The organism is Zoogloea sp. JDB1 (genome assembly GCF_056724025.1).
The window spans coordinates 1,657,884-2,555,775 of sequence record NZ_CM161496.1; the positions used below are offsets into that span (position 1 = coordinate 1,657,884).

The following is an 897,892-nucleotide window of genomic DNA, read 5'->3' on the forward strand; positions in this document are numbered from 1 at the left end:
GATGCGAAAGCGTCCGGATACGACTTCCAGCTGGCGGGACAGTTCGGCCAGTTCGCTTGCCGCGCGGGTCAGTGTGGCGGCGCTGGCGGCGTTGGATTCGGAGGTGCCGGCAATGCGTTCGACCCGCTGCGCGATGTCCCGGGCGGCGGTCGATTGTTCCTCGAGACCCAGCGTGATGCCGGCCACCGAGGCAAGCACGCGCTGGGTACTGTCCTGGATGCTGCCGACCGTGGCGCCGGCCTCGGCGGCCAGCGAGACGCCGCGGGCCACCCGCGTGACGCCGGCCTCCATGTCGTCGGCCGCGCCGCGGGTCGCGCTCTGGATGCGCTCGATCATCGTGGTGATCTCGGCGGTGGAGTTGGTGGTGCGCTCGGCCAGTTTGCGTACTTCATCGGCGACGACGGCAAAGCCACGTCCCGATTCGCCGGCGCGGGCTGCCTCGATGGCGGCGTTGAGGGCGAGCAGGTTGGTCTGGTCGGCGATGTCGCGGATCACGCCGACGATCATCGAGATGTCACCGGACAGGCTTTCGAGATCGCGTACGGAGTTGGCCGACTCGTTCACCGATTCGGCGATGGCGCGCATCTCGCCGGCCGCCGCGGTAATGACTCTGGCACCGCTGCTGGCCTGGCTGCCCGAGCCTTCCGAGAGTTCCCGTGATTCACGGGCGTGGTCGCCGATGTGGTCGATGGAGACCGACAGTTGCTCCACGGCCGCGGCCATTGCCGACGCCGATTCGGACTGATCTTCGGCGAGCCGGTGAGTGTCGCTGGCGGTCTGGCTGAGCTGGCGGGCGTTGGTGAGTAGCGCGGTGACCTGGTTGCGGATCGATGCGATCAGCTCGTGCAGGTTGTTGCGCATGACCGCCAGGTGGATGATTAGGGCACCCAGTTCATCGTATCCGGCCTGGGGGAGAGGTTGCAGCAGGTTGCCGCTGGCAATGGCCTCGGCAACACCCTTGCCAGCGTCAACGGACTGACGCAGGCGGTGAGCCAGTGCCGCGGACCCCAGTGCAGCGGCGAGCAGGCCGATTGCGCCGAGTCCGATGAACAACTGCAGGAGGTCCTGGTAGTGGGCTTCGGCACGGGCGTATTCGGCCTGGGCCACGTCTCCCTGGTGGCGCAGCGTTTCACCGAGCTGGTCCAGCCCGCCTGCGTCGAGGCTGCCGTTGGCCCGCAATTGGGCGCTCAGGGAGGCGACCTGTTGCACGAGTCCGGCTTGTGCGCTCTGGTGTTGTTTCAGTGCATCGCGGGCCTGTGCCGCGTCGTTGAGCCCGACGATACCGAAACCGGCACCGATGGCTGCCACGAAGGCTGTGAGCAGATAGATGCGGGTGCCGATGCTGAGGGCTGGAACGATCCGTTGTGCCAGCGCGGCGATGCCGCGGGGGGCGAGACGTCCTTCCTGCAACAGGATGCTCGGATCGCGCCGCATCTGCGCATAGAGGGCTTCGGCGCCGCTGATCTCGCTGCGCGTGGCCTTGATGCGCACGGACATGTAACCGGAACCGTCGGGAAGGGGCGTGGCGGTGGCGTTGACCCAGTAGAAGTCGCCGTTCTTGCGGCGGTTCTTGACGACGCCGCTCCAAGGGCGGCCGCGTAACAGGGTGTCCCACATGTCCCGATAGGCTTCCGACGGCATGTCGGGGTGGCGGACGATATTGTGGGGCTGACCGATGAGTTCATTGTAGGTGAAGCCGCTGGCGGCGAGGAATTCGCCGTTGCAGTCGGTGATCTTCCCGTCCCGGTCGGTGCGGCTGATGATTGCCGCGCCATCCGGGATGACATATTCGTTCTGGCTGACAGGCTGGTTGTTGCGCACGGGGGGCTCCGGGGCAGGGTCGGTGCGCGTTTATAACGGATTAAACCCTCAATGCTGAAGGGCTATTCGCAACATGCGGACGGACTTTCTCCACAAAACTATTGTTTTTGTGTGGTTTTGTCGTTATCCGCGTGTTTCGGTGCTGCGGCTGGTGCCCGTGACGACGCCGTTCTGGTCGAAATGGATATTGAAAAAAATGGCGGCGTTGAATTCTGGTGGCAGGCGCCAGTCCCACACCTCCTCTTTTTTCAGCGCGAATTGCTGGATGCTGCGCGGTTTGCCGAGCAGGCGGCGGACCTGATCGCGGGTCCAGCCGGGTTGCACGCGGGCGAAGTTCTCCGGGGTCAGCACGTTTTCCAGGCTGCGCAGGATGTTGTCGGGGCCGATGGTGGCCATGAAGCACTCGGTGCCTTCGGGCTGACGTGTGTATTCCCAGGTCACGCTGCCGTCCTCGTTGCGCCATTCGATACCGGGCTGGCCGAGTTTGGTGCGCACGTCGTAGCCGGTGGACACGCCGGGCTTGAGGTCTTGCATGTTTGCGGCGTCGCAGCCGGCCAGGCCGAGGGCGGCCAGGGCGCCGAGCAGGAGGGCGATCAGTTGGCGCATCGGGGGCTCCATATCTACCCGTTTCCGGTCAAAGCGGCCGGGCTTGGTTACAATCCACCCCCGGCAGGACCGGGGCTTTCACGGTCGATTCTGGCACGAACCCACTTGGCGGAGGACGGGCAGGTGAAACACGACATGAAGGTGCTGGCCCTGGCGGGCGTGATGATGTTCGGCGGTACCGCGGCATGGGCCGACGTGATCGTGAAGATCGGTTTTGCAGGACCTCTGACCGGGCCGATCGCCCACGTGGGCAAGGACGAGCAGTACGGTGCCCAGCTGGCCCTCGACGACACCAACGCGAAGGGCGTGGTGCTTGGCGGGCAGAAGCTGCGTTTCGAGCTGCTGTCCGAGGATGATCAGGGCGATCCGCGCACCGCCACCACAGTGGCCCAGCGCCTCGCCGACGCGGGCGTTAAGGGGGTGGTCGGGCACGTCACCTCCGGTGCGTCGATTCCCGCTTCGCGCATCTATGAGCAGGCCGGAATCCCGGCGGTCACCCCGTCGTCCACCAGTCCCAAGCTGACCCAGCAGCGCTACCGCACGACCTACCGGGTCATCGCCAACGACACCCAGCAGGGAGCGGCGATGGTCGGCTTTGCTGCCGACGTGCTGAAGGCGAAGCGCATCGCCGTCATCGACGATCGCACGGCCTACGGCCAGGGGCTGGCCGACGCGGTGGTGGACAGCCTCAAGCGTCGTGGCCTGGCGCCGGTCGGGCGGGAGTTCACGTCCGACAAGGCCACCGATTTTGCGTCCATCCTGACAAAGCTGAAGGCGGCCCAGCCGGATGCGATCTTCTACGGTGGCATGGACGCCCAGGGCGCACCGCTGCTCAAGCAGATGAAGCAGCTCGGCATTGGCGCCAAGTACCTGGGCGGCGACGGGGCGTGCACCACCGAGATGATCAAGATCGCCGGCGCGGCGATGAGCGAGGACGTGTATTGCACCAAGGCCGGTATCGCGATGGAGAAGATGCCCGGCGGCAAGCAGTTCAACGAGCGCTTCAAGGCGCGTTTCAAGGTGCCGGTGCAGCTCTATGCGCCCTACAGCTACGATGCCACGATGGCACTCATCGAAGCGATGAAACTGGCTAATTCGACCGAACCCGCCCGTTATCTACCTTTCTTGCAGAAAGTGGCGTTCAAGGGCATCACCGGCAACATCGCCTTCGATGCCAACGGCGATAGTCGCGAAGGCGGCGTGTCCCTGTACCAGTTCAAGGCCGGCCAGTGGGAGCCCCGCAACTGAACGGCCCCGAAGTTGCTTGCCTGCTTCACACCTTACAAATCCGAGGAGAAAACCGCATGAAACACACCCTTGTCGCCCTCGCCGTGCTCGGTCTTGGTGCATCCGGCGCTTACGCCCAGGAAGTCGTCAAGCTCGGCACCGCGGCGCCGCTGACCGGTACCCAGGCCCACCTGGGCAAGGACATCGAGAACGGCGTGCGCCTGGCCATCGAGGAGTACAACGCCAAGGGCGTGACCCTCGGCGGCAAGAAGGTGAAGTTCGAGGTACAGGCCGAGGATGACCAGGCCGATCCGAAGACGGCCACCACGGTGGCTCAGCGCCTGGCCGACAGCGGTGTGAAGGGCGTCATCGGCCACCTCAATTCCGGCGCTTCCATCCCCGCCTCGCGGATCTACAACGAAGCCGGCCTGCCGCAGGTGTCGCCGGCCTCCACCAACCCCAAGCTGACCCAGCAGGGCTTCAAGGGTGCCTTCCGCACCATCGCCAACGACGTGCAGCAAGGTCAGGCGATCGGCCGCTACGCCGCCACCAAGCTGGGCAAACGGGTCGCCCTGATCGACGACCGCACGGCCTACGGCCAGGGCCTCGCCGACGAGGTGGACAAGGCCGTCAAGGCCGCCGGGGGTACGCTGACCGGGCGTGAATTCACCAGCGACAAGGCCACCGACTTCCTGGCCATCCTGACCCGCATCAAGGCCCAGAACCCGGACGTGATCGTCTATAGCGGCATGGACACCCAGGGTGGTCCGATGCTCAAGCAGATCAAGCAGCTCGGCATCACCGCCAAGTTCATCACCGGCGACGGCGGCTGCACCGGCGAAATCGCCAAGCTGGCCGGCGACGCGATCGGTGCCAACGCCTTCTGCACCCAGCCGGGCCTGCCGCTGGACAAGATGCCTGGCGGCAAGGATTTCAACGCCCGCTTCAAGAAGCGCTTCAACACCGACGTGCAGATCTATGCCCCGTATTCCTACGACGCCGCCGCGGCGATCATCGAGGCGATGAAGGCTGCCAACAGTTCCGACCCGGCCAAGTACGGTCCCTTCATCTCGAAGGTGCATTTCCCTGGCGTGATCGGCACCGTGGCCTTCGACGCCAAGGGTGACATCAAGGACGGTGCAGTCACCGTCTACCAGTTCAAGGCCGGCAAGTGGGAGGCCGTGCAGTAATCCGATAGCCGGCCCTCAGGGGCTCGAATGGGCGCGGAGTCGACTTTCAGGCGACCGGCGCCCATTGTTGTATCTCCGGGGGCGATCGAGTTTGCCCCAACCGGGGTTTTTCCCTCTCTTCACTCTGCGGTGTATCGCAATCAATGGAAACCCTCCTCCAACAAACCGTGAATGGCCTCGTAGTGGGCAGCGTGTATGCGCTGGTCGCCCTCGGCTATACGATGGTTTACGGCATTCTCGGGCTGATCAATTTTGCCCACGGTGATGTGTTGATGGTCGGCGCGCTGGTTGCCCTCGAGGCGATCCGCCTGATCCAGACCCATGCGCCCGAACTCGGCCTGGTGCCGACGCTGCTCGGCGGCCTGACCGCCTCCGTGCTGGTGTGTATGGCGCTCGGCTACACCATTGAGCGCACCGCCTACCGCCGCCTGCGCAATGCGCCGCGGCTGGCGCCGCTGATCACCGCCATCGGCGTGTCCTTCCTGCTGCAGACGATCGCGATGATCATTTGGGGCCGCAACTACCATACCTTCCCGCAATTGGTGTCCACCACGCCGCTGGAGCCGGTGGCCGGCGTCTTCATCACGCCGGTGCAGATCGCCATCCTGGTGGTGTCTGCAGCGCTGATGGTGGCCCTGATGCTGCTCGTCAATAAAACCCGCCTCGGCCGCGCGATGCGCGCCACCGCCGAGAACCACAAGGTGGCCAGCCTGATGGGGGTGGACACCAACAAGATCATCGCCGCCACCTTCATCATCGGTTCCGCGCTGGCGGCGGTTGCCGGCGTGATGTTCTCGTCCAACTACGGCATCGCCCACTACGCGATGGGCTTCATGCCGGGCCTCAAGGCCTTCACCGCGGCGGTGCTGGGCGGCATCGGCAATCTGGGCGGGGCGATGCTCGGCGGGCTGGTGCTGGGCCTGGTCGAATCCATCGGCGCCGGCTACATCGAGGACATGAGCTTCGGCTTTCTCAATTCCAGCTACCAGGACATTTTCGCCTTCATGATCCTCGGCATCGTGCTCATCTTCCGGCCCACCGGCCTGCTGGGCGAGCGCGTGGCCGATCGGGCGTAGCAGGGGAGTCAAAAAAATGCATGAACTCGCCCTCGCCATTCCCTGGCTCGGCAAACGCAACCCGGCGGCGGCCCGCGGGGTTGTGATCCTGCTGGCCTTCGCGGCACCGTTGATCGCCATGCTGTTCGGCAAGACCTGGGTGCGCATCCTCGACTTCGCGATGCTCTACGTGATGCTCGCCATCGGCCTCAATCTGGTGGTGGGTTTCGCCGGTCTGCTCGATCTGGGTTACATCGCGTTCTACGCGGTCGGTGCCTACACCTTCGCCTTCCTGGCTTCGCCGCAGTTCGAGCTGCATCTGCCGTTCTGGCTGGTGCTGCCGCTAGGGGCCGGCTGTGCGGCGTTGGCCGGCATCGTCCTCGGCTTGCCCACGCTGCGCCTGCGCGGCGACTACCTGGCCATCGTCACGCTGGGCTTCGGGGAGATCGTGCGGATCTTCCTGAACAACCTGAACCAGCCGATCAACATCACCAACGGGCCCCAGGGCATCAACATGATCGACCCACTGGTGCTGTTCGGCTGGGACGTCTCCAAGCCGCTGAAGATCGGCGAGGAGATCACGGTCAATTCCCTGTTCCAGTACTACTACATCTTCCTGGCCTTCGTCGCCCTGTCAGTGGTGCTCGTGCAGCGCCTGCAGGTGTCGCGGGTTGGCCGAGCGTGGGCGGCGATCCGCGACGATGAGCTGGCCGCCAAGGCGATCGGCATCAACACGCGGAATATGAAGCTGCTGGCCTTCTCCCTCGGCGCCACCTTCGGCGGTGTCTCCGGAGGGTTGTTCGCCGCCTTCCAGGGCTTCGTGTCGCCCGAGAGCTTCTCGCTGATGGAGTCCATCGCGGTGCTGACGATGATCGTCTTCGGCGGCATGGGCAACCTGGCCGGAGTCATCGTCGGCGCGCTGGCCCTCACCGCGCTGCCGGAGGTATTGCGTTATGTGGCGATCCCGGTGCAGCAGGCGCTGTTCGACAAGGTTATCCTCGACCCCGAAGTGCTGCGCATGCTGCTGCTGTCGCTGGCGATGATCTTCATGATGCTGCTGCGCCCGGCCGGGCTGATTCCCGCCTACAGCCGCTATTCCCGCCCCGAACTGGTAGTCGGCAAGGAGGGCAGCAAGTGATCACCCTGCTTGAAGCACGCGGCATCACCAAGCGCTTCGGCGGCCTGATGGCCCTGTCCGACGTGTCGCTGACCATCCGCAAGGGCGAGGTTTATGGCCTGATCGGCCCCAATGGCGCAGGCAAGACGACCTTCTTCAACGTGTTGACCGGCGCCTATGTGCCGGATGGCGGCGAGCTGGTCTTCAATGGTACCAAACTGCCCTCCGGCAAGCCGCATCAGGTGGTGGAGGCCGGCATCGCCCGCACTTTCCAGAACATCCGCCTGTTCCGCGACATGACGGCGCTGGAGAACGTCATGGCCGGCCACCACATCCGTTCCCGTGCCAACCCGTTCGCGATCCTGCTGCAAACCCGCCAGGCGAAGGAGGAAGAGCGCCTGATCACCGAGCGGGCTTACGAACTACTCATGTATGTGGGCATCGAACGTTTTGCCGACACCGTGTCGAAGAACCTTTCTTATGGTGACCAGCGCCGCCTGGAGATCGCGCGTGCGCTGGCCACCGAGCCGCAGCTCTTGGCCCTCGACGAGCCGGCGGCGGGCATGAACGCCACCGAGACTGCCAAGCTGCGCGAACTGGTGCAGACCATCCGCCATGATGGCGTCACGGTGCTGCTCATCGAGCACGACGTGAAGCTGGTGATGGGCTTGTGCGACCGCCTAGCGGTGCTCGACTTCGGCAGGAAGATCGCCGAGGACGTGCCGGCCGAGGTCCAGAAGAACGAAGCCGTGATTTCCGCCTACCTGGGCGGGCACGGCAAGCACAAGGCAGGAGCGGCGGCATGAGCGACGCGAACACGCCGATCCTCCAATTGCGCGACACCAAGGTGGCCTACGAGGCCATTGAGGCGGTGAAGGGCATCAGCCTGGAATTGGCGAAGGGCGAACTGGTGTCCCTGATCGGTGCCAACGGCGCCGGCAAGACCACCACGCTGAACGCCATCGCCGGCACCCTCGGCACCGCCGGCGGCGAGATCCGCTACGCCGGTGAGGCCATCGACAAGCTGCCGGCCCACAAGCGCCTGCGCAAAGGGCTGGCCCTGGTGCCGGAAGGGCGCGGCATCTTCACGCGCCTGACCGTCGAGGAGAACCTGCGCATGGGCGCCTACTGCCGGCGCGACATTGACGCCGTCGAGGCCGACATGGAGCGCATCTTCGGCATGTTGCCGCGGGTCAAGGAGCGCCTGGCCCAGGTGGCCGGCACCCTGTCCGGCGGCGAACAGCAGATGGTGGCCATCGGCCGCGCGTTGCTGTCGCGGCCCAAGCTGCTGCTGCTGGACGAGCCGTCGATGGGCCTGGCGCCGCTGGTGGTGGAGAAGATTTTCGAGGTGATCCGCTCGGTGGCCGCCGAGGGCGTCACCATCCTGCTGGTCGAACAGAACGCCAACCTGGCGCTGGAGTTCTCCCAGCGGGCCTACGTGATGGAGTCCGGACGCATCACCCTCAGTGGTTCGGGGGCCGACTTGCTCGCGGATGCCAAGGTACGCGCCGCCTATCTGGGGGAGTGAAGGATAGGGGCTGACGTGGAGGGCTTTGCCGTCTAGTCTTTGGAGACGGGGTTCCATTCGCGTCACCCATGTCCGTTCCGTCCATCGGTTCGTCCTCTTTGGCCATCCTCAGCCAGGCCCTGGCGGCCCAGGCCAAGGCGCGGGCCAGTGCGTCCTCCTCCAGAGCCTCGACGGGTGCCAACGGCAAGCTCAGTGAGTCGGACCAGCGCGTCGTGGCCAAGCTGCAGCAGCAGGACCGGGCCGTGCGCGCCCACGAGCTGGCCCATATTGCCGCCGGGGCCGGCGTCGTCACCAGCGGTGCCAGCTATACCTACGAGACCGGACCGGACGGCAAGCGCTACGCCAACGGCGGCGAGGTCAGCATCGACGTCTCGCCAGGGCGCACGCCGCAGGGCACCCTGCGCAAGGCCGAGCAGATCCGTGCATCGGCGCTGGCGCCTGCCGACCCATCGGCGCAGGACCGCAGCGTCGCCGCGCGGGCCGAGCAGATGGCGACGGAGGCGCGCATCGAGCTGGCCGATGCGTCCGCCCAGAAGAGCCGCGGCACGACGAGCAGTGGCAGCAACGACGACCCGGCCAGTGCCCTCTACCTGAGCGTCGCCGACGGGCAGGCGTCGTCGGGCAGCCGCGTCAATACCTGGGCCTGATCCTGCGCCCGATGGGCGACCCATTCGACGAGGTGCCAGCGGGCGCCGGCTATCGGCCACGGTGCATAGGCGAAGGGGCCCGTGCCGCCGAGGTGGAAGGTGGCATGGTCCGTCACCGTGAGGGCCTGGCCCGGCCAGAAGCGCGCCAGCGTCGTTTCCAGGCTTTCCGCTTCCATGATCGTCAGGGCATCCCGGCAGCCTGGCGTGGCGAGGGTCGAGATCACGTCGTGGTAGCTCGCCCATGTGCGTCCGGCCAGGTGGTGCCGGAGCAGTGTGGACCAGTCCCCTGCCGGCGCACTGATCTGGCCGAGTACGTTGGAGAACAGGAAGGCCGCGTGCGGGAAGCGTGCGGCCAGCCATGCCAGGCCGTCCGGTGTGCGCAGGCAGTCCAGTCGGTCGAAGCGCAGTGTCGTCGCGTCGCGGCGGCGGGCCAGCAGGCGGCGGGCGAGGGGGTCGGGTTCCAGCGCGAAGATGCCATCGAAGCGGCCCAGGAAGCCGTCCGGCAGTGCGTAGCCCGCATTGGGGCCGACGATGACCAGTTCCTGCTCCGCAACTTGCCAAGTGTCGAGCCAGCCAGCCACGGCAGCGTGGAAGGCCGCCCAGCGCCCGCGCTGCAGTCGTGCGCGCAAGTGATAGACCAGGCCGCCGCTGGGGTCGAGCAGATGGTCGCGCAGGCGGGGAAAGGAAGTGGGCACGGAGAGGGCATGATGGGGGACTGGTCCCGATTATGCCGGATGGGCTGGTCAGCCCCATGTCCGGGATGCGATGCTTCGGCCTTTATCGAATCTGCTTGAGCGAGAAGGAGAATGGGATGACGGATCCGCTGCACGAGGCGCAGTTGTCGTCGGAGGTGGTGTTCGAGGGACGCTTGCTGAAGGTTTACCGGGACCAGGTGCGTCTGCCTGACGGCAAGGACGGGGTGCGCGAGTACATCAAGCATCCGGGGGCTGTGGTGGTGATCCCGGTGCTGGCGGATGGCCGCCTGGTTTTCGAGCGCCAGTTCCGCTACCCGGTGGGGCGGGCCTTCCTTGAATTGCCGGCCGGCAAGCTCGATCCGGACGAGGACATCCTCGACTGCGCCCGGCGCGAACTGCAGGAGGAAACCGGCTACGTCACCGAGCAGTGGCGCTATCTGGGCGTGATGCACCCGTGCATTGGCTATTCCAACGAGCGCATCGAGATTTTCCTGGCCACTGGCCTGGAGCATGTCGGCCACGCCTGGGATGACGGGGAATTCCTGGAAATCCTGACTCTCAGCCTGGAGGAGGCCCGCGATGCGGTCTTCGATGGCCGCATCACCGACGCGAAGACAATCACCGCACTGTTCTGGGCCGAGCGGGCGCTGCAGAAGGGCTGATCGCGCCGCGTCGGTCAGGGCTCGTCGGAGGCCGGCGCTTCGATCCGCTGGTCTGCGGCCGGCCGGCTGCTGCGATGGTAGAAATGCCACCACAACAGGAAACAGACCATCCCGAGCAGTAGACAGCCCGTCGCGCCGCGTGCCAGCCCCGGCACCGTGTCCCATAGGGCGGGAGCCAGCGCGCCAGCGGCACCGGCGCTGACCAGCATCTGCAGGAAGCTTTGGCAACTCGACGCAACACCGCGCTGGGCGGGGAAGTGCTCCAGCGCCAGCAGTGTCAGGCTGGGCATGGCGATGGCCATGCCGAAGTTGTAGAGGGCGATCGGCAGCACCGAGTGGGGCAGGCCGGCGGGCATCAGGAAGGACATCCCCAGGTTGAACACGGCAGCGGTAATCATCACTCCATAGCCGAGGGCGATGGTGCGCGCCTGCGACAGCCTCCCGGCCAGCCGCGCCGACAGCGCCGAGCCGCCCATCATGCCCAGCACACAGGGGATGAAGAACCATCCGAACCCGGTTTCCGGCAAGTGCAGGTGGCGCATCAGGAACACCGGTGCCGACAGTACGTAGATGAAGAAACCGTTGAAGTTGAGGCCAACGGCGAAGGTCAGCAGCAGGAAGCCCGGCGTGCGGAAGACCTGCGCATAGCGCCGCGCCAGCGGGCCGGGATGGAGCGGATGGCGGGCTGCCGGCGGATGGGTTTCCGGCAGCTTCCACGCACACAGGCTGGCCAGAACGAGGCCCAGCAGGGCCAGGAAGACGAACACCGCGCGCCACCCGAAAGTGCTGTAGATCCAGCCGCCGAGAATGGGCGCAATGGCGGGGCCGAGGGCGAAGGCCATGCTGACATGGCTCATCATGCGCTGGGCGCGGGGGCCTTCCATCAGGTCGCGCACCACCGCACGGCCGACCACCATGCCGGCGCCGGCGCTGATGCCCTGCAGGCCGCGACCGAGCAGCAGGGTCTGGATGCCGCCGGCAAACACGCAGACCAGCGAGGCCAGCGTGAACAGCAGCATCGAGATGACGATCACGCGCTTGCGCCCGTAGGCGTCGGACAGGGCGCCGTGCCACAGCACCATCGCACCCATCGGCAGCATGTAGGCGGTGAGGGTCTGCTGGACTTCGACGGGGCTGACATGCAGGTCGGCGCCGATGGCTTGCAGGGCCGGGAGATAGGTGTCGATCGAGAACGGACCGACAGTGGCGAGCGCTGCGAGCAGCGCCGCCAACTGGGCATAGGGCATGGAATGAGGTGCTTTACTCGACGGCGTGGATCTTGGTGACGTAGTAACCGGTTTCACCGAAGCAGGTGGACGGGATGCCCACGTGCTGTTCGTAGGATAGCGCGACCCGCTTGCCCATCTCGGTGTTGATGGCGGTGGCGACGTTGTCGTCGCGCACGGTGAACTTGAAGATCTCCGGCAGGCTGCCGGGAATCGCGACGATGGCCAGTTCGCCTTCCCAGGTCTTGCACAGCCAGCCCTTCTGGGAGAACTTCTGCACGTAGCCGGCCCGTTCGCCCGAGGAATAGCTCCAGTTGAGGGTCAGCCAGGTGTAGCCCGCGGCCAGTGCTGCAATCAGGATGAAGAAGCCGGCGAGCCACAGGCGCCAGTTCTTGGCGCGGGGGAGGCCGGAAGAGAGGGTCGATGCCACGGGAGGCTCCTGTTCGTGTTCAGCTGAATTCCCCCGGGCCGCGACGGCTCTGTACGGCTTCGGCCACGTGGGGGGCGCCGATATTGTCGGTGCCGTTCATGTCGGCGATTGTACGCGCCACTTTCAGGATGCGATGGTAGGCGCGTGCCGACAGGCCCAGGCGTTCGATAGCTGTGCGCAGCAGCGCGTCGCCGGCGATATCCGGCCGGCACCAGCGGTCGACGCCGGCCGCGTCGAGGCGCGCATTGGGCATGCCCTGGCGGGCCTGCTGGATGGCCCAGGCCCGGGCGACCCGTTCCCGCACCACGGCAGAGCTTTCGCCGATGGCCGTAGTTTGCAGCTCGGAAACAGACAAGGCCGGCACTTCCAGCACCAGGTCGATGCGGTCAAGTAGCGGGCCGGACAGGCGCTGGCGATAGCGCCGGACCTGCTCCGGCGTACATCGGCAACGGCCGTCGGGATGGCCGTGGTAGCCACAGGGGCAGGGATTCATCGCGGCGACGAGCTGGAAGCGGGCCGGAAATTCCGCCCGGCGGGCGGCACGGGAGATCGTGATGTGGCCGCTTTCCAGCGGTTCGCGCAGGGCTTCGAGCACGCGCCGGTCGAACTCGGGCAGTTCGTCAAGGTAGAGCACGCCGTTGTGCGCGAGGCTGATCTCGCCTGGACGAGGCGTGCCACCGCCACCGACCAAGGCCGCCGTAGAAGAAGTGTGATGGGGCGTTCTGAGTGGGCGCTGGCCCCACCGCTCGGGGCGAAAGCTGCCTTCGATCGACTGTACGACTGCGCTTTCCAGTGCCTCCTGGTCATCCATCGGCGGCAGCAGGCCGGGCAGGCGCTGGGCCAGCATGGATTTGCCGGTGCCCGGCGGGCCGTATAGCAGCAGGGAATGCTGGCCGCTGGCGGCGACCTCCAGCGCCCGGCGGGCATGGGCCTGGCCTTTCACGTCGGCCAGATCGGGGTAGGCTGCCGGCGACGCCAGCGTCTCGCCGTCGTGGGGGGCGAGGAGCGTGTGCCCGCACAGGTGGGCGGCGACGGCCGACAGGCTGCGCGCCGGCAGCATTTGCACGTTTTGCACCAGTGCCGCTTCGGGGGCGTTGGCAATCGGCAGAATCAGCGTGCGTCCGCGGTGGGCGGCCTGCTGGGCCAGCGCCAGTGCGCCGCGTACCGGCCGCAATTCGCCGGTGAGGGAGAGCTCCCCGGCAAACTCATAGCGGTCCAGCTTGCTGGCGGGGATCTGGCCGGAGGCGGCGAGGATGCCCAGCGCGATCGGCAGGTCGAAACAGCCGCCTTCCTTCGGCAGGTCGGCCGGCGCCAGGTTGACGGTGATGCGCCGTTGCGGGAACTCGAATTGCCCGGTCTGCAGCGCGGCGCGCACGCGGTCGCGGGCTTCGCGGACCTCCGCATCGGGCAGCCCGACCAGCGTGAAGGCGGGCAGGCCGTTGGCCAGATGCACTTCGACGGTGACCTCCGGGGCGAGCAGGCCGACGAGAGCGCGGCTTGTCACAAGGGCTATACTCACGGCGTATCTTTTTGGAATAAACCGGCAGTCTAGCCCAGGTGTTGCCCCGGGTTCAGTTCATTGTCATTGTGAATCGCGGTAGGCTTCGACCGAGATCACGAGGCGCACCTCGTCGCTGACCGACGGGATGTTCTTGGTCATGCCGAAGTCCGAACGTTTCAGGCGGGCGGTGATGTCGGCGCCACAGGTCTCACGCTTGTTGAGCGGGTGCGGCGCACAGTGGAAGCGCGATAGCGTGAGCATCAGCGGTTTGGTGATGCCGAGCATGGTCAGGCTGCCTTCGGCCGTCACCGGCCTGTCGCCGTCGAAGTTGAAGCGCTCGGCCTTGAAGCTGATCGTCGGGTAGGTGTCGGTGTTGAAGAAGCCCTCGCCACGCATGTTCTCGTTCCATTTGGCGAAGCCCATGTCGATGGAGCTCGCGTCGATGCTGACCTCCACCGAACCGCGGTGGGCGGCGGTGTCGAGGACGATCTTGCCGTTGGTCTTGTTGAAGCGCCCGCGCTGGGTCGAGAAGCCGAGGTGGTCCGTTTCGAACAGCGGGTAGGTATGGTTGGAGTCGATCGTGTAACTGACCGGGGCGGCAAATGCCGGGGCGCTGGCGATGGCCAGCAGGGCGAGCAGCTTCTTCAAGGGATGTCTCCGGGAGTCCGAAATGGTGAGTTGTAATTGGCTTGAGGCCGGCATGAAAAAGGGCGCCGGGGCGCCCTTGCAGTGACCGTCGTGACGGCAGGAAGGTTCAACCCGCCTCTGCCGGCGGACGCGATGCCAGCTCCGACTCCAGCTGGGCAACCCGGTGTTCGAGTTCGATCAGCTTTTCGCGGTAGCGGGCGAGGGTTTCCTTCTGCAGGTCGAATTCCTCACGGGTCACCAGATCGAGCTTGGAAAAACCGCTGGCGAGCAGTGCGCGGGCATTCTTTTCGAGATCTTTGGCGGGGCTGTTGGCGAGGAGTTCGGAAACCTTCGAACCGATTTCATCGAGGATTTTGGGATTGGCCATGGCAGCGTTCCTCACGGGAAAAAGGGAAAAATCCAAGTTGTATTCAAGTTTAGCATCGGAGCCCGGCGGCCGTTGCCGCACCTCATGCACCAACACGGCGCCCTTGATTGGTGCGTGTTCCCAAAGTGGTGCGGAATGATTTTTTCCTGCGCTGCAGCAACAGCCGCTTTCTCATATCAACTTATTGAAATAATAGTGTTTTTAAAACTGGCATAGTGGTTGCTAAAGCACGTGAGCCAACTTTCAATACTAGGAGAACCCAATCATGCGCAAGACCGTTATCGCTTCCGCCCTGATCGCAGCCTGTGCCGCTCTGCCGTCCTTGGCGAGCGCTGAAGATGCCGCTCCCGCTCCGGAGCACACTTTCACCAGCAATGTCACGCTGGCGTCGGAGTACATCTACCGCGGTATCGGTCAGACCAATCGCAAGCCGGCCATCCAGGGTGGTTTCGACTATGCGCATTCCAGCGGCCTGTATGTCGGTACCTGGGCGTCCAACGTGTCCTGGCTGACCGATGGCAGCCCGACGGTCAGCAACAGCATCGAGATGGACTTCTACGGCGGCTTCAAGAACACCGTCGGCGACTTCGGCTATGACGTGGGTCTGCTGCAGTACTTCTACCCGGGTTCCGGCTACGGCAACAACCCGAACACCATTGAAGGCTACATCGCCGGTTCCTGGACCTTCCTGACCCTGAAGTACTCCCACTCCTTCAGCGACCTGTTTGGCTGGACCGACTCCAAGAACTCCGGCTATCTCGATCTCACCGCCACCTACGAGCTGGCCCCGGGCCTCAACCTGATCGGCCACGTCGGTCGCCAGAAGATCCACGGCGACAACAGCGGCGCCTCCTACACGGACTACAAGCTGGGCGTGACCAAGGACATCGCGGCGGGTGTCGTTGTCGGCCTGAACTACATCAACACCAACGCCAGCCAGGCCTTCTACACCAACGCCTTCGGCAAGGACCTGGGCAAGGACCGCGTGCAGCTGACCATCACCCGTACGTTCTAACTTCCCCCCGTAACCGCGCGGCGGCTCGTTCGGGTCGCCTTGCAAGAGGACCCAACCATGAAACTCGTAACTGCCATCATCAAGCCCTTCAAGCTCGACGAAGTGCGTGAGGCCCTGTCCGCTATTGGCGTGCAAGGCATCACGGTGACCGAGGTGAAGGGCTTTGGCCGTCAGAAGGGCCATACCGAGCTGTACCGCGGCGCGGAATACGTGGTCGATTTCCTGCCCAAAGTGAAGATCGAGGCTGCCGTCAAGACCGAGATCCTCGACCAGGTTATCGAAGCCATCGAAAAATCTGCCAGCACTGGCAAGATCGGTGACGGCAAGATCTTCGTGTTCGATCTCGAACAAGCCATCCGCATCCGTACCGGCGAGTCCGGTGCCGAAGCGCTGTAAGGGAGCTTCCCACCATGAAAAAAATCTTCGCTGCCCTGCTGACGACCCTGACGGTCGGATTTGCGGGCCATGCGCTGGCCCAGGACAAGGACGCTCCGGCCGCGCCGACCGCCGCTCCCGCGGTGACCGCCCCCGCAGAGGCGGCTGCTACCGCCAAGCCGGCCGAAGCACCTGTTGCCGCCGCACCGGCTGCCACTGCTGAAGCCAAACCGGCTGAAGCCGCCGCTGCCGCACCGGCTCCGGTGCCCAACAAGGGTGACAACGCCTGGCTGATCGTGGCTACCGCCCTTGTCATCATGATGTCTGTTCCCGGCCTGGCCCTGTTCTACGGTGGCCTGGTTCGTACCAAGAACATGCTGTCCGTGCTGCTGCAGGTGTTCACGGTGTTTTCGCTGATCAGCGTGCTGTGGGTGCTGTACGGCTACTCGATCGCCTTTACCGAGGGCAGCGCCTTCTTCGGCGGTCTCGACAAGGTCCTGCTGAAGGGCATCACGCCGGATTCGGTCGCCGCCACCTTCTCGAAGGGTGTCGTCATCTCCGAGTTCATCTACGTGGCCTTCCAGGGTGCCTTTGCCGCCATCACCGTGGCCCTGATCCTCGGAGCCTTCGCCGAGCGCATCAAGTTCTCCGCCGTGCTGCTGTTCTCCGTGCTGTGGTTTACCTTCAGCTACCTGCCGATGGCTCACATGGTCTGGTACTGGGCGGGCCCGGATGCCTACACCACCGCTGAAGCGGCCGATGCTGCCAACGCGACTGCTGGCTTCCTGTTCCAGAAGGGCGCCCTTGACTTCGCTGGTGGCACCGTGGTGCACATCAACGCCGCCGTGGCTGGCCTGGTGGGTGCTTTCCTGGTTGGCAAGCGCGTCGGTTTCGGTCGCGAATCCTTCGCTCCGCACAGCCTGACCCTGACCATCGTCGGCGCCTCCCTGCTGTGGGTGGGCTGGTTCGGCTTCAATGCCGGCTCTGCGCTGGAAGCCAACGGTTCTGCCGCGCTGGCCTTCGTGAATACCTGGGTTGCCACCGCTGCTGCCGCTGTTGCCTGGCTGCTGGCTGAATGGATCATCAAGGGCAAGCCGTCCGGTCTGGGCGCTGCGTCCGGCGCTGTGGCTGGCCTCGTTGCAATCACCCCGGCCTGCGGTTTCGTCGGCGTCGTCGGCGCGATCGTGATCGGCCTGCTGGCTGGCGTGGTCTGCCTGTGGGGCGTCAATGGCCTGAAGCGTATGCTGGGCGCTGACGACTCCCTGGATGTGTTCGGCGTGCATGGCGTCGGTGGCATCCTCGGTGCCATCCTGACCGGTGTGTTCGCCTCCCCGTCCCTAGGCGGCGTCGGCATCTGGGATTACGTGGCCAACAAGGCTGCCGATACCTACTCCATCAGCGACCAGGTCATCGTCCAGCTGACCGCTGTCGGCACCACCGTTGTATGGTCCGCCGTCGTGGCCTTCATTTCCTACAAGCTGGTCGACATGTTCATCGGCCTGCGCGTGCCGGAAGACGAAGAGCGCGAAGGTCTGGACATCACCTCCCACGGCGAAACCGCTTACCATCAGTAATTCTGGTAAGTCGGCTTCACCACGAAACGGGCGCTGCGGCGCCCGTTTTTGTTTGTATGCTTGCCGCTGGCGTCATCGAGGGTTGAAAGTATGGGTTTTTTTGACTGGTTGCTGGGCGGGCGTTCGGCATCCTGTGCCGGCGACGAGCGCCTCCAGGCAGCCGTAGCGCGGGTTATCGGCAGCGTCGATCCGCGTTTGCAGTTTCTGGATGACGCCTCCTCTCGGCTGTGCCCGGCAGTGACCCATGCGCTGAAGTATGCGGATCAGGTGGTGGCGTGCATTCCGCCATGCGTGGATATGAATTCCCTGGCCTGGTCACAGAATCCCGTGTTGCGCGCCGTCTTTGCCCGGCCGGCGGATGTGGCGGAGACGCTGTCGGCCAGCGTTGATCTGCAGGACTTCCTGGCTTCGCCGGCGGCGGTTGGGCTTGAGCGCATCTGCTGCATGGTGGCCGCGACGCGGGTCGAGCAGAACGTGCTGGGCATTGCGCTGGAGGGCGACCAGCTGCGTCAGGATGTGCCGCAGACCACGGTCAGCTTCCAGCATTTCCGGCTGTTCGCATTTGCCGCGGATGAGGCGGCGCTGTTCCGGCGCATTCACGAACTGGTGCTCGAAGGTCTGGTGATGGCCGCGCTGCAGGAGATTGCCGTGCGGCAGCGGCAGAGCGACCGGCTGCCCTTCGATCATCAGCTGCTGCAGACGCGCCTCAGCCTGCTGGAGCGGAGCCGGCCGGGCCTGGATGCGCTGGAATGCCATTCCTGGCGCGGCCGCGATCTGGATGGACTGCGGCGTCAACTGGCCGACAATGAGGCTGCTCTGGTCAAAAGGAGCGCCTCCGGCGCAGGTCTGGAGATGGTGTTGGCCGCGGTGATCGAGACCCTGCTGGCGGCGGAGCGGGTGATCCATGCCCGGCGCCTGGTGCTGTGCGTGAATCCTATGAACGTGCTGGTCGCCGCGGGCAAGGACGATGCGTTGAGCATCCCACTGATCGAGTTCTCGACCCCGACGGCCATCGGGACCCGGCGCAGCGCTTTCCTGGCCAGTTTCGCCAGGGATGCGGTGGTGGAGAGGAGGCTGGATTTCGCGGCGGGGATGCGCTTGCTGTAGCTACGCGGCAGGCGTGAAAAAAGCCGGCGATCCGCCGGCTTTCGTCGTTTTACAGGCTGGGCTGACGCTCAGCGGAAGACGACGGTCTTGTTGCCGTGCACCAGCACCCGGTCTTCCAGGTGGTAGCGCAGGCCGCGGGCCAGCACGGCCTTCTCGATGTCCTTGCCGTAGCGGACCATGTCGTCCACCGAGTCGGAGTGGTCGATGCGGATCACGTCCTGCTCGATGATCGGGCCCTGGTCGAGGTCCGCCGTCACGTAGTGGCAGGTTGCGCCGATCAGCTTGACGCCCTTGGCGTAGGCCTGGTGGTAGGGCTTGGCGCCGACGAAGCTGGGCAGGAAGCTGTGGTGGATGTTGATGATCTTGCCCGGATGGGCGGCGCACAGCTCTGGCGAAAGGATCTGCATGTAGCGGGCCAGCACCATCGTGTCGCCGTGGGATTCCTCGAACAGACGCTGTACCTCGGCGTAGGCCTGGGCCTTGTTGTCCGCGGTGACGGGAACGTGGTGGAAGGGGATGCCGTGCCACTCGACGAAGCCACGGAAGGTGTCGTGGTTGGAGATCACGCAGGGAATCTCGATGTCCAGTTCCTTCGACTGCCAGCGCGCCAGCAGGTCGTAGAGGCAGTGTTCCTGCTTGGAGACGAGGATCACCACGCGCTTCTTGACTGCCGAGTCGGTGATCTTCCAGTCCATGTTGAGCTCTTCGGCGATCGGGCGGAAGCGCTCGCGGAACTCGGTGAGCATGAAGGGCAGCGAATCGGCCTTGATCTCGATGCGCATGAAGTAGCGCCCGCGGTGCTCGCTGTCGACGGCAGGTTCGGCGTGGAGCGCGGTTTCGAGGATCCAGCCCTTGTGCTCGGCGATGAAGCCGGACACCTTGGCGACGATGCCGGTGCGGTCGGGGCAGGAGGCGGAGAGGGTGTAGAAGCGTTCGCGGTGCATGATGGGCTCAGGCATCGGCCGCCGGCCACGGGGCCGCGACCGGCGTATCGGATGGGGTCAGATGCGGGCGGAGGCGGCGCGGATCTGGGCGGCCAGGCCGCTGTACTCGCGTTCAACCGGGAATTGCGGGAACTCGGCGATGACGTTGTCCGGGGCACGGAACAGGATGCCGGCGTGGGCTTCCTTGAGCATCGCAGTGTCGTTGTAGGAGTCACCAGCGGCGATGACCTTGAAGTTGATTTCCTTGAAGCGCTGCACCGCTTCCTTCTTCTGGTTGGCCATGCGCAGGTGGTAGTTCACCAGGTAGCCCTCGGCGTCGGCTTCGAGCTTGTGGCAGAACAGGGTCGGCATGCCGAGCTGTTCCATCAGCGGCATCGCGAATTCGTAGAAGGTGTCGGACAGGATGATGACCTGGAAGTCCTTGCGCAGCGCGTCGAGGAAGTCCTTGGCGCCGGGCTCGGGGCCCATCTCGGAAATCACCTTTTGGATGTCGGGCAGGCCCAGCTTGTGCTGTTTGAGCAGGTCCAGGCGGTACTTCATGAGCTTGTCGTAGTCCGGCTCGTCGCGGGTGGTGCGACGCAGTTCGGGAATGCCGGTGCGCTCCGCGAATTCGATCCAGATTTCGGGGACGAGAACACCTTCGAGGTCGAGACAGACGAGTTGCACGGCAAAAGCTCCAGGTTACGGCGGTTGATTTGGCGAATCCGTGATTCTAGCAAAGAGACTGCGACGGCTTCAGCGGGATTGCGTGGTGAGTTTCGAGCCGGCCGGTCTAGTCAGCCGGAATAGCATCGAGGGCTTCATGCAGTTCGAGCCAGCGTAGTTCGGCTTCGTCGATCTTCTCGCTGAGTTCGGCCTGGCGCTTGAGCAGCTTGGGCACCTCGCCGGCGTCGGGGCCGGTGTACAGGTCCGGATCGGCGAGGCGTTCGTCGAGCTTGGCCTTTTCGGCGTTCCACGGGGTGAGCTTTTTGTCGAGTTGCTCGAGCTCCTTGACCAGCGGCCGGCGGGCGGCCAGGCGGGCCTGGCGGTCGGCGGCGGCGGCTTCCCGGTCGGCCTTGCGGCTGGCCTTGTCGGCGGCCTTGTCCGGGCATTGGCCGGCGGCGGCATCGGCGGCGCGCTGCTGGGCCAGCCAGCTCTTGTAGTCGTCGAGATCGCCGTCGAAGGGCGTCAGGCGGCCGCTATCGACGAGCAGAAAGCGGTCGCAGGTGGCGCGCAGCAGGGCCCGGTCGTGGGACACGATGACCATGCCGCCTTCGTAGTCCTGCAGGGCCAGCGTGAGGGCGTGGCGCATTTCCAGGTCGAGGTGGTTGGTTGGCTCGTCGAGCAGCAGCAGGTTGGGTTGGTTCCAGATCAGGATGGCCAGCGCCAGGCGGGATTTTTCGCCGCCGGAGAACGGGCCGCAGGGCGTGGTAGCCATGTCGCCGTTGAAGTCGAAGCCGCCCAGGTAGTTGCGCAGCTCCTGCTCGCGGGTCTGCGGGTCGAGGCGCAGCATGTGCTGCAGCGGCGATTCGTCGGGGCGCAGGCTTTCCAGCGCGTGCTGGGCAAAATAGCCGAGCTGCAGGCCCTTGCCTTCCCGACGCACGCCGGCGGTGGGCTGCAGGCTGCCGGACAGCAGCTTGATCAGCGTCGATTTGCCCGCGCCGTTGCGGCCGAGCAGGCCGATGCGCTCGCCGGGGCGGATGGTCAGCTTCATGTCCGCCAGGATCGGCTTGTCTATGTAGCCGGCAGCGGCGTCCTCGATCTGCAGCAGCGGATCGGGGGCGGCGGTGCAGTCGCGGAAGCTGAAGCTGAAGGGGTTGTCGATGTGGGCCGCGGCGATGACCTCCATCCGCTCCAGCGCCTTGATGCGGCTCTGGGCCTGGCGGGCCTTGGTGGCCTGGGCGCGGAAGCGGTCCACGTATTTCTGCAGGTGGGCACGCTCGCGCTGCTGCTTCTCGAACATCGCCTGCTGCTGGGACAGGCGCTCGGCGCGCTGGCGTTCGAAGTTGGAGTAGCCACCGGTGTACAGGGTGAGCTGCTGGTTCTCGATGTGGGCGATCTGGTTCACCACCGCGTCGAGGAAGTCGCGGTCGTGGGAAATGAGGACCAGCGTGCCGCGGTAGTCGGTGAGCCACTGTTCCAGCCAGATGACGGCGTCCAGGTCGAGGTGGTTGGTGGGTTCGTCGAGCAGCAGCAGGTCGGAGCGGCACATCAGCGCCTGGGCCAGGTTGAGGCGCATGCGCCAGCCGCCGGAGAAGTCGGCCACCGGACGCTCCATCTCGGCGACCTTGAAACCGAGGCCATCCATCAGCGCGGCGGCGCGGGCGCGCGCCGCGTAGCCTCCGATCTCCTGCAGGCGGCCGTGGAGGTGGCCGATCTCCTCGCCATCGTGGGCGGCTTCGGCTTTTTCCAGCGCGACTTCGATGCGGCGCAACTCTGCGTCGCCGTCGAGCACGTACTCGATGGCAGGGCGCGGCAGGGCCGGGGTTTCCTGGGCCACGTGGGCGATGGTCCACGACGCGGGCATCTCCAGATCGCCGGAGTCCTGGTGAAGTTCGCCGCGCAAGAGGCCGAACAGGCTGGACTTGCCGCAGCCGTTGGCACCGGTGAGGCCGACCTTCCAGCCAGGGTGGATCTGCAGGCTGGCGCCTTCGATGAGAGTCTTGACGCCCCGGGCGAGGCGGAGATTGCGGAACTGGATCACGGCAGCGGAAGCGGTAAGCGGGCAGGAAATCCGGTATTGTAAGCAGTTCCGTCGTGTCCAGCCCTGTCGTCCCATGCATCGAAGCCGTCCGTTCAGCCGATCGTCCCTTTCCGCCAGTCTGTCCGTGTTGCTGTTGGCGCTGTTGTGCCAGGGGACCGTGCAGGCCCAGGAGCCCCCTGTCGATGAAGGCGCGGAAAAGGCTCGTGCGGAGAAGATGCGCGACGAGGCGAAGGCCTTGCGCGAAGCTGCGGAGGTACGCTTCAAGGCGGACGAGATCGCCTGCTACGAACGTTTTCTGGTGAACCGCTGCATCGATCGGGTGCGTCAGCGCCACGTGGAGGACATCCGCCAGGCGCGGGCCCTCGACCTGGAGGCGGGGCGCATCGATCTGGCCGAAAAGAACCGTCGTTACGCTGAGCGTATGGCCGGGCAGGCCGAGCAGGCGCCGCAGAAGGCTGTCGAGAAGGCCGAGCAGGAGGCGCGCAATCGGGCCGACAGCGAAGCGCGCCTGCGCGCTCTGGCGGACAAGGACGCCGAGCGCATCGAGCGCGAGCAGGAAGGCAAGTCCCGTGCGCTGCACGAGGCCGAGGCCCGTCAGTCCAAGGAAGCCGCCGATGCACGGCGCCGGGCCGCCGAGGCCGCGGCGGCGGCACAGCGTGCCAGCCAGGCGGAGAGCGACCGCCGCGCCTACAAGGAGCGGGCTGCCAAGGCCGCGGAGAAGCGCGCCGAGAAGGCGGAAAAGCTGAAGCAGACCGAAGGGGCCAAGACTCCGGCGAAAGCCGCCGAGCCCTTAGTGCCCGGTCGCTGAGTCGGGGCGGAGTGGGGGAGATGCCGCCCAGGCCAGCGCGTCCTCCAGTCGGTCGTTGCCCCAGAACAGCTCCCCGTCCGGCGTGATGAAGCTCGGGGCGCCAAACAGGCCCCGTTCGGCCGCCTGTTCGGTCTGGCTGCGCAGGGCCAGCTTGTTTTCGGGGCTTTCCGCTTCAGTGAGGATCGCGTCGGCTGGCAGCGCCAGTCTTTTGAGAATGGCGCGGATCACCGCTGGATCGGCAATGTCCCGGTCCTCGGCAAAATTGGCCTGCATCGTCGCACGGGTAAAGTCGCCGATCCATGGCTGGTTGGCTCCGGCCAGCGCGACCCGGGCGGCCAGCAGGCCGTTGCGTGGAAAACGCGACGGCACTTGGAACGGCAGGCCGTAACGGGCCGACAACCGGGCCAGGTCGCGCCACATGTAGCGGCCTTTGGGGGGATAGATGTTGAACGGTGAGTCGTTCCAACCCAGGGACAGGAACACCGGCCCGAGCAGGAAGGGCCGCCACGTCAGCCTGATGCCAGCCTCCTTTGCCATCGCCTCAATGCGCATCACGCTCAGGTAGGAATATGAACTGGCGAATTCGAACCAGAATTCGAGGGGTTTGCTGTTCATCGGCGCCTCCATCGCGGTAGGAGGAAGGCAGTCTAGCACTCATCCTGTCCGCGGGCAGGGCGCCGAATGGACGCCGCCGGAGGCTTAGACCTTGTACAGCTGCAGCGTGGCGATCTGGCGCTGGGCCTGTTCGTCGAGGCGGCGGGCGGTGCTGGAAGACTGTTCCGCTGCGGCCGCCGCCTCTTCGGCCATCTGCGCGATGCGCTCGATCTGCACGGCGATGTTGGTGCTGGCTGCACCCTGTTCGCGGATTGCGTCGGAGATCTCGGACACCATGTGGGCGGTGCCGCTGGCGGCAGTGCCGATTTCCTTGATGGCCTTGTCCGTGTCGTCGGCCCGTTTGACGCTCTGGGTGACCAGGCTCTCGGCGGCCTCCATCTCGTGGGCGGCCTGATCGGAGTGACGGCGCATGGCCTCGATGGTGGAGGAGATCTCCTGCGTCGAACTGGCGGTGCGCTCGGCCAGCTTGCGCACCTCGTCGGCGACCACCGCGAAGCCACGGCCCTGCTCGCCGGCGCGGGCGGCCTCGATGGCTGCGTTGAGGGCCAGCAGATTGGTCTGGTCGGCCACCTCCTTGATGACCTGAACCACCGAGCCGACCCGCTCGCCCTGGGCGCCCAGCTCGCGCAGGGATTCGGCCGCGGCACTGACGGAGGAAGAGATGCTGCGGATATCGGCGATCGTCCGGTCGATGGTTGACGAGCCGGCGCGGGCCATCTCGCCCGAACGGTCGGCCAGTTCGTGGGCTTCGTGGGCACGGTCACCGACATGGGTGACGCTGACCGTCATCTCCTCGACCGTCGCGGCAATCGCCGAAGAGGCTTCGCTTTGCGTGCCGGCGGCGCCCGATACCTGCTTCGACGCGTGGGTCATCTCGCGGCTGGCGTCGGCGACCGAGCGCGCCCCTTCGGTGAGGCTGCGGAAGTTGTCCTGCAGCTTGGACAGCAACTGGTTGAAGGCCGTGGCGGTCTCGCCGATTTCATCCATGCGCTTGACCGGCGCACGGATGGTGAAGTCCTGCGATTCATTGACGTGCACCAGTGTGTTGCGAATGCTGGCAAGGCTGTCGCGCAAATTCTGGATCAAGAGATAGGCCATGATGCCGACGATGATGAAGGCTGCCGCGAGGATACCGCCGACAGTCCATAGCGCGGAATTGTAGTCTGAGACATTGTCCTTCTTGAGTTGCTCGGCGAAGCTGTAGTTGTAGTCCTCATGCTTGGCCAGCGCGTCGCGAGCCGTTGCTGCGGCGTCTTTCAGTGAGCCGCGCAAAAAGTTGCGGACGGCGCCCATGTCGCCGCTGTTGAGAACCTGAATATACTCTGCGCGCTTGGCCCGGTAGGCCGCCATTGCCGATCGGTCGGCCTCAAGAAGCTGGCGGTCGGTGGCGTCGGAGATCAATTCGTTCTCATAGCGCTTGAGCGTCGCATCGAATTTGTCGTCAGCTACGCGGATTGTCTGTTCTATCTCTTTCCGATGTGCTTCATCGACAGCCAGGGCGTGCTGATACGTTCCGACCCGGCTGGTTGTCAGAAAGCTCCGGGCTTCCAGTAGAGCCTTCAAGCTCGGAAAGGTATTGGCCTGCATGTAGTCGAAGCGGGCATTGGCCTGTTGCAGTTGCCAGACGCCCATGCCCCCGACGAGAAGGAGGGCGAGAAGTGCGGCGCTGAGCGCTACGATAAGGCGTTTTGTGAGATTCATGCTGACGGCTCCAACTGGCAGGCGGGTACTAATCGGGATAGGACGGAGAGCGGGGCCGTGGCGGCGCTCTCGTATGTGCCCGACTTGTGGACGAGAACGCTTCTTACGACGGAAAAACACCTAACTTTAGGTTGGTTCCGGTCTCACCAGCCATTTGATAACGCCGGTTCCCGCCGTGATCCCACTGGCAAAGCAGGCGGTGAGCAGGTAGCCGCCGGTCGGGGCTTCCCAGTCGAGCATCTCACCCGCACAGAACACGCCCGGGCGTTTGAGCAGCATCAGATGCTCATCCATCTCCTCGAACAGCACGCCGCCGGCGCTGCTGATCGCCTCGTCCAGTGGGCGGGGGGCGACCAGGCGCAGCGGCAGTGCTTTGATGGTCGCGGCCAGGCGGGCCGGGTCGTCCAGCACGTCCGCACTCACGCATTCCCTCAGCAGCGCCATCTTGATGCCGGCGATGCCCACGCGGCTCTGCAGGTGGCTGGCCAGGGAACGGGCGCCACGCGGATGGGCCACCTCGGCGGCGACCCGCTCGGCTGAACGGCCGGGGGCCAGGTCAATCGACAGCGTGGCGCCGCCGTCCTGTTCGATGTGCTCACGTATGGAAGCGGACAGGGCGTAGATCAGGCTGCCTTCGATGCCGTCGGCGGTGATCATCGCTTCACCTGGGCGCGTGGGGGCGTCGGCGCCTTCCACGCGGATGCTCACCGACTTGAGGGGCTGGCCGGCGAAGCGCTCGCGGAAATGGGCGCTCCAGCCGTCGGCCCCGCCGCAGCGGGGCGTTGCGGTGATGAAACCGCAGTTGGCCGGGCGCAGCGGCGCGACGCCCACGCCGAGCCCGGCCAGGGTCGGGACCCATGCGCCATCCGAGCCCAGGCGCGCCCAGCTGCCGCCGCCGAGGGCCAGTACACAGGCGTTTGCCCGGTGCTGGCGGGGGCCGTCGGGGGTCGTGAACAGCAGGCCGCCATCGGCGTTCCAGCCGGTCCACCGATGGCGGACATGGAAGCGCACCCCGGCTTCGCGCAGGCGCTGCAGCCATGCGCGCAGCAGCGGCGCTGCTTTCATCCCGGCCGGGAAGACGCGCCCGGAGCTGCCGACGAAGGTGGACACACCGAGCCCTTCGACCCACTCGCGCAGGGCCTGAGGCCCGAAAGCCGCGATCATTGGTTCGATCTGCGCCCGGCGCTGGCCATAGCGACCGGCGAAGGCCGCAAAGGGTTCCGAGTGGGTGATGTTGAGGCCGCCGCGGCCGGCCAGCAGGAACTTGCGCCCGACCGACGGCATGGCGTCGAAGATATCCACCTGCAGGCCGGCGGCCGCGGCAGTTTCGGCGGCCATCAGGCCGGCGGGGCCACCTCCGATGATGGCGACGGAGGCGGGAATGGAAATGGACGGCATGGGCGCGGGATCTGGCGATGGAACGGGAAGGCGCGATTGTAGTGGCGCGGGGCCAGATTGTTTTTATCGCGTTGCGGATGTCGCTCGGGCTTATGTCAAAGGATTACAATCGAAGGCGGTCGTCGAATACGACTTTTGAATAACAACAAAGGGAATAGCGCGATGTCGATCGAACGGAAGAGGCCTGTCGGGGCCGGTTTGCTGCGGGCGCTGCTGGGCCTGTCAATGTTGGCGGCGACGGTGCCGGTAGTGGCGCAGACGGAGGTGCCGAACGCGGCGCCAGGGGGGCGCGGACAACTGGAGCGGATCATCAAGAGCCCGCCGGCCGAGCAGAAGGCGACGCAGGAGGCTGGCCGCAAGGCGTCGTTCTTCTGCGCGAACTGCCACGGGGATACAGGCCTCAGCAAATACACCGAGGTGCCCAACCTGGCCGGCCAGCACCCAGCCTATGTGCTCAACCAGATCGATGCCTTCCTCACCGGCAAGCGCAAGGACCCCTTCATGCAGGGGCTGATGAAGGTACTCAAGGACGACGAAAAGGCGGCCATCGCGGTGTTCTACGCGTCCCAGCCGGTGGTGCCGGCTGTCTCCATGGGCGGGCCGCGGGCCGCCGAGGGCAAGACCCTGTTCGAGAAGAACTGCGCGCGCTGCCACGGTGCCGAGGCCAAGGGGGGCGAAACCTTCCCGCGCCTGGCTGGGCAGCAGTCCGAATACCTGCGCCGTAGCCTGACCCGCTATCTGACGATGAGCGGCGAGCGGATCTATCCGCCGATGACGGCCGCGGTGACCGGCATCGGCGCGCAGAACATCGAGGCTGTGGTCCAGTACCTGTCCGCGCTGCGCTGAGCCCGTCCGCAGTCCCCGCAGGGACGCGCGGTCTGGTGGTCAGCGGGTGATCGGCACGCCGCCGTCCGCGCCGCCGAAGACCGTGGCGCCTTCCTTGACGGTGCCGATCACACGGATGTCGCCGAGCTTGTCTGCGGGGGTCTTGAGCGGATTGGCCGACAGCACCGTGAGGTCGGCGAGCTTGCCGACGGTGATGCTGCCCTTGATCTTTTCCTCGCCGAGCTGACGCGCTGCGTTCAACGTGATGGCTTTCAGTGCTTCCATCGCCTGGATCTGCTGATCGGTGCCCACCGGCCGCTTTACGGCGGCAGAGAGCACTTCCATCGGTGCCGGTTCGATAAGGGCCGCGTCGTTGTGCAGCGTAAGCGGCAGGCCGTGCCCGAGGGCCGCAGCGGCGGGGCTGAAGCGGGCTGTCCGTTCGGCACCGAGGGCTTCGTGGGTCAGGGTGTCGAGGCTGAGGACCAGGCGCTGGGGGGCCAGGGACACGCCGACGCCGAGTGCCTTCAGGGCGTCGAGCTGGTCGTCGCGGATCGTCGTGGCGCCGACCAGCAGCGGGCGGCGCTCCTTGCCGGGGTACTTGTCGGCGGCGGCCTTCAGGCCGGCGATGAACTGGTCGATGGCCGCATCCCCGCTGGCCTGCACGGCTACCTGCCAGCCGTTGGTGTAGGCGCTGTCGAACAGTGTGCTGACGCTGTCCTCGCCGAGCAGCGGGTAGCCCGAGTAGCGGGTTTGCTTGCCGGGGGGCGGCAGCTGGTAGGGCTGGGTCAGCCAGGCGCTGCGGTCTTCAGCGGTGCCGTCGAGGGTGAAGGACACGCCGGCCAGGCGCAGATGGCTCTTGTAGTACTTGGCGCCTATCTGCTTGTGAGTCTTGAGAGTGGCGGCAGCGCTACCGGCTTCGGCATAGACCGACACGTCCAGCTTGAGGGCGCCGACATCGGCGGCCTGGGTGTATAGCGCCAGGTCGTCGGTGGTGGCGCGGGCTTCCACCGCGGTGGTGTAGCCGTTGCGCAGGTAGAGGGTCTGGCCTTGCTGGATCAGGGCCTGGCGTTCGTCCTTGCCGAGTTGAGGCAGAGCCCCGAGCAGCGCGGTGGCGGCGGCGCCTTCCAGGCTGCCGTCCGGCTCCTTCGAGCCCGGCCAGCGGCCGATGCGGCCGCCCGGTGGGTCGATGCTGTTGCGGTCGATGCCGGCCAGCGTCAGCGCGCGGCTGTTGGCGACCAGGCGGGTGCCAGTACGGTCGACGATGATCACCGGCCGGTCGGCCGAGATGCCGTCGAGCTCGTTGCGGCTGGGGGCGCGCAGCTCGCGCAGGTGGCTTTCGTCGTAGCCGAAGCCGACGACCCAGCCCAGACGTTTGGCCATGTCGCCCTTGCTCCAGTCGCGCAGTTCGCGCAGCAGCACGGTGCCGTCGATGACGCGGCCCTCGGGCGGGGACTGCAGCTGCGCCGCGACTGAATACAGGCCGAGGCGGGATAGTTCGCCCCAGGCATCGATGAAGCCCGGCACCAGGGTCTTGCCGGCCAGGTCGACCACTTCCGTGCCTTCGCTCTTCCAGCGCGCCAGGATGGCCTTGCTGGTGCCGACAGCGATGATCTTGCTGCCCTTGATCGCGATGGCCTGCACGGCGGGATGCTTGTCGTCGACGGTGACGATGTCGCCGTTGGTGAAGATGATGTCGGACAGCGGTGGTGGAGGTGGGGCAGGGGGCGGCGCCGTTGGGTCGGCCGGGGCGTTGCCGGCGGTGGCGGGTGTTGCTGGGGCTGTAGGTGCGGCACCTGGAGCAGATTTTGCGGCTGCGGCTGGACTTGCCGCGGCGACTGGCGCGGCAGGTGCCGCGGGCTTGGCGGTCGTGCTGGCCGGTGCGGTGGCGGCGGCTGTGGTTTTCGGTACCGCAACGGCGGTTGCCGGCTTGGCGGTGTTCGGGGTCTGGGCGAAGCCGGATGGGGCGGCGAGGGCCAGCAGGATGGCGGCGCTGCCGAGGCGCAGCGGGAAGACGCAGATCATGGATGGGCTCCGGGAAACGGTGCGACCGGCGGGCGGTGCCGGCGGCGAACCCGAAGAGCATAGCACCTCGGCGTGCCGCTTCCCGTGACGGGCTTGGGGGGCGTTGCCGCTCAGCCGATGACGGTGACCACCACGTGCCGGCTGTGGGCGCTGCTGCGGTGTTCCCACAGGAAAATGCCCTGCCAGGTGCCAAGCAGAAGGCGGCCCTGGCCGATGGGCACGCTCAGGCCGACATCCGACAGCACGCTGCGGGCATGGGCCGCCATGTCGTCGTCGCCCTCCAGATCGTGGCGGTAGGCCGGGTCGCCGTCAGGGGCGAGGCGGCCGAAGACCGTCTCGAGGTCGTGGCGCACGTCCGGGTCGGCGTTCTCGGTGATCATCAGCGAGCAACTGGTGTGCTGCACAAAGACATGGGCGAGGCCAGTGGCGATGCCGGATGCGGCCACCACGTCGGCGACCTGTGCGGTGATGTCGAGGCTGCCGCGGCCACGGGTGCGGAATTCGAGGATCTGCTGGAAGGCCATCGTCACAGCCCCCGCGCCCAGGCCGGTCGAAGCCCGGCTGCTGCCGGCGCGGCGATGGCGTTGCGTACTTCGGCCAGCAGGCGGGGCTTGTCGGCACCGAGGGTGCCTTTCAGCACCAGCCAGTTGCTGGCGTGGTCGGAGCGGAACACCGTGCGGCGCAGTTCGAGCTGATCCAGGAAGCGCTCCATCTCATGGAACAGGCCGGCCTGATCGAGAGGCTCCCATTCCGGGAAGGCGGCGCGGAAGCGGGCTTCGCCGGTCGGGAAACTCACCACCAGCGTGGACAGGAATTCCGGCTGGGTGGCGTTGGCGAGGCGGGCCGAGTTGTCGGCGTGCCGGTCACTGAGGATTTGTCCGCCGAGGCCATTGAGGATCATCACCGAGCGGGTGATGCTGGCTTCGCCGAGCTTGTCGAGGGCTTCCCGCGTCGAGTCAAAGGTTTCGCCCTTGCTTACCTTCGCCAGCACTTCGTCGTCGCCGGATTCGGCGCCCAGGTAGGCCATGCGCAGGCCAGCCTCGCGCAGGCTGGTGAGTTCGGCGACGGTCTTCTTCTTCAGGTTGCGCGCCAGGCAGTAGCTGGAGACCCGGTGCACGCCGGGCAAGTGCGTGCGGATCGCCTCCAGGATCGCCAGCAGGCGGCGGGTCGGTAGCACCAGCGCGTCGCCGTCGGCGAGGAAGACCCGGCGGACCTGGCCGCCGTAGCGTTTGCCGATGCGCTGGATGCTGGTCAGCACCTCGTCTTCGTCACGGGCTCGGAAAGCCTTTTGCGGCGCTGTGTACATCTCGCAGAAAGCGCACTTGTTCCATGAGCAACCATCGGTGACCGGCAGGATCAGGGATTCGGCCTCGCTGGGCGGGCGGAAGACCGGTTCGACGTAGCGGATCAGCGGAGCGTTCATGGGCAAGCAGAGGTGCGAAGTGGGAGGCCGACAGGCTACCATCGGGGCGGAATCACTTCGAGATGCTTGCAATGGCTGAAACGACCTCTTCCTGTTCCGGTGGCTGCAGTTGTGGGGCGGGAGGTCCGCAACTGGTCGGGCTGAATGAGCCGAGCCGGCCCGGCGGCGAGGCCACGCTGAGGTCAACCTTCCGCGTTGGCGACATGGACTGCCCTGCCGAGGAGGCGCTGGTGCGCATGGAACTGGATGGGCTGGCCCATGGGCTGGAGTTCGACCTCGGTGCGCGTACCGTCACCGTCTGGCATGGCATGCCGGTCGATGAGCTTGAAGCCCGCATCGCCCGCCTGGGCATGGGGGCGGAGCGTGTCGGCAGCGGTCCGGCGGCTGGTGCGCCAGCGGCGCGGGTGGACGATCCGGCCGCCGAGCGGCGAGCGCTGCGCTGGCTGCTCGCCATCAACGCGGCGATGTTCGTGATCGAGGGGCTGGCCGGCTGGTGGGCGGAGTCGTCCGGCCTGCTCGCCGACGGCCTCGACATGTTTGCCGATGCGGCGGTGTATGCGGTGGCGCTGTATGCCGTCGGGCGTGGGGCAGCGCTGCAGTTGAAAGCGGCGCGCTTCGCCGGCGTGTTGCAGTTGCTGCTCGGGCTTGGCCTGTTCGGGCAGGTGGCGGACCACGTGCTCTACGGTTCGGAGACCCTGGCCGGCGCGATGATGGGCGTCTCGCTGCTGGCGCTGGCCGCCAACGTGGCCTGCATGGTGCTGATCGCCGGCCACCGGGACGGCGGTGCGCACATGAAGGCGAGCTACATCTTCACCGCCAACGATGCGCTGGCCAACCTGGGTGTGATCGTCGCCGGCGGCCTTGTGGCCTGGCTCGGCAGCCCGTGGCCGGACTGGGTGGTGGGCTGCATCATCGGCGCGATGGTGCTGGCCGGCGCGTGGCGCATCCTGCGCCTGCGCCACTGAGGCTGGCGCGCTTCAGCGTGCTCGGCTGCCCATCGCCTCGCCGAGGCGGATCGGGCGGGCTGGTGCCCAGGCGCCGGTGAAGCTCAGGCGCTTCTTCGGGAACAGCATGACGACCGTCGAACCGAGCAGGAAGCGCCCCATCTCGTCGCCCTTCTTCAGCGTGACCTGGCCGGCCGGGTAGTCCCATTCGCGGATCTTGCCGGGGCGCGGCGGGTTGACCTGGCCGTGCCAGACGGTGGCCATGCTGCCGACGATGGTCGCGCCGACCAGTACCAGCACGAAGGGGCCGATCTCGTCATTCTCGAAGACGCATACCACCCGTTCGTTGCGGGCAAACAGGCCGGGCACGCCGCGGGCAGTGGTCGGATTGACCGAGAACAGCGCGCCGGGCACGTAGATCATGCGGGTCAGGCGGCCGTCGCAGGGCATGTGGATGCGGTGGTAGTCGCGCGGGCTGAGGTAAAGAGTGGCAAATTCGCCGTCGTGGAACTGGATCGCCAGGTCCCGGTCGCCGCCCACCAGCGCATGGGTGGAGTAGGCGTGGCCTTTGGCCTGGAAGATCTGGTCGCGGTCGATGCGGCCGAACTGGCTGATCGCACCGTCTACCGGGCAGATGAAGTCGGCATTGGCCTGGGGGCGGGCGCCGGCCTTCAGAGGGCGGGTGAAGAAATCGTTGAAGCTGGCATAGCTGGCGATGTCCGGATTGGCCGCCTCGTCCATGTTGACCCCGTAGCGGCCGACGAACCAGCGGATCACTCCGGTGGTGAGGCCGCCGGCCCGGGCGCTGGCCAGTTTGCCGGCCAGCACGGTAAGGGTCTGCTTGGGGATCAGGTATTGAGGAAGGACTTTGAAGCGGTCGGACACGGCAGGTTTCCGGCATGAGGCGAAGGTGCGGATTATAGCGGCCCGTCCGCGCTTCGTCGGCCGCCTGCAGCTGCGTTCAACGGCCGGCGTCGGCGACGATCGGAAAGGCCCGGTCGTAGGCCAGGTTGAAGCTGAAGGCATACACTACGTAGGCCAGAGCGATGCTGATGTCTGCGACGAGGGCTGTGAGCCAGTCCATGCCGGTCCACAGCATCACCACCGGTAGCGTGATCATGAACAGGCCGCCTTCGAAGCCGATGGCGTGGACGGCCCGCAGCTGCCACGGGCGGCGATCCGCGGTGCGGCCGGTGAGGCGGCCTTCCAGCCAGTCAAAGGCGGTGTTGAAGCTGCCGTTCCAGATGGCGGCGATGACCGCCAGGATGGCCATCAGCACGAAGGAGTCGCGGCCCGGCTGGCCGGACAGCCAGATGTAGGGCGGCGTAATCAGCAGCAGGCCGCCGATCTCGAAGAGGGCGATCTGGCGCAGGCGGTCGGTGAAGCTGCGCTGGACGGGGGAGTGGGGTGCGGACATGGGAATCGCTACAAGGGCACGAATGGAATGGACCGTGCCGGCCGGCGGGAGTTTAACCTGTCGCGGCAGAACCGCTAAACTGCACGCCCCCGAGCTTGCTGCCACGCCATGACCGCCTCCTCTTCCATCACACTGGTTTGCCATCCGGATACCCCGGCAACCGGCCTGTCGATCCGCGTGGAATTTGAACGTGGCGCCGAGGGGGGCCTGCATTTGATTTACCGGCTGGAAGGCGATCTCGACGTGCTGCGCATTCCGGAGGCCGCCACGCCCTTGCCGCCGGAGCGCCTGTGGGCCTATACCTGTTTCGAGGTGTTCGTTTGTGCGGATGCCTTGGACGCCTATCGAGAATTCAATTTTTCTCCGAACGGCCAGTGGGCGCGCTTCGATTTCGCCACCTACCGGGGGCGCGTGCCCTCGCCGGTCGGCCCGGCACCACGGCTGCTCATTACCCGTGATGAAGGCGTGCTGAGCCTGACTGCTGACCTCGAGGCGGCGTGCCTGCCGGCCGGAGAACTGCGCCTGGGCATCACCGCCGTCATCGAGCATGGTGACGGCCATCACAGTTACTGGGCGCTGGCCCATCCGCCGGGTAAGCCCGATTTCCATCATCGCGACGGCTTTGCCGTTGCTCTAAAGGCTCCGACACCATGATCCGCTTCGGTCTCGACCGCCTGCTTGCCGACCCCGAACTGCGCCGCCCACTGGCCGGCAAGCGGGTCGCCCTGCTGGCCCATCCGGCCTCCGTCACCCGTGACCTGACCCATTCCCTCGACGCGTTGGCGGCCCTGCCCGATATCGAACTGTCGGCGGCCTTCGGCCCGCAGCATGGGCTGCGTGGCGACAAGCAGGACAACATGGTGGAGTCGCCGGATTTCTTCGATCCGCGGCACGGCATTCCGGTGTTCAGCCTGTACGGCGAGGTACGCCGGCCGACGGCGCCGATGATGGACCGCTTCGACGTGCTGCTGGTTGACCTGCAGGACCTGGGGTGCCGTATTTACACCTTTATCACCACGCTGCGCTATGTGCTGGAGGCGGCCGCCCATCATGGCAAGAGCGTGTGGGTGCTGGACCGCCCGAACCCGGCCGGTCGCCCGGTCGAGGGCACGCTGCTGCAGCCGGGCTGGGAGAGCTTCGTCGGCGCCGGTCCCTTGCCGATGCGCCACGGTCTGACGATGGGCGAACTGGCCCGCTGGTTCATTGCCACGCTGAAGCTCGACGTGGATTGCCAGGTGATCACGATGGAGGGCTGGCAGCCCGAGGCGGCGCCCGGCTACGGCTGGCCGATGAGCGAGCGCAGCTGGATCAACCCGAGTCCTAACGCGCCCAATCTGTCGATGGCGCGGGCCTATGCCGGCACCGTGATGCTGGAGGGGACGACGCTGTCCGAGGGGCGCGGCACGACCCGTCCGCTGGAACTGTTCGGCGCACCAGACCTGGATGCCGGCAAGGTGCTAGCCGAGATGGAGGCCTTTGCGCCCAACTGGCTGGCTGGCTGCAAGCTGCGTGAATGCTGGTTCGAGCCGACCTTCCACAAGCATGCCGGCAAGCTGTGCCAGGGCCTGCAGATCCACGTGGAGGACCCGACCCATTACGACCACGCAGCCTTCCGCCCGTGGCGCCTGCAGGCGCTGGCCTTCAAGGCGATCCGCCGGGTACGCCGCGACTATCCGCTGTGGCGGGATTTCCCGTACGAGTACGAGCACGACCGTCTGGCCATCGATCTGATCAATGGTTCGGAGATCCTGCGCGAGTGGGTGGATGACGCGACGACGCGCCCTGGTGATCTGGATGCGCTGGCGCTGGGCGACGAAAAGGCGTGGGAAGAAGAACGGCGGGATTATTTGCTGTACTGAATGAAACGGCCTCCGGCCCTGAGCAGGGAGGGAGGCCGCCTGTTGTGATGCTGGGTGCGCTTAGACGGCGCGCAGGGTCACGCTGGCGTCGACGCGGCCGATGATCTTCTGGACCGCGCGACGGGCAGCGGTATTGATGACTAGTGGCGCCATCACGTTGGCTTGCGGGGCGACGGCCCCCGTGTCGTTGTTGCGGACGATCAGCAGTACGCTGACATCGTCCGGATTGCCGAGTTGGAGCGCCGCAACTTCGTCGTCGGTCAGCGTGAACTCATAGTTCAGTCCAAGCACATCCGGTGTGGTGACGGTGAAGGTCACTTCGGGGTTGTCCACGCCTTGTAACACGAAGATGTTCGGAGCGTCGTCGCCTTCAGGGTGCAGAAGCGTGAATTGGTGGGTGGCTTCGAAGCCGGGCAGGCCGTTCGGGAATTCGATGATGCGTTCGGGCGAGACTTCGATTTCGCCGATGACGGGACTGGTGATTTTCATGGTTTTTTCCCCCTTTGGAATGAGTGTCGGGCAGGCTGGAATAATGCGTGCCGAAAACTGTATTCCATCATAGATGGCCAGCGGTTGATCCACCTCAGGAATTGAGGGGTCTTTTGATGCTATTCCTGTTCCCGTTCAGCGCTCGGGGAAGGGCGCCCTGTCTTGCTTTCGTCGGGATATGGGGGATGCACGCATGACAAGGGGGCGCCCGTGGGCGCCCCCTTGTCATGTACCCCGAGCCGCGCCGTTAGCGGTCGCGGTTGAAGGTGCGGCCAGCGCGCGGCTTGCCGCCGGTGCCTTCGCTGCGTCCGCCGCCGAAGCCGCCGGCATTGTGGTGGCTGGAGCTGCGCTTGGCCACGTGGGGGAACTCGGTACGATGTTCCGGATGGCGCGGGGCGCTGGCGCCATCGGCGCGGCGGGGGGCGTCGCGGAAATCGCGGCGGCCTTCGCCGTTGCCGGCCCACGGGCTGGCGCTACGACCTTCACTGCGGCCTTCGCCACGGTTGTCGTCGCGACGCTCGCGGTCGAAGCGGTTGCCACCGAAGCCACCGGACGGGCGCTTGTCGCCGAAGCGGCCGCCGCCGTTGCCGTAGCCGCGGCCGTCACGGCGCGGTCCACCGGGGCGGCGCTCGTCGGCCGGCAGCGTGGTGCGCGGCTCGAGGCCGGGCAGGGTGTGCACGGCCAGCGGCTGGCGGGTGTAGCGTTCGATGGCGCGCAGCAGGCGCACGTCGCGGCGCTCGGCCAAGCTGATGGCGATACCGCTGGCGCCGCCGCGGCCGGTACGGCCGATGCGGTGCACGTAATCGGCGGCGACCTTCGGCAGGTCGTAGTTGATCACGTGGCTGATGGTGCGCACGTCGATGCCGCGGGCGGCAACGTCAGTGGCGATCAGCACGCGCAGGTGGCCACGACGCAGCTGGTCGAGGGTGCGGGTACGCATGCGCTGGTTCATGTCGCCGTGCAGGGCTGCAACCGAGTGACCCTGGGATTCCAGGTTCAGCGTCAGGGCATCGGCGTCGCGCTTGGTGGCGGTGAACACGATGGCCTGTTCGACGCCCACGTCACGCAGGATGCCGTCGAGCAGGCGATTCTTGTGGCTGATATCGTCGGCGACCAGCAGGCGTTGTTCGATGTTTTCGTGGCGGGTCTGCGCGGAGGCGATCTCGATGCGCTCCGGATCCTTCAGCAGGCGCTGCATCATGCGCGCGACCTGGCCGTCGAGGGTGGCCGAGAAGAACAGCGTCTGGCGATCGGCCGGCAGCTTGGCGACGATGGCCTCGATGTCGTCTACGAAGCCCATGTCGAGCATGCGGTCGGCTTCGTCGAGGATCAGGATTTCCAGGCGGCCGAAGTCGATGCGGCCGCTGTTCATCTGGTCCATCAGACGGCCAGGGGTGGCCACCAGGATCTCATAGGGGCTGGACAGCAGCTTGTTCTGCACCGGGTAGGGCATGCCGCCGACCACGCTGACGGCCTTCGCGTAGCGCAGGTTCTTGCCGTAGCCCTTGCAGGCGTCGGTGACCTGAACGGCCAGTTCGCGGGTCGGGGTGAGCACCAGCACGCGGGGGCCGCGGGCCTTGATGGTGGATTCGGTAGTCAGGCGCTGCAGGGACGGCAGCATGAAGGCTGCGGTCTTGCCGGAGCCGGTCTGGCTGGAAACCACGAGATCCTTGCCGGCGAGGGCGGCGGGAATGGCGGCTTGCTGGACCGGGGTGGGTTCGGTGTAGCCGGCGTCGGCAACGGCTTTGACGATCTGTTCGGAGAGCCCGAGAGCGGCGAAATCCATGTTCGCTTCCTTATCTTTTGTATTGCGGATGCGGTGCCCGCGAAGAAAAAACGGCAACGCGCCGCCACGCGAAAACGCGTGCGACTGAATGGCTGCCTGACTGGCATATCGGCACTAACCGATCAGGACAACCTCACGTCTAATACGGGAGATATAAGAAGGTCAGGGACGATGTGACTCGGTGCGAAACCGCTTTTTTGCACCGGATCGCGGACTATAGCCATAATGCGCCCACTGCACAAGGAAAATGTTGCAGCGCGACAAGGTATTGCAGGTCTTGAAGGAGGCTTTATGCGTTTGGACGACAGCCGGGAAAGCGACAATGTCGAGGATAGACGCGGTGGTGGGGGCGGTGGTCTGCCCGTGGGCGGCATCGGTGTCGGCACCGTGGTGCTGGCACTGGTGGCGATGTATTTCGGTATCGATCCGCGAGTCGTGCTGAACCAGGCGTCCCATGTGTCGGCCCCGCCGCCGTCAGCGGCGCAGCAGCACCGTCCGCCGGCCAACGATGCGGAGACGAAGTTCGTGCGCAAGGTGCTCGGCGAAACCGAGGACACCTGGCAGCAGATCTTCCGCCAGGCCGGCAAGCAGTATGAGGATCCGAAGCTGGTGCTGTTCACCGGCGCCACCCGTACCGCCTGCGGCACCGGGCAGGCGGCGATGGGGCCGTTCTACTGCCCGGCGGACCACAAGGTCTACATCGACCTGGGTTTCTACCAAGAGCTGAAGACGCGCTTCAAGGCGCCGGGGGATTTCGCCCAGGCCTATGTGATTGCCCACGAGGTAGGACACCACGTGCAGAACCTGCTCGGCGTGTCGGCCAAGGTGCAGGCGGCGCGGGAGCGGGCCGGCGAGCGGGAGGCGAATGCGCTGTCGGTGCGCCTGGAGCTGCAGGCGGACTGCCTGGCCGGCGTGTGGGCGAAGAACGCCGATACGGCCCGCCACATTCTCGACGCGGGCGATATAGACGAGGCGCTGCGTGCGGCCACCGCCATCGGCGACGACACCTTGCAGAAGCAGGCCAAGGGTTACGCGGTGCCGGACAGCTTCACCCACGGCTCGTCGGAGCAGCGGGTGCGCTGGTTCAAGCGCGGCATGGACAGCGGGCAGGTGAAGGACTGCAACACCTTCCAGGCCAAGTCGCTGTGAGCAGCACCGGATGCGCGAAGGGCCGGCCCCCGCGAGAGGGCCGGCCCTTCGTCGTTTGCTGCGGGTGATCAGCCGGCCAGCTTGGCGAAGGCGTCGATCACTTCCTGCGGGGCCTGGACCAGCTCGACCAGTACCCCTTCACCACCGATGGGGAATTCTTCATTGCCCTTGGGGTGGAGGAAGGTGATGTCGAAACCGGCGGCGCCCTTGCGGATGCCGCCCGGCGCGAAGCGCACGCCGTTGGCAGTGAGCCACTCGACGGCTTTCGGCAGGTCGTCGATCCACAGGCCCACGTGGTTCAGCGGGGTGGTGTGCACGGCCGGCTTCTTCTCGGGGTCGAGGGGCTGCATCAGGTCCACTTCGACCTTGAACGGGCCTTTGCCCATGGCGGTGATGTCCTCGTCCACGTTCTCCCGTTCCGACTTGAAGGTGCCGGTGACTTCGAGGCCGAACATGTCCACCCACAGGGTGCGCAGGCGGTCCTTGGACGGGCCGCCGATGGCGATCTGCTGGACGCCGAGTACTTTGAATGGTCTTGTCATGATTGGTTTTTCCCTCCTAAAGGAGCCGGCATTCTACGGGAGTCGGCTGCCGGGCGGGATCACTCCCAGTCCACGGCGGCGCACAGCAGGTAGCCGGCGCCGTACACCGTCTTGATGATCTTCGGATCCTGCGGGTCGTCCTCCAGCTTGCGGCGCAGGCGCGAGATGCGCACGTCGATGCTGCGGTCGAAGGGGTCGAGGTCGCGTTCGCCGATCAGCTGCTCGCGGGTCAGGATCTTGTTGGGGCGTTTCAGCAGGGTCTGCAGTAGTGCCGCCTCGGCGGCTGACAACGCGACCTCGCGGCCGTCGGCGGTGCTGAGGTGGAGGCGGCCGAGGTCAAAGTGCCAGCCGGCGAAGGACGCGCCGCTGTGGCCGCTGGATTCCTGCGCGGCGGCCTTCTGGTAGCGGCGCAGGATGGAACGCACGCGGGCCACCAGCTCGCGGGGCTCGAAGGGCTTGACCAGGTAGTCGTCGGCGCCCAGCTCCAGGCCCAGTACCCGGTCGGTGAGGCCGTCGCGGCCAGTCAGGATCAGGGCCGCGCAGGGGTGCTGCTCCTGCAGCTCACGCAGCACCTGCAGGCCGTCCATGTCGGGCAGGCCGAGGTCGAGGATGGCCAGCTCCGGCTGCACGCGGCGGGCGCGGGCCAGCAGCGCACGGCCGGTGCCGAAGCTCTCGCTGCGGAAACCGTATTCGGCGAGGCTGCTGGCGATCAGGCGGGCGATGTCGGCTTCGTCTTCGACGATGAAGATCAAGGGGCTGTCCTTGTCGGCGGCGGTCATGATGCCGGAGTCTCCGGATGGTCGAGGGCTGCGAGCGCCGCAGCGAGGGCGCTGCGCTCGAAGGGTTTGCGCAGGGTCGGGATGTCGGGCATGCCGGCCGGTGGTTCGCCGGTGGCATAGCCAGTGATCAGCAGGATCGGTAGCTCGGGACGCAACGCGCGGGCCTCGGCGGCCAGCTCCCGCCCGCCGAGGCCGGGCATGACGGTATCGGAGACCAGCAGCGCGATGTCCTCGACGGCCTCCAGTATTGCCTTCGCCTCAATGCCGTTGCCGGCTTCGAGGACCGGGTAGCCCAGCTCGGTGAGTTGCAGGCGGATCACCTTGCGTACCTCGGGCTCGTCCTCGACGAGCAGCACCAGGCGGTGGGCGTTCTCGGTGGCAGTGGCTGCCGGGACGGCGGGGCCGGGCGCCGGCGTCGGCGCATTGGTCATCGGCATGATGAAGCGCACGTTGGTGCCGGCGCCGGGCGTGCTGAGGACGCGGATGTTGCCGCCGGACTGGCGGATGAAGCCATACACCATGGCCAGGCCGAGGCCGCTGCCGGCGCCGAAGGCCTTGGTGGTGAAGAAGGGTTCAAAGAGGCGCGGCAGCAGCTCCGGCGGAATGCCCGAGCCGGTGTCGGAGACGTCGAACTGCACGTAGTCGCCGGGCGGGACCTCGGCCTGTTGGGCGATGTTCGGCGTAATCTGGCGCCGGCTGACGGCTATCCGCAGCTCACCGCCGTCGGGCATCGCGTCGCGGGCGTTGATGGCCAGGTTGAGCAGGGCGCTTTCCAGTTGGTGGGGGTCGACCAGCGCGTAGAGCTTGTCGGCCGGCAGGTCGAGCTGCATGTGAATGCGCTCGGTGAGGGAGCGGGACAGCAGCGAGGTCATGCCGTGAACCAGCGCGCTGACCTCTACCGGGCAGGGCTCCAGCGGTTGCTGGCGGGAGAAGGTGAGGAGGCGGCGGATCAGCTCAGTGCCGCGGCGCGCCGCCGACAGGGCCGGCTCCAGGTAGTCGTCGTAACCCTGGTGGGGCGGTAGCTTGTCGCGCAGGGTGGCCAGGTTGCCGGTGATGATGGTGAGCAGGTTGTTGAAGTCGTGGGCCAAGCCACCGGTCAGCTGGCCGACGGCCTCCATCTTCTGCGCCTGGATCAGTGCGGCCTGGCTGGCCTTCTGCTCGGTGATGTCGATGGACAGCACGAAATAGCCTTGCACGCTGCCGCTCGGCGAGACCTCGGGTACCAGTGCGCTGCGCGCATGCACCTGGCGGCCGGCCGGGTTGATGCGCGAGTACTCGTAGCTGACCTGTTCGCCAGTGGCGGCCTGCGCGATGTAGGGGCGGATCTGCGCATAGGCCTCGGCACCGAACACCTCGGCGATGCTGCGCCCGATGATTTTTGCCGGGTCGATGCCGAACCATTCGGTGTAGCCGCGGTTGGCGAAGATGTAGCGCTCGTCCGCATCCACGTAGGCGATCAGCGCCGGGATGGCGTCCATGATCAGGCGCAGGCGTTCCTCGCTGCGGGCCAACTGACCCGCCAGCGCGTCGAGGCGCGCGGTGGCCGCTTCCAGCTCCGCCGTGCGCGCGCTGACACGGGTTTCGAGGGCGGCGTTCTGGCTTTCGATGAGTTGCTCGTAACGGCGTTGCTCGGTGATGTCGGTCCACAGTGTCACGAAACCCAGGTTCGGGATCGGCACACCGCGGATCGACAGCACCTGGCCGTTGGGACGGATGCGTTCGGCCTGGTGGGGCTGGAATGAGCGTACCGAAGCCATGCGTTCGGCGACCAGGCGTTCCACGTCTGCGTCGTTGCCGCCGCGGCCGCCGAGCCCATACTCGCCACGCTGGGCGTTGAAGCGCACAAAGTCTTCGAAGGGGGTGCCGACCCGCACCATTTCTTCGGGAAAGTCGAGCAGGCGCAGCAGGGCCTTGTTCCAGGTCACCAGCTTGGGGCTGGCGTCGAATACTGCGATGGCCTGATCGAGCAAATCGAGGCCGGCCAGCAGCAGGTCGTAGCGTCGCAACTCTTCCGGTGTGGCGGGTTTGCCGGGATTGGTGGGCGGCAGGCGGGACGTCATCGACTGTGGCGGGCGATGTAGGCGAAGAAGGTGTCTTCCGGCAGGGGCGGGGAGAACAGGTAGCCCTGGCCGTAGTCGCAGCCGGCGGCGGCCAGGCGTTCTCGCTGGGCCTCGCTCTCGATGCCTTCGGCGACCACTTCGAGGTCGAGCTTGTGGGCCATCGCGATGATGGCCTCGGTGATCGCCAGGTCGCTGGGGTCGGTGGTCAGGTCGCGGACGAAGGAACGGTCGATCTTGAGGGTGTCGATGTCCATGCGCTTGAGATAGGCCATCGCCGAGTAGCCGGTGCCGAAGTCGTCGATGGAGATCTGGATGCCGGCAGCGCTGAGGCACGCCAGCTGGGCGGTGACCGACGGGTGCTCGTCGAGCAGCAGGCCCTCGGTGATTTCGATTGCGATGCTCGCGCCGGGCACGTTCCGTTCGGTGAGCTCGTCGAGCAGGACGGCGAGCGAGCGTCCCTTGGCGAACTGGCGCGGCGACGCATTGACGGTGACTTGCAGGCTGTCGGCCAGTTCGGGTGGCACCGTTGCGCGCCAGCGCGCCACCATGTCGATGGCCTCGCGGAAAACCCAGGTGCCGATGGTGTCGATCAGGCCCAGCTCCTCTGCCACCGGCACGAACTCGGCCGGCGAGACGGCGCCGCGCTGCGGATGGTGCCAGCGCAGCAAGGCTTCGGCCTTGTGAAAATGGCCGTCGGCGAGGCGCAGGATGGGCTGGTAGTGGAGGCTCAGCTGGCCCCGGTCGAGGGCGTGCCGCAGGTCCTTGCCCAGCTGCAGGCGCTGCAGCGCAGCCTCCTGCATGCGCGGCGAGAAGTAGCTGAAGCGGTTCCGGCCCTCGTCCTTGGCGTGGTACATGGCCTGATCGGCGTTTTTCAGGATGTCGGCCGGCGTCTCGGCGTCCTTCGGGAACAGGGTGATGCCGACGCTGGCCGACACGTAAGCGATGTCGTGGCCAAGCTGGAAGGGCTGAGCGAGGGTGTCGATGATGTCCTCGGCGATGCGCTCGATCGGCGCTTCGTCGGCGAGGCCGGGCAGCAGTACGGTGAATTCGTCACCGCCCTGGCGCGCCACCGTGTCGGACTCGCGCACGCAACTGACGATGCGACGGGCCGCTTCGACCAGCAGGCGGTCGCCGGCCTCATGGCCGAGGGTGTCGTTGACCTCCTTGAAGCGGTCCAGGTCGATGAACATCACCGCCACGCAGTCGTGGGTGCGGTGGGATTGTTTCATCAGCTCGGCCAGGCGGTCGTTGAGCAGGCGGCGGTTTGGCAGGCCGGTGAGCGGGTCGTAGTTGGCCTGCATCCAGATCAGGGCTTCGGTCTGCTTGCGGTCAGTGATGTCGGTGATTACGCCGACCAGGCCGCCGAGGCTGCCGTCCGACTTGAAATAGGTGGCCTTGTTGAAGATGACGTCCCGGTTACGGCCGTCCGCTGACGAGACCAGCGCCTCGTAGGTCTGCACGCCGGGGTGGTCGAACAAGGCCTGGTCGGCCTCGTGGTAGCGGGCGGCCAGTTCCGGCGGGGAGATCTCGAATACCGAGCGGCCAACGAGCTCATGCCGCTGCTTGCCGAGAAAGGCTTCGAAGGCCTTGTTGCAGCCCACGTAGCGGGCGTGTTCGTCCTTGAAGAACAGCGGGCTGGGGATCGCCTCGATGAGCTGGCCGATGAAGTGCAGTTGCTCGCGGGCGGTACGCTCCGCGGCACAGCGGGCGGTGATGTCCACCAACATGCCGATGATGGCCGGACGGCCGTCGAATTCGGTGCGGTTGCCGAACACCTCCAGCTCGATCTGGCTACCATCCTTGCGTCGGCCACGGAAGGTGTAGTGGGCGGTATCGGCGCCATGGTGGAGGCGCCGCGAGATGGCTTCGCTGACCTTGCAGCGGTCTTCCGGCATGATCAGCGCGATGGGCCCCAGGCGGCCGCAGATTTCTGCCTGCGTGTAGCCGAACATCTCGGCGAAGCGCGGATTGGCGTAGCGGAACAGATTGTCCTGGATGATGTAGATGCCGATCAGCGCATTGCGGATGAGGGTGGGCAGCAACTCGTCCGCTTCGCGCAGCAGCTCTTCGGTCAGGGGTTCGTAAACGCGAGGCATGAAAAGGGAATGTTCTGGGCCGACCTGCCATTCTAGGCTTTGTCGTCGCAGTTGACCGCTTCGTCGTGGGCCAGCTGGCGCCGGTAGCGTTCCGGCGACATGCCGGTCCATCCGGTGAAAGCCCGATAGAAAGCCGAGGTGTCGGCGTAGCCGAGGTCGGCGGCGACCTGGGCGATGGACTGGCGGGTCTTGGTCAAGCGCGACAGGGCCAGGTCCCGGCGCAGCGCTTCCTTGATACCTCGGAAGCTGGAGCCTTCTTCTTCCAGGCGACGGTGCAGCGTGCGCGGCGACATGTGCAGGCGACCGGCCACGTCGTCCTGGGACAGGCTGACCGGCAGCGCATGGCGGATCAGGTCGCGGACCCGCGTGACGGTGTTGCGGTCGCGCCGGTAGAGCATGCTGATGCGTCCCGGCGCACCATCCAGGAAGGCCGCCAGCGCGGCCTCGTCGCGGCGGATCGGCAGATCGAGGAGGGTGGCGTTGAAGCGCGCCACCAGCCGTGTGCCGGTCACGAAGGCGGAACGTTCCGTGTAAACCAGCGCGTAGTCGTCGGCATGGGCGGGGCGGGCGAAAGGGAAATCCACCGCGTCGAGGGCCAGCCCGCGTCCGACTAGCCAGCACGACAGGCTGTGCAGCAGGCGCAGCAGCCATTCGAAGGCGAAGACCCGGGCCGGGTCGTCCGGCGTGGCGGCCACCGGCATGACCTCGCTGATGTGCAGTTCTGCGCGGTTTTCCTGGCGCTGCACGCCGACCGTCAGGTCGGGCAGCACGATGGACAGGAAGCGGCGTGCCCGGTCGAGGGCGTCGGCCAGCGTCGGCGCGCCGAGCATGCCGCGGCACAGGAACTCGAAGCTGCCCGGCCGCATCGGCGTGGAGAACAGGCCAAAGGCTTCGTCCTGCAGTTCGCCGATCACCAGGTTGTACAGCGTGGCGTAGCGGTCTACCGGAACGCGACTGGCTGCGTCTGCAAGATTGATGTCGAGGCCGGCGAGCAGCAGCTCTGCGTCGATGTTGCGACGCAGCATACCGGACAGCATGCCACTCACGAAACCCATTGAAACAGTGGCACGTTTACGGGACTGGCTGGTGCTCAAGCGGGTTTCGACTCCCTGGCGTACGTTAGAAAAGGCTCAAATGCAGCTTGGCGGATTTTGCACGAATCCCGTCGACAACGGCAATGGCGGAGGGCGCCGCCCGCTTCTACCATGAACGCATCGATAAACATGATGTGGGGGAGATAACCATGACCGACCTGAGCGTTGCCAACAAGCTCGTCGCTTACAAGCCCAAGAACAAGGTGCGTTTCGTCACCGCGGCGGCACTGTTCGATGGCCACGATGCGTCGATCAACATCATGCGGCGGATTCTTCAATCCACCGGTTCCGAGGTGATCCACCTCGGTCACAATCGCTCGGTGGGCGAGATCGTCAATGCCGCGCTCCAGGAAGACGTGCAGGGCATTGCGATCACGTCCTACCAGGGCGGCCACGTGGAATTCTTCAAGTACATGATCGACCTGCTGCGCGAGAACGGCGGCGAGAATATCAAGGTCTTCGGCGGCGGTGGCGGCGTGATCGTGCCGGCCGAGATCAAGGAACTCCACGACTACGGCGTGACCCGTATCTACTCGCCGGAAGACGGCGCCATCCTCGGCCTGCAGGGCATGATCAACGACGTCGTCGAACGCTGCGACCAGGACTTGAGCCATGCCGGCCCGCAGGGTGCCGAGGCCGTCATCGCCGCGCTGCAGTCCGGCGACCGCCGCGCCCTCTCGAAGGTCATCACCGGCCTCGAGAATGGCGCCTATCCGGACGCCGTGAAGGCCGCGCTGATCGAGGCCGCCAAGGATCTCAAGGTGCCGGCCCTCGGCATCACCGGCACTGGCGGCGCCGGCAAGTCCAGCCTCACCGACGAGCTGGTGCGCCGCTTCCGCCTCGACCAGGACGACCAGGTCAAGCTGGCCATCGTCTCCATCGACCCGTCGCGCAAGCGCACCGGCGGCGCGCTGCTCGGCGACCGCATCCGCATGAACGCCATCGAGCACCCGAACATCTTCATGCGTTCGCTGGCCACCCGCGACACCGGCAAGGAAGTGTCCGCCGCGCTGCCCGAAGTGATCGCCGCCACCCGCCTGGCCGGCTTCGACCTGATCATCGTCGAGACCTCCGGCATCGGCCAGGGCGATGCGGCCATCGTTCCCTTCGTCGATGTGTCCCTGTACGTGATGACCCCCGAGTTCGGCGCCGCCAGCCAGCTCGAGAAGATCGACATGCTCGACTTCGCCGACTTCGTGGCGATCAACAAGTTCGACCGCAAGGGCGCCGAGGACGCGCTGCGCGACGTGCGCAAGCAGTACCAGCGCAACCGCGAGCTGTTCTCCACTCCGACCGATGAAATGCCGGTGTTCGGCACGATGGCGGCCCGCTTCAACGACGACGGCGTCACCGCGCTGTACCAGGCCATCGCCCCGCTGCTGACCACCAAGGGTCTCAAACTGGCCGCGCCCAAGCTGCCGCTGGTGAGCGTCAAGGCTTCCAGCCGCGGCCGTGCCATCGTGCCGGCCGAGCGCGCCCGCTACCTGGCCGAGATCGCTGACTCCGTGCGCGGCTACCACCAGCACACCGCTGAACAGGCCAGGGTGGCCCGCGAGCGCCAGGCCCTGCGCATCTCCAAGCAGCTCTTCGAAGGCTGCAAGAAGGACGCGGGGAGCTTCGATGAGCTCATCGAGTGGAAGGACGGCGAACTGAGCGGCACCTCCAAGAAGCTCCTCGACATGTGGCCGAAGACCGTCGAGCTGTACGCTGCCGACGAATACGTGGTGAAGATCCGCGACAAGGAGATCCGCACCGCGCTGACTTCCGAGTCTCTGTCCGGCACAAAGATCCGCAAGGTGTCCCTGCCGCGCTTCGAGGACGACGGCGAGACCCTCAAGTTCCTGATGAAGGAAAACGTCCCCGGCTCCTTCCCCTACACCGCTGGCGTGTTTGCCTTCAAGCGCGAGGGCGAGGACCCGACCCGGATGTTCGCAGGCGAAGGCGACGCCTTCCGTACCAACCGCCGCTTCAAGAAGGTCTCCGAAGGCATGCCGGCGCATCGCCTCTCCACCGCCTTCGACTCCGTGACGCTGTACGGTTGCGACCCGGATCCGCGTCCGGACATCTACGGCAAGATCGGCAACTCCGGCGTGTCCATCGCCACGCTGGACGACATGAAGGTGCTGTACGACGGTTTCGATCTGGTCAACCCGACCACCTCCGTGTCGATGACCATCAACGGCCCGGCACCGATCATCCTGGCGATGTTCTTCAACACCGCGCTGGCCCAGCAGCTCGACAAGTTCAAGGCGCAGAACGGCCGTGAGCCGACCGAAGACGAAGCCGAGAAGATCCGCGAATGGGTGCTGTCCTCCGTGCGCGGCACCGTGCAGGCCGACATCCTGAAGGAAGACCAGGGCCAGAACACCTGCATCTTCAGCACCGAGTTCGCGCTGAAGATGATGGGCGACATCCAGGAGTTTTTCGTCCATAACAAGGTGCAGAACTTCTACTCGGTGTCGATCTCCGGCTACCACATCGCCGAGGCGGGCGCGAACCCGATCAGCCAGCTGGCCTTCACGCTGTCCAACGGCTTCACCTACGTGGAAAGCTACCTGGCCCGCGGCATGCACATCGACGACTTTGCGCCGAATCTGTCCTTCTTCTTCAGCAACGGCATGGACCCGGAATACTCGGTGATCGGCCGCGTCGCCCGCCGCATCTGGGCCGTGGCGATGAAGAACAAGTACGGCGCCAACGAGCGCAGCCAGAAGCTGAAGTACCACGTCCAGACCTCCGGCCGCTCGCTGCACGCCCAGGAAATGGACTTCAATGACATCCGCACCACGCTGCAGGCGCTGATCGCCATCTACGACAACTGCAACTCGCTGCACACCAACGCCTACGACGAGGCGATCACCACGCCGACCGAGGAATCGGTGCGCCGCGCGATGGCAATCCAGCTGATCATCAACCGCGAATGGGGCCTCGCCAAGAACGAAAACCCCAACCAGGGCGCCTTCATCATCGACGAGCTGACCGACCTGGTCGAAGAGGCGGTGCTCAAGGAGTTCGAAGCCATCAGCTCCCGCGGCGGCGTGCTCGGCGCGATGGAAACCGGCTTCCAGCGCGGCAAGATCCAGGAAGAGTCGCTGTACTACGAGCACAAGAAGCACGACGGCACCTACCCGATCATCGGCGTGAATACCTTCCTCAACCCGAAGGGCATGGCCCAGCAGGAAATCGAGCTGGCCCGTTCCTCCGAGGACGAAAAGCAGAGCCAGCTCCAGCGCCTGGCCGACTTCCAGGCCCGCAACGCCGACGAATCGCCCAAGTGGCTGGCCAAGCTCAAGCAGACCGTCATTGAGAACGGCAACGTCTTTGCGGTACTGGTGGAAGCGGTGAAGTACTGCTCCCTCGGCCAGATCACCGGCGCCCTGTATCAGGTGGGCGGCCAGTACCGCCGCAGCATGTAAGGCTTACAAGAAGACCTCTCGGCAAGAGGGGAACAGCAGGAAAAAGCGGCGCCGATCGGCGCCGCTTTTTCTTTGGGAGAAGGGCCGGGGCAGGTGCGCCGGTGTGACCGATTGCAGGGGCGGCTCGCGGCGCCGCTTGCCTGATGTGTGGAATAGGCACGAAGATCAGGGCCGAGAACCATTATGGGCATTCGGGCACAAGGGCAGAATGACGAACGAAAAACTCATCGGCGACGGCCTTTGCCAGCAGCGGGACTTCCTGCGCCAGGTGATCGACAGCTGCCCGAACATGATTTTCGTGAAGGACCGCGACGGCATCTTTCTGCTCGCCAATGCCGCGCTGGCGGCGGCTTACGGCCTGGGGGCGGCGGATGTCGAAGGGCGCAGCAATGCCTATTTCCATCCCAATGCCGAGGAACTGGAGGCCTTCCTGCGCGACGACCGCGAAGTGATCGACCAGCGGCGGGGCAAGCTGATCGTCGCCGAGCCGGTGTCCTTCTTCGACGGTTCGGTGCATTGGTTCAGCACCACCAAGACGCCGTTGATCGAGGACGACGGGCGCTGCGACAAGGTCCTTGGCATCTGTACCGACATCAGCGATCTCAAGGAAGCGCAGGAGGCGCTGGCGTATAGCCAGGAGCTGTTGAACTCGATCATCGACAACACCACCGCGGTGATCTTCGTGAAGGACCGCGACGGCCGTTACCTGTTGGTCAATCAGCGTTATTGCGACCTGCACCACGTCACCAACGACAGCCTGCGCGGCCGTACCGATTTCGACCTGTTCCCGCCCGAAGTCGCCGAGGCGGTGCGCGCGGCCGACCTGACGGTGCTGGAGAACGGCGAGGCGCGCGAGTTCGAGGAGCTCGTGCCGATGGACGACGGCATCCACACGATGCTGTCGCTGAAAGTGCCACTGCGCGATGGCGCCGGCCGGATCTATGCCGTTTGCGGCATCGCCACCGACATCACCGAACGCAAGCTCGCCGAGGCGGCCCTCGGCGCCTTCAACCAGCGCCTCGAGCAGAGCGTCGAGGAGCGCACCCACAAGCTGCACGAGACCAAGGAACAACTGCGCGAGGCGCTGGCGCTCAACGAGAACATCCTCGCGACGTCGGCGGTCGGCGTGCTCGCCTATCGCCAGGACGGGCAGTGCGTGCTGGCCAACCCGGCCGTCGTGCAGTTGACCGGCGGTACGCGGGAGCAACTGCTGGGGCAGAACTTTCACTACATCCCATCATGGCACGAGGGCGGACTGTATGAGTTGGTTACCCGGGTGCAGGCCGAAGGGCGCCGGCTCGAAACGGAGTCGCGCTTCACCAGTACCTTCGGGAAGGAGGTATGGGTCCGCGCGCAGTGCTCGCCCTTCGTGAGTTGCGGCGAGGCCCATCTGCTGCTGATGCTGCAGGACATCACCGAGCCGCGCCATGCGGCGAAGGCGCTGGCCGAACGGGAGCGGGCCTTCCGCTCCCTGGCCGACAACGTGCCGGACAATATCGCGCGCTGGGACTGCGAGGGGCGGATCATTTACCTGAACCGTTCGCTGGAAAAGACCCTGGGTCTTGTTGCCGCCGACGTACTGGGCCGCTCCCCGCAGGTCTTGTGGCCGGATGGGCGTTTCGACGCGCTGCTCGCGGCCGTGCGCGAGGTGGCCCGCAGTGGCGAGAGCCGCGATTTCGATCTGGCTTTCCCGGGGCTGGATGGGCTGCCACGCTACCACATGATCAGCATGGTGCCGGAGCGGGCGCCGGACGAGCGCGTCGTCAGCGTGCTCGGCGTCGGTCGCGACATGACCGACCAGAAGCGGACTGAAGAGCAATTACGCCTCGCGGCGAGCGTCTTTCACAACTCCGCCGAGGGGGTGATGATCACCGATGCGCAAAGCATCATCCTGTCGGTCAATCCGGCCTTCGGCAAGATCACTGGCTACAGCGCCGCCGAGGTGCTCGGGCGGCAGCCCAGCCTGCTGCGCTCGGAGCACCACGACGCCGGCTTCTATCGCGAAATGTGGCGCCGGCTGCACGACGAGGCGCACTGGCAGGGCGAAGTCTGGAACCGCAACAAGGGCGGCGAAGCCTACCTGCAATGGACGACGATCAACCGTATCGACGACGACGACGGCCAGCCGGTGCGCTACGTGGCGGTCTTCCATGACGTCACCGACATGCACCGCAAGGATGAGCGGATCCAGCACCTGGCCTTCCACGACGCGCTGACCGGCCTGCCCAACCGGGCGCTGATCCTCGAGCGCCTGCAGCACGCGATCCACCGCAGCCAGCGTGAGGCGCGCCGTCTGTCGGTGACCTTCATCGATCTCGACCGCTTCAAGAGCGTCAACGACGGCCTCGGCCACGACGTCGGTGACCTGCTGCTGCAGGAAGTCGCGCGGCGCATCCAGGGCCGCCTGCGGGCGATGGACACCGTGGCCCGGCTCGGCGGTGATGAATTCGTGGTGCTGATGGAAGACCTCGACGAGACGCGCCACTGTGCCAGCCTGGCCGGGCAGCTGATTGCCGAGATCAGCCGTCCGATGCAGTTGCGCGGCCATAGCGTGGAAATCGGCGCGTCTATGGGCATGGCCTTCTTCCCAGAGGACGGCGACGATCCGCACGAGCTGATGAAGCGCGCTGATATGGCGATGTATGCCGCCAAGGCCGCCGGGCGCAATACCTATCGCTTCTTCCAGGAGGACATGCTCGTCCGCACCAGCCACCGCCTGAACATGGAAATGGACCTGCGTCGGGCGGTTGCCGGTGGCCAGCTGGTGCTGCATTACCAGCCCAAGGTATCGCTTGGCTCCGGGGAGGTGGTCGGCGTCGAGGCCCTGGTGCGCTGGCGCCATCCGGATCACGGCCTGCTGGCGCCGGCCGAGTTCATCCCGGTGGCCGAGGAAAGCGGTCTGATCGTTGCCCTCGGCGACTGGGTGCTCGACGAAGCCTGCCGCCAGGCCGCCTGCTGGCAGCACGAGGGCTGGCGTCTGCCGATCGCCGTCAATGTATCGGCCCGCCAGCTCGACAGCGGTGACCTGGCCGAGCGTATCGCGGCCTTGGTGCGGCGGCACGGCATCGCGCCGGCCGATCTCGAAATCGAACTGACCGAAAGCACGGTGATGGCCAACCCGGCCAGCACCGCCATTCTCCTCGGCCGCCTGCGGGGGCTCGGCGTGAGCGTTGCGGTGGATGATTTCGGTACCGGTTATTCCAGTCTCGTCCACCTGCGGCGCCTGCCGCTCGATGTGCTGAAGATCGACCGCTCTTTCGTGGCGGCCGCGGACCGGAACGCCGAGGATGCGGAGATCGTGCGCACCATCATCGCCCTCGGCCAGACCCTGGGCCTGGGCCTGATCGCCGAAGGCATCGAGAACGAACAGCAGGCCGCGTTGTTGAAAGCGCTGGGCTGCGGCGTTGCGCAGGGCTATTTCTACTCGCCGCCGCTGAGCGCGGCCGATCTCGCCACCTGGCTGCGCTGCCGCACCTGAGGTGTCGAGGCTGCGGGGTAGCCGGCGGAGGCACCAGTCAATGGCCGCCGCTCTTTCTGGGGCGCACCGCATGGGATGCGCGTCCGTTTACCTCTGTGGCTTCAGTTTTTTTCCACTGTCTGAGCGATCAGATAGCCGAAATCGATCTGGGCATTCTCGACCAATTCGGTGACGGCGCTCACCTGGCCCATCAGCAACGCGGAAAACTGGGCGTACAGGTTGTATTCCTGGGCGATCAACTTGGAGGCCGTATTCACCTGCCGGATCTCTCCGGCCTCCTGGGCGATGCTCTCCAGCCCTTCGAGCCATTGGGTCTGCAGGCCGGACAGGCGTTCAAGGAAGGCTCTCTGGAAGGCGAACAGGTCGTAATAGACCCCGACGTCCTGACTGAGCTTGACGGCTGCCGGCAGTACGCTCTGCAGGTTTCTCAGCTGGCGCAGGGCCACGCCGCCGAGGGCTTGCCGGATGTGTTCTGCATGGTTGCCCAGCACGAATGCCGGTACGGGGTGGCCGTCGGTGCCGACGGTGGGGACGATGAACTTGCGGATCATGTCGGCCTGGAGGTGATGCAGGGTCTGCAACTGGTCGACCGGTGCATGGGCGAACTGGGTCAGGGCTTGCAGCATGGTGGTGTCCTTTGCGGAGGTTCGTTCAAGGGGTGCCCAGGCGCTGCAGCATGCCGTGGATGGCCCGGATCTGGATGGCCTGCTGGGAGTAGTAGTCGGGCTCGCTGGCGCTGGTGCTGGTGTAACCCCACCAGTCCCAGCAACCTTCGGGGTTTTGTGTCGCACCGTTGTCGGTGCCCTGGGCCTGGGGGTAGAGGATGATCAGATCGTTGGCGTCGGCCAGCTCGTTGTAACCGGTGGTGGTGAAGTAGCGGTTGCCGTAGGGCAGGCCGTTTTCCAGGTCGGGACGGCCGTTGACGTAGTTCACGTAGGCGTAACCCTGCTTGCAGCCGTGCAGGGCGATATGCACGCGGGCCGGAGCGCCTTCCTCCACGGCCTTGGGCACATAGGCGTAGCCGTAGTCGCTCATGCTGGCCCGGGACTCTCCATTGAAGAACTCGCGTTGGTCGAAGCGGATGATGCGGCCGGACAGGCGCTCGCTGGGGGGATTGAGCGGGCCGTAGATGTGTTCGAGGATCCGCCAGCTTTGAACGAAGTCGCCCTGGTTGATGTAAGGCGGCCGGTTGGCGGCGAGAGGGTTGTCCTCGGGATTGGTGGTGATGATCGAGTGGCCGGCGGGTACGCCGCTTTCGTAGCGGATGTTGTCGGGAGCGACACCCAGGTGTTCGTAGAAGCGGCGGGTGGTGTCCACCACGGTGGAATTGACGACTGTGTCGCGGCTGCCGGTGAAGATATAGACCCTGTCGTTGGCCAGGTGGGACACCGGGTCGATCTCGCCCTTGTCGGCGCAGGCCTTGGCGTTGCGCGCCAGCCGGGCTGGATCGGGGGCGGTCTGGGGGATCAGCGGATTCATGCAGATCGAGACTGCATTGAGGATTGCCGAGTCTTCCGCGATGGCTGCCGCGCGGTAGGTTTCGGCGCAGCGGAAGGGGCCGCCGGCGATGACGCCGGCGCCGACGAAGGTGGACGAGTGGGCCAGATGGAGCTGGACCGTCATGAAGGCGCCGGACGACAAGCCAGAAACGGAGCTCTGGCTGAGGTCCACGTTCTTGAAACCGGGCAGGGGAGGTGCTTTTGGCGATGAAGCGATCGACATGGGAACTCCTCGGAAAGAAACTGGGGGGGACGATGCGGCGGCGACACTTCCTGTTTGCGGGCTAGGTCGTTTGCATACATTACACGATGCTTCGAACCGGCAGGATGTGTTTTGTGCAATGCCGCATTTCGTTTCTGCCTGAAATGGGTTGTGGAGGGAGGCCCGGATTACGGTCGGGTTCTGCGACACTCAGGCCAAGCCCGTGGCCCGAGTGGCGTGCTTGCCTATTATGGCGGTATCGTATTGCTTTTGCATTGAAGTCGCCCGGCATCAAGGAGATGTGATGAGACCGCTGTGCTTTGTGTTGATCCCCCTTGGCAGGAAGACCCTCCCGTCTGGACGGACGGTGGATTTCGAAGCCGTCTATAGCATGCTGATCCGGCCCGCGATCGAGGCGGCTGGCATGGAGCCCCTGCGGGCCGAAGAGGAGGCCGTCGGCGGAGTGATCCACAAGGCGGCGCACGAACGCCTGATCCTGTGCGACTTCGCGGTAGCCGACCTGACCTTGGCCGGCCCAAACGTCTTCTACGAGTTGGGCCTGCGTCACGGCATGCGGCCGGCGACGACGGTGACGCTGTTCGGCGACACGGGCGCCTTGCCCTTCGACGTGGCGCCGCTGCATACGCTCCGCTATGAGCTGGCGGCCGGCGGCGTGCCGGCCGATCCGACCGCTGCCGCTGCGGCGCTGACCCATGTCCTCGACGAGGCGCGGCGCGGCCGGGACGAGCCACGTCGCGACAGCCGGGTGTTCCAGCTGCTGGAGGACCATGTGGCGCCGGACATCGCCCGCCTCAAGACCGACGTCTTCCGCGACCAGGTGTGCTATGCCCTGGAGGCCCGCAACACGCTGGCGGCGGCGCGGAGTGCCGGCAAGGATGCCGTGCAGGCGGCGGCGCGGACCCTCGGCGATTTGTCCGATGCCGAGGCTGGCGTGGTGGTCGACCTGTTGCTCTCCTACCGGGCGGTCAGCGACTGGCAGGGCATGGTGGCGCTGGTGGGGGACATGGCCAAGCCGCTGGCCCGGAGCACGCTGGTACGCGAGCAGTACGGTTTTGCCCTCAATCGCCTGGGCCGCAGGGACGAAGCGGAGGCCATCTTCCTGGAACTGATCGCCCGCCGTGGTCCGAGCAGCGAAACCAATAGTTTGCTAGGGCGCGTTTACAAGGACCGCTGGGACGCCGAAACGAAGGCCGGCAACGCAAAGGCCGCCTGCGGCTGGCTGGGCAAGGCCATCGACGCGTATCTGCAGGGCTTCGAAGCCGATTGGCGCGACGCCTTTCCGGGCATCAACGCGGTGACGCTGATGGAGCTGGCCAACCCGCCGGACCCGCGGCGCGTCGAACTGTTGCCGGTGGTCACCTACGCGGTGAAGCGGCGCGTTGCCAGCGGCGTACCGGATTACTGGGATTTCGCCACGCTGGTCGAGCTGGCCGTGCTGGCCCGTGACGAGGCCGCAGCGCAGGCCGCAATCGGTAGCGCACTGGCTGCAGTGCGTGAGAACTGGGAGCCGGAAAGCACCGCCCGCAACCTGGCGCTGATCCGCGCGGCACGGGCAGTGAGGGGCGAGGCGCCGGCCTGGGGCGACAACATTGAGCAGGCCCTGCGCGCCCGCGCGACGCCGGCGACCTGAGGTTGGCGTTCAGTACTGGGTGCGCAGGCTGCCCAGCATCTCGTGCACGTCGTAGGTCATCACCGCCAGGTAGGCCAGCAGGCCCAGGTACAGCACGGCGTATTCGAAGCGCTTGCCCGGCGGCGTGTCGTAATAGCCGGGGGCCTCCTCTCCGTCGCCGCGGAAGGCCTTCAGCATGTGGGGCGCGGCGAGGATGGCGATGAGGATCAGCATTGGGCTCGGTCGCCACAGGAACAGGCCGACCAGCGCCGGCGCGCCGAGCATCCAGAACTTGCGCGACACCACGCCGGTCATGCGGCCGCCGTCCAGCGGCGGTACCGGGATCAGGTTGAACAGGTTCAGGAAGAAGCCGGAATAGCTGATTGCCAGCAGCAGCGTGCTGTCTTCCGAGCGGGCCAGGAAGTAGCAGGCGAGAGCCGCGACGGTGCCCGCCAGCGGGGGCCGGCCATCGCCACATAGGCCTCGGTCTCGGCGTTCATCGGCTGTTCCTTGAGGTTGATCCACGCGCCGACGAAGGGGATGAAGGTCGGCGCGCCCACATTGAGGCCGCGCTGGCGGGCGGCGATGTAGTGGCCCATCTCGTGGCAGAACAGCAGCACGATGAAGCCGGCGGCGTAGCGCCAGCCCCAGATCAGTGCATAGACGCCGAGGGACAGCAGCATGGTGCCGCCGGTGGTCAGCAGCTTGCCGAACTTGGCGCCGCTGAGGAGGAGCAGGAGCAGCTTCACGCGCCGTCCTTCTTGCCGAACAGCTTGCGCACGCCGGCGCCGAGGCCGACGACGGCCAGCGCGCCGGCCTTCCAGAACTTGGCCAGGAAGATGCCGAGGGATGCCAGCAGGCCCAGCTTCTTCGCCGCGATACCGCCGACCAGTGCGGCGAGGCCGTATTCGGCGACCTTGTCGGTGGATGAGTTGAAGTCGGCGTAGCGCTTGCCGTCGTTGAATTCGAGGGCCGCCAGCAGTTCGCGGGCGGTGGGCTTTTCCTGGTCGACGCGGGCCAGATCGGTGATGAGGTTCATCGAGAAATAGCCCTCCCGACCGAGCACGTAAGTGTTGTAGTTCACCCCGTCCTCGCCGGCCTGGGCGTCCTTGCGGCGGGTGATCGCCGACCACACCAGGCGGTGGGTGGCAGCGTCGTAGCTGGGGGCTTCCACCCAGCCGATCACGCTGAACTCGGGAACACCGAGCTTGCGGCGCTCCTCGTTCGCTGCCTCGGTGCCTTCCTTCAGGTTGTCGAGCAGCTTGGCGGCGTCCCAGTCCTTGGCGTCCTCGTCCTTCACGTAGCCGGCGGCTTCGTATTCTAGGGCCAGGAAGCCTTCCAGCTTGTCGCTGACGATCAGGCCGTAGAAGCCGGGGCCGGTGTGGCTGCCCTGGGCGGCCAGCAGCGCCGCCGCTTCGGCTTGGGGGATGAAGCCGTAGCCGGCCGGCAGGTGCAGCTTGCCCTGCTCGCCCAGCAGAATGTCCCGCGGGCCTGGCTGGACGGCGGCGAGGGCGCTCTGCGCCGCCGCTTCGAAGCGGGCGCGGCCATCGGTGACAGGGGCGTCGGCGGCCTGGGACAGGAGGCAGGGCAGACACAGGGCCAGCAATGTCAGCCAGCGGAGGAGTCGGTTCTTCATCGGATCGGGAGGAATGTTGTTTGCATCGGCGGCGCGGATGATAGCGCGGAACACCGGCTGTCGATCTATCCTGAAAAAGATGGGGCGCAGTCCTTGCTGACATGGAGTGGAAGGTCTCATGCACAAGAAGAAGCGGAGTCCGTTTCGTGCGGGCGTGCCGGAAGCCTGGTTGCGGCGCGGCATGCGCCTGCCCTTCATCATGGCTTCCATCCTGTGCTCGCTGGCACATGCTGGCAGCGACATGGAGACGCCGGCGGCCAAGAAGGCGGCCGGGCTGCGCAAGCCCGGTGTGGATATCCAGGTGCAGGGCGGTGGCTGGGGTAGTGCCCGTAAGGAAGCCATCGAAACGGTGCTCAACGAGGTGGCGGACGAGTTGCTGGCGAACCTGCCGGGCCGCCTCGCGGTGCCCATCGTCGTCACCCATACCGATGGGCCGCCAGTGGCGCTGTACGGCCGCGGGACGCAGGGCGAATACCGGATTCACCTGCATGCGCGCGGCGACAACTGGCACCTGTATGCCTACGAATTCGCCCACGAGCTGTGCCATGTGCTGTCCAACTACGACGAGAACGTGGCTCCGGGCACCGTGTCGAGCCGTTCCAACCAGTGGTTCGAGGAAACCCTGTGCGAGACGGCGTCGCTGTTCACCCTCAAGCGCCTCGCACTGCGCTGGGAGAGCGCGCCGCCAGGCCCCGAGTGGGTGGGTGAGGCCGCCACGTTGCGCCGCTTCTTCGACCTGCTGATCTCCGAAGGGCACCGCCAGCTGCCGCCGAACGCGCCATTGGCCGGCTGGTTGCATGACAACGAGGAGGCCCTGCGCAACAACCCCTATCTGCGTGACAAGAACGAGGTGCTGGCCAATCTGCTGCTGCCCCTGTTCGACGGCAATCCTGAGAACTGGCAGGCCCTGGCCTACCTCAACCTCGACCCGGCCGATGCGCGCAGCAGCCTGCGTGCCTACCTGACCCACTGGTACCGGAACGCCCCGCAGGAGCATCGCGCCCTGGTGGGGGATGTGCTGGCCATGCTGGAATTGGGGGATACCCTCGCCCCGGAAACTCCCCGCTGATTGAGGGCGAGCGGTTGTTCTTATCCGACTGTTTTCATCGACTAATATGGAGTTGTGCACACCACCGCCCACGGGCCACGCGCTCCCCAGCGGTGGCGCACTGTTCGCTTTCTTGCCTTTTTTCCGGGGAGGATCACCACAACGGAGGGCAAAATGAAATCCAATCACTGGATCAAGATCGGCGCCGGCCTTCTGGCCGGAAGTGTCCTCGTGCTGATTCCGCTGGCTACCGCCCAGGCGGCCGACCTCAATGACAGCCTCAGGGAACTAACCGACAGCAGCTCGATGGGAACCATGCACAGCCCGGACTCCAGCAAGGGAATGGAGTCGCGGTCCTACGGTGCTGATGAGTGGTACGGGGCCCAGGGCCCGGTGCGTACCGACATGGACAAGGAACGGATGGGGATGACCTCCGCGCCGCCGCCGTCCATCTGGGACGAACTCCGCAAGCAGCTCGGTCCCATCGGTAGCGAATAACCATCTGCATGTTTGCGATGCCACCCTTGTGCTGCGGGGTGGCGTTCGCCTGCGCCCGCCGGGCCATTGGGTCCTCTTCTTGCTTCAAGCTCCCGCAAGTCTTTCCAAACACCCGCATGATCCTGTCGTGATGGGTTTTTGGGCGTGCCCACGACACATTCGTCCGGCATCTGTCGCAAACCCGTCATTCCTCGCGAGACCGTCCATGAGCTTTCAACTGCCCCGTAGCCCCATCGCGCCCCTGCTGGTGAGTCCGGCCGTCAATCTGCTGCGCATCGCGGCGGCGGCGGCCAGCCAGGACGGCGAGGTGGACCGGGAGACGGTGGCCCTGATGCGCCGCCAGGTCGCCGAGGGCCTGCTTGCCGACCTCGATCCCGCGCTGGCCTGGGCTGAACTGGCGAGTGGACTGATGAGCGACGCGCCGTCGCGGATGCTGTGGGTGCTGAAGGAGTGCCGGGCGCTGCAGGTATTGCTGCCGGAGCTGGACGCCCTGTTCGGCATGCCTCAGAGCGCCGATGACCCGCCGACCGTGGATATCGGCGAGCACCAGTTCCGCGTGGTGGACGAGGCTGCGCGGCGCCAGGCGCCGCTGGCGGTGCGCTTTGCCGCGCTGCTTTACAACGTCGGCAAATCCGATTCGCCGCCGGAGCACCTGCCGGCCCATTACCGCCACATGGAGCGTGGCCGGCCGCGTATCGAAGCGATTGCCGGACGCTTCAGCGTGCCGGCCGAATTCCAGGATCTGGCCGTACTGGCGCTGCTGGAGGTGGAGCGCGTGCATCGCGCTGCGGAGATGCGGGCCGGCTCCATCGCGGCCATGCTCGAGCGCGTCGATGCCTTCGGGCAGCCGCAGCGCTTCGAATGGTTGATGCTGCTGTGCACCTGCGATTTCCGGGCCTATCCCGGACGGGCGACGCGTCCTTATCCGAAGGCCGCGATGCTGGCGGCGGCGCTGGATGCCTGCAAGGTTCTCGACGAGGCGGCTGTCCTGGCCGAGCATGAAGATGATCCCACCGGGGCCGCTGATGCCCTGCTGGAAGCCCGGGCGACGGCTGTGGCCCGGGCCTTGCGCTCCGAGCGCTGGGCCGAGCACGCCGACTAGCCCGGTGACTACGGTTTATCCGTGAAAGGATGACTTTCGTCAGGGGGATCTGTCATCGCCTTCGGCTACCATAGACCGATGGCTCTCAAGCGCATCTCCAACAGTCTCGTCACCCGCCTGGTGCTGTTCGGCATGCTGCTGGTCGTCGGTGGTGGCGTCGCACGCTACGTGATGCAGACCCGCTACCTGCGCGAAGACCTGACCCAGCTGGTCTCGGCCCAGCAGATGGCGCTGGCCGACGAGGTGGCGCGGGAGGTCGATTACAAGATCCGCGAGCGGCGCCGCTTCATCGAGCAGCTGGCGGCCACCTTTCCGCTGGATCTGCTCGGTCAGCCGTCCCGGCTGGAGGCCTGGCTGGCGGAGCGGCATCGATTGAATCCGTTGTTCAACCTGGGGCTGCTGGTGATTGCCACCGATGGCCATGTAATCGTCGATTTCCCGCGGGTATCCGGCCGGCGCGGCGCTTCGACGGCCGGCAATCCGGGTTTCCTGCGGGCCGTGCATGGCGAGGCCGGCGTCGGTGCTCCACTGTTCGGCACCTTCACCAAGCAACCGGTGCTGCCGGTTGGGGTGCCGCTGAAGGATGGGCGTGGCCGGGTCCAGGCGGTGCTGGTGGGTGTCACCGCGCTGACAGCGCCGGACTTCCTCGATCGCATCAACCAGGGGCGGATCGGAGAAACCGGCGGCTTCCTGCTGATCTCCCCGGCCGACAAGCTGTTCGTCGCCGCCAGCGATCCGGACCTGCTGCTCAAGCCGACGCCCTCGCCCGGCGTCAATCTGCTGCATGATCGGGCGATGGCCGGTTTTCGCGGCAGCGGTGTGACGATGAATGCCAAGGGGGTCGAGGAGCTGTCGGCGATGGCCAGCGTGCCGAGTACCGGCTGGTTCGTCGTGGCTCGCCTGCCGACGGCCGAGGCCTTTGCACCGATCCGCCGGATCAAGGACAACGTGGTTCGTTACAGCGTCGCTGCGATGGCTATCGTGCTGCTGGCCGCCGGCCTGTTTATGCGGGTCACGCTGCGTCCGCTGTATCGGGCCGCGCACTTGGCCGAGCGTATGACCCAGGATGAGATCCCGCTCAAGCCTTTGCCGGTAGTGCGGGACGACGAGGTAGGCCATCTCACCAAGGCCTTCAACCGCCTGCTCGACAAGCTGGCTGGCAGCCAGGCCGAACTACGTCGCATGGCCCACCATGATGGCCTGACCGGCCTGCCCAACCGCATGTTGCTCGACGACCGCATGCGCCAGGCTCTCGCCCGCGCCAGCCGCCACGGTACGCAGGTGGCGGCGCTGTTCCTTGATCTGGACGGCTTCAAGCCGATCAACGACAGGCTTGGGCATGAAGCCGGTGACCTTGCGCTGGTGGAGGTGGCCCAGCGCCTGTCGGCAGTGCTGCGTCAGAGCGATACGCTGGCCCGCGTTGGCGGAGATGAGTTCGTGATGCTCGCCGCTGACCTGGGAGAGGACGCCGAGGTCGGGGCCGCGGCGCTGGCTACACGTTGCATCGAGGCCCTGTCCTTGCCGCTGATCATCAAAGGCGGCCCGTGCCGGCTCGGCGTGTCCGTCGGCATCGCCATCAGCGGCGGGGCGAGCACACCTGAGGCCATGCTGCTGGCGGCCGACCAGGCCATGTACATGGCCAAGGAGCAGGGGCGCGGTCGTTATGTCATCGCGCCCGAGGCCGAAGGGCTCGCCATCCTGGCTTGACCCGGCGCGCCTCCCGCGGGCGCCGGCACAATTCCGTACATTTGAAAAACAGTTGGGCAAACTTGCTTTGCCAGACTGCCCCCGGGAATAAACGACCACTCGCTGCCACCGGCGGAGCCCTTGGGCGACGCGGTAGAAGCGGCGGGGGACGACATCGAGACAAACCGGAGGAGGGGGCATGGCCACGACCCGAGCGGTAGCTGTGGACGTCGCCAGCCTGGATACCTTTCCGCGCCTGCTGATGGAGCATGCCCGCCAGCGGCCGCAGCGGCCGGCGATGCGCGAGAAGGAATACGGGATCTGGCAGACCTACACGTGGGCGGAAGTTGCCGCTCGGGTACGTGCGCTGGCCAGCGGCCTGGCGGAGCTGGGCTTCAAGCGCGGCGACCGCCTGGCCGTGGTGGGGGACAACCGGCCGCGCCTGTACTGGTCGGTGGCGGCCTGCCAGTGCCTGGGCGGCATCCCGGTGATGATGTACCAGGATGCGGTGGCTCAGGAGATGGCCTATGTGATGCTGGACGCGGACATCCGCTTTGCCAGCGTCGAGGACCAGGAGCAGGTGGACAAGCTGCTCGAGATAGAAGCTGATCTGCCCAATCTCGAACGCGTCATCTATGACGATCCGCGCGGCCTGCGCCATTACAGCCAGCCCTTCCTGCACGGCATGGACGAGGTGCTGGAGATGGGGCGCATCCACGACGAGTACCACCCGGACTTCCTCGACAAGGAGCTCGACAAGGGTAGCCCTGAGGACATCGCGGTAATGCTCTATACCTCGGGCACCACCGGCCAGCCGAAGGGGGTGTGCCAGAGCCACGCAGCCTTCATCGCCGCGGCGCAGGGCGGTTGCGCCTTCGACAGTCTCGGCGAGACCGAAGACATCCTGTCCTACCTGCCGATGGCCTGGGTCGGCGACCACCTGTTCTCCTACGCCCAGGCACTGGTGGCCGGCTTCACGATCAACTGCCCCGAATCCGCCGAGACGGTGATGAACGACCTGCGCGAGATCGGGCCGACCTATTACTTCGCGCCGCCGCGGGTCTTCGAGAACCTGTTGACCCAGGTGATGATCCGCATGGAGGACGCCAGCCGCCCGAAGCGCGCGCTGTTCGGCTATTTCATGGACGTGGCGCGGCGCTGCGGCGCGGACATCCTCGACGGCAAGCCGGTGTCTGCGGCCGACCGGCTGCGCTATGCGCTGGGCAAGCTGCTGATCTACGGGCCGCTGAAGAACGTGCTGGGCCTCAGCCGCATCCGCGTCGCCTACACCGCCGGTGCGGCGATCGGGCCGGACCTGTTCCGCTTCTACCGCTCCATCGGCATCAACCTCAAGCAGCTCTACGGCCAGACCGAGACCTGCGCCTACGTGTGCCTGCAGCCGGACGGGAACATCAAGTTCGACTCGGTGGGTACGCCGGCGCCCCAGGTGGAGGTGAAGCTGGCCGACAACGGGGAGATCCTGGTGCGTGGGCCGATGCTGTTGAAAGCCTATTACAGGCGCCCGGAGGCTACCGCGGAGGCGATCAATGTCGAGGGCTATTTCATGACCGGCGATGCGGGCGTCTTCGATTCCGACGGCCACCTGAAGATCATCGACCGGGCCAAGGACGTGGGGCGCCTGAACGGCGGCGGCATGTTCGCCCCCAACTACATCGAGAACAAGCTGAAGTTCTTCCCCTACGTGAAGGAGGCGGTGTGCTTTGGCAATGGGCGCGAGCATGTCACCGCCTTCATCAACATCGACCTGGAGGCGGTCGGCAACTGGGCCGAGCGCCGCGGGCTGGCCTACGCCGGCTACACCGACCTGGCCGGCCAGGCGGCGGTGTATGAGTTGGTGAAGGACTGCGTCGAACAGGTCAATGTCGATCTGGCCGGCGATGCGGCGATGGGCGACGCTCAGGTCCGCCGCTTTCTGATCCTGCACAAGGAGCTCGATGCCGACGACGGCGAGTTGACGCGGACCCGCAAGGTGCGCCGCAACTTCATCGCCGAGAAGTACGCGGTGCTGGTCGATGCGCTGTACGCGGGCAAGACCAGCCAGTACATCGAGACCCGGGTGAGCTACGAGGACGGGCGCAGCAACATGGTGGCCGCCGAGCTGCGCATCGAGGACGCGCAGACCTTCCCGCCGCAGGCGCGGAAGGCCGCCTGAGCCGGAGGAGACGCCATGGCTCGGCAAAGCGGCGACGTGATCGTCGACCTGCGCAACATTTCCCTGCGTTTCGGTGGCGTGAAGGCGCTCACCGACATCAGCTTCGACGTGCGCGAACACGAGATCCGCTCGATCATCGGCCCCAACGGCGCCGGCAAGAGCTCCATGCTCAATGTGATCAACGGCGTGTACCACCCGCAGGAGGGGCAGATCCATTTCCGCGGCCAGCTGCGCCGCCGGATGGAGCCCCACCACGCAGCGGAGCAGGGTATTGCCCGCACCTTTCAGAACATCGCGCTGTTCAGGGGCATGACGGTGCTCGACAACATCATGACCGGGCGGGCCCTGAAGATGCGCTGCAACTTCCTGCAGCATGCCTTCTATTGGGGCGCTGCCCAGCGGGAAGAGGTTGCGCACCGCCTGAAGGTCGAGGAAATCATCGAGTTCCTGGAAATCCAGTCCATCCGCAAGACGCCGGTCGGTCGCCTGCCCTACGGCCTGCAGAAGCGCGTCGAGCTGGCCCGCGCGTTGGCCGCCGAGCCGCACATCCTGCTGCTGGACGAGCCGATGGCCGGCATGAACGTGGAGGAGAAACAGGACATGTGCCGCTTCATCCTCGACGTGAACGACCACTACGGCACCACCATCGTGCTGATCGAGCACGACATGGGCGTGGTGATGGACATCTCCGACCGGGTGGTGGTGCTCGACTACGGCCGCAAGATCGGCGATGGCCTGCCGGATGAGGTCAAGAACGATCCGGACGTGATCCGGGCCTATCTCGGCGGCGCCCATTGAGGCATCCAGGGTGCGTCCCGGCTGACGGAGGGAAGGAGGAGCGGACATGCAGTTCTTCATCGAGGTGCTGATCGGCGGCCTGCTGTCCGGCGTGATGTATGCGCTGGTGGCCCTTGGCTTCGTGCTGATCTACAAGGCCTCGGGGGTCTTCAACTTCGCACAGGGCGCGATGGTGTTCTTCGCCGCGCTGAGTTTCGTCGGCTTCCAGGAAGTGCTGCCGGCCCGCTTCGGCATGGAGGCCGGCAGTGGGGCGGTGTTCTGGCTGTCCTTTCTGCTGGCCTTCGCGACGATGGTGGTGCTTGGCATCGCCACCGAGCGCATCGTGCTGCGTCCGCTGGTCAATCAGCCGCCGATCACGCTTTTCATGGCCACCATCGGGCTCACCTACGTGGTGGAGGGGCTGGCCCAGATGACCTGGGGCGCCAACGTGCGCGGCCTCGAGCTGGGCATCATGGATGAGCCGATCACCTGGCTGATGGACGACTACGGGATCGGCGTGTCGAAGTTCGACCTCTTCGCCGCCGGCGTGGCGGCGTCGCTGGTGGCTCTGCTGGCGGCGCTGTTCCAGTACACCAAGGTCGGCCGCGCACTGCGGGCGGTGGCCGACGATCACCAGGCGGCGCTGTCCATAGGCATCCCGCTGCAGACGATCTGGCGCGTGGTGTGGGCCGTTGCCGGCTTCGTGGCGCTGGTCGCCGGGATGATCTGGGGGGCCCGCAACGGCGTGCAGTTCGCGCTCACCTTCACCGCGCTGAAGGCGCTGCCGGTGTTGATTCTTGGCGGCTTCACATCGGTGCCCGGCGCCATCGTCGGCGGGCTGATCATCGGGGCCTCGGAGAAGCTGGCCGAGGTCTATGTGGGGCCGCTGGTCGGCGGCGGCATCGAGGGCTGGTTTCCCTACATGCTGGCGCTGGCCTTCCTGCTGGTGAGGCCCGAGGGCCTGTTCGGCGAACGGCACATCGACCGGGTGTGAGCGAATGGCAAGTAACAGGGAGCGCATGCATGCTTTACCGTGAGGCCGGCCAGTTCAAGAGTAGTTACGCCGAGGATGGGAGGATCTTCCCGATCCGCCAGGACCGCGTCGGCTTCGCGCTGCTACTGCTGGTGTTCGGCGTGGTGGTGCCGCTGCTGGCCAACGAATACTGGCTGAAGGCGATCCTCACGCCGGTGCTGATCTTCTCGCTGGCGGCCATCGGCCTCAACCTCCTGACCGGCTACGCGGGCCAGCTGTCCCTCGGCTCGGCGGCCTTCATGGCGGTGGGGGCCTTTGCCGCCTACAACTTCATCCTGCGCGTGGACGGCATGCCCTTCCTGCTGGCGCTGGTGCTGGCCGGGCTGGCGGCGGCGCTGGTGGGCGTGCTGTTCGGCCTGCCGAGCCTGCGCATCAAGGGTTTCTACCTGGCGGTGGCGACGCTGGCGGCGCAGTTTTTCATCGTGTGGGTGCTGGTCAAGTTCCCGTGGTTCTCCAACCATTCCTCGTCGGGGGTGGTGACGGCCCAGGAGGTGAGCATCCTCGGCTATGCATTCGTGTCGCCGGAGGCCAAGTACGTGCTGACCTTCCTGGTTGTCGCGGTGCTGGCGCTGGCCGCCAAGAACCTGGTGCGCTCGGCCACCGGGCGGGCCTGGATGGCGGTGCGCGACATGGACGTGGCGGCCCAGGTGATCGGCTTCCGCCTGATGCGGACCAAGCTGCTGGCCTTCGCGGTGAGCTCCTTCTACTGCGGTGTGGCCGGCGCGCTGTACGCCTATACGTACATCGGCACGGTGGAGCCGGAGGGTTTCAACCTCGACCTGTCCTTCAAGATCCTGTTCATGATCATCATCGGAGGCGTCGGCTCCATCCTCGGCGCTTTTCTCGGCGCGGCCTTCATCGTGCTGCTACCGATCCTGCTCGACAACCTCGTGCCGGCGCTGTTCGGCGATGCGCTCGGGGCGGGTTTCGCGTCGAACCTGCAGCTCATCATCTTCGGTGGGCTGATCATCTTCTTCCTGATCGTCGAGCCCCACGGCCTGGCGCGCCTGTGGCAGATCGCCAAGGAAAAACTGCGCCTGTGGCCCTTCCCGCACTGAGCGGTCGCTGCACCCATACCCATAAGAGGAGACACACCATGAAACTGAAGCACTCCGCCCTGCTGGGCGCGGCCCTGGCTGGCCTGCTGGCCTCCTCCATCGCAGGGGCCGTCGAGGAGCAGTTCATCGGCCTGCCGAGCTACCGGGTCGGCCCGTATGCAGCCGGCGGTTCCGGGGTCTTCGGCGGCTGGATCGACTACATGCAGTTGATCAACGAGCGCGATGGCGGCATCAACGGCGTCAGGCTGACCTGGGAAGAGTGCGAGACCGAGTACAACAACGCCCGCGGCGTGGAGTGCTACGAGCGCCTGAAGAAGAGGGGCAGCACCGGCAATACGGTGTTCCAGCCGGTGTCCACCGGTATCACCTATTCGGTGCTCGACAAGGCCGCGCAGGACAAGATTCCGGTGGTGACGATCGGCTATGGGCGCACCGATGCCGCCGACGGGCGGGTCTTCCCGTGGGTCTTTCCGCTGATCACCACGTATTGGTCCCAGGCGTCCGCCATCGTGAACTTCATCGGCACGAAGGAAGGCGGCATGGACAAGCTCAAGGGCAAGAAGATCGGCCTGCTCTACCACGACTCTGCCTACGGCAAGGAATCCCACGCGATCCTCGATAAGCTGGCCGCCAAGCATGGCTTCGAGCTGAGCAAGATCGCGGTCGCCCACCCCGGCAACGAACAGCAGTCCCAGTGGTTGCAGCTGCGTCAGCTCAAACCCGACTACGTGATCCTGTGGGGTTGGGGGGTGATGAATCCGACGGCGCTCAAGGCCGCTGCCAAGGTCGGCTACCCGCGCGAAAAGATGGTTGGCGTGTGGTGGTCCGGCGCAGAGGAAGACACCGTGCCGGCCGGCCCGGCAGCCAAGGGTTTCACCGCCGCCGGCTTCAACGTCGCAGGTGCCAATTACCCGGTCGTCGCCGACATCAAGAAGTTCGTCTATGGCAAGGGCAAGGGCAACATGGAGGACAAGGCCCGCATCGGCTCGGTGTATTACAACCGCGGCGTAGTGCATGGGCTGATCACCGTCGAGGCGATCCGCAAGGCCCAGGAGAAGTACGGCAAGGGCAAGGCGCTGACCGGCGAGCAGGTGCGCTGGGGCTTCGAGAACCTCAATCTCGACGAAGCGCGTCTGAAGGCCCTCGGCGCCACCGGCTTTCTGCCGCCGTTGAAGATCAGCTGCGCCGACCATGAAGGGCCGGGCGTGGTGAAGTTCCAGCAGTGGGACGGCAGCCAGTGGAAGGTGATTTCCGGCTGGGTGGAGTCCGACCGTCCGCTGGTACGCGGCATGATCGAGGAGTCCGCCGCCGCCTACGCCAAGGAGAAGGGCATCAAGCCGCGGGACTGCAGCAAGGAAGGTTGAGGACCCGATGTCCTACCTCAGCCTCAACAACATCGAGGTCATCTACGACCACGTGATCCTGGTGCTCAAGGGCGTCTCGCTGGAGGTGCCCGAGGGCCGCATCGTTGCGTTGCTGGGGGCCAACGGTGCCGGCAAGAGCACGACGCTGAAGTCCATCTCCAACCTGCTGCACGCGGAGCGTGGTGACGTGACCAAGGGTTCGATCGAGTTCAAGGGCGACCGCATCGACCGCATGACGCCGGCCGAGCTGGTGCGGCGCGGGGTGATCCAGGTGATGGAGGGGCGCCACTGCTTCGGCCACCTGTCCATCGAGGAGAACCTGCTGACCGGTGCCTACACGCGCCGCCAGTCCCGTGCCGAACTGCGTGACAGCCTGGAGCGGGTCTATGCCTACTTCCCGCGCCTCAAGACCCGGCGTAGTTCCCAGGCCGGCTATACGTCCGGCGGCGAGCAGCAGATGTGTGCGATCGGACGCGCGCTGATGGCACGGCCGGAGATGATCCTTCTCGACGAACCATCGATGGGGCTGGCGCCGCAGATCGTCGAGGAGATCTTCGAGATCGTGAAGGACCTCAACGGGAAGGAGAAGGTGAGCTTCCTGCTCGCCGAGCAGAACACGATGGTGGCGCTGCGCTATGCGGACTTCGGCTACATCCTCGAGAACGGCCGGGTCGTGATGGAGGGCGCGGCGGACGAGCTGCGCAACAACGAGGACGTGAAGGAGTTCTATCTGGGCCTGTCGTCGGAAGGCCGCAAGAGCTTCCGCGACGTGAAGCACTACCGGCGGCGCAAGCGCTGGTTGTCGTGAGCGGTCGGGCGCCGGCTCGTGAATCCAGATATGACAAAATGCTGGCCAGGAGCAGCTGCCCGCTGACGGTGGCGTGAAACGGAATGGAGCGACGATGAAATACCACGATGCCCGTGAAATCCGCCCCCCCGCCGAGCGGGAGCAGGACCTGCTGGCCGCCTTGCCGGCACAGGTTTCCCATGCCCGCACCCATGCGCCGGCCTTTGGCGAGCTGTTGCGGGATGTGGATCCGGCGGCGGTGACGAGTCGCGCGGCGCTCGCCGCGTTGCCGGTGATCCGCAAGTCGGAGCTGGTTGCGTTGCAGCGGTGCGAGCGTCCGTTTGGCGGGCTGGCGACCGTGGGCTGGGGCAAGGCCTGCACACGGGTGTTCGCGTCTCCGGGGCCGATCTATGAACCGGAGGGCGCGCGCAAGGACTACTGGCGCCTGGCCCGGGCCTTCTATGCAGCGGGTTTCCGGGCTGGCGACCTGGTGCATAACACGTTTTCGTATCACTTCACGCCGGCCGGTTCGATGATGGAGACGGCGGCCCACGCGTTGGGCTGCACGGTGTTTCCGGCCGGTGTCGGACAGACCGAGATGCAGGTGGCGGCCATCGCCGATCTGCGGCCGGTCGCCTATGCGGGCACGCCGTCCTTCTTGCGCATCATTCTCGACAAGGCTGACGAGCTGGGGCTGGCTGTGACGAGCCTGACAAAGGCTTTTGTGTCGGGTGAGGCGTTTCCCCCCAGTCTGCGCGATGCGCTGATCGCGCGAGGCGTCCAGGCTTACCAAGCCTACGCGACCGCGGATCTGGGCCTGATCGCCTACGAGACGCCGGCGCGGGATGGGCTGGTGGTTGACGAGGACGTACTGGTGGAGATCGTGCGCCCGGGGACCGGCGATCCCGTGGCGCCCGGTGAGGTGGGCGAGGTGGTGGTGACGAGCTTCAGCCCGGAATACCCGCTGATCCGCTTCGGCACCGGCGACCTGTCGGCGCTGCTGCCGGGCATCTCGCCCTGTGGCCGCACCAATGTGCGCATCAAGGGCTGGCTGGGGCGGGCTGATCAGACAACCAAGGTGAAGGGCATGTTCGTGCATCCAGGTCAGGTGGCGGCGGTGCTCAAGCGCCATGCGGAGCTCGGCCGCGGTCGCCTGGTAGTCGATAACCCGGGCCAGACCGACTGCATGACCCTCCATTGCGAAGTAGCGGGCGAACCGGAGGGGCTTGCCGAGGCCATCGCGATCTCCCTGCGCGAACTCACCAAGCTGCGCGGCGAAGTCCATTTCTGCGCGCCGGGGAGCCTGCCCAATGACGGCAAGCTGATCGAGGATCTGCGCAGCTACGAGTAGTCCGGCCGTCCGGCAGACGGGCTTGTGGATAGAGCTGTGGGTAGCTTGTGGGGAAGCTGTGGGTGATGTGTGGGCGAATTCATTTGCCCCGACAGGGAAAGCTGCTTCTCCAAGACTTCTGGCACACTCCGCCGGATGTGCGCCTTCCCGTCTTCCCTTTTCTGAGCGGCGATGCAGAGCTTCCTGCTGCTGTTGCCCGATTTCGCGCTGATTGCGCTCGGCGCTTGCCTGCGGCGCTATGGGCGTTTCGGCGAGGGTTTCTGGCCGGGCGTCGAACGTCTGGTGTATTTCGTGCTGTTTCCGGCGCTGCTGTTCAATGCGCTGGCAAAGGCCTCCATCGAGCTGTCGGCCATGGGGCCGCTGTTCCTCGTCGGCCTGGCGACCCTCTGCAGCGGCTTTGTGCTGGCGCTGCTGGCCCGACCGCTGATGGGGCTCGCGTCGATGACCTTTGCGTCACGGGTGCAGTGCGCCTACCGCTTCAACACCTACATCGGCATCGCAGTGGCGGGGAAGGTGGCCGGTGCCACCGGCGTAGCCACGATGGGAGCCCTGTGCGGGGCGATGGTGCCTTTCGCCAACATGGCGGCGGTCGGCCTGCTCGCCCATCACGGCGAGGGCCGGCTGTGGCGGGAGCTGGCGCGCAACCCGCTGATCCTCGCCACCGTGGCCGGCATTCTGTTCAACCTGGCCGGCGGCGTGCTGCCGGCGCCGGTGCTGCCTTTCCTGCAGCGCCTAGCCGATGCCGCGGTGACGCTGGGGCTGCTGGCGGTGGGGGCGGCCCTGCGTGGTGGCCGCCATGAAGGCGGCTGGCCGGGGCTGCTCTACTTGTGCGGGCTCAAGCTGCTGGTGCTGCCGGCCATCGCCTGGGGGCTGGCCGTCCTGCTCGGGCTCGGGGGAGTGGGCTTTACGGTGGCGGTGTTGTTTGCCGCGCTGCCGACGGCATCGTCGGCCTACATCCTGGCAATGCGCATGGGTGGCGATGGGCCCGGCGTGGCGTGGCTGATTTCCGCAACGACGGTGGCGGCGGCGCTTACGCTGACCGGGTGGCTGGCGGCGCTGACGCACTGGGGGCCTTAGAGCGGTCCCGGTGTGGGGAGCTCGGGGCTCCCCGGTGTCGTGCTTACTTGCTGTCCTTCGGCTTGGCCTTGCTGGCCGGTGATGCCTGGGCAGGAGCTGCCGCTTCGGCGTGGGCCTTGGCCTGTTCGGCGGCGTTCTGCATCAGGTTCCACGGCCACATGGAGCTGGCGAAGGGGTTCGGCTGGGCGGTTTCGCCATCGGGCACCTTGCCGCCCTCGGCGGCCAGCTTGCTCATGGCCTGCATCGTGGCGATCGTCGCGCGCTGCATTTCGAGGCCCTGGATGGCCATCTGCAGGGAGCTGAGGTTCATCTTGAGCCAGTTCTCGACGGCCTTCATGTCGGCGATGCGCTTGTCCAGCTCATCCACGTCGAGCGTCGGGGTGACCATGCCGGGCAGGCTGAAGCCCATCTTGCTCCACATGCTGCGCATGAATTCCATCGGGTCCTGCGCCTTGTTCTCGGTGCTCATCGTTCTCCCCCTGATTTTGGATATGTCATCGACGCAGCGATAGTAACCGATGCGTCGTGGCGCTGCATCAGGCTTGGGTCTTGCGCTGCAGCAGAGCGCGCAGCTTGGCTGGGCGTACCGGTTTGTGAAGTAGCGGGATGCCGGCCTGCTGGGCTGCGCCAGCGACGTCCGGCGAGGTGTCGCCGCTGAGCAGGATGGCCGGGATGGGGCGGCCGAGGTGCTGGCGCAGGTGGGTGGCGATGTCCGGGCCGATCCGCTCGCCACCGCTGCGGTAGTCGCAGACGAGCACGTCCGGTGCGTGTTGCCGGTCCAGCGTGGCAAGCAGTGCATCGGGGCCGGTGGCTGCGCTGACCCGGCAGCCCCAGGATTCCAGCAGGCCGATGGTTCCGGCAAGGGCCAGTTCGTCATCGTCCACCAGCGCCACGTGGAGCCCCTGGAACGAATGGGTGGCGGGCGGTGCATGGCGATCGGATGCGGTCACCGGGGCCGCGAGCGGAAGCTCGATCGAGAACAGAGCACCTCTGCCAGGGACCGAGTGCAGCGCCAGCGGGTGCTGCAGCAGGCTGGTCAGGCGGCGGACGATTGCCAGGCCGAGGCCGAGGCCCTTGGCCCGGTTGCGCTCGGGGTTATCCAGCTGGACGAACTCCTGGAAGATGGCTTCCTGGGCTTCCGGCGCAATGCCGGGGCCGTTGTCGCGGACCTCGATGCGTACCCGCTGGCCGCGTCGGCGGGCCGCCAGCAGGATGGTGCCACGGGGGGCGTAGCGCAGTGCGTTGCTGATCAGGTTGTGCAGGATGCGCTCGAGCAACAGCGGATCGCTCTCGACCCATAGGGGCGTGGGGCGCAGGCGCAGGCGCTGCTTGCGCACTTCGGCCTCGCGCCGGTAATCCACATCGATGCGCTCGAACAGTGGCTGCAGCGGGAAGGGCTTGATCTGCCGGTCCAGCACGCCGGCGTCGAGGCGGGAGATGTCGAGCAGGCTGTCTAGCAGGTTCTCCATGGTCTCGGCGGAGACGGCGATCTGCTCGACGAGGCGACGGGTGTCGGGGGCGTGGGGCTTCTGGCCCAACTCGGCGACGAACAGGCCCAGCGCGTGCATCGGCTGGCGCAGATCGTGGCTGGCGGCGGCGAGAAAGCGTGTCTTGGCGCGGTTGCCCTGTTCGGCCTCTTCCTTCTTTTCCTTCAGTTCCGCAGTGGCGGCGTCGATCTGGCGTTGCAGGTCTTCCTGCGACGCGCCGAGCCGGTCGGCCATTTCGTTGACGCCGGCGGCCAGGGTGCTGAGGGTCTTGCCGCCTTCCACCGGTACCCGCGCCGAGAAATTGCCCTGGCCGAAGCTGGCGACCGCGCTGGCGACGCGCAGGATGGGGCCGGAGATGCCGCGGCTCATGCGCATGGCCAGTGCGACGCTGGCCAGCAGGACCGTCACCACCATCAGGAAGGCGTTGCGCAGCAGGCGGCTTTCTTCGGCACGCAGGGACTCGCGGCTCATTTCGACAAGGACTTCGCCGTGGCGGGTTTCCTGCATGGCGGCCGAGGCGGTGGTGCTGTCCAGGAAGGGGTCGTCGAGACTGACGCCCGGGCCGGCCACCGGCTCGCGGAAGCGCAGCGGCGCGTTGTTCTCGTGGGGGACCAGATTCACTGCAGCCGGCGTCTGGAGCGGTTTGTTGCTGTCAGCCAGCACTTCCTGCAAGGGGCTGAAAACCGCTACGCGGACTACGTCCTTCTCCTGCAGGATGGAGTTGGCGAGCTTGCGCAGGTTCTCCTGGTTACCCGAGAAGATGCCGTATTCGCTGGCGGCGGCGAGTTGTCGGGCGAGGGCCTTGCCGCGCTGGACGTGGGCTTCTTCGAGGTCGGACAGGCGGGTGGTGGTGAAATAGGCGATCAGCACGGACGCCATCACCACCGTCGGCAGCATCGCGATCAGGATCGCTCGCGGGCGGATGTCCCAGTCTTCCGGACGGATCACTGGGCGTTCTCCCAGCGCTCGAGGCGTTCGCGCAGGGTGTTGGCGTCCTCGAGGTTGATGCCGAGGGAGCGCGCCACGTAGGGGTTGGTGCCGACGTGGAAGTAGCGCGGGGCCGTGGCCGCCGGCAGGCTGCCACTGGCGAGGCCGTGGCGGGCCATCTCGCCGGCCTGCTGGCCGATCTGCGCCGGGGTGCTGTACAGGGCCAGCAGAGCGCCTGCCTTGACGTAGGCAGGCGAGAATCCGACGACCGGCGAGCGGTGGTGGTAGGCGGTGAGCAGGATGTTGGAGATCGTGCGGTTGTTGTACAGCGCGGCGTCGGGGATTGCGAGCAGGATCGTGGGTTCGGCCAGTACGCGCTGCAGTGTCGGGTAGAGATCGTTTTCGTCACCGACCTGCTCCAGTACCGGGCGCAGGCGCCGTTCGCGGGCATTGGCCTGCAGACGGGCGCCGAGCTCGCTGCTTTCGCGGCCGACGATCAGTGCCACCCGCGACCAGTCGGGCAGCGCGAGGCGCAGCAGTTCGATCTGTCGGTTGGCGGGCTGGTCGATGAAGACCGCCGACGTGCGCCGCCCGTCTTCGGCGCGCTGGGGCAGGCGTTCATAGGCGCTGCGGGGCAGCAGGGTGTGCAGCAGCAGGCTGCGTGGCGCGAGCCCGGCAATGATCTGGGCGGCCCGGGTGCCGAAGGTAACGATCAGCGCGCTGGCGTTGAGGACTGCGCCGTCCTCGGCACGCAGGGGCGTCGCGATGCTCTGGATGCGGTGGCCGGCGCTGCGCAGTTCGGAAGACACGGCTTCGGCAGCTTCGGCGAAGGCGCCGCCCTCCTCGGACAGGACCAGGGCCACCTGGGCCGCGCGCACAGGGGCGGCCCCAGCCAGCAGGGCCGCACACAGGGCGAGGAGGAAGAGTCGCAGGCGCCCCATTGGAGATCAGAACTCGGACCTGCGGGGGGAGGCGCGCCAGTTGTGGGCGGGGGGGGCGGAGCTCACGAAGATCATGCTGGATTTGTGCTCGGACGCCATCGGACTCCGGTATGAACGGTTGGCGGTCAGCCGCCGGGACTGCGCTTCCGTCATATGATAGTTGGCTGAATGGCGTGGCGCCAGCTGCTGCTGACATCCGCGCCGCGCCGAAGTCCGGACGCAAAGCGGAGCAGTTCATTGCTGTCGGGGGGGCTGGAGGCCATGATCCCCTGCCGGTTGGAGATCGTCACCGCGCCGGGTGTGTCAGCCCAGGCCAGGGGCAATGGGGCGACGGACGGCATGGTGGGGAGATCGTACGCGCTCGCGCTGCCTGCGGCCGGGGTTCTGCCCGAAACGGGTAGTATGGTTGAAGGTGACAAGAAGGCCGCGGCGTGGCGGGTAAAATGCTGGGGGATCGGCATGGTCATCGTGCCGTTTCGGCCCGGGGACCGGATTTTCTCCGTTTTACCGAGTGCTGGGTAGGCTAAACTGGTCTCGATTTTAGACAAGCGTTCAATTTAACGGTTTGTAATGATGCAGACGCGCATACTGATTATCGAGGACCATGTGCTGGTGCGGGAGGCAATGGCGCTGACCCTGGCCCAGGTTGGGGAAGGCGTGCACTGCGAGCAGGCCAGCAACGCCACCGATGCGTTGGCCCTGCTGGAGGGCGATCCGAACTGCGACCTGCTGGTAGTGGACCTGATGCTGCCGGAGATCAACGGCTTCTCGCTGCTGGGGGTGATCGCCAAGCGCTTTCCCGACGTGCCGGCGCTGGTGGTGTCGGCCCTTGACGACCGGGAGTCGGTGCAGCGGGCGATGAAGGCTGGTGCGTCGGGCTTCGTTTCCAAGGCCAGCCCCAGCAATACGCTGATCGAGGCGGTGCGGACCATCCTGGCCGGCGGTGTGTTCACGCCCGATTCGGCCATCGGCGGCAATGATGGCAACCGCAACCGGCGCGCCAGTCAGGCCTTCGCCGAACGCTTCCAGCTCACTGCGGCGCAGGGCCGGGTGCTGGAGCTGGTAGCCCAGGGCAAGTCCAATCGGGACATCGCCGAGTTCCTCGGTTTGTCGGAAGGCACCGTGAAGGTGCACGTGTCGGCGATCCTGCGCTCCCTCGGCGTGACCAGCCGGGCCCAGGCCCTGTTGATGATGACCCGCGCCGGCCTGCGCGTCTGAGCCCTGGCCTGACGCGAACCCCGTTGCCGGCACAACGGGGAATTCATTTGCGAACAATTCTTATTTGTACCTATAATCGTCGCAACTGATCTGCATTCGGCGGTTCCCGATGATTCGTATTCCTGGACAGCAGCGCAATCCGGCGGGGCCGGCCCGGTTCTCCGTTGTCGGCGGGAGCCGCGCATGAATGCCGCCGCCCCCGCTGTTGCCACCATTGCGCTGCCCACCACGCTGCTGCGCGGTGCGCGCCGGCCGCAGATCGCGCTGGTCGGGCTGGCCCACACCGGCAAGAGCACGATCTTCCAGGCCGCTTCCAGCACCGCCGTCGAATCCGGCAAGCTCGACGGCGGCACCCTCGGTTTCGACGCCTGCCAGGTCAATGTCGGCCTGGAGCAGGCCGCGCTGGTGGACCTGCCGTCGCTGCGTACCCTCCATGATCTCGACGACGCCGACCGCCTGCTGCTGATGGCCCTGTTGCGCGGCGAGCCCGGCCGCGGTGGCTTCAAGGCTCCCGACGTGCTGATCCAGGTGGTGGATGCCACCGCGCTGGAGCCCAATCTGGCCCTCGCCCAGGAGCTGTGTCAGCTCGGCAAGCCGCTGGTGATCGCCCTCAACCGCCTCGACGAGGCCCGCGAGCGCAGCATCTACGTCAATGTGGAAGCCCTCTCGGCAGAACTCGGCGTGCCCGTCGTGCCCACTGTCGCGCATATGGGTAAGGGCATTCCGGCGCTGTTCGAGACGGCACTCAATGCGGTGCGCAGCAAGACCTGCCCCTTGCCTCAATTGCCTGGCGCCCATCTGGTCAAGGCGCTGGCCGGCCTCAATGCGATCCTTGACCGGCCGGAAGTGGAAGCCGCCTTCCCTGTGCCGCGCTCGCTGCTGCTGACGCAACTCGCCAAGGACAACACCTATTTCACCGCCGAGATGGCGCGCCTGTTCCCGGCGCTGCTGCCGGCCATCCAGGATGCGCGCGCCGAAGCGGCGCGCCACCTGCCGCGTCCGCTGGCAGAGGAATTGTTCGCCGACCGCCACTACCGCGCCGCGGCCCTGCACGAGCAGGTCACCCGCCTCGGCCATGCCGCAGAGAAGGCCGGCTGGAAGCGCGCGCTGGACCGGGTCTTCCTGCACCCTCAGTGGGGTTTCATCGGCACGCTGACGGTGTTCGCGCTGGTGCTGTTCATGGTCTTCGAGGTCAGTACGACGCTCGATGCGCTGACTTCGGCGCCGCTTGCGGCGTGGGTTGGCGAGTGGGAGCCGGATACCACCCTCGGCGTGGTCGGCCGGGCCGTCGCCGATGGGCTGGTCGGCCTGGTCGGCATCGTCGTTCCTTACATGCTGCCGCTGGTGCTGCTGCTGGTGAGCCTGGAAGAGTCCGGCATCATGCACCGGGTTGCCTTCGTGGTGGACCGAGGCTTCCACCACATCGGGCTGCATGGAGGCGTAGCCGTACCCTTCCTGCTCGGCCTGGGCTGCAATGTGCCGGCGCTGTCGGCGGTGGCAGCCTCTTCGTCGGGGAGGGAGCGCATCGTCGCGTCGCTGTTGATCACCTTCGTACCATGTTCTGCACGCTCGGCCATCGTGCTTGCCATCGGCGGCAAGTACCTGGGCTGGGAAGGCGTGCTGGGCATCTTCCTGCTGACGATGCTGATCATCGCAGTCGCGGGCAAGCTGCTGACCCGCCGCTATGTGCAGGCCAGCCCCGGCCTGATTCAGGCCATTCCTCCCTATGCCTTGCCCCAATGGCGGCGCCTGCTGTCCATCACCTGGGAACGTACCAGTGACATCCTGACCATCGTCACGCCGCTGCTGGTGCTGGGCAGCGTGGTGCTGGCGCTGCTGGCCCACTTCGGCGCCGACGCGGTGATCAACACGCTGTTGCTGCCGGTCACCCACTGGTGGCTAGGTCTGCCGGTGGCCCTCGGCGTGCCCATCCTGTTCGGTGTGCTGCGCAAGGAGCTGTCGTTGCTGATGGTCTACCAGGCCCTCGGAACCCAGGACATTGCGCCGCTGCTCGACTGGGTGCAGATCGCCACCTTTCTGGTGTTCCTGACCTTCTACGTGCCCTGCGTGTCCACCTTCGCAGTGATGCTGAAGACCATCGGGCGGCGTGATGCGCTGTTCTCCATCGGCCTGTCGGTGGCTCTGGCGCTGGGGATCGCCTTCCTGTGCCGAGTCGGCCTGGAGGCCGTGAACTGGTTCATCTGAACCCGGAATAGGTTTCTTCATCGGCAGGTCATATTCCTTCGGCAAGGTTGCGGGCTGATCCCTGACCTTCCGAGGACGCTTGATGCAATTCCCTGTCAACAAGATTGCCGCCTGGCTGGCGGCATCTTCCGTGCTGGCCCTGACCGCCTGTGGCGGCAGCTCCGGCTCCAGCAATCCGCCCGATCCGGTTACCGTCAAGGTGATCGCTATGAACGACTTCCACGGCAACATCGAAGTGCCGGCCGCCAACAATGGCGGTTCCGTCGTGCTGAAGGACCCGGCCAACGCCGCCGGAACTACCGTGCGCACCGGCGGCGCCGCCTACTTGGCCACGTTGATCAAGCAGCTCAGGGCCAGCAACGCCAACAACATCGTCGTCGGCGCCGGTGACATGGTCGGCGCCTCGCCGGTCACGTCCACGCTGACCCACGACGAAGCCACCGTAGACATCCTCAACCAGATCGGCCTCGAAGTGACCTCGGTCGGCAACCACGAGTTCGACCATGGCAAGGGCGAGCTGCTGCGCCTGCAGAACGGCGGCTGCTACGTCGGCGGCACCGTCGGCAAGGACACCTGCATCAACGGCGGCGTATTCCCGGGCGCCAGCTACAAGTGGCTGTCGGCCAACGTGGTGGATACCGCCAGCGGCAAGACATTGTTCCCGGCTACCTACGTGAAGAAGTTCGGCAAGGCATCGGTGGGTTTCATCGGCCTGACCCTGAAGGGGACGCCGGCGGTGGTGACCTCCACCGGCGTAGCCGGCCTGAATTTCCTCGACGAGGCGACCACCATCAACAGCTACGCCGCGCAACTCAAGAAGGACGGCGTCGATGCGGTGGTGGTGCTGATCCACCAGGGCGGCCAGACGACGGCCTCGACCCTCAACGACCAGAGCTGCCCGAACCTGTCCGGCGACATCCTGCCCATCGTCGATGCCCTCGGCAAGGACGTGGACGTGGTGGTCAGCGGTCACACGCACCAGGAATACGTCTGCAAGCGCAACGGCAAGCTGCTGACTTCCACCGGCTTCTACGGCAGCGCGGTCACCGACATCAACATGACCATTGTGCCGGGTACGGGCGTCACCGGTCTGACGGCCAACACCGTGCCGGTCATCAACGATCTCAACACCACGGCGCCGACGGGTTACTCAATCCTTGCCAAGGACACCACCATCGATGCTGCGGTGCAGTCCTACGTGAATCTCGCCGCCACGCTGAAGAACCTGGTGGTTGGCTCGATCACCGCCGACATCAAGCGGGCCCTGCTTGCCAACAGCTCCACGCCGACTCGCGACGAAACCGCCGAAGGCCCGATGGGCGACGTGATGGCCGACGTGTACCTGTCTGGCGGGCCGCAGGCCGACATCGCCTTCATCAACCCGGGCGGCGTGCGCGCCGACCTGATCTACAAGAACGGCGGCGCGGTGACCTACGGCGACCTGCTCACCGTGGCGCCCTTCGGCAACACGCTGGCCACCGTGGATCTCACCGGCGCGCAGATCGTCCGCCTGCTCGAACAGCAGTGGGAAGCCCCCAACTGCTCCGCCAAGACCGGCGCCAACGGTTGCGGCCGGATGCTCCAGCCGAGCAGCACATTCAGCTACACCTGGGACGCCTCCCAGCCGGCCGGCGCCGCTGTCGGCAGCGGTAACCGGGTGGTGGCCGGTTCCCTCAAGCTCAACGGTGTGGCGATGGACATGAGCAAGACCTACCGGGTCACGCTCAACAGCTTCATGGCCCCCGGACCGGGCGACAACTTCTCGGTGGTCACCACCAGCGGCACCAACGTCACCAACAGTGGGGTCATCGACATCGACGCCTTCGTCGGCTACATGAAGAAGAACCTGAACCTGGCACCGCCGGCGCCGCGCATTACCCGTCTGAACTAATAACAAGGATCTTGCGGAGCCGGCCACGTGCCGGCCTTTTCGACCGGGGCGGCGCTGTCGCCCCGGCTTGTTTTGGGGGACTGATCCCATGTTGAGACATCTGCTTGCCTTCCTGCTGGTACTGAGCCTGCCGGCCGCCATCGCCGGTGCCCCCGATCCGGCATTGCCGGGCCGGATCGCCGAGGCTGCGCTGGATGCCCAAGGGCGCTGCTACCGGCTGATCCACCATGACACCTTCGCCTTCGAGTCGTGCTTGCAGGGCCTTCTCGCCGAGGAGAAGAAGGTTGGGCCGCGGCGCCTTGGCATCGAGTATTTCGGCTTCGTCGGCGCCCTCAATTCCGCGCGGCTCGGCATGCTGGGTGCGCAGGACTCCGCCTGGACCTTCCTGCAGCGTTTCCGTGTCACGCAGAAGAAGCTGCGCATCGACGACACCAGCTTGTGCGCGACGATACCCGGCGACTGCGAGGTGCGCATCGCCCGCATGAAACTGATGGAGAAGTCGCCGCCGCCGCAGCGTAGGCCCCGCGATCTGCCGGACGACGGGCATCGCCACTAGGCTCCGCGGGCGTATGCTTGGCATGGCTCGATGAACATAAGGGATGGGATATGAGCGACGTCGTTGAACAGATCCTGGGCTTCAACGCAGGCCGGGACCCGGACCGCCTGGTCCTGAAGTACCGCAACATGCGGGAGAGTGCCTTCGTTTTCCTGCGCGGCACCTGCCACCTGTTCTACCAGCGCCTGCCGGATGAGCCGCTGTTTGCCACCGCGCCGCCGGTCTGGAGCTGCGGCGACCTGCACCTGCAGAACTTCGGCAGCTACAAGGGCGACAACCGGCTGGTCTACTTCGACCTCAACGATTTTGACGAAGCCGCGCTGGCACCGGCCAGCTGGGACCTGGTGCGCTGTCTGGCCAGCGTGCAGATCGGCGCCGCGTCGATGGAGGTGAAGAAGAAACAGGCCGCCGAGCTGTGCGACGGATTCCTCGATGCCTACCGGGCCACGCTGGTCGCCGGCAAGGCCGGCTGGGTCGAGCGCGACACTTCCAGCGGCCTGATCCGCCATCTCCTCGACGGCCTGCGCGGGCGGCTGCGGCCGGCCTTCCTGGATGGGCGGACGGTGCTCGAGGGCAAGCATCGCCAGCTGCGCCTGGACAATGGCAAGGCCTTGCCGGTCACTGACAAGCAGCGCGCCAAGGTCACCAAGCTGATTGGCGAACTGGCCGAATCCCAGGCCGATCCGGGCTTCTACGAAGTACTCGATGTGGCCAGACGGATTGCCGGCAACGGCAGCCTGGGAGTGGATCGCTTCGTGATCCTGGTCCGTGGCAAGGGCTCACCGGACGGCAACTACCTGCTCGACCTGAAGGAGGCATTACCCTCGTCGTTGGTGCCCTATTTGCAGACGCCGCAGCCGGCCTGGAAGTCCGAGGCGGAGCGGGTCGTCACCGTGCAACGGCGCATGCAGGCGGTGTCGATGGCTTTCCTGCAGCCGGTCAGAATGGGCAAGCGCTCCTACATCCTGCGCGGCCTGCAGCCGACCGAGGACCGGGTGACGCTGGAGGCGTCCCACACCGGCTTCGAGGCGATCCGCGGTGTCATCGGGACGATGGGCGCCATCGTCGCCAGCGCCCAACTGCGCAGTAGCGGGCGTAGCGGTTCGGCGATCGCCGACGCGCTCATCGACTTCGGTGCCGGCAAGTGGCGCAAGGCTTTGCTGGGCGCCGCCGACGAATGCAGTGACCGGTTGCGCAAGGACTGGAAGGTCTATTGCGAGGCCTACGACGATGGCGTGTTCAAGGTGCAGGGCTGACCTGCCCGGCGATGTTCAGCGCATCCGCGCGATGTCCCGCAGGGGCGGGGCGCCGAACAGGCGGCGGTATTCGCGGCTGAACTGGGATGGGCTTTCGTAGCCGACCCGGCGCGCCACGGTGGCGGCGTCGATGGCTTCGGTGAGCATCATCTTGCGGGCTTCCTGCAGGCGGATCTGCTTCTGGTACTGCAGCGGGCTCATCGCCGTCAGCGCCTTGAAGTGGTGATGCAGGGAAGACTTGCTCATGTTGACCGCATCGGCCAGCGCGTCGATGGATAAAGGCTGGTCGAAGTTGCCCTTGATCCAGTCGATGGCGCGGGCGGTGCGGTGGCCCTGGCTGTCGGTGGCAGCGATGCTGCGCAGGCGCTGGCCCTGGGCGCCGGTGAGCAGGCGGTAGAGCAGTTCCTGTTCGCGCAGCGGGGCCAGCACCGGGATGTCGTCCGGTGTGTCGAGCAGGTGCACCAGACGCAGGAAGGCGTCCATCACCGGTGTCGTGAGCGGACTGACGCCGAGGCCGAGCGCGCCGGCCCCCGGCGGCAGTGGTGCCAACTGCATGGAGCCGGCCAGTTCGGCGATCTTGCGTGGGTCCATGTCGAACACCGCGCACAGGTAGGGGCGTTCCGGCGAGGCCTCGGTGATCTGGCCGATCACCGGCAGATCCACCGACGTGATCAGGTAGTGCTGGCTGTCGTACTGGAAAGCCTCGTCGGCAAGGCTCAGGCGCTTGGAGCCCTGGGCTGCGACGGCCAGCACCGAGCGATAGACGGCACAGATCGGTGTGCTGGTGCTCGATGCGCGGAACAGGCTGAGGCCGTCGATCGGCGTCGGATTGGGGCCGTCAGCGGTGCAATATCGTTCAATCAGTGCGGCCAGCTCAAGGCGCGACGCGTCGAGCGCAAATGGGGCCGGCTGAGTGGAAATACCTGATTCGGTCATGGTTTGATCCTCCTGCCCAGGATGCCGAGGGTGTCGTCTTCTCCTTCGGGACGCAGCGGATGAGACACTATTCTGGATGATTGGGCAAGAATCTCACAGGATCTTGCAATGCCTTGTGGATGGGCTTCGGCTACATTTCCGCTCATGGTGGAAGGGTTTCCGCCGACCGCCAGGCGAATTTATCCGCTCCCGGCATGTCCATCGAAGCCTGTAGGCGAATCCGTTCGCCCCCCGAACACAGAACAATCCGGCAACCCCACGGAGATAGACCATGATCCAGCTGAATGTGAACGGCAAGCCTCAGCGCGCCGACGTCGACCCCGATACCCCGCTGTTGTGGACCCTGCGCGACTCGCTCCTCCTCACCGGCACCAAGTTCGGCTGCGGGGCCGGCCTGTGCGGTGCCTGTACCGTGCATGTGGATGGCCAGCCGACCCGCTCCTGCATTACGCCGGTGTCCAGCGTGGCGGGCAAGAAGATCACCACCATCGAGGCCGTCGACAACTCCCGCGTCGGCAAGGCCGTGCAGGATGCTTGGCGCAAGCTCGACGTGGTGCAGTGCGGCTACTGCCAGTCCGGCCAGATCATGAGCGCCGTGGGCCTGCTGAAGACCAAGAAGAACCCCACCGACGCCGACATCGACGCAGCGATGGCCGGCAACCTGTGCCGCTGCGGCACCTATGTGCGCATCCGCGCGGCCATCCACGAAGCCGCCAAGGCGCTGGCCTGAGGAGAGACGACATGACCCAAGCCATTCACAACCTCTCCCGTCGCCACTTCCTGCAAGGTTCCGCTGGCCTGACCCTCGGCCTGGCGCTGCCGGCCTTCGCCGCCAAGGGCGCCAGGACGGCTGCCGCCGGTTCTGCCGCGGCGTTCGAACCCACGCCTTTCCTGAGCATCGGCGCTGACAACTCGGTGACGGTGATCTCCAAGCACCTGGAAATGGGGCAGGGCACCTACACCGGCCTGGCGACCATCGTCGCCGAGGAGCTCGACGCCGCCTGGTCGCAGGTGCGTGTCGATGGCGCCCCGGCCGACGCCAAGCGCTACAACAACCTGGCCTTCGGCCCGATGCAGGGCACCGGCGGCAGCACCGCGATGGCCAATTCCTGGGAGCAGTTGCGCCAGACCGGCGCCGTGGCGCGTGCGATGCTCGTCGCAGCCGCCGCCAAGCGCTGGAACGTGCCGGCCGCCGAGATCAGCGTGCGTGACGGTGTTGTGTCCCACGCGGCCAGCAAGCGCAAGGCGACCTTCGGCGAACTGGCCGAAGCCGCCGCCACCGAGGCCGTGCCGGCCACCGTGCCCCTCAAGGACCCCAAGGATTTCCGCCTCGTCGGCAAGCACGCGCCGCGCAAGGACAGCTTCGCCAAGACCAACGGCAGCGCCCAATTCACCCAGGATGTGCACCTGCCGGGCATGCTGGTGGCCGTGGTTGCCCACCCGCCGCGCTTCGGCGGCAAGGTCAAATCCTTCGACGCCAGCAAGAGCAAGGCGATCAAGGGCGTCGTCGATGTGGTGGCGATTCCCAACGGCGTCGCGGTGCTCGCCAAGGACACCTGGAGCGCCAAGAAGGGCCGCGATGCACTCGCCGTCGAATGGGACGACAGCGCCGCCTTCAAGCTCGGCAGCGAGGAGATCTTCGCCCGCTACCATGAACTGGCCCAGACCCCCGGCCTGATCGCCCGCAAGGACGGCGACGGAGACGCAGCTCTGGCCGGTGCCGCCAAGGTCGTCAAGGCCAGCTACGACTTCCCCTACCTCGCCCATGCCGCGATGGAGCCGATGAACTGCGTCGTGCAATTCACCGGCGACAGCCTCGAAGTGTGGAACGGCGAGCAGTTCCAGACCGTGGACCAGGGCAACCTTGCCGCCATGTTCGGCCTGCCGCCGGAGAAGGTGAACATCCACATGCTGTACGCCGGCGGCAGCTTCGGCCGGCGTGCCTGCAAGGACTCCGACTACGTCAAGGAGGCCGCTTCCATCGTCAAGGCGGCGGGTACCCGCGCGCCGGTCAAGATGGTGTGGCTGCGCGAGGACGACATGAAGGGCGGCTACTATCGGCCCCAGTTCCACCATGCGATGGAGGCCGCGCTGAATGCCGACGGCTCGATTCGCGCCTGGCGCCATCGCTTGGTCGGCCAGTCCATCGCCAAGGGCTCGCCCTTCGAAGGCTTCATGATCAAGGACGGGGTCGACGGCCTGTCGGTGGAAGGCGCGGCGTCGCTGCCCTACGGCATTCCCAACCTGCAGGTGGAACTGCACACGCCCAGCGACATCACGGTGCCCATCCTGTGGTGGCGTTCGGTCGGCTCGACGCACACTGCCTATTCCACTGAGACCTTCATCGACCGGTTGGCGGCCGAATCGAAGCAGGACCCGGTGGCCCTGCGCCTCAAGCTGCTCGACAAGCATCCCCGCCATGCCGGCGTGCTGCGCCTGGCCGCCGAGAAGGCCGGCTGGGGCACGCCGCTGGCCAAGGGAAAGCCAGGCGAGCGTCGTGGTCGTGGCGTCGCGGTGCATGAGTCCTTCCACTCCTACGTGGCCCAGGTGGCCGAGGTGACGGTGCAGGCCGACGGCAGCGTGCGCGTGGATCGCGTCGTCACCGCGGTGGATTGCGGTGTGGCGATCAACCCGGACGTGATCCGCGCCCAGGTCGAAGGCTCGGTGGGCTTCGCGCTGTCGGCGGCGCTGCACGGCGAGATCACGCTCAAGGATGGCGTCGTCGAGCAGGGCAACTTCGGCGAGTACGCGCCGATCCGCATCAACGAGATGCCCAAGACCGAGGTGTACATCGTGCCGTCCGCCGAGAAGCCGACCGGCATTGGTGAGCCCGCCGTGCCGCCGGTGGCGCCGTCGGTGGCCAACGCGATCGCTGCTGCCACTGGCAAGTGGCTGACCCGTCTGCCTTTCCGCTCTGATGAGCTGAAGGCTTGAGCGTGTGGCCGGCCTCCCGGCGGGAGGCCGCGCCCGGCACTTTCGGGCCTGTGGAGCGAAGGTGAATGACATCGCCGCGACGGGGATCCGTGGCGGATCATGAGGAGGTTTGCATCAATGGACAGCCAGGATCTGCAGGTCCTCGCAGCGTTGCGTCGTTGGCGCGAGGAAGGGCATCGGGCTGCCCTCGTCACCGTCGCCCAGACCTGGGGCTCGGCGCCCCGCCCCGCTGGGGCCTGGATGGCCCTGCGGGACGACGGCCGGGTGCAGGGCTCGGTGTCCGGCGGCTGCATCGAGGACGACATGATCGCCCGCATGCTGGACGGGCGCATTGCCGGCAGCCAGCCCTTCGTGCTGCGCTACGGTGTGACGCGGGAAGAGGCCAACCGCTTCGGTTTGCCCTGTGGCGGAACGCTGGAGCTGGTCGTCGAGCCGGCGCCGGATGCGGCCCAGCTTGCCGAATTGGCCGCGCGCATCGAGGCCGGCCAGTTGGTGCGCCGGGAGATCGAGCTGGACAGCGGCGCGGTGCGCATCCTGGATGCCTGCCGCGGCGAAGCCCTGCTGTGGGACGGCCGCCGGTTGGGTACGATCCACGGCCCCCACTGGCGCCTGCTGATCATCGGTGCCGGGCAGATCGCCCGCTACCTGGCGCCGATGGCCCAGGCGCTTGACTACGCGGTGAGCGTCTGCGATCCGCGCGAGGAATACTCTGTCGAATGGGACGTGCCCGGCGCGCCGCTGGTGGCCGGCATGCCCGACGACGCGGTGCTGGCGATGGGGCCTGATCCTCACACTGCCATCGTCGCGCTGACCCACGACCCCAAGCTGGACGACATGGCCCTGCTGGAGGCCCTCAAGTCACCGGCCTTCTACGTCGGCGCGCTGGGCTCGCGGGTGAACAACGCTGCGCGCAAGGAGCGTTTGCTCAAGTATTTCGATCTGTCGGAAGGCGAGGTGGGACGCCTGCATGGGCCGATCGGCGTCTACATCGGCAGCCGCACGCCGCCGGAGATCGCGGTGTCCATCCTGGCCGAGATGACTGCCGTGAAGAACGGGGTGGTGGTGCCGCGGGCCGAAACGAGCACTGTCGTCAGCGCCGGCTGCGGCGTGCGTTAGCGGTGGCCGGCGAGATCGTCGGGCTGCTGCTGGCGGCCGGGCAGGGGCGGCGTTTCGGTGGCGACAAGCTGCTGCATCCGCTGCCCGACGGTATGCCGATCGCCGTGGCGGCGGCGCGCCAGCTGCGCGAAGCCTGTCCGCGGGTGATCGCGGTGCTGCGCCCGGAGCAGCGCGAACTGGCCGGGCTGCTGCAGACGGCAGGGCTGGAGACGGTCTTTTGCGCGGCGGCCGTGGACGGCATGGGCCACAGCCTGGCGGCGGCCGTGGCGGCCAGCATGGACGCGGCGGGTTGGGTGGTCGCGCTGGCCGACATGCCTTTCGTGCAACCTGACACGCTGCGCCGGGTCGTCGCTGCCATCAGAGGAGGTGCGGCGCTGGTGGCGCCCGTTTGCGCTGGGCGGCGCGGCCACCCAGTCGGTTTCGCGGCGCGCTGGCGGGATGAGCTGCTGGGCCTGGTCGGCGACGAGGGCGCGCGAGCCATCCTTGTTGCCCATAAGGCGGAACTGCTCGCCATCGAAACCGACGACGCGGGCTGCCTGCGCGACGTGGATACCCGCGCCGACCTGCCCGCCTGAAAATCCGGCTCAGAAGCCCAGGGACTTGAGCAGGTCGTCGTGGTCGTCGCCTCCGCCGTTGGCAGGGGCCGGAGTTGCTGCCGTCGGCGCTCCGTCGGCGGCGTCGATCAGCGCGTCCGGATCGGGGGCGTCCTGGGGCTCGAAGTCGTAGAGCTTGATGAACTCCGTGCGGTCGATCGCCAGTTCCAGGTAGAAGATGTTGTTGCGACCGGTGTAGAAGGTCACCCGGCGGGTTTCGGGCTGGTCCAGGTGGGTATCCACGCTGAGGACCACCTGCTTGTTGAGGACCAGCATCTTCGGCTGGTTCTGCGTGATGTGGGTCTGCAGCTCACGCCCGATCTGGCCGGTGAAGTCGCCGACGATCTGGTTCATCAGCTCGCCCATCACGTTGCTGACGTCGTCGGAGGTATAGGTGCTGGCCAGGTCTTCCTTCGCCATGCCCATGTTGAGCATGTAGCTCTCGTACAACTCCATCGCCGACTGGGCCGAGAAGTTGATGACCACCAGGCCGGAGAAGCCGCCGTCGAACAGCACGAAACAGCCGATATCCGGCTTCAGGCAGGTTTTGGTGATGCGCTGGACCATGCCCGAATAGCGGATCTGGCTCTGGGTGGCCACGCTGAGAACCTTGGTGACCGAGTTGCAGAGGCTCAACAGCAGGTCTTCGGTACCGAAGACGACGGGATGTTTTTCTTGCGTGCTCATGCTTTGGCGATGACCCCTATGGAATGAGCTGACTATGTTAGCGGACTTGCCTATTTGCAGCCGAACAGGCTGTGTGGGTTGTCCCGGTCGTCGCCGGAGCTGGGCCGGCGTGCCGAGTTCCTGCCCGGCGGGCTTGTAGAAGCTGTCTTCCCGGTAGGGGTAATGCAGCGGGTCGAAAATGTGCGCGTAGCCGTCGATCCTGGCTTCGTCAAAAATGCTCATGGTCGGGTGTCGGGCAAAGCCCGGCGGATGCTTTGCCAATCTACCGGGATGGGCTGGCTCGTGCCGGCCGGGTGGCTGGCCAGCGCCTCGCGCAGGCGCTCGATGCGTTCGGCGGTGGCCGGGTGGGTGGAGAAGATGGTCGGCACCGCCGAGGCGGCGCTGTTTTCGGTGCGTGCCAGTGTCTCGAAGAAACGCAGCATGCCCTGCGGGTCGATGCGGGCTTCAGCCAGGCGTTGCAGGCCGCGGGCGTCGGCTTCCCGTTCCGCGTCCCGCGAGAACTTCAGTTCGCCGAGATGCGCCCCCCAGCCGCCGAGGGCCCCGTAGTCGCCGAAGAGGGCGGACACGATGACCCGCAGACCAGCCGAGCGGACGATCTGGCGCAGGCTGTGGCGCAGCTCCACGTGGGCGATCTCATGAGCCAGCACGCCGGCCACGTCCTCCGCCGAGCTGGCCTGCTTCATCAGTCCCGAATACACCACCACCACGCCACCGGGTGCGGCGAAGGCGTTGATGTCCGGGCGTTCGGCCAGGTAGAAGCGCAGGTTTTCGCCAGGGCGGGCCAGGCGCTTGCCGATGAGCTGCAGCGCATCGACTGCCGGCCCCTGTTCGATCAGTTTGCTGTCGAGGCGGGTGCGGGCCAGCACCGCTTCGCCGATCTGATTCTCGATGGACGGCGGGATGTGTTCGACGACCCGGTCAGCCAGCGGCTCGACAGCCAGGAAGATGCCGGCGATGAGCAGCAGCGGCAGCAGGATCAGCGCTGTCACGCCGAGGCCGAAGCGCCGGTGGGTCTTGCGCTGGGCGTGCGTGCCGCTGGCGAACAGGGTCGGCGCGGCGGCACGCAGCGGTGCGATGGCCGCGTCGGCGACGATCAGCAGGTGATCGCCGCCCTCGCCGGGCCAGGCGATCGCCCACTGGCTGTGGTTGAAGCCCCGTGCCTCGGCCCGTAGCGCAGCGGCGCGTATGCGCAGCGGCTCGGAATCCTCGGGGGCGACGAGTAGGTGCCCGCCCTCCCAGTACAGTAGCGCCGGGTGACCATGGGCATCGCCGCCGGCTGGGTAGTAGCGGGCAGAAATTGGCGCCTCACTCACGGGAACACTCTCCTGCCGCTACGCGACATCCTCCCCACGGGAGGGCAGAGGCTGCCTGCGGACGGCCGGGCGGCGTTCAATCGTCGTCGCCGAGCAGGGAGCCGAGGCCGATGCCGCCGAGCAGCGAGGTGCTTTCCTTGCCGCCGCCACCGGCTACGACGCGGGAGGCCATCACGATGCGGTCGGCCATGCGCGACAGGGGCAGGGACTGCAGCCATACTTTGCCGGGGCCGGTGAGGGTGGCGAAGAAGAGGCCTTCTCCTCCGAACAGGGCGGTCTTGATCTTGCCGGCGTACTGAATGTCGAAATCGACGCTGGGCTGAAAGGCCACCACGCAGCCGGTGTCCACGCGCAGGGTTTCGCCGGGGGCGAGGGTCTTTTCGAGCAGAGTGCCGCCGGCATGGATGAAGGCCATGCCGTCGCCGTCCAGCTTTTGCATGATGAAGCCTTCGCCGCCGAACAGGCCGACGCCGATCTTCTTCTGGAAGGCGATGCCGAGGGACACGCCTTTGGCGGCGGCAAGGAAGGAGTCCTTCTGGCAGATCAGCGTGCCACCGACCGTGGACAGGTCCACCGGCACGATCTTGCCCGGGTAGGGGGCGGCGAAGGCGACCCGGCGCTTGCCGCTGCCTTCGTTGTGATAAATGGTGGTGAACAGGCTCTCGCCGGTCAGCAGGCGCTTGCCGGCGCCGAGCAGCTTGCCGAACAGGCCACTCTGCTGGGCCGAGCCGTCACCGAAGATGGTGTCCATCTGGATGCCGTCCTGCATGTACATCATCACGCCGGCTTCGCCAACGGCGGCCTCGCCCGGGTCGAGCTCCACCTCGACGTACTGCATTTCGTTCCCGAAAATTTCGTAATCGACGACATCCATGGCCATGCTGGGGGTCTCCATCCTGTAGCGGTAAGGGGTACGCAAGGGCGCAAGCCGTGCTGTGCGTATTCGGCGCATACGGTACGGGTAAGGACGCTATCTTTCAATGCCCGTTTTGCATGGCAATGAAAATGCTGCTGGTGTGGCAGTGGGCCGATCGGCGGCGAGGGCAGATTTCTCCGTGCCGCGGGGGGCCTGTTGAGGGCTCAGGCGGCGGGCTGGCTGCCCGGCAGGCGTACCTGCAGGCGGGCGCCTCGTTCTCCGGTGGGATTGAGGGCGTGGACTTCGCCGCCAAAGCCGCGGGCTATCTCGCGCACGATGGCCAGGCCCAGGCCGCTGCCCTGACCGCCGGTGCCCGGCAGGCGGAAGAAGCGCTCGAAGATGCTCTCGCGGGCCGCCAGCGGGATGCCGGGGCCGTTGTCTTCGACCTCAATGAAGACATCGTGGTCCTGTTGCCGGCAGCGGATCGTCACTTCCCCGTCGGCGGGCGTGTAATGGACGGCGTTGATCACGAGGTTGGCGATGGCTTCGCCGAGCAGCAGGCTGTCCCCCCTGACGCAGGCCGGCTGCAGCTCGAAACCCAGGTCGATGCGGTGGGTCTCGGCGAGGCGGATCCACTCCGGGCTGCGTTCGCGGATCAGCTCCGGTACGTCGATGGGGGCTGCCAGGTCGGCGTGCCGGCCGCTGGGTTCCGCCGACAGCAGCACAAGCATCTGGTTGACGAGGTGGCCGAGGCGCTCGATGGCGCTGATGCACTGGCTGCAACGGGCGGCCCGCGCATCGGCATCGGTTTCCCGCTGCAGCAGTTCAAGCTGGGTGCGGACGCCGGCCAGCGGGGTGCGCAGTTGGTGGGCGGCGTTGGCAACGAAGCGCTGCTGGGCGGCAGCGGCCTGGTCCAGGCGGTCTAGCACGAGGTTGAATTCTTCGACGAGGGGGCGGATCTCGGTCGGCGCGGAGTCCGAGTCCAGCGGTTGCAGCGCGCGGTGCCCCATGCGCTTGAGCGCGGCACGGATGTCCTCCACCGGCAACAGGGCGTGGCGAATGCCAAACCAGATGGTGAGCCCGGTGGCGCCGGCGAAGAAGAGCAGCGGCAGGACCAGCGCGAAAGTCAGGTCCACGCGCAACTGGTCGCGCTTGTGGGTGGTTTCGGCAGTGACGAAGAGAAAGGACTCGCCGTCGATGGTCCGGCGCAGCGTGCTGACGCGGATCGGGTGGCCGCGGAAGTGGGAGTCGAAATTGATGCGCTCCTCGCCGTCGGATTCGCTGCTGTCATCATCGCCGGACGCGGCGTGGGGCAGGCCAATGTCGCCGGCGATGAAGCGCTGATTGGGGCCGAGCACCAGGAAGTAGACTTCGTCCACCCGGTCGGTACGCAGCACCTGCTCGGCGGCGGCCGGAAAGACGAAGTTGGGTTCGCCGCCGATGACCTCCAGGTGGGGTACAAGGGCCAGGCCGGCATCGGCCAGGGCCTGGTCGAAGGCTTCCACGGCCGGCTGGTGGATCAGGTGGTAGGCCAGCGGCAGAAAGGTAACGACGGCAAGCCCGGCCGGCAGCAGCAGCCAGAGCAGCAGTGCCTTACGCAGGCTTCGCGTCATGGGGCATGTCTTCGAGCATGTAGCCCAGCCCGCGCACGGTGCGGATACGGATGCCCGCCGGTTCGAGCTTGGTGCGCAGGCGGGAGACATACACCTCGACGGCGTTCTCGCTCATGTCCTCATCCCACGAGCACACGGCGGCGACGATGCGCTCCTTGCTGAGGACGCGTTCCAGATTGTCGAGCAGGAAGGTAAGGATCGCCCATTCCCGCTGAGGTAGTTCCAGCGGCTGGTTGTTCAGCCAGGCCCGGTGGGCTTCTTCGTCGAGAGCGAGGGGGCCGAATTCGCGCCGTGCGCTGCCCTGGCCACGGCTGCGCCGGGCCAGCGCATTGATGCGGGCAAGCAGTTCGACAGCCGCGAAGGGCTTGGTGAGGTAGTCGTCGGCGCCCAGGTTGAGGCCGCGCACGCGTTCGTTGAGGGCGTCGCGGGCGGTCAGCATCAGCACATGGATCGGATTGTGGCGGGCCCGCAGGCGGCTCAGCAACTCCAGCCCGTCCATGCCGGGCAAGCCGATGTCGAGCACCAGCAGGTCGAACTTCTCGGCGGCAAGCGCGGCTTCCGCCAGTTCGGCGGTGCCCACGTAATCGGTGGTGAAGCCCGCACCGCGCAGTAGTTGTGCAACGCCATCGGCCAGCAGGGGGTCGTCTTCGACAATGAGGATGCGCATGGTAGGTCTGTTTGTCGGTGAAGGTCGGGCTGTTTGAGTGGGGGCCTCAGCCTTCGTGGCCGTTCTGGTTGCCGTTCTGGCCGCCGTCCTTGGGGCCGCCGAAGGACAACAGCACGGGCAGCAGCAACAGCGTGAAAATCGTGGCGCTGACGATGCCGCCGACGATCACGACCGCGAAGGGGCGCTGGGTTTCCGAGCCGATGCCGTGGGACAGGGCTGCCGGCAGCAGACCGAGGCCGGCCATCAAGGCTGTCATCACGATCGGACGCAGGCGCAGCATCGCGCCGTCGAGGATGGCCTCGGTGCGGGTAGCGCCGCGGCGGGCGATCTCTATGACCTGTTCGACCATGATCACGCCGTTCTGTACCGAGATGCCGGCTACGGCGATGAAGCCCACTGCCGCCGACACCGACAGGTGCAGGCCGGCAATGCCCAGCCCGGCGAAGCCGCCGATCAGCGTGAAGGGCACCATCGCCAGCACCAGCAGGGCCGGGCGGATGTCTTTGAAGGCCCAGAACAGCAGCGAGAAGATCGCCCCGAGGGTGATCGGCACGATGACTTTCAGGCGCGCCATGGCGCGCTGCTGGTTCTCGAACTGACCGCCCCAGGTGACGGAGTAGCCGGCCGGGAGGGAGACTTCGGCGGCGACCTTCTGCTGGGCTTCGGCGACGAAGCTGCCCTGGTCGCGGCCGCGCAGGTTGGCCTTGACGATCACGTTACGGCTGCCGGCTTCGCGCTGGATGCGCGAGGCGCCCTGGCGCAGCTCGATGTCGGCAAGATCGCCGAGGGGGACGCTGCCCTTGCCGTCGGGCAGGGCCACGGGAAGATGGGCGATGTCGTCCACCTGGTCGCGGTATTGCGGGCCGAAGCGCAGCGTTACGTCGTAGCGCCGTTCGCCGTCGTAGTACACGTTGACCGCGGTGCCGCCGAGGGCGGTCTGGATCATCGCATTCACATCGTTCACCAGGATGCCGTAGCGGGCCAGGGCTTCGCGCTGCAGGCGGATGTCCACCTCGCTCTGGCCGCCGACCGGCAGGGCCGCCACGTCGGCGGAACCCTGGATGTGGTTGAGGACCGTGGCGATTTCCTGGCCCTTGGCTTCCAGCACCTGCAGGTTGGGGCCGAAGACCTTGACCGCCAGTTCGCCCTTGGCTCCGGATAGGGATTCCTCCACGTTGTCCTCGATGACCTGCGAGAAGTTGGACGGCAGGCCGGGAATGGTCGCCAACTTGGCGGCCATGCTGTCCACCATCGAGTCCTTGCTGGCGAAGCGCCATTCGCCGTGGGGCTTGAGGTCGGCGAGAATTTCCAGGTTGTTGGGGCCCTTCGGGTCGGTGCCGTCGTCGGGGCGGCCGACCTGGGTGATCACCGCCTTCACCTCCGGGTAGCTCAGCAGGATATTCCGGACCTTGCGCTCGATCTCCTTGGTGTTGGTCAGCGAGGAGGACTGGGGCAGGGTAACCGTCAGCCAGATGTTGCCTTCGTCGAGCTTGGGCAGGAATTCGGAGCCGAGCAGCGGCGCCAGCGCCAGTGCGACGACCAGCGAGATGCCGGACAGGCCGATGGTCACTGCCCGGTGGGATTGCAGGCGCACCAGCAGATCACGGTAGCTGTGCTGCAGCTTGTGCAGCCAGGCGCTTTCCTTCTCGGCCATGTCCTTGTTGAGGGCGAAGGACAGCAGCGTCGGCACTAGCGACAGGGTCAGGATCAGGCCACCGAGCAGCGCGAAGGACAGGGTCAGCGCCACCGGCGTGAAGATGCGCCCTTCGACGCGTTGGAAGGTGAAGATAGGCAGGAAGGCGACGATGATGATGGCCTTGGAGAACAAGATCGGCGAACCCAGCTCGATGCAGGTCTGCTTGAGGGCGTGGATGCGCCGGCCGACCGGCGAGGTGATGCCGTGGTGCTCGGTACGGGCATCGAAGGCCAGGCGCACCATCAGGGCTTCCACCATCACCACCGCGCTGTCGATGATGACGCCGAAGTCCACCGCACCGAGGGAAATGAGGTTGGCCGACACGCCCAGCGCGTGCATCAAAATAAAGGCGAACAGCAGGGACAGCGGGATGACCGCCGCGACGATGACGGCCGCCCGCAGGTTGCGCAGGAAGATCAGCAGGATCGCGGTGACCAGCACTGCGCCGACCAGCAGGTTCTCGCCGACGGTGGAGACGGTGTGGCCGATCAGCTCGGTGCGCTGGTAGATCGGGCGGACTTTGTAGCCTTCCGGCAGGCGCGCGTTGACTTCGTCCACCTTGGCGCGCAAGGCTTCGACGACCTTGGCGGCGTTGCCGCCCTTGGTCATCTGAACGATGCCTTCGATGACGTCGTCGTGGTCGTTGAAGGCGACGATGCCCGAGCGCGGACGCGCGCCGGCGACCACTTCGGCGACGTCGCTGATGCGTACCGGTTTGCCGTCGCGGGCCACCACGACCACATCGCGGACGTCGTCGAGGTTGTTGAAGAGGCCCAGCGAACGCACCACCAGTGCTTCGTCGCCGCGGCGCAGCAGGCCGCCGCTGCCGTTGCCGCTGGCGCCCGTCAGGGCTTTGCTGACGTCGTCGAGGCTGACGCCGTACTTGCGCAGCAGGTCGGGTTCGATGCGTACCTGCACCTCGCGGATCGAGCCGCCGAAACTCACCACGTCGGCGATGCCCGGTACGATGCGCAGGGCCGGGCGGATGGTCCAGTCCTGGATGGCGCGGACTTCTTCCTGGGAGGCGCCCGGCGGCGAGTCCAGCACATAGCGGTAGATCTCGCCGACGGCGGTGGTCAGCGGGGCCAGCGTGGGCTGCACGCCCGGCGGCAGATTGACGGTCTGCAGGCGCTCCAGCACCTGCTGGCGGGCGAAGTAGTCGGCGGTCTTCTCGTTGAAGGTGAGGGTGACCACCGACAGGCCGGTGATCGACACCGAGCGCAGCTGGGTCATGCCCGGCACGCCGCTCATCTCGCGCTCGATCGGCAGCGTGACGGTGCGCTCGACCTCTTCCGGTGCCTGGCCGATGGCCTGGGTGACGACCTGGACCTGCACGTCCTGTACGTCAGGGAAGGCCTCGATGGAGATCTGGCTAAAGGAATACAGGCCGTAGATGAGCAGGGCCAGCGCGGCGATGATGACGAAGGCGCGCTGGCGCAGGACTGCAGTGATGATGGAGTCGAACATGCCGGGGCGTCCTTAGCGGGAGCTGCTGGCCAGTTCGGCGTTGAGGAGCAGGGCGCCGACGCCGACCACCTTCTCGCCAGCCTTGATGCCCTGCCAGACATAGGCGTAGCTGCGGGTCTGCACCGCCAGCGTCACTTCCCGCTTCTCGAAGACGCCGGTCTCCCGTTCGACGAACACGTAGTTCTTGACGCCTTCCACCAGCAGCGAGCCGGTCGGAATCTTCGGCAGTTCGCCCTGGTTGTCGGCGAGGATGCCGACCTTGGCGTACATCTCGGGCTTCAGCAAGCCTTCCTTGTTGTCGACGGCGACCCGCGCCTGCACGCGGCGGGTCTGCGGGTCGAGGGTCGGCGCGACGCGCACGACCTTGCCTTCGAAGCTGCGGTGCGGGTACGCGGATACTTCGACCTGGGCGGACTTGCCAACGGTGACCAGCGGCAGATCACGCTCCGGAACATCGACGAGGACCGACAGGCGGCTCATGTCCGTGATCACGAACAGCGGCTCGTCGGCGTCGGGGCGGACTTCCATCGCCGGGTTGATGCGGCGGGTGGCGACGATGCCGGCAATCGGTGCGCGCAACACGTAGCGCTCGCCGCCCTGGGCGGCGCCGCTGCCCGGCGTCAGGTTGGCGAGGCGCAGGCGGGCCCGTTCGACCTCCGCCTGGGCCTGATGCCAGTCGGATTGGGCGGCCTCGAGATCGCGCTTGGGAACGACTTCGGCATCGAAAAGACTCTTGCTGCGTTCGAACGCGGCTTTCTTCTGGTGGGCATCGGCCTGGGCCTTGGCCAGATCGGCGGCGGCGGTGCCCAGCTCGGGCGCGTCAAGAACGGCCAGCACCTGACCGGCCTTGACCTGGTCGCCGATGTTGGCGTGGATCTCCAGGACACGGCCGGCGATCGGTGCGAACAGGCGGGCAGTGGCGTTCTCGTCGTAGGCGACGCGGGCGGCCAGGGGTTCGTCCAGCGGTACCGGCGCCACTTCGGCCCGTTCGACCTTGATCTGGGCCAACTGCGGGGCGGCGGTCGGGAAGCGCAGTACGCCGGGTTCGGCCGACGGTTTCATGACCACCGGTTCGGAGGTGGCTTCTTCGGTGCCGTTGTGGAAATACACATAGGCGCCGCCGGCGGCGGCAGCCACTGCCAGGGCGATGACGATCAGTCGGGTTTTCATTGCGGGGTGTCTCCGGCCAGGCGCAGCAGCATGGCGGCGCGGGCGAGGTCGGCGCGGGCCTGGATGGCCTCGATGCGGGTGGCGCGCAAGGTGCGCTGGGTGTCGAGATAGTCGGTGAGGCTCATGCCGCCTTTCTGGATGGCGATGTCGGCGCCGCGCGCGGCCCGTTCGGCGGCCGGCAGCACGACGTCGCGAATGCGGGTGAAGCGCGCTGCGCTGGCGGCCTGTTCGGCGCGCAGGCGGGTCTGCTCGCTGCTGACGCCGGCCTGGGTGGCGACGAGTTGCTGTTCGGCGGCAATGTAATCGGCTTCGCTCTTGGCGATGTCGCCGCGGTAGTCGTAGCCGAGGAACAGCGGGATGGACACGCTGAGACCGTAGGCGTTTTCGGGAACCGTACTGTTCGGATTGACCGGCGTGTGTTCGTACTGCACGCCGATCGACACGTCGCGGGTGCGCTGGGCGCGGGCCACGTCGCGCATTGCGTTGGCCTGTTCTACGCGCTGACGGGCGGCCACGACGTCGTAGCGCTCGCCTGCGTTCGATGCCCCCGGGGCCGGCAGGGCGTCGGCCCCGGGCCACTCGTCGGTGGTGTCCACGCGATCGGCGGGGACCCGGTTGCCGAGCAGCTGCGCCAGCGTGACGCGGGCGCGGGACAGGTCCAGCTCGGCCTGCACGGCGTCGTTGGCGACGCGGGCGGCATCGGCGGCGAAGCGGGCCACGTCCACCCCGGCCAGGTCGCCGGCCTTGCCCCGCAGGTCGGCGGCGTCGGCGGCGCGGCGGGCGAGGGCCGCGTTCTCGTCGGCGATGCGGCGGATCTCGCGGGCCGCGCGCAGATCGAGCCAGGCATTGGCCAGGTCGATGCGGGCCAGGCGGATGGTGTTGTCCAGGTCAGCCTGGGTGGCAGTCAGGTTGTTTTCAGCGGCGCGCAGGCGCAGCGCGCGCTTGTCGCCGCGCTCGAACACCTGGTCGATGCGCACGACGTTGTCGGTGGGGCGTTTCCAGTAACCGCCGCTACCCTTCGCGCCGGGATCGACGGAGGTGGCTCCGACGGTCAGTTGCGGGTTCGGTCGAGCCGCCGCGATGTCGATGCCGGCACGGGCGCCGGCGAGTGACGCGCGGGCCTGGACGATGGCCGGATTGGCCTCCAGCAGCAGGCGGTCAGCGTCGGCAAGGCCCAGGGGCTGGATGTCGGCGGCCTGCACCAGGCAGGGGAGAGGCAACGCAAGGGCGGCCAGGATGAAGCAGGAACGGGAACGCATGCCGGAATTCGGGATGGGACAGTGACCTCAGTCTAGAAAGACTTTCTGTCGATGAACTTACTTTTTTCTTGCACAAAGCTTGCAGTGCGTTTCCTGGCGAAGGCCGTGTTCCGCATATGAAGGAAGTGAAAAAGCTGCGCACGCGGACTTGAAAAGCGTTCTGGGCGACCCTATTATTAGCACTCGTTGGGGCTGAGTGCTAACAGGCATTGTCCCCGGTCCTCGCCAAGACCTGAATTGGCCAATGCATTTTTCCGTCGGGCAGCCTTGCCCGGTTTGAAACGAGTAGGAGATCTATAGATGAATATCCGTCCCTTGCATGATCGCGTGATCGTCAAGCGCGTTGAAGCCGAGCGCACCACTTCCAGCGGCATCGTGATCCCCGATTCCGCCGGTGAGAAGCCCGATCAGGGCGAGATCCTGGCTGTCGGCAACGGCAAGATCCTCGAGAGCGGCGAAGTGCGCAAGATGGATGTCAAGGTTGGTGACCGTGTCCTGTTTGGCAAGTACGCCGGCCAGACCGTCAAGGTCGATGGCCAGGAACTGCTGGTCATGCGCGAAGAAGACATCATGGGCGTGCTCGAGGCCTGAGCCTCGCTACCCGCGTCTTCCCTAGTCCCTAGATAAAGAATTCCGGAGAAACACTAAATGGCAGCTAAAGAAGTCAAGTTTGGCGATTCCGCTCGCGCCCGCATGGTTGAAGGCATCAACGTCCTGGCCGACGCGGTCAAGGTGACCCTGGGCCCCAAGGGCCGCAACGTGGTGCTAGAGCGCTCCTTCGGCGCTCCGACCGTGACCAAGGACGGTGTGTCCGTGGCCAAGGAAATCGAGCTGAAGGACAAGTTCGCCAACATGGGCGCCCAGATGGTCAAGGAAGTCGCTTCCAAGACCTCCGACATCGCCGGTGATGGCACCACCACCGCCACCGTGCTGGCCCAGTCCATCGTCCGCGAAGGCATGAAGTTCGTCGCCGCCGGCATGAACCCGATGGACCTCAAGCGCGGCATCGACAAGGCTGTCGTGGCCACCCTGGAAGAGCTGAAGAAGCTCTCCAAGCCCTGTTCCACCAACAAGGAAATCGCCCAGGTTGGCTCCATCTCCGCCAACTCCGATTCCTCCATCGGCGACATCATCGCCAACGCGATGGAAAAGGTCGGCAAGGAAGGCGTCATCACCGTTGAAGACGGCAAGAGCCTGAACAACGAACTCGACGTCGTCGAGGGCATGCAGTTCGACCGCGGCTACCTTTCCCCCTACTTCATCAACAACCCGGACAAGCAGGTTGCCATTCTGGACAACCCCTTCGTCCTGCTGTTCGACAAGAAGATCTCCAACATCCGCGACCTGCTGCCGGTTCTCGAGCAAGTCGCCAAGGCTGGCCGTCCGCTGCTGATCATCGCTGAAGACGTCGATGGCGAAGCCCTGGCAACTCTGGTCGTGAACAACATCCGCGGCATCCTGAAGACCTGTGCCGTCAAGGCTCCGGGCTTTGGCGACCGTCGCAAGGCCATGCTGGAAGACATCGCCGTGCTGACCGGCGGCCAGGTGATCGCCGAAGAAGTCGGCCTGACTCTCGAAAAGGCCACGCTGGACGACCTCGGCCAGGCCAAGCGTATCGAAGTGGGCAAGGAAAACACCACCCTTATCGACGGCGCCGGCGTTGCCGAGCGCATCGAAGCCCGCGTCAAGCAGATCCGCGTGCAGATCGAGGAAGCTACTTCCGACTATGACCGTGAAAAGCTGCAAGAGCGCGTGGCCAAGCTGGCCGGCGGTGTTGCCGTGATCAAGGTTGGCGCTGCCACCGAAGTCGAAATGAAGGAAAAGAAGGCCCGCGTGGAAGACGCGCTGCACGCCACCCGCGCTGCCGTTGAAGAAGGCATCGTCCCCGGCGGCGGCGTCGCGCTGCTGCGTGCCCGCGCAAACCTGGCTGACCTCAAGGGTGACAACCACGATCAGGACGCCGGCATCAAGATCGTGCTGCGCGCCATGGAACAGCCCCTGCGTGAAATCGTCGCCAACGCTGGCGCCGAAGCTTCCGTGGTGGTGAACAAGGTTACCGAAGGCACCGGCAACTTTGGCTACAACGCTGCTACCGATGTGTACGGCGACATGGTCGAAATGGGCGTTCTGGATCCCACCAAGGTGACCCGTACCGCGCTGCAGAACGCCGCCTCCGTGGCCGGCCTGATGCTGACCACCGACTGCATGGTTGCCGAACTGGCTGAAGACAAGCCGGCTGGCGGCATGCCCGACATGGGTGGTATGGGCGGCATGGGCGGCATGGGCATGGGCATGTAATTCCCGCCCGGCTCCCAAAGCCTCGGAAAACCCCGCTTCGGCGGGGTTTTCTGCTTTCCGGGACCGCATCCTTGCTCTTTATTAAGGACTTTTATCAGCCCATAGAATACGTAAGTTCTCAGTAAGGGAGGCCCGGTACCTTGACATCACCCTGAGAGGAATCCTGTGATTCCTCGGCAAAGGTTAATTGGAGAGGAGGAAAAAATGAGAGACGAACTCGGCGACCGCATCCGGGCAAATCCCAAATACCAGGAGCTGGTCTCGAAACGCAATGCCTACGGGTGGGTCATGACGGCCATGATGATGGTCGTGTATTACGGATACATCATGCTGGTGGCCTTCGACAAGGAATTCCTGGCCCAGAAGACCGGTGCAGGTGTGACCTCGCTCGGGATTCCCATTGGCCTGGGAGTCATCTTTTTCACCATCATCATTACCGGTATTTATATCCGTCGTGCCAACACCGAATTTGACGATCTGAAGGCTCAGGTTATCAAGGAGGCCACCAAGTGATGCGCGTTTCCAAACTTTTTCTCGGCCTTCTCGCCGTCGCGGCCTCCGGTGCAGCGCTGGCTGCCGGTGCCGATCTGGGCCAGGCTGAAAAGCAGGCTACCAACTGGACTGCGATCATCATGTTCGGCGTGTTCGTCGCCTTCACGATGTTCATCACCAAGTGGGCTGCCTCCAAGACCAAGTCGGCAGCTGACTTCTACACTGCAGGCGGTGGCATCACCGGCTTCCAGAACGGCCTGGCGATCGCCGGCGACTACATGTCCGCCGCGTCCTTCCTCGGGATTTCCGCTGCGGTGATGGCCAACGGCTACGATGGCCTGATCTATGCGATCGGCTTCCTGGTCGGCTGGCCGGTGATTACCTTCCTGATGGCCGAGCGCCTGCGCAACCTTGGCAAGTTTACCTTTGCCGACGTGGCCGGCTACCGCTTTCAGCAAGCTCCGATCCGCGCCTTTGCGGCTTCGGGGACGCTGGTCGTCGTGGCCTTCTACCTCATTGCCCAGATGGTTGGTGCCGGTCAGCTGATCAAGCTGCTGTTCGGTCTCGAGTACTGGATCGCGGTGGTCGTGGTTGGTGCCCTGATGATGGTCTATGTGCTGTTTGGCGGCATGACGGCCACCACCTGGGTCCAGATCATCAAGGCCTGCCTGCTGCTCGCCGGCGCCTCTTTCATGGCCTTCATGGTGCTGGTCAAGTTCGGTTTCAGCCCCGAGGCGATGTTCGCCAAGGCCGTCGAGATCAAGACTGCGCTGGCCGCCAAGGATGCCAAGCTGATCGAGGAAGCTGCTGCCAAGGGCGTGGATATCGCCGTGGCGGCCGCCAAGAAGGGTGACTCCATCATGGGGCCGGGTACCTTCGTGAAGGATCCGATCTCCGCCATCTCCTTCGGCATGGCCTTGATGTTCGGTACCGCGGGTCTGCCCCACATCCTGATGCGCTTCTTCACCGTGCCGGATGCGAAGGAAGCACGTAAGTCTGTGGGTTGGGCGACCGTCTGGATCGGCTACTTCTACATCCTGACCTTCATCATCGGCTTTGGTGCGATCACCTTCGTGCTGACCAATCCCGAATTCCTGGATGCCAAGGGCGCGCTGAAGGGCGGCGGCAACATGGCCGCTATCCACCTGGCCAACGCGGTTGGCGGCAACATCTTCCTCGGCTTCATCTCAGCGGTTGCCTTTGCCACCATCCTGGCCGTGGTTGCGGGCCTGACCCTGTCCGGCGCCTCTGCTGTGTCTCATGACCTGTACGCCACCGTGTTCAAGAATGGCAATGCGGATTCCGCTGCCGAGCTGCGCGTGTCCCGTATCACCACTGTGATTCTGGGCATCATCGCCGTCGTGCTCGGCATTGCCTTCGAGAAGCAGAACATCGCGTTCATGGTGTCCCTGGCTTTCGCAATCGCGGCCTCCGCCAACTTCCCGGTGCTGTTCATGAGCGTGCTGTGGAAGGATTGCACCACCAAGGGTGCAGTGATCGGTGGCTTCCTCGGCCTGATCAGCGCTGTGGTGATGACCGTGCTGTCCGACTCCGTGTGGGTCGCCGTGCTGGGGCATCCGAAGGGCTCCGCACCGTTCCCCTACACCTCGCCGGCCCTGTTCTCGATGAGCATCGGCTTCGTCGGCATCTGGATCTTCTCGCTGCTTGACCGCAGCCCGAATGCCCAGAAGGAGCGTGAGGACTTCGCTGCTCAGCTGATCCGTTCTGAAACTGGTATTGGTGCCTCGGTGGCGTCCAGCCACTAAGCTGTGTTCCCCGCCGGGTGAAAGCCCGGCGGTCGTTTGCCAACCCCGGTGGACCGCAAGGTCGCCGGGGTTTTAATTTGCATGGCTGGCACGGGCGTGCCGGAATGGGGCAGGGAGCCCTGTGCTAGACTCGGACGGATTCGTGTTGGGCGTGCGGCAGCGCTGTCGTCGGCCGGAAATGGCGGCTGAGAGTGGTGGCGTGGTGCAGCAGGGGTGGCCGGAAGCGGCCAGACGGGAAAAAAGACGGCGGGGGACAGAGCCGTCGGGCGGCCTGATCCCCCGAGGCGTGGTCCAGGCGAAAGCCGGGCCCGTGCCCCCAAGACCGAGTAAAAGGAGAACAGCGAGCCGAATATGCAACGGCCTGCTTACTTCAAACTTACACCTCAGTTTCATCGGGAGTGCCATGCGGATTCTGTTGGCTGAAGACGACCTGATCATTGCCGATGGCCTGTGCCGTGCGCTCAAAAAGGCCGGCTACGCGGTGGACCACGTTGCCAATGGCGCTGAAGCGGACACGGCCCTGCTCGGCCAGGCCTTCGATCTGCTGATTCTCGACCTGGGGCTGCCCAAGCTGTCGGGCATCGAGGTTCTGCGCCGCCTGCGTGCACGCAAATCGGTGCTGCCAGTGTTGATCCTGACTGCCCAGGATGGCGTCGAAGATCGTGTACGGGGGCTGGATGCTGGTGCAGACGATTACCTGACCAAGCCTTTCGCTTTGCCGGAGCTTGAGGCCCGCGTGCGGGCGCTGACCCGTCGCGGCACTGGCCAGGCTCGGTGCATCGAATACGCCCGTCTCGTCTACGACCAGGCGGACCGGGTCGTCAAGATCGACGGACAGGTGGTGGAGCTGTCGGCACGGGAGGTCGGCTTGCTTGAGGTGCTGCTGTTGCGTGCCGGTCGCCTGGTGAGCAAGGAGCAACTGGTCGACCACCTGTGCGGCTGGGGTGAGGAAGTGTCGAACAACGCCATCGAAGTTTATGTGCATCGCCTGCGCAAGAAACTCGAGCAGAGTGGTGTGCAGATCGTCACCGTGCGTGGCCTGGGGTACTGCCTGGAAAAGCCGGATGTGGTCGCCTAGATGGCGCAAGGTGGCGGAGGAAGCATCTTCCGCGGACGGCAAGGCCTTCAACTCGTTGTTTGGCGAGATCCTTGACTGGATGCTCGCGCCCCTGCTGTTCCTGTGGCCTATTTCCATTATCGTCACCCACAACGTCGCCAACAGCATTGCCAACCAGCCTTATGATCAGGCGCTGGCGGTCAACGTGCGGGCCATTGCCCGGCTCGTCAAGCTGGAGAACGGCCAGGCCAAGGTCAATTTTCCGGCACCGGCGCGCCTGATCCTGCGGGCCGACGAGGATGACACCGTCTATTACCAGGTGATCGGCTTCAAGGGCGAGCTGCTGGCGGGTGACAAGGAGATCCCCCACCTCAGTCCGCCGGACAATGTCGTGCCGGACCTGGTGATGTATCGGGATGAAACCATCGCCGGCGAGGAAGTCCGCGTTGCCTACCAGTTCCTGCGTCCGATCGACAGCATGCCCAATCGGCTGGTGCTGCTGCAGGTGGCGGAGACGCGCAACAAGCGGAGCACCCTTGCATCGCGGGTGGTGACAGGGGTGTTGCTGCCTCAATTCGCGATCATCCCGATTGCCGTGATCCTCGTCTGGCTAGGTCTGTCCCGCGGCATCGCGCCGCTCAACCAGCTGCAGCGCCTGATCCGCCGCCGCCGCCCGTCCGATCTGTCGCCGATCTCGGTGTCCGGCGTGCCGGAGGAGGTGAGGCCGCTGATCGTCGCCTTCAACGAGATGATGGCGCGCTTGGAGGAGAACCTGCAGGCTCAGCAGCGCTTCATTGCCGATGCGGCCCACCAGATGCGCACGCCGCTGACCGGCCTGCGTATGCAGACCGATCTGGCCCTGATGGAAACCGACCCGCAGCAGATCCACCGCTCGCTGCTGCATATTTCCCAGAGTGCGGAGCGCGCCAGCCACCTGATCAACCAGCTCCTGTCCCTGGCTCGCGCGGAGGCCAGCTACGAGAAGATCTATGCCGTCGAACGGGTGGATCTCGAGGCGCTGCTGCGCAACATGCTCAGCGACTTTGTGCCGCGGGCACGCCAGAAGAACATCGATTTCGGCCTCGAAACCACCGACGAGCCTCTGGTCATCGATGGCAACCCTGTGCTGCTTGGGGAACTGCTGAAAAACCTCATCGACAATGCCATCAAGTACACGCCGGATGGCGGTTGCGTCACGGTGCGCACTATCGCCACCGAGAGAGCCATCGTCGAGGTCGAGGATACTGGCATCGGTGTGCCCGAGGCCGACCGGGAGCGGGTCTTCGAGCGCTTCTACCGTGTACTTGGCAGTGCCGAGAGCGGCTCGGGTCTCGGTCTGCCCATCGTGCGCGAAATTGCCGAACTGCACCGTGCCAAGGTCAGCCTGATTCCCAACCCGTCTGGCAAGGGCACCATCGCTCAGGTGGTTTTTCCGCGCAGCCGCTCGGCTGCCGAAGAGGGGCTGGTAGAGCGCCCGGCCTTGCCGCGGATAGCGTCAGAACACTTTCCGCCGGGCTGATTCAAAATAAAAACAGAAAGTGCTTGACGAGTTTCGAACCTCTTCCTATAATGCGCTCTCTTTCGGGGCCAGTTAGCTCAGTTGGTAGAGCAGCGGATTGAAAATCCGCGTGTCCGTGGTTCGATTCCGCGACTGGCCACCACGAAATATCAAGCACTTAGCCCAGCCTCCGCGCTGGGCTAAGTGCTTTTTGGCATGCTGTTCTGACGTTTTTCTGACACTGCCACTGGTGACCGCCTGCGTTTGATTGCGCGTTCCTGCGCGCAAGAAAATGTCTGAGTCGACGGCATCAAATGCGTGCGCACGTGCTGCGTGCCTATACGCAACTCCTACCTATGGAGTTGCTCATGTATTCGTTGATATCTGTTCTTGTAGTCTTCTGCACGGTGTTTGCCCTGAAAGGGGGGCGCCATGGCTAAGCCCTACAGAGAAGGCGCGGGCTGGGCTTTCCGCTTGCGTGTCCGTGGCGAAGACCTGTACCGCTCGGGCTTCAAAACCAAGTTTGACGCGAGCCGCGCAATGGATGCCCTCAAGGCCGAATTGTCCAGCGCCCCCGTACAGTCAGGACTCGGACCTCATCGAACCTGCCTTGGTGTGGCGTTCTCGGATTACGCCCGCGAGCGACTGCCTTATCTGAAAGGTGCCGCGCAGGATGTGCGGCGCATCAATCGCTACCTGCGTGCGCTCAAGCTCCCCATCGTTGAACTCCTGCCCGCCCAACTCGAGAAGGAAGGCAAGCGCATCTACTGGCAGGTTGTGTTCGTTGAAGAGCATGAGCAGGCTGTTCCGGCATCGCTGACCGAACACCGTGCACGCCAGAGTAAGGAAAGCACAGAGAGCGACCGGGTGCGTAGACGCCTTGCAAGCATGATGGTGGCCGACGTGACGACACATCATATCCAGGCCCTCATTAACGCACTGCGGGCAGAGGGCAAGAAGTCGGCGACCGTCCATCTCGAACGGTCAGAGTTGCGTCGGCTTTTCAAGCATGCCAGTGCCGTCTGGAAATGGCAGCGTGCGAGCGGCAATCCGGCCGGCGCGGAGCTTGATATGCCCCCGGAAGATGCTGGGCGTGACCGGGTGGTCACCAACGCAGAATGGCAGAGGGTGTCGGCCGAGTTGGCTGCGTACCCCAACCCTTACGCCGCACCGCTTGCATGCCTGATGCTTGAGACCGCCATGCGCTCGTGTGAGCCGCTCGTGCATCTGCGTTGGAAGCATATCGACTGGCAGCAGCGGGTGCTCGAACTAACTGATGGTAAATCAGGGGCGCGGAAAGTGCCGCTGAGCCCCGGTGCGCTGCATATCCTGTCGCAAATGAAGCAATATGCCCCGATGCCTCCGTTGCCCGACGAGCAGGTGTTTCCGACCACCTACGAGGCGGTGAAAAAGGCCTGGAAGGTGGCGTGCGAAAAGGCGGGTGTAATGGGCGTCGGGCTACACGACTTGCGGCACACGTCGGCAACCCGATTTGCGCTTGAGTTTAAGGGCAATCTGCCCGTGCTGATGGTTATCACCGGTCATAAGACCCCGCAGATGGCGATGCGGTACGTCAACGTCAAGGCAACGGAGGTTGCGACGCTGATGCACGGGGAGGCGCTCGACGTGCCACATACGGCCGCCGGCTACGAGATGAGTGTCACGATGGCTCTGGATGCGGCATTCGAATCCAGGGCTCACGGCTCGCGAAGCGAGTCGCGACCGGCCGGCAGTGCGCCAGCTTATGCCCGTCCTGCTGAACCGGTGGTGCAGCAGGAGCGTCTCGCCGAGAAAGGCATCGGGCGGCAGATGGCGGAGGCAACTGTGCCGGCATCTCCAGTCGCTCGTAGCAATGTCGTGACCGTCGACTTTCGACGGCGCGCCGCATGATGTATATGACTGTTTCAAGGTGCCGCCCTTGAAATTCCGGCGGTGGACTTCTGTTCCGCCGCCTGTGGATTCGGCTCACGACGCTCGTAATCCCGCTCGCTGGCCACGTAGAATACGCGGTTTCAGTCAAGCTGCATGCCGCCGGTTTCATGAACCACCAAGCCCTCTCGTCCTTCATCTGGTCCGTCGCTGACCTGCTCCGTGGTGACTACAGACAATCCGAATACGGCAAGGTCATCCTGCCCTTCACGGTGCTTCGACGGCTCGACAGCGTGTTGGCCACTACCAAGGCCGGGGTGCTTGCCGAGTTTGAAGCCAAATCCCAGGCCAGCCTCAACCCCGACCCGTTTCTGCTCCGTAAGGCGGGACAAAGCTTTTACAACACCTCGCCGCTCGACCTTGGCAAGCTGCTCGGCGACCAAGACCACATCAGTCAGAACCTCTACGCGTACATTCAGGCCTTCTCGCCGGCAGCGCGGGACATTTTCGAACGCTTCGACTTCTTCACCCAGGTGGAGCGCCTCGCAAGGGCTGGGTTGCTCTACCTCGTTACCGAGAAGTTCGCGAACATCGACCTTCACCCGGATACCGTCGACAACGCCCAGATGGGCCTGGTCTTCGAGGAGCTCATCCGCAAGTTCGCCGAAATCTCGAACGAAACCGCCGGGGAGCACTTCACCCCGCGCGAGGTCATCCGCTTGATGGTGAATCTGCTGTTCATCGAGGACGACGACGTGCTCACGTCCGGCAATGCGGTGGTGCGCACCATCTATGACCCGACCGCCGGGACGGGCGGCATGCTGTCGGTGGCCGGTGAACACCTGCTGGAACACAACCCGGCCGCTCGCCTGACGATGTTCGGCCAGGAACTCAACGACGAGTCCTACGCCATCTGCAAGGCCGACATGCTCATCAAGGGGCAGGACGTGCGCAACATCGTCGTCGGCAATACCTTGTCCGACGACGGCCATGCCGGCACCAAGTTCGACTACATGCTCTCCAACCCGCCCTTCGGCGTGGAGTGGAAAAAGGTCGAGAAGGAAGTGCGCAAAGAGGCCGCCGACAAAGGTTTCGACGGCCGCTTCGGCCCCGGCCTGCCGCGGGTATCGGACGGCTCGATGCTGTTCCTGCTCCACCTCATCAGCAAGATGCGCCCAGCGGTCGACGGCGGAAGCCGCATCGGCATCGTCCTCAACGGCTCGCCGCTGTTCACCGGCGGCGCCGGCAGCGGTGAATCGGAAATTCGCCGCTACGTGCTGGAGAACGACCTGGTCGAAGCCATCATCGGTTTGCCGACCGACATGTTCTATAACACGGGCATCAGCACCTACATCTGGATTCTATCCAACAAGAAGCCCGACGAGCGCAAGGGCTGGGTGCAGCTCATCGATGCCAGCCGCTTCTGGCAGAAGATGCGGAAGAGCCTCGGCAGCAAGCGCAAGGAACTCTCCGAGCAGCACATCGCCGACATCACTCGTCTGTTTGGTGACTTCGTCGAAGCCGAGCAAGCCGTCGTGCTCGACGCTGCGGGTAAAGAGGTCGGTCGGCAGATACTGTTCTTCGGCGATGCAGAACCTACACCGCCCGAAGGTGGCAAGGTCAGACGCGCGCCCATCTCTCGCGTCTTCAAGAACGAGGAGTTCGGCTACACGACCATCACCGTCGAGCGCCCGCTCCGGGACGAAGCCGGGAAGGTCGTACTGGGCGAGCGCGGCAAGCAAAAGGGCAAGCCGCAGCCCGACAGCGCATTACGCGACACCGAGAACGTGCCGCTCGCCGACGATGTCGCTGCCTACTTCAAACGCGAAGTTCTACCCCACGCGTCGGATGCGTGGATTGACCACGAGAAATCCAAGGTCGGCTATGAGATTCCGTTCAACCGGCACTTCTATGTCTTCGAGCCGCCGCGCAGCCTGCACGAGATTGACGAAGAGCTGAAAGGCGTCACGGCCAACATCATGCGCATGCTGGAAGGGCTAGCGGAATGAGCTTGCCGAGGTATCCCGAGTATAAAACTAGTGCCATTGAGTGGCTGGGAGACGTGCCAAAGGAGTGGCAGGTTAAAGGACTAAAGCATGCGTTTCGGATTGTTGGAGGCTCGACGCCGAAATCCGACAAGTCGGAGTATTGGGATGGCGATGTTGTTTGGGTTAGTCCTGCCGACCTGAGCAAGCTTAAGTCTCTATACATCAATGACTCTGCCCGGAAGATTACTAGCGAAGGTTTGGCCTCTTGCGGGACAACGCTAGTACCAAAGGGAAGCATCGTGCTGTCCACTCGAGCTCCAATTGGCTCTCTTGCCATTGCCGCATTGAGTCTTTGCACTAACCAAGGGTGTAAGGCCTTGGTTCCTCTGTGCAACACGAATGAACGCTTCTTTGCCTATACCTTGCTCGCATCAACGGAGCAGCTTAATTTGCATGGCCGCGGAACGACATTTCTTGAGATATCAGGGGATGAGCTTGGCGCGTTCAAGATGCCCTTTCCTCCTCCCGAGGAGCAAGTCGCCATCGCCACCTTCCTCGACCGCGAAACCGCCAAGATTGACGCCCTGATTGCCGAGCAGGAAAAGCTCCTAACCCTGCTGGCCGAAAAGCGCCAGGCCACCATCTCCCACGCCGTAACCAAAGGCTTGAATCCGGATGTGCCGATGAGGGATTCCGAGGTGGAATGGCTGGGGGTCGTGCCGGCGCATTGGGTTGCAAAACGGTTAAAGCACATCTCTCCGTTCATAACAGTTGGTATTGTCGTGAATCCCAGCGAATATGTCTCAGACGAAGGATTGCCATTCATCTATGGGGGTGACATTACTGAAGGCATCATCTCGGTTCAGACTGCGAGACGAATCACGCCTGAAGATAGCCAAAGGCAGGCAAAGACAATGCTCAATGCAGGTGACCTCGTCACTGTTCGAGTTGGCGCACCAGGCATTACTGCCGTTGTTCCAGACAGTTGTGCCGGCGGAAATTGTGCTTCAGTAATGCTGATGCGCCGCGGGGCGTTCGACTCGACTTGGCTTTGCTATGCGATGAATAGCCGGATGGTCAGGAATCAGGTTGAGGTTGTTCAGTACGGTGCAGCTCAAGAGCAGTTCAATATCAGCCACGCTATCAATTTCTGGGTCGCTACACCTCCTGAAAACGAGCAAGAGGAAATTGCATCGTTTCTAAGCTCAGAAACCACCCGCCTCGACGCTCTCGCTGCCGAAGCCACCCGCGCCATTGACCTTCTCAAAGAGCGCCGCACAGCCTTAATCTCCGCCGCCGTCACCGGCAAAATCGACGTCCGCCACCTCGCCGACCAGGAGGCTGCCTGATGCCCGGCCTGCACCAGGAAGTCCACTTCGAATCTGCCATCTGCGAACACCTCAGCCAGCATGGCTGGCTGTATGCCGAGGGCGATGCGGCCCATTACGACCGCCAGAGCGCGCTGTTCCTGCCCGACCTGCTGGCCTGGGTCGAAGCCACCCAGCCGGATAGCTGGCAGCAACTCTCCAAGACCCACGGCGCCGGCCTGTCCAAGGTGCTGGCCGAGCGGGTGCGCAAGTGCCTCAACGAGCAAGGCGCGTTGGAGGTGCTGCGCCGCGGCGTCGAGATAGTCGGGCTGAAGAAGCCTCTTTCGCTGGTGCAGTTCAAGCCCGCGCTGGGCATGAACCCGGCCATCCAGCAGGCCTACGCCGCCAACCGGCTGCGGGTCGTGCGGCAGGTTCATCACTCACTCAACAACCCGAAGGACGCGGTGGACCTGGTGCTGTTCGTGAACGGCATCGCGGTGGCCACTGCGGAGCTGAAGTCGGACTTCACCCAGAGCGTCGGCGACGCGGTGGACCAGTACCGCTTCGACCGCGACCCGGCCCCGAAGGGCGGTCTGGTGGAGCCGCTGCTGGCCTTCCCAGGCGGCGCGCTGGTGCATTTTGCGGTGAGCCAGTCCGAGGTGAGGATGAGCACCCGGCTCGCCGGTACGGCGACCACCTTCCTGCCCTTCAACCGTGGTAACGGCGGCGGAGCTGGCAACCCGCCCAACCCCTTCGGCTTTGCCACCTGGTACCTGTGGCAGGAGGTGTGGCAGAGGGAGAGTTGGCTCGAAATCCTCGGCCGCTACCTCATCGGCAAGCGCAACGACAAGAAGCAGCTATCCAGCATCATCTTCCCCCGCTACCACCAGCTCGACGCCACCCGCAAACTCGTTGCCGATGTGCTGGAGCATGGCGCTGGCGAGCGTTACCTGATTCAGCATTCCGCCGGCTCCGGCAAGACCAACTCGATTGCCTGGACAGCCCACTTCCTCGCCGACCTGCACGATGCCCAGCACAACAAGCTGTTCGACAGCGTGCTGGTGGTGTCCGACCGTAATGTGCTCGATGCCCAGCTCCAGGAGGCCATTTTCGACTTCCAGCGCACCACGGGCGTGGTGGCGACCATCAGCGACGAGCACGGCAGCAAGAGTGCCCAGCTCTCCCAGGCGCTCAAGGACGGCAAGAAAGTCATCGTTTGCACCATCCAGACCTTCCCCTTCGCGCTGAAGGCAGTGCAGGAATTAGCGGCGACCGAGGGCAAGCGCTTCGCGGTCATCGCGGACGAGGCCCACAGTTCCCAGACCGGCGAGGCGGCGGCCAGGCTCAGACAGGTGCTGTCAGCCGAGGAACTGGCTGAACTCCAGGACGGCGGCGAAATCGACACAGAAACAGTACTTGCAGCCCAGATGTCCGCCAAGGCATCCCAGGACAAGGGACTGACCTACATCGCCTTCACCGCGACACCCAAGCAGAAGACGCTGGAACTCTTCGGTCGCAAGGATGCCGACGGCCTGCCGCAGCCTTTCCACGTGTATTCGATGCGCCAGGCCATCGAGGAGGGTTTCATCCTCGACGTACTGAAGAACTACACGACTTACAAGCTCGCCTTCAAGCTCGCCAACAACGGCAAGGAGTACGACGAGAAGGCCGTGGAGAAATCCGAGGCGCTGAAAGGCATCATGCAGTGGGTGCGCCTGCACCCCTACAACATCGCCCAGAAGGTTCAGGTGGTGGTGGAGCACTTCCGCGAGAACGTCCAACAGCTCCTGGATGGCAAGGCCAAGGCGATGATTGTGGTGAGCAGCCGCAAGGAAGCGGTGCGCTGGCAGAAAGCCATCACCGGCTACATCCAGAAGCGGAACTACCCCCTTGGCGTGCTGGTGGCGTTCTCCGGAGAAATCGATGACCCGGAGAGCTACCCGGAGCCCGTCAGCGAGCACAGCAAGGCGCTCAATCCCGGCCTGAAGGGCGACATCCGGGAAGCCTTCAAGGCACCCGACTATCACCTGCTGCTGGTGGCCAACAAGTTTCAGACCGGCTTTGACCAGCCCCTGCTGTGCGGGATGTACGTCGATAAGCTCCTCGCGGGTATCCAGGCGGTGCAGACCCTGTCGCGCCTGAACCGCGCCCATCCGGGCAAGGACACGACCTACATCCTCGACTTCGTGAATGACGCCGAAGAGGTGCTGGCCGCCTTCAAGACGTACTACGAGACCGCCCAGCTCGAAGCGAACACCGACCCGAATCTGGTCTTCGACCTCCGTGCCAAGCTTGATGCCGCAGGCTTTTACGACAGCTTTGAGGTGGACCGGGTGGCCGAGGTGGAGACGAACCCGAAGGGCACCCAAGCTCAGCTCAGCGCCGCGCTTGCCCCGGTGGCCGACCGGCTGCTGAAGCGCTACAAGGCACTCCAGGCCCAGAAGGCGGCCGCCGAGGCGGGCAAGGACACAGCAGCTGCTCAGACGGCGAAGGACGCGATGGACGTGCTCGTCCTCTTCAAGGGCGACATGGGCGCCTTCACACGTCTGTATGCCTTCCTGTCGCAGATTTTCGACTATGGCAACACGGACATTGAAAAGCGTTTCATCTTCTACAAGCGCTTGATTCCCCTGCTCGACTTCGGCCGTGAGCGGGACACGGTGGACCTCTCCAAGGTCGTGCTGACCCACCACACGCTGAAGAACAAGGGTCAGCAGTCGCTGAACCTCTCAGCAGGCGACACGCCGAAACTCCCGCCGATGGCGGAGACCGGCAGTGGCAGTGTCCAGGAGAAGGAAAAGGCTTACCTCGCCGAAATCATCGAAAAGGTAAATGGCCTCTTCGAGGGTGAGTTGTCGGACACCGACCAACTGGTCTACGTAAATGGCGTGCTGAAGGGCAAGCTGCTGGAGAACGAAATCCTGGTTCAGCAGGCGGCCACCAACAGCAAGGAGCAGTTCGCCAACTCGCCGGACCTGGCCGACGCGCTGATGAACGCCATCATGGAGGCTTTCGAGGCCCACACGACGATGAGCACCCAGGCGCTCGGGTCAGAGCGGGTGCGGGAAGGGCTGAAAGAGACATTGCTGGGGCCGGCGCAGTTGTATGAGGCGTTGCGGAGTCGGTCACAGCAACGCCCCGCGACATATTAAGGAACGCTGTAGGCGGCTTAGGTTGAGTAGAAATCCCATATCGCGGCGGGTAGCAGCCAGCGCAATAGCAGCCGGCGCCACCTTGGTAGCGTACCCAGTGAAGGACGCATGCCCGGCACCAATGCAACGGCGGCCGATTCGATTGTTTCTCCCGCTTTCAAGCGTGCCGCCATGTTTTTGACCAAGGGGTGAACTTCCTCCGGCAGGGATACGCTCAACTGCTTGACGCCCAGGGTGGCGGCCTTTTCCCGGGCGCGTTTGCTGCGATTTGCGCCGCCTTTTGCAGGTTTTTTCACTCCCCAGGCCTGAATGCGTTCCAGGCCAAGCTGGCGTGCCGCGCTATCCAAGTCGTCCGGCTCTTCCCCCATCATGGCAAGAGGACTGATATTAGTTTCGAGATTGTTCATGGTGTCTCCGTTTCATGTGACGTTTCATGAGACGTATAGGCACCCCGCCAAAATTCTTGGCGCAGCGAATGCAACTTTTTAGAACTCGCCGGGAAAGCCGCCGAGTCCGTCACCAATCCCGCCGCCAGACGGCTCGGTTAAATCGGTGCCCCACGGATTGCCCGCGATATCGACACTGCCTTGGTCATCGCCAACCATCGGCAATCCAGTCGCAGGATTGACGGCCGGGCCAGTCGGCATCGGCGTTGTCGGTTCATCAGCCTTGCCGCACCCGAACCAATAAGTCCAGAAACTCATGCTTCCTCCTATCTCTGAAGGGGCCCGCCATCTGGGCGGACCGGGTTGTTTAATCTTCGTCGGGCAGCATCAAGGTAATGACTGCCTCGCCCCGGTCGCCGGGGCCAATAGCCATCGCCAGTCGCGTTTGACGTGGAGCCTGACCGCGACCACCGCGCGGCACGCGATATAAGGCAAACAGTACGCGCTCGCCTTGACCGTTTTGAGCGGCACAGCGGGCCATCCATATCACGTCCCATAGCCTGCCCGACTCATCCTGGCAGACTTGCCGCTGGCTATCTGCATCCGACCACGCCACGCAATCCGCCCAAGCCGCAGCGGTGATTGCCACCGGGCAGCTAAAACCGGCCTCACGCGCCACGTTGGATACGTCAATCAAGGTGCCGTCAGCCAGGGCTTGCGCCCGGCTGTAGCCATAAACGATTTCTCCCCAAGTCGTTTCCATCATTTGCGCTTCCCGATGATTTGTACCGGCACAAGACAAGTACCCCGCACCGTCATCCGTAGCACACAGTGCTGGCCGTTGTAGATTCCCTTGAAATCGGGGTGGATTTTCTGCCATTCGGACAGGGGCATCGTGACCAGGTTGGCAGGCGGTGTGGTTTTGATTTTCAAGGGCTTGTCCTTTCTATCTGACCGGATTTCAAGATTCCGAGCCGGCTCTGGCTTCTGATTTGGGGCCTGGCGTTGATTCGGGGAACTCGTCTTGCCCGCCGTGTTTTCTGAGTTCGTCGCCGACGACCAAGGCGCCCATGGGGAATAGGCGAATGGCTAGGGGCATGACAAAGCCGCAGCCCGCTAGGGACCGGGTGCCGTCATGCTCGTTTTACCCCTGGCCATTCGCCGAACCATGGGCATGGTCGGCATAGGTCGGCGAACTCAGACCGGCGGCAATACAGTGGGCACGACAGGCCCGAGGCACGGTCAGGCAAGTGCCTGTCCGTGTGGGTCTGGCAAGCCGGTAACGGCGCGCAGTCACTGGCCGAGAGGCGTGTGACGGAGGGGAGCCACATCGAGCCGAAAGGCTGGAGGTGGGGCAAGGTCATCACTGACCGCAGCCCCTCGAATCGCAACGTGTCCCAGCACGTTCGATGAGAGGCGGGGGGAGCCGCAAGGCACGGCCCGGCAGGTCGCAGACCGTCGCCGAGTACGAAGCGCCCCCAAGGGTGCTGGTGACGCCGTGGGGGGCGTAGCCCCGGCGCCCAAGCCGGAGGCGCGGGAAACCCGGTCGAGTCAAACGCAGCACAGACCGTAGGCCCGGCCGGAGCCCGCGGCGCGTCCAGCGACGAGGGTTGAGCGGGTTTCCCGCGCCTTTCGTAGCGCGCGAAGCGGGCTGCGGAAGGTGTGGGGCGCCCCTTGCCTTTTGGGGGCATGGGAGGCGTCCAGCCGCACAAATAGACGGCTGACCGTTCAGGGAAGGAAAGGCTATGGTGCCCCTCGGCCGCAAGGCGGCCGTTCGTCTCTCCCGTTCATCCCGCGTCGTAGCGGCAAACGAATGGGGGAGTCGTCGCTATACGGGTTATCACGACACAGGAGAGATAACCCGTGAAGACCAAGGATGGACGGGCGTTAGCCCGTGAAAATGAGTTGAATGTCATGCGTGCCTTGCACCGCTTCGGCTGGCTGCGCACCCGCGACCTGGCTGCCCTGGTGTGGCAGCGGTGGGCACGGAGCCCCGCCGGGGTGCCAAGCCTGAAGCCTGCGGAGCCAACGGCGGCCGGCCTGCGTATGGCACAGCGCACCTTGCGCCGACTGCGCGAGAAGCGCCAGGTGTTGAGCTGCCGGGCGCCGGATGGGAGTGTGATTTATGCGCTAGCCGAAGCGGGTGCCCGAGCGCTCCAGCAAATCGGCGTAGCGGCAGCGACGGGCAAGGACCTAATGCGCACGTTCAGCACCGCCCATTACAGGCATCGTTGCATCGCGAACGAGATTGCCGTCGGCGCCATCATCGAGGGCTTTCGGGTAGCCACTGAGCGCGAGATTGCTCAAGGGCTCTGGCTGGGTGGCGAGCCAGGTATCGCGGGCAAGAGGCCCGATGTGCTCGTGCGCGGCAATAGTCAGGTCTGGTGGGTTGAGGTCGAGCGTAGCCGCAAAAACGCGAAGGACTACGCGCATCTGTTGCAATGGCTAGGCTCGGTCAGCCGCGACGCATTCCGTCCGTCGGGTCCAGAGCTACTGAGCGACGGATTCCGGTGGGGAAAGGTGCTGTTCGTCTGCACCAAGGCTTTTCGGGAAAAGCTGTGCCGGGACCTGGCAGCGGCAGGTTGGAAAAAAAATCACATCGATGCGCTCGTATCCTTTGAAACGTCGCTATACAGATTCGAGGACATATCGTTTTCATAGTCAAGGGCATGGGGAGCGGCTTGGGTCGGCACCGCTCTGCACGTTATTTTTTCATCACGGTAAAAATCAAACCGTGAGGCAAGGGGGACGCGTCGCCGGCCCCCTCTTGTTTTTTTATGGGGTCGAAGGCGCACCCCACCGCTCTGGGCGGGTGGGCGCTGTTATCTGATATGGCTTTTGTCTCACTGCTCCTTGCCTTCAGGCACAAGTAGTCCGCTCTGGCGACGATAGTACGTCGCGCGGCTGATACCTTGCTCCTCCCACGGGGCGCCGTTGAGGGTCGTGCTGGCAGGACGGCCGCCGAGCTTGCCGCGCGCAGACTGGACGGCAGAGAACGCCGCATCGCTGAAGTTCCGCCAGGTCCACCGAGCGATACTCTTGGCAATAGCCTTCACTTCGTTGAAGGCCAGCGGCACAGGGAAGGCGTTGAGCCGCTCAGCCTGGCCGACGACGGCCCGAAGCCACTGCTCTGCTTTAGCATCGTTCCGCTTGTACTGGCGCACCCACTGATAGGCCCAGGCGCGAAGTTCGTCGAACAACATGCAGTTGCGGCCGAGCCCCAGCGCCTCACGCTGTGGTCGGTGTTTGGGCAGATTGACGTAATCGGCCAGTTCCCCAAGGTCGTAGAGGTGCTGAACCCAAAGCGCCCGCCAGGCATCGTGAAACGGGTTCTTGGCGATGAGGCCAGCGTAGCCGGGGTCGGCGCAGAGCTTCACGAGGAAGGCCGCTTGGACTGCCGCCGCATAGCGGATGGGGGCGTCTCGCGCGGCATCGCTCATCCCAACCGGAGTCGTAAGACCGTAGAACAGATGTGCATGGCCGTTCTCCGGGTTGCTGACGGTCAGCGTGGGCGACGGCAAGTTACTTTTCTCCCAGGCGAAGGCAGCGCCGGGGTAGTCAAGGTCGAAGACCAGCCAGGCTGTTTCAAGCGGCGCGTTCGGCTGCAGGTGCCGGTGCCGCAGAGCAGTAGCAGCCGGACGGACAATCAGGCCGTGACTCAGGTCGTCGGAACAGTAGGGCCGGTGTGGAAGCCGGGCTTGGAAGATTGTGGATGTATCCATCGGGGCTTGCGCCCCGGCGGTGCGTTACTTCAAATGTGTCCTGATGCTGCAAAATCCCCGATGGTTGTCCTCATGCGCAGGCCGGGGCTCTCCTATTTAGGTGGAAAGTAGCCGTGCCCCGCCGACTGCCCGGCCCTTGGGCGCTGACATCGGCAGTTGCACGAGTGAGAACCGGCCAGCGGGGCCACGCTTGAGCCAGCAGCGGGGGCGAGGCGGCAGATAGTTCGTTTTGGCGAAATCGAGGGCGACGTAGTTCGGGCGCTCGGCTTCGGAAATCATGTGCTGGTCGGCGGTCTTTTCGTCCATCCTCGAGAGATTGAGCTGCCACCGGGCACCATCGACCAAGGCGCTGGAGCCACGCGCGGCGTTCTGGGATGAGGTATCCGCGGCGGACGCCCGGTTGGCGTGGTGCAGGCCGACCACGGCTGCGCCTGTCCCCTTGGCAAGTTGTTCCATGGCGACGACGAACCGAGTCATATCTGAGCTGTTGTTCTCATCGCCGCCGTGCATGCGGCGCAGCGGGTCGATGATGACGAGTCGCGCTCCTTGGGCCATGGTCCGGAGTTCGTCGTAAAGCGCGGTCGGTCGGCCGCCGTTGAGTAAGGTGCAGGACTCGCCGGCCATCGGCAGGAGCACGAGGTTGTCGTAAAGGCTGGGGTCACCCTGTTCGTCAAGTCGAAGCAGAGTACGGATGCGCTCAGCAAGCAGGCGGTCGGATTCTTCTCCAGCCAGGAAAACGACCTTACTCGGTTGAACCGCAGGGAAGAGCCCGCTGGCCACCGCCCGCCCGAGGGCCAGGGATGCAGCTATATCCAAAGCAAGCTGGGATTTACCCGTCGCGCCTGGGGCTACGATGAGACCAAAGCTTCCAGGCAACAGGCCGGGAAGAATGAAATCGAGAGGTGGCAAGGGCGCCGTGAGCGCCCAGGTCAGGTCGAGCGGATGAAGCGGCATGCGGTACTCCGAAAAGATAAGTGAGTACCGTATAGCGATTCATACTTTATTTTTTCGAAAATTTCTCAGTACATGCTCCAAGCTTCTTGAGCCGCAAACAGTCGGCGCTGCCAGGTGCAAACTGCAACTTCGCTCCAGTAGACGTACTTGCCCACGCGAACGGGAGGCGGGAAAGTGCCGGCTTTCACCATATTCTCGATGGTGCGGGGTGAAATGTTGAGACGTTTGCACAAGCTCGCCTTGTCGAGTAACTCCGCAACCTGGGGGGGCCGGGTTGGCACAGGAGTGATGGAGGCGCTGTCGTTGCGGGGGCGTGCTTTAGGCATGCTGCATTCCTTAGTGGGGTTTGAATGCAGGTGTATAGGCAACGTCCGTTCAAGGGGGATTTTTGGCCGGCGAGAGCCTTGTTGTACAGAAGGGTCATTGCCCCAGGTCGGGTGCATGCTATGCTTCAGCCACTGGCTGTTTCTGATATTTTTCTGTCGGGGCCGTCCGTGATTGGTTGCGCTTAACTGCGGTCGGGTGCGCCTAAGTGCTTGATTAATCGTTTTGTTGCGTTGGGTTGCGCTGAGGATAAAAGGCGTTTATGCCTTGAAAATCCGCGTGTCCGTGGTTCGATTCCGCGACTGGCCACCAAGTAATTCAAGTAAAAACGCCGATCCATGTGGTCGGCGTTTTTGCGTTCACGTAAGCAAAAGTCCGCGGCCCGAGAGATTGTCGGGTCTGCCGTGGCAGAGCGGAGAGGACGCGTTCGCAGGGCTAGGTGCCAGCTTGGCCGTGAAGGGCTTCGTTTCCGTCCAACTTGGCAAGTTCCTTCGCAAAAAAATCCCTCAAATCCTGGCTGGGCGGTAGCCTGCCTATCTCCTCCAGGTCTCGCAGAATCCGCGTGGACGCTGAGCAAGTAGTTGCGGCGAGCGTTGTTGCCTAGCGCGGGATTGTTGCCCAACTTGACGCACGAGACGACCATGTCAATCTGCTACTGGATGTTGGCAGGCTCGCGCTGGAGATGCGCGCCATCGTCGATCGCGGTGGGGATCCGCTGGAAGACCGTGACCGCGTGAAGGGCATGCCAACGTTCAGCGAGTTCGTGCGCCAGGAGTACCCGACCATTTCTCTGTCGGGCTTTATCCTTGCCTGCTTGGCACTCCGTTGGCCCTTGTGCTCTGCTCTGTCGGACTTTATTCTCGACTGATTAGCACTCTGTTGGCCCTTGTGCTCCGCAGATAATTGCAAGTCGGGTCGGCCGGAGTCAGGCCATTAGGGCTTTAAGGACGCTGCGGCTGTGCGATCGGGGTGATCACTTGGGATACATGATTCGATATGAAACGCTGGAGAAGCTGTCGGTCGGCCGACCGGTGGACCGGTTGGAATTCATTGAATCGCGATGTCGCGACAAAGTGGTGTTGGACGTCGGATGCTTCGATGAGACCGCGCTGCAGAAGCGAGACACCGACTATTGGCTGCACGGCCGACTCGCGAAGGTCGCGAGAAGAGTCGTTGGCGTCGATAATTCCAGCAAAATTCCAGACGCTGGCCTGCGCACAAGCGATCGTTCCATGATCTACAGGGGTGATGGGATAAATATTGACCCGCGCATCCTTCATGGCGAGCCGTTCGATGTTATCGTCGCAGGCGAATTTATCGAGCATATCGAATCGCCACTGACATTCTTCAGGAATGTTAAGTCAGTATTCGAAGGTAAGGAATTTCTGTTTTCGACGCCGAATGGAGCGTGCTTTGCCAACACGCTGATGGGGGCCGTGGGTCGCGAAGTCCAGCACCATGATCATATTCACAATTTCAGTTTCAAGATCTTGAACACCCTGTGCATGCGGGCGCAGTTCGCCGACTGGACCATCATTCCTTACCATTTCTTTGCGACCGAGATGATCCTTGGTTCTCAAGGGGCCAGAAAGTTGTTCGTGCAGGGCGTCGAGAAATCGATACGCGTCGTCGAGCGTGCATTCCCCTTGCTCAGTTTCGGATATGTTGTTCGAGCCAAATTGTAAAGTTCGGCGTTAATCGGCGTCTGGTAGGGCTGCCTTAGGATCGATCGACGACACCCAGCAGTACAGTTAGCACTTGATCATTGGTGACGTTGCCCAGGGCAAGTCGGATGAGCTTCGGTCTATGCCCGCGCGCAGCGACGAGTGCCTGGAAGTCATCATCCTTCGAAACCAGCACAAAGCCGTTCCCCGCTGCATATTCGCACAACTGTGAATCGGTCGAGCAGCCGCTTCACGCAACCGTCGCGGCGGTCGGCGTCGTAGGAAATCGGAGCGTCTTTCATGCTCATCGCAAAATCGTCGCACGATGTGCGCCTGTCAACAAGTTGCGATGCTCTCCAGGTAGGGGCGCATCACGTTGGCAACACGGCAGATTTTGGCGAAGCGCCAGATTTCATCCACCGATGCCTTGCTGCTGGCCCGCGCGTCCTTCAGGGCTTCCAGCGCTACGTCCGGACCGATCTTGTTGTGGTGCTTGAAGCAGTCGTCGGCCACCGTCTTGGCCACGCTCGTGGTGCACAGCGTCACGCCATCGTGAAGATGCTCCTCAATTCCGCTGGCGTAGACTTCTTCGGACATCTGCACCATCTTAAGGCGAGTCAGGACGATGCGTGGCACGTCGATCGCGCTCAGATCGTTGGCGCGCAGCAGCCCTTTCTGAGCTCGACGAATGGCGAGGAGGTGCGTTTCTGCCGGAAGATCGAGCCTTCAATCGACGTCTTGCCTGTCTCGTTAGTCACGGCCTGTGAGCAGAACCACAGTTTGTTTCCTTCGCTGTCGAGGAAGCTGCCGACATTGAAGCCATCGTCGTAGGTCTGGACCGGGTCGGAGATGCGGACGCCGCGGGCGGTCAGGGCGGCGGCGGTATCTGGCGCGTGGGCCGTGGCGATGGTGATGCGGGGGTTGGGCTGGTCAGTGGGGGCGCCGTACCAGCCGGATTTGAGCATCAGGATCGTCGTGCCGAGGAAATAGCCGACCTTCTGCGTGCCTTCGTAAGCCGGTTCGAGGCCCAAAGTCTCGCTGTAGAAGCGGTGAGCGCGGTGTTTGTCGGTGACGGCCAATGCGATGACCTTGATGCGCAGGAAGCCGAAGTCTGCAGCAGCCATGATGCACTCCTCCGGAAGCGGGCCTGGGGCCTTGTGGAAAGGCGCGGTGCGCCAATGCGCTGTGCAAGGCCTGTAAGCCCACTATAGACAGCCCCGGAGCGTCTTTCAGGTGTCCCCCTGCATGTGTGCACTCACAAGAGTGCTTCGATCTGCTTGTAGAGCGTGAACCGTTCCTGGACGCCGACGAAGCCGCCGTTGATGCGGCGGGTGATCTCCCGGAAGTCCTCCAGGTCGTCATCGTCCGTCTTGTCGTCGGCGAGGGCGTTGAGCCCGTGGCTCTGCCAGAACCAGGCGGCACTGAGCACGGCATACACGGGTTGTTGAAGGAATTCCGGATTACCGACCAGATCGGCACCGATGGCCTTGCCTGCCGCAGCGTAGTTGCTCCGGCCGGTGAGTTGGATGAGGCCCCGGCCACGGTAGTGGAAGCCGTCGCCGCTGTTCACGTCACCATTGCCGAGCCGGTTGGCATAGACGAAGTTGCCCAGTTTCTGCTCGTTTTGCGCATAAGGAGTCGCGGCGTCGAGGGTGGGGAAGCGCTTGGGCCAGACCTTCACCAGTCTTGCTGCACTGTAGTTCAGTGATTCGACGAGGTTCCGGAACTGCCCCGACTCGTGTCCGGTCTGGGCAAGGAAGCTGCAGATGCGGTCGCGGGTGTTGATCTCGTATTTGGACAGTGCTGGGGCGAGCGCTGCGGCCCAGGCATCGGGATTGGGGCAGAGGGGAAAGACCTTCTTCAGCGTGTCGGCGGTCAGCATGCTCATTCTCCGTGGGGCTGCCGTTGAAGCGTGGGACAAGTGGCAAAGGGGCCGGGCTATCGATGCAGGTGGCGTAGCGCCTCTCCGTTATAGCCCGCGGTCTCGTCTTTGCAAGCGCGCGGCTGGAATGGCGCTGGCCTCGTCCGCGCAAGTATCCCCATCGAGAGGACGTCCGGTGGCAGAGGATGTGGCGGTATGGCATGCGCTTGATAAGATGCCGCGACACGGGGCCTGGTCCTCATCCGGAGTTTTTCAACGATGCGCATGCTGTCCTTCCTGTTGGGTGTCGCAGCCGTGGCGTGGAGTGCTGGCGTCATCGCGGACGCAGGCAATCTGTGCCGTGGGGGCGAGAGAGCGGTCTGGTCTTGCCGCGCCGGCACGAAGTACTACTCCCTGTGTGCATCCACGAATCTGGGGGCGCAGGACAGCTATCTCCAGTACCGGGCCGGCCGGCCGTCGAGGCTGGAGTTCCGCTTTCCTGGCGGGCTGATCCACCCGCGCGGCCATTTCAGGTTTGGGCTGTTGGCCCATGGGGCGAACCTGGAGTTCGAGCGCGGAGCCTACCACTATGCGATCAGTGAGGATCTGAAGGGGCAGACGTCGATCCTCGTGCGTCTGCCGCAAGGCAGGATGGCATCCGTCGACTGTGCCGATGCAACGCAGACCCTGACCGAAAACGCGACCATCGATCTGTTCAAGTCTGCCGGCCTGACGGAATAGCTGAGCTGACCGCGGCGTGCAGCTGGTTCGCCGAGTCGATGAATCCCGCTGGCGCTGGTCAGTCCTCGAGAATTTCCGTGTCGTCGTGGGTATAGGCTGGCGAGCAGCAGCACAGGATGCGCAGCGCGTCGTCGCCGTTGGCTTCGATGCGGTGGGGCGTGCCGGGCGGGATGCAGATCGTGTCGCCTACTATTACCGGGAACTGATGGTCGCCGAGGGTCATCAGGCCGCTGCCGGCGGTGATGTGGTAGAGCTCTTCAGTCAGGTGATGGCGGTGCAGCAGCGTCCGTGTGCCGACCGGTACCGTGGCCTCGGCCAGACTCTGGGCCGCGTTGCCGTGGACCGCGGGGTGCATCAGTTCCCGGATCTCGGAGCCGTCCTTGGTTAGATAAGGCGGAACCTGTTCGTAGTGCTGGATCTGTGGTGCTGTAGGTTTGCGTGGAGGCATGATCAGGCCATGGAGGTGTCGCGATGGCCGCGCAGGCGGATCAGTCCTGCGCCGATGACCAGCCCGCTGGAGTCGGCGACCACATCCCACGGATCACCCACCCGGTTAAGCGTGAAGAAGTGCTGGGCCAGTTCGATGAGCACGCCATACAGCAGCAGGCCGATGGCAATGGACCACAGACGGCTGGGCCAGCCGCTCCAGCCGAGCAGCATCAGCACCAGGAAGGCGGAGCAGTGCTCCAGCTTGTCCTGGAAGGAGAAGGCGTTGAGTGCCTCGGGCAGCGGGATCATCGCCATGGTGAAGATGACGATCAGCGACAGAACGAAAGTCGCGCGCGACAATCTCGGCGGGAGGATTGGGGTAGTTCTCATGCGGAAAATGCTGTTGTGCTATCTGCCGGCATTCTAGCGTGTCTCCGCGGAATCCGGGCGACGTCGCCTGGCCAGCCATTCCCAGATCAGGCCGCCGGGGCTGTCCCGTCCGGTCAGCACGAAGCGTAGGCTGTGCTCGTTGAACAGTGTGAGGCCAAGTTCCTTGCGTGCACTTTCGCGGCCGGCGAACAGCAGATGATCACCGGGCTGCAAGGTCTGGTCGAGGTCCGGCAGCAACTGCGGGGGCTGGCCGTCCCGGGCCAGCAGCAGGGGGATGCAGCCCAGATCCGGACGGTCGGTAAGCGGCGCCTTGAGGACGTCGGCGAGGCTGGGGGCCGTGCCGCCATGCATCAGCAGGCGGTGCAGCGCGGGGGCTTGGGCGAGGTTCAGCTTCACGCTCCACACTGCGGGTACGGTCCAGCCGAGTTTGCCGGTGAGCTGTTCGAGTACGGAGCTTGCCCACGCATCGCCGGCCTGCCTGACGGCATCGAGGAACAGGGACAGCAAGGGGGTCGTCAGCGTGGCGAGGCATTCATGGGCGACGATCTCGCTGGGGACGACCGAGAAATCCGCGCCCACGGCATTGAACAAGGTCCGGTTGGCAACCTGGTTCTGGCGCAGCACCGTAAACAGGCCGGGGTTCAGCGTGCGGGCGGTGACGACGATGGACAGGTTGTCGATGTCGTTGCCGGTGGCCGCCACGATGCCGACAGCGTCGCCGATGCCGGCGTTGCCCAGCGCGTCGCCGCAGGCGCCGTCGCCCTTCACGCCGACGCGCGGCGGATCGACGAAGACCTTCTTGTCGATGATCGTCAGCGGTAGGTCGGCCTTCTCGAGGGTGGTCGCCATGACCTTGCCGAAACTGCCATAGCCGCACAACACCCATTTGCCCCGCGGCGGTTCCCGGTGGCGCGTCACCGTGGTGCCGGGCAGGCCGGTCAGCCACAGCAGCAGGTGGTAGGCGGACGGGGAGCGCAGGGCCAGGGCCATGTACTCGCCGAACTTCTCGAAGGGGTTGATGATGTGGCGAGTGCCGAAGGACGCCATGTTGGCCGCGGTGTCTGCGTGCTCGGCCCGGCACAGGGCGGGGACGGACGGGGCCAGCAGGCGCGCGGCGATGGCGATCGCCAGGTTGGTCGGGTCGTGATCGGTCAGCGCAATGACGCCGCGGCACTGGGGCTTGGTGAGGCCGGCGAAGATCAGGGTGTCCGGTACGCCGGCGTCGGCGCACAGGGCCGGCATGTCGGCGGAGTAGCTCTGTAGCTCCAGGTCGGCGATCTTGCCTTCATCGTTATCGATGACGACCGCCCGGTAGCCCATCTCGTCGAGGGCCTGGCAGATCAGGTGGCCGGTTTCGCCATAGCCGCAGACCAGGAAGAAGGCCTCTCGCAGGCGCCGCACCTGGCGTGCGAAGCGCTGCACCGCCAGGGCGTTGAGGAAGTTCTTGTCCTGCAGCATCGCGAACACGGTGCCGAGGGTGTAGGCCCAGCCGATGACCGACAGGTAGATGCAGACGGTCACCCACAGCCGTTGCTGTTCCGAGAAGGCGTAGGGGATCTCCCCGAAGCCGATCGTCGTGGCGGTGTAGCTGAGGAAATAGGTGGCGTGGAAGAAGCTCATCCGCTGCGGTACGCCCTGCGCGTCGGGTGGGCCAGGAACCAGCGTCAGCCCGAGGACCGACACCGCGAAGATCACGATCAGGGTCAGCAGCGGCGCCCGCAGGCGGCGCAGGACCAAGAAGATCGTGCTGGCGGGTGTGCGGTCCAGCACTTGGGTCAGCGCCGTTGCATGATCGTTTCGGCGATGAGGATGATCACCGATATCACGTTGGCGAACAGTGCTCCGCCGGACAGGGAGACGATGCTCGACATGCTGGCGGCGGTGACTCCCGTGCCGGCCACATGGGTCGCGTAGCCCCACACCATCGCAGCGGCCAGCAACTGCAGGTCTGCCACTAGGCTGGTCGCCAGGTGCACGGCGCCGATCTGCGTCCGGTCGCCGAACTTGAGCACCGTGGCGATCAGGTTGACGACGATCGCCGCGAATAGCTCGTAGATGTCGTGGTGAACCGGGTTGTCGAGTTCGCCGATGAAGAAACCGAAGTTCAGCGTGGCGGCAAAGACGATGAAGAAGCCGAAAATGACTTTTTCCAGGTTCATCGAAGGTGTCCGGAGAAAAGGTATGCGCGGATGCTACACCGCCGGGATGGAATGAGGGCCTGACCCTCGCTTGGCTGGCGCGGGTCAGGCCCTGCTCAGGCCGTTTCCGGATGGATCAGACCTTCTGGTAGATCTCCGCGCCGCTCTTCACGAACTCGACGGCCTTGGTCTCCATGCCCTTGCTGAGCGCTTCCTCTTCGCCGATACCCTGCTTCGCCGCGAAGTCGCGCACGTCCTGGGTGATCTTCATCGAGCAGAAGTGCGGGCCGCACATGGAGCAGAAGTGGGCCACCTTGGCGGACTCCTTCGGCAGGGTCTCGTCGTGGAAGCTCTTGGCCTTGTCCGGGTCCAGGCCCAGGTTGAACTGGTCGTCCCAGCGGAACTCGTAACGGGCCTTGGACAGTGCGTTGTCGCGGATCTGCGCGCCCGGGTGGCCCTTGGCGAGGTCGGCGGCGTGGGCGGCCAGCTTGTAGGTGATGATGCCTTCCTTCACATCGTTCTTGTCCGGCAGGCCCAGGTGCTCCTTGGGGGTCACGTAGCACAGCATGGCGGTGCCGTACCAGCCGATCATCGCGGCGCCGATGCCGCTGGTGATGTGGTCGTAGCCGGGGGCGATGTCGGTGGTCAGCGGGCCAAGGGTGTAGAACGGGGCTTCCTTGCAGTGCTTCAGCTGCAGGTCCATGTTCTCCTTGATCAGGTGCATCGGCACGTGGCCCGGGCCTTCGATGATGGTCTGCACGTCGTGCTTCCAGGCGATGTCGGTCAGCTCGCCGAGGGTTTCCAGCTCGCCCAGCTGTGCCGCGTCGTTGGCGTCGTAGATGGAACCGGGGCGCAGGCCGTCGCCGAGACTGAAGGCCACGTCGTAGGCCTTCATGATCTCGCAGATTTCCTCGAAGTTCGTGTAGAGGAAGCTCTCCTTGTGGTGGGCCAGACACCACTTGGCCATGATCGAGCCGCCGCGGCTGACGATGCCGGTCATGCGGTTGGCGGTCATCGGGATGTAGCGCAGCAGCACGCCGGCGTGGATCGTGAAGTAGTCGACGCCCTGCTCGGCCTGTTCGATCAGCGTGTCGCGGAAGATCTCCCAGGTCAGCTCCTCGGCCTTGCCGTCCACCTTCTCGAGGGCCTGGTAGATGGGCACGGTGCCGATCGGCACGGGCGAATTGCGGATGATCCACTCGCGGGTTTCGTGGATGTTCTTGCCGGTGGACAGGTCCATCACCGTGTCGCCGCCCCAGCGGGTAGCCCAGGTCATTTTGTCCACTTCCTCGTTGATGGAGGAGCCGAGCGCCGAGTTGCCGATGTTGGCGTTGATCTTCACCAGGAAGTTGCGGCCGATGATCATCGGCTCGGACTCGGGGTGGTTGATGTTGTTGGGGATGATGGCGCGGCCGCGGGCGACTTCGGAACGCACGAACTCGGGGGAGATCTCGCCGGGGATGCTGGCGCCGAAGTCCTGGCCCTTGTGCTGGCGGGTCAGCAGTGCGGCCATCTTCTCGCCCTGCGGGCCGGTGGCGCGCAGGCTGTCGATGTAGGCCTGACGGTTGACGTTCTCGCGGATGGCGACGAACTCCATCTCCGGCGTGATGATCCCCTGGCGGGCGTAGTGCATCTGGGAGACGTTCTTGCCGGGCAGTGCGCGGCGCGGCTTCCTGTGCAGGCCGGGGAAGCGCAGCTCATCGAGTTTGGAATCCAAGGCGCGGGCGCGGCCGAACTCGGAGGACAGGTCGGCGAGCACTTCGGTGTCGCCGCGTTCCTCGATCCAGCCCTGGCGCAGGGCCGGCAGGCCGGAGCGGATGTCGATGCGGGCGGTCGGGTCGGTGTAGGGGCCGGAACAGTCGTAGACGAAGATCGGCGGGTTCTTCTCCCCACCAAAACCCGTGGGCGTGTCGGCCTGGGAGACTTCGCGCATCGGCACCTGGATGTCCGGGCGGCTGCCTTCGACGTGGATCTTGCGGGAATTGGGCAGCGGCGCAACGGCCGCTTCGTCCACGTGGGCGGACGAGGCGAGGAATTTGTCGGTGGCGTTCATGGAGGCTCCTTTGGGGGAGGGCCGCCGGAAGAGGGAAAGGCGGCAGGAGCCACGTTTCCCTACGCCGGCACGACCCGGATCAGGTTCGGAGGGTAATTCTCAGCCGGGCGATCAAGCGCCACGGCACCCCTAACGTTTGTGACGGCAAAGTACTGGAAGCCATAGGTAAACGCAAGATTTGGCGGGATTTTCTGTCGATACCGCAGCGTTGGGGGCAGTGGGCTGCAGGGACGGAATTCGACGGGAATGGCGCCATGCCTAAAGGTTTGGGTTGTTACGGCCGAAATAGGTAGCAATTGGCCATCCAGTGGCCACGCATATTTCCCGGAGACGCAACCATGCGCCAACGCATGCGACCCCTTGCTGTAGCCCTGCTGGCTTTCGCCGGCATGACGTCCGCCCTGGCGGCCGACTGGCAGACTGTCGCGTCCGACAAGAAGCGGACCATTGAACTCGACCGCGCCAGCATCCTGCAATCCGACCCCGGCACCAAGGTGGCGTGGGGGCGGATTGTGCTGTCCGACGCGGAGGCTGTTGCGGCAGGCTATGCGTCGGTGAAGGCGCTGAATCGCTACGACTGCCGCAACCAGACCTTTGCCACCGTCAAGCGCGTCTATTTGGACGCCGACGCGATGGTCATCAAGGACGAGAAGGTCAAGGTCGAGAAGGACATGCCGGTCGCGCCGGGCAGCGTGGACGAGCGGCTGTGGCGCGATGTCTGCAAGCCCGCAGGCGGGGTGGCTGATATTTCCCGACTCGCCAAGACTGCGTCCAGGGCTGCCCAGACTGCCCAGGCCGGCAAGCCTGAACTACGGTCGGCAGACTATCGGCCAACCAAAGGGGCCGAGAAACCCGTGACGACTCAGGTCGCTGAGGGCAAGGGTGAGCATGCGGACGAGATCACGCTGCCGATCAAGAAGAATTTCATCGAGAAGCCTGCGGCCCCCAAGGGCGAGGCGGCCGAAAAACCAGTGCGTGCCGAGGCACCGCCACCGGAGGTGCAACGGGTGCCGGTCTACATTCCGGCGCCGCGCCCACGGCCGCGCGTCGCACGGGCTCCGGTGCAGTATGCCGAGTCTCCGCGCCCCGTCGCGCTGGCACACCACGAGATCCACTGGAGTTATGAGGGGGACAACGGCCCACCGAACTGGGGTTCCCTCAAGCCCGAGTGGCAGCTGTGCGGCAGTGGCGAGCGGCAGTCGCCGATCGATATCCGCGAAGGCATCAAGGTGGATCTGGAGCCCATCCAGTTTGATTACCATCCGTCCAACTTCCGCATCGTGGACAATGGCCACACCATCCAAGTTAACCTTGGCCAGGGCAACACAATGTCGGTGATGGGGCGTGTCTACGACCTCGTCCAGTTCCATTTTCATCGGCCGTCGGAAGAGCGGGTCAATGGGCGCGGTTTCGACATGGTGGTGCATCTGGTGCACAAGGACCTGGACGGCCGGCTGGCGGTGGTCGCAGTGCTGCTGGAGCGCGGCAAGGCGAATGCGTTGATTCAGACCTTGTGGAACAACCTGCCGCTTGAAAAGAATGCCGACTATTCGCCGGAAGGGGTCAGCATCGATCTGAACCAGTTCCTGCCGGAAAACCGTAGCTACTACACTTACATGGGGTCGTTGACCACGCCGCCGTGCAGCGAGGGCGTGCTGTGGATGGTCATGAAGCAGCCCCAGCCGATCGCGGCCGAACAGATCGCGATCTTCTCGCGTCTGTACCCGATGAACGCACGGCCGATCCAGTCCGTACGCAGTCGCCTGATCAAGGAGTCGCGCTGATCCATGTCTGCGGCGCCGCTGGCGCACGGGGCGTGTCTCCCGGTGGTGATGCGGATGTGCGGGCCAGCCCCTGTGGGGCTGGCCCGTGGCTTTTGTGGTGATTGCTGTTTGATTGGCTCTTGTGTGTGAGCAGCCAGCGTCGCTCAGTACCTGGCTGCGCCTGCGTGGACTCAGTGCTGGCCCTGCAGGCGGCTCCCGGTGGCCCTGTTCAGGGCATCCATGGTGGTGTTGCGTTGATCGGGGGGGCGCATGGCCAATGGATCATGCAATTTGAGCCCTGCCGGCCAGTTCTTTACTCTCGGCTTCCTTCCGGTGAGTCTTCAGCCAGCGCCATGAGGTGACGAGAATCACCATGATGTTGTACGGAAGGTCGAAGTAGGCCAGGCTCAAGAAGGCGCCGCCCACCGCATATCCAATGAGGGAGACCTGGCACATCCCGGCCAGATGGAATAGCCAGAGTAATTCAGGATCATGTCTGGTTTCCTTCCGGATGCGGCTTGCAATGCCCAGCGAGCTCATCCATACGCCGAGGAAAAGGAACAAGCCAATGTAGCCGTGTTCGGCCAGGACCGAAAAATAGATGCTATGGGCGACATGGATGTCGACGGGGTTGGGGGCGTACCAAGCGAAAGTCTCAGGCGTATACGCTTCAAAACCAGCACCGGTGAGACGATGGTTGGCGATATTGACGGCCAGATGCCACGCATTGATACGCCCCATGGCCGACCCATCGTTCTGATAGTCCTGGATGGTACTCATCCGGGACTCCCAGGTGGAGGGCATGAAGCTGATGAGCAGTGTGCCGACCAGGGCGATTGAAATGCCCGTGAGTGCCTTACGTTCAGAGCGTAGCCATAGCACGAATCCCATCGCTGCGATTGCCAGGAGGGCTCCACGGGATTGAGTGCCCAATGCAGCTGCCGCTGACAGTAGCGTCAGTGTGAGCAAGCCTCGCTTGACCCACTTCTGCGGCGAAACCAGGCGTAGGTAGTTCATCAGCGGGATAGTCATGATGAGCGCGGTGCCGAGCTCATTGTTATCTTCGATAAAGCTCCCTGGCGGGCCCCAGACACGCGCTCCGCCACCCGTGAGAACGGTAAAGAATCCCCCTTTCAGCCCAAAGAAACCGATCGAGAGCACGTTGATCCACAGGAATAGCTGGATGTGTCGGCGTTCGTGCAAGGCTGCCAGTGCAACAACAGTCATTATCTGGATCTTGAGGACCTTCTTGAGTTGAACGATTGAATCCTCAGGATAGATCGCTGTTGCTGTAGTGACGAACATCCAGGTGATGAACAGGGCCAGAAAGATGACCGGGCGTTCTTTGGGTATTGCGAGTGTATCTTTGGTGACGGCCAGCGAAATCAAGGCAGCCGCAGCGGCGATGGCTGCAAACGGCATATCGAAGGCGAAGCCGTACGATAGGCGATGCGGATTCATGAGGCTTATCCAGGACCACAGATTGACCGCCACGTAGGTATGTTTTACCGCTTTGGGGAGGGCCCAAAGCAGGATCAGGACCAGCAGCAGGTCACGCACGGGATGCCTCGCGGGATAGCGTAGTGCATTGAGTCAATGCAGAAATGAGTGTGTCGCGAAAGGGCCAGGGGCGCAGCCGGTGGGGCCTGCGCAGGTCCGGTCGAAGCGCCTTTGCAGGGCGAACTGTAGACGGTTCCTTTTTCCGGTGCGGGTATTCTTCTGCGCCCAGATCGCGGGCAGTACTGAGGAAGGCCGGTACCGCTACTGCCATCGAAAACAGGCCTGTTGCCTTTGGCGCCAGCAGACGCGTGACGATCATCGAAAAAGCCACACCTGCTGCGTGGTGATCGAAAAGCGGGAAGGCGATAGTTCTACGAGCGGACAAGGGAATTACCGGCGAATATACGATCAGTCGGGGCGCCAAGTTTAGCCGACTCGACGCTACCTATTTGCGAAAAAATGCCCTCTTGCCGATAGTTGCCAACGGCATCACGGGGCTGTCGGTGTCTCTAGGTTGCCAGATGTTGTGAGCAGGTCTCGAAGCGTAGCAAGGCTTCATCGAGCAATTGCCAGTGGCCAGCCAAGCCTGGGGCAGAAAGAGGGGGCGCAAGGACGCCTTCGAGCGCCAGGCAAGCGTCGGCAATTCCCGTCAGGCCGAGAGTTGCGGCTGTGCCCCGGAGGGCATGGGCGCGGCGGGAAAGTGCAATATTGTCCTGTTCGTCGAGGGCTTGGCGCAGGTGCATGCGTTCTTGGGGGAGGCTTCGCCGGAAACTCTGCAACAGGGTCCGGTAGGCCGCCGGCTTGCCACCCGTGTTGCGCAGGCCGGCAGGGATGTCCAGCTCCGGGATATCGGCCAGGGCGGTCAGCGGGGCCGCGGCAAGCTTTGGCGTCGTATTCGCCAAAGCTTGCACGCTGTCTGTCTCGATACGTGGTTTGGCAGGTAGCCAGGCCAGCAGCGTGGCGTACAGCGCTTCGGGATTGACCGGCTTGGCGATGTGGTCGTTCATGCCGGTATTCAGGCAGGTCTGGCGGTCTTCGGCAAAGGCGTTGGCAGTCATCGCCAGGATGGGGATCTGTGTGTAGCCAGGAAGGGCGCGGATTGCCCGGGTGGCCTCGACGCCGTCCAGTTCGGGCATCTGCATGTCCATCAGGATCAGGTCGTAGGGCTGTGCGGTGGCCATCGAGACAGCTTCGTTGCCGGTGCGGGCGAGGTCGGCGCTGAGGCCTGCCTGGGCGAGCAGGGCCAGGGCGACCTGCTGATTGGCTTCCATGTCTTCGGCCAGCAGGATGCGGCAGCCACCGCACTCGGTGGCCAGACGAGGGGCAATGCCCGGGTCAGCAGCATGGGGGGCGGCGTCGCCGGGGAGAAAGTCGTCAGTGCGTGCCAGGCGCAGCGTGACCCAGAAGGTAGAGCCGTGGCCGGGGCTGCCCTCAACGCCGACGTTACCATTCATCAGGCAGGCCAGGTGGCGGGTGATCGCAAGTCCCAGTCCGGTGCCACCGAACTTGCGCGTGGTGGCTGAGTCGGCCTGCTCGAAAGCCTCGAACAGGCGGGCCTGCTGAGTGGAGTCCAGGCCGATGCCGGTGTCGCTGACTTCGAAGCGTACCGTCCAGCCGTCTGGATGCTCTGCCGTGACGAAACCACGCAGCGCTATGTGCCCGCGCTCGGTAAACTTCACCGCGTTGCCCAGGTAGTTGACCAGGATCTGGCCGATGCGGGTGGCGTCGCCGAGCATGACGGGTGGTAGTGCGGCGATGTCCACGCCGATGCGCAAGCCTTTGGCCCGGGCTCGGGTGGCGATCATCTCGACGGCCTGCTGGACGACTGTCGCGGTCCGGAAACCGACCGTCTCCAGCTGGAGTTTGCCGGCCTCGATCTTGGACAGGTCGAGGATGTCGTTGATGAGGGCGAGCAGGTGGGCCGCGGCGGTGGAAATGTGTGTGATCCAGTCCTGCTGGTCCGGTCGTGGGTTCCCCGTCTTCAGAAGATGGCTGGCGCCGATGATGGCATTCATCGGGGTGCGGATCTCATGGCTCATGTTGGCCAGGAAGGCACTCTTGGCCTGGCTGGCCTGTTCGGCGGCATCCCGGGCGGCAAGCAGCTCGGTGGAGCGCTCGGCAAGGCGGCGATTGCTGTCCTCGAGCTGCCGTGTGCGTTCCGTGAGCAGCGCGTCGGCCTGGCTCTGGTGATGCATGGCCCGGGCCACCAGCAGGCCAAGGGTGACCAGTACCGCCCCTCCCAGCAGGCTCAGGAGCAGCCCCCGGTTCCATTCGGCAAAGGCTTCGTCGGTGGGAATGCCAACTACCACGTAGAGGGGGTAGCGGACCGCTTTGCGGTAAGCGTTCATGCGCTCGATGCCGTCGATCGGTGAGATGCCGATCTCCAGACCGTCAGTACTCCCGCTGCGAATCGCATTGACAACCACCGGGGTGGTGCGAGCTTGTCCGACGGCGTTTTCGACCGTCGGCTGGCGGACGATGATGCGGCCGATCCCATCCACTACGCTGATGCGTGTACGCGGTGACAGACCGAGGGTGGAGTAGTAATCGAGAAAGCCTTCCGCCAGCCCGAAGTTGGCCACCACCATGCCGCCGAAGCTGCCGTCCGGCAAGTCGAGGCGGCGGGCGATCTGGACACCCCATTTTTTCGATACGCGGCCCTTGATCGCTCCGGACACTACCGGTTGATGCCGGCCACTGTTCTTCAATTCAAGAAAATAGTCCCGGTCCTCGAGCGTGCTGCCGGGCGGGCTGCCGACCGAGTTGACGTAGACGTGGCCGGCCGCGTCAGTCAGGGAGATGGAGACCACGCCATTGGTGCGGTGCTGGTGGGCGACGAGCAGGGCGGTCAGCTCATCCCGGCGGCTGGCCGGGAGTTGCCGGGCATTGCCTAGATCGGTGGTTGTAACGCGCTCCGCGATGCTCTGCAGCATGTCGTCGACCCTATCGATGTTGCCGGAGGCGTGCTGTTCGATCATGCGGGCGAGGGTCGTTGCCCGATCTTCGGTTTGATGCCAGATGGTGTCCCGCGACGCGACCAGACTCCCCATCAGGAACAGGATGAAGCAGGTGACGATCAGCAGGATCATCGAGACATTCTTGTTCACTGTGGATGCTTCCGGGATAGGGCTTAGCCGGGGACGGGTGGCGCCATGGCCCAAGTTGAAAACTGTTCGGAATATACAGAAAGGGTGAAGGCTTGCGGAGGAAGGAAGTCACTGCATAAGGTGGGAAAATTGAAATGCTCAAAATGGGTGCCGTGGTGGCTTGGATGCCTGGGGAGCGTGGCGATGCTGCTGCTGTTTTCAGAGGTTCCCGTCTGGGGGGTATGGGGCTGGACGTCAGCACTTGGGATGAGGCAAGGTGCTGGCGGTCGGACTGGATAAAGGGTGTTCGCATGGAAGGCGGCGACAAGGCGGCGATGACATTCGGCGCCGTGGCGGGACGGATTCCGCGCGGCATCTGGGCGCTGGGGCTGGTGTCGATGCTGATGGACATCTCGTCCGAGATGATCCACGCGCTGTTGCCGGTCTATCTGGTGTCGGTGATGGGCGCCTCGATGCTCTCCGTTGGCATCATCGAAGGCATTGCCGAGGCGACCGCGGCAATCACCAAGGTGTTTTCGGGGGCGTTGTCCGACTGGCTCGGGCGGCGCAAGCTGCTGGTAACGCTTGGCTACGGCCTGGCGGCCTTCACCAAGCCGGTGTTCCCGCTGGCCGGGACGTTGGGCTGGGTGGTGGCGGCCCGTTTCGTAGACCGCATTGGCAAGGGCATCCGCGGTGCGCCGCGGGACGCGCTGATCGCCGATCTGGCGCCGCTGGAGCTGCGTGGGGCGGCTTTTGGCCTGCGCCAGTCCCTCGACACCGCCGGCGGCTTCATCGGCCCGTTGCTGGCGATCGGCCTGATGGGGCTGACCGCCGATAACATTCCGCGGGTGTTCTGGTTCGCGGTTGCCCCGGCTTTCGCGTCCTTTGCGGTGATCCTGCTGGCCGTGCACGATGCGCCGCGTCCGGCTCAGGTGCGCAATCCGCGGATGCCCCTGTCGGGGGTCGAGCTGGCGCGACTGCCAGCTTTCTATTGGGGCATCGTGGCGCTCTCTGCCGTGTTCACGCTGGCTCGTTTCAGCGAGGCTTTTCTCGTCCTGCGCGCGCAGGAGGTTGGTGTGGCGCTGGTTTACGTGCCAGCGGTGCTGGTGGTAATGAATGTGGTGTATTTCCTGTCCTGCTACCCGATCGGCGTGCTCGCCGACCGTTGTCACCGGGGTACGCTGCTGACGTTGGGCCTGGCCGTTCTGGTGCTCGCCGATCTGGCGCTGGGCGTGGTCGACGGCCTGCCCGGCTTCGCGCTGGGCCTGGTGCTATGGGGGCTGCACATGGGCATGACCCAGGGCTTGCTGGCGACGCTGGTGGCCGATGCGGCGCCGGCTGAGTTGCGGGGCACGGCCTTCGGTGTCTTCAACCTGGTGGGCGGTGTCGCGCTGCTGGCCGCCAGCGTGATTGCCGGCGGCCTTTGGGATGCCTTCGGCTCCCGCGCAACCTTCCTGGCTGGTGCCGTGTGCGCGGCGCTGGCCTTGCTGGGAGCCTTGCCGCTGCTGCGCCGCCGGCCGCAGGCCGGCTGATGGCGCACTGGCGTCAGAAGCACATGGCCAGGATTTCCCGGTACAGCCAGTCGTAGCCGGCCACGCCGCAGGCGGCGGTCAGTGCGCAGAGAGCGTAATCCACCAGGCGGCTGCGCCAGGGCGGGGCGGAAGCCGCTTCGGCCAGGGTGTTCATTTTGCAGCCAGCTTGTCGGCGTGCTTGCTGCGGATCTCGTCGAGCAGGGCCTGCACGTCCTTGTGGCGACCGGCATCCGCATCTTCGCGGCCGGGGCGTGGCGGGGCGGTGAGGGCTTGCTGCAGGTGCTCGACGGCGCCAGCGTAGTCGCCCTTGTCGGCCAGGTAGTCGGCGTAGAAGTAGTGGGCATCGATGCCCTTCGGATTCATCTTCAGTGCTGTTTCCAGGTATTGGCGGGCCCGGTTCTTGTCGCCGAAGCCGATCGGCCAGCCCGGCACCTTGGCGTACAGGCTGCCGAGGCTGGTGTAGACCGAGCCGTGGAGGGTCTGCGGGTCGATCTTCTCGGCGGCCAGCAGCAGGTCGCGGGCTTGCTTGGCGGCGGACAGCGCGCCGAGGCCGCCGTTGGCCTTGGCGTAGCTGGCCAGCACGATGGCCTCCCAGACCATCGGCTGGGGCTTGCCCGGTTCGGCGACGACCAGCTTGTCGGCTTGCTCGGCAAGTTCCTTGAAGGCCTTTTCATGTTCCTTGGCCGGCGCCTGGTAGTTGATGCGGGCCCAGCGGTGGGCGATGTCGGCCACGGAAGGTTCGAGCTTGCCGTCATCGGCCAGGGCGGTGGCGGACAGCAGGGCGAGCAGCAGGGCGGCGAGGGGTTTCTTCATGGGGGGCTCCTAGTTGGATTCGGCCAGATGGCGGCGGGCGAAGGGGCGCATCTGGCGCCCCTGGCGGATCAGCGCCCGGTCCACCAGGCGCGGCAGGATGGCGTTGAGGCGGACGAAGAGCTTCTCCGGCCAGCCCAGGTAGGTGTCAGCGGCCTTGTGCAGCACGGCGGCGAGGACCTGCTCGGCGACGGCCTCGGGGCTGTCCTGGTGCGTGCCCAGCGCATCGGCCATGCGGGCGACGGCTTCACTGTTGATCGCAGTGCGGGTATATCGGGGCGCCACGTAATGCACCTGTACCGGTCCGCCGGCCAGCTCCCGTCGCAGCGCCTCCGAGTAGCCGCGCAGCGCGAACTTGCTGGCCGAGTAGGTGGCGAAGCACGGGAAGGCGATGGAGCCGAAGATGGAGCCGACATTGACGACATGGGCTTCAGGCCGGCCCTGCAGGTGTGGTAGCAGGGCCTGAATCAGCTGGATCGGTGCCACCGTATTTACCGCGAAGGTTTCGGCGGTGGCGGCGGTCGACTGGTCGGCGCTCAACCCGAAGTGCTGTACGCCGGCGCAGTTGATGACCCCGTCGAGGCTGCCGAAGGCGTTGATGGCCTTGCGGGCGACGTCCGCTGGTGGCGTAGTGAGCAGGTCGGCGATGACGAGGCGCGCTTCATGGCCTTCGGCGCGCAGGGTGGCGACGAGCTCGATCAACGGCCTGGACTGGCGGCCGAGCAGCACGACACGGGCGCCGGCACTGGCGAAACTGCGGGCGAGGGCGCGGCCGATACCGCCGCTGGCGCCGGTGATCAGGATGGTCTTGTCTTTCATGCGGCGTCTCCGGTGGGCAGGCTGCGGATGAGGTCGCCGTACAGGCGGAAGAAGCGGCTGGCGGCGTGGATCAGGGCGGCCTTGTCGGCAGGATCGTCGAGGCGGTTCACCAGCGCGCGGAAGTGCTCCATGTGGCTGATGTCCAGGCTGCCGTGGCTGCTCAGGTAGCTGAAGGCGCGGGGTGGCAGGTCAAGGGTGGGGCCGAGGGTGCTGGCGAGCTGGCTGGCCAGCGTGACGCTGGTGCTCTCCAGTACATAGACCATGCCGAAGAAGCCGACTGGATTGCCGCGCTGCACGGTGTCGTAGGCGTAGGCGACCATCAGCTCGGTCTCGAAGGCAGGCTGGCCATGGCGGACCGCTTCCGCGTCGCCACCGGCAGCGGCGATGTCGTTGAGGATCCACTCCTGGTGGCCCAGCTCCTCTCCAATGTAGTGGGCTACGGCGTCGCGCAGCCATTCCAGGCGGGCCGGCAGGCGGCCGCCGCAGCTCATCAGAAGCGGCACGGTGTGGCGCACGTGGTGGTAGGCCTGGGTCAGGAAGGCCAGGTATTGGGCGCGGCCGACACGTCCGCCGAAGGCGTCGGCGATGATGGGGGCGGACAGCAGGCGGGCGCGTTCGTCGCGGGTCGCCTGTTCCAGTTCAGCAAAGCAGTCCATGGGGCTCTTTCGATGTATCGGACGGATGGGGTTCGGCGAGGGCGTCGGCATACGCGGCGGTGATCGCTTCGCGGCGCGGACGGCCGTTGGTGGTGAGCTGCCCGTTGTCGGGGCTGAAAGGCGCGGTGGCGCGGAGCCACGCGCCGATGCGGGCGTAATCGGGCAGATCCCGGTTGGCGGCGGCGATGGCCGCATCGATGTCGGCTTGGCTGGCCCTGCCGCGGGGCACGATTACCGCGACGTTGCTGCTGCGGCCCTCGCCGAATACGGCGGCCTGGGCGATCGGCGCCTGCAGCAGTAGTTCCCGCTCGACCCACTCCGGCGCTACGTTGCGGCCGAAGGCGGTGATGAACATGTTCTTGCGGCGGCCGGTGATGTGCAGCCGGCCGTCGGCGTCCAGATGGCCGACGTCCCCGGTGTCGACCCATTCGTCGTGGCGCGGCTCTTCGCCCAGATAGCCGAGGAAGCCGGTACCGCCGACATGGATGGCGCCGCCGGGGCCGATCGCCAGCGTCACATGGGCGAGGGGGCGCCCGACGCAACCCGGCCGGTTGTCGCCAGGGCGATTGACGGCGACCACCGACGCGCATTCCGACAGGCCGTAGCCCTCGAAGACCGGCAAACCCAGCGCGATGGCGGCTTCCAGCAGGCGCGGCGAGACCGGGGCACCGCCGACGGCGGCATAGCGCAGCGTGGGCGGGTGCGCCGCGCCGGTGCGGATCGCCGCGACGAGGGCCAGCAGCAGTTGTGGTACGAGGATGGTCGAGGTGGCGCGGGCGGCGTTGAGGGCCGCCAGCAGGCGGGCCGGATCGACGCCGGCGCTGCCGTTCAGGCCGACCTGTTCGCCGGGCAGCAAACGGGTCGTCGCGCCGGCCAGCAGCGGAACGTACAGTCCGCCGATGTTCTCCAGCAGCGTCGCCAGGGGCAGCAGGGCCACGTGGCGGTCGTCCGGTCGGGCCGCGCTGGCTTGCTGCAGGCTGGTGGCCACGCTTTCGATGGCCTCGCGCCCCAGGCAGACGCCCTTCGGCGTACCAGTGGTGCCGGACGTGAAAGTGATCTTGAGCGTACCGGGGGGCAGATTCGCCGGTGCCGAGTCGAGCCGGCGAATGTACAGGCTGCCGTACAGCAGGCGCGGCGCGCCCCGGCGGGCGAGCGTGCTCAGGGCCTCCGGGCGGTCGCTCAGCAGCAGGTCGATGCCCGCCTGGCTGGCCGCGTGGGCGTGCTGGGCCGGCGTGAAGAAGGTCGGTAGCGGGACGAGCGGAATACCGGCGGCGAGGCAGGCCAGATCCGCCACCGCCCAGTCGGGGCCATTGTCGGCGAGCAGTCCGACGACGCGCGGGCGCAGGGCTTGCAGGATCTCGGCCAATGTCGAGACCGCTTCGGCGAGTGAGGCGTAATCGAGTTTGTGCTGTGCGCCTTCCAGTGCAGGGGCCTCGGGCTTCGTTGCCGCGTGGCGGTTGAGGGCGGCGATGATGGAGCTGGGGCCGCTCATGCTTTGCCACCCTGGTGCTGGCCCGTGGCGATGGCCGCGAAGCCCTCGTGGATGTCGCCGAACATCACCCGCGGGCCGTGCTGATAGTAGCTGCCCCAATCGGCCTTTTCGGCGGCGGATAGGCAGGCCGGATTGGCCAGGGCCAGTTCCCGCGGCGCCAGGCCCAGGCGGGCGAAGGCGTTGCGCAGGGCCGTGGTGCCGGTGAACACCACCCAGCGGTGGCCTTCTTCATGCAGGCGTTCCGTGATGCGCAGGATCAGGGCGCGGAAAGTGCCCGCGCCGCGCCCGGCCAGTTGGCCGACCTCGACGATGCTGTGGCGCTCCACCGTCTGTCCGATGGCCGCGGCGATGGCCTGCTCGATCGGTTGCGCCAGATAGCGTTCGAGAAACAGCGGCTGCCCGGCGGCTTCCCGCAGGCCGCAGACGCCGACCGGCTGGCCGGACGGTGCCTGCAGGCTGAACAGACGCGGCATGAAATGGCCGATCCGTGCTTCATAGGCGGCGGCGAAACGGCTGCTGATCATGGTTTCGGCGGCCTGCCGGCCGTCGCCGCTGTGTTCGATCAGGCGCGGAGCATCGTTCCGGGTAAGGGCTGGATGGTCACTCGCGGCCTGATCGAAGGGTGGGAAGAGTTGGGGGCCGGCCGGCTGCGAGCCGGCAAGCGGGGTTCTGAACGGAATTTGCAGTGCCGACACGGCGACTCCCTTCGATGGCGATGGGGCCGACGTACTCGCCGGCTTTGCAGTCGCTATCGCAAGAGGGGTGCCACATGCCGTGAAGTGGACTTAAGTGATTGACGTAATATGGAAAAATTGGTCGCTAAGGTGGTGTAAGGACCGTGCGGCAGTACTGCAAGAACTTGCAGTACTGCAAAAACGGTAGACGGGGATTGCAGGCCTCAGCGTGGGCAGGGCAGGCCGTCGTCTATCGTCAGCACCACGTTCACCCGCTTGTCGGCGAGGCAGACCGGTACGTAGCCGATGGCGCCCGGCGTGGTGGCGACGAGGCGGATCACGGCCTCCTCGGAGCTGGCGACGAAGGGTGGCAGCTCGCCATGGAAGTACTGGTCCCGCCAGTAGTCGTCCATTTCCTCCGGCGTACGGCCCAGGATGGCGACGGAGAAGGCCTTCCGGATGTTCTGGCCGGCCGGCAGGTTGACCGGCGCGATCCGGCGGCCGTCTGGCCACAGGCGTTTCTTGCGCTTGTAGATCAGGGCCAGCTCGTGCTTGTCCAGGTCGCGGACCGTGTAGCCGGGTGCGACGATCACCGCGATGCCGGACAGCTCGGCGGCGTCGGCCAGGCCGGCGGCACCGAGCAGCAGTGGTACGAGGCACGCGGCGAAGCAGCGGCGCAGGATGGGAGCGAAGGGCATCAGCGGGTTCAGAACAGCACGCTGATGGAGGCCAGCAGGCCTTCCGGTGTGCCGTCGGGCAAGTGGCTGCCGCCAATGACCTCGGCCTTCAGGGACAGGGCCCGGTCGTAGCGGTAATTGAGGCCGGCGACCCAGTTGCGGGCCGGATGGTCGGTGCCGTCGAGGCGCATCTGCTCGACGCGGCCGACGGCGTAGAGGCGGCCTCGCAGCGGCGCCACCACCTGCACGAAGCCGCCTTTCTCGGTATGCGGCGCGCCGGCGCTGGAGCCGCGGTAGATGCCTTCGCCGGAGATCTCCCAGCGATTGTGGGTCCATAGGAAATCCATGCCGGCCAGGCGTTTGCGCTCGCCGCGGGTTTGATCCTGCTCGAAATCGACGAGGGACAGGCCGACCTGCAGCTTGTTGCTGACCGGCAGGTTGAAGTGCACGCCGCGGGCTTCGGTGAAGGGGTCTTCAGCGGGCTTGCGGCGCAGTTCGGTGCCGGACGAAACATAGACCGAGTAGTCCATCTCCCGCTCGCCGATTTCGGTCGTGCCCTGCAGCATCACACCGGTGGCGTAGCCGGGGAAGACCGCGTGGGTCACCATCGGGCGGGACGTGGTCCACACCAGCGGGTCGGCGTGGATCGGGTTCCAGCGCCCGATCGGGGTCAGGAACTTGCCGACGCGTACGGTGGCGGTGTCGTTAACGGTGTAGTCGAAGTAGAAACGCTCGAGGGCCAGGAAGCGCTCTTCATCCGGGCCGGTTCGCCTGGTGGCCAGGCTTTCCTCGAAGTCGGTCTCCGAGAAGAACTTGAGGCGCCCGCCGCCTTCCCACCACAGCATCAGGCTCAGGTGGTCTGCGGTGAGGCGCGGATCGCGGCCGCGCACGTCGTCGTAGCGTGCAGTGGCGTAGCCTCCGACGGTGAAGCCGCTGTCGCCGAGGGGCAGGCCTCGCCCCAGTTCGTAGTTGCCGAGGCGGATCGGCGTCGGTGCTTCATCGCCGTCGTCGGCCCGGGCCTGAGTGTTCAGCAGAAGCAGGGCCGGCAGCAGGACGCACAGGCAGGCCCGCGCTTTTTCGTATACTCGGCAGTCCATGTCCCGATGCGGTTCTCCGTTGATAACGTGCCCAGACCGGTAACGATCCGCAGCACCCTGCTCAAGGCCTTCGTCGTGGTGGCCCTGGCGCCCGCCATACTTCTGGCCGGCCTGGCGTTTGTCAAGGCGCGCCAGGCCTTGCAGGCCGAGATCGAGCAGAGCTTGGCCAGCCAGGCGGGGGCGATTGCCGCCGACCTGGACAAGGTGCTGTTCGAGCGCCTGCAGAACGCCGCGATCTGGAGTCGCCTGGAGGTCATGCAGGATCTGCAGGTGCAGGACGTGGATCGCCGCCTGTCCGCGTTCCTCGCCCGTCTGCAGGAAGGTTATGGCGGGGTGTATCGGGATCTGTCGGCGTTGGACACTGCAGGGCGGATCGTCGCCAGTAGTCGGCCAGCCGCTTTAGGCCAGGTGATCAAGCATGATCGATCTGACCGGAAAGTGAGCCTTTCCGGCACGCCGCTGGCGCTCAGCCTGCCGGCTCCAGGGGCAGTGGGGCCGGCGGCCAGCCTGTCGATCAGCGCGCCCGTCCTGTCCCGCTTCGACGATGCGCCCCTTGGCGAGTTGCGTCTGGAGTTCGACTGGCAACAGGTGGATGCGATGCTTGACCGGGCCGCCGGCGATGGCCGCACGCTGGCCATCATCGATGGTGGTGGTCGCCTGATTGCGGCATCCCGCCGTCTGCGCGATGGTCTGTCGGCCGACCCCGGGCCGACGAACGGGTGGTCCCGCATCTCGACTGCGGCCGGTGCCTACGTGCTCGATGCGACGCCGGCCTATGGGGCGACGGTGGCGGTCGGCGTCGGCCGGGCTGCGGCCTTTGGCGGTTTTGAAGGTCTGGGCTGGCGCACGCTGGTGATCCAGCCCCTCGACGAGGCGTTGGCGCCGATCCACCGCATGGTGGCGATCGCGCTGCTGTTGCTCGGGGCGCTGGTGGGGGCGACCTTGCTGCTGGCGGTGTGGGTCAGCGGGGCGATCGCCCGGCCCATCGTTGCGCTGACCGAGTTCACCCGCCGCTACCGGCGCGATGGCCGTCTGGCCGGCGCGCCGCCCGGTGGGGCCGGCGAGGTAGGCGAGTTGTCGGCGGCTTTTGTGGAAATGGTCGGCCACATCGACGAATCCCAGCGCAACCTGGTGCGGGCCTCCAAGCTGGCGATGGTCGGTGAGATGGCCTCGGTGATCGCCCACGAGGTGCGCACGCCGCTCGGCATCATCCGTTCGTCGGCGCAGATGCTGCGGCGGGAGCCGGGCCTGTCGCCGGAAGGGCGGGAGATGACCGGCTTCATCGACAGCGAGACCGAGAGGCTCAACCGGCTGGTGTCGACCATGCTCGACAGCGCCCGGCCGCGTGCGCCGGTGTTCGTGCCGACCGACGTGCATGGGCTGATCCGCCGCTGTTTCGCGCTGCTTGCCGGGCAGGCGGCCAAGAAACAGGTGCTGTTCGCCGAAGCCCTCGACGCGACGGATCCGCTTGCCGAGCTGGACGTGGAGCAGATGAGCCAGGTCTTCCTCAATCTGATCCTCAACGCGCTGCAGATCCTGCCGGAAGGTGGCACCGTCAAGGCCTTCAGTATGGATCTCGGTGACGCGCTTGAGATCGGCATCGGCGACGACGGGCCGGGTATCGTGCCGGAGGAGCGCGAGCGCATCTTCGAGGCCTTCTTCTTCCGCCGGGAAGGCGGGGTAGGTCTCGGCCTCGCCATCGTGCAGCAGATCGTCCAGGCCCATGGCGGCACCATCGTGGCGGGGCAGAGCCCCCTCGGCGGCGCCTTGTTCACCCTTCGTCTGCCCCGCCATGCGGGGCCGCATAGCTCATGAACCCGAGTTACATCCTCGTCGCCGACGACGAACCCCACATGCGCCGTGTGCTGGAGATCATGCTGCGCCAGATGGGGCACACGGTCTTTTCCGCCGGCGATGGTCTGGAAGCGCTGGAGCTGGCCCGCCAGAACCCCCTCGACCTGATCATCACCGACATGCGTATGCCGCACATGGACGGCATTACGCTGCTGTCGCGCCTGCGCGAGGAAGGGCTGGCGGTGCCGGTAATCGTCATCACCGCCCACGGCACGGTGGAGTCGGCGGTGGATGCGATGAAGCGCGGGGCCAGCGACTACCTGCTGCGGCCCTTCGACCTGGAGGCGCTGGAGCTGGCCATCGAGCGGGTTCTCGGCTCGGCCCGGATGAGCCGCCAGAACGCCTTCCTGCGCGAAGAGCTGAACCGTGGCTGGGAAGGCTTCGTCGGCACCAGCGCGCCGATGCAGGCCGTTTATCAGCAGATCCGCCAGGTGGCGCCGAGCAAGGCGACGGTGATGATCACCGGCGAAACCGGCACCGGCAAGGAGCTCGCCGCACGGGCGATCCATGCCGCGTCGCCGCGGGCCGAGCGGCTTTTCGTGCCGATCAATTGCGCGGCGATTCCCGCCGAGATGCTGGAGAGCGAGCTGTTCGGCCACGAGAAGGGGGCCTTCACCGGCGCGGTGAAGGAACGGGTCGGCAAGTTCGAGCTGGCCGATGGCGGCACGCTGTTCCTCGACGAACTTACCGAGATGCCGATGGCCCTGCAGGCCAAGCTGTTGAGGGTGCTGCAGGAGGGAACGCTGGAACGCCTCGGCTCCAACCGGACGATCAACCTCGACCTGCGCATGATCGCCGCCACCAACCGGGATCCGCGGCAGGCGATCGCCGACGGACGGCTGCGGGAGGACTTGTTCTATCGCCTCAACGTGTTCGCCATTGCCTTGCCGCCGCTGCGTGAGCGCAAGGAGGACATTCCCGGTCTGGTCGCCCATTTCGCCGCCAAGCACGGACGCAGCGGTGCCGCGCCGCTGGCCGAGCCCGGGCTTTATGAACATCTGGCTGCCTACGCCTGGCCCGGCAACGTGCGCGAGCTGGAGAACATGGTCGAGCGGGCACTGGTGCTGGCTGGCGGCGGCACCCTGCGGCAGGTGCATTTCGTCTTCGATACGCCGCCGCTCGTTCCGTCGGTCACCGGCCATGCCGACAGTGACGTGCCGGAAGGCCCGATGAACGAGGTGGTGGAGGCCCTCGAGAAGCGCATGATCGAGGCAACCCTCGGCCGTTGCGACGGCAACAAGACCCGCGCGGCGGCGCAGCTCGGGATCAGCGAGCGGACCCTCTGGTACAAGCTCAAAAAGTACCGCGGCGAGGCCGCGGAGTAAGGCGCGCGCGTGCCGTCGACCCGCGCACCTGAGTTGGCGTGCGCCGGTCACTTGCATTCGTACTTTACTCGGCAGGGCGTTTTGGCTAGATTACTGACTAGTCAGTCAGTAATTCAACGCCATGAGCTCCACTGAACCCGCCCGTCGCCAGCGCCGCAAGGAAGCCCGCCCATCCGAACTCGCCGCCGCGGCGCTGTCCCTGTTCATCGAAAAAGGTTTCGCGGCGACGCGCCTGGATGAGGTGGCGGCCCGCGCCGGCGTCTCCAAGGGCACGCTGTACCTGTATTTCGACAGCAAGGAAGCGCTCTTCAAGGCGGTCATCGAAGAGGGGGTGGTGCCCCTTTTCAATGAGCTGGAAGCCAAGCTGGAAACCCTCAAGGACGACCCGGAGCGTTTGTTGCGGGAGATCCTGCTCGATTGGTGGGAAAAGTTCGGCCAGACCGAGCTGGGGGGCATTTCCAAGCTGATCATCGCCGAGGCTGGCAATTTCCCCGAGATTGCCCGCTATCACCATGAGGCCGTGATCGTGCGCTGGATGGCCCTGCTCGGCAGCGCCATCGACATCGGCATCGCGCGTGGCGTGTTCCGCCCGCTGGATGTGCCGACCTTGCGCCAGCTGGTGTTCTTCCCACTGCTGATGCTGTCGATCTGGAAAAACTCGATGGCCAGTTGCGTGGTGGGCTGCGAGGCGCCGAGCCTGGTGCCCGACGGTTATTTCGACACCTATTTCGACATGATCTTCCGCGGCCTGCTGGTCGCGCCCCGCGAGGAGTCCGCACGATGACGCGCAATCTGGCCCTGAGTTTCCTTGCCGTGGCGGTGCTGGCCGCCTGTTCGAAGCCGGCGCCGGTGGCCGAGGCGCCGCGTCCGGTGATGGTCCACAAGCTGGCCCTGGCGCCAGTGGCCGCCGGTGCGCTGTATGCCGGCGAGGTGCGGGCGCGCTACGAGTCGGACCTGGCTTTCCGCATCACCGGCAAGATCGTCGAACGCCGCGTGGACGTGGGGTCGGCGGTGAAGCCCGGTCAGGTGCTGGCGCGGCTGGATCCGACCGATGCCGGCCTCAACGCCGAAGCGGCCCGCGCCCAGCTGGCGGCGGCGCAGAACGAATATGCCTTTGCGAAGGCCGAGGTCGAGCGCTACCGGGACCTGGTTGGCAAGAACTTCGTCAGCCGCAGCGTGCTGGATGCCAAGGAGTCCACCTTCAAGTCGGCCGAGGCGCGCGTCGCCCAGGCCAGCGCCCAGGCCAGCGTGGCCGGCAACCAGCGTGGCTACACGACCCTGGTGGCCGATCAGGCCGGGGTGATCACCGCGCTCAGCGCCGAAGTCGGGCAGGTGGTGAAGGATTCCGCGGTCGTCATGAAGCTGGCCCGCGACGGCGAGCGGGAGGTGCTGATCGCCGTGCCGGAAGGTCGTTTGTCCGCACTGCGCGCCGCGAAGGACGTGGAGATCCGCCTGTGGTCCCAGCCCGATGCAGCCCTGCGCGGCAAGGTCCGGGAGATTGCGCCGAGCGCCGACGCGGCAACCCGTACCTACGCGGTGCGGGTGAGCATCGTCGATCCGAGCCCGGCGGTGCAGCTGGGGATGACCGCCAACGTGGTGCTGCCGGACGTCCAGGCGGCGGCCGGGGCCTTGCTGGTGCCGGCGTCGGCGGTCTTTGAGCATGACGGACGCAGCGCGGTGTGGGTGATGCAGCCCGAAGGCGCGCTGGTCAAGCCGGTGCTGCGGCCGGTGACGGTGCGCCAGTACCGGGAGGACGGGGTGTTGATCGCCGACGGCGTGAAGCCCGGCGAGACCATCGCCGCTGCCGGTGTGCACAAGATCGTCCCCGGCCAGCTGCTGCAGCCGGTGGCGCCCGGTCAGTCCGCGCCTGCGCCGGCTCCGCTGAGCGTGAAGGCGGCGGGGGGCGGCGCGTGAAGCACTTCAACCTGTCGGAATGGGCGCTGCGCCACCAGCCCCTGGTCCGCTACCTGATCGTCGCGCTGGCGCTGGTTGGCATCCTGTCCTACCAGCGGCTCGGCCAGTCCGAGGACCCGCCCTTTACCTTCAAGGTGATGGTGGTGCGCACCGAATGGCCGGGGGCGTCGGCGAGGGAGACCGAGGAACAGCTGACGGACCGCATCGAGAAGAAGCTGCAGGAAGTCCCCAACGTGGACTACATGCGCAGCTATTCGCGGCCGGGCGAGTCGGTGGTGCTATTCGTCGCCAAGGACTCGACGCCAGCCAAGGAGGTACCGGACATTTTCTACCAGGTGCGCAAGAAGATCGGCGACATCAAGGGCACGCTGCCGGCGGGCATCCGCGGGCCCTACTTCAACGACGAGTTCGGCGACGTGTTCGGCAACATCTACGCGCTGACCGGAGACGGATTCGACTATGCGCGCCTGAAGGCCGAGAGCGACAAGATCCGCGCCGAGCTGCTGCGGGTGCCCAATGTGGCCAAGGTGGACCTGATCGGCGAGCAGGAGCAGCGCATTTACGTGGAGCTGTCCAACACCAAGCTCGCCACCCTCGGGCTGGACGTGCAGACGGTGACCGATGCGCTGGCGCGCCAGAACGCGGTGGCCCCCGGCGGCTACTTCGAGACCAAGGACGAGCGCATCTACCTGCGCCCGAGCGGCGCCTACGACACCGTCGAGGCGATCCGCGAGACGCGCATCCAGGCCGGCGGGCGGGAATTCCGCATCGGTGACATCGCTACCGTCGCGCGGGGCTTCGTCGAGCCGCCGGCGCCGCGCTTCCGCTTCCGCGGCCAGGACGGGCTGGGCTTGGGCGTGTCGATGGCCAAGGGCGGCGACATCATCGCGCTGGGCGACGACTTGAAAACCACCGTGGCGCGCATTCAGGCGCAATTGCCGGTCGGCCTGGAGCTGACGGAGGTGGCCAGCCAGCCGGAGGCGGTGCAGCGCTCGGTCAGCGAGTTCGTGCACTCCCTGGCCGAGGCGGTGATCATCGTGCTGGTGGTGTGCTTCTTCTCGCTGGGCCTGCGCACCGGCCTGGTGGTGGCGCTGTCGATCCCGCTGGTGCTCGGCGTGACCTTCTTCGGCATGCGCCTGTTCGACGTGGGCTTGCACAAGATCTCGCTGGGCGCGCTGATCCTCGCGCTGGGCCTGCTGGTGGATGACGCCATCATCGCCGTCGAGATGATGTTGGTGAAGATGGAGCAGGGCTGGGAGCGCTCCAAGGCTGCCGCCTTCGCCTATACCAGCACGGCGGGCCCGATGCTGTCCGGCACGCTGGTGACGGTGGCTGGCTTCCTGCCGATCGCCACTGCGCAGTCGTCCACCGGCGAATACACGCGCTCGATTTTCCAGGTCAATGCGATCGCACTGCTGGCCTCCTGGCTGGCTGCGGTGGTGGTGGTGCCCTACCTCGGCTACGTGCTGCTGCCCGATCCGCGGGCGCCGAAGAACACCAGCTGGTTTGCGCGCCGTTTCCCGCGCCTGGAGCGTCTCAAGGACCGCATCGGCCTCGGCGACCCACATGTGGAGGGCGATGAGGATGCGGTGTTCCGCACGCCCTTCTACAACCGTTTCCGTGCGGTGGTGGATTGGTGCGTGGCGAAGCGTTGGGTGGTCATCGCCACGACGCTGGGGATCTTCGCCGTGGCGATCGTCGGTTTCGGCCTGGTCCAGCAGCAGTTCTTTCCCAACTCCACGCGGCTGGAACTGCTCATCGACCTGCGTCTGCCGGAAGGCGCCAGCTTGCGGGCGACCCAGGCCGAGGTGGAGAAGCTGGAGCGTATCCTCGACAAGGAGGACGGCATCCAGAACTACGTGGCCTACGTGGGCACCGGCAGCCCGCGTTTCTACTTGCCGCTGGACCAGCAGCTTCCGGCCACCAATTTCGCCCAGTTCGTGATCCTGACCGACAGCATCCCGGCGCGGGAGGCGCTACGGGAACGGATGATCGAGCTCTTCAAGGGGGATTTCGCCAATCTGCGCGCCAACATCACGCGCCTCGAGAACGGTCCGCCGGTGGGCTTCCCGGTGCAGTTCCGCGTCAATGGGCCGGACATTGCGACGGTGCGCCATTACGCGGCCGAGGTCGCCGCGGTGATGCGCGGCAATGCCAGCCTGTCCGACGTGCAGCTCGACTGGGATGAGCAATCGAAGGTGCTGAAGGTCGAGGTGGATCAGCACAAGGCACGCCTGCTGGGGCTGTCCACGCAGGACGTGGCGAATTTCCTGAATACCTCCCTGCGCGGCCTCGCGGCGACCAGCTACCGGGAGGGGATCGAGTCGATCGACGTGGTATTGCGCGGTGATGCCTTCGAGCGCAACAAGCTGTCCCTCGTCGCCGAACTGGCGATCCCGACCCGCAGCGGCAAGTCGGTGCCGCTGGGCCAGGTGGCGACGGTCAGTTATGCCTTCGAGCAGGGCCTGGTGTGGCGCCGCAACCGGGAGCCGAGCATCACCGTGCGCGGCCAGATCTACGACAGCCGCGTCCAGGCGCCGACCGTCACCGCCCAGGTGGAGCCGCTGCTCGCGCCGCTCAAGGCGCGCCTGTCGGCCGGCTACCGCATCGAGACAGGCGGCGCGGTGGAGGAGAGCGCCAAGGGGCAGAGCTCGGTCAATGCCGGCTTCCCGCTGTTCTTCGGGGTGGTGTTTACGGTGCTGATGGTGCAGCTCAACAGCTTCTCGCGGACCGCGATGGTGGTGCTGACCGCGCCGCTGGGGCTGATCGGCGTGGTGTTGTTCCTGCTGCTGTTCAAGCAGCCTTTCGGCTTCGTCGCGATGCTCGGCACGATCGCGCTGTTCGGCATGATCATGCGCAACTCGGTAATCCTCGTCGATCAGATCGAGCAGGACATGCACAAGGGCCTGCCAGCCTGGAACGCCATCGTCGAATCGGCGGTACGGCGCCTGCGGCCGATTGCGCTGACCGCGGCGGCGGCGGTGCTGGCGATGATCCCGCTGACCCGCAGCGCCTTCTTCGGGCCGATGGCGGTGGCGATCATGGGCGGGCTGATCGTCGCCACGTTGTTGACCCTGTTGTTTGTGCCGGCGCTGTACGCCGCGTGGTACCGGGTGAAGCCGGTGCCGGCGGGCGGGAGTGCTACGGATGATCTGCGCAGTGCACAACTGAGCTAAAATCCGAAAGTTTTTTCGCAACCAATTCAGGCATGCAGATCATCAATATTAGCTTGTGCTAATATTTATCCGGGAGTCACACAATGAATTTCGAACAAGCACGATTCAACATGGTTGAGCAGCAGGTCCGCCCCTGGGAGGTTCTGGACTTCGGCGTCCTCGACCTGCTGATGAGCGTTCGCCGTGAAGAGTTCGTGCCGGAAGCGTACAAGTCTCTGGCCCTGTCGGAAGCCGAAATCCCCCTCGGCCACGGCGCCAGCATGCTGGTCCCGGTGATCGAAGGCAAGATCCTGCAGGCCATCCAGGTCAAGCGTTCCGACAAGGTGCTCGAAGTCGGCGCCGGCTCCGGCTACTTCGCCGCGCTGCTCGCCGCCAAGGCCGACTGGGTGCGCACCGTCGACATCGAGCCGGCGCTGGTCAACATGGCCCACGATAACCTCAAGCGCTACGGCGTCGAGAACGTCATCGTCGAGGAAGGCGATGCGGTGTGCGGCTGGGCCAGCAGCGCGCCCTACGACCTGATCGTGGTGTCCGGCGGCGTGCCGCAGATTGCCGATTCCCTGCTGGAGCAGGTGAAGGTCGGTGGTCGCCTGTTCGCCTTCGTCGGCGAAGCGCCGCTGATGACCGCGACCCTGGTGACCCGCGTGTCCGAAAGCCAGTTCCGCACCGAGTCCCTGTTCGAAAACCTGGTTCCGCTGATGCGCAACGCGCCGCAGAAGAGCCATTTCACTTTCTGAGCACAGCCCACATGAATCACATCACCCCTCCGCAACTGGCCGAATGGCTGCAGGACGAGAGCCGTCCGTCGCCCTTCCTGCTCGACGTCCGGGAGCCTTCCGAATTCCAGTACTGTGCTATTCCGGGCTCGGTGCTGATGCCGATGGCCAGCGTGCCGGCCCGCATGCAGGAATTGGAGCCGGATGCGGAGATTGTGGTGATCTGCCATCACGGCGGCCGCAGCATGCAGGTGGCGATGTTCCTGGAGCGCCAGGGCTTCACCAAGCTGATCAATCTGGCCGGTGGGGTTGCCCAGTGGGCGGCCCAGGTCGACCCGAGCATGCCCCAGTACTGAGAGACAGGGACGGAGCACGGCATGAAGCGTCTGGCGGTGGCGATGGTAGCGGGGCTGTTGACGGCGGGCGTGTCGGCGGCAGATCTGGAACAGGTCTATCGCGATGCGCTGGCCTACGATGCACCGCTGGCGGCAGCCCGGGCCTCCCTCGCCGCCGGGCAGGAAAAGCTGCCGCAGGGGCGTGCCGGTTTGCTGCCAACCATCGGCCTGTCCGGCAACACCAGCTGGAACGATATGGATCCGCGCCGTCCGGCGGGTTCCTCGGTCGGCTTCAACAGCCATGGCTGGCAGGTGCAGCTGACCCAGCCCCTGTTCCGCTGGCAGAACTGGGTGCAGTTCAAACAGGGCGAAATCCAGGTGGCACTGGCCGAGGTGCAGTACCGCCAGGCACGCCAGGATCTCGCCTTGCGCGTCTCCCAAGCGTATTTCGACGTGCTGACCGCTCAGGACGTGCTGGCGGCGGCCGCTGCCCTGCATGAGGCGAACAGCCAGCAGCTTGAGTTGGCGAAGAAGAGTTTCGAAGTGGGCACAGTCACCATCACCGACGTGCACGAGGCCCAGTCCCGGGCCGACTTGTCGACAGCGCAGATGATTGCCGCCGACAGCGACCTGGCGGTCAAGCGTCATGCGCTATCGGTGCTGACCGGCAAGGACACCGATGGTCTGAAGGGCCTGCGCAAGGGCGTTACGCTGAGCCGGCCCGAGCCGGGTGACATCCAGTCGTGGGTGACGGCCTCGGAAGGCGGCAACCTGTCCGTGCAGGCGGCCCTGCTGGGTGTGGAACTGGCCGGGCGTGAGGTGGAGCGCAACCGCGCCGGCCATCTGCCGACGGTGGACCTGGTGGCCAGTCACGGCAATACCGTGTCGTCGACAGCGGCCTTCATGCCGACCGCGCCGGTGCGCTACGACATCGATTCGACGGTGATCGGTGTGCAGGTGGCGGTGCCGCTGTTCCAGGGCGGGGCGACCACGTCCCGCGTCCGCGAGACGCTGGCGCTGCGCGACAAGGCCGGCGCCGATCTCGACAATGCGCGCCGCAATTCCGCGCAGGGCGCCCGCCAGGCCTATCTGGGCGTGACCAGCGGCCTGGCCCAGGTGAAGGCCTATGAGGCGGCGCTGCTGTCGTCCACCTCGGCCCTCGACGCCAACAAGCTCGGCTACGATGTCGGCGTGCGCATCAACATCGACGTGCTGAATGCGCAGAGCCAGCTTTACGATACCCAGCAGCGGCTGGCCAAGGCCCGTTACGATACATTGCTCGCCCAGCTGCGCCTGAAGGCGGCGGCGGGCACCCTCGGCGACGAGGACGTCAAGGCGGTGAACGCCTTGCTGGACTGAATCACTCCTGCCTCTTGGCAAGTAACGGCCGCAACAGCGGCCGTTCGCTTTTCAACCCTTCCAGTCATTCCTTCCATGCGATACACAGACCTGCGGGATTTCATCAGCCAACTGGAACGCCTCGGCGAACTCAAGCGGATCCGGACCGAAGTCGATCCGCATCTGGAAATGACCGAGATCTGCGACCGCGTGCTGCGTGCCGGTGGGCCGGCGATCCTCTTCGAAAATCCCAAGGGCCATCGCGTGCCGGTGCTGGCCAACCTGTTCGGTACACCGCAGCGGGTGGCGCTGGGCATGGGCGAGAGCGGGGAAGATTGGCAGGGTGCCCTGCGTGACGTTGGCAAGCTGCTGGCTTTCCTGAAGGAGCCGGAGCCGCCGAAGGGCCTGAAGGATGCCTGGGACAAGCTGCCGGTGTTCCGCCAGGTGCTCAACATGTCGCCGAAGACGGTGTCGTCGGCGCCCTGCCAAGAGGTGGTGAAGGAGGGCAAGGACGTGAACCTCGCCGAGTTGCCGATCCAGCACTGCTGGCCGGGTGACGTGGCGCCGCTGATCACCTGGGGCCTGGTGGTGACCCGCGGCCCCAACAAGACCCGCCAGAACCTGGGCATCTACCGCCAGCAGGTGCTCGGATCCAATAAAGTCATCATGCGCTGGCTGGCCCATCGCGGCGGTGCGCTGGATTTCCGCGATCACCAGCTGGCCAATCCGGGCCAGCCCTTCCCGGTGGCGGTGGTACTGGGCTGCGATCCGGCGACCATCCTCGGCGCGGTGACGCCGGTGCCGGACAGCTTGTCCGAATACCAGTTCGCCGGCCTGCTGCGCGGCGCCAAGACCGAGCTGGTGAAGTGTCTGGGTTCCGACCTGCAGGTGCCGGCCTCGGCGGAGATCGTGCTGGAAGGAGTGATTCATCCCGGCGAAACGGCCCTCGAAGGGCCTTACGGCGACCACACCGGCTACTACAACGAGCAGGCCGAGTTCCCGGTGTTCACCATCGAGCGTATCACCAGCCGGCGCGACCCAATCTACCACAGCACCTACACCGGTAAGCCGCCCGACGAGCCGGCGATGTTAGGCCTGGCCCTCAACGAGGTCTTCGTGCCGCTGCTGCAGAAGCAGTTCACCGAGATCGTCGATTTCTACCTGCCGCCGGAGGGCTGTTCATACCGGCTGGCGGTGGTCAGCATCAAGAAGCAGTATCCGGGGCACGCCAAGCGCGTGATGTTCGGTATCTGGAGCTTCCTGCGCCAGTTCATGTACACCAAGTTCATCATCGTGGTGGACGACGACGTGAACATCCGGGACTGGAAGGAGGTGATCTGGGCGCTGACCACCCGCATGGACGCGACGCGGGACACTACCTTGGTGGACAATACGCCGATCGATTACTTGGATTTCGCCAGCCCGGTTGCTGGGCTGGGTTCAAAGATGGGCCTCGATGCGACCAACAAGTGGCCGGGCGAGACCCAGCGGGAATGGGGTACGCCGATCGTCATGGACGCGGCCGTCAAGGCGCGCGTCGATACGATGTGGAGTGAGCTGGGGCTCTGACGGCGTGGATTCCGGCCGTGCAGTTCCGTGGCAGGCCTGCCGGCCGCCGTTCAGGCGGCCACGCTCGCCATCGCGTGACTGCCGGTATCTACCAGCAGGTCGTTGGCGGTCAGCGCGAAATCCTTCCACGCGGCGGCTAGCTCCCGGCGCATTTCCAGCTGATAGTCCACGCTGGGCAGGTGCTCTTCGGCAAAGTTGGAGATCGCGCAGGAGCTGCGATTGAAGCGTAGCGCATCGTCCAGCAGGGCTTCGCAGAAGCCCTGGAAGGGCTCCAGTATGCGCAGCGTAAGTTCCGACCAGCCGCGCTCCACGCGTACGCCCTGGCTGTCGAAGGGGAGCTCGTAGAGCATTTCCAGCGCTTCGCGGAAAAGGACTGCAGCCGTATCGAGAATGGCCTGCTGGGTCAGGTGCTGGCGCCGTTGGGCCGACAGGTTGCGATGCAGGGTGATCCGGTAGCGGTCGAAGCTTTGCTTACGCTGCTTGGCAACCCAGGCCGAAAAGCGGGCGACGCACAGGTCGTTGGTTCCGATGCTCATGGTGTTTCAGTTCATCAGGGCCCGGTCAAGGGCCAGTTCCTTGAGGATGCGACCGGCTGCCTCGAGGGCGCCTTCCATGTAGCCGCCGCCATAGCTGGCCGTTTCCGAGCCGCCGAAGTAGAGCTTGTCGTTCCAGTGGGACAGGCGCAGCGCCCGGTTCCCGTACTCCGGATGGCCGTCCGGCGGGGTGTGGTCGAGGAGGCTGCAGGTATAGGCTTCCGATGCCCAGTCCTGGATGACCGGCGTGCTGCGCTCGGCGGCGGCGCCGAACAGCTGCACGAGCTGGCTGCGCACCAGCATCGGCAGGCCGCTGCGGAAGGACTCCCGCAGGGCCGGCGGCATGGCGACGAAACCGCCGAGGGCGGCACGGCCGGCCGGCTCGTCGCTGGCATCGAAGACTTCGGCCAGCACCGCCTGCGGATGGGTGACGAAGGCGTTGCCCGTGTGGCCGGCGTCATGCCAGAAGGGGCGTTCGAAACCGCACAGGGCCTTTGCGCTGCCTGCCATCCAGGTTGGCGTGTCGCGCAGGATCTGGCGCAGCGGCGCGGCAAGGGCTGGCGAGAAATCCACCCTCTCCTCGAGCAGGCGTGGCGGAACGGCCAGCACCACGTGGCGTGCCTTGACGGTGATCGGTTCGTAGCCGCGGAGAAAGTGCAGTTCCACGTGATCGTCGCAGTTGCGGACGGCCATCAGCACGTGGCCGAAGTTCAGGCTATGCCGCGGCAGGCGTTTGGAGAGGGCTGTGATCAGCGCACCGAAGCCGCCGGAGATCCGCCGGGCGCCGCCATGGACCGGACCCGCTGACAGCGTGGCCGGGCCGGCGCTGGGATCCTTGAGGTGCAACACGGTCTCGCCGTCGGCCTGGGCAAACTGGTGCAGTCCCAGGTCAACAATCAGCCGGGCGATGCGGGGTTGGGTATCCGGCCAGAACCAGGTGGGACCCAGGTCGGCGGGCAAGCCGGGTGTGGCGTCGTCGCTGGACAGGATGCGACCACCGAGGCGCGTGCGGGCTTCGAACAGGGCGAATTCTTCGCCGCGCGACGCGAGGCCGTTGGCAATCGCCAGCCCGCACAAACCACCGCCAACTATGACCGTATCCAACATGCTGCTGCTCCGGATGATCGTTATGGCCAAAGGTGCAGCAAGCTTTGTTCCATGTCCTTGAAAAAACTACGATTCATTTTTAAGTATATGAATCTAATAATTATTGTTTCAAGGGCTGGTATTTTTAAAAACCATTTGATCGTGTCGGATTTGTGCCTTCAGGAGACATTTCCGCACCGTTGTAGGTTGACCTGCCTTTGCGATTGGTGCGCGAATGTCATGCCGCCGGGCGTACCAGGCGGAAGGTCAGGTTGAGGCGCGGGGGGATGACCAACGGATCCGCCAGGACGGCATGCTCCCAGACCTGCTGGAAAGGCGGGTCCATGACCAGGAGAGTGCCGGAGGGGAGGGGGACATGCAGGGCCTCACCCAGCGGGCGGGGCCGGACCGAGAAGTGGCGGGTGGCACCCAGGCTCAGGGAGGCGATGGCCGGAGCGGGGCCCAGATCGGGTTCGTCGTCGGCGTGCCAGCCCACGGCATCCTGGCCATTGCGGTAGAGGTTGAGCAGGACGGCATTGAAGCGTAGCCCGGAAACCCGTTCGATCTGCTCGCGGAGGGCCCGCAGCGCGGGCGTCCAGGAGTGGGAGTTGTGCAGGTTGTCCGCATAGCGATAGTCGATACCGGGATCGGCGTACCAGGCCTGTAGGCGGGGCAGCGCGAAGCGTCGGCCGGCGGCCAGGTAGTAACCGTCGTTCCAGGGGGTTTCGGCAAGCAGTTGGTGGAACAGCTGGTCTGCTTGCACCTCGTCGAACAGGCGGCCGATGCGCAGCAGCGGGAGCGTCCGCATCGCGGTGAGCGACATGCCGTCAGGCCAGGGCACGTTCAAGCAGGACCGCCACGTGCTGCGCCTGTCGCTCCGCGCCTTCAAGGATCTGGTGGCGACAGGAGAAGCCGTTGGCGAGCACCGTTGCGTCGGGGGCTTTGCGTAGTGCCGGCAGGAGGTCGAGTTCGGCCATCTGCAAGGAGATGTCCCGGTGTTCGGCATCGAGGCCGAAGCTGCCGGCCATGCCGCAACAGCTCGCTTCGATGAACTCGAATTCGAAGTCGGGAATCAGGCGCAGCACCTTGCGCAGGGACTTCATTGCGCCGACGGCCTTCTGGTGGCAGTGGCCATGTACCAGGGTCTTGCCGGCAGGCAGGGGCTTCAGCTTGAGCTGCAACTGCTTGCGATCATGTTCGCGGGCGATGAATTCCTCGAAGAGGTAAACCTGCTTGGCAAGCCTTTCCGCGTCGGCGCCGAGGCCCAGTTTGAGATGATCGTCACGCAGGGACAGGATGCATGATGGTTCCAGCCCGACGATCGGAATACCTGCCTTCAGGGCTGGCCGCAGGGCCGTGTGCATGCGCTGGGCTTCGGCGCGGGCTGCCTCGACCTGGCCCAGGGACAAGTAGGTGCGGCCGCAGCACAGGGGGCGCGCGGGTTCGGCGTCGTCGGCGGATGGCTCCAGGCTGATGACGCGATAGCCGGCGGCGCTGAGGACCGTGTGGGCGGCCCGGGCGATGGTCGGGTCGAAGTGGCGCGCGAAGGTGTCCACGAAGAGCATGACCTCGCGCCCGTCGGCATTGCCGGCGAGAGGTGGCTGGTAGGCTTCGGGGCTGGGTTCGGGCAGCATGCGCCGGGTTGATATGCCCAACCAGCGTTCACCGAGCCGGGCCAGCAGCGGCAGGCGATTGCGCAGCTTCACCAGTTGGCGGAGCAGGCTTCCATGCTGCGCCAGTAGCCGGGGCAGCGCGGCAAAGAGCCTGTCGCGGCGCGGCGTGCCCAGGGCCAGATTGCGTTGGGCCTGATATTCGATCTTGATTGCCGCCATGTCCACCTGGTTGGCGCATTCGCGTTTGCAGCCCTTGCAGCCGACGCACAGGTCCATTGCGGCGGCCAGGCGGGGATCGGCGAACGGCGCCTCGCCCAGCTCACCATTGAGGGCGGCTTTCAGCAGCAGGACGCGCCCGCCGGGAGACTGGCCGGGAGCATCAGTGGCGCGGAAGCTGGGGCACATGACGCCCTTCGGCTTGCGCTGGCACAGGCGGTCACTGATGCAGACCGCGACGGCCTTGGCAAAATTGCCGCCGCTGGCTGGAATCCCGGCATAGGCGTCGCCTTGCCCGGCGGTCTCATAGGATGACCAGTCCAGTTGATGTTTCATTGCTCTCTCCGTACCGGAGAGAGCAAGCAAGCTGAGTGCCAGGCTACTTTTCTTTATAGATCAACTGATTGTCTTGGCTGCTTGTGTCGCATCTGCGACAAATGGGGCGTGGTGAGGCCGGCACTCAGGCGGTGTGCCAGCGGTTGCCGCCCGCAGCCTTGGCCTTGTACATGGCCTGATCGGCCAGGGCCAACAGATGGTTCAGGTCGTAACCCTTGTCCGGGTAGCAGGACACGCCGATGCTGATACCGAGTCGGCAGCCGGGGAAGTCGCTGCCGGGCAGGGCTACCACGCTGGCGATGATCCGTTCGCAGAACAGCTCGATATCTCCGTCTCCGTGCAGTGCGGGGCAGAGCATCACGAATTCGTCGCCGCCGATCCGCGCCACGATGTCGGTGGCGCGGGCTGCGCTCTCGAAGCTGTCGGCCAGGCTGATCAGAATCTGGTCGCCGGCAAGATGGCCGAAGCTGTCGTTGATCGGCTTGAAGCCGTCCAGATCGAGCATCAGCAGCGTGCCGGCCTGGGTATCGACGTGGGCTCGCGACAGGACGCCTTCGGCGGCATCGACAAACGCCTTGCGGTTGGCGATGCCAGTGAGTGGATCGTGGCGGGCCATTTCCCGCCAGCGGCGGCTGTCGGCCTCCACACTGCGATACTTGCCCAGCATGCCGAAGACGATGATCAGGAAATTGGCAAGCGCCAGTACGAAAGCGCCGGTCTGGATCGCACGCAGTTCGCGGGTTCGGCGCACGGATTCCTGCTCGAGCGCCGAGGTCAGGGTGTTCATCAAATCCAGGATCTCACGGTTGTGGCGGACCATGTAGTCTGCCGCGAAGGCGAGTTCGCTCGCATCGGTGTGGGGCTGGGCGGCCTGGAAGGCGATGCCTTCGACTGGGGTGATGAGCTTGCGGGCCGTTTCCAGCGCTGGGGCTCCGGCGTCGCCAACTTTTTCCAGCAGCAGGGGTTTGCCATCGCCGCCGAGGGTGCTTCCGCCTTCCGCAAACGCGTTCAGCGTCCGCCGGAACAGTCCGAAGGCCTCGCTGAACTCCTGACGTGCGGTATCGGAACTGGCGTTGGGGACGGTGGCCAGCAGCAAGGCCTTGGTGGTCTGCTGGGACAGCATCCGTTGGCGCCCGGCCAGATTGATGGCCACTGCATCGCGGGCGACCTGCTCGGCAATCCACAGATTGATCAGCAGCACCGTCAGGTCGAGGGCCACGAACATCACGATGGCTGCCATCAGGCGGCGGGGCGATCCGAGAAGCGCGCTGACCGGAATGGGCATGGATCGTGTCTTTCTTTTACTCGGGAAGACGGGGCACCAATACAAGTGGATATCGTATGAGTTAACGTCAATGACGTGCTCATTCTGACGCGCGTCATCAGAGAAGGCGACTATTGGCGGCGAAAATGAAAATGCGGCCCGGTTGGGCCGCATTCCGGTACGCTGGGGCAGATCCGCTCAGTCGTTGAAGCGGGCTTCCAGCGCAGCGATGGCGGGCAGGGTCCGGCCTTCGAGGAACTCGAGGAAGGCGCCGCCGCCGGTGGAGATGTAGCCCACGTCATCGGCGATGTGGAACTTGGCGATGGCGGCCAGCGTGTCGCCGCCGCCGGCGATGGAGAAAGCTTCCGAATGGGCGATGGCCGACGCCATCATCTTGGTGCCGCCGGCGAACTGGGGTAGTTCGAAGACGCCGACCGGGCCGTTCCAGACGATGGTGCCGGCGTTGGCGATGATCTGGGACAGCTTGGCGGCAGCCTTCGGGCCGACGTCGAGGATGCGGTCGTGAGGGCCGACTTCATCGACGGAGACCTTGTTGGCGCGGGCCATGGCGGACACTTCGTCGGCGACGACGACGTCTTCGGGCAGCGGCACCTCGGCGCCGCGGGCCTTCATGATGTCCATGATGGCCTGGGCTTCCTTGACCAGCTCGGGCTCGGCCAGGGATTCGCCGATGCGCTTGCCGGAAGCCAGCAGGAAGGTGTTTGCGATACCGCCGCCGACGATCAGTTGGTCAACCTTGTCGGCCAGCGACTTCAGGATGGTCAGCTTGGAGGACACCTTGGAACCGCCGACGATGGCGACCAGCGGACGGGCCGGAGCGTGCAGGGCCTTGCCGAGGGCGTCGATCTCGGCGCCCATCAGGATGCCGGCGCAGGCGACCGGTGCGAACCTGGCGATGCCGTGGGTGGTGGCTTCGGCGCGGTGGGCGGTGCCGAAGGCGTCGTTCACGTAGACATCGCAGAGGGCGGCCATCTTTTTGGCGAGCTCTTCGTTGTCCTTCTTCTCGCCCTTGTTGCAGCGGCAGTTCTCGAGCAGCACGACCTCACCGGGGGCGACGTCGAAACCGCCGTCCACCCAGTTCTGGATCAGGCGAACCGGCTTGCCGAGCAACTGGCCGAGGCGTACGGCCACCGGTGCCAGCGTGTCATCGGCCTTCAGCTCACCCTCGGTCGGACGACCTAGGTGCGAGGTGACCAGCACCGCGGCTCCGCCCTTGAGGGCGTACTCGATGGAGGGGATCGAGGCGCGGATGCGGGTGTCTTCGGTGATGTTGCCGGCGTCGTCCTGGGGTACGTTGAGGTCGGCGCGGATGAAGACCTTCTTGCCCTTGACGTCGAGGTCGGTGAGTTTCTTGACTTGCATGATGATGTTCTACGTGTCGTCGGATGTGAAAACGCCCCGCACAGGGCGGGGCGTCGATACGGCGGAATTACTTGGCGTTCACGAAGGCGCGTGCCGCGTCGAGCATGCGGCAGGAGTAGCCCCACTCGTTGTCGTACCAGGCCAGCACCTTGACCAGCACGGAGCCGTCTTCGCCCTTGATGACGCGGGTCTGGGTGGCGTCGAAGGTGGAGGACACGGTGGTGTGGTTGAAGTCGGAGGACACCAGCGGCTCGGTGTTGACGGCCAGGATGCCCTTCAGCGGGCCGTTGGCCGCAGCGGTCATCAGCTCGTTGATCTCTTCCTTGGTGGTGGCGCGCTCGGCGGTGAAGGTCAGGTCCACCAGCGACACGTTGATGGTCGGGACGCGCAGCGCGAAGCCGTCGACCTTGCCGACCAGCTGGGGCAGCACCAGGCCGACGGCCTTGGCGGCGCCGGTCTTGGTGGGGATGATGTTGGCGGCAGCTGCACGGGCGCGGCGCAGGTCCTTGTGGCGGACGTCCACGGTCACCTGATCGTTGGTGTAGGCGTGGATGGTGGTCATCAGGCCCTGTTTGATGCCGACGCTGTCGGCCAGGATCTTGGCGACCGGAGCTAGGCAGTTGGTGGTGCAGGAGGCGTTGGAAACGACGGTCATGTCGCCCTTCAGGACCTCTTCGTTCACGCCCATGACGATGGTGGTGTCCACGTCGTCACCGCCAGGGGCGGAAATCAGCACGCGCTTGGCACCCTGTTCAAGCAGCGCGGCGGCCTTGGCCTTGGTGGTGTAGGCGCCGGTGCACTCCAGCAGCACGTCCACGCCGTGGGCGCCCCAGTTCACGCCCTTCGGATCCTTGGTGGAGTAGAACGGGATCTTCTTGCCGTCGATGATGATGACGTTGTCGCCTTCGGTTTCCACAGAGGTGGCGAAGCGGCCATGGGTGGTGTCGTACTTGAGCAGGTGGGCGTTGGTGGCCAGATCGCCGGAGGCGTTGATGGCGACCACGTCGAATTCATTTTGCAGACCCTGCTCGTAAATGGCGCGCAGCGTGCAGCGACCGATACGACCGAAACCATTGATGGCAACTTTGATGCTCATCGACTCTTCTCCCTAGTGTAAATGCACGAAACCGAAAATCACTGACATGCGGTGCCCTACGGCACCGCATGTATCGTTTGGGGCGCGCAGCCGGTCAGGCGAGGACCTTCCTGACCGCGGCAACCACGGCGTCGGCGGTGACGCCGAAATACTTGAACAGCTCGCCGGCTGGAGCGGATTCACCGAAGCGGTCCACGCCGATGACTTCGCCTTCCAGCCCAACGTACTTGCGCCAGCCGTCAGTGACACCGGCCTCTACGGCGACCCGTGGCAGGCCCTTGGGCAGCACGGAAGTACGGTAGGCCGCATCCTGGCGATCGAAGACGTTGGTGCTGGGCATGGAGACCACCCGTACGGCAATCCCTTCTTCGGCGAGCTGCTTTTGGGCGGCCAGTGCCAGCGCCACCTCTGAACCGGTCGCTATGATAACGGCTTGCGTGCCGCCAGCTTGTGAACCAGTGCCCGAATCGGACAGCACGTAGCCGCCGCGACGGATATTGGCGACCTGTTCGGCGTTGCGCGGCTGGAAGGGCAGGTTCTGGCGGGAGAAGGCGAGGGAACTCGGGCCCTCGGCGCGTTCGACTGCTGCCGCCCAGGCCACCGCCGACTCGGTGGTGTCACAGGGGCGCCACACGTCCATGTTGGGGATCAGGCGCAGGGAGGCCGTCTGTTCGACCGGCTGGTGGGTCGGGCCGTCTTCGCCAAGGCCGATGGAGTCGTGGGTGAACACGAAGATCTGGCGCACCTTCATCAGCGCCGCCATGCGCAGGGCGTTGCGGGCGTATTCGCTGAACATCAGGAAGGTGGCGGTGTAGGGCACCAGGCCGCCGTGCAGGGCAATGCCGTTGGCGATGGCGGCCATGCCGAACTCGCGCACGCCGTAATACACGTAGTTGCCGCCGCTGGTCTTGCTGACACCCTTGGCACCGGACCACAGGGTCAGGTTGGAACCAGCCAGGTCGGCGGAGCCGCCGAGCAGTTCCGGCAGCTTGGGTGCGAAGGCTTCGATGCTGTTCTGGCTGGCCTTGCGGGTGGCGATGGTCTCGCCCTTCTCGGCGACCTTGGCCAGTACCGCATCCACGTGGGCGTTCCAGTCGGCGGGCAGCTCACCGGCCATGCGGCGGGTGAATTCGGCGGCGAGTTCGGGGAAGGCCGTGGCGTAGGCGGCGAAGCGGGTGTTCCATTCGCCTTCCAGCGCGGCGCCCTTTTCCTTGGCATCCCAGGCGGCGTAGACGTCGGACGGCACTTCGAAGGGCGGGTGATTCCAGCCGATGTAGGCGCGGGCGGCCTCGATCTCGGCGTTGCCCAGCGGGGCTCCGTGTACGTCGTGGCTGTCCTGCTTGTTGGGGGCGCCGGCGCCGATGATGGTCTTGCAGCAGATCAGGCTGGGGCGGCCGGTTTCGGCCTGGGCGGCTTTGAGCGCGGCCTCGATCTCGACCGGGTCGTGGCCCTGTACGTCACGCACCACGTGCCAGCCGTAAGCTTCGAAGCGCTTCGGGGTGTCGTCGGTGAACCAGCCATCGACGTGGCCGTCGATGGAGATGTTGTTGTCGTCGTAGAAGGCGATCAGCTTGCCGAGGCCCCAGGTGCCGGCCAGCGAACAGGCTTCGTGGGAGATGCCTTCCATCAGACAGCCGTCGCCGAGGAAGACATAGGTGTAGTGAGCGACGATCTCGTGGCCGGGGCGGTTGAAGTCGGCGGCGAGGATCTTTTCGGCCAGCGCCATGCCGACCGCGTTGGTGATGCCCTGGCCCAGCGGGCCGGTGGTGGTTTCGACGCCGGGGGTGTAGCCGACTTCCGGGTGGCCCGGGGTGCGGCTGTGCAGCTGGCGGAAGTTCTTGAGGTCGTCGATGGACAGGTCGTAGCCGGTCAGGTGCAGCAGGGCGTAGATCAGCATCGAGCCGTGGCCGTTGGACTGCACGAAGCGGTCGCGGTCAGCCCACTTCGGGTTTGCCGGATTGTGGCGCAGGTGGTGGCGCCACAGTACCTCAGCGATTTCGGCCATGCCCATCGGGGCGCCCGGGTGGCCGGAGTTGGCCTTCTGGACGGCATCCATGGCCAGCGCGCGGATAGCGCCAGTCAGGGGGTTGAAGACGGGCAGCTTGACGTTACGCGTAGAAGACATCGAAGAACCTTCGGCCGGGGGAGCGGCGCGCAAAGACCGTAATTATCTTTGATTTCCGGGCACTTGGGTAGCCTCGTGGGGGGATAAGTGCGATCCGGGGCGGGGCGTACGGGGCCGTGAAAACTGCGGCATAATCGGGCGCCCACATTTACTTACATTCGTCCCGTCGATGTCCTTGCGCCTCCTTGCCGTGGCTGCCCTGTCGTGGGTGGCGCTGACCCTGAGCGGATGCAGTTCGGTCAAATACACCGTCGATGACGGCCGCAAGGTGAATGAAACCTTGCTCGCCAACCTGCGCCTGCTCGGCCATGGCGAACGCGCGCTGCGGCCGGCCATCGTGCGCACGGCGGCGCTGAAAGACCCGGATTGCAGCCATCAGTGGGAGCTGCCCTTCAGCGTGGCGACCAGCTATGAATGGGATGAGGACGATCGGGTGGCGTGGGTGCGGGCGCTGCAGGTAGACGAGCGCCTCACCGTCGTCGGTGCCGCGCCGGATTCCGGGCTGCAGGTCGGCGACAAGCTCGTCGAACTGAAGGGCTACAGTCGCAGGGACGCCAACAAGATGCTGGCCGAGCTGGCCGAATTACGCGACGACGGCAAGCCCTTCCCGGTCAAGACGGCGGAGGGCAAGACCGTGACGATCAAGCCGCTGCAGGTGTGCCGCGGCTATGCACGCCTGGCCCCGCCAGTCACGCCGACCTATCAGGATTACCACTGGCTGATGAGCATCTATCCGCTCAATGTGTTCGGCCCGCAGATCAGTCCGGATGAAGCCCTGTGGATCGTGCTCTGGACCCAGGGCTTGTCCGAGGAAGGCGGGGGGCGGATGAAGACCTATCACTACACCAAAGAGATTGTGTCTACGCTGTTTGAAATCGCCACGCTGGCAACCGGCCTCAATGCTGCGGCGCAGGCCGCCAAGGTGGCGGTCGATCAGGCCGCGCAGGCAGCGGCCGCGGCGGCGGCAAAGTCGGCGGGTGAGGCTATCGCGAAGCAGGCTCTGCAGGACGCAGCCCGCAGTATCGCCGAGCAGGCGGGCAAGGAATATGCACAGAAAGTGGGCGAGGAGATCGCCAAGTCGGCAGGGCGTCAGCTCGGTGGCGTGTTGCGGGACAGCTTCATGGCGCGGGTCGGCATGTCGGTGTCCAGCCTGTCGTGGGTGGCGACGACGGCCTTCGATGAGGCGGACCGCTGGGCCTATGACCGCATCGGCAAGCTCGGCGGCGATCCGCTCGCCGGCGCGACGCTGCATCAGAAGCTCTTCGATGCCAGCACGATTGCCAATCCCTTCGTTTTCGATGAGGACCGCCTGCAGCGCTACGCGGCACTGGCCCGCCAGACCCAGCGGGAGGAGATGCTGGCGGCGGTGCTGAAGGGCGAATCCCTGGATGTGTTTGCGCTGAAGATCGGTGATCTGCAGAGCGCCTCGGAAGAGAGCGGGCAGATGGCCCTGCAGATGGCCAGCGACGACGTGCCGCCCGCCGGTGCAGCGGGACAGGGCGGCTTGATCGATGCGATGCTGAGAATGCCTTTGGAATCGGGTGGAGACTGAGTTGATGAAAACGATGCATCGTCGCGGGTTGGCCGTGTGTCTGCTCCTTCTTGCTGGAGGGGCTGGCGCCCAGCAGGCCATGCCGGAAGCCTCCGGCGGCATGCCCGAGGCGCCGGGGGGGGCTATGGCGGACTGCCCGGTCTTGCTGCAGGAGGCCGAGGCGCATTTCGAGCAGGGTCACCAGGCGGCTTCAGCCAAGCGCTGGAAGGAGGCGGAGCCGTTGCTGCGCAGCGCCAGTGGCGAATTCCTGAAGGTGGCGGCAGCCTGTCCGACGGTGGCTGCCCAGGCCAACCGGCAAGGGGACCGGGCCGCCACCGAGCTGAAGCTGGTCGAAGCCGCCATCAGCCACCAGAGCGAATGCCTGCCGCGCTTCGACAAGGCACTGGACCTGGATCTCCGCGCCGCTGCGGCCAAGTCGGACAAGGGAGATCCGGCGGAAGTCGAGCGCTTGCTCGCCGAGGGCGAGGCGACGTGGCGGGAGGCGGTGGCGGTGTGCCAGTCGCCGCATCGGGAGAAGGCTGAGAAGAGTCTTGCCGCGACGGTCAAGGTCCGCACCGCCAACGCCGAACTGTTGAGCGCCGGCCCGGCCTGCGATGCGGCCTGGAAGAACGCGACGGCGCTCATCGATTACGCCAAGGGCGCGTGGCGGGACAAGCGCTGGGACGATGCGGCGATGCTCTACGGCAAGGCCGTGATGGCCTGGGAGGGTGCTGCCGACAAGTGTTCCGGCACACGGCAGCAGCAGGCCCAGCGCAAGGTGGAGCAAACCCAGATCGATGCGCACAACGCCGAGTTTTGTGGCCCGCTGTGGGACAGTGCGACGGATCTGAGCCAGCGCGTGAAGAGCGCCGGCAATGGCGTGTCGGCAAACGAGAAGGACCAGTTGTCGATGAAGGCCGAAGTGGCCTGGCGTGATGCGGCCGGCCAGTGTCATGGCAGTCCGCAGAATCTGGCGCGCAGCAACGCGGATGCGCTGGCCCGCGAACGGGGCACGCCGCTGCCGGCGAATGCGCAGGCTTTGTACGGGACGCGCAGGCCGGCACCGGTTGTCGAGCCGGTGGCGGTCAAGACGTCTATGGCGACTGCCGTAACGGCAACTGTGGCTGCAACGGTCCCGGTTGCCAAGGACGCGATCAAGGCGGGAGCCGCAACGACCGCTTTGGTGCCAGCCTCTCCGGCATCGGTTGCCAAAGTGGCCGAAGCGCCGGCAGTGGCCGTCCGCAAGGATGCGCCGACCGAAACCACGCTGGTCGCCGGCGATACCACCTACAAGGGCCATTTCACGATGGACCCGAAGAGCGGCGTGGTGAGCGGCACGGGCACCGTCGAGTGGGCCAATGGCGAGCGCTTCAGCGGCACGTTGGTCGAGGGGCGGCGCCAGGGCAAGGGGCGCTTCAACTGGGTGGGGGGGCAGTGGTACGACGGCGACTGGGCCGACGACCGGGCCGTCGGCTACGGCATCATCCAGTTTCCCGGCGGCAATCGCTATGAAGGTGCGGTGGTGGATGGGGAGCCGGTTGGTCGCGGTACGCTGGTTTTCGCGTCGGGGGATCGCTATACCGGTGACTTCGTGCGTGGCCTCTTTCACGGCCAGGGCAGCTATGCGTGGAAGAATGGCAATCGCTACGATGGTGCGTGGAACCTTGGCAAGAAGCACGGCCGTGGCCGTCTGACCTGGGCGTCCGGTGACGCCTGGGAAGGCGAATTCCGTGATGATCTGAAGACCGAGTCAGGCCAGAGCATCGCAGTAGCCGCGCATTGAGCGGGAAGGCCGGCGCGGTCCAGACTGATTGAGTGGCTCATCGCCCGCAGGGATGATCTTGCGGGAGGCTTGTTGCTCCAAGCCGTCAGTTCACACCCACTGGCGGCGACGTTCCATCAGCTTCCAGATCAGCGGCGTGAGGATCAGCTGCATCGCCAGATCCAGCTTGCCGCCCGGCACCACGATGGTGTTGGCGCGGGACATGAAGCTGTCGTGGATCATGCGCAGGAGGTAGGGGAAGTCCACGCCGCGCGGGTCGCGGAAGCGGATGATCACCATCGACTCATCGGCGGTCGGGATGTCACGGGCGATGAAGGGATTGGATGTATCCACCATCGGCACCCGCTGGAAGTTGATGTGAGTGTGGGAGAACTGCGGCACGATGTAATGCACGTAGTCGTGCATGCGGCGCAGGATGGTCTCCTGCACGGCCTCCAGTGAGTAGCCGCGGGTCTTGGTGTCCCGGTGGATCTTTTGTATCCACTCCAGGTTGGTGATTGGAACGACACCGATCAGCAGGTCCGCGTGCCTGCAGGTATTGACCTTGCCGGTGATCACCGCACCGTGCAGCCCTTCGTAGAACAGGCAGTCGGTGTCCGGCGGCAGCTCTTCCCAGGGCGTGAAGTCGCCCATTTTAAGGCCGCGACGAGCGGCTTCCTCGGCGCTGTGCAGGTAGAAACGACGTTTGCCGCCGCCCGATTCGCCGTAGGTGCGGAACAGCTGCTCCAGGTCCTCGAGCAGGTTGGCTTCCGGCCCGAAGTGGCTGATGCCGCGCTGGCCCTGGCTCTCCGCCTGGATGATGAGGTCGCGGATCTCCTCCCGTGTGTAGCGGTGGAAGCTGTCGCCCTCGATGACTGCGGCATTGACTTTTTCCCGCCAGAAGATGCCTTCGAATGTGTGCTTCACCGTGGTCGTGCCGGCACCTGACGAGCCGGTCACCACGATGATCGGGTGCTTCATGGACATGGGTTGCTCTCGAAAGTGAATGGTTTTGGCACAGGGCACGGGGGCATGGCCTGTGCCAAAAGCGCTCAGTTTCCGGAGTGAAGCTTAATCCTGCGGTGTTGCAGCAAAAACCGGGCCGTCCTTGTCGGATGGCCCGGGGCGCGGCTCAGGAGTGGGTATTGAGCCAGCCCCGCCACTGGTCGAACAGAGCCGGGCTGGCGGCGGCGATCACCGAGCGCTTGATGGCCGGGCCCGCGGTCAGCGGCGTGCCGCCGAGGGTGCTGTAGCAGCCGCCGGCCTCTTCGAGGATCAGCCGGCCGGCAGCGTAGTCCCACAGCATCTGGCCGCCGTGGAGATAGACGTCCAGGCGGCCGGCGGCCACGTAGCACCATTCGAGGGCGCTGGAGCCGAAGTTGCGCTGGGAGTAGTACGGTGGGCGGACGGCCAGCTCGTCGCCGAGGTGGTGGCTGATGCGCTTGAAGTCCACGCCGGCTACCGCATCCTTGAGGCGGGTGGTCGGGCTGCGCAGCGGCAGCGACACGTCGTTGAGCCACGCGCCGGCACCACGGCCCGCGTAGAAGGCTTCGTCGGTGACCGGGTTATACACCACGCCGAGCTGGGTCTTGTGATTGACCAGATAGGCCACTGCCACGCCGAAGAAGGGGATGCCGTTGGCGAAATTGGTGGTGCCGTCGATCGGGTCGATGACCCACAGGCCGTCCACGCCGGCCTGCCACACGCGCCCCTGCTCCTCGGCGGTCATCTCCTCGCCGAGCACTGGGGCCGGGATGAGCTGCGGCAGGCGCTCGACGAGGGCGGCTTGGGAGGCCAGGTCGGCTTCCGTGAGCACGCTGCCGTCGGCCTTGTGTTCACGCACGGCACGCAGGTAGCGGGGCAGGATCGTCTCGCTGGCCATCTGGCGGACCAAGGCGGCCAGGGAGCGGGCGAGTTCGAGGCGTTGGGCACTGGTGGTCATCGGGCGGCCCGTCGAGTGGTGAGGGTGCAACTACCTGGGAAAGCAGGTCGTGCAATGATCGGAAGCGTGGGGAGACGGATCGGCATTTTGTTTCAATCCCGTTTAAACACGCGGTTTTGCGGATAATAGCATGATGAATCCGCGCTTCTTCTGCCCCGACGGGCTCGCTCCCGACAGCGACATGTCTTTACCTGCCGACGTTGCCCATCACGCCGAGCGCGTGTTGCGGCTGAGTGTCGGTGATGAAATCGTGCTCTTCGACGGCCGCGGCGGCGAATGCGCTGCAACACTGCGAGCCCTTGGCAAGCAGGCCGTGGCCCGCCTCGGTCCACGCCTGGATGTGGAGCGGGAATCGTTGCTGGCGATCACGCTGGTGCAGGCGCTGGCGAGTGGTGACAAGATGGACTGGATCGTGCAGAAGGCGGTGGAACTGGGGGCGGTGGCGGTGCAGCCGGTGGCGGCCGAGCGTTCGGTGTTGAAACTGTCCGGCGACCGGGCCGCCAAGCGGGTGGCGCACTGGCAGCAGGTGGCTGTCTCGGCCTGCGAGCAGTCGGGGCGCAACCGGGTGCCGCAGATCGCCGAGATTCTGCCCCTCAACAAATACCTGGCGCAGCAAGTGGAAGGACGTCGGCTGATCCTGGCGCCGGGGGCGGCAGGGGCGCTGGCCCGCAAGTCCCGTCCTTCCGGGCCTTTGCATGTGCTGATCGGCCCGGAGGGGGGCTGGTCGCCAACCGAGCTGGCGCAGGCCGAACGAGCCGGCTGCGAGCCGCTGGCGCTGGGGCCGCGAGTCTTCCGTACCGAGACCGCTGGACTGGCGGCGTTGGCTGCCTTGCAGACCCTGTGGGGTGATTTTACGGGAGAGGGCGATGTTTGAATCCGCCGAGCTGGGCCACAAGCTGTCGAAAGCCGACTACGAGTCGATCGAACCGCAACTGCGCACCGATCTGCTGGACGTGCAGTTCGAGTTGCTGGAGAGCAAGGGCTTTGCCGCAGTGATCCTGATCAACGGCATTGATGGCGCCGGGCGTGGCGAAACCGTCAATCTCCTCAACGAGTGGATGGACCCGCGCCACATCGAGGTGCATGCCTTCGACAAGCCCACCGACGAGGAGCGCGAGCGCCCCTTCCTGTGGCGCTTCTGGCGTGCGTTACCGCCGCGCGGCAAGATCGGCGTGCTGTTCGGCAACTGGTATTCCGAGGCCATCGGCGACCGCGCATTCGGGCGTATCAAGAAGGCGCGCCTCGACCAGCAGCTGGCCGAGTTCAACCGCTTCGAGGCGATGTTGACCGCCGAGGGCGTGCTGTTGGTCAAGTTCTGGTTCCATCTGTCCAAACAGGCCCAGAAGAAGCGGTTGAAGGCGTTGGAGGCGAATCCGGAAACCCGCTGGCGGGTACGGGACAGCGACTGGCAGGTCTACGAGGAATACGACCGCTACAAGGACGTGGCGGAGCACGTGCTGCGCCAGACCAGCACTGGCATCGCGCCTTGGGTGATCGTGGACGGCTCGGATCCGCAATACCGTGCGGTACAGGTCGGACGGACGCTGGTGGACGGCCTGCGCCGTCGCTGTGAGCACGCCAAGCGGGGCTATCGGGCCCGCCAGACGGCGGCGCCGCTGGCTGCGCCGGTGGATGAACGGAACCTGCTGAATGCGCTGGTGCTCAACCAGCCGCTGGACAAGAAAGACTACGACAAGCAGCTGGAAAGGCTGCAGGGGCGGCTGGCCCTCGCTGTGCGCAGCGAGGCCTTCGCGAACCGAAGCCTGGTGTTGGTGTTCGAAGGCATGGATGCGGCGGGCAAGGGCGGGGCGATCCGCCGGGTCACCCAGGCCCTTGATACGCGCCAGTACCACATTACGCCGATTGCCGCGCCGAGCGAGGAGGAGCGGGCCCAGCCTTACCTGTGGCGCTTCTGGCGCCATCTGCCGCGGCAGGGCCGGGTCGCGATCTTTGATCGCTCCTGGTACGGCCGGGTGCTCGTGGAGCGCGTCGAGGGTTTCTGCTCGGAGGCGGACTGGATGCGCGCCTATGCGGAGATCAATGATTTCGAGGACCAGCTCGTGTCTGCGGGGGCCATCGTCGTGAAATTCTGGCTATCGGTCAGTGACGAGGAACAGCTGCGGCGCTTCAAGGCCCGTGAGGAGCAGGCCTTCAAGCGTTACAAGCTGACCGAGGAGGACTGGCGGAACCGGGAAAAATGGCCGCTCTACGAACCCGCCGTATGCGACATGATCGATCGCACGAGTACGGAAAATGCAGGCTGGACTCTGGTCGAAGCAGATAATAAATATTACGCTAGGGTAAAAGTGCTGCAGACCCTGGTGGACAAGCTGGAGGTTGCATTGCAGAAATGAAAGAAGTGCAAAATAAAACGTTGCGTTGCTCAACCCCGATGGGCTGGAGTGTCCGTGAATTCCCCTGATACCGTTTCCGCAGAGCGTGCCGAGCAGCTCTCCCAGCGTTTCGTCGCCTGGGTGCGCGCGGCGGCACCCTACATCCATGCCTTCCGCGGCAAGACTTTCGTGCTGGGCTTCGGTGGCGAGGTGGCGGGAGCCCACCTGGTCGAGAAGCTGGCTTACGACTGCAATCTGCTGGCGGCGCTGGGTATCCGGCTGGTGCTCGTGCATGGCGCGCGTCCGCAGATTGAGGCCGAGTTGCTCCGGCGTGGTCTGACTCCCCGTTATCACAAGGGCTTGCGCGTCACCGACGCGGAGGCTCTGGAGTGCGTCAAGGCGGCTGTGGCGGTGACGCGTCTGGAGGTCGAGGCGCAGCTCTCTCAAGGTTTGCCGAACACCCCGATGGCCGGCAGCTACATGCGTGTGACCGGCGGCAATTTTGTCACCGCCAAGCCGGTCGGCGTCGTCGATGGCGTGGATTACGGCTTCACTGGTGCGGTGCGCAAGGTGATCGCTGAGGAGATCGCCGCAGACCTCGATCAGCAGAACGTGGTGTTGATGTCGTCCCTCGGGGTGTCGCCAGCCGGCGAGATCTTCAACATGAGCATGGAAGCGGTAGCCGAAGCCGTGGCGATCGCCCTTAAGGCCGAAAAGTTGATCTACCTGTGCGATGCGCCCGGTCTGCTCGATGTGAAGGGCGGGCTCATTGAGGCCATCACTGCCGATGATGCGGAGGCCATGCTGAACGCCGGTGAAGGGCTGACCGAGGATCTCGACCTGTACCTGCCTTGCGCGATCCGTGCGGTGCGCCAGGGGGTTGGGCGGGCGCACCTGATCGACCGGGACAAGGACGGCGGCCTGTTGCTGGAGTTCTTCACGCCCCAGGGCGTGGGCACTGTGCTGACCCGCGACCCCCTGTTCCGTCTGCGCGAGGCGACCATCGAGGACGTGGGGGCGCTGGGCAGCGTGATCGCGCCGATGGAAGCCGACGGTACGCTGGTGCGGCGCAGCCGCGAGAGGCTGGAGCAGGAGATCGAACGCTTCACGGTTGTCGAGTACGACGGTGTGCTGGTGGGGTGTGCAGCGTTGTATCCCTTCACGGACGAACGCGCGGCCGAGATGGCTTGTGTTGCCGTGGTGCCGGAGCATCGGCGCGCGGGGCTGGGTGAAATGCTGTTGCGCCGGATCGAGATGCGCTCGCGCGCGCTTGGCGTTGAGCGCTTGTTCGTGCTGACGACGCGGACTGCGGACTGGTTCCGTGAGCGGGGCTTCCACGAGGCGCCTCCGGCCGAGTTGCCGCGACCGAAACTTGAAATGTACGACGTCAGCCGCCGCTCCAAGGTTTTCATGAAGGCCCTGTGACAATGCGGTCGATGCCGCGGATCGAGCTTCGAATCCGTCCTTTGCAGGGACTGCGGCCTGCCCCGCATTGGCTGGCACTCATGCTGGGCATGGCAGCATTGCCTGTGTATGCGGCGCTGCCGCCGGGCATGGAGTCGCCGGTGGTGACCTTGACCGCGGGGCTGGCGACGATGGCCGGTGTGGCGGGAGCGTATCTATTCTTGCGGCGTCAGCGTCCGACCCGGCCAGAGAGGACCGTATCGCCAGTGGAACAAGGTGACGTCAATGCCTGGTCCTGTGCCGGCACCGGGGGCGCGCTGCCGGCACCGCTCGATGGTGGAACACGCTATTTCCTGGAAGCGGCGAGTGCCGATCGTGGCATAGAAGGCTGGTTCAACGCGGAAGGTTCCCTTTTCTGGATCAACGGAGCGATCGAGAAGGCCACGGGCTACAGCATCCATGAGGTTCTCGCGGGGGGCTTCATCGACCGGCTCGTTTACGACCGGGATCAGCGTTACTGCCGGGATCAGTTTGCCCAGGCCCTGGAAGGGGAGGCATCCACCGAATTTGAATTGCGACTGGTGACGAAGGATGGGAGAACCGTCTGGATGCTCGGCCGCTGGCAGCAGATCCGCAACGATGAAGGGCGGTTGTTAGGGGTGCGGGCGACGTTGAACGACATCCAGGCACGCAAGGAAGCCGAGTACAAACTGCTGGAGTCGGTTGCCGCGCTACGCCGTGCCCAGGCTCTTTCAGAACACTATCTCCGGCGCAGCAATGAAGAACGCTCCCGTCTGTCTGCCCTGCTGGACGTGGTGCGCGTAGGCATTCTGTTCATGGATGCGGATCGGCGGGTGGTTTACTGCAATCGTGCGCTCCACGACATCTGGGGATTGGCGCCGGGTGAGACTTTTGTCGGGGTGCGCGATGTCGTATTGCAGCAACACGTGATGGAGCGGATTGCGGACCCGACGGGCTATCAGCGGCATCTTGCCGATGTGCTGAGCAACCGGGAGCCGAGCGAGCCCTTCGAGATCCGCTTCCTTGACGGCCGTATCGTGACCGATTTTTCGCGTGTGGTGCCTGGGCCGGACGGAACCCGGCCCATCGGTCGCATCTGGGTCTTCGAAGACGTCACCGAGCAGCGCAAGGTGGCGGGGCAATTGATGCGTCTGGCGGAGCGTGATCCGCTGACCAATATCTACAACCGGCGGCGCTTCCATGAGGAACTGGAGCGCATGCTGGCCGATGGTTGCCGTCATGCGGAGGATGTCGGTTTGCTGTCCATCGATCTGGATGGCTTCAAGCCGGTCAACGATAATTTCGGCCATCAGGCTGGCGACCGGGTGCTGATTGGCTTGGCTACTGCAGTGGTCGCGGTGGTGCGCCGCAACGAGATGTTCTTCCGGATGGGGGGCGACGAGTTCGCGATCCTGGTGCCATCGGGTACGAAGACGGAACTGACCGAACTGGCGCGCCGGGTGTGTGCCTGCATTGCAGCTCTGCGCTTCGACTGTGGAGCCGAAAGCGTTGGTGTGACGGCCAGTGTCGGCATTGCAATCAGCTCCGACTGCGGAAACCATGGAGAGTCCTTGATCGGTGCGGCTGATCGGGCAATGTACGTGGCCAAGTCCCGTGGGGGCAATGGATGGGCATTTGCCGAAAGTGATGAGGAGCGACTGGATCGCTCTGGCGCGGCGGGCTAGAATCTTGCTATCCCATGGGCGGCAGCGGTGCTGCTCCAGAATCCCAATCGAGAGGTGAAGAAACATGGCACGGATGGTCAACTGTGTGAAGCTCGGCCGAGAGGCTGAAGGTCTGGATCTGCCGCCGATTCCCGGCGAACTTGGCAAGAAGGTCTTCGAGAACGTTTCGAAGGAAGGCTGGCAGCAGTGGGTCAAGCATCAGACCATGCTGATCAACGAAAACCGTTTGAACCTGATGGATGCGCGTGCGCGAAAGTATTTGGCCGAACAGATGGAACGCTATTTCTTCGGTGGCGGTGCCGATCAGATCGGCGGCTATGTGCCGCCCAAGTCCTGAGTCGCGCTTCAGTTTTGTACGGCCCCGGATTTCGGGGCCGTAGTCTTTTGGGCGCCTTGTTCGAGGCTGTATAGCCAGGCCAGCAACTCGGCGACCGCCACGTAGAGTTCGGGCGGAATACGGGCGTCCAGGTCCACCTGCATCAAGAGTGCGACGAGTTCGGGGGATTCATGCACATAGACCCCTGCTTCCTTGGCGCGGGCGATGATCTCTGCCGCGATCAGGCCGCGCCCCTTGGCCACCACCGTGGGTGCTGCCGATGTGTTGGCGTTGTAGGCCAGTGCGACAGCTTCGGCCCGCACTTCCGAGGGCGCTTCGGGGCGGTTCATTGCCTGCCTCTGAGTTCGGCAACCAGCCCGGTGAGCGGTACGTTCGCGGCTGCGAGCGAGTCGGAGAGGCGCGACTCCCCGGACTGCAGCGCTTCGCGGGTGGTGTTGTCGTCGGCGAGCAGACGCACCGCCACGCCGGCTGGGGTCAAGTGCAGGCGGGCCTCGATCCCACCGAGGCTGGGGAGGGTCAACCGGAGGGTGGAGTTCCAGTAGGGCTCGGGCTGTTGATCATCGCTGTCGCGTGCATCGCGGGACGGGTCTTCGATTTCCCATTCCATCATCTGCCCGGGCCAGATCTGCCCCTGCCAGACGGCCTGGTGGGTGGCAAGGGCGTCCAGTTGTTGATGCACGATGGGCAGCAGCTTCTCGGCAATCGGTGCGGCATTGTCGGTTTTGCCACCGGAAAGGATTGCACTGGCCTGATTGCTGGATGCGTTCTCAGTGCTTCGCCTGTCTTGTGGCTCCAAGGCACCATCACGTCGAGTTGCATTGGCGGCCTGATTGCTCGTTGCGTCCTCAGTGCTTCGCCTTCCTTGTGGTTCCACAGCACCATCACGTCGAGTTCCGCTGGCCTCCTCACTGGCCTCCTGATTGATGGCTGCGTCCTGAGTGCCCTTCAAGAGCGCTTCCCAGGGGGAGGGTAGAACCATCCCTGGAGGCTGCAGGTCCGACGGGGAGGGACTGGAGGCTTGGGGGGGGCTGGCGGTGGGGGCCTGGACCTGGTGTGTTGCCGGCAGGCTGCCCTGAGGCTCCTTGCGCAAGGTCGCCGTGTCCAATTGCCCGGATAGCCAGCGCGCCTGATGGGCCTCGTAGAACAGACCGCTTTCCGTAACCGCCATGCCGAGTTTGCCAGCCAACTGGCTTGCGGCTGCCGGCGTTTGTGGTGCGGCCGGCACCAGGGGCTGGCCACCGTTGAGGCTGGCGCTGGGGACCGCCGGCTGGCCGGTCAGCAGGACGCTGATCAGTTTTCCGGTCTGGCTGAGGGCTGCCTGGCTTGATGTGGCTGTTTCGCCCGTCGGCTGGGCCAGGCTGGCCATGATCGCCTGAGGTGTGACCTTGTTGACGATGAGTTCGAGGGTGTCCCCCGCTTTGACCGATTGGGGGATGGACAGGATGACTTCACGTCCGTCGATGCGGGCGTGGTAGGTGTTGTCCTGGGCGGCAGCCTGGAGGCTTGCCGTGATGCGCTGCCCCGGCGTGAAGTCGGGCATGACCGAGGTGACGGCTCGTACTCGAGCCGTCGGGGCGACAGTTGGCTCGCCGGAGAAAAAACTCACCTCCGAGAGCATCCGTAGGCGGGAGGCGAGGTCGCCTGGAATCATGGTGAGATCACCTGCCAGCCCGTGCCCTTACGTCTGATCGGGGTCGCCGTAGGTCCTGCGCACGTTCCGTTCCCTTGTGCCTCCGGACAGCAACTGGCGTACGTTGTCCATCCAGGGTTCGGTGTGTACGCGTACTTCCTTGTCGTCATCAAGGATGCGGCGAATCAGCGCCACTTTTTTCTGGCGTTCTTCCTCGGGCATGCGTTTCTGACGGCCCGGAAATGCAAGGGCTTCCTCGACGCCAAGGCGGTCGCGCAGGGATGCCACCTGCCGTTCGAGGCGTGAGAGACGATCCCAGTCGTTGGCGCGGGCTGCATCGACCATCTCGGTCGAGTAGGTGCTCATTTGTTCCAGCAGGGCAAGGGAACTCATGCAAATATCTCCGGCAGTCTTAACGGTTGGCCTGGTCGGGGGTGCCGATTTCTTCCCAGGCGCCTTTCAGTTCGGAAAGCAGCTTCGCGACTTCATCGAGGGCCGGCTTGCTGTTGTGCAGGTTGGCGTAGAGGAGTCGCTGCATCATGTACTCATACAGGGCGCCCAGGCGTTCTGCAAGATCTCCCCCCGCTTCGTAATCGAGACTGACCTTGAGGCCGTTGCCGATGATTTCGATCGCATGAGAGATGGCCTTGCCTTTGGCGGGAACGTTTTGCGTCTCAAGGGCGGCCGTAGCTGTCCCGATCTGCAGAAGGGCGCCTTCGAACAGCATCAGGATCAGCTTGTGCGGATCGGCAGTGGAAACCCCTGTTTCGAAACCGACTTCGCTGTAGGCTGCGGCGGCACGACGGGCGGCGAGGCCGAACGACATCTTGTTCTCCGGTTGGGTGTTTTCTTAGAGTTTTGCTAGTTGTTGGGTCAGGTAGGTACTCGTTGTGTTCATGCTCGTCATGGTGGTGTCCAGGGCAGTGAACTGAGCACGGTAAGTTTGTTCGATGATGGTCAGCCGGTTGTTGAGCGCAGTGATTTGTTTGCCAATGCTGGTGACGCTCGCATTCAAGCCGTTCGTGCGGCTGGCAATGACGCCGGTGGTGCCTAGCAGGTTGGTCGTTGTGGTTTTCAACGCACTGCCATAGGCGCTGATGGCCGATGCGACTGCCGAAAAATTGGTGCTGGCTGCTTTGTCGAATTTGGTACTGTCAAGTTGAAGACTGCCATCCGACTGGAATGATATCCCCAGCGAGCTGAGCGTTTTGTACGCATTGCTCGACAAGCTGCTGGGCGTGCTGGTCAATGCGGCCCTGACTTGGGATTGAACGCTGCGCAGAGACGAGTCGCCATTGAGAACGGCGCCCGTCTTGGATGTGGCGTCGTAGGCTCCAAGGCTCTTGATCGATGAATTCAGGCTGTTGTAGGCATTGACGAAGGCCGTGAGCTTGCTCTTCAAGGCCGAGGTGTCCCGTGTCAGTGTCAGGCTGGTCGAGCCTTCTTTGGCTAGCGTCAAGGTGACGCCATCAATGGCGTCTGATACGGTATTGCCGTTGGCTTTTACGGTGATGCCCTGGATCTGGACGATGGCATCGGTAGCTTGGGTTTCCGTGAAATCGCTATTGCTGACGGAGGCCGCGGCGCCCTTGAACGCGACCGTTCCGCCCAATGTAATTGCATTCGCCGTTCCGGCCTGATCTGCCGTGAGCTGGAGATGCTGTACTCCATTGCTGTCCGTAACCGTGCTGGCGCTCACGCCAGCACCGGCGTTGTTGATCGCATCGCGCAGGGCGCTCAGAGTGTTCTGGCTCTTGTCCAGCGTGATGGTGACGGCTGCGTTGCTGCCTTGTTGGATCGTCAGCGTGCGCGTGTCATCACTGCCAAAGTCCAATGCCTGATCGCCGGATTGAAATGTCGCGTTGAGCGCCAAGGTCTGGCTGCTACCCAGTTTAGTGACGTTGACGGAGTAGGTGCCCGTGACCGCGGAACTGGTGGTGGTGGCCGAAGCTATCGTCGAATCGGCAACTGTTGCATTGAAAGAGGCAAAAGCTGCCGTCGGACTTTGCAAAGTTGCCGGTGTCAGGGCGCTGGCAGCTGATTGCAGAGAGGAAAGAGCACTCTTGAGGGTGCCGAGCGCCGAAATTTTCGACTGGTAGCTGCTTTGCTGGGTCTGGAGTTGGGTAAGGGGCTGTCGCTCAACATTCATCAACCCCGTGACGATGGATTCGACGTTTAGCCCCGACCCGATGCCGGCGGATGAAAGGGTTGCCATGGCACTCCTCCGTGTTACGGTGTTCCTGCTGGATTTGCTTACGGCCGATGCTTGAGAAACTTGAGTGCATCAGCGGACAGCCAATTCATCAGCATAAACCGTGCCTATCTTTGATGCTGCATAAAAAAACAAACCCACCGGGTGGTGGGTACTGGAGGCGGATCAAACTTTTTGCTTGACCAGCAGACCTTGTAGTTTGTCCAGCGCCTTGGCGATGGCCAGTACTTCTTCTGACGGTATCTGGCGCAACACCTTCTTGGATTCGGTATCGACAACCTTTACTACGGTTGTTCCGGTGTCTTTGTCGATAGAAAACTGCAGACTTTGAGCGGTTTGCTTGATGACGTCCTGAATCTGGTTGACCGCTTGGGCTAGTTGATCCGGGGTCAGTTGCGTGGCTTTGTCTGCCTCAGTGACGCTCTTTGCCGCAGAGGTTTCGCCGCTTGATGGGGTGGCATCTGCCTGACGGCTGCCGTCCACCGCGGTGAGCGGTTTGGCTGGCGTGGTGTATTGCATCGCGCCCGAACCGACGGGTTGAATGCTCATGATCATCTCCCATTTGTGCAGAAAGCGCCGCTCCCTTTACGGTGCGGCGCCTGCTGCGGCGAAATTTAAAAGCTTGAAGCGGCTTAGCGCAGGAGGGACAGCACGTTGTTGGGCATGCTGTTGGCCTGTGCCACCATGGCCGTACCAGCTTGTTGCAGGATCTGGCCGCGGGTCATGTTAGCGGTTTCCTGGGCGAAGTCGGCATCCATGATTCGGCCGCGCGAGGACTTCGAGTTTTCAGATGCAACCTGCAAAGTCTGAACGACGGAGCTGAAGCGGTTTTGGACGGCGCCCCATTGGCCGCGTGCATTGTTGACAGTGGTCAGCGCCTGGTCAATGGCGTCGATGGCCGCCGCCGCGCCAGCACTGGTCGAGCCGGAGATGTAGGCAGCGGTCATTGCACCGGCGGAAGTCGCCCCGGCGAACTGGCCCGTAGCCAACTCGATGTTGGCGCTGGAAACCGTGATCTGATCGGTGGTTGCAGTGCCTGCGCCAACTTGGAAACTGAAGTCCGAGGTGCCGCTCAGGATGCTCTGACCGTTGAAGGACGTGCCGCTCATGACACGCGAGATTTCCTGGTTCAGCTGCTGGAATTCTGCGTCGAGGTTGGCACGGTCGCCGCTCGTATAGGTGCCGTTGGCCGACTGCACGGCCAGCTCACGCATCCGCTGCAGGTTGTCCGTGATGGCTTGCATCGCGCTTTCAGCCGTCTGTGCCATGGACACGCCGTCGTTCGCATTGCGGATCGCGACGTCAAAGCCCTTGGCTTGCGAGTTCATGCGGTCCGCAATCGCCAAACCTGCCGCGTCATCGGCAGCGCTGTTGATGCGCAGACCCGACGACAGCCGTTGCACTGACTTGGCAAGGCCTGCCTGGGACATGGACAGGTTGCGCTGGGCATTCAGCGACATCGAGTTGGTGTTGATTGTGGCAGCCATGATGGTTCTCCTTAATTCCGTTCAAGATAAGCGTTTCGGCTTAACTTTGGTTCGCCTTGCCCGGTCTGTGTAAGGCAACCGCCGTTGAATTCATTAACGGAGTCGACCGCGAGGACTTTAGAGATTTGTTCATTTTTTTGTAGGGAATGATCTTACAAAACTTGATCCCAACTCTCCGTGTCTCTTGATAGCGGCGCGGTTTATCAAAGCTTTAGGGCGATTTTCAGGGCGCCAGCGAACCAGCCGTTTCTCCGGATTGTTTGCTGGCCGGGGTGGGCTGGTCCAGGACACCGTCAAGGCCCGTACGCTGCAAACCAGCTACCGACATGATTCTCCAGAATGAATCCGCTATGGACCCATTTCTGCAAGGCGAGCCCTGCTTCGCGTAGTGCCGCAGGCTCGGCGAGTTGTTCCCGGATTGTGGCGATCCACTTTTGCGCGTCGTTGGGCAGGCGAGTGACGGGGGCATTTTGGTAGGGATAGATGTCAGTGCAGATCACCGGCCAGCCCATGGCTCCATATTCAAGAAGGCGCAGGTTGCTCTTGGCTTCATTGAAAGGGTTGATGTCCAGTGGCGCGATGGCGAGGTCGAGATCGAGTCGGGCCAGTGCTTTCGGGTAGGCCTGAAAATCGCGTTCGAAGTCGTGATACTCATGGATGAAAGGCCTCAGCTGGGTGGGGCACATGCCCATGAAGATCCAGTCCACTTCATCGGCGAGGGCTTCCACTACGGCGTAGATCAGTTCGAGGTCCCCTTGATGCTGTTGGGCGCCGGCCCAGCCGACCCGGGGTTTCACGCGCGGCCGGCGCGGCGGCTCGACGCCCCCCCAATGTGACCACTCCAGGCAGTTGGGCATGATCCGGATGTCCTCGATCATGTCGGCCCACGAGTCGGCCAGTGGTTGCGTGCTGACGACCAGGCGATCGACCTGGGAGAGATTCTTGCGCAGGCGGAAACGTCCATCTTTGTAACCCGATTTGTAGGACGGATGCTTTCTGGGCAGGTCGGTGACGAGGTCGTCGATGGTGAGGATCTGTCGTAGTTTGGGCAGGTAACGGGAGTACCGCTCCAGCGCGTCGCTTTGGCCGGCATCCAGCGGTTGGTGGAGGATCAGGACGTCGGGAGCGGCCCGGGCCAGTTCGATAGGCGAGAGAATCCGGGTCGTGAAGGCCTGGGGAGATTCGCAGATCATCGTCTGGGCCAGTCCGGCATGACTGATTGCGCGTAGCGGGGCACGCAAGCGGTATTCGCCCGCGCCGCCGGAGACCGGGGCGGCCAGGATGCGCGGTCGGTCGTGAAATTGGATATCCCAGTCGATGGGGGCCACATGCTCCGGCTTGAAAGGGTCGAGCAGACTCAGGTGGCGGTTGTAAGCAGGGTCGTGTGAAAGTTGAGGCAGCCAGCGCTGGAGCAGGGTCTCGTTGGCCTGCTGGGTGACTAGCAGGTCAGCCAGTTTGTTCTCGAGCTTCTGCTGGCGGGCCTGGACGGAAACGCCACCGTAATGAACCAGGGCGGCATAGGGGGTCCAGACGACCTTGTAGGCCTTCTCTCCGGCCCGCAGGCACAGATCGAGTGCTCCATGGATGACGGGGAAGTCCGCGGCATTGATGCCGCCCAGTTGATCGAACACTTCTTTGCGAACCAGCAAGGCCGAGCCGCTGGCTGCGCTGACGTTCTGATCGCACAGGGCGCGGCCCATGTAGCCGGGGTCGGTCAGCTCCAACTGGTTGAACGGGTTGCCCACCGGAGCATTGAATCCCAGAATCCACGCCCCCTGTTGTACCTTGGCGGTTTCAGGGTAGGTAAGGCGTGGCGCTACGATGGCGACCTCGGGTCGCTGGGCGATGGCCATCAGCCGGTCCAGCCAGTCGTCCTGGACGATATGCAGGTCGTTATCAAGGAACAGCAGATAGTCCCCGCGGGCTGCCCCAGCACCGGTGTTGGCGCTGTGGGCCCAGTTGAAATCACCCGGAAGGGGGAGGATGCGGCAGTCTTGTTTATCGGCTAGGCTGGACAGGTAACGGCAGGTGTCCGGATCGGTGCTGCCATTGTCGATGACGATGATCTCGAAGTTCGGGTAGTGGGTCCGCTCCCGGAGGCTGTCGAGCAGGGGCCGTAGATATTCTTCCCGGTCGCGGGTCGGAATGATGATGCTGACCAGGGGCTGGGTATCCCAGAGGTAATGAACCCGGCGGGTGCCGAAGAGCGCTCCGTCCAGTACCTCTGCCTTGAGTTCGCGGCGCAGCAGATGCTCGGTGAGTGCTACCTTTTCGGTCTCAGGCTGCATGGCGCGCCGGGAGGTGCGCGGCAGATGGGCCAGTACGTGGTCGATATGGCCGATGCTTGCCTCACCGTTTTGGTCGAGGATACGCAGCGTCAGGTCGTAGTTTTCGGCGCCCCGATGCTCGCCGTAGCGCCCGGCCGAAAGAAATGCCTGTTTCTCGGTGAGCACGAAGCTGCCGAAATAAGCCTGGGCACGCAACAGATCCAGATTCAGATCGGGCTTGAAGAGCGGTTCCGTGTAGCTGCCATCCGTTTCGCGGGTGTCTTCGTCGCAGTAGATCAGACGCCATTCTGGCCTGGCGTTGATATCGTCGGCCACGATCTGCAGGGCTTGCGGCTCAAGGGTCAGGCCGGGCTCGATGCGGGCCAGCCAGGTTCCCGGGGAGGCTGCGGCCATTTCGTCGATCACGTAATCGATATGTGCGACGTCGCGTAGCGCCAGCCACTGGATGTTCGGGATCTCGGTGAGTCCTTCCGGTGTGTCGATGCCGGTGACCACGGTGAGCAGCCACTCCGGATACAACTGTGCGGCGAGGCTGTCGATCGTGTCGGCCAGTAAGGATTCCTCGCCAGGATGAAGCGCCATCAGCAGGTGAATGCCCGGCCGTTGATGCCATTTGAGCGTCATGCGCTCGGCGAGTAGCTCGGCATCGATCTCCCGCATCGAGGTGCGCGAACGCCATAGGGCATAACGCTTGTCATCGCTGGCTGTCTTGGGGAGCTTGTCGGAACCGGAGGTGGAGACGGATTGCCCCACGGTGGGGGTTCGCAGGTAGTTGGGGTCGGAGCAGAGGGCCAGCGCGTCGGTGAGCGACGCAGCCTTCACGCTGCCAGGCATGTACCGGGGGTAGAAACGGGTGGCCTCGAATTCGGGAAATTTCTCGCAGAAGCGCTTTTCGTAGCGTTGCCAATCGCCTCCGTCGGGGGCGGAGGTGCTTCCACTGACGAGCAGCAATTCCTTCATGACCCCGACGCGAAGCCCGGCTCGATGGCAGCGATAGGTGAAGTCGATATCGTATAGTTGGGCGCCGTCGAAGGCGTTGCTGTCGAACCTTACGCGTGCGAAGACTTCCTTTTTGGCGGCGATGAATACGCCGTCAAGGGCCTGGACCTCGATGTGAAGGACATCGCCGGTATCGTAGTAGGTGACCGAGAATGGCGCATCCGCCTTCCCTACCGGGCCTTGAATCAACAGACCGGCCAGATTGGCGGCGCCGCTGTCGAGCCAGTGCGTCGCCTTCAGGGCGGTGGGCCCGGCGACGCCGATCAGGTCGAATTCCTGCAAGCCCTTGTGCAGAACGTCGTCCAGTGCGTCCTGGCACAGGATGTCGATGTCGTCCTGGCAAAGTACGATGGTTTCGAAACGGGCTTGCGCGACGCCTCGGGTGTAACCCTCGGCAAGGCATTTCGCATCACTGATGCGCAGGATTTCGTTGTCCGAGGTGCAGATTTCGCCAATGCGGCGACTGATATACGCAAACTTTTCGTCATCGGTCGAGCAGATGACGAAGCTGACATTGCGATCTGTCGGCACCGGCAGGCGACCGGAGGTTCGGGAGGGAAGCGCGTTGTCCATGATGTGGGCGGGGAAACAATGTCTGCGGAAAGTGAGGCCGCGGGTACTTGCTGCGAATCCGGGGGCGTAGTTGTCAGGAGATCCGTTTCAGGTAGCCGTCCGGTGCCACGGTGAGTACGAGCTTCTGATGAATGCTTCGATCGACCTCGAATTCCGGGTGCGTTTTCAGGTATTCGTGGACGGCAGTCTTGGGGTTGTCGCCAGGGCCCCAGGGGCGATCCGGAAACATGGATTTGGGCATGTCCTCGATGATCGTGTCGAAGACCACGCAATAGCTGCCCTTGCTGGCAAGGGCAGCATAGGCATTCAGCTCGGCCAGAACGTGCTCATGGGTGTGATTGCTGTCGAGGCATACGAGGATACGCTCATGCGTCGCGGCAATCGCCCTGACCTGCTCGATGACCGCGGATGAGGTGCTTGAGCCTTCGATCATCCGGATACGGGAGTACATGGGGTGGGCTTCGATGGCGGCTCTGTTGTGAGCCCTGATGTCGATGTCCACACCGAGTACTTCGCGACGGGAATTGCGTGGATCGAGCGTCTGTCCGGATTCGATGGCATCGGACAGGTCGAGAAGTGCCAGCATGGAGGCACTGAAAACAAGCGATCCGCCATGGGCGATGCCGGTCTCGATGATCAGGTCGGGTTTGACCGACCAGATCAGCTCCTGCATGGCAACGATGTCTTGCGGATATTGGATGATGGGACGGCCGAGCCAGCGGAAATTGTAGGTGTATTTACTCGCCGCGCTACGATTGACCCACTGGCTGGTCATGTCGTGAAGGAGATCATCGCTGGATAAAGCCGCGATGTTCTCCACGACCTCTTCCTGAAACTGCTCGCTCAAATTCTTCAATTCATTTCTCCTTCATTGATTCTTATGATCTTGGCGGGGTTTCCAACGACGACTGCAAAATCCGGAACGTCTTTGGTCACGACCGAGCCTGCACCGATAGTTGCCCATCGGCCGATCTTGATGCGCGGCAGGATCGTTGCGTTGGTGCCGATGAAGGTGCCGTCCCCTATGGAGCAGCACCCGGAAACGCTGACGGCGTGGGCAATGAATACGGATTGTCCGATTTTCGATTCGTGCCCGATGACGGCGCCCATATGGATGCTGCTGTTGTCGCCGACCTCCACTTCCGCCTGAAGAATCACGGATTCCTGCAGGTATAGGCCGACCCCGATTTTGGTCATCGTCAAATCAATGTTCGGATGGATCAGGTTGGTCAATTTCCCGCCTGCGGCCAGAATCTCCAATGTGGTTTGATGGCGTACCTTGGTACTGCCGGTGATCAGATTCACGAAGCCGACATCGTCACCTTTCAGGGACTCGACCAGTTCCAGTCCGCCCAGAACGGGAATTCCAAAGAAGTCCGTCCCTTTCTTTGTCTGGTCATTGTCAAGCATCCCTGCAAAATGGACGTTTGGAGTAGCCCGTTGAACCGCTCTCACCATGCGGATGGTTTCTGGATTTGCAGCGCCCAGCATATATATCTTCATGGCGTCTTGACCTTTGCAGAGTGTTGAACAGAAGGGTGTCGCGTCGCAGTACTCGTGGTCTTTCCCGGATGGCAGGTGCAGGTTGGTGCGGACTTCAGGTGAACGGTATTTCTCCCATGATCCTGAGCCCCGTTGCCGGTGCCACCTATTTGTCCAGGCAACTCAGGATGACCGCCGTGACCCGCTCTTGATCGGAGACGGTCATGTCATGGTAGCTGGGCAGATTGATCGCTCGCGCCGGAATGTCGAAGGCGTTCGTGTTGCAGCGGCGTTCCTCAAAGGGTGGCAGGCTGGAGAGCGGATGGAAGAACACCCGGGCATCGATGTGGTCTGCCGCAAATGCACTTTGCAGCTGTTCGCGTGTGACCCCCGTTTCGGGGGCGAAGACGACCGTGGGCATCCAGGCGCCGTTGATGGTCCCTTCTGGCTCTGGATTCATGGCAAGCCCTGCGTGGGCAGACAGGGTGTTACGGTAATCCGCAAGAATCTGGCGTTTGCGCGTTGTCAGTTCATCGATGCGCTGCATCTGGCCGTAGCCGATGGCCGCCTGAAGGTTCGACATCTTGTATTTGAACCCGACCACCTCCGGCCAGAATTGCCGGCTTTGATTTCTCGCTCGCCCGTGATTGCTGAGGGTGAGGACGTGCTCGTAGAGTTCCGGGTCATTGGTGACGAACATGCCGCCTTCTCCGGTGGTGAGCGTCTTGGTGCCATGGAACGAGAAGGCACCGAAGCGGCCCATCGAACCGGCCCGTTGGTCACGATAGACCGAGCCGATGGCCTCGGCGGCATCCTCGATGACGGGAATCCCGTGTTTCTCGCCGATGGCGAGCAGCCGCGCCATGTCGCACAGATTGCCGTAGAGATGGACGGCGACGATGGCCTTGGTGCGTGGGGTGATGGCCTGTTCGACCTTTTCCGGGTCGAGGCACCAGGAGTCGGGCAGGATGTCGACGAAGACCGGATGTGCCCCCAGATGAACGATCGGGGCCGCGCTGGCGATCCAGTTCGTGTCGGCGAGGATGACCTCATCGCCCGGGCCGATGCCGAGTGCCGCCATGCCCATGTGGAGGGCCCCGGTGCAGCTCGAGGTAGCGATTGCATACTTGACGCCCAGGTGGGACTTGAAGGCGTCTTCGAAGCGCTGGATGTACTCATAGCACCGTTCGCCCCAGCCATTGGCCGCCGCATCGGTGGCATAGCCGATTTCCAGTTCGGTGATGGATGGCTTGGTGTAGTGAATGCGGGCGCTCATGTGATTTCCAGGTGCGGAACTGCCGTGACGAATTGCGTTCCCCGGGCGGCGAGAGGGCGGTTTTGGGCTTTGACTTCCGTCGCGATGTTCCACGGCAGGATGATGAGGAAGTCGAGTTCGCAGTCGCGCAGGCTGTCGGGGGACAGGATGGGGATATGGCTGCCCGGCAGGAATTTGCCCTGTTTGGCCTGGGCTGCGTCGCACACGAAGGGCAACAGGTCGGGCTTGATGCCGGCGTAATTGAGCAGGGTGTTGCCCTTGGCCGCTGCGCCGTAGGCGGCGAGTTTGCGGCCGGCGCGTTTCTGTTCGATCAGGAAGCCGAGGAAGTCGTCCTTGATGCGGTTGGCCCGTGTCTGGAAGTCACGATAGACCGTCAGGCTGCGCAGGCCACGTCGTTCTTCTTCGGCGAGCAGGGCGGAGACGGCTGGTGATGTCGGGAGCGGAGCGTCGGCGTGGCAGGCGAAGATCCGCAGGCTGCCGCCATGGGTAGAGAGCTCTTCGACGTCATAAATGCGCAGACCGGCTGCCTGCAGGATGCGCTGCGTGGTGTAGAGGGACAGGTAGGAGAAGTGCTCGTGATAGACGGTGTCGAACTGCACGTGCTCGATCAGGCGCATCAGGTGAGGGAATTCGAGAGTGATGGTGCCGTTCGGCCGGAGTGCCGTCTTGAGTCCACGGGCGAAATCGTTGATGTCCGGCACATGGGCGAACACGTTGTTGCCGGCGATCAGGTCCGCCTGTTGCCCCGAGGCGGCGAGTTGCCCGGCCAGGCGGGAGTCGAAGAAGTCGCGCAGGACCGGGATGCCGAGCGCCTCGGCGGCGGCGGCCGTGCTGGCGGTCGGTTCGATCCCCAGGCAGGGGATACCGGCGGCAACGAAGTTCCTGAGCAGGTAGCCGTCGTTGGAGGCGATCTCGATGACCAGGCTGTCGCGGTCGAGGCGCAACCGGCGGGTCATGGCCTCCGCGTAGCGTGCGGCGTGGGCCAGCCAGCCGCTGGACGTGCTGGAGAAGTACGCATACTGTTCATCGAACAGTTCGCTGCTGTCGGTGTAATCCTCGGTCTGGACCAGCCAGCACTCGTCGCAGACGCGGGTGCGGAGCGGATAGTATTTCTCCGGGCGCGTCAGATCGGCCGTCGTCAGGTAGGCATTGGACGGGGGCGCGAAGCCGAGGTCGAGAAAGATATGGGTCAGCGGTGAGGCGCAGTGACGGCATTTCATGGCTTGATCCCAGCAAATCCTTCGGTCAGTGGCAGATGGCCTTGGTCTCTCGCCGAAAGCTCGGTGATTGGCATTGGCCAGGAAATCGCCAGTCGCGGATCTTCCGCGTGGAGGCCATCTTCCGCGGCAGGGGCATAGGCGGCCGAGTGGCAATACAGCATTTCGACATCGTCGCTCAGGGTCTGGAAGCCGTGGGCAAAGCCCTCGGGCAGCAGCAGCGCCCGGCCGTTGTCAGCCGAGAGCTTTTCCGCATGCCAGTTCAGGAAGCTTGCCGAGCCGTGGCGCAGATCCACCGCCACGTCCCACACCTCGCCGCGGATGCAGCGGACGAGCTTCATCTCGGCGTGGGGCGGGTGCTGGAAATGGAGTCCGCGCACGGTGCCGCGCCGGGCCGTGTAGGTGTGGTTGATCTGTGCTATCGGTTTGCTCCAGCCGGCGTCCAGCAATTCCTCCGCGCAGAAGAGGCGCTCGAGGAAACCGCGCTTATCGCCGATGCGCTGCGCTTCGATGAGCGTCAGTCCGCCCAGCGGCAGGGGCGTTATCGTCAGCCGGTTCATGCAGCCGCCTCCCATGCGGCAATGTCGGCGGTACATAGCGCTCTCGTATCGGCGCCGTCGCGTTGGGCGCGGTACCAGGCCATCGTGTGCCGGACGGCGTCGTCGATGTGCCAGTGCGGCCGGAAGCCGAGAAGCCTTTGGGCCTTGGCCGAGTCCAGGCTCAGCAGGCCGGCTTCATGAGGGCCGGCTGGGCTTTCACCGTAGCGGACGTCCCCGTCGGCGTAGGCCTTCCGAGCGAGTTCGATCACGTCGCGCACACTCGCGATATCCGCGGTTGCGGGGCCGAAGTTGTAGGCGCCGGCCAGTTCGGGGCGATCCCAGAGATGCTGGGCCAGGGCCAGATAACCGGCGAGGGCGTCGAGGACATGCTGCCAGGGGCGGACGGCGTCGGGGTTGCGGATGTAGAGTGTCTGCCCGGTCTGCCAGGCGCGCACGGCATCGGGAAGCAGGCGATCTTCCGACCAGTCGCCGCCGCCGATCACGTTGCCGGCGCGCGCGCTTGCGACCGCCGTGCCGTGTGCCCGCAGGAACGCGTCGCGGTAACTGGCGATGACCAGTTCGCTGGCGGCCTTGCTGGCGCTGTAGGGGTCATGCCCGCCGAGGGCATCGATCTCCCGGTAGGGCCATGGCCATTCCTCGTTGCGATAGACCTTGTCCGTCGTGACCATCACCGCGACGAGCAGTCCGTCGACCTGGCGAAGGGCGTCCAGGAGGTGAGCCGTTCCGAGCACGTTGCTCGAGAAGGTCGCGATGGGATCCCGGTAGCTGGCGCGTACCAGTGGCTGGGCTGCCAGGTGGAAAACGATCTCGGGCCTGGCTTCGTGGACCAAAGCGGCAAGGGCCGCCGCATCGCGGATGTCGCAGAAGCGGCTGCGGCCGCGTCGCTCACCGCCATTGAGCGCGAACAGGCTGGGTTCCGTCGCGGGGGGCAGGCTGATGCCCGTGAGCTCCGCACCGAGTCGCTCCAGCCACAGGGCCAGCCAGCTGCCCTTGAAACCGCTGTGGCCGGTCAGCAGGACCCGCTTGCCGCGCCAGAAGTCTGGCCTGGGAATCACGACCAGACCTTCCAGGGCGCCTTGCCGGAAAGCCAGAGATCTTCCAGAAAATTTTTGTCGCGCAGGGTGTCCATCGGATGCCAGAAGCCGCGGTGTTCGAAGGCCATCATTTCACCGTCCTGGGCCAGTTGGGTCAGAGGGGCGCCTTCCCAACTGCACTGGTCGTTGTCGATGTAGTCGAGACACTTTGGCGAGAGCACGAAGAAGCCGCCATTGATGAGACCTCCGTCGCCGCGGGGCTTCTCGATGAAGCTCGTGACCTGATTGCCATTGCACTCCAGGGCGCCGTACCGGCCGGGCGGTAGCACCGCTGTCACGGTGGCGAGCTTGCCGTGCAGGCGATGGAAGTCGATGGAGGCCTGGATGTCGAGGTCGCTGACCCCATCGCCGTAGGTGAAGCAGAAGGCTTCGTCGTCCTTGACGTAGTCGGCCACGCGTTTCAGGCGACCGCCGGTGAGGGTGTCTTCCCCCGTATCGATCAGGGTCACCCGCCAGGGCTCCGCTTTCTTGTGATGCACTTCCATGCGGTTCTCTGCCATGTCGAAGGTGACGTCCGACATGTAAAGAAAATAGTTGGCGAAATACTCCTTGATCACATAGCCCTTGTAGCCGCAGCAGATGACGAATTCATTGACCCCGTGGGCGGCATAGATTTTCATGATATGCCAGAGAATCGGCTTGCCGCCGATGTCGATCATCGGCTTTGGTTTGAGGTGGGTTTCCTCGGAAATGCGTGTGCCCAAGCCGCCGGCAAGAATGACTGCCTTCATGGATGGTCCTTGATCAAAATCCTGCGCGAGGTGAATCAGGTGTTTGTAGTGCTGGCGGCGTAGGTGCGTCCGTCTTCAATGATGCAGGTCATGTGGCCGAAGACCTCCGGCGGTGTGCCCTTGGGGTAACGACGGTTCAATTCGCGCATCAGCAGGAAGGAGCCCAGCCGTTCGGATAGGAAGCCCACTGCACGGATTTGATAGATGTTGTAGCCGCGGATGCGGCTCCCGTAAGTCTCCAGGAATGTTTTTCCCAGTGTGCTCAGCGCACTCAATGTTTCGCCAAGCCACTGGCGGGGATAGATCCCCAGTTCGCAGCCGCCCGGGATGATGACCTGTTCCCTGACGAAGTCGGCAGCCGCTGCCTTGTCGAGGATCCCGTTATTGATCGCGAGTGAAGTGTAGTCGAGCAGATCGACCAGCTCGTGGACCAGCGCATATTGATGGAAGAGTCCGGTCGGAAAGTGCCGGGGCTGGGCGAGGAGGAATTCATGCTCGCCGGTGGGACTCATTTCCGATGCATCCAGGGGTTCGGCTTCATGGCGTTCCATTTCCCGCATCGTCGGGTAGCTCTCGGAAGGGCGGCCGAGCGGACGACGAAGGATGGCTTTGCGATAGGAACAGATCCCCACCAACTGGTATTCCGGAGGCAGTTGTTCCAGGGCGCGGGGCAGTGCATAGGAGCCCGCTGCGCCGAAGGAGAGGCTCCGGTTCTTGTGCCAGAAGTTGTGCAGCCGGCTGATGTGCAAGGGGCTTTCTTCTTCGTATTCGCCCAGGGCAATGGCATCGTCGAACCAGTAGGGGGGGAGCATTGGTTCTGCGTGCGAAATGCAGTAGCGGGTGATGGGCTTCATGTCCTGGCGGGCTGTCGGCGGGTGAGGGCTGTGGGTTTTGTTACGGCACAAGGGCTGCCTGCTTTAATCGGCGGCGTGGCCGGGGTTCAGGAGGTACCTGTCCGCTCAATCGAGCGTGAGCCCGACAAGCATCCTGGCGGGGGACGCCGCGCAACGCCAATGGGATTGTAGTGCTTCAGGTGACAGACTCCCGTAGCCCCAGGTGGCTGCGACGAAGGGCAAGCCGTTCGCATCCGCCGATTCGCCGTCCTCGCTGCGGTCGCCGATGTAGATGGCGTTCTCTTTTGGCAGCGCGTGGTCGGCCAGCAGGCGGGCGATCATCGCGGCCTTGGTGGGCAGGCGCGGTTCGAAGAGATCCAGCGCGTAGATGTGGTCGAAGTAGTCGAGCCAGCCCAGGTGGGCGAGGATCAGGCGGGTGGGATGGATGCGCTTGTTGGTGGCGATGGATAGGGACAGGCCGGCGTCCTTCAGGGCCTTGAGCATGTCGCCGACGCCGGCATAGGCGGCGGTCTGCTTGTAACCTTCGCTGTCGTAGCTGGCCTTGAAGCCGTCGGCGAGGCGGGCGATCAGCGCCGCGTCAGTGCTGCCGCTCAGCAACTGCAGGGTTTCCAGCAGCGGCGGTCCGATGATGCTCTCGTCGATGGCGACGACGGGTTTCACCCCGGCGTGGGAGAAGGCGTCGCGGAAGCTGGCCAGGATCGCCGGTGCGGAGTCGATGAGCGTGCCGTCGAGGTCGAACAGGATGTGGGTATAGCGGGGCATGGACGTGATTGCGTGATGAGCGGCAAGGACCCGGGATTATGGCCCCGTCAGGTATATTTGCGCGCCCGAACCGGATTTACGCACCATGGAAAAGACCGATCTCGATGCCCCCGACGATTCCCGCCGCTTCGGCGGCTTGGCCCGCCTTTACGGAGAGGCCGGGCGGACCCGGCTGGCAGAGGCGCGGGTCTGCGTGGTGGGCATCGGTGGTGTCGGCTCGTGGGCGGCGGAAGGGCTGGCCCGCAGCGGCATCGGTCGGCTGACCCTTATCGATCTGGACCACGTCGCCGAATCCAACATCAATCGGCAGATCCACGCCGCGGACGCGACCCTCGGCCAGGCCAAGGTGGAGGCCATGCGTGAGCGCATCGCCGGCTACAACCCGGCCTGCCGGGTGGACGTTGTCGATGATTTCGTGACCATCGATAACACCGCCGAGCTGCTCGGTGCGGGTTTCGACTACGTGGTGGATGCCATCGACGCCGTGCGCGTGAAGGTGGCGATGATCGCCTTCTGCCGGCGTACCGGCGTGCCGGTGATCACCTGTGGCGCCGCCGGCGGGCAGATCGATCCGACACAGATCCGCGTGGACGACTTGTCGCGGACGATCCAGGACCCGCTCCTGGCCAAGGTGCGGGGGCAACTGCGCAAGAGCCATGGCTTTGCCCGTGACCCGAAGAAGAAGTTCGGCGTGGAGGCGGTGTTCTCCACCGAGCCGCTGCGCTACCCGTCGTCCGACGTGGCCTGCGAGGTGTTGGTGGGTGGGCCGGCCGGTCTCAACTGCGCCGGCTTCGGCTCGGTGGTGACGGTGACCGCCAGCGTCGGCCTGTTCGCTGCCGCGCGGGTGCTCAACGGGCTGGCGGCGGCTCGATGAACAGGGCCGGGTCGACCGCTGCGCCGTTGAGATAGACGCTCCAGTGCAGATGGGGGCCGGTGGCGCGGCCGCTGCTGCCGGACTGGCCGAGCACGTCGCCGCGGCGCACCGCCTGGCCGAGCTGGACGCTGGCCTTGTCCAGGTGGCAGACCATGCTGACGAAGCCCTGGCCGTGGTCCACGAAGACGGTCTTGCCATTGAAGTAGAAGTCGTCCACCAACGTCACCACGCCGTCGGCGGGGGCGTGTACGGCGGTCCCGGTCGGTACTGCCACGTCCAGCCCGGTATGCGGGGCGCGCGGCTCGCCGTTAAAGATCCGGCGCAGGCCGAAGCGGCTGGACAGGCGGCCGGTAGCTGGCAGGGCGAGGTCCGTGCGCGGCACGGCCACGTCGCGGAACTGGCTGCGGACGCTGATCTGGCGGTCCCGCTCTGCGTTGATGCGGTCCAGATCTTCGTCGTCGGGGGTGACCATCTTCGGGTTCTTGATTGTCAGCCGTTGTACCGGGTAGGCCTTGGCGGCCACGTGGAAGGGCCGGGGGCGTCGGGCTGCGTCGGGGCCGACTTCCAGGTATTGGTCACCGACCGGCGTGTCGAGGGGCAGGCCGACCAGTGCGTACCAGCCTTCCTGGCGCTGCTGCAGGAATACCGGGTGGCCGGCATAGCGGACCTCCGGGCGGGGGGCGCCGGCCTCGGCGACGAGGATTGCGGCGACGCCGCCGGGGACAGATTCTGGGCGCAGCTCGGCGCGGGCGGAGAGGCTGCTGCAGGTCAGCAGGACGAGGGCGGCAACTGCGTGCCGGAGGCGGGGCGGAATGAACATGGCGGAGCAGGAACGCAGTGGGGTGGGGATTTGACCATGTTCCACCGGCTGCGTGGATTAACATCGAGTATGGTCACATCAGTTTTGATGCAGACAGGCAGGAGCAGAAGATGACGCAGGAAGCGATCGTGTTGTTCGCCCATGGGGCGCGGGATCCGCAATGGGCGGAGCCGGCACGCCGGGTGGCGGCGGAGGTGAAGCGCTTGAGGCCGGACGCGCAGGTGACGGTTGCCTTTCTCGAATTGATGGAGCCGACGCTGGCCGATGCGGTCGAGGCGGCGGTTGCCGCCGGTGCGCGTAGCCTGCGCATCGTGCCGCTGTTCCTGGCCCAGGGCGGCCACCTCAAGCGCGACGTGCCGGTGCTGGTGGAGGCTGCGCGGGCGCGTCATCCAGACTGTCGCATCGAGCTGGTGGAGGCGGTCGGCGAGGACGATGGCGTCGTGCGCGCGATGGCGGCGTATTCGGCCGGAGCCTGAAGCACTGGTGAGCGGAGCTGGTTTTGTCTGGGCGGGTTAATTTATTTACTCGCCCGCCCGCAGACTCTGGTCGGTCTACAGAGAAGAGAAGCCGTGAATTTGCCCCCATGGGAACCAGCGAGGGTCTTGACGCATTTAAATATTAGATTATTCTAATATTTATGTTCCGATACCTCCCAGCCCTGCGTGCCGGCCTGCTGGCCTGCCTCGTGTTCGCCCATGGGCCGCTGTTGGCGGCCGATGGCGCGGACGCCGTTCCCACCGTCCAGGTTCGCGCGCTGGCCCGCGCCGGTACCTACGTCAGCGAAGCCGTCATCGAGGCGGTCCGCCAAGCCACCGTTGCGTCCCAGGTGCAGGGCCGCGTGCTGGAGGCCAAGGTGGACGCCGGCGCACGGGTGCGCCAGGGCGAGGTGCTGATGCGCATCGACACCCGTGAGGCCGACCAGGCGGTGGCCGGCGCCGCGGCCAACGTCGCGGCGGCCCAGGCCCGGCTCGGCGATGCTCGCCTGGGCTTGGAGCGGGCCCGCAGCCTGAAGGCGCGAAATTTCGTCAGCGCTGCGGCCCTCGACCAGGCCCAGGCCGCGTATGACGCGGCGCTGGCCCAGCAGAAAGCGGCCGAAGCCGGGCGCGCGCAGGCCGACGCCTCCCGCGGCTTCGCCACCGTCACCTCGCCGCTGAATGGCGTCGTCGCCCAGCGCCTCACCGAGGCCGGCGAGATGGCCCAGCCGGGGCGCCCGCTACTGATCGTCTATGAGCCGGGCGGCCTGCGCGCGGTGGCCGACGTGCCCCAGGCCCGGCTGGCTGATTTGGCCAAGGCGGGCATGAAGGCACGGGTCGAGTTTCCCGAGTCCGGGCGCTGGCTGGAGACGGCGTCCGTCGTCGTGCTGCCGGCGGCCGACCCGCGGACCCACACGGCCCGCGTGCGGGTGAATCTGCCGCCGGATGTGGCCGGTGTGGTGCCGGGCATGGCGGCGCGCGTGCATTTTGCGGTTGGCGAGGCGCCGCGCCTGGCGGTGCCGGCGGCGGCGGTGCTGCGTCGCGGTGAATTGACCGGCATCTACGTGGCGGACGGCAAGGGTGGCTTCAGCCTGCGCCAACTGCGCCTCGGCAACGCGCTGGACGACGGCAGCGTCGAAGTACTGGCCGGCCTTGCCGGTGGCGAGAGCGTGGCCCTCGACCCGGTACGTGCCGGCCTGGCCCGGAAGGTACGCTAACCATGGGTATCGCCGGACGTCTCGCGGCGCTGTTCCAGCGCAACGCCCTCACGCCCCTGTTGGCCCTGGTGCTGATGCTGCTCGGCGTGTTCGCCGCGTTGATCACGCCGAAGGAGGAGGAGCCGCAGATCGACGTGACCATGGCCGACGTGATGGTGGCCTTCCCTGGCGCCTCAGCGAAGGACGTGGAAGCCCTCGTCGCCCGGCCGGCGGAGCAGGTGCTGTCGCGCATCGCCGGGATGGACCACGTGTTCTCGGTATCCCGCCCGGGTATGGCGGTGATCACCGTGCAGTTCAAGGTCGGTGTGAAGAACCAGGACGCCATCGTGCGCCTGTACGACACCATCCACAGCCACCGGGACTGGATCTCCCCGGAGCTCGGCGTGGCCGAGCCGATCATCAAGCCGAAGGGCATCGATGACGTGCCGATCGTAGCCCTTACGCTTTGGACGCGGGACGAGGCCCGCTCGGCCTTCGACCTGCAGCAGGTGGCGCAGGCGGTGGAGGTCGAGCTCAAGCGCGTCAAGGGCACCCGCGACGTGAGCACCATCGGTGGTCCCGGCCATGTGCTGCGCGTGCTGCTTGATGTAGGGCGGATGAACGCCTTCGGCATTACGCCACAGGACCTGAAGGGCGCGCTGCTGCTCGCCAATGCGTCCCAGCCGAGCGGCGTGCTGACCCGCGCTAACCAGGAGGTGCTGGTGCAGACCGGCACCTATGTGGAGAGCGCCGCCGACGTGCGGCGCCTGGTGGTTGGCGTGTCCGGTGGCAAGCCGGTGCATGTGGCCGACGTGGCGACGGTGCTCGATGGGCCGGACCAGCCGTCGCGCTATGTGTGGCATGGCCTCGGCAAGGGGGCGCCGGAGGCTGGCGCGGCGGCCGGCGAGCGCTTCCCGGCGGTGACCCTGTCGATCTCCAAGAAACCCGGTGAGAACGCGGCTGACGTGGCCGACGGAGTGATCCGCCGCATCGAGGCCTTGAAAGGCAGCATCGTGCCCGACGGCGTCGAGGTGACGATCACCCGCAACTACGGTGCGACGGCCACCGAGAAGGCCGACAAGCTGATCGGCAAGCTGGTCTTCGCGACCTCGGCGGTGGTGCTGCTGGTGTTCTTCGCGCTGGGCCGGCGCGAGGCGGTGATTGTCGGCGCGGCGGTGACCCTGACCCTGGCGGCGACGCTGTTCGCGTCCTGGGCCTGGGGCTTCACCCTGAACCGGGTCAGCCTGTTCGCGCTGATCTTCTCGATCGGCATCCTGGTGGACGACGCCATCGTGGTCGTCGAGAACATCCACCGCTGGCACACCCTGGAGCCGGGCAAGCCCCTGTGGCAGCTGATTCCGAAGGCGGTGGACGAGGTCGGCGGGCCGACCATCCTGGCTACCTTCACGGTCATTGCGGCGCTGCTGCCGATGGCTTTCGTGAGTGGCCTGATGGGGCCGTACATGAGCCCGATCCCGATCAATGCGTCGATGGGCATGTTCATCTCGCTGGCGGTGGCCTTCGTAGTGACGCCGTGGCTGGCCGGCAAGCTGATGAAGGGCGAACACGCTCCGGCGGACGCGGAAACTCCACCGGAACACGGCCCCGACCGCCTCACCCGCCGGCTCGAAGCCCTGTTTCGTCGCCTGATGACGCCACTGCTCGATCCGGTCCGCGGTGGTCGCGCCCGCGCCAGGCTGTGGTTCGGCGTGGTGCTGGCGATTGCCCTGTCGGTGTCGCTGGCGGTGGTGCAGCTGGTGGTGCTGAAGATGCTGCCCTTCGATAACAAGAGCGAGTTCCAGGTGGTTCTCGACATGCCGGTCGGCACGCCGGTCGAAGCCACCGCCGAGGTGTTGCGCGAGATCGGCGCTGAATTGGCCAAAGTGGACGAGGTCACCGATTTCCAGGCCTACGCCGGCACTGCGTCGCCGATCAACTTCAATGGCCTGGTCCGCCAGTATTACCTGCGTGCCCAGCCGGAGATGGGCGACATCCAGGTCAATCTGGTGGACAAGCACCACCGCAGCCGGCAGAGCCACGAGATCGCGGTGAGCGTGCGCGACGCGGTGGCCGCCATCGCCAGGAAGCACGGCGGCAACGCCAAGCTGGTGGAGGTGCCACCGGGGCCGCCGGTGCTGTCACCTATCGTCGCCGAGGTGTATGGCCCCGACTACGCCGGACAGGTGGCGGTGGCCGGCAAGGTCCGCCAGGCCTTCGAGGCCAGTGCGGACATCGTCGGCGTGGACGACACGGTGGACGAGGCGGCGCCCAAGCTGGTGCTGCGCGTGAACCAGGCCAAGGCGGCCCAGCTCGGCGTGGCCCAGGCCGACATCGTCGAAGTGGTGCGCCTGGGCCTCGGCGGCGAGAACGTCACGCCGGTGCATGGCGGCGACAACAAGTACGAGATCCCGGTACGCCTGACGCTGCCGGCGGAAGACCTGTCGGGCATCGAGCAGATCCTGCAGATGCGCGTCCGCGCCCGCGCCGCGGAGGCCGGCGGGGCGCTCGTGCCGGTGTCGGAGCTGGTCCAGGTAGAGCCGACGCGGCGGGAGCAGGTGATCTACCACAAGGACCTGCTGCCAGTGGTCTATGTGACCGGCGACATGGGGGGGCATCTGGATTCGCCGCTGTACGGCATGTTCGACATCCGCAGCCGCCTGAAGGACCTGCCGCTGGTCGGTGAGCGCCTGGCCGGCACGCTCGACGAGTGGTTCATCCACCAGCCCGACGACCCCTATGCGGCCTATGCCATCAAGTGGGACGGCGAATGGCAGATCACCTACGAAACCTTCCGCGACATGGGCGCCGCCTACGCGGTGGGCCTGGTGCTGATCTACGTGCTGGTGGTGGCCCAGTTCCGCAGCTATCTGGTGCCGCTGATCATCATGGCGCCGATCCCGCTGACCCTCATCGGGGTGATGCCGGGGCACGCGCTGCTGCACAGCCAGTTCACCGCCACCAGCATGATCGGGATGATCGCGCTGGCCGGCATCATCGTGCGCAACTCCATCCTGCTGGTGGATTTCATCGACCAGCAGGTGGTCGCTGGTGTGCCGATGGCCGAGGCCACCATCCACGCGGCGGCGGTGCGCGCCAAGCCGATCGGCCTGACCGGGCTGGCGGCGATGATCGGCGCGCTGTTCATCCTCGACGACCCGATCTTCAACGGGCTGGCGATCAGCCTGATCTTCGGCGTGCTGGTATCCACGCTGCTGACCCTGGTCGTCATCCCGGTCCTGTACTTTGCCGCCACCCACGGGCGCGGCGCGCATGGCGGAGAGCCATCATGAAGCTGAACATCAACCAGTGGGTGCGGGTTTTTGCCGGCACCTTCGTGCTCGTCTCCCTCGGCCTCGGTGTGGAGGGCAGCCCTTTCTTCGTCAGCCACAACTTCCTGTGGTTCACCGCCTTTGTAGGTGCCAACCTGCTGCAGAGCGGCTTCACACGCTTCTGTCCGCTGGAAAACATCCTGCGCAAGTTCGGCGTCAAGGACGAGGTCGGCTGCCGCTGATTGTGACGACGCGTGGCGGCGCCTCAAGCTTTGGGGCCGCAGGCCGTACACCTGCGGGTCATGAGTCCGATACCCGCTATCCCGTCGAGCCGCTTCCGGGCCGTCCTTCGCCACCTGCGCAGCTTGCCGCGGACGGAGCGGCGTTGGTTCGGCCTGGTTCTGGGGGTGGGGCTGCTGGCTACCGGGTGGGGATGGTCCTATCTGGCCGATCAGGACGCGGAGTTCGAGCAGGCCCGCCACGAGGCGGCGGCAGACCGGCTCGAGCATCAACTGAAGGAGCGTTTTGGCAAGGTCGATTTCATCCTGCGCGGGGTCACCGGGATGTTCTCCGCCCAATACCTCGTCGAGCGGCGTGAGTTCGAGACCTATGTGGCCGGCCTGAAGCCGACCGAGGCGCTGCCCGAGGTGCTGGGCATCGGCTTTGCACGGCGTGTCGAAGCGCAGCGCATCCCGGCCATCGAGGCCTTGCTGTCGGCCAGCTACGGCAAGCCGACCCGCGTGCTGCCGCGGCCCGATCCGCGGGGCCAGCGCCTGAGTTTTCCGCTGGTATATCTATGGCCGCTCAGCGATCGCGCAGATAGCGTGATCGGTCTGGATGGCTACGCCGACCCGATACGTCGGTGGGCGATGGACGCCGCGCTGAAGTCCGGCGAGATGGCGATGAGCGCTCTCGCCGAGCTGACGGGAAGGGATTCTGCCGAGAGGGTACCCGGCGTCGTGCTGTACCGGGCGGCGAGACCGGTCGACGAACTCGGTGCCAGCGACGGGGATGTTGCCGATGGACTTGTGGTGCTCGCCATTGCGGTGACGCCGATGTTCGACACGCTGCGTGTGGCGGCCATCGCTGGCTACGATCTGGTGGTGGATGACGTCACCGACGCGATACCTCGACGCGTCTACTCGGACGTGGCCACCATGCAGGTGTCGCCGGTGGTGGTGCGGGAAGTGCGCTTTGGCGAGCGCGACTGGCGCCTGTCGATTCTGGCTCCGCCAGCAACGAGCCAATGGGCGACATCCACGCTGGCCGCTTTGGGAGGCTGTGCGGCCAGTGTGTTGCTGGCCCTTGTGGTGGCGAGCCTGGCCGGGCAACAGAAGCGGGCCGAGAGCCTGGCTGCCGATATGACCCGGGAGCTGTGCGCCAGTGAGAAGCGCTTCGAGCTGGCCGTCTCGGCGACCGACGAAGGAATCTGGGAGTGGCAGGCCGACCGGCGCGAGATCTTCCTGTCAACGCGCTGCGACCGCCTGCTGGGTTACCCGGAGGGCGGATTGCCGCGCAGCGGACGCGGCATCCTGCGTTCCATGTCGGTGTCGGGGCGGCGCGATTTCATCGCCGCGTTCCGGAGCTTGATCCGTGATACGCGTGCCCTCGATTGCGTGGTGCCGATTGCCCGCGTCGACGGCAGCATTGGCTGGTTCCACCTGGCCGGCAAGGCCGAGTTCGATGCCGCTGGCAAGCCGTTGCGCACGGCTGGTGCCGCGTCCGATGTCACGGCCCTGCGGCGTGCCCGCCAGGCCGTGGTGGATTCCCATGCCCGTCTCGATGCGTTGTACCAGCACGCGTCCCTCGGTATGGCCCTGATCGACGCCGAGGGGCTTTACCAGCAGGCCAATCCGGCTTTTTGCCGCATTACCGGGTATTCGGAGGACGAACTGCGCGGCGGTTGCGAACTGGAGCCTGGAGCGAATGCCGATGGCGACCCGGCTGGAGCGCCGACGGTCATCGCCAGCGCCCGCGAGACCGAGTTCGTGCGCAAGGATGGGCGACGCGTACCGGTGCTGGTGACGACCACAGTGGTTGGCGGCAGCGATGGGCAGCGCTGGGTCATCGTCGAGGACGTGACGGCCCGCAAGGCCGAGCAGCAAGCCATTCAGGAGGCCCACGCCACCAACGAGTCCCTGATTGCCGCGATGCCCGACATGCTGTTCCAGCTCAATGGCGAGATGCGCATCGTGCGCTATCACGCGGACAGCCGGGAAACCCTGTCGATGCCGCCGGAGGCTTTTCTCGGCAAGCGCCTGGACGAGTCCCTGTCGCCGGACATGGCACGCCGCTTCGCCGAGGCGGCCCAGGCCGCGTCGCTCAGCGGGCTGTTGCAGCGTGTCGAGTACACGTCTGCCCGTGGGGGCCGCCAACGCCATTTCGAAGCGCGCTTCCGGGCCGTACGCACCGGCGGGGCACTGGCGGTGATCCGCGACGTTACCGACCTCAAGGAGACCGAACTGGCCCTGCGCGAAAGCGAGGCCCGCTGGCAGTTCGCACTGGACGGCGCCGGCGACGGGGTGTGGGACTGGAATATCGCGAGCGGCAAGGTCTTCCGCTCCCCGCGCTGGCTGAGCATGCTCGGCTATGGGGCGGAGGAGGCCGAGGATAGCGGCAAGGAGTGGGCGTGGCGGGTCCATCCCGACGACCTGTCGGGACTGCTGGCGGCCCGCGATGCGCATCTGCGCGGGGATACGCCCTATTTCACGCACCAGGCGCGGCTGCTCTGCAGGAACGGCAAGTACAAATGGGTGATGGCGCGGGGTCTGGTGGTGGAGCGCAACGACAACGGCCGGGCGCTGCGCATGATCGGCACGCAGACCGACATCGACGAAGTGAAGGCCCGCGAGGCGCGGATCCTCGACCACAACCTCGACCTGGCCACGCTGGTGGAGGCGCGTACGCGGGATCTGCAGGCCGCCAAGGAGGCTGCCGAGGCTGCCAACGAGGCCAAGTCGGTTTTCCTGGCCAACATGTCCCATGAGTTGCGCACGCCGATGCACGGCGTGCTCAGTTACGCCCGCCTCGGTGAAAGCCGCATCACCCAGGCTGGGCACGAGAAGCTGCGCGGCTATTTCCATCGCATCCGGGTCAGCGGCGAGCGTTTGTTGCTATTGCTCAATGATCTGCTCGACCTCTCCAAGCTGGAGGCCGGGCAGATGGTGCTGAACCTGCAAACGATGGACATGTCCAGGGTCGTGCAGGACGGACTGCGGGAGTTCGAGGCGCTGTTCCAGGCCCGCGCGCTGCAGGTGCGTGTCGAGCGGGACGCCAAACTGCCACGTATCAACGGGGACGCGGCGCGCTTGGGGCAGGTAGTGATGAATCTGCTGTCGAATGCCGCCAAGTTCACGCCGGAGGGCAAGGGTATCCTGCTGTCCCTGCATGTTGGTCGGCTGTCCGATGGCGCTGCCACGCCGGCTGCGCAAGACGGCCCTGCGCTGGTGTTCTGCGTGTCCGACGAAGGGGTGGGCATTCCGGTGGGGGAACTCGGCGCGGTCTTCGACAAGTTCGTGCAGAGCAGCCGGACCCGTACCGGCGCTGGTGGAACGGGGCTGGGGCTGGCGATCTGCCAGGAGATCGTCGCCGCTCATGGCGGCTTCATCCGCGCGCGCAATAATTCGGCCGGCGGTGCAGAATTCATCGTCGCATTGCCGTTGGCCGAACAGGACAGGCCGACGTTGGCAGAGGCCAAAGAAGGAGAAACATGAGCAAGGCAAGAATACTGGTCGTAGACGACGAACCTTTCAATCTGGATATCGTCGGTGAATACCTGGATGAAATGGGCTTCGAACTGGTGATGGTGGATTCCGGCGAAGCGGCCTGGCAAGCCTTGAGTCAGCAGGACTCCCGCTTCGACCTGGTCCTGCTCGACCGCATGATGCCGGGCATGGACGGCATCAGCGTGCTGCGCCGGATCAAGAGCGACGAACGTCTGCGTTCGATCCCGGTGATCATGCAGACCGCTGCGACCTCACCCGAACAGGTCCGCGAAGGGCTGGCGGCCGGGGCTTTCTACTACCTCACCAAACCTTTCGAGGGCGAGGCGCTGCAGACCATCATCCGTTCCGCCCTCGACGACATGCGCGTGCGCCGCGAGCTGACCGCCAGCCTGGCCGAGCAGGCGCAGGCCTTCCGCTGCATCAAGGAGGGCGAATTCCGCATCCGTACCCTCGAAGAGGCGCGGGTGCTGGCCTCCTTCATCGCCTTGCTGGGGCCACAACCGGACATGCTGGCGATGGGCTTGTCCGAACTGTTGGTGAATGGTGTCGAGCACGGCAACCTGGGGATCGAATTCTCCGAGAAGAGCCGCCTGCGTGAGAGTGACAGCTGGGAGGAGGAGATCACCCGGCGGCTTGCTTTGCCGGAAAACCGGGACAAGGTCGTGCGTCTGCGCGTGCGCAGCGACGACAGCCGCTGGGTGTTCGAGATCCGCGACGATGGCGAAGGCTTCGACTGGCGCCAGTTCCTCGATTTCGATCCGGAGCGTGCCTTTGCCCCCAACGGGCGTGGCATCGCCCTGTCCCGCCAGCTGGCCTTTGCGAGCCTGACCTACCTGCCGCCGGGCAACCAGGTTGTGGTCACGGTTCCCAAGGTCCAGGGCCTGGTCTGATACGTACTGGATGGATATGCGGGCGCGCCGCCTAAGGGCGCGCCCGCCAACTGCAGAGACTCTGTAATGGCAGAAAAACCGTTGCGCGTGCTGGTTGCGGATGACATTGCGTCGAACCGGAGCATCGTAGGCACTTTCCTGGCCCACCTGAATTGCGTTCCCATCTATGCGGAGGATGGCGTCGAAGCCGTCGAGCTGTTCCGGCGCGAATCGCCGGACGTGGTGTTGATGGACCTGATGATGCCGCGGATGGATGGCTTCGAGGCAATCCGCCAGATCCGAAGCATCGCCGGCGATCGCTGGGTACCGGTGATCATCCTGTCGGCCCTCAGTGGTGAGGGAGACATCGTTCATGGGTTGGACATCGGTGCCGACGATTACCTGGCCAAACCTCTGTCCTTCCCGGTTTTCGCCGCGCGTTTCAAGGCCCTGCGCCGCCTGCTCGACATGCAGCGGCGGCTGGCGAGTTCCCTGGAGCAGGTCCGGGCGGTGGCCAACGGGGTCATCGACGGCATCATCTCGGCCGACGAGAATGGCCGCATCCTGTCGGTGAACCGGGCGGCAAGCCAGATCTTCGGCTATTCGTCGTCGGAGATGATCGGGCAGCTCCTCGGCATGCTGATGTCGGATGGCGATTTCGGTACCGAGCTGTCCATCCCCAGGCTGTTGTCGTCCGGGCAGATGAAGGCCGGCGGTCAGATCCGCGAGATGCTGGGGCGCCGCAAGAGCGGTGCGACCTTCCCGATGGAGGTCGGAATGTCCGATCTCCAGTTGCCCAACCGGCGCATGTTCATTGGTGTCGTCCGCGACGTCTCCGAGGCGCGCCGCATCCAGCGCCAGCTGGTCGAAGACGCAGCCCGTCTGCAGCGCTACCACGACGAGTCGGAGCGCGAGCAGGAGCTGGCGATGAACATCATGGAGCGCCAGATCCGCAGCGACTGGCTGCACGACCGCGCGGTGCAGTATGCGGTGCTGCCGGCGCGCAATTTCTCCGGCGACGTGGTGGCCGTGGCGCGCGCGCCGGACGGCGCCCTGTACGCGATGCTGGCCGATGCCACCGGCCACGGGCTGGCCGCTGCGGTGAGCGTGCTGCCTGCGCTGGGAGCCTTTTATCGAGGGGCTGCGCGCAATGCACCGCTGACGAGCCTGGTGACCGAGCTCAACGATCTGTTGTGCGGCCTGCTGCCCGCCGGGCGCTTCGTTGCATCGGCGCTGGTACGCCTGGAGGCCGCTGCACCGCAGGGGCAGATCTGGGTCGGTGGCGTGCCCGACGTGCTGCTGATCGATGAGCGTGGTACGGTGCTGCAGCGCTTTGTTTCCCGGCAGCTGCCTCTCGGCATCCTGCCCTCTGCGGAGGCCGGGATTGCCTGCGAGGTCTTCGGCTGGAATGCTGCGTCGCAGATCGTGCTTTGCTCGGATGGCCTGACCGAGGCCGAGAACCGCCAAGGCCAGTCCTTCGGCAATGCCGGCCTGGAGCAGACCCTGCGTGCAACGCCGCCGGCGTCGCGGGTGGCCGGCCTGCGCGAGGCGCTGACCCGTCACCTGGGCCGCCAGTCGGCGGCTGACGATGTGTCGGTGCTGATCCTCGACTGTCTGGTCGATGGCGAAGGGGCCGCCCGGGCGTCGTGATGACGACCTATCCCTGCAGTGAGGGTGAATGAACTTGCCTCCACCTGTTACCCTCATAAGGGGAGCAGGTTGATGTATCTCTGGCGCACTTCATGCTTTAAAGTGCCATGTCTTTCCAGGGTGTTTTCTCATGCTTCGAGTGCTCGTTGTCGATTCCTCCCGAGAGCGTGCCGCGGACGTTTGCGCAGCGGTGGCGCTCGCCGGCCATCAGGTGGCGGCGGTGTTGTCGAATGCCTTCGATCTGTCCGAGCAGGTCCTGGCCACCAAGCCGGACGTGATCTTCATCCAGGCCGATTCCCCCAGCCGCGACACCCTCGAGCATCTGGCCATCATGAACCGGGACTGTCCGCGCCCGGTGCTGCTGTTCTCGCAGGATTCCGATTCGGCGGCGATCCGCCGGGCCGTGAAGGCCGGCGTTTCCTCGTATGTCGTTGATTCGGTGTCGTCCGAGAGGCTCGATTCGCTGGTCGAGGTGGCCATTGCCCAGTTCGAGGCCTTCCAGCATCTGCGTGCCGAACGGGATGACGCGACCCGCAAGTTGAGCGAGCGCATCATCGTGGACAAGGCCAAGGGTGTGCTGATGAAGGCCCGCGGCCTCGACGAGGATGCGGCCTATCACGCGCTGCGCAAGCTGGCGATGGAGCGCGGCCGCAAGGTGGCCGACGTGGCCCAGGATGTGATAGATATGGCCAACCTCCTACTCTGAATGGAGTAGTGCCCGGCAGGGCGTGGATATCGATGGGGCGGTGGCGCGAAGGCGCTACCGCCTTTTTTCTTGTGGATTTACCGGTCTTTCCTCGAAGTGGGCCGGAATGGTGCCGAAAAGCCGATTGCTGCACTGCGGAAGTGCATTCAAGGAGCGGAATGCTGCTACCTCTTAAGGGGTAGGTTTGTGTTCATTATGGGATTTTTTCTTTTAATCAATGACTTGTTGTTTTTGGCACGGTCCTCGCTAAGTCCTGGCAGAAGTCGGACCAACGGCGGCCCGGCTTGATCAGGCGATCAGACTTGGACAAAGGCGTCCATCCCCCCAGCGCGAATCGCGCGGGGAGATGTGACGCCTCTTTTTTTTGGGTAAGCGGATCAGGGGCATGTGATGAGCGCGCAATTCGACGACAAGATTCTTTCCCGCCGTGGCTTTCTGAAAGCTGGCGCGACTATTGGAGGTATGGCAGCGATGGGGACGATGCTCCCGGCGGGCGGCGCGTGGGCCGCGGGTTCCGACAAGCCGGAACTGGAAGAGGTGAAGATCGGGTTCATCCCGCTGACCGACTGTTCCTCGGTGGTGATGGCCTCGGTGATGGGCTTCGACAAGAAGTACGGCATCAAGATCACCCCGAGCAAGGAGGCCTCCTGGGCCGGCGTGCGCGACAAGCTGGCCAATGGCGAGCTGCATGCCGCCCACGTGTTGTACGGCCTGGTGTATGGCCTGCACCTGGGCATCGGCGGCCCGAAGAAGGACATGGCGGTGCTGATGACACTCAACAACAACGGCCAGGCGATCACCTTGTCCAACGGCCTGAAGGAAAAGGGCGCGGTGGATGGCGCCTCGCTGGCCAAGGTCGTCGCCAGGAAGGACAAGGAATACACCTTCGCCCAGACCTTCCCCACCGGTACCCATGCCATGTGGCTGTACTACTGGCTGGCTGCCCACGGCATCGACCCCTTCAAGGACGTCAAGAACATAGTCGTGCCGCCCCCGCAGATGGTCGCCAACATGCGCGTCGGCAACATGGACGGCTACTGCGTCGGCGAGCCGTGGAACCAGCGGGCGATCGTGGACAAGATCGGCTTCACTGCGGTGACGACCCAGGATATCTGGACCGACCACCCGGAAAAGGTGCTGGGATCGACGGCCGAGTTCGCTGCCAAGTACCCCAACACCGCCCGCGCGATGATCTGCGCGATCCTCGAAGCCTCCAAGTGGATCGATGCCAGCGCCGCCAACCGCGCCAAGACTGCCGAAACCGTGGCGGCCAAGAGCTACGTGAATACCGATGTGGACGTGATCCGCAGCCGCATGATCGGCCAGTACGAAAATGGCCTCGGCAAGAGCTGGTCCGAAAAGAACTACATGAAGTTCTACAACGACGGTCTGGTGAATTACCCCTATCTGTCCGACGGTATGTGGTTCCTCACCCAGCACCGTCGCTGGGGCTTGCTCAAGCAGGACGTGGATTATCTGGCGGTGGCCAAGGCGATCAACAAGACGGAGCTGTACAAGCAGGCCGCCGGCATCGTCGGCGTACCGGTGCCCAAGTCCGACTTCCGCACGTCCAAGCTGATCGACGGCGTGGTGTGGGACGGCAAGGATCCGAAGAAGTACGCCGCCAGCTTCAAGATCCACGCCTGACCTGTAGGGGCGAGTCCGCTCGCCCAGCACTGCCGATCCACATCCGCGGGCGAAGCGATTCGCCCCTACAGAATTCTGGAGACCCAGATGAGCACTGCGACCCTTACCTCTGGCCTCGTGACTGTCGGGCCCGACACCGAAGCCGTTTCCGATACGCGGAATGACATCATCGTTGCCAAGCAGGAGGCCTCAATGGTTGCCGCACCTGTCACCCCGGCGCCAGCAGCCGAACCGTCTGTTTCCATCGGCGAACGCTGTGGCTCTTTCCTGCGCGCGGTGCTGCCGCCGCTGCTCGGCTTTGCCTTCATCATCGGCCTGTGGGCGCTGGTGGCGATGAAGTCCGCCGATTTCCCCGGCCCGGCAAAGACCCTTGATGCGGCCATCACGCTTTTCTCCGATCCCTTCTACCAGAACGGGCCGAATGACCAGGGCATCGGCTGGAACATCCTGTCGTCCCTCAAGCGGGTTGCCATCGGCTTCGGCGTGGCGGCTCTGGTCGGCATCCCGATGGGCTTCATCATCGGTCGCTTCGCCTTCATGAACAGCATGCTCGAACCGATCATCAGCATCCTGCGCCCGGTCTCGCCACTGGCCTGGCTGCCGATCGGCCTGATGGTCTTCAAGGCTGCCGACCCGGCCTCCACCTGGACCATCTTCATCTGCTCCATCTGGCCGATGATCCTCAACACCGCCCAAGGCGTGCAGCGCGTGCCGCAGGACTACCTGAACGTGGCACGGGTGCTGAACCTGTCCGAGTTCAAGATCATCACCAAGATCCTCTTCCCGTCCGTGCTGCCCTACATGCTGACCGGTATCCGCCTGTCCATCGGCACCGCTTGGCTGGTCATCGTGGCCGCCGAGATGCTCACCGGCGGCGTCGGCATCGGCTTCTGGGTGTGGGACGAATGGAACAACCTGAAGGTCGAGCACATCATCATCGCGATCTTCGTGATCGGCATCGTTGGCCTCGTGCTCGAACAATGCCTGCTGCTGATCGCCCGCCGCTTCAGCTACGGCAACAACTAACCGGCCCGGATCGAGGAGTCCTCACATGAACGCAATCGTAAAGGTCGAAAACGTCGGCATGACTTTCGACACCAAGAAGGGCCGCTTTGTCGCGCTGCAGAGCGTCAATCTGCAGATCCGCCAGGGCGAGGTGGTGTCCCTTATCGGCCACTCGGGCTGCGGCAAATCCACGCTGCTCAACCTGATCGCCGGCCTTACGCTGCCCACCTCCGGCGCGATGATCTGCAACGGCCGCGAGATCGCTGGCCCCGGCCCGGAGCGGGCGGTGGTCTTCCAGAACCACTCCCTGCTGCCCTGGCTGACCTGTTTCGAGAACGTCCATCTGGCCGTCGAGCGCGTCTTCGGCGCCAAGGAAGGCAAGGAGAAACTCAAGGCCCGTACCAACGCTGCGCTGGAGATGGTGCACATGAGTCATGCGGCGCAGAAGATGCCCCACGAGATCTCCGGCGGCATGAAGCAGCGCATCGGCATCGCCCGCGCCTTTGCGATGGAGCCGAAGATCCTGCTGATGGACGAGCCCTTCGGCGCCCTCGATGCGCTGACCCGCGCGTCCCTGCAGGACGAGCTGATCGGCGTGATGGAAAAGACTGGCGCCACTGTGGTGATGGTCACCCACGACGTGGATGAGGCGGTGCTGCTGTCCGACCGGGTGGTGATGATGACCAACGGCCCGGCGGCGACCATCGGCGAGATCCTCGAAGTGAAGCTGGCCAAGCCGCGCGACCGCCTGCAACTGGCCCACGATCCGCACTTCGCGGAATGCCGTGGGGCGATCCTGGAGTTCCTGTATCAGAAGCAGATGAAGAAGGCGGCCTGAACGGGGGCCTGGCACTGAAGCAGAGTGGCCCGGGCATGTGCCCGGGCCTTTTCGTTTTCGTAGCCAGTCGGCGCAAACCGTGGCAGCGGATTCACTCACCTGCGGACGCCGCGCAAGCGGCTGGGGGGCGCATGACCCACCCTATGGGGCGTGCTCGCTGGCCGCTTGCGGGCTTACTTCAGTGCGAAGCCCAGCGCGTTGAGGGCTTCCACCAGGCGGTCGCGGCCGGACAGGGAGCCGGCGTCGCGGACGCGCTTGGTCGAATGGTTGGACCAGGTGCCGCGCACCTTCATGCCCTGGCTGGTGTAGAAGGCGCTCATCGCGCTGTCGTAGTACTCCAGGCCGGCCTGCTGGGCGGGCAGGGAATAGGTTTCCTGATGCAACACCACGGACTGCAGCGGACGCGGCTTGACCGAAGCAGGCTGCTGCGGGTCGGGCGTGCCGACGCACAAGCCGAACATCGCGACGACCTTCGACGGCAGTTGGAGTTCGGCTGCAACGTCTTCCGGCCGGTTGCGCATCGCACCGATATACACGGTGCCGAGGCCGAGGGATTCGGCGGCGGTGACTGCGTTCTGCGCCGCCAGCGCGGCGTCGATGACGCCTACTTCGAACATTTCCAGGTAGTCCAGTGCGGCCGGGGTTTCGCCGAGCTTCTGCGCGACCGCCTCCAGGCGGGCCAGGTCGGCCAGCCACACCAGCAGCAGCGGGGCCTGGCGGATGTGATCCTGATCGCCGGCCAGCTCGGCCAGACGGGCCTTGCGGGCCGGATCGCGGACGGCCACGACGCTCCATGCATGCAGGTTGGAGGAGCTGGCGGCGGACTGGGCGGCGGCGATGATCGCGGCGAGGGTGTCGTCGCTGACCGGGTCGGGCAGGTAGGCGCGCACCGAGCGGTGGGCCAGCAGGTGATCGATGATGGGGGAACCGGCGGACGGTACGGCGACGTCGGCGCTGCCGTAACGGGCCTGGTAGAGGGATGCGGTGCTCATGGGATTCCTGGCTGTGGTGAAGGCGGGCGGCAGGGGCGCCTGGCCCCGTCGCCGGGAATCCCGATTTTACCGCCAACGGGCCTGCCCGGTCCGCCGGCGGTGGCGGGCTTATTCCGCGCTGCTGCTGCGGTGACGGCTGCGCGGCGCAACGGCGGTTTCGCCGCTGGCTTCGCTGGCGTCCGTGTCGTCGCTGCTCAGGGCGTCCGACACTTGGCGGACCTGTTCTTCCACCAGGTCGGCGCCGCGGGCCGCGGCATCGGCCAGCTCGTTGAAGCCGGCTTCGGCCTGACGCAGGGCCTTCTTCACGTGGCCGATGGCAGCTTCGCCGTTGGCGTCGGCACTGCGAGCGGCATGTTCGAGCTGGCGGTTGAGGGCCTGGTCGAACACGGCGACCTGGTCGCGGGCTAGCTTCAGGATGGACTGATGCGCATCGCCGATGATCTCGAAGTATTCACGGACCAGATTGGCTGAGTCGGCGCGCCAGTCGGACAGGCGCTCGACGGGTAGCGCGTCGAGCTTGATCTCGCTGCGGGAGGCCAGCTCCTCCAGATGCTCGCGGCCTTCCTCGAAGAGCTGGCGGCCGTTGCGCAGGGCCAGGTCGGCAAGCTTCTCGGTGGCCTCAACCCATGCACGCGATGCCGCGTGCAGGTTGTCGAGGGTGGAGATACGGGTCTGTTGGATGTCGGACGGGGACAGGTACATGGCATTCTCCTGGGATGGTGGGCCGTTTCAGGCTACGGCCCGGGAATTGCAGGCACGTGACAGACCCGCCGTCGCCGTGGGAGTTCAATGCCGGGAGAATAGGTCGCGGATCTTGCAGAGTGTGGTGGTGATGTCGAAACGCGGGTCGGGCAGCGCTTCGCCTGCCAGGATACGGGCCAGGGCCGAGTCGGGTTGTTGTTCTCCTGTCAGCAGTACTTCGGCGCCGCGCTTGGCCATGTGGCGCACGAAGCCTTCGCCAGCGCTGGCGGCGATGACCACCTCGACGCCGTCGAGCGGATGCGGGCCGTCGTCCTCGAAGTGGTGCAGCACCTGCTCGCGGGCCAGCACGATGGTGTCCGGGGCGGGCAGCGGCGAGCCCGGGATGCAGTCGTAGACCAGCCAGTTGCGGGCCTGGCCGGCATGGCCGGCGACGTGGCGCTCACCGGTGACGGGAATGGCGATCTTCATCTGTGGCTCCGCTCAGTGGGCCGCGCGCAACTCAGCCGCCTCGGCCTCGTCCTGGGTCAGCTCCTCGGGCAGGCAACCGATCGGCAGGCCGAGGTCCTGGCCCTCGCCCTCGAAGCGCACCAGGTAGATCTCCTCGCTCGGCATGGCTTCCACGTGGCCGAACTGGACCACCACGCCGCGGGTGCCGGCCGCGGCGATCAGCGCGCCTTCCTCATAGCCGGGCAGGCCGCCGTCGTTGAACAGGTCTTCGCGGCAGAACACCACGTCTCCGAGCTGGTATTGGACGATGTCTTCCATGAGTCTTCTCCGGTTTCAGGTGGTGATGCGCCAGTGCAGCAAGTTCGGTGCCACGCCCGGCACGCTTTTCGCTGATTGACTGGATAGCGCCGGCTGGCGGCGTATCTTGATGTGGAGAGTGCGATGGAATGGTCCGACGAGCGCCACCTGCTTGGCCTGGCGGAAATGGATGACACCCACCGGGAGTTTGTGGCACTGGTGAATGCGGCCGGGGCGGCCACTGGAGCGGCCTTCGTGGAGGCCTTTGCGGCCCTGTGCGCGCACACCGAGACGCACTTCGCCAACGAGGAGACGTGGATGCGCGACAGCGCCTTTCCGGCGGAGGGCGAGCATGCCGGCGAGCACCGTCGGGTGCTTGGTGATCTGCGGCGTTTCCGCGAGCGGGTCGAGAAGGGCTCGACGATGATGGCCAAGGCCTACATCCGCGAGCAGGTGCCGGGCTGGTTCGACCTGCATGCGGCAACGATGGATGCGGCGCTGGCGGCGCACCTGAAGGCCCACTCCACGTGATGGGGCGCCGGCCCACCGCACGTGGGCCGGCAGGGCTCAGCCGCCGAGGACGGCCTCGTAGGCTTTGCGCAGCAGCTCCAGTTCGATCTGTGCGCAGCCACGGGCTTCGGTGATCGCCACGAAGCGGCCGCCGGCACCGGCAATCGCCTCGAAGGGCGGGTCCATGGCGGTGAACATGGCCAGGTGGACCTCGACGCAGGCTTCGCCGACATCCACGCATTGCCGGAATTCCGGTTCGATCTTGAGACCACCGGAGGGTAGGCCGAGGCGCCGCTCTGCTTCCGCCAGATGGACCGATGGCAGCGTGACGACCGGGGATTCGGGGACTTCGTCGTCCGGGCACAGGCTGGCTGCGGCCGGAAAGGGGGTGAAGCCGCACATGCCGTGCTCGAAGCGGACGAAGCGGAGGCGGGCACTGGTGGGATGTTTGTGGGCGAAGATCAGGCGGGCGTCGCCAAAGGTATCGGGGGCGTCACTCATGGACGCCCCCGACCTGTGGCATGCCTGACACCCCGCCCGCCGTTTGTCGTGTTTACGACAGGCGCGGGCGCAGCCATCAGCCGAGCAGTTCCGACTTGATCTGGTCGAGCCAGGTGTCGACGCGCTCTTCGGTCTGTTCCTTCTGGTTGTCGTTGTCGAGGGCCAGCCCGACGAATTCGCCGTCCACCACCGCCTTGGACTTGGAGAACTCGTAGTCGTCGGTGGGCCAGCCGCCAATGACGGTGGCGCCCTGGGCCTTGACGGCATCGAAAAGGATGGCCATCGCATCACAGAACTCGTGACCATAGGCATCCTGGTCGCCGAAGCCGAAGATGGCCACGGTTTTCCCAGACAGATCAACGCCCTTGAAGGTCGGGAAGAACTCTTTCCAGGAGTCCACCAGTTCGCCGTCGCCGAGGGTCGGGGTCGCCAGGATGAGGGAGCTGAACTTGGCAACATCGTCAGCCGTGGCCTTGGACACGTTGAACAGCTCGACCACATCTTCGCCGAGCTTTTTCACGATGGACTTGGCCACCTTGCGGGTGTTGCCCGTCTCGCTACCGTAAAAAAGACCGATCTTGCTCATGAGGGATTCTCCTAGGACAGTTTGGGTTTGGTTGGTGCTGACTCGTCCTTTGCAAGAGACGGGCCAGCTCCGGAACCCGATGCCGCTGGGAGGATCCCTGGAACGGGGGAGGGATCAGACCGGCCGGAAGGACGGATGGCCGGTGCTGTAGCCGGCTTCGATTTCCTCGGCGACGACACGCCAGATGGGTTTCACGAAGAAGCGCAGGCCCTTGATGATGCTGTCCACGTTCATCATCGACGGTACGCGGATGCCCCGGTGTTCGACTGGGCCACCAATCTGGGTGATCTTGACGCCCAGCTTGGCGAAATGGTCCGCCAGCCGAGGCTCGGTGAGGACGAACAGGGTCTCGATGCCCTCGTGCTTGGCGAGTGCGATTACGCCCAGATAGAGACCGATCGGAATGTAGGGGAAGCGCGGTTGTTCCTTGGTACCGAAATCGTCGTCGCTGAGCGCCACGGCGGCCTTGGTCTCGCCCTTGCGTCGGCGGTAGTAGGCGCGTACGGCGAGGCGCGAGACTTCGGCGATGGCGCCGCGGGGCTCCTTGGCGGGATCGATGATGGAGCGGTCCAGCGTGGCAGCGCAGGTGCGCTCGAAGGGCAGTGGATAGTCCGGTTCTTCGGGACGGGCCATCACCAGGCGGTTGCAGCCCACTAATACGTGAGGCTCGGTGGAGGTGCGCAGCAGGCAGTGCAGGCTGTGACGGTCGTATTCGTCCGTCTCGCGGCGGTCCGGGCGGACCGGCTCGAAGCCGAGTTCCTCGCAATACACCTCGTGCCGAATGCCGAACACGTCGTTGCGGCCGGCGTCGTCGAAGGCGGTGGCGATCTCGAAGTACTTCCTGAATCCTTCACCGAGGCTGAAGCGATCGAGTAGCGACATGGCGGTAGCCCTTGAAGTCTAAATTACTGGCGATATCCATTTACGGCTGGTAATACTGATTCCTTGAAGGGAAATGGGTATCTGCTTCAATTGTAGTACGTGTCTATGCCAATGGCGTGTTTTGTCGCCCGGCTTGGGGCGTGGATGTGCCGAATGGGTCGGCCGGGAAGTGTCGTATCATAAGATTCCACTGCCCGAAGGATACAGACAGCATGTCGCGCCGCATTTTTGACTACGACGAAGCCTTCTCCCGCAACATCGGCTGGGTGACTGAGGCAGAGCAGACCGCGTTGCGCGGCAAGCGGATCGCCATTGCAGGCGTCGGTGGGGTTGGGGGCGTGCATCTGCTGACCCTGACCCGCCTGGGCGTGGGGGCCTTCCACGTGGCGGACCTGGATACTTTCGACCTGGTGAATTTTAACCGCCAGGCCGGTGCGATGATGTCCACGCTCGACCGCCCGAAGGCCGAGGTGATGGCCGAGATGGCCCGTGACATCAACCCGGACGTGGACATTCGCGTGTTCGGCGGCGGCGTCAATGCAGGCAATCTGGACGAGTTCCTGGCCGGTGTCGATCTCTATGTGGATGGTCTGGACTTCTTTGCCTTTAGTGCCCGGCGCGACACCTTCAATGCCTGCGACCGGCACGGCATCCCCGCTGTGACGGCGGCGCCGCTGGGCATGGGGACGGCAGTGCTGAGCTTCCTGCCGGGACGCATGAGCTTCGAGGAATATTTCCGCCTGGATGGCTGCGATGACGACGAGATGGCGGTGCGCTTCCTGCTCGGCCTGTCGCCGGCCATGCTGCAGCGGGCCTACCTGGCGGACCCGTCGCGGGTCGATTTCGTTGCCCGCCGCGGCCCCAGTACCATTGCCGCCTGCCAGCTGTGTGCCGGCGTGACCGCTACTGAATCCCTGAAGATCCTGCTCGGTCGCGGCGAGGTCTTGTGCGCGCCGTGGGGCTTCCAGTTCGATGCCTACCGCAACCGCTATGTGAAGACCTGGCGGCCCGGCGGCAACAACAACCCGATCCAGCGCATCGGCCTTGCCATCGCCCGGCGTCAGCTACGGGCCATGCGCGAGGCGGCGCGCGCCTGAGGAGACCGGCCATGACCCGCCGCGAAACCCTGCTGAAGATCCTCGACCTGGCCCGCTGGGCGCCCAGCGGCGACAACACCCAGCCGTGGCGCTTCGAGATCCTCGGCGACGACCACATCGTCGTGCATGGCAACGACACCCGCGACTGGTGCCTCTACGACTTCGACGGCCATGCCAGCCACATGGCCCATGGAGCACTGCTGGAAACCCTGCGCATCGCCGCCAGCGGCGAAGGGCTGGCGGCGAGCTGGAGCCGGCGGCTGGCGTCCAGCGACGCGGCGCCGGTGTTCGACGTTCGCCTGGCGGAGCAGCCCGGGCTGGCGGCGGACGCCTTGCTGCCTTTCATCGAGACGCGCGTGGTGCAGCGCCGCCCGATGCGCACCACGCCGCTGACCGAGGCTCAGCGCCAGGCCCTGGCCGCAGCGCCGGGGGCCGGCTACGCGGTACAGTTCTTCGAGTCGTTCGCCGCGCGCCGTCAGGTGGCAGGCCTGCTGTGGCGCAATGCCTACCTGCGCCTGACCTGCCCGGAAGCTTTCCCGGTGCACAAGGAGATCATCGAGTGGCGCAGCCGTTACAGCAAGGATCGCATCCCGGAGCAGGCGGTCGGTGTGGACGGCCTCACTGCGCGCCTGATGGAGTGGGTGATGGCCAGCTGGGGCCGGGTCGAGTTCTTCAACAAATATCTGGGTGGAACCATCGCACCGCGGGTCCAGCTGGATTACATTCCGGCGCTGGCCTGCGCGTCCCACGTGCTGATCCGCCCCGAGCAGCCGCCGACGAGCGTCGAGGACTATGTAAGCGGCGGCATCGCGATGCAGCGCCTGTGGCTGACCGCAACATCAGTCGGTCTGCACTTGCAACCGGAGATGACGCCGCTTATCTTCCGCTGGTATGCCCGCGCCGGCCGCAGCTTTTCCGCCTTGCCTGAAATCGGCCGCGGTGCTGCGGCGCTGGCGGAGGAGTTCGAGCGCATCGGCGGTTTCGGCCGTGAGCAGGCGCTGACCTTCTTCTGCCGGGTCGGCGTGTCTCCCGTCCCCTGGTCCCGCTCGGTACGCAAGAGCGTGGATGAACTGATGCTGCAAGCCTGATGAGCAACGACCACCCTGCCCACGATCACGATCACCGTGACCATGCCGGCGACCATGATCACCATCATCACGATCATAGTCATGCTCATGGGCACCACGGACACGGCCATCATCACCATGGCCCGGTGTCCTATGACCGGGCCTTCGCGATCGGCATCTGCCTGAACATCGGCTTCGTCCTCATCGAGGCCTTCTACGGCTGGCGCGTGGACTCCCTGGCGCTGCTCGCCGACGCCGGCCACAACCTGTCCGACGTCGCCGGCCTGATCCTGGCGTGGGGAGCCGCGCTGGCCGGCCGCCTGCGTCCGACCCCCCAGCGCACTTACGGCTGGCAACGCGCGTCCATCCTCGCCGCGCTGGCCAATGCAATGCTGCTGCTGTTCGCGATGGGCGCGCTGGTCCTGGAGGCCGTGCAACGCCTGCAGGCGCCGGAGGCCGTGGGCGGGTGGACGATCATCGTGGTGGCCGCCATCGGCGTGGTGATCAACGGCATCACTGCGGCGCTGTTCATGTCCGGCAGCAAGGATGACCTCAACATCCGCGGCGCCTTCCTGCACATGGCCGCCGACGCGCTGGTGTCCTTGGGCGTGGTTGCCGCCGGCGCGCTGTACCTGTATTTCGGCTGGCAATGGCTCGATCCGATGGTCAGTCTGGCCATCGCAGTGGTCATCGTGCTTGGCACCTGGGGCCTGTTCCGCCAGTCCCTGCACCTGGTTTTCGACGGCGTGCCGGACGGCATCGACCTGCTTGAGGTGCATGCCTGGCTGCGTGGCCTGCCCGGCGTGAGCGGCGTCCATGACCTGCACGTGTGGGCCCTTGGCACTGCCGACGTGGCACTGACTGCCCACCTTGTGATGCCCGACGGTCACCCCGGTGACGCGTTCTTCACGAGCCTCGCCCAAGAACTGGACAAGCGCTTCCGCATCCAGCACCCGACCATCCAGATCGAGATCGAAGGCATTGACGATGGCTGCGCGACGCCGCTGAAGCTGGGCTGACCTCTGTTCAAGCGCGCACTGCGCGGGCCAGGAAACGGTCCAGCGCGGCGCCGAAGGCCTGCCGGTCGGCCTGGCTGAAGGCCGGCGGGCCGCCGGTCTGCACGCCGGCGCCGCGCAGTTCCTCCAGGAAGTTGCGCATCGACAGGCGTTCGGCAATGTTGGCGGCGGTGTACATTTCGCCGCGCGGATTCAGCGCATGGGCCTGGCGCTCGAGCACCGCCGAGGCCAGCGGGATGTCGGCGGTGATGACCAGGTCGCCGGCCTCCACCTGGCTGACGATGTGGGCGTCCGCCACATCGAAGCCGGACGGCACCTGGACGGCCCGGATGAAGCGCGACGGAGGCGTGCGCAACATCCGGTTGGCGACCAGGATGGTTGGTATTTCCAGGCGCTCGGCGGCGCGAAAAACGATGTCCTTGACGACCGCCGGGCAGGCGTCGGCGTCGATCCAGATCTGCATGGCGGGAAGCCCGGTGTACTGAGGCCCGCCAGTTTATCCCGCGCCGGGCCCGGTGGCAGGGATCACCAGATGCCTTCGGGGGCTTTCAGGCGTTCCACCGGTTGGTCGAGCAGGATGTGCTCCTCGACGATGGCGGTCACGTCGGCGGTGGTCACGCCGCTGTACATCACGTTGTCCGGATAGACCAGCACGCTGGGGCCGGCTTGGCAGGGGCCGAGACAGCCGGTATTGGTGAGCAGGAAGTCGTTCCACAGGTTGCGCTGCTGGAACTCCTGCTGGAAGGCCTGCCACACGGTGTTGCAGCCCTTTTCCTGACAGGAGCCGCGCGGATGGCCGGGCGGGCGGCCCTGGACGCAGACGAGGATGTGCTTCTTCGGTTTCGGCATGATGCGCTCCGCAAATAGGTGTGCCCCTTCAAGCAGGTTCTGCGCCAGTACGCTGTAGCAAAAGGAATCAAGGACTTGGCTCCGGCACGTGTGGTGCGTATGCGACATGGCCGCGCCATTTGTCGCTCGGTCCGGGGATCATGGTGGCGCTTGTGCGTTGGGCGTATGCTGCAGTGCAATAGTCTTGTGTTAAATTGAAATGCCGAGTCGATATCGGAGCGGGGCTCCGGCAGGCCGGGCTTGCCAGGACTTCGCCCCGCGGCGCCGTTTCGCCTGCGACCCGGTCGGTTTCCTCCCCCGTACTGGGAGTGGCATTTCGAGGTCCATCGCCATGAGCCGCCTGCTCGAACGTAGCGCCACGCTGCCACCTCCCATCGCACGTCAGGCGCCGGAGACACTGCTCGCGCTGACGCATGTCACCACGCATCCACGACTCCGCCGCAGCCGCTGGCCGGCGCGGCTCGATCTGCTGCAGAGCGCGTCAGGCTTGTTCCTGGCGCTGTTCCTGGTGGCCCACATGTTCTTCGTGTCGTCCATCCTGATCAGCCAGGATGCCTTCTACACGGTGGCGCGCTTCTTCGAAGGGGCGTATTTCCTCGTCACGCCGCAGCCGTGGATCGTCTCCTGCGTGGTTGGTGGCGTGCTGGCGGTGTTCGTGCTGCACGCCTGGCTGGCGCTACGCAAGTTCCCGGCCAGCTTCCGCCAGTATCAGGCCTTTGCCGAACACCGGGCGCGCCTGCGCCACGACGACACCGGCCTGTGGTGGCTCCAGCTATGGACCGGCTTCGCGCTGTTCTTCCTGGCCAGCATCCACCTGTACGGCATGCTGGTCCATCCGGAGTTGATCGGCCCCTACGAATCCGCCGACCGCGTGTGGACCGGCAGCATGTGGCCGCTGTACCTGCTCCTGCTGTTCGCGGCGGAGATCCACGGCGGCATTGGCCTGTACCGGCTGGCGCTGAAATGGGGCTGGCTGCCGGGTAGCAATCCGGACGCAGCCCGGCGCCGCCTGCGTCGGCTCAAAACCGCCTTCAGTCTGTTCTTCATCGTGCTTGGCCTGGTCAGCCTGCTGGCCTATGTGCGGCTGGGCATCGCCCACGCCGAGCGGGCCGGCGAGCGCTATGCGCCGTCGGGTGATGGAACGCCGGCCACCCTGGCCGAGGGCGCTGCCGTGACGCCGGTGGTCGTGCCCAGCCGGCGGGGAGGCTGAGATGCGCATCGTCTATACCGACGTGCTCGTCATCGGCGGTGGCTTGGCTGGCCTGCGGGCGGCGGTAGGCGCGCGGCGCCGCGGCCACGAGGTGATCATCCTCAGCCTGGTGCCGGCCAAGCGGTCCCATTCGGCGGCGGCTCAGGGGGGCATGCAAGCCAGCCTCGGCAACACCGCCAAAGGCGAGGGCGACAACGAGGACGTGCATTTCGAGGACACCGTGCGGGGCTCCGACTGGGGCTGCGACCAGGCCGTGGCGCGTCTCTTCGTGCATGCGGCGCCGCAGGCGGTGCGCGAACTGGCGGCCTGGGGGGTGCCGTGGAACCGGGTGCGCGCCGGCGAGCGGGAGGTGGTGATGGACGGCCGCCGGGTGATGCTCAGCGAGCGGCCCGAGGCCCATGGCCTGATCGCCGCCCGCGACTTCGGTGGCACCAAGAAATGGCGCACCTGCTACGTCAGCGACGGCACTGGTCACGCCATGCTCTACGCGGTCAGCGACAAGGCGGTGGCCGAGGGCATCCCGGTGCACGAGCGCATGGAAGCCATCGCTCTGATTCACGAAGGCGGGCGCTGCCACGGCGCCATCGTGCGCAACCTGGTAACGGGCGAACTCAGCGCCTACGTGGCGAAGGCGACCTGCATCGCCACCGGCGGCTTCGGGCGTATCTACCGGGTCACCTCCAACGCGGTGATCAACGAAGGCATCGGTGCGGCGATTGCCCTGGAAACCGGCGCCGCCTGCCTCGGCAACATGGAGGCAGTGCAGTTCCACCCGACGACGATCTTCCCGGCCGGCATCCTCGTCACCGAGGGGTGCCGTGGCGATGGCGGCCTGCTGAAGGACGCCGCCGGCCACCGCTTCATGCCCGACTACGAGCCGGAGAAGAAGGAGCTGGCCTCCCGCGACGTGGTGTCCCGCCGCATGGAGGAGCACATCCGCGCCGGCCATGGGGTGAAGAGCCGCTTCGGCGAGCACCTGTGGCTGGACATCACGTTGCTCGGCGCGGCACACATCGACGGCCGCTTGCGCGAGGTGAAGGAAATCTGCCGCCACTTCCTAGGCATCGATCCGGCCCGCGATTTCATCCCGGTGCGGCCGGCCCAGCACTATTCGATGGGTGGCATCCGCACCGACGCGCGCGGCGAGGCCTATGGCCTGGCCGGTCTGTTCGCCTGCGGCGAGGCGGCCTGCTGGGATCTGCACGGCTTCAACCGGCTCGGTGGCAACTCGGTGGCGGAGACGGTGGTGGCCGGCATGATCGTCGGCGAGAACATCGCTGATTTCGTGGAGTCGCCGGCGGGCGAGCTGCAGGTGTCCACCGCGCTGGTGCGGGGATTCCTCGCCGCCGAGCAGGGTAGGCTCGACGCACTGCTGCAGGGAAAGGGCACGGAGAGCGCCACCGACATCCGGCGGCGCATGCAGGACATCATGACCGACAAGGTCGGCATCTTCCGCCGCGGCGACCTGCTGGCCGAGGCCGTGGACGAACTCCAGACGCTGCTCCAGCGCAGCCGGCAGATCGGCGTGGCTACGCGCCGGCCAGGCAGCAACCCGGAGCTGGTGGCGGCCTATCGCGTGCAGAAGATGCTCAAGCTGGCCTTGTGCGTCGCCTACGGCGCCCTCCAGCGCACCGAGAGCCGCGGTGCCCATTACCGGGAGGACTTCCCGCGCCGGGACGACGCCAACTGGCTCATGCGTACCCTCGCCAGCTGGAACGACCCGTTCCAGACCCTGCCGACGCTGGCCTACGAGGCCCTCGACGTGCGTGGCATGGAGCTGCCACCGGGCTGGCGTGGCTACGGCGCGCGGGATGCCATCGAGCATCCGGCGACGGCGCCGCGGGCGGCCGAGGTCGCCGCCATCCGTGAGGCGTTCGGGCATGCAGACCGTGCCATCGTGCAGCAGGCCCTGATGCCTTACGAGCACTTGGTCCCGCTGCGTTTCCGGGGCCACAACGAAAGACTGGGAGATCCCCGGTGATGGCTTTCACGCCCGGCAGGCGGGTGCCGACGCTGCACCAGACCACCACTGACGCACCCCACGGAGGACGACACCGATGAGCACCGATACGCCCCGCCAGCTGACGCTGCGCATCCTGCGCAGCAGCCCAGGCGAAGGCATCGCGCCCCACTGGCAGGATTTCCGCGTCGACGAGGCGGAGGGCATGACGTTGTTCATCGCCCTCAACGAGATCCGCGACACCCTCGACCCGTCGCTGCAGTTCGACTTCGTGTGCCGGGCTGGCATCTGTGGCAGCTGCGGTATGCTCATCGATGGGCGGCCGGGGTTGGCATGCCGCAGCCTGACCCGCGACTTCGGGCCCTTGATCACGCTGGCGCCGCTGCCGGTGTTCGCTCTGATCGGCGACCTGTCGGTGGATACCGGCAGCTGGATGCGCGGTACCGCCGAGCGCCTGGAAACCTGGATCCACAGCCAGGCCGAGCCCGACCTGACGGCCATCGAAGCGCGGATGGAGCCGGAGCTGGCCGAGGCCATCTACGAACTCGACCGCTGCATTGAGTGTGGCTGCTGCGTGGCCGGTTGCGGCACGCTGCGCATGCGTGAGGATTTCGTCGGCGCGGTGGGGCTCAACAAGATCGCCCGTTTCCGCCTCGATCCCCGCGACGAGCGCAGCGACGAGGATTACTACGAACTGATCGGCGACGACAGTGGCGTGTTCGGCTGCATGTCCCTGCTCGGCTGCCACGACGTGTGCCCGAAGGGCCTGCCGCTGCAGACGCAGATCGCCTTCCTGCGCCGCCGGATGGTGGCGGTCGGGCTCAAGTAGCTCTCCGCCTTTTCGCTTCCCGAGGGTGCGTCATGCTTCCTTGGCGACCGCCCACAGGTGTGCCGCGGCCAGCGCGCGCCAGGGCGTGAAGTCGGCGAGCCAGGCTTTGGTTTCGGCCTCGCCGATCTTGTCCTCCCGGCTGAGCAGCTTCTGCAGGCCGCGGCGCACTGCCGCGTCGCCGTGCAGGGAGCCGTCCAGGTGCGCGAAGCCGCGCAGCAGCGCGTAATCCACCGTCCATGGCCCGATGCCGCGTACCGTCAGCAGGCGGTTGCGGATGTCGTCGGCGGGGGTGCCCGTCAGCCAGGCCTCCAGCGGCAGGACGCCGTCGGCGACCTGGTGGGCGAGGCTCAGCAGGGCGCGAGCCTTGCTTTGAGACAGGCCGGCGTCGCGCAGGCGCGCTTCGTCCTGCATGGCGAGGTGCGCCGCATCCGGATAGCAGGCCAGGCCGCCGCTGTGGCGGACGCCGATGCAGGCGATCAGCCGCCGGCGTATGGAGATCGCTGCGGCAGTGCTGATCTGCTGCCCGGTGACGGCCCAGCTGAGCGCCTCGAAAGGCGTCGCGGCCTGCGGTACGCGCAGTCCGCCGTGGCGGGCGAGCAGTGGGCCGAGCTGGGGATGGTGGCGGTGGGCCGATTCGAAGGCGTCCACTGGCTGGTCTAGGCCCAGCACATGGCGGGCCAGGCCGGCGACCGCCCCGGCGCTGGCCGGTGTGCCGTCCACGTCCAGTTCCACGTTCACGTGGCCGTGCTGGAAGACGACCCGCAGGCAGGCCGGCGCGCCGTGCCAGATCAGCCCTTTGGCAAAACCGTCGGCGTCGACCCGCTCCGCCAGCTGCTGCGGATCGCGGGCCTGGAAAGCCAGGATGTCGGCGGGGCGGAAGCTGGCGGGCAGGGCGAGGCGCATGGCGTAGTCCTTGGCAGGGCTGCGGTTGGAGTACCGAAAACGGTGGGGGAGAACTCAACCGCCTCCACCGGAACGTGTGGGTTTCCGAGCACCTTCATGCGGCCTTTCTGAACGTGAGGTTGATGCGGTACGCGCCGATGGCCGGATGCTGGCCGTCCATCAGCGGTAGCACGCCGTGGAAGCGCAGCCGCGCCGGGCCGCCCCACACCAGCACGTCGCCGTGGCTCAAGGTGAGACGCGCGGCCTTGTCGCTACGGGCCAGGCCACCGAACAGGAAGGTGACCGGCAGGCCGAGGGACACGGACACTATGGGCTGGGTGAGGTCCTGCTCGTCCCGGTCCTGATGCAGGGACATGCGGGTGCCCGGCGCGTAGCGGTTGATCAGGCAGGCGTCGGGCACAAAGCCGGGGAAGCCGGCCCGCGCCGCCGCGGTGCTGGCCAGGTGCAGCAGGCGTGGAGAGAGAGGCGGCCACGGCTGGCCGTTGTCCGGATCGGCGGCGACGTAGCGGTAGCCCTGGCGGTCGCTGATCCAGCCTAGGTTGCCGCAGTTGCTCATCGCCACCGACATGGCCTGGCCGCCCGGGGTGAACATGCGCCGAAAGGGGGCCCGGGCGGTGATGGCCCGTACGTCGGCGAGGATGGCTTCCGCCTCGGCCAGTGCAAAACCGTGCAGCAGCATCGCGCCGGGGGTGATGGGCTGGCACGGGTCCGCCGCCGCGAATAGGTCGAGGGTCATGGTCGGGCCTCGCGTTCGAGCAGGGCCTGCTTGCGCTCGACGCCCCAGCGGTAGCCGGCCAGGCCGCCGTCGTTGCGCACCACCCGATGGCAGGGTACGGCCACCGCCAGCGTGTTGGCCGCACAGGCGCCGGCCACCGCACGTACCGCCCGCGGCAGGCCGAGGCGGCGGGCCAGCTCGGTGTAGCTCAGCCGGCTGCCCACCGGGATCTCCCGCAGCGCGTGCCATACGCGTAACTGGAAGGCGGTGCCGCGCAGGTCCAGCGGCAGGTCGAGGCCCTGGGCGGGGCTTTCGACGAAGCCGGCGACCCGGGCCACCAGTGTAGCGAAGTCGGGATCATCACCGACCAGGCGGGCGTGGGGGAAGCGGTCCTGCAGTTCGCGGGCGAGGGCGTCCGCGTCGTCGCCGAGGCTGATCGCGCAGACGCCACGCGGGCTGGCTGCGACCAGGATGGCACCGAGAGTGCTCTGGCCGATCGCGAAGCGGATCTCGGTGTCGGCGCCGCCGGCCCGGTACTGGCTCGGCGTCATGCCCAGCGCGGCGTCGGTGTCGGCGTAGAAGCGTCCGCTGGAGGCGTAGCCGGCGTCGTACTGGGCGGCGCTGACCGATGGGCTGGCGGCGAGGCCGTCGCGAAGGCGGCGCGCCCGCAGGGCAGCTGCGTAGGCGCGTGGCGTGAGTCCCGTCCTTGCCTTGAACAGACGCTGCAGGTGGAAGGGACTGAGTTGGGCCCGGCGGGCGAGTTCATCCAGGGTCGGTACGTGATCGGCATTGTCGATGAAGTGGCACAGCTCGGCGACCAGCGCCCCCTGGCGTTCGGCGAGGGGCGGCAGATCCGGCCGGCAGCGCCGGCAGGGGCGGAAGCCGGCCGCTTCGGCCTCGGCCGCGCTGGTGTGGAAGGCCACGTTCTCCGGCCGTGGCCGGCGCGATCCGCAGGACGGACGGCAATACACGCCGGTGCTCTTCACCGAGTAAAAGAAGCGACCGTCGGCCGTCGGGTCGCGGGCCAGCACCGCAGCCCAGCGCGGATCGGCAAGGGTTTGGGCTGCATGGTTGTGGAGAGGGGCGTCCATGGTCGGGGTGTCGGATTCGCTACGCTGATACCCGCAATCTAGCCTTTGCCGGGCCGGCTTGCACTCCGCGGCTTGCTTTTGAATTGGGATGCGAATGAATTCACGCCCGCAAGCGCAAGCTGCGGGAAGGATGCCTGAGACGCGTGAGCGGACCTTGCCGGGATTGTTCCTGCTGTTCGCTTGTCCAATCGGCGTGATCACATCGCCGGGAGCCCGTCATGCTGCATCCGCTGCTGTCTTCCGAAGTTGCCGAACTGTTCGCCGGTTTCGGTCTGCCCGCGCCGGACGCCGGCAGTCTGGTGGCCCGCTCGCCGATCGACGGCAGCCGCATCGGTAGTTGCATCGAGTGCGACGATCTGGACGCCGTGGTGGCGCGGGCGCGGGCGGCCTTCCTGGCCTGGCGCGAGGTGCCGGCCCCGCGCCGTGGCGAGTTGCTGAGGTGTTTCGGTGACGTGTTGCGCTGGCACAAGGCGGCGCTCGGGCGATTGGTCTGCATCGAGAGCGGCAAGATCCTGTCCGAAGGACAGGGCGAGGTACAGGAGATGATCGACATGTGCGACTTTGCGGTCGGCCTGTCGCGCCAGCTCTACGGTTTGACGATGGCCAGCGAGCGTCCCGGCCATCGCCTGATGGAAAGCTGGCATCCCCTCGGTGTGTGTGGCGTCATCAGCGCCTTCAATTTCCCGGTCGCCGTGTGGGCGTGGAATGCCGCGCTGGCGCTGGTGTGCGGTGATGCGGTGGTGTGGAAACCGTCGTCGCGCACCCCCCTGTGTGCGCTGGCCTGCCAGGGCTTGCTGGCGCAGGCGATGGCCGAGGCGGGTGACCTGCCGCTGGATCTCAGCCAGGTCGTGATCGGCCCCGGCGCCCTCGGTACTGCGCTGGCCGACCATCCGGATGTGGCGCTGCTGTCGGCCACCGGCTCGACGACCATGGGGCGCAGCGTGGCGCCGCGAGTGGCGGCGCGTTTCGGGCGCTGCCTGCTGGAGCTGGGCGGCAACAACGGCATGATCGTCGCGCCCAGCGCCGACCTGGAGCTGGCGCTGCGGGCCATCGTCTTCGCCGCCGCCGGCACTGCCGGCCAGCGCTGCACGACGCTGCGCCGCCTGATCGTGCACGAATCCGTCGCGGCGCACCTGCTGTCGCGTCTCGAGGCGGCCTTCGCCAGCCTGCCGGTCGGGAATCCGCTGGAGCCCGCCACCCTGGTCGGCCCGCTGATCGACAGTGTGGCCGTCGATGCCCACCACGCAGCGCTGGTCCAGGCCTACGCCGAGGGCGGCTGCGTGCATGGCGGCGAGGTGGTGGCGGTGGCCGACTGCCCGGACGGCTGCTACGTGCGCCCGGCGCTGGTGGAGATGCCCGGCCAGAGTGCGCTGGTGCGCCGCGAGACCTTCAGCCCCATCCTCTACGTGCTGCGCTACCGCACGCTGGAGGAGGCGATCGCGCTGCACAACGGCGTGCCCCAGGGGCTGGCATCGGCGATCTTCACCACCGACCTGCGCGAGGCGGAGCGCTTCCTGTCGGCGGCCGGCAGCGACTGCGGCATCGCCAACGTGAATATCGGCCCGTCCGGTGCCGAGATCGGCGGCGCCTTTGGCGGCGAGAAGGAGACCGGCGGCGGCCGCGAGGCCGGCGCAGACGCCTGGCGGGCCTACATGCGGCGGGCTACCAACACCATCAATTACTCCAGCGTGCTGCCGCTGGCCCAGGGGGTGCGTTTCGATGCGCCGGGTGCTTGAGCACGGTGTGCGTAGGGCCCCGTAAGCGCCGTCAGCTGTTAGGCTGCGGTCCTCCTGAGTGAGATCCGTTGAGCCCGAATCCATGCGTTTCCTGCCCCTGCTGCTCGCCCTGTTCTGCTGCAACAGCTTCGCCGACGTCTGCGACGAGCTGCCGAAGCCGTCGGTGACGGTGAAGCTGCACGAGGAGCCGGTCGGGCTGGATACGGTGACCGGCCTGCGCACCCTCAGCCTGATGGGGCCGCGTTCCCTGCAGGAAGGGCAGCGGGTGCTGGGCCTGACGCGGGGAGCCGCCATCGTGCGTTTCGAGACCAAGGTGGTGTCCCGCGTCGATGCATCCCGCCAGTGGGAATGCGCCAGCCCGCAGATCAGCATGATCTACGGCTTCAGCCCCCTGACGGTGTATGTGGCGAAGGAATTCCCGAAGGACAGCTGTGCCTACCGGGAGATCTACCAGCATGAGCAGCGCCATGTGGACGCCTACCGCCAGCACCTGGCCGGCATCGAGAAGGAGCTTGCCGAGACCCTGTCCCGCCGCTTCACCACCGGCGGCCCATGGCGTGGTCCGGTTGGCCAGACACAGGCGCGCATCTCCAATGAGCTGGAGGAGCGCTGGGGCCCCTACGTGCGGCGCGAGATCAACAAGGTGGAACTCGTGCAGGTGCAGATCGACACGCCGGAGGAATACCGCCGGGTGGCCGAGCGCTGCGACGGCACGATCAAGAAGATCACCCTGCAGGCGCTGCAGCGCTGACGAGCACTTACGGCCTGTTATGAGCATTTCTTCCATCGGCAGCAGTCAGCAGTACGCGGCCTATTTTAGTGTCACGGTCACCAGCACGGGGACAAGCTCCACAATCTCGACCACGGGTGCTGCCGGCGTCGAGGGGCACCACCATCCGCAGAGTGGGAGTTCCGACAGCTCGACCACCACCTACAATGCCCAGGGTCTGTTGAGCCAGATGCAGGTCTCGACCCTGCTGTCGGATCCGCTGCTGCAAAGCGATTCGTCGGACGCGAGCGGTGCTTCCAGCAGCATGGATTCCATCCTGCAGGAGGCCTTGTCTTTGAGCAGCGCTTCGGTGTCGGCGGGGGCTGCCTCATCGAGCAGCACGCAGGCTACGGATACAAGCGCGTCGTCGAGCGAGAGTTCGACGACGGGCGGATCGACGGACCTGAACAGCAACTGGACGCAGGTACTGAAGCAGAATCCGGCGTTGGCCGGCCAGTTGGTGCAGAGTGAGGTGGACCAGAGTCTGCTCGGCTCGATCGGCTGAGCCGTCCGCATGATGACCCATGCTTGGGTCAGTTTCTTGGGGCTGCCCGGCTGAGCTGTGTGGTGGGTGCCAGGTAGCCGTCGTTCAGCGTCTTGAGAAAAGCCACCAAGTCTGCGACGTTCTTCTCGCTGAGTGCAGCCCCCGTTCCGGGCTGGCGGCCGAAGGGCGGATCGGAAACCACGTTTCCGCGGAACGCTGCGGGCAGATCGTCGAAGCGTTCCACACGGCCGTCGGCGCCCGCGGGGTAGAAGCGCTCCGGATTGCTGTCGCGTTGCGCATAGAAGCGCACTACATCTTCCAGACTGTGGAACACGCCATTGTGGAAAAAGCTCCGGCGGCGCGCGGCATTGCGCAGGGAGGGCGTCTTGAAGGCTCCACAGTATTCGGTGCGCGTTTTCAGGTCGGTGCGCATGGGGCCGCACAGCCCCATGTCGAACCAGGCCGGATCCTGGTTGGCGGGGATCTGCCGATTGCGTGGAACGCCAAGAGCCAGCAGGCTTTCGTCGGTAAACAGCGGAAAGGTTCCGCGCTTGATGGCGCTGGGATGGCATTGGGCGCAGTTGCCCTTGCGGGGATCGTTGAAGAGGGCGAGACCGCGCTCTTCCTGGGGGCTGAGCGTGGTTTGATGGCGCAGGAAGGCGTCGTACTTGCTCGAATAGGGGTAGAAGTCGGCGGGGCTCTGCTGGAACACTTCCAGAGCCCACAGCAGGCCGTTCCAGGCCTTGGGCACGTTGTCCAGCACGCGTTCGCCAAAGGCCGCCCGGAAATCCGCGGCGGAGGGTGAGGCGCGCAGACGGGCCACGACCGCCGCCGGGTCGGCATTGCCCATCTCCAGCGGTGATAGCAGGGGTAGCGCGGCCTGTTCGTGGACCGAGCTGACACGGCCGTCCCAGGTCCGTCCGCCGGTCGGCCCCTGGTCGGCGCCATCGTCGCCGTCCGTGTCGTTGAAATGCTCGGAGAAGGGCGGCGTGCCTTGCCGGTACATCAGGGACGGCGCAGCACGCTGGCCCAGGTCGGTCAGCTCGGCGCCGCCGGGCTGGACCGACAGCGCGTTGGGTGGGCCGTAGGCGTGGGCCGGGCTGTGGCAGGAGGCGCAGGATTGCCGGCCGGAGACCGACAGGCTCGGGTCGGAGAACAGCTTGCGTCCGAGGGCTTCAAGCCCGGCGGCGTCGGGTTTGCGCTCGAAGGCCGTTTCGTAGAATGCCTTGGCCGCCACGGGCTGGGCTGCGCGGACGGTTGTTGCGGCGACATCGCGCTCGCAGCCGGAGAGGGCGACGGCCAGGCAGCCGAGCAGAAGGCGAAGTGTCAGACGCATGAAACGGGCAAGGGGTGAGTATCGAACCCGTCTTTCTAGCGCATGAGGATGGCGGCACCATGACAGAACCCTGGCGGAACCCTGTCATTGAAGGTCAAACCGATGTCACATGGACGATCCAGACTGCCAGCGGCTTCTTCAACCTGGATCGGGCACCCCATGAAAACAAAATCCCTCCCCTTCGGCCGGCAGAGCTGGCCTCTCACCCTGATTGCGGCGCTGGTCCTCAGCGCCTGTGGCAGTGATCACCATTCCGACCAGACCGCCTCCCTGAAGGCAAACGTCAAGAACGTGGTCGTGATCTATGCCGAGAACCGTTCGTTCGACAACCTCTACGGCAATTTCCCCGGCGCCAACGGCCTGAGCAGCCTGTACGACGCAAGCGGCAAGCTGAATGCCAACTACATTCCGCAAAAGGATCGCAACGGCAACGTACTGAGCACCCTGCCGCAGACCTGGGGCGGCGTGACCGCTGGTGGCGTCACTCCAGTGGTGACCCAGGCCCAGAGCGCCGGCCTCGCCAATGCGCCGTTCTCCATCGAGACGGCCTTCCAGGCCAGCGCCAATGCGACCCTGACCACCGGTACGGTGACCCGCGATCTGTACCACCGCTTCTTCGAGAATCAGATGCAGATCAACGGCGGCAAGAACGACATGTTCGCTGCCTGGGCCGATGCCGGCGGTCTGACCATGGGGCACTTTGACTACAGCGGCTCCGCCATGTACAAGCTGGCCCAGCAATACGTGCTGGCTGACAACTTCTTCCAGGGCGCCTTCGGCGGTTCCTTCCTGAACCACCAGTATTTGATCTGCGCCTGTGCGCCGGAATACCCGAACGCCGACACCGCCGCCGCCAAGCCCACCATTGCGGCGCTCAACAAGGATGCCAGTGGGAACTACCTGCCCCAGCTGACCACCTCCGCAGCAAGTCCGGCTTCCGCGATGGACGGCCCCCCGTCCTATGTGCTGAGCGGCAACATCACGCCGGCCAACTACTTCGGCGACGGCAAGTTCTACGCGGTCAACACCATGCAGCCGCCCTACCAGCCGAGCGGCAACGCGCCTTCCAGCGTGAGCGGCAACAGCGCCCTGTATGCCAATACCGCCAAGGCCACCACGCTGCCGCCGCAGACCGGCGTCACCATCGGCGACCTGATGAACGCCAAGAACGTGAGCTGGAAGTGGTACGGCGGTGCGTGGAATGCCGCGCTCACCGACGGCATGCAGGACCCGGCCACCGCTCGCTCGGTGATCTACGCCGGCAACAGCTATGGTGTGGCGACAACCACCAACGTGGACTTCCAGCCTCACCACCAGCCGTTCAATTACTACGCGTCCTTCGATCCGGCGACCCAGGCCGCGAACCGCAGCGCGCACTTGAAGGATTACACCGATCTGGTTGCCGACGCCGCAGCCGGTACGCTGCCGGCAGTGACCTTCTACAAGCCGGAAGGGGTATACAACCAGCACGAAGGCTATGCCAACCTGGCGGATGGCGACGCCAAGATCGCTGATCTGGTGGCCAAGCTGCAGGCCAGCCCCCAGTGGAAGAACATGGTGATCGTCATCACCTACGACGAGTTCGGTGGCGTGTGGGACCACGTGGCTCCGCCGAAGGGCGACCTGATCGGTCCGGGTACCCGCATCCCGGCCATCGTCATCTCGCCGTTCGCCAAGAAGGGCACGGTTGACCACACCCAGTACGACACCGCGTCGATCCTGCGCTTCATCACCCGTGTGTTTGGTCTCGACACGCTGCCGGGCCTGACCGCCCGCGACAAGGCCCTGAAGGCCAGTGGCGCCCAGCCGATGGGTGACCTGAGCAATGCGCTGACCCTTTGAGACAGCCATCCGCCCCGGGCCTTTGTGGCGCCGGGACGGTGAAAGGGCCACGCCGACGGCGTGGCCCTTTTCGTTGGATGGTGTGCCCGTCGTGGTGGGATGGCGTCAGGGCACCTCGCGCCAGCGCAGCGGCACGGCGGCGGGTGCGTGACGGCTCGTCCTGACGTGCAGCCGGAGCAGGCGCAGGGCACCCGGGTGGGCGGCGAGGTCCGGGCCTTCGTGGACGATCTCCGCGTCGGCGGCCAGCCAGGCGAGGTCGCCACGGGCGAAGTCGATGAACAGCAGGCCGGCGCGCGGCGCCAGCAGCAGGTTGCCGAGGGTGTTGAAGTAGTTGTTGCCGGCCAGGTCGGGCACCGTCAGCGTGTCGCCGTCGATGCGCACGAAGCCCGCCGGGCCGCCCCGGTGGGAGACGTCCACGCCGTGGGCCGGCAGGCCGTCGTCGTCCGGGTGGGCGCTGGCGATGAAGAAGGTATCGGCCGCCGCGACGAGGGCGCGCACGGGCTCGCCCAGCCCGGTGAAGTCCGTGCTTGCCGCTTGGATGCCCTGGCCTGGCACGTACTCGGCCCGGCGCGGCTGGATGTATCTCGGGCAGTTGCCGAAGCTCTGCTCGACATGGACGTCGATGCCGGCGCCGTCCACCGCGACGATCCGCCCGTTGGCCCGGTTGCGTCGCCGTGTGTGGGCTTCGATGCCGAGCAGGCCGATGCGGGCGCCGTTTTCCAGCAGACCTTCCAGCGGATCGCCGGCCGGTGGCAGCGCCTTGATGCGCAGGCGGTCGTCGGTCGGGGCGTGGATGAAGCCCGGCGCGCCGGCAAGCAGCGACGCCCATGGCTGGCCGTCGCCATCCACTGTGCCGGCCACGACGAAGGGCACCTGGCCGAAGAAGGTCTGGTGCGTTTCCGGCATGGCCGGCCGGATCACCCGAGGGCCGACCTCGGCCAGCCGTTCGCGGCTACCGGCGCGGGCCTGCAGCGCTTCTTCGCCGGTGTGGAAGCTGGGGCCGGCCATGGTCGTCAGGCCGCCAGGCCGATGGCGGTAGCCGGCATCGGGATGAAGCCGGGCAGCGCTTCCACGCGGGCCAGCCAGGCTCGGATGTTCGGATAGTCGGCCAGCGACACATTGCCTTCCGGTGCGTGGGCGATGTAGGTGTGGTTGGCCACGTCGGCGATGGTGGCGTGGTCACCGACGAGGAAGGGGCGTTCGGCCAGCTCCTTCTCCATCACCGCGAACAGCGTGTGGGCGCGGGCGATGACCTCCTTCGGGTTGAAGTCCATGCCGAACACCGTGATCAGGCGGGCTGCGCAGGGGCCGTAGGCAACCTGCCCGGAGGCCACCGACAGCCAGCGCTGGACCTGGGCGGCGCCGGCCGGGTCGGCCGGCAGCCAGCTTGGGGCCCCGTAGCGGCGGGCCAGATAGACCAGGATGGCGGTGGAGTCGGCGATGGTCACGTCGCCGTCCTGGATCACCGGCACCTGGCCAAAGGCGTTCATCGCCAGGTAGGCGGGCGTTTTCTGCTCGCCGCCGGCCAGGTCCACGTCGATGGGTTCGACGGGCAGGCCGAGCAAGGACAGGAAGAGTTCGGCTCGGTGGCTGTGGCCGGAGAGCGGGAAGCGGTACAGCTTGATCGGCTGGGCGGGCGTGTTCATGGCGTTCCTTTCGGGGGAGGGGAAGTGACGGAGGAGAGTGTGCGTTGATCCGATTTGTGGATAAATGGCGCAATCCTGATTTCACTCATCCGATAGATGGAGTAATGACCATGGACAAGCTGAAGGCTATGGCGACCTTCGTGCGCATCGCCGACGACGGTAGCCTCAGTGCCGCCGCGCGTAGCCTGGGCAGCTCGCTGCCGGCGGTGGTGCGCACGCTGGCGGCGCTGGAGGCCGAGCTGGGCGTGCGCCTGTTCAACCGCACGACCCGCCGCATCGTGCTGACCGAGGAGGGGCGGCATTATCTGGCGAGCTGCCGCAACCTGCTGGCTTCCCTCGATGAGGCGGAGGCGGCCCTGAAGGAAGAGGCCGCTGAGCTGTCCGGCCAGCTCAGCGTGACGGCGCCGGTGCTGTTCGGCCAGATGTACGTGGCACCGGCGGTTAACTGCTTCATGCAGCGCCATGAGCAGCTGCGCTGCCGTCTGCTGCTCTTCGACCGGGTTGTGAACCTGCTCGAGGAAGGTATCGACGTGGGGATCCGCATCGGGGCGCTGGAGGATTCGACGCTGATCGCCCATCCGGTCGGCGCGGTGCGGCGCATGGTGGTGGCCAGCCCGGACTACCTGCGCGGCCGGCCGCTACCGGCTCATCCGAAGGATCTATTGCAGGCCGACTGCATCGGCTTCCTGTCGGGTTCGGGGGGCTGGTGGCGCTTCGAGGACAAGGGCCGCTCCTTCGGCGTGCCGGTGAAGGGGCGGCTGGAGTTTAACCACGTGGCGCCGGCGGTGGATGCCTGCGTGGCCGGGCTGGGCTTCGGCTGTTTCCTGTCGTACCAGATCGCCGGCCATCTGGCCGACGGCCGCCTGTGGGCCGCGTTGGAAAACTTCGAGCCGCCGCCGCGGCCGGTCAGCGTGGTCTACCCGCACGCGCGCCTGCTGCCGGCGCGCGTGCGGGTGTTCGTCGATTGGATGCGCGAGACGCTGGTGGTGTGAGGCGCTTCACCCTGGCTGGCCCACGGCGATGGTAATGTTGGCGGGATAAATTCGAATGCCATCGATGGGGGCCCTCCCGTCGCCAGGAGAGCTGCGGGAATGTCATTGTCCCTTCGTCTGTCGTATTACCTTGCCACCCGGGGCGGCATGCTTGGCATGTGTTGCCTGTGCGGAACCCTGCTCGGGCCGCAAGCAGCCCAGGCCCTCGGCCCCCAGCAGATCTTCACCCTTGCGTCGCCGGCGGTGGCCGTGCTCGAAGTGGCCGGCAGCAATGGCCAGGCAACCGGCAGCCTGACCGCTACCGAGATCGGCGCCGGGCGCTTCGTCACGGTGTGTGAAGGGCTGGATTCCGCTAGTGGTCTGACGCTGAAGATCGCGGCGCAGGCGCACACGGCACGACTCGCCGCGCGAGACCGGGAACGCAATCTGTGCCTGATCGTCGTCGACGGGCTGCCGTCATCCGGCGTAGCCCTGCGGCGGAGCCTGCCGGCCACCGGAAGCCGCGTCTTTGCGCTGTCGAACGCGCTGGGATTGGGCGTGGGGATCTCCGAGGGCGTGGTGGCTGGCATCCGGCGCAATCCGGTGGGAGAGCTGATCCAGTTCACCGCGCCGATTTCGCCGGGCTCCGAGGGCGGGGCGCTGGTGGATGAGTCCGGCGCCGTGGTGGGCATCATCGACTACCGCCGCCGCGATGGCCAGAACGTCAATTTCGCGGCGGCGATCAGTTGGAGCGACGAGATCGAGGCACGGGCCGCAGCGGCCACCGCCGCCCTCCAACGCTACGATGCGGCGACCCTTCTGAGGAAGCAGGGCAAGTGGCAGGAACTGGATGCCCAGGCGGCGGAATGGATTCGCCGCGAGCCTGACAGCATCGATGCCTGGGGCTTCCGGGTGGCCGCAGCCCGCGGCCTCAAGCAGGCCGACCGGGAGCTGGAGGCCTGGACCGCGCTGCGCCGGATTGCCCCGGGGCGGGCGGAGTGGGGGATCGGCCTGGTGTCGGCGCTGCTGGCCGGCGGACGGCGGGACGAGGCGCTGGCGCTGGCTACCACGCTGGCCGCCGAGCACCGGGAGCTGGCCGTTGTCCACCTGGTGCTCGGACAGGTGCGCACGGCCGCCCGCCTCAACAAGGACGCCGAGGCGGCCTACCGTACTGCCATCGAGCTCGATCCCTGGCTGATCGAGGCCTACCGGGGCCTGGCGGAGCTGGCCCAGCTCCGCGGGGATCACGCCACGTCGATCTCGATCTGGTCGCGAATCCGCGGCTTGTACCCGGAGGCGTCGGGGCCGCGCTTCGGTCTGGCGCGGGCCTACATCAACGCGGCCCAGCCAGCCCGTGCGCTGGCGGTCATCGAACGTTTGCCCGAAGCGGAGCGGGATGGCGCGACGGCCTGGTTCTGGCGCGGCATTGCATTGGGTGCCCTGGAGCGTCCGGAGGCCGCCATCGAGGCGTATCAGGCGTGCCTGGCGCGCAGATTCGAGGAGCCCGACCGGGCGTGGGCGGGGATCGGCTTTGCCCACTACCGGCTGAAGAACTACCCCGATGCGATCGCCGCCTTCAAGGCCGCGGTGGAGGCCCAGCCTGCGCAGGATGACTGGCGTTACCAACTGGGTGTCACGCTGAAGGACGGCGGGCGCCCGGCGGAGGCGCTGGCCGTGTTCGACGCACTGGCGACGAGGGTTCCGGGAGAGGCGCGCAACTGGCGCCAGAAGGGTTTCACGCTGAGCATCCTGGCGCGCCACAAGGAGGCGTTGCCGGCGCTGGAGCGTTCGCTGCAGCTCGACCCTGCCCAGCCCAAGGTCTGGGGTGCCTTGATGGCGGCCCATCAGGCCCTGGGCCAGCGGGATGCGGCACGCAGCACCTACGACAGGTTGCGGGCGATCGACGGCAAGGCGGCGGAAGAGGCCTACCTCAACTATCTATCCCCCTACGAGGAGGCAGCCCGATGAGAAAGGCGGCTGTATTGGTGCTGGTACTCGCCGGCCTGACTGGAAGGTGCGCGCTGGCACGCGAGGAAGGTGACGCCGAACGTGTCTTTGCGCGCGTGTCGCCCTCCGTGGTGACGATCAAGACCTTCGACGAGGAGGGGAAGATTGCGGCCCAGGGGAGCGGCGTGGTGGTCGGGGCCGGACTGGTGGCGACCAACTGCCACGTGATTGAGGATGCGAGCGCGATCAGCGTGCTGACCGGACCGCGCGAACTGGCCGGGCACTGGCTGCGCCGCAATGCGCCGGCGGACCTGTGCCTGCTGGCCGTCGGCGGCCTGACGGCTGCGCCGGTCCCCCTGCGCCAGGTTGATGGGAAGGCCGTCGGCGAAGCGGTGTTTGCGGTGGGAAATCCCCTCGGCTTCGGGCTGGCGGTGAGCGCCGGCCTGCTTGCCAGTGCCCAGCTCGAACTGCCGCAGCCCTTTCTCGTGGCGACGGCGCCCCAATCGCCCGGCTCCAGCGGTGGCGGGCTGTTCGACCGGGAAGGGCGGCTGCTCGGCATCACCCGGGCGGTGCTCGGCACTGGCCAGAACTTCAACATGATCCTGCCGGCCGAGCAGGTAGCGCGCATCCTGGTCGGTGGCGACGAGCCGCCGCCACCCCCCGCGCTGCCGGCGCCGGAGAGGGCCTGGGCGACGGAGGCCGAGGCCTTGATCGAGGCCCGGAAATGGGCCGAACTAGAGCCCCATGCGCGTGCCTGGATGGCTGCCCAGCCGCGCTCCGCGCACGCCGCCTTCATACACGCCAGTAGCCTCGTGGAGCTGCAACGCTACGGCGAAGCGGAGTCCAGCCTGCGGAGAACCCTCGAGCTGGACCGCGATCACGCCCAGGCGTGGGAGCTGCTGGCCTCCGTGCAGTATCGTAGCGGCGCGCGCGACGAAGCCGAGAGATCCATGCAGGAGGCGGCGCGCCGTCAGCCTTTCAGCGCCTGGGCCCCCTTGCTGCGTTCCAGCTGGCTGTTCGACCAAGGGCGCCTGGCCGAGGCCGGGATTTCCTCTCAGGAGGCCATCCGGCGCAACCCGGGCAGCGCGTCCGCCTGGCGCCAGCTGGGGCTGATCGAAGACCGGCTGGGCAAGCGGGACGACGCCGTGAAGGCGTTTGCGACGGCGCTGCGCCTCGGCGATTCGGACAGCACGGCGCGGCGCCGCCTGGCCGAGCTTTACGCGGAAACCGGCAGGCCCGACGAAGCCCGCCGGGTGGCCCGCGATGCCGCCATCAGCCACAACAGCGCCGAAAAGACGCAGTTGGCCCTCGGCTTCGCGGAACTCAACCGGGGGCGCCTGGGACCCGCCGAGGAGGCCATGCGCAAGGCCGTCGAACTGGCACCCGGGTCGGCTGATGCCTGGACCGGGCTCGGCGGGGTACTGCTGAAGCTGACACGGCTCTCGGAGGCGGAGAAGGCCTTCGATCAGGCGGTCCGGCTGGCGCCCGGCCAGGCCATCTATCTGGCCAACCGGAGCATGATCAGGCTGGAGCTCAAGCGCGTGCAGCCGGCTCTGGACGACGCCCTGAAGGCCATCGAGCTCGAGCCGAAGAGCGTGGGAGGCTGGCGCCAGGTGGCGCTGGCCTATCTGGCTGCCGGCAAGCCGCGGGAGGCCGGAATGGCCTTCCAGAAGCTCGATGCCCTGGGCAGCCTGACGCCGGACGAGCGGGTTTCGTGGGCGGAAAGCCTGCTCGGCACCGGCAATCCGGACCAGGCCCTGGCAATGGTCCGGCAGGCCGAAGCGGCTGATCCGAAGCTGCTGCGCATGTGTCTGACGACCGCCCGGATACTGGGGGCGAAGGGCGACATGGAAGGCTCCTTGCGTTATGAGCTCAAGGCCATCGAGATCGATCCTGTCAATGTACTGGCGTGGAGCGGCAAGGGTTTTGCGCTGATCAAGCTGGGCCGCCTGCCCGAAGCCGTGGAGGCGCTGGAAACCGCGGTGCGCCTCGACCCGGAGCAGGCCAATCCGTGGGTCAACCTGGGGGAGGCCCAGTTGCGCAGCCGCAACCTCGGGCGTGCCATCCAGGCACTGGAAAAGGCGATCAGCCTGAAACCCTTGTCGCTGGATGCGCGCATGTACCTGGCTCAGGCTTATCTGAGCGCCCGCCTTTTCCAGAAGGCGCGGGCGCAGGTCGAGGTGGTGCTGGCGAGGCAGCCGAACCTGATACCCGCCCTGAGCCTGCTGACCGTGAGCTACCTGGCCGAGGGTAATGGGCCAGCGGCGGCCGGAGCCTACGAGCGGATCAAGCTCCAGGCGCCGGATACCGCGAAGGCGCTGCGGACACAGCTTCTCGGCAGCGGCCTGTCGGCGGCCCAAAGCCTGCCCGAGTAGTTCAGGCCGGCTGGGTGTTCAGCGCTCCCGTTGCCACAGCATGCCGTGGGTGACGATGAACTGGTACTTGCGGGCGTGTTCGCGGATCACCAGCGGCACCTCTTCCTCCCGGCGCAGCACGAAGCCTTCGGTGGCCAGGAAGGCCTTGAGGGTGTCGGCGCTGCGTGCCGCCTTGCCGCCCTTCTCGTAGCCGCCGAGCCAGGATTCCCGCGGTGTGAATTGCTCCAGCCAGGAATAAGGCGAGAACAGGGCGATCAGGCCGCCGACCTTGACCAGCCCGCGCGGTCCGCCGAGGCGGCCGAGCAGGGCCATCGGGCTGGGCAGGCGGCACAGCAGGTTGGCCAGCAGTACCGCGTCGAAGTCGGCCAGCTCGGCGGGCAGCGAACAGGCGTCGGCCTGGCGGAAGCTCACCCGGCTGCGCTCGATGGCCGGGTCGATGCGGGCCATCACGGTTTCGCCCAGATCGCCCTCGTCGCAGCGGAAGTAGGGGCGGCTGCCATCTTTCTGCAGCGTGCTGGCGGCGTCGATGAAGGCGCGGGAAAGGTCCACACCAAGCACCTCGCCGAAGCCGCGGGCCAGTTCGAAGCTGCCGCCGCCCACTGCGCAGCCGACGTCCAGCGCGCGGGCGCTGCCGGTGCCAAACTGCCTGGCGCCGTCGAGCAGCCAGTCGGCGCAGCGTTGCGGGAAGGACGTGGCGCGCTGGGGGCCGCCGGCCCACGGCATCTGGGTCTGCGGTTCGCCGTGGTGGAGGAGCATGTAGTCGTCCACCATGCGGGCGTCTTCGTACACTTGGCTGGCGCTGTCCGCGCCGTCGAGCTTCACAACCTGGCCGTCGTGGGCGGCCTGTACGACGCGGAAGCCGGCGTGCTGGAAGAAGTGCGGGCGGAAGTGGAAGCGTGCCCACACGCTGGCCTCGTCGCCGCAGGAAATCCACGATCCGCCGAGGATCATCTGGTGCTGGCCGTCGTAGCAGGGCGTCGAGAAGTCGTCGTAATAGGGATGGACGCGGGCGCCGGGCAGCGGGTGGAAGTCATCCCCGTGCCACTGCCAGACGTTGCCGAACACGTCGTGGGCGCCGGCCAGGCTGGGCGTGCCGGCATCCACCGGCCACGGGGAGCCGTGGGCGAGCTGGCTGTTCCAGCCGTAGACAGTGGCGAGGGCGGTGCCGTCGTGGTGGGCGGGAGGATCGGTTTCGGCCCATGAGGCGTCGTGCAGCGCGTGGTGCTCGGCCTCGGTGGGCAGCCTACAGGGGATGCCGTCGCGGGCGCTGCGCCAGGCGCAGTAGGCGGCGGCTTCGTGGGCATTGACCTCGGCCGGCCAGTTCCATGGCATTTCGATGGTTTCGAACAGGGTGCGCAGTTTGTAGCGGTGCAGCCCGGCGGGGCCGTCCGGCACCCAGAAACAGGGCCACTTGCTGTTGCGGAAGCCGCGCCATTCCCAGCCGGCGTCGGTCCAGTACTGGCGCTCCAGGTAGCCGCCGCTCTGGATGAACTCGAGGAAGGCGCCATTGCTGACCAACTGGTTTTCCACCTGGAAGGCCTGCAGCGCGACACTGCGCTCGCCGTATTCGTTGTCCCAGCCGAAGCTCGGCCAGTTGCGCGGCTTGCCGAACTTCACGACGGAGGCCGGGATGGTCAGCAGGCGTGAGGTCGGGAAATCCTGTCCGGCGACCGGCGGGAAGTGGGCTGGCGTGCCGGCGCTGGCATGCAGGGCCGGCCATTCCTCCGGGCGGCGTACGTCGTCGAGGGGCAGTTCGCGGATCAGCACCGAGGAGGTCTCGATGTGGATGCGCTCGTGTTCGAAGCCCATGAACAGCGCCCACAGCGGATCGTCCATGGTGATAGTCGCATGGCCGCGGACCAGGCCGGGGTGGGTCTCTATGAGGCGGCGCACCGTGAGGTAGACCTGCTCACGGTAGGTGTGCACTTCCGCGAAGCTGGGCCACAGCATCTCGTTCTTCGACATGTCGTCCCAGCGCATTTCGTCCACGCCGGTCTCGAAGATGCGTTCGAAGTAGGGATTGACCGGCGTGTCGATGAGGCCGGCGACGCGCAGCTTGTTGATGTACAGCGCCGCCGGGTGGCCGTAGTAGAAGACCATCGGGTGGCGAAGGTGGTGGTAGGGCGGGCGGTAGAAGGCTTCCTCGCCCTGCAGGCTGGCGAACAGCACTTCGGTCAGCGTCCAGCCGTTGTCGAAAGCGGCCAGCACGGATTCGCGGGTACAGGTGGTGAGGTTGGGCTGGGGCAGCGCGGTGAGATGCCCGTCTGCTTGCATGCCGGGACAGTTCTCCGGTGCCAGCCCGGTCCACCACCAGGCCGGGCGCGGACCACGCAGCAGTGCGTCGTGCTCGCCGCGGAGGTTCTGGCGCCAGGGTTCGATGGCGCTGGGGATGGCCGGTTCGAGGTTCGGGTGCGGCATTGCGGATCTCCTGGAAGTCTTGTTGTGATGGTTTGAGCCGTGTTCTACACAAAGAGCTCAGCCTGGACCGGTAGCGGTGTTTCGTGTTCGGGGATCGCATCGCGCCGCGCCAGGTTGCCGACGCGCACGCCGAGCAGGCGGATGCGTCGCTCCAGCGGCACGCGCTTGAGGCATTCGCCGGCGGCCCGACGGATCGCTGCAGCCTCGCCGATGGGCGTGGGCAGCGTCAGGTCGCGGGTGACGGTGTGGAAGTTGTCGAAGCGCAGCTTGAGCCCGACGGTCTTGCCGACATAGCCCTTGCGGGCCAGGTCGGCGGCAAGCTGTTCGCACAGGCGGGTGAAGCGCTGGGACAGTTCGTTGCGGTCCTGGCGTGGGTGCAGGTCGCGCTCGAAGGTGGTTTCGCGGGAGAGGCTCTTCGGTTCGCTGTGGGTGACCACCGGGCGCTCGTCCTGTCCGTGGGCAGCCCGGTGCAGCCATTGGCCGTAACGTGCGCCGAACTGTTCCTGCAGCCACAGGGGATCGGCTGCGGCCAGCTCGCCGATGCTGTGGATGCCCAGCGCGTCCAGCCGTTCCGCGGCCTTGGGCCCGATGCCGTTGATGCGCTTGGCGGGCAGCGGCCAGATCCGGGCCGGAATGTCGTCGGCGGCCACTACGGTGATGCCGGCTGGTTTTTCCAGATCGGAGCACAGCTTGGCGAGCAGCTTGTTGGGGGCTACACCGAGGGAGCAGGACAGGCCGGTGGCGTCGCGCACGGTCTGCTGCAGGCGCAGCGCGATGGCGCGGGCACCTTCGCGGCTGCAGTCCGGGTTGAGAGCGCTGAGGTCCAGGTAGATCTCGTCGATGCCGCGGTCCTCGAGGTCCGGCGCGATGTCGTGCACTGCCGCCTTGAAGAGGCGCGAGTAGTGGCGGTAGGTGTCGAAGTCGGCGGGCAGCAGCAGTGCGTCCGGCGCCAGTTGGGCGGCCTTCATCAGGCCCATGCCGGAATGCACGCCGAGGGCCCGCGCCTCGTAGGTGGCGGTGGTGATCACGCCGCGGCCGACGTAGTCGCGCAGGCGCGGGAAATGGGCCGGATCCTCGGCCGCCGTCGCACGGCGTCCGCCCACCACGGCGGGCAGGCCACGCAGCTGCGGGTAGCGCAACAGCTCCACCGACGCGTAGAACGCGTCCATGTCCAGGTGGGCGATGCTGCGAGGAAGCGGGGGCATGGGTCCGGTTGAAGCCGCAAGGGGCTTCATTGTGCATCAAGGGCGGCCTTCGGTAGCGCGCCGACCGGCATGTCCCGCCATCCGCCACGGGAGCAGGCCCTGTGGGCGCTGCTTCCGTGGGGGCGCGGTGATTACTTCTTGCGCCGGAGCATCAGGCCGCCGAGGCCCAGTGCTGCCAGTGCCAGACTGGCCGGCTCGGGAATGCGCTGGGCTTCGTAGCCAGCAAGCAGGTCGCTGCTGATGCCGAACACGAAGAACTGGTTCGGGTTGGCGGTGGGTACGCCGTTCACGCCGACGGTATCGAGGAAGTCGTTGTCGTTGGTGACGATCAGGGTGTGCTGCAGCACGCCGTCCACCAGCACGTCGGGGCCGAAGGCGAGGCCTTCGATCTTGGCCGGGATCATACGGTCGGTGTAGCCGTTGGCCTTCAACAGGGCCGCCAGGTCCGCGAACACGCTCTTGCCGACGGCCTTGGCGGCCAGTGCGCTCTCGCCGGTGATGTTGCTGACGTCCTGGGCGGTGCTCAGGTCCACGTGGTAGAGCTTCTTGAATACGGCCTTGGAGTCATCGCCGAGGCCCTTGCCATCCCGTTCGTCGATGAGGAACTCGTGGTCGTTGATGGCCACGATCTCGCTGATGCCGGTGTACTTGGGCTTGGCGGCGGTGCCGATGTTCTCGAGCTGGTAGGCGTACTCGTGGGTGACCTTGCCGGTGGCGAGATCCACGGTGACGATGCGCACCACGCCGGCATTGGTGCCGCCGTCCTGGATCAGCGGGCTCTGCATGATGCCGACCAGGGTCTTGCCGTCCGGCGTGATGGCGAGGCCTTCCATGCCCTTGTTGGCGACGCGGCCGCTGGTGTTGTTGGCGATCTCGGTGTCGCCGACGGCGGACAGGTTGGACACCGCGAACTTGTCGGGCAGCGTGATCACGCCGGTGCGCTGGCCGGTGGCGCGGTCGAAGCGGTAGATGTAGGGGCCGTATTCGTCTGAGACGTAGACGCTCTTGCCGTCGCCGGCGACGCGGATGCCTTCCGGATCGAGGCGGGCATTGGCGCTGTTGGTGGACAGGCCGGCATCGAAGGCGTCGGAGCGGCCGGTGAAGTAGTTCTGGCCGTTGCTGCCGCTCAGCACCGGGACGCTGCCGTAGTTGAGGGCAGTGGTGCTGGACAGCAGCGTGGTGGCGCTGAGTGTCGGCGTGAGGGTGGCCACGCTGCTGCTGCTGAAACTGGTGCCGGACAGGCCCAGGCTGAGGGTCTGGAAGCGGGGAATCCAGCTGGTGGTGTTGTCCACCGCGGCGTTCCAGTTGACGGCGTTGGGGCCGCGGTCCGGCGCCAGCAGGAAGGTGTCGCCGCCGGCCCAGGCGATGGCTGAGCCGAGGCCGCCGAGGAGGTTGGCGGCCTGGCCGTTTTCGAGAGTGCCGGTGAGGCCGGACAGGTCGGTGCCGGACAGGCTGCCCTGGCCAATCAGGGCGATGCCGGCATGGGCAGAGGTGGCGACGAGGGCCGGGACGAGAAGCGCGAGCAGACGGGGGACGAACATCGGGAAAACTCCTTGCAGATCGGGTAGCGGAATTGATTGACGCTACGTGATGAGCATTTCGCCGAAGTTACACGTTTGCCTGTTTGCAAAGGTTTGCAATGCGCTCCGTGCGATTCCGTCAGGCCACCTCTTCTTCTGCAGCCCGCTCTTCCAGTTGCAGCGCCCACATCTGCGCGTAGGCGCCGGCGCGGGCGAGCAGTTCTGCGTGGCTGCCGCGCTCGACGATGCGGCCCTGGTCGAGGACCAGGATCTCGTCGGCGTTCATCACCGTGGACAGGCGGTGGGCGATGACCAGCGTGGTGCGGCCGCGGGCGGCGGCGTCGAGCTGGGCCTGGATGGCCTTTTCGGTCTTCGAGTCGAGGGCCGAGGTGGCCTCGTCGAAGATCAGGATGTCCGGGTTCTTCAGCAGCGTGCGGGCGATGGCCACGCGCTGCTTCTCGCCGCCGGACAGCTTCAGGCCGCGCTCACCGACGCGGCTCTGCCAGCCGTCCGGCAGGCGGGCGATGAAGTCCTCCAGCTGGGCGGCGCGGGCGGCGGCCTCCACTTCCTCGCGGCTGGCGTCGGGGCGGCCGTACTGGATGTTGTAGAGCAGCGTGTCGTTGAACAGCACGGTGTCCTGCGGAACGATGCCGATGGCGGCGCGCAGGCTGTCCTGGGTGAGGCTGCGGATGTCCTGGCCGTTGATGCGCACCGCGCCACCCTGCACGTCGTAGAAGCGGAACAGCAGGCGCGCCAGCGTGGATTTGCCGGAGCCGGAGTGGCCGACCACCGCCACCGTCTGGCCGGCGGGGATCGTGAAGTCGACGTCGTGGAGGATCGGCCGGTTCGGGTCGTAGGCGAAATTGACGCCGTCGAAGCCGACGCTGGCCGGGCCGCGGGCCAGCGCGTGGGCGTCGGGGCCGTCGGCCACTTCCCGGTGGGTGGCGAGCAGGTCGAACATGCGCTCGATGTCGGTGAGGGCCTGGCGGATCTCCCGGTACAGCACGCCGAGGAAGTTGAGCGGGATGTAGAGCTGGATCAGGAAGGCATTGACCAGCACCAGGTCGCCGAGGGTCATGCGCCCGGAGGCCACGCCGTCGGCGGCACGCCACATCATTGCAGTGACCCCGACGGCGATGATCGCCGCCTGGCCCATGTTGAGGAGGGACAGGGACTTCTGGTTCTTGATCTGGGCGGCCGTCCACTTTTTCAGCTCGGTGTCGTAGCGGCGGGTCTCGAAGGCTTCGTTGTTGAAGTACTTCACCGTCTCGAAGTTGATCAGGCTGTCGATGGCCCGAGCATTGGCGGCCGAGTCCAGTTCGTTGGCCTGGCGGCGCAGCGCGGTACGCCAGTTGGTGACCTTGAAGGTGAAGGTGATGTAGAGCGTCAGCGTGACGATGGTGATCAGCGCGAAGCTCGGTTCGTACTTCACCAGCAGGATGCCCAGTACCAAGCCGATTTCCACGAAGGTCGGCAGGATGGAGTACAGCGTGTAACTGATCAGCGAGCCGATGGAGCGGGTGCCGCGCTCGATGTCGCGGGTCAGGCCGCCGGTCTGGCGTTCCAGGTGGAAGCGCAGGGACAGCGCATGCAGGTGGCCGAAGACCTGCAGCGAGATCTCGCGCACCGCCTCCTGGGTGACCCGCGCGAAGACGATCTCGCGCAGTTCGGTGAACAGCGAGGTGGAGAAGCGCAGCGCGCCGTAGGCCACCAGCAGCGCCGCCGGCACCACGATAAAGGCCTGGGCGCGGGAGATGTCGAGGCCATCCACCAGTTGCTTGAAGATCAGCGGCACGGTGACGTTGGCGAACTTGGCGGAGATCAGGCAGCCGAGGGCGAACAACATGCGCCACTTGTAGGCCCACAGGTAGGGCAGCAGTTTCCTGATGGTCTGCCAGTCGTGGCGTTCGCCGGAGGCGGGTAAAGGGGCGGGGCCGGAGGGGGAGCGTCGCATTTTTTTGGATGTGGGGGCGGGTGGATTCGCCCCGAAAACGTGGTTGGACGAAGTCGATTGTAGGGGCGAGTTCATCCTTGGGGGGCGTTCATTCGCCCCGAGGGTGCTGGCCGGGCAGTGGGTGGATCAGGTGTCGCTGGCGATCAGGCGGGCGGCGAGGCCGATGAACAGCACGCCGCACAGGCGGTCGAGCCACGGGCCGAGCCGCGGGCGGCGGGCCAGCAGGCGGCCGATGGCGCCGGCGGCCAATGCCAGTGCGCTGAACACGATGGCGGTCTGGATCGTGAAGAGCAGGCCGAGGGCGAGCATCTGCAAGCTCGGGTTGCCGTGGGCCGGATCGGTGAACTGGGGCAGGAAGGCCAGGAAGAACAGGCCGACCTTGGGATTCAGCGCATTGGCGACGAAGCCGCGGCGCAGGTCGCGCTGCCACGGCTGGGCTGGCAGGCCGTTCGCCAGGGAAAGGCGTCCGCCGCCACGCAGGGCCTGGATACCGAGCCACAGCAGCCAGGCCGCGCCGGCCAGCTTGACGGCCAGGAGCAGGCTGGGGGAGGCGCGCACCACCGCCGCGATGCCGAGGGCCGCCCATGCGGTGTGCGTCATGCAGCCGGCCGCGCAGCCCAGGCCAAAGGCCAGGCCGGCGCGCCGGCCCCGCGCCAGGCTGTGGCCGATGACCATCAGGTTGTCGGGGCCCGGTGCGAGGGTGATCAGCACGGAAATGCCGAGAAAGGCGAGGAGGGTGTCGAGGCTGGGCATGGCGCCGGATTCTCGGCGGCGCGGGCGGGGGCGTCAATGCGCGCCGTCCTGCCCTTGTGGCAGGCGTCAGTGCCGGTGGTCGCCGTCTTCCTGGCACAGAATGGATGGATCGTTCAGTGCCGCTTCGCCCATTCTCTGCAGGTTGTCGAGAACGCGCATCGACGCTTGTTCCATCACATCGAGATGGCGGAGCGCCGCGCCCATGTTGCCGTTGGCGTAGGCGGTCAGTATCTCCACGCCGGCCCGGTGCACCTCGATGTGCGGCGGCTCGACTTCCCTGTAACCCGGCAACTGGCTGAAGCAGGCCTGGCCTTCGCCTTCGTAGTACCACTTGCCGAGTCGGCACGCCGTGTGGGTGGCGAGCTCGGACGCCTTGAGGTCGAGGAGGCCGAAAATGGCCAGATAAATGCGGAACTTGAAGACGATGTGGTCGATCTTGGCAACTTCGACGAAGCTCTTCATCGCACTGCCGGCAATCACGTTCTCCATGTTGGCGGACAGGCCCATCAGCAGGCGCATGTCCTCGGTGGCGCGCTGGCCGCGATCGCTGAACTGGCTGGAGGCCTCGGCCAGGCGCCGCATGCTGTCGCGTGCCTGGGTCGAATCGTCGTGGATGCGTTCCACCAGCGCCGAGATGTCGGCGGTAGCACTGGAGGTGCGTTCGGCCAGCTTGCGGACTTCGTCGGCAACGACGGCGAAACCGCGGCCGGCCTCACCGGCGCGAGCCGCCTCGATGGCGGCGTTGAGGGCCAGCAGGTTGGTCTGATCGGCAACGCCGCGGATGAGATTGACGATGGCGCCGATCTCGTCGGCCCGTTGGGCGAGGGTGGCCACTTCCGTCGCCGACTTCTCCGATTCGGCCGCCAGGCGCTGCAGGCTTTCGGCGATCTCCGTGGTTGCTTGCCCGCTGGCCTTGGACACATGGGCGGCTTCGACGGCCTTGTCCTTCTCGTTCCGGAGCAGGCCGGCCATTTCGGCCAGACTACCTTGGGCTCCGGTCAGCGAGGAGCCAAACTCGGCCATGCGCTGTACGACGCCGAGCAGGTTTTCACATTGGATGCGCTTTTCGTCTTCCGCACGGCGCAAGGTGTCGATTTCCCGCTGAAAGGCCTCGTTTTCCGCTTGTAATCCCGCTTCCCGCTCTCTGGCGTGGCGGAGTTGGGCCTGGAGCCGTTCGTATTCTGTTCTGCTGATCCACATGGTATGGCCTGACTATGCTGGTTGGGCGCGCAATTCCTGTATGGCGGCTTTTCGTGCCTCGATATGAGGTCTTGTCTTATAGCTGTTGGTGCCGGGGCACCGCGATTGTCCGGCAGCTAATTTCGTTACGTTTTGTGAAAAATCAATGCATTCAACAATATTGATATATTTGCTGTTCTTGTTGTGTGAAATGGCCTTGCCGGCACGTAGGATGAAGCGATGCACAGCAAGGGATGGGGTTTCATTGTCTGCTGCGAGGCTGTCACGAAACCGACAAAATGCAGGGGTTTGTCGGATGCGCTGGCCAGACCCGGAGTCATGAGAAGACTGCTGGGCCTCGTTTTGGCTCGAAATATGCGGTTGTTCGGGGTAGGCACCGATCTTGCTGAATCGGGGGCAACCCGTTCTGTGTCCGCATCATGTCCGAGACCCTCGCCGCCCCGCCCGATGTCGTGCCTATGCCCCTTTCCGCTGCGGCGGTGGTGCAGGCCTATCATCAGCGGAGCAAGCACCGCTTCGAGGCCTATGCCGCTGGCCCCGGTACACTGGACTGGGATGCCCAGCCGGCGGCCTTCCGCCATTACGAGGGCGTGCCGCCGATCGAGCTGCCGCTGGCCCGCGCCGAACATCTGACTGCGGCGCCGGTCACGCCGGCCATCCCCGACCTGGCCAGCATCGGTGCGCTGTTGCACCTGTCCTTCGGCCTGACTGCCTGGAAAACCCTCGGGCCGGATCGCTGGGCTGTGCGTGCCAATCCGTCGAGCGGCAACCTCCACCCGGTCGAGGCCTACGTGCTGGTGGCCGGCATTCCGGCGCTGGCCGACGGGCTCTACCATTACCGACCGGAGATCCACGCGCTGGAACTGCGGGCGGTGCATCTGCAGCCGCTGGCGGCTGGCCCGGTGCTGGCGGTCGGCCTGTCCTGCGTGATGTGGCGGGAAGCCTGGAAGTATGGCGAGCGGGCCTTCCGCTACTGCCAGCTGGACACCGGCCACGCCCAGGCCTGCCTCGATTACGCAGCGGCGCTGCTGGGCTGGCGGATGGTCGAACAGTCCCAGGTCGGTAGCCACACGCTGGCGACGTTGCTGGGGCTGGACCGCTCGGCCGAGTTCCCCGGCCGGCGTGCCGAGGTCAGCCAGGAGGAGGCAGAGCTGCTGCTGGCGGTGGACTTCGCCGGCGGCGCCACCTGGCTGGATCCCGTGGCCCTGCACGAGGCCGGCGGGGCTGCCCGCTGGCAGGGCGTGGCCAGCCTGATCGACCGTTTCCCGATGTTCCGCTGGCCGGTCATCGCCGAGGTGGCGGCGGCGACGCGGCGTGCCGACGACAGCGGCGCGGCGTCCAACCCGCAGCGCATCCCGCGCGTGCAGCCGGCGTCCCTGATCCTGCGGCGGCGCAGCGCCCAGCGCTTCGACCCGGCCCACGTGATGGGGCGCGCCGATTTCGAGCGCCTGCTGGAAGCCCTGCGCCCCGCGGCGGGGGCGCGTGTCGGTCTGCTGATGTTCGTCCATCGGGTCGAAGGCCTGGCGCCCGGCGTCTATTTCCTGCCCCGCGGCCCCGTCGAGGGCGGCCTGGCCGAACGCCTGCAGGCCCGCTACAAGCTGCTGCCGGTGGATGGCCTGCTCGCCGCCGACACCCTGTTCAGCCTGGCCCCGGCGGACCCGTTGGAACTGCGCCGGGTGGCCCGCAGCCTGCACTGCCATCAGGACATCGCGTCGAACGCCTGCATCGCCTTCGGCATGCTGGCGCCCTTCGCCGAGCTGGTCGATGCCGATCCGCCGGCCTACCGCGACCTGTACCGGGAGGCCGGCGCCCTCGGCCAGGTGCTCTACCTTGAAGCCGAGGCGCTGGGTCTGCGCGGTACCGGTATCGGCTGCTTCTTCGACGATCCGGTGCATGGCGTGGCCGGTCTCGACGACGGCGCCTTCCAGACCCTCTACCACTTCACCATCGGCCTGCCGGTCATCGACGGCCGCGTTGAAACCACGCCCCCTTACCCGGGGCGCAAGGATGCCCTGCGATGAGTTCCACGATCACTTCCAGTTCCTCCCAGACCACGGCTACCGGCTTCGTCCGCATCGACGCGGATACCGCCGCCGACCTGATCCAGCGACGCGGTAGCAGCACGCTGCCGGCTCTGGCCGTCTACGACGTGCGCGACCGGGCGACCTTCGAGCGGCGCCATATCGATGGAGCTGAGCACCTCACCGAAGCCCTGCTCGGTGGCACCATCCGCCGCCTGCCGAAGAGCACCCCGGTGCTGATCTACTGTTACCACGGCAATGCCAGCCAGGTGTACGCCGAGATGTTTTCCGACTTCCGCTTCGTTGAGGTGTACAGCGTGGATGGCGGTTTCGAGCCCCTCAACGCGGCGCTGGCGCAGCGCACTGGCGGCCTCGCCTCGGTGGCCCTGCCTGTGTCGGCCAGCGATGCGCTGCAGGCTTTCGTGGCTGAGTTCGGGTTCGATCCGAGTGACCTGGATGCGCCCCGCGCCCAGGGCCTCACGCCGCTGATGCGCGCGGCCTATGCCGGCTCCGCCGATCTGGTGGAAGAACTGCTGGCGGCCGGCGTGAGTCCGGCCCGCCGCAACGGCGACGGCAACACGGCCCTGTGGCTGGCCTGCGTGTCGCGGGACAAGCCGACGCTGGCGCGCCTCATCGCCGCCGGTGCCGACGTGGACAACATCAATGACACCGGCGCCACCTGCCTGATGTACGCGGCCTCCAGTGGCCGCGATGACGTGGTCGAGGTCTTGCTGGCCGCCGGTGCCGATCCCTACATCCGCAACTTCGACGACGCCCGCGCGGTGGACCTGGCGTCTACCCTCGCCTGCCTGAAGCTGTTGCGTCACACCGCCAACTGAACAAAGCCCAGGAGAACCGCGATGAACAAGTACCGCTCGATTGCCCACCTGATGGAACAGGTGGAAGGCCCGCTGTCCCGTGCCGGTGTGGTGCTCAGCGAGGCGTGGCGCAACAACGAGGAGGCGGTGGGCTTCTTCAGCCATGCTGATGTGGGGCTTGCCGCCTACGTGTACGCCTACGGCCAGCGGCCCGGCCGCTACGGTATCAACCTGGATTTCCCCGAGCCGGATGGCGCGCCCCTGCTGCCGGTGCCGACCAGCGCTGAGGATCTGCCGCTGGCAGCCATCGTGCAGATGTTGCTGGAGCACTTCGAAGTACCCGTGACGGCGCTGGCCTGAGCCGTGCCGTTTGCCGCGCGGCACCACGGGCGTCGCCTTCGGGCGGCGCCCGTGGCGTTTACAGGCTCATGGCGTGGACCACAGGTCTACGGTGCCCAGGCCGGTCATCGGTGCGCGCTGTAGCAGGAAGGTCTCGGCCTGGTCGGCTGGCAGCGGTTGGCTGATCAGGTAGCCCTGGATCTTCTCGCAGCCGATGCTGAGCAGGAACTTGAGCTGGGCCTCCGTCTCGACGCCCTCGGCGATCACTTCCAGTCCCATCTTGTGGGCCAGCAGCACCGTCACGTCGCAAATGTCAGCATCGCTGGGGTCGGTCTCGATGTCCTTCACGAAGGAACGGTCGATCTTCAGCGTGCGGATCGGGAACAGCTTGAGGTAGGCCAGCGACGAGTAGCCGGTGCCGAAGTCGTCGATGGACAGGGTCAGGCCGCTCTCGGTGAGCGCCTTCATGACCTCGATGGTCTCGTCGGGGGAGGCCATCGATACCGACTCGGTGACTTCTAGGTCGAGCAGTTCGGCCGGCAGGCTGTGGTGTTCCAGCAGGTCATGGATGCGTTGTGGCAGGGTCTTGTCGAGGAACTGGCCGGTGCTCAGGTTGATCGACATGCGGATCGTGCCGAGGCCCTTGTCGCGCCAGTCGCGCAGCTGGCGGCAGGCTTCCTGCAGTACCCAGTCGCCGAGGGCGTCGATGATGCCGGCCTCCTCGGCCACCGGGATGAACTCGGATGGCGGGACCAGGCCGCGGGTCGGGTGCTGCCAGCGCACCAGCGCTTCCACGCCGACGATGCGGCCGCTGCGCAGGTCCACCTGAGGCTGGTAGTACAGCACGAATTGCTCCCGTTCGAGGCCGACGCGCAGTTCCGATTCGAGGGCCAGGCGCTGGGCCGTGGCGGCGTTCATGCCTTCGGTGAAGAACTGGTAGTTGCCCCGGCCCTTGGCCTTGGCGTAATACATCGCCACGTCGGCGTCCTTCAGCAGGTCACCGATTTCCAGCGCGTCGTCCGGGTACATGCAGATGCCGATGCTCGGCGAGGTGCGCTGTTCCTGGCCGTTGATCAGGTAGGGCGCGGAGATCGCGGCGACGATCTTGTCGGCCACATAGGCGGCGTCGGCAGGGGTGTCCACGTCGGGCAGCACGACGACGAACTCGTCGCCGCCCAGGCGGGCCACGATGTCGCTCTTGCGCACCGTGTTGCTGAGGCGGTTGGCGACCTGGATCAGCAGTTCGTCGCCGACATGGTGGCCGAGGGTGTCGTTGATGGCCTTGAAGCGATCCAGATCAATCAGCATCAGTGCCATCTGCATGTCGTTGCGGTGGCAGAAGCCGATCGCCTGCTCCAGCTTCTCGTTGAGGCTGAAGCGGTTGGGCAGGTTGGTCAGCGTGTCGTGGTGGGCCAGGTGGCGGATGCGCTCTTCGGAGGCCTTCAGCTCCGAGATGTCGATGAAGTTGCCGATGTAGTTCTGTACCTGTCCGTTCTCGTCGCGGACCAGGGAGATTGACAGCCACTTGGGGTAGGGCTCGCCGTTCTTGCGGCGGTCCCACAGCTCTCCCTGCCAGGCACCGCTGTCGTTCAGGCTGTCCCACATCTCCTTGTAGATTTCCGGCGGCGTGTTGCCGGCGGACAGCACGCGCGGGTTCTGGCCGACGACTTCTTCCTGCGGGTAGCCGGTAAGTTTGGTGAAGGCCTGGTTGGTGGCGATGATGCGGTTCTGCGCATCGGTGACGATGATCGCTTCATTGCTGTTGGAGAATACCGTGGCCAGCAGGCGCAGGTGTTCCTCGGTGCTTTTGCGCTCGGTGATGTCCTGGACGGTGCCCTCGTAGCAGATGAACTCACCCTGGGGCCCGCGTACGGTGTGGGCGTTCTCGGAAATCCAGATGATCGAGCCGTCGCGCCGGCGCACCAGGGATTCGAAATTGATGACTTCGCCGTGGCTCTCCATCTGCTGGCGGAAGGCGTCGCGGCGGCTGGGGTCCACATAGAGCCGGCTCTCGATGTCGGACAGGTCGGCCATCAGCTGCTGGGGCGTCTCGTAGCCGTACAGCCGGGCCAGCGCCGGGTTGGCGGCCAGGTAACAGCCGTCGCGGGTGGTCTGGAAGATGCCCTCCGACGCGTATTCGAAGATGTGGCGGTAGCGCAGCTCAGTGCGCTCCAGCGCCTCCAGCGTGGCGCGTCGCGGGGTCACGTCTTCGATGTAGCCCTCGATGACGCTCTTGCCCTGCTCGTCGGGCACCGTGATGCCCCGCTCCAGCACCCACTTGGTGTGACCGCTGGCGGTGGTGATGCGGTACTGCACCGCGAAGCGCTGGCCATTGCGGGCAGCGCTGCGGATCTGCGCGCGGACGCGGGCCCGGTCGTCGGTATGGGTGACCTCTTCCCAGGAGATGCAGGCATTGTCGACGATCTCCGCCGGGGCGTAGCCGCACAGCTCGGCGCTGCCCTGGCTGATGAAGACCATCGTCCGGTAGGCGTCGTCCATGCTGCGATAGACCATACCCTCGAGGTTGTTCACCAGCGTGTCGAGGATGCGGGTCCTGTCCACTGCCCGGGGCGTGATGAGGCTGGTTCGGCGGGAGCGTCCGAGTTGTGCTTGCACGGTGATTGCCTGCGAAGAGCTGCAATGGAGGATGGCTACACTTCAGCAAGCACCATGCCCGCCCGCAGGCCGCGTCCTGCGTTGTGATTCTCCGAAAAATGCACTGTGATGGTGCGGAAAGAAGGTTTGGTGCGCTGCAATAAAGCCTGAATAGTGTCGAAAAAGTCAGTTTGTCGACAAAGTCACTGGGCATTTTTTAATTTTTCCATTTTTGACGGTGAGTTTGTTCATATGCCCATGCAAAACCGGGGATGCCGCGGACAGGCTTGACGGGGCTTGTTCTGCGTATTCCGGGCGCGCCTGCATGGTATCGGCCGCTTGCTCCAGCGGATGCTTGGCACAGGAACTGCATTTGGTCTCCCAGGACCAGTTCCCGTGCTGTTTCTTCCGCGCCAGATATGGTGCAGGCCGGGCAAACCCACGAAATACGGTGATCCAAAATGCGCACGAACCTTCCCGTCACGAACGTTGAAACACTGCTTCCCGAGGGCGAGTTCATCTATTCCCGTACCGACCTTCATGGCAGCCTCGTCGAGGCCAACGAGGCCTTCGCCAACATCAGTGGTTACCGCCGCGAGGCCATGCTCGGCCAGCCCCACAACATGGTGCGCCACCCGGACATGCCGAAGGAGGCCTTCGCCGACATGTGGCGCGACCTCAAGGCCGGCCTGCCGTGGCGCGGGCTGGTGAAGAACCGGCGCAGTGACGGTGGCTATTACTGGGTGGTGGCGAATGCCTCGCCGGTGCGAGAGAACGGCCGGGTGGTCGGTTTCCAGTCTGTGCGCTCGCGCCCATCCCGCGAGGACGTGCGGGCTGCGGAAGACGCCTACCGGCGCGTCCGCGAGGGTGATCGTTCTATCCGCATCGAGCATGGCCGGGTGGTGCCGGCGCACCGCTCACCGTGGGCGGCGTTCGCCTCGGCGCCGGTCCAACTGGTGGGGGCGGGCAGCCTGCTGTTGGTGCTGGCGGCCGGCGCGGTGGCGCAGAGCTTTGTCAGCCTGCCGTTCATGCGTGAGTTCATGCTCGGTGCGGGTGGCCTGGGCCTGCTGTGGGGGCTGTGCTTCCTGCTCGGCTTCGTGCCTGGCCTGGCTCGGGATGCGGAGGCGCTGCACGCCTACCTGGGCCGCCTGCTGAGCACCGGCGACCTGCGTCAGCGCTTCGAGCTGTCCCGCTGCGATGTGCTCGGCGAGATTGCCCGCGATGCGGACCGCTTCGTGTCGTCGGTGCAGGCCACCGTGCAGGGCATGGGCGACACGGCCCGGCAGGTGGCGGTGGTGTCGGGTGAGGTGGCGTCCGGCGTCAGCAATGTGAACGAGGCGGCACGGGTGCAGAGCGATGCGACCTCATCGGCGGCGGCCGGCATCCAGCAGATCACCGTGGCGATCGGCGAGGTGGCCGAGCACGCGGGCGCTACCCGCGGCGCGGCGCAGACCGCCAGCGAGGTGTCGGAGCGCGGCGGCCAGGTGTCGGCCAAGGCCTGCGACATGATCATGATCCTTGCCGATACGGTGCGCGATGCCGCCGGGCAGGTGGAGCTGCTTGGCCAGCAGTCGGTGGAGATCTCACGCATCACCGGTGTGATCCGCGAGATCGCCGAGCAGACCAACCTGCTGGCCCTAAACGCCGCCATTGAGGCAGCGCGTGCCGGCGAGCAGGGCCGAGGCTTCGCGGTGGTGGCCGACGAGGTGCGCAAGCTGGCCGAGCGCACCGGCAAGGCGACCCAGGAGATCAGCACGATGGTGGCCGGCATCCAGAGCGAGACCCAGAAGGCGGTGGACGGTATGCGGGATGGCGCCGGCCAGGTGCGCGACGGGGTGCTGCTGGTGCAGGGGGCGCAGAGCGCACTGCAGGAGATCAACACCCAGATGGAGCGCACCCTCGGCATGGTGAACGACATCACCCATTCGTCGGCCGAGCAGCGCAGCGCGATGACGCTGATGGCCCAGAGCATCGAGCGGGTGGCGTCGATGACCGACCAGAACGTGGAGGTGGTGAGCCAGACCCAGAGCGCCGTGGCGAGCCTGGATCAGTCGGTGGACCGCATGAGCAAGGCGATCGGCCAGTTCGTCGTGTGAGTGCCGGCCGGCCGCGTGGCCCTCAGTGCAGGGTGCGCGGCATGGCCAGCGTGAATTCGGGGATGTCTGCGTCGAAGGGCGTACCGTCTTCGGCGACCATCTGGTAGCTGCCCTTCATCGTGCCTACCGGCGTGGCGATGGTGCAGCCGCTGGTGTATTCGAAGGACTGGCCGGGCTGCAGCACCGGCTGCTGGCCGATCACGCCAGCGCCCTGGACTTCCTGCACCGTGCCTTCGGCGTCGGCGATGATCCAGTGGCGGCTGACCAGTTGGGCGGTGATGCGGCCGACGTTGCGGATGGTAATGTGGTAAGCGAACACGTAGCGGTTCGCTTCCAGGTCTGACTGCTCCTCGATGAAGCGGGATACGGCAGTGACCTCGATGGTTTCCTGGTCGATGGCGCTTGTCATTTTTGTGGACGCTCGGGTTGGGGAGTCCTTATTGAAACTGAATTGCCCCTCAGCTGCAACCGCAGCGCTCGGGCGCTGGCCTTCCTCCGGCCCGCGTTGGCGGACCTGAGCGGGGCGGGTAAACTGGCGCCCCTCCGCGTCTCCCCTGCCAGGATCTACCCATGACCTACCGCATCGCTCCCAGCATCCTGTCCGCCGATTTCGCCAAGCTCGGCGAAGAGGTGAGCAACGTGATCGCCTCCGGCGCCGACTGGATCCACTTCGACGTGATGGACAACCATTACGTGCCCAACCTGACCATCGGCCCCCTGGTCTGCGAGGCGATCCGCCCCTACACCACGGCGCCGATCGATGTGCACTTGATGGTCAAGCCGGTGGACCGCATCGTGCCGGACTTCGCCAAGGCTGGCGCCAACGTGATCACCTTTCACCCGGACGCCTCCGACCACGTCGATCGTACCCTCGGCCTGATCCGCGACAGCGGCTGCCAGGCCGGCCTGGTGTTCAACCCGGCGACGCCCCTCAACTGGATGGACTACGTGATGGACAAGCTCGACGTGGTGCTGCTGATGAGCGTGAACCCGGGCTTCGGCGGCCAGTCCTTCATTCCCGGCACCCTCGACAAGCTGCGTGAGGCTCGCGCCAAGATCGACGCCTATGCCGAGCGTAGCGGCCGCAAGATCCTGCTGGAGATCGACGGTGGGGTGAAGGTCGGCAACATCGCCGAGATCGCCCGCGCCGGCGCCGACACCTTCGTGGCCGGCTCGGCCGTCTTCGGGGCCAGCAAGGACAGCGACCCGCAGCGCTACAACTCGGTGATCGGCGAACTGCGCGGCGCGCTGGCCGGCGTCTGATCTTTTTCTACACGGCCGCGCCGCCGGGACGACGGCGGCACGCCGTGAATCCGCAGGAAAGCGCGGCGCAGGCGCTCCGCGTCCCCGAAGCCGCAACTGCGCGCCACCGCCTGCACCGATGCGCTGGCGCTCTCCAGCGCCGCAGCGGCGGCTTCCACCCTTAGCCGCTCGACCGCCCGGGCCGGCGTCACCCCCATCTCCGCCTTGAAGCGCCGCGCGAAGTGGCGCGGGCTCATGCACGCCCGTGCGGCGAGTTCGTCCACGTCCAGGCGCGCCTGCAGGTTGTGCCGGACATAGTCCAGCAAGTCCGTGAAGGTGCCGCCGGCCACCTGCATGCCGGCGATCTCCGAGAACTGGGATTGCCCGCCGGGGCGCCGGTAATACACCACCAGTTGCCGCGCCACCTGGCGGGCGACGCTGTCGCCCAGGTCGTCGGCGATCAGCGCGAGGCTCAGGTCAATGCCGGCGGTGATGCCCGCCGAGGTCCAGAACTTGCCGTCGCGGATGTAGATCCGGTCCGCGTCCAGCTGAACCTGGGGAAAGCGCTTGGCGAAAGCCGGCGAGCGCCGCCAATGGGTGGTGGCGCGGCGGCCGTCCAGCAGGCCGGCGGAAGCCAGCAGCCAGGCCCCCGAGCACACGCTGGCGGCCCGCCGGGCGGCCGTGCAGGCGGCGCTAACGAAGGCGAGGGTGTCGGTGTCGGCCGAGGCCGCATCCACGCCGTCGCCTCCGGCCACCAGCAGGGTATCGATGACGTCCAAGGTTTCCGCCGCACGGGTCAGGATCTGGATGCCGCCGGAGCTCGCCACCGGGCCGCCCGTGAGGGACAGCGCTTCCAGCCGGTAGCTGCCCGGCACTACGCCGTTGGCGGCTTCGAAGGCGCTCAGCGGGCCGGCGGCGTCGAGCAGCTGGAAGCCGGGATAGACGAGGAGGGCGATGCTGCGTGTCATGGCAGAAAAGGTGGCTTATTGGTCATTTCTGCCATTACTCTAGCCTGCGAGGATGGGGCTGTCCAAATTTCCGGAGTCCCGCCCCATGAACCGCAATGTCCTCCTGCTGGCCTTGTGCCAGGCCCTGACGATGACCGTCATTGGCTTCGCGCTGGCCGCCTCGGTGTCGATCAGTCACAACCTGTCGGTGGCGGCCGGCCTGGCGACCGTGCCGCTGGCTGCTCAATACGTGGCGACACTGCTCGCCCTGCAGGTCGCTGCCCGCCTGCTGGCGCGCTTCGGCCGGCAGCGCATCTTCGTAGCCGGCGCCCTGTGCGGTGCGGCCGGCCTGGGCCTGGCCGCGCTGGCCTTGGTGCTGAATCACTTCCCGCTGTTCGTGCTGGCCGGCATCGGCATCGGCGTGCAGGGGGCGACCGGCCAGTACTACCGTTTCGCTGCGCTGGAGGCGGTGCCCGCCGCGGAGCGCGGACTGGCGGTATCGCTGACCCTCAGCGGCGGCGTGCTGGCGGCCTTCCTCGGCCCCTTCCTGGCCCGCGGGACGCGCCATCTGCTCGACACGCCCTTCCTGGCCAGCTTCCTGATCCTCGCCGGGCTGTCGTTGGTGGCGGCGGTGCTGGCTGGTCAGCTGCGCCTGCCGGCACCGGCGGCGCGTGTTGCCGCCCCGTCCCGCCCCATCGCGGCGATCCTGCGCGACGGGCGGGTGCGTCTGGCGCTGGCGGCGGGGGCCGTGGGCTATGGCGTGATGAACCTGCTGATGACCGCCACGCCGCTGGCCATGCTGTGCGCCCGGCTGGATTTCGACGCCACGGCGGAGGTGATCCAGTGGCACCTGCTGGCGATGTTCGCGCCGTCCTTCGTCACCGGTCACCTTATCCACCGCTGGGGCAGCCTGCCGGTGATGCTGGCCGGCTGCGTCGCGCTGCTGCTGGCGGTCGGGGTTGCGCTGGGCGGCGATGCGCTGGTCCATTTCCAGCTGGCCCTGGTCGGTGTCGGGCTGGGCTGGAACTTCCTCTACGTGGGCGCCACGACGCGGCTCGCCGAGTGCTGGCACGAAGCCGACCGGGCGCGCCTGCAGGCCCTCAACGACAGCCTGGTATTCCTCGCCGTGTGCCTGGCCACCTTTGCCGCCGGTCCGCTGGTGGATGGGCTCGGATGGGAGCGGGTCAATATCCTGGCGGCGCTGCCCGTGCTGATGGTCGCGGTGGCCGTGCTGCGTGCCTGGCGCCGCCCGGTGCTGGCGCCGTTGGCCTGATCTCCCGTATCCTGCGCGTCCGAAGGCGGCAGGCGCCGCCTCCGTCCCCGTACCGCTTCACGAGTTCCGCCATGTCCGCTGCCCTTGCCTCCGCTTCCCGCGCCGTCCGTGCCGTGCTGTTCGACCTGGACGGTACCCTGCTCGATTCCATCCCCGACCTGTCGGAAGCCTGTCGGCGCATGATGCTGGAGCTCGGCCGTCCGCCCCACGACATCGAGGTGATCCGCACTTTCGTCGGCAAGGGCATGCTCAACCTGGTGCGGCGCTGCCTGGAGGAGAGCGGTTCGGCGGCGGATGCCGAGATCGACGCGGCGGTGGCGTCCTTCCGCCGCCACTACGCCGACGTGAACGGCGAATGCACGCTGATCTACGACGGCGTCGTGCCGGCGCTGGAAGCCCTGCGCGAGCGTGGCGTGGCGATGGCCTGCGTGACCAACAAGCCGGCCGCCTTCACCGGGCCGCTGCTCGAACGGATGGGCATCGCCGGTTTCTTCGGCGCCACCGTCAGCGGCGACACGCTGGCCGAGAAGAAGCCCCATCCGGCCCCGCTGCTGCATGCCTGCCAGCTGCTCGGCGCGGCGACGGACGAAGCGCTGATGATCGGCGACTCGGCCAACGACGCCGAAGCTGCCCGCGCCGCCGGCATGCCGGTACTGCTCGTCACCTATGGCTATAGCGAAGGCGTGGCGGTGGACAGCATCGAATGCGACGGGCTACTATCGAGCCTCACCGATGCGCTGCCGCGCATCCTGGGCTGACATCAACGGATCCCATCCATCATCGTGACCCGCAAGCGCGTGTTCTTCGTAGAGGAGTTCCCTGCCGTTCGTATCCCCCGCTCTGGCGGATGCGGCGGCCGGTCATGGCTGCTCGCCTGAGCTGCCCAGAACTGTCGCGGGCCTGCCCCGTGATACCCTCGCGAAAAAAGCACCACGCCCTTCCGGAGTCTCCATGACCGAAGCCGAATTCCACGCCCTGGCCGCCCAGGGTTTCAACCGCATCCCGGTTACCGTCGAAACCTTCGCGGATCTCGACACCCCCCTTTCCGTCTATCTCAAGCTGGCCAACGCGCCCAATACCTACCTGCTCGAATCGGTGCAGGGCGGCGAGCGTTTCGGCCGCTATTCCATCATCGGCCTGTCCGCCCCGACGCGCATCGAGGTGCATGGCCGCTCGGTGCTGCTGCTGACCAACGACCGAGTCGTCGAACGCCGCGACGGCGGCGACCCGCTCGAATACATCGCTGAGTTCATGGAGCGCATCAAGGTGCCGCCGCGCGCACGCCTGCCGCGCTTCGCCGGCGGCCTGGTGGGCTGCTTCGGCTACGACACGGTGCGCTACATCGAGCCGCGCCTGGCCAAGACCGAAAAGAAGGACGTGCTCGGTACGCCGGACATCCTGCTGTTGCTGTCCGAGGAAATCGCCATCGTCGACAACCTGTCCGGCAAGCTGACCCTGGTGGTGTATGCCGAGCCGGGCGTGCCGAACGCCTACGGCCGCGCGCAGAAGCGCCTGAAGGAGCTGATCGGCAAGCTGCGCGAGCCGGTGTCGGTGCCGACTGAGGTTCGCGCCGAGCCCTCCGAGCCGGTGTCGAGCTTCGGCGAGGAGGCCTTTAAGGCCGCCGTGCAGAAGGGCAAGGACTACATCGTCGAGGGCGACATCATGCAGGTGGTGCTCAGCCAGCGCATGAGCAAGCCCTTCGGCGCCAGCCCGCTGGCCCTGTACCGGGCGATCCGCAGTCTCAACCCGTCGCCCTACATGTTCTATTTCAACTTCGAGGACTTCCAGGTGGTCGGCGCGTCGCCGGAGATCCTGGTGCGCCTCGAGGACAAGGACGTCACCGTCCGTCCCATCGCCGGCACACGCAAGCGCGGCGCGACCCACGACGAGGACCAGGCGCTGGAGAAGGAATTGCTGGGCGACGAGAAGGAGCGCGCCGAGCACCTGCAGCTCCTCGACCTCGGCCGCAACGACTGCGGCCGCGTTGCAAAGACCGGCTCGGTGCGCGTCACCGAGCAGTTCACGGTGGAGCGCTACTCCCACGTGATGCACATCGTCTCCAATGTGGAAGGCAAGCTGAAGGACGGCCTCGATCCGCTGGCCGTGCTGCGCGCCACCTTCCCGGCCGGCACCGTGTCCGGCGCGCCCAAGCTGCGCGCGATGGAGATCATCGACGAGCTGGAACCCACCAAGCGCGGCATCTATGCCGGCTCGGTCGGTTACATCGGCTTCCACGGCGACATGGACCTGGCCATCGCGATCCGCACCGCGGTGCTGAAGGACGGACAGATCCACGTGCAGGCGGGTGCCGGCATCGTCGCCGACTCCGATCCCCAGTCCGAATGGATCGAGACCCAGACCAAGGCGCGCGCCATGCTGCGCGCCGCCGAGATCGCCGAAGCCGGACTCGATACGGCCCTGTAAGCACAGAGAACGCCGTGGCCCGGCTGGCCCTGCGCGTCGCCCCGCGATGCCCGGCCGCCCGGCCCGACACCCATCAACGGCCCCCGCCCAGCCGGCGGGGCGCCGCTCCGGAAAGGATGCGCAGCCATGCTGCTGATGATCGACAACTACGACAGTTTCACCTACAACCTCGTGCAGTACTTTGGCGAACTGGGCGCCGACGTGCAGGTGTATCGCAATGACGAGATCACCCTTGAGCAGATCGCCGAGCTCAAGCCCGCCCAGCTCGTCGTCTCCCCGGGCCCGTGTTCGCCGGCGGAGGCGGGCATCTCGGTGGCGGCGATCAAGGAATTCGCCGGCAAGATCCCGCTGCTCGGCGTGTGCCTGGGCCACCAGAGCATCGGCGCAGCCTTCGGCGGCAAGATCATTCACGCCAAGAGGCTCATGCACGGCAAGGTCTCGCCGGTCCATCACCTGGACAAGGGCGTCTTCAAGGGCCTGCCCAATCCGCTGACCTGCACCCGCTACCACTCCCTGGCCATCGAGCGCGAAAGCCTGCCCGATTGCCTGGAGGTCACCGCGTGGACCGACGACGGCGAGATCATGGGCGTGCGCCACAAGACGCTGTTCGTCGAGGGTGTGCAGTTCCACCCGGAGTCCATCCTCACCGAGCGCGGCCACGACCTGCTGCGTAACTTCCTCGAACAATCCCAAGCCTGACCGGAGCTGGCCATGACGTTTTCCGCCCAGGAAGCCCTGCAACGCACCATCGACCATCGCGAGATCTTCTACGACGAGATGCTGTCGCTGATGCGCCAGATCATGGCCGGCGAGATCTCGCCGGTGATGACCGCCGCGATCCTCACCGGCCTGCGGGTCAAGAAAGAGACCATCGGCGAAATCTCCGCCGCGGCGACGGTGATGCGCGAGCTGGCGACCAAGGTCACGGTGTCCTACGACCGCCACTTCCTCGACGTGGTCGGCACCGGCGGCGACGGTTCCCACACCTTCAACATCTCCACCGCCACCATCTTCGTGGCAGCCGCCGGCGGCGCCAAGATCGCCAAGCACGGCGGGCGCAGCGTCTCCAGCAAGTCGGGCAGCGCCGACGTGCTGGAAGCCCTGGGCGTCAATCTCAACCTCAACGCCCAGCAGGTGGCGGAGTGCGTGCAGGAGACCGGCATCGGTTTCATGTTCGCCCCCAACCACCACAGCGCGATGAAGAACGTGGCGCCGGTGCGCCGCGAGATGGGCGTGCGCACCTTGTTCAACATCCTCGGCCCGTTGACCAACCCGGCCGGTGCGCCGAACACCCTGCTCGGCGTGTTCCACCCCGACCTGGTCGGCATCTGCGTGCGCGTGATGCAGCGCCTCGGCGCCGAGCACGTGCTGGTGGTGTATGGCCGCGACGGCATGGACGAGGTCTCCCTGGGCGCTGCGACGATGGTCGGCGAGCTGAAGAACGGAGAGATCCGCGAGTACGAGATCCACCCGGAAGACTACGGCCTGCTGATGAAGTCCAGCCGCAGCCTCAAGGTCAGCACCGCCGACGAATCGAAGGAGATGCTGCTCGGCGTGCTCGACAACCACTCCGGCCCGGCCCGCGAGATCGTCGTGCTGAATGCCGGCACCGCGCTGTACACGGCCAACGTCGTCGACTCCATCGGCGCGGGCATCGCCCGCGCCCGTGAGGTGCTGGTGTCCGGCGAGGCCCGCGCCAAGCTGGAAGCCTTCGTCGCCTGTACCCAGAAATTCGCCTGACCCTCAGGAAGCCAGAATGTCCGACATCCTCAACAAGATCCTCGCCGTCAAGCGCGAGGAAGTGGCCGCCGCCCGCGCCGCCGTCTCCGACGCCGCGGTGCGCGAACAGGCCGCCGCCCAGCCCGCCGCCCGCGACTTCGTCGGTGCGATCCGCGCCAAGATCGCCGCCGGCCGGGCCGCGGTGATTTCCGAGATCAAGAAGGCCAGCCCCTCCAAGGGCGTGATCCGCGCCGACTTCCGCCCGGCCGAGATCGCCGCCAGCTACGAGAAGGCCGGCGCCGCCTGCCTGTCGGTGCTGACCGACCGCCAGTTCTTCCAGGGCGCCCCCGAATACCTGCAGGCCGCCCGCGCCGCCTGCAGCCTGCCGGCCCTGCGCAAGGATTTCCTGGTCGATCCCTATCAAGTGTATGAAGCCCGCGCGATGGGCGCCGACGCGATCCTGCTGATCGCCTCCGCCCTCAGCCTGACCGAGATGCAGGAGATGGAAGCCATCGCCGAAAGCCTCGGCCTCGGCGTGCTGGTCGAGGTGCACAACGGTGCCGAGCTGGAGCTCGCGCTGCAGCTGCGCACGCCGCTGATGGGCATCAACAACCGCAACCTGCGCACCTTCGAGGTCAGCCTGCAGACCACCCTCGACCTGCTGCCGCGCATCCCGGCGGAGCGCATCGTCGTCACCGAGTCGGGCATTCTGCAGCCGGCCGACGTGGCGCTGATGCGTGCCAACAAGGTCAATGCCTTCCTGGTCGGCGAAGCCTTCATGCGTGTCGACGATCCGGGCGCCGGCCTGGCCAGCCTGTTCGGTTGATCCATGAGTGACGCGCCGGAGCAGCCCGCTGCCGATCCGGCGCCGTCTACCGCTCCGTCGTCCTCCCCGCGCCGGGAGGCCGTCTCCGCCCGCCTGCTGCGCGCGGCCCTGGCGGCGACGCTTGGCCTGCTCATTGTCGTCGTGCTGCTGTTCGGCTGGCTCGGTGCCACCGAGTCGGGCCTGCGGACGCTGGTCGGGCTGGCCGACAGTTTCGGCGGCGGCCAGCTGACCCTCGACAAGCCGCAGGGCTATCTGTTCGGCCAGTTCAAGCTCGCCAGCCTGCAACTGCGCACACCGACGCTGCAGCTGGAAATCCGCAACCTGGCGGTGGACTGGCGGCCCGGCGAGCTGAGCAACGGTCGTGTCGACGTGGCGTCCCTGGCCGCGTCCGAAGTGCGCGTGGCGAGTGCGCCCGACGATACGCCGCTGAGCCTGCCGGCCAGCCTCGAAATCCCCGTCGCCGTCCGCTTCGCGGCGGTCCGCGTTGATCGCCTGCTGAGCGGCAAGCTGATCGATGGCCAGGCCGCGCTGCCGGACCTGGAACTCACCGCACTCGATGGCAGCCTCGAATCGGATGGGCGCCATCACGATTTTTCCAACCTCAAGGCGGCCGCGCCTTTCGGCCAGCTGGCCGCCAGCGGCCGCCTCGACGGTCGGCGCCCTTTCGCCTTGCAGGCCAGGGCCCGGTTGACCACCCGCCAGGGCGGTGACGCCTACACGGTGGACGCCGAGGCGGATGGCACGCTGGAGAAGGAACTGGCCATTCTGGCCAAGGCCAGCGGGGCTGGCATGGAAGGCGAAGCCCGCGTGCAGGCCACGCCCTTCGCCGCGCTGCCGCTGCGCTCCGCCAAGCTTCGCGTGCACGGCGTGGACCCCAGCCATTTTCATGCCGCCGCGCCGACGGCCCAGCTCGACGTGGAGGCCGACCTCGAACCCACAGCGGCCAAGCCGGTCGACGGGCGGACGGTTGCGGTGGAGGACTGGGTGGTCAGCGGGCCGCTGACAGTCCGCAATCGCCAGCCGGGCCCTTACGACCAGGGCAAGCTGCCGCTGGAGTCCGTCAGCACGCGGCTGCGCTGGGCCGGTGGTGAGCTGGCGGCGTCGGAGCTGGCGCTGCTGCTGCCCGGCCAGGGGCGGATCAACGGCCGCGTGGTCTGGCGGGCGCCCGGGAAAGACAAGGAGAAGGCTCAGGCGCAGGGCATGGCCGAAGCCAGCTTCGGCCACCTGGATGCCGACCTGCAGGTGAGCGGCGTCGATGCCCGCCGCCTCGACCGGCGTGCGGTGGCGACCCGCATCGACGGTCATATCCGCGCCGATGCCGAGGCCGCCGGGCAGAACTTCAGCGCTGAGTTGCGCGACCCGCAGCTGGCGCTACGCCTCAAGGCCCGTCATGCGGCAGGGGCGTTCAGCGTCGAGGAGCTCGTCGCCACCGCGCGTCAGGCCCGGCTGGATGCGTCCGGCAAGCTGGCCTTGGTCGGCGACGGGCGCTTCGAGCTGCGCGGCCGCGTGAGCCACTTCGATCCCCACGCCTTCACGACCCGTGCGCCAGCCGCCGATCTGAACGCCCGCTTTGACGCCAGCGGCCGCCGTCTGCCGACGCTTGCCGGGAGGTTGGGCTTCGAGCTGCTGCCGAGCCGTCTCGAAGGCAAGCCGCTGCTCGGCAAGGGCGAGCTGGCCGTCGATGGCCAGCGCATCGCCAATGCGGATGTGAACCTCGATCTGGCCGGCAACCGTCTGTCGGCCCAGGGGCGCTACGGCAAGCCCGGCGACGCGCTGGCGCTGCATGTGGATGCGCCGGCGTTGGGCATCCTCGGCCATGGGGTGGCCGGGCGCCTGAAGGCGGACGGGGTGCTGCGCGGCACGCCGGCCCAGCCGGCCGGCGAGTTTGAACTGCTCGGCGAGAAGCTGGTGCTGGCCGGCATGCGCATCGAGCGGCTGGACGGCCGCGGCCGGCTGGCCGAGGGGCGCGACGGGGCCATCTCCGTTTCCGTCGGGCTGGCCGGCCTGCAGGGCGCGACCGCGACCGAGATGCTGGTCAGCCGCGGCAGTTTGACTTTCGAAGGCAGCCGCGCCGCCAACCGGGTGCGCGTGGACGCCAACGGGCCGAAAGGCCACGCAGTCAGCCTGGCCTTGTCCGGCGCCCTGTCCGACGGGCCGCGCTGGGAGGGCCGTCTGGAAAGCCTGGTGGCGCGCGGGGACTATCCGCTCAACCTGCAGGCCGCGGCGCCGCTCATGCTGTCGTCCGATCTGATCCGGCTGGGCCCGGCGGAGCTGCGCGGTGGGGCCGGCGGGCGCATCCGCCTCGACGAGACCCGCTGGCAGGCCCGCCGCCTGACTGCCCGCGGCAGCGTCAGCGGCGTGCAGGTCGGCTTCATGCTCGATCCGGCGACGCGGGCGGTCAAGTCCACCGGCGACTCCCTGCAGATCGGCGGCCAGTGGGATGTGGACATCGGCGAGCAGGTCAACGGCCTGGTGCGCTTCTACCGGGAGAAGGGCGATCTGGTGCTGCAGGGGGATTCGCCAGTCCGCCTCGGGCTGGATGAGTTGCAACTGTCCGTGTCGGCCGCCGCCAACCGCCTCGCCTTCGGTTTCAGCGCCCACGGCAGCCAGCTCGGCAGCGCCGCCGGAGCCGGTACTGCGCTGGCCGAGCGCACGCCGTCCGGCGAACTGCGTCTGGTGCCGGACGCGCCGCTGCTCGGCTCCGCCAAGATCGACATCCCGAACATCGCCTGGGCCGGCCCGCTGGCCGACCAGAACCTGAAGACCGAGGGCAGCCTGAAGGGCGAGTTCGTGCTGGCGGGTACGCCGGCACGGCCGGAGACCTCCGGGCGCATCCGCGGTGAGCGGCTCGGTTTCGTGATGGCGGACCAGGGGCTGCACCTGGCCGGTGGCACGTTGGCGGCGGATTTCGACAAGGATCGCTTGCGCCTGGAGGACTTCAGCTTTGTGTCGCCGAACCGCGTCCGGCCGCGGGAGAGCCGCATCAACGTGGCCCGCCTGACCCGCGAGCCGGGAACGCTGAATGCCCGTGGCGAGGTGCTGCTGGCTACCGGCGAAGGCCGCTTCAGTTACCGTGCCGAGCGCCTGCCGCTGCTGCAGCGGGTGGACCAGTGGCTGGTGCTAAGCGGCGAAGGCGAGGTGCTGACCGGCTGGAACTACGCCACCCTCAAGGGCCGCCTGGTTGCCGATGCGGGCTTCATCGAGCTGTCGCGCACGCCGGCGCCCAGCCTCGGCGATGACGTCGAGATCATCGACCCGCACCACAACGGCAAGTCGGCCAGCCCCTTCCACATGGGCAGCGACCTGGTCGTCAACCTCGGCAACGCCTTGTACGTGAAGGCCCTCGGTGTGGACACCCAACTGGCCGGTGAGCTGCGCCTGCAGGGCGGCGAGGGCAAGCCCCTCCACGCCAGCGGGGTGATCATGACCCAGGGCGGCGTCTTCGAAGGCTACGGGCAGAAGCTGTCCATCGAGCGGGGCATCGTCACCTTCGCGGGGCCGATCGCCAATCCCAGTCTCAACGTGGTGGCGCTGCGCAAGGGCCTGAGCGTCGAGGCCGGCGTCGGCATCGGCGGCACGGCGCGCCGGCCGGTGGTACGGCTGGTCTCCGAGCCGAACGTGCCAGACCCGGAGAAGCTCGGCTGGATCGTCCTCGGGCGTCCGCCCGATCAGGGTTCCGGCGGCGAAATGGCGCTGCTGCTGCCGGCCGCCCAGGCCCTGCTCGGCGGTACCGGCGGCGGCCTGCCGGCGACGCTGGCCCGCAACCTGGGCTTCGACGAGTTCTCCTTCGGCGCCAGCAACGACTCGCGCAGCCGCGTGCAGACCAGCAGCGTTGCCACCGGCAGCGTCACGGGCACAACCTCCAGCGCATCGGCCCAGGCGGCGGGGACGACGGTGCCCGGCCAGGTGATCTCCATCGGCAAGCGGCTGTCCACGCGGGCGTTGCTGTCCTTCGAGCAGGGCATCGCCGGCACCACCAGCATCGTCAAGCTGACCTACCAGCTGACCCGCGGCATCTCGGTGATCGGCCGGGCGGGCAGTGAGAACGCAGTGGACATGCAGTTTTCCGTGTCTTTCCGCTGAGGTCGCCGGCGGGCTTGATCCCGGTCATGGACGGCGATCGCCGGCTGCGGCGAGATGGGAACCCTGTCTATTGGAGTCGTGCCGTGTCCGCCAATCTCGACCCTCGCCGGATTCCCGTTGCCGTCGTGTTTGCCGCCATTGGCGAGGGCTGGCGCTGCCTGCGCCATTGCCTGCAGCCGGCCGTCGCCTTGGCGGGGGTGTTCGCCGCGCTGGGGCTGCTGATCCATGGACTGCTATGGCGCTTCGGCCTGTCATCGATGATGCTGCCCTTCGCTGGCGGCTTCCTGCTCGTCGGGCCGGCCGTGCTGGCGGGCTTCTTCGGCCTGCGGCGGGCCTGCGGGGCAGGGCGCCGCGCCGCGCTGGCCGACGCGCTGGCCGGTTTCCGCCAGGCGCCCCGCGGCCTGTGGGTTATGGCGGCAGTGTGCACGCTGCTGCTGATGATCTGGCTGACCGATGCGGCAACGGTCTACAGCTTCATGATCGGCGGCGATGTTCCGACGCCGGCCCAGGTGCTGCGCTTCCACGCCTTCACCAGCGTGATGGGGGCGGTACTGGCCTTCATCGTGTTCTGCGTGTCGGCCTTTTCGATCCCGCTGCTGTTCGACCGCCGCGCGACGCTGGTACCCGCGGTGAGCGCCAGCGTGCGCGCGGTGTTCAGCAACTTTTCCGCGGTGCTGGTGTGGGCCCTGACCCTTGCCGGCGCGCTGATCGCTACCGCGCTGTGTCCGCCCCTGCTGCTGCTGTCCCTGCCGTGCCTCGCGTTTGCCAGCGATCTGCTTTATCTGGAAATCTTCCCGCCGGACTGAGCCGTGGCGGCGCTCGCCGCTCCGCCGCGGCCCGTCGCTCGGTCAGCTTGCGAACCCTCTATCCTTCAGTACGGGTATCCAGCGTTCGGCGATGATGCGCCGAAAGCCGCTGGGGCTCGGATGCAGCTCATTGTCCCAGTCGTCCCGGTAGTCGGGGCTCCGGAGGCAGCCGCGGGAGTCGATCAGGTAAATACCGTCGGTGGAGGTGGCGATCTGCGCGAATTCGTCGTGCAGGCTGTTGATCAGGTGGCGGCAGATGTCCCTGCGGATTTCGGGGTCGGGGGGAACGAAGCAGTCGTCCATCGCAGAAGCAAGCCAGGGGCCGGTGATCTTGAGTGCGGCGAGGTTGAAACCGCGTCCGTCCGGGATCGGATAGTCGTAGCTGTGCAGGAAAATGGGCGGCTGGCTGCCGTCAGAGGCATAGGCGCGTCGAACCTGCTCGATGAGCGCGCCCAGGGCTGTGGCCAGCTTGCCGAGCAGTGCCGCCATGGCTTCGTTGTTGATGCACTGGTCGCTGCTGCTGGCGCCCGAGCAGTTCTTGAACATACCGAGCCGGTAGTCGACGGCATCGTTGCCGGCGCCGCTGATGAGGATCGCCGAGTAGTAGTGGCGATTGCGGGGCTGCAGTTCGTGGGCGAGATCGTCGGCGTACTGCCCGAAGACGAATTCCTCCAGCTTGGCGCCGTTGTAACCGAGCATCTGGATGTTGGCATAATCCGGTTTCAGTTGCGGGTTTTCGATCAGGGCCTGTAGAACGTTGTTCTTGGGATACCAGAACCACGAGTCGCCGATGGCGAGAAACGCTGCGAATTCGCCCGGTTGCCATACGTCATGGGGCAGGTAGATGCGCATGATGGATCCTCCTTGCAGGGACGGGATGCTTCAACATAGCCACGCTCCGGATGTATGCAAATGAAGAATTCGAGACGGCTGCGGGGTGTCGGTTCGATGGTGGTGGCCGGCTTCCGGTCGTTTGGTGCGGAGAACGCGCCGGCTTGCTGCCTGTCCTAATCGGGAACCGTGGGGCAGTGTCCTACCCGATCAGGAGTCAAGAGGAATGAGGAGTGAAAAGTGACTGAAATTGCTTATCTCGCAGGAGGCTGTTTCTGGTGCCTCGAAGCGGTGTTCGTGGACGCGGAGGGCGTGCTGTCGGTCAAGTCCGGCTATATCGGCGGACACGTCGATTCGCCCACGTACCATCAGGTCTGCGACGGTGATACCGGCCATGCGGAAGTGGTGCGCGTCGAATTCGATCCGGCGCGGATCGGTTTTGCCGACCTGCTCGACGTGTTCTTCGCGATCCACGATCCGACGACCCTCAACCGCCAGGGCAACGACGTGGGCACCCAGTACCGTTCGGCGATCTTCACCACCAGCGCCGAACAGGATGCTATCGCCCACGCCAAGCTCGCCGAGCTGACCCGCGAGAGCGCGTTCCGCGACCCCATTGTCACCGAGGTGCTGGCGGCGCCGACCTTCTGGCCGGCGGAGGCCTACCACGACGACTATTTCGCGCGGAATCCCTTCCAGCCTTATTGCCAGTACGTGGTAGCACCCAAGGTGGCCAAGTTCCGCAGCAAGTTCGCCAAGCGGGTGAAGGCCAGTTGAAATAGAATCCCGCCGGTCTATTACAAGGAGTGTTCCATGACCCAAGTCACCACGGCGAGCGGCCTCGTCATCGAAGATCTGGAAGTCGGCACCGGTGCCGAAGCCACCGCCGGCCAGCACGTGCAGGTGCATTACACCGGCTGGCTCACTGACGGCAAGAAGTTCGACTCCAGCAAGGACCGCAACGACCCCTTCGTCTTCCCCCTCGGCGCCCGCCACGTGATCGCCGGCTGGGATGAAGGCGTGCAGGGCATGAAGGTCGGCGGCAAGCGCAAGCTGACCATTCCGCCGAACCTCGGCTACGGCGCCCGCGGCGCCGGCGGCGTGATCCCGCCGAACGCCACGCTGGTGTTCGAGGTGGAGCTGCTGGCGGTGAAGTGATCCGCGCGGCCGTGCCGAATGCAAAACGGACGCCGTTGCAGATTGTGTAAAAACCTTCTGCTGGCCCGTTTAAACCAGAACGCCTCGCGAAGTTTGCGAGGCGTTCTGGTTTTTGGTGGTGTTCTGGCGCGCAATAGCCGTCAGGCGCGAACCGGTTTGCGCATCAGGGGGGGATTCCCAGAATATTGCTCACGGGCTTGAAGTTATGGGCGAGCACCGCCAAGGCCATCTCGCCACTTACGCCGTGCAAACCCCGGACCAGGAACCGTCCGTTACCGAAAATGCGCTCCTTCAAACGCCGCCTCATCGAAATGCCGTCTGACGAAGCGCTGTTTGACTTGCGTACATTCCGCCTTGCGCACGCAGGTCGATGACGCGGACCAGGTGAGCCTCCGGGATCAGCTCATCCAGTGAAACAGGGAAAGCGCTCCCTGCGATCTCTGTTCGCCCTGTACAAAGCCCATAAACAACAATGCCCGCCATCTTTCGATGGCGGGCATTGTCTCAACTGGCTTGGCCGATAGACGGGTTTTTACACAGTCTGGCCGGGCCCCATTTCATGATTGCCTGTGCGACAGGGAGCGGGCTCCCCGTGCCTTGTTCAGCGGACGATCTGGTTCAGCTCTCCGCTCTTGTAACGGGCGGCGATCTTGTCCAGGGACACCGGCTTGATCTTGCTGGCGTTGCCGGCGGTGCCGAAGGCTTCGAAGCGGGCCTTGCAGACCAGCTTGGCGGCTTCGCGGGCCGGCTTGAGGAACTCGCGCGGGTCGAACTTGGAGGGGTTCTCGACGAAGAACTTGCGCACCGCGCCGGTCATGGCCAGGCGGATGTCGGTATCGATGTTGATCTTGCGCACGCCGTACTTGATGCCGCGGACGATTTCCTCGACCGGCACGCCATAGGTTTCCTTCATGTCACCGCCGTACTCGCGGATGATCTCCAGCAGCTCCTGCGGCACCGAGGAGGAGCCGTGCATCACCAGGTGGGTGTTGGGGATGCGGGCGTTGATTTCCTTGATGCGCTCAATGGCCAGGATGTCGCCGGTGGGCTTGCGGGTGAACTTGTAGGCGCCGTGGCTGGTGCCGATGGCGATGGCCAGCGCGTCCACGTTGGTCTGGCGGACGAAGTCGGCGGCCTGATCGGGGTCGGTCAGCATCTGGGAGTGGTCCAGCGTGCCTTCGGCGCCAATGCCGTCTTCTTCACCGGCCTGGCCGGTTTCGAGGGAGCCCAGGCAGCCCAGCTCGCCTTCGACGCTGACGCCGATGGCGTGGGACATCTCGACCACGCGGCGGGTGACGTCCACGTTGTATTCGTAGGAGGACGGGGTCTTGCCGTCTTCGAGCAGGGAGCCGTCCATCATCACCGACGAGAAGCCGGAGCGGATGGCGCCCTGGCAGACGGCGGCGGACTGGCCGTGGTCCTGGTGCATGACCACCGGGATGTGCGGATAGGCCTCGACGGCGGCGTCGATGAGGTGGCGCAGGAAGGCTTCGCCGGCGTATTTGCGGGCGCCGGCGGAGGCCTGCATGATCACCGGGCTGTCGGTTTCCGCAGCGGCTTCCATGATGGCCTGGACTTGTTCGAGGTTGTTGACGTTGAACGCGGGCAGGCCATAGCTGTTTTCGGCAGCGTGGTCGAGAAGCTGGCGCATGGAAACGAGAGGCATGGTTTTTCTCCGAGGGCCGAAAGATCGGCCGGGTATAGACGTAAAAGTGGAATTCTAGCGTGGCGGCATGCCGCTTGCGCGTCTGGCGGGGCCGGAGTTTACACCGGACCTCATGCCGTTGTGCTGAATGCTTGTAGGGGGCCGGGCTTGGGGGTGTCGCCGACGCGCACGATCTTCATCGTATTGGTGCCGCCGGCGGCGCCGATGGGCTCACCGATGGTCAGCACGATGAGGTCGCCGTATTGCACGACGCCCTGTTCGAGGAGGATCTGCTCGGCTTCCCACAGCAGCACGTCCCGGTCGGCATGGACTTGCGATATCAGCAGCGGGTAGACCTCCCGGTAGAGGGTCATCTGGTTGCGCGCCGAAATTTCCGGCGTCAGCGCGTAGATCGGCACGCCGCTGTTGAGGCGGCTCATCCACAGGGCAGTGGAGCCGGTCTGGGTGAGGGAGGCGATGGCCTTCACCTTGAGGTGGTAGGCGGTCCACATCGCGGCCATGGCGATGGACTGGTCGATGCGCGTGAACACCCGGTCGAGGAAGTCCCGGTCCATCGTCACTTCGGTGGATTTCTCGGCCTCCAGACAGATGCGCGACATGGATTCGACGACTTCCACCGGGAACTTGCCGGAGGCAGTCTCGGCGGACAGCATCACTGCGTCGGTGCCGTCGAGCACTGCGTTGGCGACGTCGGACACTTCGGCGCGGGTGGGCACTGGGCTGTGGATCATCGACTCCATCATCTGGGTGGCGGTGATGGCGAGTTTGTTCTTCTCGCGGGCCAGCCGGATCATGCGTTTCTGCAGCGCCGGCACTGCGGCATCGCCGACTTCGACGGCCAGGTCGCCGCGGGCCACCATGATGCCGTCGCTGGCGTCGAGGATCTCTTCGAGGTTGGCAACGGCTTCGGTGCGCTCGATCTTGGCGATCAGCACGGCGCTGCTGCCGGCAGCGCGCAGAAGCTGGCGGGCCATGTACATGTCGGCGGCGCCTTTGGGGAAGGAGATCGCGACAAAGTCCACGCCGATCAGCGCGGCGGTCTTGATGTCTTCCATGTCCTTGGCGGTCAGCGCCGGGGCGGTGAGGCCGCCGCCCTGGCGGTTGATCCCCTTGTTGTTGGACAACTCGCCGCCAACCTTGACCCGGGTGTGGATCTCGTGGCCGAGCACGCGATCCACGCCCAGCTTGAGGCGGCCGTCGTCGAGCAGGAGCACGTCGCCGGGTTTCACGTCACGGGGCAAGTCCTTGTAGTCGAGGCCGACCCGGTGGGTGTTGCCGAGCTCGCAGCGGGCGTCCAGGATGAAGGCGGCGTCCTTCAGCAGCGTGATCTTGCCTTCCTCGAACTTGCCGACACGGATCTTGGGGCCCTGCATGTCGGCCAGGATGCCCACCGGGCGGCCGACCAGCTGGGACACTTCGCGGACCTGGCGGGCACGGGCGATGTGGTCGTCCGCCGTGCCGTGGGAGAAGTTCAGGCGCACCACGTCCACGCCCGATTGCACGAGGCGTTCGAGCACGGTGGCGTCGGAAGAGGCGGGGCCGAGGGTGGCAACGATCTTGGTGTGGCGGGACATGGGGTCTCCAGATGTGGGCGCAACGGACGGCAAGGATTCTAGAAGCAGGTCCAGCCACAAGTAAATCGTGGTGCGATCAGGGTGCGTCGGCTGATGCCGTGGTCCCGTTACGGCCGCTCAGCTTGCTGCGGTACATGGCGGCGTCGGCGTTGCGGGTCAGGGTTTCCAGGTCGTGGCCGTGGTTGGGATACAGCGCGATGCCGATGCTCACCGACACGAAGCAGGCCTGGCCGTCCAGCTCGAAGGGGGCGCCGATCGAGCGGCGGATCTTGTCGGCAACAGCAAAGGCTTCGTCCATGTCGTGAATGTCATGTAGCAGGGCCAGAAACTCGTCGCCGCCCTGGCGGGCGAGCAGGTCGCTGGCGCGCAGGCAGTGGCGCATGCGGCGTGCCGTTTCCTGCAGCAGTGCGTCGCCGGCGGCGTGGCCGAGACTGTCATTGACCTCCTTGAAGCGGTCCAGGTCGAGGAACAGTAGCGCGAAGCACGTCCGGTAGCGCTGGGCGATCAACAGGCTGTTGTTCATCTGTTCCATGAACATCGCCCGGTTGGCCAGGCCGGTCAGCGGATCGTGGGTGGCCAGATAGTGAATGCGTTCCTCGGCGGCCTTGCGTTCGGAAATGTCGGTGATGGTCAGGATGCCGCCCTGCAGCGAACCGATTTCGTCCATGTGCGGAGCAAGGGTGACGATGACGGTGATCGGCCGTCCGCCGGCGCTGCGCAGTTGTTCTTCCCAGGTGGCCGCCTGGCCATGCCGCAAGCGCTCGGTCAGAGCCAGGCTGTGAGTGGTGTCCGTGGCGGGCCACAAGCTGTCGAAGCGGCGGCCCAACAGCTCGGTTTCCTGAAAACCGAGAAGCTTGATGAGGCGGGGGTTCAGGTAGGTGAAGCACAGGTTTGTGTCTAGGGCGGCAATGCCGTCCGCGGACAGATTGACCAGGGTGCTGTAGCGGGCTTCGCTGCTGCGCAGAGATGCACTGATGCGGATCAGTTCCCCGGCCCGTTGGCGTGTGGCACAGAAGGACGCCGTCAGGAGCACGAAAAGGGCGCAGATCAGCATGATCGTCGCCTGCTCGGGCCGTAGCGCAGGGGGCGCGGGATCTTCCCCCGAGGTGCTGTCGAATACCAGCGTCCACACGCGACTGTCCAGTTCCAGCACGCTGCGGCGGCTGACCGGACCGTGTTCGGGGCGTGAGGGATGGTTGTCGAACAGCAGGTTGGCGGGGGTAGTGTCGTGGCCGTCATAGATGCGCAGGCGCACACGCGGGGCGGCGTCCCCGATGGCGCTGCCGATCAGGTCGTTCATGCGGAAGGGACTGTAAACCCAGCCCCTGAAGGCGGCCTCCCGTTGCGTGGGGTTGGCCAGCGCCGCGTCCTGCCTGAACACCGGCAGATACAGCAGGACGCCGGCCTGGGGGGCGGTGGCGGTCTCCTGTACCAGCCTTACCTTGCCGGAGAGCGCCGGTATGCCCAGTTCGCGCGAGCGGGCCATCGCCTCGCGACGCACCGGTTCGGAGTACATGTCGAAGCCGAGGGCCCGCTGATTGCGCCAGTCGAAGGGTTCCAGATAAATGATTGCGGTGTATTCGGTACGACTGCCCGACGGGGTCAAGCGGTAGTCGGCAAAGCCCTGGGCACGCATCGCCTGCTCGTGGCGTGCCATATCGGCCGCCCGCAGTGGCACTGCCAGACCGACCCCCTGGATGCCCGGATAGTCTTCCGACAGGCGCAAGGCGTCCACGTACTGCCCCCATTCCTGGCGGGTGACGTCCCGGGAAGCGGCGAACAGAGCCCGTGCGCCCCTCAGGACCTGTCGGTAGGCCTTGAAGCGTTCGTCGATCTTGAGCGTGATCTCGCCGGTTTCGGCGTCGAAGGCTCGCTGCTGTGCTTCCTGATAGGCGGCTTCGATGCGCTGCCATGCGATGCCGCCAGCAACCGTGCCCAGGATGAGCGCGATCAGCGTGGGGATGATTATCGCAGGCTGCATGTAGCGCAGCATCCTGTCCTCTTCAAAGACGTGCGGGCATTTGCCATCATGCCGGAAATTCCCGATCCCGACGGCATTTGCCGGGCCGGATCAGGGACTTTCTTCCGAGCTTGCACACGTGTGCTTTTTTTTGGGTGAGATAATTGAAACAACTCGTCAAGCATTCACCACTCTGCGGTTGCGGCAGGTGTCGCAAAAGCTTGAGTTTGTCATAATCCAGGCTGAATAGTTTATCCAAGGACATCCATGATTCTCGTAACCGGCGGCGCCGGCTTCATCGGCGCCAACTTCGTACTGGACTGGCTCACAACGCGTGACGAGCCGGTAGTCAATCTGGACGCCCTGACCTATGCGGGCAACCGGGAGAATCTGGCCTCCCTGGAAGGCGACGCCCGCCACGTGTTCGTGCATGGCGACATCTGCGACCGCGCCCTGATCGACCGCCTGCTGGCCGAACACCAGCCCCGCGCGATCGTCCACTTCGCCGCCGAAAGCCACGTGGACCGCAGCATCCACGGCCCCGGCGAATTCATGCGCACCAACGTACAGGGCACCTTCACGCTGCTCGAAGCCGCCCGCGCCCACTGGCAGGGCCTCGAAGGGGAGGCCAAGGCCACCTTCCGCTTCCACCACGTGAGCACCGACGAAGTCTACGGCTCCCTCGGGCCCTCGGACCCGGCCTTCACCGAAACCAAGACCTACGAGCCCAACAGCCCGTACTCCGCCAGCAAGGCCGCCTCCGACCACCTCGTGCGCGCCTGGCACCACACCTACGGCCTGCCGGTCACCACCAGCAACTGCTCCAACAACTACGGCCCGTATCACTTCCCCGAGAAGCTCATCCCGCTGATCATCGCCAACGCGCTGGCCGGCAAGCCGCTGCCCGTGTACGGCGACGGCCAGCAGATCCGCGACTGGCTCTACGTCACCGACCACTGCAGCGCCATCCGCGCCATCCTCGACAAGGGCACCCCCGGCGAGGTCTACAACGTCGGCGGCTGGAACGAAAAACCCAACATCGACATCGTCAAGACCCTCTGCGCGCTCCTTGACGAACTCCAGCCCGACCCCGCCGGCAGCTACAGCCGCCTCATCACCTACGTCGCCGATCGCCCCGGCCACGACCGCCGCTACGCCATCGACGCCCGCAAGATCGAACGCGAACTCGGCTGGCGCCCCGCGGAAACCTTCGACACCGGCATCCGCAAGACCGTCGCCTGGTACCTCGAGCACCAGGACTGGGTCGCCCACGTGCAAAGCGGCGCCTACCGCGAGTGGGTCGAGAAGAACTACACCGCCCGCTGAAGGACGCATTGATGAAGATCCTCCTCTTCGGCAAGAACGGCCAAGTCGGCTGGGAACTGCAGCGCAGCCTCGCCCCCTTGGGTGACGTGATCGCCCTCGACCACGACGGCGCACCGGGCCTCTCCGGCAACTTCGCCGACCCCGACAGCCTCGCCGCCACCGTGGACGCCGTCGCCCCCGACCTCATCGTCAACGCCGCCGCCCACACCGCCGTCGACAAAGCCGAAAGCGAACCCGACTTCGCCCGCGCCTTGAACGCCCTCGCGCCGGGCGTCCTCGCCCGCGAAGCCGCCCGGCGCGGCGCGCTGCTCGTCCATTACTCCACCGACTACGTCTTCGACGGCAGCGGCGACGCCCCGCGCACGGAAGACGCCCCCACCGGCCCCCTGTCCGTCTACGGCCGCACCAAGCTCGAAGGCGAAGAGCTCATCCGCCAGAGCGGCTGCCGCCACCTGATCTTCCGCACCAGCTGGGTGTACGCCGCCCGCGGCGGCAACTTCGCCAAGACCATGCTCCGGCTTGCCGCCGACCGTGAGCAGCTCACCGTCATCGACGACCAGCACGGCGCCCCCACCGGTGCCGAGCTCCTCGCCGACGTCACCGCCCACGCCGCCCGCGCCACCTTGGCCAATGCCGAACTCGGCGGGCTCTACCACCTCGTCGCTGGCGGCGAGACCACCTGGCACGCCTACGCCTGCCACGTCATCGAGTTCGCCCGTGCCCGCGGCGTGCCGATCCAGGTCGCCCTGGAGGCCATCCGCCCGGTGCCCACCAGCGCCTTCCCGACGCCCGCGGCCCGCCCGGCCAACTCCCGCCTCGACACCCGCAAGCTGCAGGCCGCCTTCGGCCTCCGCCTCCCGGCGTGGGAGCAGGGCGTCGAACGCATGCTCACCGAAATCCTGAATTGACCTTGAACTGGATGCACCCATGACCACCCTGCAACGCAAAGGCCTCATCCTCGCCGGCGGCTCCGGCACCCGGCTCCACCCCGCCACCCTGGCGGTGTCCAAGCAGCTCATCCCGGTCTACGACAAACCGATGATCTACTACCCCCTCAGCACCCTCATGCTGGCGGGCATCCGCGACATCCTGATCATCTCCACCCCCCAGGACACCCCGCGCTTCACCCAACTGCTCGGTGACGGCAGCCAGTGGGGCCTCAACCTGCAATACGCCGTGCAGCCCAGCCCGGATGGCCTCGCCCAGGCCTTCCTGATCGGCGAAGACTTCGTCGGCAACAATCCCAGCGCCCTCGTGCTCGGCGACAACCTCTTCTACGGCCACGACTTCGCCAGCGACCTGCGCCAGGCCACCCAGAACACCGACGGCGCCACCGTCTTCGCCTACCCGGTCACCGACCCCGAGCGCTACGGCGTCGTCGAGTTCGACGCCGACGGCCACGCCATCAGCCTCGAAGAGAAGCCCAAGGTCCCCAAGAGCCGCTACGCCGTCACCGGCCTCTACTTCTACGACAACCGGGTGGTCGAGGTCGCCAAGTCCATCCAGCCCAGCCCGCGCGGCGAGCTGGAGATCACCGACGTCAACCGCCGCTACCTCGAGTGGGGCGCCCTCGACGTGCAGGTCATGGGCCGCGGCCATGCCTGGCTCGACACCGGCACCCACGAGAGCCTGCTCGACGCCAGCCTGTTCATCCAGACCATCGAAAAGCGCCAGGGCCTCAAGATCGCCTGTCCCGAAGAGATCGCCTGGCGCGCCGGCTGGATCGACGCCGCCCACCTGCAAAAGCTCGCCGCCCCGCTCGCCAAGAACGGCTACGGCCAGTACCTGCTGCGCCTGCTCGAAGAGAAGGTGTTCTGATGAACGTCATCGAAACCCGTATCCCGGGCCTGTTGATCCTCGAACCGAAGGTCTTCGGCGACGCCCGTGGCTTCTTCATGGAGAGCTTCAACGCCCAGGGCTTCCGCGAGGCCACCGGCCTCGAGGTGGACTTCGTGCAGGACAACCATTCCCGCTCCGGCAAGGGCGTGCTGCGCGGCCTGCACTACCAGATCCAGCAACCGCAAGGAAAGCTCGTGCGGGTCGTCCAGGGCCGCGTCTTCGACGTGGCGGTGGACCTGCGCAGGGGATCGCCGACCTTCGGGCAGTGGGACGGGGTCGAACTGAGCGAGGACAATCACCGGCAACTGTGGGTCCCGCCGGGTTTCGCGCACGGCTTCGTGGTGCTCAGCGAGACGGCGGACTTCCTGTACAAGACGACGGACTACTACGCGCCGCAGTTCGAGCGCAGCCTGGCCTGGAACGACCCGACGGTGGGCGTCGAATGGCCCCTGCATGAGCTGGACGGCCCGCCACTGTTGTCGGCCAAGGATCAGGCGGGGAAGGTGCTGGCTGAGTGCGAGACCTTCGACTGAGTTTGGACGGTCGCGCCGGCGAATCGGGTGATGCCCGTCCTCGCCCGACAACTATTTCTTTGTTTGCACCGTGGGGGGCGCGCGATAATGTGCCTCTGTCATCTTTTGCCCGTGGAGTCCCCGTATGTCCCGTTCGCTGATCTACCTCGTCGCCGGCGCGCGCCCCAACTTCATGAAGATAGCGCCGATCGTGCGGGCTCTGCAGGCTCGTGCGGACCGCTTCGAGTTCAAGATCGTCCACACCGGTCAGCACTACGACCGGGAAATGAGCGACGTGTTCTTCGACGAGCTGGGGATTCCCAAGCCCGACTATCACCTGGAGGCCGGCGGTGGCAGCCACGCCACGCAGACCGCCAAGATCATGGTGGCCTTCGAGGAGATCTGCCAGAAAGTGCGCCCCGACTGCGTGCTGGTGGTGGGGGATGTCAATTCCACGTTGGCCTGTTCCATTGACGCGAAGAAGCTCGACATCCGGGTGGCCCACGTAGAGGCCGGCCTGCGTAGTGGCGACATGCGCATGCCGGAAGAAATCAACCGCCTCGTCACCGACAGCATCTCCGACTGGTTCTTCTGCACCGAGCCGGCCGGTGTCGACAACCTGCTGAAGGAAGGCAAGGACCCGGCCGCGGTATTCCACGTAGGGCACGTGATGGTGGACAACCTGCTGTTCCAGCGCGACAAGCTCGAAGCCTCCGACAAGAGCGGCCTCGAAACCCAGGCGCTGAAGGCTCAGTACCCCCGCTATGGCGTGGTGACCCTGCACCGCCCGTCCAATGTGGATGACGAGGCCAACCTGCGCGGCATTGCCGGTGCGCTCAAGCAGATCGCCGCCGACCTGCCCCTGATCTTCCCGGTGCATCCGCGCACCCGCGGCAACCTGGAAAAGTTCGGTCTGGACCTTGGGCCCAATGTCGTGCTCACCAAGCCCCAGTCCTACATGGAGTTCCTCAACCTGTGGAAGGACGCGGCGCTGATCATGACCGACAGCGGCGGCCTGCAGGAGGAAACCACCGCACTGGGCGTACCTTGCCTGACCCTGCGGGAGAACACCGAGCGCCCGGTGACCATCGATGAAGGCAGTAACGTTCTTGTCGGTACCGATCCGGCGCGCATTCTTGAAGAAGCCGCCAAGGTGCTGGCGGGCCAGGGCAAGCAGGGGCGGCGTCCGTTGCTGTGGGACGGCAAGGCCGCCGAGCGCACCGTCGCCGAACTCGACCGCCTGCTGGCGTCCTGAGCGGCCCCCAAGGCGGCAGCTCCGGCGCGGGCTGCCGCTTTTTCCTGCCAGCCCGTCCTCAGCCCGCTTTCGATGGGCTGTGCAGCTGGATCGCTACATCGGCGATCCGTCCTTCCTCTTCCGGCGCACCCAGCGTCAGGGCCAGTTCCAGCTCTCCGTGCAGCCGGCAACGGGCCACCCCCAGCAGCCAGGCCGGTGCGGCCGCATCGAAGTGGCGGGTGATGTCCGTCAGCTCGAGGCGCAGGCGGGTCATCCGCAGCCCGAAGCCCGGTACGGCACCTGTCAGGTCGATGACGTTGAGGGATTCGAAGGCGGCCAGCACGGATTGCAGGCTGCGTGCCAGGAGTGTGTCGACGCTGTCCCGGTCCTTCGCCCAGACCCGCAGTTCCAGATCAATGCGCCCTTCGCTGCGCTCCCGGTAGCCGGCGCTCCGTATGCCACGCGTGCGTGCCATGACCTGGCCCGGCGGGGCACGGAAGAAGCGCAGCGTGCGTCCATCCAGTAGGTAGATGTCGCCAGCGGACAGGATCCGCCCTGGCGGGCTCTGAACTTCCGCCAGATCGCCGACTGCTTCCGTCGGCAGCGGAAAATCCAGCGGGTGTGCCGCATCGCTTGCCAGCGTGCCTTGCCAGCCCAGACTGGCAGGGTCCCGTATCGGCGTCGCGTCGTTGTCTGGGGTCGCGCGTGGCCGGTGAAGCCGGGTGGCGTGGAGGGCGACGCGGTTGTTCCCTTGGGAAGGGGCGGTTGCCGGGCCACCCTGTAGATCCTGGGCGGCACCGAGGGTTTCCCGCAGGGCGGGCAACAGGAGGTTTTCCAGGGCTCCGAGCATTGAATCGTCCTCAAGCGGTGGCCAGGATGGCGTCCAGTATCCCGACACGCAGTTGCAGCCAGGGCGTTTCGCCCGGTCCGTCGAGGGGTAGCCACGGGCCATCGACACTCTGGTAACGACTGTCCGTCACCCGTGGCGGTCGATCCGGGTCGGCATACCACAGCACTGCGCCTTCATTCATCCGGCACACCAGCCACCACGATTGGCCGGTGAGGAGTTGTGGCTCGGGCAAGCATGCGGTCAGCCAGATGGGGACTGAGGCAGCGGGTTCATCGACGATCAGTTCGAAGTCCATTGTCAGCAGGGCGGGCTCCTGGGGCACGGTACCGTTTGCCAGGTGAATGAGTAGTCGTCCGTGGTTGGTCCGTCCAAGAGGGCGCAGACGAAGGGCGACGCTCGACAAGACGCCACCCTCCACGGGCGGCAGCACGATGGCGGCGGCATGGCGCCCATCGCACAGGCGGGCCAGATTCGTGCTGCCCTGGCCATCGGGCAACCAGGCCTGTTCTCCGGGGCGCGGTGTATTGGAAGGCGTGCTCGGTTCATCGGGCGTCGTCGGTGGTGGCAAGGCTTCCGGATGGGCCTCGAAGTCGGATACGACGAAGGCCTGCTGGCCGGCACAACGGATCTGCAGCGGCACGCTGGTGGCGTGCGGGTGGTCGTTGCGGTAGCGGTTCAGGGCCCGGACCAATCCGCCCACTTCGATGGGGGTGAGCGGCAGTGGCCCGTCGGCTGTGAAGAAGGGGGCCTCGTCGTCGATGGCCACCGTCAGGCCGCAGGGCTGCTGGCTGAGGTGAATACTGAACTGTTTGATCGACAGGGGGCCGGGGACGAGGACGCCGGTGGCCGTGTCGCCAACCTTGCCTTCGATGAGCATTTCGGCGTTCAGGCGGCTGGCGCTTTGAGGGGGGAAACTCTGGCGGCTGCCGGTGGGCAGGGTGTCGAGGGGCATCACAGGTAGCCAGTTACCGTGGTTGAAGAGTCGCGCGCGCAGTCCGTTCCGAGGCGGCGGGCTGTCGGCCACCACGGTGAGGCCGACGACCGCGCGTTCCTCACCCCAATCCGCGGTGGCCCAGCGCAAGGAGACGGTGCCGTTGCCGTCCAGCGTCCTGTCGCCGGCGTCGCTCTGCAGTGCCGGCTGGATGGTCTGGACGCTGCCGTCGGCGGCGGCCAGCCGCAGGCGAGCAGAGGCCAGGCGGCGGCCAGCAGGAAGGCCGACGTTGAGCCTGAGTCCGTTGCCGGCCGTGAACTGCCGCTTCGTGGCCGGCCGGGCATCGAGATCTAGGAGCGTTACCGATTCGTCCATCGATGGTCTGCGTTCAGTTGGCGACCAGGCGTGGGCCGTTGCCGTCGCTGCCTGCGTCGGCGGCACCTTCGGTGGCGAGAACTTCTTCCAGCACCTGAATGGCGCCGCTGATGCGCAGCAGGGTGCTACGCAGTTCGTCCTGTTTCTTCTCCAGGTCGGCAAGTACCTTGGTGCCGGCGTCGTATTCGCCGCGGAGTTCGTTCAGGCGGGCTTCGAGTTGGTTCTTCATGATGGTCGATGGGAGCGGGGCAGGATGGGTCAGCGGAGGAATACGAAGATGTCGATGAGGCCCTGCCCGCCGTCGAAGGCGTCGAGGGCCTTGCCGATGGTGGTTCCGACTAGGGCATCGTCGGCGCGCATGGCGTGGCCGGGCAGGCTGGCGCTGGTCAGCAGGTCGCCGCGGCGGATCGGGCCGTTCTCGCCACTGACCTTGCAGGGCACCCGGCCCGACAGGGCGACCGGGTATTCGCCGGGGCGAGGAATGCGGCGGGCCGGGTCGGCACCCAGTAGCAGGCCGGGTTGGGACGACACGACGCCGAGGACCAGCGGATCCTCGCTGCGGCGGCAGCGCAGCATGCCGCTGCCGTCCGGGTCGAGGCTGACCACGTCGCCGGCTTCCAGCTCTTCGACGGTATCGAAGTTCTCGGCGAGGTCGCGGTTGCCTGTCTGCACGTTGTTGCGCGCCCAGATGGTGGCCTCGGCCTCGATGTCGTAGGTGTGGATGCCACCCTGCCAGCCCGGCGTCTTGGGGACCGGCGAGAAGCCGTGGGTGCCCAGGTTGCCGGCGATGAACACGTTGTCCCAGATCTTCACGACCCGTCCCAGCGGCCCGCCGGTGGACCGGCCGAGGATCATCAGTGCGTTGTAGTCGCCGCCGTCGTTCTCGAGGGCGGCGTAGCCGGCATGGTTGCCGAAGCCGGTGTGGCGGTGGCCGGTTTCGGTGAAGTAAAGGTCGGAGCCGCCGGCGTGGATGGCGCCGCGTACGTCCAGGCGGCCGGCCGGTGCACCGGTGCCGATCCCCACGCTGGCCTCGGTGATGGCGCACACCTTGCTGCCGAGGGTGGCGATGTTGCGCAGGTTGCCACCGTCGGCCTCGACGCGCAGGAAGCGGAATTCCTGTCCGTCGGCGTCCGGGTTCATGTGTACGTTGACGCCGGCCTTGCTGTTGTCGATGCGTTTCCAGGCGCCGTCGTAGTAGGCGTTGGAGCCCAGGTTGGTCCACGCCTCGTTGCGTCCGCCGGCGTCGATGGCGGTGAGGTTGCCCAGTTGCAGGCGGCTGCTCGGCGCTCGCTCGCTGCCCAGGGTCAGGCGCTCGCTGATCGATAGGCTTCCCTTGATAGCGCCGCCGTTGCGGCCGAGTGTGTTGCCGAGGCTGGTGAGGATGTCGTTGATCTGGGTGGTCAGGTCGTGGGTGCTCAGCTTGAGGCCGCCGCGCACTTCGAGGTTCTGGACCGTGACGCTGGCGGCCGGATCGATGCGGCTGCCGTCGATGGCTTTCTCGCGTATCCCTTCCCGTGGGATGGGGGCGCCATTGCCGGTGCCGTGATCGTGGCCGGCCAGGGCCTCGCGGGCCAGTACCTGGGCTTCGTTCCAGTCGTCGGCGCGGATGATGTCGCCGGCGCTGCGCTTCACGTAGGGATCGGGGCGTTCGGCCATGGGGCGCTCCGTCAGTTGCGCAGCGGAAGGGCGCTGCGCAGGTCATCGATCATCGCCTGTTGCTCCTTCATGGCCTGAACCAGCAGGGCCACCACCGCCGAGGTATCGATACCCTTCCAGCCGTCGGGGCCTTCACTGACGGCCTGTGGCAGGACCGCCTCAACGTCCTGGGCGAGTAGCCCGAGTACCTCCCGCGAGGAATCACTCTTCCAGTTGAAGCTGACGCCGCGCAGTTGGCTCAGCCGGGGCAGAGCCCGGTCGATCTCCTGGATATTGCATTTCAGGCGCTGGTCCGATTGTTGGTACTGGCCTTGCATGGTCCACATTTTCGACGCGGCGAAGCCGCCCCAGTAGGCGTTGTTGGCCACGTTCTTGAGCCGCAGCCAGTCGTCGTTGGCCTCGTGGTCGCCGGTGCCCGACAGCCGCCACTTGTCGCCCAGGCGCAGCACGTCGGTCTTGAATACGCCGTTGATGGTGTCGAAGTGCATGCGGATGCCGCGGCTGCTGTCGCGGATGTACAGGTTGTCGTCCACGTTGATGTAGACCTGCCCCTGCCAGCGGTAGAAGGTGCCGTCGGCAGTCATGTGCTGGCCGATCTCGGTGCTGACGTCGATGCCGTGGGTGTAGATGCTGCCGTTGACGTCCAGCCGGTCCCACACGGAGACGCGGCGCCCGAGGCCGGCACTGTTGTTGCCGACGAGCATCAGGGTCTTGTAGATCTGGGTGTCGTTGCTGATTTCAGCCGTGTTTCCACCAGCTGCCCGGCTGGTCCAGGCGGAGGAGAAGCGTAGCGGATTGTTGCCGGGAAAGAGTTCGACGATCGGTGTCTCGGTACCGTCTTCCGCTTTGGCCGAGTGCACTTTGAGCCGCAATGCGCCGGCGGTCACGAAGGAGAGGGGGTGAGGGCTCTTGGTGCCGATGATCATGCCGGCTTCCGCGCCGAAAAAGCCGCCGACGTGGCTCATCAACCGGCCGTCGATGTCACCGGCGCGTACCGACAGCTTGGCGTGCTCGGCGCCGACCAGGTCGGCGACCCGGTTCCAACCTTCGGCGTTCTCGGGACTGTCGGTGCCGATGCCGAGGTTGCCGGCGGTGGTCAGGCTGGGGCCCGAAAAGCTGGCGAGGGCTGCACGGATGTCGGCGAGCTGGCTGGTGCCCGTTACCTTCAACGGGCCGCTGACCGTGAGCTCCTTCAGGCTGAGCTTGATGTCCGGATCGATCTTGCTGGCGTCGATGGCCTTGTCCTGGATGCCGTCACGGGGAATCTGGCGGGCGGTGTCGCCGGTATGGTCGTGAGCACGCAGCTCGCTGCGGGCCCGCACCTGCATCTCGTTCCAGTCGGCGGCGAGCATGATGTCGCCCGGGTCCTTGCGGAGATAGGGATCGGGTGTGTCGGCCATCAGAAAATCACCTCCCAGGTCAGCGTCATTTCCAGGTTGCCCGCCCGGTTGATGAGCGGAAAGGTCACGCGGTTGTAGAGCACCGCTTCGGCACTCGGCAGGCTGATCAGGATGCCGGCCTCCTGCAGGGCCTGCGGGTCGGCGCTCCCGGAGGCCGGTAGCGTGGCCGTGACGCGGGCGGTGATGCGTGGCTGCCCATCATGGTCGGCCAGCGCGATGCTTGGGATACTGGCCGGGACCGAGTCCAATGGATCGCCGAGGGCGGTGTCGTCGAGGCTTACCGTGCCGCCCTGGCCGCCGACGGCGATGCGCAGCTCGGGCCCCTGGGCGGCGCCGGCGAACAGGCGGGCCAGCAGATTGCGGCCGGCATTGGTGATCAGGTTGTCAACGCGGCGCTTCTCCACCACGCGGCCGCTGGCATCGCGCAGTTCGATCGAGAGGCGGCCGGCGAGGCCGTGGCATTCCTTCATGGGCATCTTCTTCAACTCCTCGGGGCGATTCACCCCGCATGGCTCCAGTCCAGGCGGGTGGTATCGAACACCACCTGCATCGAAAAGCGTCCTTCGCCGGGCGCGTGCCTCTCCTGGGAGGTCAGGCCGAGGCCGGTCTGCAGTGCTCCGTCAGTCGGGGCAGCGTCTTCCGTCCAGCGCTGGGCGAGGGCGACCGCGGACAGTCCGTCGGCGGGCATGACATCCTCGCGGCGTGGGGGCTCCGGGAAGTCCACCATTGCCCGCACGCCGGCGGCGGTGGCCCGGGTGACGTCGCTGCGCAGCAGTTTGAGGGCGCCGCGGGCGGCGGCGGCGGAGACCCAGCCGCTCTTGGGAACCCGCAGCCGATAGCTGGCTGGCGGGCGCGCCATCCAGTCGAGGCGCAGGGACAGACGCGGTGCATTGATAGTGGTCTCCTCGCTAGCCGTACCGGTGTCCGTCTTGCTGAAGGACTCGAACAGGATGGAGGCGTAGCGGGAGTCGCTGCGGCTGATGGAGCCATCGAGCAGCGCGAAGCTGGTGCCGCCCGCGTCGTCGTGCCCGGCGAAGCGGGAGGTATGGACGGTGGTCGTGGCGTCGGCGAATTCGGCGTCGGGTTGGGCGAAAGTCAGCAGCATCCATTGATTGCTGCCACATTGCAGGCGCGGCGTGAGGACTCGCTGGTCGAGCACGCCGCAGCGCATCGCGCCGAGGCTCGACTGGGGATCGTCGAAGCGGTTGCCCCACAGGTAGAAGATCGAATGGCTGACGTCTCGCTCCATGCCGTCGGGCCCGATCAGCAGCGCCTGCCCCGTCGGGTGGGCGCTGAGCCAGGCGTGGTGGCCGGGGGCGTCGAAGCCGTCGAAGGGGGCGGCTTCGGCGGGGGTGACAGCGGGGTAGAGCATCAGGGTTTCACCAGGCTTCACGGTGCCCGCGTAGAGGGTGATCTCGCCGGTGTCGATGCTGCGGATGGCCGGGTAGGCCGCGGGTTGTTCGGTGATCTTGAGGCTCAGCACCGGGCGGTCGGGGTGCAGGCTCGGATTGCTGATGGCAAACGGACGGCGCAGGCGCGGCGCGCTTTCGGCATGATTGGCCGGCAGGCTCGGGTTTTCGGTGAGCCAGGCTTCGACGACGGCTGTGCTGCGGTTGGGGCAGGCCATGTCGCCCTTGCCGCCGCAGGCGCTGCAGCGCTTGCGGGTGCCCGGCGGCATGCCGAAGGCAAGGGTGCTGTCCTGCCGGCGCAGCAGGCGCGGGCAGGGTTCGGCGCCGAGGTCGGCAATGGCCAGGGACAGCAGCGCCCGCGGGGTGGCCAGGCCGCCGGTGCGTACGCGGGCGGTGACTAGCAGGCGCTGGCGGTAGGTTTCACCGGGCTCCGGGTTGAGCACCGCCAGGAAGGGCGCCAGTCTGTCGGCGCCGGCCGCGCTATCTGTGGTGACGCTCAGGTTGAATTCATCGTTGCCGAGCGCGAAGGTGAGGCCGGGGAACAGAGCGCCGAGGGCTTCTGCCGGATCGAGGGGCGGGCGGCCGTTGCGCGGGCGCCGCCAGCCTTCGCCGATCAGTTCGGTCAGGGCTTCGTCCCGCGGTGCGCTGTGGTCGAAGCGGATCTCCAGCCGGTCGGGGGACGGCCTGTCGTAGCCGGCGTGGTTGAGGCGCGGCGGGAGGCGGGCGACCTGCAGCAGTTGGCCGAGTTGTTCCACCGCGCTGGCGTTGTCCGCACCCTGCCGCTGGGTACTGGCCAGGCCGACCCAGCGGTCGTACTGCACGCGGGTGAGCGCGTCGTCGAGGCGGGCCAGGCTGGCGGCCAGGCCGCCGATGACGGCGGCCACCGCGCTTCGCTCGGGCTGCGCCGTATAGATGCGCGGCAGCAGCTGCAGTAGGCGTTCCCGCCGCCGCCGCGGGTCAGACATCGCCGTTCTCCATGCGCAGCGTGATGGTCCGCGGCATGGGCTGTTCGCGCACGCTCACATGGGCCTGCCCGCTGGCGTCGTCGAGTTCTTCCGCGAGCCCGTCCCGCTCATGGATGACGGTGACGCGCAGGCGCGCCAGGGCGCTGTCGCCGGTGACAGCGGCGACGGTGTCGTGCAGCGTGGCGTAGGCGACCTCGGCAGGTGCATCCTCCGCCGCCTGGCGGGTGGCCCTGTCGAAGGCGTCCTTGAGGGCGTTGGTCACGCGGGCCAGCAGTCCGTTGGTCGGCGTGCCGGCGGCGAGAGTCAGGTTCGCATCCACCCACACATTGAGCTTGGGCGGTTCGATGCTCAGGCGCAGCGGCAGGGCTTCCGGGTAGAGACTGATGCGTTCGCCGGGGCTGGCCAGCACGTCGCCGTTGCCGATCAGGGCGCGGAAAGCCACCGACTGGAGGCCATTGCCGTCCTGCCACACGAAGGGCTCCAGCAGCTGGCGCTGGCCGGTTCGGCCGCAGCCGACGATCGCATCGTGACCGAGCAGTAGGGAGCGGACCTTGGCCTCGCGCACAGCCTCGCCGACCTTCAGCTTGCCGAAGTAATCGATGAGGGTAGCGCCAAGGCGCTTCTCAATGTCCTTCTGTTCCCGTTCGGAGAGCTCGGCATTGAGGGTCAGTGTTGCCGTGACCTGCACGAACACCGGGGTCGCCGGCCCGCAGCGCAGCACGATGCCGGCCGGGCGCACGTCCTCCAGGCGGTTACGTACCTCTTCGAGCAGGTCGGCGGGGATGTCCTTGTCGCCGAGGATCACGTCTACCTCGCCGGGACGGCCGCCAGGGTTCTCCATCACCTGCACTTCCTGGATGCCCAGGCTGCGGGCAGCCTGTTCCAGTGCCGACACCGTGCCAGTGTTGGAGGACTGCACCAGCCGGCGGGCGCGGGCGCGCAGCTCGTCGTCGGTTTCTTCGCGCTGGCGGAGGACCAGGTCGCCGGGATTGCCGACCGTGTCGATGCCGGCGATCGGCCGTGGCAGCGTGGCGAGGGCGTTGGCCTTGACGGTATTGCCGCCCGGCTCCACCGCGCGGACGCCGACCATCAGCTGGCGTTCGCCCTTGCCGAGCACCGCGTTGGCGGTGGTCGCGAAGAGGGGCACGTCGCGCCCGGCGACCAGCGTGCCGAGGGGGATGTGGATGTCTTCCGGGGCCGGCTGGCCGCGGCCGAACAGGGCTGTGCCTTCCAGGTGGCCGCCGCGCTGGCGCTCGATGCCGAGCAGGGCGACGACGTTGTCGAGGGCGGGTCCGCTGGCGCTCTCCAGGTAGGCGTTGCGGTAGACCGTGTCGAGTTGTTCGTAGCAGACCGCCAGTTCGCGGGCGAAGGCTTCGGCGAGGGTGCGCACCACGCTGCCTTCGTTGGCGTCAGTCAGCGCCACGCGGCCGCCCATGCCCGAGCCGATGTCGGTCAGCAGGGCATCCACCACCTCGGCGAAATCCTTCTTGATGAAGACCCGGTCAAGCGGCATCGATGCGCACCTCCACGCCGGCTTCCTGGCCACCGATGGCGCGAACCCGGGCGACCACGTCGACGCCGTCGCAGCGTGGGGCGTGGGGCGTGACGGTGACTTGCAGCACCTCCTCGACGCGGGGGTCGCGCAGCAGCTCCTGGCGCACGTAGCGGCGCAGCAGTTCGAGGTTCGGGCGGTCGAGGGGCTCACCGATCAGGTCGCGGATGCGGCTGCCGTAGCGGGGGTGGGCGAGGCCGGCCAGTTCGCCGCGGTCCACCAGCAGGCGCAGGGTCAGAGCCTGGACAAGGTTTTCGAGGCCGTTGATGGTTTCCAGGTCCTGCAGGCCGAGGGCCAGGTCTACGCCGGTTTCCCCGCGGGGAAAGACCAGGCGCAGGTCGCTGCCGAACGGATCGGGGGTGGTCGTCATCGGGGTGGCCTCTTTCACATCAGTCGTCCAGGGCCGGCGCTGGCGCCGGGCGGGCAGGGGATTCCGGGCGACACCAGGACCTGGGACGCGAACAGGGTGAGGGCCAGGTCCACGCTCTGGGCGAGGGCCTGGGCCAGCTTGGGGGCGTCTTCGCCGCGCAGGCCGTTCTGGCTGAGCAGGCCGTTGGCGAAGCCTTCCAGCGGGGACTGCAGCGGTACCGGCTGGAGCATGCCCGGTGCGGCGCTGACAAAACCGGCCACGGCGACGCCGGGCATTACCATGCTCTGGGCGCAGAACAGGTTGATGGCCTGGGCGATGGTGCCAGCGATGGTCTTGGCCAGTCCGTCCGCATCCTCGCCGCGCAGGCCCTGCCCCTGGCACTGGGCGCTGGCCAGACCTTCCAGCTGCGACGCGCCGGGGCCACCGGCCGGCGGCGGCATCAGTTTGCCGGGGCCGGCGGTGGATCCGCTGCCGGTGATCGGATCGGCAGCTACCGGGATGCCGGGCATTACCATGGCCTGGGACAGGAACATCGTCAGCGCCTGGCCGGCGGTGTTGGCAATGGCGGTGGCGAGGCCGGGAATATCCTCCCCCTGCAGGCCGGTGGCCATGAGGAAGCCGCTGGCGGGGGATTCGATCTGGCTGGAGGTCGGGGCGGGCATGTCTGGCTCTCCTCCCGTCAGCCCTTGGCCTTGACGGTGCCGGACGGCACCAGGGCCTTGCCGGTGTAGTAGCACTTGTGAGATTGCTCGGTGATCACGCCGGCGCCGTTCTTGCCCAGGTCCACGTTGCCGGAGGCATCCAGCGTGAAGTCGGTGCATTTGATCGTGAGCGTCCCCTTCACCTCGATGGCGAGGTCGGCCTCGCCCTTCACTTCCACGTTGCCGTCCTTCTTCACCGTCACGATGGTCTTGCCGGCGGTGACGATGCACGATTCGTCGGCGTCGATGGCGAAGCTGCTGACGCCGTCGGCCGTGGCAAAGGCATGCCATTCCTTTTCTTTGTGGACCGGCGGATTGATCTTCTCGGAGTACAGGCGGCCGACGACGACGGCCCGGTTCGGGTCGCCGCCGACGTAGCTGAGCAGCACCAAGTCCCCGACCTGCGGTGGGCTCACCATCCCCACATGGGGCGTGGCGATGGGGACCTTGCGCAGTTCGAGGCCGCCCTCGCGCAGCTGGACCGTGCATTCGTGGTTGTTGCCGTCGTCCTCCCCCGTGTGGGGGAAGACGCTGGTCACCACTGCCAGGTCGCCGAGGCGCAGGCTGCGCAGCTCGTCGCGGACCACCGCGCGGATGATGTCGATCGGATCGCTCATGGCTGGATCTGTTGTACTCGCCGGATCAGGCCGGGGCCTTCAGCGGATCGAAGCCCTTCGGCAGGGCGTCGGCCTTGAAGCGCTTGGCCCGCTTGAGGTTCTTGGCGTCATAGTCCAGGTGCAGCAGCCGGTTGAGGGTGGCGTTATCGAGCTTGCCGCTGACCGGCAGTTCGTTGATCTGCTGGAAGGTGCGCAGGCGGCCGGCGAACTCCGGGCTGAAAACCTTGCGGTCGGCCACGTTGGGGGTGACGTAGCCGAGGGCCTCGAGGATCGCGTTGGCGTCCTGCACGTCGCTGCCGGCCTTGTCGGTGGAGAAGTCGAGCTCCCACACGGTTTCCACGTCGGGGGCCTCGCCGAACTTGCCGATTGACTTGAGCGGCAGCTTGTCGCTGCCGGCTTCCCACAGGCGGCGGGCGCCGAGGCGGTTGATGTCGAGGGAGGAGACGCTGGCGCCCTTGCCGAAATTCTGCAGTTTGAAGTTCTGGTCGAAGCCGAACTGCAGCAGGCGCAGGGTGCCGGTGTGGGCGAGGACCACGTGGCTCTCGGTGGTTGTGCCCAGCTTGGCTTCATCGAGCGGTGCCTGCTCGATGCCGAGCAGCTTGTAGAGGGATGCGCCGATGACCTTCAGGTCGTCGGGTTCGGGAACCTTGTCGGCGATCTGGACGATCTTGTCGATGATGTTGGCGACGTCGGGAATCGGCGAATCGGGGCTCGGCTCCTGGCCGACGGCCAGTTCGAGGGAGTTGATGAACTCCTTGCTGGTGGCGGTCTTGATGAATTCGGCGGAGACCTCGACGAGGGCTTTGGCGGCGTCGCCCTGGATCAGCAGGTCGTTGGCGTCGAGGGTGAAACGCTGAAGATAGGCTATCGCCAGCGTGAGCACGTCGAGGGCCTTCATGACGCCCTTGGCGATGGCATCGTCGCGGAACTCGCGCACGCGCACGACGCGCACCCAGCGCGGGGCCTGGTCCTGGCGCTTGCTGTTCTCGAGGGCGACGCGCACCCCGTCGAGCAGGATGGCGACGGCACGGAAGGGATTGTCGGCGCGGCCATCGGAGGTGGGCGCGGGAACGGGCGTGTTGTCGGGCATGGTGCTTATCCTCCAGAAAGAGCGGCGCCGGATGTGGCGCTGGCGGGGGTGGTCGGGGCAGGCGTCTTGAGGGCCTTGAGGGATTCGGAAAGATGGTCGAGAGCGCTGATGAGGCCTCGCCACTCGGCGGGGGCGAGCAGGGAGACGGCACCTTCGGCGACCTCCACGCCCATGTCGAGTACGCCGGACACCTGGCGGACCGGCCCCGACACCTGCCGGGCGGCGCCAGCGGCGTCGCCCAGGCCGATGCCTAGGCGGGCCAGCCAGTCGCCGGAGGCGTCGGTTGCCGCGCCGATACCGTTGACGAAGCCCGGGATGCAGCCGAGCAGGGCAACCAGCGCGTCGGCATCGAGGGCGGTGCGGCGCAGTGGCACGGCGCCGGCACGGATTTCGCCGAGCACCCGGCCGAGCGCGTCGACGCCCTGGGCCAGCTGCGGCTGGGCGCCGAGGTCGCGGGCGATGTTGGGAATCTCCCGGGCGGTCTTGGTTTCCAGCAGGGTGGCCAGTGCCTGCACTAGGGCGGCGAGGTCGCGCACGATGTCGGCAGCGCTGCTCATTTCAGCCCTCCCTTGACGATGTGGTCGAGCTCCGGCGGCAGCTTGAGATCCTTGATGTCGCCGGCCAGGCGGCCCGCCGCGTCGAGCACCTTCTTGAGCTGGTTGAGGAATTCGAGACCACCGGAGAAGGCCTTCATCAGCGAACTGAACTTGGACGGATCGAGCTGCTTCAGGAAGGCAGCACCTTCCTGGACGTACTTGGACAGCATCGGGCCGAGGGCGCCGGCCTTGCCCAGCGCGTCGAAGAAGCCGCTGGCCTTGCTCGGGTCGGCCGCGGCGAGGGTGTCGAGCACGCCGTTGAGCTGGCCCGTGTCCAGGCTGTCGAGATTGTTGGCAACGGCGTCGCCGAGGGCATCCATGTCGAGGCTGTCGAGCAGGGCCGGCTGGGCGGCGAGGGCCGCCGACAGGGAGGCCGGATCCTGCAGCACGCCGGCCGCCGCCAGGCTGCCCTCGCTCCATGCGGCGGCATCGCTGGCGATGCCGCTGTTGACGTCGGCGAGAGCGGCGTCGCTGGCCTGGGGCGGCTCGATGTACTCGCGCAGGCGCAGGCTGAAGCGGAAGCGGTCCCGATAGCCGGCCACCTGGCGGACCTTGAAGTCCTCGATGATGACTTCGGTGAGGTCCGTGCCGACCACCAGGTCGGCCGCGAAGGACTGCGGTTCTGCCTTGGTGTGGGCTTGGCGCAGGGTCTCGAGGGACGACAGGGCTTCTTCGCCGAGCAGCAGGCCGTCGATGAGGATGGTGACCGGCTCGCGCCCCAGATCCTGGAACACGCTGCCCTGCTGTTCGGGCACCCGCTGTTCGACGAGGGTGCGCGCTTCCTCGGTGTGCAGATCCTGCACGCCGGTGAGCTCGATCTTGCCGATGCGCACGCTCATCTTCAGAAGCCCAGCCGGGTGGTGGTGCCGCGCTGGCGATCCAGCAGGTGGCGGACGTGGCGGACGCGCAGCGTGCCGCCCTGGCCGAGCAGGCTGGCGGCGGCATGGTCGGTGGGTAGGGCGTCAATGGAGACGAGGTCGCCGGGTTGGACCTTGGGGGCGGCGAACACTTCCAGGCTGCCGCCGAGCAGGCGGGTGGCCAGGCTGGTGGCCCAGGCCTTGGCGACGGCTTCGACGGCCTCGCCGGAGCGCAGTGCGCCTTCCCGGAGCCGGAACGGGCGCGTGCCGAGCTTGCCGGCCTGGACCTGGCCGTCGCTGCCGACGGCGGCCTTTGCGCTGACGCCAGCCAGGTCGGTGCTGAGCCAGTGGACCTTGTCGGCCCCCTTGGCACTGGCTGAGCCTTCACCCCACACCTCGATGCTGTCGAAGGCCGGGCTACATTTCTGGATGGCCAGCCGGATCACTGTTTCGCCGAACTTGAACCGGTGATCGGAGGCGCCGGTCTTCGGGGCGGCGCAGTGGATCTTGCCGTCGCCGTCGGCAAACAGGTCGGCGCCGCACAGCAGGGCCAGGCGGCGCAGGTGGCCGAGGGCCGTGGGGCCGCGGTGCAGCGCCCAGCCTGACAGGTCCGGTCCCTTGCTGATGGTGCCTGCCGACGCGCCGACCTGGCCGATCAGGTCCTTGATGATGAAATCGGCGGAGACGCTGTCGTAGGCGCCTTCCACTTCGTGGCGGCCGAGCTCGGCAATCGCGCCGTGGGCAATGAGGGTCTGGCCAGTAGCCCGGGCCGTGCTGTCGGCGAGCGCGCCGGTGAAGACGGTCTGTGCGCCATCGCCGACATCCAGCTTGACGGTGACGGCATCGCCGGCGTTCGGCGGCGCCACGTTGCTGTCCGCCAGCTCGATGGTGCAGGCCGCGCCTGGGCCGTCCATGTTCAGGTCGACGCACAGCTGCAGCAACTGGCGGTGGGATTCGCTGGCCTTGCTGCTGACCAGCACGCTGCCGATCTGTACCTGGTAGGCATTCTGGCGGACGGGCTTCATACGTCCAGCCCCTGGCGGCGGGCCGCATCGCGAAGCAGGGCGATGAGGGCCGTCTCGAGTTCCTGCGCGTCGCGGGGGGCCGAGCTCTCGCCGGCCAGCGCCACGCTGACGTGGAAATGGTTGTTGACGCGGGGGCCGGCCGCCATTGCGGGGGCCGGATTGTCGTCGCTGTCGCGCAGGCTGCTGTCGGTGAGTTGCCAGGCCTTGTCGAGCACGGGGGCCATCGCGTCGGCGACGCGTCCGACGGGCGCGTTGCGGGAAGACGATGCTACGGGCAGTGGGGCGGGCGCCGCGGTTTGTGACGGGCCCACTGCTTCCGGCGTGTCGCCGATCTGAGCTGACGGCGTGGTGGCTGCATCAGTGAGCGGTTTTTTCAGGCGCCAATGCCTCGGGCGTCGGCTGGAAGATTCGGGCGCGGTCGGCACGGCTTTTCCGGTCGTGGCGGCGGGTACCTCGCGGGCTTCCTGTTGTGAAGGCGTGCCAGGGGCCGGCTTGGCAACGGGGGGGGGGAAAGGTGTCGGACTTGGCTCCGCGTCCGCTGACGAAGGCGCGTCCGCTGCGAAGCGGGATGCTGGCGGAATGGCGCGCAGCAGCGCGGGAGCTCTGGTCGATCGTTCTGTGCTGACTTCGATGGAGGTCGGCGCCGCGATGGGGCTGCTTTCTTCCGGTGACGACACGCGTGCTTCCTGTCCCTCACGTTGGACTACCGGCTGCTCCGTCACGCCTGCCACCGGGCGCAGGAAGGGAGGGTGATGAAAGGCGGGGGCGGTGACCGGCTCTATCCGTGTTGTTGGCTGCGGGGCTTGGTGTGGCGAGACGGGGTTGTCGGCGGATTGCCGGGGATGAGGAGCAGGCGGACGGGCTCCGTCACGCGTCGATTGGAAGTGCGCGTGGTTCGCCGGTTCGTTTGTCCTCGCGGGAGGATGCGATGCTGCGTCAATCACCGCGGGGATGGAGATGGGCCGGTCGATGCTTGGCGACGTTTCCTGCTTTGCCTGCTTCTGGGGGCGAATGCCGTGGGCGGGCTCCTGCTGGGCTGTCACGCTTGGGGGAGCAGCAGCGGGCGTGCCGGAGGACAGGGGCGCGGGGTACTCCTCTTCATCGTCCGGAGCAGCGTCCACCTCCAGCGTGAGATTCCGCCGCGCTTCCTCCAGGCTGCGGGCCAGGGGCTGGAGAATGCGGGCGACGAGGAGCTCGGTGCCGGTCGTCACCGGGACATCCTTTCCACGGCCTCATCGTCACCGTCATCGTCGATGCGGATCACCGTGGCGTCCGGATGATCGGCCAGGCGCCGGGGCGTCGGCGGGGCGGGTTGCAGCAGGTCGAGCATGCGCAGCAGGCGGTCCACCTCGGCGGCGGGCGTCGCCCACACCTTGGTGGGCGTCCAGCCCAGCACCTGGCACAACCGCAGGGTGCGGGCGGCGCATTGGCGGGCGGCTTCGCCACCTTGCAGCAGGTGGTCGGCTTCCTCGTCAATAACATTGAGGGCCACGGTGGCGTGGAGCAGCAGGGCGGTGGCGCGGGCGTCGAGATCGTCCAGGCCGGCCGGTGCATCGAGGGTGACCACCGACGCGTCGACCATGCCCTCCAGGTAGCGCACCGGGTCGAACCAGCTGTCGTCGTGCTCTCCGGACAGGCTCGCGTCGAGGGCGGCGAGGCGCTGGTGCTCAGTCCAGGGGCGCAGGCGCACGCGGGCCGGATTGTCGTAGGTGCCGAGATCGAGCCATTCCCCTTCGACCGGCGGCTGAGCGAGGGGCGCATCGCCGCCTGCGGCCCACCACAGGGCGATGGGGGCGAGTTCGCGACGGGCCGCATCATCCGCGGCCACGTCGGTGAGCACCGCATCGCAGAGGACTCGGCTGTCGAGGCGCAAGCCCACCGCGGAGGGCGCGGTGCACAGGCGAAGGGTGTCCATGTGACGGCGATAAGTCCAGGGTTGAAGGGTGACGGCCAGCGTGTCGGTGGCGACGCCGAGGGGCCGGTGGAAGCCCGCGAAGTCGAGCCTGTAGGCGGTGCCGGCGAGGTTCAGCTCCAGCGGACCCAAGGGCTCATTCCTCGCGGATCCGCGTCGCGCTAAAGGTGTAGGCGGTGACGACCGTGCCGCCGGCGCCGAGGCTGAAGGCTTTGTCCTCGATGTAGCAGTCGTCGAAGGAAACGGTGCGCTTCGGCGAGTCGGCGGCGTCGTCCTTCTTGAGGTTGGCGACGAGTTGGAAGCGGGCCTGCTTGTCCAGGTGACCGTCTAGCTTGAAGCTGGCCGAACGGACGGTGATCTCGCCCTGCACGGTGCGCAGGCCGAAACTCACTGCAACGCGTTCGTCACTGCCCACGGCGCGGATGTCTTCGCGTTCGGTGACGACGCGGTAGGCCAGGGACTGCAGGCCTTCGATGGCTTCGCCGTCGACCAGCACGCTGGAGCGATTGGCGGAAAAAACGGTCGGCATGGCAGGCTTCTCCGGAGAGGCTGGGGGCTACTGGGAAAACGGCGGCTTGGGCTGAGTACGGTTCAGACCTGGACCAGGACCGTGGCGTAGATGTAATCGATGGCCCGGACCGGGCGGACGGCCAGATCCACGCGGACGATGCCTTGGGCGAAGTCCTGCTGGCTCGAATAGACGTTGAGCTTGAAGGCTGGGTCGGTGCCGTCGGTAGAGGGCACGATGGCGCCTTCCTTTTGCATCTGGACGAGGAATTCGACCAGCTTCTGCTTCAGGGCACCGCGGCCTTCCTCGTTGTTGAGGCGGCCGATGAAGAGCTCGCCGATGGTCTTGACGCCACGTACCGCGTGGTCGGCGACCCGGCGCACGCTGATCTGGTCGCCGTCGGTGGTGAGGCCGCGGATCACGATAATGCCGCGGCCGCGTTGGGCGACGATGGGCACCACATTCTTGCGCAGGAGCTCCTGCTGGGCTTCCACGCCCAGCGCGGGGGCGGGCTCGCCGAGGCCGGACAGGCGCTTGAAAGTGGGGGACTGGAAGTAGTCGAGGCTGCCGGTGGTGCCGGCCACTGCGCCGACGACGCCGGCCGGGGCAACCAGCACGAAGCGGTCGGAGACCAGTGTGCCAGTGAGCTTGTCGGCGGCGGTTGCAATCTCTGCGGAGCTGGCGCCGGGGACTTCGCCGAAGCCGATGCGGCCCTGGCTGCGGGCGCTCATGCGGTCGCAGTGGCTGATCACGTCGGCATAGATGCGGCCGACCCGGGTGGCATCCTTGGTGTCCTGTACAGAGACCAGCACCATGTCCACGTCGGCCTCGTTCTCGAGCTGGGCGAGGGCCTGGCGGTAGGCGTCGGGATCTGCATCGCTGGCACCGGCCAGCGCGTAGGCGGCGGCGTTGCTGTCCTTGATGTCGGGGCTGTCCTTGGGAGCCTTGAGCTTGTCGCGCTCCTCGCTGATACGCAGCAGCTGGGACTGGGTGGCGAGTACGTCGCGGGCGTTGCGGATCTGGTCGGCCGGGTCGGCGGACAGGTTGCGGTGCACTTCCTTGTAATCGCTGCCGGCGTAGCGGGCGGTGAGGTCGAACACCGTGCGGGTTTCGTCCTCTCCGCTGTCGAGCTTCTTGCCGGTGGGCACCTGGCGGGACAGGATGCTGACCGAGATGGCGTTACCCCACGGCCCCGGGGCGCGGGCGACGAGGGTGAAGGCCGTGGCGTTGCCGGCGGTGGCCGGGAGCTTGACGCTCGCCGTGCTGCTGCAGGCAACCGGACAGACGACCAGTTCGAAGACGCCGTTGCCGAGGGCCTGGGCTGCTTCGGGCAGGCTGAAGGCGCTGGCCGCGCCGAAGCCGTCGATGAAGCTGCGCCAGCTGGCTGCCCGACCGACGCCGGCGGCCGGGTTCTCGACGATGCCGACCAGCCCCAGGACGCCCGATGGGGCGAGCTGAGGGGCGAGGACTTCCTTGACGACCTTGACTTCGACGCCGGGGATGATCAGTGCCATGGGATGTCTCCTCCCGATCCTGTCTGTTGGAAAGCGGCGCCGATTGTACAGGTGTTTATGCTTTTGTCATCAACTTTCGGGGCGCTGCGATTCGCGATCTGATTACTCAGATTAGATGCAGTCTTGCCTATGTCAAGGGTGGAGCGATGGCGTGGATGAACAGGCGGAAAGCGGGCGCCCGGTAGCGAGGGGCGGGATCCGGCCGATCAGCGAGCATGCCAGGCGGACCCATTCGGAGGGCGTGCCGCTGGAGAGGGTGATGCCACCCTGCCAGTCTGCCGAGGCGAGACCCAGGCCGTTCGGTAGCCAGGCCAGGGCCAGGATGGGGCTGCCGTGGTGGAGGAGGGGGGCGTGCAGGGCCTGGTCGGTGGCCGTGTCCCACAGGCGTAGCCGGCCCTGCCGATCGAAGCCGGCCAGGGTCTGGCCGTCCGGAGAAAGGGCCAGGCCGAGCAGCGTGCCGCCTGCGCTGCCGAGCGGTGTGGAGGGAGTGGCGTCGGCATTCCAGCGCAGTAGCCCCTGTTGCTGGCTGGCGATGAGGAGTTGTTTGCCGCCAGGTAGCCAGGCCGTGCCATACAGGGCGCCGCTGCCGACCGCGGCCTGGCTGGCGAGTTGCCGTCCGTCGCGACTGTCCCATACGCGGGCCTGGCCGTCGTAGCCCACGCTGACGAGACGCCGCGAGTCTGAAGAGAAGCTCAGGCTGGCTATTGGGCCGCCGTGTTCCGGCTGCACGTCGAGGCGCGTGGCGGCAGGCATCTTCCACAGGTGGATGTACCCATCCCGCCCGCCGGCTGCGAGGAGCTGCCCATCGGGGCTGAAGATCGCCCGCTGCAGTGCTGCTCCGTCCGCCAGCAGGGTGCGCGGCGGCTTGTCGCCATCCGCATCCCATAACAGCAGGCGCCCGTCCTGGCCGGCGCTGGCGAGGTGCTGGCCGTCGGAGCTGAAGTCCAGGCTGCTTACCAGCGCGGTGTGGCCGTCATGGGGGGCGCCGACCGGAGTGCCGCTGTTCCCGTCGCGCCATTGCAGGTGGGCCCGGGCATCGGCGCTGACCAGGCGTCGTCCGTCGGGACTGAAGGCCAGCGCCCACACGGTGTCCTTCGTGGGCGCCAGCGGTTTGCTCAGCGGGCCATGGCCGCTCGTGTCGTGGCGGATCAGCAGGTCGTCGCTGCCGCCGGTGAGAAAACTGCCGTCGGGCAGGAACAGTACGGCCAGCGCATCGCCCGTGTGGCCGGGGCGCTCCAGGGCGGCGCGGCCGGGCTGGGTGAGGTCATGGACACGCACCTGGCGCTGCTCGCCCACCGCCACGATGTGGCGTCCGTCGGGGCTGAAGGACAGTTTGCGCACCCCGGCTTCGTAGCCACCGAGCGGGTCGCCGAGCTGGATCAGACGGGGTGCTTGCCACAGCAGTACATGCCGGTCCGCGCTGGCGGTGGCGATGGTCTTGCCGTCCGGTGCAAAGGCCACGTCATGCAGCACGGCGGGGTGGCTGGCGCGGGCGAGCGGGGTGTTGCTGCCGTCGAGGCGCCACAGGAACAGGTTGCCGTCGTAGCCCACCGAGGCCAGGGATTCGCCATCGGGGCTGAAGGCCAGGCCGGTGACGGTGTCCGCGTGGGCCAGCAGTGGGCTGCCCAGCGGCGTGCCGCTGAGTCCGTCGCGCAGCACGATGCGCCGGTCGGCGCCGGCAGTGGCGAGGTAGCGGCCGTCCGGGCTGAATACCAGGGCATGAACCGGGCCCTCGTGGTCGTCGAGGATCACACGGGCGCGACGCTCGGCCACCTGCCACAGCACGATGCGGTGATCGGCGTCGGCGCTGGCGAGGGTCCGGCCGTCGGGGCTGAAGTCGAGGGCCAGCACGGCATTGGCGTGGGCCTGCAGGGTGGCGACGACATTGCCGCCACGCCACAGCCGGATGCTGCCGTCCTTGCCACCGCTGGCGACGAGCTGTCCGTCGGGGCTGACGGCCAGGGCCTGTACGCCTTTCTGGCCGGCCTGCCACCAGTCGAGGGGCGATTGGGAGAGGGCGGCCAGCAGGCTGTCACGGGCTTCGAAGGTCGGTTCGCGCTCGTAGCTGGCGGCGGCCAGCTGCAGTGCGCCGGCCAGGTTTCCGATGGCCAGCTCGCTGGAGGATTCGGCCGCCAGCTGGCGCGACAGAGCGATTTCGCCAGCCTTCTCGGCCCGCTGCCACAGGAAGCCGGTGACGCCCGCGACCAGCATGGTGGCGATGATGGCGACGACCGTGACGCGCCACACCCGCTGGTTGCGGCGTCGCTCGGCCTCCACGCGCCTTTCGGCTGTTGCCCGCGCCTGCTCGGCGGCTGTGGCCTCGTCGCGGGCCTGGCGGCTGGCGTCGAGGAAGGCCAGCGCGGGTTCGAGGGCGTGGCCGTACTGCCGGGCCCAGGCAGGGGTCGGCTGCGTGCGGGTCTGCCAGTCGAGGGCGAACTGCAGTTCCGGGTCGCGCCACAGGCTGGCTTCGCCGACGGTATGGAGGTCGGTGGCATCGGCCAGGCGGCGCAGCATGCGTGCCGATTCGGCCTCCCGCGCGCCCCAGTCGCGCAGGCGATCCCAGATGCGCATCAGGCTTTCGTGAGCCAGGTCCACAACGCTGCCGGGCTGCAGCGGGACGTCGGCGGGGGGCATCAGGAAGGCTATGCCGGGCGCCCGGAATGGTGCCAGCGTGGCGTTCAGTTCGGCGGCGTCGGCTCCGGCGATGGCGGCCAGATCGCCGAAGCGGGTCGGCCGGCGGATGCCGCGGCTGTCGGTGCTGGTGTCGGTCAGCGCGCGGAAGGCACGGGCGCAGGTGGCCTGTTGCACCGCCGGCAGGCCGGTGTAAATCTCCTCTGCATGCAGGTTGAGGGCCTGAGCGAGGGTGCCGATGGCGTCGTAGTGGCGGCCGTCGATGGGGCTCGCGTCGCCGCTGGCCAGCCAGTGGGCCCAAGTGCGAGCGAGGGCGTGCTGGAGCAGGGAGAGCTGGTCCGGGTCGTCACCCACGTCATTCACCAGGCGGGTTAGCAGCGTCGGTGCGATGTCGGCGCCGAAGACCCGGGCCGGCCCGACGATGGCGGAACGGCGTTCGGCGCGGTTCATCCGCGGCACCAGGTACTGGCCGCCGTTGATGGTCTCCGGCAGGCCGGAGAAGCGCGCGCAGTCGCCGAGGAAGTCGGAGCGCATCGTCATTACTATGTGGATCGGCACGTATTCCTGGCGGGCTTCGAGCAGCAGATTGACGAAGGTGGTGGCCTGGTCTTCCTGCTGCTCGCCCAGGTTGCGGTAGCGGAAGAGCTCCTCGAATTGGTCTACCACCACCAGCAGCTGCGTACCCGCGGGCAACGCGGCTTGCCGGAAGGCGTCGATGAGGCCGCGGCGGCTCATCGCCAGCGTGGCCTCGATGAGCTCTGCGGCGCTGAACGGCCCCGGTGGTGCCGCCAGGTGCAGCGCGCCGGGCTGAGCGAGAGCTTCGGCTAGCGCACGCAGGGGCTGGCCGCCGGGTCGGCAGCTGGCCACCCGCCAGGCGCTGCCGGCGCTGGCCAGCAGGCCCCGGTGCAGGGCTGGGCGCAGGCCGCAATTGACGAGGGAGGATTTGCCGCAGCCGGAGCTGCCGATGACGGCCAGGAAGCGCTGGCGGGCGAGGGTGTCCACCATCGCGTCCACCTGCGCCTCGCGGCCGAAGAACAGGTATTCCTCTTCCTCCCGGAAGGGACGGATGCCTGGATAGGGGCAGGTCGGTACGCCAGTCTGGCTCATGACGTCACCTCCAGGCCGAGAGCGGTCACGAGGGGCGTCAGCGCCTGCAGGGCGATGCCGTTCAGGCCGTCGAGGGTGTCCGCATCGGCGAGGGCCTGCAGCACTTCCTTGTCGTCGCTGAGCGGCGGTGCGAGCAGCGTGAAGCGGGCGCGCAACGGACGCTGGCGGTCCTGCCCCTGCAGTTTGCGCAGTTCGTTTTCCTGGTGGTACTTCCAGGTCTCGTCGCCTGCCCCGTAGTAGAGGATCAGAGCGTCGCAGTCGAGCACATGCTGTCGGTTGGCCTCGCGGACCTCCGCGGCGTCGCCGGTGAACAGTGGCAGCGTGACATCGAGGCCCAGCCCGCGCAGTTGCTTGATGAGCGGGACGCTGTCCTTGCGGTCGCGGGCGTCGCACACCAAATGGACCCGCGGCGCGCTGGCGGCGCCAGTTTCGGTGGGTGGATCGGGGGCCGCTTCGGGTTTCTTCAACGCGGCATGGATGGCGGCCTTGAGGGTTTCCAGATCGCCGTTCACCAGATCGGCGCCCAGTTGCAGCGCGGCATCCTGCTGAAGGGCGTCGATGAAGGTCTGCTGGGCCGCTTGTGTGCCGGTCGTGCCGGAAGGGAGCCAGATCACGCGGCGCAGGCCGGCCTTGCTGCGTTCGGCTGCCAGCCGGTTTTGCAGCACGACGACGGACTCGGCGCTGTCGCCGTCCGGTACGCGCCCGTAGCCTTCGCCGATCAGGTGGATCGACAGCGTGCAGCGTTCCAGTAACCCGGCGACCGCGGCCCGGTGCTCGTCCTCGTCGTCCGGCAGGCGCCGGTCGGGTAGCACGGTGTAGCCACAGCACGACAGCTCTGCCTCGATGCATTCGCGGGCGTCGCGGCGGTCGCGGCTGCATTCGGCGAGGAAGACGGCGGGTTTGGCCGCCTGGGTGGCGTCGTTGGCGGCGGTCTGCTGCTGGAGTTGTGCGAGCTGGGCGGCCAGATCCCAGGCGAGCTTGTTGGCCTTGCGCAGGAAGGCCTGGCGGGGTTGGTCGCCGTAGGCGGGGTCCAGCTCGCGGGGCGTGCGGTCTTCGTCGAATTCGAAGAACTCATAACCGAGCAGCTGGCCGACGGCTTCGGGCAGCGCGCCGCTGCCGTCGATCGGCAGCTTGAGCACCTTGATGACGCGGGCCTTGTTGCCGACCACCAGGCGGTGTTCGTCTTCGGCCTGCTGGCAGAACCTGGTGATCTCGCGGGTGCACCATTCGGACTTCAGGTAGCGCGGCGTCAGCACCGATACGAACAGGGCAGTGCGCGATAGCTGGTCGAGGATCTCGTCGGAGAACACGTCGTTGCCGCGTAGCTTGTCGTCGCGCCAGATGTCGGCCGGGGTGCCCAGGCGCTGGCTGAGGAGGGTCTGCAGGGTGCTGTGGAACAGGCTCACCCACCCCAGCTGATCGGCCGTCAGCGGCTGGTTGTCCAGGTGGGCATAGCTGATGAAGACCTGCCGTTCGAAGCTCATCGGGTGATCGCCGGCGCGAGGGGGATGGACTGGCCCGGGGGGACGAAGCGCTGCAGCCAGTCGGCGTAGGTGACGGGACACCACAGCTGCAGGCCGAGGCTTTCCAGGTGGGCGAACTCGTCGGTGCTGGGCATCGAGCGGTAGCGCCGTTGCCGGCGGTCCTGCGGCTGGCCGACGGGGCGGTGTCCGGCGGCGCATTCGTCGATGACCGCGCGCAGCGTCGGGATGGCCAGCGGATAGAGCTCGCGCACCTGGCTGAGCAGGCAGCGCCGCGTTTCGATGGGGTGGCGGTGGATGCCCAGCAGCGGGCCGTCGTCGATGCCCGGGGTGATCCAGTGGACGCTGCAGGCGAAGGCGTCGGTGCCATCCAGCACGGCGCGCAGCGGCGCGTGCAGTCCGGCATAGACGGGCAACTCGCCGGGGTGGACGTTGAGCATGCCGAAGCGCGGGATGGCAATAGTGTCGGCGTCGAAGAGCAGGCTGAAGCGGGCGACGATGACCAGGTCCGGTTCCAGCGCCGCCATCCGCTGGCGGGCGGCATTACCGTTCACGTCGCTGACCACCTGGATGGGCAGTTTGTAGCGCTCGGCGAGGCCGGTGAAGGTGGCTTCGGCCGCGCCCGAGCCCGGCGGCAGCGCGTCGACCAGCGGGAAGACCAGTTCCTCCGGCAGTGTCCGTTCCAGGAAGCGTAGCGCGACCAGGCCCGGCACCGCATTTTCCGAGTCGCGGGCCTTGTCGGACAGCCAGACCTCCAGCACCTGGTGGCCCGTCAGGGCCGGCAGCAGGCGGTTGAGGAAATGCAGGCCGTGGAGATCCCGCTTCGAGCAGACCAGGATGCGCATGTCAGTGTTCTCCGCTGTCGATGCCGACGATCTCGGCGACGTCGAGCAGCTTGAGGGGCGGGTAGCGGCCGAGCTGGAGGGCGACCGGAAGGTTGATCAGGTAGGAGAAGTTGCGTGGCAGCGTCACCGGGATGTCTGCCGGCGCAGTCTTGTCGCGCAGGATGCGGACCGCCTGGGCGGCGGTGAAGCGGCCGACGTCCTCGTACTTGTTGACCACGCCGAACAGTGCGCGGGATTGCTGTACCGGTGCTTCGGCGGCGGCGAAGACGGGCAGGCCGCGGGCCAGTGCGCCGTCGGTGAGGGCGTCCCGGCGACTGTTGAGGAAACTGTCGGGGCCTTGGTAGAGAAGGTCCACCTTCTCGCGCGCGAGCTCGTCCACTAGCCCCGGCAGCGCATTGCCGTCCGGCGTGCCGGACGGGGATACCGGCAGCCGCCGTTCGACCAGCGTGAAGCCGTGGCTGGCGGCGATACCGCGGAGTTCGTCGCGGGTGCTGACCGAGTTGGACTCGGTCTCGTTGAGGATGTAGCCGATCCGCTTGAAGTCCAGGTAGCTGCGGGCGGCCTTGATCTGGGTCTCGACCGGCAGAAGGTAGAGGGTGCCGCTGACGTTGCGGCGCGGGCGGGCGAGGGTGGGCACGATGCCGGCGGCGACAGGGTCGGAGACGATCATGAAGAGTACCGGCCGATAGGTAATGTGGCGCCGGGGATCGACATGCCGCCAGTCGCCGACCGCCTCCTGAGTGACTGTCGTGCCCCAGGTGACGACCAGGTCGGGTTTGCTGCGGCGGACCTCGTCCACGAAGCCGGCGACGCGGCGCTTGTCCTGGGCTGCGTCGCGTAGCGTGAATTCGGCGGCGATGCCGTGCTGGCGGAAATAGGCCTGGAAACCGCGGCAGGCTTCCTCGCAACCGCGAAACAACAGCATCGTGATGCGGTAGGGGGCGGCCTCGGTCGCTGGCTTTGCACTGGCCGGCAGCGGGGCCAACAGCGCGGTGGCTGATGCGGCGACGGCGAGCAGCAGGCGGAGCGGGACGTTCACGCGGCTTTCCTTTTCTGAGGCTGGAGGAGCGCAAATCCGAGGGTGGCGCCGATGACCAGCGCGCCTATCGTTGCCATCACGCCGCCGTAGGCAAGCAGCGCCAGCAGGCTGCCGGCCAGCAGCGGGCCGATCACTGCGCCGAGGCGCTCGACGGTGCGTAGCAGCACCACGGCGGCCGGGCCGCTGCGCCCCAGCATGGCCTGTAGCGCGGCGGCGGACAGGCCGGTACCGATGCCGAGGGCCGCGATGCCGGCGAACAGCGCCGGGGCGCCGCCGAGCAGGCCGGTCAGCCCGCCGAGTCCGATCACCAGCCCGCCGAGGGCGACCAGGCCTCTTTCCCAGCCGTAGTGGTCGGCCAGCCAGGATGCCAATGGATTGCAGGCGGCAGCCAGCAGAAAATACATCATCATGGCTCTGCCGGTCAACCCGCTGCCGAAGCCTTCCTGTTGCAGCGCGAGCGGAACCAGATAGAACAGGAAGCCGGCGAGGGCCAGTTTGGCCGGCAGGGCGGCGGTGAGCAGCGGGGCCAGTATCCGGCGCTGGAACAGCAGCCCGAGCAGGGGCGGGGAGGCGCTGGCCGTGGCCGGCGCTGGAGGACTGTGGTCCAGGCGCTGCACGAGCAGCGCCAGCAGGCTCATGCCGGCGGCGCCGGCAAAGACGGCGGCGGCACCGAACTGCTCGGCCAGCAGGCCGCCGATCGGGGCGCCGCAGATTGCCGCCGTCTGCACCGCGCCGACGAACAGTGCGAGAGCACGGGCCCGCTCGCCGTCGGCCGCGGCGCGCAGGAAATGCTGCTGCATGGCCATAGTGCCGATAGCGTAGCCCGCCGCACACAGGCAGCGGGCGGCGACGAAGGCCATATAGCCGCCACCGGCCAGCGCCCAGCCGAAGCCGGTGGCGGACAGCGCGGCGCCGATGGCGAAGGTGCGGGCGGTGCCGAAGCGCTCGGCCCAACGGCCGGCGAAGGGGGTCAGAAGGGCGAAGCTCGCCATGTAAGCGGAGATCGGCAGGCCGACCGCTGTGGCCCCGTGTTCGCCGGCTGCCTGGGCCAGGCCGACGATATGCAGCGGCAGGAAGGCGCGGGTCAGCTCTTCCGACAGGATTAGCAGGAACACCGCCAGCCGCGCCAGGCCGAGGCGGCCGCGGCCGGCGGAGGCTGGGTCGATATGATCGCCGGCAAGGATCGCGCCGAGGGTTTCGTTGAACAGCACGACGGCGACGAGGAACACGATGGCCAGGTCGAGGGCCTGGCTGAGCATCTCCCGATGAACCACGTGGCTGTCGGTGCTGGCTGTCAGCAGCGCCAGGGCTTGGCCATCCGGGCCGCTGACGGCGGCCTCGACGCTGTGGCCGGGTTCGCCCGGGTGTTCGCGCAGATATGTGTGCGTGGAGCCTTGCAGGCGTAGGGAAAGGATCTCCGGGTGGCGGGCGAGGGCATCGTCGAAGTAGGCCTCGACACCGTTCAGGTGTTCGAAGGGGATGCCGAGGGCGAGCGCGTTGGAGATCCGTCCGGCCAGCGTGCTGGCCAGGATGTGCGCCTTGGCATCCAGGGCCGGGTGCAGGCGTTCGGAGAAGCTCGGCAGTGTCTGAATGCTGAGGGCCAGACTGCTGGTGACGGCAAGTAGCAGGGCGGCGGCGAGGATGCGCAGGCGCAGTCTTGCCCTCTGGCGGCCCCAGCGGGCCGCCGCCGCCAGCAGCAGGGGCAGCGCGACGGCGACTCCCGCCAGCGTGGCGAGCAGACGGGGCCAGGCGGCGTGGCGGGCAACCTGCAGGGTGTCCGACAGCGCGCCGGCATCGACGTCGAACAGCACACCGCCGACGACTTCTCCGTCGTTGTCGGCCAGGCGCAGTCCGACCCGCAGCGGCCCCTGTGCCGGCAGCTGCGACCACGCCCCCTTGCTCTTGAGGAGGGCATCGAGTTCGCTCCGCTCCGGGGGGCGTGTCGGCGTTCCGCTGCTGAACAGGGAAACGCCGTCCGCGGCGACGACATGGATGGCCATGATGTCCGGGTCTTCCGTCTGCAGGCGGGGCAGCAGGCGGCGGATGCCGGCTGACTCGGGGAGGAGCAGGCCGTTGGCGGAGCTGCGCTGGAAGGTGGCCTGGATCTGGTCCGCGGCGATGGCGATGCGGGAGACGGTGATGCCGACCAGCAGGTCGTGCTCTTTATGGAGCAGCAGCAGGGCCTGCAAGCTGAGCGCGAGGGCCTGGGCGGTGAACAGCAGCAGGCCGATGCGCAGCCAGTTGGCCAGCGGAAAGGGGGAGGCCGGTGCGTCGGCAAGGTGCGCCGTCCGGTTGATCGGGCGGGCGTCGGGGGTGGGCTGCATCCACGTCTCTCCGCGGCTGGGAGGGGCGTGGTTTGTTGTCCATCAGGTCCGCCCCGTCATTCCGGAAGAATAGGCGAGAACGCGGGGCGGTGCACGTCGCATATGACGTACGGCAGTTTGGGTCAGTCGGCCTGCTCGGTGGTGCCACCGACCGGCGTGAAAAGGGCGTCCACGAATTCCTTGGCCCGGAAGGTCTGCAGGTCGTCGATCTGCTCGCCGACGCCGATGAAGCGCAGCGGCTTCGGGCTCTGGCGGGCGATGGCGGCGACCACGCCGCCCTTGGCTGTGCCGTCGAGTTTGGTGAGGACCAGGCCGGTGACGCCGATGGCGGCGTCGAAGGCCTTGACCTGCTGCAGCGCGTTCTGCCCGATGTTGGCATCGAGCACCAGCAGCACCTCGTGGGGGCCGGAGGGCTCGGCCTTCTGGACGACCCGGCGGACCTTGGCGATTTCTTCCATCAGGTGCAGCTGGGTGGGCAGGCGGCCGGCAGTGTCGGCCAGCACGATGTCGATGTTGCGGGCGCGGGCGGCGTTGATGGCATCGAAGACCACGGCGGCGGGGTCGCCGGATTCCTGGGCGATGACGGCCACGCCGTTGCGTTCGCCCCAGGTCATCAGCTGTTCGCGTGCGGCGGCGCGGAAGGTGTCGCCGGCAGCCAGCAGCACGCTCTTGCCCTGGTTCTGGAAGTGCTTGGCCAGCTTGCCGATGGAGGTCGTCTTGCCGGACCCGTTTACGCCCGCAATCATGATGATGTAAGGCTTGTGGCCGCTGATCTCGAGGGGTTGCTCGAGGGGGGCGAGGATGGACAGCAGACCTTCGGCGAGGGCGCCCTGCAGCTGGTCGGCGGTTTCCAGCTTGTCGCGCTTCCAGCGCAGGCGCAGTTCCTTCAGCAGGTGCTGAGTAGCCTCGACGCCGCAGTCGGCCATCAGCAGCGTGGTTTCGAGTTCTTCGAGGAGGTCCTCATCGATCTTGCGGCGGGAGAGCAGGCTGGTCAGGTTGCCGAGGCCGCCGCCGATCTGCTCGCGGGTGCGGGACAGACCGGCGCGCAGGCGGTCCATCCACGAGCGCTTCTTTTCGGGCTCGGGCGCCTGGGCTGCCGCAACGGGGGCCGGGGTCAGCACCGGCGCTTGCGGCGTGGGCGTGGCGGGGATGTCCGCCTGTGGCGCAGCGGCCGGCGTTTCGGGGGCCGCTGCCGGGCTGTCGCCGGGCTTGAGGGCTTTCTTGAGGAAACCAAACATGGGGTGCTGAGTCTGAAGGTGGGTCGATCGGACCGGCGCATGGGGTGAAAAGGCCCGTCATGTCCGGTTGGCCGGGTCGTCGGAATGCCGCTATGATGCCGCGCCACACGCCGGCCAGCGGCCATTGTTCTTCAATTTTACCAGATGCTTCAACAGCCTATGATGAAACGCAGTTTGCGGATCGCCTCGTCCGCCGTCGCCCTTGCCGCGGCGATGGCCGCTCCGGCCTGGGCCAATCCCTACGAGACCGTGCTTCCGAATGGAATGAAGTTGATCGTCAAGGAAGACAAGCGGGCGCCGTCGGTGGTGCATATGGTGTGGTACAAGGTCGGGGCGATGGACGAGGTGGATGGTACCTCCGGCGTGGCCCATCTTCTCGAACACATGATGTTCAAGGGTACAAAGAAGGTCGGGCCCGGTGAATTCAACAGGCTCGTCGCCGCGGCCGGAGGCCGCGACAATGCCTTCACCAGCCAGGATTACACGGCGTATTTCCAGCAGGTGCCCAAGGAGGCGCTGGGCCGCATGATGACGCTGGAGGCCGACCGCATGGCCAATCTGCAGGTGACTGAGGCTGGGTTCAGCAAGGAGATCGAGGTCGTGAAGGAAGAGCGCCGCCTGCGCACCGACGACAAGCCGCGTGCGCTGGTCATCGAGCAGCTGATGGCCACCGCCTTCCAGGCTCATCCCTACCGCCGGCCGATCATCGGCTGGATGAGCGACCTGGACAACATGACCGCCCGCGACGCCCGTGAGTGGTACCAGCGCTGGTACGTACCCAACAACGCGACGCTGGTGGTGGTGGGCGACGTGGATCACCAGGCGGTCTTCAAGGAGGCGGAGCGCACCTACGGCCAGGTGAAGAGCCGTCCGCTGCCGGTGCGCAAGCCCCTCGTCGAGCCGGAGCAGACCGGGCCGCGGCGGACCGTGGTGAAGGCGCCGGCCGAACTGCCCTACGTGGCCCTGGCCTGGCGCGCGCCGACGCTGCGCGACGTGAAGGGGGACGACGATTACTACGCACTGCAGGTGTTGGCCGCTGTGCTGGACGGTTACGAAGGTGCCCGCCTGGCGAAGGACATCGTGCGCGGCAGCCGCGTGGCGGTGACTGCTGGTGCCGGTTACGACGGCTCGGCCCGCGGCGAATCCCTGTTCATCCTCGACGGGGCGCCGGCCGCCGGGAAGACGGTCGCCGATGTGGAGGCCGCGCTGCGTGCAGAGATCACCCGCATCCAGAACGAAGGCGTGTCGGAGGAGGAACTGCGCCGCGTGAAGGTCCAGGCGGTGGCAGGTCAGGTCTTCAAGCGCGATTCGTTGATGGGCCAGGCGATGGAGATTGGCATGGACGAGATGGTCGGCCTGTCGTGGAAGGATGACGACCTGATGCTGCAGCGCATCCGCGGCGTTACCGCGGAGCAGGTGCAGGCGGTGGCCAGGAAGTATTTCCACGACGATACCCTGACCGTCGCCCAGCTCGACCCGCTGCCGGTCGATCTCCAGGCCCGTGCCAAGGCTACGGCGCCGCATCAACACTGAGCACCCCTGTTTTCGAGGTGATTTCCTGATGATTTCCCGTTATCAACGTCTCGGGGCCGCGCTGGTGCTGGCCCTGGCGACCCTGTCGGCCCATGCCGGGCTGAACATCCAGACCTGGACCTCCGCCGGCGGCGCCAAGGTGTTCTTCGTCGAAACCCATGCCTTGCCCATCCTCGATGTGCAGGTTGATTTCCGTGCCGGTGGCGCCGAGGTGCCGGCCGGCAAGGCTGGCGTCGCGGGGCTGACCCGTTCCCTGCTCGATGCCGGAGCCGGCAGCCTGGATGAAGAGGCCATCGCCAACCGTGTCGCCGACCTGGGCGTGCAGATTGGTGGCGATGCCGACATGGATCGCGCGTCCCTGTCCCTGCGCACCCTCAGCAACCCTGAGGAACGTAACGGTGCTGTCGACCTGTTGGCCACGCTGATCCAGCAGCCGACCTTTCCGGCGGCCGTCGTCGAGCGGGAGAAGGCCCGCAGCATCGCCGGCCTGAAGGAGGCCGACACCCAGCCCGACGAGATCCTGTCCCGCCGCTTCGCCGCCGCGGTGTTTCCTGACCATCCCTATGGCCGCCTGCCGAGCGTGGACACGGTGTCGTCGATCACGCGCGACGATCTGGTGGATTTCTACAAGCGCAACTACACCGCCGCACGGGCCGTGGTGAGCATCGTCGGCGACGTGTCGCGAGCCGAGGCGGAAGCCATCACTACCCGCCTCATGAGCGGCCTGCCGGCCGGCGAGGCTCCGACCGCGACGATCAACACCACGCAGCCGCAGGCCCAGACCATCCGTGTGCCGAATCCCTCGGCGCAGGCCCACATCTCCATCGGCCTGCCTGGCATCCGTCGCGGCGACCCGGACTTCTTCCCGCTGGTGGTCGGCAACTACATCCTCGGCGGTGGCGGCTTCGTCTCGCGGCTGACCAATGAAGTGCGCGAGAAGCGCGGCTATGCCTATAGTGTCTACAGCTACTTCATGCCCCAACGTGACGTGGGTCCCTTCGAGATCGGCCTGCAGACCAAGGGCAGCCAGACCGACGATGCCCTGAAGGTGGTATCGGCGACCCTTGAGGAGTTTCTCGCCAAGGGGCCGACGGAGGCGGAACTGAAGGCGGCCAAGGACAACCTGATCAACGGTTTTGCGCTACGTCTCGATTCCAACCGCAAGATGCTGGAACAGGTGGCCGTCATCGGTGGTTTCGGCCTGCCGCTGGATTACCTGGATACCTACCGGGACAAGATCAAAGCGGTGACCGTTGCGCAGATCCGTGATGCCTTCAAACGACACGTGTCGCCAGCCCATCTGGTAACGGTAGTGGTCGGGGGCGAAGGCGACAAGACCGCGACGCTCAAGACGGGGGCCAAGCCTTGAGCCGTGTCCGTATCATTGGTGGTGAATGGCGCTCGCGCCTGGTAGACGTCAGCACCGTCAAGGGCTTGCGCCCCACGCCGGACCGGGTGCGTGAAACCCTGTTCAACTGGCTGGGGCAGGAGCTCGACGGTCGGCGCTGCCTGGATTTGTTTGCCGGAAGCGGAGCGCTGGGTTTCGAGGCGGCATCCCGCGGGGCGGAAAGCGTGACAATGGTCGAGCAGGACCCGGTGGCTTTCGCAGCCCTGCGTGACAACGCAAAAACCCTTGGGGCAACGTGTGTACAGCTTGTGCGGGGCGATGCGCTAAAATTCGCGCGCTCCGTGCCCCAGCCCTTCGATGTGGTGTTTCTCGATCCTCCGTACCGGATGGGCTGGATTGAGCGGATCGCTCCACTGCTACCCGACCTGCTGAGCAAGGAAGGAGTGGCCTATGTGGAAGCGGAGCATGGGATCGAGAACATCGACGGATTGACGCGAATCAAGCACGGAACGGCCGGGCAGGTGTATTACCACCTCTTTGCTGCCTGCGCCTGACGGCTGCGTGGTTTCAGGAAAGGGCTGCAGGATGAGGGACGGTATCGCGGTATATCCGGGGACTTTCGACCCCTTCACGCGGGGACACGAGGATCTGGTGCGGCGTGCGTCGCGCCTGTTTGAGCGGGTCATCGTCGGCGTAGCCACCAGTGGTGGCAAGGGGCCGATCTTTACCGTCGAGGAGCGGGTCGATATCGCCAGGGAAGTGCTGGCGGCTTACCCGAACGTGGAGGTGAAGGGTTTCTCGTGCCTGTTGATGGAGTTTCTCCATCAGAACGGCGCGCGCGTCATCCTCCGCGGCCTGCGTGCGGTGTCGGATTTCGAGTACGAGTTTCAGATGGCCGGCATGAACCGCAAGCTCTACCCGGACGTGGAAACGGTCTTTTTGACCCCCTCCGACGAGTTCATGTTCGTGTCGGCCACGATGGTGCGCGAGATCGCGCGGCTCGGCGGTGATGTAAGCAAGTTTGTGCAGCCTGGCGTACTCGAGCGGCTGCGTTTGAAGATCAACAGTTAGTAACGAAGGAAGTAAAGCAAAATGGCTTTGATGATTACCGACGAGTGCATCAACTGCGACGTCTGCGAGCCGGAATGCCCGAATGGTGCCATTTCCCAGGGTGAAGAGATCTACGTGATCGACCCGAACAAGTGTACCGAGTGCGTCGGCCACTTCGACGAACCCCAGTGCCAGCAAGTCTGTCCGGTGGATTGCATTCCTTTCAATCCGGAACACCCGGAGAGCAAGGAGGACCTGATGGAGAAGTTCCACAAGCTGACCGCCGAAAAGTAAGACGCGGCTTCAGCCCTGACGCAAAAAGGCCGGACGCTCCGACGGGAGCACCCGGCCTTTTTGCTTGGGTGCCGGACCGTGGCCCGGCACTGGGATCAGGCTGCCAGGGCTGCCGCGCCGCTGTCGGCCGGCATGTCGAGGGCGTGTTCGATGCGTACGGACAGCGTGTCGAGTTGACGGAGCTGCTGGACTAGCAGATCTTCGGCCTGTTGCAGTTCGCCAACCCGGTCTTCCAGCGTGTCGGTGGCCTGGTGGATGCGTTTGACGCTTTCCAGGCGGCGCTTGAGCTGCAGTTGGTATTCGCGGACCTGCGTTTCCAGCGGTGCCATGACGGCCCGCAGCCACTGTTCGGCATCCCGGTTGGCGATTTCGAAGGTGCGTCTTGCCTGAACGGCGACGGTTTCGAAGAACTTCTGCGTGAGGGTGTGCTTCTCGGTGGTGACGATGGTCAGCACTGTGTTGAACTGGTTGTTGAAGGCTTCTTCCAGACGCTCGATCTCCTTCTCGTAGCGCAGCGTCGAGAAGGAGGACGGTGCAGCCAGCTTGAGGCCGTGCTCGACGGTGAAGCGCTTGTACATGGCGTCGAGCATCTTGGAGATCTCTCCGACTTCGTCGGTGGATTTCCGGAGGTTGCCGCGCAGGTGTTCGAAGAAGCCCTTCATCGCTTCGCGCAAGCCGCGGGAGAAGGCCGCGTCGAGCATCGCCTCGCGGGTGCGCCGAGTTTCGTCGCGCAGTGCGTCGAGGCCCAGGTGGCCGAAGAGGTTGTTGGACAGGTTGGAGAAGACGCTACGCACCGCGTAGTACTTCTGCAGACCCTGTTCGAACTCGTCCTTCTCGGAGCGCACCTTGCGCATCATGTACTCGATGACGTTCTGGTTCTTGCCGCGCAGGTCGGTGAGTTCCTGCAACTGCTCGCGCAGGCCGGTGAGGCGGGCGTTGAGGAGTTCGCGGCTGCGGCTGACGATGTCGTTCACATCGCCATAGGTGTTGTCGCGAACGATGTCGCGCTTGGTTGGTAACAGCTCGGTGGACAGGGCTTCCTCGAGCTCGACGATGCGGCTGCGGGCGAGCAGGTCCTCATCGTTGTTAACCTTGGCGACCAAGCCCTTCTGCGCGGAGACCGGATAGACCTGGCTCGGGTCGATGTCCAGTGTGTCGGCGACGCTCGCGACCTGGCCACTGATTTCCCGCTCGATGTCGGCCTCGCTGCGCAGGCCGTCCCACAGGCCATCGATCTTGTTCAGGGCGACCAGACGGCCACGCTGGCGGCGGCCGGCGTTCACGTGCTCGCGCCAGACGGCCAGGTCACTCTGGGTGACGCCGGTGTCGGCGGCCAGGATGAACAGCACCGCGTGGGCATTGGGCAGCAGGTTGAGGGTCAGCTCCGGTTCGGCACCGATCGCGTTGAGGCCCGGCGTGTCGAGGATGACCAGCCCCTGTTCGAGCAGCGGGTGGGGGAACTGGATGATGGCATGGCGCCAGCGCGGGATCTCGATCTCGCCATCGGCGTCGGGGCGCAGGCCGGTGTCGCCGTTCTCATCGACCGGGAAACCCAGCTGGTCAGCCTCGGAGCGGCTGACCAGGCGTGTTTCACCGACCTGGGCGAGGGCCTGTTGGAGGCTTTCGGCGGAGCTGGTGTCGAGGGGGCGGACCTGCCATTCCTCAGGGTAGCGCTTGAGTTCGGTGATGCTGGCGTTGGTCTTGCGGCTCTCGATGGGTAGCAGCCGGATCTCCGGCTTGTCACCGGCCTTCCATTGCAGTTCGGTCGGGCACATGGTGGTGCGCCCGGCGCTGGACGGCAGGATGCGATTGCCATAGCCGGCGAAGAACACCGCGTTGATCAGTTCGGACTTGCCACGGGAGAACTCGGCCACGAAGGCGACGATCAGCTTGTCCTCGCGCAGTCGGTCGAGCAGGTATTGCAGGCGCAGGTCGGACTGGGCATCCCCGATTTCATTGAGGTGCAACCATTTGCGCAACTCCTCGATCCCGGTCGCGACGTCGCCGCGCCATTGGGTGTAGGCGGAGAAGTGTTCAGCAAGCATGTGGGCGTCTTTCACGGGCTTCATTCCTGGCTGGGCGCCGCTTCGTCGGCACGAATGTCGAATATCCCAAGCATAAACGTGAACGCTGCCGGCAGGAACAGCTTTCAATGCTGACAGCGTGGGCAATAAAAGGTGGCGCGCTGCCCCATGATGCGTTTGCGGATCGGCGTATCGCAACTGCGGCACGCTTCACCGTCGCGTCCATAGACGAAATACTGCTGCTGGAAGTAGCCCGGCGCGCCGTTGCTGCCGACGAAATCCCGCAGCGTGCTGCCGCCGGCGGCCAGTGCATCCTGCAGGGTCTCGCGGATGCAGGTGGCGAGGCGGGCGCAGCGGCGGGGGCCGAGTTCGCCCACTGGCTTGGCCGGATCGATGCCGGCGCGAAACAGGCTCTCGGAGGCGTAGATGTTGCCGATGCCGACCACGTGGGCGGCGTCCATCAGGAACAGCTTGACCGGTGTCCTGCGGCCGCGGCTTGCTGCATGCAGCCAGGCGCCGTCGAAGGTCTCGCCAAGGGGTTCGATACCCAGGCCGGTGAGCAGTGGATGTTCGGCGTCGCCGGCCTGCCACAGAACCAGGCCGAAGCGGCGCGGGTCGCGCAGGCGCAGCGCCCGTGCCCCGAAGACGATGTCCAAGTGGTCGTGCTTTTCGGGTGGATGGTCCGCCGCCACGATGCGCAGGCTCCCCGACATGCCGAGGTGGACGAGCAGGCTGCCGGTCGCGAAGCGGAACAGCAGGTATTTGGCGCGGCGCTCCACCGCCAGCAGGGTCTGGCCGGCGAGGACATTCCCGAGATCGGCGGGGATCGGGTGGCGCAGGCGGCCGTTGCGGATGAGGACTGTGCTGACGGTCGATCCGGCAAGTTCGGGGGCGATGCCCCGGCGGGTGGTCTCGACTTCGGGTAGCTCTGGCATGGGCGTGGGGATTGGATTTGCTTGGGGGTTTGCTTGCTTGGGGGCGGGGAAAGCGCCTAACATCCGGCGGGCCCCGAACCCTATTGTAATAGTGCGATCCAACCGGTGTCCGGGGGCCGTCGGTGCCATCACCTTCCGCCCCGCATGGCGGCTGCGGCCTTCTCCATCACCTTGTCAGAGCCCTTTAATGACGTCTTTCATTCGCATCGTGCGCCCGGCCCGCCTGCTGGCCGTTCTGTTGATAGCGGGGGGGCTGGCGACGGTGGCGCGGGCCCAGGAGTCCGCTGTGGAAGACGTGGTGGATGCTGTCGCGACGTATCCCGAGCAGCAACTGACGCCACAGATCCTGTACCAGCTGATGCTGGCGGAAATCGCCGGTGCACGCGGGCAACTAGTCGTGTCGGCGCGTTCCTACCTGGATCTTGCCAAGCGCACACGGGATCCCCGGATCGCCCGGCGCGCCGCGGAAATTGCTGTGGTCTCGCGCCAGGCCGATCTGGCCAGCGAGGCTTCACGCCTGTGGCTGGAGCTTGACCCGGGCTCGTTGCAGGCTCAGCAGCTGGCCAGCGGTGCGTTTGCCAACGAGGAGCGCATCGAGGAGTTTACCGCGCAGCTGGCCAAGGCGCTGGCCCAGCAAGGGCCAAACGTCGGTGTGACACTTATGGGGCTCAACCGCGGGTTGGCACGGATTCCCGACAAGGTGCTGATCCGGCGCCTCGTGAATGAACTGACCGAACCCTACCTGGACCGCCCCGAGGCGTATTTCGCGCGCGCCAACGCGGCCTTTGTCGCGGGTGATGTGGCGGGCGCTTCCGAGGCCCTCGATGGCGCTCTGGCGATCCGGCCGGATTGGGAGCAAGCGGTCATCCTGAAGGCCCAGTTCCAGCAGGAGGCCTCGCCGGGCGTCGGTGTGCAGACCCTGCGCAGCTACCTCGGCACCAACCCCGAATCCCGCGAGGCCCGTATCGTGCTCGCCCGCATGTTGGTGGCCAGCCGGGAGTTCGCTGCTGCGCGAGAACAGTTCGAGATCCTGCTCAAGCTGGCCCCCGAAGACCGGGATGTGGTCCACGCGGCTGGGCTGCTGGCCATGCAGCAAGGCGATCGCCAGGCCGCCGAGGTCCATTTCCGTCATCTGTTGAATCTAGGTTTCGGCGATCCGGATATCATCCGCATGTACCTTGGCCAGATTGCCGAGGATGCCAAGCGCTACGACGATGCCCTCAACTGGTATCGGGCGGTGGCGCCGGGCCCGCAGTTCATCGGCGCCCAAGTGCGCTTCGCCCAGGTGCTGGTCAGCCGTGGCAAGCTGGCCGAAGGCCGCCAGCATCTGCAGGCTGCCGCCAGCGCAGCGCCCCAGGACAAGCTCCAGTATGTGCTGGCAGAGGCGCAGTTGCTGCGGGACGCCAACCGGATGGAGGATGCCTTCGAGGTGCTCGACGAGGCCTTGCGCCACGATCCGGAGAATACCGATCTGTTGTACGAGTCCGCGCTGGCCGCCGAGCGACTCGGCCGCGTGGAGGCGATGGAGGGGCGTCTGCGCAAGGTCATCGCCCTCAAGCCCGACCAGGCCCATGCCTACAATGCGCTCGGCTACTCCCTCGTCGACCGCAACATGCGCCTCGACGAAGCGGAGAGGCTGATTCGCAAGGCGCTCAGCCTCTTGCCCGGCGATCCCTTCATCATCGACAGCCTGGGCTGGGCTCTGTATCGCAAGGGCAGGCTCACGGAGGCCCTGGAACAATTGAAGACGGCTTTCGAACTGCGCGCCGATCCGGAGATCGCGGCTCATCTGGGCGAAGTCCTGTGGATGCTCGGACGGCGGGACGAGGCGGCCAAGACATGGCGCGAGGCAGCTCAAGCCAACCCTGACAATACCGTGCTGGCCGACGTGATAAAGAAATTCAAGCCGTGAGACGAATCCTTGCCGCGAGCCTGCTGCCGCTGATCCTTGGTGCCTGCGCAATACAGCCGGTGGCGCCGCCGGCTGCCGCAAAAGCACCGGAAGCGCCGTCCATGGCTGCGCTGCCTCGTTTCGAGATCGACGGCCGCCTGCAGGTGCGGGACGGCGACAAGACCGCCGCCGTCGGTGTCGAATGGATGCACGCCGAGGAAGGGGATGAATGGCTGTTCTCCGGTCCGTTGGGGCAGGGGGTGGCGCGTATCCAGTCCGATCCGGGTGGCGCCCGCATGACCCTCGCCGATGGCAGGCGCGTAGAGGCCGCTTCGGCGGCAGAGCTGGCTGAGCGCCTGTTCGACGTGCAGGCGCCCTTTGCCCAGTTACCACGTTGGGTGACCGCCCGCTTGCCGGGCGGTGCGGATGTCCGTCAGCTCGATACTGTGGGGCGCCCGCTGCGCGTCATCGACCAGGGATGGACCGTTGAGTACCTGGAATACACCGACGACGACCGGGCGGCACTGCCCCGCAAGATCGACATCCACCGTGGCGACACCCGGCTGCGCCTGATCATCGATACCTGGAATCCCTGACGTGATCCTTGCCCAATTCGATCCGGCAGCCACCATCCGCGTGGCTGCCCCGGCCAAGATCAACCTCTTTCTGCACATCGTCGGGCGCCGCCCGGATGGCTACCATTTGCTGCAGACCGCCTTCCGCATGCTCGATTGGGGCGACGAGATCACGCTCCGTCGTCGCGACGACGGTGTGATCCTGCGTACTACCGAAGTGCCGGGTGTGCCCCCTGAGTCCGACCTGGTGGTGCGGGCCGCAAAGGCGCTGCAGGCGGCGACGGGCTCTACCTTGGGAGCGGAGATCGGCGTCAGCAAGCAGATCCCGATGGGCGGCGGCCTGGGAGGCGGAAGTTCGGATGCGGCTTCGGTGCTGCTCGTGCTCAACAGGATCTGGGGCTGCGGGCTGTCTCGCCAGCGCCTGCAGGAAATCGGTCTCAAGCTGGGAGCCGACGTGCCCTTCTTCATCTTCGGGGAGACCGCTTTTGCCGAGGGCGTGGGGGAGGATCTGACCCCCCTGAGCGTGCCGCCCGCCTGGTACGTAATGGTGGCTCCGAGCGTTTTTGTGCCAACTTCAGAAATATTTTCTGATCCCCTGTTGACACGCGATAGTGAAATCCTAATAATGCAGGCCTTCGCAACGCACACAACGCGAAACGACATGCAAGCAACAGCGTGCAGGAAGTTTCCGAAAGTGGCTGAAGCGCTTGATTGGTTGTCGCAATACGGGGCAGCAAGGATGAGCGGTTCGGGAGCTTGTATCTTCGCTCCCTTCGATACGAAGGAAGCGGCAGAGCAGGTTCTAGCCAAAGCGCCGCAGGGTTTGAAGGTCTGGGTAGCCGAAGGGCTCGACAGGCACCCTCTGCAGAGCTGGGTTGTGTAAGTAGCGAAAACGATTTCTTGGGGAGTCGCCAAGTTGGTCAAGGCACCGGATTTTGATTCCGGCATTCGAAGGTTCGAATCCTTCTTCCCCAGCCAAATTATGCGGGCAGGTCAAAAACCTGCCCGTTTTGTTTTAAGCTGTTCTAAATCGCAGTAACGAGAGGTGATCATGGCTTCGGGCAGCCTGATGGTTTTCACCGGCAACGCCAACCCCAAACTGGCCGCAGATGTGGTGCGCCGCTTGGGCAAGTCTCTGGGTTCCGCCACTGTAGGGCGTTTCTCCGACGGCGAAGTCAATGTCGAACTGCTGGAGAACGTGCGGGGCAAGGACATCTTCGTCCTCCAGCCGACCTGCGTTCCCACCAACGACAACATCATGGAACTGCTGATCATGGTCAACGCGCTGAAGCGCGCGTCTGCCGGCCGGATCACCGCAGCCATCCCCTACTTTGGTTACGCCCGCCAGGATCGCCGTCCGCGTTCCGCCCGCGTGCCCATCACCGCCAAGGTGGTGGCCAACATGCTGCAGGCGGCCGGTGTCCAGCGCGTTCTGACCGTCGATCTTCACGCCGACCAGATCCAGGGCTTCTTCGACATTCCGGTGGATAACATCTACGCAACCCCGGTGTTGCTCGATTACCTGGAAAAGCAGAAGTACGACGACCTGATGGTCGTGTCGCCGGACGTTGGTGGTGTGGTTCGCGCCCGAGCCTTTGCCAAGCGCCTTGAGTGCGATCTGGCGATCATCGACAAGCGTCGTCCGAAGGCCAACGTCTCCGAAGTGATGAACATCATTGGTGAGGTCGAAGGCCGTACCTGTGTGATCATGGACGACATCGTCGATACCGCCGGTACCCTTTGCAAGGCTGCTCAAGCGCTGAAGGAAAACGGTGCCAAGCGCGTGCTGGCCTACTGTACGCACGCAGTGCTGTCCGGCCCGGCGATCAGCCGTATCAACGAGTCCGACCTCGACGAACTGATCGTCACCGACACCATCCCGCTGTCCGACGAGGCCAAGGCCTGTAGCAAGATCGGCTCGGTGTCCATCGCCGACCTGCTTGCCGATACCATCCTGCGGATCAGCAACGAAGAGTCAGTGAGTTCGCTCTTCACGGAGTAAATCATCAAGTTTTGAGCCGGCGGGTGAAAGCCCGCCGGCTTTTTTCAGCCTGTCTGGTCGCGGACAGGCTTTTTACTGGAGTAGTACTGATGACCATTCAATTCAATGCCAAGTCGCGCGTTCAGCAGGGTTCGAGTGCGAGCCGCCGCCTGCGTCGTGCCGGCAGCGTGCCCGCCATCGTTTTCGGTGGTTCTGCCGCTCCCCAGCAGGTCGAAGTTGATCACAACGAGATCTACCACGCCCTGCGCAACGAAGCCTTCCATTCTTCCGTGCTGAGCATGGTCCTGGATGGCGCCGTTCAGTCCGTGATCCTGAAGGACACCCAGTGGCACCCGTACAAGCAGCAAGTGCTGCACCTGGACTTCCAGCGTGTTGACGCTACCCACAAGATCCACGTCAAGGTGCCCCTGCACTTCGTGAACGCCGAGATCGCTCCGGGCGTCAAGCTCGACGGCGGCATCGTGTCCCACGTCATGACCGAAGTCGAACTCGAGTGTCTGCCGGGCGATTTGCCTGAGTTCATCCAGGTCGACCTGAAGGATCTGGCTTCCGGCCACTCCATCCACGTGTCCAACCTGGTTCTGCCGGCCGGCGTCAAGGCGCTGACTCACGGTGAAGACCCCGTCGTGGCGACGATCCTGGCCGTCCGTGGTGGCGCCGACGAAGCTGCCGAAACCCCGGCCGCCTGATTCTCCCCGGGATTGCGAGGTCGATAACGCATGAGCCAGTTTGCACCCAAGCTCGTCGTCGGCCTCGGCAACCCCGGTGCGGAATACGCTGAAACCCGGCATAACGCCGGGTTTTGGTTTTGTGAGCGCCTGGCCCGCGATCTGGGCACCAGCTTCAGCAAGGAAGCCCGTTTTCACGGCCTCGCCGCCAATGCCCGCAATGAAGGCGTTTGGCTGTTGATGCCGCAGACCTTCATGAACCGCTCCGGCCAGTCGGTGGCCGCGCTGGCGCGTTTCTATCGCATCGCACCCGCCGAGATTCTTGTGGTGCATGACGAACTCGATATTCCTCCCGGCCAGTTGCGCGTCAAGTTCGGCGGTGGCCTGGGTGGCCACAACGGCCTGAAGGACATCACCGCCCACTTGGGAACCCAGGACTTCTGGCGCCTGCGTATTGGCATCGGCCACCCTGGTGACCGCAACGAGGTGGTGAACTTCGTCCTCAAGCCGCCCCGGCGAGAGGAAGCAACACTCATCGATGAGTCCATCGATCGTGCTTTGTCGGCCTGGCCGCTGATTGCGCGGGCCGACTGGAACGGGGCAACCCAGCGCCTCAATACCCGCGCCGTCGAGCCGAAAACTCCCCGTTGATTTCGCCGCGAGGCTTAAAGCCCGCGGAGCCTTTGCCGTATACCTCCCATAGACAACAACTAACCGGAAATCAAAAACCGGCACCAATCTGGGGTGGTAAGCATGCGCAAGCTATCGGATACGCCTATCTGGCTACGTCTGACGGGGGCGATCTGGCTGATGCTGGTGATCGCTTGGGGGGGCATGATCGTGTGGGAGACCCGCGTCAATCGGGACATTGCGATTGCGCAGGCGGAAGACTTCGCGCACAGCATCCACGAAATGACCATGGCCGGCCTGACCGGCATGATGATTACCGGCACTGTGGGGCAGCGGGAGGTTTTCCTCGACCAGATCAAGCAGCTGTCGGTGATCCGCGATCTCGAAGTGATACGCGCCGACGCGGTCAGCAAGCAGTTCGGCCCCGGCAACCGCAAGATGCCGACCCTCGACGAGGATGAAAAGCAGGCCTTGAGCAGCGGGAAGGCCATGGTTCGGGTCGAACATGGCAACGGCACCGGCGAGTACCTGCGGGTCGTAAAGCCGGCGCTGGCGTCCACCAATTACCTTGGCAAGAACTGTACGGCCTGCCATCAGGTAACGCCGGGCACGCCATTGGGTCTGGTGAGCATGAAGATTTCCCTCGACCGGGTGAACGAGGCGGTGGACACTTTTCTGTGGAAGAGCATCGTCAGCGCACTGGTGGTGTCGATACCGCTGATCGTCTTCGTGATGTTCTTCATCCGGCGCTTCGTCGTGAAGCCGCTCACCGAGATGAATAACAGTCTGGCCGAGATCGCCAAGGGCGAGGGTGACCTGACCCGGCGCCTGACGGTGGCTGGGCAGGACGAGATCGGCAAGACCGCATCCACCTTCAACGAAATGCTCGGCACGATTGCGCAACTGGTGCGGCATGTGTCCGAATCGGCCGCGCGGGTGACCAGTTCGGCGCACCAGCTGTCGTCCAGTGCCGGCCGGGTGGCCGACGGGTCCCGCCGCCAGAGCGATCAGTCGGTGAGTGCGGCCGCATCGGTGGAGCACATGGCGGCCAACATCGCGAACGTGGCGGCCAGCGCCGAGCGGGTACACCAGCGTTCCCAGGAGAGCTTGAAACAGGCCGGAGAAGGCAGCCGGACCCTCGATTCCCTGGTGGCGGAAGTGAGCTACGCCGAGAGCGCGGTGCGTGAAATGGCGTCGTCGGTGGAGCAGTTCGTCGAATCCACTACGGCGATCACGACGATGACTCAGGAGGTGCGTGATATTGCCGAGCAGACCAACCTGCTGGCCCTCAACGCCGCCATCGAGGCAGCCCGGGCCGGCGAGCAGGGGCGCGGTTTCGCCGTGGTGGCGGACGAGGTGCGCAAGCTGGCCGAGAAGTCGGCCCGCTCCGCCGGTGAGATCGACGCGGTCACGTCGCGTCTCAGCAAGCAGTCGGTGGCAGTGCGGGAATCCATCCAGCAGGGCCTGGAGCATCTGGCGTCCAGCCGTGAAGCGGTATCCACGGTATCCAGCGCGATCTTGGCCGGTAACGAGTCGGTGGTGGCCGTCGGACATGGCCTCGACGAGATCGCCGAGGCGACCGAGCAGCAGCGTTCGGCCAGCGCAGCGGTGGCCGAGAGCATCGAGTCGATCGCCGCGATGGCGCGGGACAATAATGAAGCTGTCGAGTCCACGGCCCGCGCCGCCCAGGACATGGAGAACCTCGCGAGCCAGTTGCAGCAGACGGTGTCGCGTTTCCGGGTTTGAGTGGGGTATGCGCTGAACAAAGCGGACGGCTACGGTCGTCCGTTTTGCTTTTGGGGCTGCTGCGTTCAGCCCACCGGATGGAACGCTACCTGCTTGCCAGGCTGCCCGAGTACAGCCGGCCGTTCCTTGTGCCCGCAAACGGTGGGCCCGGCCGCTTGTCCGTGACATTCCGGAAGCCATCCTGTCATGAACCCGACACCCAGCCTGCCCACCCGCGACGACAAGGTCTTCGTGGCCGGCCATCGCGGCATGATCGGTGCCGCCCTCGTGCGTGCCCTCGAAACCCGCGGCTACACCGACATCCTGGTCCGCAACGACATTCAGCTCGACATCCTCGATCAGCGTTCGGTCTTCGAGCTGATCGAGTTCCAGCGCCCCTCGTACGTCTTCTGTGCCGCCGAGCGCCTGCCGTCCGGCGACGCGGAGGAGCCGGGCCGGGTGCTGTTCGAGAACCTGACGATCCAGAACAACCTCATCCACGGCGCCCACGAGGCGGCGGTGCGCTGGCTGGCTCTCATCGCGGCAGATGGCATCTACCCGGCCGGTGCGGTGGAGCCCGTCGCAGAGTCTGCGGCGATGAGCGGACCACCGGCGACCGGTGCCCATGGCCAGGCCAGGCTGGCCGGCGTGCAACTGTGCGATGCCTACGGCGCGCAGTATGGCCAGCCCTTCGTCAGCATCGTGCCGTCCTGCGTCTATGGTCCGGCGGACAGCTTCGATCTGCATGGTGGCCGGCCGGTCCCTGTGTTGTTGCGTCAGCTGCATTTGGCCAAGCTGGTGCGTGGTTTGGCGCTCGATGCGATTTCAGCTGACGAGAAGCGCCATGGGCGCATTCCGGACGATGTACTCGCACGCCTCGGGCTGGCGCGGGGGGAGGGCAAGCGCGTAGTGGCGACCGGCGCCGAGCCGGCCATCGTGTTGCCCTGGGCTGCCGACACGCGTTGGGATCTGGTCTTTGCTGACGATCTGGCGGCAGTCTGCGTGGACCTGATGGAGCGGTGCTACGACGGGCCGATGCTCAATGTGGGAAGTGCGACCCCGGTGACGCTGGCCGAGCTGGCCAGCGCGCTGGCGGCAGTGGTCGGTTTCGAGGGCAATATCGAGTTTTCAGCGACGGCGGCAGCCGGCTCGCCGCTGCTCGATACCGGCCGCCTGTCGGCTCTCGGGCTGGTGGCGAAAACCTCCCTCGAAACCGGGCTGATGGCGACCTACGCGGACTACACCGCGGAGCGCAAGAAGAAGGCTGCCGCCGTCGCGGCCTGATGGTGCGGCCGTCCGTGTCAGCGGATACCGGCCCGCTGGATCAGCGCCTGGATCTCGCCGACGATGCCGCGCCGGAAGGCCAGTACGCACGCGACGAAGATCGCCCCCATGATCACCGTTACCCACGAGCCGACCTTGTCGGCCAGTTCGTTTTGCAGGCTGACGATGGTCGCCGAGCCGACCGCCGGGCCGAGAATGGTGCCGAGGCCGCCAAGCAGGGTCATCAGGACCACCTCGCCGGAGGTGTGCCAATGCACGTCAGAGAGCGACGCCAGCTGGAACACCAGGGTCTTGGTCGCGCCGGCGAGGCCGGCAAGAGAGGCCGAGATCACGAAGGCCAGCAGCTTGAATTTGGCCACGTCGTAGCCGAGGGACACGGCCCGCGGCTCGTTCTCACGGATGGCCTTGAGGATCTGTCCGAAGGGCGAGTGGATCGTCCGGTAGATGATGAAGAAGCCGAGGCTGAACACCGCGTACACCAGGTAGTACATGGCGATGTTGTCCGACAGGTCGATGACGCCGAACAGGTTGCCGCGGGGGACGCCCTGCAGGCCGTCCTCGCCGCCGGTGGCGGGTACCTGCAGGACCAGGAAATACACCATCTGGGCGAGGGCCAGCGTGATCATCGCGAAATAGATGCCGGTGCGGCGGATCGCCAGGATGCCGAACAACCAGCCGAGCAGGCCGGCGCTGGCGGTGCCGGCCAGGATGCCGACCTCGGGCGAGACGCCGGAATCACGCACCAGCAGGCCGCACACATAGCCTGCCGTGCCGAGAAAGGCCGCGTGGCCGAAGGACAGCAGGCCGGCGAAGCCGAGCAGCAGGTTGAAGGCGCTGGCGAACAGCGCGAAGCAGAACAGCTTCATCAGGAAGGTCGGGTACACCGCGAACGGCGCAAGCAGGCCGACGACGAACAGGCCGGTGTACAAGACCTCGGTCTTGATCAGGGCGCTGGGCTGGGCGGGAGAATTCACGCTGACTCCTGGTTTCCGTGGTTCAGGCCTTGCCGAACAGGCCCGCAGGCCGCAGCAGCAGGACGACGACCATGATGACGAAGACGACGACGGCGGAGGCTTCCGGGTAGAAGACTTTGGTCAGGCCCTCGATGAGGCCCAGCCCGATACCGGTCACGATGGAGCCGAGGATGGAACCCATGCCACCGATTACCACGACGGCGAAGACCACGATGATCAGGTTGGAGCCCATCAGCGGATTGACCTGGAACACCGGTGCGGCGAGCACGCCGGCAAAGGCCGCCAGCGCCACGCCGTAGCCGTAGGTGAAGGTGATCAGCAGCGGCACGTTGATGCCCAGCGCCTGGACGATCTGCGGGTTCTCGGTGCCGGCACGCAGGTAGGCGCCGAGACGGGTCTTCTCGATCATGAACCAGGTGCCGAAGCACACCGTCAGCGACGCGACGACGACCCACGCGCGGTACAGCGGCAGGAACATGAAGCCCAGATGGATGCCGCCGGACAGGGCTTCCGGCACCTCGTAGGATTCACCGGAGATACCGAACTGGTCGCGGAAGATGCCCTCGATGATCAGCGCCAGCCCGAAGGTGAGCAGCAGGCCGTAGAGGTGGTCGAGCTTGTAGAGCTTGCGCAGCATGGTGCGCTCGAGGAGCACGCCGAGCAGGCCGACCAGCAGCGGCGCGGCGATCAGGGCAACCCAGTAGTTGACCTCGAACTTTGTCAGGGCCAGCCAGGCGATGAAGGCGCCCATCATGTACTGCGCGCCATGGGCGAAGTTGATGATGTTGAGCAGGCCGAAGATGATCGCCAGCCCTAGGCTGAGGATCGCGTAAAAGGAGCCATTGATCAGCCCGACCAACAACTGGCTGCCGAGCAGGGCGGTCGGGACGCCGAAGATTTCCATGGGGCACTCCAGTCCTGGTATTGCGTCGGGCTACCAGACAGTGTTGGGGAGGCTGCTCCCTGTGGCGGCGACTGACGCCACCGCCACAGGAGAGGGGCTGCCGCGATTACTTCTTGACCAGCGGGCATCGCGACTGGGACAGGGGCTGAAAGGCCTCGGCCGCCGGGATGGTCTGGCGCACCGTGTAGTAGTCCCACGGGTACTTGGATTCGGACGGCTTCTTCACTTGCATCAGGTACATGTCGTGCACCATGCGGCCGTCGTCGCGGATCTGTCCGTTCTTGGCGAAGAAGTCGTTGATCGGTGTCTTCTTCATCTGGGCCATGACCTTCTTGGTGTCGTCGGTGCCGGCCGCCTTGACCGCCTTCAGGTAGTGGTAGATCGACGAGTACTGGCCAGCCTGGACCATCGTCGGCATCTTTTTCTGCACGCTGAAGAAACGCTTCGACCAGGCACGGGTTTCGTCGTTGAGATCCCAGTAGAAACCTTCGGTCAGGTACATGCCCTGGGTGGACTTGAGGCCCAGCGCGTGCACGTCGGTGATGAACATCAGCAGCCCCGCCAGGGTCTGGGTCGGCGTGATGCCGAACTCGGCTGCCTGCTTGATCGAGTTGGTGGTGTCGGCGCCGGCGTTGGCGAGCCCAATGACCTGGGCGCCGGAGGCCTGGGCCTTGAGCAGATAGGAAGAGAAGTCCGAGCCCGGGAAGGGGTGACGCACAGAGCCAAGCACCTTGCCGCCATTGGCGGTGACCACCGCCGAGGCGTCCTTTTCGAGGGCCTGGCCGAAGGCGTAGTCGGCGGTGATGAAGAACCAGTTCTTGCCGCCTTGTTTGGTGACTGCCTTGGCTGTGCCGTTGGCAAGGGCATAGGTGTCATAGGTGTAATGCACCGACACGTCGTTGCACTGCTCGTTGGTGATGGCCGTGGAGCCGGGGCCGTTCATGATCGCAATGCGATCCTTCTCCTTGGCCACCTTCATCACTGCCAGTGCGGTGGAGGTGGTGACCAGTTCGGTGGCGGTATCCACGCCCTCGCGTTCGAACCACTCGCGGGCCTTGTTGGAGGCGATGTCGGCCTTGTTCTGGTGGTCGGCGGTGACCACCTCGATCTTGAAGTTTGGCTTCTCCTTGGCGATGAAGTCCTCGACGGCCATCTTGGTGGCCAGTACTGCACCGGAGCCGGCCAGGTCGGAATAGGTGCCGGACAGGTCGGTGAGCACGCCGATCTTCACCACGCCGCCGGAGATCTGCGCGTGGGCGCCGGCGGACAGGGTGGCGAGGGCTGCGGCACAGGCCAGGCTCATTGTCTTTTTCATGCTCATGTCTCTCACTCCTTCTGTTTGTTGTGTGGGGATGTTCAGACGCCCAATGTGTGGTGCAGCCAATCCATGCGGCCGGGCAGCTCTTCCTTGCTGATCGTGGCCAGGATCTCGCCGTGCTCCAGCACGTAGTGGCGGTCGGCCAGCGGCGCGGCGAAGCGGAAGTTCTGCTCCACCAGAATGATCGTGAAGCCGCGCGCCTTGAGCGCGTTGATGACTTCGCCGAGCTTCTTGACGATGACCGGCGCCAGGCCTTCGGTGATCTCGTCGAGCAGCAGCAGCTTGGCGCCGGTGCGCAGCACGCGGGCCATCGCGAGCATCTGCTGCTCGCCGCCGGACAGCTTGGTGCCCGGGCTGTTGCGGCGCTCCAGCAGATTGGGGAACATCGCGTAGAGCTCGTCCACCGACATGCCGCCACTGGCCACCTGCGGTGGCAGCAGCAGGTTCTCCTCGGTGGACAGGGAGGCGAAGATCGCGCGTTCCTCGGGTACGTAGCCGATGCCGTAGCGGGCCATGCGGTGGGTCGGCTCAGCGATGACTTCCTTGCCATTCAGCATGATCGAACCGCTGCGGCGGCCCACCAGTCCGAGGATGGATTTGAGGGTCGTCGAGCGGCCGGAGCCGTTGCGCCCCAGCAGCGTGACGCACTCGCCGCGCCCGATGTGCAGGTCGATGCCGTGCAGGATGTGGGATTCGCCGTAGAACGCGTGCAGGTCGCGGATGCGCAGCATCTCGGGCTTGGGGTCGAAGGCGCTGGTCATGGGGCGGGCTTCCGGTCAGTGGTGGGCGTCGTGCATGTCGGCTGAGCCCACGTAGGCTTCGAGCACCTGCGGGTTTTTGGAGACCTCCGCGTAGGGGCCTTCGGCGAGGATGCTGCCCCGCTGCAGCACGGTGATGCGGTCGCACAGGTCGGCCACCACCGACAGGTTGTGCTCCACCATCAGGATGGTGCGATCGACGGAAACCTTGCGGATCAGCGCGACGACGCGAGCGATGTCCTCGTGGCCCATGCCCTGGGTCGGTTCGTCGAGGAGCATCATCGTCGGCTCCAGCGCCAGCGTCGTCGCGATCTCCAGTGCGCGTTTGCGGCCGTAGGGCATTTCCGCGGTGACGGTGTCGGCGAAGCCGGCCAGATCCACCGATTCCAGCAGTTCCATCGCGCGGCCGTTGAGCACATCGAGGCTCTTCTTCGAGCGCCAGAAGTGGAACTCGGTGCCGAGCTTCCGCTGCAGGCCGATGCGTACGTTCTCCATCACCGTCAGGTGCGGAAAGGTCGCCGAGATCTGAAAGGAGCGCACCAGCCCGCGCCGGGCGGTGGCCGCGGGCGCCTCGCGGGTGATGTCCTGCCCGTCGAAACTGATTGTGCCGCGGGTTGGCGGCAGGAACTTGGTGAGCAGGTTGAAGACGGTGGTCTTGCCGGCGCCGTTGGGCCCGATCAGCGCGTGGATGTGGCCGCGCCGGACTTTCAGATCCACATTGGAAACTGCCGTGAAGCCCTTGAACTCCTTGGTTAGGCCGGCGGTTTCGAGGATGTATTCGCTCATGAGCCCTCCCGCTGCGTCTCGATGAAGCGGCGGACGAGCCGCACTGCGAGGACGAGCGTGATGATCGTCGCCAGGATGGGCAAGGGGCTCATGGCGGTGTCTCCGTATCGTTATGGCTGCTAGCCTAGGGCCGGACCTTGTCCACAGCGTTGCTCAAATGTAACGAATGTTGCGATATGCCAGTCGGGCGGCCCTGCCGCGGAGCGCCTTTGCTGGCGCCACAAGGGCCTGGTGGCCAGCACGCGGCGATGGTGAGGGAATACCCGAACGGCGTGGGCTGAGCGCGGGGCTTCCCACATCCGCTGCAGCATGGGCCGCCGCAAGCGCTAGAATGCAAGATTGCAACAAACCATTCGTTTGAAGACGGAGTCCCTCGAGATGCCCCAGTACCGTTCCCGCACCTCCACCGCCGGTCGCAACATGGCCGGCGCCCGCGCCCTGTGGCGCGCCACCGGCATGAAGGACGGCGATTTCGAAAAGCCGATCATCGCCGTGGTCAACAGCTTCACCCAGTTCGTGCCGGGTCACGTGCATCTGAAGGATCTGGGCCAGTTGGTTGCGCGCGAGATCGAGGCTGCCGGCGGCGTCGCCAAGGAGTTCAACACCATCGCCATCGACGACGGCATCGCCATGGGCCACGGCGGCATGCTCTACAGCCTGCCGTCCCGTGACCTGATCGCCGACAGCGTGGAGTACATGGTCAACGCCCACACCGCCGACGCGATGGTGTGCATCTCCAACTGTGACAAGATCACCCCGGGCATGCTGATGGCCGCGCTGCGCCTCAACATTCCGGCGATCTTCGTGTCCGGTGGCCCGATGGAGGCCGGCAAGGTCAAGTGGGAAGCCAAGGTGATCTCCCTCGACCTGGTGGATGCGATGGTCAAGGCCGCTGACAGCAGCTGCTCCGACGAGGAAGTGGACGCCGTCGAGCGTTCCGCCTGTCCGACCTGCGGTTCCTGTTCCGGCATGTTCACCGCCAACTCCATGAACTGCCTGACCGAGGCTCTGGGCCTGTCCTTGCCGGGCAATGGCACCGTGGTGGCTACCCACGCCGACCGCGAGCAGCTGTTCCTGCGCGCTGGCCGCACCATCGTCGGCATGGCCCGCCGTTATTATGAGCAGGACGACGAGTCCGTGCTGCCGCGCTCCATCGCCAGCTTCAAGGCCTTCGAGAACGCCATCAGCCTCGACGTGGCGATGGGCGGCTCCACCAACACCGTGCTACACCTCTTGGCCGCGGCCAAGGAGGCCGGTGTGGACTTCACGATGAAGGACATCGACCGGATTTCCCGCCACGTGCCCTGCCTGTGCAAGGTGGCGCCGGCCGTGGCCGACGTGCACATCGAGGACGTGCACCGCGCCGGCGGCATCATGGGTATCCTCGGTGAGCTGAACCGCGCCGGCCTGCTGCACACCGACCTGCCCACCGTCCATGCCAAGACCCTCGGCGAGGCGCTGGCGACCTGGGACGTGATGAAGGCCCACGATGGTGGCGTGTTCAACTTCTACAAGGCTGCACCGGGCGGCGTGCCGACCCAGGTCGCGTTCAGCCAGGATCGCCGCTGGAACGAGCTGGACCTGGATCGCAGCCACGGCGTGATCCGTGACAAGGCGCATGCCTTCAGCCAGGACGGTGGCCTCGCCGTGCTGTACGGCAACATCGCCGAGAAGGGCTGCATCGTGAAGACCGCTGGCGTCGACGAGTCGATCTGGCAATTCACCGGCCGTGCCCGAGTGTTCGAGAGCCAGGAAGATGCGGTGGCCGGTATCCTCGCCGACCAGATCGTCGCTGGCGACGTGGTGGTGATCCGCTACGAAGGCCCGAAGGGCGGCCCCGGCATGCAGGAAATGCTCTACCCGACCAGCTACCTGAAGTCCAAGGGCCTGGGCAAGAGCTGCGCGCTGCTCACCGATGGGCGCTTCTCCGGCGGCACCTCCGGCCTGTCCATTGGCCACGCCTCGCCGGAAGCGGCCTGCGGCGGTGCGATCGGCCTGGTGGAAGAGGGTGACACCATCGAGATCGACATCCCCAACCGCCGCATCCACCTGGCGGTGTCCGGCGAGGTGCTGGCCGCCCGCCGTGCCGCCCAGGACGCCCGTGGCTGGAAGCCGGCCAATCGTGTCCGCCACGTGTCCGCCGCACTGCAGGCCTACGCGGCGCTCACCACCAGTGCCGATACCGGCGCGGTGCGCGACGTGACGCAGATCCAGCGCTGAGTCAGGTTTCCGCGTGATCTAAAGACAAAGCCCGGCGAAAGCCGGGCTTTGTCTTTTTGGCGTGAGTTCAATCGCCCGCAACTTTGCTCTGGCTGCGGATGACGAATGAGTTCGCTCCCGCAGTCTGTCGTGTCGCCCCGTGTCGCCGAAACCTAGCGCGCCAGCTCTTCCAGCGACGCTTGCAGCTTTGGCACGAACAGCGCGTCCTGCTCGCTGATCTGGGCAAGGGCGTAGCGGATCAGCTGGGGGCCTGCGGCGATGGCATCCGGCGTGTTGTCCAGCTCGGCGGCGAAGCGGCCGATGCTGCTGGCCACCAGCCGCGTGATGCGCGGGTTTTCGCCAAAAACGCGGGCCGTGCCGATGGCGTTGCTGATCAGCGCGGCGGTGGCCTCGAAGTGATCGGGTTTCGGCTTGGTCATGGCGTGTCCTTCAGGAACGATTTTCAGTCCGCGTGAACGTCGTCGGCCGCCCGGTTCGCGCCGTAGTTGCGCAGCCGGTTTTCCGCAGCGACGCCGAGGATCTTCAGCAGCCAGGGCGGCGGCGAGTTCTCCATGGCGTGCTGGAACTTGGCGATCACCTCGTCTGCAGTGCCGCCTTCCGCCAGCTTGATCGGGTAGATGTCGGCACGGATGATCTTGGCCGCCGCCGGGCCGCCGACGGACACCACATACACCACGTGGCAGTCGCCGATGAGCTGAGCGCGGAACAGGTTCTTGTCCGGCGCGAAATCCGCCTCGGCGGTGTGGCGGACGTCGATCAGGCGGCTCTCGGTGGGCGACACCTGGTAGACCAGGAAGCGCAGGCAGGAGCCGAAGTGGCCGTTGAGCGCCAGGCCGAAGTCGGAGGCGATGGCGACGCGTACCGAGCCCGGCATGTCGCCTTCGTTGTAGGGCTCGAGCGGCGGCAGGCCTTCATCGTCGTCGGCGTCGCCCCACAGGATGCGCACGGCCAGCTTCATGGCTTCCAGGCCGATGCCGATGTCCTCGCCGTCCTCTTCGCCGTCGAGGCTACCGAAGCCGGTTTTCAGATGGGTGACGGTGATGTTGCGCAGGGTCTCGGTGTCGATGCTGTCGCCGAGGCATTCCTGCAGCACTTCGATGAGGCGGGTCAGGCCGATGTTGGGCATGGCCCGCGCGGCAAGGGCCACCCGGAGGGCAGCCTCGCGGGTGATCTTTTCGGGTTTTTCCATGGGGGACTCCGCTCGCTTGTGATGTTTCCCCGGCTATCAGCAGATACAGTGCCAGCTCCCGGGGTGTCGTCAGGCATGTCGTTCAAGTGCTTGTCGGCAAAGCGGAAGTTGGCGGATGCCGGAGCCCGTCCGACGGCTGGCGATGTGTCGTTTCAACGACAAAGCCCGCATCCGGCGTGGCGGGAAAGCAGCGGCTGGATGTCGCCTTCCCGACAAGCCGGGGGCGTCAACGGGGCCGGAATGCCGCACCGGAGGCGCTATCCGAGCCTGGGAGGGCGTGGATCGAAGATTGCTATGCCTTGTTCGACACCGCCGGATTGCGGCGGTCTTCGACAATGCGACAGCGGGAGACCCACATGGATGCAAGAGTTAGCGTGAAGGACAGGAACGGCCGGGCGGTCACCGTGGGCGAACATGTGCGGATCCTGTCCGTTTCGCCGGATCCGGACATGGACGAGGACGAACTGGACATGATCATGTTCATGGTCGGGGCCATCTCCGAGGTGGAGAAGATCGACGAGGAGGGCCGCGCCTGGGTGACCATGTGGTGGAACTGCGTGGAGACGACGGCGGTGAGCAGCGTCGGTCTGTTCCCCCATGAAATGGAATGGGTGCCGCCGGAGCTGGGTTGAATTATCTGTGTGACGTGGTGTGTTGAACCGTCAAGATTAAATGGGAATATGTCGATAAAGTCATATTCCTCATTTTTCTGGCGGTTCCGCTGAATCGCCTCACAGATCATGTTCGCCCGACTGTCCATCAAAACCCGTCTTTTTCTGCTTCTTCTCCTGAATGGGCTCCTGTTTATTGCCGCCGTTGGCGCGCTGCTTCTGCAGATGGACTGGAATCAGGAGCGAATCACCCGTTTTCTTGACTCCGATCTCGCCCTCGAACGTAACCTCGGTGACGCCTATTCTCAGGGGCTCCAGATCGGTCAGGCGCTACGCAACATCCTTCTCGATCCAGCCAATGAAAAGGGCTATGCGAATTACAACAAAGCTCGGGCGCAATTCGACGAAGCCATGCAAGCCATCGCCAGAGCGGATGGAATGGCGAGTCGCCGGGAAATCGTGGCTGCGGCCGAGGCCTGGCGCCCGCTCCGGGATGAGGTGCTGGGGCGTGTCAAGCGCGGTGAACTGGAGGCAGCCAAGGCTTATCTGGTTGGTGACGAAACGCCGCGCTGGCGGGGCCTGCGGGAGGGCTTGCTGAAGGCCCGCGAGGATGCTCGCCAGCGTGCCCAGGAAACCCGCCAGATTCTCGATGATGGGTACAAGAATGCGCGGGCAAAGGCTTTTGCGCTGGGAACGGTCTTGCTGTTGCTGAGCTTGGCGGTCACGACCTGGATCAGCCAGGGGCTTTTACGGCAGCTCGGTGGTGAGCCGGCCGTGGCTGTGACGGTGGTGCGGCGCATTGCCCATGGCGACCTGTCCGAAAGAGTACCGCTTTCGCCGGGCGAGGATGGCTCCAGCCTGCTTGCGGCCATGCAGAACATGCAGGTTGACCTGTCAGCGGAAATTGGAAAGGTGAGGGATACCGCCGGGCGCTTGAGCAACACCGTCGATGTGGTGCGGGGGAATTCGGATGCCGTGACCCGCGTGTCCCGCGCCCAGAATGACGCGTCGGTAGTCATGGCCAACGCCATCGGTACCCTGGCGCACAGTATCGGTGACGTGGACCAGGGCGCAGCCGAGGCCGGTCGCCTGGCCAGTGCAAGTACCGAGGGGGCCCAGCGTACGATTGCCCGCATCGCGGATGTTGAAGCGGTAATCGGAGATATGGCCGGCCGGATGCAGGCGTCCGCTGAGATCATCGAGCAACTGGGGGGACAGTCCCATGAAATCTCCCAGATTGTCACTGCCATCAAGGAGATTGCGGATCAGACCAACCTGCTGGCCTTGAATGCTGCGATCGAGGCTGCCCGGGCGGGAGAGCAGGGACGAGGGTTTGCGGTCGTTGCCGACGAGGTACGTAAGCTCTCGGAGCGGACCGGGACGGCCACGCAGGAAATCGCTTCCATGATTTCCCGTCTCCAGCAGAGCAGCCGCGGCGCTGTCGAGAGTGTCTCGGAGACGGTGGCGATGGCGGGTAGTAGCGTCGATAAGGTGAGCAATGCGAAGGACGCGATTGCCGAGCTCGAGACGATCGTGAGACAGGTACACGATCTGGTGGCATCGATCAGCACCGCGATGCATGAGCAGCATCGTGCTTGCGACGCGCTGTCAGAACAGATCAACGGCATCAGCAGCATGGGCAACGAGAACCATCAGGCCAGCGTCGAGACCCTGCGTGAAGTCGAAGTGCTGGCCCGCGTCGCCGTCGATCTCGAAGAAAGCGTGCGCCGCTTTCGTCTTGGCTAGAGCTTCTTTTCCATGAACAGGGCCTGGCCCATGGCCGGGTCGAGCTGGTAGCCCGCGAAGCCGCTATTAAGGTAGGCCTGGCGGGCACCGGTATTGCCTTCGAGCACTTCGAGGGTCAGCTTGCAGCAGCCCCGTTCCCGTGCCACCTGTTCGGCGTGGGCAAGCAAGGCCGTGGCGATGCCGCGGCGGCGGAAGTCCTCATGCACGATGATGTCGTGCACATTCAATAGCGGCCGGCCGGCGAAGGTGGAGAAGCCCTCCACGCAGTTGATCAGCCCGGCAGCCTGCCGCTCCCCTTTCTTGTTCCAGTAGGCGATGAAGCTCAGCACGGTCGGGCGGCGGCGCAACTCGTCCGGCAGGCGTGCGCGCAGCGCGCCGCTCATGGCCTTGCCGCTGCCGGTGGGGCCGCGCATGTAGTGGTCGAGCAAGTCGAGAAAGTCGTTGCGCTGGGCTTCGTCGTCGAAGTCGACGGGCTGGATGGAAAGGTCGCTCATCGTGGGTATCGGAAAACTCGGGTTTATGTCGTTGGATTTGTGTTGGGGTGGATGCCTGGTTTCCGTTTGGCCGGTCAGTCGATTACCAGTTTCCCGGCTCGCTCGGTGGGGCGGCTCGTCGTAAATCAATAAGGCCTTGTCGGATAAGGGTTTTTACGGCCAGCCAAAATTGGGCACGTTTTTTGTTAAATCCCCTCTCGCCATGTGCGACCGTGCCGGCCCGCTTGCGTCGCGATAGATCAGAACATATCCGGGCCCGATGTTCCACCAGGGGGTTGGTATCCATGACTGAAACGTTCTACGAAGTGCTGCGGCGGCAGGGCATCACGCGCCGCAGCTTCATGAAATTCTGCAGCCTGACGGCGACTTCGCTGGGCCTCGGCAGCGCCTTCGTGCCGAAGATTGCCCACGCGCTGGAAACCAAGCCGCGCACGCCGGTGATCTGGCTGCATGGTCTGGAGTGCACCTGCTGCTCGGAGTCCTTCATCCGCTCGGCCCACCCGCTGACCAAGGACGTGGTGCTGTCGATGCTGTCCCTCGATTACGACGACACGCTGATGGCCGCAGCCGGCCACCAGGCCGAGGCGATCATCGAAGAGGTCAAGAAGAAGTACAAGGGCAACTACATCGTCGCAGTCGAGGGCAACCCGCCGCTCAACGAGGATGGCATGTTCTGCATCCACGGCGGCCGTCCCTTCGTGGAAGTGCTGAAGGAGACCTGTGCCGACGCCAAGGCCATCATCAGCTGGGGCGCCTGCGCGTCCTACGGCTGTGTGCAGGCCGCCAAGCCGAACCCGACCCGCGCAACGCCGGTGCACAAGGTGATCACCGACAAGCCCATCGTGCGCGTGCCCGGCTGCCCGCCGATCGCCGAGGTGATGACCGGTGTGGTCACTTACATGCTGACCTTCGACAAGATCCCCGAACTGGATCGCCAGGGCCGCCCGAAGATGTTCTACGGCCAGCGCATCCACGACAAGTGTTACCGCCGTCCGCACTTCGACGCCGGCCAGTTCGTCGAGAACTGGGACGACGACGCGGCGCGCAAGGGCTACTGCCTCTACAAGATGGGCTGCAAGGGCCCGACCACCTACAACGCCTGCTCGTCGATGCGCTGGAACGGCGGTGTCAGCTGGCCGGTGCAGTCCGGCCACGGCTGTATCGGCTGCTCGGAAGACGGCTTCTGGGACAAGGGCAGCTTCTACGACCGCGTCACCGACATCAAGCAGTTCGCCATCGAAGGCAATGCCGACAAGGTCGGCGGTACGGCGGCCGGCGTGGTCGGTGCAGCGGTCGCCGCCCATGCCGCGGTGACGGCGCTGGCGCGGGCCCGTAGCGACAAGCAGGGCGACAATCAGAATTCGGGAGATAAATAATGACTGTGCTTGAAACCCAGGGCTTCAAGCTCGATAACTCCGGCAAGCGCGTGGTGGTCGATCCGGTATGCCGGATCGAGGGCCACATGCGCGTCGAAGTGAACATCGACGACAAGAACGTGATCCGCAACGCGGTGTCCACCGGCACCATGTGGCGCGGGCTGGAGGTGATCCTGAAGGGCCGCGACCCCCGTGATGCATGGGCCTTCACCGAGCGGATCTGCGGCGTGTGCACCGGCACCCACGCGCTGACGTCCGTGCGCGCGGTGGAAGATGCCTTGGCGATCCAGATCCCGGAGAACGCCAACATCATCCGCAACCTGATGCAGCTCAACCTGTACATCCACGACCACCTGGTGCATTTCTACCATCTGCACGCGCTGGACTGGGTGGACGTGGTGTCGGCGCTGAAGGCCGATCCGAAGAAAACCTCCGAGCTGGCCCAGAGCATTTCCAGCTGGCCGCTGTCCTCGCCGGGCTATTTCCGCGATGTGCAGAACCGCCTGAAGAAGTTCGTCGAATCCGGTCAGCTCGGCCCCTTCATGAACGGCTACTGGGGCAACCCGGCCTACAAGCTGCCGCCGGAAGCCAACCTGATGGCGGTGACCCACTACCTGGAAGCGCTGGATTTCCAGAAGGACATCGTCAAGGTTCACACCATCTTCGGTGGCAAGAATCCGCACCCCAACTGGCTGGTCGGCGGCGTGCCCTGCGCGATCAACCTGGAAGGCGCCGGCGCGGTCGGGGCGATCAACATGGAGCGCCTGAACATGGTCAGCTCCATCATCGACCGCTGCATCGACTTCATCGACAACGTCTACATCCCTGACCTGAAGGCCATTGCCAGCTTCTACAAGGACTGGACCTACGGTGGCGGCATCTCGTCCCAGGCCCTGCTGTCCTACGGCGACATCCCCGACAAGGCCAACGATTACTCCGCCTCCAGCCTGCTGCTGCCGCGCGGCGCGATCATCGGTGGCGATCTGACCAAGATCCACGAGGTGGACCTGAAGGACCCGGAGCAGATCCAGGAATTCGTCGCTCACAGCTGGTACAAGTACGCCGACGAGTCCAAGGGACTGCACCCCTTCGATGGCGTCACCGAGCCGCATTTCGAGCTCGGCAAGAACACCAAGGGCACCAAGACCAAGATCGAGAGCCTCGACGAAGCCGGCAAGTACTCGTGGATCAAGGCGCCGCGCTGGCGCGGCAACGCGATGGAGGTGGGTCCGCTGGCCCGCTACGTGATCGGCTACGTGCAGAAGAACCCGGAGTTCAAGGAGCCCGTGGACAAGCTGCTGTCCGACCTCGGCCTGCCGCTGCCGGCGATCTTCTCGACTCTTGGCCGCACCGCGGCGCGGGGCCTGGAGGCGTCGTGGGCGGCGCACAAGTCGCGCTATTTCTTCGACAAGCTGATTGCCAACCTGAAGGCTGGCGACCTCAACACCGCCAACATCGACAAGTGGGAGCCCAGCAAGTGGCCGGCCGAAACCAAGGGCGCCGGCTTTACAGAGGCACCGCGCGGCGCGCTGGGGCACTGGATCAAGATCAAGGACGGCCGCATCGACAACTACCAGGCGGTGGTGCCAACCACCTGGAACGGCGGTCCGCGCGACGACAAGGGGCAGATCGGTGCCTTCGAGGCCTCGCTGATGAACACTCCGGTGGCCAAGCCCGACGAGCCGCTGGAGATCCTGCGCACGCTGCATTCCTTCGATCCCTGCCTGGCCTGCTCCACCCACGTGATGGCGCCGGATGGACAGGAAATGGCGTCAGTCAAGGTCCGTTAAGGAGCTGATCATGCTGTCACAACAGGACATGCTGGAGGCCGAAAGGCACGGCCGCCAGGTACGCTCGATCTACGTGTATGAAGCCCCGGTGCGTCTGTGGCACTGGATCAACGCGCTGGCGATGGTGGTGCTGGCGGTCAGCGGCTACTTCATCGGCAAGCCGCTGCCGACGATGCCGGGTGAGGCGTCCGACAACTTCCTGCTCGGCTACATCCGCTTTGCCCATTTCGCCGCGGCCTACATCTTCGCGGTAGGGCTGGCCGGGCGGGTGTATTGGGCCTTTGTCGGCAATCACCATTCGCGCCAGATCTTCAAGCTGCCGATCTTCAACGGCCACTGGTGGAGCGAGGTGTTCTTCGAGCTGCGCTGGTATCTGTTCCTCGAGAAGCAGCCGAAGAAATACGTCGGCCACAACCCGATGGCCCAGCTGATGATGTTCTTCTTCTTCACCGTGCTGGCCTTCGGCATGCTGTGCACCGGCTTCGCGCTGTACGGTGAAGGGCTGGGTCTGGGCTCCTGGGCCGACCGGCTGTTCGGCTGGGTGATCCCCATGCTCGGTGGCTCGATGCAGACCCACAGCCTGCACCGGCTGGGCATGTGGATCATGATGAGCTTTGTCGTCGTGCATGTGTATGCAGCGATCCGCGAAGACATCATGAGCCGCCAGAGCCTGATCTCGACGATGATCTCGGGCTGGCGGATGTTCAAGGATTGAGTGTTGCGCACCCGCGCGCAATGACCCGCAAGGTCTCCCTCCCCGGGCCGGACCGTCCCTGGCAACAGGGCGTTCCGGCCTTTCTGCATCTGCGCCCGGGCCGGCGCCCGCTGCATCCGGGCTTCTTTCTGGAAAGCCGTTTCCTGGTGCCGCTGGGCATCACCCAGGATGCGCTGGCGAAGGCGCTGGGGATCTCCCGGCGCCGGGTCAATGAACTGGTGCGTGGCAAGCGCGCCGTGACGCCGGATACGGCGGTACGGCTGGCGCTGCTGTTCCAACTGGAGCCGGCTTTCTGGCTAGGGCTGCAGCTGCAGTGGGACCTGTATCGGGAGTGCCGGGCTGTGACTGGCCGTCCGGGCTGCGTTACGGGAGCAGCGACATCAGGTGGATGAAGCCGGCGGTGCTGAATGTCAACAGCATTATCACGGCGATCCCGGCCGCAGCCAGGGGGGCGTAACTCACGTTGGAGAAATGACGCCCGCAGTCGCGACAGCGGAAGTATTCGCTGAACGTGATGCCTGCGATCCGGCGTGGATTGATCCGTGACATGCGGACGTTGGTGCTGCTGCAATGCACGCAGGTCGGGGTTGTCGGTGTCCAGAAGGTGGTCCGGCGAGCCGGGTGGTGGCGATTTTCCTCGAGTTTGACGGTGAGGCGATGGGCAGCCCCCTTTTTCCTGTGCGGCCGATGGTAGGAGCCTCCCGGTGCAGTGTCCGGCGTTGTGCTATCGGGGGCTTTCTGCACGCGTTCCACGGCATTCGATCTACGGATCGAGCGCAAATAGAGGGCCAGTCCGAAGGACACTATCGTTAGAGCAATGATCAGCCCAAGCTCCAGGTGTGGGCGGAGCGTCCAGTAGAGCTGCTTCAGATCAGACGATGTCCAGGACGGGGAAAGGGCGTCCTGGTGCTGAGAGTCAGCCTTGGCCGGGGCGTCCTGCTTTTTGAGCTCCTTCAGCTTTTCGTGTCCGTGCCAGGCCGCGTCGGCAGGTGACATGCCGGCACGGGTCAGGGTGACCGCCTCCTCGAAGCCAAAGCCTGCATCCAGCCAAGCCAGGCGATCACGCGGGGTGAAGCCTTCGCGCTTCCACTGGACGGGGTCGGACTGATCGAGTTCCGCCATCAGCGTGCGGTTGTTCTTGGTCGTCTCACGCCATTCAGCTGCTTCGTCAGGATCGAAGCCTTTGTCGGACCAGGTGCGTGCTACCACGGGAGCAAAGTCGGCGTTTTTCCATTCGAGCGCCTCGTGGGGCTTGAACGAATAACTCTCCCATTCCCGGGCCTCCGCCGGTTTCATTCCGGTGTCTTCCCAGCGGGTGATCTTGCGAGTCGCGGCCGGAATACTGCTCTCGGCCTCGGATGTGGCAATGGGCTTGGGGGAAGTCGCTGACTTGAGCGGAGCGTCCTCGGCAGATCGGACCAATGGCGCCGCTGTCAGGAGAGCGAGGGCAGTGAGGGCGGGCAGGATCTTTCTCATAGGCTCAAGACAATAAACCACTCCGTTCGGGTGTGCAGGGCAAATTCCGTTGCAATGCGAAAAATTCCCGCTTATGTCGTTTCGGGCTATGTCAATGAAATATATGTGTAAATGGGAGTGAAATTGAACGGCTAGCTCATGGATTCGAATATATGCCTTTGTATTTGTCTGGCAAGGCTTTTTGATGGAAAGAAAGATTTCTGTTTTGTGCTTTTATGGAATATTGCTTTTCGTTTTTGTTTTTCGATGCCCGCCTGCCCGGTCGAACCGAGGGTTGTGAGCCTTTGGAGGCAGTCATTTATCCGCTCGCCGTTCTTTGGGCAAAGGCGGCACGGATCTTGATTGTGTAACTCATCCCGTTACAAAGGCGTGTTCATGACTTCCGTGCCGCGAATTCTCGTTTTGGGTATCGGCAATCTCCTGTGGGCCGACGAAGGTTTTGGTGTGCGCTGCGTGGAGGCGCTGGCCGAACGCTATGCGCTGCCGGACAACGTCACCGCGATGGATGGCGGCACCCAGGGCTTGTACCTGTTGCCTTATGTGGAGGAGGCGCAGCGCCTGCTGGTCTTCGATGCGGTGGATTACGGCGATCCGCCGGGCACGCTGCGCGTGGTGGTCGGCAGCGAGGTGCCGCGCTTCATGGGCGCCAAGAAGATGAGCCTGCACCAGACCGGCTTCCAGGAAGTGCTGGCCTCCGCGGAACTGCTCGGCCGCTTGCCCGAGGAACTGGTGCTGATCGGCTGCCAGCCGGTGGAGCTGGAGGATTTCGGCGGCAGCCTGCGCAATGCGGTGAAGGCGCAGATCGAGCCGGCGCTGGCGGTGGCCGGCGAATGGCTGGCCCGCTGGGATTCACCGCTGGTGCTGCGCGATGGCGCCGGGCCGCGCCTCAACGAAGGCAGTCTGGAAATGGCCAACTACGAGGCCGGCCGACCCAGCGAGCAGGATGCCTGCCGCTTCGGCGACGCGCGCTTCCTGCAGGAGGGCTGAGCCGTGTGCCTCGGCATACCGTACCGCGTCATTGAATCCGCTGGCTGGATGGCCCGCTGTGCGGGACCGGACGGCGAGCAACATATCGACCTGTCGCTGGTCGGCGAACAGCCGCCCGGCACCTGGCTGCTGACCTTTCTCGGCGCCGCGCGGGAGGTGATCGACGCCGACCGGGCTGCTGCCATCAACAACGCGCTGGCCGCGCTCGATGCGGCGATGGCCGGCGACCATGCGCGCATCGACGCGTTGTTTGCCGACCTGATCGACCGCGAGCCGAGCCTGCCCGATCACTTGAAGGATCTTTCATGAGCGTCCAATTCGCGCCGCCCCAGTCGTCTCTGGACAAGCTGGAAGCGGCCCTCAAGCGCCTGGCCGAGCGCCACGGCTTCGAGCGCGTCGCCGCCGCGGCTACTTTCGACGCCGGTGCGGGGCTGGCCGTGCTGCTGCTGACCGACGACCCCCAGCGCAGCCCGGAATCCCTCGACGTGATCGTCGTGCTGCCGGAGGCGCTGCAGGCCCTTGGCCTGCCGGCGCGGCGCTTCGCCGCCGATGCGCAGATCAGCCCGCAACTCGCCAAGCGGTTTGGCGCCAGCCGTTTCCCGACCGTCGTCGTGCTGCGCGACGGGGCCTACCTGGGCGCCTTCAGCGGCATCCTCGACTGGGGTCCCTTCGTCGGCGAGTTGCAGGCCCTGGCCGCCGCCGCCCCCAGCCGTCCCCCGATTTCCGTTGCCGTCCAGGACGCCAGGAGCTGTTCATGAAACCCTTCCCGATTCCCGTCGTGCCCGTCGGCCCCGGTTCGCAGACCGACGAAGCGCCCGACTACCTGGCCATGCCGAGCGGCATGAACACCTTCCAGGCGCCGCGCCTGCCGGAGGCCGCCAGCGCCGCCGACATCGCGCGGGCGGCGGAGGTGCTCGAAGGCTTGCTGGCGACAATGCGCAGCCAGCCTATCGACGCCGCCCGGCCGGCGACGGCGCTGCTCGATGGCGAGTCGGCTGGCGTCCGCGAGGTGCTGACCCAATCCCTAGGCTTCGGCGAGGTGTCCGCCTTCACGCTGGCGCCGACCCGGGTGCGCGTGCAGGAAACCGCCTTTGCCGCGCTGTGGCGGGTGCTGGAAGAGGGGGAGGGCGGCCGGATCGTCGCCGACCGCCTCGTCGCCAGCCCAGTGCCGGTCGAACTGTATGCGGCAATGCGCGCTACCACGCTGCCCGAGCTGAGCCTGCCGCCGCTGCTGCCCAACATGATGAACGGCGAGGCGCTGCTCGCCGAGGTCCAGCAGCAGGCCGCCCGTCACCAGTCCGGCAAGCCTGCCCATGTGATCAACCTGACACTGCTGCCGGTCACCGAGACGGACCTGGACTACCTGTACGGCGCCCTCGGCCACCGCGAGGTGTCGATCCTGTCGCGGGGCTACGGCAACTGCCGCGTCACCAGCACCCGGCTCGCCAACGTGTGGTGGGTGCAGTACTTCAACAGCATGGACAGCCTGATCCTCAACACCATTGAGGTGGTGGACATGCCCGAGGTGGTGCTGGCCGCCGCCGAGGACTACGATGACTCCATCGATCGCCTCGGCGAGTACATCCAGATGCTGAAGGAGGGCTGAGCATGTTCGAAGGCTCCTTTCTCGGTGACGGCGCCAAGCTGGCCGACACCGACAAGCTGGAATGCGGCATCTGCTGGTCGGTCTACGATCCGGCCGAAGGCGACGAACACTGGGGCATTCCGCCTGGCACGCCGTTCTCGCGGCTGCCGGAGCACTGGCGCTGCCCCACCTGCGACGCGCCGCAGCACAAGTTCATGGTGCTGAAGGATGACTGATCCGCTGGCCGCTGCCGGGCTGGTCGAGCGCATCGAGGCCTGTTACCGCGGTGTTGCCGCCGGGGCGATGGCCGACGTGCCGCTGTGCAATCCCGTGCTGTCCGTGCGGCTGCTGGGGCTGGCGGACTGGGAAGGTGTCCGCGTCGGTGCGCTGGTCATGCCATGGGCGATCAACCTGCTGCTGCTGCCCGGCAGCGCCCCGTGGCAGGCGGCCTCTGCGTTGTCCAAGCAGCAATGGCGTTTCCCGAGCGGCGATTACGAGTTCATCCACGCCGAGGATGTCGGCTTCGGACCCTTCCAGGTGTGCTCGCTGTTCTCGCCGGCGCTGGAGTTCGATTCGATGGAGGCCGCCTGCGCGACGGCCCAGGCGGCCTTGCTGGCCTTGCTGCGTCCACCGCTGGATGCCTCCATGGAGGCGCCGGCGGCCGAGCCCGTGTCGCGTCGGCGTTGGCTGTTCGGGCGCGGCCGCGTGTCGGCGGCTTGAGGCGGGAGGGCCAACCGTGACGAATGCTTCCCTGGCTGGAGGGCTGCATGTGCGGGCGTGCTGGACTGCCGGAAGCCTGCACGACTGGCAGCTCAGCCTGGTCCGGCCGCCGGTCACCCAGGCCCTCCTCGGGGTGGCGCCGGAGCAGGCGCTGGCCCGCGTGCCACTGTACTTCAGCCTGTGCGGTCACGCCCAGCGGGAAGCGGGGCGGCTGGCGCTGCTGGCGTCCGGGTGGGCCACCGAGGAGCCGCCGGAAAGCTGGCGGTTGTGGGCGGAGTGCCTGCACGAACACCTGTGGCGTCTGCTGCTCGACTGGCCGCGGCATTTCGGCGCGGCGCCGCAGACCGCGGCCTTTGCGGCCTGGCGCAGCGTGCGCGGGAAGGGCCGCTCGGCCCTGACGGTGGCGACCGCGAGGGTTCTGGACGAAACCCTGGGCGGCGATGGCAACGGCGGGCTGCTGGCGCCGGGTTTGAGCCGCCTGGACGCGGATGGCGCGTCGGCTGTTCGCCGGGGGCTCGAAGCCCGCCTGGCGGCATTCCGCGCCGCGCTGGAATCCCTTGCGCTGGATGACGTCTATCCCCATGGGAGTGGCGGTCGTCCCGCAGCCGGATACGGCGAGGCGTGGATCCACACGGCTCGCGGCGCGTTGCGCCATGAGGTGCGGATGGACGGGGGGCGTGTTGCCGGCTGGCGCGTGGAGGCGCCGACGGATCGCAATTTCTCCAGTGAAACGGGTATCGTGAAGCTGCTGCCAGCCGATTTGCCGACGCGGGCCGTGGCGCAGGAGGCGGTGGAGCGGGCGGTATTGCTGCTCGACCCCTGCGTACCGTATGAAGTGGAGATCGCGGATGCATGAAATGTCGCTGGCGGAAGGGATCCGCCAGATCGTCGAGGACGCCGGGCGCAGCCAGGGCTTCCACAAGGTCAAGACGGTGGTACTGGAGATCGGCCAGCTGTCGTCGGTGGAGCCGGACAGCCTGCGTTTCTGCTTCGACGTGGTGATGCAGGACAGCATTGCAGCCGGGGCTGTGTTGCAGATCGACAGCGTGCCGGGCAGCGGCTGGTGCATGCAGTGCGCCGAGACGGTGCCCGTTGCGGCGCTGTACGATCCGTGCCCGAAATGCGGCAGCTACCAGGTGCAGGCCACCGGCGGTACCGAGATGCGGGTCAAGGAACTGGAAATCGAATGAAGGTGGTTTGAGACATGTGCAATGTGTGCGGTTGCGGAACCGGAGAAACCCGCCTGGAGGGCGAAGCCCTCGATCACGAGCATGAACACGTGCACGCCGACGGCACCGTGCACCGCCATGCCCATCACCACGCGGACGAGCATGCGCACAGCCACGCCCCCTACCAGTGGGTGCCGGCCGGCGCCCATGGGCACACGCACCGCCACGCCGACGGCTCCGTGCATGTGCACGATCACGTCCATGAAGGCGAGCACATCGACGACCGCGGCGATGGCAGCGTGCACTACGGCCAGGGCCCGGCCGGTGCCCACGCGCCGGGCATGAGCCAGGCGCAGATGGTCAAGATCGAGCAGAACATCCTCGCCAAGAACGACGGCTACGCCGAGCGCAACCGCGGCTGGCTGGCCGACCGAGGCATCCTGGCGCTGAACCTGGTGTCCAGTCCGGGCTCCGGCAAGACCACGCTGCTGGTGCGCACCATCGAAGAGTTGAAGAACCAGATGCCGGTCGCCGTCGTCGAGGGCGACCAGCAGACCAGCTTCGACGCCGAGCGCATCCGCGCCACCGGCGCGCCGGCGCTGCAGATCAACACCGGCAAGGGCTGCCATCTGGATGCCCACATGGTCGGCCGCGCGCTCGAAAAACTGAGCCCGCCGGAAGACAGCGTGCTGCTCGTCGAGAACGTCGGCAATCTGGTCTGCCCGGCTGCCTTCGATCTGGGCGAGGCCGCCAAGGTGGTGGTGCTGTCGGTGACCGAAGGGGAGGACAAGCCCCTCAAGTATCCGGACATGTTTGCCGCCGCGCGCCTGATGCTGGTGAACAAGATCGACCTGCTGCCTTACCTGAGCTTCGACGTGCAGAAGGCCATCGATTTCGCGCGGCGGGTCAATCCCAGGCTCGAAGTGATCCAGGTCTCCGCCACCACTGGCGCCGGCTTCGCCGACTGGCTGGGCTGGATCGACGCCCGTCGCGAGGCGGCCCGCGCCGGGCGCCAGCAGACCGTCGACCAGCTACGCGCGCGCATCGCCGAGCTGGAAGCCCGGCTCGCTGCCAAAGGGTGACGCACCGATGCTGATGATCGTCGATCCGACCTGCGTCGCCCGCCGCCTGCGTGTGCGCGGCGTCGTGCAGGGGGTGGGTTTCCGGCCCTTCGTGTACCGCTTCGCCCGCAAGCTAGGCCTCACCGGCTGGGTGCGCAACGACGGCGCTGGCGTGGAGATCGAGATCCAGGGCGGCGAGGCCATTCTGGACGCCTTCACGCAATGCTTGGCCAGTGAGTCGCCGCCGCTGGCGCGGGTGGACTCCATCGAACCGGAAGTGATCGCGCCGGACTTGGCGCGCACCGAGTTCCTGATCCTGCCTAGCGTCGACGGCGTGGTGGCCACCGCCATTGGCCCCGACACCGCGATCTGCCCCTCCTGCCTCGGCGAGCTGTTCGACCCGGACGACCGGCGCTGGCGCTATGCCTTCATCAACTGCACCAACTGCGGCCCGCGCTACACGATCACCCGTAGCCTGCCCTACGACCGCGCCAATACCTGTATGGCGGCCTTTCCGCAGTGCCTGCATTGCGAGGCCGAATACGCCTTTCCGGGCGACCGGCGCTTCCATGCCGAGCCCAACGCCTGCCCGGTCTGCGGCCCGCAGCTGAGCCTCTACGAGCCCCACGGCGTCCGTGCGCTGGCCCGCGATCCGGTCGGCGAGGCGCTGCGCCGCCTGCAGCTCGGCGAGATCGTCGCGTTGAAAGGCCTGGGCGGTTTCCATCTGGCCTGCGACGCGGCGGACGGCGATGCGGTGACACGCTTGCGGGTGCGCAAGCGCCGCCCGCACAAGCCGCTGGCGCTGATGTTCGCCAACCTGGCCAGCATGAAGCGCTGGGCGCGCGTGTCGGAAGCGGAAGCCGCGGCGCTGGAGAGCCCCGAGCGGCCGATCGTGCTGCTGGAAAAACTGCCGGGCTTCGACCGGATGTTCCCGGGCATTGCACCGGGCCTCGATGAAGTCGGCGTGATGCTGCCCTACACGCCGCTGCAATACCTGCTCTTCCACGAGGCCGCCGGCCGGCCGGCCGGCACCGCGTGGCTGGCCGATGCACAGCCATTGGGCCTCGTAATGACCAGCGCCAATCCCCATGGCGAGCCGCTGGTGAAGGACAATGCCGAAGCCTTCGAGCGCCTGGCCGACATCGCCGACGTGCTGCTGATGCACGACCGGGACATCGTCGTGCGCTGCGACGACTCGGTGCTGCGCCTGCGGCCGGATCTGCCCGCCGGACCCCATGAGGCCGCCGGCGCCGGCATCCAGTTCATGCGCCGCGCACGAGGCTTCACGCCGCTGTCCCTGCCGCTGCCGGACGACGGCCCTGCCGTGCTGGCCTTCGGCGCCCATCTCAAGGCGACCCTGTGCCTGGCCCGTGGGCGCGAAGCCTTCCTGTCCCAGCACATCGGGGGCCTCGACAACCCGGCTGCCTGCGCGGCGCTGGACGAGGTGGCCGAACACCTGCAGTCCATCCTGTCGGTGCGGCCGGCTGCGGTGGCCCACGACGCCCATCCCGATTACTACTCGACACAGGCTGCTTTGGCCCTGGCCGAGCGCCTCGATATTCCGGCGATCGCCGTCCAGCACCATCACGCCCATCTGGCCGCGGTGTGCGCCGAGCATCGCCTTGCAGGGCCGGTGCTCGGCCTGGCTGCTGACGGCGTCGGCCTCGGCACCGATGGAATGCCGTGGGGCGGCGAGCTGCTCTACGTGGATGGCGCCGAGTTCCGCCGCCTTGGTCACCTCAGTCCGCTGCCGCTGCCCGGCGGCGACCGTGCGGCGCGGGAGCCGTGGCGGATGGCCTGCGGCGTGCTGCACGCGCTGGGGCGGGGGGCTGAGGCGAGTCCGCGTTTCCCCGATCAGGCCGTGGAGCAGGTGCTGGCGATGTTGCAGAAGGGCACCCGCTGCCCGCCGACCACCAGCCTCGGCCGCTGGTTCGATGCGGCGGTCGGTCTGCTCGGCATCTGCGACACGATGACTTTTGAAGGCCAGGCGGCGATGCTGCTCGAAACCCTTGCGCGGGCCTCCGGTAGCTGCCGGGCGCTGCCCGGCAGCTACTACATCGACGAACGCCCGGAGGTAGGCCTGTCGGTGCTCAATCTGTATCCGCTGCTGAATCACCTGGCCGACGAGGACGATGCGGCCCGCGGCGCGGCCCGCTTCCACGCCGGGCTGGTCAACGGTCTGGCCCAGTGGCTAGGCAATGCGGCCCTCGCCACCGGCATCCGCCAGGTCGCGCTGTCCGGCGGCTGCCTGCACAACCGCCTGCTCGCCAGCGGTCTGCGCGCGGGCCTGCAGGCCCGCGGGCTGAAGGTCTTCGAAGCCCAGCATGCGCCTCCCAGCGACGGTGGCGTGGCCCTCGGCCAGGCCTGGGTGGCCCGCGCGCAGCTGGCGCGGGGCGTGTGGTGAGCAGCCGGGCTGCCCGACAACAGGAAGGACTGATTTCATGTGTCTCGCAATTCCGACCCGCGTGGTTGAACTCCTGCCCGACGGCCAGGCCCTGGTGGACCTGGGCGGCGTGCGCAAGACGATTTCCCTCGAACTGGTGGACGACGTGCTGCCGGGCGATTACGTGATCGTCCACGTGGGCTACGCGCTGACCCGCCTCGACCCGGAGGAGGCCGAGCGCACGCTGGCACTGATGAAGGAAGCCGGCATCGACGTGGCCGGGGAGACAGCATCTGCATGAAGTACGTGGACGAATTCCGCGACGGGGAGGTCGCCCGCGGCCTCGCCGAGGCCATCGCCCGCGAGGCGCGGCCGGACCGGCGCTATGCTTTCATGGAGTTCTGCGGTGGGCATACCCACGCGATCTCCCGCTACGGCGTGGCCGACCTGTTGCCGCCCAAAGTGCGCATGATCCACGGCCCCGGCTGCCCGGTGTGCGTGCTGCCCATCGGCCGCATCGACCAGGCCATCGGCCTGGCGCTGGAGCGCGGCGTCACCGTGTGCACCTACGGCGACACCCTGCGCGTGCCTGCCTCCGGTGGCTTGTCAATGCTGCGCGCGCGGGCCAAGGGCGCCGACATCCGCATGATCTATTCGGCGGCGGATGCTCTGGCGCTGGCGCAGAAGGAGCCCCAGCGGCAGGTGGTTTTCTTCGCGATCGGCTTCGAGACCACCACGCCACCCACCGCTCTGGTGATCCGCCAGGCCGCCCAGTTGGGCCTGAAGAATTTCAGCGTACTGTGCTGCCATGTGCTAACGCCGTCGGCGATCACCGCGATCCTCGAATCGCCGGAGGTGCGCGAACTGGGCACGGTGCCGCTGGACGGTTTCATCGGGCCGGCCCACGTCAGCACCGTGATCGGCAGCCGACCGTATGCGCACTTTGCCGAGGAGTACCGCAAGCCGGTGGTGATCGCCGGCTTCGAGCCCCTCGATGTGATGCAGGCGATCCGCATGCTGGTGCGCCAGGTGAATGAGGGCCGGGCTGAAGTCGAGAACGAGTTCTCTCGCGCCGTCAGCGAGGACGGCAACTTGAAGGCCCAGGCCCTGGTGTCGGAGATCTTCGAGCTGCGCCGCGACTTCGAATGGCGTGGCCTTGGCACGGTGCCGTATTCGGCGCTGCGCATCCGCGAGCGCTTCGCCGACTTCGACGCGGAGGCGCGTTTCGGCTTGCGCTACCAGGGGGTGCCGGATCACAAATCCTGCGAGTGCGGGGCCATTCTGCGCGGCGTCAAGACGCCCCTCGACTGCAAGCTGTTCGGTACCGTGTGCACACCTGAGACGCCGATGGGGTCGTGCATGGTGTCGTCCGAAGGGGCTTGCGCGGCTCACTACACCTACGGCCGCTTCCGCGACATCCCGGTTGTTGCTGCATGATGGAGCGGTTTTGCCAAGTCCTTGTATCGAAAGGGAACAATGGCTTTGGCAGGCCGTTCGCGGGCCGTGCTTTATTACCGGAAACAGGGTTAAATCTCGTCTCGTTGCGGCCGATAAGCCGCCATAGGGCCCGTTCGAGGCCGAGCCAGGAGACAACAAGATGAACCTGTTCAAAAGCCTGCGAGGGACGCCGACCCCGGGTGTGGTGACCCTGCAATGCCGCGCTTCCGAGGTCGCCCAACGCCTCGCGTCCGCAGCCATCGCACCGACCTTCGTCGGCGGCTACGTGTCGCCCCACGTGGATATCGACCAGGTTGCCCGCGCCGTGACCGCCCGTTTCCCGGGCGTGTCGGTGATGTTGTGTTCCACTGCCGGCGAGCTGTGTGGCGAGACCGATAATCTGTACTGCCACACCGGCGAGCACTGGGATCGGGTGGTGCTGCAATGCTTCGACGCCTCGCTGATCGCCCGCGCGCAGGTGGTCGCCGTGCCGCTGGCCTGCGAGGACCTGCGCCGTGGCAAGTCCGAGGTGCCGGTGAAGGAGCGCCTGGCGCGCATCGCCCGCAACATCGAGGCGGTGCGCCTCGACATCGACATCGACTACCGGGACACGCTGGCCTATGTGCTGTTCGACGGCCTGTCCGCGTCCGAGTCCTTCTTCATGGAGGCGCTCTACGATTCCGGGCGCTTCCCCTGCCTGTTCGTCGGCGGCTCGGCCGGCGGCAAGTTCGACTTCAAGAACACCTGGATCCACGACGGCACTCGCCGCCTGGAGAACCACGCGCTGATCGCCTTCCTGAAGGTGGCCAAGGGCACCCGCTTCGGTGTGCTGAAGAGCCAGAACTTCGTGCCGGACGGCCCGCGCTTCCCGGTCATCGGAGCTTCGCTGGAGCAGCGCTACGTCAGCCAGGTGATCGCCGCCGACGGCCGCATCGTGCCCTTCATCGACGCGCTGTGCAGCCACTTCCGCTGCGAGCCGGCCCAACTGGAAGGTAAGCTGGCCGATTATTCCTTCGCGATCCAGGTCGGCAAGGAGATTTTCGTCCGCTCGGTCGTGAATGTGGACGTGCGGGCCGGCCGCGTGAACTTCTATTGCGACATCTCGCCGGGCGAAGAGCTGATGCTGGTCCGCCGGACCGGCCTGGTGCAGAGCACCGAGCAGGATTTCCGCAACTTCATGGCCGGCAAGCCCGGCGCGCCGGTGGCTGGCATCCTCAACGACTGCATCCTGCGCCGCCTGTACAACGACAAGGAGCTGTCCCGCGTCGGCAGCGCGCTGCCGTGCAAGCAGCTGGCGGGCTTCTCGACCTTCGGCGAGATCCTCGGCCTCAACCTGAACCAGACCCTCACCGCGGTGTTCTTCTTCCGCGTGCCAGAAGGCGCGCCGTTCCGTGACGACTACGTGGACAACTTCGTCGCCCACTACGGCGAGTTCAAGGCCTTCTTCCTGCGCCGCCAGAGCGCCAAGCTGACCGGCCTGTCGCGGGTCATCGTCAAGCAGATCGCCGACTACCAGGCCGAAGCCTTCGACAGCCAGCTTGATCCGTCGAACTTCGACGACAACATCGCGCAAGTGGTGAACGGCCTCAACAGCCTCGGCCAGACACTGCAGTCGTCCCATTCCCTGCGCGACCAGATGGCCCATCAGCTGGAGAGCTGCGCCGGCGACCTGTACTCCTCTGTGGGGGATCTGTCCGCGCACATCGACGAGCAGGAGAAGGTGGTGAACGCCGCCGGTGGCACGGTGAGTGAGCTGACCAACCAGGCTGCCGACAGTGCCGACAGCGCGCGCAAGCTGGCTCAGGCCAGCGGCCGTATCCAGGGCGTTGTCGAAGTCATCCAGCAGATTGCCGACCAGACCAACCTGCTGGCCCTCAACGCGGCCATCGAGGCTGCCCGGGCCGGCGAGGCCGGCCGCGGTTTCGCGGTAGTGGCCGACGAGGTGCGCAAGCTGGCCGAGAAATCCCGTGCCAGCGCCGGCGAGATCGGCAGCGACATCTCCACGCTGGCCAGCGAGATCGGCCGCGTCGCCCAGGAGATCGAACGCCAGGCCGGCGACGTGTCCAAACTGTCCGGCATGCTCACCGACATCCAGGCCTTCAGCGGCAAGACTTCCGAGACGGCCGACCATACCAAGGCGGTGGCCGACACCCTCAAACACCTGACCGAGAGCCAACTGACCCGGGGCTGACCCGGCGGGCACGCTTGCGCGTGCCGTGCCGCTCGGCCCCCGAACGACACGACACACCCATGCTGCCCTATGACCTCCCCACGCGCGGAGGCCGGCCATGTTGACCGGCGCCCTGCTCGGCATCGTCGAGGATGCCGCCTACGCGATCCTGACCCTCACCGACGGGGTGGATGACGCGACCCTGTTCTCCCTGCGCCTGACCCGCGACGAGGCGATCCGTCGCCTGATCGTCATCGCCGATTCCCTCGGCAACCTGCCCGCCGACGCGGCGGCGGCGCTGTCGTCCCTCGATCGGGACGGCTGGGCGATGGCCGCCCGCGGCCTGCACAGCATCCAGCGCGCTACGGTGGACGAGGCGCTGGCCTTCGGCGTGCGCTCCCTGGTGCCGGCGCTGATACTCAACCTGCGCCGCTACCGCCGCAGCCATCCCGACCTGTTCGTGTTCAAGCCCTGATATGAAAAAAGCCTACGTCCGCCCCCTCGACTTGCGCCACGGCAGCGTGGATCTTTCCCATGGCGGTGGTGGCCGTGCGATGGTCCAGCTGATCAGCGACATCTTCGCCCGCGCCTTCGACAACGAATGGCTGCGCCGCGGCGACGACGGCGCGGTGCTGCCGGCGCTGGCGCCCGGCGAGCGCCTGGTGGTGGCCACCGATGCCCACGTGGTGTCGCCGCTGTTCTTCCCCGGCGGTGACATCGGCTGCCTGTGCGTGCACGGCACCATCAACGACGTGGCGGTGATGGGCGCCCGCCCGCTGTATCTGGCCGCCAGCTTCGTGCTCGAAGAGGGCTTCCCGCTGGCCGACCTGCTGCGTGTGGTGCTGAGCATGGCGGCGGCAGCCAAGGAGGCCGGCGTGCCGGTGGTTACCGGTGACACCAAGGTGGTCGAGAAGGGGAAGGGTGACGGCATCTTCATCACCACCACCGGCATCGGCGCGCTGCCGGCCGGACGCGAGTTGTCCGGCGCCAATGCACGGCCTGGCGACGCGGTGATCGTCTCCGGCACCCTCGGCGACCACGGCATGGCGATCATGGCCCAGCGGGAGAACCTGGCCTTCGAGTCGGAAATTCGCTCCGACACCGCCGCGCTGCATGGCCTCGCCGCCGTGGCGATGGACGCTGCGCCGGAGCTGCGCCTGTTGCGCGACCCGACCCGTGGCGGCCTTGCCGCCACCCTCAATGAGATCGCCCAGCAGTCGGGGGTTGGCATCGTCCTTGACGAAGCCGCTATCCCGGTGGATCCGCAGGTCGCGGCCGCCTGCGAGTTCCTCGGCCTCGACCCGCTCAATATTGCCAACGAAGGCAAGCTGATCGCCGTCTGCCCGGCGGAGCAGGCCGAAGCGCTGCTCGCCGCGCTGCGCGCCCATCCCCTCGGCGCGCGGGCGGCGAAGGTCGGCGAGGTGATTGCCGACGACCACCGCTTCGTGCAGATGAAGACCGCCTTCGGCGGCCGCCGTATGGTGGACTGGCTGGCCGGCGAACAGCTGCCGCGGATTTGCTAACCCCCTCAGGAGAGACCGACCATGTACATCGCCATGAACCGTTTCCGCATCGCCCCAGGCCGCGAGGCCGAGTTCATCGACATCTGGAAGCAGCGCGAATCGCACCTGGACGAGGTGCCGGGCTTCAAGGAGTTCCACCTGCTGCAGGGCGCGACGACGCCGGAGTTCACGCTGTTCGCGTCCCATTCGGTGTGGGAGTCGGCAGCCGCCTTCGAGGCGTGGACCCGCTCCGAGGCCTTCCGCAAGGCCCACGCCGGCGCCGGCACGAGCCGCGACATCTACCTGGGGCCGCCACAGTTCGAGGGCTTCGAGGCCGTGCTGTAAATCGTGCGCATCCTGCTGCTGACCCATAGTTTCAACAGCCTGACCCAGCGCCTCTTCGAGGCGCTGGCGGTCCGCGGCCACACGCTGTCGGTGGAGTTCGACATCGCCGACTCGGTCACCACGGAGGCGGTCGCGCTGTTCCAGCCGGACGTGCTGCTGGCGCCCTTCCTCAAGCGCGCGATTCCCGAATCCTTGTGGTCCCGCCAGCTGTGCCTGATCGTCCATCCCGGCATCGTCGGCGACCGCGGGCCGTCGGCGCTGGACTGGGCGATCCAGTCCGGTGCGGCGGAGTGGGGCGTCACCGTGCTGCAGGCCGAGGCGGAGATGGACGCCGGCCCGGTGTGGGCCAGTGCGACCTTCCCGATGCGGGCGGCGAAGAAGTCCAGCCTGTACCGCAACGAGGTCACCGAAGCGGCGCTGGCCGCCGTGCTGGAAGCCCTTGACCGCGTGGAAGGCTGGCGCGCCGGCCGCTGGCAGCCGCGCCGTGTGCAGCCCGGCGATGCCGATGTGTTGGGCCACCTGCAGCCGCAGATGCGCCAGGCCGACCGTAGCATCGACTGGCAGCGCGACGGCACCGCGCAGATCCTCGCCCACCTGCGTGCGGCGGACGGTTTCCCCGGCGTGGCGGACAGCCTGTTCGGCGTGCCCTGCCATCTGTTCGACGCCCATCCGGCGTCCTTTGAACCCGACGCCACGCCCGGTGCATTGCTGGCCCGGCGGGACGGCGCGGTGCTGCGCGCCACGGTGGACGGGGCGGTGTGGATCGGCCACGTGAAGCGCGGCGACCGGCCGGACGCGATCAAGCTGGCGGCCACCGTCGCCTTCTCCGCCGAGGCCGCCGGCCTGCCCGAGCGGCCAAGCGAACTGTGGCGCGATGCCACCGACGACGGCGCCGAGCTGCGCTACCGGGAGGAGGCGGATGGGGCGGTCGGCGTGCTGAGCTTCGATTTCTACAACGGCGCGATGGCCACCGACCAGTGCCGGCGCCTGACCGCCGCCATCGACTTCGCCCGCAGCCGGCCGACCCGCGTGCTGGTGCTGGAGGGCGGGGCGGACTTCTGGTCCAACGGCATCCACCTGAACCGCATCGAGGCCGTGCAGCTGGACGGCGGTTCGGCGGCCGATGCGTCGTGGGACAACATCAACGCGATGGACGACGTGTGCCTCGCCATCCTGCAGCTCACCGACCGCCTGACGGTGGCGGCCCTGCGCGGCAATGCTGGCGCCGGCGGCTGTTTCCTGGCGCTGGCCGCCGACCATGTCTGGGCGCGGGAGGGGGTGATCCTCAACCCGCACTACAAGAACATGGGCAACCTGTACGGCTCGGAATACTGGACCTACCTGCTGCCGCGGCGGGTGGGGGCGGACGGTGCCCGCGCGATCATGGCCGCACGCCTGCCCCTCGGCGCGCCGCGGGCGGTGGATTGCGGTTTGATTGACGCCTGCTTCGGCGCCGACCGGCCGGCCTTCGAGGCCGAGGTGCTGGCCCGCGCCACCGCGCTGGCCGACGCGCCGGACTACGCCGAGCGCCTCGCCGCCAAACAGGCCCGCCGCGCCGCCGATGAGGCCGCCAAGCCGCTGGCCGCCTACCGCGACGAGGAACTCGCCCACATGCGCCGCAATTTCTACGGCTTCGACCCCAGCTACCACGGCGCACGCTACCATTTCGTGATGAAGAGCCCCCAGTCCTGGACCCCCCGCCACCTCGCCCGCCACCGGGAGGTCGGCCGATGAATACCCCTTTCAAACCTGCCGCCCGCCTGCCGGCGGTGCTGGTGGTGGATGACGAAGTTCGCTCCCAGGAAGCCCTGCGTCGCACCCTCGACGAGGAATTCGAAGTGTTCACCGCCTCGTCGGCGGCGGAGGCCGGCACTATCCTCGAACGGGAACCGGTCCAGGTGCTGCTGTGCGACCAGCGCATGCCCGGCGAGTCCGGCGTGGCCTTCCTGAAGCGCGTGCGCGAGCAGTGGCCGGATGTGGTGCGCATCATCATCTCCGGCTACACGGACTCCGAAGACATCATCGCAGGCATCAACGACGCGGGCATCTACCAATACCTGCTCAAGCCCTGGCAGCCGGACCACCTGCTGATGGCGATCCGCAACGCCGCCGAGCTGTACCGCCTGCAGGCCGAGAACCAGCGCCTCAGCCTGGAGCTGCGCACCGCCGGGCCGGTGCTGAAGAAGCGCGTCGAGATGAAGTACGAGCGGGTCAAGCGTGAGTTCGGCCTCGACGGGCTGACCCGTGCGCCGGGCAGTCCGCTCAACCCGGTCTGCGAGCTGATCGCCCAGGTCGCGCCCTTCGACCTGTCGGTGCTGATCTCCGGCGAATCCGGCACCGGCAAGGAGATGATCGCGCGGGCCCTCCACTACCAGAGCAGCCGCGCCGACAAGGCCTTCGTCATCGAGAACTGCGGGGCGTTGCCCGACCAGCTGCTGGAGGCCGAGCTGTTCGGCTACAAGCGCGGTGCCTTCACCGGTGCCTACGAGGATCGCATCGGCTTGTTCCAGCAGGCGGACGGCGGCACCCTGTTCCTCGACGAGATCGGCGAGACCTCGCCGGCTTTCCAGGTCAAGCTGCTGCGCGTGCTGCAGGAGGGCGAGTTCCGCCCGCTGGGCAGTACGCGGCCAGTGACGGTGGATGTGCGGGTCATCGCCGCCACCAACCGGGATCTGGAAACCGAAGTGCGGGAAGGGCGCTTCCGCGAGGATCTGTACTACCGGCTGGCCATCGTGCCGTTGCACGTTCCGCCACTGCGCGAACGGCCGATGGACATCCCGCTGCTCGCCGAGCGCCTGCTGGAGGTCAGCCGCAATGCCCTCGGCAAGGACAGCGAGGGCTTCACCCAGGAAGCCCTGGACTGCATGGCTGCCTACCGTTGGCCGGGCAATGTGCGGGAACTGCAGAACGCCATCCTGCGCATGCTGGCGCTGTCCGCCGAGCCGCGCCTGGGCGCCCACCTGCTGGCGCCGCGGGTGCTGCAGGCCGGCGCAGACGGCCGGGACGAGAGCCCCTACAACGGCGACCTGGAAGCGGTCGGCTTCAGCGGCACTTTGCAGGAGCGTGTCGACGCCCTCGAAGCCCGCGTGCTGAAGGAGACCCTGATCCGCCTGCGCTGGAACAAGACCCGCGCCGCCAACGAGCTGGGCCTGTCCCGCGTCGGCCTGCGTGCCAAGCTGGCCCGCTTCGGGCTGGATGGCGGCGACAAGGCGGGGGATGGGGAATGACATGCGGGCGCACGGTGGCTGACCGCCTTGCCTTGCCCCCACGCGTTTTATGGCATCTGTCGTGCGGGAGACTTGGATGAAGCTGCTGTGGCTGCAGTCCGGCGGTTGCGGCGGCTGCACGATGTCGCTGCTGTGCTCCGGCGCGCGGGACCTGCCCGGCCTGCTGGCATCGGCGGGCATCGAGCTGGCCTGGCATCCGTCCCTGTCGGAAGCCACCGGTGACGAGGTGCACGCGCTGCTCGCTGATTTCGAGTCGGGCCGCGAGGCGCTCGACCTGTTGTGCGTCGAGGGCTCCCTGCTCACCGGCCCCAACGGCAGTGGCCGCTTCCATATGCTGGCCGGCACCGGCCGGCCGATGATCGCCTGGGTGCGGGCACTTGCGGCCCGTGCCCGCTACACGCTGGGCATCGGCACCTGCGCGGCCTATGGCGGGATCACCGCCGCCGGCAACAACCCGGCGGGGGCGATCGGCCTGCAGTACGACGGCCAGCATCCGGGCGGGCTGCTCGGCGTTGATTACCGCTCGGCCGCCGGCCTGCCGGTGATCAATGTGGCAGGCTGCCCGACCCATCCGGACTGGGTGGTGGATACGCTGCTGGCGCTGGCCCTTGGCCAGTTCGCTGCCAGCGATATGGATGCCCTCGGGCGGCCGCGCTTCTATGCGGACCAGCTGGTGCACCACGGTTGCACGCGTAACGAGTTCTACGAGTTCAAGGCCAGCGCCGAGAAGCCCGGCGACCTGGGCTGCATGATGGAGCACATGGGTTGCAAGGGCACCCAGGCCCACGCCGATTGCAACATCCGCCCATGGAATGGAGTCGGCTCGTGCACTAACGGCGGCTACCCGTGCATCAGCTGCACCGAGCCCGGCTTCGAAGCGCCGGGCCATGCCTTCGCCCGCACGCCGAAGGTAGCGGGCATCCCGATCGGCCTGCCGTCGGACATGCCCAAGGCTTGGTTCGTCGCGCTGGCGGCTCTGTCCAAGTCGGCCACGCCGGCGCGGGTGCGCCACAACGCGGTGGCCGAGACGCCGGTGGTGGCGCCGGCCATCCGCAAGACCGGCTTGAAGTAGGGCGTGCCGGCGTCAGCCAGGAGAGCGCCCGTCGCGGTGTTGTGACGTGGCGGGCAGGTTGTCGTCGGACTGGCGCCGCCGGGCATCCAGTTTGTACAGCAGCAGATTGGCGGCGCCGATTGCCGCTGGCACCAGCCCCCAGACCGCCCGTTCGGGATGGCGGCTGCTGACCAGCAGCACGATGGCGATCGCGATACCGACGGCGAGCAGCAGCACTCCGCGCCGCAGGTAGTCGTCGGAAGTCCGGCTGCGGCGGCATCCGCTGCCTCCGTCCAGCAGCTCCGGCGGTAGCGGCGAGGGTTCCATGCCCTGCGCGATGGCCGCCATGCGTTCGGCGTGGACCAGCTCGGCGATGCGGATGCGCCGGCGATAGCGGAGGGCCGTGCCCAGGATGGCGATGCCGATGCCGAGCACGATGGCGGTGAGGGGCAGCGCGGCGCGCAGGATGGCGACCAGTTCGCTGGAGTCGTCGATGGACATGTGTGCATTCCTGTGTGGGTTGATGCCCTTGATACCTGGCCGCGAGGCGGCCGGTTTCGCCGCCGTTACAGATTTTTTTCGTGCCCGGTTGAAACCGGCTTGCATGTCGGAAAGTATCAAGCGGCATGGACCTTACTCCACCCCTTTCCTTGAGCTCGCCAGATTCCGACGCCGGCCGCCGCGATGCGGATATCGTCGCGCGGCTGGAGCGGGGCGACGGCGCCGCGGCCTTCGAGCAGCTGGTGGCGCGTTACGAACGCAAGGTTCATCGCCTGTGCATGGCTCTGCTGCGCGACGAGGCGCAGGCGCGGGATGCGGCCCAGGACGTGTTCCTGCGCGTGTGGCGGGCGCTGGGGACTTACGATCGCCGCAGCGCCGCTCCGTCCACCTGGCTGTACGCTATCGCCCGCAACCGCTGCCTGTCCCTGCTGGCGCGGCGCGACCCGGAGCATGCGTCCCTCAGCGTGCCGGAGGTGTGGGCCGAGGCGGAGGCCCTGGCCGCGCCGCCGGACATCGTCGGGGAAGGGCCGGCGGCCTTGCTCGCCCGCCTGGTGGATGCGCTGCCGGTGGCGTACCGCAGCTGCCTGACGCTGTTCTACTACGAGGACCGCTCGGTGGCCGAAGTGGCGCAGATGCTGGGTTTGCCCGACGGTACCGTGAAGACCCACCTGTATCGGGCGCGCAAGCTGCTGCTCGCCGAGTTCCAGCGCCGCGGGCTGGACGATGCTGGGTTGTGGCTGTAGGAAGGAAGACGCATGGACAAGACGAATCCCGATAGCGCCGAAGCCCGTGCGCTGCAGATGCTGGACAGCGCGTTGGGCAAGGTGCTGACGCCGCCGGCGCTGCCCGACGGTTTCCGCCAGCAGTTGATGGCCGCGATGCTGCAGGATGCGGCGGCCGACCTGGCGGCCCGGCAGGCCGCGCTGGAGGCGGAGCACGCCTGCCTGCTGGCGGGCCTGAAGGCGGAGCACGTGAGGCTGCGCCGGGATACGCTGGCGATAGTGGTCGGCTCGGCGTTTGCGGCCGGCGCCGCGTCCATGGTACTGGCGCCATGGCTGGTGGAGGCGTGGACGCTGGATACCGCCTGGGTCGCTCCAGTGCTGGCCAGCGTCCTCGGGCTGGGGCTGGCCGGCTGGGCCGGTCTGCGCCGTTTTGGCGTGCGGATCGGGAGCTAGCCGGGGCGGCGTTGTATCCTTCGGTCGAGATCAGCTCCCGTTCCGACCGCCATGTTCCGTTGTTGCCCGTCTTTGCCGCTCCATTCCGAAACCGTTACGGGCGTTGCCGGAGCGTGTCCGTGAGCCGGGTGACGGTGGGGCCTTTCAACCGCGTCGAGGGCGACCTGGAGGTCAGCCTGGAGATGGAGAACGGGCGGGTTGCTGCGGCCTACGTCAATTCACCGCTGTTCCGCGGTTTCGAGCAGATCCTGGTCGGCCGCGAGGCGCTGGATGCGCTGGTGATCGTGCCGCGTATCTGCGGCATCTGTTCGGTATCCCAATCGGCCGCCGCCGCCGCCGCGCTGGCCGACCTGGCCGGGGTGCAGCCTACGCCCAACGGTCGCCGGATGAGCAACCTGATCCTCGCCGCCGAGAACCTGGCCGATCATTTCACTCATTTCTACCTGTTCTTCATGCCGGATTTCGCCCGCGAGGCCTACCGGGCGCGGGCCTGGTTCCCGGCCGCCGAGGCGCGCTTCAAGGCTGTCAGCGGAACGGCGACGCGCGACGCACTGCCGGCGCGGGCGGGCTTCCTGCAGATCATGGGCCTGCTCGCAGGCAAGTGGCCCCACTCGCTGACGCTGCAGCCGGGTGGCGTGGCGCGGGCACCCCAGGCGGCCGAGCGCCTGCGGGTCTTTGCAGCGCTGCGTGAATTCCGCGGCTGGCTGGAGCGGCAGCTGTTTGGCGACAGGCTGGAGGCCATCGCGGCCCTCGATTCACAGGTTGCGCTGCATCGCTGGATGGACAGCCGGCCGGCGGAGGCCAGCGATTTCCGCCTGTTCCTGGAGATTGCTGAGGATCTGCAGCTGGCGCGCTACGGTCGGGGCACGGACCGCTTCTTGAGTTACGGCGCCTATCCGAAAGCCGGCGGTGGCTGGCTGTTTCCGCGCGGCGTGCTGGATCTGCCGGCGGGGGCGCTGCAGCCCTTCCTGCCCGGAGACGTGCTGGAGGACGTCAGCCATGCCTGGCTGGAGGACGAGCCGCCGCGCCATCCGTCGGAAGGCGAGACGCGGCCGCTGGAGGACAAGCCGGGGGCCTACACGTGGTGCAAGGCGCCGCGCTGGCAGCAGCAGGTGGTGGAATGCGGCGCGCTGGCCCGCCAGGTCGTCGCCGGCCATCCGTTGATCCGCGAGCTGGTGGCCCAGGGCGGCGGCAATGTGTTCAGCCGGGTGGTGGCGCGTCTGCTGGAGCTGGCCATCGTGGTGCCGGCGATGGAGAACTGGCTGCGCGATGTGGACAACAGCCCGTTCTGCGCCCAGGTGGCGTTGCCCGGCGACGGGCGCGGCGTCGGTCTGGTGGAGGCGGCCCGTGGTGCCCTGGGGCACTGGGTCACGCTGCGCGGCGGGCATATCAGCCGTTACCAGATCATCGCGCCGACGACCTGGAACTTTTCGCCGCGGGACGCCGCCGATATTCCCGGGGCGCTGGAGCAGGCCCTGGTCGGCCTGCCGGAAGACCAGCCCTTGCTGGTGCAGCACGTGGTGCGTAGCTTCGATCCCTGCATGGTCTGCACGGTCCACTGAACAAGGGCGGAGGAGCGGCTTAGCGGTTCCCCTGGCGTTCTTCCCGCGGCCCTTCCTGATGCTGCGGGCCACGGTCGTGGCCGGTGCCGCGCTCCTGGCGTGGCGGTTGTGCTTCGCGCTGCGGCTCGGGGCGGGCAGGGGGCGGAGTGAAGGCCCGCGGCGGCTCCTGGCGAGGCGGTGCTGCGTGTTCCGGGCGGGGCTGTGCGTTCTGCATGCCGCCGCCGTTCCAGCCGGGGGTCTGGGCCGGCATGGCGTTGCGCGGGGGCTGCTGCTGTTGCTGGGGAATGGCCTCCTGGCGCGGCGGCCGGTTGCGTTCCCTGTCGCCTTCACGTTCGCGCCCACGCTCGGCCTCGCGGCGCCCTTGTTCGTGTTCCCAGCCCCTGTCCCGTTCCCTCTCGCGCTCCCGATCATGGTCGAAGCGCGGTGCCGGGTAGGGCTGGCTCCAGCCTCCCGGAGGCGGCATGGCCCGCGGCGGATGCATGACGGGCGCGGCCGGGGGGGGGCGGTCACGCCAGCGGTCGCGGTCGCCGTACCAGGGCTGGCGGCGGTAATGGGCGCCCCAGTAGTCGCTGATGTAGAAGCTGATCAGCGGGATGCCGAGTGTCGGTCCGTACTGCAGGATCGGTACGCTGCTGCCCCCCCACGGGTAGTACAGGCTGCCGGCGAAGACCCAGCCGCGGGCCCCGAAGGACAACTGTACGTCGCACCACTGGTAGTCCGACAGGCAGCCGAAAAGGCGGGCCTCCATGCCTGGAGCCAGCGTCATCAGGATGGGGTAATCGGGGGCCGGGCCTGCGAACAGCTGGACCGGTTCCGCGATCAACACGGTCTGGGCCTGGGCGGCGGCAGGGACAAGAACGGCCGCGAGGGCAAAGGGGCGGAGCAGACGGGCGATGGCGGGCATGATGGGCTCCCGGGGTGGGCCGGGTCAGGGTAAGGGCGAAGGTTCCTGTTTTTTATCTTAGAGCCCCTTCGTAAGCGCTTCGACAGGACTCTGTAAGCGCAGATTACCACCGCAGGCGGAAGGCCATGAAAGCCTGTCGGCCCCTCATGCGGCGGTAAAGTTGTCGGGCAGAACGCCGTAGAGCAGGGCATCTTCACGTCTGTACTGAGGTTCGCCATGAAAATCGCCGCATCGAGCATGGAAATGCAAGCCAGCCATCGCAGCCAGGCCACGCTGGCGGTAGATGAGCGTCTGTCGGCATGGGGTGGGCGCCGGCCGGATACGGCCGGGCAGAGCCGCCTGGCGCGCAGCGTGGTGGTGTCCCAGGCGGCCCGCCAAGCCCTCCGCCAGGAACAGGCCCAGGCTTCGGCCACGGTTGCCAAGTCGGGTGACGACGATGGGACGAAGAACGATCCCAAGCTGGCGTTGCTCAAGACCATCATCGAGCAACTGACCGGCCAGCGAATCCGCCTGATGTCGGTCGATGGGCTGAGCACTGCGCAGCAAACGGCGACGGCAGTCTCATCGGCTGCGGCGCAGGCTTCGGCACCCGAATTCGGTATCGCCTACGACCGCACGGAAACCCGTACCGAGTCGGAGGAAGCCCATTTCGAGGCGAGCGGTACAATCCAGACCGCAGACGGCCAGCGCATCGATTTCAACGTTGCGCTGTCGATGGCGCGCAGCGAAACGACGACCAGCAGCGTGAGCCTGCGGGCTGGCAATGCGGTGAGCAAGGATCCGCTGGTGATCAACTTCGACGGCCAGGCGGCTAGCCTCACTAGCCAGCGTTTCAGCTTCGACCTGATGGGCGACGGCCGGCAGGTGGACATGCCGCTGCTTGGCCAGGGCAGCGGCTTTCTGGTGCTTGACGCGGTGGATAGTGGGAAGGTGGCTTCGGGTAAGCAGCTTTTCGGGCCAGCCAGCGGTGACGGTTTTGCCGACCTCGCCAAGTACGACAGTGATGCCAGTGGCTGGATCGACGAGGCCGACGCGGTGTTCGACCGCCTTGGCGTGTGGACGCCCGATGCCGCGGGTGGCGGCAGCGTGCGCTCCCTGCGCGATGCCGGTGTCGGTGCGCTGTACCTGGGGCGGACGGCGACCCCGTTCACGCTGAAGGACGGCGCCGCGCTGGGGGCTGTGCGCAGCACCGGTGTCTACGTGGCCGAGGACGGCCGCGTGGGGACGATGCAGCAGGTGGATGTGAATGTCTGAGCGGTTCAGGCCAGCGGTGCCAGCAGGTAGACCTTGGCCTCCATTGCCAGCGGTGGTCCGCCGGGGCGCTCGAAATCGTCCTCCAGCACGGTTTCGCCGTGGACGAGGGTGACATCGCAGGCTCCGCCGTAGAGGCTGCTGATTTCCGCGTCGATCTGGTAGGGCGGCGGGGGCTGGTCACCTTCCGGTGATTCCATTGTTATGAGAAGGGTGCGGCTGTGGGCGGGCAGGATGCGGATCATGTGGCGGGCGTAGTCGCGTCGGCGGGCCTCGGGTAGTGCCGTGAGCGAGCTGCGGTCGTACACGACGCTCACATCGGCCACATGGGCGGGAGTGAGATCGAAAAGATCTCCTTCGAGAATGGTGATGGGGCCATGTCGCCATACGGTGAAGCGACCTTTTCGTGTGCGTTGTGGCGTCAGGCCGCTTTCCCGGAAAAAGGCCGTTATGGCGATAGGGCTCAATTCCACACCCATTACGTGGTGGCCCTGTTCTGCCAGCCACTGCAGGTCACGGCTCTTGCCGCACAGGGGCACCAGGATGCGGCAGTCAGGTGCCAGTTCCAGGTTCGGCCAGATGCGTTGCAGCAGGGGATTGCCATCCACCTGGTGGAAGTCAATGTCGTTGCGTCGCCAGCAGTCACGCCAGTCCTGATTGCTCATGGAGTCTCCTTGGGCTCATACGGGCCGGACACGACTCGGGCGAGCAATGCGGAGGCAGGTATGACGGAAGAGCAGCAAGTTCCGTTCCGCAGTGCAAAACGGTGTCTCTGCCGGGCTGGCGGGACACCGTTGTCGCAAAGCCACCGGGCAGCCTGTCGTGGAGGGGGGCGAGTCGGCTTTCCTTCAGTCCAGTGCGCTGATTTTCGCCCTGAAGGCTGGCGGAATGAGGGCGGCGCGCCGGGCGGCATAGTCGAAGAACAGGATGCCCATCTTGCCGCGGGCCACTTCGCGGCCGCTGGCCTTGTCGGCGGCCATCCACATGAGGTCGAAGCCGTACTTGTTGAAATCGGCGGGGGTCATCGAGAACGCCAGGGTCTCGCCGTGGAAGGCTTCGGACTTGTATTGCAATGCGGCATCGGCGACCACGATGCCGACTCCTTCCACATCCAGCTCGTCATAGCCGAAGGAGCGGAAGAAGCGCACCCGTGCCTCCGACAGCAGCCCGATGAGAGCGGCGTTGTCCAGGTGCTGGGCCTTGTTTATGTGGGTGATGTAGATCGGGATGTCGGTCGAGAAAAGGAACTGCCCGGGCAGTTCGATCTGGATGCGGGCCATGGGATGTCCTTAGGGGGCGATAGGTCTGTCATTCGATTATCGCAGTGCAACGAAGCGTATGGGGCGTCGATTGCGGCGCGCCGGGACGAGAGGCAGAATGCTTCGCCTGACCTTGCCTGGAGCGCCCCGTGGAACGTTTCACCATCTCCCTCGACGAAGACCTGGCCCGCGAGTTCGATACGCTGATCGCCGCCCGTGGCTACTCCAACCGTTCGGAGGCGGTGCGCGACATCCTGCGTGCCCAGCTGGAGAGCAACCGGCTGGCGCGGGAAGAGGCGGGGCATTGCATCGCCAACCTGTCCTACGTCTATAACCACCACGAACGGGAGCTGGCGGAGCGCGTCACCCACGACCAGCACGAGCACCACGACCTGTGCGTGGCGACGCTGCATGCCCACCTGGATCACGACAACTGTATGGAGAGCGTGATCCTGCGCGGGCCGACGGCGGAGGTGCGGGCCTTTGCCGACGCGCTGATTGCCAAGCCGGGCATCCGCCACGGTGCGCTGAACCTGGTGACGGCGGAGTTCGGTGCGCAGAGCCACAGCCATCCCCATGCCGATGGCCGCGCCCATCCCCATGGCCACTATCGGCCGCGGAGCTGAGCATGGCCGACGGTGAGCGTCGCCTGCCGGATTCCTCCGCCTTGCTGGCTGCGGCGCCGGAAGGCGTGGGAGAGGGCGCCTGGATCGACGTGATCCAGAAGATGGATGAAGTCTATTCCGACCTGTTGCAGTACGAGGTCGCTCTCGAGGAGAAGAACGCCAAGCTGGAGGAGAGCCAGGGCTTCATCCTGTCGGTGCTGACCTCGATCTCCGACATCCTGGTGGTGTGCGACCGGCGCGGCCGCATCGAGGAGGTGAACCGTTCGCTGGAGGCCTTCACCGGGCGGGTCTCGGACGCCCTGCGCGGCATGCCGTTCTTCGAGCTGCTGGCCGATCCGGCGGCCGTCGAGGTGGCGCGTGGCTGGTTCGCGCTGCGCGGCGATGCGCCCATCCACGATTGCGAGTTGGCCTTGCGGGCTGCCGACGGCAGCGCGGTGCCGGTTTCCGTCAACTGTACGCCGCGCTATTCCTCGGTGGGCAAGTCGCTGGGGATGGTGATCACAGGGCGGCCGGTGGGGGAGCTGCGCAAGGCCTATTCGGCGCTGCGCCAGGCCCACGACGATCTCAAGCGGACCCAGCAGCAGCTGCTGCACTCGGAGAAGATGGCTTCCCTCGGCCGCCTGGTGGCCGGCGTCGCCCACGAGCTCAACAACCCGATCAGCTTCATCCTTGGCAACACCCACGCGCTCAAGCGTTATGCAGAGCGTCTGGCGGAATACCTGGCGGCGGTGCATGCCTGTGAGCAGCCGGAAGTCCTGGGCGAGCTGCGCCAGCGCCTGCGTATCGACCGTATCCTCGGAGATCTGAATCCGCTGATCGAAGGCACCATCGAAGGGGCCGAACGGACCCGCGACATCGTCGATGGCCTGAAGCGCTTCTCCGCGTTGGACCGGGAGGAGAGCAGTCGTTTCGATCTGGTGGCGGTGATCGGCCGCTCGGTGAACTGGGTGTGCAAGGCGGCACCGGAGCGTTTTGTTGTGGACGTCCGCCTGCCGGCCGAGTTGCCGGTGATTGGCTCGTCGGGGCAGATGCAGCAGGTGGTGATGAATCTGGTGCAGAACGCCGGTGATGCCACCGCCGGCCAGGATTCGGCGCGCCTGCAGATCGACGGGGTGATCGAGGACGGGGCAGTGGTGGTGCGCTTCCATGACAACGGGCCCGGTATCGACGCCCGCCATCTGCCGCACATCTTTGACCCCTTCTTCACCACCAAGCCGGTGGGCAGCGGAACCGGTCTGGGCCTGTCGATCAGCTACGGCATCGTCGAGCGCCATGGCGGTGCGCTGAGTGCCGGCAATCATCCCGACGGCGGTGCGGAGTTCGTACTGCGTCTGCCGTGGGCGGGGAGCGGGGCTACGATGGAGACGTCCTGAGCCGGCTGGAAAGTCGGCTTGCTGTGTGGGCGCACAGCCGGCAGGCGGCTTGCCGTCATCAGGAGGGCGGGGCTTGCGGTGACGCGGCCCAGGCCTGTGGCACGGATGTTGTATGAACTAAGATAGTTTCTTCATACGGATCGTCCGCAATCGCCCATGCCCGCCTTGCCTTCCGATCATCTTGCCCTCGTCCTGCTGGTCTTCGTCCTTGGCCTCAAGCATGGTTTCGATGCCGACCACCTCGCCACCATCGACGGGCTGACGCGCTTCAATGCCCGCGCCAACCCGGGATGGGCGCGTTATTGCGGGACCTTGTTTTCTCTCGGCCATGGCGCCGTGGTGGTGGCCATTGCGCTGGTAGTGAGTCGGCTGTCCGGGGCGTGGTCGGCGCCGGCGTGGCTGGAGCTGTCGGGGGCGTGGATCTCCATCGCTTTCCTGCTCATCCTCGGCGTGCTCAATTTGCGTGCGGTCTTCGCCGCCGAAGCGCACGAAATGGTGCATCCGGTGGGCCTTAAAGGGCGCTGGCTGGGGCGTCTCGGGCAGGTGGCCCATCCGGGCGGAGTGGCGCTGGTGGGCGCGCTGTTCGCGTTGTCCTTCGATACGGTGAGCCAGGCGGCGCTGTTCGCGATGGCTGGCGTGCAGGCCGGCGGCTGGTTGCCGGCGGCCGGCCTGGGCCTGGTCTTCATGCTCGGCATGCTGATCGCCGATGGCGTCAATGGCTGGTGGATCGCCCGCCTGATCGCCCGCGCCGATGGCACGGCGAGGGTCGCGTCGCGGGTGATGGCACTGGCGGTGGCGGGCATGAGCCTGCTTGTGGCGGCCTATGGGCTGGCACGGATGGTGTCGCCCGAGCTGGAGGCCTGGGGCGAGGGCAGGGAGCTGGCGCTGGGCGGCCTGGTGGTCGCGGTGGTCTTCGCCAGCTTCGTGCTGGGCCTGTGGCTGGCCCGCGGGCAGGTCGTGGCGTCCCGGACGGTGGCCTGAAGGGCACCGTGGCTGTGGGACAGGTCCACCGATGGCGGACAATTCGGTAGCATCCGTCCCTTCGCCCTTGATCGATCTTAAGGCCGCCCGGCGGCCGGAGCGGCAGATTACGCACTGCCGCCGGATGCCGATCATGCAGGGCCGGCTGTACCGATTGACTACGATGAGTACCTCTTGAAGACCGAAACATCCTCCGCCATCGCCATCCTCGCCCGAGCTGCCGGGCCGGGCTTTCCGAGCGTCCTTGCGCGCCTTACGTCGTGCTGACGGATCGCGGTGTGCTGGCTGCGCTGGCGGCGTCGCTGGCGCTGCACTGTGCGGCGTTGGGGCTTGGCGGGTTGGCGCCGACCGATGTCACGACGCCTCCGCGGGTGCTTGAGGCGCGTCTGGTGCAGGAGGAGGCGCTTCCGGAGAAACCGAAGGTTTCTCCACATCAGGCGTCATTGCCGCGGCAGTCCAGGCCTGAGGTTGCCAGGTCCGAGCCGCCCAGGCCGGAGGTCCGTCATTCGCCGGCACCCGCGCCGGTGCCGGTGGTATCGGCACCGCCCAGGTTGGTGAGCGAGGCGCCGGCCGAGCGGCCCGCCGCGCCGGTGATCAGTGGGGCATCCACCGCGTCGCCGGTGGCGGCCGTCCAGGGGGGGGCGCCGACGCCCAGTACGAGCAGTGCCGGGGCGGCGGGGAGCATGGGGGCCGTGTCGGCGCCGACGTATTCACCGCCGGGCTTCGGTGCCGGCTACCTGCACAATCCGAAGCCCGCCTATCCGATGATGGCCCGGCGCCGTGGCCTGGAAGGCATTGTCCGTCTCGATGTGCGGGTGTCCGTTGATGGCATCCCGACGGCGGTCAGGGTGCGCGAGAGTTCCGGGCATGAAAGCCTCGACGAGGCGGCGACGACGGCCGTGTGGCACTGGAAGTTCGTGCCGGCCAAGCGTGGCGGTGAGCCGATCGAGGATACCGTGGTGGTGCCGGTGCGCTTCCGTCTCGGTGATGACGCAGGTTGAGTGGAGATTGATATGGCTTTGCATCTGTGGCTGGGTTTCTTCCTGACGACGCTGGTGGTGGCCCTGTCCCCGGGGCCGGGGGCCGTGCTGAGCATGAGCGTCGGGGTCCGCCTGGGTTATCGCCACGCGTTGAAGGCAATCCTTGGTTTGCAGACGGCGCTGCTGCTTCAGCTGGCGCTGGTGGGGCTCGGCCTGGGGGCGGTGCTGGCGGCGTCCGAACTGGCCTTCCTTGTCATAAAGTTGACCGGCGCGGCTTACCTGGTGTGGCTGGGGATTCAGCGCTGGCGCGAGCCCCTCGCCATCGGCGAGGCGGGGACGGATGTGAATCGCGGGTTCTACCGCCAGGGTATCCTGGTCAATCTCGGCAATCCGAAGGCGATTGTCTTCATCGCTGCGTTGGTGCCGCAATTCATCGATCCGCAGGCGCCGCAGCTGCCCCAGTTTGCAGTGATCGCGCTGACCATGTGCAGTCTCGATACGGCGGTGATGTCATGTTACGCGTTGCTGGCGAGCCGTTTCCGCGGCGTGCTGGCCAGCCCGCGGCGGGGACTGCTCGCCAACCGGGTCTTCGGTAGCATCTTCGTTGCCGCTGGCGCCCTGCTGGCGGGCACTTCCCGCCAGTAATCTACGCTTCAGTTGCGGGCGGCGAATTCGGCGAGCAGGCGATCCAGGCCGATTTCGTCGACGCCGAATTCTTCCTCCACCGGTTCCGCCCAGTCGGTCCAGTCTGGTGATGGCCCGTCGCGCAAGCGGCGGCCGACAGCCAGCATCAGCGTGATCCGGCGTGGGGTGTCTGCCAGTCGTGCGGTCAGGTGCGGATCGTGGTGGCAGCGGATCGCCTCGCAGACCACGTCTGGCAGCTTCCAGTTCCGCGCGACGAGGAATCCCGCAGCGGCGTGGTCGCAGCCCGTCAAGGCATCCACTGCGCGGGTGGCGGCTTCCAGCGCCGGTCCGCTGTGGCGTAGCAGATGAGCGTGTTCGGGCGCCCGGCGCAGTAGCACGGCGACGCCGGAGTCCTGCATCAGGGCGGTAAGGTAGGTGGTATCCGCCCAGGCCCGGTGTTCCGTGCCACGGCAGAAGAGATAACTGAAATCCGCGGCACAGGCGCTCGCTTGCCACAGGGCTTCAATGGCCATCGCATCCAGACCTGCGCAGTGGCCGCGCATGGTGGTGCTGGCGGCGGTGGCGAGGGTGCGTGTCCGGCCCAGCATGGTGATCGCCTCTAGGGCCGAGCGGGGGGCGTTGCGTGGCCGAAATACGGGCGAGTTGGCCACGCGCATCAGGGCGCCGGTAAGCGCGGGATCCTGAATCACCGCGGCCGCGAGCTCACGGGGCCCCGCGTCTTCGTCTGCTGCTGCAGCTTGCAGGCGCAGAAAACCCGCGCCGGGGTTCGGCAGAACGACGCCGCTGGCGAGAACGGCAGTAACGAGTGCATCCTGATCATTCATGGCGGGTGCGCTTTCTTCCTGTTGGACGCCCCATTTCACTACAACAGGGGGCATTCCACAAAAAACGCAAATAGTGTTTGACAGCCATTTTATGCCTGCCTATAATGCGCGTCTCGTTTGGAGGGGTTCCCGAGCGGTCAAAGGGATCAGACTGTAAATCTGACGGCACTGCCTTCGAAGGTTCGAATCCTTCCCCCTCCACCAACAGTCTTGCTGTTAGCTCCGCCCGCGGGTTGCGGTGTTGTGAGTGGTGAATGTGAGTCGTACGTTGTAAAGCGGGTGTAGCTCAATGGTAGAGCAGAAGCCTTCCAAGCTTATGACGAGGGTTCGATTCCCTTCACCCGCTCCAGGTTGAGTGTGAGAGGCCCATGTAGCTCAGTGGCAGAGCACTCCCTTGGTAAGGGAGAGGTCGGCAGTTCAATCCTGCCCATGGGCACCACGGTTTGGTGCGGCAGCTCAGGGTGAGTACCCGGTTTTCTGATTTTTTTGCGGAGTTGATGACATGGCAAAGGAAAAGTTCGAGCGGAAAAAGCCGCACGTGAACGTTGGTACGATTGGTCACGTTGACCATGGCAAGACCACGCTGACTGCTGCGATCACGACCGTTCTGTCGCGCAAGTTCGGTGGCGAGGCGAAGGCCTACGACCAGATCGATGCGGCGCCGGAAGAAAAGGCTCGTGGTATCACCATCAACACCGCGCACGTTGAATACGAAACCGAGACCCGTCACTATGCTCACGTTGACTGTCCGGGTCACGCTGACTACGTGAAGAACATGATTACCGGCGCTGCCCAGATGGACGGCGCGATCCTGGTGTGTTCCGCTGCTGACGGCCCGATGCCGCAGACTCGTGAGCACATCCTGCTGGCCCGTCAGGTTGGTGTGCCCTTCATCATCGTCTACCTGAACAAGTGCGACATGGTTGACGACGAAGAGCTGCTCGAGCTGGTTGAAATGGAAGTGCGCGAGCTGCTGTCCAAGTACGACTTCCCGGGCGACGACGTGCCTATCGTCAAGGGTTCCGCCCTGAAGGCGCTGGAAGGCGATCAGTCCGACATCGGCGAGCCCTCCATCTTCCGTCTGGCTGATGCTCTGGATTCCTACATCCCGACCCCGGAACGTGCCATCGATCTGCCGTTCCTGCTGCCGATCGAAGACGTGTTCTCCATCTCTGGTCGTGGCACCGTGGTGACCGGTCGTGTCGAGCGCGGCATCGTCAAGGTTGGTGAAGAAATCGAGATCGTTGGTATCAAGCCGACCGTCAAGACCACCTGCACCGGCGTGGAAATGTTCCGCAAGCTGCTGGATCAGGGTCAGGCTGGTGACAACGTTGGCGTGCTGCTGCGCGGCACCAAGCGTGAAGATGTCGAGCGCGGCCAAGTGCTGTGCAAGCCGGGTTCCATCAAGCCGCACACCCACTTCACCGGTGAAGTGTATGTGCTGTCGAAGGAAGAGGGCGGCCGTCACACCCCGTTCTTCAACAACTACCGTCCGCAGTTCTACTTCCGTACCACGGACGTGACCGGTTCCATTTCTCTGCCGGAAGGCACCGAGATGGTCATGCCGGGTGATAACATCTCCATGACCGTCAAGCTGATCGCTCCGATCGCCATGGAAGAGGGTTTGCGTTTCGCCATCCGTGAAGGCGGTCGTACCGTCGGCGCCGGTGTGGTTGCCAAGGTTATCGAGTAAGACTCGATAGTTGTACTCGAAGGGCCCTGCTCCCCGCGGGGTTCTTCGTAGTCTCTGCTGCAGGGGTATAGCTCAACTGGCAGAGCGTCGGTCTCCAAAACCGAAGGTTGGGGGTTCGATTCCCTCTGCCCCTGCCATAGTTAATTCGGACGCAAGTTTCAATGGCCGACAAAATCAAGTTCGCGCTGGCACTGGTTCTACTGGTAGCCGGCGTTGTGGGCTTCTATCTGCTCTCCGAGCAGGCGATGGTTCTGCGCGTCCTTTCGGTGCTCGCGGGTATTGCGCTTTGCGCTGCTGTGGCTTGGAAGACCGAGCCTGGGCAGCGTTTTGCCGTTTTTGCCAACGAAACGGTGGCGGAAACCAAGAAGGTTGCCTGGCCCTCCCGCAAGGAGACGTTCCAGACTACAGGGATCGTTTTCGCTTTTGTGGTGATCATGGCGGTTTTTTTGTGGGTGACCGACAAAACCCTCGAGTGGACCCTTTATGACCTGATCCTGGGTTGGAAAAAATCATGAGCAAGCGTTGGTACGTAGTACACGCCTATTCCGGCTTTGAGAAGTCGGTGCAGCGGGCGCTCGTCGAGCGTATTGCTCGCGCAGGCATGCAGGATTTCTTTGGTCAGATTCTCGTTCCCGTCGAAGAGGTCGTGGAAATGCGGAATGGCCAGAAGAGCATCTCCGAACGCAAGTTCTTTCCCGGCTACGTGCTGGTTGAAATGGAGATGAATGACGACAGCTGGCACCTGATCAAGTCGACGCCGAAAGTCACTGGTTTTGTCGGTGGCACGGCCAACAAGCCGACCCCGATTTCCGAAAAGGAAGTCGAGAAGATCATGCAGCAGATGCGTGATGGCGTCGACAAGCCGCGTCCGAAGGTGCTGTTCGAGGTGGGTGAAATGGTCCGTGTGAAGGAAGGCCCGTTCACCGATTTCAATGGCTCCGTCGAAGAAGTCAATTACGAAAAGAGCAAGATCCGCGTGTCGGTGACCATCTTTGGTCGCGCAACGCCGGTCGAACTGGACTTCAGTCAGGTCGAAAAGACCTGACTCCGCTAGGGCGCTGCGGCGCCCTGTTTTGAGCCCGCAAGGGCAGAGGAGCGCGGATTTCCCGCGCGTTAGTACTCAATAAGGAGTTGCCGAATGGCAAAGAAAATTATTGGCTACATCAAGCTGCAGGTTCCTGCAGGCAAAGCCAACCCCAGCCCCCCGATCGGTCCCGCTCTCGGTCAGCGCGGCCTCAATATCATGGAGTTCTGTAAGGCCTTCAACGCCCAGACCCAAGGTATTGAGCCGGGCCTGCCGATCCCTGTCGTGATTACCGCGTTCGCGGACAAGAGCTTCACCTTCGTGATGAAGTCTCCCCCGGCCACGATCCTGATCAAGAAGGCCGCCGGTATCCAGAAGGGCTCTCCGAAGCCCCATACCGACAAGGTCGGCAAGATCACCAAGGCCCAGTGTGAAGAGATCGCCAAGGTCAAGGTCAAGGATCTTACCGCTGCTGACGTCGAAGCCGCTATCCGTACCATCGCTGGCTCTGCTCGCAGCATGGGCATCACCGTGGAGGGCCTCTAACATGGCAAAGTTGTCCAAGCGCGTTCTGGCCCTGCGTGCCAAGGTTGATCGTAACAAGACCTACCCGCTGACCGAAGCCCTGACCCTGGTCAAGGAAAACGCAACTGCCAAGTTCGACGAGTCCGTCGATATCGCTGTGAACCTCGGCGTTGATGCCAAGAAGTCCGACCAACTGGTTCGTGGCTCCGTGGTGCTGCCCGCCGGCACCGGCAAGACCGTCCGTGTCGCCGTGTTTGCCCAAGGCGACAAGGCTGAAGCCGCCCGTGCGGCTGGCGCAGATGTGGTTGGTTTCGACGATCTCGCCGAACAGGTGAAGGGCGGTACCATCGACTTCGATCTGTGCATCGCCACGCCGGACGCCATGCGTGTCGTCGGCGCCCTCGGCCAGATCCTCGGTCCCCGTGGCCTGATGCCGAACCCGAAGGTCGGCACCGTGACCATGGACGTGACCACCGCCGTCAAGAACGCCAAGGCCGGTCAGGTTCAATACCGTACCGACAAGGCCGGTCTGATCCACGCCACCGTGGGCCGTGCTTCTTTCTCCGTGGAAGCGCTGCAACAGAACGTGAACGCCCTGATCGACGCGCTGGTCAAGGCCAAGCCCGCCGCTTCCAAGGGTGTGTATCTCCGCAAGGTTGCCGTGTCGTCCACCATGGGCGCCGGAGTCCGCGTGGAACCCGCTACTGCCGCCGCGCAGCAGCAATAAGAACTTTGGGACGGCTGGTCACCGCAAGGTAGCCGGCCGGATCGTCAAAGACCGCAGGTGCAGTCCGGCTCCGGCAAGACAGCTTAATCACCGAAAACCTGCGTAGACGGTGCCCCAGACAGGATTTTCCGCTTTTCGTGCCAACGAAAGGTAAAGCTCCTGATCCAGGTCGCCGTAGGTGCGATGAAGTTTTCATCGCGTGTTGACTTGATAGGAGGAAAGACCTTGAGTCTGAATCTCGACGACAAGAAGGCCGTAGTGGCCGAGGTGTCGGCACAAGTAGCGAACGCCCAGACCATCGTCGTGGCTGAGTACGCAGGTATCGAGGTGGGCAATCTCACCGTCCTGCGCGCCAAAGCCCGTGATGCCGGCGTTTACCTGCGCGTGCTGAAGAACACCCTGGCCCGTCGTGCCGTGGCTGATACGTCCTTCGCAGCGCTGGCCGATCAAATGACCGGCCCGCTGATCTACAGCATCTCCGCTGATCCCGTGGCTGCCGCCAAGGTTCTCGCCGATTTCGCGAAGACCAACGACAAGCTGGTGCTGAAGGCTGGCTCCTATGCCGGCAACGTGCTCGACAAGGCCGGTGTTCAAGCCCTGGCTGCGATCCCGAGCCGCGAAGAACTGCTCGCCAAGCTGCTGGGCGTCATGCAGGCCCCGGTGTCCGGCTTTGCCGGTCTGCTGGCCGCGCTCGCCAAGAAGCGTGAAGAAGAAGCCGCGGCCTGATCGATCGATCCCCGGCAAAACGTACGAAATTAGATCTGGAGTATTTTGAGATGGCAATCACCAAAGAAGACATCCTCGAAGCCGTTGGCGCGCTGACCGTTATGGAACTGAACGACCTGGTCAAGGCGTTCGAAGAGAAGTTCGGCGTGTCCGCCGCTGCCATGGCTGTCGCCGCTCCTGGCGCCGCCGGCGCTGCTGCTGTTGTTGAAGAGCAGACCGAATTCACCGTCGTGCTGCAAGCCGCCGGCGACAAGAAGGTTGAAGTGATTAAGGTTGTCCGTGCCGTTACCGGCCTGGGCCTGAAGGAAGCCAAGGACCTCGTCGATGGCGCTCCGAAGCCCGTTAAGGAAGGCATCGCCAAGGCTGACGCTGAAGCTCTGAAGAAGCAGCTGGAAGACGCTGGCGCGAAGGTCGAAATCAAGTAATTTTGATTTCCCGCGAGGGGCTGATGCCATTTTGGCATCGGCCCTTTTGCGCTTTCTATTTTCTGTTTTACCCGTCCAGGCCAGACGACAAAAAAGAGCGTTCGACGCAGATTAAAGCGCGACCTGCGTTGAATCAAGTGTCCGAAATGCTGTCTTTTGTCTTCTGACGTCCGACTTCTCAGACCCGGAGCATCTATGGCGTACTCCTACACCGAGAAAAAGCGCATTCGTAAAAGCTTCGCCAAGCGCGCAGCCGTAAAGAATGTGCCTTATCTGCTGGCCACTCAGCTCGAATCCTACGCGTCCTTCCTGCAAGCAGAAACTCTGCCGGCAGCACGGGCAAATCAGGGTCTTCAAGCTGCCTTCAACTCCATTTTTCCGATTACCAGTCACAGCGGCAACGCTCGGCTGGAATTCGTGCAATTCAATCTCGGTGAGCCTGCCTTCGATGTGAAGGAATGTCAGCAACGCGGCCTTACGTATGCATCGCCGCTGCGGGCACGGGTCCGTCTGGTCATTCTGGACAAGGAAGCGGCCAAGGAAACCATCAAGGAAGTCAAGGAGCAGGAAGTGTACATGGGCGAAATTCCGCTCATGACCAACAACGGCTCCTTCGTCGTAAACGGTACCGAGCGGGTCATCGTGTCCCAGTTGCACCGTTCGCCGGGCGTCTTCTTCGAGCACGACCGCGGCAAGACCCACTCGTCGGGCAAGCTGCTGTTCTCCGCCCGCATCATTCCCTACCGCGGTTCCTGGCTCGACTTCGAGTTCGATCCGAAGGATTACCTGTACTTCCGCGTGGACCGTCGCCGCAAGATGCCGGTGACCATCCTGCTGAAGGCGATCGGCATGACGCCGGAAGAAATCCTGGCCACTTTCCACGATTTCGAGAAGTTTTCCCTGCTGGAAGATGGTGCCCAATTTGGGCTGGTGCCGGATCGCCTGCGGGGCGAAATGGCCAAGTTCGACGTTGTGGACGCGTCCGGCAAGGTCATCGTGACCAAGGATAAGCGGATCACGGCCAAGCACATCCGTGAACTGGCCAACGCCGGCATTGACATGGTGACGGTGCAGGATGATTTCCTGCTAGGTCGCGTGCTGGCGACCAATATCGTCAGCCCGGATGGCGAACTCGTTGCGCGTGCCAACGAAGAAATCACCGAAGATGTCCTCGACAAGCTGCGGGACGCCGGAGTCACTGATTTCAACACGCTGTATCTGAACGACCTGGACCGCGGTTCGCACATTTCCCAGACCCTGCGCACCGACGAAACTGCCGACCAGTGGGCTGCCCGCGTGGCGATCTACCGCATGATGCGTCCGGGCGAACCGCCCACGGAAGATGCCGTCGAGGCGCTGTTCCAAGGCCTGTTCTACTTGCCCGAGCGCTACGATCTGTCGGTCGTCGGCCGCATGAAGTTCAATCGCCGCGCTTATCCGGAGAAGCTGGACGACAAGGCTCCGGAATGGCAGAAGCGTCTATACGAAACCGTCGGTCCGAAGGACGGCGAAGGTCCAGGCACCTTGTCCAACGAAGACATCCTGGCCGTCGTCGGCGTGCTGGTCGAACTTCGTAACGGCCGTGGCGAAATCGATGATATCGACCACCTTGGCAACCGTCGCGTGCGTTCCGTCGGCGAACTGGCCGAGAACCAGTTCCGTGCCGGTCTGGTACGTGTCGAGCGTGCGGTTAAGGAGCGTCTGGGCCAGGCCGAGAGCGACAACCTGATGCCTCACGACCTGATCAACGCCAAGCCGATCAGCGCCGCCATCAAGGAATTTTTCGGTTCCAGCCAGCTGTCCCAGTTCATGGACCAGACCAACCCGCTGGCCGAGATTACCCACAAGCGTCGTGTATCGGCCCTTGGCCCGGGCGGTCTGACCCGCGAGCGTGCCGGCTTCGAAGTGCGAGACGTTCACCCGACCCACTACGGCCGTGTGTGTCCTATCGAAACGCCGGAAGGTCCGAACATCGGTCTGATCAACTCGCTGGCTCTGTTCGCCCGCACTAACCAGTACGGCTTCCTCGAGACCCCGTACCGCAAGGTGGTGGACAGCAAGATCACCGACCAGATCGACTACCTGTCGGCTATTGAGGAAGGCCAATACGTGATCGCCCAGGCGAACGCGGAAATCGATGCTGAAGGCACGTTGATCGACGAATTGGTGTCCTGCCGTATCCGCGGCGAATCGATGTTGGTGACCGCCGACCAGATCCAGTACATGGACGTGGCGCCGGGCCAAATCGTGTCCGTGGCGGCCTCGCTGATCCCGTTCCTTGAGCACGATGATGCGAACCGTGCACTGATGGGCGCCAACATGCAACGCCAGGCCGTGCCTTGCCTGCGTCCGGAGAAGCCTTTCGTCGGTACCGGTATCGAGCGCACCGTGGCGGTGGACTCGGGTACTGCCGAGCAGGCCCGTCGCGGCGGCATCGTCGACTACGTCGATGCCAACCGCGTCGTGATTCGGGTGAATGACGATGAAACCGTTGCCGGTGAAGTCGGCGTCGACATCTACAACCTCATCAAGTACACCCGTTCCAACCAGAACACCAACATCAACCAGCGTCCGGTGGTGAAGGTTGGCGACATGGTTGCGCGCGGCGACGTGATCGCCGACGGTGCTTCCACCGACATGGGCGAACTGGCGCTCGGCCAGAACATGTTGATCGCTTACATGACATGGAACGGCTACAACTTCGAAGATTCGATCCTGATCTCCGAACGTGTGGTTGCCGACGACCGCTTCACCTCGATCCACATCGAGGAGCTGACCGTCGTCGCCCGTGACACCAAGCTTGGACCTGAGGAAATCACCCGCGACATCGCGTCTCTCGGCGAAGCCCAGCTGTCCCGTCTGGATGAGTCCGGCATTGTTTACATCGGTGCCGAGGTCGAAGCCGGCGACGTACTGGTCGGCAAGGTCACTCCCAAGGGCGAGACCCAGCTGACGCCGGAAGAGAAGCTGCTGCGCGCAATCTTCGGCGAGAAGGCTTCCGACGTGAAGGACACCTCGCTGCGCGTGCCATCCGGCATGAACGGCGTGGTCATCGACGTGCAGGTGTTCACCCGTGAAGGCATTGAGCGCGACAAGCGTGCCCAGTCGATCATCGACGACATGCTGCGTGGTTTCAAGACTGATCTGGCCGACCAGATGCGTATCGTGGAGCGTGACGCTTTCGAACGTATCGAGCGGATGATCATCGGCCAGCCCGCTAACGGCGGTCCGAAGCGTCTCGCCAAGGGTGCTGTGATCACCAAGGAATACCTGGACGGCGTCGAGCATTACACTTGGTTCGACATCCGCATGGCCGACGAAGCCATTGCGGCCCAGATGGAGGCCGTGCGCGAAGCCCTCGAGAAGACCCGCAAGGATTTTGATCTTGCCTTCGAAGCCAAGAAGAAGAAGCTCACTCAGGGCGACGAACTGCCGCCGGGCGTGCAGAAGATGGTCAAGGTCTACCTTGCCGTGAAGCGCCGTCTGCAACCTGGCGACAAGATGGCCGGCCGTCACGGTAACAAGGGTGTGGTCTCCAAGATCGTCCCGGTCGAAGACATGCCCTACATGGAAGACGGTACGCCGATGGACATCGTACTGAACCCGCTGGGCGTTCCGTCGCGGATGAACATCGGTCAGGTGCTGGAAACCCATCTGGGGTGGGCTGCTAAGGGCCTCGGCAACAAGATCGACAGCATGCTGCGCGCGAAGGCTACTGCCGCCGAGGTTCGCGGTTTCCTGGAAGAGATCTATAACGATAGTGGCAAGCCGGAAGAGATCAGCGATTTCACCGAAGTCGAGGTGTTTGAACTGGCGCACAACCTGCGCAAGGGCGTGCCGTTCGCGACGCCGGTCTTCGACGGTGCCGAAGAGGACGAGATCCAGGGCATGCTCGAATTGGCAGGCCTGCCGTCCAGCGGCCAGGTGACCCTGTTCGACGGCCGCACCGGCGAGCCCTTCGAGCGTCAGGTGACCGTCGGCTACAAGCACATGCTGAAGCTGCACCACTTGGTTGATGACAAGATGCACGCCCGTTCCACCGGCCCGTACTCCTTGGTTACCCAGCAGCCGCTGGGTGGCAAGGCTCAGTTCGGTGGCCAGCGTTTCGGCGAAATGGAAGTGTGGGCACTGGAAGCCTACGGTGCAGCCTACACGCTGCAGGAAATGCTGACCGTCAAGTCGGATGACGTGACCGGCCGGACCAAGGTGTACGAAAACATCGTCAAGGGCGAGCACAAGATCGATGCCGGCATGCCGGAATCCTTCAACGTGCTGGTCAAGGAAATTCGCTCTCTGGCCATCGATATCGATCTGGACCGCTACTGAGCGGCCCATGACGACGATGCGTGCTCACCCTGGATGGAGTGATTGATGAAAAGTTTGCTCGCTGATCTGTTCAAGCAAAGCCTGCCGAACGAGGAAGAGTTCGATGCCATTACCATCAGCCTGGCGTCTCCCGAGACGATCCGGTCCTGGTCGTATGGCGAAGTGAAGAAGCCCGAGACCATCAACTACCGGACTTTCAAGCCGGAACGTGACGGTCTCTTCTGTGCCAAGATCTTTGGCCCGGTGAAGGACTACGAGTGCCTGTGCGGCAAGTACAAGCGCCTCAAGCACCGCGGTGTGATCTGCGAGAAGTGCGGCGTCGAAGTGACGCTGTCGAAGGTCCGCCGTGAGCGCATGGCGCACATCGAGCTGGCCTCGGTAGTTGCCCACATCTGGTTCCTGAAGAGCCTGCCGAGTCGTCTCGGCATGGTGCTGGACATGACCTTGCGCGACATCGAGCGCGTGCTGTACTTCGAAGCCTATGTGGTCACCGATCCCGGCATGACCCCGTTGAACCGCGCCCAGATCCTGTCGGAAGACGACTATCTGGCCAAGGTCGAGGAATACGGCGACGACTTCATCGCGCTGATGGGTGCGGAAGGTATCCGCGAGATGCTGCGCAGCCTTGATCTGCCCCACGAGATCGAGAAGCTTCGCTCCGAGCTGGAAACCACGGGTTCCGAAGCCAAGATCAAGAAGATTTCCAAGCGCCTGAAGGTGCTGGAGGCCTTCCAGCAGTCCGGCATCAAGCCGGACTGGATGATCCTCGAAGTGCTGCCCGTGCTGCCACCGGACTTGCGTCCGCTGGTGCCGCTGGATGGCGGCCGCTTCGCGACATCCGACCTGAACGACCTCTACCGTCGCGTCATCAACCGGAACAACCGTCTGAAGCGTCTGCTCGAGCTGAAGGCGCCGGAAATCATCGTCCGCAACGAAAAGCGGATGCTGCAGGAGTCCGTCGACTCTCTGCTCGACAATGGTCGTCGCGGCAAGGCAATGACCGGCGCCAACAAGCGTCCGCTCAAGTCTCTGGCTGACATGATCAAGGGTAAGGGCGGTCGCTTCCGTCAGAACCTGCTGGGTAAGCGGGTCGACTACTCCGGTCGTTCGGTGATCACCGTAGGGCCGCAGCTCAAGCTGCACCAGTGCGGCCTGCCCAAGTTGATGGCCCTCGAGCTGTTCAAGCCCTTCATCTTCAACAAGCTCGAGCTGATGGGGCTTGCGACCACTATCAAGCAGGCCAAGAAGATGGTGGAAGGCCAGGAGCCGGTGGTGTGGGACATCCTCGAAGAGGTGATCCGCGAGCATCCGGTCATGCTGAACCGTGCGCCGACGCTGCACCGTCTGGGTATCCAGGCTTTCGAGCCGACCCTGATCGAAGGCAAGGCACTGCAATTGCATCCGCTGGTTTGCGTAGCCTTCAACGCCGACTTCGACGGTGACCAGATGGCCGTTCACGTGCCGCTGTCGCTGGAAGCGCAGATGGAAGCCCGCACGCTGATGCTGGCCTCCAACAACGTGCTGTCTCCTGCCAACGGCGAGCCGATCATCGTGCCGTCCCAGGATATCGTGCTGGGTCTGTACTACGCGACGCGTGTCGGCGTGAATGCCAAGGGTGAAGGCATGGCCTTTGCCGACGTGGGTGAAGTCAAGCGCGCCTATGAATCCGGCCAGGTGTCCCTGCACGCCAAGGTCATCGTCCGTCTGAAGGAATGGGACCTCGGTCCCGAAGGCGAGACGATCGAGAAGATCACCCGCCACGAGACCACCGTCGGCCGTGCGATCCTGTCGGAAATCCTGCCGGCCGGCCTTCCCTTCAGCGTGCTGCAGAAGCCGATGAAGAAGAAGGAGATCTCCAAGCTGATCAACGCTTCCTTCCGTCGCTGTGGCCTGAAGGCCACGGTGGTCTTCGCCGACAAGCTGATGCAGGCCGGTTTCGGTCTGGCAACGCGCGCCGGCATCTCGATCGCCGTGAAGGACATGCTGGTGCCTGAACTCAAGCACCCGCTGATCCAGGCCGCCGAACAGGAAGTCAAGGAAATCGCCCAGCAGTACACCTCCGGTCTGGTGACCGACGGTGAGCGCTATAACAAAGTGGTGGATATCTGGGGTCGTGCCGGTGACCAGGTTGCCAAGGCGATGATGGACCAGCTCGGCCAGGAAGATGTCGTCGATCGCAACGGCAAGACGGTCAAGCAGGAGTCCTTCAACTCCATCTACATGATGGCCGACTCCGGCGCACGGGGTTCCGCTGCGCAGATCCGTCAGCTGGCCGGTATGCGGGGTCTGATGGCGAAGCCGGACGGCTCCATTATCGAAACGCCTATTACGACCAACTTCCGCGAAGGTCTGAACGTTCTGCAGTACTTCATTTCGACCCACGGTGCCCGTAAGGGTCTGGCGGATACGGCGCTGAAGACCGCGAACTCCGGTTACCTTACCCGTCGTCTGGTGGACGTGACGCAGGATCTGGTTGTCATCGAGGATGACTGCGGCACCAAGAGCGGCTTCCTGATGAAGGCGCTGATCGAAGGTGGTGAGGTTGTCGAACCGCTGCGCGACCGTATCCTCGGCCGCGTCACAACCGACGATCTGGTCAACCCGGACAGCCAGGAAACCGTCATCGAAGCCGGCACCATGCTGGACGAAGATGCCGTCGAGCTCATCGAGAGCGTCGGTATCGACGAAGTCCGCGTGCGCACCCCGCTGTCCTGCGAGACCCGCTACGGTCTTTGCGCGAAGTGCTATGGCCGAGATCTGGGCCGTGGTTCCTTGGTGAATGCCGGTGAGGCGGTCGGCGTGATCGCCGCCCAGTCGATCGGTGAGCCGGGTACCCAGCTGACGATGCGTACCTTCCACGTGGGTGGTGCTGCATCCCGGGCTGCGGCGGCAAGCTCCGTCGAAGCCAAGTCCGCTGGTGTGATCCGCTTTACGCAGAACATGCGTTACGTGGCCAACGCCAAGGGCGAGAAGATCGTCATCTCCCGTTCGGCTGAAGTCGTCGTCACCGACGAAATGGGCCGGGAGCGCGAACGCCACAAGATCCCGTACGGTGCGACGCTGTCCGTCGATGAAGGTATGGCGATCAAGGCTGGTACGCAGTTGGCTACGTGGGATCCGCACACCCGTCCGATCATCACCGAGTACGCCGGTTTCGTTAAGTTCGAGAACGTGGAAGAGGGCGTCACCGTAGCCAAGCAGATCGACGAGGTGACCGGCTTGTCCACGCTGGTGGTCATCGACGCCAAGCGTCGCGGTGCGAGCTCGGCCAAGGGCGTGCGTCCGCAGGTCAAGCTGCTGACCGAGACCGGCGAGGAAGTGCGGATCGCCGGGACGGAGCATGCCGTGTCGATCACCTTCCAGGTTGGTTCGCTGATCACCGTGAAGGACGGTCAGGAAGTGTCCGTGGGTGACGTGCTGGCACGTATCCCGCAGGAATCCGCGAAGACCCGCGATATTACCGGTGGTCTTCCGCGTGTGGCAGAACTCTTCGAGGCTCGCGCCCCGAAGGATGCCGGCGTTCTGGCCGAGGTAACGGGTACTGTTTCCTTCGGCAAGGACACCAAGGGCAAGCAGCGTCTCGTGATCACCGAACCGGATGGCGCGGTTCACGAGTTCCTGATCCCGAAGGACAAGCACGTCATGGTTCACGATGGTCAAGTTGTGAACAAGGGCGAGCTGATCGTCGACGGTCCGGCGGACCCGCACGACATCCTGCGTCTGCAGGGCGTCGAGGCTCTGGCCCGCTACATCATCGACGAAGTGCAGGACGTGTATCGACTGCAGGGCGTGAAAATCAACGACAAGCACATCGAGGTGATCGTTCGCCAGATGCTGCGTCGCGTGGTGATCACCGATCCGGGCGATACCGGCTTCATCCGCGAAGAGCAGGTCGAGCGTGCGGAAGTTCTGGACGAAAACGACAAGGTCGTCGCCGAAGGCAAATTGCCGGCCAGCTACAGCTACCTGTTGCTGGGTATCACGAAGGCATCCCTGTCTACGGACTCGTTCATTTCCGCCGCATCCTTCCAGGAAACGACCCGCGTGCTGACCGAGGCCGCAATTCTCGGTAAGCGTGACGAGCTTCGTGGCCTCAAGGAAAACGTCATTGTTGGTCGCCTCATCCCGGCAGGTACTGGTCTGGCCTATCACCGGAATCGTAAAGCCCAGACGCTGGGCGAAGATCTTGGTGAAGGGCATGCCTGGGAGCCGCGGGTCGAGGCCTCGGAAGCCGAAAATGCCCCGCATGCTGGTTGACGAAAACTTGACGAAGGCGATATACTCCGGCCTCTTTTTGCGGACTGGCCAATCGTAGTCAGTCGCAGCCGGAATAACCATCCGAGGCGGTCCCTGGCGGGCTGCCTCGGTGTTTTGGGAAATTCTTAGCTATGCCAACAATTAATCAACTCGTTCGTAAGGGCCGGCAGGCGCCCGTTTCCAAGAGCAAGGTTCCCGCGCTCGAGGCTTGCCCGCAAAAGCGTGGTGTTTGTACCCGCGTTTACACCACCACTCCGAAGAAGCCGAACTCCGCGCTGCGTAAAGTGGCCAAGGTTCGTCTGACCAATGGCTTCGAAGTGATTTCCTATATCGGTGGTGAAGGCCACAACCTGCAGGAACACTCGGTTGTGCTGATCCGCGGCGGCCGGGTTAAGGATTTGCCTGGTGTGCGTTACCACATCGTTCGTGGCTCCCTTGATTTGCAAGGCGTCAAGGATCGTAAGCAGTCCCGTTCGAAGTACGGTGCCAAGCGCCCGAAGAAGTCTTAATTGTCGGCATTCAAAGAATAGCGAGAGTCAATCATGCCCCGTCGTCGTGACGTACCCAAGCGTGAAGTTCTGCCCGATCCCAAGTTCGGTAGCCAGGACGTTTCCAAGTTCATTAACGCCATCATGCAGAGCGGCAAGAAGTCTGTTGCCGAGCGCATTGTTTATGGCGCTTTCGACGCCATCGTCGCCAAGGCTGCTGGCAAGGACCCCCTTGAGGTGTTCTCCGCTGCGCTGAGCAACGTTCGTCCGGTTGTGGAAGTTAAGAGCCGCCGTGTTGGTGGTGCCAACTACCAGGTGCCCGTCGAAGTGCGTCCGGCTCGTCGTATGGCTCTGTCCATGCGTTGGTTGCGTGAGGCTGCCCGCAAGCGCTCCGAAAAGTCCATGGCCCAGCGCCTGGCCGGTGAGTTGCTCGAGGCTGCTGAAGGCCGTGGCGCAGCCATGAAGAAGCGTGAAGAAGTGCACCGCATGGCAGAAGCCAACAAGGCCTTCTCGCACTACCGCTTCTGATTTTCGACGAAGTCCAAGTCGGGCCCTGAAAGGGGCTCGACTTATTTGTAAGTATCTGTACGGGCTCCGTTTTGCGGGGTTCGCAAATTCAGGAAGGCAAGGTTAGCACTGTGGCACGGAAGACCCCGATCGAGCGCTACCGTAATATCGGTATCTCGGCTCACATCGACGCCGGCAAAACGACCACGACGGAACGCATCCTTTACTACACGGGTGTGAACCACAAGATCGGTGAAGTTCACGATGGCGCAGCCACCATGGACTGGATGGAGCAAGAGCAGGAGCGGGGTATTACCATTACCTCCGCCGCGACCACTTGCTTCTGGAAGGGCATGGAAATGAACTTCCCGGAGCACCGCTTCAACATCATCGACACTCCGGGACACGTCGACTTCACCATTGAAGTCGAGCGCTCCATGCGCGTACTTGACGGCGCCTGCATGGTTTACTGTGCTGTGGGTGGTGTGCAGCCCCAGTCCGAAACTGTGTGGCGTCAGGCTACCAAGTACAAGGTGCCCCGCCTTGCCTTCGTGAACAAGATGGACCGTTCCGGCGCCAATTTCTTCAAGGTCGTTGACCAGATGAAGACCCGCCTGAAGGCTAATCCGGTTCCGGTCGTGATTCCCATTGGCGCTGAAGACACCTTCACTGGCGTGGTTGACCTGATCAAGATGAAGGCCATCCTGTGGGACGATGCTTCCCAGGGTATGAAGTTTGATTACGTCGACATTCCCGCTGAGCTGGAGGCTGATGCTCAGTCTTGGCGCGAGCAGATGGTCGAGGCGGCTGCTGAGGCTTCTGAAGAACTCATGAACGAGTACCTCGAGAACGGGGACTTGTCCGAAGAAAAGATCAAGCTTGGTCTTCGCACCCGTACCATCGCCTGTGAAATCCAGCCGATGCTGTGCGGCACCGCGTTCAAGAACAAAGGTGTGCAGCGCATGCTGGACGCTGTCATCGAATTTCTGCCGTCCCCGGTCGATATTCCGCCGGTTCAGGGTGAAGATGATGACGGTAAGCCTGTCGAGCGCAGGGCTTCCGATAGCGAGAAGTTCGCGGCGCTGGCATTCAAGTTGATGACCGACCCGTTCGTTGGCCAGTTGACCTTCGTCCGTGTGTACTCCGGTGTGTTGAACTCCGGTGCTACCGTTCTGAACTCCGTCAAGGACAAGAAGGAACGTATCGGCCGTATTCTGCAGATGCACGCCAACGAGCGTGAGGAAATCAAGGAAGTTCTGGCCGGCGACATCGCTGCTTGTGTGGGCCTGAAGGAAGTCACCACGGGTGAAACCCTGTGTGATCCGGATGCGCCGATCATCCTTGAGCGCATGGAATTTCCGGATCCGGTTATCCACGTCGCTGTCGAGCCGAAGACTAAGGGCGACCAGGAGAAGATGGGTATTGCTCTGGGCCGTCTGGCTGCAGAAGATCCGTCCTTCCGTGTGCGTACCGACGAAGAGTCAGGCCAGACCATCATCTCCGGCATGGGCGAGCTGCACCTCGAGATCATCGTTGACCGCATGAAGCGTGAATTCAACGTTGAAGCCAATGTTGGCGCTCCTCAGGTTGCTTATCGCGAAGCCATCCGCAAGGCGGTGGAGCAGGAAGGCAAGTTCGTCAAGCAGTCCGGCGGTCGTGGTCAGTTTGGTCACGTGTGGATCAAGCTCGAGCCGAACGAAACCGGCAAGGGCTACGAATTCGTCGATGCGATCAAGGGCGGTGTCGTTCCCCGTGAATACATCCCGGCGGTCGACAAGGGGCTGCAGGAAACGCTGCCGAATGGCGTGCTGGCCGGCTTCCCGGTGGTTGATGTCAAGGTCACGCTGTTTGATGGTTCCTATCACGACGTTGACTCCAACGAAAACGCCTTCAAGATGGCCGCATCCATGGCATTCAAGGATGCAATGCGCAAGGCCAATCCGGTTCTGCTCGAGCCGATGATGGCGGTCGTTGTCGAGACCCCGGAAGACTACATGGGCAACGTGATGGGCGATCTGTCCTCCCGTCGGGGCATTGTTCAGGGTATGGATGACATTCCTGGCGGCATGAAGGAAGTCAAGGCTGAGGTTCCGCTGGCCGAGATGTTCGGCTACGCTACGCAGCTCCGCTCCCTGACCCAGGGTCGTGCGACCTACTCTATGGAGTTCAAGCACTACTCTGAAGCGCCGAAGAGTGTCGCGGAAGCCGTTATCAGCAATCGCAAGTAATTAATCGAAACTAGAGGATCAAGCAATGGCAAAGGAAAAGTTCGAGCGGAAAAAGCCGCACGTGAACGTTGGTACGATTGGTCACGTTGACCATGGCAAGACCACGTTGACGGCTGCGATCACGACCGTTCTGTCGCGCAAGTTCGGCGGCGAGGCGAAGGCCTACGATCAGATCGATGCGGCGCCGGAAGAAAAGGCTCGTGGTATCACCATCAACACCGCGCACGTTGAGTACGAAACCGAGACCCGTCACTATGCTCACGTTGACTGTCCGGGTCACGCTGACTACGTGAAGAACATGATTACCGGCGCTGCCCAGATGGACGGCGCGATCCTGGTGTGTTCCGCTGCTGACGGCCCGATGCCGCAGACTCGTGAGCACATCCTGCTGGCCCGTCAGGTTGGTGTGCCCTTCATCATCGTCTACCTGAACAAGTGCGACATGGTTGACGACGAAGAGCTGCTCGAGCTGGTTGAAATGGAAGTGCGCGAGCTGCTGTCCAAGTACGACTTCCCGGGCGACGACGTGCCTATCGTCAAGGGTTCCGCCCTGAAGGCGCTGGAAGGCGATCAGTCCGACATCGGCGAGCCCTCCATCTTCCGTCTGGCTGATGCTCTGGATTCCTACATCCCGACCCCGGAACGTGCCATCGATCTGCCGTTCCTGCTGCCGATCGAAGACGTGTTCTCCATCTCTGGTCGTGGCACCGTGGTGACCGGTCGTGTCGAGCGCGGCATCGTCAAGGTTGGTGAAGAAATCGAGATCGTTGGTATCAAGCCGACCGTCAAGACCACCTGCACTGGCGTGGAAATGTTCCGCAAGCTGCTGGATCAGGGTCAGGCTGGTGACAACGTTGGCGTGCTGCTGCGCGGCACCAAGCGTGAAGATGTCGAGCGCGGCCAGGTGCTGTGCAAGCCGGGTTCCATCAAGCCGCACACCCACTTCACCGGTGAAGTGTATGTGCTGTCGAAGGAAGAGGGCGGCCGTCACACCCCGTTCTTCAACAACTACCGTCCGCAGTTCTACTTCCGTACCACGGACGTGACCGGTTCCATTTCTCTGCCGGAAGGCACCGAGATGGTCATGCCGGGTGATAACATCTCCATGACCGTCAAGCTGATCGCTCCGATCGCCATGGAAGAGGGTCTGCGTTTCGCCATCCGTGAAGGCGGTCGTACCGTCGGCGCCGGTGTGGTTGCCAAGGTTATCGAGTAATACCTTTCCGGGTGCGGCGCATGGTGTGCCGCACCGTCTGCTCTTTGGGAAATAATATGCAAAACCAAAAGATCCGTATCCGCCTCAAGGCTTTCGACTACAAGCTGATTGATCAGTCTGCTCTTGAGATCGTGGATACCGCGAAGCGTACTGGCGCTGTCGTCCGTGGGCCTGTACCCCTGCCGACTCGCATCGAGCGCTTCGACCTGCTGCGTTCCCCGCACGTCAACAAGACTTCCCGTGACCAGTTCGAGATTCGTACTCATCTGCGTCTGATGGATATCGTGGATCCCACCGACAAGACCGTCGACGCGCTGATGAAGCTCGATCTGCCGGCCGGTGTTGACGTCGAAATCAAGCTGCAGTAATCGAATCTATTGCGCTAATGGCGCAAGGGCCGGTATAATCCGGCCCTTGCGCTTTTTGGCGCAGTTTGTGATGACAATCGGTCCTGGTCAATCGCAACCAGGGTAAGGAGAATAAAATGAGTCTAGGCCTTGTCGGGCGCAAGGTGGGCATGACTCGCATTTTTGCTGAGGATGGTCAATCCATTCCGGTGACTGTGCTGGATGTGTCCAATAACCGTGTGACCCAGATCAAAACGGCTGAAACGGACGGCTATTCCGCCGTTCAGGTGACCTTTGGCGTTCGGCGTGCTAGCCGCGTCAATAAGGCGGCTGCCGGGCATCTTGCCAAGGCGGGTGTCGAAGCCGGTCATGTTTTTAAGGAATTTCGTGTTGATACTGATCGCTTGGCTTCCCTGAAGGCTGGCGATGTTGTTGGTGTCGATATTTTTGCGGTCGGTCAGAAGGTCGATGTGAGCGGCGTTTCGATTGGTAAGGGCTATGCCGGTACCATCAAGCGTCACAATTTCGCCTCCGGTCGTGCAACCCACGGTAACTCCCGTAGCCACAACGTTCCGGGCTCCATTGGTATGGCGCAGGATCCGGGTCGTGTGTTCCCCGGTAAGCGTATGACGGGTCACCTCGGTGCCGCGAATACCACGGTGCAGAACCTTGAAGTGGTTCGCGTCGATGTCGAGCGCGGTCTGCTGTTGGTTAAGGGCGGCGTGCCCGGTCATGACGGTGCCGACGTGGTTGTTCGTCCGGCTGTCAAGGCTGGCAACTGAGGGGAAGCGCGATGGAACTGAAGCTGTTGAATGAACAGGGTCAGCCGTCTGCAACCCTGCAGGCGTCCGACGCACTGTTCGGCCGTGAATACAACGAAGCCCTGATTCATCAGGTTGTCGTTGCCTATATGGCCAATGCCCGTTCTGGCAATCGTGCCCAGAAGGGGCGTGACGAAGTTGCTCATACCACCCACAAGCCGTGGCGTCAAAAGGGTACGGGTCGTGCTCGTTCGGGTATGGGTTCTAGCCCGATTTGGCGTGGGGGCGGTCGCGCCTTCCCGAACAAGCCGGACGAAAACTTCTCCCACAAGGTAAACCGCAAGATGTACCGCGCTGGTGTGGCTGCCATTCTGTCGCAGCTCGCTCGTGATGGTCGTCTGTCGGTTGTTGAAGGCTTTGCCGTTGAGGCTCCGAAAACTAAGCTTCTGGCTCAGAAGCTGAAGAATCTTGGTCTGGAATCTGTGCTCGTGATCACGGATTCTTTCGACGAGAATCTTTATCTGTCGTCCCGGAATCTGCCGAACGTGCTCGTGCTGGAAGTTAGCGAGACCGATCCGGTGTCCCTGGTGCGCTTCCCGAACGTGCTGGTCACGAAGGGTGCCGTCGCCAAGATGGAGGAAATTTGGCAATGAGCGCATTCAAGGAAGAGCGTCTGCTGCAGGTGCTGCTCGCCCCGCAGATCTCTGAGAAGGCGACCCTGATCGCCGACAAGAACGAGCAGGTCGTTTTTCGCGTTGCCAGTGACGCCACCAAGCCCGAAGTCAAGGCTGCGGTCGAGCTTCTGTTTAAGGTGGAAGTGAAGGCTGTTCAGGTCGCGAACGTCAAGGGCAAGCAAAAGCGTTTCGGCAAGGTTTTCGGTCGTCGTAAAGACTGGAAGAAGGCTTACGTTAGCCTCAAGCCGGGCCAAGAAATCAACTTCGCGGCCGGGGAGTAAGCAAGATGGCACTCGTTAAAGTCAAACCGACTTCCGCTGGCCGCCGTGCCGTGGTCAAGGTGGTTAACGCTGGCCTTCATAAGGGTGCGCCTGTCGCGTCCCTGGTGGAGAAGCAGTCGAAGACCGCTGGTCGTAACAACAACGGCCACATCACCACGCGCCACAAGGGTGGTGGTCATAAGCAGCATTACCGCGTTGTCGACTTCCGTCGCAACAAGGATGGCATCGTTGCCAAGGTCGAGCGTCTCGAGTACGACCCGAACCGCTCCGCCAACATTGCTCTGCTGTGCTATGCCGATGGCGAGCGTCGTTACATCATCGCGCCGAAGGGCTTGATTGTCGGTCAAGCCGTGGTGAGCGGTTCCGAGGCTCCGATCAAGGCCGGCAACGCGTTGCCGATCCGGAATATTCCGGTTGGTACGACGCTGCACTGCGTTGAAATGATCCCGGGTAAGGGGGCGCAGCTCGCGCGTGCTGCTGGGACTTCTGTCCAGCTGCTGGCTCGTGAAGGTATCTACGCTCAGGTCCGTCTGCGTTCCGGTGAAATCCGCCGCGTGCACATCGAGTGCCGCGCGACCATCGGTGAAGTGGGTAACGAAGAGCACAGCCTGCGCAAGATCGGTAAGGCTGGTGCGAATCGTTGGCGTGGTATCCGCCCGACCGTTCGCGGTACGGCTATGAACCCGGTTGATCACCCGCATGGTGGTGGTGAAGGCCGTACCGGCGAAGGCCGTGTGCCTGTCAGTCCGTGGGGTCAGCCGACCAAGGGTTATCGTACCCGTAGCGTCAAGCGTACCGACTCCATGATTGTTCAGCGTCGGCACAAGCGATAAGAGGTAAGACATGGCACGTTCTATTAAGAAGGGCCCGTTCATCGACGCTCACCTCCTGAAGAAGGTGGATGCCGCTCGGGCCTCGAATGACAAGCGCCCGATCAAGACCTGGTCGCGTCGCTCCACTGTGCTTCCGGATTTTGTGGGTTTGACCATTGCTGTGCATAACGGTCGTCAGCATATTCCGGTGTACGTTTCCGAAAACATGGTTGGTCACAAGCTCGGCGAATTTGCGCTGACCCGTACGTTCAAGGGTCACGCAGCGAGCAAGAAGGCCAAGCGCTAAGGGGTAATGACAATGGAAACCAAAGCCATTCTCCGCGGCGTTCGACTGTCGGAACAGAAAGGTCGCCTGGTGGCTGACCTTGTGCGCGGCAAGACTGTCGAGCAGGCGCTAAATATCCTGACTTTCTCGCCCAAAAAAGGCGCGAAGATCATCAAGAAGGTTGTCGAGTCCGCCATCGCTAACGCCGAGCATAATGACGGCGCCGATATCGACTCGCTGCGTGTCAAGACGATCTACGTCGAGCAGGGCATGACGTTGAAGCGTTTTACTGCACGTGCGAAGGGTCGTGGCAACCGGATCAGCAAGCCGACCTGCCATATTTATGTGACGGTCGGAGAGTAAGGAGAACCCATGGGACAGAAAATCCATCCGACTGGCTTTCGCCTGGCGGTAACGCGTAACTGGGGCTCTCGCTGGTTTGCTGCTGGTAGCGAGTTCTCCACCATGCTCAACGAGGACCTGAAGGTTCGCGCGCATCTGAAGAAGAAGCTTGCCCACGCTTCCGTGAGCCGTGTTGTTATCGAGCGTCCTGCCAAGAACGCCCGTATTACCGTTTTCAGCGCCCGTCCGGGCGTTGTGATCGGCAAGAAGGGTGAGGATATCGAGAAGCTGAAGGCTGATCTGCAGGGCATCATCGGTGTGCCGGTGCACGTCAACATCGAGGAAGTGCGCAAGCCCGAGACTGATGCTCAGCTGATCGCTGACTCCATCGCTCAGCAGTTGGTCAAGCGGATCATGTTCCGTCGCGCGATGAAGCGTGCGATGCAGAACGCCATGCGTCTGGGTGCCCAGGGCATCAAGATCATGAGCTCCGGCCGCCTGAACGGCGCAGAAATTGCCCGTACCGAGTGGTATCGCGAAGGTCGTGTGCCCCTGCACACCCTGCGCGCCGACATCGATTACGGTGTCTCCGAGGCTCACACGACCTACGGTGTCATTGGCATCAAGGTTTGGGTTTACAAGGGCGAGGCGCTCGCCCGCAACGAGCAGCCCGCTGCGACGGAGAACGAGGGCGAAGCCCGTCGTGGCCGTCGTCGCAATGAGGGTGCCGACAGCAAGCCGGGTGCCAAGCGGCCCGCGCGCCGCACTGGCGGCGATCAGGCTGATGGCGCAAAACGGACCAAGAAAGAAGCAGGAGTGAATGATGCTGCAGCCGTCGAGAAGGAAGTATCGTAAGGAGCAGAAGGGCCGCAATAAGGGTCTCGCCACCCGCGGTGCCAAGGTTAGCTTTGGCGAGTACGGTCTGAAGGCGGTTGGCCGTGGTCGTCTCACTGCTCGCCAGATTGAGTCTGCTCGTCGTGCGATGACCCGCCACATCAAGCGTGGTGGTCGCATTTGGATTCGCGTGTTCCCGGACAAGCCGATTTCTCAGAAACCGGCAGAAGTGCGGATGGGTAACGGTAAGGGTAGCCCGGAGTATTGGGTTGCTGAGATTCAGCCCGGCAAGGTTCTCTACGAGATGGATGGTGTTGATGAGGCCCTGGCTCGTGAGGCGTTCCGTCTTGCTGCCGCTAAGCTTCCGATCGAAACCGTCTTTGTTGTCCGGATGGTGGGGTAAATCATGAAAGCTTCGGAATTGCAGGCGAAAGATGCCGGCCAGCTCAACGCTGAACTGCTCGAGTTGCTAAAGGCTCAATTCAGCCTTCGCATGCAGCTTGCTACGCAGCAGCTGGGCAACACTTCGCAGCTGGGCAAGGTTCGTAAGGATATTGCTCGGGTCAAGACCATTCTTCGTCAGAAGGCGGGTGCGAAATGACTGAACAAGTGAAAAACAAGCGCGTTGAAATTGGCCGCGTTGTCAGCGACAAGATGACGAACACGGTGACCGTTCTGGTCGAGCGCCGTGTTAAGCATCCGCTGTACGGCAAAGTGATTAAGCGCACTGCCAAGTACCATGCCCACGTCGAGGCTGGTGTTGCGAAAGAAGGCGATCTCGTCGAAATCGAGGAAACCCGCCCGATCTCCAAGACCAAGACCTGGCGAGTGACGAAGGTTCTCGAGCAGGTTGTAGCGGTTTAGGTAGTTGATGTTGTAGAAATGGCTTGCCAAGTGATTGGCAAGCCATTATTATTGCTGTCTTTGCTCTTGCACGGTTCCGTGCAAGTCCAATCAACCCGAACGGGATCCAAAACTGGTCGCGTCTTGCGAGCCAAGTTGGAGAGTGTAAATGATCCAAATGCAAACGATGCTTGACGTCGCCGATAATACCGGCGCGCGTCATGTGATGTGCATCAAGGTGTTGGGCGGCTCCAAGCGTCGCTACGCCGGTGTTGGTGACATCATCAAGGTGAGTATTAAAGATGCGGCCCCTCGTGGTCGTGTCAAGAAGGGCGATGTTTACAGCGCCGTGGTGGTTCGTACTGCCAAGGGTGTGCGTCGTCCAGATGGCTCGCTCATCAAGTTCGACCGCAATGCTGCGGTCCTGCTTAACAACAAGGGCGAGCCGATTGGTACGCGTATCTTCGGGCCGGTCACGCGCGAGTTGCGTACCGAAAAGTTCATGAAGATCGTCTCCCTGGCGCCTGAAGTTCTCTAAGGGGTTGTTGTGAATAAGATTCGCAAAGGCGACGAAGTCGCCGTCCTTACGGGCAAGGACAAGGGTAAGCGCGGTACCGTGCTGCGTGTTCTGGAAGGTGCTGTTGTTGTTGAAGGCATCAATCGCGTCAAGAAGCACGTGCGCCCGAACCCGATGAAGGGTCAAGTTGGCGGTATCGTCGAAAAGGAAATGCCGATCGACACCTCCAATGTGGCGCTGTTCAATGCGGCCACCCAGAAGGCTGATCGCGTTGGCTTCAAGGTGCTTGAGGATGGTCGCAAAGTGCGCGTCTTCAAGTCCAATGGCGAAGTAGTGGATGCGTAAGGGGTAGTCATGGCGCGCCTGCAAGAATTCTATAAAGAGACCGTTGCGCCTGAGCTTCTCACGAAGTTCGGCTATAAGTCGGTCATGGAAGTGCCTCGTATCACCAAGATCACCCTGAATATGGGTGTTGGTGAAGCTGTGGGTGATAAGAAGGTTCTCGACTACGCCGTTGGCGATCTGCAGAAGATCGCTGGCCAGAAGCCGGTGACTACCAAGGCGAAGAAGTCCATCGCGGGCTTCAAGATTCGCGATGGTTATCCGATCGGCTGCATGGTCACCCTGCGTGGCCCCCGCATGTTCGAGTTCCTTGATCGTCTGGTTACGATTGCTATGCCGCGTATTCGCGACTTCCGTGGTATCGCTGGCAAGGGTTTCGACGGTCGTGGCAATTACAACCTGGGCGTCAAAGAGCAGATCATTTTCCCGGAAATCGAGTACGACAAGATCGATGCTCTGCGCGGGATGAATATCAGCATTACTACGACGGCCAAGACGGACGACGAAGCGCGCGCTCTGCTCGCCGCGTTCAAGTTCCCTTTCAAGAACTGAGGGTGATATGGCGAAACTGTCTCTGATCCAGCGCGAAGAGAAGCGCGCAAAGACGGTTGCGAAGTATGCAGCCAAGCGCGCTGCTCTGTTTGAGCAGATCAATAACGCCAAGCTGTCCGACGAAGAGCGCATGGTCGCCCGTCTGCAGCTGCAGCAGCTGCCGCGCAACTCCAGTCCGAGCCGTCAGCGTAATCGCTGTGAGCAAACTGGTCGCCCGCGTGGTGTTTTCCGTAAATTCGGTCTGTGCCGTAACAAGCTGCGTGAAGTTGCCTTCCGCGGTGAAGTTCCTGGCATGACCAAGGCAAGCTGGTAAGGGGTCGATAGATATGAGCATGTCTGATCCGATCGCCGATATGCTGACGCGTATTCGTAACGCTCAGCAGGCGCAAAAGAGCTCTGTCGCGATGCCTTCCTCCAAGCTGAAGGTTGCAATCGCGAAGGTTCTGCAAAGCGAAGGTTACATTGATGATTTCGGTGTGACTGAAGCTTCCGGCAAGGCCGAGTTGGCCCTGTCCCTGAAGTATTACGCCGGTCGTCCGGTTATTGAGCGCATTGAGCGTGTGAGCCGTCCTGGTCTCCGCGTTTACAAGGGCAGTGATGACCTGCCCCGCGTGATGAATGGTCTTGGTGTGGCAATTGTGTCCACTCCCAAGGGTGTGATGACTGATCGTGCAGCGCGCGCTGGCCGTCTCGGCGGCGAAGTGTTGTGCCTCGTGGCTTAAGGGGAGAGTGCAATGTCCCGTGTAGCCAAGAATCCTGTCGCCGTTCCGGCTGGAGTGGACGTCACTGTCGGTGACGGCCAGATCATTGTGAAGGGCCCTCTGGGCACGCTGACCCAGACTCTGCATCCGTCGGTCAAGGTTGAGCGTCAGGGTGATGCTCTTCAGTGCTCCGCCATTGAAGGCGCGGTTAATGCCCAGGCAATGTCCGGCACCATCCGTGCGCTTGTCAATAATATGGTGACCGGCGTTTCCAAGGGTTTTGAGCGCAAGCTCAACCTGGTGGGCGTGGGCTATCGTGCTCAAGCTCAGGGCGACAAGCTGAATCTGAGTCTCGGCTTTTCGCATCCTGTGGTGCACCAGATGCCTGCCGGCATCAAGGTAGAGACCCCGTCTCAGACCGAGATCGTCATTAAGGGTGTCGACAAGCAGGTCGTCGGCAAGGTCGCCGCTGAAGTGCGCGCGTATCGTGCTCCTGAGCCTTATAAGGGCAAGGGTGTTCGTTACTCCGACGAAGTGGTCACCTTGAAAGAAACCAAGAAGAAGTAAGGGCGGATCATGATCACCAAGAAGGAAACGCGTTTGCGCCGTGCACGGAAAACCCGTGCCAAGATCGCGGAAATGAAGGCAGTCCGTCTGTCCGTGTTCCGCTCAAATTCTCACATCTACGCGCAAATTATCGCGGGCTGTGGTTCCAAGGTTCTGGCGGCTGCTTCGACCGTAGAGGCCGATGTGCGTGCCCAGGTTTCTAACGGTGGCAACAAGGCCGCTGCTGTGGTGGTCGGCAAGCTGATCGCCGAGCGTGCCAAGGCCGCTGGTGTTGAGGCTGTTGCGTTTGATCGCGCTGGCTTTCAATACCATGGCCGCGTGAAGGCGCTTGCCGATGCCGCCCGCGAAGGCGGATTGAAGTTCTAAGCGAGGTTTAGCATGGCTAAGCAGCAAGGTAATAAAAAAGTGCAGGCCTCCGAGGAGCGCGACGACGGCCTGCGCGAAAAGATGGTATCCATCAACCGTGTGACCAAGGTTGTGAAGGGCGGCCGGATTCTCGGTTTCGCTGCACTGACCGTGGTCGGCGATGGTGATGGCGGCATTGGCATGGGCAAGGGCAAGTCCCGCGAAGTCCCAGTTGCTGTGCAGAAGGCAATGGAAGAGGCTCGTCGCAAGATGGCCAAGGTTTCCCTGAAAAACGGCACGCTGCATCACTCCGTGATCGGGAAGCATGGTGCTTCGTCTGTGTTGATGCAGCCGGCCCCGCAGGGTACCGGTATCATCGCTGGCGGCGCTATGCGCGCTGTATTCGAAGTGATGGGGGTGACGGACATCATCGCGAAGTCCATCGGTTCGACCAACCCGTACAACGTGGTTCGTGCGACGCTGAATGGCCTCCTGGCCACCAACGCTCCTTCCGTCATCGCTGCCAAGCGTGGCAAGACGGTTGAAGAGATTCAGGGGTAAGTCATGTCCGACAAGAAACTGAAGGTGACGCTGGTTAAGAGCGTTATCGGCACGAAACAGTCCCATCGTGCAACCGTGCGCGGTCTTGGGCTCCGTCGTCTCCATCATACGGTGGAGCTGCAGGATACTCCTGCAATTCGGGGCATGATTACCAAGGTCGCTTACCTCGTTAAGTTGGAGGCTTAAATGCGCCTGAATGCGATTAAACCTGCGGCTGGTGCGAAGCACGCTGCAAAGCGCGTTGGTCGTGGTATTGGTAGTGGCCTGGGTAAGACTGCTGGTCGCGGTCACAAGGGTCAAAAGTCCCGTACGGGTGGTTTTCACAAGGTGGGCTTCGAAGGCGGTCAAATGCCTATGCAGCGTCGGCTGCCGAAGCGTGGCTTTGTGTCTTTGACTCGTGCTCGTATCGGTGAAGTTCGCCTTTCCGAGCTTGAGGCTCTGCCAGTTGAGGATGTTGATCTGCTGGTGCTTCAGCAAGCGGGGATTGTTGCTGCTGATGCGCTCGCTGCTAAGGTTGTGCTGTCCGGCGCCATTACCCGCAAGGTAAACCTGCGTGGCGTGGCTGCGACCAAGGGTGCCAAGGCAGCTATCGAAGCTGCTGGTGGTTCCGTCGAGTCTGCCGAGTAAGAAGGTTCAGCGTGGCGAACCAACAGTCCGCACTGGCGGCGCCTGGTAAGTTCGGGGACCTCAAGCGACGTTTGATGTTCTTGCTGGGCGCGCTGATCGTTTATCGCATCGGCGCGCACATCCCGGTTCCCGGGATTGATCCGGTTGCCTTGGGTGATCTGTTCAAGAGTCAAAAGGGGGGCATTCTCGGAGTTTTCAATTTGTTCTCCGGGGGGGCGCTTTCTCGTTTCACCATCTTTGCGCTTGGGATCATGCCGTACATTTCGGCGTCGATCATCATGCAGTTGCTGACAGTTGCGTCGCCGCAGCTAGAGGCTTTGAAGAAGGAGGGTGAGGCCGGGCGACGGAAGATCACTCAGTTCACCCGCTACGGTACGCTGGCGTTGGCCCTGTTTCAGGGTCTAGGTATAGCGGTGGCTCTGGAGTCGCAGCAGGGCTTGGTCGTTGAGCCTGGATTTACGTTCCGTTTTGTGACTGTGTCCACGCTGGTTACCGGGACAATGTTCCTGATGTGGCTTGGGGAGCAGATCACCGAACGTGGCCTGGGTAATGGCATTTCAATCATCATTTTTGCCGGCATTGCAGCAGGTCTTCCCAACTCGTTGGGCGGATTGTTCGAACTGGTGCGGACTGGGGCAATGCATCCTTTCACCGCATTGGTGATCTGCGTACTGGTTGTTGTGGTGACAGGTGTCGTGGTCTTTGTTGAGCGCGGTCAGCGGAAGATTCTGGTCAATTATGCTAAGCGGCAGGTAGGGAATAAGATCTATGGTGGTCAGAGTTCTCATTTGCCTCTAAAGCTCAATATGGCTGGCGTCATTCCTCCGATTTTCGCGTCCAGCATCATTTTGTTCCCGGCGACCCTTGCTCAGTGGTTTGGTTCGTCCGAAAAGATGGCGTGGTTGAAGGATCTCGGCTCAACATTGGCTCCTGGGCAACCCATCTATGTGATCTTGTATGCGACGGCTATCGTGTTCTTCTGCTTCTTCTACACGGCGTTGGTCTTTAGTTCCAAGGAGACTGCGGATAACCTGAAGAAGAGTGGGGCATTCGTTCCGGGGATCCGTCCGGGCGAGCAGACCGCGCGCTACATCGACAAGATCCTGATGCGACTGACCTTGGCAGGTGCTGTTTACATCACGCTTGTTTGTTTGTTGCCCGAGTTTCTGATCCTGAAGTGGAATGTTCCTTTCTATTTCGGTGGGACTTCCTTGTTGATCATCGTGGTGGTGACGATGGACTTCATGTCCCAGGTTCAGGCGTACGTGATGTCCCACCAGTATGAGAGCCTTTTGAAGAAGGCTAACTTCAAGGGTTCGCGGGTTCCGCTCAAATAGTCTTATGTCGAAGGAAGATTACATCGAAATGCAAGGTGAGGTTCTAGAGAATCTCCCCAATGCAACCTTCAGAGTCAAGCTTGAAAACGGCCATGTTGTTCTGGGCCACATCTCCGGGAAGATGCGTATGCATTACATTCGTATTCTTCCCGGTGACAAGGTTACCGTGCAGTTGACCCCGTACGATTTGAGTAGAGCCCGGATCGTTTTCCGCGCGAAATAACAGAAAGAGTAGTTAGGAGCTAGAAATGAGAGTTCAAGCATCTGTCAAGCGGCTTTGCAGAAACTGCAAGATCGTCCGCCGCAAAGGTGTGGTTCGCGTGATCTGTACGGATCCGCGCCATAAGCAGCGCCAAGGTTGATGCGGTCACCCGCATTCTTTATAATTTAATGTTTAGTATTTTGGGGTGAACGCATGGCCCGCATCGCAGGGGTAAACATTCCCAACCACAAGCACGCTGAGATCGCACTGACCGCGATTTACGGTATCGGCCGCACCCGCGCGCAGCAGATTTGTGACGCTGCTGGTGTCGGGCGTGCAATCAGGATTAAAGAGCTTACTGAGTCCGACATGGAGCGGCTGCGCGACGAGGTCGCGAAGTTCACCGTTGAAGGTGACCTGCGCCGTGAAGTTACGATGAGTATCAAGCGCCTCATGGATTTGGGGTGCTATCGCGGGGTGCGCCATCGTCGTGGTCTGCCCCTTCGTGGTCAGCGCACTCGCACGAACGCCCGTACCCGCAAGGGGCCGCGTAAGGCGATCGCCGGCAAGAAGTAATAGGGATTAGACATGGCTAAGACTGCTGCGAAGGTTCGCAAAAAGATCAAGAAGAACGTGGCTGAGGGTATTGCCCACGTTCACGCGTCTTTCAATAACACGATTATCACCATCACCGATCGGCAGGGGAATGCGCTCTCTTGGGCGACGTCCGGTGGTGCGGGCTTCAAGGGCTCTCGTAAGAGCACCCCCTTTGCCGCTCAGGTTGCTGCCGAGGCTGCTGGTAAGGTCGCCATTGAGTGCGGTATCAAGAACCTGGAAGTGCGTGTGAAGGGCCCTGGCCCTGGCCGTGAGTCCAGCGTGCGTGCGCTCAACGCGCTGGGTATCAAGATCACTACGATTACTGATATCACGCCGATCCCGCACAACGGCTGCCGTCCGCCGAAGAAGCGTCGTATCTGACAAGGAGTTGAACAGTGGCTCGTAATCTTGACCCTAAGTGCCGTCAGTGCCGTCGTGAGGGTGAGAAGCTCTTCCTGAAGGGCGAAAAATGTTTTACCGACAAGTGCGCCATTGAGCGTCGTTCCTACGCTCCAGGTCAGCACGGTCAAAAATCCGGTCAGCGTTTGTCCGGATTTGGTGTGCAACTGCGTGAAAAGCAGAAGATCCGTCGGGTGTACGGCGTGCTTGAACGTCAGTTCCGTAAGACTTATGCCGAAGCTGATCGTCGTAAGGGGCAGACTGGTGAAAACCTGCTGCAGCTTCTAGAAGGTCGTCTGGACGCAGTGGCTTACCGCATGGGTTTTGGCGCTTCTCGCGCAGAAGCTCGTCAGGTAGTCCGCCACAACGGCGTGTTGGTGAATGGTAAGCGGGTTAATATTCCGTCCTATACCGTTCGTCCGGGCGATGAGATCCAGCTGACCGACACCGCGCGCAATCAGCTGCGTGTCAAGGCCGCGCTGGAAGCTGCGGAGTCTCGTGGCTTTCCGGAATGGCTGGCCGTCGACATCAAGGCTGGCAAGGGTACCCTTAAGGCCTACCCGCAGCGTTCCGAGCTGTCGGCGACCTTGAATGAAGGTCTGGTTGTCGAACTGTATTCGCGTTAATGGTGGTCGCGCCTAAGGCGCGACTCTATAGAAGGATTGTCGATGCAAAGTAATGCTCTGCTGAAACCGCGCATCATTGAGGTGCAGAACGTTTCGCCGGTGCACGCTCGTGTGACGATGGAGCCGTTTGAGCGCGGCTTCGGTCATACGTTGGGTAATGCCCTGCGGCGTATTCTGCTGTCCTCTCTGCCGGGTTACGCACCGACTGAAGTGTCGATCGAGGGCGTACTGCATGAGTACTCTACGCTTGATGGTGTACGGGAAGATGTGGTTGATCTTCTTCTCAACCTGAAGGGTGTTGTCCTCAAGTTGCACGGCCGTGCTGAAGCGACGTTGTCTTTGGCTAAGTCTGGTGAAGGCGTGGTGACGGCGGCTGATATTGAAGTCTCACACGACGTTGAGGTGATCAATCCGGATCACGTGCTGGCTCACCTTGCTCCAGGTGGTAAGCTGGATCTTCAGATCAAGGTTGAGCAAGGGCGTGGTTATGTGCCCGGCAACCAGCGTCCGGCTGCCAATGAGTCGAAGACGATCGGGCGCATTGTTCTTGATGCATCTTTCAGCCCGGTTCGTCGCGTTAGTTATGCTGTCGAGAGTGCGCGGGTGGAGCAGCGTACCGATCTGGATCGTCTGGTTCTCGATATTGAAACCAACGGTGCGGTGGATCCGGAGGAAGCAGTGCGTTTCGCTGCTCGTGTTCTGATGGATCAGCTTTCCGTCTTTGCTGATCTCGAGGGTACTCCGACGGCGGTGGAGGCTCCGAAGGCTCCGGCTATCGATCCTATCCTTTTGCGTCCGGTAGATGATCTCGAGTTGACGGTTCGCTCCGCGAATTGTCTGAAGGCTGAGAACATTTATTACATCGGTGATCTGATTCAGCGCACCGAAACTGAATTGCTCAAGACTCCGAATCTGGGGCGCAAGTCGCTGAATGAGATCAAGGAAGTCCTTGCCTCGCGCGGTTTGACGCTGGGCATGAAACTAGAAAACTGGCCGCCGGCCGGGCTGGAAAAGCTCGGTTGAGCGTAACGAAGAAGAGGTAATTTCAAATGCGTCACCGTAACGGTCTTCGCAAGCTCAACCGCACTAGCAGCCACCGTCAGGCTATGCTGCGCAACATGGCAAACTCCCTGCTGCGTCACGAAGTCATCAAGACGACCGTGCCGAAGGCAAAGGAACTGCGGAAGGTTGTTGAGCCGCTGATCACGCTCGGCAAGAAGTCGAGCTTGGCTAATCGTCGTCTGGCGTTCGACCGCCTGCGCGATCGTGAAATCGTCGTTAAGATTTTTGACGAACTGGGTCCGCGTTTTGCTGCTCGCAATGGTGGTTATCTGCGCATCCTGAAGTGCGGTTTCCGCGATGGCGATAACGCTCCGATGGCGTTCGTTGAGCTGCTGGATCGTCCGGAGGGCGAAGTCGAAGCTCCGGAAGCTGAGCAGGTTACTGCGTAAGCTAGGGGTCGGAACGTAGGTTGTGAAAAGGGTCAGCATTTGCTGGCCCTTTTTACTTTTTTGCGCGGTGTGAATCAGGGTCGGGGGGTTGGGAAATGGGGCGGTGTGTATATGCTGTATTCGCAGTATCACTGTTCCTGCATCTCGTCTTGTTTTGGCCAAGTTCGTTTAGGTCTGCTGGGCCGTCTGTTACGCCCTTAGTTGTGCGCTTTGTGCAAATCCCCGCAACCCACTTGGCGGCTGCTGTTGTCCAAGGATCTGAGGGGGAGAGGCAGCCGTGGCGGGCTATGGTGCCGAACGATGCAGGGACGGAAGCATCGCGGGGAGTTTTGTCCCGGGATGTGCCAGGCTCGAGTCAGGCTGCCTCTAAAAAAAAGCTGTCTAATGATGAAATCAAGGCTGGTAGGAAGGGGGGGCTTCTAGCCGGGAGCGTGGTCTTGAGTCAGCCAACTGCTTCAACGGCTGAAGATGGGACTGTGTCTGAGCTTCAGATCGGGCGTTATCGCCTTGCTTTGGCTAGCGCTGCCGTTCGTTTGCAGCAAGCATCGGCAATCTCGCTTGTTGGAGGGCAAACGGGGCGATCCGTCGTGGTCGTGCATGTCATGCCGGAGGGTGCGTTTCCGGATGTCCGTATCGGGGAGTCCAGTGGAACGGGTGCTTTGGATGAGAGTGCGCTGGCCTTGGTGAGGCGTGCCGTGTCGGTAGTGCAGGCGCCAGTCGCCGATCAGCACTTTTCAGTCGTGCTGCCCGTCTTGTTTGAAGAGATGTAATGTAACTATGTTTCCAAGGCAGAATTAACTGCTATCTATAAGTTCCAGGGATAGGGATGGCCAGCGTCGTCGTGTGCAGATCGAAGCGGCCGCGGCGGCGGTCCTCGAAATAGCACTTCAGCGTGTAGTCGATTGAGCGGAACGCGATCTCATCCCAGGGGATTTCAGCTTCGGTGATCAGGGATGCTTCAAGGGACTCTTCACCTGGTGAGAAGTCGGGGTCAAGCAGTTTCGCGCGATAGATGATGTGGATCTGGCTGATGTGAGGCAGGTCTACAAAAGTGAACATTTCTGCCAGTGCAATCTGTGCACCCGCTTCTTCAAGGGTTTCGCGCAATGCGGCTTCGCCTGTGGTTTCGTTGTTTTCCATGAAGCCAGCGGGTAAAGTCCAGCAACCGTAGCGTGGTTCGATTGCTCGTCGGCACATGAGGATCTTGTTTTCCCATTCGGCGATGGCGCCAACGACGACTTTCGGGTTCTGGTAATGGATCGTTCCGCACTGGTCACATACGTGGCGGGGCAGGTTGTCGCCAGGTGGGATTTTGAGGCTGACGGGGGCGCCACAATGGGAACAGAAATTCATGGTCGGAAGATGGGCTTGGACATTCCGGTCATTCTAATTCAATGCTCGCCGGGTATACGTGCGGCTTGTGCCCAAGAGGTGACGATTGGAGCATGGCTCAATTGAGCGCACGGGATCTTCAGAGACTGACCGACTAGACTGGAAACGCTGACGAGAGTCAGGCGAGGATATGGCAGCGTCGATTGACATCAAGAAGTTCGAGCAGCTCAAAGTCTCCGGGGAGCTGCCCTCTCCCAAGGGCGTTGCCTTGGCCATCATCAAGTTGATCCAGCGGGAGAGTAGTTCGATCGACGATCTCACTCGGGTTGTAAAGACGGATCCGGCGTTTGTGGGACGCTTGATCAAGGCAGCGAATTCCAGAGCCGGCCTCGGTCGTCGTGCTGTGGCGTCCGTACATGAGGCTCTGATGGTGCTGGGGCTGCCTGCCGTTCGTACGCTTGCACTTGGTTTTTCGCTGCTGTCGAATTATCGGGGAGGGGCATGCAAGGGGTTCGATTACGAACGCTACTGGAGCGGGTGTCTAGTGTATGGCATTGCGATGCAGGCCATCACGCAGCGAACGCGGAGCGCAGCTGCTGAAGAGACGTTCTGTCTGGGGTTGCTGGCCAGGGTGGGGGAATTGGCGCTCGCCACGCTTTATCCGGAGGATTACGGGAGAGTCTTGGGGCGGATGGTGGAGTTCCGCGATCTGAGCTTGCTCCAGCTCGAGCAGAAGGCGTTTGCAATGGATCACCGGCAGCTGACGTCTGCAATGCTCTCCGACTGGGGGATGCCACGTATCTTTTATGAGACTGCCTATTTTGCGGAGGTTCCGGAGGAGTCCGATTATCCGGACGGATCCCGTGAGCGGGTGGTTGTGCATTCACTCCATCTGGCCGCCTACATAGCTGAGGTGTGTATTGCCGAGGCACCAGAGCGCCCAAATCTGATGAGGCGACTTTTCGATATCGGGGAGAGTCTTGCCTTCGATCGTGCCGCGGTTACCGAGCTTTGCGACCACGTCGTCAGCGAGTGGCATGCTTGGGGGCAGCTACTGGCTTTGCAGGCTGAGGACGTCCCGTCATTTGATGAATTGGCTGTTCGTGGTGAGGAGCTTGCTGCGCAGAGAGTGGATTTGTCGGATGAGGTGCAGATGTCCGATAGTCATGGGGCGGTGGCTGTCGGGCAGCTTCTCGGTACGGATGCCCCTGGTTTCGGGAGCCTCGCGATGCGGGTGCTTCTTGTTGACGATGATGCTTCCATGCGGGGCATTGTCCGCAAGGTTCTGGAGACAGTCGGGCACCGGGTGATGGAGGCCGGGGATGGCCGGAGGGGCATGGAGATGGCGCTCGAATTTCAGCCCCAGTTGATGATCGTGGATTGGGTCATGCCCGAGATGAGCGGGCTCGAATTGACTCGTGCGTTACGTCAGACGAAGATCGGACGTGCCATTTACATTCTCATCATGACCAGTCTTGATGACGATGATCGGTTGATCGAGGCATTTGAGAATGGTGTCGACGATTTCATGAACAAGCCGATTAACCCACGGGTTCTTGCAGCACGGTTGCGCGCCGGACAGCGGGTCATTCGGCTGCAACAGGAGGTGGATCGTGACCGTGAGGAGATTCGTCGTTTTGCCGCGGAATTGGCCGTCTCCAACCGACGGCTCCAGGAGGTAGCGTTGACCGATGCGCTGACGGGCTTTCCGAATCGGCGCTATGCGATGGATCGCATTCAGCAAGAATGGCAGGTGTCGTCTCGTACGCGTCGTGCCTTGTCAGTTATGGTCGTCAACGTGGACCATTTCAAGCACTACAACGATTCTCACGGCCATGATCTTGGTGATGCAGTTCTGAAGCACGTCGCTACCGTGGTCAAGGGCGCGTTGCGTGCTCAAGACGTAGTGGCTAGGACGGGGGGGGATGAATTCCTTGTCATCTGCCCGGATACGAATCTGGATGCGGCGTTTGCTTGCGCGGAGCGTGTGCGGTTTGCGGTCGATAATGCACGAACGCCGATCAATGGCGTATCTCTCAGAATTTCTCTCAGTATTGGAGTAGCAAGCCGAGATGGGCAAATGTCGGAGCCGGACGCCCTGATTAAGCGTGCCGACCAAGCCCTCTATTTGGCGAAGGAGCAGGGACGCAACAGGATCATGAGCGCACAGGTTTCGCGCGCAGGGCCTGTGATCCCACCGCACTGAGGACCATGGATTTATCTCGTCCTGGTCTTGTAACTGACAATGATGGTTGCGCATCGATGAGCCTGAATGGGTATGCGGGACGTCGCGTAGAGACAGTTGACGGCGACATCGGAATCTTGGTGATTGATGATAGCGAGGATGATGTCTTTCTTTTAGGTCGAGAACTCACGAAACGTGGGATGAGAGTCCGCTGCGAACGTGTTGACAATGCGCGTGCCATGCAGGATGCGCTGCGTCTGCCGGGATGGGATATCGTCATTTCCGATCACCGAATGCCAGGGTTCGATTCCACGGCGGCCCTGCAGGTTCTGAAGGAGAGTGGCAGCGACCTGCCATTTGTTATCTATTCTGGCGTCATCAGTGATCAGCAGGCGTTCTCGTCCATGTTGGATGGCGTTAGCGATTATGTGCCAAAGGGGAGCTATGCGCGCCTTGTGCCGGTGATAACACGAGAGTTGCGGGGGGCTGCGGCTCGGAGGCTGGCTCGGGAAGCTGGTAGCCAGATTCAGGCCCTGGCCTATTTCGATTCTCTGTCCCGCCTGCCGAACCGGCAACTCATGTGCGCGCGCCTGGCTGAGTGGGCACGCGAGGCGGATTCCTTGCGGACGATGTTGAGGGCGGCAGTTTTCCACGTTGATCTGGATCGCTTTCAACGCATCAATTCGAGTTTCGGCTACGAGGCTGGCAACGTCCTTCTGCGTCAGGTGGCCAAACGCTTGCTGGAGAGTTCAGAATCCCACGGACTCGTGGCGCGCCTGGGGGGGGATGCTTTCGGTATTCTGGTGCCCGGCGTCTGTGAGCGCGGGGCGGCAGATGTGTTTGCTAGATGGTTGTTGCGTGCTTTCGAGCTCCCGTTTGCGCTGGACAGGATCGAGTTATTCCTGTCGGTCAGCGTCGGTGTGGCTTGGATGTGTGAGGGAGATGACGATATTTTTTCTTTGCTGACGAATGCTGAAGCCGCCATGAGTGTCGTCAAGCGGAGGGGAGGGAACGGCTTCCACTTTTTTGAGTCGGACATGCTGATCGGTTCGGTTGAGCGAATTGCCCTGGAGAGTGATCTGCGTTTCGCCATTGAGCGAAATGAGTTGTGGGTTGCATATCAGCCTTGCGTCGAAGGCAGTGATGGCCGTGTGGTCAGTGCAGAGGCCTTGCTGCGGTGGCGTCATCCCCGCTTGGGGCTGATCGGGCCGGATCGTTTCATCCCGATTGCGGACGAAAACGGGATGATCATTGAACTTGGTGAATGGGTATTGCGGGAGGCCTGCAGAGAGTGCCGCCAATGGCGCGATATGGGCCGAAGCGACATGTTCGTGTCGGTTAATGTGTCTGCCGTTCAGTTTGCTCAGCCCCGTCTCATCGAGTCGGTACGGCTGGCGCTGGAGGATGCGGGGTTGCCGCCGGCCGGTCTGCAACTCGAGATTACCGAATCATCCTTGATGCAGGATGCTGAAACGGCAGTGGCGATGCTGAGGGCCTTCAAGAACATGGGTGTTCGGGTGGCTATCGACGATTTCGGTACCGGTTATTCGTCGCTGGCCTACCTCAAGCGGTTCCCGGTTGATGTGATCAAGGTCGATCAGTCCTTTGTGAGGGATTTGTGCGACGACGAAGAAAACGCCGCGATTGTCCGCGCGATCATCGTGTTGGCGCGTAGCATGCGACTGCATGTGATCGCGGAAGGGGTAGAGTCATCGAGTCAGGTGGATGCCCTACTCACCGATGGATGTGATTGCTTCCAAGGTTATTTGTTCGGCAGGCCTGTAGCCGCAAGGGATTTTCGGGCCGCGCTGACTGGGGTTGTGAATGGTGGGCTTGATGGAGCATCATTGGATGTACATCGCAGCTCGAGTTGATATTGATGGTGTAAGTAATTTCCTTACAGTTGTATGTAGTTTTTTCTTACTTCATAATCCGTAGCCGTCGGATGGTGAGTATTGCCGGGTAACGGCAGAATTTGCCGCATACGATGGACGAATGCCGAGGAGGAAACCATGCGCATCAACGGTATGCAAGATGAAATCAGGGAGTTGAATCTCGCTTACCTCATGCTGGCTCAGCAGATGCTGCGAGAGGATCGTGCTGCCGCCATCTATCGCTTGGGGGTTGGAGAGGATGTCGCTGGGATCCTCGAGGGCTTGAGTGCATCGCAGGTCCTCCGAATGGCTAGTTCAAACATGCTGTTGTGCCAGTTCCGCTTTAACGACACGATGCTCGTCGATCTGCTGTCGGCGCATGGGCGGGAGCGTGGTACTGCACATCTGCATGCAGCCATTCTCGCCGCAGGTCGGCCTGTCGAGGATCTGGCCTGAGCTGCATAATGGCTCAAAGGCCTTGGTATGCGTAACAAGAGTGTCTTGCTTGAGGCGCAGGACATCCAGAAGGCCGTGGAGTTGATCCGCCTTGGGGCGCGAATGCAGATGCTCGAGGCGGAAACCTCGTTGAGTCGTGAGCGATTGCTCAAGCTTTACAAAGAAGTTAAGGGGGTTTCTCCACCCAAGGGAATGTTGCCCTTCTCCACGGACTGGTTTATGTCGTGGCAGCCCAACATCCATGCCTCTCTATTCATGGCTCTGCACCGTTTTGTGCGCAAGCATGCCAAGCTGGAAGGGCTGGATGCGATTGTGCAGGCTTATCGCCTGTACAACGAGCACATCGAATCCTTCGAGATGGAGCAGGTGCTTAGCCTGACCCGCGCATGGACATTGATCCGCTTCTTCGATGCGAACATGCTGCAATCAGCCCGTTGTACATGCTGTGGTGGGGAATTTGTGGCGCATGCCTTCGATCCCACCCACGAGTATGTGTGCGGGCTGTGTCATGTGCCCTCCCGGGCAGGCAAGACCCGACGGGTTGTGCCGGGTAGGGAGGCTGCGTCACCCTGAGAGAGTTGGATCGTTTGATCGAAAATACCGCCATTCTTGTGGCGGTATTTTTTTGTGTTTTTGTGTCGCAGGGGACGATAGGCTTGCTCGGAGCGCTCAAGTTTCTGGGGCGAGGGCCGATATCGCCGGAGAAGAATAACAATCCGGATGCACTGCCGTAGGGACGCATCCGCTGATAGAGGTTTCGGCGATGTTTTTGATCATCGGCTACGTGATTATCCTGGCGGCTTCGCTAGGCACTTACGCGGTGCACGGCAGTCTGGCTGCACTGTGGGTGCCTACCGAGTACATCGCTATTGTCGGCCTGACGATTGGTGGTTTCGTGGCAGGCAACGGTCCCAAGGCCATCAAAGGGACGATTGCCGCGCTGCCGACCATCTTCAAGGGATCGCCATACAACAAGGCGTTCTATGTTGATGTGTTGTGCATGCTGTACGAAATCCTTGCGAAGGTGCGGAAGGAAGGGCTGATGTCGATCGAGGGGGATGTCGAGAATCCCGAAGGCAGCCCCATCCTGTCAAAGTATCCGGCTTTTGCGGCAGATCATCACGCGGTCGATTTCCTTTGCGATTATTTGCGGATGATGGTCGGCGGTAACTTGAACGCATTTGAAATCGAGAACCTGATGGATGTGGAGATGGAAACCCATCATCAGGAAGCCCATGGTCCGGCTCATGTTGTGTCCAAGGTCGCTGACGGTGTACCGGCCTTTGGTATCGTCGTGGCGGTGATGGGTGTGGTGAACGTGATGGGGTCGGTCGGCCAGCCCCCGGCGGTACTGGGAAAGATGATTGGCGGTGCGCTGGTCGGGACCTTCCTGGGTATTCTGGTTTCCTACGGTTTCGTCGCGCCAGTTGCCGGACAGCTTGAGCAGAAGGTGGATGAAGGGGGCAAGATCTACCAGTGCATCAAGGCTGTGTTGCTGGCCAGCATGAACGGCTATGCACCTCAGGTGGCCGTGGAGTTCGGCCGGAAAGTGTTGTTCTCGTCGGATCGACCCAGCTTTGCCGAGTTGGAAGAAGCCATCAAGAGTCGCAAGTGAGATCGGCCATCATGAATCCCCGTGAAGCGGGAGGGGACGCCGGATGAGCGACGATACCCAGCAACCAATTGTTGTCAAGAAGATCAAGAAGGGCGGCGGTGGAGCCCACGGTGGCGCCTGGAAGATTGCCTATGCCGACTTCGTGACGGCCATGATGGCTTTTTTTCTGTTGATGTGGCTCTTGGGCTCGACTGCGCAGGGGGATCTGAAAGGGATTGCTGATTTCTTCAGTTCTCCGCTCAAGGTGGCCATGAATGGCGGTTCTGGGGCGGGTGATGCGCTCAGCCCGATTGCTGGTGGGGGGCAGGATTTGACGCGCTCGGTCGGGCAGGTCAAGCGAGGTGATGTGGATGGCAAACGATCAATCAATATCGAGGCCGCAAAGGGCGCGACCAAGCCAGAGGGGGATGACGGCAAGAATATCCAGAGCAAGAGCGAAGAACGCAAGGAGCGGGCCAGGCTGGAGGACTTGAAAGGGCAGATTGAGGCCATTATTGAAGCCAGTCCTAGTCTAAGAGCTTTCAAGAACCAGCTCTTGCTGGATATTACGTCGGAAGGCCTGCGTATCCAGATTGTGGATGAGCAGAATCGACCCATGTTCGATTCGGCGAGTGCCACGCTCAAGCCTTACACTCAAGAATTGTTGCGTGCCATCGGTGCGACGCTCAATGGTGTGGAGAACAGTGTCAGTCTTTCCGGGCATACGGATTCGACGCGTTATGCGGGGGGAGAGCGGGGGTTCTCGAACTGGGAGCTTTCCGCAAACCGGGCCAACGCATCCAGGCGGGAACTGGTGCTAGGGGGGCTCGCCGAAGGGAAGATGGTACGGGTTGTCGGCCTTGCCGATACCGTACCGCTTGATGCGGCAAATCCGAATGCAGCAATCAACCGAAGGATCAGCATCATCGTTCTCAATCGGAGCGCCGAGGCTGCACTGAAGGCGAATACTAATCGGACGCTGGAGGTCGGTAGTGGAGACGACGTGGACGCGACGGATATTCGCCGCAGCATGATAAAAGGGGCGCGCCCGGCACAGTGAAGCTCTGCGCAGAGAGGCGATGTGGTGAATGGCGATGAGTGGGGGCTGGTGATCCGATTGGCCGGGTGCTGGAAAATGTCACGATCAAATGCGGTATTGGCGGGTGTGGTCTGGTCTGTATTGGTCACCGGCGCAGCCGTTCTCCTGTTCGAAGCGAGTGCTTGGCAGGTACTGGCCTGTGCGTTGCTCGCCATTGGTTGGTGCTGTGTGCTGCTGATGTCGGGGCTGGACTCGTTACGGCCTGCGCCACACGAGCAGGTGCCGTCCAATGCGGCGGGCCTGGCGGCGGTGGAAAATATCCTGCGTGACAGCATTCAGGGTTTCCGGCGTCAGCATGAAGCCGTGCTGCGCGAGATCCGAAGCGTGGAGGAAAGACTATCCGGAGCCATCGTGACGTTGACGCAAAGCTTCCAGGGAATTCTGTCCTCTACCAACGAACAACAGACCATCGCTCTCGGGCTTGCTCAGGACGGCGACTCCATGGACGGCGGAGCCGGTCGTGTCGACGACTTTGTCGCCCATACCTCCGGCGTCATGCAACGGGTGGTGGATAGCGTGATCATGAACAGCAAGCTTGGCATGGAGCTCGTGGAGCTCACTGATCGCATCTCCAAGCGTGCTAGTGATGTCGAGACGATTCTCGGCGAGATTGGAGCGATTGCCAAACAGACCAATCTGCTGGCGCTCAATGCAGCCATCGAGGCAGCACGTGCCGGGGAGGCTGGCCGCGGATTTGCCGTGGTGGCTGATGAAGTGAGGGATTTGTCAACGCGTACGACCCAGTTCAGCCAGCAGATTGCCGTGGTGATGAAGTCAATGCGGGAGGGGGTCAAGGGCACGGAGGACGCCATCGCCAAGCTGGCGTCCACGGACATGAACTTCGCATTGGAGTCGAAGCAGCAGGTTGAGCGGGTGTTGATGTCGATGAAGGCGATCAACAAGGCGCGCACCGAGGCCATCCACGAGTTGGGGGAGCATACCCATGCGATGGATGCGGAAGTGAGCCGAGCGGTGATCGCGTTGCAGTTTCAGGATCTCGTGTCGCAACTGATCGGCCGTATGCAGAGGCGGATCGAAGGGCTCGGTCTTGTCGAGCAGGCACTGGACGCCCTGATTGGAGAGATTCGGTCAGCTGGTGCGGGTGATGTTCGTTCCTTGCAGAATGCGGCCGATTCGGTCCAGAAGCGGCTTGCGGAACTTGTCGTTGTCGAAGAGTGCGCTGACGGGCGCGTTCAGGAAGTCTCGCATGGCGAGATCGATTTGTTTTAGTTTTCAAGAACCCTAGGAAAGAGACGATGGCCAAGATCGTACTGACTGTTGATGATTCTGCTTCCATCCGGCAGATGGTTTCATTCACCCTGAAAAGCGCTGGCTACGAGGTTGTCGAGGCCGTAGATGGCATGGATGGTCTCGACAAAGCCAAGGCCAAGGCCTGCAGCTTGGTCTTGACTGACCAGAACATGCCGCGCATGGATGGTCTGTCGCTGATCAAATCGTTGCGGGCCATGCCCCAGTATCGTTCGGTGCCCATCCTGATGTTGACCACCGAATCCTCTGACACCATGAAATCTCAAGGGCGCGCGGCGGGGGCTACCGGTTGGTTGGTGAAGCCTTTTGATCCGCAGAAACTCATCGAAGTGGTCAAGAAGGTAATCGGCTAATTACGCAGGTGCAGGGCGGGCATCACGGGAGGCAGTTATGGCCATAGATATGAGCCAGTTCTATCAGGTCTTCTTCGAGGAAGCCGCCGAACATCTGGCGAGCATGGAAGCATTGCTGCTCGCCATCGATCCGGGGGCACCCGATCCGGAAGATGTAAATGCCCTTTTCCGGGCTGCGCATTCCATCAAGGGATCAAGTGGGACGTTCGGCTTCCAAGACATGATGGAAGTCACCCACATCCTCGAGACCATGCTCGATCGCGTGCGCAAGGGCGAAGCACCCTTGACGGATGAGATGGTCGATGCATCGCTGGTTGCTGGTGATGTGCTGAAGAATTTGCTGGCCGCCCACCGTGGGGAGGATGAGGCGGATCGGGCGGCAGCTGAAGCCATTTGCCATCGACTCGAAGGCCTGTGTCGGGCGCTCGACGGGCCACGGAAGACGCAGTCTCATGCGTCGGTTGTTGTGCCCTTGCCCGATCCTCAGCCTGAGGCGCCGCGTTCGCCCGCAGGGTTTGATCTGCTGTTTGCGTTGACCGGTGCTGTGGGGGGCGAGCGGGACGCGTTTGCGGATCTGCTTGCTGAGCTCGGACGGATCGGAACGGTGGATGTGCTGGAGACGCCGACGTCGGGCGATCGCCATTGCCACCTGCGCATCGTGACTGACGCGCATGCTGATGTCCTGACGGGGATCCTCGACTTCGTGGCCGACGCTGCATCCTTGCGCATTGAGCCTCTCGTTACCGCCGAGGGAGAGAAAGAGGAGGCATACGGTTTTTTCGACGATTTGCCAGGGGTGGCAGCGGGGACAGGTGAGTGGCGCAGCAGCGACGATGCCTACGGTTTCTTCGAGCCGCTTTCGTCCTCCGTGGCCGACAAGGTGACGACCGAGGAGGCCTACGGATTCTTTGACGAGCAGGAGGTGGCCGATCTGCTGGCGAGGCAGCAGGTGGCAGAGCCCTACGGGTTCTTCACCGAGTTGCCGGTGCAGGAGGTCGAGGCGCCTGCCCAACTGACGCAGGAAACGGCTTATGGGCTGTTCGAGCCCCTGCCGGCGGTCGTTGAGGTCGCGTTGCCAGTGGCGGTCGAAGTGCAGGTGACCGAGGAGGTGCCGGCGGCAGCCGCGGTGGCACCTCCTCAGGCAGTCCGCAAGTCGTCGGCGCGTACGGCGGGGGCGGGCGATAGCGGTTCTATTCGGGTCAGTGTTGAAAAAGTGGACCAGATGATCAATCTGGTCGGTGAGCTCGTGATTACTCAGGCCATGCTCACCCAGGCTGCCGTCAATGTGGATCCGGTCATCTGCGAACGTCTGATCAACGGTCTGGCGCAATTGGAGCGCAATACCCGCGACCTGCAGGAGTCCGTGATGTCGATCCGGATGATGCCGATCTCGGTAGTGTTCAGCCGTTTTCCGCGGGTCGTACGCGATCTGTCCCATAAATTGGGCAAGCAGGTGGAGCTGAAGACCATTGGAGAGAGTACCGAGATGGACAAGAGCCTGGTCGAGCGAATCACCGATCCGCTCACTCACCTCGTTCGCAACAGTCTCGACCATGGTCTCGAAACGCCCGAGAAGCGGCGTGCGGCAGGCAAATCGGAAACGGGGACGATCACCCTCAGTGCGTATCATCAAAGCGGCAACATCGTCATCGAAGTCGGTGACGATGGTGCGGGTCTCAATCGTGCCCGAATCCTGGCCAAGGCCAGGGAGAGGGGGATGTCCGTCAGCGATTCCATGAGTGATCAGGACGTCTGGCAACTTATCATGGAGCCGGGTTTCTCCACCGCTGATCAGGTGACTGAAGTGTCGGGGCGCGGCGTCGGCATGGATGTCGTCAAAAAGAACATCTCGGCGATGGGAGGGCGAATCGAGCTCGACTCGATGGCTGGTATCGGAACCCGCATCACCGTGCGTCTGCCGCTGACGCTGGCCATCCTAGATGGCATGAGTGTCGGTGTCGGGCCGGAAACCTACATCATCCCGCTCAGTTATGTGATGGAGTCCATGCAGCCCGAGCGGGGCATGATGAAGAGCGTGTCCGGCGTGGAGCGCCTGATCCAGGTGCGCGGTGAATACCTGCCGGTGGTCTGTTTGCATGAGGTGTTTCGTATTCCCGGTGCGATCACCGATTGGTCGAAAGGGATCATGGTCGTGCTTGAGGCCGACGGTCAGAGCGCCGCTCTGTTCATTGACCAGCTCATTGGTCAGCATCAGGTCGTGATCAAGAGCTTGGAGGCCAATTACCGTCGGGTCCAGGGCATTGCAGGCGCCACGATCATGGGGGACGGGCGCGTTGCGCTGATCCTCGACGTGCCGATGCTGGTCGGCATGGCGCGGCGGGTTATGCCGGCAGCAGCCTGAGCGGACCGGTCCGTTTCGGGGCGGGGGCCAGCAAGCGTAACTTTTGGTGCCACGGACACCTTCCCTGGCTTCAGAAAAGGTGTCCCGTGCCGTAAAGGCGAGTGTTCCCTTGGAGGAGTATTGCCATGCTGCAGGCCGCCCAGACCACTGCCACGCAAGAGCCTGAGGACCCCGGCGTCGTACAGGAGCTGCTGACCTTTACCCTCGGTGCCGAGGAGTATGCCATCGATATTTTGAAGGTCCAGGAGATCCGTGGCTATGACGCAGTAACGACGATCGCGAATGCCCCCAGCTTCATCAAGGGGGTCATCAACTTGCGTGGGACGATCGTGCCCATCGTCGATCTGCGTATCAAGTTTTCCGTCGGTGTCGCGGAATACACGCCATTCACCGTCGTCATCATCCTCAATATCGCCGGTCGGGTGGTGGGGATGGTGGTCGATGCAGTCTCCGACGTCATTGCACTCAAGCCCGAGCAGATCCGTCCTGCGCCTGATTTCGCATCTTCGGTGGATACGGCATACATCATGGGTCTTGGTGCGCTCGGCGAGCGCATGTTGATCGTGGTTGACATCGAACGGTTGATGCTTTCCAGTGAAATGGCTCTGGTGGACGACGCTGCAGCTTGACTTGAGGTCTTGCCTGACCGTCGCGTGTCCCCCTCCTAAGAAGGTCTTCATCATGAGTAGTCTCATTTCTCCTGCTGTTGGCGTGATGAATCGCCTGTCCGTGCAGGGCAAGATGCTTTTGCTCGGTCTGATCGCGATGGTGTCCGTGGTTGTATTGGCGTACATGTTGCTGGCGCGGGTCGCAGGAGATATTGCCTTTTCCGAAAGGGAGACTCAGGCGGTACCACTGGTGATGCCTGCACGCCACCTGATGCAGGCACTTCAGGCTCATCGGGGAGTGGCTCAAGGTCTGATCGGTGGAAATACGGCATTGGTCGGAAAGCTGGCCGAGCTGAAAGCGGACGCCGACAAGGCCATTGCTGAGGGTGATGCGGCGACCGCCCGCCATGGTGAGAGCCTAGGCGTCGTTGCGGAGTGGGCTGCACTGCGCCAAGGGTGGAGCGAAGTGCAGGCCAAGGCGGTCAACGTGTCGGGGGCTGAGAGCTTCAAGCTGCATACCGAGTACATTGCCCGGATCAGGAGTTTCATCAATCTGGTGGCGGACAAGAGCAACGCTACGCTTGATCCGGAACTAGAGACCTACTATCTGATGGACATGTTTGCCGTTAGTCTGCCGGCGTTGGCAGAGGATGCCGGACGCGCGCGCGCGTTGGGTACGGCTCTCGCCATCCGTCAGCACAGTACGGAGGTCGAGCGGATCGACATGAACGTGTTCATGCGGCGCCTGGGGGATCGGCGTGAGGTTGTCGAAGCGGCCATCTCCAAGGTCGGTCACAGCGATCCGGCGTTGCGTACTCGCCTGGATGTTCCGAGCAAGAACTTCGATGTGGCAATCAAGGCCTTTGGGGCCCTGATCAGCGAACAGGTGCTGCAAGGGACGGATATTACGGTCAGCCCCACGCAGGTGTTCGACATTGGCTCCAAGGCTGTCGATGCAAGCTATGCGATTTTCGACGTGGCAGCGAACGAGTTCGATCGCTATCTCCAGGTTCGTCTTGAGCACCTGTTCATGGCGAGGTGGACTGCGATCGGGGTGATCTGTTTCAGTCTGCTGGTGGTGGGTTATCTGTTCCTCGGATTTCGTCGCACCATGCTGGATGGCATCGGCGAGATCCAGGCCGGGGTGAAGCGTATGGCCGACGGTCAATTCGAGGAGCCGGTACAGGTTTCCTCCCATGATGCTTTTGGTGAGATTGCCGGGGCGCTTAATGGCATGCAGGCAAGCCTCAAGGCACGCATCCAGGCCGAGCATGAGGTGGCTGCGGCCAATTTGCGGGTGCGTAATGCACTGGACAAGGCAACGACCAGCATCATGCTTGCCGACAATGGTGGGCAGATTGTCTATTGCAATGACGCTGTGCTGGCCATGTTGCAGGATGCAGAGGCTGATATCCGCCGCGATCTGCCGAACTTCAGTGTCGTAGGGCTGATTGGCCGCAATTTCGACGAGTTTCATCAGACCCCGGATCATCAGCGGAATCTGCTTGGTCGGTTACAGGGGGAACACAAAGCAACTGTACGCATCGGCGGTCGTACTTTTGCATTGGTGGCGAATCCGGTCGTCAATAAACAGGGGGCCCGGCTGGGCTCAGTAGTGGAGTGGCAGGATCGGACCAACGAGGTGCGTGTTGAGCAAGAGCTGGCAGGGTTGCTCCAGGCTGCAGTCGCCGGCGACTTTGCCCGCCGCCTGCCCCTCGAAGGTAAAGCCGGCTTCTTTGCTACGGTTGCCGAAGGCATGAACAACCTGATGGGTATCGTCTCTACCAGCCTTGAGGATCTTGCGCGTGTTCTGAACGCGATTGCGCGGGGTGACCTGACGGAGAAGATCACGGCGGAATACAGCGGGACGTTCGGTCAGTTGAAGGACGACACGAACACGACGGTGGAGCGCTTACGCGAGGTGGTAGGGCAGATCAAGGAGTCTGCGGAGTCGATCAACGTGGCGGCGCAGGAGATCTCGGCGGGGAATTCGGACCTGTCGGCCCGCACGGAAGAGCAGGCGAGCAGCCTGGAAGAGACGGCCAGTTCGATGGAGCAGCTGAACGCGACGGTGCGTCAGAACGCGGACAATGCGCGTCAGGCGCGGGAGCTGGCGAGTTCGAGCAACGAGGTGGCGGTGCAGGGCGGGGAAATGGTGTCGCGGGTGGTGGACACGATGGGCTCGATCCAGGAGAGCTCGAAGAAGATCGCGGACATCATTGGCGTGATCGACTCGATCGCGTTCCAGACGAACATTCTTGCGCTCAACGCGGCGGTGGAAGCGGCGCGGGCGGGGGAACAGGGCCGGGGCTTTGCGGTGGTGGCGAGCGAAGTACGGAGTCTTGCGCAGCGTAGTGCGCAGGCGGCGCGGGAGATCAAGGCGCTGATCGCGGACAGTGTGGACAAGGTGGAAGACGGCGCGCGGCTGGTCAATGAAGCCGGGCATACGATGGAAGATGTGGTGTCGAACTTCCAGAAACTGTCGGCGCTGGTGACGGATATTGCGGAAGCGAGCCAGGAGCAGAGCGGCGGGATCGAACAGGTCACGCAGGCGGTGGGCCAGATGGACGAGGTGACGCAGCAGAACGCGGCGCTGGTGGAAGAGGCGGCGGCGGCGGCCGAGAGCCTGGAAGACCAGGCCCGCAGCCTCGTCCGTGCCGTGAGCACCTTCCGTCTGGTCGCCCAGGCCGGGGAGCCTGCTCCTGCGAATCTGGATTTCGATGGGGTGATCCAGGCGCATATGGGCTGGAAGCACAAGTTGCGCAATTACCTGTCCGGCGAAGGGGAGGCTCTGGACCCTGCGGTGGTTTCCCGTGACGACAAATGCCTGCTTGGGTGCTGGATACATGGGGAAGGCAAGCGTTATGCCAGCAATTCCCATTACGCAGCCTTGCGTGGCAAGCACGCGGATTTTCATGCCTGCGCTGGTGCCGTCATCCGTGCCAAGCAGGATGGGGATGACGCGGGAGCGCGGCGTTTGTTGCTCAATGAGTTCTCGGTGCTTTCGGACGAAACGATTCAAGAAATACGCCATATGAAGCAGAGCTGTGCGGGTCTTCCGGTGTCTGCCCCGATACCGGCCGCTCCGAGGGCTAGTGTGACGCCTTTGCCGGCCCGCATCAGGGGCGAAAAAGGGGGTGGGGGAAGCAAGGTCGCGGCGCCCTTGCCCAAACTGAAAGCAGGGGCTGTGAATCTGGCGGAAGCTGAGTGGGAAGAGTTTTGAACATCTGATTGGCCATTGGCTGTCGTGTGCTGTTGGCGAGGGAAGGATTCGAGATGAAAATAAATATGCCGGTGACCCAGCACGAGGTTGAATTGAAGGAGGCGACGCTGATCGTGTCCAAGACCGATCTCAAAGGGCAGATCACCTATATCAATTCGGATTTCATCGCTATCAGCGGATTTGCCGAGGAAGAGCTGCTCGGTCAGCCCCACAACATCGTGCGCCATCCTGATATGCCGGTGGAGGCCTTTGCCGACATGTGGCAGGCCCTGAAGGCTGGACGTCCATGGGTCGGGATGGTCAAGAACCGCTGCAAAAACGGGGATTTCTACTGGGTCGAAGCCCATGCTTCGCCGATTTTCGACAACGGTCGTGTTCTTGGTTACATGTCGGTGCGACGCAAGGCCAGCGTAGACAAGATTCGCGCTGCGGAGGCGGCCTATGCCCTGTTCCGCGAGGGCAAGGCCGGCAGCAAGCAGATCATGGACGGCAAGGTCGTGTCGGGTGGCGTTGGGCTCAAGTTTGAACGCTGGTTGGGCCGTAAATCGCTGGCCGCGCGTTCTGCACTGGCTGCGACGTTGGCGCTGGTGGTGATCCTTGGCTCTGGTTCGCTTTATATGCGCGGACGCGCCAGCGAGGCGCTCGAAGCGCAAGGGCTGGCCGTGGTGTCCGACAAGGTAGCGGCAGTGCGGGCACTGGTCGAGTCCAAGGCACAGAGCCTGCGAGTTGAAACCGACAGACTCGGCAACCTCTTCGCGTCCAGCCTGGGGGAGGGCTTCACCGTCAACGCTGCAGGCGAGGGAATGCCGGTGCTGCTCAACGGTAGTACGGTGATGAACCTGCGTACCCAGGAGGTGGATCGCTTCACCGCCGCTAGCGGCGCGGTGGCCACTCTTTTTGCCCGGAAAGGGGACGAGTTCTACCGGGTTGCCACCTCGGTGAAAAAGGAGAACGGCGAGCGCGCCGTCGGGACTACGTTGGCCCATGACAGCCCTGCCTATGTCCGTTTGCTGGCCGGTGAGCGCTACGTGGGTAAGGCCGTGTTGTTCGGTGTCGATGCTTACACTGGCTATGCTCCGATCAAGGACGCCAGTGGAAAGGTGATTGGTGCCACCTTTGTCGGACGCAAGTTTGCCGAGGAGATGGCGGCCTTGCGCCAGCAGATCAAGACTGTCCGCTTTGGTAACTCGGGCTATGCTTATGTGCTGGACACCACGGCAGGCAAGGCCCAGGGAACCCTGGTCGTTCATCCCGCCAAGGAAGGGCAGAGTGTTCTCGAATCGAAGGATGCGAGTGGGAGTCCGTTCATCCGCGAGATGCTCGAGCGAAAGCAGGGGGTGATCCGCTATCCGTGGCTGAATGCAGAACTGAACGAGACCTCGGCCCGCGACAAAGTTGTGGCTTTCGACAGCTTTCCTGAATGGAACTGGCTGATCGCCGGCGGTACCTACATGGATGAATTTGAGAGCGTTTCCCGCAACATCGGCGTCATGCTGCTGGGCATCAGCCTGCTGGCAACGGTATTGCTGGCAGGGCTCATCTTTGGGCTGTTGCGTGGCCTGATCGCGGGTCCGTTGGCGGCAATGGTACGGACTGCCCAGAGTGTGGCCAACGGCCGTTACGACAATGAGATCGATGTCAGCCGCAATGACGAGGTGGGGCGCGTCATGCAAGCGCTTGAGGCGATGCAGGTCAAACTGGGCAGCGATATTGCCGAGCAACAGCGGGTTAGTGATGAGAACGCACGCATTCGCCAGGCATTGGACAGCGTCGAGACAAACGTGCGGATCGCCGAGCCCGATGGCCGGGTTATCTATGCCAATCCAGCTCTGGTGAAGACCATTCGTGGAATCGAAGGGGAAATCTGCAAGAGCGTGCAGGGTTTCCGCGCCGACAGCTTCGTGGGTAGCGATATCACCCGCTTGTATGCAGATCCGTCCGCAGCACGCCAGCGCTTGGCGGCGCTGCAGCAGACCACGCGCAGCATGATGGAGATTGGTGGGCGTAGTTTCGAGGTGGTGACCAGCCCGATCTTCAATGCGGGCGGAGAGCGCCTGGGGTCGGTTGGCGAATGGCGTGACCGTACCGATGAGCTGGCTGCTGAACGTGAAATTCAGGCCATCGTGTCGGCTGCGGCGGATGGCGACTTCTCGGCCCGTTTGCAGCGTGAGGGCAAGACCGGCTTTTTTGTCGATCTGACGGATGGGATCAATCGCCTCATGGAAGGTGTGGCCGGGAGTTTGAACGACCTTGCGCGTGTTCTGAACGCGATTGCGCGGGGTGACCTGACGGAGAAGATCACGGCGGAATACAGCGGGACGTTCGGTCAGTTGAAGGACGACACGAACACGACGGTGGAGCGCTTACGCGAGGTGGTAGGGCAGATCAAGGAGTCTGCGGAGTCGATCAACGTGGCGGCGCAGGAGATCTCGGCGGGGAATTCGGACCTGTCGGCCCGCACGGAAGAGCAGGCGAGCAGCCTGGAAGAGACGGCCAGTTCGATGGAGCAGCTGAACGCGACGGTGCGTCAGAACGCGGACAATGCGCGTCAGGCGCGGGAGCTGGCGAGTTCGAGCAACGAGGTGGCGGTGCAGGGCGGGGAAATGGTGTCGCGGGTGGTGGACACGATGGGCTCGATCCAGGAGAGCTCGAAGAAGATCGCGGACATCATTGGCGTGATCGACTCGATCGCGTTCCAGACGAACATTCTTGCGCTCAACGCGGCGGTGGAAGCGGCGCGGGCGGGGGAACAGGGCCGGGGCTTTGCGGTGGTGGCGAGCGAAGTACGGAGTCTTGCGCAGCGTAGTGCGCAGGCGGCGCGGGAGATCAAGGCGCTGATCGCGGACAGTGTGGACAAGGTGGAAGACGGCGCGCGGCTGGTCAATGAAGCCGGGCATACGATGGAAGATGTGGTGTCGAACTTCCAGAAACTGTCGGCGCTGGTGACGGATATTGCGGAAGCGAGCCAGGAGCAGAGCGGCGGGATCGAACAGGTCACGCAGGCGGTGGGCCAGATGGACGAGGTGACGCAGCAGAACGCGGCGCTGGTGGAAGAGGCGGCGGCGGCGGCCGAGAGCCTGGAAGACCAGGCCCGCAGCCTCGTCCGTGCGGTGGCCATGTTCCGTCTGCAATCTGGTGCGCAGGTCACCCAGCCGGCTCCGCCGGTGGTGGAGCCTGCTCCGGCCAGTAATGTATCAAGGTTGCCCGAGCGTTCTGCACGGCCTGCCGTGGTGCGTGCCGCACCACCCTTGCCCAAGATCCGTCGTACGGGTGGTGCTGTCGGCAGCGATGTCGATGATGAGTGGGAAGAATTTTAGAGAGCTGCTGAATGTCGGAAAAACCGTTTTCTTCCCGTAGCCCGCTGCCACCATCGGGCGGGACGGTATCGCGTCCTGCTGCGGTACGGCCCGCCCCTGCAGGTGTCCCGCACATGCCTGCCGCAGCTAATCCGGAGCGCGAGTTTCAGTTCTCGGCGGCCGATTTTGAACGTGTCCGTGATTTGATCTATCGCCATGCGGGCATCTCGCTGTCGCCGATCAAGCAGGACATGGTGTACAGCCGTCTGGCCCGCCGACTGAGGGCGAGGGGGGACCGCACGTTCAGTGAATATCTCGATCGGGCCCAGCGCGAACCGCAGGAATGGGAAACCTTCGTCAATAGCCTGACCACCAATCTGACTTCTTTTTTCCGGGAGGCTCATCACTTCGAGATCCTGGCCGAACGGCTCAAGAAGCACACTGCACACGCGCCATTCCGTATCTGGTGCAGCGCCGCGTCGACGGGCGAAGAGCCATACAGTTTGGCCATTACAGCCTGCGAGGCTTTCAACAGTCTGAGCCCGCCGGTGCATATCGTTGCCACCGACATCGATACCAATGTACTGGCGACGGCGGCCAAAGGGGTCTATGGGCTGGATCGCGTTGAGCGTTTATCGCGGGAACGTATGCAGCGTTTCTTCCTGAAAGGGACGGGAGCGCAGGACGGCAATGCCCGCGTGCGGCCGGAATTGCAGCGCCTGATCGAGTTCCGGCGCATCAACCTGCTGGACAAGAGCTGGTCGGTACAGGGACCCTTTGACGCGTTGTTTTGCCGCAACGTGATGATCTATTTCGACAAGCCGACCCAGCATGGCATCCTCCAGCGATTCGTGCCGCTGTTGAAGCCGGAAGGCCTGCTGTTTGCCGGACATTCGGAGAGCTTCCTGCATTCGGCGGATCTGTTCCGCTCTCTTGGCCGGACTGTTTATGAAAGGGCCGATGCTCGTGCACGCTGATCCGGGGTATGTGGAACACCTAGCGCACAATCGTTATTTCGACCGGACCTTCGACTGCGATGCGGTGAAGGTTTTACCGGGCGAGTACTTTGTGACTACGTCCGATATTGTGCTGGTTACCGTGCTCGGCTCCTGTGTAACTGCTTGTGTGAGGGATAGGGATAAAGGCTTGGGGGGCATGAACCATTTCATGCTGCCCGAGAACGGCGGTGATGGCAGCGTGCTATCTTCATCGGCGCGCTATGGTGCCTATGCAATGGAAGTGCTGCTCAACCACTTGCTCAAGCTGGGGGCCCGGCGCAGTAGCTTGGAAGCCAAGGTATTCGGTGGAGGCAAGGTGCTGGCGAGTTTGACGCAGGCTCAGGTTGGGGAAAAGAACGCGGAGTTCGTGCTGAATTACCTTAAGACTGAACGCATACCGATCGTGGCGCAGGATCTACTCGACATTTATCCGCGTAAGGTCTATTTCTTCCCGGCCAGTGGGCGCGTCATGATGAAGAAACTGGTGCGCGTGAAGAATGACACGCTCATCGAACGTGAGCGCGAATATGAAGCCCGCTTGCGGCGTGACAATGTACAAGGTGACGTTGAACTCTTTGGCTGACGGGACGTTGGGGTTCCGTCCTGATCTGGAAGTGAAGCATGACAATCAAGGTTCTCGTCGTCGACGACTCTGCATTGATGCGCAGTCTGTTGTCGGAGGTGATCAATTCTGCCCCCGACCTGGAGGTTGTGGGCATGGCCCCCGATCCCATCGCCGCCCGCGAGATGATCAAGACCCTCAATCCGGACGTCCTGACACTCGATATCGAGATGCCCCGCATGGATGGTCTCGACTTCCTGGCGCGCCTGATGCGATTGCGTCCTATGCCGGTGGTGATGATTTCGAGCCTGACAAAGCATGGGTCCGAAGCGACCCTGCAGGCGCTGGAGCTTGGTGCCGTCGATTTCCTGCCCAAGCCGAAGTTCGATCTGCCGAGCGGCATCGAGGCTTATCGTATAGATATTTGTGACAAGATCCGGGCTGCTCATGGTGCCCGACTGCAGTCCAGGGTATCGGTGACGCCGGCATCGATGGGAGCCACTTCCTTGCTGAAAGAGAGTTCCGCGCCTGTTTCGAGCAGCGCAGGCGGGCTGCCTGAAAGGGTTCTCCAGGAACGTCTGGTCCTGATCGGCGCTTCCACGGGCGGCACCGAAGCGATCAAGGAGGTGCTATGTTCCTTACCGGCCCAAATGCCGGGTATCCTGCTCGTGCAGCATATGCCTGAGATGTTTACCGCATCTTTTGCCAAACGCCTTGACGGCTTGTGCCGGTTAAGAGTCAAGGAGGCGGAACATGGCGAGCGGGTGATGCCGGGAACTGCTTATCTGGCTCCCGGGCATTCCCATTTGTTGGTGCGTCGCTCTGCGGGTGGTTACGTGTGCGAACTGGCTCAATCGGAACCGGTGAACCGGCATCGACCGGCCGTGGACGTCCTGTTCCATTCGGCGGCAAGTCAAGTCGGGGCCCATGGCATAGGTGTGATTCTGACCGGGATGGGCAAGGACGGGGCGCAGGGCATGCTGGCCATGCATAAGGCCGGTGCGTGGACGATTGGACAAGACCAGGATTCCTGCGTCGTTTACGGCATGCCGCGAGAGGCTGCCAGCGTTGGCGCGCTCGATGAGGTCGTTCCCCTGAAGGACGTCGGTCAGCGTGTGCTGGCTCGCCTGAGGGGCGGCGAGCGGCGCGGAAAAGCTTAAAATGCGCTGGCGACAGCTGCAGGCATGTCGCCACAGTGGGCAATAGCAGAGGCATTACATGGATACTACAGTCAGCACCCAGCAGAACCAGGCCCGGATCCAGCTTTCGGGCCGCTTCGATTTCAACTCCCATCGGGAGTTTCGCGATGCCGTCGATCGGGCCTTGAGCTGCCCGGATACCTCGGAAGTGGCGGTGGATCTGGCCAACGTCGCCTATCTCGACAGTTCTGCACTCGGAATGCTGTTGATGCTGCGGGATAAGGCCAAGGGGGCCGGCAAGACGGTCCGGTTGGCCAACGCGAAGGGCAGTGTTCATCAGGTTCTCGAAATCGCCAATTTCGGCAAGCTGTTTCCCATCGATTGAGGGGCGTGTTCTACGCTCGGCACCCGGCGGTGGAATTCTGCCGTTGGTGTTGGAGCGGGTGTGACGGATTTGCGATCTGAAGCCCCGGGCAATTTTAAAGTTCTGTTTCGGCCAGCCGATAAATGGGCGACGTTCATGCGACCTGCAGATGACAGGGCATGGGCGGAGGCTCCGGCGCGCGGGGGGCGTGCTGGTTCCCGGGGGAGGCGCTTGCGCCTGCCCATACCCATTTCAATACACGGGGTTGGCCGGACATCATGCAAATTCAGCTTTTTTCAATCATTGCCGGTCTGATCGTTGCGGGAGGCAGCGTCGGCATCGGATTAGCTTTTGGTACTCCTCTGGGCGCGGGTCTTGTCGCCGCGGGGCTAGTCTTTGGCTTTGTGGTCGGCGTTGTTGTACTGGCCGTTATCCGTTCGATGTTCGTGCAGCCCTTGGCAGAGTTGCACGACACCATCAAGGCGATGCACAAGGATGGGGACCTTTCCCGTCGCGCACCTGTTTCGAGTGGTAAGGTCGGTGAGGTCGAGGACGTTTTCAATGAGTTGATCGGCAGCTTTCAGGGAATCGTCGGCAAGGTGATTTTCGATGCTCAACGGGTGTCGGAGGCGGCGGATCTGCTGTCCGGTCATGCGGGTAACGTGGCCGAGGGCTCTGGCAGCCAAAAAAGTGCCGCGGAAAGCATGGTGGTGGCCATCGAGCAGATGACGGCAGGCGTCAATGCCGTGGCTGACCATGCCAGCCAGACGGCTACCAACGCCCAGGTGGCACGTGAGTTGTCTATCAAGGGGGCGGAGATCGTGACCAGCGCGTCGCGGGAGATCGAGCAAATTGCCCGCTCGGTCGAGGATTCCGCCCAGGTCATTTCTGCGCTCGGGGAACGTTCCGAAGCTATCAGCGGCATCGTCAAGGTCATCCGCGAAATTGCCGATCAGACCAATCTGCTGGCCCTCAATGCTGCCATCGAGGCAGCCCGTGCGGGTGAGCAGGGACGTGGTTTTGCCGTGGTGGCGGACGAAGTCCGCAAACTGGCGGAGCGGACCTCGTCGGCGACGACCGAGATCAGTACGATGATCTCCGCGATCCAGTCCGAAACGAAGACAGCCATCGCCTCCATCGACGCAGGCAGCGCCCAGGCCCACGCAGGGGCGGCGCTGGCCCAGAAGGCGGCAGACTCCCTTCAGCAGATCAATGAGGGGGCCCAGCAGACGATGGAGAAGGTCGACGCCATCGCCGAGGCAATCAACGCGCATAGCCGCGAGGCCGATCAGATTGTCGGCCATGTGCGGGAAATCATGGAAATGGTCGGCCGCAATTCCGTGGGTGCTCAGGAAACTCTCGACGAGGCTTCCAGCCTGAGTGGGCTGGCTGTCAATCTCAAGGAGATCAGCCGCGTATTCAAGCTCGGTCCCCAGGGCGAGCAGGCGATGAGCGTTCACAAGAAGATGCCCAGCGTGGCACGGGAAGCGGCCCGACAGATCGGTCAACTTCTTGAGCAGGCCATCGCCTCTGGTCAGGTCAGTGAGGCCGACGCTTTCGACGACAGCTACAAACCGATTCCCAATACCCGTCCGCAGAAGTACAGTACGCGCTTCGATGCATTGACCGACCGGCTTTTCCCTGCTGTGCAGGAGCGTCTGCTGGATGGCAACGCTGAAATGGTATACGCCATCGGTACCGACCGTAACGGCTACGTGCCAACCCACAACAAACGCTTCAGTCAGGCGCTGACGGGGGATTACGAGAAGGATTTCGTTGGTAACCGGGGCAAGCGGATCTTCGATGATCCAGTTGGAAAGCAGTGCGGAAAGCACGAAATGCCGTTCCTGATCCAGACGTATCGACGTGATACCGGCGAGATCATGCATGACATTTCTGCACCGGTTTACGTCAATGGACGTCACTGGGGAGGCTTCCGGATCGGCTATCGGGCCTGATCCGCAGCGTTCCCGAGAAAGTCCGGCCCGCCTGTGCGGGCCGTTTTGTCATTATGCAGAGGCGTGAAATGGTGTTTGACGGTCCTCAAGATTGTTTGCACCCCGCCGATATTGCTTCCAAGTCGAGGCCTGCCCCATCTGGATGGCAGGTGGTCTGCGACGGAGAGTGAGCATGTCCGAACTTCTCAAGAACATTGATGCGCGTACCCGACTGGCGGGTACAAACAAGCTCGAGATCCTGCTGTTTACCCTCGGGGTCGATCCCCGTACTGGCCGGCGTGAGACCTTCGGCATCAATGTCTTCAAGGTCCGCGAAGTCATGCGGACGCCACCGATCACTGCTGCGCCGGAAATGCCATCATCGGTGGAAGGGATGGTGAGCCTGCGCGGAGTGCTGGTGCCGGTCGTCGATCTGGCCAAGTATGCCGGCATGGGGAGTGATGGTCCGCGCGACATCATGATTGTCACCGAGTACAACGGACACACCCAGGGTTTTCTGGTTGAGGCAGTGGATACCATCCTGCGCCTGGACTGGTCGCAGATGCGGGTGCCGCCGGAAATGCTGACCGCCAATCTGGGCGGCTTGGTCACTGCGGTGACGGAACTGCCTGGCCCCAAGCTGGTGATGCTGCTGGACGTGGAAAAGGTCCTGTCCGAAACCACCCGCTACGACGACGAGTTTCTCTTCAAGGGCATTGAGCCGATTGCTGCCGACGAGCCGCCGACGGTTTATTTTGCCGATGACTCCTCCGTGGCCCGCAAGCAGATCGAGCGTACGCTCGATGCCTTGGGGATCCGCTACGTGGGGGCCGTGAATGGACGCCATGCTTGGGAAGAGCTCGAGAAGCTGGCCAGCTTCGCCGCCTCGAGTGGGCGCAAGGTCAAGGACCTGCTGGCCCTGATCCTCACCGATGTGGAAATGCCCGAGATGGACGGCTACATCCTGACGAAGCGGATCAAGACCGACCCGCGCTTCGAAGGAATTCCGGTGATCATGCATTCGTCGCTGTCTGGCATGTCCAACCAGCAACTTGGCCGCTCGGTAGGCGTGGACGAATACGTGGCTAAATTCGAGCCGCAGCGACTGGCCGAAGTCCTGCGCCGTTTGATCATCCTGCGCACCGCAGCCAAGGCGGACTGAAGGAAGTAGAGGAGCATGATGAGCATGGATCATGTCGATCGTGGACTGCTTGAGGCCGTCGATGCCCGCACGAAGCTGGCGGGCTCCAACCGCATGGAAATCCTGCTGTTCTCCCTGGGGACCCAGGAGATCTTCGGGATCAACGTGTTCAAGGTCCGGGAAGTGTCCCGTACCCCCTTCATAACCAAGGCACCCAACATGCCGATTGGCGTGGAAGGGCTGATCTCCCTGCGCGGCAACGTCATCCCGGTACTGGCCCTGGCCAAGATCATGGGGATCTCCGCCCCCGGCGATCCGCTGGGCGGCTCGATGATGGTTACCGAGTACAGCAAGCGCACGCTGGGTTTTCTGGTGCACGAGGTGGACCGCATCATCCGCGTCGAATGGGACAAGGTGCGGGCACCCGACAACGTCACGTCGTCCGGCCATCACTTCATCACCGCCATCACCGAACTGCAGGACGGCAAGCTGGTGTCCATCCTCGACGTGGAAACCATCCTCGCCAGCACCTTCGGTGAGGCCATTGTTGGGCAGATCCACCCGCTGGAAGGCGGGCAGGACGCCACGGTGTTCTTCGTCGATGATTCGGCGGTTGCCCGCAAGAAGATCGTGGAAACCCTGGACAAGCTCGGCGTGCGTCACAAGCACGCGCTCAATGGCCTGGAGGCTTGGACCCGCCTTGAAGGGATGGCGACCCATGCCCAGCAGCGTGGTGCCAGCCTGTCCGATGAACTCAACCTCATTCTGGTCAACGCGGAAATGCCCGAGATGGACGGCTACGTGTTGACCCGCAACATCAAGTCGGACGCCCGCTTCGAGGGCATTCCGGTTGTCATGCACTCGTCCCTGTCGTCGGAGGCCAACCGCGCGATGGGTAAAAGTGTCGGTGTCGATTCCTACGTGGCCAAATTCGACGCCGAAGTCCTGGCTGACACCCTGCGCCCCTTGCTGATGCGGGCCTACCGGGATTGAACGGAGATCAACAATATGTCGGACCCCAAGATGAAATTTCTCGTTGTCGATGACTTTTCGACCATGCGGCGGATCGTCCGCAATCTCCTGAAGGAACTCGGCTTCACCAACGTGGACGAGGCGGAGGACGGGCAGATTGCGCTGCAGAAGCTCAACTCCCTGCCGTTCGACTTTGTCGTGACGGACTGGAACATGCCCAACATGGATGGTCTGACCCTGCTGCAGAACATCCGTGCGACCCCGGCCCTGAAGCACCTGCCGGTGCTGATGATCACCGCCGAAGCGAAGAAGGAAAACATCATCGCAGCGGCCCAGGCCGGAGCCAGCGGCTACATCGTCAAACCTTTCACGGCAGCAACCCTTTCCGAAAAGCTCGAGAAGATTTTCGAAAAGATGGGCAAGAAAGCTGCCTGAAGGTAGCTGATCAGACGGAAATCCATCATGGCAAAACGGCTTAAATTCGATGAATCCGGCGACAACGATGACCTGCAAGCCCTTTTCGACAGCATTACCGAAGGCGCCGCGCCAGCGCCGGCTGCTCCGCCGCCTCGACTCGAGGTGGTGTCTCCGGCCAGCAGCGCCGGGGGGGATGACGAAGAATTGCAGGCCTTGTTCGACTCTGTGTCCAGCGAGTACACCATGGGCAATGCCGCGGTTGAACCGGAGGCACGTCCGCACAGCTGTGACGGGGTTTTCAACCGGATTGGCGTGATGACCCGACAACTGCATGACACCCTGCGTGAACTCGGTTACGACCGCAGCCTGCAGGAGGCGGCTCACGCGATTCCCGATGCCCGCCAGCGCCTTACTTATATTGCCGAGATGACGGAACAGGCAGCCAGTAAGGTGCTGAATGCCACGGACATCGCCAAGCCGATCCAGGATAGGGTAGAGGCGGGGGCCACCATGCTGCGGGCTCGCTGGGACCGTCTTTACTCCAACCAGCTGAGTCCGGACGAGTTCCGCCAACTGGCTGGTGAGACCCGCGATTTTCTCGGAACTGTCGTGAACAGCAGCCGGGATACCAATGCCCAGTTGATGGAAATCATGATGGCCCAGGATTTCCAGGATCTGACCGGACAGGTCATCAAGAAAGTTGTCGATCTGGCCCAGAACCTCGAGAAGCAGCTCCTGCAGGTGCTGATCGAGACGATTCCGGCAGAGCGCAAGGTGGAAGACAGTCTCCTGAATGGACCAGTGATCAACGCCGTGGGCCGTGATGACGTGGTGTCGAATCAGGAGCAGGTTGATGACCTGTTGGAGAGCCTGGGTTTCTGACCGGGAGCTAGCGGGCAAGCCCGCAAGGAGCAGAGCAAATGAGCGATTTTGGCGGGATGGAAGACCTGCTTCAGGATTTTCTGGTTGAGGCCGGAGATCTCCTGTCGGGCGTGGACAACAAACTGGTGGACCTGGAACGAGCGCCCAACGACAAGGGCCTGCTCAACGACATTTTCCGCGGATTCCACACGATCAAGGGCGGTGCGGGCTTCTTGAACGCCACCGAACTGGTCACCCTGTGTCATCTCACCGAAAACCTGTTCGACAAGTTGCGCAATGGGGAATTGATGGTGACGCCGGAAGTGATGGACGTGATCCTGTCGTCCACGGGGGCGGTCCGCGACATGTTTGGCTATCTGGAGCAAGGCGTGCAGCCCGCAGCAGCGGCAGGCCACCTGATCGATAGTCTGCGCCTGGCAATTGCAGGCGATCTGTCCCATGAGCCGGCGGCTCCTCCTGCCCCGGTCGTGACGCAGGCCGTGCCTCCGAAGGCAGCCGTTGCGGCAGCGGTGCCTGCTGCGGCGATGCCGTCTGGCGATGGGCTCGACTGGAATGCTCTGTTCGAAACCGTCACGGGGAGCAAACCCGCAGCGGCGTCCGTGGCGGCTCCGCTTCCCGTGACGATTGAGGCGGCGGCGCCGGTCGTCATGCACCAATCCGACGACGCTCTGGCCCACAAGACGCCCGATCAGGTCATCAAGGCCGCGGTGGGGCGGCGTGCGACCGATAAGCCGGGTGCCTCGGGGCCCGTTGGTCGGCGCGACAGCGAAAAGACTCGCGACAACTCGATTCGCGTCGATACCTCGCGTCTCGACCAGGTGTTGAACCTGTCCGGTGAAATTGGGCTGACCAAGAACCGTCTGAATGCGCTACGCAGCGACATTCTGAACGGCCGCAACGATACCGAAACCCTGCATGCGCTCGATCTGGCGGTCAGTCAGCTCGACCTGCTGGTCTCCGACCTGCAGAACGCGGTGATGAAGACCCGGATGCAGCCGATCGGTCGCCTGTTTCAGAAGTACCCGCGGATCGCTCGTGACCTGGCCCGAAACTTGGGCAAGGACGTGGAGTTGGTGCTGGCCGGCGAGGAGACCGAGATCGACAAGACGATGATCGAGGACTTGTCCGACCCGATCATCCACCTGATTCGCAACGCGGTGGACCATGGCGTCGAGGATACTCAGGAGCGCCTTGCCAACGGTAAGCCCGAGAAATCCATCGTGCGCCTCGAGGCCCGTCAGGAAGGCGATCACATCGTGATCCTGGTGGCCGACGACGGCCGCGGCATGAACGCCGAGCGCCTGCGTGCGAAGGCGGTGGAGAAGGGCCTCATCACCGATGAGGAAGCCAATACGATGGACGAGCGCCAGAGCTTCAACCTGGTGTTCCTGCCCGGCTTCTCGATGGCCAGCCAGATTTCCGACGTGTCCGGCCGCGGGGTCGGCATGGACGTGGTACGGACCAACATCCAGAAGCTCAACGGCTCCATCGACATCCGCTCCAGCCTCGGCAAGGGGACGACCTTCGTCATCAGCCTGCCGCTGACGCTGGCGATCCTGCCGGTGTTGCTGGTGCGACTCGGCGAGCAGCCCTTCGCGGTGCCGCTGTCGATGGTCCGCGAGATCCTGCCGATCGAGCCGGCGGAGGTTCAGGAGGTCGGCGGGCGGGCGACGATGGTGGTGCGTGGCGAAGTGTTGCCGATCATGCCGCTCACCACACTGCTGGGCTGGGAGCCGGTGCAGACGCCCGAATACGGTGTGCTGATGCAGAGTGCCGAGCAGAGCTTCATCCTGGCGATCGACAGCTTTGCCGGTCGCGAGGACGCGGTGATCAAGTCCCTCGACGATTTCCGTCCCAAGGGCGTGGCTGGCGTCACGACGCTGTCCAATGGCCAGATCGTGTTGATCCTCGACATGAAGGAATTGCTCGGAGCCCTCGGCGATGCGCGCGGTGGTGGCGTGTCCCGTCGGGAACTGTTGGCCAAGCTGGAGGTTCCTGCGCTGGCAGCCTGAATGGTGCAGGCTGGCGTGGAGAGCTCCGCCCAGCGGCCTTGTGACATACGGCGCTCGTAAGTTGGGTGGCAGTCGGTTAGGATAAGTCCTGACTGCCGCCGCCCTTCGCCTTTCAGGTGTCGCGCGCCATGTCCGGCAGGGGGAGGGCGTGTGGGTGGCTTCGATTTCGACTACTGGAAACACCTCGCAGAGCATGATCCTGTCGCTTTTTTCCAGGCCAGGGATCTCGCGCTGCGCCAGTGCATCGCCATGCATCCCGGCCAGGAGGGGCCGCTCTCCGCGCTGCAGTCCAGGATAGATACGGCCCGTGTGGTGGCAGGCAGCCCGGTGCAGGCCTGCCGCGACATCCTCGACATGATGGAAGAGCGCCTCATCCTGCTCAGCCTCAAGCTGGTCGAACTCCAGCGGGAAACCGACAGTTTGCGAGGTTTGCTTCGGGGCACGTCCCAGCGCTGACAAGCAGGTAGGCGTTGCTGCGCAAGTCCCTACTGTTCATTCGCTGTGTTGTGCAGTCCCATCTGCGCGTATCCTGATCACCCTTGAACGACTTCTGGATCGTCAGTGGCTGAAGACAGCGACGCCGAAAAGACAGAAGAGGCCTCAGGCCGAAGGCTAGAGCAAGCTCGTGAAGAAGGGCAGGTGCCCCATTCTCGCGAGCTTGCGACCTTCATTCTTCTCATTGTTGGGGTGGTGGGCCTGTACGTGCTCGGCCGTTGGGGCGGACACCGCATGATGGGTGTGGTGAAGTCGGCCTTGTCCTTCGAGCGCAATGCCGCCTTCGAACCGGGAGGCATGGGGCGGATCCTGTCGGCTTTGTCCATCGACGGCCTGCTCACCATCGCGCCACTGTTGGTGGCCTTGGTCGTGGCGACACTGATTACCCCCTTTGTGATGGGCGGCTGGGTGTTCTCCACCAAGGTCTTCACGCCGGATCTGAACCGTCTGAATCCGCTGCCCGGGCTGGGTCGGATGTTCTCGACCCACGGCCTGGCCGAGCTGGTCAAGGCAAGTCTCAAGGCGGTGCTGGTCGCCAGTGTCGGTGTGTGGGTCGTGTGGCGGGAGCGGGACCACCTGTTTGGCTTGATGATGCAGCCGATCGAATCCAGCATGGACGATTTCGCCAATCTGGTCCTGTACTCGACCTTGCTGATCGTCGCCAGCCTGGCGCTGATCGCCGCACTCGACGTTCCCTACCAGCTGTGGGAATACCACCGCAAGCTGCGCATGACGAAGGAAGAGCTGCGTCAGGAAATGAAGGAGCAGGAAGGCGATCCGCAGATCAAGGCGCGCATCCGTGCCGCCCAGCGGGAGATGTCCCGCCGCCGCATGATGGCCAATGTGCCGAAGGCCAACGTGGTGGTAACCAACCCGACCCACTATGCGGTGGCCCTCAGTTATGACCCTGAGGCAGCGGGGGCTCCGATCGTGGTTGCCAAAGGCATGAACCTGATCGCCCAGAACATCCGTGAGCTTGCCCGGGAGAGTGGGGTGCCGGTGCTGGAGGCGCCCCCGTTGGCGCGCGCCCTGTACGCTCATTGTGAGCTCGATCATCAGATCCCGGGGACGCTCTATACGGTGGTCGCGGAGGTCATGGCCTACGTATATCAGCTCAATCACTGGATTGCCGAAGGCGGCTTGCCACCGGAGGTACCGACCCATCTGGAGGTGCCCGCCGGCCTGGATCCGGCGGAGGGGCTGCCGGACGAGCCTTGAGCCGGGTTGGCTGTTTGCTCCGAATTGAACGGTAAATCCCTGTTTCTTCCCGCCTTTCATTGGGCTGGAGGAGGAGGACCATGGCGACCATGAACGGTAGTCTGAACCTGCGAACGCTCTTCGCGCCCAGTAACATCCGCGCCCTGGCTGGTCCGCTGCTCATCATCCTGATTCTGGCGATGATGGTGTTGCCCTTGCCGGCTTTCGTGCTGGATCTGATGTTCACCTTCAATATCGCTGTGTCGGTGATCGTCATGCTGGTGGCGATGTATACCCTTAAACCACTGGAGTTCTCGGTCTTTCCGACAGTGCTTCTGGTGACAACCCTGCTGCGCCTGTCTCTCAACGTGGCGTCTACACGGGTAGTGTTGTTGGAGGGGCACAAGGGAGCCGATGCCGCCGGCAAGGTGATCGAGGCCTTCGGACACTTCCTGGTCGGTGGTAATACAGCCGTCGGTCTAGTGGTGTTCATCATCCTCACCGTGATCAACTTCGTGGTGATCACCAAGGGTGCCGGGCGGATCGCAGAAGTGGGCGCGCGCTTCACGCTGGATGCGATGCCGGGCAAGCAGATGGCCATCGATGCCGACCTCAACGCGGGTCTCATCGACGAGAAGGAGGCCAAGCGCCGGCGCTCCGAAACGGCCCAGGAGGCCGACTTCTACGGCGCGATGGACGGTGCGTCGAAATTCGTGCGCGGCGACGCGGTGGCCGGCATCCTGATCATGGCCATCAACGTGATCGGTGGTCTGATCGTCGGCGTGCTCCAGCACAACATGGAGTTGGCCCAGGCTGCCAACAACTACACCTTGTTGACCATCGGTGACGGCCTCGTGGCCCAGTTGCCGGCGTTGATCATTTCGGTTGCCGCGGGCTTGGTGGTATCCCGGGTCGGTGACGAAGGGGATATGGGCTCCCAGCTGATCGGGCAGGTTTTCACCAACCCGCAAGTGCTGATCCTGGCTGCAGCGATCCTCGGCATTCTGGGCATGATTCCGGGCATGCCCAATCTGGTCTTCCTGCTGCTTGCCGGCGGGTTGGGTTATCTGGCCTGGCGAGGCGGCAAGCGGCAGGCTGAGGTCGTCGAGGAGCCTCCGCCGGCAGAAGCTCCTGTTGCGCCCATCGAGAGCCAGGAGGCCAGTTGGGCGGATGTGACGCCGGTCGACGTACTGGGCCTGGAGGTCGGCTACCGGTTGATCCCGATGGTGGATAAGGGGCAGGACGGTGAGCTGCTGAAGCGCATTCGCGGGCTCCGCAAGAAGTTCGCCCGTGACATCGGCTTCCTGGCTGCACCGGTACACATCCGTGACAACCTGGAGCTCAAGCCTAATGAATACCGGATCGTGCTGAAGGGGGTCGAGGTTGGAACCGGTGCGGCCTTCCCCGGGCAGTTCATGGCGATCAACCCGGGGCGCGTGGCGGGCCCCCTCAACGGCAGGGAAACCACCGATCCGGCCTTTGGCCTGCCCGCCGTGTGGATCGACGCCAGCCAGCGCGAGCAGGCGCATGCCCTCGGCTACACGGTGGTCGATGCCAGTACGGTGGTGGCGACCCACCTGAACCATGTGATCCTGAGCCATGCTTCCGAACTGCTTGGCCGCCTCGAAACCCAGGCGCTGCTCGATCACATCGCCAAGGAGACGCCGAAGCTGGTGGAAGATCTGGTGCCCAAGCTGCTGCCACTCGCCACGGTCCAGCGGGTGCTGCAGAACCTCCTCGACGAAGGCGTCAATATTCGCGACATGCGCAGCATCATCGAGGTGCTGGCGGAGTGTGCGCCACGCATCCAGGACCCGCTGGAGCTCACTACGCGAATCCGCCAATCCCTGGGGCGGGCGATCGTGCAAGGGCTTTTTCCGGGCAATGGAGAGGTCCAGGTCATGGCCCTCGATCCAGGTCTCGAGCGCGTGTTGATGCAAGCCATGGCCGGCGGCGGGCCGGAAGGGGGCGCGATCGAACCGGGCCTGGCGGATACCTTGTTGCGCGAGACGGCAGCGGCGGCCCAGCGCATGGAGGATATCGGTCTGCCGCCTGTCCTGCTGGTGCCGGCACCCCTGCGCTGGTTGCTGTCGCGCTTCCTGCGGCGAGCAGTGCCGAGCCTCAAGGTGGTGGCCAATTCCGAGGTGCCAGAGACCCGCCTCATCCGCGTGTCGGCGATGATTGCTGTCACTTCGTGAGAGTGCGCTGACTACGGCGTAGGAATAGCACCTTAAAACCTGTCTTTTCCGCGTCATTGAAATGCGGCGAACCGGAGATAATCAAGAGTACCGAAGTGCCCGCTGGCGTTTGCATCCGCCCAGACCGTGAGGGCCTTCGTTCCCGGAGACAGGAGCATGAACGTCAAGCGCTACTTTGCCAAAACCGCTCGCGAAGCCCTTCGCATGCTGAAGGAGGATCTTGGGCCGGATGCGGTGGTGCTTTCCAATCGCGCGGCCAATGGAGGCGTGGAGATTCTTGCGTTGCCGGCTGGTGATGTGGCCAGCATGCAATCGGCCCAGCGTGCCCGCAGCCAGGCATCGGCTGCGTCGGCCCCCGCAGCGGCACCTGCGGCGGCTCCGAAGGCTTCGAAGGCTCCGGAGGATTTTTTCGATGACGATTTCCGGGTCAGCCTGTCGAGGGCTGCGGGCAATCGTCAGCAGGTCCCGTCGGTGGCTCCCGTGCAGGCAGCACCGCGCCCGGCCCCGCAGCGTCCGGCCCCGGCAGTGCAGAGCCCTGCTCCAGCGGTGCAGAACTTCACGCCGCCGCGGGTCGAGCTGAACCGCGATGTGTTCAATGCAGCGTCGGCCCAGGTTCGCCGTCCGCTGGCGGAGCATGCGGTGGCGCCGCAGACGTCGGCACCGCGTTCGCCCTTGCGCAGTGAGCCGACGCCGCCACGGGAGGCAGTGCCGTCCCGCGACAACGCAGCACGCCAGCGTCCGGCCGGTATTGAAGAGGAGGCGCGTATCCGCGCCCTGGAGAATGCCAATTCCCAGATGGCCAATGAACTGGCTGCGATCCGCGGCATGCTCGAGCGCCAGCTTGCCGGTTTTGCCTGGGGAGAAATGGCCCGTACCGCACCGGGACGCACCCGGCTGATCGGTGACTTGTTGGAGGCGGGCTTCTCTGCTGTGCTGGCCCGCGAGCTGGCCGAAGAGGTGCCTGAAGACGAGGCGCCGGAGGAGGCCCATCGCCTGCTGCAGGCGGCGCTCGATCAGCGCTTCCGTTCGATGGCCAGCGATGTGGACATCATCGACCGGGGCGGTGTGTATGCATTGGTTGGCCCTACCGGCGTCGGCAAGACCACCACCACGGCCAAGCTCGCCGCACGCTGCGTCGTGCGCCACGGGGCCGACAAGCTGGCCCTGATCACCACTGACGGCTACCGGATCGGCGCCCACGAACAGCTACGCATCTATGGCCGGATTCTCGGCGTACCGGTCTTTGTCGTGCGTGACGCGACAGATCTGCGTGAAACCCTGGCCGGTCTGCGTGACAAGCATATGGTGCTGATCGACACGATGGGCATGAGCCAGCGCGACAAGATGGTGGCCGAGCAGGCCGCAATGCTGACGGGGGCCGGCAAGGTGTCGCGCCTGCTGCTGCTCAATGCCACCAGCCGTGGCGATACCCTCGACGACGTGGTCGATGCCTATGCTGGCGACGATCTGGCTGGGGTGATCCTCACCAAGATGGACGAGGCCATGTCGCTGGCGCCGGTCCTCGACGTGGCGGTCCGCCGTCAGGTGGAAGTTTTCTACGTGGCCAACGGCCAGCGGGTGCCGGAGGATCTGCATCTGCCCAATCGGGACAAGCTCCTCGGCCAGGCGCTGCGCGAGTTGCCCGTCGCCTCGCCGTTCCGTCTCGACCCCCTGGAGGCCGGCCTGCTGCTGGCCACGGGCGGCAAGAGGAGTGCCAGTTTGAGGGGAGGCCTCTAAGATGCTGCACGCTTCCGATCAGGCTGCCGGTCTGCGTCGCCTGTTCCGTCGTACGCCCTCTGCCGTGGTGGCGTTGTTCGCATCGGGCCGCTCGCCCCGCGATCTGGCCGTACAGACGTTGCTGGCGCTGACCGACGGCGCGCGGCGTGTGGTGGCGATCGACGAACATGCACCCGAGCGGGGCTCTCTGCTGGCTGCTTTCGGCTTTCCGGAAGGGGGTGATCTGCTCGGAGCGCTGCAGGGGCAGCTCGATGTCACCGAGACGATGCGTGAAGTGGCTGACGGTCTGTGGGTCGTGCCGGCCGCGGCTACGGTGCAGGCCGTTCCTCTCCTTGGCGCCGGCCACCATGCACGGTTGGAGGCCGGTATCGCCGAATTGCAGCGTCGTGCCGATCTGCTGGCCATCCATACGGTCGGCGATGCCCGTCGTCTGACCCCTTTTGCCCGTGCTGCGGGGCGACGCCTGCTGGTGGTCGAGGCCAGCGGCGTGGGGGCGCGTGGCGCCTGTCAATGGATAAAGGGGTTGGCCGCCGCCGGGGCGGGCTCCCTGGAGATTGCCGTCAGCGGCGCCCGTGACCGGGCCGATGCGACCGCCCTGTTCGCCAGCCTGCAGGATTTCAGTTCACGCCACGTCGGTTTGCCGCTCGCATGGCGGGGCGAGGTGGAGCGTGATCCATTGGCCGAGGCAATGACGACGCCCCTGGGCGCCCGTCATCCTGCGGAAGGTGCCAGCGCCTTCATCCGGCGCCTGCGGGCCTGGTCGGCCCAGGCCGGAATGGCGGGCTGATTCGACCTGTTTGTGGATTGTGTCGCACGGGGCGTAGAGAAGCGTAGCGTTGCCGGTGGCTGTCTCGTAACATGCGGACGGCCCCGGCAACTCAGACCAGAAAGCTGATGAAAGATGTACACCGCCTCCGGCACCCTCGATAAAGAACAGCTCGTCGTCCAGTATGCGCCGCTTGTCAAGCGCATCGCCTATCACCTGATGGCCAAGTTGCCGGCCAGCGTTCAGGTCGAGGACATCATTCAAAACGGCATGCTGGGCCTGCTCGACGCGATCAATCGCTACGAAGAAGGTCTTGGGGCGCAATTCGAGACCTACGCGGTGCAGCGTGTCCGTGGTGCCATGCTCGACGGCTTGCGCGAGAACGACTGGCTGCCGCGCAGCCTGCGGCGGGACATGCGGCGCATCGAGGCGGCCGTGCACCAGCTGGAACAACAGAACGGCCGCCCACCCACGGAGAAGGAGCTGGCCGACTCCCTTGGGCTTCCCCTCTCCGATTATCAGCACATGCTTCAGGAGGCGCGAGGCTACCAGCTGGTGTATTTCGAGGATTTCACCAGCGACGGGGAAGACGACTATCTGGAGCGTCACATCACGCTGGAAGGCAATGATCCCCTGACTCTGCTGCTCGAGGGAAGCATGCGCGACGTGCTGGTGAGGGCTATCGACGACCTGCCGGAGCGGGAGCAGACCGTGATGGGGCTGTATTACGAACAAGACATGAACCTGCGCGAGATCGGCGAGGTCCTCGGCGTATCGGAGTCGCGCGTATGTCAACTACATAGTCAGGCCATCGCCAGGTTGCGAGCTCGTATCTCGGGCGTGGCGCAGGGCATGGCGAAGGCCAAGGCCGACGGTCGTGCCCGCGGCCGACGTCCCGCGGCGTCCTGAACCACGGCCAGAGGGCACGCATGGACAGCATCAGTCTCATCGGGATCACCCTTGCTCTGGCGGCGATTCTCATCGGCCAGGTACTCGAAGGCGGGCATGTTGGCTCCTTGATTCAGCCCACTGCCTTCATGATCGTCATTGGGGGTACCCTGGGGGCGGTCATGCTGCAAAGCTCATTGCAGGTTTTCCGGACAGGGGTTCGGATGATCCGCTGGGTCTTCGTGCCGCCGGCATTGAACCACGCCGAACTGATCGCCCAGATCGTCGAGTGGAGCCATGTCGCTCGCAAGGAAGGGCTGCTGTCGCTGGAGGCACAGATTCCGGCCCTTGAAGACCCCTTCATCCAGAAGGGCCTGCAGTTGTTGGTGGATGGCGTCGAGCCGGAGCGCCTGAGAGATGTGCTGGAGGTGGATATCGATACCTGGGAGGCCCAGATGAAGCAGGGGGCCAAGGTTTGGGAGGCAGCCGGCGGTTATGCGCCGACCATTGGTATCCTGGGCGCGGTGATGGGCCTGATCCATGTGATGGAGAACCTGTCCGATCCGTCGCGCCTCGGTTCGGGGATCGCCGTCGCCTTCGTTGCAACGATCTATGGCGTAGGCTCGGCCAACCTGATCTTTCTGCCGGTTTCCAAGAAGCTCATGGCCGTCATCGGTACGCTGATTTCCATGCGCGAGATGCTGCTCGACGGACTGGTCGGGATCGCCAACGGCGACAACCCGCGCATCATCGAACGTCGTCTCAGCGGCTACGTGGGTTGAGAGCATGGCGCGGCGTGGAAAAAAAGAAGACGAGCACGAGAATCACGAGCGCTGGTTGGTCTCCTACGCCGACTTCATCACCCTGTTGTTCGCCTTCTTCGTGGTGATGTATTCCCTTTCGTCCCTCAATGAGGGCAAGTACCGGATCATGTCCGACTCGGTGGTGAACGCCTTCCGCAATATCGCCAACAGCGAGAATCCGCGGATCGTTTCGAATCCAATCTCATCTATCCGTCCGAGTACTGCAACGCCGCCGAATGCCGCCGGCGAGACCGATGAGGCGCGCCGCTCGAAGGCCGAGCGGGTGCGCAACATGGCCGAAGAGATCCGCAAGGTGCTGGCCCCGCTGGTAGCCGATGGACAGGTACGGGTTACCGAAGGGGCGTTCGGGATCACCGTCGAGATCAACGCCAGCGTCCTCTTTGCGCCAGGATACGCCCAACTCGGACCCGATGCCGTACGTGCGCTGCGCGCGGTTGCGCAGGTGCTCGCGGGGGCGGAGTTTCCAATCACGGTCGAAGGGCATACCGACGTGACGCCGATCGCAACCCCCATGTTCCCGTCGAACTGGGAGCTGTCGGCCGTGCGGGCATCCAGCGTGGTGCGCTTGTTCGTCGAGAGTGGCGTGCAGCCGGCTCGCCTAACGGCGGCAGGTTACGGCGATCAGCGTCCGGTTGCCGACAATGGGACTCCGGACGGGCGTGCCCGCAATCGTCGTGTCACTATCCTGATCGAGTCCCGGGTAGCTGAGCCGGAGCCCGGCAAGCCCGTCAAGGCATCGGGCGTGGCTGACTCCATCCTGCCGCCGACCGCGCTGCCGCCGCAGCCCCCTGCCGCCATGCCGGGTGCCGCCGCCAGTGAGCCGTCGGCGGTGACTCCAGCTCCGGGCGCGCGTCGATGAGCGGCTGAATCAGCCAAACGGCAGACGTCGAGAACGACCTGTTCAGGCCGAGCCGAGGTGTCGTCCTCCCCCCGTTGGCCGCGACTGGCCGTCCTGACCGTAGATTTGCGGATGTTCGGCGGCGGCCAGTAGCGTGCTCAGGGCCTGCTGATTGTTCTGCAGGCGTTCAAGGATCAACTGCCCATTGACGCGATTGCGTTCCTTGGCCTCACTCGCCAGGGCGATCACATGGTCCCAGTTGGCAAGCGCTTCAGGTAGGTTGCCGAGGGCAAGCCGGATGTTCTCGTTGGTAACCCTGGCGCCAGCCCGCGTGAACATCACCGTTCGGTCATCCGACAGGCGTTGCAGGGCACGGTATTGGCTCGTTTTTTCCTCGGCCAGCAGGGTCAGTGCGTCGATCTTGCCGGCGACAAGCAATTCTTCCTCCTGCTGCAGCAGTGCGACGAATTGCTGCAAGCCAGTGCGTTCTTCACCGATCAGAAGAGCGAGGCGATGGATGAAGTTCTGATCGACGGTTGCCATCTTCTATCAGGCTTTGCCGGTCTGCGTGGAGAGCATCTGGCGGACGCTTTCAATCAGGCCGTCGGCAACCTTGCCGGTATCCACCTTGAAACGCCCTTCGCTCATTGCCTGTTTGATTTCGTCGACCTTTGCACTGTCCACCACGGGAGTCCCGGCGATGGTTTCCTCCATATGCTGCAGGCGTGATGAGAGGGAGGAGATCTCCACCTTGTCGGTATCGCCATTCGATGCCTGGGACTTGGTCGCGTCTTTGGAGGCGCGGGTCCGCCCGTCGTTGGACGGCAGGCCACCGGCCGATTTGACGGAATTGTCTATCTTCACGGTCTTGCCCTTTCTTCCAGAAGTCGTTCGAGTCAACGACTCATGGGGCCAAAACTTTAACCCGTTCGGGTGCTATGGGGAACGCCTCAAGGCGTGATGATCTCGATGAACCCGCCGTTGCGCGCCACGCCGCGTACCACTTGCCCGGTGCTCAGGCGGACTTGCGCACCCTGACCGTCGCTGGCGGTGCTGAGGGCCGTCCCATCGTTGGCGACTTCGAACCCGGCCCCCCGGGAAATGACCTTCACCGGTTGCCCTTGAACGACGGCAGGCGGTAGGCGCAGATGGCTGGCGGCGAGCGGCCTGCCAGCCGCCAGGGAGACCCGGGTGGCGTAGCCGATAGCCTGGGAAGGATCAGTCAGCACATCTGTGGCCTGGGCGCTCAACTCGCCGGTTTCACGACGCAGATCGTTGGGGCCGATGACCTGCCCGGCGACCACGGGCGTCGCCGTAACCAGATAAACGCCTTTGACCCGAATCTCGGCAGGCACGTAGGCGGACCAGGTGCTTGGTGCAAGACAGCGCACGCCGACGGTCAGGCGGCCCCATTGCCGGCTGCCGGGCGGCAGGAAGGCTTCCAGTTGGAGGCAGGCCGGCAAAACGTTGTCGGAGGCAAAATCGCCAACTTGGATGCTGATTTCGCCGGGCAGGCTGTGGCTCTGGATGTTTAGGAAACGGGTAACCTCGGCGCGTACGGGAGCCGGATCCTGGCGCGCGAACGCGGGTTGAGATGGGTGTGCCAGCCCCAATAGAGCCAGTACGGACAGCAGGTGACAAACTACGGACTTCATGGAGCGAAGAGTGGAAAAGTGTGTCCCTATTCGACCACGTTCGGCGCCGAAGTGCGAAGAAAACAGATGGCCTTCTGCCGATCATGGCTTGAGGTGGGCGGCGTTTGCCGGTTTGGGCGGCAATGTTTGCCGTGACGGCCGAGAGGGGCTGCGTACATGCATCAAATTGATGCCGGATTTACCGCCTGTTTGGGCCATCGATGTGGCCCGTTGCCGCGTAGAGTGCTTGGCACGGAAGGTGCATTGAAACGTACGAAGATCGCGGTGCCTTACTGAACCAATAATGTAACGGCACCGAAGGGAACAAACTTTAAAGGTGAATCGAATGGCCGATCGACTGGACAACGAACTGCGCTTCCATCAGACGGCGTTGAACGTGCGGGCGTATCGCCAGCAGGTGATCGCCTCCAACATCGCCAATGCCGACACGCCCAACTACAAGGCCCGTGACGTCGACTTCCGTGAAGCCCTGAATGGCGCGTTGGGGGGCAAGGCGAGTGGGCTGCCCCTCACCACGACGTCTGTCGCTCACCTGCCGGGCAGCAGTGCCGGCAACGTGCTGGATGCCAGCCTCAAGTACCGGACGGAAGAGCAGGGCGCCATCGACGGCAATACGGTGAGCATGGATGCGGAACGCAGCGCGTTTGCCGAGAATTCGGTCCAGTATCAAGCCAGCATCACGTTCATCAACGGTCTGCTGCGCTCAATGCAGCAAGCCATCCAGGGTCAGTAAGGAGCGCATCGTGAGCATGCTCAACGTCTTCCATGTGGCCGGTAGTGCGCTGAACGCCCAATCCCTGCGTCTCAACACGACCGCCAGCAATCTGGCCAACGCCGATAGCATTACCTCGAGCAATGGCCAGCCCTACAAGGCCAAGCAAGTGGTCTTCGCGGCGACGCCGATGGCCGGGCCGGGTGCCCAGGGCGTGCAGGTCACACAGATTGTCGAAAGCGCTGCGCCGATGCGCATGGTGTACGACCCCAAGAGCCCGGCCGCCAATGGGGAAGGCTACGTGGCGCTGCCGAATGTGAATGTGGTCGAGGAAATGACCAACATGATTTCGGCTTCCCGTGCCTACCAGACCAATGCCGAGGTCATGGGAACGGCCAAGTCCCTGATGGAAAAAACCCTGGCCATCGGCCAGTAAGCGTAACGGAGCACGATGATGAGTACCGTCAATTCCAGCACTTCGACCACTGCTGCGGATGCACTGGCTGCGCTGCAAAAGTCCTCGACGACATCCACCAGCAAGACCGACGATGCGCAGACCCGTTTTCTGAAGCTGCTCACCGAGCAGCTCAAGAACCAGGATCCGCTGAACCCCACCGACAATGCGCAGATGACGTCGCAGCTGGCCCAGATCAGCACCGTGAGTGGCATCGACAAGCTCAATGCGACGCTGACTTCCCTGCTTGATCAGTCCCAGTCCGGCGACGCGCTGCAAGCTGCTGCGCTGGTGGGCAAGGGGGTGATGGTCTCGGGCAATTCCTTGGCCCTGTCGAGCAGCAAGGCTTACGGCGGCTTCGAGGTCACCAGCCCCGCCGACAGGGTGACGGTCACGATCAAGGACTCCAGCGGCAACGAGGTGCGCAAGATGGAACTGGGCGCCGTCGATGAGGCCGGGGTCTACAATTTTGCTTGGGATGGCAAAACCAACAACGGCAGCGTCGCGGCCGACGGCAAGTACACGATCAGTGTCAGCGCGACCCGTGGCGATACCGACGTCAAGCCAACAGCGCTGACGCTGACTACGGTGAATAGCGTGCTGCGCTCCAGCACGGGCAGCGTGTCGCTGGATGTGGGGTCGGGTAATACCGTTGGTCTGTCCGATATCAAGCAGATTCTGTAAGCGGAGACGAAAATGGGATTCCAACAAGGTTTGAGCGGCCTGTCGATTGCGTCCAAGGCCCTTGAAGCGATCAGCAATAACGTGTCCAACTCCGGGACCGTCGGCTACAAGGAAGCCGTTGCCCAGTTTTCCGACGTGTTCGCGGCCTCACTGGCAAGTGGTGCGACCCAGGTGGGTATCGGCGCGCAGGTTTCCAAGGTTGCCCAGCAGTTCGGCCAGGGCAACATCACGACCAGTACCAATGGACTGGATCTGGCGATCAATGGCCAGGGCTTCTTCCGTATGGATAACGAAGGGGCCATTACCTATAGCCGGAACGGTCAGTTTCAGACCGACAAGAACGGCTACATCGTGAATGCCCAGGGTTTGCGCCTGACCGGCAAGGTTGCCGACGCGAACGGCGTGCTGACGGGGGCGACCGGCGATCTCAAGCTCAATCTCAGCGATGCGAAGCCCCAGGCGACCGGCAATGCCGGCTACAACGTCAATCTGGACTCCCGTTCGGCCACGCCTAAGTCGCTCACTGCGGCGTCGGGTACCAGCGCGGCGATCACTTCGCTGACGGGGCCCTCTCCGTCCTTCACGATCGCTTCGACCGACCAGTTGACCTTCCAGCTCGATGGTGAAACCGGCTCCACGGTGGTAAACCTCCCGGCTGGAACCTACAGCGACGTGGGATCCCTGGCTGCGGCGATCCAGACCGCAATCGATCAGAGTTCCCTCAAGGGGCGTATCAAGGTGTCGGGCGATAGTACCCCGGCCATCACGTTCACGTCGGCTCGTACGGGTCGTTTGTCCGGCATCACGGTGACCGGTACATTGGCTTCCTTGCTGCCCACGACGACTACACAGGGCAGCAATGCCAGCTTCAGCATCAATGATCCGTCCAGCTACACCAGCTCCACTTCCCAGACTGTCTACGACTCTCTCGGTAATCCGCACACCCAGTCCCTGTATTTCGTGAAGACCGCCCAGGCCAACACCTGGGACGTATACAGCAGTCTGGACGGGCTGCCGCCGCAGATCAACGCGGATGCCCAGGCGCTGGCCCAGTCCCAGACACCCCCTCAGACCACCACCGAAAACCGCTGGATGTCGATCAGTTTTGACAGCAACGGTGTCTTCCAGAGCAGCAGCCTCTACCAGATCGATCCGGCCAATCCGACCCAAATGGCCTATGTGCAGAGCCCGAGCTCCAAGGTCAAGGTCAATTACGACATCACGACGGGTGCAACCACTCAGTTGAGCTTTGATGTCAATCTGGCCGGCACGACCCAGTTCGGCAACAGCTACGGGATCAACCAGCTGACCCAGGATGGCTTCACCACCGGCAAGCTGTCGGGCCTGAGCGTCAGTGCCGACGGCACGGTGCTGGGCAACTTCAGTAATGGTCAGTCACGGGTCATGGGGCAGGTGTATCTGGTCAGCTTCCAGAACCCGAACGGCCTCAAGTCCATCGGCGGCAACCAGTGGGTGTCCACCAGCGACTCCGGGCCGGAGCAGCCCAATGCCCCGGGCACCGGCGTGCTGGGGGTGATCCAGTCTGGCGCCCTGGAGGATTCCAACGTCGATTTGACCGCCGAACTGGTCAACATGATCACCCAGCAGCGTGCCTACCAGGCCAATGCCCAGTCCATCAAGACCGAGGATCAGGTGCTGCAGACGCTGGTCAACCTGCGTTGATGAACCTTCCGGGATAAGCCATGGACCGTCTGATCTATACCGCGATGACTGGCGCCTCCTCCACGATGGGGCAGGAGGCATCCGTTGCCCACAACATGGCCAACGCCACCAGCACCGGCTTCAAGGCAGAGCTGCATCGCCTGCGTGCGGTGCCGGTCCAGAACGCCTTGTTGCCGACCCGGGCCTTCGTCGTCGACGCCAGCGTGTCGGACGATTTCTCTTCCGGTTCGCTGCAGAGTACCGGGCGTGGGCTGGACATGGCGATCCAGGGCAAGGGCTGGTTCGCCGTGCAGTTGCCGGATGGCACCGAGGGCTATACCCGCAACGGCAGCTTCGAAGTCAGCCCCAATGGCATCCTGCAGACCCGCGGCGGTTTGCCGGTGCTCGGCAACGGTGGGCCGATCACGATTCCGCCGGATGTGGAAGTGCAATTGGGGGCCGACGGCACCTTGTCGACGGTGCAACGCTCGGGCTCCCGCAACAACACCAGCGCCGTGGATCAGCTCAAACTCGTCAATCCGCCGGAGCAGGATCTGCAGCGTGGCGCCGATGGGCTGTTCCGCCTGGCAAATGGTGCCCAGGCGCCGGCAGATCCTGCCGTCAAGGTTGCCGCCGGCTATCTGGAGGGCAGCAACGTCAATGTTGTCGAGCAGATGGTGTCGATGATTTCCCTGTCCCGCCAGTACGAAATGCAGACAAAGATGCTGACGACCGCCAAGGAGATGGATCAGTCTGCCACGCAGCTTGTTTCCAAGAGCTGAGCGGCGCTGACGAAACCGGAATAGAAGGGGCTTTTCTGGTCTGCTCCGAGGCTGGAACACCTCTTGCTCTGTCTAGTATCGAATCCACTGCATCGGTCGATCTTGCCGGTGCAGTAACCAGACACCAGGAGCCCTCCATGCTCATCCGTTCCCTCTCGACCGCCGCTTCCGGCCTCGAGGCCCAGCAGACCCAGTTGGACGTCATCTCCAACAATCTGGCCAACGTCTCCACCAATGGTTTCAAGCGTTCACGGGCGGTCTTCGAGGACCTGCTGTATCAGAACCTGCGCCAACCCGGCGCCCAGTTGACGCAGCAGACGACGATTCCGTCCGGCCTGCAGATCGGTGTTGGCGTGCGGCCTATCGCGACGGAACGCAACCACACCCAGGGTTCGCTGACGCAGACCGGTAATGCGCTGGATGTGGCGATCAACGGTGAGGGCTTCTTCCAGATCCTGCTGCCCGACGGCACCACCGCCTACACGCGGGATGGCGCTTTTCAGAAGGATTCCAATGGCCAGATCGTGACCTCCAGCGGCTATCCGCTGCAGCCGGCCATCACGATTCCCTCCAACGCACTGTCCCTGACCATCGGCAAGGACGGCGTGGTATCGGTGACCCTGCCCAACCAGACCGCACCTTCCCAGATCGGCAACATTCAGGTGGCCAGCTTCGTCAATCCCGGCGGCCTGCAGAGTGTCGGTGAAAACCTGTTCCTCGAGACCGCGGCCAGCGGCACGCCGAATCCGAACACGCCGGGCACCAATGGCGTCGGTGTGCTCAACCAGACCTACGTGGAATCCTCCAACGTGAACGTCGCCGAGGAACTGGTGCTGATGATCCAGACTCAGCGCGCCTACGAGCTCAATTCCAAGGCGGTGTCCACGTCCGATGCGATGCTCGGCAAGCTGACCTCCCTGTAAGTCCTGAGCCGCGGAGATTGACCGTGTTTCTGTCCCGTCCCCTTTTCGTGCTGTTGCTCGCTGGGCTGAGCGGCTGTGCCGCGCTACAGAGCACGCCGCCGACCGCCGTCCATCAGCCAATGACCATCCGTCCGGAGCCGCGGACGGCCCAGGCGTCCCAAGGAGGCTCGATCTTCCAGCCGAGCTTCTCGCGTCCGTTGTTCGAAGATCGGCGGGCTCGCTTCGTCGGCGACGTGATCACCATCAACCTCGTCGAGCAGACTGCCGCAAGCAAGAAGTCGTCGGCAACGGCGGAGCGCAATTCCAGTCTCAGCGCGTCGCTGTCCGGCCTGGCCAAGGTGCCGCTGGCCGGCGCGCTCAACGGGCTCGGGGCGACGGCATCCGACGCGAGCAAGTTCGGCGGCAAGGGCGACGCGGCGGCCAACAACGCCTTCACCGGTACGATCACGACGACCGTCATCGAGGTGCTGGCCAACGGCAACCTGCTGGTGTCCGGCGAGAAGCAGATCGCCATCAACCAGGGCAACGAATTCATCCGTTTCTCAGGCGTCGTCAATCCGGTGTACATGACTGGCGGTAATACCGTGCAGTCGACCCAGGTGGCCGATGCGCGCATCGAGTACCGGGCCAACGGTTATATCGATGAGACCGAGAACATGGGCTGGCTGCAGCGTTTCTTCGTGAACGTGATGCCTTTCTGAAGGGCGTGATCATGTCTTTCCTGTCCCGTCTGTGGCTGGCCCTTGTCGTCGTGGCCAGTCTGGCTGTTGGCACCCCGGCTCGGGCCGAGCGCCTCAAGGATCTGGCGTCGATTGGTGGCGTACGGCAGAACCAGCTGATCGGCTATGGCTTGGTCGTCGGTCTCGATGGGTCTGGCGACCAGACCACCCAGACGCCCTTCACCGTGCAGAGCATCATCAACATGCTCGGCAACCTGGGCATCACGCTGCCGCCCGGGCAGTCCCTGCAGCTCAAGAACGTCGCGGCGGTGATGGTTACCGCCAGCCTGCCGCCTTTTGCGCGTCCGGGCCAGCAGATCGACGTGACGGTCTCGTCGATGGGTAATGCCCGCTCGTTGAAAGGCGGCACCCTGGTCATGACGCCGCTGAAGGGGGCCGACGGACAGATCTATGCGATGGCCCAGGGCAGCCTGGCGGTGAGTGGTGCCGGCGGTTCGGCAGGCGGCGCCAAAGTGACCGTCAATCACCTGTCGGCCGGACGCATCCCGGGTGGGGCCACGGTGGAGCGCGCGGTGGCGAGTCCTGTCGGGCAGGGGGATTCCGTATTCGTCGAACTCAACGACGCTGACTTCGGCACGGCTCAGAACGTGGTCGATGCCATCAACCGCGTCGCGCCCGGTGCCGCCCAGGCTGTCGATGGGCGGCAGATCCAGGTGCTGGCGCCGGAGGATCCCAATCTCCGCGTGGCTTTTCTCGGCCGTCTCGAGAACCTCGACGTGACGCCGGCCGTGCAGGCCGCCAAGGTAATCGTCAATTCGCGGACCGGGTCGGTGGTCATGAACCAGAAGGTGGCGCTGCAGAACTGTGCCGTAGCCCACGGCAGCCTGACCGTGACGGTCAATAACGAACAGCAGGTGAGCCAGCCTGGTGCGTTGTCCGGTGGTCAAACCGCGGTCACCAACAAGGGCTCCGTGGATATCAAGCAAGAGGGCAGCACGCTGTTCAACATCAAGGCCGGTACCAATCTCGCAGATGTGGTCAAGGCGCTCAATGCGGTCGGCGCCAACCCCCTCGAACTGATCGCCATCCTGCAGGCCATGAAGGCCAGCGGCGCGCTGCGGGCCGAACTCGAGGTGATCTGATGGCGGATTTCAGCCAGATCAATGCCCTTGATCCGAACACGCTGTCCGGTCTGAAGCGCCTGTCAAAGGACAATTCGCCGGAAGCCATAAAGGAAGCATCCCGCCAGTTCGAGGCTCTGTTCGTGCAACAGGTCATGAAGTCGATGCGCGATGCGACACCCAAGGGCGGCATGTTCGATAGCGAAGAGACGCGCATGTACCAGTCTCTGCTCGACCAGCAGATGTCCATGCAGCTTTCCACCCGCGGCCGTGGTTTTGGGCTCGCCAAAGTCATCGAGCGGCAGATGACCCAGGGGCGGGAGTCGGTGACCCTGCCGGACGGTCCGGTGCCCCTGGAGCCGACGATCCGGCGGAACTTCGATGCCGCAGTATCGCCGGCGGCAAAGGCCGGTGGTGAGGCGGCAAATCCTGCCGCAAGCTTGCCGGCTGCGGATGCATCGAGTGCCGTTGCCCCGCAACTGTCGGGGCTGCCGGCCGGCAGCCGGGCCCGGGCCTTTGTCGACAAGGTTTGGCCACAGGCCGTCGAGGCCAGTAAGGCCACCGGTATTCCGGCCCGTTTCCTGGTTGCTCAGGCGGCCCTCGAGACCGGTTGGGGCAAGCACGAGCTGAAGAATGCTGACGGCACGCCCAGCTACAACCTTTTCAACATCAAGGCGGGGCGTAGCTGGACCGGGGCCACGGTGAGTACCTCCACCACCGAGCACCGCAATGGGCAGGCGACGACGGAGAGTGCCCGCTTCCGCGCCTATGGCTCCTACGCGGAGTCTTTCCGCGACTATGCCCGCCTGATCGGCGGCAACCCGCGCTACGCTGCGGTGGTCGGCCAGACGGATGCGACCCGCTTTGCCCGTGGCCTGCAGGCCGCCGGTTACGCTACCGATCCCATGTATGCGGAGAAGCTTGCCCGCATCATCAACGGTAATACCCTCAAGATCGCCCTCGCGGCAGGTTCCACCCCCAGCGCTTGAGCGGCGGTGTTTGCCGCTTCATGGCTGGCAAAGTTCTTGCGTAGTCTGCCGTAGATACCTCCGAATCAGGGACGCGGATCATGGGCAGCAGCATCTTCAATATTGGCCTCACCGGACTCAACGCCGCCCAGGCGGGGCTCATCACGACCAGCCACAACATCTCGAATGCGGGAACGGCCGGTTACAGCCGTCAGTTGACGGTCCAGAGCACCAACCCGGCGATGTTCAGCGGCGCCGGTTTCTTCGGTGAAGGGACCAAGATCGATACGATCAAGCGAGCCTACGATAGCTTCCTGACCAACCAGGTGATGTCCGCCGACACCAAGTACAACGAGTACAACACCTACAGCGTGGAGATCAGCCAGATCGACAACATGCTGGCGGATTCCACCGTGGGTCTCGAGCCCGCGGTGGACTCCTTCTTCCAGGGCGTGCAGGAAGTGGCAGCCAACCCGTCCAGTATTCCCGCCCGCCAGTCGATGATCTCCACCGCACAGAGCCTGGTGGACCGCTTCAAGAACCTGGCCACCCGCCTCAATGACATCCGCTCCGGCGTCGAGGGACAGATCAAGGATACGGTGACCTCGATCAGCACTTACGCGCAGGAAATCGCCGACGTCAATCGCCAGATCGCTATCGCTCAGCAGGCCGGCTCGTCCCAGCCGGCCAACGATCTGCTCGACAAGCGTGATCAATTGGTGAAGGAGCTGAACCAGCTGGTGCGTGTGTCCACCACCACCGCGGGCGACGGCTCCATGTCGGTCTTCATTGGTACCGGCCAGCCGTTGGTAGTTGGTATCAATGCCACCAAGCTGGAAGCCCGTCCGTCCACCACCGACCCGAGCCGCCTCAACGTCAATATCATCACGCCAAGCGGCGCTCCGCTGACTGTACCGGAGAGCCTGCTTGGAGGCGGCAAGCTCGGAGGCCTGCTGGCGATGCGTTCCGAATCTCTGGATGCAACCCAGAACCAGCTCGGTCTGATCGCCGTCGGCCTGAGCTCCGCCTTCAACGCCCAGCATGCACTGGGCCAGGATCTCAACGGGAATCTGGGTACATCCTTCTTCACGGTACCCGGTACCACTGTCCTTGGTGATTCCAGCAATACGACGACTCCGCCGAGCGTGCAGTTCAACGATGTCTCCAAGCTGACCGGTGACGACTACAAGCTCGTCTTCACGGACGCTATCGGCAACTATTCGTTGACCCGCCTTTCCGATGGGATGTCGGTCAGCCCAGCTACGGTCGGCCTGTCGATCACCCCGCCGGCGGCATCGAAGGCGGGGGATAGTTTCGTCATTCAGCCCACCCGTAATGCCGCGGCCAACATCGACGTTGCCATTACCGATACCCGCATGATCGCGGCTGCGGCGCCGGTGACCGCATCGTCCACCAGTTCCAATCTGGGGTCGGCCAGCATCACGGCACCAGTGGTGTCGAGTACGGCCGATCTGGCCAGTTTTGGTACCGCTGCAGCGCCGCTGAAACTGACCTATACGGCAGGTACATTGACCGGTTTCCCGGCAGGTCTGCCGGTAACCTATACGCCGGCAGGAGGTTCGGCGGTAACGGTGACCGCGCCGGTTGCCTCCATCCCGTACTCCAGCGGAATGACGATCAGCGTGGGGGGCGTCTCCTTCGCAATGAATGGAGCCCCGCAAGCCAACGATACTTTCACACTGGCTCCTAATGTGGGAGGCGTGTCGGACAGCCGCAATGCGGTTCTGTTGGGCAATCTCCAGACGAGTAAGGTGCTGCTTTCCGCGAGCGGCCAGCCGTCGGCGACTTTTCAGTCGGTTTACGCCCAGTTGGTCAGCTCGGTGGGCAACAAGGCCCGCGAAGTCAGCGTGAACAGCGACGCGCAGAAAAGCCTGGTGGATCAGGCGACTCAGGCCCAGCAGTCGGTGGCGGGGGTCAATCTCGATGAAGAAGCGGCCAATTTGATCCGTTATCAGCAGGCATACCAGGCGGCGGGCAAGGTCATGAGCATTGCCTCCAAACTCTTCGACCAAGTGCTGGCCCTCGGCCAGTAAGGAGCACCATCATGCGAGTCACCACCGGCATGATTTTTGACAGCGGCGTTTCGCAGATTCAGTCGCAGAACAGCCAACTGATCAAGAGCCAGAAAGAGGTTGCCACCGGTCGCCGGGTGTTGGCGCCGTCGGATGATCCCGTTGCCTCGGCCCGGGCGCTGGAGGTGACCCAGTCGAAAAGCGTCAATGCGCTATATACGTCCAACCAGGGCTATGCTGCGGACCAGCTCAAGCTCGTGGACAGCAAGTTGAGTGCGGTCACGGATCTGGTGACCTATGTGCGTACCCGTGCCGTCGAATCCGGCAACGGCGCTTACTCGACCAATGAGCAGAGGATCATTGCTGCCGACATCACTCAGCAGTATTCCTCGCTGCAGGGGCTGGCCAATAGCCAGGACTCCACCGGCGAGTTCATCTTCGGCGGCTATACCAGCAACACCCAGCCCTTCGTGGGCAGCCTGACGACCGGCATGACCTACCAGGGTGATCAAGGGGCGCGCACGCTGCAGATTTCCTCGTCACGCAACCTGCCGGTCACCAGCTCCGGCGACGAGATCTTCAACACCCTGCGGGCACCGACCGGTTCGGCCTTTGCGCTCAGTGCGGCTGGCAACACCGGTTCGGCATTGGTTTCCGGCATGAGCTTGAGCGCCTACAACAACCATGCATACGATATCAGCGTGGGGGCGGGGCCGACCTATCAGGTCTTCGACTCCACCGCCGACCCCACCCATTCCGCGCCGATTACGCCGACCGTGACGACCAGTGGTTCGGATACGACCCTCAATTTCGGCGGCGTTACCCTGACGCTGAGCGGTGTGCCGGCTGCCGGCGACAGTTATTCGGTCAGCACGGTGGCCAGCGCTTTCGACATCGTGGGCAACTTCGCGACAGCCCTGCAATCGGGCAACTCCGCCGTGACCCGCTTCGGCGGTCTTCAGGCGATTGCCGGCATGGACGCGGCACAGGACAGCGTTTCGCGCGTACAGGCCGGGGTTGGTTCCCGTATGGTGGAAGTGGAGACACAGCAGAACATTGGCAGCAGCCTGGACGTGCAGTACAGCGAAACCCTGTCGCGCCTGCAGGATGCGGACTACGCTTCGGCCGTGAGCAACCTTTCTCAACAACAGATCTACCTGCAGGCGGCCCAGCAGAGTTTCATGAAGGTCAGCAATCTGTCCCTCTTCAATTACATCAATTAAGCCAATGCGGGTAAGTTTGCCATCTTGGGGGATGGTCGGGCTGAGCCTGAGCTTGGTTGCCTGCAGCAGCGCCCCTCCAAAAGAGTGGGCCCTGGGTCCGGCGGCGGTACTAATGGCTTCGGATGCGGGCTACCTGAACGCCTCGATGCTTGCGGGGGCCCTGATTTTCTATATTGTCAGTGATCCCTTCGCGCCCAACTGGAGCATCGAGGAAGCCCGCAAGGGCGACGATCGTTACCTGCTGGCCTTGCGCCTGAAGGCCATTCATTCGGGGGGGACGGGGAGGCGCGCCAGGTATTCACGCGTCGGGCTGCGCAACTGGCCGGACAGCCGGGCTTTGCGTCCTATGAGGTAGTTTCCTGGCAGGAAGGGCTCGAAAGCACCCGTCCGTTTGCCCAGCGGGTGGCGTACGGCGAGCTGCGTCTCGTTCGGGCGGAACCGGCGCCAGGTACTCCGGTGAGATAAGCGTCACGCCGCGATGCCTGCAAGCGTTGCTGAGCCTTGCGGGATGGGGCCGAGTTTCGTAAGGTGCGCGCTTCGACCGCTGGAATTTGCTGATATGGACCGAATGACCGAAAGACGGAAGGATCGCCGCATTCCGCTGGGCTGCAAGGTGGGTATCCGGCCCTACGGCGGCGGGCCGACGGTGGTCGGGACCTGTGTCGAACTGGGCGTCGGTGGGATGACCATTCACTCCAGCCACGTACCGAGAATGGATGAGGTCTTCGAGGTCGCCGTGCTGCCTCCTGACAGCGGGGGGAGCTACATGCCGCTGCATGCGCGGGTGCGCGTGCGACGCTGCCACGGGCTCGAGCAGGCCGGCGTCTACGAAATGGGTGTGGAGATCATCGAGATCATCCGCTGAGACTGGGCCCTTTACCGTCTCCAGCTGTCGTCAGTTGGCAGTGGCCTGCGTCAGGCTGGTTGCCGGATTGCCGGCAAGAAACGGCAGTCTTTCAAATTCCTCCGCCGGGCAGGGCTTGCCCAGGTGGTAGCCCTGCAGGACATCCACTTCCAGCTGCATGAGCGTCGAGGCCGTGGCTTCGTCTTCGACGCCTTCCGCCACCGTGCGCAGGCCAAGGGCCCGGGCCAGGTTGACGATGGCCTGCAGGATACGCAGGCCGTCCGGCGTATGGACCCGCTGCACGAAGGAGATGTCGACCTTAAGTTCGCCGACCGGTAGTTCGTGCAACTGGGACAGGGACGCGTAGCCGGTGCCGAAATCGTCGATGGACAGCGTGAAGCCAGCCTGCACCAGCTGGCGCAGGCGTTCCTCGGCACACTCCACTTCCATCAGCGCCACCGATTCGGTGACCTCCAGGATCAGCGCAGAAGCCGGCAGGCCGTAGTGGCCCGCATCGGCCTGCAGGGTATCGACGAAATCCGGTGCGAACAGCTGGCGCTTGGAGATGTTCAGGGACAATTGCAGATCGGGGCGCAGCCGATACCAGTGGGAGAACTGCTCAAGGGCCTGGCGGCGTACCAGTTGGCCGAGGTCGTGGATCAGGCCGAGGGTTTCCGCCATCGGGATGAAGGTGCCAGGTGAGATCCAGCCCAGGTCTGCGTCGTGCCAGCGGGCCAGCGCTTCGGCGCCGGTCAGCGGGCGCTTGCCGGTGGCGTCCGGCGTGGCGGCGAACTGGGGCTGGAACCAGCTGGTGATGCGTCCATCGCGGATCGCCTGGGCCAGCCTTGACTGGATGTAGAGCTCCTTTTTGCCCAGCCCGCGGGCCGACATGTCGGAGAACAGCTGGAAGTTGTTGCGACCCTGGGATTTGGCGTAGAACATCGCCCGGTCGGCGTGGGCCAGTAGCGTGTCCACGCTGTCGCTGTCGTCCGGGAACAGGGATATGCCCATGCTGAAGGTGGCGTTGATGGGCTGGCCTTCCAGTTCATAGGTTTGCTGCATCACGCTGACCAGCTTGCGCGCCACGTTGCGGGCGTCATCGGCACCAGCGAGGCCGGGCAGCAGGGCCACGAACTCGTCGCCGCCCCAGCGGGCGATGGTGTCCCCGTCGCGCAGGCTTTTCTCGAGCGTCTTGGCCATGCCCAGCAGCAGCGCATCGCCGGTCTTGTGGCCGTAGGCATCGTTGATGTTCTTGAAGTGGTCGAGGTCGATGAAGCACACGGCAACCCGTGTGTTGGTGCGCCGTGCCAGCTGTACCGTTTTCTTGATGCGGTCTTCCAGCAGCACCCGGTTGGGCAGACCGGTGAGGGCGTCGTGCAAGGCCATGTGGGCGATGTGGCGCTCCTGAAGGTAGGTCTTGGTAATGTCGCGCAGCACGCCGCGGATGCCGATCAACTGGCCCTCGTCGTTGCGTTCGGCAACGAAGCGGCATTCGGTCCATTGTTCGTAGGCGGCTTCAGCCATGATGCGGAATCGACCGTGGAACTCGTCCTTGCGGCCAATCTGCAGGTCGCCGAGGCATTTCAGGAAAGCACTGCGGTCGTCGGTGTGGATCGCCTCGGCCAGCGGTCCGCTGTCCGGTGCTTTGCCGGTCAGGTGCCACCAGCCGCTGTTGGCGCTGGCGATGCGGCCGTCGGGCTGCAGCTCGAGTACGGCCTCGTCGAGCATGTCCAGGGTACGGACGAAGGAGTGCTGCTCCGCCGCCCACAGCTTCTCCTTGGCCAGTGCCCGGTTGAGGGCCGCAAAGGGTTGATGCACGCTGTCCACGAACACGGCCCGATAGATGAAGCCGTAGGAGATGACCTTGTAGATGTGGCCGGCGAAATTGAAGATGTCGCTGACCGACGCATACAGGGTGAAGCACAACTCGGACAGGGCGGCGACCCCGGCGGCCGCGAACAGGTCGGCGGCATTGTGGGCGACGCCCCGGCGGGCCTGCCGGTAGAACAGCATGGCCACAAGTCCGTAGAGGACGATCAGCACATACTCGCTGTCGATCTTCAGCTGTGTCAGGCCGTTTTCCTGAGCGAAGAGTATCGGCAAGCTGGCTGCATTGAACAGTTCCAGCCAATACACCGCGCCGACATAGCTGCATACCGCCACGAGCAGGCCGTAGCGGGAATGGTCGTGCAGCATGGGCTGCCATGCGCGGGTGGCGCTGATCAGCAGGCCAACGGCCACCAGGGCCCGTGCGGCCAGCCAGAAGACGATGGCTTTCTGGGAACTCGACGGGGTGATGAAATCCGGCATGCCGCGATAGCCGAGCATGTGGCCGAAATCGAGCAGTGCAGTGCCCAGAAGTACAGTGCCGAGCAGGACAACATTGCCAGGCCGGGTGTGGGAATACGCATTCCAGGCAATTCCGAAGACCTGCATCGACATGATGATCGATGCAGTTTCCATCGCCGAATGCAGTGGGAGGAAGCGACCGAGCCCCAGGTCGAGGCCGCCGTCCTGCTGCCACAGCAGGAGATAGAGCAGTGTGAGCGCCCCCAGCCAGTAAAAGGCCCGGGTCAGATCCTGGGGACGGGATGGAAGAGCTTGGGGCGGATTCTCAATGTGCATCGGGACGCCAGGCACGCGGACAAGAGCCGAAAACGGGTATCAGGCGACACTAATATCACAAAGTGCTGACATGGCCGCGAAGTGCGCCGTCCGTGATGTGAAATATGACGTTATCTGTTTGAGAATATAGCGAAGGCAGGAAATTCAATGCGGTTGGTGTGCTTCCGGCAGGCCGATTTCGCTGGCAGTCAGGGGGCCGATGAGGGTCTGTGCAAGCTTGTCGGGAATCCTTGCCTTGTCGTCGGCGAGCGGGATGCGCCCGGCCATGATCTCGGCGGCCGGTTGTGGGTAAAGCGGCTGCCGTTGGGGTTCCGCATAGCCATCGGGAAAGCGCGGCGCCAGGCTGTGGAGATCGTACTTGTCGGTGGCGCCAAGGGTGTGCAGCAACTCGTGGGCGATGACTACCGCGTTGCGCTGGCGCTCGCTGCGGCTGGCGAAGACCTTCACGACGCCGAGTTTGCCTTTTTCGAGGCCGACCGAATGGTCCAGCGACGGGGTCAGGGCCGGATCGTGGTAGAGCAGGAACAGGCGCACGTCGGGCCGCGGCCCGGGGGCGGCATCGTGCCGCCAGGCCCAGAAGCGCAACTGCAGGCTCCAGCCCATCATCGCCAGCGCGTTGCCGCCGGCCGGGAAGGGCGGCGGCTGGCTGTTCAGCGGTGGGGCCAGGTTGATCGCCAGGGGCCGCAGCAGCGAATGTCCGTGGCGCTGCAACTCATCCTCCAGCCAGTCGCCGATGACCGTGAAGTCTTCGGGCTTCAGGTCGGCCACGATGCGCCGACTCGTATCGGAAGGATCGGCGGCGATCGGATAGACCGTCACATGCAGGGTGCTGTCCCACGCAGTGCTGCGGGCGCTGGATTTCCAGCTGCCGACGGCGACGGTGGCGAGGATGAACAGCAGGATGGCGATGCGGAGCTTGCGGAACATGGGAATCGCTGGGGTACCGCGGGGGGCGGTTTCCGGAAAGAGTCCGGATTATGCCAAAAGATTTTATGCAAGCCGAAAAAAAGCCCGGCCAGACGGCCGGGCTCGGGTGCTGCCCAGGGGCGTGATCAGGCGACGGTGACCGGGATCTTGCCGATCTTGGCCTGCCATTCCTTCGGGCCGGTGTTGTGCACGCTGGTGCCGGAGGAATCCACCGCCACGGTGACGGGCATGTCCTGCACGTCGAACTCGTAGATGGCTTCCATGCCCAGGTCGGCGAAGCCGACGACCTTCGCGCTCTTGATGGCCTTGGCCACCAGGTAGGCGGCACCGCCGACGGCCATCAGGTAGGCGGACTTGTTGTCCTTGATCGCCTCAATGGCCACGGGGCCGCGCTCGGACTTGCCGATCATGGAGATCAGGCCAGTCTTCTCGAGCATCATGCGGGTGAACTTGTCCATGCGGGTGGCGGTGGTCGGGCCAGCGGGGCCGACGACCTCGTCACGCACCGGATCCACCGGGCCGACGTAGTAGATCACGCGGTTGGTGAAGTCGACGGGCAGCGACTCGCCCTTGGCCAGCATGTCGGCGATGCGCTTGTGGGCGGCGTCGCGGCCGGTCAGCATCTTGCCGTTGAGCAGCAGCTTCTGGCCCGGCTTCCAGGCGGCGACTTCTTCCTTGGTCAGGGTGTCGAGATTGATGCGGGTGGCCGACTTGAGGTCCGGCGTCCAGGTGACGGCGGGCCAGTCTTCCAGCTTCGGCGGCTCGATCTTGGCCGGGCCGGAGCCGTCCAGGTGGAAGTGGCAGTGGCGGGTGGCGGCGCAGTTGGGCACCAGCGCGACCGGCAGGTTGGCGGCGTGGCAGGGGTAGTCCAGCACCTTCACGTCGAGCACGGTGGTCAGGCCGCCGAGGCCCTGGGCGCCGACGCCCAGCGCATTGACCTTCTCGTACAGCTCCAGGCGCAGCTCTTCGGCGCGGGTGAGGGCGGCGCCGGAAGCGGCCTTTTCCTTCAGCTCATGGATGTTCACCGGCGCCATGATGGATTCCTTGGCGAGCAGCATGGCCTTTTCGGGCGTACCGCCGATGCCGATGCCGATGATGCCCGGCGGACACCAGCCGGCGCCCATCTCGGGGATCTTGTGGAGGACCCAGTCCACCAGGTCGTCGGACGGGTTGAGCATCGCGAACTTGGACTTGGCTTCGGAGCCGCCGCCCTTGGCCGCGCAGATCACTTCCACGTGGTGGCCTTCGACGATCTCGAAGTGCACCACGGCCGGGGTGTTGTCCTTGGTGTTCTTGCGGGCGCCGGCGGGGTCGGACAGCACGGAGGCGCGCAGGGGGTTCTCGGGGTTGCTGTAGGCGCGGCGCACGCCTTCGTTGATCATCTCCTGGATGCTCATCGTGGCGTCCGGCCAGCTGACCTGCATGCCGACCTTGATGAACACCATGCCGATGCCGGTGTCCTGGCAGATCGGGCGATGGCCTTCGGCGGCCATGCGGGAGTTGGTCAGGATCTGGGCGATGGCGTCCTTGGCAGCGGGGGATTCCTCGCGCTCGTAGGCTTCGCCCAGGGCCTTGATGTAGTCCAGCGGGTGGTAGTAGCTGATGTACTGGAAGGCGTCCGCGACGGACTGGATCAGGTCTTCCTGTTTGATGGCGGTCATGGGTGAGGCTCCCTCTACGTGATGTCTTTAGTGTTTGGACAGCAGGACGGTCTGGTTCATGATCTTGTCGACCATCGCCATCGCGAGGGCCGAGAACAGGAACACGACATGGATGATCACCTGCCACTGGATCGTGTGCTCGGGCAGGTTGCCGGCGTTGATGAAGGTCTTCAGCAGGTGGATCGACGAGATGCCGATGATGGCTGTGGACAGCTTGATCTTCAGCACGCCGGCGTTCACGTGGGACAGCCATTCCGGCTGGTCCGGATGGTTGTCCAGGTCGAGGCGCGACACGAAGGTCTCGTAGCCGCCGATGATGACCATGATCAGCAGGTTGGCGATCATCACCACGTCGATCAGGCCGAGGACCACCAGCATGGTCTCGGTTTCGCTGATGTGGCCACCGGCCTCGAAGACCGAGCTCACCAGGTGGAAGAGTTCGGCCATGAACAGGTAGACATAGATGCCCTGGGCGACGATCAGGCCGAGGTAGAGCGGGGCCTGGAGCCAGCGGCTCCAGAAGATGAAGCGTTCGAGTTGTTGTGGACCGTTGCTCATGATGATGGGCTGCAATTCGGGAACCCCGGATTTTATCATCGGCGAACGGCTCTCCAAGACGCTAAAATAGAGAACTTTGCTTTTCTGCCTCAAGGGCTTTACGCATGAACCTGCAACCCATCACCGCGCTGTCGCCCCTCGACGGGCGTTACGAATCCAAGGTCTCCGCGCTGCGCGAGCACTTCTCCGAATTCGGCCTGATCCGCAACCGCGTGAAGGTCGAGATCGAGTGGCTGAAGGCCCTCGCCGCCGCGCCCGAGCTGGCCGAGATCGCCCCGTTCTCCGCCGCCACCGTCGCCGAGCTGGATGCCGTGATCGCCGAATTCTCGGTGGCCGACGGTGAGGCCGTGAAGGCCATCGAGGCGACCACCAACCACGATGTGAAGGCGATGGAGTACTGGCTGAAGCAGCGCCTCGGCCACAACCCCGAAGTCACCCGCGTCACCGAGTTCATCCACTTCGGCTGCACCTCGGAAGACATCAACAACGTGTCCCACGCGCTGATGCTGCGTGACGGCCGCGACGGCGTGCTGCTGCCGTCCCTCGACAAGATCATCGCCCGCCTGGTCGAACTGGCCCACCAGCACGCCGAGCTGCCGATGCTGTCGCGCACCCACGGCCAGCCCGCCAGCCCGACCACCCTCGGCAAGGAAATGGCCAACGTGGTGTATCGCCTGCGCCGCGTGCGCAAGGCTATCGCCGACGTCGAGCTGACCGCCAAGTTCAACGGCGCCGTGGGTAACTACAACGCCCACCTGTCCGCCTACCCCGAGTTCGACTGGGAAGCCTTCAACGGCCGCTTCATCGAATCCCTTGGCCTGGCCTTCAACCCCTACACCATCCAGATCGAGCCCCACGATGCGATGGCCGAGCTGTACGACGCCACCGCCCGCGCCAACACCATCGTGCTGGATATCTGCCGCGACATCTGGATGTACATCTCCCTGGGCTACTTCAAGCAGAAGCTGAAGGCCGGCGAGATCGGCTCGTCCACCATGCCGCACAAGGTCAACCCGATCGACTTCGAGAACGCCGAAGGCAACCTGGGCCTCGCCAACAGCGTGCTGCGCCACCTGGCCGACAAGCTGCCGGTGTCCCGCATGCAGCGCGACCTGACCGACTCCACCGTGCTGCGCAACATGGGCGTGGCCTTCGGCTACGCCGTGCTGGCCTACGACTCCTGCCTGCGCGGCCTCGGCAAGCTGGAAGCCGAGCCGGCCCGCCTGGCCGCGGACCTGGACGCCTGCTGGGAAGTGCTGGCCGAGCCGATCCAGACCGTGATGCGCCGCTACGCCGTGCCCAACCCCTACGAGCAGCTCAAGGAACTGACCCGCGGCAAGGGCATCACCAAGGAGGCGCTGCAGGCCTTCATCGGCACGCTGGCCATCCCGGAAGCCGAAAAGGCCCGTCTGCTCGAGATGACCCCCGCCAGCTACATCGGCAAGGCCGCCGAGCTGGCCAAGCGCATCTGAGGACACGGACATGGCTTTTGCCGACAAGCTGAAGACCCTGCCGGGCGTGTCCCACCTCGCCGCAATGCAGTTGATCGACGCCGCCGACGCGGTGGTCGCCACCATCGAGAACAAGCCCGGCCAGGCCGGCTCGCTGGCGGTGTACAACCACTTGGCGCAGATCCACGGCGCGATCACCCCCGAGGCGGCGACCCAGGGCATCGCGATCTACGAGGAGCACAGCGAGGATGCGCGCCTGAATCCGGGCAAGCATCCCAACATCGATCGCCTGATCGGCCTCGTCGAGCGCGGTGAAACCCTGCGCGTGAAGCACGTCTTCGCGACCTGAGCGACGGTGTTGCGCGGGGCGTCCTCGAGCGCCCCGTCGGCAGTCCCCAAAAAGCAAAACCCCCGGTTGGCCGGGGGTTTTGCTTTATAGCGCTCCCGGCCTGAGCCGGGAATGACTGTCTACGCGTCGACTCAGGCGTTCAGGCCGGTGATCATGCCCGCGCCCACCGTGTTGTTGGTGGACTCGTCGATCAGGATGAAGGCGCCGGTGGCGCGGGAGTCGGTGTAGTTGTCGGCGAAGATCGGCTGGGCCAGCTTGAGGGTCAGGCGGGCGATGTCGTTCATGGCCAGCGTGGTGGTCGCTTCCTTCTCCAGCGTGTTGATGTCCAGGCGGTGGGTGATGCTTGCCACCTTGGCCTTCACTTCGCGGGTGGTGTGGCGCAGCCAGTAGGTGCGCGCCGGCGACAGCGGGGTTTCCGACAGCCAGCAGACGATGGCCTCGGCCTGCTTGGTCTGGGCCGGTACTTCCTCGCTGCTGACGATCATGTCGCCGCGGGAGATGTCGATCTCGTCTTCCAGCAGCAGGGTCACGGACTGCTCGTGGATCGCCTTGGGCAGGGACTCGCCGTATAGCTGGATGTCCTTGACCTTGGTGGTCAGGCCGTTGGGCAGCACGGTGACGCTGTCGCCAACCTTGATCTCGCCGGACTCGACGCGGCCCATGAAGCCGCGGTAGTCGTGCAGCTCGGGGTTGTCTGAGGCCTGCGGGCGGCACACGTACTGGACCGGGAAGCGGAAGCTCTCGGCCTGCTCGGTGTGGGCGGCCGGGGCGGCTTCGAGGATGTCGATCATCGTCGGGCCGTCGTACCAGTCCAGGCGCTCGCCACGGTCCACGATCATGTCGCCGTTGAGGGCCGACAGCGGGATGAAGCGCACGTCGGTGAGGCCGATCTGGTCGGCGAAGGCCTTGTACTCGGCGACGATCTTGTCATAGGTGGCCTGGTCGTAATCGACGAGGTCCATCTTGTTGACGGCCACCACCACGTGGGGGATGCCTACCAGCTTGGTCAGGTAGCTGTGGCGGCGGGTCTGGGTCAGCACGCCCTTGCGCGCGTCGATCAGGATGATCGCCAGGTTCGCGGTGGAGGCGGCGGTCACCATGTTGCGGGTGTACTGCTCGTGGCCCGGCGCGTCGGCGATGATGTACTTGCGGGTGCCGGTCGAGAAGTAGCGGTAGGCCACGTCGATGGTGATGCCCTGTTCGCGCTCGGCCTGCAGGCCGTCGGTCAGCAGGGACAGGTCGACGGCGGCCATGCCGCGCTTGCTGGACGTGCGCTCGATTGCGGTGAGGGTGTCGGCGAGGATGGCCTTGGTGTCGAACAGAAGACGACCGATCAGGGTGCTCTTGCCGTCATCGACCGAGCCGCAGGTCAGGAAGCGCAGCAGGCCGCGGTCTTCAACGTGTTGGGCGCTCATTTAGAAGTAACCCTCTTTCTTGCGTTGTTCCATGGAGGCTTCGCTTGTCTGGTCGTCCAGACGGGTCGCGCCGCGCTCGGTGATCGTGGTGGTGGCGGTTTCGAGCACGATCTTCTCGACATTGTCGGCGTCGGACTCCACCGGGGCGGTGCAGGAGATGTCGCCGACGGTGCGGAAGCGCACCTGCAAGTTGATGATCTCTTCGCCGGCCTTGGGCAGGTTGGTCAGCTCGCCGTTCATCAGCGGCACGTTGACCGGCACGATGGAGCCGGAACGCATCACCACCGGGCGGGTGTGGGCGAAGTAGATGCTGGGCAGCTCAAGCTTCTCGCGCTCGATGTACTGCCACACGTCCATCTCGGTCCAATTGGAGATTGGGAAGGCGCGGATGTTCTCGCCCTTGTGGCTACGGGCGTTGTAGAGGTTCCACAGCTCGGGGCGCTGGTTCTTCGGGTCCCATTGGCCGAACTCGTCGCGGAAGCTCATGATGCGTTCCTTGGCGCGGGCCTTTTCCTCGTCGCGGCGGGCGCCACCGATACAGGCGTCGAAGCCGAATTCCTCGATGGCTTCCAGCAGCGTCACGGACTGGTGCTTGTTGCGCGATTCGTTCTCGTTCTTCAGCACGACGGTGCCGCGCTTCATGGAGTCTTCGACGGAGCGCACGATCAGCCGCTCGCCCAGCTCGGCGGCGCGCTTGTCGCGGAACGCGACCACTTCCTTGTAGTTGTGGCCGGTGTCGATGTGCATCAGCGGGAAGGGGAACTTGCCGGGGCGGAAGGCCTTTTCGGCCAGGCGCAGCATGCAGATGGAGTCCTTGCCGCCGGAGAAGAGCAGCACCGGGTTGCTGCACTGGCCGGCCACTTCACGCATGATGTGGATGGCTTCGGATTCGAGCCAGTCCAGGTGGCTCAGGGTCTGTTTGGTGAGCGTCGACATTGCTTTACTCGTTTTATGGTTCCTGGGTGCCCGTCACTTCTTGACGTGCAGGCCGCATTCCTTGGTTTCCGGATTTTCCCACCACCAGCGACCGGCGCGGATGTCCTCGCCGATCGACACCGGACGGGTGCACGGGGCGCAGCCGATGCTGGGGTAGAACTTGTCGTGCAGCGCGTTGTACGGAACCTTGTTGAGGCGGATGTAGGCCCACACTTCCTTCTCGGTCCAGTCGGATAGCGGGTTGAACTTGACCAGGCCGTTGCCCTCGTCGAACTGGCGCTTGGGCAGGTCGGTGCGGGTGGTGGACTGCTGGGCGCGCAGGCCGGTGATCCAGGCCTGCTTGCCGGCCAGCGCGCGGCCCAGCGGTTCGACCTTGCGGGCATGGCAGCAGGCCTTGCGCAGCTCGACGCTGTCGTAGAAGGCGTTGATACCGTTTTCCCGCGTGAAGGCCTCGATGGCCTCGTGGTTCGGGTAGTAGAACTTAAGCTTGAGGCCGTAGCGCTTCTGCACCTCGGCCATCAGGTCGTAGGTTTCCAGCGGCAGGCGGCCGGTGTCCAGCGAGAAGATCTCGATCGGCAGCTGGTTGGTGGCGATCACGTCGGTGAGTACCATGTCCTCGGCGCCGAGACTGTTGGCCATCGTGATGGCCGGCAGTTCGGCGGCCCAGGCGGCCAGGTCGGCCTTGAGCTGGGCGGTCTTGGCTTCAAGGCTGGTGAGCAGCGCCGGATCGTCGAGCTTGGGGTTCTGGTTCGGATGCATGGAGGATTCTCCTCGCTCAGGCGGCGCGCGGTACGCGGCGGAACAGGGGTTCGGGCTGGTCGATGGCGGCCTGGTAGGGCGTCGAGAAGTCCTTCAGGCTGGCCAGCGCTTCTTCAAGCTGGGTGTCGCTGTACTTGCCGGCCTTTGGCTGGATGGCGTCGAAGCCGCAGCGCTGCATGAAGAAGAACTGGTCGCGCAGTACATCGCCGATGGCGCGGATCTCGCCCGTGTAACCGTAGCGGCTGCGCAGCAGGGCTGCGGCGGAGTAGGCGCGGCCGTCGGTGAACTTCGGGAAGTTCAGCGCGATGGCGGAGATGCTGTCCAGGTCGCCGTCCAGCTCTTCGACGTTCTCGTTGCTGTCCAGCCACACGCCGAGGCCGGCGCGGCCGGAGAGGGCGCCGCGGTGGGCCTGCCACACGGCGAGGGGCACGAACAGCGGGCCGTCGGGCAGGGTCAGCGCCTCTGGGCCCTGGCCTTCGTCGAGGACCAGGAATTGCGCGGCGTCGTCGATCACGCGGCCGTTCTTGATGAGCTTAGGCATGTTGCTTCCTTTCCTTGAGTGCGGCTTCGCCATACACGCCGAGCTTGAAGGGGTCGAGGCCGGTGCGGCGGACGGTGTCGATGAAGCGCTCGCCGTCCTGGCGCTGGGCCCGGTAGACGTCGATGATCTTGCTGATCACATCGGGCATTTCGGCGGCGGCAAATGAGCGGCCGATCACCTTGCCGATGCTGGTGTCGTTGCCCTGGCTGCCGCCGAGGCTGACCTGGTACCACTCCTCGCCGTTCTTGTCGACGCCGAGGATGCCGATGTGGCCAACGTGGTGGTGGCCGCAGGAGTTCATGCAGCCGGAGATGTTGAGCTCGATGTCGCCGATGTCGTAGAGGTAGTCCAGGTCGTCGAAACGGGCCTGGATCGCATTGGCGATGGGGATCGACTTGGCGTTGGCGAGCGCGCAGAAGTCGCCGCCCGGGCAGCAGATGATGTCGGTCAGCAGGCCGAAGGTCGGCGTCGCCAGGCCGGTGGCGCGAGCCTTCTCCCACAGGGCGAAGAGGTCGGCCTGCTTGACGTCGGCCAGCACCAGGTTCTGCTCGTGGGTGGCGCGGATTTCGCCGAAGCTGTAGGCGTCGGCCCATTCGGCCACCAGATCGAGCTGCTCGGCGGTGATGTCTCCGGGAGCGGTAGTCGGGTTTTTCAGGGACAGCACCACGATCGCGTAGCCGGGCACCTTGTGGGCCAGCACGTTGCGACGGGTCCATGCGGCGAAGGCCGTGTTGGCGGCACGCTGGCTGGCGTAGCCGGCGTCCTCGCCCGGCAGCGTTTCATAGGCGGGCGTGGTGAAGTGGGCGGCGACGCGGGCCACTTCGGCTTCCGTCAGGGTGTTGGCGCCATCCTTGCCGAAGGCCCATTCCTCCTCGACCTGGCGTTTGAACTCGGCGATGCCGAGGGCCTTGACGAGGATCTTGATGCGCGCCTTGTAAAGGTTGTCGCGGCGGCCGTAACGGTTGTAAACCCGCAGGATCGCCTCGTTGTAAGTGATGATGTGCTGCCAGGGCACGAAATCGCTGATTTCCTCACCGATGATCGGGGTGCGGCCCATGCCGCCGCCGACCAGCACGCGGAAGCCGATCTCGCCGGCCGCATTGCGCTTCAGCTCGAGGCCGATGTCGTGGCACTGGATGACCGCGCGGTCCTGGTCGGCACCGTTCACGGCAATCTTGAACTTGCGCGGCAGGAAGGCGAATTCCGGGTGGAAGGTGCTCCACTGGCGCAGCACCTCGCACCACGGGCGCGGGTCCAGGTACTCGTCACCGGCCACGCCGGCGAAGGGGTCGGAGGTAATGTTGCGGATGCACGCGCCGGAGGTCTGGATGGCGTGCATCTGGACCTGGGCCAGCTCGCCAAGGATCTCGGGTACCACCTTCAGTTCGGGCCAGTTGAACTGCACGTTCTGGCGCGTGGTGATGTGAGCGTAGCCCTTGTCGTAGCTGCGGGCGATGTGGGCGAGCTTGCGGACCTGAGTGGACGACAGCAGGCCGTAGGGCACGGCGATCCGCAGCATCGGTGCGTGGCGCTGGATGTACAGGCCGTTCTGCAGGCGCAGCGGGCGGAACTCGTCGTCGGTCAGCTCACCGGCCAGGTAACGCCGGGTCTGGTCGCGGAACTGGGCGACGCGCTCGTCGACGATCTTCTGGTCGTAGGGGTCGTAACGGTACATTTCGTTTTCCTGGTTTATTCGTAAGCCCGGTCAGGCCGCAATCAACTTGCTGCCCACCAAGACCAGCATGGTTGCCAGAATCGGACGCAGCACCCGGTCGGGGACGCGGGTGGAAATGTGGCTGCCCAGCCAGATGCCCGGCAGGGAGCCGATCAGCAGGCTGCCCAGCAGAGCCCAGTCGACGCTGCCGAGGAACCAGTGGCCGATGCCGGCCACCAGCGTCAGGGGCACCGCGTGGGCGATGTCGCTGCCGACGATGCGCAAGGTCGCCAGCCGCGGGTACAAAAAGAACAGGGCGCTGACGCCCAGGGCGCCGGCACCCACCGACGAGATCGAAACCAGTACGCCCAGCACGGCACCGGTCAGGATCGTCAGCAGCTTGGTGCGCTGCGGATTTTCCTGGCCGCCGGAGTGCTTCAGCGCATAGGCCTGGATCTGCTTGCGAAACACGATCGCCACCGCCGTGAGGAGCAGCGCGACACCCAGCGAAACCTTGATCAGGCTGCCGGCGCCGCCGATGCCGCCGGGAGCGAAATAGCCCACCAGCACCAGGGTGATCGTCGAGGCGGGGATGCTACCCGTGGCCAGGCGGCGCGTCACCGTCCAGTCCACCGTGCCCTTCATGCCGTGGGCGACGGTTCCGGTGGCCTTGGTGATGGCGGCGTAGAGCAGGTCGGTCCCGACGGCCACCGACGGGTTGATGCCGAACAGCAGGACGAGCAGTGGCGTCATCAGGGAGCCGCCCCCTACGCCGGTCAGACCGACGATGGCACCCACGGAGAAGCCGGCAATCGTGTAAGCGATACTCATGATAAGCCCAAATTCCTTGTGCGGCGCATCGTAGAACGTGTTTTTAGAGCAAAGAAGGTGTTTCAGGTTAAACCTTTAGAACTTATAGTTCTATTATTCTATTTCGCGGTTCTTCCCCAGGGGGCGGTGCGTCGATGAACATCCAGCAGTTGCGCTATGTATTCGAGGTGGCCCGCCATGGCCTCAACGTGTCGGAGGCCGCTGAGGCACTGTTTACGTCCCAGCCAGGCGTGTCTAAACAGATCCGCGTGCTGGAGGAGGAACTGGGGGTGGAGATCTTCGTGCGCCACGGCAAGCGCCTGGTGGACATCACGGAACCCGGCAAGCAGGTGTTGACCATCGTCGGGCGCATTCTCCAGGAAGTGGACAACCTGCGCGAAGTCGGCGCCGAGTTCAGCAACGAGGCGAGCGGCAGTTTGTCGATCGCCTTTACACACACCCAGGCCCGCTATGCGCTGCCGAAGGTGGTGCAGGCCTTCATGGCGCGTTACCCCAACGTGCGCCTGTCCTTCCACCAGGGCAATCCGCGCCAGGTCTGCGAATACGTGTTGTCCGGCGTGGCCGACATCGCCATCGCCACCGAGGCGATCGCCGAGCACGAGGACATCGTGATGCTGCCCTGCTACCAGTGGAACCGCTGTGTCGTCGCGCCGCTGCGCCATCCCATCCTGTCCACGCAGCCGCTCACGCTGGAGGCCATCGCCCGCTACCCGTTGGTGACCTACGACTTCGCCTTCACCGGCCGCAACCGCATCAACGAGGCCTTCACCGGTCGGGGCCTGAAACCCAACGTGGTGCTCACCGCCATCGATTCTGACGTGATCAAGACCTACGTGGCGATGGGCCTCGGCGTTGGGATCATCGCCAAAATGGCCTACGATCCGGTGGCGGACAAGGATCTCGGTATGCTCGACGCCGCCCACCTGTTCGCATCGAGCACGACGCGCATCGGTCTGCGCAAGAACGCCTGGCTGCGTGGATATATCTACGCCTTCATCGAGTGCTTCGCCCCGCACCTGAGCCGGCGGGTGGTGGATGCGGCGCTGGCGGGAGGTGGGGAGGATCCGGGTTTGTAGGGGCGTTGTCCGTCAACCGCCGGCTTGACGGGGCGAGGAAGGCGAAAGAGCCGGAGCGGGGCGTTCCGGCTCTCTCATGAGGTAGGCGTTGTCTGTCGATCAGGACTGACGCTGTCGACAATAGAGGCCGCCGAGCAGGCCCAGAGCTGCGAGGGCTAGTGTGGTGGGCTCGGGAACCTGGGTCGTCATTTCCGCGCCGCCCATGATGTATACGTCACCGAAACCGCCGCTGTCGCATTGGGTCGTTTGGCCGGATGACAGGTAGCCCTGACCGGTGGTGCTGTCGTTGGGGTTCCCGAAACAGCCCATCAGCATGCGTACGGAGATCGTGTCGTAGCCTTGCGCGATGTAGCTTTCCAGGTTGGCGTTCAACTCGGGGAAGAAGGCCGCGAACTCGGTGGCGTTGGTGCCCTGGGCGTTGTCTATGGTCTGCAGCAGCGGGCCGGTCGCGCCCGTGGCCGCCGGACAGGAACCGCCGGCGTTCGGGAAGGTCGTGTTCTGGTAGATACAGATCGTGCCCGACACAGTTTCGAAGTCGCTGGCTGACGGTTGGCTGAAGAAAGTCTTGTTGCTGGTGAAGCTGTTGTAGGGGGTGTTGCCGGTGTCCCTGAACTCGTAGTTGATGTCCGCCAGGTTGCCGCTGGAGTCGCGTACGGTGATCAGGCTCCAGATGTTCATCGAGGTCGTCGCGCTTTGCGGCTGGTTGTAGTCGAACATCACCATCAGTTCGTGGCGCTTGCCGTCGGCGGTCGTCAGCGCGTCGCGCAGCCACGTGGTGCTGACGTCCCAGGTGCCGAGGTTGTCCTGGGCGGCGGTCAGGTTGTTGTTCGTCGGGTCGGCCATGTTGCCAGCCGCCATTGTCGTGCCGTTGGCCTTGCCAGTGGCCAGATATTGGTCGCTGCCGGAGTTGGACTTGAAGCCGTTCTCAGCGCCGGCAGGGTTCGGGGTGATATCGCTGTTGTCGAGCGCCGCAGCACCGCCGGCCTGGATGACGATGGAGTCCTTCAGCAGGCCTTGGGAGGAAGGTTGCACATAGCCGGGATTCGGGCTCACGTCCGTCTGGCGGGTTTCGTTGTACCCGGCCAGCACGTTCAGCCAGGGCAGCGAGCAACTGACCGCATCGCCAAAGTTACCGCACGCGATCGAACTGCTCCAGTTGATGGTCGGGCCCTGGTAGATGGCGATCGGACCAGCGCTGGCGGCAGGCGTAAAAAATGCCGAAGCCATGGCGGCTGCAGTCAAAGCACTGATTTTGGCGAGTTTCATGGCGAACCTCCTAGGTGTTTGAAGAGTCGATCCTGTGTTTTTGTGATTCTCGCCAGTATTCAGCAGGGAATGTGCCAAATTACCTTTGTTTTCGTTAATTGGCTCTGCTGTATGAATTTTTTTGAAAATCGTAATTTTTTGGAATATTGCCAAATTGGGCGATTGTAAAGATTCCTGACACGCCCATAAGGCGAGTCCCTATAGAACTACTCCCATAGTTTCTGTCGTATTGTTTCCTTATCCTTCCACGGGCATCCGGGTCTCCGGTTTGTGAGAGACTCGGCATTCCATTGTTGTGCATCGAAATCCATGCAATCCCTGACCACTCTTGCTGCGCTGCTGCTGGCCTCCGTGCTGCTCGTTCCCTTCTTCAAGCGGGCTGGGCTGGGCACGGTGCTGGGCTATCTGGCGGTCGGGGTGTTGATCGGTCCGTTCGGGGTGAAGCTGGTGCGCGACCCGGACAACCTGCTTCACACGGCCGAGCTGGGGGTGGTGCTGCTGCTCTTCGTGATCGGTCTGGAACTGAAGCCCTCGCGGCTGTGGGCCCTGCGGCGCTCGGTGTTCGGTCTGGGGGCGCTGCAACTGTTCGGCGTGGCCGCGGCGCTGGCCGGCGCCGGGCGCTATCTGGGCCTGTCGTGGTCGGCGGCGACGGTGGTGGGGATCATCCTGGCCCTGTCGTCGACGGCCTTTGTGCTGCCGACCCTCGCCGAGCGGCGCGAACTTTCAACCCGTCATGGGCGCGAAGCTTTCGCGATTTTGCTGTTTCAGGATTTATCCGTCATTCCGCTGCTGGCCTTGATTCCGTTGTTCGGTACCGGGCGGCCGACGGCGCTGACCCACCCGGCGGTGGGCCTCGGCTTGCTGGCAGTGGTGGCGGTGATCGGCCGGCCGACGCTGGACATGTTGTTCCGCCATGTGGCGCGGGTGAACAGCCGGGAAATGTTCACCGCTGCCGCACTGGCGACGGTGCTGGGCCTGGCGCTGCTGATGCAGGCGGGCGGCTTGTCCATGTCCCTGGGCGCTTTCGTGGCGGGCGTACTGCTGGCCGACTCCGAATTCCGCCATGAACTGGAAGCGGCCATCGCGCCTTTCCAGGGTTTGCTGCTGGGCCTGTTCTTCATGGCCGTCGGGATGTCTACCAACATCGACCTGCTGCTCAAGTTCCCGTGGCAGATCATCCAGCTCACCGCCGGGCTGATCATCGTGAAGGGTGTGGTGTTGTTCGTGCTGCGGCGCCTGTTCGGCGGCACGACGGGGGACGCGCGCCTGCTGGCGCTGGCGCTGGCCCAGGGCGGTGAATTCGCCTTCGTGCTGTTCGACGCTGCCCAGTCCTTCCGCGTGCTCGGCGAGGTGCAGGCCGACAAGCTGACGCTGGTGGTGGCGATGTCGATGGCCGTGTCGCCGCTGCTCTTGATGTTTGGCGACTGGCTGGCCAGGTCGGCCAGGAAGAATGAAGTGCCGCGGGACTTCGACGAGATGCCGGCGGAGGGGAGCGAAGTGGTGATCGCGGGCTTCGGGCGTGTCGGGCAGGTCGTCGGGCGCCTGTTGCTGGCGCGGGGCATCAGCTTCACGGCGCTGGATTCCGATGCCGGCCAGGTGGATACCGTGCGCCGTTTTGGCCTCAAGGTTTTCTACGGCGATGCGGCCCACCTGGATCTGCTGCATGCGGCGCAGATCGGCCAGGCCAAGGTCTTCGTGCTGGCTATCGACGATGTGGAAGCATCGCTGCGTACCGCCGAGCTGGTCCGCAAGCATTTCCCGCATGTGCAGATCGTCGCGCGGGCGCGCAACCGCTTCCATGCCGGCCGCCTGATGGACCTGGGCATCGAGCGGCAGATCCGTGAGGCGCTGCCGTCCAGCCTGGAAATGGCCAAGTGGACGCTGGAACTGCTCAACGAGCCGCCGGCGCTGGCCGAGCAGATGGTCAATCGTTTCGCCCGCCACGATGCCGAGGTGCTGGCCCGACAGCAGGCCATCGGCCACGACGAGCACAAGCTGATCCAGTCCTCGATGGAGGCCCGTGAGGAGCTGGCCCAGGTGCTGGAGGAGGCCCGCGTGGCCTTCACCCGCAAGGGGCGCGGCGCCACGTCCTGAGCCTGCGTCGCCCTGCGGGGCGGCGCGGAGGCGCCGACGGGATGATTTTTTCCCGCGAAAAAATCGTTTTTCCGGATGAAAAAAGTCTTTTGTCACATGACAAAAAGCTCGGGACATGCCACTCGATGATCGGGTGGCATGTCAAAACCGTTTTGTCACGCCGCCCGGCGATTTTTTGGCATGTCCCGCCGATCCGGTGATGCGGCGCAACGACTCCGTCTGGTCACCGGGCGATTCCTCGGCGTGAAAAATCCAGTTTTTCCCATGAAAAAACGGATTTTTCGCTCGAAAAAATGATTTTGTGGCTCCACCGGATGATTCCGCGGCGCCACAAAATCATTCTTCCAGCTGCAGAAAGCTCTGGGTTTCGCCGCCACGGGCGAGGGCCAGCATCAGCGCGATGCGGGCCTTGGCGGGGGGCAGGTCGCCGGCGGTGAGCCAGCCTTCCCGGTCGTCGTCGGCGTTGGCGTTGTGGATCACGGGGCCGGCGCAGCGGCTGGCACGCAGGATCGCCACGCCGTGCTCGCGGGCCCGCTCCAGGGCCGGCAGCCAGGCCGCGGGCACGCTGCCATGGCCGGTGAGGGCCAGCACCAGGCCGCGGGCGCCGGCAGCGATGCAGGCGTCCACCAGCTCCGGCGGTGCGCCGGCGTAGCCCATCAGCACATCCACCCGCGGCAGCGTGGCCGGGCTCAGGTCGGCGCAGCGCCCGTCGGGGCGGCCGTCGGTCCATGGGCGGGGCGATTCGAAGGCGTCCAGCCCGGTCGTACGGGCCTTGGTGAGCCAGCGCGCCGGGTAGGCCGTCCGGTTCATCACCGCCAGCACGCCCTTGCCCCGGGCGCTCGGGCTGGCGGCCAGGCACACGGCGGCACGCAGGTTGGCCGGGCCGTCGGGCTGCGGGTGGTCGGCCGGGCGCATCGCGCCGGTCAGCACCACCGGTTTGTCGCCGGGCAGCGTGAGGTGCAGGAAATAGGCGCTCTCTTCCAGGGTGTCGGTGCCGTGCAGGATCACGATGCCGGCGATGGCCGGGTCGGCCAGCGCGCGGCGCGCGGCGGCGAGGACCACCAGCCAGTCGGCTGGCATCATGTCCTTGCTGTCGAGGGACAGGATCTGCTCGGCGCTCAGTTCGGCGGTGGCGTCCAGTCCGGGGACGGCCGCCAGCAGTTGCTCCACCGGCCGCACGCCGGCCCGGTAGCGGGGGCTGTCGGCGGCGGGATCGGCTTCGCCGGCGATGGTGCCGCCGGTGGCCAGCAGGTGGATGCGTGGGCGGGTCATGTGGGGGCGGAGGGGCGGCTGTCAGTGGGTGAGGATCTTGGCGAGGAACTGGCGCGCCCGCTCGGAGCGCGGGTTGCCAAAGAAGGCGTCCTTGGCGTCGTCCTCGACGATCTGGCCCTTGTCCATGAAGAGGATGCGGTTGGCGACCTTCTTGGCGAAGCCCATTTCGTGGGTCACGCACATCATCGTCATGCCCTCGTGGGCGAGCTCGACCATTACGTCGAGGACCTCGTTGATCATCTCCGGGTCGAGGGCCGACGTGGGTTCGTCGAAGAGCATGCAGATCGGGTCCATCGCCAGCGCGCGGGCAATCGCCACGCGCTGCTGTTGGCCGCCGGAGAGCTGGCCGGGAAACTTGTCCGCGTGGGCCTTGAGGCCGACCCGGTCGAGGAGCTTGAGGCCCTTGTCGGTGGCGGCGTCCCTGCCGCGCCCGAGCACCTTGATCTGGGCGATGGTCAGGTTGTCGGTGATGCTCATGTGCGGGAACAGCTCGAAATGCTGGAAGACCATGCCGACACGGCTGCGCAGCCTGGGCAGATCGGTCTTCGGGTCACCGACGGAGATGCCGTCCACGGTGATGGTGCCACTCTGGAAGGGCTCCAGGCCGTTGACGCACTTGATCAGCGTGGACTTGCCGCTGCCGGACGGCCCACAGACGACGATCACTTCGCCTTTCTTGACCTCGGTGGAGCAGTCGGTGAGGACCTGGAAGCTGCCGTAATGCTTGGAAACGTTCTGGATGGAAATCATCTCGGGCTCCGGGAGTCAGTGCGCCGCGTGGGCGTTGAGCTTTTTCTGGTAATGGCGGACCGCCTGGGAGGCCGCGAAGCAGATCAGGAAATAGACCGCGCCGGCGAACAGCAGCAGTTCGACCAGCCGTCCGTCCCGGTCGCCGACCTTGTAGGCGGCGCCGAAGAAGTCGGCCAGCGCCGACACATAGACCAGGGACGTATCCTGGAACAGCACGATGGCCTGGGTCAGCAGCAGCGGCACCATGTTGCGGAAGGCCTGGGGCAGCACGACCAGGCGCATCGCCTGGGCGTAGCTCATGCCCAGCGCGGAGGCGGCGGCGATCTGCCCCTTGGGCACCGACTGGATACCGGCGCGGATGATCTCCGAGTAGTAGGCCGCCTCGAACAGAGCGAAGCCCACCAGCGCCGAGGCCAGGCGCACGTCGGTATTCGGGTCCAGATTGAAGAAGCCGCGCAGCACCTGCGGCACGATCAGGAAGAACCACAGCAGCACCATCACCAGCGGGATGGCGCGGAACAGATTGACGTAGCCGGCGGCCAGCCACGCCAGGGGTTTGATGGCAGACAGGCGCGCCATCGCCAGCAGCGTGCCCCAGGCGATGCCGAACAGCACCGCGCAGGCGGTGATCCCGAGGGAGACCTTCATGCCCTCCCACAGGAAGGGCAGCGCGCCGGGAATCGAGGACCAGTCGAACTCGTACATGTCACTTGCCTCCCAGGTAGCCGGGCACCCGCGTGCGCGCTTCGACGATGCGCATCAGGCCCATCACGACGACGTTGATGACGAGGTAGAGCAGCGTCACGGCGATGAAGGACTCGTAGGGCTGGGCGGTGTAGTCCACCAGCTGGCGGCCCTGGGCGGCCAGTTCGAGCAGGCCGATGGTCGAGCACACCGCGGAGTTCTTGAAGATGTTGAGGAACTCCGAGGTGAGCGGCGGCACGATGAGGCGGAAGGCCATCGGCAGCAGCACGTGGCGGTAGGTTTGCGGCAGCGTGAAGCCGAGGGCCAGGCCGGCGGCCTTCTGGCCGCGGGGCAGGGCACCGATGCCGGCGCGGACCTGTTCGGCGACGCGGGCGCTGGTGAAGAAGGCCAGGCACAGCATGGCCGCCAGGAACTGCTGGGTGAGCGGCGAGAGCTGCTGCTTGAAGGCGTCGCCGAGGCCGAAGGGCAGGATCTCGGGGAGTACGAAATACCAGCTGAACAGCTGCACCAGCAGCGGGATGTTGCGGAAGACCTCCACATAGGTGGCGGCCAGGCCGGACAGGGCCTTGTTCGGCACGGTGCGCAGCACGCCCACCAGGCAGCCCAGGGCCAGCGCGACGAGCCAGGCCGACAGGGACAGCACGATCGTGGTCTGCAGGCCCGACAGCAGCCAGGCCAGGTAGGTGGTCTCACCGGTCGGGACCGGACTGCCGAAGATGCTCCAGTTCCATTGGTAGCCCATGTGGGTCTCCTTGCGGAAGGTGGCGGCGGCGCAGGCCTCCGCCTCTACGTGGAACGGAGGCCGGCGGCGTGCCCGGCCCGGCCTCCGTCGCCTGCCGTCACGCGCTCATTCGAAGGGCTTGTCGTTGGGGGCCTTGTAGAGCTTGATCATCGCGTCGGAGAGGGGAAAGTTGAGGTTCAGTCCCTTGGGCGGGATGGGCTGGGTGAACCACTTCTTGTAGATGGCCTCGGCCTCGCCGGAGGTCATGGTCTTGGCGAGGGCGGTGTCGACGATTTTCTTGAAGCCGGGGTCGTCCTTCCTGAGCATGCAGCCGTAGGCCTCGAAGCTCTGGGGCGTGCCGGTGACGACCCAGTCGGCGGGTCGCTTGGCCTTGGCCATTTCGCCGTAGAGCAGGGCGTCGTCCATCATGAAGGCGACGGCGCGGCCGGTCTCGAGGGTGAGGAAGGCCTCGCCGTGGTCCTTGGCGGAGATGATGTTCATGCCGAGCTTCTTGTCCTCGTTCATCTTGCGGATGAGGCGCTCGGAGGTGGTGCCGGCGGTGGTGACGACGTTTTTGCCGGCCAGGTCGTGGAAGTCCTTGATGCCGGATTCCTTCTTGGTCATCAGGCGGGTGCCGATGATGAAGATGGTGTCGGAGAAGGCGACCTGGCGGGCGCGTTCGGCGTTATGAGTGGTGGAACCGCACTCGATGTCGATGGTGCCGTTCTGGATGAGGGGGATGCGGTTCTGGGAGGTGACGGGGGTGAGCTTGACCTGCAGGCTGGGCAGCTTGAGGTTGGCCTTGACCGCGTCGACGACCTTGAGCATGAGCTCCTGGCTGTAGCCGACGACCTGCTGCTTGTCATCGTAGTAGGAGAAGGGGATGGACGACTCCCGGTGGCCCAGGGAGATGGTGCCGCTGTCCTTGATCTTCTTGAGCGTCGGCGATTCCTGGGCGAGGGCAGGCTGGGTGGTGAGGCCGGCGGTCAGGGCCAGGGCGGCGAGGGCGAACTTGCGGGTACAGGACATGAGCGGCTTCCTCCACGGGATGTCGAACGATCACGAATGGGGTGGTTCCGCCCGTCGCCCGGCGGCGAAGCGAGGCGGGGCGCGCCTTGGCGCGCAGTGCGGGCATTGTAGCCCGCTCTGCTGCGAGGCGGGCGGATGCCGTGCGTGTGCCCGTTTCGCCTATACCGATTCGATACGTGCGTGGATGGCCTTCAGGTCGGCCTCGTCGAGGGTCTCGCGGGCCAGCAGGTCGCGGGCGGTTTCCTCAAGGATGTCCCGGCGCACGGTGAGGATCGCCAGGCTGTGCTCGAAGGCCGCGGCGACGATGCGGCGCACCGCGCAGTCGATCTCGCGGGCGGTCTCCTCGGAGTAGGCGCGCTCCTGCGGCGGGGCTGCGTTCTGGCCGAGGAAGTTGGCCTTGTCGCTGTCGTAGGCCACGTTGCCGAGCTCGGCGTCCATCCCGAAGCGCATGACGATGGAGCGGGCGATGGCGGTGACCTTCTGCAGGTCGTCGGCGGCACCGGTGGATACTTCGCCGAAGATGATCTGCTCGGCGGCGCGGCCGCCCAGCAGCACCGCCATCTTGTTCTCCAGCTCGGCGCGGGTCATCAGGAAGCGGTCTTCGGTGGGGCGCTGGATGGTATAGCCGAGGGCGCCGACGCCCCGCGGGATGATGCTGATCTTGTGCACCGGGTCGGTGCCGGGCAGGCCCATGGCGACCAGCGCGTGGCCCATCTCGTGGTAGGCGACGACGGTGCGTTCGTGTTCGTTGAGGACGCGGTTCTTCTTTTCCAGACCCGCGACGATGCGCTCGACGGCCACCGTGAAGTCCCCGACGGTGACCGATTCGCCGTTGCGACGGGTGGCGACCAGTGCCGCCTCGTTGCACAGGTTGGCCAGGTCGGCACCGGAGAAGCCTGGCGTCAGCGCGGCGACTTTTTCGGCGTCGGTGTCGGCGGCGAGGGTGATCTTCTTCATGTGCACCGCCAGGATCGCGATGCGGCCCTTCTTGTCAGGACGGTCGACGAGCACCTGGCGGTCGAAGCGGCCGGCACGCAGCAGGGCCGGGTCGAGCACCTCGGGGCGGTTGGTGGCGGCCAGCAGGACCAGGCCGGAGGAGGAGTCGAAGCCGTCCAGCTCAACCAGCAGCTGGTTGAGAGTCTGTTCCTTCTCGTCATGGCCGCCCATCGCGAAGGCGCCGCGGGCACGCCCCATGGCGTCCAGCTCGTCGATGAAGATGATCGCCGGGGCCTTGGCGCGAGCCTGCTCGAAGAGGTCGCGCACGCGGGCGGCCCCGACGCCGACGAACATCTCGACGAACTCCGAACCGGAGATCGAGAAGAAGGGTACGCCGGCTTCGCCGGCGACGGCCTTGGCGAGCAGGGTCTTGCCGGTGCCCGGCGGGCCGACCAGCAGCACGCCCTTCGGCACCCGGCCGCCGAGGCGGCCATAGCGCTGCGGGTCTTTCAGGAAGCCGACCACTTCCTTCAGTTCGTCCTTGGCCTCGTCCACGCCGGCCACGTCTTCGAAGCTGACCCCGGTATTGGCCGCCACATAGACTTTGGCCTTGCTCTTGCCGAGGTTCATGAAGCCGCCGCCGAGGCCCTGTTTGTCGGCGAACTTGCGCATCGCGAATATCCAGATCGCGACGAAGATCACCGCCGGCAGCACCCAGCCGAGGATGTCCTTGAACAAGGTGTTCTCGACGACGCCGGTGAACTTGACGTCGTACTGGCCGAGATCCTTGGCCAGTGCCGGATCGACGCGGGTGGTGACGAACTTCTGGCGCCCGTCCTTTAGTGGTTGCTTGAGGGTGCCCTGGATGGTGTTGTCGGCGATGGCGATCTCTGCCACCTCGCCGGCCTTCACCATGCGCTGGAATTCGCTGTAGGGCACGGGCTCGACAGTGCGCATCTGCACCCACAGGTCGTGCAGGGTGAAGATCGCGAACAGTGCGAAGACGAAGTACCAGAGGCTGAACTGGGTTTTCTTTTCCATGGGGCAGAGGGAGGGGCGGACTGGTTCACCCGATATGGGGCCGTGAGTGGCGCCCTTCAAGCGGCAGGCGCCAGGTGGCGCATCTGATGAACGGTGTGATGTCCTTTCTGCAGACCGGATGCTGCGGTGCGAGTTCCATCACGGGGCGGTTTTCACCAGCCGGACATAATGATGTCCGTGATAAAACTGAAACCGGATGCGCCTTCCATGTCTTATGCCCGTCGTCTGCTCCAGCCTGCATTCCGTCACTCCCTCCTCGCTTTTCTGGTCTGCACAGGGTTGGCCGGCGGTGGTGTGGAGGCCGCGGTCCGTGCCCCCAGCGACAAGGCCGTCCGCTACTACGAGGATGCCAGCGGACGTTTCGCCCGCAAGGATTACGCGGGTGCCGTTGTTCAGGCACGCAATGCGATCCAGCAGGAGCCGGGCATGCTTGCCGCGCATCTGCTGCTGGGCAAGGCCTTGTTGAAGGATGGGCAGGCGGCGGCGGCCGAGGCGGAGTTCGAGCGTGCGCTGGACTTGGGCGTCAACCTCGCGGAAATTGCGCAGCCCTACGGCACGGCCCTGATGATGTTCGGCAAGAGCAAGAAGGTGCTGGAGCGTGTCCGCCCGGATGGTCTGCCACCTGAAGCGAGGGCCGAGGTGCTGGCCATGCGGGCGACGGCCTATGCGGACGAGGGCAACATGCGGGAGGCCTTCCGTGCCCTCGATGCCGGCCGCCAGGCCGACCCGAAATCCCTGGCCCCCCTGCGCGCGGAAGTGGACCTGTCCCTGCGTGACCGTAATCCGGAGCGGGCCCGCAAGGCGCTCGATACGGCGCTCGGCATGGCGCCGGCCGATGCTTCATTGCTGAACCTGCGCGGCGCGCTGCTGCAATCCGCCGGTGATGTCCAGGGGGCGTTGGCCTATTTCGGCAAGGCCCTCGCTGCCGACCCCCGCCTGCTGGATGCACTGGTGGCACGGGCGTCCCTGCTGATCGACCTGAAGCGTCCGGAAGAGGCCTGGCCCGATCTGGAGAAGGCGGCCGGCCTGATCAAACGGGAGCCGCGCGTAGCCTATCTGAAGAGTCTGGTCCTCGCAGCCCGCGGCGACAGCAAGGCGTCCCGTGCCCAACTGGAGGAGGTCACATCGCTGGTGGATGCCCTCCCGGAGGACTTCGTGTCCCGCCAGCCGCCACTGTTGATGCTGGGGGGGCTGGCCTCCTATGCGACCGGTCGCTCGGAACGGGCGAGGGCGCTGCTCGAGCAATACGTGCTGCGGATGCCCAAGGACCCCGCCGGCCGCAAGCTGCTGGCCAACATTTACCTCGCCAACGGGGAGTTGGCGAGGGTCGGGGATTTGCTCGAGCCCATGCTGCGCTCCGGCGATGCCGACCAGCAGGTGCTGACGACTCTGGCTGCGTTGCGGCTGAAGCAGCGCCGCTACGCGGAGGCCGCGACAGCCCTGGATGCGGCGGGGCGGATGTCCGGTGATGACCCGGGGATCGTCGCGCAACGGGGGTTTGCACTGCTCGGCAGCCAGCAGCCGGATCTGGGCCTGACGGTGCTGCGCAAGGCTTTCGACAAGGACCCGCGGCAGGTGAACGTGGCGTCCGCCTTGAGCGCCTTGTATCTGCGTCGGGGAGACAGGCGCAATGCGCTGCAGGTCGCTGAGGCCCTCGTCAAGGCCATGCCGTCGGAAGGGCTTGCCTACAATCTGCTCGGGGCTGTCCGGTCCGCCAGTGGTCAGCCGGCAGAAGCCCGTGTCGCTTACACGAAGGCCTTGTCCCTGGCTCCGGAGCTCGTGCCGGCACAGCTCAATCTGTCTCGCCTGGACATGACCGAGGGCAAGCTGGATGCCGCGCGCACGCGCCTGGGTGCCCTGCTCCACAAGGCGCCGCAGCATGTGCAGGCGACGACGGAGTTGGCGCGGGTGGAGATGCGGGCCGGCCGTCTGGCCGAGGCGCAGGGCTTGCTCGAGAAGGCCTGGGGCTTGGCGCCCGGCGATCCGCAGGTTGGGCTTGAGCTGTTGGGCTTGTACCGGCAGACGAACAAGGCCGAGCCGGCGCTGGCCGTGGCGAAGCGCATGAGCCAGGCGCGTCCCGACGACCCGGTGGTGGCTGAGGCCCTCGGGCGATCGGCGCTGGCCATGGGCGACAAGGATGCGGCGCGAACGGCCTTTGCGACGCTGGCCAGACTGATCGGGGCGGATGCCGAGCGGCTGGTCGAGCTCGGCCGGCTGCAACTGGAGGCCGGCGCCGCCATGGAGGCCGCAGCGAGCGCGGAGAGGGCGCTAGCGGCCCGGGCCGGCTATCTGCCCGCCCAGGTCCTGCAGGTGGAGGCGGAACTGGGCCTGGGTAATTTGTCGCGGGCGGAGTCGCTGCAGCGTGCGCTGCAGGCCCGGACTGCCAACGGGGTCGATGCATTGCGTCTGGCCGGCGACATCGCCATGGCAAGGAAAGCGCCGGCGGATGCGCTGCGCCAATATCAGGCCGCCTTGGCCAAGGCGCCGACGTCGAATCTGGCCCTGCGGGCCTTTGCTGCGGCGTTCCGTGCCGGAGACGGTGCGCAAGGGGTGGCCCTGCTCGGGACATGGCTGCGGGGCCATGCGGATGACGCCGCCGCGCGCACGGCGCTGGCCGAGGGCTACCTGCGCCTGAACCGGCTGGCCGAGGCCCGCTCCGCCTATGACGAAGTGCTCGCCCGCGATCCACGGAACGGCATGGCGGCCAACAACCTGGCCCAGGTCCTGTTGCGCCTCAATGATGGGGGGGCGGTGGCCGCCGCGGAGCGCGCCGCCAAGCTGGCACCGGGCGATGCGAACGTGCTCGATACGCTGGGTTGGGCGCGTGCCCGCAACGGGGCGCTGGATATCGGCTTGAAGACCTTGCGCGACGCCCGGCTGAAGGCACCGGAGTCTCGTGACATCCGCTACCACCTGGCGTGGGCGCTGAACCGCAGCGGAAAGCGGGAGGAAGCGCGGCTCGAATTGGCGGCGGCGCTACGTGCCGAAGGGGCGTTCGACAGCGCACAGGAAGCCCAGCAATTGAGGGGTGAGCTCGGATTGTGAGTCGAAGTGTGAAATAGTTGTTGTCGGTATGTTTTACAGATTTCCATAATTTGAAGCAATTGAATAAAAAAATTGTTGTTTTTCATTGAATTATAGGATTGGTGCGGATTTTGCATAAAGAATGCCCAAGTGCTCGTCGTTCGTTGTATTTGGACGAATCCGGGGCGTAAATTCTTAGTGGGGTATGAAATGTCAAAATATGTGTTCGGGTCCCTGGCGCTGGGACTGGCGCTCATCGCTACGGCTCCGGTCCATGCCGCGTCTTCGTGGAGCTTCACGACGGGGGGCACGGAAACCAATGCGAACAGTTTCGGAAATACGCGTACATACTCGGCGGGCACCAACCAGAACGTGACCATCTCCGCTTGGTCCGATACGAAGAACAGTGGAAGTGGGGCCAACACTGTTACCAACGCGTATATACAGAATGCGTACCTCGGCTCCTATTCGGGTGGTCTGGGCGTGACCAACCGCGATGGCGCGACCGGGGCTGGCGACGCCAATGAGGGCACTATCGCGAATACGTCTGTGCCCGGTCACACGATGGATAACAGTGTCCGCTATGACTCGATGTTGTTCGACTTCGGAACGGGTAAATCGGTCGCACTCAACAGTGTGACGGTTGGCTGGTGGTATTCCGATTCGGATATCACCGTGCTGGCCTACACGGGAACCGGCACGCCGACTTTCGTGTCTGCCAACCAGGGCTACGCCAGCCTGCTGAGCAGTGGCTGGAGCGTGGTGAAGGCGTCGGCGGGGACGACCGGTACCGCGAACTATTCCAATGCGGCAGGCAACACCCCGCAGCAGAATTCCGATGCCAGCAAATACGTGCCGCTGGCGGTAAATGACTTGAACATCAGTGCGCGTTATTGGCTGGTCGGTGCGCTCAACAATCTGGTGCAAGCGCTGCCGAACGGTGCCACCGTGAATGCGGGTAACGACTACGTCAAGATCGCGGCGATCAGTGCCACCTACAAGACGCCGGAGCCCTCCAGCATGGTGCTGGCGAGTGGGGCGCTGGCCGGTGTCATGCTGATGCGACGCCGCCGCAAGGGCTGACGGTATTTCCTTTCAAGAATGACAACAAAAACGGCACCGTGGAGGTGCCGTTTTTGTTTCAGGGAGCCCCGTACGCGACGGGGCCGGCCTGGATTCAGCGGTTGCCGTTGTTGTTGCGCGGCGAGAACAGCGCGGCCGGCTTGATGTCACCGGTCTTGCGGCCGGTGAGGGTGACGGCCGGACGGGTCCTTTCTTCTAGCGCGGCCGGCGTGCCGCGGTTCGGGTTGCCACCGTTTCCACCCCTTCCACTCCCGCCCTGGCCGTTGCCTTGGCGGTGGATGTTGAAGCTGGCTTCCGGATCGCGATACTGCGGCTTGGCCTTGGACTTGTAGTCGACGCGGTTGCCGAAATCGTCGTCCATGTCCGTCTGGCGGGGAGCGCGCTGTTCGCGGTTGCCCGGTTCGCCACTACCACCCTGGGGCTTGTCGCCCCGGTTGCGACCCTGGCGATCCTGCGGCTGTCCCTGGCGAGCGGGCCGGCCCTGGCCTTGTCCTTGGCCCTGTCTTTGGGGACGGGACTGCTGGCCCTGGCTCTGACCTTGAGCTTGCTCCTGGCCTTGACCCTTCGGCTTGCCCTGGCGCTGCCCCTGTTTCTGTCCCTGACCCTGCTTCTGGCCTTGGTTCTGCGATGGCCCTTGCCCCTGGCCCTGGCGGCGGTCGCGACCGCCGTTGTGGGCGCCGCGGGGTTCGCGGGGCGGGCGCTCGTCGCTCTCGGCGGGGGCTGCGGACGGCACGAAATCGGGTACCTCGACCTTGTCGATGAGGCGCTTCATCAGGCGTTCGATGTCCTTCAGCAACGGCAGCTCTTCCCGGTCCACCAGGGACACCGCGGCTCCGGAGGCGCCGGCGCGGCCGGTGCGGCCGATGCGGTGCACGTAGTCTTCCGAGACGTTGGGCAGCTCGAAGTTGACGACTTGCGGCAGCTGGTCGATGTCGAGGCCGCGGGCGGCGATGTCGGTGGCGACCAGCACCTGCAGCTTGGCGTCCTTGAAGTCGGCCAGCGCGCGGGTGCGTGCCGACTGGCTCTTGTTGCCGTGGATGGCGGCGGACGGGATGCCGTGCTTGCCGAGGTATTCGGCCAGCTTGTTGGCGCCGTGCTTGGTGCGGGTGAACACCAGCACCTGGAACCACTGGTGCTTGTTGATCAGGAAGGCCAGCAGTTCGCGCTTCTGCTTCTGCGGGCACAGGTGCACCGATTGCTGCACCAGCTCGGAGGCGGTGTTGCGGCGTGCCACCTCGACGAAGCCGGGGTTGTGCAGCAGGCCGTCGGCGAGGGTCTTGATCTCGTCGGAGAAGGTGGCCGAGAACAGCAGGTTCTGGCGCTTCTTGGGCAGCAGCGCGAGGATCTTCTTGATATCGCGGATGAAGCCCATGTCGAGCATGCGGTCGGCTTCGTCGAGGACGAGGATCTCCACGCCGGACAGGTCGATGGTGCCCTGGGTCTGATGGTCGAGCAGACGGCCCGGCGTGGCGACCAGGATGTCCACCTTCTTCTTGAGCTTGGTGATCTGCGGGTTGATCGCGACGCCCCCGAACATGACCATCGACGTGAGCGGCAGGTGCTTGCCGTAGGTCTGCACGGATTCCTCGACCTGGGCTGCCAGTTCGCGGGTCGGCGTGAGGATCAGGCAACGGGGCCGGCCGGCCTTCTGGTTGTGGGCGTGCTCCTCGGAGAGGATGTGCAGGATCGGCAGCGTGAAGCCGGCGGTCTTGCCCGTGCCGGTCTGCGCGGCGGCCATCAGGTCGCCACCGGCAAGAACCTGCGGGATGGCCTGGGCCTGGATCGGGGTGGGGGCCGTGTAGCCGGTTTCGGCAATGGCTTGCTGGATGGGCTCGCTGAGGGCAAGATCGGCAAAAGTAATCGCAACCGGCGCTGGGGCGGCGGACTGGACTTGAGTCATGGGATGTCGGGCTCCTGCGACGGCCTGACCGCTCATGGAAAGCGGCACCAATCGGGGCGGACGCAACGAGAGTTCGCGATCGCGGGGCGATCAGTCGAAACGGATGAAAGATTGGCCTGTACGCTGATTGGCTTGCGTAAGGCCCCGGAATTGTACGGGCTTTGGCGGTTCTTTGGGGCGTTTTTTGGGGCTTGCGTGCGGTGTTTCGGGGCGCCGCACGCAAGCGTCGGGAGCGATGGCCTCAGGTTTCCGGCCGGGTGGCGACGTAGACCCCGGCGACGATCTGCGGCAGGCCGGCGACGGCCAGCAGCACCGGTGCATCCTGCAACGCGAAAGCGCTCATGGCGAGCCCGAAGCTGAGACCGCCGAGGGCGAACTGCTTGCCGCGCCGGCTGATCGTGCCGTTCTCCATCCACGCGCGCACGTGGGGACCGACCGCGGGGACCGCGTACAGCTTGTGCTGCAGACGCGGACAGCTCTTGCTCCACGCCCACGCGGCAACGATCCAGAAGATGGTGGTGGGCAGCAGGGGCAGGAAGAGGCCCACCGTGCCCACCGCGAAACAGGCCCAGCCGATCAGGAACAGGCTCTGGCGGCCGATGAGCTGGATGAGGCTGGGAGCCGGCGGCGCAACGGCGTCCTGGCAGGTGTCGGGGGGCATGATGCTTCCTTTCTTCTTATGTACACGGGGCTGGCTTGTGGCCGGGCCGTGCCGATTGGGTGCTGAACGGTCTTCTGCTGCAGGGCGGGTCGCACATCTCCGGAGGAGCAGGCCTGGCGTGCCGGCCATCGTCGAAGCCACGCACGACATGCCCTGGCTCCTGTGTAGTCAGCGTTTCGGTCCCAATGGTTCCTGCATTGCGTCATTTGGGCTGGATATGAAGATCGTGCGGCGATTCCGGTGCTCGCTGATGCCTGCGGCAAGCCCTGTGCTCCGGTGGCGGCGAGCCTTCCGGAGTGTGGACGAGGCCAGTATCGGCGGAGGCGGGATGAAGCGTCCAGTTAATTGATTCTCTGCATTGAATAGAAAATATCTATTCAGACAGGACGGGTCAGAGCAGCGGACGGATCTTTTCGGCGAACAGCTTCAGGGCGTGGCGGGCGGTATCGGGGTTGTCGGTGGCCGGTTTCAACAGCAGGGTGTGCGGCGTGTCCAACTGGGACTGCAGGGTCCGGATCTGATCGAGGATCGCCACCGGATCGCCGACCAGTGCGTTGACGAGTGGCGATGGGGCTTTCCTGTCCCGGCGCGGCTGGTGGCTCTGGGCACCCATGCGGGCCGGAAAAGCCTGGATGAAGGTCGCCGCCTCGTCGCAGGCGCGCTGGTGGTTTTCGTTGCACAGGAAGTAGCGGGCCAGCACGAAGGGCCGGCCCGGGGCCGTGCAGCGGCCCGTGTAGCGGCGCAGGGCTGGCAGCAGGCTGCCGACAGGTGCGGCGGATGCGCCCATCAGGCCGAAGCCACGGCTGGCGGCCAGGTCGATGCTGTCCTCGGCAAGGCTGGCGAGCCAGATCGGTACGGGGCGTTGCAGCGGGCGTGGCTGGATGGTGACCTGGTCGGTCCAGTACCAGCGGCCCAGGTGGCTGACGTCTTCCTCATGAAGGAGGCGATCCACGACGCACAGGGCTTCCAGGGTCCGGTTGCGGCTGTCCTCCTCGCCGATGCCGAAGTGCCGGAACTGTTGGGGAAAGGGGCCGCCGCGGGCGACGCCGAGCATCAGGCGTCCGCCGGACAGGGCATCGAGGGTGGCCGCGTCTTCGGCGACATGGATCGGGTGGTGGAAGGGCAGCAGCACCGCCGCCGAGCCGAGGCGGATGTGCCGGGTGCGTCCGGCCAGCCAGCCAAGCAGCGGAAAAATCGACGCGCTGACGCTGAAGCGGTTGAAGTGGTGCTCGGTGACCCAGGCCTCCTCGATGCCGAGGGCTTCGGCCAGTTCGACGGTGGTGGTGGTTTCCGCCAGCGCGCGGGCCGGGTTGTCGAAGCTGTTCTCGACGTTGGCGAACAGGGCGAAGGACATGGCGGGGCTCCCGGTCAGCCGGCCAACCTGGCGAGTTCGTCCTCGGGCAGGGCGCGGCCGAAAAAGTGGCGATAAAAGTAGTCGGCTTCCCGCCGCAGATCCTGGTCGGCCAGTTGTTCCGGATGGAGCAGACGGGCCAGCCACAGGACGCCCAGCGGATGCTCGGGCGTGTAGTGGGTCCAGATGTGGGCGCCGTGGGGCACCCCGTGGATGCGGCGGTTGCGCACGGCCGGCAGGGTGGCGAGGCGCGGGTCGGCGGCGAGTTTGTCGGCTTCGTCCGCGAACGCCAGCAGGATCACCTCCGGCTGCCAGGCCAGGATCTGTTCGATGGATAGGGGGTAGACGTCGAGTCCGAGCGGGTTTTCCCCGGCGGTGACGCTGAGGCCACCTGCCTGTTCGATCAGCTGGTTGGCCGGCAGCATGATCGGCTGGGTGAGCGTGCTGTAACGCAGATACAGCACGCGCGGTGGCCTGGACGGCCAGCCGATGCGCCGGGCGACGCGGGTGCGCAGCGCGCTTTCCCAGGCGAAGTAGTCGCGGGCCCGCTGCTCTGCCGCGAAGATATCTGCCAGCAGGCGGATCGTGTGCTCGACGCTGTCCGGGCGGTCCCAGTTCAGCACGATGGCCGGCAGGCCGGCCCGGTCGAGGATTGCCGCGGCCGGTTCGCTGACCACGAAGGCGATGTCGGGTCGCAGGGCCAGCAGGGCTTCCGCGTTGGGCGTCCAGGCCGGTGGCGGTCCGGATACCGCGGGGGCGTTGGCAATGCCCGGTGCGAAATGGCGTTGCAGGCGCCATGCCGGCGACTGGAAGGCGGCCGGCAGGCCGGTGACGATGCGCGGGCCGAGCCCGAACAGGAACAGGAAGGCATTGACGGCCGGCGAGCCGCCCGCCGAGGCGATGCGTTCCAGCCGGGCGGGAACGGCGACGCGCCGCCCGGCCATGTCGGTCACTTCCCGGGGGGCGCCGTGGCCGGGGACACCGCGCCCCAGCAGCAGCGTCGCGGCGGTGGCCGTCAGCAGGCGGCGGCGGGTTGTCGAGGCCATGCTCAGAAGCGCCCGCTCAGCGACAACACCACGGTGCGTGGGGCGCCCGGATAGTAGGTGGTTGCGCCGGGACGGGCGTCGTCCTGGCCGGCGTTGATCGATGCGATGTACTGGCGATCGAACAGGTTCAGCGCCGACAGGCCGATCTCCAGGGCCGGGCGTCCGCCGGTCGCTGCCAGGGTATAGCCGGCGTGCAGGTCGGCCAGTGTGTAGCTGCGCACCGCCTCGGTGTTGAGGGCGTCGCCGTAGCGCTTGCCCACGTGGCGCAACTGGGGGCTCAGGCGCCAGGCGCCGCTGCGGTAGTCCGCCGCCAGCTTGGCGAGCAGGCGCGGGGCGTCGGGGACCTGCTTGCCGCTGCTCGCCAGCTGGGTGCCAGCGCCGCTGCGGATGTCGTCGTCGAGGCGATTGACGTTCCAGGACAGGCTGCCGATCAGGTCCAGCACGCCGCTCGCTGCCCAGGTCGCTTCGAGTTCCGCACCGTAGGCATGGGAGCGCACGCCGGGCTGCAGGTAGGAGAGGCCGACGGCGGGATCGTAGGCGGTGACCTGCTTGTCCTTGGCGCGGCTGACGTAGAGGGTCGGCGCCAGGGTCACGGCGCCGTGGCGCCAGGACAAGCCGGCGTCCACCGTGTCGGCGGTCTCCAGGCGCAGGTTGCTCCACAGGCTCTGCAGGCTCACGCCGGCGGACTGGAAGCGGGCCGCGTTGCTCGCGTAGGTTGAGTACAGCGGGCCCAGCCAGGGATTGCCGACGCCTCGCCCGTAGGCCAGGCGGCCTTCCAGGGCTGGACTGAAGGCCCATTGCAGGGAGGCGCTGGGCAGCACCGCCGAATAGTCGCTCTTCGTCGTGCTGAGGCCGGCATTGACGGCCGGGTTGAGGGCCAGTGCGGCGTCGCGGCCGACATCGCCGATGCTGCTGGCACTGTAGGTGGTGATGCCGGGCACGCTGAAATGCAGGTAGCGGACACCGGCAGCGAACTTCAGCGGCCCGCTGCCGCCGGCCAGCTTGAGGTAGGGGCTGTCGTAATCGCGCTTGCCCATGTCGGCGAGGATGCCCCAGCGGCTGAACACCAGCTGGCCGCTGCCATTGATCGTGTACACCTTCTGGGCGAGCGGGGGCGGGATGGTGGCGATGCGCTGGGTCCACCAGCCGGCGGTGAAGTCGAGGGCGGCGAGGCGGGTGGCCACCTCGGCGACCAGCCCGCTCTGCTCCTGCTCGATGTCCATGCGCATCACGTTGCTGCCGCTGGCGGTCAGGCGGAAGCCGTTGGTCTTCAGCCAGTAGGGGCTGAGCTTCAGCACGGTGTCGGCGCCGAGCCGCCAGTTGAACTTGGCGAAAATGTTGTCCTCGGTGAATTCTTGGTGGTTGAAGCGGTAGTAGAGGGCGTCCTGGGCGGCGATCCCGGTCAGCCGCGGGTTGTAGTCGAGGCCGTTCCAGGTGCCGAGGTCGCGGCTCTGGGCGTAGCTGAGCGGCCGGTAGTCGTCGCGGTTGAAGCTGTTATGGACGGCGTAGAGCTCAAAGCTGGCATCCCGCCCCAGGGCCTGGGCGAAACCCAGCGTGGCGTTCTTGCGGTCCTGGTCGCCGGGGCCGCGCCATTTGTCGGCGGCCGCGTCGGAGGCGGACAGAAAGAAGCGCGTGCCGGCGCCGAAGCTGCCGCTGTCCACTCGGGCGAACAGCTTGTGGAACTGTTCGCTGCCGGTCGCCGCCCGGACGCTGACGCCGGTCCGCTCCTGCGGGGCTTTCAGGCTCAGGTCCATGGCGCCGGCCAGGTCGCCGAAACCGAGCCCCTTGTCGGCGGGTAGCGGGCCGCGGATCAGGCTGACGCCGGCGACGTTCTCCAGGTCGAACAGGTTGCCCATGCCGCCGTTGCCGACGTTGATCGACGAAGGGACGCCGTCAACGGTCAGGGCCAGGTTGCTGAAGGTGTAGGCGGAAATGCCGCGGATGCGCAGGAAATTCTGGTCCACGGTGAGGCCGTAGGCGTCCTGGCCGGACAGATTGACCGAGGGCATCAGGTCTAGGGCCCGGTAGGGGCTGGTCTGCGCCGGGCCGCCGAGAATGGCGACGCCCTCCGCCGACACGGAGGACTGGCTGTAGCCGCGCCCGCTGTCGGGGCCGGCGAGGGGCGCCGCGCCGGCGCTGACGTCCACGGGGGCGAGGACGGGATCGGCGCCGAGCGCCGGGAGTGCCAGCAGCCCGAGGCCGGGGGCGAGCAGGCAACATCGGATGGTCGAGGCTTTCATGCGGGGGACTCCGAAGGATGGAATGGGGAATGGGGGGCCGGCTGGCCACCGACGGCTGGCGGCATGAAGACCAGCCGGCCGTCGGCGAGGCGGTGGGGCTCGACGTCCACGTCGTACAGGCTGCGCATCAGCGGCCGGGTGAGGATCTCCGCGGGGGCGCCGTCGGCGAGGATGCGGCCGTCCCGCAGGATCGCCACCCGGTGGGAGCCGTGCAGCACGTGGTCCGGGTGATGGGTGGTCTTGAGCACGCCGAAGCCATCGGCGGCCAGCGTGCGCAGCAGTTCGAGGAGGCGCAGCTGGTTGCCGTAGTCGAGGCCGCCGGTCGGCTCGTCCATCACCAGCAGGCGGGCGCCCTGGGCGAGGGCGCGGGCGATCAGCACGAGCTGGCGTTCGCCGCCGGAGATTTCGGTGTATGGGCGTTCGGCGAGGTGTGCGATGCCGAGCCGGGCGAGGGCTGCGTCGGCCGCCTGCCGGTCGGCCGGCCCGATGCGGCCGCTGAGGCCACCGAGACCGGCGTGGGGCAGACGACCGAGGAGCACGACGTCCCGCACCGGGTACGGAAACGGGCTCACATGGACCTGGGGGACGTAGGCCAGCCGGCGGGCCAGCAGCCGGCGTGGCATCGATGCGATGGGTGTGCCGTCGAGGAGAACGTCGCCGGCGGCGGGGCGCAGCAGGCCGAGCAGCAGGCGCAGCAGGGTGCTCTTGCCGGCACCGTTGGCGCCCAGCAGGGACACCACCTCGCCGGTGCCGACGCGCAGGTCCACCCCGTTCAGCACCGGCCGGCCGCGCCAGGCGTAACGCAGGCTGCGGGCGAGCAGCACGGCGCTCATGCCCAGGCCTTCCGGGCGCGGCCGAGGACCAGCAGGAAGACCGGGATGCCGATCAGTTCGGTGACGATGCCGATCGGGATCTCGGTGCTGCTCCAGGTCCGCGACAGGCTGTCGGCGCCGAGCAGGAACAGGGCGCCGAGGCCGGCGCTGGCCGGCAGCAGGCGGCTGTTGCCGGGGCCGACGAGGAGGCGCGCGATGTGCGGCACGATCAGGCCGACCCAGCCGATCATGCCGGCCAGCGAGACGGTCAGCGCCGAGACCAGCGTGGCGGCGGCGATCACCGTGTAGCGCACGCTACGCACCGGCACGCCGAGGCTGCGGGCTTCGTCGTCGCCCATCGACAGGGCGTCGAGGGCGCGGCCGAGGACGGACAGCACCAGCACGCCGCCGCCGATGGGCAGGGCCAGGCTGCCCACCTGGCCGAGGTCGGCGACCGCCAGGCTGCCCATCAGCCAGTAGACGATGGCCGGCAGCTGGTTGTAAGGGTCGGCGACGTACTTCACCATCGACAGCAGGGACGAGAACAGCGCCGCGCTGACGATGCCGCCGAGCACCAGCATGACGATCGCGCCACCGCCGAACAGCGTGGCGATGCCGACCCCGATGGCCACCGCGGCGACCCCCATCAGGAAGGCCAGCGCCTGGACCTGCAGCCAGTCCAGCGACAGCAGGATGCCCAGCGCCGCTCCGAAGGCTGCGCCGGCCAGCACGCCGAGCAGGCCGGGGGACACCAGCGGATTGCGGAACACCGCCTGAAAGGCCGCGCCGGAGCTGGCCAGCGCGGCGCCGACCATTACCGCGGCGAGGACCCGCGGCAGGCGGATGCGCACGATCAGGTTGTAGAGCACCTCGAATTCTTCCGGCGGCAGCGGCCGCCAGCCCAGCGCCGCGCCGAGCAGGCGCAGGATGTCGTCCACTGGCAAGGGGTAGCGGCCGATGCTTAGGGCGGTCAGCATCGCGGCGCCGAGCAGGGCCAGCAGGCCGAGGAGCGGCAGCAGGGGATGACGAGCGAGGTTCATCGCGCCTCCGGGCGTGGGTCGCTGACGAAGCCGATGCGGCTCACCCCCTGGCGGGAGGCTGTCGCCATGCTGCGCGCCACGGCCCCGTAAGGCGTGGCGGCGTCGGCCTGCAGATGCAGCTCGGGAACCGGGTCGAGTCGGCCGGCGGCACCCAGGCGGGTTTCCAGTTCGGCGCTGGAGATCGCCTGGCCGTTCCAGAACAGCTGCCCGTCGGCGGTCAGACCCAGGCGGATCGCGTCGGGGCGGGGCGGTGTCGGTGCGCTGGTGGCCCGCGGCAACTCCACCCGCACCGCATGGGTCAGCAGCGGGGCGGCAACGATGAAGATCACCAGCAGCACCAGCATCACGTCGATCAGCGGGATCATGTTGATCTCCGCGACCGGGCGGCGCTCGCCGCCGGGGGTAAGGGAAAAGCCCATCAGGCGGCCCTCGCGACGGGGACTGCGTGGGCTGCCGCAGCGCTGTCCGCCGGCCGCGGGTCGGCGACGGTCGATGGCAGGCCGCTGACGAGGAAGCCCAGCAGTTCGTGGGCGAAGCCTTCCAGCTCGTCCAGCAGGCGCCGGTTGGCGCGTCCCAGCGCGTTGTAGGCGAGTAGCGCCGGAATGGCCACGGCCAGGCCGCAGGCGGTCATCACCAGCGCTTCGCCGACCGGGCCGGCGACCTTGTCCAGGCTGCCGGCGCCCTCTGCACCGATGCCGATGAGCGCGTGGTAGATGCCCCACACGGTGCCGAAGAGGCCGACGAAGGGCGCCGTGGCGGCCACCGAGCCGATCAGCGCAAGGCCTGTGTCGAGGCGGGCACCCGCCTCGGCGAGGCCGCGGTTGAAGGCCTGCAGCAGGAACACGTCGGGGGCGGACAGCTGGATCGCCGCCTGGCCGTCGCGGCGGCCATTCCATTGGCGGCAGGCGTCCATGGCCAGCCGGGACAGGCGCACCCACGGACAGCTTGGCGGCTGGGCGGCCAGCAGGCGCTCAAGGGTGGCCGGTGACGCGCAGGCGGCCAGGCCGGCAGCGGACAGCCGCCCCTGGCGCCGCAGCTGGAAGACCTGCCAGCTCTTCAGGGCGATCTGGTACCAGCAGGCGAGGGACATCGCGAGCAGGACGGCGAGCACCAGACGCCCGAGGGCGTCGGCATGGGAGATGGAGAGGGAGATGGAATGGAGGATGCCGTTGCTGTCGGCCATGGTCAGGATTTCCGCAGGGTGAAGTTGATGGGGACGATGACCCACGCGGCCACCGGGCCGTCGCCCTGGCGGGCGGGGACGAAACGCCAGCGGCGCACTGCGTCGATGGCGGCCTGGTCGAGGCGCTCGAAGCCGGAGCCCAGGTGCACCCGTATGTCGCCGGCGCGGCCGTCGGTGGTGACGAAGACCCGTAACTGCACGCTGCCCTGTTCGCGCAACTGGCGGCTGGCAGCGGGATAGTCCGGGGCCGGATTGCTCAGGTAGTCGGCGTCGAAGCGCGGCGGGCTGTCCGCCACTGGGGCGGCGCTGCGCGGCGCCGGCGCGGCGGCCTCGCGGGGCGCGGGGGATTCGTGGGCACGGCTGTCCGGGGCGCTGTCGGCCGGCGGGGCTGTGCTGGGGGCAAGGGCGGATGAGGGGGCGGGTGACGGGGCCGTGGCCACCGGGCGGCTGGACTGCAGTGGTGTCGCCTGGGGGCGCGCTACCGGTCGGGGCGCCGGAGTGGCATCGGCGTGGGCTTGGGGGCGGGGCGTCCGTGGTGCGGCGGTCGGTGCCGGGGCCGCGGGGGCCGGCGGCGTGGGCGCCGCGGGTTCGGCGATCCAGGCGACCTGCAGGATCTTCGGTGCTTCCGCCTGCGGCGCCGGGGGGCTCAGGGCCAGCAGGCCGGCCGCGGCCAGGCCGTGGGCGGCGAGGACGACGCCTGCCGCACCGAGCCGGGGGGCCGCTGCCGGAGAGCACACCGTGGTGTTCATCCCGTCTGCCTCAGCGCGGCATCGATTCGGCGAGGGAGAAGAAGCCGTGGGCCTTGTCCAGCTCGCCGTCGCGGACGACCACCCGGTGGATCAGCCAGCGGCCGTCGCGCAGGCGCCAGGCGCGCAGGGACTCGGCGTAGGCCAGGGTGCGGAAGGCGGTGGGGATCTCCGGCCCGCGGCTTTCCTCGAGCACGTAGCTGTGGGCGCAGTAGCAGGCGTTGTCGTCCTCGTCGCGGCCGAGGATGCGGGCGGCAGTGACCACGTAATCCATGTAGTGGTCGAAGTACAGGGGCGCGATGACCTGCTCCTGCCACTCGGGGGGCAGGCCCTCGTTCCAGCGGATCGACGTTTCCGTGCGGCGGGTGTGGCCGGGGCGGATGTCAAAGTATTGGTGCGTATATAGCGTTGCGTGAGACATGGTCGGGCCTCGTTTGTCGGTGGCATTGCCGGCCGTGTTGGCCGTCAGTGTCGTTGTTATTACAGTCTTTGTCGGTTGTGCTTCAGAAACCGTGGCCTTGCGCCGGATTTGGCGCATCACGCCGTTTCGTTATGTACTTGTGCAAATAGCGTGCCGGTGGGCGGGGGGTGCAGCGGCATGCCTCGGGCTGGGTGTGGAGCGGGCTGGAGCGCGGCCAGGGGCGCGGGTTTCCGCGCTTTCATGCACCAAAAAAAGCCGTGCTCCGTTACCGGTGCACGGCCAAGGCGCGCTTTACGCGAGCTGGAGTCTCACTTCATGTGGGAGGGAGGAGGCCGCGCTGAGCGGCCATTGCGGCGTAGGGGCGGCGGGCTGGTGCCGCCTTGGTGGTGCGCCGGTTGATCATGCGGATCGACATGGCTTCCAGCCAGTTCCAGTATTCCTCGCGGACGTCGTCGGGGAAGCCTTCCTCGTCTAGGGCCTGCCACAGGAGATCCAGCCAGGTTTCACGGGCGGCTTCGTCGATGGTGAATGGGAAGTGGCGGGTGCGCATGCAGGTATGGCCAAATTGCGGGGTGAAGTTGGCCGGGCCGCCACAGGCTTCAACGATGAAGTCGGCGGTCTTGTCGGTGCCGCGGGCGAATTTTTCATCGTCGGCCGGGAGCAGGTGGCCGACCGGCGAGGCCCTCAACAGCGTGTGGTGGCGCCACACCACCGCGCGCACGCGGGCTTCCCCGGCGCTGCGGATGACCCGCAGGGACGGAAAGGGTACGGGCGGGTATTCGGCATCGTGGCCGCTGGCGACCCAGCGGACGGTCTCGCCGACCTGCATCGCCTCCTGCAGGGAATGCACGGTCGGCTCCACCGGCGGCGCGGCGTGGGCGTGTCCGCCGCAGCCACAGGCTGGGGCGTCGGCGGACAGTAGCGGCAGCTCCGTGGCGGGAGCGCTGGAGGAGGACGGAGCGGTTGAGGATTGGGCTTGGCACATGCGGGCAATCTCCGGAAAAAGGGTCAGGGACGGGGCAGGAGTTCGGCGAGGTCGCCGTCGCTGACCTGCGTATGCAGGAACAGGCGGTAGAACTCGCGGGTTTCCCGGTGCAGGTCCAGGGGCAGGCGGCTGGGGTAGAACAGGTTGGCCAGCCACTGGGCGCCGAGGGCGCGCATCGCGGAGGGTGGGCGGTCGAGCCAGTTGAAGGGCCAGCGCGGCACCGCGTAGATGCGGCCGTCCTTCACCGCGCGGATGGCCTGCCAGCGTGGATCACTGCGCACGGCGGCGGCGAATTTGGGGTCCTGGGCGAGGATCACCTGGGGATCGGCGGCGATGACCTGCTCCAGGCTGATCGCCTCCATGCCCATGTGGGAGCGGGGCTCGCAGCGGTGGATGTTGTAGCCGCCGGCCAGTTCGATGGCCTCGGTGTGGAAGGAGCGGTGGCAGTCGGTGGTGAGGCCGGCCGGGCCTTCGGCGTAGTACACGCGGACCCGTTCCTTTTCGGGAATGGCGGCGATGCCGGCCTTGAGGCGGGCCAGGGTTTTCTCGACGTAGGCGGCCTGGGCTTCGCTGGCCTTGCCATCGCGGCCCAGCAGGCGGGCGGTGAAGCGGAGCGCCGCCGGCCAGTCGGCGAGGGTGTCGAGGTGGATGAAGACCACCGGCATGCCGATACGGCCGAAGAAGTTCTCCACCATGGCCCGGTCCACGAAGGGGCTCTGCCAGGCCAGTGCGATCTGGGCGCGGGTGCCCAGTACCTCTTCCGGGTTGGCCGCGCGGCCCATGCCGTAGACGCCGCCGAGCACCGGCAGCTCGGCGAGGCCGGCGGGCAGGTAGCGCCGGGCTTCCGGCTCGAAGACCAGGTTGACGCCGACCATCGTCTCGGGCGCCGCCATCGCCAGCAGCACGCTGAGCGGCGGGGCGGAGCCGTAGACCCGCTCGATGCGGTCGGGGATCTGCACGCGGCGCCCGGCCATGTCCACGATCTCCCGCGCTGGCGCGGGTGGCGAGGTGAGGAATAGCAGGGCCAGCAGGCCCATCGGGCGGAGGAGGTTGAGGAGGAGGTTCATGGCTTACTCGGCTGGGGGCAGGCGCCGGCCGGTGGCCGACAGGGGAAAGATCCACGGGCCGCCGGCGGCCAGGTCGGCGGCGACGAGGTCGGCCTGGCCCTGCGGCCCGGTGAGGTAGTCGGCGACGCGGCGGGCCAGTTGGCGGTGCCGGGCATCGGCCGGATGGCGGGGGCCGGGCTCGACCACCACGAAGACCCGGCGCATCGCCGGGTCGCCCTTCACGAGCACCTTGAGGCCGGCGTCGGGCATCTTGCCGAAGGCCACCGGCATGTGCCCGACCACTGCGTAGGCGCCCTGGCGGGCCGCCGACAGCAGCACCTCCTGCGGTCGCTCGGCGTCGTCGTAGAGCTGCTGGCGCGGGCCGGGACGCAGGCCAGCCTGGCGCCACAGGCGCTGCACGATGGTGAAGCTGCCCGGGTCGCGGAAGGCCAGCAGCGGGGCATCGTGGGCGGCGATGCGGCGCAGCGCCTCGGTGGCGTCGGGCGCGTCGGCGATGCCGGCCGGATCGCTGGCGGGGCCGACCAGTACGTGCTCGTTGAGGGCCCAGGCGCGCAGCGGGGCGGCATAGCCTGCGGCGAGGAGCTGGAAGGTCTCGTCGCTGCCGTGGATCAGCAGCAGGTCGGCATCGCCGCGCTGGAAGGCCGGCACGACGCTCTCCTTCGGTGCCGCTGCGACCAATTCGAGCGGGATGCCGGTGGCTTTGCTGGCCCGGCGGGCCAGTTCCGGCCACACCCCGGCCATCACCGGGCCGCCGACCACAGCGACGTGCAGCGGCGATGGTGCGGAGTCGGCGGAAGCGGGAAGAGGGGCGGCCAGCAGCAGGGCACAGAGTAACGGCGCCAGGCGCCGCAGCTTGTGGATCGTCATCGGGGGCCTCAGAAGCTCAGCGCCAGCTTGCCGAGCAGGGTGCGCGGGTTGCCGGAGTAGTAGTTGGTGGTGCCGGTCTGCAGGTCGCCGGAGTCGATCAGGCCGAGGTACTTGCGGTCGAACAGGTTGAGGGCAGTGAGGCTGGCATCGACTCGGGTCGGGCCGACCTGCCAGCGGCAGCCCAGCTCCAGGTCCACCACCGTGTAGCCGCCGAAGCGGTTGGTGTGCACCGAGTCATCGTAGCGGCCGCCCATGTAGCGCAGCAGTGGCACGGCGCGGAAGTCGCCAGCCTTCCATTCGGCGCCGAGGGTGCCGATCAGGCGCGGGGTGTCGGGGAACTGCTGGCCTTTCACGGCGACGACGGTGCTGGCCGCGGTGCGCAGGTCTTCGTCGAACACCGCGCGGCTCCACGACGCGCTGCCGAACAGGTTGAGGCTGGGGCGCGGTTCCCAGCTGGCGGCCAGCTGCACGCCGGCGAGGTGGCCGTTGCCGATGTTCTGGCCGTAGTTGAGGCCGACCGTCGGGTCGTAAGCGTTCACCGACTTGTTGTTGATGCTGGCGTAGTAGATCGTCGGCTCCACGTAGCCCTGGGCGAAGCGCAGGCGCAGGCCGAGGTCGGCGGCGTCGTCGGTTTCCGGCTTCAGTTTGTTCCACAGGCTCTGGGCGAGGGCCTGCTGGCTGGCCTTGAGGTTGCGGATGTTGCTGTTCCAGATGTCGAAGGAGGCCGGGCCGATGTTGCGGCCGGCCGAGAAGCGCCCTTCGATGGCAGGCGTGAAGGCGTAGCGCAGGCCGAACCACGGCAGCACCTTGTCGACAGTCTTGCCGTCCACCGCCACCGAGACGCCCGGCGAGGCGGCCAGAGCAGCGCGGTAGGACACGTCGCCGACGCCGGTTTTGGTGTATTCGGCGAGGCTTGGCATCTTCTCCTGGAACCAGCGCAGGCCACCTTCGAGCTGCAGCGCCCGGTACTGCCAGGAGGCCATTGCAAAGAGGGTCTGGAAGACGTGGCGGCCGGTGACTTCGCTGAGGGTGGTCCAGCCCTGGTTGCTGCTGCTGGCGGTGGCGGCGGCCCAGCTCAGGCCACTGGCGGTGGCGGTGTAGAAGCGCTGGGCGTTGGGCGGGCCGGGCGGTTGCATGGACGTGTAGCTGTAGCCGGCCTTCAGGCGGGTGGCGTCGATGCGGGTTTCCACGTCGGCGCTGGCGCCGAAGCTGTTGTGCTCCATGATCCACTGGCGGACCTTGTTGGTGCCGTTGGCATCGAAGGTGGAGCCGGATTCGTCGAAGCTGAACAGCTTGAGACGCGCTTTGGTGTCGTTGCTGATGCGGTATTCGGCTTCGCCGATGTAGGCCTGGTTGTCGAAGCTCTGGCGGTTGTAGGCGTAGTAGTTCTGGAAGCTGCCGGCCACCGGTTTGGCGTCGTAGCCGGCGTAGCGGTAGGTGGACAGGTCGAGGGCCTGGGCGGCGGTCAGCGGCTTGTAGTTGTTCTGGTCGATGTTGCTGTTCACGGCCAGCAGCTTGAGCGTGAGCTTGCCCAGGTCTGTGGCGACGGCCAGCAGGTAGTTTTCGCGCTCGGCCTGGCCGGGGCCGCGCCACAGGTTGGCGTGGGCGGTGGAGGCGGAGGCGGCGATGCGCGTGTTGGCCGGGCCGAAGCTGCCGCTGTCCACCCGCGCGAAATAGCGTTCGAAGCCGTTGTCGCCACTGGCCGCGGATACGCTCCCGCCAGCCTCGAGGGCCGGCCACAGGATCTGGCTGTCGAGGGCCCCGGCCGTGTTGAATAGGGCCGCCTGATCGGGGGCGATCGGCCCTTGCGCCAGGCTCACGCCGGCCAGGTTCTCCATGTCGAACATCTGCAGATAGCCGGGACCGGGGTTGATGTTGGACAGGGTCAGGCCGTCCACGGTGCCGACGGCACCATGCCAGGCGGCGATGCCGCGCACCCGCATACCCTTGTTGCCGCCGATCCGGCTGGTCAGGCCATAGGGGTCGAGGCTCTGCACCTTTACGGCCGGGAGGCCGGAAACCATCGTGTAGGGATTGGTGCCGCCGGGGGCGCCGAAGGTCTCCAGACCTTCCGGCCCGACCTGGTAGGTCGTCGCTGACGTATTTGGCCGCGAGGACAGGAAGCCGGCGTAGCCGGGCTCGGCGGTGCCGGTGACCTGGACGGTGCCCAGGGTTGGCGGGGTGTCCGCGGCATGCAGGTCGGTGGAGATGAGAAGGCTGGCGAAGGCGGCACCGACGGCAGCGGCGACCGGGGTTGGAATGGAAGGACGGGCCGTCGGGCGGCGGCGCTGGGCGGAGCGGGTTTTCATGGCGGACGCGAATCTGATTCGATGTGTTGTTGTTGATATAGCGCTGTTAGCACTCGGCGTGCCTGCTTGCTGCATCGCATCTAAATGAAGCTTGCCTGACCCGTTCCAGTGCGTACGGAAACGGTGCGAAATCCATTCTTGCGGTGGATCAAGTTATTTCCGATTACCCTCAGTAAGCCTTTTATTTGTAGGTTTTCAGACATCATTATGTAGTAAGTTACACATCGATACGAAGCTCCGCCTGGATTTGTGTGCGGTGCACAAGGTTTTCCACGCAGGCACGGTCATTGCTGAGATTGAGCCAGAGTAGATCTGTCTTTCGATATATATAAATTTATATAGATGGTGTTCAGGGGGTCTCTATGAAAAAGAAACAGATGCAGGCGTGGGTATTGAGCAGCGTGTCGGCGGCGCTGGCTGGTTCGGCGGTGGCGGCGGACGGGGTGTTCCAGCTCGGCACGGTGGACGTGGTGGCCAGCTCGGTGGATGCCGTACCCGGGGAAACCGTGATCAAGGGAGAGGCTCTGCGCCAGTTCAATCGCGACACCCTCGGCAATGCGGTGGCGCTGACGCCCGGCATCAGCCTGTCCCGCAACAGCCGCAACGAGGACATCGTCTACCTGCGCGGCTTCGACGTGCGCCAGGTACCGCTGTTCATCGATGGCATTCCGGCCTACGTGCCCTATGACGGCTATGTGGACTTCGGCCGCTTCACGACCTTCGACCTGGCCGAGATCCGCGTCGCCAAGGGCGCGGCGTCGCTGCTGTATGGCCCCAACACGCTCGGTGGGGCGATCAACCTGGTCAGTCGCAAGCCGGTGAAGGAACTGGAGGGCGACCTGCGGGCCGGCTTCGGCTCCGGTGGCTTGCAGAAGTACGCTGCCAACGTGGGTAGCAATCAGGGCATGTGGTACATGCAGCTCGGTGCGTCCTACACCGACAGCAACTATTTCCCGCTGTCCAGCAACTACTCGGCGAAGTCCATCCCGACCAGCGCCAGCAACGCGACCCGTAACGTGCTGGAGGATGGCGGCCACCGGGAGAATTCCTACCAGACCGATTCCCGCCTGTCCCTCAAGCTGGGCCTGACCCCCAACGCCACCGACGAGTACGCCATCGGCTATGTCCAGCAGAACGGCCGCAAGGGCAACCCGCCCTACGCCGGCAACGCGCCGGGGCAGTACCTGAGCATCGGCGGCGGCGCCAACAGCCGCTTCTGGCAGTGGCCGTACTGGAACCTGGAGAGTACCTATTTCATCGCCAACGTGGCGGTGGGGCAGAACCACGTCGTCAAGGCGCGGGTGTACCAGGACAACTACGACAACAAGATCCTCGCCTACACCAACGGCAGTTATTCCACGCTGATCGCCAACACCGCCAACTTCCCGAGCTGGTACAAGGATTCGACCACCGGCGTGTCGGTCGAGCTGGACAGCTTCGCGTTCAGCGGTCACGAGCTGGCCATCGCCTACCACTACAAGGAAGACAAGCACCAGGACAATGGCCTGGCCCTCAGCAAGAACTACCGGGACGTGACCACCTCCATCGCGGTGGAGGACATGATCCGCGTGTCCGACCTGTGGCGCCTGCGCCTTGGCGCCAGCCACGACCAGCGCGATGCCAAGGAGGTGTACTACTGGCCGACCGGCTCGACCTCCGGCACCAACTGGCTGGCCGAGTTGACCCGCAAGCTCGGCGGCGGGGCCGAAGCCTTTGTCAGCGTCGCCCACAAGACCCGCTTCCCGACCATCAAGGACCGCTACTCGGCGTCCCTTGGCAGCGGCCTGCCGAACCCGGATCTCAAGCCCGAGCGCGCCCTCAACGTCGAGACCGGCCTGCGCGGCAGCCCGTGGGGCGGCGCCCGCGGCCAGGCCAGCCTGTTCTACAGCCGCATCGAGAACCTGATGCAGCGGGTGAACATCATCCCGGTGTCCCTGTGTAACCAGCCGGGTATCGGCGCGGCAACCTCCTGTGCGCAGCTGCAGAACATTGCCGAGGCACGCCATGCCGGCGTCGAGCTGTCCCTGGAGCAGACCCTCGGCGGTGGCTGGACGGTGGGTGGCAACTACACCTACCTGGACCGGGAGAACCGGACCTCGACGACCCCGCTCACCGACACCCCGCGCAACCGCCTGTTCACCTACGCCAGCTGGAAGCCTTCCGACCGCTGGGAATACCAGGCTTCGGTGGATGCCGAGAACGGCCGCATGGTGGCTTACGGTAGCGGCAACGCGGCGACCTACGTGAAGATGGGCGGCTTTGCGCTGGCCAACGTGAAGGCGGTGTACAAGCCGCAGCCGGCGTGGGCGCTGGAGGCTGGCGTGACCAACCTGTTCGACGCCAACTACGCGCTGGCCGACGGTTATCCGATGCCCGGCCGCATGTGGTTCACCAACGCGTCCTACAAGTTCTGAGGAGACGGCTATGGACAGCCTGCACAAGCCTTCCCGCCGCGCCTTCGTGCGTGCCGCCGGCGCCCTCGCGGTGGCGGGGGCGTCCGGCCGTCTGTGGGCGGCGCCGACGAAGGACGTGGTGGTGCTCACCGCCTACCCGGATGCGGTGGTCTCCCGTTTCGAGGCCGCCTTCGAAAAGGCCTGGCCCCAGTACCGCCTGCGCATCGTCTGGCGCATGCCCCACGACGCCTTGCCCTACCTGCGCCAGCCGGGGCAGGGCGGGGTGGACGTGTACTGGAGCGCGTCGCCGAAGACCTATGCGCAGCTGAAGGACGAGCATGCCTTCCGCAAGCTGCCGGTAAGCCTGGCCGGGCTGCCCGGCCAGATCGGGAACAGCGCTATCAACGATCCGGACGGCTTCTACGCGGCGTCCGAAGTGGCCGGCTACGGCTTCGCGGTCAATCCGGCCTACCTGCACAGCCACGGTCTGCCGCCGGTGGCCGACTGGAGCGACCTGGCCGACCCGGTGTATGCCGGCCACCTGGCGGTGCCGGACCCGGTGGAGGTGGGCTTCGCGCCGGTGCTGGTGGATATTCCGCTGCAGGCCTACGGCTGGGACATCGGCTGGGCCCTGTGGTGCGCCATCGCCGCCAACGCGGCCTTCACCGGGCGCGGCGGGACCTTCGTCAGCGACGAGATCGGAGGCGGGCGCAAGGGCATCGGGCTGTCCATCGACTTTTTCGTGGCCTCGGCGGTGGCCAACGGTGCGCCGGTCCAGTTCATCTACCCGCGCCAGGGCGGCGTCAATCCGGCTCACATCGCGGTGACCGCCGGCAGCCCGAACCCGGATGGCGCGAAGGCGTTCGTGGACTTCGTACTGTCCGACGCCGGGCAGAAGATCCTGGCCCACCCGGACATCCGCAAGTTGCCGGTGCGTCCGTCTGCCTACGCGGGCCTGCCGGCGGACTACCACGACCCTTTTGCTACCGCGGCGCGGGGCGGCTACCTCTATGACAACGGCCGCGGGCGTGGTCGCGCGGCGCCGATTGCAGCGGCCTTCGGGCAGGCCTTCGTGCGCCCCCATGCGCGCCTCGTCGAGTTGTGGACGCGTCTGCACGCGGCGGATGGTGCTACCTGGAACAGCGTATGGCCCTTGCTGACGGCACCGCCGCTGAAGGAGGCGGAAGCCGACGATTCGGCGATCCAGCGCGCCTTCTTCGCCCGCCGTGACGACCCGGCGGCGGAGACGCTGGCCGCCGGCCTGGAAAAGACCTGGGCGAGCCGCGTCGATGAGCGTTATGCGAAGGCCGCCGGCCTGCTGGGGGTGGCCTGATGCGACGATTGGGTTTCCTGTTGCTGGTGTGCGGCATCCTCGCTGGCGCGAGTGCCCGGGCGGCGGACTGGCAGGTGGCGGACGCCAGTCGCGAGGCTTTCGCGCGGCCGCTGGACGGCCTGAGCGATGCGGAGCGGGAACGTTTCTTCCGCGGCCGTTCCCTGTTCAACCAGAGCTGGGTGGTGGCGCCGGCCAAGGACGACCAGGTGGACGGCCTTGGGCCGCTCTACAACCGGCTGGCCTGTATCTCCTGTCACGCCCGCAATGGCCGCGGCCTGCCACCGGAGAGTACGGACGAGCGCATGCAGTCGATGCTGGTACGGCTGTCGGTGGCCGGGCGCGGCGCCCACGGCGGCCCGCGGCCCCATCCGGCCTATGGTGACCAGTTCAACGAGGAAGGGATTCCCGGCGTGCGCGGCGAGGGGCGCGTGCGCCTGGGCTGGGTCGAGTCGAAGCGCTGGCTGGCGGATGGCGAGGAGGTGTCGTTGCGCCGCCCGACGCTGGCCTTCACCGAGCTGGGCTACGGGCCCATCGGCAAGGTGCTGACCTCGCCGCGGGTCGGCCAGCAGGTGGTGGGCATGGGTCTGCTCGATGCCGTGTCGGCGGAGACCCTCTCGGCGCTGGCCGCGGAGCGCAAGGCGGACGGCGTGAAAGGGCGGGTGAACCGGGTGTGGAACCCTGAGAGCGCGGTGCAGGAAGCCGGCCGCTTCGGCTACAAGGCCAACATGCCGACGCTGCGCGCACAGATTGCCGGGGCTTTCCTGGGTGACCTGGGCATCACGTCCGATCTGCACCCGGCGCAGAACTGCACCGCCGTGCAGTCCGCCTGCCAGCAGGCGCCTAACGGCGGCACGCCGGAGCTGAGCGCCCGCCAGCTGGATGACGTGGAGTTCTACCTGGCCCACCTGGCCGTGCCGGCCCGCCGGGATGCGGACCGTGAGGCAGTGCTGCGCGGCGAAGCGCTGTTTGCAAGCAGTGGCTGCGCGCAGTGCCACCGGCCGAGCCTGCAGACCGGCACGTCACCGCGTTTTCCGCGCCTGGCCGGGCAGACCATCGCGCCTTACACGGATCTGTTGATCCACGACATGGGGCCTGGCCTGGCCGATGGCCGGCCGGATTTCGCGGCGTCAGGGCGGGAGTGGCGCACGCCGCCGCTGTGGGGGATCGGGCTGACGCAGACGATCAGCGAGCAGCAGCGCTATCTCCACGACGGCCGTGCGCGCAGCCTGACGGAGGCGATCCTGTGGCACGACGGTGAGGCGAAGGTGGCGAGCCGGCGTTTCGCGGCGTTGCCGGCGAAGGAGCGTCGAGCACTGCTGGCTTTTCTTGAAAGCCTGTGAGGCAAAGAGACGGTCGGCTTGCAGAGAGGAGAAACCTGGGCGCCGATTGATGCGCAAATAAGCTGTCAAAATGCACTTCGATTGGGCGTTCGCTGTATTTGAGTGCATATAGGGTGCCACGGCGGAGTGCTGCAGCTCTTGCCGCGTGTGTCGCGGTGCTTGCCGAAGGAAGGAGGCGGAACGGTGTCTGTGCGCTCAGCCGACGAGGCCGAGGATCACCGACGGGGCCTTGAACGCGGCGGTGGCCGGAGCGCCGACTTTGAGGCCGAGGGCGACCGAGCTTTCATGGGTGATCGTGGCGTGGACGATTTGCCCGTTGCCGAGGGCGAGGGCCACGTCGGTGCTGATCGGCCCTTCGGTGATCGCCGAGATCGTGCCGTCCAGGCAGTTGCGGGCCGACAGGCTGGCGCCCGCGCCACCGGCCACGAGCAGCACCGACGAGGCCTTGACGAAGGCCTGGACCGGCGTGCCGGCGGCGAGGTTGAGTTCCCTGACCGCATCGTTGGCGACCGTGGCGATGATCTTCAGGCCGCCGGGCAGCGCCACGTCCACCTCGGAATTGATGGTGCCGAGCGTGATGGCGTCGATGGTGCCGTCGAAGGCGTTGCGCGCACTGATCTTCATGGGACGTTCTCCGGAAACGATGGCTGCAGGTGCCAGCATGCGATGGTGCCGCCAGCTTACGCAAGGGCGTCGATTCCTTTCAACCGTGCCGCGCTGCGGGTTGGTGGCCCGCTATTTGCTGGAGTACAGTACGCTCCGTTGTATATCGATATATATAGGAACAATAATGACAACCCGCCGCACCATTCACCACAAGCTTGTCGGGAAGCTGACAGTCGATACCGAGTTCGGCACTTTTCTCGGTGACACGCGGATCCGCCTGCTGGAGGCCATCGACCGCTACGGCTCGATCTCCCAGGCCGCCAAGGCCGTGCCGCTGTCCTACAAGGCGGCGTGGGACGCCGTGGACGCGATGAACAACCTGGCCGAGGCGCCGCTGGTGGAGCGTTCGGTGGGCGGCAAGCATGGCGGCGGCACCAACCTCACCGACTACGGCCGCCGGGTCATCGCGATGTACCGGGCGGTGGAGCAGGAATACCAGGAGGCCATCGACCGCCTGTCGGCTCGCCTCGGCGACGGCGGGGAGGGCAGCATGCGCCAGTTCCAGACCCTGCTGCGCCGCATGTCGATGCGCACCAGCGCGCGCAACCAGTTCGCCGGCACGATCAGCGGCCTGCGCGAAGGCGAGGTGAGCTTCGAGGTGCGGGTGCGCCTCGACGATGCCAACGAGATCGTGGCGGTGATCACCCGCGAGAGCGCCGAGACGCTGGAGCTGGGCATCGGGCAGGACGTGCACGCCTTCGTCAAGGCGCCGTCGGTGCTGCTGATCACCGACCCGCAGGCGCGCACCACGGCGCGCAACCATCTGTGGGGCGAGGTCAGCCGCATCCACGAAGGGCCGGTGAGCTCGGAAGTGACGATCACCTTGCCCGGCGGACGCACCGTCACCTCGGTGGTGACCCACGACAGCATCGACAACCTCGGCCTCGCCATCGGCACGCCGGCCTGCGCGGTCTTCCAGGCCACGTCGGTGATCCTCGCCGTCTTCGACTGAATTTCAACCTGACCGGAGTCCTTCAATGAAATCGTCCTTGCGTTCGCTCGCCCTGTTCGCCGTCCTCGCCGGCACCTCCCTGATGGCCAGGGCCGACGAGGTCTCGGTGGCGGTGGCTGCCAACTTCACCGCGCCGATGCAGAAGATCGCCGCCGAGTTCGAAAAGGCCACCGGCCACAAGGCCCAGCTGGTGTTCGGCTCGACGGGCAAGTTCTACGCCCAGATCAAGTCCGGTGCGCCCTTCCAGGTGCTGCTGGCGGCCGACGATGAAACCCCCGCCAAGCTCGTCAAGGAAGGCGACGGTGTGGCGGGCAGCAGCTTCACCTACGCGATCGGCAAGCTGGTGCTGTGGTCGCCGAAGGCCGGCGTGGTGGACGACAAGGGCGAGGTGCTGAAGGCCGCCAGGTTCGAACACCTGTCGGTTGCCAATCCCAAGCTGGCGCCCTATGGCCTGGCCGCGATGGAAACCCTCAAGGCCCTCGGCCTGGCCGACAGCCTGCAGCCCAAGATCGTCCTCGCCGAGAGCATCGGCCAGGCCCAGCAGTTCGTCTCGTCGGGCAGCGCCGAACTGGGCTTCATCGCCTATTCGCAGATCCACAAGGACGGCAAGCTGATCGACGGTGGTTCCTACTGGCTGGTGCCGTCCAAGTACTACAGCCAGATCCGCCAGGATGCGGTGGTGCTCGGCAAGGGCAAGGGCCATGCTGGAGTGGAGGCGCTGACCGCCTTCCTGAAGTCGCCGACCGCGGCGGCGATCATCAAGTCCTACGGGTACGAACTCTGATCGATGGCCGATAGATGGAATTGACACCGGAAGACTGGTCGGCGGTTCGCCTGACCCTTGAGCTGTCCACCCTCGTCACGGTGTTGCTGCTGATAATCGGGACCCCCATCGCCTGGTGGCTGGCCCGCACACGGTCGCGCCTGCGCGGTGTGATCGGGGCGGTGGTGTCGCTGCCCATCGTGCTGCCGCCGACGGTGCTGGGTTTCTACCTGCTGGTGCTGATGGGGCCGCAGGGGGCGGTGGGGCGCTTCACCGAGGCCCTCGGCCTCGGGCGGCTGCCCTTCACCTTCACCGGCCTGGTGGTGGCGTCGATCATCTATTCGCTGCCCTTCGTCGTCCAGCCTATCCAGAACGCCTTCATGGCGATGGGCGACCGTCCACTCGAGGTCGCGGCAACCTTGCGGGCCTCGCCGCTCGCCACCTTCTTCACGGTGACGCTGCCGCTGGCGCGGCCGGGCTTCATCACCGCCGCCATCCTCGGCTTCGCGCATACCGTCGGCGAGTTCGGCGTGGTGCTGATGATCGGCGGCAACATCCCGGACAAGACGCGGGTCATCTCGATGCAGATCTACAACCACGTGGAAGCGATGGAATACGGCCAGGCCCACGGGCTCGCCGCCGGCCTGCTGGCCTTCTCCTTCATCGTGCTGCTGGGGCTCTACGCCGTCGGCGGGCGCAACGGGTTGGGAGGCGGGCGATGAGCGACCTCGACATCCAGCTGCAGTGCTGCCTGCCGCTGGCGGATTTCACCCTCGAGGCCGACCTGACCCTGCCCGGCCGCGGCGTGACTGCGCTGTTCGGGCCGTCGGGTTCGGGCAAGACCTCCCTGCTGCGCTGCGTGGCCGGGCTGGCGCGTCCGGCCGGGCGCGTGCAGATCAACGGCGAGTGCTGGCAGGACGACGCGCAGCGGATCTTCCTGCCGACCCACAAGCGCGCCCTCGGCTATGTGTTCCAGGAGGCCAGCCTGTTCGCCCACCTGTCGGTGCGGGCCAACCTGGAGTTCGGCATGAAGCGCATCGCCGCGGCGGAGCGCAAGGTCAGCTGGGAGGCTGCGGTCGAACTGCTGGGTATCGGCCATCTGCTCGACCGGGGCACGGCGGCCCTGTCCGGTGGCGAGCGGCAGCGGGTGGCGATCGCCCGTGCGCTGCTGACCAGTCCGCAGCTGTTGCTGATGGACGAGCCGCTGGCGGCGCTGGACAGCCGGCGCAAGCAGGAGATCCTGCCGTATCTCGAACGCCTGCACGATGAGTCGGCCACGCCTATCCTGTACGTCAGCCATTCGCCGGACGAGGTGGCGCGGCTCGCCGATCACATGGTCCTGCTGGAGCAGGGCAAGGTGGTGGCCTGCGGGCCGACCGCCGAGCTGCTGGCCCGCCTCGATCTGCCGCTGGCCCTCGACGAGGACGCGGCGGTGCTGGTGGATACCCAGGTGGTCGGCCATGACGAGGATTACCAGCTGACCCGGCTGGGCTTTCCCGGCGGCGTCATCAAGGTGACCCGCAAGTCCCTCGACGTCGGTAAGCGGGCCCGCCTGAAGATCCAGGCCCGCGACGTGAGCATCGCGCTGACCGGCGAAAACCCGTCGAGCATCGTCAATCGCCTGCCGGCGCGCATCGTCGGCTTCGGCGACGCGGCCCACCCGGCCCAGTGCCTGGTGCGCCTGGATGCAGGCGGTACGCCGCTGCTGGCGCGGATCACCCGCCTGTCGAAGGACCAGCTCGGCCTGCGCGAAGGCCTGTCGGTCGTCGCGCAGATCAAGTCGGTGGCGCTGCTGGCCTGATACCGGGCCGGCAGCGCCGCCGGCTCTTACAGCATCATGATCACCGACTTGGGCTCGGTGTACAGCTCCAGCGCCGAGCGGCCGGCTTCGCGGCCGATGCCCGACTGCTTGAAGCCGCCGAAGGGCATCACGCTCTCGATGATGTTGTGGCAGTTCACCCACACGGTGCCGGCCTGGATCTTGGGGATCAGGCGGTGCACCCGCGCCAGGTCGTTGGACCAGATGCTGGCGGCCAGGCCGTAGGGCGTGTCGTTGGCGCGCCGGGCGATGTCGTCCAGGTCCTCGAAGGGCTGGGCGACCACCACCGGGCCGAAGATCTCCTCCCGCACCACGCGCATGTCTTCGTGCACATCCACCAGCACAGTCGGTTTCACAAAGCAGCCCGGGCCGTCGCCGCCCACGCCGCCGGCCGCCGCGCGGGCGCCTTCCGACAGGCCGCTGCGCACGTAGTCGAGCACGCGGTTCTGCTGCACCTTGGAAACGAGCGGGCCTATCTGCGTGCTCGGGTCGATGCCCGGGCCGATCTTCATGCCGTCGGCGATGCCGGCGAGCTGCTCCACCACCGCGTCGAAGCGGCTGCGATGCACGTACAGGCGCGAGCCGGCGGTGCACACCTGGCCCTGGTTGAAGAAGATGGCCTGGGCGGCGCCGGCCGCGGCGACCGCCGGATCGACGTCGTCGAGGACGATCACCGGGCTCTTGCCGCCCAGCTCCAGCGACACGCGGGTCATGTTCTCCATCGCCGCCTTGCCGACCAGTTTGCCGACTTCCGTCGAGCCGGTGAAGGCGACCTTGTTGATGCCGGGGTGGGCGGCCAGCGCGGCGCCGGCGGTGTGGCCGAGGCCGGTGACCACGTTGAGCACGCCGGCCGGGTAGCCGGCCTGCTGGGCCAGTTCGCCGAGGCGCAGGGCGGTCAGCGGGGTGTCCTCGGCGGGCTTGAGGATCATCGTGCAGCCGGCGGCCAGCGCCGGGGCGACTTTCCACACCGCCATCAGCAGCGGGAAGTTCCACGGGATGATCGCGCCGACCACGCCCACCGGCTCGCGGCGGGTGAAGCCGAAGAACTCCCGGTCGCGCACCAGCGGGACCGACAGCTCCATCGTCGCGCCTTCGAGCTTGGTGGCCCAGCCGGCCATGTAGCGGATGAAGTCCACCGACAGGGCCACGTCCACGTGGCGGGCCATGGTCACCGGCTTGCCGTTGTCGAGGGCTTCCAGCTCGGCGAATTCCTGGGCGTTGGCTTCCAGCAGGTCGGCCAGTTTCAGCAGCAGGCGTTCCCGATCCACCGGCCGGTGGCGCGGCCATTCGCCGGATTCGAAAGCGCGGCGGGCGGCCTGCACGGCGCGGTCGACGTCGGCGGACTCGCCGGCCGGCACGTGGCAGAAGGCCTCGCCGCTGGCCGGGTCGATGACCGGCAGGGTGGTGCCGGACAAGGCATCCACCCATTCGCCGCCGATCAGCATCTTGCGCGGTGCGGCGAGGAAGGCAGCGGTGGCCGGGTTCAGTTCGATTCCATGAAAGCGGTTCATGTTGCGTGTCTCCTGGTGGTTGGCGGGGCGATCAATAGACGTACAGCACGCGGGCCTGCACGGCGCTGGTCTTGGGGCCTTCTTCAATCTTCACATCCTGGCTGTACTGGAGCTGCACCTGCCACTGCTTGTCGAGGAAGGACGCCCAGGTGAGCATCGCGGTGCCGTTGTTTTTGGCGCCGGCCAGCTCGACGCCGTCGAGCTTCTCCTTGGCGCCCCAGGCGTGGCGGTAGGTGGCGGCGACGTAGGTGGCGTCGCTGAGGTGGTAGCGCAGGTGGCCGTGGGCCTGCAGCAGCGGGTCCTTCTGGGCCTTGGTGTCGCGCTGGTCCTGGTAGAACTCGGTCTCGCCAATCAGATCGACGGTCCATTTGTCGGACAGCTTGCGGATGTAGCCGACCTGCAGGTCGGTGGCCCAGCGGTTGTTGCTGAGGGCGAAGCCCTGGTTCTTGTCGCCGCCGGTGGGGGCGGTGAAGAACACCGACCAGCCCAGGTGCTCGCCCTTGGCCAGGTCGGCGAGGGTCCATAGGGTGGCGCCGAAGATCACGTCGCCGAGGCCGCTGGTCTTGCTGTCGGACAGGCCGATCTTCTGGTTGCCGAAGGGCACGATGATTTGCGGGTCGATGATGTAGTCGCCCAGCTTCATGAAGTGCACGTAACGCAGGATGCCGGCATTGACCGAAAGGTCCAGGTTGTCGACGATCTTGTTGCCCTTGCTATACACCTTGTCGCCGCGGGGGAACTGGGCATAGGCGAGGAGCAGGTTGGTGCCGGCCGGCAGGCCGGTGTAGTCGCCCGGATCGGGGCGCACGTCGGCGAAGGCCGGGCTGGCCGACAGGCCGGCAGCGAGGAGGCTGGCGGCGCACAGGCGCAGGGCGAAGCGCTGGGTGGTGGTCATGTTCTTGTCTCCTGGTTGTTATGGTTTAGGTTTGGGTGCTGCGGAATAAAAAGGGCCGCGGTCCGCCGGATAGGGGAGGGCTGTGACCGCGGCAAGAGGGAGCAGGTGCTCCGGAGGAGGCGGTATGTGGCGCTGTATCAGGGCTTGGGCCGCACGGCGTCGGCGGTGCCCTGGATGAAGGCCTTGATCTTCTCCACGTCGGCGGGGCTGAGCTTGCCGGTGAAGTCGGGCATGCCCTTCTTCACGAAGGGGCCGTTGAAGACGAAGTCGGACAGGTTCTCGATGTCCTTGGCTGGCACGTAGCCCAGGTTGGGGATGTTGCCGCCCTTGTCGACACCGGGCACGCCGTGGCAGAACACGCAGTTGCTGACGTAGAGCTTTGTACCTTCGGAGATGTGGGTCGGGTCGTACTTGACGCCGGAGATCAACTCGCCGAGGGCGTAGGGCTGCGGCTGGGGCAGCGGGGCGTTGCCGCCGAGGGCGAAGGTGTAGACGCGGCCATGGTCCTGCTTGTCGGTGGCCCGCTGCATCAGCCCGAACACACCGCCCCAGCCCACCGCGATGGACACGTACTGGCGGCCGTCCACCTCGTAGGTGACCGGCGGGGCAATGATGCCGGTGCCGATCGGGGCCTCCCACAGCTTGTCGCCCTTGTCGGCGCTGTAGGCGGCGAAGCGCCCGTCGGCGGTGCCGGCGAAGACCAGGTTGCCGGCAGTGGTGAGGGTGCCGCCGTTCCACGGAGAGGCGTATTCCTGGCGCCACACTTCCTTCTGCTTGACCGGGTCCCAGGCGACGAGGCGGCCGAAGGGCTTGCTCTTCGGCGGCTGGGTGTTGATCAGCATGCCGGTGTTCCAGCCGGTGCCGGCCTGGGGCTGGCCGGGTTGTTTGTTGTTGTGGGACCAGCTGTTGTCCTCGGCCAGGTTGAGCGGCACGTTCTGCACCGGGAAGTAGGCCAGGCCGGTCTTCGGGTTGAAGGACATGGCGTGCCAGTTGTGGCCGCCGAAGGGGCCGGGCACGCTGTCGAAGGCCTCGCGGGAGCGGGCTTCGGGGGTCTCGATGGGGCGGCCGTTCTTGTCGTAACCGGTGGCCCAGTTCACCTCGGTGAAGGGCTTGGCGGAGATGAACTTGCCGTTGGTCCGGTCGATGACGAAGAAGAAGCCGTTCTTCGGCGCGTGCAGGATCACCTTGCGCTTCTTGCCGTCGAGGACGAGGTCGGTGAGGATCATGTCCTGCACCGAGGTGTAGTCCCAGTTGTCGCCCGGCGTCTCCTGGTAGTGCCAGACGTACTTGCCGGTGTCCGGGTCGAGGGCGACGATGGACGCCAGGTAGAGGTTGTCGCCGCCGCCGGGGCTGCGCTTGCGGTGGTTCCACGGCGAGCCGTTGCCGGTGCCCACGTACATCAGGTTGAGCTCCGGGTCGTAGGTCATGCTGTTCCAGGCGGTGCCGCCGCCGCCGTTCAGCCACCACTTGCCGGCCGGGTCCCAGGTCTTGGCGGCCTTGGCCATGGCTTCGTTCTCGAAGGGCTTGGCCGGGTCGCCAGGCACGGTGTACCAGCGCCACTTCTGCTCGCCGGTCTCGGCGTCGTAGGCGGTGAGGTAGCCGCGCACGCCGTATTCGGCGCCGCCGTTGCCGATGATCACCTTGCCCTTGATGACCCGCGGTGCGCCGGTGATGGTGTAGGAGTGGTTGTGGTCTTCGATGGTGTCCTTTTCCCACACGGGTTTGCCGGTGGCGGCGTCGAGGGCGACCAGGCGGCCGTCGAAGGTGCCGACGAAGACCTTGCCCTTGTACAGCGCCACGCCGCGGTTCACCACGTCGCAACAGCCTTTGTAACCCATCTCGCGGGGCACCTTGGGGTCGTAGGTCCACAGCTTCTTGCCGCTACGCACATCCACCGCGTGCACCACGCTCCACGAGGCCGACACGTACATGATGCCGTCCACCACCAACGGGGTGGCCTCGACGCCGCGGGTTGATTCCAGGTTGTAGCTCCACGCCAGGCCGAGCTGCTTCACGTTGCCGGCATTGATTTCGGTGAGCTTGCTGTGGCGGGTTTCGGCGTAGTCGAGGCCGTAGGTCGGCCAGTCGCGGCTGGTGGCGGCATTGGCGCGCACGGCTTTTTCGTCCACCCGGGCGGTGGCGGCGGCGATGTGTTCGCGGGAGGTCTTGGCAGGCTCGGCGAAGCTGGCGCTGGTGGACAGGCCGAAGGTGATCATTAAGGCCAGCGCGAGCGCCTTTGCGAGCCGGCGGCGAGGGGCGTGAGAGTGAGGGTGCATCGTGTCTCCTGATTGACTTCGTTTGTTGAAGTTCTTTACTGTGGAACGCGTTTCCGCGGGATCGCGGAGCAGACTCCCGGTGGTGCACACATCGATTCGCAGCATCCGTGCCGACCTCGGGCGATACGTAAAAATCACAAGGAATCAGGCCTTTGCAGCCGCCAGGGGAGCACCCGGAGAAAACACCGGGAAGGGTGGTTGACTTGAAACGAGTCAGTCCGCGGCTGACGGTTGACTCGTTACTGGCCGCATCGAGGAGACAATTCGTGGGCGAGCTGCTGACAACTTTCGAAGCGCGGGTGCAACGGGCCCGGCGCGATTTCTTCGACGAGGGGCGGGTGCCGACCGGACTCGTTTCGGACGCTGTGATCCGTTCGTGGGAGCGTTCGCGCGGGCAGGGGCTGGGGGCAGCCGACCGGCGCGTGTTCAGTCCGATCTCCCGCCGGCAGGTGGCATGGATCGAGGAGCGTAACCGTCGCCTGGTGGAGCACGCGCTGCCGGAGATGGAGAAGCTGCGCGCGGCGCTGGCCCGCGGCGGCTGGGGGATCGTGTGCACGGACGCCGACGGGGTGGTGGTGAAGGCGCTGTATGGCACCGGGAGCGCCTACCGGGACATGGACCGGATCTTCGAGGTTGGCCGGTCGATTGGCGAAAGCAGCATCGGCACCAGCGGCCCTGGCTGCGCGCTGGTGGACCGCCAGCCGGTGGTGGTGCGTGCCGCGGAGCATTTCCTCGACGAGATCCGTGGCTTCTCCTGCGCATCGGTGCCGATCTTCGATCCGGCGGGGGATCTGGCTGGCGTGCTCGATGCCACCCGCTATTGCAACGGCGGGCCGGTGACGGTGCTGGAGCCGTTGGCGATTGCTGCCCGGGCGGTGGAGAACCGTATGCTGGCTGGCCTCGGCGCGGCGCTGACGATGGGTTTCCACTACCGTCCGGATCTGCTGGGTACGCCGCTGGAAGGGGTGATCGCCTTTGCCGAGACAGGGCAGGTGCTGGGCGCCAACGGGGCGGCCCGGCAGTTGCTGGAACTGGCGGCGGAGGGGCAGGCCGGCATGGACTTCGGGCACCTGTTCGACTGCCCGCCGGAGACTTTTGTCCAGGCCTTGTCTGGTCGCCTGGCCCAGGGCGTGGTGTGGAGCGACGGCGGCCTGCGTTTCGAGGCCCGCTTCGAAGCGGCCCGCAAGGGGTCGCTGCTGGCCCGTCTGGGCGAGGCTGCGCGTACTGCGCAGCGGGCCGGGACGCTGCCGGTCATGGCGCCCATTGCGCAGGAGCCGAGCGAAGTGGACGGCGTGGCCGAGCGGGCGCTGCAGATCGCGCGGCGGGCCTTCCAGCGCGACATCCCGGTGCTTATCAACGGCGAGACCGGCACCGGCAAGGAGGTGCTGGCGCGCCACCTGCACGACGGCAGCGAGCGGGCGGGCGGACCTTTCGTGGCGATCAACTGCTCGTCCCTGCCGGCCGGCCTCATCGAGTCGGAGTTCTTCGGCTACGAGGACGGTGCCTTCACCGGCGGCCGGCGCGGCGGGGCGCCCGGCAAGTTCGAGCTGGCGCGGGGCGGTACGCTGTTCCTCGACGAGATCGGCGACATGCCGCTGGAACTGCAGGGGCGTTTGCTGCGGGTGCTGCAGGAGCGCAGTTTCACGCGCCTCGGCGGGGCCAAGTTGATCGCCTTCGACGCCCGCATCGTCGCTGCAACCCACCGCAGCCTGGATGAGCTGGTGGCCAGCGGGGGCTTCCGGGAGGACCTGTATTACCGTATCAAGGGCGTGCGGGTCAGCCTGCCGGCGCTGCGCGCGCGGGCCGACCGGGAAGCCCTGATCGATCGCCTGCTGGCCCGGGAGGCTGGCGACGGGCCTTGTCCGCCCTTATCGGCGGCGGCCCGCCGGCTGCTGCTGGGTTATGCCTGGCCGGGCAACATCCGCCAGCTGGGCTATGTGCTGCGCCTGGCCCTGACTCTGGCTGACGGCGAGGCGCTGATCGACGTACAGCATCTGCCCGAGGAACTGCTGGACGACGTGGGCCGGCCGGCGGCCGTGGCAAGTGCGGCGCCGCCGGACAGCCAGGTGTCCCTGCGCGATGTGGAACTCGATGCGGTGCGGGCGGCGATGGAGAAGTGCGCCGGTAACGTGTCGGCCGCCGCCCGCTGCCTGGGCGTGGCGCGGGCGACGATGTACCGCAAGCTGCGCCTGCTGGAGGCGGCGGGCGCAGCCGGCTAGCTTAGACGCGGAAGCGCGCCACGCTGCTGCGCAGCTGCTCCGCGACGCCGGTCAGGCGGCCGGCGGTATCGGCGGCGGAGGCGGCGGCAGCCGCGTTTTCCTCGGACATCTGCGCGATGTTCTCCACATTGCGGGCCAGCTCGGTGGAGGCGCCGCGCTGTTCGTGGAGGGCGTCGGAGATGCTCTCGATGGCGCCCTGCATGGTCTGCGTGGAGGTCTGGATCTCGCCCATCGACTCGCCGGCGGTACGGGCGCTGATCACCACCTGGCCGACCAGTTCGCGGCTGGACTGCATGCTGCTCACGGCATCGACCGCGCCCTGCTGGATCGCGTCGACCACCTGGCTGATCTCCTGCACGGAGCTGGTCGTGCGTTCGGCCAGCTTGCGCACTTCGTCGGCCACCACCGCGAAGCCACGGCCCTGTTCGCCGGCGCGGGCGGCTTCGATGGCGGCGTTGAGAGCCAGCAGGTTGGTCTGGTCGGCCACCTCGCGGATCACCACGGTGATGCGGTCGATCTGTCGGACCTGCTCGGACAGGGCCTGGATGCGCTCGGCGGTGCTGTCCACCTGGTTGGCGACCTGGCCGATGCGGTTGGTGGCGTCGTCCACACCGCGGGCGCCGGCGACGGCCTTGTTGCCGGCGTCCTCGGCCTGGCGGCTGGCGTCTTCGGCGCCGGATCCCACGTGGTCGATGCTCACCGTCAGCTCTTCGACGGCGGCGGCGGCGGCGGCCGTCGAGCTGGACTGCTGGCTGGAGCTGAAGGACACCTGCTGGGCGGTGCTGGACAGCTGGGCGGCGGAGCTGGCCACGCTCTCGGAGCTGGCGATGATCTCGCGGATGGTCTGGGCCAGATCCTGGCGCATGGATTGCAGCGCTTCCAGCAGCTTGCCGATCTCGTCCCGCGGGCCGTGGCTGTCGTTGCCGGCGGTGAAGTCGCCGGCGGCGATGCGCCCGGCGATCCGGTTGGCGTCGGACAGGCGCAGCTTGAGGTAGCGGGTCGTCGTCACGCTGATGATGCCCTGCAGGATGGCCGCGACGACGAGCACCACGATGGCCGTGGTGCTGGCCCTTTCCTTGATCCGGCGGGCTTCCACGGTGGCCTGCTCGCCAAATTCCCTGTTGAACTTGAAGTGATCGTCGAGCTGGCTCTCGAACTTGCGGGCCAACGATACGTGCTTGAGCAGGTGTTCCCTGGCTTCGGCCTTGCGCTGGGCGCGGGACAGGGCCAGGGTCTCGTCGAGAAGCTTGTCGAACTCGGCGAGGGTGGCTTTTTCCGCGTCGAGGTACTGTCGGTCCTGCGCATTGGAGATCAGGCTCTCGTAGTCCTTGAGCGCCTTCTGGGTGCTGGCCTGGGCATCGCGGATCGCCTTCTCGGTGGCTTCCATCTGCGCAGGGTCATCCTGCATTACGTGGCGGTCGGCACGCAGGCGGCTGCGGCTGTACCACAGGCGCGCCTCGTTGAGCTGGATGAGGCTCGGTATTACGTTGGCGCTGGCCTGGCTGGTGGTCTCGAAGACGCGGCCCGTCTCGTAGTAATTCACCGCGGTCAGGACGATCAGTCCGAGGATCGCGCAGCCCACCAAAAGCTGCAGGCGTTGAAGAATGGACATCGTGGCGTCTCCCTCTGATTCATCTGTTTATGGGATTTCCATCATGGCGGAAATCCTTATCGGGTAAATACGGCGGTGTTGAACATTACTTTAGGTGCGTGAAGTCCGTGCGGGGAGGTCGGTGGTGCGTGCGTTGGACGGTGCGAGCCCGCGGACGGTCGTACAATCCACGCCTGTCTTACTGCCCTGCCGGTTTTGCCGACGCTCTGCCCCGATGTCCCGTGCCTCTTCCGTACTCGTCCTGCCGAGCCCTTTCTTTTCCGATTCCGACACCATCCGCCTGCTCGAAGCGGCGGATTGCGATACCCAGTGGGTATTGCGCCAAGTGGTCTCCGGCGCCTACGACAAGCCCTTTGTCATCGACGACGGCACAACACGGACGCTGCATTTCTCCCTGTCGCTGATCCAGAGCACGATGAGTCTGAAAGACCCTTTCGCGCTGGAGCTGGATTACACCCAGGCGATGATGAGCTTCCTGCTGTTCCTGCCGCGTCCGCGCCAGATGCTGATGCTGGGGCTTGGCGGCGGTTCGCTGGCCAAGTTCTGCTACCGGCATGTCGGCTCGGCGAAGATCGCCGTGGTGGAGATCGACCCCCATGTGATCGCTTTCCGCGACCAGTTCGAGCTGCCGCCAGACGACGGGCGCCTGCAGGTCATCGAAGGGGACGGCGCCGACCACGTGCTGCGCAGCGCGGGCTGGGAGGAGCGGCCGGACGTGATCATGATGGATGCCTTCGACCGTCACGGCCTGTCTGGCTCGGTGAGTTCGACGCAGTTCTACCAGAGCGTGCATGACGCGCTGGCCGGGCGCGGTGTGATGGTGGCCAACCTGGCCGGTGACAAGGCCGACCGGGAGGATCACCTGGCGATGATCGCCGAGGTCTTCGACGACCGCATGCTGACGATGGCGATTCCAGATGGCAACGACATCGTACTGGCCTTCCGCGCGCCGTCCTTCGCACCCCGCTGGCGGGATATCTCCAACCAGGCCAAGGCGCTGCGTACGCGCACCGGGCTGGATTTCCCGAAATTCGCCGAGCGCCTGGAGCGCAGCCGACGCCTGCGTTACGTGTGACCGGATGCCTTACGGCGTGATGCCTTGTGGGTGGCTGTACACCACCAGACGGCGGTCGCGGGCGAAGCCGGCCAGCGTGACGCCGGTGTCGGTGGCGAGGCGGATCGCCAGCGCGGTGGGCGCCGAGACGGCGACCAGCGTACGGATGCCGACTGCGGCGACCTTCTGCACCATCTCATAGCTGGCCCGACTGGAGACCAGTACGAAACCATCCTCCGTGGGCCGCCCCTGGCGGGCCAGGTGGCCGAGTAGCTTGTCGAGGGCGTTGTGGCGGCCGACGTCCTCGCGCAACGCGTGGATGCGTCCGTCCCGGTCCATCCAGGCGGCGGCATGCACGGCGCCGGTGGTGTGGCGCAGGCGCTGCCAACCAGGCAGTTCGGCCAGGCCGCGGGCGATGGCGGCGGCGGGAACCGGTTCGCCGGGGGGCAGTGGCGTTACCGGGCGGGCCAGGGCGTCGAGGCTCTCCAGCCCGCACAGGCCGCAGCCGGTGCGGCCGGCCAGGTTGCGGCGGCGCTCCTTGAGGGCCATGAAGCGTTCGGAGGCGATCTGCAGGCGCAACTCGATGCCCTTGGGATGCGGGTGTTGCTCGCTGTCGTAGAGCTCGCCGCGGGTGGCCAGGATGCCTTCGCTGAGGCTGAAGCCGAGGGCCAGGTCGTCCAGGTCGGACGGCGTGGCCAGCAGCACGGCGTGGGAGATGCCGTTGTAGACCAGCGCCACCGGCACTTCCTCGATGACTTCGTCGAGGTCGCTGTGGACCTGGTCGCCGTCCATGCGCAACACCGTGGTCTGACGGGTGGCGGGCCAGACGTGTTCTCCGTCGGTGGAGGGGAGGGGGCAGGAGGGCGTGTTCATCGTCAGGGCCGCAGGTTGGCGTGAGGGCGTCGCCCCATTGTAGCGGCGGGCGCGGCCGTGGAGCCGCTTTCAGGCGTGAGCGATGCGTGGGCCGCCGAGTTGGCGGGCCCGCAGTGCGCGGGCATCGGCCAGCGCCAGCAGACCGTCGGCGTCATCGGCGTCCTGCGGGAAGATGGCAATGCCGACGTGCGTGCCGAGCAGCGTGTAGGGCGCGCTGTCACCGAAGGGACGGTCGAGGGCGGCCAGCACCTTCGCGGCGACCTGGTCGGCGTCGGACGGGCGTTCCAGTTCGGCGAGCAGGATCACGAAATCGTTGTCGTCCAGGCGGGCCACCGTGTCGCAGGCACGCACGCAGGCGCGCAGACGGCTGGCGGTGTCGAGCAATTGGCGGTCGCCGGCGGCCTGGCCGTCGAAATCGTCCAAGCCCTTGAAGTCGTTGAGATCCACCAGCACCACACCGACCTGGCTGTGCAGGCGCTGGGCGCGGGTGATCGCCTGGCGCAGCCGGTCGGTGAGCAGGCGCCGGTTGGGCAGGCCGGTGAGGGCATCGTGGTAGGCGAGGTGGCGCACCCGCTCGTTGCCGCGTACCTGCTCGGTGACGTCCAGTGCGATGCCGTGATGGCCGACGAATGCGCCATGCTCATTGACGCGTGGCATGCCGCAGATGCTGAGCCAGCGGGGCTGACGTTCGTCGTCGGGGACTTCGAGGAGCAGGTTGCGGAAGCCGTGCCGGCTCTCGAAGGCACGCAGCGTGGCAGCCTGGCCAGCGGGCACGCCGTCGGCCCGGTGGAAATGCCACCAGTGGCGGCCGATGCTGTCCGCAAGGTGGTCGTCGTCGGCGCCGTGGCGGGTGATGCGGGTCAGGCGGTGCTGGGTGTCGGTCTGCCAGTACCAGTCGGCGCTGTGTCCGAGCAGGTCGTGCAGTTGGGCGCTGGCCAGTTGCTGGCGGGCCGTCGCGCCGACCCGTTCGCTGATGTCGCTGACGATCCACACTACTTGTCGCGGCGCCGGGCCTGGATCCACCGCCTGGGCTGCGATGTCGGCCCAGAAGACGCTGCCGTCGCCGCGGCGAAGGCGTGTGGATTCCCGGTAGGGCTGGCCACGCAGGAAGGCGCTGGCGGCGGCACGGGTGTGGCGTCGCCACTCGCGGCGGTCGGCCAGCCAGGAGGCCAGACGGCGGCCGGCGATGTTGCCCGGGCCGTCGTGGATGAGTTCGGCAAAGCGCTGGTTGCTGTGCACTACCCGACCGCCGTGGGACAGCACGATCGCCTCGCTTGCGTGGTCGAGCATGGTCTGATGGCGGCGCCAGTGCTCGCCGTCCGGTAGTGGCGTAGCGCGCAGGCTGCCATGCAGCAGGTCGTTGATGGCCACCGCGAGCAGCGCGAAGACGCCCAGCCACAGCCCCGCCAACGGCAGGGCTGGCGGCGGGCTGGCGAGGGTCTGGATGAACAGCGGAAGCAGGGTTGCGCCGGTGAAGATTGCGTAGGTGCCGCGGCTGCGCGCCAGCAAGCCAGCCCCCGCGACGATCACTCCGCCGAGGATGAGGAACAGCGTCAGTTGGGTGTGGGGGCTGGATTCGTAGGGGCCGAGAAGGGACAGAGCGCCCCAGGCGGCCCCGGAGAGCAGGGCCCCGACGCTGGCCAGATAGGTGTGCAGCGCGGTGTCGTCGGCCAGCGGATCTGCGGCCCGCGGGTTCAGGCTGCGTGTCGCCAGCATCAGCTGGATACTGGCTGTGCCTACCCACCAGGCGAGCAAGGGGTAGGGCTGGGACAGCTGTGGCCACAGGGCTGCCACGGCCAGGATGCATGCCAGCTGGGCGATGATGTGGACGCGGAAGCGGGCCCAGCTGCGCCTGCTGCTGTCGGCAGGCGCCAATAGCAGGGACGGATTGGGTGGAAGGATGCAGCCTGACTTCATGCGAGGGATGGGAACGTGGCGGTTGCACTGGGCGCCGACGCGCATGGGTTTCGCGTGGCCGTCGAGGGCTGCGACAATGGCGGGTGATGGGCCTGCGCAGGAATCCGGGATTATCCCGGCACCGGGCTGCGGGAGGAATATGCCAAAAGTCATAATATATGTGTTTGGATTCTAACTTCACGTCATCGGGATGCCCTCGGGCGGGGGCGGGCATGCGTTCTGAGGCAGATGCGGAGCGCGGCAGGGTGGTCGGCCGCTTCGCTCCGTCGCCGAGCGGCCCGCTGCATTTCGGGTCGCTGGTGGCGGCCCTCGGCAGCTGCTTGTCGGCGCGCAGCCAGGGCGGGCAGTGGCTGCTGCGCATCGAGGACGTCGATACGCCGCGCTGCGTGCCCGGTGCCGCCGAAGGCATCCTGCGCACGCTGGAGCGCTTCGGCTTCGAATGGGACGGCCCGGTGGTCTGGCAGAGTGCCCGCGGCGACGCCTACCGGGATGCCTTCGCGCACCTGCAGGCGGCCGGCCGGGTCTTCGGCTGCGCGTGCACCCGCAAGGAGATGGCCGATTCGGCGCTGGCCCGGGACGGCACGCGGCGTTACCCCGGCACCTGCCGCGACGGCCTGCCGCCGGGGCGTGTGGCGCGGGCCTATCGCCTGCGGGTGGAGCCCGGCATGGTGAGCTTCGACGACCGGGTGCAGGGGACCATCGCCGAGGACGTCGCCGCCGACGTGGGTGACTTCGTGCTGCTGCGCGCCGACGGCTTGTTCGCCTACCAGCTGGCGGTGGTGGTGGATGACGCGGAGGCGGGCATCAGCGAAGTGGTCCGTGGCGCCGATCTGATCGATTCGACCTGTCGCCAGATATTGCTGCAGCACCTGCTCGACCATCCGGTGCCGGCCTATGCCCATCTGCCGGTGGCTTGCAACACCGCTGGCGAGAAGCTCTCCAAGCAGACCCTCGCCCGCGCGGTGGACGAGGGTGAGCCGGCCCGGCTGCTGGCGGACGTGCTGGCTTTCCTCGGCCAGTGCCCGCCGGCCGACCTGGCAGAGTCGGGCCTGGCGGCGGTGTGGGCCTGGGGGTGCGACAATTGGTCGATGGACAAGGTGCCGCGCCGGCGCATCCAGCCGGCGCCCGGTTACGCTTAGCGGCGCGTTGTCGCCGGGACTGAGTGCGAACTCCGTGCCGGCGGGGCGGGTCCACCGGCTGTCGGGCGGGGGCGAGGGGCTTCTGCTGGAACGATCAGACTGGAGATCAGAATGAATGCAGTCCTATCCCGCGTCATGCTGAGCGCGCTGCTGGGTCTGGCGCTGCCGGTGGCGGCGGCGGAACCCGCAGCCCAGGCAGTGCCCGCGGCACCGGAGGGCGGGCAGGCCTGTCCGGCGCTGCTCAACTACACTTTCCCGCGCCTGCAGGACGAATCTCCGCAGCCCCTGTGCCAATACCGCGGCAAGGTGGTACTGGTGGTCAATACCGCAAGCTACTGCGGCTTCACCGGCCAGTACGATGGCCTCGAGAAGATGTACGCCAAGTACAAGGACCAGGGCCTGGTGGTGCTCGGCTTCCCGTCCAACGACTTCGGCGGCCAGGAGCCGGGCAGCAACAAGGAGATCTCCGATTTCTGCCGGCTGACCTACGGCGTCAAGTTTCCGATGCTGGGCAAGTCGGATGTGGTGGGCAGCACCACCAATCCGCTCTACAAGCAGTTGGCCTCCATCACCGGCGAGAAGCCGAAGTGGAATTTCCACAAGTACCTGATCGACCGCAGCGGCCAGAGAGTGCTCAGTTTCCCGAGCACGACGGCACCGGACAACAAAACCTTCGTCACCGCCGTCGAGCGGGCCCTCGCCGAACGTCCCTGATACCCGCGCTGGCTGGGGGCGCGGGCGGCGGACCCCGCGTCGGTGCGCTACGCTGAAAAGAGGTGGCAGCCGATCCGCGCTTGCGGATGGTGGTTCGTGGGCCACCGGAAGCGGGAGTCGCGATGACCTGGTTCGGTCCGACGAATACACCCATCACCGACTGGCGGAGCCGGCGGGTGTGGATCATCGGTGCGTCCAGGGGCATCGGGGCGGCGCTGGCACTGGAACTGGACCGGCGCGGCGCGCGGCTGGCCCTGTCTGCGCGTAATGCGCCGCGCTTGCGCCAGCTGGCGGCGGAACTGCATGACGCGCTGGTGCTGCCCCTCGATGTGACCGATGCCGGCGCCTTCACTCCGGCCATGCTGGACATCCTCGATAGCTGGGGCGGCGTGGATCTGGTCATCATCAGCGCCGGAACCTATACCCCGCTCCGGGCCTGGGATCTGACCACCGACTCAGCCCGCCAGACCGTGCACACCAACCTGCTGGGCGTGATGGACGGCGTCGCCGCGGTGGTGCCCCAGCTGATCCGCCAGGGTGCTGGCGCCATCGCCATCTTCGGCGGCGTGGCGGGCTACCGGGGGCTACCCCAGGCGTTGGCCTACGGGCCGAGCAAGGCGGCGCTGATCAACTTTGCCGAGATTCTCTATCTCGACCTCGCACCGCGGGGTGTGTCGGTCTTCCTGATCAATCCCGGCTTCGTCGCCACGCCGCTGAGTGCCAGGAACGATCCGGAGACGGCGGCTCTGATCTCGGCCGAGGACGCTGCCCGGTGCATCATCCACGGCTTCGCCGGCGGTGCCTTCGAAATCCATTTCCCGCACCGCTTCACGCGGATCATGAAGGTGTTGCGCTGGCTGCCGGACCGGGTCTACTTCCACCTCATCTCGCGAGGGGATGGCCTGTAGCCCGGTGGGCGGTTCCGGCGTGCCCAGCAGCCGCTGCAATAGTTGGCGTTCGCGGCGCAGCCAGTCCAGTTCGAGCTGGCGCAGCCGACGGAGGTGGGTCAGTACGGCGGCCAGGAGGCCGTCGCCGGCGGGGGGCGGCGCAATCAGTAGGGTGCCGTCGCTGGCCGCCCGCAAGCTGGTCCATCCGGCTTCCTCCAGCTGCAACGGAACACCGGGTTCGAGGATCTGCGAAGCGTGCTGAAGCTGTTCGCCGAGCCAGCGCGGCGGTGGCGTGCAGGCCAACTGGCCGTCCTGGACGATCAAGCGTGTACCGGCGTCGAGCTGAAGTAGGCGCGTTTCCCCGGCGTGAAAGCGCAGGCTGCGGATGGTGGAAACGGGGGCTGGCATCGTGGCGACTCCTGGCGGTGAGGAATGGCTCCAGCCTACGGATCGGGGGTGTGTACGGACAGACACAGGGCCTGACTTTCTGTGCCGGTACAGCGGCGCTACCGGTGGACTGTTATGGTGCGTCTTGTGCCGATCTGTGCCTGTGTCGGTGCGTTCCGATCGGAGATCATCGGGCGATGGAAAACGCCGAATTCGAAGACTTGCTGTATGCCCGCGTTGCTGGCCACTACCGGCGCGCGATCCATGCCGGCGTGCTGGCTCCGGGCGCGCGCATGCCTTCCCTGCGGACCCTCACGCGGACCCACCGGGTCAGCCTGAGCACGGCGCTGCAGGCTTGCCGCAGCCTGGAGGACGAGGGCCTGCTGGAGGCACGGGCGCGTTCCGGCTATTACGTGCTGCGTCCGCGTCACACGCTGCTGCAACCGGTACGCGAACCGGACCCGCGGCAGGCGCTGCCCGATCCGGCATCCTTCAGCGGCATCCACGATCGGGTGTCGGATTTCGTCGCCAAGTGCGAGCGCTTCCCGGTGCATACCAACCTGGCGCTGGCTTTCGGCGCGCCCGAGGCCTATCCCCAGGAAGCGCTGAAGAACGCCGCGCTGCGCGCCCTGCGGCGGCGTCCCGAGGTGCTGGTCAGCCCGGTTCCGCCGCAGGGCGACCCGGGCTTCCGCCAGGTGCTGGCGCAGCGTGCATTGGTGGCGGGTATGCAGCCGACGGCGGACGAGATCCTCGTCACCCATGGGTGTACCGAGGCGATCAACCTGGCCCTGCGCGCTGTGGCCCAGCCCGGCGACGTGGTCGCGGTGGAGTCGCCGACCTATTTCGGCCTGTTGCAGGTCATCGAGAGCCTGGGCTTGCGGACGCTGGAGATTCCCACCAGCCCGAGCCGCGGCCTGTCGGTGGAGGCCCTCGAGCTGGCTCTCCAGACCCACGAGCGGATCCGCGCGGTGGTGGTGGTGCCGAATTTCCAGAATCCCCTCGGTTCCGTCATGCCGGACGCCGAGAAGGCCCGCCTGGTGGCGCTGTGTGAAACCCATGGGGTCACGCTGGTGGAGGACGACATCTACGGCGCCCTCGGGGATGACGATCTGCCGCTGAAGAGCTGCAAGGCCTGGGATCGGGCCGGTAACGTGATCTATTGCGGCTCGCTGCACAAGATGCTGGCGCCCGGCATGCGCGTCGGCTGGATGATCAGCGGGCGCTGGGAGGCGCGGGTGCGCATGCTCAAGCATGCTCAGAGCCGGCCCAACGATGCTCTGGCGCAGATCGCCCTCGGCGAGTTCATGGGTAGCCACGCCTTCGATCGCCACCTGGTCCGGCTGCGCAGGCTGCTCAAGGCCCAGCGGGCGTCGATGGCTGAAGCCATCGCCAGCCATTTCCCGCCGGGCACGCGTCTCAACATGCCGCGGGGCGGCATGCTGTTATGGGTGGAGATGCCGGAGGGGCGGTCGTCGCGGGCGGTTTTCGAAGCTGCGCTGGCGGAAGGCATCCGCGTGGCGCCGGGAGCGATGTTCTCCAACTCCACGCGTTTCGATCATTTCCTGCGCATCAGCTGCGGCTTTCCCTTCTCGTCGCGGATCGACGCGGCCCTGCGGCGCCTGGCGCAGATCGTGGCGGACGGCCGCTGACGGCCGCCCGCGCCGCTAGATCACCAGCTGGGTGCCCAGCTCGACGACGCGGTTGTTCGGGATTCTGAAGAAATCCGTGGCGCTGGTGGCATTCTTCGACATGAAGGCGAACAGCCGCGCGCGCCATGGGTTGATGCGCCGCCCGAGCACGCTCGGGATGACGGTCTCGCGGGACACGTAGAAGGTCGTCTCCATCATGTCGAAGGATTCGCCGTAGCGCTTGCAGCACTGCAGGGCCTGCGGAACGTCCGGATCCTCCATGAAGCCGTAGCGGATCACGATGCGCAGGAAGCTCTTGTTCATGCGGTGCAGGTAGATGCGCTCCATCTCGTTCACGTGCGGCGTGTCGGCGGTCTCGACGGTCACCAGAGCGACCCGTTCGTGCAGGATCTGGTTGTGCTTGAGGTTGTGCAGCAGCGCGGCCGGCACGCCTTCCTTGGAGCTGGTCATGAAGACCGCGGTGCCGTTCACGCGGTGCACGTCGCACAGGGTGTCGAGGAAGACCGACATCGGGATGCCCTGCTTGGCGAGCTCCCGCCGCACCAGTCGGCGCCCGCGCCGCCAGGTGGTCAGCACGGTGAAGGAGACCAAGCCGGCGGCGATCGGGAACCAGCCGCCTTCGGGGATCTTCAGCGCATTGGCAGCGAAGAAGGCGATGTCCACCGCCAGGAAGGCGCCGATCACCAGCGCCACCACGACCGGATGCCAGCGCCACAGCAGGACCATCACGAAGGCCACCAGCACCGTGTCGATGAGCATCGTGCCGGTGACCGCGATGCCGTAGGCGGCAGCCAGGTTGGAGGAGTTCTTGAAGCCGAGGACCAGCGCCACTACGGCCAGGTAGAGGGTCCAGTTGGTGAAGGGGACGTAGATCTGGCCGGCCTCGGCACCCGATGTATGGACGATCAGCATGCGTGGCAGGAAACCCATCTGCACCGCCTGGCGGGCCACTGAGAAGGCTCCCGAGATGACCGCCTGGGAGGCGATCACGGTGGCCAGCGTGGCCAGGATGACCAGTGGGATCGTGGCCCAGTTGGGGCCCAGGTGGAAGAAGGGGCTTTCGATGGCGGCCGGCTCGTTGAGCAGCAGGGCGCCCTGGCCGAAGTAGTTGAGCACCAGCGCCGGCAGCACGAAGCCGAACCAGGCCAGGCGGATCGGGAAACGGCCGAAGTGGCCCATGTCGGTGTACAAGGCCTCGCCGCCGGTCACCGACAGCACCACCGAGCCGAGGGCCAGGAAGGCGAGCTGTGGGTGATGGGTGATGAAGCCGATGGCGTAGGCCGGATTGAGGGCCGTCAGCACGGCCGGGTGGCGGCTGATCTCGAGGATGCCGAGCAGGCCGAGGACCGCGAACCAGCCGATCATCACCGGCCCGAAGAACATGCCTACGGTGCCGGTGCCGCGTTTCTGGATGAAGAACAGTACGGTCAGGATCACCAGCGTCAGCGGCAGCACGTAGCGGGTGAGCTCCGACGAGACGATCTCCAGCCCTTCCACCGCCGACAACACCGAGATGGCCGGGGTGATCATGCTGTCGCCGTAGAACAGCGCCGCGGCGAAGATGCCCAGCAGCGAGATGGCCCAGGTCACGACCCGGTTGTGGGAGTTCTCGGTGATCAGCGACAGCAAGGCCAGGGAGCCGCCTTCGCCGCGGTTGTCGGCGCGCATGATCACGCTGACGTACTTGACGGTGACCAGCGCCATGATCGACCAGAACACCAGCGACAGCACGCCGAGGATGTTGTCCGGGGTGACCGGGATGGGGTGATGCCCGTTGAAGATTTCCTTGAGGGCATACAGCGGGCTGGTGCCGATGTCGCCGAAGACGACGCCGATGGCGCTGACGACGATGGGGGCGAGGGGCTTTCGGGAGTGTTCGGAGGACACGGCCGGGCTCTTTCTTTTTTGTTGATCGGGAAGGCGCTGCTTGCGGCCACCGGTCTATTGTCCGGGTCTGGCTCCCGCCGATATTGACCTGTCGCAAGCCGGTGCTCGTGGGCGGGGCCTCATCCACGCGTGTGCGTGAGTGCAAGGGGGCGCGACAGATTACACCGTACGCCGTCGTGTGGTACTCCTGCTGCAGCGGGGGGAGGGAGATCGCTAAAGGAAAGGATATGCCTGCCAGTGGCGGGCAAACCGATGACGGAGGCGGGGTCGTGACGGAGAAAGTGACGGAGCGCCCAGGGCGTGCTCTCCGTCACAGGGGGCCGTTCAGGGCTTGAGGGCTGGGTGCTTCAGGGCGTGGGCCGCTTCCATCAGGTAGTGGCGGCCTTCTTCTTCGTCCCGCGGCAGGCCCAGCTCGCCGTTGAGATGGGCCATCGCTAGGGTCTGGCAGGCTTCCGGGTGGTCCTGCTCAGCGGCGGCGACGTACAGGCGCAGCGCTTCCGTGTCGTTGCGGGGGACGCCGTCGCCTTCCCGGTAGGCGTTGGCGAGCAGGAACTGGGCTGCTGCGATGTCGGCGTCAGCGGCCTGGCGTAGCCAGCGGGCCGCTTCGGCGTGATCCGTCTTCACCCCGTAGCCATCCCGCCACGCGATGCCCAGGTAGTAGGCTGCGCCGGCATGGCCGGCCTTGCCGGCCGCCGAGAACCACGCGAAGGCGCGCGCCGCGTCGGCGGAAACCCCGGCGGCGCCGGCCGAGTAAAGCTTGCCGAGCTGGAAGCGGGCCTCCACGTCGCCGTCCTCTACGGCCCGGCGCAGCCACCGCAGCCCCTTCCCGTCCTGGTCGCCACGGCTCAGTAAGGCCAGGCCCAGCGTGCGGCGGGCGTCGGCTCCGCCACCGTCGGCCAGGGCGGTCAGGCGGGCCAGCGCGGCGTCCTGCCGGCCGGGGCCGGCGAGGATCTGCAGCTGCGCCAGTTCGGCCGTCGTCGGGGCCGGTGTGCGGCTGGCCCAGGCGATGCCGCCCAAGGCCGCCGCCGCGGCCAGCAGGGCTGCGGCGAGGCGCGCTTGGTGGGGCTTACTTGGAAAGATCGATCGCATACAGGGCGAGGCTCTTGCCGCTGCCGTCGTCGGCTTGCAGTTGGGTGATTCCGGTCAGGCCGGCGGCCTGGGCGAGGGCCAGCTTGCCCGGCGCCGAGTGGAAGACCACCTGCCCGGCGGTCGTCACCGGCGTGAAGCGCCAGCTGCGGTCCGATCCATTGGCGGCGCGGGTGATCGTCTTCGCCGTCTTGATGTACTGGATCAGCACGTCCCGGTTGGCATCCGGCGAGGCGTAGATGGTCTTGCTGCCGTCCAGGCCCGGGAAGCTGCCGCCGCCGCTGGCCCGGTAGTTGTTGGTGGCGACGATGAAGGCCTTGGCCGGATCGATGGCCACGCCCTTGTACTTGAGGTTGACGATGCGGCTGCCAACCGGTTTGGTCACGTCGATCTCGTAGCGGATGTCGGCGCTGGTGAACATGTCGAAGTTGTAGCCGGGGAAGCTGCTGATCAGTTCCTGCTGGGCTGTGCTCGCCGGGTCGATCTGGTTGAAGCGCTTGGCGGCGGTTTCCAGCCAGTTCTTGATATCTGAGCCGCTGACCTTCACCGCGTAGATGGTGTTGGGGTACAGGTAGAGGTCGGCGGCGTTGTTGATCGCCAGGTTGCCTTGCTGCACGTCGGTGTAGTCGGTGCCGCCAGCGAAGCCGCTCTTGAACGGGGCGCTGACCGACAGCACCGGCAGCGCGGCGTACTGGGGCAGGTTGGCGGCTACGTATTTGGCTACGTAGTCTGCCTGGGCCTGGTTCACTAACTCGATGGCGCCGGGATCGCCGACGTCGGCGAAGTAGCTGGACATCTCGAAGTCGGTGCTGCCGATCGGCGTCTTCACGTAGTCGATGGTGGCCTGATGTTCGGTGGCGATCGCTGCGGCGACGGTCGGATCGACGGCCACGTAGCTCTTGTCGGCGTTCTGCGTGGAGCGGGCCTGAACGACGGTTTTGCTCTTGTCGATGGTCCAGGTCTTACCGTCGTAGGTCAGATCGAACTTGATGACGCCCAGGTGCTTGCCCCAGTAGTTGGCCATCACGGTCGGCACGCCGTTCACGGTGCCGGCCACCTTGTCCACGCCGGGCAGATTGAACTGGGACACGGTGCTGGTGGCGTTGGGGAAGATCTGGTGGGAATGGCCGATCAGCATGGCGTCCACGCCGGCCACCTTGGACAGGTGGTAGCTGCCGTTCTCCATCGTCGGCGAGTAGGTGCTGTCGTCGAGGCCACCGTGGGAGATCACCACCACCAGGTCGGCGCCTTTGGCGCGCATTTCGGGGATGTACTTCTCGGCGGCTTCCTTGACACCGACCGTGTAGACCTTGCCGTCCAGCCAGCGTTTGTCCCAGCTCATGATGGTGGGCGGGGTAAAGCCGATGATGCCGACCTTGACGGTGCCGGTGACCGGTTTGCCGTCCGGGCCGGTGGCGGTGACGGTCTTGTTGATGATGGTGTAGGGCTGGAACAGCGGGGCGCTGGTCTTGACGCTGTTCACGTTGGCCAGCACCTGCGGGAAGCTCGGGCCCTTGCAGGTCGGCTGGGCGGCCGGATCGGCCAGGCCATCCACGTTGAAGCGGTTGCCGGTGACCTGGCTCAGGAAGGGCAGGCCATAGTTGAACTCATGGTTGCCGATGCCACCGCCTTCGAAGCCGGCGGCGTTCATCACCTTGTAGATGGCCAGCGGCTGGCTGCAGGACACCGGGTTGACCAGCGCCTGGTAATCGGACAACGCGGTGCCCTGGATGGTGTCGCCGTTGTCGAGCAGCAGGGTGTTGGGGAATTCCTGGCGGGCCTGGGTGATCAGTGTGGCGGTGCGCTCGAAACCGAGGGATTTGTCTTCGGCGAGCTTGAAGTAGTCATAGCTCAGCACATTGGTGTGCAGGTCGGTGGTTTCCAGCAGGGCCAGCGTGGCCTTGGTGCCGGTGGGCACGTTCTGGCTGTCGTGGTTGCTGCTGCCGCAGCCGTGCAGGAACAGGCTGGCCAGCAGGCAGCCGGCGGCCACTTCGAGGCGGGAATAGATCGTGGAAGACATGGAACACCAGGCGGGCGAAGGAAAGCCAGGGAGGATCGCCGCTGCTGGTTGCGAAAGCATGACGATATTCTTGCGTCCATGCGTAAGAGGAGTGAAGTCGGTGCCGTGGGGCAGGTTGCGTGGAGAGCGCAGGTTGCCCGATGGCTCGAAATGACGGGTGGCGCAATGCTGACGGTCTGCAATATGACTTCGCAATGTGCAAAAATGATAGCCCTTCCGGCCCATGGGCCATCTTTGGAGATTCCCATGGGATTGCGACTCAAGTTCAACCTGGTACTGCTGGCTGTGTTCCTGGCCGGATTCGGTGTGGCCGGCTACATCTCCCACGACCTGCTGTACCGCCACGCCCGCGAGCAGGTGCTCGGCGAGGCGCGGCTGGTCATGGAGGCGGCGCTGGCGATCCGCGGCTATACGGTTGGCCAGGTGAAGCCGCACCTCAACCTGCTGATGGACAAGCAGTTCCTGCCGCAGACGGTGCCGGCCTATGCGGCCACCGAGACCCTCAACGAGCTGCACAAGAAGTACCCCAACTACGCCTACAAGGAAGCCACTCTCAACCCGACCAACCCGCGCGACCGGGCGGCGGACTGGGAGGCGGACCTCGTCAACACCTTCCGCAACACGCCGGACAGCAAGGAGATCACCGGCCAGCGCGACACGCCCACCGGACCTGCGCTGTACGTGGCGCATCCGATCCGCATCGAGACGGCGGCCTGTCTGCCCTGTCACAGCTCGCCCGAGGCGGCGCCGCCGAGCATGATCAAGGTGTATGGGAGCGCCAACGGCTTCGGCTGGAAGCTCAACGAGGTGGTCGGCGCCCAGGTGGTGTCGGTGCCGATGTCGGTGCCGCTGGACAACGCCGCTCAGGCCTTCAGCACCTTCATGATGTCCCTGGCGGCGGTTTTCGTGGCGGTCTTCGCGGTGCTCAACCTGATGCTGTCCTGGCTGATCATCCGCCCGGTGTCGCGCATGTCGGACGCGGCGGACAAGATCAGCACCGGCGACTTCAACCAGCCGGAGTTCCCGGAGGGCGGCAAGGACGAAGTGTCTGTGCTGGCCAGTTCCTTCAACCGCATGCGTCGCAGCCTCGAGAAGGCGATGCAGATGATCGACGCTTGATCCGCCCACCACCGTGAGCGACGAGAAGCTTCCGCCCGGGTCGGGCCAGGACGACCTGTTCGCGTTGCCGTCGGGCTACGTCATCAACGAGTACCGCATCGAGCGGGTGCTCGGCGGGGGCGGCTTCGGCATCACCTACCTGGCCCGTGACACCCACCTGGACTGCCAGGTGGCGATCAAGGAATACCTGCCCAAGGATCTCGCCGTGCGGCGCGACGGTCTTGCCGTGCGGCCGCGCTCCAGCGAGGCGGCCAAGGGCTTCGAGTGGGGCCTGCAGCGCTTCCTGCTCGAATCGCGGGCGCTGGCCAGCTTCCATCATCCGGGCATCGTGCGGGTGCTGCGTTATTTCCGCGGCAACGACACCGCCTACATGGTGATGGAATACGAGACCGGCCAGCCGCTGCAGCGCTGGCTGGTGGGGCGCCTGCCCCTCGACCGGGCGAGCCTGGTGCGCATCGTGCGACCGCTGCTCGACGGGCTGGAGGCGATCCACGCGGCGGGTTTCCTGCACCGGGACATCAAACCCGGCAACATCTACATCCGTGCCGACGGCTCGCCGGTGCTGCTCGATTTCGGCTCGGCCCGCCGGCTGGAGCTGGATGGCATCGACCAGACCCTCACCGCGGTGGTGACGCCGGGCTTCGCGCCGGCCGAGCAGTACCACCGCCACGGCAAGCAGGGGCCGTGGACCGATCTCTACGCGCTGGCCGGCGTGATGTACTGGATGATTACCGGCAAGCTGCCGATGGAAGCCTTCGCTCGCCTGCGCGAGGATGCCATGCCAAAGGCGGTAGACATTGGCAACGTGGATGCCTTCGGCGCAGGCATGCTGAAGGCCATCGACTGGGCGCTCAACCCGAACGAGGACAAGCGCCCGCGCCAGGTGGCGGATTTCCGTCGGGCCTGCCTGGCGCCGCCGACCGGCGGAGAGGCGTCCGAACCGCCGGTGGACGCGCCGCTGCCCCTCGGGCTGTCGGCATCGGAAGCGCGCACCTTCATCGGCGCGGTGCTGTTCGCCGACGTGGCCGTTGCACCCGCCGACGAGGCAGCCCAGCGGGAAGGGCGCTCGCGCCTGGTGCAGATGCTGACCCAGGCCATCGCCCCGGTGCCGCCCACCACGCGGCTGGCGGTCAATACCAAGGAAGGCTGCGCGGTCTGCTATGTCGGCGATCCGGAAGACGCGCTGCGCACCGCGGTGCAGTTGGGAGACGCCGCGGCGGGCGCCGGGATCGGCGTGCACATGGGTATCAACCTCGGCCCGGTGCGGGTGGCGCCCGACCCCAACGGGCGCTCGCGCATCCTTGGCGACGGCATCACTACGGCTTTCCGGGTCATGCGCTTCTCCAGCCCCGGCCAGGTGCTGGTGGCGCGGGCTTACTACGAGGTCATCCACCAGCTCAAGAAGAATGCTGGCGACTACTTCCGCCACATCGGTTTGCGCCGCGACGCACAGGCCCGCGACCATGAGCTTTACGCTTACAGCGGGGTCAGTCTGCTCGCCAGCGCGCGGGTGGCCGACCTGTCGATCCGCCAGGCGGCGGTGGGCGGTGACCTGAGCCCGGCGGCCATCGAAGCGGCTGAGCGTATCCTGGCCCTGCACATCGGGCCGATGGCGAAGATCCTGGTCCGCAAGACCCTGCCGCGGGCCGAGAATCTGTCGGGGCTGCATGAACTGCTGGCGGCGATGATCCCCGATCCGGCGCCGCGCAGTGCTTTTCTGTCCGGCGTGGTGGCGGCCTCCGGGCCCGTGTCGGGGGGAGCCTCGTCGCGCAGCCTGCTTGCAGGTACGGCTGTGCGCAGCTCGGCCAGTGTGTCGTCGGCGGCCGCAGGGGCGGTCAGCGTGATTCCGGAAGCCGAGCTGGCACGGGTCGAGCAGATTTTCGCCCGTTACATCGGGCCGATGGCCAGGGTGCTGGTGCGTCGGGAGTCCCGCACCGCCAACAGCGTCGCGACGCTGTGCCGGGCGCTGGCCAGCCATATCGACAAGGATGCCGAGCGTCGGCGTTTCATGACCGAGGTGGGTCCGGAGGAATGAGTTCCGCCCAGGCTTGGAGGAGAGGATGGACGTGCAACCGATACGCCTGACCCCTGGCCAGGATTTGCGCCGGGCGTTGGAGTGCGTGTTGTTCGCCGAAGGCGGTGCGGCGGCCTTCGTGCTGGCGGGAATCGGCAGCCTGAGCGGTGCGCATCTGCGCCTGGCTGGCGCGGGCGAGTTGCAGGCGCTGGAGGGCGACATCGAGCTGCTGAGCCTCAGCGGCACCATCGCCGCCAACGGTTCCCACCTGCACGGGGCGGTGGCGACGGCGTCCGGCACGGTGATCGGCGGGCACCTGGGCTACGGCTGTGTCGTGCGCACGACCGCCGAGGTCCTGCTGATGCGCCTGCCTGGCTGGGATTTCCAGCGCGAGCCCGACCTGCAGACCGGCTACGCCGAGCTGGTAGTGCGCCAGCGAGCTTTAGACCTGGGCTGAGGCTTCGGCCGTGCCGTTGGCCAGCGTCGCCGCTGCGTCGGCGAGGGTCTTGATCGCCGCCATCGGCGGCGCGGCGCGCAGGTAGGCGACGCCGGTCTGCACGCGGCTGATCTGTGCCGGCACTTCAAGCACCGTCAGGTCGGCCCGGTGCGGCGACTGTTCCACCACCCGCCGCGGCAGCAGCGTCCACCCGAGGCCGACCGACACGCAGCCGATGATGCCTTCCAGTGTGCCGAACTCCATCGCGTCGGCCACCGCGTGCCCGCTGGCCCGTTGCCAGGCTAGCGCGCGGGTGCGGTAGGCGCAGCCCTCGCGGAACAGGATCACTGGTTGAAGCACCGGGTCGGCGCCGGCCGCGCAGACCTGCACCAGTTCCTCCACCACCAGTTCCTCGAAGACCAGTTCAGGATGGATCACCGGCCCGCCGACGAAGGCGCAGTCGAGCTTGTGGTCGAGCAGGCGTTCAATCAGCGCGGCGCTGGTGTCGGTGCTGACCCGCAGCTCGACGCGCGGATGGCGGGCTCGCACGGCTTTCAGCGCGCGAGGAAGGTGCACCGCGGCAAAGGTCTCCATCGCGCCGATGCGCAGCTCGCCGGCGCTCTCGCCGACTTGGCGGACGGCGGCGCTGGTCTCCCGTTCGAGCAGCAGCATGCGGCGGGCGTAGTCGAGGAGTACGCGGCCCGGCGGAGCCAGCTCCAGTCCGCGGCCCTTGCGGTGGAACAGCTCGGTGCCGAGTTCCTCTTCCAGGCGGCGGATGCGGCCCGTCACGTTGGACTGGACGGTGTTCAGCTTGCGGGAGGCGGCGAGGATGCCACCTTCCTCAACCACCGCCTGGAAGGTGCGCAGTGCGACGAGTTCCATATTCATATCTCCATTAGAGAATTGAATGTTCTTGATAAATCATTTGATGAGATAGTTTAGCCTGTTTATCGTGTCCGCTCCAATCACGAGGAGGCTGCTGCCATGAGCGAACACAGTTCTGCCGCCGAACGTTTCCGTGTGCTCGGTGCCGGTATCTTCAGCCTGGTGCTGGCGCTGGGCGTCGCCCGTTTCGCCTACACACCGCTGTTGCCGCTGATGCAGCAGCAGGCCGGTCTCGGCGTGGCCGAAGGCGGGCTGCTGGCGGCGGTCAATTACGCCGGCTATCTGAGCGGCGCGCTGCTCGCGTCGCTGATCGGCGATCTGGTCCTGAAGGACCGCCTGTACCGCATCGGCATGGTGCTGGCGGTGGCGAGTACCGCGGTGATGGGCCTCAGCACCGATCCACTGGTGTGGGCGTTGTCGCGCTTCGTCGCCGGCCTGGCCAGCGCGGCGGGCATGCTGTTCGGCACCGGGCTGATCCTCAACTGGCTGATCCGCCACAACCACCGCAGCGAGCTGGGCATCCATTTCGCCGGTATCGGCATCGGCATTACCGCCTGTGCGGCGGCGGTCGCGCTGATGAGTCAGTGGCTGGACTGGCGTCAGCAATGGTTCGTGCTGACCGTCTTCGGTGCCGTGCTGCTGGTGCCGGCGTTGCGCTGGCTGCCGTCGCCGGGGCGCAACCCGGCCAGCCACAGCGCCGCGCAGATGGCGGACCGGCCGCCGACGGCGGGCTTCCTGCGCCTGTTCATGGCGGCCTATTTCTGTGCCGGCATCGGCTACGTGGTCAGCGCGACCTTCATCGTCGCCATCGTGGACCGCCTGCCGGGCCTCGCCGGCAAAGGCTCGCTGGTGTTCCTGGCGATCGGCGTGGCGGCGGCGCCGGCCTGCATCCTGTGGGACCTGGTGGCGCGCCGCACGGGCGACCTCAACGCACTGATAGTCGCGGCGCTGCTGCAGATCGTCGGCATCGTGCTGCCGGTCACCGTGGGCGGGCTGGCCGCGGCGCTCGTCGGGGCGCTGCTGTTCGGCGCCACCTTCATCGGTATGGTGAGCCTGGTGCTGACGATGGCCGGCCGCTACTACCCGACCCGTCCGGCCAAGATGATGGGCAAGATGACGCTCTCCTACGGCGCGGCGCAGATCCTCGGCCCGGCCGTCACCGGCTGGCTGGCCACGGCGGTCGGCAGCTACACGGCGGGGCTGTACCTGGCCGGGGCGGTGATGGCGGTGGGCACATTGTTGCTGGTGCTGCTGCGCGGCCTTGAAAAGCGGGAGATGTGCGCCGCCGGCTTGCAGCCCTGCGCGCAGGGCTGAGGGGTTGCGCCGCTGCTGATCGCGCGCTCAAATGCAAAGGCCCTGCCGAAGTCCGGCAGGGCCTTTGGGCAATTAACGGGCGGAGCGCCAGGCTTACTTGCCCGATTCAGTGTTGTTGCTGGTGGTGTTGTCGAGGCGCCTGGCCTCGTCCTCGCTGATGTACTCGAAGACCCGCACGACCTTCTGCACGCCGCTGGTGGTACGTGCGACTTCGGTGGCGGCGCTACCTTCCCTCTGGGTGACGAGGCCCATCAGATAGACCGTGGACGCTTCGGTCACCACTTTGACCTGTTGCACGCGGAAGTCCTTCTGGGGCACGAAGCGGGCCTTCACCTGGGAGCTGATGTAGCTGTCGTTGCTGCGCGCCGACAGGGTGCTGGTGGGGGCTACGCGCAACTCGTTGACCACTTCCTTGACGTTCTCGACAGCGGCGGCAATGCGCCCGGCCTCATCGCGACTGGCGTCGTTGAAGGCTTCTCCGGTCAGCAGCAGCTTGCGGTTGAAGGCGGTGGCGTTGACGTGCACTTTATCGCCGAGGGCATCTTCGATGCGTTTGACGCTCTTCCATTCGATGCCTTCGTCTTCCACGTAGGCGCCCGAGCTGCGCCGGTCGGAAACCATGGCAACGGCCATGCCGGTGCCTCCGACGATGACCGGGATGCAGCCCTGGGCGGCGGCCAGGGTGCCGAGGACCAGCGCGGTCCAGGCCAGGGGCTTGCGGGCGAGGTTCATTCTTCCACTCCGAGGAAAAGGCAATCGATGCCGTCGCACAGGCAGTGCAGGGTGACCAGGTGGACTTCCTGAATACGCGCGGTGCGGTCTGCCGGGACGCACAGATGGATGTCGCCGGGGCCGAGAAGTTCAGCCATCTGGCCGCCGCCCTTGCCGGTCAGGGCGACCACCAGCATTTCCCGCTGGTGGGCTGCGTGGATGGCCTCGATTACGTTGGGCGAGTTGCCGCTGGTGGAAATGGCCAGCAGCACGTCGCCGGGCTGACCGAGGGCGCGTACCTGCTTGGAGAAGATCTGGCTGTAGTCGTAGTCGTTGGCGATGGAGGTCAGCGTCGAGCTGTCGGTGGTCAGCGCCAGGCCGGCCAGCGGCGGGCGTTCCATCTCGAAGCGGTTCAGCAGCTCGGCGGCGAAGTGCTGGGCGTCGGCGGCCGAACCTCCGTTGCCGCAAGCCAGGATCTTGCCGTTGTTCATCAGGCTGTGGGTCATCGTTTCGATGGCCGCGGCGATGGGCTCGGCCATGAACTCGAGGGCGGCCAGCTTGGTCTGGGCGCTGTCGGTAAATTGCTGCGCGATACGGGCGACGAGATCCATCTTTGACTCCGGGAAAGTTGGCCGCGATTCTAGCATTTGCGTCGGTCGGCCAGCCGGAAGCGAGAAATCCGCTTACAAACCGACAAGCACGTCCACGCGCAGCCGCTTCCAGGGATTGGGATCTTTCGCCAGCTTGCCGATGCGGCCGCCGATGGCGCTGCCCCGATCCATCTCCTCGGCCACCGCCTGGTTCTCGGCGCGGGGCAGGTAGCCGAGTTTCTGGCCGCGCCATTCCACGCGCACCGCAAAGCGGTCGTGGGGGTTGTCGGGTTCGCGGACCAGCGTCAGCGTGTCGCCCTCGTGCATTTCGTCCCACAGGATCTTGCCGCCGTAGTACTGGAAGCCGGCCAGCGGCGAGCTCTGCACGAGGATGCGCACTTGTTGCGCGGTGGCAGGCGGCAGGACGCCGACGCCGAGCAGCAAGGCCAGCAGCACATGCTCAAGACGCATCGAAGGCGCCCCGTAGCCATTCGATGCCGTCGCTGTCGAGGCGTTCGAGCAGCACCGCGTCGAAGCGGCAGGGCTGGTTGGCGTAGCGCCGGCCGGTGCCGTTCAGCCAGTAGCGGGCGGCCAGGATCACGCGCTGGCGCTTGGCCGCAGTGATGCTCGCTGCTGCGCCGCCGAAGCGGCTGTTGCTGCGCAGGCGGACCTCGACGAAGACGAGGCTGGCCCGGTCGATGGCGATCAGGTCCACCTCGCCGCCGCGGCAGCGCACGTTGCGGGCCAGGATCGTCAGTCCATGCTTTTCCAGATGGTCGGCAGCGAGCGCTTCGGCGGCCGCGCCACGGCGCAGGTGTTCGGCTTGCATCGGCGGGGTGGCGCGCCCACAATCTGCCTCCCCCGCCTCCTGTCCCCAGTTCTGCCATGCATCCTGTTCTTTCCGACGCATCGTCCGCTTCTCCGCTGAATAAGACGTCGTCATTATATGTGGTGGCCACGCCCTTGGGTAATCTGCAGGACATGAGCCTGCGCGCGCTGGCCGTGCTGAAGGCGGTGGATGCGGTTGCCGCCGAGGACACCCGCCACAGTCAGCGCCTGCTCGATGCCTTCGACATCCGCACGCGGCTGGTCGCACTGCACGAACACAACGAGCAGGAGGCCGCCGGGCTGGTGATCCGCATGCTGGAGGAGGGCAAGCAGGTGGCGCTGATCACCGACGCCGGCACGCCGGCGGTGTCCGACCCCGGCGCGCGGGCGGTGGCGCGGGTGCAGGATGCCGGCTTCCCGGTGGTGCCGGTGCCCGGCGCCTGCGCGGGCATCGCGGCGCTGTCGGCCTCCGGCCTCGCCGACGGGCACTTCCATTTCCACGGCTTCCTGCCGACCAAGTCGGCGGCCCGCAAGACGGCGCTTGAGAGCCTCCGCGGTGTGCCGGGCACGCTGGTGTTCTACGAGGCGCCGCACCGCATCACCGAGACACTGGACGATCTGGCGGCGACGCTGGAGCCGACGCGCCAGATCGTCGTCGCCCGTGAGCTGACAAAGATGTTCGAGCAGATCGTGCGCATGCCGCTGGTCGACGCGCCGGCCTGGCTGGCCGCCGATGCCAATCGAGCGCGCGGCGAGTTCGTGCTGCTGGTGTCAGCGGCGCCCGCCAGTGAAGGCTTGTCGCCGGAGGCCGAGCGGGTGCTCGGCCTGCTGCTCGCCGAGCTGCCGGTCAAGCAGGCCGCCAAGCTGGCCGCGGCGATCACTGGGGTGTCGAAGAACGCGCTGTACGAGCGGGCACTGGAACTGCGCGACAGCTGAAGCGCCGAGTGCCCCCCAGGGCGGGCTGCGTGCTGCCCGAACCCCGAGGGGGAGAAGGACACTTGGGGTGGCCCGACGTTTCCTTGCGAGGCGCTGCCTGGTTTTCAGCGCAGGTGCTGGCCGCCGCGGCCGAGCAGGGTGACCTCGACGCGCTGGGAGCCGATGCGGTTGCCGTGGCCGAAGCGCACCTGGAAGCCGCCCAGGTCCACATCCAGGCTTTCGAGGGACTGCATGACTGCTGCCGGAGTCGGTGGGCCCTTGATGCGGCGGATCGCCTCGATCAGCACGCGGGCGCCGACGTATTCCTCGAAGCTGGTGTAGGACGGTTCGGCGCCCGGCGCGAAGCGCTGGAGCGCGGCGCTGTAGTCCCGCGCGATGCGCGTTACGCCGCTGAACGGCGAGGGCATGACCTGGGTGATGCCGACGCCGCGGGCCGCGTCGCCACCAGCCAACTGGTGCAATTCGCGCCCATTCACCACCGAGATGCTGAACAGCTGGGTGCCGGGGCTGACCGGCTGGTAGGCCTTCACGAAGGCGGCAGTCGGCCGGACCACGCCGATCATGATGACGGCTTGCGGCGCGCCGGCGGAGATGTCGCGCACGGCGATGGCGACGTCCTCGGTGTTCTTCTCGTAACTGCCCTTGCTGACGATCTTCAGCTTGTGCTTCTCCAGGGCCCGTTCGACGCCGGCCAGGCCGGCCTGGCCGAAGGGATCGTTCTGGTAGAACACGGCGATGCGTTGCAGACCGGAGGCGACGAATTGGCGCACCATGGCCTCGGTCTCGTCGCCGTAGCTGGCGCGGATATGGAAGATCCACGGGTTGTAGGGTGAGCGCAGCGACTCGCCACCGGTGTAAGGGGCGATCAACGCGATGTTGCCGTCGGCCAGCACTCCGTGCTTGAGCAATTCAGCGATGTTACCGGTGCCGGCATAGCCGATCAGTGCCACCGCCTTGTCGCGGTTGATCAGTTCGTGGGTCAGGCGCACGGTCTCGGCGGTCTGGTAGCCGTCGTCCTTGACCACGTGGGTGAGGGTACGTCCGCCGACCCCACCTGCTGCATTGGCCGCATCGATGGCGATCCGCACGCCGAGCGCCATCGCCTTGCCGGTGCTGGCCAGCACGCCGCTGAGCGGCGCGCTCTGGCCGATCACCACCGTTTCGGCCCGTGCCGGGCAGTTTGCCGAAAAACTCAGGATGAGTGTCAGTAGACACCCGCCGAGTACCCTTTGTCTCCATGTGTTCAGCATCTTCATGCCTTTCTTTTATGAAAATGGCTTGAGTATGGAGGGCGTTCGAGGCTTGTCTTATGACCTGCTGCGGGGCGGGCGAGTGACGAATTCCCCACTATGGGTGGGGAAGGGGAGGCTGGAGGCCAACGCTGGCCGTCCGGTTCAGAAGCGCTGGTTGAGGCCGACGGTGAAGCTGCGCGGTGCCGTGAGCTGGCCGGCTTGCGGATCCTGCGGGTCGGTCTTGGCGTATTGGCTGACTGCCAGCTGCAGCAGCCCATAGATCTGGGTGTGCGGCGCGACGGCGTAGCTGAGGCCGGGGCTGAGGTAGAAGGCGTGGCCGCCCGACGCCGGGTTGGCGGCGCCACCGCCGTCCCGCGGGCGGTGCAGCGCGTTGAGCTGCAGCAGGCCGGTGAGGCCTGGGGCCAGCTCGTAGTGAGTGCCCAGGTCGAGCTTCACTTCGGTGCCCGGGCGGTAGTCGCTGCGGGTGGCGAGGGCGGTCTGCAACTGGGTGCTGGCGAACCAGCCCCAGCCGGTGCCCGGTAGGGTCTGGAAGTAGTAGGCGCCGAGAATGGCGTCGGTGCTGCCGCTGCCTGGCTGGGCGGAGCGCTCCAGCGCGTAGGGCGTGCCCGGATCGGCCGGGTCGGGAGGGCTCATGGTCTTGTTAGTGGCGCCGGTCGGCAGCTTGAGGCCGAAGCGCAGGCCGACGCCGGAGAACGGGTTGCCCGGATCGAGGCGGTAGCGGCCGACGACCCGCATGTCGCCGATCTCGTGGAAGCTGGCCGACTGGGTGAAGGGGCCGTCGATCGACGAGTCGAAGGTGTGGCGGTGGTCGCGCATCACGATCGGCAAGCTGAGCGTGGCGCTCCAGCGTGCATTGAAGGTGTATTCGGCGTCGAGGTTGAGGAGCCGGTTGAGGGTGCGCTGGTTCTCGATCTCTTCGTCGTTGCCGCTGGGTGTGGCCGCAGTGATGCGGGAATGGCCGGCGCGCAGCGTGTTGGCCTTGGCGTAGGAGTAGCGGGCATCGAGGCGCAGGCCGGAGGCCGCGGAGAGGCCCTGGGTATCCCAGTTGGTGTCTACCGTGCAGAAGGATGAGCCGCAGGAGGCATGGGCGGTGGGGGCCAGCACGGCGGCCAGCAGGATGCAGAGGTATCTTTTCATGGGGCGCGCTCACGGTTGCCGCGGCCGGCTGGCCAGGCAGAACGCGACGGAGCTTAGTCGAGGGCGCTGCCCCGACCCTGCGACACGATGTCGCAGGGTCGGGTCGGTGTGGTGCCTCTCAAGGAAATGCCGGGCCGCCCCAAGTTTCCTTGTCCCCCGCGGGGGAGGGCTGGGCGTAGCGCTACCCAGGGGGCTCAGTTATCGCCGCCTTGCAGGCCGTACTTGCGGATCTTGTCGTGCAGCGTGGTCTTGGGGACGCGCAGGGCCTCGGCACTGCGGGCCAGACTGCCGCCCTGGCGGCGCAGTTCGGCGGCGATCAGGCTGCGCTCGAAGCTTTCAACCGATTCGGCCAGCGAAGCCGGCGGCGCGTCGCCGGGGGCGCCGCCGAGGACGTCCTTGCCGACGCCGAGGACCACGCAGTCGGCCACGTTGCGCAGTTCGCGCACGTTGCCGGGCCAGGTGTGGGCCATCAGGCGGCGCATCTGTTCCGGCGGTACGGTGGGCAGCGGGCGTTCATGGCGGTGGGCGGCTTGCAGCAGGAAGTGTTCGAGCAGCAGTGGGATGTCCTCGCGGCGTTCGCGCAGCGGCGGCAGGTCGATGGTGACTACATTGAGGCGGTAGTAGAGGTCAGCACGGAAAGTCTGGCGTTCGGCCCGCTCTTTGAGGTCGTCCTTGGTGGCGGCGACTACCCGACAGTCCACCGGCTGCTGCTGGTTGGAGCCTAGGCGCTCCACGACGCGCTCCTGCAGCACGCGCAGCAGCTTGATCTGCACGCCCAGCGGCATGCTTTCCAGTTCGTCGAGGAAGAGGGTGCCCTTGTTGGCATACTCGATTTTGCCGATGCGGCGTTTCTGGGCGCCGGTGAAGGCGCCGGCCTCGTGGCCGAAGAGTTCGCTGTCGAGCAGGTTGTCGGGCAGGCCGCCGCAGTTGAGGGCCACGAAGGGGCCGCTCTTGCGCGGCGACAGTTCGTGCAAGCACTGGGCGATGAGCTCCTTCCCGGTGCCGGTCTCGCCGCGCACCAGTACGTCCACGCTGGTCCCGGCCACGTCGCTGATCAGCTGGCGCACCCGCGCCATCTGCGGCGAGCGGCCGATCAGCTTGGTCTCTATGCCGTCGCGTTGTGCCAGTCGGCGGCGCAGGTCGAGCACTTCGAGGGTCAGCCTGCGCTTGTCGAGGGCGCGGCGCACCACGTCCACCAGCAGTTCCGGCGAGAAGGGTTTCTGGATGAAATCGTAGGCGCCGTTGCGCATGGCCTCGACGGCGAGGGTCACGTCGCCATGGCCGGTGATGATGATCACCGGCAGGTCGGCATCCATGGACTGGCAGCGGCGCAGGACCTCCATGCCGTCGGCCTTGGGCAGGCGCATGTCGGTGACGACGATGCCGGGAAAGCCCGCGGTGAGGCGCGCCAGGCCTTCCTCGGCGGAGCCGACGCCTTCCACCGGGATGTCGGCGAGCATCATGGCCTGCTCGCAGCCGAGGCGTACGTCGGGGTCGTCTTCGATGATGAGTACGCGGAGTTCGGGGGTCATGACGGTTCTTTCGGAGCAGCGGGGAGTTGCAGGATGAAGCGGGCGCCACCTTCCGGGCGGTTCTCGGCGCGCAGGTCGCCGCCGAACTCGCGGACGATGTCGCGGGAGATGGCCAGGCCGAGGCCCAGACCCTCGCCGGCCGGCTTGGTGGTAAAGAAGGGTTCGAACAGCGCGCCGCCGTCGGGCAGGCCACAGCCGCTGTCGGCGATGACGAGTTCCAGCTCGCCGTCGGCGCGGGCCTGGGCCTCGATGAGGAGTTTCTTGCGTTCGCTGTCGGCCATCGCGTCGCCGGCGTTGCGGATCAGGTTGATGAGCACCTGTTCGAGGCGGTTCTGGTCGCACCAGGCGACGGCCTGGCCGGGGTCGCAACGGTTGATGACGGTGACGCCGGCCTTGGTGAGCCGCTGATCGAGCAGGAACAGTGCGGCGCTGACCGCATGGGCCAGGTCGGTGGCGGCGGGCACCGCCGGCGACTTGCGGGCGAAAGTTTTGAGCGGGGTGATGATGCGCCCCATCTGGTCGGCCAGGCGGGCGATGATGCTCAGATTCTGCTCGACGGTCGGCAGGTTGCCGCGTTTCATGAATTCGATGGCATTGCCCGACAGGGTGCGCATGGCGCCCAGCGGCTGGGCCAGTTCGTGGGTGATGCCGGCGGCGAGCTGGCCGAGTACGGCCAGCTTGGCGGCCTGTACCAGTTCGTCCTGGGCGGCGCGCAGGGTCTGTTCGGCCTGCTGGCGTTCCGCTATCTCCTTGCGCAAGCGGGCGTTGGTGTCGGTCAGCGCGCGGGTGCGGCGGGCGACCTTGCTTTCGAGCTGGGCGTTGGCCTGTTCGAGCAGTTCCTTGGCCTCCAGCTTCTGGCGCACGATGCGCCGGCGTTGGGCCAGTACGAGGAGCAGCAGCAGCACGAAGCCGGTGGCCACCGCGGCCAGTGCGCCGTGGCCGAGGGCCTGGGTGCGCACCGGACGCAGGTCGGAGAAGATCAGCAGGCGCCAGCCCACGTCCTGCAGGCCGCGTCCATGTACCAGGTAGCTGCCGGCGAAGCCGGGATGCGGTTTGGAGCGGGCGCCCTGGATCGACATATGCACGACCTGGCCTTCCGGACTCGAGTCCTCCTCGATGCGTACCGGGAAGTCGCCGATCGGTCCTTCGTTGTAGAGGCGGCTCATCTTGACGTCCACCCGGGTGTCGAGGGGCAGCGGCTTGAGGGCGGTGTAGCGCCATTCGGGCACCGACGACAGGATCACCACGCCGTTGCCATCGGCGATCAGGGCCGGCGCGCCCAGCAGTTCCCAGGCTTGGTCGAGCTGTCCGAGGCTGATCTTGATGACGGCCACGCCGACCACCCGCTCGCCGTCGCGGATCGGTGTGGACACGAAGTAGCCCGGTTCGCCGCGAGTGGTGCCGATGGCGAAGTGGCGCCCGACGCGTCCGGCGAGGCCTTCTGCGAAATAGCTGCGGAAGGACAGGTCCTCGCCGACGAAGTTCTCGCTCGCCTGATTCCAGTTACTGGAGGCGAGCACGATGCCGCGCTGGTCCATCACGAAGATCGCGATGCTGCCGATGTGCTCGTTGAGCTGCTGCAGGAAGCGGTTGGCGGCGTGCACGCTGGTCGGGCTGTGCGGGCTGCGCATCAGGTTGAGGACTTCCTCGTTGAGCTGGATGGTGGCCGGGATGTGGGCGTAACGGTTGACGATGCCGTCCACTGCTGCGGCGAACAGGTCCAGGCGGTGGCCGGCGTCGGTACGCAGGGTCTGCATGCCCTGGTATTCGCTGGCCCGGTAGCCGCCGATGCCGATCAGGCCGATCACCAGAAGGAAGGCCGCAACGATGAGCGGGTTCGGCGACACGGAGCGCGAGGGCGGCAGCTTCTGCTGGGGGGCCGGGGCCGGAGATGAGTCGGTCATCGCGTGTCGGTTTGGTTCCGTTCCGTTGGAGGGGGGCGGGCGGGGGAATACGCCCGTCCATCGAATCCAGGTCGCAGGCGAACGGTGGCGTCTCCGCGCAAGGATACAACTCCGGCGCCGCCCTTGCCGGGCTGGCGGGGCGGGTGCCCCGCCGCCGGCCGTCCTTGCTTAGTACTCCATGAACATCCGCTGCAGTTCCTTGCTGTCCTGGGTCTTGGTCAGGGCCACGGAGGCGAGGATGCGGGCCTTCTGGGGGTTGAGGTCGTGGGCGACGACCCAGTCGTATTTGTCGTCCGGCTGCTCGGCATTGCGCAGCACGAAGCCGCCGCCGACCACGCGGGACGAGCGGATGATCTGCACACCCTTGCCGCGCAGGGCCTGCAGGGCCGGCACGACGGCGCTGCTGACCGAGCCGTTGCCGGTGCCGGCGTGGATGACAGCGCGGGCGCCGCCCTCGGCGAAGGCCTTGTAGGCGGTGGGGGTAGCGTTGCCGTAGCCGTAGGCGATATCCACCGGGGCCAGCTTGTCGAGCTTGTCGATGTCGAACTCGGTACCGGTGGTGTGGCGCTTGGCGGGGGCGCGGAACCAGTAGGTCTTGCCCTCGACGATCATGCCCAGCGGGCCCCACGGGCTCTTGAAGGCCTCGGTCTTGATGTTGACGGCCTTGGTCACGTCACGGCCGGTGTGGATCTCGTCGTTCATGGTGACCAGCACGCCCTTGCCGGCGGCGTCCTTGGCGGCGGCGACGGCCACTGCGTTGTACAGGTTGAGCATGCCGTCGGCGGACATGGCGGTGCCCGGCCGCATGGAGCCGACCACCACCACCGGCTTGTCGGTCTTCAGCACCAGGTTCAGGAAGTAGGCGGTCTCTTCAAGCGTGTCGGTGCCGTGGGTGATCACGATGCCGTCCACGTCCGGCTGGCGGGCGAGGGCGGCGACGCGCTTGCCGAGGGTCAGCAGGTTGTCGTTGGTGAAGCTCTCGGAGGCAATCTGGAAAACCTGTTCGCCGCGGACCTCGGCGACGTTGGCGAGCTCCGGCACGCCGGCGATGAGCTTGTCCACCGGCACTTTTGCGGCCTGGTAGGTGGCGCTGTTGGCGACGCTGGCGCCGGCGCCGGCAATGGTGCCACCGGTGGCAAGGATCACCACGTGGGGTTTGCCGTCGGCGTAGGCAGCGGGAAAGGCGCCGGCCAGGCTGGCGGCGAGGACGGACGACAGGACGAAGGGGCGGGTGAGCAGACGGGCCATGGTGGGTCTCCTGGGGATGAGGGGGTGGGCGATCAGAAGTTGTGGCGGATGCCGGCGGCGATCGAGCGGTTGTCCAGCCCGGCGGCGGTGCCGAGGAAGCTGTAGGCGCCGCCTCCGCCGACGGTCTGGGCGCTGTCGTTGTCGATCCGGGTGTAATAAGCGTAGAGCTTGCTGCGCTTGGACAGGTTGTAGTTGTAGGCCACGGTGTATTGCTTGCCGGCGGTGTCGTGGGTACCGCTGTAGTCGCCGGCCACGCCGACGTTGAGGTGGAACTCGTGGGCGCCGACCGGGGCCATCAGGGCGACCCGGTAGTAGTTACGGCTGACGGTATCGGTGAGGGTGTCGCGCCGGGAGCGCTCGAACAGCGCGCCGAGCACCAGGGGGCCGAAGTTGTAGCTGCCGCCGGCGCTGATCGCCCGGTCGTTGTTGAGGCGGACTGCGTCGCTGTCATCCAGGTCCTTGGTGTTCTGGGCGGACACGTAGGTGATGGCCGCATGCAGGGGCCCCTGGTCGTAGCTGCCGACCAGGCCGAGGTGGTGGGGTGTGCGTTTGGTGCCGGTGGTCGTCGGTGCCTCGTCCAGCAGCGCGTAGTCGGCCTCGAAGGTGAAGCCGGCGATGGTCGGGCTGGTGTACCAAACGGTGTTGTTCATGCGCCCGCCGGCGGCGGTGGAGTTGCCGCTGACGGCCGACGACAGCAGCGCATCGGCGGAATAGCCCGAGTCGTGGTTGTGCATGCTGATGTAGTCGTAGAGCGCGTAATAGGCGGGGCCGAGGGTGCGCCCGAGGCGCAGCGTGCCCTGGGGCGTGCGCAGGCCGACGAAGCTGTCGCGGCTGGCCAGGGAGGTGGAGTCGCTGCCGTCGACGCGGATGCGGCTTTCGACCTGGAACAGCGCGGCCAGACCGCCGCCCAGTTCCTCGGTGCCGCGGAAGCCGATGCGCGAGGCGTTGTCATTGACGACGTTGTGGGCCGGGCCCTGTTCCGCCTTGACGTTTTCGAAGGTGGCGTTGATGCGTCCGTAGAACACTACGTTGGAGTCGGCGTGGGCGTTCAGCGCGGCGAGGCCTGCAAGCGTGGCCAGGGTGATGCGGGTCGTTCTCTTCATTTTTGTGGATTCGGGAGCGGGTGGGGCGGGGGCTTATTCGAAGGCCTTGTCGGCGGGGGCCTGGTAAAGCTTCTGCATGGCGTCGGAGAGCGGGAGGTTGAGGTTCAGTCCCTTGGGGGGGACGGGTTGGGTGAACCACTTCTTGTAGATGGCCTCGGCCTCGCCGGAGGTCATGGTCTTGGCGAGGGCGGCGTCGACGATTTTCTTGAAGCCGGGGTCGTCCTTCCTGAGCATGCAGCCGTAGGCCTCGAAGCTCTGGGGCGTGCCGGTGACGACCCAGTCGGCGGGTCGCTTGGCCTTGGCCATTTCGCCGTAGAGCAGGGCGTCGTCCATCATGAAGGCGACGGCGCGGCCGGTCTCGAGGGTGAGGAAGGCCTCGCCGTGGTCCTTGGCGGAGATGATGTTCATGCCGAGCTTCTTGTCCTCGTTCATCTTGCGGATGAGGCGCTCGGAGGTGGTGCCGGCGGTGGTGACGACGTTCTTGCCGGCGAGATCGTGGAAGTCCTTGATGCCGGACTCCTTCTTGGTCATCAGGCGGGTGCCGATGATGAAGATGGTGTCGGAGAAGGCGATCTGGCGGGCGCGTTCGGCGTTATGGGTGGTGGAGCTGCACTCGATGTCGATGGTGCCGTTCTGGATGAGGGGGATGCGGTTCTGGGAGGTGACGGGGGTGAGCTTGACCTGCAGGCTGGGCAGCTTGAGGTTGGCCTTGACCGCGTTGACGACCTTGAGCATCAGCTCCTGGCTGTAGCCGACGACCTGCTGCTTGTCGTCGTAGTAGGAGAAGGGGATGGACGACTCCCGGTGGCCCAGGGAGATGGTGCCGCTGTCCTTGATCTTCTTGAGCGTCGGCGATTCCTGGGCGAGGGCAGGCTGGGCGAGGGCAGGCTGGGCGAGTCCGCTGGCGAGCAGGCAGGTCAGGACGAACTTCGGTGGGGCGTGCATGGTCGGTGTCTCCAATGTTCTGTTTTATTGGCGCGGCAGCGTCGCGCTGACCTCTCTTTGCACGGGCTGTGCCAGCCGTCTGACCATGCTGGAGGCGTTGCAAGTAATTGATTCAAAATGGTGTGATGATGCCGGACGGCATAGGTGCGTTCGGTTTTCCGGATCAAGCCTGAATGGGAGATCGGAAATCCGGATGAACCCGGGGGGAGACGGGGAGGGCGGCGATGGAGATCAGCTTTGCTATTGAGAACCATTCGCGTTAATGCTAATGTCCGGACTGTTCCCCTCAACCCCGGCCCGCGCCGGTTCACGAAAGGTATCCGTCATGCGTTCCACCCTCTTCGCCCTCACCATCGCCCTGCTGCCGGCCGCCGCTTTTGCCGGCGCCAAGTGCGAGCCCCATCCCAAGTCCGAGTGGATTCCCGAGGCAGAGGCGAAGGCACGCCTGGAGGCCCAGTACGAGGTCCGCAAGTTCAAGATCGAGGGCTCCTGCTACGAGATCTATGGCAAGAACAAAGAAGGCAAGAAGGTCGAGATCTACTTCGACACCAAGACCCTGGCCATCGTGAAGGCCGAGATCGAGCAGTAATCCGTGCTTGGCGAAGTCCGCCCGCGCCCTGTTTGGGATGTTGTTGTCCGCCTGACCCACTGGAGCGTGGCAGGGCTGGTGCTGTTCAATTCCTTCAACGAGAGCGGAGAGATCCACCGGCTTGCCGGCTACGTGGCGGTGGCGCTGGTGGTGCTGCGCCTCGTGCACGGGCTGCTGGCGCGGAGAGATTCGACCGCTGCCCTGCCGCTGCCTGGCTGGCGGATGATCTATGCCCACCTAGCCGACGTGTTGCGCGGCAAAGGCCATGCCGGCCCAGGCCACAATCCGCTCGGGCAGTGGATGGCCTACCTGTTATGGACGCTGATCGTCGCCCTCGGCGTGACCGGCTGGATGGCCCGCCTGGATGCCTTCTGGGGCGACGACTGGCTGATCGAGCTCCACCAGGGGCTGGCCGACGGGCTGCTGGGCTGCGTGGCGGTGCATCTGGCCGGTGTGGTGGTGATGAGCCGCCTGCAGCACGAGAATCTCGTGCGGGCAATGCTCACCGGACGCAAGGGTGGCTGAAGCTGCAGGCGGCCGGGGCGGGCTGCTAAAATGGTGAATTAGTCATCTGCCGACGGAAATTCGCCATGCCGAACCTGACCCTCACCCGCCCCGACGACTGGCATCTGCACGTGCGCGACGGCGCCGCCCTGGCCGCGGTGGTGCCCGACACCGCCCGCCGTTTCGGCCGTGCGCTGATCATGCCCAACCTGAAGCCGCCGGTGACCAGCGTGGAGCAGGCCGCGGCCTACCGGGAGCGGATTCTCGCCGCCGTGCCGGCTGGCCTCAAGTTCGCGCCGCTGATGACGTTGTATCTCACTGACAGCCTCAAGCCCGAAGAGATCGACAAAGCCGCTGCCAGCGGCTTCATCCCGGCCGCCAAGCTCTACCCGGCCGGCGCGACGACCAACTCGGACGCGGGTGTCACCGACATCGCCAAGGTCTACCCCGTGCTCGAACGGATGGCCGAGGCAGGTATCGTTCTCTGTGTTCATGGCGAGGTGACCCATGCTGACGTTGATATCTTTGATCGCGAGCGCGTCTTTATCGATCGCGTACTGGCGCCGCTTGCAGCGCGCTACCCGACTCTGCGCATTGTCTTCGAGCACATCACGACGGCCGACGCGGCGCAGTTTGTAACCGAGGCAGGCCCCAACGTGGGGGCGACCATCACAGCCCACCACCTGCTGCTCAACCGTAACGCGATCTTTGCCGGTGGCATCCGGCCGCACCACTATTGCCTGCCGGTTCTCAAGCGCGAGACCCACCGGGAGGCGCTGGTCAAGGTCGCCACGTCGGGCAGCAACAAGTTCTTCCTCGGTACCGACTCGGCACCCCACGCCAAGACGACCAAGGAATCTGCCTGTGGCTGTGCCGGCTGCTACACTGCCCACGCCGGTATCGAGCTGTATGCCGAAGCCTTCGAACAGGCTGCTGCCCTTGACAAGCTGGAAGCCTTCGCCAGCTTCAACGGCCCCGATTTCTACCGCCTGCCGCGCAACACCGACACGATCACGCTGGCCAAGGAAAGCTGGGACGTGCCGGCCGGCCTCGACTACCTGCCGGGCGACCCGCTGGTGCCGCTGCGCGGTGGCGAGCAGATCCACTGGAAACTGATCTGAGTTTCTCGACACGACGATGCGCGCGACCTCTGCCCTCAAGACGCTGCTGATCCTCGCCGCCGTTCCGCTGCTGTCCGCCTGCGAGAACGACGGCATCGCCTTCCTCATCGACGGCAAGGACCACTCCATCTCCCTGCTGCGCGAGCAGCGCTGGTTCTGGAGCGACGAGGTGGCCCAGTCCATCGTCGTGTCGCGCATGCCGCAGTGCATGCGCCGCTACGAGATCAAACCGGGCGTCGCCGGCACCGTGAAGATGGAGGTCTACGAAGCTGGCGACTACCTGTGGGCCCTCAAGCAGGGCAAGAACTGGTATCTCGCCGGCACCGAGAAGTGCCAGTTCCAGCGCTGGGACGAGCACCCCGAAGAACCGCCCGGGCGCCTCGTCGGCACCTTCACGCGCAAGAACGACACACTGGAATTCATCGCGGCCGAGGCGGAAGCCCCGTCCAAGCCGATCAAGCCCGCCACCGAATGAAGGCCGGTGCCGACAACGCACCGGCGGCGCTGGCCCAGCGTCCGCTTTTCGATGCCATCGCCCATCTGCTGATGCGCTTCCCGGCACCTGAACTGCCCGGCCTGGTCGAACTCGATGCCCTGTATGCCGAAGCCACCGCTGGCGCGGACGTCCGCCAGCTACGCTTTGTAGCCCCGGTGGAGGGCGCCGCTTACGAAGCCCACATCGCCCGTCACGATGCTGTGCCGACGCGTCCCGCCGACTGGCACGACTTCTTCAATGCAATGGCCTGGTGCGTGTGGCCGCGCAGCAAATCTACCTGCAACCGGCTGCATCTGCAGGCCAGCGAGGCGCGTTCCGCGGCTGGCCTGAGCGGCCGTGGCCCGCTGCGCGACGCGCTGACCCAGTTCGACGAATGCGGCGTGCTGGTGGTTGGCTGCGATGCGGAAATCCTGCACCGGCTGGCAGTCCATGAATGGGAGGAGGCGTTGTGGACGCACCGCTCGCGCCTCTTGGACTGCACCCGCTTCCTCGTCTTCGGCCATGCCAGCTGGGATCAGTTGCGGGCGCCTTTTACGGGCCTGTGTGCAAAAGCCATCTACCGCCAGGTGGACGAAACCTGGTTGGCGCTGCCGGCTGCGCAGCGCCAGGCCGAAGCCGACGCCTGGCTCGCCGAGTATCTCGTCGGTATTGCCGATGAACTGGCGCCGCGCCTGCTCAAGCCCTTACCCTTGCTGGGTATCCCGGGCGTGACGCCGGCCAGCGAAAGCGCGGATTATTATCGCGATCGACGGCAGTTCCGTCCTCTCGCCCAGGAGGAGCGAGGCCGTGATCGACATGCTGATGCCTTGCCTCCGCTGGCGCGAAGGATGAGGCCGGATTCAGAATTTTCATCAAGGAAGTGAACATGCTCCAGAAGAACCCCGCCTTCCCCGGTGTGGCCGGGCCGGTCGTCGTGATCGTCATGGACGGTTACGGCCTGCCCAAGAACGACGCCGGCAGCGCCATCGCCGCCGCCCGCAAGCCGACCCTCGACCGCCTGTTCGCCGACTATCCGAACATCTCCCTGCGCGCCCACGGCACCGCCGTCGGCATGCCGTCGGACGACGACATGGGCAACTCGGAGGTCGGCCACAACGCCATCGGCGCTGGCCAGGTGTATGCGCAGGGTGCGGCACTCGTCGCCAACGCGATCGCCGATGGCGCGATCTGGGCCGGCGAGGCGTGGAAGGAGATCGTCGCTGGCGCGAAGGCGGGCGCCGATGGCAAGGAAGGCACGATCCACTTCATCGGCCTGTTCTCCGACGGCAACGTGCACAGCCACATCGATCACCTGAAGGCGATGGTCGTGCAGGCCAAGGCTGAAGGCGTCAAGACCGTGCGCATCCACGCCCTCATCGATGGCCGCGACGTGCCCGAGACCAGCGCGCTGGAATACGTGGTGCCCTTCGAGGCCTTCCTGGCCGAAGTCAGCACCGACGGCTTCGACGCCCGCATCGCCTCCGGCGGCGGCCGCCAGTACATCACCATGGACCGCTACGACGCCAACTGGCCGATGGTCGCCAAGGGCTGGAAGACCCACGTGCTCGGCGAAGGCACCCAGTTCGCCAACGCCACCGAGGCCATCAACGGCCTGCGCGAGCGTCACCCGGGCACCATCGACCAGGACCTGCCGGAATTCGTCATTGCCGACGGCGGCAAGCCCATCGGCACCATCGAGGACGGCGATTCGGTCGTCTTCTACAACTTCCGCGGCGACCGGGCCATCGAGATCACCCGCGCCTTCGTCGAGGACGACTTCGACAAGTTCGACCGCGTGTGCCACCCCAAGGTGACCTACGCCGGCATGCTCCAGTACGACGGCGACCTGCAGCTGCCCAAGCGCTTCCTGGTGGCCCCGCCGGCTATCAAGGACACCTCCGGCGAATGGTTCAGCAAGGCCGGCCTGGCCCAGTTCGCGTGCTCCGAGACCCAGAAGTTCGGCCACGTAACCTACTTCTGGAACGGCAACCGCTCGGGCAAGTTCGAAGGCGAAACCTGGCAGGAAGTCCCCAGCGACGTGGTGCCCTTCGAGCAGCGTCCGTGGATGAAGGCCGCCGAGATCACCGACGCACTGATCGCCGCGCTGCAGTCCGGCCAATACAAGATCCTGCGCTGCAACTACGCCAACGGCGACATGGTCGGCCACACCGGCAACTTCCAGGCTGCAGCGATCGCCATCGAGGCCGTCGACCTGGCCCTGTCGCGTCTGCTGCCGGCTATCGATGCCGCCGGCGGCGTCGCGCTGATCACCGCCGACCACGGCAACGCCGACGAGATGTTCGAGCTGGACAAGAAGACCAAGCAGCCCGCCCTCAACAAGGACGGCTCCTTCAAGGCCAAGACCGCGCACACCCTCAACCCGGTGCCGCTGATCCTCTACGACAACGTCAGCGGCGGCAAGCTGGGCCTCAAGCAGACCCCGACCGCCGGCCTGTCCAGCATCGCCGCCACCGTCGCCAACCTGCTCGGGCTGGAGAAGCACGACAAGTGGGACGAGGGCGTGCTGGAGGTGAAGTAAAGGTCTTCCAGCAGGGAAATGGAAATCCCGTGGGGGCGGTTCATTGGCCCCCACGGGAGGTTTGTCCCGACGGCCTGCCGTCTTGCCTGCGTGAGTTGCGGGCAGGGCGGCAGGCCGTGTGCCATCAGGGCACGATCACGTAGTCGGGATTGGCGATGGCGAAGACGGCCTGGCGGTCGGCGGCGGGTGGGTAGATCCACTGGGTGGTGATGTCCCGCTTGAGGTTCTTGGCGTCCTGCCGCGTCAGGCTGATCTGGCGGTCCCAGCCCTCGGTGTACAGCGCGCCCCAGGTGCCGAGATCCAGGCAGGTCACGTACTTGGGCTGGCTGTAGGCATGCAGTGGCAGGCCGAGCAGTTCGGCGGCGGCGTTGTGGCCGGCAACCCGCCCGAGGCTCAACGCATGCTGGCAGGACATCAGGGCCACGTTGCCTTGGTCGTCCGCGGCCGCGTGGGCGACGTCGCCGGTGACGAACACATCGGCCGCCTCGCCGGCGCGCAGGTAGGGATCGACGTGGACGCGACCCTGCGCGTCATGCTCGCCGGGAATCTGCGCGGCGAGCGGGTTGGCACGGGCGCCGGCGGTCCATACCACGGTGGCGGCTTCGATGCGCTGCCCCGCCGCAGTCGTGATCCCGTCCGCGTCGACGGCTGCCACAGCCACGCCGGTGACGATCTCGACACCACACTCGGCCAGCGCTGCCTCGATGACCGGCCGTGGCACCGGGCCCAGGTCCGGGCCGATGCCCGGTGCCTGTTCGATCACCACGACGCGAATGTCGGCTTCCTTGCCTAAAATCCCCCGCAGGCGCAGCGGCATTTCTGCCGCCGTCTCGATGCCGGTGAGCCCGCCGCCGACCACCACCACCGTATTGCGTGCCGCTGTTGCCGGGCGCGTCGGCAGGGCGGCGAGGTGGGCCGCAAGTGCTTTGGCGTTGGCCAGCTGGTCCACATTGAAGCTGAATTCAGCGAGGCCGGGGACGGGGGGCTGGAACAGCGTGCTGCCGGTGGCCAGCACGAACTTGTCGTAACCCAGGGTGCTGCGTTCGCCATCGCCGCTCACGACCTCGATTTCATGACGGTTGCTGCGGATCGACTCGACTCGTCCGGCCATGTGGCGGACTCCGGTCGCCGCGAACAGCGCCAGCAGGTCCGGATCGATGTTCTCGATAACTGCTTCGTAAAGGCGCGGGCGGACGACCAGCGTAGGGCTCGGCGAAACCACCACCACCTCAATGTCCGTCCTGCTGGCGAGCTCGACTGCCCTGGCAGCCGACAGGGCCGCCCACAAACCGGCAAAGCCGGAACCCGCGATGACAATTTGCTGCATCATTTCATGTACTCCTAGCAGACGCCGGACGTAGAGGGGCCTTGCGCAGGGGCGCAATAATTCGCTCGGCACATCCGGCAGGGGCCGAGGGCGATTGACCTAAGGGGAGGTGCGCGGCGCCGGCGGAAGGCCGCGCCGCGAAGTATCAGGCCGGGGGCTTGGGCTTGCGGCCGGGCTTGCGGTTGCCGGTGCGCTCACTGGTCCAGTCATGGACCTCGACGAAGAACTCGCCGGGCGCCTTGCGGCTGAAGCTGGCCGCCACCTCGGCGAGGGAGTGGGTCGCCAGTTCCTGGCGCATCGCCTTTTCCGCCTGCAGCATGATCTTGTGGATGCCGCATACGCCGCTGGTCGCCCAGTCGGGCGGCGTTTCCCCGAACACTGCACAGCGGCTGCGGATCTCCTGGCAATCGAAGAGCGGCTTGTCGCCTTCGATGGCATCGACGATCTGCAGAAAAGTGATCTCCTCCGGTGGTCGGGCGAGCCGGTAGCCGCCACGCACGCCCTCGCTGGCGGCGACGATGCCGGCCTTTTCGAGCTTGGGAAAGATCTTGGCGACGAAGCTCGGCGAGATGCCCTGCAGCTCGGCCAGATCACGGCTGCTCAGCGCAGTTTCGCCCGAGCCGACGAGCCACAGGAGACAGTGAATGCCGTATTCGACGCTAACGGTTAGATGTGCCATAACGCAGACTATATGAGTCTGCGTTTTAGGTTGCAAGAAAAAACGTGGACTTTATTTGTCTGCGTAAGAGTCCGGAAGGCTGACGGATGGAATAAGCAGGCTTCGTTACGGTGAATTCAGGAGTTGGACCTAAAGTGAGTCGTTGAATCGAGTGAGGGCGGATATGTGTTTTTGATCCTCAACCTATCCAGGTATCGAGTCCATCCCGCTTCAAGCAATCGATCAGCGCTTGTTGCAGTTGAAGGCCATTGATGAGGTCGTCCTCGCTCGTCTCGTAGTGGACCTCGGTTAGCAACGCTCCGTCACCGAGGCCGTGTAACTGCGCAATGCGACTGGCCAGGTTGGCAGTGTCCTGCGGACGTAGTCGGGTGAATGCCTGCCGAAGGTCGGGCAGATGCGTGATAAAGGTATCGCTGTCCCAACCTGCAATCAACGCATCCATGCCCTTAAGCAGCATGGGTAAGCGCAGTAGAAGTTCCGGCGCAGCGGCCATTACGCCATTGAGAAAGCGCACGGCTTCTTGCGATACCGCACCGGTGCCGAATCGAGTACTTACGGCCGCTTCCAGGGTTGTCTCGGGCCATGATCCATCGAGAAACAGCAGCGCAGCGGATGCGCCTGCGATAGCCGGCGAGACATTGGTATCGCGCGTAAAGCGGTCGAACTGGGCATGGAGCGGAGTAAGGTCGATATCGGAGTCTTTCTCGATACGGGCGAGTAATTGAACGAACTCGCGCAGTGAGAGCAGTTGTTCGACCGCCTCTGCTTCGGCTGACTCTTCGATGTGCGCCAGATCGGGCAATAGAAACAATGCCGCCAGCCAAACACGCTGAAGTAGTGAGAGCAATTGGGGATGTTGCCGCGCGCCTAGTGGCTCACGTGCTTGCCAGAGGGTGATCAATCGATGTCCGCATTCGAGCACTGAGGCAAACGAAGAATCCTCATCGAGATGCGATGAAAGCACTTGCAGCAGTTGTGGCAAGCGTGAGTGGAGGCCGACCAGACAAGCGCGTACGAGCAGCGTTGAAACGGCGGCAGCACTACGTGCCCGGCCCGCTTCGAAGAGTGCAGACTCCTCCTGTGCGAACCGTGCCATGCACACGGCTTCAAGGGTGGCGCCGTCGGCAGTTAGTTCGATCAGTCGCGCTTCTACCAGGGGGGACCACGCGACACGCCATTCTTCGAATAACAGATTGAGGCGTGTATTACCAAGAAAATCCGGGCCCGAAAGACAGGAGGCGAGGCCTGCATCCAGATAGTCCATCGCATGGAAGAAACGGCTACGCTCGCGGTGCATCGGCTTACGGTAAAGATCAAGCCTGGCGGTGCGCGGAGTGCTGTCGTCCAACCGTACGCCGGCAGCACGTGCGCGCCGGCGTGTGTCCTCGATAAGTGGTGGTGAGCCGGCAGATGGGGGGACATCGCCGATGCGCGTGCCTCCCAGAAAGCGGCGCAGATCGGTCGTGAAGCCGTGTGTTCCGTCGTCAATGGCCCCCTTTATGTAACATGAACGAATGGCATCGATGAGATCCTGCCGGCCCGGTCCAGCGTTGCCACGTAGTGTTGCGAGTCTCACTGCTTGCACAGTCGCAGCCTGCACCAGCGCAGTAGAGGCTGCGTCGGAGATATCTTTTTCGCGTGCTTGACGAGCAAAGCGGGTAAGGCAGTCGACTGTGACGGACAGAAAAGGCTCGTCGTGGCCGCGCTCGATGGCGTCCCAGACCCCTTGGTAGTACGCAGGAGATGGCATGCCTGCGGTATAGCCGTTGAGTGCATCAAGTCGCTCGAAGCTGTAGCGGATCAGCCAGGCTGGGTGCCGCTCCCCATGTGCTTCCTTGTGCTGAGAGGTGGTTGTGGCGGTTTGCCATGATGCGAGGAGTTCGGATGTATGGAAGCCGCCGGTGACAACTACGATATTTCCCTCGACACGTTTCCTCCAGGCCCGGATGTGCGTCGCCATATGTCGTTCGCGTGGTAGCGAAAGCTCGGCTTCAAGTACTTCCGGTTTGTAATCGAACCGCGCCATTGCGCACCAGTGAAAGACGTCTCCGAAGAACATTCGCCAGTCCGCCAGTGCATCCAAGGTACGCAACTCGAATAGCCGGTCCCAAAGTTCGTGATGATCGACGCATCCGAGGCGCCGTGACATGGCAGACAGGTAGTTGCTATGCGCAAAGTACTGTTCCGCCAGCAGACTTTGAGCCGGGCCTTGTTCCTGCCCCTCTCGTTCCCAAGCCTTGTCGTGCCATGGCAGGTCGATCAGCGCGAGCTGTGCGCCGAGTGCTGCTCCGTCGCGTATGGCGATCCACTCGGGGCTGTAGTCGCAGAACGGATAGAAGGATGAACGCATTTCGGGATGCGTTTTTTCTTCCTCGTCAGTCTCGTTGTTCTTGTTTTGGCGTTTGCTCTGGCAGAAGAACGCTACCGGTGCTTTCGTCTGTGGATCGGAAAGTAGCGGCAGGAGGGGAGCGAGATCGTCCGGACCTTCAACAAGAACTGCGGCGGGCTTCAACTGGCGCAGCATATGACGCAGCGCCAGCGCGCAGGCCGGGCTGTGGTGACGCACAGGCGCGAAGTAGATGCCGTGTTCACCAAAGAGCCGCTCGCGTGCGGCGTCAAGCATAGTGTGACCCGCATCCGGCATCGATGGGGTTTCTGGAGTGTTTTTCATTCCGGAGTGGCTTCGTTCATCACGACGGCCGGCCGTTTGCTTTGAGACGCTCACTGCCATAGAGACCGCGCCGCGTCGTGGAATGCCTTCCACTGCGCATCGCGTCGGCCACGTTCGCGCACGACCGTTTCGAAATAATGGCGTATCCGGTTGGCATCGTCCTGACTGTCCTTCAGTACAACACCCTGCAGTTGGCCGGCAAGCTCGCGGGGGGTGAGCTTGCCACCATTGAAATGTTGCGCCTGTAGCGCAGCAGCATAAGCGACGTTCACTGCCTCTGCCGTCGACATTACCGCGTTCAGCCCCTTGATCCCGGTGCCCTCTTGCGTCTGGCCGGTGCGCAGTTCCTGGAATGTAGTGACGAGCAGGCTGATGACATCGCGCGGAACGTGCATTTCGGCTGCACTTGTACCGAGTTCGTGCGCGAGCTGCGTCATCACGAGTTCAATCTCGAACTGCAGATCGCGGATCGGTCGCACGGTTTCGAAGTTGAAGCGCCGCTTCAAGGCCGAGGACATTTCGTGGACACCGCGGTCGCGCAGGTTGGCCGTCGCGATGATGTTGAAACCACGTTGCGCGAAGAGCCGCGATTCGTCACCGAGTTCGGGAATCATCAGCTGCTTTTCGCTCATCAGCGAGATCATTACATCCTGGATTTCCGGTGGGCAGCGGGTGATTTCCTCGAAGCGTACGAGCTTGCCGGCGCGCATGGCCTGGTAGATCGGAGAGGGCACGAGTGCGCGTTGGCTTGGCCCCTCTGCGAGCAAGAGTGCGTAGTTCCACGAATACTTGATGTGATCTTCGGTCGTGCCAGCCGTGCCTTGTACCGTGAGGCCTGAGTCGCCCGAGATCGCTGCAGAAAGCAGTTCCGACAACAGCGATTTTGCGGTGCCCGGCTCTCCAACGAGCATTAATCCCTGGTGGCCCATCAGCGTAACGATCGCGCGGTCGATCAATGGGTCGTCGCCGTAGAACTTGCGGTTTACCTGAAGTGCTTCATCGCCGAGGATAAACCGACGTACTGCGCGAGGAGAGAGCTTCCAGCCTGGCGGACGCTTATCCTGATCGGCATTGGCAAGCCGCTCAAGCTCGTCGGCATATCGTAGTTCGGCGGTGAGTCGTACCGCTTGTGTAGTGTTCATGTTCATCTAGGGTTCCCTTACCACGGCATTTTCTTTTCCCAGTCGGCATCGAAACCGCTGCATGCGTGGGCGACGGCAAGATAGTCTGCATACGCCTCGGCAAGCAGCACCGGCGGTACTTTGGCGAGCGGAATCGTGCGATCCCCCCAGGTTCGAATCCCCATGTCCTCAAACGCGAGTATTTTGAGCGCGGCGGGTAGATTTTCTTCCGGCAGACAGTTGCCGGAAAATTCGATGGTGACTCGCACCCCGACACTCGGGAATTCTTTGAGGTAGTGGCTGAAGAAGCCGCCGTCTTCCGCCTGCGAGCGTTGGTAGCCAAGTTTGCTGAGGGTACCGCGCAGCGTGAAGGTATCGCTGATCCAGCCACGGCGATCAGCGATTTCCTTGATGTCATGGCTCTGCTCATCGGTGAACGAAATGGTCGGCGTGTTACGCGTCATTTGCGGGAATAGCGGAACGACCTTGTAGTCTTTGAAATGTGCAATCCACGTAGACGCAATCTCGCCAAGCAGCGAGGCGTGGCCGAGGCGGACTAAGCTGTCGGCCTGAGGCTCTATTTCATCGTCCTCCACGTCGATCAGGCTACCGTCTTCAGTCGGGCGGAAGCTCCTCAGGATCGTCCCGTCGGGGGCGGTTTCAAGCCAGACAAGCCGCTGGATCAGGCGCCCTACGATCGGGTGACGATGCAGGTATTCGCGCCACTCGTCCTGGGGCCAGTGACGGCCTGCGCACATCGCCTCGAATAGCCTTGCGGTCTGGAGTTCGACGATCTGCTTGAGCTCCTTTTTGCTGCTCGAGAACCGTGACTTCGTTTCCTTGATCAGTGCCGGGTCGTCGTTCTGGCGTGCCTCTGGCAGCGCCTTGACGACCTTGCCGTCCGGGGTGCGCAACTCGGGCTTCATCGCGGGGTCGAGCGTCAGCGTGAAGACGCGATTGCCATATGGAAGTTCCAGTTTTCCGTTGTCATCCAGACCTGCCGTCGGCGCGGTACGATCGGCGAGCTGCTCCTGGGACCAGCCATTGCGATCGGCGATCTGCTGAACGAGCATGCGTGCTTTCTCTTGTACCGAGGTAGTGCGATAGCGTCGCGCGATGCCGAGCAGGAATTGAATCAGCACGGGATCGTTGCCTGATGCGGCAGCTTCAATCATCGCTTCGATCTGGGCGCGGCGCTGGTAGTGGTCGCGCATGTATTGCTGAAGCTGCGTGACTGTCTCAAGTGCGGGCGCAAATGCGATCAGGGCGAGAATCCCTTTTTCACCAATCGCACTGCCCAGGTATTCGTTGAGCTTTTCGCGCTTGCACTCTTCGAAGACCTGTTCTTGAGTCTTGTTGTAGTTGGTTTCATACCATTGCCTGTGCTCGGGCTTGGCGTCCAAGTAGCACTGCTGGTAGCGCTGATAGAGTTGCGGTGCATTGGCCTGCGCGTAGGTGAGGCCCTCTTCGAGCGATGGATGGCGTATGTCCTGCGCGATGAACTGGTGCAGTATGAATCCGCCAAGCTCTCGCCGACCGGGTGCATCAAGTAGTTCGAGGTAGCGTGTGAGCAGTGCATTGCCACCGGGCTCCTTGAGCTTGCATGCGAGAACGACCCACCACCTGATGATTTCGGGCTCTATCGCTTTGCCATTGGCCCAACAACAAGCGGGCAAGGCCTCCATCGAGAACCATGCGAGGCCCGCCGGCGGTCTTGCCTTGAGCCCCTTCCTGGCTTCCGCGAGCAAATGTTCTGGGGCAAGCCAACGCGAAATATCTGCGCCAAACGCTTCGATCGCGGTGAGATACGCGGCGCGTACCGTTTCGCGGCTTTCCTTTTCGAGCGCAGCAATCAGGTGGTCAATCGCTTCGCCATGCTTGAGGGCTACCAGCCAGTTCGCGGCTTCGATGCGCATTTCGCTCTTCGTTGAGCCGAGCGCTTCAATCACGCGCCGGGCTATGTCCGGCTGTGATGAGAGCACGGCCTGCGCAGCAGAGCGATAGGTCTTCCCCTCACCGAGCGCGAGTTCCATCACACGCGGAAGCCAGCGCGCCTGGATCGTCGGGAAGGTTGCAAGCGTGCGCAGTGTCGGGCCAAGTTCCAGATTGATGCGTCTGTCCTCGCGCTTTTTGGGGGCAACGAGTCCGAGACCTTCGTCGATGTACTCCGGATGTTCGGCAAAGAAGGGCCAGATGCACTCGGGTGGCAGTAGTTCGGCGGCGGTTGCGGTGTTCCAGAACGTGCCCAGAGCGCAGCTTGCGACTTCATCGGGAGATATGCCGGAACGCTGGAACAGCTCAGCCAGGGCGCGCAGATCAACCGATCCGGGGGCCTGCCGTGAAAGCCATTTCTGGAAGCTGTTGTCCATCCAGAAGCTTCCCCAATGACGTGCAATCGCCAGCCATCGCATCAAGTGCGTGACGCGAAACGCGGGTAATGCTTGGAGGCGGCCACCAAACATCACGCACTGCTGCACGTTGTCGTTGCGCGTGCGGTCGTGGTCCCGCTTTTCACCTTGGCCATTGAGGACCATAAGGGCGCTGCGCAGATGGGCTTCCTCAACCTTCTGCATGCCAGCGTAGTCTTTTTGACGCCACTTGTAGGTGTGCTGACCGGTCCTGTTTTCTTCGATTTCGGCCTCGGCTGCCTGGCGTGTCTTGTCCAGTAGCTCGCGATGGTTTGCAACAAAAAGCTGCAGCACCTCCTCGCCGAGCTCCGCGTCCTCGAACGCTTGCCATGCTGGCGGTTCCGGCAATCCAAGTTCGCCCGCATCGTTGGCAGCGTCGAGTCGTGAGAGTGCGGCACGGATCGTTTGCTGTACCGCTTTGCTCGCTTCACTTGTCAGGGCGGCTTTCAGCCGTACGCGAGCCGTGTCCGCCGGCAGTCTGGCCATCAGTTCGGCTGCGTGGCTGCGCTGCGTACTGTCGCCGCTGCGCAGCATGCCTTCGAGCAGTTCAAAGCGGTATGTCTCTTCGATTTTTTCGAGCTGCTGTGAGCCTGCGATACGTACGGCCTTGCTGTTGTCTACCGCGAGCCGCACCAGCAGGTGTGCAAATTCTCCGATCAAGCTCGTATCGCTGCCGATGCGATTTGCTAGAACGATCCGACCCGCGACTGAAAGTTGCGTCAGAAGCGCATCCACGGCCTGAGCATGGGCATGCATATAGGCGGTGACGGCGGCGGTATCGACCAGTCCGAGAAGATTGTCGTGGTGATAGTTGTCGAGGTTCTTGCGTTCGAATACCACTTGCAAGGCGAGCGTTTCGTCCAGACCCTCGCGAGCGAGAAGGCTTGCAATGAGTGCAATGGTCCAAGCGGGCCGCGTCTTATCGAGCGTTTTCTGGCCGCCTTCGTTGAAGCTTGAGAATACGGCGTCATTGACAAGGTATTGCAGCCAGTCCGGGACCGGCGCACCAGGATGTTCGAGCGATTTGCCCGCGTCGGCTGCAGCCAGTGTCTTGCCGAGGCGCACGAGCACGTCGAGTGGTGGCGTGTCGGTGGGGATCGACGCATAGAACTGCGCGCGGGCGACGAGGCTGGCCTTGCCGAGCTTCTCCACTTCTTTCTGATTGTAGATGCTGTATTTCCAACGCAGCCGTCCGGGTCTGCCGACGAGCTCACTGAGTTCGGCCTGCGAATTGCCCATGGTCGATAGTTCGAGCAGTACATTTTCATGCGTACCCTTGAGCACGAACTCAAGCGCTTTCATCGCGAGACTGCTGGAAGCCTTGTCGAGCGGATCGAGTGCCTGCTTGAGCAAGCTGGCTTGCCCTTGGTCGAGTTCGCATGGCGCGCCCTCCAAGCTGGTGAGCACGTTCAGAACCTTGTCGAAGAAACTCATGCTTATACTTTCGATATGGAGAGTGTCATTGCGGTAACGGCAGACCTTCGATTTCGCCGAGTACCTGGCACAGCCAGACGAGCGTGAGCAAGGTGTCTGCGCTTGGCTGTGCCAGATGCATATGGAGCGTGTCAGCCAGTGTTTGCAGGCCGACCGAGGTGATACGTGATTGCGCTTCCTGCAGCATTTGAGTTTGGGACGACGTCAGCTGCAGGCGGCCAGTTTCGGCTTGAGTTTCGATGACTTCAGCGATGGGGGCGAGGAGTCGCGCCGCCAGCGTCGGTGCCGTGGTGGGTAGTGGTACTTCACGCTTGGCTTCAAACATGCGGAGGATGCGCCCTGCGAGCATGGTGCTGCGAGCGGGTTCGGCGGCGAAATCAAGCGATACCGTCTTGAGTGAGTTGGTGGGCGGGTCATCGACCAGTAGTGAAACCGGTATCAGCAAGGTGTTGGCCATGCTTCGTTCGATGCGCACCAGCACTGCACGTACGGCAACACTGCGGGCGATGAGGCGGTCGAGGTTATCGATCCGTTCGCGGTATTCCCTTCCGCAGAGAATGGTCAGAACCAGCCAGCGGCCGTTCACGTCTTGTACCGGCCACTCAAAGCGCTGGTGGGCTTCGTCCAGGCGTGGCGCACGTATTGAATGCGGTCGGAGCAGTGCTGCGTCCATCGGTGTACCGATGAGGCCGATGGCGTCCCGCAGGCGATCGGCCATCTGCGTCCAGTCATCCCAGCCTAGGGCACTGATGCCTTGGTCATCGCATTGCCAGGCTGGCATCGTCTGTGCTCGCGTGACGCCGCCTATCGCGAGGCGTCCATCGTCTGCCAGGCGTGGCTGTTCGAGCTTCAGCGTCCCTTTGCAGATGTGTTCAGCGGGCCCCGCACCTTGCCAGACTGCATGCGTCTTCCACGCGCCGTGTCGTGTGAAGCTGACGTCGCTGGAGTCGGGGCGCGCCAAGAAGGCTTGCAGCAGACGTTCGCCCTGGATGTCCCAAAACGCCAGTGTGAGTCCACGCGCGCCTCCACGTGTCTGCCACCAGTGGGCACCGAGAGGAAGGAGTTCGAGTGCTGCTGTTTCATCGAAATCCCGTCGCAGCTTGCCACGCAAGGCTTCAGCAGTTTTTCCGCGGGCGGAGCGATGTGCCATGGTAATTGCATGGATACGCGCAATCAGAGAGAGCACATCACGTTCATCCACCCGATGGTCACGCAGGGCAAGGAGATCGACCATGCCGCCCAGATTGCGTAGCAGCGAAGCAATCCGCGGAAGCCCTTCACTGCGCGCCGACATGTTGAGTGCGAACAGCCGTTCTGAGGTGACATGGCTGACATGCGAAAGCCCGCCCATAATGAGTTCGCCCAGCATTGAACGGACTTGGTCCAGAAACTCCAGCTCGCGCGTGGCTGGCGGCTCCTTAGTATCTGGTGGCACAGCGATAGCCCTCGCCGGCCATTCGAGCGGGCGACCTTGTTCGCGTCGTAGCGCCGCAATGGCCATCAGGTGCACCGCATTGCGCTCGGAGACGGGGACTTCAGAGACCATGCCGGCAAAGCCGGCACCGGCAATCCAGCGGCAGCTCGCGTCGAGCTCTGGAAGTTCGAGTACAAGCAGAGCCGCCTGATCGTGCCAGATCAGGCGTTCGACCGGCGTGCCGGCGGCGCGGCGCACGGCTGCGATCCCGGCGGCCTTGAAGAGCGTTGCCGTATCGAGATCAAGCACTTCCTGGAGCGCGCTGGAAGGCGTTGGTATCGTGAAGGGCTGCCCTTCGCCGGCGTGCCCCTCGATCGCAATAGCTGCGGGTTCAAGGGTGCGCAACCACAGTACTGCGCCGAGTATGTGCTTGCATATGCCTGATGCGGGACAATCGCAGCGAGCGTGCTGTGGTCCGCGGGAATCGAGCTCCACGCGCTGACCATCGGCAGAAATTGCAGCGCCGTTGTCACGTTGCACGATCCACGCGAGTTTGCCGGCCTCCACGTCCTTTGTGGCACGGCGCAGCAGGCCTGCGTTGGCGAATGCCGTCAGCGTGTCATCGTCATAGGCGCGGTAAGTGTCGAACCAGGGCATCTTCAGTTCATCACTTCGGCGAGCCATTGCGCAAAATGCGTTGGCGTCAGGGCCGCGACGTGCATCCCTTTATCGGCGAGCCGCTGGGCCATCTGACGGTCATAGATCGGGTTGGCAGCTTCATCGAGGGCTGCAAGTCCGAGGAGTCTGACGTGTGCTTCCGCCATGCGCTGGACGGCAGTGAGCAGTGCACCGGGCGGTGCGCCTTCTTCGAAGTCGGAGATCAGGGCAAAGACTGTGCGATGTGGGTTGGTGATCAGTGTTTCGCAATAGCGGACTGCGCGGCCGATATCGGTGCCGCCGCCAAGCTGAACGGTGAGCAGCACTTCAGCCGGATCATCCGCAAGATGCGAGAGATCGACCACATTGGTGTCGAAAACGATCAGTTTTACGCGTACCGTCGGCAGTGCGCTCATGATCCCGGCGATGACTGCACTGTAGATGATCGAATCCGTCATCGAACCGCTCTGGTCTACGCAAAGCACGACGTCCCAGGGGAGTGAGCGCTTGATGCGCGCATTGAAGTACGGCCTTTCGATCACGAGCTGACCGCGTCGGACGTCGTAGTGCTTGAGGTTCGCGGCAATAGTCATGCGTGCATCGAAGTTCTGCGCGCTTTTCAGGTGCGAGCGCCGCATTCTGTTGCGGCGACCGACGAGCGCATTGACAAAGTCACTCCGGAGCTTGCGCGTGATTTCATCGACGGTCTTGCGGATCACTTCGCGTACAGCGTCCCGCATGTCGGCAGACAGCCGTCCGCGTATTGTCAGCAGCACTTTGACGAGACCCGGCGTGGCTTCGAGGGAGGTCAGCACGTCAGGGGAGCGCAGCAGTTCCGTTATTCCATAGCGCCCAAGCGCCTGCGACTGCATGCGCTCGAAAACGTCATGCGGAAAAAGCTTGCGCGAGCGTGCGAGCCAGTCGACGGCGCGCAACTGGCTCGGGTCAAGGGTACCGCCGCGGCTTGCCCCTCTATCCAGGCCGCGACCTTCATATTCACGGCCGTAAAGATATTCAAGTGCTTCGTCGAGCTTCCATTCACCAGCCGACAATGGTGCCGACGATAGTGGCTGCATGGCATAACGGCCCAGGATCAACCGCCAGCGGCGCAATGTGCTTTCTGAGTTCATCTGCCTTCCTGCTCGTCGGCCTGCTTCCATTGGTTGGCAGGCGCCGTATTTACGCCTCCGTGGTGCTCTTGGTCGCCCGTTTGGGCTTGCTGCGGTCGGATTTCTTCTTGAGACCGAGGGCGGCGAGCTGGTCGGAGTCGGGGCCGAAGAGGACGCGGACTTCGTTCTTGACGCCGAGAATGATCTCGTGAAAGTTCTGCTGGGCGGCGAGGAGGGCGTCGCGGGCGGCGGCGAGGGTGTTCTGGGCGTGGATGGCGGCCTCGTCGGCGGCGCGCAGCTGGACGAGGGCCTCGCTGGCCGTGGCGAGGGCGTAGCGGGGGTTGTGCGGGGTGTAGTTGCCAATGCCTTTCAAGGCGATGTAGGTGTCGATGTCGGCTTCGATCTGTTGGGGGGACAGGCGGCTGGTGGTGGCGCTGCTCATCGTGGCTCCTCTGGATGGATGGCGGTTGACGATCGGGTGAACAAAATATTACATGTGGTTATGTTTTTGGGAAAATTTTGATGGGTCTGGAGTGGCGTGGAATCTTTCCCGCCGGGCTGTGAATTCGATTCGCAACCGGGTGGATTCTTCACGCCGGTTTGTGGATTGATCCTTGTAGGGCGCGAATCGAGTCCGCATGTCGGCGAATCCGATTCACCGAGTGGCGAATCGAATTTGCGAGGCTGCGAATCGTTCACGCGGGCTTGCGAATCGATCTGCGGAGACGGTGGGTCGGATTCGCGGCTGTGCGGAACATGCGGAAAGTGGCGCAGGCTGCTTTGGGCAACGCGCCTGTTTATCTCATGAGGTGCGAGATGATAATGTCATGGAATCCGGAGTCTGCAGCCCTGTTCCGATGACGGTCGGGCTGACCGGCGCCGTTCCTTGAATCGCTTGGCGGCGATTGTTTCGGTGACCTGCCCATGCCTTTTCCCGTTGCGCTGCGCTGTGCGTTTGAACGACACGCGATGCCTTTCTCCCGGACATGCCAGCGTGTCCGGCCATCTGTTCTTGTCCCGGTGATCCTGCTGCTCGCACTGCTGTCGGGGTGGGTGTGGCGCGCGCTGCAGCCCGTCGAATACCGGGCCCTTGTACGGGTCAGGCTGCCGGTCGTCGCTGATCAGGGGCCGCAGCAGCTCAACGATCCCGTCGAGGAGCTCGCCAGCCGGGCCTTGCTGGAGAAGGTGGCGGTGCGTCTGGGCGAGAGCGGCGGCACGTCTGCGGACGTGTCCGGCTTGCAGGGGCTGTTGCGGGTCGAGATGTTGCCCACGAGCGGCATCATCCTGCTGCAGGCCATGGGCTCCGACCCTGCGTATCTGACTCGTGTCCTGAATACGGTGCTGGATGTGTACCGGGAAGAGGGCCAGGCGGTGACGCGCATCCGGGCGGTGGCGGGCGCGCTGGAGGCGGCGGGGGCCGAGCTGGGCGAAGCCGAGGCGCGTCTGCAGGAGATGCGGGCCGCGCTGGCCTCGGGCAAGCGCGATGGACTGGGGGCGGACGACGCGAGGCTGACGCTGATTGCCGATCGGGTGGCCGAGCTGCGGGGCGAGATCCGCGATATGGAACGGACCTTTGCGCCTCCCCTGATCCGGCGCAATCCTCAACTACGGAAGTTGAACGGGCGCATTGCGGTGCTGGAGCGGCAGATCAGGACGCAACGGAGCGCGATCCAGCGCAATGCCGTGAGAGCGGCGCAGCGAGAGGTGGGGCATGGCCGTGCCGAGCTGGAACGGCTGAAGACCGAACTGATGATCCGGCGCGCCGAACTTCTGACGGTGGTCGATGCACTTGAGGTGTCGGCTGTGTCGGCGCCGCCCGATCAGGGGCAGACGGCCTTGATGGTGCTGGGAATGGCGGGGGGATTTACAGCCGTGGTCCTGGGGTGTTGCCGGATCGCCAGACGCCGCCGCGATCCCGTGCTGTTGCCAGGCTGATGTGGCCGCCCGGCCTTGAAGCCGGAGGCGCCAATGAGAAAGGGGGTTGGAAGGGGGCCGCAGCCCCCTTCCAACCCCCACTCAGGGCAAGGCTTACTGGTTCTTGAATTCCGGCTTGCGCTTCTCGACGAAGGCGGCCATGCCTTCCTTCTGGTCGTCCAGCGCGAAGGCGGAATGGAACACGCGGCGTTCGAACAGCAGACCTTCGTTGAGGCTGCTCTCGAAGGAACGGTTCACCGATTCCTTGATCATCATGACCACCGGCAGGGAGTAGCCGGCGATGGTCTCGGCGGCCTTGAGGGCCTCGTCGAGCAGCTGGTCGGCGGGGATCACGCGGGCGACGAGGCCGGACTTCTCGGCTTCGGCCGCGTCCATCATGCGGGCGGTCAGGCACAGGTCCATGGCCTTGCCCTTGCCGACGGCGCGGGGCAGGCGCTGGGTGCCGCCGGCGCCGGGCAGGATGCCCAGCTTGACTTCGGGCTGGCCGAACTTGGCGGTGTCGGCGGCGAAGATCATGTCGCAGCTCATCGCCAGTTCGCAGCCGCCGCCGAGGGCGAAGCCGGCCACCGCGGCGATGATCGGCTTGCGGCAGGTCTTCACGCGTTCCCAGTTGCGGGTGATGTAGTCGCCCTTGTAGGCGTCCATGTAGCTGAAGTTGGCCATCATCGTGATGTCGGCGCCGGCCGCGAAGGCCTTTTCGGAGCCGGTGATGACGATACAGCCGATGTTCTCGTCGGCTTCGAAGCCGTTGAGGGCCACGCCTAGTTCGTCCACCAGCGCGTCATTGAGGGCGTTGAGGGCCTTCGGACGGTTGAGGGTGATCAGGCCGACCTTGCCACGGGTCTCGACGAGAATGTTCTGATATTCCACTTGGTTCTCCTGTTGTCGCTGTTTTATTAGAGTGCCCCCGCCGTGCGCAGCCCGTCGATCTCCGCCGGGGTGAAACCCCAGTCGGCGAGCACGTCCTCGCCGGCGCCATCGACGACGGGCGGACGGGGCTGCGCGGGAATGCTGCGGCTGAAGCGTGGAGCCGGGGCCGGCTGCACGACGCCGCCGACCTCGATGAAAGTGCCGCGAGCCCGATTGTGCGGGTGTTCGGGCGCTTCGTCCATGTCCAGAACGGGCGCCACGCAGGCATCGCTGCCTTCCAGCAGCGCGCACCAGGCGTCGCGGCTGCGACTTGCCAGATGGGTGGCAAGGCGCGTCTTGAGTTCCGGCCAGCGGCTGCGTTCCCATTGCTGGCTGAAATCCGGATCGGCTATGCCGGTCTTTTGCAGGAACAGCGCGTAGAACTGGGGCTCGATGGGGCCGATGGAAATGTACTTGCCGTCGGCGCAGCGGTAGGTGTCGTAGAAGGGCGCGCCGCCGTCGAGCAGATTGGTGCCGCGTTGCTGCGACCACTGCCCCATGGCCTTGAGGGTGTACATCATGCTCATCAGCAATGCCGAGCCGTCGGTCATCGCCGCGTCCACCACCTGGCCGTGGCCGGAGCTGCGTGCCTCGGTGAGGGCCGCGAGCACGCCGACCACCAGCAGCATCGCGCCGCCGCCGCAGTCGGCAACCAGGTTCAGCGGTACCACCGGCTTGCCGCCGGCCTCGCCGATCGCGTGCAGCGCGCCGGACAGGGACAGGTAGTTGATGTCGTGGCCGGCGCTCTGGGACAGGGGCCCGTATTGGCCCCAGCCGGTCATGCGTCCATAGACGAGGCGCGGATTGGCGGCCAGGCTCTCGGTGGGGCCGAGGCCGAGGCGCTCCATCACGCCGGGGCGGAAGCCTTCGATCAGGATGTCGGCACCGGCGACGAGGCGCCGCGCGGCGTCCAGGCCCTCGGCCTTCTTGAGGTCGAGGCGCACGACGCGGCGGCTGCGGTTGAGGATGTCCCGCTGCGGATCGAAGATCTCGAAGCCGGGCTTGGCATTGGGGGGGGGCTTGCGCTCGATGCGCACCACCTCGGCGCCCAGGTCGGCCAGGATCATGGCGCCCATCGGGGCCGGGCCGAGGGCGGCGAATTCCACCACTTTCACACCGTGGAGAGGTCCCACGCTTGTCTCCTTCCTGATGGGGTCTTGTGCAGGCATGCGCATGACGGTGCGCAGCAATCGCAACGCGGCCCCCGAGATCGGGAGGCGGAGCGCAGCCGTAATCGAGTACGGGAGCGATCCGGCCGCACGAGATCGGGGGCCGTCGAGGGTTAAGACCTGGCTTTATTCGGCGGCGATGGAACGGCCGATGACCAGACGCTGGATGTCGTTGGCGCCTTCGTAGATCTGGCAGATGCGCACGTCGCGGTAGATGCGCTCGACCGGGAAGTCGCTGGTGTAGCCGACGCCGCCGTGGATCTGGATGGCGTCGGAGGCGATCTTCTCGGCGGCTTCGGAGGCGAACATCTTGGCCATCGAGGCTTCCTTCAGGCAGGGTTTGCCAGCGTCCTTCAACTGGGCGGCACGCCACACCATCAGGCGGGCGGCGTCGAGCAGGGTGTTCATGTCGGCCAGCTTGAAGTTGACTGCCTGGTGCTCGATGATCGGCACGCCGAAGGTCACGCGTTCCTTGGCGTAGCGTACGGCAGCTTCGAAGGCGGCGCGGGCCATGCCGATGCTCTGCGCGGCGATGCCGATGCGGCCGGCTTCCAGATTGGAGAGGGCGATCTTGTAGCCTTCGCCTTCCTTGCCGAGCAGGGCGCTGGCCGGCACGCGGCAGTTCTCGAGGATGATCTGCACGGTGTCGGAGGCGTGCTGGCCCATCTTGTCCTCGGTGCGCCCGACGATGAAGCCGGGCGTGGCGGTCGGCACCAGGAAGCAGGAGATGCCCTTCTTGCCGGCGGCCTTGTCGGTGACTGCGAAGACGATGGCCATCTGGGCGTGCTTGCCGGTGGTGATGAACTGCTTGACGCCGTTCAGCACGAAGTGGTCGCCGTCACGGTCGGCGCGGGTGGTGATGGCTGCCGCGTCTGAGCCGGTGTGCGGCTCGGTGAGGCAGAAGCAGCCGAGCTTCTCGCCGCGGGCGAGGGGCTTCAGCCATTCTTCCTTTTGTGCATCGGTGCCGTACTTCTGCGTGATGCCACAGGCCAGGGAGTTCTGCACCGACACGATGGTCGAGGTGGCGCCGTCGCCAGCGGCGATCTCCTCGAGCGTCAGCACCAGGCTCATGTAGTCCATGCCGGCGCCGCCCCATTCCTCGGGCACCACCATGCCCAGCGCGCCGAGTTCGCCGAGTTCCTTGAGGGCCTGGGCGGGGAAGGTGTGGCTCTTGTCCCATTCGGCGGCGAAGGGGGCGAGGCGCTCCTGCGCAAAGGCACGCATGGAGTCGCGGATCATTTCCTGTTCTTGGGTGAGGATCATCGTGGGTGTCCTTTCCTTACAGCATCTCGACGGCCAGGGCGGTTGCTTCGCCGCCGCCGATGCACAGGCTGGCGATGCCACGCTTGCCGCCGGTCTTCTTGAGGGCGCCGAGGAGGGTGGCGATGATACGGGCGCCGGAGGCGCCGATCGGGTGGCCGAGGGCGCAGGCACCGCCATGGATGTTGACCTTGGCGTGGTCCAGCTTCAGATCATGGATGGCTGCCATGGTGACGACGGCGAAGGCTTCGTTGATCTCCCACAGGTCCACGTCGGCGGTGGTCCAGCCGGTCTTGGCGAGCAGTTTCTGCATGGCGCCGACCGGGGCGGTGGCGAACAGGCTGGGCTGGTGGGCGTGGGTGCTGTGACCGACGATCCTGGCGATCGGCTGGAGGCCTTTGGCAGCGGCGGTTGAGGCGCGCATCAGCACCAGCGCGGCGGCGCCGTCGGAGATGGAGCTGGAGTTGGCCGGGGTCACGGTGCCGTCCTTGCGGAAGGCCGGCTTCAGGCTGGGGATCTTGTCGATGTTGGCCTTCGGCGGCTGCTCGTCGCTGGTGATGGTCACGTCGCCCTTGCGGCCGGCGACGGTAACGGGGGTGATTTCCCATTCGAAGGAGCCGTCCTTGATGGCGGCCTGGGCCCGGGTCGTCGACGCGATGGCGTAGGCGTCCTGCGCTTCACGGGTGAAGCCGTAGTTGCCGGCACAGTCCTCGGCGAAGGTGCCCATCAGGCGGCCCTTCTCGTAGGCATCTTCAAGGCCGTCCAGGAACATGTGGTCCATGACCTGGCCGTGGCCGAGGCGGTAGCCGCCGCGGGCCTTGGGCAGCAGGTAGGGGGCGTTGGTCATGGACTCCATGCCGCCGGCGATCATCACCTCGTTGGTGCCGGCCAGCAGCAGGTCGTGGGCGAGCATGGTGGCCTTCATGCCGGAGCCGCACATCTTGTTGACGGTGGTACAGCCGGTGGACAGCGGCAGGCCGGCGCCGAGGGCGGCCTGGCGGGCCGGGGCCTGGCCCTGGCCCGCGGGCAGCACGCAGCCGAAGATCACTTCTTCGACGGCTTCGGCGGAGATGCCGGCGCGTTCGACGGCGGCCTTGATGGCGGCGCTGCCCAGCTGGGCGGCGGTGAGGCTGGCGAAGTCGCCCTGGAAACCGCCCATCGGGGTGCGGGCGGCAGAGACGATGACGACGGGATCGTTGGTGCTCATGGTATGTGGCCTTTCGCGAATTCGGTGAGGGAGGGGCTTACTTGGCGGCCATGCGGATGGCGCCGTCGAGGCGGATGACTTCGCCGTTCAGGTAGCTGTTGCTGAAGATGTGTTCCACCAGCGCGGCGTACTCGGCCGGCTTGCCCATGCGGGAGGGGAAGGGAACCATCTTGCCGAGGGCTTCCTGCACTTCGGCGGGCATGCCGAGCAGCATCGGGGTTTCCATGATGCCGGGGGCGATGGTCATCACGCGGATGCCGGTGCGGGACAGCTCGCGGGCGATAGGCAGCGTCATGGCGACCACGCCGCCCTTGGACGCGGCGTAGGCGGCCTGGCCGAGCTGGCCGTCGAAAGCGGCCACCGAGGCGGTGCTGACGATCACGCCGCGCTCGCCGCCGGCGTTGGGTTCGTTCTTGCTCATGATCTCCGCAGCCAGGCGGGTCATGTTGAAGGTGCCGATCAGGTTGATGTTGATGGTGCGGGCGAAGGACTCCAGCTTGTGGGCGCCTTCCTTGCCGACGACCTTCTCGGCCGGGGCGATGCCGGCACAGTTCACCAGGCCGCGCAGGGTGCCCAGCTCGACGGCCGCGGCGAAGGCAGCCTTGGCGCTGTCCTCACCGGTCACGTCGGTGGCGACGAAGCGGGCGTTGGCGCCCAGCTCGCGGGCCTTGGCTTCGCCGGCTTCCTTGTTCACATCGGCCAGCACGACCTTGCCGCCCTTGGCGACGATCATCTGCGCGGTTGCGGCACCCAGGCCCGAGCCGCCACCGGTCACCACGAATACGTTGTTCTGGATTTCCATCTATCTCTCTCCTCGTTGCTGTCGGCTGAATGACCCGCCGGGGCGGGCACGATGTGGGGCGCAGTCTAGGCACAAGCGCTTGCGGGCTCCATGCCTAAAACGCTCAATGTGGATGATAGAATTTGCCACATCGAAGGGGCGCAAAGCCCCGTGTGGCGCGGCGAGGCGTGGTTTCGGCAGCCCGTCGGGGGCGCGCTTCCGGGCCAGCGTCCCGAACCCTTTCCCTGTTCCTGTTTCCGGCCGGACTTCCATGAGCGAACCCACGTCCGACAAGGGCACGATCTCCATCGGCTTCGTCCATGAAGCGCTGGTGGAAGTTCGCGCCCGCGGTTTTGACGCGGATGCGCTGCTGAACCAGGCCGGCATCTCGCCGGAACTCCTCAACGCGCCCCAGGCGCGGGTGTCGTCGGAGCACTTCGCGGTGCTGTGGCATCTCATCGCCCAGGCGTTGGACGACGAGTTCTTCGGCATGGACTCCCACCGCATGAAGGCCGGCAGCTTCACGCTGCTGTGCCACAGCGTGATCCACTGCGACACGCTGGAACGGGCGCTGCGCCGGGCGCTGCGCTTCTTCCGCCTGCTCCTCGACGACCTGGAGGGCGTACTCGTCCGCGACGGCGAGACGGCCCGCGTCGAGATCATCGACCGCCAGGCCGAGCCGCGGCGGGCCTTCGCCTACGGCACCTTCCTGATCATCCTGCACGGCCTGGCCTGCTGGCTGATCGGGCGGCGCATTCCGCTGGGCCACGCGCGCTTCCGTTGTGACGAGCCTGATTTCAGCGCCGAGTGGCGGGTACTGTTCTCACCAGACCTGGGTTTCGGTGGCGTGCGCACCGAGATCGTCTTCCCGGCCGAATTCCTCGACATGCCCAACGTGCAGAACGAGCGCACGATGAAGCTGTTCCTGCGCAGCGCGCCGGCCAACTTCCTGGTCAAGTACCGCAACAGCGAAGGGCTGGTGGCGCGCATCCGGCGCCGCCTGCGGCGGATGCCGCCGGATGCCTGGCCGGATTTCGAGACCCTGGCCCAGCAGCTGCATTTCTCGGTGTCCACGCTGCGCCGGCACTTGCTGGATGAAGGGCAGTCCTACCAGTCGATCAAGGACGATCTGCGCCTCGACCTGGCGATCAGCCAGCTCAGCCATTCGGACAAGTCGGTGCTCGACATCGCGCTGGAGCTGGGCTTCGCCGAGGCCAGTGCGTTTCACCGGGCGTTCAAGAAATGGACCGGCGCGCGGCCGGGCGAATACCGGCGCGCCCTCGCCGGACACTAGCGGAAAGGGAGCATTCCGATGGCGGCCGAAACCTCACCCTCAAGGCCGGCACGTCATTTCCGCTGGCCGCTGCATATCCACATTTCGACGCTGTTCTTCGTGCTGGTGCTGCTCGCCGGCGGCAGCATCGCCTGGCTGTCCTACACGCGTAGCGCGCAGATGCTCGAGCGGGCTGCCGGCGATCTGCTGGGGCGTATTTCGCAGCAGACGGTGGGGGATACGGAGCGTTTGCTGCAGCCCGTCAACGCCAGCCTGCGCCTGCTGGCGCTGCAGCCGCTGGTGCGGGCCGGCACCTTGGCCGGGCGGCGCGAGAGCCTGGCGGTCCTGCAGGAGGCGCTGCTGGCTACGCCATCGGTGAGAGCCTTTTACGTCGGCTACGCAACGGGCGACTTCTTCCTGCTGATGCGCTTCACCAGCGACGAGGACCGGCGCCAGCTCGGCGCACCTCCGGGGGCCGCCTATGTGATCCAGAGCATCACCGGGCAGGATGGCCGCTTCATCTTCCTCGACGAAGCGCTGGTCGAGCTGAAGCTGCGGGACCGCCCGGAATACCCGAGCAATTACGATCCGCGCCGGCGCGGCTGGTATACGCAGGCCATGGGCGGCCGCGACTCGGTGCTGACCGCGCCCTATCTGTTTGCGGCCACCGGTAAGCTCGGCGTGACGCTGGCCCGCCGTACCGAGTCCGGCCGCGCGGTGGTGGGGGCCGACATCCGCCTGGCCACATTGGACGACACGCTGCGCCGCCAGCGCATCACGTCGGGCTCCCATCTGGTGCTGTTCGATGAGGACAAGCGGGTCATCGCTTACTCGGAGCCGGGCTGGCAGCCCCGTGCGGTCGGCGGCACGGTCGAGCGGCCGCTGCTGTCCGCGCTGGACGGCGGCGGGTTGGCTGGACTGGCAGCCCGCTTGCCGGCGCTCGACGGGGCTGGCGAGATGCCGCTGACCGCCTTCGAGTCGGGTGGGCGCAGCTGGCACGGGGCGGTGGCGCGCCTTTCCATGCAGGGTGGGCGACCGATTTATCTCGGCGTGGCGATCCCTGACGAAGAGTTGTTGGTTGAAGCGCGCGCCATTCGCGATAGCTCCATCGTGGCGACCTTGATCGTCGTGCTGCTGGCCTTGCCGCTGACCTACTGGACGGCCCGCCTGGTGGCACGGCCGATCCGCGAACTGGCCGGGGAGACGGCGGCGATCCGGCGTTTCGACTTTGCCGGTGCGGTGAAGACCCGCTCCGTGGTGCGCGAGGTGGACGATCTGGCGGCGGACCTGGGCGCGATGAAGGGGGCGGTGCGGCGCTTCCTCGACATCGCTTCGCTGATCGCCGAAGAGGCCGACTTCGATCGTCTGCTGCCGCGCCTGGTGGACGAGACATTGGCGGTGGTTGGCGCGCGGGCCGGAGTGCTCTACCTGGCGCGGGACGGTGACGGCAGTGACGGCCTGGATGCGGTGGCCTTGCGCGGTGCCGACGGTAACAGCTTACCGATGCCTGTCGCCCCGCCGGGCGAGGCGATGGCCGAGCTGGTGCCAGCAGGCGCGCGCTCCGCCGTCGGCGAACTGCGTTCCGGGCACGGTACCGGGCGCTGCTGTACCGGCCTGTGCGAAGCCATCGGAGAGAGCACGCTGGCCTATCTGGCGGTGCCGCTGCTCGACCGCAAGCAGCAGCGCCTGGGCCTGCTGGTGCTGTGGTTTGCGCAGGCGCCGGATCCGGAACTGGTGCATTTCGTCGAGGCGCTGTCCGGTTCGGCGGCGGTGTCCGTCGAGACACGCGGCCTGATCCACGCCCAGAAGCAAATGTTCGAATCCTTCGTCCGCCTGCTGGCTGGCGCCATCGACGCCAAGAGTCCTTACACCGGCGGCCACTGCGCGCGGGTGCCGGTGCTGTCGAAGATGCTGGCGCGGGCGGCCTGCGCTGCGACCGACGGGCCGTACCGCGATTTCAGCCTCAACGACGAGGAGTGGGAGGCGGTGCACATCGCGGCCTGGCTGCACGATTGCGGCAAAGTGACCACACCGGAATACGTGGTGGACAAGGCCACCAAACTGGAGACGATCTACGACCGCATCCACGAGGTGCGAATGCGCTTCGAGGTGCTCAAGCGCGATGCGGAGGTGGTCTGCTGGCGGGCCATCGCCGACGGGGCGGATGCCGTCGAAGCCCGGGCACGGCTGGCCGAAGAGTGGGCCCGGCTCGACGAGGAGTTCGCCTTCGTGGCGTCGTGCAATGAGGGTGGCGAGGCGATGGCGCCGGAGCGCGTCGAGCGCCTGCGCCAGATCGCCGGGCGGACCTGGCTGCGGACCCTCGACGACCGGCTCGGCGTCTCCGAGGACGAGCGCCGCCGCAAGCCGGTTGCAAGCCTGCCGGTTCAGGAGGCGCTGCTTGCCGACAAGCCCGAGCACCGTATCGAGCGCAGGCCGGAGGAGCGCATTGCGGCGGACAACCCGTGGGGCTTCCGTATGGCGGTGCCGGAGCTGCTCTACAACCGTGGGGAACTGGTCAACCTGTCGGTGGCGCGGGGAACCCTTACCGACGAGGATCGCTACAAGATCAACGAGCACATCGTGCAGACCATCCGCATGCTCGCCGCGCTGCCTTTCCCGCGACACTTGAAGGCGGTGCCGGAGCTTGCCGGCGGGCACCACGAAAAGATGGACGGCACCGGCTACCCGCGCGGCCTGCGCCGCGACGAGATGAGCCCGGTGGCTAGGATGATCGCGATCGCCGACATCTTCGAGGCGCTGACCGCGGTGGACCGCCCCTACAAGCGCGGCAAGCGCCTGTCGGAGGCAATGGCGATCATGGCGCGCATGCGTGACGCGGCGCACATCGACGCGGAACTGTTCGCACTGTTCGTGCAAGCGGGGGTGTATCGGGATTACGCGCTGCGCTTCATGCAAGCGGAGTGCATCGACGAGGTCGACGAGGCAGCGCTGCTGGCGCCGGGCTGAGGCGACGGGACGTGCTGCGGGGGGCGGAGAAGGCGTGCCCGGCAGCGGATCGCGCCGCCGGGCGGGGTGTGGAACGGACGAAGATCAGTTCGTCAGGTTGGCGGCCGCGAGGGCGGTCAGCCAGCCGCTGGCCACGACGCCAGCCGGGAACAGCAGGCGCATGCGGGTCGGGAAGGGATAGCTCTCGACCCAGCGATAGAACACCGATCCGCCGGCGATGCTGACGGACAGCGCGACCAGCAGCCCGGCCGCGTTGATGACCGGGTTGGTCGGGAAGAAGTAGGTGATGGCCGCATTGACCAGCAGGCACAGCGGGAAATGGACCAGGAACACGGAATAGGAAATGCGGCTCAGGCGCGCCAGCGGGGCCGGCAGCGGCATGGTGTGCAGTACGTGGGTCCACCGCGCCAGGCCGAGGAAGACCGCGACGGTGCCGGCAATCGCGATACGGCCGCGGAAGTCCACGCTCAACGCGGCGATGGCCAGCAGCGCCAGCAGGGCCAGCCAGCGGCCGGCACGTTCGCGGCCGGAGGCCCACCAGGCCAGGATGCCCATGCCGAAGGCGCCGAAGAAGTAGAACGCGCTCTCGTCCCACCAGGCATCGCGGTTGAAGTAGAACAGGGACGCGATGGTCATGCCGCCGATCAGCAGCGGCGCGGCGGCGCGCAGGGCCGGCTGGCGGTGGGCCAGCTGGGTCGGCAGCCACAGCAGCAGGATGCCCAGCGCGAAGAGCTGGAAGTCGATGGCCACGTACCACACGCCGGCCGACAGGGCTTCCTGGTCGAGCAGGTCGTGCAGCAGCAGCACGTGGGCCAGCAGGCGGGGCAGGTCGGGGGCCGACGAGATGGAGTGGTGGTCCATCACCAGGCCGGCCAGCGCCGAACAGCAGATGGCGATCAGCAGCGCGGCGGAGTAAGGGACAACGAGGCGGGTATAGCGCTGCAGCAGCGCGTACAGCGGCACTATTGGCGTCGGCAGTCCGGCAGGGGCGAACTTGGATGCGAACAGGAAACCGGAGACGACCAGGAAGATCTGCACCGCCATGCGGGCATAGACGTCCAGGCCTTCGATCAGCGTAGGCATCAGGGGTTTGGCTACATCGGCCATCGGCCCGTAAAAGGCCAGGTGGTGCAGCACGATCAATACACAGGCGATGGCCTTGAGGGCATCTATCGCCGGCATTCTTAGAGCTTCACTGCGCATGGGTTCGCGTGTCCTCCGGAAGGCAGGAATCGATGCTCAACATGCGGGCACGAGCGGGCTCTGCGGCCTGCTCGGGCGGACAGGATCTGCGGGAAGGAAAGGTGGCCGATGCAGTGATGGCAGGGTGTGCCGGATGCTCGACGAAGCTGGGACAAAAACAGATCAATCCGGAAAATCGCCGGTTGGGGCGATGTCGCTCGGCGTGTTGAACGCTAAGCCGTAATTATACGGACCGTACGGCGGGGTGTGGTCAAAATTCGCCCAAAATGGGCACATCTTGAAAGATATGCCCATCCGTCCGGCGGGAGGTGCAGGCGCGCCCCCGAAAAGTTTACGGCTTGTAGGCTTCGACGGCGATGGTCAGCTTGACCTCGTCGCCCACGTAGGGCGCGTACTTGCCGGCGTTGAACTCGGTGCGCTTGATGGTGGCGGTGGCGTTGGCGCCACAGGCCGGCTTCTTCAGCATCGGGTGGTCCATGCAGTGGAAGGAGGTGACGGTCAGGGTCACCGGCTTGGTGATGCCCTTGACGGTCAGGTTGCCTTCGATGGTGGCCGGCTTGTCACCGTCGAAGTTCACCTTGGTGGACTTGTAGGTGATGGTCGGGTACTTGGCGGTGTCGAAGAAGTCCTCACCCTGCAGGTGGCTGTTGAACAGCGGGTAGCCGGAATCCACCGAGGTGGCGTCGATGGTCACGTCGACAGAGCCGGTCTTGGCGGCCTTGTCCAGGGTGATGGTGCCGCTGGTCTTGTCGAAGCGGGACAGCTGGGTGGAGTAGCCGAAGTGGCTGTACTCGAAGCGCGGGTAAGTGTGGGTGCCTTCGATGGTGTAGGTTTCCGGCGCGGCGAAGGCGGCGGACGACAGGGTGGCGGCGATGGCCAAGGTGATGAGTTTCTTCATGCTGAATCTCCGTTTTACGTTGAGGTTTGGGGTTGGGGATTACTTCTTGGCCACGGCCACCGGGGCAGCCACGACGTGGAACTTGATCTCGATTTCATTGGCGACGGCGCTGACGTCGGCCCACGGGCCTTCGCCGATGTTGAAGTCCATGCGCTTGAGCACGAAGCCGCCGTCGAAGACGCCGTTGGCGCCGTCCTGCTTGAAGGTGAAGGGGGCGGTGACGTCGCGGGTCTGGCCCTTGATGGTCATCTTGCCGATGGCCTCGAAGCGGTTGCCGCCGAGGGCCTTCACACCGGTGGATACGAACTTGGCGGTCGGGAAGGCCTTCACGTTGAACCACTGCTTGCCGACCACTTCGTCGTTGGCGTCCTTGGAGCCGGCGTCGATGCTGGCTAGGTCGATCTCCAGCGTGGTGCTGGCGGCGGTCGGCTTGGCCGGGTCGAAGGCCAGCTGGGCGTTGAACTTCTTGAAGCTGCCGGGCACCGGCACGCCCATCTGCTTGGACGTGAAGGCGAGGCTGCTTTTGGCGGCATCCACCTGCTTGAACTCGACGGCGTCGGCGGCGCCGGCCAGCAGCAGGGCGGCGGCGGACAGGGCGATGTGATTGATCTTCATGAGGTCTCTCCTTGTGTTTGGGGCGGCTTGTGGCTTATTTGCCGAAGGGCAGCATGCGGCGCAGGGTGCTGTCCTTGTCGATGATGTGGTGCTTGAGGGCGCCCGCCAGGTGCAGACCGACCAGGGAAATCAGCGACCAGCTGAGCACTTCGTGCATCTCCTCGAGCAGTTCACCCAGCTCCTTGTCCTTACCGATCAGGTCGGGGATCGGCAGCACGCCGAAGTAGACCACCTGGAAGCCCTTGGCCGAGCTCATCAGCCAGCCGGACAGCGGCACCAGGAACATCAGCAGGTACAGCAGGTGATGGGTGCCTTCGGCGATCTTGTGCTGCCAGGCGGGCATCGGTAGCGCTGCCGGCGGACGGTGGGTGAGGCGCCACAGGATGCGCGGCACGAACAGCAGCAGCACGGTCATGCCGATCCACTTGTGATACGAGTACAGCTTGAGCTTGGTGGGCGACAGGGTCAGCTCGTGCATGTAGAGACCCAGGGGGAAGGCCGCCAGGATCAGGATGGCGATCAGCCAGTGGGCCGCGATGGCGGGGCCGGTATAGCGTTCGGTGGGTTTGTTCATTTTTATTGCTCCGTGCGGAAAGGGGACGCGCTGCCTGTTTGCCACAGGTAAGCGTCCATCGCCAGACCGCCGTAGGTGTATTCCGGTTCCAGGCGGAGGGGGATTTCGTCCTTTTCGGCGGCCCCGAGGGCGACGAACAGCGGCAGCAGGTGCTCTTCGCTGGGATGGGCGTCGGCGCCGTGAGGGGCGACGCGGCGGTAGTCCAGCAGGGCCGGCCGGTCGTCGCGGGACAGGGCTTCGCCGAGCCAGTCGGAGAAGATCCGTGCCTGGGGAACGGGTTGGCTGTTGGTGCCCCAGGTGAGCCAGCCGAAGTTGTGGGTCACCGCGCCGGAGGCGAGGATAAGAACGCCTTCGTCGCGCAGCGGGCGCAGCGCGACGCCGAGGCGGCGGTGCCAGTCGGTGCCGGCGTAGGGTTGCAGCGCCAGCTGGACGACCGGGATGTCGGCCTGGGGGTACATGGCTTTCAGAGGAATCCAGGCGCCGTGGTCGAGGCCACGGTCGGGCACTTCTTCGATCGGCAGGCCGGCGCCAGCGAGGAGTTCGCGGACCCGCGCGGCCACATCCGGCGCACCTGGGGCCGGGTACTCCATCGCGTACAGGGCCGGCGGGAAACCGCCGAAGTCGTGAATGGTTTCCGGTGTCGCCGCGGTGCTGACGGTCGGTTGGCGGGCCGCCCAGTGGGCTGAGATCACCAGTACCGCGCGGGGGCGCGGGAGGTCGGCGCCGAGGCGTTCCCACAGGTGGACTGTGGCACCCGGGTTGAGCAGCACATCGGGCGCGCCGTGGGACACGAAGAGGACGGGTTGGCGGGCGGTCATGAGACGCTCCTCGGGGTGAAGTATTCGTGGATCATGCAATCGAGGGACTTGGGCGGGTGGCCGACCAGGGCCGCGAAATCGTTGCTGGTACGTGCGAAGCGCCCTTCGGCGACGGCGCGGAACAGACTGCCGAGGGCGCTGGCCTGCCACGCGGGCAGACCGGCCTGCTGCTGGGCGGCGACGTAATCTGCTTCGGCGATCGCCGCGTAGCGTAGCGGCTGGCCGCCGACCCGGGCGATCTTGCCGGCGATTGCCGCGTAGCCGCTGGCGACCTGGCCGGTGAGTTCATACACATGCTTCTCCAGGCGCGGGGCGAGGGCGGCGGCGGCCATCGCCTGGGCCAGCTCGTCGCGGGACACCAGGCTGACGATTCCTTCGCCGGCCGGCAGCGCCAGGATGCCGTCGTTCAGCGCCGGTCCGGCCAACTGGGGAAGGTCGTCGGCGTACAGCGTGTTGCGCAGCACCGTGTGGGCGAGGCCACTGTCGGCCAGCGCGTTTTCGGCCTCCCGGTGCACCGCGGCGCATTCGGCCGGCGAATCGGCGGCCACGTCGAGCAGGCTGACGTAGAAGACGTGCTGCACGCCGGCGTCGCGGGCGGCTGCGATGGCCTGGCGGTGGCGCGCGATGCGCTGCAGCCGCGGGCCGTCGGTGGTGGTCAGGATCAGCCGCTCGATGCCGGCGAAGGCGTCGGCGAGCGTGGCCGGCTGGTCGAAGTCCCCATGGCGGATCTCCACGCCGCGGCTCGCCAGGTCGGCGGCCCGGGCGGGCTCGCGGACGCTCACCGCCAGCCGGCCGGCCACGGGGGCCGGGGAGCGGGCGATGAGGTGCTGGACGATGCGCCGGCCGAATCGGCCATTGGCGCCGCTGACGAGGATCACGGCAGTTCTCTCTTGTTGGGTGTTGGTTTGTGGAGCGAACTTTATGCTTCCGATTGGAACGGAAATAGCCTTTAATGGTGAAATGTTTGTTGCATGATTTGAAATAATGGATCGTCTGCATGCGATGGAGGTGTTCGTCCGCGTGGCCGAGGCCGGCAGCTTTACGGCCGCCGCCGATCACCTGGGCCTGGCCCGTTCGGCGGTAACACGCCAGATAGCGGCGCTGGAGGCCCACCTGGGTGTCAAGTTGATCGCCCGCAGCACGCGCAGCCTCAAGCTCACCTCGGCGGGGCTGGCCTACCTGGAACGTAGCCGGGAGATCCTCGATCTGGTCGGCGTCGCAGAAAGCGACCTGGCCGGTGGCGACCGCCGCCCGCGCGGGCCGATCCGCATCAGTGTGCCGATGAGTTTCGGCGTGCGCCACCTGGTGCCCCTGGTTGCCGATTTCGTCACCACCTACCCGGAGGTCAGCCTGGACATGGACTTCGACGACCGCCAGGTGAACCTCATCGAGAGCGGCCTCGATCTGGCCATCCGCATCACCACGCAACTCGATCCGACCCAGGTGGCCCGCCGCCTGTCGGTGGCGCGGATGGTCACGCTGGCTTCGCCGGCCTACCTGGAGCGGCACGGCTGCCCGCAGAAGCCGGACGATCTGCTGGCCCACCAGTGCCTCGGTTACACCGGCACAGCCAAAGTCAGCTGGCCTTATCTGGTGGACGAGGAGTTGACCTGGGTGCCGGTGCGTTGCCGCCTGCAGGCCAACAGCGGCGATGCGCTGGTGGACATGGCCCAGCGCGGCCTCGGCATCTGCCGCCAGCCGAGCTTCATCGCCGCGCCGGCGATCCAGGCCGGCTTGCTGACGCGCATTCTGGTGGACTTCCCGGGGCCCGAGCTGGGGATTTATGCGGTCTTCCCGAGTAACCGCTATGTACCCAGCCGGGTACGTGCGCTGGCGGACTACCTTGCTGAGCGCATCGGCCCCGTGCCGTACTGGGATCAAAGCCTGCCGTGAGCGTCAATCGCACGCGGATTGCCGCTCTCGGGAACTCTGCTATAACACCATCATGACCGGCCCCGACAGAGAGAACACGCATCCGCTTCAGGGGCGCTAGCTCCCATCCGCGGCCACCATGAGCGCCGGCCATGCTCCCTTCAGGGAAGGAGACGCATCCATGAAGCGCGCATATGTGGCCGCGTTCGCGGCTGTCGTGGCTGTTCTCGGCGGTTTTTATCTTGCATCCCGCGCCCCGGTTTTCGAGACCGGCTGGCAGCAGGCCCATGCGGACAATCCCCCTCCCGCTGCACCTCCTGTTGCGGCAACCCCGCAACCCGATGCGGGCAGCGTGGATCAGGATGCGCCGTACCGGGAATCCTGTGCCCGCGAGGGGCTCAACGAGTCCGAATGCGTCGGCCGCCTGATCTGGTTCAAGGCCACCGCCGGCAACGACCGTTTCCACACCTACACCTTCCAGCAGCGCATCGGAGTGCTGGTGGACTGGTTTCGGGTGCTGCGCACCGACCAGCGTGACGACCGCTTCTGGGCCTGGGGCATCATCAACGATCCGGCCTGCTGCAAGCCGGGCGACGCCAACTGCCCGGCCAAGTCGATGGACGAAACCTACGGTTTCGACTGGTGTCCCGGCGACGACGTACTGCTCAAGCACGTCGGCAAGCCCGGTTACGTGGATCCGGCCTGCGGCCTGAAGGACGCGGCCCTCGACCCGGATGACCCGCACACCAAGAGCGGCACCCTCGACCAGCGCCACAGTGCCTGCGACCTGAAGTTCGGCACCTCGACCGGCGCACTGGGCATCCGCAAGTTTCCCAACCCGCGCTTCGATGCGGCCAAGTGGAAGGCCGTCAACGGCGGCGTTGGCAGCTGGGCTGGCTTCGATCGCAAGATGGATGCGACCACCGGCATCGAGTCGGATAGCCGGGTCAGCAAGCTGGCCGACGCGTCCGTTGAGCCGCCTTTCCTGATCGGCACTTCCTGCGGCTCCTGCCATATCGCCTTCGATCCCCTCAACCCACCGGACGATCCGGCCCATCCCAAGTGGGAGAACATCAAGGGTCTGATCGGCAACCAGTACACCCGCATGTCCGAACTGCTCGGCTCGGGCATGCCGAAGTCGGCGCTGGAATACCAGATGTTCGCCCACGCGCGGCCGGGGGTGACGGACACCTCGGCGATCTCCCACGACCAGGTGAACAACCCGGGTACCATCAACGCGCTGATCAACGTGGCCCAGCGCCCGGTGTTCAAGGGCGACACCATCACCAAGTGGCGCAAGGTGGGTGACTGCGGCGTGGAGAAGGACGAGTCCAAGTGCTGGTGCGAGCCCGGCCGGCAGGGCAAGTGCTGGCAGTTCTCTACCCGCAAGGACGACACGACCACCGTACATCTGGGCGGGCAGAAGGTGGTGTTGCCCGGTGTGCATCACATCCTGAAGGGCGGGGAGGACTCCATCGGCGCGCTGGAGGCAATCCAGCGGGTCTATTTCAACATCGGCTCCTGCTCGGAACAGTGCTGGGTCAATCACTTCAGCGACATGCGCCAGGTGGACCCCGAGCAGCGTGGCTTTGGCCAGACGCCGTTCAACATCGGCCAGTGCCGGCGCGATTGCCCCAACTTCCGGGCGGTGGAGGACCGCCTGCAGAACGTATTGGATTTCTTCACGTCGGCCGAGTCGGATGAAATGGATCTCTTCGCGGCCCGCGCCAACGCACGCAAGCTGAAGAGCCCAGGCGCCACGTCCACGTATACCCGCGCCGACCTGACCGCCGACCTGGAGAAGGAATTCGGCAAAGGCGCTGTGGCCCGCGGTCAGACGGTGTTCGCCGAGAACTGCGCGCGCTGTCATTCCAGCGTTCCCGAAGCGGACGGCGGGCCGTTCAAGAGCAGGGACTTCGCGGCCACCAATGATGCGCATCCGCGCAAGGTTCGCGCCGACTTCCTCGGTAACGACCAGGCCACGCCGGTGACCGAGGTCGGCACCTTCCCGTGCCGCGCGCTGCACTCAAACCACATGGCCGGTCATCTTTATCAGGAGTACGCATCGGAAACCCTGCGCGGCCGGCCGCCGGTGGCCGATCTGCCCCAGCGGGAAGACCTGAAGAACGGCGGCCGTGGCTATATGCGCAACATCTCGCTGGTGAATGTGTGGGCCACCGCGCCCTTCATGCACAACAACGCCATCGGGCCCGAGGTGTGCGGCAACCCGGCCAACAAGGACAACGACTTCCACCGCGCGCGCTACGCCGGGCCGGACAACAAACTGCTGGCCGAACAGCCCGCCTGCGTGCGCTACGACCCGAGCGTGGAAGGGCGCCTCGATCTCTACAAGCGCTCCATGTTCGAGCTGCTGCACCCGAAGGAGCGGGGCCGCAAGGTGACGCTGACCAACGCCGACCTGATCGTCGATGTGGGCATTAGGCCGCTGGAAGGCAAGACCGAAAAACCGCTGGGCGGCTTCGGCCAGGCGCGTATTCCGATGGGGGCCAGCGCCGGCTTCCTCAACGGCCTGATGCACAAGCAGCTGATCGGCGACCTCTTCCTCGCCAAGCGCGACCCGGCCCGGCTGGAGGCGGCCGGCAAGAAGGATCTGGTCCCGACCCTGCAGGCGATCGCCGATGATGTATTGAAAAACCCGGCGCGCTTCGTGGAGATCCTGCGCGAGAAGCGGGACTTCCTGGCTGCCAACTACGTGACCTGCGACCAGCTTGTCGAGAACGAAGGCCATCGCTTCGGAGAGGATCTGAGCGAAACGGACAAGAAGGCCGTCACCGCCTTCCTGGCCACCTTGTGAGAGGAGCGACGCCATGAAAACCGCTTCCGCCGTCGCTCTTGTGTCCGTCGCCGCCGTGCTGAGCTTGAGTGCTTGCAGCAAGAAGGTGGAGGTGCCGAACATCCCGTTCGCGCCCTACGACAAGAGTTATTCCTCCAAGCTGGATATGGCCCAGGTCGATTACCTCTACCCGATCCCCACCGCCGAGCTGGCCAAGCTGACGCCTGACTACCTGGCCACGCTGGACCAGGAGCAGCTCGACCAGATCTACGCCCGCCTGACCGCTGGGCCGATTCCCGACGGCGCCTTCGACGGCCGCATCCTGCTGCCAAAGGGGAGCAGCGGCAAATTCCGCCTGTCGGAAATCGTCGGTGGCTTTGCCGGCACTGCGTTGAATCTGAAAGGGCTGGTACTGGAAGACGTCGGCGAGGCCCTGTGGCGTGGCAAGGTCTTCTACCGCCAGGAGCGAATCCTGCGTAACCGCATTGAGGATCTGGCCGTGCTGAAGAAGATCGGCTTGGTGCAGGGCGAGCCGAAGAAGATGGACTTCAACGGCAAGCAGACCTGGCTGCTGTTCCCCGCCAAGCTGTACTGCGGGCAGAGCCTGCTGGATGCGCGGCGGGAGTCGATCATCATTGACTACTTTTTCACCGACGAGATCCCCGGCTACCAGGAGAACCCGGACTTCCTCGCCGGCCGGCGCGGGCTGCGGGTGCGCGACGAGATCCGCATGATCCGGCCGGGCTTCTACCTGGGCCGTGCCTACTTGGACAAGGGCTTCGCGCTCAACTTCACGCTCTACGACAAGGACATGGATGACAAGGGGCAGGAGGCCTTCTTGAAGACCGGCGCAATGCAGGAGGATTGCTGGCCGGGCACCCAGCAGCGCAAGGTCCTCGCGTCGGCGGGGCGTTGAGGGGCGGCGACGTGGAGCGCCGCGATGAACGGCCCCGTGCGATGGTGCGCCCGCCTGGCGGGCTCGCTGCTTGCTGCCACGGCAAACATGGTCGCGGCGGGGCCGCTTGATACACCGCAGACCGGCGGGGCTGCGGCCTGGGTTGTGAATCCGGCCGAGCCCGGTGAGCATCTGCCGCCGCTCGGCCAGTCCCTGTTCGACCGATTGTTCGCCGGGGAGAGCGGAGCGAACGATTTGCCATTCCCCTTCGAAAAATTGCTGGCGCGCATCGACCGCGAACTGGCCCGGGACCCGGCCAGCGCGCTGCCGCCGGTGAAGCGCGTACTCATCCCGCTCGGGCGCTCCCTGCAGCGCACCGCCGCGGCGCCGGATTACTTCGACTACCCGCGGGTGGTCGTCGGCGTGGATTCGCCACCGGCCGCAGGCTCGCCCTTCCTGCTGAAGGACCGCCTCTACATCGGCTACCAGGAGAAGTCGGCGGTGCTGGAGGTGATCAGCTACAACGAGGCGGCCGGACGTTTCGAGTTCCAGTTGGTCAAGGACTATCGTCCCGGCGGGCGACCGCAGGTCTTCTACGCCAACCGCAACATCTGCGTTGCCTGCCACCAGAACGGCGCGCCGATCTTCTCCCGCGCGCTGTGGGACGAGACGAATGCGAACCCGGCAATCGCTGCGCTGCTGACGGCGAGCGGGCGCTCCTTCTACGGCATTCCGCCGGAGCGTGGGGTGGACGTGCCCTATGCCATCGACAACGCGGTGAGGCGGGCCAACCGCTTCGCGCTGGCCCAACGACTGTGGCGCGAAGGCTGCGGCGAAGGCGAGGCCGGGCGGCGCTGCCGGGCCGGTCTTGTCGCGGCGGCCTTGCGCCTGCGTCTGGCTGACGGGCGCATGGCGGTACCGGACGCCGCTCTCGAAGAGTCGGTCGGGCGCCCGCTGCGATCCGCCGCAGCACGCCGCTGGCCGGCTGGGCTGGCCCTTGGACGCTCGGATCTGCCCAATCGGAGCCCTTTGCAAGGCGCAAACGAGTGGCCGGCGTCGCCGTCGGCACGCGTTGCCTTCTCCCATGTGCCGGCGCGCTTCGAGCCGCTGCTGCCGCGGCCGGCAGAAGCCTGGTGGCGGGGCGACGCGCCGGAGGCCATCTCCGACGCGGTGGCCGGCGTGGCGGAGTTCGTCGAGGACGGCGACTGGCCGCGGCTCCAGGCCGCACTGGCGCGGCGGGCCGCGCGTCTGCCACGTCGTGAGGTGACGCTGAGTTGTACCGCCGCGCCCGGGGGATATGTGGCTGACTGCAAGGGTGAGGGCGGCGCTTCTTTGCGATTCGACCGACGGGCAGGCCGAGTCGAACGCTTCAGCCTGGCTGGAGAACCGCCGCTGCCGGGCTTCCCGTTGCGCGGGGCGCAGGGCATTCGCATGGCCGGCGGCGATGTGCTCGACGGGGTGGAGGTGAGTCGTCTGCGCGATGGTGCCGGCCCTTTGCGGCTGCGCCTGCGCCGCGATGGGGAGGTGGCCGAGGCCACCGTGTTGGTGCTGGCCGGGAGCGCGCAGGGGCAGAGTCTGCTGGATGCACCGGCGATTGCCGGCAGCGGCCTGATCCGTGCCGTACTCGCGCAACTGGGGGAGCCCGTCGCCGCGGCCCGGCTGCCGGTGCCGGCCGCGCCGCGGCTGGAGCGTCCAGCCAGTTCGCCGGGGGGGGCGACGGGCGGGGCGGTGCGTCCCGATCTCGCCGGCTTCTACGCCTGGTGTGCGGCGTGCCACCTGAGCGCCGAGTCCTTTCCGCCGAATTTCCTGCAGGGGCCGGCGGCCAGGCTGGAGGCCCGCATCCGCCAGTGCGCGCCGCGGATCTACGTGCGTCTGGCGATGGCGCGCCGCGCGCCGTCCGAGCGGGTGAAAACGCCGATGCCGCCGGCGAGCATGTTGCCGGCCTTTCGCAGCGATCCGGATGCGTGGGCAAAGAGTGGTGACCGGGCGGCCCTGGAGGCGGTAGTGGCGGCTCAGTTGCGTAGCGAATCCGGGCGGGAGCCGGACGTGGATCGACTTTTGGCAGGGGGCTACGAAGCTCTGCGCCCCTGCCTGGCGCCGGTGGCCGAGGCGCGATAGACGACGAGGAGAAGAACATGACGAGCCCAGTCGCACCCGCCAGCCGTTGGCGGCAGCGCTTCATGATCCTGTTCACCCTGACCGTGCTGCTGCCGGCGACGGTGGGCCTGTGGCTGCTCGGCCGTTTCAGCGGCGACTCGCCGGTGGATTACGCCGATCCCGTCGAGCACTTCAAGTATGGCTCCACCGGTGGCGAGCATGAGATGGGGTTTCCGTACTGGATCTGGCGCGCGCTGCCGCAGGTGTGCGGGCAATACCTGCCGGGCAAGGGCTACGAGTCCCTCGGCATGATCTACGAGAAGGGGCCGGACGGGCGTCCCCGCGATCTGCCGGTAGGCACGTCCAAGCGGCGCTACCAGGGCATCGACCGGGTCTTTGTGAATTGCGCGGTGTGCCACACCAGCACCGTGCGCAAGGCGCCGGACGCACCGCCGCAACTGGTGGTGGGCATGCCGGCGGCGCTGTTCGACATGCAGGCTTTCGAGACCTTCTTCTTCAAGTGCGCGGCGGACCCGAAATTCTCCAAGGAATACCTGATCCCCGAGATCCAACGTCTCGGCGCGGGGCTCGACCTGTTGGACCGGGAGGTTGTCTATCCGGTGGCCATCGCCATCATGCGCGACCGGGTGCTGGCGCTGAAGGGGCGCTTCGAATGGGTGTTCGAGCAGCAGCCGTGGGGGCCGGGGCGGGTGGATACCTTCAACTCGGCCAAAGTGATCTTCAATTTTCCAATGCACCTGCTCGACCCGAAGGAGCTCGATGCGCCGGCGGACTTTCCGTCGATCTGGCTGCAGCGTCCGCGCCGGGAGCCGCGGGCTATGGAACTGCATTGGGACGGCAACAACACGGACATGACGGAGCGCAACAAGAGCGCCGCCTTCGGCACCGGCACCACGCCGCCGACCATCGACCTGCCGCGCATCAAGCGCGTGGAGGACTGGATCCTCGGTGCCGAGCCGCCGACCTTCGGCAAGCTGTTTCCCATCGACCAGGCCCTGGCGGCTCGAGGCGCACCGATCTACAAGGAATATTGCGCCAGCTGTCATGGAGCGTCGGGGCGGGATTTCAGCGGTGAGCGGGTGGGGTATGTGACGCCCATCGCGCAGATCGGCACCGACCGGCGGCGGCTGGATTCCTACACCTACACGCTGGCGGTCAACCAGGCGACGCTGTATGCCGGCTACCCGTGGCGCTTCACGACTTTCCACAAGACCTACGGCTACGCCAACATGCCGCTGGACGGCATCTGGCTGCGCGCGCCTTACCTGCACAACGGCTCGGTGCCCAGCCTGTTCGACCTGCTGCAGCCGGCTTCCCGGCGGCCGGCGGTGTTCTACCGGGGCAACGATGTTTTCGATCCGCTGAAGGTCGGCTTCGTGTCCGACCAGCCGGAAATGGATGGCCGCAAGTTCTTCCGCTATGACACCCACCAGCCCGGCAACGGCAATGGCGGCCACGAGGGGCGGGCCTACGGCACCGAGGTGCCGGAGGCCGACAAGGCCGCGCTGATGGAATTCCTCAAGACCTTCTGAACGGGAGCCTGCCATGCTTGACGACCGTCGTGAAAACCGCCGCGCCTGGCTTCGCGCCGGCTTGTCCGTGTTGCTGCTGCTGATCATCGCAGGCGCGTACGTCGCCTGGGACCGGGGTTTCCGAGAGGAAGCGCAGCCGGCCTGGGTCTTCGAGTCGCCGGAGATGCGCTTCAAGTACGGTTCCATCGGTGCCGAGCACGACGCGGGGATTCCGTACTGGATCTTCTACGTGCTGCCGCGGGTTTTCCCGGAGAAATTCCGCCAGGACGGGCAGACAGTGCCGGGCGGTTACGCGGCCCTCGGGGTGTCCTGGGAGCAGGGCCAGGAACTGCCGGCCGGCTTCACCAAGAAGACCATCGGCTTTCCGCGGGTTGCCAACAACTGCGCCGCCTGCCATACCACCAGTTATCGCAAGAGTGCAGATTCCAACCCGGTATTCGTCGTAGGCGGGCCGGGGCACACCCTCAACATCGAGAACTTCTTCCGCCTGTTGATCGACTGCGCTGCCGATCCGCGCTTCGAGGCGGACATCCTGATGGCGGAGATCAACCGGGTGACCAAGCTGGATCTGATCGACAAGCTGCTCTACCGCTTCCTGATCATTCCGATCACCAAGAAGCGCCTGCTGGAGCGGGAGGCGCAGTTCGCATGGATCTACCGCACTGACTTTCCTGAGTGGGGGCGCGGGCGCGACGACAGCATGAACCTCACCAAGTACTTCATGATCCGCGCGCCGATGGATGACACCTTCGGCCCGGGCGACATCCCGGCGATCTGGAATCTGGGCAAGTACCACGCCGAGCGCGGCCAGTTGCCCAACTACGCGGGCGACAGCCACGATGTCCGCTCGGTGATCATCGATTCGGCCCTCGGCGTGCTGGGCGCGCCGCCGGCCGACAAGGCCGATTTTCTCAAGCAGGTGCAGTGGCTGCAGGATTACCTCTCCAGCCTGCAGCCGCCGCGCTACCCCTTCCCGGTCGATGCCGGGCGGGCGACGGCCGGCAAGGTGGTGTTCGACGTCCAGTGTGCCCGCTGTCACGCCAGCGAACGTACCGGCACGCGCATCCCGCTCGACGAGGTCGGTACTGACCGGGCCCGCCTGGATACCTGGAACAAGGGCGCGGCGATCAAGGCCAACCAGGTCGTCACTGCGATGGGTATCCCCCGCAAGGGACTGGTGGAGGAGGACCTCAACGGCTACAAGATCCCCTTCCTCGACGGCATCTGGTTGCGTGCCCCCTATCTGCACAACGGTTCCGTGCCGACCTTGCGGGATCTGCTGGAGCCGACGGCGGCCCGGCCGAAGATCTTCTGGAACGGTTACGACGTATACGACCCTCAGCGGGTCGGTTTCATCACCGACGGGGATGAAGCCCGGCGCGTTGGCACGCATTTCGACACTGCCGCAAAGGGCGGCGGCAACCAGGGCCACGAGTTCGGCAGCACCTTGCCGGCCGGCGACAAGGAGGCACTGCTGGAGTACCTGAAGACCCTGTGATCATTACTGACTGCGGGTACTGGCAGGAAAGTCCGCCAGCGCCTAAGATGGCGCGGCTCCCCGGTGGTATCAGCGCCGGCGAGCAAATCACAACAACATCATCAATTTCCTACCCCCAGGAGTGCCTCCATGTCTTCTACCGTAACCCTCGGCGGAAATCCCGTTCCCGTTGAAGGCGATCTGCCGCAGAAGGGCCAGACCGCACCGGCCTTCACTCTCGTCGCCAAGGATCTGGCCGACACCCCGCTGGCCAGCTTCGCCGGCAAGCGCAAGGTGCTGAACATCTTCCCGAGCATCGACACGCCGACCTGCGCAACCTCCGTGCGCAAGTTTAATCAGTCCGCCAGCACGCTGCCCAATACCGTGGTGCTGTGCATTTCCGCCGACCTGCCGTTCGCCCAGTCCCGCTTCTGCGGCGCCGAAGGCCTGGAGAACGTGGTGACCCTGTCCACCCTGCGTGGCAGCGAGTTCATCAAGAACTACGGCGTGGCCCTGGCCGCCGGTCCGCTGGCTGGTCTGACTGCCCGCGCGGTTGTGGTGCTCGACGAAAACGACAAGGTCTTGCACAGTGAGCTGGTGCCTGAGATCAAGAACGAGCCCAACTACGACGCCGCGCTGGCCGCGCTGGGCTGATAGATAGAAGGAAGAAGGAACGATGACGGGGACCGACGCTCCACTGACCGAGGAACACATCACTGCGCTGGTGCATGGCTTCTATGCCCGGGCGCGGGCCGATGCGTTGCTCGGCCCCGTCTTCGCCGCCGAGGTGGACGATTGGGATCACCACCACCTGGTGATCCGCGCGTTCTGGTCCCGTGTGCTGCTGGGCACCGACCGTTACGGCGGCTCGCCCTACCCGGTGCACGTGCGCCTGCCGGTCAAGCCGGAGCACTTCGAGCGCTGGCTGGCGCTGTTCCGCGATGCGGCGGTGGAGTTCCTGCCGCCGGAAGCCGCCCAAGTCGCCATCGGCAAGGCGGAGATGATGGCTGCCAGCTTCAAGGCCGGCTTGTTCACGTTGACCGGTCGCGGCGACTGACTGTCGTTCAGCGCAGCAGATAGGCCACGCCGACGACCACCGCGACGAGGGTGGCGATCAGCACCGCACCGGCCGCCACATCCTTGGCGACGCCGATCTCCGGGTGCTGCGCGGGGTGAAGCAGGTCGGCCAGGGTTTCCAGCGCCGAGTTGGCCATCTCCGCAACCAGCACGAGTCCCACTGCCAGCGTGACCAGAACCCACCACAGCAGCGGTGCGCTGGTCGCCGCGAGGAAGGCGAAGACGCCCAGTGTCGCGATGCCATGCACGCGCATGCTGCGTTCCCGGTGGAAGGCCGTGACGATGCCGTTCACGGCGTAGCCGAAGCGGCGGAAGAAGGTTTGTCCTTTCATGAGCCGGAATTTACGCCAAAGCCATGTCCACTGGCACGGGAATGCGTGTCTGAACCGTAGGGACATTGCACCCAGGCAATTTCGGCGCGATAAAAAGCCTGACCGAGGTCAGGCTGCGTGTGTCGGGTGCCGGGATCAGAAGCTGCTGCCGCGAACCTAGTGGGGCGGCAGGAAGGGAACCGTATCGAGGGCGTGCTTGCGGGCGTGCTTCGCAGCCTTCTTTTCCTTCGGGTTCAGTAGCGGTTTCTTCTTTGCTTCCTTGTTGCTCTGTCTGGCCTTGGTCATGATTGACTCCTGGTATGCACCGACGAACGTCAGCGCAGAATCAGTATAGGCCGATCGGGCATGGAAAAAAGAAAAACCCCAGTCGTTTCCGACTGGGGTTGATCTGGTGGGCCCGCAGGGGCTCGAACCCTGGACCAAAGGATTCGTCACACTGCGACTTTCGTCGCCGATGCGCCTGCCGCGGGGCAGGGCGTCTTGCGTGCGCTGGACTATCTCATCGCCTTCACGTCGGCAGCTGCATTGACGTGTTCAGGCGTCGGGCGCTCGTGGCGGTCATTAAGGGAACTCGATCCCTCCGCTAGTCTCTGCACCTTCCGGAACTGTAGCTCCGGCTTGGCTCAGGGTTGCCGTTCGCATTTTCATGCGGGCAGGGTTCCCTGAATTCACCCGATTTTTCAGTCGCCGTTTCCGGCGAAAGTCACCATTGATGAGTCCTCTGCTCTAACCGACTGAGCTACAGGCCCGAAACCGCGATTCTAGCAGCTGTGCCCCATCGAGGCGAGGCTGCTACCGTCGTCCGGCATAAAACGCAGGCCGGACGACGAGGTATGGCTGGATTACGCTTCGTTGTCGAGGAAGCTGCGCAGGCGCTCAGAGCGGCTCGGGTGACGCAGCTTGCGCAGGGCCTTGGCTTCAATCTGGCGGATACGCTCGCGGGTCACGTCGAACTGCTTGCCGACTTCTTCCAGCGTATGGTCGGTGTTCATCTCGATGCCGAAGCGCATGCGCAGGACCTTGGCTTCCCTCGGAGTGAGGGAGTCCAGCACTTCCTTGGTGGCGTCGCGCAGGCTGGAGTACAGCGCCGCTTCGGCTGGGGCCAGCGTCGCGTTGTCCTCGATGAAGTCGCCCAGATGCGAGTCGTCGTCGTCGCCGATCGGGGTCTCCATGGAGATGGGCTCCTTGGAGATCTTGAGGATCTTGCGGATCTTCTCCTCGGGCATTTCCATCTTCTCGGCCAGGGTCTGCGGATCGGGCTCGTTGCCGGTTTCCTGCAGGATCTGGCGGGAGATCCGGTTCATCTTGTTGATCGTCTCGATCATGTGCACCGGGATACGGATGGTGCGGGCCTGGTCGGCGATCGAGCGGGTGATGGCCTGGCGGATCCACCACGTAGCGTACGTGGAGAATTTGTAGCCGCGGCGGTATTCGAACTTGTCCACGGCCTTCATCAGGCCGATGTTGCCTTCCTGGATCAGATCGAGGAATTGCAGGCCGCGGTTGGTGTACTTCTTGGCGATGGAGATCACCAGGCGCAGGTTGGCCTCGGTCATCTCGCGCTTGGCGCGGCGAGCCTTGGCTTCACCGGTGGACATCTGCTTGTTGATGTCCTTGAGTTCCTTCAGCGGGATGCCGATGCGCTCTTCCAGGTCAATCAGCTTCTGCTGCTCCTCGAGCACGGCGGGCTGCATGCGCATCAGTACCGGCGCATTCTTCGGGCCGCTGGCGATCTCCTTCTTCAGCCAGTCGAGGTCGGTTTCGTTGCCGGGGAAGCTCTTGATGAAATGGGGCCGCGGCATGCTGGCCTTGTCCACACAGAGATGCAGGATCTTGCGCTCGTGGGCACGGGCCTGATCCACCATGTGGCGCACCGCGTCGCACAGCCTTTCGGTGGTGCGGGCGGTGAAGCGGATGTTCATCAGTTCGGTGGAAACCTGTTCCTGGTACTTCAGATAGGTCTTGTCCTGGAAGCCCTTCTTCTGCAGGGTGGAGGACATCTTCTCGTAAAGGTCGCGCAGCGTCGCAAAGCGATCCAGCGCATCGGCCTTCAGCTTGATGAGAGAGGCTGATTGGGCGCCGCCTCCGCCGCCTTCATCCTCGTCTTCCTCCTCCTCGGCGGCGTCCACGTCGTCCAGGTCTTCGCTTTCGGCGAGCTCCTCGATTTCCTCGACGGCGTTGGGGTCGATCAGGCCATCGATCAGCTCGTCGATGCGCATCTCGTCCTTGGAGATCTTGTCGGCTGCCTCGAGGATGTCGGCGATCGTCGTCGGGCAGGCGGAGATCGCCTGGATCATGTGCTTGAGGCCTTCCTCAATGCGCTTGGCGATCTCGATTTCACCTTCGCGGGTGAGGAGTTCGACAGTGCCCATTTCACGCATGTACATGCGGACCGGGTCGGTCGTGCGGCCGAATTCGGAATCGACGGCGGACAGGGTCTGCTCGGCTTCGGCTTCGGCCTGCTCGTCGTCCACCACCGTCGGGGCAACTTCGGACATCAGGAGGTCTTCGGCGGCCGGGGCCACGTCGAAGACCTGGATACCCATGTCGTTGAAGGTGGTGATGATGGATTCGATCTGCTCCGCGTCCACCAGATCGTCGGGCAGGTGGTCGTTGATTTCGGCGTAGGTCAGGTAGCCCCGTTCCTTGCCGAGGGCGATCAGGCTCTTCAACCGGGTGCGGCGAACCTCGGCCTCTTCCGCCGAGGGGGCCTCGGCGATCATCGGGGCGAGTTTGTCCTTGACCTTCGCGGCTCGCGGCTTGGCTGGTGCTTTGCGCGGTTGTTTGGCTTTGTCGGTGGTCATGGCTATCCTCGATGTGTCGTCGATTGGCTCGCGGCGAATTTCGCGAAACCGAAAATTATATTACGAATCCGATACTTTTGTGCGTACACGGAGTTTCTGTTTGTGCAGTAGTAACTCTGCGAGCTGTCTTCTTTCGGCCGGATTGAGGCCGCTTTCCCGATCGCGGGAGGTTAATGATTCAATCTGGTGGCTGACGGCGTCGGCTTCGAGCTTCTGGATCGTGTCGTTGAACAAGGGTTCAATCGTCGCGTCGTCAAAGGCCGTATCGGCCAACTGACCGGCAATCCTGGCCAGAAGTTCGGCGTGCGGGGTGTCCCGGTAATGCTCGAGCAGCGCGCCGATGCCATGGGTCGGCAGATCGCCGACGCTCATCGCGTCGGTGATGGCGATCAGCGCACGGCCTTCCGGCGTGTCGTCGGGCAGCAGGTCGATGGGCAGGCGGGCCGCCCACAGCGGGTGCTGCACGACGACCTTGAGCAGGGCTTCGACCGGGCTCTGGGGCGACTGGCGTGGCGCCAGGCGCGGAAAGCCGGAGCCGTTGCGGCGTCCGCCGCGGAAATTGCGCTCGCCGTTCCAGTCGTCACCGGAGCGGTTCTTGCCGCGAAAGCCGCGCTCGAAGGGCGGATTGTCGTAGAACTGGCGCGGGACCGCAGCAGCCTTGATGCCGAAGGCCTGCTCGACTTCCGCCTGGGTGAAACCTGCCGCTTCGGCGAGCATTTTGATGACCTGCAGGCGCAGCAGCGGGGCGCCGATGCGGGTGACCAGTGGCTTGGCTTCGTGGACCAGCTTGGCGCAGCCTTCGGCGGTGGATAGGTCGATGTCCTTCTTGAGTTCGGCTAGCAGGAATTCAGCCAGTGGCAGCGCGCCGTTCATCTCGGTCCGGAAGGCGTCGGGGCCTTCGGCGCGCACGAAGCTGTCCGGATCGTGTTCCTCGGGGAGGAACAGGAAGTTGATGGTCTTGTTGTCGGCCAGGTGTTCCAGGCTGACCTCGAGGGCCCGTCCCGCGGCGCGGCGCCCGGCTGCGTCGCCGTCGAAGCAGAATACGACCCGGTCGGTCAGGCGCAGCAGTTTCTGGATGTGGTGTGGCGTGGCGGCGGTGCCCAGGGTTGCAACGGCGTTGGCGACGCCGAACTGGGCCAGTCCGACCACGTCCATGTAGCCTTCGACGACGAGGACTGCGCCCTGCTCGCGGATGCTCTGGCGGGCCTGCACGAGGCCGTAGAGTTCGCGCCCCTTCTCGAAAATCGGGGTTTCCGGTGAGTTTAGGTACTTGGGTTCGCCCTTGCCGAGAACGCGTCCGCCGAAGCCGATCACGTTGCCACGCTGATCCTGGATCGGGAAGATGATGCGGTCGCGGAAGCGGTCGTAGCGTCGGCCCTGCTCGTTTTCGAGGACCAGGCCGCATTCCAGCAGGCTGGCGACGCTGTAGTCGGCAAACGCGGCCTGCAAGGACTGCCAACCTTCTGGAGCGTAGCCGAGGCCGTAGCGGGCGGCGATCTCTCCGGTCAGGCCGCGGCCCTTCAGATAGTCGATGGCGACCGGGCTGCGCTTGAGCTGTTCCTTGTAGAAACGGGCGGCCTGGGCCATCTGCTCGGTGAGGGATTGCTCGCGGCTGCGGTCATGCTTGGACGCGAAGTCGTCCTGGGGGACTTCCATGCCCACGCTGGAGGCGAGTTCCTTCACGGCATCGACGAAGCCGAGGCCGTTGTATTCCATCAGGAAGCTGATCGCGCTGCCGTGCACGCCGCAGCCGAAGCAGTGGTAGAACTGCTTGGTCGGGCTGACGGAAAACGACGCCGACTTCTCGCCATGGAAAGGGCAGCAGGCGAAATAATTCGCGCCTCCCTTTTTGAGCGGCAGGTAGCGTTCGATGACCTCGACGATATCGACGCGGGCGAGAAGATCCTGGATGAAGGATTGCGGAATCATGATCTAGGGCAGGCGCGCTGGCGCGCCGTCCCCATGAATCCTAGTTGCCGAGGCGGCTTTTCACCAGTTTGGAGACCTCGGCCATGTCGGCCTTGCCGGCCAGTTGCGGCTTGAGGACGGCCATCAGCTTACCCATGTCGGCTGGGCCGCTGGCGCCGGTGCTGGCGACGGCTGCATCGATGATCGCAACGATCTGTTCGGTGCTCAGGCCGGCGGGCTTGTAGGCGGTCAGTACGTCGATCTCGAAGCGCTCTGCGCTGGCCAGGTCGAAGCGCTGGGCAGCCTCGTACTGGGCGACGGAGTCGCGGCGCTGCTTGAGCATCTTGTCCACGACGGCGACCACTGCAGCGTCGTCCAGCTCGATGCGTTCATCGACTTCCTTTTGCTTGATGGCGGCGAGAAGCAGGCGAAGGGCGGACAGGCGGGCAGTTTCCTTGGCACGCATGGCGGCCTTCATGTCGTCGTTAATGCGGACCTTGAGAGACATGGGGGTTCCTTGCTGGAGACGGCCCGTAGGCCGATGGCGCCGGAGGGACGAGTGTTCGGCGCAACGAAAAGCACAAACGCCACGCGCTCGCGCAGAAGCGCGTATCGCGTGGCGATCGGGAAGCGTGTACTCGCGGGTGTTGCTTAGTACATCTTCGGGGGCAGGGTCTGGCTGCGGAGGCGCTTGTGATGGCGCTTGACCGCGGCAGCCAGCTTGCGCTTGCGCTCGGCGGTCGGCTTCTCGTAAAACTCGCGCGAGCGGAGTTCGGGCAGCAGGCCCACTTTTTCGATGGTGCGCTTGAAGCGGCGGATGGCTACTTCAAACGGCTCGTTTTCTTTGACGCGGATACCCGGCATTGCGTGCTTCCTTGAAAATTCTTTGGACGGAAAGAATAAGAGTATAACCAAGTCGCCGGGGTGTACCAAGTCCACTTTTCGCTTTGTCGTCCGTGGCAGGGTAAAATCCCGGTTTTTTCGCGGACCTCGCAATGCTTGTTCTGGGTATCGAATCCTCCTGCGACGAGACGGGTGTCGCGATCTACGACACTGACAAGGGCATGTTGCTGGCCCATCGCCTGCACTCCCAGATCGATCTCCATGCGGCCTATGGCGGCGTGGTGCCGGAACTGGCGTCCCGCGACCATATCCGGCGCCTGCCGCTGCTGTTGCGGGAGACCCTTGATGCGACGGGGTTGGGCATGGGCGATATCGACGCGATTGCCTACACGGCCGGTCCGGGGCTGGCTGGCGCATTGCTGGTCGGTGCGAGTGTCGCCGAAGCCCTGGGGGTGGCGCTGGATGTGCCTGTTCTGCCTGTGCATCACCTGGAAGGGCATTTGCTGTCGCCGCTGCTGTCAGCCGATCCGCCCACCTTTCCGTTCATCGCTCTGCTGGTTTCCGGTGGGCACACGCAGTTGATGCGGGTGGTGGGCGTTGGCGACTACGTGCTTCTCGGCGAGACTGTCAACGATGCGGCGGGGGAGGCCTTCGATAAGACGGCCAAGCTCATCGGCCTGGGCTATCCCGGCGGGCCGGCGCTTGCGAAGCTGGCGCTGGAGGGGACGCCCGGTCGTTTCAAGCTGCCGCGTCCCATGTTGCACAGCAAGGATTTCGATTTCAGTTTCAGTGGACTGAAAACGGCGGTGTTGACGGCGGCAACGGCGCCGGATTTCCGTGAGGAGGATAAGGCTGATCTGGCGGCGGAGTTCCAGGCTGCGGCGGTGGAGGTTCTGGTCGCCAAGTCGATGGCCGCCCTGCGCCATACTGGCCTGAAGCAACTGGTCGTGGCTGGCGGGGTAGGGGCCAACCAGATGTTGCGGGCTCAGCTGGATGCGGCCGCTGTAAAGCGGAAGGCTAGGGTGTATTACCCCGAGCTGGAGCTGTGCACAGACAATGGCGCGATGATCGCATTTGCCGGTGCCCTGCGCTTTGCTGCAGGGGAAAAGGGCCGCGAGGAGGGGGGGCGCTTTGCGGTTCGGCCCCGTTGGAGCCTGCAGGAGATTGTTCCGCCCGCCGTGGTCTGAGTCGCGTGCTTCAGGCCGATTTTTTCTTGCTACCGATGCGACCTTCCTGGCCTGAGCACAGGCGTTTGATGTTGTCCTTGTGACGCCAGATCAGCAGGGCGGACATGCAACCGATGGCGATGATCCAGGTGTTGTCGAGCCCGAGCAAGGCGCTGAACAGGGGGGCCGCCAGTGCTGCGCTCAGTGCCGCGAGGGATGAATAGCGAAAGGTGAAGGCCACAAAAAGCCATGTGCCGAGGGTGGCGAGCCCGAGCCAGCCGCTGGCTCCGAGCAGAACGCCGGCGGCGGTGGCAACGCCCTTGCCACCCTTGAAACCCAGGAATATGGGGAAGAGGTGACCGAGAAAGGCGGCGAGGCCTGCCGCCGCGATGGCCGGCATGTCCAGCCCCTGAGAGGCGGCAAAGGACGCAGCCAGCGTGACCGCCAACCAGCCCTTGAAGGCATCACCCAATAGCGTTAATGCGGCGGCGAGTTTGTTGCCGCTGCGCAGGACATTGGTGGCGCCAGGATTGCCGGAGCCGTAGGTGCGGGGGTCGGCCATGCCGAAAAGTCGGGATATGACGACCGCGAAGGGAATGGAGCCGAGCAGATAGGCGGCGGCAAGCAGAAGCGCGAGTTGCATGTTGTTTTGGGCGCTGATCAGGGTGGGCGCAATTTTAGCTGGGACGAATGATGGATTTTATTTTTATCGAGGCATTGAGGGTGAAATCCCGTGTCGGGATTTATCCGCGCGAGAGAGTGGCCGAGCAAACGCTGGAGCTGAATCTTACCTTCGGGGTGCCGGATGCGGCTGCGGAGCATGATGATATTGCCGACACTATCGACTACGCAAAGGTGATCGAACGGATCCGCAATGAGTTGGCCGTTCGGCAATTCAATCTGATAGAAACGCTAGGCGAATTCATCGTCAATTTGCTGTTCGATGAATTCGGAGCCCCGTGGGTCAAGCTCGCCATAGCGAAGATCGGGGTAATGAAGGACGTGAAGCGCGTGGGCGTATTCATTGAGCGCGGCCGCGACGGGCTGGCGCCGCCGCCACACTCTCCGACTGCGGGTTTGCCGCATTGAGCATGCGGCAAACCCGATCGGCAATCAGGCCGCAGCGACAGGCGCGTCTGCGCGCAATTCGTCGAGGGGCTTGCCCTGGGCCAGCCAGTCGATCACCCATTGGGGCTTGCGGCCGTGGCCGGTCCAGCCGATAGCGGCATTTTCCGGGTGACGGAACTTGATTACCGATGCGGGCTTGGCGGCGACTTTCTTGGCGGGCTTGGCGGCGGCTTTCTTGGGAGCGGCCGGTGCGGCTTTTTCCGGGTTTTCCTGGCCGATGACTTCGGTCAGGCTCATACCGTGCTCTGCAGCCAGCTTCTGCATGCGCTTCAGCAAGTCTTTCTTGGCGGAATCGGAACGGCGCCGAATCTCGGTTTCGACTTTGCTTTGCAGGCGGCGCAATTCGGTAAGGGAGAGCGAGGAGATGTCCATGGCGTTTCTTTCCTTCAGCTTGGAGCTGAACTGCTGTTGATGTGGCGAGGCGGTCGTAAGGTGCCGTCTTGTAGGATGCTTATTGCTGTTCTTATTTTGCCACCGTTTTCCGGTGATTTGGCAAGTGTTTTATTTCCATTTATTCGAGTGCCACGCTGACCAGCTTGGGCTTGAGTATTTGAAGCAGGTCGTGGGGGTGAACCCCTACGAGAAATCCGCGGCGTCCGCCGTTGATATAAATCAAGGGAAGGTCGAGGATGCTGTTTTCCATAAAGATGGGCAGCGTCTTCTTTGTGCCGAACGGAGAAGTGCCGCCCACGAGGTAGCCCGTGTGGCGCTGCGCAACCGCGGGGTCGCAAGGGGTGATCTGCTTGTGGCCGGCCTGCCGAGCCAACTCCTTTGTGGAAACCTTGCGGTCGCCGTGCATCAATACGATCAGGGGCTGGCGTGCCTCGTCTTCCATTACCAGTGTCTTGACGACCGCATGCTCGGGAACATTGAGTTCCCGTGCCGATACACGGGTGCCGCCATGTTCCTCGTAAGCGTAGAGATGAGTTGAGAAGGCTGCGTTGTGCTGGCGTAGAAAGCGGGTGGCCGGTGTTTCCGGCGCATTGTGATCTTGGCGGGCCATGGCTTTGCTGGAAATGATTCGTGAGTCACAGGTCGGGTTGACCGGAAATATCCCGTGGAGTTTCGAAGAGATTGCTCTGAATTTCACCGCCGTGGCCTGAATTTCCTTCATGGGCCAATAGCCAGCGCTTGATGTCGATCAGATGGCCCTTTTCATTGTGGGCGAACCCACCGATTCCGGAGTGCGTGACGACCCGGTGACAGGGAATGATGAGGGGAAAGGGATTGTCGCCGCAGGCCTGCCCTACAGCACGAGGAACGCTGCCGACATCCTTTGCGAGGTCGCCGTAGGTGCGAGTCCGGCCGAGGGGGATGGCTGAGATGGCGGTCCATATCCGGCGGCGGTACAGGGTCCCCTGAATGAGCAGCGGCAGCTCGAATTGGGCGTCGGGGGCTTCCAGATAGCGCTCGATTTGCGCGATGGCCTTTTCTGCCAGTTCATCGTGTGCTGATTGCAGCGGGTAGTCGTGCGGGAGAAAGACGATTTGGTCGATAAAACCGGCGCGTGTGGCAATACCGATGCAGCCGAATGGCGTCGGCATGATGGCTGCGAACTGAGTCGATGGATTGCCGGTGTTGCGCAAAGAGGAAGATGGCATGGCGCGAATTGTGCGCCCCGCTTCACTGCCTCCGCAAGGGCGCTTCGCCTTCCTGGGCGGTGATGTTCGAGGTCCCGGCTTGCGGCCTTTCCGGGCTGAGCGGATTCGTTGGGCGGCATAGGGAATGCCGTGCCAGATATATAGGCGGCCCGCCTTGCTGATTCCACGGGGGTATAGGGGATTAATGTCGGGAGAGCATTCGATGTGGGGACGGCATGCCTTTATGCGTGAAATCCCCCGTGGGCGTGCAACCCCGGCCTTTGCATGCTCGTATCGCAGCTGGAGAGTCTGCTGCGGTCGGCGAATTGGGCTTCAACGATGTCGGCTGGGAATGTCTGAACGGGCAACAGGGGTGCATCAATGGCTATTCGTCGACAAAAGGCCTTGCCTGCTGGGCAATAAGAACGCCCGCTCATCGCGCATGTTGCGCTTCGAGCGGGCGTTTGGGTGCAGCATGCAGTGACGCCCCGTAGAGGGGCGTTATCCGAGTCAGGTGCGGACCTGGCCTTCGCCGAAAACGATCCACTTCTGGCTGGTCAGGCCTTCGAGGCCCACCGGGCCGCGGGCGTGGATCTTGTCGGTGGAGATGCCGATTTCCGCACCGAGGCCGTATTCGAAACCGTCGGCAAAGCGCGTCGACGCGTTGATCATCACCGAGGAGGAGTCCACTTCGCGCAGGAAGCGCATGGCGCGGGTGTGGTTCTCGGTGACGATGGCTTCGGTGTGCTGGGACGAATGGGTGTTGATGTGGGCAATTGCTTCGTCCAGCCCGTCAACGACCTTGATGGCGATGATCGGCGCGAGGAACTCCTCACTCCAGTCCGATTCCGACGCCGCCTTGAGCTGGGCTTCGGCAATGCCGGCTTCGCGCAGGATGGCGAGGGAGGTCGGGCAGGCGCGCAGTTCGACACCCTTGCCGGCCAGCATGGTGCCGATGGCGGGCAGCTGGGTGCGGGCCACGCTGGCGTCCACCAGCAGGGATTCGGTGGTGTTGCAGGTGCCGTAGCGTTGGGTCTTGGCGTTCTCGACGATGGCGAGGGCCTTGGCTGCGTCGGCGAATTCGTCCACGTAGACGTGGCAGTTGCCGTCCAGGTGCTTGATCACCGGCACGCGGGCTTCGTTGGAGATGCGCTCGATGAGACCCTTGCCGCCGCGGGGCACGATAACGTCCACGAACTCGGGCATCGTGATGAGCTCGCCGACGGCGGCGCGGTCGGTGGTTTCGACGACCTGGATGGCGGCTTCCGGCAGGCCGGCGGCAGCGAGGCCGGCGCGCACGCAGGCGGCGATCGCCTGGTTGGAGTGTAGCGCTTCCTTGCCGCCGCGCAGGATCGCCGCGTTGCCGGATTTCAGGCACAGGGCGGCGGCGTCGGCAGTGACATTGGGGCGGGCCTCGTAGATGATGCCGATGACGCCCAGCGGCACGCGCATCTTGCCGACGGTGATACCGGACGGGCGGCGCTTGAGGTCGGTCATCTCGCCGACCGGATCGGGCAGCGCGGCAACCTGCTCCAGGCCGACGGCCATCGCCTCGATGCCTTTTTCGGATAGGGTCAGGCGGTCGATCATGGCCGGTTCGAGGCCGTTGGCGCGGGCTTCTTCGAGGTCCTGGCGGTTGGCGGCGGCGAGTTCGGCCTTGCGAGCGCGGATCTCGGCGGCCATCGCAAGGAGGGCCTTGTTCTTGGCGTCGGTGGAGGCGGCGGCCACGCCGCGCGATGCGGCGCGGGCCTGGCGACCGACGGTCTGCATGTAGGTCTTGATGTCCATCTTCGTCGTCTCGTCTCGGTTGGTGGCGCGGGGTTCAGCGCCGGGCCTGGGCTTGTTGGGCGGCTGTGGCGCGGGTGAGGCGCAGGCACAGCTGGAGGAATTCATCCCATACGTCGCCGCTGGCCAGACCCTTGATCATCCGGTCAATCTTTGCAGCGTGCAAGATCGATGTGCGCAGGATGGCGGAGTTCAGGCGCGGCAATGCGCGCTGGATGGCCTGCTTGCGGCGTTCATCGTAGACGCGCTCGGCTTTCAGAAGGTTCGGCAGGGGTTGGCCTTCGTCCAGGCCGAGGCGGAGGCTGGCGAGGGTGCGGATCTCGTTGGCGAGCGTCCACAGTACCAGCGGCGGCGCTTCGCCTTCGCCCTTGAGGCCTTCGAGAAGGCGGGCGCAGCGGCCGGCGTCGCCTTCCAGCAAGGCCTGGCGCAGCTTGTCCACGTCATAGCGGGCCACGTTGAGCACCGCGTCGCGCACTGTTTCCAGATTCAGTTGCCCGGGCGGGTTGAGCAGGCCTAGTTTGAGGATCTCCTGGTGGGCGGCGAGCAGATTGCCTTCCACGTGATCAGCGATGAAGTTCAGCGCGTCTGCATCCGCCTTTTGCTGCTGGCGGTTGAGGCGTAGTGCGATCCATTCCGGAAGGCGTTCCCGTTCCGGCGCATTGAGTTCAACCGCCACGCCGGCTTCGGCAAGGGCGACGAACCAGGCGGACTTGCGGGTTGCCCAGTCGATTTCGGGTAGCGTGACGAGGGTGACGACACCTTCGTCGGGATTGCGCGCGTAGCGCTGCAGCGCCTCGCCGCCTTCGCGGCCGGGTTTGCCGTTGGGGATGCGCAGGTCCACCAGCTTGCTGGTGCCGAACAGGGACAGATTGCCGGCAGCCGCCTGAAGGGATTCCCAGCGGAAGCCCTGGCCGGCCACCAGCACTTCCCGCTCATCAAAGCCCTGTTTGCGGGCGGCCGCGCGGATCGCGTCGCCGGCTTCGAGCACCAACAAGGGTTCGTTGCCGTGCAACAGGTAGAGCGGAGAGAGGGGCTTGTCGAGTTGGGCGGCGAGCTGTTCCGGACGCAGGATCACGGCTTGGGCTCGGCTTCCGGCATCTTCGCCGCAGCCAGGCGGCGCATCAGTTGCTGCACCAGGTCGCCCTGCATGTCCCGGTAGAGCAGGATCTCTTCCTGCTCCTTGGCGAGCAGTTGGGAGTCGTCGAAGGCGAGGTCGCGTTTCAGGTAGATTTCGTTCGGAGCGACGACCTCGCGGCCGGCCTTGTCCACGACGCGGAAGTAGAAGCGCTGGCGCAACTGGTATTCGCGCACGCGGCCCTGGGCGTTGAGGGCCAGGATCGCCTTCTCTTTGGCGTCGGCGAGCACCTCCAGGCGGACCTGGGCCTCCTCCGGTGTATCGACGATGCGCGTTTCACTGCCGGCGCGGATCTGTCGCCGGATGGCTGCGGCCAGGTCGGAGTACTGGTACATCCCCAGGTAGATCGACTCGAAGGGTAGCGGGCGCGGCCCGCGCAGCTGGAAGCCGCAGCCGGCCAGCAGCAGAGGCACGGCGCCGAAGGCGGCTAGGGCCCGGCGGCGGGCGGGGGACGACGGGGTCTGGCTCATGGGCGCGATTCCTTTTGCAGGCGCTGGCGTTCCTTGGAGTAGGCGTCGAAGTCGGGGCCCGCCGGATCCGGCGAGGTGTCGCGGCCCGGCTGGCCTTGTTGCCGGGCGTTTTCCTGCCGGATGCCTTCGTAGACCGCTCTCTCCGTGGCTGTACCGCAGCCTGAGAGAAGGGCGAGGAAGGTGAGGCAGGCGACGGTACGCATGATGTGGGCCCCTTCGGTTTAGCAGACGATGTTGACGAGGCGGCCGGGGACGACCACGACCTTCTTGGCCGGCTTGCCTTCCATGAATTTGACTGCTGCCTCGTTGGCCAGCGCCGCGGCTTCGATCGCGTCCTTGGCCGCATCGGCCGGCACGCGCAGTGCGCCGCGCAGTTTGCCATTGACCTGCAGCATCAGCTCGATCTCGTCCTGCACCAGCGCCGCGTCGAGGGGCTCCGGCCAGGCTGCCTTGAGGATGTCCTTGCCGTAGCCGAGCTCGGCCCACAGGGCGTGGCTGATGTGCGGGGTGAGCGGCGACAGCACGCGCAGCAGGATGCCGAAGCACTCCTCGATCACTTCGGCCGCCAGGGCGCCTTCGCGGGGTGCCTTTTCGAGGGCGTTGAGCATCTTCATCGTGGCGGAGGCCACAGTGTTGAATTGCTGCTTGGCGAGGTCGTAGTTGGCCTGTTTGAGGAGCAGGTGGATCTCGCGGCGGAAGCTGGCCAGCGCCTCCGGCAGCTTGGCGCCGTTCAGGCTGCGCTCGGCGCCGATCTGCGGGCGGATCTCGCTGGCGAGCAGATGGCCGAAGCTCCACACCCGGCGCAGGAAGCGATAGGCCCCCTCGACGCCGGCGTCGGACCACTCGAGGGTCTGCTCGGGCGGTGCGGCGAACATCATGAAGAAACGCGCGGTGTCGGCGCCGTATTGCTCGATGAGCGCCTGCGGGTCCACGCCGTTGTTCTTCGACTTGGACATGGTGGTCAGCTCGTGCTCGAGCACGGTGCCATCCTTCTTCAGCGTTGCGCCGGTGATCTGGCCCTTGGCATCTTTCTGGACGTCGATCTCGCTTTCCCAGAAGTAGTTCTTGCCGCCGCCTTCGGGCTTGTGGAAGAAGGCGTTGTTCAGAACCATGCCCTGGGTCAGCAGGTGGGCGAAGGGCTCGCGGTAGGTGACCAGGCCGATGTCGCGCATCACCTTGGTCCAGAAGCGCGAGTAGAGCAGGTGTAGGATCGCGTGCTCGATACCGCCAATGTACTGGTCGACGGTCATCCAGTAGCCGGTTTCGTCATCGACCATCTTGTCTGCGCCGAACTTGGTGGCGTAGCGGGCGTAGTACCAGGACGAATCCACGAAGGTGTCCATGGTGTCCGTCTCGCGCTTGGCCGGCTTGCCGCAGCACGGGCAGGTGGTCTCGAGGAAGTCGGCGCGCTTGTGCAGCGGGTTGCCGGAGCCGTCCGGCACGCAGTCTTCGGGGAGTACCACCGGCAACTGGTCGTCGGGCACCGGAACCGGGCCGCAGTCGTCGCAGTGGATGATGGGGATCGGGCAGCCCCAGTAGCGCTGGCGGGAGACGCCCCAGTCGCGCAGGCGCCACTGGATCTTCTTTTCGCCAACGTTCTTGGCAGCCAGGTCGGCGGCGATCGCGTCGACGGCGGCTTCATAGCTGAGGCCGTCATACTTGCCGGAATTGACGCAGGTGCCGTCCTTGCTGCCGTACCACTCTTCCCAGGCGTCGGTGGAGTAGGGCTTGTCACCGAGGGCCACGACCTGCTCGATGGGCAGGCTGTATTTCTTGGCGAAGGCGAAATCGCGCTCGTCGTGGGCAGGCACGCCCATCACGGCGCCGTCGCCGTAGCTCATCAGCACGTAGTTGCCGACCCACACCTCGACCTGCTTGCCGGTCAGCGGGTGGGTGACGAACAGACCGGTGGGCAGGCCTTCCTTCTCCATCGTCGCCATGTCGGCTTCCATCACCGAGCCGTGCTTGCACTTCTCGATGAAGGCGGCCAGTGCCGGGTTGTCCTTGGCAGCGTGCAGGGCCAGCGGGTGCTCGGCGGCCACGGCGCAGAAGGTGACACCCATGATGGTGTCGGCGCGGGTGGTGAACACCCACAGTTGGCCATTGTTGATGAGCTGGCCGTCGTCGCCGGTGATGTCGTGGTTGAACGCGAAGCGCACGCCGGTGCTCTTGCCGATCCAGTTGGCCTGCATCAGCTTGACCCGCTCGGGCCAGCCTTCCAGGGTGTCCAGGTCGGACAGCAGCTCGTCGGCGTAGTCGGTGATCTTCAGGTAGTAGCCCGGGATCTCGCGCTTCTCGACGAGGGCGCCGGTGCGCCAGCCCCGGCCGTCGATGACCTGCTCATTGGCGAGAACGGTTTGGTCAACCGGGTCCCAGTTGACGACCTGGGTCTTTCGCTCGGCAATGCCCTTTTCGAGCATGCGCAGGAACAGCCACTGGTTCCACTTGTAGTACTCGGGAGTGCAGGTGGCCAGCTCGCGGCTCCAGTCGATGGCGAAACCCAGCGACTTGAGCTGCTGCTTCATGTAGGCGATGTTGTCGTAGGTCCACTTGGCCGGCGGCACCTGGTTCTTGATCGCGGCGTTCTCGGCGGGCAGACCGAAGGCGTCCCAGCCCATCGGCTGCAGGACGTTGTAGCCCTTCATCTTGTGGAAGCGGGACAGCACGTCGCCGATCGTGTAGTTGCGCACGTGGCCCATGTGCAGCTTGCCCGACGGATACGGGAACATGGACAGGCAGTAGTACTTGGGCTTCGACGCGTCGGCGGTGACGCGGAAGGCTTCGGTGCTGTCCCAGTGCTGCTGGGCGGCGCGTTCGATATCGGCGGGAAGGTATTTGTCCTGCATGGGCGGAAAAGTCGCGGATGGAACGAAACCGCGCATTATAAACCGGTACGGTGAAGCCCGCTGAAGCGCTCTCAAGACATTGATGTCACGAGATATTTCCCCTTCATGTTTGGGTTCGGTGCATGTCATGGCCAAATGCGTCTGTTACAATCGCGCTCCCGCAACGCAGCATTTTCCTATGTCCGAGCCTCTTGTCCGTCTTGAGAATGTGCGCTTCGCCTATGGCGAGCGGATGATCCTGCGCGACATTTCCCTGTCCATTCCGCGTGGTCAGGTGGTTGCCATCATGGGAGGCAGTGGTTGCGGCAAAACCACCATGCTGCGCCTGATCGGCGGACAGGAGCGGGCCGTCGGTGGCCGTGTGCTGGTCGACGGTCAGGATGTCGGTAAGCTGGATCGCGAGGATCTGTACGCTTTGCGGCGGCGCATGGGGATGCTGTTCCAGTTCGGCGCCCTGTTCACCGACATGACGGTGTTCGACAACGTGGCCTTCCCGTTGCGCGAGCATACCGATCTGCCGCCGGAGCTGATCAACGATCTGGTGCTGATGAAGCTGCATGCCGTTGGCCTGCGCGGTGCGGCCCAGTTGCGGCCAGGAGAGCTTTCAGGTGGCATGGCGCGCCGCGTCGCACTGGCCCGGACGATCGCGCTCGATCCGATGCTGCTGATGTATGACGAGCCCTTCACCGGTCTCGACCCGATTTCCCTCGGCGTGATCGGGCAACTGATCCGCCGTCTGAACAATGCTCTGGGCGCCAGTTCGCTGATCGTCACCCACGACATCCAGGAGTCCCTGCAGATCGTGGACTACATCTATTTCATTTCCGAAGGGCGGGTCGTGGCCGAGGGAACGCCGGACGAGATCCGGAATACCTCCGATCCCTTCGTGCATCAGTTCGTGCATGCCGAGGCCGATGGTCCCGTGCCCTTCCACTATCCCGCCGGCGATTATGCGACGGCACTGGTCGGAGGGGCCGGTTGATGGGCGACGTGTTTCGCAAGCTGGGCTCCCTGGCGATCAGCGGGGTATGGCAGCTCGGGTTCATCACCCGCTTTTTCGTGCTGATCGTGCGCTACTCCGGGCAGTCCTTCATGCGGCTGCACCTGACGATCCGCGAGTTGTATTTCAGTGGGGTGATGTCGTTGCTGATCATCCTCGTGTCGGGCCTGTTCGTCGGTCTGGTGCTGGGTCTGCAGGGCTACGAGATTCTGCAGCGCTACGGTTCCAGCGAGGCGATGGGTACGATGGTGGCTTTGTCCTTGCTGCGGGAACTCGGTCCGGTGGTGGCCGGTCTGCTGTTCGCCAGCCGGGCTGGCTCGGCGGTGACGGCGGAAATCGGCCTGATGAAGGTGACTGAACAGCTCAAGGCGATGGACATGATGGCGGTCAATCCGATCGCCCGCGTGGTGGCGCCGCGTTTCTGGGGCGGCGTGGTGTCCATGCCGCTGCTGGCCGCGCTGTTTTCGACGATGGGGATTTTCGGTGGCTGGTTGATCGGGGTGGTGTTCATCGGTGTCGATGACGGCGCCTTCTGGTCGCAGATGCGGGCGGCTGTCGATTTCCGCTATGACGTGCTCAACGGGGTGTTCAAGAGTGCCGTGTTCGGCGTTGCTGTCGCGTTGATCGCCGTGTTCGAAGGCTACGACTGCGTGCCGACCGCCGAAGGGGTGTCCCGGGCGATCACGCGTACCGTCGTGAGTTCTGCGCTGGCTATTCTGGCGCTCGATTTTGTAATGACGTCTTTCATGTTCCGAGGTCTATGATGAGTCGCACGACGCTCGACCTGTGGGTCGGTGTTTTCGTGGCAATGGGTATCGCCGCGTTGTTGTTCCTGGCCCTCAAGGTCGCGAGTATTTCGGGGTCGGACATCCGGTCGCCCTATACCCTCAGCGCCCGTTTCGACAACATCGGTGGCCTCAAGGTGCGCGCACCGGTGAAGAGTGCTGGTGTGCTGGTCGGGCGGGTCACCGAAATTCGCTACGACAATGAACACTTTCAGGCCGAAGTTGTCTTCTCGGTGGATGGACGCTACAGGTTCCCGACAGACACGTTTGCCAACATCCTGACCTCTGGTCTGCTCGGCGAGCAGTACCTCGGTCTCGACCCCGGCGGCGAGGAGAAGACCCTTGCGCCCGGTGATGTCATCAAAAAAACCCAGTCCGCCGTTGTTCTCGAAAAGCTGATCAGTCAGTTCATGTTCAACAAGGCAGCTGAAGGAGAGCCGGCGCCCGCGAAGTAAGGAAGGATGCGGGGCGGATCAATACAGAGAGCGTCGCGCGGTGAGCGCGGCCCGGAATGACAATGAAGAAGAACAGCAAACCTGAATCGACCTTGGTGCGACGGAGCACGCTGGCCATCGGGCTGGCGTTCGCCGTGACGGGCTGTGCGGGGCCCGGCGGACATCCCAAGGACCCCCTCGAGCCGATGAACCGCGCCACTTTCCAGTTCAATGAAAAGGCTGACAAGTACGTGATGCGTCCGGTGGCCGAGGTCTATGACCAGGCGCCGTTGCCGGTGAAAACCGGTGTTGCGAACTTCTTCGGCAACATTGCGGATGTATGGATCGGCGTCAATAACCTGCTGCAGGGCAAGTTCACCGATGGCCTCTCCGATGGCGGCCGCTTTCTGCTCAACTCTACGGTCGGCCTGCTGGGCGTTTTTGATGTCGCAACCGAGATTGGCCTTGAGAAGCACGACGAAGATCTGGGGCAGACGCTCGGTTACTGGGGGGTTGGCGATGGCCCCTACCTGGTGCTGCCCTTCCTGGGGCCGAGCAATGTCCGGGATGGCGTGTCTCTGATCGGCGATTTTCATTTCGATCCGCTCATGCAACTGGAGGATGTCGGCGCCCGCAACAGCCTTGCCGGCCTGCGCTTCGTCAGCAAGCGGGCTGCGCTGCTGGGGGCCGATACGGCGGCTGAGGAGGCCGCGCTGGACAAGTACGGCTACATGCGCAGCTTCTACATTCAATACCGCCGCAACCAGATCTTCGACGGCCAGCCGCCGCGCGAAAAAGATCCGGACGACGACGATTCGTCCGACAACGACAAGGCGGCGACCGACAAGAGTGCGGTCGGTGACGCCGCTGATAAATCTCCCTCCCCCGACAAGAAGGAAAGCCAATGAAACGCTTCACCTCTCTGTTTACCGCGCTGGTGCTGGGCCTTGGCATCCAGTTCAGCGCTGCAGCCAATACCGTGGCGCCCGATGCGCTGGTCAAGAGCGTCAGCGATGATGTGATTTCCATTGTCCGCCAGGACAAGGCCATTCAGTCCGGCGACACCCGCAAGGCTGTCAGTCTGGTCGAGACCAAGGTGCTGCCTTACTTCGACTTTGCCCACATGACCCGTCTGGCCGTTGGCAAGGACTGGAAGCAGGCTTCTGCCGACCAGAAGAGCACACTGACCCAGGAGTTCAAGACGCTGCTGGTGCGTACCTACTCCAACGCGCTGACCAAGTACCGCGACCAGCAGATTGATTTCGAACCGTTGAAGGCTAAGCCCGAGGACTCCGACGTGACCGTGCGTACCAAGGTGCGCCAGGCGGGTGCCAAGCCGGTGCAGATCGATTACAACCTCGAGAAGCAGGGCGACAACTGGAAGGTCTACGACGTGCTGGTAGCGGGTGTGAGCCTCGTTACCAACTACCGTGACGAGTTCGGTCAGGAAGTGCGCGCCGGCGGCATCGATGGGCTGATCAAGACCCTGAAGGACAAGAACAAGCAGATCGACCCTGCGGTGGCTACCAAGAAATGATCCAGGCTGAAGGCGCACGCCTGAGCCTAAGCGGCCCCCTGACCATTGCCACCGTTGCAGCGGTGGCGGAGGCCGGACGCGAGCAGATCGCGGGTGGCGACCGTGTCGTCGACCTGTCGGGCGTCACGCAGGTGGACTCCGCTGCGTTGGCCCTGCTGCTGAGTTGGCAGCGCACCGCCCGGGCCGCCGGGTGTCAGCTCTCCATCGACCGGGCGCCAGTGGCGCTGGTCAGTCTCGCGTCCCTCTACGACGTCGATTCCATCCTTTCCTTGGCTCGCTGAGCCTGCCCTTCGTTCCATGAGTCCAGCGATCCGCATTGCCGGTGTCACCAAGCGTTTCCGTTCCCTGCAGGCTTTGGCCGGCGTCGACCTGGAGGTGGCCCAGGGCGAGTTCTTCGGCTTGCTCGGCCCGAATGGGGCCGGCAAGACCACCCTGATTTCATCCCTGGCGGGGCTGGCGCGGCCGGACTCCGGCACGCTGGAGGTCATGGGGCATGACGTGGTCCGCGATTACCGCGCTGCGCGTATGGCCCTCGGCGTGGTGCCCCAGGAACTGGTCTTCGATCCGTTCTTCAACGTGCGCGAGATGCTGCGCATCCAGTCGGGCTACTTCGGTATCCGCAATAACGACGACTGGATCGACGAGATCCTGCATCACCTGGATCTCACCGAAAAAGCCAGTTCCAACATGCGTATGCTGTCGGGCGGCATGAAGCGTCGGGCGCTGGTGGCTCAAGCGCTGGTGCATCGTCCGCCGGTCATCGTCCTGGACGAGCCGACCGCCGGTGTGGACGTGGAACTGCGCCATGGCTTGTGGCAGTTCATCCGCAAGTTGAACCAGGATGGTCACACCATCGTGCTGACTACCCATTACCTCGAAGAGGCCGAATCCCTGTGCGGGCGTATCGCCATGCTGAAGGCGGGGCGCATCGTTGCGCTGGACACAACGGCCAACCTGCTGCAGCGTTTCGCCAGCCATACCCTGCAGGTGCGTCTGGCTAAGGCGGTCATCGTTCCGCCTGACCTGGAGGCCTGTGTGCTGTCTCGGGATAATCTGCAGTGGACGCTGGGTTTCGATAATTTTGACGAGGTTGGGCATTTGCTTGCCGGTCTCAAATCCGCCGGTGCCGAGATCGTCGACATGGCCCTCGGCAAGCCGGACCTGGAACAGGTCTTCGTCGGCGTGATGAACCAGAACTGAGGCAGCATGGAAGGATTCAAGACCCTGTTGTACAAGGAGTGCCTGCGTTTCTGGAAAGTGGGTTTCCAGACGGTGCTGTCGCCGGTGCTCAATGCGGTGCTCTATCTACTGATCTTCGGCCACGTGCTCGAGGATCACGTTCAGCCTTTTCCGGGCGTCAACTACACGGCTTTCCTGGTGCCGGGCCTGGTGATGATGACGGTGTTGCAGAACGCCTTCGCCAACAGCTCGTCGTCGCTGATCCAGAGCAAGATCACTGGCAACATCGTGTTTGTGCTGTTGCCGCCAATTTCCTATCGGGAGTTTTATTCCGCCTACGTGCTGGCGGCCGTGCTGCGTGGCGGCTTGTGCGGGATCGGCGTGGTGCTGGCGGCCTTGCCCTTTGCACATCTGCCTTTCGCCGAGCCGCTGTGGATCGTCGCCTTCGCACTGGTTGGAGGCGCGTTTCTTGCGAGCCTAGGCGTGATCGCGGGGATCTGGGCTGATAAGTTCGACCAGTTGGCTGCCTTCCAGAACTTCCTGATCATGCCGCTGACGATGTTGTCCGGCGTGTTCTATTCGATCCATTCGCTGCCGGGTTTCTGGCAGGGGGTGTCGCATTTCAACCCGTTTTTCTTCATGATTGATGGGTTCAGGTATGGCTTTTTCGGAGTCTCCGACGTCTCGCCGTGGGTGAGCCTCGGGGTCGTGACTGTCTGTTTTGTCGTGCTCGCGGTACTCACCCTGCAAATGCTTGCCAGGGGCTACAAGCTGCGGGCCTGAGGAGTGATTGATTATGTTTCCGGCGAGTGAAATCGAGCGACTGATTGCTGCAGGTCTCGAATGTGATTTCCTGCAGATCGAAGGGGATGACGGCACCCATTTCACGGGCATCGTCGTCAGCCCGGCTTTCGAAGGCAAGCCGCGGGTGCGCCAGCACCAGGCGGTGTATGCCACCTTGGGCAAGCTGATGGGCAACGAGATCCACGCCCTCCAGTTGTCGACCTTTACGCCCGGCCAATGGGCAGAATTGCAGAAGGAACTGGGCTGATCGCCCTTTGATGCATGGATAAACTGCTGATCGAAGGCGGCGTCCGCCTGTCCGGCGAGATCGCCATTTCCGGTGCCAAGAACGCCGCGCTGCCCATCCTGTGTGCGGCGCTGCTGACCAGCGAACCGGTGACCTTCACCAATGTGCCGCGTCTCAACGACATCGGCACGCTGCTGCGCCTGCTCGAACAGATGGGCGTCAAGGTGAGCCGCGATGGCGACACCGTCACGCTGGACGCCGGCGGGGTGAACAACCCCGTCGCCTCCTACGAGATGGTCAAGACCATGCGCGCCTCCATCCTGGTGCTCGGCCCGCTCGTGGCCCGCTTCGGCGAGGCGCAGGTGAGCCTGCCCGGCGGTTGCGCGATCGGCGCGCGCCCGGTGGACCAGCACATCAAGGGCCTGCAGGCGATGGGTGCCGAGGTCAAGGTCGAGCATGGCTATGTGCACGCCAAGGTGCCCAAGCTGAAGGGTGCCCGCCTGTTCACCGACATGGTCACCGTGACCGGCACCGAGAACCTGATGATGGCGGCCTGTCTGGCCGACGGTGAGACCGTCATCGAAAACGCCGCCCGCGAGCCGGAAGTGGTCGATCTGGCCAACTGTCTGGTGTCGATGGGCGCGCAGATCTCCGGCGCCGGCGGCGACGTGATCCGCATCAAGGGCGTGCTGGCCCTGCATGGCGCAACCCACCGCATCATGCCGGACCGCATCGAGACCGGCACTTACCTGTGTGCTGCAGCGATCACCGGTGGCGATGTCCGCGTGACCGGCACGTCGACCTGCTATCTGGACGCGGTCGTCGACAAGCTGATGGATGCCGGCTGCGAAGTGATCGGTGAGCGCGATGCGATCCGCCTCAAGGCGCCCGAGCGGCTCACGTCGGTCAGTCTGCGCACCGCGCCGTATCCGGCTTTTCCCACCGACATGCAGGCCCAGTTCATGGCGATCAACGCGGTGGCCAATGGCACGGCGGTGATTCGCGAAACGATCTTCGAGAACCGCTTCATGCACGCGGTCGAGCTGCAGCGTCTCGGTGCGGACCTCCGCATCGACGGCAACACGGCCTTCGTGAAGGGCGTCGAGCGTCTGCAGGGGGCGACGGTGATGGCGACCGACCTGCGCGCGTCGGCGAGCCTGATCATCGCGGCGCTGGTGGCCGAAGGCGAAACCACGGTGGATCGCATCTACCACCTGGATCGTGGCTACGAGCGTCTGGAAGAGAAGTTGTCTGCGCTTGGTGCCCGCGTCCGGCGGATTCGCTGAGCCGCGTATGACGGGTGGGCCGCCTCGGCGGCCCATGGCTGAAGCGGGGCTAGCTGCCCGGCGTTACGGCCAGCACTTTCAGCTGGATGGCGTGGCCGTCAGGGGTGTGCCAGTCGATGATCTGGCCTACCGACAATCCCAGCAGGGCACTGCCGGCCGGGGAGAAGATCGAGACCTTGCCGTCGCCGCCGCCTGTATCGTGGGGCCAGGCGAGAGTCAGGTCGTATTCGCGTCCGGACATTTCCTCGCGGAAGCGGGCGCGGCTGTTCATGCTGATCACGTCTGCGGGCATCTCTTCGTCGTCGAGTACAGTGGCCCGTTCGAGCTCGTCGCGCAGACCGTCGAGATCGCTGCGGTTGCGGGTGGGCGGCTTGGAGAGCAGGGCTTCGAGGCGTTCGAGGTCGCGGGTGGACACGATGATTTCGGGTTTCACTGGTTACTCCTTCGGTTCGATCAAAAGAAAATGGCCGACCCCGCCGGACGGCGGTTCAGCCACGAGCCAAAGGCTAGCAGAAAGGGGACGCTGCGCAAACGTCCCGCCGCTTCGGGAGCGACGGGCTCCCCGAATCGGATAGAATCGCGCTTTACGCACACAGAGCATCATCTTGAACGGCATTACGCTTGCCCTCTCGAAGGGCCGAATCTTCGAGGAAACCCTGCCGCTGCTCGCCGCCGCCGGGATCACGCCGACCGACAACCCGGAGACCTCGCGCAAGCTCATCATCGGCACCAACCGGCCGGATGTGCGGCTGGTCATCGTGCGCGCCACCGATACGCCGACCTACGTTCAGTACGGCGCGGCGGACATGGGCATCGCCGGCAAGGACGTGCTGCTGGAGCATGGTGGCGCCGGTCTGTACCAGCCACTGGACCTCAATATCGCCAAATGTCGGCTGTGCGTGGCGGTGCCGAAGGATTTCGACTACGCCGCTGCCGTCAAGCGCGGCGCGCGCATCCGCGTCGCCACCAAGTACGTGAAGGCAGCCAAGGCGCACTTCGCGGCCAAGGGCATGCACGTGGACCTGATCAAGCTCTACGGTTCCATGGAGCTCGCCCCGCTGGTCGGCCTGGCCGACGCGATCGTTGACCTGGTGTCCACCGGCAGCACACTGAAGGCCAACAACCTGGTGGAAGTGGAGGACATCATGCCGATCAGTTCCCGCCTCGTCGTCAATCAGGCCTCGCTCAAGCTCAAGCGCGAGCTGATCCAGCCGGTGCTGGAGGCCTTTGCAGGAGCCGTCAAGAAATGAGCGCCCAGATCCGTCGCCTGTCGTCCGCCGAACCCGATTTCATCGCCACGCTGGATGCGCTGCTGGCCTTCGAGGGCAGCACCGATGCGGCCATCGAGCAGGCTGTCGGCGACATCCTGACCAGTGTGCGCAAGAACGGCGATGCAGCGGTCGTTGAATACACCCGCCGCTTCGATCATCTGGACGTGAACGACATGGCGGCGCTTGAGCTGCCGAAGGCCGAACTCCAGGCTGCATTGGATGGCCTGAGCGCCGAGCAGCGCCAGGCGCTGGAAGCGGCGGCAAGCCGCGTGCGGACCTATCACGAACGTCAGGTGCTTGAATCCTGGCGCTACAACGACGAATCGGACGGGATGGCTGGCACCCGCCTGGGCCAGAAGGTCACGCCGCTGGACCGTGTTGGCCTTTACGTGCCGGGTGGTCGTGCTTCCTACCCCAGCTCGGTGCTGATGAATGCGATTCCCGCGAAGGTCGCCGGCGTGGGTGAGCTGATCATGGTGGTGCCGACGCCCCGTGGCGAGCGCAGTCAGCTGGTGCTGGCTGCCGCGGCGATTACCGGCGTGGACCGCGTGTTCACCATCGGCGGCGCCCAGGCTGTGGCCGCGCTGGCCTATGGCACGCAGACCATCCCGCAGGTGGACAAGATCGTCGGACCGGGCAATGCCTATGTGGCGAGCGCCAAGCGCCGTGTGTTTGGCACGGTTGGCATCGACATGGTGGCCGGGCCTTCCGAAGTGCTGATCATCTCCGATGGCACCGGCAATCCGGACTGGGTGGCAATGGACCTGTTTGCGCAGGCCGAGCACGATGAACTCGCCCAATCGATCCTGCTGTGTACCGACGAAGACTTCATCGCGCAGGTAGAGGCGAGTATAGCCCGCCTGCTGCCGGAAATGCCGCGCCGCGACACCATCGCCACGTCGCTGGCCAATCGCGGTGCATTGGTGCTGGTGCGTGACCTCGCGGAAGCCTGTGAGGTTGCCAACCGTATCGCGCCGGAGCACCTGGAACTGTCGCTGGCCGATCCGTACCAGTGGATCGATCAGATTCGCCATGCTGGTGCGATCTTCATCGGCCACTACTCGGTCGAGGCCCTCGGTGACTACTGTGCCGGCCCCAACCACGTACTGCCGACGATGCGCAGTGCGCGCTTTTCCAGTCCGCTGGGGGTGTACGACTTTCAGAAGCGCACCAGCCTCATCGATATTTCGGAGCAGGGCGCCCAGACTCTCGGCAAGATCGCTTCGGTGCTGGCCCATGGTGAAGGCCTGCAGGCTCACGCCCGCTCGGCGGAGATGCGTCTGAAGGGGTGATTCCACTCTATGGATGGATGTGAAAAAGCCGCACCCGAGGGTGCGGCTTTTTCGTAAGCGCAGACGCTTGAAAGATCAGGCCAGGATTTCCTTCAGTGCTTGTACAAGCAGGCCACACTGCGCATCGGTGCCTACGGTGATGCGCAGGAACTGGTCGATGCGGGGGGCCTTGAAGTGGCGCACGATGATGCTGCGTTCGCGCAGCGCGGTGGCCAAGGCTGCGGCATCATGGGCTGGATGGCGGGCGAACACGAAGTTGGCGGCAGACGGCAGCACTTCGAAACCCAGCGATGCAAGATCGTGGGACAGGGTCTCGCGGCTGGCGATGACCTGTCGGCGGGTCCGTTCGAAATAGGCTTCGTCATCCAGCGCTGCGCTGGCGCCGACCAGGGCCAGGCGGTCGAGGGGGTAGGAGTTGAAGCTATCCTTCACGCGGGTTAGTGCCTCGATGAGTTCCGGCTGGCCGATGGCGAAGCCGACACGCAGGCCGGCGAGGGAGCGCGACTTGGACAGGGTCTGGGTGACCAGCACGTTGGGGTGGCGCTTCACCAGCGCCACGGCTGTGGGGATCGTGTCGAGTCCGCCGAAATCCACGTAAGCCTCGTCGATGACGATCGGACTGTCCGGCAGGCCTTCTGCCAGGCGGGCGATCCCGTCGAGTGCCAGCAGGCGACCGGTGGGGGCGTTCGGGTTCGGGAAGATCACGCCGCCGACCTGGTCGGCACCGCGCGACAGGTAGTCGTCCACGCGGATCGCGAAGTGCTGGTCGAGGGGCACGGCTTCGAATTCGATACCATACAGCCCGCAGTACACGGGATAGAAGCTGTAGCTGATGTCAGGGAACAGCAGCGGCACGTCGTGCTTCAGCAAAGCCTGGAAGGTGTGGGCGAGGACTTCGTCCGAGCTGTTGCCGACGAAGACCCATTCCGGCGCCACGTCGAAATGGCGGGCGACCGCGGCCTTCAGCTGGGCGCCGGTCGGATCCGGGTAGAGCTTCAGGCGGTCCGCGTCATCACCGAGTTCGGCGCGGATGGCCTCGAGCACGTGAGGGCTCGGCGGGTAGGGGTTCTCGTTGGTGTTGAGCTTGACCAGGTTAGCGAGCTTGGGCTGCTCGCCGGGAACATAAGGGGTCAGGCCGTGAACGACGGGGCTCCAGAAACGGCTCATGGCAGGTCGGTGCAGCACGGCTAAGTGCCGCAAGGGACTGTAAAAACGCTAGATGCTATCATGGCCCCATTCGTTCCAAGTCCATCACCGTTTTTCTGGAAATAAGCGCAATGCGGCAAGCCGAAATATCCCGCAATACCCTTGAGACGCAGATCCGGGTCAGGGTCGACCTGGACGGCTCAGGCAAGAGCCAGCTCAATACCGGTATCGGTTTCTTCGACCACATGCTCGATCAGATCGCCCGTCATGGCTGCTTTGATCTGGATATCGAAGCCACCGGCGACCTGCACATCGACGGCCATCACACCGTCGAGGACGTCGGGATCACCGTCGGTCAGGCCTTCGCCAAGGCGCTGGGCGACAAGAAGGGGCTGACCCGCTACGGTCATGCCTACGTGCCCCTCGATGAAGCCCTGTCGCGGGTCGTCGTCGATCTGTCCGGCCGTCCGGGCCTGGAGTTCGACGTGCCCTTCACTGCCGGCGTGATCGGTGCGCTGGACACCCAGCTGGTGTACGAGTTCTTCCAGGGCTTTGTGAATCATGCTGGTGTCAGCCTGCATATCGACAACCTGAAGGGGCGTAACGCTCACCATCAGTGCGAAACCGTGTTCAAGGCTTTCGGCCGTGCGCTGCGCATGGCGGTCACGCCTGATCCGCGCCAGGCCGGCGTGGTGCCTTCGACGAAGGGGGCCCTGTGAGCAAGATCGCGATCATCGATTACGGCATGGGTAATTTGCGTTCGGTGGCCAAGGCCATCGAACACGTCTCCGACGGGGTTGATGTCGTCATCACTGCCGATCCGGCCGAAGTGCTGTCGGCGGAGCGGGTGGTCTTCCCGGGGCAGGGCGCGATGCCCGACTGCATGCGCGAGCTGGATGCCCGTGGCCTGCGCCCCGCGGTGCTCGAAGCGGCCCGCAGCAAGCCCTTCCTTGGGATCTGCATCGGCCAGCAGATGCTCTTCGAGCACAGCGAGGAGGGCAATGTGCCGGGGCTTGGTGTCTTCCGTGGCGAAGTGCGCCGTTTCCCCGCCGACAAGATGGTGGCGGCCGACGGTTCGCGCCTGAAGGTTCCGCACATGGGCTGGAACGAGGTGTGGCAGAAACAGGCTCATCCTCTGTGGGCCAATATCGAGGACGGCGCCCGTTTCTATTATGTTCACAGTTATTACGTCGATCCGGCAGATTCCTCCATCGTGGCTGCGACCACTGACTACGGCATCCCCTTTACCGGCGCGGTAGCGCAGGCTAATATCTTCGCCATTCAATTCCACCCGGAAAAGAGCGCGCACGCGGGCCTGCAACTGCTGTCCAACTTCGTTACCTGGAATCCCTGAGATCCCTGAAGCGCGGCTTTTCGTCATCCCGCATTCCGTTTCAACTCCTTACCGTCTTTCCTCTTATGCTGCTGATTCCCGCTATTGACCTCAAGGACGGTCACTGCGTGCGCCTGAAACAAGGCGAAATGGACGCTGCCACGGTCTTCTCCGAAGATCCCCGTGCGATGGCCCGCCACTGGGCCGATCAAGGTGCCCGGCGCCTCCACTTGGTGGACCTCAATGGCGCCTTTGCCGGTAAGCCGAAGAATGAAGCGGCGATCAAATCCATCCTGCAGGAAGTCGGCGACGAGATCCCGGTCCAGTTGGGTGGCGGCATCCGCGACCTGGACACCATCGAGCGCTATCTCGATGCCGGTCTCAGCTACGTGATCATTGGCACCGCGGCGGTGAAGAACCCAGGCTTCCTGCACGACGCGTGCAGTGCCTTCCCGGGGCACATCATCGTCGGCCTGGATGCCAAGGACGGCAAGGTGGCCGTGGATGGTTGGTCCAAGCTGACCGGCCACGACGTCGTGGACCTCGCCAAGAAGTTTGAGGACTACGGTGTCGAAGGCGTCATCTACACGGACATCGGCCGCGACGGCATGCTGTCCGGCGTGAACATCGAGGCCACCGTCAAGCTGGCCCAGGCTCTGCGCATTCCGGTCATCGCCAGCGGCGGCATCGCGGCGCTGGCCGACGTGGAAGCCCTGTGTGCGGTCGAGTCCGAAGGCATCACCGGTGCCATCACCGGCCGTGCGATCTACGAGGGCACGCTGGACTTCGCTGCCGCTCAGGCTCGCGCCGACGAGCTGAGCCCGGCGGACTGATTCATGCTGGCCAAACGCATCATTCCGTGCCTTGACGTCAGCGCTGGTCGCGTCGTCAAGGGCGTCAATTTTGTCGAACTGCGCGATGCCGGCGACCCGGTCGAGGTCGCCCGCCGCTATGACGAGCAGGGTGCCGACGAAATTACCTTCCTCGACATCACCGCCAGTTCCGACGACCGCAACATCATCCTGCACGTGGTCGAGCAGGTTGCCGAGCAAGTCTTCATTCCGCTCACCGTCGGTGGCGGTGTGCGGACTGTCGATGACGTACGCCGCCTGCTCAATGCCGGCGCCGACAAGGTCAGCATCAACACTGCGGCGGTGAATAACCCGCAGGTGGTGGCCGATGCGTCCGGCAAGGTCGGCAGCCAGTGCATCGTGGTAGCCATTGACGCCAAGCAGGTGGCGCCGGGCAAGTGGGAGGTGTTCACCCATGGCGGGCGTAACCGCACTGGCCTCGACGCCATCGAATGGGCGCGACGCATTGAAGCCCTCGGTGCCGGCGAGATCCTGCTTACCAGCATGGACCGGGACGGCACCAAGAACGGTTTTGACCTGGAACTGACCCGCGCGGTGTCCGATGCAGTGTCCATCCCGGTCATCGCCAGTGGTGGCGTCGGCAGTCTCGACCATCTGGCCGACGGTGTGACCAAGGGGCGGGCGGATGCGGTGCTGGCCGCCAGCATCTTCCATTTTGGTGATCACACCGTGCGGGAGGCCAAGGAATTGATGCGTGCCCGCGGTATCGAGGTGCGCCTGTGAGCAATTCTGCCTGGCTGGACGAACTGGCTTGGGACAAGGACGGGCTGATCCCGGCCATCGCCCAGGATGCCGAAACCGGTGATGTGCTGATGTTCGCGTGGATGAACCGCGAGGCATTGGCCAAGACCGCGGAACTCGGCGAAGCCGTGTATTTCTCGCGCTCCCGCGGGCGTCTCTGGCACAAGGGCGAGGAGTCCGGCCACACGCAGAAGATCCGTGAGATCCGCGTCGATTGTGACAACGACGTGGTGCTCCTGAAGATCGAGCAGGTCGGTGGTATTGCCTGTCACACCGGGCGGCGCAGCTGCTTCTTCCAGAAGTACTTCGCTGATGGCCGCTGGGAGGCTGTCGAACCGGTTCTTAAAGACCCGAAGGACATATACAAATGATCGACATCGAAGTGCTGCACCGGGTGGCGCAAACCCTTGCGGAGCGCAAGGAAGCCAGTCCCGATTCCTCTTATGTTTCCAGCCTGTTCCACAAGGGCACCGACGCCATCTGCAAGAAGGTTGCCGAGGAAGCCGCCGAGACCATCATGGCGGCCAAGGACAAGGATTTGCTGCACGTGGTGTGGGAAGTCACCGACCTGTGGTTCCACACCATGGTCCTGCTGGCCCACTATGGGTTGTCGGTGGACGATGTGCTCGCAGAGTTCCGCCGCCGCGAAGGCGTGTCGGGTATCGACGAGAAGAAGGCCCGCAGCGCTAAGTAAGGGAATTTTCGCGATGCAAGACTGTCTGTTCTGCCGTATCGTCCGGGGCGAAATCCCTGCGGCAAAGGTCTACGAAGACGACGAGGTGCTGGCTTTCAAGGACATTCAGCCTCAGCGTCCGGTCCACGTGCTGGTCATCCCGAAGAAACATGTCACGTCGTTGGCACACGCCACGCCGGAAGACATCCCCGTTTTCGGCAAGATGCTCGTCCTGGCCAACCAGATTGCCGCCGATCAAGGAAGTCCCGACGGCTTCCGGTCCATCATTAATACCGGTCGCGTCGGCGGGCAGGAAGTCATGCATGTGCACATGCACATCGTTGGTGGGCAAGAGCCGGTCGGGCCGATGCTTAAACGGTAGTTTCAAGGAGATTTTTGAATGGGTTCATTCAGCATTTGGCACTGGCTGATCGTTCTGGTGATCGTGATGCTCGTGTTCGGCACCAAGAAGCTGCGCAACATCGGGCAGGATCTCGGTGGGGCGGTCAAAGGCTTCAAGGAAGGCATGCGTGATGCCGACCAGGAGGCCGGCGACGCGAACCAGAAGATTGCCTCTGGCGGCGGTCAAACCATCGACGCGGAAGCGCGGGAAAAGAACAAGTCCTGATCCCGTTCCCGCGTCAGTCGCGGAGGAGGGGCGCATCACGCCCCTTTTTTCGTTTCTGGCGCCTTGCGCCCGCGATCAGCGCTCACTCTCCTTAGGCGGATGGAATGTTCGACATCGGTTTTTCTGAACTCGTAGTCATCGGTATCGTAGCCTTGTTGGTACTCGGGCCCGAGCGTCTGCCCAAGGTGGCGCGAACGACTGGACACCTCCTGGGGCGTCTGCAGCGCTATGTGGCCGACGTCAAATCGGACATCAACCGCGAGATGCAGCTCGACGAGCTCAAGCGCCTGCAGGAAGAAGCCCGCAAGTCGGCAATGGAATTCGAATCCACGGTTCGGAGCGAGGTCGCCGGAATCGAAAGCGGCGTTGCATCGTCTCTGCGGTCCGCGTCGTCGGCTGTTGCCGATCTGGAAAGCAGCTTCAAGGCTTCGGCTGATCCCGTCGGAGAGCCGGCTGTGTCTGTCACGAGGCCGCTGGATGCAGATACCATGCCCGATACGATGGTGATGCCCGACCCCGAACTGGACGAGCGCCAATTGGCCCTCGAAATCGACCGTCCTGAGCCTGCATCCAAGAGTTCCAAGACAACATGAGCGTTCAGGAAGACAGTTTCATCTCCCACCTCATCGAACTGCGCGACCGCCTGCTGCGCTGCGTGGTTGCGCTGGTGGTCGTCTTCGCCTGCCTGTTGCCCTGGGCCGGCGATATCTACGATGTTCTCGCCCACCCGATGATGCAGGCCCTGCCCGAAGGCACCCGCATGATCGCCACGGGCGTCGTCACGCCGTTCTTCGTGCCGATGAAGGTCACCCTCATGGTGGCCTTCGTCATTGCCTTGCCCTTCCTGCTTTACCAGGCCTGGGGCTTCATTGCGCCGGGGTTGTACGCTCATGAAAAGCGTCTGGCCCTGCCGCTGGTGGTTGGCAGTACGGTATTGTTCGTGGCGGGGATGGCGTTCTGTTACTTTTTCGTCTTCGGTACTGTATTCAAGTTCATCACCGCCTTCGCTCCCAAGAGCATCACACCGGCGCCGGACATTGAACAGTACCTCTCTTTCGTGATGTCAATGTTCCTGGCCTTCGGCATCACTTTCGAGGTGCCCATCTTCGTCGTTATCCTGACCAAGATGGGTGTGGTGGATGTGGCCAAGCTCAAGGAGGCGCGTCCCTACGTGATCGTGGGGGCCTTCATCGTTGCCGCCGTCGTTACGCCGCCGGATGTCGTTTCCCAACTCATGCTGGCCATCCCGATGTGCCTGCTTTACGAGCTCGGTATATTTCTGGCGCGCTTCGTCAGTAAGGGGCGCGTAGAGGCCGCGGCTGAATGACAAGAAAAGGGGCGTATATGGCGCCCCTTTCTGTTTGGGTCGTGCCATGCTAACTGCCGTTGCGCGTTGGGCATCGAGTCTGCCTAGCACGAGTGCTCCAGCGGTCGAGTTTGATTTTTGGTGATGACGTAAGGATATTTGTTGTGCATTATCTGGGCCTTCCCCGATCCCTTGACGGAGGCCTTGATGAATCTTGCCGAACTGCTGTACCCGCTTGAAGACCCCGATGGCCCGTGCGGCGAAGACTTGTCCTTCTCTGCGGAGTTCGATGCGCTCCAGGAGGCGCGGCGTTTCGACGATCCGACTCTCGCCCAGGGCGAATGGGTGGCGGAGATCAAAGAGGCGGATTGGGCTGCTGTCATACGCCTGAGTTCGGAGCTGCTGGCCCACCGAACCAAGGATCTGCGCGTTGCCGCTTGGTTTGCCGAAGCCCGCTGCAAGCGTGACGGCTTGGCTGGCCTGGCCGACGGCTACGAGCTTCTGCTCGGTCTGTGCGAGCACTTCTGGGACGCGCTGCATCCTCTGCAGGAGGAGGATGGAAATCAGGAGTCACGGGCCGGTGTGTTCAACTGGTGGCTGGCGCAGACGACGCGGTTGCTGCGGGAGCTTCCCTTGTCATACTCACCAAAGGGAGTCTTCAGCCTGCTGGGCCGGGAGCGGGCGCGGAGTCGTGCTGCGGATGCGCAACAGTCGGGGCGTGAGTCCGACGGAGGGCGCTCCGGCGATTTGCTGGCTGCCCTCGATGCTGCTATGCGTGACACGCCGCGGCAGCATCTCGTTGATAATCTCGGCGAGATTGAGCGCCTCACGGCCTGCATGCAGGGGCTGCGTACCTTTCTCGATGCCCGGATGGGCGAGTCCGGCCCGTCATTCGGTGTCAGCCTCGACGTCCTGGATGATCTTTCTAGAAGTATCAGGCCATATCTGGGAGCCGGCGGAGAGAGCGGTGCAGTGGAAGAGCCAGCCGGAGCCAAGTCTGGCTCCCTTCATGTCCCCGCTCAGGAATGGAGTCCTGGCGGTGGGGCCGGAGTGGAGTTCCACGTGCAGGCTATCCATTCGCGTCTCCAGGCCATTCATCAGCTCGAACTGATCGCCGCGTATTTCCGGCAGACCGAGCCCCACAGTCCGGTGGCCTACTTGGCCGACAAGGCTGTTCGATGGGGGCGCATGCCCCTGCATGAATGGCTGCGCAGCGTGGTGAAGGATGAGGCCGTCCTGTACCGGATGGAAGAGTTGTTGGGGTTGGAGGGCGTGGCTGCTCCGGCTGCGGATTGACGGCGGCCCTGCGTCTACGCGCAGCTTTCCTGGTGCGGCTTGGCCGTCAGGGGGCCACGTAAAGGCTTTCCTTCAGTTCCTCCATCACCACATAGCTGCGGGAGTCAGCGTGGGGCGGCAGTTGGTGGAGGATGCTGCTCAACAGCTTGCGGTAGTCGTGCATTTCGGCGAGCCGGGCCTTGACGAGATAATCGAAGTCTCCGGAGACCATGTGGCACTCCATTACAGACGGAATCTTCAGCAGTTCTTGTTTGACCTTGTCGAAGATCTCCTCGCATTTCGCGCTGAGGCGGATTTCGACAAAGACAAGCAGTTTCAGGCCCAGCGCATGGGGGTTCAGGTGGGCGTGATAGCCGGTGATGAAGCCTTCACGCTCCAGCCGGCGGACCCGTTCGGTACAGGGCGTGGCCGATAGACCGATGCGCGTGGCCAGATCGGTCATGGTGATGCGACCGTCCTGTTGCAGGTGGTCGAGGATGTTTCGGTCAATTGGATCGAGGTCGCGCATCGGGTGCATTCCTTATGAGTTGAAAAGAGTGGGTTTCAGCATTGGGCCGGGTGGCTACTGAAAAGGTGCCAACCAGATCGCACTCCGGCGATCTGGTTGGTTCATGGACGAAAAGCCTGCCGGACCCAGGGCACGTGCGCGGGAACGGATCGCTCAGCCACGCCGTGCCGGAGCGCGGCCATCCGCGGGGGGCGAGAGCTGCGGATGGCGGAAGCCGCGGGCTTCGAATTCAGCCTTGCGCTCATCTGCCTTCTTGCGCTGTTCCGGGGTCAGAATCTGATAGACCTTGTTCAGATTCGCGGCGCGGAGTTCGGCCATTTCGGCTGCGGCCTTGGCGCCTTGCTCGGCAAATGCCTTGACCTTGGCTTCGTCGTACTGGGCCGAGAAGGTGAGCGCGCGGAGCTCCTCATGGCTCTTGCGGATCTCCTTGGCCTTCTCCCGGACTGCTGGGGCCTGTTCGTGGAAGATCTTGAAGATCTGGTCCCGCTGGCCTTCGGTCAGGTTCAGGTCGCGCAGGAAAGGGAGCGGGGGAATGCCGTCGCCGTGCATGCCGAACTCCATCCCCGGTCCAAAACCGTGCTGAGCCAGTCCATTGCAGTGTCCGCCGGCCCCACCTGCCTGGACGGCGAAGGGAAGGGCGGCGATGCCGATGCTCACCAGCAGGGCGGAAAGAAGATTTCGAGGCAGTTTCATTGCAGTCTCCAAACGTTGATGGGGTACATCAGGGGGGGATCAACCTGATGACTGAAATTCTCGCGGCGAACCGGGTAAAGGGCAGTCATCTGCCTGTAAATGCCGGTAAAGAGAATTTTTCCGCGTGTTTGGCGGACACCCCCCTGGTTTGCTGCTCTTCCTTCTGCCTGGCACGGAGTGCGTCGAGCCGGCTTTCCACGATGAGCTGGTCGCGCTGGTCGCCATCCGCGCTCTTCAATGCCAGTTCGAACTGTTCGAGGGCGCTGCGGGTGTTGCCGATGGCGGAGTAGTACTCCCCTTGGTGGAGACGCGACTTCTGGTTGAGGCCCTGGGCCGCGGCAGCTTCCGCTGCGATCTGGTGTAGATCGGGGTCCTGCGGGCGCTGTACGAGATGCGCCTCGGCAAACTGGAGCGCAGCTCCGAAGTCACGGGTCTTGATCAGCAGACGGGGGTAGTCGTAGACCAGTTGCAGATGGCCGGGATAGCGTTTCAGCGCGGCTTCGTAGCGCAGTCGGGCAACGCCGTCTTGCCCAGACTGGGTGAGCACTTGGCCGGCGAGCGCCTCGATCATCGGGTGATGGACCCTGTCCCGTTCCAGCCCGGCGAGCTCCTGCTGGGCGGCGGTGAAATCCTGCGCGCGCAGATAGGCAGCGGCGAGGCCGTAGCGGAGGGCGTTGCGATCCCGGTAGCGGCCTTCCTGCAGGTCAGTGGTGAAACGGGCCACGGCGTCCCGCGGCTGGCCTTCATAGCTGCGCAGCAGGGCGCGGACAAGGTTGTATTCCTGGCTGTCCGGCACCTGCTTGTAGGTGCTGGCGAATGCCCGGTCCTGTGCCTCGGCAATACGTTCGTGGGTCAGTGGGTGGGTCCGCAGGTAGGAGGGGACGCTGGCGGAGTCGGCCAGGCGGGTAGCCTGCTGGAGGCGCTCGAAAAAGCTGGCCATGGCGCGCGGGTCGAAGCCAGCGTTCGTCAGCAGTTGAAAGCCGATGCGGTCGGCTTCCTGTTCATGCTCGCGCGTGTAATTGATCTGGCTCTGTATCTGGGCCGCACCGACTCCCGTCATTGCTGCCATTGCGGCCTGGCCGTTGCCGGTGCCCGCCGCGATGAGGGCGCCGAGCATCGCTGCGATGGACAGGGCCTGGTTGCCCGCCTGGCCGGCGATCTGGCGCGCGATGTGGTGCTGGGAGACATGGCTGATTTCGTGGGCCATTACCGAGGCCAGCTCGCTTTCGCTTTGCGTGGCGAGGATCAGGGCGGTATTGACGCCCACATGTCCGCCGGGCAGGGCGAAGGCGTTGAGTTCGTTGGATGCGACGGCGAAGAACTCGAAGGGTTCGCGGGCAGTCTCGGGATCGCCCTGCAGCAGGCGCCGCCCCAGGTTTTCCAGATAGGCATTGACTTCCGGGTCGTCGAGCCAGGCACCGCTGGCATGCAGACTCTGCATGCTCTGGGCGCCGAGGGTCTGTTCCATCTGCGGGCTGACGATGGCCGCCGATGCTTCGCCCAGATCCGGCAACTGCGCCGCACTGGCGCTTGCGCCGAAAAGCAGGGCGATGGCGAGGTTCGTCAGGCGAAAGCGCTTCTTCATGACAAAGATGGAAATCCTGCTGGTGATAAGTGAAATCTTCACGGAGTGGGCTGTTAATCCCGGTTTGCGACGTGTAAAGGGATGTAAATGCGGGTAAAAACCCCTGCCGTCGCGCGTGGCCCCGGCTTCGTCCGCACGTATCATTTCCGCTGGGGTCATGAGGGTGGGTACGAAATGAGCAAGGTTTTGCTGGTGGACGACGACGTGGAGCTGTCTTCCATGTTGAGCGAGTACATCGCGCAGGAAGGATTTGCCGCGGATTGCGTGCATGACGGGGAGGCCGGTGTCGCTGCGGCTCTGGCTGGTGGATATGACATTATTGTTCTTGACGTGATGATGCCGCGGGTGGGCGGAATCGAGGCACTGCGCCGAATCCGGGCCCAGAGCAAGGTCCCCGTGCTGATGCTGACCGCCAAGGGCGACGATGTGGACCGCATCGTCGGGCTGGAGCTGGGGGCCGACGATTACGTGCCAAAGCCGTGCACACCGAGGGAACTCGTCGCGCGCCTGCGGGCAATCCTGCGGCGGACCCAGGCGGCGGCGTCCACCGAGACCGCCAATGGTGGGCCACTGCTCGCCGGCGCGCTGTGCATGTGGCCGCAGATGCGCCGTGCTCAGTGGCAGGGTGCGCCGCTGGAGCTGACCAGCACCGAATACAACCTGCTGGAGGTGCTCGCCCGCAACGCCGGTCGTGTGGTGAGCAAGGCGGAGCTGTCCGAGCAGGGGCTGGGCCGACCGCTGGCCCGCTTCGACCGTAGCATCGACGTGCACCTTTCCAGCATCCGCCACAAGCTGGGCACGCGCCCTGACGGACGGTCGTGGATCGAGACGGTGCGGGGCCTGGGTTATCAGCTGGTGCGCGAATGAGACTGGGCCGGTTGTTCTGGAAGTTCTTCTTCGCGTTCTGGCTGGCGCTGCTGCTGGCTGGAGCTGGTGTCGGGACCGCCGTGTGGTTTCACCATCAGAGCGAGATCGAGCGTCTCCGGCGGGAGCGGGATCCCTTCGTCGCGGGGGGCGGGAGGGCGACGACGGCGGTGGCCGTGGCAGAGTCCGTATTGCGCCACGGCGGGCCAGCTGCCTTGCGGTCCATGCTGACCGAGCTGTCGCACGAGCGCTGGCCGCAGCTGCTGGTGGTGGATGCGAAGGGCGACGACCTGCTCGGACGGACGACGACCCCCGAGTCGGTGGCCGCCGCCAGACAGCAGGCTGCGCTGGGCGAGGTGCATCGGGCCGCACGTCTGGTCGAGTTGCCGGCCGGCGGTGGCCGCTGGTTGCTGTTTGTGCCGGCGGGCGGGCCGGAGTTGCGTCCTCCGCTTCCTCCCCTGTCTCGTCTTGCAGGACCGCCGGGTGAGCCGCCGCGGGAGTTTCGTCCAGGTTTCGGTCGGCCTGCCGAGCCGAGCCCGTGGATGCCGGTGGGGATTGGCCTGCTGACCAGTGTGGCGTTCAGTGCGCTGCTGGCATGGTATCTGTCCAAGCCGATCAGAAACCTGAGCTGGGCGCTGGGGGCCATTGCCGAAGGCCGGCTGGAGACCCGTGTCAAGCCACTGATGGGTGCGCGGCGCGACGAGATTGCCGACCTCGGCCAGGACTTCGATCGTATGGCGCAGCAGCTGCAATCCCTGATCGGCGCCCAGCGCCGTCTGCTGCACGATGTCTCTCATGAGCTGCGCTCGCCGCTGGCGCGCTTGCAGGTGGCCATCGGGCTGGCGCGACAGGACCCCGCCAAGCTCGATGTGACGCTGGACCGTATCGAACGCGAGGCTGTGCGGCTCGACGAAATGGTCGGTCAGTTGCTGACCATCGCGCGGCTGGATGCGGGCACCCGCGACAGTCGGGAGGATGTGCTTGAGTTGGTGGACTTCGCCGCGGTGATAGCCGATGACGCCCGTTTTGAAGCCCAGTCGAAAGGCCGCGAACTGCGTTTTGTCGGGCGGGGTGAGGCGGAACTGCGGGTCCGCGGCGAATTGATCCAGCGTGCCTTCGAGAACGTGATCCGCAACGCAGTGAAATACACGGCTGAAGGCAGCGGCGTGGATGTCGAGGCCTGGGTGGAGCAGGGGCAGTTCGTACTGCGGGTCGCCGATCGAGGGCCGGGGGTGCCGGACAGTGATCTGGAGGCGATCTTCGAGCCCTTTTACCGGGCTGTGAGCGGAAGCTCCGCAGGCGGCTTCGGGCTCGGTCTGGCCATCGCCCGGCGGGCGGTGACGGCTCATGGCGGAGAGATCTGTGCCCGCAACCGGGACGGCGGCGGGCTGGTGGTCGATATCCGCCTGCCTCTGAATTTCCGAAAGGATTAGGCGCGGCGGGGGCAAACTGTTAGAATGCGTCGTGGCGGGTCTCCCCGCATTGCAGCGCGGTGAACCTGGTCAGGGCCGGAAGGCAGCAGCCACAGCCGTTCCCTGCAAGTGCCGGGGGTCAGGCTCGCCACCCCGAATTCAGAAAAGGGCGTCCCAATAGAGGACGCCCTTTTTGTTTTTGTGTTTCTGCATCCCCTTGCCCGTATCCGTCGGACTGACCGACGGGCGGCCTGCTAGAATCCCGCCATGGCTTACCAAGTACTTGCCCGCAAGTGGCGCCCGCGCAGTTTCGAGACGCTCGTCGGGCAGGAGCATGTCGTGCGTGCGCTGACCCATGCGCTGTCCACGGGACGCCTGCATCACGCCTATTTGTTCACCGGTACGCGGGGGGTCGGCAAGACGACCATCTCGCGGATCCTGGCCAAAGCGCTCAACTGCGAGACGGGTGTGACGGCGACGCCGTGCAACCAGTGTTCGGCCTGCACAGCCATCGACGCGGACCGCTTCCCCGACTACGTGGAAATGGATGCGGCGTCCAACCGTGGGGTGGACGACATGGTGGCGCTGCTCGAGCAGGCGGTCTATGCGCCGGTTCAGGGGCGCTACAAGGTCTACATGATCGACGAAGTGCACATGCTCACCGGGCATGCCTTCAATGCAATGCTGAAGACCCTGGAGGAGCCGCCCGAGCACGTCAAGTTCATCATCGCGACCACCGATCCGCAGAAGATCCCGGTCACCGTGCTGTCCCGCTGCCTGCAGTTCAATCTCAAGCAGATGCCGCCTGGGCACATCATCGGCCACCTGACGCGCTTGCTGGAGGCCGAGGGCGTACCTTTCGAGCCGGGCGCGCTGCGCCACATCGCAAAGGCAGCCAACGGCTCGATGCGGGACTCCCTGTCCTTGCTCGACCAAGCCATCGCCCACGGTGCCGGCAAGGTGGAAGAACTGGCCGTGCAGGACATGCTCGGTACAGTGGGTGACGACCACCTGTATGCCGTCCTTGATGCGTTGCGCAGCAACGACGTGCAGGCGCTGATGGCGACCGTCGAGATCATGGAGGCACGCAGTCTGTCCTTCGAGTCTGCGCTGCAGTCGCTGGCCGGCCTCATTCACCGCATCGCGCTGGGCCAGATGGCACCGGCAGCGCTGGCCGACGAGAGTGAAGCCAGCCGGCTGACGCCCTACATCGAAGCCTTCGACGCGGAATTCCTGCAGCTGGCTTACCAGATTGCGGTGCACGGGCGGGACGAATTGCCGCTGGCGCCGGACGATGTCACCGGTTTCTCGATGACGCTGCTGCGCCTGTTCGCATTCCGGCCGGAGCAGCCGGCAGCGCTCGGTGGCGTACTGGCCGGCGGTGGCGGAGCAGGGCAGGGGCGGCCGTTGCCGGAGGCCGCACAGCGCCCTGCCGTGCCGCGTGCCGTTGCCGGTATCGCGCCTGCGCCGGCTGTTGTGCCCGTTCAAACTGCTCGGCCTCCTGTGACCATGCCGGAGCCGTCAGGAGGCCGCCTCGATGAGGTGCGCACTCCGCCGAAACCCGTCGAGACTCCACCGCCAGTGGAGCCGCCACGTGCAGAACCTGCAGTCGCGACGCCGCGGGAGGCGTCATCGGATTACGGCAGCAGCGTTCCGCCGTGGGAGGATCTGCCACCCGAGGCCGATGAGCTTTCTCCCGTCCGCCATTCCGAGCCGCGCTCGGCTCAGGTTGAGCGGGTCAAGCCGGTCCCTCCTGTCGAGCCGGTGCCGATCAGGGCAAGCGAATCTGCTGGCGTGCCCGGCGCTCTGCCGGCGTCCGGTGACGACTGGCATGGATTACTGAACCAGCTGGGGCTGGGCGCGCTAAATCTGCAGTTGGCCCAGAACTGCGAATTGCTGGGCGTCGAGGGCGACAGCCTCAGGCTGCGCCTTTCCGAGTCCCACCAGCACCTGCTGCAGATCAACCGAAGTGGCGCGGAGCGCCTGCAGGAGGCGTTGAGCGCGCATCTCGGCAGGCCGATCCGTGTCGGTATCGAGGTCGGTACCATCGCCACCGAAACGCCAGCCCAGCGTAACCAGGCCGAAAAGGCTGAACGTCATGCTGCGGCGGTCGCATCCCTCGAGCAGGACCCCTTCGTCCGCGAACTTATCCAACGTTTCGATGCGAGGCTTGAAGAAGCCTCGGTCAAACCCCTTTGAACCTATCTGGAGTACATCACCATGATGAAAGGCGGCATCGCCGGCCTGATGAAGCAGGCCCAGCAAATGCAGGACAACATGAAGAAAATGCAGGACAGCCTCGGTGGCATCGAGGTTGAAGGCCAGTCCGGCGCCGGCATGGTCAAGGTCACGATGACCTGCAAATACGACGTGCGTCGCGTGAGCATCGACCCGTCCGTGCTGGACGACAAGGAAATGCTGGAAGACCTGATCGCCGCGGCGGTGAACGACGCCGTGCGCCGGGTCGAGACGACAACCCAGGAGAAGATGTCCGGCTTCACTGCCGGGCTGAACCTGCCCCCCGGCTTCAAGCTGCCGTTCTGAACGGAGCATGACGCGCTCCCGTCGGCAGGCTGCTCGATGAGTTCGCCGTCCACTCTCGACGTCCTGATCGAGGCCCTGCGCTGCCTGCCGGGCGTGGGGCCGAAATCGGCCCAGCGGATGGCCTTCCATCTGCTGCAGCGGGATCAGCGCGGCGCGGCGCGATTGGCGACAGCCCTCGGGCACGCGCTCGAAGTGCTGCGCCATTGCTCCCGCTGCAACACCTTCTGCGAAGAAGAGGTTTGCAGCCGCTGCGCCAATCCCCAAAGGGATGCGACCCAGTTGTGTGTAGTCGAGATGCCGGCCGATCTGGCCATGCTGGAGCAGACGCATAGCTACCACGGCCTGTATTACGTGCTGATGGGGCGCCTGTCGCCCCTCGACGGCATCGGGCCACGTGAGCTGGGGCTCGAGAAGTTCCTGCATCGCGCCTGCGACGGTGTGGTGCAGGAAGTGATCCTCGCCACCAACTTCACCAACGAGGGCGAGGCGACCGCCCATATGATCTCCGAACTCCTGCGCAGCCGAGGCATCAAGGTCAGCCGCATCGCACGCGGCATCCCGGTCGGCGGCGAGCTGGAGCACACGGATACCGGCACCATCGCCCAGGCGCTGGTCGAGCGTCGCTCGCTTTAGCCTTTCTCCGTCTTTCGCCGCGAGGCTGTCCATGAGCCAGGAAGTCAAACCCCTTGCCGGGGTCAAGGTGCTGGAGCTCGGCACCCTGATCGCCGGGCCATTCTGTACCCGCATCCTTGCCGAATTCGGCGCTGAGGTCGTCAAGGTCGAAGCGCCGGACGGTGGAGACCCACTGCGCAAGTGGCGCAAGCTCCATGAGGGCACGTCCCTGTGGTGGTCGGTGCAGGCCCGCAACAAGAAGTCGCTGACTGCGAACCTGAAGCACCCGGAAGGCCTGGCCATCGTGCGCCGGCTGGCGGCTGAGGCCGACATCGTCGTCGAGAATTTCCGCCCTGGCGTGCTCGAGAAGCTTGGGCTCGGCTGGGATGTGCTGTCGGCGGCCAACCCCGGCCTGGTGATGGTGCGCCTGTCGGGTTTCGGCCAGACCGGGCCGTACAAGGATCGCCCGGGCTTCGGAGCGATCGGCGAGTCGATGGGCGGGCTGCGTTACATCAGCGGCTTTCCGGATCGTCCGCCGGTGCGTACCGGCATCTCCATCGGCGATTCCATCGCGGCCCTGTGGGCGGCCATCGGCGCGTTGATGGCCCTGCGTCATCGAGAGGTGAATGGCGGGGCCGGCCAGGTGGTCGATGTGGCGCTCTACGAAGCGGTCTTCGCGATGATGGAGAGCATGGTGCCGGAGTTCGACGTGGCGGGTTTCGTGCGTGAGCGCACTGGCAACATCATGCCGGGCATCACGCCGTCGAACACCCACACCACGCGTGACGGACGCCACGTCATCATCGGTGGCAACGGTGATGCGATCTTCAAGCGCCTGATGCTTGCCATCGGCCGGCAGGATCTGGCGGAAGCGCCGGACCTCGCCGACAACGCCGGCCGCGACCGTCGTGCAGCCGAGATCTACGCGGTGATCGATGCGTGGGTGGCGGAGCGCGATGGCGACGTCGTGCTGGCGGCGATGGAGGCCGCGGAGGTGCCGGCCAGTTCGGTGTTCTCGGTGGCGGACATGTTCCGTGATCCGCAGTTCATCGCCCGCGGCATGTTCGAATCGGTGCATCTCCCCGACGGTACGCCGATGCGCATCCCGGGGGTCGTGCCGCGCCTGACTGCTACACCCGGCTCGACGGAATGGCTGGGGCCCGGCCTTGGCGAGCACACCGATGAGATCCTGCGCGGCTTGGGTTACGTGGATGAGGCCATTGCCGTCTTGAGGGAGCAGGGCGCGATCTGAGACCTGGCGGTGCCGGTGAGGGCGTGTCTCGCGGTATCATCCTGGCATTATCTGCCACCCGGAAATCTGCATGCCCACTATCCTCGTCACCGGCGGAGCCGGTTACATCGGGTCCCATACCTGCGTCGAATTGTTGGCCGCCGGCTACGATGTCGTCGTCGTGGACAATTTCTGCAACAGCAAGCCGGAGGCCCTGCGCCGCGTTGAAGAGATTGCCGGGCGTGCGTTGGTTGCCGTGCATCATGTGGATGTCCGCGACAAGGCGGCGATGCGCGAGGTCTTCCGTGCCCACGCCATCGATTCGGTAATCCACTTTGCGGCTCTCAAGGCGGTCGGTGAGTCGGTGGCCAAGCCGCTGCTGTACTACGAGAACAATATCGCCGGGACGGTGGCGCTGGCCGAAGTGATGGTCGAGGCAGGCGTCAAGTCCCTGGTCTTCAGCTCGTCTGCAACGGTCTATGGCGACCCGGCCAGCGTGCCGATCCGCGAGGATTTCCCCACCGGTCCGACCAATCCCTATGGCCGCACCAAGTGGATGATGGAGTTCGTGCTGTCCGATCTGGCGGCGGCGGATCCCGAATGGCGAGTGGCCTTGTTGCGCTATTTCAATCCGGTCGGCGCTCATCCATCCGGCCGCATCGGCGAAGATCCGAACGGCTTGCCCAACAATCTGATGCCCTACGTCAGCCAGGTGGCGGTGGGGCGTTTGCCGCAACTGCGGGTTTTCGGTGGCGACTATCCGACCCCGGACGGAACCGGCGTGCGGGACTACATCCATGTCGTGGATCTGGCAGTCGGCCACGTGGCGGCGGTACGGCGCCTGACGGAACGTCCGGGCGTCCTGACGGTCAATTTGGGGACGGGGCGCGGCTACAGCGTGCTGGAGGTCGTGAAGGCTTTTGAAGATGCCAGTGGTCGCAAGATCGCTTACGAGATCGCTGCGCGGCGCCCCGGCGATGTGGCCAAGTGCTATGCGGAACCCGGTCTTGCCGAGCGCGAACTTGGCTGGCGGGCGGCCCGTGGCATCGAGCAGATGTGTGCCGACGCCTGGCGCTGGCAGAGTTCCAATCCCCAGGGGTATCCCGATTGAGCACTGAAGATCTTCCTGTCAGCAATGCCCTGAACGTGCTGGGTGGGCCGCTGCTGGCCTGCAGCTACGATCCGCTGACCGGCTGGGAGCGTACCGGCTGTTGCGATGCCAGTCCGGATGATCTCGGTCGCCATCACGTCTGCGTAAGGGTGTCGGCCGAGTTCCTGCGTTTCAGTGCAATGCGCGGCAACGACTTGAACACGCCGCGCCCCGAGTTTCGCTTCTCCGGCCTCAAGCCGGGCGATCGCTGGTGTCTGTGTGCGGTACGCTGGCGGGAGGCTTGGGAGGCCGGCTATGCGCCCCCAGTGGTCCTGGCCGCGACCCACATTGCCGCCCTCGACGTGATTCCCCTCGAGGCGCTCCGCGAGCACGCCTACAAGGGTTGATTGACGTGATCCCGGATTCTCAGCGGTTTGCCACCCATTCCAATATCGCGTCCTGGCTGTCGCGACCGGCGCTGGCGTTGGGATGGTTGATCAGCAGTACCACGGCGTAGCGGTGTCCGTTGCGGGCCAGCACGTAGCCGGCCAGGCTGCGTACTCCGTCCAGCGTGCCGGTTTTGACGTGGGCCGAGCCCTGCGCCGAGCTGCCCACCAGGCGCTTGCTGGCGGTGCCGTCGATGCCGGCGATCGGTAGTGACGCGATGAGTTCCGGCATCGTGCGGCTTTGCCAGGCGGCCACGAGCAATTGTCCGAGGCTGCGCGCGGTGATGCGTTCGGTGCGCGACAGGCCAGCACCGTTCTCGATGACCAACTGGTCCGTGTCGATACCGTTTGCCGCGAGACTGCGTGCGACCCGCCGGGCTCCCGCGGTGGGCGAGTCTTCCCCGGGTTCCGCCGTTGCGCCGAGTGTGGCGAGGAGGGTCCGCGCGATCACGTTGTTCGACCATTTGTTCATGTCGCGCAGCACCTCGGGAAGGCTGGCGGAACGGCTTTCGGCGAGCAGGTGCGCATCGGGCGGCGTCTGTCCGTTCCGGAAGTGCCCGTCCAGTTCCCCGCCCAGCTCACGCCACAGGCTGCGAAACAGACCTTCGAAGAGCTGGTCCGGCGGCAACGGAGCGAAGTTCCAGTCGAAATTGTCGGTGCAGGCGAGTGGCAGCTTGCCTTCGATGCGCAAGCGGGTGCCGCTGCCGGGGCTTATCGAGGTCGTTGCATTGAGCTGGGCGGTCGGGTCGCCGCAGTCGCCGTTCCCCACCCGGCGGATGTTGCTGTCCAGCGACAGGCCAGTGGGCAGCGGGTCAATGGCGGCGTTGACGCTGTCTGCGGAAGGTCTGAAACGGACGCTCACTGCGCCGTAATCCACGCTCAGTGCGTCCGGGCCGACGTTGTAGGGGCGTAGCGGGCGCCGGTCGAAAGCTCCCGGGTCGTGGGGAGGGAGCCTGAAGAACGAGCGGTCAGTAATCACGTCGCCGGCGATGCGCCGGATCCCTTGGGCCCGCAGATCGCGCAGCAGTAGCCACAGTCGTTCCCGTGACAGGCGTGGGTCGCCGCCGCCGGTGACGAAGAGGTCACCGGGCAGGGTGCCGCCCTGTGGCTTCGCGCTCGCGGCGCTCGATACGCGGGTGCTCCAACTGAATGCAGGGCCGAGCTGGTCCAGCGCGGCAAAGGCGGTGACCAGTTTCATGACCGAGGCGGGATTCATGGCCTCGGTGCTGCGGTGATCCAGCAGCCTAGGGCCGCCGGCCACATCCTGCACAAGCACCGCAACTGCGGCGTGCGGGATGCCTGCACGGGCGAGGCTGGCATCGAGCGTCGCCGGCAGCTCTTCTCCATGGGCGTGGCCGAAGAGGATGAGTGGCAGCAGCAGGGGTAGCCCGCGGGTAAGGCGGGAGATAACTCGTTTCAAGGTGTTGGCGAAGACAGACGCGGTCGGCGGCGGTTCCGGATTATGCCGTTGCTGTGTCCCAATTGTCTGGCGCGCTGCAATATAAACGTACTTTCGATAGGTGCGAAAAGGATCTTTCATACCCCAATAAAGAACCCGGGAATTCCATATTTTCCAATGCTGGCGCGGGTTTAGCGTATTGGGACTTTTTTTGGATAAGGGTTTTCGCTATACTCCGCAAGTTTTCCGTATTGCGATCTTCGAAGTCTCTTTTACTGAGGTTAGTGGGCCATGAGCGTGGATCAAAAAATGGACGGTGGGCGACGCCAGTTGTTGCTGGCAACGTCGGCTGCGGGGGGCGTGGCCGCAGTGGCCGTCGCCGTTCCGTTCGTCGGTAGCCTGACTCCGTCCGAACGAGCAAAGGCAGCCGGTGCTCCGGTTGAAGTGGATATCAGCAAGCTGCAGCCGGGTCAGATGATGACCGTCGAATGGCGCGGCAAGCCGGTGTGGATCATCAACCGCACCAAGGAAATGCTGGATTCCCTGAAAAAGACCGATGAGCTTGTCAGTGACCCGAAGTCCGACAAGCCGCAACAGCCTGAGTATGCCAAGAACGAAACCCGCTCCATCAAGCCGGAGATCATGGTTGCGGTCGGCATCTGTACTCACTTGGGCTGTTCTCCTTCCGACAAGTTCAAGACCGGTGCCGAGAGCGGCGTGAGCGCCGACTGGGTAGGCGGCTTCCTGTGCCCCTGCCACGGTTCGACCTTCGATCTGGCTGGTCGCGTCTACAAGAACAAGCCGGCGCCGGACAACCTCGAGGTTCCGCCGCACAAGTACCTGGCCGATACCAAGATTCTGATCGGCGAAGACGGAAAGGCATAAACGATGACCACCAAAGCTCAAGCGGTACTGGATTGGGTTGACGCGCGCTTCCCGCTGACGTCGTCCATCAAGGGGCACCTCACCGAGTACTACGCACCCAAGAACTTCAACTTCTGGTACTTCTTCGGTTCGCTGGCCCTACTGGTGCTGGTGATCCAGATCGTGACCGGCATCTTCCTGGTCATGCACTACAAGCCGGATGCCGCGCTCAACGCTTCCGGCATCCCGGCGGCCTTCGCGTCCGTCGAGTACATCATGCGCGATGTGCCGGGTGGCTGGATCATCCGTTACCTGCACTCCACCGGCGCTTCTGCGTTCTTCGTGGTGGTGTATCTGCACATGTTCCGCGGCCTGCTCTACGGCTCCTACCGCAAGCCCCGCGAGCTGATCTGGGTTTTCGGCACCCTGATCTTCCTGGCCCTGATGGCCGAGGCCTTCATGGGCTACCTGCTGCCCTGGGGCCAGATGTCCTTCTGGGGCGCTCAGGTCATCGTGAACCTGTTCTCCGCGATTCCCGTCATCGGTCCCGATCTCTCCATCGTGATCCGCGGCGACTTCGTGGTGTCCGACGCGACCCTGAACCGCTTCTTCTCCTTCCACGTCATCGCCGTGCCGCTGATCCTCATCGGCCTGGTCGTTGCCCACATCGTCGCACTGCACGAAGTCGGCTCCAACAACCCGGATGGCGTCGAGATCAAGAAGAAAAAGGGCGCTGATGGCCACCCGCTGGACGGCATCCCCTTCCACCCCTACTACACCGTCAAGGACATCGTGGGCGTGGTCGGTTTCCTGATCGTCTTCTCCTTCATTGTGTTCTTCGCACCTGAAGGCGGCGGCTACTTCCTCGAGTACAACAACTTCATCCCGGCCGACCCGCTGAAGACTCCGCCGCACATTGCGCCGGTGTGGTACTTCACCCCGTTCTACTCCCTGCTGCGTGCGATGGTGTGGCCGTTGTTTGGCCTCGATGCCAAGTTCTGGGGCGTGGTTGCGATGGGGGCTGGTGTGGTGATCCTGGCCTTCCTGCCGTGGCTCGACCGTAGCCCGGTGAAGTCGATTCGTTACCGTGGCCCGATCTACAAGTCCCTGCTGGCTCTGTTCGTCGTCGCCTTCGCCATCCTTGGCTTCCTCGGTACCAAACCGCCTTCCTATGCTTTCTTCGGCGTGATCCCGGGCGCTCCCGTGGCCCAGCTGTTCAGCCTGTACTACTTCCTGTTCTTCATCACCATGCCGTGGTGGTCGAAGATGGACAAGTGCAAGCCCGAGCCCGAACGCGTGACCGGTTAATGAGAATGAAAGCCATGAAAAAACTTTTGACAGCTCTTCTGTTCACACCGCTGATGGCCCTGGCCAACGGCCCTGAACTGCATCTGGACAAGGCTCCGATCTCGACCGAGCCGGCTGCCCTGCAGAACGGCGCCAAGCTGTTCGTCAATTACTGTCTGAACTGCCACGGCGCCAGCTACATGCGCTACAACCGCCTGCAGCAGATCGGTTTGTCCGAGCAAATGATCAAGGACAACCTGATGTTCACGGCCGACAAGATCGGCGAGCCGATGCGCATCGCGATGCAGCGTGACGAGGCCAAGGCCTGGTTTGGTGCAGCACCTCCGGACCTCACCGTGATCTCCCGTTCGCGCGCGTCCGAGTTCGGCAGTGGTGCAGACTGGCTGTACACCTACCTGCGCAGCTTCTACCGTGACGACGCCCGTCCGACCGGCTGGAACAACAAGGTATTCGAAAACGTCGGCATGCCGCATGTGCTGTACGAACTGCAGGGTGAGCCGACCGCCAAGATCAACGAGCACGACGACGGCCATGGCGGCAAGTCGAAGGAAATCGAGATCGAGGCGCCGGCTAAGCCGGGCAAGATGACTGCAGAAGAGTACGACCACGCCGTGGCCGACCTCGTCTCCTACCTGGTCTGGATGGGGGAGCCGATGGCGGAGACGCGCAAGTCCATCGGTACTGCCGTGATCGCTTTCCTTGGCCTTCTCTTCGTTCTTTCCTATCTTCTGAAGAAGAACTACTGGAGAGACGTGCACTAATCTGCGCGTTCCGGTCGATGCAGTCCCTTGCTGTCTTTTAGCAAGACGCACCACGCGCTTGGCGCGTGGTGCATGATTTTTTGTATCCGTGGGGTAACACAACGATGATGAATTTGTATTCCGGAACGACAGATCCTTTCAGTCACCGGTGCCGTATCGTGCTCTTTGAAAAGGGCATGGATTTCCAGGTGATTGACGTTGATCTCTTCAACAAGCCGGAAGACATCGCGGTCATCAATCCGTATAACCGGGTTCCGGTGCTGGTGGATCGCGATCTTGTGCTCTATGAGTCCAACATCATCAACGAATACATCGACGAGCGCTTTCCGCATCCCCAGCTGATGCCGCCCGACCCGATCATGCGCGCCCGTGCTCGTCAGCTGCTGCACACCTTCGAACTTGAGCTGTTCTCGCATATCGATGCGCTGGAAAAGAATCCCAAGGGCGCCGACAAGGAGCGCGCTCACGTGCGTGACCAGCTGACCCAGCTTGCGCCGATGTTCACGAAGCAGAAGTTCCTTCTTGGCGAAGAGTTCTCCATGCTCGACGTGGCAATCGCACCGCTGCTGTGGCGTCTGGACCACTACGGTATCGAGCTGCCGCGTTCCGCGGCGCCGCTCATGAAGTACGCCGAGCGTATCTTCAGCCGCCAGGGCTTCATCGATGCGATGACCCCGTCCGAAAAGGTCATGCGGCGCTGATTGCCAACGAGGGCCGCCGCGTGGCGGCCCCACTGCGACTTTTCATCTTGGCACTCACCGGAAAGCCTTCGTCATGAGCGAAATCTCCACCAAGCCTTACCTGATCCGGGCGATTTTCCAGTGGTGTACCGATCAGGGCCTGACGCCCTATCTTGCGGTCGCCGTCGACAGGCACACCATCGTGCCGCACAACTTTGTGCAGGATGGTCAGATCGTGCTCAACGTCAGTCCCACTGCGACGCAGAGCCTGGTCATGGGCAACGAGCTGATCGCCTTCCAGGCCCGTTTCGGTGGCGTCGCCCAGAACATCTCGATTCCTGTCGAGAATGTGGCGGCGATCTATGCCCGCGAGAACGGGCACGGGATGGCCTTCGAGGTTTCCGGATTGCCCGATGGCGAGGCTGATCTGGACTCCGAGGTTTCCGAGTTGGCATCGGCGGAACCGGACGACACACCCGAGCCGCCCAAGGGGGGCCTCCGCAGCCACCTCAAGCTCGTCAAATAAAAATGCGCCGGGCTCCGGTGGCGCTTGATCTGGCTCAGGTCCAGACCGCAGCGTCCGGGTTAGAGTTGCGCCCCGTCTCACTCTTTGAGGTTTTCCATCATGGCAGCCATGGAATGGACTGACAAACTTGCCCTCGGCCTGGGGCCGATGGATCAGACCCACCAGGAATTCGTCGAGGCCTACAATGCCATGCTGGGCATATCCGGCGAAGCACTGCTGGCGGCGATGGATGTCTTTATCGCGCATACCATCGAGCATTTTGACCAGGAAAACCGTTGGATGGAAATCGTCGGTTTCCCCGGTTGCCACAAGGCCGAGCATGATCGCGTTCTGGCAGTTTGCCGTGATGTCCGCAAGCGCCTGGAGCGGGGAGATGCGGCCCTCGGCCGGCAGTTGATCCAGGAATTGCCGCTGTGGTTCGACAATCACGTGGCGTCGATGGATGCGGCGCTCGCCGCTTATCTCGAGTCCATCGGTTTTGATACTGAAACCGGCGAAATCCGCAATCCGCCGAAGGACGAGGGCTGTGCCGACGGATCTTCCGGCTGCTGCACGCCACCTGCCAAGACCGAGGCTGAGTCCGAGGCGGCCTGAAGCGGAATCCACGGGTCGATCCGTGAATATCTTCGATTGCCTGGCGGAAGAGCGGATCCGTGAGGCGATCGCCCAGGGCCAATTGTCTGGTTTGCCTGGAGAAGGGCGACCTCTCGAGCTGGATGATGACCTCCTGGTTCCCGTCGAAGTGCGGATGGGCAACCGGGTTTTGCGCAATGCCGGTTATGTGCCGCCGGCTGTGGCGGATCTGCAGGAATTGCGCCGGCTGTGTGCCCAGAGTGTGTCGTCGGATGACAGGTCCGCCAATGGGCGCCGTGTCCAGCGGATCACCGTGCTGCTGACGCGCATCGAGGCGGCTGGGCTGGCTCATGTGTCAGCGGTCTTGCTGCGGCGCATCGCTGTATCTTCGGACGCAAAATAGTGTTGCGGGCAGACTTCGGTACGGGCTATTCCTAAAGTCGTAGTGTGGCGTGTCGATATCTGCCTCACATTGGGCAGACTGTGGGTGGCTTATGTCTTACATGCGAATCAGGGCCGGTGACATCGAGGTCGGCAAGCCGGTTGAATGGCCACTCTACGATGAGAAGAAGCAGCTGCTGATGGCTCGCGGTGTCGTCGTCGAAACGGAGAGTCAGAAGCAAGCCCTGATGGAGCGGGGTCTGTTCCGGAAGCTCAATATTCGAGAGACGCGGCTGAACACGGATAGCGGTGAGCGGCCGACGGACGATTTGTGTGCCTTTGAAGACATCAAGCTCGACATCGGCGATACCCTGCAACTGCAGGTGCAAAATGACGCAGGACCGCAGCGCTATTACGTGAAGTTGATTGGTTTCCTGAAGGGCAAGAGCGTCTTGGTGACCACGCCCAGCCAGGATGGCAAGGTGCTGTTGATGCGGGAAGGGCAGACCTTCGTGGTCCGCATGTTCTCCGGCAAGAGTGTGTATGCCTTCGGCACGACGATCTTCAAGGTCGCGAATGTCCCCTTTCCCCACCTGCACCTGACTTACCCCGGCCAGGTCCGCGGCTTGGTCGTCCGTCGCGGTGCGCGGGCGCGGGTCAACCTGATCGCTGCAGTAAGCGGCACGGATGGGCGTTCCCATGCGGCAACGATTCTCGATTTGAGCACCGGAGGCGCAATGCTGGTCGCCAAGGCGCCGATGGGGGTCAGGGAAGACCGGATCGCGATCAAGTTCCGGGTTGTGATCAATGATATCGAGGAGTATCTGACCATCCCGGCTGTGCTTCGCTCGGTGCATGCCACCGCTGCGGCGGAAGGGGAAAAGCCCCAGGTCCACCACGGTGTCCAGTTCGAAGAGATGCCGCACGCCGAGCAGGTCGTGTTGTCGGCCTTCGTCTATCGCATCCTGTTCGAAGAGTCGGCCGACGCCTGATCTAGCAGCGTCAGTGGCGGGGTTGGCGGGAGCTGAGGAAGGGAAAGTCCGGCTCAGGCTGGTGACCGGTCACAATATCGGCGATCGCTCGGCCAGACCCACAGGCCAGTGTCCATCCCAGCGTACCGTGCCCGGTGTTGAAGAACAGTCTGCCGGTGCGGGCCGGGCCGATCAATGGGACGTTGCCCGGCGTTGTCGGGCGAAGGCCGCACCAGTGCTCGGCTTGGCTGGAATCAGCGACGCCGGGCAGGTGTTCGTTCAGCCATTGCACGATCGCTGCGCTGCGTGCCGGATCGGCTTCCAGGTTGTAGCCATTGAGTTCGGCGGTACCGGCGACACGCAGAAAATTGCCGAGCCGCGAGCACACCACGCGTCGCGCCTCGTCGGTCAGGCTCAGGCGTGGAGCTCGTTCGGAATCGATGATGGGGGCTGTGATGGAATAGCCCTTGACCGGATAGATCGGTAGCCGTTCGCCGAGTGAACGCGTCAGCAAGGGGCTGTAGCTGCCTGCAGCGAGCACATAGGCATCCGCACGCAGCATGCCGCTGCGGCCGTCCGCATCCTCCACGCGAAGACCGCTGATGGCTTGACCGAGGACTTCGAAGGCGTTCAGCTTTGTGTTGAAGAGGAAGCGGACGCCCGCTTCCTGGGCCTTCACAGTCAATGCGCGGCAGAACAGGTGGGCGTTGCCGCATTCGTCGTCGATACCATGCAGCACGCCAACGAGTCGATTGCGCATGGTGGAAAGTCCGGGCTCCAGCGCGACGGCCTGATCCGGGTCGAGGATCCGGGCGCGGATGCCGAGGTCCAGCAGGACCTGCAGTTTGGCCGGGACGTGTTCGAAATCCTTGGCCTCCATGAACAGGTGAAGGATGCCGCCGGTACCTGCTTCGTATTCGATGCCGGTGGCGGCACGCAGGGCCCGCAACTGGTCACGGCTATAGTCGGCCAGGTGGGCAATGGCTGCGGTGTTGCGTGCCGTGCGTGCAGGCAGGCATTCACGAAGGAAGGCCAGGGCCCAGCGCCATTGGGCTGCATCGGCTCTGGGATGGAACAGCAGTGGGGCGTCCTTGCGACCGAGCCAGCGCAGCACCGTGGCCGGTGCGCCAGGGTTGGCCCACGGTTCAGGATGGCTGACGGAGATCTGCCCGCCATTGGCATAGCTGGTTTCCAGGCCCGGACCGGGCTGGCGTTCCACGACGGTGACTTTGCAACCGGCCTGGCTGAGATACCAGGCGCTCGTGACGCCAGCCAGGCCGGCGCCGATGACGAGGACTTCCATGATGCCTTGTTTATAGTTTTCGGAAGGGGCGGGCGACCGTCCCGGGCAATCCAGCTGCTAATCATAAACGACGGAGGGCATCGATCCGGGCGATAATCCGTACTTTCACAGGCAATTCCGGAGAATCGAGTCATGCGTCGAGTCACGCTTACCCAGTTTTTGATCGAACAGCAGCGCAAGGGCCTGATGGGCGCCGATCTGCGCCTGCTGATCGAAGTCGTCGCACGTGCCGTCAAGGCCATCGCCGTCAATGTGTCCAAAGGCGCTTTGGCTGGCGTCCTCGGTGAGGCCGGCAGCGACAACGTGCAGGGCGAGGCCCAGAAGAAGCTGGACGTGATCGCCAACGACATCCTGATCCAGGCCAACGAATGGGGCGGCCACTTGGCGGCGATGGCCTCGGAAGAGGTCGAGGAGATCCGTCCGATTACCGGCGACTACCCGAAGGGCGCCTACCTGCTGTTGTTCGATCCGCTCGACGGCTCGTCCAACATCGACGTGAATATCTCGGTCGGCACGATTTTCTCCGTGCTGCGTTGTCCGGAAAGCGTCGCCGCACCGACCGAAGCGGACTTCATGCAGCCCGGCACCGCTCAGGTTGCGTCCGGCTACTCGGTCTACGGCCCGTCCACCCAGCTCGTGCTGACCGTCGGCGACGGTGTGCATGGTTTCACCCTCGATCGGGAAATGGGCAGCTTCATCTACACCCACCCGTACATGACGATCCCCGAGGACACCAAAGAATACGCCATCAACGGTTCCAACGAGCGCTTCTGGGAAGCCCCGGTGCAGCGCTACGTGCGCGAACTGCGCGAGGGTAAGGAAGGCCCGCGTGGCAAGGATTTCAACACCCGCTGGGTAGCCTCGATGGTGGCCGACGTGCACCGCATCCTGACCCGCGGCGGCATCTTCATGTACCCCCTCGACAGCAAGATGAAGGACAAGGGCGGCAAGCTGCGCCTGATGTACGAAGCCAATCCGATGGCGATGATTGTCGAAGCAGCCGGCGGTGCGGCCACCACCGGGCGCGAGCGCATCCTCGACATCCAGCCGACCAAGCTGCACCAGCGCGTGCCAGTGGTGCTCGGTTCGAAGAACGAAGTGGAACTGGTGACCCGTTACCACCTGGAAGGCTGAGTCTTTCCTACCTGAAAACCGGGCCTGCATGCGGGCCCGGTTGAATCGTTTTCTCTGGCCGTGGTCGAATCGGGCGTACGCAGCTTTCGCCTGGTGATGACATGACCGCGCCGTTTGACCCCTCATGCCTGTCTTCCGATGCAGACCTGGCCGCCTTGCGTCGGCGCATCGAAGACGCCGCCCGACGACCCGAGGCGGAAGCGCTGGCGCCGCTGATCGACGGCGCCCGCTTTACCCAAGCACAGGCCGCGCGCATCTCGGCGCTCGCCGAATCCCTCGCCGCAAACGTACGCAGCACGCGCTGCCGGGCCACCGGCGTCGATGCGCTGATGAACGAGTTCTCCCTCGACAGTAGCGAAGGGGTGGCGTTGATGTGTCTTGCCGAGGCGCTGCTGCGCATTCCCGATGCGGCCGGGCGTGACGCACTGATCCGCGACAAGTTGTGCTACCGGGACTGGTGGGGGCATATCGGGCACAGTCCTTCCTTGTTCGTGAACGCGGCGGCCTGGAGCCTCGCGCTGACCGGCCGCCTGCTGACGCCCGATGACGAGCGGCGTATGCCCGGTGCCTTGCTCGGCTTGTTACAACGGAGCGGCGGGGCCTTGCTCCGCGAGGCGATGGAGCGGGCGATGCGCCTGGTTGGTCAGCAGTTCGTCGTCGGGGAAACCATCCAGGATGCCCTGACGCGCACCACCAGTGGCGCGGCAGCGAGTTATCTGTATTCCTTCGACATGCTCGGCGAGGCGGCCGTCACCGCTGACGACGCGGCCCGCTATGCCACCGCTTACGCCCAGGCCATCCACGCGGTGGGTGAGCAAGGCCGCTGGCACGGCGTGTCGCAGCGCAACGGAATTTCGATCAAGCTGTCGGCCCTGCATCCCCGCTACAGCTGGGCCCAGCACCGCCGCGTGATGCGCGAGCTGGTGCCTCGGGTGCGTCAGTTGTGCCTGCTGGCCAAAGCCCAGGACATCGGCCTGACCATCGATGCGGAGGAGTCCGACCGTCTCGAACTGTCCCTCGATGTCCTGGCTGCGCTCGTTGCCGACCCTGCGTTGGCCGGCTGGCAGGGGTTGGGCTTTGTCGTGCAGGCCTATCACAAGCGCGCTCCGGCCGTCATCGACTGGCTGGTGGCGTTGGCGCGCAGCAAGCGCCGGCGCCTGATGGTGCGTCTGGTGAAGGGCGCCTATTGGGACGCCGAGATCAAGCGGGCCCAGCAGGATGGCCTGAGCGACTACCCGGTGTATACGCGTAAGGCCCATACCGACCTGGCCTACCTGGCCTGCGCCCGTGCGCTGCTGGCGGCGCCGGATGCGCTGTTCCCTCTGTTCGCGACCCACAACGCCCATACGGTCGCCGCAGTGCTTGAAATGGGGGGGGCCTTCCGCCTCGGCGATTATGAGTTCCAGTGCTTGCATGGCATGGGCGAGACCCTGTTCGAACAACTTACCCAGGCCGAAGATCCGGTGCTGCGTCGTCCAGTGCGCATTTATGCGCCAGTGGGCAGCCATGCCACCTTGCTGGCTTATCTGGTGCGCCGCCTGCTCGAAAACGGCGCCAACAGCAGTTTCGTGAATCGGGTCGTGGACGAGTCTGTACCTTTGGCGGAACTGGTGGCCGACCCGTATCGCGGCGTGCTGGCCAGTGGCGGCAACCCTCACCTGCAGATCCCGCTACCCGCCGACCTGTATGTGGATCGGCGCAACAGCCGGGGCTTCGACCTGGCTGCAGATGGAGTGCGTCGGGCCTTCCTCAACGCTCTCGAGCGCAGCCGGGAAGAAACTCCGCATGCCGGGCCGCGCATTGCGTCGGGAGAGGGGGAGACGGCGGAGGTGCAGGTGATCCACAACCCGGCGCAGCTCGATGAAGTGGTCGGCATGGTGCGCTGGGCCGGCATGGCTGATGTGGAGGCGGCGTTGCAGACGGCGGCCGCACACGCGTCGGGCTGGGCCGTTGACGCGCCGGAGCAGCGCGCCCTGTGCCTGGAGCGAGTGGCTTTGGCGCTGGAAGCGCGCAGCCACGCGCTTGTGGCGCTGATCGTGCGGGAGGCCGGCAAGACCTTCGCCGCCGCCCAAGGCGAGGTCCGCGAGGCGGCGGACTTCTGCTGCTATTACGCCAGTCGCCTGCGTGCCGGCGATCTGGCCGGCAGCCGTCCCTTGGGGCCAGTGGTGGCGATCAGTCCGTGGAATTTCCCGCTGGCGATCTTCGTCGGGCAGATTGCCGCCGCGCTGGCTGCCGGTAACCCGGTACTGGCCAAGCCTGCCGAGCAGACGCCCCTCATCGCCGACCGGGCGGTCGCGCTGCTGCACGAAGCCGGCGTGCCGCGCCCGATGCTGCAATGCCTGCCCGGGCTGGGCGAAATCATCGGTGCGCGCTTGGTGGCCGACCCGCGTGTCTGCGGCGTGATGTTCACCGGTTCGACGGCGGTCGCTGCGGCCATCCATCGGGTGCTGGCAGCCCGGGGTGATGTGCCGCTGATCGCCGAGACCGGCGGCCTCAACGCGATGATCGTCGATTCGACGGCCTTGCCTGAGCAGGTCGTTGCCGACGTGCTCGGTTCTGCCTTCGACTCCGCCGGCCAGCGCTGCTCAGCGCTGCGCCTGCTGTGCCTGCAGGAGGACATCGCCGAGCGTGTGTTCGACCTGCTCGACGGGGCGATGGCCGAGCTGAGCGTCGGCCGCCCCGACGACTTCGCCACCGACGTGGGACCGCTGATCGATGCCGACGCCCGCGTGAAGATCGACGCCTACGTGGACGCCATGCGTGCCAACCGCTACCGGGTGCTGACCCGCAGTCTGCCGGATGGCTGCCTGAAAGGGTACTTCGTGGTGCCGACTGTAATTGAACTGAATACGGCGGACGAGCTGACGCGGGAGGTCTTCGGTCCCGTGCTGCACGTGCTGCGCTATGCGGCGGGGGAACTGGATGCCTTGCTCGATACGCTGGCGGCGAGCGGCTACGGACTGACGCTGGGTATCCAATCGCGGGTGGATGCCTTTGTCGAGAGAATTGTCCGGCGCATACCGGTCGGCAATGTGTATGTGAACCGCAATATGATCGGCGCGGTGGTCGGCGTGCAGCCCTTTGGCGGAGAGGGCCTGTCGGGCACCGGGCCGAAGGCCGGTGGGCCCCTGAGCCTGCGCAGCCTGGTGCATGGCGCGCCGCAGCCCTTGCCGGATCTGGCGCGTCCGGCAAGGGCTGGGCTCGATGTGCTGGAGGCCTGGCTGGCGGGGCCGGTACTGTCCCTACCCGATGAGTCGATCAAGGCCGGACTGCGCGCCCGGATTGCCGCCTATCGTCGGGCGTCGCTGGCTGGCGTGAGTCTCCCCCAGCCTGGTCCGACGGGGGAGCGCAATACTCTCCATTTCCATTCCCGTGGCGCCGTCCTGGGACTGGCAGATCATCCCGTGGCGTGGCTGCACCAGCTCGCTGCTGCGCTGGCCACCGACTGCCGCCTGCTGTTGCCGGCAGAGGACGAGGCCGCGGCAGCCTGGTTGTCGTCGCTGCCGGAGGCGCTCCGCTGCTGGGTCGAGCCGTGTGCGGACGTGCTCACCTGCATGTGGGGCGCCGTGCTGGCAGACCTGCCGTCGGAGGACACGGCCCGCTGGCGGAGCGCATTCGCGGAGAGGGACGGTGCGATCCTGCCCTTCCTCGTCCCTGCGCCCGACTATGCGCTGGAACGTCTGGTCCATGAGCGCTGCGTCACGGTGAACACCTCTGCGACGGGGGGCAACACCGGCTTGCTGCGCCTGAGGGACGGGTAGCGCACGGCACGTTCTGCGGCACGCGGATGGAATAGGGGCTGCTAGAATCCGCCCGTGCTGCGCCGTCCATCCGCCCTTCGCCTGTTCTTCACCTGCCTCGCCCTGGGGGCGGCGGCCTGGGCGCAGGCTGCCGACGTCCGTGTCGAGCTGGTTGCACCGGATGACTTGCGGCCCCTGCTTGAAAGGCATGCAGACTTCCTCGACCAGCGGCCGGAAGGCGGACTGGACGAGGGCGGGCGGGTGGCCGTCCTGCGGCGCGCGCGCAAGGAGATCGGCGAGATTCTGGCGACCGAAGGCTATTTCTCCCCGTCTATCGAGAGCGTCGAGGCGGGCGAGGTCTTCCGCATCGTCGTGACGCCTGGGCGTCGGACCGTGATCAGCCAGGTGAACCTGCATTTCAGCGGTGATGTGAGCCGCGCCGAAGGCGAGCGCCCGGCGCGGATCGAGGCCTTGAAGGCGGCCTGGGGCCTGCCCGTCGGCCACCCCTTCCGGCAGGCGGACTGGGATTCGGCCAAGCAGCAACTGATGGACGCGCTGGGTGCCCGCGATTACGCTGCGGCGAGCATGACCGCCAGCCATGCGCTGATCGACCCGGAGACGGCCACCGCGACGCTGACTATCGATGTGGATTCCGGGCCCGTCTTCCGCTTCGGCCGGATCGACATCACCGGGCTGAGCAGCTACGACCCGTCGTTGATCGAACGCTACCAGCCGCCGAAGGAGGGCGAGCCTTACAGTCTGGACCGTCTGCTGCGCTTCCAGACCGCGCTGCAGAACACGCCGTATTTCGCCTCGGTGGTGGTGGATGTGGACCGCGAGTCGGCTACGCCGGACGCGGTGCCGGTGCGCGTTCAGCTCACCGAGGCCTTGCCGCGCCGTCTGGGTTTCGGTGTCGGTGCCAGTAGCAACACCGGCTACCGGGTCGAGACCACCTATCGGGATGCTCATTTCTTCGACCGCGCCTACAACCTGGTCAGCGGCATCCGTCTCGAACAGCGCCGCCAGCTCGGCTACGCGGATGTGTTCCTGCCGCCGTCCCCGACGGGCTACCTGGACAGCGTCGGTGCGCTGGTCGAGCACACCGACATCTCCGGGCTGCAGACCCAGCGCCAGTCCATCGGCGTGGTGCGCACCATTCCGCGCGGCAACATCGAGAACCGTCTGTCCCTCAATTTCCAGCACGAAACCCTGACCCCAGACGGCAGCCTGCCGTCCAGCCGGAAGGCCCTGGCCGCCAACTGGTCGTGGACCCGTCGGGCGGTGGACAACATTCTCGATCCGCGGGATGGCCAAGTGCTCAACCTGCAGGTCGGCGGCGCGGCCCAGGTGCTGCTGTCCGACCGCAACTTCGCGCGCTTCTATGGGCGCTACCAGCTCTTCGTGCCGGTGGCCAAGCGCGATGTGCTGATCCTGCGGGCGGAGGGCGGCGTCACGGTGGCCCCGTCCCGTGACGGTGTACCGCAGGACTTCCTGTTCCGTACCGGTGGCGCCCAGAGCGTGCGCGGCTATGCCTACCAGAGCCTGGGCGTACGCGACGGCACGGCAACGGTTGGCGGGCGCTACCTGGCGGTGACCAGCGCCGAGTATGTGCACTGGTATTCCGGCGACTGGGGCGTGGCGACCTTCGTCGATGCCGGCAATGCCAACGACGAACGCAAACTGTTCAAGATGAACTTCGGCTACGGTTTCGGCCCACGCTGGAAGAGCCCGGCGGGCCCCATCGCGCTGGATCTCGCCTACGGCCAGCGGGACCACCGGGTACGCCTGCAGTTTGCGGTGGCGATCGCTTTTTGAGCGCCCCCAGGGCCGGACTGCGCCCGGCCCGTCCCCCGCGGGGGAAGCGGAAACTTGGGGCAGCCCGACGTCTCCTTGAGACTGCACAACTTTTGCTTGGACCGGGGCTCCAACGCACGACGCCCTACAAAGCCGACAAAACCCTGCGGGAGCCCCCATGCCCAACCGACTGCAGTACGAAACCTCACCCTATCTTCAGCAGCACGCCGACAATCCGGTGGACTGGTGGCCCTGGTGCCAGGAGGCCCTCGACCTGGCCCGCCGGGAAGACCGGCCGATCCTGCTGTCCATCGGCTACTCGGCCTGCCACTGGTGCCACGTGATGGCCCACGAGTCCTTCGAGGATCCTGAAGTGGCGGTGTTGATGAACCGCCTGTTCATCAACATCAAGGTGGACAGGGAGGAGCGCCCCGACCTCGACCAGATCTACCAGGCCGCCCACCAGATGCTGGCGCGGCGTGGCGGCGGCTGGCCGCTGACGGTGTTCCTGACGCCGGACGGCAGCCCCTTCTTCAGCGGCACCTATTTCCCGAAGGCGCCGCGTTACAACCTGCCGGGCTTCCCGGATCTGCTGCAGCGGGTCCATGAAGCCTTCACGACCCAGCGCCAGACCATCGACGAACAGAACCGGGGCCTGCGCGCCGCGCTGGCCCGCAGCGAGACGACCGGCAGCACCCATCCGTCGGATTTCAGCAGCGCGCCCCTGCGTGCGCTGCAGGAGGGGCTGGCGTCCACTTTCGACGAGGAACATGGCGGCTTTGGCGGTTCGCCCAAGTTTCCGCACCCAGCCGACCTGGATTTCCTGCTGCGCCGCTTTGCTGCAACCGGTGACGTGGCGGCTCGCGACATGGCGCTGAAAACCCTGCGCGGCATGGCCGAAGGCGGCATCTTCGACCAGCTGGGCGGCGGCTTCGCCCGCTACAGCGTGGATGGCTGGTGGAATATTCCCCACTTCGAGAAGATGCTCTACGACAACGGGCCCTTGCTCGCACTGTATGCCGATGCATGGGCGCTCACCGGCGAGCCGCTGTTCGCCCTGGTTGCCGAGCGCATGGCCGAATGGGTGTTGCGTGAGATGCGTCTGCCGGAGGGGGGGTTCGCGTCCTCGCTGGACGCCGACTCGGAACACGAGGAGGGCAAGTTCTACGTATGGGACAAGGCCGAGGTGCGTGAGTGCCTCGATGATCTGGAGTACCGCGTACTGTCCCAGCACTACGGCTTGGCGCGGCCGCCCAACTTCGAGGAGAAGCGCTGGCATTTCTACGTGGCGAAACCGCTGGCTGGCGTGGCCGACAAGCTCGGCATGACGCTCCCCGACGCGGAGGCCGCGCTGGAGCGCGCCCGTGCCAAGCTGTTCGCCCGTCGGGAGGGCCGCGTGCGCCCCGGCCGCGACGACAAGCTGCTGGTCAGCTGGAACGCGTTGATGATCCACGGCCTGGCCCACGCGGCCCGCATCTTCGGCCGCAACGACTGGCTGGCGGCGGCGACCCAGGCCATCGATTTTATCCGTCAGACCCTCTGGCAGGAGGGTCGCCTGCTGGCAACCTACAAGGACGGGCGGGCCCATCTGAATGCCTATCTGGATGATCACGCGCTGTTGATCGCCGCGTTGATCGAGAGCCTGCAGGCGGCCTACCGGCCGGAGGATCTGGAATTTGCCGAAGACCTGGCCGACGGGCTGCTCGACGCCTTCGAGGACCGGGCGGGTGGTGGCTTCTTCTTCACCCGCCACGATCATGAAGCGCTGATCCACCGTCCGAAGAGCGGCCACGACAACGCGATGCCGTCCGGTAACGGCATTGCTGCGCAGATCTTCGGGCGGCTCGGTCACCTGACTGGCGAGACGCGTTACCTGGCGGCCGCCGAGCGCACGCTGCAGGCCTTTCATGCCGCGATGGCGAGCAGTCCGATGGGGTTTGCGAGCCTGGGCGTCGCGCTGGCCGAACACCTGCAGCCGCCGTCCTTGCTGGTCTTGCGGGGGGCTCCTACGGCTTTGCCCGAGTGGTTGCGCCGGGTGATGGAAAGCTATCGACCCGGCCTGCTGTGCGTGGGGTTGCCGCCGGGCGTGCCCAACCTGCCGCCGGTGCTTGACAAGCCGGCTGGTGAGACCGTCAACGCTTGGTTGTGCTCGGGCGTTACTTGTCTGCCACCGTTTGCTGTCTGGTCGGCGCTTGATGCCGCACTCGCGGTAATTGGCAAACCCGAAGGCGGGGCGTAGACTCCGCGCAGCTTTTTTCTGCCACACAACTCGAGAGGATCACAATGAAGAAACTCGTTGCTGTCGCCGCCATCGCCGGTCTGATGGGCACTTCCGCCGCCTTCGCCGACGCCGGTCTGGATCTGGCCAAGGCCAAGAACTGTCTGGCTTGCCATGCCGTGGACAAGAAGGTTGTCGGCCCCGCCTACAAGGACGTGGCTGCCAAGTACAAGGGCGACAAGACCGCCGAGGCCAAGCTGGTCGAGAAGGTTCAGAAGGGTGGCTCCGGCGTCTGGGGCCAGGTCCCGATGCCTCCCAACCCGCAGGTCACCCCGGCCGAAGCCAAGACCCTCGTGTCCTGGGTGCTCAGCCAAAAGTAAGTCGCCGGCCTCGCCGTCGCATAAAAAAACCAGCCTTCGGGCTGGTTTTTTTATTTCTGGCGTCCGTCGTTCAGTAATGCCCGGCGGTCTTCGCGGGATGGTCTTGCTTGTCGTTTGATGCCTGCTCCCAGCCGCCGCCGAGAGCCAGGAACAGGTTGACCTGGTCCAGGGCCAGCTGACTGTCCGACACGGCGAGGGCAGCATCGGCGCTGGTGAGGTTGCGCCGCGCGTCCAGATCGTTGATATAGGGTGCGCGTCCGCCGCGGTACAGGGTTTCCACCTGGCGCGCTGCCTCGGCGGCGTCCTTGCGGGCGGTGCGCAGCGCGGCATTGCGGTCGAGCTCGCGGGCGTAGACCGCCAGGGCTGTTTCCGTGTCGCGCAGCGCGCCGAGCACTGCACCGTCGAAGTGGGCCAGGGCGGCTTCGGCGCCGGCCTTGGCGATCTCGATGCGGGCGTATTCGAGGCCGCCGGGAATCGTCCAGCTGATCAGCGGACCAATGCCCCAGCGTTGGGTATCGGGCTGGCCAAGGTCGCGGAGAAGGCCGGTGAGACCCGCGCTCAGGCCGATGGATACCGTGGGGTAGAGGGCCGCCGTCGCCACGCCGATGCGCGCCGTCGCGCCAGCCAGCGCCCGTTCGGCCTGGCGGATGTCGGGGCGGCGCTTGAGCAGTGCGGTGCCGTCGCCGACCGGGATCGGCGCGTTCAGCTTGGGAAGCTGAGTGCAGCTTGCGACGGCGTTCGGAAACTCTGCCGGCGGCCGGCCGGTGAGTGCGGCCAGTGTGTATAGCGCGGTGCTGCGGTGGGCCTCGTAAACCGGCAGCGAGGCGCGGATCTGTTCGACCTGGGCCCTGGCGCGGGTCACGTCGGTAATTGTGCCGCGCCCTGCGTCGGCCAGCTTGCGGGCGACGCCGAGATTGTCTTCCTGTTGCTGCAGGGCGCGTTCGGTGACTTGTTTCTGGTAGCCGGCCGAGCAGGCTTCGACGTAGGCGCGGGCCACGTCGGCCGCGATATTGACGCGCACCAGGTCAACGGCGGCCTGGCTGGCTTCGGCGTCGGCTTCGGCCGCTTCGGTGAGGCGCCGCAACTGGCCGAACAGGTCGAGCTGATAGGAGGCGGCGAGGCCACCGATGCCGAGGTTCATCGGCGGAATGCTCTCCTTCAGCAGGTAGGCCTGGCCGGCAACTTTTTCACGGGCGACGGCGCCGCTGAGGCGTGCCCCCGGTTCGCTGGCCGACTCGGCCTCGGCGACGATGGCATGGGCCCGCGCCAGATTGGCCGAGGCTACACGCAGCTGGGTGTTGGCGGCGAAGGCGGTCTCGATGAGGCCGTTGAGCGTGGCGTCGTCGTAGAGCTTCCACCAGTTGGCGGGCAGCGGCTCGCTGCGGACGCTGGCGTTGCTGCTGCCGACGAAGGCGCCTTGTGCTGCCGGCAGGTTGATGGCGGCCTTTTCCGGCAGGTGGTAGTCGGGGCCGACCGTGGTGCAGGCGCCCAGACCAAGGGTGAGCCCGACCACGCCGAGGGTGTGCAGGGCCTTCATTTGGCGACTCCGCCCTTGCTTGCCGGGGCGGCGCTTTCGATCTTGCCGTCCTTGTCGATGATTGCCACCGTAGCAGTCAGGCCGGCGACCAGCTGGAGGTCCTTCGGTACTTCGTCGAGGGCGATACGCACCGGAATCCGCTGCGCCAGGCGCACCCAGGTAAACACCGGGTTCACATTGGGCAGCAGGTTGTTGCCGTTGGCGCGGTCACGGTCCTCGATACCGGCGGAGATGCTCTCCACGTGGCCGCGCAGTTCTTGCTCGCGGCCCATGATGCGGATCCTGGCGGCCTGGCCGATCTTCACGCCCTGCAGCTTGGTTTCCTCGAAGTAGCCGTCCACGTGGAAGGAATGGGTATCGAGCACGGCGAGCACCTGCTTGCCGGCGGTCACGTAGTTGCCCGAGCGCAGGGACAGGTCGCTGAGGTAGCCGTCCACCGGCGCGACGATCTTCGTGCGGGCCAGATTGAGGACGGCGAGATCCCGGTTGGCGATGGCCTGGGCGAGCTGGGCTTCGCCGAGTTCGACCTTTTCGCGGCTCTGTTCGACGGTTTCCTGCGCCACCAGGTTGGATAGCTGTGCGTTGCGGCGGGCTTCGCGGCGGGCCTGCTCGAGGTTGGCGCGTACGGTGGCGACCGCCGCGTCGGCCTGCTTGACGGCCAGGCGGTAGCGCTCGGTGTCGATCTGGAAGAGTTCCTGGCCCTGCTTCACGAACTGGTTGTCGTGGATCGTCACGTGGGTGACGAGGCCGGAGACGTCGGGCGTGACCGGCACGATGTCGGCGCGCACGCGGCCGTCGCGGGTCCACGGTTCGACCTGGTAGTGATCCCACAGGCGCTGGGACGCGAAGAGGGCAAGGACGACCGCCGCGAGGGTGACGGCGATTCGGAGGAGCTTGAGATAAAGCGGTTTCACGGGAGCATTACCTTCAATCAAAAGGAGGGCATGGGCAGGCGGATGACAAGGGACCAGACGATCATGAACACGGCGGCGTCGAACAGGGCCGGGTGCCACACGACGCGGTACAGCCCGACCAGCGAGAACACGCGGCGCAGCAGGAAGGAGAAGACGAAGGCGAGGGGCGTCGACACGAGGATCGACGAAACCAGGACGCCGTCGAGGTTGAGTTCCCCGATCATGCGGAAGGTCCTTTCATCGAGAGCGGGCCGGTTTGGTAGGCCGCGGCTTTGGGAAACAGGTTGCCGCGCAGGCCGACCATGGCCGACAGGCCGGCTAGCTTGGCCGTCGACGGCGCTTGTTCGGCGATGGCGTGCAGCGCCTGGTCGATGTCGGCCAGCAGGCTGGCAGGAGCGTCCGTCAGCCGGCCGGCGGAGCGCTGCGAATAATGCTCGCCCACACCGGCGAGTGCCCTCTCGGCCAGATCGCGGGTGATGGCGTCGAAGCTCGGGCTGGCTTTCTGTAGCGTGACCAGGTTCATGCCGATGCGCAGATCGTGCAGTACGTTGACGCCGCGCAGTTCGCCGCTCTGGGACACGGCGGCGAGTTTGGGCGTGAGCAGGGTCAGGCGGTCGAGCAGGCGGCCGGCCAGCGCAATAGGGTCGGCTGATGCGCCGGCCCGGGCGTGGTGGGCGAGATCCCGCCAGTTGTGGCGCAGCAGGCGGCGCGCGCTGGTCTCGACGCTGATCGAGCGCATGAAGCCGGTGACCCACAGGGCGATGAGGACGCCGACGAACATGGCGGTGTTCACGTTCATGAAATCGGCGAAGTCCTGGTGATTCAGTGTTTCCTGCAGCGCCAGCGCATTGCAGACTCCAGTGATCATCGCCATGGCGGGCACCAGAGTGCGCGGCGCTGCCATGTAGATGCCCATCGGAATGAAGATCGGGGCCAGGGTCAGGACAAGCATAGGAAAGTCATTGACGCGGGGCAGCACGGTGAACTGGAAGACCGCGGCGATCGGCAGAGCCACCAGATTGAAGATGCCGAAGCTGACGATGGTCGGTTTTGGGTCGTCCATCGTCGCGAAGAAGCAGCACACCACCGCGGCGATCATGGCGGCCGCGGCGCCGTCCCGCCAGCCGCTCATGATCCACAGCGCGCAGCACAGCAGCACAGCAATGCTGGCCGCAGCGGCCGACAGCAAGGCCATGCCATAGTCCTTGTGCAGGGGGCGGCGCTCGTGCGTGCCCACCTGCTCCGCCAGCGCTGCCGACAGCGGTTTGTTGCGGCGCACGTGGTCGAGCAGGGTGTGGCTGTCGCCCAGCGTCTCGACCAGCTCGACCAGGCGGGTCAGCAGGCTCGCGGAAAGCAGCGTGGCCCAGTCGGCGTCATGGGGCGTGGCGGCAGCGACGGATTTCAACTCGGTGAGCAAGGGGTCGGCACGGTCGCGGTCCGCGCCGTCCGCGATCCACGCTGCGACGGCGTCGATCAGGTGGGCGACCTCGGGCGAAAGCGTGTGGCCATCGGTACGCAGCGCGCTGAGGCGGTCGTTCAGACCATCAATGATCGGGATGAGGACCAGCGTGCGGCTGTGCAGCGCGTGGACAACGTTGGTGATTTCGCGCAGGTTGGACGTGTCGAAGGGCAGATGTTTGGAGAGTAGGTGGATCTCCGTCTCCGCGGCGGCGAGCTGGCGGCGCTCCCGGTCTGTTTCGGCGGCGCTGCGTCCGTGGAGTACGTCGAGTGCCCACTGGTCGGCACTGCCCAACCAACTGGTTAGGCGGCTGACCAGGGGGCCGCCGACCGGGCGCGGGAAGATGAGGCTATGGACGACCGTGGCACAGACGATACCGATCGAGATCTCCTCGAAGCGCGCGACGGCAACGTCGAAGATCAGGTCAGGTGCATTGACGCTCGGGAAGGCGATGATCGCGGCCGTGTAGCCGGCCAGCATCAGCACGTAGCTGCGGGGTGTGCGGTCAAGCAGGGAGACGAACAGGCAGGCGCCGATCCACAGCGCGATCACCAGGCACAGCAGCACCGGCGAGTCCACCAGCGGTGGTACCAGGAGAAGGGCGACCGTCGAGCCGACCAGAGTGCCACCCAGCCGGAAGATCGCTTTGGAACGCACGGCGCCGGCCAGTGGGTGACTGACGATGTAGGCCGTCATCATCGCCCAGTAAGGCCGCGGCAGGCCGATGCTGAAGCCCACGTACAGCGCGAGCATGGCGGCCGCAAAGCTGTTGAAGGAGAACAGCAGGGCACTCCGCTCGAAGCGCAGGGCCGTCAGCAGCTTATTCATTGCTGGTCTCGGGGTGCAGTGCGGCATCAAAGGCGGCGAAGACCCGCAGGGCGGCCTCAAGGTCTTCGTTTGCCACGCGGGCGAGCAGCTTGCTGCGCAAGTCTTCGATCAGCTTCTCGACGGTGGCGGCCATCGCGTGGCCTTGCTCGGTGAGGTACAGCAATTTGGCACGCTTGTCGGCCGCGTCACCACGGCGCTCGATCAGGCCGGCCAGGCATAGCTGGTCGAGCAGGCGGCCCAACGATGGCCCCTCGATCCCCATGTCTTCGGCTAGCACTCCATGCCGCACGCCGTCGCCAAGGCGACTCAGATGGATGATGGGTAGCACCCGCGCATCCGACAAGCCGTGGGCGAGGGCGGCGTCGTTGACGGCGCGCCGATAGATGCGCGACAGGCGCACCAGGTTGCTGGTAACGGCGGCTTCACGAAGGATTCGGTTCTTGTCCATGATGGAAACGGGGTTGACGACGGCGTTCAATAATATATAGCAAGCTTCCTATATTAATACTGTGCCGCACACTGTGTAAAACCCGTACATCTGCAAACCTTGCAATGCGGCTCCTATATGGCGCGCTTGGTTCCCGTCTTTCGTGTTGCGAACTTGCAACACTCCGATGCGGCTTCGCATCCAAAAAACAACGCTGTCCTTGCCCTCGGCTTTGCCAAGCGCTGACAATGCAGGCCAACTTCTCGTTAGAGAGGTGAAATTGGTCGGCCCTGCGCAAGCAGTGCGTGCCAGTCTTCAATCAAGAGGAGAAACATATGCAAAAGAAACTGATCGCTCTGGCCGTTGCCGGCCTGGCCTCCACCGGCGCCTTCGCTCAAGCTAACGTTACCGTTTACGGCATTGTCGATGGCTCCTTCGACACCGTTCGTGTTTCCAACACCAACGGCAACACCGATCTGGGCAACACTACCCGCGTCTCCTCCAACTCTTCCTACCTGGGTTTCAAGGGTGCTGAGGCCCTGGGCAATGGCCTGACCGCTGTGTTCCAACTGGAAACCGGTGTTGCTTTCGACAGCAACGGTGCTGGTGGCAACATGTTCGGCGCTGCTCGTGACAGCTTTGTTGGTGTTTCCAGCAGCAACTTCGGCACTGTGGTTCTGGGTACCCTGACGGGCCCGACCCGTGCTTTGGGCACCACCCTCGACGTCAACGCCGGCGCTACCGGCATTGGTGCCAACTCCGCTCTGCTGGGCAAGCTGGGTAACAACCTGGTTGGCACCACCAGCAGCACTGGTGACTACGCTGCTGGCGGCAACTGCGCCCGCTCCGCTGGTTGCTCTTCCATCTTCGATACCCGTTGGAAGAATGCCATTGCCTACGTTTCTCCGACCTACTACGGTCTGAACGCCACCGCTGCTTACGTGGCCAACGAGAACAAGGCTTTCCACAATGTGGTCTCCACCGGTGCCAACACCACTGGCTATGACCTGGGCCTGAAGTACGCCAACGGTCCGATCCTGGCTGGTCTGACCTACAACGCTGTCAGCATCGGCAACGACGCTGGTACCAACATCTCCGACCTCCGTCTTGGTGGTATGTACGACTTCGGTATCGCCACTGTGCGTGCTGTGTTCGATCATGCGCGTGCCAACCACTTCGGTGGCAACGGTGTTAACCAAAACGTCTGGGGCCTTGGTGGCACCTTCAACGTGACCCCGGCTGGCAAGATCCTGGCTCAGGCTTACTTCGCTCGTGACCTGAAGGTCAACGGCAGCAGCCAGAACAGCACCGGCGCCAAGCTGTTTGAAGTCGGTTACGAGTACAGCCTGTCCAAGCGCACCATGCTGAAGGCTGTGTACGCTCACCTGAACAACGACAACAACGCTTCCTACGACTTCGGCGTGAACGCTGTTGGTCTGAACGGCTCCGCCAACGGCGCTACCGCTGCTCAAGTGGCCGGCGCTACCGTTCAGGGCATCCAGCTGGGCCTGCGTCACTCCTTCTAATTCAGACTTCGTCTGAATCGGAAATTGACGGGCACCTTCGGGTGCCCGTTTTTCATGGCTTTGTCTTTGGTGAAGTGAAGGGCAGGCCCAAAAGCAAATGGCCACCGAAAGGCGGCCATTTGCTTTTGGTGGCAAGCGGTAAAGGTCAGCCGATTTTCACCAGATTGTCCCGATGGATCAGTTCCGGCTCTTCAGAAAATCCGAGAAGTTCCTCGATGTCGTTGGATGCATGGCGGGCAATGCGGCGGGTGTCATTGCTTGCATAGTTGATCAGGCCGCGGGCGACTTCCTTGCCGCTTTCGCTGCGGCAGGCGACGACGGAGCCGCGGAAGAACTCGCCGTCTACGGCGATCACGCCGATCGGTAGCAGGCTCTTGCCGTCTTTCAGGGCTTCCACGGCGCCGGCATCGAGGGTCAGGCTGCCAGCCAGTTGCAGGTGGTCGGCGAGCCACTGCTTGCGCGCGGCCAATGGTGTGCTGGTGGCGTAGAGCAGGGTTCCGATGCTGTCGCCAGCGGCAACGCGTAGCAATGCATCGGTTTCGCGACCGCTGGCGATGCAGGTGTGGGCACCGCTGCGGGCGGCGCGTTGGGCTGCGCGCACCTTGGTGATCATGCCGCCTTTGCTGATTCCGGTGCCGGCGCCGCCGGCCATGCCTTCGAGGGCGGTGTTTTCGGCGCGGTCCTCGGAGATCAGCGTGGCGGCCGGGTCCTTGCGTGGGTCCGCAGTGTACAGGCCTTGCTGGTCGGTGAGGATGATCAGCGCGTCGGCATCGATCAGGTTGGCGACCAAGGCGCCGAGCGTATCGTTGTCGCCGAACTTGATTTCGTCGGTGACGACGGTGTCGTTCTCGTTGATGATCGGAACGACGCCCAGTTCGAGCAGCGTGACGAGGGTCGAGCGAGCATTGAGGTAACGCGTACGGTCGGCCAGATCTTCGTGGGTCAGCAGGATTTGGGCGGTGTGCAAGCCGTTCTGCGAAAAGACGCTCTCGTAGGCCTGGGCTAGGCCCATCTGGCCGACGGCGGCAGCGGCCTGCAGCTGGTGCATTTCCTGCGGGCGGCTGGTCCAGCCGAGGCGCTGCATGCCGGCGGCGATGGCGCCGGACGAGACGAGGACGATTTCCTTGCCGGAGGCGGCGAGGCTTGCGATCTGCCGGGCCCAGTCGGCCAGGGCTTCGACGGCCAGGCCTTCGCCGTTGTTGGTGACGAGGGCGCTGCCGACCTTGACGACCAGCCGGCGGGCGTTACGAATTGCGGATCTCATCGTCGTCTTCTTCGTCGTAATCGGTTTCGTCGTCGTCGATGTAGTCGGCGGCGTCAGTGTCTTCCTCGTTATCGATGCCGGCCGCGGCCCGGGCTGCTGCGGCTGCGTCGGCGAGCGCCTGGGCAGCGGCCTTTTCCTCGTCGAGGATGTCCTGGATCGCGAAGACCACTTCCTGGCAGCCGGCGCGGCTGATTGCGGAGATCTCGAAATGCCGTTCGACCGGGCCGTAGGCTTCGAGGAAGGCGGCGATGCGTTCCCGGCGTTCGTCCTCGTCGGGGATCAGGTCGAGCTTGTTCAGGACCAGCCAGCGGCGCTTGTTGACCAGTTCGTCGTCGTACTTGCGCAGCTCCTCGACGATCGCGTGGGTGTCGCGGACCGGATCGGCTTCCGGGTCGAAGGGAGCGATGTCCACGATGTGCAGCAGGATGTGGGTGCGCTGCAGGTGGCGCAGGAACTGATGGCCGAGGCCGGCACCGTCGGCAGCACCTTCGATCAGGCCGGGGATGTCGGCGATGACGAAGCTGCGATTCTCCGAGGTGCGTACTACGCCCAGGTTGGGGGCGAGGGTCGTGAAGGGGTAGTCGGCCACCTTCGGCTTGGCGGACGAAACCGCGCGGATGAAGGTCGATTTGCCGGCGTTGGGCATGCCGAGCAGGCCGACGTCGGCCAGCACCTTGAGCTCCAGGTTGAGGCTCTTGCGCTCGCCTTCTTGGCCCATCGTCTTCTTGCGCGGGGCGCGGTTGGTGCTGGTCTTGAAGTGCAGGTTGCCGAGGCCGCCGCGGCCACCCTTGGCGATCATCACGCGCTTGCCGTCATGGTCCAGGTCGGCGATGATCTCGCCGGTTTCCTGCAGCGAAATGATGGTGCCGACCGGCATGTGCAGCTCGATGTCGTCGCCGCCCTTGCCGTAGCAGTCGGCGCCACGGCCGTTCTCGCCGCGTTCGGCGAGGAAGGTGCGCTTGTAACGGTAGTCGATCAGGGTATTGAGATTGCGGTCGGCGATGGCGTAAACGTCGCCGCCCTTGCCGCCGTCGCCGCCGTCCGGACCGCCCATGGGGATATATTTTTCGCGGCGAAAGGTGGCGGCGCCGTTTCCGCCGTCGCCGGCGATGACTTCAATACGGGCTTCGTCGAAAAACTTCATGGGAGCTTCCGGTTGGGGCGTTTGATGATGCCCTGAAAGAAAAAAGCCCTATCCACAGATAGGGCTTTGAGCGTGCGCGAGCTGAAGTTATTCAGCGGCGGCGGGCACGATGTTCACGGTGCGACGCTTGGTGGCGCCCTTGACGGTGAACTGAACGGTGCCTTCGGTCAGCGCGAACAGGGTGTGATCCTTGCCGATGCCGACGTTTTCGCCCGGGTGGTATTCGGTGCCGCGCTGGCGAACGATGATGTTGCCGGCGAGAACGAATTGACCGCCGTAGCGCTTGACGCCAAGGCGTTTGCTTTCTGAGTCGCGGCCGTTACGTGAACTGCCGCCAGCCTTTTTGTGTGCCATGTCGGATTCTCCTTAGGCCGAGATCGCGTCGATGCGCAGCTCGGTGTAGTTCTGACGGTGACCCTGATGCTTCTGGTAGTGCTTGCGACGACGCATCTTGAAGATCTTGATCTTGTCGTGACGGCCGTGGGAAACCACGGTGGCCGTGACGGTGGCGCCAGCCACAACAGGGGTGCCGATCTTAACCGACTCGCCTTCGCCGACCATGAAGACTTGGTCGAGAGTGATTTGCGAGTCCACGTCAGCCGGTATCTGTTCTACTTTGAGTTTTTCGCCGACGACGACGCGATACTGCTTGCCGCCGGTTTTTATGACCGCGTACATGGATGTACTCCGAGTAAAGAGTTTTCAGGAAACGCGAAAGTATATGTGAAGACGAGAGTTTCGTCAAACCGACCTTGCTTCCCCTTCAGGGAAGGCGCAACAGGATGCGGGTGCCGGGTGGAACGTCGGTACGTTCCATGTAGCCGACCAAGTTGGGTGTATCAATCAGCCATTGGCGTGCTTCGGCGATCGAGTTGGCTTCCCGGGGAGGCAGCGCGCGACCTGTGAATACCAAGCGGGACCAGTAAGCGCGGATCTGCGCCGGATTCTTGCCGGTCAGCTTCAGATAGAAGTCGTCGCGCGAGGCTCCGTTGGGCAGGTCCATGAGCTTGACGGGCGTGCCGTCAGCCAGGGTGGTGGTGGAGCCCAGGTAGAGGTTTTCAGCGCGTTCATGGCTGAGTTCCATGGCCGGGTTGCGTACGCTGGCAACCAGCACGAGTTCCGCGTGGCTGAAGGCCGGCGCAAACAGGCCGGAAAAAAGCAGGAGAAGGGTTCTGGCCGAATGCATGGGGCTCAAAACACGAAGTCCACGGCAAGACTCAGAACGTAGGTCGGTCCATCGGGCTTCAGGTAGTCGGAGAGCTGGTTGGGAAGGAGGATTCCGAGCCCGCCTGGGCCGGGCTGGATGCGCTCGAACTGGGCTTTCACTGCGACATTGCGTCCGGCGTCCCAGCGCAGGCCGGCTCCGATGCTGCGCTGGGCCTTGTTGCGTCCGGCGTTGAAGGCTGCCAGACCGTCATCGAGTACGGCGACCCCGGTGGCCGCGGTGCTGACTGGAGAGACTTCCCTCTGGCGGGCCAGGGTCAGGTAAGGCATGAAGGCTCCAGTCCGGTAGCCGGCAGTGACATACCAGCCGAGTGCGGTGTCAATGTAGCGGTCCACATTGCGGCGAGCGATTTCGGCTATCAGCAGCAGGCGGTCCTGGTCGTATTGCAGAGCGGCCGACATGAAGCTGGTCTTGCCGTCGGTGCCGGAGAGCTCTGGCACGATGGCGTCGTGGCCGGTCGCAATGAGGGCCTGCCTCAAGCTGAGGAAATAGGCGTCTGACCAGCGCAGGGACATGTCCGCCCGGGCGTAGCTGATCTGGGCCGTGAGGCCGCGGCGGCTGAAGGAGGCTTTCAGGCCCCGGATCTTGTCGAGGTTGGCCGAGCCGCCGCGGATGTTCATCGCGCTGCTCCCGGTATAGGCATGCAGCTCCACGTCTGTGTCGGCGAACTGCCGACGGTACAGCGCATCGGCACCGTCGATGTCGGAGAGCGGGTTCAGGCTGTAGACCTCGACGGGTGGCCGGATCCACGGATTCGCATAGTTGAGGTTCAGCGAATCGGAATACATGAAGAAGGGCAGCCGCGTGCGGCCGATCCGCAATAGTAGTTCCGGGGTCGCCTGGTAGCTCGCGAAGGCCCAGGTGATGCGTGGGTCGTAGCTGCCCGTGGGGCTCTTGCGGACCACGGATTGCACTGTCAGATCGAGGCGGTTGCAGAGCTGAAGGGATCCTTGTACTCCGAGCACGGAGTCGACGGACAGGTCGAAGGCGGCACCCGCACCGGAGTCGCTGACGCTGTTGGAGCGGAAAGCCCGGTTGGCGTTGTCAGTGCGCGCTGCACCCAGGGTGCCGAAGCCGGACAAGCTCAGCGGGGATGGCGTGTCCGCTTGCGCCACCTGTGCAATCAGCGTGGCAAGAGAAAGAAGCAATGTATTCAGGCGCTTCACGTTCCACCTCTCTGGGCTTCAAGGCGCTGCCGGATCTTGTCGGCAGGCTCGGCGGCGGCAAACAGGTAGCCTTGGCCGTAGTCACAGCCAAGATCCCGGAGCATGTCGGCCTGGCTGGGGGTTTCGATGCACTCGGCGACGACGCTCATGCCCAGTTCGTGGGCCAGGCGGATGCTGCCTTCGACGATGGTGCGCAGGCGGGGAATGATCTCGATTTCGCGGACGAAGGAGCCGTCCAGCTTGATCGTGTCGCAGGGAATCGAATGAAGATAGCTCAGGGAAGAATAGCCGGTGCCAAAGTCGTCGATGAGGATGCGCAGGCCCTTGGCCCGCAGCTTGCCGAGTTGGTGCATGGCCAGTTCCTTGCGCGTGACCAGGGTGCCCTCGGTGATCTCCAGCTTGAGTGCAGCGGGTGGCAGGCCGTGGCGCTCGATGCAGGCGACGACTTGGTCGGCCAGATCGGCCTGGGTGAGCTGGCGGGCCGAAAGGTTGACGCTGATCGACAGCTTCTCGTCGGCAAGGCCCTGCTCGCGCCAGGCCTTCAGGCAGGCGCAGCTTTGGTCGAGCATCTGCATGCCGAGTTCGTGAACCAGGCCGAGGGATTCGGCGACAGGGATGAAGACGTCCGGGCCGATGCGCCTGGCGCTGGCCTGAGGCCAGCGGACGAGGGCTTCAAAGCCCGTCGTGCGGCCGTCGCGCAGATCGACGATGGGCTGGAAGTGAGCGACCAGTTGGTGATTGCTCAGGGCTGCCCGTAGTTGGGACTCGATCTGCAGGTCGCGGAGGACCTGTTGATGCATGGCCGACTGGAAAACCGTGATGGAGGCCTCCGCGCTACTGCGGGAGCGGTGCATCGCATTGTCTGCATCGCGCATCAGGTCTTCCGCGCTGTGGAAGCCGCCGCTGCCGAGTACAACGCCGATGCGTGTCTTGGGGTAGAGCTGATGGCCGTTGAGCTCGGCGCTCTCGGCCAGTTGGGTCTGCAGGTTTTCCGAAAAGCGGATCGCTTCGCCGGCGTCCGGGATGTCGTTGAGCAGTACTGCGAACTGATCGCCGGCCACCCGCCCGACCACGTCGCCGGGACGGGCCAGTGCGCAGATCCGGGATGCGACGAGGCGCAGCAGGTCGTCGCCGGCCGAATACCCCAGACTGTCGTTGACCACGTGGAAACGCTCGATGTTGATATGCAGGACTGCGAACAGGTTGCCGGTGGCCCGGTCCGCGTGGAGAAGGGTGTTCTGCAGGTGCTCGACGAAGAGTGCCCGGTTGGCGAGCCCCGTCAGGCCGTCGTGCAGGGCGTCGTGGATGAGTTGGTCTTCAGCGCGCTTGCGTAGATTGATGTCGCTGATCGAGCCCGCCATGCGGATCGCCCGTCCGCTGGTCGGGTCGTACACTGCCATGCCGCAGATGAGGATCCAGCGGTAGTCGCCATCTGCGTGGCGGATGCGGTGCTCGGCCATCAACTGGGCGGACTCCCGCTTCAGGTGGGCAATCACGCGCAGGCGGAAGGGCTCCCGGTCGTCCGGATGGAGGTAATCGATGATCGAGCGCTTTTCCTCGGTGAAGGCGTTGAACGACAGGCCGAGGATTTCGGCGAAGCGCGGGGCAAAATAAGTCTGGTCGTTGGCGATGTCCCAGTCCCACAGGCCGTCATTGGCGGCTCGCGTGGCCAGCGCGTAGCGTTCCTCGCTGAGGGCCAGCTGGCGGGCGGTACTCTCCAGTTCCTGGATACGCGACTGCAGTGCGGCGGCCATGCGGTTGAAGTGACGACATAGTTGCGCCAGCTCGTCGTTGCCCTGTTCTGGCAGACGGTGGGACAGGCGTCCGGCTGCGATGGCCTGGCTGCCACGCAGCAGACGCCCCAGGTTGCGGGTCAGCAGATAGCCGATGGCACCGAGCAGCAGCAGGGTGATTAGTACCTCGGCGCTGGCGATGGCAATGCCCTGGTTAAGGATGCGCTGCTTGGCCTGCACCAGCGGAGCGATGGACACGCCGAACTGCACGAAGCCGACCTGGTTGTGCTCCAGCAGCACCGGGCGGTGCACGTGGATCAGTGTCTGTCCGACATAGTTGCCAAGGCTCCCGGCGCTGTCTTCGTTGGGGGGCGGCAGCGCATCCATCTCAGGCATGCCAGCGCGGACCCGCAGTTGTCCGGTGCTATCGACGATGCGGACATAGACCAGGCCTTCGTGGTTGTTGCCGAGCAGTTCGCCGAGGGCATCCTGAAGATCCTGGTAACGCCCCTGGGGCACGTAGGCGGCTGTGACCACATTGAGGATGGCGGCGTTCTGGGCGATGAGGGTGCTCAGGCTGGCGGTTGTCGCCTCGTTGATCAGTCGTCCGCTATTGGTCAGCAGCAAGGTCAGCATGACCACCTGCACCACGGTACTGACCAGCAGCAGACGGACGCGGATCGAGAGCTTGCTCAGCATCGTGTCGGGCCCTGGAGGCTTGGGGGGAGCTCTGTCGGTTGAGGTGCGACTGTAGCGGTGAATTCGTTCAGGATACCTGCAGCGCTATTCACTTGTACTCGGCTATTGTGCCCATTGCTTGAGACGAGTGCATCCTCGGCAGCATGTCCGTTGCGGATAATTCCGCACGCATTGCTTCAGGCGGATTTTTGGGGTGCTGCAACTGCACCTTCTTCCCGTGGCCGGCTTGCGCCGTACCACGGGAAGAAGGTGCCCGGAGGGGCCGGGTGGCCGACCCGGGTAATTACTGCTACTTCTTCCAGGTATCCCTGAGGGTGACGGTGCGGTTGAAGATCGGTGCACCGTCGCGGGAGTCCATGCGATCGGCCACGAAATAGCCGTGGCGCTCGAACTGGAGGCGGGCCTCCGGCCTGGCTGCACGCAGCGCCGGTTCGAGCTGGGCGGTGATGACTTTCAGGCTGTTCGGGTTGATGTCATCGAGGAAGTCGCGTTCGAGGCCTTCCGCATCGCCTTCCCGACGGGCGCCCGGATAGGCATGGGCGAACAGGCGGTCGTAGAGGCGCACTTCAGCCGTATAGGCATGGGCCACCGACACCCAGTGCAGATTGCCCTTCACCTTATAGTTGTCGGCGCCCGGCGTGCCGGACTTGGAGTCGGGCATGTATTCGCACAGCACGGCGGTCACGTTGCCGTCGGCGTCCTTCTCGCAACCGGTGCATTTCACCACGAAGCCGTAGCGCAGGCGTGCCATGTTGCCCGGGTAGAGGCGGTGGTAGCCCTTGACCGGGGTTTCCATGAAGTCTTCACGCTCGATCCACAGTTCCCGGCTGAACGGCATTTCACGCTTGCCGAGCTCCGGGTGCAGCGGGTGGTTGGGGGCGTGGCAGCGCTCCGTGTGGCCTTCCGGGTAGTTGGTGATGATCAGCTTGAGCGGGTCGAGCACCGCGACGCGGCGTTCGGCAGCCTCGTTGAGATGCTCGCGCATGCAGTCTTCGAGCACGCTCATGTCGATCCACGAGTCGGACTTGGAGACGCCGATGCGCTCGGCGAACATGCGGAAACCCTCCGGCGTGAAGCCGCGGCGGCGTGCGCCGACAAGGGTCGGCAGGCGCGGGTCGTCCCAGCCGGCCACGTGCTGCTCGTCAACCAGCTGGATCAGCTTGCGCTTGGACAGCACCACATAAGTGAGGTTGAGGCGTGCGAACTCGATCTGGCGTGGTACGGGCCGTGGGAAGAAGCCACCTTCGGCGAGGCTGTCCAGCAGCCAGTCGTAGAACGGGCGCTGATCCTCGAACTCGAGGGTGCAGATGGAGTGGGTCACGTCCTCCAGCGCATCTTCGATCGGATGGGCGAAGGTGTACATCGGATACACGCACCAGCGGTCGCCAGTGCGGTGGTGCGTGGCATGGCGGATGCGGTAGATGGCTGGGTCGCGCAGGTTGATGTTGGGCGAGGCCATGTCGATCTTGGCGCGCAGGATGTGGGTGCCGTCGGGGAACTCGCCGGCTTTCATGCGCTGGAACAGCTCAAGGTTCTCGGTGACGCTGCGGTTGCGGTACGGGCTGTCCTTGCCGGGGGCCGACAGGGTGCCGCGATAGGCCCGCATTTCCTCGGCGGACAGGGAGTCCACATAGGCCTTGCCGACGGTGATCAGGTGCTCGGCCATCGCGTACATCTTGTCGAAGTAGTCCGACGCGAAATACAGGTGTTCGCCCCAGCTGAAGCCCAGCCACTGTACGGCCTCAATGATCGCGTCGACGTATTCCTGTTCTTCCTTGGTCGGATTTGTGTCGTCGAAGCGCATGTGACAGGCACCGCCGTAGGCTTCGGCGAGGCCGAAGTTCAGGCAGATGCTCTTGGCGTGGCCGTAGTGCAGGTAGCCGTTCGGCTCCGGCGGAAAGCGGGTTTCGACCCGTCCGTCCCATTTGCCGAGGCGACGGTCCTCGTCGATGAGGCTGCGGATGAAATTGCTGGGTGTGGCGGCTTCGTCGGCCGGAGAAATGGGTGCAGTCATCTGGTCTTACCTTGACGGGCGGGCTGTGTGCCGCCGGAATGCCGGGAGAAAAATGTTGCAATTGTAGCCGATGGGCGCGGGGCGGCGGACAGGCTGCCCGTTTGTGAATTTTGGCACGGGCCGCTGCCGAAGCGCCGGGAGTTGGCTGTCGGGTGCGTATTGTTAGGCATCAGGCGGGACGATGTTTGGGTAAAACGGTGGCCGTTGGCGGGGTATTGGGCCCCGCAGCTGTCGTAAGCCTTGTCACCGATGAGCTCCTCGATGCATCGAATCCCCGCCAAATCCTTCTTCCGGCCTGTCGCCCGGGTCTGCTCCCTGTGGCGTCCGGTCGCAGGCCGTAGGTCGAAGGCGCGGACGCACGGTGAGCCGGCGTTGGACCTCGCTATGCTGATGGCGCTACCCGGGGTGAACGGTAATCGGTCTGCGCCTATGTTGAAGCGTCTGCTGCCGCTGTTCGTCGGAGAAACCGAGCGTCATGTGCAGGGCTTGCGGGCGAGCCTGGCGACGGGCGACGCGGAGGCCGTGCGTGCGCTGGTGCACAAGATGAAGTCTGGTTGTCATGCGATGGGTGCCTTGCGTCTGGCGGCACGCGCCCGGCGTCTGGACGAACGTATCAAGGCCGGGCAAGCGCCGCGGCCGGAGGACGTGGAAGGTATTGCCGAGGCTTGGGAGGCTTGTTGGTTAGCGCTGCGCAAGGAGGGGTTGGTCGACGAGGATGCACCCCGATGAACATGATCCGGAGGAGGGCCGGCAGGGACGATGACTGAAAGCGAACGCGCGCGCATCTTGGTGGTGGATGACGATCCGCTGACCCGCATGATGGCAACGGAGGCCCTGCGGGAAGGGGGCTTTGCGGTGTCGGAGGCCGAGGACGGGGTGCAGGCGCTGGACCTCTTCGATGAGACTCAGCCCGATCTGGTGCTGCTCGACGTGGTGATGCCGGGCCTGAGCGGTTTCGACGTGTGCCGGCGTCTGCGCCAGCTGCCGGCGGGGCGCTTGGTGCCCGTGATCATGCTGACGGGCCTGGACGATAGTGAATCGATCGAGCAGGCCTTCGATGCCGGGGCGACCGATTTCATCTCCAAGCCGATCAACTGGACCCTGTTGCGTTTCCGCATCCGCTACGTGCTGCGCTCCGCTGAAGTGATGCAGGAATTGAGCCTCAGCCAGGAGAGCCTGTCTAATGCCCAGCGCATTGCCCGCCTGGGCAGCTGGGAGTGGGTGGTGAGAAGCGGGCGGGTCCGGCGTTCGGCTCAGTTCTACCGGCTGTTTGGCTGCGAAAGGGGCGACTTCGGCGATGACATGGAGGCGCTCCTCGCACACGTCTATGGTCCCGACCGCGCCGCCATGCAACTCGCCCTGGCCGGAGCCCGGGATGGGGTCGGCTACCAGCTGACTTACCGGGTCGTGTGGCCCGACGGCAGCGTACGCACGGTGCAGGAAACCGTCGAGCCGGTGCGTCGTGACGATGGGCGTGGCGCCGGCGGGCTGGTCATGGAGGGCAGCGTGCAGGACATCACCGAGCAGGTCGATGCCCAGCGGCGCATCCGCCAGCTGGCTTACTTCGATCATCTTACCGGCCTGCCCAACCGGGAGTATTTCCGCGAGAGCCTGCTCGGCGCTACCGCCCGTGGTTTGCGCTACGGCAGCCGTTGCGCGGTGATGGTGGTGGATATCGACCGCTTTGCGCGCATTAACGACAGCCTGGGACCGGACAGGGGCGACCAAGTGCTGCAGCTGATCGCCCATCGCCTGCGGGAGGACATGGGGGACCGCCAGCCGGCGGAGGCCGCGGGGGGAGGCTATTCGACCCGTTTCCGGGTGGCTCGCCTGGCCGCCGACGAATTCGGCGTGCTGGTCAACGACGTGGGCTCGGCGGCCGATCTGCTCGATACGGCTGAACGCCTGCTGGAGGTCGTGCGGGCGCCGATCCGCGTACCGGGGCAGGAGATCACTTTGTCGGCGCGTATCGGCATGGCGGTGATGCCGGATCATGCAACGGATGCCGACGCCTTGCTGAAGGCGGCCGAGACGGCGCTCAACCATGCCAAGCGCAGCCGCGGCGACCCGCTGGCGCTGTTCTCCGAAGACATGAAGATCGCGGCTTTCCTGCGTTTCACGCTGGAAACCGACCTGCGCCGTGCCATCGGCGAGGACGAGATGCGCATGCGTTACCAGCCGATCGTGGACATCCGGCGGCGTGCGGTCGTCAAGGCCGAGGCTCTGCTGCGCTGGCCTCACGCCAGCAGGGGAGCGGTACCGCCGCCGGAGTTCATCTCCCTGGCTGAAGAAACCGGCTTGATCGTACCGCTGACCCGCAGCGTGCTGGAGAAGGTATGCGCCGACCTGCTACGCCTGGAGCACCGGCTGGCCCCGGATTTCCGTATCAGCATCAACCTGTCCGGCGTTAACTTCATGGATACCCAGCTGATCCCCACCGTGCGGGAGGTGCTGGCAATTACCGGCGTGGCGGCGTCCCGGTTGGAATTCGAGTTGACCGAGACCGTTCTGATGCGCGATCTCGACCATGCCACGGCCATTCTCGCCCAGTTGCGTGACATGGGCGTGCGCGTCGCGGTGGACGACTTCGGCACCGGCTATTCGTCGCTGGCCTATCTGCGCCGGCTGGCGGTGGATGCACTGAAGATCGACCGTTCCTTTGTCAGCGAACTGGAGGACGGGCAGGGCGTGGCGATCGTCGAGGCCGTGATCGGCCTGGCCCACAGCCTGGGGCTGGAGGTGGTGGCCGAAGGCGTGGAGACGGTAGCCCAGCTGGACGCCTTGTGCCGTCGGGGGTGCTACCTGATTCAGGGCTATCTGTTTGCAATGCCAATGAGTTGTGAGGCGCTGGCGGACATGCTTGGCAGCCCCTTCTTCATTCCCGAGGATGTGCTGCCACTTCTGCCGCCGCCAGCGGAGGCCTGAGGTGCTGCGGCTACTTGCGCTCTGGACGGATGGCGATTGCCAGCCGGATGCCCTCCGAGGCTTCCAGCTCGCGCAGTTGGCGGATCAGATTCTCGTCGAGCACGAAATCTGCGGCCAGCAGCATTACGCCGTCGCGGGTCACCAGGTCGCGGGCCAGCACCATGCCGGGCTTGAGGGATGAAGGAGAGTGCTCGTTGCCTATGGCCGCTGCGGCGTCGGTTGCGCCCAGCTCGGCGATCAGCGCATCCACCACCTGCGGGCAATAGCGCTTGCTGCGGTTCTGCTGGATGAAGGTGACGGCCTCTTCGGCCTTCAGCTTGCGCGCCGACAGGGCGCCGATCTGCAGGCCGTCGAAGTCGTTGGCCACCGCCAGCACCCGTGCTCCGTAGGGAATCGCCAGGCCGGACAGGCGGTCGGGGTAGCCTTGGCCGTCCCAGCGTTCGTGGTGGCCGCGGATGAAGGTGCCGGCGCGACGCAGGTTTTCCAGGCCCATCAAAGCCGCCTGGCCGGTTACCGGATGCTTGCGCAGCACGCCGAGTTCGTCGCCGCTCATGTGCGACACTGGCTTGGCGAGCAGTTCATCAGGCAGTCCGATCTTGCCGATGTCGTGCAGCAGGCCGGCGACCATCACGTCCTGGGCTTCGGCAGGGGCGAAACCGAGTCTGTTGGCGAGCTTGCGGCCCAGATCGGCAACCCTGCGCGAGTGGCCCGAGATCAGGCCTTCGCGTAGTTCGATGAGGTTGGAGAACACCCGGATCGACGTCAGGAAGTTCTGCTTGAGCTTCTCGTGGGCGGTCTTCAGCTCGGCGGTGCGGACCTCGACCTTCTGTTCGAGGCTGGCGTTGAGGTTCTTCAGTTCTTCGTTCTGGGCGCGCGTCAGCGCTTCGAGGCGGGCCTTCTCCCGTTCCAGCGCCTTGCGTTCGAGGGCCTCCCGTACCGTCAGGATCACGTCCTGGTCGTTCCACGGCTTGGCAATGTAGCGGGCGATCTGGCCCGCGTTGATGGCGGCGATGGTCGATTCCATGTCGGCGTAGCCAGTGAGCAGCAGGCGCACCGTATCGGGGTACCGCTTGCGCGCCTCGGCGAGAAAGGTGGCGCCGTCCATCTCGGGCATGCGCATGTCGGAGATGATCAGGTCCACACGTTCCTTGGCCAGTATTTCAAGGCCCTCTGCGCCGCCGCCGGCCACCAGCACGGTGTAGCCATGAGGGCGGAACAGGCGGCGCAGCGCTGACAGGATGTTGGCTTCGTCATCCACGCAGAGAATTGTGAAACTGGTGTTGTCGCTTGTCGGGGTTAGGGTCATTGGGGCGTTCCGGCGGAGACCTTGCGATGGATGGGCAACGTGATGCGGAAAGTGGTGCCGGTGCCGGGCGTGCTGCTGACGGCGATCTGGCCTTGGTGCTTCTGGATGATGCCGTAGGACAGGGACAGGCCGAGCCCGGTACCCTTGCCGACCGGCTTGGTGGTGAAGAAGGGATCGAAGATCCGGTCACGCACGTCCGGCGGCATGCCCTTGCCGTTGTCGGCCACCTCGATCCACGCGTCCCCGCCCGTTGTGCCGGTACGCACGGTGATGGTGCCGCGGCGGTCGTCGGGTATCGCCTGGGCCGCATTCACGAAGAGGTTCATGAAGACTTGGTTGAGCTGCGGCAGCAGGCATTCGACAAGGGGCAGGTTGCCATATTCGCGTACCACATCGGCCTTGTACTTGATCTCGTTGCTGGCGATGTTGAGGGTACTGTCGAGTCCGTGGTGCAGGTCAGCGGCCTGCCATTCCTGGTTGGTGTCGGTGCGGGAGAAGTCGCGCAGATCGTGGACGATCTTGCTGACCCGTTCGGTGCCTTCCTGCGATTCGCTGATCAATTGGCTGATGTCGTCGCGCAGGAAGTCGAAATCCGCAGCCTTCTTGGCTGCCTGGATGCGCTGGCGTTCGGCCGCCGGCAATGCCGCCTCGCAGGACTCGTAGAGATCGAGTACCTCCAGCATCTGCGCCATGTAGCCCTTGAGGCTACGGAGGTTGGAGTTGACGTAGCCGATCGGGTTGTTGATCTCGTGGGCGACGCCGGCGGCGAGCTGGCCAATGGACGCCAGTTTTTCGGACTGGACCAGTTGCTGCTGGGTTTCCTGCAGGCGGCAGTTGAGTTCGGTGAGTTCGGCGTAGCGTTTGAGGAGTTCCGTTTCGGCGGTTTCCCGCCGCGCGATGTCCTGCTCCAGAGAGGATTTGGCCTGCTGGAGCTCGGCCGTGCGTTTGGTGACCTTTGCCTCCAGGTCGGCCTGCATGGCGCGCAGTTCCATCTCGGCGTTCTTGCGCTCGGTGATGTCCTGAAGGGTTTCGATGGCGCCGATGATCTTGCCGGCGGCATTGCGCAGTGGTGCTGCGCTGAAGTACAGCCAGCGCCCGTGTTTGCCCATTCCGGGGAAGAAGTCCTCGGCCTCGTAGGCACCGTCGATCACAGGCGAGCGACGTAGCTTCTTGCTGCCGTACAGATTCAGCAGGCCGTCGATCTCACCGGTCATGATCAGGTCGGCCATGATCGGCCGCTCGCTCGGGTAGAAGGCAGCCCATTGGCGGGTGGTGCCGACCATTTCACCGGAGGGGATTCCGATGACCTGCTCACAGGCGCGATTCCAGTGGGTAACCGTATGGTGGGCATCAATGACCAGCGTCGGTACCGGATCGCTGTCGATGATCTGGGTGAGGAGTTGCTGGGCCTGGAGCTGGGCGGCTTCGGCCTGCTTGCGGATGGTGATGTCGATGAAGCAACCGATCACTGTGCGCTCGTCGAGGATCTCCCGGTGGGAGATCGACAGCTCGATCCAGCGCAGTTCGCCGGTCTGCGTCACGATGGCTGTCTCGCAGCGGGAGGTCGGTGCCCGTGCGTGCGCGAGATGCGCCTCGGTCCGCTCGCGAATGCGCTGCTGTACGCCGGGCTGGAACAACGCCCAGTAGTCGAGCGCCATCAGTTCGGCCGGTGAGTAGCCGGTGAGGCGCGACATGGTGCGATTGGCGAACAGGATCTTGCCGCCCCGGTGCAGCATGATGCCCGCACTGAGGGATTCCGCGAGGGGAAACAGGTCGGCAGGCAGCGGATAGGTGTCATGGTCCCGCATGGCTTAGCCCAGCATCAGCCGATAGCTGTCGAAGCGGCTCTGCGTCTCGGCGAGGACGGCCAGCAGGGTATTCCAGTCCAGGCCGAGCTTGACCACAGCGCCTTCCTGCAGGCGGGCGACCTGGCTGTCTTCCGCGTCGTCCAAGTCGAGAGCCTGGGCGATGGCGTCGGCGTAATGGACGATGGCGGCCAACCCGTCCGCCTTGCCCCGCTCCGGTTGATGGTGCCAGGCGAGGGCGTCCGCGATTTCCGCCGGAAAATGCCAGTGTTCGGCGAGGCTGGCGCCGACTGCCGTGTGGTCGAAACCGAAGTGTTCCAGTTCCATCTCCTGCAGCCCGCGGTCCTGCTCGCGGGCTGCGGCCAGTGTGGTCGCGTAGCGCGCTGGGTAGAGGACCACCAGAGCGAGGCGTCCGATGTCATGCAGCAGGCCGGCGATGAAAAGGGCTTCGGACGGACGGCGTAGGCGCTTGCCGATGGCCTGCGCCGCCGCTGCGGTGCCCAGCACATGGCGCCAGAAGCGTTCCTGGTTGAAGCCCGTGCAGGGGCCGCCCGGCAGGCTGGCCATCACCGCAGCGGCCAGCACCAGCGAGCGTACCGCCGAGAAGCCGAGCACGACGATGGCGTCATGGATGGAGGCGACCCGCGACTGCAGGCCGTAGAACGGCGAGTTGGCGACGCGCAGAACGCGGGCCGTGATGGCCTGATCCTGTGCGATGCGGCGGGCCAGATCGGCCAGGTCGGCCGACGTGGCGTCGGTTTCGGCGAGCGTGTGCAGCAGCTCGAGCGCCACCGCCGGCATGGCCGGCAGGCTGCGGATGCGTCCAGCCACGTCGGCGAGGGTCGGTGTATCGGTCATCGCACCTGCTCCTGGCGGAAGGCCAGCACGGCCTGCAGCAAGGCCTGGGCGGCCGGCTCGTCGTCGGTGTGGCGGAACAGGTACAGGACCCGTTCCCGGACCTTTTCGCGGCGGCGCGCCAGCTCCGCCGGATCGGGAGGCGCGGTGACGCTGAGCGTGGCGATGTTGCGGCGGTGCAGGCTGGCGAGGTGTGCCTCGGTAAGACTCAGGCCGGCCGGCAGCAGCACCGTGCCGCGGGCGTCGGCGACGGCTTCGGCCAGCACCGCGCCAGGCTGGATTGCGTCGAGGGGCAGGCGTTGGATATCGCTCATGGGTCAGGCTGGGTGTTGGCAGGTGAAGCACAGCAGGGTACCGCGATGGCGGCCGTTGCCGCCAAGGGGGTGGGCCTCGATGCGGAACTGTACGCCGCCGACCAGACTGTCGCAGTCTCCCCTGCCACTGCTTGCGAGGGCGGAGAGCGGTGGCGGCAGGACTTCGTCGGCGTTCAGGCCCATCAGCGGTGCCTGCCCGGCGAACAGGCTTTCGGCGGCCTGGTTGGCAAAGGCGATCATCCCGTCCGGGGCGATGCCTAGCAGCGGTAGCGGCATGACGGCCAGGGCCTCCTGGGCGAGCGTCAGTGCGGCCTCGTCCACGCCGAGGCGGTGCTGCTGGGCGGCCAGCAGGCCTTCAAGGCGGGCGTTGATGCGGGCCAGTTCCTGGTTGGCGTGCTGCAGTTCGTTCGTGAGGCGCTGGTTGTCGTCGGACAGGGCCTTGCGCCGGAAGGCTTCCTCGATGTTGGCACGCAGCATCGCGTCGTCCCACGGCTTGGTGAGGAACTTGTAGATCGCGCCTTCGTTGATCGCGTCGGTGACCGATTGCAGGTCGGTGTAGCCCGACAGCACCAGGCGCACGCTGTCCGGGCACATGTCCTTGGCCTTGCGCAGGAATTCCACGCCCGTCATGCCAGGCATGCGCTGGTCGGAGACGATCACGTCCACCCGGTTGGCGGAGAGCACCTCCAGGCCTTGCTTGCCATCGCTCGCGGTGAGGATCGTGTAGCCGTCACGGCGCAGCAGGCGGCGCAGGGCGGAGAGGATGTTGTCCTCGTCGTCTACCAGCAGCAGTGTGCGCTCGGTGGAGGGGCCGCGCAGCAGCGCTGCATCGAGCCGGTAACCGCTGGCCAGCAGGGCCGTGAGATCTTCTGCCGGCAGCGGGGCGGCGGCCAGGGGGCCCTGCAGCGTGTCGGCGCCAGCTGCCGTCATCACCGCCGCTGCCTGGGTACTGGCGATCTCCATTGCGCACACCTGGCGCCCCATGCGATGGGCGCGGGTGAGCAGGGCGCGCACGATGGCCACGCCTTCCGGTGCCGCCGCCACGTTCTCGACGAGGCGGGCCGGCACCTCGATGCTGTCGATCGGCAGCTGGGCGGTCCACGCCACTCGGGTGCTGGCCGGACTGGTGGCGCAGAGCGCGAAGCGGATGCCGAGCCGGTGCAGTTGCGCCAGCGCGCCGAGCATGTCGTCCGGGACTTCGTCACGGGGCGTGATGATGCTGATTTCCAGGCTGTGGGGCTCCAGCCGCGTCTCCCGCAGGATGGTGCCGAGGGCGTGGGCGAAGCCTTGTTCACACAAGGTATCGAGGCGGGCGCCGACCGTCAGCCCGAGCGGCCGGCCGGTGCTGCCCTGCCAGAGCGCAACCTGCAGACAGGCCATGCGCAATGCATCGAACTCGGCCGGGCTGCCGGCGACCAGCAACTCCGGGACCGGGTGCTGCGGGCCTTGTCGTAGAGCCTGCACGCCGGTCAGTTCACCGCGATGGCAATCGAAGCGCGCCTGATAGAGCAAGGGAGTGGATGTCGCGGGCGGGCTGTCGGGGATGTTCATCGTGTCTCCATTTATGCAGCGGTCTTTCGGCGTCGCCGAGCCGCCGCTTGTCTGCGCCCTGCCGCCGCAGCTTCCTGCGGGGCGCGCACCTGTGCGGATATGATCGCTATCGGCGGCATCACGCTGGTTCTTGAGGCTTTTGCCGGCGGCGTCGGCGTCGGCGGGGTAAAATCCGCGGCCATGTCTGATCATGTCCAACACTTTCCGACGCTGGCTCTCGTCGCCATCGGCATCGGTGCGGCCCCCTGGGCATGACCGCGCGGGGTGTATAGACCGTGCATAGCTGGCGTAGCTGAGCGTCCGAACCCGTCGCCTGCGGTTCGTTGCCGATTGGCGCGCGGGCCTTCATCAATCGTCTTTCGCTGTATTCCCCCATGGCATCACCGCAACCCCGGCCCGACCGCAACGATCCTTATTCCCTGCTCGAAGAATGCCTGTCCGCCGACCGGCCTGGGCTGCGCCGCGACCTGCGCCGCCTGCCGAAGCGCCCGCGCAGCCTCGACGAGCTGCCGGAGGCGCTGCGCCTGCGCATCGCCGCTTCGGCAGCGAAGCTGATCGCCCGCGCCAACGCGCTGCCCAAGCCGGACTTTCCGCCCGATCTGCCGGTCAACCAGCGCAAGGACGAGATCGCCGCGGCGATCCGCGAGCACCAGGTCGTCATCGTCTGCGGCGAGACCGGCTCCGGCAAGACCACCCAGCTGCCCAAGATCTGCCTGGAGCTCGGCCGCGGCGTGTCGGGCCTGATCGGTCACACCCAGCCGCGGCGGATCGCCGCCCGCGCCACCGCCAGCCGCATCGCCCAGGAGCTGAAGAGCGAGCTGGGCAGCACCGTCGGCTACAAGATCCGCTTTACCGATCGCATCGGTCCGCAGAGCTACATCAAGCTGATGACGGACGGCATCCTGCTTGCCGAAACCCAGGGCGACCCGCTGCTCTCGGCCTATGACACCTTGATCATAGACGAGGCCCACGAACGCAGCCTGAATATCGATTTCCTGCTCGGCTACCTGCGCCAGCTGCTGGCCAAACGGCCTGACCTGAAGCTGATCGTCACGTCGGCAACGCTGGATGCCGAGCGCTTCGCCCGCCATTTCGGCACCGAGGACAAGCCGGCGCCGGTGATCGAGGTGTCCGGCCGCTTGTTCCCTATCGAGATGCGCTACCGGCCGGTGGAGCGTGACGAGCCCAAGCCGGCCCGGCCGGGTGAGCCGACCCCGCGCCAGGACAGCCGCGGCCCGGACCGCGACCTCTACGACGCGTTGGTGGATGCGGTCGACGAAGCCCATCGCAGCGGCCCCGGCGACGTGCTGGTCTTCCTGCCCGGCGAACGGGAGATCCGCGAGGCCGCCGAGGCCCTGCGCAAGGCCCATCACGCCGCCGGTACCGAGATCCTGCCGCTGTTTGCGCGCCAGTCGGCGCAAGAGCAGGCGCGGGTCTTCGCGCCGTCCAAGGGGCGCCGCGTGGTGCTGGCCACCAACGTGGCGGAAACCTCGCTGACCGTGCCGGGCATCCGCTACGTGGTGGATACTGGCCTGGCGCGGGTCAAGCGCTACAGCCACCGCAACAAGGTCGAGCAGTTGCAGATCGAGAAGGTTGCCCAGTCCGCGGCCCGCCAGCGGGCCGGTCGTTGCGGCCGGGTCAGCGATGGCGTGTGCTTCCGCCTCTACGACGAGGACGACTTCAACAAGCGCTCGGCCCACACCGATCCGGAAATCCTGCGCTCGTCCCTGGCCGGGGTGATCCTGCGCATGAAGTCCCTCAAGCTCGGCGAAGTGGCCGAGTTCCCCTTCATCGACGCACCGCTGCCGCGTATGGTGGCCGACGGCTACCAGCTGCTGGCCGAGCTCGGGGCGGTGGAGGAAGTTGAGGGGGCGGCGACGATGAAGCTCACGCCGATCGGCCGCGAGCTGGCCAAGTTGCCCCTCGACCCGAAGATCGGCCGCATGATCCTGGCCGCCCGCGACCGGGCCAGTCTTTCGGAGGTGCTGGTGATTGCCGCCGCGCTGTCCACGCAGGACGTGCGCGAGCGTCCGCCCGAGCGCCAGGCCGCCGCCGACCAGGCCCACGCGCGCTTCCGCGGCCCGGAGGAGAGCCAGAAGTCCGAGTTCCTGTGGTACTGGAACCTGTGGAAGGCCTGGGACGAAGTCCAGCGCCACGAGAGCTCCAGCAAGCAGAAGGCCTGGTGCAAGCAGAACTTCCTGTCCTGGCTGCGCCTGCGCGAATGGCGCGACGTGTTCACCCAGCTGCATACTCTGTGCACGGAGCATGGCTGGAAGGAGAACAAGGAGCCGGCCAGCTACGAGGCGATCCACAAGGCGCTGCTGACCGGCCTGATGGGCCACGTGGGCTGCAAGATCGAAGACGCCTCGGGGCCGGCCGCCGGCAGCTACCTGGGCGCCCGCGGCATCAAGTTCTGGCCCCATCCGGGCTCCGCCATTGCCAAGAAGGCCGGCAAATGGATCATGTGTGCCGAGCTGGTGGATACGTCTCGCCTGTTCGGCCGCTGCCTGGCGCGCATCGAGCCGGAATGGCTGGAGGAAGTCGGCGGGCACCTGCTCAAGCGCAATATCTCCGAACCCCACTGGTCGAAGGCCAGCGGCGCGGTGCGCGCCTGGGAGCGCGGCACGCTGTACGGGCTGACCGTCTATCCACGCCGGGGTGTGAGCTACCGGGACATCGACCCGGCCCTGTGTCGCGAGCTGTTCATCCGCGAGGGCTTGGTGCAGGGCGAGATCGCCGAGGGCCCGGCCCGCGGTATGGCCTTCCTGGCCCACAACCGGCGCCTGGTGGCGGAGATCGAGCGCCTGGAACACAAGTCCCGCCGCCCCGACGTGCTGGTGGACGAAGAGCTGATCTACGCCTTCTACGACGCCAAGCTGCCGCCGGAAGTGCTCGACATGGCCAGCTTCGAGGCCTGGCGCAAGGACGCCGAGAAGAAGGCGCCGAAGCTGCTGCAACTGTCGCGCGACCAGCTGATGCGCCACGACGCCGAAGGCATCACCACCGACCGCTTCCCGTCGAACCTCGAAGTCCTCGGTCAGAAGCTCAAGCTCGCCTATCTGCACGAGCCCGGCGGAGCCGACGACGGGGTGACGCTGACGGTGCCGCTGGCGATGCTCAACCAGATCCCCGCCAACCGCTGCGAATGGCTGGTGCCGGGCCTGCTGGAGGAGAAGGTGAATGCGCTGTTGCGCACTGTGCCGCAAAAGCACCGCCACCGCCTGCAGCCGATGGCCGACAGCGCGGCGGCCTTCATGGAGCGCTACGACGCCGGCGAGTTCGACACCGACGAGCCGCTGATCAAGATGCTGCAGCGCTTCGTCGAGGAGCGGGTGTCCCTCAAGCTGCCGATGGAGAGCTTCCGCCCGGAGAACCTCAATCCCCATTGCTTCATGAACTTCCGGGTGCAGGACGAGCACGGTCGCATCCTCGGCCAGTCCCGCAACCTGGCCGAGCTGCGCGCCAAGTACCGCGACCAGGTGGCGGCGCGCTTCCAGAGCGCGCGCATCGTACCGGCGGCATCAGACGCGCCGGCGCCAAAGAAGGCGGCGCCGCCTGCCGGCGGCAAGTCTGCTCCGGCGCCTGCGGCAGCCCCGGCGGCCAGCGTCGACAAGACCTTGTCCGGCTTCACCGGCTGGACCTTCGGCGCGCTCCCGGAACTGCTCGAAGTGAAGGTCGCCGGTCGCGAGATCGTCGGTTTCCCGGCCCTGCACGACGACGGCAGCAGCGTCTCCCTGCGTCCCTACGACACCCCGGAGGAGGCCGCCAAGGTCCATCGCGGTGGCCTCGCGCGGCTGTTCGCGCTGGAACTGTCGGCCCAGGTGAAGGCCATCGAGAAGTTGCCGGGCATCCGCGAACTGGCCCTGCAGTTCATCAACTACGGCACCGAGGCGGAGCTGAAGGCCCAGCTGGTGACGGCAACGCTGGAGCGCTGCTGCCTGCTCGAACCCCTGCCGGCGGACGCCGACGCTTTTGCCAAGCGCTGCCAGGAGGCCAAGCCGCGCATCACGCTGGTGGCTCAGGAGCTGATGCGCCTGACGGGTCAGCTGATCGTCGAGCACGCCACGCTGACCAAGCGCCTGGCCGGCTTGAAAACCTTCCCGGACGTGGTGGCCGACATCAACGCCCAGGTTGCCAAGCTGATGCCGAAGAATTTCCTGGTGGCTTTGCCCTACGAGCGCATCGCGCAGATTCCGCGCTACCTGAAGGGGGCCACCGTGCGCATCGACAAGCTGCGCAGCAACGCGCCCCGCGACGCTCAACTGATGGCTGACTGGAAGAGTCTGGCCCAGCCCTTCGAGCGGGAGTGGCTGGCCAAGGCCAAGGCGGGCGTCACCGACCCGCAGCTGGAGGAGTTCCGCTGGTTGCTGGAAGAACTGCGCGTCGGTCTGTTCGCCCAAGAGCTGAAGACTCCAATGCCGGTGTCCGTGAAGCGTCTGCAGAAAATCTGGGACAGCCGGCCGCGCTGAGGAGCCGCGCCGGCTGCGCTGTCTTGAAGGTGGCCGGATATTCCCCATATGCAGGTTTTGCCAAGCCAACAAACCATTGCCAGGTAAGCCCCATGACCGATTTCTCCATCGACATCACTGAAGCCGATTTCGAAACTGCCGTCCTCGCTCGCTCCCGCGAGGTGCCGGTGCTGGTGGACTTCTGGGCGCCGTGGTGCGGCCCGTGCCGCACGCTCAAGCCCTTGCTCGAAAAGCTGGCCGGCGAATACGGTGGCCGCTTCGTGCTGGCCAAGCTCAACTCCGACGAGGCTCCCTCCGTGTCGGCGCATTACGCGGTGCGCAGCATTCCGGCGGTGAAGCTGTTCGTCGACGGCGAGGTAGTGGACGAGTTCATGGGCGCCCTGCCGGAAGGGCAGGTGCGGGCCTTCCTCGACGGTCATCTGCCGGATGAAGCGGAAAAGCTGCGCCGTGCCGCGGGTGGACTGACAGATCCACGCGAGCGGGCCGAACTATTGCGCCGTGCGGTGGCGTTGTCGGGTGGCCGCCAGGTCATCGTTTTCGATCTGGTGCAGACGCTGATCGACGCCGGTCTGTCCGAGGAGGCGCTGGCCGCCCTGGAAACGGTCGAGCCGCGGGCACGGGACGAGCATTGGCTGAAGCTCAAGTCCCGGCTGGATCTGGCGCAAGGGGCAGGGGCGGCCAGTGAGGTCGAACTGCGGGCGCGCATTGAGGCCAACGCGAAGGACTTCGATGCCCGCATTGCGCTGGCCACCGTGCTGGCCCAGCGGGACGCCTGGCCGGCAGCCTTTGAACAATTGCTGGAGATTGTCCTGCGTGACCGCGGCGAGGCCCGCAGCCAGGCGCGTAGCCGTTTGGTGGAGTGGTTCCCGCTTTGTCCCGACCTCAAGGCGGTGATGGACGCCCGCCGGCAGTTGTCGATGTATCTGAACTAAATCCCGGTAGGTTTCGATGGTCGGCCGGGGACGCTCTGCCTGCAGAGGAATCTGCCCCCTAAGGGCGAATGAATTTGCCCTTGGTCAGGGTATGACGCGGCGTCGATAGAACAAGGGCGAGCCCTCAGGGCCGCCCTCGGTTGTTGCCACTTGTCTTTTACTGCTCGCCTCCGCGCTTCCCTGCGTGCTCGCGGGCGAGGCGTTGCTGCACCTCGGCCGGGGCTGCTTCGTAGTGGCTGAAGGCCACGCTGCAGCTGCCGTCGCCGCCGCTGATGGACTTGAGGCGGGATTCGAAGCCTTCCATCTCGGCCATTGGCACCACGCTGGTTATCTCGGTCCAGCCGGGTTGCGGGCTGTCGGTGCCGGTGACACGGCCACGGCGCCCTGAAAGCTCGGCGCTGATGCCACCGAAGTGCTCGTCGGCGACCCGCACGGTGAGCGTCACCAGCGGCTCAAGCACTACCGGGCGAGCGCCCTGGACGGCTTCCTGTACGGCGTGGCGGGCGGCGGTGACGAAGGAAACCTCGTTGGAGTCGACGGTGTGGTGTTTGCCGTCGAAGACCACCACGCGGAGGTCCTGCAGCGGGAAGCCGCTCAGTACGCCCTCGGCGATGGCTTGGCGGACGCCTTTCTCGACAGCCGGCATGAAGTTGCCGGGGATCGTGCCGCCCTTCACCTCGTCGGCGAAGTGCACGCCGGCGCCGCGTTCCAGTGCCTCGACGCGTAGCGCCACTTCACCGAACTGGCCGGCGCCACCACTTTGTTTTTTGTGGCGGTAGCGGGCTTCCGCCGTGCCGGCGACGGTTTCCCTGTAGGGGATGGCCGGCGGCTTGGTGGTGAGGTTGAGGTTCCAGCGTGCCTTGAGGGTTTCCAGCAGCGACTTGAGATGCACTTCGCCGAGGCCGCGGATCACCGTTTCCTTGGCCTGCAGGTCGTGCTCGACGTTCAGGCAGGGGTCTTCATCGAGCAGGCGGTGGAGGGCTTCGGAGAGCTTCTGCTCGTCGCCGTGCTTTTCGGCGGCCAGGGCCAGGCCGAATACCGGTTGCGGGTAGGCCGGCGGGGCGAGGTGGTAGTGGTCCTCGTCGTGGGCGTCGTGGAGTACCGCGTCCCGGTGGATCTCGTCGATGCGTGCCACGGCGCAGATGTCGCCGGGAATGCCCGCCTCGATTTCGACCTGGTTCTTGCCCTGTACGCGTAGCAGGTGCCCGACTTTGAACGGTTTGCGGGAGTCGCCGATGAAGAGCTGGGTGTTCGGCGTGACGGTGCCCTGGTGGATGCGGAACAGGCCGAGCTTGCCACGGAAGGGGTCGTTGCTGACCTGGAACACATGGGCGATGACGTGTTTGCCTGCGTCGGTGCTGACTGCTACCGGCTCGGCGGTGGCGCCTTCGCCCTTCAGGAAATGCGGCGGATTGCCTTCGGTCGGATCGGGCAGCAGGCGCCCCATCACGTCGAGCAATTCCTTTACGCCGACACCGCTGCGTGCCGACGTGAAGCACACCGGAATCAGATGGCCTTCGCGCAGGGCCTGCTCGAACGGGTCGTGGAGCTGCTCCGGCTGCAGGGATTCGCCCTGTTCCAGATACACGGCCATCAGTTCTTCATCCACCTCGACGACCTGGTCGACGATGCGGTCATGGGTCTCGCGGACGTTCGAGAACGCGGTGGTCGCGGCGTAGTCCGGCGCGAAGAAGCAGTCGATGACCGCCTCGCCGCCGGGTGCCGGCAGGTTGATCGGCAGGCATTCCTTGCCGAAGCAGGCGCCGATGCGTTCCAGCAACGCATCGAAGTTTACGCCCGGTGCGTCGATGCGATTGACGACGATCATCCGGCATTGGCCGACGGCGGCCTCCATGATCTTGCGGGTCACGGTTTCGACGCCGGCTGCGGCATTGACGACGACGACGGCGGTTTCTACCGCCGGCAGGGTGGCCAGCGCGCGGCCGAGGAAGTCCGGCAGGCCCGGGGTGTCGATGGCGTTGATCCAGTGCCCGGCCCATTCCAGGTGGGTGACAGTGCTGTTGAGGGAATGGCCGAGGGCCTTTTCCTGGGGATCGTAGTCGCTGACGGTATCGCCCCGCTCGACCGTTCCAGGGCTGCCGATGGCACCGGCGGTGGCCAGCAGCTTTTCGAGCAGGGTGGTCTTTCCGCTCCCGGACTGGCCGAGCAGGCTTAGGTTACGGATATCGCGTACCGAGGTCGGTGTCATGAGGCGCTCCCTTGTTGTTTGAGTCGAAAGCTTGAATGCCTGATTGGATGCCAGTATCTGCTTCTGCAAGGGGCATAACAACGACTCAGGTCAACAAAGCCGGCCTCACCATTCGAAACCGCGCCGCATGGTGGCTGGTGGGGGAACCTCGGCCAGGCTCGGCAAGAGGTGCGTGACTGCGTGATCCTCCGTACGGTACGTGGCGTGGGCGGCCAGGTGACTCCATAGTCCGGTGCGCTCCAGCACATCAATGACCTGCTTCTTGAGTCCGCAGCAGGCCAGTGTACGGCCGGCTTCAGCCAACTGACGGTGGACCCGGCGCAGGGCTTCGACACCGCTGGCATCCATGTCGTTGATGCCGGCACAGGAAAGCAGCAGCACCTTGAGTTCCGGGTGGTCACGCTCGACGGCCAGCACTGCGTCTTCGAAGGTGGCAGCGTTGACGAAATGCAGTGGGCCGTCGAAGCGCAGGATGGCCAGCTGCGGATGGGCCGGTGGCAGGTTGAACCGGGCGGCGTCGCGCCAGCTGCCGTCCGGATGGCGGCCGAGCACTGCGACGCGGGGCTTCATGCTGCGGTAGATGAGCAGTGCGAGGGACAGGATCAGCCCCGACAGGATGCCGATCTCGATATGCGGCGCGAAGGCCAGCGTGGCGACGAAGCTCACCGTGCCGGCCAGACCATCGTCCCGGTTGGCGCGCCAGGCTTCCTTGAGCTGGGCCGGCGACAGCAGCGCGGCGAGGGTCACCAGGATTACCGCCGCCAGCACTGGCAGCGGAATGTGGGCGATCAGGCCGGGCATGCTGAACAATGCCGCCAGCACCATCAGCGCGCCGATCACCGAGGCCAGCCCGGTGCGTGCGCCATGGGCGAGCAAGAAGGCCGAGCGGCCGAAGGAGCCGCTGACCGGGTAAGCCTGGCACACCGAGGCAGTGATCTTGGCGAGGCCTTGGCCGATCAGCTCCTGGTTGCCGTCCCAGCGCTCGCCGGTGCGTGCCGAGGCGACCTTGCAGCTCGACATGGCTTCCAGGAAGCTGACCAGTGCCAGTACGAAGGCCGACGGCAGCAGGTCGGTGATCTGCCCCCAGTCCGGGCGCGGTAGCGCGAAGGCCAGGGTTTCGTCGGGGAGCAGGCCGACCACGTGACCGCCGTCGGCTTCGAAGCCCGTCAGCCAGGCCACTCCACTGAGGCCGGCGACCACGATCAAGACTCCCGGCCAGCGCGGCAGCAGGCGTTTGAGGGCGATCAGCAGCACGGCGGCTGAGAGGCCTAGGGCGGCGGCATGGAGGTGGGCATCGGGCAGTGCGGTGGTGAGGTCCACCACGGCTTCAAAGAAGGGGCGCTGGCCGGCGCTGCGCAGGCCGAGCAGGGTCGGTACCTGGGCCACGCAGATCAGCAGCGAGCACGCGTTGATGAAGCCGTGCAGTACCGGATGGGACAGCAGATCGGCAAAGTGGGCCAGGCGCAGGGCGCCGAAAGCCAGCTGCAGCAGCCCGGCCAACAGTGCCAGCTGCACCGCCAGCACCAGGTAGGTTTCCGAGCCGGGCAGGGCCAGTGGCGCCAGCGAGGTGGCGGTGAGCAGGCTGGTGAGGGCTACTGGCCCGGTGCTGAGCTGGCCCGATGAGCCGAACAGCGCGCCGACGATGCTCGGCAGCAGCGACGCGTAGAGCCCCACGTAGGGCGGCAGGCCGGCCAGCTGGGCGTAGGCGAGGGCTTGCGGGATCGCCACCAGGGCCACCGTGAAGCCGGCCTGCAGGTCGGCCCGCAGGCCGGTGGCATCCAGCTGGCGAGGCCAGGCGAGAAAGGGCAGCAGGCGGGCGAGTATTGGAGACATGGATCCGGGGGCTTGGAAGGACAGAGAGTTTAGCTTGCGGCCCCGGTTGCGGCACATTTCACAATTGCTTGTTGACCAGAGTCAAGAAGCTGCATGGAAGAGACGATAAGCGATGGATAATACTGATTCTGAATGAACAGGTCCCGCGGTTCGTCCGGCTCCTGGAGCAAGGGAGCGCGTTGGCGTTTTCCCCAGAGGCCGGTTTCCAGATCAATCCATTTCCACGATGACGCCGTACCTGTCTTCTCCCAAGCCCGACGACAATCCGTCGCCCCTGCCGGCGACGGTGCTGATCGTCAACGATCTGCCCGAGAACCTCGAGGTGCTCGGCGAACTGCTGCAGCCGTTGTACCGGGTGCGCGGCGCCCACAGCGGCGTGCGGGCGCTGGCCGTGGCGCGTAGCCAGCCAGTGCCCGACCTGATCCTGCTCGATGTGATGATGCCGGGCATGGATGGTTATGCGGTGTTCGACGCGTTGCGTGCCGATCCGCTGACCCGCGACATCCCGGTGATCTTCGTGACCGCCCTCGATGGCGTCGAGGCCGAGGAGCGCGGCCTTGAGCTGGGCGCAGTGGACTACATCACCAAGCCGATCCGGCCCAGCATCGTGCTGGCGCGGGTGCGCAACCAGCTGGAGCTCAAGCGCGCGCGGGACCGCCTGCGCGATCAGAATCTCTTTCTGGAAGCCGAGATCGCCCGCCGGATGAGCGAGAACCTCCTGATCCAGGACGTCAGCATCCGTGCGCTGGCGCGGCTGGCGGAGATCCGCGATCAGGAAACCGGCAACCACGTGCGGCGTACCCAGGCCTATGTGGCGGTGCTGGCCCGCCGCCTGGCCACCGACCCGCGCCATGCAGCGGTACTGACGCCGGAACACATCGACCTGATCGTCAAATCGGCGCCGCTGCACGATATCGGCAAGGTCGGCATTCCCGACCACATTCTGCTGAAGGCGGGCAAGCTGACGGCCGACGAGTGGGTCATCATGAAATCCCATTCGCGCCTGGGCAGCGAGGCGATCCACAAGGCCGAGGAGGATGCCGAGCGTCCGGTTCCCTTCCTGGCCTACGCTAAGGAGATCGCCCTCTACCATCACGAGCGCTGGGATGGCTCCGGTTATCCCGAAGGGCTGGCCGGCGAGACGATCCCCTTGTCGGCGCGCTTGATGGCGCTGGCCGACGTGTTCGATGCGCTGGTGTCGCGTCGGGTCTATAAGGCCGCGGTGGCGCTGGAAACCGCCCGCGACATGATCTGCGCCGAAGGCGCCCGTCATTTCGACCCCGCCGTGGTGGAGGCCTTCGTGGCCGAGTTCGTGCGTTTCGCCGACATCGCGACCCGCTACCGGGACGAGGAGAACCGATGAACGGCCGCATCGCCCGTGTGGTGCTGGTCTATGGGTTGCTCGCCACCGGCTGGGTGCTGTTCTCCGACAACCTGGTGAGTCTGCTGCTGCCCCAGTCGGAGGATCTGCTGCTGGTCAGCACCCTGAAGGGCTGGATCTTCGTCGGTGCGACGTCCTGGGCACTGTGGGTCGTGCTGCACCGTTTCAGCGGCGATCCGGCGGCCGAGATGCCGCGCCCCAGACTTTGGGCCTGGTTGCGGCAGGAACGCGCTGCGTTGCGTCTGCTGGTGCCGTTCTCCCTTTTCGCGTTGGTGGTTGTGGCGCTTGGCGTCGGCAGCGCGATGTTCACGACGCACGACCGGGAAACCCAGGAGCTCCGCCGCATGGAGGCGGTGGCCGATTTGAAGCTGGGGCAGATCTCGTCCTGGCTCGACGAGCGTCGTGCCGATGCGCTGGCGCTGGCCGGCGATCCGAGCTTCGAGCTGTTGCATGCGCAATGGGCCCACCCGGAAGCCCAGGAGCGTCTGCGCGAACATCTCGAGACGGTGCGTCGGGCCTATCGTTATGGCCGGGTTGCCGTCTTCGATGCGGATGGCCGTCCTGTCGTCTCCTCCGGCCCGCCCTTCGAGGTGCCGGATGTGTTGCGTACGGCGGTGCGCAGGGCGCTGGCCGAGGGGAGGGCGGTGGACACCAATTTCTATCGGGATGGCAGTGGCGACAAGGCCCAGGTCCGACTGGATTTCGTGGCCCCGCTGAAGGGGAGACCGGGGGCGCCACACTGGGCAGTGGTCCTCGAAGTGGATCCCCACGCCTTCCTGTTTGCCTACCTGCAGGGCTGGCCGGTGCCCAGTCGGACCGCGGAAACCTTGCTGTTGCGCCAGGACGGGGATGTGGTGGTCAACCTCAACCCCCTGCGCCATCAGGATATTCCGGCGCTTGGCCTGCGTCTGCCGCTTGGCAGCGAGGCCGTTCTCGCCGTCCAGGCGGTCAAGAATCCCGAGCACCGTCCGGCCACCATGGGGGCGCTGGATTACCGCGGCGTGCGGGTGGTCGGGGTCGGGCGGTCGGTGCCGGGCACCGATTGGACGATGGTCGTCAAGGTGGACCAGGACGAGATATACGAGGGCTCACGCCGCCAGGTCTGGTGGATCGCGCTGGCGATGGGCTTCGCGCTGTTTGCCACTGCAGGGGCGGCGCTGCTGCTGTTCCAGTATCGGGAGCTCCAGCTCACCCGCCAGCGAGAGGAGGCCCAGGGCCGGCAATTGCGGGCGCTGCAGGTGCTTGACGCGATCGTCGGGCAGGCCGTGGACGGCATCGTGCTGCTCGACGTGGAGACGCTGCGCTTCGTGGAGTTCAATGACTCTGCCTGCCGGGGGCTGGGGTACACGCGGGAGGCGTTCGCGGCGATCAGCCTGTCCGACATCCAGGTCAACCTGTCGCCGGAGGAGGTTGCCAGACGGGTGCAGGACATTCGGGCACGCAACGAGCCGGTGATGTTCGACAGCCGCCAGAAGCGCGCCGACGGGAGTGTGCGCGACGTGGAGTTGAGCTACAGCGGGTTGGAGATCAACGGCCGCAGCTATCTGGCCGGCATCTGGCGGGATGTCACAGAAAAGCGCAAGGCCGCCGAACAGCTCCTCAAGCTGTCGCTGGCTGTGGAGCAGAGCCTGGCCAGCGTGATCATCGTCGATCTGGATGGCCGTATCGAGTATGTGAACAAGGCCTTCCTCGATGGAACGGGCTACGAACTGCGCGAGGTCATCGGCCAGCGGGCAGGCTTTCTCAAGTCGGGGCTGACACCGCCAGAGACCTTTGCCGATTTGTGGCGGACCCTGCGCGCCGGCCGGCCGTGGGAAGGCGAGTTCATCAACCGGCGGCGCAACGGTGAGGTCTGCGTCGAGTTCGCGCGCATCTCGCCGATAGTGCAACTGGATGGGCGGACCACCCATTACCTGGGCATCCAGGAGGACATCACCGAGCGCAAGCGGGTCGAGGAGGAGTTGGCCCGTCATCGGGATCATCTCGAACAACTGGTGGCCGAGCGCACCCATCAGCTCGAGGAAACCAACCATGCGCTGTCCGAGCGCTCCACGGAGCTGGAGGCGGCCCGTCAGGCATCCGACGCGGCCAACCGGGCCAAGAGCGCCTTCCTGGCCAACATGAGCCACGAGATCCGTACGCCGATGAACGCCATCATCGGCCTGACCCACCTGATGCGCCGCAATGCGGAGAGCGACGAGGCGCGCATGCGACTGCAGAAGATCAGCGATGCGGCCGACCACCTGCTGTCCATCATCAACGACATCCTCGACATTTCGAAGATCGAGGCCGGCAAGCTGAGTCTCGACGACGCCGAGTTCAGCCTCGAGGACGTGGTGCGCAACGCTTGCGCGCTGGTGGCCGACAAGACCATTCAGAAGGGGTTGGAGCTTGTCGTGGATACCCACGCGGTGCCGGCCCTGCTGCGCGGGGACTCAACCCGCCTGGGGCAGATGCTGGTCAACTACCTGGGCAATGCGGTCAAGTTCACCGATGCCGGCCGGGTCATGCTGCGGGTTTGCAGCGAAACGGACTCCGACGATGCGGTTCTGCTGCGCTTCGAGGTCGTCGACAGCGGCATCGGCATCCAGCCCGATGTGCTGGCCCGCCTCTTCAAACCGTTCGAACAGGCCGACGGCTCGACGACCCGGCGTTTTGGCGGTACCGGGCTGGGCCTGGCGATCGTCGGCCACCTGGCCCGCATGATGGGGGGCACGACCGGCGCGGACAGCCAGCCGGGGCAGGGCAGCCGCTTCTGGTTCACTGCACGCTTCGGGCGGGTTCGCCGCGAAGTGCCCGCACCCTTGTCTCTGGGTGGCTTGCGGGTGCTGGTTGCCGACGATCTGGCCGAGGCCGGCGAAACCCTGGCCGACATGCTCGGCATGCAGGGGGCCAGTGTCGAATGCTGCAATTCGGGACTCGCGGCCCTCGAGCGCCTGCAGCAGGCCGAAAAGGCCGGGCGAGCCATGGACCTGCTGTTCGTCGATGCGATGATGCCTGAGATGGACGGCTTCGATACCGCACGTGCGGTGGCGGGACTCGAACTGGCGTCCCCGCCGCGCTGCATCGTGCTGACCCAGGAGGACGAGCCGGCGGCCGTCGGGGGAGGAGGGCATCCGGGCGTTGCCGCCACATTGGCCAAGCCGGTCCTGCTGTCCAACCTGCAGCGTATGCTCGCCGGCTTGATCCAACGCGACCATCCGTTGGCTCCGGCCGAGGAGGCGCACCAGGACGAGGCCCGGCTGAGCCGCGAGTATGCTGGCGCCCGCATCCTCGTCGTGGAGGACAGTCACATCAATCAGGAGGTCGCGGTGTCCCTGCTGCACAGCGTCGGCCTGAACGCCGAGCTGGCGGAGAACGGCGCGGTGGCGGTGGACAAGGCCGCCGCCACCTGTTTCGACCTGATCCTGATGGACATGCAGATGCCGGTCATGGACGGTATCGAAGCGACGGAGGCGATCCGTGCCCGTGGGCTGACGATGCCGATCCTGGCGATGACAGCCAATGCCTTCGGCGAGGACCGGAAACGCTGCCTGCAGGCCGGCATGAACGACCACCTGTCGAAACCGGTCGATCCGGCGGTGCTCTACGCCAAGCTGTTGCAGTGGCTGCCGGCATCAAGCCGGCATCCGGCGGAGGCCCGGTTGCCGTTCGCCCTGCCGCTGGAGGAGGCCGTCTCCGCGGCGCCGCCCACGCTGGAGCTGGCCTTGAAGGCAGTGCCCGGGCTGGACGTGGGCTACGGTCTGAAGAACCTGCGTGGGCGAATTCCCAATTACTTGCGCTTGTTGCACAAGTATGCGGCCGGGCATGAGGCAGACGGCGCCAAGATTCGCGTTCAGTGGGAGGCCGGCAGCCAGGGAGAGGCGGCGCGCCTGGCCCACTCCCTGAAGGGGGTGGCCGGCATGATCGGCATGCGCCAGGTCCAGATTCTGGCGACTCGTCTGGATGCGGCGCTGCGCGGCGACGAAGGGGCGGACATCGATGCCTTGCTGACCGAGCTGGATGCGGCGCAGACGGCTGCGGTCACGGCGATCCGGGCCTTGCCCGACCCGGAAGTCGTGGCGGCGGAAAGCTGTACGGAGGATCGTTCCACAGTGCAGGAGGCGCTGGCCCGCCTCGACGCGCTGCTGGCCGAAGACAACGTAGCTGCGGTGCGGGTCGCGCGGGAATCGGCGGAATGTCTGCGGCCGGTGGTTGGCAGTCTGTGGCCGCGCTTCGAGCGGGAGGTGGCGTCCTACGATTTTCCGGCGGCGCTGGTCACGCTGCGCTCGCGTAAATCCTGATTGACCGGCAGCGGGCGTCTGAGGGATGCTCGGCGGCCGATGAAAAGCGGCCCGCGGCCGTGCTCCCGTCATGACGTCACCTTCCCTTACCGTCTCTTCGCCTGCCGGCAGCTTCTGGCCGCTGGTGCTCACCGCTTCGGCGGTGCTGATGATCACGATGGGCGTGCGCCTGTCCCTCGGCCTCTATGTGTCGCCGATCAATACCTCGACCGGAATGGGTATCGCCGCGATCAGTTTTGCGATGGCGATCGGGCAGTTCATGTGGGGCGCTTCGCAGCCGGTCTTCGGGGCGCTGGCCGACCGCTACGGGCCCGGCAGTTCGTTGTTCACGGGGGCCGTCATGCTGATCCTCGGGCTGGTGCTGACGCCTCTCGTCAGCACCGAGTTCGGCCTGGCCGTCACGCTCGGGCTGCTGGTGTCGGCGGGCGCCGGCGCCGGCAGCTTCTCGATCCTCATCGGTGCGCTGGCTCAACGCCTGCCGCCGCCACGGCGCGCCTTCGCGTCGGGTTTCATCAACGCCGGCGGCTCCTTCGGGCAGTTCGTCTTCGCACCCCTGTCCCAGTTCCTGATCACCGGTTTCGGCTGGGTGACGGCTCTCTATGGGCTGGCGGCAATCTGCCTGCTGACGATTCCGCTGTCGTGGCCACTGCGCCACAAGGTCGAACATCCGCCGTCGGCTGCGCCCGACCTGGGCCTGCGCCAGCAGCTCAAGGTGGCGCTGGGGGACCGCAGCTACTGGTGCCTGCACGCGGGTTTCCTGACCTGTGGCTTCCACATCGCCTTCCTGGTCACCCACCTGCCTGGAGCAGTGGACCTGTGCGGCCTTCCGGCCAATGTGTCGGCGCTGTCGCTGGCGCTGATCGGCCTCGCCAACATCGCCGGCAGCCTCGGTACGGGTGCCCTCGGCCAGCACTACCGCATGAAGTGGATCCTGACCGTCATGTATGCGTCGCGTGCCGTGCTTGTTGGGCTCTACCTGCTGGCGCCGAAGACGCCGATGACCTTCTATGCCTTCTCCATCGGCCTCGGCCTGACCTGGCTGGCGACGGTGCCGCCCACCGCCGGGCTGGTCGGCAAGCTGTTCGGGCTGCGTTACCTGGCCACGCTGTTCGGCCTGACCCTGCTGTCCCACCAGATCGGTGCCTTCTTCGGGGCCTGGCTGGGCGGGCTGGCGTTGGTGCATTTCGGCAATTACGACTGGATGTGGTATGCCGATATCGTGTTGGCGTTGCTGGCTGCGCTGGTCAATCTGCCGATCCGCGAACCGGTGCCGGCGCATCGCTGATGCCATCGGCACGGAACTGACGGCCGCCGGCGCCGGTCATCCTTGAAAGGAAGATCCGGGCCGGCCTGCCCGCTGGCGTGGGCCGGCGAGGCTCGTGGACAGGGATTCGTTCGAGGAAGGAGAGGGCAATGGGATCACCGGACAACAATATGGCGGAAGGCGGCCGTGGGTTGGGGGCCTCCATGGCGGGGCTGTGGCGCCGCCTGGTGCGTGGACGGGAAGAGGCGCAGGCGCCGCATCCGCGGGTCGAGGCCGTGCCGGCCCGCAGCTGGCGGCGCGTCGAGGATCTGTTGACGGCGGCGGCCGGCGACTACGACGGTGAGGCCCGCGCCCGGGAGCGCATGGGGCATTTGCTGGCCTTCTATCTGGCCGCCGGCGACGACGACCGGCGCGCCTTCCTGGGGCGCCTGGAAGCGGATTTCGGGCCGGTGGAAGTGGACGTCCGGCGCGCCATCGAGGCCTACATGACGGCCAGCGGCCCGGCCGAGCGGGCCCGCGCCGAAGGGCGCCTGAGCGCCAGCCTGGAGTCGCCGCGGCTGCGCATCTTGCGCCAGTTCAATCTACTGCCCCATGGCGTGCATGCGCTGGTGGACTTGCGTGCCGATCTGTTGCGCCTCGGCGTGGACGCCTGTCCGGGGCTCGATCAGGATCTGCTGCACCTGTTCGTCAATTGGTTCGACGCGGGCTTCCTGGAACTGCAGCGGGTCGGCTGGGAGTCGCCGGCGTCGTTGCTCGAGAAGCTGATCCGCTACGAGGCGGTGCATGAGATCAAGTCGTGGAGCGATCTGCGCAACCGGCTGGATTCCGACCGCCGCTGCTACGCCTTCTTCCACGGTCGTATGCCGGGTGAGCCGCTGATCTTCGTCGAAGTGGCGCTGGTGCGGGACATCGCCGACAAGGTGCAGACCCTGCTGGACGAGAACCAGCCGACCCTTGACCCGGAAGCAGCGACCACCGCGATCTTCTATTCCATCTCCAACGCCCAGAGCGGCCTGCGCGGCGTGAGCATGGGCGAGTTCCTGATCAAACGGGTCGTGCAGCAGCTGTTGCAGGAATTTCCGCGTCTGCGCACCTTCGCGACCTTGTCGCCGGTGCCGGGCTTCAACCGCTGGCTGGACAAGCGCCTGGCCGAGCCGGCCTACCTGGAGCGTATCCCCGCCGACGTCCGCAAGCTGCTGGATGGGACCGGCAAGAGTGGTGTTGCCGCGGTGCTCGACTGTGTCGGCGCCGAGATCGCCGGCAGCCAGTCGCCGTCAGCGCCGCTGCAGGCCTGGCTGAAGGGCGAATGCACGTATTACCTGACCCGCGAGAAGAGCGGCAAGCACCCGCTCGACCCGGTTGGGCGCTTCCATTTCTCCAACGGCGCCAGTCTCGGGCGCATCAACTGGTTGGGCGACGTGTCGGCGCGGGGCCTGCGTCAATCCTGCGGCCTGATGGTGAACTACCTCTACAAGCTGAAGGACATCGAGGGCAATCATCAGGCCTATGCCCGCGAAGGCACGCTCGCGCTGGCTTTCGATGTGGAGCGTCAGCTCGAGGCGGCCGTCGAGGCGCGCAAGGAGCCGCGTGCAGGGAGGGCACCACGAGCCCGCAAGGTGCGCGCCGAATCTTGAACTTTTCCTGATCCCGGCGGCCGGGTTCAGCCCCGGTCGCGGAAGGGCAGGCGTTCGGACAGCTCGTCCAGATAGGCGTCCACGCCGCCCCGTTCCTGGGCCAGGAAGCGGCCCACTGCGTCGCGGAAGCGTGGGTCGGCGATCCAGTGGGCGGAGGACGTGCGCACCGGTTCCAATCCGCGGGACAGTTTGTGCTCGCCCTGGGCGCCGCCTTCGAATCGGGCCAGGCCTTCGCGGATCGCGTAGTCGATGGCCTGGTAGTAGCAGGCCTCGAAGTGCAGGCAGGGCACGAACTCCATGGCGCCCCAGTAGCGGCCATAGAGGGCGTCTGTGTCGCGCAGGAAGAAGCTCGCCGCAATGGGCGTGCCGGCCCGTTCGGCGATCATCAGCACGCAGGCGTCGGCCTTGCGCTGCCCGAGGGCGGTGAAGAAGGCCAGGTTCAGATAGGGCGTGGAGGCGTGTTCGGCGTAGGTGCGGCGGTAGCAGGCGTGGAAGAAGGCCCACTCCTCGGCACCGATCTCCTTGCCGCGCAGGATGCGGAACTCGATGCCGGCTTCCGCCACCTTGCGCCGCTCCTGGCGGATCTTCTTGCGCTTGGGCTGGGCCAGCTGGGCCAGGAAATCGTCGAAGTCCCGGTAGCCGGCGTTGCGCCAGTGGAACTGCACGCCGTGGCGGATTTCCAGCCCGGCTTCCGCCAGCCACGCGCTTTCCTCGTCGGTGGGGAACAGCACGTGCAGGGACGAGGCGCCCGACATGCGTACCTCGTCGAGGAGCAGGGCCAGCAGCAGGCGGCGGGCGGCTTCGTCGTGGCCGAGGATGCGCCGGCCCGGCACCGGCGTGAAGGGTACCGCGGTCAGCCACTTGGGGTAGTAGTCGAGCCCGTGGCGCCGGTAGGCATCGGCCCAGGCCCAGTCGAACACGTATTCGCCGTAGGAATGGCTCTTCAGGTACAGGGGCATCGCGGCGAGCAGGCGTTCGCCTTCCCACAACGCCGCATGGCGCGGTCCCCAACCGGAACGGGGGGTCACGCAGGCGCTGTCTTCCAGCGCAGACAGGTAGGCGTGGGACAGGCTCGGCTGATCACCGGTCAAGGCGTCCCATTGGTTGGCGGGGATTTCGACGAGGGATGGATGCAGGCGGAAGGTCGGCATGAAGGGCTCCGGAGCGCGTGGCGGCAGCATACAAGCATGGAGCGGGCCTGTGGCGGCCGGCGGGGCGCGGGGCGGCTCGTGACGGGCGGCTTAGGGGTATCATGTTGCCCCATGAATACCCCTCTTACCGTCGCTGTCGCCCAGCTCAATAGTGTCGTGGGCGACCTCTCCGGCAACATGCGCCGGATCCTGGATTCGGTGGCCCGGGCCAAGGCCGCGGGCGCCGATGTGGTGCTGACCCCCGAGCTGGCCCTGTGCGGCTATCCCGCCGAAGACCTGCTGCTGCGGCCGGCTTTCCTCGAAGCCTGTGCCGATACGCTGGCCGAGCTGGCCGTCGAGGTGCGCGGCATCACCGTGCTGGTCGGCTACCCGGCATTTGCCGACGGCAAGCGCTACAACGCCGCTGCAGTGATCCAGGACGGCCGCGTCGTCGCAACCTATTTCAAGCACCGCCTGCCCAACTACGAGGTGTTCGACGAGGAGCGTTACTTCGAGGCCGGCACCGAGGCCTGCGTCTTCGATCTGAAGGGCGTGAAAGTAGGCGTGAACATCTGTGCCGACGTGTGGGAATCCGGCGCCGCCGACGTGGCCCGTGGGGCTGGCGCCGAGGTGCTGCTGGTCCTCAACGCGTCGCCTTTCCACATGAACAAGCAGGCGCTGCGCTACGAGGTGCTGCGCGAGCGCATCGCCGATACAGGCCTGCCGGTGGTGTATTGCAACCTGGTCGGCGGGCAGGACGAACTGGTCTTCGACGGCGGCTCCTTCGCCCTCGACCGGGACGGCACGCTGGCCTGGCAGGGCAAGGTCTTCGCCGAGGAACTCCACCTGCTGCAGTTCGCCGACGGCGCCTGGCAGGGCGGTGGCGTGCCGGCGGTGCGTCCCGTCGAGGCTGACGTCTATGAGGCGCTGGTCTTCGGCGTGCGCGACTACCTGGGCAAGAACGGCTTCCCCGGCGCCATCATCGGTCTGTCCGGCGGTGTCGATTCGGCGCTGACGCTGGCGATCGCCGTCGATGCGCTGGGCGCCGAGCGTGTCCGCGCGGTGATGATGCCGTCGCCCTACACCGCGCAGATGAGCCTCGACGATTCCCGCGAGATGATCCGCCGGATCGGTGTGCGCTACGACGAGATCGCCATCGAACCGGCGATGCAGACCTTCGCGACGCTGCTGGCGCCTCAGTTCGCCGGCCTGGCGGCGGATACCACCGAGGAGAACCTGCAGGCGCGGATCCGCGGCATGATCCTGATGGCCCTGTCCAACAAGACCGGCTCCATCGTGCTGACCACCGGCAACAAGAGCGAGATGGCCACCGGCTATGCCACGCTGTACGGCGACATGGCCGGCGGTTTCGCGGTCATCAAGGACATCTACAAGACCTTCGTCTATCGCCTGTGCGCATGGCGCAACGCCCAGCCGGGCGGCCCGGTGATCCCCGACAACATCCTGACCCGGCCGCCTTCCGCCGAGCTGAAACCCGACCAGTGCGATCAGGACTCCCTGCCGCCCTACGAAGTGCTGGATGCGATCATCGCCGCCTACATGGAAGAGGACTTGTCGCCCCACGAGATCGTCGCCCGTGGCTATGCCGAGGCGGAGGTGTATCGTGCGGTGGCCATGCTGCGGCGCAACGAGTACAAGCGCCGCCAGGCACCGATCGGCATCCGCGTGACCCAGCGCGGCTTTGGCAAGGACTGGCGTTACCCCATCACGTCCCGATACAGGGATGCCTGACAGAGACCGGCCCGCGTAGGGCCGGATATTACGGCTAGAATGCCGGACCGTTCCAAGGAGACCGTATATGAAGAAGATCGAAGCCGTCATCAAGCCCTTCAAGCTCGACGAAGTGCGCGAGGCCCTGTCCGAAGTGGGCATCACCGGCCTGACCGTCACCGAGGTGAAGGGGTTCGGCCGCCAGAAGGGCCATACCGAGCTGTACCGCGGCGCCGAGTACGTGGTGGACTTCCTGCCGAAGATCAAGATCGAGGTGGTCGTGGCCACCGACGTGCTCGATCAGGCCGTGGATGCCATCATCAAGGCTGCCCGCACCGGCAAGATCGGTGACGGCAAGATTTTCGTGATGCCCGTCGAGCAGGTCGTGCGCATCCGTACCGGCGAGACCAACGAAGCGGCGATCTGATCCCCGCAAGACGGTCGGGAACTTTGGTCCCGACCGTGCGCTGTGCGTAAAATGCCGGGTTTTAAGCTTTCCCGGATTGACGTCATGGCTTCTACCGTCCGTACCCGTTTCGCCCCCAGTCCCACCGGCTTCCTGCATATCGGAGGGGCGCGCACGGCGCTGTTCTCGTGGGCCTTCGCCCGCCGCCATGGCGGCACCTTCGTGCTGCGCATCGAGGATACCGACGTGGCCCGTTCCACCCCCGAGGCGGTGCAGGCGATCCTCGATGGCATGAACTGGCTCGGCCTCGAATGGGACGAGGGCCCGTTTTACCAGATGCAGCGCATGGACCGCTACAAGGCTGTGATCCAGGAAATGCTGGCCGCCGGCACGGCTTACCCGTGCTACGTGTCGTCCGAAGAACTCGACGCGCTGCGCGAAGCCCAGCGCGCCCGTGGCGAGAAGCCGCGCTACGACGGCCGCTGGCGTCCCGAAGCGGGCAAGGTGCTGCCCGAGCCGCCGGCCGGCGTGCAGCCGGTGATCCGTTTCAAGAACCCCAGCGACGGCGTCGTGGCCTGGGACGACCTGGTCAAGGGCCGCATCGAGATCGCCAACGCCGAGATGGACGACCTGATCATCGCCCGTCCGGACGGCACGCCGACCTACAACTTCTGTGTGGTGGTGGACGACTGGGACATGGGCATCACCCAGGTCATCCGCGGTGACGACCACGTGAACAACACTCCACGCCAGATCAACATCCTCAAGGCGCTGGGCGCCGAGGTGCCGCAATACGCCCATCTGTCGATGATTCTCGGCGACGACGGCCAGAAGCTGTCCAAGCGCCACGGCGCGGTCAGCGTTACGCAGTACGACGACGACGGCTACCTGCCGGACGCGGTCATCAACTACCTGGCCCGCCTGGGCTGGAGCCACGGCGACGACGAGATTTTCTCCCGCGCGCAGCTGGTGGAATGGTTCGACCTCGACCACATCACCCCGTCTGCCGCCCAGTTCAACACCGAGAAGCTGAACTGGTTGAACGCCCACTACATCAAGCAGGCCGACAACGCTGCGCTGGCCGCCGACGTGTCGCGCCGCCTGGCCCGCCGCGAAGTGAATCCGGAAGCAGGTCCGGCGCTGGAGGCGATCATTGCGCTGTACAAGGACCGCGTGAGTACGCTCAACGAGCTGGCCGACGCCGCCGAGCCCTTCTACATCGATCTGCACGTGGCGCCGGAGCTGCTGGCCCAGCACCTCACCGACGCTGCTCGTACTGCGCTGGCGACGCTGCGCAGCAAGCTGGCTGGGACAAGCTGGGAAAAGGCCGCACTGAGCGCCGCGATCAAGGAAACCTGTACCGAGCACGGCATGAAGATGCCCCACGTGGCGATCCCGTTGCGGGTGGTGCTGCTCGGTCAGCCGCAGACCCCGTCCATCGACGCGGTGCTGGAAACCATGGGCCGCGAGTTGGTGTTGGCGCGTCTCGACCGGGTGCTGTGATCCCGCCGGGCTGCTTTTGCGCCCCATGAGTACAACGGCCCCGGCGAGTACTTCGCCGGGGCCGTTGTTTTTGGCATTTCCAGATCGACAGCAGGGGCGGCTGGCTCCTGCCGTTTCCGTGTTAGAAGTCGCTGCTGCGGCCCGATGCAGGCTGGCCGGCACCGACGATCTCGCCGTTGCGCACGCGCACTGCGTCGCCGACGCGCCAGCTCGGGGCGCTCTGTTCGGTGATCACGCGGCGGGTGCCGTCGTCCATGCGCACGGTGACCTGGTAGTGGCTGACGGTGCGGGCGCGCCGCTCGACTTCGTTGCCGGCGAAACCGCCGAGCACGGCACCGCCGATACGCGCCAGCTTCTTGCCGGAGCCTTCGCCGACCTGGTTGCCGAGCACGCCGCCGAGGATTGCGCCGCCGACGGCGCCGAGGCCGGAGCCTTCACCCTTCTGCTGGATCGCCTCGACGTTCTCGATCACACCGCATTCATGGCAGATGGCCGGCGGCGGGGTCTCGACGACCTTGCGGGCCGGGCCGCTGATGGGGCCGGGCGGGGGGGCCGGCACCGCGTCGCCCGGCGGTGGATTGCTTGCTGTGGCGGGCGTCGTCGTGGTGACTTGGTGTTTGGTGTGGTCCTTGGCGGGCTTGGCGGCCACCCGCGGGGCTTCGTGGCGCTCGGCCTGCTTCGGCGCCGGAGCGGGTTCGACGGCCTGCGGCTGTGTGCTGGCGACTGGAGCCGGCTCGGTGACCGGGCTCGGGGTTGCTGTCGGCGCCGTGATGGGGGCTGCCGGCGTGGCCGGTGCGCTGGCGGTGGTTTCCGCTGGGGCGACCGGTGCGTGGGAGGCGTCGGGCAGCAGGCCGGTCAGTTTGGCGACGCCGGCCAGACTCAGCACGGTGACGGAGGCGGCTGCCACCCACATCATCGGGTGCAGCGGCGTGCGGGAAGGACTGGTGCTCATGCGTGTTCTCCTCAATGAATGAAAAGATTAACGCCGTAGGCCGGCTGACGGTGACACCTGCAACCACCGCTTACAAAAGTCAGGGAGGCGCTTACTCTTCGCCGCCGGTGCTGGGGCGGGGTGGCTTGAGCAGGTAGCGGGCCGGGTCGAGGGCGTCAACCAGTTCGCGTTCCAGCGGCAGCGGATCATTGTCGAGCTGGCTGGCCAGCAGCTCGCCGATGAGGCTGGCCCATACTAGGCCACGGGCGCCGAAACCGGACACCGCAAACAGACCTGGCTGGCGCGGGATGTCGGCCAGGGGCGTGGTACGCTCGGCGCGTTCGACGGCCGGAATGGCGCCGACCATCGGCAGGCGGTCCGGCGAGGCGGGGCGGAAGCCGACGCGGCCGTCTAGCTGGGTCGGGTCGTAAGCGGCCGCGTAGCCGGGCAGGATGAAGTCCAGCTTGGTGAGATTTTCCCGGTGCTCGGCCTCGCGCAGCTCGGTGCCATCGTCTTCGGCCAGGAAGGTGGCGCCGGCGCAGCGCAGGCCGTCCACTTCGGGGCTCACGTAGCCGAGGCGGCACACCACCACGTTCGGCGGGCTGCCGGCCTCGGCAGGCAGGTGGGAGACCTGGCCGCGGGCCGGGCGGACCGGCAGCGTGGCGGCCTGGGGCAGGGCGCGGATGCCGACTCCGTTGGCGAGGATCGCCACCGGCGTGCGGGCGATCTCCGCTCCGGCCGGATCGAAGGCAATCCACGCGTCGCTCTGGTGTTCGAGGCGCGCCACTTGCTGCCCAAAGCGGGCTTCGACGGTGCCTCCGGCTGCTGCGAGGTTGGCGGCGCACAGGGTCGGCGGCTGGATCCACCCACCGCTGGGGAACCACCAGCCGCCCAGTTCCACTGGCCAGCCGACGATTCGGGCGGCCTCGTCCTTGTCCACAAAGCGCAGATAGTCGGTAGGCGGGGTCTGGGTATCCACGACGGCCTTCTGCTTGCCCTCCTGCTTGGCGTCGCGGGCCAGGTGCAGAACGCCGCAGGGCGACCAGCGCGGCGCATGGCCGGCTTCGGCCAGCGCCTCCAGGTGGTGGCGGCCGTACAGGAAGCCGGCGCGGGTGACGCGTGCCAGCCGGTTGTCGTCCAGGCTCGGCAGGGGGCGGAACACGCCGGCCTTGTTGCCGGAGGCGCCATGGCCGGGGCCGGCGGCTTCGTCGATGATGGTGATGCGCCAGCCGCGGGCGGCCAGGCGCTCGGCGATGGAGGTGCCGGCCACGCCGGCGCCGATCACCAGTGCGTGGCGGGGCAGGGCGGGCGTCGTGGCAGATGGGGTGTCGGCGAAGCGCCCGCTGAGCATCTCCCGCTTGCTGCCGAAGCCGGGGCGCCGCTCCAGCGTGAAGCCGGCTTCCTGCAGCCCGCGGCGCACATGGCCGGTTACTGACCAAGTCGCCAGCGTGGCGCCGGGCGCAGCCAGGCGGGCGAGCTGGTCATAGACCGCGGGCGACCACAGGTCCGGGTTGTTGGCCGGCGAGAAGCCGTCCAGGTAGAAGGCGTCGGCCTTGGCCTCCAGCTGCGGCAGCGTGTTCAATGCGTCGCCGAAGATCAGCGTCAGCGTGACGCGCCCGGCGTCCAGGTGGATGCGGTGGAAGCCCGGCACCAGCGGCGGCCAGTGGCGGCGCAGCTCGTCGGCGAGGGGTGCAAGTTCCGGCCACGCGGCGTGCAGTTCGGCGAGGTCGTCGGCCTGGAAGGGATGCTTCTCGGTGGAGACGAAGTGCAGGCGCGCGCAGCGGGCCGGGTCGTCCCGCCAGGCAGCCCAGGTGGCCAGGAAGCTGAGCCCGAGGCCGAAGCCGGTCTCGACGATGGTGAAACGCTCGCGTCCCTGCCAGCGCGCCGGCAGTTCGTTGCCGGCCAGGAAGACATGCTGCGCCTGGCCGAGGCCGCCGGCGGTGGTGTGGTAAACGTCATCGAAGACGGGCGAATAGGGTGTGCCGTCGGCGGCGCGGACGAGGGTGGCGGGGATCAGCGGCGAGTACATGAAGCGATGGCTTGCGGAGGCAAGACGAAAGGCGGACTGGGCTGGAACTTTGGCACCGTTCCCGGCGGCTGTCGAATCTTTCGGCGCCGCATCCTGTCACACCCTGTAGCGGTAGATCCATTCGCCTCTGCTGGTCGTGGAGGCTTCGCGGACGAATGTTCCCGCCCCGCACGGAAGTCCCACGGGGACAGACATGGTGCAGCGATGGGATTTCACCTTTGGCACCGCGCTTGGCACTCGTGGCCGGGCTAGAATCCCTGCTTTCGCGAAGACAAGACTAAGGACATCCAATGCGTACCCCCAACGGCTCGCCCATCCGCCGCGAGGCCTATCGGCAGCTCGCCTACGGCGTTGAAACCGTCGACCTGGATTTCGTCCTCGAAGCTCAGGCCACTCTCGTCACCAACCGCATGCGCTGTGTGCGCAACCCGGATGCTGACGCCGGCCCCATCGTGTTGTTCGGCGAAGGCCTGACCCTGATTTCTGTGCGTATCGACGGCGCCGAGCCGGCGCCAGGCCAGCTGCGCGAGATCGACTCCGGCCTGGAGATCGACGTGACCGCGGACAGAGTTGAGCTAGGGATCGTCACGCGCATCGATCCGTCAGCCAACCTGACCCTGTCGGGCTTGTATCAGTCGCGAGGCGGCTACTACACCCAGTGCGAGGCCGAGGGCTTCCGCCGCATCACGTATTTCCCCGACCGTCCGGACGTGATGGCGCGCTACACCGTGCGCCTGGAGGCCGATGCAGCCCTGTGCCCGGTGCTGCTGTCCAACGGCAACCTGCTGGAAACCGGCAGCCTGCCCAACGGACGCCACTTCGCCCGCTGGGAAGACCCCTTCCCCAAGCCGTCCTACCTGTTCGCGCTGGTGGCCGCCGACCTGAAGGCGCTGGAGCGCCGCGTCAAGACGATGTCCGGCCGTGAAGTGCTGCTGCAGGTGTGGGTCGAAGAGCGTGACCTGGATCGCGTCGATCACGCGATGGAGTCCCTGGTCCATTCTATGCGCTGGGACGAGGAGACCTTCGGGCTGGAGCTCGACCTGGACCGCTTCATGATCGTCGCCGTGTCCGACTTCAACATGGGCGCGATGGAGAACAAGGGCCTCAACATCTTCAACACCAAGTACGTGCTGGCCAACCCGCAGAGCGGCACCGACGTGGATTACGAGAACGTCGAGAGCGTCGTCGCCCACGAGTACTTCCACAACTGGACCGGCAACCGGGTGACCTGTCGCGACTGGTTCCAGCTGACCCTGAAGGAAGGGCTGACGGTTTTCCGCGACCAGCAGTTCTCCGCCGACATGCTGGCCAGCGCGTCGGATTCGCCTGCGGCGGCGGCCTCGGCCCGTGCAGTGACGCGCATCGCCAATGTGCGCGTGCTGCGCAGTGCCCAGTTTCCGGAAGATGCCGGTCCAATGGCCCATCCGATCCGCCCGGACAGCTATCAGGAGATCAACAACTTCTACACCGCCACGGTGTATGAGAAGGGCTCCGAAGTCATCCGCATGCTGCATACCCTGCTCGGCAAGGAGGGCTTCCGCAACGGCATGGATCTGTACTTCTCCTACCACGACGGCCAGGCGGTGACCTGTGACGACTTTGTCGGCTGCATGGCGGAGGCCAACGGTGCTGACCTGGACCTCTTCATGCGCTGGTACAGCCAGGCCGGCACGCCGCGCTTGAAGGCCGAAGGCGCCTTCGATGCGGACAACCGCAGCTACACGCTGACCCTCAGCCAGCGTACGCTGCCGACTCCGGGGCAGGCGGACAAGCTGCCGCTGCATATCCCGGTGGCCATCGGCCTGATCGGCCCGGACGGTATCGACTTGCCGCTGCAATTGGAAGGCGAAGCCCGCGCCGGCGACGCCACGCGCATTCTCGAATTGAAGGAGGCCAGCAAGAGCTGGCGCTTCACCGGCATCGACGTGGCGCCGGTGCCGTCCATCCTGCGCGGCTTCTCGGCGCCAGTGATCCTCGAACTCGACGAGGACGACGCGCGTCTGGCCTTCCGCATGGCCCACGACAGCGACCCCTTCAACCGCTGGGACGCCGCCCAGCGCTACATGGAGCGGGTGATCCTTGCGCTGGCCGCCGATGCCGCCGCCGGCCGTAAGCTGGAGGTGCCGCAGGCCTTCGGCCATGCCTTCCGGGCGCTGCTGGTCAATGAGTCCCTCGACCCGGCTTTCCTCGCCGAGATCCTCGCGCTGCCGGCCGAAACCTATCTGCTCGAGCGCATGCCGCAGGCCGATCCGGCGCCGCTGCGCGTCGCGCTGATGCACCTGATGCGCGAGCTGGGCCACGCGATGCAGGCCGACTTCCTCGACCGCTACCTGGACCTGGAAGTGGACGGCGACTACCGTTACCACCCGGCGGATGCCGGCAAGCGCGCGCTGCGCAACCTGTGTCTGCGCTACCTGAGCGCCTGGGGTGGGGCGACCGCCATCGATCTGGCCAAAAAGCAGTTCGAGCACGCCGGCAACATGACCGAGCGTTACGGTGCGCTGGCTGCGCTGGTGCAGAGTGACGCCCCGGCGCGCTTCGACGCGCTGGCCGCCTTCCACGAGCAATACAAGGACGACGCGCTGGTCCTCGACAAGTGGTTCCTGCTGCAGGCCAGCGCCTGGCGTTGGTCCAATGCGGCGCCGGCCACCCTTGATCAGGTGCGTGCGCTGATGGACAACCCGGCCTTCAGTCTGTCCAACCCCAACAAGGTCTATTCGCTGCTGGGTGGCTACTTCCGCGCCAACGCGGCGGAGTTCCACCGGCCCGACGGAGCCGGCTACGCCTTCTGGGTCGAGCAGGTGAAGGCGCTGAACAAGAGCAACCCGCAGGTCGCATCCCGCATGGCGCGGGCACTGGAGGGCTGGCGCAAGTTCACGCCGGAGATCCAGGGCCGCATCCGCGCGGCCTTCGAGACGCTGGCGCAGGAGGAGGGCTTGTCACCCGACGTGGCGGAGATCGTGGACAAGGCGCTGGCCTGAGTGAATATCGGGAAAGGCTGAAACCGTGGGGAGAATTCATTCGCCCCGCAGTTTGACGAGTCTGAGCCTGGCTGCGGAAGTGATCGAGTTGCCGACCGCTGAGCGAACAGCCTTACGCCCGCCCCCTGGCGCGAGCGGCGTCGGTTTCAGCGAAGGCGTGTTGCCGTGCCCCTACTTGACCGCCGTCGCCGACATGCCGGCGAATTCGAGCACGAGGGTGGCGAGGGCGTCGGACTCCGCCTCGATTTCCGCTGCCAGGGTGGCCTGCTTTTCGGCGATCCATTCCGGGTCTTCGAGATCGTCGGCCCAGCAGAACGGCGCCTGGCTGCCCATGCGCGACAGGCGCTTGCGGCGGACGTCGAGGAGGTTACGCAGACGAGCTTCCGCACCAGTCTGGAAGGGGCGCCGTGCGGTGGTGACTTCCCGCTCGATGAAGGGCGCCAGTGCATCGAGCAGGTCGGCGTCCATGTCCCGGTAGGCGTCGTCCACTTTGCCCCAGTAGCGGTCTGCCAGCGGCTCGTCGGGACGGATTTCCGGATGCAGGTGGCGCGCCAGCCGCCGCCAGGCGGAACGGCAACGGGTGACGCGGGCTGGATCGAGGGGCGGACGACCGCCCGGATGGCGCTGGCTGTCGGCCAGTACGCGGGTGTGGTCGGCTTCCAGGGCCTGCCAGGCCAGCACTTCGGAGGCTACGGCCCGTTCGATGGTGGCCAGGGCCAGGCTGCTCAGAGGCTCGCCGCGGCGCAGGCGGGCCTGGCCGAGTTCGACGCGGCTGCGGTAGGCGCGGTGCTCGACCTTGAGGCCCAGCAGGCGGACTTCCAGTTCTCCGAGGCTGGCCTGATAGCGGGCCAGCAGGTAGGGACGTTCGAAGCGTTCGAGCCATTCGATGGCTTCGAGGGTATCGGCGAGGGCGTCGGCCAGTCTATTGGCATCGGCGGCTTCGGAAGATGGGACGGAATTGCGGTCGACAGACATGGCAAGGCTCCGGATGCAGTGGTTCGGCATGCATGATGCGGTGCCGCACGGACACCCCGGATTATGCACCTGTGAGCGGGGCACAGCGTGCTCCGGTATCATGTCTCACCTTATTTTTGCGGCGCGGAAATGGAACTCCTGACCACCTTCATCGATATCGTCCTGCACCTGGATGTGCATCTGGCCGATCTGGCGAGCAACTATGGCACCTGGATTTACGCGATCCTGTTCCTGATCATCTTCTGTGAAACCGGCCTGGTGATCTTTCCCTTCCTGCCGGGCGATTCGCTGCTCTTCGTGGCCGGCGCGCTGGCCGCCACCGGCGGCATGGACATCGGCGTGCTGTGCGCCGTGCTGCTGGCCGCGGCGGTGCTGGGCGACAACACCAACTACTGGATCGGCCATACCATCGGGCCCAAGGTGTTCCGTTGGGAGAATTCCCGCCTCTTCAACCGTCAGGCCTTCGACAAGACCCACGCCTATTTCGAATCCCACGGCGGCAAGACCATCATCATCGCCCGCTTCCTGCCGCTGCTGCGCACTTTCGCGCCTTTCGTGGCCGGCGTGGCGCGCATGACCTACGCGCGTTTCGTGGCGCTGGACTTCCTGGGCGGTGCAGTGTGGATTTTCTCGCTGACCTGGCTCGGCTACGGCTTCGGCAACCTGCCGGCCGTCAAGAACAACCTGTCGGCGGTGATCCTCGGCATCATCGCCATCTCGCTGTTGCCGGTCGCCATCGGCTGGTTACGCGGCCGGTCGGCGGCGCGAGCAGCGAGTTGAGGACTCTTCATGCAGAAAAACATCGTCATCCTGATCTCCGGTCGTGGCAGCAACATGGAGGCCATCGTCGCCGCCGCGATCCCCGGCGCCCGTATCGCCGGCGTCATTTCCAATCGGCCGGATGCGGCCGGCCTCGGCTTTGCGGCCGAGCGTGGCATTCCGACGCGCGTCGTCGATCACAAGGCTTACGCGGACCGTGAAACTTTCGACGCCGCCCTGGCCGAGGCTATCGACGCGCTGACGCCAGATCTGGTGGTGCTGGCGGGCTTCATGCGCGTCCTCACGGATGCATTCGTGAGCCGTTACGCCGGCCGCCTGCTCAACATCCACCCGAGCCTGCTGCCGTCCTTCCCGGGCCTGCACACCCACCGGCGCGCGCTGGAGGCCGGCGTGCGTGTGCATGGCACGACGGTCCATTTCGTGACGCCGACCCTCGATTGCGGCCCCATCGTGATCCAGGCCGTGGTGCCGGTGCTGCCGGGCGACGACGAGGCGGCGCTGGCCGCCCGCGTGCTGGTGCAGGAGCACCGCATCTACCCGCAGGCGGTGCGCTGGTTCATCGAGGGGCGCCTGAGCTTTGATGCGGAAGACCGTGTCCGCGTTCGTGACGAACTGGCCGGCCCGACCGGATGGACGGTGCCGTCGGTCGAGGGCTGAACCGCTAATGGCTGTGTCTCGTCGGGCTGGCGCGACCCTTGCCGTCGCGGTCACCGTATCGTTGCTGGTTCATGGGATAGTGCTGATCGGCCCTGCCTGGCGCCTGCCGTCCGAGCAGGCCAGCGTGTTGCCGCCGCTGGACGCCCGCCTGGCGCCGTTGCCGAAGCCAAGCTTGCGGGCGGACAAGAGTCCCGCGGCTGTCCGCAAGCCAGCCCCGCGTCGCGCTCCGGCGCCGCATCGGGCGGTGGCCGAGAGCGGGGCGGGAATGGAGGCGGTACCCGTACCGGAACAGGGCCACGGACCATCCGACACCACACCCGAAGTGCCGCCCGCCACCGAGGCCGCCGCAGCGACCGAAAAGCCGGCGACGGAGCCGCCAGTTTCCCCCGCGACGGAAGCGGCTAGCGGCAAGGCGTCCGGAACAGGCTACGGCGACGGCTGGATCAAGTCCGGCCGGATCCAGTACAACGTGATCCGTGGCGAGCGCAATTTCGTCATCGGCCGCACCACCCACGCGTGGTCCCACGACAAGGATCACTATTCGATGGAGACGGTGGTCGAGACTGCCGGCCTCATCGGACTGCTGCGGCCGTTCAGGATGATCCAGCACAGCGAGGGGCGCATCGGCCCCAACGGCCTGCTGCCGGATCGTTTCACCGTCGAACGGGACGGCCAGTTAAAGGAGAAGGCCGACTTCGACTGGGCTGCCGGCAAGGTCGTGTTGACAGCCGGTGAGCGGCGGCGGGAGTTTCCGCTGGCAGAGGGAGACCAGGACGTGCTGACCCTGATGCACGACCTGGCACTGCGGCCGGAGGGTTTTCAGCGCGCCGAGTTGCTGGTGGTGACTGGCAAGAGCGCGGTGCGCTCCGTGATCCAGAATCTCGGTCTCGAGGAACTCGACATCCCCGCCGGCAAGGTGTCTGCTTATCATCTGGGCAGCACCGGCCACCGCGGCGAGTTGAAGATCGATATCTGGTTGGCCCGCGACTACGCCAACCTGCCGGTGCGCCTGAAGATCACCGACAAAAACGGTGATGTACTCGACCAGGTCGCCACCGGCGTCAACCTCGGCAAACACGCCCCGCAGTAAAATCGCGGCAAATCCAACAAATAATTCGGGGCCGGTTCGCCGGCCCCGGTCCGCTCCATTGGGCGAGCAGGCTCGCCCCCACAAGCAAGAGTAAGAAATTCCCATGACCATCACCCCCGCCCAGATCCAGTCCGCCAGCCAGGCCCTGCGCACCGTGCTGCGCTTCGAATACCCCGCCGATTCGGTGCTGTCCCGCTATTTCAAGGACCTGCGCGAACTGGGCGCCCGGGACCGGGCCTTCGTCGCCGAGGCCGTCTATGGCGTGCTGCGCCGCAAGCGCACCCTCGAACGCCTGTGTGGCCCGGAGGCCTCCACCCGCCAGCTGATCCTGGCCTGGCTGGCCCGTGTCGAAGGCACCACGCTGCGCCAGCTCGGCGAAGGCCTGCACGGCCGTGACATCGACTACTTCACCGAGATCAAGGGCCGCGACGCCGGCGAGATGAGCCTGGCCGAATCCACCGATCTGCCCGACTGGCTGGCCGAGCGCCTGCTCGCCACCCTGAGTCCCGATCAGGTCGTCGCTCTGGCCCAGAGCCTCAACCGCCCGGCACCGCTGGACCTGCGCGCCAATACCTTGAAGATCGAGCGCGACGCGTTGGTCGAGCGCCTCAAGGCCGACGGCATCGCCTGTGCGGCGGGGCGTTACTCCCCCGCCGCGGTGCGCCTGGAAGGCAAGCCGGCGCTGCAGAAGCATCCGCTGTTCCTCGACGGCAGCTTCGAGGTGCAGGACGAGGGTAGCCAGTTGCTGGGTTTCCTGCTGCAGCCCAAGCGTGGCGAGATGGTCGTGGACTTCTGCGCCGGCGCCGGCGGCAAGACGCTGCTGCTCGGCGCGCTGATGCGCAACACCGGCCGCCTGTACGCCTTCGATGTGTCCGACAAGCGCCTGTCCAAGCTCAAGCCGCGGATGGCCCGCTCCGGCCTGTCCAACATCCATCCGGTTGTCATCGCCAGCGAAAACGATCCGCGCGTCAAGCGCCTGGCCGGCAAGATCGACCGGGTGCTGGTGGATGCCCCGTGCAGTGGCCTTGGTACGCTGCGCCGTAACCCCGACCTGAAGTGGCGTCAGAGCCCCGAGGCGCTGGCCGAGTTGACCGCCAAGCAGGCCGCCATCCTCGCGAGCGCCGCACGCCTGGTGAAGCCGGGCGGCCGCCTGGTGTACGCCACCTGCAGCCTGCTGCCGGAAGAGAACGAGGCCATCGTCGCCGCCTTCCTGGCCGCCAACGAAGGCTTCGCACCCTTGAACGCACAAGAGGTTCTGGCCAAGCAGGGCGTCGCCATCGAGTGTGGTGAGCAACTGCACCTGACTCCGCAGACCCACGACACCGACGGCTTCTTCGCCGCGGTACTGGAGCGCAAGGCCTGATGCTGCTCCGCCTGCTGCTGGTGGGCCTGATGCTGCTGTGCGCGGTGCAGGCCCGCGCCCTCGAGCGGGATCCGTCGACGACGGTGAGCGCCAAGGGCAAGGTGGAGATTGCCTTCTCCCCATGGAACGATCCGGAAGCCGTGTTGCTGAAAGCGATTGGCGAAGCCAGGGAACGCATTCTGGTTCAGGCCTATCTATTCACCAGCAAGCCGCTGGCCCGCGCGCTGATCGACGCCCAACGGCGTGGCGTGAAGGTCGAGGTGATGCTGGACGCGGAGATGAACCGGCCGGCCTCGCCGAGCGTGCTGCCTGTCCTGCTGGCCGCCGGCATCCCGGTGGCTGTGGAGACCCGTTACAACATCGCCCACAACAAGGTGATGATCTTTGATCCGGATTCGCCGCGCGCGGCGCTGGCCACCGGATCCTACAACTTTACCCGGGCGGCCCGGTTGTCCAACGCGGAGAACCTGCTGGTGCTGCGCGGCAATCCGGCGCTGGTGCGCGTGTATGCCGACAACTGGCAACGCCAGCGTGACGAGGCCCAGCTGGTGCGCAGCCTGGACGATCTGCCCGAACGCAAGAGGAGAGAGAGTGGAAGAGAATCAGATCGCGCATCTGCTGACTGACCTGTGGGACGACCTGCAGCAGCCCTCCGTGTTCTGGCAGGTAGGCGTGCTGGTCCTGTGCCTGGCGCTTGCCGGCCTGATCACGCGGCAGATCCGTGTGCTCCTGCATCGCCGCCTCACGGTCAATCCGCAGCTGCGACGCGGCGCCGGCGAGGAAAGCCTGCGCCGGGTGATCTTTCCGGTTACCGCGCTGGGCTTGGTGCTGGTTGCCCGCATCATTCTCGGCAACTGGCAGCATGTGAACCTGTTCAAGCTGGCGGTGCCGCTGCTGCTGGCGATGGCAGCAATCCGCCTGACCGTCCATGCGATCAAGCGGGCCTTCCCCCAGGCCGCCTGGCTGGCAGCCTTCGAAAAGTTCTTCGCCTTCACGGCGTGGATCATCGTGGCGCTGCACATCAGCGGCGTGCTGCCGACCGTCATCGATGGCCTGGAGCAGATCGACTTCACGATCGGCAAGGCCAGGCTGAACCTATGGATGCTGCTGCAGGGCGCTCTCACCGTGCTGCTGACGGTACTGGCTGCCCTGTGGCTGGGCGGCGTCGTCGAGACGCGGCTGATGAACACCGAGGGGCTGGATTCCAACCTCAAGCTGGTCTTTGCGCGCCTGGTGAAGGCGGTGCTGATCGTGCTGGCGGTGGCCATCGGCCTGCCGCTGGTGGGTATCGACCTCACGGCACTGTCTGTATTCGGCGGGGCGCTCGGTGTCGGCCTCGGCTTCGGCATGCAGAAGATCGCCGCCAACTACGTGTCGGGCTTCATTCTTTTGCTGGACCGCTCGATCCGCCTCGGCAATCTGATCTCGGTCGGGAGCGAGCGTGGTGTGGTCAGCCAGATCACGACCCGCTACACCGTGCTGAAGGGCATGACTGGCATCGAGTCCATCGTGCCGAACGAGACCCTGGTCGGTTCGGTGGTGCAGAACGAGACCTTCACTGATCCGAAGGTGCGTATCGCGCTGCCGATCCAGGTTGGTTATGCGACCGACCTGGAGAAGGCGATGGCCATTCTCGTCGAGGCCGCCAGGCACCAGCCCCGGGTGATGGACGAACCGGGGCCGGGCGCTTTCGTGGAGGCTTTCGCCGACAACGGTATCAACCTGCAGTTGGGCTTCTGGATCAAGGACCCCCACGAGGGCACACTCGGTATTCGGTCGGCGATCAACCTGGAGGTGTGGCGGCGTTTCCGCGAGGAGGGCATCGAGATTCCCTTTCCCCAGCGGGAGGTCCGTCTGCTCAACCCGGTAGCGCCCCAGGTGAGCGTTTGAGTGCCTGTCTGGCGCAGGCTGCGTTCCTGCTGGCGGGCCAATAGGATCGGTCAAGCATATTTCGCTGTTGCTGAAAAGCCCCTGGTGGGGCTTTTTTGCTTTTTTGTCCCGCTTTTACCTTGGTTTGGTATGGGGACTCGACTAGAATCGGCGCACTACCCAACAAAGGATCGTAGGCCTCGATGTTCTCCGGATTACTCGATTTGCCGTGGTGGGGCTATGTGGCCATCACCCTGGCGCTGACCCACGTCACCATCGCCTCGGTGACGATCTTCCTGCACCGTCACCAGGCGCACCGCTCCCTTGAACTGCATGCGCTGCCTTCCATGTTCTTCCGTTCCTGGCTGTGGCTGACCACCGGCATGGTCACCAAGGAGTGGGCGGCGATCCACCGCAAGCACCACGCCAAGTGCGAGACGGCCGAAGATCCGCACAGCCCGCAGATCCACGGCATCAACAAGGTATTGTGGACTGGCGTGGTGCTGTACGTGAAGGAGTCCCGCAACCCGGAAACCATGGCCCGCTATGGCCACGGCACGCCCGACGACTGGATCGAGCGCAAGCTGTTCGCCGCCTGCCCGAAGACCGGCATCCTCCTCATGCTGGGCATCGATGTTGCGCTGTTCGGCATCTGGCCCGGTGTGCTGATGTGGGGCGTGCAGATGATCTGGATCCCGTTCTGGGCGGCTGGCGTTGTCAATGGCCTGGGGCACTTCTGGGGTTATCGCAACTACAACTGCGCCGACGCCTCCACCAACCTGCTGCCGTGGGGCATCCTGATCGGTGGTGAGGAACTGCACAACAACCACCACAGCTTTGCCACCTCAGCCAAGCTGTCGGCGCGCTGGTACGAGTTCGACATCGGCTGGATGTATATCCGGGCCCTCGAGATCCTTGGCCTGGCCCGCGTCAAGAAGACCATCCCGACGCCGCGCTTCGGTGCCGCCAAGGCGCTGGCCGACTTCGATACGCTGCAGGCCGTCATCACCTGCCGTTACGACGTGATGACCCGCTACGTGAAGTCCCTGAAAGCCATCGCTCAGGAAGAGTTCGCGGCTCTCAAGGCTCAGTCCGACGGCACGCTGAAGGTTCGGGAACTGCGCCGCTGGCTGGCGGCAGAAGATGGTCAGCTGTGTGCCGACGAGAGCAAGCGCCTGGCGTCCCTGCTGCAGGGCAATACCCGCCTGCAGACGGTTGTCGCGATGCGCGAGGAGCTGACCGCCCTGTGGGCGCGCTCGACGGCCAGCCGTGAGCAGTTGCTGCAGCAACTGCAGGACTGGATCGCCCGTGCCGAGCAGAGCGGTATTCAGCAACTGGAAGAGTTCTCCCGCCGGCTGCGCCGCTACGCGGTCTGATCCCGCACCGATCCCATGCAAGCCCGCCCGTGAGGCGGGCTTGTCGTTTTTCGAGAGCACCGTGTCCACCCTGATCCTCTTCAACAAACCCTTCGGCGTGTTGTGCCAGTTCACCGGCGAGGCCGGCAAGCAGACCCTGGCCGAGTTCATTCCGGTGCCCGGCGTTTATGCGGCCGGCCGCCTCGACGCGGATAGCGAAGGTCTGCTCGTGCTGACCGACGACGGCGGCCTGCAGAAGCGCATCGCCGATCCGCAGCACAAGCTGCCCAAGACCTACCTGGTGCAGGTGGAGGGCGTGCCCGACGAGGCTGCGCTGGCTCGCCTGCGCGCTGGCGTGGACCTCGGCGATTTCGTCACCAAGCCTTGCGAGGCGCGCCTGGTGGATGAGCCGGGTTGGCTGTGGCCACGCAATCCGCCTATCCGCGAGCGCAAGTCGATTCCGACCAGTTGGGTCGAGATCGTGCTGCGCGAGGGCAAGAACCGCCAGGTGCGACGCATGACCGCCAAGGTCGGCTTCCCGACCCTGCGCCTGATCCGTGAGCGCATCGGCGACTGGTCCTTGGCCGAGCTGACGCCGGGAGAATGGCGGCAGGCGCCGGTGCCGGCGAGCCTGCGGAGCCGTCTCCCGGTGGCGGTTGCATCAACGCGGCCTGGCAAGCCCGGTCAACCACAGCGTCGGCCCCGCGTTGCTTGAATTTTGGCGCGGCGTGTTCATCCGCCCTGTGCGTGTCGATTGGTTTCCACCGGCGAAGGCATTCGCTTCCACCCTTATTTGTTTCTATCCCTGCTATGGCCCTGATCCGTTTTTCCCTGCCTTCCGCCTCCGCCGGTCTGGCCCTCGTGCTGTCGGCCTTTGTTGCCCATGCGGAAGGCGAGATGCCGCTCACCGAATTGAGCGTCGGCATGTACCGTATCGAGGCCGAGGCGGCCGTTACCCAGCAGGACCGCATGCGTGGCCTGATGCAGCGCAAGAACATGCCGCAGAACCATGGCATGTTGTTCGCCTTCACCGAGAACCAGCGCCACTGCATGTGGATGAAGAACACGCTGCTGCCGTTGTCGGTGGCCTTCCTGGATGAGCAAGGACGCATCCTCAACATCGAGGACATGCAGCCGCAGACGGAGAACAACCACTGCGCAGCCGGGCCGGCGCGCTTCGCGCTGGAGATGAACCTGGGCTGGTTCAAGCAGAAGGGGATCGCGCCGGGGGCGACGATCAACGGTGTGGCCCGGCTGGCCGGGGCGGCGCGCTGAGCGTCGATGAAGGGCGAGAACCTGTCGGGGGCGGGGCGATGAATGAGCTTGTTGCCGTAGGTGAGCCCAGACAGGGACGGATCGAATGAAAAAGGCGCCGCGAGGCGCCTTTTTCATCACGGTGGCCTGCGTTCAGGCAGTCAGTTCGAGCAGCTTGCCGAAGGCCGTGGCGAACTGGGCGAGGCCGTCCTGCTGCAGGCGTTCGCCGAGGACTTCCAGATCCAGGCCGAGGGCGGCCAGCGCGGCGATGTGGGCGGCGGCGCCATCCACGTCTTCGGTGACGGTGCCGGCACGGACCTGGCCGTGGTCAACGAAGGCTGCCAGGGTGGCGTCGGGCAGGGTGTTGACGGTTTCCGCGCCGATCAGCGGTTCGACGTACATCAGGTCGGAATAGGCCGCGTTCTTGGTGCCAGTGCTGGCCCACAGCATGCTCTGCGGACGGGCGCCCTTGGTGGCCAGGGCGGCGAAGCCCGCGCCGTGGAAGCGCGCCAGATAGCGTTGGTAGGCCTGGCGGGCCAGCGCCACGCCCGCCTTGCCGCGCAGTGCGAGGGCGGCGTCGCTGCCGATTTCTTCGAGCTGCTTGTCGATCAGGCTGTCCCAGCGGGACAGGAAGACGCTGGCCACCGAGCGTACGCGGGACACGTCGCCGCCGGTAGCGGCCAGTTTCTCGAGACCGCGCTGGTAGGCGCCGGCTACCGCATCCACGTGGCCCAGCGAGAACATCAGCGTGACGTTGATGCTGACGCCTTCACCGGTCAGGATTTCGATGGCGCGCACGCCGGCCGCGGTGGCGGGGATCTTGACCAGCAGGTTGTCGCGGGCGACGGCGGCGCGCAGGCGGCGGGCCGCGGCGACGGTGCCGGCCTCGTCATCGGCCAGCGCCGGGGAGACCTCCAGGCTCACGTAGCCGGCATCGCCCTGGCTGGCGTCGAAGACCGGGCGGATCAGGTCGCAGGCGCGCTGCACGTCCTCGATCACCAGGCGCTCGTAGCGCTGCTCGGCCGACAGGTTCTCGCCGTTCAGCGCATCCAGCGCCGGTCGGTAGTCGTGGCCGTCGGCGATGGCCTTGTGGAAGATCGCCGGATTGGTGGTCACGCCGGCCACGCCGTTTTTGATGTGGCGGGCGAGCAGGCCTTCGTTGATCAGCGAGCGGGACAGGTTGTCGAGCCAGACTTGCTGGCCGGCGGCACGGGCGGCTTGGATCGGATTCATGGATGCGGGCTTCGGCGTGGCGGGTGGTTCGGATTGATCCCACATTCTGGCGGAATCCCGTGGCAGAGGAAAGTCAGCGCGGCGGCCAGTGGATCTCGAAATGCCCGGGCTGGGAAGTGGGGCGGGCCGCGCCGCCAGCGATTGCGGGCAGGCGATTGAGGAATTCCGGTTCGCCGCTCAAGGTGCCGTCGAAGCGTGGAATCTGGCCCGGCGCCGCCTCGCCGCTGCCGTTGGCGACAACATCGCCGGCGAGGGTCTGCAGGGTGTAGCGGACCAGGCCGTCGTGGGCGTCCAGGCTGATCTCGTAATCGCCGAACTGGCGCCCGGGGAACAGCGCGCTACGGGCACCTCGCCACAGCAGGCGGGCCTCGCCGGAGCAGCGTCCGTCGGGCGGGCAGTGCCAGGTGGGCGCCTCGACGGTCAGGTCGCCCTGCCAGCCGGCGCGCGCGACGGGGTTGGGAATGGGGCTGAGTGCCGCATCGGCGGGGGCGTGCAGGCTGAAACCACTCACATCGAGGCCGCGCAGGCCCGCTTCGACATGGCCGACGGGCACGCCGCTGCTGGTCAGTGACCATGCGGTCGCGCCGCGTCCGAGGGCTCCGGCGTCGAAGTCCCAGCTCAGCGGTAGCCAGGGTTTCAGGCTGCGTCCGTTGGCATCCCGGCTGGCCAGCACACCGTGGCCCTTCCACAGGCTGCCCTCGGCCTGCTGCAGGCGCAGGCCGTCCTGGGTCAGGCGGGCCACCAGCAGGTCGATGAGGCCGGCCGGTGCCTTTGCGATCAGCAGAGCCAGCGTCAGCAGTGCAAAGACGAGCAGTTTGCGCAGCATGGCTCAGGGGGTGGCCGGTCCGGCCAGCACCGCGTCGATGCTGGCCTGCGGGCCTTGTTGCTGGATCTCCATGCGCAGCACGCGCAGGCCCTGGTCGCGCTGTACGGCGGCGAGCCAGGTGACGAGTTCGTCGAAGGGCGCCTGGCCCTTCGCATGCAGGCCTTCGCCGCCGGCCTGCAGCGTCAGCCCCAGGCCGCGGCTCTTGGCGGCGGCCTGGGCGGCTTCGAGCAGGGCCGGCCCGGTGGGCGCCTGCAGGGGCGGCTGGGTGCGCAGGCGGGCGACTTCGGTAGCGGATTCCTGCACCAGTTCCAGCTGCGCTGCACTGCGCGGCAGGCTGCGGTCCAGGCGGCCACGTTCGTGGCGGGTCCAGTCGAGCAAACTCAGCGTGAGGCCGACGGCGACGACGGCACCGGCGATGGTCACCAGGCGGCGCTCCCGCGGACTGATGCCTTGCCAGGCGGTAACGATGCGGGTGATGGGGCCGATCACGGCGTTGCCGGCGGAGGGCTTGGTGGCGTTCATTGCAGGTTCTCCCGGCGCAGCAGCAGATGGGGGGCGTTGCCGTCCCGGCGCAGGTCGGCGAGCAGGCCGCGGCTGGCCAGCAGGCCGACCACCGCTTCGGCGCGGGCAGCGGCGGAGCCGCCGAGGGTCAGGTCGAGGCGGCCGTCCTCATAGCGCAGCGCGACGATGCCGGCCGCCGCGTCGGTGCCGAGGGCTTCGGCGGCCTGGGCCAGCAAGGCCAGTGCGTCGTCGTCCCGCAGCAGGCCGTGGCGGGCCCGTTCCTGGTTGAGCTGCTGGCGCATCTGGGCGGCCGGGGCAACCACCGGGGTGTTCGGGAAGCTGGTGCGGTAGATGCGCTCGATGCGCCCGTCGATATCCCCGACCTGGTGTTTCATCCACAGAACCTCGCCCACGTCAGCCACCAGCCACAGGGCCAGTGCACCGCCGCCGAGGATCAGCGCCGGGCGCAGGCGGCCGAGCCAGGCGCCGCTGCGGGTGCTGGGCGCGAATTCGCCTTGCAGCAGGTTGGTGGTCTTGCGGTCGGCGCCCTGCCACCAGCGGTAAGGCGCTGCAGCCACGGTCTCAAGGCCGGTTTCGGTCTGCAGGCCGGTCAGATCGGGGGCCGGGGTGCCGGCGGCCACATGGACGTCGATGCGCGACGGGGCGCTGTTGGCGGCGCGGGCCACGCCGGCCTGTTGGGCCAGCAGCGGCATCAGGATGTCTCCGTCGATGGCCAGGCCGGCGTCGGGGCTGGTGCGCAGGATGGCGCCGTCGGCGGACAGGCTCAATTGCCAGCCTTGCGGATCGGCTGGCGCCGTCTGCACTTCGGCAAGCACGCGCTGGGCTTGTCGGCCGATGGCGGCGAGCTGGGCCACCACCAGGCGCAGGCGCTCGCGGGCGACCACCAGCACGCCGGCCAGGTCACGTTCCCCGTCGTCTGCGGGGCGGCGATGACTGACGGTGAGGTGCTGGCTGTCCGGATCCTTCAGCAGGCGATCTTCCAGCGCATAGGCCAGCAGGCGCGGCAGATCACGGCGGGTGGCGCGCGGCAGGGGGACTTCGAGCCACAGACACTGGGGGCCGGTTAGGACGACTTCGCATTCGTCGGCGGCGGGCCAGTGGCGGGGCTCGCTGCGGCCTTCTGAGAGCGGCTGGCCATCCGGGCCGAGGAGCGCCCACGGGCAGTCCGGCCGGGTCGGCCAGTGCTCGTCGATGGCGAGGATGAGACGGGTCATAGCAGTTTCTGCCAAACGATAGTGGGCCAGATCTGGGCGCGGTCCAGCAGGACCTCCATGCGGACCATGGAGACGCCGAAGCGCGCGCGGCCAGTGGCGAGGAAATGCCGGCTGGTGGTGGCCAGCCGGGAGGTGTCGGGATTGAGGTCCTGGGACGGCAGGCGGGCCTTGAAGTCGGGCAGGTCCTTGAACCAGGCGCGGTTGCGCTGCACGATCAGCAGGCGCGCGGCGTCGAGGCTGAGGCCGGGGATGGCGGCGGCCAGGACTTCGGCTGGCGCGGTGTTGACGTTGATCTTGCTGTCGCCGGGCAGGGCTGCCACGAAGGGCGTCAGGCGGGCTACCAGATCCGGTGTGAAGCCGCGCACCTGGGTCAGCTCGCTGACGGCCAGCAGCGGGCCGTTGGCCGGCCGGCGGGCCGGCGTCTGGGCCTCGTACCAGGACGACTCGGCGCCACCGGGCAGGCGTGGCGTGTCGTCGGCATCGAGCCAGTCGAGCAGGGCCGACGTGAGGTTGAGGGCGTCCCCGTCGCCGACGCCGACGATGGCCAGCAGGCGGCGGAACTGTTCCACCTCGAGCAGGCTGGCACCATCCATCTGAACCAGGTTGTTGAGGTTGATGCGTCCGGACAGGTCCTGCAGTTCGCCGCTGACTTCGCCTTCCTCGACGGGCGTCGGTGGCACCTTGACGGCCCAGCTCTCGCCGAGGTGGTCTACCTGGGTCGTGCGGGCGTCTTCGGCCAGCACGTTGCGCGCCCAGTCCACGGCGCCGCGGGCCAGCAGGCGGGCCTGGGCCTGGTCGTGACGGCCCATCACCTGGTCCATCGCGACGCCCAGGTCGCCGACCGCGGCGGCGGCAATGCCGGCGACGAGGGTTACCGTGAGCAGCGCGAGGATCACCGCGGCGCCGCGCTGGGGGCCGGGCCGGCGGGCCGTGCCGGAGGCGGGGGAGAAGGGACGGCGGCTCATCAGCGGAGGGCGATCATGCGCGTGACGGTGCCCACGTCGGGCAGGTCGAGTTCGAGGATCACCGCGTCCGGCAATGCGGCGCGGCGGTCCCCCGGCGGCCAGGCGTCGAGGCGGTTGTTGTTGTACAGAAAGCGCCAGCGCAGGTCGCGGATGTTGTCGAGCAGGGGCTCCACGCTCGGGTCGCCGAGGGGCTCGCGGCCGCTCCAGCGCAGCCATTCGAGGCGGCCGTCCACCAGGCGGAAGCCCACCCGGCGCACACCGCGGCTGTCGTCGAGGCGCAGGAACTGGAATTCCGGGCCGCCGCCGCTGGCGGAGCGGCCGAGGATCATGGCCGGCGTGCTGGTGCTGGCCGGTGGGGCGCCTGGCGCTCCCCGTTGCTCGCCGGGGGAGACAGCCTGCAGCAGGTCGGTGTCGATGCGTTGCATGCTGCGGCCGATGGCGCGCCAGCGTTCGAAACTGGCTTCCAGCCGGTCGTGGCTGGTGGCGACCTCCGACAGGGCGCGATAGGACAGCACGCCGAGGATTGCGAAGATCGCCAGCGCCACCATCAGCTCGATGAGGGTCAGGCCGTGCTGGTGATGCTGCGCGGCTTGGGCTTTCGCATGAAGACGCGTCATCGCAGTGGCCTCGCCAGGTAGCCGCTCAGTCGGGCGATGGCGTGCTGGTCCGACTCCTCGGCGAAGACGCTGACATCCACGCGGCGGAACAGGGGGTTGGCGGTGCTCTTCACCTCTTCGCGCCAGCGGTAGCTTCGCCCGGCCTGCTCGGCGCTGCCTTCATTGGTGCCGGCGTCGGGCCAGGCCTGGGTGGCGCGCAGTTCGGCCAGGCGGTTCTCGGCGATCCAGTCGCCGACGAGGCGTTCGCGCAGCTCGGCGGAGGACTGGGCGGTGACGCCCATCGCACGGAAGGCAGCGGTCAGCGCAATGGCCAGGATGGCCAGTGCGACGAGGGTTTCGAGCAACGTGAAGCCGCCCGCCCTGCGGGTGCCCTTGCACATCATCATGCGTTGTGGCCCGGCAGGGCCAGGATCACGTCGCCGTTGGCCTTGCCGATCAGGCGGGCCTCGCCGCCCGGGGTGGCGACGCGCAGTTCGTATTCCGGTGCCTGGGTGCCAAATTGCAGGCGCGGCGTGGCGGATTCCGGCTGGCCGTCGATGCGCAGGCCGGACCAGTACAGGCCGCTGGGCAGCGTCTTCTCGGTGAACACCGGCGGATCGTTGAGGGGACGCCAGTTGTCGTCCGGATCGAGGGCCGAGAAACGGTAGCCGTCCGGCAGGAACTCGACGATGATCGGCCGGCCGCGGACCGCTGCCCGGTCGGCGGTGGCTTCCAGCACCAGGCGCAGGCGCCGCAGGGCCTGGTCGGCATCACGCCCGCGCAGGCTGTCCAGCCCGAGGCTGATGCCCGTGGCCATGACGCCCATGATGACCAGCACGACCATCACCTCGATGAGGGTGAAGCCCGCGTTGACGCGCCCCCCCAGCCGGGGCTTGGCCACGGTCGCGGGGGGCATCTTGATCACAGGCTCCAGGAGCCGATGTCCGCGTCGAAGCCTTCGCCGCCGGACACGCCGTCGGCGCCGAAGCTCATCACGTCCACGTCGCCCTTCAGACCGGGGACCACGTACTGGTAGGGCTTGCCCCAGGGGTCCATCGGCAGCTTGTCGAGGTAGGCCTTCCAGTTCTCCGGCACAGGTGCGGAGGTCGGCTTGACCACGAGGGCCTGCAGGCCCTGTTCGGCGGTGGGGTAGCGGCGGTTGTCGAGCTTGTACAGCTTGAGGGCCTGCATGATCGCCGAGATGTCCTGCTTGGCGGCGACGACGCGGGCTTCGTCGGGACGGCTCATGACCTTCGGCACCACCAGTGCGGCGAGCACGCCGAGGATGACGATGACGACCATCACTTCGATGAGGGTGAAGCCGCGGCTGCGGCGGAGGCGATTGAGCATCGGTACGTCCTTATTTCATCAGGGTGTTGATTTCGATGATCGGCTGCATCACCGCCATCACGATGAGCAGCACGAAGCCGCCCATCAGCAGCAGCAGGATCGGTTCCAGCAGTGCGGTGAGGGTGGCGGTGCGGTTTTCGAGTTCGGCCTGCTGCAGGCGGGCGGCACGGTCGAGGAGTTCGTCGATGCGGCCGGTGGCTTCGCCGTTGGCCAGCATGTGGATCAGCAGCGGCGGAAACTGGCGGCTGGCGCCCAGTGCGCGGGACAGGGGCTGGCCCTCGCGGACGCGTTCGGCGGCGACGCCCACCGCGTCGGCCAGCGGCAGGCGGCTGATCACCTGGCGGCCGGCGTCCAGCGCGGCGAGCAGCGGCACGCCGCTGCCGGCGAGAATCGACAGGGTGCTGGCGAAACGGGTCGCGTCGAGGGTCCGCAAATGGCGGCCGAGCACTGGCAGGCGCAGCAGCCAGGCGTCCCAGCGGCGCTTGACGGCGGTGTCGCGCAGCGCGCTGCGGCCCGCCAGGAAGGCGCCGATGATCACCAGGATCATCAGCCAGCCCCATTCCCGCAGCACGGCGCTGACGACGATCAGGCTGCGGGTGAGGAGCGGCAGCGCCTGCTTGCTTTGCTGGAAGACGGACACCACCTGCGGCACCACGTAGGTCATCAGGCCGATGATGACCATCAGCGCCACGCTGGCGACGATGGCCGGGTAGAGCAGGGCCTGCAGGGTCTTGGTGCGCAGCGCGTTGCTGCGGTCCAGGTAGTCGGCCAGTTCGGTCATCACTTTGGCCAGCTCGCCGGATTTCTCGCCGGCCGCCACCGAGGCCCGATAAAGCGTCGAGAAGGCCTGCGGATAGCGGTCCAGCGCGGCGCGCAGGCTGTAGCCGGCGAGGATCTCGGAACGCACGCCGGCCAGCAGCTGGCGCGTAGCCTCGGTTTCGGCCTGCTCGATGAGGGCTGCCAGCGCCTGTTCGACGGTGAGGCCGGAGGCCAGCAGCGTGGCCCACTGACGGGTCAGCAGGGTGAGGTCGGCGTCCTTCAGCTTGCGCCGCGCGACCTTGCTGCCATTGGCGCCCTGGGCTACCGAGGCGACTTCCAGCGGAAACAGGCCGCGTTCGCGCAGCAGGCCGCGGGCGGCCTTGCCGGTGTCGGCTTCGAGGACACCGGCGGATTCCTTGCCGGCGGCGTCGAGGGCGCGGTAGCGGAACGCTGTCATTCGCGGGTCACGCGGAGCAGTTCTTCCGCCGAGGTGAGTCCGCCGGCGAGCAGGCGCAGGCCGTCGTCGCGCAGGCTGCGGGTGCCGTGGGCGAGGGCGTGGGCGCGCAGCGCGGCCTCGTCGGCGCCGGTGTGGATGAGGCGCTGGAAGGCGTCGTCCACCACGATCAGTTCGTAGATGCCGCTGCGGCCGGCGTAGCCTGTACGCGAGCATTCCGGGCAGCCGGTGGCGTGCCACAGCTGGGCCGGCGCGCTGTCGCCGAGCAGTTCGCGGTCGGCGGCGGTCGTCGCTTCCGGCGTGCGGCAGGCCGGGCACAGCTTGCGCACCAGGCGCTGGGCCAGCACGCCGCGAAGCGTAGACGCCAGCAGGAAAGGCTCGACGCCCATGTCCACCAGGCGGGTGACGGCCGAGGCAGCGTCGTTGGTGTGCAGCGTGGCCAGCACCAAGTGGCCGGTGAGGCTGGCCTGCACGGCGATCTGGGCGGTTTCCAGGTCGCGGATCTCGCCGATCATGATCACGTCCGGATCCTGCCGGAGGATCGCCCGCAGGGCCCGCGCGAAGCTGAGGTCGATGCGGCTGTTGACCTGGATCTGGCCGACGCCGGGCAGGTCGTATTCGACCGGGTCTTCGACGGTGACGATGTTGAGGCTGTGGGCGTCCATGCTCTGCAGCGCCGCGTACAGCGTGGTGCTCTTGCCGGAGCCAGTGGGGCCGGTGACGAGCAGGATGCCGTGGGGTTCGGCCAGCAGCCTGGAAAAGGGGGCGACGGTGTCGGCCGCCATGCCGAGGCTGTCGAGGCTGCGCTGGCCGTTGCCCTTGTCGAGCAGGCGCAGCACGATGCGCTCGCCGTGGGTGGTCGGCAACGTAGACACCCGCACGTCCACCTGGCGGCCGGCCAGGCGCAGGGCGATGCGGCCGTCCTGGGGCAGGCGCTTCTCGGCGATGTCGAGGCTGGCCATGATCTTGATCCGCGAGGCCATTGCAGCGTGCAGCGCACGGTGCGGCTGAGCCACGTCCACCAGCACGCCATCGCGGCGGAAGCGCACGACCGAGTGGCGCTCGTAGGGTTCGATGTGGATGTCGCTGGCAGCCTGGCGGACGGCCTGGGTCAGCAGCGCGTTGATCATGCGGATGATCGGCGCGTCGTCCTGGGTTTCCAGCAAGTCCTCGACGGCCGGCAGTTCGGTCATCAGCTGGGTCAGGTCCACTTCCTGGCCGACGTCGGCAACCACCTCGGCGGCATTGTCGTCGGCACCGGAATAGGCTTCGGCGAGGCGCGCCTCGAAACCTGCGCGGGGCAGGGTCTCGATGCGCAGCGGCACGCCGAGGCTGCGGCGTACTTCGGCGACGGCGGCCAGGTCGGCGCCTTCGCGCAGGATCAGATCGGCGTGCTCGCCACCGTGGGCGGCGACAAGGACGCCGTGGGCCTTGGCGAAGGCATAGGGCAGCGACGGGGCGCTCATGGGTTGGACGGCGTGGCCTGGGCCGGGGCTATGGCGGCGGCCGGCTCCGGAATGCGGTAGAAGGGCACAGTCGGCGCCGGGCTGCCCGGCGGTGGCAGCTCGGGGGCGCTCGGCTCGCCGCGCATCAGCGCGTCGCTACGGTCGATGTTGCGCTGCTGGCCGATGATGTAGTTGTAGCGGTCCGACGAGATGCCCTGGATGCTGGCCGCGTCGCGCAGGATCACCGGGCGCAGGAAGACGATCAGGTTGGTCTTGCCGCGGCTGCGGGTGGTGTAGCGGAACAGGCTGCCTACGTAGGGCAGGTCGCCGAGCACGGGCACTTTCTCGACACCGCCGTTGTAGGTGTCTTCCACCAGGCCACCGAGGGCGATCACCGCGCCGTCGTCCACCAGCACGGTGGATTCTATGGAGCGCTTGGTGGTGGACGGGCCGTTGGTGGCCGAAGCGGTGGAGGCGATGATGGCCGAGGCCTCCTGGTAGATCTGCAGGCGTACGGTGCCGCCTTCGGAGATCTGCGGCTTGACCTTCAGCGTGAGGCCGACGTCCTTGCGCTCGACGGTGGTGAAGGGGTTGGTGGTGGTGCCGCCGGTGGTGGCGTAGGAGCCGGTGACGAAGGGCACGTTGCTGCCGACGACGATCTTGGCTTCCTCGTTGTCGAGGGTCACCAGATTGGGCGTGGACAGGATGTTGGCCTTGGTGTCCGACTCAAGGAAGTGGGCCAGCATGTTCAGGTTGGCGATCTGCTTGCCGCCGACGGTGATCGTGCCGCCGCCGAGGACCAGGTTGAGGCCGTTGCCGGGCAGCGTCGTCGACGAGCTGGACGCCAGGCCGGCAGCTAGCGTGAGGAGGTTGTTGCCGTTCGAGTTGAAACTGGTCCCGCCGTATGCGCCGGTGGAGCCGACCTTGCCGGCCTGCCACTGGATGCCGATTTCGGCGGCCTTGTCGGTGCTGACTTCGGTGATCAGCGCTTCCACGTAGACCTGCGCGCGGCGCTTGTCGAGTTCGTCGATGACCTTGCGGATGTTGTTGTAGATGGCGTCCGGAGCGGTGATGATCAGCGAGTTGGTCATCGGGTCGGCCTGGATGAAGCCGTTGCCGGTGCCGTTGTTGTTCGTGCTGCTGTTGCTGAACGACGGCGTCGTGCCCATCGTGCTGGTGCTGGAGCCGCTCGTCGTGGAGCTGCTGGTGCTACCGGTGGAGTTTGCGGTCGGGGCGAAGCTGCTGCCCTGGCTCCCCGTGCCGGTTCCGGTGGGTGAGCCGGCTTCGCCGGACACCACCGCGCGCAGGGTTTGGGCGACCTTCACGGCTTCGGCGTTCTTCAGGTGCACTACGTGGATGTTGCCGGCGGCGCCGGGCTGGTCCAGGTTGGCCACCAGCTGGCGCACGGCATTGATCTTCGACGGGTTGTCGGAACGAATCAGCAGGCTGTTGGTGCGCGGATCGCCGATCACCGTGACGCGCTGGCTGGCGTCGCCGCCGGTGCCCGGCGCAGTGGCCGCAATGCCGCTGGCGCCGTCGTTGAGCAGGCGGGTGACGGTCTGGGCGAGGTCGAGGGCCGAGGCGTGCTTGAGCGGCATCACGCGCATGTCGCCCTGGGGGACGTCGATGGATTCGATGATCTGCGCGATGCGGCCGATGTTTTCGGCGTAGTCGGTGACCACCAGCGAGTTGTTGCCCGGGTAGGCGGTGACCGTGTTGTTCGGCGACACCAGCGGACGGATCACCGGCACGAGCTGGGAGGCCGATTCGTTTTTCAGGTTGAAGACCTGGGTGGTCAGGCGGTCGCCACCGCCGGCACCAGCGCCCTTGCCGACCGGCACCGCGTGCAGCTTGGCGTCGGCCTCCGGCACGATCTTGGTGACGCCCTGGCCTTCGACCGCCGCATAGCCCTGCAGGCGCAGTGCGGACAACAGGATCGAGTAGGTCAGGTTGCGCGCCACCGGGCGGGCGGTGACGATGTTGAGGGTGCCCTTGACCCGCGGGTTGACGATGAAGTTGCGCCCGGAAATCTTGGAGATGGCCTGGATCACCGCGCCGATGTCGGCATTCACGAAGTTGAGGGACACCGGCTCGCCGCTGGCGGCGGTGCCGTTGTCGGCCGCGAAGGCCAGTGGTGCCGGCAGGGTCAGGGTCGTGGCGACGGTGGAGGCGAGGCAGGCGGCGAGAACGCGGCGGGAGAACCCGGGGCGACGGCGGGCTGGTTTCATTGGTTGCTGACAGGTTGCGCCGGGAAGCCGGCGGGGAATGGGGTTTGCGTGGGCGCGTCGGTGCCATTGGCCGGTGTCGGGGCCTGGAAGACCGCAGGCGGAGGCATGATTGCCGTTGGCTGTGCGGCTTGGACATCGCTACCCGGCGCGGCCGTGCCGCGCTCGACGAGCTTGATCGTCTGGTGGGAGCCACCGGTGGACAGCTCGATGCTGTCCCGGCCAACGCTGGCGAGCGTGACGCCGGGCTGGATCTCCTGGCCCTCGACGAAACCCTGCTGGGCGCCGCCGTCGATGGCGATCACTGCCCAGCCAGGGCGGCCGTTGCTGCCAGTGACGACGGCCTGCAGCGTATAGCGGCCGACCGGAGCTGCGACGATTGCCGGACCATTGCCGGACTGGCCCATCAGGTGCCGGCTGGCGATGGCCTGGGCGGCGGCCTGTGGGTCGGCCAGGACGGCGACGGGCAGGGCCGGCGCACGGGGGGCACTGAAACGCCAGAACAGGTCGGCCGCCACCCAGGCGGACAAGGCCAGCGCGACACCCCAGGCGAGGGGTGTGACGAAGCGGGCGGCGCGCGGCCAGGGCAGGCGGGACAGGTCGAGGCGTTCGGACAGGTTCATCGGGTGCGTCGCACAAAAGACCGACAATCTTAGCCGGCCTCTGTTACGGGATAAAGCGCCGCGATGACGCAGGGGTGCGATCCCCGTCGATCAACTTCAGCGACAGGAAAGATCCAGGTGGATATGCACATGGCGAGGAACGCGGATAACGCTGGGGGTTTCAGGACAAAAGCATGCTTGCCGGCGTGGTGGCATGCCGTGCAGCAGGCAGGGTTTCCGACCACTGAAGTGTGTCCAGCAACGCGGCGAATTCGCCATCGGGGGGCGCAACCAGGTCGAGGAACTGGCCGCTGCGGGGATGAGTCAGCTGCAGTCGGGTGCAGGCCAGCAGCATGCGCTGGCAATCGAACAGTTGCTGGAACAGCCGGTTGTGCCGGCCCTTGCCGAAGGTCGAATCGCCGATGATGGGGTGGGCGATGTGCTTCAGGTGGCGTCGGATCTGGTGGCGGCGGCCGGTGTGGGGCGTCAGTTCGAGCAGCGCGTAACGGCTGGTCGGGTAGCGGTCCACCTGGTGGGGCAGTTCGCAGACGGCCAGGCGGCGGAAATCGGTAACGGCTGACTGGGCCTCCTCCGAGCTGCGTTCGCCGACCCATTCCTTGTCGTCGCGGCGGCGCGACAGCGGATGGTCGATGTGCCCCGCTTCCGGCGGATGGCCGCGGACGACGGCCAGGTAGGTCTTGAGGACTTGCTGGCGTTCGAACTGGACACCGAGTTCACGGGCAGTGTCCTTGTCCAGCGCGAACAGCAGCACGCCGGAGGTGCCGCGGTCGAGGCGGTGGGCGGGATACACATGGCGGCCGAGCTGGTCGCGCAGCAACTGCACGGCGAAGCGGGTTTCGTGGCGGTCCAGTTCGCTACGGTGGACCAGTAGCCCGGCGGGCTTGTGGATGGCGACGAGGTGTTCGTCCTGGAAGAGGATGGGCAGCATCGGGCGATGGTAGCCCAGGCCGGCCTTCCAGCGGCAGTGGATGTCGTAGGCGGCGGCACGGGGCGAGTTTGTCGCCCCTGCACGCTTCCAGGCGTCAGCCGACGTGTTGCTCGGCGCCGGTCAGGCGTTCGCGGGCTGCGCGCAGAACTTCCTCGTCGATTTCGTTATCGAGCAGATCCCTGATGGCGTCCAGCGGTGCCTGGGCGACGGCGGCGAGGCGCACTGACCAGTCGGGATCGGCCAGCATCTTCGCAGCATCCGGGGGGAGCATGCGCCCGGCGGCGATGCGGCGGACCTCCGCCTCGCTGTCGTCGGCGTAGCAGCTCAGCGCAAAGGGCGGCAGGCGGCCGGCGACGGCTTTGCGGACTTCCCGCTCTGGGTCGTGGATCAATGGGCGCAGCAAGCCGTGGGAAACCTTGCGGACCGCGAACATGCGTACCAGGTAGTCGATGTCCTTCAGCGCCCATTCGAGCTGTTCGGCGGGCATGCGTTGTACGGCGATGGCGCGCACGTCCCGGTCGGGGTCCTGGATCAGCTCGGGCAGGCGTTCGTCGGGGATGCGGCCGGCGACGACGCGGCGCACGACCTCATCGGCGTCGTGCATCAGGTGGTCGATGCTTTCCAGCGGTGCATAGCGGGCCGCGATGGCGCGGCGCTCCCAGAAATCGTCGCCCAGGTAGGCCTCGGCCTCGGCGGGGTTGGCGCGGAAGAAGCGGTCGATCTGGCGGCCGCTCATCGCCACCACGCAGCGGTCGCCGGGCGTGCATTGGCCAGCGGCGAGGAGATCGGCGTGGTGGCAGCCGGCACAGTCGGCGGCCACCACGCGCAGGCCATGGGCGCCCCTGTCAGTCATCGTCGCCGGACAGCAGGGTGAACACGATGCCGCAGGCGCGATCCTCATTGGTGGTGAGGGATACGCAGTGCTCGGTGGCATCCAGCAGGTACATGGCGACGCCATCGTGCTCGAGCCAGGTTGGCATGCGGGCCGGAATGTCGTCCTCGTTGCAGATCAGCAGGCGCAGGCCGGGATGCTCGACGCGCATGACGACGAGCATTTCGGTGGAGCCGTTGTGGGCCTTGACCCGCCCGGCCAGTTCGCGGGCCAGCTCGGGAGTGATCTGCGGGCGCGGGGGCAGGGCGTTGGGGGCGTTCATGATTCGGCCTCCTCCACTTCCGTGTCCTCGGCGAAGCGCGCCAGAGACGCCGGCTCGACGCCCATCACGCGGGCCAGCCAGGGCGGTGGGGCGAGCATGGCGGTCTGCAGCTTGGCGAGGGCGTTGGTCACCGGGCCGCCGGCCGGCCACTTGACCGGATGCACGCCGGCACGCACGACTTTGGCCGCGGCGGGGCCGCCGATAGACTGGACGTATACCAACTGGCAGTCGGAGATCAGCGCCGAGCGGGCGACGTTCTTGTCCTCTTCTGCGTCGGCCTCGGCGGTGCCGCGGACGGCCACCAGCCGGCTGTCGGTGGTGCTGACCTGATAGATCAGGAAGCGCTGGCAGGAGCCGAAGTGGCCGTCGGCCAGTTCGCCGTGGTTGGAGGCCATTGCGACGCGCAGGCTGTTGGGCAGGTCGCCGTCGGCGTAGGGCTGCGGCTTGGGCAGGCCGTCGTCGACGCCTTCGCCCCACAGGAAGCGGACGGCGCGTTTGATGGCTTCCTTGTCGACGGTGGTCTTGCCGTCTTCGCCGGCCAGCCACAGGTTCAGGTCGGCAACGGTGACGCCGCCGAGCTTGTCGGCGGTGAGGGGCAGGCCGAGCCGTTCGGAGACCACGCCAATGAAGCCGCGCAGGTCGAGTTCGGGCATTTCGCGGACTGCCAGGGCGAGTCGCAGGGCGATCTCGCGGGTGAGGGGGGCGGTTTCACTCATGGTTGCGCTCCTTGGGCTGGAGGTCGTGCCGGTCGTCCTGCTCAGGGCGCGGGCACGATGCAGCCGTCCGTCGGACACACCGAGACGCACTGGGGCTCGTCGAAATGGCCCTCGCACTCGGTGCAGCTATCCTGGTTGATCAGGACCGTCCCGCCCGACGCTTGGATGGAATGGGTCGGGCAGACGGTTTCGCAGTCGGCGCAGAAGACACACAGGGCTTGTCTGATCTCCATGGCCATGGCTGCGCGATCCGTGCTGGGGAGGTTCCGTTGCGGCGAGATCAGTCGTCTTCGCCACCCACCCGCTTGGCCTTGACCGTGATGGGCAGGCGCGGCTGGGTTTCGAGGGGATCGAAGTACCAGCGGCTGCCGTCCTTCAGGACGAGCTCGCCGCCCCAGCGCTCGGGGGTGTCGAATTCGAGGGAGACGATGTCGTCTTCCAGGTCTTTCTTGGGCAGGTAGAACGACAACGAGCCGTTGTCGCTGCGCCGGATCATGATGTTCGCCATGTCGGTGTACTCCTTCTGTTCGTGCCGAAGCCCCCGTCCGGGGACGGGGGCTTGCGGGGATGCCGATTAACGAACCAGATCGTGGTTGTAGTCGGTGGTACCCATGCCGCGGGTTTCTTCGTCGAGACGTTCCATCACCGCATTCACCAGGGTGGTGAGCATGTACATGGCACCTTCGTAGCCGAGGGTGGTCATGCGATGCAGGTGGTGACGGTCGAAGATCGGGAAGCCGAGGCGGATCACCGGAACTTCGAACTCCTTGCCCTTGTGCAGGGTGTCACGCTGGATGTACTTGGCGTAGGAGTTGCCGATCAGGAAGTCAGGCTTGTCGGTGAAGACCAGGCTGCGCATGTGCCACAGGTCGCAGCCGGGGTAGGCCTTGCCGTGGATGCCGTACGGCGAGCTGGCGAGCAGCTTGTCGATGGCCTTGGCCCACTTCTTCGAGCCGTTGTTGGACAGGATGTGGGTCGGCTCGGCACCGCATTCCATCAGGAACTTGGTCAGGCCCAGGGTGAAGTCCGGGTCGCCATACAGCGCGAACTTCTTGCCGTGCAGCCAGGTGTGGGAGTCGCCCATCATGTCCACCAGGCGGCCGCGCTCCAGCTCGAGGCTGGCGGGGATCGGCTTGCCGGTGACTTCCGAGATCTTCATCAGGAATTCATCGGTCCAGTCCAGGCCCATCGGAATGTTGAGCTTGGGAACGTCGTGCTTCCAGGTGTTCTCGACGAACTTCTTGGTCTTTTCCAGCTGCATCGGCTGGAGCAGAACCGTGGTGATGGCGTTCGGCGCGGTCTTGACCTCGTCGATGGTGGTGCCGCCTTCATACATGCGGAACTTGCCGTCGGACGGGGTATCGAGCACTTCGGTGGGGTCGGACAGCAGGGTCGCGTCGACACCCATTTCACCCATCATGCGCTTGATGACACGATAGTTGCCGAGGTAGGTCTCGAAGCCCGGCACGAAGTTCACCTTCTGGCTGGAACCGACAACCTTGTCGTCCATGGCGTTGAGGGTGAAGTAACGCGCGATGCCTTCGAACATGTTGTCCCAGCCGGTGGTGTGGCTGCCGACGAAGGACGGGGTGTGTGCGAAGGGGACCGGGTATTCCTGCTCCAGGTGACCTTCCTTCTTGGCGTTGTTGATGAACGCGTTGAGGTCGTCACCGATCACCTCGGCCATGCAGGTGGTGGACACGGCGATCATGGTCGGCTTGTAGATCGCCTTGGCGTTGGCGAGACCGTCGAACATGTTCTTCTGGCCACCGAACACGGCTGCATCTTCCGTCATGGAGTCGGACACGCAGGAGACCGGCTCGCGGAAATGACGGTTGAAGTAGGTGCGGAAGTAGGCCACGCAGCCCTGCGAACCATGGACGTAGGGCATCGTCTTTTCGAAGCCCAGCGCGCACAGCACGGCGCCGAGGGGTTGGCAGGCCTTGGCGGGGTTGACCGTCAGGGCTTCGCGCTTGAAGTTGAGTTCCTGGTACTCGGCGGTGGTGGACCACTTGAAGGCTTCGTCAACTTTGGAGGTTTCGTGGCCTTCTTCGTAGTCATCCTTCTTCCGCTTCAGAACGTCCTTGTACTCGTCGTTGCGGAACAGGGGATAGCACGGCTTGATGTCGTCGACTTCTTGCATTTCTCGTCTCCCAGCCCGGCCGCCAATCTGCGGACCCAGGCAACAGGTCGGAAAGGTGGGTGGCGACAGGCGTCGTCACCCGCATGGGGCTTGCGTCGCCCCGCCGCGAGGGCAGGGCCGATGCAACAGACTTGCTACGGAATCAGGCGGCGGCAGCCAGCGGGGCTGCGTCGTCGTTCTTCTTCCACGGCGGGGTCTGCGTCTTCCAGCAGGGGTTGTTCAGGGTCATGTCCATGTCACGGGCGAAGATCGCGAAACCGTCGTAACCGTGATAGGGGCCCGAGTAATCCCAGGAGTGCATCTGACGGAAGGGGATGCCCATCTTCTGGAAGATGAACTTTTCCTTGATGCCGGAGCCGACGAGGTCAGGCTTGACCTTCTTGACGAACTCTTCGAATTCGAAGCCGGTCACGTCGTCGTACAGCAGGGTCGCATTGCCCATTTCCTTGACGGTGCGCTCGTAGTCGTCGTTGTGGGCGAATTCGTAGCCGGTGCCGACCACTTCCATGCCCAGGTCTTCGTACGCGCCGATCACGTGACGGGGACGCAGGCCGCCCACGTACAGCATGACCTTCTTGCCTTCGAGGCGCGGACGGTACTTGGCGATGACGGCGTCCATCATGGCCTTGTACTTGGCGATCACGCGCTCGGCGCCTTCTTTGATGGTGTCATCGAAGTAGGTGGCGATCTTGCGCAGGGATTCCTCGACCTTGGTCGGGCCGAAGAAGTTGTACTCAACCCAGGGAATCCCGTACTTCTCTTCCATGTGACGGCTGATGTAGTTCATCGAGCGGTAGCAGTGGAGGAGGTTCAGCTTGACCTTCGGGGTGTTCTCCATTTCGGCCAGGGTGCCGTCGCCGGACCACTGGGCGACCACGCGCAGGCCCATTTCCTCGAGGAGGATACGGGACGACCAGGCGTCACCACCGATGTTGTAGTCGCCGATGATGGCCACGTCGTACGGGGTGGAGGCGAATTCCTTGGCGTCACGGTTGCCGATCACCCAGTCACGGATCGCGTCGTTGGCGATGTGGTGGCCGAGGGACTGGGAAACACCGCGGAAGCCTTCGCAGCGCACCGGCACGACGGTCTTGCCGAACTTGGCGGTAGCCTTCTTGGAAACGGCTTCGATGTCGTCGCCGATCAGGCCGATCGGGCACTCGGACTGCACGGAGATGCCCTTGTTCAGCGGGAAGAGCTCTTCGATTTCGTCGATCAGCTTGGCCAGCTTCTTGTCGCCGCCGAAGACGATGTCGCGTTCCTGGAAGTCGGAGGTGAAGTTCATTTCACCGAAGGCGTTGATCCCGGTGACACCGACGTAGTAGTTGCGACGACCGGCACGGGAGTACTGACCGCAGCCGACGGGGCCGTGGGAGATGTGGATCATGTCCTTGATCGGACCCCACACCACGCCCTTGGAACCGGCATAGGCACAGCCGCGGATGGTCATCACGCCGGGCAGGGACTTGCGGTTGGAGGTGATGCACTTCTTGGCATTGGCCTCGTGATCGTTCACCGCGAGGTGCTTGGTACGATCCTTCTTGGCCTTTTCGGGGTAAACCTCCAGCACCTCCTGGATGAGGGCTTCGGTCTCTTCACGCGTAAGCGCAGCCATGGTGTTGCTCCTTTTGCGTCCCGCTAATCTGCGGCGACGAAATCAGGTTGGCGAAGAAGGTGCCGGCCGGGCGCAGCCGGCACCAGGGTACGGCTTGGCGCTGATTAGGCGGCCAGTTCGGAGGCAGTCTTGCCGACGATGGATTCGTCTTCCTGCTCCATGATCCCGAATTCCATCAGCAGGGATTCGAGTTCTTCCATTTCGATCGGGGTCGGGATCACGAACTTCTTGTTCTCGAACACCTTGCGAGCCAGCGTGCGGTACTCGTCGGCTTGCTTGTGGGTGGGATCGTATTCGATCACGGTCATACGACGGATTTCGGCGTGCTGCACAGCGTTGTCACGCGGCACGAAGTGGATCATCTGGGTGCCCAAGCGCTCGGCCAGGGCGATGATCAGTTCGTCTTCGCGGTCGGTGTTACGGCTGTTGCAGATCAGGCCGGCCAGACGCACGCCACCGGAGTTGGCGTACTTCACGATGCCCTTGGCGATGTTGTTGGCGGCGTACATGGCCATCATTTCGCCGGAGCAGACGATGTAGATTTCCTGGGCCTTGTTCTCGCGGATGGGCATGGCGAAGCCGCCACACACCACGTCGCCGAGCACGTCGTAGAACACGAAGTCCAGGTCTTCGTCGTAGGCGCCTTCTTCTTCCAGGAAGTTGATGGCGGTGATAACGCCACGACCAGCGCAGCCGACGCCGGGTTCCGGGCCACCGGATTCGACGCACTTGACGCCGCCGTAGCCGACGGACAGGACGTCTTCGAGTTCGAGGTCTTCGACGGAGCCGGCTTCAGCAGCCAGGGCCATGACGGAGGTCTGGGCCTTCGAGTGCAGGATCAGGCGGGTGGAGTCAGCCTTCGGGTCGCAGCCGACGATCATGACCTTCTTGCCCATTTCGGCCAGAGCCGCTACCAGGTTCTGGGTGGTAGTAGACTTACCGATACCGCCCTTGCCGTAGATGGCGCATTGACGCAGTGCCATTTCGATTCTCCTTGGGTTTATCAATCCGACGAGACCCTATGCCTCGTGTGATTACTTAATCGCAAGCGCTGTGCCATGTCCTGTTTGTTTGTTCAAGTCATTGAATTAATTTGATTAAATTGTTTTTGTAAGGTGCTCTTGTCGCGTGTGGGATGCGACAAGACCCCACGCTTTGTAAGGAGTTTCACAGCTTGGAGGATGTCGTCGGAGTGAAAGGGGAGGAACGCGTGCCGGCCTTGCCGAGGGGCGCGCGCCTGCCGATCAACCGCTGCAACCTGCCGGCGGCGATCATCGGCGGCCTGACCTACCAGCGGAATCCGGCGCCGCTGGTCATCGACGGGGTGTGGGAACTGCACCGCAGCCTGTTCGACATGCTCGATGCGCTGCCCGACGTAGCCCTGAGGGCCCAGCGTTTCGTTGACTACATGGTGGTGAGCTTCCGCCTGGAGGCGCTGGAGGAGGCCGGGCTGAGCCCGGACCTCGGGCGCCTGGCGCCGTGCCGCAACCGGGCGCCGGCGCGTGGCAACAGCAATTACCAGCGCGTGGTGCGCGGCTGGGCTTTCGATGCGGACGGCCGCGAGGCGGCCGTGCTGAAGGGTTGGGTGGAGTCGCGCTTCGGGCTGACGCCGCGCTACCACCGGGGCTCGCTGGCCGACACTGGCAGCGAGGTTTACTGGCGCTACCTGGAGGCGAGGTCAGCCGGGCTGTATGGCACCAACGCCCTTGAGGCGCAGCTCGATCTCTTATATGCCTATACGCAGTACGAGCTACACCGGCCGGACCCGGACCGCACGCACCTGACGCTGTACCGGGGCGTGAACAAGCTCGATACCCATGAGCGGATTGCCGGCGGTGGCCGCTCCGACAGCATTTACCTGCTCAACAATCTCAATTCCTTCTCCACGTCCCGCGAGCGGGCCAGCGAGTTCGGTGACTACATCCTGCAGGCCGAGGTTCCGCTGACCAAGATCTTCTTCTATAACCACCTGCTGCCCGGCATGTTGAAGGGCGAGGACGAGTTCGCGGTGATCGGCGGCCTCTACTCGGTGCAGGTCACCACCTTCTAGGCGGTTGCGTTCAGGGGCGCGTCCCCGCGTCCCTGCCGAATCGTTCCGTACGGGGCTTGTCGCGAATACGACAACTGGCGGGAAGCCCGCGTCGGCGGGCTGTGTGCGGCGACCGACAAACTGTCGGAATCCCGCGCCGGGCGCGGCATTGGCGGCGCGGAGGGGGCCATTCCGGGTATGGCACGGGCTTTGCGTAAAGACTGGCATTCGAGGTCAATCTTTTCGGAGGCCATCATGGCGAGCCCAGCCAACCTGAACCTGCAACTCCTCGCTGCAGCCGGCGATCCGTCCGACGTGACCACCATCGCGCTGGCCGGTGTGATCGCCGGCGCCGCGCTGCGCCCGGCCGAGTATTCGGCGCCGATCGCCGGCCTGGGCGTCGAGGAATTCGCCTGGCTGCTGGAGAGCGAATTCCCCTACCTGGAGTGGAATACCCATCTGGCCCTGCGCGCGATGCAGAAGGCCGCGCCGCGCCCGTCCAATTCTCTCGATGAGTTTTCCGACCTGTTGGCCCTGCTGTGGGACCACCGCGCCGAGGACGACACCCGCAGCCTGTGGCTGGCCTGCGCGGTGTCCACCGCCTGCATGTCGGCCAACCACCTGTGGCAGGACATGGGCCTGCCGTCCCGCCACATGCTCGGTGAGGTGCTGCAGAGCCATTTCCCGGTCCTCCACGGCCTCAATAGCGGCGACATGAAGTGGAAGAAATTCTTCTACAAACAGCTCTGCGACCGGGCCGAGGTGCATGCCTGCCGGGCGCCGAGCTGCACGGTGTGCAACGACCGCCCGACCTGCTTCGGCCCCGAGGACGGGCTGCCGCTGGCGGCCTTCGCGCCGCCCGCAATGGCCCTGCATGCCTGATTTCCGTACGCACCGGCTCGTTTGTCCGCCGGCCGCGGCAAGCGGCCGGTGCGACGCTTGCCGCGATTTCCGCGTTTGCCCTCCTTTTTCTCCATCCCCACGGAGTCATCCATGAGTCAGACCATTCCTGCCGATCTCCTGGCCAGCCTGCATGCGGGCCTCGCTTCCGGCGACATCGTTCCCTACCTGGGCGCCGGCGCGCTCTCGCACGTCACCCACAAGGTCTCCGGCAAGCCGATCCCGGCTGACAGCAACAGCCTCATCCTGGCCATGAACAACGGCCAGCCGATGGCGCCGCGGCTGATGTACGAATTCCCGCGGGCGGCGATGAACGTCGAGCTGAAGCGCGGCCGCGCGGCGGTGAACAAGTTCCTGATCGCCACCTACGGCTCGGACGAATGGACCGACTCGGCCTTCCACGGCTGGCTGACCGGTTTCAATCCCGACTACGTGATCGACATCAACCGGGACACTCAGCTGCAGCGCCTGTGGTCCAAGACGCCGCACATCCTGGTGGTGGGCATCGCCCGCATGGCCGGTACGGCCTTCCGCTACCGGCTGTACCAGCACGACGGCGAGAAGTACGCGGAAGTCAGCAACGAAGGCGTGGACAGCTCGCTGCCGGTGCTCTTCAAGCCGATGGGTACGCCGTGGCCGCAACCGGACTTCATCGCCTCCGATGCCGACTATGTGGATTACATCACCGAGCTGATGGGCGGCTTCTCCATTCCGCCCTTCCTGAAGGCCCGCCGGGTGGGCAAGCGCTACCTGTTCCTCGGCCTGCGTCTCAATCGCGACACCGAGCGGATGGTGATGAGCGACATCATCTACGACTGTGCGACCGGTCCGGCCGCTTGGGCGATGATCGAGGAGCCCACCGCCAAGGAGCGCCGCTTCTGCGCACGCCTCGGCATCGAGATCATCGAGGCGCCGATCTCGGCCCTCTACGGCGAGGCACTGGCCGCCGCCTGATCCGTACGGGCAGGGCGGCCGCCAGGCCGTCCTGCCGAACCAATGATCGCGGACCGGGTCCATCCGTGATATGCAGAATACACAGACCCCCTCCATTGATGCGCTGCTGGCATACGTCCATGCGGTGCTCCCGAACCATCGCCAGGGGCCGCGCGACCTGCGCAAACTGGCCATCCACCTGCAGGCGTTGCTGATCGCCGACGATCTTCCCGACCGTATGGACGCGTGGCGGGCCCTCAACGGCTGGTTGGCCGGCGGTGCCCTGTGGAACGACGTCTATATCGACTCCGCCGACGTCCACGGCTCGGCCACCCAGCGTTTCGCGGTGCTGATGGACGTGCTGGCCGCCCATCCGGAGCTCGCAACGGAAGTCCGCCGCGCCCTTTGCCAGATGCTCGACGAGACCGACGGGGCCAACCTGTTCGGCGAAGTGGGCATCCCCAGCGACCGGGGCTTCCTGTCCGAATTCGGCGACCGTCTGACCACGCGGCTGATTCCGTCGCCGCGGGACGACCACGACCTGGGCCACCTGATGAGCCGCAGCTACACGCGGACGCGGGACCTGACGCTGGTCCGCGGGCTGCAGCCGTCGTCCTTCCAGCGCCTAGTCGATCTGTTGTTCCCGGCCGACGAGCCGGCGATGACGGCGGCGCTGGAGCGGGCCATGGCCGACGGCGTCCGCCTGCTGCTGGCGCGGATCCAGGGCCAGGGCCTGTCCCAGAAGTTGCGCACGCGCAGCCAGCCGGGGCCGGTGTCCCGCTCGCCGTTCCGGCGCCTGGCCGACAGTGGCGAAAACCTGCTATGCGCGTGGGAGCGTGGGAGTCTGCCAGGCCCGCTGCTGGAGGCCTGGTCGGCCGGCGTGGCCGCCTGCCGGGACGAGATGCATGTGATCTCCACGCGCCTCGAAGCGGAAGGCATCAGCGTGGACATCGTCTATGGCCTCGATGTGCTGGAGCGCTGCCTGGCCCGCTTGGAGGCCATCGTCGCGGTGATGCAGGCCGGGCGTGAGAGCCCGGCGCCGGCGCTGGCGCTGCTGCAGCAACTGGCCTTCGCGGCCCACGAGAGCACCAGCCTGTGGCATGTGGTGCGTAGCAACCTGCGCCGCCTTCAGCGGCGAATCGTGGATCGGGCCGGCGAGACCGGCGAGCACTACATTGCCGAGACACCGAAGGACTATCGCCATATCTGGCTGGCGGCGGCCGGCGGTGGTCTGCTTACCGTGGCGACCGCGGCGATGAAGATGGCGATTGCCGGTGCCGGCCTGGCCTTGTTCCTGGAGGGGTTGGGCTCCGGCCTCAATTACGCGCTCAGCTTCCTGCTGCTGCAGGTGCTCGGCCTGATGCTGGCGACCAAGCAACCGGCGATGACGGCGGCGACCTTCGCGGCGATCATCCGCGACAGCAAGGGTGAGGCGCGTCTCGAACGCATCGTCGATTACGCCGCCTGCATCTGCCGCTCACAGCTCGCGGCCACCATCGCCAACGTAATCGTGGTGGCCTGCGGCGCCTATGCCTTCGATGCGGCCTGGCAATGGGCAACCGGCCATTCCTACCTGAACCGTGCCGAGGCGGATTACGTCTTCCATGCGCTGAGCCCGGTGGACAGCGGCACGGTGTTTTACGCCGCGCTGACGGGCGGCATCCTGTACCTGGCGGCACTGGCCGGTGGCTGGGTCGATAACTGGGCGGTCTACCACCGTCTGCCGCAGGCGATTGCCGAACACCGCCTCGGCCACCGTTTCGGCCGCATGCGGATGATCCGCTTGGCCGGCATCGTGTCGCGCAACATGTCGGGTTGGGCAACCAACATCTCCCTGGGGCTGATGCTCGGCATGACACCAGTGCTGGGGCGCTTCTTCGGGCTTCCGCTGGATGTGCGCCACGTGACGTTGAACTCCGGCATCCTCAGCCTCGCTGCGTCGGCGCTGGACGTGGAGCCCAGCACCAGTCTGCTGGTGCTGGCGATCGCCGGGGTGGCGGTGATGTTCGTGCTTAATCTGGGAGTAAGTTTCGCGTTGTCGCTGCTGACCGCCGTACGCGCCTACAGCCTGCCGAAATCGGACCTGAAGGAGCTGCGGCGGCGCCTGTGGCAGCGCCTGTGTCGTCAGCCGCGGGATTTCCTGATGCCGCCGCGCCTGCCGCAGCCGGCTTGACTTCGAGCCGGACTACTCCGCGACAGGCCATTGCCTGACGTGGACCGGGCGGACCACGTCGGAAACCACCAGGCTGGCTGCGTGGGTGGAGGCCAGGGACAGGCTTTGCGGATGCCAAGTCTGCATCCTGCCCAGGTCATCGGGGAGCAAGCGGGGGGCGGTGTCGGCTTCGCTGCCGTCGAGGGGCGGTGGCGGTGACATCACGATGCCGGTCCCGCGCGCCTTGGCGAAGGCCTCCACGCGGGCCCACCAGTCGTAGAAGGCTTGCCGTCGCCGGGTGGGTGGGCAATCGAGGAAGGCGGTGTAGGCGGTCGGGGTGAGATAGGGCTGGAGTATGGCGGGATCGAGTTCTTCGTCCAATCGACGCTCGACGTCGATGCCAACCCGTCCATGGCGAGTGACAGCAACGACGGCGAGGCCAGAGCTGTAGGAAGTATTGAAGTCCAGCTCGATGCCGGCCAGGGAAGGGCGGTCGAAAGAACTGTGGATGAAGGGCAGGGCGCGGGGCGGAAGCCCCGTGTGCAGCGCCAGGATCTCGCGTAGTCCGGCTCGACGCAGTATGAAGCGTGTCCGGTCACGCTCCCGCAAAAAGTGCTGCGCCCGTGCCTGCTCCCCCGCATCGAGCAGGGACCAGGCACGGGCGCAGTCTTGGGTGGGGCTGTCGAGGTCCAGCACCCACAGGGTGACGCTCCGATCCATGTGGATCAGACGACGGCTTCCTGCTTTTCCTTCTTGGGCTGCATGAACTGTTCGCGGGACACGCCGAGCCACATGACCAGCGGGCTGGCGACCAGCACCGAGGAGTAGATGCCGAAGCAGATGCCGATGGTCAGCGCGAGAGAGAAGTAGAACAGGGTCTCGCCGCCGAAAACCAGCATCGACAGCACCATGATCTGCGTGGAGCCGTGGGTGATGATGGTCCGGCTGATGGTGCTGGTGATGGCGTGGTCGAGGACCTGCGGGGTGGTGAGGCCGCGCTTCTTCTTGAAGGTTTCGCGCACCCGATCGAAGACCACCACCGACTCGTTTACCGAGTAGCCGAGCACCGCGAGGGTGGCGGCCAGCACCGGCAGAGAGAACTCCCACTGGAACAGCGCGAAGAAGCCCAGAATGATGATCACGTCGTGCAGGTTGGCGATGATGGCTGATACCGCGAAGCGCCATTCGAAACGCATCGCCAGGTACACCACGATGCCGCCGATCACCAGCAGCAGGGCCATGGCGCCGTCGGAGGCGAGTTCCTTGCCGACCTGCGGGCCGACGAACTCGACGCGGCGCAACTCGGGCTTGGGACCTTCGATGGCGCCGAGGCTGGCGATGACCTTCTCGCTAACCTTGCCGGTTTCAACGCCGTCACGGTTCGGCAGGCGGATCAACACATCGCGGGAGCTGCCGAAGTTCTGTACCTGGGCGTCCTGGTAGCCTTCCTTGGCCAGGGCGTCGCGCAGCTTTTCGAGGGCCGGCGGTTCGCTATAGCTGACTTCCATCAGCGTGCCACCGGTGAATTCGACGCTGAAATGCAGCCCCTTGGTGGCGAGGAAGAACACCGCCAGCAGGAAGGTGATCAACGAAATGACGTTGAACACCAGCGCGTGCTTCATGAAGGGGATGTCTTTGTGGATCCGGAAGAATTCCATTTTGCGTGTCCGTTTCGTGTTCTGTACGCGTCAGACGCCCGGCTTCCAGACCTGGCCGATGGCCAGTTTCTCGAGCTTGCGCTTCTTGCCGTAGATCAGGTTCACCAGGCCGCGGGAGACCAGGATGGCGCTGAACATGGAGGTCATGATGCCCAGGCAGTGCACCACCGCGAAGCCGCGCACCGGGCCGGAGCCGAAGATGAGCAGCGCGATGCCGGCGATCAGCGTGGTGACGTTGGAGTCGAGAATGGTGTCGAAGGCGCGGTCGTAGCCGGCGTGGATGGCAGCTTGTGGGCTGGAGCCATTCCGCAGTTCCTCGCGGATGCGCTCGTTGATCAGCACGTTGGCGTCGATCGCCATACCCAGCGTGAGGGCGATGGCGGCGATGCCGGGCAGCGTCAGCGTGGCCTGCAGCAGGGACAGCAGGGCCACCAGCAGCAGCAGGTTGGAAGCCAGGGCGATCACCGACACGAAGCCGAACAGCATGTAGTAGATGCACATGAAGGCGGCGATGGCGATGAAGCCCCACAGGGTGGAGTGGAAGCCCTTGCTGATGTTGTCGGCGCCAAGGCTCGGGCCAATGGTGCGTTCCTCGATGATTTCCATCGGCGCGGCCAGTGAGCCGGCGCGCAGCAGCAGCGCGGTGTCGGTGGCTTCTTCGGAACTCATGCGGCCGGAGATCTGTACGCGGCCGCCGCCGATTTCGCCGCGGATGACCGGGGCGGTGACAACTTCGCCCTTGCCCTTTTCAATGAGCAGGATGGCCATGCGCTTGTTGACGTTCTCGCGGGTCACGTCCTTGAAGATGCGCGCGCCGGCGGCATCCAGCGTGAGGTGCACGGCGGGCTCGTGGGTCTGGCCGTCGAAGCCGGGCTGGGCGTCGGTGAGGCGCTCGCCGGTCAGCACGACCTGCTTCTTGACCAGCAGCGGGCGGCCGCCGCGCTCGTTGTAGAGCTCGGTGCCGGGCGGCACGCTGCCGGTCATGGCGGCTTCGAGGGCGCCCGGGGTGTCGTCCACCATGCGGATCTCGAGGGTGGCGGTGCGGCCAAGGATGTCCTTGGCCTTGGCCACGTCCTGCACGCCGGGCAACTGGACCACGATGCGGTCGAGGCCTTGCTGCTGGATCACCGGTTCGGCCACGCCGAGTTCGTTGATCCGGTTGTGCAGGGTGCTGATGTTCTGCTTGATCGCGAATTCCTGGATGGTCTTCTGGGCCAGCGGGGTGAGGGTCGCGGTGAGCTTGAAGTCGGCGCCATCCTGCCCTTCGACCAGTTGCAGGTCGTTGGTGTTGGCGGTGATCACGGCCTTGGCGCGGGACTGGTTCTCGGTGTCGCGGAAGCGCACGACGACGGTCTGACCTTCACGGGTGATACCGATGTGGCGGACGTTCTTGTCGCGCAGGAGGGTGCGCAGGTCGCCGGTGGTGGCGTCGAGGCGCTTGGTGACGGCGCCCTTCATGTCGACCTGCAGCAGGAAGTGCACGCCGCCGCGCAGGTCGAGGCCCAGGTACATGGGCAGCGCGTGGATGCTGGTGAGCCACTGGGGGCTGGCCGACAGCAGGTTGAGGGCGACGACGTAGGACGGGTCGCTGGCGTCGGGGTTGAAGGCCTTTTCGACGGCGTCCTTGGCCTTCAGCTGGGTGTCGGTGTCATGGAAGCGGATGCGCACGCTGTTGAGGTCGGCAAACAGGCCGTCATGCTGGAGCCCGGCTGCGGCGAGGCTTTCTTCCACGCGCTTGAGGGTGGCGGCGGTGTCCAGCTTGAGGGTGGCCTTGCCGCTGGATACCTGGACAGCGGGCACCTCGCCGTAGAAATTCGGCAGGGTGTAGATCAGACCCCACAGCAGCACGAGGCCGATGAGGAGGTTTTTCCAGAGGGGGTAGCGGTTCATGGTCGGGCGGAAAGGGTGGATGACAGGCGCGGTGGCGCAGCGGCGCATCAGCACGGCCGGGGTGGGGCCCCGGCCGTCAGCCGGATCAGATCGACTTCAGGGTGCCCTTCGGCAGCACGGCGCTGATGGCGCCCTTCTGCACGACGATCTGGGTGTTGGCGGCGATTTCGACGGTGACGTAGGCGTCGCTGAGGGCGACGACCTTGCCGACGATGCCGCCCTGGGTCAGGACTTCGTCGTTCTTCTGCAGACCTTCGAGCAGGGCCTTATGTTCCTTGGTGCGCTTCATCTGCGGGCGGATCATCAGGAACCACAGTACCGCGAACATGAAAATCAGCGGCAGGACGCCGGTGAGGCTGGACAGGGGATCCTGTCCGGCGGCCGGTGCGGCCTGGGCAAAGGCGTTGGAAATCAGCACATTAAACTCCGGTGGGCAGATGCAAAGCCCCGGATTATAGCAGCAGCCCGCGGCAGGCTTTCGACCGGCCACGCCCGGCATGGAGGCTGGCTGGAATGCCGAAAAAAAGCGGCGTCTGCCTTGCGACAGACGCCGTCAATCTCCACGAGGGAGAGGAGGGAGAAAAACCCGGTTGGCTCGGCCTCTGGGGGCCGTCTGGCAGCGCTCAGGCTGCCTTGCTCATCTCGTCGCAAAACCGCTGCCAGTTGGCGGACATTGCAGAAAACATTTGCTCGGCAGCCAGCAAGGGCAGGAGGCCCATGCGGTGCTGGCTGCGCATGAAGGTTTCCATGTGCGGGGTACAGAGGGTGTTCTGTTCTTCCTTCAGCAGTTCGAGGAAGCGGCCTTCGGCGGCGCCCCAGAATTCGGACGTGCCAACCCAGCCGGTATCGGCGGTGGCTTCGCGCAGCGCCTTGCGCCACAATACTTCTGCTCTTTCAACGGACACGCCGGCCTTGCGGGCGTGCCAGGGTAAGGTTTTGGGTGTCTTCATTTGCTGTTACTCCGGTATGGGGAGCATCAAACAACGCGGGGCTACTTCTGACAGCCGCTCGCTGGCGGCTTTGTGGTGCGCTGCAAAACGGTGTTTTACGGCACATTTCCCTGATTCTGTGTAGCTTTGTTAGCCCTCGATACGATTTGTTTGCTGCATTGCACAACTCAAGTTTAGGTGCTTGCGACGCCGACTGCAAGTTATCGCGGCCTTTTTTTCATTTTCGGCGAGGTAATTTGTCACAAAAAACCTGGGCCTCGGTTGAGCTTCGGGCGGGCGGTAGAATGGCGGCCTTCGCCGCATTTCGTATCGCTCCATGTCCCAGCTGCTCGACAATCTCAATCCCGAACAACTCGCAGCCGTCACGCTCGAGCCCCAGCATGCGCTGATCCTGGCCGGTGCTGGTTCAGGCAAGACGCGGGTGCTCATCACGCGCATCGCCTGGCTGCTGCAGAACGGCTACTGCAGCCCCCAGGGCATCCTGGCCGTGACCTTCACCAACAAGGCCGCCAAGGAGATGCTGACCCGCCTGTCGGCGATGTTCCCGGTCAATACCCGCGGAATGTGGATCGGTACCTTCCATGGCCTGTGCAACCGGATGCTGCGCGCCCACTACCGCGATGCAGGGCTGCCACAGTTGTTCCAGATCCTCGATTCCGGCGACCAGCTGGCGACGATCAAGCGCTTGCTGAAGGCCCTCAACGTGGACGACGAGAAGTTTCCGCCCAAGGAACTGCAGCACTTCATCAACGGCCAGAAGGAGGCGGGTACGCGCCCCGCGGCGGTGGAGGCCTGGGACGACTACACCCGACGCCGGGTCGAGCTTTACATGGAGTATGAGGCACAGTGCCAGCGCGAGGGAGTTGTGGATTTCCCCGAGTTGTTGCTGCGCAGCTACGAATTGCTGGAGCGCAATGAGCCGATCCGCCGCCATTACCAGGGGCGTTTCCGCCATATCCTGGTGGATGAGTTCCAGGACACCAACGTGCTGCAGTACCGCTGGCTGAGCCTGCTCGCCGACAATGGGCGCGAGGGCTGCGCCAGCCTGTTCTGTGTGGGCGACGACGACCAGTCGATCTACCGTTTCCGCGGCGCGGAGATCGGCAACATGCGCGACTTCGAAAAGGACTTCAAGGTCGGCAGCGTGATCCGCCTGGAGCAGAACTACCGTTCTCACGGCAACATCCTCGATGCCGCCAACGCGCTGATCGCCAACAACAGCAAGCGCCTCGGCAAGCAGTTGTGGACCGACCGCGGTGCCGGCGAGCCGATTCGCGTCTACGAGGCTTTCACCGATACCGACGAGGCGCGCTGGGTCGTCGAGGAGATCCAGTCCCTGGTGCGGGACGGCATGAGCCGTGCCGACATCGCACTGCTGTACCGCTCCAACGCCCAGTCGCGGGTGCTGGAGCACCAGCTGTTCTCCAGCGGGATTCCTTACCGCGTGTATGGCGGCCTGCGCTTCTTCGAGCGCCAGGAGGTGAAGCATGCGCTGGCCTATCTGCGCCTGATTGCGAATCCGGATGACGACACGGCCTTCACGCGGGTGGTCAATTTCCCGACCCGCGGCATCGGTGCTCGCTCGCTGGAGGTGCTCGGCGACGCAGCGCGTACCTGGAACACCCCGTTGTACCAGACGGTGCCGCACCTCAGCGGCAAGCCGGGGGCGGCGCTGGCCCAGTTCGTGGCGCTGATCGAGCGCCTGCGCCAGGAGACGGCCAGCCTGAGCCTGCACGAGATGGTCGATCACGTGATCGAGCTGTCCGGCCTGCGCGCCCACTACAAGGCGGAGAAGGAAGGCCAGGAACGCCTGGAGAACCTGGACGAACTGATCAATGCGGCGGCCAACTTCAGTGCCGAGCTGGGTGCGGGCGAAGTGCCGGGCGAGCACGGCTCGACGCTGGCCGAGTTCCTCGCCCATGCTTCGCTGGAAGCCGGCGACCACCAGGCCGACGTGGGCATGGAGGCGGTGCAGCTGATGACCGTCCATGCGGCCAAGGGGCTGGAGTTCGACGTGGTCTTCCTGTCCGGCCTGGAGGAAGGTCTGTTCCCCCATGAAAACAGCGCCCTCGAACTGGATGGGCTGGAGGAGGAGCGACGCCTGATGTACGTGGCGGTGACACGGGCCCGCCAGCGTCTCTATGTGAGCTTTACACAGAGCCGCATGCTGCACGGCCAGGTGCGCTACAACCTGCGCTCGCGCTTCCTGGAGGAGATCCCCGAGGGCCTGCTGAAGTGGCTGACGCCGCCCAATCCGCGGCGCAGCTTCGTGTCCGAGCCGTCCACACGCTACTACAACCCCGGTACGTCAAAGCCGGCCGCGCCGAGCATGCCGCCGCCCCCGCCGCAGAAGTCCCGCGACCTGGGGGGGCTGGCGATCGGCCAGAGTGTGCGCCACGCGCGCTTCGGCGATGGAGTCATCGTTTCCGCCGAAGGGAGCGGCAACGACGCACGTGTCCAGGTCAAGTTTGCCGAGGCCGGCAGCAAGTGGTTGATGTTGGCAGTGGCAAAGTTGATACCCGTGTAATGGATTTCAATGACAATATTGTTCGAATGTTGTTTGAATGAATTCATTTGGAGGCGGCGAATTGGAGTCGGAACTGGATAGCAAGTCCTTGATCGAGGTGCGCGTTGAAACCGCCGCCACCCCTGCGGCCGAACTGGTGCTCCGCCAGGATGGCGACCAGTGGGTGGGGGAATGGCAGGGGGGGCGTTTGCGCGTCCGGCGTCCGGCTGTTCTGGCCGAGCGCGACGGACTGGTGTGCATCGTGCGTGGCAGTCCGCGTAGCGTGGCGGGAGGGGATGCCCGTTCAGCAGAGCACTGGCTGGGCCTCTTCGCCAGCCGGGGCAGTGAGGCCATCGCGGATATCCGGGGGCGCTTCGCGATCGCCTTGATCGATACCCGCCGCAATGTGGTCACCTTGTTCAACGACCGTTTCGATACCGAACCGTGGTGCTACGCGGAGGAGAAGGGCGCCCTGGCTTTGTCGGACCGGGCCAATGGCGTTCCTGTCCGCAGCCGTACGGTGAGCACCCAGGCGATCTTCAATTATCTCTATTTCCACGTCATTCCGTCGCCGGATACCGTCTTCAACGAGGTCCGGCGCCTTCTCCCCGCCTCACGGTTGGACTGGAAGGGCGGGGCACTGCAGCTTGCGCGCTACTGGACACCGCGTTTCGACGAGCATCCCGGCCTGAGCCTCGAACAGGCCAAGGGGCGTTTCCTGGACATCGTGCAGGCATCCGTCGAGCGGGAATACACAGGTGATGGCACGGGCGCCTTCCTGTCCGGCGGAACCGATAGCTCCTCTGTTTCCGGCATGCTCTGCCGCATCAGCGGCAAGCCGGCCAAGACCTATTCCATGGGCTTCGACGCCCAGGGCTACGACGAGATGGAATATGCGCGCATCGCGGCGCGCCATTTCAAGACCGATCACCACGAGTATTACGTCACCCCCGACGATCTGCTCGATGGCATTCCGAAGGTGGCGTGTTCCTACGACCAGCCCTTCGGCAATTCCTCCGCCGTGCCCGCGTGGATCTGCGCGACCCGGGCCCGCGAGGATGGGGTCACCAAGCTGCTGGCCGGCGATGGCGGTGACGAACTATTCGGTGGCAATTCCCGCTACGCGACGCAGCGCATCTTCGGCTGGTACAACACCATCCCGTCGCTCTTGCGTGCGGCGGTCGTCGAACCCATTTCCGCGCTGCCGGGGATGAAGCGGATTCCTTTGGTACGCAAGGGCGTGAGCTACGTCGAACAGGCGTCCATTCCGATGCCCGATCGACTCGAGATCTACAATCTGCTGATCCGCCTCGGGATGGACAAGGTGTTTACGCCGGATTTCCTCAAAGGGATCGATGTGCATGGGCCCGGCCAGTTGCAGCGAGCTACCTGGAACGAGGTCGAAGGGGCCAGCCTGGTGAATCACATGCTCGCCTTCGACTGGAAATACACCCTGGCCGACAACGATCTGCCCAAGGTCGTCGGAACGACCCGCCTGGCAGGGCTGGATGTGGGTTTCCCGCTACTGAGTGACGAGCTGCTCGACTTTTCCCTGACCTTGCCGACGGAGTGGAAGCTCAAGGGGCTCAAGCTGCGCTGGATGTTCAAGGAGGCGCTGCGCGGTTTCCTGCCCGACGAGATCATCACCAAGAAGAAGCACGGCTTCGGCCTGCCCTTTGGCGTCTGGGCGATCAAGCATCCGGGCCTGCGCAAGCTCGCCACCGATGCGCTGGAGTCCTTCGCCGCCCGCGGCGTCATGTCCCCGGCATTCCTGCGGGAGGTGCTCGAGAAGCGTCTGCCGGAGCATCCGGGCTATTACGGCGAAATGGTGTGGATCGTCATGGTCCTGGAGTTCTGGCTGCAGGCCCATGCGCCGCAGTGGCGCTTCGACGGCGTTTGATCGGGCGTCAGGCTTACCGGCCGGGAATGCCGGCCGGTGATAGCCGGAGTTCGCCTGCCAGCCTGATGTGGGGCCGCATCAGGCGCTGCGCAGTTCGGCGTGGAGGGCGGTGAATTCCTGGGCCAGCTTGTGCTTCGGGTCCAGATGGATCATCGGCTTGGCCTGCTCGTGGCTTTCACGGATCTTGATCGAGCTGGACAGGTAGGTCTTGAAGATCGGCAGGCCTTCGTCGATCAGTTCCTGCACCAGCTTCTGGGGCAGACTGGCGCGGGGCTGGAACTGGTTGACGACGATGCCTTCCACTTCGAGACCGCGGTTGTGATCGGCCCTGATCTCCTGCACGTTCTCCAGTAGCGAATAGAGCGCCCGCCGGGAGAAGTCGTCGCAGTCGAAGGGGATCAGGCACAGCTGCGTCGCGATCAGCGCCGAGCGGGTGTAGAAGTTGAGCGCTGGCGGGGTGTCGATGAACACCGCGTCGAAGTCGTCGGCCAGCTCGTCAAGGGCGTCGCGCAGCTTGAAGATCTTGTAGCGGGATTCGAGCTTGCTTTGCAGTTCCTCCAGCATCGGGTGCGACGGCAGGATGGACAGCTTGTCGAAGGGCGTCGGGTGAACGAACTCGGCGGTCTTCTTGGGGCTGAACTTGAAGGACAGGGTCTGCTCGAACAGGCCGGCGAGGGTGTCATCCGCGTTGTCGGAGGCGTCGCCGAGCAGGTAGTGGGTGGAGTTGCCCTGCGGGTCCAGGTCCACGACCAGCGTGCGCAGGCCTTGCTGGGCGCTGATCGCCGCCAGGTTGCAGGTGATGGTGGACTTGCCTACGCCACCTTTCTGATTGAACACCACGCGTCGCATCTTCGTTCCTCTGTTTGTCTGTCCGTGCATTTTCAGGCGGGTGCGATTGTGCCACGCAATCGGGGGGAGTCCGTATTTACCGAAGGTGCGTAATCGCGCTTGCTCGGTTAAAATCCCGGCAAACAAGACGTAGCGGGTATGCCACCTCCCGGCATGCCAGCTCCAGTCGAGCTTCCGGCGATCCCGGCGCCCGGCTGTCATATATAAGACTCGTGCCCGATCCGGGCTCCACATATTTCAGACTTCCGGCACATATCGCTTTCGCTGCCGCCGTTGCCGACCTGATTTCGGTTTCGGGGACGGAAGCGATATACCCGTATTGAGAGAAGAGAGAACATGGATAAGGATTTCATTGCCGCCGCCCTCGAGTACCACCGCGCACCGACCCGCGGCAAGATCGCAGTGGTGCCCACCAAGGGCCTGACCAACCAGCGCGATTTGGCGCTGGCTTATTCGCCCGGCGTGGCGGCTGCCTGTGATGCGATCGTGGCCGATCCGGCCGACGCGCAGGAATACACCTCCCGGGGCAACCTGGTGGCGGTGATCACCAACGGTACCGCGGTGCTGGGCCTCGGCAATATCGGCCCGCTGGCCGCCAAGCCGGTGATGGAAGGCAAGGGCTGTCTGTTCAAGAAGTTCGCCAACATCGATGTTTTCGACATCGAGCTGGCCGAAAACGACCCGGACAAGCTGATCGACATGATCGCGGCCCTCGAGCCGACGCTTGGTGGCGTGAACCTGGAGGACATCAAGGCGCCGGAGTGTTTCTACATCGAGCAGAAGTTGCGCGAGCGGATGAACATCCCGGTCTTCCACGATGATCAGCACGGCACCGCGATCATTTCCGCCGCGGCCATGCTCAACGGCCTGAAGGTGGTCGGCAAGAAGATCGACGAGGTCAAGGTGGTGTGTTCTGGCGCCGGCGCCGCAGCCATCGCCTGTCTGGACCTGTGGTGCGGCCTCGGCATCAAGCGCGAGAACGTCTACGTCTGTGACTCGAAGGGCGTGATCTACGTCGGCCGCGACGAGAAAATGGAAGCCAATAAGGCCCGCTACGCGCAGAACACCGAATACCGTACGCTGGCCGACGCGATGGTCGGCGCCGACGTGTTCCTGGGCCTGTCCACGGCCGGCGTGCTGAAGCAGGACATGGTCAAGACCATGGCCGCCACGCCGCTGATCTTCGCGCTGGCCAACCCGACCCCGGAAATCCTGCCGGAGCTGGCCAAGGAAGTCCGTCCCGACGCGATCATCGCCACTGGCCGTTCGGACTACCCGAACCAGGTCAATAACGTGCTGTGCTTCCCCTTCATCTTCCGTGGTGCGCTGGATGCCGGCGCCACCAAGATCAACGAAGAGATGAAGCTGGCCTGCGTGAAGGCCATCGCCGAGCTGGCCGAGGCCGAGCAGTCCGACGTGGTGGCTCAGGCTTACGGTGGTGCCGACCTCAACTTCGGCCCGAACTACCTGATTCCGAAGCCCTTCGATCCGCGCCTGATCGTCAAGATCGCGCCGGCTGTGGCCCAGGCCGCCATCGACTCTGGCGTGGCGACCCGCCAGATCGACATGGACGCCTACGTCCAGAGCCTCAACGAGTTCGTGTACCAGTCCGGCATCATCATGAAGCCGGTGTTCACCACTGCCAAGGCGGTTCCCGTCGAGCAGAAGCGCGTGCTCTACGCGGAAGGAGAGAGCGAGCGCGTGCTGCGCGCGGTGCGTGCCGTGGTCGACGAACACCTGGCCCGTCCTATCCTCATCGGCCGTCCGGCGGTCATCGACATGCGCATCGAGAAGTTCGGCCTCAACCTGCAGGCCGGCCGTGACTTCGACGTGGTGAACGTCGAATCCGACCCGCGCTACCGCGAGCTGTGGCAGGAGTATTACCGCCTGATGGGCCGCGACGGCGTGACGCCGGATTCCGCCCGCGAGGCCCTGCGCAGCGACTCCACGCTGATCGGCTGCATGCTGCTGCGCCGTGGCGACGCCGATGCGCTGGTGTGCGGCACCACCGGTTCCTACGACCACCACTACCGCCACGTGGAAAATCTGATCGGCCTGAAGCCGGGCGCCAAGCTGTTCGCTGCGATGAACATGCTGCTGCTGCCCAAGCGCATTCTGGCGATTGCCGACACCTACGTGAACGAACTGCCGAGCGCCGAGGACATTTCCGAGATCTCCCTGATGGCGGCCGAGGAGATGAAGCGCTTCGGCATCGAGCCGAAGGTGGCCCTGCTGTCCCACTCCAACTTCGGCAGCGCCCGCAGTACCTCGTCCCTCAAGATGCGCGCGGCCCGCGACATCCTGCGCGACAAGGCGCCGGAATTGCAGTGCGACGGCGAGATGCACGGCGACTCCGCACTGTCCGCCGAGATCCGCGACCGCCTGCACCCGGACTCCACCCTCACCGGTGAAGCCAACCTGCTGGTGATGCCCAACCTGGATGCTGCCAACATCGCCTTCAACCTGCTGAAGGTGGCTCATGGCGAGGGCGTGTCGGTTGGCCCGATCCTTCTCGGTGCGGCCCGTGCGGTGCACATCCTGACCCCGTCGGCCTCCGTGCGCCGCCTGGTCAACATGACGGCCCTGGCCGTCGTGGATGCCCTCGAGCAGCGCGCCGAAAAGTCGGTCTGAGTCAGCGCCGCCGTTGCGGCGGGGGCGGTTCCGCCTCTCCGCAACGCCAGGGATGGATGCATGAACGCCCCTACTGTGGCTTGCCACGTAGGGGCGAATTCATTCGTCCTCCGGGATCACGATGCTTATGCGCCTCCGGTACAATTCAGTTACAACTGATGCCTGTGCGAGGTGCAGCATGTCCCATCTGATCCGTTTCGAGCGTACCGGCGGCCCCGAGGTTCTGCAGTGGGTAGAGGTCGATGTGCCGCCGCCCGCAGCGGGCGAGGTGCAGGTCCGCCATCATGCGGTCGGCCTCAATTACATCGATACCTATCACCGCTCCGGCCTTTATCCGCTGCCGCTGCCGTCCGGTCTGGGGCAGGAGGCAGCCGGCGTCGTCGAGGCGGTCGGGGAGGGCGTCACCGAATTCCAGACGGGAGACCGGGTTGCGTATGCGGGCGGTCCGCTCGGGGCCTACGCGGAGCTTCGCAACATCGAGGCCCCTCATCTCGTGAAGCTGCCTGACAGCCTGTCCTTCGAGCAGGGGGCGGCGATGATGCTGCAAGGCCTCACCGCCCAGTATCTGCTGCGCCGCACCTACCGGGTCCAGCCCGGCGAGACCATCCTGATCCATGCCGCGGCTGGCGGTGTCGGCCTGATCGTCTGCCAGTGGGCAAAGGCCCTCGGTGCAACGGTGATCGGCACTGTCAGTTCGGACGAGAAGGCCGAGCTGGCCAGTCGACACGGTTGCGACCACGTCATCGTGTCTACACGCGAAAAGGTTTCCGAGCGTGTGCGGGTGCTGACCGGCGGTGCTGGCGTCCATGTGGTGTACGACTCGATTGGCAAGGACACCTTTCTGGACTCCCTGGCCTGCCTGCGACCCCTGGGCATGATGGTGAGCTTCGGCAACGCCTCCGGCCCGGTCGAGCCCTTCGATCCCGGACTGTTGGCCAGGATGGGGTCCCTGTTCCTGACCCGGCCGACGCTGTTCACCTATACGGCCCGCCGTGAAGACCTGCTGGCGATGGCGGACGAACTGTTCGGTATCGTGGCGTCGGGCCAGGTCCGTATCAACATCAACCAGCGTTATCCGTTGTGCGATGCAGCCACGGCCCACCGTGAGCTGGAGGCGCGACGGACGACGGGCTCCACCGTTCTGATTCCGTGAACATGACAGTTTTCTTCTTCCGTGCCGGGCTCGTCGTCGTGAGTCTGCTGGCATCTGGGCCCGCCGTCCTTGCCGCTCCTCCTGCGCCAGTCGTAGTGCTGACGCCGGTGCAGATGGCTTACCTGCAGGCGGAGACCCGCCGTATCGACGAGACTTTCATCCAGAAGTTGATGACGATTTCAGGGGCGAGCCGTGAGCAGGTGATACGTGCAATTCCCGCCAAGGGGCGGCTTACGGAGCGCATGGCACGGATCTACAGCTCGTTGGAGTATGTCCTGAAAGTTCAGCTGACTCCGGAGCAGAAGGCGCTTATGTTTGCTGCCGACGAGGAGCGCAAGCAGGCTCTGAAGGACCTGCCGGCCTTGGCGGCCACCAAGTGAAGGAGCGCTCATCCACTGGGTGTAGTCTGCTGCAGGGGGCTGGGTTTCCGCCGGTGGAGGTTGGTTGGTCGGGAGATGTGGCGGATCCGGGCGTTCAGAACAGTTCCATGCTGCCGCTCGGTTGCTCGCGGAGGGCGATGAGTCCATCGGCCAGCAAGGTTTCGTAGCAGGCCGTCCGGTTGCGGCCGTTTTCCTTGGCAAAGTAGAGTGCTTCGTCTGCCCGCCCGACGATTTCCGGGATGGTGTCCTGGGAGCGAATGTAGGTATAGCCCATGCTGATGGTGACCTGTCCGACCTGAGGAAACGGATAGTGCTCGACCGTTTCACGCAGCCGTTCGAGGGCCTGAGCGACCTCGCTTTCGTTGCTGGCTCTCAGTACGACGACAAACTCTTCGCCGCCGAAGCGGAACAGACGATCCTGGTGACGGAAGCTGTCCCGCATCAGGCGGGCCAGCAGCAGGAGTACCTCGTCTCCGTACAAGTGGCCGAACTGGTCGTTGATGCGCTTGAAGTGGTCCACGTCCAGCACTGCCAGCCAGTGGGTGCCGTCGTCCTGTTGACGCAGCCGCATCGGGCTGTCATTCATCGAGGCGGCACGCTGAACGGCCAGCGCATTGAGGATTTTTCCCAGGTTTTCGTCGAAGGTCTTGCGGTTGAGCAGGCCGGTAAGCGTGTCCCGCTCACTGTAGTCCAGCAGGCTCATGTAGTTGCGGTACAACCCGAGAAAGCCCTCCGCCGTGCCGAGATTCTCCTCGCTGAGCTGGGTGTTGCAGACTACTTCCAGTACGCCCAGTACCCGACGTTCGGCCAGGATGGGGAAACAGTGCAGGTATTGGCCCGTGACTTCCAGGTGGCGAAGCACGATGTGGTTCTGTTCGACGCAGGCTGCCATTTCCGGCCGTTGGGAAACCGGCATCGTCTCCGCGACGTCGTCGAGTGCTTCCTGAACATAGTGCACGCCTTCGGGGGCCACGTGTACGACCTGAGTCAGGAAGTTGTCGTTGCCATGCTCGGTGACTTTGTAGAGATTGACCTCCAGCGCTTTGACCAGTTCGAACAGGGCCGATGCGACGCCCAACTCCAGCAAGGTACGGTCGCGATGTTGTGTGATGGATTCGACGTGTTTGAGAACGTGGATCATGGGTATCCAGAGCCAACCAGCTTGAGTCGGCATATTAGCGCAGAGCCCCGGATTGGGTGATTGCAGCGATACCCAAACGAGGAATCTGTCGCGGATGAGCGCCATGTCCCGGCCTCGGCGGACGAGGCGACCGGCTTGCGTATAATCGGCGGCACCGTTCTGCCAAGCCATTGTCGCGCCTTGAATTACGATAATTTCATCGACCTGCTGTTTGTACGGGTGCCGCGTGCGACCGTCACATATGCCCTGGTGGCGGTCAACATCCTGGTTTTTGTCGGGCTGGCGGCGGTGTCCATGAGTCCGCTGCACATTCCTTCCGAACTGTTGATCCGCGTCGGCGGTAATTTTGCGCTGCGGACCCAGGATGGCGAGAGCTGGCGTTTGCTGACGGCCCTGTTCCTGCATGGCGGACTGCTCCACGTTGGGCTCAACATGTTCGCCCTTTACCAAGCCGGGCAGGTCGTTGAGCGGCTGTTCGGGCGGGCCGGGTTCATGGTGGTGTATCTGGGGGCGGGCCTGCTCGGCAATGTGGCCAGCTTGTGGTGGCGGCAGGGCGCGGTGAGCATCGGTGCATCGGGCGCAATCTTCGGGGTGTATGGCGCGCTGCTGGCCTACCTGACGGTCCAGCGGGGCTCGGTGCCGGTCGAGGTGTTCCGCGAGATGCGTTCGGGGACGCTTGGGTTTCTCGGCTATTCCCTGTTCGCCGGCTTTGCCATTGCGGGTATCGACAATGCAGCGCACCTGGGGGGATTGCTCGGTGGCCTGATTCTGGGGGCGGCACTGGCTGAGCCGGTGTTTTCCCAGTTGCCGGTCCGCTGGTTGACTTGGCGCGCGCTGGCGGGGGGGGGGGCCGTCGTGCTCATCGGGGTAGGCATGTGGCGTGCGACTCCTGATGTCGCCCATGAACGGGAGGTGGATACGCTGTATCAGCAGACCGTTCAGCGCTTTGCCATCGAAGAGCAGGACCTGCAACGGGAGCAGACTCAGCTTCTGGAGGCCGTGCGGGCTCACCGGATGACCGAGGTGGCGGCGCTAGAGGTCCTTGAACGGGAGTTGATTCCCCGTTGGGACCGGCAGGTACTGCAACTGTCGTGGCGCATGGCGCCTCCCCCCCGCGAATGGCAACGGAATGAGCTGATCCAGTACGCGACGGCCCGGCGCGATGCGCTGAAGGCCTTGCTCCAGGCGCTACAGACCCGAGACGCTGAATGGATCGAGCGTTCGCGCAATCTGCAGCAGGAGGCTGATTCAATTCTGTTGCAGATGCGTCTGCGCAAGTCGGTGGAAGAGCCGGGGCAGTAAAGCCGGATGGAGACCCATGAGCATGGACCTGCTTGAAAATCTTCTGCTGATCGGCGTGCTGGTGGCGATCAGCGCCTTCTTTGCGGTGTCCGAGATTTCCATTGCGGCCTCGCGTCCGGCGCGCCTGTCGGTGCTGGCAGAAGAGGGCCATGCCGCCGCCGCCCGCGTGCTGGCCTTGCAGGCCCAGCCAGGGCCTTTCTTCACGCTGGTGCAGATTGGCCTCAATGCAGTGGCGATCATGGGGGGCATCGTCGGCGAAGGGGTGTTCTCCCCGTGGCTGACGACGGTGCTGACCCCATTGCTGCCGGACGCCTATCTGGAAACCGTCGCTTTTGCGCTGTCCTTCACGGGGGTGACGTCCCTGTTCATCCTGTTCGCCGACCTGATGCCCAAGCGACTCGGTATGGCTTCGCCGGAGCGGTTGGCCATGACCGTGTCGGGGCCGATGAGCCTGCTGATCCGCTGGCTGCGGCCTTTGCTGTGGTTCTATAACTCGGCGGCGGACCTGCTGTTCCGCCTGCTGGGCGTGCCGACGACGCGCAACGAGACGGTGACGCCGGATGAGATCATCGCTGTGGTGCAGGCCGGTGCTGACGCCGGCGTGCTTGCCGAGCAGGAACATGCGCTGATCGAGAACGTGTTCGGCCTGGACGCACGCAGTGCGCCGTCGGCGATGACGACCCGTGACAGCGTGGTCTTCTTCACGCTACAGGAGAGCGAGGAGAGCATCCGCCAGAAGATCACGAGCCGGCCGTTCAACCGTTTCCCCGTTTGCGACGGTGACATCGACCACGTGGTTGGCTACGTGGATGCCAAGGATTTGCTCAACCGCGTGCTGGCCGGCCAGTCCCTGTCGATGAAGGCCGACGCGCCGATCAACCCGCTGCTGGCACTGCCTGATACGCTGACGCTGGCCGAGGTGCTGGAACGTCTGCGCGAGGCCCGCGAGGATTTTGCTGTGGTCATCAACGAGTACGCGCTGGTGGTTGGCGTGATTACCCTTAACGACATCATCCGCGCGCTGGTCGGCGACGACGTGGACCAGGTGCAGGAGGAGCAGATCCTGCGCCGGGACGAGCACTCCTGGCTGGTGGATGGGGCAACGGCTGCCAGCGACGTGATGCGCGTGCTCGACATCGACGATGAGGACGGCAGCGAGCACTACGAGACCATCGCCGGCTTCATGATGTACCACCTGCGCAAGATCCCGCGCCGTACCGACCGTGTGGACTTTGCAGGTTACCGCTTCGAGGTGCTTGACGTGGACAACCACCGCATTGACCAACTGCTGGTCAGCCGTCTGGGAGCTGACGGAGAAATCTCGGCCAAGGAGTGATCCCGCTCCCGTCGGACGGGTAAAATCGCGGGATGCCTGAGACTCACTCCCCCCGCTTCATCCACCTGCGCCTCCATACCGAGTATTCGATCTCCGACGGGATCGTGCAGGTGGACCACGCCATTGCCCGCGCCGTCGCCGACGGCATGCCGGCGCTGGGCATTTCCGACCTCGCCAACCTGTTTGGCATGGTCAAGTTCTACAAGGGCGCCCGCGGCAAGGGCATCAAGCCGGTATGCGGCGTGGATGCCTGGATCGCCAACGACGTGGACCGGGACAAGCCCAGCCGCGTGCTGCTGATCTGCAAGAACCGCAAGGGCTACGGCCAGCTGTGCGAGCTGCTGACCCTGGCCTACATGGAAAACAAGTACCGCGGCCGCGCCGAGATCCGCCGCGAATGGCTGACCGCCGAAAGCGCCAGCGACTTGCTGTGCCTGTCCGGCGCGAAGGATGGCGACGTCGGCCATGCTCTGGCCAACGGCAACACCCGCCTTGCCGAACAGCTGGCCGCCGACTGGGCGCGCCGCTTCCCCGGCGGCTTCTACATCGAGATCCAGCGCGCTGGCCATCCGGGTACCGAGACCTACATACGCGAGGCCCTGCAGATCGCCTCCAGCCTCGACCTGCCGGTGGTCGCCACGCACCCCATCCAGTTCACCAAGCCCGAGGACTTCAAGGCCCACGAGGCGCGGGTGTGCATCTCCCAAGGCAACGTGCTGGCCGACAAGCGGCGCCCACGGGACTTCACCGAGCAGCAGTACTTCAAGACCCAGGCGGAGATGTGCGAGCTCTTCGCCGACATCCCCGAGGCCCTAGAGAACAGCATCGAGATCGCCCGGCGCTGCTCACTTACGATCCAGCTCGGCAAGAACTTCCTGCCCCTGTTCCCGACGCCAGAGGGCATGACCCTCGACGACTACCTGATCGCCGAGGCCAAGGCGGGCCTGGAGGTGCGTCTGGGCGAGTTGTACCCGGACGAGGCCGTCCGCGAATCCCAGCGCCAGCGCTACGAGGAACGCCTGAAGTTCGAGACCGACACCATCGTGCAGATGGGCTTCCCAGGCTACTTCCTGATCGTGGCGGACTTCATCAACTGGGCCAAGCAGAACGGCGTGCCGGTCGGCCCAGGGCGGGGGTCCGGCGCGGGCTCGCTAGTGGCTTACAGCCTGCGCATCACCGACCTGGACCCGCTCGAATACGCGCTGCTGTTCGAGCGCTTCCTGAACCCGGAACGTGTGTCGATGCCCGACTTCGACATCGACTTCTGCCAGGATAACCGCTACCGCGTCATCGAATACGTGCGCGAGCGCTACGGAAAGGACGCGGTGAGCCAGATCGCCACCTTCGGCACGATGGCCTCCAAGGCCGTGGTGCGCGACGTGGGCCGTGTGCTCGACCTGCCTTACGGCCTGTGCGACCGCCTGTCCAAGCTGATCCCGGTGGTGCAGAACAAGCCCCTGTCGCTGGCGGATGCCCGCGAGCAGGAGCCGCAGATCAACGAGCTAATGGCCGATGGCAACGACGGTGAGTCGATCCAGGAGCTGTGGAGCCTCGCCGAGCCGCTCGAAGGTCTGACCCGCGGCGTCGGCATGCACGCCGGCGGCGTGCTGATCGCTCCCGGCAAGCTGACCGACTTCTGCCCGCTGTACATTGCCGACGGTGAGGACGCCACTCCGGTGTCCCAGTTCGACAAGGACGACGTGGAAGGCGTCGGCCTCGTGAAGTTCGACTTCCTTGGCCTGCGCAACCTCACCATCATCGAGCTGGCGCTGGACTACGTGGCGCGCCTGACCGGCAAGCGGCTCGACCTGATGAGCCTGGGTTTCGAAGACCAGGCCGCCTACCAGATCCTCCGCGACGCCAACACCACCGCGATCTTCCAGGTGGAATCGGACGGGATGAAGAAGCTGCTCAAAAAGCTGGCGCCCGACCGTTTCGAAGACATCATCGCCGTGCTGGCCCTCTACCGTCCGGGCCCGCTGGGCTCCGGCATGGTGGACGACTTCATCCTGCGGAAAAAAGGCCAGCAGGAGATCGACTATTTCCACCCGGACCTGAAAGCCTGCCTGGAACCCACCTACGGGGTGATCGTGTATCAGGAACAGGTGATGCAGATCTCCCAGATCATCGGCGGCTACACCCTCGGTGGCGCAGACATGCTGCGCCGTGCGATGGGCAAGAAGAAGCCCGAGGAGATGGCCAAGCACCGGGAGACGATTGCCGACGGCGCCAAGAAGCTGGGCTACGACCCGGCGCTGGCCGAGCAGCTTTTCGACTTGATGACCAAGTTTGCCGAGTACGGCTTCAACAAGTCGCACACGGCCGCCTACGCGGTGGTCACCTACCACACCGCCTGGCTCAAGGCCTACCACTGCGCGGCCTTCATGGCCGCCACCATGTCGGCCGACCTGGACAACACCGATACGATCAAGATCTTCTACGAAGACACGATCGCCAACCACATCACCGTGCTGCCGCCGGACGTGAACGCGTCCGACTACCGCTTCGTACCCACCGACTCCAAGACTATCCGGTATGGCCTGGGGGCGGTGAAGGGCGTCGGCGAACCGGCGGTGCGGGCAATCCTGGCGGCCCGCGAGTCCGGCGGCCCGTTCAAGGACCTGTTCGACTTCACCTGCCGCGTGGACAAGCGCATGGCCAACCGCCGTGTCATCGAGGCGCTGATCCGCGCAGGCGCCTTCGACACCATCGCGCCGACCCAGCCAGTGGATCGCCACACGCTGCTGGCCAGCGTCGGCATCGCCATGGAGGCAGCCGAGCAGATCGCCGCCAATGCGCTGCAGAGCGGGCTCTTCGACGTGCCCGGCGAGGCCGCTGCGCCGATGGTGGATTACGTCAAGGTGCGGCCGTGGGGCGAGCGGGAGAAGCTGAAGGAAGAGAAGCTGGCGATCGGCTTCTTCCTGTCCGGCCATCCGTTCAACGCCTTCAAGGAAGAGGTGCGGCGATTCGTGCGGCGCCCGCTGTCCCAGGTCGAGCCGAGCAAGGAGCTGATCACGATGGCCGGCGTGGTGATGGAGGTGCGTGCCAAGATGACCGCCCGCGGCAAGATCGCCTTCGTGCTGCTCGACGACGGCACCACGCCGCGGGAGGTGTCGGTGTTCTCCGAGGTCTTCGACAACAACCGCCAGCGCATCGTCGTGGATGAGGTGCTGGTGGTCGAGGCCAAGGTCAGCAACGACGACTTCTCGGGTGGCCTGCGCATCGTTGCCGACAAGCTGCTTACGCTCGGCGAGGCCCGTGGCCGTTTTGCCAAGGCGCTGCAACTCCGGCTCAATGGCGAGGTCGGCGAAGCCGGCGGGGCGGTGGCCGCCGCGGAACGCCTGGCCAGCCTGCTGCAACCGTTCCGCGAAGGGGAATGCCCGATCCGTGTGCGCTACCGCAATGCCAACGCCGAAGGCGACGTGCCCTTCGGGCCGGGCTGGCGGGTGCGCCCGGACGACAGCCTGCTGGAGAGCCTGCGCGACTGGCTGCCGCCGGAGGCCGTCGAAGTGCTGTACAGCTGACAGGCATGGGCATCCACTTCTTCGATGTAGCCCTGCTCGACGGGCTGGTGGCGCAGGCGCGTACGGTGCCGCGCCGCCGTGCCCACCACAACCTGCACACCGATCTGGGCGCGCCGGCCCAGCGCCTGCTGGTGGCGATGGAGCCGGATTCCTATGTGCGCCCCCATTGCCATCTGGATCCCGACAAGGCGGAAACCCTGATCCTGCTGCGCGGCAGCCTGGGCGTGCTGACTTTCGATGCCGGCGGTGCCGTTACAGATACGCAGGTCATCCGGGCCTGTGGCGCGCTTCCGGGCTGTGACGTGCCGCCCGGTGTGTGGCATGCCATCGTGGCGCTGGAGAGCGGGACGGTCTTTGCCGAAGCCAAGGCGGGGCCCTATGTGCCGCTGAGCGACGCCGAATGGGGGCGCTGGGCGCCAGCGGAGACAGAGCCCGCCGCCACGGCCTACCTGTCGGCGATGACCGGGTTGTTCAATCTGTCGTGAACGGTGCCGCCGGCAGCGTGCCGATGTGCAGCAGGCCGGTGATGGCATCGGCCGGCAGGGGTGGGCTGAACAGGTAACCCTGCGCCGCGGTGCAGCCTTCCTGGCGGAGGAACTCCATCTGCTCCGGCGTCTCGGTGCCCTCGGCGATCACTTCCAGGCGCAGGTTGCGGCCGAGCTGGATGATGGTCCGCACGAGCACCGCATCGTCCGGGTCCTCGTTCAGATCGCGCACGAAGCTCTGATCGATCTTCAGGCGGTCCACCGGAAAGCGTTTCAGGTAGGCCAAGCTGGAATAGCCGGTGCCGAAGTCATCGATGGACATGCGGATGCCCAGACCCTTCAGGCGCGCCAGTATGTCCTCGACGGCGCTACCGGACTGCATCAACAGGGATTCGGTGAGTTCCAGCTCCAGCCACTGGCCGTCCAGTCCACTGGCGTCGAGTACGTCGCGGACAGTGGCGACGATGTCTTCGCGACGGAACTGCAGCGCCGACAGGTTGACGGCCACCGGCATGGGCGGGAAGCCGGCATCCTGCCAGCGGCGTGCCTGGCGGCAGGCTTCGTGCAGCACCCAGCGGCCGATCGGGACGATCAGGCCGCACTCCTCGGCCAGCGGGATGAAGCGGGTCGGTGGCACGCCGCCCAGCGCGCCGCTGAACCAGCGCAGCAGGGCCTCCATGCCAATAATGCGGCCCGTCGCGAGGTCCACCTGGGGCTGGTAATAGAGCTGAAATTCGTTGTTCTCAAGGGCGCGCCGTAGGGCGTTTTCCAGGTGCAGGCGTTCCAGCGCATTGACGTTCATCACCTCGTCGAAGAAGCGATAGGTGTTCCGTCCGTTTTCTTTGGCGTGATACATCGCCGTGTCGGCGTTCTTCATCAGGCTCTCGACGTTGATGCCGTCTTCCGGATAAAGGGCGATGCCGATGGAGAACGAGGTGCCGAGCTGCTGGGTGTCGATCTCGAAGGGCTCGCGCAGGCGGTCGAGGATCTTCTCGGCGACGCGGGCGGCGTCGGCCGGGACCTCCACGTCGGTGAGGACGATCAGGAACTCGTCGCCGCCCTGGCGGCTGACAGTGTCGGTCTCGCGGACGCAGGCCGACAAGCGCAGGGCGACGCCTTGCAGCAACTGATCTCCCATCATGTGGCCGAGGGAGTCGTTGATGGTCTTGAAGCGGTCCAGGTCGAGGAACAGCAGGGCGATCCGCTTCTGCCGCCGTACCGCGTTGGCAAGGGCCTGTTCGAGGCGATCGTGGAGTAGCGTTCGATTGGGGAGGCCGGTCAGCGCGTCGTGCTGTGCCAGGAAAGCAATGCGCGCCTCCGAGGCCTTGCGTTCGGTGATGTCGGAAAATACGGCCACGTAATGGCTGATCCGCCCGGCGTTGTCCCGCACGGCGCTGATCGACAGGGCCGACGGATAGAGCGTGCCGTTCTTGCGGCGGTCGTTGATTTCCCCCTGCCAGAAACCGTGCTCCTCAATCTCCGCCCACATGGCTTCGTAGAAGGCCGGATCGTGGTGGCCGGACTTGAGCAGTTTCGGCGTCTGGCCGATGGCTTCTTCAGCACTGTAGCCGGTTACTTCAGTGAAGGCCTTGTTGACCGACAGAATGTGCTGGCTGGCGTCAGTGACGATGATCGCCTCGACGCTGTTGCGGAACACCGTCCAGGCCAGACGGAGCTGTTCCTCGCTCTCCCGTCGAGCGGTGATGTCAGCGATGGTGGTGATGACGCCGCGTGGCGTGTCGCTGTCGTCCTCATAGAGCGGGACCGAATTGACCCACACCCAGCGCAGGCTGCCATCCCGCCGTTCCACGCCGAGGGGGCCGGCCTGGGCCTGCCCGCTGGCCAGTGCCCGCATGGAAGGGATCTGGGGGAGCTCGGCAGGTCCACCGTCCTCGTTGAGGTAACGCACCAGGCCGCTGTCCTGGTTGAGTTCCCAGGTTTGCATTTCCGCGGGGCTGAGGCCGAAGATCTTCTCTGCGCTGGTGTTGTGCAGCAGTACCTTGCCGTGGGCGTCGCGCAGGATCACCCCTTCACCCATTGAGGCGAGCAGGGTGCGCATGCTCTCTTCGCGCTCGCGTAGCTCAGCTTCGGTGTTGCGCCGGTCGGTGATGTCCAGGCCGGAGGCGATGTAGCCGTTGAATTCGCCGTTTCCGTCGAAGACCGGACGGCCCGTGTTGATGATCCAGCGGTAGTTACCGTCGTGGCGGCGCAGCCGGTACTCCATCTCGAAAGGCGTTTGTACCGCAAAGTGTTCGAGATAGGTGCCGATGCTGCGGTCGAAATCCTCTGGGTGGATCCCGATGGTCCAACCGTCGCCCAGCTCGTCTTCGAGCGTGCGGCCGGTGAAATCCAGCCAGGTCTGGTTGAAATAGCTGCATTTGGCATCGACGCCGGATCGCCAGATCAGGGTCGGAAAGCGCTCGAACAGGGCGGTCGAGAAATCGAGACTGCCGGCGTCTTCTGGAGTGGAAGGCAGGGCCACGGTAGGAGGAGACGTCTTGAAGTCGGGTGGGGGATGACGACTGGCACATTCTAACGCCATTTGTCGCCAGGCACGCCGCCGGCATGGCTCAGAGCGTGTCGGCGCGCATGAAGCCGAGGCTTTCGGGTGGTGAGGTGCTTTCCCATTCCACCTTGCTGACGCGGGCGGCCGGCGGGCCGCGCCGGGCCCATTCGGTGATCGTGTCGAGGGCCGCAGCCGGGCCGGCGATCAGGGCTTCGACAGTGCCGTCGCTGCGGTTGCGCACCCAGCCGGCAAGGCCTAGTTGCCGCGCCTGGGTGTGCAGCGCGTTGCGGTAGCCGACGCCCTGCACGATACCGTGGATGCGCAAGAGGCGGGCGATGGGGTCAGATGTTGTCTTCATCCATGAACCTCGGGAGGAGTTCCCTGGAGCGGGCGAGGGCACCGTACAGGTCGCTGCAGATATTGTTGGGGCCAACCTCGTCGGCGAAGCCGGAGCGCTCGATAAGCGAGCCGGGCTGTGTATTGAGGTTACACAGGATAAGCGCACAGCCCCGTTTGTGCAGGTTCTTGCACAGGCTCTCGAGGCCTTCCAGACCGGTGGTGTCGAGGCTGACCAGGTGCTGCATTTCGAGGATGACGATTTCCGGATGCCGCTCGCTCGGCGCCAGCAGGGTTTCCAGCTTGTGGATCGCGCCAAAGAACAGGGAACCGTACAGGGAATAGGCGACCACCCGCGGCGTGCCGTCCGGATAGAGGAACTGCGGCAGCATTGCCAGTTCGCCGAGGGGCCGGCGTTCGACGCGGGTCAGGTCCGACATGCGGTAGATGAAGGCCAGGCTGGCCAGCACCATGCCGAGCTCAACCGCCAGCGTCAGGTCGAAGACCACGGTGACGAAGAAGGTGCTGAGCAGGATGGCCCGGTAATTCAGCGAGAAGCGCCCCAGCCCGCGGAACTCGTGCCATTCGCCCATGTTGATCGACACCACGACGACGATCGCCGACAGGGTGGCCAGCGGAATGTGCTTGGCGAACGGGGCCAGCACCAGCACGACGGCCAGCAATACCAGCGCATGCACCATGCCGGCCACGGGGCTGCGGCCACCGGTGCGTACGTTGGTGGCGGTGCGGGCGATGGCGCCTGTGGCGGCGAAGCCGCCGAACAGCGGTGCGGCGATGTTGGCGATGCCTTGGGCGATCAGTTCCTGGTTGGGGTCGTGGCGGTCGTCGATGGAGCCATCCGCGACGCGTGCTGACAGCAGGGATTCGATGGCGCCGAGCAGGGCGATGGTCAGGGCCGGCGAGATCAGCTTGCCGAGGATGGGTAGCGACAGCTCGGGCAGTGCGAAGGCGGGCAGATCCTGCGGGATGCCGTTGAAGCGGCTACCGATGGTCTCCACCGGCAAGTGCAGCAGCGCGTTGGCAACGGTCGCGACGACCAGTACGCCCAGCGGGCCAGGCATGCGGGCCAGCAGCGTGAAGCGTTTGGCCAGCCGGTTCCATGACAGCAGCACGACGAGCGAGGTGATCGACAGGGCGACGGTCGGGATATCGATGGTGTGCAGGTTGGCCGCCAACGCTTCCACCTTGCCGAAGAACTCGCCGGGCATGTGCTCGACGCGCAGGCCGAGGAAGTCCTTGATCTGGGCGAGGAAGATCACCACCGCGATGCCGTTGGTGAAGCCGATCACCACCGTCTTGGGAATGAAGCGGATCAGGTTGCCGAGGCGGAACGCGCCCATCGCAACGAGGATTGCGCCGGCCAGCATCGTGGCGACGAGCAGGTTCTGCACGCCGTAGTCGGCGACGATGCCGTAGATGATCGGGATGAAGGCGCCGGTCGGCCCGCCGATCTGCACGCGGGAACCACCGAGGGCGGAGATCAGGAAGCCGGCGACGATGGCCGTCCAGATGCCGGCGGTGGGGGACATGCCCGAGGCGATGGCGAAGGCCATCGCAAGGGGCAGGGCGAGGACGCCGACCGTCAGGCCGGCGGACGCATCGCGGCTGAATTGGGTGCCGTCATAACCCGGCAGGGTGTCGAGAAGCTTGGGGTGAAACGCAATCTTGGCCATGGGGCCTCCGCAAAAGAAGGAATATCGGGTGTGCGCCGGCTGGCGCGGCTTGCGGAGGGGTGAGACCGGGCCCGGTGCGATGTTGGACGAACCATCGTTTGCGGGCGGTCATGGGCATGGTTGTGGTTTCCTTCGGTCTAGCGGAAAAAGTGCTTGTCGTTGGCGGCCTGTTTGCCACGGGACGCGGCGGCGTGCATGACCTCCACCAGCATCTTCACCGCCGCCACGAAGACGGCAACGATGCCGCCGCCCACGCAGATCCAGGCTTGCAGGCTGTTGGCGGGAAAGCCTGGCAGCAGCGACGCGCGGTCTTCCATGAGGTAGGCCGCGCCCAGTGCGAGGACCAGTACGCCGATCATGTCGATGGCCGCCCAGGCCCAGAAGGCCGGGGTCAGGCGGGGCAGGGGCGAGGCGCTCATTTGACGCGCATGCCCGGAGTGGCGCCGCTGTCCGGCGACAGGATGAAGAGGCCCGGGACTTCGCCGTTGCTGTCGGAGGCCGCAAGCACCATGCCTTCGGACAGGCCGAACTTCATCTTGCGCGGGGCCAGATTGGCGACCATCACGGTCAGCCGGCCGACCAGCGTGGCCGGATCGTAGGCGCTCTTGATGCCAGCGAAGACCTGGCGCGGGCGCTCCTCGCCAATGTCGAGCTGGAGGCGCAGCAGCTTGGCGGCGCCTTCGACGTGCTCGGCGGAGACGATTTTGGCGATGCGCAGGTCCACCTTGCCGAAATCGTCGATGGAGATGAAGGGCTCGGTTTCCGCGGCCTGCTCGGCTTCGGTGGCGGCCACGTGGGCCTGGTGCTGGGCGTGGCGCTGCTCGGAATGGGCGTCCTTGCCGTTTTTCGTGGCTTTGGAGGGCTTGGCATCGGCCACGGCGGCGGGGGCCAGGGAGTCCCGGTTGGCTTCGAGGAGCGCGTCCACCTGCTTGCGCTCGATGCGGGTCATCAGGTGGCTGTAGACGCCGATGGCGTGGCCGGCGGGCAGGGGGGCCAGCAGGTTGTCCCAGCTCAGCGGTGCGATCGCCAGGAAGGCTTCGACCTGGGCCGCCAGCGTCGGCAGAACCGGCTTGAGCAGGCCGGTGAGGGCTTTGAAGATGTTGATGGCGGTGGTGCACACGACGTGCAGGCGGGCTTCCTGGCCTTCCTGCTTGGCCAGCTCCCAGGGCTTGTTGTCGTTGACGTAGCTATTGGCCAGGTCGGCGAACTCCATGATCTTGCGCAGTGCGCGGCTGAAGTCGCGGGTCTCGTAGGCGGCAGTGATCTCGGTCAGGTTCCAGTCGAGGGCGGCGGCGCTGTCATGGGCGCCGAGCTTGCCGTCGAAGCGCTTGGCGATGAAGCCGGCGCAGCGGCTGGCGATGTTGACGAACTTGCCGACCAGATCGGAATTGACCTTGGCGATCATGTCGTCGAGGTTGAGGTCCACGTCTTCCATGGTGCCGTTGGACTTGCCGGCGAAGTAGTAGCGCAGCCACTCCGGGTTGAGCTTCTGCTCAGTGTAGGAGCGGGCGGTGATGAAGGTGCCGCGGCTCTTGCTCATCTTAGCGCCGTCCACGGTCAGGAAGCCGTTGACGCACAGCTGGGTCGGCGTGCGGTAGCCGGCGAAGTGCAGCATTGCGGGCCAGAACAGCGCGTGGAAGTACAGGATATCCTTGCCGATGAAGTGGATCAGTTCGGTGCCCGTGGCGGCGGCGGGGCCGGCCTCTGTGTAGTCGGCGACGTCGATGTCCTTGCGGCGGGTGGCCAGGTTGCGGAAGCTGGCGAAGTAGCCGATAGGTGCGTCCAGCCACACGTAGAAATACTTGCCGGGGGCGCCGGGGATCTCGAAGCCGAAGTAGGGCGCGTCGCGGGAGATGTCCCAGTCGGACAGCTTGTTCTCGCCGGCCTCACCGAGCCATTCCTTCATCTTGTTGGCGGCTTCGGCCTGCAGGCGGCGCTCGCCGTCGGGCGTGACGCCCTGGGTCCATTCGCGCAGGAACTCGACGGCGCGCGGGTCGGACAGGCGGAAGAAGTAGTGCTCGGAGGTCTTCAGCACCGGCTTGGCGCCGGACACCGCGGAGTACGGGTTCTTCAGTTCGGTCGGGGCGTAGGCGGCGCCGCAGGCCTCACAGTTGTCGCCGTACTGGTCGGCTGCGCCACACTTGGGGCACTCGCCCTTGATGAAGCGGTCGGGCAGGAACATTTCCTTGACCGGGTCGTAGAACTGCTCGATGGCGCGGGTGTCGATGAGCTTGGCCTGGTCGCGCAGACGGGTGTAGATGTCCTCGGCGTACCAGCGGTTCTCGCCGCTGTGGGTGGAGTGGTAGTTGTCGAACTCGACGCTGAAATCGCGGAAGTCGCGGGAGTGTTCGCCATGCACGCGGTCGATCAGTTGCTCGGGCGTCAGGCCTTCCTTTTCGGCGCGCAGCATGACCGGCGTGCCATGGGTGTCGTCCGCGCAGACATAGTGCACCAGGTTGCCGCGCATGCGCTGGTAGCGCACCCAGATGTCGGCCTGGATGTAGCCGACCAGGTGACCGAGGTGGATGTCGCCGTTGGCGTAGGGCAGAGCGTTGGTGACGAGGATCTTGCGCGGGGGGGTCATGGATGGGCCTGATGCACGATTGTTCTGAATCCGGCATTCTAGCAAAGCGATTCCGCCCTCGCGGAGCCTGCCCGTTTTGGTAAACTGGACAAAATTACTCGGGTTTATCCCGCCCCGTGTGACGTTCACCATGTTTTCATTTTTCCGCCGCTCGCCGGCCCCCGATACCATGAGCCTTACCGACCAGAGTGTCCTCGACTGCCTGAAGCAGTTCGTCGATCCCAATACCGGCAAGGACTACGTCTCCTCCCGCCTGGTGAAGAACCTGCGCGTGAGCGGTGCCGACGTGTCCTTCGACATCGAGCTGGGCTACCCGGCGCAGACCCAGATCGACGCGATCCGCCAGGCGCTGATCGCCCAGGTCAAGATCCTGCCCGGCGTTGGCAACGTGAGTGCCAACGTACATAGCAAGATCGTCGCCCACGCGGTACAGCAGGGCGTCAAGCTGCTGCCCGGCGTGAAGAACATCATCGCCGTGGCGTCCGGCAAGGGCGGCGTCGGCAAGAGCACCACCGCGGTCAACCTGGCCCTCGCGCTGGCGGCCGAAGGCGCCCGCGTCGGCATGCTGGATGCCGACATCTACGGTCCGTCCCAGCCGCAGATGCTGGGTATCGGCGGCCAGCGCCCCGATTCCCTTGACGGCAAGACCATGCAGCCGCTGCACGCCCATGGCCTGCAGGTGATGTCCATCGGCTTCCTGGTGGACGTGGAAACGCCGATGGTGTGGCGCGGCCCGATGGCCACCGGGGCGCTGCAGCAGTTGCTGAAGGAGACCAACTGGGACGAACTGGACTATCTGGTCATCGACATGCCGCCGGGCACCGGCGACATCCAGCTGACCCTGTCCCAGACCGTGCCGGTGACCGGCGCGGTGATCGTCACCACGCCGCAGGACATCGCGCTGCTGGACGCCCGCAAGGGGCTCAAGATGTTCGAGAAGGTTGGCGTACCGATCATCGGCATCGTCGAGAACATGAGCATCCACATCTGCTCCAACTGCGGTCACGAGGAGCATATCTTCGGCACCGGTGGTGGTCAGGCCATGTGCGCCGACTACGGCGTGCCTTTCCTCGGGGCGCTACCCCTTGACATCCAGATCCGCCAGGAAGTGGACAGCGGTGTGCCGACGGTGGTCGCCGATCCGGACGGCCGCGTGGCGGAGATCTACAAGGGCATCGCCCGCAAGGTGGCGATCAGCATCGCCGAACGGGCCAAGGACATGAGTCACAAGTTCCCCAGCATCGTGGTGCAGAACACGTGAGCGCCCTGACTCGGAGTCTGGCGGCCGGCCTTCTGGCGACCGCTTGCATGGGCCTGGGCGGCTGTGTGGTGGGCACCGTCGTCGGTACGGCGGTGGACGTCGGCGTTGAAGTCGTGAAGGTGCCGTTCAAGGTCGGCAAGGGGATCTACGACGTAGTCAAGGACGACCCGGATGAGGAAAAGAAGAAGTAATTTGCGGCATTGCATCAACGCCTGCAATTGACGTCTCTACGGCGGGCCTCTGCATGTAGAATGCGCGTTTTTGTGCAGGGGCCCTCGCGTGAGCATCAAATCGGACAAGTGGATTCGCCGCATGGCGGAAGGCGATGCGCGCATGATCGAACCGTTTGCCCCCGAACTGGTGCGCCAGAATGAGGGCGGCAAGATCGTGTCCTACGGGACATCGAGCTACGGCTACGACGTGCGCGTCGCCAACGAATTCAAGATCTTCACCAACATCAACTCCACGATCGTCGATCCGAAGAACTTCGACGAGCGCAACTTCGTGGATTTCACCGGCGATGTGTGCATCATTCCGCCGAACTCCTTCGCGCTGGCACGCACCGTTGAGTACTTCCGCATCCCGCGTAGCGTGCTGACCGTGTGCCTGGGCAAGTCCACCTATGCGCGCTGTGGGATCATCGTCAACGTGACGCCGCTCGAGCCCGAGTGGGAAGGCCACGTGACACTGGAGTTCTCCAACACCACGCCGCTGCCGGCCAAGATCTACGCCAATGAAGGCGTCGCCCAGATGCTGTTCTTCGAATCGGACGAGATCTGCGCCACGTCCTACAAGGACCGCGGCGGCAAGTATCTCGGCCAGACCGGCGTGACGCTGCCGAAGATCTGAAATATTTCTGTTGTAACGTCGTGGACATCGGGCGGACTATGCGCAGGCACGCAAGTCCGCCCAACGCTTTTTGTTGATCCGCCCGGGCCGAAAATCGGGCATCGAGGAGTCAAGCATGCGCTTCAATTTTCCGGTCATCGTCATCGACGAGGACTTCCGTTCGGAAAACACGTCCGGGCTGGGTATCCGGGCCCTGGCGGAAGCCATCGAGAAGGAAGGCCCGCACGTGCTGGGGGTGACCAGCTACGGTGACGTGGCGTCCTTCGCCCAGCAGCAGAGCCGTGGGTCGGCCTTCATCCTGTCCATCGACGATGAGGAATTCTCGTCTCCAGAAGCCACCGAAAAGGCGATTGCCGATCTGCGCGCCTTCGTTGAGGAAATCCGTTTCCGCAATGCGGATATTCCGATCTTCCTGTACGGCGAAACCCGGACCTCCCGCCACATCCCGAACGATGTGCTGCGCGAACTGCATGGCTTCATCCACATGTTCGAGGACACGCCGGAGTTCGTCGCCCGCCACATCGTGCGGGAGGCCCGTGCCTACCTGGATTCCCTGCCGCCGCCATTTTTTCGCGCGCTGACCCATTATGCGGCCGATGGCTCGTACTCCTGGCATTGCCCCGGCCACTCCGGCGGGGTCGCCTTCCTGAAGAGCCCGGTGGGCCAGATGTTCCATCAGTTCTTCGGCGAGAACATGCTGCGCGCTGACGTCTGCAACGCAGTGGACGAACTCGGCCAGCTGCTCGACCACACCGGCCCGGTGGCGGCTTCCGAGCGGAATGCGGCACGGATCTTCCACGCCGATCATCTGTACTTCGTCACCAACGGTACGTCCACCTCCAACAAGATGGTGTGGCACTCCACGGTGGCGCCGGACGACATCGTGGTGGTGGACCGCAACTGCCACAAGTCGATCCTCCACTCGATCATCATGACCGGGGCGATCCCGGTGTTCCTGACGCCGACCCGCAACCACTTCGGCATCATCGGGCCGATCCCGCTGGACGAGTTCAAGCTCGACAACATCCGCCGCAAGATCGAGGCCAATCCCTTTGCCCGCGCTGTGAAGGACAAGAAGCCGCGCATCCTGACGATCACCCAGTCCACCTACGACGGCATCCTCTACAACGTGGAGACCATCAAGGAGATGCTGGACGGCGAGATCGATACCCTGCACTTCGACGAGGCCTGGCTGCCCCACGCGGCCTTCCATGACTTCTACGGCGACTACCACGCGATGGGTGCCGACCGCCCGCGCTGCAGCGAGTCGATGGTGTTCTCGACCCAGTCCACCCACAAGCTGCTGGCCGGCCTGTCCCAGGCCTCGCAGATCCTCGTGCAGGATTCCCAGACCCGCAGGCTGGACCGGGACATCTTCAACGAGGCTTACCTGATGCACTCGTCCACGTCGCCGCAGTACTCCATCATCGCGTCCTGCGACGTGGCGGCGGCGATGATGGAGGCCCCGGGCGGTACCGCGCTGGTTGAGGAGTCCCTGGCCGAAGCCCTCGACTTCCGCCGCGCGATGCGCAAGGTGGACGAGGAGTGGGGCGTCGACTGGTGGTTCAAGGTGTGGGGCCCCGACGACCTCGCCGACGAAGGTGTGGGCGATCGTGAAGAATGGATGCTGCGCGACTCCGAGCGCTGGCACGGTTTCGGCAACATCGCGGCGGGCTTCAACATGCTCGACCCGATCAAGGCCACCATTATTACCCCGGGCCTCGACGTGGACGGCGATTTCGCCGACGACTTCGGCATCCCTGCGGCGATCGTCACCAAGTACCTGGCCGAGCACGGCGTCATCGTCGAGAAGACTGGCTTGTACTCGTTCTTCATCATGTTCACCATCGGCATCACCAAGGGCCGCTGGAACACGCTGCTGACCGCGCTGCAGCAATTCAAGGACGACTACGACAAGAACCAGCCCCTGTGGCGCGTGCTGCCCGAGTTTATCGCCAAGCACCCGCGCTACGAGCGCATCGGCCTGCACGACCTGTGCCAGCAGATCCACGACATCTACAAGCAGAACGACGTGGCCCGCCTGACCACCGAGATGTACCTGTCGGATATGGTTCCGGCGATGAAGCCGGCCGACGCCTTCGCCAAGATGGCGCACCGGGAAATCGAGCGGGTGCCCATCGACGAACTGGAAGGCCGCGTCACCAGCGTGCTGCTGACCCCGTATCCGCCGGGCATCCCGCTGTTGATTCCGGGAGAACGTTTCAACAAGACCGTGGTCCAGTACCTGCGCTTCGCGCGGGAGTTCAACGACCGCTTCCCGGGCTTCGAGACCGACGTCCATGGCCTCGTGAAGGAAGAGCGCGACGGGCGCATCCATTACTACGTGGATTGCGTGCGCGGCTGAGTCCTGCCGAGCCTCAAATAAAAAAACGCCGCGGCTGAAACCGCGGCGTTTTTTATTGTGGAGCAGGCTGTTGCGCCTTGCCCGCGGCGTGGCTCAGGCGTTTCGTTCGTAGCTGACGAAGGCAAAGGGCAGGCCCGATTCGGCCACCTGGGTCTGGCGGGAAGCTTCCCGCCAGACACTGCGGTCGAAATCCGGGAAGAAGGCGTCACCGGTGTAATCCCGGTCGATCTCGGTGAGCAGCAGGCGGTCGGCCAGCGGCAGGGCCTGGCGATAGAGCTCGGCGCCGCCGATCACGAAGGCGATCTCCGCGTTGCCGGCCGCGGCTAACGCGGCTTCCAGGCTGGTGACGACCTGGCCACCGGCGGCCTGGAAGTCCGGGTTGCGGCTGACCACGATGTTCAGCCGGCCGGGCAGAGGGCGGAAGGCGTCGGGTAGGGATTCCCAGGTCTTGCGGCCCATGATCACCGGCTTGCCGCGGGTGGTCTCGCGGAAGAACTTCATGTCCTCCGGCAGGTGCCAGGGCAGGCGGTTTTCGATGCCGATGACGCCGCCGCGGGCGCAGGCGGCGATCAGCGCGAGCAGCGGGCGCGCCATGTCAGACCGCCACCGGCGCGGAGATGTGCGGATGCGGGTCGTAGCCTTCCAGCGTGAAGTCCTCGATCTTGAAGTCGAAAATGTTCTTCACGTCCGGGTTGATGCGCATCGTCGGAAGTGCGCGCGGTTCGCGGGACAACTGCAGCTGGGTCTGTTCCAGGTGATTCACGTAGAGGTGGCAGTCGCCGCCGGTCCATACGAAATCGCCGAGCTCGTAGCCGCACACCTGGGCCACCATCATCGTCAGCAGCGCGTAGCTGGCGATGTTGAAAGGCACGCCGAGGAAGATGTCAGCGCTGCGCTGGTACAGCTGGCAGGACAGCTTGCCGCCGGCGACGTAGAACTGGAACAGGGCGTGGCACGGCGGCAGGGCCATGCGATCCACCTCGGACGGGTTCCAGGCCGACACGATGTGGCGGCGGGAGTCCGGGTTCTTCTTGAGCGCCTCGATGAGCTGGGCGATCTGGTCGATGCTGCGCCCGTCGGGGGTTTCCCAGCGCCTCCACTGCTTGCCGTACACCGGGCCGAGCTCGCCGTTTTCATCGGCCCACTCGTCCCAGATGGAAACCTTGTTGTCCTTCAGGTACTGGATGTTGGTGTCGCCGCGGAGGAACCACAGCAGCTCGTGGATGATCGAGCGGGTGTGCAGCTTTTTTGTGGTGAGCAGCGGGAAGCCTTCGGCGAGATCGAAACGCATCTGCCAGCCGAAGACGGAGAGGGTGCCGGTGCCGGTGCGGTCGTCCTTGCGGTGGCCGCGTTCCGCCACGTGGCGCATGAGTTCGAGGTACTGTCGCATGGGGCGCCAAAAGCCTGAATCTTAACCGATACCTTCGGGGGGCGGGGGTGGGGCTTTCCACGATTCGGGGACTGTGGGGCGGGCGAGGCGCCAAGCCCTTTGTGCTACCATCGCCGCGCGCAAGGAACCTAATTTTTCGGCATGGCCGTAACGGGAGAGAGGGCGGTCGTCATGGTGCTTGATTCTGTTGCCGCGGAGGCGCACCCGCTCCAGCAGCCCGAGTCGCTGAAGCGCGTGCTTGGCGGGATCGCGTCCGGTGCGGCACCGGCTGCGCTGATAGAGCTGATTCGTTGGCTGGACTCCTTTCATTACGAAGCGCTTGTGCCGCCGGCCGAACTGGCTCGCCTCGTGGTGCAGCTCGATGAAGCCGCGCAGCCCCATCTGCGGCAGACCGCCAGCCTCTATCTCTCCAATGTCCTCGGTGCGCGCAGTGTGCGCTACAAGGCTCTCGGCCAGGATTTCCACGCCAGTCTCGGGCGTGCCTATGAACTCGTGCTGGCATCGCCCGAAGAGGAACTTGAGCCTGATCAGCGGCTCGAGATACTGCTGCGTTCGGTGCGCTGTGCCAACGGAGAGATGAAGTGGGCGGCTTTCGATTATCAGGAGCTGTCGGAGGACACTTGGCGGCGGGCTGGTGAAGCATACCGGACCGCCTGCGAGCAGGATCAGCTGGACAGCCCGGTCCTGGTCCGCGAAGGGCGAGAGACCCGTTCGACGATCCGGCGGGAGTTCGTGCGGCTGGTGGCGATGAAGAGTGCTTGTCTCGACCAGTTGGCACCCGAGCGTATCGAGGCGACCGACAAGCTGGTACGACATCTACAGCATGCTCTGGACCTTCGCCAGAGGCCTGGCCGCGGCCAGTTGTTCGCAGTCGACCTGGAAGCCCTGTCGCCGCCCCGGCGTTGCCTGGTGCAGCCGACCGAGCCGTCGTCGACGATGCGTTATTTCGATCCCGCCGACGCCATGCCTGTTCTTGGGGAACTGGGGAGGGGCGCCGAAGGCGGCGGTCGCGGCTTCGATGGCATGGATGACTCGACTGTCGCGGCAGCCATCCGTCATCTGATCCGGCATTGGGGGGCGCAACCGCCAACCCGGCGTTTCCGGCGCCATCTGGTGGGGGGGGCCCTATCGTTGGCGACGGGGCTGGGCTTCATTCGTTCACTGATTTCCGGTGAGGCACTGCTGAGGCCGGCCGCAGCCTGGACGCTGCAGGATGCCAGCCGCAACGGTTTCGGCGTCCGCGCGACAGTGATAGACCCCGAGGTGTGCCGGGTCGGGACCTTGGTGGCTGCGCATCTGGGGGAGAACGGACGCTGGGTGCTGGGTGTTGTCCGGCGTGTGCGCGTGGATGAAAAAGGCGGAGCGTCGGTCGGCGTTCAGCGGCTGTCGGACGATCCGCAGCCCGTCATCCTCGATGATGGTGCGCGGAGCTGGAACGGCATCCTGTGCGATCCGCCGGTGCGGGGGCGGGGGGTGAGGATCGTCTGTGAGCCGGGCACCATCCGCAGTGGCGTGCTCTTCGTCAAGCTTGGCGCGCGCATGCTCAAGTTGCAGAGCGGCCCGGCTTTGCTTGCAGGCCCGGGCTATCAGGTCGTTGGTTGCCAGCTGGCGTGAGTTGAGCGGACTCGGCACCCTGCTTGAAGCAGGGCGCCGGATACCGCGGGCAGGGATCAGACTGCCGCCAGGGCTTGGTCCAGATCGGCCAGAATGTCGTCGATGTGCTCGATCCCGATGGACAGGCGCACCATGTCCTCGGACACGCCGGCCTTGATCATTTCTTCCGGCGACAGCTGGCGGTGGGTGGTGGACGCCGGATGGCAGGCCAGGCTCTTGCTATCACCGATGTTCACCAGGCGGGTCACCAGCTTGAGGGCGTCCTGGAAGCGTCCGCCGGCAGCCTTGCCGTCATCGTCCGCACTCTTTACGCCGAAGTTGAGGATGCCGGAGGCACGCCCGCCCATGTATTTGTGGACCAGCCCGTTGTGGGGATGCTCCGGCAGGCCGGCGTAATTGACCCACGCCACCTTGGCGTGCCCCTTCAGGAACTCGGCGACCTTCTGGGTGTTCTCGCAGATGCGATCCATGCGCAGCGCCAGCGTCTCGATGCCTTGCAGGATCAGGAAGGCGTTGAAGGGGCTGATCGCGGCACCCATGTTGCGCAGCGGCACGACGCGGGCGCGACCGATGTAGGCTGCCGGGCCGAGGGCTTCCGTATACACGACGCCGTGGTAGGAGACATCCGGCTCGTTGAGGCGGCGGAAGCGCTCCTTGTGCTCTGCCCATGGGAACTTGCCGCTGTCGACGATGATGCCGCCGATGGAATTGCCGTGGCCGCCCAGGTACTTGGTGAGGGAGTGCACCACGATATCAGCGCCGTGCTCGATTGGGCGGCACAGGTAGGGCGACGGCACGGTGTTGTCCACGATCAGTGGAATGCCGTGGGCGTGGGCGATGGCAGCCAGCGGCTCGAAATCGGTGATGTTGCCCAGCGGGTTGCCGACCGACTCGCAGTAGATTGCCTTGGTGCGCTCGTCGATCAGCGGCGCGAAGGAGGCTGGATCACGGTAGTCGGCAAAGCGCACATGGATGCCGATCTGCGGCAGCGTGTGGGCGAACAGGTTGTAGGTGCCGCCATACAGCGTGGAGGCCGACACGATGTTGTCGCCGGCTTCGGCGATGGTCTGGATCGCATAGCTGATGGCGGCCATGCCGGACGCCAGGGCCAGGCCGGCGATGCCACCTTCCATCGCCGCCACGCGGGCTTCGAGCACCGCCTGGGTGGGGTTCATGATGCGGGTGTAGATGTTGCCCGCGACCTTCAGGTCGAACAGATCTGCACCGTGCTGGGTGTCGTCGAAGGCGTAGGACGTGGTCTGGTAGATCGGTACCGCGACGGCCTTGGTGGTCGGGTCCGGGCTGTAGCCGCCATGGACGGCCAGTGTTTCCAGTTTCATTGTGTTTTTCTCCGTTTTTTCAGGCGCACTACATCAAGCCGCCGAATGATACGCCGTTTATCTACTCCGGGTTTTCCCGGTGGTCGTTGCGGGAATCGTCACCTCGCCGAGGCCCCGGGCATTGGTAGATAATGCTCCTTGCTGCGCCTTGCCCTATGTGGATATTGCAGGGCCGGCGGATGCCAAATAAGAAAAGATGGAGGAGATGAGCATGGAGATCAAGAAACGCCACGCCACGTGGCTCGAACTGGCGGCTGCACGCCTGTCGCTGCTGGGGCAGGTGCGAATCCGCCTGCATGCGCTGACGGGCGGTTGCCACAACTGCCTCGGTATCACGCTGAACGGGCGCTGGCTGTGCGCCAATGATGGGCGCCTGACGATTTTCGATTGTCGGGAGGCTGCCCGGCGTTTTCTCGAATTGCTGCGCATCGACAAGGTGGAGGACGGCGACGCGGTCGCTCTGCCGAGTGAGTCCGGCGTGCAGTGCATGCGGCTGGGAAATCGCGGGCTACGCGTCTGCAACGGCCGCGGGACGCCGGCGCGTGCCAGCAGGGTCGCGGCCTCCCAGTGCCTGGTCCCACAGGGGTGCTAGGCCAGCGCTGCGTCGAGCAATGCTTTGAGCTGCGGGTCGTAGGCGACCAGCACAATTTCTTCCAGTAGCGGGTTGGCGTCTGCCGTGGCGCGGCAGGCAGCGACCGCAATCCGGACGGCCTCCTGCGGCGGAAAGCCGTAGGCGCCGCAACTGATCGCCGGCAGGGCCAGTGTCCGCAGGACGTGGGTCACGGCCAGTTGCAGGCTGTTGCGGTAGCAGGCCGCCAGGGCTTCGGCCTCGCCGTGCTGGCCTCTCTGCCACACTGGGCCGACGGTGTGGATCACATGGCGTGCCGCCAGCCGGAATCCCGGCGTGATGCGCGCCTCTCCGGTGGGACAGCCGCCGAGGCCGGCACAGTAGGCCCTCAGTTCGGGCCCGGCGGCCCGGTGGATGGCTCCATCCACACCGCCACCACCCAGCAGCGACGAATTGGCCGCATTCACGATGGCGTCGACGGCCAGTGCAGTGATGTCGCCCTGCCAGCTCCTGATTCTCGCACTCATTCCTTCCTCCTCGTTGGATGCCTGCCCAAGGCATGGTGGCGCCTAGGACTGTGGCGGCGTCCATCCTGCCGTTCTCATTTCGACTTGCCAAGCGATCCTGTTCGCGCAAAAATAATACGGTATTACGCAATCAGGGGGTTGAGTGGCCAAGCCAAGGGTGATTACCGTCCTGTCCCAAAAAGGAGGGGCGGGCAAGTCGACGCTCACGATGCAACTGGCGGGTGGGCTCGCACGAAGCGGGCGCAAGGTCGCCATCATCGATCTCGACCCCCAGGAAACTGCTCTGCGTTGGGCCCAGTCTGCGGTAGAGGGCTTCCCGGCCCAGGTGTCGCGGCTGAATGTGCCGCCCGAGGGCCTGCATGCCTTCGTCAAGCAGGTGGCGCGGAGTGCCGACATGGTTCTGCTCGATTGTCCGCCGTCCATCGAACACGCCGCCACGCTGGCCGCGCTGCAGGAGGCCGACGTGGCGCTGGTGCCGGTGGTGCCGAGCCCGGCCGATCTGTGGTCCACCAAGGGCGTCGAGCGCTTGATCCTGCAGGTGCAGGCCAGTCGCAAGGGGCTCAAGGCGGCGCTGGTGCCGAACCGTGTGGTGCGCACCAATCTCGCCTGGGATGTCCTCGAGGTGATGCGCGATTTCACCCTCCCGGTGCTTGGTGCGGCCCTGTCCCAGCGTAATGCTTTCGCGCAGAGCGCGGTGATCGGCGGCACGGTGTATCAGCTTGGTCGCGCCGGTGCCGAGGCGGCCCGGGAAGTGGACAAACTGGTTGTGGAAGTCTTGAAACTGACAGGAGAGAAAGTATGAACAGCAAGGTCAAGTCTGCGCTGCGTTCCACGCTGCAGCAGGAAACGGAATCCCTCGAAACGCGTCTGCCGGAACCTGTCGCGCCCGCCAAGGTGGAGGCCGTGGTGGTGAGTGAGCCCGCTGTTGCCGCTTCGGCCGCCCCGGCCCCGGTGGTGGAGAACAAGCCGGAGGTCGTGGTTGCAGCTCCGGCTCCCGTGGAGGCCCCCGCAGTCGTCGCGGTTGCCGCTGAAGCGCCGGCCAAGACCGTCGTGAAGCCGGTACGGGCCGCGAAGCCTGCCGCGCCCAAGCGTGCGCCGGCTGCCGCCAAGGTTGCCAAGGCCCCCGCCGTGAAGGCCAAGGCTGAGGACAAGCCGGTGGCCGTGGTGGCAGAAGTGCCGGCTCCGGCCAAGAAGGCCAAGGTGGTGAAGGCCGACAAGCCCGCAAAGCTGGAAAAGGCGGAGAAGGTCGAGAAGGCGCCGAAGCCCGCCAAGGTTGCGAAGGCGGAAAAGCCGGCCAAGGCGGAAAAGGCCGAGAAGCCGGTCAAGGCCAGTCGCGAGAAGGTCGTGCGCGATTCCTTCTCGATGCCCAAGAGCGAGCACGCCCAGCTCAAGACCCTCCGCGAGACGCTGGCCAAGGCTGGTCGGATCTGCACCAAGTCCGAACTGCTGCGCGCGGGTGTGCAGCTTCTGCTGAAGGAATCCCCCGCCGGTACCCGTGCGCTGGTGGAGCGCCTGTCGGTGGTCCCGAAGGGCAAGAGCGCGAAGTAAGGTGTTCTACGGCCGTCCCCGGTGAACGCCGGGGCGGCTTCTAGTTGAGGGATGCTGTCCGCCCGGGATGGCTCAGTCGCCTGCCGGGTGATCAAGCCCGCACGCGCAGGGCGCGAACTGCACGCGGATGAGTCCGCGCAGACCGTTGCCGACGAAGAGGGCTTCGGCCTGGTGCAGATCCTCCACGGTCAGCCGGGCTTCCCGCGCGCGGCCTTCCTGTAGCAGGTGGCGTCGCAGGACGCCATTGAGCAGCCCTGCCTTCTGTGGCGGCGTCAGCAATTCCCCATTCTTCTGTACGAACAGGTTGCTGCGTGCGCCTTCGGCCAGCTCCCCCCGTTCATTCAGGAACAGCGCGTCGAAGTGGCCTTCACCCATGACCCGCGCGAGTTCCTGGTCGTAGAGCCGGCGAGCGGTGGTCTTGTGGCGCAGCAGTGGATCGTCGCTGCGAATCCGATGGGGCGATAGCACCACCGTCGGTGTTTCGGCAGGCGCGCCCGCACTGAGCGGGGCGGTCTCGACGCGGAGGTCGCCCTGCTGGCCGAGGGTGATGCGGACCCGCAGCGGTGTGTCTCCATTGACGCTGGAGAGCGCCCGGCGAAAGGCGCCGGCATCGAAGGGGAAGCCGAACCAGCGGGCAGAGTCCGCCAGGCGTTCCAGGTGTTCGGGGAGGAAGGAGAAGGCCTTTTCTTCTGACGGCGCGTAGCGCAGGGTTTCGATCAGTCGCAGCGGCGTTGGCAGGGCGGTCAGGAAACGCGCCTTCAGATGGCATTCCGCCCACTCCCCGGCCGGGCTCGAATCGTAGACCACGCCGCTGCCTACGTTGAGTTTCGCCTGGCCGTCCGTATCCACCAGCAGCGTGCGGATCGGCACGCTCAGGCGAAAATCGCCGCCGGGGCGGATGAAGCCCAGCGCGCCGCAATACACGCCGCGGGGGCTCGCCTCCAGTTCGCGGATGATCTCCATCGCGCGGATCTTCGGTGCGCCGGTGATCGAGCCGCAGGGGAACAAGGCGCGGAAGATCTCCGCCAGCCCGGCGATGACCGGTTCGGCGACGACGCGGGAGATCATCTGCCACACCGTCGGGTAGGGCTCGACCTGGAAGAGTTCGTCCACCCGCACGCCGCCGGCGGGGGCCAGCCGGCCCATGTCGTTGCGGATCAGGTCCACGATCATCACGTTCTCGGCGCGGTCCTTCTCGGACGTGCTGAGGGTGGTCGGGTCGGCATGGCGCGGTGCGGTGCCCTTCATCGGCAGGCTGCTGAGCTTTGTTCCGCGGCGTTCCAGGAACAGCTCCGGCGAGCGCGACAGGATGCTGCCGCCGGCGTGGCGGATGAAGGCGCCGTAGCGGACCGGCTGGGCGGTACGCAAGGCCTGGTACAGGGCCGCCGGGGCGCCATAGGCCTGGCCGCTGAACGGAAAGGTGTAATTGACCTGGTAGCAGTCGCCGTTGGCGATGTAGTGGCGGATGCGCTCGATGTGTTTGAGATAGACCGTTTCGCTGATGTTCGCCTGCAGCGCGCCGACGCCGCAAGGCGCGTCGCCGGCCTGGGCGGTCAGCCAGGCTTCGCTGGCGGCGGCGTCCAGCCAGTCGCCACGCTCGAAGATCCAGGCCTGGAGCAGCGGGCTATTTCCGGCCGGCAGCAAGGGGCGCAAGCGGGGCTCGATGGCGTAGCCGAGTTCGTAGGCGGCGGCCACCGCGACCCAGGCGTCATTGCGGGTCGCTTCGTCGAGGCGTCGCAGGCAAGCCTGCCAGTTGTCGGGGTGATCGCAGACGACTTCCTCGATCAGGCCGGTGAGCAGCCAGGCGCCGCCGTCGGCGTCGAGGTTGTTATCGAAGAAGGCAAAAGGGGGGAGGGCAGATTCGATGGGCACGGGCCGAGTTTACTGCGCCGCGGCACGGCGTGCAGAAGCGTGAAGGACTACTCCCTGCCCCTGCGGGTGCAGGTGGCAGGGGGCGGAGGGCAGTTACAGCAGTGGACTGGCGTGCTCGCCGCGCTCGTACACCACGTGGGCGCGGCCGACCAGCAATGGGTCCAGCGAGCCGATGTGCTCCAGATCCTTGTTGGCGTAAGGCAACTTGTGGAGTACGTAGCGCATTGCGTTGAGGCGCGCGCGCTTCTTGCAGTCCGACTTGATCACCGTCCACGGGGCGTCGGCGGTGTCGGTATGGAAGAACATGGCTTCCTTGGCCTTGGTGTAGTCGTCCCATTTGTCGAGGGAGGCGAGGTCTACCGGGCTGAGTTTCCACTGCTTGAGTGGATGGTTCTCGCGTTCCTTGAAGCGGCGGCGCTGCTCCTTCTGGCTCACTGAGAACCAGAACTTGATGAGGTGCACGCCGCTGCGCACCAGATGGCGTTCGAACTCCGGCGTCTGGCGCATGAATTCGAGGTATTCGTCAGGGCTGCAGAAGCCCATCACACGCTCGACGCCCGCCCGGTTGTACCAGGAGCGGTCGAACAGCGCGATCTCGCCGGCGGTGGGCAGGTGCTGCACGTAGCGCTGGAAATACCACTGGCCGCGCTCCGTCTCGCTGGGCTTTTCCAGTGCGACGACGCGGGCACCCCGTGGGTTGAGGTGTTCCATGAAGCGCTTGATGGTGCCGCCCTTGCCGGCCGCATCGCGGCCCTCGAAGAGGATAACCACGCGCTGTCCCGTCTCCTTGACCCAGGCCTGCAGCTTGAGCAATTCCACCTGCAGGCGATACTTCTGCTTCTCGTAAGCCTTGCGCGACATCAGGTTCTTGTACGGGTAGCCGCCTTCACGCCAGCCGTCGGCGAGTTCCTCGTCCGGGTGGGAAGGCAGTTTCTTATAGACGGCTTCGTCTTCGGCCAGCAGCGCATTGCGCAGGATCGCTGCATCGTCGGGCGACGCCCCGGCCATGATGGCCTGCAGGGTTTCGGCGATGCTATGGGCGTCGTGCCGGGCCAGGGTGGCGACGATATCGCTCACCGCGCTGGCCTTGGCGTCCTGCGCGGCCTCGATGGCTTCGTCGACGACGAAGCGTTCGATGCCGGTAGGGGTGCTGCGCGGGGCGATGTCGCCGCTGGCAACACGCCGGGCGCCCTTGCCGGAGGAGCTGGGGGTGTTGTTGTTCTTGTCGGTCATGGCCATATTCTCTTCGGGAGATGGAAGGCGAGGGCGGATGCGCTTGCGTTCAGCCCGCCAGGCGAGCACAGCGTTCGGCGTAGGCCTTGCAGCGCTCGATATAGTCGGTGGTGCTCTTGGGCATCGGCGTCCGCGCACGGGTGATGTAACTGACTAGATCCCGCCCTTGCTGGATCAGCAGGCGGCCATCGGCGACCACGTGTTGATCTTCCATGTTGGAGGGCATGGCGGCTTCGTTGAAGTGGCCGCACAGGCGCTCGGCGGCCGTCACGAAGCTCGTCCAGATGTCGAAGATGTCCGGGTCGGTGCGCAGGGTTTCGGTCTTGACCTGTGCGGCCCGGGCGAAGGCGCGGACATGGGGCTCGATACCCGTGAAACAGGGGAGCGGCTCGAAGGTCTCGACCATCGCGTCGGCAATCCGGTCCACGTCGCGCAGGGTCATGCCGATCTTGACGTAGCGGCTTTCGTAGAAGTCTTCCAGCGGGATCGAGAAGGCTTTGAAGGGTTCGCCCCACAGTTCGTCGATGCCTTCCTCGCCGGAGCGGTGCAGGACCAGCCGGCCGAGGCCAAGAGCTTCCTGAAGGCAGCGCCCGCATTCGCGCATCAGGGCGTTGTCGGACTGGATCTCGATGCCGACACTCTGCAGCTCCACCAGCTTGGTGAAGATGTCCGCCGCCCGGTTGAACAGCGCGCCGGCCAGCATGGCGCCCTTGACCCGGCGCCGGTCTTCGTTCGCTTCTTCCTCGTAGCTCTTGCGGGCCTCGGTCAGACGGCTGCCAGGGATATTGAGTCCGTGCTCAACGTGATTGAACAGGCGGCGCGTGAGGGCGCCGATCAGCTTGCGCTTGGCCTGGAGGGTGTCCTCGGGTACCTGGTAGGTCTTGACCCAGTAACCGGAGTAGAAGACCCGTTCTCGTCCGTCGACGATCTGCTTGGTGCCTTCGGGAACGTTGGTGTTCATGGTCCGCTCTTGGCAGTTGTTCGGAAGCAGCCTGGAAACTGCAAAGGTGAAATTCTGCACTAGAAAATAGTGCCCAATGCAACCCCTCTGTAATTTCCCGTCAGCTGCATCACGGTCTCAGACTAATCCGTCCAGAATTTGTACAGTCACGTCGTCACCGGCCGCCACGTCGCCCTGCTCGGGGCCCAGCACGATGAAACAGTTGGCCTCGGTCATCGAGCGCAGGATGCCCGAGCCCTGGGCGCCGGTGGTCCGTACCTTCCATTCGCCGTCTTCCGCACAAAGCACGCCGCGCAGGAACTCGGTGCGTCCGCGGCCCTTGCGGATTGATACGGTGCACAGGGCGCGCAGTTCGGGCGGCAGGCCTGGGGTGTCGACGCCGGCCAGGCGCAGCAGGGCCGGGCGGACGAACTGGTAAAAGGTCACCATCACTGCGACCGGATTGCCGGGCAGGCCAAACAGCCAGGCGGCGTCGCCACCCGCGCCGATCCGTCCGAAGGCCATCGGCCGGCCGGGCTTCATGGCGATCTTCCAGAACAGCACTTCGCCGAGCTTGGCCATCATGCCGCGGGTGAAGTCCGCTTCGCCGACCGACACACCGCCGCTGGTGATGACCACATCAGCGATCGACGCAGCTTCGCGGAAGCAGCCTTCCAGCGCCAGCGGGTCGTCGCGCACCACGCCCAGGTCGATGACCTCGACGCCGAGGCGGGTGAGCATGCCGAACAGTGTGTACCGGTTGCTATCGAAGATCTCGCCCTCGCGGGCGATGGTGCCGAGCGGTACGACTTCGTCGCCGGTGGAGAAGATGGCGACCCGCAGGCGCCTCCGTACGCTGACCTCGCTGATGCCGAGGGAGGCGATCAGGCCCAGTTCGGCGGGGCGCAGGAGCTTGCCGGCGGCCAGCGCGGGGACGCCGGTGCGCAGATCCTCCCCGGCTCTGCGCACGTTCTGACCGGCACGTTGGCCGGCCGGGATCGTGATCTGATCGTCGAGGCTGGTGACGACTTCCTGCATCACCACGGTGTCCACGCCGTTGGGCAGCACGGCGCCGGTCATGATGCGGACCGCTTCGCCGGGGCCGATGGCTCGTGGGAAGGGGCGGCCGGCGTAGGCGCTGCCAACGACCTGCAGCGTCGTTTCGCGGTCGCCTGGCAGGTCTGTGCCGCGCAGCCCGTAACCGTCCATCGCCGAGTTGTCGTGGGCGGGGACATCGATCGGCGAGATGACCGCCTCGGCCAGCACGCGGCCGAGGGCCTCGCGGAGCGGCAGGTGTTCGACGCCTTCGATCGGCGCCACCGCGTCGAGGATCAACTGGCGACCGACGGCGACCGGCAGGGCGTTCGGGTCGTAGGCGTCGTGGCAGGTGAATTGCTGGTTCAGGGACGTCACTGCGGAATATCTCCAGGATGGTGGGCGCGGAGTTCGTCCGTCGTGTTGATGTTGGCGAAGGCCTCGGCCTCGTCGTCGAAGCTGCAGGCCACCCAGCACTGGCGTTGCAACCAGCTTTCCATGCGGCGTCCGCCGGCGTGCAGGAAGGCCTGCAGGTCGGCCAGCACGTCGCTGCGCATCAGCGCGAAGACAGGATGCAGCTGTTCGCCGGTGCGGGCAACGGCCACGCTGGCCTGGCCAGCGGCCAGCGCGTCGGCCAGGCGCGGCACCAGGTCGGCCGGCAGGAAGGGTGAGTCGCAGGGGGCGCAGGCCAGGTAAGCCGTCCGGCAGGCGGTGAGCCCGGCCTCCAGGCCAGCCAGAGGGCCGGCGAAATCACCCTGCAGGTCGGGGATGACGGCGGCGCCCAGGTTGGCGTAGACCTCGCCGTTGCGGTTGGCGTTGATGAGCACGCCGCCGACCTGCGGCGCGAGGCGGGTCAGCACGTGGGCGGCCAGCGGCTGTCCGTCGAGCAGGGCCAGCCCTTTGTCGATGCCACCCATGCGGCGCCCCAGGCCGCCGGCGAGGAGTAGGCCGGTGATATCGTCTCTGCTGGGCCGCGTCATGTCAGCCCCCGATGTAGGACATCTCGATCTTGCGCAGGGCGGCCGTCTCGGCGGTGCGGATCTCCGAGTAGCGGTCGCCGCGGCCTTGCCAGATGTGGCCGATGGCAGCCGACAGCTCGGCGTCGCTACGACCGTTGCGCAGCAGTGTGCGCAGGTCGTGGCCGCTCTGGGCGAACAGGCAGGTATATAGGCGCCCCTCAGTGGACAGGCGGGCCCGCGTACAGGTGGAGCAGAAGGCCTGGGTGACCGAGGAGATCACGCCGATTTCGCCGGCGCCGTCCTTGTAGCGCCAGCGTTCCGCCACCTCGCCGGTGTAGTTGGGGTCGACAGGCTCCAGCGGGAACTCGGCGTGGATGCGCCGGACGACTTCGGCCGACGGCACCACGTCGTCCATGCGCCAGCCGTTGGAGCTGCCCACGTCCATGAACTCGATGAAACGCAGGATGTGGCCGCTGCCGCGGAAATGGCGGGCCAGCGGCAGGATCTCGTGGTCGTTGAGGCCGCGCTTGACGACCATGTTGATCTTGATCGGCCCGAGTCCGGCGGCGGTGGCGGCGTCGATGCCCTTCAGCACGTCGGTGACTGGCACGTCCATGTCGTTCATGGCGCGGAAGACGTCGTCGTCGAGGGAGTCCAGGCTGACGGTGACGCGCTTGAGGCCGGCGGCCTTCAGCACTGCCGCCTTCTTCGGCAGCAGGACGCCGTTGGTGGTGAGTGTAACCTCGATGCCCTGAATGGCGGCCAACTGGGCGACGAGTTGTTCCAGGTTGCGGCGCAGCAGCGGCTCACCGCCGGTCAGGCGGATCTTGCTGACGCCGTGGGCGGCGAAGAGGCGGGCCACGCGGGTAATTTCTTCGAAGGACAGCAGGGATTCCCGCGGCAGGAAGGTGTAGTCCTTGTCGAACACCGCCTTGGGCATGCAGTAGACGCAGCGGAAGTTGCAGCGGTCGGTGACCGAGATGCGGAGGTCCCGCACCGGCCGGCCCCGGCTGTCGAGCAGGTGGCCGGTCGGTGCGTTGAGCTCCCGCGGGATCTTGGGCAGTTGCCCGAGCAGGCGCTCGTCGGCGAGGGGAATGACTCTCTGGTTCATCTCTGTGCGGGACGGATACGGGCAGGCGCCGTTATACGACGCCCATTGGCCTGTGGCCTTGTTCTGGGGCAAGGCGCTGAGCGCCTTCCTGCAAAAATTATGGAGGGCGGTGCGGGGAAGGACAAGCCGGTTGTCGTGTGTTCTACACACCGCAACATCAAAAAACGCCGCCGTCTGCCGTTAAGGCCAGGGCGCTCGCCGCGACGAGCGGTATCCGCCGCATCTGTCAGCAAAGGAAAATGCATCATGAACAACTTGACGATTGGCAAGCGCCTGGCACTTGGATTCGGATTTGTGCTGGCGCTCGGTCTGTTCGTTGCGATAACGGTTTCTTACCACCTCGTGGAACTGCGTACCCGTTTCGGCGAATTTGAAGGCCGGATGGTGGCGCGGGAGAGGCTTGCTTATCAAGGGCAGGTAGCGCTCGGTGACGGCATTCACCATTTCAAGAATACGGTGCTTCGGGGCGGGGACTATCCGCAGAAATTCGCCGACAGCATGGCGGCGATCGACCGCATCGTCGGCGAGTATCGAGCCCTGGGGCCGATGAGCAGCGAGGCCCAGCGCGTCCTGGAGGAGATTGTTGCGGGCAGCCAGAAATATCGGGCGGTAATCGTGCAGGTCGTTGATATGCGGGCGAACGGTTCGACGGTGACCGATGTGGACAAGGCGATTGCCGGTGCCGACAAGCCCATTGGGGTGGCTTTTGCGAAGCTCCTGGAGCTGCAGTCGGCGGAAACCCGGCAGGCGCAGCAGGCTTTCGATGCGGAAGTGACATATACGCAGAGGGGGCTCGGCGCCGCCACGGCGCTGATGGTCCTGATCGGTGCGTTTGCCGCTTGGCGGATCAGCCGCAGTGTGAGCCGGCCTCTGGCCCAGGCCGTGGCGATCAGCCAGGCGGTGGCGGCAGGCAATCTGCCGGACCGGATCGAGGTGGCAAGCCGGGATGAGACCGGGCAATTGCTGCAATCCATGCAGCGCATGGTCGAGATGTTCAGAGGGTTTGCCGAGGCTCAGGCGGAAAACGCCCGGCAACATGAGGGGGGGATGGTCGAACATCGGATCGATGCCGGGTGTTTTCCAGGGGTCTATGGGACGATGGCCCACTCGATCAACGGTCTGGTGCAGACCCACATCGCAGTCAGCCGGCAGGTGGTCGAGGTCGTCAAGCGCTACGCGGTGGGCGATCTGTCGGTGGACATGGACCGCCTGCCGGGTCATCAGGCCCGTATCACCGAAGCCATGGATGGGGTGAAGGACTCGCTGCACAGCGTGAATGCGCAGATTCAGGCGCTGGTGGATGCGGCCGCTAATGGCGACTTCCAGGCGCGGGGCGATACTGCGGCCTTCCAGCACGAATTCCGGCGGATGATCGAGGGGCTGAACCGCCTGATGGAGGTCAGCGATGTCGGGCTGGGCGAGGTGTCGCGGATTCTCGAGGCGCTGGCGCGTGGCGACCTTACCCAGCGGATCGAGGGCGAGTACCACGGCGACTTTGGTCGCTTGAGAGATGATGCCAACACGACAGTGGCGCGTCTGCGGGAGGCGATCGGTGGCTTGCAGGGCGCTGCGGTCGCGATCAACACCGCGACCAAGGAGATTGCCGCTGGTAATGCAGATCTGTCCCGGAGGACGGAAGAACAGGCCAGCAGCCTTGAGGAGACCGCCAGTTCGATGGAGGAATTGAATGCCACGGTCAGGCAGAACGCCGACAACGCCCAGCGTGCGAACCTGTTGGCGAGCCAGTCCAACGATGCGGTGGTGCACGGCGGAGTAGCCGTGCAGCGCGTCGTGGCAACCATGGCGGATATCCGCGAGAGCTCGAGCAAGATTGCGGACATCATTGGCGTGATCGACGGTATCGCCTTTCAGACCAACATCCTGGCGCTGAACGCCGCCGTCGAGGCGGCCCGGGCTGGAGAGCAGGGGCGGGGATTTGCGGTAGTGGCGAACGAGGTCCGCGCGCTGGCGCAACGTAGTGCGGTGGCTGCGCGGGAGATCAAGGAGCTGATCGCCGTGTCCGTCGACAAGGTTGCCGGTGGCGCGAAGCAGGTGGATGAGGCGGGGACTGCGATGCAGGAGGTCGTGACGGCCTTCGGGCAGGTGGCCGAACTGCTGGCCGGGATCAGTGAGGCGAGCCGGGAGCAAAGCCAGGGAATCGAGCAGGTGACCCACGCCATCACCCGGATGGATGACGTGACCCAGCAGAATGCCGCATTGGTGGAACAGGCTGCCGCTGCTGCGGAAAGTCTGGAAAGTCAGGCCCAGGGATTGATGGAAGTCGTCGCCCGTTTCAAGCTGAGCGGGGTATCTGAAAGAACCCGGCGGGTGGGGTGAGTGGATGAGCCGGCGCCTTCCGCGGAGGGTGTGGATATTCCATATGCCCCCTGGCGTCGATGATAGGTCCTTGGTCTTGCGAAGCGTAGAGCCGTTAATCATCGACGGCGGCGTGGTTGCGCAGTTCCCGGCTTGCGTCTGTCTCCACGTCTAGCCGCTGGACGGGTGCAAGCTGGAGGACGGATCCGGGGCGCTGTGGGGGGCTCCTGGATCTCTCGGGTAATTTGCCCGACGTGTCCGGCAAAATTGCCCGACCCCGTGCTCGTGTGCTCCAGCCGCTGGAGGCGGCGCCTAGAATCCGGGCGAACGACAAAAAACAATTCCCAACCCCGTTCGCCTTTCTGGAGACTACCGATGAAACGTTCCCCTCGCCGCCAGCTTCTGCTGGGATTGGCCGCCGTCCTGCTCACCTGTCATCTACCGGCGCACGCCGACGAACAAATGGATGCGATCCACAAGCGGGGGCGGCTGAAGGTCGCGGTGTACAACAATTTCCCGCCCTATTCCGAGGGAGACAAGGGGATTGACGTGGAGTTGGGCCAGGCGCTGGCGGCCAAGCTGGGGCTGCAGGCCGAGATCATTGGCTTCAAGGCCGGCGACGATACGGGGGACGACCTCCGCAACATGGTCTGGAAAGGCCATTATCTGCGGGGCGAGCCGGCGGACGTGATGTTGCGCGTGCCGGTGGACCCAGTGTTCGCCAAGGACAACGAGCAGGCCCGCATCTTCGGTGCCTACCAGCAGGAGGTGATGGGCATGGCGCGGGTGGCCAGCCGCATCCCGGCGCCCAAGGGCTCTGCGGCGGTGGCCCTGGAGGTGTTTACCCGGGAGAAGATCGGTGTCGAGGGCGATACGCTGGCCGATTCCTTCCTGGGTAGCGTGCTGCAAGGGCGGCTGCGTTCCAACGTCACCCATTTCCGCTCCATCGGCGAGGCCGTCAAGGCCTTGCAGGACGACAGCGTGGCTGCTGTGATGGCGCCACTGGCCGAGCTGGAGGGCGCCTTGGTCGGCGAGCCCCGTTTTGCCGTCGAGGAGGCCAGGTTGGGCGAGCTGAACCCCAAGCGCTGGGCGATCGGCATGGCAGTAAAAGCCGACTCAGACGAGCTCGCCACGGCCCTCGGCGGTGCGCTTGCCGAGTTGCAGAAGGACGGCACCGTGGCAGCCATCTTCAAGCGCTACGGCGTGACCCCGCGCACCAACTGAGTACGCCCTTCGAGACCTGGACCGACAAATGCGCACCTACATCCGACTGCTCCCTGCCCTCTGTACTCTGGCGCTCGCGCCAGCCTTCGCCGCCGATATCGAGTGGCCAACCTACGGCCTCGACCTCAGCAACCAGCGTTACGCCACGCCGAGCCAAATCAACACCGGCAACGTGGGCGGACTCACCCGGGCGTGGGCTTACCGCAGCGGCGTCAAGGCCACCTTCCAGTCAACACCGCTCATGGTGGATCGCACCGTGTATCTGTCGTTGCCCTTCAACGGCGTGGTGGCGCTGGATGCGGTGACTGGTCGCCAACTGTGGCGCTACGAGCACCCGCGCAAGAAGGATTACCCGCTGTGCTGCGGGCCGGCCAACCGGGGCGTGGCGGTGGCGGACGGCAAGGTCTTCATCGGCACCGTGGATGCGCGGCTGGTGGCGCTGGATGCCAAGTCCGGCAAGGTGCTGTGGGACGTGGAGGTGGCCGATGCCGACAGTGCCCGGCAGGAATCCGTTTCCACCCTCACGGAGGCAGATCCGCTGCGCAAGGCCACCATTGCCGGGCAGTCCGGCGTGGGCATTGCCATGGCGCCCGTGGTGTACAAGGGCAAGGTGCTGATCGGGGTAACGGGCGTGGGCTACGGCCTGCACCTGGATTCCGACCGGGACGGAGCACCGCTGGGGGCGGTGGTGGGCTTTGCCGGCAACTACGGCCGGCCGGGCTTCCTGGCGGCCTTCGACGCGAACACCGGCAAGCGGGTGTGGCAGTTCGATACCGTTGCCCCGACCCACTGGGAAGGCGAGTTCCGCCGCAGCACGCCCGACGGCGTGCCGCTCCATCGGGATATCGAAAGTGAACGTGCCGACCTGTCCAAATACCCCGACGCGGCGCGCTATGGTGGCGGTTCGGCGTGGTCCACACCAGCCATCGATTCCGAGAATGGGCTGCTCTACTTCGGCACCGGCAATCCGTCGCCGCAGATGGACGGCACCTCGCGGCCCGGCGACAACCTGTACACCGTGTCGCTGGTGTGCCTGGACGTGGAGACGGGCAAGATCCGCTGGCATTACCAGCAAGTGCCCCACGATCAGTGGGGCTACGACGTGGCGAGCCCGGCGGTGCTGTTCGACTACCCCCACAACGGCAAGCTCGTGCCGGCGGTGGGCCAGGCCGCCAAGATCGGCTGGTACTACATCCACAACCGCCTCACGGGCGAGTTGCTGAAGAAGTCGGACGAGTTCGTCGTCCATCAGAACACCTTCACCAACCCCACGCCTGAAGGCCAGGTGATCCTGCCCGGTGTGCTGGGCGGCATCAACTGGTCGCCCACGTCGGTGGATGCCAAGAAACTGGTGGCCTACGTGCCGGCCATCCACTGGCCGGTGAAGTACACCAAGCGTGTGATCCCGGCCACGGAGGCCAAGCCCGCGGTGGAGTACACGACGCTTGAGCCGTTGATGGACGCTCCCCGCTGGGGCGTGCTGTCGGCCATCGACCTCGCCACCGGCAAGATGAAATGGCAGCACAAGACTGCCCAGCCCTTGGTGGGCGGGGTGCTGGCTACCACCGGAAACCTCGTCTTCATGGGCGAGGGAAACGGCCGCTTTAACGCTTACGACGCGGCCAACGGGCAGACGCTGTGGAGCGACCAGCTCGATGCCGGCGTCAATGCGCCGCCCATCACGTGGCAGATCGACGGTGTGCAGTACGTGGGCGTGGCAGCCGGCGGCAACCAGATCTTCGGCTACAAGGCCGGTGATACCTTCCAGGTCTACACCCTGAAGAAGTAAGGTCCGGCCCCAGGTACCTGGTCTCAGCCAATCAGCTTGAGCTTCATGGCCAGCCGGGCGAGCTCGAGGTCTGTGCGCACGCCGAGCTTGGTCTTGATCTGGTAGTGCACGTTCTGCACCGTCTTCGGGCTGATGTTGAGGATGTTGCCGATCTCCTCGACGCCTCGTCCGTCGAGGAGCAGGCGCAGGATCTCGAACTCCCGCGGGTTCAGCTCCTCGGCCGGATTGCTGGGGCCTTCCAGCAGGGTGAGCGCCATCTCCGGGGCGATGTCGGGGCTCAACACCTTTTCGCGCCGGGCGACCTTATACACCGCCTGGATCAGCACGTCCGGGCTGCTGCTCTTGGTCACGTAGCCCAGCGCCCCGGCACGGAGCGCCTGGGCGGCGAAAAGTGGGTCGCGGTGCATGCTGAAGACCAGGATGCAGGCTTCGGGCTGGCGCTGGAGGATGCGCCGGGTCAATTCGATGCCGCCCATGCCGGGCAGGGACAGATCGAGGATGGTGAGATCAGGCTGGTTTTCGCGGAGGATCTGCAGCGCCTCCTCGGCAGAGCCGGCTTCGGCTTCCACGCGCAGGTCGGTGCGGCGCTCGAGAAGGCGGCGGTAGCCTTCGCGGACCACCGCGTGGTCATCGACGAGCAGGATTCGGATCACAAGGGCTCCTTGGTGGTGGTCTCTTCGGCGTTCGCGAGGGGGAGACGCACGCTTACCAGTGTGCCTCGGTCCGGTGCCGGGGTGATACGCAGGGTGCCGCCCAGCGCGAGCACCCGCTCCTCCATGCCCAGCCGCCCGAAGCCGCCGGGCTGTTTGTCAGCCCGGCTGGCATCCTCCCCGTTGCGGACACCCTGGCCGTCGTCGCGGATCTCGAGGACCAGACCGGCCGGCTCCCGCCGCAGGCTCACGTCCACCTGGTCCGGCAGGCCATGGCGGACGGCGTTGGTGAGGCTTTCCTGGATGATCCGGTAGAGGCTCACGTTGATGTTGTCCGACAGGCCGTCGAGCCCGTTGTCGGCGGCGAGGGTGAAGCGGGTGTCGCGGCTGCGCTGGTTCCAGCCGGCGATGAGCTGCTGGAGGCTGGGCACCAGCCCGAACTCCTCGAGCCCGATGGGGCGCAGGCGGTGGAGGATCTGCTGCAGGGTTTCCATCATGTGGGCGACGGTCTTGACGATGGAATCCACACACGGGCGCAGGGCCGGGACGCTTTCGTCGGCCAGTTCCCGGGCGAAGGCCGCCTCGGCATTGAGGGATGCCAGGTACTGGCCGAACTCGTCGTGCAGCTCCCGGGCCAGGTGCTGGCGTTCTTCCTCGCGCACCGATAGCAGCCGGTGGGCGAGGCGCTGCTGGCTGTGGATGGTGCGGGCGAGGCGGTCGGCCAGGTGGTTGAAGCCCTCGGCGATGCGGTTGAGCTCGATGAGCGCGAAGCCGGGCATGCGGGCCTCGAGGTCGCCCCGTTCCATCCGGCCGAGGGTACCCAGGATTGCCTCCGATGGCGCCAGCGCGTTGCGTACTGGCCGATACACGAAGTAGCTGAAGAACAGGATCATGGTGCTCACTGCGACCAGATTGCCCAGCTTCAGGGCAAGTTCCAGCACCTCCCGTCCATAGTTTGGCGTGACCACCAGTTGTCCGCCGGTAATGCCCGGGTACTGTCCGATGCTGCCGCGGAACTCCGCACCGCTGCCGACGACCTGACGCATGAAGGCTTCCACCGGCGCAGGCAGGTCGATGGCCTCGGCAAAGCACTGGCGATGGGCGGTGTGGGTGTGAAAGTCGCTCATCTCGATGCAGAAATCGAGCACTTGCCCCATCGCCTTGAGGGCGGTGAGATCCAGGTTGAGCTCGGCGAGGGTGGCGTCGTAGGCAGAGTAATTGCGGTTGACCTCTTCGGTAATCAGCTGGCGGATCGCCATGCCCGTGCGCTGGATGTCATTGCGCACCCGGTAGCGCGCCTCCAGCAGCGTTACGACCGCGCCCAGCAGCAGCACGATCAGTGCGAACAGGCTGACGCGGACAAAGAGATGGTGCTTGAGGTCGAGGGGACGCAGGCGGGGGGCGGGGAGCATGGCGGGGCGGTCAAATTCGGTTGCCCCACAGGATGCCGCAAAACCGCCGGGGAAATTGCCCGACGTAAGACCGGAGCCATGGCCCGCGATCAGGCGATTCTGCTTGTGCTCACCGACGATGCCAGACCCCTGCGTCGGCGGGAGGCACCAAGAAAAGCTACGGTGATCTTCGCTGCTTTGCGGGCCCCCGTCTTGAATCTGACACGCCTGGGCATCAGTTATTCCCGAAGGGCGCGTTGTTCAAGTCCGAGGGGAACCGGTTCAACTCTGAGGTGAACTTGTTCGGGTTCGTACTGAAGCGGCTCACGTCCAAGGAGAACCCGCTCACCTTCGTGCTGAACCGGTTGCCGTCAGAGATGAACCGGTTCAGCTTGGAGATGAAGAGGTTACCCCCGGCGGTGAAATCACTGCCCCCGGCGCTGAAAAAGTCTAGGTGGGACCTGAGCCGGTTCAACCATGAGCTGAACTCCCTCCCTCTGCAGTCGGGCCGGAAGTGTCCGTCCGGTCGGCTGTACTGCGGAATGGGGTGGGCAGGTCGCGCGCATAGAACGTAGGCGGGGGCTGCGTGAGGAGGGCAGGGTGTAGATTAGCGGTGCGCTGGAGAGGGCTTGTGCGTACCGAGCGACGTCCGGCGTGGGGCACACGATTGGGGGGCGCATCGAACCCCCGACCTTGAGGTCGGTTTTACTTTTCAGCTCAAAAAAATGGGGGATCTCTCCCCCATCAAGATACACGTTGAAGTGCAGCCCCCGCGCCTTACGGCAGGAAGCGGTCGTGGTACTCGGTGGTCTGCGTGAACAAGCCGATGACTTCCGTGACGGGCATGCCGTCATCCAGCTTGCCCATCCAGTAGTCGAACCCGGCCGGCTCGGGGGTGCGTCCAAGCAGGCCGACGTAGTCCAGCGTCACGCCGACGGCCTGATCGGTCGCGGCCCGGGCTTCGGCGGACTGGGTGATCTCCAGCAACACGTCGCTGCGGCTGCTCCCGCCGGTCAGGCGGTCCTGCCAGTAGGTCTGCCCGGCCGTGTCCGGGGCCCGATCCAGCACGTGCTGGTAGAGCTGGCTCAGGAAGCCGGCGTTGTCGAGCCCGTCATACAGGCCCTTGAACTCGGCGCTGCCGGCAAAGTCCGCACCGATCGTGGCGAGGCTGTGGTCGCTCAGGCGTTCCGCCATCCAGTAGTCCATCCCGGCCTTGTCGGGCAGGCGACCGAAGGCGCCGAGGTAAAGCCGTGCGAGCCCCCCCGCGCCGCCCTGGAATTCCGGCGACTCAAGAAAGCGCAAGGCGACCTCGTCGCGGGTCAGCGTCCCTGAGCCGATCTGATCCATCCAGTAGTTCAGACCACCGCTTTCCGCTTCACGGAACAGGGTGTCGCGATAAAGCTGCATGACGAAGAACTTCGTGCTGCCGAAGACGTCGTTGTCCTTGGTGCCGACGGTCAAGCCATTGGCCGCTTCCAGCGCATCGGGGAACTGATCGTTGTCGCTGTCGCTGCTGCTGGTCGTGGCCCGATAGCCGGGTGCGCCCGGATCGCTGATCACGCCGTTCTTGACGCCGTCACTGTCGAACTCGCTCCCGTCGGTGATCTGGAAGTCCAGGCGCGTCTTGCCGCCTTCGATGACGACCTGGCCGCCGTATGGGGCGCTGGCCAGGTTGACCCAGTCGCCGGCCGCGTTCTGCTTCCAGTAGCCGTTGATGGGGATGCTGCCATCCACATACAGGCTGAAGTGCTCCGTCCCGCCGACGGTGGCAAGGTCCGCCTGGAAGCCGATCAGCCCCAGCGGCATGGCGAGGTCGGCGGGCTTGTCGGCCGGGGCGTCGAGCTGCTGAACGGCCTTGAGGACCGTGGGCGTGGCCTGGGTCGTATCGGTCTTGCCATTGATCGAGTCGCTGACCAGCGTCACGAAGACCGGCGGGGCGTCCCCCGGATGGCTCTGGGCGGTGTCGGTGTTGAGGAATGGTACCGACGTGACATTGGCCTGCTGGCCATCGGCGACCCCATCGCCGTTGCCATCCCCCGTGACACCGCCGGCCTCGAGTACCGGGACGAGCTGCTCCGTGGAGGACGGAACGTTGTCGCCGTCATCCGCGGTGTCGATGGTGACGGACAGGCTGGGGGAGGCGAGGCTGACGTTGCCGGCCGTGTCGAGGGCTTTGGCGGTCAGCGTATGGACACCGTTGTCCAGGGCACTGGCGGTGATGCTCCAGTTGCCACTGTCGTCCGCCACGGTCGAGCCGAGCAAGGTGGTGCCGTCGGTGTCGTAGAGGGCGACGGCCATGCCGGCCTGGGCGGTGCCGACGAAGGTCGGTGTCGTGCTGGAGGTCAGGTTGTCGCTGGAGGAGGTGCCGGTATCGCTGGCCGGGGTCATGTCCGGCGCGGAGGGGGCATTCGGTGCCAGCGTGGCCACCGTGATGGTGCGTGTCGCCGTGCTGCCGACGTTGCCGGCCACATCGGTCTGGGTTGCGCCGATCGTCTTGACGCCCTCGCCCATCGCCGCGATGTCGGCAGCGACCAGCGTGTAACTCCAGCTCGTGCCGTCGACGGTGGCTGTACGCGTGTTGCCCCCCAGGCTCAGTGCGACGGTGGCGCCGGCCTCGTTGCTGCCGGTGAGGGTGGTGCCGACCTCCTGTGCGTTGATGATGTCGTCGGCGGCAACGACGTGGATGTCCGGCGCCGCGGGCGCAAGGGTATCCACGACATAGTTGAGCGTGCTGGCGGTACCCGTACCGGTGTTGCCGGCCGCATCGGCCACGCCGGTGTTATCCAGCGTGATGAGGTTGCTGGTGTCCGTGACGCCGGCGGTCGGCGTGTAAGTCGCCGTCCAGGTGAGGCCGCCGTCGCTGGAGCCGACGGCGGACAGGGTGCCGTTGGCGACGCTCAGGTCGGCATTGCTGAAGCCACTCACCGCTTCGCTGAAGGTGACGGTGACGGTGGCCGTATCGCCGATCTTGAGGGCGCTGTCGGACAGCGCGATCGTTGCCGTCGGGCGCTGCGTGTCGATGGCGTAGTGGGCCGAATCGGTGCTGCCCGTGCCGGCATTGCCCGCCGCGTCGGTGATGCCGGCGTTGTCCAGCGTGATGAGGTTGCTGGCGTCCGTGACGTTGGCGGTCGGCGTGTAGATCGCCGTCCAGGTGGTCCCGCCGTCGTTGGAGCCGACGGCGGACAGGGTGCCGTTGGCAACGCTCAGGTCGGCATTGCTGAAACCACTCACCGCTTCGCTGAAGGTCACGGTGAGGGTGGCCGTCTCGCCGACCTTGAGGGCGCTGTCGGACAGCGCGATCGTCGCCGTCGGGCGCTGCGTGTCGATGGCGTAGTGGGCCGAATCGGTGGTGCCCGTGCCGGCATTGCCCGCCGCGTCGGTGATGCCGGCGTTGTTCAGCGTGATGACGTTGCTGGCATCCGTGACGTTGGCCGTCGGCGTGTAGATCGCCGTCCAGGTGGTCCCGCCGTCGTTGGAGCCGACGGCGGACAGGGTGCCGTTGGCGACGCTCAGGTCGGCATTGCTGAAGCCGGTGACCGCTTCGCTGAAGGTGACGGTGACGGTGGCCGTCTCGCCGACCTTGAGGGCGCTGTCGGACAGCGCAATCGTTGCCGTCGGGCGCTGCGTGTCGATGGCGTAGGGGGCCGAATCGGTGGTGCCGCTACCGGCATTGCCCGCCGCATCGGCCACGCCGGCGTTGTTCAGCGTAATGGCGTTGCTGGTGTCCGTGACGTTGGCGGTCGGCGTGTAGATCGCCGTCCAGGTGGTCCCGCCGTCGTTGGAGCCGACGGCGGACAGGGTGCCGTTGGCAACGCTCAGGTCGGCATTGCTGAAGCCGCTGACCGCTTCGCTGAAGGTCACGGTGACGGTGGCCGTCTCGCCGATCTTGAGGGCGCTGTCGGACAGCGCGATCGTCGCCGTCGGGCGCTGCGTGTCGATGGCGTAGGGGGCCGAGTCGGTGCTGCCCGTGCCGGCATTGCCCGCCACGTCGGTGAGGCCGGCGTTGTTCAGCGTGATGACGTTGCTGGCGTCCGTGACGTTGGCGGTCGGCGTGTAGATCGCCGTCCAGGTGGTCCCGCCGTCGCTGGAGCCGACGGCGGACAGGGTGCCGTTGGCAACGCTCAGGTCGGCATTGCTGAAGCCGGTGACCGCTTCGCTGAAGGTGACGGTGACGGTGGCCGTGTCGCCGACCTTGAGGGCGGTGTCGGACAGCGCGATCGTTGCCGTCGGACGCTGCGTGTCGACGGCGTAGTTGGCCGAATCGACGCTCCCCGAGCCGGCGTTGCCGGCCGCATCCGAAATGCCGGTGTAGTCCAGCGTGAGGGCGTTGGTCGCGGCGGTGGTGGCCGCTGTCGGGGTCAGCGTGGCGGTCCAGGTGAGGCCGCCGTCGTTGCTGCTGAGGTTGGACAGGCTGCCATTGGCGACCGTCACGTCGGCAGTCGTAAAGCCGGTGACGGCTTCCGTGAAGGCGAAGGTGACGGTGGCCGTGTCGCCGACCTTGAGGGCCGTATCCGAGATCGCGATGCTTGAGGCGAGGGTCGGGCGCACGGTATCGACCGCGTAGCTGGCACTGTCGGCCGTGCCGGTGCCGGCATTGCCGGCCGCGTTGACGATGCCGGTGTAGTCCAGCGTGAGGACGTTGCTGGCCGCGGTGGCGCCGGCGGCCGGGGTCAGCGTGGCGGTCCAGGTGAGGCCGCCGTCGCTGCTGCTGAGCTTGGAGAGGCTGCCATTGGCGACCGTCACGTCGGCGGTCGTGAAGCCGCTGACGGCTTCCGTGAAGGCGAAGGTGACGGTGGCGGTGTCGCCGATCTTGAGGGCCGTGTCCGAGATCGTGATGCTTGAGGTGAGGCTCGGGCGCACGGTATCGATGGCGTAGTTCGGCGAATCGACGGTCCCCGAACCGGCATTGCCCGCCAGGTCGGTGATGCCGGTGCTGTCCAGCGTGAGCGCGTTGGTGGCGTCCGTGATGCTGGCCGTCGGGGTCAGCGTGGCGGTCCAGGTCGTGCCGCCGTCGCTGCTGCTGAGCTTGGAGAGGCTGCCATTGGCGACCGTCACATCGGCCGCGGTGAAGCCGGTGACGGCTTCCGTGAAGGCGAAGGTGACGGTGGCCGTGTCGCCGATCTTGAGGGCCGTGTCGGAAATCGCGATGGTCGACGCGAGGCTCGGGCGCACCGTGTCGATCGCATAGTTGCCACTTTTAACCGTGCCGGTGCCGGCATTGCCGGCCGCGTTGGTCACCCCCGTGTAGTCCAGCGTGAGGACGTTGGTCGCGGCGGTGGTGCCGGCCGCCGGGGTCAGCGTGGCGGTCCAGGTCGTGCCGCCGTCACTGCTGCTGAGATTGCTGAGGGTGCCATGGGACACCGTCACGTCGGCGGTGGTGAAACCGCTGACCGCATCCATGAAAGTGAAGGTGACGGTGGCGGTATCGCCGATCTTGAGCGCCGTGTCGGAAATCGCGATGCTTGAGGCGAGGGTCGGGCGCTGCGTGTCGATGGCGTAGTTCGGCGAATCGACGGTCCCCGAACCGGCATTGCCGGCCGCATCGCTGATACCGGTGTAGTCCAGCGTAAGGATGTTGGTGGTGTCAGCGACATTGTCCGTCGGGGTCAGCGTGGCGGTCCAGGTGGTGCCGCCGTCGCTGCTGCTGAGCTTGGAGAGGCTGCCATTGGCGACCGTCACATCGGCCACGGTGAAGTCGCTGACGGCTTCCGTGAAAGCGAAGGTGACGGTGGCGGTATCGCCGATCTTGAGCGCCGTATCCGAAATCGTGATGTCCGACGCAAGGGTCGGGCGCACCGTATCGATCGCGTAGTTGGCACTGTCGAGGGTGCCGGTGCCGGCATTGCCGGCCGTGTCGGTCACCCCCGTGTAGTCCAGCGTGATGACGTTGGTCGCCGAGCTGATGCTGGCATCGGGGGTCAGCGTGGCGGTCCAGGTGATGCCGCCGTCCGACGAACTCAAGCCGCTGATCTTGCCGTTATCTGCAAGCAGATCGGCGGTGGTGAAGCCGCTGACCGCCTCCGTGAAGGTGAAGGTGACGGTGGACGTGTCGCCGATCTTGAGCGCCGTATCGGACAGCGAAATCGTCGCGGTCGGACGCTGCGTGTCGACGGCGTAGTTGGCCGAATCGACAGTGCCCGAGCCGGCGTTGCCGGCGGCATCACTGATGCCGGTGTAGTCCAGCGTGATGACGTTGGTCGCCGCGGTGGTGCTGGCACTGGGCGTCAGCGTGGCGGTCCAGGTCGTGCCGCCATCACTGCTGCTGAGGTTGGAGAGCGTGCCATGGGGCACTGTCACGTCGGCGGTGGTGAAGCCGCTGACCGCTTCCGTGAAGGTGAAGGTGGCCGTGGCGGTGTCGCCGATCTTGAGCGCCGTGTCCGAGATCGTGATGGCCGATGCCAGGCTCGGGCGCAGCGTGTCGATCTTGTAGTTCGGCGAATTGCTTGTCCCTGTGCCGGCATTGCCGGCCAGGTCGGCGATGCCGGTGTTGTCCAGGGTGAGGATGTTGGTGGCGTCCTCGATGTCGGCCGTCGGCGTCAGGGTTGCCGTCCAGGTGGTGCCGCCGTCACTGCTGCTGAGCTTGGAGAGGTCGCCATTGGCGACCGTCACGTCGGCGGTGGTGAAACCGCTGACCGCTTCCGTGAAGGTGAAGGTCACCGTCGAGGTGTCGCCGACCTTGAGTGCCGTGTCGGACAGCTTGATGGCACTGGCCAGGGCGGGCGCCGTGTCGTCGATCTCCACGGTGGTGGCCGGGGATGTCGCGCTGACATTGCCGGTCACGTCGGTCACTTCGAGGGTGACGCTGTGCGTACCGGCACTCAGGCTCGAACTGGTGACCGACCACTTGCCCAAGGCGTCGGCGGTCGTGGTGCCGATGACGGTCTTGCCGTCGGTATCGAACAGCTTGACGGCGGCGAAGGCTTCGGTCGAGCCGGAGAAGTCCAGGGTGGTGAGATTGGTGATGCCGTCCGAGCTGGAGACACCGGAGTCGGAGCTGGCGGACAGCGTGGGCGCGGCCGGTGTCGTGGGGACCGTGGTGTCGACGGTCACGCTGAGCGCAGAGGAGGCCGCGCTGGTGTTGCCGCCGGCATCGGTGGCCTTGGTGGTGAGGGTGTGGCTGCCCTCGCTCAGGGTGCTGCTGGTGATGGACCAGTTGCCCTTGCCATCGGCGGTCGCCGTGCCCAGCACGGTGCTGCCGTCGGTGTCGTAGAGGGTGACGGTGGAATTGGCTTCGGCGGTGCCGGTGACGGTGGGCGTGGTGGCGTTGGTGAGCTTGTCGGTGCTGGAGCTGCCGGTGTCGCTGCCGCTCGCCAGGTCCGGCGTGCCGGGGCTGCTCGGTGCGGTGGTGTCGAGGGTGACCGTCAGCTCTCCGCTGGCGACGCTGGTGTTGCCCGCCGTGTCCACCGCCTTGGTGGTGAGGGTGTGGCTGCCCTCGCTCAAGGTGCTGCTGGTGATGGACCAGTTGCCGCTGCCGTCGGCGGTCGCCGTGCCCAGCACGGTGCTGCCGTCGGTGTCGTAGAGGGTGACGCTGGAATTGGCTTCGGCCGTGCCGGTGAAGGTCGGCGTGGTGCTCTTGGTGATGTTGTCAGCGTTACTCGAGCCGGTGTCGCTCGCGCTATCCAGGTCGGGCGTACTGGGGGCGCTGGGGGCGGTGGTGTCGAGCACATACGCCTGGGAGGCGATCGTGCCGGCGTTGCCCGCGGTATCGACCACACGGACCTTGAGCGTATCGCTGCTGGTCAGGGTCAGGCCACTCAGGCTCCAGGTGTTCGAACCGGTGGACGCGGTGGCAACCGTCCAGGTGCTGCCGTTGTCGAGCGAGACTTCGACAGTCTCGTCGGCGGCGAGGTTGGCGCTGATGGTGCCTGAAAGGGTTTGCGCCGCGGTCCGCGTAATGAAATCGCTGGCTGAACTGCCCGTGTCGGCCGAGAAGGTGATGCTCGAGACGGTGGTGGTGGGTGCCGTCGTATCGATGGTGACGGACAAGCCGGCAGATGCACTGCTGACATTGCCGGCCGTGTCGGTGGCCTTGGTGGTGAGGGTGTGGCTGCCCTCGCTCAGGGTGCTGCTGGTGATGGACCAGTTTCCGCTGCCGTCGGCCGTGGCGGTGCCCAGTACGGTGGTGCCATCGGTGTCGTAGAGGGTGACGGTGGCGTTGGCTTCCGCCGTGCCGCTCAGGGTCGCGGTGCTGTTCTTGGTGAGGGCGTCGCTGTTCGAGCTGCCCGAATCGCTTCCAGCATCAAGGTTCGGCGCCGAGGGGGCGGCGGGGGCAGCAGTATCGATCGTGACCGTCAGCGTGCTGGATGCCGGGCCGATGTTGCCAGCGACGTCGAGCTCTTTTGCCAGGAGTACATGGTCACCATCGCTTAAAGCACCGAGGTTGTATTCCCAATGGCCGGTGCCGTCAGCCTGGATCGTATCCAGCAAGAATGCCCCGTTGTCATCATAGAGGCTGATATACGAGTTCGCATCGGCACCGTCACCCGTGATGAGCGGATTACTGCTGGACGTGATGTGATCACTGTTGGAGGCACCACTATCGTCGCTGCTGCTGAGTGCGGGGGCATTCGGTGCCGAAGTCGGCGCAGTGGTATCGATGGTGACGCTGAGGGTAGACGACAGCGCGCTCGTATTGCCGGCCGCATCGGAGACCTTAGTTCCAATCGCATGGACGCCTTCGGCGAGCTTGATGCTCGTGATGCTCCATTTGCCGGAGCCATTGATCGTGCCGGAGCCCAGCAAGGTGGTGCCATCGGTGTCGTACAAGCTTACCGTATCGCCCGCAGAGCCTGTGCCCGCGAAGGTCGGACTGGTCTTGTTGGTGATGTTGTCGTTGTTGAAGAAGCCGCTGTCGGTTCCCGGTGTCAGGTCCGGCGATGAGACACTCGGCGCGGTGGTGTCGATGGTGATCGTCAGCGCGCTGCTGGCGGTGCTGATGTTGCCTGCCGCATCCACCGCCTTGGTGGTCAGGGTGTGGTTACCCTCGGTGAGCATGGCGCTGGTGATGCTCCAGTTGCCGCTGCCGTCGGTGGTGGCGGTGCCCAGTACGGTGGTGCCGTCGGTGTCGTAGAGGGTGACGGTGCTGCCTGCTTCGGCGGTGCCGGTGAGGGTCGGCGTGGTGTTGCGGGTGATGTTGTCGGTGCTGGAACTGCCGCTATCGCTGGCGCTATCCAGGTCTGGGGTGCTGGGTGCGCTGGGGGCGGTGGTGTCGATGGTGACGGACAAGGACGACGAGGCGGCACTGACGTTGCCGACGGCATCGGTGGCCTTGGTGGTCAGGGTGTGCATACCATCGCTCAGGGTGCTGCTGGTGATGCTCCAGTTGCCGCTGCCGTCGGCGGTGGCGGTGCCCAGCACGGTAGTGCCGTCGGTGTCGTAAAGGGTGACAGTCGCGTTGGCTTCGGCTGTACCGGTCAAAGTCGGTGTGGTGACGCTTGTGATGTTGTCAGTGCTGGAACTACCGCTGTCACTGTTTAGATTGGGCGTGCTGGGCGCATTGGGCGCGAGGGTGTCGAAGGTGAGGCTTGGTGTGGAGCCTGCACCACCGTTGTTGCCGGCGGCGTCAGTGTAGGTGCTGCTGGCGACGGTAATGCTGGCAGTACCCCCATTGGTGCTGGCCGTGGGCGTGAAGGTGGCGCTGCGGGTCAGGCCCGAGCCTGAAATTGCGCCCAGGGTACCGCCCGTGACGACTACGTCACCACTGCTGCCGTCCCAGGCAAAGGTGTTGCCAGGGTCTTCGCTGAAGGTGAAGGTGATGGTGGCGGTTTCCCCCGCTTTCAAGCTCGACACATCACTGGTGATGGCCAGCGTGGGGGGCGTATGGTCAAAGGTATAAACCTCACCACTGCTAAAGCCACTCGTGATCGCGTTGCTTGCCGTGTCAGTAATGCCAGTACCTGAACCATTCAAGTCCAACCGCAAGGTTCCATCGCCCGTGATGCTACTGACCGTCACCGTGTACGTGTCACCGCTACCGGTTACCCCGGAAACGGTTCCATTGGCGCTGCCCACCTTGGTGAGCGTGAAGTCGCTCGCATCGACCCCGGTTACGCTTTCCGCAAACTTGACGGTGTATTGAACGCTGACAGCATTCGAATTGGCGCTGTTTACGCGAGCGATGGTACTGACCGTGGGAGGGGTCGTATCCGTGTCATCGTCAACAATGGTACCGGTGGCAGAGGGCGTACTCAGCGTCGCATTGGACGGACTGGACAGAGTCAGCGTGAAGGTCTCGTCCGTTTCAGCAGTAGTATCACCAGTAATCGCGACGGTGATCGTCTTGCTCGTTTCTCCGGCTGCGAAGTTAAGCGTGCCGCTCGTTGCGGTGTAATCGCTGCCCGCGGTGGCGGTTCCGTTAGATGTGGCGTAATTGACCGATATTGGTTTGCCGGAAGCAGCGCTGAGGGACACAGTGAACGTCATGTTGCTGGTGCCGCTGTTGCCTTCAGCCTGGCTTACATTGGCAATCGAGATCGTCGGTGTTGCATCGTCGTCAGTAATGGTTACGGTCTGCTGCTGGGTACCGTTCGAGGTTGCGTTGTCACCCCCGCTAACCCCTGTAATGTCGAGGATGACCGTCTCGTCGAATTCATTCAAGGAGTCCTGAACGGCGGTGACTGTCGTCGTACCCGTGGTCTGGCCTGCCTTGATGGTGATGGTATTTGAGGCCAGGGTGTAATCAGTGCCATTGCCGCTAGCCGTCCCTGTGGCGGTTAGCGTAACCACGGTGTCGGTGCTGGCTGCCGCACTCAAAGTCGCTGTGACGGTGGAACTGCCGGCGGCTTCAGCAATGCTCTGGTGGTCGACAGAGAGGCTGACTGTGGGGGGGGAGATGACGGTAATCGACCCCATGGATTTATTGAAGGCCGTGCCATCCGTCCCGGATTGCCCTGCGGCGATACCGCCCTTGCCACCTCCTGCTGTGTTACCTGTGCCCAACGAATCACTGGTGCTTTTATCTATGGTGACTGTGCCGCCATTATTTGAAAGACCGCCGACTGCATACCCGCCGTTGCCGCCTGGCTTACTCTTGTAACCGCTGCCGCCGCCGCCGCCGCCGCCGCCGCCGGCGGCAATATTGTTGACGATGGAACTCGTGGTGATCTTCAAGGTTCCGGTGTTGTAGATGCCGCCGACTGCATTCCCGCCAGCGCCGCCCTTGCCGCTATAGCCTGCACCGCCACCGCCACCGCCAATGGTCAGGCCGCCGCCCGCGTTGGCCGTACCCCCGCTTCCACCCGAGATGTAGGAGCCGCCAGACCCGCCCGCACCACCCAACGATCCACCACCGCTCCCCCCGGGGGCTGAAACCGTAGCGCCGGCGCCTCCGTTACCCGCAGTACCGGTGGCTCCCGCATTCTGGCCTTTGTAAGCGGAGCCGCCTTTGCCGCCAGCTGTTGTGCTGTAACCGCCGCCACCACCGCCGCCACCGCCACCGCCAGTGGCCATGCCGCCACCGCCACCGCCCCCCGCAGCCTTGCTATTGCTGATGGTGCTTCCGGATATGGTCAGAGTGCCGGCGTTATAAATTGCGGCGCCCAAGGCATTGCCTCCTGCCCCACCTACATCATTTGCATCAGCTCCGCCAATACCCGCATCGCCACCATTCCCGGATATAAAGCCGTTGGTGATCGTCAGGTCTTGAATGGCTACCGAGCCGGCGGTGACATGGACTACCTGCGTCAGGTTCTTTCCATCCAGCTTATGGTTTCCACCGACGATGGTAATGGTATGACCATCAGTGATGTTAAGCGTGATCGTATCGCTTGCTGTAGCAAAGGCAATGTCACTGGTTAGAGTGATGGTGTCATCGGCGCCATTGCTTATATCCGTGGCAATTGCAGTTTTCAGTTCAGCTAGCGTACTGACGCTCTGGGTCGCCAGCATATGCCCATAGGTGGCCAGCTTTTGCACATCCAACGTTGGAACTGAGTCAATAGTGCCGGTTGCAACTTCCAGGTTCCAGTCTCCCCCCAGACTGGCCGCGCCAGTATCGTTGGTGGAGGCCGCCACATCCGCCCCCGTTGCGGCAGCCAAGGCCTGAATGAATGCCTGCCCGTCGGTGCCGGAGCCTGCATCGCAACCATACAGGGCGATATCGCCGTCAGCGCTCAGGGCCTGTCCGATGCTGTGCAATTCGTCGGCGTATTGCGCCAGGTTGCCGCCATGCAAAGGTGCGTTGCCCAGCAGCACCATGCCGTGATCGCCGTGCGACACGATGCTGATGGAGTCGATGCCACTCATGCCCTTGAGTGCGTCAGCGATTTGTTTGACCCCATCCCGGTTTTTGTCGAGCACGATTACCATTACGCCAGGCTCGGCAGCATCGACTATCTTTTGATAGTCAGGCAGGCGGCTGTCAACCACCAGCACCTTTTTCACTACATAATTGTTGTCATCTGCTGTCGAATCGATGTCTTGGGTATTGCTCGTTTCCGGGGCATTCATTACGGGTTCGTCCTTTTATTCGGTGGCAGATTTGATGGTGATGACGTTGGCGCGGCTGCCGGAGGTGTCTTTCCAGAAAGAGAGTTTGCTGTATTGTTCAAACAGGTCCGGCGGGAGAATAGTGCAGCGCTCTTCAATACCTACTTGTGGACGAATCTTGTGAAGCCCGTGCACCCCCAGCGGTGCGTCAAACTCGGGGGCATCATATTGAACGTCGCTGAAATTGTGCTCGAACGGGGGCTCCCCCAGGAACTGGTAGATCAGCGGCATCACTTTATGGGGTGCTGCCGCAAGTAGATCGTAATCCACCAACAGGAGCGATTCGGCATGTTCGCCGTAAAACGCTTCTTTCAGCGCTGCCCAGGCATAGCCAACCAGGCGGTTGCGCTGGGCCAACGTGTTGACCCGACTGTAGACAGTGTTGCGCTCCACGTCGTCGTTGAACAGGCGGGTCAGTTCGTAGGGATTGGCCCGATAACGGCGCTCCAAGCTGTCCATGATCCAGGCCACGTTGCGTACGCAGGCGATGATCTTGCTGCCCGGGAACTGGTCTTGCAGCGCCGGCAATTTTGCGCACCACATGCGGTTGGTATCAAAGATCACTTCCTTGTCGGCCTGCTCTTCGTAATAAGAGCGGAACAGGCCTTTGACCAGACTCTTGCGCTGGTTTTGCGTAATCACCGGGCCAAACTCACTGCCAGCCGAAAACTGATAAAGCATTTCCGAGAAGAGGATACCCACCGGGCTGGTCATCCCTGAATGGAAGCGCGGATTCTGTCTGAGAATAGCGGCCAGCAGGGTGGAGCCTGAGCGTGGCAGGCCAGAGATAAAATGAAAAATCTGAGACATGGAATTGACCCTGATGTTAGCCGAACGAATATATACAGCGGGTTAGCCTCCAGCGGGGCCCTCTCGAGTGTGAACTCATGCAACCAGCAAGGCCTTGAGTATCGGGAGTCGTGCATCCGCAAATGCCTGTGCCTGCTTGGTCAGTTCGGCGAGGTTCTCTTCAGCGCTCTCCAGGGTTTTTCCTTCGTGCGCCAGTCTTTGTCCTTGTGTCTGCAATATCTGCCAAATGTAGTGCGCCCATTCGGCCGGCTGCGCATATCCCTGTTTGATGGCCAGCAAGAAAAGTTGCTGGAATCGGGTTGCCATAATTCCTCCGCCAGTCACGGGGCTGGCCAGGAAATGAACGGTATTGCTGTCACGCGCCTTTTTGATCAAAAGTGCATTGAGTCGGTCGGTGCGTTGCTTGGCCGTTGAAATCAGCCTTTCGTCTTGAACTGCGGCCACGCTGCCTGCGCCGATGAGAATCATCACGGCTTCTGTCAGTTGCGTGAAGAGGACGCCCTTCTCTTTGATGGCCTGTTCGATCTGGCCGAGAGTCTTGGGGGTATGGTCTGACAAGAAATCGAGAATCGGGTTGAAGACCGTAGCCTGCATGCCGACCTCCCCAATGGATCCGGTGGTTCTTAGCGGAACGTCGGTACGTGCTTGTAGCAAAATGACCTTTTGCGCCCGCAGGGCTTCATCTTTTTCCAGTGGGCCCAGCTTCCGCTCGCCTTTCACCCAGTAGTCTTTGCGAAACGATTGGTTGACCATGAAGTCCCGCACCGTCTGACGAAACATCGGATCCTTGATGCTTGTCAGCAGCGCCATTTGATCGGCAGTAAGGTTGAGCGGTGCAACGTGATCGCTGTACAAGGCCGAGCAGGCAAAGTCCAGTTTGGCGGGCGACAGCCATTGCGCCATGCGTGAGAATGGCATGGGCAGCCAGTCTCGATTGAAATACTCGTGGGCAACGTAATTGCGGTCGTGATTCTTGATCTTATTGATACGTTCGGCGATGTGCGGATTGGCTTGAGTAAAGAGCGGGTTGGTGGCCAGTAGTTTGTCGGCAAAAGCGAGTGCTCCTTCGATGCGGGCGCCAATACCTTGGCCTGGACTGCCCATGACTTGGGCGTGCTCTGTGAGCAGATCACGGACGGGCACCATCGCCGCCCAGCCCGGCTGGGTGTTGTAGCTGTTGTAGAGAACGCCGCCAACCTTGAGCTTGCGCCGTACGAAGTCGACGATCACTGCGCGGTTTTGGTCATTGATCCAGCTCCAGATGCCGTGCAGGCCAATGCTGTCAAAGTCTGGCAGGTCTGGTCGGGCACAAAAATCGGCAAATGCCTGGTCTGTCAGGTTGGCATCGGCGCCGGACGCCTGCGCGAGCGATTGCGCGAAGCTGGCTTGTGACGGGTTGAAGTCGCATCCGTGCCATGTGCCGGCAGAGGCGGCTGCATGGATATTGATACTCAAGCCCTGACCGAATCCGAGTTCGCAATGGGTTCCCAGGGAGGGGGGAACCAGTCCTGAATACAGAAATGCGAGCTGCGTGCGTAGTGGGTTCAGTTCGGCGTAATAGCCGTAGGTGTAGTTGATATCGGCCATGTAGCCGTCGGTCCAGTCTGCTAGATCGTGGGTCATCTTTGGTGTTATGGCGTGTCGTCAATAGGTACGCGGCGCGGAAAGACGCTGGCTTGGCAGAGGCGTCGCGACCTTGATTGATGCGTTCTTATGTTTGGGTATTCCGGTGGAGCTTGATGGAGCCGTCGGCTTGGTATCAGGCCTTTTGTCAGTCGGTGGTCTGCATCGAACGGGGGCGCGACTGCGCTTCCAGAGGGGCATGATTAGTGCATGGGCTCGTGCGGCTGTTCCTGGCAGATCGGTGATCCCGTTGCTTCTTGCATGTGGCGCCATCCGGAGTAATCGTTGCTAGCTGTTACAAGAATTGGGTAGGTTGGGCCCCGAGGGCAGTGCTTGTAACGCCCGGATGCGGGTAACATGCTGCCACGACTTGCTGCTCCTGAACATTGGTGTTGGATGCGGAGCTGTGACAGGCATCGCAGCTGCGCTGCCGGGCGCGCGCATCGAAACCGGATGTCAGAGCTCGAGAACACAACTAAAAAAGCCAGCGTTTCCCCAATCACGCTCAAAGTCCGGGTGATAGCAGAGGCCGAACTGGTCCTGGAGCAAGGTCAATAGGTCAGGGGCGGTGAGAAGAAGGTGACAGGCTCTAGTCTTATGTCGGGCTTGAGGCGTGCCGTAGGTCCCAGACTGCTAGGGCCTGTTCACATTTGCCACTTTGTGTTTAGGCGCCGAGCGAGCCAAGCTCGTAAGCGAATAGTAATCCGGACAACCGGTACAGGTTCTATGATCCTGCGCCGGGCTTGAGTGGAGACTACCCAGGGTGATCTTGTTGTGCGCTAGTGGCGGGGGGAGGGGCAGAGCGGTGAGTCGGTAGAGATGGTGTCAATTGGCACACTACAATAGACTCCCTTGTCGAGATCGACACCGAGAATGATCGGCCGGAGTCCGCACGAGTGCGTTGAAGAGACTGTGTTTTTCGCCGTGGCGTCACGGCTAGAGCTTGGCGAGGGGCGGGTGACATGTAGTCGCAAGCAAAAAAGCCAACCCTCGCGGATTGGCTTTTCTGCTTGCTTGTCTTGGCTCCTCGACCTGGGCTCGAACCAGGGACCTACGGATTAACAGTCCGGCGCTCTACCGACTGAGCTATCGAGGATCTGACGGGTTGGTTATCTGCATCCAGAAGGCTGCAAATAACCTGAATTTTTTCTGGCTCCTCGACCTGGGCTCGAACCAGGGACCTACGGATTAACAGTCCGGCGCTCTACCGACTGAGCTATCGAGGAACAGAGGCGCGCAGTATAGGAAGACGTTGCTGAATCGTCAAGCTGATTTGCGCGCTTTTTGCCCCCGGCTTGGCCGGGGGAGGTACAGAGGAAGCTTAGGCCTTGATGACGGCGGCGATGGCGTCGGCGACGTAGTCGAGGTTCTTGCTGTTCAGCGCGGCCAGGCAGATGCGGCCGGTACCGACGGCGTAGATGCCGAACTCGGTCTTCATGCGTTCAACTTGAGCGGTGGTGAGGCCGGTATAAGAGAACATGCCGCGCTGCTTGATGACGAAGGAAAAGTCCTGGTCGATGTTGCGGGCGGCCAACTTGTCGACGAGGCCGGTGCGCATGGCGCGGATGCGGTCACGCATGCCGGCCAGCTCGGATTCCCACTGGGCACGCAGTTCGGGGGTGGACAGCACTGCAGCCACGACCGCGCCGCCGTGGATCGGCGGGTTGGAGTAGTTGGTGCGGATCACGCGCTTCAGCTGGGACAGCACGCGGGCGGACTCGTCCTTGTTCTGGGTGACGATGGACAGGGCGCCGACGCGCTCGCCGTACAGCGAGAAGCTCTTGGAGAAGGAGCTGGAGACGAAGAAGGACAGGCCGGAGGCGGCGAACAGGTTCACCGCGACGGCGTCCGGCTCGATGCCGTCAGCGAAGCCCTGGTAGGCCATGTCGAGGAAGGGGATCAGGCCCCGGGCCGCACAGGCCTTGACCACTTCGGCCCACTGGGCTTCGGTGAGGTCGGCGCCGGTGGGGTTGTGGCAGCAGGCGTGCAGCACGATCACGGAGCCGGCCGGCAGCGTGTTGAGCTTGGCGATCATCGCCTCGGCGTTGGCGCCGCGGGTTTCCGGGTTGTAGTACGGGTAGGTTTCGACCGGGAAGCCGGCGGCCTCGAACAGGGCGCGGTGGTTTTCCCAAGAGGGATCGGAGATGTACACGGTGGCGCCGGAAACGACGCGCTGGATCAGGTCGGCGCCGATACGCAGGGCGCCGGTGCCGCCGAGGGCCTGGGCGGTGACGACGCGGCCGTCACGGATGAGGGCGCTGTCGGCGCCGAACAGCAGGTTCTGCACCGCGCTGTTGTAGGCGACGGGGCCTTCGATGGGCTGGTAGCCGCGCGGGGGGGCCGCTTCGAGGCGGGCCTTTTCGGCGGTCTTTACTGCGGCCAGGAGGGGAATCTTGCCGTTGTCGTCGAAGTAGACGCCAACGCCGAGGTTGACCTTGGTGCTGCGGGTATCCGCGTTGAAGGCTTCGTTCAGGCCAAGAATCGGATCGCGGGGGGCCATTTCCACCGCAGCAAAGATCGAAGAGCTCATGGGGTCTCCAAAAGGGGCGAAGGGAGCGGGGCACGTTGTGCCGTCCGCTGGGCGATAATACGGAGTTGCCCGTGAAACACGCGGGCGCCGCCGATGGACTTAAGACAGAAATTTTATCATGGCCGATCAATCCGATAGCGGGCGTGTGGTGGTTTTCGAAGGCAGCCCGTTCCGACTGCATCAACCTTTTCCTCCCGGCGGCGACCAGCCGGAGGCAATCCGCAAGCTCGTCGAGGGCATCGAAGACGGCCTGATGTTCCAGACGCTGCTGGGCGTGACGGGCTCCGGTAAAACTTACACGATGGCCAATGTCATTGCCCGCTGCGGCCGGCCGGCGCTGGTGCTGGCCCACAACAAGACGCTGGCGGCGCAGCTGTACTCGGAGTTCCGCGAGTTCTTTCCGGAGAACGCGGTGGAGTACTTCGTGAGCTACTACGATTACTACCAGCCCGAGGCCTACGTGCCGTCCCGCGATCTGTTCATCGAGAAGGATTCGGCGATCAACGAGCACATCGAGCAGATGCGCCTGTCGGCCACCAAGAGCCTGATGGAGCGCCGCGACGTGGTGATCGTGGCGTCGGTGTCGTGCATCTACGGTATCGGCGATCCGGGCGACTACCACAGTATGGTGCTGCATCTGCGTGAAGGGGAGCGGATCGTCCATCGGGATCTGGTGCAACGCCTGGTGGCCATGCAGTACACCCGCGCGGATGTGGATTTCAAGCGCGGCACCTTCCGCGTGCGCGGCGACGTGATCGACATCTACCCGGCGGAAAACGCCGAGCACGCGCTGCGGGTGGAAATGTTCGACGACGAGATCGAGCACCTGACCCTGTTCGATCCGCTCACTGGCCACCTCAAGCAGAAGCTCAGCCGCTTCACCGTCTATCCGTCCAGCCATTACGTAACGCCGCGAGCCACGGTGCTGAAAGCGGTCGAGGCGATCAAGGAAGAGCTGCGTGAGCGGATGGAAGTGTTCTACAAGGGGGGCAAGCTGGTCGAGGCTCAGCGTATCGAGCAGCGCACCCGCTTTGACCTGGAAATGCTCAACGAGTTGGGCTTCTGCAAGGGCATCGAGAACTACTCCCGCCACATGTCCGGGCGCAAGGCGGGCGATGCGCCGCCGACCCTGATCGACTATCTGCCGAAGGACGGCCTGATGTTCATCGACGAGTCCCATGTGTCGATCGGCCAGGTCGGGGCGATGTACAAGGGCGACCGCTCGCGTAAGGAAAACCTCGTGGAGTATGGTTTCCGCCTGCCGTCGGCGCTGGATAACCGCCCGTTGAAGTTCGAGGAGTTCGAGCGCCTGCTGCCGCAGACGGTCTTCGTGTCGGCCACGCCTGCAGCCTACGAGAAGGAGCATCAGGGGCAGGTGGTGGAGCAGGTGGTGCGCCCGACCGGGCTGGTGGATCCGACCATCGTCGTCAAGCCGGCCACTACGCAGGTGGATGACTTGCTCGGCGAGATCAAGCTGCGCCTTGCGGTGCAGGAGCGGGTGCTGGTGACCGTGCTGACCAAGCGCCTGGCCGAGGATCTGACCGAGTACCTGGCCGAGAACGGTATCCGGGTGCGCTATCTGCACTCGGATATCGACACCGTCGAGCGGGTGGAAATCATCCGCGACCTGCGCCTCGGCGAGTTCGACGTGCTGGTAGGCATTAACCTGCTACGGGAAGGTCTGGATATTCCCGAGGTGTCGCTGGTGGCCATCCTCGACGCGGACAAGGAGGGTTTCCTGCGTTCCGAACGTTCGCTGATCCAGACGATCGGCCGAGCCGCGCGCCACCTGCACGGTACTGCGATACTCTACGCTGACCGAATCACCGATTCGATGAAAGCCGCGATCGGTGAAACGGAACGCCGTCGTACCAAGCAGTTGGCTTTCAACGAGGCTAACGGTATTACGCCGAAATCCGTGACAAAGCGCATAAAGGACATCATTGACGGTGTCTATGATTCAGAAAGCAACGATAAGGTGTCCGTGGTTGCCGAGCCCCGCGCTGATTACCAGTTGCTCGACGAAAAGGCGCTTGCCAAGACCATTCGGCAACTCGAGAAGGAAATGCAGGAGCACGCCCGCAATCTGGAGTTCGAGAAGGCTGGCGCCGTTCGGGACCGTTTGTTCCGGCTGCGCCAGCAAGCTTTCGGTGCCGACGGACACGATTCCGCGGCTTCATCCAACACCTCAGGCTGAGAGAAACTGATCAACGTGGTCCTCGCTCTTGTACGTTCTGCCCGCCGCCTGCTTAAATGGCCAGTAGGAGGGGAATACAGAATGAAAATATTGTTCGTGTGCACCGGCAACATCTGCCGGTCGCCAACGGCTGAGGGTGTGGCACGTCGGTGGTTGGCAATGGCTGGGCTGGGGGAGGAGGTTGGTGTGGACTCCGCCGGAACGCAGGGGTATCACGTAGGGGAGGCGCCGGATCCGCGCTCCCAGTCAGCGGCTTCGAGGCGTGGTTATGATCTTTCCCGTCTACGGGCGCGAAAGGTCGAGGCCAAGGATTTCGCCGAGTTCGATCTGCTGCTGGCGATGGACAGGGAGCACCTTCAATACCTGCGGGACAAGGCACCGGAAGGCACGCGCCACAAGGTGCGCATGTTCATGAGCTATGCCCGCATGTCCCGGCGGGACGACGTGCCTGATCCCTACTACGGTGGTGCGACCGGCTTCGACGCCGTTCTCGATATGTGTGAAGACGCCGTGCAAGGGCTTATCGAGGACATTCTTCCAGAGGTCAATCGCCGCCGGCAATCGGTGAGTTGAAGCGTGGAATAGCCCGAAAAGCAGCCAGGCTGCGGAGGCAGTTGCCGCACGTCCTGCCGCCCGCCAACAAAAAGGCCAGCCTTACGAGGCTGGCCTTTTTGTTGGTTCCGATGTGCCCTTACTTGGCGGAGGTTTCCACCTGGATCAGGGGTTCATCGACGACCGGAGTCGCGACGCGGGTACGGCGCCGGCGCGCCGGCTGCACGGTCTCTTCGGTCGGCTCCTCGGCTTGGAAGGCCTTCACGGCATCGGCGCGGGTTTCCACCAGCACCAGGCCGCTGCCCGACAGATCGATGGGGGCCGTGATCGGCGCTTCCGGGCTGATCCCGGCGGCGACGGCTACCACTTCCGGCTGGGCCTCGACGACGGAAGCGACTTCGACCTGCACCGGAGCGGCTTCCTGCTCGGCGGCAACGGACGGGGCCGGTTGTTCCACCGCGACTTCGGGCTGGGTTTCGACGGTAGCGACGAGCGGTGCCGCAACGGCCTCGCTTTCAACGACTGCAGGGACCACTTCGGCAACAGCTGTTTCGATTGCAACGGTCGGAGCGGGTTCGACCGGCACCTGTTCCACTGCGGGCTGGCCGATGATCGCGACGGCCTGTTCAATCAGGTCGGGCTTGGCCTGCGTGTCGGCGGGCGCTTCTCCGACGGGCGCAGCGACGACCGGTGCTTCGATGACAGGTTCGGCGGCCACGGCAGCCTGGGGCTCGACGACGACTGCCGTCTCAGCTGGAGCGACTTCCACGACGGTTACTGCGGGTGCAGCTTCGACGACCACCGGGCTGACTTCAGCCGCCGGTGTTTCGCTGGCGACGGGCTGCGGAGCGGCCGCGACGACGGCCTCGGCCACCGGGGCAGCTTCCTGCTCCGCACCTGCCGGAGCCTGTTCGCCGATCTCCAACTCGCCTTGGGCGGCGACTTCGACAGAGTTGGCTTCCTCGTTGCGGCGGCCACCACGACGGCCGCGACGGCTGCGGCGGCTGCGTTCATTACCTTCGCCTTCAGCCGACGCGGGGCTGGCCTCGGTCGGTGCCACAGCTGCCACCACGGCGTCGGCTGTCACCTGCTCGGCGCTGGCGACGATGCCTTCGGCTTCGGCTGCCTTGGGGGCCGGGGTGTTGCGGCTGCGGCGTTCGCCGCGTTCGGCACGCTCACCGCGTTCGCTGTTGCGGCCTTCGCGCTCACCACGTTCCTGGCGTTCGCCGCGCTGGCGCTTTTCGCGCTGCTCGGTCTGCGCTTCACCAGCGACGTTGCGCGCGTTGTCGCGCGTCTCGCGGGTTTCGCGGTTGTCGTTGCGTTCCTGGCGATCGCTGCGCTCACCACGTTCGTTGCGCTCTTCGCGCTGGCCATCCCGGCGACCGCGGTTGTCACGACCGTCACGACGGTTGCGTTCGTTGCGGGGGCGGGATTCGCGACGCGGCGTTTCGGGTTGGGCCACTACCGGTGCCGGCTCGGGCTGCTTCTCGCCACGGAAGAACGCGAAGATGCGGGCCAGCAGGCCGGGCTGGCTTTCCGGCACGGCAGCGACCGGCGCAGCCTTGGCTTCGACGACCGGCGCCGGCTGGTCGGGGGTGATGCCCTTGACGGCGGCTTCCTGGCGCACCGGGCGCTCCGGATTGGCTGACGGCGGCGTGTAGGTTTCGCCGGCCGGCTTGGTGGCCATGCGGTAGCTCGGCAGGCTGGTGTCTTCGGTGTTGAGCTGGTCGTGGCGCAGGCGGACGATCTCGTGCTGCGGGGTTTCCAGGTGGCGATTCGGGATCAGCACCAGGTTGACCTTGTGGCGCAGCTCGATCTTGGCGATGTCGTCGCGCTTCTCGTTGAGCAGGAAGGTCGCCACATCCACCGGAACCTGGCAGTGCAGGGCGCCGGTGTTGTCCTTCATGGCTTCCTCTTCGAGGATGCGCAGGATATGCAGGGCCGAGGATTCGGTGCTGCGGGTGTGGCCGGTGCCGTTACAGCGCGGGCAGGGGATGTAGCTGGTCTCGGCGAGGGCCGGGCGCAGGCGCTGGCGGGACAGCTCGAGCAGGCCGAAACGGCTGATCTTGCCGGTCTGCACACGGGCACGGTCGTAGCGCAGGGCGTCGCGCAGGCGGTTCTCGACTTCGCGCTGGTTCTTTTGCGACTCCATGTCGATGAAGTCGATGACGATCAGGCCGCCGAGGTCGCGCAGACGCAACTGGCGGGCCACTTCATCGGCGGCTTCGCAGTTGGTCTTGAAGGCGGTTTCCTCGATGTCCGCACCGCGGGTGGCACGGCCGGAGTTCACGTCCACGGACACCAGCGCTTCGGTGTGGTCGATCACGATGGCGCCGCCGGACGGCAGGCTGACCTGACGCGAGTAGGCGGACTCGATCTGGTGCTCGATCTGGAAGCGGGAGAACAGCGGCACGTCGTCGTGATAGCGCTTCACGCGGTTCACGTTCTGCGGCATCACGTGGGCCATGAACTGGCGGGCCTGCTCGTACACGTCGTCGGTGTCGATCAGGATCTCGCCGATGTCCGGCTGGAAGTAGTCACGGATCGCGCGGATCACCAGACTGCCTTCCTGGTAGATCAGGAAAGCGCCGGCCTGGGATTCGGCGGCGCCGTCGATGGCACGCCACAGTTGCAGCAGGTAGTTCAAGTCCCACTGCAGCTCTTCGGCGTTGCGGCCGATGGCGGCGGTGCGGGCGATCAGGCTCATGCCGCCCGGGACTTCGAGCTGGTCCATGACGTCGCGCAGTTCGGCGCGCTCGTCACCCTCGACGCGGCGGGACACGCCGCCGCCACGGGGGTTGTTGGGCATAAGCACCAAGTAGCGGCCGGCCAGCGACACGAAGGTGGTAAGGGCGGCCCCCTTGTTGCCGCGCTCGTCCTTCTCGACCTGGACGATCAGCTCCTGGCCTTCCTTCAGCGCTTCCTTGATGGACGCACGGCTGGCTTCTACACCAGGCTGGAAGTAAGCGCGGGAGATTTCCTTGAACGGCAGGAAGCCGTGGCGCTCGGCGCCGTAGTCGACAAACGCCGCTTCGAGGCTGGGCTCGATGCGCGTGATGACGGCTTTGTAGATGTTGCTCTTGCGTTGTTCCTTGGCGGCCGACTCAATGTCGAGATCGATCAGTTTCTGACCGTCGACAATGGCAACGCGGAGTTCCTCGGCCTGCGTTGCATTGAAGAGCATGCGCTTCATTCGTCTTCTTCTCCCGCGCAGCACACGGGCAGGACGAACCGCGCCACCGCTTAACTGCGGTGACTTAGTTTGGCGTTGTCGCGACTATCCTTCATCGAGGGGAATATCAAACTAATGTGGGCGGCGGGATTCGTCTATGCACCCTGAACCGCGATTTTCCGCTGGGGACCGTGATGAACCTGGGGCACGACTGGTCTCGCAACTCCTTTGCCGTGCCGTACTCTCGGGTACGACGGCATTTCCCTTTGCGACCTCGGGCCTGCTATCCAGAACTTCCTCACCGTCCCTGAATTCAGGGCCGTCAAACTGCGTGTGCGCTAGCGCGCAATAAGTACAAGTTTATTGTCGAATACAGTACCATCGCCCTCTTTTTGTCCGGCGATGGACCTTCCTGCGGTGTTTCGGGAGCGGGTGTAACCCTGGTTGACCAGGGTCGAGTCGCTCCGGCGTGGCACAGGCCGGTGTTGAAGTCTTCACAACACGCTTGGGCAAATGCGACGCATCAGAACCGAAAAACCGCTCGCCAGTATATTTCAAAAAGATGGCCTTGAGTAAAGCCCCCTCTGTGATGCGTGTCGTCGTGGACGACGCGAGTGCCGGGCAGCGCATCGACAACTTCCTGGTCCGCGTCTGCAAGGGCGTGCCGAAGAGCCACGTGTACCGCATCCTGCGCAGCGGGGAAGTACGGGTGAATAGCCGGCGGGTGGATCAGACCTACCGCCTGCAGCTTGGCGACGAGGTGCGTATCCCGCCGATCCGCCTGGCCGAGAAGGCGGCGGGGCCGGTTGTGCCGGTCGGCAAACCCTTCGACATCGTCTTTGAGGACGACGCTTTGCTGGTGCTCGACAAGCCGGCCGGGCTGGCCGTGCATGGGGGGAGCGGCGTCAGTTTCGGCGTCATTGAGCAGTTGCGCCGCCAGCGGCCGGAGGCGAAGTTCCTGGAGCTGGTGCATCGCCTTGACCGGGAGACCTCGGGTCTGTTGATTGTCGCCAAGAAGCGCAGCGCCCTGACCGTGTTGCACGACATGATGCGCGAAGGCAAGGTGCGCAAGCGCTATCTGACGCTGGTGGCCGGGCGCTGGCTGAATCCGATGCAGCATGTGAAGCTGGCCCTGCACAAATACCTGACCGAAGGTGGTGAGCGCCGTGTCAGCGTAAACCCCGAGGGCAAGCCGGCGCACAGCATCGTCAGGCTGCTGAAACGCTGGCAGAACTACAGTCTGGTCGAGGTCGAGCTGAAGACCGGTCGTACGCATCAGATTCGCGTGCACCTGAGCCATTTGGGCTTTCCCTTGTGCGGTGACGATAAGTACGGGGATTTTTCGCTCAACAAACAACTCGAAAAACAGGGGTTCAAGCGGATGTTCCTGCACGCGGCGAAGCTCGCTTTCCACCACCCGCTGACGGATCAGCTGATCGAGCTGGAGGCGCCGCTGCCGCAGGAGCTGGAAAGCCACGTGGTGCAGGTTGAGCAAACGGAAGAGAGGGAATATGGCTAAGCGTTTCGAACTGATCGTCTTCGACTGGGATGGCACGCTGATGGATTCGGCGGCGGCCATCGTGCGCGCGATCCAGGCATCGGCGGCTGACCTGGGGCTGCCGGTGCCCTCGGATGCTCGCGCCCGCCACGTGATCGGTCTCGGTCTCAACGATGCGCTGCATTACGCCGTGCCCGAACTGGCGGAGTCGGATTATCCGCGCATGGTCGAGCGTTACCGCCATCATTACCTGTCCGGTGATCATCAGCTGACGCTGTTCGATGGGACTGAGGAATTGATCGCTGCGTTACGTGAGCGCGGGCATCTGCTGGCGGTGGCGACCGGCAAGAGTCGCAAGGGGCTGGAGCGGGCATTGTCCTTCTCGGGCTTGGGCGAGTACTTCCATGCGACCCGCTGTGCCGACGAGTGCTTCTCCAAGCCGCATCCGGCCATGCTCGATGAGCTGATGGATGAGCTGGGCGTGACGCAGGCGTCCTGCCTGATGATCGGCGACACGACTCACGATCTGCAGATGGCCAAGAATGCCGGGGTGGAAGGGCTGGCTGTGACCTTTGGTGCGCATCCGGTGGAGCAGTTGCAGGCCGAGGCACCGCTGGCTTGTGTGCATTCGCCGGCGGAGTTGCGGGAATGGCTGGAACGCAACGCCTGATCTGTCCGTCGGACGCGGTTCGGGAGGGCGAGGACGGGGTGCGCTTCAGCGTCACCCGTGTCACCGGGGAAGAGCCGGCCTTCGTCGTGCGTTTCCGCGGGCGGGTACATGCCTACCTGAATCGCTGTGCCCATGTGCCGATCGAGCTGGATTGGATGCCCGGACGTTTCTTCGATGATGGACGTCTTTACCTGATCTGCGCGACCCACGGCGCCCTCTATGAGCCCGAGAGCGGTCGCTGCGTGGCGGGGCCGTGTCGGGGCAAGCGCTTGCTGGCGCTCTCCGTCGAAGAGCGCGACGGGATGGTATTTCTTGTAGACGAATAGAGATGGACGAGAATCGATCGGAAAACTGGGAGCGCCGGGTGCTGGAAAAGCTGGCGCTGGAAGGGCTGGCAGAACAGAAGCGGCGCCGTCGCTGGGGGGTGTTCTTCAAGTTGGTGGTCGTGTTCTACGTGGGGCTCGCGCTGTGGGTTCTGGGTGACTTCGGTGCGGCGGAGCCGCTCGATGGCGGGCGCTTCACCGCGCTGGTGAACGTCGATGGCGTGATCGCCGCGAAGGGGGAGGCGAGCGCCGAGCGGATCGTGGCGGCCTTGCAGTCGGCGTTCGATGACAGCGGTACCCAGGGCGTCGTGCTGCGTATCAACAGCCCGGGGGGAAGCCCGGTACAGGCCGGTATCATCAATAACGAGATCGGGAGGCTGCGCGCGCTGCATCCGCAGGTGCCGGTCTATGCGGTAGTTGAGGATGTTTGCGCGTCGGGCGGCTACTACGTGGCAGTGGCGGCGGACCGGATCTTCGTGGATAAGGCCAGCATCGTCGGGTCGATTGGCGTGCTGATGGACGGTTTCGGTTTTGCTGGACTGATGGACAAGCTGGGCGTCGAGCGGCGCCTGCTGACGGCGGGGGAGAACAAGGGCTTTCTCGATCCGTATTCGCCGCAGAACCCGAAGCAGCTTGAGCATGCAAAGTCCATGCTGGGCGACATCCATGGGCAGTTCATTGCAGCGGTGCGGAAGGGGCGGGGTACGCGCTTGCAGGAGACGCCGGATATGTTCTCTGGCTTGATGTGGACCGGCGCGAAGAGCGTTCAGCTCGGTCTGGCCGATGGCTTTGGCAGCGTCGCTTCTGTGGCGCGGGATGTCATCAAGGCGGAGAACGTCCGCGATTTCACGCAGAAGCCCGGCCTGGCCGAGCGTTTTGCGGAGCGCTTCGGCACCGATATGGCCGAAAGCCTGATGAACACGCTGGGAAAAACGACGGTACGCTGACCGCCGTCAGGCGGCGAGGATCAGGAATACGGTCGGTCGCTTGGCCAGTTCCGGCGCGGCGATCTTCTTCCATTCGGCGACCGGGCGGGTGTGGATCCACTCGCTGTCGAGGGTCAGATCGCGGGCGACGCACAGGCGTGTGTCGGCCTTGCAGACGCTGCGCAGCGCTTCGAACATTCGCTCGTTGCGGTACGGGGTCTCGATGAACAGCTGGGTGCGGGAAAAGCGCGCCGATTCGGCTTCCAGTTCGCGGATGCGTCGGTTACGGGCCTCTTCGTCCACCGGCAGGTAGCCATGAAAGGCGAAGCTCTGGCCGTTGAGCCCGGAGCCCATGAGGGCCAGCAGCAGGGAGGAGGGGCCGACCAGCGGCGCGACGCGGACGCCCAGTTCGTGCGCGCGGCGTGCCAGCAGAGCGCCCGGGTCGGCAACGGCCGGGCAGCCGGCTTCCGACATCAGGCCGGCATCGCTGCCGGCGAGCAGCGGGGCGAGCAGGGTGTCCAGGTCGGTGGTGGAGGGCTTCTCTGGCAGTTCGCGGATATCGAGATCGCGCAGCGGTTGCGGGTGCTCGAAGCGCTTCAGTTCCGCGCGGGCCGTCTTGGCATTTTCGACGACGAAATAGTTCAGGCTGCGGGCGCGGGTGGCGACGTCGATCGGGGTGGTCAGTCCGGTAGATGCGGGGCCGAGGCTGACCGGGATCAGGTAGAGGGTGCCGTTGCTCATGGTTCAGGGGAGGGCAATGCCTTCGTTGCGCAGCATGCGGGCTAGTGCGATCAGTGGCAGGCCGACGAGAGCATTGGGGTCGTCGCCGCTGAGAGCATCCAGCAGTGTGATGCCGAGTCCTTCCGATTTGGCGCTGCCGGCGCAGTCGAGCGGGCGCTCCTTGTTCACATAGCGCACGATCTCGTCGTCGCTCAGGTTGCGGAAGCGGACCTTGGTCGGCACGGCATCCACCTGTACGTGACCGCTGCGTGTATTGAGCAGGGCGAGAGCGGTGTGAAAGATGACTGTGCGGCCGCTCATCGACTTGAGCTGGGCGATGGCCCGCTCGACGGTGCCCGGTTTGCCGAAGCGGGCATCATCCATATAGGCAACCTGGTCGCTGCCGATGATCAACGCGTCGGGGAACTGGCCGGCGACCGCGCGGGCCTTCTCGACGGCGAGCCGTTCGGCAGTGGCTTGCGGCGCCTCGCCTGGTAACGGGGTTTCGTCGATGTCCGGGCGGGCGACATCGAAGGGCAGATCGAAGCGCTGGAGTAGTTCGCGGCGGTAGGTTGAGGTGGAGGCGAGAACGAGTTTCATCGTAGCGGAAAGCCTGTTGTCGCGATGATTGGTGCGATCAAGCAGGGTTTTGACACGGGGAGCCGAAAATAATATCATGCCCCGCTTATGTCGCAAGAAAGCTTCGTGATCGACCTGCGGGCGCTGGCCAGAGATGGACGTGGCGTGCAAGGAGCGGTGCCGGTAGAGAGTCTCGGTCGTCTGGTCGATTCGCTGCTGGAACCGGTCGGCACGGTGACGTTCGAGTTTCATGGCGAGCGTGACGACGAGGGCAAGCTCTACGTCGATCTGCGGGTCCAGGGTGACCTGGTGTTGCAGTGTCAGCGCTGTCTTGAGGCTTTGGTGTGGCCCTGCGGTGTGCGGAATCGTCTCCTGCTGCTTCGTACCGGTGAAGAATTGCCGGAGGATGAGTTAGAGAACGATGAGGTCGATGCCCTCGAGGTGGAGCCTCAGACCGACCTGCTGGCCTTGGTGGAAGACGAGGTGCTCCTCGCCTTGCCCTTGGTGCCGCGCCACGAAAATTGCGAACCGCCGGTGAAAGCCGACGGCAATGAAGAAATTTCGCCCTTCGCCGTTCTGCGCCAGTTGCGCGGCAAGGTTTAAGTATTCCTCAAGGAGTGTTTCATGGCTGTTCAACAGAACAAAAAGTCCCCGTCCAAGCGCGGTATGCATCGTTCCCACGATTTCCTGGTCGCCCCCCCGCTGGCTGTCGAGCCGACTACCGGTGAAGTGCACCTGCGTCACCACGTGTCGCCGTCCGGCGTCTACCGTGGCAAGAAGGTTGCTAAGGCCAAGGGCGAGTAATTCCCCCGGTCCGCGAGCGGCGCGACGCCTGAGGGCGCTCGCGCCGTTTTCATACATGCTTCTCTCTGTTTGCGCCGAATGACTGTCACCCTGGCTATTGACTGCATGGGGGGCGATCACGGCCCCTCGGTGACCGTGCCGGCTTCCCTGCATTTTCTGCGGGAAGATCGCGACACCCGGATCATTCTGGTCGGGCGTCCGGAGGCTATCGAGCCCCATCTCGGAACGGCCCTGGCCGAGTTCGGAGAGCGTCTGCGCCTCCATCGCGCCACCGAGGTGGTCGGCATGGATGAATCGCCGGCGCTGGCCATGCGCAATAAGAAGGACTCGTCGATGCGCGTTGCGGTTAACCTCGTCAAGGACGGGGAGGCCCAGGCGGCTGTGTCTGCCGGCAATACCGGCGCACTGATGGCGATTTCCCGTTTTGTCCTGAAAACTCTTCCCGGTATCGATCGCCCGGCGATCTGCAGTACGCTGCCGACGCTGCGTGGGCAAACCCATGTGCTTGATCTGGGGGCCAATGTGGATTGTTCGCCTGAGCATCTGCTGCAGTTCGGCATCATGGGCGCAATGCTGGTGGCAGCCGTCGAGCACAATGAACGTCCGAGCGTTGGCTTGCTGAACATCGGCGAGGAAGAGATCAAGGGCAATGAGGTCGTCAAGCAGGCTGCCGAGTTGCTGCGCGCCAGCGGGCTCAACTTCTACGGTAATGTGGAAGGCAATGACATCTACAAGGGAACCGTGGATGTGGTCGTCTGCGATGGCTTCGTCGGCAATGTGGCGCTGAAGACCTCCGAAGGGCTGGCCCAGATGATGGCCACCTTCCTGCGCGAACAGTTCTCCCGCAACTGGCTGACCAAGCTGGCGGCGCTCTTCGCGATGTCCGCCCTGAAGGGCTTCAAGCACAAGCTGGATCCCCGGCGCTACAACGGCGCAGCCCTGCTGGGTTTGCGTGGCGTGGTGGTGAAGAGTCATGGCTCGGCCGATGCCTTCGCTTTCGAGCAGGCTGTCTGGCGGGCGGTGGAAGCGGCACGCAATCGCCTCATCGAACGTATCAGCGAACGAATGGAACGTGAAAGGTCCGTTGCATGATTTATGCACGAGTGGCTGGCACCGGGAGTTTTCTACCCGGGAAACCTGTTACCAACGATGATCTAGTGGAGCGCGGCATCGATACGTCGGACGAGTGGATCGCCGAGCGCACAGGCATTCGCGCCCGCCACTTGGCCGAACCGGATGTTACGGCGAGCCAGCTGGCCTACGAGGCATCGGTTCGGGCGATAGAGGCCGCGGGCTGTCAGCCAGCGGACATCGATCTGATTATCGTCGCGACCTCGACGCCCGATTACATCTTCCCGAGTACCGCAGCGCTGCTGCAGGCCCGCCTGGGCATCGCCAATGGCGGGGCGGCCTTCGATCTGCAGGCGGTGTGTGCCGGTTTCGCGTACGCGCTGGCCACCGCCGAGAAGTTCATTCGCTCGGGCAGCAACAAGCGGGCGCTGGTCGTCGGGGCCGAGGTCTTCTCGCGCATCCTCGACTGGAGCGATCGCGGCACCTGCGTGCTGTTCGGTGATGGTGCCGGCGCGGTCGTGCTGGAGGCCTCCGACAAGCCCGGCATCCTGGCCACGGCGTTGCACGCCGACGGTAGCCACAACCCCATCCTGTGCGTACCTGGGCAGATCAATCGCGGCAGTGTGACTGGCGACCCTTTTCTGCGCATGGATGGCCAGGCAGTCTTCAAGTTTGCGGTCAAAGTGCTGAGCGAGGTGGCGCGCGAGGTCGCCGAGCAGGCCGGCATGCCGCTCGACGCGGTGGACTGGCTGATTCCTCATCAGGCCAACATTCGCATCATGCAGGCGACGGGGAAGCGCCTCGGCCTGCCGATGGAGAGGGTCATCGCGACGGTTGCTCAGCATGGCAATACGTCGGCGGCGTCCATTCCGCTGGCGCTCGATCAGGCTGTCCGTGACGGGCGCATCCAGCGCGGGCAGCGTCTGCTGCTCGAAGGCGTGGGTGGCGGCTTCACGTGGGGCGCCGCGCTGCTCGAGTTTTAAAGAACAAGCAACAAGAATCAGTCACCATACAGGGTAGGGATCATGAATTTTGCGTTTGTGTTTCCGGGGCAGGGCTCCCAGTCCGTGGGCATGATGAGTGCCTATGGCGAGTCCGCCGTGATTCGCCAAGCTTTTGCCGAGGCGTCCGACGCGCTCGGCGAGGATTTGTGGCAGATGGTGCTGGAAGGTCCGGCCGAGGTGCTGGCCCGGACCGTCAATACCCAGCCGCTGATGCTGACCGCCGGTGTGGCTGTATATCGCGAGTGGATTGCCCGAGGTGGTGCGGTGCCGGCCCTGGTTGCCGGCCACAGCCTCGGTGAATATTCGGCGCTGGTGGCAGCCGGCTCCCTAGAGCTGGCCGAAGCGGTCAAGCTGGTGCGTCTGCGTGCGCAAGCCATGCAGGAGGCGGTTCCGCAGGGTGAAGGTGCAATGGCCGCGCTGCTCGGTTTGGACGAGGATGCGGCTGTCGAGGCCTGTGCTGAAGCGGCCCAGGGCGACGTGGTTTCCGCCGCCAACCTGAATTCCCCGGGGCAGATCGTCATCGCGGGTTCCAAGGCCGCCGTCGAGCGTGCGATCACCGTTGCCAAGGCGCGTGGTGCCAAGCGTGCCGTGCTGCTGCCGGTGAGTGCGCCTTTCCACTGTGCGCTGATGAAGCCGGCGGCCGAGCGCCTTGCTGTGCGTCTGGCTGAAATCGAGTTGAAGGTGCCCGCCATTCCGGTGCTCAACAATGTGGATGTAGCCGTCGAGGACCAGCCCGAACGCATCAAGGATGCGCTGGTCCGCCAGGCCTATTCCCCGGTGCGCTGGATCGAGACCGTGCGCGAGATTGCCCGTCGTGGCTCGACGCATGTGTTCGAGTGTGGCCCCGGAAAGGTGCTGGCCGGCATGACCAAGCGTATCGAAGGCAGCCTGCAGGGCGGCGCGATCGCCGACACGGCCAGCCTGGAAGAGGTTCTGAAGATGACGGGGGCGGTATGACTCAGGTTTTGCAGGGGCAGGTTGCGCTGGTGACCGGTGCGTCCCGCGGCATTGGACGGGCCATTGCGCTCGAACTGGGGCGCATGGGCGCGACGGTGATCGGGACGGCTACGTCCGAAGCTGGTGCTGCGGATATTCAGGCTGGTCTTGAGGCGGCAGGCATTGCAGGTCGTGGTCTGGCCCTTGACGTGACCAATGCGGAGGCCTGTGAGGCTGCGCTGGGAGCAATCGAGAAGGATTTCGGTGCGGTAGCCGTGCTGGTCAATAACGCTGGCATCACCCGTGACAACCTGGCCATGCGCATGAAGGATGGCGAGTGGGATGCGGTCATCGACACCAATCTGAAGGCCGTCTTCCGCATGTCCAAGCTGGTCATGCGTGGCATGATGAAGGCGCGCGGCGGCCGGATCATCAACATTACGTCGGTGGTCGGCAGTTCCGGCAATCCGGGGCAGGCTAACTACGCGGCCGCCAAGGCGGGCGTGGCGGGTATGACCCGGGCGCTGGCGCAGGAGCTCGGTAGCCGCAATATCACAGTCAACTGTGTTGCGCCGGGCTTCATCGACACCGACATGACCAAGGAATTGCCGGAAGCGCAGCGCGAGTCGCTGCAGGGCAAGATCGCGCTGGGCCGTCTCGGCAAGCCGGAAGAAATCGCCTCCGTGGTAGGTTTCCTGGCCTCGCCTGCGGCTTCTTACGTAACCGGCGCGACCCTGCACGTGAACGGCGGTATGTACATGGCCTGATCCTCGCCGCGCTGGCGGGGGGGCATGTTTTTGGTAGAATGCGAAGGTTTTTGAATTCACACCCGTAATCAGGGAAGGAGTAAACACATGGAAAATATCGAACAGCGCGTCAAGAAAATCGTTGCCGAACAACTTGGTGTCAACGAGTCCGAAATCAAGAACGAATCCTCCTTCGTGGACGATCTGGGCGCGGACTCCCTCGACACCGTCGAGCTGGTGATGGCCCTTGAAGAAGAGTTCGAGTGCGAGATCCCCGACGAAGAAGCCGAGAAGATCACCAGCGTTCAGCAAGCGATCGACTACGTCACCGCCCACCTGAAGAAGTAAGTTTCCGGAGCCTGCCTTGACCCGTCGCAGAGTCGTCGTCACCGGCCTTGGCGTTATTTCGCCGGTCGGCAATACCGTGTCTGAAGCCTGGGACGCCATCCTGAATGGCCGTTCCGGTATCGGTGAGATCACCCGTTTCGATACCACGAACTTCTCGGCGAAGATCGCCGGTGAAGTGAAGAGCTTCGATATCGGTGCCTATCTTTCGCCGAAAGAAGCGCGTCGTATGGATGGTTTCATCCACTACGGCCTTGCCGCGGGCATCCAGGCTTTCCGTGATTCGGGCATCGAGGTGACCGAAGAGAACGCCCACCGGATCGGTGTCAACATCGGTTCGGGCATCGGCGGTTTGCCGATGATCGAGGATACCCACGACGATTTCCTCGCTGGCGGTCCCCGCAAGATTTCGCCGTTCTTCATCCCCGGCACCATCATCAACATGATCTCGGGCAACCTGTCGATCATGTTTGGTCTGAAGGGGCCGAACATCGCGGTCGTCACCGCCTGTACCACTGGTCTGCACGCGATCGGTATCAGTGCCCGGATGATCGAATACGGTGATGCGGACGTAATGGTGTGCGGCGGTGCCGAGTCCACCGTCACGCCGCTGGCGGTTGGTGGCTTCGCGTCCGCCAAGGCCTTGTCCACCCGCAATGACGATCCAGCCACCGCAAGTCGTCCGTGGGACAAGGATCGTGATGGCTTCGTGCTGGGCGAAGGGGCTGGCGTGCTGGTCCTAGAGGAGTACGAGCACGCGGTCAAGCGCGGTGCGCGCATCTACGCTGAGCTGGCCGGTTTCGGCATGAGCGGCGACGCCTACCACATGACCGCGCCGGACACCGATGGTCCGCGTCGCAGCATGATCAATGCGCTGAAGAATGCCGGTGTGAACCCGGATGAAGTGCAGTACCTCAACGCGCACGGCACTTCCACGCCGCTGGGTGACAAGAACGAAACTGAGGCCATCAAGCTGGCTTTTGGTGCCGATGTCGCCAAGGGGCTGGTGGTGAACTCCACCAAGTCGATGACCGGCCACCTGCTTGGCGGTGCGGGCGGTCTCGAGTCCGTGCTGACGACGCTGGCGGTCTACCACCAGGTGTCGCCGCCGACGATCAATATTTTCGAGCAGGATCCGGAGTGCGATCTGGACTACTGCGCGAACGTTGCCCGCCCGATGAAGATCGACGTGGCAATGAAGAACAACTTCGGCTTCGGTGGTACCAACGGTACCCTGGTGTTCCGCAAGATCTGACCGCATGGACGCACGGAATCCGCGCGTCCATGACAGTCATTGAATTCAGGCCGTCGCGGCTGCTCGCCATGCTTCTTGTGGCTCTGCATCTTGCGGCGGCTTTTTCGTTTCTGCTTGGTTTTGGCGTGGGCCCGATCAGTGAAGCCGGGGGGCTGGTGCTGGCGGGGGCAGGCTGGCATTGCTGGCGTCATTGCCGTCGAGTGCCGGAGCCCCTGGGATTGCTGGAGGATGGCGCACTACTTTTTGATCCGAATGGGCTGCTGGAGCACAGGCTGAATCTGCTTCCCGCGAGCGTGGTGACGTATGCGGCCGTCTGGTTGATCTGGCGGGTTGATGGCGAGCGAAAAACCGGTGCGCTGATGTTGTTTCGCGATCAGCTAGCGCCGCAGGCGTGGACCGAACTGCAGGTGTGGCTGCGTCTACGAGCCCGCATGCGTCTGGCGGGCCCGCAGGATTCGCCGCCCTAGGCTCTCGGTAGCGGCGCGCGCACGAAGGTCCGCTTATGCGGCGGACGAAGGATGGTGTCGCGGGCCTTCGACAGGGTTTCCGGGTAGTCGCGGCTGAAATGCAGGCCACGGCTTTCCTTGCGCTTGAGGGCGCTACGGACGATCAGTTCGGCGGTGACGACCAGATTGCGCAGCTCGATCAGATCATTGGAGACGCGGAAATTGCTGTAGTACTCGTCGATTTCTCGGGCCAGCAGGCGGATGCGGTGCTGGGCGCGCTCAAGGCGCTTGTTGGTCCGCACGATGCCCACGTAGTCCCACATGAAGCGGCGCAACTCGTCCCAGTTGTGGGAGATCACGATCGTCTCGTCGGCGTCTGTGACCCGGCTTTCGTCCCACAGGGGCAGGTTGTCCGGCAGCGGGCGGGGATTGGCCAGGATGTCGGCTGCTGCCGATTCGCTGAAGACCAGGCATTCGAGCAGCGAGTTGCTGGCCAGGCGGTTGGCGCCATGCAGGCCCGTACAGGCGCTTTCGCCGATCGCGTAGAGGCCCTTCACATCGGTGCGGGCGTGCAAATCGGTGACGATGCCGCCGCAGGAGTAGTGGGCGGCCGGCACAACCGGGATCGGCTGGCGGGTGATGTCGATACCCAGCTCCATGCAACGCGCCAGGATGTTCGGAAAGTGGCTCTGCAGGAAATCTGCCGGTTTGTGGCTGATGTCGAGGAAGACGCAGTCCAAGCCGTGCTTTTTCATTTCAAAGTCGATGGCGCGTGCAACCACGTCGCGTGGGGCGAGCTCCAGGCGTGGATCGTGATCCTGCATGAAGCGGCTGCCGTCTGGGCGGCGCAGTACGCCACCTTCACCGCGCACGGCCTCGGAGATCAGGAAGGACTTGGCTTGCGGATGGTAGAGGCAGGTCGGATGGAACTGGATGAATTCCATGTTGGAGACCCGGCAGCCGGCGCGCCAGGCCATGGCCACGCCGTCGCCGGTCGCGGTGTCGGGGTTGGTCGTATACAGGTAGACCTTGCCGGTGCCGCCGGTAGCGAGCACCGTGTGGCGCGCGGCAATGGTGCGCATCTCGTCGTTGGCGATGTCGAGCACGTAGGCACCTAGGCAGCCTTCATCCGAGCGCCCGACCTTGGTGCCAGTGATGAGGTCGATGGCGATGTGCTGCTCGAGGATGGTGATGTTCGGGTGGCGGCGGACCTGTTCGGTCAGCGTGGCCTGTACCGCGGCGCCGGTGGCATCGGCAGCGTGGATGATGCGTCGGTGGCTGTGGCCGCCTTCGCGGGTCAGGTGGTAGCCGATGGAGGTGCTGGAGTCGGCGGTGAAGGGGACGCCGTGTTCTATCAGCCAGTGGATTGCGCGGGGGCCGTTCTCGACGACGAAGCGCGTGGCACTGTCGGAGCACAGGCCGGCGCCGGCGGTGTGGGTGTCGGCCACATGAGCTTCGGTGTCGTCAGCGGGGTCGAGAACGGCGGCGATGCCGCCCTGAGCCCAGGCGCTGGCGCTGTCTTCGAGGGAGCGTTTGGTAACGAGGGCGATCTTGAGTTTGTCTGCCAGGCGCAGGGCCAGGGATTGTCCGGCTAGGCCACTGCCCAGAATGAGCACGTCAAAAGCGGTCACTTCGGAGGGATTGCCGCGGTGGGCTGTTTTGCGAAGGGCCGACTATAGCACGTGCAGTTAGTCGCAAAACAACCCTGAGGACGACTGAACTATACGGATGCAGCAGGGTCTAGGAGGTACTTTGGCCAGGTTTTGGCGGCTCTCGGGATATACTTCTGGGCCGGTGACCCTTCAGGTCACGACTACGAAGATATTTGTTTCCCGACCATGAGCGATCGCGAAATTGACCAGCAGTTGGTCGAGCGTGTGCAGCGCGGCGACAAACAGGCGTTTGGCCTGCTTGTTTCCAAGTATCAGCGCAAGCTCGCCCGCCTGTTGTCGAGATTGATCCGAGATCCAGCCGAAGTGGAGGATGTCGCCCAGGAGACGTTCATCAAGGCCTATCGTGCCTTGCCCTCGTTTCGTGGGGACAGCGCTTTTTACACGTGGCTTTACCGTATCGGGATCAACACTGCCAAGAATTTTCTCGTTTCGCAGGGGCGGCGCGCGCCCACTACGACCGATTTCGATTCCGAAGAAGCCGAGACTTTCGAGGAAGGGGACCAGCTTCGAGACATCAATACGCCGGAACGCCTCCTGATGACCAAGCAGATTGGCGACACCGTAAATGTGGCCATGGAGGCGCTGCCTGAAGAATTGAGAACGGCGATAGTCCTGCGCGAGATCGAAGGCCTGAGTTACGAGGAGATCGCCACGATCATGGAGTGCCCTATCGGCACGGTCCGTTCGCGGATTTTCCGCGCGCGGGAAGCAATTTCTGAAAAGCTCAAGCCGTTGCTCGATACGGCTCCGAATAAAAGGTGGTAAGACGATGAAAGAAAAGGTTTCTGCCCTGCTCGACGGCGCGCTCGACGAGCACGCGACGACGCGGATGTTCGATTCCCTGAAGCGGGATGGTGCATTGCGTCAGGAGTGGGAGAACTATTGCCTGATCGGAGATCTGTTGCGCGATGAGCAAGTCCTGTCGTCGGACTTCACTCGTAACGTGATGCTGTGTCTGGATGACGAACCGACCGTTCTGGCGCCGCCGAAGCGTGAGATCGGGGGAGGCTGGGTGCGTCATCTGATGCCGATCGCGGCGTCGGTGATGGGGGTGGCGGCCGTCGGCTGGGTGGCGATGAACCTGAACGGTTCCGGCCAGGATGCACTGCAGATGGCCCAGGCCAAGAAGGCCCCCATCGCGGCGGTGACGATGGACCAGGCGCCGGCCAAACTGGCCGCCAACAGCGAAACGTCGGAGCGTGAATATCTGTTCGCCCATCAGGCAATGGCGCCGTCGGCGGCCATGCCGGGCGTGGCCTTGTATGTGCGTACCGTCTCGGATACCCAGGTGGCCAGCCAGCGATGAAGCATTTTTTCTGTTGCCTGGTGGCGCTGGGGGCATGGAGTGGCTCCGCCCTGGCCGACGTTCCGACAGATCCGCTCAGCTGGCTTGCACGTATCTCCAATGCGGCCCACAAGCTCAATTACACGGGGACTTTCACCTACCAGAGCGGAAAGAACGTCGAGACATCGCGCATTGCCCATCTGGTGGATGGCAGCGGCGAGTACGAGAAACTCGAGGCCCTCGACGGCAGTCCGCGGGAGGTGGTGCGCAACAACGAAGAGGTGCAGTGTTTTCTGCCCGACCAGAAGCTCCTCATCATTGACCAATCAACGGCACGCCGCAGTTTTCCGGCACGTCTGCCGCAATCCCCCAGCGCGCTTGCCGAACACTATCGCATCCGCAAGGGTGAGGTGGTTCGCATCGTAGGCATGGAGAGCCAGCAGATCATCCTCGAACCCAAGGACGACTTGCGCTTTGGTCACCAGTTCTGGGCCGATGTGGGCACCGGCCTGCTGCTGCGGGCGCGTCTGGTTGGCGAGAAGGGGGAGAACATCGAGCAGTTCGCTTTCACCGAAGTTCAGGTGGGCGCGCCTTTCGATAGGGACAAGGTCAAGCCCCGCTTCGTGCGCTCAAGCGACTGGAAAGTTGTCAATGCCCGCGGCAACGATGTAAAGGTCGAGGATATCGGTTGGGTTTTCAAGAACTCTATCCCTGGTTTCCGTCAGGTCGTATCGGTGGCTCGACAGGGGCGCAAGGAGCGCGGCGAGGCCTATCACGTGGTGTTTTCCGATGGACTGGCGGCGATTTCCGTGTTCATCGAGCCCATGCCGGCCAAGAACAACCTGCAGAGTGGGATGAGTTCGTCCGGGGCGTTCAACATCTTCCGCCGCACGGTGTCCGATCACCTTATCACCGTGCTGGGGGAGGTGCCGCAGCAGGCGCTTGTGCGTATTGCCGACGGTGTGGAGATGCGGAAGCGCTGATGCGGGTCAATGGTGTCGTCCAGCGGCTGGATGCCGGCTATGCGTGGGTGGATGTGTCCGTGGCCCAGGGCTGTGGTCGTTGCAACGAGCCGGGTGGCTGCGGCGGTGTCGATCTGGCTCGCCCACTGGCGCCGATCAGCCGGAGCGTGAGAGTGGTCAATGATATTGAGGCGCATCCCGGTGAGTCCGTCGGTGTCGTCATCGACGATCGCGTGCCGCTGCAGGCGGCGCTGTATGCGTATGGTTGGCCGGTGCTGGGTGTCATCGCCGGAGCTGTCTGCGGCGCCGTCGTAGCCCCGGGCGGTAATGCCGATCTGCTGGCCGCGCTGGGGGCCTTGGTCGGTGGTCTGGCAGCGGTTGTGTGGGGACGTCAGCGGAGTCGGGGCCTGCAGCAGGATCTGCCCATGCACCTGGTGCGTGGGGCGTCAGACCAGGCGGGAGCATGCGGACAATGAAGATAGCGCTCCAGTGTTGCCGCGCCTTACTGGTGGCGGGGAGCCTGCTGGTCGGTGGTGTGCCGGCGATAGCGTTGTCGCGGGATCTGCCGGATTTCGCCGAGCTGGCCGAGCGTCAGGGCATGGCGGTTGTCAATATCAGCACCACCCAGGCGGTACGCCAGGGCAAGGGGCCGGTGCCGAGCTTGGATGAAGACGACCCGATGTTCGATTTCTTCCGGCGCTTCGTGCCCCGTCATCCGGGGGCGCCGCGGATCGAGCCGGACAGCCGTTCCCTTGGTTCCGGTTTCATTGTGTCCCCGGATGGCTATGTGCTCACCAATGCGCATGTCGTGGAGGGGGCGGACGAGATCATCGTCAAGCTGACCGACAAGCGCGAGTTCCGCGCCCGTCTGATGGGGGCGGATCCGCGCAGTGACGTGGCGCTGCTGAAGATCGAGGCCGCCGGCCTGCCCAAGGTCACCTTGGGGGATCCTTCCAGGCTGCGGGTCGGCGACTGGGTTGTGGCCATCGGTTCTCCTTTCGGTTTCGAGAATTCGGTGACCGCCGGTATTGTCAGTGCCAAGGGGCGTTCCTTGCCGCAGGAAAGCTTCGTGCCCTTCATCCAGACGGACGTGGCGATCAATCCCGGCAACTCGGGCGGGCCGCTGTTCAACATGAAGGGTGAGGTCGTCGGGATGAACTCCCAGATCTACAGCCGCACCGGCGGTTTCATGGGCCTGTCCTTCGCGATTCCCATCGATGTTGCGATGGAGGTGCAAGGCCAGTTGCGCAGCAATGGCCGCGTGCAGCGCGGGCGCGTCGGCGTGGTCATTCAGGAGGTCTCCCGCGAACTGGCCGACAGCTTCGGGCTGGGCAAGCCGGTCGGCGCGTTGGTGAGTTCCGTCGAGAAGGGTAGTCCGGCGGAGAAGGCCGGCATCGAGCAGGGCGACATCATTCTGCGTTTCGATAGCCGGACGATCGGCGTGTCGGGCGATCTGCCGCGGGCTGTCGGTAGTACCCGGCCGGGCAGCAAGGTTCCGCTGCAGGTGTGGCGCAAGGGCGCAACGCGTGATCTCTCCGTGGTGGTGGCCGAGTTGCCCGACGACAAAGTGCGCAAGGTTGTGGCCAAGGTCGCCCGGCCGGATTCCTCGCCGAACAAGCTGGGCATCCTGGTCGTCGAGCCCAGTGCCGACCAGAAGCGTGATGTGCGCTTTTCCGGTGGTGGGGTGGTTGTCGATGCGCTACGCAGTGCGTCGGCGCGGGCCTCCGAGATCCAGTCCGGCGACGCGATCCTGGCGCTGGTGGTGAAGGGCGGGCGTACCGACATTCGCTCCGTGGATCATTTCAACAAGGTCGTTGCCGGCCTTGAGGCGGGGCAGACCGTGACCCTGCTGGTGTTGCGTGGCGATTTTCAGACCTTCGTGCCGGTGAGAACGATTGAGCGCTGAACACAAGCTGACTGTCCTGAGCCGGGAGTGGTGTCATTTGTGCCACGATCTTGTCGATGCGCTGACGCCCTTGCAGCAAGAGCTGGGCTTTGCCGTCGAGGTGGTGGACGTGGATGCCTTTCCGGCGCTTGAAGAGCTGTGGAGCGAAAAGGTGCCGGTGGTGCTTGCCGGGGATACGGAGTTGTGCCATTACTTCCTCGACGAAGCGGCGGTCCGTGCTCATTTCCAGCGTATCGGTTAGAATCCAAGTCTTTGCCAGGCAAACAAAATTTATTCAGGGTGCCCACCGGCACCCTTTTTCATGGCCGACATGCAACACATCAGAAACTTTTCGATCATTGCCCATATCGACCACGGCAAGTCCACGCTGGCCGACCGGATCATCCAGCTTTGCGGTGGCCTCTCCTCGCGGGAGATGGAAGCCCAGGTGCTCGACTCGATGGACATCGAGCGCGAGCGCGGCATCACCATCAAGGCCCAGACCGCGGCGCTCAACTACCGTGCCCGCGATGGTCAGATCTACAACCTGAATCTCATCGACACCCCGGGGCACGTGGACTTCTCCTATGAAGTCTCCCGCTCGCTGGCGGCCTGCGAGGGCGGCCTGCTGGTCGTGGATGCCTCTCAGGGGGTCGAGGCGCAGACAGTGGCCAACTGCTACACGGCGCTCGACCAGGGCGTCGAGGTAGTGCCGGTCCTCAACAAGATGGACCTGCCTCAGGCGAACCCGGAAGGTGCCAAGCAGGAGATCGAGGACGTCATCGGTATCGACGCGACCGACGCGATCCCGTGCTCGGCCAAGACCGGCATGGGCGTCGAGGACATCCTCGAGGCCGTGATCGCTCGCATTCCGCCGCCGAAGGGTGATCCTGACGCACCGTTGAAGGCCCTCATCATCGACTCCTGGTTCGACAACTACGTGGGCGTGGTGATGCTGGTGCGGGTGGTGGACGGCACCCTCTGCCCGAAGGACAAGATTCTGTTCATGTCCAACGGTGCCCAGCACCTGTGCGAGCAGGTCGGTGTGTTCACGCCCAAGTCCCTGCCGCGGGAAAGCCTGTCCGCTGGACAGGTGGGCTTCATCATCGCAGGCATCAAGGAACTCAAGTCGGCCAAGGTCGGCGACACCATCACCCTGGCCAACCGCAAGGCCACCGAGCCACTGGCCGGCTTCAAGGAGATCAAGCCGCAGGTGTTCGCAGGCCTGTATCCGGTCGAGTCCAACGAGTACGACCAGCTGCGCGAGTCGTTGGAAAAACTGCGCCTCAATGACGCGTCCCTGCAGTTCGAGCCGGAAGTCTCCCAGGCGCTGGGCTTCGGCTTCCGCTGCGGCTTCCTTGGCCTGCTGCACATGGAGATCGTGCAGGAGCGCCTGGAGCGCGAGTTCGACATGAACCTCATCACTACGGCGCCGACCGTGGTGTACGAAGTGTTGATGAAGGACGGTACCGTCGAGCAGATTTCCAACCCATCGAAGCTGCCCGACCTGTCGAAGGTCGACGAGGTGCGCGAGCCGATCATCAAGGCTGTCATCTTCCTGCCTCAGGAGTACGTGGGGCCGGTGATCACGCTGTGCAACCAGAAGCGCGGCGCGCAGGTAGATATGCTCTACCACGGCCGTCAGGTGCAGCTAATCTACGACATGCCGATGAACGAAGTGGTGATGGACTTCTTCGACAAGCTGAAGTCCGTCTCCCGCGGCTACGCGTCGCTCGACTACGAGTTCAAGGAATACCGTGCGGCCGACCTGGTCAAGCTTGATGTGCTGGTATCCAGTGAGAAGGTCGATGCCTTGTCGATCATCGTGCACCGCGCCAACTCCCAGTACCGCGGCCGCGAACTGGTGGCCAAACTGCGCGAGCTGATCCCACGCCAGATGTTCGATGTGGCCGTCCAGGCGGCCATCGGCTCCAACATCGTGGCCCGGGAAACCATCAAGGCCCTGCGCAAGAACGTGCTGGCCAAGTGTTACGGCGGCGACATCACGCGGAAGAAAAAGCTCCTCGAGAAGCAGAAAGAGGGCAAGAAGCGCATGAAGCAGGTTGGCAACGTGGAAATTCCGCAGGAGGCCTTCCTGGCCGTGCTGCGGGTCGATGAAGGCAAATAACCAGCCGGTGGCCGGTTCAGGAGTGCAGGCGTGAATTTCGCGTTGATTCTGTTTGTTCTGTTGGTGCTCAGTGGTGTTCTATGGGCTCTCGATTACTTCGTTGCCAGTAAGCGGCGGGCGATCGGGGCCAAGTCGCCCTGGTGGGTGGAATATGGGGCGAGCTTCTTCCCGGTGATCCTGGTGGTGTTCTGCCTGCGCTCCTTCGTCGTCGAGCCGTTCAAGATCCCGTCCGGTTCGATGATCCCGACTCTGCTGGTCGGCGACTTCATCCTTGTGAACAAATGGACCTACGGCATCCGCCTGCCGGTCATCAACAAGAAGGTGATTGCCGTCAATGAGCCCAAGCGCGGCGACGTGATGGTCTTCCGCTTCCCCGGTGATCCGTCGCTGGACTACATCAAGCGGGTCGTCGGCCTGCCGGGCGACAAGGTGGAATACATCGACAAGAAGCTGACCATCAACGGCCAGGCCATGCCGCAGCAAGCGGCGGGCGACTACCTGCACGCTGACCGGCTGTACTACTCGCCCCGTTTCACCGAGAAGCTCGGCGACGTCGAGCACAACATCATTGTCGAGAACGAGGCGCCGGCCTTCGTTTCCCAGATCACCCAGTACCCGTTCCGCGAGAACTGCACCTATACTAGCCGCGGCGTGTCCTGCACCGTACCTGCCGGTCATTACTTCATGATGGGCGACAACCGGGACGGCAGTTTCGACAGCCGGGGCTGGGGCTTCGTGCCGGAAGAGAACATCGTCGGCAAGGCCTTCTTCATCTGGTTCAATTTCAGCGACCTCAAACGTATCGGCAGCTTCCATTGATCATGACGCGAAAGAGACAATCGGGCCTGAGCCTGATCGGTGTGCTTCTGGTCGGCGCCCTGTTGGGCGCCTGTTTGCTGGTGGCTTTCAAGATGGTGCCGGTGGTCAGCGAGTACTTCGGTGTCAAGCGAGCGATCTCCGCGGTAGCCGCTGGCGCCGATCCGATGACGGCAACGGTGTCCCAACTGCGTAGCGATTTCTCCAAGCGCGCCAGCGTTGACGATATTTCCAGTGTGACTGCCGCCGATCTGGACATCACCAAGGAGAATGGCCGCATCGTGATCTCCGTGGAGTACTCCCGCAAGGTCCCGTTGGTTGCCAACGTCAGCTTGGTCGTCGATTTTTCCGCCAGTTCGGCTGGTAAGTAATCCGTCATGAAGCTGGATGTATTACAGCAGGCCATCGGCCATCGCTTTTCCCGAATTGAATTGCTGGAGCAGGCGCTGACCCACCGCAGCTTCGGCTCGCCCCATAACGAGCGGCTGGAGTTTCTCGGCGACAGCATCCTCAATTGCGTGACGGCAGTGGCCCTGTTCGGCCGTTTCAGCGAGCTGCGCGAAGGGGACATGTCGCGCCTGCGCGCCAACCTGGTCCGCCAGGAAACCCTGCATCGCCTGGCGGATGGTCTGAAGCTCGGCGACTACCTGCGCTTAGGTGAAGGGGAGCTGAAGAGCGGTGGCCATCGGCGTCCGTCCATCCTTGCCGATGCCCTTGAGGCGATCTTCGCGGCGGTCTTCCTGGATGCGGGGTTCGAGACGGCCAAGACCGTCATCGACCGTCTGTACGAAGCGTCGATCGCTGGCCTCGATCCGGCCCGTGCGCTGAAGGACCCGAAGACCGCGCTGCAGGAATGGCTGCAGGGCAAGCGCATGCCGCTGCCGCGTTATTCCCTCGCCGATACCCGCGGCGAAGCCCATCAACAGGAATTCGAGGTCGAGTGCGAAGTCGCCGGCCTCGGCCTCAAGACCCGCGGCATCGGCGTGAGTCGCCGCGCTGCCGAACAGCAGTCCGCCCAGCGGGCGCTGGAACTCCTACCGAAGCAATGAGTGACATTCAATCTCCCGCCGAGTCCGCTTTCCGGACCGGCTTCGTGGCCATCGTCGGACGCCCCAATGTCGGCAAGTCCACGCTGCTCAACCGCCTGATCGGCCAGAAGATCAGCATCGTGTCGCGTAAGGCACAGACGACCCGCCACCGGGTTACCGGCGTGCTGACCGAGGGCGTCTCGCAGTTCATCTTCGTCGATACACCGGGTTTCCAGACCCGTCACAAGAATGCCCTCAACCGGGCCATGAACCGCACCGTCACCCAGGTGCTGTCCGACGTGGACCTGGTGCTGTTCGTCATCGAAAGCGGCCGCTACGGCCCCGAGGACGAGCAGGTCGTCAAGCTGCTGCCGGAAGGCGCCAAGGTGATCCTGGTCGTCAACAAGGTGGACATGCTCGAGGACAAGGCGCGTCTGCTGCCTTTCCTGCAGAAGGTGAGCGCTGTCTACCCGTTTGCCGAGATCGTGCCGGTCAGCGCCGAGAAGGGTCGCAATACCGACGAGCTGCTGAAGGCTGCTGCGCCTTATTTGCCGGAAGGCGCGCCGATCTTCGACGCGGATGACATCACCGACCGCAGCGAGCGCTTCCTGGCCGCCGAATTCCTGCGCGAGAAGCTGTTCCGTCAGCTTGGCGAAGAGCTGCCCTACGGTATCGCAGTGGAGATCGAGAAGTTCGAGGCCGAGCCCGGCCTGCGCCGCATCCACGCGGCGGTGATCGTCGACAAGGCGCCCCACAAGGCGATGGTGATCGGCAAGGGGGGAGAACGTCTCAAGCGCATCGCCACCGAGGCTCGCGTCGAGATGGAAAAGCTCTTCGACTCCAAGGTCTTCCTGGAAGTGTGGGTCAAGGTGAAGAGCGGCTGGGCCGACGATGAACGGGCTCTGAAGAGCCTTGGCTACGAATAAGCCGCCTTTCTTGTGAGCGCCAGGCCGCGCGTCGACCAGCAGCCGGGTTTCGTGCTGCACAGCTACCCGTATCGGGAGACAAGCCTGATTGTGGAGGTGTTCAGCCGCGACCACGGCCGCGTCGGCCTCGTCGCCAAGGGCGCACGGCGGCCGATGTCCCAGCTCCGCGGGGTGCTGATGGCCTTCCAGCCGTTGTTGATCGACTGGAGCGGCGGCGGCGAGATGAAGACCCTGGTACGCGCCGAATGGCAGGGTGGCCAGCCGTTATTGGGTGGCCAGGCTCTGCTGTGCGCCTACTACGCCAACGAACTGCTGATGCGCCTGCTGCCACGGGAGGACGCCCATCCGGAACTCCACAAGGCCTATGGTGAGGCGCTGCGGGCGCTGGCCGCCAACGAATCCCAGGAAGTCGTGCTGCGCCGCTTCGAGCTGGCCCTGTTGCAGGAGCTCGGCTACGGCCTCAGCCTGGACATGGAGCAGGATGGGACGCCGGTCCGGCCCGATGCTTTCTACACTTATATAATCGAACGCGGTGTGGTGCTGGTGGGTGACGAAGTCGCCGACGACAGCGTGACCGTCAGCGGCCGCACGCTGCTCGACATGACGCAGGGCAACTTCCGCAATCCGGAGACCCTCGCCCAGAGCAAGGCCTTGATGCGCCGCCTGATCCAGTATTACCTCGGCGGGCAGGTGCTGCAGTCCCGCCGCGTCTTCACCGAACTCTTAGCCTTTCCCGGAGATCCGTCTTGATCGAACTCGGCGTCAATATCGACCACGTTGCCACTCTGCGCCAGGCGCGCCATACCTGGGAGCCTGATCCCTGCTGGGCGGCCGTCGAAGCCCACCTGGGCGGCGCCGACGGCATCACCGTGCACCTGCGCGAAGACCGCCGCCACATTCAGGACGCCGATGTCCGCAAGCTGCGCGAACTCACACAGATCAAGCTCAACCTGGAAATGGCCGCCACCGACGAGATGGTCGGCATCGCCTGTGGCATCAAACCGGAAATGGCGATGTTCGTGCCGGAGGGGCGCCACGAGGTGACTACCGAAGGCGGCCTCGACATCGTCTCCCAGGAGGCCCGCCTGAAGGACGCCGTCACACGCTTGGCCGATCAGGGCATCATCGTCAGCGTCTTCATCGACGCGGAGCTCGCCCAGGTGGAGGCCGCCGCACGCATTGGCGCGCGGGTTTGCGAGATCCATACCGGGCCCTATGCTCATGCCTTCCATGCCGCCGGCCGGGACGCGGAAAGTCCCGCCGTGCTGACCGAGATTGCCAAGATCTCCGCAGCAGGGGACGCCATCCGTGGCCTCGGCATGCGCTTCAATGCCGGCCACGCGCTCAACTACTACAACATCCAGCCGATCGCCCGCCTGCCGGGTATCCGCGAACTGCACATCGGCCACTCCATTGTCAGTCGTGCGGTGTTCACCGGCCTGCGCGAGGCGGTGCGGGAAATGAAGCGTCTGATGCGGGAAGCCGCGGAGCGCGGCGTACGGCCGTGATTTACGGCGTCGGCACCGACATCGTGCGGGTCGCCCGCATGGAGGAGGCCCTGTCCCGCCACGGCGAGCGTTTTGCCGCGCGCATCCTGGCCGACGCCGAGCGAGACGCCTTCACGCAGGCGCGTATCCCGGCCCGCCTGCTGGCCAAGCGCTTCGCCGCCAAGGAAGCCTTCGGCAAGGCCCTCGGCATCGGCGTCGCCGCGCCGGCCACACTGCATGCGCTGTGGGTCGGTCACGATGCGCGGGGCAAGCCGGTGTTCGAATATGCGCCCGCGCTGGCGGACTACCTGCAGGAACGCGGGCTGGTCGCCCATCTGAGTCTTTCCGACGAAACCGATTACGTTGTCGCCTTTGCCGTCATCGAGAAGCCATGAAGCCATCCCACGCCCAGCCCGGTCCGATCATGCTCGACGTGGTCGGGCACGAAATCACCGCCGAGGAGCGGGAGGTCCTGCAGCACCCGCTGGTCGGCGGGGTGATCCTGTTCGCCCGTAATTACGCCGAGCCGGAACAGCTGCGGGCCTTGACCGCGGCGATCCGCGCGGTGCGTCCCAATCTGGTGATCTCGGTGGACCATGAAGGCGGGCGCGTGCAGCGTTTCCGCGAGGGCTTCACCCGACTGCCGGCGATGCGCCGTTTTGGCGAGCTGTGGGACCGGGATCCGGAAGCAGCCCGCGCCGCGGCGCGTCAGGCCGGTCTGGTGCTGGCGGCCGAGCTGCGCGCCCATGATGTGGACCTCAGTTACGCGCCGGTCCTCGATCTGGATTACGGCGTCAGCACGGTGATCGGCGACCGCGCCTTCCATCGCCAGCCCGAGGTGGCGACCGAACTCGCCCGCGCCGTCGTCGGTGGTCTGGCCGCCACGGGCATGAAGGCGGTCGGCAAGCATTTTCCGGGGCACGGCGCGGTGGAGGCGGACTCCCACGTGGCGATCCCGGTGGACGAGCGGAGCTTCGACGCCGTGTGGGCCGAGGATGTGCAGCCCTTCCTGCGACTGGCCGGCGAGCTGGGCGGCGTGATGCCGGCCCATGTGATCTACCGCAACATCGACGCGCGTCCGGCCGGCTTCTCGCCCTTCTGGCTGCAGGACGTGTTGCGCAAGCGCGTCGGCTTCAGTGGTGTGATCTTCAGCGACGACCTGACGATGGAAGGTGCCAGCGTGGCCGGTGACATCGTCGCCCGCGCCGAGGCCGCCCACGGCGCCGGCTGCGACATGGTGCTGGTGTGCAACCGCCCTGAACTGGCCGTGCGTCTGCTCGATGCGTGGCATCCGGTGGTCGATGCCGACAGCGCCGCGCGCATCGCTGCGCTGCGCCCGCGGGTTGGCAGCGCACCGGCGACGCCGGCCGAACTGGCCGACTGGGCCGATTACCGCGCCGCCCGCGACGCAGTGCTGGCGCTGGCCTGACCCGGATCCGTGCGATGAGCTTCGACGCCAAGGCCTTCCTGCGCACCCTGACCGAAGAGCCTGGGGTCTATCGCATGATCGGCGCCGACGAGGTGGTGCTCTACGTCGGCAAGGCCAAGAATCTCAAGCGGCGGGTGTCGTCCTATTTCCAGCGCACCCAGCTGAGTCCGCGCATCGCGATCATGGTGAGCCAGGTGCAGCGGGTGGACACCACCGCCACCCGTTCCGAGGCCGAGGCGCTGATCCTCGAGAACAACCTCATCAAGAGCCTCGGGCCGAAGTACAACATCCTGTTCAGGGATGACAAGTCCTATCCCTATATCGCACTGTCGGCCGGGGATTTCCCGCAGATCTACTATCACCGGGGCGGCTTTACGAAGGGGGTGCGTTACTTCGGGCCTTTCCCCAACAGTTGGGCGGTGCGCGAGAGCCTGCACCTGATGCAGAAGATCTTCCGTCTGCGCACCTGCGAGGACTCCACCTTCAGTAACCGTTCGCGGCCCTGCCTGCTGCATCAGATCCAGCGTTGCACCGGGCCCTGCGTCGGGCTCATCGATAAGGAGGCCTACGCGGCTGACGTGCAGACGGCCAGCCTGTTCCTCAACGGCCGCCATACCGAGGTGATCGACGATCTGTCGAAACGCATGCTGGAAGCCTCAGATGCGTTGGCCTTCGAGAAGGCGGCGATGTACCGTGACCAGATCCGCAACCTCCAGGCAGTGCTGCACAAGCAGTTCGTCGAGAGTGCCAAGGACGAGGATGTGGACGTGATCGCCGCGGTGGAGCGGGGCGGTATGGTGTGCGTCAACCTGGCGATGATCCGCGGTGGCCGGCACCTTGGCGATCGGCCGCTGTTTCCCAGCAACGCCCAGGGCTGCACGCCGCTGGACGCACTGGTGGCCTTCGTCGAGCAGCACTACCTGGACCAACCCTTGCCCGGCAAGATTCTGGTCAATCTCGAACCGGCCACCGTCAAGGAGGCCCTTGAGGAGGTTGTCGAGGGTAAGGTCGTCGTGATGGCGGCACGCTACGAGAACGAGCGGGCCTGGATGGGCATGGCCGACAACAACGCTGGCCTCGCCCTGCTGGCCCGGGAGCAGGAGGCCACCCGCGGCGAACAGCGCCTCGACGCCCTGCGCGACGCGCTTGGGCTGGCTGACACGCCAAACCGCATCGAATGCTTCGACATCTCCCACACGATGGGCGAATCCACCGTGGCTTCCTGCGTGGTGTGGGACGGCAAGGCGATGAAGAAGTCCGAGTACCGCCGCTACAACATCAGCGGCATCACCCCCGGTGATGACTACGCGGCGATGCGCCAGGCCCTCACCCGGCGCTACGAGAAAGTGGCGGCCGGGGAGGGCGTGCAGCCGGACCTGATCCTCATCGACGGCGGCAAGGGGCAGATGGGCGTGGCCAAGGAAGTGCTGGCCGAACTCGGCCTGGAGGCCATCACGATGTTCGGCGTCGCCAAGGGCGAGAGCCGCAAGCCAGGTCTGGAAGAACTGGTTTTCCCGGACGGCCGCGAGCCGGTGCATCTGCGTCCCGACGCGCCGGCGCTGCACTTGATCCAGGAAATCCGCGACGAGGCACACCGCTTTGCGATCACCGGTCACCGCGCTCGGCGTGCCAAAACCCGCAACACCTCGCGCCTTGAAGACATTGCCGGCGTCGGCCCGACACGGCGGCGCAAGCTGCTGGCGGCCTTCGGCGGCATGGACGGTGTGCGCAATGCCACGGTCGAAGACCTCTGTCGTGTCGAGGGTATCAACCGGCATTTGGCAGAACAGATATACAATTCACTGCGATAGCCAGTGAACGCCGACATGCTCTTCAATATTCCCAATTCGCTTACCTGGGCACGCATTGCCCTGATCCCGTTTTTCGTCGGCATCTATTACCTTCCCCCAAGCGTGATGTCCCCGGAGGACAAGAACCTCGTTGCGACGCTGACCTTTGTCGCGGCGGCGGTCACCGACTGGTTCGACGGTTACCTGGCGCGCAGCCTGGGGCAGACTTCGGCCTTTGGCGCCTTCCTCGACCCGGTGGCCGACAAGCTGATGGTGGCGGCGGCACTGATCGTGCTGGTGCACCTCGGCCGCGTCGATTCGCTGATCGCGCTGGTCATCATCGGGCGGGAGATCACCATCTCGGCGCTGCGCGAATGGATGGCCAAGGTCGGGGCAGCGGGCAGCGTCGCGGTGGCCTTCGTCGGCAAGCTGAAAACGGCTGCCCAGATGTCGGCGATTCCATTGCTGTTGTTCCAGGCGCCCATCCTCGGTTTCGACAGCATGGGGCTCGGCACTGTGTTGATCTACGTGGCCGCGGTGCTGACGCTGTGGTCCATGGGCTACTACATGCGCTGTGCGTGGCCGGAGCTGAGCAAGCGCAGCCAATAAAAAAATTGCAGTTTAATTTGACAGACAAGAAATTTTGCCTATAATGGCGGTCTGTCACGCGGCAGTAGCTCAGTTGGTAGAGCGCAACCTTGCCAAGGTTGAGGTCGAGAGTTCGAGACTCTTCTGCCGCTCCAGATTTTACGGGGAAGCAAAACCTGCTTCCCCGATTGATTTAAGGCGCGATAGCAAAGCGGTTATGCACCGGATTGCAAATCCGTGTAGGTCGGTTCGACTCCGGCTCGCGCCTCCAGATTGTACGCGGCAGTAGCTCAGTTGGTAGAGCGCAACCTTGCCAAGGTTGAGGTCGAGAGTTCGAGACTCTTCTGCCGCTCCAGAATGCAACGGGGAAAACGAGTCATCGTTTTCCCCGTTTTCGTTCGTCTGTCGTCAGTGGCGCCATGGGCTTGTCGGCTGTCCTGCGGGTGTTGCCCACCATGGCGTATTCACTTGCTCGCAGCGATTCTGCAAGCGTGCTGTCACCAGATCTGCCTAACATCGTCATCACGGGCGTTCCCTTGCCCGGATCGGCAAGATCAGTGGGAGATGAAGATGAGGCGTTTCCTGTTGGCCGCGGTGCGGCGCTGGGTGCGGTGGATCTGTGGCCCGGATGCGGAGAGTTTCCTGCTCGACGACGAATGGCGCTCACCGCTCTTCGTCCCGGAGCTGGGCGGAGAACTGGAGGCCTAGTCCCGGAGATGTCCTGGGCGTGTCTTCCGTCCTCGCCAACGGTGTTGAAGCGATCTAGTCTTCAGGCTGAAAAGAATGGCCACGGGAGGCGCGCATGGGGCGCATACGGGTTTGGGCTGGGTTGCTGGGCATCTTGCTGGCAGGGCCAGCGCTGGCCGTTTTCAAATGCGTCGGCAGCGATGGCCGGGTGACCTACACTGATGGGCCATGTGCTGCCGGTAGCCGTGCGCAGGCCGTCGAGGTGCCGCCGCCCTTGAGTCCGCGGGAGGAGGCGGAGGCGCGCCGGCGTGGCGAGCGGCTGCTCGACGATGCCCGAGAGCTGGACGCCCGGCGCAGTGCCGAAGTGGCCGAGCGCCAGCGGAGCCAGGATGCGGAAAGGCGGGCCGAGGCCCAGCAACGCGAACAGGTCAAAGAGGACGCGGAGCACTGGAGTGCGGTCTATCCTGCCGCCATCTATGGTCGTCGCTGGCCACCGGTCAAGCCGGTACAGCCCAAGCCGAAGCCTGTCCAGAAGGACACGCTAGGGAAGATGAACGCTTATCCGTTCCGTTGATCGGGCTGGTCGCGGAAATCCCGGTAAGCGGCGGAGGCCGCGTCCTGGTGGTCGATGTTGCCGAGGATCAGCAGGCGAATTGGCTGATGCTTGCCGTGGCGGCGAATCGCCACGCCGAGCGCTGCGATGATGCGTGGCGCGATGCCGGCTGCCGGCGCATCGAGCACGATCAGCGTGGGTCGCCGCGGCCGCCAGCGGGCCAGCGCGGCAAGGCGGGCCTCATCCACGTCGTTCAGCCAGGCGTCGTCCCAGGGCTCGTCGTTTCGCCGCGGCAAGAACCACAGCAGCGGACGCAGTTGCACGCCGACCCGGTAGGCGATGCCGCCGAGACGGCAGCGTGTGTCGAGCTGGTGATAGCCGGCCAGGCGGTAGCCGAAGGCATGCACGCGCTGCCGCTGCGTTGGGCTGGCGATGGCACAGGCCATTGGGCAGGGCACGGCGGGAAAGTGCCAGGGCAGTAGCGTGGCGCCCGACCCTGCACCGTCCATAACCCAATCCTGCAGCAGCTCATCCAGCGGCGCCGGGCCAGAGTCGTCCGCGGGCTGGCCGGTGATCGGCTGCAGCGCGGCGGTGTCATAGCGCTCACGCAGGCGCGGCAGCCGTGGTGCCACGGCGACAAGCAGCGCCGCGGCCGCAGCCAGCCCGGTGCTCAGCACGCGAATCGGCTCCGCAACTCGTTGAGGTTGAGTTCCGCCAGGATCGCCTCGATGCGCTCCATCGCGTTCTTGCGCGGCTGGCCGGTGTGGCGGGCGATGATCAGCTCGTTCTTCATCGAGTGCTCCCAGCCGACCAGCTCGGTCACCGTGACCTGGTAGCCGTGGGCTTCCAGCTGCAGGCAGCGCAGCGCATTGGTGAGCTGGCTGCCGAATTCCCGCGTGTGGATCGGATGGCGCCAGATCTCCGACAGGGGCGTCATGCCGAAGCTGGCGTTCTTGTTGTGGCGCAGTACGGTGGCCACCTCGGCCTGGCAGCAGGGCACCAGCACCACGAAGTGGGCATTCTTGGCGAAGGCGAACTGGATCGCGTCGTCGGTGGCAGTGTTGCAGGCGTGCAGCGCGGTGACCACGTCGATGCGTTCGGGCAGCTCGCTTGAGCGCGTGGATTCCTCGACGCTCACGTCCAGGAAGCGCATGCGCTGGAAGCTCAGCCGCTCGGCCAGTTCGCGGGAGCGGGCGACCAGCTCGGCGCGGGTCTCGATGCCGTAGACCGTGCCGGCCTCCTTCGCCTTGAGAAACAGGTCGTAGAGGATGAAGCCCAGGTAGGACTTGCCGGCGCCATGGTCGGCAAGGCTGAGGTCCCCGTGCTGCTCCAGCACTTCGGCGAGCAGCGGTTCGATGAACTGGTACAGGTGATAGACCTGCTTGAGCTTGCGCCGGCTGTCCTGGTTGAGCTGGCCGTCGCGCGTCAGGATATGCAGCTCCTTCAGCAGCTCGATCGACTGGCCGGGGCGAATCTCGGGATGGACGGCCGGCTTGGCATCGGCGGCCGGGCGGGTGCTGCCCGCGGCGGGCTTATTCCTGGCCATGCTTTTTGGACTCGGCCAGGCCGAGGGCCTTCCAGCCGGCGATGCCGAGCTTCTGAAGGGTTTCCATATTGCGCTCGTAGATCATCTCGGCCTCCGGGAAGGCTTCGACGGCGCGGTCGATGCTCGCTTCGCGGATCAGGTGCAGGGTCGGGTAGGGCGAGCGGTTGGTATAGTTGGTGATGTCGTCCGGCTCGGTGCCCTCGAACTGGAAGTCCGGGTGGAAGCTGGCGATCTGCAGCACGCCGTCCAGTTCGTGCTCGCTGACGGCCTCGTCGGCGATCTGCACGAGGTCGTTCAAATCGAGGAAGTCGGGGAACAGGGTCGGATGAACCAGCAGCGTGGTGTCGGTGACTTCGGGATCGACGGACGCCAGATGGTCCAGTTCCTCGTCCAGTTGCTCAAGGAAGGCGTCGAGGTGGCGGGCATCGCTGACGACGATGCGGACCTGGTTCTTGACGTAGACCGACTTGGCGAACGGGCACAGGTTGAGGCCGATGACGGCCTTTTCGATCCATTCGCGGGTGGCGGCGATGACTGCTTCGTGGTTCATGGTGCGGTGTTTCCGGGGATTTCCTTCGAGGGACGCCATTTTGCCCTGATAATGGCGGGCTTTCATTGATTCAACGCACGCCCATGTCCATCCAGTGGTTTCCCGGTCACATGACGTCCGCCCGCAAGAAGGCGGCGGAGAGCATGGAGCGCATCGATGTGGTCATCGAGGTGCTCGACGCCCGCCTGCCCGAAGCGAGCAGCAATCCGATGATCCGCGAACTGCGCCTGCATCGCCAGCGGCCGTGCCTGAAGATCCTCAACAAGGCCGACCTCGCCGATCCGGCGGTGACCGCCCAGTGGATCGCTCACTACAACGCCCAGAAGGGCGTCAATGCGGTGGCGCTGTCGTGCAAGAAGCCCAGCGATGTGGCCAAGGTGGTTGGCCTGTGCCGGCCGCTGGCGCCGCACCGTAACGACCGCCTGAAGCCGCTGCGCATGATGATCATGGGCATCCCCAACGTGGGCAAGTCGACGCTGATGAACGCGCTGCTGAAGAAGCGCGTCGCCAAGGTCGGCGACGAGCCGGCGGTGACCAAGAGCCAGCAGATCCTCGACCTGTCGCCGACGGCGACCCTCATCGACACGCCGGGCATGATGTGGCCGAAGATCGCCTACGATTCAGACGGCTTTATGCTGGCCGCCAGCCATGCGATCGGCCGTAACGCGGTGATCGATGAAGAGGTTGCGAATTTCCTCGGCGACCTGCTGCTGGCCCGCTACCCGGCCCTGGTGGCCAAGCGTTACGGGGTGGCCGTTGACGGTCTGGATGGCCCGGCGCTGGTGGAGGCGATCGCCCAACGCCGCGGTTGCCGCCTGAAGGGTGGCGGGCTGGATATCGAAAAGGCTTCGCTGATCCTGCTGCAGGACTATCGCGACGGCGCCCTCGGCCGCGTCAGCCTGGAGTCGCCGACGACCCGCGCGGCGATGCTGGAGGCCCACGCCGCCATGCTGGCCGCAGCAGCGGCCGCCAAGGAAGACGAGCGGGACCCGGACGCCGACGAGTAGGCGGAAAGGGCGGGATTCGAACCCACGATCAGCGAGACGAATCCGGCCCGACTCAAACCCGCAGCAGCATCGTCTTCAGGGGCGGATTGCCGTCCGCGCTCGGGAAGTCCTCGTCCGGCGTGATCCACTCCATTTCCCGCACCTCGCGTCCCGCCTTGCGGGCGCTGCGCACAAGCTGGTCGGCCCAGGCATCGCGGTCCACCTGGGCGACGTTGTTGCAGCACACCAGCGCGCCGCCCTCGGCCGTACACAGCAGGGCCGGCTTGAGCAGGGCCGGATAGTCGTTGACCAGGTCCACCACGCCGAAGGCGCTCTTGGCGTAGCGGGGCGGGTCGAGGAAGACCAGGTCGAAGCTGTGTTTCTCCAGTTCCGGGAAAGGCGGCATGCGCTTGCCGCGCACCACCTTCGGCTGGCCGATGCCGGACAGCTGGCGCATCGCCGCGAAGGCGTCGCTCTTCACGAAGCGCAGGCGGATCGGCAATTCGTTGAGGCGTGCGTTGGCCTTGCCGACGGACAGGCTGGATTCGGCGAAGTCCACGTTCACCACGTGGCGCGCGCCGGCCTTGGCGGCGGCGACACCGACGCCACAGGTGTAGGCGAACACGTTGAGCACCGACTTGCCGGCAGCTTCGGCCATCACCTTGCGGCGCGCGGCGCGCAGGTCGAGGAACAGCCACGGGTCCTGCCCGGCGTGGCGGGCCTGCACGTTGTACCTGACCCCCAGTTCGGTGAATTCGCGCAGGGCTTCGGCCTTGGCCAGCTGGGCGGGCGGCAGCGGATTGCTGACGCGCGAGTTGGAGTGGCTGCGGTCGTTGTAGATCAGGTCGAGGCCCGGGCAGGCTTCGGCGTAGAAGGCCGTGACGGCTTCTTCTTCGGCCAGGCTCAGCGGGCTGTGGAAGCTCTGTACGAGGAGCAGGTCGCCGTAGCGGTCCACGGTAAGGCCGGGACGGCCTTCGACGGTGCCATGGAAGAGCCGGTAGGCGTTGGTCTGTTCGGTTTCCAGGCGGGTGATCAGTTCATGGCGGGCGGTGAAGGCCTGCGCCAGGGCAGGGACGAGGGCGGCGGAGCGTTCTGGCATGGTGACGAATCGACTAAGTGGTGTTGTTTTATGGCTTTCCAGGAAACCTCGGGTCGCCCCTGGTTTCCTTGCCCCAGCTAGGGGTTGACCGGGCGTCGCCCGGCCCCGGGGCCGTTAGAGGCCGAAGAATTCGCGGATCTTCTTGCCCAGGGCAGCGACTTCCGAGCCCCGGTTGGCACTTTGGCCGGTTTTGTCCTCAGCATACCCCCTTTCAAGGGCCTGGAAATGGCTGAGGCGTTCTTCAAGAATGGACGACATGCCTTCGGCAAGCTCGGGCCGGCCGCGGATGATGTGCTCGAAGCCGGCCTTGTCGAGGCGGTAGGCTTCGATGTCGGTGGCGGCGATCACCGTGGCACGGCGGGGGGCGCCGGTCATCAGGCCGAGTTCGCCGAACACGCTGCCAGGCCCGCGCTTTTCAAGCAGGCGCGGGGGGCTGCCGTCGGAGGGTTGCCACCAGGCCTCGGCTTCGCCGCTGACGATGATGTACAGCCAGTGGGCGATGGCGCCCTGGCGGGTCATGATGTCACCGCGGGCGAAGGGCGCATTGACGAGGCGGCTGGCCATTTCCAGCTGCTCTGCCTCGGATAGGCGCGAGAACAGGTCGATCTGGGCGATGGCCTGCTGGCGACGATTCAGTTCGCGGGCGCGGACCTCTTCCCGGTGGGCTTCGCCTTCGGCGACCAGATGGATTGTCTGGTCGCTGACTGCCAGGCGCAGGCCTTCCCGCTGCAGGGCGGCGAGGATGTGGTGGCGGACTTCCGAGTCGGTGGCTTCGTCGGGGCCAGGGTCCAGCAGCCAGTAGCGCACCGCGTAATGGGCGTAGCCCGGACCGAAGTTGAGCAGCAGGCATTGGGGGGCCGGGGTGGCGCTGACGTTGGGGATGCGGGCGGTGGAGATGTCCTGCAGCACGGTGCTCGTCACGCGGCCCGGCGGCACCGACAGATCCACGTCGAAGCCGATGCTGCGCCGTTGCAGCGGCAGGGTCTGGCGTTTGTTGCAGATCAGCGCGTAACGGTTCTTCATCAGGTGGCTGTTGGGCACCAGCACCCGTTCGCCGCTGCGGCAGATGATCGCGGTGTAGCGCCACTGGATGTCGCTGACGCGGCCGGCGAGGTCGTCCATCTGGATCCAGTCGCCGATCTCAAGCGAGTTGTCCATCTGCAGGGCCAGCCCGCCGAGCAGGTTGCCGAGGGTTTCCTGCATCGAGATGGCGACCACTGCGGTGAGGACTGCGGAGGTGGTGAGCAGGTGGGACAGCTGCATACCGGCCAGGTTGAGGCGCAGGAAGGCCCAGGCCACGTAGCCGATGATGACCAGGATGTCGCCGAGGATGCCGGAGATGCGGATGCCGACCCGCGGCAGCACTACGTCGAACAGGGCCAGGCCCAGGTAGCGGATCACCGCCAGCCCTTCGCCGAACACCGCCATCTGGCGCAGCCAGTGCAGCGCGGCGGGTTCCATGTGGCCTTCCAGGCTGCCGGCCAGCAGGTCGCCGAGCAGGCAGGCGGTGAAGAACACGCCGGTATTGACGAGGGAGCGCCGCCAACTGCGCAGCGGACCGAAGATCAGCGCACCGCTGACGATCATCAGCAGGATCGCAAAGGGGGCCTCCGGGCTCAGCAGGGGAATGTGCATGGTCTCGGGATGCCGCGTCGGCGCGGCATCGTGATCGGTGGGGCAATGGGAGCCGGCCCCGCGCCTCTCGCGAGGGGCGGGGCCGGTGGCGTTCGGTGGGGCCTTAGAGTGCGGCGCGCAGGCGGGCTGCCATCTCGTCGAGCTCTGTGCGGCTCGGTGAGGTGGCTGGCCATACGCCGGGCAGCTTGTCACCGGTCGTGCGGGGTAGCACGTGGAGGTGGAAGTGGAAGACTGTTTGTCCGCCGGCCACCTCGTTGGCCTGGAACAGGGACACGCCTTCGCAGCCGGCGGCTTCCCGCACTGCCTTGGCAACCCGCGTGGTGGTGCGGAACACCGCTTCGGCGAGCTCGTCCTCCAGGGTGTAGATGTTCTCCCGGTGGGGCTTGGCGATGACCAGCGTATGGCCGGGGTTGCCGGCCATGATGTTCAGGAAGGCGAGGGTGTGCTCATCCTCGTACACCTTCGATGCGGGCAACTCGCCGCGCACGATGCGGCAGAAAACGCAGTCGTCCATGAAGTCTCTCTCCTCGTGATGTGTTCTTGTCGTGCTGTACGCTCAGTCGTCGGCTCTGTCGGCCAGTGCCCTGCGCAGGTTGTAGTCGTTTTGCCAGCTTTTGCGCAAGGGGTCGGAGTGGGCGTAGTGGCGGCTTTCTTCCGGGCTCTGGGCGTGGAAGGTCTCGACGGTGCGCTGCAGCAGGTGGTGGTGCGGCAGCATCGTACCGAAGAACAGCACGTCGTCGGCGCGCTGGATCAGCACGGTGGGGAAATTCTCGACATCGTAGTCGTCGAGCAGGTCGGCTTCGTCTTCCACGTCGAGCCACAGGAAGCGGGCGTTCGGGAAGTGTTCGGCCAGGGCTTCGAAGCCGGCGCGGTAGTCGCGGCAGGTGCCGCACCAGGCGGCGCACAGGCAGGCGACGAGGAATTCGGGCGTGTCGGTCGGGGTCGTCATGGGTCTGTCTTGTCCGGAGGGGCGGGGGCGGGCGCCGCCGGGGCGCTTTCCAGGGCGATCCACTTCAGCCACTGGCCGCAGGCGTTGCGCGGGCCGCGGCGGCTGGTGCCATGCCAGGGGCCTTCCTGGCAGGGGCCGCGGTCGTTGTCCTCATCGTATTCGACGGTGTCGGGCTCGGCACCGGGTCGCCGTTCGCCGCCCCATCGGTTGCAGCTGAGGCAGCGGCGACGTTCTGCAGACTGAATGGCCAAGGCGAAGTTCCGCGCCGCTCAGTCGTCCAGCGTCGTCGAGGAGAGCAGGGTGCCATCCTCGGCGTAGTCCATCAGCGTGGTTTCCTCGTCGATCACCTGCACCACCTTGGCCTGTTGCAGGGCGCCGCTCGGATAGTAGCTGTAGTGGTGGGCGGATTCGATCTCGCCATAGACGACTTTTTCGCAAGTCGTCATACGGTCGGCCGCGTCGTAGTAGGCGCGGTAGAAGGTAATGCGGTTGCGCAGGTCCGCCTCTTCCAACGGCGAGGTGAGGTTCAGCGGCAGGCTGACGCCGCTGTAGGTGACGAAGTGGCGGACGGTGCTGGCGGTTTCGGTGCTCATGGCGTCATAAGGCGGGTGTGGGTGGCGACCCGCCATTATGACGCGCTGCCGCATCAATGGGTGGCCGCGGCGTCCTTGCGCAGGGCATAGCGGTTGGCCAGCAGCGAGCACACGAAGAGCTGGATCTGGTGGTAGAACATGATCGGCAGCACGATCAAGCCGATCGCCGGGTTTGCACCGAACAGCAGCTTGGCCATCGGCACGCCGGAGGCGAGGGTCTTCTTCGAGCCGCAGAACACCGTGGTGATTTCGTCCTCCACCTTGAAGCCGAAGCGCCGCGACAGCCAGGTGGTCAGCACCAGCACCAGGGCCAGCACCAGGGCGGCGCCGAGCATCGCGGTGAGCAGGGTGCCGATGCCGTTGTTGCGCCACAGGCCGGAAGCCACCGAGTCGCAGAAGGCCGAGTACACCAGCATCAGGATCACCCAGCGGTCGAGCAGGGTGGTCAGCTTCTTGTGGCGCTGGTGCCAGGCGTGCAGCAGCGGGCGCGCCAGTTGGCCGAGCACGAGGGGCAGCAGCAGCAGCTTGGCGATGCTCAGCACGGTTTCAAGGAAGGGCAGGCCCTGGCCGTCCACGTGGGTGAACAGGGTCACCAGCAGCGGCGTCAGCACGATGCCCAGCACGCTCGACAGGGTCGCGTTGAAGATCGCCGCCGGCACGTTGCCGCGGGCCAGGCCGGTCATCGCCACCGACGACGAAATGGTGGACGGCAGCGCGCACAGGTAGCAGAAGCCCAGCGCCAGGTCGCGCGGCAGCCACTGGCCGACCAGCGCGTCGGCGATGAACCACACCAGCGGGAAGACCGCGAAGGTCATGCTCTGCACCACCGCGTGGATGCGCCAGTTCATGATGCCCTGGCGCAGGCTGGCGAAGGACAGGCCTAGCCCGTGCAGGAAGAACACGATGGCGATGCCGATGTCGGTGAGTACGTCGCCGTGCAGCACGCCGCCGCTGCGGCCCAGGTCGGGCAGCAGGCTGGCAAGGACGACCGCGCCGAGCATGCCGATGAGGAACCATTCCTTGTGCAGCCACTTGCGCAGTTGCTGGATGCCGCTTGCGGTGTTGGGGTTGGAGGGCACGTTGGGCTCCATCTCGTTATGGGTATGGTGGTGCACTCTAAGCCGTGGCAGGCTGTCTTTCTAACGACAGATCGACAACGAATAGCGATTAACGGACAAAACACCATGATCGCCCCAAACAAGCGCAGCGTGCCGAGCATGGCGAGCCTGCCGCGCCCGCTCTACAACCGTCACGAGACTCTGGCTCCCGGTTCGTGGACCGAGGAGCACAGCCATCCCTGGTGCCAGCTGTCCTACGCCAGCAGCGGCGTGCTCGGGGTGCGTACGGCGGCCGGTGACTATGTGGCGCCGCCACGTTTCGCGGTGTGGATTCCGCCGGACCTGCCGCACCAGGTGGTCAATCGCCGTCGCACCGAGATGCGCAGCCTGTACGTCACGCCGGCCGCGGCGGTGGCCCTGCCGGCGGAGTGTTGCGTGCTGGAGATGAGTCCGCTGGTGCGGGAGCTGATCCGGCGCATCGGCGAGCTGCCGGTGGAGTACGACGAGGCCGGCCCGGCGGGGAGGCTGGTGGCAGTGCTGCTGGACGAACTGGCCGGTCTGCCGCGCGCCGGCTTCGGCCTGCCGCTGCCGAAGGACCGACGCCTCGGCGTGATCTGCGCGGCGCTGCAGGAGCAGCCCGATGACACGCGCAGCCTGGCCCAGTGGGCTGTTGAGGCAGGGGCGTCGGAGCGCACGCTGGCACGCCTGTTCGTCAAGGAGACCGGGCTGGGCTTCGGTGAATGGCGGCAGCGCCTGCGCCTGCTGCTGTCCCTCGACGCGCTGGAGGCCGGCGACAGCGTGACCGACGTGGCGCTGGCCCATGGCTACGAATCCACGTCGGCCTTCATCGCCGCTTTCCGCGGCATGTTCGGCGTGACGCCCGGCGAACTGCGCGGTCGGGCCGCGTTATAAGCGCCCCCAGGGCCGGGCTGCGCCCAGCTGGCCCCCCGAGGGGGCAAGGAAACCTGGGGCGGCCCGACGTTTCCTTGCGAGCGGTACGCGCTCTATTGCGCGGTAGCGGCCTCGGGTTCCGCCGGGGTATTCATCTGGCGCAGCGTGGCCACCAGATCGGTGAAGCGTTCGCCCTGCACCACCACGTGGCTGCGCAGCAGTTCGGCGGCCTGGTCGCCGTCGCCGGCGACGATTGCCTCAACGATGCCCGCATGTTCCGAGAAGGAGGACTGCATGCGGTTGCGCACCCGCAACTGCAGGCGCCGGTAGGGGCGCAGGCGGCGGTGCAGGGCGGTGGCCTGTTCAGCGAGGAAGCCGTTGTGGCTGGCTTCGTAGATGCGCCGGTGGAAGACCTCGTTGAGCTGGTAATACAGATCCGGCTTGCCGGCGTCCCGCGCCTCTTCACAGGCCTGGTGAGCTTCCCGCAGGCGGGCCAGCTCCGCCGGCAGGATACGCCGCGCGGCCAGGCGGCCGCACATGGATTCCAGCTCGGCCATCACCTCGAACATCTCGCACAGGCGGTCGGCGCTCATCTCCGGCACCGTCGCGCCGCGGCGCGGACGGATATCCACCAGGCCGATCGACGCCAACTGGATCAGCGCCTCGCGGATCGGCGTGCGTGACACACCGAAGGCCGCGGCCAGTTCTTGCTCGTCCAGACGCATGCCCGGCGGGTAGACGCCGGTGACGATGCGTTCTTCGATTTCCTCGCCCAGTTGCTCCGAACGCCGGACCGGCGTGGGGTTGAGTGCATCCATGTTTTGGCTCCTTTCATTTGACTATACAAAGCCCTTGACTTTGTGTCCACGGAGATTAATCTTGTATACACAAACAAAACTTATGAATACATAAGCGGCGCTAGTGGATTCATGGGTCGAGTTGGAAGCTCGCCAAGAAGCTCAGGACAAACCCATCACCGTGGCCCCGCCACATTAGGAGGAAACGAAATGATCATTTACGGAACGGCCATCCTGGCCGCCTGCCATCTGCTCGGCGTCTATATAGGCGACCTGCTCGGCAGTCTCATCGGCGTCAAGGCCAACGTCGGCGGGGTTGGCATCGCGATGATGCTGCTCATCGCTGCGCGGGTTTATCTGCACAAGCGCGGCCTCATGCCCGACACCACCGAAGCCGGCGTCGGTTTCTGGGCCGCCATGTACATCCCGGTGGTGGTCGCCATGGCCGCCCAGCAGAACGTGGTGGCGGCCCTCAAGGGCGGCCCGGTGGCCGTCATCTCGGCTATCGGCGCGGTCGTCCTTTGCGCCTGCGTGATCGCCCTGATCAACCGTACCGGCCCGAAGAGCCAGGATGCCTCCTGGCAGACCGGCACCGTGGCCGAAGAGTCCTGAGCGAGGAGAGGAAGACACCATGGAAATGATTGAACACGCCCTGCGCGAAAACCCCCTGGTAGCGGCTTTCGCCTTCGTTGGCCTGATCATGTGGATCTCGGTCCACCTGTCCCGCAAGCTCACCTTCGGTCGCGTGCATGGCTCGGCCATCGCCATCGTGATCGGCCTGGCGCTGGCTTACTGGGGCGGCATCCAGACCGGCGGCAGCAAAGGCCTCGCCGACCTCAAGATCTTTACCGGTATCGGCCTGATGGGCGGCGCGATGATGCGCGACTTCGCGATCGTCGCCACGGCCTTCGAGGTGCATGTGGACGAAGCCAAGAAAGCCGGTCTGGTCGGCGTGATGGCCCTGCTGCTGGGCACCATCATTCCCTTCATCGTCGGCGCCAGCGTGGCCTGGTCGATGGGTTACACCGACGCGGTGGCGATGACCACCATCGGCGCCGGCGCGGTGACCTATATCGTCGGCCCGGTGACCGGCGCGGCGATTGGCGCCAGTTCCGACCTGATGGCCCTGGCCATCGCCACCGGCCTCATCAAGGCCATCATGGTGATGGTGTTCACGCCGGTCGCCGCCCGCTTCATGGGGCTCAACAACCCCCGCTCGGCGATGGTCTTCGGCGGCCTCGCCGGCACCGTCAGTGGCGTATCGGCGGGCCTTGCCGCCACCGACCGGCGCCTGGTGCCCTACGGTGCGCTGGTCGCCACCTTCCACACCGGCCTGGGCTGCCTGATGGGTCCGTCGGTCCTGTTCCTGGCCACCAAGGCCATCGTCGGCTGAGCCGGCTTCCCCAACCTGACACAACAGGAGATTCCATGAACGCTCCCCATCCTGCCGGAGCCTGGGACACCCGTCGCCGCGGCCGCCTGCAGCGCCTGGAACGGGCCGCCGCCCTTGGGCTGGCGCGCCGCGTCGAGGCGCCCCGCGTCGGCGAGCTGCTCGAAGCGGTGATCGAACCGGGTGACCGGGTCTGCCTCGAAGGCAACAACCAGAAGCAGGCCGACTTCCTCGCCGAGACCCTGGCCGACTGCAGTCCCGAACACCTGCACGACCTGCACATGGTGCAGTCGGTACTGGCCCTGCCCAGCCACGTGGACCTGTTCGAGCGCGGCATCGCCAGCAAGCTCGACTTCTCCTTCTCCGGCCCCCAGGGCGGCCGCTTGGCCCGCCTGGTGCAGGACCGTCAAATCGAGATCGGCGCTATCCACACCTACCTGGAACTGTTCGGCCGCTATTTCGTGGACCTGACCCCGAACGTGTGCCTGATCGCCGCCCACGCGGCGGACGCCGCCGGCAATTTGTATACCGGTCCCAACACCGAGGACACGCCGGCCATCGTCGAGGCCACGGCCTTCAAGGGCGGCATCGTGATCGCCCAGGTGAATGAGCTGGTGGACACGCTGCCGCGGGTGGACATCCCCGCCGACTGGGTGGACTTCTACGTCGTCGCGCCGCGCCCCAACTACATCGAGCCGCTGTTCACCCGCGACCCGGCGCAGATCACTGACGTGCAGGTGCTGATGGCGATGATGGCCCTGAAGGGCATCTACGCCGAGTACGGCGTCAAGCGCCTCAACCACGGCATCGGCTTCGACACCGCCGCCATCGAGCTGCTGCTGCCGACCTACGCCACCGAGCTGGGCCTGAAGGGCAAGATCTGCACCCACTGGGCGCTCAACCCGCACCCGACGCTGATCCCCGCCATCGAGTCCGGCTGCGTCGAGTCCATCCACAGCTTCGGCTCCGAAGTGGGTATGGAGAACTACATCGCGGCCCGCTCCGACGTGTTCTTCACCGGTGCCGACGGCAGCATGCGCTCCAACCGGGCCTTCAGCCAGACCGCCGGCCTCTACGCCTGCGACATGTTCATCGGCTCGACGCTGCAGATGGACCTGGCCGGCAACAGCTCGACCGCCACGCTGGGGCGCATCACCGGCTTCGGCGGCGCCCCCAACATGGGCTCCGATCCCCACGGCCGTCGCCACGCCTCGCCGGCCTGGCTGAAGGCCGGCCGCGAAGCCGGCGGGCCCAACGCGATCCGCGGCCGCAAGCTGGTGGTGCAGATGGTCGAGACCTTCCGCGAGCACATGGCGCCGGTCTTCGTCGAGGAGCTGGACGCCTGGAAGCTGCAGGAGAGCATGGGCATGGAGCTGCCGCCGATCATGATCTACGGCGACGACGTGACTCACATCGTGACCGAGGAGGGCATCGCCAACCTGCTGCTGTGCCGTACGCCGGAGGAGCGCGAGCAGGCGATCCGCGGCGTCGCCGGTTTCACGCCGGTGGGCATGGCCCGCGACCGTCAGATGGTCGAGCAGCTGCGCCAGCGTGGCGTGATCCGCCGCGCCGAAGACCTGGGTATCGATCCCCGCCGGGCCAACCGCGATCTGCTCGCGGCCCGTTCCATCAAAGACCTCGTGCGCTGGTCGGGCGGCCTCTACGCCCCGCCGGCCCGTTTCCGCAACTGGTGAGCCCCATGGAAAAACTCGAATTCCGTTTCCCCGCCCAGCCCGCCACGCCGGCGGCCGGCGCGGCCCTGTGCGGCGTGGTCGGCTCCGGCAACCTGGAGATCCTGATCCGTCCGGGCGACGACGCCGACGCCTGTGTGGTGTCGGTGAAGACCTCGGCCCGCGGCTTCGGCCGCATCTGGGAGGCCGTCATCGCTGAGTTCGCCGCCCGCCATGCGGCCGGCGGTACCCGCATCGCCATCAACGACATGGGCGCGACCCCGGCGGTCGTCAGCCTGCGCCTGGGCCAGGCCCTCGGCGAATACACCGGAGGTGTCCAATGAACGCGCCCGTGGTTAACAAGCTGGTACTGCGCCGCAGCTACTTCGAGGCCAGCGCCCGCGCCCGCGTGGCTGCGGTACTGGATGCCGGCAGCTTCCATGAATTCCTGCCGCCGGAGGCGTCCGAGCCCAGCCCGCACCTGGCGGTGCTGGACATCCCCGGCGCCTTCGACGACGGCGTGATCGTCGGCGCGGCGACCCTCGGCTGTCGGCCGGTATTGGTGATCGCCCAGGAAGGGCAGTTCATGGGCGGCGCGGTGGGCGAGATACACGGCGCCAAGATCGTCGGCCTGCTGCGTCGCGCGGTGCAGCAGAAGCCGGCGGCGGTGATCTTCATGGCGGATTCCGGCGGCGTGCGCCTGCACGAAGCCAACGCCGGACTGATCTCCATCTCCGAGATCATGCGTGCGGTGCTCGACACGCGGGCGGCCGGTGTGCCGGTCATCGCGCTGGTTGGCGGTAGCTGCGGTGCCTTCGGCGGCATGGGCATCGTGTCGCGCCTGTGCTCGGCGATCGTGATGTCCGAGGAGGGGCGGCTGGCCCTGTCCGGCCCGGAGGTCATCGAGACCGTCGCCGGCGTCGAGGAGTTCGACTCCAAGGACCGCGCGCTGGTGTGGCGCGTCACCGGCGGCAAGCACCGCTACCTGACCGGCGACTGTGTCGAACTGGTGGAGGACGACGCGGCCAGCTTCCGTGACGGCGCCATCGCGCTGCTCGCCCGCTGGCAGGAGCCGGCACCGGCGAGCAGCACGCTGCGCGCCGAGCAAACGCGCCTGACCGAGCGCCGCCAGCGCTTCGCCGGCCTGCGCGACGGCCTCGACGTGTGGCAGGCCCTCGGCGTTGCCGAACCCCGACAGATTCCGATGATGGACCGGGACAGCCTGGTCGCCCTGAAGAAAGGATTGCCGGCATGAGCCTCCAGCACATTCTCGACGGCCTCTTCCCGGCCGGACACGACGTCAGCGTCCATGGTCAGCTCGTTGCCGGCTTCGCCGAGACGGCGCTTGGCACGGTGGCGGTGCTCGGCACCACCGACGCGGCGGCCATCGGCCACGACATCGCCCTCGGTCTGGCCGGACGGGTGCTCGACGTGGTGGACCAGCATCCCGGCCGGCCCATCGTCTTCCTCGTCGACACCAAGGGCCAGGCCCTGTCCCGCGCCGAGGAGCTGCTGTGCCTCAACGGCAGCCTGGCCCACCTGGCCCGCTGCGTGGACCTGGCCCGCCGCCAGAGGCATGCGAGTCTCGCGCTGGTCACCGGCGAAGCGGTCAGCGGCGGCTTCCTGTCCTTCGGCCTGATGGCGGACAAGACTTATGCGCTGGCCGACGCCCAGGTGCGCGTGATGGACCTGAAGGCGATGGCGCGGGTCACCAAGATCCCCCACGAACGCCTGCAGGAACTCGCCGCCGCGTCGCCGACCTTCGCACCAGGTGTGGAGAACTACCTGCGCATGGGCGCCATCGAGGCGATCTGGGATGCGCCTTCCGCCACGCAGCTGGAGGCCGCGCTGGCCGGCCAGCAGGCCGCCGGGCCGGCCGTCGATGAGCGGATGGCGCGCGGAGCGGAGCGGGGCGGTCGCCGCCTTGCCGCAGCCACGGCGGCGGCCGTGGTGTCGGCCTGAGGCGCGCCGCCATGCGTCGCCACGATCTGGCCATGGTGCGTGCAGGGGCGCCAGTTCGCTTCCTGTGCGGGGCGCTCGACGAAGCCCTGTCGGCGCGGGTCGCTGCGTGGATCTCCGCCGGCCGCCCACTGGTGGTCGCGCGCCAGTTGGCCGGTGGCAGCGAAGCGCTGCTGGGGTTGACCTTGCCGGCTGCCGAAGGGCGCCGGCGCGTCGGCTGCTTGGTGGAGAAGGGGGATCTGCTGCAGGTCCGCCGTCCGCTGAGCATCGCCGAGTGCCTGCATCGCCTGGCCGACGACGTGGCTGCGCCGCTGGCCGCGCTGGCGGAGCGGCTGGCGGCGGCCGGCGTCAGCGTCGGCGTCTACGGCTCGCTAGCCTGGGAGGCCTTGAGCAGCGAGGCTTACCGCCACGCGGAGTCCGATGTGGACCTGATCTGCGATGTGGCCTCCGTCGCCCAGGCCGAGGCCTGTCTGCGTCTGCTAGCCGACGGCGCGGTGGCGCTGCCCTGCGGGCTCGACGGGGAGATCCGCTTCCCGGACGGCTGCGCGGTGGCCTGGCGGGAACTGGTATCCGCCTGGGGCAAGGCCAACGCGCGGGTGCTCGTGAAGGGCGGCGTGGACGTTGGCTTGCTGCCGCTGTCGGTGGTGCTGGAACAGTTCGAGGAGGATGCGCTGAATGTCTGACGCCCTTGCCCAGCGCCGGGAGGATGTCCGCCCGGCCGGTTTGCCCACCGCCGCCGGAGAGGGCTTTGCGGTCCGCGTCGGCAGCCTGGCCATCCGCGCCCTGTACCGGGAGGTGGAACTGTCGCCCAAGCCCGGCCTAGTCAGCCCGGCCGATTCCGGCAGCCACGCGGACATGGATTTCCGGACCTTCGTGCGCAGCCTGCAGTCCCTGCGCGACTACTTCCCCGAGATCGCCCGCGTCGGCGCCGCCGGCCCGTCCTTCGAACCGCTGCGTCAGCTCGGCGTGGCGGCGGAGGCCAAGATGCTGCAGGCGACCAGCGGTATCAACACGCACCGCGGAGCCATCTTCAATATCGGCTTGCTGTGTGCGGCCGCCGGTGCTCTGCATACGGAGGAGCGTGATTTTGCCGCTGCCGACGTGTGCGCCGAGGTGACACGGCGTTGGGGCGCGGCGATCCTCGGTTCGGCTAGTTCCACATCCCACAGCCACGGGGCCGAGGTGGCGCGGCGCTACGGCAGCGGCGGTGCCCGGCGGGAGGCTGCGGATGGTTTTCCGGCGGCGCTGGAGCTGGGTTTGCCGGCTTACCGGGACGCTCTGTGCCTGACGGGCGATCCGCAACGGGCGGCGCTGCAATGCCTGTTCGCGCTGATCGCTCGCCTGGATGACACCAATTTGCTGTGGCGCGGCGGGCCGGAAGGCCTGGCTTTCGCCCAGTGGCGTGCGCTGGATTTTCTCGCTGCCGGTGGCGTAGCCGCGGACGGCTGGGAGGCGAGGGCGCAGCACATCCACCGGGAATTCGTCGCGCGCAACCTGAGTCCCGGCGGCAGCGCCGACCTGCTCGGGGTCACGCTGTTTCTCGACGCACTCTGAGGCCACCCATGCGCTTGGCGATTCTGTTCAGCGGGCAGGGCAACCAGCAGCCGGCCCATTTCGACGCCTTGCGGCAAGGTGCATCGCCCGAACTGGAGGCGGCGCTGGCTGAGGCGATCCCGGCAACCTGGAGCGCGGCGGCACCGTCCGTCGTCGAACTGCTGGCCAACCGGGTCGCCCAGCCGCTGATCTTCGCCTACCAGATGCACCTGTGGCGTCAGCTGCTGCCTGCGCTGCCGCGGCCGGTGTGCGTGGCCGGCTATTCCCTCGGCGAGATGGCGGCCTGCTGCGCTGCCGGGGCTTTCCCGCTGGAGGCCGGTGTGGAACTGTGCGCGCGGCGCGCCGAGCTGATGAATGCCTGCGTGGACGGCGCGGCCGGACTTCTGGCGGTGCTCGGCCTGCGTGCCGACATGGTGGCGGAACTGGCTGCACGCTGCGATCTGCAGGTGGCGATCCGCAACGGGCCGGACCACTTCGTGCTCGGCGGGCGTGCCGCCGGGTTGGATGAAGCCGAAGGACTGGCGCAGGTAGCCGGGGCCAGCCGGGTGGTGCGTCTCGGCGTCGGAACGCCGTCCCATACGCCGCTGCTCGCCGCCGCCAGTGCCGGCTTCGCGACCTTGCTGGAACCGTACCGAGACGGCCGGCTGGCGTTCCCTGTTTTCAGCGCCGTCGACGGGCGCGCGGCCCGTACTGCAGCCGACGGCATGGACGCGCTGGCGCGCCAGATCAGCACGCCGCTGGACTGGGATGCCTGCCTGGGCGCGGTGCTGGAGATGCAGCCGGACGCGGTGCTGGAGATCGGCCCCGGCAATGCGCTGGCGCGCATGTGGGGCGAGCGGGGCTGTGGTGTGCCGGTGCGTGCGTCGGACGATTTCCGCAGTGTCGCCGGCATCGTCGACTGGGTAAAGGCGCGGGGCTAATCCCGCGCGCTGAGCCGGGCTCAGCGAGTGGGGTTCAGGGCTTGGCCGGTGCCACGGCCTGGGCCTTGAGCGGGGCGCGCAGGGCCTCGAAGCGGGCTGGCGCGACGTATTGCAGGAGCTCCTTGCCCTTGCTGTCGAGCACCAGGTCCAGGCCCTTTTCCGGGTAGAGCAGGTGTTCCAGGTGATCATTGACGCGGATGCGCTCGGCTGGCGTGCCAAAGCGTTCCTGGATCACCGCGTCGTCCAGATTGACGCTGGGGATGAAGGCCAGGCCGCGGATCGGCGCGGCGAGGGCGGCGGCACGGTCGGCCTCGGCCAGCGTGGCTTTACGGGTGGTGCTCTGCATGTACTCGGTCTTCGGCGAGCGCTCGCGCATGCCCTCAATTGTGGCTTTGTCGAAGTCGGCAGTGAGGATCAGCTTGCCGGCCACGAAGCCGGTGGTGACGCTCTCGTAATAGCCTTCCACGTTGCCCGTCTCGTTCGGCTCGGCGATCACCGCCAGCTGTAACTCGTCGCCGAAGCGGGCGCGCGCGTCGGCCAGTGTGCTGCGCCCGAGGGTCAGCCCGAAGACCCGCGCCTCGCCCCCCGGCAAAACGTCGATCTGCCACGGCAGGCCGGACGTCGGCACGGCCTTTGGGTCGAAGTGGGTGTACTGCCACGCGGCAGGGCCGACGATCAGGGCGAGGAGCAGCAGGACGACGGCAAGGGCGATCTTCATGGGGACGGGTGTGGAGTTTGACGGAGGTATGGAGGGCGAATGAATCCGCCCTCCACGGAGTTCAATGGGGTGCGTGGAAGCCGTCCGGCACCTTGGCATGGAAGACCACCGGCACCGCCGGCATGTCGAGTACGGACTGGCGGATCTTGCCGACCACGTGCATCTCGCAGCGCTTGCAGTCGAACCGGAGGGTCAGCTTTTCCTTGCCGTTGATGAGCGTCATCGGGTCGGGGCGGATGCCCTTCACTTCCTTCGGGCACAGGTTGAAGCTGTAGCGCAGGCAGTGCTTGGTAATCATCAACGAGGCGTCGTCCACGTACTCGTTGGCCTCGTAGGCGGCTTCGATCAGTTGCACGCCGTGGCGCTGGTAGAAGTCCCGTGCCTTCTGGTTGAGCACGTTGGCCAGGTAGCTGAGTTCGGTCTGCGGATACGGCACCGGCGGCTCGACCGCCGCGCGGCGCGGCAGCGGCGCCAGCGCGGCGAGGCGGGCTGCTTCCAGCTTGTCCACGGCCTCCCGGCGCAGCGCGTTGATGGCGCCGGCGGGCAGGAACCAGGCTTGGTCGAGCTGCAGTTCGATGGCGCGGGCGCTGAAGATCGTCGCGCCGAGCTTGCCCAGGTTGTCATGCAGGCCGGCGAGGGCGCGCTCGGCGTCCTTGGCGGGCTCCTTGGCGTGGGGCAGTTCGGCGCTGGCGGACACCCCGGTTTCGTCGGTGAGGGTCAGCGCGAAGCCGTCCGGCGTCTCTGTGAGGCGCAGGTCGACGGCGATGCGGCGCTCGGCGGACTTCTTCTCGAGCATCTTCTCAAACTCATGGTCGCGGTTGCGGAACACGCCGCTGCCGGGGAAGAGCTCTGCGGGTACCGCGTCGGCGGTGTGCACGCGGAAATCGTCGCCGACGCGCTCGGCGCGGTTCACCCGCAGGCCGACCAGCTCGCCCTTGCGGTCGTAGAAGCTGAGGCCGTCGCCGTTGTGCAGCTCGACGGCGCTGGTGGTGTCGAACCAGCGGCGCTGCTTGCCGTCCAGGCGGATTACGCTGCCCACCGGTTCGCCGACGAACTTGGGCGAGTCGAAGGCTCCGATGTCGGCCTGGCGGCCATTCACGAAGTAATCGGTGGCGCCACGGTTGAAGGTCTTGTCGGCCAGTGGCTGGAACAGGAAGGTGCTGCGTCCGGCGGACGTGCGGCTGTATTCCGGCGTGTCCTCCATGATCTCGTCGAGCAGCAGGCGGTAGTGAGCGGTGATGTTCTTCACGTAGGCCATGTCCTTGTAGCGGCCTTCGATCTTGAAGCTGGAAATCCCCGCCTCGGCCAGCGCGCGCAGGTTGGCGCTCTGGTTGTTGTCCTTCATGGACAGCAGGTGCTGGTTGCTGGCAACCAGGTTGCCGTCCTTGTCGGCGAGGTCGTAGGGCAGGCGGCAGGCCTGGGAGCACTCGCCGCGGTTGGCGCTGCGGCCGGTGTGGGCGTGGCTGATGTAGCACTGGCCGGAGAAGGCCACGCACAGCGCGCCGTGCACGAAGAACTCCAGCGCGCAGTCGGTGGCGGCGGCGACTTTGCGGATCTCGGTGAGGGTCATCTCCCGTGCCAGCACGATCTGCGAGAAGCCCACGTCCTGCAGGAAGCGCGCCTTGTCGGCATGGCGGATGTCGGTCTGGGTGCTGGCGTGCAGCTGGATCGGCGGCAGGTCGAGCTCCAGCAGGCCCATGTCCTGCACGATCAGCGCGTCGGCACCGGCTTCGTGGAGCTGGCGGATCAGTCGCTCGGCGCTGGCCACTTCCTCGTCGTGGAGGATGGTGTTGCAGGCGACGAAGATGCGCGCGCCGAAGCGGTGGGCGTGGCGGGTCAGGCGCTCGATGTCCGCGATGGTGTTCTCGGCGTTGGCGCGGGCGCCGAAGGCCGGGCCGCCGATATACACGGCGTCGGCACCGTGGTTGATGGCCTCGATGCCGATGTCCGCGTTCTTGGCGGGAGCGAGGAGTTCGAGCTGCTTGCGGGAATGGGTCATGGTGGTGCTCTCGGGGGTGAGTGCGCTGCTCGTCCGGCAGCTTGCAACCCGCCATTATCCCCGGTCCCGCGGAGTGCGTCGACCATGGCCCGGAAAGCCGCACCGGGCCTGAATGTGCGTTTGCTCAGCGGTGCACGCAGGTCTCGGTGCCGAAGTTGCCGCCCTTGAATTCGGGCTCGTAGTAGTACTTGCTGAAGCGCCACTTGCCGGCCTTGGTCTTGCTGAAGGCGGCGATGCCGGTGCCGTAGTCTTGGGTGCTGGTGTCGTTCAGCGCGAAGTGGATGGCCATCTGGCGGCCGTTGGCGGCGGCGTGGCCGGGGTAGGTGCCGTAGCCGGGGACCTCCAGCTTGAAGCTGTAGGCGCCGAGCTTGCCGGTGCTTTGGGCGGGCACCCGTTCGAGGGTCACGGTGCCGGTGTACTTGCCTTCGTGGCTGTCGTCGCCGGTGCAGTCGTAGGTGCCGCTGAAGTCTTCGCCGGTGAACGGAGCGTGGGCGTAGGCTGCGCTGCAGGCGATACACAGGATGAGGGTGGAAAGGCGCTTCACGGTTGGGGCTCCGGATGGGGGCGAAAGCCCTCATTGAACCACGACGCCGACGTCCTGTTCAGGCGGCTGTCCCAGCCAGCGTTCCATGGCGTCGAGCAGCGCATCGGGCTCGAAGGGCTTGATCAGGTAGTCGTCCATGCCGGCGCCCAGGCAGCGGCGCCGGTCTTCCGAGAAGGCGTTGGCGGTCATCGCCAGGATCGGTACCCCAGCGTACTCAGGCAGCTGGCGGATCCGGCGGGTGGCTTCGAGGCCGTCCACATCGGGCATCTGCATGTCCATCAGGATCAGCGCGTAACGCTTGCTGGCTGCCTTCTCCACCGCGATGCGTCCGTTCTCGGCCCAATCCACGCGCAGGCCGGCCTCTTCGAGCAATTCGCGTGTGATTTCCAGGTTGACCGGCTCGTCTTCGACCACCAGCACTTGCACGCCCTGCGGTAGGGCGCGCGGCTCAGGGGCGGCCGGCAAGGCGGTTTGGGTCGCGCGTGAGGGAGTCGCAGCGAAGCCTACGACGCACCAGAAGGTGCTGCCACTGCCGGGCTGGCTATCGGCGCCGATGCTGCCGCCCATCAGGCTGACGAGGCGCCGGCTGATGGCGAGTCCCAGACCGGTGCCGCCGTATTGCCGGGTGGTGGAGTGGTCGGCTTGCTCGAAGGCCTCGAAGATCCGCTCCAGCGCATCGGGCGGGATGCCGATGCCGGTGTCGCTGACTTCGAAGCGGACCCGCACGAGGCCGGTCTCGTCGTCCTCCAGCTTATGGGCGCGGATACTGATGCCACCTTCGGCGGTGAACTTCAGCGCGTTGCCGGTCAGGTTCAGCAGCACCTGGCCGACGCGCTGGCCGTCGCCGATGAATTGAAGGCCGGTCAGCGCCGGGTCGATGTCCATCGCGAGCAGCAGCCCTTTGTCGTGCACGGCGCTACCGATCAGCGCATCCAGCGTGCGGAACAGTTCCGGCAGCGTGAAGGGCGACTGCGATAGTTCGAGCTTGTCCGCTTCGATCCGCGACAGATCGAGGATGTCGTTTATGACGCCGAGGAGATGGCGGCCGGAGCCGATGATCCTGTCGAGTTGGTGCTGCTGCGTTGGCGTTGTTGCGCCGCGCTGGAGCAGGTGGGCCATGCCCAGGATGCCGTTGAGCGGTGTCCGGATCTCGTGGCTCATGTTGGCGAGGAAGGTGCTCTTGGCGAGGCTGGCCGCCTCGGCGGCGTCGCGTGCCCGTTCCAGCTCCGTGCGCGCGAGGAAATCCCGGCGAATCAGCCATTCCCGCCACCAGCCCACACCGGCGGCGAGGATGAAGACGGTGAGGACCTGATAGCTCCAGTAGGCGAAGGCATGGAACTCGCTGCTGATCCCGGTGCGGATCGCGTACATGAAGGCGGCGAGGATGATGAGGCCCGCGCTGAAGGCGATGCGGAACTGCACGCCGAGAATCACGAAGATGTAGAGCTCAAGGAAGGTGAAGTTGAGCACGCCGACCCACGACGACAGGCCGTCGGCGCCGCCCTGGCCATCGATGCGGGCCAGAACCCAGAACAGGCTGAGGGAAATGCAGACCAGCGAGCCTGCCATGACGGCCTGCCAGTTGCGCCTGGCGATGTCGGTGAACGAGTAACCGATGGACAGCATCAGCAAGGGCACGCTGAGCGTCAGCCGGCTCAGGTTGGCAGTGACGTCAGGGAATACCATGAAATCCACCGCACAGTCGCCCAGTACGAGGAGCAGGCCGAGCACCAGGCTGGCCTGGGCGAAGCGGTGATAGTAGTCGGTGTAATAGATGCTGAAGTGCTTTTCGAGCCGCGAATCGAGAAAGCGCAGGAACAGGCCGTAGGCCAGCGTGGAGTCGGGAGCGGAGGCGGTATGGTGAGTCACGGGGCGGCAGATCGGATCGCGGTGGTCCGATTGTCCATGCCCGCCGAGGGGAAAAGTGTTACGCGGAGTCGCGGGTGTGTACTTCGCCACACCCGTTCGATCTGGCGTTCAGATAAATGATAAAAATGATTATTTTCAGTGGCTTGAATTGGAGTCGGGAGCGGTCCAGGCGTCAGAACGAAGAGCCGGGAGTCTGCAGGAAGGTGATCTCCTCCGGAGACGACGGCCGCCCGAGTACGGCATTGCGGTGCGGGTAGCGCCCGAAGCGGTCGATGATGGCCTTGTGGCGCAGTTCGAAGTCCAGATTGCCTTCCAGACCCGGCTGGTTGAACAGACGGACCGCGTGGGTATGGATCAGTGCCGACTCGCTGTGCATGTAGGGCATGTACAGGAAGGCGCGGCGGGCGACCGGTAGTTCTAGGTCGGCGCCGCATTCGACAGCGACTTGAGCCAGTACCAGCGCCATGCCGTCAGTGGCGAAGGCGCGTGGGTCGTCGCGGAAGAGGTTGCGGGAAAACTGGTCGAGCACGATGATCTCCGCCAGCCGGCCGTCGGCGCTGGCGCGCCAGGCGTGCAATTCACCACTGGCTGCAGCCGAATGCACCGCGCTAAAGCGGGTGACGATGAGACGATCGAACTCGTCCGAGCGGGCAAACCATTGCTTGGGCGTGCTTTCTTTGAACCAGAAATCAAGAATGGCTTCGGAGTCGGGCAGGGATGCGGCCATGCTGCGTTGTCCTCCTGGTTTTGCGGGGCAGGGTTGTAAAACGGAATCATGAATCATCGCGCGCGCTTCCTGGCGCTTCAGTCGCTGCTGCAGGACAGCCAGGCGTTCTGGCAGCCACCCCCATTCTATGTGCATCGCCCTGCCTGGTGTGAGCAATGGCCGGCGCTGGCGGAGGTGGCGCTTGGATTGGAGGATGCCGAACTCGAAGCCTTGGTCGCGTCGCCGGACGATTGTCGCGCCTGGCTGGCGGGCCATCTACCGTTTGCCAGTGAACTGGGGTACCTGAGCGATGCGGCGCCGCTGCCGGCCCGCAGCCTGGCGCCGAGCGGGACGCATTTCGACTGGTTCATCCCCGGCCGCAAGCGGGCCCAGATCGAGGCCTTCGCCAGCCATGGGCCGGCGGTGGCCGCGCCGCTGCTGGAGTGGTGCGCCGGCAAGGGCCACCTCGGCCGCCGGTTGGCCCTCAGTGATGGCCAGCCGGTGAGTTCGCTGGAGATCGACCGGGACTTGTGCGAGGACGCCGGGAGGCTGGCGGCACGTGTCGGTGTCGACCAGCAGGTGCTGTGCGCCGATGCGCTGGAGCCGGCGTCCCGTGCCTATGTGCATGGGCGGGAGGTGCTCGCGTTGCATGCCTGCGGCGAGTTGCATCGCAGCCTTGTGCGCGGAGCCGCGGTGGACGGCGCCCGTGGCTACCGCATTGCACCCTGCTGCTATTACCGCGGTGCCCAGAATCAGGATGGTTACCGGCCGGTCAGCCGCGAAGCGTCCTTACCGCTAGACGGGCGTGCGCTGCGCCTGGCAGTGACCGAAACCGTGACCGCCCCGCAACGCCTGCGTCAGCGTCTGGCTCGCGATCAGGCCTGGAAACTGGCTTTCATCGCGCTACGTAATGCGTTCGAAGGAGAGGCGATCCGGCCCTTTCCGCCAATGCCGTCACAACTGCTGTCCGGCGACTTTCCTGCTTACGGTGCGGCAGCCGCGCGTCGCCAGGGAGTCAGCTTGCCGGCGGACGTGGATTGGGCGCATTGGCTGGCGGTTGGCGAACGGCGCCGCGGCGAAGTCCGTCGCCTGGAACTGGTCCGCCACGCTTTCCGCCGTCCGCTGGAGATGTGGCTGGTCATGGACTTGACGCGAGGCCTCGAGGAAGCCGGTTTCCGGGTCGAGGTCGGCACCTTCTGCGAGCGCAGCCTGACGCCAAGGAATCTGATGGTGCTGGCTAAAGCGCTTTGATGATACATTCTCGCATTTATAAACCTTGCGCAAAGCTTGCAGAATATTTTGTTAGGCTTGACTTGGGGCAAGGGGTGATGCTATGACATATGTATGATTGGATCCTTCGCCGGGTTCTGCATCAGCGAGGCTAGTGCTTGATTTCTTGATGGTATTTGCAACTGGTTTCATGGTATTGGATTTGTCACACACTCGATGATGGTGATGTCGGAATGATTTTGCGAAATGAAGTCATTACCTTGTCGCCCGGTTTATACGCGTTGAGCCACCCGAAGGTTGGCGGGGCTCCGTTCTGCGTGTCCCGAGTAGCCGATTTGGATGGGAATGCTGGAGGCGTCGAGAGCCTGACGATGCCGGGGACCTCCGACTGTGTACTTCGTGGGCCGGGTGATTGCATCGTGTGGCGGGTGACGGATCGGCCCGCTCGCATATTGCTGACTGCGTTTCTGCAGCGTGACGATGAAGAAGTGCCAACGGTGCGTATTCAGCGTCTGGATGTTGATGATTCGATGCAGCCAACGCTCAGCAGTAGTGCACGGGATGATTCCGATGGCGGCCCCATCGCCGTGGCCTCTGAGGGCGTGTCGATCATTGCTTATGTGGATGGTCGTGGTGACATGGTCGCGTCGGAGGGCGTGCGTCTCGGCAGCCCGGAAAATTTGCGTTCGATCACCGGTTTTCAGTTGGAGTGGCCGGATAGGCCACTTGGCGTAGACATTGCCTATAGTGTGTTATTGGAAGGGCATGGTTACCTGCCAACAGTCAATACCGGCAATTTCTGTGGCGTGCGCGAGTCGGGAATGCGCATCACCGAGGTACGCCTGGACTTGGTCGGGGAGAGGGCAGGGAATTACCGGTTGATGGGCGAGGCTTTTTTTTCCGGGGGTTTCAAGGCTTGCACCGAAGGTGGAGTAATGAGTGGGCCAAGCGGCTTGGAGCACTTAGCGGCACTGCGCCTGAAAGTCGGCGCGTGTGATTTGTAATTGCAGTATTTAGCAGAATGGAGTTTTTCCCCATGTATGATGCCGACCAGCAAACAGTTACGGATGCGTTGCATAACGCCAATCCGGTTGTCTTTTCTGCTTCGACGATCAATGACATTCTTGCACTGACCACCGGGACTTCGGACAGTGTGGTCCGTTTCGATTCGGTGCAGCCTGATTCCAACGGTAACGTCACGGTTCCGTCTGGTGCTGAAGTGGTCCTGATCGGTTCGTCAGACAGCTCTCCGACGACCATCACACCGCCACCGAATGCGCCGGTGGTGATTTTCCAGGGCCTCGGAGGGATTGTTGCAACAATCAATGACGGCAGCACCGTACCGGCGTCCCCGCCCGGTACCGTTGATCGTGTCGTGGTCGGCACTGCCGGTGGCGATAGGATCGTCGTCGCTGATGCGCGCAATACCAAGGTTATTCTCGGCACGGGCGACAGTTCGGTGGTGACCGGTGGGGGCGTTGACACTGTCGAGGCTGGTCTCGGCAACAGCACGATCGTCGGCGGTAGCGGTAATTACGCCGTTGTGAAGTTGGGTGGTAGCGCAACCAACTACTCAGTGACAGCTGAAAACGGCCACGCGGTGGTAACGGACAACACCTCGCACAAGGTGACGGACATCTCCAAGATCCAGTATGTCCAACTCGACCAGGGTAAAGCCCTCGTGTTTGCGAAGGATTCTGTTGAAGCTGCAGTCGCGACCCTGTATGAAACGGCTTTTGGGCGTACGGCGGATGCGGGCGGTCTGGACTTCTGGTTCGACGTGGGTCGCGCCGGGGTGTCGCTGAAGCAGATTGCGGATGCCTTCACGCGCTCCCCAGAATTTACATCTCAAGCGGCGCTCAGCGATACTGCTTTTGTCCAGGGGCTGTACGAGCATACGTTTGGGCGGGCTGGCGAAGACGCGGGTATCGCGTACTGGACCGATGCGCTGGCGCATGGTTCGACCCGTGCCGATCTGATCTTGAGCTTCGCTCAGGTTGGTGCCCATAACATCGACGGCAGCATTCATACCGAAGCCCAGGTTATCGGTAGTGTGACCATCGTGACCGGCATCATTTAATGACCGACTCTGTCGGTTCGAAAGGGGCTTCGGCCCCTTTTTCTTTCGTTTGTCTGCCCACCAGGCGGGATGATTTCCTGCTCGGGCGGGCGGTTTCCGCATACAAGGCGGGCCGGTGGGCCGAGGCTGCCTTGTATGCGGAAACCGTCTGCCGAAGGACGCCGCGCAGCGACATCGCGGCGCTCCTGCGGGCCAAGGTGCTGGAGGCTTGCAGCCCGTCGCGGGCGGCCGTGGCCTGGTACGCGGCCTGGCGGGCCGCACCGGCCAATCCCCTGCTGCAGGATGGCTTGCTGCAGGCATGGGTCGCCGCCGGGAAGCGGGATGCGGCGGCGCGCCTCGGCCCGGTGTTCCTGCCCGAACGTTGCCGGAGCGGGACGCATGCGGGTTTGCTGACGCTGTTGCGTGCTGCTGGACTGGCGACGTTCGGTGCCTGCTGGAAACAGGGCGAGGACATCGAAGGCATGGTGTTTGCCGCGGCAGGGGCAGGGCCGACCCGGCGTTTGCTCGTGTCTGATGGAACGCGCCAGCAGGTTTTCGACGTGCCGGCGAACGGGCAGCGCTTCCGTATTCCGTGGAGGGCTGCAGCGGGAGTGTGGTCGCTGGCCTTGGCGCCGGATGCCGCAGGCGATTCGGTCACCGCGGGGCAGATCCTGCAAGGCTCGCCGCTGTCCTTTGTCCCGGCGCCGGTGACCGTCGAAGCCGGTGCCAGCAAGCCGGCCACAGGCGCAATAAAAGCACAGGGGCACGCGGCGCTTGGCATCGTGATCCCGGTGTATGGCCAGCTCGAGCTGGTGAGCCGCTGCATTGACAGCGTGCTGGCCAGCCTGCCGCACAACCGCTGCTCGGCGGAAGTCATCGTCGTGGACGATGCCAGTCCCGATCCAGCCCTGCGGAAATGGCTGGACCGCAAGGCCGTGAGCGGACGGATACGCTTGCTCCGCAATCCCTTCAACCTCGGTTTCATCGGTGCCTGTAACCGGGGCATCGCGGCAGTGCCGGGGGATGTGTTGCTGCTCAACGCGGATGCGCTGGTCCACGGCGACTGGCTGGACCGTCTTAGTGCCGTCCTGAACAGCGCCGACGACATCGCCTCAGTGACGCCCTGGTCCAACAATGGCGAGATCAGCAGCCTGCCTGACATTGGTGCGGCGGCGCCCGCCCTGGATGCGGCGCAATTGGCGCGAGTCGATGGCATCGTTGCGGCGGTCCGTGAGGCGGGGCTGACGACTGAGTACGAATTGCCGACCTGCTGCGGGTTTGCGATGCTGATGCGGCGTCAGGTCGTCGACGAGATCGGTGGGTTGGATGACGTGGATCTGCTGCGGGGTTACAACGAGGAAGTGGATTGGTGCCTGCGCGCACGGCGTGCCGGGTATCGGCATTTGCTGGCGTCAGGCGTGTTTGTTGCCCATTCGGGTACCGCGTCCTTTGGTGACGAAAAGGTTCTGCGTGTCGTCCAGAACAAGGCAGTGCTGGCGGCCCGCTATCCGGATCACGAGATGGAATACGCCCGGTTCCTGCGCGATGACCCCCTGGACGCCATGCGGAAGGTGATTCTTGAGCGTTTGCGCCAGGCGGGGGCCGACTGGTACGCGGATCGAGATGAAGATGCCAGCCTGCCGGATGCGCTGGGAGAGCCAGAAAAGTCAGATGTTTCAGAAAGCGCTCCACCTTCTGCCGCGTGCTGGATTGCGGTACGCCTGGAACCCGACGATGCCGTGGGTCATAGCAAGACTCTGCAATTGGCCCGCCTGATCGCCAGCCGACCCGCCGAAGGTGGGGCGCCGTTCGCGCTGCTGTGCCTCGGCCTCGGGACGGAAGCCCTGTGGCGGAGCAGCGTGGTGAATGTGCTTCCGCCCGAGCCCGATGCACCGCAGTGCGTGATCCCTGACAGCCTGTTGAGCACCTTGCTGCGCTGCACGACGGTGCTGGCCAGCCCTTCCAGTCCCGTACGCGGCTGGGAGGAGATCGTCCGGCTGGATGAACGATTCGATCCGGCGGCATGGCTGGCTGCGCGCCATCCGGGGGCCTCCCTTTCTCCTGTCTGAGTTCAAACACTTCCCGATGACATCTCTGGTTCCATCTGGCGCTCAGCTGTCGAGTGTCCCCGCCCCTCGCTGGCTGGGGGCAATCGAAGGTATTCATGAAGGCATCGTCCACGGTTGGGCCGTAGACCTCGTGCGTCCCGATGCGCGGGTCGTGCTTGAGGTCTGTATGGACGACGAGGCGGTTGGGGTCGTTATCGCCGACGTGGCGCGCAGTGATCTGTCCGATGCGTTCCTCAAACTGGGAGAGATCTCCGCCCGCCTGGACCTTTGCCACGGTTTCGTGACCGATGTGGGAACACTCGCCCTGCGTGGCTGCCTGTCCATCCGGGTGGCCAACACCGACCATGTGTTGTCCGGCGCGTTGCACATGGACACCTTGAAGGCGCCGCCGGCCGTGGCCTTGAACCAGGTGTTCGGCGATGGGGGGCTACGCCTGCACGGGTGGGCCATCGATCCCGCCGATCGGCGGCGGGTGGTCGGGGTCCGGGCATTTCTTGAACACCGTTGCCTGGCACAGGCGCAGGCGGAGCGGGAGTTGCCGGTCTTGCGGCCCAGACAGGTGGGGGCTCGCGGTTTCGAGCTGGATCTTCCTCCCGATCTGGCCGATGGGCGTGTGCATCAGGTGCGTGTCGTCGATGAAAACGGGATCGCGCTGAACGGAAGCCCGGTGAGCGTCTGCTGCCATGTCCAGGGTGGGCGGCAGTTGCTGAAGATGGAAGGGGAGAGGGATGGGCTCTTGGGGGCGTTGTTCGACGGTTATGAGCGCCACTGGCCGCGATGCATGGGAATGGCGTATTACCGCCAATGGTCGGCGCTGTTCGAGGAGCTTGCCGAACCGCCGGTTTTCGAGTCTGCGCCCTGCGTCGGTGTGTTGGTCGTGTCCCGTGATCCGTCCGCGCCCGTAGACGAGACGCGGGCTTGTCTGGGGCGCCAGAAGGGGAATCTTCGGGTTGTCGTTGAGGGGGTGGAGGACGGCCGGGCCGATGCGGTCGCCCAAGCGCTGGCCCGCCTGTTCGAAGCCGGTTGTGACTTTATTGCCTGTGTGCGTGCCGGTGACCGCCTGCGGGATCACGCCCTCGGCATGGCGCTGGAGGGCTTCACCTCTGCAAACGCGGCGATCGTGTATACGGACAGCGAGGCGGTGGGGCAGCCCTGGTTCAAGCCGGCGTGGAACCCGGAATATGCCCTGGCCAGCGATTACCCGCTGGAATTGATGCTGATGCGTCGTTCGGTGGCCGAACGCGCCATTCGTGCAGGCCGTGCGGCCTCCGATTCGGCAGTCTTCCGCTGGCAGGCCCTGGCTGCCGTATGGGACGTCGCCGATCATGCCGTTGTGCATGTGCCGCGCGCCCTTTATGTATTCGAGTCTGCGCTGAGTGAGGTGGAACAGGATGCGCGGGCTGCGGCCGCTGCCGAAGCGCTTGGACAGGTCGAGCCGGCGGCGACGCTTGTAACACAGCCGCAGATGCGCGCCACAGCCGGCTTCGTGCCACGCCGTCTTCAGCGTTTGCCGCTGGCGGCCGACGGTCCGCTGAAAGTCAGTGTGATCATCCCGACCCGGGACGGATTGGCCTTGTTGTCCCGTTGCATCGATAGTCTGTTTGCCCACGCCAGCAAGCTGGAGGTGGAACTGATTGTGGTCGACAACGGCTCGGTCGAAGCGGAAACCCTGAGCTACTTCGAGGAGATCCAGGCCCGGGGCGTACGTGTCCTGTCGATGCCAGGTCCGTTTAATTTCTCCTTACTCAACAACCGGGCCGTGGCGGAGGCGAGCGGCAACATCCTGTGCCTGCTCAACAACGACATCGAAGTGCTGCATGAGGGCTGGCTCGAGGAACTGGTCGGGCAATTGATGCGTCCGGGCGTCGGGGCGGTGGGTGCCAAGTTGCTGTGGCCCAATGGCATGGTGCAGCACGGCGGGGTGGTATTGGGGGTTGGCAATGTGGCAGGCCATTACGGCAACCGGTTGAGCGACGGTGACTGGGGGGATCAGGGCCGCAATCAGTTGCTGCAACGGGTCAGCGCCGTGACCGCCGCCTGCCTGCTGGTGCGCAAGGTGGACTACCTGCGGGTCGGCGGCATGGATGAGCGGGCCTTCCCCGTTGCGTTCAACGACGTGGATCTATGCCTGAAGATCCGGCGCCTAGGCATGGCCATCGTGTGGTCGCCCTACGCGCGCCTGCTCCACGCGGAGTCCGCATCCCGAGGCCATGAAGACACTCCCCAGAAGAAGGCACGTGCAGGGCGGGAGGTGGACATGCTGCGACGTCGCTGGGGCGACGTGCTGTTCTGCGATCCGGCCTACCATCCGAGCCTCAATCTCGATGTCTTCAGTCAGGTGTTTGCTGGCCTGGCGATTCCGCCACGCACCCGCCAGCCGCGCAACGGCTGTCTCGACCTCCGGCAGAGCTGAAACTCCCGGAACCTCCGAAAGAAGTCATGAATATCCTGTTCATCCATCAGAGTTTTCCAGGTCAGTTCGTCCATCTGGCCGCCAATCTGGCCAAGAATGGGGCGCACAAGGTGGTTGCGCTCTCGATGTACACCAATCCGGTTCCCGAAGGCGTGATCCTGCGCCCCTATCAGGCGTTGCGGGCCCATAGCGAGCGGCAGCATCCCCTGCTCAAGGATCCGGAAGCCAAGATCATGCGGGCCGAAGCCTGCGCGGCAGCGGCAATCCAGCTGCGCAACGAAGGCTTCGAGCCGGATCTGGTCATTGCCCACCCTGGGTGGGGCGAGTCGCTGTTCATCAAGGACGTCTTCCCGAAGGCCAGACTGGCGGTCTATTGCGAATTCCATTACGCCGCGGAAGGGCGCGATGTCGGCTTCGATCCCGAGGAGCCACCCCTGCGTTTTGATCAACGCTGCGCGCTGCGCATGCGGAACATGGCCAATCTGCTGAGCCTGGAAGCCGCCGATCTGGCCTTTGCTCCGACCGAATGGCAACGCAGCACCTATCCGGCGCCCTTCCGCGAGCGGATTGCCGTGATCCACGACGGCATCGACCTGGACCGCCTGGCCTATCGGAAGGACGCGATTCTTCGCATCGCCAAGGGCGATGGCCTGGATGAGTGTGTGCTGCGGCCGGGAGACGAGGTGCTGACCTACGTGGCGCGCAACCTCGAACCGGTGCGGGGCTTCCATATGCTGATGCGGGTGTTGCCCGAAGTGTTGCGGCAGCGTCCCGAGGCCCATGTGGTGATTGTCGGTGGCGATCGGGTCAGCTACGGGCGGGGGCCGGAAGACGGCGGAAGCTGGAAGAACGTGCTGCTGAAGGAAGTCGGCGCGGACCTCGATCTGGCTCGCGTGCACTTTGTCGGCAATGTGTCCGAAAGCGTGTATCTGGACCTGCTCAGCATCAGCAAGGTGCATGCGTACTGGACGACGCCCTTCGTGCTGTCCTGGTCCTTCATGGAGGCCGCGCTGGCGGGCGTGCCGGTGGTGGCATCGGATACACCGCCGGTACGCGAGTTTGCCCAGACCTTCGGTACCCAACTGGTGGATTTCTTCGATCGGGATGGTTTCGCGCGGGAGATCGTGGCCCGGCTCGCTGCCCCCCCTAAGCCCCACAAGCCGAGGATACTGGCTCGGTTTTCGGTGGAGCAGTGTGTGGCACAGCAGAGGAAATTTCTTGGAATACTGGACTGAAAGGCCATGGGCGGGTCGGCTCCTGCCATGTGCTGCGGCTCGCCGGATAACTCACTTAATCCGCCGTCCTTCTTTCCGCCCGTACATTGCGTAATGCTGTGCCCCTGAGCGGAAGTGCCCTCCAGCAACGGCGGAGGCCACGTCCGGATTCAGCTGCAGGTAGCGCTGTTCGTCGAACAGCACAGCCGCCGCAGACGGGGTGTCGGCTGGCGCGCTAGTCGTTGCAGTAGGCTGAGGCGCAGCCCTGGCCTCGGCTTGGATTGCCGATAGGATCAGCGCCTCGTCGCAAAGGATTTCCATGTCCTGCGCCAGGCCGGCTGCCATCGCCTCGGCAGAAGAGGCCGCCGCGGCGGGGACGTGGGTGTCGTTGTCGCAGAAGTGGCAGAAGAACACCCGCATCACGTGATTGACGCCAGCCTCGGTCACGCTGCGCAGATCGTCGGCAAAGTAGCGGCCACCGGCTGCGGGCGAGGTGATGATCTCGTACGACGGAAAATACGCCACGTTGTCGAAGCGCCTTGCGGCTTCGTCCGCCGCCACGCGCAGCACGGCCTTACTGTAGCTGGTGGCAACCCACACGTGGCAGTCACTCGCCGTGGCAGCCAGCGGTACCGGCGACACGGTGAGGATGATCCGCGCGCCCGGATTCACTGCATGGAGCCGGTCGCGCAGTGCAGCGATATCCGCGCTCACCTCAGATGCCGAGAAATTTGCCAGCACATGTAGTGCAGGATCAAACGTGCCACCTGCCACACCTGGCGCGACCGGATACACGGCCCCATCGGCGTGCGCATGCCAGGCTTCGGTGAGCCCCAGCGTCAGTACCAGCCAGTCCAGTTGCAGGAAGGCTGCACGCACGCAGGCCAGGTGTTGCGCTGCGTCGGCCTGCACGGCTTCGGGGGAGTCATGCCCCTCCGGTTCAATTGACGGGCGAAAAGGATCGACGAAACGCTCGCCGCGTGCCCACACGGTGTCTTGCGGCGTGAAGTGTCCGAAGGCCCGGTCGAACAATTGCACCGCCTGCCGAGCCGTATAGACGTTGCCATAGCGAGCGGAGAACAGCCCGTAGTTGCGTCGCACCGCCGCTTCGGCAGATATGCCAGGGGGAGGCGCTTCGGTCGTCAGATAGTTGAACCCGGCACGCTGGATCCGCTTGGCCAGATGCTGTGCAAAGCAGCTCCCCATGGTCACGATCCGGTCGCCGTGCGCAATCCGCACTGCTTGCGGACGTGCTGGGTCGATATGACCGGGAGCCGGCAGGGTCATGGCCTTGGGCCATAGCTGATCGTCCGCAGCCGCAAGATAGGGATGTTTCATGCCGGCCTCCCGCAAGCCTGACCCAGCACCCGCTCCAGCAAGCCAAGATCACGGTGCAGGATCTGCAGGTTTTCAGGAGAGATTCCCTGCCTGGCGTACTCGTCGAAAAAGAAGCTCACGTACTCAAGAATGCCTTCCAGATAGTGTGCAGGGCCGACCTTCCACACCAGATTACCTCCCGGCAAGGACAAGGCGTCGGCCACTTCGGGGTACAGCGGCCACACCGTATCGGTCAGTCCATCCCGCACCGTCAGCGGACGGGCCAGCTGCTCCTGGGAGGCGCCCATCTGTGCGGCCACGATCTTGCTCAACTGTTCCATCACAAAAATCGTCGGGTGGTTGATCGAGTGCATGAAACAACCCGAACGCTGGATTGTCCGGAAAAACCCCTCGAACGCCGTCTCCAGCCCTGCTGTTTTAAACACCTGCTGCATGAGTCCGCGGCCTGCCGCCCACTGATCCAGGTACCCCAGGTCTGTATACACCTGCTGATCGAACAAGCGCGCGGCATCATCAGGCGACAAGCCGTTGCGGTAGCTCCAGGCGGCAATCGCCGAATTATAGTGGTGCGTTGTCAGCGCGCCGCTTGTCTTGTCCTGCGCATAGCACAAGTCCGGGTGAAAGGCCGAGAACCCAATCGCCGGAATCCGCAGCACCTTGGGTCGAAACCCGGGAATCCGCTCCACGGTGCGCGTGCACGCATCGGCTGACGCAAGCGTCACCCAGAAATCATGGCCATCGAGCTGCTGCGCAAAGCGCTCTGCATGTGTCTCGACGTCGAAAGGCCAGGGCAGCGGCAGGGCGGTGACCTGATCGCGCGGAAAAAGCTCCTTCAAGCACGCGACAAGACCACCTGTCTGACAGTTACTGCTTACTGCAATAAATCGCATATCCGTTTTCCGGGAGTCACCACAGAGACCGCTCCTTCTCCTTGCCGCGCGCCATTCAGCTCATTTCTTGCCAGAGCCCCACTGATTGGCAAAGCGGCGACCTGGATGAGGGCGAGATGGTACTTGATCTCGCTGTGGCAGCGGGCGAACAAGACCTGGCTGCTGCATGTCAGCTCCCGGTGAGGGCGCTCTGCCCGCTCGGGTGTACATTTCGGCTGTCAAGCTTTTGACATAATCTGCATTCCCATAAAAAATATTTTTTGCATAATATTGTGCAAATGGCATTGTTGAAAATACCCGGAGGAGTGGAGAGATGTCTCAGAATCTGATTTCCCTGTCTTTGTCGGCCGAGCAACTCGATCAGGTGCGCACGGCGCTGGGTGTGCTCGAGAAGAACCTGAGCGGGATGGTGTCCCTGTCGGTGGATGAGCGTGTCGAGATGACGAAGATGGGACCGAAGTACGAGATGGCGCTGGGGAGCGACATCCACCGGGCTGCGCTGGATGAACTGTCCGCCCATGCGTCGGTGCGTTTTTCTGGCCAGGGGCGGCGCAAGGGCAGCGGGCAGGGCGCGGCGAACTGAACCCGTGCCGGGCCAGAGGCTTCCGGCTCGGCTGCAGAGGAAGTGCGTTCGGGTGGGGCTTGAAGCGGTTCAGCTTCCACTTGAACTTTTTCAGAACCGGGGGCAGTGATCTCACCTCCGGGGTGAACGGGTTCATCTCCGACGGTAACCGGTTCAGTGCAAAGGTGAGTGAGTTCACCTTGGACTTGAACTTGTTCAGTTCAAACCTGAACAACTTAACTTTTCTTGTATCACCTTAACCCAACGAAGTCCGGGACTCCAGCAAGCCGATTACCTGCGCCACACAGTGTTCAAGCGGCAGGTTCCCGCGGTCGATGATCAGTTCTGGATTTCGGGGGGGCTTCGTAAGGTGAGGAAATGCCGGTTGATCACCCCGGCTTCTGTCATCAGCTTGGAGGCTTCCGCAATACGACGAATATTCTCCCGCCGATCATCCACGCAAAAGCCCAAGTCAGCTTTTCCTATCATTGAAGCTCGAAACTTAACTGCTGTTCATCCAACACAAAATGCCTCACCAAGACCTCCTCATGCCCGCTGCCGCAAGGGGTGCCGTTTTCATCCAGTGTTTCCACCCTCAGCGTAAACACGTTTGGCACCCCGTTCAGTAGCAGCGGGTGAGCCAGCCCCGCGTTGAAATGTGTATTTGGGCGCAATGGTATCCGCAGGTGCTGCAGCCCATTGATGTCGATGTGCAACTGCAGGCCGTACCCGTTGGTCATGGGAAGGGTGCGGCCGCAGACGTAGAAATTGCGCGCATAGGGCAGGGCGTTGACGGTCACCCGCGCAGTCTCGGCCAGCGTAAAGCCATTGAATGCTGCATTGAACTGCAGGCCCGACAAGCGGCAACGCGCTGACAGATCATCAGCCGGCACTGCACCGTCCAGCATGCGCGCCCAGCGTTGTTCCTGCTGCTGAAGTAGCGCTTCGGCAAGCGTGCGGCCGGCAATGTGCGGGGTGGCGATGAAGTGGGGAGCCAGGGTGCCCACCAGGGGCGATGCGTTGTCCTGCCACTGTGCGTTGGCGAGCCGCTCCACCCACACCCTGGCCAGTTCGCGCTTGATCTCACTGCGCCAGCGTGCAAACAAGGCCCGGCTGTTGCGTTCGTCCCGGTCCGTCACGCTCTGCCGGCTCAGGCTCACGTGGTGCTGAATGCAGCTGTCGTGCGCCACATAGATCGTCTTGCCGGCCTCCACCACCTTGAAGCACAGGTCGATATCCTCGCAACCATTGAGGTAGCGCGTATCGAAGCTTCCCAGTGCGTTAAACAGATCGCGCCGGATCAGCATGCAAGCGCCGGTCACCCAGGGCAGGCGCGCCCAGGCCGGGCCTGCTTCGAGCGCCCGAACGTGTTCGAACTGCCCCTTGAGATTGAGGCGGATGCCCGCATGGTCGATCTCGTCATCCGCCACTCGACGCTGCACATTGCCCACCAGCCCCGCATTGCGCAGCGGGTGGGTTAGCAGATTCAGCATCGGTTCCAGCCAGCCCGGCGCAAAAATCAGGTCGTTGTTCAACAAACCGAGAATCTCCCCCCGCGCTTCGGACGCGCCCCGGTTGTTCGCTCCGGCGTAACCGAGGTTTTGCAGATTGATCAGCCCACGCACGCGCGGGTGATCGATGCGGGATAACCAGGCTGCGGTGCCGTCGCTCGAGGCGTCATCCACCAGAATCACTTCAAAATCCAGCCCCTCGGGCAAGGAGGCCAGCAGGCTGGTCAGCATCTCCTGGGTTTGCCGCAGGTGGTTGTGCAAGGGGACGATAAAGCTGATCAATCCTTATCCTTCATCAGTGCCGATAGATACAAGCCCAGCTCAAACGCCCGGTGCCGATACAAGTGTTTCTGCATCACCAGCTGCCGCAACTCCAAAGCCAGCGTCTCCCGTGCTGCGGAGTCCTTCACATAATGTTCGAGCAAATCACGCAGCTGCGCGGGCGATTGGTAAACCGGCAAACGGCCGCCAAAGACTTCTTCCGAAACCGTTGCTGAATTGGTGATGACCAGACACCCCGCTGCCAAGGCATCAAACACTCGACTGTTGGCCGCGCCCCAGGCCTTGGTGACATGATTGGCGTCATCGATCACGATGGCCGCCTCCCGATATACCTTGGGAAGTTGCTCGTAGGGTATGAACCCCTGGTTCAAATGCGAGAGCTCTGCCACCTGATCCCAATGCTTTCCATAAACCGCCCCGCGCAACCCGGGCGGCACCGCGGCCAGCGCTGCCACGACATCGCGTTCCGACTGCCAATAGCTGCCGGTAAACACATAATCCAGCGCCGGTGTTGTGGCATGTGTGGATGAAGCGAAGCGTTCCGGATTGGTGGCAATCCGCAGCAGGCGTGGGAGCTTGCCCAGGCGCTCCGCCATGAACTGCGCCGCCAGTCGGGACGACACCAAAAGCAGATCGTATTCCCTGGCCCAGGGGTGTTCGCACCAACGCTCGAACCAATTTCGTGCCCAGGCGACCTTGATCAAACTGGCCGCAGCCCCATGGATCGCCCGCAGATCGTAGTCGTCGAGCATCGCGATCAGCACGTCCACCCCGCTCAGGTCATACCAGCTCTCCCCTCGGGGGCGATATTCGACCGCCCAGCCATAGCGGCTAGCGAGCGCAGCGCCGAGCTCTTGTGCCGTAAATACATCGCCAGCCGCCGCCTGGGGGCCCTGCTCTGTGACCGCAAAGACCACCCTGAGCGGCCGGTGGCCTGAAGCGGCTTGAGGGAAACATGGCGGATTGCGAGCTGCGGTCGTCACGTGGGGTGCTTCCCCGCTCCTAGTGGCCTGCTTGGCGCACAAGCCTTGATCGCTGCCACCATCGGCGCAACATTCTTGTCCCAGGTCAGTTCTGCCAGGGCCTCACAACGTGGGAGGGGGCGGACCGACTCCTGCAGCAGCTCACGCAGCTTTTCTGCCAACGACTCAACGCTCCCCTTTCGGAAATAGCTGAAGTTAGGAGCCAACTGCGCCAGATCCGCCAACGGTGCCACATCCGACATCAACACTCGCTTGCCGTGTGCCGCTGCCTCCAGGGGCTTCATTGGCGACACCAACTCGCACACCTCAAAGGGCCGCCGGGGAAGCACGACCACATCCAGCAAATCGTAATAATTCTCCGCCGCCTCCGGTGCCACCCTGCCGGTCGTGAAGACAAAGTCGCCAATCCCCAGGCACATTGCAAGTTGTCGATAGGCCTGGGTTGCGGAACATTCGCTCGCTTGCCCCGCGCCAAAACCGCGGGGTTCACCGGAGCCGACCAACAGCAAAGCGACATCCACACCGCGGCGGCGGAGTAAGGCCAGCGCTTCAATCAGGTCTTCCAGACCCTCATACACGTTAAATGAACCAACATAGCCCACCACATAGCGTGACTGGATGCACAGTGACTGCCGCGTCGGCCTGTTGTCTCCTGGTTTTGGCCAGCCGGGAAAGCCGTTGGGTACGAGATCGATCTTCGTCGCCGCCACGCCGCGCCGGGCCAGCTTGTCCCGCATCAGGCGGTTAATGGTGAACACACGCTGCGTGGCCTGCGCCACTGCCGTTTCGCCCTCTACCTCATGCTGGAAACCTGCCGATCCAGCCCAGGCCGGATCGCGCGCCACCTGTGAAATCTCCCAGAACCCGCGCACTTCGTAAAAGAAGGGTAAGCCAGCATGCCGTGCAGCCAGTGCGGCCGGCAAGGCATTGTGCCAATTGGAAGCGGCCATCACCGCATGCGGTTTGAACACGCGCAACAATTCGCCAAAGGCATTCATTGCCTGCTCGGTATAGGCAGGCAACTCCTTCCCGAGCGTGCTGGGGCTGGGCAAATAAACGTAGCGAACACCCTCGATGCGATGCTCGAGAGGGAAATCAGACAACTCACTGCCTGAACGATCCCACGGTGTTCCCGGGCGTGTTACTGCGATGACTTCAACCCCCGCGCGAGCCAAGGCACTCGCTACCCCGTGGGTACGCACGGCATAGCCGTTTGACGAGCATGGGTACGCGTGATTGACGGCGTACAGCAAGCGCGGTTTGACCGGCAGAGAGGGTATGGCAAGGGGGCGAGCCGGTGGGCGACACTTAAGGTGCTGAAGCAAGTTGATCATGTTTCTGAAATTACCGATGCCACCATATCTGCCTCGCAGAGGGCGGCGCAAAGTCTCGGTGGTTCTAGCTGATTTTATAAAATGCGCTTACTAAGGCCACTCCAACACTTGCTGTTTATGAAACTCACTCTCCGAAAGAAATTTTTTAAAAAATACCTATAGTGATTGACTAATCAAGTAGTCGAGCGGAAAAACGTATGACTTTCTCGGCCAACTCGGAAGCCGGGGAGGAGAGCAAGGAGATACATCTCAACTCTGAAGCGTTGACTGATATTCCCAAGCGAATCTGACGTATTGACTCTTTGATAGTTTCAATAGCTTTCATGTCGATATCTGACAATCGGTCATTGAAGAGCCATGTCCCATTCGGATTGAAGTATGCCGTTGAGGTTGATGTTGGAATGCCAGACAAGTCAAATGCTTTTGAGCCAAAATTCACTCCAACAGTAGAGTTGCATTCATTAAGCCAATCAGGGCGCCCAGAAATTTCCTTTTTCATATTGTTCATTTTTCTAAAAAGGAGACATTCGTAAACGTTTTCACTATCTTCTTTTTCCTCTCCGTGCGGGGAAAACTGTGAGAGCAAGGAAAAGTCAAACATATTCGCCAAGCGATTTACCTCGGCAGTCGGATAGGCATGTCTAAATCCATCTGGAAACATTCCGTAGCTCCTGCGTAGTAACATAAAAAAATCACTTTCGAGAACTTCTGCTCCTTGCACTCTATCTTTTGAATCAAATGCCAAGCGGTAACGTCGTCGATTAAAGGCAGGGGTTTGAAGCATTAGGAGCAATCTCCCACCTAGAACGACATTGATTTGAGCGAATCTAAAAAAGTCGACAGGATCAAGGTAATTGAATGTGTTGGCACAAACGAGAAAATCGATGCGTTTATTCGGTGCGTCGTTTATTGCTAACAGATTTTGCGATCCGATGAAAACGCCATCTTTTGCACCGAAAGTTGAAATTCCATCATTCAGAGCTCTCTCAATAGTCGGATTTATGTCATTGAGGGTAAGTGACTTGCACTCACCAGACATCCAAAATGGAAGCGACCAATTGCCTAGGCCGCATCCAATGTCAAGTATGTTTTGTGGGTGATAAGGAAATAGTTCAGAGCGTACCTGGATCCAATTTTTTTGTGTGTCTGAATTGAACCGAGACAAAAAGTAGCTCTTGAAATTTGGGAGTTTGGCTACGTATTCATCGGACAACTCATTCCATTTAGAGGATAAGCTCCTAATTCCCCGAACAACCATTGAAACTGCCGATGGTTGCTCAAGATATTCATTTGTTGTGGATGTGGACTCGATTGCATCTCGGCCGTTAATGCACACATAACCTCTATTTTCGACAAGATTCTCGACGCATTGAATAAATTCACTGAGTCCATTTTTTGTCCAGCGCGGAGGGTGTGCTTGCAGTACTATATTCTTTCCCCATACCCCTGCTGCACCGATACGCTCAATAATTGCGGATGATCGAGGCTGGCCATCTCCGAATGAATTGTACTCCGGCGTGAGCCGTCTGAATGACGGGAAGTCTGTCTCATAAATGAAGTAATTCGGGAACAGCTCTCTTGCGGCCTGAGCAGTCTCTTCCGTGTAGCAATTGAATGGGAAACCGAATCCCTCAGGCTCAATTCCAAAAGTGTCCAAGATCGCCTCGTGACCATTGCGCAGATCGGAAACCGCCACATCAAGCGATACTTGATCATACCGAATGTGTCGAAAGCCATGATTCCAAACTTCCACGTATCCGGTCTTGACTGCAATCTGAATCAACTCAATTAGTTCGCGAGAAAGAGCCTTTAAATCAGATCCGATGGCCCCTATGGAAATAGGTAACTTTCTTTGCATGGACCATAGAACGACATCAATTACTGGTCGGCTTGAGTCACGGCCGATGTCGTCCAACTTCAAAACCAAATGTCGCATAGGTCCAACTTTCTCGAATATGATTTTATATGAAATTTATTGTCAAGGAAAATGAAAAGACTCTATTTGGTAAAATGCACAACCATTTTAAGGTTAAATAATATCAAAAATAATACTATAAAATAGTCATTTTAATAGTAAGCGTCCGCTCAACGCCGTCTTCCCTCCGGCCTCGCCATAGCTCAGGGCAATCGCACCTTAACGTCATACCCCCAGCAACTGGGCGCGAAACGCATCGACAGTGGCTGCGAGCATGCGCTTGGACTTGATGCTGGCCTTGCGCGTCGTATCGAGTCGCAGCAGGTTCATGACGATGTGGCGGACGATGGCCAGGTTCGGCGCGCGTCAAGCTAGTTGTCGCCTGATTCATGCAGCTCTTTGCTGTTTATTCCCCATGGCAAGGACTACGTCTCGCTCGGGATTGAGAGTCACCACGGTGATGGGTGACCAGTCCCGGGTGTTGCCCGTCCAGCGCGCAGGATGGCGCGCTCGGGCCTGGGCATAGAGTGCGTGACGCGCCGCCAGGATCGCGTGATCCTCGCCCGCATGGCGCTGGGCCGGGCTCACGTAGCGGATGCCGCTGTGGCGATGCTCGACGTTGTACCACTGCACGAAACCGCTGGCCCAGGATCGGGCGGCTTCCAGATCCTCGAATCCCCTTGCCGGAAACTCGGGTCGGTACTTGGCCGTGCGGAACAGCGCTTCGGCGTAAGCATTGTCATCGCTGACCCGGGGCCGCGAGTAGGAAGGCTTGATGCCCAGCCAGTGGAGCATCGCCAGCACCGTGGTGGCCTTGAGCGTCGCGCCGTTGTCGCCGTGCAGGATGGGCTTGTCCGCCAGGGCGGCGATCCCTTCAGCCAGCGCCGTGCGACGCACCAGATGGGCGGCGTGTTCGGCGGCGTCGGTGCCGTGCACTTCCCAGCCGACGATCTTGCGGCTGTAGAGATCCAGGATCAGATACAGATGGAACCAGCGCCCGGCTACCGTGGCCGGCAGATAGGTCATGTCCCAGCACCACACCTGGCGCGGTGCGGTGGCGATGTGGGTGCTCGGCGGGCGGGAGGCTGCGGGGGCTTTGGCGCGCCCCCGATGCGTCGTCTGGCCCGCTTCGCGCAGGAGACGGTGGAAGGTCGATTCGCTGGCCAGATAGACGCCTTCGTCGGCCAGCATCGGAACGATGCGCGCCGGCGGCAGGTCGGCAAAGCGGGCGTCGTTGGCTACCTGCAAGAGCGCATGCCGCTCCGCCTCGGTGAGGGCGTGGGCAGGCCGGGGGCGCAGCGTTGCCGGTCTGAGGTCCCCGCGCACGAGGCCGTCCTCACGTTTCCAGCGCTGCAAGGTCCGCAGCGTGATGCCCGCTACCTTGCAGGCTGCGTCAAGACGCGCTCCAGCCCCTTGGGCTGCCTCGATGTTCCGGACCTTCATCCGGCGATCTTCCAGGCCGATCATGCGTCCTCGTCCCTGTCCTTCGGAAAGATCGCCTCGAGCTTTTTTGAAAGCACCAGCAGCGCTGCCGCCTCCGCCAGGGCCCTCTCCTTGCGGCGCAATTCCCGCTCGAGCTCCTTGATGCGACGCCGATCCTGCTTGGTCTGCAAGGGGCTGGCACGGGCCTCCTCGGGCGTTGCCAAGGCTTGCGTGGCCGCCTGACGCCATTGGGCCAGATCCTGCGGATAAACCCCATGCTCCCGGCACCAGGCATTCCGGGCCGCCGCTGTCCAGGCCCGCTCGCGAGCGGGCCTGGACAGCGCATCACTCCTCCAACGCTCCAGCGTCGCTACGCCCACACCGATCTCACGCGCCACGGCCTCCACCGTCGCGTTCTCCGGCGGCAGCAATCTCGCCACCGCCCTATCCTTGAATTCCTGTCCGTATCGCGCCACGTCGTTCTCTCATCATCGCCCCCGAATTTAGGATTCTATCGAGGCGACAACTATTCTGACGCGGGGGGGGTTGTTGGCGGCGTAGCCGCTGCGTACGCGTGACTGATCCTCGTTGAACTGCACATCCAAACACCAGTGAAGCCGATTCTCCACCTCCCAGTGACTGCGCACGGCCCGTGCGATGCGCTCGGCATCGGCGGGCAGACTGCTGATGTAGAAGAGGCGCTCGGTGCTGGTGTGGCCACCGACCGTGCGCTCGCGTTCGAGCACCGCAAAGCTGGCCAGATCCTGCCAGGCGTCGCTCTGGTAGAGCCGGCCGACGCCCTCATAGGCCCGGCATCGGCGTACTTCGATGCGCCCGTGATCCTGGATCGTGGTTTCGTGTGTGGAATGGGGCCTCAGGGCATCCCATTACACACAACTCTTGATCCTGTAGTCTTGGATGCCAAATAACTGACAGGGCTGACGGATGAGTTGGGCGAGAGACGAGTTCGGGACGATCGAGCTGGGTGACCGGCGGCTGAATGAACGGGCGGTGCTTCTGGCGGAGCGCCTGGGCCGGAAGCCCGGAGCGAGTATTCCCGGTGCGTGTGAGAACTGGGCGGAAACGGCGGCAGCGTACCGCTTCCTGCGCAACGAACAGGTGGGCTGGGAAGAGGTGCTGACGGCCCACGCACGGGCCAGTCAGGCCCGTATTCGCGAGCACGCGGTCGTGCTGTGCATCCAGGACACCACCGAGCTCGACTACAACGGGCAGGCGATGAGCGGGCTGGGGCCATTGTCTTACGAGGCCCAGCGGGGCCTGTACCTGCATCCCACTTACGTCGTCACCCCCGAGCGCGAACCGCTGGGGGTGACCAATGCCTGGACCTGGGCACGGGAATTCAAGAAGGGGGATGCCCCGCGCGTCGGCCTGCTGGAAAGCGTACGCTGGGTGGAGAGCTACGAGCGCATCGCCGAACAGGCGCGCGCCTTACCTGAGACCCGCCACGTCTGCGTCGGCGACCGGGAGTCGGACATCCTGGCCCTGCTGGTCAAGGCGCGCGACATGGCGCATGCGGCCGACTACCTGATCCGCTGCCAGCACAACCGGGTGCTCCCCGAAGGCGGCAAGCTATGGGAACGGGTGATGGCCGGCGCGCCCCTGGGGCGTGTGCGCTTCGAGATGCCGGCCGGACGGGG

At 65.1% G+C, this 897,892-nt stretch carries 807 protein-coding genes, 11 tRNA genes, 1 other RNA gene, 5 pseudogenes and 1 riboswitch (2 of these 825 only partly in view); of the genes and pseudogenes, 452 read left to right on the forward strand and 372 right to left on the reverse strand.

From position 1 onward, the window contains the following. Positions 1-1,821: the 5' portion of a methyl-accepting chemotaxis protein gene (locus AC1PPK_RS07345; RefSeq protein WP_481117185.1), read on the reverse strand. The gene continues 6 nt to the left of window position 1, outside the view; only the first 1,821 of its 1,827 coding nucleotides appear in the window; it begins with the start codon at positions 1,819-1,821; its stop codon lies beyond the left edge, outside the window. 123 nt (positions 1,822-1,944) lie between these two features. After that, positions 1,945-2,427 (reverse strand): outer membrane protein assembly factor BamE domain-containing protein, encoded by a 483-nt coding sequence (gene bamE / locus AC1PPK_RS07350; protein WP_481117186.1) that lies wholly within the window; start codon positions 2,425-2,427, stop codon positions 1,945-1,947. A gap of 135 nt (positions 2,428-2,562) precedes the next feature. Between bamE and AC1PPK_RS07355 the strand changes: the two genes are divergently transcribed. The 7 genes from AC1PPK_RS07355 to AC1PPK_RS07385 all read left to right on the forward strand — a co-directional run bounded on the left by AC1PPK_RS07355 (position 2,563) and on the right by AC1PPK_RS07385 (position 9,191). Next, entirely contained in the window at positions 2,563-3,675 is a 1,113-nt protein-coding gene (locus tag AC1PPK_RS07355; RefSeq protein WP_481118193.1) for a branched-chain amino acid ABC transporter substrate-binding protein, read from the forward strand. A gap of 56 nt (positions 3,676-3,731) precedes the next feature. Further along, entirely contained in the window at positions 3,732-4,844 is a 1,113-nt protein-coding gene (locus AC1PPK_RS07360; RefSeq protein WP_481117187.1) for a branched-chain amino acid ABC transporter substrate-binding protein, read from the forward strand. A gap of 143 nt (positions 4,845-4,987) precedes the next feature. Then, positions 4,988-5,920, forward strand: a complete 933-nt coding sequence (locus AC1PPK_RS07365) for a branched-chain amino acid ABC transporter permease (protein WP_481117188.1) — start codon at positions 4,988-4,990, stop codon at positions 5,918-5,920. A gap of 16 nt (positions 5,921-5,936) precedes the next feature. Continuing rightward, on the forward strand, positions 5,937-7,037 hold the full coding sequence (locus tag AC1PPK_RS07370; RefSeq protein ID WP_481117189.1) for an ABC transporter permease subunit: 1,101 nt from the start codon (positions 5,937-5,939) through the stop codon (positions 7,035-7,037). Next, the gene (locus AC1PPK_RS07375) at positions 7,034-7,822 is read left to right on the forward strand and encodes an ABC transporter ATP-binding protein (protein ID WP_481117190.1); all 789 of its coding nucleotides are present in this window, start codon (positions 7,034-7,036) and stop codon (positions 7,820-7,822) included. The genes AC1PPK_RS07370 and AC1PPK_RS07375 overlap by 4 nt, the downstream gene beginning before the upstream one ends. Beyond that, a complete protein-coding gene (locus AC1PPK_RS07380) occupies positions 7,819-8,544 on the forward strand; it encodes an ABC transporter ATP-binding protein (RefSeq protein WP_481117191.1) in 726 nt (241 codons plus the stop codon). Before AC1PPK_RS07375 ends, AC1PPK_RS07380 begins: the two co-directional genes overlap by 4 nt. Before the next feature lie 68 nt (positions 8,545-8,612). Beyond that, on the forward strand, positions 8,613-9,191 hold the full coding sequence (locus AC1PPK_RS07385) for a putative metalloprotease CJM1_0395 family protein (RefSeq protein ID WP_481117192.1): 579 nt from the start codon (positions 8,613-8,615) through the stop codon (positions 9,189-9,191). Here the strand turns inward: AC1PPK_RS07385 and AC1PPK_RS07390 are convergent. Further along, positions 9,131-9,886 (reverse strand): hypothetical protein, encoded by a 756-nt coding sequence (locus AC1PPK_RS07390; protein WP_481117193.1) that lies wholly within the window; start codon positions 9,884-9,886, stop codon positions 9,131-9,133. The genes AC1PPK_RS07385 and AC1PPK_RS07390 overlap by 61 nt on opposite strands. Before the next feature lie 116 nt (positions 9,887-10,002). Between AC1PPK_RS07390 and AC1PPK_RS07395 the strand changes: the two genes are divergently transcribed. Next, a complete protein-coding gene (locus AC1PPK_RS07395; RefSeq protein ID WP_481117194.1) occupies positions 10,003-10,548 on the forward strand; it encodes an NUDIX domain-containing protein in 546 nt (181 codons plus the stop codon). A 14-nt stretch (positions 10,549-10,562) separates the two neighbouring features. On the opposite strand, the gene AC1PPK_RS07400 is transcribed toward AC1PPK_RS07395, so the two are convergent. From AC1PPK_RS07400 to AC1PPK_RS07420, 5 genes are all read right to left on the reverse strand, one after another. Beyond that, positions 10,563-11,795, reverse strand: coding sequence for a multidrug effflux MFS transporter (locus tag AC1PPK_RS07400; protein ID WP_481117195.1), 1,233 nt, complete (start codon positions 11,793-11,795; stop codon positions 10,563-10,565). A gap of 13 nt (positions 11,796-11,808) precedes the next feature. After that, the gene (locus AC1PPK_RS07405; RefSeq protein ID WP_481117196.1) at positions 11,809-12,204 is read right to left on the reverse strand and encodes a hypothetical protein; all 396 of its coding nucleotides are present in this window, start codon (positions 12,202-12,204) and stop codon (positions 11,809-11,811) included. A gap of 19 nt (positions 12,205-12,223) precedes the next feature. Next, on the reverse strand, positions 12,224-13,723 hold the full coding sequence (locus AC1PPK_RS07410; RefSeq protein WP_481117197.1) for a YifB family Mg chelatase-like AAA ATPase: 1,500 nt from the start codon (positions 13,721-13,723) through the stop codon (positions 12,224-12,226). A gap of 63 nt (positions 13,724-13,786) precedes the next feature. Beyond that, positions 13,787-14,353: a YceI family protein gene (locus AC1PPK_RS07415; protein WP_481117198.1), complete on the reverse strand. Its 567-nt coding sequence runs from the start codon at positions 14,351-14,353 to the stop codon at positions 13,787-13,789. 106 nt (positions 14,354-14,459) lie between these two features. Next, on the reverse strand, positions 14,460-14,720 hold the full coding sequence (locus AC1PPK_RS07420; RefSeq protein ID WP_481117199.1) for an accessory factor UbiK family protein: 261 nt from the start codon (positions 14,718-14,720) through the stop codon (positions 14,460-14,462). 265 nt (positions 14,721-14,985) lie between these two features. Here AC1PPK_RS07420 and AC1PPK_RS07425 point away from each other — a divergent pair, with 265 nt between their 5' ends. The 4 genes from AC1PPK_RS07425 (at position 14,986) to AC1PPK_RS07440 (ending at position 18,791) form a co-directional block, all read left to right on the forward strand. After that, entirely contained in the window at positions 14,986-15,735 is a 750-nt protein-coding gene (locus AC1PPK_RS07425) for a TorF family putative porin (protein ID WP_481117200.1), read from the forward strand. Between the two features lie 57 nt (positions 15,736-15,792). Further along, positions 15,793-16,131 (forward strand): P-II family nitrogen regulator, encoded by a 339-nt coding sequence (gene glnK / locus AC1PPK_RS07430; RefSeq protein WP_079434291.1) that lies wholly within the window; start codon positions 15,793-15,795, stop codon positions 16,129-16,131. Between the two features lie 14 nt (positions 16,132-16,145). Next, positions 16,146-17,684: an ammonium transporter gene (gene amt, locus AC1PPK_RS07435; RefSeq protein ID WP_481117201.1), complete on the forward strand. Its 1,539-nt coding sequence runs from the start codon at positions 16,146-16,148 to the stop codon at positions 17,682-17,684. Between the two features lie 90 nt (positions 17,685-17,774). Further along, positions 17,775-18,791: a hypothetical protein gene (locus AC1PPK_RS07440; RefSeq protein WP_481117202.1), complete on the forward strand. Its 1,017-nt coding sequence runs from the start codon at positions 17,775-17,777 to the stop codon at positions 18,789-18,791. A gap of 68 nt (positions 18,792-18,859) precedes the next feature. Here AC1PPK_RS07440 and purU read toward each other — a convergent pair whose 3' ends face one another. From purU to AC1PPK_RS07455, 3 genes are all read right to left on the reverse strand, one after another. Beyond that, complete coding sequence (gene purU, locus AC1PPK_RS07445) at positions 18,860-19,735, reverse strand: formyltetrahydrofolate deformylase (RefSeq protein ID WP_481117203.1); 876 nt, start codon at positions 19,733-19,735, stop codon at positions 18,860-18,862. Positions 19,736-19,792: 57 nt separating this feature from the next. Beyond that, complete coding sequence (gene thrH / locus AC1PPK_RS07450; RefSeq protein ID WP_374482233.1) at positions 19,793-20,401, reverse strand: bifunctional phosphoserine phosphatase/homoserine phosphotransferase ThrH; 609 nt, start codon at positions 20,399-20,401, stop codon at positions 19,793-19,795. A 106-nt stretch (positions 20,402-20,507) separates the two neighbouring features. Then, on the reverse strand, positions 20,508-22,418 hold the full coding sequence (locus tag AC1PPK_RS07455; RefSeq protein WP_481117204.1) for an ATP-binding cassette domain-containing protein: 1,911 nt from the start codon (positions 22,416-22,418) through the stop codon (positions 20,508-20,510). A 73-nt stretch (positions 22,419-22,491) separates the two neighbouring features. Here AC1PPK_RS07455 and AC1PPK_RS07460 point away from each other — a divergent pair, with 73 nt between their 5' ends. Beyond that, positions 22,492-23,226 (forward strand): hypothetical protein, encoded by a 735-nt coding sequence (locus AC1PPK_RS07460; RefSeq protein ID WP_481117205.1) that lies wholly within the window; start codon positions 22,492-22,494, stop codon positions 23,224-23,226. Here the strand turns inward: AC1PPK_RS07460 and AC1PPK_RS07465 are convergent. The 3 genes from AC1PPK_RS07465 to AC1PPK_RS07475 all read right to left on the reverse strand — a co-directional run bounded on the left by AC1PPK_RS07465 (position 23,209) and on the right by AC1PPK_RS07475 (position 26,940). Then, positions 23,209-23,841 (reverse strand): DsbA family protein, encoded by a 633-nt coding sequence (locus tag AC1PPK_RS07465; protein WP_481117206.1) that lies wholly within the window; start codon positions 23,839-23,841, stop codon positions 23,209-23,211. The genes AC1PPK_RS07460 and AC1PPK_RS07465 overlap by 18 nt on opposite strands. Before the next feature lie 84 nt (positions 23,842-23,925). After that, entirely contained in the window at positions 23,926-25,542 is a 1,617-nt protein-coding gene (locus AC1PPK_RS07470) for a methyl-accepting chemotaxis protein (protein ID WP_481117207.1), read from the reverse strand. A gap of 126 nt (positions 25,543-25,668) precedes the next feature. Continuing rightward, on the reverse strand, positions 25,669-26,940 hold the full coding sequence (locus tag AC1PPK_RS07475; protein WP_481117208.1) for a TIGR03862 family flavoprotein: 1,272 nt from the start codon (positions 26,938-26,940) through the stop codon (positions 25,669-25,671). Positions 26,941-27,102: 162 nt separating this feature from the next. On the opposite strand from AC1PPK_RS07475, the gene AC1PPK_RS07480 reads away from it, so the two are divergent. Continuing rightward, the gene (locus tag AC1PPK_RS07480) at positions 27,103-27,786 is read left to right on the forward strand and encodes a c-type cytochrome (RefSeq protein ID WP_481117209.1); all 684 of its coding nucleotides are present in this window, start codon (positions 27,103-27,105) and stop codon (positions 27,784-27,786) included. A gap of 39 nt (positions 27,787-27,825) precedes the next feature. Here the strand turns inward: AC1PPK_RS07480 and AC1PPK_RS07485 are convergent, their stop codons facing one another. The 3 genes from AC1PPK_RS07485 to AC1PPK_RS07495 form a co-directional block, all read right to left on the reverse strand. After that, positions 27,826-29,787 (reverse strand): amidohydrolase, encoded by a 1,962-nt coding sequence (locus AC1PPK_RS07485; protein WP_481117210.1) that lies wholly within the window; start codon positions 29,785-29,787, stop codon positions 27,826-27,828. Positions 29,788-29,897: 110 nt separating this feature from the next. Continuing rightward, the gene (locus tag AC1PPK_RS07490) at positions 29,898-30,311 is read right to left on the reverse strand and encodes a secondary thiamine-phosphate synthase enzyme YjbQ (RefSeq protein WP_481117211.1); all 414 of its coding nucleotides are present in this window, start codon (positions 30,309-30,311) and stop codon (positions 29,898-29,900) included. A gap of 2 nt (positions 30,312-30,313) precedes the next feature. After that, entirely contained in the window at positions 30,314-31,210 is an 897-nt protein-coding gene (locus AC1PPK_RS07495; RefSeq protein WP_481117212.1) for a radical SAM protein, read from the reverse strand. Between the two features lie 71 nt (positions 31,211-31,281). Here AC1PPK_RS07495 and AC1PPK_RS07500 point away from each other — a divergent pair, with 71 nt between their 5' ends. Then, positions 31,282-32,175 (forward strand): cation efflux transmembrane domain-containing protein, encoded by an 894-nt coding sequence (locus tag AC1PPK_RS07500; RefSeq protein ID WP_481117213.1) that lies wholly within the window; start codon positions 31,282-31,284, stop codon positions 32,173-32,175. A gap of 12 nt (positions 32,176-32,187) precedes the next feature. Here the strand turns inward: AC1PPK_RS07500 and asd are convergent, their stop codons facing one another. After that, the gene (gene asd / locus AC1PPK_RS07505) at positions 32,188-33,039 is read right to left on the reverse strand and encodes an archaetidylserine decarboxylase (protein ID WP_481117214.1); all 852 of its coding nucleotides are present in this window, start codon (positions 33,037-33,039) and stop codon (positions 32,188-32,190) included. Between the two features lie 76 nt (positions 33,040-33,115). Next, the gene (locus AC1PPK_RS07510) at positions 33,116-33,571 is read right to left on the reverse strand and encodes a PACE efflux transporter (protein WP_481117215.1); all 456 of its coding nucleotides are present in this window, start codon (positions 33,569-33,571) and stop codon (positions 33,116-33,118) included. Between the two features lie 108 nt (positions 33,572-33,679). On the opposite strand from AC1PPK_RS07510, the gene AC1PPK_RS07515 reads away from it, so the two are divergent. Together AC1PPK_RS07515 and AC1PPK_RS07520 are read left to right on the forward strand one after the other, a co-directional pair. Then, positions 33,680-34,225: a DOMON-like domain-containing protein gene (locus AC1PPK_RS07515; RefSeq protein ID WP_481117216.1), complete on the forward strand. Its 546-nt coding sequence runs from the start codon at positions 33,680-33,682 to the stop codon at positions 34,223-34,225. Continuing rightward, on the forward strand, positions 34,222-35,430 hold the full coding sequence (locus tag AC1PPK_RS07520; RefSeq protein ID WP_481117217.1) for an exo-beta-N-acetylmuramidase NamZ family protein: 1,209 nt from the start codon (positions 34,222-34,224) through the stop codon (positions 35,428-35,430). Before AC1PPK_RS07515 ends, AC1PPK_RS07520 begins: the two co-directional genes overlap by 4 nt. Before the next feature lie 60 nt (positions 35,431-35,490). Here the strand turns inward: AC1PPK_RS07520 and fliW are convergent, their stop codons facing one another. Next, the gene (fliW, locus tag AC1PPK_RS07525; RefSeq protein WP_481117218.1) at positions 35,491-35,919 is read right to left on the reverse strand and encodes a flagellar assembly protein FliW; all 429 of its coding nucleotides are present in this window, start codon (positions 35,917-35,919) and stop codon (positions 35,491-35,493) included. A 247-nt stretch (positions 35,920-36,166) separates the two neighbouring features. Continuing rightward, positions 36,167-37,705 carry a DEAD/DEAH box helicase gene (locus tag AC1PPK_RS07530; RefSeq protein WP_481117219.1) on the reverse strand — a complete coding sequence of 513 codons (1,539 nt, stop codon included), beginning with the start codon at positions 37,703-37,705 and terminating at the stop codon, positions 36,167-36,169. Between the two features lie 291 nt (positions 37,706-37,996). Here AC1PPK_RS07530 and ypfJ point away from each other — a divergent pair, with 291 nt between their 5' ends. Further along, positions 37,997-38,854 (forward strand): KPN_02809 family neutral zinc metallopeptidase, encoded by an 858-nt coding sequence (gene ypfJ / locus AC1PPK_RS07535; protein ID WP_481117220.1) that lies wholly within the window; start codon positions 37,997-37,999, stop codon positions 38,852-38,854. Between the two features lie 68 nt (positions 38,855-38,922). Here ypfJ and AC1PPK_RS07540 read toward each other — a convergent pair whose 3' ends face one another. From AC1PPK_RS07540 to AC1PPK_RS07560, 5 genes are read right to left on the reverse strand one after another with little or no spacing between them, the layout of a single operon-like run. Further along, on the reverse strand, positions 38,923-39,399 hold the full coding sequence (locus tag AC1PPK_RS07540; protein WP_481118194.1) for a VOC family protein: 477 nt from the start codon (positions 39,397-39,399) through the stop codon (positions 38,923-38,925). A 56-nt stretch (positions 39,400-39,455) separates the two neighbouring features. Further along, a complete protein-coding gene (locus tag AC1PPK_RS07545; protein WP_481117221.1) occupies positions 39,456-40,175 on the reverse strand; it encodes a response regulator transcription factor in 720 nt (239 codons plus the stop codon). Continuing rightward, complete coding sequence (locus tag AC1PPK_RS07550) at positions 40,172-42,235, reverse strand: PAS-domain containing protein (RefSeq protein ID WP_481117222.1); 2,064 nt, start codon at positions 42,233-42,235, stop codon at positions 40,172-40,174. The genes AC1PPK_RS07545 and AC1PPK_RS07550 overlap by 4 nt, the downstream gene beginning before the upstream one ends. Next, positions 42,232-44,331, reverse strand: a complete 2,100-nt coding sequence (locus tag AC1PPK_RS07555) for a putative bifunctional diguanylate cyclase/phosphodiesterase (protein ID WP_481117223.1) — start codon at positions 44,329-44,331, stop codon at positions 42,232-42,234. Before AC1PPK_RS07555 ends, AC1PPK_RS07550 begins: the two co-directional genes overlap by 4 nt. A 32-nt stretch (positions 44,332-44,363) precedes the next feature. Further along, positions 44,364-45,386 carry an AraC family transcriptional regulator gene (locus AC1PPK_RS07560; RefSeq protein WP_481117224.1) on the reverse strand — a complete coding sequence of 341 codons (1,023 nt, stop codon included), beginning with the start codon at positions 45,384-45,386 and terminating at the stop codon, positions 44,364-44,366. Positions 45,387-45,574: 188 nt separating this feature from the next. Between AC1PPK_RS07560 and icmF the strand changes: the two genes are divergently transcribed. After that, complete coding sequence (icmF, locus tag AC1PPK_RS07565) at positions 45,575-48,841, forward strand: fused isobutyryl-CoA mutase/GTPase IcmF (protein WP_481117225.1); 3,267 nt, start codon at positions 45,575-45,577, stop codon at positions 48,839-48,841. Positions 48,842-49,049: 208 nt separating this feature from the next. After that, positions 49,050-52,319 (forward strand): sensor domain-containing protein, encoded by a 3,270-nt coding sequence (locus AC1PPK_RS07570; RefSeq protein WP_481117226.1) that lies wholly within the window; start codon positions 49,050-49,052, stop codon positions 52,317-52,319. Positions 52,320-52,420: 101 nt separating this feature from the next. Here AC1PPK_RS07570 and AC1PPK_RS07575 read toward each other — a convergent pair whose 3' ends face one another. Both AC1PPK_RS07575 and AC1PPK_RS07580 read right to left on the reverse strand, forming a co-directional pair. Further along, positions 52,421-52,945, reverse strand: coding sequence for a hypothetical protein (locus AC1PPK_RS07575; protein ID WP_481117227.1), 525 nt, complete (start codon positions 52,943-52,945; stop codon positions 52,421-52,423). A gap of 25 nt (positions 52,946-52,970) precedes the next feature. After that, positions 52,971-54,041 carry an extracellular catalytic domain type 2 short-chain-length polyhydroxyalkanoate depolymerase gene (locus AC1PPK_RS07580; protein WP_481117228.1) on the reverse strand — a complete coding sequence of 357 codons (1,071 nt, stop codon included), beginning with the start codon at positions 54,039-54,041 and terminating at the stop codon, positions 52,971-52,973. 283 nt (positions 54,042-54,324) lie between these two features. On the opposite strand from AC1PPK_RS07580, the gene AC1PPK_RS07585 reads away from it, so the two are divergent. Further along, positions 54,325-55,671, forward strand: coding sequence for a TRAFs-binding domain-containing protein (locus AC1PPK_RS07585; RefSeq protein ID WP_481117229.1), 1,347 nt, complete (start codon positions 54,325-54,327; stop codon positions 55,669-55,671). Positions 55,672-55,680: 9 nt separating this feature from the next. Here the strand turns inward: AC1PPK_RS07585 and AC1PPK_RS07590 are convergent, their stop codons facing one another. Genes AC1PPK_RS07590 through AC1PPK_RS07600 form a run of 3 tightly spaced genes read right to left on the reverse strand, consistent with a single transcriptional unit; the run spans position 55,681 to position 57,340 of the window. Then, positions 55,681-55,965: a hypothetical protein gene (locus tag AC1PPK_RS07590; RefSeq protein WP_481117230.1), complete on the reverse strand. Its 285-nt coding sequence runs from the start codon at positions 55,963-55,965 to the stop codon at positions 55,681-55,683. A gap of 44 nt (positions 55,966-56,009) precedes the next feature. Then, positions 56,010-56,399 (reverse strand): site-2 protease family protein, encoded by a 390-nt coding sequence (locus AC1PPK_RS07595; RefSeq protein ID WP_481117231.1) that lies wholly within the window; start codon positions 56,397-56,399, stop codon positions 56,010-56,012. Next, complete coding sequence (locus tag AC1PPK_RS07600; RefSeq protein WP_481117232.1) at positions 56,396-57,340, reverse strand: DUF2167 domain-containing protein; 945 nt, start codon at positions 57,338-57,340, stop codon at positions 56,396-56,398. Before AC1PPK_RS07600 ends, AC1PPK_RS07595 begins: the two co-directional genes overlap by 4 nt. Before the next feature lie 64 nt (positions 57,341-57,404). On the opposite strand from AC1PPK_RS07600, the gene AC1PPK_RS07605 reads away from it, so the two are divergent. From AC1PPK_RS07605 to AC1PPK_RS07660, 12 genes are all read left to right on the forward strand, one after another. Then, positions 57,405-58,355 carry a hypothetical protein gene (locus AC1PPK_RS07605; protein ID WP_481117233.1) on the forward strand — a complete coding sequence of 317 codons (951 nt, stop codon included), beginning with the start codon at positions 57,405-57,407 and terminating at the stop codon, positions 58,353-58,355. Positions 58,356-58,508: 153 nt separating this feature from the next. Next, positions 58,509-58,832 carry a hypothetical protein gene (locus AC1PPK_RS07610; protein ID WP_481117234.1) on the forward strand — a complete coding sequence of 108 codons (324 nt, stop codon included), beginning with the start codon at positions 58,509-58,511 and terminating at the stop codon, positions 58,830-58,832. Between the two features lie 205 nt (positions 58,833-59,037). Then, positions 59,038-59,934 (forward strand): tRNA nucleotidyltransferase, encoded by an 897-nt coding sequence (locus tag AC1PPK_RS07615; RefSeq protein WP_481117235.1) that lies wholly within the window; start codon positions 59,038-59,040, stop codon positions 59,932-59,934. A gap of 78 nt (positions 59,935-60,012) precedes the next feature. Next, positions 60,013-61,641, forward strand: coding sequence for a bifunctional diguanylate cyclase/phosphodiesterase (locus AC1PPK_RS07620; protein WP_481117236.1), 1,629 nt, complete (start codon positions 60,013-60,015; stop codon positions 61,639-61,641). Between the two features lie 178 nt (positions 61,642-61,819). Beyond that, positions 61,820-63,793, forward strand: a complete 1,974-nt coding sequence (locus AC1PPK_RS07625; RefSeq protein WP_481117237.1) for an AMP-dependent synthetase/ligase — start codon at positions 61,820-61,822, stop codon at positions 63,791-63,793. Positions 63,794-63,808: 15 nt separating this feature from the next. Next, entirely contained in the window at positions 63,809-64,591 is a 783-nt protein-coding gene (locus AC1PPK_RS07630; RefSeq protein WP_481117238.1) for an ABC transporter ATP-binding protein, read from the forward strand. 46 nt (positions 64,592-64,637) lie between these two features. Further along, positions 64,638-65,564 carry a branched-chain amino acid ABC transporter permease gene (locus AC1PPK_RS07635; RefSeq protein WP_481117239.1) on the forward strand — a complete coding sequence of 309 codons (927 nt, stop codon included), beginning with the start codon at positions 64,638-64,640 and terminating at the stop codon, positions 65,562-65,564. Between the two features lie 29 nt (positions 65,565-65,593). After that, the gene (locus AC1PPK_RS07640) at positions 65,594-66,661 is read left to right on the forward strand and encodes a branched-chain amino acid ABC transporter permease (protein WP_481117240.1); all 1,068 of its coding nucleotides are present in this window, start codon (positions 65,594-65,596) and stop codon (positions 66,659-66,661) included. A 38-nt stretch (positions 66,662-66,699) separates the two neighbouring features. Next, entirely contained in the window at positions 66,700-68,025 is a 1,326-nt protein-coding gene (locus AC1PPK_RS07645) for an ABC transporter substrate-binding protein (RefSeq protein WP_481117241.1), read from the forward strand. A gap of 7 nt (positions 68,026-68,032) precedes the next feature. Beyond that, entirely contained in the window at positions 68,033-68,833 is an 801-nt protein-coding gene (locus tag AC1PPK_RS07650) for an ABC transporter ATP-binding protein (protein WP_481117242.1), read from the forward strand. Between the two features lie 94 nt (positions 68,834-68,927). Then, positions 68,928-70,163 (forward strand): phenylacetate--CoA ligase family protein, encoded by a 1,236-nt coding sequence (locus AC1PPK_RS07655; RefSeq protein ID WP_481117243.1) that lies wholly within the window; start codon positions 68,928-68,930, stop codon positions 70,161-70,163. Between the two features lie 171 nt (positions 70,164-70,334). Next, positions 70,335-71,240, forward strand: a complete 906-nt coding sequence (locus AC1PPK_RS07660; protein ID WP_481117244.1) for an AEC family transporter — start codon at positions 70,335-70,337, stop codon at positions 71,238-71,240. Between the two features lie 43 nt (positions 71,241-71,283). Here the strand turns inward: AC1PPK_RS07660 and AC1PPK_RS07665 are convergent, their stop codons facing one another. The 3 genes from AC1PPK_RS07665 to AC1PPK_RS07675 form a co-directional block, all read right to left on the reverse strand. After that, positions 71,284-71,709, reverse strand: a complete 426-nt coding sequence (locus AC1PPK_RS07665) for a PhaM family polyhydroxyalkanoate granule multifunctional regulatory protein (protein ID WP_481117245.1) — start codon at positions 71,707-71,709, stop codon at positions 71,284-71,286. 67 nt (positions 71,710-71,776) lie between these two features. Beyond that, positions 71,777-73,675 (reverse strand): hybrid sensor histidine kinase/response regulator, encoded by a 1,899-nt coding sequence (locus AC1PPK_RS07670; protein ID WP_481117246.1) that lies wholly within the window; start codon positions 73,673-73,675, stop codon positions 71,777-71,779. Then, positions 73,672-74,595 carry an ABC transporter substrate-binding protein gene (locus AC1PPK_RS07675; protein WP_481117247.1) on the reverse strand — a complete coding sequence of 308 codons (924 nt, stop codon included), beginning with the start codon at positions 74,593-74,595 and terminating at the stop codon, positions 73,672-73,674. Before AC1PPK_RS07675 ends, AC1PPK_RS07670 begins: the two co-directional genes overlap by 4 nt. A 570-nt stretch (positions 74,596-75,165) precedes the next feature. Between AC1PPK_RS07675 and AC1PPK_RS07680 the strand changes: the two genes are divergently transcribed. The 5 genes from AC1PPK_RS07680 (at position 75,166) to AC1PPK_RS07700 (ending at position 81,721) form a co-directional block, all read left to right on the forward strand. Further along, positions 75,166-75,813, forward strand: coding sequence for a response regulator transcription factor (locus AC1PPK_RS07680; RefSeq protein ID WP_481117248.1), 648 nt, complete (start codon positions 75,166-75,168; stop codon positions 75,811-75,813). A gap of 183 nt (positions 75,814-75,996) precedes the next feature. Further along, positions 75,997-78,018, forward strand: a complete 2,022-nt coding sequence (locus tag AC1PPK_RS07685) for a FeoB small GTPase domain-containing protein (RefSeq protein ID WP_481117249.1) — start codon at positions 75,997-75,999, stop codon at positions 78,016-78,018. An 82-nt stretch (positions 78,019-78,100) separates the two neighbouring features. Beyond that, on the forward strand, positions 78,101-79,909 hold the full coding sequence (locus tag AC1PPK_RS07690; protein ID WP_481117250.1) for a bifunctional metallophosphatase/5'-nucleotidase: 1,809 nt from the start codon (positions 78,101-78,103) through the stop codon (positions 79,907-79,909). 88 nt (positions 79,910-79,997) lie between these two features. Beyond that, positions 79,998-80,465 carry a hypothetical protein gene (locus tag AC1PPK_RS07695; protein WP_481117251.1) on the forward strand — a complete coding sequence of 156 codons (468 nt, stop codon included), beginning with the start codon at positions 79,998-80,000 and terminating at the stop codon, positions 80,463-80,465. Positions 80,466-80,515: 50 nt separating this feature from the next. Beyond that, positions 80,516-81,721 (forward strand): DUF2252 domain-containing protein, encoded by a 1,206-nt coding sequence (locus tag AC1PPK_RS07700; protein ID WP_481117252.1) that lies wholly within the window; start codon positions 80,516-80,518, stop codon positions 81,719-81,721. Between the two features lie 15 nt (positions 81,722-81,736). Here AC1PPK_RS07700 and AC1PPK_RS07705 read toward each other — a convergent pair whose 3' ends face one another. After that, the gene (locus AC1PPK_RS07705; protein ID WP_481117253.1) at positions 81,737-82,657 is read right to left on the reverse strand and encodes an AraC family transcriptional regulator; all 921 of its coding nucleotides are present in this window, start codon (positions 82,655-82,657) and stop codon (positions 81,737-81,739) included. 271 nt (positions 82,658-82,928) lie between these two features. On the opposite strand from AC1PPK_RS07705, the gene AC1PPK_RS07710 reads away from it, so the two are divergent. The 4 genes from AC1PPK_RS07710 (at position 82,929) to AC1PPK_RS07725 (ending at position 87,282) form a co-directional block, all read left to right on the forward strand. Then, positions 82,929-83,387 carry a (2Fe-2S)-binding protein gene (locus AC1PPK_RS07710; protein WP_481117254.1) on the forward strand — a complete coding sequence of 153 codons (459 nt, stop codon included), beginning with the start codon at positions 82,929-82,931 and terminating at the stop codon, positions 83,385-83,387. Positions 83,388-83,398: 11 nt separating this feature from the next. After that, a complete protein-coding gene (locus AC1PPK_RS07715) occupies positions 83,399-85,591 on the forward strand; it encodes a xanthine dehydrogenase family protein molybdopterin-binding subunit (protein WP_481117255.1) in 2,193 nt (730 codons plus the stop codon). Between the two features lie 117 nt (positions 85,592-85,708). After that, positions 85,709-86,707: an XdhC family protein gene (locus AC1PPK_RS07720; protein ID WP_481117256.1), complete on the forward strand. Its 999-nt coding sequence runs from the start codon at positions 85,709-85,711 to the stop codon at positions 86,705-86,707. Positions 86,708-86,709: 2 nt separating this feature from the next. Beyond that, positions 86,710-87,282, forward strand: coding sequence for a nucleotidyltransferase family protein (locus AC1PPK_RS07725; protein WP_481117257.1), 573 nt, complete (start codon positions 86,710-86,712; stop codon positions 87,280-87,282). Between the two features lie 9 nt (positions 87,283-87,291). Here the strand turns inward: AC1PPK_RS07725 and AC1PPK_RS07730 are convergent, their stop codons facing one another. The 8 genes from AC1PPK_RS07730 to AC1PPK_RS07765 all read right to left on the reverse strand — a co-directional run bounded on the left by AC1PPK_RS07730 (position 87,292) and on the right by AC1PPK_RS07765 (position 98,028). Continuing rightward, positions 87,292-87,987, reverse strand: coding sequence for a DUF3334 family protein (locus AC1PPK_RS07730; protein WP_481117258.1), 696 nt, complete (start codon positions 87,985-87,987; stop codon positions 87,292-87,294). Between the two features lie 218 nt (positions 87,988-88,205). Beyond that, a complete protein-coding gene (locus AC1PPK_RS07735) occupies positions 88,206-89,300 on the reverse strand; it encodes a M48 family metallopeptidase (RefSeq protein WP_481117259.1) in 1,095 nt (364 codons plus the stop codon). A gap of 76 nt (positions 89,301-89,376) precedes the next feature. Continuing rightward, positions 89,377-90,180, reverse strand: a complete 804-nt coding sequence (locus AC1PPK_RS07740; RefSeq protein ID WP_481117260.1) for a TIGR00266 family protein — start codon at positions 90,178-90,180, stop codon at positions 89,377-89,379. Between the two features lie 200 nt (positions 90,181-90,380). Then, a complete protein-coding gene (locus AC1PPK_RS07745) occupies positions 90,381-91,769 on the reverse strand; it encodes a sensor histidine kinase (protein WP_481117261.1) in 1,389 nt (462 codons plus the stop codon). Next, a complete protein-coding gene (locus AC1PPK_RS07750; protein ID WP_481117262.1) occupies positions 91,750-92,436 on the reverse strand; it encodes a response regulator in 687 nt (228 codons plus the stop codon). Before AC1PPK_RS07750 ends, AC1PPK_RS07745 begins: the two co-directional genes overlap by 20 nt. Before the next feature lie 46 nt (positions 92,437-92,482). Beyond that, the gene (locus AC1PPK_RS07755; RefSeq protein WP_481117263.1) at positions 92,483-95,599 is read right to left on the reverse strand and encodes an efflux RND transporter permease subunit; all 3,117 of its coding nucleotides are present in this window, start codon (positions 95,597-95,599) and stop codon (positions 92,483-92,485) included. A 12-nt stretch (positions 95,600-95,611) separates the two neighbouring features. Further along, positions 95,612-96,769, reverse strand: coding sequence for an efflux RND transporter periplasmic adaptor subunit (locus AC1PPK_RS07760; protein ID WP_481117264.1), 1,158 nt, complete (start codon positions 96,767-96,769; stop codon positions 95,612-95,614). Further along, positions 96,766-98,028: a TolC family protein gene (locus AC1PPK_RS07765; protein WP_481117265.1), complete on the reverse strand. Its 1,263-nt coding sequence runs from the start codon at positions 98,026-98,028 to the stop codon at positions 96,766-96,768. Before AC1PPK_RS07765 ends, AC1PPK_RS07760 begins: the two co-directional genes overlap by 4 nt. 300 nt (positions 98,029-98,328) lie before the next feature. Here AC1PPK_RS07765 and AC1PPK_RS07770 point away from each other — a divergent pair, with 300 nt between their 5' ends. The 11 genes from AC1PPK_RS07770 (at position 98,329) to AC1PPK_RS07820 (ending at position 113,455) form a co-directional block, all read left to right on the forward strand. Then, the gene (locus AC1PPK_RS07770) at positions 98,329-98,619 is read left to right on the forward strand and encodes a co-chaperone GroES (RefSeq protein WP_374482108.1); all 291 of its coding nucleotides are present in this window, start codon (positions 98,329-98,331) and stop codon (positions 98,617-98,619) included. Between the two features lie 57 nt (positions 98,620-98,676). Continuing rightward, positions 98,677-100,326 carry a chaperonin GroEL gene (gene groL, locus AC1PPK_RS07775; RefSeq protein ID WP_481117266.1) on the forward strand — a complete coding sequence of 550 codons (1,650 nt, stop codon included), beginning with the start codon at positions 98,677-98,679 and terminating at the stop codon, positions 100,324-100,326. Between the two features lie 204 nt (positions 100,327-100,530). Beyond that, positions 100,531-100,839, forward strand: a complete 309-nt coding sequence (locus tag AC1PPK_RS07780) for a DUF485 domain-containing protein (protein WP_481117267.1) — start codon at positions 100,531-100,533, stop codon at positions 100,837-100,839. Beyond that, positions 100,839-102,584 (forward strand): cation acetate symporter, encoded by a 1,746-nt coding sequence (locus AC1PPK_RS07785; protein ID WP_481117268.1) that lies wholly within the window; start codon positions 100,839-100,841, stop codon positions 102,582-102,584. Before AC1PPK_RS07780 ends, AC1PPK_RS07785 begins: the two co-directional genes overlap by 1 nt. A gap of 403 nt (positions 102,585-102,987) precedes the next feature. Beyond that, positions 102,988-103,662: a response regulator transcription factor gene (locus tag AC1PPK_RS07790; protein ID WP_481117269.1), complete on the forward strand. Its 675-nt coding sequence runs from the start codon at positions 102,988-102,990 to the stop codon at positions 103,660-103,662. Next, on the forward strand, positions 103,649-105,160 hold the full coding sequence (locus AC1PPK_RS07795) for a sensor histidine kinase (RefSeq protein WP_481117270.1): 1,512 nt from the start codon (positions 103,649-103,651) through the stop codon (positions 105,158-105,160). Before AC1PPK_RS07790 ends, AC1PPK_RS07795 begins: the two co-directional genes overlap by 14 nt. 66 nt (positions 105,161-105,226) lie before the next feature. Further along, positions 105,227-105,302 (forward strand) — tRNA-Phe (locus AC1PPK_RS07800). A gap of 269 nt (positions 105,303-105,571) precedes the next feature. Further along, entirely contained in the window at positions 105,572-107,029 is a 1,458-nt protein-coding gene (locus tag AC1PPK_RS07805) for a tyrosine-type recombinase/integrase (RefSeq protein ID WP_481117271.1), read from the forward strand. Between the two features lie 149 nt (positions 107,030-107,178). After that, the gene (locus AC1PPK_RS07810; RefSeq protein ID WP_481117272.1) at positions 107,179-109,017 is read left to right on the forward strand and encodes a type I restriction-modification system subunit M; all 1,839 of its coding nucleotides are present in this window, start codon (positions 107,179-107,181) and stop codon (positions 109,015-109,017) included. After that, positions 109,014-110,345 carry a restriction endonuclease subunit S gene (locus AC1PPK_RS07815; protein ID WP_481117273.1) on the forward strand — a complete coding sequence of 444 codons (1,332 nt, stop codon included), beginning with the start codon at positions 109,014-109,016 and terminating at the stop codon, positions 110,343-110,345. The genes AC1PPK_RS07810 and AC1PPK_RS07815 overlap by 4 nt, the downstream gene beginning before the upstream one ends. Continuing rightward, positions 110,345-113,455 carry a type I restriction endonuclease subunit R gene (locus AC1PPK_RS07820; protein WP_481117274.1) on the forward strand — a complete coding sequence of 1,037 codons (3,111 nt, stop codon included), beginning with the start codon at positions 110,345-110,347 and terminating at the stop codon, positions 113,453-113,455. Before AC1PPK_RS07815 ends, AC1PPK_RS07820 begins: the two co-directional genes overlap by 1 nt. 17 nt (positions 113,456-113,472) lie before the next feature. On the opposite strand, the gene AC1PPK_RS07825 is transcribed toward AC1PPK_RS07820, so the two are convergent. The 4 genes from AC1PPK_RS07825 to AC1PPK_RS07840 all read right to left on the reverse strand — a co-directional run bounded on the left by AC1PPK_RS07825 (position 113,473) and on the right by AC1PPK_RS07840 (position 114,774). After that, a complete protein-coding gene (locus tag AC1PPK_RS07825; protein WP_481117275.1) occupies positions 113,473-113,862 on the reverse strand; it encodes a hypothetical protein in 390 nt (129 codons plus the stop codon). A 78-nt stretch (positions 113,863-113,940) separates the two neighbouring features. Continuing rightward, entirely contained in the window at positions 113,941-114,159 is a 219-nt protein-coding gene (locus AC1PPK_RS07830; protein WP_481117276.1) for a hypothetical protein, read from the reverse strand. Between the two features lie 49 nt (positions 114,160-114,208). Continuing rightward, a complete protein-coding gene (locus AC1PPK_RS07835) occupies positions 114,209-114,607 on the reverse strand; it encodes a DUF6573 family protein (RefSeq protein WP_481117277.1) in 399 nt (132 codons plus the stop codon). Beyond that, entirely contained in the window at positions 114,604-114,774 is a 171-nt protein-coding gene (locus tag AC1PPK_RS07840; RefSeq protein ID WP_481117278.1) for a hypothetical protein, read from the reverse strand. Before AC1PPK_RS07840 ends, AC1PPK_RS07835 begins: the two co-directional genes overlap by 4 nt. Before the next feature lie 930 nt (positions 114,775-115,704). Between AC1PPK_RS07840 and AC1PPK_RS07845 the strand changes: the two genes are divergently transcribed. Continuing rightward, entirely contained in the window at positions 115,705-116,502 is a 798-nt protein-coding gene (locus AC1PPK_RS07845) for a hypothetical protein (protein ID WP_481117279.1), read from the forward strand. Positions 116,503-116,684: 182 nt separating this feature from the next. Here AC1PPK_RS07845 and AC1PPK_RS07850 read toward each other — a convergent pair whose 3' ends face one another. The 3 genes from AC1PPK_RS07850 to AC1PPK_RS07860 form a co-directional block, all read right to left on the reverse strand. Beyond that, positions 116,685-117,563 carry a replication initiation protein gene (locus AC1PPK_RS07850; protein ID WP_481117280.1) on the reverse strand — a complete coding sequence of 293 codons (879 nt, stop codon included), beginning with the start codon at positions 117,561-117,563 and terminating at the stop codon, positions 116,685-116,687. A gap of 96 nt (positions 117,564-117,659) precedes the next feature. Continuing rightward, a complete protein-coding gene (locus AC1PPK_RS07855; protein ID WP_481117281.1) occupies positions 117,660-118,517 on the reverse strand; it encodes a helicase RepA family protein in 858 nt (285 codons plus the stop codon). 65 nt (positions 118,518-118,582) lie between these two features. Then, complete coding sequence (locus AC1PPK_RS07860; protein WP_481117282.1) at positions 118,583-118,843, reverse strand: helix-turn-helix transcriptional regulator; 261 nt, start codon at positions 118,841-118,843, stop codon at positions 118,583-118,585. Positions 118,844-119,523: 680 nt separating this feature from the next. Here AC1PPK_RS07860 and AC1PPK_RS07865 point away from each other — a divergent pair. Together AC1PPK_RS07865 and AC1PPK_RS07870 are read left to right on the forward strand one after the other, a co-directional pair. Further along, positions 119,524-119,709: a hypothetical protein gene (locus tag AC1PPK_RS07865; RefSeq protein ID WP_481117283.1), complete on the forward strand. Its 186-nt coding sequence runs from the start codon at positions 119,524-119,526 to the stop codon at positions 119,707-119,709. A gap of 118 nt (positions 119,710-119,827) precedes the next feature. Further along, positions 119,828-120,526 carry a class I SAM-dependent methyltransferase gene (locus AC1PPK_RS07870; protein ID WP_481117284.1) on the forward strand — a complete coding sequence of 233 codons (699 nt, stop codon included), beginning with the start codon at positions 119,828-119,830 and terminating at the stop codon, positions 120,524-120,526. Positions 120,527-120,560: 34 nt separating this feature from the next. Here AC1PPK_RS07870 and AC1PPK_RS07875 read toward each other — a convergent pair. The 4 genes and pseudogenes from AC1PPK_RS07875 to AC1PPK_RS07890 all read right to left on the reverse strand — a co-directional run. Beyond that, a pseudogene (locus AC1PPK_RS07875) lies at positions 120,561-120,737 on the reverse strand (DUF5615 family PIN-like protein); the annotation flags it as partial. A gap of 104 nt (positions 120,738-120,841) precedes the next feature. Then, positions 120,842-121,102, reverse strand: a complete 261-nt coding sequence (locus AC1PPK_RS07880) for a type IV toxin-antitoxin system AbiEi family antitoxin domain-containing protein (RefSeq protein ID WP_481117285.1) — start codon at positions 121,100-121,102, stop codon at positions 120,842-120,844. 50 nt (positions 121,103-121,152) lie between these two features. Beyond that, positions 121,153-121,629, reverse strand: a complete 477-nt coding sequence (locus AC1PPK_RS07885) for a VOC family protein (protein WP_481117286.1) — start codon at positions 121,627-121,629, stop codon at positions 121,153-121,155. A 131-nt stretch (positions 121,630-121,760) separates the two neighbouring features. Beyond that, positions 121,761-122,387: a glycoside hydrolase family 19 protein gene (locus tag AC1PPK_RS07890; RefSeq protein ID WP_481117287.1), complete on the reverse strand. Its 627-nt coding sequence runs from the start codon at positions 122,385-122,387 to the stop codon at positions 121,761-121,763. Between the two features lie 258 nt (positions 122,388-122,645). Here AC1PPK_RS07890 and AC1PPK_RS07895 point away from each other — a divergent pair, with 258 nt between their 5' ends. After that, entirely contained in the window at positions 122,646-123,107 is a 462-nt protein-coding gene (locus AC1PPK_RS07895; protein ID WP_481117288.1) for a hypothetical protein, read from the forward strand. A gap of 58 nt (positions 123,108-123,165) precedes the next feature. Here AC1PPK_RS07895 and AC1PPK_RS07900 read toward each other — a convergent pair whose 3' ends face one another. The 5 genes from AC1PPK_RS07900 to thiC all read right to left on the reverse strand — a co-directional run bounded on the left by AC1PPK_RS07900 (position 123,166) and on the right by thiC (position 128,117). After that, positions 123,166-123,555 carry a cupin domain-containing protein gene (locus AC1PPK_RS07900; protein ID WP_481117289.1) on the reverse strand — a complete coding sequence of 130 codons (390 nt, stop codon included), beginning with the start codon at positions 123,553-123,555 and terminating at the stop codon, positions 123,166-123,168. A gap of 2 nt (positions 123,556-123,557) precedes the next feature. After that, complete coding sequence (locus AC1PPK_RS07905; RefSeq protein ID WP_481117290.1) at positions 123,558-123,926, reverse strand: VanZ family protein; 369 nt, start codon at positions 123,924-123,926, stop codon at positions 123,558-123,560. Between the two features lie 33 nt (positions 123,927-123,959). Then, positions 123,960-125,696 carry an NAD-binding protein gene (locus tag AC1PPK_RS07910; protein ID WP_481117291.1) on the reverse strand — a complete coding sequence of 579 codons (1,737 nt, stop codon included), beginning with the start codon at positions 125,694-125,696 and terminating at the stop codon, positions 123,960-123,962. Positions 125,697-125,701: 5 nt separating this feature from the next. Beyond that, the gene (locus AC1PPK_RS07915; RefSeq protein ID WP_481117292.1) at positions 125,702-126,085 is read right to left on the reverse strand and encodes a DUF6394 family protein; all 384 of its coding nucleotides are present in this window, start codon (positions 126,083-126,085) and stop codon (positions 125,702-125,704) included. A 115-nt stretch (positions 126,086-126,200) separates the two neighbouring features. Further along, positions 126,201-128,117: a phosphomethylpyrimidine synthase ThiC gene (gene thiC / locus AC1PPK_RS07920; RefSeq protein WP_481117293.1), complete on the reverse strand. Its 1,917-nt coding sequence runs from the start codon at positions 128,115-128,117 to the stop codon at positions 126,201-126,203. A gap of 39 nt (positions 128,118-128,156) precedes the next feature. Then, a riboswitch (TPP riboswitch) is annotated at positions 128,157-128,258 on the reverse strand. A gap of 197 nt (positions 128,259-128,455) precedes the next feature. Between thiC and AC1PPK_RS07925 the strand changes: the two genes are divergently transcribed. Further along, the gene (locus AC1PPK_RS07925) at positions 128,456-129,901 is read left to right on the forward strand and encodes a carbonic anhydrase (RefSeq protein WP_481117294.1); all 1,446 of its coding nucleotides are present in this window, start codon (positions 128,456-128,458) and stop codon (positions 129,899-129,901) included. Positions 129,902-130,162: 261 nt separating this feature from the next. Here the strand turns inward: AC1PPK_RS07925 and AC1PPK_RS07930 are convergent, their stop codons facing one another. Next, the gene (locus AC1PPK_RS07930) at positions 130,163-131,440 is read right to left on the reverse strand and encodes a putative O-glycosylation ligase, exosortase A system-associated (protein WP_481117295.1); all 1,278 of its coding nucleotides are present in this window, start codon (positions 131,438-131,440) and stop codon (positions 130,163-130,165) included. Positions 131,441-131,889: 449 nt separating this feature from the next. Then, complete coding sequence (locus AC1PPK_RS07935) at positions 131,890-134,487, reverse strand: response regulator (RefSeq protein ID WP_481117296.1); 2,598 nt, start codon at positions 134,485-134,487, stop codon at positions 131,890-131,892. Positions 134,488-134,777: 290 nt separating this feature from the next. Between AC1PPK_RS07935 and AC1PPK_RS07940 the strand changes: the two genes are divergently transcribed. After that, positions 134,778-135,998: an MFS transporter gene (locus AC1PPK_RS07940; protein WP_481117297.1), complete on the forward strand. Its 1,221-nt coding sequence runs from the start codon at positions 134,778-134,780 to the stop codon at positions 135,996-135,998. Positions 135,999-136,011: 13 nt separating this feature from the next. Here AC1PPK_RS07940 and AC1PPK_RS07945 read toward each other — a convergent pair whose 3' ends face one another. The 8 genes from AC1PPK_RS07945 to AC1PPK_RS07980 form a co-directional block, all read right to left on the reverse strand. Next, entirely contained in the window at positions 136,012-136,152 is a 141-nt protein-coding gene (locus AC1PPK_RS07945; protein ID WP_481117298.1) for a hypothetical protein, read from the reverse strand. Next, complete coding sequence (locus AC1PPK_RS07950; RefSeq protein ID WP_481117299.1) at positions 136,149-136,811, reverse strand: tetratricopeptide repeat protein; 663 nt, start codon at positions 136,809-136,811, stop codon at positions 136,149-136,151. Before AC1PPK_RS07950 ends, AC1PPK_RS07945 begins: the two co-directional genes overlap by 4 nt. A 9-nt stretch (positions 136,812-136,820) precedes the next feature. After that, positions 136,821-137,627 carry an SDR family oxidoreductase gene (locus AC1PPK_RS07955; protein WP_481117300.1) on the reverse strand — a complete coding sequence of 269 codons (807 nt, stop codon included), beginning with the start codon at positions 137,625-137,627 and terminating at the stop codon, positions 136,821-136,823. Next, on the reverse strand, positions 137,624-138,283 hold the full coding sequence (locus AC1PPK_RS07960; RefSeq protein WP_481117301.1) for an iron-containing redox enzyme family protein: 660 nt from the start codon (positions 138,281-138,283) through the stop codon (positions 137,624-137,626). Before AC1PPK_RS07960 ends, AC1PPK_RS07955 begins: the two co-directional genes overlap by 4 nt. Continuing rightward, a complete protein-coding gene (locus tag AC1PPK_RS07965; protein ID WP_481117302.1) occupies positions 138,267-139,775 on the reverse strand; it encodes an AMP-binding protein in 1,509 nt (502 codons plus the stop codon). The genes AC1PPK_RS07960 and AC1PPK_RS07965 overlap by 17 nt, the downstream gene beginning before the upstream one ends. Continuing rightward, a complete protein-coding gene (locus AC1PPK_RS07970) occupies positions 139,772-140,470 on the reverse strand; it encodes a thermostable hemolysin (RefSeq protein ID WP_481117303.1) in 699 nt (232 codons plus the stop codon). The genes AC1PPK_RS07965 and AC1PPK_RS07970 overlap by 4 nt, the downstream gene beginning before the upstream one ends. A gap of 203 nt (positions 140,471-140,673) precedes the next feature. Then, positions 140,674-141,147, reverse strand: a complete 474-nt coding sequence (locus tag AC1PPK_RS07975) for a type 2 periplasmic-binding domain-containing protein (protein ID WP_481117304.1) — start codon at positions 141,145-141,147, stop codon at positions 140,674-140,676. An 8-nt stretch (positions 141,148-141,155) separates the two neighbouring features. Beyond that, positions 141,156-142,223: a hypothetical protein gene (locus AC1PPK_RS07980; protein ID WP_481117305.1), complete on the reverse strand. Its 1,068-nt coding sequence runs from the start codon at positions 142,221-142,223 to the stop codon at positions 141,156-141,158. 27 nt (positions 142,224-142,250) lie between these two features. Here AC1PPK_RS07980 and AC1PPK_RS07985 point away from each other — a divergent pair, with 27 nt between their 5' ends. The 9 genes from AC1PPK_RS07985 to ubiD all read left to right on the forward strand — a co-directional run bounded on the left by AC1PPK_RS07985 (position 142,251) and on the right by ubiD (position 154,450). After that, positions 142,251-144,038, forward strand: a complete 1,788-nt coding sequence (locus AC1PPK_RS07985) for a sensor histidine kinase (RefSeq protein ID WP_481117306.1) — start codon at positions 142,251-142,253, stop codon at positions 144,036-144,038. Further along, positions 144,035-145,402 (forward strand): sigma-54-dependent transcriptional regulator, encoded by a 1,368-nt coding sequence (locus AC1PPK_RS07990; protein ID WP_481117307.1) that lies wholly within the window; start codon positions 144,035-144,037, stop codon positions 145,400-145,402. Before AC1PPK_RS07985 ends, AC1PPK_RS07990 begins: the two co-directional genes overlap by 4 nt. A 121-nt stretch (positions 145,403-145,523) precedes the next feature. Beyond that, the gene (locus tag AC1PPK_RS07995) at positions 145,524-146,186 is read left to right on the forward strand and encodes a TetR/AcrR family transcriptional regulator (protein WP_481117308.1); all 663 of its coding nucleotides are present in this window, start codon (positions 145,524-145,526) and stop codon (positions 146,184-146,186) included. Continuing rightward, entirely contained in the window at positions 146,183-147,316 is a 1,134-nt protein-coding gene (locus tag AC1PPK_RS08000) for an efflux RND transporter periplasmic adaptor subunit (RefSeq protein ID WP_481117309.1), read from the forward strand. The genes AC1PPK_RS07995 and AC1PPK_RS08000 overlap by 4 nt, the downstream gene beginning before the upstream one ends. After that, on the forward strand, positions 147,313-150,492 hold the full coding sequence (locus AC1PPK_RS08005; RefSeq protein WP_481117310.1) for an efflux RND transporter permease subunit: 3,180 nt from the start codon (positions 147,313-147,315) through the stop codon (positions 150,490-150,492). Before AC1PPK_RS08000 ends, AC1PPK_RS08005 begins: the two co-directional genes overlap by 4 nt. Positions 150,493-150,575: 83 nt before the next feature. Next, entirely contained in the window at positions 150,576-151,229 is a 654-nt protein-coding gene (locus AC1PPK_RS08010) for a protein-L-isoaspartate O-methyltransferase family protein (RefSeq protein ID WP_481117311.1), read from the forward strand. A gap of 11 nt (positions 151,230-151,240) precedes the next feature. Continuing rightward, positions 151,241-151,564, forward strand: a complete 324-nt coding sequence (locus AC1PPK_RS08015) for a rhodanese-like domain-containing protein (protein WP_481117312.1) — start codon at positions 151,241-151,243, stop codon at positions 151,562-151,564. A gap of 21 nt (positions 151,565-151,585) precedes the next feature. Then, entirely contained in the window at positions 151,586-152,902 is a 1,317-nt protein-coding gene (locus AC1PPK_RS08020) for a TolC family outer membrane protein (protein ID WP_481117313.1), read from the forward strand. 75 nt (positions 152,903-152,977) lie between these two features. After that, the gene (gene ubiD / locus AC1PPK_RS08025) at positions 152,978-154,450 is read left to right on the forward strand and encodes a 4-hydroxy-3-polyprenylbenzoate decarboxylase (protein WP_481117314.1); all 1,473 of its coding nucleotides are present in this window, start codon (positions 152,978-152,980) and stop codon (positions 154,448-154,450) included. Between the two features lie 50 nt (positions 154,451-154,500). Here ubiD and AC1PPK_RS08030 read toward each other — a convergent pair whose 3' ends face one another. The 8 genes from AC1PPK_RS08030 to tkt all read right to left on the reverse strand — a co-directional run bounded on the left by AC1PPK_RS08030 (position 154,501) and on the right by tkt (position 164,102). Further along, on the reverse strand, positions 154,501-154,986 hold the full coding sequence (locus AC1PPK_RS08030; RefSeq protein ID WP_481117315.1) for a hypothetical protein: 486 nt from the start codon (positions 154,984-154,986) through the stop codon (positions 154,501-154,503). Between the two features lie 6 nt (positions 154,987-154,992). After that, positions 154,993-156,090, reverse strand: a complete 1,098-nt coding sequence (locus AC1PPK_RS08035; RefSeq protein ID WP_481117316.1) for a flavin monoamine oxidase family protein — start codon at positions 156,088-156,090, stop codon at positions 154,993-154,995. Between the two features lie 217 nt (positions 156,091-156,307). Then, a complete protein-coding gene (locus tag AC1PPK_RS08040; RefSeq protein ID WP_481117317.1) occupies positions 156,308-156,892 on the reverse strand; it encodes an alpha-ketoglutarate-dependent dioxygenase AlkB family protein in 585 nt (194 codons plus the stop codon). Between the two features lie 4 nt (positions 156,893-156,896). After that, positions 156,897-158,234 (reverse strand): (Fe-S)-binding protein, encoded by a 1,338-nt coding sequence (locus AC1PPK_RS08045; RefSeq protein ID WP_481117318.1) that lies wholly within the window; start codon positions 158,232-158,234, stop codon positions 156,897-156,899. A 124-nt stretch (positions 158,235-158,358) separates the two neighbouring features. After that, positions 158,359-159,519 carry a GGDEF domain-containing protein gene (locus tag AC1PPK_RS08050; RefSeq protein ID WP_481117319.1) on the reverse strand — a complete coding sequence of 387 codons (1,161 nt, stop codon included), beginning with the start codon at positions 159,517-159,519 and terminating at the stop codon, positions 158,359-158,361. A gap of 177 nt (positions 159,520-159,696) precedes the next feature. Continuing rightward, the gene (locus tag AC1PPK_RS08055) at positions 159,697-160,881 is read right to left on the reverse strand and encodes a phosphoglycerate kinase (protein WP_481117320.1); all 1,185 of its coding nucleotides are present in this window, start codon (positions 160,879-160,881) and stop codon (positions 159,697-159,699) included. A 67-nt stretch (positions 160,882-160,948) separates the two neighbouring features. Further along, positions 160,949-161,977: a type I glyceraldehyde-3-phosphate dehydrogenase gene (gene gap, locus AC1PPK_RS08060; RefSeq protein ID WP_481117321.1), complete on the reverse strand. Its 1,029-nt coding sequence runs from the start codon at positions 161,975-161,977 to the stop codon at positions 160,949-160,951. Between the two features lie 94 nt (positions 161,978-162,071). Further along, complete coding sequence (tkt, locus tag AC1PPK_RS08065) at positions 162,072-164,102, reverse strand: transketolase (RefSeq protein WP_481117322.1); 2,031 nt, start codon at positions 164,100-164,102, stop codon at positions 162,072-162,074. 169 nt (positions 164,103-164,271) lie between these two features. Between tkt and AC1PPK_RS08070 the strand changes: the two genes are divergently transcribed. Both AC1PPK_RS08070 and AC1PPK_RS08075 read left to right on the forward strand, forming a co-directional pair. Next, a complete protein-coding gene (locus tag AC1PPK_RS08070) occupies positions 164,272-165,654 on the forward strand; it encodes a hypothetical protein (RefSeq protein ID WP_481117323.1) in 1,383 nt (460 codons plus the stop codon). A 4-nt stretch (positions 165,655-165,658) separates the two neighbouring features. Next, positions 165,659-167,416, forward strand: a complete 1,758-nt coding sequence (locus AC1PPK_RS08075; RefSeq protein ID WP_481117324.1) for an MORN repeat-containing protein — start codon at positions 165,659-165,661, stop codon at positions 167,414-167,416. Between the two features lie 90 nt (positions 167,417-167,506). Here the strand turns inward: AC1PPK_RS08075 and AC1PPK_RS08080 are convergent, their stop codons facing one another. Next, the gene (locus AC1PPK_RS08080) at positions 167,507-168,382 is read right to left on the reverse strand and encodes a phosphoribulokinase (RefSeq protein ID WP_481117325.1); all 876 of its coding nucleotides are present in this window, start codon (positions 168,380-168,382) and stop codon (positions 167,507-167,509) included. Between the two features lie 145 nt (positions 168,383-168,527). Then, positions 168,528-169,337, reverse strand: coding sequence for an inositol monophosphatase family protein (locus AC1PPK_RS08085; RefSeq protein ID WP_481117326.1), 810 nt, complete (start codon positions 169,335-169,337; stop codon positions 168,528-168,530). A gap of 133 nt (positions 169,338-169,470) precedes the next feature. On the opposite strand from AC1PPK_RS08085, the gene AC1PPK_RS08090 reads away from it, so the two are divergent. From AC1PPK_RS08090 to AC1PPK_RS08110, 5 genes are all read left to right on the forward strand, one after another. Next, complete coding sequence (locus AC1PPK_RS08090) at positions 169,471-170,211, forward strand: 16S rRNA (uracil(1498)-N(3))-methyltransferase (RefSeq protein ID WP_481118195.1); 741 nt, start codon at positions 169,471-169,473, stop codon at positions 170,209-170,211. Continuing rightward, positions 170,204-171,691, forward strand: a complete 1,488-nt coding sequence (gene pap, locus AC1PPK_RS08095; RefSeq protein ID WP_481117327.1) for a polyphosphate:AMP phosphotransferase — start codon at positions 170,204-170,206, stop codon at positions 171,689-171,691. The genes AC1PPK_RS08090 and pap overlap by 8 nt, the downstream gene beginning before the upstream one ends. Before the next feature lie 54 nt (positions 171,692-171,745). Further along, positions 171,746-173,095: an amino-acid N-acetyltransferase gene (gene argA, locus AC1PPK_RS08100; RefSeq protein ID WP_481117328.1), complete on the forward strand. Its 1,350-nt coding sequence runs from the start codon at positions 171,746-171,748 to the stop codon at positions 173,093-173,095. 11 nt (positions 173,096-173,106) lie between these two features. After that, positions 173,107-174,780, forward strand: a complete 1,674-nt coding sequence (locus AC1PPK_RS08105; RefSeq protein ID WP_481117329.1) for a sensor domain-containing diguanylate cyclase — start codon at positions 173,107-173,109, stop codon at positions 174,778-174,780. A gap of 64 nt (positions 174,781-174,844) precedes the next feature. Next, on the forward strand, positions 174,845-175,117 hold the full coding sequence (locus tag AC1PPK_RS08110) for an oxidative damage protection protein (protein ID WP_374479998.1): 273 nt from the start codon (positions 174,845-174,847) through the stop codon (positions 175,115-175,117). Between the two features lie 8 nt (positions 175,118-175,125). Here the strand turns inward: AC1PPK_RS08110 and AC1PPK_RS08115 are convergent, their stop codons facing one another. The 17 genes from AC1PPK_RS08115 to AC1PPK_RS08195 form a co-directional block, all read right to left on the reverse strand. After that, entirely contained in the window at positions 175,126-175,446 is a 321-nt protein-coding gene (locus tag AC1PPK_RS08115) for an EscU/YscU/HrcU family type III secretion system export apparatus switch protein (protein WP_481117330.1), read from the reverse strand. Then, positions 175,443-176,768 (reverse strand): flagellar hook-length control protein FliK, encoded by a 1,326-nt coding sequence (fliK, locus tag AC1PPK_RS08120; protein ID WP_481117331.1) that lies wholly within the window; start codon positions 176,766-176,768, stop codon positions 175,443-175,445. Before fliK ends, AC1PPK_RS08115 begins: the two co-directional genes overlap by 4 nt. Positions 176,769-176,795: 27 nt before the next feature. Continuing rightward, positions 176,796-177,140 carry a flagellar protein FliT gene (locus tag AC1PPK_RS08125; RefSeq protein ID WP_481117332.1) on the reverse strand — a complete coding sequence of 115 codons (345 nt, stop codon included), beginning with the start codon at positions 177,138-177,140 and terminating at the stop codon, positions 176,796-176,798. 19 nt (positions 177,141-177,159) lie between these two features. After that, positions 177,160-177,573, reverse strand: coding sequence for a flagellar export chaperone FliS (gene fliS, locus AC1PPK_RS08130; protein ID WP_481117333.1), 414 nt, complete (start codon positions 177,571-177,573; stop codon positions 177,160-177,162). Between the two features lie 24 nt (positions 177,574-177,597). Continuing rightward, positions 177,598-178,962 carry a flagellar filament capping protein FliD gene (gene fliD, locus AC1PPK_RS08135; protein WP_481117334.1) on the reverse strand — a complete coding sequence of 455 codons (1,365 nt, stop codon included), beginning with the start codon at positions 178,960-178,962 and terminating at the stop codon, positions 177,598-177,600. Between the two features lie 162 nt (positions 178,963-179,124). Beyond that, complete coding sequence (locus tag AC1PPK_RS08140) at positions 179,125-179,508, reverse strand: flagellar protein FlaG (protein WP_481117335.1); 384 nt, start codon at positions 179,506-179,508, stop codon at positions 179,125-179,127. 83 nt (positions 179,509-179,591) lie between these two features. Further along, positions 179,592-180,446: a flagellin N-terminal helical domain-containing protein gene (locus tag AC1PPK_RS08145; RefSeq protein ID WP_481117336.1), complete on the reverse strand. Its 855-nt coding sequence runs from the start codon at positions 180,444-180,446 to the stop codon at positions 179,592-179,594. Positions 180,447-180,739: 293 nt separating this feature from the next. Then, positions 180,740-184,306, reverse strand: coding sequence for a glycosyltransferase (locus tag AC1PPK_RS08150; protein WP_481117337.1), 3,567 nt, complete (start codon positions 184,304-184,306; stop codon positions 180,740-180,742). 73 nt (positions 184,307-184,379) lie between these two features. Then, the gene (locus AC1PPK_RS08155; RefSeq protein WP_481117338.1) at positions 184,380-185,162 is read right to left on the reverse strand and encodes a cephalosporin hydroxylase family protein; all 783 of its coding nucleotides are present in this window, start codon (positions 185,160-185,162) and stop codon (positions 184,380-184,382) included. After that, entirely contained in the window at positions 185,159-185,809 is a 651-nt protein-coding gene (locus tag AC1PPK_RS08160; RefSeq protein ID WP_481117339.1) for a NeuD/PglB/VioB family sugar acetyltransferase, read from the reverse strand. The genes AC1PPK_RS08155 and AC1PPK_RS08160 overlap by 4 nt, the downstream gene beginning before the upstream one ends. 145 nt (positions 185,810-185,954) lie before the next feature. Then, on the reverse strand, positions 185,955-187,064 hold the full coding sequence (locus AC1PPK_RS08165; RefSeq protein ID WP_481117340.1) for a DegT/DnrJ/EryC1/StrS family aminotransferase: 1,110 nt from the start codon (positions 187,062-187,064) through the stop codon (positions 185,955-185,957). Then, on the reverse strand, positions 187,061-188,284 hold the full coding sequence (locus AC1PPK_RS08170; RefSeq protein ID WP_481117341.1) for a methyltransferase domain-containing protein: 1,224 nt from the start codon (positions 188,282-188,284) through the stop codon (positions 187,061-187,063). Before AC1PPK_RS08170 ends, AC1PPK_RS08165 begins: the two co-directional genes overlap by 4 nt. Then, positions 188,281-188,841, reverse strand: coding sequence for a dTDP-4-dehydrorhamnose 3,5-epimerase family protein (locus tag AC1PPK_RS08175; protein WP_481117342.1), 561 nt, complete (start codon positions 188,839-188,841; stop codon positions 188,281-188,283). The genes AC1PPK_RS08170 and AC1PPK_RS08175 overlap by 4 nt, the downstream gene beginning before the upstream one ends. Continuing rightward, positions 188,838-189,896, reverse strand: coding sequence for a CDP-glucose 4,6-dehydratase (gene rfbG / locus AC1PPK_RS08180; RefSeq protein ID WP_481117343.1), 1,059 nt, complete (start codon positions 189,894-189,896; stop codon positions 188,838-188,840). Before rfbG ends, AC1PPK_RS08175 begins: the two co-directional genes overlap by 4 nt. Beyond that, a complete protein-coding gene (gene rfbF, locus AC1PPK_RS08185; protein WP_481117344.1) occupies positions 189,893-190,666 on the reverse strand; it encodes a glucose-1-phosphate cytidylyltransferase in 774 nt (257 codons plus the stop codon). The genes rfbG and rfbF overlap by 4 nt, the downstream gene beginning before the upstream one ends. Before the next feature lie 35 nt (positions 190,667-190,701). After that, positions 190,702-191,520 (reverse strand): hypothetical protein, encoded by an 819-nt coding sequence (locus tag AC1PPK_RS08190; RefSeq protein ID WP_481117345.1) that lies wholly within the window; start codon positions 191,518-191,520, stop codon positions 190,702-190,704. A 105-nt stretch (positions 191,521-191,625) separates the two neighbouring features. After that, positions 191,626-192,282: an HAD family hydrolase gene (locus AC1PPK_RS08195; RefSeq protein WP_481117346.1), complete on the reverse strand. Its 657-nt coding sequence runs from the start codon at positions 192,280-192,282 to the stop codon at positions 191,626-191,628. A gap of 85 nt (positions 192,283-192,367) precedes the next feature. Here AC1PPK_RS08195 and tcdA point away from each other — a divergent pair, with 85 nt between their 5' ends. Beyond that, on the forward strand, positions 192,368-193,156 hold the full coding sequence (gene tcdA, locus AC1PPK_RS08200) for a tRNA cyclic N6-threonylcarbamoyladenosine(37) synthase TcdA (RefSeq protein ID WP_481117347.1): 789 nt from the start codon (positions 192,368-192,370) through the stop codon (positions 193,154-193,156). On the opposite strand, the gene AC1PPK_RS08205 is transcribed toward tcdA, so the two are convergent. Further along, the gene (locus AC1PPK_RS08205) at positions 193,131-193,976 is read right to left on the reverse strand and encodes a peptidoglycan DD-metalloendopeptidase family protein (RefSeq protein ID WP_481117348.1); all 846 of its coding nucleotides are present in this window, start codon (positions 193,974-193,976) and stop codon (positions 193,131-193,133) included. The two genes, tcdA and AC1PPK_RS08205, sit on opposite strands and share 26 nt — an antisense overlap. Positions 193,977-194,086: 110 nt before the next feature. Here AC1PPK_RS08205 and AC1PPK_RS08210 point away from each other — a divergent pair, with 110 nt between their 5' ends. The 11 genes from AC1PPK_RS08210 (at position 194,087) to AC1PPK_RS08260 (ending at position 209,354) form a co-directional block, all read left to right on the forward strand. Beyond that, on the forward strand, positions 194,087-194,452 hold the full coding sequence (locus AC1PPK_RS08210; RefSeq protein ID WP_481117349.1) for a sirohydrochlorin chelatase: 366 nt from the start codon (positions 194,087-194,089) through the stop codon (positions 194,450-194,452). Positions 194,453-194,613: 161 nt separating this feature from the next. Next, positions 194,614-195,666, forward strand: a complete 1,053-nt coding sequence (locus tag AC1PPK_RS08215) for an efflux RND transporter periplasmic adaptor subunit (RefSeq protein WP_481117350.1) — start codon at positions 194,614-194,616, stop codon at positions 195,664-195,666. A 2-nt stretch (positions 195,667-195,668) separates the two neighbouring features. Continuing rightward, a complete protein-coding gene (locus AC1PPK_RS08220) occupies positions 195,669-198,935 on the forward strand; it encodes an efflux RND transporter permease subunit (protein WP_481117351.1) in 3,267 nt (1,088 codons plus the stop codon). Then, on the forward strand, positions 198,932-199,156 hold the full coding sequence (locus AC1PPK_RS08225) for a YgaP family membrane protein (protein ID WP_481117352.1): 225 nt from the start codon (positions 198,932-198,934) through the stop codon (positions 199,154-199,156). The genes AC1PPK_RS08220 and AC1PPK_RS08225 overlap by 4 nt, the downstream gene beginning before the upstream one ends. Before the next feature lie 60 nt (positions 199,157-199,216). Further along, on the forward strand, positions 199,217-202,627 hold the full coding sequence (locus tag AC1PPK_RS08230) for a PAS domain-containing protein (protein WP_481117353.1): 3,411 nt from the start codon (positions 199,217-199,219) through the stop codon (positions 202,625-202,627). Continuing rightward, positions 202,624-203,529 carry a response regulator gene (locus tag AC1PPK_RS08235; RefSeq protein ID WP_481117354.1) on the forward strand — a complete coding sequence of 302 codons (906 nt, stop codon included), beginning with the start codon at positions 202,624-202,626 and terminating at the stop codon, positions 203,527-203,529. The genes AC1PPK_RS08230 and AC1PPK_RS08235 overlap by 4 nt, the downstream gene beginning before the upstream one ends. Before the next feature lie 66 nt (positions 203,530-203,595). Next, entirely contained in the window at positions 203,596-205,158 is a 1,563-nt protein-coding gene (locus AC1PPK_RS08240) for a SpoIIE family protein phosphatase (protein WP_481117355.1), read from the forward strand. Between the two features lie 130 nt (positions 205,159-205,288). Further along, on the forward strand, positions 205,289-205,864 hold the full coding sequence (locus AC1PPK_RS08245) for an ANTAR domain-containing response regulator (protein WP_481117356.1): 576 nt from the start codon (positions 205,289-205,291) through the stop codon (positions 205,862-205,864). A gap of 390 nt (positions 205,865-206,254) precedes the next feature. After that, entirely contained in the window at positions 206,255-207,511 is a 1,257-nt protein-coding gene (locus AC1PPK_RS08250; protein ID WP_481117357.1) for a CmpA/NrtA family ABC transporter substrate-binding protein, read from the forward strand. 87 nt (positions 207,512-207,598) lie between these two features. Further along, positions 207,599-208,537 (forward strand): nitrate ABC transporter permease, encoded by a 939-nt coding sequence (gene ntrB, locus AC1PPK_RS08255; RefSeq protein WP_481117358.1) that lies wholly within the window; start codon positions 207,599-207,601, stop codon positions 208,535-208,537. Between the two features lie 25 nt (positions 208,538-208,562). Beyond that, a complete protein-coding gene (locus AC1PPK_RS08260; RefSeq protein ID WP_481117359.1) occupies positions 208,563-209,354 on the forward strand; it encodes an ABC transporter ATP-binding protein in 792 nt (263 codons plus the stop codon). Positions 209,355-209,527: 173 nt separating this feature from the next. Here AC1PPK_RS08260 and AC1PPK_RS08265 read toward each other — a convergent pair whose 3' ends face one another. The 4 genes from AC1PPK_RS08265 to AC1PPK_RS08280 form a co-directional block, all read right to left on the reverse strand. Further along, a complete protein-coding gene (locus tag AC1PPK_RS08265) occupies positions 209,528-210,346 on the reverse strand; it encodes an NADPH-dependent oxidoreductase (RefSeq protein ID WP_481117360.1) in 819 nt (272 codons plus the stop codon). A 108-nt stretch (positions 210,347-210,454) separates the two neighbouring features. Next, a complete protein-coding gene (locus AC1PPK_RS08270; RefSeq protein WP_481117361.1) occupies positions 210,455-211,048 on the reverse strand; it encodes a hypothetical protein in 594 nt (197 codons plus the stop codon). Between the two features lie 84 nt (positions 211,049-211,132). Next, complete coding sequence (locus AC1PPK_RS08275) at positions 211,133-211,516, reverse strand: NifB/NifX family molybdenum-iron cluster-binding protein (protein ID WP_481117362.1); 384 nt, start codon at positions 211,514-211,516, stop codon at positions 211,133-211,135. 12 nt (positions 211,517-211,528) lie between these two features. Continuing rightward, a complete protein-coding gene (locus tag AC1PPK_RS08280; protein WP_481117363.1) occupies positions 211,529-211,813 on the reverse strand; it encodes a nitrogen fixation protein NifZ in 285 nt (94 codons plus the stop codon). 123 nt (positions 211,814-211,936) lie between these two features. On the opposite strand from AC1PPK_RS08280, the gene AC1PPK_RS08285 reads away from it, so the two are divergent. Continuing rightward, complete coding sequence (locus AC1PPK_RS08285) at positions 211,937-212,323, forward strand: hemerythrin domain-containing protein (RefSeq protein ID WP_481117364.1); 387 nt, start codon at positions 211,937-211,939, stop codon at positions 212,321-212,323. A gap of 36 nt (positions 212,324-212,359) precedes the next feature. On the opposite strand, the gene AC1PPK_RS08290 is transcribed toward AC1PPK_RS08285, so the two are convergent. The 3 genes from AC1PPK_RS08290 to AC1PPK_RS08300 all read right to left on the reverse strand — a co-directional run bounded on the left by AC1PPK_RS08290 (position 212,360) and on the right by AC1PPK_RS08300 (position 214,271). Continuing rightward, positions 212,360-212,803: a hypothetical protein gene (locus AC1PPK_RS08290; protein WP_481117365.1), complete on the reverse strand. Its 444-nt coding sequence runs from the start codon at positions 212,801-212,803 to the stop codon at positions 212,360-212,362. A gap of 76 nt (positions 212,804-212,879) precedes the next feature. Continuing rightward, positions 212,880-213,389 carry a flavodoxin gene (locus AC1PPK_RS08295; protein WP_481117366.1) on the reverse strand — a complete coding sequence of 170 codons (510 nt, stop codon included), beginning with the start codon at positions 213,387-213,389 and terminating at the stop codon, positions 212,880-212,882. Between the two features lie 114 nt (positions 213,390-213,503). Continuing rightward, on the reverse strand, positions 213,504-214,271 hold the full coding sequence (locus tag AC1PPK_RS08300; protein ID WP_481117367.1) for a PEP-CTERM/exosortase system-associated acyltransferase: 768 nt from the start codon (positions 214,269-214,271) through the stop codon (positions 213,504-213,506). Positions 214,272-214,483: 212 nt separating this feature from the next. On the opposite strand from AC1PPK_RS08300, the gene AC1PPK_RS08305 reads away from it, so the two are divergent. Genes AC1PPK_RS08305 through AC1PPK_RS08315 form a run of 3 tightly spaced genes read left to right on the forward strand, consistent with a single transcriptional unit; the run spans position 214,484 to position 217,454 of the window. Further along, the gene (locus AC1PPK_RS08305) at positions 214,484-215,368 is read left to right on the forward strand and encodes a ThiF family adenylyltransferase (RefSeq protein WP_481117368.1); all 885 of its coding nucleotides are present in this window, start codon (positions 214,484-214,486) and stop codon (positions 215,366-215,368) included. A gap of 11 nt (positions 215,369-215,379) precedes the next feature. Continuing rightward, on the forward strand, positions 215,380-216,456 hold the full coding sequence (locus AC1PPK_RS08310) for a nitroreductase family protein (RefSeq protein ID WP_481117369.1): 1,077 nt from the start codon (positions 215,380-215,382) through the stop codon (positions 216,454-216,456). Beyond that, positions 216,456-217,454 (forward strand): cation diffusion facilitator family transporter, encoded by a 999-nt coding sequence (locus AC1PPK_RS08315; RefSeq protein WP_481117370.1) that lies wholly within the window; start codon positions 216,456-216,458, stop codon positions 217,452-217,454. The genes AC1PPK_RS08310 and AC1PPK_RS08315 overlap by 1 nt, the downstream gene beginning before the upstream one ends. A gap of 7 nt (positions 217,455-217,461) precedes the next feature. On the opposite strand, the gene AC1PPK_RS08320 is transcribed toward AC1PPK_RS08315, so the two are convergent. Beyond that, entirely contained in the window at positions 217,462-217,914 is a 453-nt protein-coding gene (locus AC1PPK_RS08320; protein ID WP_481117371.1) for a YaiI/YqxD family protein, read from the reverse strand. A 62-nt stretch (positions 217,915-217,976) separates the two neighbouring features. Further along, positions 217,977-218,300, reverse strand: a complete 324-nt coding sequence (locus tag AC1PPK_RS08325; RefSeq protein WP_481117372.1) for a (2Fe-2S) ferredoxin domain-containing protein — start codon at positions 218,298-218,300, stop codon at positions 217,977-217,979. A gap of 331 nt (positions 218,301-218,631) precedes the next feature. Here AC1PPK_RS08325 and AC1PPK_RS08330 point away from each other — a divergent pair, with 331 nt between their 5' ends. From AC1PPK_RS08330 to AC1PPK_RS08340, 3 genes are all read left to right on the forward strand, one after another. After that, entirely contained in the window at positions 218,632-219,510 is an 879-nt protein-coding gene (locus AC1PPK_RS08330; protein ID WP_481117373.1) for a fumarate reductase cytochrome b subunit, read from the forward strand. A gap of 1 nt (position 219,511) precedes the next feature. Then, positions 219,512-221,491 carry a fumarate reductase flavoprotein subunit gene (locus AC1PPK_RS08335; protein WP_481117374.1) on the forward strand — a complete coding sequence of 660 codons (1,980 nt, stop codon included), beginning with the start codon at positions 219,512-219,514 and terminating at the stop codon, positions 221,489-221,491. 76 nt (positions 221,492-221,567) lie between these two features. Beyond that, positions 221,568-222,299: a fumarate reductase iron-sulfur subunit gene (locus AC1PPK_RS08340; RefSeq protein WP_481117375.1), complete on the forward strand. Its 732-nt coding sequence runs from the start codon at positions 221,568-221,570 to the stop codon at positions 222,297-222,299. Between the two features lie 30 nt (positions 222,300-222,329). Here AC1PPK_RS08340 and AC1PPK_RS08345 read toward each other — a convergent pair whose 3' ends face one another. From AC1PPK_RS08345 to ada, 3 genes are all read right to left on the reverse strand, one after another. After that, positions 222,330-223,202 (reverse strand): DNA-3-methyladenine glycosylase family protein, encoded by an 873-nt coding sequence (locus AC1PPK_RS08345; RefSeq protein WP_481117376.1) that lies wholly within the window; start codon positions 223,200-223,202, stop codon positions 222,330-222,332. A gap of 94 nt (positions 223,203-223,296) precedes the next feature. Then, a complete protein-coding gene (alkB, locus tag AC1PPK_RS08350; protein ID WP_481117377.1) occupies positions 223,297-223,938 on the reverse strand; it encodes a DNA oxidative demethylase AlkB in 642 nt (213 codons plus the stop codon). Beyond that, a complete protein-coding gene (ada, locus tag AC1PPK_RS08355; RefSeq protein ID WP_481117378.1) occupies positions 223,935-225,008 on the reverse strand; it encodes a bifunctional DNA-binding transcriptional regulator/O6-methylguanine-DNA methyltransferase Ada in 1,074 nt (357 codons plus the stop codon). The genes alkB and ada overlap by 4 nt, the downstream gene beginning before the upstream one ends. Positions 225,009-225,226: 218 nt before the next feature. On the opposite strand from ada, the gene amaB reads away from it, so the two are divergent. The 3 genes from amaB (at position 225,227) to AC1PPK_RS08370 (ending at position 228,018) form a co-directional block, all read left to right on the forward strand. Beyond that, positions 225,227-226,744, forward strand: a complete 1,518-nt coding sequence (gene amaB, locus AC1PPK_RS08360) for an L-piperidine-6-carboxylate dehydrogenase (RefSeq protein ID WP_481117379.1) — start codon at positions 225,227-225,229, stop codon at positions 226,742-226,744. 82 nt (positions 226,745-226,826) lie between these two features. Then, positions 226,827-227,495: a hypothetical protein gene (locus tag AC1PPK_RS08365; protein ID WP_481117380.1), complete on the forward strand. Its 669-nt coding sequence runs from the start codon at positions 226,827-226,829 to the stop codon at positions 227,493-227,495. Positions 227,496-227,514: 19 nt separating this feature from the next. Further along, positions 227,515-228,018, forward strand: coding sequence for a hypothetical protein (locus AC1PPK_RS08370; RefSeq protein WP_481117381.1), 504 nt, complete (start codon positions 227,515-227,517; stop codon positions 228,016-228,018). A 28-nt stretch (positions 228,019-228,046) separates the two neighbouring features. Here the strand turns inward: AC1PPK_RS08370 and AC1PPK_RS08375 are convergent, their stop codons facing one another. After that, on the reverse strand, positions 228,047-229,333 hold the full coding sequence (locus AC1PPK_RS08375) for a cytochrome-c peroxidase (protein ID WP_481117382.1): 1,287 nt from the start codon (positions 229,331-229,333) through the stop codon (positions 228,047-228,049). A 159-nt stretch (positions 229,334-229,492) separates the two neighbouring features. On the opposite strand from AC1PPK_RS08375, the gene acpA reads away from it, so the two are divergent. Next, positions 229,493-231,175 (forward strand): acid phosphatase, encoded by a 1,683-nt coding sequence (gene acpA, locus AC1PPK_RS08380; protein ID WP_481117383.1) that lies wholly within the window; start codon positions 229,493-229,495, stop codon positions 231,173-231,175. Between the two features lie 105 nt (positions 231,176-231,280). Here the strand turns inward: acpA and AC1PPK_RS08385 are convergent, their stop codons facing one another. Both AC1PPK_RS08385 and AC1PPK_RS08390 read right to left on the reverse strand, forming a co-directional pair. Then, on the reverse strand, positions 231,281-232,183 hold the full coding sequence (locus AC1PPK_RS08385) for a pyridoxamine 5'-phosphate oxidase family protein (RefSeq protein WP_481117384.1): 903 nt from the start codon (positions 232,181-232,183) through the stop codon (positions 231,281-231,283). A 5-nt stretch (positions 232,184-232,188) separates the two neighbouring features. Continuing rightward, positions 232,189-232,821 carry a glutathione S-transferase family protein gene (locus tag AC1PPK_RS08390; protein ID WP_481117385.1) on the reverse strand — a complete coding sequence of 211 codons (633 nt, stop codon included), beginning with the start codon at positions 232,819-232,821 and terminating at the stop codon, positions 232,189-232,191. Between the two features lie 110 nt (positions 232,822-232,931). On the opposite strand from AC1PPK_RS08390, the gene AC1PPK_RS08395 reads away from it, so the two are divergent. The 3 genes from AC1PPK_RS08395 (at position 232,932) to AC1PPK_RS08405 (ending at position 238,114) form a co-directional block, all read left to right on the forward strand. Further along, positions 232,932-233,813, forward strand: coding sequence for a LysR family transcriptional regulator (locus tag AC1PPK_RS08395; protein WP_481117386.1), 882 nt, complete (start codon positions 232,932-232,934; stop codon positions 233,811-233,813). A 99-nt stretch (positions 233,814-233,912) separates the two neighbouring features. Beyond that, entirely contained in the window at positions 233,913-235,760 is a 1,848-nt protein-coding gene (locus AC1PPK_RS08400; RefSeq protein ID WP_481117387.1) for a tetratricopeptide repeat protein, read from the forward strand. After that, complete coding sequence (locus tag AC1PPK_RS08405) at positions 235,757-238,114, forward strand: tetratricopeptide repeat protein (protein ID WP_481117388.1); 2,358 nt, start codon at positions 235,757-235,759, stop codon at positions 238,112-238,114. The genes AC1PPK_RS08400 and AC1PPK_RS08405 overlap by 4 nt, the downstream gene beginning before the upstream one ends. 18 nt (positions 238,115-238,132) lie before the next feature. On the opposite strand, the gene ovoA is transcribed toward AC1PPK_RS08405, so the two are convergent. From ovoA to AC1PPK_RS08440, 7 genes and pseudogenes are all read right to left on the reverse strand, one after another. Beyond that, entirely contained in the window at positions 238,133-240,532 is a 2,400-nt protein-coding gene (gene ovoA / locus AC1PPK_RS08410) for a 5-histidylcysteine sulfoxide synthase (RefSeq protein ID WP_481117389.1), read from the reverse strand. Positions 240,533-240,576: 44 nt separating this feature from the next. Beyond that, complete coding sequence (gene dinB / locus AC1PPK_RS08415; RefSeq protein WP_481117390.1) at positions 240,577-241,737, reverse strand: DNA polymerase IV; 1,161 nt, start codon at positions 241,735-241,737, stop codon at positions 240,577-240,579. A 131-nt stretch (positions 241,738-241,868) separates the two neighbouring features. Continuing rightward, complete coding sequence (locus AC1PPK_RS08420; RefSeq protein ID WP_481117391.1) at positions 241,869-243,278, reverse strand: esterase-like activity of phytase family protein; 1,410 nt, start codon at positions 243,276-243,278, stop codon at positions 241,869-241,871. Positions 243,279-243,396: 118 nt separating this feature from the next. Further along, a complete protein-coding gene (locus AC1PPK_RS08425; RefSeq protein WP_481117392.1) occupies positions 243,397-245,211 on the reverse strand; it encodes an ABCB family ABC transporter ATP-binding protein/permease in 1,815 nt (604 codons plus the stop codon). A 126-nt stretch (positions 245,212-245,337) separates the two neighbouring features. Further along, positions 245,338-245,964: a LysE family translocator gene (locus AC1PPK_RS08430; RefSeq protein ID WP_481117393.1), complete on the reverse strand. Its 627-nt coding sequence runs from the start codon at positions 245,962-245,964 to the stop codon at positions 245,338-245,340. A 66-nt stretch (positions 245,965-246,030) separates the two neighbouring features. Beyond that, positions 246,031-246,483, reverse strand: a complete 453-nt coding sequence (locus tag AC1PPK_RS08435; RefSeq protein ID WP_481118196.1) for a CZB domain-containing protein — start codon at positions 246,481-246,483, stop codon at positions 246,031-246,033. Positions 246,484-246,498: 15 nt separating this feature from the next. Further along, positions 246,499-246,747: pseudogene (locus AC1PPK_RS08440) on the reverse strand (methyl-accepting chemotaxis protein); the annotation flags it as partial. A gap of 836 nt (positions 246,748-247,583) precedes the next feature. Here AC1PPK_RS08440 and AC1PPK_RS08445 point away from each other — a divergent pair. From AC1PPK_RS08445 to AC1PPK_RS08455, 3 genes are read left to right on the forward strand one after another with little or no spacing between them, the layout of a single operon-like run. Next, positions 247,584-249,185, forward strand: coding sequence for a nitroreductase family protein (locus AC1PPK_RS08445; protein WP_481117394.1), 1,602 nt, complete (start codon positions 247,584-247,586; stop codon positions 249,183-249,185). Next, the gene (locus AC1PPK_RS08450) at positions 249,182-250,024 is read left to right on the forward strand and encodes an ankyrin repeat domain-containing protein (RefSeq protein WP_481117395.1); all 843 of its coding nucleotides are present in this window, start codon (positions 249,182-249,184) and stop codon (positions 250,022-250,024) included. Before AC1PPK_RS08445 ends, AC1PPK_RS08450 begins: the two co-directional genes overlap by 4 nt. A 21-nt stretch (positions 250,025-250,045) precedes the next feature. Continuing rightward, positions 250,046-250,363: a hypothetical protein gene (locus AC1PPK_RS08455; protein WP_481117396.1), complete on the forward strand. Its 318-nt coding sequence runs from the start codon at positions 250,046-250,048 to the stop codon at positions 250,361-250,363. A 66-nt stretch (positions 250,364-250,429) separates the two neighbouring features. Here the strand turns inward: AC1PPK_RS08455 and AC1PPK_RS08460 are convergent, their stop codons facing one another. Continuing rightward, the gene (locus AC1PPK_RS08460; RefSeq protein ID WP_481117397.1) at positions 250,430-252,958 is read right to left on the reverse strand and encodes a sensor domain-containing protein; all 2,529 of its coding nucleotides are present in this window, start codon (positions 252,956-252,958) and stop codon (positions 250,430-250,432) included. A gap of 440 nt (positions 252,959-253,398) precedes the next feature. Between AC1PPK_RS08460 and AC1PPK_RS08465 the strand changes: the two genes are divergently transcribed. Next, the gene (locus AC1PPK_RS08465) at positions 253,399-255,033 is read left to right on the forward strand and encodes a methyl-accepting chemotaxis protein (protein WP_481117398.1); all 1,635 of its coding nucleotides are present in this window, start codon (positions 253,399-253,401) and stop codon (positions 255,031-255,033) included. A 22-nt stretch (positions 255,034-255,055) separates the two neighbouring features. On the opposite strand, the gene apaG is transcribed toward AC1PPK_RS08465, so the two are convergent. Beyond that, on the reverse strand, positions 255,056-255,442 hold the full coding sequence (gene apaG, locus AC1PPK_RS08470) for a Co2+/Mg2+ efflux protein ApaG (RefSeq protein WP_481117399.1): 387 nt from the start codon (positions 255,440-255,442) through the stop codon (positions 255,056-255,058). Between the two features lie 161 nt (positions 255,443-255,603). Here apaG and rpe point away from each other — a divergent pair, with 161 nt between their 5' ends. Next, on the forward strand, positions 255,604-256,296 hold the full coding sequence (gene rpe, locus AC1PPK_RS08475) for a ribulose-phosphate 3-epimerase (protein WP_481117400.1): 693 nt from the start codon (positions 255,604-255,606) through the stop codon (positions 256,294-256,296). Here the strand turns inward: rpe and AC1PPK_RS08480 are convergent. Next, positions 256,248-257,243, reverse strand: coding sequence for a GlxA family transcriptional regulator (locus AC1PPK_RS08480; protein ID WP_481117401.1), 996 nt, complete (start codon positions 257,241-257,243; stop codon positions 256,248-256,250). The genes rpe and AC1PPK_RS08480 overlap by 49 nt on opposite strands. Positions 257,244-257,328: 85 nt before the next feature. Between AC1PPK_RS08480 and AC1PPK_RS08485 the strand changes: the two genes are divergently transcribed. The 8 genes from AC1PPK_RS08485 (at position 257,329) to AC1PPK_RS08520 (ending at position 268,353) form a co-directional block, all read left to right on the forward strand. After that, positions 257,329-258,495: an MFS transporter gene (locus AC1PPK_RS08485; protein WP_481117402.1), complete on the forward strand. Its 1,167-nt coding sequence runs from the start codon at positions 257,329-257,331 to the stop codon at positions 258,493-258,495. Between the two features lie 71 nt (positions 258,496-258,566). After that, the gene (locus tag AC1PPK_RS08490) at positions 258,567-259,253 is read left to right on the forward strand and encodes a phosphoglycolate phosphatase (protein WP_481117403.1); all 687 of its coding nucleotides are present in this window, start codon (positions 258,567-258,569) and stop codon (positions 259,251-259,253) included. Positions 259,254-259,446: 193 nt separating this feature from the next. Beyond that, positions 259,447-260,919: an anthranilate synthase component I gene (gene trpE / locus AC1PPK_RS08495; protein ID WP_481117404.1), complete on the forward strand. Its 1,473-nt coding sequence runs from the start codon at positions 259,447-259,449 to the stop codon at positions 260,917-260,919. Positions 260,920-261,045: 126 nt separating this feature from the next. Further along, positions 261,046-261,618: an aminodeoxychorismate/anthranilate synthase component II gene (locus AC1PPK_RS08500; protein ID WP_481117405.1), complete on the forward strand. Its 573-nt coding sequence runs from the start codon at positions 261,046-261,048 to the stop codon at positions 261,616-261,618. Positions 261,619-261,630: 12 nt separating this feature from the next. Continuing rightward, positions 261,631-262,659 carry an anthranilate phosphoribosyltransferase gene (gene trpD, locus AC1PPK_RS08505; protein ID WP_481117406.1) on the forward strand — a complete coding sequence of 343 codons (1,029 nt, stop codon included), beginning with the start codon at positions 261,631-261,633 and terminating at the stop codon, positions 262,657-262,659. 16 nt (positions 262,660-262,675) lie between these two features. Continuing rightward, the gene (gene trpC / locus AC1PPK_RS08510; protein ID WP_481117407.1) at positions 262,676-263,464 is read left to right on the forward strand and encodes an indole-3-glycerol phosphate synthase TrpC; all 789 of its coding nucleotides are present in this window, start codon (positions 262,676-262,678) and stop codon (positions 263,462-263,464) included. A gap of 3 nt (positions 263,465-263,467) precedes the next feature. Then, entirely contained in the window at positions 263,468-267,547 is a 4,080-nt protein-coding gene (locus AC1PPK_RS08515) for a translocation/assembly module TamB domain-containing protein (RefSeq protein ID WP_481117408.1), read from the forward strand. A gap of 83 nt (positions 267,548-267,630) precedes the next feature. Continuing rightward, a complete protein-coding gene (locus AC1PPK_RS08520) occupies positions 267,631-268,353 on the forward strand; it encodes a DUF2189 domain-containing protein (protein ID WP_481117409.1) in 723 nt (240 codons plus the stop codon). Between the two features lie 42 nt (positions 268,354-268,395). Here AC1PPK_RS08520 and AC1PPK_RS08525 read toward each other — a convergent pair whose 3' ends face one another. Continuing rightward, complete coding sequence (locus tag AC1PPK_RS08525) at positions 268,396-269,205, reverse strand: hypothetical protein (RefSeq protein ID WP_481117410.1); 810 nt, start codon at positions 269,203-269,205, stop codon at positions 268,396-268,398. A gap of 219 nt (positions 269,206-269,424) precedes the next feature. Between AC1PPK_RS08525 and msrA the strand changes: the two genes are divergently transcribed. Further along, positions 269,425-269,961: a peptide-methionine (S)-S-oxide reductase MsrA gene (gene msrA, locus AC1PPK_RS08530; RefSeq protein WP_481117411.1), complete on the forward strand. Its 537-nt coding sequence runs from the start codon at positions 269,425-269,427 to the stop codon at positions 269,959-269,961. A gap of 36 nt (positions 269,962-269,997) precedes the next feature. Then, positions 269,998-270,342: an FKBP-type peptidyl-prolyl cis-trans isomerase gene (locus AC1PPK_RS08535; RefSeq protein WP_374480157.1), complete on the forward strand. Its 345-nt coding sequence runs from the start codon at positions 269,998-270,000 to the stop codon at positions 270,340-270,342. A gap of 601 nt (positions 270,343-270,943) precedes the next feature. Here the strand turns inward: AC1PPK_RS08535 and fba are convergent. The 3 genes from fba to AC1PPK_RS08550 all read right to left on the reverse strand — a co-directional run bounded on the left by fba (position 270,944) and on the right by AC1PPK_RS08550 (position 275,563). Beyond that, positions 270,944-272,008 (reverse strand): class II fructose-bisphosphate aldolase, encoded by a 1,065-nt coding sequence (gene fba, locus AC1PPK_RS08540; RefSeq protein ID WP_374482019.1) that lies wholly within the window; start codon positions 272,006-272,008, stop codon positions 270,944-270,946. A gap of 110 nt (positions 272,009-272,118) precedes the next feature. Beyond that, positions 272,119-273,582 (reverse strand): pyruvate kinase, encoded by a 1,464-nt coding sequence (pyk, locus tag AC1PPK_RS08545; RefSeq protein ID WP_481117412.1) that lies wholly within the window; start codon positions 273,580-273,582, stop codon positions 272,119-272,121. 76 nt (positions 273,583-273,658) lie between these two features. After that, a complete protein-coding gene (locus tag AC1PPK_RS08550) occupies positions 273,659-275,563 on the reverse strand; it encodes a CHASE domain-containing protein (RefSeq protein WP_481117413.1) in 1,905 nt (634 codons plus the stop codon). A 246-nt stretch (positions 275,564-275,809) separates the two neighbouring features. On the opposite strand from AC1PPK_RS08550, the gene rfbB reads away from it, so the two are divergent. From rfbB to wecB, 5 genes are all read left to right on the forward strand, one after another. After that, positions 275,810-276,868, forward strand: coding sequence for a dTDP-glucose 4,6-dehydratase (gene rfbB, locus AC1PPK_RS08555; RefSeq protein WP_481117414.1), 1,059 nt, complete (start codon positions 275,810-275,812; stop codon positions 276,866-276,868). Between the two features lie 11 nt (positions 276,869-276,879). Beyond that, positions 276,880-277,776 (forward strand): dTDP-4-dehydrorhamnose reductase, encoded by an 897-nt coding sequence (rfbD, locus tag AC1PPK_RS08560; protein ID WP_481117415.1) that lies wholly within the window; start codon positions 276,880-276,882, stop codon positions 277,774-277,776. A 19-nt stretch (positions 277,777-277,795) separates the two neighbouring features. Continuing rightward, complete coding sequence (gene rfbA, locus AC1PPK_RS08565; RefSeq protein WP_481117416.1) at positions 277,796-278,686, forward strand: glucose-1-phosphate thymidylyltransferase RfbA; 891 nt, start codon at positions 277,796-277,798, stop codon at positions 278,684-278,686. Then, on the forward strand, positions 278,686-279,240 hold the full coding sequence (gene rfbC / locus AC1PPK_RS08570) for a dTDP-4-dehydrorhamnose 3,5-epimerase (protein ID WP_481117417.1): 555 nt from the start codon (positions 278,686-278,688) through the stop codon (positions 279,238-279,240). The genes rfbA and rfbC overlap by 1 nt, the downstream gene beginning before the upstream one ends. Positions 279,241-279,364: 124 nt before the next feature. Next, on the forward strand, positions 279,365-280,474 hold the full coding sequence (gene wecB, locus AC1PPK_RS08575; RefSeq protein ID WP_481117418.1) for a non-hydrolyzing UDP-N-acetylglucosamine 2-epimerase: 1,110 nt from the start codon (positions 279,365-279,367) through the stop codon (positions 280,472-280,474). Positions 280,475-280,532: 58 nt separating this feature from the next. Here the strand turns inward: wecB and AC1PPK_RS08580 are convergent, their stop codons facing one another. The 25 genes from AC1PPK_RS08580 to ftsY form a co-directional block, all read right to left on the reverse strand. Further along, on the reverse strand, positions 280,533-281,303 hold the full coding sequence (locus AC1PPK_RS08580; protein WP_481117419.1) for a hypothetical protein: 771 nt from the start codon (positions 281,301-281,303) through the stop codon (positions 280,533-280,535). Positions 281,304-281,313: 10 nt separating this feature from the next. Beyond that, positions 281,314-282,609, reverse strand: coding sequence for a hypothetical protein (locus AC1PPK_RS08585; RefSeq protein WP_481117420.1), 1,296 nt, complete (start codon positions 282,607-282,609; stop codon positions 281,314-281,316). Between the two features lie 13 nt (positions 282,610-282,622). Next, a complete protein-coding gene (locus tag AC1PPK_RS08590; protein WP_481117421.1) occupies positions 282,623-282,838 on the reverse strand; it encodes a hypothetical protein in 216 nt (71 codons plus the stop codon). 29 nt (positions 282,839-282,867) lie between these two features. Next, on the reverse strand, positions 282,868-284,265 hold the full coding sequence (locus tag AC1PPK_RS08595) for a hypothetical protein (RefSeq protein WP_481117422.1): 1,398 nt from the start codon (positions 284,263-284,265) through the stop codon (positions 282,868-282,870). 11 nt (positions 284,266-284,276) lie between these two features. Then, positions 284,277-285,665, reverse strand: coding sequence for a tail fiber domain-containing protein (locus AC1PPK_RS08600; protein WP_481117423.1), 1,389 nt, complete (start codon positions 285,663-285,665; stop codon positions 284,277-284,279). Then, entirely contained in the window at positions 285,665-286,141 is a 477-nt protein-coding gene (locus tag AC1PPK_RS08605; RefSeq protein ID WP_481117424.1) for a hypothetical protein, read from the reverse strand. The genes AC1PPK_RS08600 and AC1PPK_RS08605 overlap by 1 nt, the downstream gene beginning before the upstream one ends. Before the next feature lie 23 nt (positions 286,142-286,164). Next, the gene (locus AC1PPK_RS08610; protein ID WP_481117425.1) at positions 286,165-288,039 is read right to left on the reverse strand and encodes a hypothetical protein; all 1,875 of its coding nucleotides are present in this window, start codon (positions 288,037-288,039) and stop codon (positions 286,165-286,167) included. Then, positions 288,032-289,552, reverse strand: coding sequence for a baseplate J/gp47 family protein (locus AC1PPK_RS08615; protein WP_481117426.1), 1,521 nt, complete (start codon positions 289,550-289,552; stop codon positions 288,032-288,034). Before AC1PPK_RS08615 ends, AC1PPK_RS08610 begins: the two co-directional genes overlap by 8 nt. Next, the gene (locus AC1PPK_RS08620) at positions 289,542-289,961 is read right to left on the reverse strand and encodes a hypothetical protein (protein ID WP_481117427.1); all 420 of its coding nucleotides are present in this window, start codon (positions 289,959-289,961) and stop codon (positions 289,542-289,544) included. Before AC1PPK_RS08620 ends, AC1PPK_RS08615 begins: the two co-directional genes overlap by 11 nt. Before the next feature lie 14 nt (positions 289,962-289,975). Then, complete coding sequence (locus AC1PPK_RS08625) at positions 289,976-290,623, reverse strand: hypothetical protein (RefSeq protein ID WP_481117428.1); 648 nt, start codon at positions 290,621-290,623, stop codon at positions 289,976-289,978. Between the two features lie 17 nt (positions 290,624-290,640). Beyond that, positions 290,641-291,279, reverse strand: a complete 639-nt coding sequence (locus AC1PPK_RS08630) for a phage baseplate assembly protein V (RefSeq protein WP_481117429.1) — start codon at positions 291,277-291,279, stop codon at positions 290,641-290,643. A 25-nt stretch (positions 291,280-291,304) separates the two neighbouring features. Then, positions 291,305-292,369 carry a peptidoglycan-binding domain-containing protein gene (locus AC1PPK_RS08635; RefSeq protein WP_481117430.1) on the reverse strand — a complete coding sequence of 355 codons (1,065 nt, stop codon included), beginning with the start codon at positions 292,367-292,369 and terminating at the stop codon, positions 291,305-291,307. A gap of 5 nt (positions 292,370-292,374) precedes the next feature. Then, complete coding sequence (locus tag AC1PPK_RS08640; RefSeq protein WP_481117431.1) at positions 292,375-292,926, reverse strand: hypothetical protein; 552 nt, start codon at positions 292,924-292,926, stop codon at positions 292,375-292,377. Beyond that, on the reverse strand, positions 292,923-293,804 hold the full coding sequence (locus AC1PPK_RS08645; protein ID WP_481117432.1) for a hypothetical protein: 882 nt from the start codon (positions 293,802-293,804) through the stop codon (positions 292,923-292,925). Before AC1PPK_RS08645 ends, AC1PPK_RS08640 begins: the two co-directional genes overlap by 4 nt. 2 nt (positions 293,805-293,806) lie before the next feature. Further along, a complete protein-coding gene (locus AC1PPK_RS08650; RefSeq protein WP_481117433.1) occupies positions 293,807-294,847 on the reverse strand; it encodes a hypothetical protein in 1,041 nt (346 codons plus the stop codon). Beyond that, positions 294,844-295,272, reverse strand: coding sequence for a hypothetical protein (locus AC1PPK_RS08655; RefSeq protein WP_481117434.1), 429 nt, complete (start codon positions 295,270-295,272; stop codon positions 294,844-294,846). The genes AC1PPK_RS08650 and AC1PPK_RS08655 overlap by 4 nt, the downstream gene beginning before the upstream one ends. Positions 295,273-296,054: 782 nt before the next feature. Beyond that, entirely contained in the window at positions 296,055-296,891 is an 837-nt protein-coding gene (locus AC1PPK_RS08660) for a hypothetical protein (protein WP_481117435.1), read from the reverse strand. A gap of 4 nt (positions 296,892-296,895) precedes the next feature. Beyond that, on the reverse strand, positions 296,896-297,288 hold the full coding sequence (locus tag AC1PPK_RS08665; RefSeq protein WP_481117436.1) for a hypothetical protein: 393 nt from the start codon (positions 297,286-297,288) through the stop codon (positions 296,896-296,898). A gap of 62 nt (positions 297,289-297,350) precedes the next feature. Further along, on the reverse strand, positions 297,351-298,781 hold the full coding sequence (locus tag AC1PPK_RS08670) for a phage tail sheath subtilisin-like domain-containing protein (RefSeq protein WP_481117437.1): 1,431 nt from the start codon (positions 298,779-298,781) through the stop codon (positions 297,351-297,353). 132 nt (positions 298,782-298,913) lie between these two features. Then, positions 298,914-302,519 carry an nSTAND1 domain-containing NTPase gene (locus tag AC1PPK_RS08675; RefSeq protein ID WP_481117438.1) on the reverse strand — a complete coding sequence of 1,202 codons (3,606 nt, stop codon included), beginning with the start codon at positions 302,517-302,519 and terminating at the stop codon, positions 298,914-298,916. Then, positions 302,516-304,003: a TIR domain-containing protein gene (locus AC1PPK_RS08680; RefSeq protein ID WP_481117439.1), complete on the reverse strand. Its 1,488-nt coding sequence runs from the start codon at positions 304,001-304,003 to the stop codon at positions 302,516-302,518. Before AC1PPK_RS08680 ends, AC1PPK_RS08675 begins: the two co-directional genes overlap by 4 nt. Then, positions 304,000-304,845 (reverse strand): formyltransferase family protein, encoded by an 846-nt coding sequence (locus tag AC1PPK_RS08685; RefSeq protein ID WP_481117440.1) that lies wholly within the window; start codon positions 304,843-304,845, stop codon positions 304,000-304,002. Before AC1PPK_RS08685 ends, AC1PPK_RS08680 begins: the two co-directional genes overlap by 4 nt. A gap of 1 nt (position 304,846) precedes the next feature. Beyond that, positions 304,847-305,884, reverse strand: coding sequence for an ABC transporter substrate-binding protein (locus AC1PPK_RS08690; protein WP_481117441.1), 1,038 nt, complete (start codon positions 305,882-305,884; stop codon positions 304,847-304,849). Continuing rightward, positions 305,881-308,208, reverse strand: a complete 2,328-nt coding sequence (locus AC1PPK_RS08695) for an MFS transporter (protein ID WP_481117442.1) — start codon at positions 308,206-308,208, stop codon at positions 305,881-305,883. Before AC1PPK_RS08695 ends, AC1PPK_RS08690 begins: the two co-directional genes overlap by 4 nt. Positions 308,209-308,330: 122 nt before the next feature. Then, positions 308,331-309,446, reverse strand: coding sequence for a signal recognition particle-docking protein FtsY (gene ftsY / locus AC1PPK_RS08700; RefSeq protein WP_481117444.1), 1,116 nt, complete (start codon positions 309,444-309,446; stop codon positions 308,331-308,333). Positions 309,447-309,608: 162 nt separating this feature from the next. Between ftsY and AC1PPK_RS08705 the strand changes: the two genes are divergently transcribed. The 5 genes from AC1PPK_RS08705 to AC1PPK_RS08725 are packed head-to-tail and all read left to right on the forward strand — an operon-like array spanning position 309,609 to position 313,671. After that, the gene (locus tag AC1PPK_RS08705; protein ID WP_481118197.1) at positions 309,609-310,979 is read left to right on the forward strand and encodes a M16 family metallopeptidase; all 1,371 of its coding nucleotides are present in this window, start codon (positions 309,609-309,611) and stop codon (positions 310,977-310,979) included. Between the two features lie 28 nt (positions 310,980-311,007). Further along, positions 311,008-312,348: a M16 family metallopeptidase gene (locus AC1PPK_RS08710; protein ID WP_481117445.1), complete on the forward strand. Its 1,341-nt coding sequence runs from the start codon at positions 311,008-311,010 to the stop codon at positions 312,346-312,348. Further along, positions 312,345-312,881, forward strand: a complete 537-nt coding sequence (rsmD, locus tag AC1PPK_RS08715; protein WP_481117446.1) for a 16S rRNA (guanine(966)-N(2))-methyltransferase RsmD — start codon at positions 312,345-312,347, stop codon at positions 312,879-312,881. The genes AC1PPK_RS08710 and rsmD overlap by 4 nt, the downstream gene beginning before the upstream one ends. A 31-nt stretch (positions 312,882-312,912) precedes the next feature. After that, a complete protein-coding gene (gene coaD, locus AC1PPK_RS08720) occupies positions 312,913-313,398 on the forward strand; it encodes a pantetheine-phosphate adenylyltransferase (RefSeq protein WP_481117447.1) in 486 nt (161 codons plus the stop codon). Between the two features lie 21 nt (positions 313,399-313,419). Then, positions 313,420-313,671 carry a YfhL family 4Fe-4S dicluster ferredoxin gene (locus tag AC1PPK_RS08725; protein ID WP_481117448.1) on the forward strand — a complete coding sequence of 84 codons (252 nt, stop codon included), beginning with the start codon at positions 313,420-313,422 and terminating at the stop codon, positions 313,669-313,671. Positions 313,672-313,766: 95 nt separating this feature from the next. Here the strand turns inward: AC1PPK_RS08725 and AC1PPK_RS08730 are convergent, their stop codons facing one another. Together AC1PPK_RS08730 and mutM are read right to left on the reverse strand one after the other, a co-directional pair. Then, positions 313,767-315,716 (reverse strand): dynamin family protein, encoded by a 1,950-nt coding sequence (locus AC1PPK_RS08730; protein WP_481118198.1) that lies wholly within the window; start codon positions 315,714-315,716, stop codon positions 313,767-313,769. Positions 315,717-315,820: 104 nt separating this feature from the next. Continuing rightward, positions 315,821-316,630 (reverse strand): bifunctional DNA-formamidopyrimidine glycosylase/DNA-(apurinic or apyrimidinic site) lyase, encoded by an 810-nt coding sequence (gene mutM, locus AC1PPK_RS08735; protein WP_481117449.1) that lies wholly within the window; start codon positions 316,628-316,630, stop codon positions 315,821-315,823. Positions 316,631-316,817: 187 nt separating this feature from the next. Between mutM and AC1PPK_RS08740 the strand changes: the two genes are divergently transcribed. The 9 genes from AC1PPK_RS08740 to AC1PPK_RS08780 all read left to right on the forward strand — a co-directional run bounded on the left by AC1PPK_RS08740 (position 316,818) and on the right by AC1PPK_RS08780 (position 325,405). Then, on the forward strand, positions 316,818-318,542 hold the full coding sequence (locus AC1PPK_RS08740) for a tetratricopeptide repeat protein (protein ID WP_481117450.1): 1,725 nt from the start codon (positions 316,818-316,820) through the stop codon (positions 318,540-318,542). Continuing rightward, positions 318,539-319,117: a lipoprotein insertase outer membrane protein LolB gene (gene lolB / locus AC1PPK_RS08745; protein WP_481117451.1), complete on the forward strand. Its 579-nt coding sequence runs from the start codon at positions 318,539-318,541 to the stop codon at positions 319,115-319,117. Before AC1PPK_RS08740 ends, lolB begins: the two co-directional genes overlap by 4 nt. A gap of 1 nt (position 319,118) precedes the next feature. After that, positions 319,119-319,979 (forward strand): 4-(cytidine 5'-diphospho)-2-C-methyl-D-erythritol kinase, encoded by an 861-nt coding sequence (gene ispE, locus AC1PPK_RS08750; protein WP_481117452.1) that lies wholly within the window; start codon positions 319,119-319,121, stop codon positions 319,977-319,979. A gap of 18 nt (positions 319,980-319,997) precedes the next feature. Then, positions 319,998-320,074, forward strand: a tRNA-Gln gene (locus AC1PPK_RS08755). A gap of 73 nt (positions 320,075-320,147) precedes the next feature. Further along, entirely contained in the window at positions 320,148-321,098 is a 951-nt protein-coding gene (locus AC1PPK_RS08760) for a ribose-phosphate pyrophosphokinase (RefSeq protein WP_481117453.1), read from the forward strand. An 89-nt stretch (positions 321,099-321,187) separates the two neighbouring features. Next, positions 321,188-321,787: a 50S ribosomal protein L25/general stress protein Ctc gene (locus AC1PPK_RS08765; RefSeq protein ID WP_481117454.1), complete on the forward strand. Its 600-nt coding sequence runs from the start codon at positions 321,188-321,190 to the stop codon at positions 321,785-321,787. Between the two features lie 30 nt (positions 321,788-321,817). Then, positions 321,818-322,417 carry an aminoacyl-tRNA hydrolase gene (gene pth / locus AC1PPK_RS08770; RefSeq protein WP_481117455.1) on the forward strand — a complete coding sequence of 200 codons (600 nt, stop codon included), beginning with the start codon at positions 321,818-321,820 and terminating at the stop codon, positions 322,415-322,417. A 102-nt stretch (positions 322,418-322,519) separates the two neighbouring features. Further along, entirely contained in the window at positions 322,520-324,142 is a 1,623-nt protein-coding gene (locus AC1PPK_RS08775) for a methyl-accepting chemotaxis protein (RefSeq protein ID WP_481117456.1), read from the forward strand. Between the two features lie 186 nt (positions 324,143-324,328). Next, positions 324,329-325,405 carry an NAD-dependent epimerase/dehydratase family protein gene (locus AC1PPK_RS08780; protein ID WP_481117457.1) on the forward strand — a complete coding sequence of 359 codons (1,077 nt, stop codon included), beginning with the start codon at positions 324,329-324,331 and terminating at the stop codon, positions 325,403-325,405. Between the two features lie 17 nt (positions 325,406-325,422). Here the strand turns inward: AC1PPK_RS08780 and AC1PPK_RS08785 are convergent, their stop codons facing one another. The 5 genes from AC1PPK_RS08785 to AC1PPK_RS08805 all read right to left on the reverse strand — a co-directional run bounded on the left by AC1PPK_RS08785 (position 325,423) and on the right by AC1PPK_RS08805 (position 330,145). Next, positions 325,423-326,379, reverse strand: coding sequence for a branched-chain amino acid ABC transporter permease (locus tag AC1PPK_RS08785; RefSeq protein ID WP_481117458.1), 957 nt, complete (start codon positions 326,377-326,379; stop codon positions 325,423-325,425). A 22-nt stretch (positions 326,380-326,401) separates the two neighbouring features. Beyond that, a complete protein-coding gene (locus tag AC1PPK_RS08790; RefSeq protein WP_481117459.1) occupies positions 326,402-327,283 on the reverse strand; it encodes a branched-chain amino acid ABC transporter permease in 882 nt (293 codons plus the stop codon). A 106-nt stretch (positions 327,284-327,389) separates the two neighbouring features. Further along, positions 327,390-328,604, reverse strand: coding sequence for an ABC transporter substrate-binding protein (locus AC1PPK_RS08795; protein ID WP_481117460.1), 1,215 nt, complete (start codon positions 328,602-328,604; stop codon positions 327,390-327,392). A 35-nt stretch (positions 328,605-328,639) separates the two neighbouring features. After that, on the reverse strand, positions 328,640-329,362 hold the full coding sequence (locus AC1PPK_RS08800; RefSeq protein ID WP_481117461.1) for an ABC transporter ATP-binding protein: 723 nt from the start codon (positions 329,360-329,362) through the stop codon (positions 328,640-328,642). Between the two features lie 15 nt (positions 329,363-329,377). Beyond that, positions 329,378-330,145 carry an ABC transporter ATP-binding protein gene (locus AC1PPK_RS08805; protein ID WP_481117462.1) on the reverse strand — a complete coding sequence of 256 codons (768 nt, stop codon included), beginning with the start codon at positions 330,143-330,145 and terminating at the stop codon, positions 329,378-329,380. Between the two features lie 378 nt (positions 330,146-330,523). Here AC1PPK_RS08805 and ilvD point away from each other — a divergent pair, with 378 nt between their 5' ends. Further along, on the forward strand, positions 330,524-332,365 hold the full coding sequence (gene ilvD / locus AC1PPK_RS08810) for a dihydroxy-acid dehydratase (RefSeq protein WP_481117463.1): 1,842 nt from the start codon (positions 330,524-330,526) through the stop codon (positions 332,363-332,365). Between the two features lie 152 nt (positions 332,366-332,517). Here ilvD and AC1PPK_RS08815 read toward each other — a convergent pair whose 3' ends face one another. Beyond that, a complete protein-coding gene (locus AC1PPK_RS08815) occupies positions 332,518-332,784 on the reverse strand; it encodes a hypothetical protein (protein WP_481117464.1) in 267 nt (88 codons plus the stop codon). Positions 332,785-332,807: 23 nt separating this feature from the next. After that, positions 332,808-333,554 carry a dinitrogenase iron-molybdenum cofactor biosynthesis protein gene (locus AC1PPK_RS08820; RefSeq protein ID WP_481117465.1) on the reverse strand — a complete coding sequence of 249 codons (747 nt, stop codon included), beginning with the start codon at positions 333,552-333,554 and terminating at the stop codon, positions 332,808-332,810. Between the two features lie 356 nt (positions 333,555-333,910). On the opposite strand from AC1PPK_RS08820, the gene AC1PPK_RS08825 reads away from it, so the two are divergent. Together AC1PPK_RS08825 and AC1PPK_RS08830 are read left to right on the forward strand one after the other, a co-directional pair. Next, the gene (locus AC1PPK_RS08825; RefSeq protein ID WP_481117466.1) at positions 333,911-334,186 is read left to right on the forward strand and encodes a hypothetical protein; all 276 of its coding nucleotides are present in this window, start codon (positions 333,911-333,913) and stop codon (positions 334,184-334,186) included. Between the two features lie 108 nt (positions 334,187-334,294). Next, positions 334,295-335,911 carry a methyl-accepting chemotaxis protein gene (locus tag AC1PPK_RS08830; RefSeq protein ID WP_481117467.1) on the forward strand — a complete coding sequence of 539 codons (1,617 nt, stop codon included), beginning with the start codon at positions 334,295-334,297 and terminating at the stop codon, positions 335,909-335,911. On the opposite strand, the gene AC1PPK_RS08835 is transcribed toward AC1PPK_RS08830, so the two are convergent. Continuing rightward, positions 335,908-336,405, reverse strand: a complete 498-nt coding sequence (locus tag AC1PPK_RS08835; protein WP_481117468.1) for a GNAT family N-acetyltransferase — start codon at positions 336,403-336,405, stop codon at positions 335,908-335,910. The two genes, AC1PPK_RS08830 and AC1PPK_RS08835, sit on opposite strands and share 4 nt — an antisense overlap. A gap of 284 nt (positions 336,406-336,689) precedes the next feature. Between AC1PPK_RS08835 and AC1PPK_RS08840 the strand changes: the two genes are divergently transcribed. From AC1PPK_RS08840 to AC1PPK_RS08855, 4 genes are read left to right on the forward strand one after another with little or no spacing between them, the layout of a single operon-like run. Continuing rightward, a complete protein-coding gene (locus AC1PPK_RS08840) occupies positions 336,690-337,781 on the forward strand; it encodes a hydrogenase small subunit (RefSeq protein ID WP_481117469.1) in 1,092 nt (363 codons plus the stop codon). Beyond that, the gene (locus AC1PPK_RS08845) at positions 337,781-339,571 is read left to right on the forward strand and encodes a nickel-dependent hydrogenase large subunit (RefSeq protein ID WP_481117470.1); all 1,791 of its coding nucleotides are present in this window, start codon (positions 337,781-337,783) and stop codon (positions 339,569-339,571) included. The genes AC1PPK_RS08840 and AC1PPK_RS08845 overlap by 1 nt, the downstream gene beginning before the upstream one ends. A 10-nt stretch (positions 339,572-339,581) precedes the next feature. Next, positions 339,582-340,286, forward strand: coding sequence for a Ni/Fe-hydrogenase, b-type cytochrome subunit (cybH, locus tag AC1PPK_RS08850; RefSeq protein ID WP_481117471.1), 705 nt, complete (start codon positions 339,582-339,584; stop codon positions 340,284-340,286). Between the two features lie 20 nt (positions 340,287-340,306). Then, positions 340,307-340,678, forward strand: coding sequence for a HigA family addiction module antitoxin (locus AC1PPK_RS08855; RefSeq protein WP_481117472.1), 372 nt, complete (start codon positions 340,307-340,309; stop codon positions 340,676-340,678). Here the strand turns inward: AC1PPK_RS08855 and AC1PPK_RS08860 are convergent. Beyond that, positions 340,650-341,762: a hypothetical protein gene (locus AC1PPK_RS08860; protein ID WP_481117473.1), complete on the reverse strand. Its 1,113-nt coding sequence runs from the start codon at positions 341,760-341,762 to the stop codon at positions 340,650-340,652. The genes AC1PPK_RS08855 and AC1PPK_RS08860 overlap by 29 nt on opposite strands. A 375-nt stretch (positions 341,763-342,137) precedes the next feature. On the opposite strand from AC1PPK_RS08860, the gene AC1PPK_RS08865 reads away from it, so the two are divergent. The 20 genes and pseudogenes from AC1PPK_RS08865 to AC1PPK_RS08960 all read left to right on the forward strand — a co-directional run bounded on the left by AC1PPK_RS08865 (position 342,138) and on the right by AC1PPK_RS08960 (position 359,420). After that, positions 342,138-342,749, forward strand: a complete 612-nt coding sequence (locus AC1PPK_RS08865; protein ID WP_481117474.1) for a HyaD/HybD family hydrogenase maturation endopeptidase — start codon at positions 342,138-342,140, stop codon at positions 342,747-342,749. Positions 342,750-342,752: 3 nt separating this feature from the next. Further along, on the forward strand, positions 342,753-343,058 hold the full coding sequence (locus AC1PPK_RS08870; RefSeq protein ID WP_481117475.1) for a HypC/HybG/HupF family hydrogenase formation chaperone: 306 nt from the start codon (positions 342,753-342,755) through the stop codon (positions 343,056-343,058). Continuing rightward, positions 343,055-343,507: a thioredoxin domain-containing protein gene (locus AC1PPK_RS08875; RefSeq protein WP_481117476.1), complete on the forward strand. Its 453-nt coding sequence runs from the start codon at positions 343,055-343,057 to the stop codon at positions 343,505-343,507. Before AC1PPK_RS08870 ends, AC1PPK_RS08875 begins: the two co-directional genes overlap by 4 nt. Then, on the forward strand, positions 343,504-344,355 hold the full coding sequence (locus AC1PPK_RS08880) for a hydrogenase expression/formation protein (protein WP_481117477.1): 852 nt from the start codon (positions 343,504-343,506) through the stop codon (positions 344,353-344,355). The genes AC1PPK_RS08875 and AC1PPK_RS08880 overlap by 4 nt, the downstream gene beginning before the upstream one ends. 2 nt (positions 344,356-344,357) lie before the next feature. Beyond that, a complete protein-coding gene (locus AC1PPK_RS08885; protein ID WP_374481889.1) occupies positions 344,358-344,570 on the forward strand; it encodes a rubredoxin in 213 nt (70 codons plus the stop codon). Then, positions 344,563-345,054, forward strand: coding sequence for a [NiFe]-hydrogenase assembly chaperone HybE (hybE, locus tag AC1PPK_RS08890; RefSeq protein WP_481117478.1), 492 nt, complete (start codon positions 344,563-344,565; stop codon positions 345,052-345,054). Before AC1PPK_RS08885 ends, hybE begins: the two co-directional genes overlap by 8 nt. A 16-nt stretch (positions 345,055-345,070) precedes the next feature. Next, the gene (locus AC1PPK_RS08895) at positions 345,071-345,910 is read left to right on the forward strand and encodes a hypothetical protein (RefSeq protein WP_481117479.1); all 840 of its coding nucleotides are present in this window, start codon (positions 345,071-345,073) and stop codon (positions 345,908-345,910) included. Next, positions 345,903-346,244 (forward strand): hydrogenase maturation nickel metallochaperone HypA, encoded by a 342-nt coding sequence (gene hypA, locus AC1PPK_RS08900; protein ID WP_481117480.1) that lies wholly within the window; start codon positions 345,903-345,905, stop codon positions 346,242-346,244. The genes AC1PPK_RS08895 and hypA overlap by 8 nt, the downstream gene beginning before the upstream one ends. A 14-nt stretch (positions 346,245-346,258) precedes the next feature. Next, positions 346,259-347,305: a hydrogenase nickel incorporation protein HypB gene (hypB, locus tag AC1PPK_RS08905; protein ID WP_481117481.1), complete on the forward strand. Its 1,047-nt coding sequence runs from the start codon at positions 346,259-346,261 to the stop codon at positions 347,303-347,305. Between the two features lie 7 nt (positions 347,306-347,312). Next, complete coding sequence (gene hypF / locus AC1PPK_RS08910) at positions 347,313-349,688, forward strand: carbamoyltransferase HypF (protein WP_481117482.1); 2,376 nt, start codon at positions 347,313-347,315, stop codon at positions 349,686-349,688. Positions 349,689-349,725: 37 nt separating this feature from the next. Beyond that, positions 349,726-349,968, forward strand: a complete 243-nt coding sequence (locus AC1PPK_RS08915; RefSeq protein ID WP_481117483.1) for a HypC/HybG/HupF family hydrogenase formation chaperone — start codon at positions 349,726-349,728, stop codon at positions 349,966-349,968. After that, complete coding sequence (gene hypD, locus AC1PPK_RS08920; protein WP_481117484.1) at positions 349,965-351,104, forward strand: hydrogenase formation protein HypD; 1,140 nt, start codon at positions 349,965-349,967, stop codon at positions 351,102-351,104. Before AC1PPK_RS08915 ends, hypD begins: the two co-directional genes overlap by 4 nt. A 160-nt stretch (positions 351,105-351,264) precedes the next feature. Continuing rightward, positions 351,265-352,413: pseudogene (locus AC1PPK_RS08925) on the forward strand (FIST signal transduction protein); the annotation flags it as partial. A gap of 327 nt (positions 352,414-352,740) precedes the next feature. Beyond that, positions 352,741-353,295: a methyl-accepting chemotaxis protein gene (locus AC1PPK_RS08930; RefSeq protein WP_481118199.1), complete on the forward strand. Its 555-nt coding sequence runs from the start codon at positions 352,741-352,743 to the stop codon at positions 353,293-353,295. A gap of 97 nt (positions 353,296-353,392) precedes the next feature. Next, positions 353,393-353,749 carry a hypothetical protein gene (locus AC1PPK_RS08935; protein ID WP_481117485.1) on the forward strand — a complete coding sequence of 119 codons (357 nt, stop codon included), beginning with the start codon at positions 353,393-353,395 and terminating at the stop codon, positions 353,747-353,749. Between the two features lies 1 nt (position 353,750). Further along, the gene (gene hypE / locus AC1PPK_RS08940) at positions 353,751-354,797 is read left to right on the forward strand and encodes a hydrogenase expression/formation protein HypE (protein ID WP_481117486.1); all 1,047 of its coding nucleotides are present in this window, start codon (positions 353,751-353,753) and stop codon (positions 354,795-354,797) included. 21 nt (positions 354,798-354,818) lie between these two features. Continuing rightward, positions 354,819-355,121: a heme-degrading protein HmuQ gene (hmuQ, locus tag AC1PPK_RS08945; protein ID WP_481117487.1), complete on the forward strand. Its 303-nt coding sequence runs from the start codon at positions 354,819-354,821 to the stop codon at positions 355,119-355,121. Between the two features lie 3 nt (positions 355,122-355,124). Continuing rightward, positions 355,125-356,855, forward strand: a complete 1,731-nt coding sequence (locus AC1PPK_RS08950; RefSeq protein WP_481117488.1) for an enoyl-CoA hydratase-related protein — start codon at positions 355,125-355,127, stop codon at positions 356,853-356,855. Further along, positions 356,852-358,348, forward strand: a complete 1,497-nt coding sequence (locus tag AC1PPK_RS08955) for a sigma-54-dependent transcriptional regulator (RefSeq protein WP_481117489.1) — start codon at positions 356,852-356,854, stop codon at positions 358,346-358,348. The genes AC1PPK_RS08950 and AC1PPK_RS08955 overlap by 4 nt, the downstream gene beginning before the upstream one ends. Before the next feature lie 76 nt (positions 358,349-358,424). Then, positions 358,425-359,420, forward strand: coding sequence for an NADH-quinone oxidoreductase subunit B family protein (locus tag AC1PPK_RS08960; protein WP_481117490.1), 996 nt, complete (start codon positions 358,425-358,427; stop codon positions 359,418-359,420). Between the two features lie 12 nt (positions 359,421-359,432). Here AC1PPK_RS08960 and AC1PPK_RS08965 read toward each other — a convergent pair whose 3' ends face one another. Continuing rightward, positions 359,433-359,900: a DUF6249 domain-containing protein gene (locus AC1PPK_RS08965; protein WP_481117491.1), complete on the reverse strand. Its 468-nt coding sequence runs from the start codon at positions 359,898-359,900 to the stop codon at positions 359,433-359,435. Positions 359,901-360,049: 149 nt separating this feature from the next. On the opposite strand from AC1PPK_RS08965, the gene AC1PPK_RS08970 reads away from it, so the two are divergent. The 3 genes from AC1PPK_RS08970 to AC1PPK_RS08980 all read left to right on the forward strand — a co-directional run bounded on the left by AC1PPK_RS08970 (position 360,050) and on the right by AC1PPK_RS08980 (position 362,637). Continuing rightward, entirely contained in the window at positions 360,050-360,643 is a 594-nt protein-coding gene (locus AC1PPK_RS08970; protein ID WP_481117492.1) for an RNA polymerase sigma factor, read from the forward strand. A 12-nt stretch (positions 360,644-360,655) separates the two neighbouring features. Next, positions 360,656-361,075, forward strand: a complete 420-nt coding sequence (locus tag AC1PPK_RS08975) for a hypothetical protein (RefSeq protein ID WP_481117493.1) — start codon at positions 360,656-360,658, stop codon at positions 361,073-361,075. A gap of 119 nt (positions 361,076-361,194) precedes the next feature. After that, complete coding sequence (locus AC1PPK_RS08980) at positions 361,195-362,637, forward strand: nickel-dependent hydrogenase large subunit (RefSeq protein WP_481117494.1); 1,443 nt, start codon at positions 361,195-361,197, stop codon at positions 362,635-362,637. Positions 362,638-362,656: 19 nt separating this feature from the next. Here AC1PPK_RS08980 and AC1PPK_RS08985 read toward each other — a convergent pair whose 3' ends face one another. Beyond that, entirely contained in the window at positions 362,657-363,541 is an 885-nt protein-coding gene (locus AC1PPK_RS08985; RefSeq protein ID WP_481117495.1) for an SH3 domain-containing protein, read from the reverse strand. 216 nt (positions 363,542-363,757) lie between these two features. On the opposite strand from AC1PPK_RS08985, the gene AC1PPK_RS08990 reads away from it, so the two are divergent. After that, complete coding sequence (locus AC1PPK_RS08990; protein WP_481117496.1) at positions 363,758-364,795, forward strand: hypothetical protein; 1,038 nt, start codon at positions 363,758-363,760, stop codon at positions 364,793-364,795. A gap of 5 nt (positions 364,796-364,800) precedes the next feature. On the opposite strand, the gene AC1PPK_RS08995 is transcribed toward AC1PPK_RS08990, so the two are convergent. Both AC1PPK_RS08995 and AC1PPK_RS09000 read right to left on the reverse strand, forming a co-directional pair. Continuing rightward, positions 364,801-365,457, reverse strand: a complete 657-nt coding sequence (locus AC1PPK_RS08995; RefSeq protein WP_481117497.1) for a thiopurine S-methyltransferase — start codon at positions 365,455-365,457, stop codon at positions 364,801-364,803. A 183-nt stretch (positions 365,458-365,640) separates the two neighbouring features. Beyond that, positions 365,641-366,072 carry an acyl-CoA thioesterase gene (locus AC1PPK_RS09000; RefSeq protein ID WP_481117498.1) on the reverse strand — a complete coding sequence of 144 codons (432 nt, stop codon included), beginning with the start codon at positions 366,070-366,072 and terminating at the stop codon, positions 365,641-365,643. Positions 366,073-366,200: 128 nt separating this feature from the next. Between AC1PPK_RS09000 and nikR the strand changes: the two genes are divergently transcribed. From nikR to rhtB, 5 genes are all read left to right on the forward strand, one after another. After that, positions 366,201-366,677, forward strand: a complete 477-nt coding sequence (nikR, locus tag AC1PPK_RS09005; RefSeq protein WP_481117500.1) for a nickel-responsive transcriptional regulator NikR — start codon at positions 366,201-366,203, stop codon at positions 366,675-366,677. 2 nt (positions 366,678-366,679) lie between these two features. Then, entirely contained in the window at positions 366,680-368,050 is a 1,371-nt protein-coding gene (locus AC1PPK_RS09010) for a sensor histidine kinase (RefSeq protein ID WP_481117501.1), read from the forward strand. A 156-nt stretch (positions 368,051-368,206) separates the two neighbouring features. Further along, complete coding sequence (locus tag AC1PPK_RS09015; protein ID WP_481117502.1) at positions 368,207-369,031, forward strand: HoxN/HupN/NixA family nickel/cobalt transporter; 825 nt, start codon at positions 368,207-368,209, stop codon at positions 369,029-369,031. Between the two features lie 260 nt (positions 369,032-369,291). Next, a complete protein-coding gene (locus AC1PPK_RS09020; protein ID WP_481117503.1) occupies positions 369,292-370,032 on the forward strand; it encodes an energy transducer TonB in 741 nt (246 codons plus the stop codon). A gap of 12 nt (positions 370,033-370,044) precedes the next feature. Further along, positions 370,045-370,656: a homoserine/homoserine lactone efflux protein gene (rhtB, locus tag AC1PPK_RS09025; RefSeq protein ID WP_481117504.1), complete on the forward strand. Its 612-nt coding sequence runs from the start codon at positions 370,045-370,047 to the stop codon at positions 370,654-370,656. A gap of 8 nt (positions 370,657-370,664) precedes the next feature. Here the strand turns inward: rhtB and AC1PPK_RS09030 are convergent, their stop codons facing one another. Further along, on the reverse strand, positions 370,665-371,480 hold the full coding sequence (locus AC1PPK_RS09030) for an HDOD domain-containing protein (RefSeq protein ID WP_481117505.1): 816 nt from the start codon (positions 371,478-371,480) through the stop codon (positions 370,665-370,667). Between the two features lie 119 nt (positions 371,481-371,599). On the opposite strand from AC1PPK_RS09030, the gene AC1PPK_RS09035 reads away from it, so the two are divergent. The 47 genes from AC1PPK_RS09035 to AC1PPK_RS09265 all read left to right on the forward strand — a co-directional run bounded on the left by AC1PPK_RS09035 (position 371,600) and on the right by AC1PPK_RS09265 (position 404,396). Continuing rightward, positions 371,600-371,684, forward strand: a tRNA-Tyr gene (locus AC1PPK_RS09035). 71 nt (positions 371,685-371,755) lie between these two features. Continuing rightward, a tRNA-Gly gene (locus AC1PPK_RS09040) sits at positions 371,756-371,829 on the forward strand. A 15-nt stretch (positions 371,830-371,844) separates the two neighbouring features. Further along, positions 371,845-371,919 (forward strand) — tRNA-Thr (locus AC1PPK_RS09045). A 63-nt stretch (positions 371,920-371,982) separates the two neighbouring features. Beyond that, a complete protein-coding gene (gene tuf / locus AC1PPK_RS09050) occupies positions 371,983-373,173 on the forward strand; it encodes an elongation factor Tu (RefSeq protein ID WP_481117506.1) in 1,191 nt (396 codons plus the stop codon). A 61-nt stretch (positions 373,174-373,234) separates the two neighbouring features. Further along, positions 373,235-373,310: transfer RNA gene (locus tag AC1PPK_RS09055), tRNA-Trp, on the forward strand. Positions 373,311-373,334: 24 nt separating this feature from the next. Further along, the gene (gene secE / locus AC1PPK_RS09060; protein ID WP_481117507.1) at positions 373,335-373,688 is read left to right on the forward strand and encodes a preprotein translocase subunit SecE; all 354 of its coding nucleotides are present in this window, start codon (positions 373,335-373,337) and stop codon (positions 373,686-373,688) included. Next, positions 373,685-374,218, forward strand: a complete 534-nt coding sequence (gene nusG, locus AC1PPK_RS09065) for a transcription termination/antitermination protein NusG (RefSeq protein WP_481117508.1) — start codon at positions 373,685-373,687, stop codon at positions 374,216-374,218. Before secE ends, nusG begins: the two co-directional genes overlap by 4 nt. Before the next feature lie 93 nt (positions 374,219-374,311). After that, on the forward strand, positions 374,312-374,743 hold the full coding sequence (gene rplK, locus AC1PPK_RS09070) for a 50S ribosomal protein L11 (protein WP_481117509.1): 432 nt from the start codon (positions 374,312-374,314) through the stop codon (positions 374,741-374,743). A 1-nt stretch (position 374,744) separates the two neighbouring features. Continuing rightward, positions 374,745-375,449: a 50S ribosomal protein L1 gene (rplA, locus tag AC1PPK_RS09075; RefSeq protein WP_481117510.1), complete on the forward strand. Its 705-nt coding sequence runs from the start codon at positions 374,745-374,747 to the stop codon at positions 375,447-375,449. Positions 375,450-375,674: 225 nt separating this feature from the next. After that, entirely contained in the window at positions 375,675-376,175 is a 501-nt protein-coding gene (gene rplJ / locus AC1PPK_RS09080) for a 50S ribosomal protein L10 (protein ID WP_481117511.1), read from the forward strand. Positions 376,176-376,225: 50 nt separating this feature from the next. Continuing rightward, positions 376,226-376,600 (forward strand): 50S ribosomal protein L7/L12, encoded by a 375-nt coding sequence (rplL, locus tag AC1PPK_RS09085; RefSeq protein WP_481117512.1) that lies wholly within the window; start codon positions 376,226-376,228, stop codon positions 376,598-376,600. 195 nt (positions 376,601-376,795) lie between these two features. Further along, positions 376,796-380,926: a DNA-directed RNA polymerase subunit beta gene (gene rpoB, locus AC1PPK_RS09090; protein WP_481117513.1), complete on the forward strand. Its 4,131-nt coding sequence runs from the start codon at positions 376,796-376,798 to the stop codon at positions 380,924-380,926. 45 nt (positions 380,927-380,971) lie between these two features. Further along, on the forward strand, positions 380,972-385,183 hold the full coding sequence (gene rpoC, locus AC1PPK_RS09095; RefSeq protein WP_481117514.1) for a DNA-directed RNA polymerase subunit beta': 4,212 nt from the start codon (positions 380,972-380,974) through the stop codon (positions 385,181-385,183). 131 nt (positions 385,184-385,314) lie between these two features. Continuing rightward, on the forward strand, positions 385,315-385,692 hold the full coding sequence (gene rpsL / locus AC1PPK_RS09100) for a 30S ribosomal protein S12 (RefSeq protein WP_079432645.1): 378 nt from the start codon (positions 385,315-385,317) through the stop codon (positions 385,690-385,692). A 33-nt stretch (positions 385,693-385,725) separates the two neighbouring features. After that, a complete protein-coding gene (gene rpsG / locus AC1PPK_RS09105) occupies positions 385,726-386,199 on the forward strand; it encodes a 30S ribosomal protein S7 (protein WP_079432646.1) in 474 nt (157 codons plus the stop codon). A 110-nt stretch (positions 386,200-386,309) separates the two neighbouring features. Next, on the forward strand, positions 386,310-388,406 hold the full coding sequence (gene fusA, locus AC1PPK_RS09110) for an elongation factor G (RefSeq protein WP_481117515.1): 2,097 nt from the start codon (positions 386,310-386,312) through the stop codon (positions 388,404-388,406). 25 nt (positions 388,407-388,431) lie between these two features. Next, on the forward strand, positions 388,432-389,622 hold the full coding sequence (gene tuf, locus AC1PPK_RS09115) for an elongation factor Tu (RefSeq protein ID WP_481117506.1): 1,191 nt from the start codon (positions 388,432-388,434) through the stop codon (positions 389,620-389,622). Between the two features lie 56 nt (positions 389,623-389,678). After that, complete coding sequence (gene rpsJ / locus AC1PPK_RS09120; RefSeq protein ID WP_079432648.1) at positions 389,679-389,990, forward strand: 30S ribosomal protein S10; 312 nt, start codon at positions 389,679-389,681, stop codon at positions 389,988-389,990. Positions 389,991-390,106: 116 nt separating this feature from the next. Then, positions 390,107-390,751, forward strand: a complete 645-nt coding sequence (rplC, locus tag AC1PPK_RS09125; RefSeq protein WP_481117516.1) for a 50S ribosomal protein L3 — start codon at positions 390,107-390,109, stop codon at positions 390,749-390,751. A gap of 11 nt (positions 390,752-390,762) precedes the next feature. Next, positions 390,763-391,383 carry a 50S ribosomal protein L4 gene (rplD, locus tag AC1PPK_RS09130; protein WP_374486271.1) on the forward strand — a complete coding sequence of 207 codons (621 nt, stop codon included), beginning with the start codon at positions 390,763-390,765 and terminating at the stop codon, positions 391,381-391,383. Beyond that, positions 391,380-391,685: a 50S ribosomal protein L23 gene (rplW, locus tag AC1PPK_RS09135; RefSeq protein ID WP_079432650.1), complete on the forward strand. Its 306-nt coding sequence runs from the start codon at positions 391,380-391,382 to the stop codon at positions 391,683-391,685. Before rplD ends, rplW begins: the two co-directional genes overlap by 4 nt. Before the next feature lie 5 nt (positions 391,686-391,690). Continuing rightward, positions 391,691-392,518 (forward strand): 50S ribosomal protein L2, encoded by an 828-nt coding sequence (gene rplB, locus AC1PPK_RS09140; RefSeq protein ID WP_481117517.1) that lies wholly within the window; start codon positions 391,691-391,693, stop codon positions 392,516-392,518. 10 nt (positions 392,519-392,528) lie between these two features. Further along, positions 392,529-392,804 carry a 30S ribosomal protein S19 gene (gene rpsS, locus AC1PPK_RS09145; protein ID WP_011767136.1) on the forward strand — a complete coding sequence of 92 codons (276 nt, stop codon included), beginning with the start codon at positions 392,529-392,531 and terminating at the stop codon, positions 392,802-392,804. 12 nt (positions 392,805-392,816) lie between these two features. Next, on the forward strand, positions 392,817-393,146 hold the full coding sequence (gene rplV, locus AC1PPK_RS09150; protein WP_079432652.1) for a 50S ribosomal protein L22: 330 nt from the start codon (positions 392,817-392,819) through the stop codon (positions 393,144-393,146). Between the two features lie 9 nt (positions 393,147-393,155). Beyond that, positions 393,156-393,980, forward strand: coding sequence for a 30S ribosomal protein S3 (gene rpsC / locus AC1PPK_RS09155; RefSeq protein WP_481117518.1), 825 nt, complete (start codon positions 393,156-393,158; stop codon positions 393,978-393,980). Continuing rightward, the gene (gene rplP / locus AC1PPK_RS09160) at positions 393,949-394,362 is read left to right on the forward strand and encodes a 50S ribosomal protein L16 (protein ID WP_079432654.1); all 414 of its coding nucleotides are present in this window, start codon (positions 393,949-393,951) and stop codon (positions 394,360-394,362) included. The genes rpsC and rplP overlap by 32 nt, the downstream gene beginning before the upstream one ends. 3 nt (positions 394,363-394,365) lie before the next feature. Further along, entirely contained in the window at positions 394,366-394,560 is a 195-nt protein-coding gene (gene rpmC / locus AC1PPK_RS09165; protein WP_079432655.1) for a 50S ribosomal protein L29, read from the forward strand. Next, positions 394,557-394,823 carry a 30S ribosomal protein S17 gene (rpsQ, locus tag AC1PPK_RS09170; RefSeq protein WP_481117519.1) on the forward strand — a complete coding sequence of 89 codons (267 nt, stop codon included), beginning with the start codon at positions 394,557-394,559 and terminating at the stop codon, positions 394,821-394,823. Before rpmC ends, rpsQ begins: the two co-directional genes overlap by 4 nt. A 148-nt stretch (positions 394,824-394,971) precedes the next feature. Then, the gene (rplN, locus tag AC1PPK_RS09175) at positions 394,972-395,340 is read left to right on the forward strand and encodes a 50S ribosomal protein L14 (RefSeq protein WP_079432657.1); all 369 of its coding nucleotides are present in this window, start codon (positions 394,972-394,974) and stop codon (positions 395,338-395,340) included. 9 nt (positions 395,341-395,349) lie between these two features. Next, positions 395,350-395,664, forward strand: a complete 315-nt coding sequence (gene rplX / locus AC1PPK_RS09180; RefSeq protein WP_481117520.1) for a 50S ribosomal protein L24 — start codon at positions 395,350-395,352, stop codon at positions 395,662-395,664. A 9-nt stretch (positions 395,665-395,673) separates the two neighbouring features. After that, positions 395,674-396,213 (forward strand): 50S ribosomal protein L5, encoded by a 540-nt coding sequence (rplE, locus tag AC1PPK_RS09185; RefSeq protein WP_481117521.1) that lies wholly within the window; start codon positions 395,674-395,676, stop codon positions 396,211-396,213. Positions 396,214-396,220: 7 nt separating this feature from the next. Continuing rightward, entirely contained in the window at positions 396,221-396,526 is a 306-nt protein-coding gene (rpsN, locus tag AC1PPK_RS09190) for a 30S ribosomal protein S14 (protein ID WP_481117522.1), read from the forward strand. 13 nt (positions 396,527-396,539) lie between these two features. Further along, the gene (rpsH, locus tag AC1PPK_RS09195) at positions 396,540-396,935 is read left to right on the forward strand and encodes a 30S ribosomal protein S8 (RefSeq protein ID WP_481117523.1); all 396 of its coding nucleotides are present in this window, start codon (positions 396,540-396,542) and stop codon (positions 396,933-396,935) included. Positions 396,936-396,947: 12 nt separating this feature from the next. Then, positions 396,948-397,481: a 50S ribosomal protein L6 gene (gene rplF, locus AC1PPK_RS09200; RefSeq protein ID WP_481117524.1), complete on the forward strand. Its 534-nt coding sequence runs from the start codon at positions 396,948-396,950 to the stop codon at positions 397,479-397,481. A gap of 12 nt (positions 397,482-397,493) precedes the next feature. Beyond that, positions 397,494-397,847, forward strand: coding sequence for a 50S ribosomal protein L18 (rplR, locus tag AC1PPK_RS09205; protein WP_374486275.1), 354 nt, complete (start codon positions 397,494-397,496; stop codon positions 397,845-397,847). 12 nt (positions 397,848-397,859) lie between these two features. Then, positions 397,860-398,387 (forward strand): 30S ribosomal protein S5, encoded by a 528-nt coding sequence (gene rpsE / locus AC1PPK_RS09210; protein WP_481117525.1) that lies wholly within the window; start codon positions 397,860-397,862, stop codon positions 398,385-398,387. Between the two features lie 3 nt (positions 398,388-398,390). Next, positions 398,391-398,573, forward strand: coding sequence for a 50S ribosomal protein L30 (gene rpmD / locus AC1PPK_RS09215; protein ID WP_481117526.1), 183 nt, complete (start codon positions 398,391-398,393; stop codon positions 398,571-398,573). Next, the gene (gene rplO / locus AC1PPK_RS09220; RefSeq protein ID WP_481117527.1) at positions 398,574-399,014 is read left to right on the forward strand and encodes a 50S ribosomal protein L15; all 441 of its coding nucleotides are present in this window, start codon (positions 398,574-398,576) and stop codon (positions 399,012-399,014) included. Positions 399,015-399,088: 74 nt separating this feature from the next. Beyond that, positions 399,089-400,351, forward strand: a complete 1,263-nt coding sequence (gene secY, locus AC1PPK_RS09225) for a preprotein translocase subunit SecY (protein ID WP_481118200.1) — start codon at positions 399,089-399,091, stop codon at positions 400,349-400,351. Between the two features lie 4 nt (positions 400,352-400,355). Further along, complete coding sequence (infA, locus tag AC1PPK_RS09230; protein ID WP_153162180.1) at positions 400,356-400,574, forward strand: translation initiation factor IF-1; 219 nt, start codon at positions 400,356-400,358, stop codon at positions 400,572-400,574. Between the two features lie 25 nt (positions 400,575-400,599). Then, positions 400,600-400,713, forward strand: a complete 114-nt coding sequence (gene rpmJ, locus AC1PPK_RS09235; protein ID WP_079432668.1) for a 50S ribosomal protein L36 — start codon at positions 400,600-400,602, stop codon at positions 400,711-400,713. A gap of 53 nt (positions 400,714-400,766) precedes the next feature. Continuing rightward, positions 400,767-401,129 (forward strand): 30S ribosomal protein S13, encoded by a 363-nt coding sequence (gene rpsM, locus AC1PPK_RS09240; protein WP_079432669.1) that lies wholly within the window; start codon positions 400,767-400,769, stop codon positions 401,127-401,129. Positions 401,130-401,141: 12 nt separating this feature from the next. Further along, positions 401,142-401,531 (forward strand): 30S ribosomal protein S11, encoded by a 390-nt coding sequence (gene rpsK / locus AC1PPK_RS09245; protein WP_079432670.1) that lies wholly within the window; start codon positions 401,142-401,144, stop codon positions 401,529-401,531. A gap of 14 nt (positions 401,532-401,545) precedes the next feature. Beyond that, positions 401,546-402,175 (forward strand): 30S ribosomal protein S4, encoded by a 630-nt coding sequence (gene rpsD / locus AC1PPK_RS09250; protein WP_481117528.1) that lies wholly within the window; start codon positions 401,546-401,548, stop codon positions 402,173-402,175. Positions 402,176-402,217: 42 nt separating this feature from the next. Continuing rightward, positions 402,218-403,198 carry a DNA-directed RNA polymerase subunit alpha gene (locus tag AC1PPK_RS09255; protein WP_079432672.1) on the forward strand — a complete coding sequence of 327 codons (981 nt, stop codon included), beginning with the start codon at positions 402,218-402,220 and terminating at the stop codon, positions 403,196-403,198. A 26-nt stretch (positions 403,199-403,224) separates the two neighbouring features. Beyond that, positions 403,225-403,626: a 50S ribosomal protein L17 gene (gene rplQ / locus AC1PPK_RS09260; protein WP_481117529.1), complete on the forward strand. Its 402-nt coding sequence runs from the start codon at positions 403,225-403,227 to the stop codon at positions 403,624-403,626. A 437-nt stretch (positions 403,627-404,063) separates the two neighbouring features. Then, on the forward strand, positions 404,064-404,396 hold the full coding sequence (locus AC1PPK_RS09265; RefSeq protein WP_481117530.1) for a TonB family protein: 333 nt from the start codon (positions 404,064-404,066) through the stop codon (positions 404,394-404,396). A gap of 31 nt (positions 404,397-404,427) precedes the next feature. Here AC1PPK_RS09265 and AC1PPK_RS09270 read toward each other — a convergent pair whose 3' ends face one another. Next, positions 404,428-404,979 carry an NUDIX hydrolase gene (locus AC1PPK_RS09270; RefSeq protein ID WP_481117531.1) on the reverse strand — a complete coding sequence of 184 codons (552 nt, stop codon included), beginning with the start codon at positions 404,977-404,979 and terminating at the stop codon, positions 404,428-404,430. A gap of 169 nt (positions 404,980-405,148) precedes the next feature. Here AC1PPK_RS09270 and AC1PPK_RS09275 point away from each other — a divergent pair, with 169 nt between their 5' ends. The 30 genes from AC1PPK_RS09275 (at position 405,149) to motD (ending at position 442,665) form a co-directional block, all read left to right on the forward strand. Next, entirely contained in the window at positions 405,149-407,164 is a 2,016-nt protein-coding gene (locus tag AC1PPK_RS09275; protein ID WP_481117532.1) for a diguanylate cyclase, read from the forward strand. Between the two features lie 5 nt (positions 407,165-407,169). Further along, positions 407,170-409,017: a putative bifunctional diguanylate cyclase/phosphodiesterase gene (locus AC1PPK_RS09280; RefSeq protein WP_481117533.1), complete on the forward strand. Its 1,848-nt coding sequence runs from the start codon at positions 407,170-407,172 to the stop codon at positions 409,015-409,017. A 138-nt stretch (positions 409,018-409,155) separates the two neighbouring features. Then, positions 409,156-409,473 carry a flagellar transcriptional regulator FlhD gene (flhD, locus tag AC1PPK_RS09285; protein WP_481117534.1) on the forward strand — a complete coding sequence of 106 codons (318 nt, stop codon included), beginning with the start codon at positions 409,156-409,158 and terminating at the stop codon, positions 409,471-409,473. 27 nt (positions 409,474-409,500) lie between these two features. Further along, positions 409,501-410,046, forward strand: a complete 546-nt coding sequence (gene flhC, locus AC1PPK_RS09290; RefSeq protein WP_481117535.1) for a flagellar transcriptional regulator FlhC — start codon at positions 409,501-409,503, stop codon at positions 410,044-410,046. A gap of 190 nt (positions 410,047-410,236) precedes the next feature. Beyond that, positions 410,237-411,088 carry a flagellar motor stator protein MotA gene (gene motA / locus AC1PPK_RS09295; protein WP_481117536.1) on the forward strand — a complete coding sequence of 284 codons (852 nt, stop codon included), beginning with the start codon at positions 410,237-410,239 and terminating at the stop codon, positions 411,086-411,088. A 43-nt stretch (positions 411,089-411,131) separates the two neighbouring features. Then, positions 411,132-412,127: a flagellar motor protein MotB gene (motB, locus tag AC1PPK_RS09300; protein ID WP_481117537.1), complete on the forward strand. Its 996-nt coding sequence runs from the start codon at positions 411,132-411,134 to the stop codon at positions 412,125-412,127. Positions 412,128-412,151: 24 nt separating this feature from the next. Further along, positions 412,152-413,396 (forward strand): methyl-accepting chemotaxis protein, encoded by a 1,245-nt coding sequence (locus tag AC1PPK_RS09305; RefSeq protein ID WP_481117538.1) that lies wholly within the window; start codon positions 412,152-412,154, stop codon positions 413,394-413,396. 26 nt (positions 413,397-413,422) lie between these two features. Then, positions 413,423-413,788, forward strand: coding sequence for a response regulator (locus AC1PPK_RS09310; RefSeq protein ID WP_374486250.1), 366 nt, complete (start codon positions 413,423-413,425; stop codon positions 413,786-413,788). A 49-nt stretch (positions 413,789-413,837) separates the two neighbouring features. After that, a complete protein-coding gene (locus AC1PPK_RS09315; protein ID WP_481117539.1) occupies positions 413,838-416,150 on the forward strand; it encodes a chemotaxis protein CheW in 2,313 nt (770 codons plus the stop codon). A 125-nt stretch (positions 416,151-416,275) separates the two neighbouring features. Beyond that, a complete protein-coding gene (locus tag AC1PPK_RS09320) occupies positions 416,276-416,779 on the forward strand; it encodes a chemotaxis protein CheW (protein ID WP_481117540.1) in 504 nt (167 codons plus the stop codon). 52 nt (positions 416,780-416,831) lie between these two features. Beyond that, positions 416,832-419,981 carry a methyl-accepting chemotaxis protein gene (locus AC1PPK_RS09325; protein ID WP_481117541.1) on the forward strand — a complete coding sequence of 1,050 codons (3,150 nt, stop codon included), beginning with the start codon at positions 416,832-416,834 and terminating at the stop codon, positions 419,979-419,981. Between the two features lie 53 nt (positions 419,982-420,034). Beyond that, positions 420,035-423,298, forward strand: a complete 3,264-nt coding sequence (locus tag AC1PPK_RS09330; RefSeq protein ID WP_481117542.1) for a Cache 3/Cache 2 fusion domain-containing protein — start codon at positions 420,035-420,037, stop codon at positions 423,296-423,298. 113 nt (positions 423,299-423,411) lie between these two features. Continuing rightward, positions 423,412-424,254 carry a CheR family methyltransferase gene (locus tag AC1PPK_RS09335; RefSeq protein ID WP_481117543.1) on the forward strand — a complete coding sequence of 281 codons (843 nt, stop codon included), beginning with the start codon at positions 423,412-423,414 and terminating at the stop codon, positions 424,252-424,254. Further along, positions 424,238-424,858 (forward strand): chemoreceptor glutamine deamidase CheD, encoded by a 621-nt coding sequence (gene cheD / locus AC1PPK_RS09340; RefSeq protein WP_481117544.1) that lies wholly within the window; start codon positions 424,238-424,240, stop codon positions 424,856-424,858. The genes AC1PPK_RS09335 and cheD overlap by 17 nt, the downstream gene beginning before the upstream one ends. A 38-nt stretch (positions 424,859-424,896) precedes the next feature. Next, complete coding sequence (locus AC1PPK_RS09345; protein ID WP_481117545.1) at positions 424,897-425,997, forward strand: protein-glutamate methylesterase/protein-glutamine glutaminase; 1,101 nt, start codon at positions 424,897-424,899, stop codon at positions 425,995-425,997. 58 nt (positions 425,998-426,055) lie between these two features. Further along, positions 426,056-426,361, forward strand: a complete 306-nt coding sequence (locus tag AC1PPK_RS09350) for an STAS domain-containing protein (protein ID WP_481117546.1) — start codon at positions 426,056-426,058, stop codon at positions 426,359-426,361. Between the two features lie 257 nt (positions 426,362-426,618). Continuing rightward, complete coding sequence (locus AC1PPK_RS09355; RefSeq protein ID WP_481117547.1) at positions 426,619-428,298, forward strand: methyl-accepting chemotaxis protein; 1,680 nt, start codon at positions 426,619-426,621, stop codon at positions 428,296-428,298. A gap of 172 nt (positions 428,299-428,470) precedes the next feature. After that, a complete protein-coding gene (locus AC1PPK_RS09360) occupies positions 428,471-429,439 on the forward strand; it encodes a chemotaxis protein (RefSeq protein WP_481117548.1) in 969 nt (322 codons plus the stop codon). A gap of 24 nt (positions 429,440-429,463) precedes the next feature. Beyond that, a complete protein-coding gene (locus AC1PPK_RS09365; RefSeq protein ID WP_481117549.1) occupies positions 429,464-430,411 on the forward strand; it encodes a chemotaxis protein in 948 nt (315 codons plus the stop codon). 15 nt (positions 430,412-430,426) lie between these two features. Further along, positions 430,427-430,825, forward strand: coding sequence for a chemotaxis response regulator CheY (gene cheY / locus AC1PPK_RS09370; RefSeq protein WP_079432693.1), 399 nt, complete (start codon positions 430,427-430,429; stop codon positions 430,823-430,825). Between the two features lie 27 nt (positions 430,826-430,852). After that, positions 430,853-431,689 (forward strand): protein phosphatase CheZ, encoded by an 837-nt coding sequence (gene cheZ / locus AC1PPK_RS09375; protein WP_481117550.1) that lies wholly within the window; start codon positions 430,853-430,855, stop codon positions 431,687-431,689. A 38-nt stretch (positions 431,690-431,727) separates the two neighbouring features. Further along, positions 431,728-433,701 (forward strand): chemotaxis protein CheA, encoded by a 1,974-nt coding sequence (locus AC1PPK_RS09380; RefSeq protein WP_481117551.1) that lies wholly within the window; start codon positions 431,728-431,730, stop codon positions 433,699-433,701. Positions 433,702-433,851: 150 nt separating this feature from the next. Continuing rightward, on the forward strand, positions 433,852-434,157 hold the full coding sequence (locus AC1PPK_RS09385) for a DUF3135 domain-containing protein (protein WP_481117552.1): 306 nt from the start codon (positions 433,852-433,854) through the stop codon (positions 434,155-434,157). A gap of 105 nt (positions 434,158-434,262) precedes the next feature. Beyond that, positions 434,263-435,414, forward strand: a complete 1,152-nt coding sequence (flhB, locus tag AC1PPK_RS09390) for a flagellar biosynthesis protein FlhB (RefSeq protein WP_481117553.1) — start codon at positions 434,263-434,265, stop codon at positions 435,412-435,414. 89 nt (positions 435,415-435,503) lie between these two features. Next, the gene (gene flhA, locus AC1PPK_RS09395) at positions 435,504-437,591 is read left to right on the forward strand and encodes a flagellar biosynthesis protein FlhA (RefSeq protein ID WP_481118201.1); all 2,088 of its coding nucleotides are present in this window, start codon (positions 435,504-435,506) and stop codon (positions 437,589-437,591) included. Between the two features lie 156 nt (positions 437,592-437,747). Further along, positions 437,748-439,328, forward strand: a complete 1,581-nt coding sequence (flhF, locus tag AC1PPK_RS09400) for a flagellar biosynthesis GTPase FlhF (RefSeq protein WP_481117554.1) — start codon at positions 437,748-437,750, stop codon at positions 439,326-439,328. Position 439,329: 1 nt separating this feature from the next. Next, complete coding sequence (locus tag AC1PPK_RS09405; RefSeq protein ID WP_481117555.1) at positions 439,330-440,115, forward strand: MinD/ParA family ATP-binding protein; 786 nt, start codon at positions 439,330-439,332, stop codon at positions 440,113-440,115. A 114-nt stretch (positions 440,116-440,229) separates the two neighbouring features. Beyond that, a complete protein-coding gene (locus tag AC1PPK_RS09410; RefSeq protein WP_481117556.1) occupies positions 440,230-441,003 on the forward strand; it encodes an RNA polymerase sigma factor FliA in 774 nt (257 codons plus the stop codon). 20 nt (positions 441,004-441,023) lie between these two features. Then, positions 441,024-441,764, forward strand: a complete 741-nt coding sequence (locus tag AC1PPK_RS09415) for a flagellar motor protein (RefSeq protein ID WP_481117557.1) — start codon at positions 441,024-441,026, stop codon at positions 441,762-441,764. Between the two features lie 4 nt (positions 441,765-441,768). Beyond that, positions 441,769-442,665, forward strand: a complete 897-nt coding sequence (gene motD, locus AC1PPK_RS09420; RefSeq protein WP_481117558.1) for a flagellar motor protein MotD — start codon at positions 441,769-441,771, stop codon at positions 442,663-442,665. A 42-nt stretch (positions 442,666-442,707) separates the two neighbouring features. Here the strand turns inward: motD and AC1PPK_RS09425 are convergent, their stop codons facing one another. From AC1PPK_RS09425 to flgA, 3 genes are all read right to left on the reverse strand, one after another. Beyond that, on the reverse strand, positions 442,708-443,187 hold the full coding sequence (locus tag AC1PPK_RS09425) for a flagella synthesis protein FlgN (RefSeq protein ID WP_481117559.1): 480 nt from the start codon (positions 443,185-443,187) through the stop codon (positions 442,708-442,710). Between the two features lie 6 nt (positions 443,188-443,193). Continuing rightward, complete coding sequence (gene flgM / locus AC1PPK_RS09430; RefSeq protein ID WP_481117560.1) at positions 443,194-443,508, reverse strand: flagellar biosynthesis anti-sigma factor FlgM; 315 nt, start codon at positions 443,506-443,508, stop codon at positions 443,194-443,196. 86 nt (positions 443,509-443,594) lie between these two features. Further along, positions 443,595-444,299, reverse strand: coding sequence for a flagellar basal body P-ring formation chaperone FlgA (flgA, locus tag AC1PPK_RS09435; protein WP_481117561.1), 705 nt, complete (start codon positions 444,297-444,299; stop codon positions 443,595-443,597). 325 nt (positions 444,300-444,624) lie between these two features. On the opposite strand from flgA, the gene flgB reads away from it, so the two are divergent. The 13 genes from flgB (at position 444,625) to AC1PPK_RS09500 (ending at position 456,406) form a co-directional block, all read left to right on the forward strand. Then, positions 444,625-445,032, forward strand: a complete 408-nt coding sequence (flgB, locus tag AC1PPK_RS09440) for a flagellar basal body rod protein FlgB (protein WP_481117562.1) — start codon at positions 444,625-444,627, stop codon at positions 445,030-445,032. Between the two features lie 10 nt (positions 445,033-445,042). Beyond that, positions 445,043-445,447, forward strand: a complete 405-nt coding sequence (gene flgC / locus AC1PPK_RS09445; protein ID WP_481117563.1) for a flagellar basal body rod protein FlgC — start codon at positions 445,043-445,045, stop codon at positions 445,445-445,447. An 18-nt stretch (positions 445,448-445,465) separates the two neighbouring features. Next, on the forward strand, positions 445,466-446,149 hold the full coding sequence (locus AC1PPK_RS09450) for a flagellar hook assembly protein FlgD (protein ID WP_481117564.1): 684 nt from the start codon (positions 445,466-445,468) through the stop codon (positions 446,147-446,149). Between the two features lie 12 nt (positions 446,150-446,161). Next, on the forward strand, positions 446,162-447,832 hold the full coding sequence (locus tag AC1PPK_RS09455; protein ID WP_481117565.1) for a flagellar hook protein FlgE: 1,671 nt from the start codon (positions 446,162-446,164) through the stop codon (positions 447,830-447,832). Between the two features lie 20 nt (positions 447,833-447,852). Beyond that, entirely contained in the window at positions 447,853-448,593 is a 741-nt protein-coding gene (gene flgF, locus AC1PPK_RS09460; protein WP_481117566.1) for a flagellar basal-body rod protein FlgF, read from the forward strand. A 137-nt stretch (positions 448,594-448,730) separates the two neighbouring features. After that, positions 448,731-449,516 (forward strand): flagellar basal-body rod protein FlgG, encoded by a 786-nt coding sequence (flgG, locus tag AC1PPK_RS09465; RefSeq protein WP_481117567.1) that lies wholly within the window; start codon positions 448,731-448,733, stop codon positions 449,514-449,516. Positions 449,517-449,539: 23 nt separating this feature from the next. Next, positions 449,540-450,217: a flagellar basal body L-ring protein FlgH gene (locus AC1PPK_RS09470; protein ID WP_481117568.1), complete on the forward strand. Its 678-nt coding sequence runs from the start codon at positions 449,540-449,542 to the stop codon at positions 450,215-450,217. A gap of 11 nt (positions 450,218-450,228) precedes the next feature. Continuing rightward, entirely contained in the window at positions 450,229-451,338 is a 1,110-nt protein-coding gene (locus tag AC1PPK_RS09475; RefSeq protein ID WP_481117569.1) for a flagellar basal body P-ring protein FlgI, read from the forward strand. Beyond that, positions 451,338-452,306, forward strand: coding sequence for a flagellar assembly peptidoglycan hydrolase FlgJ (flgJ, locus tag AC1PPK_RS09480; protein WP_481117570.1), 969 nt, complete (start codon positions 451,338-451,340; stop codon positions 452,304-452,306). The genes AC1PPK_RS09475 and flgJ overlap by 1 nt, the downstream gene beginning before the upstream one ends. A gap of 80 nt (positions 452,307-452,386) precedes the next feature. After that, positions 452,387-454,339, forward strand: a complete 1,953-nt coding sequence (gene flgK, locus AC1PPK_RS09485; protein ID WP_481117571.1) for a flagellar hook-associated protein FlgK — start codon at positions 452,387-452,389, stop codon at positions 454,337-454,339. Between the two features lie 11 nt (positions 454,340-454,350). Then, the gene (gene flgL / locus AC1PPK_RS09490) at positions 454,351-455,541 is read left to right on the forward strand and encodes a flagellar hook-associated protein FlgL (protein WP_481117572.1); all 1,191 of its coding nucleotides are present in this window, start codon (positions 454,351-454,353) and stop codon (positions 455,539-455,541) included. 112 nt (positions 455,542-455,653) lie between these two features. After that, entirely contained in the window at positions 455,654-455,896 is a 243-nt protein-coding gene (locus tag AC1PPK_RS09495; RefSeq protein ID WP_481117573.1) for a hypothetical protein, read from the forward strand. A gap of 213 nt (positions 455,897-456,109) precedes the next feature. Then, positions 456,110-456,406: a PilZ domain-containing protein gene (locus tag AC1PPK_RS09500; protein ID WP_481117574.1), complete on the forward strand. Its 297-nt coding sequence runs from the start codon at positions 456,110-456,112 to the stop codon at positions 456,404-456,406. 30 nt (positions 456,407-456,436) lie between these two features. Here the strand turns inward: AC1PPK_RS09500 and AC1PPK_RS09505 are convergent, their stop codons facing one another. From AC1PPK_RS09505 to AC1PPK_RS09520, 4 genes are all read right to left on the reverse strand, one after another. Continuing rightward, complete coding sequence (locus tag AC1PPK_RS09505) at positions 456,437-459,010, reverse strand: bifunctional diguanylate cyclase/phosphodiesterase (protein WP_481117575.1); 2,574 nt, start codon at positions 459,008-459,010, stop codon at positions 456,437-456,439. A 144-nt stretch (positions 459,011-459,154) separates the two neighbouring features. Then, positions 459,155-459,937: a hypothetical protein gene (locus tag AC1PPK_RS09510; protein ID WP_481117576.1), complete on the reverse strand. Its 783-nt coding sequence runs from the start codon at positions 459,935-459,937 to the stop codon at positions 459,155-459,157. A 125-nt stretch (positions 459,938-460,062) separates the two neighbouring features. Continuing rightward, positions 460,063-461,598, reverse strand: a complete 1,536-nt coding sequence (locus AC1PPK_RS09515) for a fumarate hydratase (protein WP_481117577.1) — start codon at positions 461,596-461,598, stop codon at positions 460,063-460,065. Positions 461,599-461,625: 27 nt separating this feature from the next. Continuing rightward, positions 461,626-462,156 (reverse strand): TIGR00645 family protein, encoded by a 531-nt coding sequence (locus tag AC1PPK_RS09520; RefSeq protein ID WP_481117578.1) that lies wholly within the window; start codon positions 462,154-462,156, stop codon positions 461,626-461,628. Positions 462,157-462,260: 104 nt separating this feature from the next. On the opposite strand from AC1PPK_RS09520, the gene purB reads away from it, so the two are divergent. Together purB and AC1PPK_RS09530 are read left to right on the forward strand one after the other, a co-directional pair. Further along, positions 462,261-463,628: an adenylosuccinate lyase gene (purB, locus tag AC1PPK_RS09525; RefSeq protein ID WP_481117579.1), complete on the forward strand. Its 1,368-nt coding sequence runs from the start codon at positions 462,261-462,263 to the stop codon at positions 463,626-463,628. 10 nt (positions 463,629-463,638) lie between these two features. Next, complete coding sequence (locus AC1PPK_RS09530; protein ID WP_481117580.1) at positions 463,639-463,956, forward strand: DUF2322 family protein; 318 nt, start codon at positions 463,639-463,641, stop codon at positions 463,954-463,956. Positions 463,957-464,087: 131 nt separating this feature from the next. Here AC1PPK_RS09530 and cysN read toward each other — a convergent pair whose 3' ends face one another. From cysN to AC1PPK_RS09560, 6 genes are read right to left on the reverse strand one after another with little or no spacing between them, the layout of a single operon-like run. Next, on the reverse strand, positions 464,088-465,371 hold the full coding sequence (gene cysN, locus AC1PPK_RS09535) for a sulfate adenylyltransferase subunit CysN (RefSeq protein WP_481117581.1): 1,284 nt from the start codon (positions 465,369-465,371) through the stop codon (positions 464,088-464,090). Then, on the reverse strand, positions 465,372-466,307 hold the full coding sequence (cysD, locus tag AC1PPK_RS09540) for a sulfate adenylyltransferase subunit CysD (protein WP_481117582.1): 936 nt from the start codon (positions 466,305-466,307) through the stop codon (positions 465,372-465,374). 33 nt (positions 466,308-466,340) lie between these two features. Next, positions 466,341-467,066 carry a phosphoadenylyl-sulfate reductase gene (locus AC1PPK_RS09545; protein WP_481117583.1) on the reverse strand — a complete coding sequence of 242 codons (726 nt, stop codon included), beginning with the start codon at positions 467,064-467,066 and terminating at the stop codon, positions 466,341-466,343. Between the two features lie 16 nt (positions 467,067-467,082). After that, the gene (locus AC1PPK_RS09550; protein WP_481117584.1) at positions 467,083-467,607 is read right to left on the reverse strand and encodes a DUF934 domain-containing protein; all 525 of its coding nucleotides are present in this window, start codon (positions 467,605-467,607) and stop codon (positions 467,083-467,085) included. Continuing rightward, a complete protein-coding gene (locus AC1PPK_RS09555; RefSeq protein WP_481117585.1) occupies positions 467,600-469,282 on the reverse strand; it encodes a nitrite/sulfite reductase in 1,683 nt (560 codons plus the stop codon). Before AC1PPK_RS09555 ends, AC1PPK_RS09550 begins: the two co-directional genes overlap by 8 nt. Positions 469,283-469,312: 30 nt before the next feature. Then, positions 469,313-470,092 (reverse strand): sulfite exporter TauE/SafE family protein, encoded by a 780-nt coding sequence (locus AC1PPK_RS09560; RefSeq protein ID WP_481117586.1) that lies wholly within the window; start codon positions 470,090-470,092, stop codon positions 469,313-469,315. Positions 470,093-470,226: 134 nt separating this feature from the next. On the opposite strand from AC1PPK_RS09560, the gene cysB reads away from it, so the two are divergent. Further along, a complete protein-coding gene (cysB, locus tag AC1PPK_RS09565; RefSeq protein WP_481117587.1) occupies positions 470,227-471,168 on the forward strand; it encodes an HTH-type transcriptional regulator CysB in 942 nt (313 codons plus the stop codon). Between the two features lie 99 nt (positions 471,169-471,267). Here the strand turns inward: cysB and AC1PPK_RS09570 are convergent, their stop codons facing one another. After that, entirely contained in the window at positions 471,268-472,434 is a 1,167-nt protein-coding gene (locus tag AC1PPK_RS09570; RefSeq protein WP_481117588.1) for a PEP-CTERM sorting domain-containing protein, read from the reverse strand. 309 nt (positions 472,435-472,743) lie between these two features. Here AC1PPK_RS09570 and AC1PPK_RS09575 point away from each other — a divergent pair, with 309 nt between their 5' ends. Then, positions 472,744-474,528, forward strand: coding sequence for a monovalent cation:proton antiporter-2 (CPA2) family protein (locus AC1PPK_RS09575; RefSeq protein ID WP_481117589.1), 1,785 nt, complete (start codon positions 472,744-472,746; stop codon positions 474,526-474,528). Between the two features lie 336 nt (positions 474,529-474,864). On the opposite strand, the gene AC1PPK_RS09580 is transcribed toward AC1PPK_RS09575, so the two are convergent. The 6 genes from AC1PPK_RS09580 to ftsH form a co-directional block, all read right to left on the reverse strand. Further along, positions 474,865-475,800, reverse strand: coding sequence for an asparaginase (locus tag AC1PPK_RS09580; protein ID WP_481117590.1), 936 nt, complete (start codon positions 475,798-475,800; stop codon positions 474,865-474,867). A 21-nt stretch (positions 475,801-475,821) separates the two neighbouring features. Further along, on the reverse strand, positions 475,822-476,550 hold the full coding sequence (locus tag AC1PPK_RS09585) for an amino acid ABC transporter ATP-binding protein (RefSeq protein ID WP_481117591.1): 729 nt from the start codon (positions 476,548-476,550) through the stop codon (positions 475,822-475,824). A gap of 15 nt (positions 476,551-476,565) precedes the next feature. Then, positions 476,566-477,255, reverse strand: a complete 690-nt coding sequence (gltK, locus tag AC1PPK_RS09590; RefSeq protein ID WP_481117592.1) for a glutamate/aspartate ABC transporter permease GltK — start codon at positions 477,253-477,255, stop codon at positions 476,566-476,568. A gap of 1 nt (position 477,256) precedes the next feature. Then, positions 477,257-477,997, reverse strand: coding sequence for an amino acid ABC transporter permease (locus tag AC1PPK_RS09595; RefSeq protein WP_481117593.1), 741 nt, complete (start codon positions 477,995-477,997; stop codon positions 477,257-477,259). Positions 477,998-478,102: 105 nt separating this feature from the next. Beyond that, on the reverse strand, positions 478,103-479,005 hold the full coding sequence (locus tag AC1PPK_RS09600) for a glutamate/aspartate ABC transporter substrate-binding protein (RefSeq protein ID WP_481117594.1): 903 nt from the start codon (positions 479,003-479,005) through the stop codon (positions 478,103-478,105). 159 nt (positions 479,006-479,164) lie between these two features. Further along, on the reverse strand, positions 479,165-480,982 hold the full coding sequence (gene ftsH / locus AC1PPK_RS09605) for an ATP-dependent zinc metalloprotease FtsH (RefSeq protein WP_481117595.1): 1,818 nt from the start codon (positions 480,980-480,982) through the stop codon (positions 479,165-479,167). Between the two features lie 207 nt (positions 480,983-481,189). Here ftsH and prsT point away from each other — a divergent pair, with 207 nt between their 5' ends. Next, positions 481,190-484,027, forward strand: coding sequence for an XrtA/PEP-CTERM system TPR-repeat protein PrsT (gene prsT / locus AC1PPK_RS09610; protein ID WP_481117596.1), 2,838 nt, complete (start codon positions 481,190-481,192; stop codon positions 484,025-484,027). A gap of 129 nt (positions 484,028-484,156) precedes the next feature. After that, entirely contained in the window at positions 484,157-485,089 is a 933-nt protein-coding gene (gene xdp1, locus AC1PPK_RS09615) for an exosortase-dependent surface protein XDP1 (RefSeq protein WP_481117597.1), read from the forward strand. A 94-nt stretch (positions 485,090-485,183) separates the two neighbouring features. On the opposite strand, the gene AC1PPK_RS09620 is transcribed toward xdp1, so the two are convergent. The 15 genes from AC1PPK_RS09620 to AC1PPK_RS09690 all read right to left on the reverse strand — a co-directional run bounded on the left by AC1PPK_RS09620 (position 485,184) and on the right by AC1PPK_RS09690 (position 501,717). Beyond that, entirely contained in the window at positions 485,184-486,989 is a 1,806-nt protein-coding gene (locus AC1PPK_RS09620) for a DEAD/DEAH box helicase (protein ID WP_481117598.1), read from the reverse strand. A gap of 241 nt (positions 486,990-487,230) precedes the next feature. After that, positions 487,231-487,650, reverse strand: coding sequence for a YbaN family protein (locus AC1PPK_RS09625; protein WP_481117599.1), 420 nt, complete (start codon positions 487,648-487,650; stop codon positions 487,231-487,233). Between the two features lie 391 nt (positions 487,651-488,041). Continuing rightward, positions 488,042-489,004 carry an LLM class flavin-dependent oxidoreductase gene (locus AC1PPK_RS09630; protein ID WP_481117600.1) on the reverse strand — a complete coding sequence of 321 codons (963 nt, stop codon included), beginning with the start codon at positions 489,002-489,004 and terminating at the stop codon, positions 488,042-488,044. Between the two features lie 14 nt (positions 489,005-489,018). After that, entirely contained in the window at positions 489,019-490,047 is a 1,029-nt protein-coding gene (locus tag AC1PPK_RS09635) for an ABC transporter substrate-binding protein (RefSeq protein WP_481117601.1), read from the reverse strand. Positions 490,048-490,049: 2 nt separating this feature from the next. Beyond that, the gene (locus tag AC1PPK_RS09640; protein ID WP_481117602.1) at positions 490,050-492,287 is read right to left on the reverse strand and encodes a TonB-dependent receptor; all 2,238 of its coding nucleotides are present in this window, start codon (positions 492,285-492,287) and stop codon (positions 490,050-490,052) included. Beyond that, entirely contained in the window at positions 492,284-493,120 is an 837-nt protein-coding gene (locus tag AC1PPK_RS09645; RefSeq protein WP_481117603.1) for an ABC transporter ATP-binding protein, read from the reverse strand. Before AC1PPK_RS09645 ends, AC1PPK_RS09640 begins: the two co-directional genes overlap by 4 nt. After that, a complete protein-coding gene (locus AC1PPK_RS09650; RefSeq protein WP_481117604.1) occupies positions 493,117-494,139 on the reverse strand; it encodes a FecCD family ABC transporter permease in 1,023 nt (340 codons plus the stop codon). Before AC1PPK_RS09650 ends, AC1PPK_RS09645 begins: the two co-directional genes overlap by 4 nt. Next, positions 494,136-494,558 carry an ExbD/TolR family protein gene (locus AC1PPK_RS09655; RefSeq protein ID WP_481117605.1) on the reverse strand — a complete coding sequence of 141 codons (423 nt, stop codon included), beginning with the start codon at positions 494,556-494,558 and terminating at the stop codon, positions 494,136-494,138. The genes AC1PPK_RS09650 and AC1PPK_RS09655 overlap by 4 nt, the downstream gene beginning before the upstream one ends. Next, positions 494,558-495,322 (reverse strand): MotA/TolQ/ExbB proton channel family protein, encoded by a 765-nt coding sequence (locus AC1PPK_RS09660; protein ID WP_481117606.1) that lies wholly within the window; start codon positions 495,320-495,322, stop codon positions 494,558-494,560. The genes AC1PPK_RS09655 and AC1PPK_RS09660 overlap by 1 nt, the downstream gene beginning before the upstream one ends. Positions 495,323-495,324: 2 nt before the next feature. Beyond that, positions 495,325-496,071, reverse strand: coding sequence for an energy transducer TonB (locus AC1PPK_RS09665; RefSeq protein WP_481117607.1), 747 nt, complete (start codon positions 496,069-496,071; stop codon positions 495,325-495,327). A 10-nt stretch (positions 496,072-496,081) separates the two neighbouring features. Next, positions 496,082-496,489 carry a hypothetical protein gene (locus tag AC1PPK_RS09670; protein ID WP_481117608.1) on the reverse strand — a complete coding sequence of 136 codons (408 nt, stop codon included), beginning with the start codon at positions 496,487-496,489 and terminating at the stop codon, positions 496,082-496,084. A 313-nt stretch (positions 496,490-496,802) separates the two neighbouring features. Then, positions 496,803-497,474 (reverse strand): globin domain-containing protein, encoded by a 672-nt coding sequence (locus AC1PPK_RS09675; RefSeq protein ID WP_481117609.1) that lies wholly within the window; start codon positions 497,472-497,474, stop codon positions 496,803-496,805. A 23-nt stretch (positions 497,475-497,497) separates the two neighbouring features. After that, a complete protein-coding gene (locus AC1PPK_RS09680) occupies positions 497,498-498,541 on the reverse strand; it encodes an ABC transporter substrate-binding protein (RefSeq protein WP_481117610.1) in 1,044 nt (347 codons plus the stop codon). Positions 498,542-498,544: 3 nt separating this feature from the next. Beyond that, positions 498,545-499,408 (reverse strand): ABC transporter substrate-binding protein, encoded by an 864-nt coding sequence (locus AC1PPK_RS09685; RefSeq protein WP_481117611.1) that lies wholly within the window; start codon positions 499,406-499,408, stop codon positions 498,545-498,547. An 8-nt stretch (positions 499,409-499,416) separates the two neighbouring features. Further along, positions 499,417-501,717 (reverse strand): TonB-dependent receptor, encoded by a 2,301-nt coding sequence (locus AC1PPK_RS09690; RefSeq protein ID WP_481117612.1) that lies wholly within the window; start codon positions 501,715-501,717, stop codon positions 499,417-499,419. Positions 501,718-502,079: 362 nt separating this feature from the next. On the opposite strand from AC1PPK_RS09690, the gene AC1PPK_RS09695 reads away from it, so the two are divergent. From AC1PPK_RS09695 to AC1PPK_RS09705, 3 genes are read left to right on the forward strand one after another with little or no spacing between them, the layout of a single operon-like run. Then, positions 502,080-504,131 carry a TonB-dependent receptor plug domain-containing protein gene (locus tag AC1PPK_RS09695; RefSeq protein ID WP_481117613.1) on the forward strand — a complete coding sequence of 684 codons (2,052 nt, stop codon included), beginning with the start codon at positions 502,080-502,082 and terminating at the stop codon, positions 504,129-504,131. Between the two features lie 10 nt (positions 504,132-504,141). Beyond that, positions 504,142-505,443, forward strand: a complete 1,302-nt coding sequence (locus AC1PPK_RS09700) for an ABC transporter substrate-binding protein (protein ID WP_481117614.1) — start codon at positions 504,142-504,144, stop codon at positions 505,441-505,443. Continuing rightward, positions 505,443-506,783 carry a di-heme oxidoreductase family protein gene (locus AC1PPK_RS09705; RefSeq protein WP_481117615.1) on the forward strand — a complete coding sequence of 447 codons (1,341 nt, stop codon included), beginning with the start codon at positions 505,443-505,445 and terminating at the stop codon, positions 506,781-506,783. The genes AC1PPK_RS09700 and AC1PPK_RS09705 overlap by 1 nt, the downstream gene beginning before the upstream one ends. Positions 506,784-506,978: 195 nt before the next feature. Here the strand turns inward: AC1PPK_RS09705 and AC1PPK_RS09710 are convergent, their stop codons facing one another. Next, on the reverse strand, positions 506,979-507,407 hold the full coding sequence (locus AC1PPK_RS09710; protein ID WP_481117616.1) for a TOBE domain-containing protein: 429 nt from the start codon (positions 507,405-507,407) through the stop codon (positions 506,979-506,981). Positions 507,408-507,573: 166 nt separating this feature from the next. Between AC1PPK_RS09710 and AC1PPK_RS09715 the strand changes: the two genes are divergently transcribed. The 4 genes from AC1PPK_RS09715 to modC are packed head-to-tail and all read left to right on the forward strand — an operon-like array spanning position 507,574 to position 510,965. Beyond that, the gene (locus AC1PPK_RS09715; protein ID WP_481117617.1) at positions 507,574-508,401 is read left to right on the forward strand and encodes a TOBE domain-containing protein; all 828 of its coding nucleotides are present in this window, start codon (positions 507,574-507,576) and stop codon (positions 508,399-508,401) included. Positions 508,402-508,426: 25 nt separating this feature from the next. Then, positions 508,427-509,185 carry a molybdate ABC transporter substrate-binding protein gene (gene modA / locus AC1PPK_RS09720; RefSeq protein WP_481117618.1) on the forward strand — a complete coding sequence of 253 codons (759 nt, stop codon included), beginning with the start codon at positions 508,427-508,429 and terminating at the stop codon, positions 509,183-509,185. A 14-nt stretch (positions 509,186-509,199) separates the two neighbouring features. Then, positions 509,200-509,886, forward strand: coding sequence for a molybdate ABC transporter permease subunit (gene modB / locus AC1PPK_RS09725; protein ID WP_079432749.1), 687 nt, complete (start codon positions 509,200-509,202; stop codon positions 509,884-509,886). Next, positions 509,883-510,965 carry a molybdenum ABC transporter ATP-binding protein gene (gene modC, locus AC1PPK_RS09730; protein WP_481117619.1) on the forward strand — a complete coding sequence of 361 codons (1,083 nt, stop codon included), beginning with the start codon at positions 509,883-509,885 and terminating at the stop codon, positions 510,963-510,965. The genes modB and modC overlap by 4 nt, the downstream gene beginning before the upstream one ends. Positions 510,966-510,991: 26 nt before the next feature. On the opposite strand, the gene AC1PPK_RS09735 is transcribed toward modC, so the two are convergent. The 3 genes from AC1PPK_RS09735 to AC1PPK_RS09745 form a co-directional block, all read right to left on the reverse strand. Beyond that, complete coding sequence (locus tag AC1PPK_RS09735) at positions 510,992-512,494, reverse strand: aldehyde dehydrogenase family protein (RefSeq protein ID WP_481117620.1); 1,503 nt, start codon at positions 512,492-512,494, stop codon at positions 510,992-510,994. Between the two features lie 31 nt (positions 512,495-512,525). Beyond that, positions 512,526-513,389: a transporter gene (locus AC1PPK_RS09740; RefSeq protein ID WP_481117621.1), complete on the reverse strand. Its 864-nt coding sequence runs from the start codon at positions 513,387-513,389 to the stop codon at positions 512,526-512,528. A 137-nt stretch (positions 513,390-513,526) separates the two neighbouring features. Further along, positions 513,527-515,665, reverse strand: a complete 2,139-nt coding sequence (locus tag AC1PPK_RS09745) for a PQQ-dependent dehydrogenase, methanol/ethanol family (RefSeq protein WP_481117622.1) — start codon at positions 515,663-515,665, stop codon at positions 513,527-513,529. A gap of 266 nt (positions 515,666-515,931) precedes the next feature. Between AC1PPK_RS09745 and AC1PPK_RS09750 the strand changes: the two genes are divergently transcribed. Further along, positions 515,932-517,884, forward strand: coding sequence for a sigma-54-dependent Fis family transcriptional regulator (locus AC1PPK_RS09750; RefSeq protein WP_481117623.1), 1,953 nt, complete (start codon positions 515,932-515,934; stop codon positions 517,882-517,884). Position 517,885: 1 nt separating this feature from the next. On the opposite strand, the gene AC1PPK_RS09755 is transcribed toward AC1PPK_RS09750, so the two are convergent. Next, positions 517,886-519,496 (reverse strand): methyl-accepting chemotaxis protein, encoded by a 1,611-nt coding sequence (locus tag AC1PPK_RS09755; RefSeq protein ID WP_481117624.1) that lies wholly within the window; start codon positions 519,494-519,496, stop codon positions 517,886-517,888. A gap of 214 nt (positions 519,497-519,710) precedes the next feature. Between AC1PPK_RS09755 and AC1PPK_RS09760 the strand changes: the two genes are divergently transcribed. Continuing rightward, positions 519,711-520,571 carry a fused MFS/spermidine synthase gene (locus AC1PPK_RS09760; RefSeq protein WP_481117625.1) on the forward strand — a complete coding sequence of 287 codons (861 nt, stop codon included), beginning with the start codon at positions 519,711-519,713 and terminating at the stop codon, positions 520,569-520,571. Between the two features lie 9 nt (positions 520,572-520,580). On the opposite strand, the gene fdhD is transcribed toward AC1PPK_RS09760, so the two are convergent. Further along, positions 520,581-521,423, reverse strand: coding sequence for a formate dehydrogenase accessory sulfurtransferase FdhD (fdhD, locus tag AC1PPK_RS09765; protein WP_481117626.1), 843 nt, complete (start codon positions 521,421-521,423; stop codon positions 520,581-520,583). 69 nt (positions 521,424-521,492) lie between these two features. Beyond that, a complete protein-coding gene (locus AC1PPK_RS09770; protein WP_481117627.1) occupies positions 521,493-523,385 on the reverse strand; it encodes a diguanylate cyclase domain-containing protein in 1,893 nt (630 codons plus the stop codon). A gap of 167 nt (positions 523,386-523,552) precedes the next feature. Between AC1PPK_RS09770 and gluQRS the strand changes: the two genes are divergently transcribed. The 4 genes from gluQRS to AC1PPK_RS09790 all read left to right on the forward strand — a co-directional run bounded on the left by gluQRS (position 523,553) and on the right by AC1PPK_RS09790 (position 528,116). Beyond that, on the forward strand, positions 523,553-524,479 hold the full coding sequence (gluQRS, locus tag AC1PPK_RS09775; RefSeq protein WP_481117628.1) for a tRNA glutamyl-Q(34) synthetase GluQRS: 927 nt from the start codon (positions 523,553-523,555) through the stop codon (positions 524,477-524,479). A gap of 111 nt (positions 524,480-524,590) precedes the next feature. After that, positions 524,591-525,193, forward strand: coding sequence for a glutathione peroxidase (locus AC1PPK_RS09780; RefSeq protein WP_481117629.1), 603 nt, complete (start codon positions 524,591-524,593; stop codon positions 525,191-525,193). A gap of 122 nt (positions 525,194-525,315) precedes the next feature. Next, positions 525,316-526,101, forward strand: a complete 786-nt coding sequence (locus AC1PPK_RS09785) for an SDR family NAD(P)-dependent oxidoreductase (protein ID WP_481117630.1) — start codon at positions 525,316-525,318, stop codon at positions 526,099-526,101. A gap of 563 nt (positions 526,102-526,664) precedes the next feature. Beyond that, entirely contained in the window at positions 526,665-528,116 is a 1,452-nt protein-coding gene (locus AC1PPK_RS09790; protein WP_481117631.1) for an aminotransferase-like domain-containing protein, read from the forward strand. Positions 528,117-528,131: 15 nt separating this feature from the next. Here the strand turns inward: AC1PPK_RS09790 and AC1PPK_RS09795 are convergent, their stop codons facing one another. The 3 genes from AC1PPK_RS09795 to AC1PPK_RS09805 form a co-directional block, all read right to left on the reverse strand. Beyond that, on the reverse strand, positions 528,132-530,003 hold the full coding sequence (locus tag AC1PPK_RS09795; RefSeq protein WP_481117632.1) for a potassium transporter Kup: 1,872 nt from the start codon (positions 530,001-530,003) through the stop codon (positions 528,132-528,134). Positions 530,004-530,327: 324 nt separating this feature from the next. Next, the gene (locus AC1PPK_RS09800) at positions 530,328-531,092 is read right to left on the reverse strand and encodes a tetratricopeptide repeat protein (protein WP_481117633.1); all 765 of its coding nucleotides are present in this window, start codon (positions 531,090-531,092) and stop codon (positions 530,328-530,330) included. Beyond that, a complete protein-coding gene (locus tag AC1PPK_RS09805; RefSeq protein ID WP_481117634.1) occupies positions 531,070-533,109 on the reverse strand; it encodes a bifunctional 2',3'-cyclic-nucleotide 2'-phosphodiesterase/3'-nucleotidase in 2,040 nt (679 codons plus the stop codon). The genes AC1PPK_RS09800 and AC1PPK_RS09805 overlap by 23 nt, the downstream gene beginning before the upstream one ends. Before the next feature lie 246 nt (positions 533,110-533,355). On the opposite strand from AC1PPK_RS09805, the gene AC1PPK_RS09810 reads away from it, so the two are divergent. Genes AC1PPK_RS09810 through AC1PPK_RS09820 form a run of 3 tightly spaced genes read left to right on the forward strand, consistent with a single transcriptional unit; the run spans position 533,356 to position 536,699 of the window. Continuing rightward, positions 533,356-534,228: a c-type heme family protein gene (locus AC1PPK_RS09810; RefSeq protein ID WP_481117635.1), complete on the forward strand. Its 873-nt coding sequence runs from the start codon at positions 533,356-533,358 to the stop codon at positions 534,226-534,228. A 13-nt stretch (positions 534,229-534,241) separates the two neighbouring features. Further along, positions 534,242-536,263 (forward strand): protein kinase domain-containing protein, encoded by a 2,022-nt coding sequence (locus AC1PPK_RS09815; protein WP_481117636.1) that lies wholly within the window; start codon positions 534,242-534,244, stop codon positions 536,261-536,263. A gap of 31 nt (positions 536,264-536,294) precedes the next feature. Beyond that, positions 536,295-536,699: a PPC domain-containing DNA-binding protein gene (locus AC1PPK_RS09820; RefSeq protein ID WP_481117637.1), complete on the forward strand. Its 405-nt coding sequence runs from the start codon at positions 536,295-536,297 to the stop codon at positions 536,697-536,699. Here AC1PPK_RS09820 and AC1PPK_RS09825 read toward each other — a convergent pair. Then, a complete protein-coding gene (locus tag AC1PPK_RS09825; protein WP_481117638.1) occupies positions 536,685-537,560 on the reverse strand; it encodes a LysR substrate-binding domain-containing protein in 876 nt (291 codons plus the stop codon). The genes AC1PPK_RS09820 and AC1PPK_RS09825 overlap by 15 nt on opposite strands. Before the next feature lie 102 nt (positions 537,561-537,662). Between AC1PPK_RS09825 and AC1PPK_RS09830 the strand changes: the two genes are divergently transcribed. Next, the gene (locus AC1PPK_RS09830) at positions 537,663-538,877 is read left to right on the forward strand and encodes a YbfB/YjiJ family MFS transporter (protein WP_481117639.1); all 1,215 of its coding nucleotides are present in this window, start codon (positions 537,663-537,665) and stop codon (positions 538,875-538,877) included. A 93-nt stretch (positions 538,878-538,970) separates the two neighbouring features. Here AC1PPK_RS09830 and AC1PPK_RS09835 read toward each other — a convergent pair whose 3' ends face one another. From AC1PPK_RS09835 to AC1PPK_RS09850, 4 genes are all read right to left on the reverse strand, one after another. Further along, positions 538,971-539,609 (reverse strand): BON domain-containing protein, encoded by a 639-nt coding sequence (locus tag AC1PPK_RS09835; protein WP_481117640.1) that lies wholly within the window; start codon positions 539,607-539,609, stop codon positions 538,971-538,973. Then, positions 539,606-540,199, reverse strand: coding sequence for a phosphoheptose isomerase (locus tag AC1PPK_RS09840; protein WP_481117641.1), 594 nt, complete (start codon positions 540,197-540,199; stop codon positions 539,606-539,608). Before AC1PPK_RS09840 ends, AC1PPK_RS09835 begins: the two co-directional genes overlap by 4 nt. A gap of 72 nt (positions 540,200-540,271) precedes the next feature. Further along, positions 540,272-540,649, reverse strand: a complete 378-nt coding sequence (locus AC1PPK_RS09845) for an HIRAN domain-containing protein (RefSeq protein WP_481117642.1) — start codon at positions 540,647-540,649, stop codon at positions 540,272-540,274. After that, on the reverse strand, positions 540,639-541,007 hold the full coding sequence (locus AC1PPK_RS09850; protein WP_481118202.1) for a YraN family protein: 369 nt from the start codon (positions 541,005-541,007) through the stop codon (positions 540,639-540,641). Before AC1PPK_RS09850 ends, AC1PPK_RS09845 begins: the two co-directional genes overlap by 11 nt. Positions 541,008-541,126: 119 nt before the next feature. Between AC1PPK_RS09850 and rsmI the strand changes: the two genes are divergently transcribed. After that, a complete protein-coding gene (rsmI, locus tag AC1PPK_RS09855) occupies positions 541,127-541,942 on the forward strand; it encodes a 16S rRNA (cytidine(1402)-2'-O)-methyltransferase (RefSeq protein WP_481118203.1) in 816 nt (271 codons plus the stop codon). Positions 541,943-542,046: 104 nt separating this feature from the next. Here rsmI and AC1PPK_RS09860 read toward each other — a convergent pair whose 3' ends face one another. From AC1PPK_RS09860 to AC1PPK_RS09890, 7 genes are all read right to left on the reverse strand, one after another. Continuing rightward, positions 542,047-543,198 carry an ABC transporter substrate-binding protein gene (locus AC1PPK_RS09860; protein WP_481117643.1) on the reverse strand — a complete coding sequence of 384 codons (1,152 nt, stop codon included), beginning with the start codon at positions 543,196-543,198 and terminating at the stop codon, positions 542,047-542,049. Positions 543,199-543,336: 138 nt separating this feature from the next. Then, complete coding sequence (locus AC1PPK_RS09865) at positions 543,337-544,332, reverse strand: transporter (protein ID WP_481117644.1); 996 nt, start codon at positions 544,330-544,332, stop codon at positions 543,337-543,339. 194 nt (positions 544,333-544,526) lie between these two features. Further along, positions 544,527-545,864 (reverse strand): sigma-54-dependent transcriptional regulator, encoded by a 1,338-nt coding sequence (locus tag AC1PPK_RS09870; RefSeq protein ID WP_481117645.1) that lies wholly within the window; start codon positions 545,862-545,864, stop codon positions 544,527-544,529. Next, on the reverse strand, positions 545,861-547,768 hold the full coding sequence (locus AC1PPK_RS09875) for a sensor histidine kinase (RefSeq protein ID WP_481117646.1): 1,908 nt from the start codon (positions 547,766-547,768) through the stop codon (positions 545,861-545,863). The genes AC1PPK_RS09870 and AC1PPK_RS09875 overlap by 4 nt, the downstream gene beginning before the upstream one ends. A gap of 168 nt (positions 547,769-547,936) precedes the next feature. After that, positions 547,937-549,016, reverse strand: a complete 1,080-nt coding sequence (locus AC1PPK_RS09880) for an asparaginase (protein WP_481117647.1) — start codon at positions 549,014-549,016, stop codon at positions 547,937-547,939. Between the two features lie 32 nt (positions 549,017-549,048). Further along, a complete protein-coding gene (locus AC1PPK_RS09885; protein ID WP_481117648.1) occupies positions 549,049-550,119 on the reverse strand; it encodes a porin in 1,071 nt (356 codons plus the stop codon). A 33-nt stretch (positions 550,120-550,152) separates the two neighbouring features. Continuing rightward, positions 550,153-551,064 carry a glutamate/aspartate ABC transporter substrate-binding protein gene (locus tag AC1PPK_RS09890; RefSeq protein ID WP_481117649.1) on the reverse strand — a complete coding sequence of 304 codons (912 nt, stop codon included), beginning with the start codon at positions 551,062-551,064 and terminating at the stop codon, positions 550,153-550,155. A gap of 325 nt (positions 551,065-551,389) precedes the next feature. Between AC1PPK_RS09890 and AC1PPK_RS09895 the strand changes: the two genes are divergently transcribed. The 6 genes from AC1PPK_RS09895 (at position 551,390) to gpmI (ending at position 556,292) form a co-directional block, all read left to right on the forward strand. Continuing rightward, a complete protein-coding gene (locus tag AC1PPK_RS09895) occupies positions 551,390-551,653 on the forward strand; it encodes a PepSY domain-containing protein (protein WP_481117650.1) in 264 nt (87 codons plus the stop codon). 3 nt (positions 551,654-551,656) lie between these two features. Then, the gene (locus tag AC1PPK_RS09900) at positions 551,657-552,178 is read left to right on the forward strand and encodes a cytochrome b/b6 domain-containing protein (RefSeq protein WP_481117651.1); all 522 of its coding nucleotides are present in this window, start codon (positions 551,657-551,659) and stop codon (positions 552,176-552,178) included. A 65-nt stretch (positions 552,179-552,243) separates the two neighbouring features. After that, the gene (pyrC, locus tag AC1PPK_RS09905; RefSeq protein WP_481117652.1) at positions 552,244-553,278 is read left to right on the forward strand and encodes a dihydroorotase; all 1,035 of its coding nucleotides are present in this window, start codon (positions 552,244-552,246) and stop codon (positions 553,276-553,278) included. 16 nt (positions 553,279-553,294) lie between these two features. Beyond that, positions 553,295-553,753 (forward strand): hypothetical protein, encoded by a 459-nt coding sequence (locus AC1PPK_RS09910; protein WP_481117653.1) that lies wholly within the window; start codon positions 553,295-553,297, stop codon positions 553,751-553,753. Then, complete coding sequence (locus AC1PPK_RS09915; RefSeq protein ID WP_481117654.1) at positions 553,750-554,637, forward strand: DUF3025 domain-containing protein; 888 nt, start codon at positions 553,750-553,752, stop codon at positions 554,635-554,637. The genes AC1PPK_RS09910 and AC1PPK_RS09915 overlap by 4 nt, the downstream gene beginning before the upstream one ends. Before the next feature lie 2 nt (positions 554,638-554,639). Further along, on the forward strand, positions 554,640-556,292 hold the full coding sequence (gene gpmI, locus AC1PPK_RS09920) for a 2,3-bisphosphoglycerate-independent phosphoglycerate mutase (RefSeq protein WP_481117655.1): 1,653 nt from the start codon (positions 554,640-554,642) through the stop codon (positions 556,290-556,292). Positions 556,293-556,416: 124 nt separating this feature from the next. On the opposite strand, the gene AC1PPK_RS09925 is transcribed toward gpmI, so the two are convergent. The 8 genes from AC1PPK_RS09925 to AC1PPK_RS09960 form a co-directional block, all read right to left on the reverse strand. Continuing rightward, entirely contained in the window at positions 556,417-557,622 is a 1,206-nt protein-coding gene (locus AC1PPK_RS09925) for an NAD(P)/FAD-dependent oxidoreductase (protein ID WP_481117656.1), read from the reverse strand. A 142-nt stretch (positions 557,623-557,764) separates the two neighbouring features. Further along, entirely contained in the window at positions 557,765-558,298 is a 534-nt protein-coding gene (locus tag AC1PPK_RS09930; RefSeq protein ID WP_481117657.1) for an RrF2 family transcriptional regulator, read from the reverse strand. A gap of 178 nt (positions 558,299-558,476) precedes the next feature. Beyond that, positions 558,477-560,969, reverse strand: coding sequence for a DUF5682 family protein (locus AC1PPK_RS09935; RefSeq protein WP_481117658.1), 2,493 nt, complete (start codon positions 560,967-560,969; stop codon positions 558,477-558,479). A gap of 50 nt (positions 560,970-561,019) precedes the next feature. After that, positions 561,020-562,117: an ATP-binding protein gene (locus AC1PPK_RS09940; protein WP_481117659.1), complete on the reverse strand. Its 1,098-nt coding sequence runs from the start codon at positions 562,115-562,117 to the stop codon at positions 561,020-561,022. Positions 562,118-562,128: 11 nt separating this feature from the next. After that, positions 562,129-565,932 (reverse strand): DUF4132 domain-containing protein, encoded by a 3,804-nt coding sequence (locus tag AC1PPK_RS09945; protein ID WP_481117660.1) that lies wholly within the window; start codon positions 565,930-565,932, stop codon positions 562,129-562,131. A gap of 25 nt (positions 565,933-565,957) precedes the next feature. After that, complete coding sequence (locus tag AC1PPK_RS09950; RefSeq protein WP_481117661.1) at positions 565,958-568,003, reverse strand: hypothetical protein; 2,046 nt, start codon at positions 568,001-568,003, stop codon at positions 565,958-565,960. Positions 568,004-568,005: 2 nt separating this feature from the next. Continuing rightward, positions 568,006-569,133 carry a VWA domain-containing protein gene (locus tag AC1PPK_RS09955; protein ID WP_481117662.1) on the reverse strand — a complete coding sequence of 376 codons (1,128 nt, stop codon included), beginning with the start codon at positions 569,131-569,133 and terminating at the stop codon, positions 568,006-568,008. Positions 569,134-569,182: 49 nt separating this feature from the next. Beyond that, positions 569,183-569,554 (reverse strand): hypothetical protein, encoded by a 372-nt coding sequence (locus AC1PPK_RS09960; RefSeq protein WP_481117663.1) that lies wholly within the window; start codon positions 569,552-569,554, stop codon positions 569,183-569,185. A gap of 482 nt (positions 569,555-570,036) precedes the next feature. Between AC1PPK_RS09960 and AC1PPK_RS09965 the strand changes: the two genes are divergently transcribed. Further along, on the forward strand, positions 570,037-571,047 hold the full coding sequence (locus tag AC1PPK_RS09965) for a hypothetical protein (protein WP_481117664.1): 1,011 nt from the start codon (positions 570,037-570,039) through the stop codon (positions 571,045-571,047). A 93-nt stretch (positions 571,048-571,140) separates the two neighbouring features. Here the strand turns inward: AC1PPK_RS09965 and AC1PPK_RS09970 are convergent, their stop codons facing one another. From AC1PPK_RS09970 to AC1PPK_RS09990, 5 genes are all read right to left on the reverse strand, one after another. Continuing rightward, entirely contained in the window at positions 571,141-571,917 is a 777-nt protein-coding gene (locus AC1PPK_RS09970) for an enoyl-CoA hydratase (protein WP_481117665.1), read from the reverse strand. A 26-nt stretch (positions 571,918-571,943) separates the two neighbouring features. Beyond that, a complete protein-coding gene (locus tag AC1PPK_RS09975) occupies positions 571,944-573,089 on the reverse strand; it encodes a CaiB/BaiF CoA transferase family protein (protein ID WP_481117666.1) in 1,146 nt (381 codons plus the stop codon). Positions 573,090-573,251: 162 nt separating this feature from the next. Next, positions 573,252-574,388, reverse strand: a complete 1,137-nt coding sequence (locus tag AC1PPK_RS09980; protein ID WP_481117667.1) for an acyl-CoA dehydrogenase — start codon at positions 574,386-574,388, stop codon at positions 573,252-573,254. Between the two features lie 16 nt (positions 574,389-574,404). Beyond that, positions 574,405-575,592: an acetyl-CoA C-acetyltransferase gene (locus tag AC1PPK_RS09985; protein ID WP_481117668.1), complete on the reverse strand. Its 1,188-nt coding sequence runs from the start codon at positions 575,590-575,592 to the stop codon at positions 574,405-574,407. 37 nt (positions 575,593-575,629) lie between these two features. Next, complete coding sequence (locus tag AC1PPK_RS09990; RefSeq protein WP_374486345.1) at positions 575,630-576,394, reverse strand: 3-hydroxyacyl-CoA dehydrogenase; 765 nt, start codon at positions 576,392-576,394, stop codon at positions 575,630-575,632. 250 nt (positions 576,395-576,644) lie between these two features. Between AC1PPK_RS09990 and AC1PPK_RS09995 the strand changes: the two genes are divergently transcribed. Together AC1PPK_RS09995 and AC1PPK_RS10000 are read left to right on the forward strand one after the other, a co-directional pair. Further along, positions 576,645-577,667, forward strand: coding sequence for an AraC family transcriptional regulator (locus tag AC1PPK_RS09995; protein ID WP_481117669.1), 1,023 nt, complete (start codon positions 576,645-576,647; stop codon positions 577,665-577,667). An 18-nt stretch (positions 577,668-577,685) separates the two neighbouring features. After that, positions 577,686-580,613 carry an HD domain-containing phosphohydrolase gene (locus tag AC1PPK_RS10000; RefSeq protein WP_481117670.1) on the forward strand — a complete coding sequence of 976 codons (2,928 nt, stop codon included), beginning with the start codon at positions 577,686-577,688 and terminating at the stop codon, positions 580,611-580,613. An 84-nt stretch (positions 580,614-580,697) separates the two neighbouring features. Here AC1PPK_RS10000 and AC1PPK_RS10005 read toward each other — a convergent pair whose 3' ends face one another. The 6 genes from AC1PPK_RS10005 to AC1PPK_RS10030 form a co-directional block, all read right to left on the reverse strand. Continuing rightward, a complete protein-coding gene (locus AC1PPK_RS10005; protein WP_481117671.1) occupies positions 580,698-581,795 on the reverse strand; it encodes an acyltransferase family protein in 1,098 nt (365 codons plus the stop codon). Positions 581,796-582,147: 352 nt separating this feature from the next. After that, positions 582,148-582,714, reverse strand: coding sequence for a YceI family protein (locus AC1PPK_RS10010; protein ID WP_481117672.1), 567 nt, complete (start codon positions 582,712-582,714; stop codon positions 582,148-582,150). Positions 582,715-582,753: 39 nt separating this feature from the next. Further along, on the reverse strand, positions 582,754-583,329 hold the full coding sequence (locus tag AC1PPK_RS10015) for a YceI family protein (RefSeq protein ID WP_481117673.1): 576 nt from the start codon (positions 583,327-583,329) through the stop codon (positions 582,754-582,756). Positions 583,330-583,363: 34 nt separating this feature from the next. After that, entirely contained in the window at positions 583,364-583,903 is a 540-nt protein-coding gene (locus tag AC1PPK_RS10020; protein WP_481117674.1) for a cytochrome b, read from the reverse strand. Between the two features lie 2 nt (positions 583,904-583,905). Further along, complete coding sequence (locus tag AC1PPK_RS10025; protein WP_481117675.1) at positions 583,906-584,721, reverse strand: DODA-type extradiol aromatic ring-opening family dioxygenase; 816 nt, start codon at positions 584,719-584,721, stop codon at positions 583,906-583,908. Continuing rightward, positions 584,718-585,599, reverse strand: coding sequence for an SDR family oxidoreductase (locus AC1PPK_RS10030; RefSeq protein WP_481117676.1), 882 nt, complete (start codon positions 585,597-585,599; stop codon positions 584,718-584,720). The genes AC1PPK_RS10025 and AC1PPK_RS10030 overlap by 4 nt, the downstream gene beginning before the upstream one ends. A gap of 106 nt (positions 585,600-585,705) precedes the next feature. Between AC1PPK_RS10030 and AC1PPK_RS10035 the strand changes: the two genes are divergently transcribed. The 8 genes from AC1PPK_RS10035 (at position 585,706) to AC1PPK_RS10070 (ending at position 596,466) form a co-directional block, all read left to right on the forward strand. Then, positions 585,706-586,614 (forward strand): LysR family transcriptional regulator, encoded by a 909-nt coding sequence (locus AC1PPK_RS10035; protein WP_481117677.1) that lies wholly within the window; start codon positions 585,706-585,708, stop codon positions 586,612-586,614. A gap of 160 nt (positions 586,615-586,774) precedes the next feature. Then, a complete protein-coding gene (locus AC1PPK_RS10040) occupies positions 586,775-589,408 on the forward strand; it encodes a cytochrome c (RefSeq protein ID WP_481117678.1) in 2,634 nt (877 codons plus the stop codon). A gap of 13 nt (positions 589,409-589,421) precedes the next feature. Further along, entirely contained in the window at positions 589,422-590,303 is an 882-nt protein-coding gene (locus tag AC1PPK_RS10045; protein ID WP_481117679.1) for a hypothetical protein, read from the forward strand. Between the two features lie 24 nt (positions 590,304-590,327). Beyond that, positions 590,328-592,400, forward strand: coding sequence for a hypothetical protein (locus AC1PPK_RS10050; RefSeq protein ID WP_481117680.1), 2,073 nt, complete (start codon positions 590,328-590,330; stop codon positions 592,398-592,400). 17 nt (positions 592,401-592,417) lie between these two features. Continuing rightward, the gene (locus AC1PPK_RS10055) at positions 592,418-593,932 is read left to right on the forward strand and encodes a c-type cytochrome (protein ID WP_481117681.1); all 1,515 of its coding nucleotides are present in this window, start codon (positions 592,418-592,420) and stop codon (positions 593,930-593,932) included. Between the two features lie 13 nt (positions 593,933-593,945). After that, entirely contained in the window at positions 593,946-595,430 is a 1,485-nt protein-coding gene (locus tag AC1PPK_RS10060; protein ID WP_481117682.1) for a c-type cytochrome, read from the forward strand. A gap of 129 nt (positions 595,431-595,559) precedes the next feature. Continuing rightward, complete coding sequence (gene tpx, locus AC1PPK_RS10065; protein ID WP_481117683.1) at positions 595,560-596,063, forward strand: thiol peroxidase; 504 nt, start codon at positions 595,560-595,562, stop codon at positions 596,061-596,063. A gap of 22 nt (positions 596,064-596,085) precedes the next feature. After that, positions 596,086-596,466 (forward strand): group III truncated hemoglobin, encoded by a 381-nt coding sequence (locus AC1PPK_RS10070; RefSeq protein WP_481117684.1) that lies wholly within the window; start codon positions 596,086-596,088, stop codon positions 596,464-596,466. A gap of 7 nt (positions 596,467-596,473) precedes the next feature. On the opposite strand, the gene AC1PPK_RS10075 is transcribed toward AC1PPK_RS10070, so the two are convergent. The 6 genes from AC1PPK_RS10075 to rpsU form a co-directional block, all read right to left on the reverse strand. After that, positions 596,474-596,818: a diacylglycerol kinase gene (locus AC1PPK_RS10075; RefSeq protein ID WP_481117685.1), complete on the reverse strand. Its 345-nt coding sequence runs from the start codon at positions 596,816-596,818 to the stop codon at positions 596,474-596,476. A gap of 156 nt (positions 596,819-596,974) precedes the next feature. After that, complete coding sequence (locus tag AC1PPK_RS10080) at positions 596,975-597,103, reverse strand: hypothetical protein (protein ID WP_481117686.1); 129 nt, start codon at positions 597,101-597,103, stop codon at positions 596,975-596,977. A 557-nt stretch (positions 597,104-597,660) separates the two neighbouring features. Next, complete coding sequence (gene rpoD, locus AC1PPK_RS10085; protein WP_481117687.1) at positions 597,661-599,622, reverse strand: RNA polymerase sigma factor RpoD; 1,962 nt, start codon at positions 599,620-599,622, stop codon at positions 597,661-597,663. A 60-nt stretch (positions 599,623-599,682) separates the two neighbouring features. Beyond that, the gene (dnaG, locus tag AC1PPK_RS10090) at positions 599,683-601,551 is read right to left on the reverse strand and encodes a DNA primase (protein ID WP_481117688.1); all 1,869 of its coding nucleotides are present in this window, start codon (positions 601,549-601,551) and stop codon (positions 599,683-599,685) included. 40 nt (positions 601,552-601,591) lie between these two features. Beyond that, positions 601,592-602,038, reverse strand: coding sequence for a GatB/YqeY domain-containing protein (locus tag AC1PPK_RS10095; protein ID WP_481117689.1), 447 nt, complete (start codon positions 602,036-602,038; stop codon positions 601,592-601,594). Between the two features lie 143 nt (positions 602,039-602,181). Continuing rightward, entirely contained in the window at positions 602,182-602,394 is a 213-nt protein-coding gene (gene rpsU / locus AC1PPK_RS10100) for a 30S ribosomal protein S21 (protein ID WP_079432811.1), read from the reverse strand. Between the two features lie 131 nt (positions 602,395-602,525). Between rpsU and tsaD the strand changes: the two genes are divergently transcribed. Beyond that, entirely contained in the window at positions 602,526-603,560 is a 1,035-nt protein-coding gene (tsaD, locus tag AC1PPK_RS10105) for a tRNA (adenosine(37)-N6)-threonylcarbamoyltransferase complex transferase subunit TsaD (RefSeq protein WP_481117690.1), read from the forward strand. Between the two features lie 10 nt (positions 603,561-603,570). On the opposite strand, the gene plsY is transcribed toward tsaD, so the two are convergent. Further along, a complete protein-coding gene (gene plsY / locus AC1PPK_RS10110) occupies positions 603,571-604,182 on the reverse strand; it encodes a glycerol-3-phosphate 1-O-acyltransferase PlsY (RefSeq protein WP_481117691.1) in 612 nt (203 codons plus the stop codon). A gap of 50 nt (positions 604,183-604,232) precedes the next feature. Between plsY and AC1PPK_RS10115 the strand changes: the two genes are divergently transcribed. Beyond that, the gene (locus AC1PPK_RS10115; RefSeq protein WP_481118204.1) at positions 604,233-604,628 is read left to right on the forward strand and encodes a dihydroneopterin aldolase; all 396 of its coding nucleotides are present in this window, start codon (positions 604,233-604,235) and stop codon (positions 604,626-604,628) included. Between the two features lie 24 nt (positions 604,629-604,652). Here the strand turns inward: AC1PPK_RS10115 and AC1PPK_RS10120 are convergent, their stop codons facing one another. From AC1PPK_RS10120 to leuS, 8 genes are all read right to left on the reverse strand, one after another. Next, complete coding sequence (locus AC1PPK_RS10120; protein WP_481117692.1) at positions 604,653-605,039, reverse strand: H-NS histone family protein; 387 nt, start codon at positions 605,037-605,039, stop codon at positions 604,653-604,655. A 139-nt stretch (positions 605,040-605,178) separates the two neighbouring features. Further along, complete coding sequence (gene ybaK, locus AC1PPK_RS10125) at positions 605,179-605,670, reverse strand: Cys-tRNA(Pro) deacylase (RefSeq protein ID WP_481118205.1); 492 nt, start codon at positions 605,668-605,670, stop codon at positions 605,179-605,181. A 25-nt stretch (positions 605,671-605,695) separates the two neighbouring features. Continuing rightward, the gene (locus AC1PPK_RS10130; RefSeq protein WP_481117693.1) at positions 605,696-606,268 is read right to left on the reverse strand and encodes a methylated-DNA--[protein]-cysteine S-methyltransferase; all 573 of its coding nucleotides are present in this window, start codon (positions 606,266-606,268) and stop codon (positions 605,696-605,698) included. A 489-nt stretch (positions 606,269-606,757) separates the two neighbouring features. Then, entirely contained in the window at positions 606,758-608,035 is a 1,278-nt protein-coding gene (locus AC1PPK_RS10135; protein WP_481117694.1) for a glutamate-5-semialdehyde dehydrogenase, read from the reverse strand. A 34-nt stretch (positions 608,036-608,069) separates the two neighbouring features. Further along, positions 608,070-609,107: a DNA polymerase III subunit delta gene (gene holA, locus AC1PPK_RS10140; RefSeq protein ID WP_481117695.1), complete on the reverse strand. Its 1,038-nt coding sequence runs from the start codon at positions 609,105-609,107 to the stop codon at positions 608,070-608,072. Further along, positions 609,104-609,637, reverse strand: coding sequence for an LPS-assembly lipoprotein LptE (locus AC1PPK_RS10145; protein ID WP_481117696.1), 534 nt, complete (start codon positions 609,635-609,637; stop codon positions 609,104-609,106). The genes holA and AC1PPK_RS10145 overlap by 4 nt, the downstream gene beginning before the upstream one ends. Then, complete coding sequence (locus AC1PPK_RS10150; RefSeq protein WP_481117697.1) at positions 609,634-609,840, reverse strand: hypothetical protein; 207 nt, start codon at positions 609,838-609,840, stop codon at positions 609,634-609,636. The genes AC1PPK_RS10145 and AC1PPK_RS10150 overlap by 4 nt, the downstream gene beginning before the upstream one ends. Before the next feature lie 18 nt (positions 609,841-609,858). Then, positions 609,859-612,483 carry a leucine--tRNA ligase gene (gene leuS / locus AC1PPK_RS10155; protein WP_481117698.1) on the reverse strand — a complete coding sequence of 875 codons (2,625 nt, stop codon included), beginning with the start codon at positions 612,481-612,483 and terminating at the stop codon, positions 609,859-609,861. Positions 612,484-612,661: 178 nt separating this feature from the next. Here leuS and AC1PPK_RS10160 point away from each other — a divergent pair, with 178 nt between their 5' ends. The 10 genes from AC1PPK_RS10160 (at position 612,662) to murA (ending at position 619,734) form a co-directional block, all read left to right on the forward strand. Continuing rightward, entirely contained in the window at positions 612,662-613,465 is an 804-nt protein-coding gene (locus AC1PPK_RS10160; protein WP_481117699.1) for an ABC transporter ATP-binding protein, read from the forward strand. Next, positions 613,465-614,247 (forward strand): lipid asymmetry maintenance ABC transporter permease subunit MlaE, encoded by a 783-nt coding sequence (mlaE, locus tag AC1PPK_RS10165; protein ID WP_481117700.1) that lies wholly within the window; start codon positions 613,465-613,467, stop codon positions 614,245-614,247. The genes AC1PPK_RS10160 and mlaE overlap by 1 nt, the downstream gene beginning before the upstream one ends. Next, complete coding sequence (gene mlaD / locus AC1PPK_RS10170; RefSeq protein ID WP_481117701.1) at positions 614,247-614,723, forward strand: outer membrane lipid asymmetry maintenance protein MlaD; 477 nt, start codon at positions 614,247-614,249, stop codon at positions 614,721-614,723. Before mlaE ends, mlaD begins: the two co-directional genes overlap by 1 nt. A gap of 62 nt (positions 614,724-614,785) precedes the next feature. Further along, positions 614,786-615,610, forward strand: a complete 825-nt coding sequence (locus AC1PPK_RS10175) for an MlaA family lipoprotein (protein WP_481117702.1) — start codon at positions 614,786-614,788, stop codon at positions 615,608-615,610. After that, on the forward strand, positions 615,607-616,239 hold the full coding sequence (locus AC1PPK_RS10180; protein WP_481117703.1) for an MlaC/ttg2D family ABC transporter substrate-binding protein: 633 nt from the start codon (positions 615,607-615,609) through the stop codon (positions 616,237-616,239). The genes AC1PPK_RS10175 and AC1PPK_RS10180 overlap by 4 nt, the downstream gene beginning before the upstream one ends. After that, positions 616,236-616,520 (forward strand): STAS domain-containing protein, encoded by a 285-nt coding sequence (locus tag AC1PPK_RS10185; protein WP_481117704.1) that lies wholly within the window; start codon positions 616,236-616,238, stop codon positions 616,518-616,520. The genes AC1PPK_RS10180 and AC1PPK_RS10185 overlap by 4 nt, the downstream gene beginning before the upstream one ends. A 16-nt stretch (positions 616,521-616,536) precedes the next feature. Next, a complete protein-coding gene (locus AC1PPK_RS10190; protein WP_481117705.1) occupies positions 616,537-617,439 on the forward strand; it encodes an ABC transporter ATP-binding protein in 903 nt (300 codons plus the stop codon). A 6-nt stretch (positions 617,440-617,445) separates the two neighbouring features. Continuing rightward, positions 617,446-618,201 (forward strand): ABC transporter permease, encoded by a 756-nt coding sequence (locus AC1PPK_RS10195; RefSeq protein WP_481117706.1) that lies wholly within the window; start codon positions 617,446-617,448, stop codon positions 618,199-618,201. 13 nt (positions 618,202-618,214) lie between these two features. Next, positions 618,215-618,469, forward strand: a complete 255-nt coding sequence (locus AC1PPK_RS10200; protein ID WP_481117707.1) for a BolA family protein — start codon at positions 618,215-618,217, stop codon at positions 618,467-618,469. 14 nt (positions 618,470-618,483) lie between these two features. Then, positions 618,484-619,734: a UDP-N-acetylglucosamine 1-carboxyvinyltransferase gene (gene murA / locus AC1PPK_RS10205; RefSeq protein ID WP_481117708.1), complete on the forward strand. Its 1,251-nt coding sequence runs from the start codon at positions 618,484-618,486 to the stop codon at positions 619,732-619,734. A gap of 49 nt (positions 619,735-619,783) precedes the next feature. Here murA and rnk read toward each other — a convergent pair whose 3' ends face one another. After that, complete coding sequence (rnk, locus tag AC1PPK_RS10210; protein ID WP_481117709.1) at positions 619,784-620,167, reverse strand: nucleoside diphosphate kinase regulator; 384 nt, start codon at positions 620,165-620,167, stop codon at positions 619,784-619,786. Between the two features lie 172 nt (positions 620,168-620,339). On the opposite strand from rnk, the gene hisG reads away from it, so the two are divergent. Together hisG and hisD are read left to right on the forward strand one after the other, a co-directional pair. Then, on the forward strand, positions 620,340-620,984 hold the full coding sequence (gene hisG / locus AC1PPK_RS10215; protein ID WP_481117710.1) for an ATP phosphoribosyltransferase: 645 nt from the start codon (positions 620,340-620,342) through the stop codon (positions 620,982-620,984). Beyond that, entirely contained in the window at positions 620,981-622,297 is a 1,317-nt protein-coding gene (gene hisD / locus AC1PPK_RS10220; RefSeq protein ID WP_481117711.1) for a histidinol dehydrogenase, read from the forward strand. Before hisG ends, hisD begins: the two co-directional genes overlap by 4 nt. Positions 622,298-622,372: 75 nt before the next feature. Here hisD and hisC read toward each other — a convergent pair whose 3' ends face one another. Beyond that, positions 622,373-623,464 carry a histidinol-phosphate transaminase gene (gene hisC, locus AC1PPK_RS10225; RefSeq protein ID WP_481117712.1) on the reverse strand — a complete coding sequence of 364 codons (1,092 nt, stop codon included), beginning with the start codon at positions 623,462-623,464 and terminating at the stop codon, positions 622,373-622,375. Positions 623,465-623,574: 110 nt separating this feature from the next. Here hisC and hisB point away from each other — a divergent pair, with 110 nt between their 5' ends. From hisB to tssA, 11 genes are all read left to right on the forward strand, one after another. Then, the gene (gene hisB, locus AC1PPK_RS10230; RefSeq protein WP_481117713.1) at positions 623,575-624,162 is read left to right on the forward strand and encodes an imidazoleglycerol-phosphate dehydratase HisB; all 588 of its coding nucleotides are present in this window, start codon (positions 623,575-623,577) and stop codon (positions 624,160-624,162) included. Further along, positions 624,159-624,797, forward strand: a complete 639-nt coding sequence (gene hisH / locus AC1PPK_RS10235) for an imidazole glycerol phosphate synthase subunit HisH (protein WP_481117714.1) — start codon at positions 624,159-624,161, stop codon at positions 624,795-624,797. The genes hisB and hisH overlap by 4 nt, the downstream gene beginning before the upstream one ends. Positions 624,798-624,862: 65 nt before the next feature. After that, entirely contained in the window at positions 624,863-625,609 is a 747-nt protein-coding gene (gene hisA / locus AC1PPK_RS10240; RefSeq protein ID WP_481117715.1) for a 1-(5-phosphoribosyl)-5-[(5-phosphoribosylamino)methylideneamino]imidazole-4-carboxamide isomerase, read from the forward strand. 3 nt (positions 625,610-625,612) lie between these two features. Next, complete coding sequence (hisF, locus tag AC1PPK_RS10245) at positions 625,613-626,371, forward strand: imidazole glycerol phosphate synthase subunit HisF (RefSeq protein WP_481117716.1); 759 nt, start codon at positions 625,613-625,615, stop codon at positions 626,369-626,371. After that, complete coding sequence (gene hisI / locus AC1PPK_RS10250) at positions 626,368-626,760, forward strand: phosphoribosyl-AMP cyclohydrolase (RefSeq protein WP_481117717.1); 393 nt, start codon at positions 626,368-626,370, stop codon at positions 626,758-626,760. Before hisF ends, hisI begins: the two co-directional genes overlap by 4 nt. Beyond that, positions 626,757-627,083, forward strand: a complete 327-nt coding sequence (locus tag AC1PPK_RS10255) for a phosphoribosyl-ATP diphosphatase (protein WP_481117718.1) — start codon at positions 626,757-626,759, stop codon at positions 627,081-627,083. The genes hisI and AC1PPK_RS10255 overlap by 4 nt, the downstream gene beginning before the upstream one ends. A 13-nt stretch (positions 627,084-627,096) precedes the next feature. Further along, positions 627,097-627,444, forward strand: a complete 348-nt coding sequence (locus tag AC1PPK_RS10260) for a histidine triad nucleotide-binding protein (protein WP_481117719.1) — start codon at positions 627,097-627,099, stop codon at positions 627,442-627,444. Between the two features lie 18 nt (positions 627,445-627,462). Then, positions 627,463-627,690, forward strand: coding sequence for a Sec-independent protein translocase subunit TatA (tatA, locus tag AC1PPK_RS10265; RefSeq protein WP_481117720.1), 228 nt, complete (start codon positions 627,463-627,465; stop codon positions 627,688-627,690). Positions 627,691-627,794: 104 nt separating this feature from the next. Next, positions 627,795-628,283 (forward strand): Sec-independent protein translocase protein TatB, encoded by a 489-nt coding sequence (gene tatB, locus AC1PPK_RS10270; protein WP_481117721.1) that lies wholly within the window; start codon positions 627,795-627,797, stop codon positions 628,281-628,283. Beyond that, a complete protein-coding gene (gene tatC / locus AC1PPK_RS10275) occupies positions 628,280-629,017 on the forward strand; it encodes a twin-arginine translocase subunit TatC (RefSeq protein ID WP_481117722.1) in 738 nt (245 codons plus the stop codon). The genes tatB and tatC overlap by 4 nt, the downstream gene beginning before the upstream one ends. A gap of 186 nt (positions 629,018-629,203) precedes the next feature. Then, entirely contained in the window at positions 629,204-630,292 is a 1,089-nt protein-coding gene (gene tssA, locus AC1PPK_RS10280) for a type VI secretion system protein TssA (RefSeq protein ID WP_481117723.1), read from the forward strand. A 46-nt stretch (positions 630,293-630,338) separates the two neighbouring features. Here tssA and AC1PPK_RS10285 read toward each other — a convergent pair whose 3' ends face one another. The 3 genes from AC1PPK_RS10285 to AC1PPK_RS10295 all read right to left on the reverse strand — a co-directional run bounded on the left by AC1PPK_RS10285 (position 630,339) and on the right by AC1PPK_RS10295 (position 633,078). Further along, positions 630,339-630,800 carry a winged helix-turn-helix transcriptional regulator gene (locus AC1PPK_RS10285; protein WP_481117724.1) on the reverse strand — a complete coding sequence of 154 codons (462 nt, stop codon included), beginning with the start codon at positions 630,798-630,800 and terminating at the stop codon, positions 630,339-630,341. 153 nt (positions 630,801-630,953) lie between these two features. Further along, positions 630,954-631,493: a Spy/CpxP family protein refolding chaperone gene (locus AC1PPK_RS10290; protein ID WP_481117725.1), complete on the reverse strand. Its 540-nt coding sequence runs from the start codon at positions 631,491-631,493 to the stop codon at positions 630,954-630,956. Between the two features lie 85 nt (positions 631,494-631,578). Then, positions 631,579-633,078, reverse strand: coding sequence for a beta-barrel assembly-enhancing protease (locus AC1PPK_RS10295; protein WP_481117726.1), 1,500 nt, complete (start codon positions 633,076-633,078; stop codon positions 631,579-631,581). A 174-nt stretch (positions 633,079-633,252) separates the two neighbouring features. Here AC1PPK_RS10295 and AC1PPK_RS10300 point away from each other — a divergent pair, with 174 nt between their 5' ends. The 9 genes from AC1PPK_RS10300 (at position 633,253) to AC1PPK_RS10340 (ending at position 641,238) form a co-directional block, all read left to right on the forward strand. Beyond that, positions 633,253-633,945: a response regulator gene (locus AC1PPK_RS10300; protein ID WP_481117727.1), complete on the forward strand. Its 693-nt coding sequence runs from the start codon at positions 633,253-633,255 to the stop codon at positions 633,943-633,945. After that, on the forward strand, positions 633,942-635,375 hold the full coding sequence (locus AC1PPK_RS10305) for a sensor histidine kinase (protein WP_481117728.1): 1,434 nt from the start codon (positions 633,942-633,944) through the stop codon (positions 635,373-635,375). The genes AC1PPK_RS10300 and AC1PPK_RS10305 overlap by 4 nt, the downstream gene beginning before the upstream one ends. A gap of 33 nt (positions 635,376-635,408) precedes the next feature. Next, positions 635,409-635,507, forward strand: an RNA gene (gene ffs, locus AC1PPK_RS10310) — signal recognition particle sRNA small type. A gap of 114 nt (positions 635,508-635,621) precedes the next feature. Then, the gene (gene dnaX, locus AC1PPK_RS10315) at positions 635,622-637,553 is read left to right on the forward strand and encodes a DNA polymerase III subunit gamma/tau (protein ID WP_481117729.1); all 1,932 of its coding nucleotides are present in this window, start codon (positions 635,622-635,624) and stop codon (positions 637,551-637,553) included. 21 nt (positions 637,554-637,574) lie between these two features. Then, positions 637,575-637,898, forward strand: coding sequence for a YbaB/EbfC family nucleoid-associated protein (locus AC1PPK_RS10320; protein ID WP_481117730.1), 324 nt, complete (start codon positions 637,575-637,577; stop codon positions 637,896-637,898). Between the two features lie 36 nt (positions 637,899-637,934). After that, a complete protein-coding gene (recR, locus tag AC1PPK_RS10325; RefSeq protein WP_481117731.1) occupies positions 637,935-638,531 on the forward strand; it encodes a recombination mediator RecR in 597 nt (198 codons plus the stop codon). 31 nt (positions 638,532-638,562) lie between these two features. After that, on the forward strand, positions 638,563-639,762 hold the full coding sequence (locus tag AC1PPK_RS10330; RefSeq protein WP_481117732.1) for a CaiB/BaiF CoA transferase family protein: 1,200 nt from the start codon (positions 638,563-638,565) through the stop codon (positions 639,760-639,762). A 70-nt stretch (positions 639,763-639,832) separates the two neighbouring features. Next, on the forward strand, positions 639,833-640,852 hold the full coding sequence (gene galE / locus AC1PPK_RS10335) for a UDP-glucose 4-epimerase GalE (protein WP_481117733.1): 1,020 nt from the start codon (positions 639,833-639,835) through the stop codon (positions 640,850-640,852). Then, positions 640,849-641,238 carry a DUF2237 family protein gene (locus AC1PPK_RS10340; RefSeq protein WP_481117734.1) on the forward strand — a complete coding sequence of 130 codons (390 nt, stop codon included), beginning with the start codon at positions 640,849-640,851 and terminating at the stop codon, positions 641,236-641,238. Before galE ends, AC1PPK_RS10340 begins: the two co-directional genes overlap by 4 nt. Positions 641,239-641,257: 19 nt before the next feature. Here the strand turns inward: AC1PPK_RS10340 and dacB are convergent, their stop codons facing one another. Continuing rightward, a complete protein-coding gene (dacB, locus tag AC1PPK_RS10345; protein WP_481117735.1) occupies positions 641,258-642,697 on the reverse strand; it encodes a D-alanyl-D-alanine carboxypeptidase/D-alanyl-D-alanine endopeptidase in 1,440 nt (479 codons plus the stop codon). Between the two features lie 270 nt (positions 642,698-642,967). On the opposite strand from dacB, the gene petA reads away from it, so the two are divergent. The 8 genes from petA (at position 642,968) to AC1PPK_RS10385 (ending at position 648,761) form a co-directional block, all read left to right on the forward strand. Next, positions 642,968-643,561 carry a ubiquinol-cytochrome c reductase iron-sulfur subunit gene (gene petA / locus AC1PPK_RS10350; RefSeq protein ID WP_481117736.1) on the forward strand — a complete coding sequence of 198 codons (594 nt, stop codon included), beginning with the start codon at positions 642,968-642,970 and terminating at the stop codon, positions 643,559-643,561. A gap of 3 nt (positions 643,562-643,564) precedes the next feature. Further along, a complete protein-coding gene (locus AC1PPK_RS10355) occupies positions 643,565-644,848 on the forward strand; it encodes a cytochrome b (RefSeq protein WP_481117737.1) in 1,284 nt (427 codons plus the stop codon). Between the two features lie 14 nt (positions 644,849-644,862). Beyond that, positions 644,863-645,609: a cytochrome c1 gene (locus AC1PPK_RS10360; protein WP_481117738.1), complete on the forward strand. Its 747-nt coding sequence runs from the start codon at positions 644,863-644,865 to the stop codon at positions 645,607-645,609. Between the two features lie 104 nt (positions 645,610-645,713). After that, the gene (locus AC1PPK_RS10365; protein WP_374486684.1) at positions 645,714-646,310 is read left to right on the forward strand and encodes a glutathione S-transferase N-terminal domain-containing protein; all 597 of its coding nucleotides are present in this window, start codon (positions 645,714-645,716) and stop codon (positions 646,308-646,310) included. Between the two features lie 73 nt (positions 646,311-646,383). Next, the gene (locus tag AC1PPK_RS10370) at positions 646,384-646,815 is read left to right on the forward strand and encodes a ClpXP protease specificity-enhancing factor (protein WP_481117739.1); all 432 of its coding nucleotides are present in this window, start codon (positions 646,384-646,386) and stop codon (positions 646,813-646,815) included. 99 nt (positions 646,816-646,914) lie between these two features. Further along, complete coding sequence (locus tag AC1PPK_RS10375) at positions 646,915-647,409, forward strand: hemerythrin domain-containing protein (protein WP_481117740.1); 495 nt, start codon at positions 646,915-646,917, stop codon at positions 647,407-647,409. A gap of 22 nt (positions 647,410-647,431) precedes the next feature. Further along, positions 647,432-647,791 (forward strand): DnaJ family domain-containing protein, encoded by a 360-nt coding sequence (locus tag AC1PPK_RS10380; RefSeq protein WP_481117741.1) that lies wholly within the window; start codon positions 647,432-647,434, stop codon positions 647,789-647,791. A 100-nt stretch (positions 647,792-647,891) separates the two neighbouring features. Continuing rightward, entirely contained in the window at positions 647,892-648,761 is an 870-nt protein-coding gene (locus AC1PPK_RS10385; RefSeq protein ID WP_481117742.1) for a flagellar brake protein, read from the forward strand. A gap of 10 nt (positions 648,762-648,771) precedes the next feature. Here the strand turns inward: AC1PPK_RS10385 and AC1PPK_RS10390 are convergent, their stop codons facing one another. Next, complete coding sequence (locus tag AC1PPK_RS10390; protein WP_481117743.1) at positions 648,772-650,043, reverse strand: D-amino acid dehydrogenase; 1,272 nt, start codon at positions 650,041-650,043, stop codon at positions 648,772-648,774. 132 nt (positions 650,044-650,175) lie between these two features. Here AC1PPK_RS10390 and AC1PPK_RS10395 point away from each other — a divergent pair, with 132 nt between their 5' ends. The 5 genes from AC1PPK_RS10395 to AC1PPK_RS10415 all read left to right on the forward strand — a co-directional run bounded on the left by AC1PPK_RS10395 (position 650,176) and on the right by AC1PPK_RS10415 (position 659,309). Further along, on the forward strand, positions 650,176-651,177 hold the full coding sequence (locus AC1PPK_RS10395) for a class 1 fructose-bisphosphatase (RefSeq protein ID WP_481117744.1): 1,002 nt from the start codon (positions 650,176-650,178) through the stop codon (positions 651,175-651,177). 101 nt (positions 651,178-651,278) lie between these two features. After that, a complete protein-coding gene (gene putA / locus AC1PPK_RS10400) occupies positions 651,279-654,938 on the forward strand; it encodes a bifunctional proline dehydrogenase/L-glutamate gamma-semialdehyde dehydrogenase PutA (protein WP_481117745.1) in 3,660 nt (1,219 codons plus the stop codon). A 54-nt stretch (positions 654,939-654,992) separates the two neighbouring features. After that, positions 654,993-656,732, forward strand: coding sequence for an autotransporter assembly complex protein TamA (locus AC1PPK_RS10405; protein ID WP_481117746.1), 1,740 nt, complete (start codon positions 654,993-654,995; stop codon positions 656,730-656,732). Positions 656,733-656,889: 157 nt separating this feature from the next. Beyond that, the gene (locus AC1PPK_RS10410; protein ID WP_481117747.1) at positions 656,890-658,950 is read left to right on the forward strand and encodes a thioredoxin domain-containing protein; all 2,061 of its coding nucleotides are present in this window, start codon (positions 656,890-656,892) and stop codon (positions 658,948-658,950) included. A gap of 44 nt (positions 658,951-658,994) precedes the next feature. Then, positions 658,995-659,309, forward strand: coding sequence for a c-type cytochrome (locus AC1PPK_RS10415; protein ID WP_481117748.1), 315 nt, complete (start codon positions 658,995-658,997; stop codon positions 659,307-659,309). A gap of 70 nt (positions 659,310-659,379) precedes the next feature. On the opposite strand, the gene AC1PPK_RS10420 is transcribed toward AC1PPK_RS10415, so the two are convergent. The 5 genes from AC1PPK_RS10420 to AC1PPK_RS10440 are packed head-to-tail and all read right to left on the reverse strand — an operon-like array spanning position 659,380 to position 664,495. After that, the gene (locus AC1PPK_RS10420; RefSeq protein ID WP_481117749.1) at positions 659,380-660,846 is read right to left on the reverse strand and encodes an efflux transporter outer membrane subunit; all 1,467 of its coding nucleotides are present in this window, start codon (positions 660,844-660,846) and stop codon (positions 659,380-659,382) included. Next, entirely contained in the window at positions 660,843-661,760 is a 918-nt protein-coding gene (locus tag AC1PPK_RS10425; protein WP_481117750.1) for an efflux RND transporter periplasmic adaptor subunit, read from the reverse strand. Before AC1PPK_RS10425 ends, AC1PPK_RS10420 begins: the two co-directional genes overlap by 4 nt. A gap of 17 nt (positions 661,761-661,777) precedes the next feature. Beyond that, the gene (locus tag AC1PPK_RS10430) at positions 661,778-661,984 is read right to left on the reverse strand and encodes a DUF1656 domain-containing protein (protein ID WP_481117751.1); all 207 of its coding nucleotides are present in this window, start codon (positions 661,982-661,984) and stop codon (positions 661,778-661,780) included. Beyond that, positions 661,981-664,047 (reverse strand): FUSC family protein, encoded by a 2,067-nt coding sequence (locus AC1PPK_RS10435; RefSeq protein WP_481117752.1) that lies wholly within the window; start codon positions 664,045-664,047, stop codon positions 661,981-661,983. The genes AC1PPK_RS10430 and AC1PPK_RS10435 overlap by 4 nt, the downstream gene beginning before the upstream one ends. Next, a complete protein-coding gene (locus tag AC1PPK_RS10440) occupies positions 664,040-664,495 on the reverse strand; it encodes a MarR family winged helix-turn-helix transcriptional regulator (RefSeq protein ID WP_481117753.1) in 456 nt (151 codons plus the stop codon). Before AC1PPK_RS10440 ends, AC1PPK_RS10435 begins: the two co-directional genes overlap by 8 nt. Positions 664,496-664,809: 314 nt before the next feature. On the opposite strand from AC1PPK_RS10440, the gene AC1PPK_RS10445 reads away from it, so the two are divergent. Beyond that, a complete protein-coding gene (locus AC1PPK_RS10445; RefSeq protein ID WP_481117754.1) occupies positions 664,810-666,000 on the forward strand; it encodes a porin in 1,191 nt (396 codons plus the stop codon). Positions 666,001-666,145: 145 nt separating this feature from the next. Here AC1PPK_RS10445 and proB read toward each other — a convergent pair whose 3' ends face one another. From proB to AC1PPK_RS10485, 8 genes are all read right to left on the reverse strand, one after another. Continuing rightward, the gene (gene proB, locus AC1PPK_RS10450) at positions 666,146-667,264 is read right to left on the reverse strand and encodes a glutamate 5-kinase (protein ID WP_481117755.1); all 1,119 of its coding nucleotides are present in this window, start codon (positions 667,262-667,264) and stop codon (positions 666,146-666,148) included. Continuing rightward, positions 667,245-668,408, reverse strand: a complete 1,164-nt coding sequence (gene obgE, locus AC1PPK_RS10455) for a GTPase ObgE (RefSeq protein ID WP_481117756.1) — start codon at positions 668,406-668,408, stop codon at positions 667,245-667,247. The genes proB and obgE overlap by 20 nt, the downstream gene beginning before the upstream one ends. An 87-nt stretch (positions 668,409-668,495) precedes the next feature. Then, complete coding sequence (rpmA, locus tag AC1PPK_RS10460; protein ID WP_481117757.1) at positions 668,496-668,762, reverse strand: 50S ribosomal protein L27; 267 nt, start codon at positions 668,760-668,762, stop codon at positions 668,496-668,498. A gap of 12 nt (positions 668,763-668,774) precedes the next feature. After that, positions 668,775-669,086, reverse strand: coding sequence for a 50S ribosomal protein L21 (gene rplU, locus AC1PPK_RS10465; RefSeq protein ID WP_299863693.1), 312 nt, complete (start codon positions 669,084-669,086; stop codon positions 668,775-668,777). 85 nt (positions 669,087-669,171) lie between these two features. Then, a complete protein-coding gene (locus AC1PPK_RS10470) occupies positions 669,172-669,594 on the reverse strand; it encodes a hypothetical protein (RefSeq protein ID WP_481117758.1) in 423 nt (140 codons plus the stop codon). A gap of 5 nt (positions 669,595-669,599) precedes the next feature. After that, on the reverse strand, positions 669,600-670,799 hold the full coding sequence (locus tag AC1PPK_RS10475; RefSeq protein ID WP_481117759.1) for a hypothetical protein: 1,200 nt from the start codon (positions 670,797-670,799) through the stop codon (positions 669,600-669,602). Then, a complete protein-coding gene (locus AC1PPK_RS10480) occupies positions 670,796-673,231 on the reverse strand; it encodes an EAL domain-containing protein (RefSeq protein WP_481117760.1) in 2,436 nt (811 codons plus the stop codon). The genes AC1PPK_RS10475 and AC1PPK_RS10480 overlap by 4 nt, the downstream gene beginning before the upstream one ends. Before the next feature lie 289 nt (positions 673,232-673,520). Continuing rightward, entirely contained in the window at positions 673,521-675,245 is a 1,725-nt protein-coding gene (locus AC1PPK_RS10485; protein ID WP_481117761.1) for a glutamine--tRNA ligase/YqeY domain fusion protein, read from the reverse strand. A 429-nt stretch (positions 675,246-675,674) separates the two neighbouring features. On the opposite strand from AC1PPK_RS10485, the gene AC1PPK_RS10490 reads away from it, so the two are divergent. Together AC1PPK_RS10490 and AC1PPK_RS10495 are read left to right on the forward strand one after the other, a co-directional pair. Beyond that, positions 675,675-675,974 carry an Hpt domain-containing protein gene (locus tag AC1PPK_RS10490; RefSeq protein WP_481117762.1) on the forward strand — a complete coding sequence of 100 codons (300 nt, stop codon included), beginning with the start codon at positions 675,675-675,677 and terminating at the stop codon, positions 675,972-675,974. Positions 675,975-676,004: 30 nt separating this feature from the next. Further along, positions 676,005-678,170: a putative bifunctional diguanylate cyclase/phosphodiesterase gene (locus tag AC1PPK_RS10495; RefSeq protein ID WP_481117763.1), complete on the forward strand. Its 2,166-nt coding sequence runs from the start codon at positions 676,005-676,007 to the stop codon at positions 678,168-678,170. Positions 678,171-678,180: 10 nt separating this feature from the next. On the opposite strand, the gene nosR is transcribed toward AC1PPK_RS10495, so the two are convergent. The 5 genes from nosR to AC1PPK_RS10520 are packed head-to-tail and all read right to left on the reverse strand — an operon-like array spanning position 678,181 to position 684,001. Beyond that, positions 678,181-679,476: a response regulator c-di-GMP phosphodiesterase, NosR family gene (gene nosR / locus AC1PPK_RS10500; protein WP_481117764.1), complete on the reverse strand. Its 1,296-nt coding sequence runs from the start codon at positions 679,474-679,476 to the stop codon at positions 678,181-678,183. Next, complete coding sequence (locus AC1PPK_RS10505) at positions 679,473-681,284, reverse strand: PAS domain S-box protein (protein WP_481117765.1); 1,812 nt, start codon at positions 681,282-681,284, stop codon at positions 679,473-679,475. The genes nosR and AC1PPK_RS10505 overlap by 4 nt, the downstream gene beginning before the upstream one ends. A gap of 3 nt (positions 681,285-681,287) precedes the next feature. Further along, entirely contained in the window at positions 681,288-682,139 is an 852-nt protein-coding gene (locus AC1PPK_RS10510) for an HDOD domain-containing protein (RefSeq protein ID WP_481117766.1), read from the reverse strand. Continuing rightward, a complete protein-coding gene (locus AC1PPK_RS10515; RefSeq protein WP_481117767.1) occupies positions 682,136-682,450 on the reverse strand; it encodes a hypothetical protein in 315 nt (104 codons plus the stop codon). Before AC1PPK_RS10515 ends, AC1PPK_RS10510 begins: the two co-directional genes overlap by 4 nt. A 3-nt stretch (positions 682,451-682,453) precedes the next feature. Next, positions 682,454-684,001: a response regulator gene (locus tag AC1PPK_RS10520; RefSeq protein WP_481117768.1), complete on the reverse strand. Its 1,548-nt coding sequence runs from the start codon at positions 683,999-684,001 to the stop codon at positions 682,454-682,456. A 99-nt stretch (positions 684,002-684,100) separates the two neighbouring features. On the opposite strand from AC1PPK_RS10520, the gene AC1PPK_RS10525 reads away from it, so the two are divergent. The 3 genes from AC1PPK_RS10525 to AC1PPK_RS10535 all read left to right on the forward strand — a co-directional run bounded on the left by AC1PPK_RS10525 (position 684,101) and on the right by AC1PPK_RS10535 (position 689,402). Further along, a complete protein-coding gene (locus tag AC1PPK_RS10525) occupies positions 684,101-684,256 on the forward strand; it encodes a hypothetical protein (RefSeq protein ID WP_481117769.1) in 156 nt (51 codons plus the stop codon). 119 nt (positions 684,257-684,375) lie between these two features. Continuing rightward, complete coding sequence (gene hrpA, locus AC1PPK_RS10530) at positions 684,376-688,470, forward strand: ATP-dependent RNA helicase HrpA (protein ID WP_481117770.1); 4,095 nt, start codon at positions 684,376-684,378, stop codon at positions 688,468-688,470. 92 nt (positions 688,471-688,562) lie between these two features. After that, complete coding sequence (locus AC1PPK_RS10535; RefSeq protein WP_481117771.1) at positions 688,563-689,402, forward strand: tetratricopeptide repeat protein; 840 nt, start codon at positions 688,563-688,565, stop codon at positions 689,400-689,402. A gap of 157 nt (positions 689,403-689,559) precedes the next feature. On the opposite strand, the gene fusA (AC1PPK_RS10540) is transcribed toward AC1PPK_RS10535, so the two are convergent. After that, positions 689,560-691,611 carry an elongation factor G gene (gene fusA, locus AC1PPK_RS10540; protein WP_481117772.1) on the reverse strand — a complete coding sequence of 684 codons (2,052 nt, stop codon included), beginning with the start codon at positions 691,609-691,611 and terminating at the stop codon, positions 689,560-689,562. Between the two features lie 105 nt (positions 691,612-691,716). Then, positions 691,717-693,444, reverse strand: a complete 1,728-nt coding sequence (locus tag AC1PPK_RS10545) for a SulP family inorganic anion transporter (RefSeq protein WP_481117773.1) — start codon at positions 693,442-693,444, stop codon at positions 691,717-691,719. A 226-nt stretch (positions 693,445-693,670) separates the two neighbouring features. Between AC1PPK_RS10545 and AC1PPK_RS10550 the strand changes: the two genes are divergently transcribed. The 4 genes from AC1PPK_RS10550 (at position 693,671) to AC1PPK_RS10565 (ending at position 702,006) form a co-directional block, all read left to right on the forward strand. Continuing rightward, positions 693,671-694,807, forward strand: a complete 1,137-nt coding sequence (locus AC1PPK_RS10550) for a response regulator (protein WP_481117774.1) — start codon at positions 693,671-693,673, stop codon at positions 694,805-694,807. Continuing rightward, the gene (locus AC1PPK_RS10555; protein WP_481117775.1) at positions 694,804-699,108 is read left to right on the forward strand and encodes a response regulator; all 4,305 of its coding nucleotides are present in this window, start codon (positions 694,804-694,806) and stop codon (positions 699,106-699,108) included. Before AC1PPK_RS10550 ends, AC1PPK_RS10555 begins: the two co-directional genes overlap by 4 nt. Positions 699,109-699,178: 70 nt before the next feature. Beyond that, positions 699,179-700,393 carry an MFS transporter gene (locus AC1PPK_RS10560; RefSeq protein ID WP_481117776.1) on the forward strand — a complete coding sequence of 405 codons (1,215 nt, stop codon included), beginning with the start codon at positions 699,179-699,181 and terminating at the stop codon, positions 700,391-700,393. A gap of 128 nt (positions 700,394-700,521) precedes the next feature. Further along, positions 700,522-702,006: a malonyl-CoA decarboxylase gene (locus AC1PPK_RS10565; protein ID WP_481117777.1), complete on the forward strand. Its 1,485-nt coding sequence runs from the start codon at positions 700,522-700,524 to the stop codon at positions 702,004-702,006. A 26-nt stretch (positions 702,007-702,032) separates the two neighbouring features. On the opposite strand, the gene AC1PPK_RS10570 is transcribed toward AC1PPK_RS10565, so the two are convergent. After that, on the reverse strand, positions 702,033-703,157 hold the full coding sequence (locus AC1PPK_RS10570; RefSeq protein ID WP_481117778.1) for a GNAT family N-acetyltransferase: 1,125 nt from the start codon (positions 703,155-703,157) through the stop codon (positions 702,033-702,035). 111 nt (positions 703,158-703,268) lie between these two features. Between AC1PPK_RS10570 and AC1PPK_RS10575 the strand changes: the two genes are divergently transcribed. From AC1PPK_RS10575 to gltX, 3 genes are all read left to right on the forward strand, one after another. Further along, entirely contained in the window at positions 703,269-704,888 is a 1,620-nt protein-coding gene (locus AC1PPK_RS10575) for an NAD+ synthase (RefSeq protein WP_481117779.1), read from the forward strand. A 67-nt stretch (positions 704,889-704,955) separates the two neighbouring features. Further along, entirely contained in the window at positions 704,956-705,294 is a 339-nt protein-coding gene (locus tag AC1PPK_RS10580) for a P-II family nitrogen regulator (RefSeq protein ID WP_079432897.1), read from the forward strand. Positions 705,295-705,378: 84 nt separating this feature from the next. Continuing rightward, entirely contained in the window at positions 705,379-706,776 is a 1,398-nt protein-coding gene (gene gltX, locus AC1PPK_RS10585; protein WP_481117780.1) for a glutamate--tRNA ligase, read from the forward strand. A 121-nt stretch (positions 706,777-706,897) separates the two neighbouring features. Here gltX and AC1PPK_RS10590 read toward each other — a convergent pair whose 3' ends face one another. After that, complete coding sequence (locus AC1PPK_RS10590; protein WP_481117781.1) at positions 706,898-707,728, reverse strand: outer membrane lipoprotein; 831 nt, start codon at positions 707,726-707,728, stop codon at positions 706,898-706,900. 91 nt (positions 707,729-707,819) lie between these two features. Continuing rightward, positions 707,820-709,736, reverse strand: a complete 1,917-nt coding sequence (gene mnmC, locus AC1PPK_RS10595) for a bifunctional tRNA (5-methylaminomethyl-2-thiouridine)(34)-methyltransferase MnmC2/FAD-dependent 5-carboxymethylaminomethyl-2-thiouridine(34) oxidoreductase MnmC1 (RefSeq protein ID WP_481117782.1) — start codon at positions 709,734-709,736, stop codon at positions 707,820-707,822. A 290-nt stretch (positions 709,737-710,026) separates the two neighbouring features. Between mnmC and pepN the strand changes: the two genes are divergently transcribed. After that, complete coding sequence (pepN, locus tag AC1PPK_RS10600; protein ID WP_481117783.1) at positions 710,027-712,717, forward strand: aminopeptidase N; 2,691 nt, start codon at positions 710,027-710,029, stop codon at positions 712,715-712,717. Between the two features lie 171 nt (positions 712,718-712,888). On the opposite strand, the gene AC1PPK_RS10605 is transcribed toward pepN, so the two are convergent. Beyond that, on the reverse strand, positions 712,889-713,692 hold the full coding sequence (locus AC1PPK_RS10605; RefSeq protein WP_481117784.1) for a J domain-containing protein: 804 nt from the start codon (positions 713,690-713,692) through the stop codon (positions 712,889-712,891). A 129-nt stretch (positions 713,693-713,821) separates the two neighbouring features. Between AC1PPK_RS10605 and AC1PPK_RS10610 the strand changes: the two genes are divergently transcribed. The 9 genes from AC1PPK_RS10610 (at position 713,822) to AC1PPK_RS10650 (ending at position 722,081) form a co-directional block, all read left to right on the forward strand. After that, positions 713,822-714,472 (forward strand): DedA family protein, encoded by a 651-nt coding sequence (locus tag AC1PPK_RS10610; RefSeq protein WP_481117785.1) that lies wholly within the window; start codon positions 713,822-713,824, stop codon positions 714,470-714,472. Positions 714,473-714,481: 9 nt separating this feature from the next. Then, on the forward strand, positions 714,482-715,129 hold the full coding sequence (gene purN / locus AC1PPK_RS10615) for a phosphoribosylglycinamide formyltransferase (protein WP_481117786.1): 648 nt from the start codon (positions 714,482-714,484) through the stop codon (positions 715,127-715,129). Positions 715,130-715,136: 7 nt separating this feature from the next. After that, positions 715,137-716,219 (forward strand): DUF3108 domain-containing protein, encoded by a 1,083-nt coding sequence (locus AC1PPK_RS10620; protein ID WP_481117787.1) that lies wholly within the window; start codon positions 715,137-715,139, stop codon positions 716,217-716,219. 103 nt (positions 716,220-716,322) lie between these two features. Next, positions 716,323-717,582 carry an RsmB/NOP family class I SAM-dependent RNA methyltransferase gene (locus tag AC1PPK_RS10625; RefSeq protein WP_481117788.1) on the forward strand — a complete coding sequence of 420 codons (1,260 nt, stop codon included), beginning with the start codon at positions 716,323-716,325 and terminating at the stop codon, positions 717,580-717,582. Further along, the gene (locus tag AC1PPK_RS10630; RefSeq protein WP_481117789.1) at positions 717,582-718,208 is read left to right on the forward strand and encodes a phospholipase D family nuclease; all 627 of its coding nucleotides are present in this window, start codon (positions 717,582-717,584) and stop codon (positions 718,206-718,208) included. Before AC1PPK_RS10625 ends, AC1PPK_RS10630 begins: the two co-directional genes overlap by 1 nt. Next, positions 718,174-719,472, forward strand: a complete 1,299-nt coding sequence (locus tag AC1PPK_RS10635) for a mechanosensitive ion channel family protein (RefSeq protein WP_481117790.1) — start codon at positions 718,174-718,176, stop codon at positions 719,470-719,472. The genes AC1PPK_RS10630 and AC1PPK_RS10635 overlap by 35 nt, the downstream gene beginning before the upstream one ends. 182 nt (positions 719,473-719,654) lie before the next feature. Continuing rightward, complete coding sequence (locus AC1PPK_RS10640; protein WP_481117791.1) at positions 719,655-720,827, forward strand: DesA family fatty acid desaturase; 1,173 nt, start codon at positions 719,655-719,657, stop codon at positions 720,825-720,827. Between the two features lie 61 nt (positions 720,828-720,888). Next, on the forward strand, positions 720,889-721,521 hold the full coding sequence (locus tag AC1PPK_RS10645) for an rRNA large subunit pseudouridine synthase E (protein ID WP_481117792.1): 633 nt from the start codon (positions 720,889-720,891) through the stop codon (positions 721,519-721,521). 95 nt (positions 721,522-721,616) lie between these two features. Beyond that, on the forward strand, positions 721,617-722,081 hold the full coding sequence (locus AC1PPK_RS10650; protein ID WP_481117793.1) for a DUF192 domain-containing protein: 465 nt from the start codon (positions 721,617-721,619) through the stop codon (positions 722,079-722,081). Between the two features lie 132 nt (positions 722,082-722,213). On the opposite strand, the gene tal is transcribed toward AC1PPK_RS10650, so the two are convergent. The 22 genes from tal to nifH all read right to left on the reverse strand — a co-directional run bounded on the left by tal (position 722,214) and on the right by nifH (position 741,811). Next, positions 722,214-723,293: a transaldolase gene (gene tal, locus AC1PPK_RS10655; protein WP_481117794.1), complete on the reverse strand. Its 1,080-nt coding sequence runs from the start codon at positions 723,291-723,293 to the stop codon at positions 722,214-722,216. Between the two features lie 73 nt (positions 723,294-723,366). Next, positions 723,367-724,119, reverse strand: coding sequence for a type II secretion system protein N (gspN, locus tag AC1PPK_RS10660; RefSeq protein ID WP_481117795.1), 753 nt, complete (start codon positions 724,117-724,119; stop codon positions 723,367-723,369). Positions 724,120-724,122: 3 nt separating this feature from the next. Beyond that, positions 724,123-724,641: a type II secretion system protein GspM gene (gspM, locus tag AC1PPK_RS10665; RefSeq protein ID WP_481117796.1), complete on the reverse strand. Its 519-nt coding sequence runs from the start codon at positions 724,639-724,641 to the stop codon at positions 724,123-724,125. Next, a complete protein-coding gene (gspL, locus tag AC1PPK_RS10670) occupies positions 724,638-725,855 on the reverse strand; it encodes a type II secretion system protein GspL (protein ID WP_481117797.1) in 1,218 nt (405 codons plus the stop codon). Before gspL ends, gspM begins: the two co-directional genes overlap by 4 nt. Beyond that, positions 725,852-726,820 carry a type II secretion system minor pseudopilin GspK gene (gene gspK, locus AC1PPK_RS10675; protein WP_481117798.1) on the reverse strand — a complete coding sequence of 323 codons (969 nt, stop codon included), beginning with the start codon at positions 726,818-726,820 and terminating at the stop codon, positions 725,852-725,854. Before gspK ends, gspL begins: the two co-directional genes overlap by 4 nt. Next, the gene (gene gspJ / locus AC1PPK_RS10680; protein ID WP_481117799.1) at positions 726,820-727,437 is read right to left on the reverse strand and encodes a type II secretion system minor pseudopilin GspJ; all 618 of its coding nucleotides are present in this window, start codon (positions 727,435-727,437) and stop codon (positions 726,820-726,822) included. Before gspJ ends, gspK begins: the two co-directional genes overlap by 1 nt. Beyond that, positions 727,434-727,823, reverse strand: coding sequence for a type II secretion system minor pseudopilin GspI (gene gspI / locus AC1PPK_RS10685; protein WP_481117800.1), 390 nt, complete (start codon positions 727,821-727,823; stop codon positions 727,434-727,436). Before gspI ends, gspJ begins: the two co-directional genes overlap by 4 nt. Continuing rightward, positions 727,820-728,332: a prepilin-type N-terminal cleavage/methylation domain-containing protein gene (locus tag AC1PPK_RS10690; RefSeq protein ID WP_481117801.1), complete on the reverse strand. Its 513-nt coding sequence runs from the start codon at positions 728,330-728,332 to the stop codon at positions 727,820-727,822. The genes gspI and AC1PPK_RS10690 overlap by 4 nt, the downstream gene beginning before the upstream one ends. Before the next feature lie 5 nt (positions 728,333-728,337). Further along, entirely contained in the window at positions 728,338-728,766 is a 429-nt protein-coding gene (gene gspG, locus AC1PPK_RS10695) for a type II secretion system major pseudopilin GspG (protein WP_481117802.1), read from the reverse strand. Between the two features lie 10 nt (positions 728,767-728,776). Beyond that, positions 728,777-729,982 carry a type II secretion system inner membrane protein GspF gene (gene gspF, locus AC1PPK_RS10700; protein WP_481117803.1) on the reverse strand — a complete coding sequence of 402 codons (1,206 nt, stop codon included), beginning with the start codon at positions 729,980-729,982 and terminating at the stop codon, positions 728,777-728,779. Then, on the reverse strand, positions 729,979-731,445 hold the full coding sequence (gspE, locus tag AC1PPK_RS10705; protein ID WP_481117804.1) for a type II secretion system ATPase GspE: 1,467 nt from the start codon (positions 731,443-731,445) through the stop codon (positions 729,979-729,981). Before gspE ends, gspF begins: the two co-directional genes overlap by 4 nt. Continuing rightward, a complete protein-coding gene (gspD, locus tag AC1PPK_RS10710) occupies positions 731,442-733,652 on the reverse strand; it encodes a type II secretion system secretin GspD (protein ID WP_481117805.1) in 2,211 nt (736 codons plus the stop codon). Before gspD ends, gspE begins: the two co-directional genes overlap by 4 nt. Then, positions 733,649-734,272 (reverse strand): type II secretion system protein N, encoded by a 624-nt coding sequence (locus AC1PPK_RS10715; protein ID WP_481117806.1) that lies wholly within the window; start codon positions 734,270-734,272, stop codon positions 733,649-733,651. Before AC1PPK_RS10715 ends, gspD begins: the two co-directional genes overlap by 4 nt. 160 nt (positions 734,273-734,432) lie before the next feature. Continuing rightward, positions 734,433-735,200 (reverse strand): tRNA pseudouridine(65) synthase TruC, encoded by a 768-nt coding sequence (locus tag AC1PPK_RS10720; protein ID WP_481117807.1) that lies wholly within the window; start codon positions 735,198-735,200, stop codon positions 734,433-734,435. 94 nt (positions 735,201-735,294) lie between these two features. After that, positions 735,295-736,053 (reverse strand): 4Fe4S-binding leucine-rich repeat protein, encoded by a 759-nt coding sequence (locus AC1PPK_RS10725; RefSeq protein WP_481117808.1) that lies wholly within the window; start codon positions 736,051-736,053, stop codon positions 735,295-735,297. Beyond that, the gene (locus AC1PPK_RS10730) at positions 736,046-736,354 is read right to left on the reverse strand and encodes a hypothetical protein (protein ID WP_481117809.1); all 309 of its coding nucleotides are present in this window, start codon (positions 736,352-736,354) and stop codon (positions 736,046-736,048) included. The genes AC1PPK_RS10725 and AC1PPK_RS10730 overlap by 8 nt, the downstream gene beginning before the upstream one ends. Continuing rightward, positions 736,351-737,070: a dinitrogenase iron-molybdenum cofactor biosynthesis protein gene (locus AC1PPK_RS10735; RefSeq protein WP_481117810.1), complete on the reverse strand. Its 720-nt coding sequence runs from the start codon at positions 737,068-737,070 to the stop codon at positions 736,351-736,353. Before AC1PPK_RS10735 ends, AC1PPK_RS10730 begins: the two co-directional genes overlap by 4 nt. Positions 737,071-737,111: 41 nt before the next feature. Further along, positions 737,112-737,303, reverse strand: coding sequence for a 4Fe-4S dicluster domain-containing protein (locus tag AC1PPK_RS10740; protein ID WP_481117811.1), 192 nt, complete (start codon positions 737,301-737,303; stop codon positions 737,112-737,114). 47 nt (positions 737,304-737,350) lie between these two features. Beyond that, positions 737,351-737,578: a putative nitrogen fixation protein NifT gene (nifT, locus tag AC1PPK_RS10745; RefSeq protein ID WP_481117812.1), complete on the reverse strand. Its 228-nt coding sequence runs from the start codon at positions 737,576-737,578 to the stop codon at positions 737,351-737,353. Between the two features lie 66 nt (positions 737,579-737,644). Beyond that, entirely contained in the window at positions 737,645-739,213 is a 1,569-nt protein-coding gene (gene nifK, locus AC1PPK_RS10750) for a nitrogenase molybdenum-iron protein subunit beta (RefSeq protein ID WP_481117813.1), read from the reverse strand. A gap of 142 nt (positions 739,214-739,355) precedes the next feature. After that, on the reverse strand, positions 739,356-740,828 hold the full coding sequence (gene nifD, locus AC1PPK_RS10755; RefSeq protein ID WP_481117814.1) for a nitrogenase molybdenum-iron protein alpha chain: 1,473 nt from the start codon (positions 740,826-740,828) through the stop codon (positions 739,356-739,358). A 104-nt stretch (positions 740,829-740,932) separates the two neighbouring features. After that, complete coding sequence (gene nifH / locus AC1PPK_RS10760; protein WP_481117815.1) at positions 740,933-741,811, reverse strand: nitrogenase iron protein; 879 nt, start codon at positions 741,809-741,811, stop codon at positions 740,933-740,935. Between the two features lie 209 nt (positions 741,812-742,020). Here nifH and AC1PPK_RS10765 point away from each other — a divergent pair, with 209 nt between their 5' ends. The 4 genes from AC1PPK_RS10765 to AC1PPK_RS10780 all read left to right on the forward strand — a co-directional run bounded on the left by AC1PPK_RS10765 (position 742,021) and on the right by AC1PPK_RS10780 (position 746,863). Beyond that, positions 742,021-742,878, forward strand: a complete 858-nt coding sequence (locus AC1PPK_RS10765) for an NAD(+)--dinitrogen-reductase ADP-D-ribosyltransferase (RefSeq protein ID WP_481117816.1) — start codon at positions 742,021-742,023, stop codon at positions 742,876-742,878. A 234-nt stretch (positions 742,879-743,112) separates the two neighbouring features. After that, positions 743,113-743,739 (forward strand): nitrogen fixation protein NifQ, encoded by a 627-nt coding sequence (locus AC1PPK_RS10770; protein ID WP_481117817.1) that lies wholly within the window; start codon positions 743,113-743,115, stop codon positions 743,737-743,739. A gap of 111 nt (positions 743,740-743,850) precedes the next feature. Further along, on the forward strand, positions 743,851-744,711 hold the full coding sequence (locus AC1PPK_RS10775) for an SIR2 family protein (RefSeq protein WP_481117818.1): 861 nt from the start codon (positions 743,851-743,853) through the stop codon (positions 744,709-744,711). Positions 744,712-744,781: 70 nt separating this feature from the next. After that, positions 744,782-746,863: a hypothetical protein gene (locus AC1PPK_RS10780; protein ID WP_481117819.1), complete on the forward strand. Its 2,082-nt coding sequence runs from the start codon at positions 744,782-744,784 to the stop codon at positions 746,861-746,863. A gap of 12 nt (positions 746,864-746,875) precedes the next feature. Here AC1PPK_RS10780 and AC1PPK_RS10785 read toward each other — a convergent pair whose 3' ends face one another. From AC1PPK_RS10785 to AC1PPK_RS10805, 5 genes are all read right to left on the reverse strand, one after another. Then, complete coding sequence (locus AC1PPK_RS10785; protein WP_481117820.1) at positions 746,876-747,562, reverse strand: 4'-phosphopantetheinyl transferase family protein; 687 nt, start codon at positions 747,560-747,562, stop codon at positions 746,876-746,878. Positions 747,563-747,567: 5 nt separating this feature from the next. Further along, positions 747,568-748,500 carry a protein translocase subunit SecF gene (gene secF / locus AC1PPK_RS10790; RefSeq protein ID WP_481117821.1) on the reverse strand — a complete coding sequence of 311 codons (933 nt, stop codon included), beginning with the start codon at positions 748,498-748,500 and terminating at the stop codon, positions 747,568-747,570. Positions 748,501-748,530: 30 nt separating this feature from the next. Beyond that, positions 748,531-750,390 (reverse strand): protein translocase subunit SecD, encoded by a 1,860-nt coding sequence (secD, locus tag AC1PPK_RS10795; protein ID WP_481118206.1) that lies wholly within the window; start codon positions 750,388-750,390, stop codon positions 748,531-748,533. An 85-nt stretch (positions 750,391-750,475) separates the two neighbouring features. Continuing rightward, on the reverse strand, positions 750,476-750,808 hold the full coding sequence (gene yajC, locus AC1PPK_RS10800; RefSeq protein ID WP_481117822.1) for a preprotein translocase subunit YajC: 333 nt from the start codon (positions 750,806-750,808) through the stop codon (positions 750,476-750,478). A 205-nt stretch (positions 750,809-751,013) separates the two neighbouring features. Next, positions 751,014-751,340 (reverse strand): hypothetical protein, encoded by a 327-nt coding sequence (locus AC1PPK_RS10805; RefSeq protein ID WP_481117823.1) that lies wholly within the window; start codon positions 751,338-751,340, stop codon positions 751,014-751,016. Between the two features lie 316 nt (positions 751,341-751,656). Here AC1PPK_RS10805 and AC1PPK_RS10810 point away from each other — a divergent pair, with 316 nt between their 5' ends. Together AC1PPK_RS10810 and AC1PPK_RS10815 are read left to right on the forward strand one after the other, a co-directional pair. Next, complete coding sequence (locus AC1PPK_RS10810) at positions 751,657-753,867, forward strand: UvrD-helicase domain-containing protein (RefSeq protein ID WP_481117824.1); 2,211 nt, start codon at positions 751,657-751,659, stop codon at positions 753,865-753,867. 37 nt (positions 753,868-753,904) lie between these two features. Further along, positions 753,905-755,746 carry an asparagine synthetase B family protein gene (locus AC1PPK_RS10815; RefSeq protein ID WP_481117825.1) on the forward strand — a complete coding sequence of 614 codons (1,842 nt, stop codon included), beginning with the start codon at positions 753,905-753,907 and terminating at the stop codon, positions 755,744-755,746. Between the two features lie 78 nt (positions 755,747-755,824). On the opposite strand, the gene AC1PPK_RS10820 is transcribed toward AC1PPK_RS10815, so the two are convergent. Then, positions 755,825-756,595, reverse strand: coding sequence for a ParA family protein (locus AC1PPK_RS10820; protein ID WP_481117826.1), 771 nt, complete (start codon positions 756,593-756,595; stop codon positions 755,825-755,827). A 336-nt stretch (positions 756,596-756,931) separates the two neighbouring features. On the opposite strand from AC1PPK_RS10820, the gene AC1PPK_RS10825 reads away from it, so the two are divergent. The 3 genes from AC1PPK_RS10825 to AC1PPK_RS10835 all read left to right on the forward strand — a co-directional run bounded on the left by AC1PPK_RS10825 (position 756,932) and on the right by AC1PPK_RS10835 (position 760,759). Next, a complete protein-coding gene (locus AC1PPK_RS10825; protein ID WP_481117827.1) occupies positions 756,932-759,226 on the forward strand; it encodes an NADP-dependent malic enzyme in 2,295 nt (764 codons plus the stop codon). A gap of 178 nt (positions 759,227-759,404) precedes the next feature. Beyond that, a complete protein-coding gene (locus tag AC1PPK_RS10830; RefSeq protein ID WP_481117828.1) occupies positions 759,405-760,379 on the forward strand; it encodes a quinone oxidoreductase family protein in 975 nt (324 codons plus the stop codon). 2 nt (positions 760,380-760,381) lie between these two features. Continuing rightward, a complete protein-coding gene (locus tag AC1PPK_RS10835; RefSeq protein WP_481117829.1) occupies positions 760,382-760,759 on the forward strand; it encodes a hypothetical protein in 378 nt (125 codons plus the stop codon). 94 nt (positions 760,760-760,853) lie between these two features. Here AC1PPK_RS10835 and AC1PPK_RS10840 read toward each other — a convergent pair whose 3' ends face one another. Next, positions 760,854-761,900 carry a GGDEF domain-containing protein gene (locus tag AC1PPK_RS10840; RefSeq protein ID WP_481117830.1) on the reverse strand — a complete coding sequence of 349 codons (1,047 nt, stop codon included), beginning with the start codon at positions 761,898-761,900 and terminating at the stop codon, positions 760,854-760,856. Between the two features lie 180 nt (positions 761,901-762,080). Here AC1PPK_RS10840 and AC1PPK_RS10845 point away from each other — a divergent pair, with 180 nt between their 5' ends. The 4 genes from AC1PPK_RS10845 to AC1PPK_RS10860 are packed head-to-tail and all read left to right on the forward strand — an operon-like array spanning position 762,081 to position 768,547. After that, positions 762,081-763,202, forward strand: a complete 1,122-nt coding sequence (locus AC1PPK_RS10845; RefSeq protein ID WP_481117831.1) for a rhomboid family intramembrane serine protease — start codon at positions 762,081-762,083, stop codon at positions 763,200-763,202. 16 nt (positions 763,203-763,218) lie between these two features. Continuing rightward, a complete protein-coding gene (gene paeA, locus AC1PPK_RS10850) occupies positions 763,219-764,538 on the forward strand; it encodes a polyamine export protein PaeA (protein ID WP_481117832.1) in 1,320 nt (439 codons plus the stop codon). Positions 764,539-764,570: 32 nt separating this feature from the next. After that, a complete protein-coding gene (dnaE, locus tag AC1PPK_RS10855; RefSeq protein WP_481117833.1) occupies positions 764,571-768,062 on the forward strand; it encodes a DNA polymerase III subunit alpha in 3,492 nt (1,163 codons plus the stop codon). A 5-nt stretch (positions 768,063-768,067) separates the two neighbouring features. Next, entirely contained in the window at positions 768,068-768,547 is a 480-nt protein-coding gene (locus tag AC1PPK_RS10860) for a WbuC family cupin fold metalloprotein (RefSeq protein ID WP_481117834.1), read from the forward strand. Here the strand turns inward: AC1PPK_RS10860 and AC1PPK_RS10865 are convergent. From AC1PPK_RS10865 to metG, 5 genes are all read right to left on the reverse strand, one after another. After that, a complete protein-coding gene (locus AC1PPK_RS10865; protein ID WP_481117835.1) occupies positions 768,534-771,029 on the reverse strand; it encodes a sensor domain-containing protein in 2,496 nt (831 codons plus the stop codon). The two genes, AC1PPK_RS10860 and AC1PPK_RS10865, sit on opposite strands and share 14 nt — an antisense overlap. Positions 771,030-771,117: 88 nt before the next feature. Beyond that, a complete protein-coding gene (locus AC1PPK_RS10870) occupies positions 771,118-771,411 on the reverse strand; it encodes an acylphosphatase (protein ID WP_481117836.1) in 294 nt (97 codons plus the stop codon). Continuing rightward, a complete protein-coding gene (locus AC1PPK_RS10875) occupies positions 771,395-773,083 on the reverse strand; it encodes a SulP family inorganic anion transporter (protein ID WP_481117837.1) in 1,689 nt (562 codons plus the stop codon). The genes AC1PPK_RS10870 and AC1PPK_RS10875 overlap by 17 nt, the downstream gene beginning before the upstream one ends. A 137-nt stretch (positions 773,084-773,220) precedes the next feature. Then, on the reverse strand, positions 773,221-773,502 hold the full coding sequence (locus AC1PPK_RS10880; protein WP_481117838.1) for a hypothetical protein: 282 nt from the start codon (positions 773,500-773,502) through the stop codon (positions 773,221-773,223). After that, complete coding sequence (metG, locus tag AC1PPK_RS10885) at positions 773,499-775,667, reverse strand: methionine--tRNA ligase (RefSeq protein ID WP_481117839.1); 2,169 nt, start codon at positions 775,665-775,667, stop codon at positions 773,499-773,501. Before metG ends, AC1PPK_RS10880 begins: the two co-directional genes overlap by 4 nt. Positions 775,668-775,836: 169 nt before the next feature. Between metG and apbC the strand changes: the two genes are divergently transcribed. The 4 genes from apbC to AC1PPK_RS10905 all read left to right on the forward strand — a co-directional run bounded on the left by apbC (position 775,837) and on the right by AC1PPK_RS10905 (position 780,142). Then, entirely contained in the window at positions 775,837-776,928 is a 1,092-nt protein-coding gene (gene apbC / locus AC1PPK_RS10890) for an iron-sulfur cluster carrier protein ApbC (protein ID WP_481117840.1), read from the forward strand. After that, entirely contained in the window at positions 776,925-777,119 is a 195-nt protein-coding gene (locus tag AC1PPK_RS10895; protein WP_481117841.1) for an NF038104 family lipoprotein, read from the forward strand. Before apbC ends, AC1PPK_RS10895 begins: the two co-directional genes overlap by 4 nt. Positions 777,120-777,207: 88 nt before the next feature. After that, positions 777,208-777,777 carry a dCTP deaminase gene (dcd, locus tag AC1PPK_RS10900; RefSeq protein ID WP_079435687.1) on the forward strand — a complete coding sequence of 190 codons (570 nt, stop codon included), beginning with the start codon at positions 777,208-777,210 and terminating at the stop codon, positions 777,775-777,777. Positions 777,778-777,892: 115 nt separating this feature from the next. Then, positions 777,893-780,142 (forward strand): Orn/Lys/Arg family decarboxylase, encoded by a 2,250-nt coding sequence (locus AC1PPK_RS10905; RefSeq protein WP_481117842.1) that lies wholly within the window; start codon positions 777,893-777,895, stop codon positions 780,140-780,142. Between the two features lie 93 nt (positions 780,143-780,235). Here the strand turns inward: AC1PPK_RS10905 and AC1PPK_RS10910 are convergent, their stop codons facing one another. Continuing rightward, on the reverse strand, positions 780,236-780,736 hold the full coding sequence (locus AC1PPK_RS10910; RefSeq protein WP_481117843.1) for a dihydrofolate reductase: 501 nt from the start codon (positions 780,734-780,736) through the stop codon (positions 780,236-780,238). A gap of 1 nt (position 780,737) precedes the next feature. Continuing rightward, complete coding sequence (locus AC1PPK_RS10915; protein WP_481117844.1) at positions 780,738-781,532, reverse strand: thymidylate synthase; 795 nt, start codon at positions 781,530-781,532, stop codon at positions 780,738-780,740. Positions 781,533-781,703: 171 nt separating this feature from the next. Between AC1PPK_RS10915 and AC1PPK_RS10920 the strand changes: the two genes are divergently transcribed. Beyond that, positions 781,704-783,146, forward strand: coding sequence for a hypothetical protein (locus AC1PPK_RS10920; RefSeq protein WP_481117845.1), 1,443 nt, complete (start codon positions 781,704-781,706; stop codon positions 783,144-783,146). A gap of 56 nt (positions 783,147-783,202) precedes the next feature. On the opposite strand, the gene AC1PPK_RS10925 is transcribed toward AC1PPK_RS10920, so the two are convergent. Then, on the reverse strand, positions 783,203-784,486 hold the full coding sequence (locus AC1PPK_RS10925; RefSeq protein ID WP_481117846.1) for an O-acetylhomoserine aminocarboxypropyltransferase/cysteine synthase family protein: 1,284 nt from the start codon (positions 784,484-784,486) through the stop codon (positions 783,203-783,205). A gap of 211 nt (positions 784,487-784,697) precedes the next feature. On the opposite strand from AC1PPK_RS10925, the gene AC1PPK_RS10930 reads away from it, so the two are divergent. After that, positions 784,698-785,078 (forward strand): hypothetical protein, encoded by a 381-nt coding sequence (locus AC1PPK_RS10930; protein ID WP_481117847.1) that lies wholly within the window; start codon positions 784,698-784,700, stop codon positions 785,076-785,078. On the opposite strand, the gene AC1PPK_RS10935 is transcribed toward AC1PPK_RS10930, so the two are convergent. Then, complete coding sequence (locus AC1PPK_RS10935) at positions 785,075-785,581, reverse strand: O-acetyl-ADP-ribose deacetylase (RefSeq protein ID WP_481117848.1); 507 nt, start codon at positions 785,579-785,581, stop codon at positions 785,075-785,077. The two genes, AC1PPK_RS10930 and AC1PPK_RS10935, sit on opposite strands and share 4 nt — an antisense overlap. 142 nt (positions 785,582-785,723) lie before the next feature. On the opposite strand from AC1PPK_RS10935, the gene parA reads away from it, so the two are divergent. Both parA and AC1PPK_RS10945 read left to right on the forward strand, forming a co-directional pair. After that, positions 785,724-786,383 (forward strand): ParA family partition ATPase, encoded by a 660-nt coding sequence (gene parA / locus AC1PPK_RS10940; protein WP_481117849.1) that lies wholly within the window; start codon positions 785,724-785,726, stop codon positions 786,381-786,383. Then, positions 786,380-787,129: a hypothetical protein gene (locus tag AC1PPK_RS10945; RefSeq protein WP_481117850.1), complete on the forward strand. Its 750-nt coding sequence runs from the start codon at positions 786,380-786,382 to the stop codon at positions 787,127-787,129. Before parA ends, AC1PPK_RS10945 begins: the two co-directional genes overlap by 4 nt. A 72-nt stretch (positions 787,130-787,201) precedes the next feature. Here the strand turns inward: AC1PPK_RS10945 and pabB are convergent, their stop codons facing one another. From pabB to moaA, 6 genes are all read right to left on the reverse strand, one after another. Further along, the gene (gene pabB / locus AC1PPK_RS10950; protein ID WP_481117851.1) at positions 787,202-789,001 is read right to left on the reverse strand and encodes an aminodeoxychorismate synthase component I; all 1,800 of its coding nucleotides are present in this window, start codon (positions 788,999-789,001) and stop codon (positions 787,202-787,204) included. Between the two features lie 93 nt (positions 789,002-789,094). Continuing rightward, positions 789,095-790,240, reverse strand: a complete 1,146-nt coding sequence (ppk2, locus tag AC1PPK_RS10955) for a polyphosphate kinase 2 (protein ID WP_481117852.1) — start codon at positions 790,238-790,240, stop codon at positions 789,095-789,097. A gap of 43 nt (positions 790,241-790,283) precedes the next feature. Further along, entirely contained in the window at positions 790,284-791,195 is a 912-nt protein-coding gene (locus tag AC1PPK_RS10960; RefSeq protein ID WP_481117853.1) for a hypothetical protein, read from the reverse strand. A 117-nt stretch (positions 791,196-791,312) separates the two neighbouring features. After that, positions 791,313-792,587 (reverse strand): molybdopterin molybdotransferase MoeA, encoded by a 1,275-nt coding sequence (moeA, locus tag AC1PPK_RS10965; RefSeq protein ID WP_481117854.1) that lies wholly within the window; start codon positions 792,585-792,587, stop codon positions 791,313-791,315. Next, entirely contained in the window at positions 792,584-793,189 is a 606-nt protein-coding gene (gene mobA, locus AC1PPK_RS10970; protein WP_481117855.1) for a molybdenum cofactor guanylyltransferase MobA, read from the reverse strand. Before mobA ends, moeA begins: the two co-directional genes overlap by 4 nt. Before the next feature lies 1 nt (position 793,190). Further along, positions 793,191-794,279 carry a GTP 3',8-cyclase MoaA gene (gene moaA / locus AC1PPK_RS10975; protein ID WP_481117856.1) on the reverse strand — a complete coding sequence of 363 codons (1,089 nt, stop codon included), beginning with the start codon at positions 794,277-794,279 and terminating at the stop codon, positions 793,191-793,193. Between the two features lie 246 nt (positions 794,280-794,525). Between moaA and AC1PPK_RS10980 the strand changes: the two genes are divergently transcribed. The 3 genes from AC1PPK_RS10980 (at position 794,526) to AC1PPK_RS10990 (ending at position 799,608) form a co-directional block, all read left to right on the forward strand. Further along, positions 794,526-796,616 (forward strand): methyl-accepting chemotaxis protein, encoded by a 2,091-nt coding sequence (locus tag AC1PPK_RS10980; protein WP_481117857.1) that lies wholly within the window; start codon positions 794,526-794,528, stop codon positions 796,614-796,616. A gap of 354 nt (positions 796,617-796,970) precedes the next feature. Then, positions 796,971-797,819, forward strand: a complete 849-nt coding sequence (locus tag AC1PPK_RS10985) for a substrate-binding periplasmic protein (protein WP_481117858.1) — start codon at positions 796,971-796,973, stop codon at positions 797,817-797,819. Positions 797,820-797,847: 28 nt separating this feature from the next. Then, entirely contained in the window at positions 797,848-799,608 is a 1,761-nt protein-coding gene (locus tag AC1PPK_RS10990; protein WP_481117859.1) for an outer membrane protein assembly factor BamB family protein, read from the forward strand. 23 nt (positions 799,609-799,631) lie between these two features. On the opposite strand, the gene AC1PPK_RS10995 is transcribed toward AC1PPK_RS10990, so the two are convergent. The 8 genes from AC1PPK_RS10995 to AC1PPK_RS11030 form a co-directional block, all read right to left on the reverse strand. After that, on the reverse strand, positions 799,632-800,261 hold the full coding sequence (locus tag AC1PPK_RS10995) for a response regulator (RefSeq protein WP_481117860.1): 630 nt from the start codon (positions 800,259-800,261) through the stop codon (positions 799,632-799,634). After that, positions 800,258-801,670: a HAMP domain-containing sensor histidine kinase gene (locus AC1PPK_RS11000; protein WP_481117861.1), complete on the reverse strand. Its 1,413-nt coding sequence runs from the start codon at positions 801,668-801,670 to the stop codon at positions 800,258-800,260. The genes AC1PPK_RS10995 and AC1PPK_RS11000 overlap by 4 nt, the downstream gene beginning before the upstream one ends. Positions 801,671-802,426: 756 nt before the next feature. Then, on the reverse strand, positions 802,427-814,096 hold the full coding sequence (locus tag AC1PPK_RS11005) for an Ig-like domain-containing protein (protein ID WP_481117862.1): 11,670 nt from the start codon (positions 814,094-814,096) through the stop codon (positions 802,427-802,429). A 15-nt stretch (positions 814,097-814,111) separates the two neighbouring features. Next, on the reverse strand, positions 814,112-814,945 hold the full coding sequence (locus tag AC1PPK_RS11010) for a sulfotransferase (protein WP_481117863.1): 834 nt from the start codon (positions 814,943-814,945) through the stop codon (positions 814,112-814,114). Positions 814,946-815,020: 75 nt separating this feature from the next. Then, positions 815,021-816,568, reverse strand: a complete 1,548-nt coding sequence (locus tag AC1PPK_RS11015) for a class I SAM-dependent methyltransferase (RefSeq protein ID WP_481117864.1) — start codon at positions 816,566-816,568, stop codon at positions 815,021-815,023. Between the two features lie 1,020 nt (positions 816,569-817,588). Next, positions 817,589-817,664: transfer RNA gene (locus tag AC1PPK_RS11020), tRNA-Asn, on the reverse strand. Between the two features lie 54 nt (positions 817,665-817,718). Continuing rightward, a tRNA-Asn gene (locus AC1PPK_RS11025) sits at positions 817,719-817,794 on the reverse strand. Between the two features lie 95 nt (positions 817,795-817,889). Continuing rightward, positions 817,890-819,098 (reverse strand): amino acid aminotransferase, encoded by a 1,209-nt coding sequence (locus tag AC1PPK_RS11030; RefSeq protein WP_481117865.1) that lies wholly within the window; start codon positions 819,096-819,098, stop codon positions 817,890-817,892. 118 nt (positions 819,099-819,216) lie between these two features. Here AC1PPK_RS11030 and uvrB point away from each other — a divergent pair, with 118 nt between their 5' ends. Both uvrB and AC1PPK_RS11040 read left to right on the forward strand, forming a co-directional pair. Continuing rightward, the gene (gene uvrB, locus AC1PPK_RS11035; protein ID WP_481117866.1) at positions 819,217-821,295 is read left to right on the forward strand and encodes an excinuclease ABC subunit UvrB; all 2,079 of its coding nucleotides are present in this window, start codon (positions 819,217-819,219) and stop codon (positions 821,293-821,295) included. A gap of 81 nt (positions 821,296-821,376) precedes the next feature. Further along, positions 821,377-821,868: a low molecular weight protein-tyrosine-phosphatase gene (locus tag AC1PPK_RS11040; RefSeq protein ID WP_481117867.1), complete on the forward strand. Its 492-nt coding sequence runs from the start codon at positions 821,377-821,379 to the stop codon at positions 821,866-821,868. Positions 821,869-821,986: 118 nt separating this feature from the next. Here the strand turns inward: AC1PPK_RS11040 and AC1PPK_RS11045 are convergent, their stop codons facing one another. Continuing rightward, positions 821,987-825,040: an Rne/Rng family ribonuclease gene (locus AC1PPK_RS11045; protein WP_481117868.1), complete on the reverse strand. Its 3,054-nt coding sequence runs from the start codon at positions 825,038-825,040 to the stop codon at positions 821,987-821,989. A 541-nt stretch (positions 825,041-825,581) separates the two neighbouring features. Between AC1PPK_RS11045 and AC1PPK_RS11050 the strand changes: the two genes are divergently transcribed. The 4 genes from AC1PPK_RS11050 to AC1PPK_RS11065 are packed head-to-tail and all read left to right on the forward strand — an operon-like array spanning position 825,582 to position 828,457. Then, positions 825,582-826,538: an RluA family pseudouridine synthase gene (locus tag AC1PPK_RS11050; RefSeq protein WP_481118207.1), complete on the forward strand. Its 957-nt coding sequence runs from the start codon at positions 825,582-825,584 to the stop codon at positions 826,536-826,538. Then, a complete protein-coding gene (locus AC1PPK_RS11055) occupies positions 826,531-827,187 on the forward strand; it encodes an HAD-IA family hydrolase (protein ID WP_481117869.1) in 657 nt (218 codons plus the stop codon). Before AC1PPK_RS11050 ends, AC1PPK_RS11055 begins: the two co-directional genes overlap by 8 nt. Then, complete coding sequence (locus AC1PPK_RS11060) at positions 827,166-827,513, forward strand: Rieske (2Fe-2S) protein (RefSeq protein ID WP_481117870.1); 348 nt, start codon at positions 827,166-827,168, stop codon at positions 827,511-827,513. The genes AC1PPK_RS11055 and AC1PPK_RS11060 overlap by 22 nt, the downstream gene beginning before the upstream one ends. A 2-nt stretch (positions 827,514-827,515) precedes the next feature. Further along, positions 827,516-828,457 carry a S49 family peptidase gene (locus AC1PPK_RS11065; protein ID WP_481117871.1) on the forward strand — a complete coding sequence of 314 codons (942 nt, stop codon included), beginning with the start codon at positions 827,516-827,518 and terminating at the stop codon, positions 828,455-828,457. A 6-nt stretch (positions 828,458-828,463) separates the two neighbouring features. Here the strand turns inward: AC1PPK_RS11065 and AC1PPK_RS11070 are convergent, their stop codons facing one another. Further along, a complete protein-coding gene (locus tag AC1PPK_RS11070) occupies positions 828,464-829,177 on the reverse strand; it encodes an SAM-dependent methyltransferase (RefSeq protein WP_481117872.1) in 714 nt (237 codons plus the stop codon). Positions 829,178-829,180: 3 nt separating this feature from the next. Then, positions 829,181-829,756 (reverse strand): Maf family protein, encoded by a 576-nt coding sequence (locus AC1PPK_RS11075; RefSeq protein ID WP_481117873.1) that lies wholly within the window; start codon positions 829,754-829,756, stop codon positions 829,181-829,183. 105 nt (positions 829,757-829,861) lie between these two features. On the opposite strand from AC1PPK_RS11075, the gene AC1PPK_RS11080 reads away from it, so the two are divergent. The 9 genes from AC1PPK_RS11080 (at position 829,862) to AC1PPK_RS11120 (ending at position 836,363) form a co-directional block, all read left to right on the forward strand. Beyond that, entirely contained in the window at positions 829,862-830,338 is a 477-nt protein-coding gene (locus AC1PPK_RS11080; protein ID WP_481117874.1) for a YceD family protein, read from the forward strand. 21 nt (positions 830,339-830,359) lie between these two features. Then, positions 830,360-830,539 (forward strand): 50S ribosomal protein L32, encoded by a 180-nt coding sequence (gene rpmF, locus AC1PPK_RS11085; RefSeq protein WP_079435603.1) that lies wholly within the window; start codon positions 830,360-830,362, stop codon positions 830,537-830,539. Between the two features lie 78 nt (positions 830,540-830,617). Next, complete coding sequence (plsX, locus tag AC1PPK_RS11090) at positions 830,618-831,631, forward strand: phosphate acyltransferase PlsX (protein WP_481117875.1); 1,014 nt, start codon at positions 830,618-830,620, stop codon at positions 831,629-831,631. Continuing rightward, positions 831,628-832,593 carry a beta-ketoacyl-ACP synthase III gene (locus tag AC1PPK_RS11095; RefSeq protein WP_481117876.1) on the forward strand — a complete coding sequence of 322 codons (966 nt, stop codon included), beginning with the start codon at positions 831,628-831,630 and terminating at the stop codon, positions 832,591-832,593. Before plsX ends, AC1PPK_RS11095 begins: the two co-directional genes overlap by 4 nt. 42 nt (positions 832,594-832,635) lie before the next feature. Next, on the forward strand, positions 832,636-833,571 hold the full coding sequence (gene fabD, locus AC1PPK_RS11100) for an ACP S-malonyltransferase (protein WP_481117877.1): 936 nt from the start codon (positions 832,636-832,638) through the stop codon (positions 833,569-833,571). Continuing rightward, complete coding sequence (fabG, locus tag AC1PPK_RS11105) at positions 833,568-834,317, forward strand: 3-oxoacyl-ACP reductase FabG (protein WP_481117878.1); 750 nt, start codon at positions 833,568-833,570, stop codon at positions 834,315-834,317. Before fabD ends, fabG begins: the two co-directional genes overlap by 4 nt. Before the next feature lie 54 nt (positions 834,318-834,371). Next, positions 834,372-834,644: an acyl carrier protein gene (gene acpP, locus AC1PPK_RS11110; protein WP_481118208.1), complete on the forward strand. Its 273-nt coding sequence runs from the start codon at positions 834,372-834,374 to the stop codon at positions 834,642-834,644. A 16-nt stretch (positions 834,645-834,660) separates the two neighbouring features. After that, positions 834,661-835,896, forward strand: coding sequence for a beta-ketoacyl-ACP synthase II (gene fabF, locus AC1PPK_RS11115; RefSeq protein WP_481117879.1), 1,236 nt, complete (start codon positions 834,661-834,663; stop codon positions 835,894-835,896). Between the two features lie 29 nt (positions 835,897-835,925). Beyond that, positions 835,926-836,363: a protein YgfX gene (locus AC1PPK_RS11120; RefSeq protein WP_481117880.1), complete on the forward strand. Its 438-nt coding sequence runs from the start codon at positions 835,926-835,928 to the stop codon at positions 836,361-836,363. Here AC1PPK_RS11120 and nadB read toward each other — a convergent pair. Beyond that, positions 836,360-837,973 carry an L-aspartate oxidase gene (nadB, locus tag AC1PPK_RS11125; RefSeq protein ID WP_481117881.1) on the reverse strand — a complete coding sequence of 538 codons (1,614 nt, stop codon included), beginning with the start codon at positions 837,971-837,973 and terminating at the stop codon, positions 836,360-836,362. The genes AC1PPK_RS11120 and nadB overlap by 4 nt on opposite strands. 207 nt (positions 837,974-838,180) lie before the next feature. Between nadB and rpoE the strand changes: the two genes are divergently transcribed. The 22 genes from rpoE to AC1PPK_RS11235 all read left to right on the forward strand — a co-directional run bounded on the left by rpoE (position 838,181) and on the right by AC1PPK_RS11235 (position 853,600). Further along, complete coding sequence (rpoE, locus tag AC1PPK_RS11130; RefSeq protein ID WP_079435684.1) at positions 838,181-838,780, forward strand: RNA polymerase sigma factor RpoE; 600 nt, start codon at positions 838,181-838,183, stop codon at positions 838,778-838,780. Positions 838,781-838,784: 4 nt separating this feature from the next. Further along, positions 838,785-839,321, forward strand: coding sequence for a sigma-E factor negative regulatory protein (locus AC1PPK_RS11135; protein ID WP_481117882.1), 537 nt, complete (start codon positions 838,785-838,787; stop codon positions 839,319-839,321). Continuing rightward, positions 839,318-840,283: a MucB/RseB C-terminal domain-containing protein gene (locus AC1PPK_RS11140; protein WP_481117883.1), complete on the forward strand. Its 966-nt coding sequence runs from the start codon at positions 839,318-839,320 to the stop codon at positions 840,281-840,283. Before AC1PPK_RS11135 ends, AC1PPK_RS11140 begins: the two co-directional genes overlap by 4 nt. Beyond that, positions 840,283-840,738, forward strand: a complete 456-nt coding sequence (locus AC1PPK_RS11145; protein ID WP_481117884.1) for a SoxR reducing system RseC family protein — start codon at positions 840,283-840,285, stop codon at positions 840,736-840,738. Before AC1PPK_RS11140 ends, AC1PPK_RS11145 begins: the two co-directional genes overlap by 1 nt. Beyond that, positions 840,735-842,168: a DegQ family serine endoprotease gene (locus AC1PPK_RS11150; protein ID WP_481117885.1), complete on the forward strand. Its 1,434-nt coding sequence runs from the start codon at positions 840,735-840,737 to the stop codon at positions 842,166-842,168. The genes AC1PPK_RS11145 and AC1PPK_RS11150 overlap by 4 nt, the downstream gene beginning before the upstream one ends. Further along, the gene (locus tag AC1PPK_RS11155; protein ID WP_481117886.1) at positions 842,158-842,409 is read left to right on the forward strand and encodes a glutaredoxin family protein; all 252 of its coding nucleotides are present in this window, start codon (positions 842,158-842,160) and stop codon (positions 842,407-842,409) included. Before AC1PPK_RS11150 ends, AC1PPK_RS11155 begins: the two co-directional genes overlap by 11 nt. A gap of 69 nt (positions 842,410-842,478) precedes the next feature. Beyond that, the gene (lepA, locus tag AC1PPK_RS11160) at positions 842,479-844,275 is read left to right on the forward strand and encodes a translation elongation factor 4 (protein WP_481117887.1); all 1,797 of its coding nucleotides are present in this window, start codon (positions 842,479-842,481) and stop codon (positions 844,273-844,275) included. 30 nt (positions 844,276-844,305) lie between these two features. Further along, positions 844,306-845,094 carry a signal peptidase I gene (gene lepB / locus AC1PPK_RS11165; protein WP_481117888.1) on the forward strand — a complete coding sequence of 263 codons (789 nt, stop codon included), beginning with the start codon at positions 844,306-844,308 and terminating at the stop codon, positions 845,092-845,094. A gap of 2 nt (positions 845,095-845,096) precedes the next feature. Beyond that, positions 845,097-845,462, forward strand: coding sequence for a DUF4845 domain-containing protein (locus AC1PPK_RS11170; RefSeq protein WP_481117889.1), 366 nt, complete (start codon positions 845,097-845,099; stop codon positions 845,460-845,462). Between the two features lie 6 nt (positions 845,463-845,468). Next, on the forward strand, positions 845,469-846,140 hold the full coding sequence (rnc, locus tag AC1PPK_RS11175) for a ribonuclease III (protein ID WP_481117890.1): 672 nt from the start codon (positions 845,469-845,471) through the stop codon (positions 846,138-846,140). After that, on the forward strand, positions 846,137-847,045 hold the full coding sequence (gene era, locus AC1PPK_RS11180; protein ID WP_481117891.1) for a GTPase Era: 909 nt from the start codon (positions 846,137-846,139) through the stop codon (positions 847,043-847,045). The genes rnc and era overlap by 4 nt, the downstream gene beginning before the upstream one ends. 12 nt (positions 847,046-847,057) lie before the next feature. Next, complete coding sequence (gene recO, locus AC1PPK_RS11185; RefSeq protein WP_481117892.1) at positions 847,058-847,795, forward strand: DNA repair protein RecO; 738 nt, start codon at positions 847,058-847,060, stop codon at positions 847,793-847,795. After that, positions 847,792-848,553 carry a pyridoxine 5'-phosphate synthase gene (locus tag AC1PPK_RS11190; RefSeq protein ID WP_481117893.1) on the forward strand — a complete coding sequence of 254 codons (762 nt, stop codon included), beginning with the start codon at positions 847,792-847,794 and terminating at the stop codon, positions 848,551-848,553. Before recO ends, AC1PPK_RS11190 begins: the two co-directional genes overlap by 4 nt. Next, positions 848,550-848,927: a holo-ACP synthase gene (gene acpS, locus AC1PPK_RS11195; RefSeq protein WP_481117894.1), complete on the forward strand. Its 378-nt coding sequence runs from the start codon at positions 848,550-848,552 to the stop codon at positions 848,925-848,927. Before AC1PPK_RS11190 ends, acpS begins: the two co-directional genes overlap by 4 nt. Beyond that, positions 848,924-849,961, forward strand: a complete 1,038-nt coding sequence (gene nagZ, locus AC1PPK_RS11200; RefSeq protein ID WP_481117895.1) for a beta-N-acetylhexosaminidase — start codon at positions 848,924-848,926, stop codon at positions 849,959-849,961. The genes acpS and nagZ overlap by 4 nt, the downstream gene beginning before the upstream one ends. 14 nt (positions 849,962-849,975) lie before the next feature. Beyond that, positions 849,976-851,772, forward strand: a complete 1,797-nt coding sequence (gene uvrC, locus AC1PPK_RS11205; RefSeq protein WP_481117896.1) for an excinuclease ABC subunit UvrC — start codon at positions 849,976-849,978, stop codon at positions 851,770-851,772. A gap of 15 nt (positions 851,773-851,787) precedes the next feature. Continuing rightward, complete coding sequence (pgsA, locus tag AC1PPK_RS11210; protein WP_481118209.1) at positions 851,788-852,360, forward strand: CDP-diacylglycerol--glycerol-3-phosphate 3-phosphatidyltransferase; 573 nt, start codon at positions 851,788-851,790, stop codon at positions 852,358-852,360. A 58-nt stretch (positions 852,361-852,418) separates the two neighbouring features. Beyond that, positions 852,419-852,494, forward strand: a tRNA-Gly gene (locus AC1PPK_RS11215). Between the two features lie 42 nt (positions 852,495-852,536). Further along, positions 852,537-852,610 (forward strand) — tRNA-Cys (locus tag AC1PPK_RS11220). Between the two features lie 8 nt (positions 852,611-852,618). Beyond that, positions 852,619-852,694: transfer RNA gene (locus AC1PPK_RS11225), tRNA-Gly, on the forward strand. Between the two features lie 215 nt (positions 852,695-852,909). Next, positions 852,910-853,047 carry a hypothetical protein gene (locus tag AC1PPK_RS11230; RefSeq protein ID WP_481117897.1) on the forward strand — a complete coding sequence of 46 codons (138 nt, stop codon included), beginning with the start codon at positions 852,910-852,912 and terminating at the stop codon, positions 853,045-853,047. Between the two features lie 94 nt (positions 853,048-853,141). After that, the gene (locus AC1PPK_RS11235; protein ID WP_481117898.1) at positions 853,142-853,600 is read left to right on the forward strand and encodes a DUF4124 domain-containing protein; all 459 of its coding nucleotides are present in this window, start codon (positions 853,142-853,144) and stop codon (positions 853,598-853,600) included. Here AC1PPK_RS11235 and AC1PPK_RS11240 read toward each other — a convergent pair. The 3 genes from AC1PPK_RS11240 to AC1PPK_RS11250 are packed head-to-tail and all read right to left on the reverse strand — an operon-like array spanning position 853,585 to position 855,675. Continuing rightward, positions 853,585-854,256, reverse strand: coding sequence for a hypothetical protein (locus AC1PPK_RS11240; RefSeq protein ID WP_481117899.1), 672 nt, complete (start codon positions 854,254-854,256; stop codon positions 853,585-853,587). The two genes, AC1PPK_RS11235 and AC1PPK_RS11240, sit on opposite strands and share 16 nt — an antisense overlap. Next, on the reverse strand, positions 854,250-855,125 hold the full coding sequence (locus AC1PPK_RS11245) for a class I SAM-dependent methyltransferase (RefSeq protein WP_481117900.1): 876 nt from the start codon (positions 855,123-855,125) through the stop codon (positions 854,250-854,252). The genes AC1PPK_RS11240 and AC1PPK_RS11245 overlap by 7 nt, the downstream gene beginning before the upstream one ends. Continuing rightward, positions 855,112-855,675 (reverse strand): DUF1415 domain-containing protein, encoded by a 564-nt coding sequence (locus tag AC1PPK_RS11250; protein ID WP_481117901.1) that lies wholly within the window; start codon positions 855,673-855,675, stop codon positions 855,112-855,114. The genes AC1PPK_RS11245 and AC1PPK_RS11250 overlap by 14 nt, the downstream gene beginning before the upstream one ends. 83 nt (positions 855,676-855,758) lie before the next feature. Here AC1PPK_RS11250 and ylqF point away from each other — a divergent pair, with 83 nt between their 5' ends. Next, positions 855,759-856,682: a ribosome biogenesis GTPase YlqF gene (gene ylqF / locus AC1PPK_RS11255; RefSeq protein ID WP_481117902.1), complete on the forward strand. Its 924-nt coding sequence runs from the start codon at positions 855,759-855,761 to the stop codon at positions 856,680-856,682. Between the two features lie 52 nt (positions 856,683-856,734). Here the strand turns inward: ylqF and AC1PPK_RS11260 are convergent, their stop codons facing one another. The 7 genes from AC1PPK_RS11260 to AC1PPK_RS11290 form a co-directional block, all read right to left on the reverse strand. Beyond that, the gene (locus AC1PPK_RS11260) at positions 856,735-857,760 is read right to left on the reverse strand and encodes a class I SAM-dependent rRNA methyltransferase (protein ID WP_481117903.1); all 1,026 of its coding nucleotides are present in this window, start codon (positions 857,758-857,760) and stop codon (positions 856,735-856,737) included. Positions 857,761-857,874: 114 nt separating this feature from the next. Then, positions 857,875-859,395, reverse strand: a complete 1,521-nt coding sequence (locus AC1PPK_RS11265) for a cyclic nucleotide-binding domain-containing protein (protein WP_481117904.1) — start codon at positions 859,393-859,395, stop codon at positions 857,875-857,877. Positions 859,396-859,498: 103 nt separating this feature from the next. After that, the gene (locus AC1PPK_RS11270; protein ID WP_481117905.1) at positions 859,499-859,909 is read right to left on the reverse strand and encodes an HIT family protein; all 411 of its coding nucleotides are present in this window, start codon (positions 859,907-859,909) and stop codon (positions 859,499-859,501) included. Between the two features lie 42 nt (positions 859,910-859,951). Continuing rightward, positions 859,952-860,344 carry a thioredoxin family protein gene (locus AC1PPK_RS11275; RefSeq protein WP_481117906.1) on the reverse strand — a complete coding sequence of 131 codons (393 nt, stop codon included), beginning with the start codon at positions 860,342-860,344 and terminating at the stop codon, positions 859,952-859,954. Beyond that, positions 860,341-860,595 (reverse strand): hypothetical protein, encoded by a 255-nt coding sequence (locus tag AC1PPK_RS11280; protein ID WP_481117907.1) that lies wholly within the window; start codon positions 860,593-860,595, stop codon positions 860,341-860,343. The genes AC1PPK_RS11275 and AC1PPK_RS11280 overlap by 4 nt, the downstream gene beginning before the upstream one ends. Positions 860,596-860,613: 18 nt before the next feature. Continuing rightward, positions 860,614-860,937, reverse strand: coding sequence for a DUF6156 family protein (locus tag AC1PPK_RS11285; protein WP_481117908.1), 324 nt, complete (start codon positions 860,935-860,937; stop codon positions 860,614-860,616). Positions 860,938-860,990: 53 nt separating this feature from the next. Further along, positions 860,991-862,016 carry a bile acid:sodium symporter family protein gene (locus AC1PPK_RS11290; protein WP_481117909.1) on the reverse strand — a complete coding sequence of 342 codons (1,026 nt, stop codon included), beginning with the start codon at positions 862,014-862,016 and terminating at the stop codon, positions 860,991-860,993. 105 nt (positions 862,017-862,121) lie between these two features. Between AC1PPK_RS11290 and AC1PPK_RS11295 the strand changes: the two genes are divergently transcribed. After that, positions 862,122-862,907 carry an AraC family transcriptional regulator gene (locus AC1PPK_RS11295; protein WP_481117910.1) on the forward strand — a complete coding sequence of 262 codons (786 nt, stop codon included), beginning with the start codon at positions 862,122-862,124 and terminating at the stop codon, positions 862,905-862,907. A 92-nt stretch (positions 862,908-862,999) separates the two neighbouring features. On the opposite strand, the gene AC1PPK_RS11300 is transcribed toward AC1PPK_RS11295, so the two are convergent. After that, positions 863,000-863,704: a GntR family transcriptional regulator gene (locus AC1PPK_RS11300; protein ID WP_481117911.1), complete on the reverse strand. Its 705-nt coding sequence runs from the start codon at positions 863,702-863,704 to the stop codon at positions 863,000-863,002. Between the two features lie 189 nt (positions 863,705-863,893). Between AC1PPK_RS11300 and madL the strand changes: the two genes are divergently transcribed. Genes madL through AC1PPK_RS11345 form a run of 9 tightly spaced genes read left to right on the forward strand, consistent with a single transcriptional unit; the run spans position 863,894 to position 871,176 of the window. Then, on the forward strand, positions 863,894-864,295 hold the full coding sequence (gene madL / locus AC1PPK_RS11305) for a malonate transporter subunit MadL (protein ID WP_481117912.1): 402 nt from the start codon (positions 863,894-863,896) through the stop codon (positions 864,293-864,295). A 19-nt stretch (positions 864,296-864,314) separates the two neighbouring features. Then, positions 864,315-865,076: a malonate transporter subunit MadM gene (gene madM, locus AC1PPK_RS11310; RefSeq protein ID WP_481117913.1), complete on the forward strand. Its 762-nt coding sequence runs from the start codon at positions 864,315-864,317 to the stop codon at positions 865,074-865,076. A 35-nt stretch (positions 865,077-865,111) separates the two neighbouring features. Continuing rightward, positions 865,112-866,767: a malonate decarboxylase subunit alpha gene (gene mdcA, locus AC1PPK_RS11315; protein WP_481117914.1), complete on the forward strand. Its 1,656-nt coding sequence runs from the start codon at positions 865,112-865,114 to the stop codon at positions 866,765-866,767. A 5-nt stretch (positions 866,768-866,772) separates the two neighbouring features. Next, positions 866,773-867,087 carry a malonate decarboxylase acyl carrier protein gene (gene mdcC, locus AC1PPK_RS11320; RefSeq protein ID WP_481117915.1) on the forward strand — a complete coding sequence of 105 codons (315 nt, stop codon included), beginning with the start codon at positions 866,773-866,775 and terminating at the stop codon, positions 867,085-867,087. After that, positions 867,084-867,998, forward strand: a complete 915-nt coding sequence (locus tag AC1PPK_RS11325; RefSeq protein ID WP_481117916.1) for a biotin-independent malonate decarboxylase subunit beta — start codon at positions 867,084-867,086, stop codon at positions 867,996-867,998. The genes mdcC and AC1PPK_RS11325 overlap by 4 nt, the downstream gene beginning before the upstream one ends. After that, complete coding sequence (gene mdcE, locus AC1PPK_RS11330) at positions 867,995-868,705, forward strand: biotin-independent malonate decarboxylase subunit gamma (RefSeq protein WP_481117917.1); 711 nt, start codon at positions 867,995-867,997, stop codon at positions 868,703-868,705. The genes AC1PPK_RS11325 and mdcE overlap by 4 nt, the downstream gene beginning before the upstream one ends. An 11-nt stretch (positions 868,706-868,716) precedes the next feature. Beyond that, positions 868,717-869,385 (forward strand): malonate decarboxylase holo-[acyl-carrier-protein] synthase, encoded by a 669-nt coding sequence (mdcG, locus tag AC1PPK_RS11335; RefSeq protein ID WP_481117918.1) that lies wholly within the window; start codon positions 868,717-868,719, stop codon positions 869,383-869,385. Then, entirely contained in the window at positions 869,378-870,256 is an 879-nt protein-coding gene (gene mdcB, locus AC1PPK_RS11340) for a triphosphoribosyl-dephospho-CoA synthase MdcB (RefSeq protein ID WP_481117919.1), read from the forward strand. Before mdcG ends, mdcB begins: the two co-directional genes overlap by 8 nt. An 8-nt stretch (positions 870,257-870,264) precedes the next feature. After that, the gene (locus AC1PPK_RS11345) at positions 870,265-871,176 is read left to right on the forward strand and encodes a malonate decarboxylase subunit epsilon (RefSeq protein ID WP_481117920.1); all 912 of its coding nucleotides are present in this window, start codon (positions 870,265-870,267) and stop codon (positions 871,174-871,176) included. Positions 871,177-871,210: 34 nt separating this feature from the next. On the opposite strand, the gene AC1PPK_RS11350 is transcribed toward AC1PPK_RS11345, so the two are convergent. The 5 genes from AC1PPK_RS11350 to AC1PPK_RS11370 form a co-directional block, all read right to left on the reverse strand. Continuing rightward, on the reverse strand, positions 871,211-871,894 hold the full coding sequence (locus AC1PPK_RS11350) for a hypothetical protein (RefSeq protein ID WP_481117921.1): 684 nt from the start codon (positions 871,892-871,894) through the stop codon (positions 871,211-871,213). A gap of 61 nt (positions 871,895-871,955) precedes the next feature. After that, positions 871,956-873,893, reverse strand: a complete 1,938-nt coding sequence (locus AC1PPK_RS11355; RefSeq protein WP_481117922.1) for a peptidase U32 family protein — start codon at positions 873,891-873,893, stop codon at positions 871,956-871,958. A 124-nt stretch (positions 873,894-874,017) separates the two neighbouring features. Next, complete coding sequence (locus AC1PPK_RS11360) at positions 874,018-874,437, reverse strand: hypothetical protein (protein ID WP_481117923.1); 420 nt, start codon at positions 874,435-874,437, stop codon at positions 874,018-874,020. Positions 874,438-874,467: 30 nt separating this feature from the next. After that, positions 874,468-876,306, reverse strand: coding sequence for a response regulator (locus tag AC1PPK_RS11365; RefSeq protein WP_481117924.1), 1,839 nt, complete (start codon positions 876,304-876,306; stop codon positions 874,468-874,470). Between the two features lie 172 nt (positions 876,307-876,478). Then, positions 876,479-877,033, reverse strand: coding sequence for a DUF924 family protein (locus AC1PPK_RS11370; protein WP_481117925.1), 555 nt, complete (start codon positions 877,031-877,033; stop codon positions 876,479-876,481). Positions 877,034-877,081: 48 nt separating this feature from the next. Between AC1PPK_RS11370 and AC1PPK_RS11375 the strand changes: the two genes are divergently transcribed. The 6 genes from AC1PPK_RS11375 to AC1PPK_RS11400 all read left to right on the forward strand — a co-directional run bounded on the left by AC1PPK_RS11375 (position 877,082) and on the right by AC1PPK_RS11400 (position 886,018). Continuing rightward, positions 877,082-878,263 (forward strand): methyltransferase, encoded by a 1,182-nt coding sequence (locus tag AC1PPK_RS11375; protein ID WP_481117926.1) that lies wholly within the window; start codon positions 877,082-877,084, stop codon positions 878,261-878,263. Between the two features lie 212 nt (positions 878,264-878,475). Further along, on the forward strand, positions 878,476-879,246 hold the full coding sequence (locus AC1PPK_RS11380; RefSeq protein ID WP_481117927.1) for a hypothetical protein: 771 nt from the start codon (positions 878,476-878,478) through the stop codon (positions 879,244-879,246). A gap of 32 nt (positions 879,247-879,278) precedes the next feature. Continuing rightward, positions 879,279-880,322, forward strand: coding sequence for a DUF4214 domain-containing protein (locus AC1PPK_RS11385; protein WP_481117928.1), 1,044 nt, complete (start codon positions 879,279-879,281; stop codon positions 880,320-880,322). A gap of 131 nt (positions 880,323-880,453) precedes the next feature. After that, complete coding sequence (locus tag AC1PPK_RS11390; RefSeq protein WP_481117929.1) at positions 880,454-882,370, forward strand: glycosyltransferase family 2 protein; 1,917 nt, start codon at positions 880,454-880,456, stop codon at positions 882,368-882,370. Between the two features lie 16 nt (positions 882,371-882,386). Further along, positions 882,387-884,783: a glycosyltransferase family 2 protein gene (locus AC1PPK_RS11395; protein ID WP_481117930.1), complete on the forward strand. Its 2,397-nt coding sequence runs from the start codon at positions 882,387-882,389 to the stop codon at positions 884,781-884,783. A 26-nt stretch (positions 884,784-884,809) separates the two neighbouring features. After that, positions 884,810-886,018 carry a glycosyltransferase gene (locus tag AC1PPK_RS11400; protein ID WP_481117931.1) on the forward strand — a complete coding sequence of 403 codons (1,209 nt, stop codon included), beginning with the start codon at positions 884,810-884,812 and terminating at the stop codon, positions 886,016-886,018. Positions 886,019-886,069: 51 nt separating this feature from the next. Here AC1PPK_RS11400 and AC1PPK_RS11405 read toward each other — a convergent pair whose 3' ends face one another. Beyond that, entirely contained in the window at positions 886,070-887,335 is a 1,266-nt protein-coding gene (locus tag AC1PPK_RS11405) for a GSCFA domain-containing protein (protein ID WP_481117932.1), read from the reverse strand. Beyond that, on the reverse strand, positions 887,332-888,225 hold the full coding sequence (locus tag AC1PPK_RS11410) for a WcbI family polysaccharide biosynthesis putative acetyltransferase (RefSeq protein WP_481117933.1): 894 nt from the start codon (positions 888,223-888,225) through the stop codon (positions 887,332-887,334). The genes AC1PPK_RS11405 and AC1PPK_RS11410 overlap by 4 nt, the downstream gene beginning before the upstream one ends. A 313-nt stretch (positions 888,226-888,538) precedes the next feature. Here AC1PPK_RS11410 and AC1PPK_RS11415 point away from each other — a divergent pair, with 313 nt between their 5' ends. Next, positions 888,539-888,808: a hypothetical protein gene (locus tag AC1PPK_RS11415; RefSeq protein WP_481117934.1), complete on the forward strand. Its 270-nt coding sequence runs from the start codon at positions 888,539-888,541 to the stop codon at positions 888,806-888,808. Between the two features lie 318 nt (positions 888,809-889,126). On the opposite strand, the gene AC1PPK_RS11420 is transcribed toward AC1PPK_RS11415, so the two are convergent. The 8 genes and pseudogenes from AC1PPK_RS11420 to AC1PPK_RS11455 form a co-directional block, all read right to left on the reverse strand. Next, positions 889,127-889,276: an adenylyl-sulfate kinase gene (locus tag AC1PPK_RS11420; RefSeq protein ID WP_481117935.1), complete on the reverse strand. Its 150-nt coding sequence runs from the start codon at positions 889,274-889,276 to the stop codon at positions 889,127-889,129. Next, positions 889,273-890,580 (reverse strand): glycosyltransferase family 2 protein, encoded by a 1,308-nt coding sequence (locus tag AC1PPK_RS11425; RefSeq protein ID WP_481117936.1) that lies wholly within the window; start codon positions 890,578-890,580, stop codon positions 889,273-889,275. Before AC1PPK_RS11425 ends, AC1PPK_RS11420 begins: the two co-directional genes overlap by 4 nt. Beyond that, entirely contained in the window at positions 890,577-891,563 is a 987-nt protein-coding gene (locus AC1PPK_RS11430; RefSeq protein WP_481117937.1) for a glycosyltransferase family protein, read from the reverse strand. The genes AC1PPK_RS11425 and AC1PPK_RS11430 overlap by 4 nt, the downstream gene beginning before the upstream one ends. Next, entirely contained in the window at positions 891,560-892,897 is a 1,338-nt protein-coding gene (locus AC1PPK_RS11435; protein WP_481117938.1) for a glycosyltransferase, read from the reverse strand. Before AC1PPK_RS11435 ends, AC1PPK_RS11430 begins: the two co-directional genes overlap by 4 nt. A gap of 169 nt (positions 892,898-893,066) precedes the next feature. Then, positions 893,067-894,812: a hypothetical protein gene (locus tag AC1PPK_RS11440; protein WP_481117939.1), complete on the reverse strand. Its 1,746-nt coding sequence runs from the start codon at positions 894,810-894,812 to the stop codon at positions 893,067-893,069. Between the two features lie 225 nt (positions 894,813-895,037). Then, positions 895,038-895,175, reverse strand: a pseudogene (locus tag AC1PPK_RS11445) (ISAs1 family transposase); the annotation flags it as partial. Positions 895,176-895,199: 24 nt separating this feature from the next. Next, positions 895,200-896,710, reverse strand: a protein-coding gene (locus tag AC1PPK_RS11450; RefSeq protein WP_481117940.1) for an IS3 family transposase whose coding sequence is annotated in 2 segments (ribosomal slippage) — positions 895,200-896,326 and positions 896,326-896,710 — 1,512 coding nt in all. Because the reading frame shifts where the segments join, the coding sequence is not laid out codon by codon here. A gap of 36 nt (positions 896,711-896,746) precedes the next feature. Then, positions 896,747-897,112: pseudogene (locus AC1PPK_RS11455) on the reverse strand (ISAs1 family transposase); the annotation flags it as partial. A gap of 67 nt (positions 897,113-897,179) precedes the next feature. Here AC1PPK_RS11455 and AC1PPK_RS11460 point away from each other — a divergent pair. After that, positions 897,180-897,892, forward strand: partial view of an IS4 family transposase gene (locus AC1PPK_RS11460; protein ID WP_481117941.1) — the 5' portion only. It continues 613 nt past the right edge of the window; the window shows 713 of its 1,326 coding nt (coding positions 1-713); the start codon lies at positions 897,180-897,182; the stop codon falls past the right edge of the window.

What these genes read in the sequence shown, in the direction of transcription:
- bamE (WP_481117186.1), bottom strand. Translation starts at nt 2,427, where the DNA reads ATGCGCCAACTGATCGCCCTCCTGCTCGGCGCCCTGGCCGCCCTCGGC.
- AC1PPK_RS07355 (WP_481118193.1), top strand. Translation starts at nt 2,563, where the DNA reads ATGAAGGTGCTGGCCCTGGCGGGCGTGATGATGTTCGGCGGTACCGCG.
- AC1PPK_RS07360 (WP_481117187.1), top strand. Translation starts at nt 3,732, where the DNA reads ATGAAACACACCCTTGTCGCCCTCGCCGTGCTCGGTCTTGGTGCATCC.
- AC1PPK_RS07365 (WP_481117188.1), top strand. Translation starts at nt 4,988, where the DNA reads ATGGAAACCCTCCTCCAACAAACCGTGAATGGCCTCGTAGTGGGCAGC.
- AC1PPK_RS07370 (WP_481117189.1), top strand. Translation starts at nt 5,937, where the DNA reads ATGCATGAACTCGCCCTCGCCATTCCCTGGCTCGGCAAACGCAACCCG.
- AC1PPK_RS07380 (WP_481117191.1), top strand. Translation starts at nt 7,819, where the DNA reads ATGAGCGACGCGAACACGCCGATCCTCCAATTGCGCGACACCAAGGTG.
- AC1PPK_RS07385 (WP_481117192.1), top strand. Translation starts at nt 8,613, where the DNA reads ATGTCCGTTCCGTCCATCGGTTCGTCCTCTTTGGCCATCCTCAGCCAG.
- AC1PPK_RS07395 (WP_481117194.1), top strand. Translation starts at nt 10,003, where the DNA reads ATGACGGATCCGCTGCACGAGGCGCAGTTGTCGTCGGAGGTGGTGTTC.
- AC1PPK_RS07400 (WP_481117195.1), bottom strand. Translation starts at nt 11,795, where the DNA reads ATGCCCTATGCCCAGTTGGCGGCGCTGCTCGCAGCGCTCGCCACTGTC.
- AC1PPK_RS07420 (WP_481117199.1), bottom strand. Translation starts at nt 14,720, where the DNA reads ATGGCCAATCCCAAAATCCTCGATGAAATCGGTTCGAAGGTTTCCGAA.
- AC1PPK_RS07425 (WP_481117200.1), top strand. Translation starts at nt 14,986, where the DNA reads ATGCGCAAGACCGTTATCGCTTCCGCCCTGATCGCAGCCTGTGCCGCT.
- glnK (WP_079434291.1), top strand. Translation starts at nt 15,793, where the DNA reads ATGAAACTCGTAACTGCCATCATCAAGCCCTTCAAGCTCGACGAAGTG.
- amt (WP_481117201.1), top strand. Translation starts at nt 16,146, where the DNA reads ATGAAAAAAATCTTCGCTGCCCTGCTGACGACCCTGACGGTCGGATTT.
- AC1PPK_RS07440 (WP_481117202.1), top strand. Translation starts at nt 17,775, where the DNA reads ATGGGTTTTTTTGACTGGTTGCTGGGCGGGCGTTCGGCATCCTGTGCC.
- purU (WP_481117203.1), bottom strand. Translation starts at nt 19,735, where the DNA reads ATGCACCGCGAACGCTTCTACACCCTCTCCGCCTCCTGCCCCGACCGC.
- AC1PPK_RS07460 (WP_481117205.1), top strand. Translation starts at nt 22,492, where the DNA reads ATGCATCGAAGCCGTCCGTTCAGCCGATCGTCCCTTTCCGCCAGTCTG.
- AC1PPK_RS07465 (WP_481117206.1), bottom strand. Translation starts at nt 23,841, where the DNA reads ATGAACAGCAAACCCCTCGAATTCTGGTTCGAATTCGCCAGTTCATAT.
- AC1PPK_RS07470 (WP_481117207.1), bottom strand. Translation starts at nt 25,542, where the DNA reads ATGAATCTCACAAAACGCCTTATCGTAGCGCTCAGCGCCGCACTTCTC.
- AC1PPK_RS07475 (WP_481117208.1), bottom strand. Translation starts at nt 26,940, where the DNA reads ATGCCGTCCATTTCCATTCCCGCCTCCGTCGCCATCATCGGAGGTGGC.
- AC1PPK_RS07480 (WP_481117209.1), top strand. Translation starts at nt 27,103, where the DNA reads ATGTCGATCGAACGGAAGAGGCCTGTCGGGGCCGGTTTGCTGCGGGCG.
- AC1PPK_RS07485 (WP_481117210.1), bottom strand. Translation starts at nt 29,787, where the DNA reads ATGATCTGCGTCTTCCCGCTGCGCCTCGGCAGCGCCGCCATCCTGCTG.
- AC1PPK_RS07490 (WP_481117211.1), bottom strand. Translation starts at nt 30,311, where the DNA reads ATGGCCTTCCAGCAGATCCTCGAATTCCGCACCCGTGGCCGCGGCAGC.
- AC1PPK_RS07495 (WP_481117212.1), bottom strand. Translation starts at nt 31,210, where the DNA reads ATGAACGCTCCGCTGATCCGCTACGTCGAACCGGTCTTCCGCCCGCCC.
- AC1PPK_RS07500 (WP_481117213.1), top strand. Translation starts at nt 31,282, where the DNA reads ATGGCTGAAACGACCTCTTCCTGTTCCGGTGGCTGCAGTTGTGGGGCG.
- AC1PPK_RS07510 (WP_481117215.1), bottom strand. Translation starts at nt 33,571, where the DNA reads ATGTCCGCACCCCACTCCCCCGTCCAGCGCAGCTTCACCGACCGCCTG.
- AC1PPK_RS07515 (WP_481117216.1), top strand. Translation starts at nt 33,680, where the DNA reads ATGACCGCCTCCTCTTCCATCACACTGGTTTGCCATCCGGATACCCCG.
- AC1PPK_RS07520 (WP_481117217.1), top strand. Translation starts at nt 34,222, where the DNA reads ATGATCCGCTTCGGTCTCGACCGCCTGCTTGCCGACCCCGAACTGCGC.
- fliW (WP_481117218.1), bottom strand. Translation starts at nt 35,919, where the DNA reads ATGAAAATCACCAGTCCCGTCATCGGCGAAATCGAAGTCTCGCCCGAA.
- AC1PPK_RS07530 (WP_481117219.1), bottom strand. Translation starts at nt 37,705, where the DNA reads ATGGATTTCGCCGCTCTCGGGCTCTCCGAACAGATCGTCAAAGCCGTT.
- ypfJ (WP_481117220.1), top strand. Translation starts at nt 37,997, where the DNA reads ATGCGTTTGGACGACAGCCGGGAAAGCGACAATGTCGAGGATAGACGC.
- AC1PPK_RS07545 (WP_481117221.1), bottom strand. Translation starts at nt 40,175, where the DNA reads ATGACCGCCGCCGACAAGGACAGCCCCTTGATCTTCATCGTCGAAGAC.
- AC1PPK_RS07550 (WP_481117222.1), bottom strand. Translation starts at nt 42,235, where the DNA reads ATGACGTCCCGCCTGCCGCCCACCAATCCCGGCAAACCCGCCACACCG.
- AC1PPK_RS07555 (WP_481117223.1), bottom strand. Translation starts at nt 44,331, where the DNA reads ATGCCTCGCGTTTACGAACCCCTGACCGAAGAGCTGCTGCGCGAAGCG.
- AC1PPK_RS07560 (WP_481117224.1), bottom strand. Translation starts at nt 45,386, where the DNA reads ATGGGTTTCGTGAGTGGCATGCTGTCCGGTATGCTGCGTCGCAACATC.
- icmF (WP_481117225.1), top strand. Translation starts at nt 45,575, where the DNA reads ATGACCGACCTGAGCGTTGCCAACAAGCTCGTCGCTTACAAGCCCAAG.
- AC1PPK_RS07570 (WP_481117226.1), top strand. Translation starts at nt 49,050, where the DNA reads ATGACGAACGAAAAACTCATCGGCGACGGCCTTTGCCAGCAGCGGGAC.
- AC1PPK_RS07575 (WP_481117227.1), bottom strand. Translation starts at nt 52,945, where the DNA reads ATGCTGCAAGCCCTGACCCAGTTCGCCCATGCACCGGTCGACCAGTTG.
- AC1PPK_RS07580 (WP_481117228.1), bottom strand. Translation starts at nt 54,041, where the DNA reads ATGTCGATCGCTTCATCGCCAAAAGCACCTCCCCTGCCCGGTTTCAAG.
- AC1PPK_RS07585 (WP_481117229.1), top strand. Translation starts at nt 54,325, where the DNA reads ATGAGACCGCTGTGCTTTGTGTTGATCCCCCTTGGCAGGAAGACCCTC.
- AC1PPK_RS07590 (WP_481117230.1), bottom strand. Translation starts at nt 55,965, where the DNA reads ATGACCGGCGTGGTGTCGCGCAAGTTCTGGATGCTCGGCGCGCCGGCG.
- AC1PPK_RS07605 (WP_481117233.1), top strand. Translation starts at nt 57,405, where the DNA reads ATGCACAAGAAGAAGCGGAGTCCGTTTCGTGCGGGCGTGCCGGAAGCC.
- AC1PPK_RS07610 (WP_481117234.1), top strand. Translation starts at nt 58,509, where the DNA reads ATGAAATCCAATCACTGGATCAAGATCGGCGCCGGCCTTCTGGCCGGA.
- AC1PPK_RS07615 (WP_481117235.1), top strand. Translation starts at nt 59,038, where the DNA reads ATGAGCTTTCAACTGCCCCGTAGCCCCATCGCGCCCCTGCTGGTGAGT.
- AC1PPK_RS07620 (WP_481117236.1), top strand. Translation starts at nt 60,013, where the DNA reads ATGGCTCTCAAGCGCATCTCCAACAGTCTCGTCACCCGCCTGGTGCTG.
- AC1PPK_RS07625 (WP_481117237.1), top strand. Translation starts at nt 61,820, where the DNA reads ATGGCCACGACCCGAGCGGTAGCTGTGGACGTCGCCAGCCTGGATACC.
- AC1PPK_RS07630 (WP_481117238.1), top strand. Translation starts at nt 63,809, where the DNA reads ATGGCTCGGCAAAGCGGCGACGTGATCGTCGACCTGCGCAACATTTCC.
- AC1PPK_RS07635 (WP_481117239.1), top strand. Translation starts at nt 64,638, where the DNA reads ATGCAGTTCTTCATCGAGGTGCTGATCGGCGGCCTGCTGTCCGGCGTG.
- AC1PPK_RS07640 (WP_481117240.1), top strand. Translation starts at nt 65,594, where the DNA reads ATGCTTTACCGTGAGGCCGGCCAGTTCAAGAGTAGTTACGCCGAGGAT.
- AC1PPK_RS07645 (WP_481117241.1), top strand. Translation starts at nt 66,700, where the DNA reads ATGAAACTGAAGCACTCCGCCCTGCTGGGCGCGGCCCTGGCTGGCCTG.
- AC1PPK_RS07650 (WP_481117242.1), top strand. Translation starts at nt 68,033, where the DNA reads ATGTCCTACCTCAGCCTCAACAACATCGAGGTCATCTACGACCACGTG.
- AC1PPK_RS07655 (WP_481117243.1), top strand. Translation starts at nt 68,928, where the DNA reads ATGAAATACCACGATGCCCGTGAAATCCGCCCCCCCGCCGAGCGGGAG.
- AC1PPK_RS07660 (WP_481117244.1), top strand. Translation starts at nt 70,335, where the DNA reads ATGCAGAGCTTCCTGCTGCTGTTGCCCGATTTCGCGCTGATTGCGCTC.
- AC1PPK_RS07665 (WP_481117245.1), bottom strand. Translation starts at nt 71,709, where the DNA reads ATGAGCACCGAGAACAAGGCGCAGGACCCGATGGAATTCATGCGCAGC.
- AC1PPK_RS07675 (WP_481117247.1), bottom strand. Translation starts at nt 74,595, where the DNA reads ATGGGGCGCCTGCGACTCTTCCTCCTCGCCCTGTGTGCGGCCCTGCTG.
- AC1PPK_RS07680 (WP_481117248.1), top strand. Translation starts at nt 75,166, where the DNA reads ATGATGCAGACGCGCATACTGATTATCGAGGACCATGTGCTGGTGCGG.
- AC1PPK_RS07685 (WP_481117249.1), top strand. Translation starts at nt 75,997, where the DNA reads ATGAATGCCGCCGCCCCCGCTGTTGCCACCATTGCGCTGCCCACCACG.
- AC1PPK_RS07690 (WP_481117250.1), top strand. Translation starts at nt 78,101, where the DNA reads ATGCAATTCCCTGTCAACAAGATTGCCGCCTGGCTGGCGGCATCTTCC.
- AC1PPK_RS07695 (WP_481117251.1), top strand. Translation starts at nt 79,998, where the DNA reads ATGTTGAGACATCTGCTTGCCTTCCTGCTGGTACTGAGCCTGCCGGCC.
- AC1PPK_RS07700 (WP_481117252.1), top strand. Translation starts at nt 80,516, where the DNA reads ATGAGCGACGTCGTTGAACAGATCCTGGGCTTCAACGCAGGCCGGGAC.
- AC1PPK_RS07705 (WP_481117253.1), bottom strand. Translation starts at nt 82,657, where the DNA reads ATGACCGAATCAGGTATTTCCACTCAGCCGGCCCCATTTGCGCTCGAC.
- AC1PPK_RS07710 (WP_481117254.1), top strand. Translation starts at nt 82,929, where the DNA reads ATGATCCAGCTGAATGTGAACGGCAAGCCTCAGCGCGCCGACGTCGAC.
- AC1PPK_RS07715 (WP_481117255.1), top strand. Translation starts at nt 83,399, where the DNA reads ATGACCCAAGCCATTCACAACCTCTCCCGTCGCCACTTCCTGCAAGGT.
- AC1PPK_RS07720 (WP_481117256.1), top strand. Translation starts at nt 85,709, where the DNA reads ATGGACAGCCAGGATCTGCAGGTCCTCGCAGCGTTGCGTCGTTGGCGC.
- AC1PPK_RS07730 (WP_481117258.1), bottom strand. Translation starts at nt 87,987, where the DNA reads ATGAGCACGCAAGAAAAACATCCCGTCGTCTTCGGTACCGAAGACCTG.
- AC1PPK_RS07740 (WP_481117260.1), bottom strand. Translation starts at nt 90,180, where the DNA reads ATGGCCATGGATGTCGTCGATTACGAAATTTTCGGGAACGAAATGCAG.
- AC1PPK_RS07745 (WP_481117261.1), bottom strand. Translation starts at nt 91,769, where the DNA reads ATGACGCGAAGCCTGCGTAAGGCACTGCTGCTCTGGCTGCTGCTGCCG.
- AC1PPK_RS07750 (WP_481117262.1), bottom strand. Translation starts at nt 92,436, where the DNA reads ATGCGCATCCTCATTGTCGAAGACGACCCCCTGCTGGCCGATGGCGTT.
- AC1PPK_RS07755 (WP_481117263.1), bottom strand. Translation starts at nt 95,599, where the DNA reads ATGTTCGACTCCATCATCACTGCAGTCCTGCGCCAGCGCGCCTTCGTC.
- AC1PPK_RS07760 (WP_481117264.1), bottom strand. Translation starts at nt 96,769, where the DNA reads ATGAAAACCCGACTGATCGTCATCGCCCTGGCAGTGGCTGCCGCCGCC.
- AC1PPK_RS07765 (WP_481117265.1), bottom strand. Translation starts at nt 98,028, where the DNA reads ATGCGTTCCCGTTCCTGCTTCATCCTGGCCGCCCTTGCGTTGCCTCTC.
- AC1PPK_RS07770 (WP_374482108.1), top strand. Translation starts at nt 98,329, where the DNA reads ATGAATATCCGTCCCTTGCATGATCGCGTGATCGTCAAGCGCGTTGAA.
- groL (WP_481117266.1), top strand. Translation starts at nt 98,677, where the DNA reads ATGGCAGCTAAAGAAGTCAAGTTTGGCGATTCCGCTCGCGCCCGCATG.
- AC1PPK_RS07780 (WP_481117267.1), top strand. Translation starts at nt 100,531, where the DNA reads ATGAGAGACGAACTCGGCGACCGCATCCGGGCAAATCCCAAATACCAG.
- AC1PPK_RS07785 (WP_481117268.1), top strand. Translation starts at nt 100,839, where the DNA reads ATGCGCGTTTCCAAACTTTTTCTCGGCCTTCTCGCCGTCGCGGCCTCC.
- AC1PPK_RS07790 (WP_481117269.1), top strand. Translation starts at nt 102,988, where the DNA reads ATGCGGATTCTGTTGGCTGAAGACGACCTGATCATTGCCGATGGCCTG.
- AC1PPK_RS07795 (WP_481117270.1), top strand. Translation starts at nt 103,649, where the DNA reads ATGTGGTCGCCTAGATGGCGCAAGGTGGCGGAGGAAGCATCTTCCGCG.
- AC1PPK_RS07805 (WP_481117271.1), top strand. Translation starts at nt 105,572, where the DNA reads ATGGCTAAGCCCTACAGAGAAGGCGCGGGCTGGGCTTTCCGCTTGCGT.
- AC1PPK_RS07810 (WP_481117272.1), top strand. Translation starts at nt 107,179, where the DNA reads ATGAACCACCAAGCCCTCTCGTCCTTCATCTGGTCCGTCGCTGACCTG.
- AC1PPK_RS07815 (WP_481117273.1), top strand. Translation starts at nt 109,014, where the DNA reads ATGAGCTTGCCGAGGTATCCCGAGTATAAAACTAGTGCCATTGAGTGG.
- AC1PPK_RS07820 (WP_481117274.1), top strand. Translation starts at nt 110,345, where the DNA reads ATGCCCGGCCTGCACCAGGAAGTCCACTTCGAATCTGCCATCTGCGAA.
- AC1PPK_RS07825 (WP_481117275.1), bottom strand. Translation starts at nt 113,862, where the DNA reads ATGAACAATCTCGAAACTAATATCAGTCCTCTTGCCATGATGGGGGAA.
- AC1PPK_RS07830 (WP_481117276.1), bottom strand. Translation starts at nt 114,159, where the DNA reads ATGAGTTTCTGGACTTATTGGTTCGGGTGCGGCAAGGCTGATGAACCG.
- AC1PPK_RS07835 (WP_481117277.1), bottom strand. Translation starts at nt 114,607, where the DNA reads ATGATGGAAACGACTTGGGGAGAAATCGTTTATGGCTACAGCCGGGCG.
- AC1PPK_RS07850 (WP_481117280.1), bottom strand. Translation starts at nt 117,563, where the DNA reads ATGGATACATCCACAATCTTCCAAGCCCGGCTTCCACACCGGCCCTAC.
- AC1PPK_RS07855 (WP_481117281.1), bottom strand. Translation starts at nt 118,517, where the DNA reads ATGCCGCTTCATCCGCTCGACCTGACCTGGGCGCTCACGGCGCCCTTG.
- AC1PPK_RS07860 (WP_481117282.1), bottom strand. Translation starts at nt 118,843, where the DNA reads ATGCCTAAAGCACGCCCCCGCAACGACAGCGCCTCCATCACTCCTGTG.
- AC1PPK_RS07865 (WP_481117283.1), top strand. Translation starts at nt 119,524, where the DNA reads ATGCGCGCCATCGTCGATCGCGGTGGGGATCCGCTGGAAGACCGTGAC.
- AC1PPK_RS07870 (WP_481117284.1), top strand. Translation starts at nt 119,828, where the DNA reads ATGATTCGATATGAAACGCTGGAGAAGCTGTCGGTCGGCCGACCGGTG.
- AC1PPK_RS07880 (WP_481117285.1), bottom strand. Translation starts at nt 121,102, where the DNA reads ATGTCCGAAGAAGTCTACGCCAGCGGAATTGAGGAGCATCTTCACGAT.
- AC1PPK_RS07885 (WP_481117286.1), bottom strand. Translation starts at nt 121,629, where the DNA reads ATGGCTGCTGCAGACTTCGGCTTCCTGCGCATCAAGGTCATCGCATTG.
- AC1PPK_RS07890 (WP_481117287.1), bottom strand. Translation starts at nt 122,387, where the DNA reads ATGCTGACCGCCGACACGCTGAAGAAGGTCTTTCCCCTCTGCCCCAAT.
- AC1PPK_RS07895 (WP_481117288.1), top strand. Translation starts at nt 122,646, where the DNA reads ATGCGCATGCTGTCCTTCCTGTTGGGTGTCGCAGCCGTGGCGTGGAGT.
- AC1PPK_RS07900 (WP_481117289.1), bottom strand. Translation starts at nt 123,555, where the DNA reads ATGCCTCCACGCAAACCTACAGCACCACAGATCCAGCACTACGAACAG.
- AC1PPK_RS07905 (WP_481117290.1), bottom strand. Translation starts at nt 123,926, where the DNA reads ATGAGAACTACCCCAATCCTCCCGCCGAGATTGTCGCGCGCGACTTTC.
- AC1PPK_RS07915 (WP_481117292.1), bottom strand. Translation starts at nt 126,085, where the DNA reads ATGAACCTGGAAAAAGTCATTTTCGGCTTCTTCATCGTCTTTGCCGCC.
- thiC (WP_481117293.1), bottom strand. Translation starts at nt 128,117, where the DNA reads ATGAACGCCACCGACAAATTCCTCGCCTCGTCCGCCCACGTGGACGAA.
- AC1PPK_RS07925 (WP_481117294.1), top strand. Translation starts at nt 128,456, where the DNA reads ATGCGCCAACGCATGCGACCCCTTGCTGTAGCCCTGCTGGCTTTCGCC.
- AC1PPK_RS07940 (WP_481117297.1), top strand. Translation starts at nt 134,778, where the DNA reads ATGGAAGGCGGCGACAAGGCGGCGATGACATTCGGCGCCGTGGCGGGA.
- AC1PPK_RS07945 (WP_481117298.1), bottom strand. Translation starts at nt 136,152, where the DNA reads ATGAACACCCTGGCCGAAGCGGCTTCCGCCCCGCCCTGGCGCAGCCGC.
- AC1PPK_RS07950 (WP_481117299.1), bottom strand. Translation starts at nt 136,811, where the DNA reads ATGAAGAAACCCCTCGCCGCCCTGCTGCTCGCCCTGCTGTCCGCCACC.
- AC1PPK_RS07955 (WP_481117300.1), bottom strand. Translation starts at nt 137,627, where the DNA reads ATGAAAGACAAGACCATCCTGATCACCGGCGCCAGCGGCGGTATCGGC.
- AC1PPK_RS07960 (WP_481117301.1), bottom strand. Translation starts at nt 138,283, where the DNA reads ATGGACTGCTTTGCTGAACTGGAACAGGCGACCCGCGACGAACGCGCC.
- AC1PPK_RS07965 (WP_481117302.1), bottom strand. Translation starts at nt 139,775, where the DNA reads ATGAGCGGCCCCAGCTCCATCATCGCCGCCCTCAACCGCCACGCGGCA.
- AC1PPK_RS07975 (WP_481117304.1), bottom strand. Translation starts at nt 141,147, where the DNA reads ATGCCCTTCGCTCCCATCCTGCGCCGCTGCTTCGCCGCGTGCCTCGTA.
- AC1PPK_RS07980 (WP_481117305.1), bottom strand. Translation starts at nt 142,223, where the DNA reads ATGGACTGCCGAGTATACGAAAAAGCGCGGGCCTGCCTGTGCGTCCTG.
- AC1PPK_RS07990 (WP_481117307.1), top strand. Translation starts at nt 144,035, where the DNA reads ATGAACCCGAGTTACATCCTCGTCGCCGACGACGAACCCCACATGCGC.
- AC1PPK_RS07995 (WP_481117308.1), top strand. Translation starts at nt 145,524, where the DNA reads ATGAGCTCCACTGAACCCGCCCGTCGCCAGCGCCGCAAGGAAGCCCGC.
- AC1PPK_RS08000 (WP_481117309.1), top strand. Translation starts at nt 146,183, where the DNA reads ATGACGCGCAATCTGGCCCTGAGTTTCCTTGCCGTGGCGGTGCTGGCC.
- AC1PPK_RS08010 (WP_481117311.1), top strand. Translation starts at nt 150,576, where the DNA reads ATGAATTTCGAACAAGCACGATTCAACATGGTTGAGCAGCAGGTCCGC.
- AC1PPK_RS08015 (WP_481117312.1), top strand. Translation starts at nt 151,241, where the DNA reads ATGAATCACATCACCCCTCCGCAACTGGCCGAATGGCTGCAGGACGAG.
- AC1PPK_RS08020 (WP_481117313.1), top strand. Translation starts at nt 151,586, where the DNA reads ATGAAGCGTCTGGCGGTGGCGATGGTAGCGGGGCTGTTGACGGCGGGC.
- ubiD (WP_481117314.1), top strand. Translation starts at nt 152,978, where the DNA reads ATGCGATACACAGACCTGCGGGATTTCATCAGCCAACTGGAACGCCTC.
- AC1PPK_RS08030 (WP_481117315.1), bottom strand. Translation starts at nt 154,986, where the DNA reads ATGAGCATCGGAACCAACGACCTGTGCGTCGCCCGCTTTTCGGCCTGG.
- AC1PPK_RS08035 (WP_481117316.1), bottom strand. Translation starts at nt 156,090, where the DNA reads ATGTTGGATACGGTCATAGTTGGCGGTGGTTTGTGCGGGCTGGCGATT.
- AC1PPK_RS08040 (WP_481117317.1), bottom strand. Translation starts at nt 156,892, where the DNA reads ATGTCGCTCACCGCGATGCGGACGCTCCCGCTGCTGCGCATCGGCCGC.
- AC1PPK_RS08045 (WP_481117318.1), bottom strand. Translation starts at nt 158,234, where the DNA reads ATGAAACATCAACTGGACTGGTCATCCTATGAGACCGCCGGGCAAGGC.
- AC1PPK_RS08050 (WP_481117319.1), bottom strand. Translation starts at nt 159,519, where the DNA reads ATGCCCATTCCGGTCAGCGCGCTTCTCGGATCGCCCCGCCGCCTGATG.
- AC1PPK_RS08055 (WP_481117320.1), bottom strand. Translation starts at nt 160,881, where the DNA reads ATGCAAGTCAAGAAACTCACCGACCTCGACGTCAAGGGCAAGAAGGTC.
- gap (WP_481117321.1), bottom strand. Translation starts at nt 161,977, where the DNA reads ATGAGCATCAAAGTTGCCATCAATGGTTTCGGTCGTATCGGTCGCTGC.
- tkt (WP_481117322.1), bottom strand. Translation starts at nt 164,102, where the DNA reads ATGTCTTCTACGCGTAACGTCAAGCTGCCCGTCTTCAACCCCCTGACT.
- AC1PPK_RS08070 (WP_481117323.1), top strand. Translation starts at nt 164,272, where the DNA reads ATGTCCTTGCGCCTCCTTGCCGTGGCTGCCCTGTCGTGGGTGGCGCTG.
- AC1PPK_RS08075 (WP_481117324.1), top strand. Translation starts at nt 165,659, where the DNA reads ATGAAAACGATGCATCGTCGCGGGTTGGCCGTGTGTCTGCTCCTTCTT.
- AC1PPK_RS08080 (WP_481117325.1), bottom strand. Translation starts at nt 168,382, where the DNA reads ATGTCCATGAAGCACCCGATCATCGTGGTGACCGGCTCGTCAGGTGCC.
- AC1PPK_RS08085 (WP_481117326.1), bottom strand. Translation starts at nt 169,337, where the DNA reads ATGACCACCAGTGCCCAACGCCTCGAACTCGCCCGCTCCCTGGCCGCC.
- AC1PPK_RS08090 (WP_481118195.1), top strand. Translation starts at nt 169,471, where the DNA reads ATGAATCCGCGCTTCTTCTGCCCCGACGGGCTCGCTCCCGACAGCGAC.
- pap (WP_481117327.1), top strand. Translation starts at nt 170,204, where the DNA reads ATGTTTGAATCCGCCGAGCTGGGCCACAAGCTGTCGAAAGCCGACTAC.
- AC1PPK_RS08105 (WP_481117329.1), top strand. Translation starts at nt 173,107, where the DNA reads ATGCCGCGGATCGAGCTTCGAATCCGTCCTTTGCAGGGACTGCGGCCT.
- AC1PPK_RS08110 (WP_374479998.1), top strand. Translation starts at nt 174,845, where the DNA reads ATGGCACGGATGGTCAACTGTGTGAAGCTCGGCCGAGAGGCTGAAGGT.
- AC1PPK_RS08115 (WP_481117330.1), bottom strand. Translation starts at nt 175,446, where the DNA reads ATGAACCGCCCCGAAGCGCCCTCGGAAGTGCGGGCCGAAGCTGTCGCA.
- fliK (WP_481117331.1), bottom strand. Translation starts at nt 176,768, where the DNA reads ATGATTCCAGGCGACCTCGCCTCCCGCCTACGGATGCTCTCGGAGGTG.
- AC1PPK_RS08125 (WP_481117332.1), bottom strand. Translation starts at nt 177,140, where the DNA reads ATGAGTTCCCTTGCCCTGCTGGAACAAATGAGCACCTACTCGACCGAG.
- fliS (WP_481117333.1), bottom strand. Translation starts at nt 177,573, where the DNA reads ATGTCGTTCGGCCTCGCCGCCCGTCGTGCCGCCGCAGCCTACAGCGAA.
- fliD (WP_481117334.1), bottom strand. Translation starts at nt 178,962, where the DNA reads ATGGCAACCCTTTCATCCGCCGGCATCGGGTCGGGGCTAAACGTCGAA.
- AC1PPK_RS08140 (WP_481117335.1), bottom strand. Translation starts at nt 179,508, where the DNA reads ATGAGCATTCAACCCGTCGGTTCGGGCGCGATGCAATACACCACGCCA.
- AC1PPK_RS08145 (WP_481117336.1), bottom strand. Translation starts at nt 180,446, where the DNA reads ATGGCTGCCACAATCAACACCAACTCGATGTCGCTGAATGCCCAGCGC.
- AC1PPK_RS08150 (WP_481117337.1), bottom strand. Translation starts at nt 184,306, where the DNA reads ATGGACAACGCGCTTCCCTCCCGAACCTCCGGTCGCCTGCCGGTGCCG.
- AC1PPK_RS08160 (WP_481117339.1), bottom strand. Translation starts at nt 185,809, where the DNA reads ATGAAGATATATATGCTGGGCGCTGCAAATCCAGAAACCATCCGCATG.
- AC1PPK_RS08165 (WP_481117340.1), bottom strand. Translation starts at nt 187,064, where the DNA reads ATGAGCGCCCGCATTCACTACACCAAGCCATCCATCACCGAACTGGAA.
- AC1PPK_RS08170 (WP_481117341.1), bottom strand. Translation starts at nt 188,284, where the DNA reads ATGAAATGCCGTCACTGCGCCTCACCGCTGACCCATATCTTTCTCGAC.
- AC1PPK_RS08175 (WP_481117342.1), bottom strand. Translation starts at nt 188,841, where the DNA reads ATGAACCGGCTGACGATAACGCCCCTGCCGCTGGGCGGACTGACGCTC.
- rfbF (WP_481117344.1), bottom strand. Translation starts at nt 190,666, where the DNA reads ATGAAGGCAGTCATTCTTGCCGGCGGCTTGGGCACACGCATTTCCGAG.
- AC1PPK_RS08190 (WP_481117345.1), bottom strand. Translation starts at nt 191,520, where the DNA reads ATGAAGCCCATCACCCGCTACTGCATTTCGCACGCAGAACCAATGCTC.
- AC1PPK_RS08195 (WP_481117346.1), bottom strand. Translation starts at nt 192,282, where the DNA reads ATGCCCCGCTATACCCACATCCTGTTCGACCTCGACGGCACGCTCATC.
- tcdA (WP_481117347.1), top strand. Translation starts at nt 192,368, where the DNA reads ATGGAAAAGACCGATCTCGATGCCCCCGACGATTCCCGCCGCTTCGGC.
- AC1PPK_RS08205 (WP_481117348.1), bottom strand. Translation starts at nt 193,976, where the DNA reads ATGTTCATTCCGCCCCGCCTCCGGCACGCAGTTGCCGCCCTCGTCCTG.
- AC1PPK_RS08210 (WP_481117349.1), top strand. Translation starts at nt 194,087, where the DNA reads ATGACGCAGGAAGCGATCGTGTTGTTCGCCCATGGGGCGCGGGATCCG.
- AC1PPK_RS08215 (WP_481117350.1), top strand. Translation starts at nt 194,614, where the DNA reads ATGTTCCGATACCTCCCAGCCCTGCGTGCCGGCCTGCTGGCCTGCCTC.
- AC1PPK_RS08220 (WP_481117351.1), top strand. Translation starts at nt 195,669, where the DNA reads ATGGGTATCGCCGGACGTCTCGCGGCGCTGTTCCAGCGCAACGCCCTC.
- AC1PPK_RS08225 (WP_481117352.1), top strand. Translation starts at nt 198,932, where the DNA reads ATGAAGCTGAACATCAACCAGTGGGTGCGGGTTTTTGCCGGCACCTTC.
- AC1PPK_RS08230 (WP_481117353.1), top strand. Translation starts at nt 199,217, where the DNA reads ATGAGTCCGATACCCGCTATCCCGTCGAGCCGCTTCCGGGCCGTCCTT.
- AC1PPK_RS08235 (WP_481117354.1), top strand. Translation starts at nt 202,624, where the DNA reads ATGAGCAAGGCAAGAATACTGGTCGTAGACGACGAACCTTTCAATCTG.
- AC1PPK_RS08240 (WP_481117355.1), top strand. Translation starts at nt 203,596, where the DNA reads ATGGCAGAAAAACCGTTGCGCGTGCTGGTTGCGGATGACATTGCGTCG.
- AC1PPK_RS08245 (WP_481117356.1), top strand. Translation starts at nt 205,289, where the DNA reads ATGCTTCGAGTGCTCGTTGTCGATTCCTCCCGAGAGCGTGCCGCGGAC.
- AC1PPK_RS08250 (WP_481117357.1), top strand. Translation starts at nt 206,255, where the DNA reads ATGAGCGCGCAATTCGACGACAAGATTCTTTCCCGCCGTGGCTTTCTG.
- ntrB (WP_481117358.1), top strand. Translation starts at nt 207,599, where the DNA reads ATGAGCACTGCGACCCTTACCTCTGGCCTCGTGACTGTCGGGCCCGAC.
- AC1PPK_RS08260 (WP_481117359.1), top strand. Translation starts at nt 208,563, where the DNA reads ATGAACGCAATCGTAAAGGTCGAAAACGTCGGCATGACTTTCGACACC.
- AC1PPK_RS08265 (WP_481117360.1), bottom strand. Translation starts at nt 210,346, where the DNA reads ATGAGCACCGCATCCCTCTACCAGGCCCGTTACGGCAGCGCCGACGTC.
- AC1PPK_RS08270 (WP_481117361.1), bottom strand. Translation starts at nt 211,048, where the DNA reads ATGTACCTGTCCCCGTCCGACATCCAACAGACCCGTATCTCCACCCTC.
- AC1PPK_RS08275 (WP_481117362.1), bottom strand. Translation starts at nt 211,516, where the DNA reads ATGAAGATCGCCATTCCCGTCACCGGTGAGCGCCACGTCGCCGGCCAT.
- AC1PPK_RS08280 (WP_481117363.1), bottom strand. Translation starts at nt 211,813, where the DNA reads ATGGAAGACATCGTCCAATACCAGCTCGGAGACGTGGTGTTCTGCCGC.
- AC1PPK_RS08285 (WP_481117364.1), top strand. Translation starts at nt 211,937, where the DNA reads ATGGAATGGTCCGACGAGCGCCACCTGCTTGGCCTGGCGGAAATGGAT.
- AC1PPK_RS08290 (WP_481117365.1), bottom strand. Translation starts at nt 212,803, where the DNA reads ATGAGTGACGCCCCCGATACCTTTGGCGACGCCCGCCTGATCTTCGCC.
- AC1PPK_RS08295 (WP_481117366.1), bottom strand. Translation starts at nt 213,389, where the DNA reads ATGAGCAAGATCGGTCTTTTTTACGGTAGCGAGACGGGCAACACCCGC.
- AC1PPK_RS08300 (WP_481117367.1), bottom strand. Translation starts at nt 214,271, where the DNA reads ATGTCGCTACTCGATCGCTTCAGCCTCGGTGAAGGATTCAGGAAGTAC.
- AC1PPK_RS08305 (WP_481117368.1), top strand. Translation starts at nt 214,484, where the DNA reads ATGTCGCGCCGCATTTTTGACTACGACGAAGCCTTCTCCCGCAACATC.
- AC1PPK_RS08310 (WP_481117369.1), top strand. Translation starts at nt 215,380, where the DNA reads ATGACCCGCCGCGAAACCCTGCTGAAGATCCTCGACCTGGCCCGCTGG.
- AC1PPK_RS08315 (WP_481117370.1), top strand. Translation starts at nt 216,456, where the DNA reads ATGAGCAACGACCACCCTGCCCACGATCACGATCACCGTGACCATGCC.
- AC1PPK_RS08320 (WP_481117371.1), bottom strand. Translation starts at nt 217,914, where the DNA reads ATGCAGATCTGGATCGACGCCGACGCCTGCCCGGCGGTCGTCAAGGAC.
- AC1PPK_RS08325 (WP_481117372.1), bottom strand. Translation starts at nt 218,300, where the DNA reads ATGCCGAAACCGAAGAAGCACATCCTCGTCTGCGTCCAGGGCCGCCCG.
- AC1PPK_RS08330 (WP_481117373.1), top strand. Translation starts at nt 218,632, where the DNA reads ATGAGCCGCCTGCTCGAACGTAGCGCCACGCTGCCACCTCCCATCGCA.
- AC1PPK_RS08335 (WP_481117374.1), top strand. Translation starts at nt 219,512, where the DNA reads ATGCGCATCGTCTATACCGACGTGCTCGTCATCGGCGGTGGCTTGGCT.
- AC1PPK_RS08340 (WP_481117375.1), top strand. Translation starts at nt 221,568, where the DNA reads ATGAGCACCGATACGCCCCGCCAGCTGACGCTGCGCATCCTGCGCAGC.
- AC1PPK_RS08345 (WP_481117376.1), bottom strand. Translation starts at nt 223,202, where the DNA reads ATGCGCCTCGCCCTGCCCGCCAGCTTCCGCCCCGCCGACATCCTGGCT.
- alkB (WP_481117377.1), bottom strand. Translation starts at nt 223,938, where the DNA reads ATGACCCTCGACCTATTCGCGGCGGCGGACCCGTGCCAGCCCATCACC.
- ada (WP_481117378.1), bottom strand. Translation starts at nt 225,008, where the DNA reads ATGGACGCCCCTCTCCACAACCATGCAGCCCAAACCCTTGCCGATCCG.
- amaB (WP_481117379.1), top strand. Translation starts at nt 225,227, where the DNA reads ATGCTGCATCCGCTGCTGTCTTCCGAAGTTGCCGAACTGTTCGCCGGT.
- AC1PPK_RS08365 (WP_481117380.1), top strand. Translation starts at nt 226,827, where the DNA reads ATGCGTTTCCTGCCCCTGCTGCTCGCCCTGTTCTGCTGCAACAGCTTC.
- AC1PPK_RS08370 (WP_481117381.1), top strand. Translation starts at nt 227,515, where the DNA reads ATGAGCATTTCTTCCATCGGCAGCAGTCAGCAGTACGCGGCCTATTTT.
- AC1PPK_RS08375 (WP_481117382.1), bottom strand. Translation starts at nt 229,333, where the DNA reads ATGCGTCTGACACTTCGCCTTCTGCTCGGCTGCCTGGCCGTCGCCCTC.
- acpA (WP_481117383.1), top strand. Translation starts at nt 229,493, where the DNA reads ATGAAAACAAAATCCCTCCCCTTCGGCCGGCAGAGCTGGCCTCTCACC.
- AC1PPK_RS08385 (WP_481117384.1), bottom strand. Translation starts at nt 232,183, where the DNA reads ATGGCCGGCCCCAGCTTCCACACCGGCGAAGAAGCGCTGCAGGCCCGC.
- AC1PPK_RS08390 (WP_481117385.1), bottom strand. Translation starts at nt 232,821, where the DNA reads ATGAACACGCCCGCCCAGCCGATCAAGCTGTACCGCTTCCCGCTCTCC.
- AC1PPK_RS08395 (WP_481117386.1), top strand. Translation starts at nt 232,932, where the DNA reads ATGGACAAGCTGAAGGCTATGGCGACCTTCGTGCGCATCGCCGACGAC.
- AC1PPK_RS08400 (WP_481117387.1), top strand. Translation starts at nt 233,913, where the DNA reads ATGTCATTGTCCCTTCGTCTGTCGTATTACCTTGCCACCCGGGGCGGC.
- AC1PPK_RS08405 (WP_481117388.1), top strand. Translation starts at nt 235,757, where the DNA reads ATGAGAAAGGCGGCTGTATTGGTGCTGGTACTCGCCGGCCTGACTGGA.
- ovoA (WP_481117389.1), bottom strand. Translation starts at nt 240,532, where the DNA reads ATGCCGCACCCGAACCTCGAACCGGCCATCCCCAGCGCCATCGAACCC.
- dinB (WP_481117390.1), bottom strand. Translation starts at nt 241,737, where the DNA reads ATGCCCCCGCTTCCTCGCAGCATCGCCCACCTGGACATGGACGCGTTC.
- AC1PPK_RS08420 (WP_481117391.1), bottom strand. Translation starts at nt 243,278, where the DNA reads ATGTTCGTCCCCCGTCTGCTCGCGCTTCTCGTCCCGGCCCTCGTCGCC.
- AC1PPK_RS08425 (WP_481117392.1), bottom strand. Translation starts at nt 245,211, where the DNA reads ATGCGACGCTCCCCCTCCGGCCCCGCCCCTTTACCCGCCTCCGGCGAA.
- AC1PPK_RS08430 (WP_481117393.1), bottom strand. Translation starts at nt 245,964, where the DNA reads ATGCCCAGCCTCGACACCCTCCTCGCCTTTCTCGGCATTTCCGTGCTG.
- AC1PPK_RS08435 (WP_481118196.1), bottom strand. Translation starts at nt 246,483, where the DNA reads ATGCGCCTGCTGATGGGCCTGTCCGCCAACATGGAGAACGTGATTGCC.
- AC1PPK_RS08445 (WP_481117394.1), top strand. Translation starts at nt 247,584, where the DNA reads ATGTCCGAGACCCTCGCCGCCCCGCCCGATGTCGTGCCTATGCCCCTT.
- AC1PPK_RS08450 (WP_481117395.1), top strand. Translation starts at nt 249,182, where the DNA reads ATGAGTTCCACGATCACTTCCAGTTCCTCCCAGACCACGGCTACCGGC.
- AC1PPK_RS08455 (WP_481117396.1), top strand. Translation starts at nt 250,046, where the DNA reads ATGAACAAGTACCGCTCGATTGCCCACCTGATGGAACAGGTGGAAGGC.
- AC1PPK_RS08465 (WP_481117398.1), top strand. Translation starts at nt 253,399, where the DNA reads ATGCGCACGAACCTTCCCGTCACGAACGTTGAAACACTGCTTCCCGAG.
- apaG (WP_481117399.1), bottom strand. Translation starts at nt 255,442, where the DNA reads ATGACAAGCGCCATCGACCAGGAAACCATCGAGGTCACTGCCGTATCC.
- rpe (WP_481117400.1), top strand. Translation starts at nt 255,604, where the DNA reads ATGACCTACCGCATCGCTCCCAGCATCCTGTCCGCCGATTTCGCCAAG.
- AC1PPK_RS08480 (WP_481117401.1), bottom strand. Translation starts at nt 257,243, where the DNA reads ATGACACGCAGCATCGCCCTCCTCGTCTATCCCGGCTTCCAGCTGCTC.
- AC1PPK_RS08485 (WP_481117402.1), top strand. Translation starts at nt 257,329, where the DNA reads ATGAACCGCAATGTCCTCCTGCTGGCCTTGTGCCAGGCCCTGACGATG.
- AC1PPK_RS08490 (WP_481117403.1), top strand. Translation starts at nt 258,567, where the DNA reads ATGTCCGCTGCCCTTGCCTCCGCTTCCCGCGCCGTCCGTGCCGTGCTG.
- trpE (WP_481117404.1), top strand. Translation starts at nt 259,447, where the DNA reads ATGACCGAAGCCGAATTCCACGCCCTGGCCGCCCAGGGTTTCAACCGC.
- AC1PPK_RS08500 (WP_481117405.1), top strand. Translation starts at nt 261,046, where the DNA reads ATGCTGCTGATGATCGACAACTACGACAGTTTCACCTACAACCTCGTG.
- trpD (WP_481117406.1), top strand. Translation starts at nt 261,631, where the DNA reads ATGACGTTTTCCGCCCAGGAAGCCCTGCAACGCACCATCGACCATCGC.
- trpC (WP_481117407.1), top strand. Translation starts at nt 262,676, where the DNA reads ATGTCCGACATCCTCAACAAGATCCTCGCCGTCAAGCGCGAGGAAGTG.
- AC1PPK_RS08515 (WP_481117408.1), top strand. Translation starts at nt 263,468, where the DNA reads ATGAGTGACGCGCCGGAGCAGCCCGCTGCCGATCCGGCGCCGTCTACC.
- AC1PPK_RS08525 (WP_481117410.1), bottom strand. Translation starts at nt 269,205, where the DNA reads ATGCGCATCTACCTGCCCCATGACGTATGGCAACCGGGCGAATTCGCA.
- AC1PPK_RS08535 (WP_374480157.1), top strand. Translation starts at nt 269,998, where the DNA reads ATGACCCAAGTCACCACGGCGAGCGGCCTCGTCATCGAAGATCTGGAA.
- fba (WP_374482019.1), bottom strand. Translation starts at nt 272,008, where the DNA reads ATGCCTCTCGTTTCCATGCGCCAGCTTCTCGACCACGCTGCCGAAAAC.
- pyk (WP_481117412.1), bottom strand. Translation starts at nt 273,582, where the DNA reads ATGTCCCGCCACACCAAGATCGTTGCCACCCTCGGCCCCGCCTCTTCC.
- AC1PPK_RS08550 (WP_481117413.1), bottom strand. Translation starts at nt 275,563, where the DNA reads ATGCAGCCTGCGATAATCATCCCCACGCTGATCGCGCTCATCCTGGGC.
- rfbB (WP_481117414.1), top strand. Translation starts at nt 275,810, where the DNA reads ATGATTCTCGTAACCGGCGGCGCCGGCTTCATCGGCGCCAACTTCGTA.
- rfbD (WP_481117415.1), top strand. Translation starts at nt 276,880, where the DNA reads ATGAAGATCCTCCTCTTCGGCAAGAACGGCCAAGTCGGCTGGGAACTG.
- rfbA (WP_481117416.1), top strand. Translation starts at nt 277,796, where the DNA reads ATGACCACCCTGCAACGCAAAGGCCTCATCCTCGCCGGCGGCTCCGGC.
- rfbC (WP_481117417.1), top strand. Translation starts at nt 278,686, where the DNA reads ATGAACGTCATCGAAACCCGTATCCCGGGCCTGTTGATCCTCGAACCG.
- wecB (WP_481117418.1), top strand. Translation starts at nt 279,365, where the DNA reads ATGTCCCGTTCGCTGATCTACCTCGTCGCCGGCGCGCGCCCCAACTTC.
- AC1PPK_RS08580 (WP_481117419.1), bottom strand. Translation starts at nt 281,303, where the DNA reads ATGCTCGGAGCCCTGGAAAACCTCCTGTTGCCCGCCCTGCGGGAAACC.
- AC1PPK_RS08585 (WP_481117420.1), bottom strand. Translation starts at nt 282,609, where the DNA reads ATGGACGAATCGGTAACGCTCCTAGATCTCGATGCCCGGCCGGCCACG.
- AC1PPK_RS08590 (WP_481117421.1), bottom strand. Translation starts at nt 282,838, where the DNA reads ATGAAGAACCAACTCGAAGCCCGCCTGAACGAACTCCGCGGCGAATAC.
- AC1PPK_RS08595 (WP_481117422.1), bottom strand. Translation starts at nt 284,265, where the DNA reads ATGGCCGAACGCCCCGATCCCTACGTGAAGCGCAGCGCCGGCGACATC.
- AC1PPK_RS08600 (WP_481117423.1), bottom strand. Translation starts at nt 285,665, where the DNA reads ATGGCCGACACACCCGATCCCTATCTCCGCAAGGACCCGGGCGACATC.
- AC1PPK_RS08605 (WP_481117424.1), bottom strand. Translation starts at nt 286,141, where the DNA reads ATGCCCATGAAGGAATGCCACGGCCTCGCCGGCCGCCTCTCGATCGAA.
- AC1PPK_RS08610 (WP_481117425.1), bottom strand. Translation starts at nt 288,039, where the DNA reads ATGTCTGACCCGCGGCGGCGGCGGGAACGCCTACTGCAGCTGCTGCCG.
- AC1PPK_RS08615 (WP_481117426.1), bottom strand. Translation starts at nt 289,552, where the DNA reads ATGCCGCTTGACCGGGTCTTCATCAAGAAGGATTTCGCCGAGGTGGTG.
- AC1PPK_RS08620 (WP_481117427.1), bottom strand. Translation starts at nt 289,961, where the DNA reads ATGACGACCACCCCCGATCCGTTCGGCAGCGACCTGCGCCTGGTCTTT.
- AC1PPK_RS08625 (WP_481117428.1), bottom strand. Translation starts at nt 290,623, where the DNA reads ATGCCCGCCCCGACCTCCAGCCAGATCGAATCCCCCGCCAGCGGCTTC.
- AC1PPK_RS08630 (WP_481117429.1), bottom strand. Translation starts at nt 291,279, where the DNA reads ATGAGCGATCCGATCGACATCATCCGCGCGGTGGTCCGCGACGAGCTG.
- AC1PPK_RS08635 (WP_481117430.1), bottom strand. Translation starts at nt 292,369, where the DNA reads ATGCCCGACAACACGCCCGTTCCCGCGCCCACCTCCGATGGCCGCGCC.
- AC1PPK_RS08640 (WP_481117431.1), bottom strand. Translation starts at nt 292,926, where the DNA reads ATGAGCAGCGCTGCCGACATCGTGCGCGACCTCGCCGCCCTAGTGCAG.
- AC1PPK_RS08645 (WP_481117432.1), bottom strand. Translation starts at nt 293,804, where the DNA reads ATGAGCGTGCGCATCGGCAAGATCGAGCTCACCGGCGTGCAGGATCTG.
- AC1PPK_RS08650 (WP_481117433.1), bottom strand. Translation starts at nt 294,847, where the DNA reads ATGAAGCCCGTCCGCCAGAATGCCTACCAGGTACAGATCGGCAGCGTG.
- AC1PPK_RS08665 (WP_481117436.1), bottom strand. Translation starts at nt 297,288, where the DNA reads ATGCCGACCGTTTTTTCCGCCAATCGCTCCAGCGTGCTGGTCGACGGC.
- AC1PPK_RS08670 (WP_481117437.1), bottom strand. Translation starts at nt 298,781, where the DNA reads ATGGCACTGATCATCCCCGGCGTCGAAGTCAAGGTCGTCAAGGAAGTC.
- AC1PPK_RS08675 (WP_481117438.1), bottom strand. Translation starts at nt 302,519, where the DNA reads ATGAGCCAGACTGGCGTACCGACCTGCCCCTATCCAGGCATCCGTCCC.
- AC1PPK_RS08680 (WP_481117439.1), bottom strand. Translation starts at nt 304,003, where the DNA reads ATGAGCTTCGAACGGCAGGTCTTCATCAGCTATGCCCACCTGGACAAC.
- AC1PPK_RS08685 (WP_481117440.1), bottom strand. Translation starts at nt 304,845, where the DNA reads ATGCGCATCCTGGTCTGCTCGAAGCGGGATCTCCACGGCCTGCATTTC.
- AC1PPK_RS08695 (WP_481117442.1), bottom strand. Translation starts at nt 308,208, where the DNA reads ATGCAGCCCACCCCCGACGCCCGCCCGATCAACCGGACGGCGCACCTT.
- ftsY (WP_481117444.1), bottom strand. Translation starts at nt 309,446, where the DNA reads ATGTTTGGTTTCCTCAAGAAAGCCCTCAAGCCCGGCGACAGCCCGGCA.
- AC1PPK_RS08705 (WP_481118197.1), top strand. Translation starts at nt 309,609, where the DNA reads ATGAAACGCAGTTTGCGGATCGCCTCGTCCGCCGTCGCCCTTGCCGCG.
- AC1PPK_RS08710 (WP_481117445.1), top strand. Translation starts at nt 311,008, where the DNA reads ATGATTTCCCGTTATCAACGTCTCGGGGCCGCGCTGGTGCTGGCCCTG.
- coaD (WP_481117447.1), top strand. Translation starts at nt 312,913, where the DNA reads ATGAGGGACGGTATCGCGGTATATCCGGGGACTTTCGACCCCTTCACG.
- AC1PPK_RS08725 (WP_481117448.1), top strand. Translation starts at nt 313,420, where the DNA reads ATGGCTTTGATGATTACCGACGAGTGCATCAACTGCGACGTCTGCGAG.
- AC1PPK_RS08730 (WP_481118198.1), bottom strand. Translation starts at nt 315,716, where the DNA reads ATGCTTGCTGAACACTTCTCCGCCTACACCCAATGGCGCGGCGACGTC.
- mutM (WP_481117449.1), bottom strand. Translation starts at nt 316,630, where the DNA reads ATGCCAGAGCTACCCGAAGTCGAGACCACCCGCCGGGGCATCGCCCCC.
- AC1PPK_RS08740 (WP_481117450.1), top strand. Translation starts at nt 316,818, where the DNA reads ATGACGTCTTTCATTCGCATCGTGCGCCCGGCCCGCCTGCTGGCCGTT.
- AC1PPK_RS08760 (WP_481117453.1), top strand. Translation starts at nt 320,148, where the DNA reads ATGGCTTCGGGCAGCCTGATGGTTTTCACCGGCAACGCCAACCCCAAA.
- AC1PPK_RS08765 (WP_481117454.1), top strand. Translation starts at nt 321,188, where the DNA reads ATGACCATTCAATTCAATGCCAAGTCGCGCGTTCAGCAGGGTTCGAGT.
- pth (WP_481117455.1), top strand. Translation starts at nt 321,818, where the DNA reads ATGAGCCAGTTTGCACCCAAGCTCGTCGTCGGCCTCGGCAACCCCGGT.
- AC1PPK_RS08775 (WP_481117456.1), top strand. Translation starts at nt 322,520, where the DNA reads ATGCGCAAGCTATCGGATACGCCTATCTGGCTACGTCTGACGGGGGCG.
- AC1PPK_RS08780 (WP_481117457.1), top strand. Translation starts at nt 324,329, where the DNA reads ATGAACCCGACACCCAGCCTGCCCACCCGCGACGACAAGGTCTTCGTG.
- AC1PPK_RS08790 (WP_481117459.1), bottom strand. Translation starts at nt 327,283, where the DNA reads ATGGAAATCTTCGGCGTCCCGACCGCCCTGCTCGGCAGCCAGTTGTTG.
- AC1PPK_RS08795 (WP_481117460.1), bottom strand. Translation starts at nt 328,604, where the DNA reads ATGAGCATGAAAAAGACAATGAGCCTGGCCTGTGCCGCAGCCCTCGCC.
- AC1PPK_RS08800 (WP_481117461.1), bottom strand. Translation starts at nt 329,362, where the DNA reads ATGACCAGCGCCTTCGACCCCAAGCCCGAGATGCTGCGCATCCGCGAC.
- AC1PPK_RS08805 (WP_481117462.1), bottom strand. Translation starts at nt 330,145, where the DNA reads ATGAGCGAATACATCCTCGAAACCGCCGGCCTAACCAAGGAGTTCAAG.
- ilvD (WP_481117463.1), top strand. Translation starts at nt 330,524, where the DNA reads ATGCCCCAGTACCGTTCCCGCACCTCCACCGCCGGTCGCAACATGGCC.
- AC1PPK_RS08815 (WP_481117464.1), bottom strand. Translation starts at nt 332,784, where the DNA reads ATGACCAAGCCGAAACCCGATCACTTCGAGGCCACCGCCGCGCTGATC.
- AC1PPK_RS08820 (WP_481117465.1), bottom strand. Translation starts at nt 333,554, where the DNA reads ATGGAAAAACCCGAAAAGATCACCCGCGAGGCTGCCCTCCGGGTGGCC.
- AC1PPK_RS08825 (WP_481117466.1), top strand. Translation starts at nt 333,911, where the DNA reads ATGGATGCAAGAGTTAGCGTGAAGGACAGGAACGGCCGGGCGGTCACC.
- AC1PPK_RS08830 (WP_481117467.1), top strand. Translation starts at nt 334,295, where the DNA reads ATGTTCGCCCGACTGTCCATCAAAACCCGTCTTTTTCTGCTTCTTCTC.
- AC1PPK_RS08835 (WP_481117468.1), bottom strand. Translation starts at nt 336,405, where the DNA reads ATGAGCGACCTTTCCATCCAGCCCGTCGACTTCGACGACGAAGCCCAG.
- AC1PPK_RS08840 (WP_481117469.1), top strand. Translation starts at nt 336,690, where the DNA reads ATGACTGAAACGTTCTACGAAGTGCTGCGGCGGCAGGGCATCACGCGC.
- AC1PPK_RS08845 (WP_481117470.1), top strand. Translation starts at nt 337,781, where the DNA reads ATGACTGTGCTTGAAACCCAGGGCTTCAAGCTCGATAACTCCGGCAAG.
- cybH (WP_481117471.1), top strand. Translation starts at nt 339,582, where the DNA reads ATGCTGTCACAACAGGACATGCTGGAGGCCGAAAGGCACGGCCGCCAG.
- AC1PPK_RS08855 (WP_481117472.1), top strand. Translation starts at nt 340,307, where the DNA reads ATGACCCGCAAGGTCTCCCTCCCCGGGCCGGACCGTCCCTGGCAACAG.
- AC1PPK_RS08860 (WP_481117473.1), bottom strand. Translation starts at nt 341,762, where the DNA reads ATGAGAAAGATCCTGCCCGCCCTCACTGCCCTCGCTCTCCTGACAGCG.
- AC1PPK_RS08865 (WP_481117474.1), top strand. Translation starts at nt 342,138, where the DNA reads ATGACTTCCGTGCCGCGAATTCTCGTTTTGGGTATCGGCAATCTCCTG.
- AC1PPK_RS08875 (WP_481117476.1), top strand. Translation starts at nt 343,055, where the DNA reads ATGAGCGTCCAATTCGCGCCGCCCCAGTCGTCTCTGGACAAGCTGGAA.
- AC1PPK_RS08880 (WP_481117477.1), top strand. Translation starts at nt 343,504, where the DNA reads ATGAAACCCTTCCCGATTCCCGTCGTGCCCGTCGGCCCCGGTTCGCAG.
- AC1PPK_RS08885 (WP_374481889.1), top strand. Translation starts at nt 344,358, where the DNA reads ATGTTCGAAGGCTCCTTTCTCGGTGACGGCGCCAAGCTGGCCGACACC.
- hybE (WP_481117478.1), top strand. Translation starts at nt 344,563, where the DNA reads ATGACTGATCCGCTGGCCGCTGCCGGGCTGGTCGAGCGCATCGAGGCC.
- hypA (WP_481117480.1), top strand. Translation starts at nt 345,903, where the DNA reads ATGCATGAAATGTCGCTGGCGGAAGGGATCCGCCAGATCGTCGAGGAC.
- hypB (WP_481117481.1), top strand. Translation starts at nt 346,259, where the DNA reads ATGTGCAATGTGTGCGGTTGCGGAACCGGAGAAACCCGCCTGGAGGGC.
- hypF (WP_481117482.1), top strand. Translation starts at nt 347,313, where the DNA reads ATGCTGATGATCGTCGATCCGACCTGCGTCGCCCGCCGCCTGCGTGTG.
- AC1PPK_RS08915 (WP_481117483.1), top strand. Translation starts at nt 349,726, where the DNA reads ATGTGTCTCGCAATTCCGACCCGCGTGGTTGAACTCCTGCCCGACGGC.
- hypD (WP_481117484.1), top strand. Translation starts at nt 349,965, where the DNA reads ATGAAGTACGTGGACGAATTCCGCGACGGGGAGGTCGCCCGCGGCCTC.
- AC1PPK_RS08930 (WP_481118199.1), top strand. Translation starts at nt 352,741, where the DNA reads ATGGCCCATCAGCTGGAGAGCTGCGCCGGCGACCTGTACTCCTCTGTG.
- AC1PPK_RS08935 (WP_481117485.1), top strand. Translation starts at nt 353,393, where the DNA reads ATGTTGACCGGCGCCCTGCTCGGCATCGTCGAGGATGCCGCCTACGCG.
- hypE (WP_481117486.1), top strand. Translation starts at nt 353,751, where the DNA reads ATGAAAAAAGCCTACGTCCGCCCCCTCGACTTGCGCCACGGCAGCGTG.
- hmuQ (WP_481117487.1), top strand. Translation starts at nt 354,819, where the DNA reads ATGTACATCGCCATGAACCGTTTCCGCATCGCCCCAGGCCGCGAGGCC.
- AC1PPK_RS08955 (WP_481117489.1), top strand. Translation starts at nt 356,852, where the DNA reads ATGAATACCCCTTTCAAACCTGCCGCCCGCCTGCCGGCGGTGCTGGTG.
- AC1PPK_RS08960 (WP_481117490.1), top strand. Translation starts at nt 358,425, where the DNA reads ATGAAGCTGCTGTGGCTGCAGTCCGGCGGTTGCGGCGGCTGCACGATG.
- AC1PPK_RS08965 (WP_481117491.1), bottom strand. Translation starts at nt 359,900, where the DNA reads ATGTCCATCGACGACTCCAGCGAACTGGTCGCCATCCTGCGCGCCGCG.
- AC1PPK_RS08975 (WP_481117493.1), top strand. Translation starts at nt 360,656, where the DNA reads ATGGACAAGACGAATCCCGATAGCGCCGAAGCCCGTGCGCTGCAGATG.
- AC1PPK_RS08985 (WP_481117495.1), bottom strand. Translation starts at nt 363,541, where the DNA reads ATGCCCGCCATCGCCCGTCTGCTCCGCCCCTTTGCCCTCGCGGCCGTT.
- AC1PPK_RS08990 (WP_481117496.1), top strand. Translation starts at nt 363,758, where the DNA reads ATGAAAATCGCCGCATCGAGCATGGAAATGCAAGCCAGCCATCGCAGC.
- AC1PPK_RS08995 (WP_481117497.1), bottom strand. Translation starts at nt 365,457, where the DNA reads ATGAGCAATCAGGACTGGCGTGACTGCTGGCGACGCAACGACATTGAC.
- AC1PPK_RS09000 (WP_481117498.1), bottom strand. Translation starts at nt 366,072, where the DNA reads ATGGCCCGCATCCAGATCGAACTGCCCGGGCAGTTCCTTTTCTCGACC.
- AC1PPK_RS09010 (WP_481117501.1), top strand. Translation starts at nt 366,680, where the DNA reads ATGGCCGACGGTGAGCGTCGCCTGCCGGATTCCTCCGCCTTGCTGGCT.
- AC1PPK_RS09015 (WP_481117502.1), top strand. Translation starts at nt 368,207, where the DNA reads ATGCCCGCCTTGCCTTCCGATCATCTTGCCCTCGTCCTGCTGGTCTTC.
- rhtB (WP_481117504.1), top strand. Translation starts at nt 370,045, where the DNA reads ATGGCTTTGCATCTGTGGCTGGGTTTCTTCCTGACGACGCTGGTGGTG.
- AC1PPK_RS09030 (WP_481117505.1), bottom strand. Translation starts at nt 371,480, where the DNA reads ATGAATGATCAGGATGCACTCGTTACTGCCGTTCTCGCCAGCGGCGTC.
- tuf (WP_481117506.1), top strand. Translation starts at nt 371,983, where the DNA reads ATGGCAAAGGAAAAGTTCGAGCGGAAAAAGCCGCACGTGAACGTTGGT.
- secE (WP_481117507.1), top strand. Translation starts at nt 373,335, where the DNA reads ATGGCCGACAAAATCAAGTTCGCGCTGGCACTGGTTCTACTGGTAGCC.
- nusG (WP_481117508.1), top strand. Translation starts at nt 373,685, where the DNA reads ATGAGCAAGCGTTGGTACGTAGTACACGCCTATTCCGGCTTTGAGAAG.
- rplK (WP_481117509.1), top strand. Translation starts at nt 374,312, where the DNA reads ATGGCAAAGAAAATTATTGGCTACATCAAGCTGCAGGTTCCTGCAGGC.
- rplA (WP_481117510.1), top strand. Translation starts at nt 374,745, where the DNA reads ATGGCAAAGTTGTCCAAGCGCGTTCTGGCCCTGCGTGCCAAGGTTGAT.
- rplL (WP_481117512.1), top strand. Translation starts at nt 376,226, where the DNA reads ATGGCAATCACCAAAGAAGACATCCTCGAAGCCGTTGGCGCGCTGACC.
- rpoB (WP_481117513.1), top strand. Translation starts at nt 376,796, where the DNA reads ATGGCGTACTCCTACACCGAGAAAAAGCGCATTCGTAAAAGCTTCGCC.
- rpoC (WP_481117514.1), top strand. Translation starts at nt 380,972, where the DNA reads ATGAAAAGTTTGCTCGCTGATCTGTTCAAGCAAAGCCTGCCGAACGAG.
- rpsL (WP_079432645.1), top strand. Translation starts at nt 385,315, where the DNA reads ATGCCAACAATTAATCAACTCGTTCGTAAGGGCCGGCAGGCGCCCGTT.
- rpsG (WP_079432646.1), top strand. Translation starts at nt 385,726, where the DNA reads ATGCCCCGTCGTCGTGACGTACCCAAGCGTGAAGTTCTGCCCGATCCC.
- tuf (WP_481117506.1), top strand. Translation starts at nt 388,432, where the DNA reads ATGGCAAAGGAAAAGTTCGAGCGGAAAAAGCCGCACGTGAACGTTGGT.
- rpsJ (WP_079432648.1), top strand. Translation starts at nt 389,679, where the DNA reads ATGCAAAACCAAAAGATCCGTATCCGCCTCAAGGCTTTCGACTACAAG.
- rplC (WP_481117516.1), top strand. Translation starts at nt 390,107, where the DNA reads ATGAGTCTAGGCCTTGTCGGGCGCAAGGTGGGCATGACTCGCATTTTT.
- rplD (WP_374486271.1), top strand. Translation starts at nt 390,763, where the DNA reads ATGGAACTGAAGCTGTTGAATGAACAGGGTCAGCCGTCTGCAACCCTG.
- rplW (WP_079432650.1), top strand. Translation starts at nt 391,380, where the DNA reads ATGAGCGCATTCAAGGAAGAGCGTCTGCTGCAGGTGCTGCTCGCCCCG.
- rplB (WP_481117517.1), top strand. Translation starts at nt 391,691, where the DNA reads ATGGCACTCGTTAAAGTCAAACCGACTTCCGCTGGCCGCCGTGCCGTG.
- rpsS (WP_011767136.1), top strand. Translation starts at nt 392,529, where the DNA reads ATGGCACGTTCTATTAAGAAGGGCCCGTTCATCGACGCTCACCTCCTG.
- rplV (WP_079432652.1), top strand. Translation starts at nt 392,817, where the DNA reads ATGGAAACCAAAGCCATTCTCCGCGGCGTTCGACTGTCGGAACAGAAA.
- rpsC (WP_481117518.1), top strand. Translation starts at nt 393,156, where the DNA reads ATGGGACAGAAAATCCATCCGACTGGCTTTCGCCTGGCGGTAACGCGT.
- rplP (WP_079432654.1), top strand. Translation starts at nt 393,949, where the DNA reads ATGCTGCAGCCGTCGAGAAGGAAGTATCGTAAGGAGCAGAAGGGCCGC.
- rpmC (WP_079432655.1), top strand. Translation starts at nt 394,366, where the DNA reads ATGAAAGCTTCGGAATTGCAGGCGAAAGATGCCGGCCAGCTCAACGCT.
- rpsQ (WP_481117519.1), top strand. Translation starts at nt 394,557, where the DNA reads ATGACTGAACAAGTGAAAAACAAGCGCGTTGAAATTGGCCGCGTTGTC.
- rplN (WP_079432657.1), top strand. Translation starts at nt 394,972, where the DNA reads ATGATCCAAATGCAAACGATGCTTGACGTCGCCGATAATACCGGCGCG.
- rplE (WP_481117521.1), top strand. Translation starts at nt 395,674, where the DNA reads ATGGCGCGCCTGCAAGAATTCTATAAAGAGACCGTTGCGCCTGAGCTT.
- rpsN (WP_481117522.1), top strand. Translation starts at nt 396,221, where the DNA reads ATGGCGAAACTGTCTCTGATCCAGCGCGAAGAGAAGCGCGCAAAGACG.
- rpsH (WP_481117523.1), top strand. Translation starts at nt 396,540, where the DNA reads ATGAGCATGTCTGATCCGATCGCCGATATGCTGACGCGTATTCGTAAC.
- rplF (WP_481117524.1), top strand. Translation starts at nt 396,948, where the DNA reads ATGTCCCGTGTAGCCAAGAATCCTGTCGCCGTTCCGGCTGGAGTGGAC.
- rpsE (WP_481117525.1), top strand. Translation starts at nt 397,860, where the DNA reads ATGGCTAAGCAGCAAGGTAATAAAAAAGTGCAGGCCTCCGAGGAGCGC.
- rpmD (WP_481117526.1), top strand. Translation starts at nt 398,391, where the DNA reads ATGTCCGACAAGAAACTGAAGGTGACGCTGGTTAAGAGCGTTATCGGC.
- rplO (WP_481117527.1), top strand. Translation starts at nt 398,574, where the DNA reads ATGCGCCTGAATGCGATTAAACCTGCGGCTGGTGCGAAGCACGCTGCA.
- secY (WP_481118200.1), top strand. Translation starts at nt 399,089, where the DNA reads ATGTTCTTGCTGGGCGCGCTGATCGTTTATCGCATCGGCGCGCACATC.
- infA (WP_153162180.1), top strand. Translation starts at nt 400,356, where the DNA reads ATGTCGAAGGAAGATTACATCGAAATGCAAGGTGAGGTTCTAGAGAAT.
- rpmJ (WP_079432668.1), top strand. Translation starts at nt 400,600, where the DNA reads ATGAGAGTTCAAGCATCTGTCAAGCGGCTTTGCAGAAACTGCAAGATC.
- rpsM (WP_079432669.1), top strand. Translation starts at nt 400,767, where the DNA reads ATGGCCCGCATCGCAGGGGTAAACATTCCCAACCACAAGCACGCTGAG.
- rpsK (WP_079432670.1), top strand. Translation starts at nt 401,142, where the DNA reads ATGGCTAAGACTGCTGCGAAGGTTCGCAAAAAGATCAAGAAGAACGTG.
- AC1PPK_RS09255 (WP_079432672.1), top strand. Translation starts at nt 402,218, where the DNA reads ATGCAAAGTAATGCTCTGCTGAAACCGCGCATCATTGAGGTGCAGAAC.
- rplQ (WP_481117529.1), top strand. Translation starts at nt 403,225, where the DNA reads ATGCGTCACCGTAACGGTCTTCGCAAGCTCAACCGCACTAGCAGCCAC.
- AC1PPK_RS09270 (WP_481117531.1), bottom strand. Translation starts at nt 404,979, where the DNA reads ATGAATTTCTGTTCCCATTGTGGCGCCCCCGTCAGCCTCAAAATCCCA.
- AC1PPK_RS09275 (WP_481117532.1), top strand. Translation starts at nt 405,149, where the DNA reads ATGGCAGCGTCGATTGACATCAAGAAGTTCGAGCAGCTCAAAGTCTCC.
- AC1PPK_RS09280 (WP_481117533.1), top strand. Translation starts at nt 407,170, where the DNA reads ATGGATTTATCTCGTCCTGGTCTTGTAACTGACAATGATGGTTGCGCA.
- flhD (WP_481117534.1), top strand. Translation starts at nt 409,156, where the DNA reads ATGCGCATCAACGGTATGCAAGATGAAATCAGGGAGTTGAATCTCGCT.
- flhC (WP_481117535.1), top strand. Translation starts at nt 409,501, where the DNA reads ATGCGTAACAAGAGTGTCTTGCTTGAGGCGCAGGACATCCAGAAGGCC.
- motA (WP_481117536.1), top strand. Translation starts at nt 410,237, where the DNA reads ATGTTTTTGATCATCGGCTACGTGATTATCCTGGCGGCTTCGCTAGGC.
- motB (WP_481117537.1), top strand. Translation starts at nt 411,132, where the DNA reads ATGAGCGACGATACCCAGCAACCAATTGTTGTCAAGAAGATCAAGAAG.
- AC1PPK_RS09310 (WP_374486250.1), top strand. Translation starts at nt 413,423, where the DNA reads ATGGCCAAGATCGTACTGACTGTTGATGATTCTGCTTCCATCCGGCAG.
- AC1PPK_RS09315 (WP_481117539.1), top strand. Translation starts at nt 413,838, where the DNA reads ATGAGCCAGTTCTATCAGGTCTTCTTCGAGGAAGCCGCCGAACATCTG.
- AC1PPK_RS09320 (WP_481117540.1), top strand. Translation starts at nt 416,276, where the DNA reads ATGCTGCAGGCCGCCCAGACCACTGCCACGCAAGAGCCTGAGGACCCC.
- AC1PPK_RS09325 (WP_481117541.1), top strand. Translation starts at nt 416,832, where the DNA reads ATGAGTAGTCTCATTTCTCCTGCTGTTGGCGTGATGAATCGCCTGTCC.
- AC1PPK_RS09330 (WP_481117542.1), top strand. Translation starts at nt 420,035, where the DNA reads ATGAAAATAAATATGCCGGTGACCCAGCACGAGGTTGAATTGAAGGAG.
- AC1PPK_RS09335 (WP_481117543.1), top strand. Translation starts at nt 423,412, where the DNA reads ATGCCTGCCGCAGCTAATCCGGAGCGCGAGTTTCAGTTCTCGGCGGCC.
- cheD (WP_481117544.1), top strand. Translation starts at nt 424,238, where the DNA reads ATGCTCGTGCACGCTGATCCGGGGTATGTGGAACACCTAGCGCACAAT.
- AC1PPK_RS09345 (WP_481117545.1), top strand. Translation starts at nt 424,897, where the DNA reads ATGACAATCAAGGTTCTCGTCGTCGACGACTCTGCATTGATGCGCAGT.
- AC1PPK_RS09350 (WP_481117546.1), top strand. Translation starts at nt 426,056, where the DNA reads ATGGATACTACAGTCAGCACCCAGCAGAACCAGGCCCGGATCCAGCTT.
- AC1PPK_RS09355 (WP_481117547.1), top strand. Translation starts at nt 426,619, where the DNA reads ATGCAAATTCAGCTTTTTTCAATCATTGCCGGTCTGATCGTTGCGGGA.
- AC1PPK_RS09360 (WP_481117548.1), top strand. Translation starts at nt 428,471, where the DNA reads ATGTCCGAACTTCTCAAGAACATTGATGCGCGTACCCGACTGGCGGGT.
- AC1PPK_RS09365 (WP_481117549.1), top strand. Translation starts at nt 429,464, where the DNA reads ATGGATCATGTCGATCGTGGACTGCTTGAGGCCGTCGATGCCCGCACG.
- cheY (WP_079432693.1), top strand. Translation starts at nt 430,427, where the DNA reads ATGTCGGACCCCAAGATGAAATTTCTCGTTGTCGATGACTTTTCGACC.
- cheZ (WP_481117550.1), top strand. Translation starts at nt 430,853, where the DNA reads ATGGCAAAACGGCTTAAATTCGATGAATCCGGCGACAACGATGACCTG.
- AC1PPK_RS09380 (WP_481117551.1), top strand. Translation starts at nt 431,728, where the DNA reads ATGAGCGATTTTGGCGGGATGGAAGACCTGCTTCAGGATTTTCTGGTT.
- flhA (WP_481118201.1), top strand. Translation starts at nt 435,504, where the DNA reads ATGAACGGTAGTCTGAACCTGCGAACGCTCTTCGCGCCCAGTAACATC.
- flhF (WP_481117554.1), top strand. Translation starts at nt 437,748, where the DNA reads ATGAACGTCAAGCGCTACTTTGCCAAAACCGCTCGCGAAGCCCTTCGC.
- AC1PPK_RS09405 (WP_481117555.1), top strand. Translation starts at nt 439,330, where the DNA reads ATGCTGCACGCTTCCGATCAGGCTGCCGGTCTGCGTCGCCTGTTCCGT.
- AC1PPK_RS09410 (WP_481117556.1), top strand. Translation starts at nt 440,230, where the DNA reads ATGTACACCGCCTCCGGCACCCTCGATAAAGAACAGCTCGTCGTCCAG.
- AC1PPK_RS09415 (WP_481117557.1), top strand. Translation starts at nt 441,024, where the DNA reads ATGGACAGCATCAGTCTCATCGGGATCACCCTTGCTCTGGCGGCGATT.
- motD (WP_481117558.1), top strand. Translation starts at nt 441,769, where the DNA reads ATGGCGCGGCGTGGAAAAAAAGAAGACGAGCACGAGAATCACGAGCGC.
- AC1PPK_RS09425 (WP_481117559.1), bottom strand. Translation starts at nt 443,187, where the DNA reads ATGGCAACCGTCGATCAGAACTTCATCCATCGCCTCGCTCTTCTGATC.
- flgA (WP_481117561.1), bottom strand. Translation starts at nt 444,299, where the DNA reads ATGAAGTCCGTAGTTTGTCACCTGCTGTCCGTACTGGCTCTATTGGGG.
- flgB (WP_481117562.1), top strand. Translation starts at nt 444,625, where the DNA reads ATGGCCGATCGACTGGACAACGAACTGCGCTTCCATCAGACGGCGTTG.
- AC1PPK_RS09450 (WP_481117564.1), top strand. Translation starts at nt 445,466, where the DNA reads ATGAGTACCGTCAATTCCAGCACTTCGACCACTGCTGCGGATGCACTG.
- AC1PPK_RS09455 (WP_481117565.1), top strand. Translation starts at nt 446,162, where the DNA reads ATGGGATTCCAACAAGGTTTGAGCGGCCTGTCGATTGCGTCCAAGGCC.
- flgF (WP_481117566.1), top strand. Translation starts at nt 447,853, where the DNA reads ATGGACCGTCTGATCTATACCGCGATGACTGGCGCCTCCTCCACGATG.
- flgG (WP_481117567.1), top strand. Translation starts at nt 448,731, where the DNA reads ATGCTCATCCGTTCCCTCTCGACCGCCGCTTCCGGCCTCGAGGCCCAG.
- AC1PPK_RS09475 (WP_481117569.1), top strand. Translation starts at nt 450,229, where the DNA reads ATGTCTTTCCTGTCCCGTCTGTGGCTGGCCCTTGTCGTCGTGGCCAGT.
- flgJ (WP_481117570.1), top strand. Translation starts at nt 451,338, where the DNA reads ATGGCGGATTTCAGCCAGATCAATGCCCTTGATCCGAACACGCTGTCC.
- flgK (WP_481117571.1), top strand. Translation starts at nt 452,387, where the DNA reads ATGGGCAGCAGCATCTTCAATATTGGCCTCACCGGACTCAACGCCGCC.
- flgL (WP_481117572.1), top strand. Translation starts at nt 454,351, where the DNA reads ATGCGAGTCACCACCGGCATGATTTTTGACAGCGGCGTTTCGCAGATT.
- AC1PPK_RS09495 (WP_481117573.1), top strand. Translation starts at nt 455,654, where the DNA reads ATGGCTTCGGATGCGGGCTACCTGAACGCCTCGATGCTTGCGGGGGCC.
- AC1PPK_RS09500 (WP_481117574.1), top strand. Translation starts at nt 456,110, where the DNA reads ATGACCGAAAGACGGAAGGATCGCCGCATTCCGCTGGGCTGCAAGGTG.
- AC1PPK_RS09505 (WP_481117575.1), bottom strand. Translation starts at nt 459,010, where the DNA reads ATGCACATTGAGAATCCGCCCCAAGCTCTTCCATCCCGTCCCCAGGAT.
- AC1PPK_RS09510 (WP_481117576.1), bottom strand. Translation starts at nt 459,937, where the DNA reads ATGTTCCGCAAGCTCCGCATCGCCATCCTGCTGTTCATCCTCGCCACC.
- AC1PPK_RS09515 (WP_481117577.1), bottom strand. Translation starts at nt 461,598, where the DNA reads ATGACCGCCATCAAACAGGAAGACCTGATCCAGTCCGTCGCGGACGCC.
- AC1PPK_RS09520 (WP_481117578.1), bottom strand. Translation starts at nt 462,156, where the DNA reads ATGAGCAACGGTCCACAACAACTCGAACGCTTCATCTTCTGGAGCCGC.
- purB (WP_481117579.1), top strand. Translation starts at nt 462,261, where the DNA reads ATGAACCTGCAACCCATCACCGCGCTGTCGCCCCTCGACGGGCGTTAC.
- AC1PPK_RS09530 (WP_481117580.1), top strand. Translation starts at nt 463,639, where the DNA reads ATGGCTTTTGCCGACAAGCTGAAGACCCTGCCGGGCGTGTCCCACCTC.
- cysN (WP_481117581.1), bottom strand. Translation starts at nt 465,371, where the DNA reads ATGAGCGCCCAACACGTTGAAGACCGCGGCCTGCTGCGCTTCCTGACC.
- cysD (WP_481117582.1), bottom strand. Translation starts at nt 466,307, where the DNA reads ATGTCGACGCTCACCAAACAGACCCTGAGCCACCTGGACTGGCTCGAA.
- AC1PPK_RS09545 (WP_481117583.1), bottom strand. Translation starts at nt 467,066, where the DNA reads ATGCATCCGAACCAGAACCCCAAGCTCGACGATCCGGCGCTGCTCACC.
- AC1PPK_RS09550 (WP_481117584.1), bottom strand. Translation starts at nt 467,607, where the DNA reads ATGCCTAAGCTCATCAAGAACGGCCGCGTGATCGACGACGCCGCGCAA.
- AC1PPK_RS09555 (WP_481117585.1), bottom strand. Translation starts at nt 469,282, where the DNA reads ATGTACCGTTACGACCCCTACGACCAGAAGATCGTCGACGAGCGCGTC.
- AC1PPK_RS09560 (WP_481117586.1), bottom strand. Translation starts at nt 470,092, where the DNA reads ATGAGTATCGCTTACACGATTGCCGGCTTCTCCGTGGGTGCCATCGTC.
- cysB (WP_481117587.1), top strand. Translation starts at nt 470,227, where the DNA reads ATGAACATCCAGCAGTTGCGCTATGTATTCGAGGTGGCCCGCCATGGC.
- AC1PPK_RS09570 (WP_481117588.1), bottom strand. Translation starts at nt 472,434, where the DNA reads ATGAAACTCGCCAAAATCAGTGCTTTGACTGCAGCCGCCATGGCTTCG.
- AC1PPK_RS09575 (WP_481117589.1), top strand. Translation starts at nt 472,744, where the DNA reads ATGCAATCCCTGACCACTCTTGCTGCGCTGCTGCTGGCCTCCGTGCTG.
- AC1PPK_RS09580 (WP_481117590.1), bottom strand. Translation starts at nt 475,800, where the DNA reads ATGACCCGCCCACGCATCCACCTGCTGGCCACCGGCGGCACCATCGCC.
- AC1PPK_RS09585 (WP_481117591.1), bottom strand. Translation starts at nt 476,550, where the DNA reads ATGATTTCCATCCAGAACGTTTCCAAGCATTACGGCAGCTTCCAGGTC.
- gltK (WP_481117592.1), bottom strand. Translation starts at nt 477,255, where the DNA reads ATGTACGAGTTCGACTGGTCCTCGATTCCCGGCGCGCTGCCCTTCCTG.
- AC1PPK_RS09595 (WP_481117593.1), bottom strand. Translation starts at nt 477,997, where the DNA reads ATGGGCTACCAATGGAACTGGAGCATCTTCGGCAGTCCGGTCCCGACC.
- AC1PPK_RS09600 (WP_481117594.1), bottom strand. Translation starts at nt 479,005, where the DNA reads ATGTCCTGTACCCGCAAGTTCGCCCTCGCCGCCCTGGCCCTGACCGCC.
- ftsH (WP_481117595.1), bottom strand. Translation starts at nt 480,982, where the DNA reads ATGGAAAAGAAAACCCAGTTCAGCCTCTGGTACTTCGTCTTCGCACTG.
- prsT (WP_481117596.1), top strand. Translation starts at nt 481,190, where the DNA reads ATGTCTTATGCCCGTCGTCTGCTCCAGCCTGCATTCCGTCACTCCCTC.
- AC1PPK_RS09620 (WP_481117598.1), bottom strand. Translation starts at nt 486,989, where the DNA reads ATGACTCAAGTCCAGTCCGCCGCCCCAGCGCCGGTTGCGATTACTTTT.
- AC1PPK_RS09625 (WP_481117599.1), bottom strand. Translation starts at nt 487,650, where the DNA reads ATGCCCCCCGACACCTGCCAGGACGCCGTTGCGCCGCCGGCTCCCAGC.
- AC1PPK_RS09630 (WP_481117600.1), bottom strand. Translation starts at nt 489,004, where the DNA reads ATGTCCTTCGCCCTGTTCGCCAACGTCGAGAACAGCTTCGACAACCCG.
- AC1PPK_RS09635 (WP_481117601.1), bottom strand. Translation starts at nt 490,047, where the DNA reads ATGGCCTCGACAACCCGCCGCCGCCTGCTGACGGCCACCGCCGCGACG.
- AC1PPK_RS09640 (WP_481117602.1), bottom strand. Translation starts at nt 492,287, where the DNA reads ATGAAAGCCTCGACCATCCGATGTTGCCTGCTCGCCCCCGGCCTCGGG.
- AC1PPK_RS09645 (WP_481117603.1), bottom strand. Translation starts at nt 493,120, where the DNA reads ATGAGCGCCGTGCTGCTCGCCCGCAGCCTGCGTTACGCCTGGCGCGGC.
- AC1PPK_RS09650 (WP_481117604.1), bottom strand. Translation starts at nt 494,139, where the DNA reads ATGAACCTCGCTCGTCATCCCCTGCTGCCGCTCCTCGGCCTGCTGGCC.
- AC1PPK_RS09655 (WP_481117605.1), bottom strand. Translation starts at nt 494,558, where the DNA reads ATGGGCTTTTCCCTTACCCCCGGCGGCGAGCGCCGCCCGGTCGCGGAG.
- AC1PPK_RS09660 (WP_481117606.1), bottom strand. Translation starts at nt 495,322, where the DNA reads ATGGCCGACAGCAACGGCATCCTCCATTCCATCTCCCTCTCCATCTCC.
- AC1PPK_RS09665 (WP_481117607.1), bottom strand. Translation starts at nt 496,071, where the DNA reads ATGAACACCACGGTGTGCTCTCCGGCAGCGGCCCCCCGGCTCGGTGCG.
- AC1PPK_RS09670 (WP_481117608.1), bottom strand. Translation starts at nt 496,489, where the DNA reads ATGTCTCACGCAACGCTATATACGCACCAATACTTTGACATCCGCCCC.
- AC1PPK_RS09675 (WP_481117609.1), bottom strand. Translation starts at nt 497,474, where the DNA reads ATGTGCCAAGCCCAATCCTCAACCGCTCCGTCCTCCTCCAGCGCTCCC.
- AC1PPK_RS09680 (WP_481117610.1), bottom strand. Translation starts at nt 498,541, where the DNA reads ATGAACCTCCTCCTCAACCTCCTCCGCCCGATGGGCCTGCTGGCCCTG.
- AC1PPK_RS09685 (WP_481117611.1), bottom strand. Translation starts at nt 499,408, where the DNA reads ATGACGATCCACAAGCTGCGGCGCCTGGCGCCGTTACTCTGTGCCCTG.
- AC1PPK_RS09690 (WP_481117612.1), bottom strand. Translation starts at nt 501,717, where the DNA reads ATGAAAACCCGCTCCGCCCAGCGCCGCCGCCCGACGGCCCGTCCTTCC.
- AC1PPK_RS09695 (WP_481117613.1), top strand. Translation starts at nt 502,080, where the DNA reads ATGAAAAAGAAACAGATGCAGGCGTGGGTATTGAGCAGCGTGTCGGCG.
- AC1PPK_RS09700 (WP_481117614.1), top strand. Translation starts at nt 504,142, where the DNA reads ATGGACAGCCTGCACAAGCCTTCCCGCCGCGCCTTCGTGCGTGCCGCC.
- AC1PPK_RS09705 (WP_481117615.1), top strand. Translation starts at nt 505,443, where the DNA reads ATGCGACGATTGGGTTTCCTGTTGCTGGTGTGCGGCATCCTCGCTGGC.
- AC1PPK_RS09710 (WP_481117616.1), bottom strand. Translation starts at nt 507,407, where the DNA reads ATGAAGATCAGTGCGCGCAACGCCTTCGACGGCACCATCGACGCCATC.
- AC1PPK_RS09715 (WP_481117617.1), top strand. Translation starts at nt 507,574, where the DNA reads ATGACAACCCGCCGCACCATTCACCACAAGCTTGTCGGGAAGCTGACA.
- modA (WP_481117618.1), top strand. Translation starts at nt 508,427, where the DNA reads ATGAAATCGTCCTTGCGTTCGCTCGCCCTGTTCGCCGTCCTCGCCGGC.
- modB (WP_079432749.1), top strand. Translation starts at nt 509,200, where the DNA reads ATGGAATTGACACCGGAAGACTGGTCGGCGGTTCGCCTGACCCTTGAG.
- modC (WP_481117619.1), top strand. Translation starts at nt 509,883, where the DNA reads ATGAGCGACCTCGACATCCAGCTGCAGTGCTGCCTGCCGCTGGCGGAT.
- AC1PPK_RS09735 (WP_481117620.1), bottom strand. Translation starts at nt 512,494, where the DNA reads ATGAACCGCTTTCATGGAATCGAACTGAACCCGGCCACCGCTGCCTTC.
- AC1PPK_RS09740 (WP_481117621.1), bottom strand. Translation starts at nt 513,389, where the DNA reads ATGACCACCACCCAGCGCTTCGCCCTGCGCCTGTGCGCCGCCAGCCTC.
- AC1PPK_RS09745 (WP_481117622.1), bottom strand. Translation starts at nt 515,665, where the DNA reads ATGCACCCTCACTCTCACGCCCCTCGCCGCCGGCTCGCAAAGGCGCTC.
- AC1PPK_RS09755 (WP_481117624.1), bottom strand. Translation starts at nt 519,496, where the DNA reads ATGTCCATTCTTCAACGCCTGCAGCTTTTGGTGGGCTGCGCGATCCTC.
- AC1PPK_RS09760 (WP_481117625.1), top strand. Translation starts at nt 519,711, where the DNA reads ATGTCCCGTGCCTCTTCCGTACTCGTCCTGCCGAGCCCTTTCTTTTCC.
- fdhD (WP_481117626.1), bottom strand. Translation starts at nt 521,423, where the DNA reads ATGAACACGCCCTCCTGCCCCCTCCCCTCCACCGACGGAGAACACGTC.
- AC1PPK_RS09770 (WP_481117627.1), bottom strand. Translation starts at nt 523,385, where the DNA reads ATGCGCGTCGGCGCCCAGTGCAACCGCCACGTTCCCATCCCTCGCATG.
- gluQRS (WP_481117628.1), top strand. Translation starts at nt 523,553, where the DNA reads ATGCGTTCTGAGGCAGATGCGGAGCGCGGCAGGGTGGTCGGCCGCTTC.
- AC1PPK_RS09780 (WP_481117629.1), top strand. Translation starts at nt 524,591, where the DNA reads ATGAATGCAGTCCTATCCCGCGTCATGCTGAGCGCGCTGCTGGGTCTG.
- AC1PPK_RS09785 (WP_481117630.1), top strand. Translation starts at nt 525,316, where the DNA reads ATGACCTGGTTCGGTCCGACGAATACACCCATCACCGACTGGCGGAGC.
- AC1PPK_RS09790 (WP_481117631.1), top strand. Translation starts at nt 526,665, where the DNA reads ATGGAAAACGCCGAATTCGAAGACTTGCTGTATGCCCGCGTTGCTGGC.
- AC1PPK_RS09800 (WP_481117633.1), bottom strand. Translation starts at nt 531,092, where the DNA reads ATGCGATCGATCTTTCCAAGTAAGCCCCACCAAGCGCGCCTCGCCGCA.
- AC1PPK_RS09805 (WP_481117634.1), bottom strand. Translation starts at nt 533,109, where the DNA reads ATGTCTTCCACGATCTATTCCCGCCTCGAAGTGGCCGCCGGCTGCCTG.
- AC1PPK_RS09810 (WP_481117635.1), top strand. Translation starts at nt 533,356, where the DNA reads ATGGGATTGCGACTCAAGTTCAACCTGGTACTGCTGGCTGTGTTCCTG.
- AC1PPK_RS09825 (WP_481117638.1), bottom strand. Translation starts at nt 537,560, where the DNA reads ATGGAACTCGTCGCACTGCGCACCTTCCAGGCGGTGGTTGAGGAAGGT.
- AC1PPK_RS09830 (WP_481117639.1), top strand. Translation starts at nt 537,663, where the DNA reads ATGAGCGAACACAGTTCTGCCGCCGAACGTTTCCGTGTGCTCGGTGCC.
- AC1PPK_RS09835 (WP_481117640.1), bottom strand. Translation starts at nt 539,609, where the DNA reads ATGAACCTCGCCCGCAAGCCCCTGGCCTGGACCGCGCTGGTCCTCGGC.
- AC1PPK_RS09840 (WP_481117641.1), bottom strand. Translation starts at nt 540,199, where the DNA reads ATGGATCTCGTCGCCCGTATCGCGCAGCAATTTACCGACAGCGCCCAG.
- AC1PPK_RS09845 (WP_481117642.1), bottom strand. Translation starts at nt 540,649, where the DNA reads ATGCGTCTTGAGCATGTGCTGCTGGCCTTGCTGCTCGGCGTCGGCGTC.
- AC1PPK_RS09850 (WP_481118202.1), bottom strand. Translation starts at nt 541,007, where the DNA reads ATGCAAGCCGAACACCTGCGCCGTGGCGCGGCCGCCGAAGCGCTCGCT.
- AC1PPK_RS09860 (WP_481117643.1), bottom strand. Translation starts at nt 543,198, where the DNA reads ATGAAGATGCTGAACACATGGAGACAAAGGGTACTCGGCGGGTGTCTA.
- AC1PPK_RS09865 (WP_481117644.1), bottom strand. Translation starts at nt 544,332, where the DNA reads ATGAAAAGATACCTCTGCATCCTGCTGGCCGCCGTGCTGGCCCCCACC.
- AC1PPK_RS09870 (WP_481117645.1), bottom strand. Translation starts at nt 545,864, where the DNA reads ATGACCCCCGAACTCCGCGTACTCATCATCGAAGACGACCCCGACGTA.
- AC1PPK_RS09875 (WP_481117646.1), bottom strand. Translation starts at nt 547,768, where the DNA reads ATGACCGACTCATCTCCGGCCCCGGCCCCCCAGCAGAAGCTGCCGCCC.
- AC1PPK_RS09880 (WP_481117647.1), bottom strand. Translation starts at nt 549,016, where the DNA reads ATGGCCCGTCTGCTCACCCGCCCCTTCGTCCTGTCGTCCGTCCTCGCC.
- AC1PPK_RS09885 (WP_481117648.1), bottom strand. Translation starts at nt 550,119, where the DNA reads ATGAAGAGAACGACCCGCATCACCCTGGCCACGCTTGCAGGCCTCGCC.
- AC1PPK_RS09890 (WP_481117649.1), bottom strand. Translation starts at nt 551,064, where the DNA reads ATGCACGCCCCACCGAAGTTCGTCCTGACCTGCCTGCTCGCCAGCGGA.
- AC1PPK_RS09895 (WP_481117650.1), top strand. Translation starts at nt 551,390, where the DNA reads ATGCGTTCCACCCTCTTCGCCCTCACCATCGCCCTGCTGCCGGCCGCC.
- pyrC (WP_481117652.1), top strand. Translation starts at nt 552,244, where the DNA reads ATGCCGAACCTGACCCTCACCCGCCCCGACGACTGGCATCTGCACGTG.
- AC1PPK_RS09910 (WP_481117653.1), top strand. Translation starts at nt 553,295, where the DNA reads ATGCGCGCGACCTCTGCCCTCAAGACGCTGCTGATCCTCGCCGCCGTT.
- AC1PPK_RS09915 (WP_481117654.1), top strand. Translation starts at nt 553,750, where the DNA reads ATGAAGGCCGGTGCCGACAACGCACCGGCGGCGCTGGCCCAGCGTCCG.
- gpmI (WP_481117655.1), top strand. Translation starts at nt 554,640, where the DNA reads ATGCTCCAGAAGAACCCCGCCTTCCCCGGTGTGGCCGGGCCGGTCGTC.
- AC1PPK_RS09925 (WP_481117656.1), bottom strand. Translation starts at nt 557,622, where the DNA reads ATGATGCAGCAAATTGTCATCGCGGGTTCCGGCTTTGCCGGTTTGTGG.
- AC1PPK_RS09930 (WP_481117657.1), bottom strand. Translation starts at nt 558,298, where the DNA reads ATGGCACATCTAACCGTTAGCGTCGAATACGGCATTCACTGTCTCCTG.
- AC1PPK_RS09935 (WP_481117658.1), bottom strand. Translation starts at nt 560,969, where the DNA reads ATGAAAAACACTCCAGAAACCCCATCGATGCCGGATGCGGGTCACACT.
- AC1PPK_RS09940 (WP_481117659.1), bottom strand. Translation starts at nt 562,117, where the DNA reads ATGAACATGAACACTACACAAGCGGTACGACTCACCGCCGAACTACGA.
- AC1PPK_RS09945 (WP_481117660.1), bottom strand. Translation starts at nt 565,932, where the DNA reads ATGAGTTTCTTCGACAAGGTTCTGAACGTGCTCACCAGCTTGGAGGGC.
- AC1PPK_RS09950 (WP_481117661.1), bottom strand. Translation starts at nt 568,003, where the DNA reads ATGCCCTGGTTCGACACTTACCGCGCCTATGACGATGACACGCTGACG.
- AC1PPK_RS09955 (WP_481117662.1), bottom strand. Translation starts at nt 569,133, where the DNA reads ATGAACTCAGAAAGCACATTGCGCCGCTGGCGGTTGATCCTGGGCCGT.
- AC1PPK_RS09960 (WP_481117663.1), bottom strand. Translation starts at nt 569,554, where the DNA reads ATGAGCAGCGCCACCACCAGCCGCCTGTCCCCCCAACAGATCGAAGCC.
- AC1PPK_RS09965 (WP_481117664.1), top strand. Translation starts at nt 570,037, where the DNA reads ATGCCTTTTCCCGTTGCGCTGCGCTGTGCGTTTGAACGACACGCGATG.
- AC1PPK_RS09980 (WP_481117667.1), bottom strand. Translation starts at nt 574,388, where the DNA reads ATGATCCTCACCCAAGAACAGGAAATGATCCGCGACTCCATGCGTGCC.
- AC1PPK_RS09985 (WP_481117668.1), bottom strand. Translation starts at nt 575,592, where the DNA reads ATGAGCACCAACGATCCCGTCGTCATCGTCTCTGCCGCCCGCACCCCG.
- AC1PPK_RS09990 (WP_374486345.1), bottom strand. Translation starts at nt 576,394, where the DNA reads ATGGAAATCCAGAACAACGTATTCGTGGTGACCGGTGGCGGCTCGGGC.
- AC1PPK_RS09995 (WP_481117669.1), top strand. Translation starts at nt 576,645, where the DNA reads ATGAGCGAACCCACGTCCGACAAGGGCACGATCTCCATCGGCTTCGTC.
- AC1PPK_RS10000 (WP_481117670.1), top strand. Translation starts at nt 577,686, where the DNA reads ATGGCGGCCGAAACCTCACCCTCAAGGCCGGCACGTCATTTCCGCTGG.
- AC1PPK_RS10005 (WP_481117671.1), bottom strand. Translation starts at nt 581,795, where the DNA reads ATGCCGGCGATAGATGCCCTCAAGGCCATCGCCTGTGTATTGATCGTG.
- AC1PPK_RS10010 (WP_481117672.1), bottom strand. Translation starts at nt 582,714, where the DNA reads ATGAAGAAACTCATCACCTTGGCCATCGCCGCCACCCTGTCGTCCGCC.
- AC1PPK_RS10015 (WP_481117673.1), bottom strand. Translation starts at nt 583,329, where the DNA reads ATGAAGATCAATCACATCGCCCTGTCCGCCGCCGCCCTGCTGCTGGCC.
- AC1PPK_RS10020 (WP_481117674.1), bottom strand. Translation starts at nt 583,903, where the DNA reads ATGAACAAACCCACCGAACGCTATACCGGCCCCGCCATCGCGGCCCAC.
- AC1PPK_RS10025 (WP_481117675.1), bottom strand. Translation starts at nt 584,721, where the DNA reads ATGACCGCCCGCCAACCCGTCCTCTTCGTGTCCCACGGCGCGCCCGAT.
- AC1PPK_RS10035 (WP_481117677.1), top strand. Translation starts at nt 585,706, where the DNA reads ATGGATCGTCTGCATGCGATGGAGGTGTTCGTCCGCGTGGCCGAGGCC.
- AC1PPK_RS10040 (WP_481117678.1), top strand. Translation starts at nt 586,775, where the DNA reads ATGAAGCGCGCATATGTGGCCGCGTTCGCGGCTGTCGTGGCTGTTCTC.
- AC1PPK_RS10045 (WP_481117679.1), top strand. Translation starts at nt 589,422, where the DNA reads ATGAAAACCGCTTCCGCCGTCGCTCTTGTGTCCGTCGCCGCCGTGCTG.
- AC1PPK_RS10050 (WP_481117680.1), top strand. Translation starts at nt 590,328, where the DNA reads ATGAACGGCCCCGTGCGATGGTGCGCCCGCCTGGCGGGCTCGCTGCTT.
- AC1PPK_RS10055 (WP_481117681.1), top strand. Translation starts at nt 592,418, where the DNA reads ATGACGAGCCCAGTCGCACCCGCCAGCCGTTGGCGGCAGCGCTTCATG.
- AC1PPK_RS10060 (WP_481117682.1), top strand. Translation starts at nt 593,946, where the DNA reads ATGCTTGACGACCGTCGTGAAAACCGCCGCGCCTGGCTTCGCGCCGGC.
- tpx (WP_481117683.1), top strand. Translation starts at nt 595,560, where the DNA reads ATGTCTTCTACCGTAACCCTCGGCGGAAATCCCGTTCCCGTTGAAGGC.
- AC1PPK_RS10070 (WP_481117684.1), top strand. Translation starts at nt 596,086, where the DNA reads ATGACGGGGACCGACGCTCCACTGACCGAGGAACACATCACTGCGCTG.
- AC1PPK_RS10075 (WP_481117685.1), bottom strand. Translation starts at nt 596,818, where the DNA reads ATGAAAGGACAAACCTTCTTCCGCCGCTTCGGCTACGCCGTGAACGGC.
- AC1PPK_RS10080 (WP_481117686.1), bottom strand. Translation starts at nt 597,103, where the DNA reads ATGACCAAGGCCAGACAGAGCAACAAGGAAGCAAAGAAGAAACCGCTA.
- rpoD (WP_481117687.1), bottom strand. Translation starts at nt 599,622, where the DNA reads ATGACCACCGACAAAGCCAAACAACCGCGCAAAGCACCAGCCAAGCCG.
- dnaG (WP_481117688.1), bottom strand. Translation starts at nt 601,551, where the DNA reads ATGATTCCGCAATCCTTCATCCAGGATCTTCTCGCCCGCGTCGATATC.
- AC1PPK_RS10095 (WP_481117689.1), bottom strand. Translation starts at nt 602,038, where the DNA reads ATGTCTCTCAAGGTCCGCATTAACGACGACATGAAGGCCGCCATGCGT.
- rpsU (WP_079432811.1), bottom strand. Translation starts at nt 602,394, where the DNA reads ATGCCGGGTATCCGCGTCAAAGAAAACGAGCCGTTTGAAGTAGCCATC.
- tsaD (WP_481117690.1), top strand. Translation starts at nt 602,526, where the DNA reads ATGCTTGTTCTGGGTATCGAATCCTCCTGCGACGAGACGGGTGTCGCG.
- plsY (WP_481117691.1), bottom strand. Translation starts at nt 604,182, where the DNA reads ATGCAACTCGCGCTTCTGCTTGCCGCCGCCTATCTGCTCGGCTCCATT.
- AC1PPK_RS10115 (WP_481118204.1), top strand. Translation starts at nt 604,233, where the DNA reads ATGGATTTTATTTTTATCGAGGCATTGAGGGTGAAATCCCGTGTCGGG.
- AC1PPK_RS10120 (WP_481117692.1), bottom strand. Translation starts at nt 605,039, where the DNA reads ATGGACATCTCCTCGCTCTCCCTTACCGAATTGCGCCGCCTGCAAAGC.
- ybaK (WP_481118205.1), bottom strand. Translation starts at nt 605,670, where the DNA reads ATGGCCCGCCAAGATCACAATGCGCCGGAAACACCGGCCACCCGCTTT.
- AC1PPK_RS10130 (WP_481117693.1), bottom strand. Translation starts at nt 606,268, where the DNA reads ATGCCATCTTCCTCTTTGCGCAACACCGGCAATCCATCGACTCAGTTC.
- AC1PPK_RS10135 (WP_481117694.1), bottom strand. Translation starts at nt 608,035, where the DNA reads ATGGACATCAAGACCTACATGCAGACCGTCGGTCGCCAGGCCCGCGCC.
- AC1PPK_RS10145 (WP_481117696.1), bottom strand. Translation starts at nt 609,637, where the DNA reads ATGAGCCAGACCCCGTCGTCCCCCGCCCGCCGCCGGGCCCTAGCCGCC.
- AC1PPK_RS10150 (WP_481117697.1), bottom strand. Translation starts at nt 609,840, where the DNA reads ATGCGTACCGTCGCCTGCCTCACCTTCCTCGCCCTTCTCTCAGGCTGC.
- leuS (WP_481117698.1), bottom strand. Translation starts at nt 612,483, where the DNA reads ATGCAGGACAAATACCTTCCCGCCGATATCGAACGCGCCGCCCAGCAG.
- AC1PPK_RS10160 (WP_481117699.1), top strand. Translation starts at nt 612,662, where the DNA reads ATGTCCGAGCCTCTTGTCCGTCTTGAGAATGTGCGCTTCGCCTATGGC.
- mlaE (WP_481117700.1), top strand. Translation starts at nt 613,465, where the DNA reads ATGGGCGACGTGTTTCGCAAGCTGGGCTCCCTGGCGATCAGCGGGGTA.
- mlaD (WP_481117701.1), top strand. Translation starts at nt 614,247, where the DNA reads ATGAGTCGCACGACGCTCGACCTGTGGGTCGGTGTTTTCGTGGCAATG.
- AC1PPK_RS10175 (WP_481117702.1), top strand. Translation starts at nt 614,786, where the DNA reads ATGAAGAAGAACAGCAAACCTGAATCGACCTTGGTGCGACGGAGCACG.
- AC1PPK_RS10180 (WP_481117703.1), top strand. Translation starts at nt 615,607, where the DNA reads ATGAAACGCTTCACCTCTCTGTTTACCGCGCTGGTGCTGGGCCTTGGC.
- AC1PPK_RS10185 (WP_481117704.1), top strand. Translation starts at nt 616,236, where the DNA reads ATGATCCAGGCTGAAGGCGCACGCCTGAGCCTAAGCGGCCCCCTGACC.
- AC1PPK_RS10190 (WP_481117705.1), top strand. Translation starts at nt 616,537, where the DNA reads ATGAGTCCAGCGATCCGCATTGCCGGTGTCACCAAGCGTTTCCGTTCC.
- AC1PPK_RS10195 (WP_481117706.1), top strand. Translation starts at nt 617,446, where the DNA reads ATGGAAGGATTCAAGACCCTGTTGTACAAGGAGTGCCTGCGTTTCTGG.
- AC1PPK_RS10200 (WP_481117707.1), top strand. Translation starts at nt 618,215, where the DNA reads ATGTTTCCGGCGAGTGAAATCGAGCGACTGATTGCTGCAGGTCTCGAA.
- murA (WP_481117708.1), top strand. Translation starts at nt 618,484, where the DNA reads ATGGATAAACTGCTGATCGAAGGCGGCGTCCGCCTGTCCGGCGAGATC.
- hisD (WP_481117711.1), top strand. Translation starts at nt 620,981, where the DNA reads ATGAGCGCCCAGATCCGTCGCCTGTCGTCCGCCGAACCCGATTTCATC.
- hisC (WP_481117712.1), bottom strand. Translation starts at nt 623,464, where the DNA reads ATGAGCCGTTTCTGGAGCCCCGTCGTTCACGGCCTGACCCCTTATGTT.
- hisB (WP_481117713.1), top strand. Translation starts at nt 623,575, where the DNA reads ATGCGGCAAGCCGAAATATCCCGCAATACCCTTGAGACGCAGATCCGG.
- hisA (WP_481117715.1), top strand. Translation starts at nt 624,863, where the DNA reads ATGCTGCTGATTCCCGCTATTGACCTCAAGGACGGTCACTGCGTGCGC.
- hisF (WP_481117716.1), top strand. Translation starts at nt 625,613, where the DNA reads ATGCTGGCCAAACGCATCATTCCGTGCCTTGACGTCAGCGCTGGTCGC.
- AC1PPK_RS10255 (WP_481117718.1), top strand. Translation starts at nt 626,757, where the DNA reads ATGATCGACATCGAAGTGCTGCACCGGGTGGCGCAAACCCTTGCGGAG.
- AC1PPK_RS10260 (WP_481117719.1), top strand. Translation starts at nt 627,097, where the DNA reads ATGCAAGACTGTCTGTTCTGCCGTATCGTCCGGGGCGAAATCCCTGCG.
- tatA (WP_481117720.1), top strand. Translation starts at nt 627,463, where the DNA reads ATGGGTTCATTCAGCATTTGGCACTGGCTGATCGTTCTGGTGATCGTG.
- tatB (WP_481117721.1), top strand. Translation starts at nt 627,795, where the DNA reads ATGTTCGACATCGGTTTTTCTGAACTCGTAGTCATCGGTATCGTAGCC.
- tatC (WP_481117722.1), top strand. Translation starts at nt 628,280, where the DNA reads ATGAGCGTTCAGGAAGACAGTTTCATCTCCCACCTCATCGAACTGCGC.
- tssA (WP_481117723.1), top strand. Translation starts at nt 629,204, where the DNA reads ATGAATCTTGCCGAACTGCTGTACCCGCTTGAAGACCCCGATGGCCCG.
- AC1PPK_RS10285 (WP_481117724.1), bottom strand. Translation starts at nt 630,800, where the DNA reads ATGCGCGACCTCGATCCAATTGACCGAAACATCCTCGACCACCTGCAA.
- AC1PPK_RS10290 (WP_481117725.1), bottom strand. Translation starts at nt 631,493, where the DNA reads ATGAAACTGCCTCGAAATCTTCTTTCCGCCCTGCTGGTGAGCATCGGC.
- AC1PPK_RS10295 (WP_481117726.1), bottom strand. Translation starts at nt 633,078, where the DNA reads ATGAAGAAGCGCTTTCGCCTGACGAACCTCGCCATCGCCCTGCTTTTC.
- AC1PPK_RS10300 (WP_481117727.1), top strand. Translation starts at nt 633,253, where the DNA reads ATGAGCAAGGTTTTGCTGGTGGACGACGACGTGGAGCTGTCTTCCATG.
- AC1PPK_RS10305 (WP_481117728.1), top strand. Translation starts at nt 633,942, where the DNA reads ATGAGACTGGGCCGGTTGTTCTGGAAGTTCTTCTTCGCGTTCTGGCTG.
- dnaX (WP_481117729.1), top strand. Translation starts at nt 635,622, where the DNA reads ATGGCTTACCAAGTACTTGCCCGCAAGTGGCGCCCGCGCAGTTTCGAG.
- AC1PPK_RS10320 (WP_481117730.1), top strand. Translation starts at nt 637,575, where the DNA reads ATGATGAAAGGCGGCATCGCCGGCCTGATGAAGCAGGCCCAGCAAATG.
- recR (WP_481117731.1), top strand. Translation starts at nt 637,935, where the DNA reads ATGAGTTCGCCGTCCACTCTCGACGTCCTGATCGAGGCCCTGCGCTGC.
- AC1PPK_RS10330 (WP_481117732.1), top strand. Translation starts at nt 638,563, where the DNA reads ATGAGCCAGGAAGTCAAACCCCTTGCCGGGGTCAAGGTGCTGGAGCTC.
- galE (WP_481117733.1), top strand. Translation starts at nt 639,833, where the DNA reads ATGCCCACTATCCTCGTCACCGGCGGAGCCGGTTACATCGGGTCCCAT.
- petA (WP_481117736.1), top strand. Translation starts at nt 642,968, where the DNA reads ATGAGCGTGGATCAAAAAATGGACGGTGGGCGACGCCAGTTGTTGCTG.
- AC1PPK_RS10355 (WP_481117737.1), top strand. Translation starts at nt 643,565, where the DNA reads ATGACCACCAAAGCTCAAGCGGTACTGGATTGGGTTGACGCGCGCTTC.
- AC1PPK_RS10360 (WP_481117738.1), top strand. Translation starts at nt 644,863, where the DNA reads ATGAAAAAACTTTTGACAGCTCTTCTGTTCACACCGCTGATGGCCCTG.
- AC1PPK_RS10365 (WP_374486684.1), top strand. Translation starts at nt 645,714, where the DNA reads ATGATGAATTTGTATTCCGGAACGACAGATCCTTTCAGTCACCGGTGC.
- AC1PPK_RS10370 (WP_481117739.1), top strand. Translation starts at nt 646,384, where the DNA reads ATGAGCGAAATCTCCACCAAGCCTTACCTGATCCGGGCGATTTTCCAG.
- AC1PPK_RS10375 (WP_481117740.1), top strand. Translation starts at nt 646,915, where the DNA reads ATGGCAGCCATGGAATGGACTGACAAACTTGCCCTCGGCCTGGGGCCG.
- AC1PPK_RS10385 (WP_481117742.1), top strand. Translation starts at nt 647,892, where the DNA reads ATGCGAATCAGGGCCGGTGACATCGAGGTCGGCAAGCCGGTTGAATGG.
- AC1PPK_RS10390 (WP_481117743.1), bottom strand. Translation starts at nt 650,043, where the DNA reads ATGGAAGTCCTCGTCATCGGCGCCGGCCTGGCTGGCGTCACGAGCGCC.
- AC1PPK_RS10395 (WP_481117744.1), top strand. Translation starts at nt 650,176, where the DNA reads ATGCGTCGAGTCACGCTTACCCAGTTTTTGATCGAACAGCAGCGCAAG.
- putA (WP_481117745.1), top strand. Translation starts at nt 651,279, where the DNA reads ATGACCGCGCCGTTTGACCCCTCATGCCTGTCTTCCGATGCAGACCTG.
- AC1PPK_RS10410 (WP_481117747.1), top strand. Translation starts at nt 656,890, where the DNA reads ATGCCCAACCGACTGCAGTACGAAACCTCACCCTATCTTCAGCAGCAC.
- AC1PPK_RS10415 (WP_481117748.1), top strand. Translation starts at nt 658,995, where the DNA reads ATGAAGAAACTCGTTGCTGTCGCCGCCATCGCCGGTCTGATGGGCACT.
- AC1PPK_RS10420 (WP_481117749.1), bottom strand. Translation starts at nt 660,846, where the DNA reads ATGAAGGCCCTGCACACCCTCGGCGTGGTCGGGCTCACCCTTGGTCTG.
- AC1PPK_RS10430 (WP_481117751.1), bottom strand. Translation starts at nt 661,984, where the DNA reads ATGATCGGGGAACTCAACCTCGACGGCGTCCTGGTTTCGTCGATCCTC.
- AC1PPK_RS10435 (WP_481117752.1), bottom strand. Translation starts at nt 664,047, where the DNA reads ATGAATAAGCTGCTGACGGCCCTGCGCTTCGAGCGGAGTGCCCTGCTG.
- AC1PPK_RS10440 (WP_481117753.1), bottom strand. Translation starts at nt 664,495, where the DNA reads ATGGACAAGAACCGAATCCTTCGTGAAGCCGCCGTTACCAGCAACCTG.
- AC1PPK_RS10445 (WP_481117754.1), top strand. Translation starts at nt 664,810, where the DNA reads ATGCAAAAGAAACTGATCGCTCTGGCCGTTGCCGGCCTGGCCTCCACC.
- proB (WP_481117755.1), bottom strand. Translation starts at nt 667,264, where the DNA reads ATGAGATCCGCAATTCGTAACGCCCGCCGGCTGGTCGTCAAGGTCGGC.
- obgE (WP_481117756.1), bottom strand. Translation starts at nt 668,408, where the DNA reads ATGAAGTTTTTCGACGAAGCCCGTATTGAAGTCATCGCCGGCGACGGC.
- rpmA (WP_481117757.1), bottom strand. Translation starts at nt 668,762, where the DNA reads ATGGCACACAAAAAGGCTGGCGGCAGTTCACGTAACGGCCGCGACTCA.
- rplU (WP_299863693.1), bottom strand. Translation starts at nt 669,086, where the DNA reads ATGTACGCGGTCATAAAAACCGGCGGCAAGCAGTATCGCGTCGTCGTC.
- AC1PPK_RS10470 (WP_481117758.1), bottom strand. Translation starts at nt 669,594, where the DNA reads ATGCATTCGGCCAGAACCCTTCTCCTGCTTTTTTCCGGCCTGTTTGCG.
- AC1PPK_RS10480 (WP_481117760.1), bottom strand. Translation starts at nt 673,231, where the DNA reads ATGCTGAGCAAGCTCTCGATCCGCGTCCGTCTGCTGCTGGTCAGTACC.
- AC1PPK_RS10485 (WP_481117761.1), bottom strand. Translation starts at nt 675,245, where the DNA reads ATGACTGCACCCATTTCTCCGGCCGACGAAGCCGCCACACCCAGCAAT.
- AC1PPK_RS10490 (WP_481117762.1), top strand. Translation starts at nt 675,675, where the DNA reads ATGTTGAAGCGTCTGCTGCCGCTGTTCGTCGGAGAAACCGAGCGTCAT.
- AC1PPK_RS10495 (WP_481117763.1), top strand. Translation starts at nt 676,005, where the DNA reads ATGACTGAAAGCGAACGCGCGCGCATCTTGGTGGTGGATGACGATCCG.
- nosR (WP_481117764.1), bottom strand. Translation starts at nt 679,476, where the DNA reads ATGACCCTAACCCCGACAAGCGACAACACCAGTTTCACAATTCTCTGC.
- AC1PPK_RS10505 (WP_481117765.1), bottom strand. Translation starts at nt 681,284, where the DNA reads ATGCGGGACCATGACACCTATCCGCTGCCTGCCGACCTGTTTCCCCTC.
- AC1PPK_RS10510 (WP_481117766.1), bottom strand. Translation starts at nt 682,139, where the DNA reads ATGACCGATACACCGACCCTCGCCGACGTGGCTGGACGCATCCGCAGC.
- AC1PPK_RS10515 (WP_481117767.1), bottom strand. Translation starts at nt 682,450, where the DNA reads ATGAGCGATATCCAACGCCTGCCCCTCGACGCAATCCAGCCTGGCGCG.
- AC1PPK_RS10520 (WP_481117768.1), bottom strand. Translation starts at nt 684,001, where the DNA reads ATGAACATCCCCGACAGCCCGCCCGCGACATCCACTCCCTTGCTCTAT.
- AC1PPK_RS10525 (WP_481117769.1), top strand. Translation starts at nt 684,101, where the DNA reads ATGATCGCTATCGGCGGCATCACGCTGGTTCTTGAGGCTTTTGCCGGC.
- hrpA (WP_481117770.1), top strand. Translation starts at nt 684,376, where the DNA reads ATGGCATCACCGCAACCCCGGCCCGACCGCAACGATCCTTATTCCCTG.
- AC1PPK_RS10535 (WP_481117771.1), top strand. Translation starts at nt 688,563, where the DNA reads ATGACCGATTTCTCCATCGACATCACTGAAGCCGATTTCGAAACTGCC.
- fusA (WP_481117772.1), bottom strand. Translation starts at nt 691,611, where the DNA reads ATGACACCGACCTCGGTACGCGATATCCGTAACCTAAGCCTGCTCGGC.
- AC1PPK_RS10545 (WP_481117773.1), bottom strand. Translation starts at nt 693,444, where the DNA reads ATGTCTCCAATACTCGCCCGCCTGCTGCCCTTTCTCGCCTGGCCTCGC.
- AC1PPK_RS10550 (WP_481117774.1), top strand. Translation starts at nt 693,671, where the DNA reads ATGACGCCGTACCTGTCTTCTCCCAAGCCCGACGACAATCCGTCGCCC.
- AC1PPK_RS10555 (WP_481117775.1), top strand. Translation starts at nt 694,804, where the DNA reads ATGAACGGCCGCATCGCCCGTGTGGTGCTGGTCTATGGGTTGCTCGCC.
- AC1PPK_RS10560 (WP_481117776.1), top strand. Translation starts at nt 699,179, where the DNA reads ATGACGTCACCTTCCCTTACCGTCTCTTCGCCTGCCGGCAGCTTCTGG.
- AC1PPK_RS10565 (WP_481117777.1), top strand. Translation starts at nt 700,522, where the DNA reads ATGGGATCACCGGACAACAATATGGCGGAAGGCGGCCGTGGGTTGGGG.
- AC1PPK_RS10570 (WP_481117778.1), bottom strand. Translation starts at nt 703,157, where the DNA reads ATGCCGACCTTCCGCCTGCATCCATCCCTCGTCGAAATCCCCGCCAAC.
- AC1PPK_RS10575 (WP_481117779.1), top strand. Translation starts at nt 703,269, where the DNA reads ATGAATACCCCTCTTACCGTCGCTGTCGCCCAGCTCAATAGTGTCGTG.
- AC1PPK_RS10580 (WP_079432897.1), top strand. Translation starts at nt 704,956, where the DNA reads ATGAAGAAGATCGAAGCCGTCATCAAGCCCTTCAAGCTCGACGAAGTG.
- gltX (WP_481117780.1), top strand. Translation starts at nt 705,379, where the DNA reads ATGGCTTCTACCGTCCGTACCCGTTTCGCCCCCAGTCCCACCGGCTTC.
- AC1PPK_RS10590 (WP_481117781.1), bottom strand. Translation starts at nt 707,728, where the DNA reads ATGAGCACCAGTCCTTCCCGCACGCCGCTGCACCCGATGATGTGGGTG.
- mnmC (WP_481117782.1), bottom strand. Translation starts at nt 709,736, where the DNA reads ATGTACTCGCCGCTGATCCCCGCCACCCTCGTCCGCGCCGCCGACGGC.
- pepN (WP_481117783.1), top strand. Translation starts at nt 710,027, where the DNA reads ATGCGTACCCCCAACGGCTCGCCCATCCGCCGCGAGGCCTATCGGCAG.
- AC1PPK_RS10605 (WP_481117784.1), bottom strand. Translation starts at nt 713,692, where the DNA reads ATGTCTGTCGACCGCAATTCCGTCCCATCTTCCGAAGCCGCCGATGCC.
- AC1PPK_RS10610 (WP_481117785.1), top strand. Translation starts at nt 713,822, where the DNA reads ATGGAACTCCTGACCACCTTCATCGATATCGTCCTGCACCTGGATGTG.
- purN (WP_481117786.1), top strand. Translation starts at nt 714,482, where the DNA reads ATGCAGAAAAACATCGTCATCCTGATCTCCGGTCGTGGCAGCAACATG.
- AC1PPK_RS10620 (WP_481117787.1), top strand. Translation starts at nt 715,137, where the DNA reads ATGGCTGTGTCTCGTCGGGCTGGCGCGACCCTTGCCGTCGCGGTCACC.
- AC1PPK_RS10625 (WP_481117788.1), top strand. Translation starts at nt 716,323, where the DNA reads ATGACCATCACCCCCGCCCAGATCCAGTCCGCCAGCCAGGCCCTGCGC.
- AC1PPK_RS10630 (WP_481117789.1), top strand. Translation starts at nt 717,582, where the DNA reads ATGCTGCTCCGCCTGCTGCTGGTGGGCCTGATGCTGCTGTGCGCGGTG.
- AC1PPK_RS10640 (WP_481117791.1), top strand. Translation starts at nt 719,655, where the DNA reads ATGTTCTCCGGATTACTCGATTTGCCGTGGTGGGGCTATGTGGCCATC.
- AC1PPK_RS10650 (WP_481117793.1), top strand. Translation starts at nt 721,617, where the DNA reads ATGGCCCTGATCCGTTTTTCCCTGCCTTCCGCCTCCGCCGGTCTGGCC.
- tal (WP_481117794.1), bottom strand. Translation starts at nt 723,293, where the DNA reads ATGAATCCGATCCAAGCCGCCCGTGCCGCCGGCCAGCAAGTCTGGCTC.
- gspN (WP_481117795.1), bottom strand. Translation starts at nt 724,119, where the DNA reads ATGCTGCGCAAACTGCTCGTCTTTGCACTGCTGACGCTGGCTCTGCTG.
- gspM (WP_481117796.1), bottom strand. Translation starts at nt 724,641, where the DNA reads ATGAACGCCACCAAGCCCTCCGCCGGCAACGCCGTGATCGGCCCCATC.
- gspL (WP_481117797.1), bottom strand. Translation starts at nt 725,855, where the DNA reads ATGACCCGTCTCATCCTCGCCATCGACGAGCACTGGCCGACCCGGCCG.
- gspK (WP_481117798.1), bottom strand. Translation starts at nt 726,820, where the DNA reads ATGAGCCGCCGTCCCTTCTCCCCCGCCTCCGGCACGGCCCGCCGGCCC.
- gspJ (WP_481117799.1), bottom strand. Translation starts at nt 727,437, where the DNA reads ATGACGCGTCTTCATGCGAAAGCCCAAGCCGCGCAGCATCACCAGCAC.
- gspI (WP_481117800.1), bottom strand. Translation starts at nt 727,823, where the DNA reads ATGATGATGTGCAAGGGCACCCGCAGGGCGGGCGGCTTCACGTTGCTC.
- AC1PPK_RS10690 (WP_481117801.1), bottom strand. Translation starts at nt 728,332, where the DNA reads ATGCCCCCCGCGACCGTGGCCAAGCCCCGGCTGGGGGGGCGCGTCAAC.
- gspG (WP_481117802.1), bottom strand. Translation starts at nt 728,766, where the DNA reads ATGCTCAATCGCCTCCGCCGCAGCCGCGGCTTCACCCTCATCGAAGTG.
- gspF (WP_481117803.1), bottom strand. Translation starts at nt 729,982, where the DNA reads ATGACAGCGTTCCGCTACCGCGCCCTCGACGCCGCCGGCAAGGAATCC.
- gspE (WP_481117804.1), bottom strand. Translation starts at nt 731,445, where the DNA reads ATGAGCGCCCCGTCGCTGCCCTATGCCTTCGCCAAGGCCCACGGCGTC.
- gspD (WP_481117805.1), bottom strand. Translation starts at nt 733,652, where the DNA reads ATGAAACCAGCCCGCCGTCGCCCCGGGTTCTCCCGCCGCGTTCTCGCC.
- AC1PPK_RS10715 (WP_481117806.1), bottom strand. Translation starts at nt 734,272, where the DNA reads ATGAACCTGTCCGAACGCCTCGACCTGTCCCGCCTGCCCTGGCCGCGC.
- AC1PPK_RS10720 (WP_481117807.1), bottom strand. Translation starts at nt 735,200, where the DNA reads ATGCTGCCCATCCTCTTCCAGGACGAACACCTCGTCGCCATCCACAAG.
- AC1PPK_RS10725 (WP_481117808.1), bottom strand. Translation starts at nt 736,053, where the DNA reads ATGACTGACAGGGGCGCCCATGGCCTGCGCGTGGTGGCCGCCGACTGT.
- AC1PPK_RS10730 (WP_481117809.1), bottom strand. Translation starts at nt 736,354, where the DNA reads ATGAACGCCCCCAACGCCCTGCCCCCGCGCCCGCAGATCACTCCCGAG.
- AC1PPK_RS10735 (WP_481117810.1), bottom strand. Translation starts at nt 737,070, where the DNA reads ATGAGTGAAACCGCCCCCCTCACCCGCGAGATCGCCCTGCGACTCGCC.
- AC1PPK_RS10740 (WP_481117811.1), bottom strand. Translation starts at nt 737,303, where the DNA reads ATGGAGATCAGACAAGCCCTGTGTGTCTTCTGCGCCGACTGCGAAACC.
- nifT (WP_481117812.1), bottom strand. Translation starts at nt 737,578, where the DNA reads ATGGCGAACATCATGATCCGGCGCAGCGACAACGGCTCGTTGTCGTTC.
- nifK (WP_481117813.1), bottom strand. Translation starts at nt 739,213, where the DNA reads ATGCAAGAAGTCGACGACATCAAGCCGTGCTATCCCCTGTTCCGCAAC.
- nifD (WP_481117814.1), bottom strand. Translation starts at nt 740,828, where the DNA reads ATGGCTGCGCTTACGCGTGAAGAGACCGAAGCCCTCATCCAGGAGGTG.
- nifH (WP_481117815.1), bottom strand. Translation starts at nt 741,811, where the DNA reads ATGGCACTGCGTCAATGCGCCATCTACGGCAAGGGCGGTATCGGTAAG.
- AC1PPK_RS10770 (WP_481117817.1), top strand. Translation starts at nt 743,113, where the DNA reads ATGGCGAGCCCAGCCAACCTGAACCTGCAACTCCTCGCTGCAGCCGGC.
- AC1PPK_RS10775 (WP_481117818.1), top strand. Translation starts at nt 743,851, where the DNA reads ATGAGTCAGACCATTCCTGCCGATCTCCTGGCCAGCCTGCATGCGGGC.
- AC1PPK_RS10780 (WP_481117819.1), top strand. Translation starts at nt 744,782, where the DNA reads ATGCAGAATACACAGACCCCCTCCATTGATGCGCTGCTGGCATACGTC.
- AC1PPK_RS10785 (WP_481117820.1), bottom strand. Translation starts at nt 747,562, where the DNA reads ATGGATCGGAGCGTCACCCTGTGGGTGCTGGACCTCGACAGCCCCACC.
- secF (WP_481117821.1), bottom strand. Translation starts at nt 748,500, where the DNA reads ATGGAATTCTTCCGGATCCACAAAGACATCCCCTTCATGAAGCACGCG.
- secD (WP_481118206.1), bottom strand. Translation starts at nt 750,390, where the DNA reads ATGAACCGCTACCCCCTCTGGAAAAACCTCCTCATCGGCCTCGTGCTG.
- AC1PPK_RS10805 (WP_481117823.1), bottom strand. Translation starts at nt 751,340, where the DNA reads ATGAAGACACCCAAAACCTTACCCTGGCACGCCCGCAAGGCCGGCGTG.
- AC1PPK_RS10810 (WP_481117824.1), top strand. Translation starts at nt 751,657, where the DNA reads ATGTCCCAGCTGCTCGACAATCTCAATCCCGAACAACTCGCAGCCGTC.
- AC1PPK_RS10815 (WP_481117825.1), top strand. Translation starts at nt 753,905, where the DNA reads ATGAATTCATTTGGAGGCGGCGAATTGGAGTCGGAACTGGATAGCAAG.
- AC1PPK_RS10820 (WP_481117826.1), bottom strand. Translation starts at nt 756,595, where the DNA reads ATGCGACGCGTGGTGTTCAATCAGAAAGGTGGCGTAGGCAAGTCCACC.
- AC1PPK_RS10825 (WP_481117827.1), top strand. Translation starts at nt 756,932, where the DNA reads ATGGATAAGGATTTCATTGCCGCCGCCCTCGAGTACCACCGCGCACCG.
- AC1PPK_RS10830 (WP_481117828.1), top strand. Translation starts at nt 759,405, where the DNA reads ATGTCCCATCTGATCCGTTTCGAGCGTACCGGCGGCCCCGAGGTTCTG.
- AC1PPK_RS10835 (WP_481117829.1), top strand. Translation starts at nt 760,382, where the DNA reads ATGACAGTTTTCTTCTTCCGTGCCGGGCTCGTCGTCGTGAGTCTGCTG.
- AC1PPK_RS10840 (WP_481117830.1), bottom strand. Translation starts at nt 761,900, where the DNA reads ATGATCCACGTTCTCAAACACGTCGAATCCATCACACAACATCGCGAC.
- paeA (WP_481117832.1), top strand. Translation starts at nt 763,219, where the DNA reads ATGAGCATGGACCTGCTTGAAAATCTTCTGCTGATCGGCGTGCTGGTG.
- dnaE (WP_481117833.1), top strand. Translation starts at nt 764,571, where the DNA reads ATGCCTGAGACTCACTCCCCCCGCTTCATCCACCTGCGCCTCCATACC.
- AC1PPK_RS10860 (WP_481117834.1), top strand. Translation starts at nt 768,068, where the DNA reads ATGGGCATCCACTTCTTCGATGTAGCCCTGCTCGACGGGCTGGTGGCG.
- AC1PPK_RS10870 (WP_481117836.1), bottom strand. Translation starts at nt 771,411, where the DNA reads ATGAAGACAACATCTGACCCCATCGCCCGCCTCTTGCGCATCCACGGT.
- AC1PPK_RS10875 (WP_481117837.1), bottom strand. Translation starts at nt 773,083, where the DNA reads ATGGCCAAGATTGCGTTTCACCCCAAGCTTCTCGACACCCTGCCGGGT.
- AC1PPK_RS10880 (WP_481117838.1), bottom strand. Translation starts at nt 773,502, where the DNA reads ATGAGCGCCTCGCCCCTGCCCCGCCTGACCCCGGCCTTCTGGGCCTGG.
- metG (WP_481117839.1), bottom strand. Translation starts at nt 775,667, where the DNA reads ATGACCCCCCCGCGCAAGATCCTCGTCACCAACGCTCTGCCCTACGCC.
- apbC (WP_481117840.1), top strand. Translation starts at nt 775,837, where the DNA reads ATGAGCCTTACCGACCAGAGTGTCCTCGACTGCCTGAAGCAGTTCGTC.
- AC1PPK_RS10905 (WP_481117842.1), top strand. Translation starts at nt 777,893, where the DNA reads ATGCGCTTCAATTTTCCGGTCATCGTCATCGACGAGGACTTCCGTTCG.
- AC1PPK_RS10910 (WP_481117843.1), bottom strand. Translation starts at nt 780,736, where the DNA reads ATGGCGCGCCCGCTGCTCGCGCTGATCGCCGCCTGCGCCCGCGGCGGC.
- AC1PPK_RS10915 (WP_481117844.1), bottom strand. Translation starts at nt 781,532, where the DNA reads ATGCGACAGTACCTCGAACTCATGCGCCACGTGGCGGAACGCGGCCAC.
- AC1PPK_RS10920 (WP_481117845.1), top strand. Translation starts at nt 781,704, where the DNA reads ATGGTGCTTGATTCTGTTGCCGCGGAGGCGCACCCGCTCCAGCAGCCC.
- AC1PPK_RS10925 (WP_481117846.1), bottom strand. Translation starts at nt 784,486, where the DNA reads ATGAAACTGGAAACACTGGCCGTCCATGGCGGCTACAGCCCGGACCCG.
- AC1PPK_RS10930 (WP_481117847.1), top strand. Translation starts at nt 784,698, where the DNA reads ATGGAGATCAAGAAACGCCACGCCACGTGGCTCGAACTGGCGGCTGCA.
- AC1PPK_RS10935 (WP_481117848.1), bottom strand. Translation starts at nt 785,581, where the DNA reads ATGAGTGCGAGAATCAGGAGCTGGCAGGGCGACATCACTGCACTGGCC.
- AC1PPK_RS10945 (WP_481117850.1), top strand. Translation starts at nt 786,380, where the DNA reads ATGAACAGCAAGGTCAAGTCTGCGCTGCGTTCCACGCTGCAGCAGGAA.
- ppk2 (WP_481117852.1), bottom strand. Translation starts at nt 790,240, where the DNA reads ATGGCCATGACCGACAAGAACAACAACACCCCCAGCTCCTCCGGCAAG.
- AC1PPK_RS10960 (WP_481117853.1), bottom strand. Translation starts at nt 791,195, where the DNA reads ATGAACACCAACGTTCCCGAAGGCACCAAGCAGATCGTCGACGGACGA.
- mobA (WP_481117855.1), bottom strand. Translation starts at nt 793,189, where the DNA reads ATGACGCGGCCCAGCAGAGACGATATCACCGGCCTACTCCTCGCCGGC.
- moaA (WP_481117856.1), bottom strand. Translation starts at nt 794,279, where the DNA reads ATGAACCAGAGAGTCATTCCCCTCGCCGACGAGCGCCTGCTCGGGCAA.
- AC1PPK_RS10980 (WP_481117857.1), top strand. Translation starts at nt 794,526, where the DNA reads ATGAACAACTTGACGATTGGCAAGCGCCTGGCACTTGGATTCGGATTT.
- AC1PPK_RS10985 (WP_481117858.1), top strand. Translation starts at nt 796,971, where the DNA reads ATGAAACGTTCCCCTCGCCGCCAGCTTCTGCTGGGATTGGCCGCCGTC.
- AC1PPK_RS10990 (WP_481117859.1), top strand. Translation starts at nt 797,848, where the DNA reads ATGCGCACCTACATCCGACTGCTCCCTGCCCTCTGTACTCTGGCGCTC.
- AC1PPK_RS11000 (WP_481117861.1), bottom strand. Translation starts at nt 801,670, where the DNA reads ATGCTCCCCGCCCCCCGCCTGCGTCCCCTCGACCTCAAGCACCATCTC.
- AC1PPK_RS11005 (WP_481117862.1), bottom strand. Translation starts at nt 814,096, where the DNA reads ATGAATGCCCCGGAAACGAGCAATACCCAAGACATCGATTCGACAGCA.
- AC1PPK_RS11010 (WP_481117863.1), bottom strand. Translation starts at nt 814,945, where the DNA reads ATGTCTCAGATTTTTCATTTTATCTCTGGCCTGCCACGCTCAGGCTCC.
- AC1PPK_RS11015 (WP_481117864.1), bottom strand. Translation starts at nt 816,568, where the DNA reads ATGACCCACGATCTAGCAGACTGGACCGACGGCTACATGGCCGATATC.
- AC1PPK_RS11030 (WP_481117865.1), bottom strand. Translation starts at nt 819,098, where the DNA reads ATGAGCTCTTCGATCTTTGCTGCGGTGGAAATGGCCCCCCGCGATCCG.
- uvrB (WP_481117866.1), top strand. Translation starts at nt 819,217, where the DNA reads ATGGCCGATCAATCCGATAGCGGGCGTGTGGTGGTTTTCGAAGGCAGC.
- AC1PPK_RS11040 (WP_481117867.1), top strand. Translation starts at nt 821,377, where the DNA reads ATGAAAATATTGTTCGTGTGCACCGGCAACATCTGCCGGTCGCCAACG.
- AC1PPK_RS11045 (WP_481117868.1), bottom strand. Translation starts at nt 825,040, where the DNA reads ATGAAGCGCATGCTCTTCAATGCAACGCAGGCCGAGGAACTCCGCGTT.
- AC1PPK_RS11050 (WP_481118207.1), top strand. Translation starts at nt 825,582, where the DNA reads ATGGCCTTGAGTAAAGCCCCCTCTGTGATGCGTGTCGTCGTGGACGAC.
- AC1PPK_RS11055 (WP_481117869.1), top strand. Translation starts at nt 826,531, where the DNA reads ATGGCTAAGCGTTTCGAACTGATCGTCTTCGACTGGGATGGCACGCTG.
- AC1PPK_RS11060 (WP_481117870.1), top strand. Translation starts at nt 827,166, where the DNA reads ATGGCTGGAACGCAACGCCTGATCTGTCCGTCGGACGCGGTTCGGGAG.
- AC1PPK_RS11065 (WP_481117871.1), top strand. Translation starts at nt 827,516, where the DNA reads ATGGACGAGAATCGATCGGAAAACTGGGAGCGCCGGGTGCTGGAAAAG.
- AC1PPK_RS11070 (WP_481117872.1), bottom strand. Translation starts at nt 829,177, where the DNA reads ATGAGCAACGGCACCCTCTACCTGATCCCGGTCAGCCTCGGCCCCGCA.
- AC1PPK_RS11075 (WP_481117873.1), bottom strand. Translation starts at nt 829,756, where the DNA reads ATGAAACTCGTTCTCGCCTCCACCTCAACCTACCGCCGCGAACTACTC.
- rpmF (WP_079435603.1), top strand. Translation starts at nt 830,360, where the DNA reads ATGGCTGTTCAACAGAACAAAAAGTCCCCGTCCAAGCGCGGTATGCAT.
- plsX (WP_481117875.1), top strand. Translation starts at nt 830,618, where the DNA reads ATGACTGTCACCCTGGCTATTGACTGCATGGGGGGCGATCACGGCCCC.
- AC1PPK_RS11095 (WP_481117876.1), top strand. Translation starts at nt 831,628, where the DNA reads ATGATTTATGCACGAGTGGCTGGCACCGGGAGTTTTCTACCCGGGAAA.
- fabD (WP_481117877.1), top strand. Translation starts at nt 832,636, where the DNA reads ATGAATTTTGCGTTTGTGTTTCCGGGGCAGGGCTCCCAGTCCGTGGGC.
- fabG (WP_481117878.1), top strand. Translation starts at nt 833,568, where the DNA reads ATGACTCAGGTTTTGCAGGGGCAGGTTGCGCTGGTGACCGGTGCGTCC.
- AC1PPK_RS11120 (WP_481117880.1), top strand. Translation starts at nt 835,926, where the DNA reads ATGACAGTCATTGAATTCAGGCCGTCGCGGCTGCTCGCCATGCTTCTT.
- rpoE (WP_079435684.1), top strand. Translation starts at nt 838,181, where the DNA reads ATGAGCGATCGCGAAATTGACCAGCAGTTGGTCGAGCGTGTGCAGCGC.
- AC1PPK_RS11135 (WP_481117882.1), top strand. Translation starts at nt 838,785, where the DNA reads ATGAAAGAAAAGGTTTCTGCCCTGCTCGACGGCGCGCTCGACGAGCAC.
- AC1PPK_RS11140 (WP_481117883.1), top strand. Translation starts at nt 839,318, where the DNA reads ATGAAGCATTTTTTCTGTTGCCTGGTGGCGCTGGGGGCATGGAGTGGC.
- AC1PPK_RS11145 (WP_481117884.1), top strand. Translation starts at nt 840,283, where the DNA reads ATGCGGGTCAATGGTGTCGTCCAGCGGCTGGATGCCGGCTATGCGTGG.
- AC1PPK_RS11150 (WP_481117885.1), top strand. Translation starts at nt 840,735, where the DNA reads ATGAAGATAGCGCTCCAGTGTTGCCGCGCCTTACTGGTGGCGGGGAGC.
- lepA (WP_481117887.1), top strand. Translation starts at nt 842,479, where the DNA reads ATGCAACACATCAGAAACTTTTCGATCATTGCCCATATCGACCACGGC.
- AC1PPK_RS11170 (WP_481117889.1), top strand. Translation starts at nt 845,097, where the DNA reads ATGACGCGAAAGAGACAATCGGGCCTGAGCCTGATCGGTGTGCTTCTG.
- rnc (WP_481117890.1), top strand. Translation starts at nt 845,469, where the DNA reads ATGAAGCTGGATGTATTACAGCAGGCCATCGGCCATCGCTTTTCCCGA.
- era (WP_481117891.1), top strand. Translation starts at nt 846,137, where the DNA reads ATGAGTGACATTCAATCTCCCGCCGAGTCCGCTTTCCGGACCGGCTTC.
- nagZ (WP_481117895.1), top strand. Translation starts at nt 848,924, where the DNA reads ATGAAGCCATCCCACGCCCAGCCCGGTCCGATCATGCTCGACGTGGTC.
- uvrC (WP_481117896.1), top strand. Translation starts at nt 849,976, where the DNA reads ATGAGCTTCGACGCCAAGGCCTTCCTGCGCACCCTGACCGAAGAGCCT.
- pgsA (WP_481118209.1), top strand. Translation starts at nt 851,788, where the DNA reads ATGCTCTTCAATATTCCCAATTCGCTTACCTGGGCACGCATTGCCCTG.
- AC1PPK_RS11230 (WP_481117897.1), top strand. Translation starts at nt 852,910, where the DNA reads ATGAGGCGTTTCCTGTTGGCCGCGGTGCGGCGCTGGGTGCGGTGGATC.
- AC1PPK_RS11235 (WP_481117898.1), top strand. Translation starts at nt 853,142, where the DNA reads ATGGGGCGCATACGGGTTTGGGCTGGGTTGCTGGGCATCTTGCTGGCA.
- AC1PPK_RS11245 (WP_481117900.1), bottom strand. Translation starts at nt 855,125, where the DNA reads ATGGCCAGGAATAAGCCCGCCGCGGGCAGCACCCGCCCGGCCGCCGAT.
- AC1PPK_RS11250 (WP_481117901.1), bottom strand. Translation starts at nt 855,675, where the DNA reads ATGAACCACGAAGCAGTCATCGCCGCCACCCGCGAATGGATCGAAAAG.
- ylqF (WP_481117902.1), top strand. Translation starts at nt 855,759, where the DNA reads ATGTCCATCCAGTGGTTTCCCGGTCACATGACGTCCGCCCGCAAGAAG.
- AC1PPK_RS11260 (WP_481117903.1), bottom strand. Translation starts at nt 857,760, where the DNA reads ATGCCAGAACGCTCCGCCGCCCTCGTCCCTGCCCTGGCGCAGGCCTTC.
- AC1PPK_RS11265 (WP_481117904.1), bottom strand. Translation starts at nt 859,395, where the DNA reads ATGCACATTCCCCTGCTGAGCCCGGAGGCCCCCTTTGCGATCCTGCTG.
- AC1PPK_RS11270 (WP_481117905.1), bottom strand. Translation starts at nt 859,909, where the DNA reads ATGGACGACTGCGTTTTCTGCCGCATCGTGCGCGGCGAGTTGCCCGCA.
- AC1PPK_RS11275 (WP_481117906.1), bottom strand. Translation starts at nt 860,344, where the DNA reads ATGACGACCCCGACCGACACGCCCGAATTCCTCGTCGCCTGCCTGTGC.
- AC1PPK_RS11285 (WP_481117908.1), bottom strand. Translation starts at nt 860,937, where the DNA reads ATGAGCACCGAAACCGCCAGCACCGTCCGCCACTTCGTCACCTACAGC.
- AC1PPK_RS11295 (WP_481117910.1), top strand. Translation starts at nt 862,122, where the DNA reads ATGATCGCCCCAAACAAGCGCAGCGTGCCGAGCATGGCGAGCCTGCCG.
- AC1PPK_RS11300 (WP_481117911.1), bottom strand. Translation starts at nt 863,704, where the DNA reads ATGGATGCACTCAACCCCACGCCGGTCCGGCGTTCGGAGCAACTGGGC.
- madL (WP_481117912.1), top strand. Translation starts at nt 863,894, where the DNA reads ATGATCATTTACGGAACGGCCATCCTGGCCGCCTGCCATCTGCTCGGC.
- madM (WP_481117913.1), top strand. Translation starts at nt 864,315, where the DNA reads ATGGAAATGATTGAACACGCCCTGCGCGAAAACCCCCTGGTAGCGGCT.
- mdcA (WP_481117914.1), top strand. Translation starts at nt 865,112, where the DNA reads ATGAACGCTCCCCATCCTGCCGGAGCCTGGGACACCCGTCGCCGCGGC.
- mdcC (WP_481117915.1), top strand. Translation starts at nt 866,773, where the DNA reads ATGGAAAAACTCGAATTCCGTTTCCCCGCCCAGCCCGCCACGCCGGCG.
- AC1PPK_RS11325 (WP_481117916.1), top strand. Translation starts at nt 867,084, where the DNA reads ATGAACGCGCCCGTGGTTAACAAGCTGGTACTGCGCCGCAGCTACTTC.
- mdcE (WP_481117917.1), top strand. Translation starts at nt 867,995, where the DNA reads ATGAGCCTCCAGCACATTCTCGACGGCCTCTTCCCGGCCGGACACGAC.
- mdcG (WP_481117918.1), top strand. Translation starts at nt 868,717, where the DNA reads ATGCGTCGCCACGATCTGGCCATGGTGCGTGCAGGGGCGCCAGTTCGC.
- mdcB (WP_481117919.1), top strand. Translation starts at nt 869,378, where the DNA reads ATGTCTGACGCCCTTGCCCAGCGCCGGGAGGATGTCCGCCCGGCCGGT.
- AC1PPK_RS11345 (WP_481117920.1), top strand. Translation starts at nt 870,265, where the DNA reads ATGCGCTTGGCGATTCTGTTCAGCGGGCAGGGCAACCAGCAGCCGGCC.
- AC1PPK_RS11350 (WP_481117921.1), bottom strand. Translation starts at nt 871,894, where the DNA reads ATGAAGATCGCCCTTGCCGTCGTCCTGCTGCTCCTCGCCCTGATCGTC.
- AC1PPK_RS11355 (WP_481117922.1), bottom strand. Translation starts at nt 873,893, where the DNA reads ATGACCCATTCCCGCAAGCAGCTCGAACTCCTCGCTCCCGCCAAGAAC.
- AC1PPK_RS11370 (WP_481117925.1), bottom strand. Translation starts at nt 877,033, where the DNA reads ATGGCCGCATCCCTGCCCGACTCCGAAGCCATTCTTGATTTCTGGTTC.
- AC1PPK_RS11375 (WP_481117926.1), top strand. Translation starts at nt 877,082, where the DNA reads ATGAATCATCGCGCGCGCTTCCTGGCGCTTCAGTCGCTGCTGCAGGAC.
- AC1PPK_RS11380 (WP_481117927.1), top strand. Translation starts at nt 878,476, where the DNA reads ATGATTTTGCGAAATGAAGTCATTACCTTGTCGCCCGGTTTATACGCG.
- AC1PPK_RS11385 (WP_481117928.1), top strand. Translation starts at nt 879,279, where the DNA reads ATGTATGATGCCGACCAGCAAACAGTTACGGATGCGTTGCATAACGCC.
- AC1PPK_RS11395 (WP_481117930.1), top strand. Translation starts at nt 882,387, where the DNA reads ATGACATCTCTGGTTCCATCTGGCGCTCAGCTGTCGAGTGTCCCCGCC.
- AC1PPK_RS11400 (WP_481117931.1), top strand. Translation starts at nt 884,810, where the DNA reads ATGAATATCCTGTTCATCCATCAGAGTTTTCCAGGTCAGTTCGTCCAT.
- AC1PPK_RS11405 (WP_481117932.1), bottom strand. Translation starts at nt 887,335, where the DNA reads ATGAAACATCCCTATCTTGCGGCTGCGGACGATCAGCTATGGCCCAAG.
- AC1PPK_RS11410 (WP_481117933.1), bottom strand. Translation starts at nt 888,225, where the DNA reads ATGCGATTTATTGCAGTAAGCAGTAACTGTCAGACAGGTGGTCTTGTC.
- AC1PPK_RS11415 (WP_481117934.1), top strand. Translation starts at nt 888,539, where the DNA reads ATGTCTCAGAATCTGATTTCCCTGTCTTTGTCGGCCGAGCAACTCGAT.
- AC1PPK_RS11420 (WP_481117935.1), bottom strand. Translation starts at nt 889,276, where the DNA reads ATGATAGGAAAAGCTGACTTGGGCTTTTGCGTGGATGATCGGCGGGAG.
- AC1PPK_RS11435 (WP_481117938.1), bottom strand. Translation starts at nt 892,897, where the DNA reads ATGATCAACTTGCTTCAGCACCTTAAGTGTCGCCCACCGGCTCGCCCC.